We start from the raw sequence: 922,746 nt of genomic DNA, 5'->3' as shown, positions 1-922,746 counted from the left end.
GCAGGAAGACCCGGCCGTACTGCGTGCAGTACAGGAAGCAGATGAATTGTCAAAAGATGAAGCAGTAACACTGCATCAGTCTGGCTTTCGAAATACGGCCCAATCTCGTCAGGATCATGAGGAGGGAAGTACCGTTAAACAGAGCCAGAACGGCAGTTTGAATAGTGCCAGTGCTCTACAGGAGTATGGAACGGCCAATACCATTTCTATTTTTCAGGTCGGGACATTCAATGAGGCTACCAGTCGGCAAACCGCTTCCACGGATAGTCACACCGCGACTCGCCAGGGCGGCTTCCTGAATAACGCGTCCGTTGAACAAGAGCTCGGCATTGGAAATCACGCAGTAATCTTACAGCGGGGCGAACAGAACAGAAGCTCAGTACGACAGTACAATAGCTTCGAATCGCTCACCTGGATGGAGCAAAACGGCAATGACAACAAAGCGCTCGCAATACAAAGTGGTTACGGAAACCTGACGAGCATTGATCAAGCCGGCGATTTCAACCAGTCCACAAATGCGCAAAGTGGATATACCCATAAAATAGACAGTTTTCAAAGTGGCCTTGGCAACCAGAGCTCTATCAGTCAAAACGATTCATATAACGCTGCCGGCACCATACAAACTGGTAGCTTCAATTCTGTCACTGTCGAGCAGGCCGGAAGCTATGGCGTCGGTGGCAGCCACCACGCACTAGCTATCCAGTCAGGTAGCTTGAACGCTATTGGAATACACCAGCAAGGAAACGCCTCTACCGCGATCGTTAGCCAAAGCGGGTATGGCAACAGCGTATACCTCTCTCATTAAAACCGAACCTTCCTTTAAACCAGCTAGACCAGTACAGCCACTCACGGTTTTTCTGCGCTAATAACTTCCTAAAAATGCAGGACAGTTAAAGCTTTTGACACGTAAATAACCAAGTTGGCACTGATTCTATTTATCCATCGCCACCGCTAACGCACCAATCCGCACCGCTCATGTAACGCTGTACGCCAAAACTACCAGTGGTAAGTAGAAAGCTGGTGTTTACATCCAAAAACCGCCCAAAAAATATACTTTCTTCCTAGGGTTTAGTGACTTATCTCCTATAGCGACACACCACCACAGCGTCAAAACTCAATAGCACTGAGATCATTTACTGATCAATGTGAATGTAATTCACACGATTAAGGCAATGATTCCGCCAGACTTTGGATATGCGCGCCTCGCCTTCAGCCAAGCCGGATGCTTGGTCAAACGGAGAGCGGTATAGCCAGCAAGAATGGTTCTGATATCAGTACCATCATCGATCAGCAAAGGATGCTGATTTTTTAACGTCTGCAGTAAAGGAGCAACTCATGAAGACGTTTACCCCTATCGCCACAGCTGTACTTTTCGCGGTCAGTGGGGCCGCACTTGCCGGCGCCAACGATTCTTACCAGCACCAGGGAGGTTACGGCAACCACGCCGAAACCTACCAGACTGGTTTTGGCACCTGGCTAAACAAAATCGAGCAGGGGCAGTATGGTGATCTTAACCACGCTTATGCGGCTCAGGACTACGAGTTCTGGAGCAGGATTTATCAGGATCAATATGGCACTTATAACGGTGCCTATGATTTCCAGTCCGGTGGCGCTTTCAACATAATTCACACCACTCAGGTTGGGGTGTACAACACCTCAGGGACCAGCCAAACCTATGAGGTCGAAAGCCGGGCATCCACTGATCAGTTCGGTCACGAAAACCAATCTTACATTAACCAGACCGGAGGTTATTCCAACAGGGCTAAGGTAATGCAGGAGGGTGACTACAACGTCCAATCTACATCGCAGTTACTGAGTAGCCACTCAACGGCCACCACCACCCAATACTTTGATGGGAACTATGCCGACACCGTTCAGCACGGCGACTATCTCGATTCCAATATTCTGCAAATCGGTCTGTATAACGTTGCTGATGTTTATCAGAGTGGCCTACTAAATTCCTCATCTGTTATACAGGGAGGGATTTTCAACGTCGCCAGTGTCAACCAGGCCGGTATTTACAACATGCAAAGCACTGTGCAACTGGGTCTTTGTAACAAAGCCAGTACCTCACAGTACGGAATAGGGCTCCAATCCAGCACGCTTCAAATTGGAGCTGGAAATATGGCCAATACACATCAAGTGGGCCTGTTTGATATGGCAACCAAGTTCCAGCATGGTATTCACAACACCGCTTACAGCGCTCAGTAAACGCTGGCATTACAAAAAAGATGAGCAGCTTGTAGCTGCTCATCTTTGTTAACAACGTCCTTTGTAGTACGCAGTAGAGGAGCAGTGAATGAAGCCCACACTCGTATTGACGGCTGCACTGTTAACGGCGAGTACCGCGACCCTTGCAGAAGAAAACAGCTCCATCATCTATCAAAACGGAGTCAGTAATACCGCAACGGCAGACCAATCCGATGCATACGCACATGGCAATGTTATCGTTCAGGAGCAGTCTGACGTACACAATAATGCCATTGCTGTTCAAAGTTACGAATTTCAAAGCCATATCTATCAGACACAGTCCGGATCACTGAACGACGCCTACGCGCTTCAATCCGGGGGCTACCATAATGTAAGCCGTATACAGCAGTCAGGCTATGGGAATAACGCGACTACGTTCCAGTTACAAACGCAATATAGTGAATCCGTAATCCGCCAAAATGGATCCCATAACCACGCGGAAATTTATCAGCTGGCAGGATCTGGAAATATCGCAGTAATCCAGCAGACAGGCTCTGTTCACGACGCTCATATCGGTCAGTACGCCAGCATCGATTCTGAAGCCTACATTTATCAAAGCGGCACTGGAAACTATGCAAATATTCTTCAGGGCGGTTCAGGTAATATTGCGAATATCTACCAGAGTGGATCAATGCATACCGCCTCGATCAAGCAGGGCGGCGTACATAACGAAGCAGATATCATACAAAGTGGCTACGGAAACGATGCCTACATCACCCAGGTTTCCTGGTACAACCATGCAGTGATCAATCAAGACGGAATTCATAACCGGGCCGACATACTCCAATATGGAGGCGGTGGGCATACGGCCCTCGTCACTCAGGTCGGAAGTATGAACAAAGCCTGGGTATCGCAATACGGTATTTCAGAAACGGCTGTCATCCATCAAGTTGGCTCAGGAAATACCGCAATCATTTCTCAATAGCCCGAATAGATCAGGCAAATGGTGCGGCATCACTCATGGCCCCGCACCAATGCCTATCTTATGTATCTTATGAGTAAAACTTCTCCCCCCGCCATTTTCTTCATATTATTTTCCCCAAAAAAACATCCAATCGAAAAAATATTTTAACAAGCATCCTAATAATTTAATTTTTACCCATTAGATCACACCAAGAGACTAATTCTTTTCTACGATTAAAACATGGCCGCTAGCCAATTTGCTCATAAGATCCAAGCGGTATCACTTGCCTGAATCACACAAACACGACTGGCAAGCTGCTTGATCTGCGTTTTATGCAGAAAAATCCGGTAATTGCCCGGATCTCAGTAACCGGGGTGGACACGATGTAAAGTCGCTCGACTGAGCTTTATCAAGGAGACGAACATGAATCGCGAAAGATTCAATTTTCGACAGATACTTTTCATATCTTCCACTTCGCTGCTGCCAATGCTCTTTAGTTCTGGTTCATTCGCACAGCAGGAAGAGCACGTGAGAGACCTGGCCCTCAAGCTTCTCGGAAAACATGTTTTTTATGATACTGAGCTGTCCAACCCAAAGGGCAACCAGGGCTGTGTTTCCTGTCATGATCCTGCCGCCGGCGGCAGCAGTCCTTTTTCTGATATTAATGCAACAACGGTTGTGATTCCTGGTGCGAATGGAAATGTCGGCACACGAAGAACGATTACAAACATGTATGCCAGCTTTGTACCGCCGTTCAGCCCGGACTGCAAGCCGAACACCTTACTCAGTCCATATTGCGGTGGCAATTTCTGGGACGGACGATCCGAGGGAAAAATTCCGGATTTCGCAACAGATGGCACTTTTCCAGCACCACATCTGGATGCAGAGGTTTTCTACAACATTGAGAGCCCTAAGATAACGGCTTATAGCAAATACTTCGGTCCTACTTCAGATCAGGCACTGAATCCATTTCCGAGTATCGCCGAGCAGAATATAACCGAGCAGGACACCTGCAAACGCGTTGCCGCCGCTGAGTACAGAACCCTTTACAAAGTGGCCTTTGGCAAAGAGATTGATTGCGGTTACACCGAGGTAAGCCCATATGTATACCCGGGATTTACAGGCTACAACATATCTTTCCGACGGGTGATGCTCGCTGTCGCTGCATTTCAACACAGCTGGGAAACCAATTCATTTACGTCCAAGCGCGACATGGCGCTAAGATCGGAGTTGGCCTGTATTGAGCCGGGGCATGCAGAATTCTACGACATGGAATTTTGTGAAGAATTGGCTTATGCGATCATGGAGAGCGGCAATGGAAAATCGGAAGCCGGAAAGTTTCCACTGCTAATGCTAACGGAGGCCGAGAACTTTGGGCACGATATTTTTTACAATGTGCCACATTTCAATCCCGCTTTCGGAGTGAGCAATCCAGATCCCAGCATTCCCGCCGGTGCCTGCGCCTTCTGCCACAGCAACACGCCCACAACCCCTGTATTTGCCCCCCCTTTCTTCAGCATTGATGATGACGGTTCTGAACTTTTACAAACCTATGCTGATCATGCGTACCACAATATCGGCGTTCCCTATAATCCAGAGATACCTGTACTCGAGGGATCCGACACTGGGCTGAATCGAACGCACATGCCAGCCGTACCCAATGGCGGCTTCCGCAGTCCTTCACTCCGAAATCTTTTCAAAAAGCTTTCGCCTGATTTTACCAAGGCATATATGCATAACGGTTTCTTTAAAAGCGTCGAAACCGTGGTTAATTTTTACAACACCGCCAGTGTAAAGCCGGTTTGTCCAACGCCTATGGCACCCGAAAAGTTAACGGAAGCCTATGCGTTAGCAAACAATTGCTGGCCGGCACCTGAATTCAGTAACAATCTGACAAGAGGGACCTTGATAGGAAATCTGGGCATGACTTCTAGTGATGAAGCTGCTCTGGTTTCTTACTTGAAAACACTGGACGACTACCACACCGCAGAACCCCCGTTCATCTTTGAGCGAAGAGCTTTCTTGCCGCCGCTGATGTCCATCGGAGGTAATTACAGGCCGAGACCTGCCTCGCCAGCAGTAACACTGTTCTCTTACGAGGGTGAGTGGCTTATACGGGAATGTAACAAAATATCTCTGGGAGATGGGGTGACACCTATCAGCGTACCCGAGGGCAGTGGTTGCAATATGACAAGTATTCTTGAGGTGGTTCAGGGAATTCGCTAATTGGGAATATCTCAACCAGCCATTGCAATCGAGTATTAATACTCCTTACCAGCCCCGTATATACGGGGCTTTTTATTTCAAAATTGAATTATTTATCCAGTTCTTAATTCAACTAAAAAAATCTAAGAATCCAGGGTTCACACATACCAGCCAAATGTCTTTAGCCCCCGAAATCAGTACTTTACTCCTAGATCTTCACTACTTCCCTCCTATGGAAGGCAGCGAAAAAAACAGCAAGACTCAATATACGACGGAACATTATTCACTACCCGATGCAGTAACAGGGAAGTTTGCACATGATCCGAGCTATTACGCGACCAGATTCAAACTTTGTCGCGCCAGCCTGTAGAAGATTTCATCCAAACCGAATTTGCACCTGGGCCTATTCACTCACAGTGAACTGCGCCGTGCATACCTAATGGTGCTGGTTTAAGTGCCATCCGATATCGGCATCGCTTCGCTGATATTACCTCGACGTCCGAAACTCAATGCAGTAATGGAGACACTCATGAAGACGTTAACCCCGATCGCAGCCGCCCTTCTGCTCAGCGCCAGTGGCGCGGCACTTGCCGGCGGCAACTATGCGGAACAAACCCAAAACCTTGTGGGAAACAAGGCGACCGCAACCCAGACTGGTTTCTTTACCATCGACAACGGAATCATTCAGAATCAATCTGGCTTCTTCAACAATGCCCATGCAACCCAGTCCGCTGAATACGGCAGCCTGATCAACCAGCAACAAAGTGACGCATTCAACTACTCGTCGGTGCAGCAAAGCTTTGGCGCGATAAATATGGCCATTACGGATCAAAGCGGCTGGTTCAACCATGCCCACGTTTCACAAACCGCCCAGCTCGGCAGCACTGCGTTTATTCAGCAATCCGGGCTCGGTAATTCGGGTTCGATCTATCAGCTGCTCGGGGTCGGTAACGACGCGAGCATTCATCAGTCAGGAGCATTCAACAACGCCAGCATCTCACAGGTGCTGAGCTTTGAATCAAGTGCTAGCGGCACTCAGGATGGTCTGGCTAACAGTATGAACGCGACCCAGGCCGGATACAGCAACGTCTTGACGATGCTGCAGGCAAATGGCGGCTTTAACAGCATGGACATCGACCAGGTGGGTGTTGTGAACATCGCAGCTGTGTCGCAATTCGGCTGGGCTAACAAGGCGCATGTGGGCCAATATGGTTTGTTTAACAATGCCATGGTTTCCCAGAATGGACTGCTGAACTACGCCAACGTCCACCAGCTCGGCCTAGGTCACGACGCGGGTGTCTTCCAGAACGGTGCATTCAACAAGGCCCTGGTGTCACAAACCGGTCTGTATGAGACTTCGTTGCAGTCACAGGTAGGGCTTGGTAACGTGGCAATTGTGAATCAATAAGCGTTGCGCTTGAAAGCAAAAAGGGCGGCCCGAGTGGGCCGCCCTTTTTATATCCAAGATCCTGGTTCCTGGATGCTCTTATAGATGCTCTACCGCATCAATCTCATACTCCACCGAACCGGACGGCGTATTCACTACCACAATATCTCCCACTTCCTTGCCAATCAAAGCGCGGGCAATCGGAGAGTTCACAGAAATTTTCTTCTGTTTCACATCCGCCTCGTCATCACCCACGATTTTGTAAGTGACTTCACTCTCGTTTTCCATATGAATAATGGTTACGGTAGTGCCGAAAATAACTTTATCACTGGGCTCAATCGCTTTGACATCGATCACCTGAGCAAGGGAGAGCTTGGCTTCAATCTCCTGGATTCGGCCTTCGATAAAGCCCTGTTTTTCACGGGCTGCGTGGTACTCGGCATTTTCCTTCAGGTCGCCGTGCTCGCGAGCTTCAGCAATTGCCTGCACTACGGCTGGGCGCTGTACTTTTTTCAGGTTTTCCAGTTCTGCTCGCAGGGCTTCTGCGCCCTCTACGGTCATCGGTACGCGGTTCAAGGGAACCTCCACAATATTCATTCACAACGAAAAAGCTTCGCCAGACAGCGAAGCTTTTTACTCAGGGATTTTATGCCCGCTTGATCAGCGGGCGATTGACTGGCAGAGACCGATCAACCCTGCAGACGCACAACGCGCTGGTGCAGGTCCTGCAGGCTGCGTACCTTGTGCGGTTCGGCAATCTGCATCGCCAGCGCCATGGCACTGGCTGCGGCCAGGGTGGTGGTGTAACACACCTGGTGATTTTCGGCACTGCGGCGGATATCCGCAGAATCGCGAATGGCCTGGCGTCCTTCGGTCGTATTGACAACCAGTGCGATCTCGTCGTTTTTGATCATATCGACGATATGCGGCCGGCCTTCACTCATCTTGTTTACCGTTGTAACGGTAATGTCTGCATCTTGCAAGACCTTGGCGGTGCCGCGGGTCGCAACCAGCTCAAAACCGAGCTTGGACAGCTCGCGAGCCACATTCACCACACCGGGCTTGTCCACGTCGCGCACAGAAATGAAGACTTTGCCGGATTCCGGCAGCGCATCGCCAGCACCGAGCAGACTCTTGTCGAAAGCTTCGGCGAAGGTTTCGCCTACACCCATCACCTCACCGGTAGATTTCATTTCCGGACCGAGGATCGGGTCTACCTTCGGGAATTTGTTGAACGGGAATACGGACTCCTTGACGGAGAAGTAATCCGGAACGATTTCCGAGGTAAAGCCCTGCTCGACCAGGCTCATACCGGCCTGACAGCGCGCCGCGATCTTCGCCAGCGAGGTGCCGATGCACTTGGAAACAAACGGCACGGTACGGGATGCGCGAGGATTCACCTCGATCACATAGATTTCGCCGCCCTGGTAGGCGAGCTGGGTGTTCATCAGGCCCACTACACCCAGTTCACGGGCCATGGCTTTCACCTGCTCGCGCATCTGGTCCTGGACGTCTGCCGGCAAGCTGTAGGGCGGCAGAGAGCAGGCGGAGTCACCGGAGTGCACACCGCACTGTTCGATGTGCTGCATGATCGCACCGATCACTACATCCTTGCCGTCGGATACCGCGTCGATATCCACCTCGATGGCGGAGTGCAGGAAGTGGTCCAGCAGCACCGGCGCATCTTCGGAAACCTGCACGGCTTCCTTCATGTAGGTCTTGAGTTCGTCTTCCTTGTACACGATCTCCATCGCGCGGCCGCCAAGAACATAGGAGGGACGTACCACCAGCGGGTAGCCGACTTCCTTGGCCTTCAGGATGGCTTCGTACTCGGAACGCACGATGGCGTTCTGCGGCTGCTTGAGGCCGAGACGGATGATCATCTGCTGGAAGCGCTCGCGGTCTTCCGCGCGGTCGATCTGCTCCGGGGTGGTACCGATGATCGGCACGCCCTCGGCGGCCAGGTAGCGCGCCAGGTTCAGCGGGGTCTGGCCGCCGAACTGCACGATCACACCTTCCGGTTTTTCCTTGCGCACAATTTCCAGCACATCCTCAAGCGTTACCGGTTCGAAGTAGAGGCGGTCGGAAGTGTCGTAGTCAGTGGAAACGGTCTCCGGGTTACAGTTAACCATGATGGTCTCGTAACCGTCTTCGCGCATGGCCAGTGCCGCGTGCACGCAGCAGTAGTCGAACTCGATACCCTGACCGATACGGTTGGGGCCACCGCCGAGCACCATGATTTTTTTCTTGTCGGACGGCTGCGCTTCGCACTCTTCATCGTAGGTGGAGTACATATAAGCGGTGCTGGTGGCAAATTCAGCCGCACAGGTGTCGACACGCTTGAAGGCTGGAAATACGCCCAGCTTGTGGCGGAATTCACGCACGGTTTTCTGGCTCACGCCCAGGAGGTCCGCGAGACGCTTGTCAGAGAAGCCCTTACGCTTCAGGAAACGCATGGTCTTGGCGTCGAGCGCGGAGGTCGGCATGTACTTCAGCGGCTCTTCGATATCCATCAGTTCCTTGATCTGTACCAGGAACCAGGGATCGATGCCGGAGAGTTCGTAGACTTCATCGATACTCATACCCATACGGAAGGCATCGCCCACGTACCAAATACGCTCGGCACCAGCCACGGACAGTTCGCGGCGCAGGCGTTCTACAGAGCCTACTTCCGCCGGGTCGAGTTTCGGCTCGAAGCCGAAAGAGCCTACTTCCAGGCCGCGCAGCGCTTTCTGCAGGGACTCTTGAAAATTGCGACCGATGGCCATGACTTCACCCACGGACTTCATCTGGGTGGTCAGGCGCGCATCCGCTTCACCGAATTTCTCGAAGGTGAAGCGCGGAATCTTGGTCACGACATAGTCGATAGAAGGCTCGAAAGACGCCGGGGTCGCGCCGCCGGTGATGTCGTTCTGGAGCTCGTCCAGGGTGTAACCCACCGCCAGCTTGGCCGCGACCTTGGCGATCGGGAAGCCGGTGGCCTTGGAGGCCAGTGCGGAGGAGCGAGACACCCGCGGGTTCATCTCGATCACCACCATGCGGCCGGTTTTCGGGTCCATACCGAACTGCACGTTGGAGCCGCCGGTTTCCACGCCGATCTCGCGCAATACCGCGATGGACGCATTGCGCATCAGCTGGTATTCCTTGTCGGTCAGGGTCTGCGCCGGGGCTACGGTGATGGAGTCACCGGTGTGCACGCCCATGGGGTCGAAGTTCTCGATGGCACACACGATGATGCAGTTGTCGTTTTTGTCTCGAACCACCTCCATCTCGTACTCTTTCCAGCCGAGCAGGGATTCGTCGATCAGCAGTTCGTTGGTGGGGGACAGGTCGAGGCCGCGTTTGCAGATTTCCTCGAATTCCGGCCAGTTGTAGGCCACACCGCCACCGGAACCGCCCATGGTGAAGGACGGGCGGATGATTACCGGGAAGCCGAATTCTTCCGGGACCTTCTTCGCCTCTTCCATGGTGTGGACGATCTTGGCGCGCGGGGTCTCGAGGCCAATGGCCTTCATCGCCTTGTCGAACAGGTCGCGGTCTTCCGCTTTTTCGATGGCGTTCTTGTCCGCACCGATCAGCTCACAGCCGAACTTTTCCAGCACGCCGTGCTTATCCAGCGCCAGCGCGCAGTTCAGCGCGGTCTGGCCGCCCATAGTGGGCAGAATCGCGTCCGGGCGCTCTTTCTCGATGATCTTGGCGACCGTCTTCCACTCCACCGGCTCGATGTACGTGGCATCCGCCATGGACGGGTCGGTCATGATGGTGGCGGGGTTGGAGTTCACCAGGATTACCCGGAAACCCTCTTCGCGCAGGGCCTTACAGGCCTGGGCACCGGAGTAATCGAATTCACAGGCCTGACCGATGACGATGGGGCCTGCGCCGATGATCAGAATGCTTTGAATGTCTGTGCGTTTTGGCATCTTTCTTCCGTATCTAATCGGCCGTTATCCGGCGGATAAAATTCTGGTCTTGGCTGATTTCGCTGTAGGAGCCTGCTTGCAGGCGAACATGTTTTGGTTCGCCTGCAAGCAGGCTCCTACAGGGGGAGCTTTGCCTTAGCGGCGTGCTTCCATCATCTCGATAAACTGGTCGAACAGCGGCGCCACATCGTGCGGGCCAGGGCTCGCTTCCGGGTGTCCCTGGAAGCTGAACGCCGGTTTGTCCTTCAGGCGGATACCTTGCAGGGTGCCGTCGAACAGGGACTTGTGGGTGATTTCCACATTGTCCGGCAGGGTGTCGGCATCCACTTCAAAACCGTGGTTCTGCGCGGTGATCATCACCTTGGCGGAATCCAGGTCCTGCACCGGGTGGTTGCCGCCGTGATGGCCGAATTTCATCTTCGCGGTCTTGGCACCGACGGCCAGGCCCAGCAGCTGGTGGCCGAGACAAATACCGTAGGTGGGCAGGCCGGCGTCGAGGAATTCTTTGATCGCGGCGATCGCATAGTCGCAGGGCTCGGGGTCGCCGGGGCCGTTGGAGAGGAACACGCCATTCGGGTTCATCGCCAGCACTTCAGACGCCGGAGTCTCGGCAGGCACCACGGTGATGCTACAGCCGCGGTCCACCAGCATGCGCAGGATGTTGCGTTTTACGCCGAAGTCGTAGGCCACAACCTTGTAGGGCTGTTCGGCCGGTGCCGGCTTGTGGCCCAAGCCCAGTTCCCAGGTGCCTTCGTTGAAGTCGTACTTCTCCTTGGTGGAGACGACCTTGGCCAGGTCCATACCCTTGAGGCCGGCAAACGCCTGCGCCTGTTTCAGGGCTTCTGCCTCTTCAATGTTGTCACCGGTAACGATGCAGCCGCTCTGTGCGCCCTTGTCGCGCAGGATACGGGTCAGGCGACGGGTGTCGATGTCAGCGATGCCGACGATATTGCGCGCCTTCAGGTAATCTTCCAGGGACTGCTCGCTGCGGAAGCTGGAAGCCAGCAGCGGCAGGTCGCGAATCACCAGGCCGGCGGCCCAGATTTCCGACGCTTCTTCGTCTTCGCTGTTGGTACCTGTGTTTCCGATATGGGGGTAGGTCAGGGTCACGATCTGACGGGCATAGGACGGGTCCGTCAGGATCTCCTGGTATCCGGTCATGGAGGTATTGAAAACTACCTCACCGACAGTTGAGCCTTCGGCGCCAATGGCGCGACCGTGGAAGACACTGCCATCAGCGAGTACCAGCATTGCCGGGGTTGTGCTGGGCATCAGGGATTCCGGCGTGGGAACAGCGTTGTTCAATTCAATCTCCAGTCGTCAGAACAGCTTCCGGGCGGGGTGAGAGAGCGCACATCGGGATGCATCGCCAGCCGCAGTTTCAACTGCAACTTGTTTGCCGGGTGCCTTTTATAAAAAAGCGAGATGAAACATAGGCTTCATCTCGCTTTTTTATAGAGTTATTCACGGCGGCTCACAGAGGCGTTTACCTGGGCTCTCACTGTGTGGCCGGCAATCTGGCTGGGCGGGTTGGCCGCCAGCGCCGACACTTAATGGCGCGGGAAAGCCACGGGCTCCGCGACCTCATATGCTGCCCCGAACAGCTGTGTTTCGGGGGCGGAATTTGGCGCGAGCGACTACAGTGGGACCTTTCCAAGCCGGGCGCAGATTCTACGGGAAAGTGGCGCCGATCGCCAGTACAAATTTGCGCCAAACCCGAGTGCGACAACTGCACCACAGCAGATGCCCGGGCAGAAAGAGAACCCCCCAGTCAATTTACCTGGCGACTCAGTCGAAACAGACTGTTCCCCATATTCAGCTCCGCCCGATCCAGCCTCGTCTTGTTCAGCTGCAAGGCCATATTGGCGCCGCTACCGGCAAACTCCACCATACCGCCGAGTGCAGCAAAGCGGCTGATAGCGCTCACCGTCAGCACCGGAAAGAATTCCAGTGCGCCGACCGCCTGCATCAGGCGCTCAGGTTCCATTTCACTTCCCATCACCACAATCTGGCAGCGGCGTGCGCGTATCATTTCGCCATCATTCACCTGTTCTACCGCCACCATGCGCCCCTGCACCCGATGCCGGTGCATACGGGAAGTCAGTGGCTCCACCAGCTCACCACCACCCATCAGGCAAATACGAAACGGCGCATCGGCACCATTGAATACCTCAATCGGCCACTGCAGATGGTGGGCAAAATGCACGATGTAATCGACCATCACCTTGCGACCAAGATCCGTATCTGAAAGCAGCTCACGGGCTTCGGCACGGGGCAATGTGAGGGAAACCACTACCAGCAGCAGAGCCAGTGCGCATACAAATGATCGGAGGAAATGTGCAGCGGTGAGGCGGGAAGAATCGCCAGAAGAGCGATTTTCACAAGGGGATGATCTGAAAGGGGACTTCAACATTTGGGGCTACCGGTGCGTAAAACATACACCCCGGTAACCGCGAGGTTAACCCAAGGCACCCCCAAGGTTAGTACCACCCCCGATCTGCCACCAATCGCGAAGGCAGCACCGCGCCAGAATATGGAGTCAGTAGCCTGACCCCACAATCAACGGCAATCGGCTCAATCCGACGGTATCGTTTCCACCCCAGGAATCGTCGGACGCCACTTCAGCGCCTTTTCGATCGCCATGATCATGGAACCGGCCACGTCTTTGCGGGTGGCACTTTCAATACCTTCAAGACCGGGAGAAGAATTCACCTCCAGCAGCAGTGGCCCCTTCTTGGAGCGAATGATATCCACCCCGGCAACTTTGAGCCCCAGTACCTTGGCGGCCTTGATCGCCAGCTTGCGCTCTTCCGGCAGAATCTTGACCACCGAAGCGGTCCCACCCTGATGGATATTGGCGCGGAACTCGCCCGGCGCCGCCTCGCGCTGAATTGCGGCAAATACTTTGCCATCTACCACAAACAGACGCAGATCCTTGCCCTGGGCCTCGCGAATAAACTCCTGCACCAGCAGGTTCACCTTCAGGGATTTGAACGCGTTGATGACCGACTCTGCGGCTTTGCGGGTTTCCGCCAGCACCACACCGCGGCCCTGAGTACCCTCGAGCAGTTTCACAATCAGCGGCGCGCCGCCGACCATATCGATCAGCTCATTGGTATCCATCGGGGAGTTGGCGAAACCGGAGATCGGAATATTCAGCCCGCCCTCCTGCAGCAACTGCAGGGAATAGAGCTTGTCCCGGGACTGGCTGATGGACTGGGAGCCATTGAGCGCATACACACCCATGCTTTCAAAGTGGCGGGTAAGCGCACAGCCGTAGAACGTCTGACTGGGACGGATACGCGGAATGATGGCGTCCAGGTTATTGAGAATACGGCCGTCCCGGTAGTGCACTTCCGGTTCCGCAGCATCCAGCTTCATATAGCACTGGCGAATGTTCAGGAAGGTCATACGATGCCCGCGCTCGGCACCGGCCTCCATGATGCGCTGATTGCTGTACAGGTCCGGGTTGGACGCGAGCACGCCGATACGCAGGCCAGTGCCCGCCATGTGGTGCTCGTCGTGGTAGTACTCCTCCAACTGGCTCGGGGGAATCTCCCCCAGACAGAAGCTTTCCGAAGGATCCACCAGCATGCGTCCCATCATCGCCTCGCGTCCGAGCAGCATGCGATACCCCATGGAATCGCGGTTGGTCAGCGTAAGTTCGATATCCCAGACGCTGCCGCCGATACTGATCGGGGTTTTGATCACCAGGCGCTTTTCTGCATCGCCAGAAGAGCTGCGCACCGTGCGCTTATCCAGCACCCGCGCCTCGCAGCGTACCCGTGGGCGGCGCAGGTTCTGCAGCGGATGCGCCTCAAAGCTCACCCAGGGCTCGCCCGCGCGATTGAAGGTCTGAATGTTGTAGGCGTGCAGACAAGAGGTTTTCGCCCCGGAATCCACCCGCGCTTTGATCGCAGGGATACCCAATCCAGGGAGGGCGCACCACTCTTCACTGCCGACGATAATTTTCTTTTCCAAACAAAAAACTCCAAAAAATTACGGGTGGCCGCTTATTTGAGGGCCAGTACGTCACGCATATCGTAGCGGCCGGCGGGACGTTCGCTCAGCCAGACCGCGGCGCGCACGGCGCCGCGGGCAAATGCCAGGCGACTGCTGGCCTTGTGGGTGATCTCAATACGTTCACCATCGGCGAGAAAGGACACCGTGTGCTCTCCCACCACATCACCGCCGCGCACCGTCGCAAAACCAATGGTTTCCCGGTCGCGGGCGCCGGTTTGCCCCTCGCGGCCATATACCGCCACTTTGGACAGGTCGCGACCGAGGGTATCCGCGATCACCTCCCCCATGCTGAGGGCAGTACCGGAAGGCGCATCCACCTTGTGACGGTGATGGGCCTCGACAATCTCGATATCCACGTCGTTGCCCAGCACCCGGGCCGCGGTTTCCAGTAAGTTAAAGCACAGATTTACGCCGGTGGAAAAATTGGTCGCAAAACACAGCGGTGTTTTATCACCGGCACTCAGCATCTGCGCCTTCTGCTCCGGATCGAACCCGGTTGTGCCGATCACAATGGCCTTGCCATGGGCCGCGCACCATGCCGCGTTGGCAAGCGTGGCCTCGGGCGAGGTGAAATCGATCAGAACATCGAAGTCAGCCTGCTCAAGGCTGTCGACGATCGCCAGGCCATTGCGCCCGATCCCCGCCACTTCGCCAGCATCCGCGCCCACCAGGCTGGAACCGGGGCGGACAATGGCTGCGCTGAACTTCGCATTGCCGTCCTGCTCCGCCTGCTGGGCCGCCTCGGCCAGTACGCGTCCCATACGGCCGCCAAATCCCGTGATTGCCAGTTTTACCGCCATGCTTCCTCTCTCCTTCCGGCCCGATTGAAAGGCGCGGATTCTACCCCGGTTTTAATTTCCGGCAACACCAATGGTCCGGAGTGCTACCCAATCACCTTATCAGAGCTGTGACCGAGAAGTCCGCCTTGCGGCGGCGCATTCCTCAACTAGGCTTTGTATGAACTTGTAGATTGGAGCGCCAATCATGTCCCCGGAATCCCGCGATCCATTCTGGTCCTCTCTCACCGCCGCCCTCTTTGCGCTACTGCTATTTACCGTGGTTTCCACCGGCAAAGCACTCGACGCCAAAGGTCTGGGCGACGATTTCTGGGAGAAATACGACGATATTACCGACTGGGTGAGCCTGCGCCTGAAACTCACACCCGAGCAGGAACAAAAGGCCCTGCCGATACTGGAAAAGAGTTTTGAGCTGAAGCTGGCAATTCTCCAGGACTACGGACTGAAAAATGGAAAAATGCCCAGGCTTACCCAGATGCAGAAGGAGGAGATTGACGCGAAGATCATCGCCGCGAGGGCGGCAACACGCGCCGAGCTGGTCCCGATACTGAATGCAGAGCAACTGGAAGAGCTGAAAAAAATCCAGCTGGAGTTTCACCAGGAATTCCGGCGACGACTGGCAGAGGTTGAAGCTGTCGAATAGAGCCAGGCGGGCACGAATACCCGCTAAAAACAACAAGCCCGGGTCAAATAGCCCGGGCCTGTTAATGGAAACGAAACACTCAGCGCAACCAGGTCAGAGCTTCATATCCCCAAAGAAGTTCTTCACGCCTTCAAACCAGCCGGTCTGACGAGGGGAGTTTTTCTTTTCGCTCAGGGTGTTAGCGAACTCTTCCAGCAATTCTTTCTGCTTGGAGGTCAGGTTTACCGGAGTCTCCACCACAACGCGGCACAGCAGGTCGCCAGGCGCACCGCCACGCACCGGGGTCACACCCTTGCCGCGCAGACGGAACAGTTTGCCGGTCTGGCTCTCGGCAGGGATTTTCAGTTTTACCTTGCCGTCCAGGGTCGGCACTTCCATATCACCACCGAGGGCGGCGGTGGCGAAGCTGATCGGCACCTCACAGTAGAGATTCTTGCCGTCACGCTGGAACAGCTCGTGTTCGCGTACCATCACCTGCACGTACAGGTCGCCGGCGGGTCCGCCGTCGGGCCCGGCTTCGCCTTCACCGGCGAGGCGGATGCGGTCACCGGTATCCACACCAGGCGGCACCTTGACCGACAGGGTCTTGGTTTCTTCCACCCGTCCACGACCGTGACAGCTGGTGCAGGGATCGGTGATTACGGTACCGCGACCGCGACAGTTGGGGCAGGTCTGCTGCACAGAGAAAAAGCCCTGCTGCATACGCACCTGACCGGCACCGCCGCAGGTGCCACAGGTCTGGGGCTGAGAGCCCGCCTTGGCGCCAGAGCCGTGGCAGGTGCCACAGTTCGCCAGGGTCGGCACTTTGATCTTGACCGTAGTGCCGCGTACCGCTTCTTCCAGATCCAGTTCCAGGTCATAGCGGAGGTCGGAACCGCGCTGGGGGCCGCGACGACCGCCACCGGCGCCGCCACCAAAGATATCGCCAAACACGTCACCGAAAATGTCGGAAAAGCCGCCGAAACCACCGGCACCGGCACCACCAGCCTGACCTTCGACGCCGGCGTGCCCGAACTGGTCGTAGGCCGCGCGCTTCTGCGAGTCGGAAAGGACTTCGTAGGCCTCATTGGCCTCTTTGAATTTGTTTTCCGCCTCTTTGTCGTCGGGGTTGCGGTCCGGATGGAACTTCATGGCCACCCGGCGGTAAGCCTTTTTCAGCTCCTTTTCATCCGCGCCTTTGGCGACGCCGAGCACTTCATAGTAATCGCGTTTGGACATAGCTCTGTGTGATCTTCTTAAAACTGCATAAGGCGCGAAAGCCCTCTCGAACTCCCGCGCCTTCTTATCTTGCACTGCAGGAGCCGGCAAGCCGGCTCCTGCAATTTGGGACTACAACAACAAGTAGTGATTACTTGCCGTCTTTCTTGTCGTCTTTGACTTCTTCGAACTCAGCGTCCACGGCCTCATCCCCACCGGGCTGTGCCTGCTCGGCTTGCTGCGCTGCGGCTTCACCGGCCTGGGCCTGCTCCGCGTACATCTTCTGCGCTACCGGACCGGAGGCTTCGGTCAGCTTGGTGGTGGCGGCTTCCATAGCTGCCTTATCGTTGCCTTTTACAGCTTCCTCGGCTTCTGCCAGAGCGGCGTCGATCGCGGATTTTTCTTCCGCAGTCGCCTTGTCACCGGCTTCTTCCAGGGTCTTCTTGGTGGCAGAGATCAGGCCATCGAGGGTATTGCGGGTAGTTACCAGCTCCTCGAACTGCTTGTCCGCTTCGGCATTGGCCTCGGCGTCCTGTACCATTTTTTCGATTTCTTCATCGGACAGGCCGGAAGAAGCCTTGATCTGGATGGACTGCTCTTTGCCGGTCGCCTTGTCTTTCGCGTGCACATGCAGGATGCCGTTGGCATCGATATCGAAGGTCACTTCGATCTGCGGCATACCGCGCGGTGCCGGCGGGATGTCGGCCAGGTCGAAACGACCCAGGGACTTGTTCTGTGCCGCCTGCTTGCGCTCACCCTGCACCACGTGAATGGTCACGGCAGTCTGGTTGTCGTCTGCGGTGGAGAACACCTGGGACTTTTTGGTCGGGATGGTGGTGTTCTTGTCGATCAGCGGAGTCGCCACGCCACCCATGGTTTCGATACCCAGGGTCAGCGGGGTTACGTCCAGCAGCAGTACGTCTTTCACGTCGCCGCCCAGTACCGCACCCTGAATCGCAGCGCCCACGGCTACCGCTTCATCCGGGTTTACGTCCTTGCGCGGCTCTTTGCCGAAGAACTCGGTTACTTTGGCCTGCACCATCGGCATACGGGTCTGGCCGCCGACCAGGATCACTTCGTCCACACCGGAAGTAGAGATATCCGCATCCTTCAGGGCGATTTTTACCGGCTCCAGAGAGCGGATTACCAGGTCTTCTACCAGGCTTTCCAGTTTGGCGCGGGTCAGTTTTACCACCAGGTGCTTCGGACCGGTGGCATCTGCAGTGATGTACGGCAGGTTCACTTCGGTCTGCTGGCTGGAGGAAAGCTCAATCTTGGCTTTTTCCGCCGCTTCTTTCAGGCGCTGCATGGCCAGGGGGTCGCCCTTCAGGTCAATACCCTGATCTTTCTTGAACTGCTCTGCGAGGTAGTCGATCAGGCGCAGGTCGAAGTCTTCACCACCGAGGAAGGTGTCACCGTTGGTGGACAGTACTTCAAACTGCATTTCACCGTCGACATCGGCAATCTCGATGATGGAGATATCGAAAGTACCGCCACCCAGGTCGTATACCGCGATGGTGCGATCGCCACCTTTCTTGTCCAGGCCGTAGGCCAGGGCTGCCGCGGTCGGCTCGTTGATAATGCGCTTCACATCCAGACCGGCGATACGGCCGGCATCTTTAGTGGCCTGGCGCTGTGAGTCGTTGAAGTAGGCCGGTACGGTGATCACCGCAGCGTCTACTTTCTCACCGAGGAAGTCTTCCGCGGTTTTCTTCATTTTTTTCAGCACTTCCGCAGAGATCTGCGGCGGTGCTTTCTTGTCGCCCTTCACTTCTACCCAGGCGTCGCCATTGTCGGCTTCAACGATGGAGTAAGGCACCATTTTGATGTCTTTCTGTACCACGTCGTCTTTGAACTTGCGGCCGATCAGGCGCTTGACGGCGTACAGGGTATTGGTCGGGTTGGTCACAGACTGACGCTTGGCAGACTGGCCGACCAGTACTTCGTTGTCGTCAGTGAAGGCAACGATGGAGGGGGTGGTACGGTCGCCTTCGGCGTTCTCGATTACACGCGCCTTGTCGCCGTCGAGTACAGCCACACAGCTGTTGGTAGTACCCAGGTCAATACCGATGATTTTTCCCATTTGTATGATTCCTCACTCTGCGGCGCGCGCCTTCACTATGCCTGGCGCTGCGCGGTTGTATTCGGTTGAAGCTTATATTGGTGCCGCCGTTTCATTTTCAAGGGCGCCCAGCCAAATGTCGTTCCGACAGCGGCACACGGATGTGCCGACCGCAAAGCAACGTATTCCGTTGTATTGCGGGAGCCCGGTGCGGACACGCGCCGCAGCGGGCGTTTTTCCATGATGTAGGGGAGCATCACGGAAAACTAAACACGCTCAAAAAATCAGGGTGCCTTGCTGACAACCACCATCGCCGGTCGCAGCAGACGGCCGTTCAAACGATAGCCTTTCTGGAACACATCCAGCACGGTGTTGGGCTCCACATCCCCGTTCGGCACCTGGGTCATAGCCTGGTGCAGCTCCGGATCGAACGGCTCGCCGGCCGGGTCGATCACTTCCACACTGTACTTGCCCAGCGTGTCGAGGAAGGACTTGTGGGTCAGCTCGATACCTTCCACTACCGCCTTATGCGCCTCGTGCTCACTGTCGATTGTGGACAGGGCCCGCTCCAGGTTATCCACCACCGGCACCAGGTCCTTCAGCAACTTCTCCAGGCCGAACTTGTGGGCCTTTTCCACGTCCTGCTGGGCGCGACGGCGGGCATTCTGCACCTCCGCCTGGGCGCGCAGCACCATGTCTTTGTGCTCGGCGAGCTGTACGTGCAGGGAGGCCACCTCCGCTTCCAGTGCGCTCTCACCGGCATCTGCTGCCAGCTCCGCTTCCAGCGCCTCTTCGGCGGCGTGCTGCTCTTCCGGGCTGGGGGTTTCCATCTCGGCGTGGGCTTCTTCGCCGATCTGCTCTTCTTCGCTGCGCTCTTTGGCCACTGCTCTCTCCGTCTGTGTCCGCTGGTCTACTGCCAAATAGGTCAAATGACTGAAACCCGGTTTAGCCAGGTCTGGCCCCGGGATGCAGAGGTATATGGGGGCAGCACTATGCACTTCAAGTGTCCCGTCACCGGCGAAATGAAGATCCACCCGCGACCAGCAAATATACCGGGCCGTGCACCGCCCCTGCGCGAGCTACCACTGCGATCTGCGCACATTTCTCCGCTCAGGGTGATTGAAAGGATGCCGCCAAATACTGTATAAACAACCACTGTTTAGATAGCCATGAAAATAATCCCATGTTGCTACATCTGTCTATCAGCCAATTCACCCTGGTCGACCAGCTCGAGCTGGAGTTCGGCCCCGGTACCAGCACCCTGACCGGCGAAACCGGCGCGGGTAAATCCATCACCCTCGACGCTCTCGGCCTCGCCCTCGGAGACCGTGGCAATGCCGAGCTGGTACGCGCCGGTGCCAACCGGGCGGACATCCACGCCACCTTCGATATAGCCGATCACAAAGAGGCCCGCGACTGGCTGGAAGAACAGGAGCTGGATGCCGGCCGCGAAGTAATCCTGCGCCGCACTATCGGCGCCGACGGCCGCTCCCGGGCCTATATCAATGGCCAACCGGTGACCCTGCTGCAACTGCGCACCCTGGGGGAGCAGCTGATCGATATCCACAGCCAGCACGAGCACCAGTCCCTGCTGAAAAAGGAAACCCACCGCCGATTGCTGGATGAATACGGCCACGCCGAGGGCCAGGCCGCCGAAGTGCGTATTCACTTCAAGACCTGGCAGGACCAGTACCGGCGCTACCGCAAACTGGCCGACAGCGCCGAGGAAACCCAGGCGCGCCGGGACCTGCTGGAATACCAGCTGGAAGAGCTGGAGCAGCTGGACCTGAAAGCCGGGGAACTGGAAGAACTGGAGAGCGAACAGCGCCAGCTGGCCAATGCCGGTGACATCCTCAACGGCAGCTACCAGCTTGCCGCGCTGCTCAATGGCGGCGAAGGGGATATCGCCGAGCAACTGCACCGCGCCCTGCAACTGGTCGGCGCCATGCCCGAACAGACCCCGGCGCTGGCGGAAGTGGCGCAGATGCTCGACAGCGCCCGCATCCAGGTAGATGAGGCGGCCAGCACCCTGTCCCGCCATATCGACCGCTTCGAGATGGACCCCGAGCGACTGGCAGAAGTGGAAGAGCGCCTGTCTGCCATTTATTCTGTAGCACGCAAGCATCGGGTTCAGCCGGACCAACTGCCGGAACTGCAGCTGCAATGGCAACAGGAACTCGAAGAAATCGGCGCGCCAGATGCGCTCGACAAGATGGCGGCGGATTGTGATCAACTGGAGCAGGCATACCGCACCAGCGCCGCCAAACTGACCAAACTGCGCAACGCCGCCGCCAAGCAACTGGCCACCGCCGTCAATGCACAGCTGGCCGACCTGGCCATGCCCCATGCACGGGTGGAGCTGGCGCTCACAGAGCAGGAAAAACCCTCTGCCAGCGGCCTGGAGGAAGTGGAGATACTGATCTCCACCAACCCGGGGCAGCCGCCACGGGCACTGGGCAAGATCGCGTCCGGCGGCGAACTTTCCCGGGTCAGTCTCGCCGTTCAGGTGGTCACTGCCCAGACCTCCCGCACCCCTACCCTGGTATTTGACGAGGTGGACGTCGGCATTGGCGGTGCGACCGGCGACGTGGTCGGCAAGTTGTTGCGTCAATTGGGCGAACGCGGCCAGGTTATCTGCGTCACCCATCTTGCACAGGTGGCAGCGCGCGCCCACCGCCAGTATCTGGTGGAAAAGCACAGTGATGGCGAAGCTGCGTTCGTGGCCCTGCGGGAGTTGAAAAACGCCGAGCGCAGTGCCGAAGTCGCCCGCATGCTGGGCGGTGAAGCTACCGCGCAATCCCTCGCCCACGCGGAGGAAATGCTGAGCCGCCGCTAAATCCAAGCCTCAACAGTCACAGATAAGTGGGCCCCGGACCACCACCGGGGCCCAAATTGACCGAAAGTGCACCTCAATTCACTTTATACTGCTGCGCCTTTCTGAAGTTGCCCTGACTACACTATCGGGCAGAGAATTCGGTCAAATCATGCAAATTACCATTTTCAACACCCCCATCCTTACCCCCTGCCTGCGCCTGGTTGCACGTCTGCTCCTGAAATTGCACGGCTGGAAAGTGGTCGCCGACGAGCGCGCCCTGAAGCTGAAGAAGTATGTGCTGCTGGCGGCGCCACACACCTCCAACTGGGATGGCTACTTCTTTATCCTCGCTGCGCTCAAGTTGAAGGTGAACCCGCAGTGGATGGGCAAAGACAAACTGTTCAAATTCCCTCTCGGCGCCACCATGCGCTGGTTCGGCGGCATCGCGGTGGACCGTAGCAAGGCCAACAATCTGGTGGAGGCGACCGTCAATCAGTACCGGGAACGGGATGCGCTGGTGATTGCGGTACCGCCGGAAGGTACCCGAGGCAAGACCGAGCGCTGGAAAACCGGCTTCTACCACATCGCCCGCGGCGCTGCAGTGCCGGTAGTTTGTGGATTTATCGACTTTGCCAAGAAAGAAGCTGGCATGGGGGCGGTAATGGAAATGGGCGACAACCTGGCCCAGGAGCTGGCCCGACTGGGCGCGTTCTACGCGACCAAGACGGGCAAATACCCCAACGACTACACCGCGCCCGTGTAATTGTCGCGGCGCGCGAGCCGACGACGACGACGACACACTGACAACAAAAAAAGGGGAGCCGCAGCTCCCCTTTTTACATCTGACCCTCAACTGGAGAATCAGGCTTCCTTTTTCTTCACATAGAGCACCAGACTGTGGCCGGTCAGTTCGTAGCCATGCTCTTCTGCGATCTGGTGCTGCAGCTCTTCGATCTTCTCATTGTGGAATTCGATCACCCTGCCGGAATCGGTGCAGACCATATGGTCGTGGTGATCCCCGCGATCCAGCTCAAACACGGAGTGGCCGCCATCAAAGTTGTGGCGCATAACCAGGCCGGCGCTCTCGAACTGGGTCAATACCCGGTAAACGGTAGCCAGGCCGACATCCTCTCCCGCCTCCAGCAGCATTTTGTACACATCCTCAGCACTCAGATGCTGCTCGCTGGCGCTTTCCAGCAGCTGCAAAATTTTGACTCGCGGCAGGGTGACTTTGAGGCCCGCTTTGCGCAGTTCCTGATTTTCATTCGACATGAGTATTAGTTTCCGGATGTGTATGCTCGTAATAATCGTGTGCCGCCTGTCGGCAGGCGTACAGTTCGGGTATTATCCACGCCCAATGAAGGTAGCGGAACCCCACTGGAGTTATCACGCTGATAGTCGCCACAACCGTCGGTGAGTATTTACTCACCCAGCACAGTGGCGTAGCGGGAAAGGCCGCAAGGATAGTCAGAAGATGTTCCCGGGAACTATCTCGTATTATTGGCGACTATCTCTAGATCGGCGAGATACCTCTTCAGGTACGGCCTCGACCAGTACGACCTATATTAGGTACGGCCTGAAACAAGGGATAGTGCCTCTGCCTCCAACCGGGGTAGCGCTGCCAACTACGGACCAATAAAAATTCAGATGGAGCATTCAATGCCATCAGCTGTACGAATTCTGTTCATTGCCGGCCTTTGCAGCCTGGCCACCGCCTGTAGCCTGTTTAAATTCCCCGGTGTACACCGTATCGAGGTCCAGCAGGGCAACATCATCACCCAGGAGATGATCAACCAGCTCAAGCCGGGCATGACCCGCCGCCAGGTGCGCTTTGTACTCGGTACCCCACTGCTGGAAGATACCTTCACTCCCAACCGCTGGGACTACATCAACCGGGTCCGGGATCCCGACGGCAAAGAGAGCCAGAAGCGCTTTACCGTCTACTTCAACGGCGATCTGTTGATCGAAACCAGCGGCGACTGGCAGCCCACCGGCTGGCCCTGATCCCCGCGAACACCCGCCGGAGCCTGCTTCCAGACTCCGGCAATAATTATCCCCTGGGGATCTACTCCCCGTGCGCCTGCCGCTTGGCCTTTTCCGCCCGCTGCTTGCGCGCCTCTTTCGGATCTGCGATCAGCGGTCGATAGACCTCCACCCGATCCCCCGGCTGCAACACATACTCCGAAGCGACCGCCAGTCCCTTGGTTCCAAGCGCCTGACCGAAGATACCGAGCTTCGCACTGGCCGGGTCCACCGCCGGATATTCCCGGGGAATACCGGACAACTCCAGTGCCTGCAACGCAGTCGTACCCGGTTCCACCAGCAGGCTGATCAAGCGCTGCTCGTGCGGCAACGCATACACGACTTCAACGGCGATGGTTTTCTGGCTCGTCATTCTTTCTGTCCATAAATCTGCTTGGCGCGCTCACACATGGCGTCCACCATCTGATTGGCAATCCCGCTGAACAGTTTGCCCGCCGCAGCGCCGAGCAGGCGATTCTGGGCGCTGAATGCCAGGCTAAACGCTACCTTGCACGCATTCTCAGCGAGCGGAGTAAACGTCCAGCAGCCATTGAATTCACTGAATGGGCCATCCACCAGCGCCAGCTCCATTTTTTGCGGACGCTGCAAGCGATTGCGGGTAACAAAGCTCTGACTGAAACCCGCACGGGAGAGATCGAGGCGCGCCTCCAGGGTATTTTCATCCTGACGCAAAATTTCTGCCCCCCGGCACCCGGGCAAAAACTGCGGGTAACTGGCGACATCATTCACCAGGTCAAACATCTGCTCGGCACTGAACATCACCAGAGCACTGCGTTCAATTTTTGTCATCGTTCAAAACTTGTCGGTTACTCAAACACTACTGCCCAAAGGCATTTTTTTGCCTATCTTGTGTCACACGGGCAATTTTCGTCCACGCTGCTACTCAAGGCGGATAAATCCTGCAACAATCGGCTCTTTATCCGCCCGCGGCATTCCGGGCTGGCGCGGCCGTGTTGCTCGATCCGGCCGCTCGAATCATTCAGACGACAAGAATAACAGGCAAGCGAGTAATTTATGTCCGCAGCTAGAGAACATTTTGGGTCCCGCATTGGGTTTATTCTGGCTGCCGCGGGTTCCGCGGTAGGTATCGGCAACCTGGTGTCCTTCCCGGTCGCCGCCACCAAAAGCGGCGGTGGCGCCTTCCTGCTGATGTATGCGCTGTTCGTTTTCCTGATCTGCCTGCCGGTGATGATGGCGGAACTGGCCCTCGGCCGCAAAAGTGACAAAGATCCGGTGGGCGCCTACCGCCAGCTCTCCGGCGGTTCGAAACTGTGGCGCATTCCCGGCTGGATGGCCCTGATCACCCCGTTCATGATCGCGGTGTTTTACCTGGTGGTCACCGTCTGGGTTCTGGGTTACTTGGTGGAAACCCTGATGGGCAACCTCTCTAACCTGACCAGCAAAGATCATTTTGACAATTTCATCAATTCCAAGTCGGTGTTCCTGTACCTGATCGCACTGATGCTAATTGTCAACGGCGTGCTGTCCAAAGGCGTTAGAGGTGGTATTGAACGCGCGGCCAAAACCCTGATGCCGCTACTGTTTGTGATGCTGTTGGGCTTGGTCGCCTTTGTATTGACCCAGGAAAACGCCATCATCGGTGTCAAGTACTACCTCATTCCGGACTTCAGCAAGCTCAATACGAGCATGGTGAGCAAAGCCATGGCCCAGGCCTTCTTCTCGCTGTCGCTGGGCATGGGTATTATGATTACCTACGGCTCCTACATGAAGCGCCAGGATTCCATCCCCGGCTCCGCCCGCTCGGTGGCCATCACCGATACCCTGGTGGCGTTTACTGCCGGCCTGCTGATCCTGCCAGCCATCTTCCACTTTAATCCAGAGGTAAAAATCAAAGAACTGGAAGGGGGGGCCGGCTTAATTTTCAACTTTCTACCTAAAATTTTTCTATCGCTGCAGAACACCATCGGCTACGGCGGCGCCAGCGCAATTGCAGCCATCTTTTTTTTCCTGGTGTTCGTAGCTGCCCTCACCTCGCTGGTGTCGATCATCGAGGTTCCGGTTGCTACCTTGCGCGATGAACGTGGTATGGACCGCAAGAAAGCGATTTACACCATCGCCGCCATCCAGTTTGTACTGGCCTGCGCCTGCGCCATGTCTTCTGGTATGGCCGGGTGGCTCACTAGTTTTGTGACCATCGGTGGCAGCGAAAAATCGTTTTTTGGCTTGGTAGAACTCCTGTTTTACGACACCATACTGCCCCTGAACGGCTTTCTGGTCTGTGTGTTCGTGATCTACAAATGGAAACGGGCCAACCTGGACCGGGAGCTGCAGGAAGGTGACCCAGCATTCGCCGGCTCTCTATCGCAGAGATACGTCAATTTTGCTCTGGGCACCTTTATCCCGCTGATCCTGCTGCTTGTTTTCATCATCACGGTGGCAGACAAGTTTTTCGGGCACAAGTTTTTCTAGAGACCAAGCATTAGTTGTACTTATGGCAAAAAAGAAGAAAGCCCCCACTTCCAACACCATCGCCCTGAACAAAAAGGCCAAGCACGACTATTTCATTGAGGAAAAGTTTGAGGCGGGCCTGGAGTTACAGGGCTGGGAAGTGAAATCCTGCCGCGAAGGCAAGGCCCAGCTCACCGACAGTTATGTGCTGTTCAAAAACGGACAGGCGTGGCTGCTGGGTGCGCGTATTCAGCCACTGAGCAGTGCCTCCACCCACTTTGTGACCGAGCCCGACCGCACCCGCAGACTGTTGCTGAACCGCAAGGAAATCGCCAAGATGATGGCGGCGGTGGAGCAGAAAGGGCATACCTGTGTGTGCACTGCGCTGTATTGGAAGAAGCACCTGATCAAGTGCGAAATCGCCCTCGCCAAGGGCAAGGCCCTGCACGACAAGCGCGACACCGAAAAAGAACGCGACTGGAACCGCGAGAAGCAGCGCCTGATGCGCCATGATCACCGCTGATCCGGCACAAGATTTTAAAGAACTCCCTGTAGGAGCCTGCCTGCAGGCGAACCAAAACACGTTCGCCTGCAGGCAGGCTCCTACAAGAGCAAACCGCACACAAGAATAACGACGAGACTTACCATGAGTGCACCGCGAGGACAGTTCACCTCCAACTTCGGCTTTCTGATGGCCGCCGCCGGCTCTGCCGTCGGCCTCGGCAATATCTGGGGGTTTCCCACCAATGTCGCCGCCAATGGTGGTGCCGCCTTTGTGGTGGTGTACCTGCTTCTCGCGTTTATGCTCGCCTACCCGGTGTTGATGGCGGAACTCTCCATCGGCCGTCACGCCCGGCGCAACATGGTGCAAGCCCTGCGCGGCATCTCCACCGGCCCGGTAAGCCGCGGCGTGGGCACCATTGCCGGCTTTAGCGGCATCATCGTGGCTTCCCTGATTCTCAGTTTCTACGCGATTGTCGCCGGCTGGATGGTGGCACACCTGGCAGACCCGTTTGCCACCCTGATGGGGGCAGAAGAAAGTGCACAGTGGCTCACCGGCAACAGTGCCGCGCGCAACCTCACCTTTACCGCCATCTTCAGCGGCCTCACTATGCTGATCATCGCCAGCGGCGTGGAGAAAGGGATCGAGCGCTGGTCCACCCTGTTGATGCCGGCGCTGATCATTCTGCTGTTACTGCTTATCGCCTATGTGCTGTTCCAGCCCGGTGCCATGCAAGGGCTGGAAGCCTACCTGATCCCGGATTTCAGCAAGCTGTCACCGCAGCTGATGCTGTCCGCCATGGGCCAGGCCTTCTTTTCCCTCTCGCTCGGTGTCGGCACCATGCTGATCTACGGTTCCTACCTGAGCAAACAGGAAAGCCTGCCGCGCCTCGGCGCACTGGTGACACTGATCGACGTGGGCATCGCCTTCACCGCCGGCCTGCTGATCCTGCCCGCCATGTACGTTGCGCAGGAAGCCGGCACCCAGATCTACTCCGAAGCGGGCGAGCTCATCGCCGGCCCCGGCCTGATCCTGCAGGTACTGCCGGCCCTGTTCGACACCATGGGCCACAGCGGCCTGTTCGTCGCCATCGCCTTCTTCGCGCTGATGTTGATTGCGTCCCTGACCTCTTCCATTTCCATGCTGGAAGTACCGGTGGCCTTCGCCATCGAAAATCTGGGTATGAAACGCAAGCCTGCGACCCTGCTGACAGGACTGGTCATCTTTGCCGTCAGCAGCCTGATCATCTTCAATTTCGACGCTCTGTTCGGACTGGTGGTATCCGTCAGCACCGAGTATGGCCAGCCGCTGCTCGGCGTGGTGCTGTGTGTGTTCGCCGGCTGGATCTGGCGACGTGATCAGTTGCTCAAGGAGCTGCAGGAAGGCCACCCGCACATCGAACAGACTCTGTTCTGGAAGATCTGGCCCTGGTACGTGCGCATCGTCTGCCCGCTGCTGATTCTGGCCGCCTTCGTACAAACTATGCTGTAATTGCCCTTTGAGGGCCGCAACCAGCGGCCCTCCCTGTTGGTGATGTACCCTGCCTACCATGCCCCCGAGAAAGTCTCCCCCCAGATTCCGTCAAAGCCCCACCGCTAAACCCACGGCAAGCCAATCAGGCAAAGGCCAACGCAGCGCCCAGGTTCCGCGGGGCAACCCCGAGATCACCATCGAGCGCCTGAGCCATGAGGTGCGGGGTATCGCCCGACACCAGGGTAAAACCCTGTTTGTGGACAACGCCCTGCCGGGAGAAAAAGTCAGGATTCGCTACACCGCGAGCCGTGCAAAATTTGATGAGGCCGTGGCGATTGAGATTCTCGAACCCGCCGACAACCGCCGCACGCCCCCCTGCCCTTACGCAGAAACCTGCGGTGGCTGTGCCCTGCAACACATGGCACCGGAAGCGCAGATCGAAGCCAAGCAACAGATCCTGCTGGAACAATTGCAGCGCTTCGCCCGTGCGGAGCCGCAAACCCTGCTGCCACCGCTTGCCGGTCATCCGCTCGGCTACCGCCGCAAAGCCCGCCTGGGTGTGCGCTACGTAAAGCCGAAACAAGGCGGCAAACCACAGCTGGTACTGGGCTTCCGGGAAAAAGGATCCAATGACCTCACCGACATAGAACAGTGCCCGGTACTGCCTGCAGATTTTTCCGCACTGATCCCCGCCCTGCGCACCGTCGTAGAAACCAGTGAGGGGCGTCGCAGCATCTCCCATATCGAGGTGGCCATCGGCGACGATGCCACCGCGCTGGTCATTCGACACCTGCAACCGCTGTCTGAGCGTGACCGCCAGCACTGGCTCGACTTCGTCCAGGTCCACCAGTTGCACCTGTACCTGCAGGGCGGCGATGACACCGAAAAAGCCTGGCCGGCAACCGGTCCCGACCGGCTTGTGTACGAACTACCCGCCTTCGGCGTGAAATTGCAGTTTCACCCGCAAGACTTCATTCAGGTCAACCTCGAGATCAACCGTCTGATGGTGGACCGCGCCCTGGAACTGCTCGATGTACAAGCGGAAGACCGGGTACTCGACCTGTTCTGTGGCCTCGGCAACTTCACCCTGCCCCTGGCCACCCGCGCCCGCGAAGTCGTCGGCGTCGAGGGACTGCTGGCACTCACCGAAAGGGCGCGGGAAAATGCCGAAGCCAACGCACTGCACAACATCCAGTTCCAGGCCGCCGACCTCACCGGCGACTTCACCCGCAGTCCCTGGGCCAGAGGCGGCTTCGACAAAATCCTGCTGGACCCACCCCGCACCGGTGCGCTCGAAGTGGTGCGCAACATCAGCCACTTCAATGCCGCGCGCATCGTCTACGTCTCCTGCAACCCCGCCACCCTGGCACGGGATGCCGCGGAACTAATCCAGCGCGGATACCGTCTTAGTAAGGCAGGCGTAATGGACATGTTCCCCCACACCACCCATGTGGAGTCCATCGCCCTGTTTGAACGGCAGTAACTGGATGGTCACTAAATTTCGTCACCGCCCTATGGCGGCCCGTGACCTTCAGGTATACTCGCCGCAACGCAAATGCGTTTCGTACTGAGCTGCTTCACCGCAGCCGCACAGACAGAGTTTCCGGGGATGACTTGGATTCGACGTTGGTGGCGAAACCATGGGTGCATGCCGTGAGGGTAGCGAATCACGTAAATCCAAAGCTGCAATTTATTAGTTGCCAACGACGACAACTACGGTGCCCAACTGGCTGCTTAAGCAGCCCGTGAAGCACTAACTAAGGGTTCGCCCTTAGCGGCCTTCAGTAAGGTTCCAGTACCGCGCTGCAGGCTGTCATACAGAACTGGATCGTCCTGAAGCGTACCTGACGTGGATGGCCTAAAACTTATTCAGGCTCGCTCTTCACGTCCTGCCCGCTGGGCTGTAAAGAGCTAAATCAATAGGCGGAACTAAGCATGTAGAGCCTCTGGCAGAGTGCTGACGGACGCGGGTTCGACTCCCGCCATCTCCACCAAATCACTGTCTCAGACAGACTCAAAAAGCCTCGAAAGCCCAGTGTTTTCGGGGCTTTTGTGTATCTGGGGCATCTCAGTTAGTCTAATGCAACCCGTCCAAATCCAACCCCAGTTGGCCGGGTTTATGGACGGGTTGAGCCCAGCGGCACCGTCCAACCCGTCCAATCCCGGAAGGAAGGCGTAACCATGCCGTTGTCAGATACCAAGATACGGGCTCTGAAGCCCCGCGACCGCAAGTACATCGAGGCCGACGAGAAAGGGTTGGCCATCGAGGTCACCCCCACCGGGTCCAAGCGCTGGGTATTCCGATTCCGCCTCCACGGCAAACGGCCAGAGATGGCGCTGGGGCTCTACCCAGACATAAGCTTGAAACGGGCTCGAGAGCTAAGGGACGAAGCGCGTAAGTATGTCGCCGAAGACATAGACCCCCGCGACGTAAAACGCGCCCGTAAAGAATCCGCTCTGGAAGCCAACCGCAACAGCTTTGCCGCAGTCGCTGAAGAGTGGTTTGCCGCAAAGATGGCGCACCTCTCCAAGTCATCCAAAGACCGCGCTCACCTTGCGTTGAGCCGCGACTTGAACCCCTATCTGGGCAAGCGCCCGATTTCTGAAATTACCCCACCGGAAGTACTGCGCTGCCTGCGCCGAATCGAAAGCCGGGGGACTCAGGAAACGGCCCACCGAGTTAAGCGTGTAGCGAGCCAGGTATTTCGCTTTGCCGTGGCCACAGGCAAGGCCGACCGCGATCCCACTACCGACCTGACTGGGGCCCTCACTCCCACCAAGAAAAAGCACCTTGCCGCGATTACCGATCCCGCGGAAGTGGGCCGCCTGATGCTAGCCATAGAGGGGTATCAAGGTACCCCGGTAGTGAGAACCGCCCTCAAGCTGTCCCCACTGCTGTTCTGTCGACCGGGAGAACTACGGAAGCTGGAATGGTCGGAAATCAATTGGGAAGCCAGCCAGATAGAACTGCCAGGCGAGAAAATGAAAATGGGTGAGCCGCATATCATCCCGCTGGCGGAGCAATCACTGACTCTGCTGCGGGAGCTGGAGCCCCTCACCGGGCGCGGCAAGTACGTTTTCCCATCTGCCCGAGGCATGAGCCGCCCCTTATCCGATAACGGTGTCAGAACGGCTCTGAGGTCGCTTGGCTATGACAACGAGACCATGACCGCACATGGCTTCCGCGCGATGGCCAGAACACTGCTAGACGAGGTTCTGGGCTTCCGGGTGGAATACATCGAGCACCAACTAGCTCACGAGGTGAAAGACACCCTCGGCCGCGCATATAACCGCACCAAGCATTTACCTCAGCGCGCGACCATGATGCAGAAATGGGCAGATTACCTGGACAGTCTGAGAACTCAGGCCGGAGCGGGAAACGTGATCACAGCAAAGTTTGGCGGCCAATAAGAAACAACCGAATTTCAGCGCCTAGGGTAACTCTTAAAAAGCCGCTCCCCTTGGTGACCTGGTGCTGAACCTAAACAAGGAATCCTCTTTTAGGGAGAGAGAATGAAGCCTAGGTACAAGTCCCGTGAATGGCTGCTCTTGGAAGAAGCCGCGGAATACCTGTCTAAAGAACTCAAAGAACCCTTTGGTGAAAGAGACATGCTCGCCCTTCTGCTGGAAGGCACCCTCCCTATTTATTGGCATCTACACTGCCACCACGCGGAAGAAGCCATTCCTGGCACCTGTTTCAAGGATCACAGTAACTACCGGGAGGGCCATACCCCTTATTGCGCATTCCCAGCCCCAAATGGCCGCTTCGAAGAGCTTTCTGGCCCCCATGAAATATTAACGGGCGACGACCCAGAGCTGAATCGAGCAATAATTACTAATATCCATAACGCATTGTTCAGGAAAGCTACTCCCATCTCTGAAGCAGAGGTCGCCGTCACAGATAAAGAGGGCACATGGTGGCGGTTGCTTAGATTCGAAAAGGGATCATCTGCAACACTAAGCGGACGGCTTAACTACTCAACGGTAGTAACACTTCCACAACTGGGGGAGATTGTCGTTTTGCCTTCCGACGTGGAATCTCTTATCTCAAGCCTAACACCAGGTATGGCTACTCCTGCAATCGTATCAGAGGCTCACCAAAGCCTCACAAGGCCTCACTACTGGGGAGAGGACCTGCAAACATTGGCCAGAGCGGCTGATAAATTTTGGAAGAACGCAGACCCCGGTGATCCGACAACCTTCCCTAAAAGCAAAGACGTAATTGCATGGCTAGAAGAGCGTGGCATCTCGGGAAGAGCGGCCACAGCGGGAGCTGCAATGCTCCGCCCATCGTGGGCAAAGAAAAAGTAGTGACACATCTCTCGCCCCACCACATCTAGCTTTCCGCCATAGTGTCACATCCCTAGTGACACTATGGCATATCCTCCGCTATTCATTTGTCCAAGGTTGCCCAATAAATTGCGTGTCGGCACATAGAAATCTAAGGAGAGCCGACACATGAATTCTGAAAACCAGCTACATCTAATTAACCCTCACGCCATGTACCGCGCCAAAGACTGCGCCGATCTGTTTCGCGTTGGACTGAGTACATGGTGGGGGTGGAGCAATGACGGGAAAATTGAACGAGGAATCAAAATTGGACCACGCACCACAGTATGGACTGGGGAGTACTTACTGACTCTCCGAGAAGGCTTCATCAGCACAGCGCGTAAGGAGGGCTAATCATGAAAAAGTCTCCTCTCCCACCGGCACAGGGCGAATCCGATAAAACAAATACCACAGTCAACATACAGCCAGCCAAAGACCCGACCAAGCTGGAGCGTGTGCTGGCCTACCTAGCCACCGGGCGCAGCCTCCACCGCTTTGAGGCGGAGCAGGAAGTAAACGACCACTGTCTGCCCAGCACCATGAGTAAGATTAAGCATGACTTGGGTATTCCTTACCTAGTGAGATACGAAACGCTATCCGGCTGGAATGGCCACCCTACACGGATCGCCCGTTACTGGCTGGAGCAAGGCGAGCACGCACAAGCCTGGCAACGAGTTTTTGCAATGCGCAAGCGCCGGGGAGTATCACCATGAAGTGCCCAAAGTTCGACAAGTGTAACGCCCCCATCTGCCCATTCGATGATGAACGAGACAAACGTGCCTACATAAAGGGCGAGCGGGTGTGCATGTACATGCTGGAATATGTAAAGCCTGGCGGTGCAGAAAAAATTCGGGGGACTATGGGAGACATAGGGGCGGATGCAATAGGCAGGGCCACCCAAGGAGTAGAAAATCGCTGGAAGCCACTACTCCGGCGGCTGTGGACTGCCTCCCAGACACCGTCTCGGCTTGGGGCTTCGTCATGAAAGCTGTCGTGGAGATAGAACAGCCGATCACTATCCTCATGGTCGTAGATACCTACTCAAAGCGGGAAGCACGAGCTCTGGCCACTCAGACACTACAGGGCACCACTGAAACCGCCCCCGAGGCGGTAGGCAATCCAGTTGCCGAGGCACCCTGTATCCGTCGTGTGCGCAAGCTGGGGGTGTAATGGCCAGGGGATACAAGCAAGGAAAGCGGCGAAAGGGGAGCCCGCCGTTTTCCGCGTTTCCACGCCAGATGCTAGAACACCCCAATTTCGCCGCGCTCAGCTATAGAGCAAAGGCTCTGCTTTTTCCAATGGCTAACCAGTACAGGGGGAGCAACAATGGGGACCTTTGCGCAACCCTCAAGGTATTGAAGCCATACGGCTGGACCAGCAACGACCAGCTAAGAAAAGCACTCAAAGAGCTTCTGGAGACCGGATTTTTGATACTAACCCGCCAAGGACGGCGCCCAAACGTAGCGAGCTTGTACGCGATCTCCTGGCAGGCGATTGATGAGTGTGGCGGTAAACTTGAAGTGAACCCGACAGCGGCGCCCCCGCATACATGGAGGAACCCTTGCGCGTAAATTTCGATTTTCCGATGTCCGCGGTGCGGCCCACGCTAGGCCGCCAGACGGCCCAGCGGGGGGAAAGTTTACCCTCCCCCTAGGCCGTCACGCGGCCCAGTATTCGGGATTTCCCCCCATTCACTAGGCCGCCACGCGGACACCTTTATAGATATATACCATGTACCCGTATGGCAACTAACTAGCTAGAGGGAGCATACGAAACACAGAGTGGCTGAATGGCCCCTTAGCTATGACGTGTGGCAATGGCGCCTGTGACCGTTAACACAAAGAGGCAACCAGAGGGGTATATAGAACGCCTAACCAAAACTAAGGGTGCGGGTCCTTCCTCAAGGGTCCCACTTAAGGGTCCGCAGCAGCGCATTGATCCTCTATTTACGACAATTTTTTTTTGGGGGGGGTTGTTGGTCATAATTTTATTCACATCCATTGATATCGAAAAAAAACACCAATTTTAAAGTGTGGAAGTCTTTCTCACGTCCAGCTTAGAAACTCGACAATGACCAACCCTGCCCCTAGCGCAAGGGTGGTTATTCCTGGACGGATAGCAAGATATCAAAAGCGCATAAACACCACGCCGCACGTAATGCCTACATTCTTAAACCAAAAAACTAAACATCCAAAACTGACATTTGCGCACACCCTCCTGAAAGTAATTAATCTGGTTGGGGTGAAATGTGCTCAAGAGCTAGTGAACGAGCTAGATGACTCGAGAAAGCGCCTCGACATCTCTGGTTGCTATTTGATCAGTTATCTATAACCTATTTTGAATATTGGCTTTTTTGGAGGGCTTGAAGTTGCAGCTCAGTAAATATTAGCCAAATAGATATAGCACCATTGATCATTTAATAACCGGCTAGGCGAAAAGTAGTGCAAGATTCAGTAATGATTCAAAAATTTTCGGAAGTTTGGCGTGCATTGAAAAATGAAAGCGTGAGGGGAAGCGTCATAATTGCTGCAGCCGAAATCGAAGATCAGCTTGAAGAATTGTTAAAAAATAGATTTCTGCTTTGCTGCGAAAGTAGTGACTCACTTTTTGATGGCGGAAATGCGCCAGTTGGTACCATGTCATCAAAAATTGAATTGGCATATCGCACAGGTTGTATTGGTCCACAGCTTAGAAAGAGCCTTCACATACTAAGAAAATTAAGAAATGATTTTGCTCATTTATCGCAAGAAATAAGCTTCGACACTCAATCAGTCAAAGATAGAACAAGAAACCTTCTAAAATTGAACTCTGATTTTGTGGAACTGATTTGGACTGGCACCCGCGATGACATTTTTTCAGTAGCTGGCATAACAGAACCACCAAAATGCGAAGACTACTTCAGCGATATGCTAAAGAATGCTGGTTATCGGCATACCTTCGAAATATGGGCGAGTGCTGTAGCGGGGTCATTGGCTGAAAAATGCTCTGAGATAGAGCGCTTAGAAGTTGTTGGCGATGCCTAACAAAGCACTACAAGCCGTAAGTTTACTTTGCGTGCCTTTTGCGCGGCTATTGCGGCTATTGCGGCTATTGCGGCTATTATTTGCGCACACAAAGCAAGCCGTGGTTTCGCACGGAATTATGCCCTAAGGAGATAACTTGGAAATAAATGATATTGAAAACCATGGATATATAAGGCTGATTGAATTTGCAATTGCCAGAAAGAGATTTACGAAAAAAGAAGCGTACTCAAGCTGCGGGATAAGTAACACGGATTTTGATTTTATAAAGCATCAGATTTTCTCTTTGAGTGCGGCCCAGGAAAGCTATATCAGCGAAGAAGAAGAATATGAGTGGAAGCTTTCACCTGAAGCTTTTTTTAACTATCTACAGTTTCAAGAGTTCAAACATGCCGTAAAATCATCAAAGCAAGCAAAATGGATAGCAATCGCATCTATAGCTATCTCAGGCGTCCTGGCACTTGCATCAATATTTACTAGCTTTAATGCTTAGCGCCGCAAGAGACGCAGCAAGGATCAGTTATGCTACGCGCCCGGCGCCGCTGAAATGAGCGTCATACGCTCCTTAAGTACCATGCCTCTCAACCCCTTCTTTTTATAGATCGGGATACAGAGTTAGCAACCCCCGGAAATATCTTCGATTCACGGTTTTCTCATGACGCTACTAACTAATGAACAGGAACGGAAAGAATTGGTTTCCGCGCTAATAAGAGAAATGGAAGCAACTGCTCTCGATATGCGTGCGTTAATATTAGCCATGCCTCCTGAAGACCTTCTTGGATACATTTACGCTCAACGCTTGATGAAAATGAAGGATGGCACCGGCAACCATCCCGAACAGCATGACGTAAAAAAGCCTGATGACACGATTAATGACTCACAGTTTCTGCTCGAATACGTTCATGCGGTATTAGCATCAGATTCGGCAGCCGAAGAAATCGAATTCGATGAAACGAAATGCACAGAGTTGTTCGCACTAAGCTCTAAGCTGAAAGAGCAAGCCATGTCCTTTGCCATGGTCTCGTCTGCTGAAACAGGAAATCAGGATTTTGGTCCTAAGACAGCGGACATTGAATTCCACATGAAATCGACATGGGTTTTGCTAAGAGGGAATCGCTATCAGGTCCTAGAAGGTGAATTCTATAGCTACGTGCTTGCGCCCCATGATGATGTCTTGAGAGAGGTCTATGGAGTTGGGGCAACCGAGATTGCGGACGGTTTCCAAGATATGGCTAATGCTACCCGTGCAGGCCATGTGAACGCCATGGAAGAAATGATGAGACAGTTCGAATCGGCTCATAACTTTGCTAAGGAGCGGAACAAACCTCTTGAAGAAGTTATGGAGGCATGGGTTTCAGAAAATGAAGATCAATCGAAAGTCGCTGGACGAGCCATTGACGACATGTTTCGTGGTGGGGTTGCCAATGTCAGTCGTCACACGAAGTTACCGCCAGAACTATTGGCAGATCTGGCATATCAACGAGGCGAAGAGACTGAGTTCTTCGCTAAAGGCGACTTCTCTGGAACACCTTACAGGACACTACCCGTCCGCAAAAAGCCGCTAATCCAACTTGAATCCGACTACTACGCGGTCGACCCCTGCTTTACCCGAGACGCAGGTTATCGTGCACTTCTCTTTAATCTTCTGCAGAAAAAACCGGACTATAAGCACTCTTTCAAAGACCGCCAGAAGACAATGAGCGAAGGAGCTTTTCCAGACATCCTCGCCGATCAGCTGCCGGGAGCGACAATCTACCAAGAAGTTTATTATAAAGACCCCATGACTAAACAGTGGACGGAGAACGACACGCTAGTCTTGGTCGATGATGTGCTCTACCTCGTTGAAGCTAAAGCCGGCGCAGCAGCAACTATTGCTTCCCCCGAGATCGATTTCAAACGGCATGCCCAATCAGTTCAGGACTTAGTCCTTAAGGCTTATAGTCAATGCGAACGTTTCTTTAATTATCTAGATTCTGCGGATGAAGTTCCGCTTTACACTAGGACGGGCGGAAAATATGAAGAGTGTGGCCGAATTCGTCAATCTGACTATCGCTTGATGCTCCCCATTGGATTGACAGTCGAGTCATTCTCTCCCTTTTCTTCTTTTTGCAAGGATCTGCCTCAGATTGAACCGCTTCTCGGAAAGCATGCGTTCATCTCAATGTCAATTGACGATCTTTTCGTACTAAAGCGTGTGCTACCGACGCCAGGAATATTTTCTCACTACATGGAAGTGCGTCAAGCCGTTGCCGGGATGAGAGGCTCTCATCTGTTTGATGAGTTTGACCATCTTGGCGCGTACATAACGAAGAACCGCTTTGACGAAGACATTGCTGACCAAATGAGAGATGGTGGCGCGAGCTTTGTGGTTTGGAATGACATGAGCAAAATCATCGACAGAGCCTTCGAGGGTGAGAGCTGGGAAGACAATCCAATTCCGATGCAGGATTTCCCTAAAGAATTGATCAGGCTTCTCGGAGCTCTCAACACTACCCGATCAAAAGGATGGCTTGGAGCCGAGAGTCTTATCCGTAACTATGGCGAGCAAGAACGTAACGATCTTGCCAAGCTTTTGTCGGATATAGGAAAAACGGTAGGGCAGCATCCCGAGCGCTACTTCGCATTTTCTGGCAATGATCAACCACTATTCGTCTGGATGCAGAGTTCAGAGCATCCAGTCGAATGGCAAAAAATCAATGACAAGGCAAGCGCCGTTGCACTGTCTACAAAGGCTAAGGAGGCTGTAGGCGTATTTATTGAGATTGGCAACGGCGACGCCTATACAAAAGCTGAATGCTTTAAGGCTAATGCTCCTTCTGTGCAGTCTGAAAAAAATGCCCACATTTTTGAAGACGCTAAACGCATCAGTGAAAGAATCTCAAATGTAAGTTCACCACAGGCAGTAGCTTCGTCGAAACCCATTCGCTCAAGGAAAGTAGGTCGTAATGAACCTTGCCCGTGCGGAAGCGGAGCGAAATACAAGAAGTGCCATGGACGCTAACAGTTAAAGAATCCAACCCTGCCTACGGCTTTTCGCTAAGCGCTCGACAGGCTTAGACTGTGTCATACCGGTCCCTCAGGAGCATCTGCACCACTCGAGCTAGGGGCCAGTACTCTCACAAAACATTAGGCACCTGACATGGATGGACGGGTTTAGTGACTGGTTCTGAAAGACACTGATAATGAAATCTTTATAAATCAATAAGTTGGAGAAGCTTTTCAACTCCCGCCATCCACCAAATTAAAAAGGCCGGTTACCGCAAGGTAACCGGCCTTTTTAATTTGGTGAGCTGTCGCGAGTGGAACGCTTAGCGAGGGTTCGATCAACGCGCGCAGCGCGTTAAGACAGCCGCAGGCTGCCCCGCAGGGGTGAGGAGCGCAAGCGACGAATCACTCCCGCCATACGGGCTAGCAGTGCCCTGCTCCATTTTTTGACGAAGCTACTCGCAAAGCGCAGAGACACTCCAAGTTTTAGACTTCACACATAACAGTGTTAATTGAAACGTCAAAATTTTACTCTGACCCCAAAATGCAGGTAGCGAACCACAAGCTGGTAGAACGGCTCGCCGATCATGCCGTTCTCGTCGGCAAACAGCACGGTGTATTACATCCCCTCGGGAAAGCCGCTGAGATAATTTTCCAGAGAGGGGGAAAAGCGGAAAATCAGAAAGCTCGCCGGATCATCGGGCAGCATGATGATCGCGGTAAATAGCTTTAGCAGTAGCAATAGCACGGTGATGACCAACAGGGCCAGCGGTAGCTTAAGGTTTGTTAAGGCCATGCTTGTTCCTCATCCTGTTGAGCTTGTCCATTATCAAGTTTCCCGAGTGGTGCAAGACAATACTGTCGAAATCCCAGTCGGAGACCAGCTGACTGACCTTTGGACTCTTCAAGCCCCATTAGGAGCGCTCAACCACACTATGCTTTTTATTGATCGCATTCCTGGTCTGCATCTCCTTAGATGTTGGAGACATAAAATTTCCTTATTTAAGCGATTCTTTTGCACTATCGTCCCAACTGAGCTTTTCAGTACCCGATACGGAACCGCGCTATTTTATACACATATTCATACCCTTTTCAGCGCCGCACCGCCCAACGTCAATGTTTCCAGAACTCTCGACGATCAGTAATCTCACACTTTTCAAGATCTAACAGTCGTCAGAGAATGGCTACGCCAAGCAACGCCATATTTGACCTACGCGTAGGTTAAACAGCTCGGCTAATAAGCAGAGATACAATCAGCTCAGCAAACGCCAAATTACTACCGCACCACAAATGCCTTCAACTAGAGCATTCCCTTCGGCATTGATGTAAAGGAGACAAGCCACCCTGCGACCATCCAGGAACGTGTCTATAGCTCGCCAATCTGGTACACCCCGAATTAGCACTGGGTGACGTAGGAAGTCAGTTGGAGATCCCGAGGAGACAAGAAAGCATGGGCCCTTTAGACAACTTTTCGACTCCCGCCATCGAATAATCAGCTCGCTACCAAGCTTCATTAAGCATCTCGGTTAAAAGATATTCCTGCCAAAACTTTACTCTGCCCCCAACTTTCTCTAACAGAATTTCCGAAGCAATAGGCGGGAACTTCAACAGACCTGTATATCCAATCTTCACAACCAATGAAAGATATCTACTCTTAAATTAATTATTCGCTGCAAGCTCAGGAAAGTACAAAAAATCTGAAATATGTGCAGGCAACAGCAAACAGATTCCCCGGACAAAGTCAGCCAATAGCGCGTGACGTTGCTTTTTTCCGATCTAGCTACAGAAACCACAGGAGCCCAATCGCGATGAATCGGAGGATTTTTAAACCTGTTGCACGGGTATTGACAGCGACGGTGCTTTTAACTGGCGCATTGTTTACCGGAATTGTGGATGCGCAGGACAAGAAACCCAATATCCTAGTCATTTGGGGCGACGATATCGGTCACGACAATGTCAGCGCCTATCACCGAGGCATGCTGGATTACAACACACCCAATATCGACCGTATCGCGAAGGAAGGTGCGCTCTTTACCGACCACTATGCGCAGCAATCGTGCACCGCTGGCAGGGCCTCCTTCGCGCTTGGGCAAAATCCGTTTCGCACAGGTCTTTTGACGATTGGTATGCCGGGCGTTGACCATGGCGTACGCATCGAAGACCCGACCCTTGGTGAGCTGCTGAAAAACTATGGTTATCAAACAGGACAATTTGGTAAGAATCATCTCGGCGACCTGAACAAGTATTTACCGACGGTGCGTGGCTTCGACAGGTTCTACGGCAATCTTTACCATTTGAATGCCGAGGAAGAGCCTGAAAACTACGACTATCCCAAGGAATTTAACGGCAAGAGCTTTCGTGAACAGTTCGGCCCACGCGGGATGCTGGATTGTGTGGCGACCGACAAGGTCGACACAACCGTGGAACCGCGCTGGGGCAAAGTCGGCAAGCAGAAATGCATCGACACGGGCCCGCTCACCGTCGAGCGCATGAAGACCGTTGAGGAAGAGGTTACCGCCAAGGCGCTCGAATGGATGGAAGCTGCGGTAAAAGCGAACAAGGCGTCGGGTGGTGAGAAGCCCTTTTTCATGTGGTTCAACTCGACACGCGGCCACGTCTGGGTACACCTGAGCAAGGAGCAGTATCATAAGACCGGCAAGGGCGTTTTCCCTGACGCTATAGATGAACTCGACTGGGAGACCGGCCAACTGCTCGACAAGCTCGATGAACTGGGTGTAGCCGACAACACCATCGTGCTGTGGTCCACCGATAACGGCGCTGAGATTTTTACCGGTCCGGACATGGGCGGCATGCACGCCTTCCGGGGCGAGAAAGGTCTGACCACCGAGGGCGGCTTCCGTGTTCCGCAACTTATCCGCTGGCCCGGGCATATCAAGCCGGGCAGCATCTTCAACGGCATTACCTCGCACATCGACTGGATGCCGACCCTGCTGGCGGCGGCCAACGGTGGTAAAGACTCCGGCATTCAGGAAGCGCTGAAGAAAGGCGGCTTCAAGGCCGACGGCAAAACCTTCAAGGCGCATCTCGACGGCTACAACCTGCTGCCCTACCTGACCGGGAAAGCGGAGGACAGCCCGCGTGACAGAATTTACTACTTCGACGCGGACGGCGGTCTCAATGCCGTTCGCTGGCACCAGTGGAAAATTACCTTCACCGATATGTCGGGTAATCTCTCGACGGCCTACCATAACCATACAAGTTGGCCGTACATCACCAATCTACGCCTCGACCCCTACGAGCGCTGGCAGGACCAGGCGGATATGTATATCCACTGGTTTGGCAAGCGCATGTACCTGATGGGGCCCGCGCAGACACTGGTGAAAGAGGAACTCGAGTCCCTGAAGGAATTCCCGCCGGCCCGTGGCTCTAGCCTCAGCCTCGGCGACCTGCTGGATAAAATCCAGTACGCGCCACCGGGTCAATGAGACCGGAACACGTAGGGTAAACCGGATATGCCCGCTCGATGACACGATAAGAGTATGGACGCAACAAGACATGAAGCTTACGCCAGTGTGTATGGCAGTCGCCCTCGCGATCTCCTCTACCAACCTTTGGGCTGCCGGCGAAACAACAAAGGGGTTCTCCTACGACAAGGAACGACTCCCTAGTGCCAAACCCTGGACTTCTCAGCCGCTTCAAAATGATCCCGCCGAATTTCAGTTCGTCGTCATCGGCGACCGTACCGGAGGCGCCAATCAGGAAGGCACCTTCAGACTCGCGATCGACCAGCTCAACCTGCTTCTGCCCGAGTTTGTCATCAATGTCGGTGATCTGATTGAGGGATACAGTGACGACAAGGCGGAACTGAATGCCGAGTGGGATGAAGTGGACAAGCTGCTGGGCGAGCTCAAAATGCCGTTCGTGCGCACGCCCGGCAACCACGACATCGCAAACAAAACCGCGCAGCAGGTATGGAAGGATCGGCATGGCGCCACCTACTACCACTTCGTGTACAAGGACGTGTTGTTCATGGTTCTCGATAGCGAGGACCCGCCCCGAGCAGCGCCCGAAGGGATGAAAGAAAAGCTGGACCTGTACAACAGGCTGCAGGTCGAAGACCCGGCCAAGGCCAGGGAGATGCTGGCGGAGTTTATGTCTGACGAGGCGGTGGTCGCCGCTCTCGGCAAGCCCGTCGAGTTTGGCGAAAAGCAAGTGGCGTGGATCAAAAAGACTCTCGCCGACAATCCGGACGTGCGCTGGACCTTCCTGTTCCTCCATGAGCCTGCCTGGGAGAATGCGTCCGCTAGCTTCAAGGCGATCCAGGGAATGCTCAAGACTCGCAAGCACACCTTTCTCGCCGGCCACCTGCATTACTACGACTACGATTTACTCGATGGTTCCGAGCACATCACGATGGGCCCCGCCGGAGCCTCGTTCCATCAGGAAGGGCCCGGTAACGTGGATCACATCATGTGGATAACCATGACCGAGGACGGCCCCCAGATCGGTAATATCGCCCTCAAGGGAATCTTTGATCGCAAAGGACTCGATCCAGAGTTATTCGGTGCCTATGACCGCAAGGGCGCGGATGACAAAGAGAAGCCCAAAAAGCAAGAATGATTTGAACGGGCGAATAACAAGAACGCACTAGCCGAAAACCGCCACCAGGGTCTCCTCCGCCTTATCGCATTCCCCAAAAAAGCTAAAGTGGAATGCACAGCAGCAGATCATTGCGAGGACCCCACCATGATATTGATAGAGTTTCTGGTGGTACTCATCTTTATCTACATTGGCGCCAGAATAGGCGGGATCGGGATTGGCCTGGCAGGTGGGGCTGGCGTTATTGTTCTTGCTCTGCTGGGCGTTCCCACCAGCGAATCATTTATCCCCGTTGACGTGATCCTGATCATTATGGCGGTGATCACTGCCATAGCGGCGATGCAGATTGCCGGTGGCATGGATTGGTTAGTGGGCATAGCCGAAAACTTCCTGCGTAAACACCCAAGCCGAATTACTTTTTACGCGCCTTTGGTGACCTACCTGATGACACTCATGGCGGGCACCGGGCACACGGCCTTTTCCACCTTACCGGTCATCGCCCAGGTGGCGAAGGAACAGGGTGTACGCCCTTCTCGGCCACTGTCCATCGCGGTGATTGCCTCGCAAGTTGCCATCACTGCTTCTCCTATCTCGGCGGCTGTGGTCGCCTTTGCTGCCATGCTCGCCCCCTACGGTATCGACTACCTGCAGCTACTTGCCGTATGCATCCCCAGTACGTTTCTCGCCTGTATGATTGGCGCCTTTGTCGCTGGGTTTATGGGCCGTGAGCTTAAGGACGATCCCGTTTACCAGCAGCGCCTGGCCGAAGGGAGTATTCGTGCACAGAGCTTGCATCAACAGGCACTGTTGCCCAGTGCAAAGCCTGCCACTCTTATATTCCTGACGGCGTTACTGGTCATCGTCTGTTACGCCGCTGCGATTTCGGATTCCGTTGCGCTTATTCAAAACCCGCCTCTCGGTCGCAATGAAGCGATCCTGTCGGTCATGCTTGCCGCTTCAGCAGTGATCGTTTGTTTGACGAAAACGGATGCGTCGCTGATACCCAATGCAGCAACCTTTAAATCCGGTATGACCGCCTGCGTTTGCGTATTGGGCGTGGCATGGCTGGGTTCAACATTTGTTGAGGCTCATGTGGAAGAGATTAAACACACCGCCGGTAATTTGTTGTCCCAATATCCCTGGATGCTGGCGCTGACATTGTTCTTTGCGTCTATGTTGCTCTACTCCCAAGGCGCAACCACCGTCGCCCTGATGCCTGCCGCACTGACGATCGGCGTTGCACCACTGACTGCCGTCGCCTCCTTCGCCGCGGTGAGCGCACTGTTTGTATTGCCCACCTATCCGACACTGATTGCCGCTGTGGAGATGGATGACACAGGTTCAACACGTATTGGTCGGTTTGTGTTTAACCACCCGTTTCTAATTCCCGGCGTAGTCACGATTGTTTCCGCCGTCGTGCTCGGTTTTGCTTTCGGGAGTGTGATTTTGTAGTGTCTGGCCTGCCTTTCTGACATAGATTCCGGCATAGATCCGAAAGCTGATCTGTTCATCCGATGACGGTGAACTAACACTGCTCTGTTGTGGCGAGACCAGTTGTTGGGAGTTTCGAAACCAGGATGCAGGTACCCGATAAATACATGGCCGAAATACATGACCGAGAACAGACTCATTGACTCCCAGAGGGCCAGGCAGTCCAAACAGAAAGCGTGACCAACCAGTACCGCAACTGCAAGAAATACTTTGACTTAGCCCAACTAGGGGCATACAGTGGCCTCAGTAAAAAGTAAGTCTCTTGTTTAAATCCTCAGTTTCGTCGCATCCGTTTTACTTCGTCCTGTAGCATCTAAATTCCAGTCTTTTTTTGCTGTCCGTGCCTCTAACGGCATATCTTTATTTGTTTACAGGAAATTATCATGTCTAAAACGACAACCGGCACTGTTAAGTGGTTTGACGAAACCAAGGGTTTTGGCTTTATTGAACAGCAGTCTGGCCCTGATGTTTTCGCGCATTTCAGCGCGATCGCAAGTTCTGGCTTCAAAACCCTGACTGAAGGTCAGACTGTTGAGTTCTCCGTAACTCAAGGCCCTAAAGGCCCGCAAGCTGAAAATATCGTTTGCACCTGAGCCAACCAGGCTCGCATACAGCCGGCCATATACCGGTCCGCTGCTGAGTGGCCTTAGATGCCACTCAGGTTGAGATACCCTCTCTAGATACACTCCTAGTCGTTATCTCATCCTGAAAGACGGGCATTCAGACTGATCACAGTATGAATGCCCGACTGCAATACCCCTCAACTTCGTTGAGCAATCTCCGCCTGCATACCTTGCCGAGTAACACCTGATCTGTCCCTACATATCACTCAAGTTTTTACCAAGCGCAATCTTATTGGCGGTTTTCCCAAGAGGAAATCATGAGTAAATCTCCAATAGCTGCGTTTAATCCGCTGGACGCCGAAAAATACAGCAACCCAATTCCCGCGCGCGAGTTCATTATGAGCTTGCTCGAAAAAAACAAAAAAAAGCTTGATCGGGAGCAGCTGGCGAATGCCCTGCACCTGTCCTCTGACGAAGAGAAAGAGGCTCTGCGCCGCCGACTGCGCGCAATGGAACGCGACGGGCAAATTCTTTTCGAGCACCGCAAAGGCTACAGTCTGGTCAAACAGGAAGACCTGTTGATTGGGCGCGTGATCGGACATCCGGACGGCTTCGGGTTTCTGAGCAGTGACGCATCCGAAGAAGATCTGTTTTTATCCGATAACGAAATGCTGACCGTATTTGACGGCGATCGCGTGCAGGCTCGAATCAGTGGCACCGACCGCCGCGGCCGCAAAACCGGTGCTATCGTGAAGGTCCTCGAGCGCAACACCAGCCACCTGGTTGGCCGTCTGCAGCTTGAAGATGACCACTATTTTCTCAAGCCGGAAAACACCCGGATTGCCCACGAGATTGACCTTGATCGCGACCAGTTGATGGGCGCCAAGCCGGGCCAGTATGTTTCCGTAAAGATCATCGACTTTCCCAACCGTCGCTACAACGCGTTCGGACGTGTGACCGAATTACTCGGCGACGCGATGGGCCCGGGTATGGAGATCGATGTCGCCATCCGCAGCCACGATATTCCCCACCATTGGCCGAAGGACACCCTGCGCTCAGCAAAGCAGCTCGGCCATAAAGTGCCCGAGGCGGACAAACTGCACCGTGCAGACTTGCGAGATCTGCCGTTTGTGACCATCGATGGTGACGACGCCAAGGATTTCGACGATGCGGTGTACTGTGAAAAAGAAGCCTCTGGCCGCTGGCGTCTGTTCGTAGCGATTGCCGATGTCTCTCACTACGTTGCCCCGGGCAGCGCACTCGACCAGGAAGCGCAGAAGCGCGCAACATCCGTGTATTTTCCCGGTCGTGTAGTGCCGATGCTGCCGGAATCCCTCTCCAATGGTTTGTGTTCGCTCAATCCACAGGTAGACCGGCTGGTGATGGTCTGCGAGATGACATTCAGCAAAACCGGGAAAATGACCGCTTACACCTTTTCCGAAGGTGTTATTCACTCCCATGCCCGGCTTACCTATAACCAGGTGAACGCCTTCATCACGGCACCGGATTCCGGTCTGGGACGGCAGACGGCTCGTAAACTCAAAGACACGGCGCCACATATTCACGCGCTGCACGGGCTATACGCGGTTTTGAAGAAGACCCGTGCAAAACGCGGTGCAATGGATTTTGAAAGGCCGGAAGTACAGTTCGAATTCACCGAAGACCGCAAGATCGAGCGGATAGTCCCGGTAGTCCGCAACGATGCGCACAAGATGATCGAGGAGTTTATGCTGAGCGCCAATGTCGCTACCGCAGACTTCCTCAAGCGGCAGAAGATGCCGACCCTGTATCGCGTGCATGACGGTCCGCGAGACAAGAAGCTGACCAGCTTGCGCGCATTCCTGAACGACAAAGGGCTCAAACTGGGCGGCGGCAGCAAGCCTTCGACGGCGCATTACGATCAGCTACTGAGTAATATTGGCCAGCGCGCCGATGCGCAGACCATCCGCACCATGATGCTGCGATCCCTCAGTCAGGCGGAGTACAGCCCGGATAACCGCGGTCATTTTGGCCTGGCGTATTCCGCGTATGCGCACTTCACCTCGCCCATTCGCCGCTACCCGGACCTGCTGGTGCATCGAGCCATTCGCTCGGTAATCCGCCGGGAAAAACAGCGCAATCCGCTCCGTCGGGCACTAAGTTATGTCTTCGGTGCGAGCAGTGCACCAGTACAGCGATTCGAGCACGCGGCACCCCTCGCACCCGGAAAAAGTTACCCCTACGACAAGCCGGCCATGCAGACACTCGGGGCACACTGCTCCAACGCTTCACGCCGCGCGGACAAAGCGAGCTGGGATGTAGAAGCCTGGCTGAAGTGCGAGTTTATGCAGGAATTTATCGGTGAGACGTTTTATGGCTTTGTCGGCAGCGTTACGCCCTTTGGCCTGTTTATCGAGCTTGAAGATCTTCAGGTTGAAGGTCTGATACACATATCCGCGCTCAAAAACGATTTTTACAACTTCGATGCAGCCACGCAACGTCTTGTTGGCGAGCGCGACAACACCAGCTTTGCCATCGGCGATGCCGTCGAAGTGCGCGTCGCGGCGGTCGATATGGAACGACGTAAAATCGAATTTACGCTGGCCAAATAGCAGCAGACACGAAACCGGCCAACTGCCCTAAAGTGAGAATGCCCGATATCGGAGGATAACGGGCATTTTTTGATTTAGCGGTCTGGAATAATTACGAAAATTAAAGCTCATTCAGGTTATTCATCAACTGGTAGAAGAAGGCGATAGAACGACCATATTCGCCCACCAGAATACGTGCATTAACTCCATGAAAACCTGCGAACTCTTTCATCGATTCGAGCTGTATACCGGTGGTTGTGTAAACAATCGGGGCAAATGGGCACGGACTCGTCAATCACAAAAGTGATTTCTTTAATACCGCGCCGGTATCATTCGGGGAACACTTTCTCGTTATTACCGCGTCGCAGGCGACTGAAGTACTGCAGCTCCCAGGGCCTTAGTGCCACCAGCAGGCTGGAGCCATAGCGCTCGTCCAGTGCGAGAGCAGTGTCCGCATCGTGCAGTTCGTCGAACTGTTGCAGTAGCTTATCCATTTTCTTCATCAGTTCGGCATTCGCCGCCCGCGACAGCATACCGGTGCGGAATACAAGCTTTTCCCCCGGACCGGCAAAGCTGGATGCCAGGAACTCCGGCTGCACTTCCTTTTGAAACAACCGTTGGATAGGCCCATTGGGACGCCAGCGGAATTCTTTCGCCACAATCACCCGGTAGCGATTTAGCGGCAACAGCTCGATCAGCTTCAGCCGATCGAGACGCGCGAGTAACTGGATGCACTCGGTCTCACTCAACTCGTAGGTCTCGAGTATCTGCTCAATGGACCAGTAATTGAGTACACATACCGCCATCAGTAACAGGTGGGGATCGGCCGCCACTTCGCGCTCCTGCTCGTCACTGAGCGTGGCAATACCCCGTCGCGCTTCTGCCGCTTTGCGTACCAGCTCGGAGAAATCCAGGCCGGCGATCTGGCACAGCGATTCAAGCCGCGCAATGGACAGGGTGCCGCCGGTAAACATTCTTTTGATACTGCTTTCAGACAGCGCCAACTGACTGGCGATCTGCGCGTACGTAATCCCCCGTGCCTTCAGCTCGCGCTTCAGGGTTTTCATCAAAGCCTGTACCTGACTCATCTCGCCGGATCCCTGTGTATTCGAGTACGACCGCCCCCTAAAAGTATCACTAAACGATACTTTTCGGTCCGTTTTACGGAACTCTAACGGATACAGGTGATTCCTACGAGCCCTTGCCGATAAATTCTCCGGCGATGGGAGCCACTTCGGCTCGCCATTCCATGCAGCCCGAAACGGCATACGGAGGAACCGACAATGCGACGTTTATGGAACAACCCTATCGGCTGGTGCCTGTGTTTAATTCTGAGTGCAGTGGCGCCCCAGTTGGCCACCGCCGCTGGCCTGCTGACACCGACCGACAGCAACCTGCCACAGCTCGAGATCAGGGAGCACCATGTCAATGTGGTGATTGAAGACGGCTACGCCATCACCGAGGTGGATCAGACCTTTGCCAACCCCCACGACCAACAGCTGGAAGCCGTCTACACCTTCCCGGTACCGGAGAAAGCCTCGGTGGGTGAATTCACTTTCTGGATCGACGGCAAGCCGGTTACCGGTGAAGTGCTGCCCCGAAAACAGGCGCGCGACCTGTATGAACAGGAAAGGTCCCAGGGCAGACGGACCGCGCTGACGGAGCAGGATGAATATCGCAGTTTTGACAGCCGTGTCTATCCGGTACTGCCCAATGACACGGTGCGAATCCGCCTGGTCTACATCCAGCCGGTACATGCCGAACTGGGTATCGGACGCTACGTGTATCCGCTGGAAGAAGGTGGTGTGGATGAGGAGCGCATGGCATTTTTCACTTATCAGGCGCATGTGCAGGAGGCGTTCAGTTTCAAACTGACCATGCGCTCGTCCTATCCTATCGACCAGTTCCTGTTACCGGCGCACCCGCAGGCGCAGGTGCAACGCGCGTCTGATCAGGAGTGGCAGGTATCGTTCGCCAACACCGCGGGTGCCACGGCACTGACCAACGAAGAAAGCGGAACCACAGCGCCCGTCTCCGCGACCGCTGCCACAGGTACTGGCGCATTTACCCTGGACAGGGACATCGTCGCCTACTGGCGGCACCAGCCGGGGCTCCCCGGTGCGGTGGATATGGTCACCTACCGCGCCGAGGGCAGCGATCGCGGCACCTTTATGCTGACGCTGACCCCCGGGGATGATCTGGGTGAAATATCCGAGGGGAGAGACTGGACTTTTGTGCTGGATCTCTCCGGTTCCATGGCCGGGAAATACCACAGCCTTGCCGAGGGTGTGCGCAAAGGGTTGGGAAAACTGCAGCCGCAAGACCGCTTCCGAATGGTGTTGTTCAATGATCAGGCCCACGAACTGACCAACGGCTATGTTGCGGTAAACGATGCCAACGTGGCGCATTACCTGCAAAAATTGGAAGCGGTGCAGCCAGACGGTGGCACCAATCTGTTCGCTGGCCTGAAAGCGGCATACCGGGGACTCGACGCCGACCGTCCCAGCGCGGTGATCCTGGTAACCGATGGTGTCGCCAACGTAGGCGTGGTCGCGAAAAATGCGTTTCTGGAATTACTCGAGCAGCACGATATCCGCCTGTTCACCTTCGTCATGGGCAACAGTGCCAACCGCCCCCTGCTTGAGGGGATGGCAAAAGTCTCCAACGGCTTTGCCATGAACATATCCAATAGCGATGACATCTCCGGACGTCTGATTCAGGCAGCAGACCAACTGCGCCATGAATCTTACCGGGACCTTTCACTCACCATTTCCGAAAATAAGTCGGGAAACAAGTCCGGGATCAAGGTGCGCGATCTCAGCCCTGGCCGAATCGGCACCCTGTATCGCGGCCAGCAGCTGATCGTGTTCGGTCACTATTGGGGCGATGGCGCGGCGAAGCTCGATATTGAGGGCAAGGTTTCAGGCCGTCAGGTTCATTACCGCTCCGACCTCCAGTTCCCGGCAACCGATACCCGCAATCCCGAGCTGGAAAGATTATGGGCGTATGCCGCCATAGAAAACATCCAGAATCGCATGGATTATCTGGGCCACGACGCCGACAGCGAAGACGCCATCGTCGATCTCGCGGTGGAGCACGGACTGGTAACCCCATACACCTCTATGGTGGTCGTGGAAGAATCGGTATTCGAGCAACTCGGTGTTGCGCGTAACAATAACGCCCGCGTAAAACGGGAAAGGACAGCCCGCGAAAATCGCGCCGTGGCACCGGTACAGGACAACCGCCAGGACAGTGCCCAGCCCGCCTTCAACAGTAACCGCGCCTACCCGCGCAGCAGCGGCGGATCCGGTGGACCTGTTCTGATTTTGCTGTTGCTCGCCCTGGTCATGGCGCGCTTGCGGTCATCCAGGAACGCCACAGGTAAATAGTCAGCCACCATGTAACCGGGGCCCTCAAGAGGCCCCGGAAAATCATGCACATAATTCAGCTAACCGGCAGCAGAAGAACTATTTCGCTCCCACCAGTAACAATGCCGTGAAAAATTTGGCGACAGCCTGCGGTTTTCGGAAAATTTCGCAGTTCAAACTTTCAGGTAGAAATATCTCCCGCCACCAAATCGGAAACCCCTAAAACAACAAAGTAATTTCCGATATTGAAACTATGCACGCAAGAGAATTGGCAATACTTTTTGTCCAGATCAAAAAAAATGACAATAAATTACATTACTTAAAATAGTCACCAACGTTAAATCCTCCCTTTTGATCGAAACCAGCTCTCAATTTAAGGGAGACACTATTCTCCTTACCTTTCGATAACTATCAGGTTGTCGCACATTGATTGCCACCCCCAACCGCCATTGATACTGTTGCCGGGCACACTGAACGACCACGCTGTTCCGGTCATTCGAAAATAAAAATTGCGAATGGACGAGCAAAGATCATGAAAAAACTTTTTTTACGCCAAAACGTTTTATCCACTGCCATTTTCTCCGTGGTCACTGCGGCTACCCCGCAGGTGCTGTTCGCCGCGGAAGAAAATGCCATGGAGGAGATTGCCGTTGTCGGCTCCCGTATTCAGCGCAATGCGGAATTCGAGACGGCAACACCGATTCAGGTAATGGATCGCGAGGCCATAGAAAAATCTGGCTACACCAATCTGCAGCAGATGTTTGAAAAGAATCCGGCGGCGGGTAACGGGACCTTTTCCACGCGCGGAAACAACCAGGACTCCACCGCCAACGGCGCGGCGGCAGTCAGTCTTCGCGGTATGGGCGCCGATGCCACCCTGGTGCTGGTGAACGGGAAACGGGTGGCCATCAGTGCGTTTGCCGAGAGCATCACTACCAACTTTGTGGATATCAATAGTATTCCCATCGCGGCGATTGAACGGGTGGAAGTACTGAAAGATGGCGCCTCGGCCATTTACGGCTCCGATGCGGTGGCGGGCGTGGTCAACCTGGTACTGCGCAAAGACTTTGAAGGGGCCGAGGTCGCGGTCGATTTCGGCGGCGCCGATGGTTACGACGAGCAGTCCGTGTCTGCGGTCTGGGGTGTGAACGGTGACGACTCAAACATCACCCTGATCTTTGATCACCACAGTAACTCGACCCTTGCCAGTGTGGAGCGCAAAGGGTTAGACACCGCCGACCAATCCTTCCGCGGCGGTATGGACTTCCGTTCCTCCCGCGGCTATCCCGGCCGTTTTATTGTCGACGGCGAAACCACCATTGACCCCAACTGCCCCGAGGGCAGCGCTTTCGGCCAGACCTGTGTTTACGATTACGGCCCGTGGACGCTGCTGACACCGGAAGCCGAGCGCACCGGACTTCTGATGCTCGGTCACGCACAGCTCACCGACAGCGTCGAGTTCTTCAGCGTAATCTCAGTGCAACACAATACGTCGATCGCTCAGGGCGCGCCGACACCCCTGGACGAAGATGCCGGGCTCACGGTGCCCGTCGATCACCCGGACAATCCGTTTACCGGCGCCAGCAGTGTCAACGTCGGCCGCTACCGCACCGTCGATGCGGGCGCGCGCCAGTGGGATATCGAAACCGATAACCTGCGCGGTGTGTTTGGACTGCGCGGAACCATTGGCGAATGGGACTGGGAAACTTCGGTGCAACGCTCGCGCAGCGAATCCACCCAGAGCGGCGATCGCTCCCAGGGTTGGGTGCGCACCGACCTGCTGCAACAGGAAATTGACGCGGGCCGCTACAACCCCTTCGGCGGGGTACAGAATCCGCAGTCGGTGATTGACGCCATCACCACCAGTTTGGTGCGCCAGGGTAAATCCGAATTGCGCAGTTTGGACTTCACCATCAGCGGCGAACTTTTCGATACCGCCAATGGCGCTATTGCCATGGCCGCCGGTCTTGAACGCCGGGAGGAAAGCGCGTCCGATATCCCCGACGACCAGTTCCAGCGCGGCCTGATTTTTGGCACCGAGTCGGTGTCCGCCGCGGCGAGTCGGGATATCAATTCGGCCTTCGTCGAGTTTGCCATTCCCCTGGCGGCCAACCTGGATCTGACCCTCGCCGGCCGCTACGACGATTACAGCGATTTTGGCAGCACCACCAACCCAATGATCAACCTGCTGTGGACCGCCAGTGATGCACTGTCGCTGCGCGCCTCCTGGGGTACCGGTTTCCGCGCACCGTCTCTGGCGCAGATCGGCCTGGGCCCGTCCCAGGAATCCCTGTTCTTTATCGACACCTATGGCTGCGCCATCAACGAGGCCTACTGTGCCAGCACCGACTACAACATCGTATTTTCCGGCAACGAGGATCTGGAGGCGGAAGAGTCCGAGTCCTTTAATCTGGGCGCGGTAATCAAGCCGCTCGACAATATGCAGCTGTCACTGGACTTGTGGCGTATTACCCAGGAAGGCAAGATCGATGCGGTACCTTTCGGCTACCTGTACAGCCAGTTCTGTAACGACCAGAACAGTAGCGTCTGCGTCCGCTCTGCAGCGCTACCTGGCGAGTCGCTCGGTTCCCTGCAATCCATCAACAGCGGCTTTATCAATATCGGCGAGCAGAATGTGTCCGGGATTGACCTGAGTATGGTGTATTCGGCGCTGACGGTCGCCGGTGGCGACCTCGGCCTGCGCCTCGACTACTCCTATCTTGCGGAGTTTGAGCGGGTGGAACTGAATTCCGCCGGTGACGCTTTCGTAAGCCGGGAACTGGCCGGTGAGTACGAGTATCCCGAGCACCGCTGGGCGGCCTCCGCCGACTGGGCTCGCGATACCTTTGCCTTCACCCTTGGGCTGAACTATATCGGCGAATTTGAGGACACGCCCGATATCGACTTTGATGGCACCCTGGACTACGACACCAACAAATCCCGTATGGTGGATTCGTTTATGACCGTGAACCTGCAGGCCCGTTATACCGGCTTTGAAAATCTGGTGCTGAGCCTCGGCGCTGACAACGCCCTGGATGAGAAGCCCCCCTTCGCCATCGGTGACGGCGACTCGGACCTGTACGGCTACGTATCCAGCCAGCACGATCCGCGCGGTCGCTTTGTCTACGGCAAGGTGACGTACAACTTCTGACGCCTCCTGCACTGTGGCATTGATCCGGGGAGGGCTTACGCCCTCCCCATACCTTCACTCACCATACCTTCACTCACCATACCTTCACACCCCTTCACTCACCATATCTTCACACCCCTTCTCTTCCCGGGCTTCCCGCGCCGAGAATACCGAAATGACCGTACGCTGCTCCCCGGTACTCCTCCAGGTGGTGGCGAGAAATATCAAATTCTATTGCCTGTGCTCCTCTATCCTCGCTGTGATACATCGACATCCAACAATAAGAACTGTGAAAACCTCCAGAGGAGCGTCTGCGGTGAGCGAGAAATTTGATTTTGACCAGGTCATCATCGGATCCGGTTTTGGCGGTTCCTGCAGTGCCCTGCGCCTGAGCGAAAAGGGCCACCGGGTGCTGATGCTGGAGAAAGGCAAGCGCTGGAAAGACAAGGATTTCTCCAACAACTCCTGGAACATCAAGAAGTTCCTGTGGGCTCCCAAGCTGGGGCTGACCGGCACCATCCAGGTGAGCATGACCAGCAAGGTGACCGCGCTGCACGGCGCCGGTGTCGGCGGCGGTTCGCTGATTTACGCCAATGTGCATCTGATCCCCACCGACGAGGTGTTCGAGTCCGAGCCCTGGTCGCGGGTACACAAGGACTGGAAACAACGCCTGCTGCCGTTTTACGGCCTGGCCCAGCGCATGATCGGCGTAGCCAAGAACCCCTACGGCAACGCTGCCGATGAGACCCTGAAGGAAACCGCCCGCCGCATGGGCCGTGAGGACTCTTTCCAGGTGGTGAACACCGGTGTGCTGTTCCCGGAAGATCCGGAAGACAAGAGCGGCAAGGACCGCGGCGACCCCTATTTCAATGGCGATGGTCCCGAGCGCAACAGCTGCCAGCACTGCGGCGGTTGCATGATGGGCTGCCGCCACAACGCCAAGAACACCCTGGAGAAAAACTACCTTTGGTTTGCCGAGCGCAACGGCGTGGAGATCCGCGCGGAGAGCGAGGTCACCCGCATCGAGCCGCTGCCCAATGCCGAAGGCGTGCGCGATGGCAGCGCCGGGTACGAGCTGACGGTACAGAGCTCCACCGCGTTGCTGTTCAAGAAACCGTACAAGATCCGCACCCGCGGTGTAGTGGTCTCCGCCGGTGTGTTTGGCACTATCCCGCTGCTGCTGAAGGCCCGCGACAAGGACCGCACCCTGCCGAATCTCTCAGCGCAGCTCGGCCGCCAGGTGCGCACCAACTCCGAAACTCTGATCGTCGCCACCAGTGACTACAAGGATAAAAACGGCAAACCGCGGGAAGTCTGTGAAGGCCCCGCCATCACCAGCATGTTCGACCCGGACGACGAGACCCGCATCGAGATCGTGCGCTTTGCGCCCTATGGGGATTTCAACTTTGCCCTGCAGAGCGCGGTGCCGATTACCGAATCCAACGGCCGTGTGCCGCGGCAAATCAGTATGCTGGTCAGCATGCTGCGCCAGCCGCTCAAGTCGCTGCGCATGCTCAACCCGGTGGGCAAGTCCCGCAACAGCATCATCTTCCTGGTAATGCAGACCAAGGACAGTTTCGTGCATGTGAAATCCGGCAAGTGGCCGTTCCGCTGGCGTGTGACCCAGGAAGCCGGTGACTCGCCGCTGTCGAACTACTTCCCCATCGCCCATGAGACCGCGCGTCACTATATCGACGCTGCCGGCGGCGGTACCGCCGGTAACGTGGTCACCGAAGTATTGACCGGTGCGCCCAGCACCGCGCACCTGATGGGCGGTGTGGCCATCGGCAGCAGCGCCGACAATGGTGTTGTGGACGACACCGGTGCGGTATTCGGCTACCAGAACCTGCGCGTTATCGACGGCTCACTGATTCCCGGCAACCTGGGGGTCAATCCGTCGCTGACCATTCTCGCCCTGAGTGAATACGCCTGGTCGAAGGCGCCGGTGTTCAACCGCGAGCGCGCGGAAAAAATCACCCCGGTGCGCTTTTCCGAAGCGCTGCCTGGCAATATGTCCGCGCTGACCGGTAGCGGTGACCTGCACGGCGTCATCTGCCGCAGCGGCGTTGCGGATACCGCGACAGATACAGCCACCACTGACGAGCCGGTCGCAGGCTGAAGCGTGACCGGCAAGACTTGACTCCTTTCGCCACTGCGCGCATTTTGCTCCGACGCAGAAGAGAAGATGCAGGTACAGGTTTTGCCGCGTATGACCACCCATTCCGTTCGACTCGCCTCCTTCGATGGTATCCGTGAAAGCGCGCTTGAACTCGGTGTCGACCCGGAACCGATTTTTCGTAGCAATGGCTTGCCACCGGCAGGCGAGTACAACCCCGACGCCCGCATTCCCTATATCGCACTGATCAATACCCTGAACAGGTTGGCGGAGGCTACCCGCACGCCGCACTTTGGTCTGCTGGTAGCGCGCAGGCAGCCGCTGACCACCATGGGGCTACTTGGCGCCGTCGCTGCCGAGGCCCCCACGGTTGGCCAGGCTATTGCCGATATCGGCGACCATCTCAAGGTGCATATCAACGGCGCGCGGGCGATCTGCGAGGTTGAGAAAGAGATTGCCACCTGGCGGGTCGCGGTGGATCTCGAAGGCGCACCGGACCTTAAACAGAAACATCTGCTGTCCGTCGGGCTGGGCTTTAATATTCTCCGGCAATTGCTGGGACCAGGCTGGCTGCCCAGCCGCGTCCAGTTCGACCATGCACAGCCGGAAGATGTGCGGCCGTACAAGCAGTTCTTCCGCTGCCCGGTCCTGTTCGGCCAGGAGTTTTCCTGCCTGTGTTTTCCCAGTGAACTTTTGCAAAGAACCAACGGCGACAAAGGTGTGTCCGGCTGCTCCGACTACGGACAGCTCAAGTCGGCACTTGAAATCAGCGAACAGTCACTGGCGGGCGGCTTTGCAGCTACCTTCCAGAACACCACCCGGGAAGCCATCGAACAGGGAACCCTTTCGCTGGACCATGTGGCCGCGGCACTGGATATGTCACGGCGTACCCTGCATCGCCGATTGCACGAGGAACTCGGTACCAATTTCCGCGAGGCCTCAGACAAAATCCGGATTCAGCTGGGGATGAAATACATCCGCAATACCACCCTGCCCCTGAGCGACATCGCAGATATACTCGGCTACTCGGAACTGGCGGCCTTTTCCCGTGCGTTCAAACGCAAAGTGGGCTGTTCGCCGAAACAGTGGCGCGCTGTGGCCTGATACAGACACGGTGCCCTACGTATAACCGGTAGCCAGTAAACCCCTCGATAAAAAATCCGCAAAAGAAAAACCGCAAAAGCCACCAAAAGGACACACCGTGGAATTACCAGCATTGGCCGCCCGCGCGGCATCCGCGATTCGCGAGGCCGACGGCCTCCTGATTAGCGGTGGCGCCGGTATGGGTGTGGACTCCGGGCTGCCGGATTTTCGCGGTAATGAAGGCTTCTGGCGCGCTTATCCGGCATTGGCGGATGCCGGTCTGTCGTTTGTCGAGATTGCCGACCCCCAGCACTTCCACAACCACCCCGAGCGCGCCTGGGGCTTTTACGGCCATCGTCTGAACCTCTATCGCCAGGTACAGCCGCACACCGGGTTTAATTTATTGCTGGCGATCGCCGAACAACTGCAGAAGGACTATTTCGTCTTCACCAGCAATGTGGATGGTCATTATCAAAAGGCGGGATTTGATCCGGAAAAAATCTTCGAGTGCCACGGCTCGATCCACCACCTGCAGTGCGCACAGGACTGCAGCAGCAGTATCTGGCAGGCAGAGCAGGAGAGCATTCACATCGATGAGCAACGCTGCCTCGCTGTCGGTGCAATGCCACAGTGCCCAGACTGCGGCGGCGTAGCCCGCCCGAATATCCTGATGTTCGGAGACTGGCACTGGAATTCCCGACGCGCGGAATTGCAGCAGGCCAGGTACGAAAAATGGCTGCAACGCGCCGGCAACCTGGTCACCATCGAATGCGGTGCCGGCACCGCCATACCCACGGTGCGCAATCAGGGAGATTATCTCGACGGCACCCTGATCCGGATAAATCCCCGAGAATCACAATCCGCCCACCCCAATGCCATCAGCATGGCAACAGGCGCCAGGGAGGCGATCACCCTGATCGCAAGCGAGCTGGGCATTTCTTAATGCCGGTGAAATATACAGCCGTTTTTACTCCTGACACGTGATTTACCATAGCCAGTTTCTCCCCCTATGCCGGATTTCACGAGCTGTTACATAAAAGCTTCCGCTACTTGCCTCCGAGTTACTTTCGCGAACTGCTAAAGTTTTTTCATAATCCTTTCAGCAAAAGTGGCGCCTTATGCACCCCCTAAAAAAGCTACCCGTTTTCCTTGCCGTTGGCATTTTATTGAGCACTGCGCTTCCCGCTAACGCCCAATCAAGCGCCGCGATTCCGCCGTCCATTACAACGCCGGACAAAGTGGAGACACGTATCGGCACGCTGGAATTTGAGGATGGCATGCCCAGCGACGAAACTCTCACCAAGGTATATGACAATCTCGACCTGACCCATGCAGTTCGTGCCTTTGCCGACAACCTGCGCGGGGTAAGTATTTACATGCTGCGCAAAGGCATGCGCGATGTCGGCGTAAAGGAAAACGAGGTCATTGTGTTTTCCGAATTGATGGATGCCAAGTCGCTGTTCCTGACCGCCAATGCCGATACCGTTTATGTGATGGGCAGCCTGGATCTCAGCAAGGGCCCAATGGTACTCGAGGTACCACCGCAGGTGCTCGGCACGGTCCAGGATGCCTGGTTCCGCTGGGTAATCGATGTCGGCATGCCGGGGCCGGATCGTGGCGCGGGCGGCAAATATCTGATCGTGCCGCCGGATTATGACGGCCCGCTGCCCGAGGGTGGATTCAATATCGCACATTCGCGCACCCTTCACAGTGTCTGGTTTGCTCGCGCCTTTCTGGAAAATAACAACGACCCGAAACCGGTGGCCGAGCGCATCCGCAAGTTCACCAAAGTCTACCCCTACAATTCCGGTGGCGTCGGCACATCCGTTGCTGAATTTCTTGCCGGCAAGGCCAGACTCGGAAAAATTACCGAACCCGCGCCAACCGTTTTTCACGAAGGCAGCGGCAAGGTGATGAATACCATTCCACCAAATGATATGTCGTATTTCGAAATGCTGAATGAAGTGGTGCAGGAGGAACCGGCGACCGCGCTGGACCCGGAACTGATGGGGCCAGTCGCCGCCATCGGTATTATTAAAGGCAAACCCTTTGCGCCGGATGCGCGCATGCAGAAGATTCTCAATGAAGCGCTAAAAGTGGCTAACGCCACCTCTCGCTCACTCATCATGAATCCACGAGACCGCTCCTGGTTTTACTACGACGACGCCAACTGGCAGAACATGCTGTTTGTGACCGGCTACGAGTTCGAAACCCCGATTCCGATGATTACCAGGGAGGGAGTGAAGCCTTTCCCGGCAACGGGTTACCGGAAACTGGATGCCCGCCAGGCGTTTTTTTACGGCGTTACCGGAATCACACCGGCAATGGCCATGCGGCTGACCGGTATCGGCTCCACCTATTTGTGGACCATGGCGGATTCCGACAATAACTACTTTGATGGAGCGAAAACCTACAAGGTTACGCTGCCAAAAAATATCCCTGCGGAGAAATTCTGGTCCTGGACACTGTATGACACCATGACCCGCTCCATGCTCGATACACCACAGCGTTATCCCCGTGCGGGCAGCCAGAGCTATCCATCACCAGCCGCCGAGGCAGCCGCCGATGGATCGATAACGGTATATTTCGCACCGACACAACCGGATGGCGTAGCGCGTGGCAACTGGATCCAGACCATTCCGGGAAAAAGTTTTTTCCCGATTCTGCGCCTTTACAGCCCAATGGAATCCTTTTTCAACAAGCAGTGGCGACCGAGTGAGGTGGAGCTGGTTGAGTAAGGGCACTACCAACAGTAGTTATTGGTTCTAACTGTTATTGGTTTCAACAGTTAGTGGTTCCGAGCAAATCGGATTTCCACGATATTTTGAACATCAGGCGGCGCTATGGGCATTGGAGTGTCGCGCTTCCAGCACACCCTGCAGAAAATCATGGCTCTCACCCGGCTCCGGTGTACACACTCCGCGCGTCGCCAGATAGTGCTGATTAAATACCGAAAAATAATGCTGCAGGGTTTGTGCTGGCTCCGCCTCCCCCGCCAGTAACAGGCAACTGATCGCCGCTTCAATCGTCGAGAAGCGGTCACTCTTTCCCGAGTCTCTCACCGTATAGGAGCGCACCAGGGTTTCCGGCAGACTCAGGCAGGGAACACCGTCCAGCCAGCGGCTGAGTCCCACCATGCGGCTACATTGCTTCCAGGTGCCATCCAATAAAATCAATGTGATCTTTTTTGACGTGGCGGGAAGGCTCTGCACAACCCTTCTGGTCGTTGTACCGGAATCGTCCGCCGGAAATACCACATAGCATTGTCGCGCCGGGTCATTCAGCAGCGCTTTCAATTCTTCGGGGGCTTCGAGCCTGTTCCAGAGATATGCCCGGGTTCCGGGAAAGGTATCGATAATCAGGCGGCCGGTATTGGTGGGCTTGAACAGTTCCTTGCGGTGCATGAGCAGCACAAATTCCACCGCACTCTCGGCTGCAGGCCGCCATGCACACATGCAGGCGAACTCCCCCATCTGGCAATCGCCACAGCGCTTTACGCTTTTGCCCTTGGCGAGGAATGGCTTGGTGGATTTGGCGAGCTCCTGGGCTCGCAGGCGAGTGTAACTGGTGGAATACATGAACAACCTGTAGGAAACCCCAGGGACACGGCCCTGCAGAATGGAATGCTGTACACGCGGGATCATGGACGCGCCGGGTATCGTCGAATGCCCGTGAAAACTGGCTAAATTTTACACGGCTGTCGTGAATTTGTCCCTCCCGACATCGAGGCTTCACTGGGGTTTACGCTGTATGCAGGTAATACGGCCCTCGCTCGACGCCACCCCCATACCCCTGAAATATCGGGATCTTCCGGCGCAAAACTCCACAAAGATACAAAGTCGATAGTCAATATAGGCGGGAGCTTAAATACATGCTAGGAAATACTTTTAATCCATAAATGACACAATAGTCATCAAAAGAACAATAAGTCATATAGTTTTAATTTACCGCTTAAACCCTTTGTTTTCAGGCTTTAATGCTTCTTTTTGGTGCTCAGTGGCACATATCCGGCCCACCTTGGCGCAGATACAATCTGTTACAGGAAAGCCTTGGTCGTCGATTTGATTGTCATGTTTTTATCCATGGTTGGGATTCTCAAAAATTTTTTTTGGAAGAACAAAAAATAAACCAACCTCTTGGGGAGATAATTTCATGGCCGTATTAAAAGGCTTTCCCGGCACCCCGAGCGAGCTGACGTCAGCGGTTCGCAAGGCCCTCTTCACTACTGCTGCGGTGACTGCCATTGCAGTCGGCACGCCCGGCTATGCCGCTGCGGCGGAAATCGCCTGTGCCCCAGGCGAGCTCGGTGCACCAATGGCCGGCGACAGCGTTACCTGTACCGGTGCTTTTGACGAGACCATCAGCTACGACGTCGCCGACATGACCGTGGTGGATGAAACCACTGGCGAAGTAGTTCTCGATTCCGAAACCGGTGCCCCGATCATCGTTGCCGGTGATATCTCCGTAGTGGTTGCCGAAGGCAGCACCGCTACCGGCGTTGTCGTGACCTCCACCACCGCAGCCGTTGCCAACGTGGAAGCCGAAGGCTCCATCACCATCGAAAACAACGGCGATATCGCCAAAACCGGTGACGAGGGCATCGAACTGCCCGACGGTGTTGAGCGCACCTATTACGACATCGGTTTGAGAATCGGCTCCGGCGGCAACAGAAGCGGCCAGTTCTTCGATAGCTACGTCAAACTGGACGAAGAAGGCAACCCGATTGGTGAACGGGTTATGTTCGAACGCAAGGTCGGCTTCGACGAGATTGATGAGTATCTGGGCGTAAGCTCGGATAGCGCCGACTACAACAAGTGGGTCGGTACCGGCCCCCTGGATGAAGTAAACATCCTGGTTGCGGCTGAAGGCACCTTTGAAGGTGGCGTGATCGGCGTCCTGTCTGCGGAGACCGAAGCGGGCAGCATCCATATCGAGAATACCGGTGACATTACCGTCGGCAGCGGCCAGAGCATCACCTATTACTCCAAAGTCACAGAGAGGCACGTAGATGGTGACGACACCATTGCTGGCCTGGAAGCTCTGGGACGGGATCGCTATTCCGCACTGAACAATATCGACATCGACGGTGACGGTATCGCTGACATCGGCATGTTTACTGGCGAAGATGTCATTCTCGTCAGCGAAGCAGATGTCCACTCAGTTACCATCGCAACTGCCGGTATCAACGCCAGCAGCACCAGTGGTGACATTGTTGTCAACAACACCGGTGCGATCACCACCGGGAATATTTCCCACGCCATCAATATCGCAACCGGCGAAGGCGATATCGCCATCAGCAATAGCGGTGATATCAACACCGGCGATGCGGCTTACGGCATCAGCGCGTCCAGCGAAGTTCAGACCGAAGTTGCGCATACCTACAATTACACCGCCGCAAACGCTTACGCGGTCGAGTACAACTCCAGCCGTATTTTCTTCGGCAGATTTACCCCCCCCTCTTACAGTCACTTCTATAAGGACTACGAAGTAAACGCCCACGTCGTCGACACCAACGACAGCGTTATTGTCATTGAAAACACTGGCAGCATTTCCGTCGGCGAGGCCTCCGTAGCCATCAGTGCCAAAAACCCGTCCGGTGCTGGCGTTGCCATTACCAATACCGGTGACATCGATGTGGCCGACGGCATCGGAGGCGTTGGTATCTATGCGTCCACCAACGCCCAGCTGGCTACCAACCTGGAAAAAGCAACCGGTGGCGCTGCGTGTAACCCCTTCTTCGGCTGCCCGCCCAAGCCTTACTTCACCGTAGAAGAAGGCGAAGCAGACGCGAACCTGGTTGAAAACGGCCTTACCAGCCGCGATGGCGAAACTACCATCGACCACAACTCCACCACCCAGCGTCTGCCCACTGACCGAGTCGTTGCTACCGGGCAGGAAGGTATTTACTACACCTACGACAAGCCGATCCTGAACTTTATCGGTCGCCCCACTGGCTACTACGAATCCGGCACCACCAAGCACTACATCGAAACGGTGGACTGGGTCGCCAACGGCTACTTCGATGACCGCGGTGATATCGTGATCGGCAACGCCGGTGATATCGATATGTCCGGCACCTATTTCGGTGCGGCGATCCACGCCATCGGCAACGGTTCCACCACCATCCAGAACACCGGCGATATCGAAGTCGGCGCTCTCGGCAAGGGCATCCTGACCCAGGGCGTGGGTGAAACCGTGATCGACAACCAGGGCGATATGTACCTGCACGGTGCCGGCAGTACCGCGATCCAGGTACAGGCTAACCCCGGCAACCTGGACGCCGTGGAACTGTCTGGCGGCGCTATTGATGCGACCACTGCAGAAATGTTCGGTGGTTTCGAGAACGGTGATGTCACCATCGTCAACTCCGGCAACATTGATGCGGCCGACGTCAGCCACCTGACCGAGTACAACGAAAACGGCGCCATGACCACCCGTGCGCAATGGTCCCGCGGTATCGACGTGTCTGCCATCGGCTCCAACCTGCTTGGCAGCGCGGTCAAGTGGACCCAGTACGGCCAGGACGTGGTTGATGAAATCAACGCCAACAACCTTGCCCACCACGAAGCCGACATGGAGGCCTACGCGGCCGGTGAAATCGCGCTTGAAGATGTATGGGAATACAACAAGATTGAGATCACTGACGGCATCGAGCTGAGCACCATCAGTATTCTGAATACCGGTGATATCAGTCTGTCCGACTTCTCCCACGGCATCGACGCGACCGCCCGTTACGGCACCATTATCGTGGAAAACCAGGGCAGTATCTCTGTAGGCGATGGCCAGCACGCCATGACTCCGGGAACCTACTCTGCTTCCACCATCAGGACTTCCGGCATCCTGGTGAACAACCACAACATCGAAGGCCTTGCCGACCACTTCATCCTGAACTCCGGTGACGTCAATGCTGGCAACACCGCCAACGGTATCGCCTCCTACAGCTGGCACGGCTCCAGCTATGTCATCAACGAGGGTAATGTCACCGTCGGTAGCGGCCACCTGCTCGATGCCAACGAGATCGAGTTCCGCAATTACAGTCACAGCTCCAGCTCCGCAGGCGTCGTCTCTGTAACTGCCGGCGGCTGGGACGCCTATGCCCTGGCGCAGAACAGCGGCAATATCACCACCGGTGACCGCGCCTTCGGCATGGTGTCGTCCAACGTGTTCACCACCGGTGCACTGATGACCGACGACTTCAACCACCAGGCCACTGCAGTTGCGGTCAACACCGGCGTGATCACCACCGGCGATCACTCTTCCGGTATGGCGGTCAACGGCTACATCACCCTGGGCTACAACAGCGGCAGCATCAACATCGGCAGCGGCAGCATGCTCAGCAATTCCGAAGTCCAAATTGCAGCCGGCATGCGCACCCTGCTCAACGAAGGTCTGGCGGCCACCCTGTACAACAAGGGCAGCATCACCGGCGGCGACGAAGTGGCCGGCATGTTCTCCGGTGCCTTCTACGCCGCCAGTATCCAGGGCGCAGACGGCAGCATCTCTGTTGGCAATAACGCGGCGGGTATCGTTGCGCAAGGTCATATCCAGGCCACGGCGGTAAACCAGGGCATGGTGGAAACCGGCGACAACTCCACCGGTATGCAGGCGCTCAGCCGTTACTCATCAGCCCAGAACACCGGCACCATTGTGGTCGGCGATGAATCCATCGGCATGCAGGCCTACGGCACCCTGGCCCAGGCCGTCAACACCGGCACCATCGTCGGTGGCGAAGATTCCGTGGGTATCCAGCTGTCTTCCGCCGGTATCCGCCAGGTTGACGAGAACGGCAACGTTGTCGGCGAGCTGGTAGGCACCGTGATCAACTATGGCAACATCAGTGTCTCCGGTGACGAAGGCTACGCCATCAAGTCCACCGAAGACTTCAACACCCAGATCCTCAACCGCGGCAATATTGCGGGTTCCATCCGCAGCGGTGCGGGCGATGACATCCTGTACAACGGGGTTCAGGTGGATGAAAACGGCTACCTGGTTGGCGCCGGTACCATGATCCTGACCGATGACAAGATTGACCTGGGCGAAGGTGACAACCTCTTCCGCAACGTCTTCGGCGATATCCTGTTCAGTGGCGACAACGTCATCGAGCTGGGTTCTGGCCGCATGGACAACTATTCCAGCGGCGACAGCTACGTGACCATCTCCAGTGTCAACGGCGAAGCCGGCGATACCCTGACCATCAACGGCGATGTGAACTTCACCACCGTTCAGGGCAAAAATGGTCTGTTCCTGGTAGACGTCAGCAACACTGCTCACGACAAGATCGTGATCAACGGCGACCTGACGGCAGTCTCCAGCAACACCAGCGGCACTTCCCGCGCTCCGTCCAGCCTGGGCGTGGCCATGAATGTGCTGGAGCAGGGCAAAGGTGAAATCACCACCGGTGCCGTACTCGACATCAACGGCAACACCGACATGGGTGATCTGGTATTGACTGCCGTCGGTGGCGAATTCGCCGACACCATCTTGAATGCAGAAATGCAGCAGGATGGCAACGGTGACTGGGTCATCGCCTACACCGCGGGCCTGTCTCACCTGGGTGCTGCGGCAAGCTCCGTATCCCACTTGGCCGAGAGCTTCTGGCTGCGTTCCGCTTCTGCCATTTTCGCCGGTGAGCGATCCGCCAACGCCAGCGAATACGGCCGCAGCGAAGGCCTGAGCGCCTGGTCCACCGTGTTCCACACCGATAGCGACATCGACAGCAAGGGCGACGTTGCCGGTCAGTCTCTGGGCTTCACCCAGCTGATCAGCGGCCAGGTAGCCGGTGCCACTTACGCCACCAAGCTGGGCGACAGCTGGCTGTCCATCAGCCCGATGGTCGGTCTGGGTTCTGCCGATGGCAACCAGCTGCAGCAGCAGTCTTCCGCGGCGCTGGACACCGAGACCTTCGCCCTGAACGGCAGCTGGAGCATGAGTGACTTCTACGTGAACGCCATGGTTCAGAACGTGAAGTTTGATGCGAGCGTTCAGTCCTACGACTCCGGCGCAATGACTTCCGGTAAGGCGTTCGGTGCAAGCTTCGAAGGTGGCTGGACCTACCTGCTGGAATCCGGCATTGCCATGACTACCTTCGCGCAGTGGAGTGACGTCAAAGTTGAGATCGATGATTTCACCTCTTCCGACGGCAACTACGACTACGCCTACAACCTGGGCAGCACCAGCCGTGCCGCCGCTGGCCTGAACCTGAGCAAGTCTTTCTCGCTCAAGGATGGCTTCGCAGTGCCCTACGCGACCTTCAGCCTGGCGAACAGCAGCAACCATGACGTGCACGACCTGCACTCCAACGGTGTGTCGTTCAACAGCGAAGTGTCCGGCAGCGAGTTTGGTGTCGACCTGGGTGTCGACGGCAAATACAAGCAGTGGACCTTCAAAACCGGCGTTGGCATTTACGACGGCGAAGCGGACAAGAACGGCCTGAACGCCCACTTCTCCGTCTATCGCAGCCTGTAATTCGCACAACAGAGGGGGGCGCGACCCGCGCCCCCTGATTTTGGATCGCCCAGGAATTTCAGATGGGCATTTGCCCGCAGGAATTGAATATGTTTGAAAAAAATAAGCTCTCGCTTTGCGTTGCGCTTGTGCTCGGACTGTCTGCTTCCATGCCGCTGATTGCGCAGGAAGGCAGCGACGAGAACAAGAAAGAAAGCAGCGAACAGCAGCAGGACGCGAAGTCTGCTAAAGCAAAGAAAAAGTCCCGTACCGTGATCAGCGGCGACGACGATCTGGTCGTGCAGCCCGGTGCGGCCATCGAAACCATCCAGGTCACCGGGTCGCTGATTCCGCGCAACTCGTTCGACGGTCCCGATCCCATGACGGTGATCACCGACGAGGACATGAAAGCGCGCGGCCTTAACACCATTGCGGAAGTCATCGACTCCCTGTCGGAAAACACCGGCTACCGTGAAGGCAAGTCCGGCAACCTGCTGTCCGGCTATACCGTCGGCGCCAGCGAGGCCAACTTGCGCGGTCTGGGTACCGGGCGCACCCTGGTACTGGTCAACGGCCGTCGTATTGCCGACTACCCGCTGCCCTTCGGCGGCGAGCAGAACGGTACCGACATGGGTGTCATTCCCGGCTCCGCGGTTTCCCGTACGGAAGTACTGAGCGGCAGCGCCTCGGCCATTTACGGCTCCGATGCAGTTGGCGGCGTGATCAATATGATCACCAAGCGTGACATGGAGCAGACGGCAATCAGCCATGTCACCGGCGTCTACGAAGACGGCTACGGCATGGCCAACCTGACCTCTTTTATTACCGGTAAAGCCTTCGAGCGCGGCTCTGTAACTTTCAGTATGGAGCAGTTGACCACCGAGCCGGTGTACGGCGACGAAGTGAGCTACCTGGACAATCGCAAGTTCCTGGCCACCGGACTGTCGATCGCAGAAGTCGACCTCGCCAATGGCACCACCAACGCGCTGTCACCGTCGGGCTACGACTGTGCCGAAAATGGCATGTATGCCTCCGAGACGTACAGCGAAGACGGCCACACCGTGTGTAACTATGACGGCTCTCCCGGCGTTGCGATGCAGCAGGAGCATGACCGCACCTCGATGTTTGTGGATGGGCGCTACCAGTTCACCGACACCACGTCCGGTTTTGTCACCGTTCTGGCAACCAAGCAGGATGCGGCCAGCTCCATCCCCGCCAACAGCTGGCGCGGTGTGGTCTACAACGAAGACTTTTCCAAATATGCCGTGATCGGTCGCTCCTTTGCCCACGACCTGGGTTATACCGAGTCCAGTTACGACCAGGAAATGTGGACCGTGATGATGGGCGTAGAGGGCGAATTAGATCTGGGCGGCAATGTCTGGAACTGGGATGTAGGTTACTCCAAAGCCCGCTACAACGTGGTCCAGAAATACGGCGCATTGCGTGAAGACGTCCTGAATGACTGGCTGTTTGACGGCTCCGGTGGTTATGCGGAGCTGGCGAGCGGCGTCTATCAGGTCGACTCCGACTTCTTCGACAACGGACTGGTCAACAACATCTACCGCGATGCTTCCGTAGATGAAGAGTCACTGATGGGACAGGCCACCACCTTTGCCAGCTCAGCTTCAGAAAACGTCAGCTTCAAGGTCGTCGGCGAACTGAGCGATTTTGGTGTCCTGTACAACCCGGTCACCATGGCCGTCGTGGTCGACTGGGCCAGCCAGGAAACTAACATCGACCCGGATGAGCGTTCACGGGACCAGAGCGGCCACGGCTGGCTCAACATTGGTGCTACCAGCGCGCACGGTTCCCGCGATCGCAAGGCGTTCGGTGCCGAATTCCTGATACCGGTGTTCGAAGATCTGAACGTGACCTTGGCAACGCGCCTGGACCGCTACGACGACTCCAGTGCGATCGGCGGTCGCAATACTTCCAGCGTGAAGTTTGACTACCGGCTGTTTGATGAAATCAAGCTCCGTGGTCACTACGCGCAGACCTTCCGCGCACCGGATATGTTCAATATCTACGGTGAGTCCACTGGCTTTACCACGATCACGGATCTGAGCAATGGCAACTGCTACGACGGTGAAAACTTTACCGGCACCTGCTCGTCCTACACCGTGAACTACACCCGTCGCGGCATCGATGATCTGGAAGAGGAAAAAGGTAACGATGTCGGCTTCGGCATTGTGTTTACCCCGACCAACAACGTGAGCGTTTCCGCAGACTGGTACAAGGTTCGCCTGGAAGATCTGGTACTGACGGAAAGCGCCTACAGCGTAATGGACTACGAGTGGCAGTGTGCAAACGGCGCAATCCCGGGTGGCAGCCAGTTCTGTCAGAACATCCGCGACCGCGTGATCCGCGACGCTTCCGGTCGTGTGACCAGCATTATCGTCGAGCCGCAGAACCACGAGTATCGTGAAGTCGAAGGATTGGATATCCGTGCGTCCGCGCGCTTTGAGTCCAAGCAGTACGGCAACTTCGGCGTGGGCATGGTTTACGTCAACACCCTGTCCCACGAGTGGTTACAGTTTGCTGGCGACGAGCCAATCGATATGCGCACTGGCCTGCTCGGCCAGTCCGTACCGGCAACCCGCACGAACCTGAGCCTGAGCTGGAACAACCCGCTGAACGGCTTCCGTTCCGTGGGTGCAGGCCTGTTCATCCGGCGTCAGGGTCGTGTAGACAACTACGTGGGCACCAAGCAACTGGAGCCCTTCTACACCGCCAACCTGACGGCGCGCTACCAGCACACCGCTCGCCTCGGCGTCAGCCTGGGTATTCAGAACCTGACCAATGCGATGCCGATCTCCGACGAGACCAGCCCGCGCTGGCCTTACTACTGGAGCCATCTGCAAAGCCCCATGGGTCGCAGCTACAACCTCTCCTTCAGCTACTTCCTGAGTGACTGATTTATTTACTGATGTATCGACCGGCACCCGCAAGGGTGCCGGTCGCAGGAGTTAAGCGATGAAAATCCTAAAGATAAATGCGCTGGGTGCCGCCCTGATTACAGGTGCGGTCGCTTTTGCGGGCGCCGTTTCGGTGTCCGCAGCCGCCGAGGAAAAGTCGGCAGAAAAGGAAAACAAAGCAACGGCCAAATTTTCCAGCATGGGCGAGTTGCCGATTCCATTTGAGGATCTGTTCCGCCCCGCGGCCTACACCAATATCCGTATTTCACCGGACGGCAAATATTTTGCCGCCGGCAAGGTGCGTGAAGACGGACTGGTGGACGGTGTGATTATCGAGCGCCGCACCATGAGCGTGGTTTCCACCATGCAGATGGCCGGTGCTATGGGGGTTCAGGGAATCCGCTGGGCCAACAAAGAGCGCGTGCTGTTCCAGTTCAGCTTCAAGTCCGCGACTTCGGAAGGCATCGGCGGATCCGGTATTGCCGGGATGAATGTCGACGGTAGCCGCAAAGACATCGTCTGGCGCGGAACCAATGACTACGGCGGCTCTGAAGGTGGTTCCCTTTCGGGCAAAATCGACGATGAGCACTACCGGGTAACGGTGAGCCCATCCGGCAGTTCTACCAACTTCCCCTACCAGTATGTCTACAAACTGAATATCTATACCAGCAAAACCAGCCGTATCGCGCGTTCGCCGATTCGCGCCGGTAGCCCGATCTTCAACAAGGACAAGGAAATCACCCACTGGGTGGGACGCCTGCCAGACAGCTTCAAGCACGTTGTCGTCGCCACGGCTAACGACAATGGCGACTGGGACGAAACCGTTTACGACGAAAGCAAAGGTGTGTTCACGCCTGTCGGCTGGGTGCGTGGCAGCAAGGAGTGGATGTGGTACACAGACACCTTGGAGGCTCCCACCAAGGGACTTTACAAGGTCAATGTGGAAACCGGTGAGAAGAAGCTGGTTTATCGCCACCCGAACGTGGATTACGACACCGTTTTCTTTGACGACGACGGCAGCCCCTGGGGTGCGGTCATCAATTACGATTACCCGCAGGTAATCTATATCGACGAAGACAACCACTACGCCCAGACCCATAAACGTCTGCAGGGTACCTTCCCGAACCACTACATCCAGATCGTCAACCGCACCAGTGACGGTAACGAGTGGGTAGTACATGTACGGGATGACCGCAGCCAGGGCACCTACTACCTGTACAACCAGTTCGACGGCGCTCTGAAACACCTCGCCAACCAGGCGGAGTGGATCGACCCGACCAATGTACCCGCCACCCACCCCATCCGCTTCAGCGCGCGCGATGGATTGGAAATCAACGGTTACATCACCCTGCCGGTCAACAAACCGGCGAAGAAGTTACCGCTGATCGTTCTGCCCCACGGTGGTCCGCACGGTCCGCGTGATTTCTGGGGTTACAACCGCGAGCGCATCCTGCTGGCGAACGCTGGCTTCGCGGTGATGAACGTGAACTATCGCGGCTCCGGCGGCTACGGACGTGACTTCGAGTACGACTGGTACGGTCACTGGGGCACCGAGATGCAGGACGATCTCACCGATGCTACCTACTGGGCGATACAGTCCGGCATTGCTGACGAAGACCGCATCTGTATTTACGGCGCCTCCTACGGTGGTTATGCTGCGCTGCAAGGACTGGTCCGCGAACCGGATCTGTACCAGTGTGGTATCGGCTACGTAGGTGTTTACGACATGTCACTGTTCAAGACCCATGGGGATATCCCGATTCGCAAAGCGGGTCGCGATTACCTGGCTGCGGCCACCGGTACTGACCCGGAAGTCCACCGCCAGCGCTCCCCGGCCAAAAATGCCGAGCGTATCAAGGCACCGGTGTTCCTTATCCAGGGCGAGCGCGACACCCGTGTTCCCATCGAGCACTTCTGGGCCATGCGCGACGCACTGCTGGCGCAGGATCACGAACTGGAAACCCTCGTAGCCCCGCGTGCCGCACACGGTGCCCGCGAAGATGACAGCACCAAGGAAATCGCCTGTCGCATGATCGACTTCTTCAACCGCCATATCGGTGACGCGACCACCAGAAAGGCAGCGGCTGACGACTGTGTACCGGAAGGCGCTATTGGCCTTGATTACGTGGACTACCGGGAGGTACCCCGTGGTTAAGCCGGTCCTGTTCGTCGGTGCACTACTGGCTGCCAGTCAGGCCTTTGGCGAAGACTGGCAACGCCCGGACTGCTCTGCGTTCGAAAGCTTCAGCGAATGTCGCAACGCTCAGAACAACGATTACCGTCGACAGAAACAGAAGGAGTTCCGCGAGCTGGGACTCTCTTTCTGGTACTTCGAACGCCCGGACTTCTCCGATAACAAGGAGATCGAACAGGCACAGGAAGACAAGGTTGAAGGCGCGCTGTATTTTTCCTTCAGCGTCGGCATTGACGGCCGTGTTTCAGCGGTTTCCCTGCAGCACAAATCCAGCGATGCCGTAGAGGTCTATGCCGCGCCGATCCTGGCCGCGATACAGAACTGGCAGTTTGTGCCATCTGACAAATCCTGGCCGGACCTGAAGTGGAGCTATCAGTTCTTCTTCGATCCGGAAGCGTGTGATGAGGAAGACGGAGAATCCGAAGCCTGCAAGGCCGAGGACGAATCGGACAGCTGATTCCGAATGTTGTGACACAAAGCCCGGTAGAAATACCGGGCTTTTTTATTTCCGGAATAGTATTTATCACCCTGATTTAACCCTCCAGGAAAGCTGTCACAGCTGCCATTGCTGAGCATACAACCGCTTTATAGCCAGTTTGATGAAAACGCCTGCCTATCAATCCTTGACCCGGATACAAACTGTTACATAGACTTTGACGATCATCCAATTATTCATTTGCGCACGCTCTACAACCGTTCGCAAAACAAAAGCCAACAATAAATCACGGAGTTCAGCCCGCCCCTCTCCCACAGCGACAACCCGGGAGAAAACCTGCAACCAAACACATTTATTTCGCAGCAATAAAGTGAGCCAGGGAGTTAGGCCATGAAGTTTCTTAAAGATTACGCCGTTGTTGCCGTATTTACCTTCGCAACCCTTTCAATTTTCAATGTATCCGCCGCGCTGGCAGCCATAAGCAAGAACGACGAAACCATCCCGTTTCTCAGTCTGGGCAAATTGCCTATCCCCTTCGAAGATCTGTTCCGCCCCGCCGCCTATACCAATATTCGTATTTCCCCGGATGGCAAATACTTCGCTGCCGGCAAGGTACGTGACGATGGAATGATCGATGGCGTGATTATCGAACGCCGTACCATGAGTGTGGTTTCCACCATACAGATGAGCGGTTCCTACGGTATCACGGACATTCGCTGGGCCAACAAAGAGCGGGTACTTTTTCATTTCACCTCCAGTGGTGCCACCTACGAAGGTACCTATGCGTGGGGTCTCGCGGGTATGAACGTGGATGGTACCCGCAAGGATATTATCTGGCGCGGCACCAGCGACTACGGTGGCAATGAAGCCGCGATGCTGTCCGGCAGAATCGACGACAAGCACTATCGTGTTCTGGTTTACCCTTCCGGTGAAGGGCTTAAATTTCCCTACCTGTATGCCTACAAGTTAAATATTTATACCGGCAAAACCACCCGTATTGCCCGCTCGCCCATCCGTTCTGCAACACCTATCTTTGACAAAGACAAAAACATTACCCACTGGGTCGGGTACCAGCCGTCCAGCTTCAAGCATTTTGTCGTGGCGAGCCGCAACGCCAGTGGCGATTGGGATGAAACCGTTTATGACGAGAGCAAGGGGATATTCCTCCCGGTTGCCTGGGTCAAAGGCCGCAAAGACTGGATGTGGTACGTAGACACCATTGAGGCCCCCACGATGGGGCTGTATCAGGTGAATGAAAAAACCGGTGAGAAACGGCTGGTCTACCGCCACCCGAAAGTGGATTACGACGAGATTCTCAGTGACGACGACGGCAATCCCTGGGGGGCGGTGATCAATTACGATTACCCACAAGTCATCTACCTCGACGAAGAAAACCTCTACGCCCAGACCCACAAACGGCTACAGGGCACCTTCCCCAACCAATATATCGATGTCATCGACCGCACCCGCGACAACAACGAGTGGGTGGTGCACATTCGCGATGACCGCCGCATGGGCAGCTACTACCTGTACAACCAGTTTGACGGCGCGCTCAAGTTCCTCGCCAATCAGGCGGAGTGGATCGACCCGACCAATGTGCCCGCTACCCACCCGATACGCTTTACTGCCCGTGACGGTATGGAAATCAATGGCTATATCACTTTGCCGGTGAACAAAACCGCCAAAAAACTGCCGCTCATCATCCTCCCCCACGGCGGTCCCCACGGCCCCAGGGATTACTGGGGCTACAACAACGAGCGGATCATGTTCGCCAATGCGGGCTTTGCCGTAATGCACATCAACTACCGCGGCTCCGGCGGTTACGGCCGGAATTTCTTATTCGACTGGTACGGCCACTGGGGCCTGGAAATGCAGGACGACCTCACCGATGCCACCTACTGGGCGATACAATCCGGTATCGCCGATCAGGACCGCGTCTGTATCTACGGCGCCTCCTACGGGGGTTACGCGGCGTTGATGGGTGTAGTGAAGGAACCGGACCTGTATCAGTGCGCCATCGGTTATGTGGGGGTTTACGACCTGAATACCCTGTTGGAAACCGGCGATATTCCCCTGCGTAAAGCGGGCGCCGATTACGTAAAAGAGGCCGCGGGTGCAACGGAAGAAAAGCGCCGCGCACAATCCTCCACGCCCCATGTAGACCGCATTAAGGCCCCGGTATTCCTCGTGCACGGTAAGCGCGACGTACGTGCCCACTGGGACCACTACACCGGCATGCGCGAGGCGCTGCTGGCCCAGCAGCACCGCCTGGAAACCCTGGTCATTCCGCGCGCAGGACACGGTGCTCGGGAAGATCACAGTCGCAAAGAAATTGCCTGCCGCATGATCGATTTTTTCAATCGCCATATCGGCGACGGCAATCCCGAAGATGCGCCGGCGACCGATTGCGTGCCGGAAGGCGCGGACGGACTGGAGTATGAGTACTTCAGCGGGGTGCCGCGGGCCTGAGCCAGGGAAGTGATTCGATTGCGAAGCCCGGAGCGCCAACCGGGCTTTTTTGTCGGCAAAGCGTGTGTCAATACTGGAGTAAAGCCTCCCTAATCACTGTAACCTGTGTGGGTATTTTGCAGTGAATAAAACGTCGCTTCCACATAATCAGAGTCATCACCCGTGTTGTTCTGATTGTACACACCGGCCTTGAAGTACTGATACTGGTCGGCAACATCGTAACCGCTCTTGCTCATATCCACTTCCTCTACCACTTTCGCCTTGCCCTCGCGAGAGATGGTCACGCTCAGGGTATTCCCCACCACCTTGATTTCGTAACTGAATTTTTCGCCCAGGGCGATACCATCCATTGGGTCGGCAGCGCTATTGGAGCGACTGCCGATCATTTCATACCAGGTATCATCGCCACCTTCGATTTCGTGAGCGATGTAAACCGAACCTTTGCTGTTGCCCGGCAACTTGCGGTAGTAGAGCCGCACCGGCTCGTCATCATTGGCATGAATCTGCCCGATAATGACCCGACCTACCTGGCCGCTGTCGCCTGTGGTGGTGACATGGTTTACCGCCAGAGTCGCACGCAGAATACCGTCGACGCCACCGGCCGCGTGGCGAGCGGAAGCCGGGGCCGAACCGAATACCCAGTTGTTTTTATTGACCCCCTGAGTGCTGATGCTGGTATTCCCGCGGCGCAGCATCTCGCGCAACTCCGAGCGGGTATAGGAAGTGTTGGTCGACGTTTTGTAACCGGCGACCGGACAACGAAACACCATGCCGCCATCTGCGCCGGTGTAGAAGTAACTACTGTTTCCATAACCGCTGTTCAGCTCACCTTCGTAAATGGAGTCTGCTTTGCCGTTACCATCGTTATCGCTGGGTACGCTCAGGTACCAGTCAGCCAGATCGAAATTACTGGACGGCGGCAGATTGGGATTCAGGCCATTACTCGAGCCCGAGCTGCTACCCGAGCCACTGGAACTTGAACTGGAACTACCGCCAGAACTGCTGCTGGAGCTGGATGAACTGCCACCCGTAATGATTTCATTACTGCCATCGCCACCAGCACAGCCTGAGATAAACAAGCCAACAGTAACTACACACAGGAATCGCTTCGAAAGACCGCGAAGTTTTTCCAATACCATACTTGAATGACCTCGATAATTTTTTATAAACAAAAAACCCGGAGCGGCAAAAAATGGACCGACCCACTCCGGAAAGCTTTCACCAGGCGACCCCTTTAATACATCGTTCAACACTGGGGGTAAGGCCGCCTGTATCACGCGCTGGTCGGAAGGTGAATTGAACCTTAGTCGTGGGTCTGCTCCAGTGCATAGAAGGTCGCCTGTACATAGTCACTGCCATTGCCGGTATTGTTCTGGTTGTATACGCCGGCTTTGAAGTACTGGTACTGGTCTGCTTCGTCGTAACCGCTGTTGCTCATGTCCACAATCTGCACCACGTCGTCTTTGCCGTCTCGGAAGATGGTTACCGTGAGCGTGTTACCCACAACCTTGACTTCATAGCTCCAGATTTCATCCAGGGCGATTCCGTCCGATGGATTGGAAGCGCTGCTGGAGCGGCTGCCGATCATGTCGTACCAGTTGTCGCTGCCACCATTGGGCTCGTGCGCAAAGTACACAGAGCCTTTGCTGTTGCCCGGCAATTTGCGGTAGTACAGGCGCAACGGTTCGTCGTTGTTGGCATGGATCTGACCAACGATCACACGGCCGACCTGACTGCTGTCGCCGGTGGTAGTTACGTGGTTTACCGCAAGAGTTGCCCGCAGTACACCGTCAACACCGCCAGCGGCATTTCGTGCCGAAGAAGGCGCGGAACCGAATACCCAGTTATTTTTGTTCACGCCCTGGGTACTGATACTGGTATCGCCACGCCGCAGCATCTCGCGCAACTCGGTACGGGTATAGGAGGTACCGGAAGAGGTCTTGTATCCGTCGATAGGACAGCGGAACACCATGCCACCATCGGCAGCGGTATAGAAGTAACTGCTGTTCTGGTAGCCGCTGTTCAGCTCCGCTTCCTTGATGTCATCGGACTTGCCATTGCCATCGTTGTCGCTGGGTACGCTCAGGTACCACGCACTGAGGTCGAAATTGCTGGATGGGGGCAGATTCGGATCCAGGCTTCCCCCGGAACTGGTACCACTACCGGAGCCACCAGAGCTTGAACTGGAGCTCCCGGAGCCTGAACTGGAAGAACCTCCGCCGTCACCACAGCCAATCACATCCACCTCGAGAATGCTGTTCCAGTTATTGGCGGTATTGCCGCTACCGGTGATACGCACATAGCGGGCACTGGTATCTGTGACATCGTAGCTTTCCAGGTCGGCGTTGTTGCCGCTGGACTGCCCTGCGGACAAAACCACGGTCCAGTTACTGTTATCGGTAGAGGTTTCAACGGAGAAAAAGCTCACGCGTTGACCCCCCTTGTACCAGGCAATATCCACGCCTTCTACACGCTGCACACTGCCGAGATCGAGCGTGATCCACTGGATACCCTGGGAGGACCAGCGGGACTCCGTAGACAAGCTGCCGTCGATGGCGTTACCCGGGTCGTGGCCATCGTTGCCGCCGCCGTCCGACGCGGATGCAATGGCAAGATTGCTGCCGGGAGAGCAGACGCCACCGCCTGAGCCACTGCTGGAACCACCGGAACTGCCGGAGCCCGCGCCCAGGTCTTCGAGGGCAACGTATCAAGGCGCCCCTCGTCGCCGTTATAGGCACCGAATACGGTTACACTGATGGCACTGCCCGAATTGAATTCCACCGCCAATTTCTGCCAGTCGGAGCTGTCTGCACTGGTATCGATGGTACTGCTGCCAACTTCAACGCCGACGGTACCGGCACCGAGCACATAGGCGCTGAGCCGGTAGTTGGTATTGGCACTGACAGAAACCTGCTGCTCCACGCGGCCACCACTACCGGAGATTTTTGCCGACTTGCCGCCACTTTGAGCAACACTGGAAATCGCCGACGGGTCGGTATCTTCCCAGCTATCCCAGTCACTTTCGAAGCCAGGATTTTGAATGGATGCATTGGCACTTGCCATACAGACAGACAAGGCGGCAGCACAACCAAATTTCATCGCTATTTTATTTTTACAACGTTTCATTGGACCCTCTTTATTTTTATGTAGGGCATGGATGGGTACAGCGAATGCTGACTGCTGCGGGTTTGTGGGACCCGCAGGCACCGCAGAACTTCAAGCGAAACCTGAGGAGCCCGATACTGCAGAAAAAAAGGGACGCAATAGAAAACGGGTCAGCGACAATGAGCCGGCGACCCGTTTCTATAATCAGAACTTGGCGCGCACACCCAGTACAAAGCGACGGTCGTTCTCCATAATCTGGAAAGCGGTGCCGTTGGTACCGGTGTTGATGGTGGGTTCTGCGGTCAGGTTAGTGACGTTCGCGATAACCGTAATATCCTCAGTCACGTCGTAGCTTGCGGAGAGATCCAGTTGCACGAGATCTTCGCGGTAGTCGTTACCCAGTGTCGGGTCGTCGGAACCGGGACCTTGCACCAGCTCACCCAGCGGCAGTACGCGCTTGGTTTGTGTTTCGTCGAGGAAGCGATCGCGGAACGTGTAGGCCAGACGGATACCGAGACCGTCATACTCGTAATACAGCTGAGTGTTGAAGGTATTCTTGGAAATGTCCGGCAGAGGCACACCGTTCGGGTCTTCGCTGTCAGCGTAGGTGTAGTTGGCGCTGATACCGAGGCCGGACCAACGCCCCGGAAGGAAGTCAAATGCCTGCTGGTAACCCAGCTCAAATCCCTTGACCTTGCCGTCCTCACCGTTGGTAATAAAGTCGGTAAGAATCCCCATTTCTGAAATCGGCGTGTTGGCGTTCGCATACTGAATACCATCTGCCTGCCACAGACAGATTTTGTCGTAATCAGAGGTATTGGTCTGGGTGCTGACGACTTCCGGCTGGTTTTCACACGCGAAAGTAGGCTCGGTGAAAGAAGCAACGTCCTTGAAGAAGAGTGTGGCGGAAACCATGTTACTACCCCAGTAGTGCTCTGCAGCGATGTCGTACTGGGTTGCGCGATAGGGTTCCAACTCGGGGCTACCGCGGCTGGCGGCAATGTAGGCATCCCGATAAACGTAGGCAGGGCTTAGCTGATTGAAGTCCGCACGGCGCATCACCTTGGCGGCGGCAAAACGCATCAGCGTGTTTTCGGTTACATCCCAGGTTACGTTCAGACTGGGCAGGAAATCGTTATAGCTGGAACCACCTTTAGTGATATCCCCATCTTGATAGGCTCGCGAGGTGATATCAGTAGATACGTAACGACCGCCGACAATGGCACTTACATTCCCCAAGTCCAGTTCGGCCTGCACGTACATGGCAGAGGTCTCTTCGTTCACTTCAGAGTAGCCACTTTCCTGATACGCCAGGTTGTCGCTGAGGCTACCGGTAACTTCCATATTGGTTCCGGCCAGCAATTGCTTGACGATATCGAAGGAAGCCTGGTGGTTTTGCAGCAGGCCAACATCGTAAGCAGTGACTTTCGCCAGATCATATGCGCCACTCATACCGGAATGCTCGAACGCATCGCCAGAGAAGTCGTACTCGGTAATGGCATTTGGGAACTGCGCAGCAATATCTTCCATCCAGATGATGTCCGGATTACCGTCGGCATCCGTCAGGTTTTTGAAGATATTGGTAACACGAAACTGATAGATGTTCTGTTCATAGTCGCGGCTGGTGACACGAACACCGGTTTTGACGGCGGATACCCAATCCAGCCCAAAGGGCTCGGCGTATTCCAGGTCAAAGCGGAAGGCATTTTCATTGTTCACGACGTAAGTGCGGGTGTCTTCATAACGACGGAACGCCTGGTTCTGCTGGTCGGTAAATACGTAACCATCGGCAAAGTCGACGACCGGCGCGCCGTTGTTACTGTTCGTAAAGGTTACCGGTATATACCACTGGTTTTCATCCGGGTGCCCCTGCCCTTCGAGCGCGCGATCGGTACCACGGAAACGGAACTCGGAGAACGGGGTATAGCTGTCAGATTCTGCGATGGAGTATTCACCACTAACGGTCAACTTGTCAGTGAAGCTCCATTCGCCACCGAACGCATGGCTGAATGCATCGGTGCTGCGGAAGCTGGAACCGGCGGTTTGGATCGGTTGAACACCTTCCGTAGTGAAGTTCTGCAGCTGTCCATTTTCATCCTCGTAGGTTACACCGGGGATGACTACCGGATCGCCACTGATGTGCAGCAGAGAGAAGGTTTCCTGACTACCGCTACGCTCGGTAGTGTTCAGGTCCAGGTAGAACTGGCCTTTTTCAGAGGCCGGCGCCCACTGCAGGGAAACATTGAATGCAGTGCGTTCGCGCTCTTCGGTACGCGGGTTGTAAGTGTGCTCGCGCGCGTAAATATAGTTGCCACTGGGTGTGTTTTTCGCAGCATCCGCGGCATCAATTACACCGTCGTTATTGAAATCAACTTGCCCAACCGCCAACTGCACCAGTGATTCGTCGCGGCGCAGGGTGCGATCCTGGTAGGAGATTGATGCCATGGCACCGAAGGTACCGGCGTCTCCCAGATCCCAGCTGTCGCCAACCGCGGAGCTGAAAATGGGCGCCCAGTTGTCGGCCTTATCTGCATACTCACCCTGAACGGAGATGGAGGCCAGTGGCGCATTAAGGTCCAGAGGGCGGGCGGTGTGCAGGCTGATAGTACCGCCAAGGGCGCCTTCAATCATTTCCGGGGTTGGGGATTTAACAACTTCAACTTTTGACAGGAAGTCCGCGGGAAAATCCTGGAAATCAATACCGCTACGGGTATCGCCCAACAGCGAGCGCCCGTTTACCTCCACGCGGTTTTGCGGAAGACCGCGAATGGAAACTTCGGAACCCACACCAAAATCGCGATTGATGGAGACACCGGTAACACGCTGCAGGGCTTCGGCAATGTTGTTATCAGGCAACTTACCGATATCTTCCGCCACGACCGCGTCGACAACGCGGGCGTCATTGCGCTTGGCGTCGGCGGCGGCTTCGAGGCTGGCGCGGATACCGGTAACCTCGACTTCTTCCAGAGCAGAAGCACCGTCAGCCTGTGCGAACGTCATGGGGGCGAATGCCATAGCGGAAGTGGAGAGCATCAACACACTGAGGTCTCTCAGCGCGGCCTGCTTATCGAACGCCTTAAACTTCTTATTGTTATCCATTTAAAGGTTTCCTCTCATTATAAGAACAATTTTATTTTTATTAGCAGATAGCAGCGCGAGTTAAACCCTTACCGAAAAATCTGTCAACACTACTGGATAGCAACATTGGTAAGATAGATTTGAAAAAAAGGGTTAAATTATTGTTTTAAATACTATTTTTCATTAAAAATATCGAAAAATAAAAAGGCGCATATTTATATATTTATGATTTCAGCCTTAAGCCCACAAACAGGTCTAACCAATAGTTATGACAGATAGCAGTTAACAAGAATTTAACAAGATATCAAAGGCAATAAAAAAGCGGCCCGTGGCCGCTTACAAAATCACTCGCATCACTGTCACCATCAGGCAACTTCTGCATTTTCGGGCATAGCGCCCTGAGCAATAATGGCGCCGCGATATTGAATCACCGTCCCCGCCAGCCTGTGCCCAGTGCGCGCCGCTGCTTCAGCACCACTACCGGCAAGGCGGCTAGCCAGGTAACCCGCATTGAACGAATCCCCCGCCGCCGTGGTATCCAGCGGCACAACCTTGTTCGCCGCAACCCGTTGCGGATCGCGATTGCGCTCCACCACAAGGCAGCCGTCACCGCCCAGCTTCAAGACAATTTCCCCCACGCCCCACGCCTGCAACCGCGCAACGGTGGCCTCCGTATCCGCGTCACCAAACAACGCCTGTTCGTCTTCAAACGTGGGCAGCGCGATATCGGTAAGCCGCAATATCTGCTCGTACGCTTTGCGGGTCAGTGTTTCGCTTCCCCACAGTCGCGACCGGTAGTTACCATCGAAAATTACCCGCCCACCGCCATGGCGGAATTCCGCGAGAAAATCGAACAGGCATTCGCGCCCGTATGGAGACAGAATGGCAAGAGAAATACCGGAAAGATAAACCGCGTCAAACTGCTTAAGTTGATCAAACAGTTGTCGCGCTGCCTGAGGATTGTCCAGCAAGCGTTTCGCCGGCGCGCGGTCTCGCCAATAGTGGAACGTCCGTTCGCCGCTGCCATCGGTCTCGATCAGGTAAAGCCCGGGCGTTGCACCCACCTCACGCTTTACCAGATCGCAGCAGACTCCTTCAGCCTGCCACTGGCGGATCATCCAGTCACTCAGGTGGTCATCTCCCAGCGCAGTCACATAATCGACACTGGCGCCGAGCCTGGACATATACAACGCGGTATTCAAAGTATCGCCGCCAAACGAGAGCCCCGCGTTCAAGCGGCGCTCACTGTGATGGCTGCGACAATCGCTATCCAGGTTCATCTCCAGCATACATTCGCCGATGATTGCGATGCGCTTATCCATGGTGTTCCACCTGTGTACCTCGAAGTTCTTCCCCGGAATCAGGAGAAGAACAGACCGCCGTTGATGTCGATGTTGGTGCCGGTGATGAATGACGCTTCATCGGAGGCCAGGTAGGCAACCGCATCGGCTACTTCCGGCGCTTTACCTTCACGCTTCAGCGGGGTGGCATTGGCCACGTTTTCACGTACTGCGTCCTTGGTGAATGTGTCGTGGAAGGTGGTGCTGATCATGCCCGGGCACAGGGAATTAACACGGATGTTCTGCGGACCCAACTCTTTCGCCATGGCGCGAGTGAAGGTCATTACCGCTCCCTTGGAAGTGGCGTAAGCAGAAGCACCGGGGCCGCCGCCGTCGCGGCCAGCCTGGGAAGCCAGGTTTACGATGGCACCGCCATCCATGTGCGGTACAACCGCTTTGGTCAGCAGGAAGGTGCTGTTCAGATTCAGGCCGATCACCTTGTTGAAAAAATCTTCGTCCATTTCAGCCAGGGTTTTGCGCTCTACCATACCACCCGCCACATTCACCAGAATGTCGATGGTTTTGCCATAGGCTTCCTGTGCGGCAGCAACAACGCTATCCACATCAGCCTGCTTGGTCATGTCGCCCTGAGCGATGATGGCTTCACCACCGACTGCTTTGATTTCCGCCAGGGTTTCTTCCGCAGTCTGCGCATTGCTGAAGTAGTTGACTACTACCTTTGCACCTTCTGCCGCCAGCTTCAGGGAAACCGCTTTACCGATGTCCCGTGCCCCACCGCTGACGATGGCTACTTTACCTTGAAGTTTCATAGTTACTCCTAACTGTAATTTTGTGTTCCGATTCTTTATCGAAGAGCTTTTCAAGTTAGATTTAGTTCGCCGCTTCAGCGAACGTCTTTTTCTCGTGTTTGCTGCGCACAGGTGCGATGCGCCCCCCAACAAACAAGACTGAGATCAACATCAGCGGTACCAGAGAAGCACCGAGAATGAAGAATGGCGGATAGTAGGTACCATCGTTGGTAATGATCGGAACCAGCTGAATCGCGGTAATAACACTGATCACACCCACCGCGCCGCTGATACCGGCAAGGCTGGCCACGCTCTTGCCAGAAAAGTAATCACTGGGCAGTGTCTGGATATTGTTGATGGCTGCCTGGAAACCAAACAGGATCACGGTAATCAGCGCCAGCGCCGCCGCAGGCGTGGCCGCCACCGTGGTGGCGAGCAGGGCCGGCAGCATACAGCAACCGCCGAAAAGCACGGCAAATTTCCGCGATTTATTCACGCTCCAGCCGCTGCTGATCAGCTTGCCGGACAGCCAGCCACCGAACAGCGCACCCGCGGCCGCACCGCAGTAAGGAATCCATGCGGAGGCGCCGATCGCTTTGACGTCAAAACCGAACTTGTCATTCAAATAGAGCGGCAGCCAGGCCACAAACAACCACCAGATCGGCTCGATGAAAAAGCGCGCCGAAATCACACTCCAGCTCTGGCGATGGGAAAGCAGCTCGCGCAGGGTTGGCACATATTCGTCATGTTCTTTCTCCGGCGTGATCTGTCCGGAAAGAATCAGTTCACGTTCTTCTGGGGTAATCCAGGGGTGCGTATCGGGGCCACTCTTGTAAACGATCAGCCATGGCACCAACCAGATAAAACCGAGCAGTGCCACCACAATAAATGTCGCTTGCCAGCCCAGAAAGGCGTACAGGAAAGCGACTAGCGGCGGGGCGATAATGCTGCCCGCGGAGGCGCCAGCGCCAAAGATACCCTGAGCCAACGCGCGCTCTCGAGCCGGAAACCACTCTGCGTTCGCCTTGGTAGCTCCAGGCCAGTTACCAGCTTCACTGAAGCCGAGCAGGGTGCGAAAAATACTGAAGGATGCCACGGAGGCAGCCAAGGCGTGTAGTGCAATCGAAATAGACCACGCCACAATAGACAGCAGAAAACCAAGCCGCGTACCGACGGCATCAAATATGCGACCAAATACCGCCTGGCCAACCGCGTAGGCGACCAGGAAAACACTCATGATGTTCGCGTAATCATGGCTATCCATACCAAGATCGTCGGCGATTCCCGGCCACATAACTGACAGCGCGGTGCGGTCGATATAGTTGATAATGGTAGCCAGTGCTACCAGAGACACAATGGTCCAACGTAAGTTCTTCATTATTATTATCCCGGTTATTTTCCCAGAAAATCTTCCCGACAAGGACTGAAGGTGTCGAGCAAAACACCAGCTTTTCTACACACCGCGCCGTGCTCCAGGTGCGGCGCAATGTAAAAACTATCTCCCGCTTTCAGCAGCTTCTTGCGACCATCTACCTGCACTTCAAACTCACCGCTTTCTACATAGCTCACCTGGGTGTGCGGGTGTTTATGTACATAGCCGATACTGCCCTCATCAAACCACACACGTACGACCATCAGATTGTCGTCGTGTCCGAGAACCTGTCGTTTGATGCCGCCGCCGAGGTCTTCCACCTCAACATCCTGGGCCTGTACAAATGCATCAGTAGCGGGCATAACTTCCTCCGCGGAAAATCTTAATGAGAAATTTGAAAAAGTTTGGCGCGACCGCTGAACGCGTATTCAGCACCGCCGAATTTGAATGTATTTTCTGTCGCCTGTGTAGCCGCCGGATTACTGTTGAATGCCAGTAGCTGGATATTGCCATTCTGGCGTTCAATCGCAAGCAAGCGAACATCACCAACAACCTCATGGATTAACCCCTTTACGCGACTCTCCGCTTGCAGGGTAAACTCCCTCGCAGGGTTGTATTCGCCGTGGGGCTCCAGCACGCTGACAAAAGTGTGTTCACGCGCGTTATCGCGGCGGGCAATAAAGGATTTTTCGGCGCGAAGGTTAAAATGCGGATCGTTAGCGCCAAGCTCGGTAAACAGCAATTCGGTTTTTCCATCCACCAGACTGGACTGGGTATAGAAACGACCGTTGTCGCTGAGCCAGGTCACCTGGGCAAGACCGGAGTCGGGTTTGCCGCGGGCTTTTAGCCAGAGGTGCTGATATCCGTTATCTTCTCCGAGCGCGGAAATACGATCAGTAAAGCCGCGCAATTCGAAACTGGTATCCACCAGCTGGCCATTGTAGTGAAGCGGAAGATCCAGTTTGCGCGGTTTGTCCGCCGTCACATCAAAGAGGTCGATCGCATAGGTAGTTTGGCTCTGCGGGTCGTTTACCAGTGCCAGGGTGCGACTCAGCGTGACACCCGGATAGGCGGAGTCGATATCTGCCACACTGATTTTTATCTGCTCATCCACATGGAACAACTGCAATTGCGGGTGATGCCGGTTGGCGAATCCCAAGTCGTTGTCAAAGTGAGACGTTTCATCCACAGCGACGGTGTTGTGGGCAACGGTCTGCTTGGCCCAGGTTTCATTCTCCGGCAGGTAGCGGCCGCCGTTTTTTGCTTCCACGTTGAGAAAGCGCGCTGCGCCGTAGTCGGTAACAATTTCTGCACCGCGGTCGTAGAACTGCCAGCTTAGCTTATCGAAGTGTCCGTGCCCCATGCCCTGGGCCGCCGGCTTGAACACCAGCGCCTGATCACCGCTGAATTGCTGGCGCATTACCACCAGTGCGCCTTCGTTGCCGTCCTTACCATCACGGAATGCCATGGACTTGAACCGGTAAGGCTGCTGCTTGCGGGCATCGAGATCCTGCGCGACTTTCAGGCCATCGCCGGTCAACAGAACCTGATCCTGCTGCGCAGCAATATCCAACAGCTGCGGATTCCCCGTCTCGCCATAGGCGATGGCCACGCCGAGCACCAGCTCCGAAGTGTCGATCCCCTTGCTCTTGATGGCATCGTTCAAGGGAAAAAAGAGACCGTTATAGCTGAGCTGAATGGTGGTATCGATGGCTTTCATCACGATACCGTCACGGTACTCGAAGATGCCCCGCTCCGGCTGGTTGTTGTCGATGGCCTTGGCGAAGGTCACAAAAGGCATCAGCGCGTAGCGCTGGTAGTAGGGCCCCTCGTTGTAGTAGCCATCGGGTGAAAACAGGGTGCTCAACTGACGTAGGAAACCGCCTTTGCCGGACTTATCCAGATCCAGCAGTGCCTGCTCAACCCATTCCGGTTCATCCAGAACGTAACCGGCCATGCCCACACCCGCGGTTAGCCATGTACCGTGGTTGTGTACCTTGTTGAATGTATCAGGAGAGCCCACAGACAGGAACTTGACCACGGGGCGCAGTAGGCCCCGCTCAATTTTTTCTGCTTCCTGATCGGTCAGTGCCGGCCGAATCAGATCGTAAGCCTGAATGGTGTACACCAGCCACACCGCCTCATTCAGGCTCTGCCAGAAAAGCTTGCCGGGATTGTTGGCCCCCGGGCGGCGCTTGGGGTGCAATGGAAGATCGGGATACAGCTCTGCGTAGGCCAGCAGCATATCCCGCACCCGCGCTGCATACTTTGGATCTTCGGTGATCTGATACAGCACACCAGCGTTATACATCAACTGGTAATTCTTTTTGTGCTGCTCATGGGTATAGCCACCCCCCGCATCGGCCGGCACCGGTACCACCAGAGGCGCCTGCAATGCGCGGTCCACAGCAGTTCGTGAAGCCAGAAATGCCGTGCGGAAACGCCCGGGGATTGTTATCGCTCCCCGCATGGCATCAATGTCGGAAGCACTGATCACCAGGTTGGGATGCTCCGCGGCAAACACCACTAGCGGATTGATAGCCACTATAGCGGCGAAGATGCCCAGCGCGGCGCCAGCAGCGGGCATTTTGTGTTTCCGGGATAGAAGTTTGCCAAACATAGGTAAATTCTTCTTCAATCAGTTCTTAAGGTCATTATTGGCAAGCACGGCGGTGTGCGGCCCTTCAGCAACGAGCTCTTTCACTTCCGGAAGCGCAGTGCGGATAAATTGATTGCTGGCGACACGGGTAACCGGTTCTCCTACCGTGTGCTCAACCACAATGCCGGCACTGTTATCGATACGGTTTTCATACACACTGGCAACCTGCACACCATGCAGCTTGATCAACGCTTGCGCCTTGTTGCGCTTGCCAGTACCGGATTCAGTTACCGTGTTTTTACTGAAGTCAATATGTGGGCCGAAGGTACTTTCATCGGTGCCACCGCGATACAGGTCCACCAGAGCACCCTGTACCTTTTTGAAGGTATTGCCAGTAACCGTGACGTATTCCGCATTGTAAATCCCCAGGTCATCCTTCTCTTTATTCAGCTTGAGTAGATCACCGGTAATGTTTTCGAAGTGGTTGTTGTGCAGAGTAATACGGTCGGCAAATGCGCGAATGCCGGAATCAAAGAAATGATAGGAGTGATTGATATCCAGGTTTTCCACACGGCTGTTGGTCATGGAGAAGCGGTAATTTTTCAACATACCCCACACTGCAGTGCGAATCAGGGTATTGCCCGCATTGTCCGGGCTGTTCGCTCCAGAAATCACCAGACCATCGAGGGACAGACTGCCGCCATCCTGAATTTCAAACATCACGGGGCGCTCGCTGGTAAGGGTGACTCCGCCCCGCTTCTTCGCTTTAATAGTCAGCGTCTTTTTGATATCCAGTCGCTTGGTCGCGCTATAATCCCCACTTTCCAGCAACAGGGTATCGCCATCCGCTGCGCTTTGAATGGCATCAAACAGGGCGTCTTCACCGGGAGTCACGTCGGTGGTTTTGCCGCTACCGAAGGGGGTGACCGGTTCGGATTTCGGGTACCAGGAAACACCGGTCATGTCCTTGCTGGCAACCATCAGGCTTTTGTTCGCGCCTTTGCCTGCAACGACTTTGTCTTTCGGGTAGAGCAGGCCATTGTCCGCTCGCTCCAGCCTGCCTACCTTCACGGCGATTCCACTTTGGATTTTTTTATCCACAAAGCCACTGGAAACGTTGTTGGCAAAGGTAATCCCGGAGATATCATCAAATACGGAAAATGGTGACTTGCCGCTCTCGGTATAGAAGATGTTGCTGGAAATTATGGAATCCTGTGGTACCGCACTGCGCTCCTGATCACTACCGGCCGCCAGGTGGATATGGTCGACATCGATAAAGCTGTTGTTCTCGATCTTCGCATTCACTACCTGGTGATAGCGGTTGATGGGAGAATTGGGAACACCGTTCATCACGGTGAACCCGCTCCCAAACCGATAGCCTGTGAGACCTTCGAGATAGTTGTTGCGCACGGTCTGGTCCGCATTGATGACGCGGATACCGCCAGTGTGGTCCACGCCATTGCCCAGAAACACATTGCCTTCGATCAGGTTGCCGTTGCCGTGACGCAGGGTCAGGGTACCGCGAGACTCGAAGAACGTGTTGTTGCGCAGAATATTTTTGCCAGACTTAACGGAGATAATCTCCACCTCGCCATCACAACGGTCGAAAAAGTTGTTTTCCACTACCGTCAGAGAGTCTGTCAGGGAATAGTGACTGGTACCGATACGCAGGGTCTCACCGCCGTTGGAGCCCAGCACCGGGCGCGGACCAAAGTAGTTGTGGTCAATGCGGTGGCGGTTTTCCTGACTCTCTTCACTATTCAGGCGCACCGCCATGGTCACACCCTTGTTGCGCTTGCCGGAAAGATGACTGTGATCGAAGCGGTTGTTCTTGCCGTAAAGACTTACCCAGTAATCCGACTCCATCCGCTCCGGCTTGCTGAAGTCTTCGATGACAATTTCAGTCACGCGGGAATGGCTGGCCAAATGCTCCTTGTTGCGCCGGAAGGACACCACCTCACTGCTCGGCGTATAGCCGTCTTTGAACACCAGACCAGATACCACCAGATGCTCACCGGCAAGACGCAGGTTGGACTGCCCGCTTAAAAACACTTTGCCTTTTTCTTCCGCCGTCAGCGTAATGGGGTGTTCTTTTTCCCCCTCACCTGTGAACAAAATTTCAAAATCTCGCCAAACACCGTTCGCCAGCACCACGGTGTCGCCAGCCTCGAGGGTTTTCGCCACTTTGGCGTATTCCGCCTGATTGCGCACCAGGTGTTCGGCTGCAGAAGCCTGAACACAGAACAGGGATACCTGCCCGCAAGTAAGCAGCGCAGCGGCCAGCAGTGGTTTGATTCCTGAAGCTCTCATGATCACCTGAATTGTTTTTCTCGGTTTTACCTTCCACAAGTTGCCACCCCGACCGCACCAGACAAGGGCATCAAGCGACACTGCGGCGTTATTATGGGGCCAGACTAAATTGGTAAAAAATAATTGTCAACCAATCAGGCTAACCAGTCACCCACGGAACTTTGTCATGGATTGGTGCAGAACGCAGGAATCTCCGCATAAGCGCACAAAAATCGACCAGGGGTCAGTCCAAATAGCGAATTTTTTCTTAAAATTGGTTGACTGACTTGTGGACAGGTGAGAATTTGTGCAAGCCAGAACGCGGACAGCCGGCGAGCACGGATGTCACTGGTCAAATGGCTGATAAGAAAAACCGCGAGATGAGCAATGAAAGAGGCGCCAAAACAGGGCGCCCTTGTTACTATCAACGAAACGCAGACTTCCTTGGGGGTAATCATGCGTGATAATAATAAAGACGCGAGAGATGTAATGGCGATCGAGAAAAGCCTCAATAAGCAAAAGCAGCACTTTTCTGCAAAAAGCTTTCAAAAATCACTTCTGGTAACTGCAGTAGCCGCTGCATCCTGTATGAGCATGGCGCAGGCACAGGAGTCAGACCAGGCGCTGGAAGAAGTAGTCGTAACCGGCACCCGCGCCACCATCCAGACCACAATCGATATTAAACGCAACTCCACCACCATCGTAGATGGTATGTCAGCGAATGAAATTGGTGACCTGCCTGCACTGTCTATCGGTGAAGCATTGGAGTCGGTAACCGGCGCTTCTTCTCACCGTGAAAACGGTGGCGCTACCGAAATTTCCATCCGCGGGATGGGCCCTTACCTCAGCGCCACCACCTTTAATGGCCGCGCAGCAACCAACGGCAGTGGTGACCGCTCGGTAAACTTCTCCCAGTTCCCTTCCGAACTGATGAATAAAATCGCGATTTACAAGACCCAGGACGCCAGCCTGATCGAAGGTGGCGTAGCCGGTCTGATCGCGCTGGAAACTCTGAAACCACTGGAGTACGGCAATCAGCGTATCCAGCTCGATACCAAGGCGAATATCAATCCAAATCAGTTCAATATCGACGACACCATGGCCGGAGACTTCGGTTTCCGCGGTACCGCCAGCTATGTCGATCAGTTCGAATTCGATAACGGCATGGCCTTTGGTGTGTCTCTGGGTTATGAAAAGAGTGATATTTCCCAGCCTGAAGCGGAAATGAACTCATCCAGTCCGAGTGGCACCTCCTTGTGGGCCTGCCTGAACGATCCCTCAATCACCAACGAAGGCTTCTATCGTTCCGGATCTGGTGATTGCGAAGACCAGGTTGGTGGTTCCAGTGACCAGGGTTACCAGACGGCTGTTGACCCTGAAACCGGCAAGGCGATCAGCGATGGCTCCCCCTATGCGTTTGTAGGCAGTTCCAATGGCTACCGTCAGAACGATACTTCCGACAAGCGCGATGCGATTTTCGTAGCGCTGCAGTTCCAGCCTAACGACAAAACCGATATCAATTTCGACCTGCAGCAATCCGAGCGAGTACAGGCTGAAGAGCGTCATATCCTGAACTTTGCCAACATGAAGCGTGTTACCCCCGGCGTAACCGCAGAAAGCCTGGTGGTAACCGATACTGGTGCGGTTACAGAGTGGGCGGGAGATACCGCGATTGAATCCAATAGCGAACTCTACTCTCGCGCGGAAGACTACCTGGGTTACGGCCTGAACATTGCCTACAGTTTCAGCGAAAACCTGACAGTCTCTGCAGATTATTCTTTCTCGGAAACCACCCGAAAAGAATTGCAGGTTGGCCTGCGCACCCAATCCGATAACGACGACATCTACGGTGGTGATTCCAACTACCGCCCGAGAGTTAGCTGGGATTTTGACTCCGGTATTCGTCAGTACACGGTCACTGACTTCGATGTGACGGATCACAGCCTGTTTTCCGATGAGTTCCGCGTGCGGATCGACAACGACGTGGATCGCCGCAATACCAGCGAAGCCTTCCGCACCGACTTTGATCTGCATATTAATGAAGGCGTGATCACCGGTGTGAAGGGTGGTCTGCGATTCTCCGAACTGGAGTATGTAAATCTCGGCAGTGGTGATTACCGCTCTGAGTACAGCATCAAGCGCAACACCGAAGCGGGCGCTGCTGCGATTGCGGAAATCAATGAAGCCTGTGCTATGGCCTTCCCGGAAGACAACTTCATGGATGCCGAACGCAACGGTGACCTGGTTACGCAAATTGATGGCAGCGGTGCCGTTGTTGGGGGCAGCAATAGCTGGGCGACATTTGACACCCAGTGCGTGACCGACATGCTTCTTGAAGAAGTCGGTGCGACCTTTGCCTACCCTGAATTGGCGCAGAAAGATGCTGCGGCAACGGATGTCACCGAAACCACCACCGCCGCCTATTTGATGGCAGATTTTTCCAGTGAGCTAAACAGCACTCCGGTACGCGGTAACTTTGGTGTTCGGGTTGTGCACACTGAAGTCGACTCGGTCGCCTATCGCACCCCTTACGAAATTGTTACCAGTGACACCGGTGCCTTGTCGATGCGTCCGGTAGACGGCGCTGACCTCGAACGCGTTTCTGCCGGAGGTGACTACACCGAAGTTCTGCCGAGCCTTAACGTTATCGCCGACCTGAGTGAACAGGTAATGCTGCGCGGTGCGGTTTACCGCGGTCTGTCGCGCCCCGACCCCTCCGACCTGGGCTATACGCGAACCTTCCGTCCCAACACCTCAGAAGACATCACCTCGGTATCCGAGCTTCTCAACAGTGTGGATGGCGATGGCAACCCGAATATGCAGCCGCTAACTTCCTGGAACTTCGATGCCGCCATCGAATGGTATCCGAACGACGACAGTATGTTGACCTTTGGTATCTACCACAAAAATTTCCAGGGAGGCTTCGAGACCGCAACAATTACCGAAAACTTCCTGGTTGATGGTCAGCAGGTAGACGCCGCATTCAATATTGTTCGCACCAACGAAGATACCAGCACCATGAATGGTATTGAGATTACCGGTACTCATCGGTTCTCTTACCTTCCGGGTTACTTCAGTGGTCTGGGTGTCAAGGCGAGCTACAACTACGCCGACTCCGACTTCGAGTTTGAGGACAGTCTGTATGGCGACTCCCTGGTACTGGACGAAAGCGGTAACGCGACCTCTCAGAATATTGGCATCATTGCCCCGGGCAATCTGCCGGGCTTTTCTGAGAATGTATTCTCCGGTCAGGTGTACTACCAGATCGGCGATTTCGACACCAGCCTGATCTACAAATACCGCAGCGGGTACTTCCAGCCGTACACCAGTGATGGCACCCGTCTGCGCTACGTTGGCGATACCGGTGTGTGGGAAATGAAAGCGTCCTACCAGCTCACCGACAACGTGAAACTGAGCCTTGAGGCCATCAACCTGTTTGATGAGCCGAAAAATCAGTACTTCTTCACCACTGACAACCTGGGTGAAGTCAACAGCTACGGACCGCGTGTATTCCTTGGCCTGAAAGCCAAGTTCTAAGCGCTATCCCAGGCGTAGGGAGGCCTGTAATCCGAACCCTCGGAACGGGTTACAGGCTTTTCAGTTTGTTCGATTGGTTGACTCTTCTCCATCCGGCGAGGTATTACCTGAAAGTACCGCCTACCGGACACTATTTGCCCGCCTCGTGCGGGCTTTTTTGTACCCGCACGGTAGCCACTCAAAGAACGCAGCCGCGATGGAAGTACGTGGCAAGTGTGAAAAAATTCCGGCAACAAAAAAGGCCATATAACATCGCGGCTATATGGCCTTTTTGTTTTTAGCGGATGAATCAGAAGCCGGTAGTTTCGCCCAGGCGGTCGATGGAAAAGCGCTTGCGGCGTTCGGACACTTCCCTGCGCACCACTTCCACTGCCTGCGCTTCAGAAGCATCGTGCAGGGCGTTGAGGGAACGACTGAAGTGCAGGCGCATGGCCTTGCGTGCCGCACAGGCGTCGTGATTTTCCAGTGCCTGCAAAATTGCCTTGTGCTCGGCCAGACGCTTTTGCCCGTCCTTTTTACACACGGATTTGTGTACCGCCTGAATATCCGGTGAATGCTCCTGAATATCCCACAACCTGTCGATGCTACTCATCAATACCCGGTTGTTGGTGGCCCGGGAAATCACCTCGTGAAACTTGCGGTCAGCCCGTTCGGAAGTGAGGTTTCCCGCTTCATTCTCCCGCACCATATCCCGATAGGCCATTCGCAAGTCTTCCAACTGCTCCTCGGTAATCATGGTTGCCGCGAGTGCCGCCGCCTCGCCCTCCACCAGAACCCGGGCCTCGGTCAGTTCAAAGGGGCTGAAATCCTTGCTGTCGGCGAACACGCTCACGGGCTGAATGACGTAAACACCGGAGCCGGTCCGTACCGAAACCCGCCCCATGACTTCCAGTGCGATGATGGCTTCCCGAATACTGGGTCGGCTGACGTCAAACATTTCAGACAACTCGCGCTCAGAAGGCAGGCGCACCCCCGGGGGGTATTCGCCGCTATCCAACAGTACCAGCATTTTTTCTACCACCTGCTGATAAATTCGGCGGTTATTTCCAACAAAATCGCTTTTCATAGGATTTCTTTACTGTAATTGTTTCTGCCATTCAGACTATAAAATCACTGACAGAGTCTACCACGACTGGTCTTACAGGCAATGGCAATTGGTATGATAGCTAGTGGTGACACCTGTTTCGAAGGGATTGCCCTGCTCCCCTCTTCAAGCCGCTGTATTTATCTGACTCACCCTCATCAGCACAGACAAGCTGGATACCCACACCGGTACGGCAAAATCCCACTCCCCTGCTACTTTTACTGATGCTCTCGCACGATCTTCGGCAGTTTATATAGCAATAATTGCCGCGCCGCATAAAAGCTTTTCCGCCATTGAGTCTCATAAGAATTAAACCGTGTTCGGGCTCAAGCGGTGTTAAACGGAGTTAACGATGAAAAAGCTCAAGCTGGCCGCTTCCCTGGCGTTGCTGTCTCCCGCGCTGACGCTGGCGCAGATTCCTGTTTCCGATGTTGATCTCACCCGGTTTTATGTCCGCCTGGGTGCCAGCTTTGTCTATCCGGACGACGACAACACGCCCCTCAAATACTACGTACTGCAGGATTGGGAGTTTTATCGCACCGGTTGGGATATCGACGAGAACGTGACCTGGAATATTTCCGGTGTCTGGCGACCGCTGCCGTATCTCGGTGTGGAGGCGATGTATATCGGCAGTCCGGACCACTCGCTGACCATCACCAACTTTCGCGCCCATCCCGGGCGGGACAATATCGAGTTCGGTTTTTTTACCACGTCCTCCGCCAATCTGTTCGTCAACTGGTACTGGCAGGACGAAAGCTGCCTGGGGCAGCCGTATATCGGCATCGGCGTCAATTACACGGATTTTTATGACGACGAGTTGGACCCAGAAATGCAGCGTTACCTGAAAACCAGCGGCATGGCCACCGGGCTATCCAAATTGGGTATTGGCCATTCCTGGGGCGCCAGTGCGCAAATTGGTATCGACTGGCGACTGGGCCATGGAAGACGCTGGCTTATCAATGCTGCGGCGATGTATACCGACGCCGATACCGATGCCGTAGTGACCTTCCCCACCAGACCGGGCTACGGCCGGCTCTACTCGGATATCGAGTACAACCCCTGGACCCTGAATCTCGGCATCACCTACGAATTTTAAGCGTATTACCCATCCCGGATAAAAACCCATAACGCATCCTGCGGGGCAATCGTGAGTTTTATAGCGCAGAAATTTCCGCACTTTTTTCGCTCTTCGGTTCTCAGGATATTTGCCGCCGGCATTCTGACCGCTTGCCTGTTTGCAATCCCAACCCTGGTGCGGGCTGAGTGCTCCCCATCCAACACCGGCACTGCGGGCCCCGACCAGATTCTGTGCGATGAAGACAACGACGCCGAGGGTGCAGATGTGAGCAGCTTCGGGGGCAATGACACCCTGGATCTGAATGGCGGCACCATCGGCACGCTGGATACGGGGGCCGGCGATGATCTGGTGAATATCAACGGCGCAGTCGTTGAAACCAATTTACTCACCGGCGACGGCGACGACACCGTCACCATCGACGTGCGCGAGTCCGAGATCGGCAATTATTTTGGCGGCGGCCTGGATACGGGCGCAGGCAATGATCACGTCACCGTCCTCGATGGACTCATCTTTGAACTGAATACCGGCGCCGGTAATGACGATATTCTTCTCGACGGGGGATTTATTTTTGACTATCTGGATGCCGGCGATGGCGACGACATCATTTACTGGGATGAGGGTATCGTTGACGTGATTCGCGGCGGTGATGGGTCCGATTATCTCAGGATCGATGCCTTTGCTTACGAGGGCGACGCCATACTCGATGGCGGCGATGACCTCACCGCCGATGACGGTTATGTCGATACCCTGCGGTTCCACCTGGACCATGAAATCGATGGCGGTCTGCTGCAGAACTGGGAGCACATCATCGTCAACGGCAGCTCAAAGCTACGCCTGAGTGGCAACCTGGCCGTGGGGGGCGGCACTGCCGACGGCGAAGCACTCGGGCTGGATATTCGTTTTGGCGGTATCGTGGAATTCCTGCCGCGGGATTTCATCATCTCCGGGGATGTGGTGAACGCGGGCACCCTGTGGCTGGCGGACGATCGCTTCAACACACTCACCATTGCTGCCCACGACAGTGGTCAGTTCGGGAACTACACCGGGCGCAACAGCCGCCTGTGGATCGACACCCATCTCGGCCGCGATGACTCGCCCTCGGACCTGTTGACCATTGCCGGCAACGCCAGCGGCCAGACCTTTGTGCGTATTTTCAACCGCAATGGTGCCGGGCGCGCGACCCGTGGCGACGGGATCAAAGTGATTGAAGTCGGCGGCAACGCGCCGCCGGATACGTTTATTCTGGACGGCGACTATCTGGGTTTTGACGGCCAGCCGGTGACCGTCGCCGGCGCCTACGGCTACACCCTGCACAGCGGCGGGCTGGAAACCCACGATGACGGTGGCTGGTATCTGCGCTCGACCCTGCCAGATCCGTTTGACGGCAGCGGCGCTTTGATTCCCCGCTGGCAGGCAGGCGCCGTGCTGTACGAAACCTACGCTCAGGTAATTCGCCAGATGAACGAGCCCGGCACCTTGCGCCAGCGCCTCGGCAACCGCTTCTGGGCGGCAACCAGCTTTCGCGACCGCGATATCTGCTGCTACAGCAACGGCATCGAGAGAACCATCGACGGCGGCGGCCTGTGGCTACGCGCGGCGTCCCGCTACAGCGATCACGCGCCGGAACGCTCCACCAGCCGCGCCGAGTGGCAGCAGGACTACGGTCTGGTCCAGATCGGCTCGGACTTTTCCTTCGACCCGGCGGTGTACAGCGGCCGCCTGATGCTTGGCGTGTTTGCCCAGTACGGCTACGGCAATACCGAGCTGGACAGTTTTTTCGGTCACGGCGAGATCGACACCGATAGCTTTGGCGTGGGCACCACCCTTACCTGGTATGGCAGCCAGGGCACCTATGCCGACCTGCTGGCCCAGTTCAACTGGTTCGATTCCGACCTGCTCTCTTACGAACTCTATTACCTCGGTACCGACAACGATGCCGTGGGCTTTACCTTTTCCGCCGAGGCTGGCCACAGCTTCAAGCTGTGCAATTTCCTCTCCCTCACCCCGCAGGCCCAGTTCGTCTACGCCGCCGAGGAAATCGACGATAACCGCGACCCCTACCATGCGCAACTGAAGGACACCGAGAACGGCGGCAGCTCCCTGCGCCTTGGCCTCGCGCTGGAGCAACGGGTCAGCCAGCGGATCAACCGCAATATGTACGGCAACCTGCTGCTGGAGCGCTTCGGGCTCTACGCCATCGCCAACGCCTATTACTACTTCGATGACGACACCGAAGTGAAGGTGTCCCACACCTCCATGTACCAAGGGCGGGACGAATGGTGGGGGCAGCTCGGGGTGGGGTTTACCTACGACCAGTGCGGGGACCGCTGTTCGGTGTACGGCGAGGCCGGCTACGCCACCAGTCTGGAAAACTTCGGTGACAGCTACCAGGCAAACCTGACCTTTGGTTTTCGCTTCAAGTGGTAATCGGCGTGATAAGCGGTGACGGAGACAAGGGCGACTCCCTATACTCCCGCCATGACTTCCCACTCCCCATCCGACTTGCCGTCAGGCCTTGAGTCCGGCCTTCCATCCGCCAAGCCCGATCACTGGAGCAACCTGCGCTGGACGCTGTCTGCCCCGGACATCGCCCCGGAATTCGACCTGCCCTGGCTGCCCGAACAGCGACGGCGAGCACTGGACGAATACTTCGCCACCCCCAGGGTGCGCGCGCTACTTGAACCCCGGCTACTGCACTTTGTGCAGCAATCTTCCAGCCACCGTCTCGGGGTTTACTTTGAAAATCTGTGGGCGTTTGCCTTCAACCATCATCCGGATTACCAGCTGTTGGCCCGCAACCTGCCAATCCGCAGCGCCGACAAAACACTGGGGGAACTGGATTTTGTGGTGCGCCACCTCCCCGACCAACAGCTGGAGCACTGGGAAGTTGCGGTAAAGTTTTACCTGCAGGTGGAGAGTCTCTGGGTCGGTCCCGGAATAAAGGACCGGCTGGATATCAAGCTGGCGCACATGCGTGACCATCAGCTGCCGGTGGTGACGTCAGACTCCGCACGGCAGGTGCTATTGTCGTCCGATATATCACTGGACCGGCAATGGACCCGGATGCCCGGGCGATTATTTCCAATGTTAGGTGACACCATCCCCGGTCCACCCCACCAACACTGGTGGTCCACCGCTTCCACGTTTCAGCAACATTTTGCCAGCAACAACTGGCACTGGTGCCAGCTGCCGAAACCGTGCTGGCTGGCGCTGTGCACCAACAGCATCCTGCCAGCCGCCCCGCTTACCCCGCTAGCGGATATCCCGCTGACGCAACTGACCGCGCGCGGCCCAATCTGCCTGGCCGGGTTCCAGGGCGCGACCGAAATGAGCCGTGGCTTTGTTGTTGCCGACAATTGGCTTGCCAGGGCGCACGTACACCTCCCCAGCGGTTAACCCCGGGCTCCGCCATCACCAACCTGCTCAAATGGCCTTGACTTGGATCAGTTTACATTTACAATTTTCAGAAATTTCTGAAAGTTAAGAAGAAACAGAAACCAATGAAACTTTCCAACCAGGCGCAAGCCTTTGTATTGCACTTTGGGGAGATGGGCAGCCGGTGGGGGTTCAATCGCACCGTGGGTCAGATGTTTGCACTGCTGACCATCCACAACGCCCCCCTGAATGCCGATCAGCTGGCCGAGGCCCTGAAGATCAGCCGCGGCAACGTCAGTATGGGGCTGAAGGAGCTGCAGGCCTGGCGCCTGATCGAATTGCACCACCAGCCCGGGGACCGCAAGGATTACTTCACCGCAGCCGGCTCCATCTGGGACCTGGCGCGCACGGTGTTCGAGGAGCGCCGCAAACGGGAACTCGACCCCACGCTCACCCTGTTGCGCCAGCTGCTGCTGACCGATCCCCGCGACGAACAGGAAGCCAAGGCCCAGGAAAAAATCCAGGAGGTCTACAGCCTGCTGGAAATGCTCGATCAGTTCGCCAATACCCTGAGCAGGCTGGATGAAAAGGATCTACTCAAGCTGATGAAACTGGGGTCCGGACTCAGCAAATTACTGGAACTCAAGTCCAAGGCTACCGGCGCCGCGTCCAGAAAATCGGCGACCGGTAAAAACAAGTAGTGTCTGGCCGGTGGCAGAAACACTGGTTTTCTGCCACCGGCTAACGGGATTTTGGCTGCATCCATTCCGGCTGCAGCTTGCTTTACGAGGTGCCCATGCTCGATACCCTGATCCTGTCGCGGATTCAGTTCGCGGCCAACATCAGTTTTCATATTCTCTTTCCCACGATCACCATTGCACTCTGCTGGATTCTGTTCTTTTTCAAATTGCGCTTTGACCTCACCGGCAATCCAGTGTGGATGCGGGCCTACCGCTTCTGGGTAAAAGTATTTGCCCTGACCTTTGCCCTCGGTGTAGTAAGCGGAATTACCATGTCGTTCCAGTTCGGCACCAACTGGCCGGGCTTTATGGAAAAGGTCGGCAATATTGCCGGGCCCCTGCTGGGCTACGAAGTGCTCACCGCCTTTTTTCTGGAGGCTACATTCCTCGGCATCATGCTGTTCGGGATCAAGCGGGTGTCGAGCCGTGTACATACACTGAGCGCCCTGATCGTGGCCGTGGGCACCACCCTTTCCGCCTTCTGGATTCTCGCGCTCAACTCGTGGATGCAAACCCCCGCCGGATACGAGATTCGCGATGGTGTGGTCCACGCCAGTAACTGGCTGGAAGTCATTTTCAACCCCTCGTTCCCCTATCGTCTTGCCCATATGCTGTTGGCCTCAGGGCTGACCGCCGCCTTCTTTGTTGCCGGTCTCTCCGCTTATCGCCTGCTGAAGGGCGATGAAAAACAGGCGCCGCGGCTGGCGCTCAAAACCGGACTGGTACTGGCCGCGGTACTGGCGCCACTGCAGGCTTTCGTCGGCGACCTCCACGGGCTGAATACTTTCGAACACCAGCCGCAAAAGATCGCGGCGATGGAAGGCGTGTGGGAAACCGAACAGGGCGCGCCCCTGCTGCTGTTTGCAATTCCCGATGAGGAGGAACGACGCAACCACTGGAGCATCGGCATTCCCGGTCTCGCCAGCCTGATCCTCACCCATAAAACCGACGGTGAGATCCGTGGCCTGAATGACTTCGACGGCAACCATCCACCGGTGAAACCGCTGTTTTTCGGCTTCCGCATCATGGTCGGGGTCGGCCTGCTGATGCTGGCAGTCGCCTGGGTCGGCTGTTACCTGCTGCGCCGCCGTGAAGCCCTGCCGCGCTGGATGCTGAAACTGCTGGTCGCCATGACCTTCTCAGGATGGGTTGCGACACTCGCCGGCTGGTATGTCACCGAAGTCGGGCGCCAGCCCTGGCTGGTGACCGGTATTCTGAAAACCGCCGACGCGGTAACGCCGGTAGCCCCGGCCAATGTCGGGTTTTCGCTGACGCTGTATCTGGTCACCTATGTGCTGCTGATGTGGGCCTATATCCACACCCTGAAAGTCATGGCGCTCAAGTCGGTCAACGTCGAGGAATTCGAAACCGCGGAACCGGTTGCAGATGGCAGCCTCACCAACCTGCCGGAAAACACTACAACCGCCCGCCAGCAGCACCCCCAAGGAGGTACCCAATGAGCCAATATGCTGAACTCGCCAGTGGTGACTGGCTGCCGGTCGTTTTTATCGATTTGATGGGATTGGCGGTGCTGATCTACGCGGTACTGGACGGCTACGATCTGGGCGTCGGCATCCTGCTGCCCATGGGCGAACAGGACGAACCCCAGCGCGACACCATGATCGCCTCCATCGGCCCCTTCTGGGATGCCAACGAAACCTGGCTGGTGCTGGCCATCGGCCTGCTGCTGATTGCCTTCCCGACGGCCCACAGCATCGTGCTCACCAACCTGTATATTCCCGCAGCGGTGATGTTGATCGGGCTCATCATGCGCGGAGTGGCATTCGACTTCCGCGCCAAGGCCGCGGTGGATCACAAGCTGGCCTGGGACCGTACCTTCAAGTTCGGCTCTGTACTCACCACTCTCACCCAGGGCTATATGCTGGGCCAGTACGTCATGGGGTTTGATCACGGCTGGCCGGCACAACTGTTCTGCCTGCTGAGCGCCCTGGGCGTTACTGCCGCCTATACCTATATCGGCGCGGCCTGGCTGGTAATGAAAACGGAACAGACATTACAGCAGCGCGCCGTGCGCTGGACCCGCATCGCCGGTCGCGCGGCGCTGCTGGGTGTTGTGACCGTATGCCTGATCAATCCGCTGGTAAACCCCGGGGTGTTTGACCGCTGGTTTACCTATCCACTGGTGATGTTCGTACTGTTGATCCCCACCCTGTGCATTCTCGGGTTCCTTGCCAATGACGTGCTGTTGGGGCGCTTACCCAAGGCCGGCGATCGCCACTGCAGCCTGCCGTTTTACACGGTGGTGGGAATTTTCGTATTGAGTTTCAGCGGGCTGGCATTCAGCTTTTACCCGTACATCGTCCCCGGCCAGCTGGATATCTGGGAGGCCGCCAGCGCGCGGGAATCCCTGCAATTTATTCTGGTGGGCGCGGTGGTGGTGGTGCCGGTCATCCTGTTGTACACCGCGTTTTCCTACCGGGTATTTCGCGGCAAGGCGAGTGACCTGCACTACCATTGACCCGCAACACTGACCCGCAACACTGACCCGCAACATTAACCCGCAACAACGCTTAGCACAGGCACCGGTCCCACGACCGGTGCCTGTACCCTATATCGCTTCCCCCAGGCTACTCCCTCTGCCCAGAACAAGCGCGCTGTGACGGATTGATACAAAACGCCAGGTAAAGCCCCTAGAAAACTTCACACTCGCCGCTAAAGTGGCACGCTGGATTGATTAAATTTTGTCAGGGCTCGGCACTAGCTCCGGTCCACAATAAAAACAGGTAAGAAACCATGAGTGACGAGACTCAGACTGCAGAGGCAGTGGAAAACGCCGAAGCAACGATTGACCCGACGGCGGAATCTCAGGAAGCCACTGACGGCACTGTAAACACCGAAAGCACTGACAGCGCAGAAGGTTCAGAAGCGACCGCCGACGACAAGGGCGAACAGCCGCAGGCTAAGGCGCCGGAACCGGTGAAGAAATCCTGCTCGCCGCGGCTCGCTGGCTGGATGCAGCAGAACAAGCTGTCCATCGCCTTCACTTCTTACCAGTCTGGCCGCGTCTACATGGTGGGCGCCGAGCAAAGCGGCAGACTGTCCTTCCACGAGCGCATCTTCCAGCGCGCCATGGGTATTGTGGGCAACTCCCAGCGTATCTACATGGGCGGCCTGTACCAGGTTTGGCGTTTTGAAAACGTACTGCAACCGGGCCAGGTGGCGAACAAGATGTTCGACGCCTGCTATGTGCCCCGCAACGCGCAGTTTACCGGCGAAGTGGACATCCACGAGCTGGGCATCCGCAAAAACGGCCAGATCATTTTCGTCAACACCAAGTACAACTGCCTGGCAACCCCGAGCCTGACCCACAGCTTCAAGGTGCTGTGGAAGCCGCCGTTTATCAGCAAGATTGCCCCGGAAGATCGCTGCCATCTGAATGGCCTGGCGATGGTGGACGGCGAGCCCAAATACGTGACCGCCGTATGCAAGTCCGACACCATCGATGGCTGGCGTGAGCGCCGCGATAACGGCGGTATCATCATTGATGTGGAAACCAACGAAATCGTGTGTGAAGGGCTGTCCATGCCGCATTCGCCGCGCTGGGTGAACGGCAAGCTGTGGGTACTCAACAGCGGCACCGGCTATCTGGGCTACGTGGACTTCGAGACCAAGTCCTTCGTTCCGCACACCTTCTGCCCGGGCTTCCTGCGCGGACTCGCGATTCACGGCGACTACGCCATCGTGGGTCTGTCCAAGCCGCGCTACGAGCGCTTCGAAGGCCTGCAACTGGATAAGAACCTGGCCGAAAAGGATTCCGAAGCCTGGTGCGGTGTTCAGATCATCAACCTGACCAGCGGCAATGTGGAGCACTGGATCCGTCTGGACGGCCCGGTGACCGAGCTGTTCGACCTGGCGGTACTGCCGAATGTGCGCTGCCCCATGGCGCTGGGCCAGCAGAGTAAGGAAAACCTCACCATGGTGACTTACGAGGTGGCGCCGGAGCTTCAGGATAAGCCGACTGAAGCGGCTTGAAGAATCTGCCGTAGAAGGACATAGAAAAAAGCCCCGCATTGGCGGGGCTTTTTTTTCGCCTGCAGGCAGGCTCCTACAGGCGGGACATGTGAAGGGCGGAAACGCTTACTGCTGCCACTTCTTGTATTCTTTGAGGGCCTTGTAGGGGCGCTCGGTGTACCAGCCATAACCGGCACGGCGCTCTTCCGACACCTGCTCAATGTCGAAATACACCTCCCCATCGCGGTCGCCGAATACCGGGCGGTCGCTGTCGATATCGTAGAAGCGCGCCCACAGTGGATCGGCGTCGTCGTTTGCAATCAGTTCCTTGTATTCGTATTCCCCGCGCTCGTAGCTGAGACCGGTCATCTTGTGCGCTTCAAACCAGGCGCCGGCGCTGTCGATGGCACTTTTCACCGCCGGCGGCGGGTTGTCCAGGGTCATCAGGAACAACATCAGGTCCGCGCTCTCGCTGGTGGCCAGCGCCACCGGCTCGAATGCCCGCGCGGCTGTCGGCTTCAGGGTTTCCGCATCGTGCTGCGCGCCCCATATGGTGGGCTCGCCGTCCACCGCGACCTGAGTGTCCACCAGCATTTGCAACGCGCGCTGCAGGCTGTCCGCAGCGCGCTGCTTCAGGGGCTCCGGCATGAACGCCAGGCGCTCGTCACCTTTGGCCGCAGCGCCCACCACTTTCAGCAGATTGGCGATAGCGTCATCGTTAAAAGTAATGTCATCGTGGTACTTGCCCCGCAGCGGAAAGGTCTGCGGCCAGCCGCCATTGGGGTACTGGGCAAGCAGGATGAAATTGAGCGCGCGGCTGGCGGAGTCGCAGTAACGACGGTCCTTGTGCGCATTGCAGGCGTTTACCATCACCCAGAACTGGGTACTGGTGGCGTAGTTGTCAAAGGTCGGGACGTAATCTTTTTCGGTACCGAATTGCTCGCCCGGCTGCCGCGGCGTACGCATATCGGTGCGCTTGGACCAGCCTCCGGAAGGAGTCTGGAAGGTCAGCAGGGCATCGGCCAGCGCGCGGCCTTCGGCACTGGCGATAAAGTCGGCATCAGACAGCGCCTGTTTGACATCGAATCCGAACAGCTTGTGCTTCGTCGGTTTGGTGCTTTTCTCCAGCCCCGCAGCCGCCACTTCCGCCTTGATGAGCCCCGTATCCAGCTTGTAGAGCTGCTCCGACATGGCTCGGTAGGTTGCCATATCCTGCGCGGGCTGCAGACCAGCCAACGGATCTGGCGGACCGGCTTCAGGCTCGGCGGATGAGATTTTGGCATTGCAGCCGGCAGTGGCCAGCAGCACGGTACCGAGGGCAAGGCACCGGACTGCGCCCGGCAGGCGAACGGTTTTCACTCGGGAGAATGTCATAAGGGGCTCGCTACAGTTTTCTGTCAGGCAGAAATTCATTATTTGGTAAGGCCAAACGATGGTAGCAAAAGCGCGCGGTGGAGAACAATCGCCAGCATCGCCGTAATCAGCAGAAAAGTCGGGAAGAAGCCGGCCACCACCGAAGCACGTGCACCACCACACGCTGCATATTCAGGCGCCACGGCCTACAGCAGAACCAATAGACAATCATTACTATTTTTATCCATTGCGAAGACTACTGTCATGAAATCTCACCTGAAACCACAGGCTGGGATAGTTCTGGCAGTCAAACCAACCTCTAAACTTAATCGAGGGAGTACCCTGAGAAACACCTATATCAACCGTCAGCCCGGAGATTATGCCCATGCCCATTCACGCTCACACCCTGGAAGCCGACTTTCCCGAATATGCCGCAACCATACGCCAGCTCCGTCAAAACGATGTGGATTTCAAGTTAGTGAGCGACGGCTACAACAAACTGGACAAGGAAATTCGCGGCCTCGAAGAGCGTGGAATCACCACCGATGACAACCATTTCAACGAACTCAAAATCCGTCGTGCGCAACTGAAAGACCAGCTGTACCGACAACTCAGAAATGGGCATTCCCCCGGGTAGTTGTGCGCCCGATATCGGCACGCCAATAAAAAAAGGGCTTCGCAATGCGAAGCCCTTTTCAGTTCCGGTAGCCATCGATGTCGGCTCGAATCAGTCGCCACGTCCCTGTTGCAGGTTGCGGTCAAAGAAATCCTTCATCATCTGATGCCAGTGCTTACGGGTCTCCTTGCCGCGCAGGCTGTGCTTTTTGCCCGGATAAGTCATCAGCTGGAACTGCTGATCGTTGTCCTGCAGCTGCTTGATCAGTTTGGTGGTATTGGTGAACAGCACATTGTCGTCCGCCATTCCGTGATAGATCAGCAGCGGCCCCTTGAGATCTTTCACATAGGGGAAGACGGAAGACGCCTTGTAGGCCGCCGGCACCTGGTTCGGGTTACCCATATAGCGCTCGGTGTAGTGGGTATCGTAAAGGCCCCAGTCGGTGACCGGCGCCCCGGAAATACCCGCCTTGAAATAATCCCCGGCCTTGAACATGGTCATCAGGGCCATGTAGCCACCGTAACTGTGGCCGTACACACCGATGCGCTCTGGATCGACAAACGGCAGGCCGCGCAGGAATTTCACCCCGGTGACCTGATCCTCCACTTCCACGCTGCCCATTTTCTTGAAGATCGGATCTTCAAACTTTTTGCCGCGATGGGCGGAACCGCGGTTGTCCAGGGTGAACACCACATACCCCTGCTGGGCCATAAACTGATTGAAAGGTCTGTCCCAGCTGTTGGTCACCAGCTGCGCGTGGGGGCCACCGTAGAGGAACACCATCACCGGATAGGTTTTTTTCGCATCGAAACCGGCAGGCTTGTACATGCGGTAGTAGAGGGTGTGACCTTGCGGCGCCTTGCCCCCTTTTACTTCAATTTGGCCAAATTCCGGCGCGATCCAGTCACTGAGGTAGGGGTGCAGCGGGTGGCCCTTCTCCACCTTGTTTTCCTGCAGCCAGGTCACGCGCTTGCCATCCACACCGTGCAGGCTGACCTGGGGCGGTGTGGAGGGGTTGGAGTAGGTATCGATGTAGCCGGACGCATCGTCTGCAAACGCAATGCTGTGCATACCCGCGCGGGAAGAAAGCTTGTCGATCTTGCCGCTGCCGCTCAGGTCGGTCACATACAGATGACGCTCGAGGGGCGTGTCCTTGCGGCCGGAGAAGTAGACCTTTCCGGACTTCTCATCCAGCGCTTCCAGCTGATCGATGGCCCAGTCGCCACGGGTCAGCTGCGCCAGTTGCCTGCCGCTGAAATCGTACAGGTACAGATGTTTGAAGCCATCTTTTTCCGAGGCCCAGATAAAACGATCACTGTCTTTCAGGAAGCGCAGATCGTCGAACAGATTGACCCAGGTATCGCTGGTTTCGGTGAGGCCTACGCGGGTTTTGCCACTGGGGATATCCGCAAAACGCAGTTCCAGTTTCTGCTGGCTGCGGTTTTGCCATTGGTAGGACAGCAGATTGTCCCGCGCCCATTTAACCCGTGGAATATAAATATCGTCGTTTTTCCCCAGGTCCATCCACTGGGTTTTGCCGCTGGCGAGATCCAGCACACCCAGTTTGATGTTCACATTAGGACGACCGGCGGCGGGGTAACGCTGCTGGATCATATCGATACGATCCGCATAGATCTCACTGCGGGTCACCTCATCTACCGGGCTCTCATCCACCTGCAGGTAGGCAATACGCTTTTCATCCGGGGACCACCAGTAGCCGGTCATGCGCCCCATTTCTTCCTGGGCGACGAACTCGGCCATACCATTCTTGATCGGGCCTCTGCCATCGGTGGTAAGCTGGCGCTCTTTACCGGAAGCCAGATCCACCACAAAAATATTCTGGTCGCGGATAAACGAAACAAAATTCCCCTTGGGCGAAACCCGCACGTCGGTTTCAAAGGCTTCGGTTTCCGTCAACCGCTTGGATTTTCCGTTGTTCACCTCGTAATAGAACACATCACCGGCGAGGGGAAACAGCAGGGATTTACCGTCCTTCGACCAGCTGTACTCCATGATGCCACTGCCGAAAATCCGCTGGCGCTCGCGACGGGCCTTCTCCTCGTCGGAAAGATTTTCCTCGCCGCTGTGCAGTTTGTCGGAATTGACCAGCATGCGGGTCTCGCCGTCTTTCAGGCGGTATTCCCACAGGTCATAGCGGTTGTAGTCCTCTTCACGCCCTTTGAGAAAGGTCACACGACTGCCATCCGGAGAGTATTGAAGCGCACGTGGGCTGGTACCGCTCAGAGCCGGGTCGGAGAAGATTCTATCGATGGTCAGCTGTTCAGCAGAAGAATAGCTGGCAAAAGCGCAGCCCAGCAAGAAAAGCAGTTTCCGTTTCATTCAATCACTCACGATCTGGATTTTTCGAGCGAGTGATAATAGGGGGGCGGCCTGTCGAGTGCCAGAGTTTGCGGCGATGTGACCTTATCCGGCGTCGAATGTCGGGCCGGTTTTCGCGGTCAATCCAGAGACCGCCAGGGTCACCAGAACGCCCGCGGCCAGTGCCGCTGAGGCCGCGGGAATAATCGGATTACCCAAGAAATCACCCATCGTTGCCATGACCAGTAACGACGTCACCGATCCCGCCAGCAGCGAAGCCAGCGCGCCGAGCCAGTGGTAGCGCGGCCAGAAACGACCCAGCAGTCCGCAGGCAAAAAGACCGGCCATTACGGTAGAAATCATTTTGCTGATATAGCCAATCAAATCATCGGACAGCATCGCCATCCCCAGCGCCACCCCGATCACCAGCAGCAGACCGATACGCGACTGGACCAGGCTTTCTCCCTGCCCCGACCACTGTTGCGGGCACAGGTCCCGGATCAATACCGAAACTCCCGCAATCGCATCGGAACTGGCGCTCGACATGGTGGCGGAAAGCCCCGCGAGCAGCACCAGCACACCAATCCCCAGCGGCAAGACTTCAATGGCAAGATAGGGAAATGCGTAATTGCGATTATCCAGTTCCGGATTCAGCACAAACGCACAGATCCCGATAATTGCCGGTACCAACGAAAAAACCAGATACATCCCGCCGGAAATATAAAAAGACTTGCGCACGGAACCGACACTGCGCGCAGAATAAATCCGCTGGCGAAACGACGGCGTCGCCAGCACACCCACGGCGATCACTGCGGCCAGAGAAATAGCGGGTAACACCCCCATCGGTTCGCGGTTTGCAGTTACCCCCCGAACTTCGGCGACCCCCTCCCATCCGCCCACCGTGTGCACGGCAAATACCGCCATCAACAAAAAGCCCGCAAACAGTACCAGTGCCTGCAGGGTGTCTGTCCACACCACCGCATGGTAGCCGCCAACAATCACAAAAATTCCGAAGCCAACCGCCACCAGCAATTTCGCCAGCGGCAGATCTATGCCGGTTATCCAGGCGAGATACAAACTACCACCGAGAATATGTGCACCTAGCCAACCCAGACAGGCGATTAAGATCAATACCGCGACGATTTTTTTTACCAGTGGATGATTGCCCACATAGGACGCCAGCTCTTCGCTCATGGTGGCAAAGCCCTGAGCCCGTGCGGGTGCAAACAACAGCCCCAGGAGCAATATCCCTACCGCACCGCCAATACCGTACAAGGCTCCGGCCCAGCCGTTGGCGTAACCAAAACCCACCGCTCCCATCGATGAACCCGTGCCAACCATGGTAGCGACGGTGGTGCCGATGGTGAGAAAGACAGGCAGGCTGCGGCCGGCCAACAGGAAGTCATCTTCACTGCTCGTGCGCCTGGAGACGAACCAGCCAATGGCAATCAGAAAAACGATGTAGAGACCGAAGGCCCCGAGGAAAATACTGGCATTCATCTTGGAGTTTATTTTTGAACGCAAACCATTGGGTTATTATTTTATTTCTGTGACGCCCCTGTTTTTCTGTCAGGGTTTAGACTGCTTATAACAGACAATACCGACTTCGACTTTGCAATCTACCACCAGGTCACACACAGAACAGATTCTGGCCGGAGGGTGATTGCCGAAATTTTCTTTAAAGACCTTGTTAAAAGACTGAAAGTATCGCGCATCGGTGAGAATGACGGTGACGTGCACTACGTCTTCCACACCGTAGCCCGCTTTGTCCATGATCGCAAAACAGTTGTCGATGGCGAGCTGGGACTGCTCCACAATCCCCCCTTCCACCACTTCACCATCGCGCATTGGTGTCTGGCCCGACACATAGAGAAAGCCACCGGCTTCTACTGCACTGGAAAATGGCAGGTGCTGACCACCTGTACCTGTGCCACCTTCGGCGCCGAATCTCTGAATCATGATTACTACCTTTTTATGAGTTTTTTGGAGTTCTGTGGTCCGTTTTGTTTCTGGTCCTGTGGCAGCGGAGCACCGGGTAAAGCCTTTCGGGACCGCTGTGAACCTAGCCGCGAAACAAAAAGGCTCCGCTCCGGCTATCCAACATAACACCATCGGAATAAGCACAAACACCATTAACCCAGACCTGGGAAATCCCACGAGCCGTCCGCAGCGGTTCAGAATATGTCGCCAGCGATTCCAACCTCGCGTAATCAAACAACACCAGATCCGCACAGTAACCTTCACGGATAAATCCGCGATTCGCCAACCCGAAATTGGTTGCCGAAAGCCCGCTCATCTTGTGTACCGCCTGCGGCAGATCGAACAACCCGAGATCCCGTCCATAGTGGGCAAGTACTCTTGGAAAAGCACCCCACAATCTCGGATGTGGATGCGGATCATTGGGCAAGCCATCGGAGCCAACCATGGTAAGCGGGTGCGAGAGAATATTTTTAACATCCTCATCACTCATACAGTGATAAACCGCACCCGCCGGCTGCAGCTTCTCCGCCGCCTCGTAACAGGAAAGGTTCCACTCTTGTGCAATGTCCGCCAAAGGCCGACCGCCCTGTTCCGGAAAAGACTCCGACCAGGTGATAAAAATCTCGATATCGTCCGCTACCTGCGCCAGATCCAGCGTGCTGGAACTCGCGGTATAGGGATAGCAGTCACAGGCAACCTGTTGATACCGCGTCGCATTTTCCAGCGCACCCAACACATCCCCACTGCGCCCCCAGTTGCCGCGTCCGGCGCATTTCAAATGGGAAACAATCAACGGCACGCGGTGTTCCCGTGCGGTCAGCAATGCCTCGTCCATCGCCTCGAGAATACGATCAAACTCCGTGCGCAGATGTGTGGTGTACACCCCGCCCTGCACCGCCAGTTCCGCCACCATTTCCAACACCTCTGCGGTATCCGCAGATTTCGCACTGGCGTAAGCGAGGCCGGAGCTGAGGCCGATGGCGCCCTGCTCCAGCGCACTGCGCAATTGCGCACGCATCGCCGCGAGTTCGGCCACACTGGCGGTGCGCTGGAGATTGTCCATGTGGTTGTTGCGCAGCGAAGTGTGGCCGACCAGCGCAGCCACATTGACGTTGGGGCGAGCCTTCTGCACCGCGCGGGCGTAATCGGAAAATTGCGGGTAAGCGAAACGGGAGCGATCGCCGAGTAAATTCAATGGATCGGGCGGATCGCTTTCTAACGTGACGGGGCTGGCACTGATGCCGCAGTTGCCGACAATGACGGTGGTTACGCCCTGGCTGATTTTGGCGGGCACCTGCGGTTTGTGGATAACTTCGAGATCGTCGTGGGTGTGGACGTCGATAAATCCCGGGGCGAGATACAGGCCTTCCGCGTCGATGATTTCATCGGCCTGCTCGGTAATACTGCCGGGCGCTGAAATACGTTGGATACGACCTTCGGCAAGGGCAATGTCGGCGGTAAAAATGGCAGCGCCGCTACCGTCGACCACCGAGCCTTTGCGAATTACCGTATCGTAAGTCATTCCATTTCCTTTTACCTTGTAATCAAATATTTCGTCCTGAAATATTTGATTGGCACCCCTGAAATACTGACGAAGATGCGTGGATCTTGTTGTATTTCAAGGGCTCGCGCCCTCGCGGCGGCAGCACATCCATGTGCCGCGTGCTTCTCGAATCAGTCCCCCAGTGGCAAGCGGTCCTCGCCGTGTTTGTGACTGTCCAGAGTGTGCTTGAGACGCCTTAGCGCCTCACGGCTTTTGCGTTTCTGTTTTACGGCCAGCTCGGTGGCCAGTACATCGATGGCGGCAAGCATGACGTAACGGGCGGCAGTGGGTTTGAAGATGTAATCCGTTTCCAGCGGTTCCATCGGCACCAGATGGTCCAGCACTCCCGCCAGCGGCGAATCCGCTACCGTCACACCCAAAGTCGTCGCACCGTATTCCCGCGCAATTTCTGCCGCTTCCTGCACGTCCGGACTGTAGCCGCCCATAGACAGGCACAACACCACGTCGTTACTGTCGATGGTGGAAGCCGCCATGCGCATCAGCATCGGATCCGAGTAGGACGTGGCCGGAAAGCCGAGGCGGAAAAACCGGTGCTGGCACTCCTGCGCCATGACCGTGGAACCGCCGCCCACCCCGAATATCAGAATCTGACGCGCTTTTGCCAACGCGGCCACCGCGGGCTCAATCACTGCTTCGGTAATCAGCCGTGCGTTGTGGTCCAGGGCCGCCTTGATCTCATCGTAAACCCCGTAATTGGCTCCCGGCTCTACTTTGACCTCGGTGTAGAACCGCTGCCCGATCGCCACCGCCTGTGCCAGGCGCAGTTTGAGATCGCGGACATTCTTGCAACCCACCGCTTTGGCAAAACGGGTGATGGTGGCCTCACTGACACCGGCCTTATCCGCCAGCTCGCTGATACTGGCGTGAGCGGCAAAGCCGATATCGTCCATCACCAGACGGGCAATTTTCTGTTCCGCATCGCGCAACTGGCCGTAATGGGCGTTAATCTTCGAGACAATATCCGGTTCGTGACTCACGGCAGATTTCCTGTTTTGCTGGAGTTTCGATTCCCGCATGTGGCCGGCAGACTGCCAATTGGCGCGGGCCCTGAAGCGGATACGGATGTTACTCAAGTCGGTGCAGTATAGGTATCGTGTTTGTTACTTTCAATACTATATTTATTTATGTGATACTTTCTATCACGACATTCCTGGAAAATGAGACGGAGTCGGCCCCATGAGCCTCTCTCACAACACACAAAACCCGCGCTCTATGCGAAATCTGTTGCGCGAGGAAATTCCCCTGCCCGCTGCGGTGGTGTACAACTCGCGCCTGCAGCACAACCTGCAGTGGATGCAGAATTTTGTGAATCAGCGCGGGGTAAAGCTCGCCCCCCACGGCAAGACCACCATGACCCCGGCTTTTTTCCGCCTGCAACTGGCAGCCGGCGCCTGGGGCATGACCATTGCCACCCCGCAACAGGCGCGGGTGGCCGCGGGGGCCGGAGCCACCCGCGTGTTGATGGCCAATCAGCTGGTCGGCCGCGGGAATATGCAGCTGGTGAGCGCGTTGCTGGTGGATTATCCGCAGCTCGAGTTGTACTGCCTAATCGACTCCGTGGAAAACGCGCGGCAATTGGGACAGTTTTTTGCGGAATCTCGACAGAACCTCAAGCTGTTACTGGAAATCGGCGTACCCGGCGGCCGCACCGGTTGTCGCGACGCCGCGCAGGTACGCGCGCTGTGTGAAGAAATCCAGCACTGGCCACAGCTGCAACTGGCGGGCGTGGAAACCTATGAGGGATTGATCCACGGCGAGTGCGCCGAGGGGCGTGTCACCGAACACCTGCAGCAGGTGCGCGACATCTGCCTGGACCTACTGACACAGGAGAAATTCACTACCGAATCCGTCATCCTGAGCGGCGCCGGCTCCGCCTGGTACGACCGGGTGGCCGATATATTTGTCGATCACAACGAGCCACGCATCCTGCCAATATTGCGCCCTGGCTGTTACCTCACCCACGACCGGGGTATTTATCAACAGGCCCAGGCCGCGGTCATGCAAAGACTGGAACGACTCGAAAAAACTGAAAGATTCGACGGACACTACTGCCCCCCGGAAGACCTGCAGTCGGGCCTGGAAATCTGGGCCTACGTGCAGTCGCTGCCAGAACCCGGCATGGCCATTCTGAATTTTGGCAAACGAGATGCCGCCTATGACGCGGGCCTGCCGAAACCGGAACTGCATTTTCGCCCCGGCACAGACCCGGCGCCCCGTGTAGCAGACGAAGCCTGGCAGCTCACCGGCATTATGGATCAGCACGCGATGATGAAAATTCCCGACGATGCCGACATCCAGGTAGGCGATATGCTCGCACTCTCCACCTCACACCCCTGCCTGACCTTCGACAAGTGGCGGCAGATACTGGTGATCGATGACTATTTCAATGTGCTGGAAGTCGCGGATACCTGTTTTTAAACGGGCATAAACATCAATAAGAAAATGAATATGGCAATACCAAAGAATGTCCTTCGTCTCGGATTTTGCGCGCTACTGCCACTAACGGCTCTCGCCGGCGATGCCACATCATTTTCGGCACTCATGCCTTACCCGCAGGAACTCATCCGGCATCAAGCTACTGGTGAATTCCTGCTGAGCCGGGATAGCACACTCTGCTTCCACCAATCCCCCGGCGCCAGGTTACAAGCCGCGGAAAACCGTTTTCGCCAGCGTACCGAGCGCCAGACCGGTATCTCCCTGCCAGCAGCTGCCCGTTGCCATGACCCGGAGATGGCCAAACGCATTTCTGTCATTGAGCTCGCACTCACGTCTGACGGAGCACCCCCGAAAACCAATGCGCTCAGCGCACTTGGTCATGAGCACGAAGCCTACCAGCTTGAAATCAATCCGCATAAAATCACCCTGAGCGCAGCCTACGAAGAGGGAATACTCCATGGCCTGCACAGCCTGTCGCAGTTGCTCGGCATCGAAAAAAATGACGATATTGCGCTGCAGCCAATGACCATCAACGACCAGCCACAGTTTCGCTGGCGCGGCCTGATGCTGGACTCGGTGCGACACTTTCTGCCGGTGGATACCATCAAACGTCAGCTGGACGGTATGGCCGCCGCCAAGCTGAACGTTTTCCACTGGCACCTTACCGACGACCAGGGCTGGCGCTTCGAAAGTCGCAGCTATCCGAAGCTGCATCAAACTGCCGCCAACGGAAATTTTTATTCCCGGGAACAGATACGCGAAATCGTCGCCTACGCCTTTGAACGCGGCATTGTCGTGGTGCCTGAAATCGATATGCCCGGTCACGCCAGCGCCATTGCCGTCGCCTACCCGAGACTGATGTCCGCCCCCGGCCCCTACTCGCCGGAAGACCGCTGGGGGGTACACAAGCCACTGCTGAATCCCGCGAACCCGGAGGTGTACACCTTTGCTGAAAAAATTCTTGGCGAAGTCGCGGAGCTTTTTCCTTTCGAATATGTGCATATCGGGGGGGACGAGGTGAATTCCGAGCACTGGCAATCCAATCCCGAAATCCAGGATTTCATGCAGGCGAGGCAACTAACCGACAGTCACGCACTGCACAATTATTTCAACACTCGATTGGCAGAAATTCTCGCCAAGCTCGACCGGAAAATGATCGGCTGGGATGAAACCCTGCACCCTGGTCTCGTGCCCAGTGCCGCGGTGCAATCCTGGCGCGGCCCGGATGCCCTCGGCGAGATCGCTCGCGCCGGGCACTTCGGCATTCTTTCCACCGGCTTTTACCTGGATCAGCCCCAGTACACAAGCTACCACTACCGCAACCGCATTATTCCCGAACCCCTGGATTTCCCGGCGATTGAAACCGACGAGCAGTGGCAGCGCTGGCAATTCAGCGCGCCGCGCAAACGCGGCAGCCCGGTTTCCGGTACCTTTATGGTCGAATCCACAGAAGGCCACCTGCGCGGTGTGATGAGCTTTACCGGCAAGACACCACAGGCGTTGCACAACATCGAGCGTATCGGTCCCTATACGGTATTTACCCTGGACACCTGGATGGGGCCACTGCGCGCGCGCCTGCTGTTGCAGGATAAAACCCTGGGCGGAGAGTTTGTCGTGGGCAACGCGCCCTACCACCCCACCGGCGAACGGCTGGCTGGCAGCCAGAAAGAAAGCGCAGTTCCGGATTTCGCCAATTCCCAGTTACCACTGACCGATACAGAGAAAAGTAAAATACTCGGCGGCGAAGCTGCACTCTGGGCAGAAATGGTCCATGAGAACAATATCGACCTGCGCCTGTGGCCCCGCACTTTTGCCGTGGCAGAGCGCCTGTGGTCCGGCAATTCCCTGCAGGATGAAGATGCTCTTTATCAGCGGATGAACGCGATCGACCACTGGGCAGCAACCGCCGTCGGCCTGCAGCACCACACCCAACAACTGGCCACCCTAAAGAAACTCTTCCCAGAAAACCTGCAAAGCCACGCGCTGGCGTTGTCCGCAGTACTGGAACCCGCCCACTACTACCATCGCCATCACGAGAAGTCCGCCAACGAAACCTATTCAAGACGCGACCCGCTGAATCGCTTTGTCGACAGTCTGCCGGTGGAAAGTGCCGCTTTGCAGCCGTTGCGCAGGTTCGCGGAAAACCTGCCAGAAGACCCGCAAGCGGTGATTGATCTGGAGCCCATGCAAGCAGGTCTGCAGCATCTCTGGCGCGCGGGTGTTGCCGCAGAAACTGTGTTACAACAACGCGACGGGCTACCTGCCGAAGTGCGTAAACTCGCCGAACTGACCCAACAACAGATGGAACTGGGCTTTCTGATTACCGCGCGCTGGCAGGACGGCGTGCCGTTCTCGCCCGATGAAGATTCCTCCATCCGCGAACAACTGAACGCAATGAAAGGCATGCACGGCGAAGTCGTGCTGCCAGCGGTTTACGTTCTGGAGCGTTTTATGGATCGACTGCAATATTCCGCACCGCGTACAGACAAACCGGGCGCAAAAAACAAGATGGAAAACCAACATGGCTAACTTTTTCGGCATTTCACTTCTGGCTCTGGTCGTTGCCGGCAGTACCGCGGTAGCGACCCATGCACAGACAACCGACTGGATGCCGGAAGGCAGTTTTACCAATGGCGTGGAGGGCCCGGTGGTTGGCGCGGATGGCAGCCTGTATGCGGTGAATTTTTCCCGCGAGGGCACCATTGGCCGGGTTACCGAAAAAGACAAGGGCGAGCTCTGGCTGCAATTGCCGGAGGGCAGCACCGGCAACAGTATCCGCTTCCACAATGGCCTGATGTACGTCGCCGACTATACCGGTCACAATGTGCTGCAGATTGATCCTGCCAACAAAGATATCCGGCGTATTTTGCATAACCCTGCGATGAACCAACCGAACGATATTACGATCAACGCCGATGGTACCATTTACGCCAGCGACCCCGACTGGGCCAACAACACCGGGCAGTTGTGGCGTATTTCCCCTAGCGGTAGTTTTACGCTGCTGGAAAGTAATATGGGCACCACCAACGGCATAGAGCTGAGCCCGGATGGAAAAAAGCTCTACCTGAATGAAAGTGTGCAACGGCAGGTATGGGTGTACGACGTGCTCGACAATGGTGACCTTGTCAATAAAAAACGGCTGCTGGCATTCGATGACTTCGGACTGGACGGCATGCAGACGGATTCCGATGGCAATCTCTACGTCACCCGATACGGCGCTGGTGTTGTACTGAAAGTATCTCCTTCGGGAGAAGTGCTTTCGACAATCCAGTTGAAGGGGCAGTATCCCACCAATATCGCGCTCAGCGCAGATGGCAAAATCGGTTATGTAACCATGCAGAAGCGTGGCGCCATCGAGAGGTTTTCTATCTCGCACTAAACAAGAGCGGTTATGTGGCCATGGAGAAACGCAGGGCTATTGAGCAGTTCTCAATTAACAGGGAAGCAGACCAGTCCAAAATGGAATGATCCGTTGATGAAGGTCGGCATTTCATAAACAAACTTCGGATCCCCTCCCCAGCATAGCCCCACAACAAAAAAGGTGTGCCGCTTTCGCGGCACACCTTTTTCTTGGTTAACACCTTTAGTGGATAGTAACCGCGATCAGAAATTGCCGCTGATCGTCAGAGCATAACGCCGGTCGGTCTTGAAGCTCAGGGACTCCTTGGTGGTGCCGTCTTCACTGACCTGTGCCAGGGTCTTGGTTTCAAGATCCAGCAGGTTGCCGATCTCCATGCCCACTCGCCAGTTGTCGCTGAGGGAGTAGAACAGGCTCGCATCCATCATACCGGCCGCTTCCGTGTAGATGGGCGCAAACTCGTTGGAGTCGCGGCGGGTGACCAGGTAATCCGAACGCCAGGTGTAGGCAAGACGCATGGAGAAATCGTTGTACTCGTACATGCCCACGATGTTGTAGTTCTGATCGGAATAGCCTTCAAGCGGCAGCCCGGCAAAGTTGCGGAAGGTATCGCGCTGATCGCTGATGGGTTGTCCATCGGCGGTAAAGCGCTGCGCACCCAGACCACTCTCCGGATCGTTCAGGCCATTCTGGTCAATATAGGTGTAGTTGAACTGCATACCCAGACCACTCCAGGCACCAGGCAGGAAGTCATAGAACTGCGAATACGACAGCTCGACACCCTGAATGGAACCAGAACCGGTATTCGCCGGGCCAGTCAGACTGAATTCCTGGGAAATACCATTGTCCGGGTTGGTCACGGTTTCAACAAAACTGCGATTGCGGATAATGTCGTGCATGTTTTTATAAAACAGCCCCACAGACATCGAGCCGGCGGACGAGAAATACCACTCGGTCGTCAGATCGAAATTGTCGGATTTCTCCGGCTCCAGATTCGGATTCAGCGAGGCACCGAACAGACTGACGTCGGTAATCCCGACCACCGGATTGGTGGTGTCGTCGGTGTCATTGGAGCCGGGATTCTCGCGTACCGCGGTGTAGCTGATGCCCAGGGTTTTGGTGCTGCGGGCCTGATCCAGTGTCGGGAAATACAATCCGCGAGAGGCACCGAAGCGCAGCAACACATCGTCAGACAGGTTGAACACCAGGTTCAGGCTGGGGAGTACGGTATCGTAATCCGTGCCCTTGACGCTCTGCACGGAGCCGGTGCCATCCGCAAACGCGTAGAGATCCGGATAGGTTTCCTGAAACACGCTGAGCAGGCTGTCGCTGCCGGAAATCGCCGGGGGTAGAACCACGTAGCCGTCGGAGTCCAGCTGGTAGCTGACGTAGCGCAAACCCAGGTTACCGCGCACCGGAACAGCGCTGTCATCCAGAGCAAAATCCGCGCGGACATAAGCCTCAAGGCGCTCTTCCCCGGTGTTGGAAATATCGTGCGCGGCGAAAGGACCATTTACCCGGTCGGCGAGATCCAGGGAACCGGAGTAACACTCCGCATTGGGCTGGCCGGCGGAACCGAACGGCGCATTGTTCCAGGTACCGCAACCGCTGCGCATGGCTTCACTGAAATTTTTCACCAGGCTCATGCGCGGGAAGTAGAAACTGCTGGTGATATCACCCTGCAGCACCTGACCATCGTAAAAATCACTGAAATCGACGGTTTCCCAGGCTTCCGGTGCCACGTCCGGACCGGCCTTGTCGACCTGGGCTTTCACCCAGCCTTCATTGACGAAGCCCCAGTTGGCGTACTCGGTGTTGCGCATGATCAACTCTTTATCGGAGTAATACATGCCGGTGTGGATCTTGTTGAACAGGCCATCCAGTTCGTAATCCAGGTCGAGCCGGAAGCTGTCGCCCCTGGCATTGGAGTGGACTTCGTGGTCCATGGCGGTGGCGATGTAGTGGGTCTGGTTTTCACCGGCCCAGTTTGACCAGTAGCCCGGGTTGTTCCAGGTGGGATTCAGGAACTCTACCGTGGGCAGAGAGCCTCTCAGATCCAGGAAAACATCCGACGCATTGGAGCCCGGGGCAACGCGCGCGTTGATCCCGTAGTTGTGTACTATTTCTTCGGAGGCCACGTGCTGGTAGTCCACGGATACCGTCATGCGATCCGTCGGTCTGAAGGTCACATTGAGGGAGGTATCTTCCACCGAGTTGATGTTCTGATTGTAACGGGAAGAGGCCAGCATCGGCAGCTCGGCGTCGGCGCGGATGATACCGCTGGTGAGATAACCATCGTCAAAAGTGATGGGATATCCCTGCGCTTCGTCCTCCAGCCAGTGGGCGGCAAACCAGGTAGTCGGGTGGAAACCCTGACCCTGGGTACCGATCACCCGCTCTTCCCACTCCAGCTCCGCCCTGGAGTTGATGTGTTCCAGGGTGGCGGTGACTTTTTCGTCGTTGCTCTGCCATTGCAGGGAGGTGGCAAAGCCTTCGCGGCTACGGTCATTTTCCGCGGTGCGCAGGGAGAACTGGCCTGGTGCATACACCACGCTGCCCGCCTCCTGGCCGGGAATCATCGGGCCTTCCAGCGGTGAATCCGCGGTCGGGCCGACAATAGCGCCCCATCTTTCCTCGCCGATAAACGCATCACCGCGGGAATAGTAGTTGGCCACGCCGACACCATCGCCGCGGGTTTTGTACTCGGAGCCGGAGCCCGCCACCAGAAAGCCGATCTTGCCGATGTCGGTTTCCCAGTGATCGGAAAACAGTGCGGAAAATGAAGGGGTAGCCTCTTCGCGAAAATCGCCGTAATTGGCTTTGGCGGTGAACGCCAGGATCTGCTCGTCCGAGTCCAGCGGTTTGCGGGTGATCAGGTTTACGGTACCGGCAATACCACCGGCAGTCAGGTCCGCGGTCTGGTTCTTGACCACTTCCACCGCACCCAGCAGTTCCGGGGAGATATCTTCGTAATTCAGACCGCCCCAGGGATTGGCACTGAACGCATCGCGACCGTTGATCTCACTGCGCACGCGGTCGAGGCCGCGCACCAGTACACCGGTACCTTCATCAGCATAGTGGTTGGGGTCGTCGGAAGCGGCGAAGCGCTCGATGGTAACGCCCGATACCCGCTGCAGGGCCTCGGTGACGGACTTGTCCGGCAGTGCGCCGATATCCGATGCGGTAATCACGTCTTTTACCGTGTCCGCATCCCGTTTCAGGTCCTGGGCGGACTGGAGATTGGCGCGCATATCGCCGTAGACCACAACCTCTTCTACAAGTGCATCGTCGATCTGTTCTGCTTCCTGCGCCACGAGCTGCCCCGGCAGCAGACCATATACCGCACCGCAAACGGCGATGCTGAGCAGTTTGTGATTGAATTTCCTTGGCATGGCTAACCCTCGGTGGTGTGTCTGTTGTTATAAGTAAGAGTCATTGGTGTGACGGCACTACCCCAGACAGTCCCTGCCCTGTGCCCTCTCTATTTATTTGCATATCTCAAAAACCCACGCGCCAGCCGGTACATATTCGGCACCTCACTTCCCGCCCAGTAAAGAGACACAAAAAGTGCTCCGGGAACTCCAAAGCCAGCAATGCCAACGGAAGTCCCCGACTGCGAGCGATACAAGGTGAACATCGAAAATGGACTGGCGATACCAGCGCATGCAAGGAAACATAACAATCAGGAAAATAACTTTCAACAAATATCTAAACAAATGTTAGATACTTTCACAAATGCGCCAATTCCTGCTGCCATCAGCTATTCCATGTCGAAAGGATCACAATCCCGCAGAAAAGCACGCGCAGTGCCCGGTATAAGCCGTCTCAACACATACACTGATGGTGTGAAATATCTACCCGGCGAGGTAAGTGAGTACACACATAAAAATGGTTGAGTGTGTCCCCGGGGTAGTTCCAGCCGCAACACGGATAGGCGCTATGCCATCCGAAAGTAGTGCAGCGATCTTCCGGGGAGCATTTACACGCCAACCCGATGGCGCCATTATGCGCAATACAAGGAATGAACTTGGCGAGAGTCTGATGCCACAACCCTATCTGCGAATCGATATTGTCTCCGACGTCGTCTGCCCTTGGTGCGTCATCGGCTACCTGCGCCTGCAGCAGGCACTGCAAGCCTGCCCCCAGCAATTCGACCTCAATATCGTGTGGCACCCTTTTGAGTTGAACCCGCAAATGCTCGAAGCAGGCGAGAACCTGCGCGAACACATCACCGGCAAATACCGTATTTCTTCACAACAGAGCGAGAGCAATCGCCAGCGCCTGACCGAATTCGGGCGCGAACTCGATTTCGCGTTCAACTTCAGCGATGAAATGCGGATCTACAATACCCGCCGCGCGCACACCCTCCTGCACTGGGCGGAGACCAGCGGAAAACAGACCGAGCTGCAACTGCGACTGTTCCGTGACTATTTCAGTGAGGGGAAAAGCCTCAACCACGACAGCGTACTGCTGGATGCCGCAGAATCTGTGGGCCTTGACCGCGATGCCGCAGCGGCAGCACTCGACGACACCGCAATGACACGGCAGACCATCGCCCGCGAAGAACAACTGCTGTTACAGGGTATCCAGGGCGTCCCCCTGTTCATGTTCAATCATGAATATGCCATCAGCGGCGCGGAAGATACCGAAGTGTTCCTGAAACAATTGGAGCAGATAGGTTCCATGGCCCCTTCGACCTAGCCCTGCGGCAAATTTATCCCCATATTACCGGTCGTTCCGCACCTTCGGTTCCCGCACGATTATGCAGCCGGAGACAAGCCTCCGACGCTCGACGCTGCGCAGTTGAAAACGCCAAGCACGGCAAAAAGCACCTGCCGACCAGGCCCGCGACTTAACACTTGTTAACCCTACTTTACCCCCACTAAACCTACCCTCACGTCCACCTGTGGTCATATAACTCCATCAATTACGGAGTAGATCCCATGAAACGTATTCCCACCGTGGTCGCCATCACGGCTATCGCCGCGCTGGCGGCATGCTCAAGTACCCCCAAGGCGCCGCCGGTGTTCTCGGAATCTTTCATTACCAAAATCACCGAACAGGGCAACCGCATGTTCACCTATACCGCCATGGTTAACGCCGGCGGCGAGGGCGGTGGCCCTGGTGGCGGTCGAGGCGGCCGAGGTGGTGGCGGTCCGGGCGGAGGCTCCGGTGGCGGCATGGGTGGTGGTCCCGGTGGCGGCATGGGCGGAGGCCCCGGAGGGGGCATGGGTGGTGGTCCAGGTGGCGGAGGCATGAGTAACAAGATGCGGGAAAACCCGGAAAAAGCCGCGCAGGCACGCCTCGAAGAAGTCCTCGCCGATACCGCCTATTGCCCCCACGGCTGGTTTGTCATCGAGAAGAGCAACCTGCAGGGCTCGGTTGAAATCAAGGGCGAGTGCCGCGCCGGGTAATCCGGTACAGCACAGGTAAAAATCCAAAAATACGAGGCGTGAAAAGTGACGAATAAATCAGATAATCCACCGTCAGAAATACGTGAAAAAAACACTCAAGCGATATCGACAAAAACCCTGAATCGCCGACAGATGCTTTCCGCCATGGGGCTGACCGGCGTCGCACTGGTCGCAGGATGTAGCAACGGCGGATCCTCCGGTAGCAATTCCAATTCGGGAAGTTCATCCTCTGGTGGTTCATCCAGCAGCTCGTCTTCGGGAAGTTCGTCCTCCGGAAGCAGCAGCTCTTCCGGTAGCAGCTCCGGCGGCACCCCGGGCACCTGCACCCTGATTCCGGAAGAGACCGAAGGCCCCTACCCGCTCACTGCCGTTTTAAGCAATTCCGCCATGGTGCGTGCGGACATTACCGAGGGAAAGACCGGGGTGCCGCTGAAGCTCGCGTTGAATCTGGTGGACGTCAACAACGGCTGCGCACCGATTACCAATGCGACAGTGTATGTCTGGCACTGTGACAAAGACGGGGTTTACTCGGGTTACTCACAACCGGGAGTCGATGCCCGTGGGGAAACCTTTTGTCGCGGCATCCAGGACGTGGATGATGAAGGTATGGTGATGTTTGAAACCATCTATCCTGGCTGGTACACCGGGCGTATTACCCATATCCATTTCCAGGTTTTCCTGTTCAGCAGCTCGACCGCGACGGCCACCTCGCAGATCGCCTTTCCGGAAGAGGTTACCCAGGCGGTATACAACTCAACCCTGTACGCGGCACACGGACAAAATACCTCTGTGAATGGATTTTCCAGTGATGGAATTTTCCGCGATGGGGTCAGTTACCAGCTGGCGGAAGTGACCGGGGATGTGGAGAACGGATATGTGGCGACGCTACAGGTTGGCATTGCCGTTTAGAAATCAGATGGAGCAAACAATAAACAGGCCGGCAATTGCCGGCCTGTTTATTTGGCTAGTGTGCCAGCAGATAATCCGCATGGAAACGCAGATGTTGCTCGATAAAAGACGCAATAAAGTAATAGCTGTGATCGTAACCCGCGTGATGCTCGATCTTCACCGGATAACCCGCGGCTTCGGCCGCCGCCTCCAGCGCATTGGGCTTCAGCTGCTGTTCCAGAAACTGATCTTCCTCACCCTGTGAAATCAGCATTGGCAACTGTTCGGTGGCCCGACTCAGCAGTACCGTCGCATCGTACTCCTCCCAGCTCGCGCGGTCTTCGCCAAGATAGGCCGCAAATGCCTTCTCGCCCCAGGGGCAGGCAATGGGATTACAGATGGGGCTGAAGGCCGAAACGGAGGTAAAACGTCCTGGATTTTTCAGCGCGATGGTCAGTGCACCGTGGCCACCCATGGAGTGGCCACAAATGGCACGGCGATCACCCACCGGAAAATTCGCCTCGATCAACTTCGGCAATTCTTCGACGATGTAATCGTACATCTGGTAATGGGGTTTCCATGGCAGTTGCGTAGCGTTCACATAAAAGCCCGCGCCCTTACCCAGGTCGTAACCCTCATCGTCCGCCACATCGTCGCCCCGCGGGCTGGTATCCGGAATAACCAGTACAATACCCAGTTCCGCGGCCATACGCTGGGCGCCGGCCTTCTGGGAAAAGTTTTCATCGGTGCAGGTGAGACCCGATAGCCAGTAGACAACCGGGAAGCGCTGGTCCTTTTCCGCCTGTGAAGGCAGGAAAACGGAAAAACGCATCTCGCAATCGAGCACATCCGAGCGATGGGTGTACTGGCACTGGGTACCGTCGAAACACTGTGTTTTGCTGACTAGTTGCAAAGTCATCGGCGCACCTTACTTGTAGTGGATCACGCTGCGAATACTTTTGCCTTCGTGCATCAGGTCGAAAGCCTCATTGATCTGTTCCAGCGGCATGGTGTGGGTGATGAAATCATCCAGTTTGAATTCACCTGCCAGGTAACGATCCACGTAACCCGGTAACTGGGAACGGCCTTTCACCCCGCCAAATGCGGTACCGCGCCACACGCGGCCGGTCACCAGCTGGAATGGACGGGTAGAGATTTCCTGACCGGCCCCGGCCACACCGATGATCACAGACTCACCCCAACCCTTGTGGCAGCACTCCAGTGCAGAGCGCATCACATTCACATTGCCGATACATTCGAAGGAGTAATCCACACCGCCGTCGGTCAGCTCGACGATCACGTCCTGAATCGGCTTGTCATAATTTTTCGGGTTGATGCAGTCGGTGGCGCCGAGTTTTTTCGCCAGCTCGAACTTGCTCTCGTTGATATCGATGGCAATGATACGGCCGGCCTTCGCCAGACGCGCACCAATAATAGTAGCGAGACCGATACCACCGAGGCCAAACACTGCAACGGTTGCACCCTCTTCCACCTTGGCAGTGTTCGCCACCGCCCCCATGCCGGTGGTCACACCGCAACCCAGCAGGCAGATCTCTTCCAGTGGCGCGTCTTTGTTCACTTTAGCCACAGAAATTTCCGGCAGTACGGTGTACTCGGAGAAGGTGGAGGTACCCATATAGTGGTAGATGGGTTCACCGTTGATGGAAAAACGCGTGGTGCCATCGGGCATCAGGCCCTGGCCCTGGGTCGCGCGGATCTTCTGACACAGGTTGGTCTTGCCGGACGTACAGAATTTGCACTCACCACACTCCGGGGTATACAGCGGGATCACGTGATCCCCTACCGCCACGCTGGTGACACCTTCCCCCACGGACTCAACGATACCGCCGCCCTCGTGACCGAGAATCGCCGGAAACACACCTTCAGGGTCGTCGCCGGACAGGGTAAATGCATCGGTGTGGCACACACCGGTAGCCATCAGTTTGATACGCACCTCACCGGCCTTGGGCGGTGCAACTTCCACTTCCTCGATAGACAATGGTGCGCCTGCTTTCCAGGCCACCGCCGCTTTGCACTTGATGGGTTCCGCTGACATAAAAATCTCCTCTCCAGTCTCGTAAGGCAAATGCCACAGTTGGCAGAAAGCTTAACAGATCAGGACCTGCCTGCCTGTCACAATTCCGCATACACTGTTCAACTTTTATACACTCGTCGAGGAAGCTGAAGTCCGCCGATTCCCGATCAGAGAATCCATCAAGAAAAACCAACAAGCGCCAACGCTGAAAAAATTGGCCCGGTCTTTGCTGCTGAGAAAATAAAAGACAACAAAGGGCTCAACAACGATGACAGATCACCAGTGGCTGATGACCTCCCAGGCTCTCAACACTCTGCGCAAACTCCGCAAACGCATCCAGGCGGAATTCGGTATCAGTCTCCGCTTTTCCGATTTCGACTTTGAATCTCAGCTCGCCCGGCTGAAACATCGCAGTAAAGACAACCAAACCCGCAATCTCATTTCCGAACTGGAAGTCCTTCGCGGCAGCCCCTTCCTGACGGGCGAAGAGCCACCGGAAAGGCTGTATCGCGGCCAGAAAATTTATCAGGAACAAGGCGGGAGAGATATTTACGAAATGATTTATGGAGAGGAACTGGGGCTGCACAATGGACGAGGTTTACCCAAGTCCCAGCAGAAAATGTACCGTGGCCAACCGATTCTTAATTGATTAAGTACTGACCCGGTCAGCCAGGTAATTGACATAGGGCCCGTTGAATTTATCCAAGGATTTATCTGCGGGTCTAGCTGCGAATTTATATACGGGCTAATGCCAGCAGAGAATCGGCATTCAGCTTGTTTTCAATCTCATCGAGGACTTCCTCGGCGATTTCTGCCAGAAGCCGCTCGCTAGCCTCGCGGGTAGTATCCTCGACAATGCCAGCGTCCTTCGGTATTCGATTTCTGTAGCCAGCCTCTAAGCCGAGATCGGAAATATCTACTGTGCCCTCACGCAAAGCCTGCGCGCCTGCCGCAGTACCCTCCAGACGATAGTGGAATGTCCCATAAGCGGTCATGGTGCCTTCTTCCAGGTCGTAGTTTTTACGATTGACCACATTGACAATTTTCTGGCGAATGGTGATCTGAAAATTGGTAGACAAGGTCAGTGGTGCACCTTCATCGACCAGATGTACCCGCTCATCGGTAAAAAAGTCCCCGAATCGTTTCTGCACCTGTTGATTCAGGTAGTCGCTGAATTCCTCGTTAGCCTTTTTGCGCAATTCGCCCAGGCCACCATCCGCGGAGAGCGCGAGGAGCAGCTGCAAATTATTACCGCTCAGTGGCGTAGGGGCCTCAATCTGAATCTCTACCGGAGTGACCGCCAGCCAGGTAGCGGCATCGCTGCCGTTATAGCCCGGCCAGACCGATGACACCTTGGCTATGGCAGCAGATGGCAGACAGACAGATACTGCGAAAATCAGCAGCGGGGTTTTTACCCGGAAATTGGATTGGAAAAGTCGATGTAGAGACATGGCGTTGCTCCCGAGTGCTCCAGAGTTGGTGAACGGGCAAACTTCTGGCGCTGGCCAGACATGCCGAAGCACTAACCCTTGCAACCTGCGGGCCACATCAAAAATGCGATTTCCATAACAAAAACACCCGGCAATGGACATTGCCGGGTGACCTGGACGCTGTCTTGAATGAGGCAAAAGACAGCAAGAAGCCATCCAATGCCTCAAAAACAGGCACTATTGCAGGTAACGAGCCTTCAACAGCGCCAGTTCCTGGGCATCCACATCCAGCGCATGCTCGATGTAACCCTCAACAGAACCGTGCTCACGCTCCATTTCCTCGAAGGCGCTTTCCAGCCAGGAAAGCTCGACACCGGACATGACGCCGCGAATGTCTTCCGGCAACTGCGCCATAAAGGCATACATGCGTTTTTCTTTTTCGTTCGCGTCTTCCGGCAGCTCCATCATCTTGACCCCTGCCAGGGTCTTGTTGGACAGCATGTAATCCTGTTTCACGGTCTCACGATCAACACCCAGCGCGGTCAGAATCAACGCCGCGCCAATACCGGTGCGGTCTTTGCCTGCCGTGCAGTGGAACAGCAGCGGCTCATCATTTTCAATCAGTTTCTGGAACATGGCGCGGTAGGCCGGGGTCTGCTGTTTGACCAGGTCGATATACCCTTTGTCCATCAGCGCTACGAGATCCTGCTTTGAGAAATCGGGTTTGGCGAACACCCGGGCAAAGTCCTTCTCCCAGTTCATATCGTAATCCCACTCAAGGGTGATCGCGTTGCTTCCGCGCCAGTTATCCGGTTCCTGGGTACGTTCCTTGGTGGAGCGGAAATCGACAATGGTGGCGATATTGCGATCACGCAGGTAGTCGTAATCGTTTGCCGTCAGATTGGTCAGGATGCCCGAGCGATACATCTTGCCCCATTTTACGGTTTTACCATCAGTGGTTTCATAGCCGCCGAGATCGCGGAAGTTGCGTCCACCTTCCAGCGGCAGAACGCGCAGTTGTTCAACTTCAGCTTGTACCGCCGCACTCTGAGCCTTGTCGGCTACCGGCGCAGTTGCGCTGCACGCGCCCAGGGCTACAGCAACAGCTGCCGCCAGAATGCCATTCATGAATTTGTTTTGCATAAATCACCTATCACATTTTTTAATGCCGGCGACCCTACTTGATTGGCCGCCGGTTTTTGACTCGATTTCGTTTATTAAAAGTTCACGCGGAAGCCGGCGAGGTAGCGACGGCCGTAGCTTTCAATCTGGTTCGGAGTGCGCTCGTCACCGGCGTAACGAACATCGCGCTCGTCGGTCAGGTTGTTGGCGTTCGCGTACAGGGACACATCAGCACCGAAGATCTGTGTCGGCAGGGTGTAGCTGACCTGCAGATCCATACGCTTCTGCTCGGCCCAGTACTCCGCCATGCTGTCGTTCTCGGTGGTGGAGAGCCAGTCGTCGCGGTACTGGTGGTTCAGACGGATGGAGAAGTTTTCCATCTCATAGAACACCGAGGTGTTGAAGATCAGGTCGGAAGTGCCCGGCAGGCTGAATTTATTACCGCTCTGGGTTTCAAACTCACTGTCCAGTGCTGTGAGGTTGGCGCTGACACCAAAACCGGAAAGTGCCGGCAGCAGGTCATCCGCCTGTGCAATCACATTCAGTTCGACACCGCTCAATTTGCCGTTGTCGCCATTGACGTAACCGGTATAGGTCCACTCTTCCCCAGCCGCAGAGGCCAGGTAGACGCCGCCATCGATCGTGGCGCTGTCCGCGTAAATGACATTGTCGATCGCGCGGGTAAAGGCTCCTGCAGATACCAGGCTGGCATCGCCCAGATACCATTCCAGTGCGATATCGCCGCCAAAGGCTTCTTCCGCTTTCAGGGTCGGGTTACCACCTACCACAATCTTGTCGGTGAGGTTCACCGCCGCAGAAGCGCGCCACTCGTTATAGGTCGGGCGGCTTACACCGGTAGAAGCGGAGACCCGCAGCTTCACGTCGTCGCTAAGATTCACGTTCAGATGTGCGCTGGGCAGGACATTGGTGAAGCTGTCCGCATATTCACCGTCAGGACCTGCGCTGCTGTAATCGGTATTTTCAATACGAGAACCCAGCACCAGGTTACCCCAGCCAAATTCAGTGGTGACCATTGCATAACCGGCCATCACCTGCTCTTCCAGGCTGATCAGCTGGTCCGCAGCGGGTTCTACGGCGAGGCTGCCAACCGCTTGTTCCCAGGCGGCGCGCAGGCCCTGGTTGTCGTAGTAGGTGCCGCCAATTGAGTTGGTGAAGTCCGTGGCCCAGGCCTTGTCGGTGGCAAAGCTACCAATGTCGATGCTGCTCGGAAAGGCGCCATAGCCGGCCGCCATCACACAACCATCAGCGTCGCGCTCATCCATCTCGACACCGACTTTCACGGTTGCCGGCAGGTTCATGACGCTGACTTCACGCTCACCGTCGAGCTTGAATTTGGTGGCATCGATCACGAGTTCGGAGGACACGATGTAGGCCAGGTCCATGTAGTAATCAACCTGACTGAGATCCGCCGCCGCTCCAGTGCCCAGCTGGGTCACTTCCACCAGCGGATCTTCCAGATTGCTGACGTCGTAGCTGGCAGAAACCTGGCCTGCACGGCTCATGACAATCGGCAGGAACATATTGTTTTCGGTCTCGGTGCGGTTCAGGCGCGCTTCCACGAACCATTCGCCCAGTGCGAAATCCGCGCCGAGGGTATTGGTGAAGGTGGAGTTTTCGTACAGGCCGTCTTCCAGCATACGGTTGGCCAGCGCGAACTGCTGCGCACCCACGGTGCCCGCTGCAGACGTGGGGAACTCAAGGATGTACTGGTTGCGCTCCTCGAAATCCTGGAATTCGTTGTACAGGCTGCTGATGAAAATTCGCTCGAGGGCGCTGTCTCGCGGGCGCAGCTCAAAGCGGCCGCCGTAGGCCCGATCTTCACGGGTCACCTTGTAGCTGCGGAAATCCAGCTCGTTGACTTTTACTTCGCCATCCACCAGTTCCAGATCGTACTCGCGGTTGTCGGTAGTCTGCGCGCGGCTGTTCTCGGAAGCGAACAGGGAGAAGCCAACGGTGTCGTTGGACCAGGATGTGCGCAGAGCCAGCTTTTCGATATCGCCATCGCCCAGTTCCTGATTACCCATGCCCACATCGGTAGAAACAGCCCAGCCGGATTTGGCAAACGGATCGAAGGTGGCAATGTTGATGTAACCGGAAACCGCTTCACCGGGCATATTCGGCATGATCGCCTTATTGGCATCGATACGACGGGTAATCACCGCCGGGAAGCTGTCAAAACGCGGCACGCGGCCATTTTCGGCACCCGGAATATTCAGGCCATCAATGGCCAGAGAGGTGTAGCGGAAAGGCGCACCGCGGAAGTTGATGTAACGGGCCTGGCCCTGGTCGCGTTCAATCGCGAGGCCGGGTACACGGCCGAGGGAATCCGCCAGGTTCTGGTCGGGGAAGCGGCCGATGGTGTCTGCAGAAATCACGTCGACGGTATTATCGGCGTCGCGCTTGGCGTCGATCGCGGCCTTCTGGCTATCGCGGATCGGGGTCGCCATTACGGAGACTTCTTCCAGTGCCGTCGCGTCGACGGCCTGCTGTGCCAGAGCCGGTGCCGCAGTACCACAGATGGAAAGTGAAACCAGCAAAGCGAGTTTATTACGGGGAAAGTTGCGAGGAAAATTAGGACGAAGGTAACGAGAAAAATCGATCATTGTTTTGCTCCGAATAGGTTCGGGATTGCTTGTCAGAATTAGCCGAAAAACGGTTTTGCAAATTGCCCGGAGGAAACTGCAACTGGCGCGGTGGATGTACCGTGCCGCTTGCTGCGCATGATCGAAATTGCGTGTGACAATTGAGTTAAAAAGAGGTCGAAAACTGAAAAAGAGATGTCTCTAAACTAAATTTTCTTTGAAAATTAGTTAGTTACGATCTCTATCTGGGGGCAGGACAAGCTCAGCCGATAACGGTAGCGACCGCTTTTAAGATCTCTCTCGGCTTCAAACAGATAGGGAGCAGCCAGGTTTTCACCCAGCGCAGAAATCAGTTCGTCGCGGATTTTATTACGGTTCTGGTCAAGGGTTTTTGCGCGTAGGCCATTCTGTTTCAGATCATTGATGGACTTGGCATGGCCACCATGTTGTTCCATTAATGCAACCAGCGATTCGGCACCTTCCCGATCCGGGCGATTGACCGGCGGATTAAATACCCAGCCGTCACCCTGTTGGCGCTGCCGGGCGTACCAGAGGTAATAGAAAAACGGGGTTTTTGACAGCTTTATCGGGATACCGTGAAGCTGGATTTGCAACGATGGGCAATCGAACACAATGCGATTTTCCATACGCGCGATATGTACCGCACTTTCGACATCCCCAGGTTGCAGCGCCAGGGCGCGATCAAGCCATTGCATCTGGAAATCAGACAGACTTCGCGACAGCTGCCGCGCCAACGCCGATGACACGCCCTGCTGTTGCAACACCGCAATGCGCGCCCGTAGTGCTGGCGACAAAGGGCGCGGCAATAATACTGCGGCTACGACCACCAGCAGAGCCAGCAAGGATTGACTGGCCAGCAACAACAACCCGTTGAACTGACAGTCCAGAGCCAGTTGCGCCGTGTGCTGATCACTGCCAATTTGCCAGGGAACGGCGATATTGGCTGTAACAGATCTATCGGAATTGCCGTAAAGCTGTATCACGCGCACCGAGCAACTGTGTATCAATGGCAACCCGCCGTCCGGCACCAGCGTTTGCAAATCCTGCTCCAGGCGCCCGGCAACCCACTGGAACAGCTCGTCATTTTGCAGTCGCGCCTGTAGCGCGAGTGACAGTTTTGCCGGTAATACCGCAACCAGCTGTTGAGAAAGATCCCGGGCAAGGGTGCGCTGCGCCTGCCAACTGGCGAGCGCAACGAAGCACAGACTCAACAAAAACCAGGCGAGGATATGATTACGCTTGCGCGTGGCCGAAAAAAAAGTGTTGTCAATTGCCACAGTCGCCACTGCCCTGGAAAGCTCGCCGCCATTGCTGATTGTCCTCGGTAAATTCGTCGAACACTCTGGCGATAGCACAATCTGCCGTGCGCGGACGGCTTTTACGTACGAAGAGCGTGGCCGCGATAACGTCATCGGAAATCAGGGTGCGGGACAGCGGGATATCCAGTTCCTGTTCTACATAGTCGCCGCCGCTCACAAGATCCAGCTCGCCACGTGCAAAGGCCTGGTAGAGTTTTACCGCGTCGTCAAAATAGACGAGATTCTCGGTAGCGAACTCGATACCAGCTGCTTTCAGCGATGCCAGTGGCAAGAGATAAAGGGTGTGACTGAGCTTGTCTTTCAACAGGCCGATGCGCTTGCCGTGGAAGTACTCCGCCGTGAGTTCCGGTACAGCGCCGCGGCTAAACCAGTAAACCCGATAGTGATCGTAGCGCAGCAAAGGTTCATAGAACTCGGTGTACTCGGGTAACAGACCCGTCATGCTGGAGGCACGACTCCAGATCAGATCGTAATTTTCACTCAGGATCTCTTCCGCATTGAGAAACCCGCGCGGCTTCCACGATACCTGCACGGCACCGTAATACTGCTGAATTTCTCGTGTAGTACAAAGACGCTCGGCCATTTGCTGAGCCAGTACGAAAGAAATCAGATGCAGGCTGAAAACCGGTGCCTTCGCCGCTCCGGTTTCACATCGGTACAAATGGTAATCGCCCAGCTGCGGCAGGACGGTACGCTGACCACTGTTCCACAGGCAAAGGGCGACACCTGCGGCGACAAGTAACCCCAGCGTGCTCCAGTATGCCTTTCGGCTTGAGAAAATCAGCGGAATCATCGTGCCCGGTGTTCATGGAATCATCGGGTCAGTCTATGTAACTTCCGTGACAAACAGATGACCTGGTTACTACTTCCTTGCCCCTGGTCCACTGCGCCAGTGCGCCCTCGTCCGGTTAAATATCCCGGGGAAGAAAAACCAAAACTTGCAAATGATAATGATTTGTATTAACTTCCATTGAAAACTGATGCTCTCCACAAAATCTGAACACAGGCCGTCTGCAGACAGTCTGTTGGGAGCACTTCAAGCACGCAGCGCAGGGACAGCGCTGACCCGGGGGTTAAACCGCATCTAGAGACTCCAGGGCAAGCCGGTGTATACGCCCACCGGCTCGCGTTTTATAAGTGCATGGACGCACTTTTTTTGCGGTTCATTCTTTATATGGACATGGCGCCTTATATAACGGCCAGTCCCGGTCGCTTCAGTGATGAGCAGACACCGCCGCCGCATAGCGGTGGCAACTTTCATCATTCATTGAATGGGAAATATCGCCCATGCTCAGCATACCGATCATCCGCCGCGCGCCATCGATCACCGGCATACGGCGTATTTGCATAAGCTCCATGTGTTCGATGGCCTGCTCCATATTCTCGTCGGCATAGCAGTACTCGATATCTTCCGTCATCACATCACGGGCACACAGGTTCTTCAGATCCTGCCCTTCGGCAATCGCGCGGCACACAATATCGCGGTCTGTGACCATACCAATCAGACGGTCATTTTTACCCACGGGTATCGCGCCCACGTCGTGATCCCGCAGTAACTTCGCGACTTCCGTCAGCGGCGTATCCGGTGCGCACCAGGTCACGCCCCGGTGCATGGCTTGCTCAACTTTCATCACACACCTCCAGTTCGGTCGATTCTTGGCAGATCCCTGTACGGAATGATAGTGAGACCCCAGCGAGCTACGACTACGAACCCGACCCGCACCGCTATACCATTCAACATGGGAGTACAAAATGGGAGTGAAAATGGGAGCGCTATCTGGGAGTTGAGTAGAAGCACAAAGCGGCAACCTGTAAAAAAAGAGGTATACGGCCATGTCAAAAGCCTGGGTTCTGGTAGCAAACCATACTCACGCGCGCCTGTTTGAAGCGGAAAAGCGCGCGGGAACGCTTCATGAAATCGACGCACTGGTGTATCCGGAAGGACGCATGAAGGGCAGGGAGTTGCTCAGTGATGCCCCCGGGCGCGCCTTCGACAGCAATGGTCTGGGGCGTCACGCCATGGCAGAGCCCACCGACCTGCGCAAACAGGGCGAGCAGAAGTTTGCACGGGACATTGCCCACGCTCTGGAACAGGGGCGACAACAGGGGCGTTTCGACCGGCTGTATATCGTCGCCGAGCCGTCCATGGCCGGCAGCCTGCGGCACTCCATGAGCCCCCCTACCCTCGCCACCATTGCCGGGGAATCCCGCAAAAACCTGACCACCAGCGATGTGGAGGCAATACGGGCGCAGCTGCCGACCTGGCTGTGATTGTTTTCCTACAGCCCGATACCGCTCCTGCTCTGCCGCCCCCTACGCGATAGGTGGGGGGCAATTGATTTGTGACCAGTAGACTGACACCATGCCGCAAAGCAAAAACTATCAGCCAAGGAAGCGGTAATGCTGAGACTGTTCGAAATTCAACGCGGCAAGATCAAAGAAACCTATGCCGGAAGCGACTACAGCAACCAGGACCTATCGGAATCCGCCTGGATTGACCTGCAGGACCCGGAAGAAAATGAGCGCGACCTGCTGGAGCAGCTGCTGCGTACCGAGCTGCCGGAATCCGAAGACGTGGAAGAACTCGAGTCTTCCGCCCGCTATTTTGTGGACGCGGCCGGCATCCATGTGCACTCCCTCTACCTGACCCAGAGCGAAGGCCGCCACGACACCGCCACCGTCGCCTTCATCCTCCAGCCCCAGCGCCTGATCACCGTGCGCGAAAGCGAACTGGCCGACTTCCGCCTGCTGCGCATGCGCGCCCGCCGCAACCAGGTAGAAGCCCACAACGCCCAGGAACTGCTGACCCTGCTGTTCGATCAGAAGGTCGAAAACCTCGCCGACGCCCTGGAAGACAACTACCTGAAACTGGGCGAAGTCAGCCACCTGGTACTGGAAGACGAAGAAGCCGACCTGGAAGAAGCCATCGATCACCTGGCCAAACTGGAAGACTCCAACGGCAAAATCCGCCTCTGCCTGATGGACACCCAGCGCTCTATCGCCTTCCTCCAGCGCCACCTGAAAGACGACCCGGAACTGCGTGAAACCTGCTGGGGCATACTGCGCGACATCGACACCCTGATGTCCCACACCACCTTCCTGTTCGAGAAAATCAACTTTCTGATGGACTCCACCCAGGGCTTTATCAGCATCGAACAGAACAAGATCATCAAGATCTTCTCCATCGCCGCCGTGGTCTTCCTGCCCCCCACCATGGTCGCCAGTATCTACGGCATGAACTTCGACCATATGCCGGAGCTGCAATGGCTGCTGGGCTACCCCTGGGCGCTGGGATTGATGTTGATGGCGGGAATGGCGCCGTATTTGTACTTCAAAAAAAAGGGCTGGCTGTAACTACTGGCATTAGTTGCCCGCGATAACTGGCGCCGAGGTCCCGCTGACGCGGCCCCCGCGCCCACAACGTTCACCGCCGACTGCTAACCTTTATGGGTAAAAAGCCAGGGACATGGAATAGCAATGGCGACGGCGGGTAGCAGAAAAAGCAATAAATCCGGTGGCAAACCCTTCCATATGCGGCGCTGGCTCAGCGTACAGCAGGCTGTGGACCACCTGAGCGCCCTGTCGGAAGAACCCCTCACCAGTGACGACCTGGCGCGCCTCGCAGAAGACCACAGGCTGGACCTCTACTGGTACCGCCCCGGCCAGCAGCTCACTTATTTGGATCACCCGGACAAGCCCGATATCGAACTGACCCAGCCCCTGCGCCTGTGCCCGGAACACAGCGGCGACTGGCGCGCCATCGTCGGCATACTGCGCCAGCGCCCCGCGCTGCCGGCGGAGGAAAACGACACCCCGGTACTGAAAGACGCCAACGGCAACCGCCTGAGTATCACGTTTGACTTCAGCCGGCGCCCCGAGCCCTTCAGCAGCCGCTGGTATCCCAATTACGCGGAGCTGGTGGTAAAGCGCCGGGACCTCGACCAGCTGGAAGATCAACTGTTCTCCATTGAGGAAGATCAACCTCTGGAGCCCAGTCTGTTGCTGGATGTCATCTGGCAGCTGGAGCAGATGGCAATGGAAAACGGCGATACCGACACCGCCCCCAGCCACGACCTCAACTGGCTCACACGCCAGCTCAGCAGTCGCACCAATCTGGACCCCACATTGCTCGGCAAGGTTCTGAACGCGGCCGAGCGCCAACACGCTTCTCACCAATAGTCTCCCCGTTAGTCTGCCCGTTCCGCTGATAGTGCAGCTCATAGCGCAGACCCATGGCCTGTAATAGCCATTCGCAATTTGCCCCGGTACGAATTTTTCGAAAAATAGTTCCGGCTTTTTGCGCTATTCACGCAAAATAATTTTTTTATAATCCAGCCTTTCGAATTTCTTTGGAGGCTCCGCACAAGTGCAGTCCCGCAACAGCGAAACCCATTACGGCTGGGTAGCAGTCGCTTTCCACTGGCTGATGGCGCCGGCCATCATCGGTATGTTCGCCCTGGGCTGGTGGATGCGCGGCTTGTCCTATTACGACCCCTGGTACCGTCAGGGGCCGGATCTGCACAAATCCGTGGGCATCCTTCTTTTGATCCTGCTGCTGGCGCGCTTGCTTTGGCGCTGGCTGAACGTCAGCCCGACAGCGGAACCCGCCCCCCGCTGGCAGCAGTTGGCAGCCGGCGCAGCCCATTGGATGATCTATTTACTGTTGCTCGCCATATCCGTTACCGGCTACCTGATTTCCACCGCCGATGGCCGCGAGATTGAGGTATTCAACTGGTTCAGTGTACCGGCCACTCTTCAGGGGCTGGAGAATCAGGAGGATATCGCCGGGACGATTCACAAGTGGCTGGCCTGGACACTGATGGGACTGGTGGCTTTCCATGGACTGGCAGCGTTCAAGCATCACTTCGTCAACCGCGATGCCACGCTGCGCAAGATGCTTGGGCTCACCCCCAAAGGCGATTGAGCACTACCGCCGCAACGTATAAATCACGATCAACAACATCGATTCACAACATCGATTCACAACATCAATTCACAACAACGATTCACAACAAGCAGGAAGAGACCATGAAAAAACTCGCAGTTCTGTTATTTGCCACCCTGATCGGCGCGACGGCCCAGGCTGCCGAATACAAGTTCGACACCAAAGGCGCGCACGCGTTTGTCCAGTTCCGCATCAAGCACCTGGGTTACAGCTGGCTGTACGGCCGTTTCGACAAGTTTGACGGCAGCTTTGTATACGACGAAAGCAAGCCGGAAGCTTCCTCCGTTGAGGTGACCGTGGACACCACCAGCCTGAACAGCAACCACGCAGAGCGCGACAAGCACCTGCGCGGCAAGGATTTCCTGGACGTGGCCAAGTACCCGACCGCCACGTTCAAAAGCACGGCTTTTGAGTCCAAGGGCAATGGCAAAGCGGTTCTGAAAGGCGACCTGACCCTGCACGGTGTCACCAAGCCGATCAGCATCGACGTGACCGAAATCGGCGGCGGCAATGATCCCTGGGGCGGCTACCGCCAGGGTTTCACTGGCACCACTGAATTCAAACTGAAAGACTTCGGCATCGACTACGACCTGGGCCCGGCATCCCAGACCGTGGAAATGATTCTGGATGTGGAAGGTATTCGTCAGTAATTACTGATTTCCGTCTCACAGGATGGACAAGAAATCCGGCCTTCGTGCCGGGTTTCTTGTTTTTTGGGCTTTACTTTTGGGTTCGGGGTTGGCGGTTCGAGCCCTGTTCAGGCAACTGTGGCGGCAAAGCACCGGGCATTCCTTTTCAGGACCGCTGTGAATACATCCCTGTACGCTGCGTCGGCGACATCCCTGTCGCCGACGCTCCTGAAATGGAATGCCCGGCACCTTGCCTTCGATTCTAGATTTTTACTTTGTCAGCTTTACGGGACTGTGGATAGGGGCTGTGGATATCAGGCATTAACAGCACGACCAACCGAGTCCCGCTCCAAAACTCGCCCGACAACAAAAACGAAAAGCCCCATCAAAATCCCCGGCATACCTTCATAAATATGTGCATGCCACCCAAGCCAACGCCACACCAGTGCCGTGGCGAGCCCCAGCACACTCATGACAATCGCCAGTTTCTGTGAGGGTTTGCCTCCGGCGGCAAGAACCATCAGCAGGGGCGCAAAGGCCGAAGCCAGAGCAGACCAGCTCATGACCACCAGACTGAACACACTCTGCTTGTTCAACAGTGCCCAGGCCACCGCCGCGGTGGTAATACCAAGGGTCGCGATCTTCAGCAGGCGCGTGCTTTCTACGCGCTGGGGCAGCAGGTCGTGCGTCAGTGCGGCGGAGCAGCTGAGCACGAGAGAGTCCGCCGTCGACATGGTTGCGGCAAAAATACCGGCGAGAATCAGCCCCACCATTACCGGCGACAACAGCTCCATCGCCATCATCGGCAACGCCAGCTCCGCATCAAAAGAACCCGAAGCATTCAGCAGAATCCGCGACAACATGCCCACGCCAGTGGCCATAAAATAAAAAATCGTAAACCACAGGTAATACCAGCAGCGTGCCTGCACCATGCGGCCAGCATCGTTCAGGGCCATAAACCGCACCATCACATGGGGCTGGCCGACCACCGAAATACCCGCAAACAGCCAGCTCAGGGCAAACAGAACTCCGCCCGCCAATCCCGGCAACAACAGATCCTGCGGATACCAGTTAAGGAACCCCTCCACCTGCCCCATTTTCTGCCACGCCGCAGAGAGACCGCCCACGGATTGCGTCGCCACAAACAGCAGTGTGCCCATCGCCACCACCATCACCAGCGACTGGGCTGCGTCTGTCCAGATGGACGCGCGGATACCGCCGGCAAGACAGTATGCCGCAACAATAACACCGCCGATCACCGCGCCACTCCATTGCGGAAGGTCCAGCACCACATACAGCGCCTTGCCGCCGGCGACCAGCTGCGCACTGGCGTAAGCCAGTAGGAATAAAAGAGAGAGAAGCCCCGCGAGCTTTTGCCAGTTGCCAAAGCGGCCACCTTGCCAGCAGGCTAGCACACCAGCGTAACTGGATTCGCCGCTACGCTTTGCCGCTTCACGCAGGTTTTTGTGCATCCACAGGGAACCGAGGAAATCCCCCAGAATCCATCCCAGCATCAACCAGATAGACGCAAGGCCAGTGGCGTAGGTGTAACCGATCACGCCGATAAACATATAGCCGCTGTTATTGGTGGCTACCGCGGAAAGGCCCACGAGCATTGGGGATATATCCTGGCTCGCCAGGTAGTAGTCCTTTTTGGTACCGCGACTTTTCCGGTATGAACTGATGCCCACTGCGGCAAACAGGGTAAGAAAAAACAGAAAACTGAGCAGCATGGTCACTCCCCTCCAATGAATTTTTTATATTTTTTATTCAATTTGTATACATCAACGCGATCTATTCAGGGACTTGCGGCTTCCCCTTATCCGGTTGAATCCCCATTAACTCGGAAAACTCCGCGCGTTCGTACAAGCGGTCAAATGCGGAGTCTTCCAGCGCTTCATCCCGATACGCGGGGGAAATATCCAGCGCCTTCTGTAAATAGCTGATGGAATCCTCCCACTGTTCGAGATAGGCATAAGCGCAGGCGAGCTGGTAATAGGCATTGCCGTTCTGGCTGTCGATCTGCAATGCCTGCAGGCAGAGGTTGATGGCCCACTGGGGTTCGTCCAGTTCGAGCACGGCATCCGCCTTGTAGGTCAGGGCCTCACCGTCGTCCTTGCGCAATTTGAGTATCTGGTCGTAAACAGCAATTTTGCCCGTGGGTGTCTGTTCACGACCGGCGCGCAGCCACAGGGAATGGATTTCCTGGGTGAGTTCGATCTCGTCGCGGTTGTGTTCGATATGCTGGGTTTTTTCCGACAACTGTTCTTCAATGCTGCGCAGGCGTTCTTCGTATTGTTCCACCAGGCTGGAAATTTCCTGATTGGCCAGGGTGTGCACTTTTTCCTTTACGTCGCGGATGGACGTCCAACCCATGATCACCAGCAGGGAACTGAAGCCCGCGATCAGGTAAAAGAAATAGGTGATGGTATCGGTGGCGTAGGTAATCGCCTTGTCCGCGGCACTCAACTGACGGTCGACAATATTCTCGGTGAGGGAAACCTTCTGCGCGGCCATATCCACTCGCAGTTGTTTCAGCTCATCCAGCACATAGCGCTCAATAAATGGCGAGTACAGCGCCTTGTCCAGCTTGTCCACAGCCTGCGCCGCTTGCTCCAGTTCCTGTACTTTCTGCTGCGTTTCCGCCTTTTCTTTCTGGGTCACCACTGGCGGTGGCACATCTTTCGAGTCCTGAGCCAACAGGCGCTCGGCAGGGAAAAGCAGGGCTACAAACAACACTGCCGCCAGCAATGCTGACGGCAGTGAGAACTTCAAACGAGACATCACGCTGCGCATATGGCTTCGCCGTGCTCGTGCACTTCGACCAGTGCGGCGTGGAGACTTTTGACGGCATTTTCATAGTCGCTTTCGTCGACCACGAATTGCATGTCGACCTGTCGCATGGACTGGTGCACCGCGAGAATACTGATGCCAGAGCTGGCCAGTGCGCTGACCGCGCGCGACAGCATGCCGGAGGTTTTCATGTCGCTGCCGATGGCCGAAACCACAGCCACTTTGCGCACCTGTATATCGCAATCCGGAAAGCGCTCATTGATCGCGCTTTTGATCCGCTTGACGGTTTTCAGGTTGCTACCCAGATAGTGGGTGATGGTATTGGCGTTGGTATCCTTGGTCACCACGCTGCCCTTGAAGCGCGCGATGGTCTCATTGATCGCCCGGTCGTAACTGGTCATGCTGCCCATCATGTCCTGATCGAAACATTCAACAGCATAGATGTTTTTACGCCCCGCGATGATTTCCACCTGCGGTGTGTCGCTTACATAATCGCCGGTTACCAGAGTACCGCGGTGTTCCGGCTCAAAGGTATTCATTACCCGCAGAGGAATCTGTTTCTGCCGCAGTCCCTTGGCAGCGCGCGGGTGAATCGCTTCCATCCCCAGGTTCGCCAGCTGATCCGCCACATCGTAATTGGTGCGACCAATGGGGACCGCCTGCTCCTCACCCACAAGGCGCGGATCCGCACTGCTCAGGTGATATTCCTTGTGAATAATCGCTTCACTGGCGCCGGTCAGAACAGCGATGCGACTGAAGGTCATTTCACTGTATCCGCGCGCAAAGGTTTTCATCAGGCCATCGGCGGTGTGCGCATAGCCGGTGGCGATGGGCAGCTCGGTTTCGAAATCCACATCCGCAAACGCGCGCTGGATCCGCTCGTCCAGGGTCATGTGTTCACCATCGCGCCAGCCTGTCAGGTCGATAAAGCGGGCGTTGATCCCTTCCTGCTTCAGCAACTGCACGGTATTCCAGGCACTGTGTACTTCCCCCAGACTGGCAAGCATTTCACTCACCACATCCAGATGCCCCTCCAGGGCGAAATGTCCGTGCTGGCACACCCGCTCGAGATCGGCCAGGCAATTGGCTGCGTCGTCCAGGCGCTCACCGATAAAGCCGTTGGCCTTGGCCAGTGTCACCTGATCCGTAAACAACCCGGCGTTGATCTCCTGCATGCGGCTGCGCAGCCCGGCGACCGCATCCGACCACTCGCGCTCGTCATCCGCGCCAGCGAACAGGGCGAACACGCCTGGGCGCCCGGATTTTTTGTGTTCCAGCAGCATATCGGTAATGCCACCATAGGCAGAAACCACGAAAACTCGCCGGTACAAGCCTTCTGCCTTCGCCCTGCCATTTTTCAGAATGATGTTATCGCGTACTGCGCGGTAGTCACTCATGGACGTACCGCCAATTTTTTCTACCGTATGAGTATTCATGGAATCCCTGCGTTGACCGTTTTCCACTTTCAGGCGTGAGGCACCAGCAAAATAGTCGCGGCTGGCACCCCAGAAATCCGCCGCTTTGTTATACATGGCAGGCTTATTTTTCGTCATTCACCTCTTCCGCATCCAGCTCGTAGGCGCCGTCAGCGTTGTGCACTTCCTTGCCGTGCAGAGGCGGATTGAATACGCAGGCCATTTTCATTTCGGACTTGGCTTTCAGTACGTGCTTGTCGTTTTTATCCAGGATGTAGATAGTCCCCGGAGTGATTTCATGCACCACGCCGTCGGTTTCTGCCATGACCGAACCCTCGCCGGAGATGCAGTACACGGATTCCAGGTGGTTCTGGTAATGCAGGTGCAAATCCGCACCTTCATAGATCGTAGTGATGTGGAAGGAAAAACCCATGTTGTCGTTTTTCAGCAACAGGCGGGTGCTCTCCCAGCCCTCGGAAACAATACGGCGATCGGTTTTTTCGGCTTCTTGCAGACTTCTTACAATCATTACTCAACTCGTTTCAGATAATTTTATTTATTGCTTAAGGTATGGAAAAAATCAGGCCGCACCGGCCAGGGTATTTTTTCCCGGCACCGCGACATTGTCGTCGGCGAAAAAGTCGTACTCTTCCGGTACTTCGCTACCTTTCAGCACTTTGGCCACCGCCGCCTCGACGATATCCAGTGCCCTGGTGAGGTTTTCATCACTGATCGTGAGCGGGCACAGGGTTTTCACTACGTGATCGTCAGCGCCACTGGTTTCGATAACCAGACCGTTGCGGAAGGCTTCCGTCGTGATTTTGTCGGCGAGCTCACCGCTGACACAATTGAGACCGCGGAACATACCGCGACCGCGGGTAGTCATATTGCCGTCGCCGTACAGGTCGACAATCTTCTGCAGACGCTGCTCGATGTAGTCCCCCTTGCGCTGCACCTCTTTGGCGAAGCGGTCATCACTCCAGTAGTGATTGATCGCGGCGGTCGCGGTGACGAAGGCCAGATTGTTGCCACGGAAAGTACCGTTGTGCTCACCCGGCTTCCACTGGTCCAGCTCCGGCTTCATCAGTACCACCGCGAACGGCAGGCCGTAACCACTGAGGGACTTGGACAGGGTGACGATGTCAGGCTGGATACCCGCTTCTTCAAAACTGAAGTAGCTGCCGGTACGGCCACATCCGGCCTGGATGTCGTCGACAATCAACAGTACGTCGTGTTTTTTGCACACGTCCTGCAGATTGCGCAGCCATTCGATGCTGGCCGCGTTAATACCGCCCTCACCCTGTACGGTTTCCACCAGCACTGCCGCCGGATGGTCGATGCCGCTGGAAGAATCACTCAGTACCTTGTCGAGAAACGCCGTGGTGTCGATGTCGTCTCCCAGGTAGCCGTCGTAGGGCATGCGCGCAACACCGCTCATGCTTACGCCGGACGCGCCGCGGTGGTGCGAGTTACCGGTAGCGGAGAGCGCACCCAGGCTGCAGCCGTGGAAACCATTGGTGAAGGAAATCACGTTCTCGCGGCCTTTGTACTTGCGCGCAATTTTCAGCGCCGCTTCTACCGCGTTGGTTCCGGTAGGGCCAGTGAACTGCATGACGTACGACATGTCGCGTGGCTGCAGGATTTTTTCGTAAAAGGTTTCCAGGAATTCACGCTTGGCTTTGGTGTGCAGATCCAGGCCGTGGGTGATGCCGTCGCGCTGGATATATTCCAGCAGCGCTTGCTTGAATACCGGATTGTTGTGGCCGTAATTCAGGGTGCCGGCACCGGCGAGGAAATCCAGATACTGATTGCCCTCTTCGTCGTACAGGTATTCGCCCTGGGCCTTGTTGAAAACCCGCGGAAAAGCGCGGGCATAACTCATTACTTCGGATTCGATCTCATCAAAGACTTTCATATTGGCAACCCTTCTTGAGTTGTTGGTTTTAATACGTGAAAAAACAGAAACGGCGGTTCGATACACAGAGCGGCATTACCCGCTCAGCCGGCGACACCGCGCACAGCCGGTGCAATTCCGGCAAAAGGCCCGATGCGCAGCAGCATCTCGCTGTCGTGCTGGCCGTTGAAATGACGTTTGCGGTCAAACATCACCGAGTCGACACAAGCGGCGTCCAGCTTGCGCGCCAGGCTGCGAAACAGTGCCCAGGAAGCGTCGTTATCCGGGGTGATGGTGGTTTCGAGGTGGGAAACCTGCGCACAGGCAGGGCGGGCAAGAATCTCCCGCAACATACGCCCGGCAAGGCCCATGCCACGCCCCTGTTCCGCTACCGCCACCTGCCACACAAACAGCGTGTCGGGACGTTCGGGAATGAGATAGCCGGAGATAAAGCCCACCAGCTCGCCATTCAGCTCCGCGGCCACACTGGTGGCAGCAAAGTGGCTGGCCTGCAGCAGGTTGCAGTAAAGAGAGTTGGTATCCAGCGGTGGGCAGTTGCCGATCAAGCGGTGCACGGCGGCACCGTCTTCACTGACCGGGCGGCGCAGCAGCAGCTGGGTATCCAGCGCAAGAGCCTTAGGGGCTTCTGCCTGCTGCGCCTGCTTTACCTTGTCATCAATTGAGTCTTCTTCTTTCTGTTCGCTTGTCGCACTCAAAGCTGCCTCCAGAGCAACACATTTAGTCATCAAATTGTTAGATCTCTATCAAACTTTCGTAACAAAGTATAAATCACGCCTTAATTACGTATTTATGTTTGAAATTTGACCTTTCGAGCAAAAAATTATTTACTGCTCTAAACATTTGAATGCATAGTACTCTAAAGAATATTGAGGGCGCAAGGCCAAGCCGCATGCAATTTGATCAGGATGCAACCAGTTTCAGCACCCCGGAAGGCGCCGAAAGCCACGAAGAACCCAGCAACCATCGGGGCGCACAGGGCATCGATGCGCGCGCAACGCCCCCGCCGCAAGCACCGCAAAACACGTCGCCTGCTGCCACGCAGAAACAGGCCGGTCACTCAAAATCCCCCTACCGGGGGGCGCCGGGCGGAGCCACAATTGACAAAAGCGGCTCAGCACCTAAAGTCGGGCGCGGACAATTAAGCCGCCGCGAACTCGAGAGCCTGCCGCTGATGGATAAAATTGAAGAAGTATTGATCACCCTGCGCCGCCTGATCCGCGCCACCGACCTGCACTCCAAACAGCTGGTAAAGACCGCGGGGCTGACCGCACCCCAGCTGTTACTGCTGCAGGCCATCCGCGAACAGGGGCAGGTCACCATCGGCGCCCTGGCAAAGGAAATCAGCCTCAGTCAGGCCACGGTAACCACCATTCTCGATCGTCTGGAGAAACGCGGACTGGTGTACCGGGAGCGCTCCGCCGAAGACAAGCGCAAGGTACACGCCTACCTCACCGACAAGGGTGCAGAGATCATTCGCGATGCACCGACCCCCCTACAGGAGCATTTCGTCAAACAGTTCCGTGATCTGAGGGCGTGGGAGCAGTCGATGATCATTTCCTCCCTGCAGCGGGTGGCACTGATGATGGATGCGGAGCACATCGACGCCTCGCCGGTACTGGACGTGGGCGACCTGGACCGTAAGGACAGCCGCAAACTCCCGGAGCAGGAAGACGCCCAAAATGAGGGCGAAGAAGAGTAATCCCGGGCACCCGCGCAATCTTTGCTCCAAATGACAACAAATCGCATTCAGTCGTTGCATTCAATGCGCAGTCGGGTATAAATGGTGGCAACAACACCAAAGTGGACGCTCACCTACTGGTTAGCAGACACTGACTCAAGACAGAGGCGCGCAACTCTGTTGCAGCGATGAAAAATGAGAAGTGGCGCACACTGCCCGACGAGCAATCGTAGTAGCCACTCGAATCCTGCAACGCGCCCCGGCGAAAAAATTTGGCCCGGCCAGAAATCACGTACAAGATGATTTCCTGGTGCACTGCCGCGCACATGGCTGTGCCCGGCAAGAGGCAGCCCGGCCGCCCTGTCTTGATAATTACTGCACCCGCGCACTACTGGCAGCGCCCGCTGCCAGGCTCGCGGGGCGGGGTTTATTTGGGGAAGGGACTTTACATGGCCTGCTTGCAGCATCCTGATCGGGATCAACCTGTCTATCTGATGGCGCACCACACCATTGGCCGCCGCCAGGGCGTTGCCGACACACGCATCACGCTGCCGGAAATTTCCGGCATCCACGCCGCCATTCAATGGACCGGCAGCCACTGGGTCATCCGCGACCTCAGCCGCAACGGCACCTGGGTGAATGGCCAGCAACTGATTCCGGCAAAAAACCAGCAATTGCAACAGGGCGACCGGCTTACCTTTGGCCGCGCCATCAATCCGGAGTGGAAGGTAGAAAACCTGGACCCGCCGGAAAACCTGCTGATCGATATCCACACCGGTGATAGCCAGGTGCTGGAGTCCTACCACCTGCTGCCCGACGAACACGATCCCATCGCCAGCCTGCATTTCAATCCCGTCAACGGGGTCTGGATTTACGAGTTACTGGACGATAGCGAACACGGGAAAAGTGCCAAGGTCGTCATGCACGGCAACCGCATCGACTGTGCCCACAGCAGCTGGCAGCTGTTTCTCGGCAACAGCCAGAGCACCACCACCGAACTCTCGCTCAAAAGCCTGTGTATCTCCGACTTTCGCCTGCGCTTTACTGTCAGCCACCACGAAGAACACGTGCAGCTGCAACTGGCCAAAGACGCGATGAAACTGGACCTGCCCGCACGCACCCACAACTGCCTGCTGGTGTATCTGGCCCGCGCCCGCATCCGGGACATTCAACGCGGTGTCGCCCCCAGTGACCAGGGCTGGGTGGCCGTGGACCTGGCAATCCGCGAACTGGGCATCAACGTAAACCACCTCAACACCCAGATATTCCGCGCCCGCAAACAGATCGCCGATAGCCTGCCGGATGCGATCGACACCTCGCGCCTGGTAGAGCGCCGCTCTTACGAAATGCGCCTGGGCTGTAATCAGCTGGATATCTTCAAGGGGTCACAGAAAGAACAACTGGAAGCCACCACCGGCGAATACCCCGTACCAGCAGAGCCGGTCTGACTTGCAACCTTCGCCTGCAGGAAGCGGCACAAAAACCAGGGCCAGCGGTTAACCCGCGATTGATTTACCGCTGTCGAATACATGCACGCTGAGCAACTACCTTTCTACATCGGCCGCTACCGCGCTACCGCCAGACTCGGGTCCGGTGGTATGGGCGTGGTCTATCTCGCCACCGATGAACGCCTCAACCGCCAGGTGGCCATCAAAAAACTCCTCCGCAACCCGAACAGCAGTAACGCCGGCGAGCGTATCCGCCGCGAGGCATTGCTGCTCGCGCAACTCAATCACAACAATATTGTCCAGCTGTACGACGTTGTCGAAAGTGAGCACGATATCGCCCTGGTGATGGAGTACGTCGACGGCTGCAATCTTGAGCGCTGGCAAAAGGAACACGCCCCGGATCTGGAGCAGAAACTGCAGCTGCTGAAACAGATCTGTGCCGGCCTCATCCGCGCGCACGGTGCCGGCATCATTCACCGGGACCTCAAAGCGGAAAATATCCTGGTCGACAGCAACGGCACGGTAAAAATCACCGATTTCGGCATCGCCAAGCACTGGAACGAAGACAGCGACCTGACCCGCGAGCAGCATGTGGCCGGAAGCTGGGGGACCATGTCGCCGGAACAGGCCCAGGGCAAACCCCTGGACAACCGCAGCGACCTGTTCGCCCTCGGGGTACTCGCGTATCGGTTGCTGTGTGGACAAAATCCATTCGGGGAAAACAACAGCCCCTATGTGGTTGTCGACCGCATCGTAAAAAGCCCGCATCCACCGGCAGCGCGACTGGCGCCGGAACTGCCGCAGTCCCTGTGCCAGCTGCTGGATCAGCTGCTGGCGAAAACACCGGAGCAACGCCCGCTCAACGCCGCCACGGTGGCCGCGGAGTTGGAAACCCTGCTGATGCAGATGCGCGGCAACACCACCAGCTTTACCCGCACCCACAGCATTACCGCAACCGTAACCGCGGAAAGTTTTTTTCAGCACCGCAAGCCCGCAGTTAACTGGTGGCGGCGCAGCGCCATCGCTGCGGTGGCAGTCTGTGTACTGGGCGTCGCCGCGCTGCTGCTCAACAACCCCGGCGGCACTCCCATACAGCCGGCGCAGGGCAAATACATTGCCGTACTGGACACCACGACACCCGCCGCACAACCGGAAACCCCCGACAGCCGCAACCGGCAGCTGCTCACCAGCAATGTCCTGAGCGCCCTCAAGCAGGGACTGTCCGCGCGTGAAGGCCTGTACCTGATTTCCTATGCGGAGTCCCACAAACTGAGCGGCCTGCCGCTGGCCACCCAGGCCAAATCCCTGAATGCGGACCTGCTGCTGATCCCCGCCATCGACTGCGACAGCCGCAGCTGCGAGCTGTCGCTGGAACTGCTGGACAGCGATACCCTCGCGGTGATCGACAGCCGCAGCACCCGCCTGTCACTGGAGGAAGGGCTCGAGAGCCGCGCCCGCACCCTGTACCAGATCGACAACCTGCTGGAAGCCTTCCCTCCCCGGGAAAGTCACCAGGCCTCAAACATCAGTGCCGAGGATTACCTCACCTATCTGGAAATCTACGACCGGCGCACCGATTACCTGAACCTCGGCGAACTGCTCGACCAGCTGGATGCCCTGCAGCAGCGGGCCAGCGCCTTCGCTCCCCTGTATGAGCTCTACACGGAAATGGTCATCGACCACGAGTTCAACACCAGAGCCGCGGAAGCCGACGCACGCCTCGCCGACCTGCTGTACAAAGCCCCCGCGCGCCTCAACAATCAGCCGGAACTGCTGATCAGCGAACTGCGCCTGGCGATCCTGCGCAACGACCCGGGCCGCGCCGAAGCCCTGCTGGCGCGCCTCAAGCTGACACTGCCGGACAAGGCCAGCTACCACCACCTGAGCGCCATCTACCACCACCACCGCGGTGATTACCCCCAGGCCCTGGCCCATATCGACAGCGCCCTGGCACTGCGCACCAGCTACGCCTACCTGGACCACAAGGCCCTGACCCTCACCATCAGCGGTGACATGGACGCGGCAAACCAGGTGCTGAAGCAGGCCATTGCGCTGAATAGCGATGGCATCGACGCGGTCTCCCTGCTGGCCGCAAACATGCTGGATGCCGGCAATGCCGAAGAGACCATCCGCCTGCTGAGCGAAGCGGGTCTCGACCGCATCGGCCCCATGGACACCTACAACCTGTGCCTCGCCTACTACATCGAAAAGCAGTACACACAATCCCAGAGCTGCTTTGCACGGGTATCCAGCCTCGCCCCCAAAGACGCCGACCCGCTGCTGTACCGGGCGGAAATTGCCCGCGAGCAACAGCAGCCCAACAAGGCCCTGGAATTCGCGCGCCGCGCACTACACATCACCCATGATCGCACCGACTGGGAAGGGCTGCTGATGCAGGCCCGCGCCTACGCGGAACTGGGCGAAGCGGAAAAGGCGGTGGAGAACCTGCTCAAGATCCGCCGCGACGCCCCGGACGATCTCTACACCAATTACGCCCGCGCCCAGGTGTACATCACCACCGGCGACCTGCTCTCCGCCAAGGCCCATATCCGCAAAACCCTGGAACAAGGTATCTCTCCCATCTGGTATTGCACCGCGCGGTTTGTCAAAATCTGCAACATTCCCGCGTTCAACGACCTCCGGCAGCAATACCCGGGGCTCTGCAACAACGCAGGAAGCGAAGACCAGGCGGGCAATTCCCAGATTGCCAGCCACCGCGAGACCAGCGCGAATCTGTAACGGGCCCCGCCCGCAGCGATTCCCGCCCGGCTCGCCCAAGCCCGGGCCAGGGGTATCGGCCGGGGCGCGTAAATAGGCTCTAACAAAAAGAACGCGCGCAGATGGACATCGCAGACCCCAAGGTTGCCCCCAGCATCAGCTCCGGTACCCGTACCGATACCCAAAGCGACCGCTACCGTATCCAGAGCACCCTCGGTGCCGGCGGCATGGGCGTGGTCTACCTGGCCGAAGACCTCAAACTGCACCGCCAGGTGGCGATCAAGAAGCTGAAGGACGACGCCGCCAGCCAGAACGCCCGCGAGCGCATCCAGCAGGAAGCCCGCTTGCTGGCCCAGCTGAACCACCCGAACATCGTCGCCCTACACGATGTGCTGGACGGCTCTCAAGAGGGAGAGAACGGCAATATCGCGCTGGTGATGGAATATATCGAGGGCACCACATTACGTGCCTGGATGCGCGAACAGACACCCAGCCTGCAGCAGAAGCTCAGCCTGCTGATGCAGATCTGCCAGGGCCTGCAGCAGGCCCACGACCTCGGCATCATTCACCGCGACCTCAAGTCCGACAATATCCTCATCACTACCAGCGCCAGCGGCAAACTCACTGCCAAGATCACCGATTTCGGCATCGCCAAATCCCTGCAGCTGGATGAAAAAACCCTTACGGCGGAAAACCAGCTGGCGGGCACTATCACCGCCATGTCGCCGGAGCAGATCCTCGGCAAAACTCTGGATGCCCGCAGCGACCTGTTCAGCCTCGGCACCATTGCCTATGAACTGCTGTGCGGCAGCCGCCCGTTTGACAAGCATGACGCCGGTGCCCTGGCCATGGCCAACCGCATCACCAACGAACCCCACACCCCGCCGCAACAGGCGTGGGCGGAGATTCCCGAGCCACTCGCCATCCTGCTGGACAAACTGCTGGCCAAAGATCCCGCCCAGCGCCCGCAGAGCGCGCAGCTTGTGTACCAGGGCTTTGAGTTGCTGCATAAACAGGGTCTGGAAAGCGACAGCGAAGAATTCACTGCGACCCTCACCGACCTGTTCACCCGTCAGAAAGACAAAAACCGCCGCCGCTGGCAGCGGGTGCTAGCGGGCATCGCCGCCGCGCTGGTTGTGGGTGCGGGCGGTTACTGGGGCTGGAAGGAATTTACCCGGCTGGAACCGCAGTATATTGCGGTGATGCCGGTGCAAATTAACGGGGAAATCCGCGGGGAGGAAAATGCCAAGGCGCTGACCAGGACCATGGTGCGCCAGGCGCTGATGAATTCGGTTTCGCAGCTGAAGGCAAGCGCGCTGGTGAGCTTTGAGCCGAAGGCGGGGCAGGATTTTGAGGCGCAGCTGCAGGCGTTGCAGGACAAAGGAGTGACCGATGCACTGTTTGCACGACTGGAATGCGTGCAAGTCCGATGCGAAGTTGAGCTACAACGTATTAGCCCAAAGAACGAACAAATAAAACAACAATTAAGCTTTGTATTTTTGTCTGAAAAGAGACAGGAAGCACAATTCCGCATCAATAACGACGCTATCCAGCTATTTGACGCCCCCTACCAACGAGAGGAGCTCAAATTGCTTACGATGTCCGACGGCGACTACAGTAGGTACCTTGATATCCTCAGCCGACTGGAAGCAAAAGAGCTTACATACACAGACCTGACGGATCTGACGTCGCTCGCCGCCCGATACCCTCAAAATGTTTATATCTACCAGGGGCTGACGGATGTAGCTGCGCGACTTTTCGTAATCGACGGCTCAACCAACCACCTTGAAATCGCTCTTCGCGCTCTCGAAATGGGACAAAACCAAGGAATCTCCGAAGCGAATTTAGTACGGTTGAAGCTCTTTATATATGGTTTGGGTAATTACACCGAGCAATATCAGCAACTGATGACTGAGCTCAAAAAAATGGATATTCCTGCAGCAGAACTAAAGTATGAGCTTGCCCTTCACCTTTACAGAAAGAGTAAATTTACAGAAGCTCTACGAGAAGCATTAGACGCTAACAGGTTAAACCCATCCGCGGCCCCACTTTACCTAGCAGCAATATCACAGGGGGCAATGGGACGATATGAAGCTTCTAGAAACACGTTAAACCAGGTTACTATGACATACCCCAATCATTGGTCTTCCTATTCCGCCCTCGGAGTGATTGAACTAGAACTGGGAAACCTAGACAACGCTGAAGCAGCAATCACAGCCATTCCAGAAAAATTACGCAGTTGGCGCACTATATCCAACCTTGGGGTAGCGTATTTTCTTCGCCAAAATCACCATGCAGCGCTCACTGAATTCAAGAAAGTACTGCAAATCGTCCCTGATGATGTACCCACAATTGGTCAGCTGGCGGAAGTTCATTTAGCACTAGGAGACCAGCACGCAGCCGAAACTGAATTTTCCATGGTCCTAAAATTGACCGAGGGAACTGATAACCCTGAACTCCTACGTTACCGAGCACTGGCACTTGCAAATACCGGGGCAGCTTCCGAATCCATTAAACTTATAACCCAACTACTACGGGCCTCTTCAGAAGACACCGATATTAAGCATGCGGCTACTCAAGTTTACACATTGGCAGCTGAATGGCGCTCAGCAAGTCTCTATATTTCAGAGTTACTTGAACAGGGCATGAGTACAGAATGGTTCCAGTTACCCATATATCGAAATCTCTGTACCCAGCCTGAGGTAACCGAATCGGTCAAAACCTCTATATGTAACTAATCACAGCGGATCGAAGCGGGCATCCGGGTCGGCAGACTCCACTTGGTTACCATCGACATCCTCAGCAACCCATTTAAAGGAAAACCCATTAGAGGACTGTTTATTGGCCTTAAGGTCAATTTCTAGCACCTGCGGCTGCTTGTCTTTCACTTGACAACTCTGGATCGCACCCAGCCCATCATTTTGGTCATCGTAGGTCTTCATACCATCGATATTTCCGGAAAGCTTGGCAAAAACCAGATCCGTATTAGTCAGGGTTATCATAAGTGTGACCTTGCCGGACTGCTCGGTGCCACCGTCCTTCACTCCCGCAAACTGAACACGAATGGTGTCCACTTCAGTGGCATTCGCGTCTTTCAGGATCCATAGCTGGTCTGCGCCGGTAGGCTCCAGAGAAAAGTTCGCGGTGACGTCACCTTTGGCTGGCACCACAATAATGGATTCAACAAGTTCGGCTGCTTCTGTCATTTTTCCACTCCCGGAAATTTATCTGTTTTTGTTCCCTGAATACCTCGCAGGGCGGTTTGGGTGAATGGGCCGGCCAGATTATTCCCCCCGCCAGCCCGCAAATTTGGCGATATAAACCACAGTTGCTCGCCAAATGCGCCAAGAGAATAAAACAAGGCGCAAGCGGAATTCCATCACATTTTGACAAAAAAAACCGGCAGTAAGCGAGCTTACTGCCGGTATAAATCAGATGGTCCCAGCCATCTACGGTTACAACAACACTATCAAGAGCGAAAATGAGGCATCCTTGCCTCTGTCAGGCCCTTCCACAATCCCGGCTTCCTAGGCTCTGTGGTTACCGGGCCGGCCTGACGGTTCGGCTTGCGCCGAAGTCTTCCTGATTTGTTGCCCGTCGCCGCTTTAATACCTGCGGAAACGCGCAACTACCAATCCATTGGCAAAACGGCCGAAGGGCGCTGTACCACTGCCGATGCGGAAGGCGATTCCTTCGCCTCCCCTGTTCCGTCTTCCTTGACGGCCACCGGTAGTGGGGTGTCTGCAATCCACCTTGCCGCAGCTCCTGTGACGGCCGGGCATCGCGTCCCCTTCAACCTTGGGGCTAATGTACGCAGAACCTTATTACAGGTCGATCACAGCGCATTACACGCCATTACAGTGTGCGGTTGGGGTATGGATTGTCCGGATTTGCGCTGTCATTCGGGGTACGTCGTGATGCTGTAGCCTGGAGTGCTTGGCGAGTTTGTCGCTGGATGCCGGATCGGGTCCGGCATGACGGGGTGGAATTTCCATAAATTGCGATATGCCGGAATACGACAGGGTGAGGGAGGTTTCACTACACTGTGAAGTCGGTGCCCGTTGTGCGGGGGCTAGTCTGTGCCTTGTCTGGTGCTTGCTTGTTGCCCTGCGGCCGATCCCGTAATATCGGCGGTCATTTCGCCCATAAATTAAACAGCGCTGATTTATCCACAATGTCGAGAATTTTTTCGCGCCTGAATTTCCGCGTCTCTTGTCGCTCCTGTTGTCGCCCATCTTGTCGCGCTTTTTTTCGCGCTCATTTCCCCGCCCGTGCCGATGTCAGTGCTTTGTTCCGCGCCACTATCGCGGCTATCGCGCTGGTTTGTTACGCGGGCTTTCTGCAGGCACAGAGTTACGAGCAGCTTTACAGCGATTACCGCGGCAGCCTGTACCAGATACGGCTGATCGAGTTGTCGTCCAATTCCAAGGCGGGACTGGGGTCCGGTTTCCAGATTTCAGCCGATGGCCTGATTGCCACCAACTACCATGTGGTGTCCGAGGCGGTGAGTGATCCGGAAAAGTACAGCCTCAAATACCTTTCCGTGGACGGGCAGGAAGGCGATCTGGAATTGCTGGATGTGGATGTGATCAATGACCTCGCCATCCTGCGCCAGAAGGGCCAGCCCGGCAAAGAGCATCTGCAGCTGTCACAGACGCCCCCCAGCAAGGGCGAGACCATTGTATCCATGGGCAACCCGCTGGACCTCGGGATGACCATCGTGCCCGGCACCTACAACGGCATCGCGAGCGGCAGTTTTTACCAGCGCATTCATTTCTCCGGCTCCATCAATCCCGGTATGAGTGGCGGCCCGGTGATCAATCGCAGCGGCCAGGTGGTGGGTATCAATGTGGCCACCGCGGGCAACCAGATCAGCTTTCTGGTGCCGGTGGATAAGCTGATCGACCTCTGGCAGGACTTCAAACAAGACACCAATAACGGCGAGGGCCCGCTGGAGCTGCACCCCATCATCGACCGCCAGCTGCGCAAGAACCAGCAGCGTATCATCGACCAGATCCTCGCCGCCGACTGGCAGCTGCGCCCGCTGGGAGATGCGATGGTGGTGGGAGAAATCGTGCCTTCGGTCCAGTGCTGGGGCAATTCCACCGACGATGAAGACAACCCCCTGAAACAGATCGCCAAGGGCTGCACCGGGCAGGATGTGGTGTACCTTTCCGAGGAATTTGATACCGGCCGGGTGGAGTATGAGTTCTTCTGGCTGGAGTCCGATGAGGATTTCCCGTCGTCGCGTTTTTACGCCGCCTATGAAGATGAGATGAGCGGTTTCTACCCCGGCAACAGCGCCGGGGAAAAAGACGTGACCAACTTCAACTGCAAACAGCAGTTCACCAGCCACCCGCGCAATGGCAACGCGCCCCCGCAAACCCTGGAGGCGAACGGAGACGGCGCAGAAACAGAAACGACGCCCCCCAGATCCAAAGGCAGCCAGGGGCCGGTGATCGCGCGCACCTCCTACTGCGTGCGCCGCTACAAGGAGTTCCCGGAACTCTACGATGTGTTTTACGTGAGCCTGACCGTCGACCAGTCCAACCGCGCGCTGGTCAGCCATTTCACCCTTTCCGGATTCACCCGGGAATCCGCCAGCGCCTTTACCCAGAAGTTTGCGAGTGAAATTCAATGGCACTGATTATCGAAGAAATCAATCGTGCCCACCGGGTGTGCACCCGCTACCGCATGGAAGAAGAACGCGCCACTCTCGGCCGCTGTTACGACAACGCGGTAATGGTGGAAGACCCCCATGTGGACCCGGTCCATGCGGAAGTCCTGCGGGATGAGGACGGCTGCTACCTGCTGCGCGACCTCGGCAGCCTCAACGGTGTGCGCCTGCTGCGCAATTTCCGCGACAAGTCGGTAAAGCCGCGCCAGGTCCGCGAGCACCAGATCCAGAGCGGCGACGAGGTGCAGATCGGCAAGAGCCACTTCCGGTTTATCGATACGGAAATGAGTGTGGCCCCGGCCATTCCCCTGCATACCGCGGAGACGGTGTTCGATCGCATCGCCACACCGGTGGTTGCGGTTGCCCTGTGCCTGCTGGTCGCCGGGCTCAGTCTGTGGCTGGCCTACCTCGGCAGCCGCAGCGAGTTCCAGTGGACCAAGGCGGTAGAGATTCTCACCAACGCGGTGATCGGGCTTCTGGTCTATGCCGGTGCCTGGGCGTTTATCGGCAAGGTGGTGAAACACGAGTCCCACTTCCTCGCGCACCTGTCCATCGCCGCCAGTGCCGCCCTGGCTTACGCGGCCTGGCAGTGGTTCAGCACCCTGCTGAATTTCAATTTCTCGCTGCACGCCATCATGCCGCTGATGAATATTCTGGCGCTGGCGATTCTGGTTCCGGTGATGTTGTGGTGTGCGGCCTACCTGGCCCTCAATATCGCGCCACACTGGCGGTTGCTGGCATCGATACTGCTGCCGTGGAGTTTTCTCGGGTTCGCGACGGCGGTGGAAATCGGCAAGATGGCGGAGTTTCACGATTCCCCCCAGGTGTCGAAGGAACTGAAGTCCAAGGAGCTGCTGTGGCGCAAACCGGTGCCACTGGACGAATTTCTCGCCGACGCACCGGAGCTGTTTGATATTCCACTGGAAGAGGAAGTTACGGGCAGCAACAAGGACGGCAACAAAGAAAAAAGTACCGGCAAGGGTGACAAACCGTCGAAGTCCGCGCTCTCAGATAATAAACTCTCCGCCCGCTAGGCCAGCAGCCCGGCCTGCGCACAAGGAGTGACCCATGACCGAACAAACCACAGGCAACCCGTTCTGGAGCCCCGCCGTTGCGAAGCTCCAGCCCTATGTTCCCGGCGAGCAGCCCAAGTCCACCGCGCGGCTGATCAAGCTCAATACCAACGAGAGCCCCTACCCGCCCTCCCCGAAGGCCCAGGCCGTGCTGACAGCGGAAGGCATCGGCGAGCATCTGCGCCTGTACCCGGATCCGGAATCCACCGAACTGCGCGCCACCATCGCCGCCCAGTTCGGTCTGACACCCGAACAGGTATTTGTCGGCAACGGTTCCGACGAGGTACTGGCACACGCGTTTTACAGTTTTTTCCAGCGCCCGGAGCCGCTGCTGTTCCCGGATATCACCTACAGCTTTTACCCGGTGTACTGCCAGTTCTACGGCATCGACAGCCACCAGCTGCCGCTGCGGGACGATTTTTCCATCGACGTTGCCGACTACAATATCGAAAACGCCGGCGGGGTGATTCTGCCCAACCCGAATGCGCCGACCGGGCGCTATCTGCCACTGGCGGATATCGAGAAGCTGTTGCAGATGCACCCGCAGCGGGTGGTGGTGATCGATGAGGCGTATATCGATTTCGGCGGCGACAGTGCGGTGTCGCTGATCGAGCGCTATCCGAATCTGCTGGTGGTCCACACCCTGTCCAAATCCCATGCGCTGGCGGGCCTGCGCCTGGGCTACGCCATGGGGCAGGCGCATTTGATCGAGGGGCTGAACCGGGCGAAGAATTCCTTCAACTCTTACCCCATCGATTCCATTGCACAGAAAGTGGCGACCGCGGCCATTGCCGATCGCGCCTGGCTTGTGGATAACTGCGCCAAAGTCATTGCCACCCGCGAGCACACTTGTGCGGCCTTGTCAGCAATGGGTTTTGACATCATCCCTTCCACCGCCAATTTCATCTTCGCCAAGCCTCCCGGGGTTTCTGCGGAAGTACTGTTTGAAGCACTGCGGGCGCGCAACATCATCATCCGCTATTTCAACAAGCCGCGGATTAGTGAGTACTTGCGCATCAGCATTGGTACGGATGAAGAGATGGATGCGTTGATTGAGGCTTGTCGGGAGGTTTTGTAGGGTTCTTCCACAGAACTCTGCAGGGGAACCTCTATAATTTCCCGGGCACTAAATCTGAAACCCGAATCGACACAGCCGCAGTATTTATGTCGCCTTCAGCCCCATTTTGTTATCGCGCATTTTTCACGGCCACACTGTTGTGTGTGGCCCTTCCCGCCCTCGCCAAGAACCCCTGGGAGGCCGTAAAAAAACCCTCCAACCAGCTCCCTGCCAGTATCGGCGGCTACAGTAATGGCTGCCTCAGCGGTGCGGAGCAGATGCCACTGCGGGGGGATGGGTTTCAGCTGGTGCGTACCGGGCGCAACCGGCATTACGGTAATCCGTATCTGGTGGAGTTCCTCAAGGACTTTTCCAATGCCGTGGATCAAAACGGCTTGGGAAGACTGCAGATCGGGGATATGTCCATGGCCCGGGGCGGGCCTTTCAGTAGCGGTCACGCCAGCCATCAGATGGGGCTGGATGCCGACATCTGGTTCTCTCAGGACGAGCGCGCCGGTGAGCGCCCGCTTACCTCCTGGGAACGAGACAATATCTCCGCAGTTCCCATCGCAGACGAACGTAAACATATACTGCGGGAAGACAACTGGGACCCGCGGATTCCCGGGATACTACGCCTGGCTTCGCAGGATCCGCGGGTGGCGCGTATTTTTGTGCATCCAACGATCAAGCGTAAGATGTGCCAGATCGCCGGGGACGATAATGAATGGCTGCGCAAAGTGCGCCCCTGGTGGGGACACAACTATCATTTCCATGTGCGCCTGAACTGCCCGCCGGGAGACAACACCTGTAAACCCCAGGCACCGGTGCGCGGAAAGCCCTGCGATGTCGACCTGGACTGGTGGTTTAGCGAAGAATTTTACGCCATTTTGAACGGCACAAAACCGACCAAACCAGAGAAGCCGAAAAAGGAACCGGTGATGCCGGCGCAATGCGCACAGGTACTCGCCGCCCCTGGCGAGCCAGGTACGGCGGCCGGGTATAAAGCGGCTCCATAAACAGCGACTCCATAAATAACAGTGACAGATAACGAGAACGCAATGAGTGACAAGCCGGCAAACACCATCCAGGTACTGCTGATCTGCGGCGGAGGCGGCAGCGAACACGAGGTGTCCCTGCGCACCGCGGATTTTATCCAGCGCGAACTGGCCAGAGCGCCAGATATACATCTGACCCGGGTCACCATGAATGGCGATGGGCAGCTGCTGGATGGGGATGGACAAGTGCGCGAGCTTCGCTCGGACAAGCTGCTGTACAGCGCCAGCGGCAGTGCGCAGGTGGTGGATTATGTGATTCCATCGATCCACGGTTACCCCGGTGAAACCGGTGACCTGCAGTCACAGCTGGAAATCCTCGGCCTCCCCTATTACGGCTGCAGCCCCGAAGCCAGCAAGATCTGCTTCAACAAGATCACCACCAAACTGTGGCTGTCCGCTCTCGGGATCGACAATACCCCCTACCAGTTTCTGTGCGCCGATACCCCGGAAGAAATCGCCCAGGCACAGGATGCCCTCGCCGAATGGGGCACGGTATTTGTGAAAGCCTCCAACCAGGGCTCGTCTGTTGGCTGTTACAAGGCTGCCACCGCAGAAGCGCTGGAAAACGCCCTGAAGGAAGCCTTCCGTCTTTCCCCTTACGTGTTGGTAGAAAAGTGCCTCAAGGTGCGCGAGTTGGAAGTGGCGGCCTATACCTATGAGGGCGAGCTGGTGATCACGCCTCCCGGTGAGGTCTGCGCGCCAGAAGATACTTTTTACAGTTACGAGGAGAAGTACGCGGAAGGCAGCCGGGCGCTGACCCATGTGGTGGCCGAGGGGTTGTCCGACGCGCAACTGGGCTGGATTCGCGAGGCCTCAAAACGGGCCTTTATCGGTCTGCAGCTGAAAGATCTGTCGCGGATCGATTTTTTCCTCAGCGAGGATGGGGAAATTTACCTCAACGAGGTCAACACCTTCCCGGGCATGACCTCCATCTCCATGTTCCCGAAAATGCTGCAACATCAGGGGCATGATTTCTGTACCTACCTCGGCGGCTTGATCCGCGAATCGGTCCAATCGGCCTCTCAATAAGCGGGGCCATTCACGCATCTGGCCAGCTCGAGTCAGCTGGCCAGGCCCAGGCTATCTGTCAGCCACCCTTCCTGTCGCGGCCGCGAGAACTGGCTGCGCAGAAACGCCATCTGGTCTCCGCGAATCCGCGCGCTGTTGGTCAGCGCCAGGTACTCCGCCGCATTGGGTACGAAGGGCAGTGCCAGCAATTCCATATCGATATGCTCCAGCAGGCGGTTGCCTTTGTGCTGGTTACAGCGGCGGCAGGCGGTGACCACATTCTCCCAGGTATCGCGCCCACCTTTGGACACCGGCTGCACATGGTCCCGGGTCAGCTCCCTAACCGGGAACCAGCTGCCACAGTAGAGGCAGGTGTGCTGATCGCGGGCAAACAGTGCCCGGTTGTTCAGGGGTGGCCGGGTTCTGGGGCGCGCCATACGGTCACCCCCACAGGCGATAATCGCGGCCAGATCCAGCGTCGAGCGCTCACCCAGCCGATTGATACCGCCATGTACCGTCTGCACCACACCACCCAGGGTCCAGGTGACCAGCTCCCGCACATACAGGCAGGCGGCCTCTTCCCAGCTCAGCCATTCCAGCGGCTGCCCAGCGAGATTCAACCTCAGGATTTGTGCTTGCACGAGTTCACCTCCCATTTTTGCGAGCCACGAAAACAGCAAAGCCCCGCGGGCGATCCGGCGGGGCTCTGAAAATAACGAAAGCGTTGGGGAAATTCGGGGAAAACTGGAGCGGCGGGAGCGAGATGCGAAATCCGGAGCCGATGAGGACTCGACCACCAATATTGCAAGGGTGGTTGCGCGAGATACCAGTGCAGCAATAAATTACTGAATGCGTCATCCTCCGCGGTCACATGAATTGGAGCAGCTTGTGCTGATTAAAGCGGAGAATTGTTACGATTTCCAGACAGTTGGAAAAATCCAGTGCTGAAAGTACGCCGGGAAAGAAAATTCCGGTTTTGGCAAAACCGGCCGCAGGGGGAAATCGCTCAGGCAGAATTTCCACTGCCCCAAACGTAAAACACCGCTTGGGCAATCCGGCCCAAGCGGTGCGTCTCACAGGATGGTGCCCAAATCCTTTCAGGCTAGCAGCCCGGTCACCAATCCTTGGTGACCTGTCCTTGCCGCCGTTGCAGTCCGTTGTTCGTCCTTGCAATTACATTATGGTCGTTGGGGAAAATTGCGGTAGTGGGAAAGTGCTGAAGTTGTTGTAAGAGATGTCTTACAAGCATGTGATATATATCACATTTTTTTCGGAAGGGGTTTTAACTGGAGAGTGGCGCGTTCCACAACTGGTACGCCTGTGCGACATTGACGCCTACTATAGTTGCTTTTGTTACGGGTTCAAGAAAATCGAGAACAGGATGTTTAAATACGCGCCACTTTTTTATCGTGTCGGAATCATTGGTTTCTGTGCACTGATCCTGCTGATTGCCGCCATTGCGCTGGGCCTGGTACCCGGTATCAATGTGCCCTGGGGACAGCTGTTTGGTGCCAGTACCGACGACAAAGTCGTACAGCGCCACTTGCAGGTAGCGGACGGTTTCCGCCTGGACCTGTTCAGTGACGATGTCGCCAACGCACGGTTTATGGCGGTGACCCGCAACGGTGATCTGCTGGTGTCCCAACCCAAGCTCGGCCAAGTCAGCCTACTATTGAACGACCGCAACGAAGACGGCAAAACCGACGGCCAGCGGGTGCTTATTGATGGCCTGCAACGCCCACACGGCCTGGCGTTGTATGAAGACTGGTTGTACATCGCCGAAAGCAATGGCGTAGGCCGTATCCCCTTCGATCACTCCGACGGGCGCATTGCCGGGAGTTACCAGAAAATCGTCAGCGATCTCGGCGATACCGGCAACCACTGGACCAAGACCCTGGGTATGGGACCGGATGGCTGGCTGTACCTTTCCAGTGGTTCTACCTGCAACGTGTGTATCGAAAGCGACCCCCAGCGCGCCACCATCATGCGCTTCCGCCCGGACGGCAGTGATTTTGAAATTTACGCGACAGGTTTACGCAACAGCGTGGGCTTCGACTGGTCTCCCGGAGACGGCAACCTCTACGCCACGGATAACGGCCGCGACTGGCTCGGCAACGACTTCCCGCCCTGCGAGCTCAACCGCATCGAAAAGGGTCGCTTTTACGGCTGGCCTTACGCCAACGGCCAGAGAGTGCCGGACCCGGATTTCGGGGTAAATACCGATGCCGATGCACAACAGAAAGTGCTACAAAAAATTGCCAGCTCGGTGCCGCCGGTATTTGAGTTCAACGCCCACAATGCCCCTCTCGGCATTCACTTTCTGCGCAGCTCGGAACAGCCGGATCACTATCAGGAATCCGCGCTGGTGGCGCTGCACGGTTCCTGGAACCGGGATGTGAAGGATGGCTACAAGGTGGTGTCACTGCACTGGGACGAGAGCGGCCGCATTAATGCGGAAGATTTTATGTGGGGGTTTCTGGGCGAGGATAAAAGCACGGTGTACGGCCGCCCGGTGGATATTGCCGAGGATGTGCGCGGCAATATTTATATTTCGGATGATTACGCCGGTGCCGTCTACCGGGTACAACCCGGCTCCGCCACGCTCAACGACGCCGACGCCCCGATCACCAGCCGCCCCCCCATCAGCGCGCCCAAAAAACCCCTGGCTATCGACGGCAACGCCGCCCGCCAGGGCGCGCTGATTTACGAGCGCCGGGATTGCGCCCACTGCCACCAGCAAGTCCCGCTGAAAGACCTGAGCCGAAAATACACCCTGAAACAATTGGCCGATTACTTCGACACCCCAACGCCGCCCATGCCGAATTACGGCTTTAGCAACAGCCAGAAACGGGCGCTGGCGCATTATTTGATGGAGCGGGAGGTGAATACCGACGGAGCCGGGCTGAATATGCAGAACTTTTTGCCCTGATAACGTCGCAAGAGCTTTCTGGTGACTGTTTCTCCTGTTTAAAGGTGGGGAATTTGGCGCTGATCACCCTGCCGGTTGCTTGCCACATCGCTATTTCGGGCGGCGACACCACTGCTCTGGCCGCGGCCGAAAGAACGCCAATTGACCGCCATACCCGCAGCGGCTAAGGTTGCCGGCGATAACGCAGGCCGAGAGAGAAGTGATCCCATGGCAGCCAAAAAGAAAGCCGCTACCTTCGAGAGCGCACTGGAAGAACTGGAACAACTGGTCGAGCGACTGGAGAGCGGCGACCTGCCACTGGACGAGGCCCTCGCGGACTTCGAACGCGGGGTCAAGCTCACCCGCGAGTGCCAGCAGAAACTGGCCAGTGCCGAACAGAAGGTGAAAGTTCTGATGGAAGAGAATGGCAAGATCCAGGAGCTGCCATTCGACGACGACTTCGCCGGAGACGCGGAGTAAGTGAGCACTTCCACCGCCGTAATGCCCGCAAAACTGAAGGCGTTTTTACAGTCCTCCAGCCTGCAGGTCGAACAGACCCTGAAGAGCGCCCTCGCTGGCCAGTCTGCCGCGGAAACCCTGTTTGCCGCGATGAATTATTCCGCCCTCGGCCCCGGCAAACGCCTGCGCCCGGCGCTGGTGTACGCGACCGCGCAAACCCTGGGCGGCACCGGGGCCGCTGACCGGAGCCACGAAGCCGCGGCCGCACTGGAGTGCGTGCACGCTTACTCCCTGGTACACGACGACCTCCCGGCCATGGACGACGACAAGCTCCGCCGCGGCCGCGCCACCTGCCATATTCAATTCGACGAAGCCACCGCCATCCTTGCCGGCGACGCCCTGCAATGCCAGGCCTTCGAGTTGCTCGCCTCGGCCCCGCTGGCGGCGGAACTCAAGCTTCAACTCATACGCGAACTCGCCCACGCCTCCGGCGCCCGCGGCATGGTGGCGGGCCAGGCCATTGACCTGGCCGCAGTGGATCAGGCGCTGTCGCTGGCACAACTGGAACAGATGCACCGCCTCAAGACCGGCGCGCTGATTTCCGCCAGCGCTCGCATAGGCGCACTGATCGGCGGGGCCGACCAAACCCAGCTTGCCGCCGTCACCCGCTATGCCGAGGCCATCGGCCTGGCGTTCCAGGTGCAGGACGATATCCTCGACGTAACCGCAGACACAGAGATACTGGGCAAGACACAGGGTGCCGACGCCGCTCGCAACAAACCCACCTATGTCTCCCTCCTCGGCCTCGACGGCGCCCGCGCCAAAGCCGACGAACTGCACCGGGAAGCCACCGACGCACTGGCACAGCTGGGAGGCAACACTGCCATCCTGCAGCAGCTGGCGGATTACATCGTTCACCGGGATCACTGATCCCGGTTACCCTCTCGCGCTCTCGCCAGCGCTGCCCCCCGGGACTCCGCTCGGCCTGCCTAACTTCCGGGTACAGCGCATTCCGCAAGCGGGATGCAATCTCCCGCCTGTGGGCATACAATTCCCTACCATTATCAGTTGCAATTGATACTTTGGGCTCAACACCAGCCAACAGGCACCGGAAACCGAGCCCGAAACGCCCGAATTCAGGACCCTTGATGTTCGACCAAATACCCCGCACGCGCCCCAGCACGCCACTGCTCGACCAGATCGACGACCCGGCCCAACTGCGCGCGCTGCCGGAAAAACAGCTGCCCCAGCTGGCCAGCGAGCTGCGTGAATACCTGCTTTACTGTGTCGGCCAGACCGGCGGTCACTTCGGTGCCGGGCTCGGCGTTGTAGAGCTCACCATCGCCCTGCACTACATTTACAACACCCCGGAAGACCGCCTGGTGTGGGATGTAGGCCACCAGACTTACCCGCATAAAATCCTCACCGGCCGCCGCGAACAGATGCTGACCATGCGCCAGCAAGGCGGCCTTTCCGGCTTCCCCAAACGCGGTGAAAGCCCTTACGACACCTTTGGCGTGGGCCATTCCAGCACCTCCATCAGCGCGGCCCTGGGCATGGCGCTGGGGTCGCCGGATGAGCGCAAGGTGGTTGCGGTGATCGGCGATGGCGCCATGACCGCGGGCATGGCCTTCGAGGCCCTGAACCACGCCGCCCATACCGGGAAAGACATGCTGGTGGTACTGAATGACAACCGCATGTCCATCTCCAAGAACGTCGGCGGCCTGGCCACCTACTTCGCCCGTATCCTTGCCAGCAAGACCTACCTGAACATGCGTGAGGGCAGCCGCAAGATTCTGTCGGCCATTCCCAAGGCCTGGCAGCTGGCGCGGCGCACGGAAGAGCACGTGAAGGGCATGATCACCCCGGGCACCCTGTTCGAGGAACTGGGGTTCAATTACGTGGGCCCGCTGGACGGCCACAACATGCAGGACCTGGTGCATACCCTGCGCAACCTGCGCAATCAGCGCGGCCCGCAGTTACTGCACATTGTCACCACCAAGGGCAAAGGCTTCGGCCCCGCGGAAGAAGATCCGGTGGGGTACCACGCCCTCAACAAGCTGGAACCGGAACCCAAGGTTCAGGTAGCAGCGGCCCCGGCGTCGAATGGAGAGCCCAGGAAAAAGGGCCCCAAGTACCAGGATATTTTCGGCCAGTGGCTGTGCGATATGGCCGAGCAGGACGACAAGCTCATCGCCATCACCCCGGCCATGTGTGAAGGCTCCGGCATGGTCGATTTCGCCGAGCGCTTCCCCGCGCGCTACCACGATGTCGCCATCGCCGAGCAACACGCTGTCACCCTGGCTGCGGGACTTGCCTGTGAAGCACAGAAGCCGGTGGTTGCGATCTACTCCACCTTCCTGCAGCGCGGCTACGACCAGATGGTGCACGACGTGGCGATACAGGATCTGGACGTGACCTTCGCCATCGATCGCGCCGGTCTGGTCGGCGAAGACGGCCCCACCCACGCGGGCAGCTTTGACCTCACCTTCATGCGCTGCCTGCCGAACCTGGTGATCGCCGCACCCAGCGACGAAAACGAGTGCCGCCAGCTGCTCTATACCGCCTACCAGCACAAAGGCCCCGCCGCCGTGCGCTACCCTCGCGGTACCGGCCCCGGTGTGGAAATCGAAACAGAAATGACCGCGCTGCCCGTTGGTAAGGGACGCGTACTTCAGGAAGGCAGCAACGTCGCCATCCTGAGCTTCGGCACCCTGCTTGCCCCGGCCCGCGAAGCCGCTGAAAGACTCGGCGCAACGCTGGTGGATATGCGCTGGGTGAAACCTCTGGACGAAGAGCTGATCGACCAGTTGGCCAACAGCCACGAACTGCTGGTGACCCTGGAAGAAAACACCATTGCCGGAGGTGCCGGTAGTGCGGTATCCGAGTACCTGAACCAGCGCATTGTTCCGGTACCCCTGCTGCAACTTGGCTTGCCCGATAAAATCATTGAACACGGCAAGCACCCGAAACTGCTGGCCGAAATTGGTCTAGATGCCAAGGGTATCGAAGAACAAATCCGTGAGCGCCAGACTCAGATGCATCAAGCACAGTCAAAAGGTCAGGCAGCAGCAATATAACGCTTACAAAGCCGGAAACTCGAACTTAAGGCTGGGTGCCTGGGGCGGGTTTTCAGGATCGTCGCAAACAGGATGTTTGCGCCGAAGCTCCCAGGGATGGGTCCACAGCGGTCCTGAAAACCCGCCCCTGGTGCCCGGCCGCCACCGTACTCTGAACAGAGCTCCAATTTTGGACTCCGAAAGAACTGCGGTGGCGTCGGGCCACTGGGTAAAGCTTTTCGGAACCGAGCTAGGCGCCCCCTTGGGGATACATCCCTGTCGCCGACGCTTCCGAAAGCTTTACCCAGCGTCCCGCCTTAACGAATTGCTATACCACTTCGTAGCTGCAACCGACCTCATTAAATATAAAACAGAGACAGGAAGTACGATGTCCTTTTCCAATTCCGCCCAAAAAATTCTGAGCGCCAAGCGTCTTGGGTTTTCCATCGCCATCCTGGCTGCGAGCCTGAATGTTCAGGCCATGGATCAAAAAGCCTTCGAACAAGCCATGAGCGAGCTGCCCAAGAAGGGCGCCAGTGAAAAACTCAAGGCACTGCAAGATCTCCGCTACCGCTGGATCATGGAAAGCTATCCGGAATCCGCTACCTACGAAGGCTATCCCGGTGTAGAACGCAACTGGACCGATCAATCCAACAAAGGCATCGAACGCCGCAAAGGCCAGACCCGTGAACTCCTTGCGGCCAGCCGTCACATCGACGAAAACAACCTGCCGGAAAACGAAAAGCTCGACTACCAACTGCTGTACCAGGATCTGCTCCTTCAGGTCAGAGGCTACCAGTTCCCCGAGCACCTGCTGCCCATCAACCATATGAGCGGCATCCAGCGCAGTGTGCCCGCATTGCTCAGCGCCATGCCCAAACGCACCATCAAAGATTATGAAGACATCCTCGCGCGCCTGGAAAAGTTACCCGGGCTGATCGAGCAGACAAAAATCCTTATGGAAAAAGGGCTGCGGCAGAATCTCACCCCGCCGCAAATTACCCTGCGCGACCTGCCAGGCCAAATCCGCGCACTGATTCCCGCAGACAGCAAACAGAGCCCGCTGCTGAAAGCGTTCAACGATATGCCAGCGAGTATTCCCGCCGCACAGCAAGCCCGCCTGCGCACCCGCGCACAAACGATTTATCAGAAGTCTCTGGTGCCCAACTGGCAACAGCTAGCGGAATTTGTCGAGCGCGATTACATCCCCAACGCAACCACCGAAACCGCATTTACCAAAAATGAAGACGGTATCCGCTGGTATGCCTACAAGGTGCGCAAACAGACCACCACAGAACTGAGCCCGGAAGAAATCCATCGTATCGGGCTGGAAGAGGTGCGACGTATTCGCGCTGAAATGGACAAGATCATCCAGCGCACCGGCTTTGATGGGGACTTTAAAGCGTTTACCGATTTCCTGCGCACAGACCCCCGCTTCTACTACACGACAAAAGAAGACCTGTTGAAGAATTATCGGGATATCGCCAAGCGTATCGACGGTGAATTACCTGCGCTGTTCGGCACGCTGCCGCGCCTGCCTTATGGGGTTAAGCGAATTCCCGGGTATTCAGAAAAATCCCAGACCACCGCCTACTACCAGCCGGGCTCCATGGAGGCTGGCCGCGCGGGTGTTTTCTTTGCCAATACCTACGACCTGAACAGCCGCCCAACCTGGGAGATGGAAGCGTTAACCGTGCATGAAGCCATGCCCGGGCACCATCTGCAAATCGCCCTGGCGCAGGAGCAGAAAGAAATCCATCCGCTGCGCCGACAAACCATGTATACCGGTTTTGTCGAGGGCTGGGGATTGTATTCCGAAAGCCTCGGCTACGATCTCGGCTTGTATAAAGACCCCTACAACGAGTTTGGCGCTTTGACCTACGATATGTGGCGCGCAGTGCGTTTGGTAGTTGATACCGGAATGCATCAGTTGGGCTGGAGCCGGGACGAAGCGATCCGCTACTTTATGGATAACAGCGCAAAACCGGAGCACGATATTGTGGTGGAAATCGACCGCTATCTGGTATGGCCGGGCCAGGCGCTGGCGTACAAAGTCGGCCAATTGAAGATCAAGGAAATTCGCGCGCGCGCGGAAAAAGCCCTGGGTACCAACTTCAATATCCGCCAGTTCCACGATGCCCTGCTGAAAGCGGGCGCGCTGCCGTTGAATTTACTGGAAAGCCGGATGAACGGCTGGATTAAAGTGCAGGGTGGGCAGATAGCGAAGTCCGTGCCGGCGGCAGATGCCGGCGGTCAGGCGGCGCTGAACTAACCACTGATCTCTAACCACTGAGATAACCACACTCCAGCGCAAAACAGCAAAGTGGCGGCAATGCAGATCGCCGCCACTTTGCTTTCGCTTCCAGCGTTGCTTTTCGCAGTCCGGGCTATTACTCGCCACCTTTCCGTGAACGCGCCTGCTCCTGTACCACTTTGCGGACGAACTGACTGAACGCCCTATCATCCGCACGAGTTTCCGCGAGCGTCTTACTGTTGCGCGCCACTTCCCGCTCCAGCTTTTGCCAGTTCCGCAAACGCCTCTCATCCAGCTCCCCGGACTCGATGGCTGCCTGTACCGCACAGCCGGGCTCGGATTCGTGTGCGCAGTCGCTGAAACGACATGCAGCAGCGAGCTTGCCAATGTCGGCAAACTCCGCCGCCAGCCCTTCACTGACATCCGCCAGGCCCAATTCCCGCATCCCGGGGCTGTCCAGCAGCAGCCCCCCATCGGGAATCGGATACAGTGCCCGGTGGCGGGTGGTGTGGCGGCCCTTGCTGTCGTCTTCGCGAATACCGGACGTGGCCGCCAGCTCGCTGCCGGCCAGACTGTTCAGCAGCGTAGACTTGCCAACGCCGGAGGACCCCAGCAGAGCCACGGTCTCGCCACTGCGGCAGTAGTCTCGCAGCGGTTGCAACGTGGCGGGATCAAGCCCGTTGACCAGCAGCAACGGCAAATCCCGATGTTTTTTCAGGGCCTGTATGTACTGCTCGTGGTCGTCACTCAGGTCCGCTTTGGTCAACACCAGGCAGGCGCGACAGCCAGCTTCTCGTACCAGGGCGAGGTATCGCTCGATACGGGACAGATTGAAATCGTGGTTACAGGAAGAGACGATCAGCACGTTATCGATATTCGCGGCAATCAACTGCGCCTGCCTGGCACCTGGCGCCATGCGCCGGAACAGACTGCTGCGTTCAAGGCGCCGCACTGGCCTGCGGCTTTGCCGATCCAGAAGCAGCCAGTCTCCCACCGTGGGTTTTTCCAGCGCGTCTTCAAATAACGCACCACTGACCAGGACCGGTTCCTCACCGTGCTCCCCGGCCACGTCAAGCTGACTGCGGTGCACGGCCATTACCCGAACCGGCTGACAGTCACTCCATTCATCCAGGCTCAGCTGTTGCTGAAAAAACGGTATCCACCCCAGCTGCCGCAGTGTCGAAGCGCCGTTGGTATTGTTTTCCTGCACACTCGCAGATGCTCCGCGCCGAAACACCGGGCGGCGTGAAATCAGAGATTTACTCAAGGCTCTAAACCCTCAAAAGTACCCTGTGTGTTATGCAGGCGTACGTCTATCCAGCCTCAGATCAGATTCTGGGCCGTTTGGAACGGGGTTTCCAATTGGGTGGGAAACCCGACAAAAGAGCATTGCCGGGCAGAAGCGATTCAGTCGCGGCTGGCCCGGCGGTGGTTGGATACAATCATCATCAATCCTCCGCTGGTGGAATTTCGCGCAATTTAACAGTCAAGCCGACCTACCGCAATAGTTTGAAGTAACCGACTATAGGCACAGAAACTGGCGGTGTAGGAGACACCGCCCGCGGCCACAGGCCGGCGCGAGCCACCCAAAAACAAGCAGAACCACGCTTCTGCGCCAGCTTTTTGGGTGGCGTCGGGGATAGCAATGACAGGACGTCATTGCTATCCCCGGCACAAAAAAAGAAAAGCCGGCATAAAGCCGGCCTCGATATCGGAGCGTTATCAGTACATCACCTTTCTCGACCAATAACGTTCAGATAGTTTGAGTATAGACGCACTCTCTGATCCCGCCATTCCTTCGATCACTCGATTAGCCTTCCCTGGCAAGTTGCGAGATCAGCGTCTTGCTCGGGTACAGAATGGCGTTAATTGATTGCCTTAAAGTGAAGCTTTCGTGAAGGGTTTATTACTGCCAAAGCTACAGGAAGCCGGCCCATTTTCGATTACCCTGGCGCTCTATTGTCATGGCGCTCAATCCTGTGGCTTGCAGGTATCGCGACAACGCGCAGCAGCCCCATGACCTGCGGGCTGCCTGCAGCTTGACACGGACCCGGGCTAAATCAGTTCTGCTCCACCGGCTGTCGACTGATCACCAGGTCGTAATTTGTATGGCCTGTGAGGGACTCACTGAGAAAATACGTGATGGTGCCATCGGGGTTATACACCAGCCCCGCGGACGACACCTGGGCGCTCAGCCCTTCAAGGAACCTTTGCGCGTCGACAACCAGGTCGGAACCGAATGTGGCGAGTATCAATGCATCCGTTTCCTGATCGAGAAAAAGGCCATAAGTTTCATTCATCGCGCCCGCGGCTATCGACTCACTGCCGTAATAAACCCGATCGCTGGTCCAGGCACGGTTCTGGAACTCGGCACCATTACTACCCACCAGACTCAATACCGGCCTGCCGTCGTCCACAACCTGCCCGACGACCACAAAGCTTCCATCGGGACGCTCAATCACATCCCCGACATTTCCATGCCTGTAGTTGCCTACATTGTTCCAGGTAACCTTCTGCCCCAGGTCGGCGTCCAGTACCTGCAGGTAAGCGCCCCCCTGCCAGTACTCCGCGGTTTCGTCGCCGGCGGGCATCCCGTGGCCGGCTACCAACAGCTCTCCCGCTGCCGTCACCTTCAGCTCAGCCAGAGTATTGATTCTTACCCCCTCCAGGGCCGGCACAGGAATCTCATCCGCAACGGTGCCATCCGCGGCGTCCACCCGGTGGAAGTAAAAGTTGAGTCTGCGGGTACAATTGGCACAGCCCGGTGCCGGGCCCCACTCCGCGGCAGCCGCGAACAGACCGCCATCAAACTCAACCACACTGACAAAGTCGTAGCGCTCGGAAATACTTTCGGGGCGATATAGCGTTTCCCAGAGTTTGGCGCCAGTGCTATCGAGCTTAAGGATCACGGCCTTGTCCGAGTCCCAATCCATCCCAACCGCTACAATGGATCCGTCCGAAAGCTCCACAAGATCGGTGAAGCGGTCCCGCCCACCGGCACTGGAGACATAATCCCAAACCACATTTCCCTGGCTATCCAACTTGATGATCCAGTCATCTCCGTCGCTATCCACTGCCGAAAAAATTTCTGGTGACTTGGTGTATCCGCGAAGGATAAATCCACCATCGCTGGCGGAGAGCACCTGTTTCGCGTGGTCATTAGCGGAACCACCCAAACGCCGTTCAAATACACCAACGCCAAGTGCTTGCGGCGCGGAGAATCCGGAATCCTGCCCCAGGCCATTGGTTCTCTGCAGCTGCCACCGATAATTTCCCAGTGGCAAATCCGGTATTGTTATGGAATTTTCTTCGGTGGCTTCGGAAAACAGAATTTCTTCACCGGCTGTTCCGCTTAGCAGATTGACGCGGTAAGAGTTCCCCTCACCGAGATCAGCCCAGGACAGCAAAACATCATAGCCAGCCTGATTCGCGACAACTTCTGCAGGGTTTAGCGCCGGCAGATCCGGAGCCAGCAATTCGACAGAGACAGGACTACTGAGGGGGCCAACAAGATCATTGGATGTAGCGTCGGCGCCAATCGCCCGGTAGCGGATTTGGTAAACACCCACGTCCAGATCGGATAACTGCGCACTGTTGGATTCCGTGTCAACAGTCTCGACCTCGTCGCCCGTTGAGTAAACCACCTGGTAGCGCGTAGCGCCGGGAAACAGCTCAAATCCCACAGACAACTGGTTGGTATCTTTTACGCTGCTGCCGTCCAGCCCTCCAGAGAACTGGAGATCGCTGTTTGCGCTGGTGGCAACCGTGACCTGGAACTGCTGGTTGTTCCTGACTTCATTGCCATTCTCGGTAAGCGCTTTCAACAGCAGGGTATGGGCACCACCATCAGCCCAGTAATAGGAAGGCCAGGAAAATTCCCACGGCGCGCCATCCTCATCGGATGCTATTTCCACCCCATCGACATAGAGTGACACCGCCTGAACACCCGCTGCCGCGGGAATATCTACTCGCACATCGGTAGTGGAGCTAGTGACAGTGGAGCCGTTCGCCGGATAGGTGATGATGATCTGATCCGCCAGCTGCTCAAGATCAACCTGTGCGTCTTTGAGGCGATCCTTGTCGTCTTCTGTTAGTTCGCATCCAGCCAAGATCAAGACGCTGCTGATTACCAGTGCGGTGAGATTACGTGTCACTTTATTCTCTCTATTCTTACCCGGCCAAAACGACCACTTATTTTTTGTACCGTTTCTAGACTAGTCGCGGCCATAAACTGCGAACCAGGTCAGGCACCACGAGCCACTCTAGTCCGGGTTCGCGAGGGCTCCAGATTCGGCACACCGGAACTGCAGATCACTTCTCTTCGTCATCAAACAGATGACCGAGCTTCCCCTTTTTCGTGGACAGGTAATTCACATTGTGTGGATTGCGGCCTGACTGGTGTGGCAGACGCTCGGTAACCTTCACCCCCAGGGCTTCCAGCGCTTTCACCTTGCGCGGATTATTTGTCATCAGGCGAATCGACTGGATGCCGAGGTGGTCAATCATCGGCTTAAGAATAGAGTAATCCCGCATATCTGCACCGAAACCCAGCTGCTCGTTGGCCTCCACGGTGTCGGCACCGGCATCCTGAAGATGGTAGGCGCGGATCTTGTTCAGCAGGCCGATCCCACGTCCCTCCTGGCGAAGATAAAACACCGCGCCGCGTCCCTCGGTGGCAATCCGGTGCAGCGCATACTGCAATTGCGCACCGCAGTCACAGCGCAGGGAAAACAACGCATCCCCGGTCAGGCACTCGGAGTGAATACGAGCCAGTACCGGCTTGTCGGTATCCAGGTCGCCCATGGTCAGGACGACATGCTCCTTGCCGGTTTCCACTTCTTCAAAACCGTGCATTTCAAACATACCCCAGGAAGTGGGCAGTTTGGAGGATTCCACATAACGAATGGTCAAACTGATACCTCGCGTCCCATCAAAATTCGTCATCAATCGCGCGCGCGCAGCAGCAACAGACCATCCTGTTGCTGCATATCCACGCGGCTCAAAAAACTGTTGCCCAACAGCGTAATCTGCGGGAAGTCATCCCCCAGCACCGAGGCTTCCACATTGTGCACCTTGATACCACCAATAGTGACGCTGTCGAGCTGTAATCGGTAAGCACGGGCCATGCCGTTGGCAGTGGAGACCGTCATTGGCTGTGCGCGGGCGAGATCCAGTCCCAGATTCCGCGCCGTCGGATAATTGAAAGCGATACTGGTCGCTCCGGTATCCACCAGTACCGGCACCTGGCGGCCGTTGATCCACGCCGTGGTGCTGTAGTGGCCGCGGCTGTCCGCAGCCAGGCGCACCTCTGCCTTTTGCACCTCGGCGTAATTCGCGGCGATCGGAGCTGACAGCGACAGTTGCTGCGTACGGCCATCGATCTCTACGGTGGCATTTTCACTGGTCACCGAGACCAGCCTCACCCCTTCCGGCGAGGTGTTGCCGGATTTCAGCAGCCGCTGCCTGCCGTCGATCTCGAACATGGCGCTGGTACCGAAAATGGCCTTTAACCGGACATCCTGCGCCGCTGCGGACAGTGACAATAGCAACAGGACCAGACTAGAAATCGCGCGCAGTTTCATCGACGCCTCGCCTCAGATCATGTGAATGAGAAAGGCCGTGCCCTGCAACACCAGCGCGGCATAGATGCCTGCGAGTATATCGTCCAACATTATCCCCAGACCACTGTGCACCCGGCGATCCGCCCAGCGAATGGGTTGCGGCTTGGCAATATCAAAGATGCGGAACAACACAAAGCCATACAGCGCCCACAACCAGCCCGCCGGAGCCAGAAACATGGTCAGCCAGTAGCCGACGAATTCGTCCCACACGATACCGCCGTGGTCGTGCACACCGAGTTTTTTCGATGCGGCACCGCACAGGTAGCAGCCCAGTACAAAGGTGACCACAATCACCGCAAGGTACAGGGGCGCCGACAAAAACTGCAGACCGTACCACAGCGGCACCGCGGCCAGTGTGCCGAAAGTCCCCGGGGCTTTTCTGGCAAGGCCGGAGCCGAAACCAAATGCGAGAAACAGTACAGGGCTGCGAATTAATTGGGCAAACGTCGGGGTCATGTTGTTATTTTCCTGCCGCTTAAAAATGCCGGTAGCCGGGCTGTGCGTGGGTCCAGGGCTCGCCGTCGAGCGTACAGCGAATGCCGCGCTCACGGGTCATTGTGCCGATACAGGTGATCGGCAGGTTCAATACATTCAGCGCTGGCAGGTGCTGCTGTGGCACGGTAAAGCAGAGCTGGTAATCGTCGCCGCCGGTAACCGCAACGGTACGCGCCTGGTCACCGCTCATTGTCTGAGCCAGCTCCGCGACCGGCACCTGATTCAGATCCAGTTCCGCGCCCAGCCCGCTGGCTTCGCAGATATGTGCCAGATCCGCCAGTAGTCCATCTGAGATATCCAGCGCGGCACTGGCATAACCGCCGATGGCGCTGGCCACGGTGAATTGCGGCTCGGGGAAATAGTAGGACGCGTCCATCTGCTGCCGCTGGATCTCGCTGCCGCCGACTTCCCCCAATACGATGGGTAGTGCGGCCGCCGCGGCGCCGAGCCGGTTGCTTACGAAGACAGAATCCCCCGCTGAGGCGCCATCCCGTCGCAGCGGCCTGTCGCAGGCACCGGTCACCTGGATGGTAATCGCCAGCGGGCCTTTGGTGGTGTCGCCACCCACCAGCTGGACATCAAACCGCTTGGCAGTATCCGCCAGCCCCTCGGCAAACCCGGCCAGCCAGTCGGCATTGCTCTCGGGAAGGGTGAGCGCGAGGGTAAACCACAGCGGCTGCGCGTTCATGGCGGCGAGGTCGGAGAGGTTTACCCGCAATGCGCGGCTGGCGATGCGGTAGGGGTCGGCGGTTGCGGGGAAGTGCACCCCGGCCACCAGGGTGTCGACACTGGTGGCGAGAGTTTTACCTGCGGGCGGGGTCAGCAGTGCACAGTCGTCGCCAATCCCCAGGACAACACCGGCCTCCGGTGCACTCCCCTGAAAACGGGCGGCAAAGAAATCCCGAATCAGCTCAAATTCACCGGGGCCGGACATAGCGGCGATCAGCCTTTATCGGCCTTCACTTCGACACTGCGCTCTTTTACTGCCACCTTGTCGAGTATGCCGTTGATAAATTTGAACGCGTCGGTGGGGCCAAATTTTTTCGCCAGGGCAACGGCTTCATTGATGACGACTTTGTAGGGTACGTCGACACGGTTTTTCATTTCGTAAGTGGACATGCGCAGCAGGGCACGGGATACCGGATCCAGTTCTTCCACATTGCGATCGAGAAACTCGCTGTAGGCACCTTCGATTTCATCGAGGTTTTTCGCTACGCCGTGGAGCAGTTCGCGAAAGTAGGCCACGTCGGTTTTGCTCATGTCGTTGTCGGCATGAAACTCGGCTTCGATGGCGTTGAGATTGGAGCCGGCCATTTGCCACTGGTACAGGGCCTGCATGGCGTAGTGGCGTGCCTTGCGGCGGGCGGATGCGGTTACGGTCATTTCAGTTCAATCCGATTCAAATTTTGCCCAGCAGGGAAACCATTTCGAGGGCGGTTTCGGCGGCTTCACAACCCTTGTTGCCGGCTTTCGTGCCGGAGCGCTCGATGGCCTGTTCGATGGAGTCTACGGTCAGTACGCCGAAGGTCACAGGGATACCGGTGTTGAGGGATACCTGGGCGAGGCCTTTGGTGCATTCGCCAGCAACGTATTCGAAGTGCGGGGTACCGCCGCGAATGACCGCGCCGAGGGCGATCACGGCATCGAATTTTTTGCTTTCGGCAATTTTCTGCGCGGCCAGCGGGAATTCGAAGGCGCCGGGGGCGTAGTAGATGGTGATGTCTTCGTCTTTGATGCCCTTGCGACGCAGGGTGTCGAGGGCGCCGTTTTTCAGGCTTTCCACAACAAAGCTGTTCCAACGGCTTACCAGCAGCGCGTATTTACCAGTGCTGCCGACGAAATCCCCTTCAATTACTTTGATATTGCTCATAGTTTTTTTCCGTTTTCTACTGGATCCCTGCTGGACCCGTCGTACTTCGGGTCTCGTGCAGTGGCGGTGGTGCACTGGGGCAAACTTTTCAGGACCGCTGTGAACCCATCCCTGGGCGCTGCGGCGCAAACATCCTGTTTGCGACGCTCCTGAAAAGTTTGCCCCAGCACCCCACCTTAAAGTTGTACATAGGTAGTAATACCCACCTATGCGTGCTCTCTTAAATCTCTTCTGCGTTCAGATATTCTTCTACTTCCAGGTCGAAGCCGGAAATAGCGCTGAATTTAAACGGCGCACTCATCAGGCGCATTTTGCGCACTTTCAGGTCGCGCAGAATCTGTGAGCCGGTGCCCACTTGTTTGTACACCAGGTCCTGGCTCGGGCGCTGCTGCTTGCCACTGATCAGCCAGTCGATGCTCTCTTCAATTTCGTCGGTGGTTTCGTTGTGGCAGATGACGACCACAATACCTTTGCCCTCTTCCGCAACTTTTTTCAGTGCACTGCGGAAGGTCCAGGGGGCGAACTTCTCGTCGCCGCGACGCAGGCTGAAGACGTCGCGCAGGGTACTGGCGACGTGAACACGGACCAGGGTCGGTTCTTCCGGCTGGAACTCGCCGAGGTAAAAGGCAAAGTGACGTTCGCGCCGGGCTTTGTCCAGGTAAGTGCGCAGTTTGAATTCGCCGAACTCGGTATGCACCTTTCGCTGGTTGACGCACTCGACGGTTTTTTCGTTGAGCGCGCGGTAGTTGATCAGGTCGGCAATAGTGCCGATCTTGAGGTTGTGGGCCTGGGCGAATTTTTCCAGGTCCGGGCGACGGGCCATGGTGCCGTCTTCGTTCATGATCTCGACGATGGCCGCCGCGCCCTCAAAGCCGGCGAGACGCGCCAGGTCGCAACCCGCTTCGGTGTGGCCGGCACGGCTGAGTACGCCGCCGGGCTGTGCCTTGATCGGGAAGATATGCCCGGGCTGAACGATATCGGATGGTTTGGCGTTGCGAGCGACCGCTGCGCGGATCGTGCGCGCGCGGTCGGCGGCGGAGATGCCGGTGGTTACGCCTTCGGCCGCTTCGATGGAGACGGTGAAGTTGGTGCTGAACTGGGCGCCGTTGTCCCGAGACATCAGCGGCAGGTCCAGCTGCTCGCAGCGCTCCGCCGTCAGGGTCAGGCAGATGAGACCGCGGGCGTGGGTGGCCATGAAGTTGATATCTTCCGGCCGAACCTGCTCGGCGGCGATCACGAGGTCACCCTCGTTCTCGCGATCTTCGTCGTCCATCAGGATTACCATTTTGCCCTGGCGGATATCGTCGATCAGTTCTTCAACGCTATTCAGTTCCATAACTCTCTCAAATCGTGTTTGGCAATTCTTTTGGGCTTGCCCCATGTTTCTTTTGTAGGAGCCTGCTTGCAGGCGAACCGCTTCGATTCTGTTCGCCTGCAAGCAGACTCCTACTGGTGCTAGGCCTTGTAAAAACCGTGCTGGGCGAGGAATTCCATGGTCAGACCATCGCTCTGCGACTTGGCCGCGGCATCCCCCAAGAGTAGCCGCTCCAGGTAGCGCGCAATCAGGTCCACTTCCAGGTTCACCCGAGTGCCAGCCCGGTAACCGCCGATCACGGTCTCCGCAATGGTGTGGGGCACGATGGTGAGCTCGAATTCGGCACCGTCTACCGCGTTCACCGTCAGGCTGGTGCCATCCACGGTAATCGAGCCCTTGTGGGCGATGTATTTGGCCAGCTCGTCCGGGGCACGCAGGCGGAACTGTTCGGCGCGGGCGGTGGTTTTACGCCATACCACTTCGCCAATACCATCCACGTGGCCACTGACCATATGGCCGCCAAGGCGGGTCTGGGGCGTGAGGGCCTTTTCCAGATTCACCTTATCGCCGAGTTTCCAGTCTTTCAGGGTAGCGACCGCGAGCGTCTCGGCCGAAACGTCCGCCCAGTAACCGTCACCAGGCAGTTCGACCACGGTGAGGCAGACGCCGTTGGTGGCAATACTGTCACCCAGTTTCACGTCGGACAAATCCAGCTTGCCGGTTTTCACCCGCAGGCGCAGGTCGCCACCTTTTGGCTGTAACGCGGATATTTCGCCAACCGCTTCAACGATTCCGGTGAACAATTCGATGTGCCTCTAACGCTCTATGTCCGTGGTGGCAGTAATACGCCAGTCGTGGCCGACTGCACGCATATCGGTAATGGTGATGGGCAGCATGGAACCCATGCGCTCAATCGGCAGCTCAAACAGCGGTCTGGCGCTGGAGCCGAGAATCTTGGGCGCCACATAGACGATGATCTCGTCCACGTGGCCCTGGTACATAAAGGCACCGGAGAGGGTCGCACCACTCTCGACCAACACTTCGTTGCACTCGCGACGGGCGAGCTCTTTCAGCAGTTCCCCCAGGTGCACTCGGCCTTCTTTGTCCGCCGCCAAGACCAGTACTTCGGCACCGGTCTTTTCCAGCCGCACACGGCGCTCGCTGTCCGCCGCTTCCGTGGTGACCACCAATGTGGGGGCGTCGCCCTGCAATATAAAGGCTTTCGCCGGCGTGCGCAGTTTGCTGTCGACGATCACCCGCAGAGGCTGCTTTTCTGCCGCTGCGGCAGCCAGCGCCGGCTCCAGCGCCATCTCTTCCGGGCGCACATTCATGTTCGGGTTGTCGTGGCGCACGGTGTCCACGCCGGTAATGATCGCGCAGCTGCGCGCGCGCAGGTTCTGCACATCGGCGCGGGCGGCGGGGCCGGTGACCCACTTGGATTCCCCACTGGCCATGGCGGTACGGCCGTCGATACTCATCGCGGACTTGCTGCGCACCAGCGGCAGTCCCAGGGTCATGCGCTTGATAAAACCCGGATTCAGGGCGCGGCAGGATTCTTCCAGCAGAGGGCCTTCCACTTCAATGCCCGCATCGCGCAGTTTTTGTAACCCCTGGCCACCAACACTGGGGTTGGGGTCTTCCATGCCATATACGACCTTGGCCACGCCGGCAGCAATCAGCGCATCGGCACAAGGACCGGTCTTGCCGCTGTGACTGCAGGGTTCCAGTGTGACGTAGGCGATATTGCCTTTTGCACTGCCTCCAGCCGCTTTAAGGGCTTCGACTTCGGCGTGCCCTTCGCCGGCGCACTTGTGCCAGCCCTCAGCGAGGATATTGCCCGCGCTGTCGGCGATCACGCAGCCAACCCGGGGGTTGGGCATGGTGGTATAGAGACCGCGCTCTGCCAGCTGGATGGCGCGGGCCATCAGTTCCCTCGGGCTCACGACACGTCTCCGGGTTCGGCGGTGGCTTTGCCGCGGGTATTGAGGCGTTCGATCTCGTCGCTGAAGTCGCTGACGTCCTCAAAACGGCGGTAGACCGAGGCAAAACGCACGTAGGCGACCTGATCCAGCTCCCGCAACTGTTCCATCACCAGTTCGCCGATGCGCATGGCGGGCAGTTCCCGTTCGCCGGTGGCCTGCAGGGCGTGTTTGATCTGGGCCACAGCCGCTTCCACGCGCTCGGTGCTGACCGGGCGTTTCTCCACCGCGCGCTGGATACCGGCGCGGAGCTTGTCTTCGTTGAAGGGTTCGCGCTGGCCGTTCTGCTTGACCACACGGGGCAGCAGCAATTCGGCGGTTTCAAAGGTGGTGAAACGCTCGTGGCACTGCAGACATTCGCGACGACGGCGCACCTGGTCGCCATCGGCTACCAGGCGGGAATCGACAACTTTGGTTTCGTCTGCGCTGCAGAAGGGACAGTGCATGGGGAGGAGGCCCTGTAAAAAAGTGGGCGAGATTTTACCACAGCGTGGGGAATAAACCGCATTTGGCAGAATCTGAGGCCCGCAGGCGTTTTAGGCTCACAAATAAAAACGGCCCCTTACCGGGGCCGTTTTTTGCGCAATGTACCCGGGCTCAACCCAGGTATGGTTTGCCCGTTATCCCTTGTATACGGGGAACTTCGCACAAATTTCCAGCACCTTGACCTTCACTTCGGCGATGGTCGCATCGGCGTTGCCTTTCTCCAGCGCATCGAGGATGTCGCAGATCCAGTTGGTGAGCTGCTTGGTCTCTTCCACACCGAAGCCACGGGTGGTGATCGCCGGGGTACCGACACGCAGGCCGCTGGTGATGAAGGGGGAGCGCGGGTCGTTGGGAACCGCGTTCTTGTTCACGGTGATGTTGGCGTTGCCCAGGGCTTCGTCCGCATCCTTACCTGTGTACTCCTTGCCGATCAGATCCACCAGCATCAGGTGGTCGTCGGTGCCGCCGGAAACGATGTTGATGCCGCGATCCAGGAAGGTGGCCGCCATGGCGCGAGCGTTTTCCACTACCTTCTTCTGGTACGCCTTGTATTCAGGGCTCATGGCTTCCTTGAAGGAAACTGCCTTGGCCGCGATCACGTGCATCAGCGGGCCACCTTGGCCGCCCGGGAATACCGCGCTGTTCAGTTTCTTCTCGATCTCTTCGTTGGCCTTGGCAATGATGATGCCGCCGCGGGGACCGCGCAGGGTTTTGTGGGTGGTGGAGGTCACCACGTCCGCGTGGGGTACCGGAGACGGGTAAACACCTGCGGCTACCAGACCGGCAACGTGGGCCATATCGACCATCAGGTAAGCACCAACCTTGTCGGCGATGGTGCGGAACTTGGCCCAGTCCATGATACGGCTGTAGGCAGAGAACCCGGCCACGATCATTTTCGGCTTGTGCTCCAGGGCCAGGCGCTCTACTTCTTCGTAGTCCACTTCGCCGGTGTCGGCGTTCAGACCGTACTGTACGGCGTTGTACATTTTGCCGGAGAAGTTAACCTTGGCACCGTGGGTAAGGTGGCCACCGTGGGCCAGACTCATACCGAGTACGGTGTCGCCCGGGGCACACAGCGCCTGATAAACCGCGGCGTTGGCCTGGGAGCCGGAGTGCGGCTGGACGTTGGCGTAGTCGGCGCCGAACAGCTCTTTGGCGCGCTCGATGGCCAAGGCTTCTACCTTGTCGACATACTCACAACCACCGTAGTAGCGCTTGCCCGGGTAACCTTCGGCGTACTTGTTGGTCAGGCTGGTACCCTGGGCTTCCATGACCTGCGGGCTGGTGTAGTTTTCCGAGGCAATCAGCTCGATGTGTTCTTCCTGGCGGCGGTCTTCGTCCTGAATGGCAGACCACACATCGGGATCATATGAAGCAAGAGTGACGGATTTATCAAACATGGTGTTCCCTCGGATGATAAGGCGCAGATCGCGCAAGCATAATCTCGACAAGGGCAAATCCCGACCCATTTGTGACCGGCCCGCCCCAGAAAGCGGCGCATTGTACACCAAGCCGCTGGCCGCGGTGCAAAGGGTGCACGTGAAACAAATTCAATCCAGCGCCCAACTCTGCTCAAGTTACCAGGATCGGGAGAATCATCCGGAACGAAAGTACCAGCTGACGCAAGTATCAACAGTTAGTGACGTACCGCTATAGCAGTACGCGGTGGCCTGAAACTTCCACCAGCTGTCCGCGGTAGCCGTAGACCTGCTCCACCAGATCCGGCTGCAGCAGTTCGTCCGGAGCGCCATCGGCCAGGACGCTACCACTGGAGAGCATCACCATGCGGTCGGCGTAGCGGGCGGCGAGGTTGAGGTCGTGCAGAACTGCCACCACTGCCGTATTTTCGTCGGCAACCTCCCGCGCCAAGGACAGCACCTGGTGCTGGTGCTTGAGGTCCAGTGCCGAGGTGGGTTCGTCCAGCAGCAATATGCGCTCATCTCCCGGGTCAGCAAGGCTGAGCTGGGACAGCACTCGCGCCAGCTGCACACGCTGTTTTTCCCCGCCAGAAAGACTGGGAAACAGTCGGTCCCGCAGCTGCCAGACATCGGCCCGCTGCATAAAGTACCCGCCCCGCTCCTCCTGCTCCGACCGCGATAAGCTGCCGGGGGCCAGCCCCAGCTGCACGACTTCGGCGCAGGTGAAGGCAAAATTCAGGCTTGAATTCTGCGGCAGCAAGCCGTAGCGGCGCGCCAACGCTCGGTGCTCCTGTGGAGTGCGGTACCAGTCCTGCTGCGGCCGCCCGAATAGTTGAATGCTTCCGCTGTAATTCAATTCGCCACTGATGGCACGCAGCAGCGAGGTTTTGCCGCAGCCATTGGGCCCGAGCAGCGCGGTGACTTCACCACACCTGAAGCCCAGGGATATGTTTTTCAGCAGCGGATCACTGGCGCGGGGGTAGGAAATTCCGAGATTGTCGATCTGAATCAGCACGGGCACCCCTCAAAAAATCTGCCGGCGCTGCTGCCACAGCAGGTAAATAAAGAAAGGGGCTCCCAACAGTGCCGTCAGAATACCTACCGGCATTTCCGCCGGCGCCACCAGAGTACGCGCAACCGTATCCGCCACTACCAGCAACAGACCACCGGCCAGCACACTATAGGGCAACAGGAAACGGTGATCCGGCCCGCGCAACAGGCGAATGGTGTGCGGCACCACAAGGCCAATAAAGCCGATCATCCCCGAGACCGATACCGCCGCGCCCATGGCAATCGCGGTGACTACAATCATCAATTGTTTGAGGCGCGCCACATCCACCCCGAGGTGGCGGGCTTCTGACTCCCCCAGCAGCAGCGCATTCAGTGCCGGCGCACGTCGCCACAGCAATGCACCAGCCACCACCAGTACGGATGCCGCCATGGCCACAGAGCTCCAGGTCGCACCGCCAAGGGTCCCCATCTGCCAAAGAGTGATATCCCTTAAGGCGCGATCATCTGCCACGTAATTGAGCAGGCCAATTGCCGCACCGGCCAGCGCATAGATCGCGACACCCGCCAGCAGCATCATCACCACCGATTTGCCGCGATCACCCAGGCGATAGACCAGCCAGGTGCTCAAAGCTCCCCCAAGGCTGGCGGCGACAGGTAATAGCAGCCAGTGGATACTACTGAACAAGCCGCCAGCGAATGTCGTCAGTGCCGCACCGCTGGCAAATACCAGTACAAATGCCGCACCCACCCCGGCACCAGCAGAAACACCAATAATTCCCGGATCCGCCAGCGGGTTGCGAAACAACCCCTGCATCACCGCCCCGCAAAGCCCCAGGATACCGCCCACAATCAGCCCCAGCAGCAGTCGCGGCAGACGAATCTCACCGAGTACCAGCGAATATTGCGCCGGCACATCCAGACTCAAAAAACCCGGCCAGCCCCACTGCATCAGCCCGGCGAGTACATCCCGCCAGCCGATGCTCATGGCACCCACACCGAGTGACAGGCAGCTGCCAATCAACAACAGCGCCACCAGTGCCGGCAACAGACTTTTATCAGTCAGGCGAAATTCCAACGGAGGGATACCTCAAATACGGGATGTTCGGTGATCTATTCGAATAGAGGTGGCAAGCTGCCACTCCCCGGCTTACTTACCTGCAAATTTTTCGTTCAGTTTTTTCGCTTCACTCAGGCTCGCAAGGCCGATGCCACCCAACAGGGCATAGCCATCTACGGAGTAAAACGCCTGTTTTTTGCCGGCCGGGGTCAGCTTCAGTAGCGGCTGCCACTCCAGCAGCGCCGCACCACCACGCAACTGTTCCGCCTGATCATTGGAAAACAGAATCCAGTCCGGGCGCAGCTGCAGCAACGCCTCATCCGACAACTGTTTATAGCCGGAAAAATCCACCGCGTTCACGCCCCCGGCAAGGCGAATCAGGCTGTCAGGGCTGGTACCGGTGCCGGCCGCTTTTACTCCACGCCCCTGCTGGGCACGCACAAACAGAATGCGCGGCGGCGTCGACAGCGTTGCACGGGCACGCTTTAGCGCGCGCAGTTGTGCGACGACCAGCTTGCTCAGTTCTGCCGCAGGCTTTCCCAGCACACCAGAAAGGCGGTCGATGTTGGCCAGCAACTGCTCACCATTTTCCGCCTCCGACAACTGCAGCACCGCCACGCCGGAATCCTTCAGCAACTGCAGGGTGTTTGCCGGCCCCATATGATCCCCCCCCACCAACAATTGTGGGTTCTGCGCCAACAACCCCTCCACCGGCAACTGGCGGTAATACCCCACCACAGGCACTTTTGGGAAATCCGCCGGCAACCGGGTGGAGGAGTCCACCGCGATCAGGCTGTCACCGCCACCGAGTGCCAACACCAGCTCAGTAATGGAGTGGCCGGCACTGATTACCCGTTCGGGAGCAGCCGCCCAGCTATTACCAAACGTCAGTACTAAAACTGCAGTGGAAGCCATTGCCGCCAATTTTTTAGCCAGGGTTTTCATGGTTCGAATCCCGTCGATAACGTTCGCAAAAATGAAAAACAAAAAATGCACAAATAAAATTTGTTACTTGGTTATTGATTCGCTGAGTCCGGCTGCAATGCGATCTCCGCCACGTCTACGCCCTCTTTCTGCAACAGTGCAAGCAGATCCAGCATCCGCTGCACCGGCACATTGCGATCACTGGCCAGGGCCACCGGGCGTTGGGGATTGGCCAGCAGTGCGGCCATCAGCGCCTGCTCAAACTCACCCTGATTACTGTAGCCACGATCATCGATACCCCACAGGTCGGGGCCGCGATTGGACAGGGAAACGGTCAGCGGGTCAGACGGCATGGCCGCGGCTGTGTGCTCACTGGCCGGCAGGTCCATCGGCAGGGAAGTCAGGCGCATATTCGCGGTCAACAGCAGGAATACCAGCACGATAAAAATGATATCCAGCAACGGAGTCAGATCCGGCGCCAGATTGGCCAGCGAAAATTCTCGTCTGTTGGGCGGGTTGATATTGATCACGCTGCGGGTACCGCCAGATCGCAATTTGATGTCGGGTTGCGCCCTTTTTCCCTCGCCGCCAGCACCCGTTTGCAGGCGCAGGGGTCCAGCCCCTCCAGCCAGAGACTGCCGCGGTTAAACAGGTGCTCCAGATCTGCCACGGTGCGGTCGCTCCAGATCGCCAGCAGGTGCGCACCGGCAATGGCCGGCAGCGCGACAATCAGGCCCGCAGCGGTGGTGCTCATGGCCATTCCCAGGCCGTCCGCCAACAGCGCCGGGGTCACCGCCTCATGGCTGCCGGAGAGCCCGGCAAACATGCCGATCAATCCCAGCACCGTACCCAGCAAGCCCAGCAGTGGGCTGATAATGCCAATGACCATCAACAGACGCAGACCGCTGTGCAGCTGGCGGCGCTGCTCCTGAAGCCAGACGGCCGCCACCTCTTCGCGCTGTTTTTTTTCTGTATTGCGGTGCTGCAGCAGCAGTGCGGTGGCGCGGCTGGCGAGCGCGCGCTCACCTTCACATTGCTGTGCCAGCTGATCCAAACCGGATTGAGCGGTGCACTGCAGCCGCTTGAAAGAACCGCTGATACCGCGATGGCCGGTAATCAACAAGAACCACAAGCGCTCTCCCAGCAGCGCCAGGGCCGCCGCAGAAACAACCAGCAGTGGCCAGCCCATGGGCCCCAGCTGGGCGAAAAATTCTGACCAGGTTTGATGCTCGAACATATTTCACTCAATGGTCGGGTACGGTCGTAGCCGCACGATAAATTATCGCCACCGGTTACAGCGAAAACCGGATGGGCAGGCGCACTCGAGACAGGCGCGCGCGCCCGTTTTCCTTGTAGGGCAGAAAATGCCAGGACTCCACGGCCTGCAGCGCCGCCTCATCGAGACTGTCTACCCCGGAGGACTGCAACAACCGCCGAATCACCTGAGCGCCATTGCGGTCCAGCCGCACCTCTACGATCACGGTGCCCTGCTGCCGGCGCTGTCGCGCCAGTTCCGGGTACACCGGCGCTGCGGGCGGACGGGCGAATGCGGGGCGCTCCACCAATACCGGCTCATCCCCCACACTTTGCTGGCGACTCTGCGGAGCAGTAGCAACCTGGGTATTCACCGCGGCCGCGGACGCTGATGGCGTTTCTGCTCCCGGCAGTGGCGCGACGTCCGGCTGATCAACGGGTTGGACAATCGGTTGTACTGGCACCTGCCCCACCGGTTGTACTTGTTCCGGCGTTTTCTTTTTGGGCTTTGACGGCTCGATTTTTTTAACGGGCTCTGGTTTAACAGGCTCTATCGCTGTCGCTTGCACGGCCGTCTCGGGCTGTACTTCGGGCGGCTGCGCCGCAAGTTTTAACTGCCCCAACTTCAGCGCTACCGACCCGGAAGGTGCCGTCACTGCCGGTGCCGGCGCAGCCCACAGCAGCCACCCGTGCAAGGCGAGCGAGCAGATCACCATCACTGTCAGGCGCAAGTTCACGCTGAAGTTTTCCCCGTATTTTTAATTTATTGAATTTCTGGCAAGACACCCGCCTCAGTGCCGCGCCGCAGCACCGCTAATCGCCATCCCGCTTCCGTTCCGATTCAAGCCCATTTCATTTCCGCAAGCCGAAACAGACACAGGCGTCCCAGTTACTTGTGAACAGAGCGAAGACTAGCAACTTGCAGAACCAATATCAAATGATAATAGTTTGCATTTACATAACTATTAACAACCACTAGTATTCGGCGCAATCGTACCAAGCGGCCAAAAAAATGCCGGCAATACGGATAACCACATGGGAATCAAAAAAAGGGGGCACCGTCATGGGCCAATTCAAGACTCTGAAATTTCATCCGCTCGCAGCAGCAATACTGGTACTGGGTACCAGCAACCTGATGGCACAGACTGATAACGGCGAACAACCGGTGATCCAGTTCGGTGAAGTGGTTGTCGCCGCGGACCGAAATCCCGCCACCAAAGAAAAGGACGCCACCACCGTGGTTGTGGAGCGGACACAGCTGGAAGAGCAGCAGCCGGAATCCATCGCCCAGGCGCTGAAATACGAACCCAACATCCAGGTTGAAGGCGGCCCCCGCTACTCCAACCAGGCACCGAATATCCGCGGTCTCTCCGGCGTGCGCGTACTGCAAACCATCGACGGCGCCCGCCAGAATTTCAATTCTGGCCACCGCGGCACCTACCAGCTGGACCCGGAACTGCTGAAACAGGTAGAAGTAAAAAAAGGCCCCGCCTCCAGCCTGTGGGGCTCCGGCGCCATCGGCGGTGTGGTGGCCATGTCCACCAAGAGCGCCGCGGACCTGCTGAAAAGCGGCGACGCTGTGGGTGGCTACCTGAAGCAGGAACTTGGCAGCAACGGTAGCTCCAGTGAAACCACCGCCGCGATTTACGGCGTGTCCGGCGAGTTTGATTACCTGGTAAACGGCTCTGTTTCCGATCACGACAATGTGGAAATCGGTGGCGGCGAAGAACTGGAAAACAGCGCCAGCGAAAACACCGCCCTGCTCGCCCGTGGCGGCTTCAACATCAGCGACAATCAGCGCGTCGATCTCTCTCTCCGCCACAACAACCGGGAAGAAGGCGTTCCCTCCAACCCCAACGCCAATGTCGGCACCAGCTCTCCACTGGTGGAGCGCGACATCACCGACCAGAACGTGACCGCCAACTACTGGGTGCAAGCGCTGGAAGGCAAACACACTTCCAGGCTCACGATTTTCCGCAACGACACCCAATTCGAAGAGTTCCGCCCGACTCAAGGTGAGACCGGCCAAAACGACAACACCGAAGTCTCCACTACCGGGATTGCCATCACCAATGCCACCGACGGCCTCGGCGCCCAGTGGGTCTACGGCCTCGACTGGTACCAAGATGAGGTGACCACCGTCCGCGATGGCGACAATCGCCCACAAAACCTGAACGCGGACACCGACGTACTCGGCCTTTACGCCCAGGCCGCCTTCACCTTTGCCGACGCCTTCACCCTGACCCCGGGCGTACGCTACGACCGTTTTGAAGCCAACAGCCAGCAACTGGTGGACTCCACCCGCGAAGACACCGCGGTCTCCCCGGCCATCGCCGCGTCGGTAAAAGCCACCGAATGGCTGAACCTGAGTGCCAGCTACGCCAAGGCCTTCCGCGCACCCGGTGTTGAAGAGATGTACACCCAGGGCACTCACTATGCCTACGGCGACTTCAGTTTTATGGGTATGGGTTTTCTCGCCAACACCTTTATTCCCAATCCGGACCTGAAAGCGGAAGAAGCTCAAAACGCCGAACTGCGTGCCGACGTCGCATTCAGCGGCCTCGCCACCGATAGCGACCAGCTCACCGCCAGCGCCACGGTGTTCCGCAACAGGGTCGACAACTTTATCGAGCAGGTAGTGATCAATCCGCACTTTATGTTCGGCTTCCCCATGAACACCACCTACCTGAACGTGGATGAAGCAGAACTGAAAGGCTTCGAATTGAGCGCGAATTACCTGGTCAACGACCTGGAAGTGGGCGCAAGCTACGGCCAGACGGAAGGCAAGGACCTGTCCGATGACAGCTACCTGAGCAGTATCCCCGCCGACAAATTCGTACTGGACCTGGGCTACTACTTCCTGCAGCGCGACCTGAAAACCGGCCTGCGCACCTCGGTGGTCTCCGCCCAGGATCAATTGCCGGCTGAAGAAACCCGCGAGTACGACAGCTACACCCTGGCCGATGCCTACGTGACCTGGGAACCCGCCACTGGCAACCTGAACGGCCTGAAATTGGGCCTGGCCCTGGACAACCTGGCAGACGAGGAATACCGGGTCGCCTTCCAGGAACTGTATATGCCCGGGCGCAACATTAAACTGTCTGCGAGCTACCGTTTTTGATCTGAAAATTTAAGTAACCGCCGAAGCAGTGGTAACCATTGCTTCGGCGACTTCTGTGATAAACGGGAAAAAATTTTTGGTATTGCTTATGCAGGAAAAAGTACAGGAACTGCTGGCCAGTGAATCCGGTTTTACCCTGGAACAAATGGCGCAACAACTCGACACCAGTGTGCGTGAAATCATTGCCAACCTGCCATCCGAGATGGCCTCGCTCGCCGCCAGCGACGCCGTGTGGCAGCTGATTGAAGAGCTACCCAGCTGGGGCAAGGTCACCACCATCGTGCAGAACGAGGGATCGGTATTCGAGTTCAAGGGGGAATTCCCCAAAGGCAGCATTGCCCACGGGTACTACAACTTTATGCACCACAAAAACCCTTTCCACGGCCACCTGCTGGTTGACGGCCTAACTGAAGTGGCTTTTGTGAGCAAACCCCACCGCGGCGCCGAAAGTCACTCCATGGTTTTCCTGGCGCCCAGCGGTAACTGTGTATTCAAGGTATTTCTGGGCCGGGATGCAGAGCGCAAGCTAATTCCGGATCAGATCGAGCGATTTAAAGCATTGAAACAGCAGCTGGCAGGTGCCGGCGCTAAGAATTCCTAACGGGGGAATTGGATCATGACAGAACAGAACAAACTTCAAACCCAGAATCCCAAAACCAACGACGGTGCCGACCTGGTGGCCGAGGTGCGCGATTTCATCGCCAGCCGCAAGCTGCTGAACCTGGCGAGCCTGGCCGCTGGCGGGCATCCACATGCGAGCACCGCGCCATTTCTGGCCGCAGATGGCAACTTTTACCTCTTTATTTCCGATCTTTCCGAGCATGCGGCCAACCTGAAAGCGAACCGTAAGGCTTCTGTGATATTTAATGCAGATGAAGCGGATACCAAGCAGGCGTTTGCGCGTTTGCGGGTGACGTTCAATGTTGAGGCGGGCCTGATCGGCCGTGAGGCGCCTCTTTGGCAGGAGCGCATTGAACAACTGCGGGAGAAGTTCGGACCGGTGATGGATCACCTGAAAGGACTGGAAGACTTCCACCTGTTTGAGCTAAAGCCCAGCGCCGGACGCTATGTCAAAGGCTTCGGCCAGGCCTACGCACTGGAAGGTCTGGAGAAACAGGTAGCCCTGCACCTGAAAGATGGCCACAAGGAAAAGAAAATCGACGCAGCCTGAACCCCTTCGGATTCAGTTTTCAGCCAGGTTTTCCGCCAGCACTGTCTGGCCAAGTATTCTGGCTGAGTCTTCCAACCCCACCCTGCCGACGCCAACAGAGTGGGGAAGTCTCCCTTGCGAACGTTCATTCCAGCGTTCCCAGCACGCCGCCGCTCTCCTGCAACCAAACTGAAATGCTTCTGCAATCCTCACTTGCTATTTTGGTAACAAATAACCAAAGAGTAACAATGATGTCTTCACGAAAGAGCTTACTGCTCCCCCTGCTTTTCCTCTCCGCCTGCTCCGCCAACCCGGCGCAGCAGAGCCTCACCGCCATCGGCACCCTGGTGGAAGAAAACGGCAAGTTCTACCTGCTGGGGGAAGAGGAGCATTACCACCTCAACCGTATGCCGCAACTGAATTACGGGCACTACATTGGCCAGAAGCTGGTAATTCAGGGCGAGATACCGCGCTACTGTCACCAGGCATGGCAGGATTCCATGATAAAGGTGCAGGGCGGCGCAGAAATGGTGGATATGAACAAGGTGGAGTGGTCTGAGTGCCTGGTGGCGGAAAAGGTGAGCCTGGTGACGGCGGATGGCTCACAGCTCATATACGACTGGGAAAAAATCGATCTGCAGGACTATTACTTCTAACTTGGTTACCCACCCTTCCCCCAGCTGGCGTGCGACGCCAGTACACCTTCTTTTTTGGCGCTGGCCGCAGCATCGTGTTACTGCGGCTTGATCCATATCAAGCTTCGACACCTGAGCCATACCAGAATAGAGCCGTGTATAAAGTGGAACTGCGCGAGAAGGAAAGCGTACACTTTCATAATGGAGTAAAGCGCCTATACCAGACGCTCTGCGAAAACCTCGTTGACCCGGCACCCGCACTCGCCAGTTACCCGGCGAAGCGTGTCAGACGAAGGCACGCAGCCTGGCGCCATTGAAATCAGCTACCTTCGTAACTGCAGTGGGTGCCCGCCAACTCGCTGAGAGCGATCAAATCCAGAATGGTGATTGCACGGCCCCGTACACGAATCAGGCCCTGTTTTTGAAAACGGGAAATCAGCCGGCTGACGGTTTCTGCAGTCAACCCCAGGTAGTTGGCAATATCCATACGCGGCATGGTCAGCAGAAATTCACTGGCGGAATAACCCCGCCGCGCATAGCGGCTTGAGATATTGATCAGCAGCGCCGCAAGGCGACTTTCTGCAGAGCGCTTGCCCAATAGCAACAGGGCCTCATTTTCCTGTTTCAGTTCTTCGGAAAAGATGCTGTAGATCTGCTTCTGCAGGGCGGGCACTTGCTGGGCAAGGCTTTCGAGCTGGGTAAACGGCAGCACACAAACACTGCTCTCTTCCAGCGCTTCAGCGTAACCGGGGTGCGCGCCGCTGCTGTAGGCATCCAGCCCCAACAACTCCCCTGGAAGCGCAAAGTGAGTCACCTGGGTGTCGCCATCGGCACCGATCACCGCCGACTTGAAACTGCCGGAACGAATGGCATAAAGATTGGAAAAGGGGTCGCCGGCGCGAAATAGTGGCTCGCCGGTCTTGAGGATTTTTTTCTTGCGCGTCACATGCTCCAGACGCTGGATATCTTCCTCACTCAGGCCCACAGGCAGGCACAGCCTTTTGACCGAGCAATTACCACAGCTGACGGCAGTGGAAAGTTTTCCCATAATTACGTCCATTTTCCCGAAACAAAGCTCAGAGATTCTCACCTTGATCGGGATTTTATCCCTTTCCTGAGGCTTTTCCAGAGGCTAGAGCACACGCGAATATTGCGCGTCAGTTTGCGCCTCATGCAGGTAAGTGTCAAAAGCAGCGGCGGCGTTACGCAGGAACCAGCGTCCACGCTCGGTGACGTAGAGGTCGCGGTCACTCTGTCCCAGCAGGCCATCCTCAAACATGGGCTGCAATCGCGCTAGCTCCCGATGGAAATAACCTGCAAACGGCGCGCCGGTTTTCCGCTCCAGCTCCCTCTTGTCGATACGCAGATGACACATCAATTCCATGATCAGTCCCTGCCGCAGCCGGTCGTCGTCCGTCAATTGCCAGCCGCGGAAAATAGCCTGGCCGCGGGCGGCAATGGCTGTGGTGTATTCCTTCTGGTTGTGCTGGTTCTGCCAGTAGCCATCGGCGCTATAGCTGATAGCCGAGGCCCCGAGTCCCACCAGCGCATCGGCCGGCATCAGGGTGTAGCCCTGGAAGTTGCGCGCCAAACGCCCCTCCGCTGCGGCGATGGCCATGGGGTCATCGGGGCGCGCGAAGTGATCCATGCCGAGAAAGACGTAGCCGGCCTCGGTGAGACGGCGGCTGGCGGCCAACTGCATGGCAATTTTTTCTGACGGCGGCGGCATCAGATCGGAATCGATCAGGCGCTGCGCCTTGAAGCGGTGGGGCAGGTGCGCGTAGTGGTACAGGGCAATGCGATCCGGCGCCAGCTCCAGCACGGTATCGATGGTACGCTCCAGGCTCGCCACGCTCTGCCCCGGCAACCCGTGGATCAGATCGTAAGAGATGGAGCCAAATCCGCGCTCGCGCGCGGCCTCGGTGAGAGTACGCACCTGCTGCGGGGTACAGATCCGGTTGATTGCCCGCTGCACATCAGGATTGAAATCCTGGATTCCCATACTCAGGCGGTTGAACCCAAGGTTGCGCAAGGTATCCAGAGTTTCCAGCTCCAGCACCCGGGGATCGGCCTCGATGCTGTACTCCACATCGTCACCACTGCGCAACTCGAACACGTCCCCCAACCCCACCATCAACCGGGTCAGATCGCGGTCATTCAGAAAGGTGGGCGTGCCACCGCCCAGATGCAGTTGTGTCACCGGCACCGGAGCGACGCGCTCGCGGTACCACTGGGCTTCTTTGAGCAGATGATCGAGATAGCTCGAGGCGAGGCCGTACTGGTGAGTAATAACCTTGTTACAGGCACAGAAATAACACAGGGAATGACAGAACGGGATATGCACATACAGGGACAGAGAGCGCACACTGTTCAGTGCATCCCAGGGTCTTTCTGCGCCGGCAACAGCACCGCTACTTTCATCCACAGCCAGTGGCGCGAAGCGGTCCGCGGTGGGGTAAGAGGTATAGCGTGGACAGGGCCCGGCATAGCGCGCCAGAAGTTCCGGTGAAAGCGGCAATGTAGTAGGCGAGGAGGCCGGCCGGTCCTGCTGAATTTCGTGGGAGGATAAGGTGCTATCGGTGCAATTCTCGGCCATGGGCGGGAACCTGGGATCCTGATCATCTTCGGGTGGGACGGATCGCGCAAAGGTACCCGGGGGCGGTTCGCCGACGCTTGATCCAGATCAACCGCCGGCGGGTTAGAACCGGGAAGTGCAGGGGTTTCAGTACTGCTCAGTCCCCCGCCGGGCGCCGGAACAGGTTCTGGATACTGGAGAAGTCCAGAGCGCGATTGAGCGGGTCGCCGCCGTGCAGCTGATACAGGTTTTTCGCCAGCGCTCCCAGCGGTGTGGACGAGGCGCTGCCGGCTGCGGTATCCATGGCAAGTCCGAGGTCTTTCAGCATCAGCGCCACGGAAAAACCGCCCTCATAATGCTGCGCCGCAGGCACATTTTCCATGACGCCCGGGTAGGGATTGTACTTTTCCAGCGACCAGTTGCCGCCAGAGCTCGCACCCATGATTTCGGACAGCACCCGTGGATCAAGACCGTTATCGACGCCCAGTTGCAGCGCCTCGGCGGTGCCAATCATTTGCACCGCAAGCAGCATGTTGTTGCAGATTTTAGCCACCTGCCCGCTGCCCGCAGGTCCGGCGTGAAACATATTCGCCCCCATCGCCGCCAGCACTGGCCGCGCCCGCTGCAACGCGTGTTCCGCACCACCGCACATAAACGACAGGGTACCGGCCGCCGCGGCAGCAGTGCCACCGGATACCGGCGCATCCAGTGCATCGATTCCGCGCTCACTGGCCGCGGCAATGATCTGGCGGGCATCGTTGGCGGCGATGGTGGAACAGTCGATCAGCAGGGTTGGCGGATTCATCGCCTGCAACAGACCGTGCACTCCCAGATACAGCGCACGCACCGCCTCGCCACTGGGCAACATGGAAATGACAACGTCAGCCCCTTCAATCGCAGCATGCGCGCTTTCGGCTTTGCTGCAGCCATTGGCCTGTGCCTTTTCCAGCATTACCGGGGACAGATCAAACGCGGTGACCGCAAACCCCTGTTTCACCAGATTCGCGGCCATCGGTCCCCCCATGTTGCCAAGGCCGATAAAGGCAATCCTCTGTGGCTTTTCCATTTTTTCCATTCCCTTAATTATTATTTTTTGATTCCTGAGTTCTGATGTCTGGTTACTATCACCTGAATTACCATCCATTGATGATCAGGATATTACAGATCCGCCAGCGGGCTCTCACCCCAGGGCTGGGCGAAACAGGCCATCACCTGCTCGGGTGTCACGGCCTCCAGCGTTGCCGGTTGCCACTGCGGATCGCGATCCTTGTCGATCAGCAGCGCACGCACGCCTTCTTTTACCTGACCATTGCTGCACAAATTCACCGCCAATGCCAGCTCCATGCGCAGTACATCAGCCAGCGACATGTGCCGCGCCCGGCGCAGCTGCTCCCAAACAATCCCGGCGGTAAGCGGACAACCAGCCGCAAGCGTGGCCGCCGCCCGCTGCAGCCATTTATCCTCACCTCGATAATTGATGATGGCCTGATACACCTCCGACAGGGTGGCGCCGTCGGTCAGTTCCTGGATGACGTCGTAGTGGGTGCGAAGGTTCGGTGCCGGCTGTTCGCTGGGGGACATTTCCCGGGACTGGATCTCTTTGCTCACCAGCACCTGGTTGCGCTGTGGATCCCCGGTGAAATCGAGCGCTGCCAGACCGGCGATCAGCGCGTCTTTACCGGCCGCCGGCAGCAGTCTGTCGGCCATGCCACAGTAGAGCGCATCGGTACCGTTAAACTGGGCACCAGTAAGCCCGAGAAACAGGCCGGTACGGCCGGGCATCCGATTCAGAAACCAGCCGCCGCCGACATCGGGAAACAGGCCGATGGTAATTTCCGGCATGGCCATGCGAGTGGTTTCCGTAACAATACGATGACTGGCACCACTCATAATGCCGATACCACCGCCCATAACGATGCCACTACCCCAGACGACGATGGGTTTGGGGTAGGTGTGAATGCGATAGTCCAGGCGGTATTCACGGGTAAAAAAGTCCTGAACGAACTGGCTGGCACCCCGCTCCCGGTAACTGCCAGACTCCCGATACAGTGCCACCACGTCACCACCGGCACACAGCGCTTTCTCACCCGCCCCTTCGATCCAGATACAGGCGAGACTGTCATCCTGCTCCCATTCGTCCAGTTGTGCGGCGATCTGGTCGATCATGTCGAGGTTGAGCGCGTTGAGGGCCTTGGGCAGATTAAGCGTCAATTTGCCGAGGGCGCCCTGGCGTTCAACAATGACGGGGGTTTCCTGGGTCATACTGGTTCCCGGTTGTCTTATTTGGGGCAAAGTTAACCATAGATAGGGCTAAGGTGGCATTACCTGCCTCTTCTTTTGATTGATCTTCCGTGGGCTGCTGAGGGTTTCGTGGTACGTACTTTCGCAAGCGCTGTGGCGGCAGAGCACCGGGGGACAGTTTTCGAAACCGCTGTGCATACATCCCTGTAAGCTGCGTCGCAAACGTCCCTGTTTGCGACGCTTTCGAAAACTGTCCCCCGCCACTCCGCCTTAGCGTTAAAGAAAATTGCTTCGTAGCCTTTTAGCTATACGGGAGTTGAAACGACTGTGCTCAATGCGAAGGCGCTGCTACCGGACTTTCCAAGTACCACCGCAGGACGAATCAAAAACAGCAGGTTGAAGTTTTCCAACAAACTGCTACCTTGCGCGCAAATTCTGACCGACTGGAATGATGCTCTAATGGCTGAATACGTATACACAATGAACCGCGTGGGCAAGGTTGTTCCGCCCAAGCGTGAAATCCTGAAAGATATTTCCCTGTCCTTCTTCCCTGGCGCCAAAATCGGCGTTCTCGGTCTGAACGGTGCCGGTAAATCCACCCTGCTGCGTATCATGGCCGGAGTGGATCAGGACTATAACGGTGAAGCCCGCGCCATGCCGGGTATCAAGGTCGGCTACCTGCCCCAGGAACCGCAGCTGGACCCGAGCAAAAACGTGCGTGGCAACGTGGAAGACGGGGTGCGCGAAGCCATCGACGCCCTCGCCGGCCTCGATCAGGTGTATGCAGACTATGCCGAGCCCGATGCCGACTTCGATGCCCTGGCCAAAAAACAGCAGAAATTCGAAGACATCATCCAGGCCTGGGATGCGCACAACCTTGAGCACCGTCTCGAAGTGGCCGCCGACGCCCTGCGCCTGCCGCCGTGGGATGCAGACGTAAACAACCTGTCCGGTGGTGAAAAGCGCCGTGTGGCCCTGTGCCGCCTGCTGCTTTCCCGCCCGGATATGCTGCTGCTGGACGAACCGACCAACCACCTGGACGCCGAGTCCGTGTTCTGGCTTGAGCGCTTCCTGCACGACTTCGAAGGCACCGTAGTGGCCATTACCCACGACCGCTACTTCCTCGACAATGTGGCCGGCTGGATTCTGGAACTGGACCGCGGTTACGGTATTCCCTGGGAAGGCAACTACACCACCTGGCTGGAACAGAAAGAGAAACGCCTGGAACAGGAGCAGAAAGGCGAACAGGCCCGCGCCAAGGCGATGCAGAAAGAACTGGAATGGGCCCGCCAGAACCCCAAAGGCCGCCAGTCCAAGAACAAGGCGCGCCTGTCCCGCCTGGAAGAAATGCAGTCCCAGGAATTCCAGGCCCGCAACGAAACCAACGAGATCTACATTCCGCCGGGCGAGCGCCTCGGTGACAATGTGATCGAACTGAACAACGTGAGCAAAGGCTTCGGCGATCGCGTACTGGTGGAAAACCTGTCGTTCCGCGTACCCAAGGGTGCCATCGTCGGTATCGTCGGCGGCAACGGCGCGGGTAAGTCCACCCTGTTCCGTATGATCAACGGCAAAGAGCAACCGGATTCCGGTGAGATCAAGATCGGTGAAACCGTACAGATCGCCAGCGTCGACCAGAGCCGCGAAAACCTGGACGACAATAAAACCGTGTGGGAATGTATTTCCGATGGCCACGACCTGCTCAAGATCAACAACTACGAAGTGGGCTCGCGCAACTATATCGGCCGCTTCAACTTCAAAGGCAGCGACCAGCAGAAACGTGTGGGCGAACTCTCCGGTGGTGAGCGCGGTCGCCTGCACCTCGCTTATACCCTGAAGCAGGGCGCCAACGTACTGTTGCTGGACGAACCGTCCAACGACCTGGATATCGAAACCCTGCGCGCCCTGGAAGAAGCCCTGCTGAGCTTCCCCGGCTGCGCCATGGTGATCTCGCACGATCGCTGGTTCCTCGACCGAGTGGCAACCCACATCCTGGCCTACGAAGGCGACAGCAACGTGGTGTTCTTTGAGGGCAACTACACCGAGTACCACGAGGACTTCGTGGCCCGCAACGGTGAAAATGCCACCCCGCACCGGATGCAGTACAAGAAGCTGAAGACCTGATCAGCCTCCAATGAAAACAAAAAAGCCCGCAACCGCGGGCTTTTTTGTGCCGGGAGCGCGGAGCTCCAGCTCCGCAAAGACCACACAACGAAAAAAGGCAGCCCGGAGGCTGCCCAAGAAGGGTCACGATACCTGATCAGAAATCAGAATGAGTAGCGCGCACCCAGTGCGAAGGTACGGCTGAACTTGAAGTTACCGAAGTTATACAGGTCGGCGTACTCATAGTATTCCTGCTGTTTTTCTTCGGTCAGGTTGGTTCCATCGAAGGTAATCACCAGGTCGTCGGTCACGTCGTAACTGGCCTGGAAGTCCAGACTGTTTTCCGGGCTGTGGTAAATACCCAGCGGGTTGGCAAACAACGCGGCCTCATTGCCGTACAGGAAATCCTCACGCCAAACGTAGGCGAGACGCATATCCAGATCGTAGTTGTCGTAGGCCAACACCACGCTGTAGGAAGAATCGGAAACCCCGAACATCGACATTTTGTCGGTGCCAATCACATTGCCATCTTCATCCGTAATCGGGACGTCCTGCCCTGAGTCCAGAATGGTGTAACTCGCCTGAACCCCGAAACCGTCCAGAATGCCCGGCAGGCTTTCCGGGAAGTAGGTCATGCCCAGTTCCAGGCCCTTCAGAACACCCCCCGACGCATTGTCTGGTTGGCTCAGGATGTAGTCATAAAAGCCAATATCCGGCACATCATTGGGGTTGTCCGCGTTGATTCGTTTGCGGAAACCTGCAACCAGCCCTTCGATATCACGCTGGAACCAGGTTACATGGATGGAGCTGGCATCAGCAAAATAGTATTCCAGCGCGATATCGATGTTTATGGATTCGGTCGGTCTCAGGTCGGGGTTACCACCACTCGCTTGTCCGTAACCGATGTTGGTTACATCCGCCTGGTAGGTAATATTGGGGTTGAGATCGACAAAATTCGGCATGCGCAGGGTTTCACCGTAGCTCGCACGGGCGATCAGATCTTCGGTCAGGTGGTAACGCACCATGAGGCTCGGCATAAAGCGGGTGACCGCGTTATTCGCGAGAATTACTTCACCTACATTGAACTGATCCGGGAACTCAATATCGGTATCGACATCCAGAACGCGGATACCCACTTCACCATCCAGGGTGCGCCCGGCAATTTCCGTAGAGAATTCAGTCTGCAGATATACGGCCACCTGCGTTTCATCGACGGCAAATGTCTCAGGCAATACCATTTCATCCGAAGTGAGCAGGCTATCACTGTACGCCCGGCGAATTTCATCGCCGTGCGCATACAACCAACGACCGTCTACCACTGCCCAGCTTCCGGGCATATCGGACTCACCATCGTAGAAATTATTGGTTGAGGTCAGCAGTCCCGGGTAATTGTCGAAGGAACAGGTATCGCATTCACCGATACCGGCACTGCGGGTATACAGGCTTTCTACCGCGGTGCGGCGGTCATAGCGCAGGCCGAATTCAATCTTGTCGAAAATGCCCCACTCGACGAAATATTCGCCATCAAAGGTGAGTGACTTCGCATCCCCTTCATTCTCGAGCTGTGTGTCGTACAGATTGCTCATCTGCCACAGCGCAGGATTGGTGAGATCGCTCTCGTCGATATCGGCGGTGTCCGGATCATCCAGATAGGTCAGCCCGGGAATACCATTGCCGCTATTGAAGTCGACGTACATACGCGGAATGCTGTTGTCTGGCCGCTTGGTCTGCATGGCCAGGAACTCGCTCTCAAAGGTACTTTTCTGGTAAACGAGTTCGGATTCCAGGCGCAGGTTCTCGGTAACGTCCCACTTGCCGCCGAGGGCGTAGACAAAGCTGTCCGTCTTACCCTTGGTGAAGTCGCCACTGGTAAACGCATTGGATTCGTTGACGTAGCGCTCTTTGACGATATTGGTGCCTTCGTACAAAACCACCGGATCCGCCGGATCCACCCCCCACCAGGCATCGGTGTAGGTGAGCAGCATGTTGTTGACACTTTCCTGACGGTAACCGTTATAGAAAGTTTCAAACAGATATTCGGAAGAATCGTTCGGCGCCCACTGCAGGGAGATATTGGCCGCGGGGCGCTCGCGCTCACCGGAGTAGGAATTCTGGATAATGGCATCGCGGCCCAGCAGGTACTCGGTGCCGTCTTCAAGAGTGGAACCCGCCGCGAAAGACAGACCGCGGTCGGTACCCGCCTGCCATCCGGAGAACAGGCGCTCCATCGGCGCATCCGGGTCTGAAGGCGCACGGAACGGAACCGCGGCACCCGCTTTGGCGCCTTCATCCAGGAAGTTGGTACGCGCATAGGACACGTTTACCAGGGCACCGAAATCGCCGGCGGATGTTTCCCAACGGTTACTGGCCAGGGCGCTGATATTCGGGTCCACCGAATCCGCCTGCTCCTGGTAGATACCGCGACTGACGACCACAAACTTGCTGTCGTCAAAGTCAAACGGGCGGTGGGTTTGAATATCGATCTGCCCGGCGATACCACTGGCAATCAGGTCCGCCGAGCGGGTTTTGTACACATTCACCTGCCCCAACAGACTGGCGGGAATGTCCTGCAGCGCAACATATCGACCGGAGGCGGTGAAGATGTTGCGACCATTGACGGTTGTGGTGACGTCATTCAAACCGCGAATGGACACCCCACTGACCTCACCGGCACCGCGGTCGGTTACCTGCACCCCGGTAACCCGCTGCAGGGATTCGGCCACGTTGTTGTCGGGGAATTTACCGATGTCTTCCGCCACGATGGAATCAACGATCTGGAATTTTTCGCGTTTGATATCAATCGCTTTTTCAAGACTCGCGCGCAGGCCGACAACAACCACCTCTTCGAGCGCCGAGGTATCGTCGACTTCCGCATCGAATTCGGAGTTTTGCGCCAGCGCCATGCCACTCATGCCGCCGAGTACGGTGGCCATGGCTATAGACGAGCTGAGTAGGTGTCGCTTGAACATGTAATCTCTCCCATCTGGGGTTTTTTTATTGTGTTTGCCGTTGCAGTGGATCCAGTGTTCAAACAAGGAAACCACCAACCGCCGCGCCAGACTTCAACGCGGAATCCAGCCAGTGCCCGACCGTCTCTGCGTCAACCCACGGTCCAGGGTGGCGCAAACAGGCACTGGCTATTCGGGTTTATTGCGCTCAGCGAACGCAAAACCCATCTCGGAATCGGGCAGGAGAGCGCCATTGAATATGGCGATATTGAGGGTAGATTGCAGACTAATCACTGCATGGCCAGCAGTGTCAGGGATCGCAGGAGTGCAACGCATCGCGATCATCGCATCAACCTCATCATCTCTCTTTATTATTCAGGCAAGCCTCATTGTGTCGCGGGCTCGCTCATTCTTTATATATCGAAGCATGGCGCTCTGGCTCTCTGTGAACCGGCCCAAGCTACATTTGTATTATGATTTGGCATCCTAGCCAGTATATTCTGCGCAGTCAACGGCGAAAAATACGTATTTGTTATACTTTATTACTTTAAAGACCGTTTAAATGGTCTGCTGCAGCTTACCCGTGCGCAGCTTGTTGATGGCTGATAATCATCTTCGGCCATTTTTTGCTCTACCGAATTTCTTGCTCCAGCCCCTCATATCACACGGTTATTAGCAATATTGGCGTAAATTTCCTCAAAAATCGCGTAGAAAATCAACAGACTTCACCTGAACACCCACAAAAGGTAGATTTAGACGCCTGCGCAGAGACGCCCACTGACAGGGGAATCCGCATCCAAAGCGCTCAAACACACAAAATATTATTGTAATACCAATAACCTATTGGCAAGATAACCGCTCCCCGAGGGCAGCACCGGTCGTTGCTCCTGTGTGCCCGGGCCTATTACACATTGCGGTTTGAGTGTGGACGGGCGGGAAATAGCGGAGAGAAAACTCCAGATAATAAATAAAAAGAGGGATTCCACCCATGAAGACCACAGCGAAAGCCAGGAATCTGGCACTACTTGCATCGGCCATCGCCGCCATTTCGGGTTGTTCTGACAATGGAAACACCTATTTCGATGGCGATAACCCACCGACCGTTCTAGCCCCCGAGCGCGACAAGGTTGCGGACGCGGGCGATCCGACTGCCGATGCCGCAGTCATTCAATACAACGACATGGCCGTACACGATCCATCGGTAATCCGCGATGACGACGGTACCTTTTATGTCTTCGGCTCTCACCTGTCTGTGGCCAAGTCCACCGATCTGATGAGCTGGACACGGGTCGCTGACGAGGTCAATGACGCGAATCCCCTGTTCAACACCTATGCCAGTGAAATTTCCGAAGGTCTGGAATGGGTCGGCGGCCATCAGGGCAGCTGGGCATCCGACGTCATCAAACTGAACGACGGCAAGTACTACTTCTATTACAACCACTGCGCCAACCCAGCAAGCGAAGCCGGCGACTGTAACGCCCCGCGCTCCTATCTCGGGGTAGCGGTTGCCGACACCATTGAAGGTCCCTACACCGATCTGGGTATCTTCCTGCGCTCTGGCATGACCCCAGAAGAAATTGCCGCGGGCTACGGGCCCGATGGCTTTACTGAAACCGAATACAATGCCTGGGTACACCCCAACGCCATCGACCCGGACGTTTTCTACGATAAAAACGGCAAGCTGTGGATGACCTACGGCTCCTATTCCGGCGGTATCTTTATTCTGGAAATGGATGAATCCACCGGTAAGCCAGTCCCGGGCCAGGGCTACGGCAAGCACCTCACCGGCGGAGATCACAGTGCCATCGAAGGCACTTATATGCTGTACAGCCCGGAGAGTGACTACTACTACCTGTTTATGTCCTTCGGCGGCTTCGTTTCCACCGACGGTTACAACCTCCGCGTGGCCCGCTCACGAAACCCTGACGGCCCCTTCCTGGATGCCGCCGGCAACGATATGGCCGTGGCTCGCGGTAACTGGGACAGCATCGCCCCCTACGGTGTGAAACTGATGGGCGGTTTTGAATTTGCTTCCGATGTAGGCGACACCGTAGCCAGCCGCGGGTACCTGGCTCCCGGCCACAACTCTGCCTACTACGACGCGGAAACCGGCAAACACCTGCTGATCACCCACACCCGCTTCCCCAATCGCGGCGAACAACACTCGGTAAGGGTTCACGAGATGTTCGTAAACGCCGATGGCTGGCTGGTGGCTTCCCCCGAGCGCTATGCGCCCATCGACGGCGACAATATTGTCGACAGCAACGACCTGAACGGCACCTACAAGCTGATCAATCACGGCAAAGACATCAACCGTACCGCCAAGCCGACCCTGTATGTCACCCTGGATGACTACGGCCGTATCCGCGGCGAAGTGAACGGCAGCTACGTGCACGATGTGGAAAATCCGAGCCAGATCCACTTCAAGCTCAATATCGACGGCGATACTCTCGAGTACGAAGGTGTTGCCAAATGGCAGTGGAACGCGCAAGCAGAAAAACTGGTACCCATCTTCACCGCAGTGTCCGCCAGCGGCGAATCCATCTGGGGTGAGAAGATGGAGACCCTGGGGGAATCAGAAGTACTCGCCAACATCGGCGATGCGCTGTCCCTGCCCACCAGCACCGCCGACAATAGCCTGACCCTGCCCACCCGCGGCACGCGCGCGGCGGATATTACCTGGAGCAGCAGTAACGAGCTGGTCATCAAGCCCGATGGCACTGTGATACGCCCGAACGCAGGTAGCGGCGATCAGACGGTCACCGTCACTGCCGATATCGAACTCAACGGCACCACCAGTAGCAAAACGTTCAATATCACCATTCCGCAACGCCAGACTTACAACCGCACCGCCTGGTTCCCGTTTGAAAATGATCTGACGGAAGCAGCAGGCCGCTTCGATCCGGCCACCGCCACCGGCGACCGTATCTTTAACAGCGGCAGTATTGCCTACGGCGCCGGGCAGGAAGGCCAGGCACTGCAGCTGGATGGCACCAACGGCGTACTGCTGCCGGAAGGCTTGATCAACAACTATGAGTACACGGTGTCCTTCTGGGCAAATCCCACCGTGATCAACGGTTTCACTACCGCCTTCTTCGGCGCGGTGAACGAGCAGATCGATGGCGCCGGCCTACCCTTCTCCACCAACTGGGTAAGCTTCCTGCCCCAGGGCTGGGACGGCAACACCATGTTGTGGAGCGGTAGTGAAGCCTGGTTCGACGGCTCTGCCGGTGAGCGCATTGCCGAAGGTGCCTGGACCCATATGGCATTCTCCGTCAATAAAGGTCTGGTGAATGTCTACCTGAACGGCGAACAGAAGTTCTCTGCAGGTAACGTGGCCGACTTCTTTACCGGAAACACCGGCAAGTTCGCCCTCGGTGTCAATTACTGGGACCTGCCCTACAACGGCATGATCGACGAGCTGAAGATTTACGAGGCGGCGCTGAGTGCTGAAGAAGTCAAATTCCTCGACATCGACAACAAGTCCGATGCCGAACTACTGGCTTCTGCCGCGGCCATTCTCGACCTGGGCGATCTGTCTGCGGTGGCAGAAGACCTGCAGCTGCCAGTAACCGGTCCTTACGCGGCGGCCATCAACTGGACCTCTTCCAATCCGGCGGCTATCAACGTATCTGGAGACACCGGTGTGGTTACCCGCCCGGAAGGTACAGACGCGGAGGTCACCCTGACCGCCACCGTATCCCTGAACGGCGCCCAGGAAGTGAAAACCTTCACCGCCACTGTGAAAGCTGCGGGCCTGCCGGAACCGGTAGCCCACTACAGCTTCGAGCAGGGCCTGAGTGACAGCACCGGCAACTTCGGCAGTGGTTCCATCGTCGGTCCCAAGATCGGTGAATCCGGTGGCAACATCACCTACGCCGAAGGCGTGATCGGTCAGGCGGCGGTATTCGACGGTGCGTCCGGTGTGGTACTGCCAGACAGCCTGATCGAAGATCACAGCTATGCCTTCAGCCTGTGGCTGAGCCCATCGGCACTGAGCGCCTACACCACCAGCTTCTTCGGCTGGGCCACCGATTCCAGCTGGATCAGCCTGCTGCCGAACGGCTTTGGCGATGACACCATGTTGTGGTCCGGTACCGCCTGGTACGACGCCAATACCGGCGAGCAGATTCCCGCCGATGCCTGGAGCCACGTGGCCGTCAGCGTCAACGGCGGTGAAGTGAAGGTGTTCATCAACGGTGAAGAGAAGTTCAGCGGTAACAACTTCCCGAACATCTTTGGCGCTGCAACCACCAGCCACTTTGCCCTGGGTGTGAACTACTGGGATACCCCCTACACTGGCATGATCGACGAGCTGAAAATCTACGAGGACGCAATCCCCGCGGACGACATGCTCGAGCTGTACGAAGCAGAACTGCTTGGAGCCCAGTAATATCCAGCGGTTTACACAACGTACATTTGCGTAACAAAGAAGGGGGCAGCCAATGGCTGCCCCCTTTTTTATTCGCACGCTTTTCCCGAAAGACGCAAATTCAATAAACAATATGCCCGCTCGATGACCCGCTCGCGCGCTTCAGTTGCGCAATGGTCTCCCCCAGCCGACTGCGCGCCCTGGAAATATTGCCGACACCCACCAGTTTAAGTAGTGTGGCAAGGTACAGACAGGATCAATGGCCTCCCCATGAATTTCCCTCGCAGGATGCGGTTACCCTTGCTTCGCCATATTTTACCGATCGGTCTTATTGCCCTCGTGCTAATGGGATTAGGTGAGTGGACGATAGCCACACACCTAGCCCAGCAAGCGCCGCTACTCGGCTCGGCGGCAAGGATGGTTTTGGCGACAACACTGGTAGGTGTTTCCTGCTACCTGCTGTTTCGCCGACATCAGTGCCTCACCAATCGTCTGGCCAGCCTGCTGGTACGCCAGGAAAAGCTCACCGAACAATACCAGCGCGAGCTGGACGAACGCGAGGCCACCCAACAGGCACTATCCGATCAGCTGCAATTCCTGCAGATCCTGATTGATGCCATTCCGGCACCGATTTTTTACAAGAATGCCGAAGGGATCTACAGCGGCTGCAATCGCGCCTTCGAAGCCTTCCTTGGCAAGCCTCGCGAAGAAATTATTGGCCGCTCGGTTTACGGCGTTTCACCGGGGCCCCAGGCGCGTATCTATCACGAAAAAGATATCGAACTGATGCGCCAGCGCGGCCACCAGGTTTATGAATCGTCGGTTCTTTACGCCGACGGTACCCTGCACGATGTCATTTTCAATAAAGCCTCCTACGAAACCCTGGACGGTCGCCTTGGCGGGCTTATCGGCGTGATTCTCGATATCAGTGAACGCAAGACACTGGAGCGGGAACTGGTTCAGGCCAAGGAAAAAGCGGAATTCTACAGCCGCTCGAAAACCCAGTTCCTGACCAATATGAGTCATGAAATCCGCACACCGCTCAACGCTGTTGTCGGCTTCAGCCAGCTACTGCTAAGCCGCAGCAAAGGGGCCGTATTACCACAGGACTTTCAGGATTTTCTGGAGAAAATCGCCATCAGCGGCCAGGGACTCGCGCAGCTGGTGAATGACGTGCTGGATATTTCCCGTATCGAAGCGGGCAAGATCGAAGTCGTCGAAGAGAATTTCCGGCTGCAGGGACTGATCAAGAACATTCTGATTTCCTGTGAGCCTCAGGCGGCCTGCAAGGGGCTGAATTTCAACTGCCATATCGATACCCAATTGCCCGAGTTCATTCGCAGTGACCGCGGCAAGCTCTCGCAGATCCTGATCAACCTGATTGGTAATGCCATCAAATTTTCGCCAACCAATAGCGCGATTGATCTGCGGCTGCAAAAACAGGAAGGAGAAAACATTTCTGTTGAAGTCATCGACCGCGGTATCGGCATCCCCCGGCATCAACAGGCTGTGATCTTTGAGCCTTTCGAGCAGGTGGATAAATCCCGGGAAGGACAAGCCAGGGGCACCGGGCTTGGGCTGCCCATCACCCGCAGCCTGGTGGAGCTTCTGGGGGGCAAAATAACTCTGGAGAGCGGTGATAATGGGGGCACCTGTTTCCGCGTGGAGCTGCCATTGCATGAAGGGCAGGATGAATATCCGATGCCCGCTGACATTGACGCATCTCTGGAGCTGCTAAACGGGATCAGAGTTCTGATTTTTGAGGACAATGCGGTTAACCAGGCATTGATGCAGGCCTTCTGTAGCGACCTGAAAATAAACGCCACCTTTGTGGCCGATGGCTGGAAGGGTATAGAGAAGGCACTGCTGATCCGCCCCGACATCATTTTTATGGACGTACAGCTGCCCGGCCTCAGCGGTATCGAGGCTACCGAAAAAATACGCCAGATCCCGGACCTCTGCGATACCCCGATTATCGGTTTGTCCGCCGCCGCCTTCAGTGAACAGCGACGCGACGCGCTGGCCGCTGGCATGGACGACTACCTGGCAAAACCCATTGTATTTCCACAACTCATTGCGGCCATCAGCAAACACCTGGTCCGCGCGGAAGCCTGACTGCGCGGAAGTTTTCACGTATCCGGAAAATGCTATTCCACTTACTCGTGGCAACTGAAGCGCAGAAAAAAAGCGGCGTATTACCACGCCGCTTTTTTATTACTGCGGTTTACAACAGGAACCCATCCTGTGAGAGATCGGATTACCCTGGGGTTACACAAATAAACTGTTACCCGCAAATTACATCTTTCTAAAACTTAAACCTGTCTGCGAATTAAACCTGCCTACAACTTACTGCGGCCCTGTCTAACTCGATAGCACCGAAGGAAAATTACCAGCGCTTCCCAATGAGTAGCGGTAAGGCACACTGAACACGCTGTTGCCGGTATTGGTCGCAAAATAGGTGTGTCGCACCAGTAATTGCTATACGTCAGCCAGCGAGCGGCTGACGGATTAATGGGGTCACCTACGAAGGTCACTTTGTCCGCCACCATAAATACCGAACGGTAATTGCCCGCAGTAACGCGATAAACATTGCCCGCATTTTTTCTATCTGATATTCAGTCTTCCCCATAACGAACGAGGATATCTCAGACGCAGATTGCGCACTGTTGGTAGATGCGGCAGTCGTCGCAATAGGAAGTATGAAGAACAAGTAAAAGAGAAACCGGACAATTGCCGATAAGTTATTCACCGGGGCTCCAGATCTTCATAGTTGTGCGGCAGGAACCTGGGCGAACAGATGGCCAGGAACACAAGATCCTGATCTGCGGTATTTGTAATCCGCTGCCGGCACCCCGGCGGAATCAGAACCACATCGCCCTCGCCCACCGCCCGCGGCGACAGTTCGCCAATCTCGACCAAACCCTGCCCCTGCAGAATCACATAGCGCTCGGTTGTATCCCGCAGGCGGTGCCAACATGTGGTCACTCCCGGAGCAACCCGGGCTCGCGCGATGGAAACCTCGGTATCATCGGTCGTATTCGAGAGCTCGGTGATATAACACTTTTCTTCGGTGTAAAACTCGCGCTGCTGCTCGGCAAAAATTACCTGTGCTTTCATCGGTACGTCCCTGTCTACCTTTACTGATCAAGCGGCCTGTGGCATTCAATCCGTTTTGCCCACAAAGTGCAACGCGTCGGCCTGCTCCTCAACCGGCTTCTATACTGAACCGAACATCCCATTCCAAACTATTCAGACGACACAGGGAGCCCCCTATTGTGGATCTTCAACTGCATGGAAAGACCGCCTTTATCAGCGGTTCCACCAAAGGTATCGGCAAGGCCATCGCCGTCGCACTGGCGAAAGAAGGCGCTCGCGTCATTATCAATGGACGCAGCGGTACCGAAGCGGTGGTCAAGTCACTGTCGAGCGCGGGCGATGTGCTGGGGATCGAAGGTGACCTCGCCGACCCGCAGGACACCCAACGTATTTGCGAAGAAATCGACAAGATTGGTCCGCTGGATATCCTGATCAACAACATGGGCATCTTCGAGCCAAAACCATTCGCCGAAATCCGTGACGAGGATTGGCAGAAATTTTTTGATGTAAACATCATGAGTACCGTGCGGCTATCGCGGTATTTTTTCGACGATATGCTGCAGCGGGATTTTGGCCGCATTATCCACATCGCCAGTGAGGCCGGGCTGCGCGGGCTGGAAAGTATGGTGCACTATTCGATGACAAAAGGCGCTCAGGTCGTCATCGGTCGGGGGATGGCCAACCTGACAAAGGGTTGTGGCAACAATATTACGGTCAACTCCGTATTGCCCGGCCCCACCCGCACCGAAGGCGTCGACACCTGGTTGAAAGACAGTGCCAAGGTGCAGGGAAAATCGGAAGACGAGTTCGTCGCAGCATTTTTTGCCGAAACGGAACCCAACTCGCTGATCCAGCGCTTTATTCAGCCGGAAGAGATCGCAAGCGTTGTCACCTTCCTGGCCTCACCCCTGAGTTCGGTGATCAATGGCGCTGCGATTCGCGCGGAGGGTGGACTGATCAAATCAATCGTTTAGAGGTTGTTTATTACGCTCGAAAAAAAACGGCAGCGTTTGCCAACGCTGCCGTTTTTGGTTGCCGCTACCCGGTAGCGGCGAGGTTCCATCCTGTGAAGATGATGGATTACTTCAGATCGAAACGATCCAGAGTCATCACCTTGGTCCACGCAGCGACGAAGTCGTTGACGAACTTCTCGTCGTTGTCATTGGTAGCGTAAAGCTCGGACAGCGCGCGCAGTTCGGAGTTGGAACCGAAGATCAGGTCTACCGGCGTAGCGGTCCACTTCACTTCACCCGTCGCGCGATCCTTACCTTCGTACAGGCCATCTTCCTTGAAGGACTTGGACCACTTGGTGTCCATATCCAACAGGTTGACGAAGAAGTCGTTGCTCAGGGTACCCGGCTTGTCGGTGAATACACCGTGCTTGGAGCCGTCGTGGTTCGCCCCCAGGGTACGCATGCCGCCTACCAGCACGGTCATTTCCGGCACGCTCAGGTCCAGCAAATTAGCGCTGTCGATCAGCATATCCACCGGCATCATGTGCGCTTCTTCGCTGTAGTAGTTGCGGAAACCGTCGGCTTTGCGCTCCAGGTAACCGAAAGACTGAACGTCGGTCATTTCCTGGGTGGCGTCGTTGCGACCCGGCTTGAACGGCACGGTAACCTCGTAACCGGCGTTTTTGGCGGCTTGCTCAATCGCTGCGGCACCGCCGAGAACGATCATGTCCGCCATGGACACCTTCTTGTTACCCCAGGCCTTGCTGTTGAATTCCTTCTGGATTTTCTCCAGCTGGCCCAGCACCTTGTCCAGTTCCTGCGGGTTGTTTACCGCCCAGTCTTTCTGCGGAGCAAGACGGATACGAGCACCGTTGGCACCACCGCGCATGTCGGTACCGCGGTAAGAGGACGCAGAAGCCCACGCAGTACGCACCAGCTCAGGTACAGTCAGACCACTACCCAGTACCTGTGCTTTCAGGTTTTTTACGTCGCGATCGCTGATCAGTTTGAAATCCACTTCAGGGATCGGATCCTGCCAGCTCAGTACTTCCGCCGGCACTTCCTCACCCAGGTAGCGCGCGCGCGGGCCCAGGTCGCGGTGAGTCAGCTTGAACCACGCCTTGGAGAAGGCCAGCTGGAATTCTTCCGGGTTCTTGTGGAAGCGCTCGGCGATTTCCTTGTACTTCGGATCGAAGCGCATGGACAGGTCAGTGGTGAACATCATCGGCGCGTGACGCTTGCCTTCAACGTGTGCATCCGGAACGAACTTCACCTGCTCGGCATTCTTCGGCTCCCACTGGGTAGCGCCGGCCGGGCTCTTGGTTTTCACCCACTCGAAACCGAACAGGTTGTCCAGGAACTGGGAGCTCCAGGCAATCGGGTTGGCAGACCAGGCGCCTTCCAGGCCGGAAGTGATGGTGTCTTCAGAGTGGCCTTTGCCACACTTGTTTTCCCAGCCGAAGCCCTGCTGTTCGATCGGGGCACCGCCGGGCGCTGCGCCGACACATTCTTCCGGTTTGTGCGCGCCGTGAGCTTTACCGAAGGTGTGACCACCGGCGATCAGCGCAACGGTTTCTTCGTCACTCATGGCCATGCGGCCGAAGGTGTCACGAATACGGTGGCCGGCAGCCAGCGGATCCGGGTTGCCGTTGGGGCCTTCCGGGTTTACGTAGATCAGACCCATGTGGTCCGCCGCCAGCGGTTTTTCCAGCACATTGCCGTTGAATCGCTTGTCGTTAGCGACCCACTCGCGCTCGGAACCCCAGTAAACGATGTCGGCTTCCCAGTCGTCTTCACGGCCACCGGCAAAGCCGAAGGTTTTGAAGCCCATGGACTCCAGGGATACGTTACCCGCCAGCACCATCAGGTCTGCCCAGGAAATCGCATTGCCGTATTTCTGTTTTACCGGCCACAGCAGGCGGCGGGCTTTATCCAGGCTGACGTTGTCCGGCCAGCTGTTCTGCGGCTCGAAACGCTGCTGGCCACCACCGGCGCCACCACGACCGTCGTAAACACGGTAGGTACCGGCACTGTGCCAGGCCATACGAATGAAGAAAGGACCATAGTGACCGTAGTCAGCGGGCCACCAGTCCTGATCGGTGGTGAGGACTTGTGCGAGGTCTTTCTTGACCGCGTCCAGGTCCAGCTTGCTGAAGGCTTCGGCGTAGTCGAAGTCAGCACCCATCGGGTTGGACTTGTCCGCGTTCATGCGCAGCGGCTGCAGGTCGATTCGGTTTGGCCACCAGTCCTGATTGGACATGGCTTCATTAGCCGGAGCGGCATTGACGTTGACGGAGATGGCAGTTGCCAACGCTACCGCCAGAGGGAGGGCTTTCTTGAGCATGGGATTGTGTTCCTTATGGTCTCATCAATCGGACGAGAGAAGCCTATAGGGTCAAGCAATCACCTTGAAATTAGACGTTATTATCGGCCTTATTGATATCCGCAATCTGATAGAAGTTATTTATAGCCGGACAATATCAGCCTTATAGTCACCCGCAATTCATCGGATAAAAATCCATCAATCCAGGGTCAGGCTGGCAAGGGGGACGCGGGTGACGATGATATCTTCCTTATTTTCCCCGTAAGCCACATACAGATGCTCTTTCCATACATAGGATTTGGGATAACTGAAGCCCTTTCTTTTATACAGCCCCTCGTAGCGCGGGCCTTCGAGCTGCTCGCCTCCGGCGCGCAGCAGATAAGCGCGGTCAAACACCTCGCCGTTTTCGCTGATACTGATAACCAGAGGCTCGCGGATTTTCGATCCGCTGGGATTGTTGACCAGGAACACCGAGCCATCGGGGAGATTGCCCGCGCTCTGTTTCGCCCGCGAGTCCGGCATCTGGGTCACTTCCACCGGTGACCAGGTGGCAGCATTGTCTTTGCTTATGGAGGCAAGTACACGGAAACTGCTCTGCTGATCCCGGAACACCATCACCAGCGCCCCGTCTTTACGCTGAAAATTGCTCGGTTCCAGTTCGCGGCTTACTCCTTTGGTTACCGAGAGGTTGGCGAATTCGCCCACTTTCCAGCCAGAAAGTGCGGAGGGATCATCGGTGTAAACCGGCGTTGCGCGCAGACCCGGCTGGCGGTGCAGCGCGGTGACAATACGCCTGCCGGAGTATTGATGAAAATCCTGCTCGATCACTCCGTCGAGTGGGCTGCCGTCAGCAAACGTCGGGCGCCCGATATTTTTCCAGCGCGTGCCGTTCAGGCTTTCGAGTATTTCCACATATCCACCACGGGGTTCCAAATCCTGCGGCCACACATTGATAAATGCATAGAGCTTGCCACCCGCTGACCACCAGCCGCCGCTGGTTACCACCGCGCCTGCCCGCGCTGGCGCGAGCAGTTTGGCGGCACTCCAGGTAACGCCGTCGCGACTGGTGGCATAGAGTACCGAGGTATCCGCGGCATCCTCGTCTCTGGCCGAGCTTTGCCACTGCACATACAGGGTGTCACCGTGGGCGTACGCCACCGCGCCGTGGTTGTACTGGCTGACTCCAGGCTGCCCGCGGAAGACGGTGACATGTTCCACGTCCTGCGGAGAAGAGAGTCCGAGGGTATCCGGCTTTGTACCGTCAAAAAGGTCTGGCCCGAGGCTAAACGGCTGTGCGGAAACCAGCAGTGGGCAACACACAAAAAACAGCGCGAGGGTTTTCGCCAGGGATTGAAACATCATCATCACTTTTCCGCTTAACCTTTTTACCTTTTAACCTTTTTATTTATGCTTCCGCTTACTGCTCAAACTCGACCACAAACCCGTCCACCTGCGGCCTTCCATGCGCTCCGCGGGGGAGTTCGCCGTTATCCGCTCTGGAGCCGAGACCACCCTGAAGCAGGATATACCCATAATCCCTGAACTCATGGCCTCTGCCCCGCTCGAGCCTGTCGCGCATATTCGCCGACAGACGGGTGCCGTTTAGCCAGGTCCAGTCGCCCTCGACCTTTTCATCCGTCAGTCCAACCCAGGCAATTCTCCGTCGCGGGATCTGCGACTCCAGATACATCAGCTCTTCGACGGTTTCGAATATCGCCAGGCGGCCGCCCAATTTTTCAGCTTCAGCCTTGGCCTCATGCCAGGAAGTTCTCTTGGCAACGTATTGATAAGTACTGTTCTGGTATTGAATGCTGCTGGATGAGCAGCCGGCCAGGACCAGTCCAAGCAGGACGGCAGTAAGTTTTTTCATTGTTGTTTTCGACTCGCTGATTTTTCCACATTTAGGGGGGCGATAAGCGCGCTGCTGGAATCGGCGATGATGCAGGCCATACACCACCGTGACCATTACCGAGACGGATCATTCTACCGCCATTTGCGCAAAGGCCTAAACCCGGTGTGCTCAGAAAAATCCCTGCCAACCTCGTAGCCTCGGTATTACTCGACGTCATATCCCAGAGTTACCGCGACAAGTACAACTAAACTTGCGCGGATGATCGCCTTTCGCTCCAGCTAAACAAGGCGGTGATCCACCAGCAATTTTGATCATCAACAAATCAGTCGGGATCAGGCAATGGATTGCATTGACGACAAACCTCACCACGCCACGAAGCTAGCGCGGTATTTGATTACCCTGTCGCTGGTTCTTTTGAGCCTGCAATCGCGGCTTGCCACCGCGGATTGCCAACCGTCCCCGCCCGGCAACGGCGACACGGTCACCTGCACCGGCGCCATTGATTCCGCATTTGACGTGAGCGGTCTCGGCAGTCTGACGGTGAATATTCAGGGGGCGAGTTTCAACGTGCCCTTTACCATTTCCGATTCCGGCACCGTCAGCGTGGACAACCAGGGCAACTTGCAGAGCGCCACACTGCAGGACAATTTGACCGTTGACTTCACCAACGCGGGCAATATCAACAACGGTCTGTTCCTTATCGGAGATGGCGACCACACGGTTACCAACCTACAGGGTGGCAATATCAACAACACCTTCTCGTTTACCGGAGATGGCAATAATCAGGTAATCAATGAGAGCTCGCTCAATGTCGGTGTAACCGTTTCCGGCAACGGCACCATGAGCATTCTCAACCAGGCCAATGCTTTTATTAATCAGCAGATTTCCGTAACCGGCGCCACTGATACCACGGTGGACAACTTCGGTACCATACAGGGAACTTTTGTGCTGGACAGCGGCACCGATCAGGTCATCAACCGCGCCGGCGCCACCATCAATGCCGAGGTATTCCAGGGTGCTGGTGACGACGATTTCCTGATGGAGGGCGGCACCGTCAACAACTCCATTCAACAGCAGAGCGGCAATGATACGGCGACGATTCTGGACGGAAATATCTCCGGGTTCCTGCGCGCCGGCAGTGGCGATGACTACCTGCTGTGGACGGGGGGACTGGTGGGCGGTATCGATATGCAGGAGGATGACGATCTGGCCGAGTTTGTCGGTCTGACGGACACCGAGCTGCGCACCATCGAAATCAACGGCGGCCTGGGTATCGATGAGTTGCTGTGGGATGGGGTAACCGGCAGCCGCCCCGACCGCATCATCAATTGGGAAAGTTTTCGACTTACCAACGGCTCGGTACTGAATATGGGAGGCAACCTGGTACTGGGGGATACCGGCACTCTGGCGGGCAGCCTGTTTATCGACAGCAGCAGTACGGTAAATGCCACCAACGGCCAGTACTTTATTCAACCCGCCGTCGGCACCACCGGACTCAGCGTCACCAATGCCGGCACCATCAATATGCAGGATGGCGCCTCCAATACCGACTCTCTCACGATCGTCGGCAACTACACCGGCGATAATGGCAAACTTCTGCTGGATACCTTTCTCGCCAGTGACGGCGCACCTTCTGACAAGCTGGTTACCCAGGGTAATGAAGACGGCCTGACGACCATTTTTGTGAATAACGTCGGCGGCCCCGGGGCGCTGACCACTGCAGACGGCATATTGGTGGACGAAGTCATCGACGGTGTCAGTACTTCCAGTGCGTTCACCCTCGGCAATATTGTGGCGGCCGGCCCCTACGAATATCTGTTGTTTCGCGGAGGCGTCTCGCCGGGCACGGAAAACAATTGGTATCTGCGCTCGCACGATACCAGTTCAAGTTCCAGCTCGAGCTCGAGCTCGAGCTCGAGCTCAAGTTCCAGTTCAAGCTCCAGTTCGGGAGGCAGCAGCTCAAGCAGCTCATCCAGTTCCTCCAGCTCTTCGGGAGGCAGCACGTCCAGCAGCAGTTCATCCAGCAGTAGTTCGTCCAGTTCTGGCGGCAGTAGCTCCAGTAGTTCTTCAAGCTCGTCCAGTAGTGGTGGCGGCAGCGGTTCTGGCGGCAACATAGTGCCGATCTATCGGCCCGAAGTATCGGTGCATGTCGCCATCCCCGGTATCAGCCGTGCGCTTGGACGCGAGACACTGGGTACCTTTCACGAACGCGAAGGCGAACAGGCCTGGTCCCGCCGCAGCGAGACCGAGTATCTGACCACAGTGTGGGTCAGGGCATTCGGCAATAACCTGCAACAGCTTCAGGGCGGCACTGTGTCTCCCGATTTCGACGGTACTTCGTGGGGTATCCAGGTCGGGCTGCCGGTATATGATCAGGGCGGCCCTCAGGGCCAGCGGGATATTTTTGGCCTGATGCTCGGGCGCAGCGGCGCCACCGGTGATGTGCGCGGTTTTGCCCTCGGCGAAGAAAACCAGGCCACCGGCAAGGTGGAGCTGGACCAGTACAGCCTGGGCGGCTATTGGACCCATCACTGGCCCGGTGGCGCTTATTTTGACAGTGTGCTGTTACTCTCGGCTTTCGATGGAGAAAGCCGCTCCTATCGCGGGATCGGGGCTGACATCGATGGCACCGAGGTGCTCGCATCCATGGAAGTGGGCGGCCCCATCCCACTGGATGACACCTGGAGCCTCGAGCCCCAGGGGCAGCTGATCTGGCAGTACCAGAACATCGACTCCACCAGGGATCTTTTTTCCCGTATTCGCTTTGATAACGTCAGCGCGCTGACAGCGAGAGTTGGCGGGCGCTTTGTGGGGGACTTCCCCCGTGGTACCCAGCTCTGGCGCCCCTATTTCAAGGCCAATATCTGGTACGAAGACCACGGCACCGATGAAGTCCTGTTCAATACCACCCCCATTTACACCAAACGCGGCCAGGCGGTACTTGAAACTGGTATCGGGTTAACCGCGGACTTCGACAATAACCTGGGCGTGTTCGGCATCATCGATTACATCAACAATATCGACACCTCGGAAGTCGATGGGTTTGAAATCAGGATCGGGGTACATAAAAACTGGTGAACGCCAGCGGCGTCCGCTCTCTCACGAACGCCGCGCCCCCTACCGAGAATCCCTCTTCCACACCACTACCATCACCCCGCGCGGCCGCTCCCCCTCCGGCAGACCATCGCAGTACCCTCTGTTTCCCGAACCAACCTCTAACAATCCAGCCCTCGCTGTCGCTCTCGCCCCGCACCTGTCAGAGACATTGAGTTGAGATCGATACTGAGAATCTATATTATTCGCATCCAAAATTAATTCCCATAGCGAACGAATTTGGGAAACACTCGACTCGTTCTACCAGGAGACAAGGAATGACTTCCGTCTATAAAAACATGCTGGCTGCCGCAATCTGTGGCCTGTGCGCGTCCGGTTCGAGCCTGGCCGCGGAAACTATCGAAACCGTTACCGTCACCGCGAGTCGCAGTAACAAACCGATCAGTGCCATTCCCAATACCGTCAAAGTTCTGGACCGCGAGGCGCTGGACCAACAGCTGGCCATGAGTAGCAGTCTGCTGGACGGCCTCAGCTTTACCGTCCCCAGCCTCACCCCCGCCCACCAGAAAATGACCAGCAACGGCGTAACCCTGCGCGGGCGCGCGCCCCTGTATATGGCCGACGGTGTGCCGCAATCCACACCTCTGCGCAACGGTGAGCGCAGTGCCTTTACTATCGATCCAGATTTCATCGAGCGGGTGGAAGTCATTTACGGGGCCAATGCCATTCAGGGCGTGGGCGCCACTGGTGGCGTCATCAACTACGTCACCACGGGCGCGCCGGAAACCGGCGAATGGCTGCGCAAAGTGAATACGTCGCTTTCCACGGACTCCCTGCGTGACAGTGGCAACCACTACAAGTTGTCAGGCCTGGTAGGTAAAAAATTCGGCCAGAGTGATTTCGTCACGGGAATCGCCTACGACGCACAGGATATTTATTACGATGCCGACGGCGAAATGATCGCCGTCGACCCCGTTCAGGGTGACTTTATGGATAGCCAGAGCTGGAACCTTTTCAGCAAATTCGGCTACGACCTGGACAGTGCACAGCGCCTCGAAGTCTCCGCCAATTACTTCAACCTTGCGGGGGATGGCGACTACCGGGTTGTCGCCGGTGATATGGCACAGGGGATACCCTCTACCTCCGAAAAAGGTCGCGGCGAAGGCGATCCCACAGAAAACGAAGCCCTTAACCTTACCCTGAGCTATACCAACCGGGACCTGCTCGGCGGTGAACTGAGCGCGCAAACCTACTACTACGATTTTTACGCCCTCTACGGCGGCGGTACTTTTGCCGCGTTCCAGGATCCTGACATCGCCCCGGTCGGTGCCCTATTCGACCAGTCTGCCCTGGCCTCGGAAAAGGCCGGTGCCAAGCTGACATTTATTCGCGACAACACCTTCTGGGACGGTCTGCAACTGGTCACCGGTATCGACTATCTGCGCGACAATACCTATCAGGAACTGGCCCAAACCGACCGTTTGTGGGTACCCAACATGGTGTACCAGGGCTGGGCGCCTTTTGTACAGCTGGAACAGAGCCTGATGTCAGACCGCCTGCGCCTGTCCGCCGGCGGTCGCGCTGAAAACGTCACCCTGAAAGTTCCCAGCTTTACCACCGTGGCCGGCGCCAATAACACCTTTGTAGAAGGCGATGCACCGGATTTCAGCGAGGTACTGGGCAACGCCGGTGTCGTGTATGACATCAGCGGAAACCTGACCCTGTTTGCTTCCTTCGCCGAAGGCTTCACCATGCCCGATGCGGGACTGATTCTGCGCGGCGTAAACAGCCCGGATCAGACGGTGGCGGACCTCGTCGACCTGCAGCCGGTAATTGCGGACAACACCGAAATCGGCGCCAATTACAAAAATGGTGGTCTGGAAATTGCCGGCAGCTATTTCTGGTCTGACTCTGACTTCGGCTCACGTATTCTTGTGGTAAACGGCGTGGGTCAAATCACTCGCCAGAAGACCGAGATCGAGGGCCTGGAGCTGACCGCCAGCTACCAGTTTGCCTCCGGCCTGCGGGCAGGTGTTGCCTACAGCCAGCTAGAAGGCCGCTTCGACAGTGACAGCGACGGCCGCCTGGACAAGGACCTGGACGGACGCAACATCGCTCCGGATCGGGTAAACCTGTATATCGCCGGCGCCCTGACGGAACAGGTACAGGGAAGACTGCAGTATTCCTCTCTGCTGGATCGCGATTTTGACGGTGGCCTGCCACAGCATAACTTCGACGGTTACCAGCTGGTGGACGCGGTGGCAACCTATCGCAGTCGGGAACTGGGAGTATTTACCCTGGGTGTGGAAAACCTGCTGAACGAGTCGTACATCACCTACTACTCACAGACCCTCACCTACGTGAATGACAGCACCTACTTTGCCGGACGCGGCCGCAGCTTGACCCTGAGCTGGAACAAGGCCTTCTGAACACCTGCCCTTCGGCCGCATCACTAAAAAGGCCCCGGAGTGTAACTCCCGGGGCCTTTTAGTTTTGCGTGGAGCAAATTAATCTGCTCAGTCTTTCAATGCCACAACCAGTACCGATTTCGCCGGCATCTCCAGCTGCAATGCACCGCTACCTTGCACCTCCGCGTTATATTTCCCTGGGACGATCTGCTCCGGCGCACTGAAGGTATTGTGCGCATCCATGGTGCTGGCAGTAATCAAGCGGCCACTGGCAGCAGTCACTTCCAGCCCTTTGACGTCCACGGCAACCGTTTGCGGCCGGTTGGGGTCCAGATTCACCAGTGAAAGATACACCTGGCCATCCTTGCCGCGAGCAGCGGATGCACTGATCCCCGGCAGCGACTGGTCGCCCATGCGATAGCTGCTCGGATTCTCGATTTCGAATGGGAGTGCCGTCGCATCCTGAAATACCTGGTAAAGATCGTACACATGGTAGGTCGGGGTCAGCACCATTTTTTCCTTGTCAGTCAGGATCATCGCCTGCAGTACATTCACCATCTGCGCGATATTGGTCATGTGTACCCGGTCCGCATGCTCGTGGAACACGTTGAAATTCGACGCGGCAACCACTGCATCCCGCAGCGTGTTCTGCTGATAGAGGAAGCCGGGGTCACGCCCCTCTTCCGGGTTATACCAGGTGCCCCACTCATCCACGTAAAAACCAAGCTTTTTCTCCGGATCATTCTTATCCAGCACCTTTTTGTTCAGACGGATGAATTCGTCTATGCGGAGGGTCTGCCGCAGGGTGGCGAACCACTCACTTTCCGCAAAGCCCGTAGACTCACCTTTATCGTCCCAATCACCCGTGGGCAAGGTGTAGTAATGGAAACTGATTCCGTCCATCTGACGCTGAACATTCTTGCTCAGGGTATCGGTCCAGGAGGTATCGGTAGTGTGACCGCCGCTCGCAACATATTTCGGCTCACTGCCACGGGGTGTTTTCAGGAAAGTGGCGAAATGGTTGTACAGGTCCGCATAGTAAGCCGGTCGCATATGTCCGCCGCAGCCCCAGGCCTCGTTACCCACACCGAAATAGGCAATTTTCCACGGCTCATCGCGGCCGTTTTTACGACGTTCTTCCACCACCTCGGAGTTACTGGTACCGGTCATGTATTCCAGCCACTCGGCCATCTCGCGCGGATTACCGGTACCCAGGTTGCCATTCACATAGGCTTCCGCACCGATCAGTTCCACCAGCTCGAAAAATTCGTGGGTGCCGAAGGCATTGTCTTCTTCCACACCGCCCCAGTGCGTATTCACCCGTACCGGACGCTGGTCACGCGGGCCGATACCATCGCGCCAGCGATATTCATCGGCGAAACAGCCGCCCGGCCAACGCACCAGCGGCACATTGATATCCCGCAGCGCCTCGATCACATCGGTACGGAAGCCGTTGATATTTTCGATTTCCGAGTCTTTACCTACCCAGACCCCCTCGTATATCCCGCGCCCCAAATGTTCGGCAAACTGTCCATAGATATCGCGGTGAATGGTGGCACCCGGTTGGGTGCTGTCGATGGTAATACGGGGGATGTCTTGTGCAATCACGGTGGTTGTCGACAAACCGATTGCCAGGGTGGCAAGGTAGCGTTTCAACTTCATGTTTTCTCTCCGTTATTGTTATACCTATGACGTTCGAAAAATAAAAAAAGGGTGGTCTACATTGCTGCAGCCACCCAAGCCCGATAAAAATCGATCACACACTCACTAACAAATTACTGACCAAGAGCGGAGCCTCGCCCTTGCATCGGCACCTCGCGCAGCTGGAATTTCTGGCAGTCGTTATCTGCGGCAGGCGCCTGGGCAAAGGTATTGCCCTCGGCCAGACCGCAGTGGGCCAGATCCAGGTTGTGTCTGCTTTCGCGATTCTTGATCTGCAGGCTGCCATCCGCCAGCGGTTGCAGCAGCCACTGGCTACTGGTGCCTTCACAGCTACCCAGAACCGCCGGCGCACCGGGAACTACCGCATTGTCGGCGATGGTCATGCACTGGTCGCCAGTCTGGATTTTGACGAACCCTTCATCCGCGGGGGTGATACTCCAGCGCTGGCAGGAAGCACCACTCCAGGCTGCCTGGCTGATATCCGCACCCGTAGCGCAGGCAGCGGTCTGCAGTACACGACCACTTTGTACGCTGGTAATGGCCACGGTTTCTGCGGTTTGCAGGGACCACTGTTCACAGCCTTCACCGTTGCAATCCTGTGCGGTCAGAGGCTGGCCGGTATCGCGATTGAGCAGCTGAACCCAACCGTTTTCATTCTGCTTCAGGGTCCAGCGCTGCGCTTGGGTATTGGTCCAGGGGGCCAGTTCACCGCTCTGATTGAGGAAGTTGCCACTGGCGGCATTGGCAAGGCGGTAGGCCCCGTCGCCGGTATTATCCAGTACCCATTCGCTGTCGCTGGATGCACATGCCCCCGTGCCCGCTCCACTCAGGCATTGATCGTTCACCGCATTCGCCAGTTTCCAGCGCGCACCCTGCACCTTGGTGGTGATCGGGCCGTTTTCACCGGAGGGCAATTTCTGGAATTCACCTTCCGGAACCGGCTCACCGAAGTTTGGTGTGCCGTCGTCATTCCAGGTAAATTTCTGCGCGCGCACCGAGCGGGTTGCGCTGCAGCCATCGGTTTCTTTGGAATTACCGTGATACACGAGCCAGTCCTCGCTGCCGTCCGGCGAGGTGAAGAAGCCGTTGTGACCCGGACCAAACACACCGTTGCCGCGTTGGAATACCGGTTCCGGATATTTGGTCCAGTGCTCGGGGTTCATCGGATCGTCACCGGTCAGTTCTTTCATCGCCAGCTTGTAATCCGGCGTGTCGCAAAAACTGGCGGAATAGATCATGAAAGTGCGGCCATCCTTCTTCAGGATCTCTGCACCTTCGTTCACCTTGCGACCACTCTGCTCCCACTCGGCCTCCGGGCGGGTGATGACCACACGCGGTCCTTCAATGGACCAGGGGTTGGTCATTTTGGAAATCCAGTTCAGCTGCTCGTCACCCACCCACTCGGACCACAGCAGATACAACTGGCCGTTGTGTTCAAGGTAGGTACCGTCAATATTCCAGCTATCCGGCATCGGCGAGCCTTTGTAAACGTACGGCCCCATGGGGTCGTCGCCGACACTTTCCAGCACCGACAGGTGCTGGTGGTCCAGGGTTCCGTGTTGGCCGGAGGTGTACATCAGATACCAGCGCCCGCCGTTCGGGCCGTTCAGGCGGTGGAATTCAAACGCCCAGAAATTACAGCAGCGCGCGGGATCGGTATCGGACCAGATATTGATGGGTGCGGCGGTGGCGAGGCCATCCAGGGTTGGTGATTTGCGCATTACCAGCTGGGAAGTCCAGGTAGTCGTGGTGAGGTAATAATTGCCATCCCAGTATTCCAGCCAGGGGTCCGCGCCGTTAGCGAATAACGGGTTGGCAAAGGTCCCCTCAGGGCCCAGAATTTTTTCCGGCTGAGCGAACGGCATTGACACTGAGTTGGATACAGCTTTTTCCCCGGTCTTATCAACGGCTGCCTTGTCGACAGAAGGCTGGCAGGCCGTAAGACTCGCCAGTGCCACTCCGGCAAAAATGCCTCTGGGGGTAAACCACGATTTCTTATTGATATTCATCCTGTAACCTCATCTCTCTCTAATTTTTTGCCAGGGGATCTGCGGGGAAAACCATCGTAAATCCACCGTTACCCTTGATCCCCAGGTTTACTTCAATACCGCTTTCAATATCCCGGCGAACCAGTGTCCGCGTATCGTCGCCGTCGGTAATCAGGCTGCCCAGACGCGGCCCCATAAACGACAAGTCCAGCTGCACGGTTTTTTCTTCGGTTTGCGCATTGATTCCCGAAACATACCAGCTGGCGCCACTGCGACGGGCAATCACGGCAAACTTGCCAGGGAAGCCATCCAGCAGGCGGCTTTCCTCCCATACCGCGGGAATATCACGCAGATACTCCCGCACGAACGGCGCCACCTCCATCATGCCCGTATCGGTTTCGGCAACATGCTGTATCCCGGACAAAAACAATACCGGCAGCGCCAGTTCAAATCCGTTACTGGTACGACGTTCGATATTGGGGATTTCGGAAAATACCGTGGGGGTAAAATCCATCGGATCAAACGCGTTGCGGGTAAACGGCAGCATCGCCATATGCGCGGCGGCCCTGTCTGCAGAGTTCTGCATGAAGGTGATCATTTCAAAACCGTGCACCGCTTCCGCGGTCATAAAATTCGGAAAGGTGCGGTGCAGTCCCCGCGGCAGGGTAGCGCCGTGAAAATTGACCAGCAGCTCAAACTCGGCGGCGTCGGTGAGAATCTGGCGGTAATAGTCCACCATGGACACACCATCACCGGCGAAGAAATCCACCTTGATGCCGGCTATACCCATCTGCTGCAGACGGGCGAATTCCGTACGGCGCTGTTCGCGGGTCAGCAACTGGCTTTTCGGGGTGTATTCGGTTTTGTTCCAGGGACCGGAAGAGTTGTACCACAGTAACAGGCCAACATTTTTCTCCGCCGCGTAACCGGCAAGCTCGGCCATTTTTTCGTAGCCGATGTTCTGATCCCAGTTCACATCCACCAGCACATAACGCCACCCCATGGCCGCGGCGTAATCGATAAACTGCAGCTGGGTGTCGTAGTTCACCGACTCATCCTTAAGCAGCGCCCAGCTCCAGCTCGCGGTACCCGGTTTAACCCAGTCCATTGGCGCAATCGCGGGAGCAGCCAGGTCGGTGCCGAGGCTGGACTCAGCAATGGTAGCCAGCTCGCCAATCGCAATAATTCGCCAGGGCGATTTGAACGGCAGCTGCGACTGCCCCATCAAGGCACCGTCCGTATAGCGCTCGGCGTCCATCGGGTAGCCAATACGGAATTCTCCTGCACGGGATTCGCCCTGCAGGCGCGAGGCATGATAACGGCCATCCATACCTGCCTCGGTAATGAGAGCCCAGCCGCCATCGGTCTTGAACAGCGACGGAAAAACCCAACCTGCCTCACTGACGTTCACCTCAGTAACCGGCACATCCATGATGTAGTGCTCTTCATAGGACGGATTGGTATTCATCCATCCGGTCTGGGCCACAGCCACCGGCTGCAGCCAGGCCCTGGCACGATCGGTAAACGCAAAGCTGGTGGTTTCGGCGCGGACAGTTTTAATATCCACAGACTCGCCCGGCAGATGGTACTGGAACGCAACGCCGTCATTGGAGACGCGAAAGGCGATATCCAGTTTCTGGCCGACAAGGTTCTGCAAGTGAAAAACCTGTTCCATGGCGGTGTAGGTATTGTGACGGCGCTTGCCCTGACGCAATTCGTATTCGCTATGCACCAGTGTCGGCTTTGTGGCGGAAAGCAGTTCGAGCTTTTCACTCAGATCGCGATCATCCAGCACGATACCCAGTTTGGAATTATTCAGAACCGTTACCTGATTGCGGCTCACCGCATAGCGGACCTCACCGGTTTCAGTGAGGGAAAAAATCACCTTCAGACTGCCGTCGGGACTCTGCAGACTGTAGCGGGTGTTGTGCTCACAGGCACTGATGACCAACAGATAAGTCAGCATCAATACCGGTATCAGGTATTTTTTCATCGCAGTAGTGTCTGGTTATAAATTATTTTTCAGTAACACCGTCGTTTCTGTTGTTGTAGGAGCCTGCTTGCAGGCGAATCGGCGGGCTCGTAGAAACCCGCTAATCGCCTGCAAGCAGGCTCCTACATTACGGGCCGATTATTTGACCGGGTCCACACCTTCGGAAGTCATCACGATTCGTTTGATAGTGCCGTCTTCGTTGTAGTAAAGGTCATCGATACATACGGAGCGACGGAAACTGCCCCCCTCCGGCGTACCACCATTGTGATAAATAAAGAACGAGCGGTCCTTGTAGTCAATGATGGACTGGTGGTTGGTGTTGGAATTACCCGCCAGCTCATTGAGGATGCCCTTGTATTCCCAGGGACCTTCGATGGATTTGCTCATGGCGTAGCCGATTTTTTCCGGGAATCCCATAGCGTAAGTCAGGTAGTAGTAATCACCATGCTTGTGGGCATAGAGCGCCTCGGTAAAGTTCGGCAGATCCAGGCTGTGGATGGGCCCATCCAGTTCAATCATATTGTCTTTGAGCTTGGCCCAGCGCGGCTTGGTGTTGCCAAAGAACAGATAAGCCTCACCGTTGTCATCGATAAATGCCGCCGGATCCAGATCGTCCCAGTCAATCTTGGTATCGGTGGTCATGTCGTTGCTGATCAGGGCCTTGCCCAGGGCATCCTTGAATGGTCCGGTAGGGCTGTCAGAAACGGCAACGCCGATGGCAAACCCGGGCTTCGTTTCATCGTGGCGCACAGTGGTGTAGAAATAGAACTTCCCATCTTTTTCCACCACGTGACTGGCCCAGGCATCGCCACGGGCCCATTTGAAATCCTTTACCGCCAGTGGTGAGCCTTCATTTTTCCAATTCACCATATCGGTGGAAGAAAATACCAGCCATTTATGCATTTCGTAGAAGCCCTTATTATCTTTGGCTTCGTCGTGGCCGGTGTACAGGTACACGGTACCATCGTGTACCATGGCCGCGGGATCGGCGGTGAGAACGTCTGTGATGGCCGGGTTAGCGGCATGGGTGATCACTGCGGTGGTGGCAAACCCGGTTGCGGCAATAGCCGCGAAAATTTTGTTCTTCATAGTCTCTCACTTCTATTTTTATATTTTCAATTCGAAACAAGTGTTTAGTCCGGACTGTGCTGGCGGAAATCCGGCATGCCACTGTGGTCCCAATGCAACACTCGCACGCGGGTCGCGCGATTGGTATCCATCAACGGGTTGCCTTTGATCTCGCGGTAATCCCGCGCGTGGTATACCAGCAGGTCGGTTTTACCATCTTCCGCCAGGGTAAAGCTGCTGTGTCCGGGACCGAAACGTTTTTCTTCCGCGTTGGTAAAAAACACCGGCTCGGGTGACTTTTGCCAGCTTGCAGGATCCATCAGATCTGCGCTCTGGTCGGCCCAAAGTAACCCCATCGCGTAATTCGCGTCGGTAGCACTGGCAGAGTAGGTGATAAAAATACGGTCGTGCTTTTTCAGCACCGCGGGACCTTCGTTGACCTTGTGGCCTATCCGCTCCCAGTCAAAGGTAGGGTCGGACAGGGTGATCACCGGTTCCCGGATTTCAACCGGCGATGCCATCTCGGCCATCAGCAGGGATGAGCCGCGCACATTCTCTTCGTCGTACTGGGCCCACACCAGGTAGCGTTTGCCGTTGTGGCTGAAGCTGGTGGCATCCAGTGAGAAGGTATCAACCGGGGTGGCGATGCGCCCCATCTCCTGCCACTCGCCATTGCGCGGATCAGTGCTGGCATTGCGCAGGGCGTACATACGAATTTTCCACGGGTTCTCCGCCTCGCCGGCGGCAAAGTAGATATACCAGGCGCCGTCGATCCGGTGCAGCTCCGGCGCCCAGATATGGGCGCTCATCGGGCCACTGGGATGTTTGCGCCAGATTACGCTGGGAATGGCGTTGGCGATTTCGGTAATGATATCGGCACTACGTAATTCGATGCGGTCGTATTCCGGTGCAGTGGCAACGAAAAAGTAGCGGTCCTGATAACGCAGCATCCACGGGTCCGCCCGCTGGGCGACCAGGGGCTTGGGGTAATCCAGCGGGACACTGGTCGACGCGGCCAATGCAGCCTGGGCACAGGTCAACAGCCAGATACAGGCGTAGCCGAGTGCCCTTCGGTACAGGGTTCGGGAGATCATCGCTTCGTTATCGTTTTTAATCTTGTCTTATTCGCGACTCAGCCCCAGGGTATACATTCCCGGGTGCGGTTGCCGCACTGCAAACAATATTATTATACTACCAATAGCCTAACAACCCTGATCGGCACCGTTTTGGCAGAGGTTTTGACAACAGTGCATCCGGGCTTGTAAGAATGAGAGAACACCAAAAAGACCTATAACAGAGAAGCCGTTATGTTTCCGCTTCCCGTCGCCTTCTGGCGCCCTGCGGCCCTGCTCGCCGCCTGCCTCACTCTCCCTCTCAGCGCCTGCGCCGACAGCGATGCCCAACCTCCGCGCCAGATCGATGTACACGATCCGGTCATGGCCAAAGAAGGGGATACCTACTACCTGTTCAGTACAGGCCCCGGGATCACTATCTACAGTTCACGGGATATGCGCCAGTGGCAGTACGCTGATCGCGCCTTCTCCGCTGAGCCAGTGTGGGCGAAAACGGTTTCTCCGAGCTTCAATGGCCACCTTTGGGCGCCGGATGTTATTGAGCACGATGGGCGCTTCTATCTCTACTACTCGGTTTCGGCATTCGGCAAAAACACCTCCGCCATCGGTGTGACGGTTTCCGAAACCCTGGATCCACACGCTCCCGAATACGGCTGGCATGACCAGGGCATTGTGGTGCAGTCGATTCCCCACCGGGATCACTGGAATGCGATTGATCCGGCGATCATTTTTGACCAGCAGGGTACGCCCTGGATGAGCTTTGGTTCTTTCTGGGAGGGACTGAAGCTGGTAAAGCTGGCCCCATCCCTGACGAAGCTGGCGGAGCCCCAGGAGTGGCATACCATCGCCCGCGGCAACCGCCAACAATACCAGCCTGTGGATAAGGCGGGATCCGAGGAACTGGAGGCACCGTTTATCTTTGCGAAGAACGGTTATTACTACCTGTTTATTTCCCGCGGTCTCTGCTGCAAGGGCGATGACAGCACTTACCGCTTGGCGGTGGGGCGCTCAAAATCCGTAACCGGTCCCTATGTGGACAAAGACGGTGTGGATATGGCGCACGGCGGCGGTACCCCGCTGATCTCCGGCAACAAGGCCTGGCCGGGGCTGGGGCACAACAGTGCCTACACCTTCGACGGGAAGGATTACCTCGTTCTGCATGCTTACGAGTCTGCGGATAACGGGTTACAGAAGTTGAAGATCATGGATCTTGAGTGGGATGAGGGGCTTTGGCCTGTGGTGGACCCTTTGCAGCTGGATTCTTACAAAGGGTACAAAACTAAATAGCTCCAATAGCCACAGGCGGGCGTTGGTCCCCTTGAGTGGCGGCCGAGCACTGGGTGGAGGTTTTTGAAACCGCTGTGAATATATCCCTGTACGCTGCGTCGGCGACGTCCCTGTCGCCGACGCTTTCAAAAACCTCCACCCAGCGCTCGGCCTTCACGATAAACCTACTTACTTCGTTAGCATGATTAGCTACGTAGTTCGAAAATCAAAAATGAAGGCACTGCTACCGCCACAAATATATCTACGAAGCACCTCAAGACCACAGAACCCCAAAATCATCCACAACAATAAATTCAAAACAACGAGACAGCGATGAAAAAACTACTCCTGAGCCTGGCTTTGAGCTCAATTGCAATCGCAGGGTGTTCCGAAAAAAGTAAAGTGCCCGTAGAAATGGCGCCCTTCCCTCTCGATCAGGTACGTCTGCTGGAAAGCCCCTTCAAACACGCCCAGGATAAAAACATCGAATATATTCTGGCCATGGATCCGGACCGCCTGCTGGCGCCCTACCTGAAAGAAGCGGGGCTGGCGCCGAAGGCGGACAATTATGGCAACTGGGAAAACACCGGTCTCGATGGGCATATCGGTGGCCACTACATAACCGCTCTTTCTCTCGCCTGGGCGGCTACAAGTAATGAACAGGTCAAGCAGCGCCTCGACTACATGCTCGATGAGCTGAAGCGCGCACAGGATAAAAACGGAAATGGTTACCTGAGTGGCGTGCCCGGTGGCAAAGCCATGTGGGATGAGCTGGCCGCAGGGAATATCCGTTCAGACCTGTTTACCCTCAACGAAAAATGGGTACCCCTCTACAATATCCACAAGGTCTACGCCGGTCTGCGCGACGCTTATATTTATGCGGATAGCCAGCATGCACTGACCATGCTTATCGCCCTATCCGACTGGAGCGCGAAGCTGATCGCCAACCTTACCGACGAACAGGTACAGCTTATCCTGAAAAGTGAGCATGGCGGACTGAATGAAGTCTATGCGGATGTGGCCGACATTACCGGCGACAAAAAATACCTGGAAATTGCCCGGCGTCTTTCCCACCGGGAAATCCTGACTCCACTGGAGCAGCATCAGGACAAGCTGACCGGTCTGCACGCCAACACCCAGATTCCGAAAGTGATCGGCTATAAACGGGTTGGCGATCTGGCCGGGGATAAAAGCTGGCAGGCGGCCGCGGCATATTTCTGGAATGAAGTCGTGGAACACCGCACCGTCGCCATCGGCGGCAACAGTGTGCGCGAACACTTTCACCCCACCGACGACTTTACCCCCATGGTCGAGGACGTGGAGGGGCCGGAAACCTGCAATACCTACAACATGTTGAAACTTACACGGATGTTGTACCTGAGCGAACCGCAAACCCGCTATGTCCGCTACTACGAACGGGCTATCTACAATCACATTCTGTCATCTCAGAATCCGGATACCGGTGGGCTGGTGTACTTTACGCCCATGCGCCCGAACCACTACCGCATGTACTCACAGCCACAGGATGCCATGTGGTGCTGCGTGGGTTCCGGGATTGAAAACCACAGTAAATACGGCGAAATGATTTATGCCCATCGCGGCGACGCGCTGTATGTGAACCTGTTTATTCCTTCCACTCTCAACTGGGAGCAAAAAGGAATCCAGCTGCAACAGGAAAACCATATTCCCGATACCGAGAGTACCGCCATCACCCTAACCGGCAGCGGTAAATTTACCCTGCAACTGCGCTACCCAGCCTGGGTCAAAGAAGGTGAACTTGCGATTGCCGTTAACGGAAAGCCAATAACGGTCACGGAAACACCCGGTAGTTACGTGGCGATTGAACGCCACTGGCAAGACGGCGACCGCGTGGAAGTACATTTGCCCATGCATATCGAAGCCGAACAACTGCCGGATCAATCCGACTATTTCGCGCTGACCTATGGCCCGGTGGTACTGGCGGCAAAAACCCAACCCTTTGCCGGCGAACACCTCAATTATTTTGCCGACAACAGCCGCATGGGGCATATCGCCAGCGGCCCCATGTGCCCACAGGAGCTGACGCCCACATTTGTAAGTGAAAGCCGCGATTTCCTTGGCAACCTCGAGCGTCTGCCCGGCCTGGAGTTGCGACTGGCCGCACCGGACAGTCTGCAGCTAGCAGACATGCAAACATTACAAGCCAGCGCGTCCTTCTCCGGACTGCCACAACTGAATCCACAGGCCGGTCGCAATCTGGAGCTGATTCCGTTTTTTCGCGTGCACGAATCCCGCTACACCCTTTACTGGCCGTACAGCACCCCACAGGGTCTGGCGGAAAAACAGCAACAAAGGGAAACGGAAGATCGCGCGCGAATGGCCCTGGCCCGCCAGACCATCGACAAAGTGGCACCGGGAGAACAGCAACCGGAGGCCGACCACTTCTTTGCTGGCAGTGACACCGAAGCAGGTGTTCACCTTGGCCGTCACTGGCGCCACACCCGCGACTGGTTCAGCTACCAGCTAAAGGATCCGGAGCAGGAAGCCCACAGGCTGCGTATTACCTATTACGGTCTGGATAGCGGCCGCCACTTCCGCATCCTCGCCAATGACGTAGAAATCGCGGAAGTGGAACTGGATGGCAGTGGCGGCGATGATTTTTTCGATGTGGACTATCTGGTACCAGTGGAAGTACTGGAAAAATCCGATACGGGCACCATCGATCTCAGGTTTGAGGCCGGAGAAAATTCTCTAGCAGGGGGGATTTACGGAGTACGCCTGCTGCGAGGCAAAAACGAGCGCAGCTGAGGTATCGATATCAGGTCTTCTGTGATCGAAAAAATCCCCGGCCAGCAATCCTGAGCGGGGATTTTTTTATATTTGATCCGCTTTCAGGCGAGTTCTGCCACCGCCTCTTGCTGCAGTATCTGGCTGGTGTTGAAACGGAATCCCATAACTCCCTTGAACGGCGTCCGGAATACGAACAGGTTGCCCGCTTGCCACTCCCGATCGAGCGTCCACTCGTTGAGCGATTCCTTCGCTGTGGTGACGAACATCAGGTTCATGTCCGGGCCACCGAATGTGACGCAGGTTGGCTGACTGACTGGCACCGGGATGGCACCAGCGAGATTGCCATCCGGAGCGTAACGCTGCACCCTGGCACCGCGCCACTGTGCGGACCACAGATAACCGTCGGCATCGACGGTGGCGCCGTCCGGGTAGACACCGAACATGGTGCGCGCAAACAGTTCGCGCTCGCTGAGATCACCGCGACGGGCATCGAACTTGTAGCGGTAGATACTGCGGCGAGGAGAATCCGCGAAGTAGAAATGGCTGGAATTCACATCCCAGCAACAGCCGTTGGAAATATGGATATTCTTTTCCTGCTCACTGACGATGCCGTTTGGCTCCAGGCAGTAGAGAATACCGGCGGCGCTATCGCGGCCATCTTCCGCCATGGTGCCGGCCCAGAAGCGTCCCTGGCGGTCGATCTTGCCATCATTAAAGCGCAGACCACTGCCCTTTTGCAGCAGGGTTTTCTGCCAAAGAATTTTTCCGCGGCGGTAATCAAACAGGGCAAATCCGCTTTCAAATGCCGCAACAATGCAGTTTTCGCGGTCGGTAAATGCAAACGCACACAGCCGCTCAGGGGTGTCGAACACCTCCAGCTCCCTCCCCGGCCACGTCAGCCGGTAGAGTTTGCACTCATGAATATCAGTCCACCAGACACTCTGTTCCGTGGAGTTCCACAATACACCCTCGCCCAGGGTATTGCCGACTTCGATTGCATCTATGCGCTGTACTTCGAGCATATGAGCCTCTTATTTTCTGCATCGCGTTAATTTTTATAATGATTGCGCGCAGCAACCGCCTAGTGTGCCGCTGCGCTGGCCTGGCGCCGAGTCAACAAGCGTTGCATGCCGATAAAGGCAAACAATAACAGGCCAATGACGATCTTGGTCCACCAGCTGTTGAGAGTGCCATCAAACGAGATGTACGTCTGAATAACACCCATGATCAACACGCCAATCAGGGTACCCACCACATAACCGGAACCTCCGCTCAACAGAGTACCACCAATAACCACTGCGGCAATGGCATCCAGCTCCATTCCGACCGCAGCCAGTGAATAGCCTGAAAAGGTATAGAAGGAATAGACGATCCCACCCAGAGCCGACAGGACGCCGCTGATAGCGTAGATGCTGATGGTCGTGCGAGCGACCGGAACCCCCATCAATTGCGCAGACTGGGCGCTGCCACCGAGGGCATAGATAAATCCACCGAGACGACTGTAATGCGCCAGGAGTATCGCAGCGAGCAACACTACCAGCAGAATCAGAGTGGAGGCACCCACCCAGGCGCCACCGGGCAATGACAGCCCGAAGTCCGCCACTGCATCGTAAAACGGGTGATCAATCGGGATGGACTCTTCGCTCAGGGTGGTCGCCAGGCCGCGAGCAAGAAACATACCGGCGAGAGTGACAATAAACGGCTGCAGTTTGTAATAGTGGATCAGCGCGCCCATGGACGCACCAAACAAACCTCCGCCGATCAGCACCAGCGGAAATACGATCAACGGGTGCATTTGCAGTTCACCGATCAGCAAGCCGCACACCACACCAGTAAGCGCGATCACCGCCCCCACCGAAAGATCGATACCACCGGAGATGATCACAAAGGTCATACCGATTGCAGTAATCACCAGAAACGCATTGTCGGAAAACAGGTTAGCGACGACCCGGGTGCTGCCAAAACCCTCAAACTGAACCGCGCCCACCAGAAACAACAGTACAAACAGTGCCGTGGTCACATAGAGCGAAGTAAACCTGGAATTTGCGATAGAACCGATCATGGCTGCGCCTCCCCAACGTTCTTTTTGCCGATGGCTGAAAACAATGCAGCCATCTGCTGCTGGAAACGCGGTGATTGCAGCAGCAGTACGGAAATGACCACTACCGCTTTGATCAACAGATTAAATTTGGCCGGCAGGCCACTCATGATGATGGTGGTAGACAGGCACTGGATCACCAGTACACCGATAATAGACAGCGCCAGAGAAAAGCGTCCGCCCATTAGCGAGGCACCGCCGATCACTACCGCGAGAATTGCATCCAGTTCCAGCCACAAACCGGCGTTGTTGGCGTCGGCGCCCTGAATATCTGCAGCCGCGATCATTCCGGCCAGGGCAGCACAGACACCGGCGATGCAGTACACCATCATCTTCACCGCACGCTGGTTAATACCCAGGTAATAGCTGGCACCCGCATTGCAGCCTACACTCTCCACAAACAGGCCCAGGGCGGTTTTGCGCATCAGCAATTGAACCAGGGCAAATACAATAAGAACCAGAACAATGGGGAACGGCAGACCGAGAAAAGTTCCAGTACCCAGAAACGCGAAGGCCTGATTCTGGAACGTCACGATCTGACCGGAATTAATCAGCTGAGCAATACCGCGCCCGGCCACCATCAGGATCAGAGTGGCGACGATGGGCTGAATTCCCATGTAGCTCACCAGTCCGCCGTTGATCGCACCGGCGACCAGTCCGGCTGCCAGGCCCGCGGCAATGACCAGAAAAATATTATCGATTCCGGCAACAATCAGGCTCGCGCACACGGCGCCAGCAATGGCCATGGTGGCACCCACGGACAGATCGATACCGCCCGTTGCAATTACCAGAGTCATACCAATCGCCAGCAGTGCCACCGGCGCGCTGCGATTCAGTACATCGATCAGACTACCGTAGAGGCGACCATCCTGGATTTCGATATGGAAAAATTCCGGGGCCAGAACCAGATTGATGGCCAGCAGGCAAAAAAGCCCCAGCAGTGGCCACAAATAGCGGCCGGAAAGATTCGGCAGTTCTATTTTTTTCCGCGGTGCGGCCTGGCCGACGGTAGTGTTCATATTATTCACGTTGGTAACTCGCTTTTGTAGGAACCTGCCTGCAGGCAAACCTTACAGGTTGTCGGCACTGGGTGCCGGTTCGCCTGCAGGCAGGCTCCTACAACGTCAGATTCGTTCAGGCTTCAGCGATGGCACGCATGATATTGCTCTCGCTGATGTCATCGCCTTCGATCTCTGCCACTTTGCGGCGGTCGCGCATCACCGCGACGCGATCGGAGAAGGCAACCAGTTCGTCCAGTTCGGACGAGGTCACCAGCAGAGACATACCCTCGCTACAGAATTTCTTGATCAACTTCAGAATTTCCGCATGCGCACCGATGTCGACGCCCCTTGTGGGTTCGTCCAGTACCAGCAGCTGCGGATTGGTGGCGAGCCAGCGCGCGAGAATGACTTTCTGCTGATTGCCACCGCTCAATTGTTCGATCGGCTTTTCCGCATCTGGCGTCGCAATCTGTAATTCCCGAATAAAGCGATCGGCCAGTTGTTGCTGTTCCGCTCTGTTCATCGGGCGCCACCAGCCGCGACGGGCCTGTAGAGCGAGTGCAATATTTTCCCGAATGGACAGCGGGCCTACGATACCGCTGGTTTTACGATCTTCCGGGCACAGTGCCAACCCCCGGGCAATGGCCTCTGCCGGCTGACTGAAACTCTGGTCAGCACTGTTTAATTTGAGTTTGCCGCCGGTTTTCCTGTCGACGCCGAACACCGTGCGACACACTTCCGAACGACCAGAACCGAGCAGGCCCGCCAGACCCACCGCTTCACCCCGTCGCACCGTCAGCGAAGTTGGCTGTAGGGAACCCCGCACTGCGACTTCTTCCAGTTCCAGCAGGGGCTCGGCGAGGGATTTTTCCTCCCGCTCACCGCGACCGTGGGTCTGTGCCTGCAGCTCCTTGCCGAGCATATGCCCCACCAGATCTCTGCGGGACAAGGTCGCCGCATCAAATTCACCAACCAGCTGGCCATTTCGCAGAACGGTAATGCGATCACTCACCGCATAGACCTGATCCAGGAAGTGGGTGATAAACACGATACCGATGCCCTTGGCTTTCAGCTCGCGCATCACCCCAAACAGCTGCTCACATTCGTCCGCGTCGAGGCTCGCTGTGGGTTCGTCCAGTACCAACACCTTCGCCGACATATCCACACCGCGCGCGATGGCGATCAGCTGCTGCACGGCTACGGAGAAGCTCGCCAGCGGCCGGGTCACGTCGATATCCAGTTCGAAGCGCTCGAGTACCTCCCGGGACTGCCGGTTGATCCGCTTCCAGTCGATCAGTCCGAACTTTTTCGGCTCACGCCCCAGGTACAGGTTCTGCGCGACACTCAGGTTTGGCAGCAGGTTCACTTCCTGATAGACGGTGCTGATACCCACGGCCTGGGCGTCGGCGGTACTTTTCAGTTTCAGCGGCTGCCCGAGATACGTCATGCTGCCGCCGTCACCCTGCAGCGCGCCGGTCATTACTTTGACCAGCGTGGATTTGCCGGCTCCATTTTCCCCCAGTAGCGCGTGAACTTCCCCTTCACGCAACTGGAAATCCACGCCGTCCAACGCCTTTACACCCGGGTAGCGTTTTTCAACTTTACTCAGACTCAACAAGGTCATGGCTCACACCCGCTGACTATTTCTTTGCGCGTTTGGTGTATTCCGCCGCAGCGGTTTCCTGGGTAAACAGATCACCAGTCGTGGTAATCAGTTTTTCCAGTTTGCGCTCACCTTTCAGGTAAGCTTCGATCACGTCAAACGCAGGGCCGCCCAGGTGTGGATTCAGCTCTACGGTGGCATTGGCATCGCCGTCCGCCATGGCTTTGAAGTAGTCCGGAACACCGTCCACGGACACCACCAGGATGTCTTCACCTGGCTTCAGCCCCGCTTCTTTGATGGCCTGGATGGCGCCGATGGCCATCTCATCGTTATGAGACCAGAGTGCGCAGATGTCCTTGCCGCCGCTTTCAGCCTTGAGCATGGCTTCCATCACTTCTTTGCCCTTGGTACGGGTAAATTCGCCGGTTTGGCTGCGCACGATTTTTGCTTCGGGATAGCCGGCAATGACTTCGTTAAACCCCTTCATTCGGTCTATGGCGGCAGTGGCACCGACAGTGCCCTGAAGTTCGAGAATGCTGCAGTTGCCCTGGGTTTCATCCATCAGCCACTGGGCAGCGCGACGACCTTCCTCAACAAAGTCAGACGCAATGCGGGTGAGGAACAGGCCGTCGTTATTGACGTCGATATTGCGGTCGAGAATGATCACAGGAATACGCGCGCGCTTGGCCTCCCGCAGCACCGGCTTCCAGCCGGTTTCCACGACCGGAGCGATCATGATGGCGTCAACGCCCTGGGCGATAAAGCTGCGCACGGCCTTGATCTGATTTTCCTGCTTTTGCTGCGCATCGGAAAACTTGAGTTCAATACCACGCTTTTCGGCTTCCGCTTTGACGGACTCACTGAAGCTGGTGCGCCAGCCACTTTCCGAGCCGACTTGAGAAAAGCCGATGGTGGTTGCGGATACTGCCTGGCTGGCACACAGGGCCATGGCGAAGGCGCTGGACAGGATTTGAGAGATCTTCATATCGGACTCCTCATCACTTTGGATTGTTTATATTTATTCTTGGGGGCTGAGCTGCGAGGTCCCTCTCGCAGACAGTCCCGGGTACCGTTACCGGATCGAACCCTTCGCAGTAAATTTCTCACTACGAAACAGGTTGAATAACTATTCCGTAGAAAACTGGTAGATCGTCGTCTGTCTGTACTCTTCACTTTTCTGCAAAATCACAGAAGGAAAATTGCTGTGGTTTGGCGCATCTGGGAAACCGTGGGTCTCCAGGCAAAGTCCCGCATACTGATTCATGGGAGAACCGCCATCGCGGTTGCGGCTTCCATCCAGGAAATTGCCACTATAAAACTGTACTCCAGCTTCGCTGGAGACAATTTTTACCGAGCGACCGGAGGCCGGATGCACCAGAGAAGCAATCGGCTTCAGCACTTTCTCTGCAGTTTCATCCACTACCCAGAAATTATCGTATCCGCCCGGCCACCATTCGATATCGCGGCCGATCGTTTTGCGCTTGCGAAAATCTACTGGTGTATCGTCAACCTTGAGTAACTCACCCGTGGGAATCAGCTGTTCATTCAATCGAAGCAGGTGATCCGCGTAGATTTCCAGCTCGTGTTCCAGGATTCCATCGCGCCCGGCCAGATTCCAGTAACAGTGATTGGTCAGGGCCACCGGAGTATCCGCATCGGATACCGCGCGGTATTCCAGCGTCAGCGCATCCTTTTCGTCCAGACAATATGTCAGCTCAACAACCAACTTGCCCGGATAACCGCCCTCGCCGTCGTCACTGACACAACGGAAAGTGACCGACTGAAAACGCGCGGTGGATTCGCTCTGCACAACCTGCCAACGCTTGGTATGTAAACCCTGCGGGCCACCGTGTAAATGGTTTTCACCATCGTTTGCCGGCAGTTGGTAAGTCGCCCCACCCAGCTGAAACTGCGCGCCGCCAATACGATTGGCTACGCGACCGGCCGTCACCCCCAAATACCAGTTGTTTTCCAGCCAATGCTGGGGATCCGCGTAGGTCAGCAGGATATTATCACTGTGTCCGTAGCGATCCCTTGTGTGGATCGAGTACAGGCTGGCACCCAGGTCACATAGAGTGACCCGGGTGCCGCAACTGTTTTCCAGCGTAACCAGTTGCAGCGGCCGGTTGCTGCTGCCCTGTTGTTGACCAACGTCCAGTTCGGAGGTCTCAATACCGCTGGGCATGACCAATTCAGATTGCATCACTGGTTTTTTCACCGTTGACGAGACGTGCAATATTCAGCGGGTTGCTGTTTTTCAATGCGTCAGGCAGCAGGGCTTCCGGATAATTCTGGAAACAGATCGGGCGCACGAAACGGGCAATGGACATGGTACCGACGGAGGTGAAACGCGCGTCCGTCGCTGCCGGGAAGGGGCCGCCATGCATCATTGAATGACATACTTCCACGCCAGTGGGGAAGTTGTTGCACACCACGCGGCCCACTTTCTGGCGCAAAAGCTCGACCAAATCACCGTATCCGGCAAGTTCGGCTTCGGTGCACTGCAGCGTACCGGTGAGCTGCCCCTGCAGGGAAGCAACGGCCTGCAGCAGCTCTTCGCGGTTGCGGCACTTCACCACCAGTGACATGGGACCGAAGACTTCTTCCTGCAGTTCCTTGTTGGCCAGGAAGTTCTTGCCGTCCACAGTCAGCAGGCCCGCCTGACAGGTGAACCCCTTGCTGTCGCCAGCGGGTTCACCACAGCCGACCTGCTCAACACCTTGCTGGTCCCGCAGGCGGGCGACACCGCTCTGGTATCCGGCCAGAGTATTTTCGTTCAGCATGACACCACTGCCGACGTTGGACAGGGCTTCGCAGGTAGCGGCGATAAAGCGATCCAGCCCTTCACCTTCCACGGCGAGTACCAGGCCCGGGTTTACGCAGAATTGGCCGGTACCCAGAGTCAGGGAACCAACAAACCCTTCAGCGATGGTTTCGGCTTTTTCTTTCAACGCCTCCGGCAACAGGACTACCGGATTGATGCTGCCCATTTCGGCAAAGACCGGGATCGGCTCGGGACGCGCGTTGGCGAGATTGAACAGCGCCATACCACCCTGCAGGGAACCGGTGAATCCGACAGCCTTAACACCGTGCGCTTTCACCAGTTCGGCACCGACGCGCCGGCCGGAACCCATGATCAGGGAGAATACGCCGGCGGGCATACCGGTGCTCTTTACCGCCTTGTCGATCGCCTGGGCGACCAGCTCGCTGGTGCCGGGATGAGAGTTATGTCCCTTTACAATCACCGGACAACCGGCGGCAAATGCTGCCGCGGTGTCCCCACCAGCCACGGAGAAGGCCAGCGGGAAATTGCTCGCACCAAAGACCGCAACGGGCCCCAGTGCCTGATTGAAGGAGCGCAGATCCGGGCGCGGCAGGGGCTGACGCTCCGGCAAGGCAGTGTCGATACGCGCATCCAGGTATTCGCCCTGTTGAATCCAGTCTGCGAACAGGCGCAACTGGCCGCAGGTACGACCGCGCTCGCCTTCGGCGCGGGCGCGCGGGTAGCCGGTCTCGGCGGATACCCGCTCCAGCAGTTCGTCACCCAGCGCCATGATTTCGTCGGCACAGGCGTTCAGGAATTCCGCGCGCTTCGCCGGCGCCAGATTGGCAAATTCGGTGGCGCAGGCGCTGGCCGCATTGACCGCTTCGGTTACCTGAAACTCATCGGCGGCGGTAATTGCCGGCTCTAGATTTTCACCGGTGGCCGGGTTTACGCCGTAAAAAGATCCTGCACGGCCATCAGTCCAGTTGCCTGCGATCAATTGCTTTCCGGTAATGGTCATTCAATTTCTCCTTAAGATGTTTTTCTCACTCAATACGCCGCAAAAATCGAGTTACGGCGTAGCGAGCGGGTCGCCGGAGCGGAAGCGCCGGAGTGTGCAAATTCGTACATGGGGATGCTGAGCACCGCCGGGCACCACCTGGCACCCACGCAGTAGCTACAGACCATTTTTTAGATCCAGCCGCCGTCGACGATAAAGTTCTGCGCGGTACACATGCTGGCATCGTCCGAGGCGAGGAACAGTGCCATTGCACTGATGCTTTCCGGCATCAAGGGGTCTTTCACACTCTGCCCCTTGTCGATGGCTTCGCGCGCGACTTCGTCTACCCGCTCGTTCAGTTGTTTTTCGGTCATCACCCAACCGGGCACCAGGCAGTTCACGCGGATGCGATCCGGACCCATATCCCGGGCAAGCCCGCGGGTCAGGCCCTCGATGGCCGCTTTGGAACTGGTGTAACCCGGCATCCCACCCTGTCCCGCGTGCCAGCTCATGGAACCCAGGTTGATAATGGAGCCGGCACCCAGCTCTTTCATGTACGGATACACCGCCTGGGCGGCGAAAAAATGGTGGCGCAAATTGACCGCCAGGCACTTATCCCACTGTTCCGGACTGACGTTCTGAAAATCATGGCGAGTATCGTTAGCAGCATTGTTGATCAGCACGGAAATCGCCCCCAACTCAGATGCAGCCAGAGCAATAAGTGACTGCAGGCGCTCGATGTCGGTGAGGTCACAGGGATAAAAGCGGACTTCACCATTCCCCGGCACGCCGCCGAGCCTGTCCACCAGTGCCGCGGAGACATCTTCCTGAATATCCACGAACGCCACTTTGGCGCCCTGCTGACAGAAGGATTCCACCAGACTGGCGCCGATGCCAGAGCCTCCGCCGGAAACAAATACGGTTTTGCCTTTCAGGCTTGGATATTGATTGGTCAGCGTCATCATTCGCTCGTTTTATTGTTCTCTTGGGACCGGCGAGGATTCGGAGAATCCAATCTACAGGTGTGTCCGCATACGCTTGGGAAAAAAGGCGCCCTGAGGGCGCCAGGAGTCAAACGCGATAAACCGGATGGATTACCTGGAGAAAATCTTTTGTGCCATCACAGCGCATGCAGCGGCAGTCTTAGTGAGAGTGCGGTGGCACCTCGGAGCCGCGGCAGCCCACCAGAAAATCGAAGTCACAGCCTTCGTCGGCCTGCATCACATGGTTGCGATACATGGCTTCGTAACCACTGGTGCTGACGATAACCCGGTTGGCCTTGAGCTTTTCCAGGCGCGCGGCGATTTCTTCGTCCGACACTTCCAGATGCAGCACGCCATTGTCTGCGTCCAGGTGGATCATGTCACCGTCCTGAACCGCTGCCAACGGACCAAATTCCATGGCTTCCGGCGCGGTGTGCAATACCACCGTACCGAAGGCGGTACCACTCATACGCGCGTCAGAAATACGCACCATATCCTTGATGCCCTTTTTCAACACTTTCGGCGGCAGGCCCATATTGCCCACTTCTGCCATGCCCGGGTAACCCTTGGGCCCACAGTTTTTCAGAACCATCACGCAGGTTTCATCGATATCCAGATCCGGATCCACCACGCGGGACTTGTAATGCTCGAAATCTTCAAACACCACCGCGCGTCCACGGTGATTCATCAATTCGGGCGTCGCTGCAGAGGGTTTCAGTACCGCGCCGCGAGGCGCCAGGTTGCCGCGCAATACACAGATACCACCATTTTCTACTAATGGATTGTCCAGCGGACGGATCACATCGTCGTTGTAGCAGGGAGCATCTTCCACGTTTTCCCAGATGGTCTTGCCGTTGACGGTCAGGCAGTCTTTCTGCAACACACCGGATTCACCCAGGCGCTTCAGGACTGCGGGCAAGCCACCGGCGTAGTAAAACTCTTCCATCAGGTACTTACCAGACGGTTGCAGGTTTACCAGCGTAGGGACACCGCGGCCTTCTTTCCAGTCGTCCAGCTCCAGGTCAACACCCATACGACCAGCAATAGCCTTGAGGTGAATGACCGCATTGGTGGAACCGCCAATGGCCGCGTTGGTGCGAATGGCGTTCAGGAATGCGTCTCTTGTCAGCACCTTGGACAGGGTCAGATCCTCATGCACCATGTCGACGATGCGCATCCCGGAGAGGTGGGCCAGCACATAGCGACGGGAGTCCACCGCGGGAATCGCAGCGTTGTGTGGCAGGCTCGTACCCAGGGACTCCGCCATACAGGCCATGGTGGACGCGGTGCCCATAGTGTTACAGGTACCGGCCGAGCGCGACATACTCGCTTCGGCACTGAGGAATTCATGCAGGGAGATATTGCCGGCCTTGTACTCTTCGTGGGCCTGCCACACCAAAGTACCGGAACCCACGTCCTTGCCCTGGTGTTTGCCGTTCAGCATCGGCCCACCGGTGACCACGATGGTCGGCAGATTACAGCTGGCAGCACCCATCAGCAGAGCCGGGGTGGTTTTGTCGCAGCCCACCAGCAGCACCACAGCATCGATCGGATTGCCACGAATGGCTTCCTCGGTGTCCATAGCGGCGAGGTTACGGGTGAACATGGCGGTGGGGCGCAGGTTGGATTCACCACTGGAAAATACCGGGAACTCCACCGGCACGCCGCCGGCTTCGATCACGCCCTTCTTGACGTGCTCGGCAATTTTGCGAAAGTGAGCGTTACAAGGGGTCAGCTCCGACCAGGTATTACAGATACCGATGACAGGCTTGCCTTCGAAGTGGTGCTCGGGAATACCCTGATTTTTCATCCAGCTGCGGTACATGAAACCGTTCTTGTCCCGTGTACCAAACCAGTTGGCCGACCGCAGAACCGTCTTTTTCTTATCACTGGCCATTGTTATTGAACCCCATTTATTCTCTCATAACTATTATTGTATGACTTATTAAAATTCGGGACAAGCTCCACGGTGTTTTTGCACCCGAATCAGCCAACAAAGCTGGGAGCGGCACCTTTTAAGTGCGCTCATTGAGATACATCATATTGTATGATATTAATAATGACCAGCGCCTGAGCAACAGATTTTGCGACCGGCGCAGCACCAAAGCATCCCCCCACCGGCCTCTTGATTTAGACGTATCGGTGATCCCAGAACAGCAGGCTAATAGAGAAGAAAAAGCGATGAGACTGATCCAGTTCAGCACCGAAAGCGGCCAACGCGCAGTGGGCGCCGTGGTCGACAATAACACCATTGAGCAACTGAAAGACGTTGAAACCGTTTACCAGCTGGCACAACGCGCACTGGAATCCGGCACATCACTAGAGACCCTGGCCAGTACCCTGCTTTCAGACCAGCGACTCGACTATCAAAACATTATCGACCAGGGCCGCCTGCTGGCGCCCATCGACCACCCAGAGCCCACCCAGTTGATGGTCGCCGGCACCGGCCTGACCCACCTGGGTAGTGCCGACACCCGCGCTGCGATGCACGCACAGAACTCCACCAGTAAAGTGGAAGAGATGACCGACACCATGAAAATGTTCAAAATGGGTGTCGAAGGCGGCAAGCCAGTCAACGGCGAAACCGGTGTACAACCAGAGTGGTTCTACAAGGGCGACGGCGACTGCGTGATCGCCCCGGAACAGGCAATCCCCAGCCCGTCATTTGCCCTGGACGCCGGTGAAGAACCGGAAATCGCCGGTATCTATATCAATGACACTGAGGGCAATCCACGCCGAATTGGCTTTGCCATCGGCAACGAACTCTCCGATCACGTCACCGAGCGGCAGAATTACCTGTATCTCGCCCACTCCAAACTCCGCCACTGCTCGTTCGGCCCGGAATTATTAGTTGGCGAACTGCCAGCACATATTGAGGGCACCTCTCGCATCCGGCGCAACGGCGAAGTCATCTGGGAAAAGAATTTCCTGAGCGGCGAGGACAATATGTCCCACACCATCAAAAACCTGGAAGATCACCACTTCAAATACAACAATTTCTGTCGTCCCGGCCACGTGCATGTGCACTTCTTCGGCACCGCCACCCTGAGTTTCGGAGACGGTATTAAGCCTGAAGCCGGTGATTGTTTCGAAATCGAATCCACTACCTTCGGCCGCGCCCTGCGTAACCCACTCAACGTGGTGGAGCGCAAAATTCCGACGGTGAAAGCGCTGTAACGCGCCCTACAAACGACACAAACAAAAAGGGCTGCTCAATGAGCAGCCCTTTTACGTTCAAAACCCAGCAGGGAAACCACCCGGGAGCTGGTGGAAATTAAACCGCCTCACCCACCTTGCCACGCTCTTCTTCCGCCAGGTGATCAAGGGCCTTGCGGGAGGACTTGCTCAGCAAGGACTTCATCTCAAAGCGGGCACGCTCCGGATCGCGATCGCGAATCCCCAGAAACACCGCGTAATGGCCGGGCAGGGAAGCCTGGTATGCGGATTCCTTGGAGCTGCTGATACGAAACAGTCCCATTAGTGCGGTCTTGATGGACTCCCCCAGGGAAACCATAAACTCATTGTTGGTACCGCGCAGGATCGCCATATGGAACTCGATATCGGTCAGGATCACCTGATCGGTCCCCGGCTCCGCGGCTTCCATGGCCCGGTAGGCTTCCTCGACCGCCGCAATCTGCTCGTCCGTGGCACGTTTGGCCGCGAGGGCGGCAGAGGTAGGCTCGATCATCTCGCGCACCTCAAACAGGGAGCGCAGAAATTCAGGGGAAGGGGTGGAGTCGAAACACCAGCGCAACACCTCGGAATCGAACATATTCCAGAATTCCCGCGGGCGCACCCGGGTGCCAAGCTTGGGGCGGGATTCTATCAAGCCCTTGGCAGTAAGAATTTTGAACGCTTCACGCAATGCAGTGCGGGATACTTTCAATTCTTCGCCAATGGTTGCCTCGTTCGGAATATATTCACCGGGCGTGTAGTAGCCGGTCACGATGCGGGTACCCAGCTCATAAGCCACCCACGCGTGAACACTCCGCGGTCGACCTTCCCTGACTTGCTTAACCATAATTAATGCCTTATTTGGTGCCACAAACACGAACCACCCGAAACCTCCTGTTGGCGAGTGGAATGCGGCACTCATACTCTTGTGCGTGCGCTGAACGCGCACCCACCATTTCCGGTTTTTACCCGACTGACACTTTATTTGACGGACAGGTCAAAGCATCAATCTCCTCACCAAGTGACCTGACCAGATCACTTGCCCCGGATTAACGCCCACCTACCCAACGCAGGACCCGTTGCTTTTTCAGCGACATCCTTTTAAAAGTGACAAGGTCACGCGGCTGAAGGGTGGGCCGCAGACGGCCACAGGGTACCGCGAAGCGGACGAGATTTCCGGGAAGCAGATCCCGGAATGTACGCTTATTTCCATCCAGATTAAAGCGGACACGGCCCGGCAACCGCTTTGACTTTAATACTACAATAATATATATATCGCCGTATCACAAAAAAATAATTCCGCTGCGACAGCAAAGCGGCAAGCGAAAATAAGAGAGATAAACCATGCAGCAGTCGAATAAGTTGTCTGTATTCGAGAAGGCCGGCTTTGGTGCCGGCGATATGGCCGTGAATGTGATGATCGCGGCCATGTTTTATTTCATGCAGTACTTTTACACGGACATTTTCGGCCTCAAGCCGGTCCACGTTGGCACCCTGTTTCTCGCCGCCCGCTTGATTGATGCATTCAGCGATCCGCTGATGGGGCTGATCACTGACAAGTTTAAGGGCCGCCACGGCCGCTTCCGCCCCTATTTTCTGTACCTGTCCATCCCCTACGGGTTTGCGGTATTCCTGCTGTTCACTACGCCGGATCTGGACTACAACGCCAAGCTGGTATGGGCCTACGTCACCTACCTGTTTGCCACCCTGATGTTTACTGGCGTCGCCATCCCGTATATCTCCTACATCGGCGTACTGACCAACGACCCGCAGGAACGTCTGTCGGCCAACGGCTACCGTATGTTCTTCGCCAAGATTGCCAATGTGGTGATCGTGACCTCGGTGCCGACTCTGGCGCTGTGGTGGGGCGACGGCAACCCGGCCAAGGGTTACCAGCTGGCCATGGGCTTTATGTCGCTGATCGGCGTGGGCCTGCTGATGCTGTGCTTCTTCACCACCCGCGAGCGGGTAGAGCACATCGTTGATCGACAGCCTCTGGGACAACAACTGAAACTGTTGCTACAGAACGATCAGTGGCTGGTACTGGCCGGCGCCTGCATACTCGGCACCATCGGCTACGCCCTGCGTGGCGGTGTGGCCTTCTACTACGCAATTTATTATCTCGGCGGCACAGAAACCCTCGCCTCCAAATTCACCGGCGCCGGCATCGCTGCTTCCATCGTGTCCATGGTCGCCTCCACCTGGATCACCAAGCGCTTCTGTAAGATCAAGCTGTTCAGCTGGTCGCAGATGCTGGTAGGCCTGATCAGCGTACTGATGTTTTTTGCCGTATCTCCCGGCGATATCGTTCTCGCCTTTGTGCTCTATATCATTCTGTCGTTTGTGGTCGACCTGCACGCACCCGTGTTCTGGTCGGCGATTGCCGAAGCTGTGGATTACGGCCACGTAAAGGAGGGCAAGCGCGTTTCTGGTCTTGCCTTCGGCGGAATCTCTTTCTGCCAGAAAGCCGGCGCCGGACTCGCCGGATTTATCACCGGTTTACTGCTCACCTATTTCAATTACCAGGCCGGTGAAACCCAGAGCGAATTCACCCTCACCGGCATCGCCTTGATGCTCACCATCATTCCCGGCCTGTTCCACTTTCTACTCGGCCTGTTGATGAAAAAATACATCATTACCGACGACTACTACCACAGCCTGAAAAAAGGCCATGCCCAGCCCAGTGCCAACGATGCCGATGGCAGTGTATTGAATCCTACCGCAACCTGAACACTATTTTTACACCCGAGCTGTAACCGGAGTTAACCGTGATTCCAGAAAAAACCGCAGAGCCTTTAGTGCAACCACTTATTGAACAGCGCGCTGATCCCTATATTTACAAACACAGCGATGGCTTTTACTACTTCGTCGCCTCTGTGCCCCAGTACGATCGCCTCGAGCTGCGCCGTGCAGACACCATCGCCGGACTCGCCAGCGCGGAAAAGGTCACCGTGTGGACCAAACCGGACACCGGCCCCTATTCCGACTTGATCTGGGCACCGGAAATTCACCACGTCGCCATCGAAGGCCAGCCCCCGACCTGGGCAATCTACTTCGCCGCCGCACCGTCACGGGAAATCAAACACGATCTGTTCCAGCATCGCATGTATGCACTGACCACCACCGATGCGAACCCCCTTGAGGCGGAATGGAATCTCAGTCAGGTAGATTCCGGTATCGATACCTTCTGTCTGGACGCCACGGTGTTCGAGCACAAAGGCAAACACTACTACCTGTGGGCTCAGAAAGGACCGGGTATTCCCGGCAACTCCAACCTGTATATCGCAGAAATGGACTCGCCAACTTCCATTGTCGGCGAGCCGGTTCTGCTGACGAAACCCGAATACGATTGGGAAGTGATCGGCTTTCTGGTAAACGAAGGTCCCGCAGTAATCAAGAAAAACGGCCGTATTTTTATTGGTTACTCCGCCAGCGCAACCAACCACAAATATTGCATGGGCCTGTTGTGGGCCGATGAGAATGCCGAGTTGCTGGATCCGGCAAGCTGGGAAAAATCTCCCAAACCGGTATTGGAGAGCTGCTATGAACGGGGTATCTATGGCCCCGGCCATAATAGCTTTACGGTCTCCGAAGACGGCAGTGAAGATATTTTGGTGTTCCACGCCCGCACTTATACCGAAATCGTCGGCGATCCCCTGTGGGATCCCAATCGCCACACCTTCGTCAAAGTAATTCGCTGGAATGCGGAGGGCTTTCCGGAATTTGGCAAACCGTCTGAGCCCTGACCGGATTGCAGACCTCATACTCACCTGCTCGATCAGCAGGAACCGCATGGCGATCCATCGGATCGCCATTTTTGTGCCATCTCCCGCCGCGACCATTGCTATGCCCGGAAATATCCATCCGGTGTACGCAACTCCACCTGAACTGCAAATTGGCATGACAAAAAAACAAAGATGCCGCACAGATCTACAAGCATTGAAACGCCAGAAAAGCACTCTCTTCGTTACAACGGTGTATATACAAAAAGTATAAGCGCCAATAAATCAGTAACTTGGCATTTATATCGGTACACCTGTGCCAAATAAGCCTGACAGAAAATCACATTTTGGTCAGATCAACGCATCTTGCGCACCTGGTAACAGCGTGCAAATATCTTCATACCAAATTAAGAAATAATAAATATTTGGTCAGGCAGAAGCGGCAACCAGTGCCTGGAAAATCGAGCCGGCTCCGGAAACGACCTTCACCGGGAGCGCGTAGTCGACCATTTTCCAAAGGATTCAAGCCAAGCATTTTATCCAGCGCATTTTTGGAAATCGCACCGAAGACAGGCTGTTTTCATTCGGGTACCGGTTCATTCCCAAACCTGAAATAAAAAAATGGACGAAAAATAGCGATGACTTTTAATAAAACCAGAAACACTCTGTGCGGTTGGGCCATAGCCCTGTCTGCAATATTAGCGCTGCCACTGGCAGCGAACGCGCAACCGGTGGGCTTCGCCAGCCTAAACGGCGGAACTACCGGTGGCGCTGGCGGCAGCACGGTGACTGTAAGTACCGGTACCGCCTTGCAGAATGCCATCAATAATACCAGCGGCCCGATCACCATTTACGTCAACGGCACCATCACGCCAGGTAACTCTTCAGACAGCAAGATCAATGTGAAAGACACCCAGGATGTGTCCATCATCGGCGTCGGCAGCAGCGGCCGTTTGGATGGCATCGGCATCAAGATCTGGCGGGCAAACAATGTGATCATCCAGAACCTCACCATCCACGAAGTGGACACCGGGGACAAGGATGGGGTCAGCATCGAGGGACCGGCAAATAACATCTGGGTTGACCACAATGAGATTTATGCGTCCCTGAATGTCGATAAGGATTATTACGATGGACTTATAGACAGCAAAAGCGGCGCCGAGTACATCACGATTTCCTATAACTATCTGCACGACAGCTGGAAAGCTTCCCTACACGGTTCCTCCGACAGCGACAGTGGCAATCGCTATGTGACCTTCCACCACAACCGCTGGGAAAACATCAACTCCCGCGCACCGCTGTTTCGCTTCGGCTACGGCCACATTTACAACAATTACTACTACAACGTGGAAAGTACCGGCATCAACTCGCGCATGGGCGCGCTGTTGCGGGTGGAAAACAATGTGTTTGAAAACGCCCAGAACCCGTTGGTATCTTTCTACAGTGACGAGATCGGCTACTGGGATGCGCGCAATAACATCCTAACCAATGTCACCTGGGAAGAAGGCGACGGCATAGTGGCAGGCAACAGTATGGCGTCCACTACCACCTATAACCCGCCCTACAGCTACAGCCTGATGTCCGCCAGCGAAGTGAAGTCTCACGTCATCGCCTGTGCCGGCGTCAACAAGGGGAGCAATTGCAGCTCCAGCTCATCCGGAGGATCCAGCAGTGGCGGCAGTTCCAGTGGCAGCAATAACGGCACCGTCAACGGCACTTACCGCATAGTGCCCGTCCACAGTGGCAAGGCTATCGACGTAACCTACTGCGGCAACACCGCCGGCACCAATGTGCAACAGTGGACCTGGCTGAATAACGACTGCCAGAAGTGGAACATCTCCACCGTCGACGGAATCTGGCACCGTATTTCCCCGGTCAATGCGACTAATCTGGCGCTGGATGTGGACTCTTTCTCCACCGTCGCCGGAGGCAACATCATGTTGTGGGACTACTGGGGCGGCAGCAATCAACAGTTCCGCTTCCAGAGCGCCGGTAGCGGCAAATGGCGAATCATCAACCGCAACAGCGAGCTGTGCATGGACGTCAACGGGGTTTCCACCGCTGACGGTGCCAACATTATGCAGTGGACCTGTATCGCCGGCAGCACCAACCAGCAGTTTGAACTGATCCGGCAGTAAACGCTCTCCTCGCACTGACCGATCGTATTGGCCCATCTCACTGTGGGCCTTTTTTGTTGTGCCACTTGCCTATACCCTTGCGGTATCCAAGTGACGATTTCAGGAGTCTGCGGTGGAAATTTCCGCGCTGTATCATTTTCCGGTCAAGTCCCTGCAGGGCCACAAATGCAAAGCCCTGTCGCTGGATCGGTTCGGAGCGGTCAACGACCGTCGCTGGATGCTGATAGATACGGACAACCAGTTCGTCACCCAACGGCGGTTGCGAACCATGGCACAGCTCAAGGCCACCGTTACCAGAGAAGGTGTGCGACTGGAAAATCCGGAGGGCGAACATATCGAGGTCCGCCAACCGAACGTCGATGCAAAACTCAGAAGCGTACGTGTGTGGCACGACGAGGTCACCGCCCGGGATGCCGGTGACGATGCCGCCCATTGGCTAAGTGAACAACTGCAGTCCGCAGTGCGTCTGGTGGCCATGGGCGAAGAGTTCAACCGCCCCCTACAGACACCGCGCGCAGACCGCCAGGTGGGCTTCGCGGATGCTGCGCCGCTGCTGGTGATCAGCCAGGCTTCCCTCGACGATCTCAACAGCCGGCTTGCAGAACCCGTATCCATGTTGCGCTTTCGCCCCAATCTGGTGGTCAGCGGCTGCGGTCCGTTTGCCGAAGACACCTGGAAGACCCTTACCATCCACACCCACGATGGCTCCCTGGTCTTCGACTGTACCCACCCCTGTGCCCGCTGCGCCATTCCCGGATTGCACCCGTTTACCGGGCGCGCGCAAAAGGAGCCCCTGCGCACACTGGCAAGCTATCGTCGCGGGGAAGACGGGCAGATTTACTTTGGGATGAACCTGACCCCGACGGCGGCAACATCAGCACTCTTTGGCGACCCGAATTCAGTGACCATACACTTGAGCGATCGAGTGGAGTTCAGCTGACATCCGCTGACGAGTAAATAGAGGGCGAGACCATGAGTATCACCCGCGACTGCGCGCAACTGCTGGAGGCAGGTAGTCGCTTTCACGTCCACTATGGCGATCGTCTCGCCAACCACCTGCCCATGGTACTGATCGCACTGGATAAAATGGGGGGGACCCCAAGGGAACTCCGGCATGCCTTCGACCGCTCCACCCCGCACCTGATCACACGCCCCGGCAGCCCTGTGGACGAAATCCACGATGTCGCCCAGTGCCGCAATCGCGACGATCTATTTCCCAGCGCCCTGCACTACTATGAGCAACAATTGCGGCAACTGGGCATCGCCAAATGCTTGCAACAGGAACTGCCGCCGCTGTTACCTTCGATCGCCACTGCCGCCTTTCACGGTCTGATCCGCACCGCCTACGGCGTCGACGCTCGACACCTAGAAGAAGTCGCCATGGGCCTCGCCTACTGGAATCTGGACTACCACACACTGGAGAGCAGCAGGGAAAGAGCACCTTGTACTGCAGCCGAGGTCATTTCCCAGGTCGCAGAAAAATTTACCGAGATACCCCTGGCACCGGGCAATATCGCCGATCACATGCAATCGGTGACAGGCCAGCCCGGCTGGATGGATGGAAACCACTATCCAACCACAACAACTGGCACTGCAAGATATTGCCCAGGTCGCCATCCGCACCTATCTCGGCACCCGGGATTTCACCCTGCTACACGGCGTCACCGGCTGCCATGCACTGCGTGTTATATTGCCCTACTGTACCGATCGGGCAACAGCACTGCGCTACTTCTGGCAGGGTTTTATCATTGCGTACCTGAGTACCGGACCGAAGACTATCCGGCCGGTGGCCACGGAAGAAACAGAGTCGATCAAAGATATTTCGAAGCGGCAGGCAGCGATCAGGGAAAGCGCGTTAAACAGCGATGACGATCATGTCATCAAACTTTCATACAGCGCACTGGAAGAATTTCACTACTACGGAGACAACAAATATCTGCAGGTTTTCAGTTAAAAACTTTAAAACCCAGATCAATTTTTTACCAAATATTTCAATGCGCATTAGCCGAACGCAGCACCGCCAGAAAGCTATCCAGGCAGAATCCTTATCGTGCGACGTACTAATATTGAAAGTATTAATTTTTTAAGTACTACACCGCCAGATACTGCCGAATCAACCCATCATCCAGATTGTCCATCTTATCCGCCGCAACCACGGCGCCTTTCTGCATCAAGCGGAACTCTCTCCCCACGCGACGAGCAAAGCCCAGTTTCTGCTCTACCAGAATCACCGTCAGGCCATCCTCCTCATTGAGCTGCATGACCACATCGCCGATCTGGCGCACGATATTTGGTTGAATACCTTCATTCGGCTCATCCAGAATCAGTACTTTCGGGTCGATGACCAGTGCGCGAGCAATGGCCAGCTGCTGTTGCTGCCCGCCGGAAAGGTCCCCGCCGCGCCGATGCAGCATTTCACGCAATACCGGAAACAGCTCGAAGATCCTCGCGGGAATTTTCTTCAGTCCATCCCGCCGCGCCGGTAAGCCAATCTGCAGGTTTTCCTCTACGGTCAGCAATGGAAAAATGTCCCGTCCCTGGGGTACATATCCAATTCCCATTTTCGCGCGCGCCTGCGCCGGAGAGCCCTCGATCGGCTTGCCTTCAAACAGAATCCGTCCGCTGCTCGCAGGCAACAGTCCCATCAGGCATTTCAGCAGGGTCGTCTTGCCGGCGCCGTTGCGGCCCATGATGCAGGTGCAGGATCCCTGTTCCACATCCAGGTTCAGATCCCACAGGATCTGTGTGCCGCCGTATTTCTGGCTCAGGTTTTCAATCCGGATCATGCTTCCTCTCCCAGATACACTTCGATCACTGCGGGATTATTCTGCACCTGGTCCATGGTGCCCTCCGCCAGCACCGAGCCCTGATGCAATACGGTGACGGTGCGGGCGATACTGCGTACGAATTCCATATCGTGCTCCACCACAATCACCGTGTGTTTACCGGCAAGGGAGGTCAGCAGTTCCGCAGTGCGTTCCGTTTCTTCTGCCGTCATACCGGCAACGGGCTCATCTACGAGCAGCAGACGCGGCTCTGCTGCCAGCAACATGCCGATTTCCAGCCACTGTTTCTGGCCGTGAGAAAGTGCACCGGCCAATTGGTGGCGGACCTTTTCCAAACCGATGGTTTGCAATACCTCATCGATTCGATCGTGCTCCTGTCCGGTGAGCTTGGCCGTCAGCGCGCTCCAGACCCCTTTACTGCCCTGCAGCGACAGTTCCAGATTATGAAAAACCGTATGCGCCTCGAACACCGTGGGTTTCTGAAATTTGCGCCCGATCCCCAGTTGCGCGATCTCCGCTTCATCGTGCGCCAACAGGTCAATATTCTGCCCAAACCAGGCGCTGCCACTGTCACACTGGGTCTTGCCGGTAATCACATCCATCAGGGTGGTTTTACCGGCGCCGTTGGCACCGATCAAACAGCGCAGCTCGCCGTCGTTAACATAAAGGTTAAGATCGTTCAGCGCCTTGAAACCGTCAAAGCTAACGGACAGTCCCTCCAGGTACAGGATTACCTGCTTGGATACATCCGGGGAACGCCGACGCGGCACCAGAAACGGCCATGCAGTATCCCGACGCATCAGCTCCCGCGCCTGACCGGCAAATTGATTCAGACTGTTCATACACTTGCCTCCGCGGATTCCACCACTGTGGCAGACTCTTGTTTCGCTGTTCTGCCAGACATTTTTTGCAAAGGCCCGACCGGCAAGCGTTCAAGCAATCCCGCCAGTCCCTTGGGCAGATAGACGGTGACAATCACAAACAGAGCGCCCAGAGCGAACAGCCAGCCGTCCGGCATGATTGCGGTAAAACGCGTCTTGGCGTAGTTCACCAGCAGTGCGCCAACGATGGCGCCGTAAAGTGTGCCACGACCACCCACCGCCACCCACACCACCACTTCGATGGAATTGAGCGGCGAAAACTCGCCCGGGTTGATAATCCCCACCTGGGGCACATACAGGATGCCGGCTACCGCAGCGATCAATGCCGAGTAGACAAACAGCCATACTTTGTAGCGCTCGGTACGATAGCCAAGAAATCGCGTCCGCGCCTCCGCATCCCGCACCGCCACAATCACCCGACCCAGGCGCGACTGAACAATGGCGCGACTGGTGGTAAACGCCACCACCAGCAGCAAGGTCGTCATCAACAGCAAAGTTACCCGGGTAGTATCCGCCTGAAGATCAAAGCCGAGAATATCCTTGAAATCCGTCAGCCCGTTGTTGCCGCCGAACCCCATTTCGTTGCGGAAAAATGCCAGCATCAGCGCATAGGTGAGCGCCTGGGTCATGATCGACAGGTACACCCCGGTGACCCGTGATCGAAACGCCAGCCAACCAAAAATAAATGCCAACAAACCCGGAACCGCCAGCCCCATCAACATCGCAAACCAGAACTGGTCCATACCGAACCAGTACCAGGGCAGCTCCTGCCAGTTGAGAAACACCATAAAGTCCGGCAACTCCGCGTTACCGTAGACCCCGCGATCGCCGATCTGGCGCATCAGGTACATCCCCATACCGTAACCGCCGAGAGCGAAAAAGGCCCCGTGGCCCAGACTCAGGATGCCGCAGTAACCCCAGATGATATCCACGGCCATGGCGAGCATGGCGAAACACAGGTACTTGCCCATCAGTGTAATGGTGTAGGTACTTACATACAGTGGCGAATCCGGGCTCAGCAACAGGTTTGCCGCTGACATCGCCAGGGTCACCGCCAGCAGAATACCCACCAGCAGTGAGGAACCGCGACCGGGCTGACGTAACTCGCCCAGTACCCCGGTGACGCTTGTCAGTGCAGATTGCATGGTCTTCATTCTGCGGCCCTCCCGCGCTGCGGGAACAGCCCTTTGGGACGTTTCTGGATGAACAGAATCAGGCATACCAGCACAATAATATTGGCCAGCACTGCGCCGGTTGCAGGTTCAAGAAACTTGTTCGCGACCCCGAGCGAGAAGCCTCCCACCAGCGTCCCCAGCAGATTGCCGACGCCACCGAATACCACCACCATAAACGAATCGATAATGTAGGACTGACCGAGGTTGGGACCAACGTTGGTCAGCTGGGAAAGTGCCACCCCGGCGATACCGGCAATGCCGGAACCGAGACCAAAGGTCATCGCATCGACCATTTCCGTACGCACGCCCATGGCTTTCGCCATATCCCGGTTCTGGGACACCGCGCGCACGTTCAATCCCAGGGAAGATTTTTTCAGGATCGCCACCAGCGCCGCAAATACTGCCAGCGCAAACAGCAGGATATACAAACGGTTATAGGTCACGGAGAACACCGGATTGATCGCCAGTGAACCGCTCATCCAACCTGGCGTGATGACCTGCATATTGAGCGGCGAGAAAATACTGCGTACCGCCTGCTGCAAAATCAGACTGATACCAAAGGTGGCCAGCAAGGTTTCCAGCGGCCGTCCCTGCAGGTGCCGGATTACCCCGCGTTCGATCAACACACCCACACTGCCGGATACCAGAAATGCTGCCGGTACCGCCACCAGCAGGGAATATTCAATGGACCCGGGCATCAGCTGCTGAACCACATAAGTGGTATAAGCGCCGAGCATGATCATTTCGCCATGGGCCATATTGATCACCCCCATCACACCGAATGTGATGGCGAGGCCGATGGCCGCCAGTAACAGTACCGATCCCAGGCTGAGGCCAAAAAACAGCTGTTCAAGCTGGCCAAAAAATTCGATGCGATCGGTGATTTTTTCAAGCGCCTTACCTGCGGCAGCTTTTACCCTCAGGTCCGCTTCGCCCTCGTCATTTACCAGTCGCTGCAACTGGTTGCGCACCGGCGCTTCCAGGCGGTGACTCATCACTTCAATGGCTGCCAGTCGCTCGTCGGTTGCATTGCCGTCCCGCAGGCGCACCATGGCGTTGGCCAGGTCGATCAGTTCAGTTACCGCATCGCTGGTTCCGGCATCGGCAGCGCTGCGCAACAGACGCATATTTTGCAGTGAAAGATCGTCCAGGATCGCCAGTACCGCCGCCTGCTGCTCCGCTGCACTACCGTGCAGCAAATTGAGCCGGGCGATAGCATCCCGCAGCTGGCTGCGCACGCGATTATTGACACGGACTTTGCCGATATCGCCACCGGACTGTGGCCCCAGATCCTGTCCGCTGAAAATATCGCGACCGAGTCGATCGCCCGCCGCGTTTTTATAGACCGCGAGGAGATCGCCACTGTCTTTGCGGTAGTAAAGATCACCGGCCAACATAACCTCAAACAGGGGACGCATCGCTGCGCCCCCCGCCTGTTCCAGCTGCTGTACCAGGGCGCCGGTTTGGCGCAGGTTCGCGTCCGGTAACTGCTGCAGTACTGCCTCTACCTCAGCGGTCTGCGGCTGCGCATTTGCAGCCGGTGAGACCAGCTGCAGCAACAGCAGCGTTAACAGACACCCGATACTCAGTAGTAAAGACTTCACCATTTACTCCGGGTTTACTGACCCTGGCCGCTACAGGCCTTTGACTTGGTGTTGTAGTTGCCGCACTTGATCGGCGCGGTCCAGTCGGCAATCAGGTCTTTGGAACCCGGCAGGAAATCAGACCAGGCATCGCCGGCAACAACCCCTTCGGTTTCCCACACCACCTCGAACTGACCATCGTCCTGAATCTCACCGATAAATACCGGTTTGGACAGATGATGGTTTTTGTTCATTTTGGCAACGCCACCGGTGAGGTTGGGGAACTCGATACCGATCATCGCCTGTTCCACGTCGTCCACTTTGGTGGTGCCGGCTTTCTCCACCGCTTTGGTCCACATATTGAAGCCAATGTAGGTTGCCTCCATAGGGTCGTTGGTCACGCGCTTTTCATCGCCGATGAACTTCTTCCACTGCTTGACGAAATAGTCATTGGCTTCACTGTCGATGCCCTGGAAGTAGTTCCAGGCAGCCAGGTGACCTACCAGCGGCGCAGTGTCGATACCGGAAAGTTCCTCTTCACCCACCGAGAAGGCCACCACCGGGATGTCTTCCGAACTGATACCCTGGTTGCCCAATTCCTTGTAGAAAGGTACATTGGCGTCGCCATTGATGGTGGAAACCACGGCGGTTTTCTTGCCGGTGCTGCCAAACTTCTTGATATCAGAGACGATGCTCTGCCAGTCGGAGTGCCCGAACGGGGTGTAGTTGATCATGATGTCTTTCTTCGCCACGCCCTTGGATTCCAGATACGCTTCCAGAATCTTGTTGGTGGTACGCGGATACACATAGTCGGTACCAGCCAGTACCCAGCGCTCCACTTCCAGGTCGGACATCAGGTAATCCACGGCGGGAATCGCCTGCTGGTTCGGCGACGCACCGGTGTAGAAAACATTCTTCGAAGACTCTTCCCCTTCGTACTGCACCGGGTAGAACATCAGGCCATTCAGTTCCTCGATGACCGGCAAAACAGATTTACGGGATACGGATGTCCAGCAACCGAAAATCACATCCACCTTGTCCTTGGTGAGCAGTTCACGGGCTTTTTCGGCAAACAGCGGCCAGTCGGATGCCGGGTCCACAACCACGGCCTCCAGCTTCTTACCCAGCAGACCACCCTTGCGGTTCTGCTCGTCCACCATCATCAGCACGGTATCTTTCAGGGTGGTTTCACTGATGGCCATGGTGCCGGACAGGGAGTGCAACACCCCTACTTTGATGATTTCCGCGGCCAGCGCGACACTGCTGACCACAGAGGTTCCGGCGGCAAAAGCGAGACCTGCGACAAATTTTTTCAATTTCATTTGAGTGACTCCTGTTCCTTATCTTTTTTTGACTCTTAGATTGAATCGCATCTGAATTACAACTGGACTTGCATACCGAGGCTCAGCACATCGACATCGGCACCGGCATAACCAGAGGCGTTGGCATCGCCAGAGACATAGCTAAAGTTGACGCGGGTGTTGTGGCCGTTGACCACATAATTGAGACCGAGCTCGGTAGAGCTGCTGCTGGCGGCATCAGAGGGACTGTTCTCCACCAGGCGCAAATAGGGCTGGAATTTTCCCGGGCCGACATTGGCCGGGAACAGATAGGCCGCAGTGGCAAATACGGATTCTCCGTCAAACAGGCAGAAGCAGGCACCGGTGGTCGGTTGCGAGGCGAGGGTGTAGTCTGCGTCGAAGCTTTTATATTCCGCTTCCACGGTCACCACGCCTTCGTTACCAAGCACGGTTTCCGACAACATGTCGATGGTCCAGCCGGAAAAATCTCCCGCTTCGAATTCACTACCGACACCGTCTTCCTGGCTCTGCAGTGACAATGCGAGAGTGAAGATATTTCCGAGTCCACCGTAGTAGGTGGAGCTGGTGTAATAGCCGGGATTTGCCTCCATGCTCAGGAAGTTGTAGGCGAAACGGGCAGCATAAAGCGGATTTTCGTCCTGATTGCTGTATTCATCCAGACCGTAAAAGGCACCCGCGGCATACTGGAACTTGCCGGCAGTACCCCAGAAGGTTACCCCCTCATCGCGTCCGATCAATCCAGCCTGCCCCCCCTGGTCCGAGGCATACAGCGGCTGGCGGTACTGATTCCAGCTGAGTGCATAATAGGGTCCGCTCATTTCGATACGGTCCGCTGGCGTCAGCATCCTTCCCACCCAGAGATTGAATTCGGGACTGAACTCAAACTGTGCAATCGCATCCAGCACATCCGCGCTATCACCGTCCCGCTGCTGCACGTTGAAGGTAAATTTGACCTTGTCACTTAACTGGCCGGAGGTGTAAATGCGGATATCCGGCAGAGAGTAGTCGCTATCACCCTCTACCGATTGAAATTGCGAACGGAAGCCGGCCCCGATATTGAAGCTCTGGCCACCGTCTGATTCGAAAGACTTCCCTGCCTGTGCTGGCAGCGGCGCCGCTACTGCTGCAATAACCGCTAAGGCCCCGCTACTTTTCAACCATCGCTGTTTCGACTGACGCCCAGCTTGCAGTCGTGCACTTTCTGACAACATTTCCATGTTTATCCCCTCTGTTCGAATCGTTAGCCGCACTTGGCAGTTTTGAGTTGTTTTGGTGCTATCGATTATTCGGAGTGGGTGACAGAGGTGCCATACGCGTATTGGGGCCGGGTACTACGTCATTTGACGGTTTCCCGGCTCGCACAAGTAAATACACTAAAGAGCTAAGAAACAGTGCGGAATCCGGTATTCTTGTTACACGCAGCACATTGAAGAAAAACAACAGGTAGTAGGCAGCACCCGGTGGTTGAACTATTTACGGGCAACAATAACGACAACGAACAACAGGCCATGCGCCCCGCACAACAGGTATTCCGCGTACGACGGACCTACAACAAGTGGGTGGGAGACGAGACACTCGAAGATTTCGCACTGCGATTCACCGCCGTGCGCGGGCGTCGTTTTACCATCGAACAGGTGGCCAAAACCGCCCTCGGCGCCACCGCGTTTCTCGCCCTGGAAGCCATCGCTGCCGCCGTCACCCTGAATTACGGGTTTATCAATACCGTCGCCGCCATGCTTGCGGTGGCTGCCGTTATCTTTATCACCGGCTTCCCCATCACCTACTACGCGGCCAAGCACGGACTGGATATCGATCTTCTTACCCGCGGTGCCGGCTTCGGGTATCTCGGCTCCACCATCACCTCCCTGATCTACGCCTCGTTTACCTTTATCTTTTTTGCCATCGAAGCCGCGATCCTCACCTCCGCCCTGCACGCGCTGCTGGGTATTCCGCCTGCCGTGGGCTATATCCTGTGCGCAGTCGCGGTGATTCCCATCGTTACCCATGGCATTCATGCCGTGAGCCGCTTCCAGATCGGCACCCAGCCCCTGTGGTTGCTGCTGCAATGCCTGGCTCTGGGGATTGCCGCCTGGTTCGAGATTTCGCGAGTGGAAGACTGGACACAGTTCGCACCGGCGCACAGCCCCAACAGTGGCAGCTTCAACTGGATGCTGTTTGGCGCTGCCAGTGCGGTGTTTTTTGCCATGGTGGCGCAGATTGGAGAACAGGTGGACTACCTGCGCTTTATGCCGGAAAAGACCCGGGAAAACCGCGCACGCTGGTGGTTCTGGCTGACCCTGGCAGGGCCGGGCTGGATTCTGATCGGGGTGATCAAGATGCTGTTCGGCTCCTTCCTCGCCTACCTGGCAATTACCGACGGCGCTTCCACTGAGCAGGCCGCGGACCCGGTGTATATGTACCAGATGGTATTCAATTACCTCACCCACTCCCCCACCATGGCATTGATTATGGCCGGGGTGATGGTGGTGATCTCGCAGATGAAGATCAACGTCACCAATGCCTATGCCGGTTCGATTGCCTGGTCGAATTTCTTCTCCCGCCTGACCCGCAGCCATCCCGGGCGGGTTGTATGGCTGGTATTCAATGTGAGCATTGCACTGATTCTGATGGAGCTGGGAATTTACCGCGCGCTGGAAGGCGTATTGGGGATATTTTCGCTGGTGGCGATCAGCTGGCTGGGATGCCTGGCGGCAGACCTGATGATCAACAAGCCGCTGGGTATCAGCCCTTCCTATGTCGAATTCAAACGTTCGCACCTGTACGACTTCAACCCGGTGGGTGTCGGATCGATGCTGCTGGCGTCGCTGATCGGCATTCTGTGTTATCTGGGGCAGTTTGGGGACGGAGCGAAAAACTTTGCCAGTTTTATCAGTCTCGGCATCTGCTTTGTGATGGTACCGCTGATGGGTGTGATTACCGGCGGAAAGTTTTATCTCGCCCGCCACCGGGACTCACTCGATGACAGTGCGCAGTCGACCACCGCCCCCATTCTGCGCGCCCAGACCTGCTGTATCTGCGAAAACGATTTTGAACCCGCAGATATGAGCCATTGCCCCGCGTATCAGGGCCCTATCTGTTCACTGTGTTGCTCGCTGGACTCCCGCTGCCTGGACGCCTGCAAACCGGACGCGCGCTTTTCGCATCAGTTTGTCGCCCTGCTGAAAATACTCGTGCCGGAACAGGTGGTGAACGGGGTAAGCTCGCGTCTCGGGCGTTTCGCCCTATTGCTGCTCGGAGCCAGCCTTTGTCTCGCGGGAATGCTGTCTCTGATTTACGGACAGTTGTCCCCGGCGACCGCCGCCGAAGCGGACACACTGCGGCAGGCACTGTGGACGCTATTTGTATTACAGGTGTTGATTGCCGGGGTGTTGTGCTGGCTGTTTCTGCTTACTCACGACAGCCGTGAGGTAGCACAGACGGAATCGAACCGGCAAACGCGATTGCTGCTGAACGAGATCGAGGCCCACAAAGAAACTGACCGCGCCCTGCAGCAGGCCAAGGAGCAGGCGGAAAGTGCGAACAGCGCCAAGAGTCGCTACCTGTCCGGTATCAGTCACGAACTCCGCACACCGCTGCAGTCCATTCTCGGTTACGCCCAGCTGCTGAATCAGCAGCAGGATATTCCGGAAAAACATCGCAACGGCCTGCGCATTATCAAGCGCAGTGGTGAGTATCTGACGGACCTGATTGAAGGCTTGCTGGATATTTCCAAAATTGAGGCCGGGCGGCTGGATATTTACCGCAATCATGTGCGCCTGCCAGAGCTGCTGGAGCAAATGGTGGATATGTTCCGCCCTCAGGCGGAAGGCAAGGGGATCCAGTTCCTGTGCCATATTCACAACCCTCTCCCCTCCACGGTGGTTGCCGACGAAAAACGACTGCGTCAGATTCTGATCAACCTGCTGTCCAACGCCATCAAGTACACCCGCAGGGGCCGCGTGGAATTCCATGTCCGCTACCGCAACCAGGTGGCGGAATTCACCATCGCTGACACCGGTGTGGGCATACACCCGGAGGATCAGGCGCGTATTCTCAAACCCTTCGAGCGCGTGCGCAACGGCGATACCCCCACCGTTACCGGAACCGGCCTCGGACTTACTATCGCCTATCTGCTCACGGAAATTATGGGGGGCGAACTGCGGTTCGAAAGCGAACAGGGCAAAGGCAGTCGCTTTACGGTTTCCCTGCTGCTGTCCTGGGTGGACTCGGAACACCGCCATGAGGCGCCCAGCCGACGCATCATCGGGTACCGGGGCGCCCGGCAAAGTGTCATAGTGGTGGACGATGAACCCATTCACCGCGGTCTGATTGGCGACTTGTTAACCCCGCTCGGCTTTTCCCTGATGGAGGCCCAGAACGGTGAGGATTGTCTGGCGCTGATCAATATCCAGCAGCCGGATCTGTTTTTACTGGACGTCACCATGCCGGGGATTGACGGACTGGAACTGGCCCACAAACTGCGCAACCAGGGCATTTCCGCACCCATCATCATGCTGTCTGCGGATGCGCAGGAGCGCCACCTGAAGCCCGGGGACGCTCCCTCTGCACCGCACGATGCCTATCTGGTTAAACCCCTGGTAAACCAGAAGCTGTTCGATACCATGGCCCGGTTACTGGATCTGCAATGGCACTACGCGGACAGTGCCGATGACACCAGCCCGGCCATTGTGACCGCGAGCAATCACGAGCAGCATCAAGCGCTGCCAGATCATCCCCTGCTGGCAGAACTACAGGCCTATGCGCGTATCGGATACCGCAGCGGGGTACACAAGACCCTGGATCGGATAACGCAGGACAGCGCGCTGTCGCCCCACCAGATTGAAAAGTTTCGCCAGATGGCGGACACCATGCGCTTTGAGCAATTAAGCGAAGCACTCGAATTCAAGGAAAGTTGATGAATATCTGCGACGAAACCGAGCGCCCCCTTGAAAAGGTCGCGGGTAACCATACCGGCGATATTGTGCTGGTGGTGGATGACTCGCCGGATACCCTGAGCTTGATCAACGATACGCTGGAGCAGGCGGGAGTCGACGTACTGGTGGCGCTGGATGGAAGCCAGGCACTGAATATTGCCCGTCGTCTGCGCCCGGACATGATTCTGCTGGATGCGGTAATGCCGGGGCTGGATGGTTTTGATACCTGCCGACTGTTGAAGGCGGATCCTGAGCTGGCGTCGATCCCGGTCATTTTTATGACGGGATTGACGGAGTCGGCGAATATTGTGCGCGGTCTGGAGAGTGGCGGGGTGGATTATCTGACCAAGCCGATTCAGCCAGATGAATTGCTGGCGCGTATGCGGGTTCACCTGAACAATGCGCGGTTGACCAGCAGTGCGCACCAGGCTCTGGATTCAACCGGACAGTTTCTGTTTACCGTGGATATTGCCGGACGCATGCATTGGGCAACACCGCAGACCTATGCATTGTTGAGCAGTGCGGGGGCGCTGGAGGGCGGGGGACAGGCGCGGCTGAGCTCCGAGTTGCAGTTGTGGTTGTCGCGAGAACCCGGGGCGGGGAACCGGCTGAAACTCGAGGCGTTTCACAAGCCATTGGCGGTGGTGTTTATCGAGCGCCGCGATGGGGGCAGGGTTTTGTTGCGGCTGGTGGACGATGGTGGGCCGGCCGGTGAGGACATTTTACGGGACAAGCTGTCGCTGACCCGGCGTGAGTCGGAGGTGTTGTTCTGGATTGCCAATGGCAAGACGAACCGGGAAATCGGGGAGATTCTCGATGTCAGCCCGCGAACGGTGAACAAACATCTCGAGGGGGTTTTTTCCAAGTTAGGGGTGGAGAATCGAACGGCCGCAGCGGGGATTGCGATACGGGCTTTGAATCCGGAATCGTGATCTTTAGGTTCCTAGCTTCGGAATTTCGACTAGGGGCGGCAAAGCACCGGGTACGGATTTTCAGGACCGAGCTAGGTGCCCCCCCCCTTCAATCCATCCCTGGGCGCTGCGGCGCAAAGTACCCAGCCGCTTCAGCGCGGCGCCTTCGGCCCTATTTGCGACGCTCCTGAAAATCCGCACCCGGTGCTTTGCGTTTACATCAACGTATGCACTTCGTAGCTTTTAGTCCTTCGACTTGTCTTCGGACTTTGAACGCTGTTTAAGTACAAACACAATCGCACCGCTTACGGCAAGTGCCATAAGTACCCACAACATGTGGTGCAGCTCATGCACCACACCCACAGGGGCGTGACCTTCGTGGGCCTGAGAGAAAAGGCTGAAGGTTACTGTCAGGATGGCGAAAAAAATCTGTATCAGGTTTTTCATTTTCTATTTTCCCTTGCTACTTCTTTTGTGATTTTTCACTTCAGGCACACGCCGGAATTTGTTTTTGTTCCAGCATGCCTTCGCGCACGATGAACTCAATGATTTCCTTCAGGCCTTTTTGTACTTTGAGATTGCTGAATACAAACGGCCGCTCTCCGCGCATTTTTTTTGCGTCGCGGTCCATGACTTCCAGGGACGCGCCGACCAGTGGGGCCAGGTCAATTTTATTGATGATCAACAGGTCGGAACGGGTGATGCCGGGGCCGCCTTTTCTGGGGATTTTGTCACCGGCGGAGACGTCGATGACGTAGAGGGTGAGGTCGGAGAGTTCCGGGCTGAACGTGGCGCTGAGGTTGTCGCCACCGCTTTCGACGAAAACGATGTCGAGTTCGCCGTGACGGGCGATAAGTTCGTCGATGGCGGCGAGGTTCATGGAGGCGTCTTCGCGGATGGCGGTGTGGGGACAGCCTCCGGTTTCTACACCAAGGATGCGGTCCGCTTCCAGCGCCTCGTGCCGGGTCAGGAACTGGGCGTCTTCCTGGGTGTAGATGTCATTGGTGACCACGGCTATGTGGTAGTGGTCGCGCAGGGCGCTGCAGAGTTCCCGCAGCAGCGCGGTTTTACCGGAGCCAACGGGGCCGCCGACGCCGACGCGCAAGGTCTGTTTTTTAGCAGTGCTCATTGTGGTTAATCCCCCAAAATACGCTTGAGAATCTTTCCCGAAAGGTTTTCATGACCGGAACAGGCGGCTGTACTGGGTTTCATGACGCGCGCTGGCAATGGCCAGTGCGGGCAGGCCTGCGCCGAGTTGGTTGTCGTTCAGTGCTTGTGCCCGAGTGAGAGCCACAGGCACCAGTTGTTGAATTTCACCGATTAACTGCTGGGCCTGGGTTTGCCCCAGGGGCACGAGTTTGGTGGCAGCGGCGACCTGGTTTTCCAACCAGGACCAGGTGAGGCCGAGGGCCGCGCTTTGTTCGCTCAGTTGCCAGTAGTGGGCGGCAAAGGCGAAGGCGGCGACGAAGCTGGTCTCCCCTTCAAACAGCGGCGGTTCAATCTGCAACTGCGTCAGCAATCGCATCAGCGCACTGCCGGTAGCAGTGTCAGTGAGGCGCAGTTCGCGGGTTTCGCGACAGGCCAGGGTGTAGTGGTTCCAGTAGTGCAGTGACTCTTCATCACCCGCCTGCAGGGCGCGGTGGCAGCGCAGCAGCAGTGGGCAATCCACATGGGCAATGGATTCCATCAGTTGCAGCGACAACCACTCGCGGGTGTCCGCCAGGTTTTTTATCCAGCCCGCATCCACCGCGTACTCCAGCCCCTGTGAAAAGGCATAACCACCCACCGGCAGGCTGGCGCTGGAAAGCTGCAGTAACCGCAGCAGCGCGGCATCAGTGGTGGTGATGCTCATGCGGTTCTTCATGGTCGTGGTTGTGAGTGTGCGAATGACTATTCGAATGACTGTGCGAGTGGCCGTGGGAATGAGCGTGACCATGAGAGTGTGCCCCCCCCCCGCTGTAGGCACCGGACTCGGGAACAAATACCGCCAATTCTTTCTCCAGGGTCAGGCCGAGCAGTTGCAGCATTTCCTCCAGCACGTGGTCGGGCGTGATGCGCAGCCAGCGTTCGCCGCCTTCACTGGCAATCTGCAATTTCACATGGCGGTTGCCCAGGTGGTAGCAGGCGCGGCTGAACGTGGTCCAGTCTTCACAGCGGGCGGTGGTCACCGGCTCATTGGCTCCCGCGACTACCACATGCCTGCCGCACTCACTCTGCAGTATTTCTCCCACCTGCAGAGGCTTGCCCCGTTCGAGAAAAATACGCACTTCAGTGCCGTCTTCGGCAAAGGCCCGCAGACGTCCTCTGTCACGCTGCAAGTGGTCTAGGGTTACGCAAAAGTCCGCGTGAATATCGGGATTCACGCCAAGGCGTTTGAAAATTTCCAGCGTCACAGGATACTCCTTCGATTTATCAGCACCGCCATCGTCAGAACTGGTCAGAACAGACAGTAGCGCTGCGCCAGTGGCAGTTCTACGGCGGGCTCGCAGGCAAGCAGTTTGCCGTCGGCGCGCACTTCATAGGTCTGCGGGTCCACGGTGACGTCCGGCTGCCAATCGTTCAGCAACATATCCTTTTTGGTAATGCTGCGGGTATTTTTACAGGGCGCCAGGCGGCGCTGCAGGCCGAGGGTTTCCGCCACCTTGTTGTTCATCGCCGCCTGGGAAACAAAGGTCAGCGAAGTTTTCGCCGCCGCCAGGCCAAGGGCGCCGAACATGGGGCGGTAGTGCACGGGCTGCGGTGTAGGAATAGAAGCGTTGGGGTCCCCCATGGGGGCGGCAGCGATCATGCCGCCTTTCAGAATCATGGACGGCTTGATACCAAAAAATGCCGGTTTCCATAGCACCAGATCTGCCAGCTTGCCCACTTCCACAGAACCGACTTCGTGGGCAATACCGTGGGTAATGGCCGGGTTGATGGTGTATTTGGCAACGTAGCGGCGAGCACGGAAGTTATCGGCACCGGCGGCGTCACCACTGCTGTCTTCGGGAAGATTGCCGCGCTGCACTTTCATTTTGTGTGCGGTTTGCCAGGTGCGGGTAATTACTTCACCGACCCGCCCCATGGCCTGGGAGTCCGACGCGATCATGCTGAAGGCGCCGAGGTCGTGAAAAATATCTTCCGCGGCAATGGTTTCCTTGCGGATGCGGGAATCCGCAAACGCAATATCTTCGGGAATACTGGTATCCAGATGGTGACACACCATCAGCATATCCAGATGCTCGTCTACGGTATTGACGGTGTAGGGCCGCGTTGGGTTGGTGGAGGACGGCAGTACGTTGGACGATGCACAGGCCTTGATGATATCCGGTGCGTGACCGCCGCCGGCGCCCTCGGTGTGATAGGTGTGAATGGCACGGCCCTTGAAGGCTTCGAGAGTATCGTCCACAAAGCCCGACTCGTTCAGGGTGTCCGTGTGAATCGCCACCTGCACATCGTATTTTTCGGCAACGGTCAGGCAGCAATCGATGGCCGCGGGGGTAGTACCCCAGTCCTCATGCAGCTTCAGGCCACAGGCCCCCGCTTCCAGCTGCTCTTCAAGAGCCTCCGGCAGGCTGGCATTCCCTTTGCCGAGAAACCCGAAATTCATTGGCAGGCTGTCGGTGGCCTGCAGCATCTTGCCAATATTCCACGGCCCCGGGGTACAGGTGGTGGCGTTGGTGCCAGTCGCCGGGCCGGTGCCGCCACCGATCATGGTGGTGACACCGGACATCAGCGCCTCTTCGACCTGTTGCGGACAGATGAAATGAATATGCGCATCGATGGCCCCGGCAGTGAGGATAGAACCCTCGCCGGCAATGATTTCGGTACCTGGCCCGATGACGATATCCACCCCTTCCTGCACATCCGGATTGCCCGCCTTGCCGATACCGACAATGCGCCCGTCTTTCACCCCCACATCCGCTTTCACCACCCCCCAGTGATCGAGAATCAGCGCGTTGGTGATCACCAGGTCCGGGGTTTCGGCAGATGGACGCTGGCTCTGGCCCATGCCGTCGCGGATCACCTTGCCACCGCCAAACTTCACTTCGTCACCGTAACGAGTGAAGTCCTTTTCCACTTGCAGCCAGAGCTCGGTATCCGCCAGCCGGACGCGGTCGCCGGTGGTGGGGCCGAACATCTGTGCATAGCTGTTTCTATCCATGCGGCTCACGATCTGGCCTCCCCGTCACTCTCCGTTTCCTGCGTTTCGTCCAGCGGCCCCATGACTTCGCCACGAAAACCAAACACTTCGCGTGCACCGGCGTAAGCCACCAGCTCCACCTCGCGCCCCTGGCCCGGCTCGAAACGCACCGCGGTGCCAGAAGCGATATTCAGATGAAAACCCCGCGCCAGCTTCCGTTCAAAGCGCAACGCGGGATTCACTTCATAAAAATGATAATGGGACCCTACCTGCACCGGGCGATCGCCGGTATTTTCCACCCGCAGTGTGCGGGTCTCACGGCCGGGATTGAGTTCGATGTCGCCTTTGTCCGCGGCGACCTGGATTTCTCCGGGAATCATATGTGCCTCCGCCCGCTGTTCAGGAAATTGGATTATGTACGGTAACCAGTTTGGTACCGTCGGGGAAAGTGGCCTCCACCTGCACCTCATGAATCATGTCCGCCACGCCGTCCATCACCTGTTCCGCGCGCAGGATTTCGCGGCCGTAGCCCATCAGTTCGGCCACGCTTTTGCCGTCCCGCGCACCTTCGATGATTTCCATGGTGATCAACGCCACCGCCTCGGGATAATTCAGTTTCAACCCCCGCGCCAGCCGCCGCTCCGCCAGTAGCGCAGCGGTAAACACCAGCAGCTTGTCTTTTTCTCTTGGCAGTAGTTCCATGCAAAACCCGCAGTTCTATTTCATTGAATATTCAGGTGCGCCAGATACGCGGTGCGCACGCCTCGCGTTGCAGCAACGCCGGACGCAGCAGTTCCCACAGTTCGCCAAACAGTGCGCGCACTTCAAACGCGCAGCGACCGAGGGCGCGCACCACGAGCATTTCGGAAACCAGGGTAATACCCGCAAGGCCGTGTTTGTCGTGGGCAGCCATCTGTTCCCGACACTGCTCCAGCAGCTCGGTTTCAGGCGCACGCTCGAACGGCCCGAGAACAAACAAGCCATTCACCGGCAACCTCTGCAAACCAGCACCCGCCGACAGAATGGGGCTGTTTGCAGGGGATAATGCACAACCATCCACACACAGCGACTCCACCAGCAGCGGTATTCCCTCACGAAATATTTCCAGCCGCTGCTGCAAGCGGCCGCTGGCAAATGTTTCATCGCGGGCCGGCAACCCCAGTGAAGTTATTTCCCACCCGGCAAAGTGCGCGCCGCGCGCCAGATCCACCCGGGTATACATGGCCCCATTGGCCCCCGGATAGGCAATATTTTCCAGCGGCAGCCACTCCAGGCTCGCACCGGCGGCCACCTGCAAAACCGTATTCTGACTCTGCAGCAAGCCATCACTGCGCGCCCGGTAAACCCGGCCCGCACCGGTTGTGGTCACCAGCGCACGCGCACCTGCGTCTACCCGTACCCGGATATCCAACCGATCCCCGGAAACCAGTCCACCCGGGGGGTGCAGCAGATACACATGGGCAAGATCCCGCCCCTCGGGATAAAACGGCTTCTGCACATACAGCGGCCCCGAGTGACGATTGCGCGCAAGCCGACAGCCCCGCTCCACCAGTTCGAACTGCAATTCCAGATCCGCATGCCAACGGCTTGGCCCCTCGAATTCCGGAGCGACTTCCGAAACTGGAATATCGGCAATGGCAAGTTGATTCATAGAAAACCGACAGCGCTAAACCGGCAGGCTGCTGTGCAATGTTTTACAGCACCTCGCCAGCCACCCGCGATAAAGCCCGGGCATCAGGTTGGATTAAAGGACAATGGAAACAAGATTCCCGAGGCAGCGGTATGCGTCATTTGACGTAGTCCGACGACAGGCCTTCCGCACTGAAACCGCCTTCCAAAATCAGTACACTCAATCCCGGCTCAGTACACTCCATTCCCAACAGCCTCTCTTACGCCAATAAAGCAAGGAGCACCCATGGCCCTTACCCCCTCCAGCATGATTCCCCTCGGCACCGCCATGCCTGCGTTCACCCTGCCCGATCCTGCGGGCGCGCTGACTAGCAGCAGTGATTACACCGGCAAACCGCTTCTGGTGATGTTCATCTGTAACCACTGTCCCTTCGTCAAACATATCGCCGCCGCGCTGTCCGATTTCGCCGCGGAATACATGCCCGCTGGACTCGGTATCGTCGCCATCAACAGCAACGACTTCGCCAGCTACCCGGAAGACAGTCCACAAAAAATGCAGGAGGAAGTGGCGGCGCGGGGCTACCGATTCGCCTATCTGGTGGATGAGGATCAGTCCGTGGCAAAGGCCTTTGATGCCGCCTGTACACCGGACTTTTTTCTGTTTGATGGGGAGGGGAATCTGGCCTATCGCGGCCAGTTCGACGACAGCCGGCCGGGAAATGCCGAACCGGTGAATGGAAAGGATTTACGCGGGGCGGTGGATAAGGTTCTGGCGGGGGAGAAACCCGGGGAGGATCAGATGCCTTCCATTGGCTGCAATATCAAGTGGAAGTAACCAGGCGAATACGACACTGAACAACTGAAATAAAAGTACGCGATCGCCGAGAAGGTACTGCTACCGGGTGCTGTCTTGCGAGACCTTCGAAAAAAGGGACTTTTTCGAAGAGCCCCCAGGGATGGGTTGAGGGGGGGCGCCTAGCTCGTGTCTCGCGAGACAGTACCCGGTAGTAGTACCGCCCCACAACTCGGCTAGAAAATTCGTCTTTACTACGCAGCGCTCTTCAAAAAAGCCAGCATCCACCGCGCCACAGCACTCGCGTGAATATCGTTAGTCAGGGACTCCTTGCCCTTCTCCACCATAGCATCGCCAAAGACCTCCTTGCGCAGCTCCATCAGACCTGCCGAGTAGGGCTTGGTAAATTCCGGATGGGCCTGCATGGTGAGCATGTGCTCACCAACCTGCAGCATGGCAAATGGGCAGAAATCGCTGGAAGCGATCACCTTGGTGTCCGGCGGTAGTGCGGTCACCTGATCCTGGTGGCTCACCAGCAGACTGAACTGCGCCTGCGGCTCCACCATCCACACCGGGGTCTCCTGCACCTCATAACTATGCACGCCAACCCCCCAACCCTTCTCCGACTTGCGCGCCTCGCCACCCAGCGCGTGGGCTATCAGCTGGTGGCCAAAACAGATTCCCAGGGTCGGCTTGCGGCGCTTGTGCAGCTCCCGCACAAACTCCATCAACGGCGCTATCCACGGTTGGGCATCGTACACACCGGTCTTGCTGCCGGTAATCAGGTAGGCATCCACCTCATCGATATCATCGGGGTAATGGCCGTGCTGTACCTCATAGGTGACAAATTCCAGGGCCGGATCCTGCCGCCGCAACAGCGCCGCAAACATCTCCGGGTACTCGCCAAACTCCGTCGCCAGCTGGGGACGTACATCGTCGGTTTTAAGAACGCCTATTTTCATTGCTTCACCACAATCCATCGAACACATTTACCGCAAAACTTGTGATCACATTATTATCCCGTCCCACAGGAGACGGCAACCGGCGACAGTCTGACAGCGAAACAAACGCAAAAAAATTGCTCAATAGTACGCACGGCTAGACTGAAAGTGTTGCTTCACACCCCGATGAAGTTCAAGGAGGGACCTCATGAAAGCATTCAGCCTGTCCGCCGCCATCCTCGCGGCAACCCTGGGCGCCAGTCAATGTCTGGCAGATTACGAGCAGGGCGACTTTATTGTGCGCATCGGCTGGGGTTACGTGGACCCCGATGACGACTCCGACTGGCTCGATATCGAAGGCATCGGTGAGTTGCCGGACACCCGGGTCTATGTCGACGACGGCGACAACGCCACCATCACCGGCACCTGGCTGTTTGCCGATCACTTTGGCCTCGGGCTGCTGGTGGCCTTCCCCTTCGAACACGATCTGGAAGTCGCAGGACTGCCAGATCCAATCGAACCGTTCGTTAACCCGCCACTTGGCAAGGTGGACCTCGGCAGTGTCGAGCACCTGCCGCCAACCCTCACCATCCAATGGTTCCCGGTGTGCAAGGAATCCTGGGTACAGCCCTACGTGGGCCTGGGTGTGAACTTCACCACGTTTATGGATGAAGAAGTCAGCAACGTGGCTGACGAATACTTTGCCGACGTGCTCGGCGCCGTAGGGCCGGCAGACCTGGAGCTGGACGAATCCTGGGGCCTCGCCGGCGAACTGGGTGTGGATATCATGTTCGGTCGCGACAGCAACTGGCTGTTCAACGCCGCGGTCTGGTACCTGGATATCGACAGCGACGCCACCATCGATTTCCGCGACCAGCGGGGTTTCTTCACCCGTATCAAGACCGATGTGGATATCGATCCCTGGGTCTACTCCGTCGGACTCGGATTCAAATTCTGATTCGCCACTCTTCAGCTTGAGCGGGCGTCGCTGGCGCCCGCCGAGCCCAGAGCGACGCAAAGTAGGCGCCGCAGTCGAACACTCATACGCCGCTTTACCCGTTGCTTTAGCTCTGGCAGTTTGTCTCTCTTGCCGCTATTAATTAGGCCAGACATCCCCCTTAATTTTAAAATGACGTGATAAACGACTGGCGTGGCCTCAAAAATCGTCTTTCTCATCATTTCTAATGTATTATTTCGCGCCAACTGATTGTTTTTTGGCCGTCCGGCGCGCCCAGGAGAAATAATGACAACATCCGCTACTCCCAGTGAAACCCCGTCAGCCAGCGACGGCAAGAAAACGGCCTTCAGCCGCTTCCTCGACACGGTGGAATGGCTCGGCAATCTCCTGCCCCACCCGATTACGCTGTTCGCGATGTTCGCCCTGGGCGTGGTAGTCCTGAGCGGTGTCACTTCCTATTTCGGCCTCTCGGTCGTGGACCCCCGTCCCGAAGGCGCCGCCGGCCGCTCCGCAGACGGCATTATCCAGGTGGTAAACCTGTTGTCCGGCGAGGGGCTCAGGACCATCGTCACCACCCTGGTCACCAACTTCACCGGCTTCGCGCCCCTCGGCACGGTGCTGGTGGCACTGCTGGGTGTCGGTATCGCCGAGCACTCGGGGCTGCTCTCTGCCGCGGTACGCGGCCTGGTGTTGCAGGCCTCGAAACGCACTGTCACTGTGATCGTGGTTTTCGCCGGCATCATTTCCAATACCGCGTCGGAGCTGGGCTATGTGGTGCTGATTCCCATGGCGGCGATGATCTTCCACTCCCTCGGCCGCCACCCGCTGGCGGGCCTGGCTGCGGCTTTTGCCGGGGTGTCCGGCGGTTACAGCGCCAACCTGTTCCTCGGCACCGTGGACCCGCTGCTGTCCGGTATCACCGAATCCGCCGCGCATATGATCGACCCTACCTATGTGGTCGGCCCTGAAGTGAACTGGTTCTTTATGATCGCCAGCACCTTCCTGATCACCGCCGTGGGCAGCTGGGTAACCCTGGCGATCGTCGAGCCGAAGCTCGGCACTTACGACAAGAGCGAGGCCGCTGTAGACCTGTCCCAGGACAAGATGAGCACCCTTGATGACGACGAGAAGCGCGGCCTCAAATATGCGGGTCTTGCGGTGCTCGGGGTCTGTGGTTTACTGGCGCTCACCATCGTCCCCGAGTGGGGTGTGCTGCGCAACCAGACCACTGGTGAGGTTGCCGGTTCGCCATTCCTGAAGGGTATTGTGGCCCTGATTGTGGTGTTCTTCGCGGTACCAGGCTTCGTCTATGGCAAGGTCGTGGGCACCATGAAAAACGACCGCGATGTGATCAATGCGATGTCGAAGAGCATGAGCACCATGGGCATGTATATCGTGCTGGTGTTCTTCGCGGCGCAGTTTGTGGCCTTCTTCAAGATGACCAACCTCGGCACCATCTTTGCGGTACTGGGTGCCGAAGCGCTACAGAGCATCGGTCTCACCGGCCCGATTCTGTTCTTCTTCTTTATCCTGATGTGCGGTGTGGTGAACCTGAGCCTGGGCAGCGCCTCGGCCCAGTGGGCGGTGACTGCACCGATCTTTGTACCCATGCTGATGCTGCTGGGCTATGCCCCGGAAGTAATCCAGGCGGCCTACCGGATCGGTGACTCCGTAACCAATATCATCACCCCGATGATGAGTTACTTTGGCCTGATCGTGTCGTTTGCCACGCGCTACAAGAAAGACCTGGGGATTGGGACCTTGATTGCCACCATGATTCCCTACTCCATCTTCTTCTTTGTCGGATGGACTGCGTTGTTCTTCCTGTGGGTATTTGTGGCCGGGTTGCCGGTTGGCCCTGGGGCGGCGACTTACTTCTCTATGCAATAAAGAACTCCGTTAAAACGGAAGAAACCGCGCCCCGGCGCGGTTTTTTTATGTCTGTACCACGGCAAAACGCGTATCCAGCAACGCCAACCTCCGGTTTATTTTCACACCTCACCCTGTACAATCGGCCAGACCAAAATAACAAACGGCCTGACAGTCCCCCGACTGCGATGATGAAGGAGTACCCCCCTAGTGAAAGTAAACAAATTACACTCGGCCCTGCTGGCACTGTTCCTTGGTTCCAGTGCAGGCCATGCGCAGAACCCTCTGGATTTCGGCAGCGATATCAAAACCGCCGACCCCTCCGCGCACGTGTGGCAGGACGGCAAGATGTACCTCTACACCTCCCACGACGAGGAGTGCCAGGAAGACTTCTGGATGAAGAACTGGCATGTGTTCTCCTCGGAGGATCTGGTGAACTGGCAAGACCACGGAGCAGTGCTGTCGGTGGATGACCTCAGCTGGGCAGACAATTACGCCTGGGCCCCGGACGCCGCCTACAAGAACGGCAAGTACTACCTGGTGTTCCCCGCCGGTAACGGCCACAAAGACCGGGTCAACCCCAAAAACAGCACCAAATGGATGGGTATCGGCATCGCGGTCAGCGACTCGCCCACAGGCCCGTTTAAAGATGCGATCGGCGGCCCCCTCTGGCGCGAGCCCTATGCCAATGATCCCGCACTGTTTATCGACGATGACGACAAGGCTTACCTGTACTTTCACGGCACCAAATTCGATTACTACGTCGCCGAAATGGCCGACGACATGCGGAGCGTGAAAGGCGATTTCCAGAAGATGGATATGGGCGGCTACGAGCCGAAAATGGAAGGGCCCTGGGTATTCAAGCGGGACGGCAAATACTACTTCACCATGCCGGAAAACAACCGCAGCCTGGCCTATTACATGTCCGACTCACCCACCGGCCCGTGGGAATACAAGGGCATCTTCATGGACGAGGAACACAACAGCAATAACCACCATTCCATTGTCGAGTACAAGGGACAGTGGTTGCTGTTCTATCACCGCTGGCTGCAGTCACCGGTATCCAGCTGTGAACAACGTCAGCGCTACACCGCTGCCGAATATCTGTACTTCAACGACGACGGCACCATCAAAAAAGTCGAGCGCACGGATAAAGGCGTTGCCGATTTCGCTGACCGGATCAAAACCACCTGGAAGGCCAACTAAGGCTTACCCTGGCACCGCCGGCAGGCCGGTGGTGCTTTCACTCGGCGCTCTTACGAGCGAGCTTTTTCAGAAACACCCCGATCTCCCGCTCCACCTGCACATCCCCCTTTTGGCGCGCGACTTCCAGACCCGCGGTAAACGCCGATCTGGCCGCCTCGTCACTCCCCAACGCCATTTCACTGCGCCCGAGCAGCTTCCACGCCGCAGAGTGGTCCGGCATTTGCTTGACACATACCCGCAGGTGCTCCGCCGCCAGCGCGAAGGCCTTTTCATTAAACAGCGCACTGCCGAGTCCAAAGCGCAAAAGCGGCGAGTCCTTGCCCGCCTGTAACTGGGCTTGAAGGCGCTCGATGATAGGATTGGTCATGGGGTATTTTCTCCTTTTCGCGTTAGACTCGTGGCTTGCATTACGGTTGCACCCGGCAGCCCACAACTACAACCACAACCAATACCCAGGCAACGAACCACAACAATAAACGACCGAACGACAGGAAACTCACGTGAAACATACACTGCTCGCCCTTACTATTGCCGCATCCGCAGTCGCTGGTAGCTCTTTCGCCAGTGCCTCGACCGATGCCGACAAATATCTGCAACAGACCGAAAGCAAGGTGATCGAATGGCGCCGTCACCTGCACCAGAATCCTGAACTGGGAAACCGCGAGTTCGAGACCGCCAAATATATCACCGCGCACCTTAAATCCCTTGGCATGGAAGTGGAGACCGGCATCGCCCACACCGGGGTCGTGGGTTTTCTGAAAGGCGGACTGCCCGGCCCCACCGTGGCCCTGCGCGCTGATATGGACGCGCTACCAGTCACCGAGCAGGTAGATATTCCCTTCGCCTCCAAAGCCAAGACCGAATACAACGGCGAAACCGTGGGCGTGATGCACGCCTGCGGCCACGACACCCACGTCGCCATGCTGATGGGCGCCGCCCAGGTACTCGCGGATATGCGCGACGAACTGGCCGGTAATGTACTCTTCATCTTCCAGCCTGCAGAAGAAGGCGCACCGGATGGTGAAGAGGGCGGTGCGGAATTGATGCTGGAAGAAGGACTGTTCAAAAAATACAAACCGGCCGTAGCTTTCGGCCAGCATGTGAGCTCGGGCCTGCCCGCCGGCGTGATCGGCTATCGCTCGGGCCCTTTGATGGCGAGCTCCGATGAATTTCGCATCAACGTCAAAGGTCGCCAGACCCACGGCTCCCGCCCATGGGGCGGTGTCGACCCGATCACCGCCGCTGCACAGATCATCATGGGCACTCAGACCATCGTTAGCCGGCAGATCGATATCACCAAGGAACCCGCGGTGGTTTCCTTCGGCAAGATCGACGGTGGTGTGCGCAACAATATCATCCCCGATAGCGTGTACCTGAACGGCACCATACGTAATTTCGATATGGATAACCGCCAGGAAATTTTCAAACGTCTTAAAGTCACCGCGGAAAATATCGCCACCAGCACCGGCGCTATCGCGGAAGTGGAAATTCTGGAAGGATATCCCGTAACCAGCAACGATCCCGGATTGACCGAAGCCGCACTACCCGCGCTGAAAGCCGCGGCTGGTGCAGACAAAGTACTTATCGTCCCGAAAGTTACTGGAGCCGAGGATTTTTCGTTCTTCGCCAATGAAATCCCCGGTTTTTATTACTTCCTTGGAGTAACCCCGAAAGGCACCGACGCTGCAACCGCCGCCAGCAATCACTCCCCACGCTTTTATGTGGATGAAAGTGCGCTGAAGGTCGGTACCAAGGCAATTACCCAATTGACGCTGAATTATTTTGACAGTCAGTCAAAACAGTAAGCATCAAAACGGCCAGAAATGAAAAAACCTGAATCGACCGGGCAGCACTTTTCACTAATAGAAAGTAGTGCCTGGTTGATTCAGGTTTTGCCGTACCCCAAAAATGCAACAATCCACGGAAACCGCAGCCAACCACTGACTTTTACACCGCTTATTCGCTGAGCTTCAGAATGACTTGACGTCAGTCAGAACCAAAAACTTTCTCAAAGGTACCCTTAATCATTCCGTCAATTACGCCACCAACTATTCCGCCAATCAAATTATCTTTTATAGATTGACTCTTTCTTTGCTCATCCAACGTCCTTTGATCCAGCATTTTATCCCGAGGCGTTTTCCCCAGATCCCGGACATCTTCGCTGCTATGAGTTACATAGGCATCCGGACTTCCAGACCAAAGATCTGCATACAGCATATCTTCCTGAGTTGCACATCCTGTTGCAGCCACACCAACGAAAAGATAAAAAACCATTATCAACTTAGTTTTCATATTCACTCAAAAATACAGTTAATCCATAACGCATACAGACAGAAGGGAGAAAAGCCAGGAACCTTTCCCAGATTTTTCAGGAGGGCTGCGCAACTTTGTCTTCCACGCCTAACAAGCCAATCCCTATTGTGGTCCCGAGAATCACTTGCAGTGGAACGGATACAACAAATACAATTTTGAACCACACAGGTAAAGTAGCGAGAGGTACCAAAGCTGCAAAGACATCAATCGTCAGGCCTAATACACATATAGCAAAAATTACTACCCAAGGAACTTTTCGGTAAACGGTTATGGCGACTATAGGTGCAAACAGGCCCGCAATAAAGGTAGAACTCAACATAGCAATCTTCTGAATGGGCTCAACAGGAAGATTGCCCGGCCCCCAGCTAATTCCGGCAAAATTCCATAGTTTCGTAATCACTAATTGAACAACGAAGACAGAGACTACAGAGATTAAAAATAACAAAAACAGTGCTATTGCTTTTTTCATGCACCCCCCCGATGCTGATTCCACAGTTCGCTTATCTAATGAATCATTAGACGCTTCTCGAAAGAATGCCCATTGCTTCACTGAGTCGGCTTTGCCACATCAACCTACATCTCGACCCCGCCTACCAAAAGTCCGCCAAATTCAAATAATGAAAAAACAAAAAACCATTAACTCCAAGAACCAACAACATGAAACTTAACACTTAAGAAACCTGATGCGCGAACAGGGAATATCACGCCGGCGCGACCTATTAGTTAGCATTAGGTTGATAGCCTGGGGAAAAAAAACTGAAGCGAAGATCCAGGTTCGATTCTCCCTTAATTTCTTATCGACCTAGATATACTCAGAACTTAAATCCAACATTTAGATCCAGGTACAAATCATATTCCCGCTTTGTCATCTCCATGGACCCTCTTGAATAGGTCTCCTTGACGTCTCCAACACTACCGCCAAGAGATAAATTCCATCCAGATTTCCAGAGCCACTGATAACCCCCACCTATCCCGTAGGATTTCCTTTGCCTTTCCTGGAAATAAATACCTTCTTCATAGTCATCGAAGTCATCTTGAGTTCGATCATATAGATACACCCCTAGATATGGGGAGTTCTCATCTTCACGAAAATATCTTTTCAGGGAAACAGAAAGTGGCGTTCCGAATCCGATTGCCCACTTATTTTTCTGAATTTCAAGACCCAGGATTCCTGTAAATGGTGAAGAACCAAACTTTACATTGTATTCAATTTTATTGTTCTTTTTATCTTCATCGTGAGATTCCTGAGCAATTGCATTAATACAGACTGCCACTAAAAAAATTGCAAAAACGGACTTCACTAACAGATTCCTTATAAATCAAATATGGATAAATCTCGACCATAACACCGCGCTTTGTGTATTAAATCCACAGGCTTCATCCCTGGCGGCTTTAATTTTCATACTTCTCTGGGCAGTAAACGTTGCTTGGCCTACAAACCTCTTTCGTCGCTTTATTTTCGATCACATCGAAAAATGTATTCGCAAAAAATGAACACGATTGTATCGACAATACCAGGGAAAAAATTGACATAACTTTCATTATTTTTTTAGTCATACTTAGATCAACTCCACTATTACGATCTTGAGTGGTTGTAGTATGGGTAAAAAAATCTGCCTATAAAATATCCTACGATCAATCACACAGACGCATCAGCTCCTGCATTGGCAATCATTGATTTCAAAGTGGAATCCCCTTCTAAAAATGGTCTTACCCACGATGATTAGATTCCCTAACCACTCCTAGTTGCGCGAAAACGGGACCGCAGCGATCCGAGTAAGACGTTTATCGCGTTGGCTGTACTTGTTGCTTTTATTGTTAGCTTTTTGACCTTCTAAGAGGCTCATTCTGATGCAAGAATCTTGTGAAGGTGTCACTGGGTCGATCAATGCCACAGGCCGTTAGCAGCATGCCGATATTGCCGCGGTGATACGTACCGTGAATCACCAGATGATTAAGAATTTCACGAATTGACATAGATCCACTATCTCCATCAGTGAATGTGAATTCAATTTCCTTATTCATTGATGATTCATCCAGGCTCTTTACATACTGAACAAGCCAACTATCCGAAAAACTCAAGTTTTCGCGCAACTCATCTATAGTGGGAGTTTCTTTTGTATTGGTTGAACTAAAAGGATGTGGTTCACCCCTTAGATGCCCGATAAAAATTTGGTCGACGACATAAGTATGGTTTAAAAGCCGAACTGCCATTACCCATTGCTCAGGATGTTCATCTCTAGAAATCTGACCGATCTTTTCTAGAATCTCTATATTTGCCCAAGCTTTATACAGAAATTGATTTTCCACATCACTCTCCGAAGTCCTAGAATCATAACTCCGCCGGCACGGGCAGCTTACCTTGTGCGTATTTTGCACGAAAATGGGCGCGCAGCGATCCGGCCACAACGTGCTCTGGGTGAGCAGCCCCACGAAGGGCCGAAAACCCGCAGCGAATTGCCCACCTTCTTAGCTGACAACACTACGCTGTAACCTCTCATGACCACCCGAAGCGATTTCTTCGAATACCATATCCAATTTTGGGAAAACCTCCCACCTATCGCACCTTAAATTGCTCGCGATACGATCTACAACCTGTAGCTCCAATTTTTCCACTCGCTTACCTTTCCATAATTTATCGGATAGCGCGATTAAAAGCTCTTCCAATGAGCACTCCATTTCGTTCCAGCGAGCATGAGACATACAAACGCGAGCTAATTTATTGGAAGCACCTTTTTCAAGAAGGATACGCTCTCCTTCCGGTTCATGCTCCGAACCGGGACCACACAACTCGTTTGTATAAATGATTTTCCCAACATCGTGTATGACTACGCCCACACGAATAAATTCTGGATCAATATTTACCCCCAGCGCACCTAACGCTTCTATGAGCATATCGGCTGCCTCACCCACCAAAGATACGTGAGTTTTTAGATGTTCTGGAGCTACTAGTGATTCTAGAAATTCATATGCTTCTTTTCTTGAACTAAGCACATTACTCCCTTAGGCAGTTAACTCCCGGTTAGGGACGACTGGAGCGCAGCGTGTCGCCCAGCCTTGTATTTCGCGGCGACTACCACCGATTGTTATGTGGGTCACTAGAAGCGACCCAAAAGATAAGCCACGAAGTATCCTACTGCCAACCAATTACACAGCGAGGCTAATAAAAAAAGTTTGCGTTTCCTTAAAAAACCCCAAATGTGACGATATTCAAAGGCCAAAAAATATCCAACTACATCTAAGATAGCAGGAGGCCAAAATAGAGATTTTTCGCCGCCGAGAAACACATATTCCTTTGGTTGATTCTTCTTAAGCTCATCCATGGCAAGCCCAGTTGATATCAAGGAGATTCCCCAAAGTATAAGAACAGCTAACATGGCCATTTCTTCACTTAACGAGACTGTAGAAAAACATTTCCAAGAAAAATAGTTTCTACAGCACTCCTTCTTTAATATTGATCCGACAAATATCGACCAGGACCATTTGAAATATTCAACTATTGTGCGTACAGACCACGATCCCTCTGTGATAAGTCGATATTCTCTCAGTTACCTTCCTATCGATCCGTAATTGGCAATTTTTTCGATGTTATGCACCATACAGTACAATTGCCATTGGCCTTGCACCTTATTTTTTCCTCGCAAGGAGAACCGATTCAGTCCTTTTTGCGTACCGATATTGGCAAACACCGGCTCAACCACTGACATGCGATGGCCATAGACCTGTTTGCCATACCGACTGTCCACCCGCCGTTGCATCCAGCGCATCGGTGAATGGCGAGTATTTATCGTAAACGATACTTGCCGCCCATGACCTTCCCGGGTATCAGGTGATTCGGGGTTGCGCATGCACTCATGCTTGCGCGGACAGTGACGGCAATCGGTCAGATTGCCTTCGAAGTAGAGCTTCTGCTTACCGTATTCATCGATGGTCTCATGGTATAACCACAGCAACTTACCTTCCGGGCACCAGCACAGCTTATTTTCACTATCCAGCTTAAACTCTGCTGCGGGTATGATCGGTTTGACGCCCTTTACTGTATCGCGGTGACGCTTGCCATGCTTGGCTTTCTGGCCCGTGAACTTAGGGTCCCGCGAGCGGAACCGGTTGTCCGGTACATAGGCGTTATAGCCTTCTTCTTTCAGCCAGGCGTAATTGGCTTCGTTGGCAAAACCGGTGTCTGCAGTGATAACTACGTCCTCGCCAACGAGGTCTACGTCAATGCCGCTTCTTTTATAGTGATTCTGAACACCTTCAATAATAGGCTTCAGAGCATGGTGCTCCTGACCTTCACCAAAGGCCTGGGCGTCCACAATAACCTGGTGCTTTTTGTCGACCGCTGCCACACCGTTATACCCCTGAATGGTGCCTTTGCTGGTGGTCATTTTGGCCGACTCGTTGTCGGTGATATTACTCTTTACTTCTTTTGGCCGCTTTCCCTGCCCCATCCTTGGGGCGGCGGTCTTTAGGAACTGGTCGATCTTGTGGAAGTGCTTGCCTAGTGTGTTGATGGCTTGCTCCACCTGATCTTTACGTTCTCTATCCCTGGGTTTTCGCCGGTCAAGCTTCTGATGTTCTCGCATACACTGCTTGATCTGGCGATATATTTTGTCGCGTTTTTGCGCCAACACTTCCAGTGTGCCTGAGTGTTCCTTCGAGGCATTGGAGGCGATCTTGCAGCCATCAATGGCAATCAGTTCATGGCCGATCAGGCCTTCTTGATCGCACACCAACAGCACCTGCTCAAACACATTGGCGATGGCATCGGGGTAACTGCTGATAAAACTGGCAATGGACGTAAAGTGGGGAACGGTATCGCAGGACAGGGCCTTAAACAGGATGTTGTGCTCACATTCCCACTGAATATCGCGGCTGGAGCGCACACCATGGTAGTAGGCGAAGAGAATAATCTTCAGCAGAATTGCCGGGTCGTAGGCGGTGCGACCACCAGCGTCATTATTGTATTTATCGTAGAAAGCTGACAGATCGATGTGGTTTTCGATCAGCTGGTGCAAGGTAAACTCGAAGGTACCCGGGCGGATCTGTTGCTCAAAATCCACAACCACCATGGCATTTTCGGCGTAGCTGTACTTTTTAAAGTTCGGCATGACAACAATCCTTTGTGCGATGCCAGATTTTATCGAAAAACGTCGGGAATCGGGAGTTTTTCTACAGTTTCAACGCCCGGTTTAGGGGCGGCTGGAGCGTAACGCAAGCCGTCCCAGCCGCGACTTTCGCGGCGATTACAACCGATTGTTAGGGCGTAGGATTATTTGCTTCGTTCTTATACTGCGTTCTAAATTCGTCAAAAGCTCTCAAAAAGCGTGGATCGCAATCTATTTTTGGAACCAGCCAACGCCTACCCAAGTGATCAGTTTCAAAGCTGTAGAGAATCTCCCTCTCTTGTAACTTTGGCTCCACTCGCAATGCAAAAGAAGTAGCTTCGACTCTACAGTTCGTATACTTCCGCTCGCGTGCTCCATAGATAGATATTGCAGAAAATATAGCTACAAAAAATATTGCCGTCGCAATTCTATTTCTGACTGTCACGCTCATAGCCCTAACAGTTTTATTCATACGCCTTAGGCATTTGTTCATATGGCTCGTGTTCAATGACACTAAAATCCCCGCGAACACAAACCCGCTTAAAAAATCAAATAGTGACCAATTTAAAGATTTTTTTCTATAACCAAAAGATGCCCATGGCTTTTGTTCTCCTGACTCCCCATTGGCATTCGTGTTCTCTATTATTCTTTGGGAATCAGTAAGTTAGCTCATCCAACTCCGTGCACACAAGCCACTGGCTCCTGAATATGCATTTCCCATGTCCTTATGACCAGAAATACACAATTGGCCTAGCTTCAATGCTATTACCCCACAACCATAGACATAAAAAAAGCGAGCCCCATGCAGGGCTCGCTTTTTATGTGCTGAACGGATAGAACAGCAACGGATCAATGATCGCCTTTTCGCGGTTTTAAATTACGCGCTTTCCGGACGACGCTGCGGACGCCGGCGACGGCTCGGCTGGGAGCGGTTTTCGCTCTGGCCATCGTTGCTGCGGCTGCGATTCTGGCCGCCGGAGCGATTGTCATTGCGCCCGTTTCCATTGCGGCCCTCGCCGCCATTACCTGAACGGTTGCCCTGGCTATTGCCGGAACGGTTGCCTGACGCATTGCCATTTGGCTTGCTGCGCCCGTCACCACCACGACGTACCTGGCTTCCCTTACCGACCTTGCCGTTGGATTCGGGCAATTGATGATCCGGCTCAAAGCCTTCAACTTCTTCGCGTTCGATCGGCTTCTGGATCAGCCGTTCGATATCGCGCAATTGCTTGATTTCATCCGCTGATACCAGGGAAACCGCCTGCCCGCTGGCGCCGGCACGGCCGGTACGGCCGATACGGTGAACGTAATCTTCCGGCACATTGGGCAGATCGAAATTCACCACCTGGGGCAGCTGGTCGATATCGATACCGCGCGCAGCGATATCTGTGGCCACCAGAATCTGTACCTTGCCACTTTTGAAATCTGCCAGTGCCTTGGTGCGTGCGTTCTGGCTCTTGTTGCCGTGAATGGCCGCTGCAGAAATCTTGTCTTTTTCCAGCTGTTGCGCAAGGCGGTTGGCACCGTGCTTGGTACGGCTGAATACCAGCGCCTGGTGCCAGCCGTTCTCACGGATCAGGTGACTCAGCAGTGCGGTCTTGCGGGACTTGTCCACCGGGTGCAGCTTCTGACGCACGGTCTTGGTGGTACTGTTGCGCGGGCTTACGTCGATTTCTACCGGGTCGTTGACCAGTCCCTTGGCCAGCGCGCGAATTTCCGGGGAGAAGGTCGCGGAAAACAGCAGGTTCTGGCGCTTGGCCGGCAATACGCGCAGGACTTTTTTGATGTCGTGGATAAAACCCATGTCGAGCATGCGGTCGGCTTCGTCCAGTACCAGGGTTTCCAGGAGATCGAACTTGATTGCGCGCTGGTTATACAGGTCCAGCAGACGCCCGGGGGTAGCCACCAGAATGTCGGCGCCGCCGCGCAGTCGCATCATTTGCGGGTTGATCTTGACTCCGCCAAACACCACCGAGTGGCGCATGGGCAGGTGCTGACTGTAGCTCTGCACATTGTCGAATACCTGCGCAGCCAGTTCCCGGGTCGGCGTCAGGACCAGGGCACGCACCTGGTTGTTACGCGCGCGCTCGCCGGCAGCCAGGCGGTGCAGTAGCGGCAGGGTAAAACCAGCGGTCTTGCCGGTACCGGTTTGTGCCGCGGCCATAACATCGCCGCCCCGCATTACCACCGGAATGGCCTGTTCCTGAATCGGGGTGGGTTGGGTGTAGCCCTGCTCCGCTACGGCGCGGGCGATTTCCGGCGCGAGGCCGAGATCTTCAAATAACATAGAATGTCTTTCTTGAGCGCGGCCGCTGCGGTGTTGCATTGGCTCGCCGGTTGAGTCCGTACGCCTTAATCAAACGCCCCGAAACCGCATCGAGAAAACAGGGTCGAGAGTTTTCTGTGCGGATTGGGTCTGGCTGTAAAAAAGTACGTTCGGACAGTATCAGCCCGCAGAACCTCGGCCCTTCGGGCGCATGTTCCACGGCATAAATTTGGGTAGCCGCCAGAGGCAGTAGCCGAAAATTCCAATCCGGCCCGGTGCGGCATTCAGTAGAGATGACTCAGACACACTGATGAGTACAGTGTTCCAGAAATGAGCTGGAAATCATTCCAGCCTACAGATGACGCAACTGGCGTTAGCGCCAGCCGCGGCACTATACCACAGTGGTGCAGACTGCCCAGTTTTAAATATCCACCAGTGCTGTTATTGCGTTCTGCTACCGGGTAGCCACTCTTCCCCAGTGAAACCTTTGGGCCTCACTTCCGGGACCGTAGTCTTGGGGTACGGTTGCAGCGCAAATGCAGCCCGGATTTGGCACCTGTTCAGCCAACAAGCATATAAGGCATATATACCCGTGCGAGGTATCGCCCCAGCAACGCTTCGCGGTGCTTACTGGCGGCGAATATTCGAGTTACGGTAATCGGGGAGGATATCAGTATGACCGGCACGACGGAGAAAGGGTCCACGTGGCCCGGCGAAACATATACGTTGCACGACGGGCGCCAGGTGCTCATACGCCCGGTCAAAGACACCGATGGCGAGCTTGAAAAGGCGCTGGTAGAGGGTCTCTCCGCTGACTCCAGCCGTATGCGCTTTCTCGGAGGTATCGGTCAGGTCAGTCGGCAGCTGATGAAAATACTTTCCGATAACGATTCCCAGCACGAGGCGTTTATCGCTCTTGCCCGGGATGAAGAAAGTGGGCGTGGGGAGTATGCCGTCGGCGTAGCCAACTTCGCTTGCGATCCTGATGGGCACTCCTGCGAGTGTGCGGTGGTCGTAGCGGACGACTGGCAGAACGCGGGCCTGGGGAAACACCTTCTACAGGAGCTGGTTGACGCGGCCAAGCAGGATGGACTGGATGAGATTTATTCCATTGAGTCTGCCGGTAACAATGCGATTGACCATCTGGCAAGGGAGCTCGGATTTGCCTGCACATCCGATCCCCGCGATTACACCATGGTGCGCTACAGCCTGAACCTGCACTGACGGAAGACCAGCGGGTGAAGGTCAACATTTTCCGACGACGAACCAGTAAGGAGCAGGGCGGAAACCTCCCCCTGTTTCCGGTCACGCCCGCCCGCTAGATTGTCAAATTGTTGACATTCTCACCCTTTCCAACTTCCCTAGAATGCTCCCAGCGATGCGCCCCGACTATCTGGGCTATATACAAAGATCTAATAATAATTTCCGGAGGTTCCCATGGAATCCAGCCCCTTGATCTCTATCGGTCTACCGATCTCCCTGTTCATTATCATGATCGGTATCGGAATGACCCTGACCGCGCGGGATTTTCACCAGGTCACCGTTAAGCCCACAGGGCTGATCGCCGGTACCATCACGCAGATTCTGCTGATGCCGATGGCGGCGTTTGCGCTGGCGTGGGCACTGCAATTACCACCCGCGATGGCGGTGGGGCTTGTGATCATCGCCGCCTGCCCCGGCGGCACCACGTCCAACCTATTTACCCTGCTTGCCCGTGGCAACGTCGCACTCTCCATCGTACTCACGGTTTCCGCCAGTATGATCACTATCATGAGCCTGCCAGTGTTCGCCAACTATGCCCTGGGGGTCTATTTCGGCACCCAGCAGGAAATCCAGTTACCGTTCGGCAAAACGGTACTGATGCTGTCACTGATCGTGCTGCTGCCGGTAGCCATCGGCATGGGCATTCGCGCGATACAACCAGCCCTGGCGGCGCGTGCGGAAAGTCTGGTCAGCGTATTTGGCGGGCTGGTGTTGGCGGTACTGATTGTGGGAATCGTGTACGGTATTCGCGACCGCTTTCTCGACCTGCTGATACAGGCGGGCCCGGCCACCGTTTCCCTTAACCTGCTCGGTATCGGCCTCGGCTTCCTGAGCATGAAACTGGCGGGGCTCGGCAAACGTGAGGGCCTTGCCATCGCCACGGAACTGGGCATCAAGAACGGTACCCTGGGATTGATGGTTACCCTGACGCTGCTGCAGTCCAGCGACATGTCGATTCCTTCCGCCATCTATGGCGTGATCATGTTTCCCATCGGCTTTCTGCTGGTTGCCCTGGGGCGTCGGATTGTGAAGATCGACGCGCGCGAAGGAAGTGCCACAAACAGTGCCGTTCCGACGGGTGAAGCGGGCTGAGCTATCAAGTCTCACTAATAACCCGGTATAACGACATCTCCAAGCGACGGGCCGGGTCAATCCAGCCCGTCAACATACGCCTGCAGGCGCGCGGGATCGAAAATGGTCACGCGCCCGTACTGGAATTCGATCAGCCCCTGGGCCTCGATATTTTTCAGTACCCGATGCACTCCCTGGCGGGTCATACCCATCATGTTCGCCAGTAGTTCCCGGGTCAGCGCAAAGCTCACGGCAGGGCCTTCGCTCTCTGTGCGATTGTGCATATGCGCCAGAAACAGCAAGCGGCGCCCGATGCGCGCCTCGGTACCCCGCAGTACATCGTCCTGAATCACCGACATTGCCGACCAAAGGCGGCGGCTGACCTGATCCAGCGCCACCGGGTAACCCTCGGGAAAACGCTGCAGTAGTGCCCGCAGACCGTCCCCGGAAATTTCCACCACCCGACAGTCGTCGTGGGCGGTTGCACCAAATACCCGCGGCATGCCCGGGGAAAACACCGTGTCCCCGAACCAGGCCCCCACATCGAGGATGGCGAGAATCGCTTCGCGCCCGCTGGCGTTGCTGGAACAGATACGCACCCGCCCGGAAGCAATGATGCACAGGTTACTTTGCACCGATGCCGGGAGATAAATGATCTCTCCCGCCGCGTAGCTGCGGCTGCGGCAGAGGTCAACCAGCTCCCGTTTGGCGGCGTCACCAAGCCCCCCCAGCAGGGGACAGGCGCCAAGAATGGATAGGGTGTCGCTCATCCCGCAAGTCTCACCAAAAGTGTAAAAAAATTGACAGTCATTGCCGGCAACCGCTTTCTAGAATGAGCGCGAAGCATAACAACAAGCGAATGATGGAGAGAACATCATGCAGCACAACCTGAATGACCTGCCCTCCCTCGAGGGAAAAGTAAGCGCGGAAGAATGGCAACTGCGCGTCGACCTGGCCGCAGCCTACCGCCTGATCGCCCACTACGGCTGGGACGAAATCGTCTTCACTCACTTGTCGGTACGCATCCCCGGCCCCGAGCACCACTTCCTGATCAACCCCTTCGGTGCGCTGTTCGAGGAGATCACGGCCTCCAGCCTGGTGAAGATCGACGTCAACGGCGAAAAAGTCGATGACAGCCCCTTCCCGGTCAACCCCGCCGGTTTCACGATTCACAGCGCCATTCACGAAGCCCGTGAAGACGCCCAGTGTGTAATGCATACCCACACGGTCGAAGGTGTCGCGGTCGCCGCCCACAGTGAGGGTCTGCTGCCACTGTCGCAGCAATCGCTGTTCCCGCTGTCCAGTCTCGCCTACCACGATTACGAAGGTATCGCGGTGCGCGAGGACGAAAAAGCCCGGCTGGTGCGCGACCTGGGCAATGCCAACTACATGATCCTGCGCAATCACGGCCTGCTCACGTGTGGCCCGACGGTAGCTGACACCTTCCTGTTTATGTATCTGCTGCAAAAAGCCTGTGAAATCCAGGTCGCCGCACTCGCTGGCAATCGCCCGCTGACACCGGTACCGCAACCGATCATCGACAAGATCGTCAGCGAAGGTAACAAGGTTACCAGCAGCAAGGGCGGTCTGATTGCCTGGCCCGCGCTGCTGCGCAAGCTCGACCGCATCGATCCAGGCTTCCGCCGCTAATTTCCTTTTACAACGCTTTGCGAGAATAAGAACCATGGAACAGATCTGCGAACCACAAGCCACCTTTACCCATATGGAAAACGGCAGTGCGGAAGACTGGAAGTGTATTGCCGATGCCTTCGGCCCCTTTGCCAGAGAGCTGCCACAACGCATTATGGCGCACCTGCAATTACTGGAAGGCGACTGCGGCGGTTTTCCGGTGGACCGCCTGACCCACTGCCTGCAAACCGCTACCCTCGCCTATCGCGACGGCAAGAACGAGGAGTATGTCGTGTGTGCGCTGCTGCACGATATCGGAGACACCCTCGGCAGCTACAACCATGCAGACGTGGCAGCAGTGTTGCTGGAGCCCTTTGTCAGTGAAGCCAATCACTGGATGATCAAGCACCACGCGATTTTCCAGGGATATTATTTTTTCCAGTATTTGGGAATGGACCGGAACCTGCGCGACCAGTACCGCGACCACGAACACTTTGCCCGCACCCTGGAATTTATCGAGAAATACGACGCACCTGCGTTTGATGCAGAGGGCGAGACATTACCGCTGTCGTTCTTTGCGCCGATGATCGAACGGGTTTTTGCCAAGCCAAAGAAATCCCTGTACCAGAAAGCCCTTGATCAGGACGGGGAAGCCGCGGCCTGAACAGGATCTCTGCACTCTTCTGCGTGCACCTGCTGTCAGTGACGTTTCGTCGATAGCCAGTATCCAAAAACAAGAGAGCCCCGCAACAGCTGCGGGGCTCTCTTGTTATTACCTGGACAAACTTTCCGCGGACGCTGTTGCTACCACAGCCCGCTTAAACCAGGCGCTGCGTGTAAAGTGCGAGCAACCGGTCCCATGCCTTTTCTGCCTGTTCGCGGTTGTAGGCCATCGAATCCGGTGGGCACCAGCCGTGCATGGCGCCTTCATAAACCTCGATTTCCGCCTGTCCCCCAGACACATCAAACGCGTTGCGCAGGACGACTTTGGCCTGCGGCTGCCGCGCATCATCGTTTTCCGCGATGGCCACCAGAAAGCCCGCCTTGATCTTCGGCACCAACCGGTGCGGACTGTCTGCCGCATCCGTAACCAGACCACCGCCGTGGAAGGATGCGCCGGCACCGATACGCCCCGGCATGTCCGCCGCCAGGCGGAAGGCGTAAGAACCGGTCATGCAGTAACCCTGGGTTCCGGCTTTCTTATTCACATCTACCGACGGCTGCTGGTCCAAAAAAGCCATAAATGCACGGCCATCGGTAACACAGGTCTGCGGCGACAGGGTACCGGCCAACTCGCGACCCTTGGGAAATATTTTTTCGCGCAATTCCGGACCGATCACTTTGGCATCATCGGGCACCAACTGCCCCTTCATGGATCGATAATAGGGATTTACCACCAGCACCGTGTAACCGGACTGCGCCAGGCGCTTGCCCATTTGCCGAAATGCAGGGCGGATACCAAATATATCCGGCCACAGAATGACTGCCGGATGCCGTCCCTTGGCCGGATGCACCAGATAGCAGTCCGCTTCGCCATCGGGCGTTGTCACCATAACGTCACTTTCGACCATGTCCTGCGCCTGTGCGGATATCGGCAACGCCGCAGCCAGCGCCACGCCCAGCCCGACCCGGCCAAAATCCCGCCGCGAGAGTCCTTGGGCCAGAAAATAGGTTTCCGCATCTTTACTGTTCAGTTCATCACACATTACGCTCTCCCCCTGAGATTTCAGTGACCGGTCGATGAACCCATGTTATAGCTGGCATGGTTTCACAGGGCATAGTTTCACAGATAGGGAAACGCTTCACTGAAACGCTTACCCGTCGTCACAACAGAATAACGCAGACTACGACCACAATGAAAATCCTTCGCCAACGTGCCAACGCCCTAAACCTGTTCCCTCTGCTTACCCTGCTCACCTTGTGCGCCCTGCCCGCTGACGCCCAGCAGACGATTACCGCCGACCATCCACAGCTGCTCTACACCGGGCGCATCGATTTTGAAAACAAACAATCCCCCAGGCTATCGTGGCCGGGAAGCTCGGTGCGCGCCAACTTCACTGGCACTACTCTGAGCGTGCTACTGGACGATGACAAAGGGCAAAATTTTTACAACGTGATCGTAGATGGCAATACTCAGCACCCCTATGTGTTGCAGGCCAAGGCAGGACAACACCAGTACGAAATCTCCCGCGCGCTGGATCCCGGTATCCACAGTGTCGAAATCTATAAACGCACCGAAGGCGAAAATGGTGCAACCGCTTTCAATGGGCTGGTTCTGGCGGATAGCGGCAAACTGTTGCCGGCACCGAAACGAGCTGTGCGGCGCATGGAAATTTTCGGGGATTCGATCAGTTGCGCCATGGGCAACGAGGGCGCGGACAACGGTGCGGACCACCTGGCGGCAGAAGAAAATCACTACTGGTCCTACGGCGCTGTGGCCGCTCGGAAGTTGAATACTGAACTGCACACCATCTGCAAGAGCGGTATCGGCATCATGGTCAGCTGGTTCCCCTTTACCATGCCTGAGTACTACGACCAGTTGAACGGCGACAGCAATAACGACAGCCAGTGGGATTTCAATCGCTGGACGCCGGATGTGGTGGTCATCAACCTGTTACAGAATGACAGCTGGCTGATAGACCGCGAGCAGCGTCTGCACCCATCACCATCGGATACGCAGCGAGTGGAGGCCTACGTGAAATTTGTGCGCAGTATTCGCAGCCGCTATCCGCACGCAACAATCATCTGTGCCCTCGGCAGTATGGATGCCACAGCCACAGAAAAATGGCCGGACTATATTCGCGAAGCCGTGGCCGAGATGCGCGCCGAGTTCAACGACAAAAATTTGCACCATATTTTCTTCGACTACACCGGCTACGGTCAGCATCCACGCGTCGCGCAGCATGTGGCCAACGGCGAAAAACTTGCCGTATTTATTCGCGAAAAAATGGATTGGTAAAAGGGCCTCATAGGGAAAAATAAAACTAAAGACGCACGAACCCTGCGGCCCGACCAACGGGTCCCCGAATATCTTTTCGGCTCAGGTTTTGGTGTGATCTTAGCGATAGCCACAATCGTCGGAGCCAACAAACACGTTCGAAAAATCACCTATACTTTTTTGAGTCGACCCATTCGCTCGACTGCCGCATGTCAGTGCGGCCCAGCTGATGTACGCGCCAGGGATTTGGTGCGAGCGCTAGTATCCAGTAGTGAGTGACTGCATCAAGTGTAACTCCGCGCCTACATCACTGAGTTTTTTCCTTTGCGGTTAAAAGGATTTACAGGCGCGCTTATGCAATCGAAATTCTCCCTTGCCTCCTCCTGCGGGCTTTTGACAACCCGTGCTTTTCGGCAGCTGAAAGTTCTGAAATTCCAGTTGCTATCGATCTGCGCGGCAACCCTGGCCCTGCTGATGGTGTTGTCCGCCGTGGCAAATGTGACCGGCATATCGATGGGCACACTCACCCGTGACCCTACCGCGGTATTGAAAGGAGCGTTTTACGTAGGATTCCTGTCGAATGCAGGAATACTGCTATGGAGCGCCGCGGCCACCATCTGCCTGTTCTGTGGGGCGCTGCTTGCGCGGGATTTCAGAGCGCGCGCCAAAGCATATACCAGCGCCAGATTCCTGCTGGCGTCCGGGGCGTTTACCCTGCTGCTAGTACTGGACGACCTTTTTTTGTTCCATGAAGAAATCGCTCCCAATTACCTGCATCTGCGTGAACGCTATGTACTGCTGTGCTACGCCCTTATTATGTGTATCTATCTAACGAAGTACTGGAAAATCATCCTGCAATCGGACTTCGTTTTGTTCGGCTTCGCCGCGGGCTTTTTCATGTTGTCGGTATTTATCGACAAAAATTCCTTTTCCTGGTTACCCGATCGCTCGCTGCTGGAGGACGGCGCCAAGTTCGCCGGCATCGTATTCTGGTTATTCTATTTCTCCCGTACAGCTTTCCAGGCGATTGCCACCATTAAGGATGTGGCAAGCGCTGGCAACGCGTATGAAGCGGAAACGAATACCCCGCTTCAGGAATCGGTTCCGTGAGAATGGGCTGCCGCTTCCGGTGCACGAAAAGCCTTGCTGTAAAAACCTGAGGTATCGAAACAGCAAACCCGGCGCTTTCCCTCAGCCAGCATATTGCAGGTATCACCTACGCGTTTTGCCCGGGTTTTGGCCTGTTTGGCCGAGACAATCCAGTGTATCCAGTCCAGGCGTGCAATCGTCGTCGTTGCTTCCCAAACCGCGCGCGCTTCTGGTGTCGCTGCCAGTGCCTCCTGCAGATCTCCCGGCACTTCTGGCTCAGGTTCCGCGGCTACCGGGTTGATATCCAGGGTAACTTTATCGCCAACACTCACACCGGCAGCCTGCTGCAACGCCTCACTGACCTTTAGCCAGTGACTCAGCTGACCATCCGGCTCGAGAGTGGACTGAAAGTGGTAACCGTTGATTGTGCCCTCAACCGTCGTCCTTCCCCGCCGCGGCAGCTGTTCGCTGATGTTTTTTGGAAGGACGAGGAATGCCCAGGAATCGTCACTACCAGGCTTTGCCGGGCGCAGCAGTTCTGTCTGAAAACGGGAATTTATTGGCATCGGTTTCATTGCTCCGGGGTTCAATATTCAGTCCGCCATCACAGCAAACACCAGCACAGATGAAATTAATACGCCGTCAGGTTTGCAACCATTTGTACATGACAAGGGCATCTACATAACCTTGTTTCGGATGGTTGAATGCCTTGGGAAGCCGGCCGACGGTTTCAAACCCCAGTTTATGCCAAAGGTGAATCGCGCTCTCATTAGTCGACGCCACGAAATTGAACTGCATCGCTTTATAGCCAAGTGCCTTTGCTATTTCCTGGGAGTGTTCGCACATTTTGGTGGCCAATCCCCGACCTCTGGCCAGCGATGACACCATATAACCGCAATTACATACATGATTTCCCGGCCCGACCTGATTGGTCTTCAGGTAATAGGTACCGAGGATTTCACCATTATCTTCAACGACGAATGTTTTGCGTGGAACTTCCAGCCAGATTTTCTCTGCCTGCTCGCTGGTCGTGTCGATATCATAAGCATAGGTTTCACCAGCTTGAACGACTTCACGAAATATCGGCCAGAGTGATTGCCAATCCTCTTTACTCGCTTCTCTGATGTGCATACTCAAACTCGACGGAGATCAATCCGGGATTATCTTCAAGAGATTTTATTGGCATTACAGGTTACAGCTTCGACTGTTCTTGTTCGGTTACTTTCATCACCTGTTCGAGTTCAGACGGTGTCAGCTCACCGTACAACCTTGGGTAAGGCCAGCCATAGCCCCATCGAAACCGGGTAGGTAGGAAAGGTGTCCCTCCAACCCTGACCCCGGCTAACATCAGCAATGCGATTTCAGGCTGGCCGACCTCGGCAACACAAGCTTCCAGTGCCTTATCGGATGCTAACCGTTCCTGATAGGTACCACCCTTCCAGTAATCGTAGTCGTGCTTTTGGCAGCACGTCAGCCACAAGTCCTTCTGTTCCATGGTTCCATCCGGGAAGCCGCTACAGCCATCGCTAGAGAAAGGTCTAAGCTCTCCCGCCACGGTCGCCGTGGCTAGCGACAAACCCAGGCCAATGAACAAAAACTTGGCCCAGAATATAGACAAGCACCCCACAGAGGGTCGCAGACCCGAAGTAACTTTCCCAGCCTTGTTGTGCGGTCTGCAAACAGATCTAACCAGCATTACCACTTAGCAAGAAACCTACTCAAGTTACAAGGCCAGCTCAGGGTACTATTTTGGCAGGCAAACAGTTGGCGCTTATAAATACAACCGTGCCTGACGCCGTAAATTACGACTTGCACACCAGCTTCTCTTGACCAACGTTGTACATATTGTTTACCGCGACATAGACACCGGAAACGAGGGCAGTGGCGGGATACAATATTGGCGTAGCAATAATTCCCTCGAGTGAGTAATACGTCTGTGTTTCTTTCGCTACGTTCATCACTCTTAGTGTTTTTCTATCACTTGATATTTCACACTTTGCCACGTAATCCTTATCGGGATGTGGAACAACAACACAACCAGTCAAAACCACAAAAAATCCACACACTAATCTTTTCATTATCGTTCCTTATAGTCTTCTTGCTATGGGCAACCCTGATTCCTGTTGTCAAACATTGATGCCAGCGAGCTTCTGACACCTTTTCCGCGTGTATAAAAAAGCCTCGCGATGCGAGGCTTTTTTATACACTCAACAATTCAACTGACTTCCGCAAGGTTCCCCTTGCTCTCCAGCCACTGCTTGCGATCGCCAGCGCGCTTCTTCGCCAGCAACATGTCGAGCAGCTGATTACTGTCGTCACCGGCATCAATGTACAGCTGCACCAACCGGCGGGTATTGGGATCCATGGTCGTCTCCCGCAGTTGCAGTGGGTTCATTTCACCGAGGCCCTTGAAGCGGGTGACCTGGATCTTGCCTTTCTTTTTCTCCGCAGCGATACGGTCGAGAATACCCTGGCGCTCGGCGTCGTCCAGCGCGTAATACACGTCTTTGCCGATATCGATACGGAATAGCGGCGGCATTGCAACGTAAACATGACCATTGGTGACCAGCGGGCGGAAGTGACGCAGGAACAGCGCGCACAGTAGGGTGGCGATGTGCAGGCCATCCGAGTCCGCATCGGCGAGGATACAGATTTTGCTGTAGCGCAGGCCTTCCAGATTATCGCTGCCCGGGTCGACGCCAATGGCGACGGCGATGTCGTGGACTTCCTGGCTGGCAAGGATCTCACTGGAATCCACTTCCCAGGTGTTCAGAATCTTGCCACGCAGGGGCATGATGGCCTGGAACACGCGATCCCGTGCCTGCTTCGCAGAGCCGCCGGCGGAGTCACCTTCCACCAGGAAAAGTTCAGAGCGGCTGGCGTCGCCACTGGAACAATCCGCCAGTTTGCCCGGCAGTGCGGGGCCCTGGGTAACTTTTTTGCGCGCGACTTTCTTCGCAGAACGCAGGCGTTTTTGCGCATTATTGATGCACAGTTCCGCGAGCTTATCGCCCTCTTCGGTGTGCTGGTTAAGCCACAAACCGAAAGCATCCTTCGCTACGCCAGAAATAAACGCGGTGGCCTCGCGGGAACTCAGGCGCTCCTTGGTCTGACCGGAGAACTGGGGATCGGCGAGCTTGGCCGAGAGCACGTAGGAGCACTGGTTCCAGATATCTTCCGGTCCCAGTTTTACTCCGCGGGGCAACAGGTTGCGTATTTCGCAGTATTCGCGCATGGCATCCAGCAGACCGGCGCGCAGGCCGTTGACGTGGGTGCCGCCCTGAGCAGTGGGGATCAGGTTGACATAGGACTCGGCAGTAACCTCACCGCCTTCCGGCAGCCATTGCACGGCCCAGTCAGCGGCTTCAGTCTGCGCGGAAAAATTGCCGATAAATGGCTCTGCCGGCAGCACTTCCCAGCCCTGATTGGCAGAAGCCAGGTAATCCTTGAGGCCGTCTTCGTAATACCACTGATCGGATTCGCCATCCTGCTCGTTGATGAAGATGACGTTGAGACCGGGGCAGAGTACCGCCTTGGCCCTGAGCAGGTGACGCAGGCGCGGTACGGAAAACTTGTTCGAGTCGAAATATTTCGGGTCCGGCAGGAAGCGCACGCTGGTACCGGTGGTGCGTTTGCCACACTCGCCCACCACTTCCAGGTCGGACGCTTTATCGCCGTTCTGGAAACCGATGCGATGCACTTTACCATCGCGTTGGATGGTTACTTCCAGCACCTTCGACAGGGCATTCACTACGGATACACCGACACCGTGGAGACCGCCAGAGAACTGGTAATTCTTGTTGGAGAACTTGCCCCCCGCGTGCAGCGTCGAGAGGATAACTTCCACCCCCGGTCGTCCCTGCTCAGGGTGAATATCCACCGGCATACCTCGGCCGTCATCACTGACGGACAGGGAATGGTCCTTGTGCAGAACCACTTCAATTTTCTTGGCGTGGCCGGCCAGGGCTTCATCGACACTGTTGTCGATCACTTCCTGGGCCAGGTGATTGGGACGGGTCGTCTCGGTGTACATACCCGGGCGCTTGCGCACCGGGTCCAGTCCCGTCAATACCTCGATATCTTCAGCGGAATAATTGGCCATAAATTCTGATCGCTCGCGCGGAGCGCCTACTGCGGATTATTGTTAGCGGTTTGCTGGGAAAAGAGGAAATCTACCAGTGCCTCGGTGTAACGGGCAAATTCCTGGAAGCTGTGATCGCCACCATCTTCCACGGTCTGTTGCTGCCCTGCGTAAAACTGTTCGGCTTCGCGATAGTCCAGGGTTTCGTCACCGCGCTGGGCGAGCAGCCAGTAGCGGCTGCCCAGCGGCGACGACAGCGCGCTTTCGAACCGCTGCATGTCTGCCACATCTTGCGTTCGCAGCCGATAGACCTGCTCCTCGCTCTCTCCACTATAGGGGTGCAGATCCTGCCCTATATAGTTGGGCATAAAGCGCGAGGGGCTCACCGCGGGATTGACCACGACCGCGGGTAAATGGTGTTGTTCCGCCAGCCAGGTGCTCCAGAATCCCCCCATGGAGCTGCCCACCAGGCCGATAGGGCCAAGGTGATTACGACACAAGTCATCGACCATTTGACCCAGCGCCATCGCCGCCTCACAGGGATAAGGGGAGATCAACGGGGCGTAAAACACGATGTCCGGTCGCGAAGCCTGCAACCACTGTTTGAGTAGCTGGCACTTGTAGGACTGGGGGGACGACAGGAAGCCATGCAGGTAAATCATCAGCGGGCGCTCCTGTGAGGAGTGTTGTTGTAACGGGCTGTATTGTTCTGACATGGCGGGGATTATAACGAGGCTGCGGGCAAGATATACCAAGCCGAGCCCATCACCTCAAAATTCCTCGCGCTTTTCCGCGACTTCTCGCTTTTCCACAAGGTTGGCTTTGCCGCCGCGGAAGCAACGGCAACCCTGCGAAGAGATTGAGCGAGAGACTCACGGAAACACTCCCTCCATGAACCCGAGGGCTATCACTGCAACGACTTGTCCAGACTCGCAAATGCCCGCCGCATGTCCACTTTCATATCATTCCAGAAGGTGATACTGGTAAAGCGCTCGAAACGTCCGCCGGGGCCGAGGCTGCCAAAATTTTCACCGATATCACGGCGATCACTGAAGCGCATGACGGCATTGCCATCGCGGTCCAGCAGTTCACCGGAGAGTACGCCGTAGGCGCTCTGATCCGTGTACACACGCCACATCCAGGGCTGGGGATCCAACGGCGCGCCGAGGGAGAAACGGCTGAGATCCAGCTGCATCACGTAATCGGCTTCGGCTTTGTCGGCGACCAGTTCGCTCTGGCGCGGGGTGAGGAAGCGCTCACTCAGCACCTCGCCCATCAGCTCCTGCAGGCGCGCCATATCCTTTTCATCCAGCTCGTAATCCTCGGCGCGCAGTGGGGAACCCAGGTCCAGCGAGCGTTTGCGGTACGCCACAGTCACAGGCTCGAGGTACACCCGGGCACCACTCAGGTCGAAGGCGAAGGCTGCGCTGACGCGATCCAGCCCCGACTGGCGGGACTGCAGGCCATCTTCGGCATCCTGCGGGTGCACCGCAGCCTGCTGCGCACAACCAGCCAGCAGAGCAATTGAGAGGGTAAGCAGGGACAGAAACTTGTTATGGATTTTTTGCATGGTGACCTCACTTCCTGTTGGACAAGAGCGTTTCAGGCTGCCCACGATATATAGATAAGGGCGCCCGGGGAACCCGGTATCACTAAACCGCAAATTCAGCCCCCACTGCAAATGGAATTTCAACGGACCCTGTAACCAGCCACAGGCGCAGCGATCCAATTACAGGCACGTCTATCTCGATAAGAGTGTGCGGTGAGTTACCGCCGCTGGACAGCGTCAGTATCCAGAGGAGGCCAAGTCCACACTGTATTCGACAATGGCGACCCGTTCCACACCGGTCTCGTAGCTGCCGTCGTCGCGGAGATCGAACCAGCGGTAGCCCGGCATTTCACTATCGACGGCAAAGGGGCCACTACCCGGGGTGAACTGCACGGAAGTAGAGGGGGTTGCGTGGAGACCGATATGTCCCAGCTCGCTGTCGAACTGCTGGTGCACATGCCCCCAAGCAATGGCGCGCACATTTTCAGCCCGCTGCACCAGTTCAACGAAGGCATCGCGCCCTTCTTTCAGCATATGTCCATCGATCCAGTGACTGCCCACTGGAACCGGCTGATGATGCATCATCAGCATCAATGGGTAGTCGGCGTGAGTGCTGATAAGTTGCTCGATGCGAGCGAGTTCTGCGGAACTGAAACCGCCGCAGATTTGCCCCGGCACACTGGTGTCGAGTAACAGCAGGCGCCAGTTGCCCACACGCACCACTTCCGGGCGTCTTTTCGGCGCGATGATGTCCATACGCCGGGCATTATCGTGATTACCTGGCAGCCAGTACCAAGGGCTGGCAACGCCTTGCATCTTGTTCAGAAAACGATGATAGGCGGCTTCGGAACCATTCGCGGAGACATCACCGGTGACCACTAACACTTCCGGCTGCTTGGATTGAGCGCGAATTGCGTTGAGCACCTCGCTCAGGGTGCGGCCGGTGTCCAACCCGAGCAACTGGTAATCCGGCCGGCCGCCAATATGGGGGTCGGTGATCTGGATCACGCGATTTGCTGGTTTTACTGCCACGTCGTTCACTGCCTCACCTTGCCGAAACATCCTTGTACGCCCCTGCAATACCCGGCTTGTGTCGCGCGCCCGAAGGATTCAGATCCATCGACCACCCAGGGTGAGATCGACTTCGGCGCGACCATTTGCCAGGCAGTGAGCCAACCATTCACTAAGATAGCGGTTGACCTGTTGGCGCTCGTCTTCGTTGTGCATGGCCGGATTGGGATAGCAGAAATTCAGTCCATCACCGCCCACCGGCCCCTGGCCATCCACTGCCACTACTTCTGCCATGCGCGCGTCGTGATACAGGCGCACGGTGATCAGGGGCGGGGTCAGCCAGTTTTTGTCCTCGCTGCCGGATTCCGGCGCAGACGCCTGCAGGCTGACCTCGGTGGTATACCTGCTGCGCTCCACCACCGCCACTTCCAGGGTGCCGCCCGGCACCTGGTAGCGCCAGCTCTGATGGTTTGCGAGCTCCGGCATCAACTTGCACAAGCGCAGATAATTGGCATCACAATCTGCGTGATAAGTGGGCAGATCCACGCGATAACGCTCTTTGGCGCCACCTCGGGTTTGCGATGCAGCCTTACTGCGGCCAGTGCTTACCGGTACCGCCATTATCGACACTCCTGTTGAGTTTGCGCCGTGATTGATCTCTCAAAATACCCGCAATGTGCCGGATATTCGTATTGACGGCACCGAATTACCTGACTCAAAAACAACACCTGGTCATAATACCCTACCCGTCCGTCGCCGCTGCAACCTTGGCAGTATCCCGTGGCGATTGCCATATAGCTGTGACTATGGGCGCCGGAAATACCGACTATCATTCGTCACTAGCCACTGTCGCAGCCAAGCGCTCGCGGTTGAGTTGCAGCCATTGCAGGCTGATGATGCTGGCGGCATTGTCGATCGCCGGCTCGTCGCTATTGCTGGCAGCACTCAGTACCTGTTCCAGCGGCAACACCCGCAGACGTATATCCTCGTGCTCGTCCGCAAGCCCGAACAAGCCTTCCACTGCACGCAGATCCGCACAGGCGCAAAACAGGTGCATGCGCTCGCAGGCGCCGCCGGGGCTTGGCAGATAACTGCGAATAAAGTGCAGCTCGCAGCTTTCAATGCCAGCCTCTTCCTGCAACTCCCGGCGCGCCACGTCTTCGATCGATTCACCTGGCTCAACCATCCCGGCCACCACTTCCAGGCACCAGGGGCCGGATTCGCGCTCCAGCGCGCCAACACGAAACTGCTCGGTCATAGCCACCAATTGGTGCACCGGGTCGTACAGGAGCACCCCCACCGCGTTACCGCGTACGAACAGTTCGCGCTCCATTTCTCCGCTCCAGCCACCGCGATAGAGGCGGTGGCGCAGACGCAATTTGTGCATCTGGAAAAAACCGTCGTATACGGTTTTACGGGAAATTACATCCACTGCACCGCGAGTAAACAGCGGCCTGAGATCCGATTTGTCGCTCATGAAATTCCTTTGCGAACAGCGCAGGGCAAATCAGTCGTAACCTACATCGTTATAGGGTGGAAAACGACCGAGAATAAGGGCCGCCTCCTCCCGCAGACGGAACAGCTGTTGCTCCGGAGCATCAAAACGTCCGGCGGTGGAAGGCACGCTGCCCCGCCACAGGGGCGCATTTTCCGGAGACAGCACATCCACGATCAGGGACGACTCACGGTATTCGCGCACTCGCAGCGGAGCTCGCCAACCGAAGCCAAAATAGCGGTAGCCGCCGTAAATACTGAACGGATCCTGGTATACCGCAACCTTGTCACTGCTGAACAACTGTACCCGCACCAGAAAGTCCGCCTCTTCGGCACTGGCGGCGGGCTGGTAGCTGCCCTTGAGAATATCGTCTACCGCCTGGCTGGCGCGCTTGCTCTCAAGCGGCGACACCGGACCGGACGCAAGCGTATCCAGCAAGTAGTAGCTGCGCAGATTGGCAAATTTGAAGTTGGGATCGTAATCCACCGCCACCCGGCTGGCAGTATTTACGCAGCCGCCAAGCCCCAGGGCCAATATCAGGCCAAGGGCGGCGACAGTGATAGATTTAAGCAGTGAAGCCATGTGTTCTCCCCTTGTTGGTTTGGAAGTACCGGCGTCCCTGCCGATCTGTATTGGAAATTATTGTCATCGCAAAACTCAAGCCGCAGGGGGCAGATCTTGCAGCAGCTCGCTAACCGCTTTATTGAGAACGCGCTGTCGCTCACTCTTGTCTTCCGGTCGCGCCATCAGTTTGGTGGCACTGCCACCCCAGATGGGCATGCCGTGTTGCGGACCGACGCCCACGGAAAGGGTTACCAGCGGAGCACCAGTGCGGCTCGGCAACTCCACTACCCCGCGCTGGGCGTTACTGTCGAACTGGGCATCCCAGCTCTCTTCCGTTTCTTCACTGGCAAACTCTTCGTGCACGACCGCAATCTGGTAGTCCACCACCATCTGGGCACTTTCGGGGCTATCCACCAGGCGATAGCCCCGAGCCTGCATCAGTGCGCCCACCACCTGGCGCAATTCCAGATCCAGTTCCACCAGCTGGGCTGGCGCACCAGTATCGGCGCTCAGCGCCTCGGTACCCCAGGCGTAGGTCTGAAAGCTAACCGGTGCACTGCGCGACTCTATACGCTCGATTTGCGTGTGACTGCTGCAACCGGCAATCCCCAGAGCCAATAGCCCCGGAATCAAGAGTCCCGCAAACAGGCCGGTGTTTGTAATACGCATTCGCTTTCCCTTTTTAACGTGTATCTATAAGTGTGCTCAACACCTTCCCAAGTACAACTGCCAGCACAACCTATTTGAAACTGTCTTCCAGCGCCGGGTAGAGTTCGATCTTCGGGCTCCACAGCAGCCATTCATTTTCCGGGCTGCCATAAAGTGGGTAATGGCTACCGGATTCTACTTCAAGGCCCATTTCCGGATTGTCCGGCGTGGCGAAGGCGATACCTCCCGCCAGCAATGCCTGGGTAGATTCGGTGTGGACATCCAGGCCCGTGATCAGGCCAAAATTCACATCCACGCCACTGGCATGCCAGAACTTCGAGCGCTCGCGCACCAGCGTGCGATAGCGGGGCTCAATATAAACATAGATGTACACGCGGTCTGCCAGTTCCCCCAACTGGTAACCGGTAACCTGTCCCACCTGCACCTGACGGTAGTACACCGGGCTGCCGCGCTTGAGTGAGCCCCGTCGCGGAGCGTCGAGAATCAGCGCCAGGCCGGGCATCATCATGGTATCCGCAAGATCCGGCACCGGCTTGGCGGCGAGGGCGACAAACTCGGTTTGAGGCTGGTCGCCACTGCCCGGTTCTAGCTCGAGAAACGGACCTGTCACCAGAGTATCAAGGTTGGAAACGCCATCCAGTCCCAGCTTCACCCCCACCACCCACATACGGGTACCGCTGCGGGCGAATCGCTCCGCGCGACGGTAGAGGCGCGCGCGGGCGCGCACACCGTCCAGCTCATTGCTGAGGCGCATACGGGTGATTTCCCCCACCTGTATCCCGCGGTAGCGCAGTGGCGAGCCCTCTTTCAGCCCCTCGTCACCGGTGAGATCGATATAGATATTGACGCCCTCTTCCAGCGCGTCTTCACGACTGGTGTAAAGACGGAAGTCATCGCCACTGCGGGCGCGCGCGGCATTCTTGTGGTCGTTTGGCCCGCTGCCGAAAGCAATGCCGCCACGCACCAGTGCCAGCAGGGACTCGGTCTCGACTTCCACCCCTTTCAAACTGGCGCTGGCGCGCAATCCGCTCACATTCCAGAAGCGGCTCTCGCTGTTGACCAGATGTGCATAGGGTGGATCGATCACTACATAGACTTCCACATCGGAGCCATCGGGTTTCAGTGCCATTCCCTGCACCCGCCCCACTTCCACCTGGCGGTAGTACACAGAAGCCCCGCGCTGTAGTGAGCCCGTGGTGCGCGCGGTGAGTGTCAGGTGTAATCCCGGGACTCGAGGATCTCTGGGTGGCGGACGCGAATGCGCATCGAACTCGCGCACCGAGCGCTGCCCCTTGCGCAGGTCCACCTCGATCCGATTGCCCTTCAGTAGATCGTCGACACCAGAGGTAAAATCGAGGGTCGGGGGCGCCAGCCAGAACTGGGTGTTTTCACTCAACAGATCGTCGGTAATAGGGTCCATCAGAACCTTCACTTCCATACCGTTGATATTTTTGTTGGCTTTGGCGCTGCTAACCTGCCCCACGGTGATGCCCTGATAGACCACTTCAGTGGAACCTTCGGTGAGACTGACACCCCGATCGAAGTTGAGCGTAATGGGAATCCCCGCATTCGCCTCGGCAAAATTCTTGTAGAGTTTGAATTCATTGCCATCCACCGCCAGGGGCGACTGACGCTGGGCCTCTGGGGTGGAAAAACTGACACCGCCAGCAATCAGCGAGGCAAGGGACTCCAGCTCCACGGTAACGCCGCTGATGCCCCCCTGAATGGTGACCCCGGAGGTATTCCAGAAACGGCTGCCGCGGTGAACCAGGTCGGCGTATTCACGGCGGATGAACAGACCAATCTCCACCCCGCTGGCATCTTCTGCCAGCTGGTAGTTTTCCACCTGCCCAACTTCCAGCTGCCGGTAATACACCGGCGCTCCGCGGCTGAGGGACGCCAGGCGGGAAGACTTAAGGATGACACGCAGGCCATCACCACGCACATGGGGAGGCGGCTCTGGCACGGCCAGGAAATGTCTTTCCGGCGCGCCGCTGCCAGGCTCCACCGCGATATAGTTGCCGGACACCAGGGTCTCCAGCCCGCGTACGCCGGTGAGTGAGACTTCCGGCCTGACAACCCAGAACTTGCTGCCCTTCGCCAGCAGGTAGGCGGCACTGCGATTAAAGGAGACTTCCGCCAATACGCCATCCTGCCCGCCCAACTCCTCGGCGCTGGGCACCAGTCGGAAGTCATCCACCACGCCGATTTCTACCCCGGAATACTTCACCGCGGTCTTGCCCTTGACCAGGCCATCGCCACTGGAGAACAGGATGGTGGCGCGGATATCACCTTGAGTGAAGTCCTTGTAAAGCAGCCATACCGCGATCAGCGCCGCAATCAAAGGCAGCAGCCATACCAGCGAGAGACCGCGACTGCGGCGCGCCAGACCTTCGGGCGGGGCGTCGTATTCTACCGGCGCTTCGCTCATCCATACTCCCTGTGATGGTTTTTATCGGTTTCTGCTGTTGCTGCGGTGAATCTGGACTCGTACACATCCCAGATCAGGCGCGGGTCGAAGGCCCGCACCGCCAACATGGTCACCAACACCACGGTGGCAAAAGCGGTACTGCCCGGGCCGGCCTCAACTTCGGCAATGGCACCCATATCAACCAGAGCCACCAGGATCGAAATCATAAACAGGTCCAGCAGCGACCAGCGGCCGATGGCGTTCACTACCCGATAAATACGCATTGCCTGGCGCGGGGGCACATCCAACCGCAGTTGCACAATCAGGCACAGCATCACCAGCCCCACCAGCTTCATTACCGGTACCGCGATACTGGCCACAAACACGATCAGGGCAATCCCCCAAAGCCCGCTGTGATACAGCTCCAGGGCGCCACCAATGATGGTACTCGGATCCCCGGAACCCAGGTAAATCACCGTCATCACCGGCAGTATATTCGCCGGAATCAACAGCAGCGCACTGGTAATAATCAGTGCCCAGGTCAACATCAGGCTGGCCTCCACCCGCCCGTGCATACGCGCGCCGCAGCGCGGACACAGGCACGAGCGCGTTCCTGGCGCCACCGACACCAGCTGACGGCAGCCGAGACAGGTCCAGAAACCCTCGGCGAGGCCACGCGCCAGACGCTTCAACCTGGCAGCTCCGTGTCTGCGGCACCCGAGTCGCCAGCGCGAGCGTGTCGCGCCAGCCGTGCCCACACGGTTTCCGCATCAAACGACACGGTGGCAGCACTGGAGACCACCATCATTGCCACAAAGCAGTAGAGACCGGGCTCAACACTCATTTTTCCTAAGTCGGACATTTTCACCAGTGCCACCAGGATGCCGAGCATATACACATCCAGCATGCCCCACTCCTGCAAGTGATGATACCAGCGCAATGCGCGCGCCACCGGCTTCGCCATCCTGCTCCAGCCACTGCCCCAGCTGATAAACGCAAGCAACAGAAACTTACCCAGCGGCGCCAGCACACTGCAGAACAGCACCAGCGAGGCGAGCCAGATGTAACCCGCCGCAAACAGAGACTCCACCCCGTTCATCAGGGTGCTCTCCGCACCAAAAGAAAACAGGGAAAATTCCAACAGCGGCAGGCTGGCACTCGGGATAAACAGCAGCAGTCCGGTCAGACTCAGGGCCGCCGTGTGCACGACACTGCGATCCATATTGCGGTGTAGGGTGGCGCCGCAGCGGGGACACAGCAATCGCTGCCCGACGGGCGCATGGGAGCGGGTAAGCAATAGGTCGCACTGGTGGCAGGCTCGCCGCCAGGGTCTATACTCGCCAGCGGGTGACTGTTCTTCTCCCGCCTGCGTTTGGTAATGCCGGGATTCTCGCCCCATGCTTTGCTTCTGCCCAATTTCCGAAGCCGTTGACCCGTATTTGCAAAAGCGCGTTGCGCAGGCTGCATCCGGATGGCCCAGCACTGCGTCTTACTCGCAGGGCCAGTATTTCCGGCCCGGGGGAACTAGGATCAGCGGTGTTATTGTTACTGGACGCGCAATCGCGTCGATTTAACGAAGATATACCAAATTGCGCCGATCGTCGCCTCGACGCTCCTGCAGCCGGAGGGTACACTCTCGCGACCGCAGGCCCGAACTCCGTCTTGGATATGCTTCGGGCCAAGCCAGCGCCGCCTTCAGAGCACATTACAGACTGGCTTCAGATCTTCAATAAATAGAAGGGAAGCGGGGGTTTACAGGCACGCAGGGGCAAAGATCCCCGAAAACTTGAAGACCACAGCTGTCACAGGAAATCAATACTAATGATTAGAAGTGCAAAAGGGGGCCTTGCGCGCCAATTTGGCCGCCCGCTCAAATCCATGCTCGCCGCCGCGGTAGTGGGCATTGCCAGTGGCCTGGGCGCGATCCACGCACAGGCGGATACCCTGTGGGAAATTTACCTGCAGGCTCTGGATAACGATCCGCAGCTGGCCGCCGACCGCGCGGCCTACCGCGCCGGCCTGGAAGCCAAAAACCTCGGTCGCTCCGCGCTGCTGCCGCAAATCAATGCCTCCGCCGAAATCAGCAAGACCGAAACCAATTTTGAGTCCAGGGGCGTACAGTTCGACAACAGCTTAGGGTTGCTGCAGTCCATCCAGTCCGGTGACAGCGATGTAGACACCACCAGTTACGGCGCTCGCCTCGATCAGGCTCTGTTCGACCTACCAGCCTGGTTTGGCTACAAGCAAGGCAAGACCGTCAGCGAGCAGGCTGCGGCCGAGTTCAGCTTCAACCAGCAGGACATGATGCTGCGCGTCGCCAGCGCCTATTTCGACGTATTGCGCGCTCACGACGTATTGGAAGCGGCGCTCGCCGAGGAAGAGGCCCTGGCCAAGCAGCTCGAGCAGACCCAACAGCGTTTCGAAGTGGGCCTGACCGCGATCACCGACGTCTATGACTCCCGCTCCGCCTACGACAGTGCCGTTGCCCGCCGCCTCACCGCGCAGGACGACCTGCTGAGCAACTTCGATGCACTGTCGGTGCTCACCGGCACCCACCACGACGTGGTCGCGCCGCTGCAGCAGGGCTTTAGCGTGGCTGCGCCGGACCCCGCGGACCGCGCCGCCTGGGTAGACTTTGCCCTGACCAACAACTTCAACCTCAAGGCTGCGCGCCTGAGCGCGGACGCCGCACGCCTGGGCGCACGTGCATCCGCCGCCGAGCACCTGCCTACCCTGAGTGGCTCGATCACTTATCAGGATGCAGAGGACGATGGCAAGCGCAACACCACCACACGGGTCCCCTCGCTGAACAGACAGATTAGCTCAACGATCCCAGCGGACGGCAGTACTGAAGTTACCATCGCGGCTATCAGCTTCAACATGCCGCTGTACACCGGCGGTCGCCTGAGTGCCAGCCGCCGCGAGGCGCGCAACCTGGCGTTCCAGGCCGAGGATCTGCGCAACCTCACCGAGCGCAACACCATCCAGAGCACCCGCACCCTGCACCGCGCGGTGACCACCGACACAGCTCGTGTGGAGGCCCGGGAACAGGCAGTAGTCTCCGCCAGGAGCGCACTGGATGCGACCCAGGCCGGATACGAAGTGGGTACCCGCAATATCGTTGACGTACTGCTCGCGCAGCGCACCCTGGCCCAGTCCCAGACCGACTACGCCAATGCACTGTACGACTACATTCTCAACACCCTGAACCTCAAGCTGGTCGCCGGCCTGCTGGCCCCCAAGGATCTGCAGGAACTGGATACGCGCCTGAACCCGGCATCGCCGGTTTCCCGCGCCAATATCCTCGATAGCGGCGCTGCCCCCTTCAGCAAATAACAACGAGTCAAATTCAAGAACTCTGGCGCAGAAAAACGAGGCCGGTACTGCTATAGTGCCGGCCTTTTTTATGCGCTGACTACAATTGCGGGACTTCCGCGGATTTCTGTCTTATCTACCGAACTGGCTAACGGCGGTCTGAACCTATCCATGAAGTATCTGATTACTGGCAACGCGGGCTTTATCGGCTTCCACGTGGCAAACACTCTGATGGCTCGGGGCGACTCGGTGGTAGGCATTGATAACGTTAACGACTACTACGAAACCAGCCTCAAGGAAGCCCGCCTGCGGGAACTGGAAAAGACCGCACAAGCTCAGGGCGGCGCGGTGGAATATGAATTTCTGCGTGCCAATATTGCCGACAAAGCGGCCGTCGACGCCTGCTTTGAAAAACACCAATTCGACCGGGTGATCCACCTCGCCGCACAGGCTGGTGTGCGCCACTCCATCGAGCATCCGGAAGCCTATGTAGAAAGCAACCTGATCGGCTTTTCCAACCTGCTGGAGGCCTGCCGCAACGCTGCCAGCCCGCATCTGACCTACGCCAGCACCAGCAGCGTGTATGGTGGCAACACCACCATGCCATTCAGTGAAGACCACGGCGCCGACCACCCGCTGCAGTTTTACGCTGCCACCAAGCGCGCCAACGAACTGATGGCCCACAGCTACAGCCACCTGTTCAAACTGCCCACCACCGGACTGCGCTTTTTTACCGTCTATGGCCCCTGGGGGCGTCCGGATATGGCACTGTTCAAATTCACCCGCCTGATACTCGAAGGCAAACCCATACCGGTATTCAACCGCGGCCACCACAGCCGCGACTTCACCTATATCGACGACATCGTCGCGGGGGTGATCAAATCCAGTGACCAGATCGCCACTGCCGACCCGAACTGGTCCGCGGCAGCTCCCAGCCCGGCCAGCAGCGATGCGCCTTACCGCATTTTCAATATCGGCAACGGTGACCCGGCGCAACTGTCGGACTATATCGATGCGCTGGAAGGAGCCCTGGGGCAGAAAGCACAGCGAGAGCTGCTGCCGATGCAGCAGGGAGACATCCCCGATACCCACGCCGATACCCGCAAACTGCAACAGGCCACCGGTTACAAGCCGGACACCAGCGTGCGCGAAGGGGTACAGCGATTCGTAGATTGGTATCGAGAATACTATTCGGTATGAAGCCAATCAGCCGCTGGCCTGGCTCCGAAGAATACTTTTACTACCTTCATTTTCGCCACCATCCTGACCGTCACCCTCATAGCCACGTTGCAGGGCGCGCCAGTTTTCATCAGTGAAATGGAAAACGGGGTTACGCCCCTGCAGCTTGTCCAGTGAACGGCGCAGCCGCGTGACATTGGCCTCCGCATCCTGTCGGGACAGAGGGCTGCGTATGGCGCCCTTGTCAAAATCGATCAGATAAAACTCGTCGCTACCGGTAAGCAGAATATTGTTGGCGTTCAGATCCGCGTGATAGACGTTGCGCCTGTGGAACCGTGCGATCAGGCTACCCAGCTGCCACCACAGGCTGTTTGCCAGCGGCTTGTCACACAGGGCATCGGTCAATGTTCTGGAATCCGGCACTCGCTCGGTAATCAGCGCACCGCGATAGCCCAGGGGCGGCACGCTGACACAACGGGCGGCCACCGGGCGTGGCACCGGCAGCCCCATTGCGCGCATTGCCCGCAGCATATTGAATTCACGCCACACCCGGGTATTGGGCAGACGGCTGTACAGGTAGGATTTTTCCACCAGGCGCCCGGCAAGACCGCCACGGTGATACTGCTTGAACACCAGGTCCGTCCCGCGGTACTCGAACATCACCGCCTTGCCCCGCTCTACCAGGGCACAGTGGCTGTTGGCCTGCAGCCAGTCGCGGTGAAACAGCTTCTCGCAATTACGACCGACGATTTCATCGTCGTACATGATCGTAGCCAGGCTGCTTTTGAATTGTTGATACCCCACCGGGCTCCCCCTCAGTACGCCAACGAGACATATAACAACACATACCGTTTAAGGTGTGTTGTCGCGCGATTCGACAGATAAAAACCTGGACATTGTAACGCCAACTGCACCGACTCCCCAGCACCAGCACTTGGCGGCCCGCCCCACTTACGCAAACGCGCTGCGCACCTTCCGTTCCATACGGTCCAGCAACTTGAGCCAGCCGGCACCCTGCATCGGGTCATATACCCAGGGGGTGGGTACCTTGCCGTGGACTAACCGCAGAAAATCCTCCGCCACCGGCAGTCGTGCGGGCTCGCAATTTGCCAGCTCCTCAACCTCAGCCGTGGACATCAATTGCAAGGGGTAAAGGCCGCAGTGACGCGACCACTCGCCAAAGCGCAGAGCCAGGGATTTCTGCTTGCCACGATAGGCGCGCCCGTTGGGCAGCCACATGGCGAAAGGCACACGCATTCGCGCCATGCGACAGAACATCTGCGACGCCTTGCGGTTATTCACCGATTCACCCACCTCAAACTGCCAGTTCAACTGGCGCAAGCGCCGGGGATCAGCGATCAACAGTGCGGAGAACCAGGTGCCGGTAGAGCGCTTGCGCGGGTACCAGAACCAGAAATCGCGCTCGCGATCAAAACGGAAATCCCGATTCGCTTTTTTCCTCAATGAGAAGCCGCGCACAAACGCGGGCGAAACAAACCCCAGATCCGGCTGCCGGTCAAAATTCTGGCGCAAAGACTGCAGATCCCCCTCCGTCAGCGGGCGTACCATCTGGGTGTCATCCTGTAGAAAACACATCAGCTCATCATTGGCGACCATTTCGTAGGCGGCTTGCATGTTGGCGTAGAGCCCACCCAGCTTGTGGGCGCTATGCGCCGTTTTATCAATCACCTGATGTCGCTCGGCAATTCCGGCCAACACCTGCCGGGTTTCCGGATCGTCGCTGCCATCATCGATAACGGTAAGCCGGCATTGCGGCGCACAGGCTTCTATGGAGGCAATACAGTTTTCCAGAAAAGGGCCGCGGTTATAGGAAAAAACGAAAATGTGCATATTCCCTCGCACTTGCAATGTATGTCCTTGGAACCGGTGCTGCGTCACTCTGTCTCAGTGCCGCGGTTGTTATCCTGCTGCCGCCATCGGCACGAAGTGGAATCTCACCGGTGAGCGCTTAAGCGTATTTCTTCTTTGGCCACGGACTCGGCTGTGCTTCAAGATGTATTGCTGAGACCGATATGACCAAACGTTTTGTAATCACCGGCTGCGGCCGCTCCGGAACCACCTATATCGCGAAACTTCTCAGTCAACTTGGCTGTGAGTGTACTCACGAGCAGTACTTCACCGGCAGTACCCCGTCAACCGCGCGCGGGGCCCTGGCTCGGTTGGGCCTGCACAAACTGGCCTGGCCCACGCCGGCGATTGGCGAGGCAGCATGGGAGGCGGCACCCTGGCTGCCTCTGCTCGCCGACGACACCCTGGTGTTTCACCAGTTCCGCCACCCTCTGGAATTCATCCGTTCACGCCAGAAGAAGGGCTGGGTCCACGGCCGCTTTCGCAGCCACCACCTGCGCCAGTTTCCGCGTATGAACAAACAGCGCTTTGCCGAACTGCCCCTTGCAGAACAGACTGACTGGCTGGCGCGCTTCTGGATCGACTGGAACGCGCTGGTCGAAAAGCACTCCCGAGGCAAGGAATACCTGAGCTACCGGGTTGAGGATTTCGACCTGCCACGCCTGCTCGACATGTTGCAGCGGGTCAACTTCCCCCACGATCCAGAGCAGATCGCGCGCACCTTTGAAGCCCTGCCACGCAATGTGAATACCCGCGGTGAAAAGCGTCAGGACATCACTCTGGACCTGCTGTCGAAGCCTCGCAGAGCACAGCTTGCGGAGGCCGCAGCCCGCTACGGCTACAGTCTCTGAACATCGTTAGCGGACATGGTACCCACTGTAGGCGGCGTTCGCATTACCCCGACCAATGGTTTAAGCTCGCCGACCTCGCAACCCCGCCCCGTTTTGTATATAGGTAAACCGCGGAAACTTACATGAATCTGTCCGTCATCATGACCACCTACAACGCCACCGAGTGGCTGGAAAAAGTGCTCTGGGGCTACAGTTGCCAGACAGAGCAGCCACTGGAAGTGATCGTCGCCGATGACGGCTCCCGCCCGGAAACGGCTGAGCTGGTGGCGCGACTGCGGGAGGAAACCGGCCTCGATATCCGCCATATCTGGCAGAGGGACGACGGCTTCCGCAAATGCCGCATCCTCAACAAGGCCATTCTCAGTGCCCGCGGCGACTACATCGTATTTACCGACGGCGACTGCATTCCGCGGGCGGACTTTCTCGCCGTGCACAAGCGCCGCGCCGAGCCCGGTTACTTCCTGTCCGGCAGCTACTTCAAGTTACCCATGAGCACCAGCAAAGCAATCAACCGGGAGGACATTCTCAGCGGCCGCTGCTTTGACTATCAATGGCTCAGAGACAATGGCCTCAGTGCGCGCCGCAAAACCATGAAGCTGCGCGCCACACCGCGCTGGGCACCGCTGCTCAACCGCCTCACCCCCACCGCCTGCAACCTCAAGGGGTCCAACGCTTCGGCCTGGAAAAGCGACATCCTCAAAGTTAACGGCTTTGACGAGCGTATGGCCTGGGGCGGACTGGATCGGGAATTCGGGGTACGACTGGAAAACGCAGGCATCAAGCCCCGCCACGTGCGCTTCGATGCGATCTGTGTGCATCTCGACCACCCCCGGGGTTATGCAGATCCCGAGATCGTGGCCCGCAACAAGGCGCTGCGATTACGCGTGGCCAAAGAGCGCATTGTCGAAACCCCGCAGGGTATCAGCCAGCTGCTGGAAAGCGGCTACCAGCCCGAATAAGCGATTCCCCACAGCGCACGTCAATAACCTCCGGAAGTTAATCGATCCATGAACGAAACCGCACCAAACAAGCACTGGTCCGACCCGATTATGAGCCGTTTTCTGCGCCTTGCCGCCAGTGGCTGGGTGCCGGCCTCCCTGTTCCAGAAACCGCTGCCTACAGAAGCTGAGCGCGCGGCGCGCACCGGGCTACTGGATATCGAGATTGTCAGCCACTGCTGGCAGTATTCCCACTTCCTGGTTTACCAGCTGAGCTCGCTGGCGCTCTATCCGCCGACCAAGGCGACGGTAACCATGACGGTTTATTACAACCGCGAAGACACCCGCACTGCCGCAGTGCTGGACTTCTTCGGCAAGCAGCAGGTGCCCGGAGTGACCTGGAACTGGTGCGAACTGCCGCGGGAATCCCTGTTCCGCCGCGCCATCGGCCGCAACCAGGCGGCGCTTGCCACCAAGGCCGACTGGATCTGGTTCACCGACTGCGACCTGATGTTCCGGGAAAACTGTATCGACCAGCTCGCGGAACGGCTGCAGGGGCGCAGGGACAGCCTGGTATTCCCGCGCACCGAGCGCATCACCTCGCTGCTGGCGGACGACGATCCGATGCTGAATTTCGACCCCGCGGAGCTGCGGGTCATCGACATCGAAGACTCGCGCTTCGTGGAACAGGTCCGCGACCGCGCTACCGGGCCACTGCAAATTGCCCACGGGGATATCGCCCGCGCTGGCGGCTATTGCGACAGCCTGCGCTATTACCAGAAACCCGCTGACAGCTGGTGCAAGGCCCACGAGGACCGCGCTTTCCGCTGGCTGCTGGGCACCCAGGGCGAGCCTCTGGATATTCCCGGGGTTTACCGTATTCGTCACGTCAGCAAGGGCCGTTACACCGGCAGTAAGCTGAACACCCAGATCCGCAGCAGCGTGCGTAAAGCTACTGACAAACACTGAACAACAAATACTGATTGTTGAACCGCGTAAAAAAGGCCGGGCGCTCTACAGGCGTCCGGCCTTTTTTATAACTGTCAGTGCAATAACTGTCTGTGACCTGCGTTCAGGGCTGCATCAGTTTTTCAATTTCTGCGGCTGAGCGCGCCAGTGCACCGCTGTTCTGTTCCGCCACTTCCCGGCCGCGGGCACCAGCTGAGGCTCGGGCATCGGTGTCACGCAACCAGCTGGCGACCTGCGCAGCCAGTTGCTCCGCATTCTCGACCACCGCCAGCGCGCCCACTTCCCGCAACAGGTTCGACACCATCGCAAAATTGCGCAGGTGAGGCCCGGTAACCACCGGCACGCCCCAGGCCGCGGGTTCAATCATGTTGTGGCCACCAATTGGCACCAGACTACCGCCCATAAAAGCCACATCGCAGGCACCAAAAAATCTCAGCAACTCGCCCATGGTGTCTCCCAATAGGACCTGGTCGGACGCGGCGGGAGCAACGCCGTCGCTGCGGCGCACCAGGCTGAGATTCTGCTCGCGACACATCCGCGCCACACTGTCGAAGCGCACCGGGTGCCGCGGCACAAGCACCAACAGCAATTCAGGGAATTCAGTACGCAGCGTGCGGTAGGCTTCCAGCACCACCTCGTCTTCCCCGCCGTGGGTACTCGCCGCCAGCCAGACCGGTCGCCGCGTTTTTCCACGCCACTGGTGAGAAAGGGCCTGGGCCTCGCTGATCAACCCCGTACCGATGTGCAGATCGAATTTGATATTACCTACCGCCACCACTTTTTCCTCGGGCATACCCAGGCCGATAAATCGCTCGGCATCCGCAGGATACTGCGCCACCACTCGCGACAGATGACTCAGCATCTCTTCGCTTAGGCGGTGAAAACGGGCGTAGCCCCGCGCGGATTTTTCACTCAGGCGCCCATTTACCAGAATCGTGAGGATCTTGCGCTGATCGCAGGCAGACAACAGATTCGGCCACAGCTCGGTTTCCATCGTCACCAGAATATTGGGCCGCAAGGCATCGAGAAACGGCGTCAGACACTCGGGCAAATCGAACGGCATGTAGTAGTGCAGCAGGCGGCCGTTGAGAACGGGTTCCAGGGCATCATGCACCCGCTGAGAGCCTGTGGGGGTCGTGGTGGTCACCAGCCACTGCCATTGACCGTGACGAGCCGCCAGTTCTGCGATCAGCGGAATCGCAGCCAGCGTTTCCCCTACCGAAACCGAGTGAATCCAGATCAGCGGTGCACGGCTGGCGCGGTTGGGCACCACACCGAAACGCTCGCGCAAGCGACGCCGTGCGCGGGTACGAGTACGGGGGCGAGAAGGAACCAGTCCAAAGCGCTCACTCCAGCGCTTGCGGTAGGCGGGATCGGCGCGACCGCGCCACCACAGGTGCAGCAGCATTAGTGGCAGAGACAGCCGGAACAACCAGGTGTAAAAGAAACGCATCAAATCAGAAACGGGTAACGGTTGGATTTGCGAATGACGAACAGCGCCGGTTTGCCGCAATTGCGATGGCAAAGCACCCGCCGTTTGCTAGCATTCTAACTCATCCTCTCGCGATGCAGGTGCGACCATTTTTAAGCATTGTCGAATTCTGCCGTATTTGAGTTTACAGCCATGAGCCATAGCTCCGAAGCGCGTAATTCAACTGTAACTGCCGCCAGTGCCAGAGCCGAAAACCTGGTGCAATTGGCAGCATTTTTCTGGCAACCGAACCGCTTCATAGCAACGCACCGCTGGCTGCAGATCACCGGCGCACTCGCGCTGCTGGTGTATGGGTTTTTCGGTATCAGTGTAGATTCTCTGCCGGACAAGGCGGCGCAACTTGCAAATCTGTGCGGCCTCATCTTGCTCGCATTTTGCGCCAGGCCTGTCGACGGCGTATCCCTGCGCCACTCGGGTATCCTGTGGCTGGCCGTTGCCGCGATTGGAGTGTCGCTGATTTCCTGGATAGGTTCCTGGGTGATGCACCCGCAGTGGGCCGAATCCTCCTTCAAGGTACATCGCCTGACAAACTGGTTCGCAATGATTCCGCTGGCGGTACTGCTCGGCGGCCAGGTGCGCAATGTGTATCTGCTGTGGGGACTGGCGCTGCTTGGGCTGCTGATTTCGCCCTGGGTTTCCGGTGGCGGCTGGCGTGAATGGCAGCAGGGATTTGCCGGCGTGCGGGTGGACTTCGGACTGCACAACGCCCAGCACACCGCAATGTTGTTCGGTACCGCCACCCTCGGGCTACTGGCCTTCGCCCCGGCCATTCTGCGCCGGCGACGCTGGGCCTGGCCACTGCGACTCGGCTGGCTGCTGGCGCTGGCGACCAGTGTCTGCGCGGTGATTCTGACCCAGACGCGCGGTGTGTGGGTGGGAATGTTGCCGGCACTACTGATATCCGCGTGCGCGGCAACCGTGGCCCTGCACAGACATTTCCGCAGTCATCGCCGTTACGTTATTGCCGCCAGTGCCGCTACTTGTGGTGCTGCAGCGCTGGTGGGCTATCTGTCCCTCGGCGACGTTGTCAGTCACCGCCTGGCGTACGAGCAGAACACCATCGCGCTGGCACAACAGGGTGAACTTGCACAGCTGCCGTACACCAGTACTGGCATCCGCCTGCATACCTGGGCTGAGGCCATGCACTGGATTGGCAAGCACCCGCTGGTTGGCTGGGGAGGCAACGGTCGCAGCCTGATCTTCGATCACTCAAGCAATCTGCCGGATGACATCAAACAGCACTTCGGGCATCTGCATAACAGCTATCTGGACCTGATGGTGAATTTCGGCCTGCTGGGTCTGCTGTTGCTGGCTGCCCTGGTTTACTGGCTGATGAATCGCTGCCTGCGCTATTACCGGGCGGGATTGTTGTCGGGCAATAACCTGGTGTTCTGCCTGTCTTTCACGGTATTTTTCGGTGTTATCAATTTCTTTGAGTCCTACCTGTTTTACGACAGTGGCAGGCTGTTGATGGCCCTGATCGGCGGCGGCCTGTTGACCCAGTTCTGGGCGGCGAAGCGCCAGCTGGCCGCAAAAAGTCACCCTACGGATATTGCGTCGTGAAAGTCATCCAGCTTGTGCCTTCGCTAAACGCCGGCGGTGTCGAACGGGGTACCCTGGACCTGGCCCGTGCACTGGTAAAGGCGGGCCACGAGTCCATAGTGGTATCCAGCGGCGGGCATATGGTGGCGCAACTGGAAATGGAAGGCAGTTGCCATATTGCACTGCCGGTACACAAAAAATCCCTCGCCAGCCTGTGGCAGGTGCGCCCCCTTCGCCGGTTGATCCGGGAACTGCAGCCGGACATTCTGCACGTGCGTTCCCGGGTACCGGCCTGGCTCACTTATCTGGCATGGAAAAAACTCGATCCCCGCACACGTCCGCGGCTGGTGAGTACCGCTCATGGCCTCTATTCCGTCAATCGCTACAGCGCGATCATGGCCAGCGCCGAACAGGTAATCGCGATTTCGGAGTGCGTCAAAGCCTATCTGGAAGGGAATTACGCCAAGCATTTGCGGGCAGAACCCGAGGTGATTTACCGCGGTGTGGATACCACAGAGTTTTCTTCCGCGGTACCGCCGAAGGCAGACTGGCTGGAAACCACTACGCGGAAATTCCCCGCGCTGTGCGGGCGCCGCTGGCTCCTGCTGCCGGGGCGCCTGACCCGCTGGAAAGGGCAGGAAGACTTTATCCACATGGTGGCCGCACTGCTGCGGGAACGCGACGATGTGCAGGGCGTGATTGTCGGTGGCGTGGAAAAAAATAAGGCCCATTACGAGGCGGAGTTGCGCATGCTCGCCAGTGCACTGGGCGTCGCCGATCGCATCACTTTTACCGGTCATCGCAGCGATATCCGCGAGTGGTACCGGCACGCGGCACTGGTCTACAACCTCTCCAAAAAACCGGAGCCATTCGGGCGCACGGTCATCGAAGCCGCCGCCATGGGCGTACCGATTATCGGCTACGATATCGGCGGCCCGGCAGAATCCCTGCGCGCCTGCTTCCCCCAGGGTCTGGTAGAAAACGGCAACCGTGCACAATTACTGGCAAAAACCCGCGAGTTACTGGACAACCGGCAGGGCTCTCGCCTGGGTGGGGAATTTACCCTCCAGGAACTGGCACAGCGCACGCTGTCGCTGTATCAACGCTTACTGTCGCCCCACTGAAAAATAAACAAACACAGGGAACGTGGAAATTGATTGACCTCAGACATGCAAAACCCTTCGCCGCTGGAGGCAATCGAAACTGCTACCGCCACCCCCAATATCCACAGCGCTGTATCAAGGTCATGCTGCCCGGCCGTATTGCCGAACTGCGCCGCCGCGCGCCCTGGTACAAGGTGCTGACACCGGACAGCCACTTCGACGATAACGCGCGGGAACAGGCCGGCTACCGACAGAAGGCCCTGAAAAAAGCCTCCGCGAACAGCCCGGTGTGGGCGCATTTACCCAAGTGGTACGGCCTGGTGGAAACCAGCGAGGGAACCGGTGCGGTATCCGAGCTGCTGACCGATGGCAACGACATACCGGCCATGACCCTGGAAACCTATCTGCAGAACCACGGTCTCGATCAGCAGCTCTGTGATTCACTGGAACGCTTCTCCAACTGGCTGCGTTCTACCGGCGTGCTGACCAAAAACCTGCTGCCGCACAATCTGGTGCTCTGCCAGCGCAATGGCAAAGCAGAGCTCTATCTGGTGGACGGACTTGGCAACGCCAACTTTCTGCCCATTTCGGAATATTTTGCCGCGGCGCGCCGACGCTACATTGAGCGCCGAATTGAAAAAATGTGGAAGCGCATTCGCTGGGAAATATCCGACCGAGACCTTTCCTGGAAAGCCGCAGAGCGTTTGTGAGCCGACGTCCCTGCCACAACGCCACTGAACAGTACGGGTCAGCGCAGGCAATCCACAAAAACGGCAACCGCCTCGCGCCACTGCGCCGGACCACGGGCCAGGGAGGAGGCACGCTCGCCCATTTTTTGCCGGTTTTCGCCATCATCCAGCATTCGCAATAACTGCGTGGTAACGTCATCGGGGTCTGCGCCATCGCACAGTAAACCGGTTTCCCCTGCTACCGCATCCACCGCCCCACCATCACGCCCCGCCAGTACCGGCACGCCGTACCAGCCTGCTTCCCGGTAGACAATGCCAAACCCCTCTACCGAATTTCCTTCCCGCCTGGCAGGCATGACAAACACATCGCTGAGCGAGAAAAGCGCAGCCTTCTGCTGATCGTCTATACCGCCGAGAAAGTGCACCCTCGGCGCAACCCCCAGCTGCTCCGCCAACCGCTGTAACCGCGCGCGATCTTTCCCCTGCCCCGCCACCAGATATGTCGCCTCCGGATAGCGTGCGCGGATGTCCGACAGTGCGCGAATCACCCTGTCCACCCCCTTGCGCGGCTCCAGTCGCGCGAGGGTCGCCAGCACGGGGCCCGCGCCACCGAGCAGGCGCTGCAAACGAGTAACACTCTGCGCTTGCGCCTCGGGCTGGGGACTTATCGGGGGGTTGATCACCACCACACGAGTGTTGCCCTGCACATAAGGTTCGACCAGGCGTGCGGTATAGGAGGAATTGGCAATGACGGTGGTGGCACTGGCCAGGGCACGGCGGATGCGTGCGGCCTTGCGCGCGGACGGCTGTGAGGGGAACTCCATGCCGTGGGCCAGTACCGCCAGGGGCACACCGATACCGGCAATATGCTCCGCACTTTTCCAGGAGTCGGCGAATATCCCGTGCACCGTTTCCGAGTCCGCTCCCGAACGCCCACCAGAATTCACCAGTGCCCGCACCACAGCCGCCTTGCGCCATCGCCGCCACGGCCTCAGGCCGCCGATCCGGCGCAGGCGATACCGTGTGTTCAATAGTGGCTGGTCGCTGCTGGCGGCATCTGCCAACACCAGGGTGTCGTGGCCCGCCGCCGCCAGCGCTTCCGCCAACCCTCCCATCAAACCTTCAATACCCCCGCGGTCAGGAGGGAAGTTTTGTGTCGTAATCAGAATCAATGGCGCCCCCACATTGTTCAGATACCGGAATCCGGCAGGGTTACGCCATCCAACGCGGTTGTCTTACCCGGCTCGGATTCGCCAGAACCGCGGTCAGCCGCACCCGCGACGCCGGTTAGCGGCCCCGGCAACCAGCCGCAGCGGCGCAGCAGAGCGCGGGCGCAGGCTACGGGTTGTCCCAGTGCCCGCGGTAACGGCCCTCGTGAGGCTGTGGATAAAGCTGTGGGCAACGCAATATCTGGATCTGAGATCTCGCCCACCAGGCCCTGATCCAGCAGGCGCTGGACCGCGCTGCGAATCTTGTTGCGGGATTTGCGGCTGGGCAGGGTGATGACCCCGACCCGGGCGCGGCTTTGCAGTGCCTCAAACAACATCGACACACTGTCTCCTGTAACCCAGATCTGCCCGGCGCGCGCCATCTGTTCCGCCAGCCAGCCCGGCGGGCACCGCTGCCAGGGGTGGAGTTCGCCGCGCCCCGCATACTGGACCAGGGTGTCCCGGGGCGTGCGGCGACTATCGGACAACACCCACTGCAACGGCTGCTTTAACAACTGTTCCGCGGCCGCCGCCACTTTGACCCCGTCCCAGTAAAAGTGCCTGCTGGGACCGCCGAACAACAGCAAGGCGCGATTTTCATCCAAAGGGAAGTCCGGCAGAGGTTCCGCGAGGGCACCCTGGGTAAGAATGACGTTGTCCAGCGGCGGTGGACAGTCGTGCTCCGGCGCGATCACGAAATCAAACCAGGACAGTGGCAGGCTGGGCTGCATGATCACCACGCTGCGACCACCGAAAGCATTACGCGCCCGCAATATCGCCCAGTGGCTGCGATGGCCGGCGCCGAGAATCAGGTCTGGTCGCGGCAGCCCCGCGAGATCGGCTGGCAACCTGCGCCAGGGGACAATCCGCAGTGCGCGGCAGTCGAGATCACGACAATCCACGCCGTCCGACCCCAGGCAACAGCACAGCCCGCTGACCAGCGCCGCACTCTGTTTCTCGTGAGCCCGGTTACCGTCCAGAAAACGCCAGATTGTCAGCAATGCCAACCTCCTTGTTGGTCACGCCAGTCCTATTCTCGCCCTTGGGTATCCTGCCCTCGCCATTTGCGGGGATAAACGCGCCACACCGTCGCACGATTGATCCCGTGGGGTCTGGAAGTATAATGCCCGACTACCTTTATTTTGCCGTCACTATTGTTATTCACACTTGTCGCTGAAACTATAGTCACGGATTCGAGTCGCGGGTTTGCTTTTGCTCCATGGACGGGCACAGGCGTTATCGCTGGTATTGTTCACACTATGCGCATTCTCCATGTCGACAATCACCAGCACCGCAAATATGGCAATATCCGCGTCAGCTGGGCACTCAAGCTTTACACCGGGCTGGTCCGCGCGGGCCACAACGTACTCGCGTTTAGCGACCGCGACATAGCCAGGTTCGAGGCCCCCCTCGGTATCCGCGAACTGGGCCGGAAAAAAACCAACCAGCGGCTGTTGCAAACGGTGGCAGCCTTCGAGCCTGAACTGATCATCTTCGGCCACTGCGACCTGATCGAAAATGCCACCTTCTCGGAAATCCGCCGCCGGCATGGAGATGTTGTTCTCGCCGCCTGTAATAACGACCCGCTGTTCGTGCCGCGCAACGCCGCGAATATTCACAAGCGCTGTGAAATCGCCGATGCCATGTTCGTATCCACCGGGCCACAGGAACTGAGCATTTTCGCGGGCGGACGCGCGCGACTCTGGCATATGCCGAACCCGGTCGACCCCAGTGTGGAAAACGCCGATGCCAGCGCCCTTGCCGCCGGTGATCCAGCGCTGGAGGCAGACCTGTTGTTCTGTAGCAACGCCCAGGAACACTCGGAACGCAGCCAGCTGGTGTCGGCGCTGCGGCGCACACTGCCGCCGGATTTCCGCTTCCATACACCCGGACTGTTCGGCCAGCCACCCCTGTGGGGGCGGGATTACGAGCGCAAACTGGCCAGCAGTAAGATGGGCCTGAACCTTAACCGCCAGGAGGGATACCAGTGGTATTCCTCCGCACGTATCGCGCAAATGGCCGGCAACGGCCTGCTGGTATTTACCCACGCTTCCGCGGGCTTCGACGATTTCATGCCCGCAGAAACCCTGGTGTACTTCGACAGTCAGAGCAACCTGCAGAAACAACTCCTGGCATTTCACAGCGATGACGCCATGCGCCAACATTGGGCAAAAAATTGCAGGGAGTTTTTCCACCGCGAGATCAACAACACCCGATACGCCCAGTACATTGTGGAAGCCGCCACAGGATCCACGTTCAGCCACGACTATGTATGGCTGAGTTGAAGCAACCTATTATTGATAACCAATGTCCGTCATCAAGCCAGTAGCAAGGCCGCGGCAAAAAAATGAATTAGGGAGAACCTTGTATGAACGTCACCGTATTTGGTACCGGTTACGTCGGCCTGGTGCAGGCTGCCGTACTGGCAGAAGCGGGTCACCGCGTGAGCTGCATCGACATTGATGAAAACAAGATCGAGAGGCTGCAACAGGGACATATCCCGATTTTTGAGCCGGGTCTGGAGCCACTGGTCAAGCGCAACAATGAATCCGGCAACCTCACATTCAGTACCGATGCCGCCGCTGGCGTCGCCCACGGTGAGTTGATTTTCATCGCCGTTGGCACACCACCAGATGAAGACGGCTCCGCCGATCTGCGCTACGTACTTACCGTTGCGCGCACTATCGCCGAACACATGAACGGCAAAAAATACATCATCAACAAATCTACCGTCCCGGTGGGCACCGCCGACAAAGTGCGCGAAGAAGTCACTCGCACACTACATAAGCGCGATGCGCTGAATCTGGAATTCGATGTTATTTCCAACCCGGAGTTTCTGAAGGAAGGCTCGGCGGTAAGCGACTGCATGAGACCTGACCGCATCATTATCGGCACCAGTGAACACGCATCGGAGCAGAAGATGCGCCAGCTTTACGCGCCCTTCAATCGCAACCACGACAAGGTCATCGTGATGGATGTGCGCAGTGCCGAGCTGGCCAAATACGCCGCCAATTGCATGCTGGCCACCAAGATCAGTTTTATGAACGAGATGGCGGTGATTGCCGACCGCGTGGGTGCGGACATCGAATCCGTACGCCAGGGAATCGGCTCCGATCCGCGCATCGGCTACCACTTCATTTACCCGGGCATCGGTTACGGCGGTTCCTGTTTTCCAAAAGACGTGCAGGCCCTGAAAATTACCGCCGCGCAACTGGGTCTCGACCCGAAAGTACTGAACGCGGTGGAAGAGCGTAACCACGCACAGAAACATTATCTGCTGGACAAGATCGTGCAGCGTTACGGCACCGACCTATCCGGCAAGACCTTTGCCCTGTGGGGACTCGCGTTCAAGCCGAATACCGACGATATGCGCGAGGCCCCAAGTCGGGTGCTGATGGAGAAACTGTGGGAAATGGGCGCGAGGGTGCGCGCCTTTGACCCGGAGGCCATGCACGAGTGTGAACGCATTTACGGCAATCGCGAGAACCTGCAACTGTGCGGCACCCGCGACAGCGCGCTGGCCGGCGCCGATGCGCTGATCATTGCCACCGAATGGCAGCAGTTCAAATCACTGGATCACAACACGGTGCGCAACAGCCTGAAAGCACCGGTGGTGTTCGATGGCCGCAACCTCTACCAGCCGCTGGATATGGCAGAGGCCGGATTTGAGTATTTCTGCGTGGGTCGCCCGCAGGTAGCGAAGGCGTAAACCTCACGCCACCCGTGCCGCCGGGCATAGCCCGCGGCACGGGTCAGCGCAGCAGTCGGTACAAATCGTAATGCTCGAACACGTCGCGAATTTTGCAGTCGTTGCCGCCGCGCTTGCGCCAGTTTTCTTTCCTCAGCGCTGATCCCTGACTTCCCGCCACCGGCAGGAACCGCTCGGTCCAATCCCGGGAATCCACTACCCGCGCACAGGGTGTCCCCTGTTTCAGGCTCATCGCTTTCAGCCACACATCATCGGCATTGGGGCACAACCGCATGAATTTTTCGTGGTCGAAGGCATCCGGGTGCAGAGCGCCCGGAAAATACAGCACCCCCCCCACCCCCGTGGGAAACACCAGTGGCGAGGGCTCAGCCCCGTCCTCGCACCCGCGCCAATTCGAACTCCAGTTATCGTACGACAACAACTTGCCCTGCCGGTCGAGAGACATCTGATGTGCGCGGTGGCAGTGTATCCAGCCGGGATTGCGCAGCCAGGCCCGGTAAAGCTGATCGATCATATCCGGCGGGTACAGTGTGTCGTCATCCGCGGTAATGATCAGGCTTTGCGGAAATTGCTCGAAGGTATAGCAATATTTTTTGTAGGGCCCGAAGTCTTCGTCGACAAAGCGGATGTCTAACCCGCGCTGTTTCTGGCGCTCAAGGCTGGCGGGAATCTTCCGGTCCGGAAAATTTTTTGTCGAAAGCCACAACACCACCACATCGGCCCTGAGCCATTGCTGGAACAGGCTTTCAATGGTGTACACCACATTGTCGATGCGCTTGTCGTACGAGGTCAGGGAGACAACGATACTGTGTTCTTTGTCATTGCCGACGCCGGGTGCAGCGCTGTGCAGCGCCTGCTGCTCCAGCATTTGCACCCGCAGGATGGCTTCCAGCTTGCGGTTGTTTATGGCGTCGTGTTTGCGCAGGCGTTTTTTCAGGAAGTAGTGGAGCATCGGCGAATCACAATTTAGCAGCCCGGGACCTATCAAAGATTCTAAGAGATAGCGCACTATTGCTCCACGCGCGACCGGAACAAAAACTCCACAATACAAAACCAGCAACAAAAAAGGGTGGACACCTTGCGGTGCCCACCCTTTTGCCCGCGCTTTACGCCAGCCGGATGATCAGGCCGACGCGGCCTGAACCTGCTGATCGTCCTCATAGCAGTCACTGAGCCAGCCCATGTGCGCCTGGCTTTTGCCCTGTACCGCATCAAAGTACATTTGCTGCAGACGCTTGGTGATGGGGCCGCGACGGCCCGCGCCTATAGTGCGACCGTCGAGCATACGGATCGGCAGCACTTCGGCGGCAGTACCGGTGAAGAAGGCTTCGTCGGCGATATAAACCTCGTCGCGGGTGATGCGTTTTTCCACCACCTTGTAACCGCACTCTTCCGCCAGCTGGATTACCGATTTACGGGTAATACCGTCGAGGCAGGAGGTGAGTTCCGGCGTGTAGATAACGCCGTCGCTAACCAGGAAGAAGTTCTCACCACTGCCTTCTGCAACATAACCTTCCGGATCCAGCAACAGGGCTTCCTCGCATCCGTTGCGGATGGCTTCCTGCAACGCCAGCATCGAATTGATGTAGTTGCCGTTGGCCTTGGCCTTGCACATGGCGATGTTCACGTGATGACGGGTGTAGGACGAGGTGTTCACCTTGATGCCCAGTTCGCGGGCTTCCGGGGTCATGTAGCTGGGCCACTCCCAGGCGGCGATGATCACGTGCGTCTGCAGCTTGTCCGCACGCAGGCCCATGCCCTCGGAGCCATAAAATGCCATCGGGCGCAGATAGGCTTCCTTGAGACCGTTTTCACGCACCACCAGACGCTGGGCTTCATTCAGCTGCTCGGCGTCGTAGGGCATCGGCATATTCATAATTTTCGCGGAGCGGAACAAGCGGCGAGTGTGTTCCTGCAGGCGGAAAATACTGGTGCCGCCATCGGCGGTTTCATAGGCGCGCACGCCCTCGAATACGCCCATTCCGTAGTGCAGTGTGTGGGTGAGTACATGCACCCGGGCATCGCGCCAGGGAACCAGTTCACCGTCAAACCAGATAACGCCGTCTCTATCGGCAAATGACATGGGAAACTCCTACAAGAATTCTAATTCGCAACTGTAGGAGTGGCCTGGGGAGAGGGAGAGCGTCGAGCTTACGCCGGATCGAACCTGATCGCCTGCAGGCAGGCTCCTACAGCACAGAGCCTGATGAAAAACAGTTTAAGCGGGCAGCGTTTACCACCGGAGAAGAGCCCATCGTTACAGATTGCTCAACCCAGCATCTGCTGCCAAGTTGTTTCAACGGTCTTTCTTTCCGCTTCGAATTGGTCACCGGATACAACCCCTGGCAGCTGTTGTAATGCCAGGCGATGACCTTCAGATCGGTAGGCTTTGTAGGCGTCGATCAGATGCCCGGCTTGGTGGGCCGGCATCAGGCCTGCCTCGGTGAGGCTTTCAAGAATGCGAATGTTATCGGTATATCGCACAATAGACGGCGCGCGCTGCGCCCAGGCCAATGCCGCATATTGAACCATAAATTCGATATCAACAATACCGCCTGGCCCGTGTTTCAGGTCGAATTGCTGATCATTGCTCTTATCCAGGTGGGCGCGCATTTTATTGCGCATTTCCACCACCTCGTCGCGTAATTTCTGCTCGTCCCGCCGCTCACAAAGCAACGTCAAACGCAGTGCCTCGAAGGCTTCGCCGAGGCGCTCGCTGCCGGCCACCCTGCGCGCGCGCACCAGCGCCTGATGTTCCCAGGTCCAGGCGCTCTCGCGCTGGTACTTTTCAAACGCGGTCAGCGAGGTCACCAACAGGCCAGAGTTACCGGACGGGCGCAGGCGGGTATCCACTTCGTAGAGCGGCCCGCTCAAAGTCCGGGTTTGCAGGATGTGGATCAGACGCTGGGCCAGACGGGTGTAGAAACTGAGGTTATCGATGGAACGCGCGCCGTCGGTGTACTGCTGGGGCTCGGCGTCATGCACGAACACGATATCCAGATCCGACCCATGTCCCAACTCCAGGCCGCCGAGCTTGCCGTACGCGGCGATGGCAAAGCGCATATCATCTGCGCTCGCGCCCGCCGGCGCACCGTGTTTTTCCGTCACCTGCTGCCAGGCCAGGGCCAGAGACTGCTGCAAAATGGCTTCCGCCAGCCAGGTCAGGGAATCACTCACTTTCATCAGTGGCAGCGCACCGGTGACCTCCTGAGCGGCGATGCGCAGGCTCTGTCCCTGCTTGAAGTGACGGAGCGCTTCCATCTGTGCTTCCAGATCGTCACTGTCCACCCGTAACATTTCCTGGCGCAGGTCGTCAGCGATTTGTGCAGCGGAAGACGGCTGCAACAGGCGACGCTGATCAAGCATTTCATCCAGGAGAATCGGATGGCGCGCCAGTTGTTCCGCAATCCAGGGCGAGGCGGAGCAGAGCCTCAGCAGTTGCGTCAGCACTGGCGGATTTTCGTTGATCAACACCAGATAGGCGCTGCGCCGTAAAATCGAACGCAGCAGCGGCATCACCCGCTCAAGCGCGAGCAAAGGCTCGCTCACTTCCGCCGCTGCCGCCAGCAACAGCGGCATGGCCTGGTCCAGCCGCAGGCGACTGGATGCGGGCAAGGCACTGACGATGCGATCGGAATGCAGGTTGACGATCGCTTCCAGTGCCTTGGCCGCCGGCTGGTAGCCGGCGTTGTGTAACTGCTCCAGCCAGAGGTCGCGATCGTCAACGCGGGCGCAGCCGCTCCACAGCATTTCCCAGTGATCACTGGCACTGATTTCAGCGCTTTCCTCCGGCGGCGCGATCACCTCGTCGAATTCGCGCTCGATTACCCCGCGGGCACTTACAAGTGCATTTTCCAGGGACTGCCAGTGTTGGTAGCCGAGGGCAAACGCCAGCTGTTCGCGGCGCTCCGGTTCCGGTGGCAGTGTCTGGGTCTGCTGGTCGCGCTCCGCCTGCACTCCGTGCTCGACCCGGCGCAGCAGCAGATACGCCTCGCGCAGCTGTGCCGCAGCCCCTTCCGGCAAATGCCCACCCGCCTCGAGTTGCGGCAGTACTTTCAAAAGATTGCGCACCCGCAGGGCGGGTTCGCGGCCGCCGCGAATCAGCTGAAACGCCTGCGCAATAAATTCCACTTCGCGGATGCCACCGCGCCCCAGCTTGATATTGTCGATGAGTCCGCGAGCGCGCACCTGGCGCTGGATCAGGGTCTTCATTTCCCGCAGCGCTTCGATCACGCTGAAATCGATATAGCGACGGTAGGTAAATGGACGCAACAACTCCATCAATTCTTCGGCGGATTCCGCCGCACCTTCACCACTCATGGCGACCGGGCGCGCCTTGATCATGGCGTAGCGCTCCCACTCCCTGCCCTGGGTCTGGTAATAGTCTTCCAGCGCCGCGTAATGGCTAACCAGCGGCCCGCTGTCACCGTAAGGACGCAGGCGCATATCCACCCGGAATACAAAACCGTCAGCGGTTACCGCATCCAGCGATTTGATCAGGCGTTGCCCCAGGCGCTGGAAATAGGTCTGGTTTTCCAGGGATTTCTTCCCTTCATACTGGTCCCCATCCGACTGGCCCGGTTCCGGGTAGGCAAAAATCAGATCGATATCAGAGGACAGATTCAGCTCCCTCGCCCCCAACTTGCCCATCCCGAGCACGATCATCGGCTGGATTTCTCCCGCTCGGCTGCGGGGTTCACCATGGCGCTCGACCATTTTTTCCCGGTGCCAATCCAGTGCGGCCTGAATAGTAACTTCGGCGAGTTCGCTCAACCGCGCGCATACCGCAGGAATATCCCACTGGCCGGCAAAATCGCGCCAGATGGCTTCGGCGTTGACCCGATTGCGCAGCTGGCGAAGGGACTTCTCCAGTGCCTGTTCGGATTCCAGTTGTGCGAGATCCGGTACTGGAATACCGAGGTCATCCTCGCCCACCAGGCGATACAACAAATCCGGACTGCGGCTGCACTGCTGTACAAAAAAATCCGAGCCCACAAAGCTCCGCGCCAGTGCACGTTGGCGATCGTCCGAGTCCAGCGCATTTTCAACCTGCGTCACCTGCGCTTCGCCCACTGCACTGCACCAGGCCTTCCAGCGCTGTCTCAACAGCTCGCGGTGTTGTTCGGGACAGAGATCGGTCAACGGCATAGTAATCCCCTTGTGTCATTCACTGCGGTTCTGCGCGGGCCTGTGCGCTAAGAGTCTGTAGTAAGTGCCCAGAGTATACATTGGCGACAGGCGCTTTCCTCGCCGACGCCGAAGCACTTTGAGCGCCATCTGGCAGGTAAAAAAAACGCGCAGTTGCCGCTGTTCAAGCAGCCTCGTCTGCGCGTTTTTTAATAATTGCGACCTGGGTCAGGCGTGAAGCAGTCTCCCTTCACCCATCTTGATCACATTGCCACCAATGCGACAGCGCACTTCCTTGCCCGGCTTTTTGTCGAACTCGGCGTGCAGCACACTTTTGCGGCTGTCGAGACTGCCGCGGTCGATGGAAAAGGTGTGTGTACCGGCGACCGTTTCCTGCTGCTCTGCCAGGTAGGCGATAAACTCCGGCATCACATTGCCGATCGGCGGGAATACGTCGCGGGCCAGCCCCGGATTCAGCAGGCGGCCGTGAAACTCGGTAGCGCCGGTAATCGAGCCGGGGGCAAACAGGAACACTTCAGAAGTGTACATGTCCCCCAGCAGTTCCACCCAGCGCTCGTGATCCAGGCTCGCGGCCAGAACGTGTTGCGGGCGGGTAAAAGGAACAATCAGCGTGGGGCTGTCGACACTCACCACCATGGGTTTGTATTTACTGAAGGAGATGTGCTTTTCCTCGGTGTTCAACGCCGCCGCAAGGCGAGCCACTTCCGGGGTATAGCGATCCACGGTGGGAGACAGGACGCGGGCAAACTGGATGGCACCCGGGGTGCCCCCATTGTCGTCGATAAAACTTTCAATCAGGCCGCGGTCCTGTTTCAGCAGGAAAGAGGCAAACTGCCCTTCCTTTTTGCAGAGTCCCAGCTCAAACGCCATATAGGCAGCGGCGAGAATGGTATGCGCGCCAAAGCGCTGTGGCCCCCGGGCGTTATATACGCTGGCGGGCACCGGCTTTTCCGGCTCGATAAACACCGTTTCGGTCTGTTGAAACTCGCTGGCAATGGCTTTCTTGGTCGCCTCATCCAGGCTGCGCCCGGCCAGGTTGAGCACCGGGATCTGGGTACCCTGAAACGGCGCGTTGGCAAATACATCCAGTAAAGCGTATTCAAGCGTCATCGTTATCGTCCTTGTTATCTATTACCCGTCAATGGGATCGGTGCCGGCTGTGGAATCGCTGCCGACTATGAAGTAGTGGCGAGAATATGCAATCACCCGCCCCGTGCCGTCAGAACGCAATATCCGGCGGCGGCGCCACGCGCAGTACTTCCTGCACCGTGGTAATCCCGGCCGCCACCTTGCGTGCCCCGGACAGTCGCAGGCTGTTCATACCTTCGCGCATGCCCTGCCGGCGCACCTGCTGCAAATCGCAGTCTGGCGTCACCAGGGCCTGGATGGCCTCCGTAAACGGCAGAATCTCATAGATACCCTGGCGGCCGCGATAGCCGGTATTGCGACAATCGAGACAGCCCTCCGGCTGATACACCACGTCCGGCTTGGTGGCCTTCCAGGGCTTTACCAGCGCCTGCCAGTCTTCGTCACTGACCTCCGCCTTGGCTTTGCAGCTGGGACACAGGGTGCGCACCAGGCGCTGCGCCATCACCCCGAGTACGGTGGATTTCAGGAGATAGTGGGGCAGGCCGAGATCCAGCAGGCGGGTGACCGCAGTGGGCGCGTCATTGGTGTGCAGGGTGGAGATGACCAGATGGCCGGTAAGCGCCGCCTGCACCGCCATCTGCGCGGTTTCCAGGTCGCGGATTTCCCCCACCATGATGATGTCCGGGTCCTGACGCATCAGGGTGCGGATTCCTGCGGCGAAGTCGAGGCCGATGCTGTGGTGCACCTGGGTCTGGTTGAAACTCTCTTCCACCATCTCGATGGGGTCTTCAATGGTGGAAACGTTGACCTCGCTGGAGGCCAGCTGTTTCAGCGCGGTATAGAGGGTGGTGGTTTTGCCCGAACCGGTGGGACCGGTGACCAGCACAATGCCGTTGGGGCGTGACAGCATGGTCTGCCAGCGGGCGAGATCGTCGCCAGCGAGGCCGAGGTCGTGATACGAGCGCGCCAGCACTTCCGGATCGAAGATCCGCATCACCAGCTTTTCCCCAAATGCGGTGGGCAGGGTGGAGAGGCGCAACTCGACCTCACTGCCGTCCGGGCGCTTGGTCTTGATGCGGCCGTCCTGGGGTTTGCGCTTTTCCGCCACGTTCATGCGCCCGAGGATTTTCAGGCGGCTGGTAACCGCGGCATTGACCTGATCCGGCAGCTCGTGAATCGGGTGCAGAACACCGTCGATGCGAAAGCGGATACGCCCGACATCCCGGCGCGGCTCAATGTGGATATCACTGGCGCGCTGATCGAAGGCGTGCTGCAATAGCCAGTCGACGATGTTGACGATATGCTGGTCGTTGGCCTCCGGGTCCTTGAGATTCCCGAGTTCCAGCAGCTGTTCAAAATTGTTGGCACCGGAAGTTCCCTTGAGCCCGCTGGCACCGGATATGGAATTGGCCAGGGAATAGAATTCGGTGCAGTAGCGTTTGATATCCGCCGGATCCGCCACCACCCGCTGCACGCTGCGCCCGCTGGTGTGCGCCAGCTGTTCCTCCCAGCCACTGGCGTATGGCTGGGCGGTGGCGACCAGCAGCGTATCTTTACTGGCCTCAACGCAAAGAATCTGGTGGCGCTTGGCGAACTGGAAGCTCATCACCTCGGTCACCGCCGCCACATTCACCTTCAGTGGGTCGATATGGTAAATATCGTGCGAGGCGGTCTCCGCCAGCCACTGGGTGAGCACGACTGCGCTCAGTGCCTTGCCTGGCCTCTTCTGGTTCTCCAGTTCACAGCTGGCGATATACGAAAGGGGATGCATCTGCGCCTGTTCAGCGGTGCGCGGGGTGCCGATCAGGCGGTTCGCATCGCTGCGACTGACATACCCCTGGCCCACCAGATCTTCCAGTAAACCGGGCAGATCGAGAATCCGGTCCGCTAGTCTGCTCCCCATACACGTCCCCATTTATTCTTCTGTGCCCAATCGCCGACTAGGCTTAGTGTGAAGGCGCATTGTAGCTCTTATCCCCGAGGACTACAGCGCGAGTGGTCCGCAGAATTCCCGCGAAACCCAATGGTCACTGTGACCTTTGCACGTGTTGGGGTACCATGCCGCCACCCGGCCGCCCCAGCGGTCAAAAATCAATCTGTCAGGACCGGAAAAAGGAACCGACCATGCCCCTGTCCAACATCGCCAACCTGTTCGGCCGCTCGCCGATAAAGCCTATCAAGGAGCACATGGCGACCGCCCACAAGGCGTCAGCGGATCTGGTGCCCTTCTTTGAAGCCCTCATGCAAGGCGACTTCAACACCGCCAAAACCGTACAGCAGCGTATCTCCGCCAACGAGAACCGCGCTGACGACATCAAAAAAGACCTGCGCCTGCATCTCCCGGACAGTCTGTTTATGCCGGTTTCCCGCACCGACCTGCTGGAACTGCTGCACGTTCAGGACAAAGTGGCCAACACCGCCCAGGACATCGCCGGCCTCGCCATTGGCCGTCAAATGCAAATCCCGGCGTCCATGCACGCCATGATGAACACCTTTGTGGAGAGTGCCGTGGCCACCTCCGCGCAGGCGCTGACTGCCATCAACGAACTCGACGAGCTGCTGGAATCCGGTTTTGCCGGGCGCGAAGTGGATATTGCCCAGCGCATGACCGAAGAACTCGACGAGCTGGAGCGCAAGTCCGACAAACTTGAAGTGGAAGTGCGCGCCGCGCTGTTCAAACTAGAAAAAGATCTACCGCCTGTAGACGTGATTTTCCTCTACCGAGTAATCGAGTGGGTCGGCGACCTGGCGGATGAGGCCCATGGCGTAGGCAACCGACTACAACTGTTGCTGGCGCGTTAAGGGAGAGAAAACGTGGATATCATTGCTCAGTACGGCCATATCTTTTTGATACTGGCCTGCGTCTTCGGTTTCTTTATGGCCTGGGGTGTCGGTGCCAACGACGTGGCCAATGCCATGGGTACCTCAGTGGGCTCCCGCGCACTGACCATCAAACAGGCGATCATCATCGCCATGATCTTCGAGTTTGCCGGTGCCTATCTCGCCGGAGGTGAAGTGACCGCCACCATCCGCAAGGGCATCATTTCCCCGGACCTGTTCGCGGACAAGCCGGAGCTGCTGGTGTACGGCATGCTGTCGGCCCTGCTGGCAGCGGGCACCTGGCTGGCGATTGCCAGTGTGCTGGGTTGGCCCGTGTCTACTACCCACTCCATCGTCGGCGCCATTGTCGGCTTCTCTGCCGTAGGTATTTCCGCGGATGCGGTAGCCTGGGGCAAAGTGGGCAGTATTGTCGCCAGCTGGGTAGTGTCGCCAGTGCTGGCGGGGACTATGTCTTTCCTGTTGTTCCGCAGTGTGCAGAAACTGATCCTCAACACCGAGGACCCCTTCGCCAACGCCAAGCGCTACATCCCGATTTACATGTTTGCGGTGGGCTGGATGATCTCCATGGTCACCCTCACCAAAGGCCTCAAACATGTGCTGAAAGATGCGAACATCAGCCTGAGCTTCTGGCAGGATGCGCTGATTGCCGGTATCGCTGGCCTGATCGTCATGGGTGTCGGCATCATGCTGCTGAAGCGCATCAAGCGCGACCCGGAGCGCGAGCGTCACAACCGCTTCGCCAACGTTGAACGGGTATTCGCGATCCTGATGGTGTTCACCGCCTGCGCCATGGCCTTTGCCCACGGTTCCAACGATGTTGCCAACGCCGTAGGCCCGCTGGCTGCCATCGTCAATACCGTGCAGATGGGCGCGGTAACCGCCAAGGCCAGCATGCCCTCGTGGATTCTGCTACTCGGGGGTGCTGGTATCGTGGTCGGCCTCGCCACCTACGGCTTCAAGGTGATGGCCACCATCGGCCGCAAGATCACCGAGCTGACTCCGAGCCGCGGCTTCGCCGCCGAGCTGGGCGCCGCCTCCACGGTGGTACTCGCCTCCGGCACCGGCCTGCCGATTTCCACGACCCACACCCTGGTGGGTGCGGTACTGGGCGTGGGCCTGGCACGCGGTATCGGTGCACTCAACCTGCGTATGATCACCACCATCGTCGCGTCCTGGATCGTCACTCTGCCCGCGGGCGCGGGTCTCGCGATCCTGTTCTTCTTCTTCTTCAAGGGGGTGTTTGGCTGGTAACCAGAAACTGGTTATCGCCCGCTGGCAGTAGCCACTGCCAACTTCGCCTGTTAAAAAGGGAGCCAGTGGCTCCCTTTTTTATTGGTTTTATTTCCGGCATTTGAGAGAAGGTTTCCCCATGCAACTGCCCATGCAACTGCCCATCTACCAGGCCGATGCCTTTACCTCAGAGTTGTTCAAAGGCAACCCCGCCGCCTACGTCCCCCTGTCCAGCTGGCTCGATGATAAGCTGCTGCAGCAGATCGCCGCGGAAAACAATCTCGCGGAAACCGCGTTCACGGTGCCCGCCGGCAGCGGTTTCGAACTGCGCTGGTTCACCCCCGGTGAAGAGGTGCCGCTGTGCGGCCACGCCACCCTGGTCACCGCACATCTGCTGTGGACAGAGCTCGGCTTCAGCGAGTCTGAAATCCATTTTTACACCCGCAGCGGCGAGCTGATCGTACGCAGGGAAGATGAGCTGCTGGCGCTGGATTTTCCGGCTCAGCAAAACAGCGAAATTCCGCTCAGTGAAAACTACGCACACGCGCTGGGCGCGGAGCCATTGCGGGCGCTGGAAGTGGCCGGCTCCAACGACCAGCTGCTACTGGAATTCGCCTTCGCCGATGTGGTCGCCAACCTGTCACCGGATATGCGCGCACTGTTGAAACTGCCCTACAAGGGCCTGATCTGCACCGCCCCCGGCGAAGGATTCGACTGCGACTTCGTCAGCCGTTTCTTCGCCCCCGCCATCGGTATCGACGAAGATCCCGTGACCGGGTCCGCGCATACCCGGCTGGTGCCGTTCTGGGCGCAAAAACTGGATAAAACCTGTCTCAAGGCAAAACAGATCTCACCCCGCGGCGGTGAACTGGACTGTGTGCTGGCAGGCGAGCGTGTGCTGATGCGCGGGCGCGCGGTCACTTACCTGCGCGGCCAGATCAGCCTTTAATCGCGGCGGGGAAGGGAGATCAGCAACAGGGGATCGGGCAAACGTCTGTCGCCCCTCCCCTAGCGGTCACTACAAAAATGGTTACCCCAGACGTCCCAGAGGATTTGAGAGACTTTCAGGAGGCAGGGTAAACCAGGCGGGGCCGTCTGCGGTCATGTACAGACAATCCTCGAGGCGCACGCCGAACTCACCGGGAAGATAAAGGCCCGGCTCATTGGAAAAACACATACCGGGCGCCAGCTCGGTTTTCTCGCCGCGCACAAAATTCACCGGCTCATGCCCCTCCATACCGATACCGTGTCCGGTGCGGTGAGAAAGCCCGGGCAGACGGTAGTCGGGTCCGAATCCATGCTTCAGGTAAAACGCCCGCACCGCATCGTCGATACTGCCCGCCGGGGCACCGAGTTTGGCCGCTTCGAACGCCACGTTCTGCCCCTCCCGCACCAGCTGCCAGATTTGCTGCTGTTTCTTGCTGGGTTCACCGTAGACAAACGTCCGCGAAATATCTGACTGGTAACCTTCGACACTGCAACCGCAATCCATCAGCACAATCTGACCCTCGCGGATCTGTTGCGGCTGATCGGTACCGTGGGGATAGGCACTGGCCTCACCGAACAGCGCCATGGTCCAGACACCCTGCCCGCCCAGCGCGCTCTGGGCATCGCGCATCTTCTGGTTCACGTCGGCCGGTGTCATGCCCGGGCGCAGCTGATCCCACACCATACCGTAGGCGGCGAGGGTAATCTCATTGGCCTTTTTCATCAGCGCCAGCTCTGCCGGGCTCTTCTGCATGCGGCAACCGCGGGTGACTGGGTCCGCGCTCACCAGCTTGAAGGATGGCAGCGCGTCGCGAATGCCATCGGCGACAAACCAGCGCACCGTGGCCTCAAGACCGATGACACCGGATTTGATCCCCCGGTCTTTCAATACCCCGGCGATGCGCGCAAACGGGCTTTCGTGTTCATTCCAGGTGCGCACATCCTCACCGAAAGTCATCGACTCACGCACGGAGGGCTCTTCGAAGAAGGGAGTCACCACAGCAAACTCACCGTGTTTGGGGATGACGACACAGGTCAGGCGCTCGGAGCGCCACCAGCGGATGCCGGTGAAATACAGCATCGCCGCCCCCGGCTCGAGCACAATGGCGTCGACACCATGCTTTTGCATCAGCTGCTGGGCCCGCGCCACCCGCGCCTGTCGCTCGGCGACGCTAATGGGCTGTATTCCCTCGAGCAGGGACTCGGGCTTGATATCTTTTGTCGGCGACTCTGCCGCACGCAGCGGCAGCCCCGGAGTCACCGCCAGCAGCGCAGCCGCTTTGAGTAATTGGCGTTTGGTCGGCATGAAATTCTCTCCCCATATCTGCCAGCAGCGTCATTTAGCCCTGGCTATGGCGTCAGTTTATACGTCCGAGAGAGTATCCCGATTTGGCAGGAAAAACAGCGGCGCTTATCGCACCTGAGCTGCATTGTGGCTTGTATCGGGCAGAGGGCGACAATGGAAATACAACCACTACCAGTAGTGGTAATGCAGGCGTTCGTTCTTGCGCGGGCCGCTGATATGCCAAATCAGCTCGATTTCATCATCGTGCAGCAGGAGCTCTGCCGTGTAGATATCCTCTCCACACAGGTGCGGGGACTGGTGGCGGAAGCCATGTACGGTAACGGGAACGAGGTTGAACAACAACACCGGCGCCTCCCGGCGCAAATGTTCCAGGCGCACGGAATCGAGGCAGCGGGTCCAGCGGTAGCGGTTTTGCAGCGCGACAACATGGCCATCGGCATCAGTAAATTTTGCCTGCTCATCGAACACAATATGCGCTCCAAAGCGGGTTACACTCACTTCGCCGCGCCCGTGCCCGCGCCAGTTGGTTTTCGATCCCGGGCCATTGCTGGCGTTGAAACTGAAGGCGCGGATTTTTTTCAACCGTTCACAGAGTTGCGCTAACGCCGCCAGGGATTTGTAATCCGCCTGCATATTCACCAAAGTATTTTTCCGCTCATGTTACTGCTCATACTTATCACCCTGCTCTGGGCCTTTTCCTTCAGTCTGATCGGCGTCTATCTCGCCGGCCAGGTGGACAGCTATTTTTCCGTGCTCACCCGGGTGCTGCTGGCCACCCTGGTATTCCTGCCGTTTCTCAACTGGCGCACTCCCAAGCGCACCGCGCTCACGCTGATGGCTATTGGCGCCGTGCAGCTGGGGCTGATGTACCTGTTTTACTACCAGTCGTTCCTGTTGCTCAGCGTGCCCGAGGTACTACTGTTCACGATTTTCACCCCGGTATACATCACGCTGATCTACGACCTGCTGGCGCGCCGCTTATCATGGTGGAACCTGCTGGTGGCCGCCATTGCCGTTATCGGCGCCGCCATCATCCGCTGGGACAACCTGAGCGGCGACTACTGGAAAGGCTTTTTTGTCGTGCAGGGCGCCAACCTGTGCTTCGCCACCGGACAGGTCGCCTACAGGCAGTTTATGCAATCCTCCCACGCGCGCAGTGAATCCCTGCCGCCGCGGCAGACTTTCGGCTGGTTTTTTATCGGTGCCAGTATTGTGGCCAGCATTGCCTGGCTGATGCTCGGCAGCCCCAAATATCCGGCGAATTTCACCCAGTGGGGGGTGCTGGTGTGGCTCGGCGCGGTGGCCTCCGGGCTCGGCTATTTTCTGTGGAACAAGGGTGCCACCCAGGTTTCCCCGGGCACCCTGGCGGCGATGAACAACGCGCTGATTCCCGCGGGACTGCTGGTGAACCTGCTGATCTGGAATCGCGACGCCGACTTGCCGCGCCTCGCCGTCGGCGGCGCTATTATCGTCGCCGCAGTGTTGCTGAGCGAGCGACACGCGCGCGCACAATCTTCGCCATAAGGTACGCCGCAAATTCACGCCAGGGTCGGCTGCTATAATTTCTGCCGGATCACGCGCCCGCACACGCCGCTCACAAGGAATGTGGTTTATGGACGCAGCGGATAAACCTCGCAGCGATGTTTCGGAATGAGCCGTGCGGCACTGCACCCCGAATTTTCCCGCCCACTAAGCGCGCTGATGTTGGCGAGCGCGGTGGCCTGTGCACCCCTGGGACCCGATTTTCGCGAACCGGATTTGGCCTGGCTGTCGGCCTGGCAGCCGGACCTGTACGGCCAGATCTATCAGGACCCGAATTCATCTGAATTAAGCCGATGGTGGCAACGCCTCGGCGATCCACGGCTGAATACGCTCATCGATCTGGCACGCCGCGAGAACCCCAGTCTGCAGATCGCCGGCCTGCGCATTCTTGAAAGTCGCGCGGCACTCGGTATCGCCGTCGGCCGCAAATATCCGCAGCTGCAGCAGATCGACGGCAGCGGCGCCTATGTCTCCGAGTATCTGCACGGCGGCTCGGACGACGATCACCGGGATTACCGCACCGGCAATCTCGCGTTCAATATCCAGTGGGAAATGGATTTCTGGGGGCGTTTCCGCCGCGGTATTGAATCTGCCGACGCGAGCTTTTTCGCCTCAATCGCCAACCAGCGGGACGGCCAGGTGCTGCTCGCCGCGGAAGTCGCCAGTCTCTACTACGGCTACAAGACCACCCTGCAACGTATCGACATTGCCCAGCACAATATCGCGCTGCAGGAGCGCAATGTGGAGATCACCCGCAAGCTGTTCGAGAGCGGGCAGGAATCCGAGCTGGACCTGCAGCAGGCGCGCACCCAGTACCTGGCGACGCTAGCTACGATACCCACACTGAAACTGACCCTGAGCCTGCAGCGCAATGCCCTGTGTGCACTGCTCGCGCGCGCGCCCGGAGACCTGCCGGAATTGGCCAGCGTCGACGACAGCCTGCCGGAAATCGGACAGGTCCCGCTGCAACAGGCCCCGGTGAATCTGCTGCTCAGGCGCCCGGATGTGCGCACCGCGGCGTGGGAGGCGGCGGCACAGTCCGCCCAGGTCGGTGTGGCGATCACCGATCTCTACCCCGCCATCTCGCTGTTCGGCACCATCGGCTGGGCCGGCACCAGCCTCGACCCGCTGCCGGATATATCCACCCTAGCGGCGGGCCCGGCGCTGCGCTGGAATATTTTCAGTTACGGGCGTATCGAGAATAACGTGCGCGTGCAGGACGCGCGCCTGCAGCAGCGCCTGGAAATCTTCCGCGCGACGGTACTACAAGCCGCGCGGGAAATAGATGATGCCGCCAGTCGCATCGTCCAGACCCGCGCCCGTCAGGGCATTCTCGACGAATCCCTGAGCTCGGCGCAGCGCTCGCTGACGATCGCCAACCGCCGCTATCAGGAGGGTTATTCCGACTTCCAGCGGGTGCTCGACGCACAGGGCGCGGTGTTCGCCCAGTCCGATCTCGTGGTGGTCAATCGCGGCGACCATGTTGCTGCCATTATTACACTGTACAAATCCCTCGGCGGCGGCTGGCGCGAAGCCACCGTCGACGACCTGATCCCCGCAGATACCCGCTACCGGATGCTGGAGCGGGTGGACTGGGGAGATTTACTGGACGAACCGATCCCCGCGAGAGCAGTGCCGTAATGCACGGGCGAGAACCGGCCCCAGACAACCAGCAAAGCCTGGACGAAATTGCCGCGGCACAGGCCGCTGGCACCGCCGCGCCTGCATCGCAAAAAAACGAGCCGGAAGATCCGGCCAGGTCCGTTGGGCGCGGCGTGAAAATACTGCTCGCTCTGATCCTCACCTCCCTGTGCCTGTACCTGCTCGCCGACCGCTTCACCCCCTATACCTCGCAGGCGCGGGTGCAGGGCTATGTAGTGGGCGTTGCCCCCAAGGTCGCCGGTGTTGTCACCAATGTGTGGATCGGCAATAACCAGCTGGTAAAACAGGGTGAAAAGCTGTTTGCCATCGACCGCGCCAAATACGAACTGGCATTGCAGAGCGCGCGCGCCAATCTCGACAATACTTGGCAGCAGATCGCCGCCGGGGACGCCGCGGTAGAACAGGCGCGTGCCAATCAGCGCGCGGCGGAGGCCGGCAGACTGGAAGCACAGCAGGACTACACCCGCCTTAAGCGGCTGCGCGACGAAGATCCCGGCACCATTTCCGTGCGCCGCCTGGAAATCTCCCGCGCCCATCTGGAACAGGCCCGCGCCCAGGTCGCCTCCGCGGAGGCCGCCATCCAGCAGGCCATAGAACAGAAAGGTGGCGACTCCGAGCGCAACAACTCCCTGCTCAAGGTAGCGCAGGCTGCAGTGGACCAGGCGCAACTGGATCTCACCAACACCACCGTGGTTGCACAGACCGACGGCGTCATCACCGACCTGCGTGCAGAAGTTGGTCGCTATGCCGGCGCAGGCAGTCCGGTACTGACCCTGATTTCCCGCGAGGATTTCTGGATCAGCGCGGATTACACCGAAAATAATCTGGGCCACCTGAAGCAGGGCACGCCGGTAGAAATCCTGCTGGACGCGCTACCGGGGCGGGTATTTGAAGGCCGGGTGCGGGACATAGGTGCCGGCGTCAACGCCGGCAGAACACCGGCGCCCGGGGATTTACCGGATGTGCAGAATAATCGCGACTGGCTGCGCCAGGCGCAGCGGTTTCCGGTGCGGGTGGAGTTTGCCTCACCGCCGCCACCGGAGGTGCTGAGCCAACTGCGTATGGGCGGTCAGGCCTCGGTGATCGCCTATACCGATGACCACCGAATTTTGCAATTGCTGGGCAAGCTGTATATCCGCGGAATGAGTTATCTGTCGTATGCCTACTGAGTTTTCCGGAGCGGAAATTTAATCACCCGCCGAGGGCTGATCGCGGGAGCGCAGCCTCCGGTAAAAACGCACCACCGCCTCCTCCGCCAGCAACATCACCACTACCACCACGATCAGCGTCAGCACCCCGTGCCAGGCGCCGAGAAAACGCACGTCACTGGCAAACACAAAGTTGATCGCTTCGAGGATGGCGAATTTGGAGCCGAACAGCACCAGCCAGGCACAGAAATAACGCAGGAATTTCGCTAACCCACCACGGCGCTGTTTAAAAAAGGCCGCCACCCTGTGCTCCACCGCGATGGTCAGTTTCAGCAGCAGCTGTAACAGCACCGCCGCACACAGGGATACCGCAAATGAACTGATGACCACCTTGCCCGAGTACTCGGCAAACAGATTCAGTACCACCAGATCCACCAGGATGCCGTTGTAGTAGAGCAAAAACAGTCGCTGCGCATTCGTGGGTTTTTGCGCCAGCTCCGCGCGCAGAAACGACAGGCCGGATTCCTTCATGGTGAACCTCACACTGGTCCGCGCTTTTTTTCGCGCTGCTATCGGCGCGCACCAACAACGGGGAAAAACTCTGCGCGGATTTATATCGGCGTTTGTACTTAGCTAATTTGTAATTAGCTAAAGAGTAGCTGTCGGACAAACTGCGCCGGTACAGGAGGCAGACCCAGGTCGTGATACACCACCTTTCCCACACCCAGACACCCATGCCACTGGCCGCGCGCCGCTGCTTTCGCCTCGCGTTCAGCACGGGCCTCGCGCTGGCGGCGAGCTATGGGCTGGGTATCGCTATTCCCTTCGTGGCACCGGTATTTGCGGTGTTGCTGGCGGCGGTACCGGCACCACCGCCGGGGTTGAGGGCGGCCTTCACACTTATGCTGTTTGTGGTGGTGGGACTGGGTATCGGCATGCTGTTGGGGCCGCTGCTGCAGCGGGCCCCCTTAACCTCACTCGCCGTCGTCGCGCTGGGCGTATTCATCAGTAACCGCATGGCCATTGGCGAAGGCAAGGCGCTGCCAGCAACCCTGCTGGCACTCGGCTTTACCGCAATCCCCGCGGCGCACACCGCGAGTGCCGATCTCGCCGCGGCGCTGGTGGAGGCGGTGACACTGGGCGTGGCCGCGGCGCTGGTCAGCCTGTGGCTGGTATACCCGCTGTTTCCGGAAAACGTGCTGTCCTCACAGCGGCCTTCAGGGGCAGCAGTGCCGGTCGCGGCACCATCGGCAACAGAGGTGCACTGGCTTTCTCTGCGCGCCACTCTGATCGTGCTGCCAGCGTTCGCCCTCACCCTCACCAACCCCACCACCAACCTGCCATTTCTGGTAAAGAGCATTCTGCTTGGGCGCGAGGCCAGTATGGCGCAGCTGCGGGGGGCAGGTATGACACTGGTCGGCTCGACCCTGTGCGGTGGCGTGTGTGCGGTGGCGGTTTGGTGGTGTCTCGGGTTCGCGGTGGAATTGTGGTTTTTTACCGGCTGGGTACTGCTGATAAGCCTGATACTGGCGGCCGGTGCCTTCCAGATATTCCGCAACCCGATGACACCTGGCTTCTGGCTCGGGAGCCTGATGAGTATGCTGATATTACTGGGTGCCGCGGTACAGGACAGCGCGCTCGGCAACGATGTATACCGGGCGTTCCTGATTCGCATGACGCTCTTTGTTCTGGTATCGCTTTATGCACTCTGCGCCATGTCCCTGCTGGATAGATTTCGGGAGAAGTTGCTTAAACGGAGGCTGCTGCGACCGGCCTCACGCTGAAGTCTATCCTTGCAGTATCTCCAAGCGAGGACGCAAACGTGTTCAACCTGCTGCTGGCGTTTATTCCGGTTACCATAGCCCTTGAGCATCTCGCTCCCGGCCAGCAACTGCTGGTGTTCGCGACCTCCGCGCTCGCCATCCTGCCGCTGGCGGGCTGGCTGGGGCGCGCCACCGAACATCTGGCCGAGCACGCGGGTGAGGGCGTCGGCGGTCTGTTGAATGCCACCTTCGGCAATGCGGCGGAGCTGATCATTGCCCTGGTGGCACTGAAAGCTGGCCTGCACGATGTGGTCAAGGCCTCCATCGCCGGTTCCATCATCGGCAATATCCTGCTGGTGCTCGGCGCCGCGATGCTCGCCGGAGGACTGCGCCACAGCGAGCAAAAATTCAGTGCCGAGGGCGCGCGCGCGCAGGCCACCATGCTGATGCTGGCGACCATCGCCCTGATCCTGCCCGCCGCCTATTCTGTTTCGATTGCAGAGCAGGTTCCGCGCGGACTCGGGTTTGTCAGTATTTCCATTTCCGTGTTGCTGCTGATTGTGTACGGACTGTTTCTTCTATTTTCGCTGGTGACACACCGGGCGCTGTTTACAGGTTCCGCGGAATTTGTACATGGCGAGGATCATCCCCCACCCTGGTCGGTAGCTAAGGCGCTGGCGGTGCTCGCGGTGGCCACGGTATTTATCGCCTGGATGAGCGAGATACTGGTGGGTGCGGTGGAACCCGCCGCACACGAGCTGGGACTCAGCAATATCTTTGTTGGGGTATTTATTGTCGCCGTGCTGGGAAATGCCGCGGAGCACGCGTCTGCGATCACCGTGGCGATGAAAAATCGCATGGACCTGTCGCTGTCGATTGCCATCGGCTCGGCGGTGCAGGTAGCGCTGTTTGTCGCTCCGCTGCTGGTGTTGCTGAGCCTGTTCATCGGTCCCAAGCCCATGAATCTTGCCTTTTCCGGCGGTCTGGTTCTGAGCATGCTGTTGGCGGTACTGATCACCGGACAGATCGCCGGCAATGGCCGCTCTGACTGGCTCAAAGGTGTGCAGCTGCTTACGGTCTATTTGATTCTGGCAATAACCTATTTCGTGATTCCGGATCAGATGGCCGATTGATGCTGCTGTCACTGTTACTCGGAACAGCCATCACTTCGCTGTGCCTGGTGCTGCAGAGTTTGGCGTTGGTCGCTGCATTGCGTTATTTCATTCGCAGAGCCAATCATCTTCACGCGACATTTTTACATGCGGAAAAGGTAATAATCGGACTGCTTGTTATCCTGATTTTTGGCAGCCTTGGCCAGATTGGCATCTGGGCGCTGCTCTTTTTTATCCTGGGCGAATTCGACAACCTGAAAACCGCCTTCTATCACTCCGCCGTCAACTTCGCTACGCTGGGCTACGGCGATGTGGTGATGTCACAGCAACACCGCCTGCTAGGTCCTCTGGAAGCCATCAATGGTGCACTCATGATTGGCGTTTCGACCGCTGCTCTGGCCAGAGCGTTCACAACCGCAATTCGTGAACAGGTTAATCCGAAAAGCAAACACGATCCGAATCGCTGGAAGTGACGATGTATCGACATCCTTTCCATGGTACAAACACTGACTTTGCCGTACATTTCTCCGCAGCATTTCACACAATAGGTGCACGGAAACACCGCAGTTTTTTAAGGATTTGAATCATGAATGCCCGCACGCTGCCCTCGTTGCAGCAACAGCTGCAGCAGCTGATCGCCAGTCCCAGTGTCAGCGCTACCAATCCAAAACTCGACATGGGCAACCGCGGTGTCATCGACCTGCTGGCAGCGTGGCTGGATACCCTGGGCTTTGAAGTACAGATCATGCCCATCGAGGGTCAGCCCCACAAAGCCAACCTGATTGCCACACTGGGCCGCGGTGACGGCGGGCTGGTGTTTGCCGGCCACACCGATACCGTTCCCTACGATGACAATCGCTGGCAGTCGGATCCGTTCAAGCTCAGCGAGCGCGACAACCGTTTTTACGGTCTCGGCAGCACGGACATGAAGGGATTTTTTCCCATCGCCATCGAAGCCGCAAAAGCCTTTGTCGACAAATCGCTGCGGCAGCCACTGATCATTCTCGCCACCGCCGATGAGGAAACCTCCATGGCCGGCGCCCGCGCACTGGTAAAAGCCGGCATTCCCAAAGCCCGTTACGCGGTCATCGGCGAACCCACCGGACTCAAACCCATCCGCATGCATAAGGGCATGATGATGCATGCGCTGCGTATCACTGGCCAGGCGGGCCACTCGTCGAATCCCGCCTACGGCGCCAGCGCACTGGAAGCCATGCACGGCGCCATGGGGGAAATTCTCAAACTGCGCAGCGAGTGGCAAGAGCGCTACCAGAACCCCGGTTTCGCCGTGCAGGTGCCGACACTCAACCTCGGCTGTATACACGGCGGCGACAACCCCAACCGCATCTGTGGCCACACCGAATTGCAATTCGACCTGCGCCCGCTGCCGGGGATGCCCATGCAAGAACTGCGTGGCGAGCTACACCAGCGGCTGAAAAACTCTATTCATGGCGAAAAGATCTCCTTCGAGCTGGAACCCCTGATCGGCGATGTGGAGGCCTATGAAGAGCCGGCGCAGTCGGAGCTCGTCAAGGTTGCGGAAAAACTGACCGGACACAGCGCGGAAAGTGTGGCCTTTGCCACCGAAGCCCCCTTTCTGCAGAAACTCGGGATGCAGACCATTGTGCTCGGCCCGGGTGATATCGACCAGGCGCACCAACCGGACGAATTTTTGGGGCTGGAGCGGATTGATCCGATGGTGGAAATTCTCAGGGGATTGATTGGACGGTTTTGCCTCTGACGATGGTAGGAGCCTGCACGCGCCCCGATCCACCCCGCAGAAAATGCGGTATATTGTGCCGCTAACGAATTCACCTGCTGAAGCGAAACGATCGTGAATACCGAAAACACCACCCTCAACTGGTTCCGTAACGCCGCGCCCTATATCAATGACCTGCGCGGACGAACCCTGGTGGTTGCCATTCCCGGCGAAGGGTTTGAGCATGAAAATTTCCGCAATCTGGTGCACGACCTCACGCTGTTGATCAGCCTGGGCGTGCGCCTGGTACTCGTGCACGGCGCCCGAGCGCAGGTGAATCGCGCGCTGGAAAGCGCCGGTATCGAAAACCGTTTTCACGGCAATACCCGCATTACTGACCGGGATACGCTCGAAGTGATCAAGGCCACGGTGGGAAAATTGCGCTTCGAAATCGAAGCCGCATTTTCCCAGGGATTGCCGGACTCCCCGATGGCGCGCTCCGCGCTCAAGGTGATTTCCGGGAACTTTGTCACCGCGCGCCCGGTAGGGGTAATCGACGGCACAGATATGCGCTGGACCGGACAGGTACGGCGCATGGAGGTGCAGGCCATAAGCCGCGCGCTGGAGGGGAACTCCCTTGTATTACTGTCACCCTTCGGCACTTCGCTGACCGGCGAACTGTTCAACCTGAATTATCTGGACCTCGCCGCAGAAGCCGCGAAGGCGCTCAACGCAGAAAAGCTGATTCTGTTTCGCGATCTGCCACAGCTGGAGCTGGACGGTGAACCGGTGTACGACCTGAGTATTCATCAGGCCGAGGAAGTGGCGGATACCGTAGACAGTGAAACCCTGCGCTGCGCCATCACTGCGTGTAATTTCGGCACCCAGCGAGTGCACCTGCTGAGCTATGCAGATAACGGCGCAATATTGCAGGAGCTGCTCAGCCGCGAAGGTGTGGGCACCATGATTTATCGCGACAGCTATGAGGTGATCCGGCGTGCACGCATCAATGATGTAGGCGGTATTCTTGGGCTGATCCGTCCACTGGAAAAACAGGGCATCCTGGTGCGCCGCTCGCGGGAAAAACTGGAGGCTGAGATCGACCATTTCACCCTGGTCGAAGTGGACGGTACCCCCGTTGCCTGTGCAGCGCTCTACCCGATCCTCGACGATCAGGGGGACACCATCGCTGCAGAAATCGCCTGCGTTGCCATACACCCGGAGTTTCGCGGCGGCGGCCGTGGAGCCAAGTTGTTGCAGCATCTGGAGCGGCAGGCAAGGGCCCTGGAGTTGGCAGAGATTTATGTGCTCACCACCCAGACCGAACACTGGTTTATCGAGCGAGGCTTCTCCCAGGTGGATGTATCAACGCTTCCCGCCAGTCGTAAATCCCTGTACAACATCCAGCGCAATTCTCGCGTTTTACGCAAGAGCCTGCTTACGCAATAGAGTTGCGAGTAAATGGGTGCAAGACGGACAGTTCTTGCGCCCGTTCAGGCCAGAAATAGGAACCGCGCAAAAATTTTTTCATTTTGCTAACCTGTCGCGCTCTCGGGCATCTCCGTGCCCGGCCTGCTCGTCAGGCCTATCGTCCAATTAACACCACGTTTAAGAACCGCTATGCCTCAGTACCGCTCACGCACTTCCACCGCTGGCCGCAATATGGCCGGCGCCCGCGCCCTGTGGCGCGCCACCGGCATGAAGGACGACGACTTCCACAAACCGATCATCGCCGTGGCCAACTCCTTCACCCAGTTCGTGCCCGGGCACGTGCACCTGAAAGACATGGGCCAGCTGGTGGCGCGGGAGATCGAGAAGGCCGGCGGTGTGGCGAAGGAGTTCAACACCATCGCGGTGGACGACGGCATCGCCATGGGCCATGACGGTATGCTCTATAGCCTGCCCAGCCGCGAAATCATCGCCGATTCAGTGGAATACATGGTGAACGCCCACTGCGCCGACGCGCTGGTATGTATTTCCAACTGCGACAAAATCACCCCCGGAATGCTGATGGCAGCACTGCGCCTGAATATTCCGGTGATCTTTGTTTCCGGCGGCCCCATGGAAGCGGGCAAGACCAAGCTCGCAGACCACAAGCTGGACCTGGTAGATGCCATGGTGATCGCCGCCACTGACGATGCCTCCGACGAACAGGTAGCAGAATACGAGCGCTCCGCCTGTCCCACGTGCGGCTCCTGCTCCGGTATGTTCACCGCCAACTCCATGAACTGCCTGACCGAAGCACTGGGTCTGTCACTGCCGGGCAACGGCACCATGCTCGCCACCCACGCAGATCGCGAGCAGTTATTCCTGCGCGCGGGCCGCGAGATCGTTGCACTCGCCAAGCGCTATTACGACGAAGACGATCTCTCGGCGCTGCCGCGCTCCATTGCCAGCCGCGGCGCCTTCTGCAATGCCATGGCACTGGATATTGCCATGGGGGGGTCCACCAACACCATTCTGCACCTCCTCGCTGCAGCCCAGGAAGGCGAAGTGGACTTTACCCTCGCTGATATCGACCGCCTGTCACGCAAAATCCCGCAGCTGTGCAAGGTGGCGCCGAATACCCAGAAATACCATATCGAGGACGTACACCGTGCCGGTGGCGTGATGTCGATTCTCGGTGAACTGGAAGCCGGTGGCCTGTTCGATGCCAGCCTGCCCACGGTGCACAGCCGCACCTTCCGTGAGGCGCTGGAGGAGTGGGACATCCGTCGCACCGACAATCCCGAAGTGCACAAGTTTTTCCGCGCCGGCCCCGCGGGTATTCCCACCCAGCAGGCGTTCAGCCAGGACTGTCGCTGGAACAATCTCGATGGCGACCGCGAGCAAGGATGTATCCGCTCGGTAGAACACGCCTACTCCGCCGAGGGCGGCCTCGCAGTACTGTTCGGCAATCTCGCGCCGGACGGATGCGTAGTGAAAACTTCAGGAGTGGAAGAGGAACTGTGGAAGTTCGAGGGCCCGGCGCATATCGTCGAGAGTCAGGAAGACGCGGTATCCAATATCCTCGAGGGTAAGGTGAAGGAAGGTGAGGCCGTCATCGTGCGCTACGAGGGCCCCAAGGGCGGCCCCGGCATGCAGGAAATGCTTTACCCCACCAGCTATCTGAAATCCAAGGGACTGGGCAAATCCTGCGCACTGATCACCGATGGCCGTTTCTCCGGCGGCACTTCCGGCCTCTCCATTGGCCACGTGTCTCCGGAAGCAGCGGGCGGTGGCAATATTGGTCTGGTGCAGGATGGCGATCTGGTGCGTATCGACATCCCCAATCGTCTGATCGAAGTGGATATTCCGGAGGCGGAACTGCACCGTCGCCGCGAGGCCATGAACCACAAGGGCGCCGATGGCTGGAAACCGACCAAACCGCGCCCGCGCAAGGTCAGCAAGGCACTCAAGGCATACGCCCTGCTTGCCACCAGCGCCGACAGGGGTGCGGTGCGAGAAATCGACTGACATCCACGTAACACGCGTTCCGGTTGATGTACCGAAAACGATAAAAATAGCGGGCACAACGCCCGCTATTTTTAATTGCTCCTTTCCAATGTTCTTACTTCTTACTTGGCCAGCTTGAAGACAATGCGGTTACGCACGCCGTGTTTCTCCACCGGTTGCCCCTCCGACATTGGTGGCCGGTACTTGAAGCGCTCCACTGCATTCAGCGCCGAGCGGTCGAACAGATCCGTGGGGGCACCAGCGCTATCGAAGCCGCCGACCACCCTTGGGTTTTTCACACTGCCGTTTTTGCTGATCGTAAACTCCACCACCACATAGCCTTCCATACCCTGCGCCAACGCCCTGCGTGGATAACGGGGGGCCGGTTTGTATATGGGAAGGGGATCGGCGTTGATGATGGTCGGGTCGAATTTCTTTTTCGTAACCACGGGAGGATCAAAGCTGGTGGAAATTTTTCCCGGATCTACCACTTGCTCCGTTGTTGTAGGCTGGATCTGCGGCGGAAGTTCCTGGGGTTTAGGTACCTGTTCCGATGTATATACCGTTGGCTTCACATCCGGCATATGAATCGGTGCTATTGCGGGGCTTGGTTCAACCGGTGGCGCACCGTAATCGGTGGCAATCAGTTGGGTCATACCGAGCAGCAACAGCCCGGTGACTCCCAAGGCAAAACTGCCACTGCGCGCCAGCTGACCAAGCCTGATAGATGGGGAAAATGGCGGGTCTGTCAGTTGATAAATACGACTGCTGAGAAAAGCCTGCTCCATAACACCTCTCCTTTTTTATTTTCAGGTGTTGATTGGTCGCACCGGCGCACACTGAGATGGCGGTGCGGTGGAAAAAGCTGATCAGCTACTTTCAGTATTTAGTTGATTCTGGCGAAAATGCAAATAATTCCCGTTTATTTTTATGGCGACACCAAATATTGCCGGCGAAACAGACATATTGCAGGGAAAACATACAAAAAAAGGCCGCACAATGTGCGGCCTTGAATGCTCCGAAGAAAAGTTACGGCTTACATTGCCAGTTGCTTTTCCCGTTCTTGCTCATTTTTTACGAAGGTAATCCACTGTTCAGCAAACTTCTTCGAGCGGTCATCGTCCAGAGCCTTTTTGAAGTACTTCAGTGAATCGTCATACTTCTTCAGGTTGGCGCTGGCCATACCCAAGGTTAGGTAGAGCTGATCTGGACGCTTGATGTCGCCCTTCTTCAGCGCCTTGCTACCCATATCGACGGCTTCTTTGTTCTTGTCCAGGTCCAGGTAAATACCCGACAGACGAGAGTAGAGGTCGCCCTTATCAGACATACTTGCAGCAGCTTCCAGCTCAGGAATCGACTTCTGCAGCTCCTGAGCCATCTGGTAAGCCTGAGCCAGGGTTTCCAGATTCTTGGAGTTGCGCGGGATCTTCTTCTCGCTGATGCCCTTATCGATCACTTTCGCGGCCTTGTACGGCATTTCAGCACCCATAAAGAGATAAGCCATGTTCAACAGCTCTTTCTCTTTTTGCAGGGCGCCTGCGATGTAGGCAGCTTCCATCATGTGAAGCATATCGTCTTCACGCTTCAGCTCGCCGTACATACCTGCCAGCTGCTTGTAGTACTCCCCTTTCGGGTAGTGCTTCACCAGCTTCTCAAGAACATTGGTGACCTTGCTGTAGTCGTTTTTCTCGTAGTAGAGGAAACGCTGCAGGCCGAACCAGTTTTCCTTGGGTACCTTGCCTTCTTTTTCGTACATGGACACGGCCTGATTGATATCGGCCAGTGCCTTGTCGTTGTCACCCAGCTGGTAGTAAGCCTGGGAGCGCAGGGCGTAGGAGTCCGCATTTACCTTGTCGGATACCTTGAACCAGCGATTCAGGTAGTTCACCGCTTCCTTGTAGTCTTCGGTAACGAAGTACAGCTGGGCGATGGTCAACAAGGTGCCTACTTCCAGCGCTACCGGCAGGTTTTCTTCACCCTGCTGCAGTACTTGCTTGTAGTAGGAAATGGCTTGCGGATACTTATCCATGCTGTAGTAAACGAAGCCGTAGAAGTAGTACATCTGTGCGGCTTCGTAGCCGTTCAGTTTGTCCTTGCCAGCTTCCATTTCCCGCAGCGCGGCCAGTGCTTCCTGCCATTTCTGGGCATCCGCAGCTTCCTGCGCTTTGCCGAGATATTTGAAGGCACTTTCACGCATCGCCGGTGTTTTACGGGTCTTCTGCTCGCTCTGGGCTTGTGCCTGGGCGAACGAAGCAGATACACCTGCTGCTTCCAATACGGTAACGCTGACTGCCGGTGCAAGGACCAGGGGCAGCGCTACGGACGTGCGCAGGACGAGTTTGGACAAGCCTTTCGTCACGGTCGTCATAATCATATGCGTCCCCTATTAGTTCTTGGCCAGGTTGAAGCTGATCTTGGTTTTTACACCAGGCACTTCAATCGGCTCGCCGTCAACAACCCGCGGCTTGTACTTGTACTTCAACGCAGACTTGACCGCCGCACTGTTGAAGATGGTGGTGGGGTTACCGTCGAGGGTAAATGCTTCTACCACGCGCGGATCCCGTACCGAACCGTTCTTGGTCACCGTGTATTCCACGATCACCCAGCCTTCGATACCACGCTGCAGAGCGCGACGCGGATACTGCGGCTGAACCTTCACGATGGGCAGGTAGTCACCTTCAGAGGCGAAACCACCAATACCCGTTACGTTCAGGTCGGCGTTGGCAGCAGGGGCAGACATGTTCAGGGCATTGTCTACGTCCGGCTGGTCAAACTCCGGCTCCGGCATATCGGGCGGCGGCTGCTCGGGCTCGTCGGGTTTGTCCGGCTTGCTGGTATCGTATTGTGTTTCGATCTTCGTTTCCGGCATTACGATATCCGCCACCCTGATAGGCTCTTCCTCATCGGGAGCCTTCATGTTGGCTTCAATCAGCGCATGCATGGTGAAGATCAGGGCAATGGTGGTGACTACTGCCAGCGCACCCGCCCCTACTAGTCTTACCGGGTTCATAGCTGTTAACTCTTCTCTGTAGCGACCGACACTTTATCGATTCCGATCTTCCTGGCCGCATCCGCGATCAGGGCAACCTTCTCGATACTCGCCTTTTTATCGGGCTGAATTACCAACCACCCTTTCGGGTTTTCCGCGTAGAGTCGTTCCAGGGTGTTTTTCACCAGGCGGTCATCTACCTTCTCTTTGGCAATCCAGATTTCGTTGTTGTCGTTAATCGCTACCAGAATCGAGGCGGCTTTGAGATCAGCGGTTGTCGCTTCCGGCTTGATTACATCGACACCCGGCTCCTTGATAAAGGTCGCAGTGACGATGAAGAAGATCAGCATGATGAACACCACGTCCAGCATGGGCGTGAGGTCAATCGCTTGTCCTTCTTCTTCCGCCGTATTCTGTTTTCTGCTCATTGCAACTCTCTCTAGCGAAATGCTAATAGCGAGATTCGGCCCTGAGGAACCTCCATCGCACTGTGGAGATGGAAGCTCCCGTGTTGGCTAAACCTTCTCCGTCACCGTCGCGCCCTGTCGGCCACGTCGGCGACGCTGTTGTGGTGCCTTAGTGATCCATCGTCAGATGGTCTTCCAGCAGCTGGGTTTCACGCTCGGCAGTACGGGTGATATAGGTATTAGCAAATACCCCGGACAGTGCAGTCACCATACCGGCCATCGTCGGGATGGTGGCCATGGATACACCGCTGGCCATTTGCTTGGCATCACCACCGCCGGTAATCGCGAGAACTTCAAACACGTTGATCATGCCCCAAACGGTACCCAGCAGGCCGAACAACGGCGCCAGGGCTACACAGGTCTGGATCATGTCCATATTGCTCTGAATCTTCTCGGATACCCGGGAAATCAGCGCGTAGCGGATCTGGTGGGCACCCCAGGATTTGCGCTCGGGGCGCGCCTCCCAGGTGTCCACAGCGCCCTGAACATCACGCTTCAGGCCACCTTTGAAGTAAAAGAACCGCTCGAAAATCAACGTCCACATAAAGAAGGTCAGGCCGGCGATCAGAAGTAGTACTGGCCCGCCCGACGCCATAAAGGCGACAACGGCGGCCCATGCGTCATTCAATGCGTGCATGTTGCCGCCTCCTATTATTTACGCTCGGCGTTTTCTGCAACGATACCGGCACTCTGTTCGTCCAGGATGTGCAGGATACGCTTGGCACGGCCGTTCACGATGGTGTGCAGCAGTACAGTCGGGATAGCCACAACCAGACCCAGAACGGTGGTTACCAGTGCAGAGGAGATACCGCCAGCCATTGCTTTCGGATCACCGGCACCGAAGATGGTGATCGCCTGGAAGGTGATGATCATACCGGTAACGGTACCCAGCAGACCCAGCAGCGGGGCTACCATGGCGATGATCTTCAGCAGGTTCAGGCCGGATTCGATGGCCGGACGCTCTTTCAGCACCGCTTCTTCCATCTTCAGTTCCAGAGTCTCGCCGTCGACACCTTTGTTCTCTTCAGCCACAGCCAGAACACGACCCAGCGGGTTGTTGGTGTTCGGGGTGGTGGAGCGCAGCTGAGCGTTCACTTTGGCACCTACGCCAGAGAGAACAACCAGACGCCACAGAGCCAGCAGCAGAGCAATGGCACCAACAGCACTGATTACGTAACCCACGATGCCACCCTGATGCCAACGCTCGATGATGCTCGGGCTCGCAATCATGGCTTTCAGGTAAGAACCGCCGGTAGGACCAGTGGGGTCAATACCAACAGGGCTGAAACCGCTGGTAGATGCCTGCAGGTCAGCAGCCATGCTCAGGTACTTGCCGTCAGGCTGACGGATCAGTTCGGCCATTTTCTGGTTGTCGTTCATTTCCAGATACTTGCCGTTGGAAACCAGGTTGAAGTTACCAATACGTACCACTTCCTGCTCGGCCTGTTCGCCGTCGGGCAGGATCACGGTGCCGTTGAACTTAACAACTTTGCCGGATTCCACGGTTTCACGCTGCAGTTCGTACCACAGACGCTCGATTTCCTTGATAGTCGGCAGTTTGGTGGCGGAGTTCATTTTGTCGATCAGCTGATCCAGGAACTCGGCACGGCCAGGGTATTGAGCGGAAACCAGAGAGGTATCCAGGTTGGCGCGCAGGTCGCCAGCGGTAGAAGTCAGGTGGCCGAACAGCTCTTTCAGGGAGCCGAGACGGTCATCCAGCTGCTGACGCTTCTGCTGAACCAGCAGTTCCTGTTCTTCGTACTTCTTCTCCAGCGCCGCAGAGCGGGCTTCTTCAGAGGTACGGGTGTTTTCAGCCTGGGTCAGCAGACCAGCCTGATTGGCCTTCTGGCGACGGAAGTCTGCTTCACGCTTTTTGTGCTCGGCAGATTCTGCAACTTTGGAGTCCTGAACCATCTTCAGCAGTTGGTCCAGAGAGCTGGCTTTGTCCTGGGCCACAGCGGAAACGCTGATCAGACCCGCGGCAGCTACTGCCAGTACGCGTTTGGCGATAGAGGTTTTCATTGCGCAGCCTCCGGAGCCGGAATCGGCATAGTCATGATGTCGGTAGTGGCCTGTTTCTTGGCGATTTTCAGACCCTGCATGATGGCGCGACGGTATTCGCCATCGTCAATCTCAACCCAGGCTTTCTGAGCTTTGTCGTAAGCCAGGGAGATTTTGGAATCGGTGGTCTGAGCTACCAGGGCGATACGGCCGATCTGCAGCACGTTTACTTCGCGGTCCTGACCGTTCACGTTCAGGGTGTCGCCGTAGCTGTCGATCTTGCGCGCGTATTCCGCTTCGAAGTTGTACAGTTCCAGCACCTGACGGAATTTCTCCGCTACAGTGATATCGGAACGGTCCATATTGTTCTTAACACCTTCGAGATTGGACTTACGCTCGGCCAACTTGAAGGGGGCGTCCAGTTCGATGAACTGCTCCAGGCCATCCAGCATACGCAGGATCAGCGGCTGGATCTGACGCTCGATCACGGTTACCTGATCGATAGACTCATCGAGGTCCTTCATCACGGAGAGCTGGTTAGCCAGCTGTTTTTCGAGCTGACGGTTGTACACACGCAGACCGTCAATCTCTTTGTTCACAACCTTGAACTGCTGAAGCAGGTCGGAGGTTTCCTGAGCGATCTTGTCGATGCGCTTTTGAGATGCAGTTGCGGCAGCAGTTTTCTGCTCGCCGACCTTGAGCACGGTATCGATGGTATCCGCAGTGGCTACGCTACCGTACAGTGCGCCGGCAGACAGCGCAGTGGTCAGCGCCACAGCCATGAATCGCTTGGTTTTCATTAGACCCCCCAGTGGGTTCAATATTTCACAACATGGTCGCGATGAATTAGCTGCCACAACGCGGTAGTTTTTTGGTTTGAAGACAGCTAAGAGCCGCACATTGTAAACAGCCGAATTGATTATTCAAATGCCGAATGACCGAGTCGCCCTACCTGTGTCACAAGGTAACACCCGGGTAACACATCCCGGACCAATGCACACATTTGCGGCGGCTTACACTGTACAACAATTGACCAAAACTACCGAAAGGTTGCCTTTTGGTCAAATTGTTCTTTATTTATACCTGTCGTACTGAACTAAGCAGTAGCTATATTCGTCTTTGTCTGAGGCCGGGTAACAATCCCTACCGGCTTCCCGCCACTCGTCTCCGAGGGCCGGGAAGAAGGCGTCTCCTTCCACCTCAGCATCCACTTCGGTGATATACAAACGCCGTGCCAAGGGCATTGCCTGCCGGTAGATTTCTGCGCCACCAATGACCATCACCTCTTCCGCGCCATCGTGTTGCGCCAGCTGCTGCGCCAGTGCCAGCGCCTGCCCCAAAGATGACACGACGCGCACCCCATTGGTGCACCAGGCCGGATTTCGCGTAATAACGATGTTCTCCCGCCCCGGCAGCGGGCGTCCAATGGATTCGAAGGTCTTACGCCCCATGAGCACAGGCTTACCCAAAGTGGTGCGTTTGAAGAATTGCAGATCACCGGAAATTTTCCAAGGCAGGGTGTTCTCACGGCCGATGGCATTATTCCGCGCCATCGCCACGATCATCGCCAGGGGTATTTCCTGCGTAGTATCAGCCGCCATTACACCGCCACCGGTGCCGGAATATGCGGGTGGGCTTCATACCCCCTGAGTTCAAAATCTTCGAAGCGGAATCCAAACAGATCCTTCACTTCAGGATTCAGCAGCATCTGAGGCAGTGGCAGCGGCTGCCGCGACAGCTGCTCTTCAACCTGTTCCATGTGGTTGGAGTACAGATGGGCGTCACCGAAGGTGTGGATAAAGTCCCCCGGCTCGAGATCACACACCTGTGCCAGCATCAGGGTCAGCAGGCTGTAGGAGGCAATGTTGAAGGGCACACCGAGAAAGATGTCGGCACTGCGCTGGTACAGCTGGCAGGACAGTTTGCCGTCGGCCACATAGAACTGAAACAGGGCATGGCAGGGCGCCAGCGCCATCTTACCGGCGCGGGCATTGTCACTCGGTGACACCCCTTCATCCGGCAGGTCCGCCGGGTTCCATGCACTGACGATCAGGCGGCGGGAGTCCGGGCGGGTTTTAAGCTGCTGCACCAGATCCTTGATCTGGTCGATATGACGACCATCACTGGTAGGCCAAGAGCGCCACTGGTAACCGTAAACCGGCCCCAGGTCGCCCTCTTCCGTCGCCCACTCGTCCCAGATGCGCACGCCGTTTTCCTGCAGATAGGCGATGTTGGTATCGCCCTTCAGGAACCACAGCAACTCATGGATGATCGAGCGCAGGTGGCATTTTTTGGTGGTGATCAGCGGGAACCCCTCGGCCAGGTCAAACCGCATCTGATAACCAAACACGCTGCGGGTGCCGGTTCCTGTGCGATCGCTCTTGAGGGTGCCCTCATCGCGCACATGGCGCATAAGGTCCAGATACTGCTTCATTTATATAACCTGGCTATTTTCAATTTGGCTTCGCGTTTCAATTGGCTTCGCGCTTGGTGGTACCGTTTTTGGACTTGGCGGTGCTTTTAGCAGTAGGTGTTTCCTCACCCTGGCCACGCCCCTCCGGCAACGGCTGCGTGCGGTAGCTCCACACCAGCAGCGCAATACCGGCAACGATCATCGGCAGGCTCAGCAATTGTCCTCGAGTCAGCCATCCGAACATGACCTCGATACCGACGTCCGGCTGGCGCACGAATTCCACCACAAAGCGGAAGATGCCATACATCAGAACAAACATTCCGCCGACGGCCAGGCGCGGGCGCGGCTTGCTGGAAAAGATCCATAGCACCACAAACAGCACCAGCCCCTCAAGGAAGGCCTGATACAGCTGGGACGGGTGGCGTACCAACAGCTCTGGATCTTTCGGGAACACCATACCCCAGGGCACATCGGTTTCCCTACCCCACAGTTCCTGCCCGATAAAATTACCGATGCGACCAAGGCCTAGGCCGATGGGCACCAGCGGTGCGACGAAGTCGATCAACGCCGGGAAGGTGGTGCCGATCTTGCGTGCATACAGGGTTGCCGCCAGCATCACACCGATCAGTCCGCCATGGAAGCTCATACCCCCTTCCCACACCTTAAACAGGCTGAGTGGGTGCGCCACCAGTTCGCTGAAGTTGTAGAAGAACATGTAACCGAGACGGCCGCCGACGACGACACCGATGGCGCAGAACAGGATCAGGTCTTCTACTTCGGACTTGATCACCGGTGACCAGGGCTTCTGTGCCCGGCGCATGGCCAGCCACCAGGCGGCGGCAAAACCCGCCAGATACATCAATCCGTACCAGTGGACCTTCAACGGCCCTATGGCCACGGCAACAGGGTCAATCTCGGGGTAAGTCAGCATGCTCAAACCGCGGTTAGTGAAAGTGGGCGTTATTATGGTTGGAAACGCATTGCAATTTAAGCCCGGGATGGGAACCGAGAAAAAATTCCATGTGCCTGCTTTTGATCGCCTACCGCCAGCATCCCCGCTATCCGCTGATCCTGCTGGCAAACCGGGACGAATTCTACCAACGCCCCACGGCCCCCGCCGCGGTCTGGGACACACCGCCACTGCTGGCTGGGCGAGACCTGGCGGCGGGGGGCACCTGGCTGGGTGCCACCAACGGTGGCCGGATAGCGGCAGTCACCAATGTGCGCGAGCCCGGTGCCGCAGAGCCTCCAAATATGTTGTCGCGGGGTGAGATTCCGGTGGAGTTCCTTGCCTCCGGGTCCTCACCCCGGGCATTTTCCGCACAACTGCAGCTGAGCGGGGAGCGTTACCGGGGTTTCAATGCCCTGCTGTACGACCCGCAGGCAGAAGTCCCGCTGATCTGCGCCGGCAACCGCCACGCCCCCTTCCCCTTCACTTCCGGGATACACGGCATATCCAACGGTGCCGCAGATGCGCCCTGGCCCAAGGTCCGAAGCGGAAAGCTCAGACTGGCTAGTCTTATCCAGTCACTACCTGCAGCAGCACCTGCGGAGACGTTGCTGGCCCCCTCAATGGCACTGCTGCAGGACGCAACAACCCCTGCCGATTCCCAGTTGCCGGATACTGGTGTCGGGCGGCAACTGGAGCGCGCGCTGGCGCCGATATTTATCCACATCCCGCCCAATCAGGGATTCGCGCCTGAAACCGGCGGTTACGGTACCCGCGCCAGCACACTGGTCATGGTCGACGCCACAGGTGCGGTCAATTTCTGGGAGCAGCGCTATAACGATGGCCGGATTGACCGCGAAGCTGCGTATTTTTACCTCGCGCCACCACCGTACCCGCAGTAGCCCCCCTAACGACGCGATAATGTGAAATGTATTTGGCGCCAAGCAAATTTCGCATTTGTTGCCATACTTAATTTCACAGGCAGGCGGATGTTGAGAAACGCGCAACGCGTACTCGGGATACGCCTTTATAAAAGGAAGGTCGCGCGGGATGCTCGGCTTAGGTACACCGTCGACGGGCTTGTTGCCGTTGATCGTTGCAGGATTGGTGTGCCGAAGGTTGGGAAGGTATGAACGATCGGGCCCCGGCTTCCGCACTGTATACCGGCGCCCTGCAGTATCGCTGAGGTACCATGTCATATTTCATTCCAGAGCGTCGCAAACGCAAATCTCCGCTGCCGGCCCTATTTCTCGGCAGCCTGTGCGCATTTGCCCTCTATTATGCGTTCACCGCCAACCAGGAAACGGTGCCGGTACTCCCGGAGAATGCCGTGCGTCCGCACCTGGTGAACTGGCTGGAGGACAACCCCGACGCCTGGCCCGCCCAGGACCCGATCTTCAACCCGGTGGCCGTACGCCGCATCTATCGCCGCACCGACTACCGTCTGCTGTGGTTCGACAACTACAGCCTGAGCGATACCGCCAATGACCTGCTCAAACAGCTCACGGCCTCGAGCTCTGGCAATCCCAGCAGCATGGTCGACTACCGCTATCACCTGGGCTATTTCGACCGCACCCTGCGGGACACCCCCCAGCGACTGCAGATGGCTGCGGTACTGGATGTGTTGCTGACCGACGCCTTCATCTCCTACGCCCAGGATACGCAGCTGGACAAACTCACGCCCCAGAGTCCCAAGCAGCACCCGCGCCTGCGTCGCAAAGACATCACCCCGGTAAACCTGACCGAGGGCGGTTTCCAGATGGCCAGCGCCCGTGGTTATACCGCGGATGTGAGGAGCTACCTTGCCGACGCCCGCAGCTATGTCGCCAACGACAGTGGGCGCCAGTATTTCCGCGGCTATAACCGCAGCAGTCCCAACACCCAGTCCGTGGACCGCTCCCGCTACAGTACCCAGAGCCGCGGCCAGGTTTACAGCAGTGGCTCGCGCTATGGCACCAGCCACTCATCCCGCTACTCAAGCCGCAGTTATCCGCAGGCCTATCCCCGAGTAATGCCGCGTTTTCGCAGCCTCGCCGATGAGGGCTCGGGCCTGGCGCCCTCCCATGGCGAGGGCATGTACGTCGAGGAAAACAGCCCCTTCGGCAACGACGCCCAGGCCCTGCGCGAACAACTGGCCCGCTACCGGGATATGGCCAACTCCGGGCGCTGGCGCCCCCTGCCCGCAGGTCCAGCCATGACCCTCGGTGCCAAACATCCCAACGTTGTGCACCTGCGCAATATGCTGGCGCTGTACGGCGACTACTACAGCTACAGTACTGACAACAGCAACAAGTTCGATCAGCGCCTGCACGAAGCGGTACTGCGTTTCCAGGCCCGCCACGGGCTAAAATCCGACGGGATCGTTGGCAAGCAAACCCGTGAACGGCTGAATATTTCCCCCACCGCACGGGCGCATATCATCGAAAACAATATCCGCCGGCGCGAGCAACTGCCCGCCAACCTGGGTGAGCGCTTTGTCCAGGTCAATATCCCGGGATACACCCTCAACTACGTGGAAAGTGACCGTATTAAACTGTCCATGAACGTTGTGGTGGGCAAAAAGATTCACCAGACGCCGGAAATCAATACCCGGGTCGCTCGTGTCGTCTTCAATCCTACCTGGACAGTACCCCGCAGTATTCTGGTCAAAGAGATACTGCCCAAGGCCCGCGCCAACCCCCACGGTATGGAGAACATGGGCTATCGGGTGGTGAATGGCAGCGGTGACTACCTGCCACTGACCGACCAGAACCTGCGCAGCGCGGCCAGCGGCGGCTTCCTCATGCGCCAGAAAGGCGGTGAGCAGAATATTCTCGGTCGGATAAAGTTCGAAATCCCCAACGTGGACGATATCTACCTTCACGACACCCGCGCCAAAAGCCTGTTTGGTCTCACCGACCGCGACTACAGCCACGGTTGCGTGCGCCTCGCCAAACCCCGGCAGCTGGCCGAAGCACTGCTGCGGGACGAACCCGGCGACTGGACCCGCTACCGCATCGAGCAGTTGACCACCGGAGATGAAACCACCGAGGTGAAAATGACCAGTAACGTGAAGGTTTACCTCACCTACTGGACCGCCTGGGTCGACGGCCAGGGCCGCATGCACTTCCGCCCCGACATCTACGGTAAAGACGGCCTCGCGGCCAACCAGTTCAACTGATTGCGGTTCGACTGACCGCCCTTAAATTAACCCCTACTCACTGCCCGCCAACTGCCGGGCGGGCCAACCGCCCGGCAGTTATTCCGAAAGCGTCACAAAGCCCTCCTCCGCATACCCCAATCTTATTTGGCGCCAATCCGGTCACAAGTTACCAATGAGAGGCATATCCGCCCGGAATCACCGCTGACCAACAGCGCACATTCCCCGCGGTGGTTTCGATTGGTATCAGGGGTCTGGCTATGGGCGATGCATCGCGCAATCAACTGGGTAATAAACGGGGTATCCGCTGGGGAATTGGCGCCGCCGTGATTCTTTCCCTGTCTCTGGAAACGGGGGCAGAAACAGGAGCACAGGCACCGGCTAACCCCCCTCAGGAAGCGTCAAACAATGGGGAGGCGAGTGCCAACCCCGGCAAGCCGGCCACCAGAGACAGCTCTCTGCTCGCGACCTACAGCCCATTTACCCCCTACGGCCGCCAATACGCGCTGATGCGTGAAGAGCTCGCCCGTTACCAGGCCCTGAGCCAGGGTGAAAACTGGCAACCACTGCCCGCGGGCCAGCCCCTGGCCCCCGGTGTTCGCGACCCGAGAGTGCGAATATTGCGCAGCCTGCTGATGCAATACGGCGATCTGCCACTGAGTGACGATATGGCCACAGCGGCCCTCGACAGCAGCGCCGCGGCCAACACATCTGCCGCTGACACCTACGACAATCGGGTACGCACCGCCGTCGAGCGCTTTCAGCGTCGCCACGGGCTGCGCGCGGACGGGGTCGTGGACCGGACAACCCGGGAGCACCTGAACACACCGCCAGCACAGCGTCTCGCCACACTGGAAGCCAACCTGACCCGCTGGCAGCAGATCCCCAAGGATTTGGGACCGCGCTATATCCACGTCAATATTCCCGAGTTCACTTTGCGTTTGATGGAAGGCGAGCGGGAGCAATACCGCATGCGTGTGGTGGTGGGCAAAACCAAGCACAAGACACCGCAACTGAGCACCCGCCTTACCCGGGTGATCTTCAATCCCACCTGGACGGTCCCCACCAGCATCGCGGTGCACGAGCTGCTCCCCAAGGGCTCCGCCAATCTCACCGCTGGTGGTTACCGGCTGGTGAATAACCGCGGCAAATCTGTGCCTTTCAGCAGCGGGAATCTGCGCGCCCTGCGCCTGGGCAGTGTGGCCCTGCAGCAGCGCGGCGGCGAAGGCAATGCCCTCGGGCGTTTCAAATTCCTGATCCCCAACCAGCAGGCCATTTTCCTGCACGACACCCAGAAAAAAGAGCTTTTCAGCCGCGGCCAGCGCGCTTTCAGCCATGGCTGTATTCGTCTCGAAAAACCCCAGGAGCTGGCGGAAATCGTACTCGCCAGCCAGGGCCGCCCCGGCCACTGGAGCAATGAAAGACTGACCCGCTATTCCAGCGGCAGCCGCACCCGCTCGGTAGCTCTGGACCAGCCCATTCCTGTACACATCACTTACTGGACCGCCTGGGTGGATGAAGAAGGACTGCTGAATTTCCGCCCCGACGTCTACGGCCTCGACCGCCCCGCTGGAACCAGCGCAGGCAACGCTGACGACGCGAACGACGGTGAGGCAGAGTGACATTTTTTTGGGGGTCCCCATGAGCAGTTACCACAGTGCGCGACAACAGCAACAACCAAACTGCCCGCCCAAAAAGCCGGCGAATTTCAGCACAGCGATTGCGGCACTCGGTTTCTGTGCCCTGCTGCCACTGAGTGAGCTCGCCTTCGGCACTCTGAGGGACGGCGTCCAGGCAGAAGAAAAACCCGCTCAGGAACAGGCACCGGTGGTAGCCGAAGGAAACGAACCTCCAGCGACGGAAACACAACCGGAAGAAAGGGAAGATGCAGATCAAGATACTACCGAAGCCTCAGACCCCGGTGATGGAGAGATAGCAGCACCGGAAGCAGCTGCCAAGACGGAGGAAAACTCTGCAGCGGACTCCAACACCCAAAACGATGCAGGGCGCGCCGACAGCGAGCCAGAACAGACCGCGCAAGACGAAAAACCGAGCCCGCCAATAACAGAACCGGAAAAGCCAGAAAAGCCCGACACAGAAACGCAGGAATCCGCCGGGTCGATAGACACCCGGGGGCCAGAAGTCCCCGAGAAAACGACCGACGAAAAAACGGCTGAGCATACTGCTCCGGGAGAAAAGCCCGACAATGAAACGGCGCAAACAACACCAGAAAAGCCCACCGAGCCCCCCGAAAAAGCCTCAGAAGAACCCGTACAGGGGACACCGGAAAATGCAGCTGCCCATGAACCCAAATCCCATGTCCCCGGGGAAGCCATCGACTTCGCCACCGCCGGCGACGCCCTGCGCGCCCAGGCCGACCACTATCGCCTGCTGGCGCAGCAGTGGCACCCCATCGAAGAGGGCTCGCCCATGCGACCCGGCGATCAGGGACCGCGCGTAGCCCAACTGCGCAACCTGCTGCAGCAGTACGGGGACTACAGTGGCCCCCTCGGCCCGGTCATCCCCATCAGCAACAACCCACAGCAGTTTGGCGCCGCCCTGCAACTGGCGGTGGAGTCCTACCAGCGCCGCCACGGTATGGAGGTAAGCGGCTACGCTGACCGCGCCACCCTCAGAGAGCTGGCGCGCCCCCCGCTGGAGCTGGCACGTCTGCTCGAGCTCAATGCCAAACGCTGGGACAAGCTGCCCTCGGATCCCGGCGAGCGCTATGTGTTTATCAATGTGCCAGATTACCAGCTGCAGTTGATTGATCAGCGCCGGGTCATCCTGTCCATGAAAACCGTGGTCGGCAGGAGCAGCAAACGCACACCGGAAATGACCACAAAGTTGACGTCGGTGGTGTTCAATCCAACTTGGACGGTGCCGCGCAGTATCCTGCTCACCGACCTGTTGCCAAAGGCGCGCAACAATCCCGAGGCGATGCACAAGCGCGGCTACCGGGTGGTGAAGTACGGCTCCAACACCACCACCCCCATCAGCGACGACAGCATCGAGAGCGCTGCCCGCGGCAAAGCCACCTTGCGCCAGATCTCAGGGCCGGGAAACACCCTCGGCCGGGTCAAATTCGTCATCCCCAACAAACAGGCCATTTACCTCCACGACACCCAGGCGCAAAGCCTGTTCGAGCACCGCCACCGGGCTTACAGCCATGGCTGTATCCGTCTTCAACAGCCAGAGGAGCTGGCCTACGCACTGCTCAGCGACCAGGGCTGGGATAGAACCCGAGTGGCTCAGGCAACCACCGGGGATGAATCCATCACCATCAAAGTGAACAAGCCGCCCAAACTGTTCATTGCCTACCTGACCGCCTGGGTGGATTCTATGGGGCGCGTTCAATTTCGCCCGGACATCTACCACCGGGATGAGTGACCCGGACGCTCGTCTCACGACCAAACGCACATCCCGGCACAATTCTCCCTATGAGTTGAGCATCCTGTCCGCCAGCACCCGTCACTTGCCCCGGAACCCGTGACCCTACATTTCCCGAACTTTCGATAACAGCTGCCTATAGCGGCTTCCCAATGTAGGTTTTGTCACCAAATCCTCACCCTCTGGGGACTCAGCCCGGAACCCGAACCAGCGAGTCGCAGAAAAACAAAATTCCATTTGTGACAACGCTGTCATCTATTTTGGTGGGAGTTTTTCGCCCATCTGGGCAAAAAAAATCCCTGTGCCGTAGCACGCTAGAAAAAAATGGCGGGGCTATTTTTTGATCTTTTTGTCATTAAGGCTGCTCGGTTTGTAACCAATGTCTATTTTTTGTACATTGCAGCCATGACGAGAGGCCCCGCACGCCGCTCGAATTTTGAAGCCCATCAAGGCATCACTCACTACTAAACCAAAGGCGGTAACAGGGTATGAAAGAACTTTCCAGACGTAAGTTTTTGGCGGTTTCTGCAGCTACCGCGGCGGCGGTTTCAGCCGGCCCCGCGATGGCCAAAGTAGGCAAGTCGCGCTCCCTCAAAATGCGCAACCTGCACACCGGTGAGCGCCTGAATACTTCCTACTGGGCGGATGGCGATTACGATAGCAGCGGCCTGAAACAGTTCAACCGCCTGCTGCGCGACCACCGCGCCAACGAAGTAACGCGCATGGACCCGAAACTGTTCGACATCGTGTACAAGCTGAAAGAGAAGCTGAACTACAACGGTGAGGTCGAGATTATCTCCGGCTACCGTTCGCCCAAGACCAACGCCAAGCTGCGTGCAGCTGGTCGCGGTGTAGCGCGACGCAGCTACCACACCCGCGGCATGGCTCTGGATATCCGCATGCCGGGTGTCTCCCTGGCCAAGCTGCGCCAGGCGGCGCTGGACCTGAAGGCCGGCGGAGTGGGCTACTACCCGAAGAGCAACTTCGTACACGTCGACACCGGCCCGGTTCGTCGCTGGTAATCAGCGGCAACGGCCGACCACAAAAAACCCAGGCATTGCCTGGGTTTTTTGTGTCTTCCTGAATAAATACGCAGGCACGATTGGCCTTCTTAGATTCCCGCGCAGGTAACCGGCACCGCTACCGCCACGTAATTCGGAACGGATACGCCACTCACTCCGCCGACAACGGCATACTAACCGGGGTCATGTCTTCTTCCCGCGCCGGTACCTGGGTATCGCCGGACATCAGCCCCAACAGAGCCTCGACCTGATGACGACTGCGCTGCAGTTCTGCCGGCGCCGCCAGTTCCATCGGGTCTTCCATTTTCAGCAGCCGCTCTTCCAGTTGTGCAAAGGTCTGTGCCAGTGCAGCGGTCTGGTGCCGGTCCAGCAGCAGATCCGCAAGACCGCCACCGCCCTCCGGTAACCAGCTGACCTGCAGGCTGCGCAGTATCGCCAGCAGCGCCTGTTTGGAGTCCGCTGCGAGACCGCTTTCCACATCGCTCTCAGAGCTTTCCGGCATCCGCGGCAACACCTCATTGCGCAATATATCCACATGGATCATGCGGATCCGCTGCAGGCGTGCAGCAGGGCTCAGGGCCATGAATGGCTGCGACAGATCGTTGGCGGCGAGAGGCAAGCGCGCCGCCAGGCGCGACATATCCTCACTGATACCCTGGGCAATCAGCCGGGTGAGTTCACGGCGACGGTTGGATGCCTGCTGCTCAGGCTGTTCACCGCCTGTGGCCGTGACGAACTGTTCCGCAGCGCGCTCGCTGGTCGGCCCCCACAACATGACTTCGAGGGCGTGGAAGCCGGTACTGGCCTCTTCGTGTGCCGTCAAGCGGTGCTGTTTGCGCAAATTGGCGAGGGTAAGTTCAATGGCCGTATCGTTGACGATACCACTGGCGGAGTAGCCCGGGACCGTATCCAGATAACCCGCTTGGGCGGGCCAGCTGTCCAGGGCCAACTGCAGCTCGCTACCCTGTTGCTGCAAATTCGCCGGCGCAAAGGCCAGCTTGATAAAGGTCAGCGCGCCAGCCAGTTCCCGGTGGGCATCCAGCCACGCCAGTTTGGCCGTTTCCAGATGGTCTTCATTGGGGGATTCCAGCAATTGCACCACCGCGCGGCTGAGGGCCTGAGCCGCAGCCTCGGCATCGATGACCTGGGACTGCCCTCCCTGCCAGTAAGCACTGGCAAAGGCTTCGGCCGCAGCGGCATTGATTGCCTGTACCGGTGCCGAGGGCGCTTCCTGCGCAACGTCGGCGTCATCCGCTACCTTGCGCTCACAACCGGTGCCCGCAAGCAAGGCGCCACACAGCGCCAGCGCCAACAACGATGTCGCCGGCAGAGCTCTGCCTGTGGAACCCTGGGGCTTGTTGACTGCGTATTTCACATGAACTCCCAATACCCTGAACCTGTTTCTCAAAAAACTGCGCTGCCACTTCGGACAGATCAGAGATCCAGTACACTGGCGAACGCTTCCCGCTCACCGCGCAGACTGATCACCTGCCAGCCCCGCTGCAGCGCTTCATCGCGCAGGCGCACATCCGGGTCAACGGCTACCGGGTGCTCCACCTGTTGCAGCAGCGGCAGATCGTTGATGGAGTCACTGTAAAACCACTTTTCTCCGGCTGCGTACTGCGGGTGTTGTTGCAACCACTGCTGCAGGCGCAGGACCTTACCTTCCTGGAAGCAGGGGTGGCCGGCCACCTGGCCGGTGAACTTGCCGTCCACCTCCTCCGGTTCGGTAGCAATCAGGGTATCCACCCCGAGGCGTGCTGCGATGGGGTCCACCACAAAGCGGTTGGTCGCGGTAATGATCATGATATGGTGGCCCGCCTCCCGATGCCGCTGAATCAGAGTCTCGGCGTGGGGCAACCAGATCTCGCTGACGACTTCCTGCATGAATTCCCGCTGCAGGTTCTGCAGCTGGCCGCGGGAGATCTGTGCCAGGGGCTCCAGGGCAAACGCCAGGTACGCGAATATATCCAGCTTCCCGTCCTGATAGTCGCGATAGAAGCGGTCGTTCTCGCTGCGGAAGCGGTCGCCGTCCACACAATCCCGTGCGACCAGAAACTCGCCCCAGGCGTGATCGCTGTCGCCTCCGATCAGGGTGTTGTCCAGGTCAAAGATCGCCAACTGCACAAAAATCTCCTTTATTGAATATAGGGTACTGCTGACGCGCAGCGAGTCCTTTTCACAGATTTCAACGCCGCACCCGCCCCCATAGCCCCACCAACGCCGTGGTTAGCCGCACCCGAAGGCGGAAGATTTTACCCCGGTGTGACCTGGGTTACACGGACGAGCGTCACTGAATTGCCGTATTTCGGCCGCTGTGGAACAATGCGGAACAATATGGTGCGCCCGGCAACAAACAACATAATCGGGCCGCGCCGAAAAATTTGAGGACGGTATTTTGGGCGACGGCAAGCAGACTCCCGCCGGGCGAAAAAAACGCCGCAGACCCGCCAGAAACTCCGCGCGCCAGGAACACTCCGGTGCCGGTAAAAACGCCCGCAACGCGGACGCGGAAAGCACTGGCATCACTTCAGGGAACAGCAGCAATATCGACAGCGAGGGCTTTCGCCCCAACGTCGGTATCATTGTCCTGAACGAGCGCGGCCAGGCCCTCTGGGCGCGCAGGGTTGGCGGCAAAGACGCGTGGCAGTTTCCCCAGGGCGGGATCAACCCCGGTGAAACCCCGGAACAGGCTCTGTATCGAGAGCTGTATGAAGAAATCGGCCTGACCCGAGGGCAGGTCACCCTGCTCGCCGCGACCCGGGGCTGGCTGCGCTATCGCCTGCCGCAGCGGCTGGTGCGCAAGCGCTCCGAGCCGGTGTGTATCGGCCAGAAGCAGAAATGGTATCTGTTGCAGCTGAATGCCGAAGAAAGCAACATCAGTTTCAACAACGGTTACAAACCGGAATTCGATCACTGGCGCTGGGTGAGTTACTGGCACCCTTTGACCAAGGTCGTGACCTTCAAGCGGGAGGTCTACCGGCGCGCACTCACCGAACTCGCGCCCACACAAATACAATTGGAGAGACGCTGGCACAAGCGCGACCAGTAAACCCGGGAAAATAAACCCGGGGCGGCCAATCCCCGCAAAGGAGTGCACAGCTCCAGATTGCCGCCGGTCAGCGCGCCCCCAGCGACGGACGCCGCCAGTGGGCGGTGCCGGATTATCGGCGAGGAAAGCCACTTTGCTCGGATCACTGCGCAGTATCGTTCAGGAAGTCAACGCCGCCCGGGATTTGCCCTCGGTGCTGGACATTATCGTCCGGCGGGTGCGGGAAGATATGCACACCAAGGTGTGCTCGGTTTACCTGCGTGACAAGCAAACCGGCAATTACGTGCTGATGGCCACCCAGGGCCTGAACCAGGACGCGGTGGGGCAGGTGCATCTGGCCCCCGGCGAGGGCCTGGTGGGTAATGTGGCCACCCGCGAAGAGCCCATCAACCTCGAGCACGCCGAAGCCCACCCCGCATTCCAGTATTTCCCCGCCACCGGAGAGGAGCGATTCTCGGCCTTTCTCGGCACCCCCATCATCCACCACCGGGAGGTAATGGGGGTTCTCGTAGTACAGCAGACTGAGCGGCGCCGCTTCGACGAAGGTGAAGAAGCCTTTCTCGTTACCCTCTCCGCACAGCTCGCCGGCGTGATTGCCCACGCCGAGGCCACCGGTGCCCTGGCTAACATGGGCCAGCAGCGCAACGAAGCCAAATTCTCCGGTATCGCCGCATCCCCCGGGGTCGCCATCGGCCGCGCCCATATCGTCGCCCCACCGGCTAATCTGGCCACCGTGCCCTTCGCCTTAAGCACCGATATCGAGGGCGAACTGGCCCTGTTCCACCAGGCGCTGGGCGCCGCCCGCAATGAAATCCGCGAGGTGGGCGAGCGCCTCAAGAATGACCTCAACAAAGAGGAGCGGGCCCTCTTCGACGCCTACATCAGCATGCTCGACGACAGCTCCATCGCCGTCGAAGTATGCGAGCGCATCCGCCAGAAAATCACCGCCGGTCGCGCCTGGGCGGAAGTGATGCTGGAGCATGTGCGACGCTTCGAAGCGATGTCCGACTCCTACTTCCGCGATCGCGCGGCGGATGTGCGCGATCTGGGCGCGCGAGTGCTGGTACACCTTCGCCAGCAGGAGCATGCGCATCGGGACTACCCGGAAAACACCATCCTGGTAGGAGAGGAACTCACTGCCTCGGTACTGGCGGAAGTGCCGCGGGAAAAGCTCGCCGCACTGGTTTCCATCAAGGGCTCCGCCAACAGCCACGTGGCCATCATCGCCCGCGCCATGGGTGTGCCAGCAGTTATGGGGGCCCAGGAATTGCCCTGGGAGCAAATCGACGGCGCGGACCTGGTTCTCGACGGCTACCGCGGCGAGCTGTACATCAACCCAGGGCCGGAGCTCAAACGCCGCTACGACGCCATCGCTGAAGAAGAGCGCGAGCTGGCCCGCAATCTCGATCACCTCGCGAAACTTCCCGGCGAAACCGCCGACGGCCACCGGGTGCGCCTGTGGGTGAATACCGGTCTGATGGCAGACGTGGTGCGCTCCCTGGAGCGCGGTGCTGAGGGCGTGGGCCTGTACCGCACCGAGGTACCCTTCCTGTTGCGGGACCGCTTCCCGTCGGAAGAAGAACAGCGGGAAATCTATCGCGAACAATTGCAGGCCTTCGCCCCGCGCCCGGTCACCATGCGCACCCTGGATATCGGCGGCGACAAGGCTCTCAGCTATTTCCCCATCGAGGAAACCAATCCTTTCCTGGGCTGGCGCGGCATCCGCGTCACCCTCGACCACCCGGAGATTTTCCTTGGCCAGGTGCGGGCGATGATGAAAGCCAGCCTGGGACTCGACAACCTGCGCATCATGCTGCCGATGATCAGCGGTGTGAGTGAACTGGAAGCAGCGCGCAAGCTGGTAGACCGCGCTTACGACGAGCTGCTGGACGAAGGCTATGCCATCCAGCGCCCGCCACTGGGGATCATGGTGGAAGTGCCATCGGCGGTGTATCAGGCGCGGGAGCTGGCGAAACGGGTCGACTTCATGTCTGTGGGCAGTAACGACCTCACCCAGTACCTGCTGGCAGTGGACCGCAATAACAGCCGCGTGGCCGGGGTTTATCACAGCTTCCACCCGGCGGTGATCCAGGCATTACTGCAGGTAGTCACCGCAGGTCACGAGACCAGCACCAAGGTAGGTATCTGTGGCGAGCTCGCCGGCGATCCGGGCGGCGCCATGCTGCTGGTGGCCATGGGCTACGACGTTCTCTCCATGAACGCCACCAACCTGCCACGGGTCAAGGCAGCCCTCAGAGAAGTGAATAAATCGGACCTGGATCGGCTGCTGCAGCAGGTGCTGCAAATGGAAAGCCCGGAGCAGATTGAGGAAAAACTGCGGGGCTACCTGCAGGACCTCGGCATCGGTGGCCTGGTGCAACCACAACGCAAAGAGGCAAGCTCAGATACCTGACAGCCGCGCCGCCACAAGACCACACAAAAAACAAAAACGCCGGGCAATTGCCCGGCGTTTTGTGTGCGGAGAGAGAGAAAACAATCAGTCTTCGTCGCTCTCGGCCTTGTAGGCTTCCGCGTCCAGCAGCTTGTCCAGCTCGCTTTCATCGCTCGGCTTGATACGGAAGAACCAGCCATCGTCGTAAGGGCTGGAGTTGACGGTTTCCGGCTCGTCTTCCAGTGCACCGTTTACCGCAACCACTTCACCGGAAATCGGCGAGTAGATGTCGCTGGCCGCTTTTACCGACTCCACTACACCCGCTTCCTCACCGGCAGTCAGAACCTGACCCACTTCCGGAGTTTCCACATAGACCACGTCACCCAGGGCATCCTGGGCGTGGTCGCTGATGCCGACGGTAACCGTGCCGTCTTCTTCCAGCCGCGCCCACTCGTGGCTGGAGGCGTATTTCAATTCGCTGCGAATCTCGCTCATGGGTATTTCCCTCAAATAAGCTGCTAATCAGTGTATTCAGAATTCAGGCTGATGGGCGACGGCTGCCGCTCACACCAGAGGCTTGCCGTTGCGTACAAAACTTGGTTTCACAACCCGCACCGGGATCAGTTTGTTGCGGATTTCGACCTGTGCCGTATCTCCGACACTCACCGGCACCCGGGCCATGGCAATGGAATAGCCCAGAGTGGGGGAGAAGGTTCCGCTAGTGATGATACCGCGGCGATCTGTGCCGTCTACTACAACCTGCTGGCCCGCGCGCAAAACGCCGCGCTCTTCGAGCACCAGACCCACCAGCTTGTTTTCCACGCCCGCCGCTTTTTCCTGCTCCAGCGCCTCGCGGCCGATAAATTTGCGGCTCTCTGGCTCCCACGCGATGGTCCAGGCCATATTGGCCTGCAGCGGGGAGGTATCGTCATCCATCTCGTGGCCGTACAGGTTCATGCCGGCTTCCAGACGCAAGGTATCGCGGGCACCCAGGCCACAGGGCGCCACGCCGGCATCCGCCAGAGCACGCCAGAAACCCGCCGCATCGTCGTTGTTGAGCATGATTTCGAGGCCGTCTTCACCGGTATAGCCGGTGCGTGCGACAAACCAGTCGCCACGGGCGACACTGTTGAAAACTTTGAGACCGTCAATGGCGGAAGTCCAATCGATGCCCAGCACCACTTTGACCTTTTCGATGGCCTCGGGGCCCTGGATGGCAATCATTGCCAGGTGCGGGCGCTCACACAGGGTCACATCAAAGGCCTTGGCCTGCTCGTTCATCCACGCCAGGTCTTTCTCCCGCGTGGCGCAGTTTACGACTACGCGATAGCCGGGATCCCGCAGGTAGACAATCAGGTCATCCACCACGCCGCCGTTCTCATTGAGCATACCGGTGTACAGCGCCTTGCCCGGATTGCCATCCAGCTTGGCCACGTCGTTGGCCAGCAGGGTCCGCAGGAAGTCGCGCGCGCCTTCTCCGTCCACGTCCACCACGGTCATGTGGGATACGTCGAACATGCCCGCCTCTTTGCGCACCTTGTGGTGCTCTTCCAGCTGTGAACCGTAGTGCAGCGGCATGTCCCAACCACCAAAGTCCACCATTTTGCCACCCATGGCGACGTGGGCATCGTAAAGCGCGGTTTTATTTCCCATTATCTGCAAAATCCTGTGTACTGATTCGATCCCCGTGCAAGCGCCGGGGAGCCCCAAATTTAGCCGCGTATTCTAACGGCCGCCCAGCAGCGGATACCAGACGCCGATACTCTGCAAAGCCTAGCAGCCACAGTGAAAAATTTTCCCCAGGGGGACTTCTTCAGCAGGCTTGATGGCAGCGAATGAATTGGCAGGGCGGCGCCCCATCGTCGGTGTGGCTGCAGCATTTATATGGATATGCAAAAAAAACTCTTTTGGCGCTTTAGGCTTTGCAGTAGCTTAGGTCCCAGTTTATACACGGATAACGAACGCGCTCTATGGATTGGTCCGGCTGGTTTGCCCTTTTTCTCGTCTTCGCCGTACTGGCCACACTGATTTTCACCCGCATCCAGGCGCACCTGGTGATGATGGCCGCGCTCACCCTGTTGAGTGTCAGCGGCATTCTGTCGCCGGAAGAAGCCCTGTCCGGATTCAGTAACAGCGGCCTGATCACCGTGGCTGCGATGTTTGTGGTCGCTGCCGGCATTCACGCCTCCGGTGGTATCGAAATGCTGGTGAAAAGTATTCTGGGCCGCCCCAAGTCGGTACGCTCCGCCATGCTCCGGGTGTTCACACCGGTGGTAGCACTGTCCGGTTACCTCAACAACACACCGGTCGTGGCCACCATGATCCCGGCCCTCAACGCCTGGGCCAAGCGCATTGACGTGGCACCGTCCAAACTGATGATACCCCTCAGTTACGGTGCGATTCTCGGTGGCACCCTGACCCTGATCGGCACCAGTACCAATCTGGTGGTCAACGGCCAGTACCAGGCCATCACCGGCAATGAGGGGTTTTCCCTGTTCTCCATCGCCGCGGTAGGCCTGCCGGCGGCACTGGTCGGTATCGTCTTTATGCTGGTCTTCTTTCCCCGCTGGCTGCCAGACCGCCGCGAGAAAAAACCCTTTGGCAACCTGCGTGAATTCACCCTGGAAGTCGCCGTCGACAGCAGCGGCCCGCTGGTGGGTAAAACGGTGGAAGACGCCGGTCTGCGCGGCCTGCGTCGGGTGTATCTGGTAGAAATTGAGCGCGACAACCGGGCGATCACACCGGTGCGCTCGGAGGAAAAGCTGCGCGGGGGCGATCGCCTGGTATTTGCCGGTGAAACCGAGGCCATTTCCGACCTGCTGCGTATGCGCGGCATAGTCCCCTCGGACCACCACGACGAACCAAGTGCGGGGAAAGCCGGCGTGGAAGAGCGGCGTCTGGTGGAGGCTGTGGTATCCCCTCACTGCGAAGTGCTCGGCCGCAGTATCCGCGACGCCGACTTCCGCAAGCGCTACGGCGCGGCGGTGCTCGCGGTGGCGCGCAACGGGCAACGGGTTTCCGGCAACCTGGGCAGCACCAAACTTAAGGCAGGTGATTCTCTGCTGCTGGAAGCGCGCCCGGGCTTTGCCCTGCGCCAGCGCTACAGCAAGGACTTCCTGCTGATCAATGACCTGGAAGCGGAGAGCCCGCGCCATGAAAAAGGCCTCACCGCCTGGCTGATCCTGATCGCGATTGTGTTGGCGGCCGGCAGTGGGCTGATCAGTATGCTGAATGCCTCACTGATTGGTGCCGGTGCCATGCTGGTAACCCGCTGTTGCTCCGTCAACCAGGCGCAGAAAAGTCTCGACCTGCCGGTACTGATCACCATCGCCGCCTCTTTCGCTCTCGGCGTCGCACTGCAGAAAACCGGCGTCGCCGCGACGGTGGCGGAAACCGTAATCGCGTTCTCCTACGGACACCCCTGGTTGATGCTGGTGCTGATTTACCTGTGTGTTTCCCTGCTCACGGAGATGGTCACCAACAACGCCGCGGCCATCATCATGGTGCCCATCGCGCTGCAGATTACCGGTAGTGCCGGCCTCAATCCGGAACCCTTCATGTTCGCGGTGATGATGGCGGCCTCCGCCAGCTTTGCCACACCACTGGGCTACCAGACCAACCTGATGGTCTACGGCCCCGGCGGCTACCGTTTTTCCGATTACCTGAAGGTCGGCATTCCCATGAACCTCCTGGTAGGCGGTGTCACTATCGCCATTTTGTTGACCGGCTGGGATCTTCAGTTGAACCGCTAATTTTTACTGGCACGAAGGGGTGGCTGGCGGTATAAAGTCCGCCCTGTTCAACCCGCTGCACTGGCTGGCGCTATCTGCCGCCCCTCCCCCGCAGCCTTTTTCGGAATCTGACCTGAATTGAGCGCCGAGCGATCCCTTGCGGACACCTCCCGACGCCAGGGCCCCGACGGCGACGATCCACTGGACCGCATCGCCGCCGCCCTGCGCGAGACCGGCTATATCGTACTGCCCGCACCACTGCCGCCGGCTCTGCTGGGTTCGCTGCTGCGCCACTTCCGCTCCATTGACCGAGCGCGCTTCCAGGCCGCCGGCATCGGCCGCGAGCAGGAGCACCAGCTGAACCAGTTTGTGCGCACCGATGAAATTTTCTGGCTGGACAGGAGCAATCCGGCGGTAGCCGCCTATCTGAACTGGGCAGAGACAATGCGGCTGGGGCTGAACCGCCGCCTGTTCCTGGGGCTGTTTGACTACGAGTGCCACTACGCCCGCTACGACCGCGGCAGCTACTACAAAAAGCACCTGGACGCGTTCAAGGGCAACACCAACCGGATCGTCAGTACAGTGTTGTACCTGACCCCGAACTGGCAGCCCAAGGACGGTGGCGAGCTACAGATCTACGCCCCGGATAGCGACGAGGTGATTGAAAAAGTGGCACCGCGCTTCGGGCAGATGGTGGTATTCCTGTCCGAGGAATTTCCCCATGAGGTGCTCACCAGCCATCGCCCCCGCTACAGTGTTACCGGCTGGTTCCGGGTCAACAACAGTCTCGGCGAAACCATCGACCCGGCCCGTTGAGGGCCGGACATATGTTCACTACACCGCGGCAACCGCACGCAGCAGCTCGGCGAAACTTTCCGGCCTGTCGATAGGAATATCCATGTGCAGGCGCGCCGCCACGTCATCCGCGCTAATCACGCCGCGCACATGGTGCTGCTCCGTATCCACCACCAGGCAGTGATGCAGACCGCCGCGGCGCAGCGTATCCAGAACGTCCCGTATCGAGGCTTTGTGCAGCTGCTGGTAACTGAGCTGGCTCAGGCGGTTGCGCCGCCGCATCATGTCACCAACAGTGAGTTCCTCGCGATTCTGCCCAGCGGCCACCCGCTGCATCAAACGCTGATACGAAATATCTTCCGCTCCCAACAGACCGATAAAATCCCCGTGGTGATCCATCACCAGCACCCAGGAAAGGTGGCCTATACGCAACACCTCTGCCGCATCCAGGGCGGAAACAGAGGCGCTGAGCACCGCGGGATGGTGCTTTTTGAAATCAGTAACGAACTTGAGCGCTGGCGAGTCCAGCGACAGCTCGTGAAATTCTTCCGGGAAAACCAGCTTGTCCGCATCCTGCAGCGGAATCAGATCCAGTTTTTTCATGGCAATCATTCTCTTCGGTTTTTTCCGGGCGCAAACAAACGGTCACGGGAACAGGCAAAATAATCCCGAGTGGTCGCAACCCGATTATTCTGTCGGCACTGGCGACAAAGCGGAAAGCCGCCAATGCCGGATTCGATAACAATATTTACAGGTAGAGAAAACTATTGCCGGAGCGGTGGTCCGCGGATGGCGTGGGCGGCTCGTACCGCAGAGGAAGGGGAAACGGTGAGTGCGCAGGGTAACGCCGCAATTTCACCGTTTATAACAATGGGCTGTACCTGCGCAAACACCGCGGCGTCAGATGGCTCTGGCTGCGGCTCACTGCTATCGGGCAACAGCAGGCGCACCATTTTTTCCGCGGAATCCAACTGCAACGACGGCGACTCCGCGCGCCCTTCGGCGCACAGCAGCAGCGATTGCAGCAGTATCAGCAGGATTCCAAAACGCACGTTACATGCTCACAGAAAAATGGTTCTTATTACTAGTGTACGCACCGAAGCGCTCAGCGCGCCAGGGCACGGTAGTGTTATCTGCCCGAAGCAGCACTTTTTCAAGGGGCTTGCGACAAAAGGTTCAATATTTTGGGTCCGATGGCGGATTCGCGGGCGGCTCCCGGTCACTGCCTTCAGTGGAAAGGCCGCCACCTGCCGCCTCTTTATCCTTGGAGTCCCTGGTACCACTGTCGCTTTCGGGGACAGCGTTGCGCAGCTCCTGCTGCAGTTCCTCCCGCAGTTTTTCCTGCGGTTCCGGCCCCTGCTGCTCGCGCTGTGCGTCTTCGTCCACTCTTAATCCATAGCGTTTGGCACGCAGGCGCCACAGACGCTTGGCCAGCTCCTGGCGGTCTGCGGTCTTGTCCGCCTCGTCGACGATCTCCTCCCCCAGCAGGGTTTCGAGAATATCCTCCAGGGTCACCAGGCCTTCAAGGCTACCGTATTCATCCACCACGGCACTGACTTGTACCCGCCGTCTCAGCATTTTGTGAAACGCCTGATAAATCGGTGCGGTTTCCGGCAGCATCAGCAGCGTCCGGCGCAGGCTGCGCAGTGAACCATCGCGCTCACCGCGGGCGTATGCCGCCAGCAGATCCTGCTTGAGCACGAAGCCAACCACGCAGTCCGGATCATCCTGCTCGTAAACCGGAATGCGGGAGAAACGGCTTTTTTCCACCGGCTCGTAGGCATCGCCCACCGACATATTCTGGGACAGGGAAAACACCACCGTGCGCGGGGTCATAACTTCACGGACAGTGTGATCGCGCAGGGTAAAGAACAGATTGTGCAGAATACTGGATTCATGCTGTTCGAGCTGGCCCTCTTCCTTGCCAAGTTCCGCCATCACCGCGAATTCCTCGCGGCTGAAGCCGGTCATGGTCGGCCCGTGGGCCAGCCCCCGGGTCAGCCACTCCGACAACCACACGAAAGGCTTCAGTAATTTCACCAGGTAGCGCAGCGTGTAGGCTGTCATCGGCGCCAGCTCGCGCCAGTACACCGCCCCCAGAGTCTTGGGGATAATTTCGGAAAATATCAGTATCAACAGGGTCAGAATGGCCGAGGCAATGCCTAGATATTGATTGCCAAAGACTGCTGCTGCCTGGGCACCGGCGCCAGCAGCTCCCACCGTGTGCGCCACCGTATTGAGGGTCAGGATGGCCGCCAACGGTGCATTGATATCCTCTTTCAGCTGCCGCAGCAGGCCACCGGACCTGTGTCCTTCACGCTCCAACAGACTGATGTAGGGCCGGGTCACACTGAGGATAACCGACTCCGCAATCGAGCACAGAAAGGAGAACCCCAGCGCAACCAATACGTATGTGATGAGTAGCAACATGGGGAATCAGAATTTCTGGCGGGTCTGCCCGCGCGGCGAACCCTGCGAGGATTTGCGTGGGACTTCGTGCGGGGTGAAATAGCGGTGTGCACCACCAGCAACACAGAACAATAGTGCAAGCACCAATCCTGCTGCGAAGCCGCCCAGGTGCGCGGCATTGGCAATGCCGCCGGGAATAAAATAATCCACCACACCGCTCATGCACACCAGCAGCCACACGACGGCCAGCCACACGATCGAGGTTGGCACGTCCCGCCATTCCGGCTGCCAGCGCTGGATCACAAACGCCACCGCCACCAACCCGTAAACCACTCCGGACATGCCGCCAAACAGATTCTGCGGCGCCCAGTAATACTGGGCCAGATTCGCTACCGGGGCACAGACCAGCACCAGCAGCGCGAACAACACGGAACCCGCACGCGCCTCCAGCGAGCGACCGACAATCCAGATTCCCAGACTGTTGAACAGTGCATGAGGCAAGGAAAAATGCACAATTGCCGGGGTCCAAAGGCGCCAGTACTCGCCGCGGGCAAGGTGCCAGGACAGGGATGAAGACGACACTTCAAAGTCGCCAGCCTGTTGTGGAAAAATCACCAGAGGTTCCACCCAGCCCTGACGCAACAGAAACCAGCCAATAAAGCACAATGCAATGAGGACCAGACAGACCGGAGTTCGCAGCAAGGGCCACTCGGGAATCACCGAATAGCGCGCGGCAGACGCCCCTATGCCTGGATCAACCTCCTTATCCCCCGACGACTCGGTGTCCGCATCGCCCTGTGGCAGGGAATTGTCACAGCCGGGAGCGCCCGCCACCTCATCATCCTGCGTCGGCACGTTCGGAGCACTTTCCTCATACACATGTACCTTGATGTGCGCGAGGTCCACTTCACCTGCCTGCCAGCGCTCCAGCAGTTGCTTCATGGGCTCCACCAGCTGCGGGACCAGACTGGCAACACACTGGCGATTGTTTTCCTCACTGATCCGCAGAGGCAGTTGATGACGGCGAATAAATTCGGCCACCGCAGTAAGATCTTGCTGCAGTGGAAATTCACATACGGTGATCCAGTTATTCAAAAGCTGGTCCTTTTCATTCGAAATACTTTCCGCGAGCGACTCTACCAAATTTTCTGCGCGGAGTTCGACGGCGAATGCAGAACCGCCCACCTACAAAAACGCGGCAAGACTGCCGCGCTTTTATACCCTGGTGTGTTTAAAGGGACATGGCCCGCATAATGATCCGCTTCTTCAGCAGCGGGCTGGCGTCCACCATGCTGAGACCGGTATTACGCAGCCAGCGCCAGTGCAGATCACCGGCGCCGAACAGCGATTTGAACGTGCTCATGGCTTTCAGGGTCGCGGCATTTTCTCCGCGCCGGCGGCGCTGATAGCGGGACAGTACCGAGGCGTGTGCGGGAGAGATATCCCGCTTCAACGCGCGATCAATTTCTTCGCTTAGCACCAGCACATCCATCAGGCCGAGATTTACCCCCTGACCGGCGAGTGGATGAATACTGTGGGCGGCGTCGCCGATCAGCGCTGCGCCGGGGCCGAAGTAGGCTTCCGCATGGCGCGCGCGCAGGGCAAAGGAAAAACGCTCACTGACGGAGTCCACCGCACCAAGGCGGCTCTCAAAGGCCTTTTCGAGGCTGAGTGCAAATGCCTTGTCATCCAGCATTACCAGCTCCCGGGCAAGGGCGTCGTCAGCAGACCAGACCACCGCGCAGTGGCGGTCGTCACCGAGCCCCGCCAGGGGCAGGAAGGCCAGGGGGCCGCTATCCAGGAATCGCTGCCAGGCGGTGAATTGGTGCGACTCTTCGCACCGGGCCACACACACCAGTGCCGTCTGCTGGTACTCCACGTCGCGGGTGCGAATGCGCAGCAGATCCCGCACCCGCGAGCGCGCGCCGTCGGCACCGATCAACAGTCGCGTGGTCAGCACCGGCGACTGCTGATCCAGCCCCTCAACCGCATCGCGGTCCGGGCTGCGCGACTGCAAGTGCCAAAGGCCACAATCCCGCCACCAGCTTTCCAGCTTGAAGCCAGTCACCAGCTCCACATTCTTGAGTTCGTCGATACGGGTGCGTAGCGCCGCCAGTATCACATTGTTTTCCACGATATGACCGAGATTGGGGAGCTTCACATCACGGCAGTCAAACCACACCGAACCGGTGCCCTCCGCATCCCACACCCGCATCTGCGTGTACGGGCACTCGCGCTTGCCCGCGATCAGCTGCCAGGCGCCCACTTCTTCCAGCAGGCTCCGGGACGCTTCCGTCAGCGCCACTACCCGGGCATCGTAGTTTTCCGGGTCGACTCTGGGCTCCATCGCGGATGCCTCCAGCAACGAAATCCGCAACTGCGGGTGGCGCACGGCCAGCAGTGCGGCCTGTGCCATACCTACCATGCCGCCACCGACAATGGTTACGTCCATTCGCTGTCTGTTCATAGGCCGTTGTTCTCCCCGCGACGGTTCGCCAGATGGATGATCGCGCGTATAAATAGCTATTGTGATAGGGCCGTGGTGCTCAGAGTGCAAGTCCCGCAGCCTGGCGCGCAAATCCGGAGCGGAGGGACGGCACCAGTGTCAGCCCCAGCAATCCCGCCTGCCGCAGTGCACTCAGCAACAGGTTGCGCGAGGAAAACAGGGGGGGGATACGGTCGCTGAAGCCAATGGTCAGCTGCTGATCATGTTGACGGTCGCGCCAATATGCCTGAAGTAAGTCTAGCTCGCCGGGGCTGCTTTGCCCGCAATCGGATCTATTTTCCGCCTCTTCCCGGGTAACAGCGCGGGCAATGGTCCTGGCCAGTACATCACAGTCACGCAGCGTGAGATTGAATCCCTGCCCAGCTACCGGGTGCAGGAAGTGGGCGCAGTTCCCCACCAGCGCCAATCCCCGGCGCACCTGTTCCCGCGCCACCGATAACTTGAGCGGGTACCCCTGCAGCTGCCCCGCCCGCAGAATGCGCCCGGCGCGCCAGCCAAACACCTGTTGCAGGTGGCGGACAAATTCTGCTTCCGGCAGGCTCGCGAGTCGCTCCCGCTCCTCGCCATCACAGGTCCACACCAGCGCCGCACGGTGCGTGCCATCCCGGCGCGGCAATGGCAGCAGGGCCATGGGACCATTTTCGGTGAATCGCTCAAACGCCACACCGTTGTGATCCCGTTGCAGGCCAACGGTGGTGACCAGCGCATGCTGGTGGTAATCCACCTCCGACACGCCGATGCCAAGCTGTCGGCACAGGGGCGATGCCACGCCGTCGGCGACCACCAGCAATCTGGTGCGCAGGGTTTGCGCGGCTGCTCCCGGTTCAGACCGCCAGTTGAGCACGGCGCCTGCGGCCGTCATCTGTACGCTGCTCACCTCCGCCGGTGCCACAACTTCCACTGAGGTCTGCTCCAGCGCGCGGTAGAGCAGTGGACCGAGGGCGGCATTTTCGATCACCGCACCCAGCATGCCATTGACACTGGCCGCCCCATCGATCGCTGCGTCCAGTGACGCACCGAGAGAGTGACCGCGGTCGGAGACCTGCACCCGCCGGATCGGCGCGGCGAATTCGCGCAACTGTGACCACAAGCCGAGGGTCTCGAAAATACGCAGGCTGCCCGCGGCAATCGCCGTTGCGCGAGTGTCAAAACTCGGCAGCTGCAGACTGGCACTGGATTCTGGCAGCCCGTGGCGCTCCAACAGGCACACCCGCAGCGCCCGGCAGTGATGCGACAACAGCAGTGCCAGGCTGGCACCGGCCATACCGCCACCGACGATGGCCACGTCCGTCTGCACTTCTCCGTGTGTCACGTTTGCATCTGCCACCCCGCCGTCGTTTTTCATCAAATCCTGTTCGCTCACAGTAACGCCTCCTGAACCAGATCCCCGGACGCCATCAGGTATTCAATATCAGCCACGGTTTTGGGGGCATCCACAGACATCACCAGGGGGCCATCCTTCTGCAGCGCCACATCATCTTCGATGCGAATACCAATACCGCGGAATTTTTCCGGCACGCCGCTCTCGTCACTGGCAATGTAAATGCCCGGTTCCACCGTCATGGTCATCCCCACCTCCAGCTGCCGCCATTGTCCGTACACCTTGTAGTCACCGACATCGTGCACGTCCATGCCCAGCCAATGGCCAACCCGGTGCATGTAAAAGCGGCGGTAGGCGCCGGACTCGATCAGACCATCGAGGGTGCCTTTCAACAGCCCCAGATCCTTCAGCCCCTGCGCGATGACCTCCACACTGGCGAGATGCGGTCGATCCCAGTGGTTGCCGGCGACGATCTGCTCAATAGCCGCCTGCTGACTGGCGAGGACAATTTCGTACACCGCTTTCTGCGGGCCACTGAAACGACCATTGACGGGAAAAGTACGGGTAATATCCGCCGCGTAACCGCGGTACTCGCAGCCCGCATCAATCAGCACCAGCTCCCCACTTTTCAGCGGAGCGCTGTTGGCACAGTAGTGCATGACCAGCGCGTTGCGGCCGCTGCCCACGATACTCGGATAGGCAGGCTCGCGGGCACCGGCGGCAGTAAACGCGTGCAGCAGCTCGGCTTCCAGGTGATATTCATACAAGCCCGGGCGACACTGCTGCATCGCGCGGCGATGGCCCAGCGCACTGATCTCGGCAGCGCGAGTCATCAGGCGGATTTCTGCCGCACTCTTGAACAGACGCAGGTCGTGCAACAGCGGATCGAGGCTGACCATTTCCGGCGCGCCGCGAGTGCCCGGCGCACAGCCAATGGTTTGCAGGTAACCCTGCAGGCGGCGGTCCAGTTGCGGGAAGCGCCCCATGGTGTAATGGATCAAGTCGCGCCCTTCCAGCAACCCCGGCAGGATGTCATCCAGGTCGCCAATGGGAAATGCATCGCACAGACCACACTGTTCCGCAGCCCGCTCCGGCCCCAGGCGCGGGCCATCCCACATTTCTTTTTCCTCATCCCGCTCGCGGCAAAACAGCAACGCCTGCCCCTGCTCGCGCCCCTGAATCAGGACCAGCAGAGATTCGGGTTCGTTAAAGCCGGTGAGATAAAAAAAATCGCTGTCCTGGCGAAACGGAAAAAAGGTATCCCGGGAGCGCAGCTGTTCCCGGGCTGCCGGAACAATCGCAAGGCTGTTCGCCGGCAGGCCTTCAAGCAGGCGTTGCCGGCGACGGGCGTATTCGGACTTGGTAATATTCATCAATTCAGGTCACTGACTTAATGCACCGTGGGACCATCGGGCTTTCCATTTTCGCCACCGCCCGCGCCATCGCTGTCCCCGTCATGCTTGCGCGCGCTGCCGGCAGCTTCTTTGGCCTGCTGCCCAGCATTGCACTCGACAAACACATTCAAGGCTGCCATACGCACATACTCCTGCACTTCGAACAGCTGGCGTTCCTGCTCCGCGTCACTTTCCATGGCGCTGGCATCCAGCTGGGCAATTTCTGCAATATCCTTTAATGCCTCGCTACTGGTAGGCAAGAGTTCCGCGGAAAATTTGCCGATGCCAAATCCGTGCAGAAATCCGGCACACCACAGGCACAGAGTTTGCCCGCGCTCGGCCAGGTCGTCGCTGGAGCTGAGGAGTAACTGGAAAGAAAAATCGCTATCGGAAAGCTCCGTCAGGCTGTCCTGCACCAGGTTCTGCGCATCTCGCGCAAGGTCTGCAGGCACCGCGTCCAGATCGAGGAACTCGGCGAGTTCCTTCTGCCAGCGGGATTTATCCGGGCGTTCGCCGGTGGCCAGTAAACCGCAGATAAAGCCATGCAGTTCGCTTGGCCCAATATGCCCTCCCGCAGCCACAATCTGGTTGGCGAGGTTGTCGAACGAAATTTTTGCTGAGGACATAACGACTCCTTCGGCGGCGGGACTGTTGCAGATATGCGCTACGAGCGCCTGAAACCGACCCCGCTCTTAAAGCCCGTCTCTGCAAACAGCGGTCAACATACTGCCGACATTTTGATCAAAACTATTTTTGCGGGAAAAGCGCCCCGCGCAAGGGGATCGAATAAGCGATTACCCCATCGAACCGGCGAAGTTACCCGTGCCAGTTCATTGTTCCGGCAAGGGGTAATTGACCCCCCAATACACCGGCAATATAGTAGCGGAATCCCCCGGCGCCCGCAGTCGTGGCCCCGGACTTTTTGTTGCCAGTGTCCAACCGCCTGGATAAACGGCTGGACGAATCAAACCGCAGGGAAAAGTCACGGTTAGAGTGCGGGACCAGTGAGCGAATAAGAATAGCGCGCACAATGGAACCAGCGCTCACGGCAACCGCTACCGGTCGACACTGACCGGCCACGGGGTAGGCAGCGCACCGAATACGCAGGATATATGGACAAACTACAGGCGTTAGAACACAAGCTGGACTCGCTGATCCAGCAGTACCAGCAACTGGCTGCAGACCACCGCGCGCTGCGTGAGCAGGAAAGCCAGTGGCAGCAGGAACGCCAGCGCCTGATCAAAAACAACGAAGTGGCTCGCGGTCGGGTTGAAAACATGATCAGCCGTCTGAAAGGCCTGAACCAAGAAAACTGATGAGCAGCAAATCCAACAATTTTGCCGTAGCCGTAACGATTCTGGACAAAGAGTATCGCGTTGCCTGCTCTGAGAACGAACAGGCTGGACTGCAGGCCTCCGCCAAGCTGCTCAACGAACGCATGGCCAAAATCCGCAATAGTGGCTCCGTAATCGGCGCCGAGCGTATCGCGGTAATGGCTGCACTTAATATCGCCCACGAACTGATTCAGGCCAAGGCAGAGTTGGCGCGCCAGCCGGTGGAAGAGCAGATGCTCGACCGCCTGCACGAAAAAGTTCAGGCTGCTCTCAGCAAGTTCGATAACCTCTAAGAATTCCGGCCATCCTCTTCCGCATTCGCCCTGCGCACTTGACTATCGTTAAAAAGCTCTTTTTTGCTGAAAAGTGCGTTTAGCCAAGATTGTTCTCAAGAGGTATAATCTCTCTCGCCCTGAAGTGTTGGCCAGTTGACTATGTCCTCGAGCCGATAATTCCACCCTGGAGGTTTCCAGCGGGTGTTGGTGCGCAAGTCCGCCCCGTAGCGGAAAGCCTAATACATTCCGGAAGCCGCCACCTTGAGCCTTACGGTTCAAGGCTATGTCATCAGCCGCATCTTCGGGGCACCTTATTTCCTTCCCTGTGCGCCTTGCAGTGACCGCCTGCACCGTCGCCCTACGCCAGGCACTGCCGATGCCCGCGAATCCAGCCTCCATCGAAAAAACCAATGACGCCAGGCCAGTTGGCCCACAATACAAGACACAACTGCGCCGCAAAATTCGCGCCGTGCGACGAGCACTGAGTAGCTTTCAGCAACGCCATGCCAGCCTGCGATTGTGCGCGCGCCTTGCGCGCTGCCCGGAATTGAAGCGGGCACGGCATATCGGCATCTACTGGCCGATGGATGGAGAGATTGACCCGCGGCCGCTGCTGGAGCGATTCCCCAACAAGCGCTTTTACCTGCCCGCCCTGCCCCGCCCGGCCCGCGCCACCATGACCTTTCTGCACTGGCCCGGCGCCACCCTGCGCTATCGCAATCGCTATGGGATTCCCGAGCCGGTGATCGGGCGCAGCGAGGCCCGGGATCCACACAAGCTGGACCTGGTATTGCTGCCTCTGGTGGCGTTCGATCCCAGTGGCGCCCGCCTCGGTATGGGTGGCGGCTATTACGACCGCAGTTTCGCCTTCAAACGACTGCGCCCCGGCAGCAAACCGCAACTGCTGGGGATCGCCCACCAGCTACAGTGTGTGGAGCGGCTACCGGTAGAGAGCTGGGATATACCATTGACACTGGTGGCAACGGATCAGCGGCTGTACCGCTGCCGTCACGGTGGTTGATACCCCCAAAAAAGTAAACGCCAACCAACAGGCACAAAAAAGCCGAACCCGGTAAAGAGTTCGGCTTTTTTGTTGGCATTCTGCCTACGGGCGCAACACAACCACCTGAAGTGGCTGGAGGGATCAGCGAGTGACCACTCCCTGCTGCAGGGCTGCCGGGGCTTCTTCCTGTTCCTGGTCGGAAGAAAAAACCTCGGTCAAGCCGGAGCTACTCAGCAGTACGCCCGCAACAAAGACAACTACAGCGAGTGTCAGTGCGTCGGGTTTCATGGGGACCATCCTGTAAGATCAAACTTCTTGTTGTTTTCGTATTCTTTATCGACTGACGATCTTCGCCGCCAGCGGTGAGTTGGACCCGGTACAGCGTGAAAGTTCCACTGCCGGGGAAAATACTTCCCCTTCAGCTTGCCACTTCAGACAGGGTAAAACCTGCTTTCAGCCCGTTTCCAACTGGCCCAATAGGGCCAAAACACCGATCAAAAGATACTCGATCAGTGGCCAAATAGTAACCCGTCAAGCAATTTTTTTTGAGAAAACCCTCACATTTTGCGAAATGCAAGTTCGACAGATCTTCGAGACTGAACTACTCGCCGCAAAATCTAACGACCAGATCACGAATTGGGTGCCCCGTCCCGGGGGGCTAGCCCCGTGACAGGAACAGACGGTAGGCCGGGTTCCCGGTTTCATCCCAGAAGGGGTAGTGCAGCTGCTCGAGCAGCGCATTCAGCGCCGGGCGCTCCGCCGCAGTCACTTCCAGCCCCACCAGCACCCGTCCGTAAGCCGCACCGTGGTTGCGATAGTGGAACAGGGTAATGTTCCAGCGCCCGGCGAGCTGCTCAAGGAAGTTGCGCAGGGCACCCGGGCGCTCGGGAAATTCAAACCGGTAGACCACTTCACTCTCGAGATCCGGCGCACGCCCTCCGACTAAATGGCGGATATGCAGTTTTGCCATTTCATTCTCGGTGAAGTCCTCGACCTGGTAGCCCTGCTCGCGCAGACGCGCCACCAGCTGCTGGCGATCGGAATCGGTGGTCACCTGGATTCCAACAAAGATATGTGCATCACCACCGGCGCCGCCGCCAGCAAACCGGTAGTTGAATTCGGTGATGGAGCGATCGCCCAGATCCCGGCAGAACTGCAGATAGCTGCCGGCTTTTTCCGGGATGGTTACCGCCAGCACCGCTTCCCGCTTCTCGCCGATTTCGGTGCGCTCGCTGATATAGCGCAGGCGGTCGAAGTTGGTGTTGGCACCGCTGCAGACGGTGGCCAGGGCGGCATTTTCACAGCCACTCTCATCCACATATTTCTTCAGTCCCGCCAGCCCCACGGCGCCGGCGGGCTCGGCGATAGAGCGGGTGTCTTCAAAGATATCCTTGATCGCCGCACAGATCTCATCCGTGGTCACGGTGATCACTCCATCGATGGTTTCCCGCAGTACCCGGTAGGTTTCCTCACCGATCTGGGCCACCGCAACACCATCGGCAAACAGGCCCACCTGGGGCAGGCGCCGCGCGCGGTTGCCATCGTCCATGGCCAGCTTCAGGCAGGCGGCATCTTCCGGCTCCACCGCGTAGACCTTGATCTCCGGGCGCACATACTTGATATACGCGGCCATACCCGCGGCGAGGCCACCGCCCCCCACGGGAATAAATACCGCATCCAGATTCCCCGGATGCTGACGCAGCAGCTCCATCGCCACCGTGCCCTGGCCGGCAATTACATCGGGATCGTCGTACGGGTGGATAAACACCAAGCCGCGCTCTTCCACCAGTTCTCTGGCCCGCGCCGCCGCTTCGTCAAAGGTATCGCCGTACAGTACGACTTCCGCGCCACGCATGCGCACCGCATTGACCTTGATCGCCGGGGTGGTGGAGGGCATCACAATGGTCGCGCGCACGCCCAGCCGCTGGGCACCCAGCGCCAGGCCCTGGGCGTGATTACCCGCAGAAGCACAGATAACACCCTTGGCGCGTTGCTCCGCAGGCAGCTGCAGCAGCTTGTTGTAGGCACCGCGAATCTTGAACGAGAACACCGGCTGCAGGTCTTCGCGCTTCAGCAAAATACGGTTGCCAAGGCGGTGAGACAGCTGGCGCATGGGATCCAGCGGTGTTTCGGTGGCGACATCATAAATACGCGCGTCTAAAATGCGCTTGATATAGGACTTGGGCATGACGGAAATCAGCAGCCGGTAGATGTTTACGAGCCCGCCAGTCTAATCGCTGCGCAGCAGCAAAGCCACCCGAACGCCACTTTTGCGCGCAAAAATATTCAGAAGCGGGCATTTTGATGGCAAAAATTGCACAAGGACGCAAATCCCCCAATGAATCAGCCTATCAATCAGGATCAGCTCAAGCAGGACGTCGCCCGCGCGGCGGTCGAATACATCACCCCCATGCTGGAGTCAGACACTATCGTCGGTGTCGGCACCGGCTCTACCGCCAATCACTTCATCGATTTTCTGGCGGAGAAGAAAGGCCTGTTCGACGGCGCTGTCGCCAGCTCGGAGGCCTCTGCTGAGCGTCTCAAGTCCCACGGCATTCCGGTTTACGACCTGAACGCGGTAGACAGCATCCGTGTCTACGTCGACGGCGCCGATGAAACCAATCCGCTGCTGCAATTGATCAAGGGGGGCGGCGCAGCCCTGACCCGGGAAAAGATCGTGGCAGCCTGCTCCGACGAGTTTGTCTGCATCGCCGATGAGAGCAAGTGGGTGCCCGTGCTGGGCGATTTTCCGCTGCCGGTGGAAGTTATCCCCATGGCCCGTTCCTATGTAGCCCGGGAACTGGTCAAACTGGGCGGAGACCCGGTATACCGGGAAGGCGTGACGACCGACAATGGCAATGTCATCCTCGACGTGCACAATATGCAGATCGCCAAACCCCTGGAGCTGGAAGACGCCATCAACAATATCACCGGCGTGGTAACCAATGGCCTGTTCGCGGCGCGACCGGCGGATATCCTGCTGCTCGGTACTGCCGAGGGGGTCAAGACCATTACGTCGAAAATCTAAAACTGAATTACCGAGCCGATGACGCAAAAAAATAAAAAACTGAAACTGGCGCTGCTCGCCCTGCCGCTTTTGGCGGCAGGCTGCGCCACCACACCACCCAGCAACACCGACGATATCTGCGAAATCTTTCGCGAGAAGGACGATTGGTATCACGACGCGGCCAAGTCCGCACGCAAGTGGAACACCCCCATCGCTACCATGATGGCCACCCTGCACCAGGAGTCCCGCTTTGTGCACGACGCCAAGCCTGAGCGCACCAAAATACTGTGGTTCATTCCGGGCCCACGTCCGTCCGATGCCTACGGCTATTCCCAGGCTCTCAGCATCACCTGGCGCAGTTACGAGCGCGCCACCAGCAACTACGGTGCCGACCGCGACGACTTCGCCGATGCCATCGACTTCGTGGGCTGGTATCACAACACCAGCCAGCGCCAGTGCAGCATCAAACCCAACGACACCTACCACCTGTACCTCGCGTACCACGAGGGTCAGGGGGGCTTTAACCGCCGCACCTATCGCAAGAAAAAATGGCTACAGGGCGTGGCCCACAAAGTCTCCAGTCGGGCACAGAGTTACCAGCAGCAATTGAATAGTTGCGAAGCTTCGCTCAAAAAGCGCAAAAAATTCCTCGGGCTTTTTTAAGCGCCAGGGAACTTTTTCGGGCAGCCGTCACACACTGGCGGCTAAACGCCCGGGTCAGCTGCAATACCAACTACCCTTTGCAGACAGTGCTTTGCTGTTAGCGCAAAAATGCCAAGGCTCTGTAGCCCTCACACAACGCTGGGCGTGCACTCCCGCACAGATGCGTTTTACTCCGTAACAGAGAGGTGCTTCATGAAGCCGACCGCCATCCTTTCCGCCCTGTTCGCACTGGCTCTCGCCGCTTCCACGGCATTCGCAGAAAGCGCCGTGAGTGACGCACAGTTACAGAAATTTGCCAATGCCTACCGATCGATTGTCACCCTGAGCCAGGAATATGCGCCCCAGCTCAAGGCCGCAAAGGATGCCGCCGCAGCGGAAGCCATCAATGTCGAGGCCCAGTCCAAGATGCTGGCCGCCGTCGAGGGAGCCGGGCTGAGCAAAGAGGAATATCAGGGTATTGCCTCCGCGCTGCAAAAAGATCCCGCGCTGCTGCAGAAAGTCAACGCCCTGCTGAAAGAGCCCGGCGCGCAATAAACGTCAGCGCGCATCCGGCGCCGGCACTCTGTCCGGCGCCAGTTCCAGCACGGCGGCAATTTCCTGCAGGTGCGCCCGCACCCAGCCGCCATCTATAGATCCCCAGTCCTTCAGCGTGTAATAACCGTCGTTATTGCGCACCCCCTGCTGCACAAACTCCACCCGGGTGCCATGCCCCGGCAACCCCTTGGCGATCAGGTCCTGAATCGTGCGCCGGGGCCAGCCGGTAACCTCCTCCAGCGCCGGATTGTTCGGACGCGGCAGCCGCTCGATCAGATAGGCGATCAGCAGGCGCCGGCAAATGGTTGGGTTGAGTTCAGTATTGGAAGCCAGGCCCATATTCCCTCTCTATGGAATGAAAACGATCGATGGCAGCATTTGTAGCACACAACGAACCCATGACGCGTCGATACGGGACTTTTTATGCACCTTTTTGCATAATCCCCGCTTCAGGTGCGTAACAATAATGCACTCCCAATCACTGACACCGGAGCCAGGTAGCGTGACCGTGGAGACAGAAAACACCCCCTTTGCCAGCGATGACCAACCCCCTCGAGACAGTACCTCCGGGGCCAATACCTCCGGGAACAGTACCGTCATGGACAACACCTCCCGCGACCAGACCTCCAGAGGGTATGCCGAGCGCGGCATCCTGGCCGCAGCCGTGTTTGCCCACCTCGCCGGCGCCCGTGCCGCCGGTGTGGACTGCGACCGGCTGCTACTGGATGCCGGTATAGACCCGCAAACCACGCTCTCCCGGGACGCCCGTATTGGTCGCGAACAGCTGGCGCGCCTGCTGCGCCTGCTGTGGGACCAGCTGGGAGACGAATCTGGTGGCTACCTGACGCGCCCCTGGCTGCCGGGTACCTTTGCGATGATGGGGCACGCCACCATCACCAGCCCAAACCTGCGCCGCGCCCTGCGGCGATCGGCGCGCTTTGTGGCCATGGTCAGTGACGACCTGCATATCAAACTTGTGGAAGATGGCGAAGAAGCCCGGCTGATCTTCCACCACGGCAACCAGAAGCAGCTGCCCAACCAGAACTTTGTCGAATCTCTCGCGGTCATCTGGCTGCGTTATTTCAGCTGGCTGATCGATCGCACCATTCTGCTGGAACGGGTTCACCTGGCATTTCCGCCGCCGGATTACGATGAGGAGTACAACGATATGTTTCCCTGTCGACACTACTTCCATCAGCAGGAAACCAGCCTGGTGTTCAACACCCGCTACCTGAACATGCCACTGGTACGCGACGCCCAGCAGCTGAGCGATTTCCTCGCCCGTGCGCCCGAGTGCCTGCTGGCTCAATACAAATCCGACAACAGCTTCACCGGCCGCATCCGCCGCATGCTGCACAGCGACAACAGTATCGAAAACCTGTCCCTGGACGACGTCGCCGAGCGCCTGTTCACTTCCCCCCAGACCCTGCGTCGGCGTCTCAAGGACGAGGGCAACAGCTGGCAGGACATCAAGGATTCAGTGCGCCGGGACATGGCCATGTACCAGTTAAAACAGCAGGAAACCGCAGTGGCGGAAATTGCTGAGCGTCTGGGCTTTTCCGAACCCAGCGCCTTCAACCGCGCATTCAAAAAATGGACCGGGCTCGCCCCCGGGGCCTACCGGGACAAATATCGCTGAGCGCGTCACACGCTATAAAAAAACCCGCGGCATGCCGCGGGTTTTTTCGTTGGTATCGGCAAGCGGAATTACCGCTGCCAATGTGCCGATAAAGAGGACCGCTACTCGAATGCAGTGACCTTCACCGCGATGCGGCGGTTTTTCTGCTTGCCTTCCTCGGTGTCGTTGTCCGCAATCGGATTGGCAGAGCCCACTCCCGTTGCGGTAATACGGGCCGCCTCAATACCGGCCGCCACCAGCATCTGCATCACCGCCTGGGCGCGGGATTCAGACAGTGTCTGATTGGCCGCGGCATCGCCAGTGCTGTCGGTATGACCTTCAAGGGCAACGGACAGTCCCGGATTCTCCTGCATGATTTTGATCAGCGTCTGCACATCTGGCAGGGAATCCGCATTCGGCATACTGCCGTCCGTCGGAAACTCGATGTACAAGGCAAACTCGCGGCTGGGGTCGCGCTGGGCATTGGCCAGATAATCCCGGAATTCAGTGCCGAAATCACCGGTCGTCACTGGCGGAACCGGAGAGGTATCCATAGGTTCGGTCGTATCCGGCACCGGCTGCATAGGTTCTGCCGGCGTCTCGTCAACAATGACTTCTTCCTTCTGCTCGATCACCGCACCAGTGCCGTCATCCAGCTTCTCTTTCTTGGCGCACATATTCAGCGCCCAGAGCACGCCAAGGGCGATCAATAGCGGCCACAGCCATTTTCCCCATCCACTTTTTTTCACCGGCGGCGGCGGTGGTGTACTGCGGGCACTCTGGCGGGGGGTGGTTTCCACCACTGTGCGCTCGGCGAGTTCGTCAAGATTTGCCACACCCAACTGCTGCAACAGACCCGCGGGCAATTTATCGCGCACATGGGCTTTTTGCCCCAGTAGCAGCGCGGCCAGGCCCTCCATATTCAGACCTTTGCTCTTCACCAGCTTGCCCAGCAGCGACATAATTACCGGCGCCGCAATACGCAGTAAGCCGCCGCCGCTGCTCGGGGACATTCCCAGTGCATTCGCCACACTGCCAATCACGCCGTCGCGCTTTTGCCCGAACAGCGCATCGACAATGCTGCCGCCCACATCCTGAAGGCTGGTCATCTTGTTTTTGTCGGTAAAAATATCCACCGGCGATGACAGATCGAGATCGTTCGCCTTGGTCGCCATATTGAGCAGCGCGCCCAGGCCGCTTTCGCTACCGGCCTTGTTCAACATACCGGCGAGCACAGAAGCAGCACCCGCGCTGAAGGCGGATTCACTTTTGCCATCCGGCAAGCCCAGTGCGCTACCCAAAGCGCTCAAGCCCGAAGATCCCAAATGGCGAACAGCCATTTCAATGAGATTGTCAGCCATTTGCATACCTCACAATTGCGGTTGGCGAATTCACTCTCTCAAGTGTACGGCAGCCAATTCAACTGATTAGGCTGATTCTGAATAAGGCCGGAAAGGAAAATCAGGATTGTGTATGACTCCCCCGCGGCTGGCGTCTTTTTCCAATCCAGAGCCACACAATCTGGGCTAATTTAGGAGGAATCATCCGGCTACCACCGCAATCGGTATCGATAAAAATCCAACAGAGGCTGCCATGATTCCGAGAACCGTGTATTCCCCCGAACACGAGCAATTCCGCGACAGCGTGCGTAAATTCCTCGAAACCGAGGCCGCACCCTACCATCACCAATGGGAAAAGGACGGCCAGGTCGACCGCGAGCTGTGGCGCAAGGCGGGAGCCATGGGCTTTCTGTGTCCGCAAGTACCGGAGGCCTACGGCGGCCTGGAACTGGACTTTGGCTATAACGCCATCGTCGACGAGGAAATCTCCCACCAGGGACTGACCGGTATCGGCTGGGGCCTGCACTCGGATATTGCCGTGCCCTACATCGTCAATTACGCCTCCGAGGCACTGAAACAGAAATACCTGCCCGGCTGCATCAGCGGCGACATCGTCACCGCCATCGCCATGACCGAACCCGGCGCCGGCTCAGACCTGCAGGGCGTGCGCAGCACGGCCATCAAAAACGGCGACCACTACCTGCTGAACGGCTCAAAAACCTTTATCACCAACGGTCAGCACGCGGACCTGGTCGTCGTCGTCGCCAAAACCGATCCCGCGGCCGGAGCCGCGGGCGTCAGCCTGTTTCTGGTAGAAGCCGCCTGGCCCGGATTCAAAAGAGGCACCAATCTGGAAAAAGTGGGCATGAAAGCCCAGGATACGTCCGAACTGTTTTTTGACGACGTAAAGGTGCCGACAGAAAACCTGCTCGGCGGTGAAGGTCAGGGCTTTATTTACCTGATGCAGGAGCTGCCCCAGGAGCGCCTCAGCGTTGCAGTGAATGCCATCGCCAATTGCGCCGCCGCCATCCAATGGACCATCGATTATGTGAAGGATCGCAAAGCCTTCGGCAAACCCATCGCCGCCTTCCAGAACACCCAGTTCAAACTGGCGGAACTGGACAGTGAACTGACCGCGCTGCGCGTTTTTGTCGACCGCTGCCTGGAACTGCATTACGAGGAAAAACTCGACGTCGCCACCGCGGCCAAAGCCAAACTGCTGGCCACCGATTTTCAGTGCAAGCTGCTCGATGAATGCATGCAGCTTCACGGCGGTTTTGGCTATATGTGGGAATACCCGATCGCCCGCGCCTGGGCGGACGCGCGGGTACAGCGCATTTACGCCGGCACCAACGAGATCATGAAACTGATCATCTCCCGCCACTTGCTGAAGGACAATTGATCTGGCAGCCGCCCACAAGCGTAAAGCCCGGTAACCTTCTAGTGACGGGCACAATGCCACCGTGAAAACCCTGCGTCTGATCCTCGGCGACCAGCTCAACCACAAGCACTCCTGGTATCGCTGCAACGATAAAGACACTCTCTACTTTATCGCCGAAATGCGCCAGGAGACCGACTACGTCAGGCACCACATCCAGAAGGTGGTGGCTTTTTTTGCCGCCATGGAAGCCTTCGCACAGTGGTTACGCGACAGCGGTAAACAGGTTATCCATTATCGGCTCGATCACCCTGACAACCGTCAACACCTCGGAGCCAATGTCGCAGCACTTATCGAACGAAACAGTATTGAAAAATTCGAATACCAGCTCCCGGATGAATACCGACTGGAACAACAGCTAGGCCAGCTGTGCGACGACTTGAGTATTCCCTGCGAGGCTTTCGATACCGAGCACTTTCTCACTCGGCGCGAGGAACTCGGCGAGTTCTTCGCGGATAAAAAACGTCTGTTGATGGAGAGTTTCTATCGGCACATGCGTCGCAAGCACAATATTCTGATGGAAGGTGACAGGCCTGCCGCGGGAAAGTGGAACTTCGACGCGAGCAACCGCAAGAAATGGAAAAGCCAACCGCAGATACCGCACGAAAAAGGATTCCGCAAAGATGTTCGGGAAATCCTCGCCCGGATCAACAATTCCAGCGTTGACACCTTCGGCAATATTGATCCCGAACACTTCAACTGGCCCACCACCAGAGAAGACAGCCTCAAAGTGCTGCGCTATTTCTGTGACAAGCTGCTGATTCACTTTGGCGATTACCAGGATGCCATGGACCCGGACGAGGTGTATCTGTTTCACAGCCGCCTCAGTTTCGCCCTGAACAGCAAACTCCTCCACCCCCGTGAAGTCATCGATGCCGTGATCGTTCACTGGCAACAGAACCAGAAGATCATCTCCATCAACGAGGTGGAGGGTTTTGTACGACAGATTCTGGGATGGCGGGAATATATGCGCGGTCTCTACTGGCGCGAGATGCCCGGTTACGCCCGCTGCAACCGGTTGCACAACCACAATAAGCTGCCGGATTTCTACTGGACCGCAGAGACACAGATGAACTGTCTGCACCACGCCATCAGGAACAGTCTCGACCATGCCTACGCCCACCATATCCAGCGCCTGATGATTTCCGGAAATTTTGCGCTGCTGACCCAGGTACATCCGGATCAGGTAGACCAGTGGTATCTGGGTATTTACATCGACGCCATCCAATGGGTGGAAATCACCAACACGCGGGGTATGAGCCAGTTTGCCGACGGTGGCCTGGTAGCCACCAAACCCTATATCAGCAGTGGCAGTTACATCCGAAAAATGAGCAATTACTGCGACGGCTGCCGCTATAACGTGCAGGAAAAAACCGGTGATAACGCCTGTCCTTTCAACAGCCTCTACTGGAATTTCCTCGCAGAGAAGCGGGCGCATTTTGCCAACAATCCACGGATGACCATGATGCTCAGCCTACTGGACAAGATGGATGCCGAAGAACTGCGCCGGCTCAAAATACGGGCGAAGCAGGTTATCCACAACCCGGACAGCTTCTGAGGTAAGCGACGCTCGCTGTGGATCTAGTCCATCTTGCCGGTCCTATACTCGAACCAACACAGCGAGCCCGCGCGCGGAAAAAATATCCCGGCCACAACCGGATCCACGGATGGAAAATAATGACGCGAGAAATACGAGAGACACGAAACCTTAGGCAAGCGATCAAATACGCCCTGCAGTTTCTCGCCATTGCCCTGATGACAACTCGAGCCTTCGCTACTGATCACATACAGGGATTGGTGGAAGGCGCAGACAGCCCCATCGCAGCGGCAGAAGTGACACTCTGGCAAGCCACGTCCACCGCTCCCCGAAAGCTGGCGCATACGGAATCCAGTGCAGATGGACGTTTCGAACTGCCCTTTTCCGGAGCACCCGCTGATAGCGGGATTCTTTATCTGACGGTTTCCGGTGGTCGTCCATCCGCCGGTGCACCCGGATCATCCAATCCAGCAATCCGTTTACTGCTGATTCTCGGCTGTGAACCTCCGGCACAAGTGACCATTAATGAATTAACCACCATAGCCTCCGCGTGGACCGCCGCACGTTTCCTGCAGAATGACACGCTAAGCGGCCATCCACTCGGTCTCAAGATTGCCGCCGGTAATGTGCCGAACCTTGTAGACCGCCAAACCGGCGGACTGGGCCCCGTTATCCAGAACCCCCTTAACAGTTCACAGACGCCAACGCTGGCAAGATTCAATACCCTGGGCGCCCTGCTGGCAGCCTGTATCCAATCCGTGGACCACTGCGAACGACTATTCGAAGCGACGACACCGCCGGGTGGCACGGCTCCCAATAACACCCTCAGCGCTGCGGTAAACATCGCCCGCTACCCCTGGTACCAGGCGGAAAAACTCTTTGCACTGTTTGATAGCTTTTACCCCCTGGCCACCGACAAACGCTGGCGCGACACACGTTTTATTCCCTATCTCAATTTCGCGCCCAGCGCCTGGACACTCTCGCTGGTCTACACCGGTGGCGGCCTCAATTCGCTGGGCGGCATGGCCATCGATGGCGAAGGCAATATGTGGGCGGACGATAACTTTCTCGTCGGTGCCCAATCCACGATTTTTGCCGGCTTCGGCGGCGGACTCTCCAAACTCGCTCCCGATGGAAAGCCGCTTTCGCCAATGACCACCGGCTTTCGCGGTGGCGGTATCGACGGACCGGGATTCGGCATCGCCATTTCCGCCGACGACAAGGTGTGGGCCACCAGCCTCGCGGGTAAAAACATTTCTGTGTTCGACCGCGTAACCGGCAAACCGCTGTCACCGGAAACCGGTTACGACTTCGACGGAAAGCTAGGTGCCATGCAGGGAATCATCGTGACCCCCTCCGGCGATGTATGGGCTTTGGATAATGCGCGCGACCAGATTGTCCACTTGCCCGGTGGCGACGCTGCCAGAGGGCGAATTCTCGGCCGCACCGTCAACGGCAAACCCATTGACGGTACCCTTCAGGTCAAGGCGCCATTTCACCTGGCCATCGATCAGCAGGACCGCATCTGGGTGACCAATAGTGGCGGTGACACTGTCACCCGCTTTCACGCCAGTGATCCGGGCCAGGCCGAGCAATTCAAGGTGGGCTTTGCGCCCCGTGCCATCGCCATCGACAGTCGCGGTAATGCATGGGTTGCCAATACCGTTGGTCATCCCAGCACGAAAGAGAAACTCGCGTTTATCGAGGCAAAGCTCAAAGCCAGGAGGGAAAGCCACAAAAAGGGCATATCGGAAGAAGCCAAGGCCGCCCAGGAATGGATCGACCTCTATGAAATTATCACGCGATTCCCCGGTGGCGATGTTTCCCTGCTCAGTCCCGAGGGGAAATTGCTCGGAACCTTTGACGGCAATAAAAGCATCGTCGGTGCCTGGGGCATTGCCATCGACGGCAACGACCAGGTATGGATCGCTAATTCCACCGGCCGCTCGATCAGCCAGTTGTGCGGTGTTCAAACCGACACCTGCCCACCGGGCTTCACCACCGGACAGGCCATCTCCCCAAAGCCCGGTTATATCGGGGGACTGCAAATTGTCACGGATGTGGCAATCGATCCTGCAGGTAACGTCTGGGTGGCCAACAACTGGGACAAACCCGACGAGGGTTTCAAAAAACAACCAGATGAAGCGCTGTCGACACGTTTTGGGGGTAATGGCGCGGTGGTGTTCTTTGGCCTGGCGGCGCCGGTGAAAACACCGCTGCTTGGTCCAGTTCAGATTCCCGGGGAATAGCCCCGAAAAATATAAACGAGCGTTACAAGCCGACCAAGCTGATCGGACTTCCCTTACATCCGACGATTTGTTGTCGATAAATTTGCGCAAATAAAAAAGCACACCGCCAAAAAAGTAACTACTTTGTAGAGTGCTATCGGAAAAACTGCAGTAACGGGTGGGGCGAACATGTATTTTCCGATACAGGAAGAGCCTGCGCGTCCACTGTAAAAGCCCGTATTTCCCGCAAATAAACACATATAAAGAGGAAATAAGCGATGATTTACACCAATCCCGGGCAATATGGCGCCCTGATCAACTTCAAACTCCGTTACGAAAACTTTATTGGTGGCGAGTGGGTGCCTCCGGTAGAAGGTATTTACATGCCCAACGTTTCGCCGGTTACCGGTGAAGTGTTCTGCGAAGTCCCTCGCTCCTCCGCCGCGGATATCGACCTTGCCCTGGATGCCGCCCACGCCGCGAAAGACGCCTGGGGCAAAACCGCTGCCGCCGAGCGCGCCAATGTGCTGTTGAAAATTGCCGATCGTATCGAACAGAACCTGGAAATACTCGCCGTCGCAGAAACCTGGGACAACGGTAAGGCGGTACGGGAAACCATTGCCGCGGACATACCCCTCACCGTCGATCACTTCCGCTATTTCGCCGGCTGCCTGCGCGCCCAGGAGGGCAGTATGGCGGAGCTGGATGAGCACACCGTCTCCTACCATATTCATGAGCCCCTCGGTGTGATCGGCCAGATTATTCCGTGGAACTTCCCGATCCTGATGGCAGCCTGGAAACTGGCGCCGGCACTGGCGGCCGGCAACTGTGTGGTGCTGAAACCCGCAGAACAGACCCCCGCCTCCATTCTGGTGCTGATGGAGCTGATCGGCGACCTGTTGCCCCCCGGGGTGGTCAACGTGGTCAATGGGGTCGGCGAAGAGGCCGGCCAGGCGCTGGCCACCAGCAAGCGCATTGCCAAACTCGCGTTTACCGGTTCCACCGCCGTGGGTGGACATATCCTCAAATGCGCCGCCGACAATCTGATTCCTTCCACCGTGGAACTCGGCGGCAAATCCCCGAACATCTATTTCGCCGATGTCATGCAGCAGGAAGAGGCGTATATCAGCAAGGCGGTGGAAGGGCTGGTGCTGGCGTTCTTCAATCAGGGCGAAGTGTGTACCTGCCCGTCGCGGGCACTGATTCAGGAATCCATCTACGACGATTTCATGGAGCAGGTAGTGGCGCGCACCAAGGCCATCCAGCGCGGCAATCCGCTGGATACCGATACACAGATCGGCGCCCAGGCATCTCTGGAACAATTCGACAAGATCATGACCTACATCGAGATCGGCCAGCGCGAAGGTGCGGAAGTGATTTTCGGTGGCGGCGCGGAACAGCTGGGCGGCGACCTCGCCAAGGGCTATTACGTACAACCCACCCTGCTCAAGGGCCACAACCAGATGCGCACCTTCCAGGAGGAGATTTTCGGACCGGTGGTGGGCGTCACCACCTTCAGGGATGAAGCGGAAGCACTGGCCATCGCCAACGACACCGAATACGGCCTCGGTGCCGGTGTGTGGACCCGGGATATGAACCTAGCCTACCGCATGGGCCGCAATGTCCAGGCCGGGCGTGTATGGACTAACTGCTACCACCAGTACCCGGCCCACGCCGCCTTCGGCGGTTACAAGAAATCCGGCATCGGCCGCGAGACCCACAAAAAAGCCCTGGAACACTACCAGCAGACCAAGAATCTATTGATAAGTTACGACACCAACCCGCTCGGATTTTTCTGATCCATCATTCAGATACCCGAACATGAAGAGGGGAGCTCAAGCTCCCCTTTTTAATCCGCGGTATTTGCACCCGCCCGCCCACGGTATGAACAAGCCTAAGACAGCCAAGTCGCACCTTCGTGGCCAGCATGTTATAAATCATGCCAGCCACCAATATACTCAAAAATTGCCGTATTAAAAAAGCACGCTTATGCGATTTTTTCAGTCTATATGTTTTTTGTTTCTTCTCAGTTTTACCTTGCCTGGTCTTGCCGAGGAACGCCGTGAAGGTATTCCGATGTCACCTATCGGACAATATATCGGAAACGGTTACATCATCATTCCCGCAGAGGATTCCGTTTTTTTCGGTGGGACAATTACAAAAGAGTCCGTAGATGCGCTTATCCAATCACTCGATCAGGAAGCCGCAGTGAAAGACAACCGCTGGCTAACTATCGCCAGTGGCGGAGGTGATATTTACGCAGCAATGACTCTGGGGCGCTACCTGCACAGAAACGAGATGAATATCAACGTGGCCGGAATTTGTGCGTCCGCCTGCGCCGCCTACATACTCCCCGCCGGATTCCTTAAAGTGGCCACGTCCACGGACGATATCCTGTTTCATCGCGGCAGTCGTACAACTCCAGATCAATCCAGACAGGACGCCCTGTTTGCGATGGAAAGCATCGAGCAAAAATTCTCGCAAACCGGTGCAGCCAGTGTTGCCTTCGACCAGGAATATATGTTTGCACAACTGCAAAAAATCAGGGAAACGGAAATAGCCTATTTTGATGAAATCGGATTGAACCGGGACTTCAACAGCTGCTACCTGGCCCCGGCCATCCTCGATGAATCCAGGCAAAAGAATATCAACTGGTGGACCTATCCCCGGGAAACCCTGAAAGCGCTCGGCCTCAGTAACCTGATCATAGAGCCATCCACAGATGTTTCCGACACTGCAAAGCAGATCCTCCACGTGGCCATGCTGCAAATGCCCGCGGAGCACAGAACGGTTGGTGAAGTGTCCAGTACTGACGGCAGCGCTTGCCGGTTAAGCGGCATACTGAACAACTGGCCAGGGGAAGGTGAGCGGTGGATTCATCCGCGGATCGATTCACAGTTTTATTTATATGCATATTTTTCGTTATTCACCGAGCTTTTGGATGGCGTATTCTGCACGGACTGTACTGGTGTAGAAGGGCTACCATTCAAAAAGCCTAGTTATACAATGAGCTTTGGGGATAAAGAAAAGTTGTTGATCAGCGGCGAGGTTGCATTCTACAGCGTCCACGAATTATTCGATGACTTTGGGGATAACCATAAAGTATTGACGCTTGATGGCGTGGCGCTAGACCGTGATTCCGCAAGGCTACTCGGTATATCCCTTGCAAAGTCGAATCAAAACATCGAAATCAAACAGTGTAATAAAACCTGCACAGCCTACCTGCACGCACCCTATAAAGGCACTGCCTGCGGCGCAATCCGCAATATCACACCAGAAGATTTGGAAGCCGCTCTCGTTGATAAAGAAGCCTACATTCGCGCAGCCCGAAAAGGGTACCTGGCCACATTGCGCGAGTGGCTCGACTCTATCCACGCAAATTACGATATCAGCGAATTGGAATCTCTCAGCGAGAAACTCGCTCAAACCAGCCTGAATCGCTACTTGGATGAACAGAGAGAACTGGACAAAAAATATCAACAAGACATTCTTTCATCCACCTGCAACTCACCCGAGCTGGCGTCTCAGTGACACCTCAATCTGGCCACCGCAGTAACCCCGCCCCCAGGTCTCGCGCCTTTCCTCAAGGAAGGGCCGGATAGCCGGGCGGGCTTCCACCCGTTTTACCAGCGCGGCAATACCCGGGGCATTTTCCAGAAGATCTTCTTCGAGAGCCGGGAATGCATACACCATGGTACCGAACAGGGCTGCGGTGGCGATGTCGGCGACGGAGAGTCTGCTCCCCAACATAAATCCCTTGTCGTCTTGCAGGCCGTGGTCCCGGCCGGTAGTCTCGAAAATCTGCATCCAGTCGGAAAGACGGGCAAAACGAAAAGCCTCCCAGCTTTTTTTGTCCCACATTTTCAATCCGTGGAAGTTGGTGATTTCCAGCAGGATATCGTTACAGTCGAGAATGGTCTTCAGCGCCAGCGTGCGTGTTTCTGCACGCTTGGGAATAAGCTCATGCTTTTCTGCCAGATACATCATGATCGCCGGCATTTGTGCAAAGTATTTCTTGAGTGCGCAGTCGTAAAGATAGGGAGAAGCCATGCCCGGGTTGTGTATTTTCAGGCTGCGCTCGGGATAAATTTCGCTGGCTTCTAACCGCTGATAGCCGGCACCCACCTCCTGTAACAGCAATTCGATAAATACACCGCGGAACGGCAGGTCCCAATAATAAAGTCTGTAGTCCACAGATTTCTCACTCGGCAGTGCCCGTGGCGCAGTCATAGTCAAACTCACGGCCGGATTTCATGGTCATCAGCGCCAGCCTGACGCTATAGGTATCAAACAGATCAGGAGACCGATCACAAGCTCTACGTAACAAACCAGCACCGGTTGCGAACCGAAACGCATATTCGGGACGTTTACCCGTTCGTTCCAATGTCAGCACGCCGAGATAAGTGATCCTTTCCGGAATGACTTCGAACCTGATCGCTTTCGCGAAGTGCAGATCATCACGGGTGCAGTGCAGGTTATTGGAGCGGTCCAAGTGAGAGATTCCATATGAACCCACCAGGATTTTCTGAATTGGCTGTTGCGAAGACAGATGCAAGGTCCCTCGCCGGCCTGTCAAACCAAGCCAGTAATCCTTGCGCGCCCCTTCGTCCATGGAATAAAAGTCAAACACAACGTATCCATACTCCGGGCTGGCACACGAAGCCAGAAAAATGCAGAACAGAAAAAATAGCTTTTTCATCGAAGATGGTTCGTTTTGAACGGTAGCGGTGCAATCAGTAATTCACTCACCAAAATGGTGCAAAGGCTGCGGTATCCTATTTTTAGGCCAAGGGGATATCGGCCAGAGAAAATCCGGCCACGAACGATAACTTTCCCGCTGTCTACTATAGTCAAAGCGGCGTGCCTTATGGCTTGTTCGGCTTAATCCGATGGTATCCAACCACTTTGTCGAATCTAATTTTCACGGACAGATCCACCTGCATCGAGTTGGGTATGCAATTTGCGTAGTGCAGATGGCGATTGATGGTCAAAACTGACAAACCTGTACTCCTGACCATTATTTTCCAGCACGCGTGGATGTCAGGCGGATCTGGTAGGAACCCGGGTTCAATAAATACCCGGCTATCTGCGGTCCCATGAATAACCGAGGCTAGTAATTAAGAAACAGGACCGGTATTTTCAGGCCGGTGTCGCAAAATTTTTTGTGCCGAGTTGCTGCGTAAATTCCATTCAGCACTCTGATCGACCAATCAATGATCACAATAAGAGAAAGTTCCACAAGAACTATTGGGTAACCATCATGCTTTGTAACCTTCCCCTCATTCGCCGTCGTGCCTGGCATCTCGGGCCTCTTTTCACCGCCTTTCTGGCACTTGCCGGTTGCGGAGCGCCGTCAGATCCCAACAGCGAAGCCAGCAAGCCCGCCGCGGTGCAACTGGACCCCACCAGGCTTGCCGCAGACCAGACACTGGTACGAGGGAATGGCTCAGAGCCGGAAACTCTGGATCCGCACAAAATGTCCGGTGTCGTTGAATCCGGCATTCTGCGTGACCTGATGGAAACCCTGGTGATCGCAGCTCCCGACGGCGGTGTGCGCCCCGGGGTTGCCGAGCGCTGGGAGACCAGCGACAACCAGCATTACACCTTTTATTTACGCGAGGATGCCAAGTGGTCCAACGGTGAACCGGTAACCGCGCAGGATTTCGTCTACGCCTGGCGCCGCGTCACCGATCCCGCGACAGCCTCCAAATACGCCTGGTATCTCGCCGCCGGCAAGCTTCAAAATGCCAAAGACATTACCGAAGGCAAGCAACCGGTGGAAAACCTGGGTGTTGAAGCAGTGGATGACCACACCCTGCAGGTAACCCTGGAAGCACCCGTGCCCTATTTTGTGGCAATGCTGGTGCACGCCTCCACCTCACCAGTGCACAAAGCCACCATAGAGAAATATGGCGATCAGTGGACCCGGGTAGAAAACTATGTGGGCAACGGTGCGTTCAAGCTGTCGGACTGGGTAGTGAACGAGCGCATCGAATACATCAAGAATGAACAGTACTGGGATGCGGACAACGTAAAACTGCAAAAGGTACGCAACCTGCCGATCGCCTCCCCCAATGCCGAGCTGAAACGTTACGAAGCCGGTGAAATCGACTTCGCCTACCAGATTCCCATCGAACATATTAAGCGTCTGCAAAAAGAGCGCGGAGAAGAGGTCAAGACCACCCCGTATATCGCCACCTACTACTACGAGTTCAACACCACCGCACCGCCCTTCAATGACCCGCGCGTGCGCAAGGCACTGGCCTATGCCATTGACCGCGACATCATGGCGTACAAAGTCATGGGTCGTGGCGAACAGCCCTCGTTCCACCTGACCCCAAGTATCGTCCAGGGCTTCGACGCCCCGCCCACCCCGTGGAGCCAGATGAGCCAGGCGGAACGCGTGGCCAAGGCCAAGGAGCTGCTGGCGGAAGTCGGTTACACCGAAGAAAACCCACTCAAATTCAAATTGCTCTACAACACCAATGAGAACCACAAGAAAGTGGCCGTGGCCATCACCGCCATGTGGAAACAGGCATTGGGTAACGTCGAAGTGACACTGGAAAACCAGGAGTGGAAAACCTACCTGGACACCCGCGCCAATACCAATTTTGATATGGCCCGCGCCGGCTGGATCGGCGATTACAACGAACCTTCCACCATGCTGAAACTCCTGCTCAGCACCGGCGGCAGCAACTACAGCAAGTACAATAATCCGAATTACGACCAGCTGATGGCCGTAAGCTCCAAGGAAATGGATATCGACAAACGCGCGGCCTATTACGCTCAGGCCGAGGAAATCCTGGCGGAAGATATGCCGATCGCCCCCATCTACCAGTATGTCATCCAGCATATGGTGAAGCCCCATGTCGGTGGTTACGCCGCCGATCCGCTGGACAACTACTACTCCAAAGACATGTGGATTATCGAACACTGATGAAATGTCAGCCCGGGAGCGCACTGCCGTTCCCGGGTGTATTCGGTAATAAGGCAGGGATGTGCTGTTGGACACCTGAATTTCCAGCAGCACCATCTCGAATAAAAATATAAAGAAATACCACTTATGTTGAAATTCATCGCCAAACGCGCGCTGGAAGCCATTCCCACATTGTTTATTCTGATTACCGTCTCGTTTTTCCTGATGCGCTTTGCTCCCGGTAATCCATTCTCCGCAGAAATTGCCATGACCCCGGAGGTGATGGCGAATATCGAAGCCAAATACGGCTTCGACAAGCCCGTGTACCAGCAGTACTTCAATTACCTCGGCAGCCTGCTGCAGGGCGACCTGGGGCCCTCGTTTAAATACAAGGACTTCTCTGTCAACGAGCTGGTGGCCCAGGCGCTACCAGTGTCCGTCAAAATCGGTTTGTTCGCGTTTATTGTCGCCGTCACCTTCGGTGTCGGTTTCGGCACCATTGCCGCACTGCGTCAGAACAGTTGGCTCGACTACACCATCATGACCAGCGCCATGGCCGGTGTGGTAATTCCCAGCTTCGTACTCGCGCCGCTGCTGGTATTGATCTTCGCCATCTGGCTTGAATGGTTACCGGCTGGTGGCTGGCACAATGGCGCTGCCCAGTATGTGATACTGCCGGTCCTCGGTATGTCCCTGTATTACATCGCCTCCATCTCCCGCATCATGCGCGGCAGCATGATTGAAGTACTGAACTCGAATTTTATCCGCACCGCCAAAGCCAAAGGGCTGTCCATGCCCTATATCATTGTGCGACATGCTCTGCGCCCGGCGATCCTGCCGGTGCTTTCCTACCTGGGCCCGGCACTGGTCGGCATCATTACCGGCTCGGTAGTAATTGAAACCATTTTCGGCCTGCCCGGTATCGGTCAGCTGTTCGTTAATGGCGCCCTCAACCGCGACTACTCCATGGTGCTGGGCCTGACCATTCTGGTGGGTGCCCTGACCATTACCTTCAATGCGATCGTCGACATTCTGTACGCAGTGGTCGACCCCAAAATCCGCTACTCCTGATTCGAGGCTTACCTGATGTTATCCACTACAGCCAATAAAGAAGCGGTTGGAAATTTTTCAGATCAGCTGGAGGTGAAGGGACGCAGCCTGTGGGACGACGCCCGCCGGCGTTTTTTCAGCAATCGCGCGGCCCTCGCCAGCCTGGTCATTCTGGGGTTGATTACCCTGTTCGTATTTGTGGCGCCGATGTTCAGCCAGTTTGCGTTTGACGATGTCGACTGGGCTGCCATGCACGCAGCGCCGTCGATGGCGTCCGGGCACTATTTCGGTACCGACTCCCTCGGACGCGACCTGTTTGTACGTATCGCCATGGGCGGGCGCATTTCTCTGATGGTTGGGGTTATGGGCGCAATGGTAGCGGTATTGATCGGCACCCTGTACGGCGCCGCTGCCGGATTTATCGGTGGGCGTACCGACCGCGTGATGATGCGTACCCTGGAAATTCTTTACTCCTTTCCATTCATGTTTTTTGTCATCCTGCTGGTGACTTTCTTTGGTCGTAACATCCTGCTGATCTTTATCGCCATTGGCGCAGTCAGCTGGCTCGACATGGCCCGGATCGTGCGCGGCCAGACCCTGAGTATCAAGGGCAAGGAATTCGTTGAAGCGGCTACGGTATACGGCGTTTCCAAGTGGGCGATGATTACCCGTCATATCGTCCCCAACGTGCTGGGCATTGTCGCCGTTTACGCAACGCTACTGGTACCGCAGATGATTCTGTTTGAATCCTTCCTCAGCTTTCTCGGGCTGGGGGTACAGGAGCCGATGACCTCCTGGGGATCGCTCATGAACGAAGGCGCACAGACGATGGAAATTGCCCTGTGGCAGCTGATCGCGCCGGCCGTATTTATGGTCACCACCCTGTTCTGTTTTAACTTTATTGGCGATGGTCTGCGTGACGCGCTTGACCCGAAAGATCGCTGAGGAGTGCGCCATGAATTTACTCAACGTTAAAAATTTGCGCGTGGAATTCACCACGCCGGAAGGCGCGGTAACCGCCGTCAACAACCTGAACTTTTCCCTGAATGCCGGTGAAACCCTGGGCATTGTGGGGGAGTCCGGTTCCGGAAAAACCCAGACCGTGTTTTCCATGATGGGCTTGCTGGCCAAAAACGGGATTGTCAGCGGCAGTGCCCTGTTCAAGGGGCAGGAAATCCTGGGCTTGTCGGATCGCGAGCTCAATAAAATTCGCGCGAAACAAATCGCGATGATTTTCCAGGATCCCATGACTTCCCTGAACCCCTATATGAATGTGGGTAATCAGCTGGCGGAAGTACTGGTAAAACACAAAGGGCTCAGCAAAAAAGCCGCGCTCGCGGAATCCGTGCGAATGCTGGATGCGGTCAAGATTCCCGAGGCACACAAGCGCCTCAAGATGTATCCGCACGAGTTTTCCGGTGGTATGCGCCAGCGCGTCATGATTGCCATGGCGCTGTTGTGCAAGCCCGAGCTGTTGATTGCCGATGAACCCACCACTGCACTGGATGTAACCGTACAGGCACAGATCCTTACGCTGCTGAACGAGCTGAAGCGGGATTTCAATACCGCAATCATCCTGATCACCCACGATCTGGGTGTGGTGGCGGGTGCCTGTGACAAGGTACTGGTGATGTATGCCGGACGCACCATGGAATACGGTAGCGCCGATGATATTTTTTACCGCCCCACCCATCCGTACAGCGAAGGTCTGTTGAAAGCCATTCCGCGTCTGGACATCGAGGGCGACACATTGCCCACGATTCCCGGCAACCCGCCCAATCTCCTGAACCTGCCCACCGGCTGCCCGTTTCAGGAGCGCTGCCACTGGGTACACGAACGCTGCCGTCAGGATGCCCCAATCCTCGATACCTTTGACGGCGCACGCATGCGCGCCTGCCACGCCGAAGCCAAACAGATTCTGGAGACCAGCGCATGACGACCGTAGAAAAAGAATTGTTGCTGGATGTCCGGGACCTGAAGGTGCACTTTTCCATCAAAAAGGAAAACGCCTGGCCCTGGAGTAAACCGTCCAACCTGAAAGCCGTGAATGGTGTTGACCTGCAACTCTATGCCGGGGAAACCCTCGGTGTGGTGGGCGAATCCGGCTGCGGTAAATCCACTCTGGCGCGCGCCATTATCGGCCTGATCAAAGCCACCGATGGCAACGTACTGTGGCTTGGACAGGATCTTACCGAACTCGACGACAAGGCCCTGCGCGCGACCCGCAAAGACATCCAGATGATTTTTCAGGATCCGCTGGCGTCCCTGAACCCGCGCATGACCATCGGCGATATTATCGCCGAACCTCTGCGTACCCTGCGCCCGGATATTCCCAGGAAAGAGGTGGCTGACCGGGTCCAGGCCATGATGATGAAAGTGGGCCTGCTGCCAAACCTGGTCAACCGGTATCCCCACGAATTCTCCGGCGGCCAGTGTCAGCGTATCGGTATTGCCCGCGCGTTGATTCTGGAACCCAAGCTGATCATCTGCGATGAGCCGGTATCCGCGCTGGACGTTTCCATTCAGGCACAGGTGGTCAACCTGCTGAAACAACTGCAGCGTGAAATGAACCTGTCGCTGATTTTTATTGCCCACGACCTATCCGTGGTCAAACACATTTCTGACCGGGTCGTGGTGATGTATCTGGGTAATGCGGTGGAGATTGGCACCACGGAAAAACTGTTTGCCGCGCCCCAGCATCCCTACACCCAGGCGCTGATGTCTGCGGTGCCAATTCCGGACCCGGAAAAGGAGAAGAACAAACAGATCCAACTGCTCGAAGGCGAGCTGCCATCGCCGATCAACCCGCCAAGCGGCTGCGTGTTCCGCACCCGCTGCCCCAAAGCAAGCGCAGACTGCGCGCAGCAGATGCCGACCTTGCAGGGCAGCGCAGAACACCAAAGTGCCTGCCTCCTTAATCATCCGTCTCCCGCCACCACCTGAGCGGAATACTCTCCAGATCGCTGCCTTTTCCAACGGAAGACACGCAGCCAAAAGATCGCACCGGGCTTTATCCACAGCCCGGCTGCGAACTGAGAACCGCTGCTACCAGCTCTCAGAAACGCTGACCCATTCACTGTCTATTCAGATCACCATTGTTACTATTCGCGCCAATGGCCTAGATCAAGCCTAGATCAAGAAGACAGTGGATATTCAGTATGAAATTCAATACCACCGCCCTCGCCGCGCTGATTTGCGGCACGCTCACTGCCAGTCTCGCTACCAGTGTCCACGCCGAACCCCCCGAAGGCCGCGGCTGGAAAAAGCACCACAAGCATGAGCACCACGAGCGCAAGGAAGAGTACTGGGACGGCAACTGCAAGGTCGAGCGCAAATGGAAGCGCAACGGCGACTATGTGGAAGAGCGCAGCTGCAGAAATCAGCGTGACTATTCCGACCGCAACCACCATCACCACCATGGACGGCAACCTGTCCGTGTGGTGGTACTGCCCCCCTGGTTCAACCAGCAGGCGCCGGAGCCAGAGTACCGCCCGGAATGGCGGCCGGCACCGCAGCCCACCACCGCCACCCGCTGTAACAGTGACCGGGTCGGCAGCGTACTGGGCGGCCTGATCGGCGGTGTTATCGGCCACCAGATTGGCGATGGCCGCGGCAACACCGCAGCCACTATCGGCGGCGCCATTGCCGGCGTGCTGATTGGCGGCAACATCGGCAGCAAGATGGACCAGCGCAACCAGGCGTGCGTCGGACAGGTACTGGAGTTTGCTCCCGAGGGCGAACGCGTTACCTGGCAAAACCAGAACGGTAATGAACAATACACGGTAACCCCCGGTGCTTTCGAACAGCGCGGCGACCAGTACTGTCGCTCCTTCGTCACCGAGATTGTCGGGCAGGGCGCCCAGAGCGCGCAAAGTGTTGCCTGCCGTCGCCCGGACGGCAGCTGGGCACCGGCCTACTGATCCCCATCAATCCAATTGCACCCCAGCCACCGGCGATCGCCCCCGTGGCTGGGGCCAGCCCAATCAACCTCGACTAACCGCCGTAAATCACTGCGTCAGGTATCCGGTAGCGTTCGGGACCAACGCTAATCAGGTGGTTGTCGTCCTCCCGTGTCACCGTGAATTCGCGGTACCCTTCTGCTTCCGCGGTGTCGGCGCCTGTTGCAATCCCCATCCTGAAGAACAGCGCCCGCGGATAACCGTTTGCCCGCGTGATGACCACGGTGGCAAAGCCGCCACCTGCGCGGGCTACGCCAAAGTCGCACCAATGATCACCACAGGGAATCTTGCCCGTTGCGTCGAAGTCTCCCCGGCCAGCGCGCAGCGCCGAATCGTCTAGGCCCGCAGGCATGGTGCCATCGGGAGCGATCGCGGGCGTCAGGTAACCCGCCGCAACGTAACCGACCGGGCCGCCACCAAAACGCTGTACATAGCACCAGAGCTGCTCGCCAACGGCTTCACACCCCAGGTTGTCGAGGCGATCACCATCCGCAAAGCGCCCAATAACATCTGCAGAGGCGGAAGCTGCCTTCCTCAGTTTCAGACCGGATGATGCACCGGCCACCTCCCACACTCGCGGGCCGCCATCTTCAACACTTGCCGTGGGCGGAATCGGGTCGAAAATGTAGATGCCGGCATCCGCCAACAGGCTGAGAGAAAGCCTGCCATCCTGAATCATGTATCCGCGCACCATCGGTGCGTCTTTCGCAAACTTCCCGCCCAGATTGTGGCCCCCACAAGCGGCCAGTGTCGCCGCTACCTGGCTCAGTTCAATCTGTCCATTGGACGGGTCAGCCGAGGGTTTCAGTCTCCACTGCGCGCTCCCGCGGTTGCAGTCGAGCTGCATCGTCGCTGTGCCGTCTGCGCCGAAGCGGATCTGAACGCTGACCGGCGTATCAGGCCGAAGTGACCCGACACCATCATTCATCGAACGAAATTCCGATAAGCGCCACGCCGTGTCTTCCAGTACGCCGCCGTGAACCAACATCGCGCCTGCGAAAAATAGAGAGCAAACAGCCGCCATTCGTTTTACGTGGCAGAAGAGCGCGGACTTTACGGGTTTTTGCTTGCGGGTTTTGCACATATCATTCTTCTCTGTTAGCGGTTCCCGGTTGCACTCAGGCAGACTGGCCTGACGCTGAAGTCTATAGCAGTGTAATATCCGCTCGATCGGCAACGTATTGCCACAGCCGTTTTTGCTGTCCATATTATCCGGCTTCTGCCTGCAGAAATTACCGGCCAGACAAACACAACCGCGCTTAGGAACCCCATGAGCGAAACGGATACCCTGATGGACCAGGGCACAGCGGTCAGTGCGCCCGAACCTGACTCGCAAGAACCGTCGAATACCACAGCGCCGGAAGATACATACGCGCTGCAGGAATCCCCTGTCTGCGGCAATTGTGAAACACCGCTGCTCGGCCCCCACTGCCATGCCTGCGGCCAGCCGGCCAAAAGCCTGTTGCGGCACTTCCCGGAATTGATCGGCGACTTCTTCGGAAGCGTATTCGGCCTCGACTCCCGCATCGCCCGCACCTTCGGCCCCCTGCTGTTAAAACCCGGATTCCTCACCAACGAATACTTTGCCGGCCGCCGTGTGCGCTATGTAAGCCCGGTGCGGCTATTCGTATTCCTCTGCCTGACAGCCTTTTTCGTTGCACAGCTCAGTAGCGACTGGAATGATTTTTCCCCGGTCGAGATTAGGGACAGCGACCAGATAACAGAAAACTTCGATATGCCTGCGGTGGAGGGCGATATATCCACCGCAACCACGGTTGAGGAAGTCATCCGCCTGCGTGACCAGGCACTTGAGGAACTGCAAACGGCCGCGGAGGAAGAAGACCAGATACCAGGTATCCGCGGCATGCTGAAGGGAATGGAGCATGTGATCCGCGACCGCGCGCAACAGCGTATCGCCGAACTGGACCCCGCTGCTGCAACCACCGCCGCCAACGCCGTCACCGAATCCGGCGACCCGACATCAGAAAATAGTTTTACGCCACTGCAGATCGACGGTGCACCCGAACCCGTCAATGCCTGGCTCGCCCGTCAAAGTGAAAAACTGAAAGACAATGTAAAGCGCATACAGGACGATCCCAACCTGCTGAAGGACGCGCTGTTCGGATCCATCCCGTCCGCACTGTTCCTGCTGCTGCCGTTTTTTGCGCTTCTCCTTGGCATCCTGTATCTGTTCAAGCGCCGCCTGTACATGGAGCATCTTATCGTCGCCCTACACAGCCACGCCTTCCTGTCGCTGGCGCTGCTGCTGATGGTGATCCTGTTCGACCTGCGCGCCTGGCTGACCGAGCCCGAGACGCTTAGCCACCAGTTGTTCAGCACTGCCATTGTCGCGCTGGGCTGCTGGATGCCGATCTACCTGTTACTGATGCAGAAGCGCGTCTACGGCCAGGGCTGGTTTGCTACTTCGGTCAAGTATGTCTTGCTTGGCTCCTGCTACCTGATCCTGCTTCTAACGGCTACGACGTTTACCGCGCTGGCTAGCGTGGCCACCCTTTGAGCGAATTTTAAAGCACCTCAAGGTGAGTAATTACAAACTCACCATCCACATACAACGCCACGCCCGATACGTAACTGCTCACACACGTTTTTAGTGCGACTTCAGTAGCTACAACACCATGTGTCCTCATGTTATAAAAGGCGCCACTTGTAATGTGACATCACCACACGGCAAGCGATACCAGTGCCGGGGCAAGCTTTATTAGCCCTTTCCATAGAAAACGAATCCCGGATGAACAATGCTTAAATCAATAAAAATTATTTCATTATCACTGCTGAGCGTAATTGGCGGCTGCGCAGCTTTGCCGCTGACTATCCCCGTGACACCAGAAGAAGCCTCAGCCATCGGCAAGTCCACCGTTACCATTACCCACCAACAGACTCAGGGCTTCCTGTTCAATACACCAAGCACTGCCCTGGTCAACGCCGGTATGGCGGAGTGGGTGGATCCGTCAAAGGCCATTACCTGGGGCGGCGTTCTCAAAGGTAATCGCGTGCCTGACTTTACCGAATCCGTGGCGAACGAATTTAAAAACCAGGTAACTGAAAGCATTGTATTCATCGATTCAGGGCAGACAGAACCTCTGGATCAATCGGCAGATTTTTCTCGCCTGACAAGCAAATACAATACCGACTACATTCTTGAAATCCGGACATTCTACGGCGGCTTTTCGTACGGCCCACTGGCCTGGGACACCTATAATCTCAACTACTCCGCCGATGCCGTTGTCGTTCGCACATCGGACCAAGCAGCGGTGTGGAAGATGAAATGCGATATAGGACCAGAGGAAGGAAACCCGTTAAAGGTTCCCGGTGAAGACTTCCTGAAGGAAGATGGCGAGAAATTCCGAGCGGCGGCGGCCTATGCCACTACCTATTGTGGCAAACAACTCGCGCAGAAATTCTTGAGTGCACTGGGTAAATAAAGCCCTCAAGAATTCCTCAGCCACTCTTTTATCTGCAAGAACAAGAGTGCCCCGGCAGCAAGCGGGTTAGCGAGCTGCCGGTAAACCAACACACCGCTGGTTCACGACAGGCAGCCCAACTGGATGTGACAACTAATCGCTATCCAGAAGCGTCAACTCACCCAGTCCCAGATCCTGCAAACGATCGAACTGGGTTTCGCGATCCCCCACCACCAGCCAGATCATCGAACCGGGCAGCATGTAGCTTTCGGCAATCTTCTGTACGCGTTCCAACGTCATCCCCTTTGCCACCGCCTCACGCTCCCGCACATAGTCTGCCGGCCAACCGAATTCACTCATGTTCTCCAGCAGACCCAGCTTGGCGCGGGCGGTTTCAAACGCACGGGTGTTGGCGCGTACTAAATAGGAGCGGGACACATCCAGGTCTCGCTCGGTGTAGGTGGGACCGTACTGTTTGAGGATATCGTTGATCAGCTGCACCGATTCCGCGGTGACATTGGCACGCACGCCGCTGCCGATGGCGAACTGTCCCTCGTCTTTACCGCCGCTAACATTTGAGCGAATGCCGTAGGTGTAACCCTTGCCCTCGCGCAGTTGCTGGGTCAGGCGCGAGGCAAAACCGCCACCGCCGAGAATGTAGTTGGTGAACACCGCCGGATAATAATCTTGCGACACCGCCGGCATCGCCAGGCGACCGATGCGCAGCACCGACTGTTTGGAATCCGGCACATCCACAAAATAAATCCCGGGTTTGGCCGGCTCGGATTTCGGTTTGGGGATGGTTACTGGCCTGGCGGGCCACTGTTTTGCCAGCGGTTTGGCTGCGGCCATAAAGTCTGCCTGCGCAATATCCCCCACCACATGGACACGCGCCACGGACGGTGACAGGTAAGTTTTGTAGTAGGCCTTGAGATCTTCCATGGTAATGGCCGCTACCGAATCCTCGGTACCCAGGCCACTGTAACCACGAATACTGTCCTTGCCGTGCAGCAAGCGCGCGAACTTTTTGCTGGCGATGGCATTCGGTTCCGCGGCGGCGCGTTGGATCTGGCTGGTTACGCTTTTCTTCGCCAGCACCAGTTCCTTCTCATCCCAGCGCGGTTCCAGCAGCATTTCCTGCAACAGCGCAAACACCTTGTTGAAGTTCCGCGCCAGCGTGGTCACGTCGAAACGGAAAGACTCCTGCCCGGCAGAAACACTGATGCTCGCACCGAGTTTCTGGATTTCTGTTTCCAGTTCCTCCGGGGTACGGTTTTTGGTACCGCGCTCCATCAGCATGGCGGTCAGGTTCGCCACGCCGATTTTATCCAGGCGCTCCTGCAACTGGCCGCCATCAATCACCAGGCTGAACGTAACCGTTGGCACTTCACTGTTTTCGATGCCGAAGACTTCGATACCGTTCGCCAGCTCGCCCTGCCACACATCCGGCACCGCGGTTTCCGCCGCACTGCCATAAGCCGGTTCTGTGCTGCGGTCGAACTTCGACGGTGTTTTCTCGTACTCCGCACTGGCGGACGTATCGAACTGCGCTTCGGCGCCGTTGACGATCTGCTCTTCTACCACTTGTGCCTCGGTGGAATCCGCCAGTGCCAGCGCCTTTTCTCCACGGGGCACAAAGCTGGTGGCCACGTACGGCTTACCCTTGATGTACTTGTCGTACACCCGCTGCACATCCTCCGCGGTAACCGCCAGCAGCCGCTCGATATCCTCGCTAACATACCCCGGGTCATTCGCGTAAATCTGGTACTGGGCCAGCTGGAAGCCCTTGCCCAGTACACTGGAGAGGCTGTTGTAAAACGCCACTTCCTGGCCCGCCTTGATCCGCTCCAGATCTTCCTCGGCGATACCCTCTTTTTCAAACAGGGCAAAGCCTTTCTCGATCCCCTTATACACATCGTCCAGATTGCCGCCGGCAAACGCCTGTACCTCCAATTGCATCTGCCCCGCCAGCTCGGATTCATACGCAGCCATAGCCACATACGCGGTCAGCTGCTCGTCTTCCACCAGCACCCGGTACAGGGGCGCGCGTTTGCCGACGGAGAGATATTCAGACAGCACCGCCAGCGGATAGCTGTCCGCGCTGTAGCGCGGCACCGTCGGCCAGGCCATGCTCAGCTGGGGCTGGCGGGCGAAGTTGTCCTCGTAATAGAGCCGCTTGGTTTCCTTCAGGGTGACCGGCTGCTTGGGCGCGCGCTCGATGGCCTCGCCCGCGGGGATCTCACCGAAGTACTTCTGCACCAGCGCCTTGGCCTGCGCCGGATCAAAATCCCCGGCCACTACCAAGGTCACGTTGTTGGGCACATACCAGCGGCGGAAAAAGGTCTTCACATCGTCCAGGGTGGCATTGTCCAGATCCTCCAGCGAGCCGATCACCTGCCAGCTGTAGGGGTGGCCCTCCGGGTAGAGGTTGCGATCGATCACATACTGGCTGTGGCCATAGGGGCGGTTATCCACACCCTGGCGCTTCTCGTTCTTCACCACCTGCTTTTCTTTCGCCAGCACCGGATCGGTCACCGTATTGATAAACCAGCCCAGCTTGTCCGCCTCCGCCCACAGCATTTTCTCCAGCGCGTCCTTCGGCACCGTCTGGTAGTAGTTGGTGACATCCCGGGAAGTGGAACCATTGGCCCCGGAACCGCCAATCCGCGCACTCATCGCATCCAGCCCGCCCTTGCCCAGGTTCTCGGACTCCAGGAACAGCAGGTGCTCGAACAGATGGGCAAAGCCGGTGCGCCCCTCCTTCTCCCGCGCCGAACCCACATGGGCGGTCAGCGACACCGCCACCACCGGATCGGAGCGGTCGATGTGGAACAGCACATTGAGGCCGTTATCCAGCTGGAACTGTTCGTACTCAATGGAGAAATCGGGCTTGGCTTCTTGCTCGGCCGGTGCCTTTGACGCCGCCTCTGTTTGCGACTTCGGCTCGGACTGGGTACTGGAGCGGTCGCAGCCGAACAGGCCGAGAGCCGGGATGGAAAGTGCGGTCAGCAGCGCCAGGGAGGCGGTAAGGTTGCGGGGCATGGGGCGATCCTTTGCATTGTTATGCAGAGGAAGATAGCAGGAGTGGTGGGCTTGGGCGATGGATAACGGGAGCCTGAGTTCAATTCAGACACTGATGAAAAAACCTAAAATCCTACAATATGCTTTCAAAAGAACTCGCATATTTGTGACCGCACTCAGTGTCGCATAAGGTATGGAAGCTGACTCGCAGGTTCAAAATAGCAAGTCCCAAAATCTTAGTATTCTAGAAAAGCAGGTAATCGAACTAGTGCGCGAACCAATATGTCCATCCACACACAAACATTTACGAGCGGCTTAACTTACCAGTAAACGCCTAATTTGCTCGCACAGCTCTATGTAAAGGAAATAAGCAGTAGTTACTGCCGAATAACCACACTCAGGTATGTAACCACTCACACACCTGGTTTGGTTTACTCTAATACTACTTATCATGATATAACTTGCGGAAAGCAAAATGTGACGCAACTCACAACTTTTCGCGGTATAAAGAAAGTCGTACGGAGCCTACAAAAGAAAAGCCAATGAATTACCTATGCAGGCTGAAAAGTAGGCGAAATCTCACCTTTAATTTCCCAGAGTCAAAAATCTAGATCAGATCTACCGGCTTTGATGACTTCGAGTCGTCTAGTGCTTGGACATACAGAACAAGAAGTGGAATATGGTTATGACAAAAAAGCTTGGTTTCTTCGCGTACCCATCCAATCCTGCAGAAATAGGTCAATGCATAGAAAGTGCTGTGGATGAACTCAACAAATCCCAACCTTCTATTGCGGTAAAAACTTGGACCCAGTTAGATATTGTCGGGCACTTTATTTCCAGCGAAGTATTAACTGGCATCGACCAAGCAGATTATGTAATTGCGGATATAACCAGTTTAAATTTCAATGTTACTTATGAAGTTGGTTATGCCATCGGACAAGGCAAACGAGTCTTGCTGGTTCGAAACAAAAGTATCAACCCCTCAGGCACAAAAATTGAAGACGTCGGTATATTTGACACTTTGGGATATGTCCAGTACCAAAACTCAGGCGAATTAAAAAAATTCCTTCTCGGTGTAACGACCAAAAGCCCTATTGAAATACAGTATAAGCTCAACCGAAGAGCCCCTGTCTATCTTTTAGAACCACCATTCAAAACTGACTGGTCAGGAAGAATAATTTCACGGATTAAAAAATCTGGCTACATTTTTAGAAATTTTGACCCGAATGAGCAACCAAGATTGTCAGCGTACGACGCCATAAATCAAGTAGCATCGTCGTATGGAATCGTTATCCCTTTACTTTCATCATCTTCTTCCGGATATGAAATACACAACCTTAGAGCCGCATTCATCGCTGGCTTAGGTGATGGAATGAACAAAGCTCGGTGCTTAATACAGAATGGCGATGACCCAGTACCTCTAGATTACAGAGATTTCGTCAACGTCACATATCACCCAAATGAAGTTAACGAGGTCATTGCTGAATTTGCGAGCAATGTCGCCAGAGCCTTCCAAGAACAAACAGAAGAAAAAATATCTCGCGAGCGATCTTTCCTCAAGAAGTTAAACCTTGGCGCAACATCAGCAGAAAATGAAATGCGCGATCTGAACGCTTACTATTTGGAAACAGACCAGTACTTAAAAGCACTAAGAGGAGAAGCGCACCTAGTAGTTGGACGAAAAGGATCTGGTAAATCAGCAATATTTCTGCAGGTTCGAGACCTAGAAAGGGATAGAAACCGAAGTAAAAATATCGTACTCGACCTAAAGCCTGACGGATATAAATTAATTAAATTTAAAGAAAGAATGCTCTCTTTTCTCGAAGAAGGCACCTATTTACACACCATCACAGCATTCTGGGAATATGTACTCCTATTAGAAATAAGCTATAAAATCATTGAAAAAGACAAGAACCGTCATCTACATGATCACATACTTTATGATGGATACAGGAATCTAGTCCAACTATACAGCGCCGACGAGTACGACTCTGACGGAGATTTTTCCGAAAGAATGTCGAACCTAATGGAAAAAATATACTCCGAGTATGAAGCCATCCATTCAGGCACAACTCAAGTTCGCCTATCTTCTTCTGAAGTTACTCAACTACTATATAAGCACGACGTTAAAAGATTAAGACAAGAACTAATTGAGTACATGGAGAAAAAAGGCACACTATGGTTGCTCTTTGACAACATTGATAACGGGTGGCCAACTTCAGGATTAGAACATAGTGACCTACTCATAATTCGCGCCTTGATAGATGCAACAAGAAAAATCGAGCGAGTTTTCGGAAAAAAAGGGCTCGATGTTAAAACTGCTGTTTTCTTGAGAAATGACGTATATGAGTTACTTGTAAAAGAAACAGCCGACAGAGGAAAGGAAGCCAGCGTCCTACTTGACTGGACTGACCCTGATCTACTACGTGAACTTGTACGGCTTAGAATCGTGGCAAATGGCTTAGATGGGAACCTGGACTTCCAGAACGCCTGGCTAAAAATAATAACAAGCCATTTCAAAGGAGAAGAGTCATCACAATACCTGATTGAACGATCACTTATGCGACCACGCTTTCTTCTTAACCTAATCAATCACTGTAAAAGCTTTGCAATCAATCTAAACCACGAAAAAATTGAAGAGTCAGATATTGAAAAGGGCCTAATTGCATATTCCTCTGACCTTCTACGTGATATTGGCTACGAACTAAGGGATGTCGCAACCGAATCCGAAAACATACTTTATGCGTTTATAGGAACACCGCCGATTTTAAGCGAAAACGAAACTTTAAATCTAATAAACCAAGCAACGAATTGCGAAACAACTTCGGAAAAAATATTCAACCTACTACTTTGGTATGGATTCCTCGGTCTAAAAATCAATTCAGACGAGCCAAAATATATTTACGACTTCAGTTACAATAAAGCCCTAATGGATGGCGTAAAAAACAGATCCACATCAACTCAAATATGCATTAATCAAGCTTTTTGGCCAGCACTAATGATTGATTCATGAGCCAGCCGTAAAATACAAGTATAGAAATTGATAGCCACAATCCGGCAATAGTACTAATTTGGATATCACTTCTATACCTTGTCCAATTCACAGAGAAAGCCTAACAGCACAAAGCGAATAATTTTCGATTTAAATATCAACCAGGCTATTTCAATTTTTTTGGCTTGTTCCCATCGACTTGATAGCCGCCATTATTAAGCCAGCTTGCGTCAAAGGACTTTGGAGTGAAGCTACGGTCAACTTTTTTTTGCTAGCTTCTTGCAAATATATTCTAGGCGGCAATACGCATAGGGACACGCTCTTCGTGTCCCGCCTGCGCATTTTGGCCAGCGTGAATTTTTGACATGAATATAATAAGTTAAAAATTACGTAATGGAGCCACTCTAGCCAGACCTACATTATGGCTGCATGATAAAATCAGTAGCAGAATTTTACTGTGAGTTATTTTATTAGATCCGACAGTCTGGAGCGGCAAGATTACCAGTTGCAATAGAGCATCCCCCCCACAAGGAAAAAGGAGCCCGCCATCTACAAACCAACAGCACCTATAAAGCCCTCTAATAAAACGATTCCGCGGAATTTCTAACAACACCCAATACAACAGTTCAATCCAAGAGCTATAGAGAATGTGGCCGAGTGGCTCACGCACTATCAGGTATTAAAATAGTGACTGCACTCTTCAGGCCAATAATTTCTGTCACTGCCCCGATACAAATGTTCGAAGATGGAAAAAATCTTAAGGGAAAGACTAGCATAACCAACCTGACCTGACAGATTTCCGTCTTAAAAAACCGGCAACTGTCAGATCACAGCTAAACAACTATGAATAAGGAGATAAATTTTTGAAATTAGTACTTAATTGAAATTACTAACCCAGTCAAAGCAAACAAAAACACACTGAGAGCTAGCAACTTTACTGTATCCAACTCATTGACTAGAACGAGAAGTTTACACGCCTTTGAAATAACTACTTTCATACACACAACCCTATTCCTGGAGGTCAGTAGCACCAACTTCTTGTGCGCGAGCTAAAAGAGCGTTGAACTTGCCCCCTTGGAAGCGATTCCGGTGGCGAAGAATTATCTTGTATGGGTTGTAAACAAGAATAAAGCTATATTCACCACTTGCGCCCTCCCGAGCTGAAATAAAGCCAAGCTCTTCGAGCGTCTTCATTCTTTGCTTCCATGTAGTAACAGCTCGCTGGCCACTAAAACCACTTTCAAAGGCCATATGCTCCATACTTTTCACGTCTAGCATCGACTCGTCAAATACACGACACCAGAGACTGAGATACACACTTGATACTGGCTTTCCCTTACCCGCAAGTTCATCCATTATTTGGAAGATATGAGGGAAAGTGCGAGGTATTGTCGTGAAACCATCATGCTCCTTGCGATTCCAAAGATCCTCCACCTTCAAATCAGGCCATAGTTGCGCCCGCAACTCTGTGCGCTTTTGGGTCATTTTTTTTGCTCGTGTACTCTGCTGTTTTGCATTCATCCTTGTTAACTCCAAGCTGGTGTTCAATAAGTGCCATTATTCAAAAAAATCCTTTTAAATCAAAGAGTTAAATAGAAATCGATCGATTCTATATTCGAATATCAGGGTAGATTGAAACTCTTGAAATGCTTTAATAATTACATCTCAGACTTTCAACTGTAAAATAAATTTCTCAAAAGCCAAAAAAACCTTTGGAATTCAGTAGGTTACGCTTCTCCCCCAGTGCTCCTGGGTGATCTGGTTATGAGGTGTTCCGGTGCTCCGGTGCTCGTGGGGGAATACAAAGGGGGGCTGGCTTGGCAGGTGAACGAGAAAAAAGGCAGGTTCAGCGTGCGCGGATACAAGTCGCTGCTGATCAGTTATCCACAGGAGCGCAACGGCTTGGTGTTGCTGACCAATACGGCGAAAGCGCCGTGGTTTGAAATTGCCGGCAAGTTGACGCAAACCTTGCGGGACACGGGCATCTGGCAATAGCTCCCCACATATCACGATTGCGGTGTCCCCGTGCAATGTAGGGCTTTACTTCTCGCAGAAACAACAGAGCCCGGTGACCGCCTGTGTCAGTTTCAACACAGGCAGTCACCGGGCTCTTTGCGTTTACGGGCTAGCGCTTACTTTTTCAGGGCCTTCGCCAGTACCCGCCCTAGCTCCGCCGCAGACTGCGGGTTCTGGCCGGTAATTATGCGGCCGTCCTGCACTACGAAGCTTTCCCACGCTTTGCCTTCCTGGTAGTTGGCGCCGAGTGCGGTCAGTTCGTCCTGCAGCAGGTAGGGCACTACCTCTACCAGGCCTACCGCTTTTTCTTCCACATTGCTGAAGCCCGCGACCTTCTTGCCGGCAATAATCGGCTTGCCGTCTGGGCCGGTGACGTTCAGCAGTGCCGCCGGGCCGTGGCACAGGGCCGCCACATAACCGCCGCTCTCAAAAATGGCGGAGGCAACGCTGTTCACCGCGGGGCTCTTGGGGAAGTCCCACACGGTGCCGTGGCCGCCAGCGAACAGGATGGCCTGGTAGCGCTTGGGGCTGACGTCCGCGAGCTTGCGGGTGTTGTCCAGCAGGCTGCGGGTTTGCGGGCTGGCGAGGAACTCGAAGTTCACCGCGTCGTCATCCGCCAGGCTGCGCGCGTCCACCGGTACCGCGCCGCCCTTGATACTGGCGATTTCCACCTCGAAGCCCGCCTTTTTGAGCTCGTGGTAGGGGTGGGTCAGTTCCGACAGCCACAGGCCGGTTTTCTCGTCGGTATCCCCCATCTGCTCGTGGCTGGTGGCCACGATCAGTACCCGCGGCGCGGCCAGGGCGAGACTTGCGGACGATAACGCCAGTAGCGCCACAACGATCGAAAACAGTTTCTTCATGTAAGGTCTCCAATAGATAGTTTGCGCCGGCAGCCGGCCCCGCACGGGCGGGCCGCTGCCGGATTGGGGCTATGCTAGGGAAAATCCTGATAAAAACCGGGGTCAGAATAAAAAAACCGGGGTCAGAAAAAAATTGGAAAAATTGGGGTGGAAAAATTGGGGTCAGAGTAACATTTAAAAATTGTAAAAATTGGGGTCAGAGTAACATTTTGACATCAAAATATGACAAAGGCTTCTTCCAGCTCAAGATTACGCCTCCACAAATAAAAAAAACTTTACTCCGATCCCAAATATTCGGACTGCTCTGATCGCGGCTATAGTGAAGTCGCCCTGTTCAAGGGAATGTTTGGACAGGCGCAGGTCAAGCTTGCCGGCAAGCTGTGGCTACTTGCCGGCGCATACGACCGCATTCACAACGTAACCCTGCACACCCACGATGGCGCCACACAGGTAGATCATATTACTTCCCCTTCTTAATTCTTGATAAAACGACCTTTTTTCGTGCAGAAAAATTTACGAAGCTCGCACTTTTCTTAGATGTATTTTAGATAAATAAGCCATCCGACTGTCGCTTTGATGAATGTGGCGCCTCACATCATGACTTAACTACAGACATAGACAAATAGAACATTAAACGCGTCCTAAATGAATTTATTACAAGCTATTACAGTGTGTTCCACAAAAAGAATAACTGTGATATACAGCCCAAATATTTTCGTGATCTAGCTCACACTTTCATCGAAAATAGGCAAATTGCATGGGAATTGATAACAAAGATTTCTTTAGAGGTAAAAGCAGTCGCCATTTAATCAGGCGACACACACATTTTATGCCAGGAAGACAAAATCAATATTTGGGAAAACTGAAATGCTAACGTATAAAGAAATTTCTTTAACTGAAGACCAAGAGGAAGAATTTCTCGAAGAGATATTGACTAGAGAACACTTCTTGGGCCACGTCGCTTACGAACACACAAATGACAAATACAACCCTACGCTATATCAAAAGCTATTCAACTGGCATCCGGAGCACTTTCATGAAGAAGAAGGAGTAAGGCCTTCGATAATTCTTGGGCGAAGAGGATCGGGTAAAAGCAGCTATCTAAACAACCTTTCTCATAAAGAAAATGTTATTGCTATATCACTAAAGAGCTGGGAAGCATTAGAAGTAATAGAAACGCAAATACACGAAATACTTGAAGGAGGAAGATTTCTAATAGAGGCTGAAAAAGTCTCTGAAATTTGGCGGCTTATTTTCCTCACAATAGCTACAAAGGAAATCGCCAAATATAGAATTAGCGACGAAAACCTAAAAGAAATAATTAAAAAATTTCCAGTAAAAGACTTCGCCAAGATAACTCTCCCAAATTTAATCTTAGACATAATGTCAATTTTTAGGACTAAATATCTTAGCAAACAAAACCTTAATGTGGACATCGTACTTCAATCTATGGGAATTGGTTGCGAATCTCTAGATCGATGGGAAACGCTAATTTCAAAAGCGGCGAAGGGAATCGGGAAATACATCATAATCATGATTGATAATCCTGAAAAGCTGGAACCCGACGACGAACTACTAGATGCTTCTTACTCTGATCAAACCAGAGCCAGAAGAATGGCATATACCGGCCTGTTAACCCTACTTGCGCATTTTAACAGAGGGAAAGTTGGGCTTCAGATTAGATATTGTGTTCCCGCAGAACAATATTCTTACCTCAAAGAGAGATCAAATGCGATCCTAAAGGATTATGCCAACATACGCTTACTTCAGTGGTCAAGTGGAGATTTGTTATCTTCGGTTGCGCACAGATATATGGTCTGCTTACAACTTCACAAAAATAATCGAGATGAAGAAAGATACAAAGAATTAAAAGAGATAAAGATTTACACAAGAGAAGGCGCATATAAATTTTTCAATACCATACTTACTGGATCCTTAGTGAACGACAGGAACTTCGAAGAGGACCCAGTTGGGTATTTACTTCGACATACCCAATTACTCCCTCGCCAATTATTGGTCTACCTAAATTGTGCGATAAAAATGGCCATATTGGACGATCCGACAACGGACCTAACTAGGTTAAATTGTAAATACATTAAACTAGCAATCAAATCTCGTGAGAGATTTTTAGCCCAGGAAATTATCGATTCCTACCAAATGGCCTTCCCTGAAGGACAAGCCATGTTCGAAAAGCTAATTAACTTCCCAATAATTTGTAGGCTTCAGGAAATTCAAAACTATTGGACAAGTTACAATGCGAAAGGGATACTAAAAGACGCCATTGTATACCCTCAGGTTTCTTCAGGATTCAATCGGTTTTTTAACTTCTTAATTGAAACCGGAATTTTAGGAGTTGCAATTAAATATTCTGAAACCAACAAATATGTTAATACAGAATATGAGTATACAGTCCCAAATAAATTAACAGCACAGTCAGAAGAGGTCGTAGCTGTCCATCCAATTTTTTCATGCATTACCTGTAAATCTAGCCATGAAAAACTTGGGAGACACACGGCAATATATCCTAAGGGCTCGTCAATTGATGACATTCAAACAAAACATGAAATAGCGAGCAAATTTTTGAATTGATCGATCATCAATCAGGAGGAAATATATAGTGCACAATAAATTAATTCTGCAACCCCGAGAGATAGCAGCCTACAGGCCACGCTTAAACAAACCAAATGCGGTAATTTATCGCTACAAAAGTATTATTCGGAATAAAGTAACGCTTAACATTTAATGTTGAATTAATCTTAGCTGGTATTTCTTATCAAGTTCGCTATCGTTAATACTTGCCGTTGCAGACTTTTCCAGACAACTTCTCAGGCATCTCTTTATTTGAAAAACAATCAAAGTTTAAAATCAAACAGGAAGTAACTAAATTTAAATTCGGTTTAAGCATTTTTCACACCTCACTCCACTCAAAAATCACACCAGAGAGTGATTAAAATAGAGGCCAAAATGACTAACTTTTCTGAAAAAATTTTTAACCAAATTCTCCATTTCAATAAGAAAACTGCATGGATCGACCTAGATATGATTTCGCAGGCATTGGCCGAGGATGAAGGAGACCTAAGGCTAGCTTCAATGCATTTATTGGATCACATTCTTGATGCAGACAACATATCAGTTGAATTTAAAGAGTCTTATTTACGCGAAATAGGAGAAAGAATAGAAAATAGAATTGCCATTGAAAATGTATCTGAAGTCATCTCAGGATTTGACAACAAAAACAAACATAATTTTTCTTCGATACTTGGTGCAGTCGGAATAGATGACATACATCATACCGTAAAATCTATATCATCAAGAAAAAATTTATCCCCAGTATCAATCCAAACACAACCAAAATCTCTCACCATAATAGTTCACGGAACATGGGCGTCATCAAAAACATGGTGGCAAAAAGGTGGAACATTTTGGAATTATGTAAACACTCTAGTTCCAGATCTTTACCAAGGACAGACTCCCTTTAAGTGGAGTGGTGATAATCGACATACAAAAAGAAAAGCCGCAGCTAACGATCTTGTAAATTGGCTAAGCGGCATTCAAGACGTAGATATAATTGCGCACAGTCATGGCGGAAATGTTGCCATTGAAGCAACAAGAATAGGCTTGAAAATTCGGAAACTAATCTTACTGGGAACACCAGTTAGATATGAATATGTACCGTTGATGAAAAATATTCAGCAACTATATTGTGTTTTTTCTAAAGGCGATTTTGTGCAAAAAATAGGAGCCCAATTAAGCCCTAGAGGTGATGGCCGCACTATGGCTGACAGCAATAAGCTAGTAAATTGCTACGCAGACAATAATGGAAATAAAAAGAAACCAAGTCATTCAGAACTTCATGAGCCTCAGACATGGCAGCATAGCGAGCATATGGCGGGAATTCTATAAAGCGAGGTATTTAAAGCTCCACAAATTTCAATTTGGGAAGTACGTCCTAATTTTCGAAGTTCAAATATTCATAAAAATGAGCAAAAGAGGCGCGAACTTCGGAAATCGGTTCTGGAACTACTTTGCTTTTCCTACTTTAAGGACAACAAAAATAGTTTTCCAATAGGCGCTTCTGTGCTGGAACCAATCTCCTTGTTCAATCCCTCAAAATCATTGAATCTGACCCTATTACCAGCTTCCAGCCATGGCTCGAATAATAGCTCCACAAGATTTCAATGATTGCCTTACGTTCAGCGGTCGGCTTTCCGTTACGTCGCCCTCAATCGACTTTATTCGATTCGAGAACTTTTTTTCTATTTGCGCATTCTTGATGTCGGGACATTTGGGGATAAGAACAAGGCCCAGAAAGCGTTCGGGATCCGAAAAGCTTCCTCAAAAAATTCGATATCTCCTTCAAGTACAAGATCGCTAGCTACCTACGCCCAAACGTATGTAAGCACCTACTCTGTGATTGCTGTCACTTATACAACCTCGCCAGCCCCAAAACGGAATGTTATAAATGGCGCCACCCTTGAGAAGGGCACCTTGTTACAACTCAACCAGTGTTTCAGTCGCTATAACACTACGTTTATCTATCCGAAAAGAATAAACAGGTAAAGAATGAGAGCCGCCACCCGCACATTCAGCCAGCGTAGCCAAGCTATCCCAGGCACTGAGTATTAATCACCTTATGAAGGACCATATCTCGAAAGGTGCCTACCTAAGGGCATCAAGTTTCAGGTCTAATTTGAATACCTGGACCTGAAGCAGACGAATAAATAGTTACAACAACCAAGAGAGTTCAATCCGTGAAAAAAGTAATTTTTATAATCACGCTACTTTCACTCCAATCCTGCGCTATATTGTCAAACCCTAAAACCCCAGATGAATATGTTGAACGCATTAAAACATCCAGTTTAGGGCGCATAAACACCGTCACCATCAATAGCCCAATAGAAAAGGTGTTAACTGAATTGGGAACGCCGCTATACGCCTGTTACGATGGCACTTCCGTTACCTGGCAACAAAACACCATGGTTAGCGGCAGAGACTGGAAGGTGTCTCTCGAAAATAAAGAAAACGGGTTAAAACAGTTCGCTCTTCTGGCCAAGGAAAAAACCATAAGTATTGGCCAACCAGAAAATGGCATGATTAACGCCGTCGTTCAGGTACGACCAATATCCTCAACTAAAACAGAAGTGACTGAATATCATGCCATCGGCAATGACAGCACTGGAGAATTGCTTTTAGCATGGGCACAGGGCAAAGAAGAAGAATGCCCTTTCGATTTTTGAGCAGTTAACTTTACTGGGCGCAGCGGTACGCAGCCACAGGCTGCCGGGATGCTGCGCTCGCCGTTGCCCGCTGGATTAGAGTTTCAGGCATCAATAATGAAAAAAATCGTAATTCTTGGCCTGTTGGTATTCGCAGGATGGAAATTATACCAAGATCAATTCTCGGTAAATGGTAACCGGTGGGGAGACTACGATGTAGAAAAGGTCGGTCGCTCCACGGATGGCCTGGACATTATCAAGCTCTCTCCAGCAAAAAAACCCGCGGAATCAAGCCAGGTCTCGCATCAAAAGTTTAAATGTGATGGTCGGCAGCATTGTAGCCAAATGAACTCAAGGGAAGAGGCTGATTTCTTTATAGAAAACTGCCCAAACACAAAAATGGATGGAGATCATGATGGCATTCCCTGTGAGAACGACTCCAGATTCTGAGTCCGTCAAATCTAGCAATCGCAGGGGTATGCTACGGTGTGGGCTTGTCGGCGTGAGATTGCATTGCTGACCAACGCCGCAAAAGCGCCGCGGTTTGAGAAAGTCGAGAAGTTAACGCAAACGTTATTGGACGAGAGTATCTGGCAGTAGCACTGCCTGTAACCACTATTTGTTTTGTAGAGTTTGAATGTACTTTATGCTTTTATCTACACAATCTCCGCTGAAATAATCCATGTCGCCCAAAAGTTTTTCGTCAAATTTTTCGTCTACCTTCATGCCGGCAATTTTTAATTGATCAAGGCGTACTTTGACCTTTGGGATATCTGGCTGAAAACCAGATAAGCCTGGCGTATTCCCAGACTGTAGAAGTCTATCTTTCATCTCCGATGATCTGTTTTTTATCTGGGCGTAATCCCCTTCTTCCAATGGAATCGAGATGGAATTATTTGAAAGGTAGTCTTGCGTTATCGAATAAGGAACTAGGTCGCCCAGCTGTATTGCGTACAAATCCAGCGTCAACACATCCAGGAGATAGCCTTTTGCCTTCTCTACATCACCTTCCAGCTGTGCCGGTTTTATTCGAACAAGCTTACTCGCTTTTAACTGCGTTAAAGCAATCCCCGTAACACCCTGGGCCAATGCTTCAGTCGCAGCCCAATTTTTTACGGACTTTTCATGTTCTCCGGCAACGATTGTCAGTGCCGCGACAGTGTCACCTGACCTGGTTAGCGAGATGAGCGTATCCAGATCATATCCAACATGGGTTAAAAACGCCTTTCTCTCGTATCCATAGTTTGAAAAGAACTCCTTAATATGTCTTGATGTTTCCATTGCTGAATATTCGTCTAGCTGCAGGTGATTACACCAGTCGTCCTCATCAGAGAGATCGGTTGTTCCGAATACGGTTTCAATAACCCCCTTCTCAATTGGTTGATCCAAACCGGGTAAATCCGCAGGTTTCCCTAAAGGCTCTGAAACTTCGTTATCGGGGAATTTTTCCGCGCTTTCCGTGTTTTCCAGTGGTAAGACCGTTTTCTTGTTTTCGTCTTCCGACAAGATAAAAAATGCCGTAATCGCACAAAACGGAATAAGCGCCAATAGCTGTTTTTTGTACCGGATAATTTTCATAAAAGCTTGTCCCTGCTAATTTTGTACCCACTGTCGAATTCGCCCCCTGTGATACGACTACCTTATACCAACGCGATTATTCGTTGGCTGGAACGGAGGAAATGCCATGTCCAGAATGATGTTCGTAAACCTGCCAGTGACCGATCTTGGGAAATCCGTCGAGTTTTTCTCTGAACTCGGCTTTGAGTTCAACCCCAGGTTCACCGATGAAACTGCCACCTGCATGATCATTGGCGAGAGTAACTTTGCCATGTTACTCACCCATGAAAAGTTTCTGAGCTTCACCCCCGGTCTTGCGATCTGCGATACCCGCACCAGCACCGAGGTGCTGGTGTGCCTGTCTGCGGAGAGCCGCGCGGAGGTGGATGCGCTGCTGGACAAGGCGGTCGCTGCGGGAGGCTCTGATTTTCGTGAGCCGGAGGATTACGGTTTTATGTACGGCCGCTCGTTTCGCGACCTGGATGGGCATATCTGGGAGATTATGTGGATGGATCCCGCGGCAATAGAGCAAGCGGACGGATAGCGGATAGTGAGGAGTAAGTGGGCGGCCGCTCGGGGCCGCCTTTAAAAAATTATAAATAGCAGACCACTTCTGTCAGGCTTTCTCCATCAGCGCGTCGTCTTTTTCGTTGGCGCGACGGTAGGCGTCACGGTCGGTGACCCGCTGCGCGTAGTCGATGAACTCTGCGCGTTTTTCAATGGTGCCAAACTGCACACCCCAGTTGATCTGTGATCCCACATACACATCGGCAGCGGTAAAGCGCTCGCCGGTTACGTAGCTGTGGCTTTTAAACCAGCTCGAAAGATTATCGAGCACAGCCCCGTAGCTGCCGTAGCCCACCATCGTCTGCTTCTTCGCATCCGGTTCTATACCGAAGGTCTTGGAATCGATGATCGCCGCCTCTAAAGGTCCGGCGGCGAAGAACAGCCAGCGGTAATAACTGGCGCACTCTTCCGCCAGTGGTGCCAGCCCCGCTTGCGGAAAGGCATCTGCCAGGTAGGCGCAGATGGCGGCGCATTCGGTGACGACTTCGCCGTGATGCACGATCGCCGGCACTTTGCCCATGGGATTGATCTGCAGGTAGGCAGGGGCTTTCATACTGCCGCCGTATTCGAGTACTTCGGTGCGGCAGGGCGCACCGGCTTCCTCCAGCATCCAGCGTGCGATACGACCGCGGGATTGGGGGTTGGTATACAGGATTACTTCGTCATTCATAGCCGCTCTCCGTTGCTTTCATTACTCATCATTGGTCGGAACTCTTCATTGAGTGGGTGTGTGATCGGAACGCCAGCACTGTAACGGCCAATTAGGCTATATTCCGTCCTAATAAATTACGCAGGATGCAGGTTATGCCGAATCCGACGACACGCGTGCTGGCGCTGCTGGAACTGTTGCAGATCCACGGCAATGCCAGTGGCAGCGAGCTGGCACAGATGCTCGGGGTGGATGGCCGCACATTGCGCCGCTATATCGCGACCCTTGAGGAAATCGGTATTCCACTGACGGCGGAGCGCGGGCGGCATGGCGGTTATCAGCTGGTGTCCGGCTACAAGCTGCCGCCGATGATGTTCACCAATGACGAGACCCTGGCCATTTCCCTCGGCCTGCTGGCGGCGCGCAGCCTCAGTGTAGGAGAAGTTTCCACTGCGGTCGCCAGTGCCCAGGCCAAGCTTGAGCGGGTGATGCCGCAGAAGCTGAAGCAGCAACTGCGCGCACTGGATGACAGCGTTACTCTGGAGCTGGTGCCGAACGCGGCAGCGGACAGTGTCACCCTGGCAACCCTGGCGGCCGCAACCCAAAACCGCTGCCGCACAGCATTCGACTATGCCGGAGGTAGCGGCAGCAATAATGGTAACGAGCGAGCCACGCAGCGTGAGTTCGACCCCTATGGCCTGGTGTTCCGCTACGGCCGCTGGTACGCAGTGGGCCACTGCCACCTGCGCGAGGAACTCCGCACATTTCGTCTCGACCGCATGCAGCGGTTACACCGGCTGGAAATTCCCTTTCAACGGCCACAGAATTTTGATGCCGCCGCCTACCTCACCCAAAGCTTTTCCAGTATGGAGTCGGGCATTGAAGCGGAGTTGCTGCTGCACACAGACCTTGCCAGCGCCAGTGCCATGCTCGGCGACGAAGTAGGACTGCTGACCCCCAGGGGTGATGCGGTGTTGTGGCGAGCGCACACCGGCTGCCTGAACTGGTTCGCTTCGCAACTGGTGCAATTGCCCATTACCTTCGAGATTCTTAATCCGCCGGATCTCAAACGCGAATTGCGTCGGCATGCGGAGAAGCTACTGGCAATAACGGTGGCGTGATCGGCAGGAATCATGCAACGCGCGGTCTGCGCAATGTGTTTTCCCGTACCCGATGAAAAGACGTCGGTAAAATCCTGGTTCTCCCTGACAGTCGCGGATTGCATTCACGCTGGCTTCTGCTTAAATGACAGACGCGAACAACAATAAATACCAGGTTGAACCTTTGGATAATACGCTTGCTCTACGGGTTCTCTTTGCACACCGGAACCCCGCCCATGTCGAATAGCAGCGCCAGGCCTGACCTTCTCGATATCGATTCCCACACATTCAAAGACCTTGAAATTTTTACGTCCGATAACGGCGGCGCAAGTCTGTTCGATTTCTGCAATCGGACGCGCTCCGTTGGCGGTGCGGCGCTGCTGCGACGGCGTATGCAGACCCCCTGGGCGTGCGCGGAGCGTATTGCGGCAACACAGGCGGCGGTCCGCTTTATTACGGAGTCACGGGCACTTTTCAAACAAATGCCGTCGGTGTATGCGGTCGAAGGCACGCAGGATTATCTGGAGGAAATTCTACCCAGCCTGGATTTCCGTAATCGCCTGGAATTTGCGCTGGGTGCGTTTCAGGTCTGGGCAAATCAGGACAGCCACTATTTCAGTATTGTGAAGGGTGCCCAGGCAGCCTGTCGTATGATCCGGGCACTGCGTAGTTTCGTCGCGCTGCCCGCGCTGAAATCAGCCCCGGGTGAACTGGGTCCGCTACTGCAGCAATTGCGCGCGCTGCTGTCTCGCCCCAACTTGCGCATGGTGCCGGATTTTGATGTGGCGGGCTGGGGCACCTGGAAAATGCTCAAGCTCGACCAGGCACTGCGCGTCAAGGAAAAAGACACGCTCAACCGGTTGTTGGCACTGAATTATGAGATGGAGGCACTGGTGTCGATGGCTGATGCCAATGCCGAACACGGGTTCGTTATGCCAGAGATTTGCTACGGCCCGCTGCACGTCACGGCCGAAGGGCTTTACCATCCCTATCTTGCACATCCCGTTGCCAATCCTGTTTCACTCAACCAGCAACACCGTATTCTGTTTCTCACCGGCCCCAATATGGCCGGCAAGACCACTTACCTGCGCGCCTTTGCCACTGCGCTGTATCTCGCTCACCTGGGTATGGGCGTGCCAGCACAGTCTTTCCAGTTTGTGCCAGTGCAGTGCCTGTTCAGTTCCATATCCCTGACCGATGACCTGTGCCGCGGAGTGAGCTACTTCCGCGCGGAAGCGCTGCGGGTGAAGGCGGTGGCAGAGGCCGTTGCGCGGGGAGATCGGGTGCTTACTCTGATGGATGAGCCGTTCAAAGGCACCAATGTAAAAGATGCATTTGAGGCCTCGCTCGCCATACTGGAACGTTTCTCCACCCGGGAAAATTGCCTGTTTATGTTTTCTTCCCACCAGATCGAACTCAGTGACCACCTGCATCGACTGCACAATCAGGTAAATTGCCGCTACTTCGAGGCCGTGGAGAGCGGTGAGCGACTGCACTTCGATTACAAGTTGCGCCCGGGAATTTCCGATCAGAGGCTGGGGATGCGGGTACTGCGGGAAGAGGGAATCTTCGAACTTCTGGATCAGGCTACCGCGCCTGAAATAGAATTTTCGCCTGCTGAAGATGGCATACCGTAGAACATCCTGCGCTGGTTCACCATTGAACCTGAATCAGCGTTGAAACTGACCCACCATAGAAAATAGTGGCGCTGCTGAATAGATAGCGACAACGCTGCACAGCGGGTTGGCGCATCCTTTGCATCATTTGCTAGTCGTCACGCCGGCCACCCTTGGCATCGATACAATATGCGGCCCCGGATCACAGCCCCGAGATACGGCCCCGAGAACCTCCCCGTTCGTGGTCCACCAGATTTGCGAGTTACCTATGCACCCTGAATTCCTGCAACAAATGCTGCCCACCTTCTACAAGTCTGCGGAACAGCCGGGCAACTGGTGCCAGGCGCTGGATCTGATCAAGAACGAAATGCAGCTGGGCAGTGTGGTGGTGCAGATGCTCAAGCGCGATGGCAACCGCCTTAACCAGCAGTGGGTTGTGCGGGATTCCACGTCCACCGAACATGCAGAAGCCCATGACTGCTTAGTAAACAATGCAGACAATCCGCGCCTCGATCTCAGCCATGCAAGGATGCCGATGGCAGAAAGTATCGTTATTCGCAATGAGTGCCGCTCCACTGCGCAGGTTCCCAGTTTCAAGGCACTGCGCGAACGGATGCAGATGCTCGGCCTCGGGCGCCCGGCGATTCTGGGCGTGCAGCTGGGGGAGGACCGCAACCTGTGCATGATTTTGCACCGGCGCTACGACGACACCCGCGAGTTCAGCGAGGATCAGGAGCGTTTCCTGCACCTGCTCACGCCCCACCTGAAGCAGACGGTCTCTCTCGCAGAAAAAATCGGCCGGCTGGAAGCACGCACAGAATTTCTTTCCCAATCCCTGGACCAATTCAATACCGGGGTTGTAGTGCTCGATCGCCAGGGTGGCCTGCACTGGAGCAACCACTGCGCGCGCCAGATTATCCAGCGCTCTCGCCATCTGTCTCTTTCTGGGAAGAAACTGCGCTGCGCGGCCAACGGTGACCAGCGCCTGTTTGCCGAACTGATCGATCGCGCGGGCCGCGAGCGCGGCTCCCGGTTTGTGGGTTCCATTGGCGCGGCCTGGGATGCGCCGTTGCAGTTACTGGCGCTACCCATGCCTGCGGCAGATTCTGCGGCTGCGCCCTATGTCGCACTGTACCTGTCCGAGAGCGAGGTCAAACTGAACCTGCAGGCGGTGGACATTGTGCAGCTGTTCGGCCTCACGCCCGCCGAGGCGAAGCTTGCGATCGCGCTCTGTGAAGGTGACTCCGTCACCGAATATGCGGCGAAACTGGGAGTCGCGGTGGGTACTGTCCGTGTGCAGCTGAAGAGTATCTTTTCCAAGCTGGGGGTTCACCGGCAGCCCGAGCTGGTGCGCATTATCGGTTCATCCATCTCTGCCAAGACCCTGCACAGCCTCAACTGATTTTCCTCTCTGTGTGTGGCGCCTGACCTTTGGCGCCACGCACCTCCAAATTGCTCTATTCCACCTCGCTCTCCTCGACTAACCGCTCTCTCTGTCTCCCGCATATCTCATATTGGATATGACACTCCGCTCGCCCATCCATAGCATCGAACAGGGTTCGAAAATGATGACTGTGACAGCAGACGCTGTCCGGGCTTTGCCAGGAGTAATGGACAATGACAAAAAAACCAACCAGACAATTTTTCGCCAATGTTGCCGGTATTCTATCCATCGGCCTGATGCCGACATTGGTACACGCCAAAGTGACCCTGGAGCCTTTGGTGGCACAGGTTGGGCCCGAGTCGGACGTGTCGGTGGCGATCCAGAATGCCCGCTGGCACATGAACGATGGCGACATCAATGTGCTGACCTTCCGCAGCATGGATACCCTGTTCACCACCCGTAAGGTCGCCCGCTCCGGCAACCCGTTCGCACTGCCCCGCGAGGACCGCACCCTCGACTTCAGCTACCGCTTTGAGGGCAAGACTTACACCCCGGACGAGTTCCTCGATCGCACCTACACCAACGCCATGCTGGTGATGAAGGACGGCAAGATCGTCTACGAGAACTACCTCAATAACAGCAAACCGGATACCCACTTTATGGGCTGGTCCATGACCAAGTCCCTGACCTCGCTGCTGGTGGGCTGCGCCCTGGAAGAAGGGCGCATCCGCTCCCTCGACGACGACATCACCGACTACCTGCCAGAGCTGAAAAAAGGTGCTTACCAGGGGGTTTCCATCCGTCAGGTACTGCAGATGCGGTCCGGTGTGGATTACGAGGAGAGCTATGAGTTTGACAGCCCGGGAATCGCCGCACGCAATCATATCCAGGCACTGGTGAAAAACGTGGTGCGCTTTGCGGACGTGGCGCGGGATATCAAACGCGCACACGCGCCGGGGGAAGTGTTCCAGTACAAGACCATCGATACCGCGGTACTCGGCCTGCTGCTGGAGCGGGTGAGCGGCGGCAGCAACCTGGCTTCCTATATGGCCAGCCGCCTGTGGGAACCACTGGGGGCTGAATTCGATGGCTTTTTCATTATGGATGGCGAGCCGGGTATCGGGCGCGAGTTCAGCGGCGCCGGGTTCAATGCGGCAATGCGGGATTATGCCCGCGTGGGGCTGATGATGCTGAATCAAGGCAAATTGAACGGTAAGCAGATCATTCCCGCCGACTGGATCAAGGAATCGACCAAGCCCGCCGGCCCGGAAGAAGGCCCGATCGATTACGGCTACCAGTGGTGGACTGTGTCCAAAACTCCCGCCTATTCCGCCATCGGCCTGCAGGGCCAGTTTATTTTCGTCGACCCGTCCACCAACACGGTGATCGTCAAACTCAGCTATTTCCCGCCGAACGACAAGGACGAAGCTGCGATGCGGGAAAGCTTCAGTTTCTTCGAGGCCGCGTCCAAGTGGCAGCCTGAATAAGCCGGTCAAACATCGGGGAGTAAAGCGGGCGAAGCGGTACTCGTCCATCGCAAATAATAAAGCAAGAGACCAAGGAGTATTCCGTGAAAAACCACCAGCTATTACTGGCCACACTATTGGGTTCCGCCAGCAGTTGTGTACTCGCCCAGGCCAGTACACCCGAGCCGGAAACCAAAACCCGATCCATTACCGCTGTCGAAGAAATTGTGGTGACCGCCCAGCGCCGGGAAGAGAGCCTGGAAGATCTGCCGATGTCGGCGACGGCACTGAGTGGCGACATGCTGAAAAACCAGGGCGTCGCCACACTCAAGGATTTGCAGACAGCGTCACCTTCACTCTCCATTACCAATACGGGGCCGACCCTCAGCGTGAACATCCGCGGTATCGGGATCGCGACCAACACCCCGAATATTACTGCCGGGGTGGCCACCTATGTGGACGGCCTGTTCCAACCACCCATCGTGCAGTCCAGCAGTTTTTACGACATCCAATCGGTGGAAGTACTACGCGGACCGCAGGGAACCTTCGTGGGAAACAATTCCACCGGTGGTGCAATCTTTATCAATTCAAAATCACCGGACCTGGAGACCATCGGCGGTTACGCGGAAACCTCCGTCGGCAACTTCAATAACCTCGGTTTTGAAGGCGCGGTCAATGTGCCCGTTTCCGAAACCCTCGCCGTCCGGCTTGCGGGTTTCAAGAGGGACCGTGACAGTTTCTATAAGGATACCGGCCCCTACGACAACGACGCCGGCAAACTGCAAGAGTACAGCGGGCGCCTCGGTGTACTCTGGGCCCCGGAAAATTTCGAACTGCTGTTCAAGGCACAGACCAACAAACGGGATACCGGCGGCTATACCGCAGCACCAATCGCCGGAACGACCTACGGCGATTTCCGCACGGGAGATGCCTTTACCCTGGCATTTGACGAGGACGTGTCCTACGAAGATCGCGGCGACATGTACAGCCTGAAACTGGATTACACGCTGGCAAACGGCATTGTGCTGCGTTCGCTCTCGGGTTATCAGGACAAGGAAATCAACAATGTCTCCGACCTCGATGGCTCTTCGGCGCCGGTGATGGCCAATGGCGATATTGTGGAAGACTATTTCGCCAACGAAAAACAGCGCAGTCAGGAAATCAATATCATCTCGCCGACAGACGGCAAGTTTGACTGGGTGCTGGGCGGTTACTATCAGGAAACCGATATCGACATCATGATTGTCGATGTCCAGGCCGGCTTCCCCACCGATATTCCCGGCGGGAATGCACGCACCGTGACCGGCTTGTTTGCCCAGGGTAACTATGAGTTCCTGCCATCCTGGGAAGTGCAGGCCGGCTTGCGTCACTCCACCTACGAGGTCACCGGCTGGGGTGGTATCTATGTGGGACGCGGCATCCCCGATTTCCCACCGGGCGGCCTGCAGGTGGGCGACCTGTCCGGTAATTATGAGGATGATCGTGTTACCGGCAAGCTGGCCTTGAATCACTATCTGGACCACGGCCTGCTCTACGCCCAGGTCTCGACCGGTTACAAACCCGGCGGCTTCAATTCCACCACGTCCACCTTTGACGCAGAAGATGTCACCAGCTACGAGCTGGGGTGGAAATTCAGTGCCCTCGAAGATCGTGTACGCACACAGCTGACGGCCTTCTACAACGACTATCGTGATTTCCAGTTCGCTGCACTGGAACCCTCTACCGGTGTGGAAGGTTCGGAAAACATCGCGGACATGACCATTCAGGGGATCGAGGCGCAGGTACAGGCACGCCTGGGTAACTGGATGTTCAGCGGCAACCTGGGTTACACCGATTCGGATCTTCCCGGGCAGACCTTTGTCAATGCCCGCGCCCTGCCCGGCAGTGCGCTGGGCCCGCAATGCCCCGCGGGTGTGCCATCAATGCCGCCCATCTGCTTCGACTATACGCCGTTTACGGAATCCACCGCCGGTGGCGAGGCGCTCTATGCGCCGGAGTGGACGTATAACCTCTCGATCAGTTACGAGTTCGATTTGTCCGGCGGACTCTACCTGACACCGCGAGTCAATTACTCCCATGTGGGCAAACAGTACACCTACCTCGCCTACTCTCCCGAGTCCGATGTGCTGGAAAGCCGCGACCTGCTCAATGCCTCCCTTGCCCTGGTCAGCGAACAGTGGCAGCTGGAAGCCTACGGCAGCAACCTGACCGACGAAGAGTATGTATCCGGCCAATTCGGCATTACCGAGTTTTACGGTGCGCCGCGCCAGTATGGATTGCGCCTGAGCGCTTCCTTCTGATCAACCGTGCGACCGCTGCGCGGTCGCTACTCCCTTTACCTGCGCAGACTGATTGCGCAGGTCTTTTTTGGCTCTCGAGTTTTTAACACCCGATTTTAAGCACCCAGTTTTGCCGAGGATTTATGGGCACCAACCATATGCGCAGCCACCGTTTTCCGGCCCTCTATTTTTTTGCCAGCACGATATTCGCGGTATTGGTTTCCGGATGCGCACAGCGCGCTGACCATGTGCTGCTCGGCGGTGAAATATATACGATGGATTCAACACAGCCCCGCGCAACCGCCCTCGCGGTCACGGATGGCAAGTTCTCTTACGTGGGCGATGAGGCTGGTGTTTACGCTCAGATCGGCCCTGAAACGGAAGTCATTGCTCTGGAAGAAAACCTGGTATTGCCCGGGTTAATCGACACGCACACCCACCCGGGCATCCTCGCCCTGTTTGCCTCGACGGATCTCGTCGCTGCCCCCGATCCGGAACCGGAAGCGCTCCTGCAATGGCTCGAATCCTATGCGGAAGAGCATCAAGAAATACCGTTTATTATTGCCGGCTACTGGCGCACCGCGGATTTCGGGATCGAGGGGCCAGACAGGGCCATGCTCGACCAGGTGGTGAGTGATCGACCCGTCGCACTGATGGACGACTCCGGACACAGCATGTGGTTAAACAGCAAAGCACTGGCGCTCATGGGTGTGTCCGCCGATACCCCAGACCCGGCGCCCGGGCTCGCCTACTACCAGCGCGGAGCAAACAACGAACCCACCGGCTGGATCAAGGAATTCACCTTTGCATCGATTCAGGAGCGAATTTTTGAAACCGCCGATCCGGCGGTGTTCGAGTCCAATCTGGAAAATTTTCTGAACTACCTGTCCAGCAAGGGCGTTACCAGCCTGTACGACGGCGGCAATCTCGGCTTGCACGATAAGGTCTACGGGGTGCTGGCACAACTGGATCGCGAAGGCCGCTTGCCCCTGCGCTATGAGGGCACCTACCACGTTCACCTGCCGGAACAGATTGACAGCGCCATTGCAGAAATAAAACGCCTGCGCGCGACTTACGCCGGACCGCACCTGCAGTTCAATGCGGTAAAAATCCATTTCGATGGGGTACACGAAATCCGCACCTCCGCCGTGCTCGACGACTTCGAAGACGACCCGGGTAACCAGGGTGGCACCCTGATTGAACAGACGCGCCTGATCCAATTTATCGGCGAGTTGCACCGGGAAAAGCTGGACCTGCACATGCACGTGGTGGGTGACAGGGCCACGCGACTGGCCCTGGATGCCTACGAGGCTGCGAAACAAAACGGCTGGGATTATCCGCAACTGACACTCTGCCATCTGGAACTGGTGGACGATGCGGATATTCCCCGATTCAAGGAGCTCGGCGTCATCGCCAACTTTACCCCACACTGGTTCGGGGATCTTTACCAGGGTGCCGAGTCCAGCCTTGGGGAGCGCAATACCCACAAGATGCGCGCCCGATCGTTTATCGAGTCCGGAGCCAAGGTGACCTTCTCCAGCGATGTGGTAGTACCGGACGAACTCGAACGTGCGAATCCTTTTCTCGGTATGCAGATTGGCATCAACCGGCAGGATTTAGCGGGCGGCGCGAATGCGAAGGTTATGCAGCCAATAGCGGAACGCCTGACACTGACGCAGCTCATCGAGGGATATACGATCAACGGCGCCCGCCAGCTGAGAAAGGCCGCCGAGCTGGGTTCCATTACCGTCGGCAAAAACGCGGACCTCGTTATTCTCAAAGACAATATTTTTTCCCGCGACCGCTATCAGATTCATAGCGCAAGAATTTCCCAAACCATGTTGGGCGGAAAATTTGTTTTCGACGACCAGCAGGTAACACAACACGATTAAGGAGTGAATGTATGGCTACCGATATTAAAAAAAGATCGACGTTACTGGGATTGGCGGGAGCGGTTGGCGCGCTGGGTATGACTGCGCCTGTTGCAGGCCGGGCGCGGGAACTGTTCAAAACACCGGAGGAGCGGGCACTGAAGGCAGAACTGGTACTGCAAATCCATGTCGAACTCGGCGAGACCGAAGATATGGGTATGAGTGCCGATGGCCACCGTATTAATTACCCGATTGTGGGCGGGCATTTCAGTGGCCGCGGCTTGCAAGGCAAGGTCATACCCGGCGGTGCCGATATGTCGGTCGAACGCAATGATGGGGTCACCATGATCAACGCCCTGTATCGCCTGAAAACCAACGACGGCGACACCATCATCATCGACAACGCCGGCATCTGGCGTCCCACGGAAGTCGGTCTGAAAAAGATGCAGTCCGGCGCGAAGCTCCTGGCCGAGGATTACTACTGCCTGACAACCCCCAAATTCAAAACCCCAGCGGGCAAGCACAACTGGCTCACGCAAAATATCTTTGTGGGCACCATTGATGATGTCAGTGACAATGCGGTGCTGATCGGTTGTTACCTGATGAACCAGATCGGATAACTGCAGACTTGAGAGTTACGGGAACCTGACCTCCTATCCCCCAACGGTGCAAAGACTGCCACCTATTCTGGGCTTTACTGTTACCATGCCGCGCTGAAACCTGTCGCCGATCATTTTTCGGCCAATGCCCGAACAGAGAGCCCAGATGACATTCCGCACCCTAGGATTGAGCGCCCCGATCCTGCAAGCCCTTGAAGACAAGGGCTATTCGACTCCCACCGAGATCCAGCGCAAGGCGATTCCCGCCATTCTGGAAGGTCGGGACATTATCGCGACTGCACAGACAGGCACCGGGAAAACTGCGGCCTTTGTACTGCCGATACTGCAAGCGCTGGGTGGTGAGCGCCAACGACGTGCCAAGCGTATTCGCGCGCTGATTCTGGTGCCCACCCGCGAACTGGCGATGCAGGTAGAAGACAATGTCCAGCAGTATGGAAAGCATCTGGCGGTGACTTCCATGGCGATGGTGGGTGGTGTTGACCTGGAGCCGCAAAAACAGCAATTGATTGAAGGCGTAGATATTGTGGTCGCCACACCGGGACGCTTGCTCGATCTGGCACGCCAGCGCGCACTCCATTTTGATGAGCTGGAAGTGTTGGTGCTGGATGAAGCCGACAGAATGCTGGATATGGGGTTTATTGACGATCTCGAAAAAATCATTGCGCGCCTGCCAGGGCGACGCCAGAGCCTGCTGTTTTCCGCAACGATGTCACGCCAGGTAAGATCGCTGGCCGATATCGTGGTCGAAATCCCTGTTGAATTTTCCATTGCGGGCAATAAGAAAACCGCCCCGAAGATTTCCCAGTGGTTGATTGCCGTCGACAAGCACAATAAATCGGCGCTTCTCAGCCATCTGGTGACGGAGCGCAACTGGAAACAGGCATTAATCTTTATTCGCACCCAGCACGGCGCGGCGAAGCTGGTGAGCCAGTTGGAAAAGCGCGGGATCAAAGCGGAAGCCATTCATGGCGGCAAGAGTCAGGCATCGCGTTCGAAGATCCTCGCCGATTTCAAATCCGGTGAGCTCAATATACTGATTGCCACCGGCGTTGCCGCCCGCGGTATTGATATCGATGAGCTTGAGCGCGTGGTCAATTACGATTTGCCCGACGATGTCGACGAGTACATCCACCGTATCGGCCGCACCGGGCGCGCCGGCTCTTCCGGCGAAGCGATATCGCTGGTCTCCAGGGACGACTTCAAGCGTCTGTGTGCCGTGGAGCGCCGGTTGGGCAAAATCATCGACCGGGTAATCATTGAGGAATTTCCGGTCGTCAAAGACCTGCCGGCTTCAAACCTGAATTTTTCTGCCAGGAAAAACAAGCCGGCGAAACAAGCCGGGCGGGCAACGAAAGCTGCTCAACCGGCCAGTACCAAGCCCGAGGCCAAAACCCCGTGGGGATCGATAAAGAAGTAAGCAGGCTCAAAGGGTAGGGATCGGCATACACTCCATCACTTCCACGCAGTCACCCGGGAAGATGCTGAAATGCGGGTGATGTTCAAAAAGCCTGGCGGCGTCTTCGTGGGACTCCGCCTGCACAATGACGTAGCCGGTCATGTTGTTGCTGGTGTCGGTGATGCCGTCGGGATCAATGCGCTTGGTCTTGCCCAGCGGGCCGCCGGCTGCGACAAGAATATCGCTGTGCTTTTCCATCCAGCCACCCCAGGCCGCCATACCTTCCTGCATGCGTTGCTGCTGTTCCTCTTCTGACAGGTTTTCCCAGCCTTTCATTGAATTCGGGGTGCCGAGGTACATGGCGAGATAGTTTTTCATGGTAACTCCTTGTAACGATTGTTTCGGTTGCGATACTTTCATTAACCGGCGTTGCCACCGGCTTCATTGTCTGTGTCCATCAATTCCCGCGCCGGGCGCACTTCCACCGAGCCGTAGCGGGCTGGTGGAATCTTCCCCGCGAGAGCGATAGCCTCGTTCAGATCCCTGGCTTCCAGCATATAAAAGCCGGCGAGCTGTTCTTTGGTTTCCGCAAAGGGGCCATCAGTGACGGTGACGCGGTTATCGCGTACCCGCACGGTGGTGGCGGAACTGGTGGGCAACAGCGGGCTGCCGGTAATGTAGTGTCCACTGCTACTCAGGTCCTCGACACAGGCGATGCACTCCCGGTTGAGTGCATCCCACTCCTGCTGGGATTTGTGCTCCATCAGTTTCTCGTCGTAATAGACCAGTGCCAGGTATTTCATGGTGGGCTCCTAGTGATTCAGTAACCGTCGGGCTTTCCGGCATTACGGCTCGTTGGGAGAATCGGTATTCACCATCCAGGCAATGCCGAAGCGGTCGGTGACCATGCCAAACCCTTTGGACCAGAAGGTTTCCTCGAAGGGCATGCTGATGGTGCCCTGATCGGCCAGCTCGCAGAACGCGGCGCGGGCGCGCTCTACTTCCGGAAAGCTGATTTGCACGTCCAGCCCCTGCGGCTTGTGATAGCGACCGGGAGGCACATCGCAGCCCGAGAGTTTGAGTTTGCCGATGGCGATAGTGCCGTGGATGACTTTGTCCTGCCACGCGTCGCCGAAATCACTCGCCATCGGCGAATCGCGGTAGGTCATCATCATTTGAAGATCACCGCCCAGCACCTCTGCGTAGAAGGTCAGCGCCTCTGCGCAATTTCCCTCGAAACTGAGGTGCGGACAAATGCTGGCGGGCTGGCGCTGCATTCGTGCGTCCATATCCTTGTGCACATCGAGTCCTTCACCCTCTTCAAAATCCGCCATTTCGTACAGCTGTCGCAGTTCCAGCGACACATTGCCGTCGCCATCGGAAGGCGGCCACTGTTTGACCCGCTCGATGGCTTCCGCTTTTGAGGCAGCTTCGAACAGGGTGAAGCCAGCGATCAGCTCTTTGGTTTCGGTAAACGGGCCATCGGTCACTACCGGCTGGCCATCGTGAAAATCGATGCGCGCACCATAGCTGCTCGGCTTCAGGCCCGTGCCATCGATGAACACGCCGTCATTGAGCATCTGTTCGTTGTAGCGCCCCATGGCTTCAAAATCGGCCTGGGTGGGCATGACTTCGGCTTCGGTGTTGGCGTCGGCTTTGCGAATAATCATGAATCTCACGGTAACGCTCTCCTGGGTAGTTTGGCCTTACAGACCGTTTTTTACTGGCGATCTCATTAGCGACCTCACTAGATAATCGAACGGGATTGGGGGAATTCGACAGCGAGGTGAAATTTTTTTAAACATTTTTTCCGAGAGAATCAGGCGTCATCCAGTTCCGCCAGACGACGGACCAGAAAGCGCTGTTCCGGTCCCTGTTGCGCCAATTCCAGCGCTCGCTGGTAAGCGGCGCGTGCTTCCTCTTTTTGCCCGAGGCGACGGTAAAGGTCGGCGCGGGCAGCGTGGGCCAGGTGGTATTCGGTGAGCAGGCCGCGCTCGAGCAAGTCGTCGATCAACCGCAGCCCCTGCTGCGGACCATCCCGCATCGCCACTGCGACGGCGCGATTAAGTTCAATGACCGGCGACGGGGTCATTGCCAGTAACGCGTCATACAGGCCGACAATCTGCGTCCAGTCGGTGACTTCCATGGAGGTCGCTTCCGAGTGCACCGCGGCGATCGCCGCCTGCAAGGTGTAGGGGCCAAAACGGCGGCTGGCCAGAGCGCCCAGTACCAGACGGCACCCCTCGCGGATCTGCTGCTGGTCCCACAATGCACGGTTTTGTTGTTCCAGCAGGATCAACTCGCCATCGGCAGAGACCCGGGCGGCGCGGCGCGCGTCCTGTAGCAGTAGCAGGGCCAGCAGACCCTCGGCCTCGGGTTCCGGTAGCAACTGGCGCAACAGACGGGCGAGGCGAATGGCTTCCGCGGTCAGGTCCTGACGAATCAGACTGTCGCCAGCGGAGGCGGAGTAGCCTTCATTGAAGATCAGATAGATGGCGTGCAGTACGCTCCCGAGACGCTCGGGCAGCTGGTCTTTTTCCGGAACCTCATAGGGAATATTGGCGTCTCGGATTTTTGCCTTGGCGCGCACGATACGCTGCGCCATCGTAGGCGTGGCGATGAGAAAAGCGCTGGCAATTTCTTCGGTGGTGAGGCCGCACACTTCCCGCAGGGTCAGCGCCAATTGCGCCTCCGGGGCAAGGCTCGGGTGGCAGCAGGTGAAGATCAGGCGCAGCCGATCATCTTCAATACCGTACTCTTCCGGTTCCTCTGTAGTCAGCTCCGCTTCCAGCCGTTCGGCAATATCCTCGTAGGACACATGGAAGCGCGCTTTGCGGCGCAACTGATCGATGGCCTTGAAGCGCCCGGTGGAAACCAGCCAGGCGCGGGGGTTATCCGGAATGCCATCCGCCGGCCACTGTGTTAGAGCTGCCGAAAACGCTTCGTGTAAGGCTTCTTCCGCCAGATCAAAATCACCAAGTATTCGAATCAGGGTGGCGAGTACCCGGCGCGATTCGGTCTGGTAAATTTCCTGTAGCTGAGCTTGAAATTGGTCAGGCATGAGGTTGATTATTGTTGGTTGCCAAGTTGCCCAAGCGTAGGCTATTTACCCTGGCGAAGATATGGCATCCTCTGTGGAGCCTTCACATAAACAGACAATATTTCCATGATCGACTTCGAAAATAAAAGCCTCTTCAAACTCAAGCAGAATGCCGGCTACGCCGAAAAGGTGGCGCCACTATTACTCGATGGCGAGGAAGTACTAGACTCGTTCAAGTCCATGCGCGACGGCATCGTGTTTACCAGCAAACGTATCATCGCGGTCAACGTGCAGGGCATCACTGGCAGCAAGAAGGATTTCACCTCCCTGCCCTACAAAAATATCGTTGCCTATTCGGTGGAGACCTCCGGCACTCTGGATATCGATAGTGAACTGGAACTCTATTTCTCCGAGCTCGGCAAGGTGCGCTTTGAATTCAGTGGCAAATCCCGGCTTATGGATATTGCACACTATATTGCGCGCTATGCGCTATAACACGCACTTGGAGCCTGGATGCTATGCGGCAACAAAGGGTGACGATATGGATCAGCCTGGTATTTTTCGCGCTGGTCGGGATCTCGGTGGCACTGGGAAAGTTACCACCACTGGTACTGATCGTGTATTTCTGGCTGAGCTTGCTCACGTACCTGATCTACTACCTGGACAAGTCCGCCGCCCGCAGCGGCAGCTGGCGCACCAAGGAGAGTACACTCCATTTGCTATCGTTTCTGGGCGGCTGGCCCGGCGCACTGATCGCACAACAGCGCTTTAGACACAAAACACGCAAGCAGCCGTTCCGATTTTTATTCTGGCTTACCGTACTCGGCAATCTCGGCATTCTGGTCTGGCTGCATACCGCGGAAGGTTCTGCTTATTTGAATATGCTACTGGGTAATAACCGGGATTTTCCTTTTTGACCCGCCCCTGCATGATCGCCCTATGGTGACAGGATGAATTTCCGCGCTTTGTTACATTAGCCCCTTGAAACGGCCAAAGTCGCCGCCATACACCGTGTGCATTCATACACCCGTCCCTAACACCCCCATCCCTGAATGAGAGATTGTCATGGCAAACCAGGAAATCACCGAGATCAAGCGTATTTTCACTTCCAGGCTGGATGTACTCGATCACATCCTGTCCGTTGGCGAGAAACACATTTCCGATAGTGCCGCACTGATGCAGGAGCGTCTGGCGGAGGACATGCATCCCTTCGGTGCCCAGGTTGCTCTCGTGTGCAGCCAGCCCCTTGGTTTCGCACAGTGGTGTGCGAGCCAGCCGATTGAAAACCCCAGCAAAGAAATTGACTCCCCTGAACAGGCGCGTGCGCTGATCCAGCAGACCCGGGAAATGGTTGACGGGATCAGCGTGGATGACAGCAAGCTGGATGAAGTGAAGCGCATCGGACTCGGCCCGGACCGCTACGCGGAATTGCCGGCTCGCCAGTACCTCAACGATTACCTGGTACCGAATGTGTATTTCCATATCTCCATGGCCTACGCCATTCTGCGCAAGTTGGGCGCACCTATCGGCAAGGCGGATTACATGACCTACCTGGCGCCGCACGTAAAACAGGCGTAAACGCACGTTCCCTATGGCCGGTAAGCTATTGCCGGCCAACACTCACTGTTTTGGCCGTCTACCGATATGAAAACCTTTCTCTACGGACTCGCGTTTGCCGCAGTGAGTCACGCCACTTTCGCCAACGCTGAAAAGCTGACTGGCTACATTATCGAAAACGACGCAGACATTGCCCGACAGCAACCCGGCCCACATAAGGGCGGCGGCGAGACCACGGCGTTTCCGTTCTTCGCCGGCGCATCCGATATGGAGCTGGTATTCCGCAAGCGCATCCTGCACCCAGGTGCCGCCATCGGCTATCACGAACAGCACAAGGACGAGATCTATTACGTGATCAGTGGCACCGGTGAGCTGACCATGAACGGCGAGAAATCCGAAGTCGGCCCCGGCACCGCGATTCTCACGCGCCCCGGTAGTTCTCACGGTTTGCGTCAGGTAGGGAGTGAAGATCTGGTAATTTTTATTGTCTACGGCAAAGATCGAAAGCAATAGCGCTGTGGCTAACATTTCACAGCATCAGGGATTACTAGAAAACCATGCTATGTAAGGCGAACCATTAAGCGCAATCCTGCTGATCCGCTAGACGATAAATAGATAAGCGAAAACTCCATTAAACGTAGCGTGACAAATAATTGGGACCATTAGCCCCTCATACTTCCTTCTCAGCAAACCAAGCACAACTCCCAGCAAGAAGATGTAGAATACCGAAAGTGAGGACTCCAGGGTATGCAGAGAGGCAAACAAAGAGGCTTGAATAAGGTTTGCCCCCCAAAAAGGTATATATCGTTGCAAGCCACCCAGTATTGCACCCCGAAACGCAAACTCTTCAATAACCGGCGCGGCAATGACCAATAGCCATACCGTAGCCAACCAACCATAAGTTTGATTGACAGCACTGATAACTATTCCCTGCTCCGTAAAGCGGGAAAAATGTTCGGTCACCTGTGGAAGATAATTTAGCGCCAGACCTAGTGGCAGCCGCATTGCGAGGCCGACGGCAACACCGACAAAAATTGCAGTTGCTATTCGTTGTTTGTCGGAAAACCATTGATTGTCAACAACGTTCCATCTCCTGGCGATCGGCAAGAGCAGCCCAATAGTAAAGATGGATCCCCACAAGGTAGCCATTGCAACCGTTTCTCTATCCTCAACCAGTTCTGATTCGTACCACAATGTGTCTCCCATGATATCCAATGGTCCGAGAACCAAATAGGGAACTATCATTCCGGCATAAACACAGCAAAGTGTGCTCCACGCGTTACTTAGCCCCCACCCCATCATGGGTAATGCTCTGTTTTTTCGGTGGGAATACACCATTGCTGAATAATGAATAACACAGAAGGGTACCGCGATAACCAAAATGGTTAATAGCACGATGGGAACAGACATGAATACCGTGCCAACATCTCTCAGCGACCAGGGCAAATCCGGATATTTGACAAAAAGGGCTATTCGATTACTGCCTATTGGGTCAACGCTTAACCCTCCATCTCGAAACCGCTGATAAGAATGTAGCGCAGAATCTTTAGTTCCATTTTCAAACTCAAACTTGAATCTCTCGAACAGTAACTGTTCAGCGCCGTATGAGGAATCGTCAAGATCCCTAAAAGCTTGTCTGGCTTCATTGTAAAGACCGACTCGCGCAAGATACTGCGCTACTTGAAGGCTGTTGCGCCCCTCTTCTTGCCGCATTTTTTCGTAAACGAGCAGCGCTCGTTGCTTATCGCCTGTATTCGCATAAATGGAAAGTAGTAGCTCCAAATCATCTGAATCCAACTCACCCAACCTGATCAATGCGTATTGGGCGATCTCAATCGCCCGTTCAATCCCATTTGACTGAGCATGAAGACTCGAAAGTCTCAGCCTGATTCTTGAACCAGAATCCAATGAGAGAGCCTTTTCGCCATAATGTATGGCTGCAGAAGGTTTCTCGTATGCATAGCGGAAGGCAATTTGCTCGTAAAGACGCGCCTTTTGTTGCGCAGTCCACATTGCATCTGGCATGGAGCTCGCTTCAGTAATTGCCTTGGTGAAAAATTCTTCCCCATATAAATAGTTCAACCTTCTCAGTTTCACTTCAGGATGATAGGCATATTTCGCATCAAGAGACTCTTCGCATTCCGTGCTATCCTCATACAAGAAATCGAATCCCTCCTCGTAACCCCATTGATCCGTAAAATCTTGAATAAAATCGCACTTGGCAATCCCGATAAGTACATTGTGTGGATTTTCTACTATTTTCTGGTCAATTTTATCTAGATTCTGCCGGTATCCACGCTCAATCACGTCATTTGCAAACTGGATAGTCAAATCCAGATCAAGTTGTTTCAGGAGAAGTTCTGAAGACGGCTCGCCCCCAACCGAAGCAAACAGCATCGTCGGAAGTAAACTCAGGAAAATAAATAGTTTTCTGAAGTTTTTCATTGTATGTACTGTTTTTTATTTTCATACAACGCTAATCGATCAAAAAACCCTTTAGCGACAGGCTCGGAACTTCGAACCTCTATCATTTCGATGGCTTGAGACTGCGTTTTAACAGCATCCTCGAAGTTTCCGGTAGCGGCATAAGCGGCCGCCAGGGTGTCCAGGTATGCCGGAGGAAGCTGACCTTCACTGTCGAGCATTCCCTCCATCACCCAAACCGAAAACTCTCCGTCACGAAACGGCTGGTATGAATGGGTAGCCATTGCCCATGCAATTTCATTTTTTTCTTTATTTTTCAGACTGCCGGCAAGCTCTGTCTGCTTTTCGCGGATTAACGTTTTTTTCTCAGATGAATCTTCTTTCCCATAATTTATTTGCAATTCGAGAATTTTCGCAGGCAAGCTTCCATTTTTGGCTGCCTGGGTTAGCCATTTTTGGGCGATAGATGGATTGTATGGAACATGTTTTCCATTCAAATACAAATTACTCAACAGGAATCCTGCGCGACTGTATTGCCTTTCAGCCAGATCGGTCAAAAGTAAAACACCAAGCTCTTTATTGGAACTTTCTTCAGCGCCCCATATAAGGCTTCTGGCGTATTGGTAAGCCGAATACCTATCTCCAAGCTCGGCTGCTCTTTTGAAATAACTCGCTGCGATATCTTTATCGCTGTCTACACCATCTCCGGATAAATGCATTTCAGCCAGAACTCGCAGTGCGTCAGCCTTGCCTTGCTGTGCTGCGGCTATAAATAATTGCGCAGCTTTCTTGGGATCCCTCTCTACATGTACGCCTTTAAGATAGACGTAACCAAGCATCGATTGAGCTTCGGCAAAGCCATAACCTGCCGCCTCTTCTAAATAGAAAATTCCCGTCTCTATATCTTCTTTGTTGCGATTCCAGCGAAGATAGTTGTCCCCCAGGTAAACTGGTGCTGCCATATCTCCAGAGTTTCGCCTACTTATCAGATCATCAATGATTCGCTGAAACTCTTTATCTCGCTCTGATTCAGTGGGTTTTTCGCTATCTTTATTCAATAGCAGAGGCTGTGAAAATATATATTCTGGCGCGGCCAATAAAAGAAAAACAAAAAGGATTAGGCGCATCGTTCCCGTCATGTAAAACGGAGCCCGAGCAGTCGTTGGCAGCGTGTTCATTATTAATTGTTCGTGAGATGTAAGCAGGGTAGTTTGGACGCAAGAACCAATCCTATAGGAGAAGAATCAAGGTCTGTCAAACCCGCAGCACACTATTCAATCGATATAGCGTCAGTAGCTTTGAGTACTTACTCCCTGTATATGATTCTCACGGCCAGGCTCACATATTCACAAAATTCACACACAATCCATTTGTATCGCTACTCCATTAACGGCTTCTGCATTTCCGAACTCTGAAACTGCAACTCCGCCAATCGCCGGTACAGTGGAGAAATCCCCAGTAACTCCGCATGGGTGCCCTGCGCTACGACCTGCCCGCCATCCAGCACGGCGATATTGTCCGCGTGCAGGATGGTCGCCAGGCGGTGGGCGATAACGATGGTGGTGCGGTTTTGCATCAGGGTCTGCAGGGCCTGCTGCACGTGGTATTCGCTCTCCGCATCCAGCGCGCTGGTGGCTTCGTCCAGCAGCAGAATTTTTGGATCCTTGAGAATCGCGCGGGCGATGGCGAGGCGCTGTTTCTGGCCCCCTGAGAGACGTGTACCCTGCTCGCCCAGATGGCTGTTGTAGCCGTCCGGCAGCTGCTGGATAAAGTCGTGGGCGTGGGCGGCTTTGGCGGCGGCGATGACCTGTTCATCGCTGGCATTCGGATTACCGTAACGCAGGTTGTACCAGACATCCGCGGTAAACAGCGCAGGCTGCTGGGGCACGACCGCCATCTGGCGGCGCAGGTTACCGGTATCCAGTTCGCGGATGTCGGTACCGTTCAATGTGATACGCCCCCGCTGCGGGTCGTAGAAGCGCTGCAGCAATTCCAGCAGGGTCGATTTGCCGGCGCCAGACGGACCGACCAGAGCGAGGCTTTTACCTGCGGCCACGTTCAGGTTCAGGTCGCACAGGGCGGGACTGTCTGGCCGTGAGGGGTAACTGAATTCAACACTCTCGAACGCCAGCTCTGCGGTTGTTTGAGGTGTTGCTTCGCCTGTGGATAACTCTGCCTCTGAGAAACCTTCGCTGACCGGTATCTCCGCCTTCACGTTCAGCAGATCCATCAATCTTTCTGTGGCGCCGGTGGCGCGCTGCAGTTCGCCGTAAACTTCGGATATGGTCGCTACGGCCGAGCCCATCATCACCGCGTAGAACACAAAGGCGGCGAGGTCGCCGCTGCTGATACGGCCGGCGATCATGTCGTTGCCACCCACCCAGATCAGGCCGCTCACCGCACCGAACATCAGCAGTATCACCACCGCCACCAGCAGTGAGCGCTGGCGCACCCGGCGCTTGGCGACGTCGAAGGCAATTTCCACTTCACCGCCAAAGGCCTGCTTTTCATGGTTTTCGCGGGTGTAGCTCTGTACGGTTTTGATGTGCTGAATGATTTCACCGGCGTAACTGCCCACATCGGCGATAGAGTCCTGACTGGCCTTGGAAAGTTTCCTTACCCGGCGCCCGTACAGCACGATCGGCAACAAAACCAGAGGCACCCCCACCAGCACCATCAGGCTCAATTTGAGGTTGGTAAACAGCAGCAGCACCAGCGCGCCCACAAACATCAGCGTACTGCGCAGGGCCATCGAGAATGAGGTGCCGATAATGTGTTGCAGCAAGGTGGTGTCGGTGGTGAGCCGGGACATGATCTCGCCACTGCGGTTGGTCTCGAAGTAGCTGGGGTGAAGGGTCACGATATGGTCGAACACTGCCTTGCGCAGATCCGCCACCACCCGTTCCCCCAGCCATGACACCAGGTAATGACGGGCGTAGGTGCCAAGCGCCATGAGTACCGCCAGCGCCATGATGACCAGAACCGCGTGGGCCAGCGCCTCACTGGAATCGCCGGTGAGGCCCTCATCCACCAATAGCCGCACACCCTGACCGATAGAAAGGGTGACACCGGCGGTAAACACCAGCGCAATCGCTGCGCCCGTCAGCACGCCTTTATAGGGCCGCACAAATTGCCAGAGCGCGACCATCATCTGGCGGGCGCTCATATTCGCGGCGGCGATGGAATCTGCCTGCGGCGCGGTGGTACTGGCAACGGGTTCTGCGGCGTTCGACATAACAGGGATACCGGATGATTGAGACGCTCAGTATACGGGTATGCTCCCTATCCCACAGCGCGCCCCGACGCCTTTCCGCCCGCCTGTCGCAACTCTAGCTACAACTCTAGCTACAACTCTAGCTACAACTCTAGCTACGACCCCAGCCGCAACCCCAGCCGCAACCCCAGCCGCAACGGCGGCAATCAGAATTTGTAGCCGACAGATAGCGAGAAGATATCCGGGTCCACGTCCACACTGATCGAGCGGGTCACGTCACCCACACCGGGGGTGGCGGTGGTCACTTTGGCATCGGCGGTAATCCAGTAGCGCGAGTAGGCGGCATCCACCATCCAGTTGTCGTTCAGTGCATAGCTGGCGCCGACCTTGAACACACCGCCCACCGCATCTTCGATCTTGCCCTTGCTCTCGCCGCCGAAGGCGGTTTCGTAGCTTTCGTAGATCTTCGAGTCCGTAAAACGGCTGAAATTAAGGCCAGCGCCAAGGTAGCCACTCAAGCGGTCGGTGAAATCCAGGTGGTACAAACCGACCACCGCCGGTAACAACGCCTTGCTCTCGCCCACCTGCCCCAGCTCGGTGGCAGTGCCGGTGGCCTTCAGGGTGACCGTCGGCGGCAGGCCGCCGGCAAACTGGACCGACCAGTTGTCGGTCACGAAGTAATCATAGGTAAAGCTGGCGACCGTATGGTCCTCGGCGGCCGCGGTAATGCCCTCGGGGGTCAGGTCTCCGCGCAGTTCGGTGGACTTGTTGTTGTAGACGACACTGGCCGCGCCCACCTTGACCAGACTGGTACCCGCTTCACCAGCCATCGCCGCAGTGCCAGCAAGCGCGGTACACAGGCCCGCAAACAGCGCGACGGCGCTCATCGGTAGTTTCATGGGAACTTCTCTCACATCGTTATCGATTATTTGTTGCCGCGCCCATGGCGTTACCCCGGCGGGGATACCACTTGAAGGACGAGTGACACAAAAGTCATTAATGGCACAATACCGCTTAAAATTTGTGCAACACTAGTCAAAATGGGACAAGTACCTGCGGTTGCAATTCGGTCACTTGCCCAGGAATTCCCCCAAATTCGGGGGGAATTCAACGATGGAGAGCGGCTGGAGAGAGGAGGAGAAGGGCTGGAGAGAGACTGGAGAATCGCTCGAGAGGGACTTATGGCCGATGGCTGGGTGGAGTCGAACATGTCACGGCGAGCCCGATTCACGCCCGCTTACCGTGGAGAAATGGCGGATTTTCTGGACAATTTGTAGACAGCCCGCGTACTTATCTATAAAGTGGCGCCCTGCTAGAAAGAAAGCCTTACATTTACAATCTACATTTCGCTGTTTTACTCGTAACACCCCGTCCTGCAGTTTTTAAGTCGCGGCTAATTTTCAAAGCACCACCCGCCTACCGAGGTACTTACACCTCGAGGCACTAACCCGATTCAATCTCAGGATTTACCAATATGTCTAATACAGTGAAAGGCACCGTTAAGTGGTTCGACGAAGCAAAAGGTTTTGGCTTTATCGAGCAGCAGTCTGGCCCGGATGTATTCGCACATTTCAGCGCCATCGCCAGCACCGGCTTCCGCACCCTGAACGAAGGCCAAGCCGTTGAGTTCACCGTAACTCAAGGCAAAAAAGGCCCGCAGGCTGAAAATATCGTCGTAGTCTGAAGACTTCGCTGATGTGAAAGCGGGCCCTTAGGGGCCCGTTTTTATTTGGGGCATATCGCCGTATAGTGCGCCCTGCCGCCGATCTCCCTGTGTATGTCTCGGCAAGCATTACCTGTTACCTGTCACACCCTCCTGGAATACGCTCTTGATTACCACCGCCAATATCACCATGCAGTTCGGTGCCCAGCCGCTGTTTGAAAACATCTCCGCGAAGTTCGGCAACGGCAACCGCTACGGTCTGATCGGAGCCAATGGCTGCGGTAAATCCACCTTCATGAAGATCCTGAGCGGTGCACTGGCCCCGACGGCCGGCAATGTCTCTATGGCCCCTGGCTGCACCCTGGGCATTCTGAGCCAGGACCAGTTTGCGTTTGAGGAATACACCGTGGTGGACGCGGTGATCATGGGCGACACGCGCCTGTGGGAGATCAAACAGGAACGCGACCGCATCTACTCCCTGCCGGAAATGAGCGAGGAAGACGGCATGCGGGTGGCGGACCTGGAAGTGCAGTTCGCGGAGATGGATGGTTACAGCGCGGAGAGCCGCGCCGGCGAGATCCTGCTGCAGGCGGGTATCGAGGAATCCTTCCACTTTGGCCTGATGAAACAGGTGGCCCCGGGCTGGAAGCTACGGGTACTGCTGGCACAGGCCTTGTTTGCGGATCCCGACATCCTGCTGCTGGACGAACCCACCAACAACCTGGATATCCACACCATCCACTGGTTGGCGGAAGTGCTGAACCAGCGCAAGTCCACCATGATCATCATTTCCCACGACCGCCACTTCCTGAACCAGGTGTGCACCCATATGGCGGACATCGACTACGGCGAACTGCGCATCTTCCCCGGTAACTACGAAGATTTCGTCGCCGCCTCCACCCTGATTCAGGAACAGCTGCACGCGGAAAACGCCAAGAAGAGCGCGGAGCTGGAAGAGCTGCAGTCGTTCGTCAACCGCTTCTCCGCCAACGCGTCCAAGGCCAAGCAGGCCAGTTCGCGAGCCAAGAAGATGGAAAAGATCAAGCTGGAAGAAATCAAACCCTCCAGCCGGGTGAAGCCCTACATCACCTTCCAGCAGTGCAAAAAACTGCACCGCCAGGCCCTGACCCTGGAAGACCTGTCCCACGGTTTTGACGGAGAAGCCCTGTTCAGCGGTGGCGAGATGCTGCTGGAAGCCGGTGCGCGCCTGGCAGTGATCGGCGAGAACGGTGTGGGCAAGACCACCTTCCTGCGCTGCCTGGTGGATGAGTTGCAGGCCAACAACGGGGTGGTGAAGTGGTCGGAAAATGCCGCCATCGGTTACTGCCCCCAGGACAGCAGCGCAGACTTCGACAACGACCTGACCATCTTCGAGTGGATGTCCCAGTGGCGCCAGCCCAAGCACGATGACCTCACCGTGCGCGGCATGCTCGGACGCCTGCTGTTTACCGCCGACGACGCCAACAAGAAAGCGCGGGTGTGCTCCGGTGGTGAGAAAAACCGCCTGCTGTTCGGCAAACTGATGATGATGGATACCAACGTCCTGATCATGGACGAACCCACCAACCACCTGGATATGGAATCCATTGAGGCACTCAACAAGGCGCTGCTGAAATACGAAGGCACACTGATTTTCGTCAGCCACGACCGCGAGTTTGTCTCTTCACTGGCGACGCGGGTACTGGAGATCAAGGACCAGAAGATGGTCGACTTCCAGGGCACCTACGAAGAGTACCTGGCGCACCGGGAGACCGCGGCGCAGGCGGCCTGACGCACGACAAACAAGTCGCCCACGGACAAAAGGCCGCAAAAGCCCGCGCTGTGCAAAACAGCGCGGGCTTTTTTATACGTCGTTTTTTAATGATCCCAGCATAAATAGAGCGAAGGCGTCGTCTATACGATTTCCTCGATAAAACCTAGTCATTCAAGTACGCGACCACTTACACACCTAATTCCAATCACCGCCACCCTTGCCCCATTACGTTCATATCGTGTTATAAAAGACGCCAAATAGTTGCGACAGGCATCACAAAACCCGTGTGATACCGGGTTTCTGCGAAGCGAACTGCCGGCAGAGGCATTTGCGCAAACCAAAAGGATCTTCGAACCAAACACCGCAAAACCATTAAACACAACACCAAAAGGGATATTTATGCGTATTGTATTGACCGCACTTGCCGCACTTATTCTGTCTGCTTCTGCCTCTGCGTTGGAATACGCTGGCGAGCACAACCAGTTCAGTTTTACCCCCGCGGTAGCCGTCAGCACCGGAAAAGTGGATTTCGATTCCAGTGCGGAGCGCGAATACTGGACCAGCTTTTCCGGTATCGCCGATTTTGACTATTTGCCGCTGGAGCTGGAGTTTCGCTACTCCCTGGCGGACTCCAAGGAAAGATGGCTCGACACCACCGCAGAAGCCAAGTGGAACACCTACGGTGTGGGCGCAAAGCTGGACCTGAGCTGGCGCTGCCAGGCGGCATGTCTCTACCTGATGGCGGGCTATAACTTTTCACAGCTGAATGGGAAAGTTTCTGCCGGAGGGTCGACGGTCACAGATACCGTGAATATGCACTACCCGCACGTGGGCCTGGGTTTTCGCTACCAGTTTACCGAGGACCTGCGCGCTATGATTGAGTGGCAACAGTTCAATATCGGCTATCAGAAATACAGGGACGAAGAGTTTGACCTCGGACACGCTCGTGCGTGGCAGGCCGGTATGGCCTATTTTTTCTAACCGCCAGCGATACAAAAATATTTCAAACTCTTGCACTACGCCCCCAAACGGGGGCGTAGTGCTTTATGGATACGCCACCACGGCAATCAGCCGACAGGGAGTTCTGCTTCTTCCGTCAACTGTGCTTCTGCCTCCACACCCTCACCCACCGTCTGCTTGGTCACCACCTCGACGGTCAGGGTCACGTAATTTCTATTTTCCTCGTAACAGCCCCAGGCGTCGTTGGCATAACAATAAAAATAGCCCGATCTGGTCGGAGTAATCGTCGTCTTCTCGCCAATCCGAAAAAACTGGTGTGACGGCGGCGTACCATCGCGGCCGGTTTCCGCTTCATTGGCGATACAGCCCATAAGGGAAAGCCAATGCGCGTTGCCGTGTCGCCGACTGAGCCAGAAATCGGACTTTTCTTTTTTGGAGAAAAATTTCCACACTTTCTCCGCAACATCCATGGCCGAGCGCAAAATCAATTCCGCTTCCGCACGCTGGAATTTTCCGTCGCGGCTGCCGCCTGGTCCGCAGACCACATTGCCGCTATTCCACATGCCTGTGGCGCTGAAGTGATACTCCTTGTCCTTTTCCAGGTAAATACCCGTCCAGTTCCAGGGGTGCTTGGCATAGATATCCTTCACCGCCTTGCCACCGGAAAATGCCACCTGTGTGCGGTAGGGAAACTGGGGATGACGCGGATCTTCGGCGATGGCTTTTACGAGGTCGGTATACACCTGGCTTGCGTCATCCAGACGGGGAATGGCGCGGGGACGGGACAGCAGCACTTTCATAAAGCCGGTATGGGAGTCGTGTATCTCGCCGGGCACTTTCACGTCCTGCGTGAGCATTTCCTGAAAACCCTTGCGATAGCGCAGTTGCGTGGCCACGCCTTCATCCGGCAGCGCACTGATCTGTTCCACCATCCATTTCAGGGTGAAATCCGCCAGCCGCGAATCCCGGTAGCCGCCGCCGATATCCGCATGTGCCCCGGGAAACCAGACCTGTTTTACCCGCTTGTCGAACGACTTCTGGGATTCGCCATCCCCCTTTTTCCACAGCGTCGGTGTAAAGCTGCTGCGCATCTCATCGATGGCCAGGGCCTGGCGTGCATGACTGACCTTGGGTAACAGGGATACATCGTGAAATTGATAGTCTTTCGGGTTATCGAAAATATTCGCGATCACCTTGTCATCGGGCACTCCCAGTGCACCAACCGTGTCCCACACACCGATAAAGTGAATCGAGCTATCCGACTTTTCATGGAAGGTAATCTGGTGAACATCTTCCAGCTCTTTGCGCGTCAGGTTTCTGCGATAACCCTCTTCGTAGATATCGTGAATGATCTCGGCGCGCGCGATGGCGTCAGCATCTTCTGGAAAGTGGGCAAAGCCATATTTACAGATCATGCCAGCCAAACTGCGCGCACAGAAGGCGCCGCGACTGAAACCGAACAGGTAAATGCGATCTTCAGGTTTGTACTTGTCACACAACCAGTAGTAGCAATCCATGATGTCGGTGCTGATGCCGATACCAAAAATCCCACCCAGAGCTTTGTCTACGGTACCAGCGGTACCCACGCCGGCCTGGTAGCGGGTTTGCTGCTCCTTCTCATTGTGGTCTTCGAGTGCGTTGAAAAGTTTGCGGACATTGGTCAGGGCAAGAACGCCCTCGTCCTTATTATTGGAATCATTCCATGTGCCGTCGCAGCACACGATAAGGTTGGCCATGTGTTGAACTCCCTTTCCGTGGTATTGGCAAATTGTTATTAGCAAATTGTGCTTTTATTCCTCCAGCGCTCTCCCTGCGGCAAATACCGCGCGCTGCACACAACCCGTTATTTAAACACCAATTTACGAATTATTTGAACATCAATTGCGGGTTCACCATCGATTTCATTTCCAGCACATTGCCGTTGGGATCCTGAATAAAAAACGTTTCCTGCTCATATTCGCTGCCGACAAATCGGCGGTAGGGTTTATCCAGGTATTCGAGGCCCGCGGCTTCGATACGAGTCTTCAACGCCTGGAATTCCTCATTGGGTAAATGCGCGCCAAAATGCGGCACCGCCACCGCGCCCATATCCACATCGTGGCGCACATTGGGCAGCTGCTCCTCGCTCTGGTGCAGGGTGAGTTCGTTGCCCCAGAAATCGATATCCACCCAGTGCCCCGCTTCGCTATTGCCGGTTTTACAGCCGAGCACATCGCAATAGAACGCCTTGGCTTTTTCCAGGTCGCCGGCAGGGATAGCGAGGTGCATGCAATTGGATTTCATGAGTACTCCGGCGGGCCCCTGAATACGCTGCGCCGACTGGTCGGGGTACCAGTGACACCTTCTCTGATCACATTTTGTACAGATTCATTTAGCAGGTTAGCAAACAGACTCAGGGAAAGGCTCGGCGTGGGGGCCGCGGGGAGACCGCAACCTGACCGGCAGGCCGCGGCCAGGCTTGGCATTCCGCAACGGTTTCCGGTAAATTGCGCGCTCATTTTTTGACCAGTTAGTGACTCATAAGTCCCTGACAGCGTTATCAAACTGCGGGACGGACTCTGCCAGCTGAATCTGAGGTATCCAATGAAGCTGACCAAGTCCCTGCTCCTGCTGACCACAGGCCTGCTCTCCGCGCCCCTGTCCTTCACTGCCTGCGCGGAAACCTTGTGGAGCGATAACAGTCTGACGGCGTTGCATGGCAAGGACTACAAGGTCAACTACAGCCTCGGCAGCGACGACAGCACCCGCAATGTACTGACCTTCGAGCACGTCAGCGGCCACAGCTGGGGCGACTTCTTTATGTTCGCGGACTACCTGCGCTCCGATACCGGCGCCGACGAGCTCTACACCGAACTGTCTCCGCGCCTGAGTCTCGGCAAGCTGGGCAACCGCGAACTGGCGTTCGGGCCGGTAACAGATGTGTTGCTGGCAGGTCAGTTGGAACTGGGACGTGCGGATGACCCGGATCACCTGCTGGCTACCGGGCCGGAGTTTGCCAATACGCTCGCCGGGGTGGGATTCGATCTGGCGGTACCGGGCTTTGCGTATTTTCAGGCCAACGTCTACCACCGCAACAACGAGGCCAAGGCGGACAATGAACAGCTGACCCTGGCCTGGGGACTACCGTTTACCCTCAGCAGCGAAGCCTTTCTCTACGACGGCTTCCTCGACTGGGCCAGCGCCTCGCGGGACGTACATCCGAGTATGAACTTCACTTCTCAACTCAAGTGGGATATCGGCGCGCGGGCGGGCAATCCGAAAAAGCTCTACGCAGGACTGGAATACGTGCACTGGAATAACAAGTTCGGCATTGAGGACGGGACCTTTGGCGTCGACTCGAATGAGCGTAACGTAAATCTCCTGCTGAAATATCATTTCTGATCGGCGCAATTCTTTATAATCCCCCGCCGAAAAAAATACACGGGGAGAACCTCTTGTTACAACTGCGCCGACTGATTTCTATTGCCGGGTACGTACTTACCGGGTGCCTGCTTGCCGCCTGCGCCAGCCCCGCTTACCTGGACTGCCAGCCGGGAGAAACGCCTCAGATCCGGGACCTGCTGTACTTCGGGACGCAAAAGGAAGGGGGCTTTGTCACCGACCATGAGTGGTCTTCATTTATGGAATCCGTGATCACGCCGCGATTTCCCGAAGGACTGACGGTGGTGAAAGGATCGGGTCAGTGGCTGGCACAAAACGGCGAGGTCATCCGCGAACCGAGCCATATCCTGTCCCTGATTTATTCCCACACTCGCGACAGGGATGCGGAGGTTGCAGAGATCATCCAGACCTACAAGCGGCAATTCGATCAGGAAGCCGTATTGAGGGTCAGAAGCCGGGCCTGTGTGTCGTTCCCCTGACAATATCCCTCATTCGCGATGCGCCGATCCAAGACAGTCCCACAAGGTTTTCAAAATTCTCGAAGGCTTCGGTGACAGTCTCTGGATCGCCACAAAATCACACTCGTAGTGATAGCGCTGCGGGCAGAGTGCGCGGATTTCACCTTTCTTTAAAAACGTCTCCGCGTAGTGGTCCGGCAGGTAACCGATATAGCGGCCGGACTGCAGGCAGTGGACGATGGCCTCCTGGTCGTTGACGGTGATCGCGCGCTCGAGGCCGAGACGGTTGCCCACTTCCATGTTCGGCGAGTGGTAGCCGAGGCCGGCGTATTTGCTCGCGCGGACGGCGTCGTCATCGATCGAGATATCCGCGGTGCCGAACAGCGGGTGGCGGTAGCCGCAGTAGAGATACATCTGCTCGTAGAACAGGTGCCGGTATTCGAGACTCGGGGAGCTGCGGTGGGCGGGGATCACCCCCAGCTGGAAGCGCCCCTCCATTACCCCGCGCTCGATTTCATTGATCGGCTCGATATGAATATCCAGGCTCACTTCCGGTGCCATATCGTCAAACTGGCGCAAAGCCTCGCCGATACGGGCGGCCGGGTTGGTCACCATCTTGTCGAACAGGGCAATGGCGATATGGCCGGTCATACGCTTGTGTACGTCCGCCACCTCGCCGCGAAAGGTGTCCAGGGAGGCCAGCAACCGCAGGGTGGCCTGGTAGATCTGGCGCCCCTCGCGGGTGAGGGCAAAACCGCCGCGGCCGCGCTGGCACAGGGTGACCCCCAGGCGCACTTCCAGGTCCTTGATATGGCGGCTGATGGTGGAGCGGCCCACATTCAGCTCCAGCTCCGCCGCGGAAAAGCCCCCCGCCTCTGCCACCGCACGGAATACCCGCAGCAGTCGCAGGTCGATATCGCTCAGTTGGCCGAGCAGAGTGGTTTGTGTTCTAGCCATGAGATTGTCTCGTCAAGTACCACTTTCGTAGGAGCCTGCCTACAGGCGAACGGGAAGCGTGCCGCTATGCGGCGGTTCGCCTGCAGGCAGGCTCCTACGAGAGGATCACGATCAGTTTCACACTCATGAAACTAAACATCGATAAATAGAAATTCATGAAACATTAAAGCTCATCTACATTTAGCGCAACTCGATAGTCAATGCCGCCATACGGACCGGAGAATAAGAATGAGCGATAAGTTTGCCGGGCTGAACCAGTCACAACTGGATGCCTACTGGATGCCCTACACGGGTAACCGTCAGTTCAAGAAGGATCCGCGGATCATCACCGGGGCGGAGGGCTGCTACTACACCAGCGCCGATGGCCGCCGTATCTTCGATGGTCTTTCCGGGCTCTGGACCTGCGGTGCGGGCCACAACCGTGTGGAGATTGCCGATGCGGTCAGCGCGCAGCTGCGTACTCTGGACTACGCGCCGGCATTCCAGTTCGGCCACCCCAAAGCGTTTGAGCTGGCGGAGCGCATTACCCAGTTCATGCCGGAAGGCCTGAACCGGGTGTTCTTCACCGGCTCCGGTTCCGAATCCGCAGAGACATCCCTGAAGATTGCCCGCGCCTATTGGCGCAAGAAGGGTTTCGCCAGCAAGACCAAACTGATCGGCCGCGCCAAGGGTTACCACGGGGTGAACTTCGGCGGCATCAGTGTTGGCGGTATCGGTGCCAACCGCGCGCTGTACGGCACCGCGGTGGATGCCGACCACCTGCCACACACCGTGCTGCCGCAGAACAAATTCTGCAAAGGCATGCCGGAGGAAGGCGCGCATCTGGCGGACGAGCTACTGGAAATGATCGCGCTGCACGACGCTTCCAATATCGCCGCGGTGATCGTCGAGCCGATGGCCGGTTCCGCCGGGGTACTGCCGCCGCCGGTGGGCTACCTGCAGCGTCTGCGCGAGATCTGCGATCAGCACAACATCCTGCTGATCTTCGACGAGGTGATCACCGCCTTCGGCCGCATGGGTGCCGCTACCGGTGCCGAGGCCTTCGGTGTGACGCCGGATATTCTCAACGTGGCCAAGCAGCTCACCAATGGTGCCGTGCCCATGGGCGCAGTGATCGCCAAGCAGGAAATCTACGACACCTTTATGGAACACGGTGGCCTCGATTACCTGCTGGAACTGCCCCACGGCTATACCTATTCCGCGCACCCGGTGGCCTGCGCCGCGGCGCTGGCGTCGCTGGATATTCTGGAAAGCGAAAACCTGTTTGCACGCGCCGCGGAACTGGCGGTGGTACTGGAAGAGCGCGTGCATCAACTCAAGGGTTCTCCCCTGATCTCCGACATCCGCAACTGCGGAGTGGCCGCAGGCCTCACCATCGAGGCCGCCCCGGGAGAACCGCTGCTGCGCCCGTACCAGATTGCAATGAAGATGTGGGAAAAAGGTTTCTACGTGCGCTACGGCGGCGACACTGTCCAGCTGGGGCTGCCATTTGTTGCGCAGCCGGAAGAGGTGGACACGCTGGTGAGCGCACTGGGCGACTCCATAGGAGAAGTCGCTGCAGGCTGATTGTGTCAGTGAAACCAGAAAAATAGTTACCGAATTAAGTAGAGGAAAACCATGAACACTGTCGGGCATTTTATTAACGGCCAGGTTATCGAAACCGCCGAGCGCACCCAGGACGTATTCAACCCGGCCACCGGTGAAATCAGCAAGCAGGTTGCCATTGCCGCAAAAAATACCGTGGAAGAAGCCATCGCCGCGGCCCAGGTTGCCTACCCGGAATGGCGCAATACGCCACCAGCCAAGCGCGCCAAGGTGATGTTCAAATTCAAGCATCTACTGGAAGAGAACGCCGACAAGATCTGTGCACTGATCGGCGAGGAACACGGCAAGATTCCTCACGACGCCATGGGCGAGTTAACCCGCGGCATCGAGAATGTGGAATTCGCCTGCAGCGCCCCGCAGATGCTGAAGGGGGAACACAGCCGCAACGTAGGTCCGAATATCGATTCCTGGAGCGAGATGCAGCCACTGGGCGTGGTGGCCGGCATCACCCCGTTCAACTTCCCGGCGATGGTACCGCTGTGGATGTTCCCGCTGGCCATCGTGTGCGGTAATACCTTCGTACTGAAACCTTCCGAGCGCGATCCTTCCTGCGCCCTGTTACTGGCACAGCTGATGCAGGAAGCCGGCCTGCCGGACGGTGTACTGAATGTGGTGAACGGCGATAAAGTCGCTGTGGATACCCTGCTGACCGCCCCGGATGTGAAGGCGGTCAGTTTTGTCGGCTCCACCCCGATCGCCGAATACGTCTATGCCACCGCCACTGCCCACGGCAAGCGCTGCCAGGCGCTGGGCGGCGCCAAAAACCACGCAATCATCATGCCCGATGCGGACATGGACAACGCCGTAGCCGCCCTCACCGGTGCCGCCTTCGGCTCCTCCGGCGAACGCTGCATGGCGCTGTCGGTTGCCGTATGCGTGGGCGACGAGGCTGCTGACACCTTTATCGAAAAAATGTCCGGCGCCATGCAAAGTTTGAAAGTAGGTGCCTACACCGACAGCAGCAATGATTTCGGACCGGTGATTACTGAGGCCCACAAACAAAAAGTAAACGGCTATATCAGCAGTGCCGAACAACAGGGCGCAACCATTGTGGTGGACGGCCGCAATCCCGACGTGGCCGGATTCGAGAACGGCTTTTACGTCGGCGGCACCCTGATCGACAAGGTACAGCCGGGAATGACCTGCTATGAAGAGGAAATCTTCGGCCCGGTACTGCTGGTAGTGCGCGCGGAATCCATGGAGCAGGCAATGCAGATGATCAATGAGCACGAGTACGGCAACGGCACCTGCATCTTCACCCGCGACGGCGAAGCGGCGCGTTACTTCAGCGACAACATCCTAGTAGGCATGGTCGGCATCAACGTACCACTGCCGGTGCCGGTGGCCTACCACAGCTTCGGCGGCTGGAAGCGCTCCCTGTTCGGCAGCCTCGGCACCTACGGCCCGGACGGTGTGCGCTTCTACACCAACCGCAAAACCATCACCCAGCGCTGGCCGTCCAGCGGTGTGCGTGAAGGTGCACAGTTCTCCTTCCCGAGCCACTGATCAAATAAAAAAACCGGCGCTTGCGCCGGTTTTTTTATGCCCCACACCAATTATCCGGCGACCTTGCGCCCGAACTTTGGCAGCAACCGGCCCACCTGCTGACAGTATTCGCCGTACTGCTCGCCCAGGGTACGACGCAGGGCGCGCTCCTCGAAAATCAACCCGATAAATACGTAAGCGGTCAGTGCGAACGCCATCACCAGTTTTTCCACGGTCATCACCGGCAGACTCCAGATACCGATCAGCATCCCGGTCATGATCGGGTGGCGGATATAGCGATAGAGACCACGCTGCACAAATTTCGGCGCCGTGAGCGGCTGCTGCCGCAGGAACTGCCAAGCCTGGCGCAAGCCAAACAGCTCGAAGTGGTCGATAGTGAAGGTCGCAGCAAACAGAATGCCCCAGCCGAGCGCGAACACGGCCAGCAGCAATCCGGACAATGCGCCTTCGCTCGCCCACACTACCGCGGGCATCGGCGACCAGAAATACAGCATGGGAAGCAAGTAAACGCCGGTCGCCAGAACATAGCTACTGCGCACCGTCGCCGCCGGAAAGTGGCGGCTGTACCAGTTTTTGAATCGCGGCCGTGCCATTGACGTATGCTTGTAGCCAAAACCCACTACCCACAGGGCATTCCACAGTAATGCTGCCAATGGGCTGTCGAACGCCGGCCCCTGCGCAATGACCGGCAGCCCGGCGGGCAATACACCGCCCATCCACAGGATCAGTGCCAAAAGCGCCGAAGTACCAATGGCATAGGAAACCACGCTATAGGTCATAACCAGTAATCGGGTCGCTAGAGGGTCATGCCCGCTTGCTGTTGTTTGCCGGTTCTCACTCAATTCCATTGACATGTTTTTCTCCCTGATTTTTTCGGTTGTTGAATTGCCAATTGCGAACGGCGCGTATTCTGGCAAAACAAAGTTTGGCCACCTAGTGCAGGATCTGTAGTATTCCACTACAGATTATGTAGCTGCCGTATCACCGATAAATTCCTTATTGAGGAACCAATATGAAGTACGGCCTGTTTTGCCCCGTTGCCAAGGCTGCGGAACTCCTCTGCGAGCGATGGACACTGCTGATCCTACGCGAACTTTTGCACGGCACCAGCAAATACAGTGAACTCCAGCGCGGACTGTCACGAATATCACCCACCTTGCTCTCCAAACGCCTGCGGGAACTGGAACAGGCCGAGCTGCTATACCGTCAAAGAATTGCTGGCGGCAAGGGGTACGAATATTTCCTGACCGAATCCGGTCGCGCTGTGGGACCATTGGTGGTCATGCTGGGTCACTGGGGACTCCACTGGTACCGCTCGCAGATCACCGATGACGAGCTGGATCCGGAATTGCTGCTGTGGGATATCCAGCGGCGCCTCGATGACAGTTACTTCCCTGGTGGCAGGGCGGTGCTTAAATTCCAATTCAACGATGTTCCGGCCTACCCAAACTGGTGGCTGATGGCAAATGGTGCAGAGCGCGACCTGTGCCACGCAGATCCGGGTCGGGACGTCAACGTCTACTTCAGTGGTTCTGCACGCACGCTGATCGAAGTGTGGGGTGGCGCGCTGCCGCTGGAGGATGCGCGGAATAACCGCAACTTCAAGATTGTTGGCGATCGCCAGCTGGTGGAGACGTTGCCGCGCTGGTTCCTGCTCAGTTCACTGGCGACCACCCCTTCCGCACTGCGTCCGCATACCGCCATCACCCAGTGACACCCCGGCACCCAAAGATTCATTGATACTCATTGACGCCCGCCCTTGCGGCGGGCGTTTTTTGAATAATGGCACTGATTTACTCGCCGCCCGCCACTTTGCAACTCCCAAAAGCGAACCGGTCACCGGCCCCCAAAATCGCTTCGCCGCGACACCTCACTCTGACTGGCGGCCCTCCGCATCGGCCCGCTCCTTCCGCCGATGGATTCAGTGCTTTCACCGATTACGCACATCCATAGAAATATTTTCGTGCATCCATATCGCTATCAACAGGAGGAATTTTCAATGCGATGGATAGCACTTTTAATCACACTTTTTCAGTTTGGCTGCACCGGTATCCCGGGTGGCACTGGCCGTTCACTGGTGGAAGTCGATACGGCCGCGCTGTTAACGTCAAACGCAGAAGCCGGGACAAACACGACAACGGCGCGACACGCTCCGGCACTGCTGGCCGTCAGTCCGGAAATGCGCGCCTTTGTGGACACCATTGAACCAGCGCTCAGCCCCAACCGGCGTTTTCATCTTATCCTGCGCGCCCTGCGGCAGGACGGCTTCCTGCTGGATTACGACCTGCACACCACCACCACCGCCGCCGAAGCCTTTGCACTACGTCAGGGAAACTGCATTTCGTTTTCTGCGCTGATCGTGGCACTTGCACGCGAGGTGGGACTCCAGGCGCACTTTAATCTGGTGGAGGCACCTCTCGGGCGCAGCCGGGTGTCCGGAGGCAACGGCGGCACTCTGGTGAAAAACGTCCTGCACATCAATGCGGAGGTGACCTACGGATGGTACAAACAAATTATCGAATTGAATTTCGAGCCGCCGACCCGCTACGCCCACAAGCAACTCAGCGATACCCGGGTACAAGCCCTTTATCTCAACAACCGCGCACTGGAACTTTCCCAGGTACAAAGTCTTGAGAAAGCCCTGACACTAACCCAGGAAGCGCTATCTATCGAACCGAAATTGAGCCTGCTGTGGAATACCCTCGGTTATATCTACCGCCTGAACGGCGATCTGGAACTGGCAGAGATGAGTTATACACAAGCGCTGAATCTGGAAGCGAACAACACAGCGGCGAAAAAGAACCTGCGCAATGTTTACGAATTGTTAAGCCGGCAGGCGCTGAGCCAGGATGCAAACGACAGGGGAGCGCAAGGTCAGGGATCCTGAGACTCGGAAGAGATATAGAAATAGAGAGACTGCGAGGCTTCGAGAATGGAACTAGGAGAGTTCCCGTTTCCTGTGGCATCATCCCCGCCCCGACCCACTTTCGGGTCTTAATCTCAAGGAGGACCTCCGTGACCAGAAAACTGATTTCCAGCGGTTCGGAATTCGAAAGCAAGATTGGCTATTCCCGCGCAGTGGTAGACGGCGACTACGTGTTTGTATCCGGCACCACCGGCTTCAATTACGCCAGCAACAGCATCAGCGAGAATGTGGCCGAACAGGCCGATCAGTGTTTTGTGAATATTGAAAATGCGCTGAAAGAAGCCGGATCATCCATCGCCGAGATTGTCCGCATGACCTATATTCTCCCCAACCGCGATGACTTCGAGCCCTGCTGGCCAGTATTGCAAAAATGGCTGGGCGAGGTGCGCCCGGCGGCCACCGTATTTGAAGCGCGCCTGCTCGACGACGCGATGAAAATCGAAATTCAGGTTACCGCGCGACTCTCTAAGTGAGGCTCTCCAAGTGAGTCTCGCCAAGTGAGCCGCTGACAGCACGTTTTCAGCAGGCTGTTGAAACCATTTTCACAGCCTGCCAAAAACCAACAGTGCTTTTGATAATCAGCATCTCAGATAATCGGCGCACTGAAACCGAACGCCAGTGTCAGGCTGCGCGCCTTCTCCCAATCCCGGTTGTCAGACCCCAGCTGCAAATGCCAGAAACCGCGGTCGTCTTTCAACTGCAGCAGCCACTGACCATCTTCCACTTCATAGCCCAGGTAGGGATTTCCCGGCACGTCACCCCAGCGCATCCCCGGACGGTAGCGCAGATCACCACTGAAATACTCGACATCCACCTTTACATCAGCGCCACCAGCAATATGCTCGGTGTAGCTTACCAGGCCGTACCTCGGCATCTCCTGCTGAAAGTCTTCCAGCAGGCGTTTGCCGGAAAACAGCGGATTCAGCTGCACTTCCCCCGCCACGTCCCGGTCTATGGTATCGAAGGCACCATAGGTATGCGGTGCCTGTTCCCAGCGGATGGCACTGTACAGGTCCTGCACTTCCAGCATGAGCGAACGCCGCGCGCCGCTATAACCAACGCTTACATCCAGCGCCAGCCCGTCACCTTCCGGTTGTTCAAACTGGTGCGCCAGCAACAGATCCTCGCTGTAGCGGTAATCCAATGCGGCGGTGCCAGAGAAAAAGCCATTTTCATTTCCGAGCTCGCCCGCCAGTGATCCGTCCTGGAAATCGCTGGCACTCAATAGCGAGAGATCCGTCTGCAGAAAATAACCGGACTCCCAACGCCAGCGCCGCTGTAACTTGAGGCCCTGGGCGCGCAACTGGGAGATCTCGAGCCGTACGGGAACCGCCCCTTCCGGCGCCGGCAGATTGTTTTCGTCCCGGTAATAAAGATCCGTGGTGGCGTTGTTGTAGCGCAGTTGGTAATCAAAGCGCTGGGTATAGGCTACCCCCCAGTCCCGATACCAGATACCCAGGTCCAGGCGATTGCGCGTCCAGGTACTGTCTCCGTCACCCGGTGGCTGTTGCCATTCATCGGCAAATTCCTTGATCGGCAAGGCTTCACTCACGGTGCGTGAAGAAAATGCCAAGTACACCCGGTTGTTGTTTTTATAGGCTTCAAGTGCGACTGACTGCTGCGGCACATTCACAAGTGCCAGAAACAGAAAAGGCCACCGAAGGTGACCTTTTCCGCTCCTGTGAGAGTCGCACTGCTTAGAGCAGTGTTTCAAATCCATTGTCGATCCAGGTAATCACATAGATGTTGTTTTCTTCAGACAGGGTGCCGTAAACGGTACCGTCTTTGGTGATCAGGCCAGCAACGGTGTCGTCTTCGAACAGCTCCAGCAAAAACTCGGCGCCGGTGCCGTCGCTGAGGGTCATGCTGTTGGTTTCTTCACCGGTGTAGGCAACGTCGATACGCAGCAGATCACTGCCCCACTGGAGGGTCAGGCTGGCATCCGCCAGTTCGAAACCGGTGCGTTTGATCACCAGCTCTACGTCCATTGCCGGCAGGTTATGGGAAAGGGTACCTGCGGCCTTCACGCGCAGGGTGGCTTTGGCGTAACGGTTTTCCGCATCGACGTCGAAGTCGGATTCATCCAGATACGCGGTGATGGTGCCGCTGGCCGCTTCGCCAAAAACAGACTCCAAATAGTTGGCATCCCACCAGTATTCGGGGCCCGCATCGTACCAGCCCTCACCGGGAACGTACGCCTCCACACCAGACAGCAGGTACTGGTAATCCGCGGTAAAGACCACGCGAATATCCTGATCAATCCCACTCTGGTCGGCAGGTACGCCACGGACACACTGCTGGCTCTCGTCATTCCACCAGCCGTAATAAGGGTCGGATTCACATGCGGTAGCATCAGTGGCTTCCGGAACCAGGACGTTTACGCCCCAGACATGGTAATCACCGTTACCCGGACAATAGGCAATGCCTTCGGTTACACAGGAGACATTGACGTAGTGTTCGAAGTAACCGCCAACATCCTGCGCAACGTGGGAGTAGGTAACGGTCGCCCGGTTGCCTTCCAGACCATGTACCACGGTGAGCGTGTTGCTTTCCGCATTGTAGGTATAGGTGGCCAGGTCCTCGCGTACCTTGCCTTCAGCGATGAACGCAAACTCGTTCACGTTGTCCAGAGTGAGGCTAACCTCGGCATCGAGAGAATTCTGGGTGCTCTTATCGGTAAAGGTGCCGCTCAGAGCCAGTTTCTCCGGCAGCAGAGACAGGAAGTAGTTTTCCGGACTGAGTGCAGCAAGCCCCTCAGATTTCTTCACTGCGGCTTCAAGGCTACCGTTAAAAGAGTGATCCGCATCTTCAAGAGAAACGTCAGCCACCAGACTGATCGCGTTGATTTGCGGTTCAACCTCGTCATTGGTAGAGAAGGCTTCCGCCAGCGTCAGGGTCAGTGCAGAACCTTCGTTAATGGCGAGGTCGGAATCACCCAGGCTGGCGCTACCGGAAATGGCCAGCTGGTTGGCAACACCACCCAGAACAAAACCGGTTTCCTCATCACCAGTTACCGTAGGCAGGGTAACGGTCATTTCTACCGCCACCTGATCTTCGGTAGTGCCGCTGTCACCGTCGATGTCGTACTTACCACCGGTAATGGAGAAGCTGGTACCGGATTGGCTGATAGTACCGGCCACATAATGCGTCAGGAATTCGGCAAGCTCAGGAGCATAGTTGCCACACTCCGCTTCGACGGCAACGGGATCCCAGACACAGTAGTAATCGTAGGCGTTGGCGAAATTATACGCAGCAGCATCCTGGACATCGGTAACCAGCGCGGCGCCGTCGAAAGTGACAGCTCCGATCTGATCCACCAGAGACGCCAGCAGGTAGTGGAAACCGTCCGCAGCAGCGGCTCTTTCCTCACTGAAAACCTCGGCCGCCATCTTCATCTGTACGACGACATTGTCAGCGTTATAACCGTCGGATGTTTCATCCAGTTCCGACTGAATCGCTTCCACCGCTTCGATAGAGACCTTGCGTGTAGTAGCTACCAGCGCCTTGGCCTGGGCCAGGTTGTCTTTCAGATCTTCAGCAACTTCCACTTCAGGCTTACAGGTACCGCCTTCACAGTTTTCTGCGATGGCAACCTCGGCGTCGTCCTGAGCCGCTTCTGAGGCGTCAGCCACGTCGCCCGCCAGAGCGGTGTTATTCGCGCTGGTCGCGGTCGCAACGGATTCGATGTTTGTACTGATCTCCTGGAGCTCAGCCGCATCCACCGTATTGGAGACGAAACCTGCACTCAGTACCTGCAGTTGTCCGGCGACGTTCCCATCGGCCGAGGCTTCGATCGCCGCGTTGAGCAGGGCAAAACGCAGCTCCTGCTCACCGGCTTCAGTCGCGCTGGTGAGGTCGATCGGGGCAACGGTGCTGGGATTGGCATCCAGGCCGAAGGTGTCTTTTACAAAGGTATTGGCGGCACTGATCGCTGCCTGAGTCAGGGGGGTACCCGCCTTTTCTGCCACCAGAGTGGTCAGCGCGGTAATGCCGGAAGAAACCTCGGTTGCGGTTTCATCGACGAACACCACGGAGCTCAACTGATAATCCAGCGCGTATTTTTCACCGAAGGTGATTTTGCCGTCGGTATTGGTGTCTTCGTCGTTGGCACCTGCCACACGACACTCGGCAACGTCACAGGTGACGTAAGCGAAGCCTTCACTCGGTGCACTCAATACCAGTCGCACCGGACCGCTGTAATCTTCCAGCTCGATGGCGTAGGTGCCGTCGATACCGGTGGTGGTTTTGCCGAGGGCGCTGCCGTCTGCAGCAAAGGCTTCCACGTCCGCACCAGCAATAATGCCCTTGGCCGCGGTACCGCCTACCGGTACACCACTGCCGCTGCCGCCGCTGGAACTGCTGCTGCTTGAACCACTGCTACTGGAACTGCTGCTGGAGCTGCTGCCGCCACTACTGGAACTGCTGCTGGAGCTGGAACTAGAGCTGGAGCTGGAGCTGGAACTACTGCTCGAGCTAGAACTGGAACTGGAGCTGCTCGAGCTAGAGCTGCTGGAACTACTGCTTGAGCTGCCGCCATTGTCCGACGAGCCGCCACCGCCGCCACAGGCAGCCAGCGACACGACCGCAAGGGCCAGCGCGAGTTTTTTGTACATGGTTTTCTCCCCCATTATTTCCGCAAAGAATCTTCCTGAACCGCGTCACCAAGCCCACCCAAACCCCTGGAAACACGGCGAATTTCCGTCTTTAAAGTTTGCTGCGCGTGCACTCTTGTGAGGCGCAACTTTGTGATACAGCTCACACAAAATACACGAAGGCGCAATAATGCACCGTAAGGAATGGCGTCACAATAGCCCTTTAGAGCTATTACACGTCAAAAAACGAGAACAAAGTCTCTTTTTGTTCGGCACCTGGAGGTTTTCTGAGCAATCTTTCGCTCTACTGCAGAATTTTTGTGCGGCAGAAGTCCCGGTATTCGAGCCACTCTTCCGCGGGTGGAGGCCAATGGAAACGGCTAAAAAACCAACAGAAATCACTTGACGCCAAATCCCTCCTGACAGTAAAAATGCGCACCTCAATTTGTGCGTGTTCTTATCCGTGACATGGGTTTCTTTCGACGTTTTCAGAACTCTCGGTTTCGCAGACACCCTGCAGCTGAAGCCCACTGAAGTATTCAAATACAAAGCGGAAATTGCCGAAGCGGAATGGGTTCTGTTCCCGGAATACTGGCAACTGAACGCCCTGACTTATGGCCTGAAAGCGCGCGTTTTTCCGAGCGAGCCCAGTTACCGTCTGGGCCACAACAAAATCGAAATGACCCGCGCTTTTGAACTGGTTGCCCCCGCCAATACCCCGAGCACCCATATCCGGGCTAACACCCCGGAAAACGCCGACGACCTGTGGCAGGCGATGGACCATCCGTTTGTCGCCAAGCTGCCCAAGGCCGCGCGCGGTTGCGGGGTGTGGCTGATCGAAAATCAGGAAGACTGGCGGAGCTATCTGGAAAAGACCGATGTGCTGTACGTGCAGGAATGGCTGCCGATCGACCGCGATATCCGTATCGTGATCGTCGGCGACCAGGTGGTGACCGCTTACTGGCGACTGCAGGCAGCCCAGGGCTTTTACAACAATGTTTCCAAGGGGGGCCTGGTGGACCACAGCCCGGTACCCCAGGCCGCCATCGACCTGGCCCTGCACCTTGCACGTACCCTGAATATCAATCACGCAGGCTGGGACATCGCCATGGTGGGCGAGCACCCCTACGTCATCGAATTCAATCGCCTGTTCGGTAATCAGGGAATAGAAGGCGGTGCTGTAAAACTGCGCGATGCCATCGTGCAGTACCTGCAGGCGAGCGCTGCACCCACCGGCCCCAGCTTCCCTACCCGCCCATCGGCACCGCGGCGCCGCCTGAAACGGGCCGCCTGAAACGGGCCGCCTGAACAGGATTGAACCAGGCGGAGCCTCTTCCGCCGAAGTCCGGACATAAAAAAGGGCGAAATATTTCGCCCTTGTTTCAAAGTCAGATATGCATTGACGCGGTGTCATTTGCCCATGCTGAACTTCACTTTTACCTTTCGGTCCGGGGTATCCACAGGCTCGCCGCCCTCAAAGCGCGGCGCGTAGCGCAGGCGCTTGACGTATTCTTCTGCAGCGAAACCAAAGCTTTTCGAGCCCTCGGTTTCAATCGCTTTAATATCCCTGGGAATACCGCTGTCGGAAATGGTGAAGTTGACCACCGCGAATCCTTCCTGACCATTGTTTAGCGCGGCTTCGGGGTATTCGGGCATACGCCGGAATAGCGGCTTTGGTTCCTGATCCATATCGAAGGGCACCATTGAACCGATAGTGCGGCATTGCGCGATGGATTTCTCTTCCTCGCCCAGGGAATCGTAGATATCCACCAGGAATGCACGAGTGGTCATTTCCAGGGTGCCGTCGGGCACGCCCTTCTGGTCGGCAATCTCCAGTGCAGCTTCCAGATACTCGCGGGCACTGCTGTGTTGCTTTTTCGCCATATGATATTTGCCGAGATAAAAATTGGCGTAGAAACGTTGCAGCTGGTATTTACTATGCGGCCCGCTAAATGCTGCGTGAGCATCTTCGAGATACCCGCGAGCTTCCGGCGCCTTGGCCAGATCCAGTGAAACCCGGCCGGCTTCCAGTGACACTATGGCATACAGTAATGAGTCCTTGCCCTGAGTGTCCGCCACAATACGCAACGCTTTGCGAATATATTTTTTGTAGGTGCGCTGGTGCGCCCATGACGCTCGCTGGTTTCCAGCGACAGCTTTGGCCAGCTCCAGGTACGGGTCAACCAACTCCTGGGCCTTTTCACCGTAGGCCTGTTGATAGGTATTCAGCGCCTCCTCGAGTACCTGCTCTGCGCGCTGGTAGTCTTTACTGGCGAACAGCGCCTTGCCGAAATTCAGCTCCGCTGCCGCTCGGCTTTTACTGTCCTGGGGTAGATTCTGCTGCGCGTACTCATACACGGCTGCGGCTTTTTCCTTTACCGCACTGGCATCCCCCTCCGCCATAGCCGCCTGATATGCCTGGAACAGCGTTGCAAGATCCGCGGCCTGTACCTGGCTGCACAACGAACCCAAAGATAATGACAACGCGGCCAGGATGGCGAAACATCCTGACCTGGGGCGAACAACAAACATCTCAGCTCCTTATTTTTCTTGATTATTCTGCGCCGCGAAAATCGCACATTGAAGGTGCCAAACGAAAAACGGCGAGTCCAATACTCGCCGTTTTTCTGCCCGCTGTAAAACCACATGTCAGCTAATTATTTTTTCCTCCGAGAGGCTCGGTGGGTTTGCTGTCGATAAACACCAAACCTGGATGAAATCTACTCAGCCGGGAAGACAATAATGTTGGGCGCAGATCCGTCAAACCAGATCAAACGCTCGTCATTGGAAAGTACTCTCGTTGGATACTTATTCGGGTACAACTGGATACTCTCCAGTTCTTCTCCGTCAGCGCTGTAGCGGTATATCACTTCCTTATTGCTGTTCAACAGGTAAATTCCCGCGTTACCCCATTCAACCACCCCACCGGGCAGATTTACGTGGACCAGCTCTTCCTGAGATGCATTGATGATCCTGCCCCCCGACAAAATGGCGAGGGTACCATCCGGTGACACAGTGGGCTGCCTTCCTGTGTTCATCCAGTTGGTACCGCAAGGGTCTTCAAACTGACTGCCTTCGCCCAGTTCCTCAAACTCACCGGTGACCTTATCCAGCCGGAATCCGTTTACGCAGAATGCCGAAGAATCGGCCCAGCGGTAATAGGAATCATCATAGTGCTCCAGCTCTTCCCCACGGGCGTCGACCAGCCCACCCTGCAGATCGTAACTGTGATGCAGACGACCGAGACCATTCTGGCCCAGTAAAACCGTATGCAGTGGAGCAAAATCCATGTTGTACAGGTAGTCGACAACGGTTTCATCCGGCGCACGGGCAAAAAACGTTTCCTGAGGTTCTGTATCACCCAGCGAAACACGTGAAATCACACGGTCATCATAAAGAAAGTAAAGCGCGTGCTGTGGCCTTGCGTGGTACATCCTCGCATGATCACTGGTAGAACCGATGGTTGCCGGCTCACGGAATATGGAGGGCAGGAAATGCCCGCTGACGCTGTCCCAGCGTTTTAACTCCAGCTCATCGGGATTGTGGTAATAAACCACTCCATCACGCCCGAGAACCGCCTCCCAATCACCCAGGTATCCCAGCTGGTGGAACCAGCAGCGGGTTCCATCGCCATCACTTTCGGCGAAGCAAAGATTATCGTTGGGATAAAAGTCCGCAATATCCTCGGTGCCATCGTTATCGTCATCCAGATCGGCGTTGTCACCTATACCATCGCCATCAGCGTCTTCCGATTCGGTAGCGTCTTTGGGAAGTGCATCGTAATAATCCTGCACGCCATCGTTATCATCATCGTCGTCGTTGTAATCTGAAGTACCGTCTTTGTCGGTATCCAGGTACACATAGACTTCGATACTTAGCGGCCTTTCACTTTCCGAGCCGATGGTGTTGACGGCAGAAATTTCCAGCTCGAACACCGCCAGGTCTTTCGTAAATTCCGTGTCGGTTTCGATTGTTACCAGCCCCGCCGCAGGCTGCTCGACCGTATAATGGAAGGGCACGGGCTCTGGTTCGCCATAGAGCGGATCACTGGGGTAATCCTTCTGCACCACCGAAACCACATCCACGGAATATTCCAGCAGGTGGCCACCCGCATCCATGAAATTCTGTAGTATCGAGAAGGTAGACGGTTCGCCGGCAAAAAATGTTTTCCCTTTCAGATCCCAGGCCGTTTCGGTACGGATATAGGGCGTGGAGGGCGCCGTCACCTGAAACGGAATATCTTCCATTCTATCCAACGGGACAGACAGCCCATAATCTGCCGCACCGTCACCGGCGGCATCGAAGCCGATATAAACCGCCTGCTGGTATACACGCATTTCGCCGCGACTTTCACCATCGCCACGGAAAAGAATCTTCGCCGCAGCCGTGTCAAATTCGAGGTTCGTGGTTCCGATACCGACGTATTCAATTGTTCCGCTCAGATCCTGAACGCCATCCATGTAATTCATAAAATCCACTCCAGGCGCAACGAAGAAGTGGATGTTTTTTGCTTTCATTTCACCTTCAACGCTGCTTCTGGCATGCAGATCCATCCGCACTTCGGCGCGTTTTTCGGAACCATCAATACTGTTGCCACGGTATTCCATCAGCGCATCCAGCCGTTCCTGCTCACCCTGGCCAACGCTGATTAGATAGTCCCGATATATAGTTCGCACGGAAAAATCACCGGAGCTGGAAATACCGGAAAATTCCGTACGGATATCGCCACTGGCAGTCAGGTACTGCTGCCGCCCGTCGTCGAACATTCGGCAACCGTCGTAATGCTCGCTCAGCACGGTACGATCTTCGGACATTTCGATACGGTAACGCCCACCCTGTTCACACTGCCCCTTATCCACACCGGCGGCAAGCTGGTCGAAATAGCTTCCTCGGTACCAGATGCGCTGGTTATCCTGAGCAGCCTGGAGAATATCCACGACCAGTGAGGCCAACTTTGGGGTGTTATCCCGGGTAATTTCATTTGCCTCGCCGGTGATCTCGATGACCGGAGCCGCAATGGGGGCACTTTTTTCGGATGAGCCGCCCCCGGAAGAACCACCACAGCCACCAAGCAGTAGCAACGCCGCGGATAAAATAAATACACCTGAGTTATTCATTGATACTTAATTCATATTCCAATTGTTATACAGCTACCCGCGGGAGCCCTCTACCCGGGGTGTAACAGGATCGTCTGCGTTCTACCCAGCCCCATTGATTCAATATGGTTGAGCACGGAATCGTCTCTTGCGCGCGAGGAGCTCACTCTTCGCGTAGCGGCTTGCGCAATTCCACGGCGGCAACCTGCTTCTTGCGCAAGCGAATATTGAGCATCTCCACCGCCACGGAAAACGCCATGGCGAAATAGATGTAGCCCTTGGGCACATGCACATCGAAACCTTCGACAATCAGTGTCACCCCCACCAGAATCAGGAATGACAAGGCCAGCATCTTGATTGTGGGATGGCGATCCACAAAGTCACCAATGGGTTTGGCGGCAAACAGCATCACTCCTACGGCAAGCACAATGGCGATGGCCATGATGGATACATGGTCCACCAGGCCCACGGCGGTAATCACTGAATCCAGCGAAAACACGATATCCAGGATGGCGATCTGCACCAGTACCATGCCAAAGGTGGCTGTGGCGACATTACTGTGCCCACCCTCTTCACCTTCAAGGCTGTTGTGGATTTCATGGGTAGCTTTGAATAGCAGGAAAAGGCCCCCGCCGATCAGGATCACATCCCGCCCGGAGATTTCCTCACCGAAGACGGTAAACCAGGGTTCGGTCAGCCCCATGATCCAGGCGATGGAAAACAGCAGCGCAAGTCGGGTAAGCATGGCCAGTGCCAGGCCGATAAAGCGTGCGGACTCGCGCTGCTTTTCCGGCAGGCGGCCGACCAGAATGGAAATGAAGATAATATTGTCGATGCCGAGGACAATTTCCAGGGCAGCCAGCGTCGCCAGCGCAATCCAGGCTTCCGGACTCGCAATCCATTCGAACATGCACACTCCCCAAATGTTATTCTCGTTTTGGACCGGCCAATAGCACAAACGGCCCCAGCCAGATGGCGGGAGCCGTTTATAGAACAGCCGGGTTAGGAGTTTATGCGCTTTCCTGCAGCCAGGCCAAGGCCTCTTCCCGGGTGGCAAAGATCCGCGCTTCGCCGCCGATAAACCAAGTCCCGACCTTGGCCGCAATTTCCTGCCAGTACTTACTGCCGACCATGGCCACTTTATCGAACTGACGCCCGTGCTTGAGGCCCAGTTTGAAATCGTCCCAGGCCGCGCGGGTTTCCCAGCCTTCCAGCTCTCGCATATCGAACAGCACGTCTATTTTTGGATGGGTCATGCCCGCGACGGCAGACTCCAGCATGGGCACCAGGGTCTCGTAATCCTGATGTTCCAGCTTGCCGCGAGCATGCAAGGAAAGTAGCACCCGCTCATCGCTGCTGCGCTCGATACTGACGGAAAAGCCGTGATGGTATTCGCCCATGGCCTGCTCACATTGCCCGGTGTGGTATTCAGGCTGGTATAGGGTAGATCAGCGTCCTTGACAAGCGCTTGCGCGATTTATTCCGTCAGTGTGAGAGGATATCGACGATTTCATGGGTGGCGTGAATCAGGCGGACCAGCTCACCCTCAATACGTACGGTCACCAGTCCATGGCGGTCTACCGGCTTCACGATGACCGCGTGACGGTAAATGGTGTCTTCCAGTACATGTCCACGCACCAGTTTTTTCTTCCAGCCGGGGGGCAGTTCACCGCCACGCTCGACTTTTTTTTGCAGGCCGGGAGGAAGCTCACCCTGCTTGTCCGGTTTCGCCAGCGCAGTGCCGGCAGCGCCAATCATGGTAACGGCAACAAGTGCGACGGATACTTTCTTAAACATAAAAACGCCTCTATTCAGTGGTGCCATCTAATCGGTGGTAAAGAGTGGCACATACAGCCTGAGCACCATCCTAACCCGGTATGCTTTGCGCGCATTCGCGGCAGGTCACAATTCCATGATATTGACCGCCGGATGACTGCGGGCTGAATGGACAGCCGAATTAAAATGGGCCGCTGCTGCGGCCCTGTGGTGACAAATCTGGCGCTCAATGCGTATACATCAACTGATATCAATCCAGGTGGATTTAAGCTCGCAGTATTTATCCAGCGCATGCAGCGACTTGTCGCGGCCGTTGCCGGACTGTTTGAAGCCGCCGAAAGGCACGGTGATGTCACCGCCAAAATAGTTGTTCACCCATACCGAACCGGCGCGGATGTCTCGGGCCATGCGGTGCGCGCGACCGATATCCCGGGTCCAGACCCCGGAGGCGAGACCGTAGATGGAATCGTTGGCAATTTTCAGCGCTTCCTCCTCGGTTTCAAATTCGATCACCGACAGTACCGGACCGAAAATTTCCTCGCGGGCAATGGTCATATCCCCGGTTACGCTCTTGAAGATGGTGGGCTCGTAGTAGTGGCCGCCTTCCACTGCCGCCACCGGTCTGCCCCCGCATACCAGCTGTGCACCCTGCTCCAGGCCCTTGGCCACGTAAAATTCAACGGTGTCGAACTGGCTCTGGTCGATCAGTGCACCCATCACCGTATTCGGATCCTGCGGGTGACCGGGCTGGAAACGCTCGGATGCTTTCTTCACTTTCTCGATAAACGTATCGGCAATGCCCTTTTCCACCAGCAGGCGAGTACCCGCGGTACAGGTTTCGCCCTGGTTGTAGAACACCGCCAGCGCCGCTGCTTCCGCGGCCTTGTCCAGATCCGCATCGGCGAACACGATATTGGGGCTCTTGCCGCCCAGCTCGAGGAAGGTGCGCTTGAGGTTGGACTGGCCGGAGTACTCGGTGAGGGTCTTGCCTACCTCGGTAGAGCCGGTGAAGGTCAGGCCATCGATGTCCATGTGCAGACCCAGCGCCTTGCCGAGGCTGCTGCCGGGACCCGGCAACACGTTCAGCACGCCATCCGGCAGGCCGGCTTCCTTCGCCAGGCCGGCCAGCTTGATCGCGGTCAGCGGGGTATTGGAGGCGGGCTTCAGGATCACACTGTTGCCGGTGGCCAACGCTGGTCCCAGCTTCCACGCAGTGGTGGAAAGCGGGAAGTTCCACGGCACGATGGCCGCAACCACCCCCAGGGGCATACGGGTAATCAAACCAATTTCGGTGGGCCCTGTCGGAGCGATCTCGTCGTAGATCTTGTCGATGGCCTCAGCGTTCCAGCGGATGGTGGTAACCGCACTCGGCACATCCACGTTCATGGTATCGCTGATGGGTTTGCCCGCATCGAGGCTTTCCAGCAGGGCGATTTCCTCGCGGTTTTCCTCGATCAGTTCGGCAAAGCGCACCAGGATCTTCTTGCGATCCATCGGCGGCATATGGGACCAGACCCCGGACTCGAAGGTATCCCGCGCGACCTTTACCGCACGTTCGGCATCATCGGGGCCACAGTTCGCAACCTGCACCAGTTCGCGGCCATCCGCGGGGCTGGTACAGGCGCGGGTCTGGCCACTCAGGGCGTCGACGTATTCGCCATTGATAAAGGCGCGGCCCTCGATGGTGAGGGTTTCCGCCAGTGCGAGCCATTGCTCAAGGGTCTGCGGGCTCGGCTTCTCGGTCCGGTTATCGGTCATGCGCACCTCGAATCTGGGTTGCAGGGTAAATATTAAACTGAATGATTGTTCAGTTTATACCTAAAATGTGATCACAAATCAAAGGGGTAACGTTGTCTGGAGAACCTGCGACCGGTTCGCCTGCTGGCAGGCTTACTAAACCGGCTACTACACCGGCTCCAACAGACGAGACGCAGGTCAGATCGCTTCGAAGGTACCGGTTTCCAGATTCTTGCGCGCGCCGGGGATGGAGAACACCCGGTTGTGGAATGCAATATAGAAGCCGGGCGTGACCAGGCGTGCGGCCAGCAGGGCTTCAGTGAAGTTCTGGCGGGCATCGGAGTCGATAAAGCCCATGGGTTTCATGGCACCGGTAAACACCACGGGGACGCTCGGGGTGCCCATCTTTTGAAAGCAGTAGTCGGCGGTAACCGACATGGTGTCGGTGCCGTGCAGCACGACAATCGGGTCACCCTGCTCCGCCGTGCGGGCAATGGCACTGCAGATCTGCATGCGGTCGCTGTCGTCCATCTCCAGGGAATCCTTGTTGAGGATGCTCTCAAGCTCCAGATGGGTATACGGCAGGCGCAGGCTGGAGATCAGTCCCTCGCGGATGATAGAGGCCCGGTTCTTGAGGGTACCTTCGGACTCGCAATAGCTTTTTTCGATGGTGCCACCGGTAGTGAGAATGCGGATAGTGGCCTTACCGTTGATATCTGTCATCGTTTTTCCCGCTGAATGAGTACAAATGCGCGCATCTTAGTGGGGGCGTTGGAATGACACAATCTTAGCTGGGTTTCCTCAGCTTGGGGTTCAGCGCAGGCCACAGGAGGCCTGCAGAACACAGAGGATAACAGCGGTAAAAAGCCCCGGCATCCGGCGAATACCGGGGCCCGCAGATGGGTCAGATCTCTTCGATGCGATAGGAGTGCACGATTTCGACACCCGCCTTGCCCAGCATGATGGATGCAGAGCAGTATTTGTCCGCAGACAGCTCAACGGCCTTGGCCACATGCGCTTCTTTGATGTTGCGCCCGCGTACCACGAACTCCATCTCGATCTTTTCAAACGGTGCCGGTACCGCATCCGGGCGGTGACCCTTGAGTTCCACGTGGCAGCTCAATACGTCCTGGCGGGCCTTCTGCAGAATGCTGACGACATCGTAGGAGGAGCAACCGCCCACCCCAAGCAGGATCATTTCCATAGGGCGAATACCATTGTTCTTCTGGCCACCCTCCATCACTACCGAGTTACCACTGCCGGATTCACCGACAAAAGTGACACCATCGACCCAGGTCACCCGACCTTGCATAACGCCAGCCATGCAACAACTCCTTCCAGTTTGATGAGGGCGGGGAGCTTATCACAGTGGGCCCGCGGAAAAGCAGGGCAAACCGTCTACCAAAGGCGAGGGAACTTTCTGCGCAAGAGTAAGTCATTACTTACCACGGTTGTCAGGGCTGCCGACAACCGTTATAAACACCCCTCAATCCCAGCCCTTCGTAAAGAGTGTCCCAGGTCACATTGCGGAGTATTGCCGCGCCTTGCCCCTGTTGGCACACGGGTTTTAGCGGGATAATCATTCTCTATACCCGGGATCAGGCACAAAAATTCTAGAAGAGGAGTAGATCCGTGACGGTCGCTACCGAAGAAACCCTGTCAGCAGGCAACATCGAAGACTTTCTTGCACATTGCCATCGCCGTCGGTATCCGGCCAAAAGCACCATCATCTACGCCGGTGACCGCTGCGAGTCGCTCTACTTCATCATGCGCGGCTCGGTCACAGTATTGATCGAGGACGACGAAGGCCGCGAGATGATCGTCGCCTACCTGAACGACGGTGACTTTTTCGGCGAAATGGGTCTGTTCGACCAGGATACCCGCAGTGCCTGGGTGCGCACCAAAACCGAATGTGAAGTGGCAGAGATCTCCTACAGCAAGTTCCAGGAGCTGACCCGTCAGCACCCGGAGTTCCTGTTCAACCTCGCCACCCAGATGGCCGGTCGCCTGCGCAACACCACCCGCAAGGTGGGCGATCTGGCATTCCTCGATGTCACCGGCCGTGTGGCCCGCACCCTGCTCGACCTGTGCAACGAGCCGGATGCCATGACCCACCCGGAAGGCATGCAGATCAAGATCACCCGCCAGGAAATCGGCCGTATCGTTGGCTGCTCCCGCGAAATGGTGGGCCGGGTACTGAAGACCCTGGAGGAACAGGGACTGGTATCCGTGAAGGGCAAGACCATGGTGGTGTACGGCACCCGCTGATTTCAGCATCCCCCGGCTACCCCGCAAAGGCGACCCAACTGGGTCGCCTTTTTTGTTGCCCATTCTCGCTTGCGCTCCTACCCGCCCCCTCCAATCTAAGACCACTCTCAGGTCACGCTCTGGCACCAAAATGGCCTGACGGCCGAGTAAAAATTCCAGCCTCGCACCGGATTGAGGCCACAGCAGGACATTATTCGCGGAAATACCGATCAATCGAGTAATTCATACCAACCTCTGCTGGTACGCGGGTTGCACGTAATTCCCCCGATAAACCAAAAACAGCCTGGGGGAAATCCATGGATAACGGCCACCGCTCAATAGATATCAAGAAATCACACCTGGCCCTGGCGATAGCCTGCGCCGCGCTGCCGGTACCTCAGGCAGTCATGGCCCAGGAGTCCGACACGCAGATCAAAGGGGTATTCGAGGAAGTAGTGGTGACCGCCTCGCGCCGGGAAGAGAATGTGATGGAAATTCCCATCAATATCTCTGCCGTGGGTGGCGAGAAGATCGAAGACCTGCGTCTAGACAGTATTTCCAAAATTGCCTACTACACCCCGGGGCTGACCGTGGTGGATCGCGGTGCGCGGGATGAAGTACCGGATATGCTGGTACGCGGCCTCAACACCGGTGGTCTGGGACCAGGTTTCAGCAGCGGCACCGTCGCCATGTACCTTGGCGACATCCCTCTGCAGGTCGATCTGAAGCCCAACGATCTCGAACGTGTGGAAGTTCTGATCGGTCCCCAGGGCACCCTTTACGGCCAGGGCACCATGGGCGGCGCCATTCGCTATATCCCCAACAAAGCAGACCCGTCCGGCTTCAGCGCCAAGTTTCGCGGCACCGCCAGCAGCATGAGTGAAAGCTCCGGCCTCGGTCAGGAGTACGGTGCCACCCTGAATATCCCCATCACCGATACCCTGGCTGTGCGCGTCAATGCGGACAGCGTTCAGGATCCGGGCTTTATCGATTACAACTACGTAGTGCGTGAATCCGGCGTGTCCAATCCGGACCCGGATTTCAGCGACCCTGAAGATGTCGCCGCAAACCTGCGCCGGGTGAAGGATGCCAACGGCGAAGACACCACCTCCACTCGTATTAATGTGCGCTGGCTCGCCACCGACTGGCTGGAAGCCAACCTGTGGCACTACTACCAGGACACCAAAGCGGAAGGCCGCCAGTTAACCCATCGACTCGCGTTCAATACCGGCCGCTACGAATCCGCTATGCGCTACGAGGAACCCAACCACTACACCAACAAACTCACCAGCCTGGAGCTGACTGGCGATCTCGGCTTTGCCCAGGCCACCATGGTGTACGGCCGCTCCGAGTATGAAGAGCTGGGACAGCGCGACCAGACCGACCTGTTGCTGGACCTCGATCTGGGCTACGACTCCTTCCCCACTTTTTCTTCTTATACCCGCGAGATTGTGGACGACCAGTCCGACACCTTCGAGCTGCGCATGTCTTCCCAGCACGAAGGGCCGTTCAAATGGGTGGCGGGTTACTTCCAGAACAAATACGTCGGCGAAGGCACCAGTGAGGAATTCACCCCCTACTTCGACCAGTTCTGGGTGGATAACTGGGACGGTTTACAGCTGCGTCCAGACAGCCTGGAATATTTCAGTATCAGCAACCTGGAAGAAAAAGAGTCTGCCTTCTACGGTGAACTGACCTACGACATCACCGACACGCTGTCAGTAACAGGTGGTTATCGCCGTTACCAGTTCGAAACCGCCGAAGTCGGTGGCGTCGCATTCCCACTCTTTGACACCGTCGCTTTTGGCGAGCCCCAGGATTCCATTAACGTGAGTTCAACCAGCACCCAGGGGGAGGATGAAGGCGATCTGTTCAAACTGAACGCCGCCTGGGATATCGCCGACGATGGCATGGTGTATTTCACTTATTCACAGGGCTATCGGAACGGGGGGGTAAACGCCTATCCGGTGTGCACCCCCGAGCAAGTTGCCAGCGGTGAACAGGAACCCTGTATTGAATCCCATGAGAAATTTATCAATCCGGACACCATCGACAACTACGAGGTCGGCTACAAAGGTCGCTTCGGTGACCGCGTATCGATGACCGCCGCGATTTACCACATCAAGTGGGAAGACTTGCAGGTAGCCTCCGCGTCCAACATTTCCTCCCTGCCGATCACCGGCAACGGCAGTGCCGCGGAAAGTAACGGACTCGAGCTGCAGGGCACCTGGCTGATTACCGACAACCTGGACCTCGTATTCAGTTACGCCCACACCAAAGCAGAACTCACCGAAGATGCCCCCGGGTTGGTCGGTGACTTGAGTGTCTACGCTGGCGCGCGCCTGCCGGGACACGCGGAACATCAGGGCTCCCTGAACCTGAATTACACCACCACGGTACTGGGCAGCTACGATCTGGCACTGAATTACGGTCTGGTCTTCGCCAGCGACGTGTACAACCTGGTAGGTGGCCCCGACGACCCGCTGTACATGATCGATGAAGATACCGATGAAATTATCCCGGGTGACCGCGGTGGCGAAGCCATTCCCGGATATGCGGTGCATCACCTGTCCGCCACCCTGACCATGGATAACTGGATGGTGCAAGCGTTCGCCGACAACCTGTGGGACAAGTACTACATCACCGGCACCCGCACCAACCGCAGCAATCTGGAAGATGAAAATAACGGACCGGGCGTGGGCTGGGGCAACGGCTTTACCCAGCGCTCTTACGGCCAGTATGTAGGTACTCCGCGCACCATTGGTGCCCGCTTCACTTACGCATTCTGATCCCGCCGGGGGCTGAAACCAGGGTTTCGTCCCCTGCGCAGCGGTAATATCAGGCCGGTCTGGGATACACTGTCCCGGGCCGGCTTTTTTATTTGTTTATCACCATGCAAGCACCGTCAATACAACAACTGCACGCTTCCGCGGAACAGGCCCTGAACCGTGGCGACATGCGTTTGCTGTACCACAGTTGCCGACAGATACTGCAGACTGACCCGGCACATGCCGATGCCTGGTTTCTTATCAGCATCGCCGCCGCCACTGCGGGACAGGTCAACCTAGCGCTGGAAATGATTGAGCGCGCACTGCAGTACAATTCTTCCAATACCGAATATTTGACCCAGAAGGCCCGTTACCATGCACAGCTCAATCAGTATGCGGCGGCAATACAGACTGCCGATACAGCGCTGGCACTAAACCCGCAACGCCCCCTGTTGCTCGACACGCTGGGCGTGGTCTACGCGAAATTCGATGAGCACAAGAAAGCCATTATTCCCTTGCGCCGCGCCGTAACCCGGGCGCCAGACAATGCGCAATTCCAGTTCAATCTTGCCTCCACCGAACAGTTCCTTGGCAATCAGGACGCCGCTCGCGCAGCTTATGAAAAAGCCATAGTGTTACAGCCGGGTTTTGCCCGCGCACGCTGGGCATTGTCTGAGCTTGAGAAAAACAGCGCAGATACCGCCAGAGCCGTAAACCGACAAAAAGAGTTGCCAGCCTTACTGGCGCAACCCGGGCTAAGTGCCGAAGATCAGCTGCATCTCAGTCATGCACTGGCGAGGGATTGGGAGCGCAACGGCAACTACACTGCGTCATTCGCCTGCCTGGACGCGGCCAAACACCGATACCGCGATAAAATCGGCTACACCTTTGATCAGGATGCCGAGCTGTTTCGCGCGCTGAAATCCGCCTTTCCAACGGATAAACAAGCTAACGTACAAAACCGGGACGGCAGCCAGGGAGAAAAATCTCTGTTTATTGTGGGTATGCCCCGCTCGGGCACCACACTCGTGGAACGCATCCTTGCCAGCCACTCGCAGATTCAATCCCATGGCGAACTGCACGAATTTCCGCTGGCCATCAAACGCCACTCAAACACCTCATCACCGCATACGCTGTCCCCGGATGTAATTACCGCGGCACTCGCGGTGGACGCGGATATCATTGGCCGGGACTATATCGCCCGCTGCCGCGAGCGCGGCAAGTCTGGTGCGCGGATGATTGACAAGCTGCCGATCAACTTTCTCTATCTGGGATTTATTCTGAGAAGCCTGCCAAAGGCAAAAATCGTGGTGCTCGACCGGCATCCACTGGATGTTTGTCTGAGTAACTATCGGCAGCTGTTTTCATTCGCTTTTCGCTATTACCACTACCACTACAGCCTTGCGGATACCGCACGCTATATCTGCGCCTACCTGGATTTAATGGCGCATTGGAAACGGCTGTTTGGAAAGAGAATCTACACGGTGAATTACGAACAACTCACCGACAATCCCGAGCGCGAAGCGCGTGCGTTAATGGAATATATGGAATTGCCGTGGGAGGCGGAATGCCTGGAATTCCACCGCGCGGATGCAGCAGTATCCACGGCCAGCAGTGTACAGGTGCGTCAACCGATTTATCGAGACGCGGTACAGAGGTGGAAAAAGTATGAAAAAGAATTAATGCCGGCTATCGAAATATTTCGCCAGGCCGGCATTATTTGACCGCATTCAATATGCCGCGCGTCCCTGCGCGGCCTGTCAGCGGTTATTCGCCTGAGGACGGATTGAGTCCGCGACGGATCAGCAGCGCGTCGGTGGTCGGCTCCTTGCCACGGAACTTAACGAAGGACTCCATCGGCAGTCGGGAGTTACCCACTTCCAGGATGTTCTTGCGATACCAGTCACCATTTTCACGGGTCAATCCACCGCGCTCACCCAGATAGGCAAAGGCGTCGGCCGCCAGGATCTCACTCCACATATAGGCGTAATAGCCCGCGGAATAACCGCCACCCATTGAGTGGGCGAAAAAGGTGGACTTGTAGCGCGGCGGCACTGTGGCCAGGTCGACCCCATGTTTTGCCAGTGCCTGGGCTTCAAACTTTTCGACATCCTGCTGCGGTGCGTCGGCGGGCAGGGAGTGCCATTCCATATCCAGCAGCGCGGCGGACATGTACTCCAGGGTATCGAAACCCATATTGAAGTTCTTGGCCTTCAACACTTTTTTCAGCAGCTCGGTCGGGATCGGCTCACCAGTCTTATAGTGGTAGGCGTAATTCGCCAGTACTTCGGGATTGCTCGCCCAGTCTTCCTGGAAGGTGGACGGGAACTCGACGAAATCGCGGGATACGGCGGTACCAGCCAGGCTGGGGTAGCGGACGTTGGAGAACATTCCGTGCAGGCCGTGCCCCAGTTCATGGAACATGGTGGTGACGTTGTCGAAGCTGACCAGCGTCGGCTCACCTTCCGGGCCTTTGGGAATGTTCATGACATTCACTACCACCGGCTTCTGCTCCAGCAGGCCAGACTGACCCACAAAGGAACTCATCCAGGCACCACCGCGCTTGCCGTCACGAGCGAAGTAATCCGCGTAGAAAATCGCAAGGCTCTTACCGTCGTGATCGAACAGCTCGAACGCCTGCACGTCCGGGTGATAAACCGGCAGGTCCGGACGCGGCTCAAAGCGAATGCCGAACAGGCGGTTCATGGTATAGAACAGGCCGTCTTTCAGTACCCGGTTGAACTCAAAGTACTCGCGCACTTCGCTTTCATTCAGGTCGTATTTTGCCTGACGCACCTTTTCCGCGTAGTACGCCCAATCCCAGGGCTGCGCTTCGAATTCACCACCTTCCTGCTCGATCATGGCCTGAATATCGGCCTGCTCTGCCTTGGTGTTGCTGACCACCGCCGGCACCATGGAGCTCAGCATGTTGAACACGTTTTCCGGCTTTTCCGCCATGGTGTTGGTCAGCTGGTACTCGGCCCAGTTGTCGTAACCCAGCAGGTCGGCTTTCTGCGCGCGAATCTGCGCCATGCGCTTGACCAGAGGCCGGTTGTCCAGCTCGCCGGAGGTACCGCGGTTGGCGGACGCCTCCCAGATACGCTGGCGCAGTGCGCGGTTGCTCAGCGAGGTGAGAACCGGCTGACGGGTCGTATTGGTGATGCTGATCAGATATTTGCCTTCGTGACCCGCGTCGGTAGCGGCCTCTGCGGCGGCCTTGATCTCGCTCTCAGACAGACCTTCCAGCTCGCCCTTGTCGTCGACAACCACGGCGATGTCTTTGCTGAGTTTCAGCAGGTTCTGGCTGAACTGGGTAGTGAGTTTGGAGTGCTCTTCGTTCAGGGCACGCAGGGTGACTTTCTGTTCCGCAGACAGCTTGGCGCCGGCCTTGACGAACTTGTCGTAGGTGTTTTCCAGCAGACGCGTGGATTCCGCATCCAGCTCTTTCTCAACACGCTGCTTGTAGAGCGCTTCTACACGGGCAAACAGGTCCGCATTCAGGTAAATACTGTCGGAGTGTGCCGCAAGCTTCGGGGCCAGCTTGCTTTGCAGTGCACGACGGGCTTCATTGCTGTCGCTGCCGACCAGGTTGAAGAAAATCCGCGATACCCGGGTCAGCAGGGAGCCCGCTTGTTCCATGGCCACGATGGTGTTGTTGAAGCTGGCAGGTTCCGGGTTGTTGGCGATCGCCTGGATTTGCTGCAAATGCTCGCTCATGCCCTGTTCGAAGGCTGGCTCAAAGTGCTCATCCTCGATCTGACTGAAATCCGGCGCCTGGTACTGCAGTGTGCTTGGACGGAGCAGGGGGTTCTCCTGCGCTGCCGGCGTGGCCAGATCACCAGCCGCCTGAGTCTTTTCGACGTCCGCTGACGGTACAGACTTGTTTGAATCCGGATTGGGCGCCTCGGAACAGGCAGCAACAGCCACAATGGCTACCGCGAGCAGGGATTTACGCATTTCATTCTCCAATATGTGATTCCGGTATGGATGCCAATAGCCTGTGCAGCGGTGCCCGGGAATTCACCGGCATGCAGCCGCCGCGGCCAGACAGCTATCCAACCCACTAAAGATGCCTAACGCGCCAATATATCACTTCATGGCTGACTGGGAATTCAGTTGAATGCGGCTTGTCCCACAGGTTCAACCGTTCGTCCCATTGAGGGTTTGGGGTGACGGGACGGGATACAGCGTCTGCTTAGGGGTTATTGAGGGACAGGGTGTATACCGTCGTCATTCCGGCGTATGCCGGAATCCAGCTTCGTAGCGCTGGATCCCGGATCAAGTCCGGGATGACGGGGTGGAAGATAATAGGGGCTTAGTTAAACAGCTCCATCAGGCGACGGCCCGGCTCGGCTTCGCGCATAAAGGCTTCGCCCACCAGAAAGGCATCCACATTGTGACCGCGCATGGCCGCCACGTCGTCGGTGGTGTGAATGCCGCTCTCGGTGACGACGATGCGGTCCTGCGGAATCAGATCCAGCAGTTTGTAGGTGGTTTCGAGCTGTACTTCAAAGTTGTGCAGATTGCGGTTGTTGATACCGATCAGGCGGTTGGGCAACTTAAGCGCGCGCTCCAGCTCTTCGCGGTCGTGTACTTCGATCAGAACATCCATACCCAGCTCCTGCGCCAGGTCATTCAATCCCTGCAACTGTGCATCGTCCAGGCAGGCGGCGATCAGCAGAATGCAGTCGGCACCGATGGCGCGGGCCTCGTAGACCTGGTACGGATCGACGATAAAGTCTTTGCGGATCACCGGCAGGCGCACGGCATTGCGCGCTTGCTGAAGATACTCATCGGCGCCCTGGAAAAAATCCACATCGGTCAGCACCGACAGACAGGCGGCGCCACCCTTCTCGTAACTGGTGGCGATTTCTGCGGGAATAAAATCCTCGCGAATCACGCCCTTGCTGGGCGATGCCTTTTTAATCTCAGCAATCACCGCGGCCTCGCCGGCATTGCGTTTGTTTTCGATCGCCTGCACGAAACCGCGGCAGGGCGGTTGCTGCAGTGCACGCTGCTGAACCTCGTCCAGTGTTACCTGTTTCTTACGCTCCGCGACTTCCTGCCACTTGCGCTCGACGATGGTTTTCAAAATCGTTGGCGTACTCATTACTTCACTCTTTGAATGCGCTGGTAAAGGCGGCCAGCTCGTTAATCTTTTCTCCGGCGAGGCCACTATAAATGGCATCCTGCGCCATGCCGACCCCCTCCGCGCGACTCGCCGCGACACCGCTGACGTAAATGGCCATACCGGCATTCATCGCGATGATATCTGCGGCCTTGTCCCCGGCCGGGGTTTCCCGCTTGCCAAGCGCATCGCGAATCAGCGCCAACGACGCCTCCGCACCGTCTACACACAGACCCTCGAGGTTCTGGCGTTCGATACCAAAATCTTCCGGCGCAATGGTGACTTTTTTCAGCTCGCCATTTTTCAATTCCCAGCCACGGGTATCTGCGGCGAGACTCACCTCGTCCAGACCGTCATCACTGTGCAGCACCAGCACATGCTCCGAGCCCAGCGTCTGCAGCACCTCCGCCAGCATGCGACAGTAGTGGGGATCAAATACCCCGATCACCTGGCGCTTCACACCCGCGGGATTCGTCAGTGGCCCCAGCAGGTTAAAGATGGTGCGCAGTCCCAGAGCCTTGCGCGGGCCAATGGCGTGGCGCATGGCGCTGTGATAACTGGGTGCGAACATAAAACCCACCCCCACACCATCGATACAGCGAGCAACCTGCTCGGGGGTGAGAGGCAGGTAAATACCGGCCTTTTCCAACAGATCCGCAGCGCCTGACGAGGAGGACACCGAGCGATTGCCATGCTTGGCCACCCGCGCGCCCGCCGCCGCGGCAACAAAGCTGGAAGCACTGGAAACATTAAACAGGTTGGCGCCATCACCACCGGTGCCAACAATGTCGACCGCGTTGGTCTGGTCGATCTCTACCTTGGTGGCCAGCTCACGCATGACTTCCACCGCACCGGTAATTTCTTCAACCGATTCGCCAGCCATACGCAGCGCTACCAGAAATGCCCCAATCTGCGCATCTTCCGCTTCGCCGCGCATAATCTGGCCCATGGCCCCACGCATTTCTTCACGGGTAAGGTGATCCCCGTCCACCAGTTTGGCTATGGCCTGTTGGATATTCATTATTCTTTCTCCCCCCAAATCCCTAATCAGGTTGGATAGCGGATTTCCGAAAGTACTCAGCACTTCTAAACGAAGGCGCTGATGCCGCCACCAACCCACCTACGAAGCGCCGCACCTCTAGCTCAAGACGCCAAAAAATTCCGCAACATATCGTGCCCGTGCTGAGTCAGGATCGACTCGGGGTGGAACTGCACCCCCTCTACCGGCAGCTCGCGATGGCGCAGCCCCATGATTTCGTCGATCTCACCGTCTTCCGTTTCGGTCCACGCGGTTACTTCAAGACAATCCGGCAGACTGCCCTTCTCCACCACCAGCGAGTGATAGCGGGTAGCCTCGAACGGATTCGACAACCCGTGAAAAACCCCCAGATTGTTGTGGATAATTGGTGAGGTTTTTCCGTGCATCACTTCGCCGGCACGCACAACGCGACCGCCAAACACCTGGCCGATGCTTTGATGGCCGAGGCAGATGCCGAGTATCGGCACCCTGCCCGCATAGGTGCGGATGGTATCCATGGAGATACCCGCTTCATTCGGTGTGCAAGGACCGGGAGAAATCACGATTTTCTCCGGGTTCAGTGTTTCGATATCCGCAACGGTAATCTCATCGTTGCGCTTAACCACCACTTCCGCACCCAGTTCGGCCAGATACTGCACCACATTCCAGGTGAAAGAATCGTAGTTGTCGATCATCAGGATCATGATTCGGTTCCTTTCTCATTGCCCATTTCCCCCAGGCGCTTTTGCAAGCGGGCAAGGGATTCCTGGGTTGCGCGCAGTTCGCGCAGAATTTCGGTCTGGCTCGGCGGCATCGCGAGCTCGTCCAGCCGGCGCAGCTTCGCCTCTTCCAGATTGTTCAGCACCACACCGATAAACAGGTTAATCATCACAAACGCACCCATCACCACAAAGCTCAGGAAATAGATCCAGCTATAGGGCATTGACTCCATCGCGGTGTACATGATGTCGGTCCAGTCCTCGAACGTGACGATGCGGAACAGACTGAGCAACGCGATCGGCAGACTGCGCCAGTGGGTGGGGTCAATTTCGTGGAACAGGAAATAACCGGCCACCCCGTAAATGTAAAAGATAATCCCCATCAGCAGGCTGATATGAAACATACTCGGCAGGCTTCGCAGCAGGGTATCCACCAGCAGGCGCAATTCCGGAAACGCCGACACCAGCCGCAACACCCGCAATACACGTATCAGTCGCGCCAGCGTCGCCATGGGGCCCGCGGCGGGGATCAGGCTGAGTACGATGATGGAAAAATCAAAGCAGTTCCAGCCATTGGCAAAGTAACGCCATGGACGGCTGCCATGGGCCACGATCTTGATCGCGGCCTCCACCATAAACGCCAGCAAAATCAGCTGGTTGATACCGTGCAGCATGCCGCTGAAATGCGCCACCACCCAGGTGGACGTTTCCAGCCCCACGGCTACTGCGTTGATCAGGATCAGGCCAATAATGACCTGACTGAAAATCGGCGCGTCGACCAGGCGGCGACACTGCTCAGCAAAACTACGTTTCTGTTCCACTGAAATTTCATTGTTCATCGGTGCTACTTCTTCCAATGTTTCTGATTCTTGCAACCCGGCTTATTGCAACTCCGTTTAGCGCAACTGAGCCGGGTAACATTATTGCCCGGTGGCAATAGCTACAGCGCGAAACAGTGCCCGCGCCTTGTTCATGGTTTCATCCCACTCGGATTGCGGATCCGAGTCCGCAACCAGGCCGGCGCCGGCCTGCACGTAAACTTTTTGATCCTTGATCACCGCGGTGCGAATGGCGATGGCGGTATCCATATTGCCGTTCCACGCCAGATACCCCACCGCGCCGCCGTAGATACCGCGTTTTTCCGGCTCCAGCTCGTCGATGATTTGCATCGCACGAATTTTCGGAGCGCCCGACAAGGTGCCCGCCGGGTGCGCCGCGCGCAGCGCATCGATACCGGTGAGACCGGGTTTGATCCGGCCAGTGACGTTGGACACTATATGCATCACATGGGAGTAGCGCTCCACCACCATCTGCTCGGTCACCCTGACACTGCCCGTCTCCGCCACTCGCCCCACATCGTTGCGACCGAGGTCGATCAGCATCAGATGCTCGGCGATTTCCTTGGGATCGGACAGCAGATCCTGTTCCAAAGCCCGGTCCTGCTCCTCGGTAACTCCGCGGCGGCGGGTACCGGCGATCGGGCGCACGGTCATGTCGCCGTCTTCCAGGTGTACCAGAATCTCCGGACTGGATCCCACCACCTGGTGGTCGCCGAGATCGAGGAAGTACATGTAAGGAGACGGATTGAGGCTGCGCAGGGCGCGGTAGAGGTTGAGTGGAGGAACAGTAAAGGGCGCCGACAATCGCTGCGACGGCACGACCTGCATCACGTCCCCGGCCAAAATGTATTCCTTGACCTTGTGCACGCCCTGCTTGAACGCGTCTTCGCCGAAATGGGAGACAAACTGCTCCTCGGCAGTCTCATCCCCGTCAATTCCCAGAGGATCAACCCTGTCCAGTGGTTGTGACAACTGCCCGACCAGTTCGTCCAGGCGGCGCTGGGCCTGGGCGAAGGCATCGTCCTGCTCGGGATTGGCGTGCACGATGAAAATCACCGCGCCGGCAAGATTGTCGAACACCACCAGCTCGTCGCTGACCATCAGCAGGATATCCGGATTTCCCAGGATGTCCGGTGGGCAGCTGTTCGCTAGCTTTGGTTCGACGTAGCGCACACAGTCATAGCCAAAGTAGCCGACGAGACCACCGTTGAAGCGCGGCAGGCCTTCGATTTCCGGCACTTTGTAGCGGGCCTGGAATTCTTCGACAAAGGCCAGCGGGTCTTCTACCTGCTTCTGCTCGACAACCTTGCCGTCGCGCTCGATGCTGATGTCGTGACCTGATGCCCGCAGCACGGTGCGCGCGGGCAGGCCGATGATGGAATAACGCCCCCACTTCTCTCCACCCTGCACGGATTCGAACAGGTAGCTGTAGCGGCCACCGTCACGGGCGGCAAGCTTCATGTAGGTGGTGAGCGGGGTTTCTATGTCGGCCAGTACACGGCGGACGAGGGGTATGCGGTTGTATCCTGCAGACACAAGCTGAGCGTATTCGCTGGGGGTCATGGCGACTCCGGTCCTATGAAATGCTTTTCTACGGTTTTTTATCGGGCTCGGCCACGCTTGTTGAGTGGAATCCTACCCGCGGGAAAGGCGCCCGTCTGACCAGATCATTACGCCAGGTCTTCAGGCTTCAGCGGATCAGTGGCGCCATCGCCAGCTGTTGATGTGGGGGGCAGTGCAGTTCAATATCACTTTCTCGCAGTGTCGGGGTCGCAGCGTCGAGTTGCTTCCCTGTATTCCGGCGAGCAAGTGTACAAATGTCTGGTAGAGGCGGCAAGTTCGGGATTTTCTTGGCTCTGATCGTTCTTTTTTAGTCCTTTATAACCTCTCGTGGCGTCGGAGCACCGGGTAAAGGTTTTTGAAACCGCTGTGAACCCATCCCTGGGCGCTGCGGCGCAAACATCCTGTTTGCGACGCTTTCAAAAACCTTTACCCGGCACTCCGTCTTCGATTCATGGTTTCGAGCGCTGAACTTGGATACGAAGTCCATAGCTCAGGCCTTAGCCAACTCCGCCCGCATCACCTTGATCACTTCAGCATAGTCATCCGCATTGAAGATGGCGGAGCCGGCAACGAAGCTGTCGGCGCCAGCCTGGGCGATTTCGCGGATGTTGTCTTTGGTCACGCCGCCGTCAATTTCGAGACGGATATCGAGGCCGGAGTCGTCGATGAGTTTGCGGGCCTCTTTGAGCTTGTCGAGGGTGGCGGGGATGAATTTCTGGCCGCCGAAGCCCGGGTTGACGGACATGAGGAGGATCATGTCGAGCTTGTCGAGTACGTATTTGGCGGCGTCGAGCCCACTCGCGGGGTTGAACACGAGGCCGGCCTTGCAGCCGAGGGACTGGATCAGTTGCAGGGAGCGGTCGACATGCTTGCTGGCTTCCGGGTGGAAGGTGATGTAGGTGGCGCCGGCGTCGGCGAACATGCGGATCATATCGTCGACGGGCTCGACCATCAGGTGGACGTCGATGGGAGCCTCAACACCGTGTTTGCGCAGGGCCTGGCAAACCATAGGGCCGATGGTGAGGTTGGGGACGTAGTGGTTGTCCATTACGTCGAAGTGCACCCAGTCGGCGCCCGCGGCGAGGACGTTGTCGACTTCTTCACCCAGGCGGGCGAAGTTGGCGGAGAGGATGGAGGGTGCAATTTTGTAATCCGGCATTTTCTCGTCTCGCTGCTTGCTTTTAATTACCCCGGAGCATCATATGTTAATCACCTCCGGTGGCGGTCGGGCACTGGGCGGCGCTTTTCGGGACCGGGCTAGGCGCCCCCCTTCAACCCATCCCTGGGCGCTTCGTCGCAAACATCCTGTTTGCGACGATCCCGAAAAGCGCCGCCCAGCACCCGCCCTTCGATTGAAACTTTTTTGCTTCGTCGCCAATTAGATGGTTACTCAGTCCGAAGCCGTTCTTCCAATTTATTCAGTCTTTCCGGGGTACCCACATCACACCAATCACCTGTGTATACCTCGGCCTGCATCAGGTCTTCATTGTGGGCGAAAACCTCACCGAGGCCATAGCGCTCGCGCGCATGGGGATAACCGGTAAGTATTTCCGGGCGCAAATAGCTGATACCCGCAAAGGTATAGCGTGGCTTGGCGGTGCCGGAAAGCAGACCGCTGTCGCCGCCCCCCTCGATACCGAAATCCCCTTCGGGGTTATGCGGCGGGTTCGGCACCATCAGCAGGCGCCCCGGGCAGTCTTGCGGGAGCGGGTTTTCGATCCATGAAGTGATATCGAAATCACACCAGACATCACCATTGACCACCAGAAAGGGTTCATCGCCCAGCAGCGGCAACGCTTTGGTGATACCACCGGCGGTTTCCAGGGGCTCACTCTCCTCGGAATACCGGATCTGCAGGCCCCACTGTTCGCCACCGCCCAGATGCTGCCGGATCTGATCCCCCAAGTGGGCAAGATTGACCACGACCTTTGTTACCCCGGCGGCGGCGAGGTGCTCCAGGGCATACTCGATCAGCGGCTTGCCAAGCACCGGGATCAGGGGCTTTGGGGTGTGGTCGGTAATGGGCCGCATGCGCTTGCCGAATCCGGCAGCCAGAACCATGGCGGAAGGGGCCTGGAGTGGTTTTGATGTCATAGGCGAATCATGGGGCCTTTCTTATCTGGGGTGCCTCGGTTACCACGGCGGCACGCTCGCCGGCTGTGCGGTAGTCGCGATACCATTCCTGCGTTTCGATCAGCGGCAGGATCTCCTGGCGAAACCAGTCGGCAAAGGGCTGCAGCTCCAGGTATTTGTCGCACACCTCCAGGGTGTAGCGAATAACCAGGGGCAGATCCGGCAGATAGCCGCGCTTGCCGTCGCGCAGACACAGGCGTGGAAACAATCCCAGCACCTTGAAGTGACGCTGAAGGCCCATCCAGTCGAACCAGCGCAGGAAGGTTTCCGGGGTAACTTCGGGAACGACACCAGCATCCATTGCCAGAGAGGCATAGGCGAGCGCCCAGTTTTCTACCTGCTCCTGAGGCCAGCGGATATAACAGTCCCGCAACAGGGAAACGACATCGTACGCGACCGGACCCCATACTGCGTCCTGGAAATCCACCACACCCGGGCGCTCACCGTCGCGGATCATCAGATTGCGGCTGTGATAGTCCCGGTGTACCAGAACCTGTGGCTGCGCGGCGGCGCTGTCCAGCAACAGGGCAAAAGTGCGCTCCAGCAGCTGATGTTCGCTCTCGTCCAGTTCCCGTCCCAGTAGCTTGCCGATCAGCCATTCCGGCAACAGCGACATCTCCATGTGCAGAAGTTCGCGGCTGTAGGGAGGAAACAGGCCTTCCGCGCGATTGATCTGCTGCAGGCACAGTAATTCGTTCATGACTTCGGCATAGAGACCGGCAACGCTGTCGGCGTTCAATTCACGCAGCAGCTGGGTGTCACCGAGGTCTTCCAGCAGCATGTAACCGCGCTCGATATCCGCGGCAATCACCAGTGGCGTGTGGATACCGTTGCGGCGCAGGTAATCCGCCAGTGCCACGAAGCGATTGACGTTGGTTTTCTGCGGTGGCGAGTCTACCGCAATCAGACTGGGGCTGGTGTCGGTGCGGAAATAGCGGCGGAAGCCGGCATCTCCGGAAAGCGGCTGCAGGTGCAGACGGCTCTCCAGGGGCGGCAGCTGCAGCGGTTCGTGACCGGCTTGCAGGGCTCGGGCGGCCCACTGGCGCAGCTGTTCGCGGCGCTCATCCGGGGCCTCGGTTACACACTCACTCATCCACCACCTGTACCAATCATTACCGCTAAAAATTTTTACCGCTATGCGCCTTCGCTGCTGTGTTACAGCACCTTGCGGCCTGTTTTCGGCCCAGTCTGACCTGGGTTGTGCCTCTGTACCCGGGCACGGAGCGCGTAAAAAACGCGCATTGTAACTGTGCGGGCCCCGGGTATCACCCGCTATTGTTTCCATGGCTACGGGCATTCAAGTAGAATCGACCGCTGATTTTTGCGCACCCGCCCTGCCCGCGCTGCCATACTGTTCCAGTTTCTGGCACACCCGTGCCCTTCAGGATGGAGTGATCCGGGCTTTTACGGTGCGCAACCGCGATCCCAAACGCGCCATCTCGCCAACGGAACAGACTCTAAAGATAGCCGGAACAATTCACTCGATGCTGGAAGCTTCCCGCTGGCGCCACCTTGCGCTGGCCATTGGACAATTATCTCGCCCGCGCTCTCTCGCTTTCGGCCTGCTTGCCGTCCAGCAACTGTGGCTGGCCGCCAGCGCTAATGCAGACACCGCCCCTCAGGTGGAAGTTCAACCCCAGAGCAACCCCTACCTGTACCTGGACTGGTTCCCCAAGAGTGAAATGGACCCCGACTCCCGCAGCGAGCTGGCGCCGGTTTGTGGCGGTGCCTTTATCGAGCCTCCACGCGATTACCCCAACGCGGACCTGCTTCCGGAAGACGCGCCATTGCGCGCGACCGCCGACAGCTCCAACTGGCTGGAGGATGGCACCGCGCAGTTGCGCGGCAATGTCCACATTACCCAGGGCTACCGTCAGCTGTTTGCCGACCAGGTGGACGTCAATCGCGAGGAAAATACCGCTTACCTGAGTGGCGCCATCGAAATGCGCGAACCCAGTCTGCTAGTGCGCGGCAAAGCCGCCGAGGTGCATACAGACAGCAAGGCCGCCGCCATCGAAGACGCCACTTACGTGGTGCACGACGAATACGTCCACGGCTCGGCCCGCTTCGCTTCCCGCGAGGCCAGCGGAGAGCTGATTCTGACGGAAGGCAATTACACTCGCTGTGAACCGGACGACGTTTTCTGGCGCATGACCGGTGGTGAGATCACCATCGACAATGTGGAGCGCCAGGGCACGGCGCGCAATGTGCGCCTGGAAATTGCCGATGTGCCGGTGTTCTATTTCCCGTATCTGCGCTTCCCGGTGGGCAGCGATCGCATGTCCGGGTTCCTGTTTCCCAGTCTCAGCACCGATGACGAAAACGGCCTGGATATCGCGATTCCCTATTACTGGAACATCGCGCCGCAGCTGGATGCCACCATAGTGCCGCGCTACATACAGTACCGCGGTACCGGCCTGGAGGTGGAAACCCGCTACCTGAGCCGGAATTTCAACACCGAAGTCCGCGTTGCCGGCTTGCCCAACGATAAAGGTGGCGACGACGACGATGCCCGCCGCCTGATCAATGACGGCTTCCCGGAAGACCTGGTACTACCCGCCAAGGGCGAAGACCGCTGGTTCCTCAACCTGGACCAGCAGGGTGGCAACGGCGGTTTGTGGCGCACCAGGATCGATTACACCAAGGTCAGCGATGCGGACTACTTCCGCGACCTGGACAACACCAATGTGCAGGCGCCACAAAACGTCAACTCGCGCGCCCTTACCAGCCTCAACCAGAGCGTAGAGGCCAGCCTCACCAGCGAACACTGGCACGCCAGCGTGCGCGCGCAGGAGTACCAGCAGCTGGCGAAAGACCGGTTTGATACCTACAGCCAGCTGCCGCGACTGAACCTGGACGGCAACTACAAGTGGGGCGACTGGCAGCTGCTGATGGAGCACGAAGTAACCAGCTTTGACCACCAGGACACCCAGACCATCCGCTTTATCGGCGATGTGGACGATCCATCCAGTGTCACTACCAGCACGCGCAATTTCGTCAACGCCAACCGCGCCCACGTCGACTACCGCTTTGGCTGGGACAAGCAGTGGCTGTGGGGCTTCTTCAATCCCGAGATTAGCGGGATCTATCTGGGCTACGACCTGGCGGACACCTTTCTCGCGGATGCCAACCTGGACTCGCCGGAAGCCGCCGCCGGCCAGCTGTCCATCGACAGCGGGCTCTTCTTTGAGCGCTCCGGCAACTTTTTCAGTCACGAATATGTGCAGACACTGGAGCCGCGCCTGTTCCTGCTCGCCAGCACCGAAGCCGATCAAACGGACTTCCTGAATGTGAGCACCAGCAACCGGGATGGCGGCAACGACCTGCTGTACGACACTTCGCTGTTCACCTTCAGCTACGACCAGCTGTTCCGCGACAGCCGCTTCAACGGCCATGACCGGATTGACGACGCTGACCGCGCGGCGCTCGGTATCACCACCCGCTTCGTCGATCCCAGCAGCGGGCGCGACCTGTTTGCCGCCAGTGCCGGCCAGATCTTCTATTCGCAAAGTAGTCGTATCGAGCTGCGCGACTTCCTCGAGGACGTGCCGCGCTCAGAATTCGCCGCGCGTCTGGAAAGCCGCCCCACAGATACCCTGCGCATCAGCAGCGAAGTGATCTATCACGATACCGACCACACCATCAATCGTGGCAACATTATGCTGCGCTACCTGGACGACGATTTTCGCCTGTTTAATGTCGGTTACCGCTACCTGCGCAAGCTCGAGGTGTACGACGAAAACGACAACCTGATCCGCGGCCCGGTGCGACAAGCTGACATCTCCGCCGCGTGGCCGATCAATACCCGCCTTTCGATCCTCGCGCGGGCCAATTACGATTTCACCTTTGACCGGGAACTGGAATACCTCGCCGGACTCGAATACGACACATGCTGCTACCGCACCCGGGTGCTGTGGCGACGCCAACTGGACAACGACCTGGCAGACGTGGTCGCCCCCGAAGAGCTGGAGTTCGACGAGGGCATCTATATTGAACTGCAGTTGAAGGGCCTGGCTGGCCTCGGTGGCTCGGTTACCCGTATGCTCAGCCAGGGCATTGCCAACTTTGACCAAAGAGAAGTACTGAAACAGTGATGACAATAATGCAGATGTTCAACTTCCCCCGCCGCGGCCTGCTGACTCTCGCCGCCCTGTGCGCTTTTGCCCTGCCGGCTGTGGCCCAGGTACAGAAGCTTGACCGGGTAGTGGCCGTGGTGGACGACGACGTGGTCATGGCCAGTGAACTGCAACAGCGCATGAACACCATCACCCAGCAGATCGCCGCCCAGAATGTGCAGGCACCGCCCATCGATATTCTCCGCCGCCAGGTTCTGGAGCAGTTGATCGTCGAACGGCTGCAACTGCAGATGGGCGCCCGTGCCGGCGTCACCATCTCCGATGAAGAGCTCGACCAGGCTATCGCCCGGGTCCAGCAGAACATGAATGTCTCTCCCGCAGAGTTCCAACAAAAGCTCGCCGCGGACGGCATCTCCAACAATGCCTTCCGCCAACAGATCCGCGAGGAAATGATCATTCGCCGGGTGGAGCAGGGCAGCGTCAGCCGCCGCATCCAGATCACCGACCAGGACATCAACAACTTCCTGCGCTCCAAAGAAGGTGAATTCTGGAAGTCCCCCCAGTACCAGCTCGGGCATATCCTGATTCCAGTGGGTTCCAGCGCACCTTCGGAAGAAGTGACCGCGGCCCGTGCCAAGGCGGAAGCGGTATATGAAAAAGCCAGCAAAGGGGATGATTTTCGCGCCCTGGCAATTTCCAACTCTGCCGGCCAGAACGCCCTGCAAGGCGGTGACCTGGGCTGGCGCAAAACCGTCGAACTGCCCACCCTGTTCGCCGACGCCCTCGAGGGCCTCAAAGTTGGCGACACCACCAAGCCTTTCCGCAGCGATGCCGGTTTCCACCTGCTGAAAATCCACGAGCAGCGCGGCGCCACCGAGCAGGTGGTGGAGCAGACCAAGGTGCGTCACATCCTGGTGAAGACCTCCGCCATCCGCGACGACGACGCGGCCTACAAGCTGCTGATGGACCTGCGCAGTAAGATCGAAGCCGGTGACCTGAAATTTGAAGACGCCGCCCGCGACAACTCCGAAGACATCGGCACCATGCTGCAAGGCGGCGACCTGGGCTGGTCCAACCCCGGCCAGTTCGTACCCGAATTTACCCAGGCTATGGACAACACCCCGGTGGGCGAGATGAGCATGCCGTTTCGCAGTCAGTTCGGCTGGCACCTGCTGGAGATCGAGGGTCGCCGCCAGCAGGATATGACGGACCAGTACATCCGCAACCAGGCCGCCAATTTGCTGCGCAACCGCCGCTATGAAGAGGAACTGCAGAGCTGGCGTCAGGAAATCCGCGACCAGGCCTATGTGGAAATCAAGCTGCCGGAGCTGCAGGACCCGTCCGCCGCCAGCGATGAAAAACCCGCAGAGCAGCAGTAACCGGCGATGACGCCCCGAATTGCCTTCACCCCCGGCGAACCCGCCGGGATTGGCCCGGAGCTCGCGGTAAAACTCGCCTGCTCTGAGCGCGCCAGCGACATTGCCAGCGCACAGATCATCGCCATTGCCGATCCTGATCTGCTACAGCAGGAAGCCACCCGGCAGGGCAAAGCCCTTACATTGCTGCCCTTCGACCCCACACTGCCAGTCCAGGCCACACCGGCCAACAGCTTGCACATCCTGCCCGTCGAGCTGGCGCAAGCGGCCTACCCCGGGCAACTCAACCCCACCAACGCTCCCTACGTATTGGAAACACTGCGACTTGCCGCGGAGGGCTGCCTGCAGCGTACATTCGACGCCGTGGTGACCGGCCCGGTACACAAGGGCGTGATCAACGAAGCCGGTGTGCCATTCAGCGGCCACACCGAATTTTTTGCGGAAAAAGCCGGTGTGGAAAAGGTGGTAATGATGCTCGCCGCCGACGAGCTGCGGGTGGCACTGGCCACCACCCACCTGCCGCTCAAGGATGTCAGTGACGCCATCAGCGGGCCGTCGTTGCAGCAGGTTCTCACCATTCTGCACCGCAGCCTGCGGGATCAGTTTCGCATTGAACATCCGCGCATCGGGGTCTGCGGCCTCAACCCGCACGCCGGTGAAGACGGTCATCTGGGGCGCGAAGAAATCGACGTTATCGAACCGGCCCTGGAAACCCTGCGCGCCCTGGGGCTGAATCTGATCGGCCCGCTACCCGCCGACACCCTGTTCACCCCGCCGCAACTGGCACGTTGTGACGCAGTACTGGCCATGTACCACGATCAGGGCCTACCAGTGTTAAAATTCAAGGGTTTCGGGCGCGCCATCAATATCACCCTGGGGTTGCCGTTTATCCGCACCTCCGTGGACCACGGCACCGCACTCAATATTGCAGGCAATGGCATCGCCGATACCGGCAGCCTTTACGCCGCCCTGAGCCAGGCCATTGAGCTGGCAAAACTGCGCCAATTTTAAGGGCGCCCCTTTTTTACCCTGATACTGCCGTAGGGTGGGCAAAGCGTAGCGTGCCCACCATCTCTATTTTTACTGGCGGGCACAACCGAACAACATTGCATGGACAACTTCTTCCAACACAAAGCGCGCAAGCGCTTCGGCCAGAACTTTCTTGTCGACGAAAACATCATCGAGCGCATCGTGCGTGCCATCGGCCCCAAAGACACCGACAAGTTGGTGGAGATTGGCCCCGGTCAGGGTGCCATCACCGCATTGCTGCTGGACAAGTGCCCCTCCCTTACCGCGGTGGAGCTGGACCGGGACCTGATCCCGATGCTGCAATTCAAATTTCGCGAATACCCGGACTTCACCATCATCGAAAAAGATGCGCTGAAGTTCGACTTCGGCAGCATGGTCGAAGAAGGTGAGCAACTACGTATCGTCGGCAACCTGCCCTACAATATTTCCACCCCGCTGCTGTTCCACCTGCTGAGTTTTCGCGGCAAGGTCAAGGACATGCACTTCATGCTGCAGAAAGAAGTGGTGGACCGCCTCGCGGCCGTACCCGGTGCAAAATCCTTCGGTCGTCTGAGTGTCATGACACAGTATTTCTGCCGGGTACAGGGCCTGTTCCCGGTGCCGCCACAATCCTTCCGCCCGGCGCCCAAGGTGGACTCCGCGATCGTGCGGCTGGTCCCACACCAGACTCTCCCCTTTCCAGCTAAAGATGAGCCGTTACTGGAGCGCATTGTCAGTATCGCCTTCCAGCAGCGCCGTAAAACCCTGCGCAACGCATTGAAGCCCCTGTTTCCGGATCTCGACACTGCACAGCTGCCGATCGACGCCAGCCGCCGTCCGGAAACTCTGAGCGTCAAGGAATACGTGGAGCTCGCAGATTACTGCAGCAGCCTTCCCCCTTCCTCAAATCCGCCAGAACAGGCTCAGTAAACGGAACGGAATTTTGGCAACTTACGCAATCGGCGACATTCAGGGCTGCTTCGAACCCTTTCAGAGACTGCTCAAAAAAGTCCGCTTCAACCCGGACAAGGACAAACTGTGGCTTGCCGGCGACATGGTGCACAGGGGCCCGGACAGCCTCAGCACCCTGCGCTTCCTATACGAACACCGCAGCCAGATCACCGCGGTACTCGGCAACCACGACCTGCACCTGCTCGCCCTCGCCCACGGTGCCAAACGCCTGACCGACAAGGAGTACGACCTGGCGCAAGTACTGCGCGCCAAGGACGCCGACAAACTACTGGGCTGGCTGCAAAAGCAACCTCTCATGGTGCACAAGAAAGTCGCCAGCAAGTATTTCTCCATGGTGCACGCAGGTATCCCGCCGATCTGGAGCATGAGCAAAGCTCTGGAGCTCGCGGGAGAGGTGCACAAGGCTTTGCAGGATCGTTCTATGGCAGAAGCCTTTTTCTTTGGCATGTACGGCAACGAGCCCCACAAGTGGAACGACCACCTGATCGGCGTCGAGCGCCTGCGCTCCATCACCAACTACTTCACCCGTATGCGATTCTGCAAGGAAGACGGTACCCTGGATCTCGTCACCAAGCAGGGTCCCCTGGCAGCACACCACGACTACAAACCCTGGTTCAGCTTCAAAAATCGCAAGACCAAAGATGACCGCGTGATATTCGGACACTGGGCAGCGCTGGAAGGGGAAGCCAATACCAGGAACGTATATGCGCTGGATACCGGGTGTGTTTGGGGAGGCTACCTTACCGCCATGCGGCTGGAGGATGAAAACTTCTTTTGTGCGGATTGCACGCTGCAGTAACAGACTGTACCTGCGAAGCTTGTCAGAGCTCGGGTATTCCCTGAGAGCTCAGTTTGCGCATTTCAGCCTTTTGCAAGATGATCTTTCGAGCGGCCTCATCAAGCTTTCTCCAGGCTTCAATTTCACCTGTTGTGCGGAAACATCCGCCACAAATCTTAGAGTCCTCGATCAAATTACAGGCGTGTATACAGGCTGATATTAACTTCTGTTCTTCGGTTTTATGCCACATCGTCATCGACACCATTTCAACGTACAAAAATACAGGCTATCTGCCTGGCTGCCACTCATTGTATGCGGGAATATGCTCGCCATACTCCAGCCAGGAAACCTCATGGGATCTCCAAATACCGAACTCAGCTTTCACCCCCGGATCTTCATCTAAAGTTGCTACGCGAAGTATGTAATTTGGGCTTCCTTCCTTTGTCGCGATTAGCTGCGATCCGCAATTTGAACAAAAGTAGCGAACTTTTCCAGGAGAAGATTCATAAGCCGATAACTTATCCTCTCCTTTTTCCCACGAGAAACTTTCTTTTAATACCGCGGCAGCGGTATTGAACGCCGCAGAGTGCGCCTTCCTACATGTCTTACATGAACAATGCTGAATAGCGCCATCTAGCTTTTCAATTTGATACTGAATCTGACCACATAAACAGCTTCCTTTCATAAGTATGGCACTCCGTCAAAGCACTGAAACTTGGCACCCTCATCAGGGCTCACATGACTTCTATTCGAAAACTGCAAAAAAAAGCATGAAAAAGCTCTCTTTACTTGGTTTTATCTTCATCTGCATCTGAGTCGAAGTCATTTGGCAACACGTCCAACCTCTTAAGTTTCTTTTCAAGATTACTAATCTTGTGCAAAGCAATGAGAGAAAAAACAAATCCAAGAAAACCAAGATATTCCATTTCATACGTCCCCATAGATTATTTAGCCTGAATTATCAGACGCAAAGTCAAAAAAATACAAAATACACAAATCAACTCTAGAGTGAGAGTAATCTTTCTCTGCATATTGTGGTTTGGATAGCACTTTGAAAACAGCAGCGATATTCCAGACAATTTTAGAAACCATGGGGCCCGCACAGCATGTTTATTGAGCGCTGCCATGTTCATCGCTGCAGCAAGTCCAGAAATCACTCCAGCAATCCAAGATGCCTGAAACAGGAATATCACTATATCCATTCACACTCCTATTATAGATAACAATCAGCGGAGGCTAAGTTTCTTTAAGGCAACCAAGAGGTTTTCGATTGCAAATTTTTTAAGCGCGGTCACCAGATGGAATATAGATATACTTCCTCAGTCCATTGTTTTTTGCGAATACTTCCCAAACAAAATATCCGACAGTAAAAACAGAACAAGCACAATGGCGGCATAATTTCTAAGAACATCCCATGTTTAATACATTTTTATATTTTTATTGTTATGGCCCATGCCGTCGAACCTCCAAATGTCGCCTCGCAGGGGAAGCTCAACTAGTGCTCCGGCAGATCCTTACATAATTTACACGTAATCCGATTTTTGTAATTCCTTATACGCACAACCAGGAAAATGGTTGAGCTTACAATAGCCCACAGCACACCAAACTCCACCGCATACTCAAAATCTTTACCTTTCAAGTATTGAACGCCAGAAAAAAGCAGGAACAATACAAATAACATCAAGAGATATTGAATAATCCACTTCAGAATAGGCATCAATAAATCTCCGTTAATTATGCAACAAAAAAATAATTTTGGTCGACTACACCAAACAGTACCTAAGAGGCGTAAACCCCAACCAACATTAATCTCACAACCGATTTATTGCGCAAAACCTCGCACTCAACCGCGCTCCAGCTTCCTGAGCCGCTTCAGCTCAGATTTGACCTCTGGATCAATTTGCATTTTTTTCTTCTTAGGCATGATCTGCCCCGTCGCATTTCCATACGCCAACGATAAAGCATGACTTCATGGATATCGAGTGCTTCCGCCACATGTTTGGCAACCACACCGGGAATTTCGGTTAACGCGACCGCAGTCGCCTTAAATCGTCGTCGTCGTAGTTGTAGTGCTTTCTGCGTGCCATTTGACACCTCCAGATCAGTTAGATGGAGGTGTGTTCAACAGCGGGTTAGGTTCCCTCAGAGTCGTAGTCACTTGTTATGGGTTTGCCAGCTGGAGCCTGTAATCTACATATTGGCGCCCGCGGTACTCTACATTTTTTGACAAATATACCCATTTTGACACGGCAACTTTCATTGGCTCTTTCCATACTTCCATCGTAGCGCTTTCGATTTTTATGTTACTTGGAATTAACACCTTTCCTTCTGAGCCAGGTTTCTCTTTGAGCTCAAAAGAGACGATTACACATGCCGGCAGATAACGACCCGTACTTTTCGGATATTCAGGTGCAACTTTTACTACAGGCGTAGCTTCAGATTTTTGGATTCCGAGATTCAAGGTTGGACATAAGTCTTTATCCACGCTGGCTTGCACCAACGTCGAGGAAAAAATCAAAAATAATATGAGTATTTTGTTCATGCTATTTTTACGACCCATAACAGTTTATTCAAAGGCCTACAGCCTTATATCTCTCGGGCTACTATTTACCTACCGCGATACTCTAGATTTGGAGAATATCCCTTTCAATTCAACAGCTTCCCTCAACATCAAGGAACGTCTGTGCGAAATAACGAGAATTTCAGCGTTTTCGCACACTTTGGCATTGGCTATTGAGCATATTTATAAGTCGTTAAAAGTCAATGCCTTACATGTGATACTCCAGAAATAGTAGAATCTCCGTTCTATTTCAGAGCCAGATGAATTTTCTGCCAGCTACCTGAAAACCAATTTTTTACTGAAATCGTTGAATTCAGACATCTGGCTATTGTGTAATTTCAGTACGTATATTTCCACCGCACAAAATAAAAACGGGCCCGCAGGCCCGCTATTTCGCTCATATTATTTGCTCGGCTTCAATCTGAATAACCATTCGGATTCTGCGACTGCCAGCGCCAGGTATCTTCCACCATACGTTTGAGATCAAGCTCGGTCTTCCACCCCAGTTCCTGTTCCGCGAATGTGGGGTCCGCGTAGCACTCAGCGATATCACCAGGGCGGCGGGGGACGACTTGGTAGGGAATTTCTTTCTGGGAGGCTTCAGCAAAGGCGCGCACGATTTCCAGTACGGAGCTACCGCGGCCAGTGCCAAGGTTATAGGTGTAGCAGCCGGCTTCAGTTTCCTCTTTCTGCAGCTTATTCAACGCCGCTAAGTGGCCGCGAGCCAAATCGACCACATGGATATAGTCACGCACACCGGTGCCATCCGGCGTTGGGTAGTCATCGCCGAATACCTGAAGTTGCGGCAAGCGCCCCACGGCCACCTGAGCGACAAAGGGCAGCAAGTTGTTAGGTATTCCCGCAGGATCTTCGCCGATAGTGCCACTCTCGTGGGCACCAATCGGGTTGAAGTAGCGCAACAGGCTGACCTTCCACTGATTACCCGGAGCCTTACACAGGTCCTGCAGAATATCCTCGACCATCAGCTTGCTGGCACCGTAAGGATTGGTGGCGCCGGTGGGGAAGTCTTCGCGAATCGGCACGCTGGCAGGGTCGCCGTACACGGTGGCGGAGGAGCTGAAGATCAGCTGGTTCACACCAAACTCTTCCATCACCTGGCAAAGAGTGACGGTTCCTGCAACATTGTTCTGGTAATAGCGCAGGGGTTGGGAAACGGATTCGCCAACGGCCTTGAGGCCAGCAAAGTGGATCACCGCGGCGATGTTGTACTGACGAAAAATCTCCCGCAGCCCATCAGCGTCTTTGATATCCACCTGGTGGAAGGGAACCGCTTTACCGGTAATGGCCTGCACCCGCTGGAGCGCCTCTTCACTACTATTGCAGAGGTTGTCGATTACCACCGGCGAGAAACCGGCCTCGAGGAGCTCAACACAGGTGTGACTGCCGATATAGCCGGCGCCCCCAGTTACCAGAACGTTCATGATCTTCCTTATATATGGTTAAGTTTTTGTCGCGATTCCCGCTGCCTGCCGCCAAGCGGGGCTAGCAAGCAGCTTGCCAGCCTGGAATGTGGCGCATTTTAACCCGCAAACACCTTTCGCAAAACTGGCGCAAAACCCCTCGTTTTTTCATTCTATAGCCCTTTCAATGTCACAGCGGTGACTATCCTGAAAGTGCGGGAACTGAATGCAGTCCCTCGATTGCGGCAGCAGTACCGCCGCACAATCAATAGGTAATAAAGATAGCGTTTTCGCACGTCAGCACTCTCAAGCAGTCGCTGCGAGATGTATTCGCGGTCACCACCACGCAGCAGCGCAGTAGGTAATCCACGGCAGGAGGCCGGTTACTGACGCGGTACGCTACAGGGAGTCGTAAACCATGTCGATATTCAACCACTACCTGGAACGCTACGAATCGGTTCAGGAGGAAGAGCTCACCATCCAGGAATATCTGGAACTGTGCAAACACGACCGCAGTGCCTATGCTTCTCCCGCCGAGCGCATGCTGATGGCCATCGGCGAAGCCGAGCTGGTCGACACCTCTCGGGACCCCCGGCTCTCACGCATTTTCTCCAACAAGGTCATCAAGCGGTACAAGGCCTTTAGTGAATTCTATGGCATGGAAGAAGCTATTGAGCAGATCGTCTCCTTCTTCCGCCATGCCGCCCAGGGACTAGAAGAAAAGAAACAGATTCTTTACCTGCTCGGCCCCGTCGGCGGCGGCAAGTCCTCGCTGGCAGAGCGTCTCAAGGCGCTAATGGAGCAGGTTCCGATCTACGCCATCAAAGGGTCTCCGGTGTTTGAATCTCCCCTTGCCCTTTTCTCACCCACAGAAGATGGCCAGATCCTCGAAGAGGACTACGGTATTCCCCGTCGCTATGTGAATACCATCATGTCGCCGTGGGCGGTAAAGCGACTGCACGAGTACAACGGTGATATCACCAAATTCAAAGTGGTGAAAATCAGACCGTCTATTCTCGACCAGATTGCCATTGCGAAAACTGAACCCGGCGATGAGAACAACCAGGATATTTCTTCCCTGGTGGGCAAGGTGGACATCCGCAAGCTGGAAGACTTTCCACAAAACGATCCGGATGCGTATAGTTTTTCCGGCAGCCTGTGCCGCTCCAATCAAGGGCTGATGGAATTTGTAGAAATGTTCAAGGCGCCGATCAAGGTGCTGCATCCACTGCTGACCGCGACTCAGGAAGGCAACTACAACAGCACCGAAGGCCTCGGTGCTATCCCATTCAACGGTGTGATCCTGGCTCACTCCAACGAATCTGAATGGCAAACTTTCCGTAATAACCGCAATAATGAGGCGTTCCTCGACCGCATTTACATTGTCAAGGTACCCTACTGCCTGCGGGTCAAGGAAGAGATCAAGATTTACGACAAGCTGTTGGAAAATAGTTCTCTGGCGAAAGCCCCCTGCGCACCGGACACCCTGCGTATGCTGGCGCAGTTCTCGGTTCTCTCCCGCACCAAGAACCCGGAAAATTCGAGTATTTTTTCCAAGATGCGGGTATATGACGGCGAAAACCTGAAAGACACCGATCCAAAAGCGAAGACCATTCAGGAGTACCGTGACAACGCCGGTGTGGATGAGGGCATGAACGGCCTTTCCACCCGCTTCGCCTTCAAGATCCTTTCCAAGGTGTTCAATTTTGACGCTACCGAAGTGGCGGCCAACCCGGTACACCTGTTGTATGTATTGGAGCAACAGATAGAACAGGAGCAGTTCCCGCCGGAACAGCAGGAAAACTACCTGGGGTTCATCAAGGAATATCTGGCACCGCGCTATGTGGAGTTTATCGGCAAGGAAATTCAAACGGCGTATCTTGAATCCTATGCGGAATACGGCCAGAACCTGTTTGACCGTTATGTAACTTACGCGGACTTCTGGATTCAGGATCAGGAATACCGCGATCCGGAAACCGGCGAAATTCTTGATCGTGCGGCACTGAACGAGGAGCTGGAAAAGACGGAAAAACCCGCCGGAATTTCCAATCCGAAGGATTTCCGTAACGAAATCGTCAACTTCGTTCTGCGCGCTCGCGCGGGCAATCAGGGTAAGAACCCTGACTGGCGCTCCTACGAAAAACTGCGCGCGGTGATCGAGAAGAAGATGTTCTCCAACACCGAGGATCTGCTGCCAGTCATTTCTTTCAATACCAAAGCATCCGCAGATGACCAGAAAAAACACGCTGACTTTGTGGCGCGTATGGTCGAACGCGGTTACACAGAGAAACAAGTGCGACTGCTTTCCGAGTGGTACCTGCGGGTACGTAAGTCTCAGTAATCTGACGCGGTGGATCCGGAGATATTTATGTGGCGGTGAAAGTGCCGGTGCCTGTTTGTGAGCCCGTCTGCGGCCTGGATAGCCTCAGACGCACCCCCAGTGATGGGTTTCGAGGCACCTAGTTCGTGCCTCACAAACTGCCACCGGCATCAGCACCGCCACTCACGACCTGAAAAAGCTAGGTCTAGGGCAGTACTATGAGCTACATCATCGACCGCCGTCTCAACGGCAAAAAGAAAAGTACCGTTAATCGCCAGCGTTTTTTACGGCGTTACAAAGCACACATCAAGAAAGCTGTCGGCGAAGCCATGAACAGCCGATCCATCACCGATATGGATAAAGGCGAGAAGATCAGTATTCCCGCACGCGACCTGAAAGAACCAATCTTTTCCAATGGGCGCGGCGGCTATATGGAGCAGGTGCTACCTGGCAATAAGGAGTTTGTCACCGGCGATCGTATTCCCCGTCCCGGACAGGGTCAGGGTAGTGGCGGTGGAGGCAGTGGTGCCAGCGACAGTGGCGAGGGCATAGACGAATTCGTATTCCAGATTTCCCAGGAAGAATTTCTTGACTTCATGTTTGAAGGTCTGGAGCTGCCAAACATGGTCAAGCGCAAGCTGGCTGGCAATGAGTCATTCCAGATGGTACGCGCCGGCTTCTGCAACGAGGGCACCCCGGGACGACTCAATGTCGTGCGCTCCATGCGCGCTGCCAATGCCCGCCGCATTGCCCTGAGCGGCGGTAAACGGCGCAATATAAAACTCCTCGAACTCGAGCTGGAAAGCGAAGAAGGCAAAGATCCCGCCCTTCGCGATCAACGCAAGGTGGATGAATTACGACTGAAAATCGACGAGCTGAAAAACCGCATCAATCGCATCCCTTTCCTGGATGACTTCGACCTCAAATACAACCTATTGGTGCGCCAACCTCGTCCGCGATCCAAGGCGGTGATGTTCTGCCTGATGGATGTCTCCGGCTCCATGAACCAGGCCACCAAGGACATGGCCAAGCGATTTTTCCTGCTGCTGTATCTGTTTTTGCAGCGCAGCTATGAATATACGGAAGTGGTCTTCATTCGCCACCACACCAGCGCCAAGGAAGTGGACGAACAGGAATTCTTTTACTCCCGAGAAACCGGCGGCACCATCGTGTCCAGCGCCTTGAAAATGATGCGTGACATCATGCGCGATCGCTACCCGGCCAGTGAGTGGAACATCTACGGCGCTCAGGCGTCGGATGGCGACAACTGGAATGACGACTCCAGTACCTGCCACAAGATTCTCATCGACGACATCATGCCCCACGTGCAGTACTACTCCTACGTGGAAATTACCCCGCGAGACCATCAGGCTTTGTGGGATGAGTATGAAAGCGTCGCGCGCGCATTCCCAGATCATTTCGCCATGGAACAGATAGTCGACCTGCAGGATATCTACCCGGTATTCCGCCAATTGTTTACCCAGAAGGTTGCCGCCTGATGCTAGATTCAGCGATCACTTCCAAGCAGCCCATTTCCACCACTTCCGAGTGGACTTTCGAACTTATTCAGGAGTACGACCGGGAAATTGCGCTGCTGGCCAAGGAGTTCGGTCTCGATACCTATCCCAACCAGATAGAAGTGATCAGTTCCGAGCAGATGATGGATGCCTACTCATCGGTGGGCATGCCGGTGGGTTACAACCACTGGTCTTTTGGCAAACAATTCATCAGTGTGGAAAACAATTACCAGCGCGGGCGCATGGGATTGGCTTACGAGATTGTAATCAACTCCAATCCCTGTATCGCCTATCTCATGGAAGAAAACACCATGACCATGCAGGCACTGGTGATTGCACACGCCTGCTACGGACACAACTCATTTTTCAAAGGCAATTACCTATTCCGTACCTGGACCGATGCGTCCAGCATTATCGATTACCTGTTGTTTGCAAAAAACTATATCGCGCGCTGTGAAGAACGCCACGGCGTGGACGAAGTAGAAGCGCTGCTGGACAGCTGTCACGCCCTGATGAATTACGGGGTAGATCGCTATAAACGCCCCTACCCGATTTCTGCGCACGAAGAGGAACGCCGCCAGAAAGAGCGGGAAGAATACCGCCAGCGGCAACTGAATGATCTGTGGCGCACCATTCCCAAACTGGGAAATGGCGAAGAACAGATCCCTGCACGGCGCTTCCCGGAAGAGCCGCAGGAAAACCTGCTCTACTTCATCGAAAAAAATGCGCCACTACTGGAAAACTGGCAGCGGGAACTGGTGCGCATCGTGCGCAAACTGGCACAGTATTTTTACCCTCAACGCCAGACCCAGGTGATGAATGAAGGCTGGGCAACCTTCTGGCACTACACCCTGCTGCAGGAGCTGTATCTACGGGGCAAGGTGACCGATGGTTTTATGCTGGAATTCCTGCAGAGCCACACCAGTGTCATCTATCAGCCGCCCTACGACAGCCCTTACTACAACGGTATTAACCCCTACGCGTTGGGGTTCAGTATTTTTACCGACCTGCGGCGTATCTGCGAAAACCCTACGGAAGAAGACCGCGCGTGGTTCCCGGACATTGCCGGCAGCAACTGGAAGGAAACCTTCCAGTTCGCTATGCGGGATTTCAAGGATGAGAGTTTTATCCTGCAATTCCTGTCACCCAAGGTCATGCGTGACATGAAGCTGTTCTGTATATCCGACGATGATCGTGAAAAAGAAATTGTGGTAAACGCCATTCACAATGAGGATGGCTACCGGGAATTGCGGGCTAAGCTGGCCGGGCAGTACAACCTGGGAAATCGCGAGCCGAATATACAGGTATTTTCCGTTGCCACGCGCGGCGATCGCTCTCTGACCCTTCACCACACCCAGCACCAGCGCAGGCCGCTGGGCAAAGATACCAGTGAAGTATTGAGGCACCTGCATCGGCTGTGGGGATTTGACGTCCACCTGCACAGCTTCAACAACGATGAAATTACCGCAAGTTACCACTGCCCGGAGCTGGGCAGGGACCGATCTGAAGAAGAGGAATCCATGCTGGTCCCCAAACCGATCTGAGCGACCGGTTCGGAGTACCGTGTATTCACTGTCGCCAATCAGGCATCCAGCAGCAGATTAATACGGCCCACCAGTTCATTGCGGTCACAGGCTGCTGCAACCACGGCATCGGCCCCTGCATCCAGCCAGCGCTGCTGGTTGGTCTCGCCCTGCGGAGCCACCACCAGGACGCTCAGAGACGCAAACTCACTGCGAGAGCGGATCGCGTCCAGTATCTGAAAGCCGTTCACCCCTTCGAGGTTGGTATCCAGTACCAGCATGGCGGGCTTGGCGGTTGCCAACAGGGCCCCGGCACTGAAGCTGTCCCCTGCCACATCCACTTCACCGCCAGCCTGCTGCAGCAGTTGGCGCGCAGCCACCAGCTCCGGCGAATCCGCCACCAGCAGTATTTTGCGCGTGGCCGCGCCAAGTTCTGCGGGCACCGGCATCGCGTTGTCGCGCAGGAAACCTACGAAATCATCAACGCAAATACGGTGGTCACCACGACCTGGCAGCTTGTACGCCTTCAGTTGCCCGCGCTCAATCCAACGGATAACTGTACGAAAATTAACCCCACAATAGCGGGCTGCTTCCCCTGTAGTGAGAACATGCACGTCACTCATGCTATTACTATCCCCCACGAATCGCGCTTTTACTTATTAATTATGCTGAATTAAACCAAACAAACAGGTGTTAATTCCATGCCTATATATGTTTAACGAACCAACCGACACTTCCCTCAATAAAAGTTTAAATGCCATGGTTGACAGGTAAGACAGGTTTAATAGAATGTCCGGCATGTTGTTATGCGGTCATACGACCATAGGCGACATGCGCTATCTGCCCCGAAACTGTAGTTTTTATAACTGTTCTGCAGCGTTTATCGGGGAACCCCGCGCACACGAGCTTATTGGGATTCTCTCTTCACGAATACCCTAAGACCTGGGCCCCCTTGTATTTTCGGGGCCTTTTTTTTATCTTCCTCGGCCCTCAGATACTCGATTTTTACCTGACACTTGCCCTACATACGTGAAGCTTGTCAGGTTGAACGGTTTTTTATGGCACTCCCTGCCCTTACAACCTTCTCATCCCTAACCGGAACGAATCCGGGAATCCTGCATTGAATATTTTCCTGGTAGGCGGCGCGGTGCGCGACAAACTCCTGCAGCGCCCGGTACACGAGCGCGACTGGGTGGTTGTGGGCGCCACCGAAGCCGAAATGCTGGAGCGGGGCTTTCGTCCGGTGGGCAAGGACTTTCCGGTATTCCTGCACCCGGAGACCGGTGAGGAGTACGCTCTCGCCCGCACCGAGCGCAAAAGCGGCCACGGTTACGGTGGTTTTACGGTCTATGCTAGCCCCGATGTCACCCTTGAACAGGATCTGCAGCGGCGCGACCTCACCGTCAACGCCATGGCGGAGACCGAGGATGGCCAGATCGTCGATCCCTACAACGGTCAGTCAGACATCAAAGCCCGCCTGCTACGGCATGTTTCCCCTGCATTCAGCGAAGACCCCCTGCGCATTCTGCGCGTCGCCCGCTTCGCGGCCCGTTACGCGCCGCTGGGTTTTTCCGTCGCTCCGGAAACCATGACGCTGATGCAGGGCATGGTAGATGCAGGTGAAGTGGAACATCTGGTGCCCGAGCGGGTATGGAAAGAAGTGAGCCGGGCACTGACGGAACCGAGGCCGGACATTTTCATTCAGGTATTGCGCGAGTGCGGCGCCCTCAAGGTACTGCTGCCCGAGGTAGACCGACTGTTCGGCGTCCCGCAGCCGCCGCTCCACCACCCCGAGGTGGATACCGGGGACCATATATTGCGCGCCCTGCGCCAGGCACCGGCAGAATTACCGGTGCGCTTCGCGGTCCTGGTCCACGACCTCGGCAAGGGCGTCACCCCGGAAGAAGTATTGCCCAGTCACCGCGGCCACGAGAGTGCCGGTCTGCCATTGGTCAGTGCAGTCTGTCAGCGCCTGCGGGTACCCAACCCGGTAAAGGCACTGGCGCTGGGTGTCTGCGAATACCACCTGCATTGCCACAAGGCGTTCGACCTGCGCCCACAGACCCTTCTCAAACTGATTCGCGCACTGGATGCCCTGCGTCGTCCGGAGCGTTTCGAGCAGTTCCTGCAAAGCTGCGAGGCCGACGCCCGCGGCCGCCTGGGTCTGGAAGACCGCGAATATCCACAGGTAGACTACCTGCGCGCCGCCCGCAACGCCGCCGCCGGTGTCGACCCCGCCGCGCTGATCGCGCAGGGTTTCGCGGGCGCGGAATTGGGCAAGGCCCTGGAACAGGCCCGGCTGCAGGCTCTGGTCACACTGAAAAACACCTACGGCGCACCGGGGTGCTGAGCCCTACAGGCCTCCTGCGCCGGTTTGCCCGCAACCCAACGAGAACAACCCCATGGCTACAGCCCTGATCACCGGCGCCGCCGCCCGCCTGGGCCGAGCCATTGCCGAAGCGCTGCACCGGGACCACCAGGTCGTCATCCACTACCGCCATTCCCGCCAGGCCGCGGAGTCGCTGGTAGCGGAACTGAATCGCGCGCGGCCGAATTCTGCCGTCGCAGTGCACAGCAACCTTGCCAGTGCTGCGGACTGTGAACAGCTGGCGCTGCGCGCTCTGGACGGTTTCGGCGAACTGACGGTGCTGGTCAACAACGCCTCCGCCTTCTTCCCCACCCCCATTGGCACCGCCACGGAACAACACTGGGACCAGTTGATGGGCAGCAATCTCAAGGCACCCTTCTTTCTCTCCCAGGCGCTGGCACCGGCACTGAGAGCCAATGGCGGCTGCATTGTTAACCTGGCAGACATTCACGCAGACAAACCCATGCCGGCACATACCCTATACTGCGCGGCAAAAGCCGGGCTGGTAATGCTGACCAAGAGCCTCGCCCGCGAACTGGCGCCCGAAGTGCGGGTCAATGCCGTGGCACCCGGTGCGATTCTGTGGCCGGAACAGGAGAGTGAAGGCTATAACAAGGAACAGATACTGGCGCGCATTCCCATGCACCGCAGCGGCGACCCATCAGACATCGCGGAAGCCGTGCGTTTTCTGGTGACCGCAGCGCCCTATATCTCTGGCCAGGTGATCGCCGTGGACGGCGGCCGCAGCCTGAATATCTGACCCTCTGACAGTTTGAGGTTACGCAGTGAGCGATAAAAAATTTATTTCAGCCCAGTCACTACTGGACGATTCCTACAGCCTGGCCCTGAAGGTGGTGGAGAGCGGCTTCCGCCCTGACTATATCGTCGGCGTGTGGCGCGGCGGAGCCCCCATTGGTATCGCGGTACAGGAGATGTTCGATTTCCTCGGGTTTCACGCCGACCATATCGCCATCCGCACTTCGTCCTACAGCGGTTTGGACCAGCGACAGAAAGAAGTGAAGGTGCATGGCCTCACCTATCTGATCAAGCAGGTGGAATCCCATGAAAAAATGCTGATCGTGGACGACGTCTACGACACCGGCCTCAGCATTCAGCAGGCCATCAGCGATATGCGCAAGGCGTGCAAGAAAAACACCCCGGAAATCCGTATCGCCTGCCCCTACTTCAAACCCAGCCGCAACCAGACCGAGTTCGAGCCAGATTACTATCTGCACGAGACTGACCAGTGGCTGGTGTTTCCCCACGAGCTGAAAGGGCTCAGCATGGACGAGATCCTGGAAAACAAGCAGGAATTGCGCAAGCACGAGGAAAGGCTGCGCTCGCTGAAAAACAGCGATTGACCGGTAAATCACAATGCGTAGGAGCCCGCCTGTCGCTGGCTCCTACACGACACTCCCCAGACCAACCACTCATCTCTCACCTGCACCTTTACGCCGCAGATAATCACCCTCTCGACCGGAAAGGAGTAAAGTACGCCCCCTGTGTAGTAAAACCCGGTATTCCCGATGAGCCATTCCCTGGACAGCCTGCTGCGCCCCTTCGCGCACAAATCACTGAAACTTCGCAACCGCGTGGCCATGGCGCCCATGACCCGCACCGCATCACCCGGCTATGTGCCCAATGACCAGGTGGCCGGCTACTATCGTCGCCGCGCCGAGGGCGAGGTGGGACTGATCATTACCGAGGGCACGTTTGTCGACGGCAAGGCTGCCAATGGTTACGAGAATGTTCCCGCCATCTATGGTGAAGAGGCTCTGGCGGGCTGGAAAAACGTCGTCGACCAGGTGCACGCGGCCGGGGGCCAGATCATTCCGCAGCTGTGGCATGTTGGCTCCGTTCGCCAGGAGGGCGTTGGCCCCGACAAGTCTATTCCCGGCTACTCTCCGTCGGGCCTGTTCAAACCGGGCAAGCCCAACGGACACACCATGACCAAAGCCGATATCCAGGACGTAGTACGCGCGTTCGCCGATGCCGCCAAAGCGGCCAAGGAAGTCGGCTTCGATGGCGTGGAGCTTCACGGTGCCCACGGTTATCTGATCGACCAGTTTTTCTGGGAGGGCACCAACCAGCGCGACGACGAATACGGCGGCTCCATCGAAAACCGCACCCGTTTCGCGGTGGAGATCGTGAAAGCCGTGCGCGAAGCCGTGGGCGAAGACTTCGCCATCGTGCTGCGCTATTCCCAGTGGAAGCAGCAGGATTACGACGCGCGCCTGGCACACACCCCGGAAGAGCTGAAGCGCTTCCTGACACCGCTGGTCGAAGCCAGTGTGGATATCTTCCACGCCTCTACAAGACGCTTCTGGGTACCGGAATTTGCAGGCTCCGATATGAACCTGGCCGGCTGGACCAAGGAACTCACCGGCAAGCCGGTGATTTCCGTGGGCAGCGTCGGTCTCGACGATGACTTTATCGGTGGCAACAACCAGGGTATGGGTGGTACCGCCAACCCCACTGGACTCGATGAACTTGCCCGGCGCATGGACAACAACGAGTTCGACATGATCGCTGTGGGTCGCGCGCTGCTGCAGGATCCGAACTGGCTGGTGAAAATGAAGCAAGGTCGCGAGGAAGAGATTGTGCCGTTTACCAAGGAAGCGCTGGCGAGTCTGAGTTAATACACTTGGATTTTAGCCCTGGGCCCAGTAGGAGCTTGCCTGCAAGCAGGCTCCTACTGACAGGGATTATTCAGCCGGCCAGTCAAACGCCACCGCCCATAATTTCTGCGAGTCCCGATCGTACTCTTCCCACAACTGCAGGTAGCTTTTTCCCGCTGACGGATGCACGTCATCCGGAGCCAGCTCGGAGAGCGGCAACAGCACAAACGCATTTTTAAGAATTTCCCCCCGCGGCAGCTTTACCCCGTCTACCTCACCGGTGAGGTCGTCGTAGGTGAGGATGTCGATATCCAGTGTGCGCGCGCTGAATTTGGGGCCACTGCGCACGCGGCCATTTTCATCTTCAATTTGGCGCAAACGCAATGCCAACTCGCCAACGGGCAGGTCGGTTTCGATAGCCGCGACCAGATTGTAAAAATTGTCGCCATCAAAGCCCACCGCTTCGCTTTCGTATACCTGTGACATTCTGAGATCGCCAAACGCCTTTACCAGCGCATCCAGTCCGGCACCCAGGTTTTTCTCGCGATCGATATTGCTGCCAAGGCTCAGATAAACGGTTGCCATCTTCAGGCCTCCAGCGGCCGCTGTTCGCCGCGCTCAATGATGACCCCCACATCCCGCGCACCGCGCACCGCGCCGGGCTTGGACAAACGCAGGCGCAGCCAGCTCACATTGAACTCTGTGCGCACAATCTCCGCCGCCTGTTCGGCCATGGTTTCCACCAGCAGAAATTCGGCGCCTTCGATAAACGCAATCAGTCGCTTGGCCACCGCCTTGTAATTCAGAGTGTGCTCGATGTTGTCAGTGCGCGCGGCCTCGCGGATGTCGAACGCCATTTCGATATCCAGGCTCACAGTCTGGCGCACCTCCCGCTCCCAATCGTAGATACCGATGATGGTGTCTACCTTTAAATCCCGAATATAAACAATATCCATCAAAATTCTCTGTCAATCCCAATCAGTGTGCGGAGCTTTGAGAAGCGTAGCGAACGCAGGCAGTTTGGTTTACGCCGGAGCGCAGTAGTTGCTCAAAGCTCTGTCAGTGGCCAGCGTGGACGGACCTCTATATCCAGGCCGGTACGCTGACCGGTTTGAAGACGCAAGCAACCGGCATAGGCAATCATGGCACCGTTGTCGGTGCAGAATTCCTGGCGCGGGTAATAAACATTACAACCGTCTTCCGCGAGGCGTGCCTCCAGGCGTTGGCGCAACAATTTATTGGCGGAGACGCCGCCGGCAATCACCAGGGTTTTGCGCCCGCCCTGCTTGAGTGCACGGCGACACTTGATTACCAGGGTGTCCACCACCGCTTCCTGAAAAGCCGCAGCGATATCCGCACAGGTCTGCTCATCCGGCAGCCCATCCTCCAGAGCGTGCTGCTGCACGGTAGTCAGCGTGAACGTCTTCAGGCCGGAAAAGCTGAAATCCAGCCCCGGACGATCGGTCATCGGACGTGGAAAGGTAAATCTCAGCGGATCGCCCTTTTCCGCCAGTGCCGCCAGGCGCGGGCCGCCAGGGTAGTCGAGGTCCAGCATCTTCGCCGCCTTGTCGAAGGCCTCACCGGCGGCGTCATCCAGGGATTCCCCCAGCAACTCGTACCGGCCCAGCCCCTTCACATCCACCAGCTGGGTATGGCCGCCTGAAACCAGCAACGCCACAAACGGAAACGCCGGCGGGTTTTCCTCCAGCATCGGCGCCAGCAGGTGGCCCTCCATATGGTGCACCCCGATCGCCGGTACACCCCAGCCGTAGGCAATGGCGCGGCCGGCACAGGCACCCACCATCAGCGCGCCAATCAGGCCAGGGCCGGCGGTGTAGGCGACACCGTCGATTTCTGCCGGCTCGGTGTTGCTCTGGGCCATGACTTCCCGGATCAGTGGCAACAGTTTGCGCACATGGTCGCGACTGGCCAGTTCTGGCACCACACCGCCGTATTCCGCATGCAGCTTCACCTGACTGAACAGGGTATGCCCGAGCAGCCCTTGGTCTGTGTCATACAGGGCTACGCCGGTTTCATCACAGGAAGTTTCTATTCCGAGTACTCGCACGGTTCTCCACGGGCTCTCATTAGGGTAAACATCCCCACAGGCGGCAATAGCGGACAAATGACCGCTGCGCATCGGGGTTTGGGGGCGCTATCATACTCTCTAACCAGACCAGAACTAAGGGCGGCCCCGGCAAATCCGCTGCCGCAGCCTCTGGCCGGGCAGACTGACTGGTCCCATCAGTCTTATACGCCAAACTCGGGGAGCTGTCCCATAGCGACTTGGCGTAACCACCCGCAAGGGGGCCGGATTTGCCCCGGGAAAGCTTGCGAAGGCCAAATCATCTGTATAGAATTTGCGCCCTCGCTGTGAACCGGCCTCCGGATTGCATCTGCGAGATGAGCAATTTGCCGGAAAGGCCGCTAGTTCCAGAACCCCTCTCATCGATAGGGCTCTGGCCGAGAGAAACGAATTTTACAGGTAATCTAATGCCCTCAGTACGCATCAAAGACAACGAACCTTTTGATATCGCCCTGCGCCGCTTCAAGCGCTCCTGCGAGAAAGCCGGTGTACTTTCCGAAGTACGTCGTCGCGAGTTTTACGAGAAGCCCACTTCCGTTCGCAAGCGCAAGGCTGCCGCTGCTGTTAAGCGTCACGCCAAGAAAATGCAGCGCGAAAACCGCAAGTTCCAGCGTCTCTACTGAGTTCGAGCCCTTTCTCTCGCTCACAGCACGCTGACGCGAACGCGGTTCGCGATCCGAAACGGCGCCCGAGATTTCTCGCGCGCCGTTTTTTATTGCCCTGTTCATTATGGCCTGCTTCACTGCCACTTCAGCGGCAACGGGCTTGGCGCTATGCTTAGCCCCCTCAAAACAGCGATCCTGCTTCCGCAAACAACAAATTCCGTTAACGACAACCGGACGACGCCAATGAGCACACTCAAGGAAACCCTCTCCACCGCGACCAAAGACGCCATGAGAGCCCGCGCAAAGGCGCGCCTGGCCACTCTGCGATTGATCAATGCCGAGATAAAGCGGGTGGAAGTGGATGAGCGCATTGAGCTGGACGACGCCCGTATCCTCGCCCTGCTGGACAAAATGACCAAACAGCGCCGCGACTCCATCACCCAGTACGAAAAGGCCGGTCGCCCGGAGCTGGCGGAGGTGGAACAGCAGGAAATTGACGTGATTCAGGAATTCCTGCCAGAACAGCTGTCTGAAGCAGAAATTCAGGAAATCGTAGCCGCCGCAGTAAAAGAGACCGGCGCCAGCAGCATGGCAGACATGGGCAAGGTCATGGCACTGGTAAAACCCCAGGTACAGGGCCGCGCCGACATGGGCGCCGTTAGCAAGCTGGTCAAAAGCGCGTTTTGAGAATCACCGCAAAACTACTGCGCGGGCGCCTGACGGCGTCCGGCGCCCGCCACCCGCTCGCTACGTTTTGCGGCGATTCTCAGTGGTTTCAAATAGGCTAATTAGTTTTCATGGCAGGCAAGATCCCCCAGTACTTTATCGACGACCTGTTGGCCCGTGCCGACATAGTCCCGGTCGTCGATAGCCGGGTGAAGCTGCGCAAGACAGGGAAAAACTATTCCGCCTGCTGCCCATTTCACGACGAAAAAACACCCTCTTTTACCGTAAGCCCCGACAAGCAGTTCTATTACTGCTTTGGCTGTGGCGCCAGTGGCAATGCGGTCGGCTTCCTGATGGAGTACGACCGCCTGCCGTTTCCGGAAGCGGTGGAGAAGCTCGCCGCGAGCATGGGTATCGACGTGCCGCGGGAGCAGCTGGCACCGGGGCAGATCAAACGCCAGCAGGAGAGCCAGAGTCTCTACCAGCTGACCGAAAAGGCCGCGGACTTCTACCGCACGCAACTGAAAGACCACAAGGTCTCCACCCCAGCCATCACCTACCTGAAAAATCGCGGCCTGTCCGGCGCCGTGTGCAAGGAATTCGGTATCGGCCTCGCGCCTCCGGGCTGGGACAACCTGCTCAACCAGCTGGGTACCAGCTCGGAAAAAACCGAGCAGCTGGAACTCGCCGGTCTCGCCATCCGTCGCCAGGACAGCGATGGCAATCCGGGCAAGATGGAGCCCGGCAAGCGCCACCACTACGACCGCTTCCGCAACCGCATCATGTTCCCGATCCGCGACCAGCGCGGGCGCACCATTGCCTTCGGCGGTCGGGTGCTCGGGGACGACAAGCCCAAATACCTCAACTCCCCGGAAACCCCTATTTTCCATAAGGGCCGTGAACTCTATGGCCTGTGGGAGGCCCGTCAGGCCAACCGTGAGCTGAAGCGCCTGATCGTGGTGGAGGGCTATATGGACGTGGTGGCCCTGGCCCAGTACGACATCCGTTGCGCCGTCGCCACACTCGGTACCGCCTGTGGCGAGGACCATATCCAGCTCGCCTTCCGCCACACCCAGGAGCTGGTGTTCTGTTTCGACGGCGACCAGGCCGGCCGCACCGCCGCCCGCCGCGCCCTCGAGGCGGCGCTGCCGCAGATGCAAGACGGCCGCAGCGTGCGCTTCCTGCTGCTGCCGGAGGGCGAAGACCCCGACACCCTGGTGCGCCAGATCGGCGGCGAGCGCTTCGACCAGCTGATCGATGAACAGGGCCGACCGCTGGAAGATTTCCTGTTCGACCTGCTGAGCGAAGGCATCAACATCCAGACCATGGACGGCCGCGCGCGCCTGTCCAAAGCCGCCGCCCCCCTGCTCGACCTGTTGCCTGCCGGAGTCTACCGCCAGCTGATGTTTCAGCAACTGGCCCGTCGCACTGGCCTGGAGCAGGACATGCTGGAAGAGATCATCGCCGCGGAAAAGGCTCGCGCCGCCAAACTCGCCCAGCAGGCACAACCGACACCTCCCAAGCCAGTCCCCACCGCTGCAGGCGAAGACCATGCCCGGCCTGCCGCGCCGGCACCCGCCGAGGCCTTCAACGAGGTGCCACCGGCGGACTACGAGGTACCGCCGGGATACGATGACGACGAATCTGAGGCCCACTACTACACCCACCCCAGCAGCCACCCCAGCAGCCACTCCAGCAGCCACCCCAGTGAGGGCCCGCAAACCCGGGAGACACCAAGGCGCCGCAGCGGCCAGTACCGGCTGCCCGCCGAGCGCATGTTGATTGCCCTGCTGCTGCACCACCCCCAGCTGGCCCAGTTGATCGACGACAGTGCGCGCTTTCGCGACAGTGACGACAGCGACCTGCAACTGTTCGCAGAGATCCTTCAGGTCATGCACCAGAACCCGGCGCTCAACAGCAACCAGCTGTTCGGCCGCCTGATGACCCTGCAGAGCAAGGAGGCCCGCGAGCTGCTGCCCCAGCTGGCCATGAGCCATCCCATCGTCGGCAGTGTCAGCCAGAGCATGGAATACGACCCCCAGACCGAGTTCCAGGACTGCCTGCAGCGCCTCGCGCACAGCGCCGAGAAACAGCGCAAGCGGGACCTGCTGGACCAGCTCAAAAACAGTGGCAACCAGCTGGGTGAAGAGCAACTGGCCCTACTGGCCCAATTCCGGCGCAAACCACACTGACCGATGACTTCACTGGCGAGTGCGGCAGCCATTGCCCGAATCTCCGCAATTTCCCCTCAATCTGCCCTTGAAATTTTCCCCATCAGTACCATATTGCTAACCCCGCCGGCTGAGGCCCGCGGAAATCTGTGAGACAAGCGCGCCAATACACCCTGGACCACACATCTGCCTTGACAGTCACTGTGGTTATTGCTATCGCAAATACGCTATAATCCCGCGTCTTTGTCCAGACAAAAGTCCCGACTTTCAAATCCCCAGAATTCAGGGTTGTGCATGACCGACAAAACCCAACAGCAAAAGACCACCTCACGCATCCGTGAACTGATCGCCCGCGGTAAAGAGCAGGGTTATCTCACCTATGCCGAGGTGAATGACCATCTCCCGGAGGACATTTCCGATCCGGATCAGGTGGAAGACATCATCGGCATGATCAACGACATGGGTATCAAGGTGTTCGAAAGCGCACCGGATGCCGAAGAGTTGTTGATGGCCGAAGGCGACAGCTCCGCCGATGAGATCGCCGCTGCCGAAGCCGCCGCCGCGCTGGCAGCGGTAGAATCCGACGTGGGCCGCACCACCGACCCTGTGCGCATGTATATGCGCGAAATGGGTACCGTGGAACTGCTGACCCGCGAGGGCGAAATCGCCATCGCCAAGCGTATCGAAGAGGGCCTGCGCGAACTGATGGCCGCACTGGCTTACTGGCCGGGTGCGGTGCAGCAGATCATCAATGAATATGCGCTGATCGAGAAAGAAGAGCGCCGTATTCCCGATGTAATCGCCGGCTGGCTCGACCCCGCCGAAGACGTCCCCCCGGGCGCCCAGGCTGGCCAGGCCGCGGAAGACACCACCAGCAGCGATAGCAACGACGACGCCGATTCTGACAGCGATGACGACGATGACGACGACTCCACCACGGAAGAAGAGGAGAACGTCGGCGGCATCGATCCGGAAGAACTTGCCGAACGCATGAATCTGCTGATTGCCGCGCAGAAAAATGCGAACGCCGCGATCGAAAAGCACGGCCGTGACTCCAAACAGGCCGGTGAAGCGCTGGAGGCGGTGGGTGAAGTCTTCCGTTTCTTCAAGCTGGCGCCCCGTCAGTTCGACCCGCTGTACAACGAAGTACGCAGTATTCTCGACAATGTGCGCGAGCAAGAGCGCCTGGTCATGAACCTGTGTATCAAGAAAGCGAGAATGCCGCGCAAAACCTTTATCAAGGAATTCCCCGGCAACGAGACCAACGATGACTGGATCCCGTCCATCATCAAGAAAAAGCGCGATTACTCCGACGCCCTGCGCCAAGTCGCGGAAGAGATCCAGCGCGCCCAGCGCAAACTGACTCAGGCCCAGGACAAGGCCCAGCTGGACATCGGCCAGATCAAAGAGATCAACCGCCGCATGTCCATCGGTGAGGCCCGCTCCCGTCGCGCCAAGAAGGAAATGGTCGAGGCCAACCTGCGTCTGGTGATCTCCATCGCCAAGAAGTACACCAACCGTGGCCTGCAGTTCCTGGACCTGATCCAGGAGGGCAACATCGGTCTGATGAAGGCGGTGGACAAGTTCGAATACCGTCGCGGCTACAAGTTCTCGACTTACGCCACCTGGTGGATTCGTCAGGCCATTACCCGCTCCATCGCCGACCAGGCGCGCACCATCCGTATTCCGGTGCACATGATTGAGACCATCAACAAGCTCAATCGCATCAGCCGCCAGATGCTGCAGGAAATGGGCCGCGAACCCACGCCGGAAGAGCTGGGCGAGCGTATGGACATGCCGGAAGACAAGGTGCGCAAGGTACTGAAAATCGCCAAGGAGCCGATCTCCATGGAGACGCCGATCGGCGACGATGAAGACTCCCATCTGGGCGACTTCATCGAGGACCAGAACCAGGCCTCCCCGGTGGATACCGCCACCGCCACCGGTTTGCACGACGCTACCCGCTCCGTGCTGGCCGGCCTGACGGCGCGGGAAGCCAAGGTACTGCGCATGCGCTTTGGTATCGACATGAACACTGACCACACCCTTGAGGAAGTGGGCAAGCAGTTCGACGTTACCCGCGAGCGTATCCGCCAGATCGAAGCCAAGGCGTTGCGCAAACTGCGCCACCCTTCGCGCTCCGAACACCTGCGCAGCTTCCTCGACGAGTAAAGCAAAAAAGCCCGGCTATACGCCGGGCTTTTTTTTGACAGTTTTTTGACAACTCCGCGAATAGAATCCGCCACAGAAACCACTAAAACACAGTGCCTGCGAAAACACGGGCAGCCACCCAACTCATCGGCCACAAGTAAGCAGCCATGGAAGACCAGTTCGTGAATAAGCCCGGTAAAACCGGTATCTCCCGCCTGATCGATGCTACCGAGTACTCCCGCCAGGGCCTGCTCGCCACCTGGCGCAATGAGGCAGCCTTTCGTCAGGAGGTGACGCTCGCCATCTTTCTGATACCCGCCGCCCTGTGGCTGGGTGAATCCGGTATCGAGCGCGCGCTGCTGGTCGGCGTTACCCTGCTGGTCATGATCGTCGAACTGCTCAACAGCGCTGTGGAAGCGGTGGTCGATCGAGTCGGCCCGGAGAAACATCCGCTGTCCAAAGTCGCCAAAGACACCGGCTCCGCCGCGGTTTCCATTTCCCTGCTGCTGTGGCTCAGCACCTGGGGTTGCATCCTGCTGCCGCGCTGGCTTGGCTGAATCCCCCCTAGCAACAAACTCCTCCAGACAACCCTCCAGATTACAAGGCCCTCCGCCAGCACGCGGGCTTGCCCGACAATTTTTCAGGCCGTCGGGCGCACGCCGCGGTAGCCCACCCTCCTTCAGCTAGACTTTTCCGCATCGCATAGCGACTGGTGCACGCAAAGGAACGGCGTGCGCGGTAGCAACGATCAATCATGCCGATCACGAATCAGGGACGAATTCATGCCGTATCCCCGTGCAGCGCGTGCGCTTGACGCCGGCACACCCACGCTCCGTAGGTGCGCGCCGCCCAGATATGTACTGCCCGCTCTAATCACTGCCTTCACCTCTGTAATGGCTGATGCCCAGATAACTCTTGGCAACGGCGATGACCAATACACCCTGACAAGCGGCAGCTTCGCCGCCCACAGCAGCACCCAGATAATCGACGGTGGCGGTGGCAGCGACCGACTCACGGTACAGGGACTCAACCTCAGTAATCCCGGGCGGCTGTTGAACTGGGAATCCATCCGTCTGCAAGACTCCACCACACTGGAACTGGGCACCAGCCTGTCCCTCGGTGGCGTTGACGCCCTGCCCACCAGCCTGACCATCGATACCAGCAGCAGCATCCTTCTGCCCCACGCCAGCGCCGCCATCCTGCCCAGCGCTGGACAGTCGCTCACCGTCGTCAACCACGGCGTTATCGACCTGCGCGGAGATACCGCCAACGGCCTGTTGATCGACGGTGATTATCAAGGCACCGGCATCATCCATATGGACCTGATGACCGCCGGCAACGACAGCCTGGCGGACCGGCTGGTGATCAACAGCGGTCACGCCAGCGGCAACACGCAACTGCTGTTCAACCAATTCGGCAGTGCCGGTACCAGCGATGGCATCCTCGTGGTAGAGGCCCGCAATGGCGGCACCACCGCCAGCCACGCCTTTTACATGAGCAACTCCGTGTCCGCAGGCCCCTATGAATACTTTCTGTTTCGCGGCAACGGCAACCCCGCCGATGCGCAAAACTGGTACCTGCGCTCAACCCTGCTGCCTGGCGATGTACCCGCAACCGCTCCCGAAGCACTCGTCATTTCCAACTTCGACGTTGTGACCGCACCTGCAGGCGTCACCGCCGCGGACATCGCAAGCGCCAACCTCGGCGCACCGCCTGAGGCCGCTGCCGGGAGACCAGACCTCCTCGCCGCCGCACCGCCCGCTGGCAGCGCCCCCATTACTCTCTACCGCCCGGAAACCCCCCTTTACGCCCAGGCAAAGTCCCTCGCACGTCTCAGCTCGCTGCAGGAAATTGGCAGCTACCACAAGCGACGGGGAGAACAGCGCAACTGGTTTGACGGTGCCAGCAAGGACTGGCTGCGGATTCACCACACTGGCGCGGCGTACAACTGGAGCGGCGATGTCGGCAACCGCTTCGACGGCAACATCACCGGCTTCCAGCTGGGCACCAACCTCTGGTCCGCGCCCACCTGTACCGGCAGCGTGCGGGAAATGGGGCTGTTTTTCGGCAGCACTCAGGCACGCGGCGACACAACCGGCTTCGCCCGCGGCTTCACCGATTACCGCGCCGGGGAGAACCAGCTCACCAGCACCCACATCGGCTACTACTTCAACGACTACCAGCCCGATATGGGCTATCTGGATTTCACCGCCAAGATCGCCTACCTCAAACTGGCCAGCCTATCCTCCCGCGATATCGGCGACACGACCTACGGCCCCCAGCTCACCGTCTCCGTGGAGAAAGGTATTACCTGGCAGATGTCAGAACAGCTCGCCCTGGAGCCCCAGGCCCAGGTCGTCGTCAACTACAGCAACCTCAGCGCCTTCAGCGACGGCATTTCCTGGGTGGAACCGGACATGACCCCGGAAGCCAACTTCCGCCTCGGCCTGCGCGGCTACAACCTGGACAGCGACGCCGCCGGCCTCAACCTGCGCTTTTACCTCTTCGGCAATATCTGGCACACCCTGGGCGGCAGCGACGAGCTGGTGTTCGACAACCGCCTGCAGGTCAATCTGGAACGCCAGGCCACCTGGGGAGAATTCGGCGGTGGCCTGGTATTGCTGGAACACAAACTGGGCAGCGCCTTTTTCAATGTGGGCTACCAGCGCTCGCTGGACGACCTCGATTGGTCCGGTGGCAGCGCCAACCTCGGGTTCAACTGGGCCTGGTGAGCGCAGCGAGTCGCCAGTCGCTATGGCAAGGCCGTTGATCTGAAAAGAAAAATCGAGTACTTTGCCATCCCGCTCGCAGGCTCCTGCGAGCGTCTCTTTGGGGCCTATAGCTCAGTTGGTTAGAGCGCTCGACTCATAATCGATCGGTCGCAGGTTCAAGTCCTGCTGGGCCCACCATTTGCTTTCCACAAATAGAAAGTTTGCAGAGCAAAATCCTATCCGAAGGGATTACATTGCCCCGCAAGCAGACAATTCTCGCCAGCTCCTCCATCGATTTCCCCGATCTGGGGGAGGAATTTGTCACCCTTAAGCTAGAAGTATTCAAACTCTTCACGGGCGGGGCGTGCCTCGATAAAAAGTGAACCATGGAAAAGTATTCACCTCCATGGCCCGAACACCTGGAAGCTTTACAGAGGTCCTGAAGCGGATGGTACTGCGGGCAGAAAACCGTTTTCTAAGAACTTGATCGCCATGCCTTTACTGCCACCGCCACTTCGCCGCCGGGCAGGTATTCCTGCTCCAGGCGTCCGTTACTCAATGCAATCAAATGCCGATAAAAATCTGCTTCGACTGAGTCCAACCCTTCTGGAGCTGTAGGCCTCGCCACCACTGGTTCAGTAACCGCACTCTGCTCCGCATATCGGTCAAAAAGGGCTCGAGTCATTAATAACGGGACAATCTCCGGCCGCTGCAGCTTGGCCCCAGCCAGCATCGATAATCCCCAGGTATCCATGTCACCCCAGTAAGCCAGGTATTTGCCATCAAATGCCGGGGATCCCAGCCAGTTCAGGTCCAACCCCGCGCCCAAGATGGCAATCGTATCCGGTAATTCCGGCAATAGATGAATACACTGCTCGTTCTCCACAATCAGGATATGCGTACCCGGAAGCGGTGTATCCGCCAGTTCGCGGGTTGCTACCCGCTGGCGCCGAAACGGCAATAATGACTTATCCAGCGGGGCAACGAGGACCCAGTGATCGCTGTCGTCACTGGCGTTGAGGAAGCTGTGCAATCCTTGTTCACTGGCCGCGCCACAAAAGCGCTGGTCGAGCAATCGGGTTATCAGGGTAGCGTGACGTTCAAAGAATTTGGTATCCACACCCGCTTCCGCCATTAAGCGCAGTGGACGGCCGGCAGCCACACCAGGGGCAAGGGTACTGGCGAGCTTTGCCGCACTAACGACTTCGTCGACATGTTTTTTTTGCCACAATGGCCGCTCGCGCACCAGTAGCTCATGAAAGACACTGTCGACGTTGCCGACAATGTGTCCCAGCCGGGAGAATTCTTCTTGAATTTCGGCACTTTCGCTTGCATCCACCCATTCCGAGGGGGTGCGTATTCGCCAGGTATGAGGCAGCGATACCGCCTCAGCGCCGGCCCGGTATTTCACCGGCGCCCACAACACTTCGCCGTTAGTCACCGCGCGCCAACGCTGCACATGTGCCTGGACCTGAGCGGTATTGCTGGAAAAATCGGCACCACTGGGCTTACCAATGGCAATATCCAGTGGCCAACGCTCTCGGTTTAGCAGCCGCTCCACTCGCAACGGTGCCTGCTGCCACTGCCTGGCGAGGCGCTCAGCAATGTCACCCGGGGATTTCATCCGCTCTCTCCCTGCGCTGCTCGCGCATCGTATCCAGCGCCTGCCAGCTCAGTGGGGTCAGACTGGACTGGTTGCCGCGACGATGCACGACTACCGCGGAACGGGTGTGTTTTTTCAGTAGCCGCATCTCTTTGTTCGGGGTGATAAACAGCGCGTGCAAACCGAATTCCTTCAGCGCGGCGATAATTCGGCCGGCTACCGCGTGGGAACTGCGGGAAAAAGCCTCGTCCAGCACAATGGTGCCGAACAGCGGGCGACTGCTGCCGTCCGGGCACAGCGCGTAACTCAGGGAAGCGGTGAGCACATAGGAGGCGATAATTTCTTTCTCGCCGCCACTGCCGCCCTGAGAGCCGCTGCGGGTCTCGAAAATGCGCCCGTCGCTGCGCTCGATTACCGCTACCTTGAACTCCAACCGATAGCGTGGATCCAGCAGCGCGCGGGCACCCTGAGTGCGTTTGCGTTCGCAGGCATCCCGCAGCAGTGAGACGATATGCTGCAGCGCCTTGAAATGACTTTCGCCTTCGTCGTCCACAAAGCGCGCGGACGCCAGACGGGTATGCGCTTTATTGAATGTACGTAGACTTTCGTGCACCACACTAGTGGCCACCAGTTGCAGGTAGCGTCCATGTTGGAAGTCCACCCGCCGCAGCGTGTTATTGACGTCTTCGAGTTTTTCCTCGATACGCTCTACTTCGCTCTTGATTGACATCAGCAGTTGCGAAACGCCGTCATCGGAAGAGCGATTCAGATAGTCCCGGAAGCGATCCCGTTTCTCCGGCAAAGCTTCTTCGGTCAACACCCGCAGGCGTTCAAGATAGGTTGGCACATCTTCCAGCTCACGACCCGCCTCTGACAGTGCGCCGCGATCTTCTTTTTGCGCGTCGGACATCTGCCGCACCAGGGCCTTCTCCAACTGACCGCTGCGGGTTTTCAGCTTATCGAGTTCTGCGTGGATTCGGTCATAGATATTGCGCTCAATCTCGGAAATTGTATTCAGTTGCTCATGGTGGATTTGCGGCACTGCCTTTTCGACCAATGTGCGCTGAGAATCCGTCAATCCGGCCTCCGCTTTCCGATAGGCTCTGGACTTTTCTGAGTCCGCCCTTTCGAGCTCGTGCGTGGTGGCCAACACGGCTTTCAAGCAACCGGTTTTTTCGCTTTCAAGCGCTTTTAAAGCATACTCCACTTCATCCAGCTTCTGCTTTGCATTGGCCACATCAGAATCCGGCGCCGTCAACACACGCAGCTTTTCCTGTTGCTGGACAAGATCCCGTTCTGCGCGTTCGATATTGATGGAGGAAAAGTCCAGGTCTCGCAGGGCTTCCAGCAAGAATTTTTCCTGCTGCAACTGGCTCTTTTGCGCACGCGCCTGTTCTACAGCGGCATTCAGCACCGGCAACTGTTTTTCCTCATCCACAATCCTTTGCTGCAAAAATGTCAGGCGGTCTCGGTTATCAAATCCGGTCAGCCACCCCTCATCCAGTCGTCTCTGGTCCTGTTTGTCAAAGAATCGCGCCCTGCCTGACATCAAGCCCTGCGCGGTCATGGCGTGCGGCGTGTCTTCCAGACCATCAACCGAGGTCATGCAGTGGCGATCCATTCCGGCCAACAGAGCCTTGACCGGCTCGCGGTAGGGATGCTTTTTGTATTCGAGTTTTCGGGTATAACCATCCTCCCAAAAATTGGGACTGCTTGCCGGTTGCTCTACCTCCAGAATCCGCACATGCAGTGCATTGTGCCTGCTATTGATCCACTGCAGCGCAGCCTTTTTCTGTTCCGGCGGTACAAGAATACGCAGGCGATGGCTACCCAGCGCACGCTCGATGGCTCCACGCCATTCTCGCTGATCTTCTTTTACCTGCACTAATTCTGCAACGAAAGGCAAAGCCTCTTCACTTACACTGAGCTGCTCGGCCAGCAGCGCGCGGAACCGCTGGAAATTTCCCGGGATATTCGAACCTGGTCGGCGTTCGATATCAGCCAGTTCTTGTTTTAACTCTCGAATAACTTCTTTTTGCTGGTGCTGTTTACTACCCGCTTCAAACAGCTGTTGATCCGCTTCGTCCAGCCGATCGTCAACCTCCCGCAGTCGGGGCTCGCTCTCTGCCTGGTTTGCGACAAATGCCTGTCGATTCAAGGTATCCGGCAACCTCAGCCGTTGTGCCAGGCGCTGGTAATCGCTGGCACTACGCGCGCACCCGTCCAGTTGTTTTTGTTTCTCCGCAATCAACTCTTCGAGCGTTTGGATATCCGACCCGCCAAGCTGTAGAAACTCTCTGTTGAGCAGGTCCCGCTTCTCCCTTTGCGTCTGGTAGAGCTCTTCCACATTTTCCTGGTGTGCCTGTGCCTCTTTCAGCGCAATAGTCAAGCGCTCGGACTCCACTTTCCACAACCGATACGCCTGCTCACCAAACCACAGTGGTAATGCAGTATTCAGCGATTTTTTTTCTTCCAGCTCCGCTTCATTTTCGGAAAATTGTTGCCAGGTGACTTTTACCGGCTCCAGTGATCGCTGCTGCCGGCGGGCAATTTCCAGTTCCTCATGAATGGCAGCGAGGTCGTCGAAGCTGTCCGCGACTTCCGCGGCGCGCTCAAACTGGGCGGTGTCGTCCAGCACCAGCTCGCGGAAAATGTCATCGATACTGTTCAACTGCTTGAGACCGGCGGCGCGATTCAACAGGTTGAAGGCGTTGTCGCGCACCTCAAAAAAATCCCGCGCGCGGGCGAGAAAGTTTTTCTTACTGGGATAGGTCCAGATACCTGTCTCGGTTTTATCCAGCTGGCGCAGCGCCCGCATCCCGCCGCCGTGCTGTAGTGTCAGCCAGTTGTGCAATGTCTGGTTTGCATCGGTGGTAAACAACCACAGTTTTTTCATGTCCGAAGGCGAGGAGCTGGTGCCGTCAAACCACAATACGGCGCCGAGGCGCACCAAATTAATACCATTACTCAATGTGGCGGCTATACCGGTGACCGTTTTTCCCAGCCGAGCGATATGGGATTGTCCCTCACCGCCATCGCCGGGACCGGTAACGCCGCGTACATAGGATGGCAGATCGCGGTCGCTTTCATGGCCGCCGGTGGAGGCCAGATTGTATTTCGGGGTGGCAGTGAGCAGGGTCATCAGCGCATCCACCAGGGTGGTTTTACCGCTGCCAGTGGGGCCGATAATCGCGGTTCCATCTGCATCGATTTCCGCGCGGTGATGGCCGCTGAAGCCACCCCAGTTGTATAGCTCCAACTCCTGCAGGATATAGGTGGGCGCCAGCTGCCAGGGAACCTCGACGATCCCGGTATGCGAACTGTTTGGATCTGTATTTTGTGCCACTACTCGGCCCCCTCGGCTTGTGCGCCATCATCCTCTACTGCCAGCCGCACTTTCAGTTCCTGCAATAGCGCCTGCAGATTTTCCGGGTTGGCCAGATGAGCGATCATCGGGCGGATGGCGACCCGCTCGTGGGCATCCGGTTCCGACACCAGGCCATGACCTTTCAGCTGATCCAGCAGCTGCAGCATCCGGTTACGTTCACGGGCTTCGCTGCCGCTATCCCCCATATACAACTGGAATTGCGGTATCAACTCATCCACGGCCACCATTGCTGCGGAGGCGCCGGTTCCGGCCTCCTGTTCGTAGGCGACGAAGTGCTGGCGCAAAATGGCCACCAGCAGTGATTGTTCCAGGGTCAGGCGCTGCTTGCGTACCAGCGGATGAGACCAGTCGTCCTGGGATTCGATGTTTTCTTCGGCTTCCGTTTTGCGCACGCGGATAAAGATCAATCCACGAATATCGTCTGCCTGCGCCGCCAGATCCAGCGGTTCCAGAATGGCGTTAAGCGCAGTCATATGGGCAATCGCCACCCGGTACAAATTGGGCCGGTGACTTTCTTCCAGTAACCCCAGGCGCAGCAGTTCCTGTGCGCTTTCTCGCAGCCGTTTGTCGGTGCGCGCACTGTCGATCACTTCCTGATTTTCTTTTTCGGTTCCCGTTTCTGCGATCGGTTCGGATTCAGACTCTCTTTCCTCAGAGGAAACCGTCGTATCCTGCAGCGGACGCCGGGTAATTTCGTCAAAGATATTCGCCACCATTAAAACTCCCAGTCAACGCCATCCAGGGCTTCACTGCTCAAAGCCACTCTCGGTACACAGAATTGCCAACGCTGTTGCGCGCTGTCGGTCAGCGCAATCCGCTGCAGTTCGTCGTCGGCAATAGCGATGCCCGCCTCCCGCGCCATGCCCAACCATAACGCGAGGGTTTCCAGGTCGTGCACCGGCGGCAGCTGCTCCGCCAATTCCGCCAGTGTCAGCGGTCGGCCGGCGCGGGAAAGGGTATCCAGGGTATCGCGCACAGCGGCTTCCCGGTCGAGCCCATCCAGGGCTTCCCAGAACTCATCCTCGATCTCACCGAACGCAGTTTCCTGTTCACTCAGGTCCAACTCGCTTTCCCCATCGCTCTGCAGGGACTTGAAGCGCAGCCGCTCCGGCACTGGAATATTCCCCAGCGCCATCCCCACCGGTGGCAGCGGGGAGTCGGCGCGACGCACCTTCTGCTGCTGCCAGTCCAGTTCCTGTGCCTGATGCAGGATGTCATTCAACAGCTGACCGACGCGATGGTGCTCCGCCGCCAGCCCGGTTTTGAGGAAGCCTTTCACATCTTTCTCGCTGCGGGCGCGGGCGCGCAGTACTGACTGACTCTCGCTAACCAAACGCACCCGCAATAATTTGAGGTCAATCAATTGCGCACGGTTGAGCGCTTTCGCAGCACTGGAGTGGGACAGAATGGTGCGGATGCGTTCGCGCATATTGTCCAGCTCTACGCTCTGGCGCAGCTGCTGCTGGAAACCGTCGAACACTCGCCCCTCCGGGGTATTGAGCAGGGACGCCTGTCCATCCAGCAGACGATCGACAATATCGCCGCGATGAAACTGTTCGGAAATAATCGACTGGCGCAGGGCGCGGTCGGCCTCGCGCCAGGAATCCTCCACCCGGCGAAAATCGGCACGCAGCCCGGTGGCCAGGTTATACACCTCGCGAATGCGCTCAATCGCCTCGGCCTCAGACAGCACCGGAATGTATCCCGCCTCCGCCTCTGCCAGTTCCGCCTCCAGCGCTTTGATTTGCCGGCGGATGGCCGCTTTGCGGCTGTCCGGGTTGGGGTTCAACCCCACTTCCAGATTTTCGATTTCCCGCTGCACCACCGACAGTCTCGATGCGGTGGTTGTCATAATGCGGTTGTCGAGGGCATCGATAAAAGCAATCGCCGACGACAGTGCATCGCTGGCGTAAATGCGCCCGCCGCGCTCTACCACAAGCCCGCGCTTTATCCACTGGCGCAGCTCGCGGCCGGCGAGCTGGCGAGTGTTGTCCGGGTCTATATCGAACTCATCCTGGGCCGCGTACTCAGCGAGCATATCCGCCAGCGCCTGCAGCGCGTCTTCCTCGGAAATACCGTTGTCGGCAAATTCGAACAGGGAAGTCAGGCAGCCCAACACCAGTGGCGCCCGCGGCGAGGCGAGTAGCAGCCATGCCGGATGCTGTCGGCGAGCGGAGATATATTGCTGCGTGCGTTGGCGGGCGGTGGTGTCCATGGGCACTGGTTACCGGTCCTTGCCTGTGAATAATCGAAGGATCAACCCTACCCGGAAATTACCCTGGCGTGAACTCCCTCACATTTCCCGCTAGAATCCCTGACCGACTAAAAACAAAAAAGACCACGAATCCCTAAGGGGGCGCAGTGCAGGGAACAGACCGTATCACGTCCGGCAACTTCGGCTTTCTCGCCGTGCATGATCCACTGTTTGTGGAGCTGGCGGCAGCCGCGGAGCGGTCGTTTTCCAGTGACCCGAACACCACGCTGATCAAGCTGCGCCAGCTGGGTGAAGCACTGGCACAGCATATGGCTGCGCAGCTGGGGATCGAGTATGACCCCAGAACCGCCCAACTGGATCTGGTCAATATGCTCGATCGGGAAATCCGCCTCGATCCCAGAGTGCGCCAGCTGTTCCATACCCTGCGCCGGGAAGGCAACAGGGCCACCCACCAGTTCCATACCCGCCACAAGGAAGCCCTTGAAGGGCTCAAGATTGCCCGCACCCTGGCGGCCTGGTTCCACACCTCATCCGGCAGGGCACGCGCGGACTTCAAACTCGGCCCGTTTGTGCCACCGGAAGACCCCAGTACCCATCTGCGCCAGCTGCATGCAGAAGTTGAAAAACTCCGTGGCGAACTAAAAGACGCGAGCGTACAACTCGACTCCAGCCAACAACTCAACGAGCTGATCGCGAAACAGAAAGCCGAGTACGAAGAACTGGCCCATGCCATGGACGAGGAAGCCCGGGCCAAAGCGGAGGAAGTAGCCAGCCAGGAACAGGCGCTGGCGCAACAGAAAGGTGAATACGAGCAAAAAATCGCCGAGCTGCAGCGGCAATTGGCGGCGCAGGACAGCAGGACGCAGACCGCCCAGCGTCAGCAACTGGCCAAGCAATCCAGGGCGGCCAGTAAAAACCTGGGGCTGAACGAAGAGCTCACCCGCCTTCTGATCGACCAGCAGCTGCTTGACGCCGGCTGGGAGGCCGACAGCCAGGCGCTGACCTACAGCAAAGGCGCGCGCCCGGAAAAAGGCCGCAACTGTGCCATCGCCGAGTGGCCCACAAAGGGCGGCCGCGCCGACTATGTTCTGTTTGCTGGCCTCACCCCGATCGCGGTGGTCGAAGCCAAAAAAGAAAATGCCAATGTCGCCGGCATGATTCCGCAGGCCGAGCGCTACAGCCGCACCCTCAAAATTGAAGTACCGCTGGTCAGTGCCTGGGCCCTGGCCGGGCGCACCGTCGCCTGGCCGGACGACGTCGATGGTCACTTCCAGGTCCCCTTCGTCTACTCCTGCAACGGCCGTCCCCAGGTGCCGCAGCTGAAAGAGCAGTCCGGCACCTGGTTCCGGGATGTGCGCGACCCCAGCAATCTGCGCCGGGATCTCGCCAAGTTCCACAGTCCCGCCGGTCTGCTCGACAGGCTGGAACGCAGCAAGGCCGAAGCGGAGAAGAAGCTGCAACAGGAGCCCTTCGGCTACCTGAAGATGCGTGATTATCAACAGGAAGCCATCCAGGCTACGGAAAAAGCCATTGCCGAGGGCAACCGCCAGATACTGCTGGCCATGGCTACCGGTACCGGCAAGACCCACACCATCCTCGGCCTGATGTACCGATTCCTCAAGGCGGAACGCTTCAAGCGCATCCTGTTTCTGGTGGATCGCACCGCCCTCGGCACCCAGGCCACGGATGCCTTCAAGGAAGCCCAGCTCGAACAGAACATGACCCTGCTGCAGAACTACGGCATCGCAGAAATGGGTGAAATGGCCTGCGACAACGACACCCGGATTCAGGTGGCCACGGTGCAGGCGATGGTCAAGCGCCTGTTTCTCAGCGACGAACCGCCAACCGTGGATCACTTCGACTGCATCATTGTCGATGAGGCCCACCGCGGTTACACCCTCGACCAGGAAATGACCGAGGGCGAACTGGCCACCCGCGATGTGGCCCAGTATCTCTCCAGTTACCGCCGGGTGCTGGACTACTTCGACGCGGTTAAAATCGGTCTCACCGCCACCCCCGCCAAACACACTACAGAAATTTTCGGCAAGCCCGCCTACACCTATTCCTACCGCGAAGCGGTCGCGGACGACTGGCTGATCGACCACGAGCCACCGATCCGCTACGAAACCCTGCTGACCCAGAACGGCATCCAGTTCGAGAAAGGCGCCCAGGTACAGGCGATCAACACCCACACCGGCGCGGTGGAAACTGCGGAGCTGGAAGACGAACTCGACTTCGACGTCTCCGCCTTCAACCGCCGGGTAATCAACGAAAACTTTAACCGCGTTATCTGCGAACAGCTGGCCCAGGAACTCGACCCCTTCGGTGACGAAAAGACGATGATCTTTTGCGCCACCGACAAGCACGCCAACATGGTCAAGTCCCTGTTGGACGAGGCCTTCAAGGATCTCTACAACGGCGCCTACAACGAGGCTGCGGTGAAGAAAATCACCGGCGAAAGTGACAACGTCAGTCAGTTGATCCGCCGCTACAAGAACGAGCGCTACCCCAATATCGCCATCACCGTGGACCTGCTCACCACCGGTATCGACGTGCGCCCCATCTGCAACCTGGTGTTCCTGCGCCGGGTGCGCTCGCGCATCCTCTACGAGCAGATGATCGGCCGCGCTACGCGCCGCTGTGACGAAATCGGCAAGACCGTGTTCCGCATCTACGACCCTGTGGATATCTACGCGGCGCTGCAGGACGTCAACACCATGCAGCCGCTGGTGAAAGACCCCAATATCACCCTCGAACAGCTGGTGGATGAAATCACCAATCCAGAGCAACTGGAGCGCGCGCTCAACAGCCCCGGGGAAAGCGCAGGAGAAAGCCACGCGGATGCAATCCTCAGCCAGCTGAGCCAGAAAATGATGCGCATTCTGCGCAAGGCCGACAGCAAGGCCGAAAACCGGCCGGAACTCAAACAGAAACTGGAAGAACTGGAACAGCAGTGGGGCGTTGCGCCCAAGTCACTGCACAAGCACCTGCACGAGCTGGGACCGGCTGGGGCCGCGGACCTTATCCGCCAGCATGCCGGCTTGCTGAATCAGTTAAACGAAGTCAGCGCCCTGCTCGGCAGCGACCGAATGCCGCTGATCTCGGAGCACCACGATGAAATCCGCGAGCGCACCCAGAGCTACGGTGCACACCAGCGGCCCGAAGATTACCTGGACAGCTTCAGCGACTTTATCCGCAACCAGCTCAACCAGTCCGCCGCCCTCAGTGCCGTGGTCAACAAGCCCCGCGATCTCACCCGCGCCCAGCTGAAAGAGGTCAGGTTACTGCTGGACAGCCACGGCTACACCGAGGCCAACCTGCAGAGCGCGGTGCGCAACCAGACCAACCGCGACATCGCCGCCAGTATCATCGGCCATATCCGCCGCGCCGCCCTCGGCGAGGCGCTGGAGCCGTTCGAAACCCGCGTCGCCCGCGCCATGGACCAAATCTACGACCTGCACCCCTGGACCCCCGCCCAGCGCAAATGGCTGGAGCGCCTGGCCAAGCAGCTGACCCACGAGGTCATCATTGACCGCGACACCGTCAACCAGATGCCCGCCCTGGAAGGCGGCGCCAAACGCCTCGACAAACTCCTCGGCGACCGCCTGGACACGGTACTGGAGGCCTTCAACGACGCCCTCTGGACCGCCCAAAGCGGCTGATCCCCGGGAGCGCCGAGCCCCAGCTCGGCCCCAACTAAGACATGTCGAAGAAACCCGTTTTTTTCGACATATCCCAATAACATGTCGATCCCGTATACATGTCCACGAAACATGTATAGAAATCGTGATTTTCTATACATATCCACAGGCACATTATCCGTTTCGTATCAGATTTCTCCGCATTTCATACATTAAGTACTTTGTGTATGAACCAACCTACTCAACCTCCTTTGCGTATCGATTATTAATATTTTTGATACACAAATGAATTTGCGTCTGATAAGGTCCACACAAACCTGCTTGCATCTGAAAAGTAGTCTTAATTCATACGCTAATGGCAAACCCAATGGCTACCTATACCCCCGACAAGCTCCCCCTTGAAGGTATCGACTACGCCGCGCTAATCACCCTGGTCGGTGAGGCCAACGCCAAACTGGCGGAATACAGCGGATTACTCCAGGGCATCGTCAACCCTGCGGTCATGCTGTCCCCTCTGACCCAACAGGAAGCGGTACTGTCATCAAAAATCGAAGGGACTCAGGCTACGGTCGAGGAAGTACTGGAACAGGAAGCGGGACAAAAATTCGATGATCGCAAAAATGCGGACATCCACGAGATTCTCAATTACCGCAAAGCAATGATGCTCTCCCAAGAGCACCTGAAAGACGGCCACACCATCACCCTGAATCTGTTGCTGCAACTGCACGGGATACTGCTGGATAGCGTGCGAGGCCAGCACAAGGCGCCCGGACAGTTCAGAAAGGACCAGAACTGGATTGGTCCGGCCGGCTGCACCCGGGAGGAAGCCACCTTTGTGCCTCCCATCCCTCTGCAACTCCCCGGCTACCTGAAAAAATGGGAGCAGTACCTGCGAGGAAACGACTTCGATGTGCTCGCGCAAGCGGCTATAGTTCACGCCCAGTTTGAGTTATTGCACCCCTTCAAAGACGGCAACGGGCGTATCGGCCGTCTGCTGATCCCGCTGTTTCTTTATTCCAAGAAACGGCTTTCCAGTCCCATGTTCTACCTCTCGGATTACCTGGAATCCAACCGGGCCGAGTATTACCAACGGCTCGCCAATATTTCCGCACAGGGAGACTGGACCGGGTGGATCAAATTTTTCCTGCGCGCCGTTGTGCAACAGGCGGAAACCAACCTGCGGTGCGTGCGGCGCATCATGGCGCTGTACGAAGAAACCAAAGCCAATATCCGCGAGATCACCCACTCGCAACACGGCCAGCAACTGCTGGACGGCATCTTCGACCGCCCCATCTTCAATGCCGCCGATTTTTCCCAACGCACCGGCATCAACAAACAGACCCTGCAGGGATTGCTCCGGCAACTGACCAAAGACAAGGGTCCATTGATCGTCCTGCAGGAAGGCCAGGGGCGCAGGCCGTCCATCTACGCCTTTCCACAATTACTCAATATCTGTGAAGGAAGAGACCTCTTCCCGACCACCCAGCAACCGAATTAAGCGAGCCCTGGAAGTACCATGACCAACAACGACATCGTCCAGAAACTCTGGAACCTCTGCGACGTGCTGCGCGACGACGGCATCAACTACTCGGACTACGTCACCGAGCTGGTGTTGCTGCTGTTTATCAAAATGGTGCACGAGAACACCGAAGCCGGCACCCTGGAGAAACACCCGCTGCCGGAAGGCTGCCGCTGGACGGATCTCAACAGAAAATCCGGCATCAACCTGCTGGACGACTACAAGCGCATCCTGCTGGCGCTCTCCAGCGGCAGGGACGGCAGCGGCAATATCGTGCACGAAGATCCGCTGATCAGCGCCATCTACGCCGACGCCCAGACCCGCCTGCGCGAGCCGCAGCACCTGGCACAGATGATCAGCGCCCTCGATCAGATCGACTGGTTCAGCGCGCAGAAAGACGGCCTCGGCGATCTCTACGAGGGCCTGCTGCAGAAGAACGCCAACGAAACCAAATCCGGTGCCGGCCAGTACTTCACGCCGCGCGCGCTGATCAATTCCATGGTGCGCTGCATCAAGCCCCAACCCGGCGAAGTCATCCAGGACCCGGCCGCGGGCACCGCGGGCTTTTTGATTGCCGCCGACCAGTACATCAAGGGCAACACCGACGACCTGTTCGACCTCAACGCCAAACAGCAGGCATTCCAGAAAAACCGCGCGTTTGTGGGCGTGGAACTGGTACCCGGCACCCGCCGCCTGGCGCTGATGAACTGTCTGCTGCACGGTATGGAAGGGGACGACGAGGGTGTGGTGCATCTGGGCAACGCCCTCGGCCACGCCGGCGCCGGCCTGCCGAAGGCCGATATTGTGCTCGCCAACCCGCCGTTCGGCACCGCCAAAGGCGGCGACGCCAGCATCACCCGCGACGACCTCACGTTTAAAACCAGCAACAAGCAGCTGGCCTTTCTGCAGCATATCTACCGCAATTTAAAACCCGGCGGCCGCGCCGCGGTGGTACTGCCGGACAACGTGCTGTTTGAAGCCGGCGTCGGTACCGATATCCGCCGCGACCTGATGGACAAGTGCAACCTGCACACCATCCTGCGCCTGCCCACCGGGATTTTTTACGCCCAGGGGGTGAAGACCAACGTACTGTTCTTCACCAAAGGCAGCGCCAAAGACAAGCTGCAGGAAGAAAGCTGCACCAAAAATGTATGGGTGTACGACCTGCGCACCAATATGCCGAGCTTCGGCAAACGCAGCCCGTTTGGCGAACAGCACCTGAAGCCGTTTGAAAAGGTCTACGGCAGAAAACCCGACGGTACCAGCAAACGCAGCGAGGGCGAATGGAGCTTCGGCGCCGAGGAAATCGACCTTGCCGCCGGCGATGAAAATCAGAACGTGGACGAACGCCTGGCCCACAGCCGCTGGCGCTGCTTTTCCAGAGCGTGGATTGCCGAACACAAGGGCGACTCGCTGGATATCAGCTGGCTGAAGGACGCGGACAGCGTGGATGCGGCGAATCTGCCGGAGCCGGGTGTGCTGGCCGGTGAGGCGATGGGTGAGCTGGTGCAGGCGCTGGGGGAACTGGATGGACTGATGCGGGAACTCGGGGCTAACGATGAAGCCGATGCCCAGCTAGCACTTTTGTCCGAGATGTTTTGTGAGGCGAAGCAATGAGTGATCTATCGCTGCCTCTGGGCTGGGTTGTAGCCCGTATTGGCGATATCGCAATTAAAGGTCAACAAAGAAAGCCCGACCCAGACGAAGTTTTTACCTATGTTGATATCGGCAGTATCGACAGAAGTAAGAAGGTCATTGCTGAACCTCAGCAATTGTCAGGCACCGATGCACCCAGCCGAGCTCGCAAAGTCATAAATACAGGTGATATCTTAGTCTCGCTTACGCGACCAAATCTGAATGCGGTGGCGCTGGTTGATGAGCGATTCGACAACCAAATCGCTTCTACTGGCTTCGAAGTTATTAAACCAGTTCAAGTGGATAGCCGGTACATATATACACTGGTTCGCTCAAAAGCCTTTATCGATGAAATAAGTGGTGTCGTTCAAGGCGCTCTCTACCCTGCCGCAAAGTCCTCAGATGTTCAGGGGTTCCACTTTCCTCTACCGCCGCCGGCCGAACAAAAAGTTATCGCCGACAAGCTCGACACCCTGCTGGCCCAGGTGGAAAACACCAAAGTCCGCCTCCAGCGCATCCCGCAGCTACTGAAACGCTTTCGGCAGTCTGTGCTGGCTGCCGCTGTAACTGGAAAATTGACAGAAGATAAGCGACGCTCAAAGGCAATTTCTTCGAGCCAGTCTCCCGTAACCATTAACGTCGAATCCGATGAACAACCAGAAGGCTGGAACTGGCAAAAACTTGTGGATTTGGCAATTCTAGAATCGGGACATACCCCAAGGAAATCAGTTTTCGATTATTGGGAAAACGGTGACGTCCCTTGGATTTCACTACAGGATATCCGTGCAGCTCACGGGAAAATAATTGAGAATACAAAACACATGCCCACGATGAAGGGCATTGAAAACTCAAGTGCTCGGCTACTTCCAACCGGAACAGTATGCTTTTCTCGCGACATATCAGTTGGATTTACAACAATCATGGGAAAAGAAATGTCCACCACTCAGCATTTTGCAAATTGGATATGCGGCGAGAAACTAAACAATAAATACCTTATGTACGCCCTAATGGCGGCAAAAGACCACCTCACCATTTCAGGTCAAGGAACTACTGTAAAAACCATTTATATGCCAGCCCTGAAAGAATTTCGGTTACTAACTCCGCCTCTCAAAGAACAAACCGAGATCGTGCACCGGGTAGAGCAACTCTTAGCCTACGCCGATACCATCGAACAACAGGTCAACAACGCCCTGGCACGGGTGGAAAAACTCACCCAGTCCGTCCTCGCCAAAGCCTTCCGCGGCGAGCTTACCGAGCAGTGGCGCAAGGACAACCCGGAACTGATCAGCGGCGAAAACTCCGCCGCCGCCCTGCTCGAACGTATCCAGACCGAACGCGCCGCCGCCAAACCGGCGCGAAAGACCCGCAAAAAAGCGGGTTGATAAACCAACCCTGTTGTATGGCGCCCGGCCGAGCCATATTCGGTCGGGCGAAAACAGCAGTAACGTCGCGCTATTGAATCCCCGCCGCCGCCTTCTTCATCCCCGCTTCCAGCTTCTTGATATCTTCCGGCGACAATTGCGGACGGTCGATGTTGATCGTCAGCTTGTTCAATTTGGCGGTCAGTGGAAACGGTGGCAGGTAATCGCGGTCGTCGATTCCGGTGATGGTGTCGGAGCCGATATCGAAGCTCTCATCCCACTGCAGGATGATCGGGATGGTTTTTTCCATGCGCTTGCTGGCCACCACCTTGCCGTCCACTTTCAAGGTGCCGGTGCCGCCCTTGCCGACGCCGGCAAAGCTGTTGTACTCAATGGTGCCGAGACCCAGGCCGTCGTATTTGAAATCGAACACGAGGGTGTGCTGGCCGGGTGTGAGAGCCTGCGGCGCCTCCCATCTCACCCATTCAAGGTTTAGCAGGTTCCAGTTGAATACCGGCTTGCCATCCAGCAGATAAAAACCCCAACCGGCAAAGCGTCCACCGGAGGTGGCGATCATGCCTTGGGCACCGCCCTCGGGCACGGTGATATCCGCGGTGATGGTGTAGGAGGTGTTGAGCAGGAAGGGCGCATCGCCTTGCGGCGTGCCGGTCATGGGACGGGTATACACCAGCTCGTTGCGGCCGGCGGTAAGGCTCGGGCGCGCGGCCACGACCCTGGCTGCCATCGAGGCATTCATCGGGAACACCTGATACTTTTTCGCCTCCTCGACAAACAGCTGCCGCAGTTGTTTGACCTTGTCCGGGTGCTTGTCGGCAATATCTTCCGACTGGTTCCAGCTCTCGTTCAGGTTATAGAGCTGGAAGACCTGATTGTTCAGCGGGTCCGCATTCGCTTCCTGGAACGCCTGCCAGGGCGCGCGGTTGACCTTGGTACTCAGCAGCCAGCCTTCGTGGTAGAGCGCCCACTGTCCCATCATTTCGAAGTACTGGGTCTTGTGGCGGGACTCGGCCTTGGCGTTTTTGGCGTCGAAGGTGTAAGCGAAGCTGGTGCCTTCAATCGGTTTCTGCTTGATACCGTCGACATACTCGGGGGCGGGGATACCGATCACTTCCAGCAGCGTGGGCGTGACGTCGATGACATGGGTGAATTGTTCGCGCAGTCCGCCCTTGTCCTTGATGCGCTTCGGCCAGGAGATGACCATATTCTGGTTGATGCCGCCAAGGCGGGAGGCGTTCTGCTTGAACCAATCGAACGGGGTGTCGAAGGCCCAGGACCAGCCCGCCGACATATGGTTGTAGGCAAACTCGGTGCCCCAGGCGTCGTAGTATTTCATCTGCACGTCGATCGGCGGCGTCACGTCATTGAAAAATGCGACCTCACTGAAGGTCCCTTGCGGGCCGCCCTCGGCGCTGGTGCCGTTGTCGCCGTTGATGTAGATGACGATGGTGTTTTCCAGCTTGCCCAAATCCTCAAAGGCCTGAATGACGCGGCCGATTTCATGATCGCTGTAAGCCACATAGGCGGCGAACACTTCGGCCTGGCGGATAAAGAGCCTCTTGGCGTCGGCGCTGAGCGTGTCCCAAGGTGGAAGAATGTCTTTCGGCCACGGAGTGAGTTTCTGGTCTGGCGGGATCACGCCGAGTTTTTGCTGGTTCTCGAAAATGCGTTCGCGCAGCTTTTCGTAGCCGTCGTCAAACAGGTGCAGCGCCTGGATTTTGTCGACCCACTCTTTGGTGGGGTGGTGCGGCGCATGGGTGGCACCGGGCACATAGTGGAGAAAAATTGGCTGGTCGGGATTGGTCTGGTGGATGCGGCTCATCCAGTCGATGGCATCGTCCGCCATCGCCGTAATCAGGTTCCAGGAGGGCTCCTTGCCGGTCACCGGCCAGATCTTTGCGTTGGGATCCGAGCGGTCCATTTTCAGGCTGCCCTCGTGCCCGATCCACGGATAGATCTGGGTGGTGTTGCGGAACAGGTTCGGCCCCCACTGGTTGGCGTCCCCACCGACAAAACCGTAAAAATAATCGAACCCCATGCCGGTGGGCCACTGGGTAAAGGGCCCGGCTTGGCTCGCCTGATAGGTGGGCGTGTTGTGGTTTTTGCCAAACCAGCTGGTGGCGTAGCCGTTGTCGCGCAGGATACGGCCGATGGTGGCGTTGTCGACGCCGATGATGCTGTCGTAGCCGGGAAAGCCCGTGGCCTGCTCGGCAATCACGCCAAAGCCCACCGAGTGGTGGTTGCGCCCGGTAATCAGTGCCGCGCGTGTGGGCGAACACAGGGCGGTGGACATGATGCGGTTGTAGCGCAGCCCGCTTTCGGCAATGCGCTCCATCGAGGGTGTGGGAATGACGCCGCCGAACACGCTGTTCACCGCAAAGCCCGCGTCATCGGTCATGATTAGCAGAACGTTGGGGGCATCTTTCGGCGGCACGATACGCGGTGGCCACCAGGGGGTAGATTGCAGCGCGCCCTGCTTGATGACCCCGCCAAACTTCGGCGGTGGCGCGGGCAACTGGTTACCCGGAATGGTCGTCGTCGCACTGGGTGAACCGAGTTTGCCGGACTCCTGTGCCATCGCCGAAAGTACTACCATAAAAGCGACAGCGGCTGTCATCCATGACATGAATTTCATGATCAATCCCTGCGTATCTCCCCGGTAAAAACGTGCAGCGGTCGCTGCCCCTTAACAGGCTAGTTAAGGGGCAGCGAATTGCGATGGAGAGATCATCGATGTGGGCGTCAATTACAAAGCTTGTGCCAGACGTTCGCGCGCCACCAGTGCCAGCTCCGCATCCTGCTGCAGCACCGCCCACCACTGATTTGGCTGGGCCGGATCAAACCCCACCAGTGGCTGATCGTCACAACCCGCGGCACGCTCCGGTGCAGTGCCGAGGAAGCTGTCCTGCCATTCCGCTTCCACCACACAGGTTTCTGCGGCGAACTTACCGAGCAGTGGCGCAAGGACAACCCGGAACTGATCAGCGGCGAAAACTCCGCTAGCGCCCTGCTCGAACGTATCAAGGCCGAACGCGCCGCCGCCAAACCGGCCCGTAAAACACACAAGCGGGCTACCAAATGAATGAGATCAGGCCGCAGGGGATTGCGGCTCCCGGGAAGTGCTCTGCACTAACAGGTAGACTAATCCCGGGGAAACCATCCACTCTGTAAACGGCCTCTCCACCTGAAACAAGTGACCGTTCAATTTTTTTATTTACCGCTTATGACCAAGGAAGAAGAACAAATTCAGGCACAAGCCATCGCTTTTGCCAAGGCAAACAAGACAAAAATAGCCAAGGAGTTAACCTGTAAAGAGGAATTCCCCAGAAGCCCTGTAGCCACCTCTGTCTTTATGGCAGGCTCTCCGGGTGCCGGTAAAACAGAAACGGCTTTGGAAATGGCAGCAATGGCAAGGTCGAAAGGCGCGCCAAGCATCCACATTGATACCGATGCCATGCGCCCCTACTTCAGTGAATACAACGGGACAAACAGCTGGCTATTCCAATACCCGGCATCAATTTTGGTAGACAAAATTCACGATCTTGCGTTAAAAAACGGGCAGAACTTCTTTTTTGACGGCACTTTTTCAAATTTTGAAAGAGCCAAAAAGAACATAGAGCGGTCACTGAGGAAGAACCGAGTAGTCATTATCCTGTATGTTTACCTAGACCCCAAAGCCGCCTGGAACTTTGTGCTAAAAAGGGAGCTTTCTGAAGGCAGGAACATCCCCAAAGAAAGCTTTATTGATCAATATTTCAGCGCAAAGGATACCGTCAATAGGATAAAGCGGGAGTTTGGCAAGAAAGTCATTGTGGAGCTACTCCATAAAAACGACGACTTCAGCCCCAAAAACACCAGGTTCAACATTGACCAGATTGACAACCATATTGGCGAAAAATACACTCGCGCCGCACTGTTGGAGCTATTACCGTCCAACTACACTTGAGGGATGAAGAAAATGTTTAACTCAGGAGCCACCACCCCCGCTTCTCTAGCGGAGATACTGACCGCGTCTTCCAAAGAGAAGAAGCGCATGTATGAGCGCGTCCTGGAAAAGGCCGCTGAGCGCCAAAGAGCGGTGCTTATTGAAGCGGAAAAGGTAGCCGCTAATAAGGCTAAAGAACCCTCCAAATAATCATGAAAGGCGGCATATTGCCGCCTTCTTTGACTCCTCCCGGTAGCGGTCAGTTCAGATCGCTACGCGCCACCAAAGCCAGCTCCACATCCTGCTGTAACACCGCCCACCATTGATTCGGCTGTGCCGGGTCAAACCCCACCAGTGGCTGCTCGTCACAACCCGCGGCACGCTCCGGTGCAGTGCCGAGGAAGCTGTCCTGCCATTCCGCTTCCACCACACAGGTTTCCGCAGCCAGTGCAGACCACTGCTCGCCTCCCTCAAGGGAACGGATCGCCATGGTCAGGCTCTCGTCTGCGCCTTCCGGGCCGGTGAAGGCCAGCACGTAGCGGTCGGATACCGCGGTGCCGATATCCCAGGATTTGGTGGCCGTTGTCGGCAACACCACCGGTGGCTTGGCACTGCCGTTCGGACGGCTCATGGCGAGGCCGGTGTCCACTTCAATATCTTTCAACACGCCGTAATCGTCCTGATAGACCCCGGTCTGATTCTGGGTACCGCTTACCAGCAAAATATCCGAGACGGTTTCCTCGGTCGCCGGCAGCCAGCTCAGGGTGACGTGTTCCTTCAGGTCGATGGTGGTTTCAGGAATGATGAGTTCATTGTTGTCGTAGTCCGGTGCGGCGCGCAGCGGGCTGTTGAGGTTCGGGGTCCAGCTCTCGTGGTACTGAAACAGCCACTGGTACGACAGGCGCATCAGATCATTCAGGGACTCGGCGCGAGAGAAGCCGGGGGTAAAGCCCATATCCCGGGTGCGGGTGTCGGTGCGATTGAAGGTCTGGTTGCGCCCCCCCATCAGTTTTGCAAAGCCCCCCTGGGGTGCCAGGCACTCGTTGGTGCGGTATTCCGGTTGCAGCACCAGTGCCGAGCGGGTGCCCTCGGGAATGGCATCCGGGTAGATCACGGTTTCGCAGCGATCGGTGGTGCGCGAGAAGCGATCGGCCAGTTTCCAGTCCGCCTCGAAGGCTTCAGACGCATCATTGCTGTGCGCCGTGTGCGGAGCGAAATAGGAAACGTAATCCACCCGCGGACCCTGGAAGGTGAGCAGCGAGGAATTTACGTCGTAGGCCTCGGAGCCATTGGAAAGCGTGGCATTTTTCTGCGACACAATCATCTGCACCAGATCCCGCTCGCCGTAGCGGAATTCATAGCCTTTGTAAGACGCGTTGCCAGCCATGATCTGAGTGTACACGTCCATGCGGTAGTTGCCGCCGGTTGGGGTGGAACTGGACGGCAGTGTATTGAGTGCGGTCTTCGCGGAAATAAGCGAGCGCTGATACTGGTGCTCGTGGCCCTGTACATAAATGACGTCGTTGTCGGCGAGGAATTCGCGGATCTGCGGCTGCACCTGGTAGACCCAGTTGTCGTCTTTGGTTCCCTCCACAATGTGCTCGCGGGTCTGGCCGTATTTGGCACCAATAAGACCATCGTGGCTGGCGATCACGATATGGTCTACATTTTCCCGCTGTTCATACACCACCTGTTTGATCCACTCGAAGGCGATGGGCAGGTTGTAGTAGGCGAGGCCGATGACCAGCACATTCTCGCGCACCACGTAGTAATTCACCCATTCGTAGCCCGGCATATGCACCGCATCCTGTGGAATAAAGTGGCGCATATTGTCGATCCATTCCACCGTGTAGGCATAGCTGGTCTCGTGGTTGCCCATCACCGGCAGGAACTCGATGCCCTTCTCCGCATATTCGTCGGCCACCGAACGCCACTCGGCAAATTCCACGGCGGAGCCATGATCGGTAAGATCACCCAGCGCAATCACCATGCTCACGCCCGCCGCATCCTGATGCTTCAGGACTTCGCGCATCGGATGCATGGCCACATGGGCCTGGCCCGCGCTGTCGGTACCACCCTGGGTGTCCGGTAGCAGGCCGATGCGGAAAACGGGAAGGTCCGATGCCTCTTCCACCGCCGGCTGCTCGCTCGAATTATCCGTAACCAAAGGCGCGCTGGTGTCAGTATTGTCACTGTCGGACTCACACCCGGTGAGCACGCCGGAAAAAATGATCGCCGACAGCAGTAAATACCAGCCTTTTTTATTCACAAACATCGTCAACACCCCTGTCAATTTTGTTATCGAGCAGGTATTGAAAAGCAGGAAAATGAAGGTTTGACGGCGTTTTAATGAACTTTAAAATGGAAACCCGAGTACTACTGCGAACCGGTAGATACCGACACCCGGGAATTGCCAGCATGCCAAAGCACAATATCTTTACCATGTCCTTCGCCAGGGTTTACCCCATGTATGTGCAAAAAGCGCAACGGAAAGATCGCACCCAAGCAGAAGTGGATGAAATCATTTGCTGGCTCACCGGCTATGACCAGAAATCACTGCAACAGCAGCTCGAACGCGAAACGGATTTTGAAACCTTCTTCACCGAGGCACCGGCAATGCATCCAAATACGGGATTGATAAAAGGCGTGGTGTGCGGCGTGCGGGTCGAAGATGTCGAGGATCCACTGATGCAGAAAATCCGCTATCTGGACAAGCTGATTGATGAGTTGGCCAAAGGCAAAGCAATGAGCAAAATACTGCGACAATAGTACGCACCGGGGTAGGCCATCACCGCGAACAATACGCCTCACACCCCGCTCTCGATAATGCCGCGATCGTGCTAGAGTGCCCGGTTTGGTATCACCTCAACGTCAAAACAGTACCCGATCGACGTCCCAAGCATCGACCCCCCAATTAGAGTGCCCCTGGAGCCCTTTTTGATCACTTTTACCCTCAGCAGTGTCCGCAAAATGGTCGGCGACCAGACGTTTGTCCGCGGTGAGGACTATTTCCAGCGCGGGCGGGTACTGGACGCGCAATACGATCAGGCGGCCGATACCTATCGCGGCCGCGTGAAAGGGTCCGGGCGATTCGTGTACCGGGTAGAACTGAACGTCGACCGCGGCAGGCTGGTAGGGCTCTGCTCCTGTCCGGTGGGACTCAATTGCAAGCACGCGGTGGCCACCGCACTGGAGCTGTTATACGAAGCGCAGGAGGCAGATGAACCCGCGGCGACAGCCAAAGCACCCGCTGCCACGGCGATGCCAGAGTGGCAGCGCTGGCTGCAGGCGCTGCCCGCGGCGCCGCGTACCGCGCCCACGCCACTGGAATATGGCCGTCACTACCTGCTCTATTTTCTGGAACTGGACCCTCAACAACGCCTGCGTCTCGCCACCAAAAAAGGCTATCTGAAAAAAGACGGTAGCTGGAGTCAGCTCCGGCATTTTTCCCCGGACACCACCAGTCTCGGTTGGAACCGTCCCAGCCATCTGCTGGATGAAGACGTCACCATCCTGCAACTACTGCCGCGTATCAACGCCGCCGGACGCCTGGGCCTGATCGGCGAACAGGGGCGCCGGGCATTGAACTTTCTGTTGAACAGCGGGCGTTTTTATTTTGAAGACAGCACCCTCAAGCCCGGCCCGGTGAAAAACCTGCAGTGGCAATGGCAGTCGCAGGAGGACAGCAAACGCCGGTTGCTGGCTGAGCTCGAAGGTATGGAGTCGCCACAGCAATGGCAACTCATTCCGGTGGTTCCACCCTGCTACCTGGATACGGAAAATGCGCTGATCGGTGAAATCACAACCCCACTGCCCAGTGCTCAGCTGCAGCACCTTCTGAGCATGCCCGCGGTATCCGACCGCGAACTGGGGCTGATGTCGCTGCAATTGCGGCAACGTATTCCCGCATCGCAATTGCCGCTGCCGGTAGAACCCGAGCTGAGCACGGTTCGGGAATTCACCCCACAAATTACCCTGGTGGGCTGCGACCTCGATCACTATCGATTGCCGGCACTGAAACTGCACTTTAATTACGGTGGTTTCCCCCTGTCCGCCCCCTACAGCCGCCACTTTGAGGGCTTTGAGGTCACCCGGGAACGGGACGGCCACTACTATCAGATCACCCGCGACATCGAAGCGGAAAACCACAGCTGTGATCAGGTCCACGAGTTGGGGCTGTACCTGATTAAAGAAGAACTCGGCGGCCAGGAGGAAGTGTGGCTGCCGGATGCCGCCAGTCAGGACGATGTGCCCCGGCGCTGGCGCGCGCTGCTGGAGCAAACGCTGCCACAACTGCAACAGCAGGGTTGGCTGATCGAGACCGATCCCAGTTACCGTTTCGAGGTAACGCCCGCGCAGTTTTCCGTAGCCCTTGCCGACAGTGACAACTACTGGTTCGAGTTTGGGCTGAACCTCACTCTGGCCGATGGCCGTCAGTTGCCCATCGCCGAGCTGGTTGCCCACTGGCTGGAACAGGATGCGCCGGAAGAGCTGACCGTCAATGTGGACGGCGATTGGGTCAGCGTCGACACCAAACCCCTGCAGAGTATCCGCGGTCTGTTACTGGATCTTCTGAACGAGAAAAAACTCGGCAAGCCCGTGCGGCTGCCAGCGTTCCAGGCCGCGCAATTTGACGCACTCTCGGATCTTGATGAACGCAAGGCTCCACTCACCCGCAAGCTGCGAAAAACCCTGCAGGACTTTTCCGGGCTGGAAAACGTGCCCACACCGAAAAACCTCAACGCCACCTTGCGCCCCTATCAACAGGACGGACTCGACTGGCTGACATTCCTTCAGCGCTACGGTTTCGGCGGCATCCTCGCCGACGATATGGGGCTCGGTAAAACCCTGCAAACCCTGGCGCTGGTGCAGCATATGCAAGAAGCCGGGCGACTGAAAAAGCCCGCAATGGTGGTGGCCCCCACCAGCCTGACCGGCAACTGGCTGCGCGAGGCAGCCCAGTTTGTGCCGGCATTGAAAGTCACCCTGATTCACGGCCCCCATCGCGACCCGGCCTTTGCCGAAATCAAAAACAGCGACCTCGTCATTACCACCTACCCACTGCTGGTGCGGGATCAGGCCCGCTATAGCAAACGCAAATTCAGCCTGCTGGTGCTGGATGAAGCACAGGCCATCAAGAATCCCTCCACCAAAATTGCCGAGTGTGTGCGTGCTATCAACAGCGAAACCCGGCTGTGTCTGTCCGGCACGCCGCTGGAAAATCATCTGGGGGAACTCTGGTCGCTGATGGATTTCGCCCTGCCTGGATTACTGGGCGGGCGCAAAACCTTCAACGAAAGCTACCGTACCCCGATCGAAAATCAGGGCGACACTGATCGCCAGCAGGAACTGGCGCGCAAGGTGCGACCATTTATGCTGCGGCGCACCAAGGGCGAGGTGGTCTCCGAGTTACCACCCAAAACCGAATCCATCCAGTATGTGGAACTTGGAGAGCAGCAGCGCGCATTGTATGAAAGTGTGCGTGTGAGTATGGAAAAACGCATCCGCGACCTGGTCGCCCAGCAGGGAATGGCAAAAAGCCATATTGAATTTCTCGATGCGCTGCTGAAGCTGCGCCAGAGCTGTATCGATCCGCGGCTGGTAAAACTGGACAAGGCTGCGGGCATAAACACAAGCGCAAAGCTGGAATGGCTGGAGGAATCCCTGCCCCAACTGCTCGAAGAGGGCCGCAGCATTCTGATTTTTTCCCAGTTCACCCAGGTTCTGAAACTGATCGAGGAACAGCTCAGCGCACAAAAAATTGACTACACCAAGCTCACCGGCCAAACCCGCAAAAGACAGCAGGCCATCGACCGTTTTCAACAGGGCGAAGTGCGGGTATTTCTTATCAGTCTGAAGGCCGGGGGCGCCGGCCTGAATCTTACCGCTGCGGATGTGGTCATCCATATGGACCCGTGGTGGAACCCGGCGGTGGAAAATCAGGCCACCGACCGCGCCCATCGCATCGGTCAGGACAAGCCTGTGTTCGTGTACAAGCTGGTGGCGGCGGATACGGTGGAAGAACGCATTCACCACATGCAACAGCAAAAACAGGCACTGGCAGACTCCCTGTTCGACGCCACCAAAGCCACCCGCTTGCCCGCAGACAAAGACGATTTACTCGCGCTGCTGTCGCACTAACCGCCTGGCAGTCACTGCAGTCGACGTTCAATGCGCTGCAGCCAGAGTAACCAGGCCCGGTAACCTATACTCAAACCTGCTCTGGTTTTACTTGCAGGCTGTCGGCCCGCAATTTATTCAATGCAGGAATTTGGCGGTATGCGTATTCACGGTCGACGTTTATGGCTTCTGTTGCTTTCCGCCTGGGCATGCCTGGCAACCTGGACGTGCCACGCGGATGAGGACGATGACCTGTCCGCCAATGAAGTCAGCCGTCAGCTCTCCAACCCAAACACCTCACTGGCGCGACTGACGTTCAAGAATCAGTTTCGCTGGTTTGAGGGCAGCCTGCCAGACGCAGATGGACAGCGCGGTTATGAACTGCTGTTCCAGCCCTCCTTCCCGATCAAGCTCGGCGGCGGCGATATGTTTTTTATGCGCCCGGCATTTCCTGTTTTTTTTCACCAGCCGGTGTACGACGAAGACAAGGGCCGCTTCACGCAAAAGCTGGGATTGGGAGATATCGGCTTTGATGTGGCTTACGGGCACTCCAACGAATCCGGCCTCATTCTGTCCGCCGGTGTTGCCGGCAGCCTGCCCACTGCGACCGTCAGTGAACTCGGCAGCGGCCAGATGACGTTGGGGCCGGAATTCCTGATTGCCAAAATGTCGAAGAAATATATTATCGGCTTCTTTCCCAACCACCAGTGGGACATCGCCGGCTGGGGTGATGAGGACATCAGCATCACCACCCTGCAACCCATTGCTGCCTACCTGCCAGGCAACGCCTGGAGCATTGCTTCCTCGCCGATTGCCACCTACAACTGGCGCACGGAAACCTGGACGGTACCGTTGAATCTGGCAATAAGTAAAACCCTGATTTTCGGCGATACGCCCTGGCGTATTGGAATGGAAGTCAACTACTACACCGAGCGGCCAGACGCCTTCGGTCCCCAGTGGATGGTGGGTATCAATATCGTACCGGTCGTGGAAAACGTATTTGCGCGCTGGTTTACCGGAAATGGAGCGACCGCCCCCTAAAAAACGGGAGAGGAAAACGCAAAAATAAATTCAAAAAAATAAAAATATAAATTCATCAAAACGAAGCGCTGATACCCAGACCACTAAAATGCACGTCGCTGGTTTGACCAACAAACTCCCGTGTCCTTCGTGAACTGTACAGACTCCAGGACAGGCGACCAGTGGGGATAACCAGGCCAACGCGCCAATCCCCAACTTGCGACTCCTTTTCGACACTGTGACTTTCCTTGAACGTATTTCCATCCAGGAAAATATCGCGGCCGACGAAGCGCCATTGAAATTCAGCAAACAGATACCAGCTGTTTCCCGCTCCCGCCCCACTTTCCGGGGCCACAGTGGTCGGCGCGATGGCGGAAACACCCATGCTGGACAACAGATTATGGCCAAATCGTAGGCCGGCGGCGGATACCCATTGGGTACTTACATTTCCGAGATTGCCACCCAGCGTACCGGACCATTCAAACTCCAGCCCTGTCTCGCCAAGCGGCTGAAAATAGGCCCATTTTCGCGCGTAACTAAACATCAGTGCAGGTTCGTCTGCGAGCTGATTTTCCCAACCGTTCACAATTGGGCCGTGAATTAGCCGGTGCCATGAGCGCTGGAATTCAGCCGCGTGAGAGGAGGGTCCCACGACTCCGAGATTGAGCTCCAGTCGCTCGGCGACACCGAGTCTCGACTCTGGATTTAGCACAACCGAATGCAACCCGGCACCCACATAAACCCAACCGGCATAAGGTCGATCGTCTTCCTGCAATGCGTAGGCGAAGGTTTCGGTGGGCGTAAAAATCGCATGTCCCAAAAAGAATTGAGCGTTTATTTCGCGATTATCGTAAGCGTCCGGCAACCAACTACTTAGCCAGGAAGCCGGCTCGTCCGGGGAATAAGAAAAGCGCACCCCATTGGTGTAATCCTCGTCACTGGAACTGTTGATGGAGTCATTTTCAGCCTGAATCGACAGCGTACCCGCTGCGACCGGCATAACACCCGCACTCCACCACAGTGCACCTGCGCACAGGGCATGTGTTGCCCGCTTGCGCGAATTTCCGTATTTCGATAACTCTTTCACGGATAAATTCTAGGCGAGCGGGGACATCGATCCAGAAACTCAGGTAGACAACAACGTCCATTGCAAACGGGAAATTTTCCGCGTGACACAGCCCCTCATTGCGGCCGCCACAGACTTCAATAAAACGTCAGTTTTGCCAATGGTATGAAAATTGCTGGCCTTAACAGAAGATTGTCAGACATTAACGCAAGAGGTACGGGAGGTGTCATGATCGAACCCTACATGCACATAGAATTCGATGGTGAACGCACCCTTCAAGACCAGGTCAAGGAACATCTCGTTGGCCTGATCCTCGCCGGCAAACTCCCCGCCCGCGAACCGTTGCCGTCTTCCCGCCGTATGGCCAGCATGCTCGGCGTTTCCCGCAACACCATTGTGCTGATCTACGAACACCTTGTAGACACCGGCTACCTACTCAGCGTCCCCCGGCGCGGTTATTTTCTCGCCCCCATGTATGCCACCCCGGAAGTGATCCCGGCCAGCAAAGATACGGACACAGGCGATCAGGTCCAGTGGCACAAACGGTTCTGCATCCACCCCGGCGGCGAGCGCAATATCGTCAAGCCCAACAATTGGGCAAGTTTTGAATACCCGTTTATCTACGGGCAGGTGCAGCACGAATTTTTCCCCATCGAGCAGTGGCGGGACTGCGCGCGCAAGACCCTGCACGAGCGCTGGAGTCGGCACTGGATTGACGACCGGGTAGACGCGGACGATCCCATGCTGGTGGAACAGCTGTGCAGTCGCCTGCTGCCCCGCCGCGGTATCTACGCCGAGCCCAGTGAAATCCTCATTACCATCGGCACCCAGAACTCCCTTTACCTGCTCGCCAACCTGCTGTGCAAGCCGGGTGTCAAGGTCGGACTGGAAGACCCGGGTTTCCGCGACGCGCGCAATATTTTCGCCACCTTTGGTGCCGACCTGCATCTGCAGCCGGTAGACCGGGACGGCGTTGTGGTAGACCAGCGCCTGCAAGATTGCGACTACGTTTACCTCACTCCCAGCCACCAGGTGCCCACCGGTGCGGTGCTTTCGTCGGAGCGCCGCCGCGCCTTGCTGGCGATGGCGCAGCAGCGGGATATGGTGTTGATCGAAGACGACTACGATGCAGAAATCAACATGCAGGACAATCCCACCCCTGCGCTCAAGGCCATGGATCGCAACAGCCGCGTGGTGTATATCGGCAGTATGTCCAAATCCATTTCACCGGGATTGCGCATTGGCTTTATGGTGGCGGATGAAGAACTGATTGCCGAGGCGCGCTCCCTGCGGCGTTTGATGTACCGACACCCGCCAACCAACAACCAGCGCCAGCTGGCACTGTTCCTGTCCCAGGGCTACTACGATACCTACCTGCGTAAAATCCGCGAACTGTACCGCTCGAAACTGGACAAGATGGTCAACGGCGTTGAACGCTACCTGCCGGGAATGCTGGGGGGCGGTGTCAGTTCAGGTGCGACTTCCCTGTGGTTGCATGCAGAAGAGAGCGTGAATGCGGAGACGCTCGCCTGGCGCGCGGCCAAAAAAAGTGTGCTGATTGAGCCCGGCGGTATCCATTTTGCCGGCGATAACCCGCCGGCAAATTATTTCCGCCTGGGGTTTTCCGCTATCCCCGCGCACAAAATTATGCCCGGGATCCAGGCGCTGGCAGACAGCCTGTAAGCACCTCGCCGTATTACCGGTACTTACCCACTGCTGGCAGCTAGAGCACTGGCACCATATGCCGGCGCTCCCTGGATCTACGGGTTTTTCCGCCACGCCCTTTACCGTAGTGGTTTGCAGCTTCCACTTTGCATTCCGGGTAAAGCAATGTCCGCGGTACTTTCCGAGTTTCTGTCACCATCCCTTCCCCACCTGAGCTGGGCCGCGCTGCTGGTCTTCGTTGCCGCACTGGTGCGCGGCTATACCGGCTTCGGGTTTACCGCAGTAGCTATTGCCGGACTGAATCTGATCTGGCCGGTACACTCCAGTGTTCCGATTATTCTGGTGCTGGATTTCGTGGCCAGCGCCGCGCTGCTGCCACAAGGGTGGCGGGGCGCCGACCGCGCGCTGTTGCGGACCCTCGCCATTGGTGCCATCGCCGGCATACCGGTGGGACTGTTTCTGCTGATTTCGGTGGCAGACCACCTGCTGAAGCTGGGCATCAGTATCGTACTGGTTCTGTGTGTTATTACGCTGCTGCTGCCGCGCTCAAAATCGGTTACCGGCGATGCCGCAACCGGTGCAGGCGTTGCCGGTTTTTTTTCCGGCGTCACCGGCGTAGCCGGCGCCGCTGGCGGCCTGCCGGTGGTCTGCTACCTGCTCTACCAGCAGATTTCCGCGCGCACGCAACATGCAACCCTGCTGGTATTTCTCACCGGTTCGGCGCTGCTTGCACTGACTGTAGTGACCGTCATACAGCCGCCGTCCACCCCGATTTTTGCGCCCGCCGCCCTACTATTGATACCGACGCTCTCGGGACTGGGAATGGGCTTTGCCCTGTTCCATCTCAAAGCCCCGCGCAGACCACGGCTAATTGCCGTCCCCCTGCTACTGGCATTGGCCAGTGGCAGTCTGTACAACGCCGGGCGCCACTGGATGCCGTCCCATTATTCCAATGAATATTCATTCCAGCAGTTAAGGAGTACCCCATGACCCAATGCGTATTGATTACCGGTGCCACCTCCGGCTTCGGCCTCGCCTGTGCCCGACGTTTCGCCCGTGCTGGCTGGAACCTGATTCTCACCGGCCGTCGCAGCGAACGCCTCGCGGAAATTGAAAGAGAGCTCGGAGACTACTGCAAGGTTCTGCCGCTGACCCTCGATGTCTGCGACACCCAGGCGGTACAGAAGATTTTGGCGGAACTGCCTGCACCGTTTGACAAGATAACCGCGCTGATCAACAACGCCGGCCTCGCCCTGGGTACCGAGCCCGCCCAGCAGTGCGATCTCCAACAGTGGCACCAGATGATCGATACCAATATCAAAGGACTTACCACCGTTACCCACACCCTGCTGCCGCGATTGATCGAAACCGGTGCCGGAACTTCGATTATCAACATCGGTTCCATCGCCGCTCGCTGGCCCTATCCCGGCGGCAATGTGTATTGCGGTAGCAAAGCCTTTGTCGAACAGTTTTCCCTTGCCCTGCGCTGCGACCTGCAGGGCACGGGTGTACGTGTCAGCTGCCTCGCCCCGGGGCTATCCGAAAGTGAATTTACCCTGGTGCGCACCGGCGGCGACCAGGCCGCTCACGACAAGCTCTACGCCGGCGCCAACCCGATACAGCCGGAGGACATTGCGGAGACTTGCTGGTGGCTCGCCTCGCTGCCCGCGCATCTGAATGTAAATACGCTGGAAATCATGCCGGTGCGCCAAGCCTGGTCGTCGTTTGCGATAGAACGCAAATAGTTAACACTATAAAAAAAGCCCTACACTTTTGTGCAGGGCTTTTCGGGCTTTAATACCTCGCGCAGTACGATGCGATGCGATGCGATGCAATGGCGACGCTAACGGGTGTCGCGTCACCGCCACCAGGACCAAAAAGAACGTCAGGGCTTTTCGTAAACCACTTCACCATCGATCACGGTTTCCAGTACCGCAATATTCAGGATTTCATCCACAGGTACTTCCAGCGGGTTTGCATCGAGTACCACCAGATCCGCCAGCTTGCCAACGGTAATGGAGCCCTTGATGTCTTCATCAAAATACTGATGGGCCGCATTGATGGTCAGGCCCTTCAGCGCATCTTCCGCAGAAATCTGCTGATCTGCACCCAGGGTATCCCCACCGGCAGTCTCACGGGTAACCGCGGACCACAACATCCGCAGGGGTTCCATCGGCACCACCGGCGTATCCGCATGGAAGGTATAGGTAATACCGCGGTCCAGTGCCGACTTCGCCGGGCTGATACGCGCCGCGCGCTCGGGGCCGATAAAGATATCCCGGTGACGGTCACCCCAGTAATAGGTGTGCATATTGAACATGGACGGAATCACGCCCAGCTCGGCCATTTTGTCCAGCTGATCTTCACGGGCCATCTGCGAATGGATAATGATCGGACGCGCGTCTGCGCGGGGAGATTCGTTTTGCGCCTGCTCGAAGGCGTAAAGAATATCGTCGATGGCCGCATCACCGTTGCCGTGGATCGCGATCTGGCCGCCGGATTTGTGCACCGCCATTACCTGTTTTGCGAGCTCTTCGCGGGTGGTCTGTGGGTAACCGGCATATTCCGGCTTTTCCTCATCGCGCGGTTGGTGGTAGTGGTGACTCAGGTAGCCGGTGTAGCCCTGGATAGAGCCGTCGCTGAACAGTTTGGTCGCGCCAATTTTCAGCCACTCGTCACTTTCAGGCAACTCATACTCGCCTTTCAACGCTTCCAGCTTCACATCGATCACCGGGTAGGCCACCACCCGCAGTTTCAGGCCACCGAGGAATTTGGCGGCCTTGAATGCACCGATCGTTTCTTTCGAGGCACCCCCATCCTGGGCAGTGGTTATACCCACACTCACGTATTTATCCTGTGCGGCCTGCAGCGCATCCCAGGCATCCTTGGCACCGATGGAGCCAAACATCTCCTTCATTACCGGGCCCATCGCCGCAGACTCCTCCAGTAAACCGGTGGGTTTGCGTCCGCCCTTGTAACGGTGGATCACGCCACCTTCAGGGTCCGGTGTATTTTCATCAATACCGGCGAGCGCCAGTGCCACACTGTTACCTACTCCCATATGGCCGGATACATGGGATACCCACACCGGGTGTTCCGTCGAAACCTTATCCAGGTCTTCACGGGTGGGGTGGCGATGCTCTTCAATCAATGTGTCGTCATAGCCAAAACCAAAAATCCACTCCCCTTCGGAAGCCTGCCCCACGCGCGCCTTCAACCTGGCGATGATCTGATCGATGTTTTCGATTTTTCCCACCGGTGGGCTGTTCAGATCCACAAAACGCGACAGCACCATTCCCTCAAAAAGCAGGTGACTGTGCGCATCGATAAACCCGGGAATCAGGGTATTGCCGGCGAGATCCGTTATTTCGGTATCCTCTCCCAGATATGCTTGAATATCGTCGTTACTGCCCACCGCGACAATTTTGTTTCCCTTGATCGCCACTGCACTGGCGCGGGGCAGCGCGCTGTCCATGGTGACGATGGTGCCACCGCGATAAACGCGGTCGGCGTACTCCGATTCTGTGCATCCCGTCAGCGATAGCGCCGCTACCACCAGCGTCATCGCCGTGCGACGCATCAGCTTCTTGTGGTTTTTAGTATCAATCATGAATAAGTTTCCTTCTTTACTGCAGGAATTTCTCTACAAACCATTGACCGTCGATCAATAGTCCCAGGCAAATGTCAGGCCGTAGGTGCGCGGATTACCCGGAGTCGCCGGTGCCGCCATGCCGCCGGTTTCGGACAGGCCAATGGGGAAGTTGTGCACCAGGTAATCCTCATCAGCGATATTGTCGACCCACGCAGACAGAGTCCAGGTATCACTGGCCGGCATATAACTCAGGCGCGCATTGGAAACAGCGTATTCGGGAATGGATGACAACACGTAGTTTTGCGGATCCTGGAAGGAGTCGCCTTTGTAGCGGTATTCATAGCGCGCCTTCAGATAACCTGCACTACCCAGATTGAACTCGTACCCCAGGGCCACGTTATAGGACTGCTCCGGCGCATTGCGCAGGCGGTTGCCGGCAACCGCTGGGTCCGGCTCATAGTCATCATAGGTAGCGTCCAGCCAAGCATAGGAACCGGAGATTTCGAGCCCGCTCAGGGCTTCGGGATAATACAGCCATTCCAGCTCAAGGCCGCGACTGGTGGCGCTGGCGGCATTGTCTGTGAGGAAATAACCTTCCAGTGCCTCCACATCAACGGTCACATACTCCAGTACCTGCAGATCGTCGTAGTCGGTGTTAAACAGGGCCATATTCAGCCGCAGGGATCGATCCAGTAATTCGGATTTCATCCCCAGCTCGTAGGTAATCGCAATCTCTTCTTCAAATGGAGTTGAGGCGGCCTCGGCAGTTTCAGAGGTGCCCGCGAAACCACCGCTCTTGAAGCCTTTGGAAACACTGCCGTAAACGAAGGTATTTTCCGTGGCCTGATAATCCAGCACGATTCGCGGCGTCAGCGCACTGAAATCAGCTTCTGCGGTCACATCATAATTGGTGGTTGGATCCAGAGAGTCGGTACGAATCTGCCGGGATTCCTTGGTTTCCGTGGTGTAGCGCGCACCCACCGCGAGTTTCATGGCATCGCTGAGGTAATAGTTCACTTCACCGAATACCGCATAGCTTTCTGTGGTGTTCCACTGCAGACTGGCGATGTCAGAACTGAACGGTCCGAACATCGACGAGGTAGATTCATCACGGTAAATATCTTCCTGCAGATAATACAGTCCGGCAATCCAGTTCCAGGCACCGATGGTTTCCGAGGTAAAGCGCAATTCCTGACTGAACTGGTCTGCAGTTTCGTCAATCATCGACAGAGAATCGATACCGATGACCGACACGTCGATATTGAATCCGTCTTCCTGCATCCGGTAATCGGTTTCGCGATAGGCAGTGATCGAGGTTACGGTACCGGCGGCCAGATCCCAATCAACCCGTCCCGTCACACCAGAGACATCGCGGTGCTGGAAGCCATCGTCATCGGCCCAGGAAAGCTCGTCGTTATCTGCCACTTGCGGCGCTATCGCTTTCAACGCGGCATACACCGTTGTCCCCGGGGTATGAATTCGACCGGTGCCGGCGTTGCGATCCTTGGACCAGTCCGCGGTCAGGTTCAGCTCGAGGGTATCCGTGGGAACATAGCGCAACTGGCCGCGGAAATTGAGCGAGTCTTTGTCGTTCAGCTGCATGCCTTCAGCTGCGGGGTTGGCGCTTTCCATAAACCCATCGCGATCGCTGGAGCTGAGCGCGATTTTGCCAAACAGGTTATCTGTCAGTGGACCACTGATGGCGGTTTTCGCAGTAACCAGGTTGTAATTACCGGTGGTAAGTTCACCGCGGGTATAGAATTCTTCCGTGGGCTTTTTGGAGATCACACTGATGGCTCCGCCCACCACGTTTTTCCCGTAAAGGGTGCCCTGGGGCCCGCGCAGTACTTCCACTCGCTCTACGTCGTACAGACTCAATGCCGAACCGGATGCGCGCCCGATATAGACTTCGTCGAGAAAAACCACAACCGAGTTGTCCGCACTGGCACCGTCCGCATTGGAACCGATACCGCGAATATAGATCTGTGGCTGCCCCAGGTTGAAGGTCCCCATGCTCATGCCTGGCACGCGGGTTTCCAGGGAGGTCATATCGTCCACACCGGCTTCACTCATGGCGTCACCGGTGAGTGCCGTTACCGCCATCGCGGTGCTCTGTAGATTACTTTCACGTTTCTGCGCCGTTACGCTGACTTCTTCCAGGGTTTGCTGCGCAAAGGCCGGCACGGCACTGACGGTAAGGATGGCGGCGGCAAGGGTATGCCGGGGGAACGGTTTATTCATGGGAAACTCCAGTCTTTTTCTGATTTCTGGCGCCTGGCCGCAATACCACAAACAAGGACCGGCAATGGTTGAGATCAGGTTAAAGACTCCTTTCCCTGTGGCGATAGGACCAGCCATTAGCAACACATAGGACCAAGCGAAAATATTTGCCCCGAAAAATACTCGCTATCTGCGCCACATTGGCACCCGGCACCACAAACGTGCATTCTTTTTTTACCGAAACCGACCCAGGGACAAAAAAGCCGCCGAGGAATATCCTCGGCGGCCAGGTCAGGAATTCAGAATTGGGAATATTCAGGAGTTGCCGACAGTATCCGGCAAAGTGTTTTCGCCAACTTGCGTGCGGAATTTTTCGTTGTGCTCTGTCAGATAACGTTTTGCCACCGGTGCAAGCATATACAGGCCGATAATATTCGGCACACAGATGAAGAACACCATGGCATCAGAAAAATCGAGAATCGCGCTCAACTGGATACTGCAACCGATCACCACAAACAAACAGAAAAATAGTTTAAAGGCCGCCTCGCCTTTTTTGCCTTCGCCCACCAGATAGGTCCAGCCTTTCAGTCCGTAGTAAGCCCAGGCAATCAGGGTGGAAAAGGCAAACAGGAAACCGGCGAGCGCGATGAAATACGGCGACCAGCTCACATTGCGCTCAAACGCCAGTGAGGTCATCTCGATACCGCCCAGCCCCTGGGTAAATCCGGGCACGTAATACAGGGTAGTAATGATCACCAACGCGGTCATGGTGCTGATAATCACGGTATCGATAAAGGGTTCCAGCAGGGCTACATAACCTTCCGTCACCGGGTCGTTGGTTTTTACCGCGGAGTGCGCGATGGCTGCGGAACCAATACCCGCTTCATTGGAAAACACTGCGCGCTGGAAGCCGACCACCATCACCCCCAGGACACCGCCTGCCACACCCTCTGCACTGAACGCACCTTCGAAAATCGCACCGAATGCAAAAGGAAGTGCCTCGCGGTTCATCATCAGAATCACCAGCGCACCGATACAATAGAAGAGCGCCATAAACGGCACCACCTTGCCAGTGACCCGCGCAATACTGCGAATACCGCCGACAATCACCAGTGCCACCAGCACCGCGAGACCGAGGCCAAACACCCAGCCCTTATCGGCAAACCAGCTTTCGCCCGTACCACCGGTCACATTAACGAACTGCATATAGGCCTGATTGGCCTGAAACATATTGCCGATACCCAGGCAGCCAATCACAATGCCCACCGCATACAGCCGGCCGAGGAATTTACCCGAGCGAGTAAAGCCTTTTTGCGCAAACCCGCGCTCGAGATAGTACATGGGACCGCCGGACACGGAGCCGTCGGGATTTTCCCGGCGATACAGGGTACCCAGGGTGCACTCGACAAATTTGGTCGCCATACCCAGCACACCGGCAACGATCATCCAGAACGCCGCACCGGGGCCACCCACGGAGATAGCCACGGCTACACCGCCGATATTGCCAATACCCACGGTGCCCGACACCGCCGTAGCCAGTGCCTGGAAGTGCGAGACTTCACCGCTGGTGCCATCGGAATCCTGAACCGTGATTTTGTGCTTGCCACTTACGATACGCAGTGCGTGGGACAGGCCACGCAGATTGATAAAGCCGAAATACACGGTGAAGAATATCGCCGCAATCACCAGCCACAGGACCACCAGCGGCAGATCGGCACCGAATACCGGCACCGAGTAAAACACCACAGCGGAAAGTGCCTGAGTAACGGGCGCCATAGCGCTATTGATCCAGGCATCGATAGCTCCGGCTTCTGCCGCGTTTGCCACGGTTGGTAAAACGGATAATACGGCGAGCAGCAGTGATCGCCGTGTACCTTGAAAAATGGAAGCTGGTCGTCCGGCCGGTGTTCTGTACTGCATACAACATTCCCCGCTCTATTTTTTATCGCACACAAATGTGCCTAATGGCATGCACTGCACAATGCGTACCAGCCGCCCCAATACGGGGCGGCTGGTGTGTGATCAGTAATGTTTATTCAGGAGACGACAAGCGGGTCACGCGATCGCCGCTTGCTTGTTGGAAGCCCTGGCCAGCGACTGGTCCAGCGCATGTAAAATGCCGTCGATATCTGCGGCGGTGGCGATCAGCGCCGGGCTCAGACACAGGGTGTTGTTGAACTCTTTGAAGCTGCGGTTGGTGCGCCCAATCAATACCCCCGCCTCGGCGCAGTGTGCCGCTACCGCGGCCGCCAACTGTTCCGCTACTGGCGTGCGACGGTCACGGTCACTCACCAGCTCAAGGCCGGCGAACAATCCCACACCGCGCACATCCCCGACCAGCTCGTGCTCCTGTTTCAGCCATTCAAGCCCGCGCATCAGCTGGGCACCGCGCTCGCGCACGTTGTGCAACAGTTTTTCGCGCTCGATGATTTCCACATTCACCAGCCCTGCTGCGGGCCCGGCAGTGCATCCGGCAAACGTGCTGATATCGCGAAAATAACCGAGCCGCTCTTGCGGCTGTGCCTTGAAGCGTTCGAACAGGGATTCGGTGGTAACCGTGCAGGAAATGGCGGCATAGCCACTGGCCACACCCTTGGCCATGGTGACGATATCCGGTGCGACGTCGTAGTGCTGGTGGCCAAACCACTCGCCGGTGCGGCCAAGTCCGCAGACCACCTCGTCGATATGCAACAGCACATCGTATTTGCGGCAGATCTGCTGAATGATCGGGAAATATTCGGGCACTGGTGGAATCACGCCACCGCCGGCGGTGATCGGCTCAAGCACCACCGCGCCCACGGTGTCCGGTCCCTCCTGCTGGATCACGGTTTCCAGATCCCGCGCGCACTCTATATCGCAATTGCCGTAGCTTTTGCCAAACGGGCAGCGATAGCAGCAGCAGTGTTTGAATGACACGAAGCCGGGAGCAAAAGGCCCATACTGCTCCTTGCGTTCGAACTGGCCGGTAGAACTCAGTGCGCCGATGGTGGTGCCGTGGTAGTCGCGGTCGCGATAGATGATCTTATGCTTGCGGCCATCGCCTTCCATATGCGCCAGCTGGCGCACCATTTTGTAGGCTTTTTCGTTGGCTTCGGAGCCGGAGTTGGAGTAGTAGACCCGTCCCATTTGGGGCAGTTTTTCCAGCAGCTTTGCGGCAAACTTCGCGCCGGGAATACTGCCGGCGGTATTGGCGAAATAACACATCTCCACCAGCTGCTCGCGCACCGCGTCGGCGATTTCTGTGCGGCCATAGCCCACATTCACCGACCAGACACCACCGGAGGTGGCATCGAGAAATTCCCGCCCCCTGGCATCGGTCACGCGCATACCTTCGCCGCGCACAATCACCATCGGATCGCTGGTCTCAAATTGCGTGTGCTGGGTCAGGTGATGCCAGACCGTCTCGCGATCGGTCTGGATGATGTCCTGGTCGAGGTTGCTGCCGGAGTCAGTGTTGGTATCTGCAGTTTGAATCATGATGCGTCATTCCCCAGTCATTCACACGGTGCAACAGGGCACCGTTTGGGGAAAGACTAGAGATCTGCGCGGTGCAGTGGATAGGTCCAGCGTCCGGAGGATATGGTTCCAGCCTCACCTTTCCGGAACCAGACTGGCGCCAGCGCACCAAAAGAAGGCGAACCGGGAAAGCGATTGGGAAGGCGATTGGGAAGGCTATTGGCAGGTGCTGAGGATATTCCCGCTCTCATCCTCAACGGAAAAGAAAACCACATCGGAGATACCCCAATGTGGTTTTCCATTTCAATTCCGTTCCCACGTATGCGATTCCAGAGCATGCAATAGCGCTCTGGTCACCAGTGCGGTCACGATTTTTTCAGTACACATACCTGGTCGCCATAGTAATTATCGCCGTAATTACACTCCAGCTCGCCGACAGCAGCGCGTTGCTTGTTCGCCAATTGCATGGTCTTTCTCCCTGACTGGTTGTGGATAACAGAACTAAAGATAGGGATATCCATGCCATAGCTGAAATCAAATATATCTCTCGACAAGATCAATAAATTCTATCAATGGTGTGCACCTGATAGATGTAATCGTTTATCAAGACGCAATTCTTTCCCTTTGGGCTCTGGTATTCCCGAGTGTCATAAGGCAAACTAACGGAAAAATGAAAACGTTTACATTTTTCGCGTAACGACCCGGCGCGCGGAATCCAGCGATTGATGGGACAGCAATAATAATCATGAATAAGCTCAGCCAACTGCGGGCGATAACCGCCGTGGTAGCGGATACCGGCGACATCAACGCCATTCGCCAGTTTACCCCCCTGGACGCCACCACCAATCCCTCTCTGTTGTTGAAAGCCGCACAGCAAGCGGAATACCAGCCGTTGATCGACGAAGCCATTGCCTTTGCCGCGCGCCAGGGTGGCAGCAGTGGCGAACAGACAGCGCGGTGTTGCGACCGCCTTGCCACCAGAATCGGCCATGAAATTCTGCAGATTATTCCCGGGCGTATTTCCACAGAGGTAGACGCGCGACTTTCTTTCGACACCGCCGCCACACTCGAGCGCGCGCGGCGAATTATGGATCTGTACGCGCAGATGGACGTGGCCCCCGAGCGGGTGCTGATCAAGATTGCCTCTACCTGGGAAGGGATCAAGGCAGCGGAAATTCTCGAACGCGAGGGTATTCACTGCAACCTGACCCTGCTGTGCAGCTTCGCCCAGGCCCGCGCCTGCGCCGATGCCGGGGTCACGCTGATCTCACCTTTCGTGGGCCGCATTTCCGACTGGTACATCCACAATACCGACGCAACCAGTTTTGCACCGGAACAGGATCCCGGGGTGCAGTCGGTGCGCCGTATTTATCACTTCTACAAAGAGCATGCCTACAACACCACGGTGATGGGTGCCAGCTTTCGCAACACCGGCCAAATTGAGGCCCTCGCCGGTTGCGACAGCCTTACCATCAGCCCGGACCTGTTGGCACAGCTGGACGCAGACAGCGGCAGACTGCCTCGCGCACTGAGCGCAACGGCAGATGCCGGTTTCGCTGCGGCGCCGATTGCTGAAGCCGAATTCCGTTTCCAGCACAACGACGACGCCATGGCGCATGAAAAGCTCGGTGAAGGAATCCGCAAGTTTGTGGTGGATCAGTACGCGCTGGAAAGCCGCTTGCAGGCCCGCGCCCGCATACTGGAGATTGCGTAAATGACAGACTTTGCCAACACCAGTCAACCCGGCAATGTTTATCTCGGTATCGACGCTGGTACCCAGAGCCTGAAGCTGCTGGCCTATGACGCCAACGTAAAACAGATCCTGCATGTCTGTTCCGCGCCCCTGGAATTGATCAGCCGCGACGACGGCAGTCGCGAGCAGTTAGCCCAGTGGTGGTTAGAAGCCCTGCGTCGATGTGTGAACGAACTACCGGCAGAAATCAAAACCCGGGTGCGCGGCATTGGCGTTTCCGGCCAGCAGCACGGATTTGTACCGCTGAACAAAGCCGGTGAAGTGATTGCGCCGGTGAAACTCTGGTGCGACACCAGCACCATTGCCGAATGCGAGGAAATCACCGAGCGCTTTGGTGGTGTGGAGCGCTGTATCGATGCTGTGGGCAATCCGATCCTGCCCGGTTACACGATTTCCAAAATCCTGTGGCTGAAAAAAAATAACCCGCAGGCCTATGCCGAACTCGCGCATATTCTGCTGCCGCACGATTACCTGAATTTTTACCTGACCGGCAAAATATTCAGCGAGTTCGGCGACGCTTCCGGCACCGGTTACCTGAATATCCTGCGCCGGGAATACGATCATGAAATGCTGCGCGCGCTGGACCCTGAGCGGGACCTCCTGCCACTGCTACCACCACTGCTGCCGGCACACACAACCGTCGCGCTCGGCGAGGATGCACGCGCTGAATTTGGCCTGCCCCAGGGAGTACGGGTTTCCACCGGCGGTGGCGACAATATGATGGCGGCCTTCGGCACCGGCTCTGTAGCACCGGGTGTGCTGACCCTGAGCCTCGGTACCTCCGGCACCCTGTTTGCCCACAGCGACACCCCGGCAATCGACCCCAACGGCGAACTGGCCGCGTTCTGCGCCTCGGCCGACGGCTGGTTGCCACTGCTGTGCACGATGAACTGCACCGTGGCCACCGAACACAGCCGCAAGGCGCTGGGGAAATCCATCGCCGAGTGCGAGGAACTACTCGCAAACAGCCGGCCCGGTGCCGATGGCCTGATAAACCTGCCGTTCTATAACGGCGAACGCACCCCCAACCTGCCCCACGCCCGCGCCAGCCTGCACGGCATGCACGACGGCAATACCACCGCGGCAAATCTGTATCGCGCCGCAATGGAGGGAGCGACCTTTACCCTGCGCCGGGGCCTCGATGCCTTTGCCCGCGCCGGACAGCAGTTCAGCGCCATCCGCCTCACCGGCGGCGGCGCCAAAAGTCCGCACTGGCGGCAGATGGTCGCAGATGTTTTCAACCTTCCGGTGGAAGTACCGGCGCAGCAGGAAGGGGCGGCCTTCGGCGCCGCCATGCAGGCACTATGGGCCTGTAGCGAAAGTGAAATTTCGCTGCGTCATCTGATCGACGAGCACCTGGCCGTGGATGAAACCCTCGGCTGTATCCCGGACGCAAATACGGTGGCGGCGTACCAAATCCACTATCAGCAATTTCTGGAGCTGCTTCAGCAGCAGTATCCCAACAACCAATAACACAAATTTCAGGATCCTTCTGGAGAACAACCATGAGCAGAAATCTTTTTGTAGGCGACAAGGAATACTTCCCCGGTATCGGCCAGATCCCGTTCGAAGGCCGCGAATCCGACAATCCTCTGGCCTTCAAACACTACGATGCCAACAAGGTCATCGGTGGCAAGACCATGGAAGAGCACCTGCGCTTTGCCGTGTGTTACTGGCACACCTTTTGTGCCAAGGGCGCGGACCCCTTTGGCCGCGACACCCAGGTGTTTGCCTGGGATGACGCCGCAGACGCAATGACCGCTGCGCGCCAGCGCATGGACGCGGTATTCGAGTTCTGTACCAAACTCGGCGTGCCCTATTACTGTTTCCACGACGTGGACATGTCACCGGCGGGTAACTCCATCATCGAGACCGAAAGTAATCTGGCGAAAATGGTGGAGCTGGCAGCAGAGCGCCAGAATGCCTCCGGTATGAAACTGCTGTGGGGCACGGCCAATGTGTTCACTCACCCGCGCTATATGAACGGCGCCGCCACCAACCCCGACTTCGGCGTACTGACCTATGCCGCCTCTCAGGTAAAAGCCGCACTGGATGCCACCGTGGCACTCGGTGGCGAGAACTATGTGTTCTGGGGTGGTCGTGAAGGTTATATCTGCCTGCAAAATGCCAACACCAGGCTGGAACAGGAAAACCTCGCGCGCTTCCTCACCGCGGCGCGGGATTACGGCCGCTCCATCGGCTTCAAGGGCACTTTCCTGATCGAGCCCAAACCCATGGAACCCACCAAGCACCAGTACGACTTCGATGCCCAGACGGTGATCGGCTTCCTGCGCCACTACGGTCTGGACCAGGATTTCAAACTCAATATCGAAGCCAACCACGCCACTCTGGCCGGGCACACCTTTGCCCATGAACTGCAGATGTGCACCGATGCCGGCATGCTGGGCTCGATCGATGCCAACCGCGGGGATTATCAGAATGGCTGGGACACCGACCAGTTCCCCACCGACCTGTACGACGCGGTGCACGGCATGCTGGTGCTTCTGGCGGACGGCGGCTTCAAAACCGGTGGTCTCAACTTCGATGCCAAGGTACGCCGTGAGTCCGTGGATATGGAAGATATTTTCCTCGGCCATATCGGCGGTATGGACACCTTCGCCCGCGGTCTCGAAGTGGCCCACAGAATTCTCACCGAGTCGCCCTACCAGAACTGGAAAGCCACGCGCTACGCCAGTTACAGCGAGGGCAACGGCAAGGCGTTTACAGAAGGTAAACTGAGCCTGACAGACCTGCGCAACCTGGCTGTGGAAAACGGCGAGCCGCGTCCCGCAAGCGGCAAGCAGGAGCTGTATGAGAACCTGATCAATCAATACATTTGATTGATGTTTGACCTCAACGTCAGATGACTCTGGTATTGGGCCTGTTCGTTCAGGCCCTTTTTTGTTCGCTGGATACCAATCCATTGGCGTAAGCGATAACATCTGGCGCTTCGCTTGCCAGATCACTGGTAACTCCCAAATTGCACAGAACAGAGGGCAGCCCCGGTGTCGATCAAGCAAGTCGCCAAACTCGCCGGTGTATCCACCGCCACCGTCTCCCGCTATCTCAATAGCCCTGAACAGGTTAAAGAGAAGACTCGCGGCAAGGTCCAGGCCGCCATCGACGAAATCGGTTATGCGCCCAATGCATTGGCGCGCAATTTCCGCCGCGGCAAGACCAGCCTGATCGTGGTCGTGCTGCCCGCTATCGGCGACCCCTTTCTGGAAAAAGTCATGCGCGGTATCTGGCGGGTGGCAGATGAACAGGGTTACAGCATCCTGATCCGCGACACCCAGTCCAACTCCCACGAGTTTGACGAGTACACCGACCTGGTATTTTCCAAACAGGCGGACGGTATTCTGCTGCTGGCCAGCATTTCTCCATTTGAAGAAGCCTCCGCCAGCCGCGGTTCCGAGCGGGCACACCCACCGCTGGTGCTGGGGCTGGAGAGTGTAAGCGCGGAGTTGAGCCAGTTTCCCAGTGTGCGGGTAGACAACATTACCGCCGCCGCGGACGGCACCGATTTCCTGATCCAGCTGGGACACCAGCGTATCGGGTTTATTGCTGGCAAGCGCGACTCGCTGCTGACCAAGGACCGGGAAAAGGGCTATCGCAAGGCCATGCGCAAAGCAAAATTGCCGGTTGTCGGCGAATGGGTGGTGGAAGGCGAGCAGACCATCGACGGCGCGCGCCGGGCCACCCGACGCCTGCTGGATCTGGAGCAGCGCCCCAGCGCCATCTTCTGTGCAAACGATGAAATGGCCCTGGGTGCCATCCATGAAATCAAAAGTGCCGGGCTGAAAATTCCCCGGGATATTTCCGTCATCGGCTTTGACGATATCCGCTACGCGGAAATCGCTGACCCGCCGCTCACCACCATTGCCCAACCCGCCGAAGAGATTGGCGAACGCAGTATGCGGCGCCTGTGCCAGGCGATCGACGGCAGCGACGCCGACAGCGCTCCGGAGATCGTCCCCCACAATCTGATTGTGCGCAAATCCACCGGCAGGGCTCCGACCTGACGCCGCGCGGAATTTTCGTCACAAAAGGAAATTCATCTCGCGAAAAAATCGCGTGTTATTTGGCGGGAAGCACGGCGGAACGGGCAAGTTTTACTCTACAGTTAGTTATGCGCACTCCCGACTTGAGCGCAAATCAAGTCACACACCAGGCATAATTCAGTGCGCGTAAAGCGGTAGAGGTAGTCCCCAATGAATACGCAATTACCGGTAACACAATCGTGTGCAAGCAAACCCTCCCTACTGATGGGACAGCACAAACCGGAAACGGAAACGCACCATTCAAAACCTGACAATGGCCAGCAATACGCGAATCTTGACCTGCGGTATCCGGAAGAGTTGGAACCGTGTTTTGTGCTCGGGAATAACTGAGCAACCGCCAACTCCGGGTATTTTTTTATAAACCCTGGTTACCGGTAGACAGCCCGTCTATCTGCCCCTGTGCCTGTACAAACCCGATATACCCTCACCGGCTGCTATCTTGATGGCTCTCCTCGATGGTTATTCAACCTTTTCGAGACCTCGTCAATCCACCGTCGCACCACCTCGGTCACATCGCAAGAGATAGCACCCATGACCTCCAACTCCCTGAACATCCTCGGCATCTGCGGCAGCTTGCGCAGGGCTTCCTTCAACAGAGCCGCCATGCACACAGCGGCAGAAATCGCTGGCGACGGTGCGAAATTCACCTTCGCGAGCCTGGCCGACATTCCCCTGTACGATCAGGATCTCCGGGACCAGGGGGTACCGGAAACGGTAGAAACCCTGAGTGCGCAAGTGCGGGCGGCGGACGCCATTCTCTTTGCCACACCGGAGTACAATTACTCGGTCCCCGGGGTACTCAAAAATGCCATCGACTGGCTGTCGCGTATGGATCAACAACCCTTCGCCGACAAGCCCGTAGCGGTGATGAGCGCCAGTATGAGCGCCTTCGGAGGGGCAAGGGCCCAGTATGATCTGCGGCGTATCCTGATCTATCTGGATGCGCATTTTGTGAATAAGCCGGAAGTAATGATTTCTTTCGCACACAAGAAGTTTGACGGTGATGGTAACCTGTCCGACGAAGATACCCGCGAACATATCGGCAGGCTGGTGACCGCGCTGTGCGAATGGGCCCAACGCCTGCATACCGCGCCTACGTAGGGAGTAACCCCAGAAAAGGAATTCCAAGCATGAGTAACCTGATACCCGAAGCCATTTCCGATTGCACTGTCGAAATAGGATGCGATGCGCTCGAGCTGATGATCGAGCCGCGGGAAAAAGATCTCGGAGGGTTTTCCGTGCGCCGGGTATTACCTACCCGCGAACGTAAGATGGTTGGCCCCTGGATCTTCTTCGACCATATGGGGCCGGCGGATTTTGCCGCGGGCAAGGGGATCGACGTGCGCCCCCACCCCCATATCGGCATTGCCACCGTCACCTACCTGTTTGAAGGGGAAATTCTGCACCGGGATTCACTCGGCAGCCTGCAGGGCATTCGTCCCGGTGACATCAACCTGATGCTGGCCGGGAGCGGCATCGTGCACTCGGAGCGGGAAACCGAGCAGCTGCGCAATTCAGACCATCGCCTGCACGGCCTGCAATTGTGGCTCGCGCTACCCCACGAAGACGAGGAGCTGGCGCCGGCGTTTTACCACTACCCCGCCAACGAAATCCCCACCATAGAGATCGCCGGCGTACCGCTGCGGGTAATGATGGGCAGTGCTTACGGCTGTACCTCGCCGGTAAGGACCTTCGCGGAAACCCTCTATGTGGAAGCGCAGCTGCAGCCGGGCCAGCGCCTGACATTACCCGACGCGCCCGAACGCGCGATATACGTCGCCAGTGGCGCTCTGCGCGCCCGGGACACGCAGATTCCGCAGTATGCCCTGGCAATCTTCCGGCGAGATCAACCTGTGGAAGTGGTGGCGGAAGAGGCGTCCCGGATCGCCATTATCGGTGGCGAACCACTGGGGCAACGCTTCATTGACTGGAACTTTGTCTCCAGCCGCAAGGAGCGTATTAACCAGGCGATTGATGACTGGCAAAGCGGGCGCTTCGACCCGGTGCCGGGAGACAGCGAAGAGTATATTCCCTACCCCACTCGCTGACCCCTCACCACCGCAGACACTCAGCCCGCCATACAATCGGCGACGGCGACCTGGTCCCGGGGGCCGCGATTCCACCACTTCTCATGGAAGTAGAAGGCCACGGTATTACAGGCGGGCTCCACCAGCGCCAGGGCACTGCCGACCCAGAAGTCACCGGTCATCACAAAACCGACGGTGAACGCTACCGCCATATGCACAATGGCGAAACTACAGGTCTTTTTCATGACAATTCATCCTCGGTAACAGCGGCCCGGCGTAAAACTGCAGCGCATATTTTCGTGCAGAACCGAGCGAACAGAACCATTATTGAGAATAATTCCCATTATTGAAACACAAGGATAACTTTACCGTTGATTGTATTGACCTATGGGTCGCACATCTCACCCAAGCAGCAGATCCCGGTCGATCGGGAAAAAAGTACTTGCCGCCTGCACCAGTAAATTCGAGGTAAGAGCCTCAACCCCGTATACCTCTACGAGTTTTCCTTTATCGATTCGCAGCTTGTCCACCAGAATCGAAAAATCCCCATCGCCAGATACCAGTACCACAGTGTCCACATTTGGCGCGTACTCCAGAGCATCGATCGTAATGCCCACATCCCAGTCGCCTTTTGCCGACCCATCTGCCCGCTGGATAAACGGTTTCAGCTTCACCTCAAAACCGATAGCCCTGAGTATGTTTTGAAATTCTTTCTGCTTTTGATCGCCCCGATCTATGGCGTAGGCAATGGCTTTCACCACCTGCCGGCCATGGGTCACCCTTGACCAAAACCGGTTGTAATCAAAATTGCGTTGGAATGTCTGCCTTGTCGTGTAATAAACGTTTTGGACATCGACCAATATGAGCACGTTATTTTTCATAGGTATCCCGGAGCTGTTTTCCCCACCATGAAAGCACGCACTTTCGTGACGAGCCTCACCGTCTTTCATGACTCCCACACAACCGTTGTCGACCGGCAGAGATTCATTTCCCTCAATACAAAAATACCGGGTTATTAAACCCGGTATTTTTGTCAATCATGCGCTGAAGTGATAGTCCATAAACAGGTTAGCTATTCTTGGCTGTTATCGCTCCAGTCGGTAATACCGCCGCCGGCCCTATCAATAGTAGCCAACACTGTTGGCATAGTTGATCAGCGACGTGCCGTAATCGCCGCCCCACTCGTAGCCGTAACGGCGCTCAGCCTCGATTGCCATGATGTCGTACTGCTTCACACCATCGCGACCGCTGAAGAAGCCGGTATCGTCGCCCAGATTGTAGAAGCGATACCACATGGTACTACCGGATTTGCTCTGAATCGGATTGTAGCTATCGTCGCTGCTGCTACTGGAGCGTTTGACGTAGGCCGTGTCGGCCACTTTCACCGCCGGGCTGCGGTACCAGGCCAAGGCGGCGCGCACAGCGGACTCGACCGCTTCGGTTTGCGGCTGCGACATCAGGAAAGCAGTGACCAGCATGGACTCCTTGCCACTTTTGGATTCCAGTTCGTAGGAGCGCGCCGGACGCGCCGCATAGGTCACCGGGTCGTGCTGGGCGCACCAAACGGTCTTGGCATCGGCCTGCACGATCTGCGCCTGCAGGATGAAGTCGACCCCCTTGTCGATGGCTGTCGCGATGCGGGCGCGCTGGTCTTCACTGAACAGGTCGCCGTCGAGAGGTGCCTCTACACGCTGTGCCTTATCGAGCAGGATCAGTACCCGGGCCATGGCGCCATCATTGAAGGTGACGTAATTGGAATAGGTGGTGCCGGTACGCGCGGGGTAAACCTGTGGCCAGCCGCCGGTTTCGTACTGCATGGTGAGCAGGAATTCCAGCGCCGCGCGCGCCGCGTCGCGGTACTTGCTGTCGCCACTGCGCTGATAGACGTCTGCGAGAAACATCAGTTCGGTCACGGTGGCATCGTTGTCGATGGTGCCCAGTTCGACACCGCCTGCACCGGTCCATTCGGAACGGGCGCTACTGCCATTCCACGCGGACGCGTACTTGGACACACCGAACTTGTAAAAGCCACCGTGGGGCATCTGCCAGGTGATCATGTTATCAGCGCGGGTCTGGTCGGCGGCCAGGCTGCTGCCCAGCCAGGATTTGTAGTTGTCCAGCTCACCGTAGATCGGGTTGCCGGATTGCGACAGCATCACTCCGTTTGTACCACCGGAAGAGGAGCTGGTATTACCGCCGGAAGACGACGAGCTGCTGGACGAGCTGGTGTTGCCACCGGAAGAACTGCTGCTCGAAGAGCTGCTGGAGGAAGAGGACGAACTGGAGCTCGAAGAACTGCCGCCATTTGCCGGAGGAATCGTCTCGCTGGAATTACCTCCACCGCACGCAGTCAGCAGTGCGGACAAAGCCACTGCCGCAAGTGGCATCAATTGCTTATTCAACATGAAAACACCTCAAAAACCGAAAGGTCATCTGATTACCCGCGCCAGTCACCCGGCTCCGGGCAGCGAACTTGTTCGAGCCGCCAGCAGGTTTACCCTGCAACACTCATTCTTTTTTCCGAAGCCAAAAAAGCCCCGCAAGCGGGGCAATAAATGGCAAAGGTACATCCTGTGATTTAGAAATCGACCGTCAGGCCAAGCTGGTAGCCGGGGCCATACTGCTCAACATCAAACAGCATGCGACCGCCAGAATCCGCATTACCGGCGAAGTAGTACTGATCAACGCTATCGGTAATATTGATGGCGTCCAGGTACAGGTTTACACCATCCATTACGCGGTAGTTGGCTTTCACGTCGAAGCTCACGGATGCGTCCTGATAGACGTCACCCCAGGTCGCACAGTTTTCCGCGTAACCCAGCGCAGCGTCCGCCTGCATATCTTCGGCGGTACAGCTGCCGATACGCTTCAGGATCTCGCTGGTGTAGTTGGCAATAAAGCGCAGCGAGAAGTCTTCGTTTTCCCAGCCCACGGTCAGGTTGGACGCGATGTCTGCCTGCTCCGGCAGCTGAATAGTGCCTACACGCACAGTATCGCCAACTTTACCTTCACTGTGCTGCACGGTGAGGTTGGCCTGCACAAACATATTGTCCAGCCAGCGACCCACCGCGTGGTCTTCCCAGCGACCGTCCAGGTAGTGGCTGAAGCTCAGTTCCGCACCATAGACACTCGCGTCTTCACCGTTCAGGTAGGTGTTGGCGTTGGTAATGGTCAGGTTCGGGTCGATGTAGAACAGATCAACCTGTCGAACCGGCAATACGAAGCCGAGGTTGGCAATATTGACGTTCACACCCGCCGCATCGACGATAAAGTCCTGGATACCCTTATAGAAAAGCGCGCCTTCCAGGAAAGTGCTCTCACCGTAGTAGCTCAGCGACAGGTCCAGGTTGGTAGAGCGCATCGGATCCAGCGCCGGGTTACCGATGCGTACCGAGTTGTCACCGGACATGGCGAAGTTTTCGGACTGGTATTCCAGATCGCCGCGAATGGAACCGATATCTGCGGGGTCTTCGTTACACTCGCCGAAGAACTCGGAAGCTTGATCGGTGTTACAGAATACTACGCGGTCGGTAACCTCAAAGAAGGCACGGCTCTTACCGAAGTCCGGACGGCTGAAGCTGGTCCACAGCGACGCGCGACCCAGCAGGTTTTCGCTCAGCTCGTGGCGGTAGTGCAGCGCCGGCAGGTAGTTGCCGTACTTGTTGCCCACATTCTCCAGCGGCAGGCCGATATCGAATGAGGTCAGCTGGCTTTCACCCACTTCGTTGCGGTCGTTGCGAATGGAGAAGTAACCGGTAGAGGTGAAGTCGGTGTGCTCGTAGCGGCCACCGGCAATCAGGGTGGCCTCTGGCAGCACCTGGAATTCCGCCATGATGTAGAGCGCGAAGATATCTTCACTCAGGGCGTAGTCCAGACGGGTAGATTCCACTTCGGTCTGGTCCGGGTCGTAGTTGTCGCCGATCGCACGGGTGGCGTCGATCAGGCGTTCCGCTTCGGCCTGGGTGATCATCGCGTGGTCGAAGTTGCCGTTTTCCGGGATGTAGGTTTCGAAGTCACCCAGGGTCGAACCGGCCAGGTCCACACAGGTCAGGTCGCCCGCACAGCCCAGACCGGCCTTGTCTTCCGGCACGATACTCGCGCGGTTTTTATCGAAGTCACGAGTGCGCTGACGAATTTTACCACCGGCCTTGACGTAGTTAATCAGGCCATTGTTGAAGTCCTTGCGCAGGTCAAGAGAGAACTGATTCACCTCGTCGTTGCGCAGACTGTCTTCCATGAACAGGTTGTCGTACTTCATATTGGGCTGGGAAACTTCGCCCATCACATAGCCCGCACCACTATGACCGCCGGCGCCGGCAATGGACTGTCCGCTCAATTCTGCTAGCCAGTCCGGGTCCACGATCTGGCCATTGAGGTAGCCGTCACCGGAGCGACTAATCGCCGCCAGGTCGCGAACGCGGAACTGCACCCGACGGCCATCGGGTTTTTCATTTTCACTGCGGGAAGAAGTCAGCTCGTATTCCGCTTCCCAGCCATCGCCAAAGCGGTTTTCACCACCGAGAGAGATGGTGTTGGTGGTTACCTTGGATTCCTGGATAAAGAATTGTTGTTGCAGGTCGACACTGCCGACACCGAACACATTGTTTTCCAGATCAATGTAGGGCACTTCACCTTCAACGTTGAAGCGATAGTATTCGCGCAGGGCGACATCCACGTCTTCATAGCTGTTGTGATTCAAACGTACGAAGTAACGGCTGTTGTCATCGGGCTGGTATTCCAGATTCAACAGTCCGGCGAGACGCTCGCGCTCCGCGTTTTCCTGACGGGTTTCAAATTCCCACGGCACCAGCATGCGATCGCCGCCCGCGGTGTTCACATAGGTGGGCAGGGTGTCGGCGTGGTGACGGGTTTCGTAACCCTGGGTGGTGCGGCTTTCCCAGGAACCGGTGTAGGCAATGCCGAGTTTTTCATCCAGGAACAGGTTGGTGCCCTGTATCGAAACCTTGGGAGAGTTTTCTGCGGCCTGGTCCTGATAGTAGTTCTGAGCGCGGAACTTGAAGGTGTCGCGGCCGCGGTCCAGGGCAGACAGGGTTTTTACGTTGATGGAGCCACCGATGGCATCCAGGTCCATATCCGGGGTCAGCGATTTATTGACCTCGATGGCCTGCAGCACATCGGTGGGCAGTCCGTCCAGGGAAAAGGCGCGGTCTTCCAGGTCGCCGTTACTGCCGCCACCGGCGTTGGCCATGACACCGCCGTCCATACGCACGCTCACCATGCCCGGGCCGAGGCCGCGCAGGGACACGAACTTACCTTCACCTTCGCTCTTCTGCAGAGTGACACCGGGCATACGGCGCAGAAGCTCTGCAGCGTTCTGGTCGGAGAAGTTACCCGCATCGTCCTGGGTAACCACGGAGCTGAAGTTATCTTTGTTGCGCTCTGCGGCGCGCGCGTTCAGGTCTGCACTGCGCACACCTTCTACATAAATTTCTTCGTAGGTCGCATCAAAGCGTTCGTTTTCGCTTTCTTTTTTTTCTTCCTGCGCGAACGCAGAGGTACTGACCAGAGCAATGGCCAGGGGCAGAATTTTTTTACTATGACGTTTCATTATTGGTCTCCCATCTTTTATTTCTTGGCCCGGGCCGTACGCGACGGCCCGGGCTTATCCCTTTTACTGGTACTCGATGACCAGATTGTCGATGGTTAGCGGGGTGGCTTCTTCCACACCACTGTCACAGCGGAACTGGATAAAGGAGGTCGCGGTGCCGATATCACTTTCGATCACTACCGGACCAGTGGCCAGGCCGTTCGAAATTTCCAGCACATTGGCTTCGAAGATCTTCGAGTCGCCACCGTGAATGGAGTTACCGGAGCTGGTGCCATCGTTGTCGATGTATACCTGACATTTGCCGGTACCATCATCGGCGTTGTCGTTGACAGTTACATCGAAGGAGATGCGGTAGGGCTTGCTCAGATCGATATCACCGCGGGTGATGGTGTCATCGGCAGTAGTGGTTTTATCCGCGGCCAGAGGATCGCCCAGAGTGAAACGCGCGTTATGGAACTGAATTGCACCACCGGACACCACGACACGGGAAGCACCGTTGTTGGCGTTGTAGAACGGCTTACTGGCATCGCTGGAAATGCTCTTGTAGGCGGCGGTGAACAGGCTACTGCTGGAACCATCACCATCAGTGGCCGAGTCAAAGTTATCACTCAGTACCGCGGCAGGTTCGCTTTGACCTTCACCGGCGTAGGCACCCAGTTCACCGATAGTATCCGGCAGCTGGCCAACCAGGTCGGCAGGCTCGTATCCCGCAACGGTGGCATCATCACTCCAGATCAGCCAGTCGATGGTTGCTTCATAGGGGTTGCTGCTGCTGCCGTCACCCATGCGCAGGCGCGGGGAGCTGCTGCCGCCGTCGCGACCGGTACCGGTGATTTCAACATCCACTACACCGTCTTCCGCATCGGTAAACAGGTCGGAGATGTTTTCGCCATCGCGATAGACCTTCGCGGTCACATCCGAAGCCGCGTTGAGAGCGAATACCAGGTGGTAGATGTGGAAACCGTCTGCCAGCGCCACATCCGCTTGTGCGGTACCGGAGCTGCTGGACTGGTCGAAGAAGCGTTCCAGCTGCATGGCGTCATTGTCGGGACGCAGAATCGCTTTCACGCGACGGCCGTCGGCTTCACCGAAGGAAATCTCCACTTCAAAACCGCGCACACCGGCATTGGGCGTATTGATGCGGCCAATCCAGGTGAAGTAGCGCGGGTAGCCCGCAGTAGAATCGTCCATCACACCAGACATATCGGCGTTGGCACTCACACCTGCGTCAACCCCGCTTTCATCGGTGGTTTTCAGCGTGGTGGTGCCATCGTCGTTGCTGCTGAAGTAGGTCTGCACGTCTTCAGAAACGCTGAATTGCTGTGCCTCTGAACCGTTGACTACAACGGAGCCAGTTTCCTGAGGTGCCGCGCAGCCATCCCACACACTCCAGTTGATGGTGGTGTTGACCGCAGTGGTTGGGGAACAACCCGAGGGCGCTTCCGGAGTAGCGGTGGCCGCAGGGCTCCAGTCACTGGCGCCAGCGGAGTTCAGTGCACGCAGGAATACATAGTAAGCAGTGCCGTTTTCCAGCTCGTTGATCAGATAGGCGCTGCCAGTCAGGTCGGTAGCGTTAGCTTCTGTCGGCGTTTCGCCAGTGGTGTTCCAGGCCAGCTCGTAACCGGTAGAGCCAGCAACAGCCTCCCAGTTCACCGCCAGCGCGGCATCGCGCACACCTACGGTCGGCGCAGTTTCCGGCGCAGCCGGTGGCTCCGCGGCTTCAAAGGTGTTACAGGCCGGCAGGCTGGCCTGACCGTCATCACTCTGCTTCTCGATCAGCAGGTCGTCGATGATGATCTGCGCACCGCCGTCGCTCGGAACACGGAACTGCAGGAAGGAGGTTTTGCTACCGATCTGATCGGTGATCTGGTTTGCGATAGCACCACCGGTAGAGAAAGTGGTGTCGCCAGGTACGTTGATGACCACACGCTCACCGGGTACCAGGCTGGGAGTACCAGCGTTCAGGATCAGCGGGTTGCTGTGGATGGAAGTACCGGTATTGGTATTACTGTGGTTGCTGTCGACATAGAGCAGCACGGAGCCGGCACCACCGTTCACCGCCTTCACACAGAAGGACACACGGTAGGGCTCGCTCAGGTCAAATTCGCCCCAGCTGCCGGAAGCGGCAGTGGCGTCACCAGCGGAGGAATCTTTTTTGCGGTCGGTATTACCGGCAGTCTTGGCTTCCGGGTTGGCCAGTTCAGACTGAGTCTGGCCCAAGGTCAGGCGCGCATTGCCCAGTACCAGCGAGGGATTGCCGTTGTCGGAAGCGATACCCAACTCTTCCAGAACAATTTCGGTATCGTTGGGATCAGGATTTTTTTCATCAACGAAGAAACAGCAGGTGGGGTACCACATGGACGGGTAGCTGTCTTCGTATTCGGGATTATCTTGCGCGGTCTGCAGCTTTTTGTAATCAGGACTGAGGAAGAACTGAGTATCCGCCTCGTCAAAATTGCTGATTACGCCATCGCCGAAGTTTTCATGGAAAGGCAGCGGTGTGTTGACGATACCGCTCGGCTCTTCAACGGGGGGTTCAGTCGTGGGCGGTTCAATATGGACGATGTCGCCCTGGTTGTTGGCGTCCGCACCACCGCCGCCACAGGCGGTCAGTGTCCCCATAATGCACAGTGCAAGTGTGGATTTCACCCAAGGTAAAGGCTTCATGCTCACCCCTTCTCTCTCATTGTCAGTCGTTATTGTTATGAGCCTGGATATGCCACCTAGATGCCGCACTGTTTATTCACAGAATATGCGGTTTGCCACCCAGGCCCAGCTTAGAATACTTATTGGTTTGGCAATGTAACCAGATTGGTTAGGCATATACAACCACTTGCGGCAATTGGTAATAAAGTTTCTGGAGACTGGCCTGCCAGTGGCGGAGCATTAGCGCAAAATGCCCAAAAATTGGGCAAAAACAGGGGTTTTATGTAAAAAAACTACAAAAATAGAGACGGGAATCACGTAAAAAACGGTGTCAGAATAAATCGGCGGGGGGCAAAAATCGGCCAGACCACCCCCCACACCATGCCCGCACTATGACATGTTCCAGCAGGTTGGCAGACCGCTGGTTACCGCCAGCCAGATAGGGCAGAAGAGTCGGTAGCGGCAAGTAATAGCAGAAAGGTGAGGCCAATCAGCCACGCTTGTTCCTTCAGCATTTTTATTATTTTCATTCTTTGTTCCCGCAAGGGAAGAGGAAATAGAAGAGAGAAGAGAGAAGAGGAAAGGTGGCGGGCTGCGTTAGCCCACCACCGATTGCCGTAATCAGGGCGTCGCCTCGATCAGGAGATCATCCACCACCACGGTGGCACCACTCTCCGTTCTCAGGGTGACAAACGAATTGCTGCTGGCGGAGAGGCCAGGCGCGGTATAGGTCTGTCCCTCTACAAGGTCACTCAGCAATACCTGGTAAAACTTGGAACTACCGCCCCAGATGGAATTACCACTGGACGGTGTGTTGTTATCCACGTAGAGCTGGAAGTTTTTCGCCGTATCGCCAGCGACACTCACCACCTTGAAGCTGAGCTGCCAGGATCCGCTCAGATCGAAAACCCCGGTATTTGTCGCATCGCCGCCGGTGGTGTTCACGGTGGGCGTGCTGTTGCCGATGGAAACGCGACTGCCGGTGAGACTGAGAGCGCCACTCTGGATTTCTGCAGTGCCCGTTACCTTGTGGTACATGGGCGTGCCATCACCGGGCGCACCGGTGAGATCCCGGTAGCTGCTGCTGAAGAAACCTGCCGTATCACTGGCAAAATTTTCCGCATAGGGAAGCGCTACGTCCTCCAGAATCGGCTCCTCTTCCACCGGGACTTCACCTTCCGGCGTCACCGGATCGGGAATTTCCAGGCCCGACTGATCCAGTTTGCCGATACCGGCGTTGGCAAGGATATGCTCCTTGAGACCATCGGTAGGATCGAGGGTGTACTCATAAGGTACGGTGTAATTGGACGTGGACTCGCCGCTTTGCGCAGTAATGTCCGTGCCGCTTCCGGCCGTCCAGGTCACACCAGTGCCGAACACATTGCCATTCAGGTTCCAGTAGCCAATCACATCCGAATAAAAAGACACGATGGGGTTCTGGGTATTTTCGAACACGTTGTGCTCGATCAGCATCTCCGCACCGGCGCGGGAGTTGATCGCAGTGGAGTGAATATTGTTGTAGTAGTTGTTGTACACGTGACCCTTACCGTGGCGGTACAGGGGAACACGGGATTCCAGATTTTCAAAGCGGTTGTGGTGGAAAGTCACCAACCGGTCCGTGTCCGGATTCGTGTCGTTTTCAGTGTGCCCATGCAGGGATGTTTTCCACGAGTCGTGGAGATAGTTATAGGACAGGGTGATGTAGCGGGCACCACTCTTGGAGTCGATCAGGCCGTCGTAGTAGTCCTTATCCACATTCAACGAGCTGTAGAGTTCGCAGTGGTCAATCCAGATATGGCCGGTGGTAGAGCCGTCGTCATCACCTTCGATACTGATCGCATCCTTTTCCTGACCGGGCCAGGCTTCGTGGAACAGCAGGTTCTGCACGATGATGTTGTTGGCGCGGCGAATATTCAGCCCGATACCATCAAACTCGCCGTTTTCCCCCACACCGATCAGCGACACATTGTCCATATCCTTGATCTGGATATCGGTGCCGGTTCCGGTATTGAAATTGGTAATGGTGCCATCGATATAAATGGTGATCGGCTGATTGGTATCTTTGGCCTGGTCCAGCTTCTCCTGCAGGTCAGCGCCATTGTTGACGGTGTACACAAGACCACCGGCACCACCGACGAGGTTGTAATCGTAGCCAGCAAAGCCGCCATCAATACTGCCGGCGCCGGAACTGGAGCTGGAACTGCCGGAAGAACTGGAACTGCCGCTGGATGAGCCGGACGAGCTGCTCGATGAACTGGAACTGCTACTGGACGAACTGCTCGACGAACTGGATGAACTGCTACTTGACGAGCTACTCGAGCTGCTGGAAGAGCCACCAGAAGAACTGCTGGAACCACCGTTGTCTCCGCCACTGCTACCGCCACCACCACAAGCGGTGAGACCAGCGCAGAGCACCAGTGCCAGCATTGTGCGCAAGGAATTCTGCATAAGAGGTTTCCTCTAAAGAAAAAAACCCGCGGCAGAACCGCGGGGTTTTCGTGTTTACTGAATAAGTTGAATATCTTCGAAGGTGAAGGTCTGTGCACCGGAACCGTTCGGTGCTGCAAACACACCCACTTTCACGGTATCCGGCAAGTCGGTAAAGCTGCTCGCACCATAGCCGGTATAGTTCACACCGCCATCGGTAGAGTAGTAAACCGAATAGGACTGACCAGAGCGCTGCAGCTTGTAGTACAGGGAATCACCCGGTGTAACTGCCACATTGCCGGTCTTGCCCCAGCCGCCATCATCAGCCTGAACATGGCCATAGGTAACGACGTGATCCACTACACCGTCTTCGGTAATGTCATTGATACCGATGTGCGCCAGCGGTGAGCTGGTCCCACTGGTGGCATCACATTCACACAGCATCAGGCCGGCCTGGAACTGGTAGAACTGGCTTTCACGCAGCGCACCAACAGACTTCACTTTTGCCGTCAGGGTGAAGTCACCGGTTACGTCTTTGGAAGCCAGGAAAAACGACATCGCCTTGGTTTCAAACTTGCCACCTTCGGCAGTGAAGGTGATGCTGTTTTCAGTTTCCGCATCGACCGTACCACTGACACCGGTACCGCTGCCACCGAGCTTGATTGCCTGGCCATTCCAGATACCGGTCTCACCGGTTTCAACCACACAGTGATCATCACTGGTGTCTTCCGGATACGGATCCCAGCCTTCACCGCCATTCCAGGTTGCGAAGATCTGTGCGCGGGAGCAGAAGCTGCTCAGCATTTCTTCCTCGCTGAGCTGGTAGCAGCTGCCGGAAGTACCACAGCGACTGGTCATATCCAGCGGGCTACCGGCGAGGTCGGTGCTGCCGTATTCGCGCCAGCCGGCAGTCGCGGATGCGGTCGCCGGATTCGGTGCTGGTTGACCGTTGATACCTTCGTAAGCCCAACCTTCCGCTGCCACGTGGGTATCCATCGCGGTATTGATGAAGGTGACATTGTCGTAGTAGGTGCTGGAACCGCCACTGCGCGCAAGGTAGGTTGTACCCGGTTCGATGGTGACACCGCTGGGGCCCGCTGCGTGGGTGAGTTTCGAATTCAGGAATACGAAACCCGGTGCCGCCGGATCCGGAGTACGCGCCTGCAGCAGATAGCCGCCAGTGCTGGTGGCTTCGGTGCTCTTGGAATCGCCCAGGGAGCGAATCTCGGTGTTCTCGAATACGGTGGCAGTGCTGTAGCCCCAGATAAAGTCTACGTTGCCCGCAACCAGAGAATCGTAGAACCAGTTGTAGCCCTTCAGCAGCAGAGTGTCCTGCTCGGAGATAAACGCGGCACCTTCGACACCCAGTCGTCCTGCATCACTGTTGAAGTAGAGGGTTTCGGCCTGGTCGCCGCCGCCCGTGCGGCGATGGGTGTTTTCGATGGTGAGCTCTTCCAGCCAGATCTGGTCGCCACCCCTGATCAGGAACAGCGCGCGCCCGTCACTGCCGCCATTCAACGCTTCGTAGTTGGCGTAGTGAATACGGGTCTGCTCGGCACCGGCACCGCGGATAACGAGATTGTTTTTACCGGTGAGGTACAGCGGCTCGCGGTAGTCACCGGCGGCAATCAGGATTTCCGCTTCGTCATTGGCACCCAGGTTTTCCATCACATGGTTGAGTGCACCCTGCACGGTGCGGAAGTCTGCGGAACCGTCGTCGTCCACGGTAACCACACTGCCGGTGGGTACGGCGGCACGGGTGGTGAAGGTCCAGGCGGCGTCTTTGCCAATACCGACAAAGTCGTTGCCGTTCAGCTTGGCGCCCTGTACTAGGTCGGAGCTGATCGCCACGTAGTACTCAACGCCCGGCTCCAGCACATCGGTGTGCGGGGAAACCACCAGTGTATTGCCCTCGATCGCAAACGGCGTGACGTTCAGGATGCGCGCGTTGGCCTGGCCTTTATAGCCGAGGGTATCCACTTCACCACCTGCGCGGATGGCATCCACTTCGGTGTTGTCGTCGGCGCGGAAAATTCGCACGGAACCCACTGCTTCGTTCAGGGTCGGCACGTTATCGAAGGTGATACTCAGGCGGGTGTCTTCGTATTCACCGGTAGCGCCAGGCATCGGCGTTACCAGCGTATCGATGTCACCATAGGTTGCACTAGGCATTTCAAATGCTTTGGCAATTTCAAAGGCAATGGTGCGCTGTAGGCTGGCATCGGAGCCGCTGATGAAAGTGACTTCCGCGGTTCCTTCGGCCAGCGGAGACAGCTTGACCAGATTGTCGACGACTTCAACCGAAACGATATTTTCGTCACTGCTGACCACGTCGAAAGTATCCGGGGTTACGCCATCACTCTGTACCGCGGTGACATTCACTTCCAGCGCGGGATCGCCGGCGGTGGCAACCCAGGTGGGTTCGGCAAAGTCGATGGTGAGCTGTACCGGTTTCACCGTGGGGTCACCCACTTTTACGTAGTCCACTTCGAACGAGCGGTTATAGGTGAAAAAGCCGATAAGACCGGCGGTAGTGTATTTGTTGTCGGCGTCGGTATAGGTACCCAGCTCTTCACCGTCCAGGTACACGGTAACGTTGCTGCCAACCATGTCGTAGCGCACAGTGTACCAGCTGCCGTCAGTACCGCCCTGCTCACCCATCAGCAGAGGCTTTTTCGCCTGCACTTCGCGGCTTACATTGCTGCCGTCGGCATAGCCCGCTTCCACCTGGGTGGACTCGCTGCTGTTCTGCATATTCAGACCGCCGAAGTACCACTGCAGCGGTCCCTGGTAGCGGCCAACGCTATACAGGTATTTATTGCCAGTGTTGCCGTTGGCGCGGGGACGAATGCGATACTCGACAAAATAGTCAGCGGGGACGCTGCCGAACACGGCTTCCTTCACCAGGATCAGCTCACCGTCACTCAGGTTTTCACCACGGGTGCCTGCGGTAAAGCGCAGTGATTTGCGGTCGCCCTCGTCGAGGATATCGAACACACCGGGATCATCCAGGCCGTAGCCGTCGATCACCGCATCCCAGTTACTGGCGAATTCGCCATCTTCGAAATCATCACAGAAATACAGGCCGGTCTCCGGACAGGTAAAGGTGACGGGTTCGGGCTCCGGTTCAGGTTCCGGCTCTGGCTCGGGTTCCGGCTCGGGTTCCGGCTCTGGAACCACGATCGGATTCAGCACCAGCTGATCCTTTTTATCGCCGTCGTCACTACAGCCAGCCAACAGGCTACCGAGTAACGCGACCATCAATGCGCTGTGTACTCTCATCAGACACTCCTAAGGTTTCGTTTATTGTTGTTACCCGGCCACATTCAGCCGGTACTGCTTTCATGTCTCGTCGAACCAACAATATAAAAATCGTTGTACGATAAGACAAATGAATATTGCGCCTATATTTTGAAATAGTTCAAACCCAAAAACCCATCCGCCTTCCGGCGGATGGGTAAATACCTATTTCAAAGTCCTCAATTGAGGCGCTTCACTGACAGGCAGCGCCCCCCAATCCGATGACATAACTCTGGTCAAATGCCAGCGGCGAGTTGAATGGAATCTCACCATCGTTACCCGCTGTGGCAATCACATAATCCGCCAGTTCCTGACCTGCAGAACGACGTTCTGTAGCGATCACATCCCGTGACGCTTGCGAATAATTCTGCGAAAGATCAGACACGGAACCAGCGCTGTCCGCAATTTCATAAACCAGTGAAGAATCCAGGTTGCAGGCGCCATCGGAGAACCACACCTTGCTGCCTTCGCTGCGGAAATTGCCATCCGTCACATCCCGGGCCAGCTCTTCAGCGCGCTCGGTCAGCGCCTGCATCACATCGTCTTTTTCCTGGAAGTCCCGATTGATCATGAAAGTATTGTCTTCCCACAACACAGTCGCACCCACACGCACGCTCAGAATGTCCTTGCGATAGTTCATAAAGAAGTTGTCGAACATATGCGAGGTACCGCGACGGATCAGCGGGATACGGCGCAGGGTGTTGCCCAGACTGTCGTAGTGATCGTCGGTGGTGATAAACGCGTTGTGGTGCATGGTGGTGGTGATCTGCTCGTTGATGGTCCGAGAGTCACTGGAACCGTGCAGCGCCGCACGCTTCACGTTGATCAGTTTGTTGAAGGAAATGGTGATGTCATACGCACCCACTTTCACATCAAACGCCGCGTCACCGGTGGTGTCGAAGGTGTTTTTGTGAATCCAGATATCGTGGGAGGCGCCGGTGTTGCGGATCATGTCCGGATCCAGACCATGATCTTCGGTGTGACCCGCACCGCGGAAGTCCAGATGCGTGAGAATCACACTCTGCTCGGTATCCACCGGCTGACCGCTGCTGTCCGAGCCGATCGCAAAACCGTTGAAGCGGAAGTAGCCCTTACTGAATCGACCATCAAGGGTTTTGTAGGAGCCGATCTTGGCGTTGCGGATTGGCAGGTCACCATCGTTCAGGCGATCGTTGAAGAACTCCACCAGACAGGCATCACCGGACAGGCCGTTGCTGGAACACCAGCTGCGGAAATCCCGGCATTGAGCTTCACTACCACCGATTGCAGATTGCACAGACGAATCGCCACAGAAATTACGGTGCATGGAAATTTCGGTTTCGTTGGCGAAATCGAATTTGTCGAACACGATCCAGTTGTGATTGTCACCGGTGATGGCTTCAAGTATCTGCTGTTCAACTGGCACACTGCTGCTTTTGGTAATCACCGTCAGTTTGCTGCCGCCATTGGGATCGTAGCCACCCATGGCGTTTTCACCGTAACCAATGGGGCGACCGAGGGTGTTGTACAGACACTGGACAATTTCCTGATCGGTATCGAGCTCGCTCGAATCGCGCCAGTTCACATTCGGGTCAGTGGCCAGCTGTTCACAGGCGAGACTGATACTACCGGAGGAGGAACCACCGGAAGAACCGCCGCTGCCACCGGATGAACTCGAACTGCTGGAAGAACTGGAGGAGCTGGACGAGCTGCTGCCAGAAGAGCTGGCGCCGGACGACGAACCGGAGGAAGAACTGCTGGATGAAGACGAACTGCTACCGCCGGAAGAAGAACCACTACCGCCGTTGCAGTCGCCGGACTCAGGCGCCACACCGGTCACCGCGATGCTGTCGATATTCGCCAGGCCGCTGCTGCCAGTCGCCTGCAGGCGAATGGTGTTGTAACCGGCATTCAGGTAAACACTGACAGATCCACTGTCGGCAAAACTATTCCAGGCACCGGTACTGCCCATACCCAGTGAGGTCTGACTGGAACCGTTGACCAGCACTGCCGCCGGGCGGTCGCTGCCGCTGTTGGCGTAGCGCCACTGCAGGGTGTAGTTGCCCGCAGTGGGTACCACCACGGACCAGTTTACCCCCGCACCTGTCTCGTTCACGGTATTGGCATAACCCGCACCGGTGTAACCACTGTGCTCGGTCTCGATGACCCCCTCCACGGAGCAAAAGCCCGCGTCGGTTTCCTGCAGAGTGAGCGCGGAAATAGCGGTAAGGATAACAGCGTCGTCACCGTTGGAGTTGTACGTCACCAGATTCTGGTCGGTGATCTTGATCCAGTAGTAGTAGGTACCGTCTGCGAGCCCACCGTCGGTGTAGCTGTTGCCCACTACGCTGGTGGCAATGCGCAGGCGGCCGGCCGGGTCGGGATCGGTATCCCGGTAGACTTCCTGGGTGCGCACATCGATATCGCTCACATTCCAGGTGAGATTCGCACTGGAACCCGCTACCGCGACATTCAGAGTCACGCTGCCGGTGCCACCGCTGCTGGACGAAGAGCTGGAACTGGAGCTACCGCCAGACGAGGAAGACGAGGAGCTGCCGGTCGCGTTATACACTTCGAACTCGGCGATCTGCGGCGCACTGGACGCGGAGTCGATCATCAGGTTGATCTTGCTCATGCTCACGTCACCGAGATACACCTGCAACGCGGAGCCAATGCCGCTGCCGGACGCCAGCTCTTCACCGGTGTCATTGTTGACCAGTCGCCAGCTCTGTACGTTGTTGCCGATTTCGCGAATGATTACGGTGTTGAAGCTGCCACTCAGATTCTTAACGGAAATCCGCTCGCCACTGGATGAACCCGGCTGCCAGTAGCTCGAGGTATCGCCATCGATGGCGTTACCGTAGCTGGAACCGCCGCCCTTGCTGGAACCATCAGCACCGCCAGAGAGCGCCAGGTTGGTTCCGAGATCACCACCGCCGGAACCACTACCGCCGGAAGAGCTGGAGCTGGAACTAGAGCTACTGCTGGACGAGGAGCTGGAACTGCTGCCGCCAGATGAACTGGAGCTGCCCGAGGAACAGCTGCTGTCCGCTACCTGATTACCTGTGTTGGCTCCAGCAGTGGCTGCAACAATTTGCGGCACCAGGTTGGCATCACACAGGGAGTAGCCGTAGGGAATATTGATCGAGGTCGTGGAAACCGGATTCGGGCCCGCGGGATGGTTTTTGTCAGCGTCGGCGGTCCACTCGACATTGGACCAGACGTTGCCACTCACCTGCCAGGATCCCATATCGTTGGTATAGAAAGTGCCGAGCGGATCCTTCGAATCCTCGAAGTAATTGTTCTCCGCGCGCATCTTGCCGCCGATGCGCGGGTTCATCCCGGACTCGTTGATATTCAGGTAATGGTTGTTGAACGCGTGGGCGGTGGCACCGCGCAGCAGCGGGGTGCGGGAATCGATGTTCTGGTACAGGTTGTGATGGAAAGTGACCGGACCGTTGTTCAGGTCGCTGTCACTGGAGCCCACAAGACCGCCGCGACCGGAATTGCGCAGGATGCTGTACGACAGGGTGACGTACTTGGTGTTCGCTTTCATATCGAAAAGCGCGTCGTACCCCTCGCTCTCGCCACCGGAGGCTTCCAGGGTCAGGTGGTCTGCCCACACGTTGTAGACATCGCTTTCCATACCCACGGCATCACCACCATTGGAGGTGGGCGAACCGGATTTTTTCACATTCCGCACGTGCAGGTTCTGCAGAATGATGTTGGAGGAACTGCGCAGATGGATGCCGAGCTCGTCAAACAAAGCACCGCTGCCCACACCAATGATGGACACGTTGCTCACTTCCTTGATTTCAATCACGTCATCGGCGGTATTACAGCTGTCGCCAGACACTTTGCTGGTGTTGCCGTGATTGATGGTGCCTTCGACCTGAATGATGATCGGGGTATCGCTGGAGGCGCGGTTACACAGCGCCGCGTGAATTTCGGTACCGGTAGTGGCATACACCACCTGACCGCCGGCACCGCCGGTGGTACCGCCATTTTGAGTGGCAAACCCAGTGGCCTGCGCGGAAACATCCGCGGCCGCCAGACTGCCCAGCAGCGCACCGAGCACCACTGAACTCTTCAGTTTGAATCGCATGTGACCTTCCGTTTTTATGTTTATTTAGAAGATAAAGTCAGACGACTAGTCACAGGCACAACACCCGAAAACAACGCCCTGCAGGCACAACCCAACTACAAATCCCCAGATACGGGACTGACGGGAACAACATCAGGGACCAATCATCATCGCTATAGGCAGCAGTTACTGCGAGGTCTGCCACCCAATATTGGTTTGCCGTTGTTGTTATACCATCGCTGCAGTAGTGCACCGAAAATTGGCAATACCAAAATGAAACGAGAGGTTAGCCACACCGCAAGCCCATGTAAAGCCTGTTTTGGTGACTGTTTGACCAATATGGAAAAAATATGCGGGCATTACTTCATACCCCATAAATTTCAATGACTTGCGTGGTGGCAATAGATGACAGCGGGAATTTGAACGGTTATTTCTGGCGGACTTTTACACACATACACCGAAAAATTCGCGATCACCCGACGTAAACAGCAAAGTGAATAACCCCGAAGCCGTGGAAAGCACCGATGGCCAGAAACAAAAAAGCCGGGCTAATAAGCCCGGCAAAGTCCATCCTGATGATGATGCGAGGAAATCTATGACAGGGTTGCCGCCTACCGGTAATACCAGTTGCGGCACCAAAGCTTATTCAATCAATCCGAGTGCCCGCGGCAGGAACTCGCTGATGGCCGGTACCAGGGTAACCAGCGCCAGCACCACAAACATCATGAGGTACATGGGCATCAGCGGTCGGATCAACGCGGTGATTGATGTCTTGGAAATACTTGCCCCCACGAACAGCACACTACCCACTGGCGGCGTACACAGGCCGATACACAGGTTCAGGATCATCACGATACCGAACTGCAGTGGCGACATTCCCAGCTCGGTCACCACCGGCAGGAAAATGGGGGTAAAGATCAGCACCGCCGGGGTCATATCCATAAAGGCACCCACCGCGAGCAGAATCAGGTTGATGGTCAGCAGGATCAGCAGCGGGTTGTCACTAATGGTAATCAGCGCCTGGCTGATGGTCTGCGGAATGTTCTGGTAAGACATAATCCAGGACATGGCAGAGGAGGCCGCGATCAGGAACATGACGATGGCCGTGGTCTCAACGGACTTGGTCAGCAGCGCCGGCAGTTCACCCCACTTCACTTCCTTGTACACCACACAGGACAGCAGCAGCGAGTAGAGCACCGCAACGGCGCTGGCCTCGGTGGCGGTGAAGAAGCCGCTGATAATGCCGCCGATCACAATAAAGATCAGGAACAGGCTGGGTACCGCATCCACGGATTTTTGCACCACCTCTTTGAGCGTGGGCTTTTCCCCTACCGGATAGCCTTTGGCCTTGGCCCAGATACCGCACACGATCATCAGACCCAGCGCCAGCAGCAGACCCGGCAGATAACCGGCAATAAACAGCGCAGCAATGGACACACCGCCGGAAGCCAGCGAGAACACAATCAGAATATTGCTCGGCGGGATCAACAGGCCGGTGGTGGAAGAGGCCACAGTCACCGCCGTATTGAAGTTCTTGTCGTAACCCTCTTTGGTCATGGACGGAATCATGAAACCGCCGATGGCCGAGGTGGCTGCCACCGCGGAACCGGAAATGGAACCAAACAGGGTACAGCTGATGATGTTTACGAACGCCAGGCCGCCGGGCAGCATGCCCACCAGCACCCGCGCGAAGTCGATGATGCGACGGGCGATACCGCCGCTGCCCATCAGCATGCCGGAGAAAATAAAGAACGGAATGGCGAGCAGCGCGAAACTGTCGATGCCGCTGGCCATACGCTGGGCCATGGTGATCATGGCTGGATCGAAATCGATGGTACACAGCATGGTGAGCACGGTGGCGGCACCAATACTGATGGAAATGGGCACATTCAGGGCGAGAAGGATCAGAAAACTGACCAGCAATACAATAACTGCAACTTCCACAATAATTCTCCTCGCTTACGCTTCCACAACCGCTTCGGGCTGCTTCTGTTTTTCTTTTTGTTCCGCGACGCTTTGGGATTCTGCGCCTTCGGTATAGGGATGCACACCGGAGTCAAATTCGGAGGGCAGTTCCTGTTTTGCGTTGACCAACTCAATCAGATGGTCAACCGAGAACAGGCAGATCAACAGACCGGACAGCGGCAATACGCTGTAGACGAAACCCATCGGGATATTCAGTGCCGCTGAGTACTGTTTCAGCTCGAACGTGAGCAACATCAGCTTGGCACCGCCGTAAACCATGGCGGAAGCAGCGAAGGCGAAGCACACCAGCACCACGAAGATCTGTACGGATTTGCGCGCAGCGCCGTGCAGCGCATTGGTGAGCAGGTCGATACCCAGGTGCGATCGTTTGCGATAGGCATAGGCACCGCCGAGCAGACCAATCCACACCAGCAGATAGCGCGCCAGCTCTTCGGTGTAGGAGCTGGGCTGCATGGGCAGAAAGCGGGTCAGGATCTGCCAGGTTACATCCAGCACCATCAGTGCCAGCAGGGAGCCGAGCACCAGGGCCAGGGCCTTTTCAATTTTTTGCATCATCTTCGGGTTCCACTTTTATTTTTTGTAGTGGTATTTCGCATTTTGCTCTGTAGGAGCCTGCCTTGCAGGCGAACCGTTCGGAGCCTCAATCTGTTCGCCTGCAAGGCAGGCTCCTACAAGGTGGCACCACCCGTAGGTTGGGCAAAGCATCGCGTGCCCAACGTCACCGGTCGCGACTTAATTGATCGCTTTGATCTGCTTCAGCAGCTCACCCACTTCGGTGCCCTGGTAGCTGTCGTGCAGCGGCTTTACCGCATCGATAAAGGGCTGCTTGTCCGGGTAGATCACCTCGACACCGGCGGCCTTGACCGCAGCCAGGGATTCCTCGGTGGACTCTTGCCAGAGCTTGCGCTGGTAGGCCACCGCCTCTTCCACCGCCTGGCTCAGCCACGCCTGCTGTTGCGGCTCCAGCTTGTTCCACACTTCGGTGCTGATCAACAGCAGGTCCGGTACATAGGTGTGCTCGTCCAGGGTGTAGAACTTGGACACTTCGTAATGTTTGGAGAGGTAGAAGCTCGGCGGGTTGTTCTCGGCACCGTTGACCACACCCTGCTGCAGCGCGGTGTACAGCTCACCCCAGCTCACCGGGGTGGCAGCGCCGCCCAGGGTGTTAACCATCTTGATGGCGGTTTGGCTGTTCTGTACGCGAATCTTCTGGCCGTTCAGGTCTGCCGGCGTCTGCACCGCGATATCGTTCATGTAGAAACTACGGCTGCCGGCATCCAGGTAACCCAGGCCGCGCAGACGCGCGCGCTCGCAGGCGAGCAGCAGGTTTTTGCCGATATCACTTTGCAACACATTCCAGAAATGGTCGGAATCGCGGAATACGTAGGGAAGGTTGAAGACCTTCATCTCCGGCACAAAGCCCTCCATGGGGCTGGCGGAGACCTTGGTCATGGCCAGGCTGCCGATCTGTAGCAGCTCGATCAGCTCGCGCTCGCTGCCCAGCTGACCACCGGAATAGATATCGATCCGCATGGTACCGCCGGAAAGCTCTCCGAGGCGCTCGCCCATAAATACCATGGCACGGTGCACCGAGTGCTGCTGGTCCAGGGTGTGGGCCAGCTTCAGCGCCACCTGGTCTTCTTTGAAACCGCAGCTAGCCAGTATCAGGGTAGCGCCCGCCAGCGCCGCAGCACCCAGCTGCCGCATAAATCTTCTGCTTATCATCATCGTGACCTGCGATTTCTTTCTTATCGGGTACAGGTTTGTCGGTGTCGCCATCGCGGGAAAAGTCCCCGGGAGCAATGGCAGACCAAACTGGTCTTACCATCGTAACAACAAGTTATAAGGGGGTGCAATCCGCACGTGCGGATTTAGCCCCGGGCTCTGCCGCGTCTGCGGGAAACCTGCGCCATCCAGACACTCAAAACCAAGAGCCGTGAATGGGAGATGGATTTTACGTCAAATTGGCGACTTTTTGCGCGCAAATTTCCAATCCGGCCAAACCTGATCCGCCTGACCGGTCGCATCCGCCAGAATTACCCCTGTGCGACAGCCTCTCCTGGGCCGCCAGCGGCGGACGCGGAAAAGTAATCCGCCCGCGGAATAATCGCACCGCGGTGGCCAATCACCCGCGCAGCGCAGCGATTCCCCGCAACAATGGACTGCTCCGGACTAGCCCCCTGCAGGCGCGCAGCCAGATAGCCCGCATTGAAAGAATCTCCTGCGCCAGTGGTGTCCAGTACACTGCTCACCGCAGGCACTTCCACTTCGCTGCGCTCACTTCTGTACTGCAGCAGCACCGGCTCGGCACCGCGCTTGATCACCAGTTCGGCGACGCCGGCTGCAGTGTTGCGCTGCACACACTGTTCGGTGTCGGTGTCGCCCCACAGAGCCTGCTCGTCCTCGAAGGTCAGCAAAGCCATATCGGTTACCGCCATAAACTCCGCCACGGCGGTACGGGCCGCTTCCACCGAGCGCCACAGACGCGGGCGATAGTTACTGTCAAAGGCCACCCGGCCGCCGTTGGCGCGATACTCGCCCAAGAATGCCAGCAGCTCGGCGCGGGCTTCCGAGGTCATGATGGCGAGGGTAATTCCCGACAGATACAGGCAATCCATTTGCCGCAGATGCGCCTTGAGCTGTTCGCGGCGATCCACATCGGTGAACAGCTCACGGGCCGGGGCCTCGCCGCGCCAGTAGGTAAAGTAGCGCTCACCATCCGCGGTATTCTGGATCATATACAGGCCCGGGCAGCGGCCCGGCAGGCGCACGATGGCACTGGTGTCTATTCCCTCGCCGGCGAGGCGAGTAAGCACTTCCTCACTGTAGGGGTCGTCGCCCAGCAGGGTTACATAACTGACATCCACACCGCCGCGGGCGATATACACCGCGGTGTTGTAGGTATCGCCGGCATAGGACTGCGCCAGCAGAGGTCTACCTGCACCGCCCGACTGCGCCCCTTTTTCTGACGCCTGCGGCGCCAGTTCCACCATTACTTCTCCCAGTGCTGCCAGCTTCACGGCGCCCACCTCTGTTGTAGTTATCATCGACAGCCTTGGAATTACGCCTTTATCGCGCCAAGGCCTTACCAAAATTTTTTGCAGGTATAACCAATTTAACTGCGCAAGGCAACCGCTAGCGCACCGCCCAAGTCCCCAAAAAGAAACCCAAAACTGGTAATGCCACCTGACCAAATTATTCAGATTTTTCCCTGAAATACAATACGCTCACCGAACAAACCCTGCGAGCAACTTCTAAGGCTGGCGGGAATTCGCTAGAATCTTCAGGATATTGGGACTGGTGGTCAGACAGGTTTCACTCTCTCCACCACAATACTGCCCGCCATGCGGCAACTTATGGCCGCAACTAAGACGCTAACAAGCTAATTTCAGAAACAGATTCAGACACAGAGGCACGCCCCGTGGAACTGCAAGCAGTAAAAGCCGAAAGACTCTATTTAAAGGTTGCCGAGCAGCTCTCGCGACTCATTGCCAGTGGATCCATCAAACCCGGTGAGCGCCTGCCCTCCGAGCGGGTACTGGCCGACAAACTCGGCGTCAGCCGCCCCACCATCCGCGAAGCCATGATTGCCCTGGAAATTTCCGGTGTAATTGAAATCCGCACCGGATCCGGCATCTACGCCACGCAGAAGCAATACCAACAATCCCAGCCCGAAATCGGTGACAAGGGCGTCGGACCCTTCGAAATTCTGGAAACCCGCTTCATTATTGAGTCGGAAGCCTGCGCGCTGGCAGCGGCTCGCATCAGCAGTGATCAGATCCGTGAACTGAAACAGGCACTCAAGGAAATGGAAGAGGAAGAGAGTCGCGCGGACGCCTCAGAAAAGGCGGACTGGAAATTCCACAGCATCATTGCAGAGGCCTCCCAGAACACAGCCATCATCGGCATCGTCAACTGGCTGTGGGAGCTGCGCAACCAATCTGAACTCAGCACCGGATTTATGGAACGGCTGCGTGCCGAAGGCGTGCACCCTTCCATTGAGGATCACCGCAAGATCATTCTGGCACTGGAGCAGCGCAATCCGGAGAAAGCCCGTGCGGCCATGCGCAATCACATTGATAACGCCACCGCCGCTGCCGCCACTTACTTTGAACAGGATCCGGCCTGACTCAGCCATCGAGCAATGCACAGGAAGCCCGACTGCAATTGAGCGGGCTTTTAGCTACAAGGCTTGCAACAATTCCTCTCCCTGCAAACCCCCGATCAACCTCTCCACCCCACCTTCGATCAAGCGCGCTAACCGATCCTGCACCATCCCCAAAAAGGGCTCACCGCGGAGCAATGTCGCAGGCACGATACCGGCATGGGTGAGTAGTGCCCTCATCTGATCCAGTGTCGGAAAATTTTTCTGATGTTTCTGTCGTTGGAGCATTTCTACCAGCGGTTGCGCCGCGGGATCCCGCAGCTCAAATCTCTGCGCTGAAAATGTCCCGAGAAAAAGATAACCGAGCCAGGCGGCCACAACACCAGTGAGCAACGGGCTCTGCTCGCCGCGACGGGAACGCTCGGCAATCGGTTCCAGAATACGCTGGGGTAATTTCTGACTACTGTCGGACGCCACCTGCTGACAGGTATAAGGTACCGAGGGATTGGAAAAGCGGTCGAGCAAGGTTGTGCAGTACTGTTCGAGGTCGATATCCGGTAATGCTTCCAGCGTCGACAACATTTCCCTCCGCATCAGCGCCATCACAAACCATCTTATTTGACGATCAGTGGCGGCCTCGTAGATATAAGTATATCCGCGCAGCGCACCGAGAAATGCCAGTGCCGAATGACTGCCATTCAGCAAGCGTAATTTCATCCGTTCATAGGGCGCAACATCGGCCACCACACTGGCACCAGCTGAGCGCCAATCCGGTGTGGGGGCAACAAAATTGTCTTCGATCACCCACTGGCGAAAATTCTCGCTGAGTAAACAGGCGGTATCCCGGTAGCCGGCATGGCTCTGAATATTCTCGGCAATATCATCACTGGTGGCGGGTACCATGCAGTCGACCATGGTGCTGCAGAAACCGACTTCCTGGGCGATCCAACTGACAAGACTGCTGTCCTGCAGGCGCGCCGCGGATAACAGGCAGTCCCGCAACAGGGCACCGTTATCGGACAGGTTGTCACAGCTCAACAGGTTGAAACCCGGTAGTCCACGATCCCGACGCAGGCGACAGGCGGCCAACAGAAAACCCACCAGAGTTTTCGGCGCAGCCGGATGCAAGACATCGTGCACGATCTCCGGGTGGGATAGATCCAGTTCACGACCACCAGGCTTCAGGCAGTAACCTTTCTCGGTGACTGTCACGGTTACGACGCTGGTTGATTTGGCAGCCAGAGCGTCGATCACCGCCGTGGGATTTTCCGGTGCAACCAGCACTTTCGCCACGGCGCCGACTACACGCAGGTTTTCGCGATCTGCAGTTCGCTCGCAAAGGGTATATAGGCAATTCTGCGACTGCATGCGATCGCGCATATCCGGATTGCGCAGGCTCACCGCGGTAATGCGCCAGTCGCCGCCGGACTGTCGCAATATTTCATCCACATACACCGCCTGGTGCGCGCGGTGAAAATTGCCGATACCGATATGCACAATGCCACAGCCCAGTTCCGAGGGATTGTACCCGGGCATAGTTACCCCATTTCCGACAGTGTTCTCTTTTTCGGCAACCGCCTTAAGGAACTGCAGATACAACGTTGAATTCTGGGTGGCAGAGCGCTTCGCTAGCGTAGGCATAAATCACCTTAGCCGATACTTTTCAACGCGTGGATAACTCCACGTAGCTCCGCCAACCCCTTGAGACGGCCTACGTAGGAGTAACCCGGCTTTGCCGAGCCCACTTGCAGCTCGTCCGCCATCAGGTGGCCGTGGTCCGGGCGCATGGGAATTTCGCAGCTATCGCCAGCACCACGGCGGCGGCTTTCTTCGTCCAGTAGTGCGCGAATCAGTCCGACCATATCGTTGTCACCAGCGAGGTGATCAGATTCGTAAAATGACCCATCCGCTTCGCGGATCACGTTGCGCAGGTGCACAAAGTAGATACGCTCGGCAAACTCGCGGGTCATTGCCACCAGATCGTTGTCCGCGCGGGCACCAAAGGAACCCGCGCACATGGTCAGCCCATTGGATCGACTGGGATAGGCAGCGAGCAGCGCGCGCGCGTCTTCCGCGGTGGACACTACCCGCGGCAAACCGAACAGGGAGAAGGGAGGGTCGTCGGGGTGAATACACATTTTCACTCCGACAGACTCCGCTGCGGGAATAATTTCCCGCAGAAACAGAAACAGGTTTTCGCGGAAGCGTTCTGTACCCAGTGCGTTAAACAACTGAATCGATTCGCGAATACTGTCGCGATCGTGGGAGCCTTCACCACCGGGCAGGCCGGCAATGATGTTGCGCTCCAGCTGCGCGAGCTCTTCGCCATTCATCTGTTGCACGTAGGCGTTTGCGCGCTCAATCACTTCCGGCGGGTAGTCACTCTGGGCGCCGGGCCGCTTGAGCACATGAACATCGTATGCGGCAAAGTCGGTCATTTCAAAGCGCAGGGCCTGACTGCCGTTGGCCAGGGTGTAATTCAGGTTGGTGCGGGTCCAGTCCACCACCGGCATAAAGTTGTAGCAGATAGTCGTAATGCCCGCGTTGCCGGCATTGATCACGGACTGACGATAGTTCTCGATCATCCGGTCAAATTCGCCAGTGCGCGCCTTGATATCGTTGTGCACCGGGATACTTTCAATGACGGACCAGCTCAGCCCCTCAGCCTCGATCATGGCCTTGCGCTGCTGAATGGCTTCTTCCGGCCACAGCTCGCCCGCTGGAATGTCGTGGAGCGCACTCACAATTCCTGTCGCCCCTGCCTGGGCGATATGCCGCAGGGTGATTCCGTCATCTGGTCCAAACCAGCGCCATGTCTCTTGCATCGGACTATTCCTGTTCATTCTTCTACCAGGGTCTTTCATCGCGAGCCGCAGCTCCAGCGCCAGGTTGCGATTCGATATTCAAACATGCAACTGGTAAGACCACCGGACCAATTAAACTCAGTTTTGCGATGAATGACAAGTGCCACCTTCAGCAAAGCCCACCTTTAGTCGAAACCCGCACACAAAACAGTCTGTTTTTATGTATAGAAGTGGACTTACAAGAGGGAAAAGCGAGTTAACGAATACGCTCTAACCAAAAAACCTAGTGGCAAGACGGTAAGACCAGAAAAGGCTATTCACATTTGCCATGCCGGCAATTCATCGCCGAAAAAAAAGCCCCACGAGGTGGGGCAAAAATGTTGGCGGAGAGAGAGGTAGAGAGAAAACCGAATCCAGTGACCCGAGATCACCGAGCGCGAGGCGGTCCATTTCGTCAAACGGCTGGTTTTCTCTACTCATGGCCCATACAAAACTGTAGTTACAGCTGTCGGCGCTTTGAAGATATTGCCTTTTCGCTTCTTAACGCTTTGCGAGTTATTAAAAATTTTTTAATTGTCGATGGAACTACTGTCCGTGCTGACAACGGCATTACTTTTACTCAGCGCCAGCGCCGTCGCATTCAGGTAAGCAACAAACTGCTCGCGGTTCTGAACATTCTCATCGCGCCATACCGCGGCAAACTGATACTGCACCTCGCTGCCGCCGTTCAACAGCACCAGGTGGTTGTATTCGTCATCGGTAATCTGTTGCAGATCTTCATTGCGGAAAAAGATCGCCATGCCCAGATTATCGCCCGCAAGACTCTGCGCGCCCCAGGTGGCCAGATAACCCCACTCGCCGCTGTCGTGCGCAGAAACCAGCGGTTCCAGTCCGTGTCGTACGATACCGGTGGCCCAGGTTTCCGCTGGAGTTTCCATTTTTGTGTGTACCTGGGTCAGCCGGGAGCCGGGCGCAATGCGCAGGGTCATCTCAAGATCCCGCTCACCCCCTGCGGCTTTCCAACCGCTGTATTGCAACTGCACACCGGAAGCGTCGGCTTCGTTAAACACACTCACCGATGCGCTGGCGAACTGTCGCACTCCTTCCAGCTTGCCCTGGTGCCAGACACCGACACCGCCAATACCCAAGGATGGCCCGACTTTCAGTACGTCCATTCCCCAGTCGGCTAGCGCGTGATAATCGGTTCCGTCCTGGCCCACCTGAGGAAGTACCAGTTGGGGTTTCGTCTTGCCAAAAATATCGATGGCCGCGCGCTCATCGAAATAGAGCCGGTAGGCCACCTGCTCTGACTCCCAGCCGGGGCCTTCATATTTGAACAGCCGGTTGCCAATCTGGTGGTCGTCCGGCAGCTGCATAAATTCCACCGGCACATATTCACCGCCCTGCAACTTGCCATCCTCTCCTGGCACTCCGCCGCGGCGCACCGCCAGCTCCGCATAGGTACCAATAGCCGCCCCTGGCGCGGTACCGTACGTTGAAGTCGACGATGCGCTCTGCGCGGCAATCTGAACTGGTACAGGTTCAGAATGCGCCGCCGCTTGCGAATCGCTGTTGTCAGCGCAACCACTGATCGAGATCAGAGTGGCGGTCGCCACCAGTACTGCCTTCTGCGTGAAATCCAACATCATAGCTCCCCAACCTAGACTTTATGGTAAGGCCAACATACACTACCGAAACTGGTATTACCACATGACCAAAATGAAAGCAGTGGCGATGCGGAGATAGCGACCCGTATCAGCACTCGGCCGCCATGCACGATACGATCGTGCCAAGTGGCTGGGGCAACCAGCAAAACGGATAACAGTAATAAAGGTGGCATCATGACCCTGAACCGAAGCCTGCAACTCGGGCTGGGACTGCTGATCGGCGGTCTCTGCACCAGTATTCACACCTCTGCCCACGCGTTTGCCAGTGCCAGTGGGGCAGCCAAAGCAGAGTACTGGCCCGAGCCGGTTGCCTGGCAGGCACCCGCGGCTGAAGTTCCATCCTATGGCGACAAGCTTTCTCCGGCGCTCACCAAAGCGGACATCACCGCCGCCGCCAACCGCGTGGCGGACTGGCAACTCAGCCAGTACGACCTGCGCAGCAATATGATGCGCCCGGAAGGCCGCGCCAGCGGACTCCCACAGGGCTGGATGTACGCGACCTGGCAGATCGGCCTGCTGGAATGGGCCAAAGTCAGTAAACAATTGCCCTACGAGCAGGCGGTGATCAATAACTCCTCCGTCAACCAGTGGCTGCTGGGCCCGCGGGTACACCACGCCGATGATCACGCAATGGGCGCGGTTTACCTGGATCTATACGAGCGTATGGGCGGCGAGGAAAAAATCGCGCACCTGAAGCAGCAGTTCGACAAGGTGCTGGCGAATCAACCAGACACCAGCCTCTACTTTGATAACCAAGACAAATTCCATCAGGACCTTGCTCACCGCAATTTCGACGACCCTTCCTGTACCGTGCGCTGGTGCTGGGCCGATGCCATCTTTATGGCACCGCCGGTATGGGCGGAGTTGGCTCGCATTACCGGCTCGCAAAAATACCTGGACTTTATGGATAAAGAATTCTGGGTGACCACCAACTACCTATATAACACCGACGAAAAACTGTACCTGCGCGACAGCCGCTATTTCGAGCGCAAAGACAGCAAGGGACGCCTGATTTACTGGGGCCGGGGCAACGGTTGGGTGCTTGCAGGTATTGCCCGCACGCTCAAAGCGCTGCCGGACCACTTTGCGGAAAAAGAACGTTACGCAACCCTGTTCCAGGAAATGAGCGCACGCCTGGTAGATCTACAACAGAAAGACGGCAGCTGGCCCTCTTCGCTACTGGAGATCGAGGAGCAATCACCGCCGGAATCCAGCGGCACCGGCCTGCTGGTATACGCACTGGCCTGGGGTGTAAACAACGGTTTACTGAAAGACGAGAAATACGTGAACGCGGTACACAAGGGCTGGGCTTCACTGGTCGCTAGCGTGCAGCCGAATGGGAAACTCGGCTGGGTACAGCAGGTCGCCTTTGCACCGGGCTCCGCCACCGCAGACGACACCCAGCTTTACGGTACCGGCGCGCTGCTATTGGCGGCATCGGAAGTTACCCAACTCGACGATCAATAACACCTCGCGTAACGCAACTCGAAGTAAAAGGAGGGGGCGCAGTATGACCGATTACCTGCAGCAACAGTTTGGCCTGCACGGCAAGGTCGCCATGGTGACCGGCGCCAGCCGCGGGCTGGGCAAGGCCATGGCACTTGCCCTTGGCCGCGCCGGTGCGCGTGTGATTGTGGTGGGCTCAACCCCCGCCAGCGCCGAAAATGCAACCCGGGAACTGAACAGCGAAAACGTGGAAGCCATCGCGCTCGGCTGTGACCAGTCCAAACCGGAGCAAATCAACGCACTGTTTCGAGAAGTGGAGTCTCGATTTGGCCGCCTGGATATTCTGGTCAATAACGCCGGCACCATCCGCCGCGCACCCGCGGTCGACTATTCCGATGAGGACTGGAACGCGGTGATGGATACCAACATCAACGGCGTGTTCAGAATGTGCCGTGCCGCCGGTGCGATGATGCTGAAACAGCGCGCAGGCAAGATCATCAATATTGCCTCCCTGCTCAGTTTTTCCGGCGGTATTACCGTGCCCGCCTACGCCGCCAGTAAAGGCGCTGTGTCGCAACTTACCAAGGCACTGGCCAACGAGTGGGCGGCGAGCAATATTCAGGTTAACGCCATTGCTCCTGGCTATTTCGCCACCGACAACACCGCCAACCTGCGCGCCGATGCCGAGCGCAATGCAGCCATCAGTGCGCGTATTCCTGCCGGTCGCTGGGGCAACCCGGAAGATCTTGCCGGTGCCGCGGTTTTTCTCGCGTCTCCCGCCGCCGACTATATGAATGGTCACATCATGCTGGTGGATGGGGGCTGGATGGCCCGCTGACGCACTGCCTATGACGGGCCCAAAGAGGCCCGCGCCCAGTGCCCCCCGGGCAAAAAAATAAAATTCTCTAGCGAGTATGAGAGCACGCGATGAAAATCCATTTTGGCAGCGGTATGAACCCCCTGCACCTTCTCACCCGATACAAAATTTCCACTCTTTTCAGCCGCCACTGCGGAGCGCTGCTGAGCTTGAGCCTGGCAGCCCTGATCGCCGGCTGCACAGCTGAAGCAGGTGCGGATCTGAAAGCCCGGCAACTGTGGGAAACACACAACTTCAACAGCGGCTGGCTTTACCTGCAGGACGACGTACCCCACAACGGTGAGCAGGTGCTACCGGTTTTCCCGAGTGCGGATACGGCAGACAACAGCGACTGGGAGCAGGTCACCCTGCCCCACACCTGGAATGCCACCGACACCGTGGATGCCACGCCGGGATACCGGCGCGCAGCCAGCTGGTACGCGAAAACCTTTACCGCCGATACCAACAGCCGCTATCGGATGTATTTTGAATCCGCCAACATGGTGGCCGAGGTATTCGTCAACGGACAGAAGGTGGGTGAACATGTGGGCGGCTATATCGGTTTTGACATCGAGTTGACGGAAGCACTCAAGCGCGGCACGACCAACGAAATACTGGTAAGGGTTTCCAACGAGTACGACCGCAACCTGATTCCCTCGCAAAAAGCGGACTTCTTTCTGTTCGGCGGGCTTACCCGGGATGTGTGGCTGCAGCGACTGCCAGAGGCGTTTATTGAGCGCGTCGCGGTGACCACCCCCAAAGTCAGCCATCGGGCAGCACAAACCCATGTGGATATTGAAGTAGACCGTGGCAATTCCAGCGAGACACTCGCGCTTGAGCTGCGCCTGCTGGATGCCAACAAGCAGGAAATCCAGCGGGCAAGCACCCAGCTCAACGTGGCTTCCGCGAACGACACACCCGTTCGTATCGACCTGGCAGAGCTGAAAAATCCGCAGCTCTGGTCACCCGACGCCCCCAATCTCTACACCGTCGAGGTCACACTCAAAGACGCCGACGGCAATATCCGGCACCAGCGGAATGAATCCTTTGGCTACCGCTGGTTCGAGATGCGCCCCAACCAGGGTTTCTTCGTCAACGGCGAGCGCATTCTGATTCGCGGTACCCACCGCCACGAAGAACACGCGGGGATGGGCCCCGCCATGTCCAACACAATGCACCGCAACGATATGCAGCAGATCAAGGATATGGGCGCGAACTTCGTGCGCCTGGCCCACTATCCACAGGACCCGGAAGTCTATCGCGCAGCCAATGAGCTGGGGCTGATTCTGTGGGACGAACTGCCCTGGTGCCGCGGCGGCAAAGGTGGCGAGGAGTGGGAAGCCAATACCGAGCGCCTGCTGCGAGAACAGATTGCCCAGAACTACAACCACCCCAGCATCGCCTTTTGGTCGTTGGGTAATGAGATGTACTGGGAAGAGGACTTTGCCGGTGGCGGTTCCGATGAACAAGTTCTGCCGTATCTCAAACACCTGAACAGTGTTGCCAAAGCGCTGGACCCCAGCCGCATGACCACCATCCGCAAGTACTATCCTGGCGCGGACGTGGTGGACGCCTTCTCTCCGTCGATCTGGGCGGGCTGGTACGGTGGCGCCTATGGCCAGTACGCTGCCGCGCTGGAAGATGCCATGGGTAAATACCCCACCTTCCTGCACATGGAATACGGAGGCTCCGGGCATAAGGGACGGCACACGGAAAGGCCACTGGATGAACGCGGGATACCCGATGCCCAGGTATCCGTTACCGAAGCGATGAACCAGGCGGTAGTCAAAAGTATCGCCAAAGACAGCGACTGGAATGAAAACTATATCGTCAACCTGTTTGACTGGCATTTGTCTGTCAGCGAAAGTACGGAAAACTTTGCCGGTAACGCCCAGTGGGCCTTCAGGGACTTCGGCACGCCACTGCGCCCGGAAAACCCTCTTCCCTACATCAATCAGAAAGGCCTCACCGACCGTGCAGGTAATCCCAAGGATGCCTACTACGTCTTCGCCAGCTACTGGGCCAAGCAACCCTTCTGCCACATCGAATCTCACAGTTGGACCGTGCGCTATGGCCCGGAAAACGGTCGCCCGGTAAAAGTGTATTGCAACACCGATACCGCAGAACTCTTCCTGAATGGCAAAAGTCTCGGCAGCAAGGAGCGCCGCCCCGGCCAGTTCCCAGCACACGGCCTTGTGTGGCAGGTGCCCTTCCAGGAGGGAGAGAACCAACTGCAGGTATTGGGCAAGGTACGCGAAGACGGGCAGTCGGTGGAAGATGCCTACCGTCTCACCTATTACCTGGGTGAACCGGCAAAAACCGAGCAGGTCGCGCTTACCGCCAAACGCACCGCAGAAGATACCTACCTGATTACCGCCGAAGCCCAGGATAAGCAGGGGCGGCGCGCAACGGAGTTCAGTGAACGCGGTTACTTCTCGATACTAAACGGCGGCGGGCAACTGCAGGAAAATCAGGGCACCTACACCGGCTCATCCACCATCGAGATGGCCAATGGGATTGCCACTATCGAGTTCACACCGGGTGAGCGACCTGCAGTGGTGGAATTCCGCACCCAGAATATCAAGGGTGTCTATATTGATCTGCCCGCCGCTCGCGCTCACTGACGCGGACCTGAATCTACCCGGGCCCGGCAAGTCCCACTTGCCGGGCCCGGGTAGATTCACTTTCCCCCACTGAATTCGCCCCTCCTTTCTATTCCCACTGGCGAAAGTCTATTGCCACTGGCGAAAGCTGGCCTGCATTGGCACAACCGCGCAATTTGCCGCCCGCGCGGCGCACGCCTCTGAATAAATCTCCCCCAAAGAAATTGGATAGATGGTAAGGCCACTTGACTACCTTTTGAATTTGTTTGAATATCTCCCAGCCTGTCCAAATTAGTAGCGATGAATAGGTACTGACATAGGTACCCGTCAGGAAACGATGAAAATAAAAACGGACCTTTGAGGGCCTGAGCATGACTAGCAACCGAATATTCCCGATTAGCCCGGTATTCACCAAAACTCTGCTGAGTACCGTAATCGCACTGACAACCGCACCAGCACTGGCACAGCAAACAGATACGCTGGAGGAGGTGGTCGTCACAGCCCAATTCCAGCGCAACCTGGACAACGCACTCGACACCAAACGCAATGCATCCACCATTGTCGACGGCATTTCCGCGGACGACATCGGCACCCTGCCGGCACTGGATATGGGCGAAGCCCTGCAGGCGGTGGCCGGGGTCCAACTCAACCGCGAAGGCGAGCGCCGCGAATCCAGTATCAACCTGCGCGGTATGCCTTCCGGTTTCGTGAAAACCACCGCCAACGGCCAGACCTTCGCCAGCCCGTCACGCAGCAACAAGGCCTTTGGAGCGCCCAACCCGTTCGGCGCGTTTGACCCTGCGGTATTCAACGGCACCAATGTGATCAAGACCCAGACCGCGGCCATGCAGGAGGGCGGTATTGCCGGCACGGTAGATCTGATACTGCCGCGAGCACTGGACAAGAAGGACGGCCGCCTGGATCTGTCGGTAGCCGGTCGTAGTGAACAACTGGCCGATGCGCTGGATGCGGAAATGGTTCTGTCCGGTTCCAAACATCTGATTACCGACAAGCTCGCGGTGACCGCGACCCTCGCCACCTCCGAACAAACGTTCCGCCGCGACACTATCAAGGTCAATCGCTACGACAATATTCCCGCCAATGGGAATTTTGTCGGTGCCAACGGCGAAGATTTCGCGACCTGGAAGGCCAACAATAATCTGCCAGATAACGCCATAGTGAAAATGCCAGGCGAGCTGCGCCAGGGCTCGGAGATCAATGAAGGTACCCGCACCTCGTTCTCCGGCGGTATCGAATTCCAGGCCAACGACAATCTCAAGCTCGGCATGAATGTGCTCTACACCGAACGCGACATGGACGAGAACGGACAGCAGGAAATTGACCTGCGCACACGCAGCAGCGGCACCAAGATCACACCGAACAGCGCCCCCCGCGATACCGGTACCGTCGATAGCGACGGCAATCCCATTTTTACCGTCACCGACATCCTGTTCGACGATGTGGATTACCGCTACACCTCCCGTACCTGGGACACCCTTGAGCAATCCCAGGCGGTACTGCTGGACGCAGAATGGGCCAATGATGACTGGACTGTGGACGGCCTAGTGTCATTCACATCGGCGGAAAACAACTGGAACGAACTCTTTTATACCCCTTACTACCGCGCGGGCAGCAGCGGCATCTCCGGCCGCCTGTATACCGGCGAGGGCAACATCGGCAACTACCTGTTTGAGCTGCAGAACGTCGACAACCTAGACCTCAATGGCGAGTGGCGGGTTCTGGACACCCTGAGTAGCGCCGGTGAAGTCACTCAGGTAGACAACACTAATATCCGCGCACTGATCACCGGAACCTATGAAACCCTGGAAACCGAGGCCAATGCATTCGAGTTCAATGCCAAACGTGAACTGGAACTGCCCGGGGTATCCGCACTCAGCTTTGGCTACCGCTTTTCCAGCGAATCTCAGGATTCCGATCGCCTGCGCAGCTCCCCCACCGGCGTGGACCTGAATGGACTACTTACCAACGATATGCGCGGAAACCCAGCCTATGTCAGCGAAGGCAACTTCTTCGGCGGTGAGGCCAACGGCTTTGCTGGCGCCGGTGCTGGCTGGTATGCCATTGATGTCGACAGACTCAACGCACTGGTCGCCGCCACGATTGGCGAGGTCGCGCCGGACCCGGTGACCGGCGAGCAGCCAGTCCGCGTACCCAGCACGGACCTGATTGCGCGCGGCGGGCAACAGAATGCCGGTCTCGTCTACGACGTCGAACTCGATACCCACGCGCTGTACCTGATGACCGATCTGGATTTCTCCATCGCCGGGCTGCCGGTTACCGGTAACCTCGGTGTGCGCTATGTGAATTCCGAGCAGACGGCGTCATCCCCCTATTACGCGTTCGGTGCTACGGACATCAACAACCCGGAGCAGCGCAGGGTGGAAAACGATTACGACTTCCTGCTACCCAGCATGAACCTGGCAATGGACCTGCGAGAAGACCTGGTACTGCGCGTGGCCTATGGCGAGTCCATCTCACGGCCCAATGTGCGCGCCGCCACCCCGGCGACAATGATTTCTACCCGACCTGGTGAAGTGATCGTGCAGCTTCCCGGCGCCGATGTAGAACCCTTTTCCGCGCGCTCCTATGACATTTCCCTGGAGTGGTACAACCGCGAGGGCAGTGCCATCACCTTCGCGGCATTCCAGAAAGACATCGAAAACTTCTTCACCAGCGTTGCCAGCTGTGACCCGGATCTCCTGTCCGCGTACAACCTGGACTTGGGCGGCCTCTCCGTGACTGGCGGCAACTGTGTGACGAATGGTGCGGATGCCTACGATGCCATCGATGCGGGTTATATCGCGGCGGGAGACCAGATCAGTATCAGCAAGATTCAGAATGTGGATGAGCAGATCCAGGTTCAGGGCTACGAGGTTTCCATTCAGCAGAACCTGAGCTTCCTGCCTTATCCATGGAATGGCTTTGGCGGCATTGTGAACTACTCCAGTACCTCACAGGATTCACCGCTGGAAGCGCGTATTCCCGGCATTTCCGATGACACTTACAACGTGATCGGTTACTACGAAGATGGTCCCTTCGGTATTCGCCTCGCCTACAACTATCGCAGTGAATACGAGCTGGAAAGTGTCGGCACGTTCAATGGTGAGGGGAACAAGAACGTGAAGGCTGCTGGCCGCCTGGATTTATCTGCTTACTACAATGTCACCGATAACTTCAGCCTGTCGCTGAAGGGTTACAACCTGACCGAGGCACTGTACGAGGAATACCAGGATACCGAATTCCAACCTCGCGCCACTCACTTCGACGGTCGCATCTTTGTACTGCAGGCGAAGTACAACTTCTTCTAAACATGCATGCCTGATAGGAATTGGGGCCTTCTTGGCCCCAATATTTTTTACCATTCCGACAATCGCCACCATACTGCCGTTCATCACAATCTGACCAAGTCAGGAACGGAAGTGTGCGGAGTTTATATATGCACAAAATCCTACCCAGTCTAATCCTGTCAATGCTTCTGCCTCTGACAACTTTCGCCCAACCGTCACAGCTCTTCCTCTACGATGCAGACACATTACTGCAACTCAAGGACAATCAGAACGAGCAGCCAGAACCGGCATTGGGACTATTGATCAAGCGCGCGAATGCGGCTCTCAAAAATCCAATTCGGTCTGTCACGCAAAAACAACGACTGCCCGCCAGTGGCAATCCAAATGACTATTTCAGCATAGGACCTTACTGGTGGCCCAATCCAGATTCAGAAGACGGACTTCCCTTTATCCGCAAAGATGGTGAGCGCAACTACGCGACTCTGGAGCAGATCCCCGACAGCCAGCTGTTGCGAGATTTTGTGCAGGACGTCAGTAATCTTGCCGTCGCTTACCATCTGACGGGTGATCGGCGCTATGGCGAAACCGCGATCAAACATCTGCAAGCCTGGTTTATCCACCCGGCTACGCGTATGAACCCGAATTTCGAGCACGCACAAGCCGTACCTGGAGTGGCTAGCGGACGTGGGTTCGGCATCATCGAGGGACGCTTCCTGATTCATATTCCGGATACCGTACAACTACTAGGCGATGCACTCAGTGAGAATGATCGCGATCGGATCATTCAGTGGTTTTCCGATCTAAACCAGTGGATGCTCACCAGTGAAAACGGCAAAGCCGAAAATGACTGGCACAACAACCACGGCACCTGGTTTGATGCCCAGGTGGTAGCGTATGCCCTTTTTACTGGCGATCTGGAGACCGCTCGCACGCAGTTGAAAGTGACCCAGGAACGCAGGATCACCCAGCACTTCGATGCCGATGGAAAGCAGCCGGCGGAATTCGAACGCACCCGGCCCTGGCACTATGCCAACTTCAATCTGGAGGCGTACAACCTGTTGGGACAATTTGGCCGGCAGCTCGGTGTAGATATCTGGGGCTACAGCCGCGGCAATATCAGTTTGCATCGCGGGTATTCCCTGATTGCAAATTATCTCCTGGAGCCAGAGAGCTGGCCTTTCAAGGAGCTGTACGGGATGGACATCAAGGCAGCACATGCGACCATGTACTACGCGCAGAATGCCTACGGCGATAAAATTTTCAGTCAGGCGCTGGAGAAAATACTCAGCGAAAGCAGTGACAGTATCGTGAATACCGATCCGCGGTTGTGGCCGATTCAGTAATCCCGCAATAAAAAAGGCCAATCATTCGGGTAACCGCAATGATTGGCCTTTTTTATTTTTGCAATTACTTACTGGATAGAATTTTTCGCAGTGGTGGACTGGCTGCTGGAGAGGCCTTTGGAAAGATCACTAGAAAGATCACTAGAAAGATCCTGGAAACGACTTCTGGAAAGTCGCTTCGACAACTGCATCTGATAAAGCGACGGTTGATCGCTGATCGCCTGGTTCATCGCAACAATATCGGCGCCTGGTCCATAGTCGACGGCTACCTTTCTGTTCCCGTATACACCATAAATATTCGCATTGGGTCCATCGGCTACGCCATCGAGTGTGATGCTGGTCTCCTCTTCAAATTCATTGGAAAAAACCAACCGTATATTCCAGAAGGTGTTGTCCGCGCCGTGGGTCGGCTTCCAGTAGCCGGCACCACCACCTTTAAACGCAGGGTACCTGCGCTCACTGATTTCCTGCTCGTTCAGATCAACATACATCGTAATATTGTCGAAAAGGTTCTGATGATTGGCACCGGAATGTTGATCCAGAATCGGACGCTGATCGACAGTAGAATCCGTATACACACTCTTGGTGGAAAATGTATTGAAGCTCAACGGGTGAATCACAAGATTCTGCACATGCAGGTTATCCACCAGCACATTATGTGTATCGCCCATAGCCACGCTGTAGTGCGCCTTGTGATTGCCTGACGTGGTAACGTTTCTGATCGTCAGGTTAGCGACTTCTTCTGTAAGCACGCCACTGTCTGCATTGATGATGTTCACATTGCGAACCCATCCGTCGTATACCCGGGTCAGGTATATGCCGTTAAAGCCCTCCTCTACATGGTGCGCCACATACGCTGAGGGTGGAAATTCGATAGTGAAGTTTTCCAATCCAACATTCTGTAGATAAAGCTTTTGTGTGATATCCGTGGTAAACCCCTGGATATCATGCAGCAAGGGATCGGAAAGCTCGACCGTATTACCTTCTATCGTCACAATTCTGGATGCTTGCGAAACCAGCGGGCGCGACGGAAATGCCCAGTGATGGCTGCCTACCTTGTCGACACCCGGATACAGTGCTTTCAGCAGCGGTGATTCGCGTCCGGCACGGTTATACCAGTTGATATTGATAACCTGCCCCACCTCAAGCGTGCCTGCCGATTTTACCTTCAGCCGGCGCTCCCCGCGCTTGCCGGCAACCGGCTGTGCGTTTACCGCCACCGGCATATCGTACTTGTCGAGGTACGCCTTTACCCGCTCACCAGGCTTGCGCGCCCAGATATAGCCACCGGCCCAGGCATACTGGGTAAAGGGCAGGTCGATATTGTTCTGCTCCTCTCGCTGGCGCTTGTCCATTTCCGTAAGGTATTCGCGGAGCTCCGAAAGTTCGGGCGGATCCGGCAGCAAACGCAGTGGCCGAGGGAAATATAGCTGGGTCTTTTGCTGACCGGCACCGCGCAGAATCAGGTTATCCCGCTGTAAATACAGGATGTCACTGAGAATAAAGCGTCCGGCTGGCATCTCGACCGCAACCGGCCCGAGAAAGCGATCTGCAGCCGCTAGTGCAGCAAGAAATGCCTTTGAATCATCGAGGCCATCATCGGGAACCGCACCAAATTCGCTGACATCGATTGTTTTGCGAACTTCAAACGTCAACGGCGTTCCGCCGTTCTTGTAGCCAGCATAAGAAAAGTCGGGCAACTCATGCACAGGCAGAGCTTCGGCGCTCACTGCTTCTACAACCGCTCCCGACTCCACTGTCGCGAGTGCAAAGCCGCAAAACAACGCGACCAGCACACCACCAGCCCCTGATATTGTTAACGTTTTACGAATTTTCAATCGATATCTCAAAACGGCCCTCCCGCAAATCTGTCGGCACACGAATCAATGTAAGATGGTCATACCACTTTACCATCAGCCAAGCTTGATTCATACTGTACCAGCTATCACACCGCCACCGGTAAATGGGTACTCCGGAGGGGCTCGTACATCCATGCAAAGACAGAAATCACACAACGACAAAAATAACTAAGCAGGAGCTTTGATGAGCAACCACAATCACCATACTCACGCTAGCCCACGGCCGAGATTTTCCAAGCGCTTGCTGGCACTGACAATCGCCTCCGTCGCACTCAATGCTTCTCTCGCACAAGCGCAGGATGGCGACGAGCAGGAAAAGCTTGAAGAAGTCACCGTCACCGGCACCCTGCGTGACACCATGCGTAATTCCATCGATATCAAGCGCGATGCCGAAACCATTGTCGATGTGATTTCATCGGCTGAAATGGGCAGCCTGCCCGACCTTTCTGTCGCAGAAACTTTGGAGCGCATTGTTGGGGTCACTGGCGACCGCTTTAAAGGAAACGCCAGTGAAATTTCCGTGCGCGGATTGGGGCCATTTCTCGGTTACTCCACTTACAACGGCCGTGAAATTTCTTCTGGCAGCGGCAACCGCGCCGTGGCGTTTTCCCAGTTCCCATCGGAACTGGTAAACGGCGCTACTGTGTACAAGTCGCAATCCGCAAACCTGCTCGAAGGTGCGGTGGCGGGCCTGATAGATTTGCAGAGTATTCGCCCTATCGACTACGGCAAGCGCCGTTTCCAAGCCGAGGTCAAAGGTAATTACAACGAATACGATGCCAAGTTGAATGGGGATTCCGGTACCGGATACCGCAGCTCCATTTCCTACACCGATGTGTTCGACACCAGCATCGGCACTGTCGGCTTTGCCATAGGCTACACCGGTGACGACGCCTCTTCTCCGGAAGAAAGCTTCAACACCAGCTCCACTTTGCGAAACTGTAACTCCAACGCAGCCGTTGACGGGGGCAGTAATTGTTCCTGGAGCGACGATAATTCTGCAGCAGGCGGGGGTATGGCCGCCGATGGCGACTACTACTTTATCCCTAATTCTTTTTACTTTCGCCAGATGGAATCTGAGGAAACCCGCGATGCGGTCATGACTACCCTACAGTGGCAGCCCTCTGATGCCTGGAATATCACTTTGGATGCCCAGTGGTCCGATCGTTTCTACTACGAAGACCGGCACGACCTTTATTTTGATGATGGTCGGCGCAGGATAAGCAACTGGAGCACCAATAAAGATCACGCGCTTACGTCCTACACCGGTGAATCACGCGTAAGTACCTACGGGGAATTCCGCGAGCGCGATGAAGTCTACGAGGGGACAGGTCTCAATATCGAATGGGCGGCAACCGACAAGCTGGTGCTCAATACCGACCTTTCCTATTCCTCAACCACCCGCTATCAGGAAACCTGGCAGACCCGCTTCCGTTCCGACCGCGTGTGGTACGACTATGATGGCACGGGAACGAATGGTGACTTGTGGCCCACGGTCAACATCTACGAGGACCGCGACAACCCCTCAGAATCCCTGCTCGGCAGTGAGACCCTGCAAGACTATAGCTTCTACGATGCCAACCAGCGGGCGCGCTACGGTGAATTTGAAATCAAGGACAAGATCAAAGCGCTGGCTTTCGAGGGCATTTACGATCTCGACTGGAAATCACTGACTTCGGTTGAAGCGGGGGTTCGTTTCTCATCCCACGAGCACAAGAATTACGATGAAGATCAGATCGAATTTACCGATTCGACCTATGCCGACATCTCGACCGTTGCCCAGGAGTGCGGAACAGACTACCCCCAGAGCGGATTCGGCGAAGACGCCAACAGCTCGTTTGATCAGTGGGCAACCTATGACACCCGGTGCGCCTATGACCTGATGTTGGGGGACGTCGACTGGGCGCAGAACCCGCAGGCGCCGAGCGCTGCCGATGTCAACCTCACCGAAAAGATTACCTCCGCCTTTGTCAAAATAAACTTTTACACCCAGCTAGGCGGTATTGATGTTTCCGGCAACGTTGGCGTGCGCGCTGTGCAGACAGATTTGGAATCAGTCGGTTACCGACAGAGTTACAGCGTCACCAATAATGATGCTGGTACTCCTGACAATGCCGCAGACGATAGCGTGTTGATCACCGAACTGCAGGACTCCCTCACGAAGGAAACCTACAGTAACCAGTATGTAAATATCCTTCCCAGCGTGAACGTGAATTTTGCACTGACGGAAAGCGTACAGTTGCGCACCGCGCTGTACAGCGCAATTTCCCGCCCCGATATGTGGTGGATGGGTGCGGGGCGCGAGCTGGATCTCGGCGATGGCGAGGAAGAGTTTTCGAGTATCCAGGCCGCGATTGACAGCGGATCGGTAACAGCACTGGGCAACCCCAACCTGGAAGCCATTGAATCTCAGAACTTTGACCTCTCCCTGGCCTGGTACCCCACCGATGAAACCATGCTCGCGGCAGCGTACTACCTCAAAAACTTCAGTGCCGGGCTTGAAGTGGCGGATTCGGACACGGTAGCGGAATCCTTCGATATCAACGGCGCTGACGTGACGATGAATGTCGAGGGCCTGGTGCAGAACACCTCGGATTCATCGCGTATTTCAGGCGTTGAGCTCACCGCACAACATGCCTTTGCAAACCTGCCGGGCGCCCTCGATGGCCTGGGGGTATCTGCCGGCCTGAATATCGCCGACACCGACTTCGATTACTTGGAGAATGGTGCAGATATTACCGATGACCTGGTAATTCCAGCGGCGAACCTGCCTGGTTTTTCCAAGAAGAGCTATAACGCAGAGGTGTACTGGGAAAACTATGGCATTACCAGTCGCCTTTCCTATAAATACCGTTCGGATTACCTGAAGCCCTTCGGCAGTGATTTTGGGCAAACCAACCGCTTTGTGGATGACACCAGCTCTGTGGACCTGTCACTGTCTTACCAACTGGGCAAAAACCTCCGGCTACAGCTACAGGCCCTCAATCTCACCAATGAGCCATATACGGAGTATCGTGTCGCTCAGGGGAGCTACAACCGGGTAGAACTGGGAGGCACCCGCTACTTCCTCGGCCTGAGGTACAAGCTGTAAGCGAGCAGCCACAGTAGTTGCCGACCATCCCAAGCATAGTGCCTTACCAAAAACGTTGACTGGCAAGGCCAATATTGGCAACATGGCGACAATCGCTGCTCAATGAGCATCGAGGTTTTCTCCATCGCCTGGCGCTTCAGGCAAGAGGGGACTGGTTTGGACCCCTCTCGTCCTTGTTTTAGCGCATGCCGCCCGCTCCCGCTTCAGCATCTGCTGAGCGGTGAGTGCGGCTTTTTCTTTTTTGCACGCCCGCCCGGGTTGTCGCGATGATGGTAGAACCACACAACAATAAGCGGGGCTGGAACCCGAACAGCCAGCCTCAATGATGGCAAACCCAACCCTGGAAGCATCCAACATGACACGCCCTCTGATCCTGCATCCCGACCGTCTGTTTCCGGCCGACAAAGTAAGCCGGGATATTGCACGCAATCTCTACGAGAGCGTTAAAGACCTGCCTATTGTCAGCCCCCACGGCCACACGGATCCATCCTGGTTTGCGGAAAACAAGCCATTCGGCAACCCCGCCAATCTGCTGATCCGTCCGGACCACTATGTGTTCCGCATGCTGTACTCCCAGGGTATTCCGCTGGAGAGCCTGGGTATTCGCACCCAGGACGGTACCGAAGTCGAACAGGATCCGCGCAAAATCTGGCAACTGCTGGCAGAAAATTACCACCTGTTCCGCGGCACCCCGTCGCGCACCTGGCTGGATACCGTATTCCACGATGTGTTCGAGCTGGATGTACAGCTGAGTGCGGATACCGCTGAGCTTTACTACGAGCGTATCGACAGCTATCTGCAGAAACCGGAATTCCTGCCGCGCGCGCTGTTCGAGCGTTTCAATATCGAAGTGATCGCCACCACTGAGTCCCCGCTGGACGACCTGCGTCACCACCAGAAGATTCTCGACAGTGGCTGGAGCGGCCGCGTAATCACCGCATTCCGACCCGATCCGGTACTGGATCCGGATTTCGAAGGCTTTGTGGATAACCTGGCGCAGCTGGCTGAAATCACCGGCGAAGACACTTCCACCTGGTCCGGCTACCTAGCGGCACTGCGCAATCGTCGCGAATTCTTCAAGAAGATGGGCGCGACCTCTACCGACCACGGTCACCCCACCGCGACCACCGCAAATCTGTCTGCGGCGGAAGCCGAGGCGCTGTTCCTGAAGGTAAGCCGCGGCAATTGCAGTGCCGCGGATGCGGAGCTGTTCCGCGGTCAGATGCTGACCGAGATGGCGCGTATGAGCATCGAGGATGGCCTGGTGATGCAGATCCACCCGGGCTCATTCCGCAACCACAACAAGGTGGTGTTCGATCGTTTCGGCCGCGACAAGGGCTGCGATATTCCATCGCCGACGGAATACGTGCGCGCGCTGCGTCCGCTGCTGGAAGCGGTGGGCAATGAGCCGAATCTGACCATCATCCTGTTTACCCTGGATGAGACCAGCTACAGCCGCGAACTGGCGCCGCTGGCCGGTCACTACCCTGCACTGAAACTGGGCCCATCCTGGTGGTTCCACGACAGCCCGGAAGGTATGCGTCGTTTCCGCGAGCAGGTGACCGAGACCGCTGGCTTCTACAACACCGTAGGTTTCAACGACGACACCCGCGCCTTCCTGTCCATCCCGGCCCGTCACGATGTGGCGCGCCGTATGGACTGTGTGTGGCTGTCGCAGCTGGTCTCCGACCATCGCCTGCAGGAAGACGAAGCCTTCGAACTGGCCGCCGACCTCGCCTACAACCTGGCGAAGAAAGCCTACAAGCTTTAATTAGTGACCCTGCCGGCAAGCTCCTGTTCTGTAGGAGCCTGCCTTGCAGGCGAATCCACTGAGCGCTGTTACAGCTCAGTGGCGCCGGAGCACCGGGGATCTATTTTCAGAACCGAGCTGGGCGCCCCCCTGGGAACCCATCCCTGGGCGCTGCGGCGCAAACATCCTGTTTGCGACGCTTCTGAAAACAGATCCCCGGCACTCCGGCTTAAATTCAAAGCACAATACTTCGTAAGCGAATACGCGTTCGCTCAACCGAGTAAAAAGTTATGAGCCAAGAAAGACTCAACAACAGTATTCTCGAAAACCTCCCCGCCGAGGTTATCAAGCCGGCCTACGACCGCAACGACGTCACCACCGGCATCGTGCACCTGGGCATCGGCGCCTTCCACCGTGCACACCAGGCCTGGTACACCGAAAACCGTATCGCCGCCGGTGAAAAAGATTGGGGCATTGTGGGTGCGAGCCTGCGCTCCGCCGGTGTGCGCGATCAGCTGGTGCCGCAGAACGGTCTCTACTCCGTGGTGGAAAAATCCAATGCTGGCACCAAGGTGCAGATCGTCGGCGCCGTGAGCGACGTGCTTGTAGGTCCGGAAAATCCACAACAATTGCTGGAGCTGCTGGCTCAGGAAAGCGTTCGCATTGTCTCTCTGACGATTACCGAAAAAGGCTACTGCCACGATCCCGCCAGCGGCGATCTGAACCCGCAGCACCCGGACGTGATCCACGATCTGGCCAACCCGCAAACCCCCAAGTCTGCGCTGGGTTATATCGTCGGTGCGCTGGCACTGCGCAAGGAGCGCGGTCTGCCGGGCTTTACCGTACTGTCCTGCGATAACCTGCCGTCCAACGGCAAGCTGCTGGGCAAGGTACTGGCACAGTACGCGGAACAAGTAGACAGCGGTCTGGCGAGCTGGATTGCACAGAACACCACTACTCCGGCCACTATGGTGGATCGCATTGTGCCGGCCACTACCGACGCGGACCGCGATGAGCTTGAGAGTCTGATTGGCTGTCGTGACGAGGCTGCCGTAATGGCCGAGCCCTTCTCCCAGTGGGTTGTGGAAGACAACTTCCTGCGCGGGCGTCCGGAGTGGGACAAGGCCGGTGCGACCTTCGTTGAAGATGTGGAAGTCTATGAGCTGATCAAGCTGCGCCTGCTGAACGGCTCTCACTCCATGCTGGCCTACAGCGGTTACCTGGCCGGGTTTGAAACCGTGGCGGATGTGATGGCGGAGCCTGCGTTCAACAAGCTGGCACTGCACTTTATGAAGTCTGAAGCCACCACGTCTATCGATGTGCCGGCGGATTTCGATATCGCGGCGTATCAGGCAGAACTGATCGAGCGTTTCGAAAACCGCGCACTGCGCCACCGCACCTGGCAGATTGCCATGGACGGTTCGCAGAAAATCCCCCAGCGCTGGCTTGGCACCCTGCGCCACCAGTTGGCCAACGCAGGTCCGATCGAAGTACTGAGCTTTGCGCTGGCAAACTGGATTCGTTACGTATCCGCAGTGGATGAAAAAGGTAACGCCATTGAGGTGTCCGACCCTCTGGCGGCTGAGCTGAAAGCCATTTGCGATCAGCACAAGCCTCAAGGTAGTGATGAAGCGGGCAACGAGGCACTGGCAGCGGCGTTCCTGGCATTTACCTCGGTCTTTGGTGATGACCTGCAGCAAAGTGCTCCCCTGCAACAGGCGGTCGTCAGCTGGCTGAATAAACTGGACGCGGAAGGTACTCTGGCTTGCGTGCAGAAAAGCTTCAGCAGTGTGGAATAACCATTTCTACACGATGTGATTACTCGCCGGCAGCGATGCCGGCTTCCCCTCAGGGGATCAATCGTTTGTCTTTATGTTGTTTTAGTTTTTGAGAGTTTTTCTCGCAAGTTTCCATCCCTCATTTGAGGACTTCCCTTGGAAACAACCCTTTAATCCCGCGGTCTTTACCGCGGGATTTTTTTATCCGCATTTTCCGTCGCGCACGCTGTTCCTTTGACCCTTGAAACTTAATTTCCCTGCGGCTTGGGCGCGTCCTCGTCTTTCAGTTTCAAAGGATTTTCATCGCCAAAGCGACTGGCATCATCCGCCGGATTATCCGGCCCCCACGCGTCTTCATCGGCCATATTCGGCAGGTGGTGGGCGATACCGCGGTGGCAGTCAATGCAGGTAGCATTGCCGGTGGCTAGCTGGGTGGAGTGCAGTTTGCGCGCACGCGGGCTCTGTACACTGAAGTCCATGAATTCAAAGTCGTGACAGTTGCGACACTCCAGCGAGTCATTGGCCTTGAGCCGCGCCCATTCGTGGCGCGCCAGTTCAAGGCGCTTGTCGAGGAATTTATCCCGAGTGTTGATGGTGCCGAATATTTTTCCCCAAACCTCTTTCGAGGCCTGCATTTTGCGCGCAATTTTATGGGTCCACTCGTGGGGAACGTGGCAGTCCGGGCAGGTGGCGCGCACCCCGGAGCGGTTGGTCCAGTGAATGGTGCCTTTCAATTCCTGATAGACGTTATCCTTCATTTCGTGGCAACTGATACAGAATTTTTCCGTATTGGTGGTTTCCAGCGCGGTGTTGAAACCACCCCAGAAAATAATCCCGGCAATAAAGCCACTCAGCAGCAGGAATCCGAGACTGAATGCAGTGGCCGGATGACTGAGTGTGTGCCAGTAACCTTTAATCCAGTCAATCATCGCTAAGGTCCCGGATCGAATTTTTAGGCATAACTTATTGGGCAGATTGCTGCTTCTGGTTGCGCAGCAAAATATCCACATCCTTGAACGTATTGCCCACCGCGGACTTTGCATTGGTCTGCGGTACATGGCACTGCAGGCAGAAATATCGCCGCGGCGCTACGTCTGCCAGCACTTGAAAATCCCGATCCATAAAGTGCGTGATACTGATCATCGGCGCACCGCTGACAGCGGTCTGGATACGGTGGTGACACTCGAGACAGCGGTTGTTGTTTTTATCAATCTGATAATCGCGAATGGTGTGTGGAATCGTTGGCGGCTGCTCGGGATAAGCGCGCACGCGCTTGCCCGTTGCATTGACCGGATCCGCCAGTTGTGGCGCTTTCAGTTCTTCAAACAGGGTACCCCCCTTGCGGATGCCGTTTGGCCCGGGGGTATTCGGGAATTGTTGCGCAACGGCTACCAGACCACACACCAGTACGATGAGTGCCCCAGCGATTGAGAAAACCTGCTTTCCGTTCATCATCGCCTCCCGTCAGGCCAGGGATACCAGTTCCAGCTTCACCGCGCATTTTTTAAAGTCGGTCTGCTTGGAAATGGGGTCGGTCGCGTCCAGGGTCACCTTGTTGATCAGGCGCTGGGCATCAAAGAAGGGAACATATACAAGCCCCTTGGGCGGTCGCGCACGGCCGCGGGTTTCCACTCGCCCGATCATTTCACCGCGGCGACTGATTACCTTGATTTCACTGCCGCGGCGGAACCCCTGGGCCTGGGCGTCATCCGGGTGCATGTAAATCAGCCCGTAGGGCACGGCACTGAACAGCTCCGGCACCCGCTGGGTCATGGAACCGGTGTGCCAGTGCTCCAGCACGCGGCCGGTACACAGCCAGAAGGGGTACTCCTTGTCCGGGGACTCTGCCGGCGGCTCATAGGGCAGGGCGAAAATTCGCGCGCGTCCATCCTCGTTGCCATAAAACTGCACGCCCGCGCCTTTTTTGACATAGGGGTCGTAACCCTCGCGGAAGCGCCACCGAGTCTCCTGACCATTGACCACCGGCCAGCGCAGACCGCGCTCTTCGTGATAGCGATCGAAGGGGGCCAGGTCGTGGCCATGACCGCGGCCGAATTCCGCGTACTCCTCGAACAGTCCTTTCTGGATATAGAACCCGAAGTCATCGGCCTCGTCATTGGCGTAGGCCCCATCCCGGTCGGAATTGGGGAAACGGTTAGCGTGGCCATTCGCGAACAGCACTTCGTACAGGGTTTTGCCTTTGTAGCCCCGCGTCAGTAATTTCTCCGGCCAGACCTCGTCGGTCTTGAAGCGTTTGGAAAACTCCACCAGTTGCCACAGGTCCGATTTGCTTTCCCCCGGGGCTTTCACCAGTTGATGCCACAGCTGGGTGCGTCGCTCCGCATTGCCGTAGGCCCCCTCTTTTTCCACCCACATGGCGGTAGGAAGAATCAGATCCGCCGCCTGCGCCGAGGTGGTGGGATACACATCGGACACCACCACAAAGGTATCCGGGTTGCGCCAGCCGGGCAGCAGTTCCTGCATCAGGTTAGGGCCCGCCTGGGCGTTGTTGGAGGCCTGGGTCCAGTAGACCCGCAATTTTCCATCCTTCAATGCGCGACTTTGCTCCACCGCGTGAAACCCGGGCTTTTCCTGAATGGTGCCCTTGGGTATGCGCCAGATTTTTTCCGCGGTGGCGCGGTGTTTGGGATTCATCACCACCAGATCTGCCGGCAGGCGATGAGAGAAGGTGCCCACCTCCCGCGCGGTGCCGCACGCCGACGGTTGCCCGGTAAGGGAAAAGGGACTGTTACCCGGGCTGGAAATTTTCCCGGTGAGCAGGTGGATGTTGTAGACCATGTTGTTGGCCCACACACCCCGTGTGTGCTGGTTGAAGCCCATGGTCCAGAGTGACATCACCTTGATGTTGGGGTCTGCGTACAGCTCGGCCAGTGCGGTGAGGCGCTCCTTGGGCACTCCGCTTTCCTCCGCCGCGCGCTCCAGGGTGTAAGGCTTGAGGAATTCTGCATATTCCTTAAAGGACATGTCCTCCCAGGTATTCGCTTTGTCGCGCCCACTGGCACTTTTTTCGCGCGGGTCTTCGTCCCTCAGACCGTAACCAATATTCGTTTGTCCACGCACAAAACGCGTATGTTTTTTTACAAAGTCCTCATTCACCTTGCCGTTCTGAATAATGTAGTTGGCGATAAAGTTCAGAATGAAAAGATCTGCATGGGGAGAAAACACAATCGGGATATCGGCCAGCTCGAAGCTGCGATGCTCGAACGTCGATAGCACCGCGACTTTGCATCCCGGATGGGACAGCCGGCGATCCGTCACCCGCGACCACAGAATCGGGTGCATCTCCGCCATGTTTGAGCCCCACAGCACGAAGGCGTCGGCATTTTCAAAATCGTCGTAGCAACCCATAGGCTCATCGATGCCGAAGGTGCGCATAAACCCCATGACCGCTGATGCCATACAGTGGCGCGCGTTGGGGTCGATATTGTTGGAGCGGAACCCCGCCTTCATCAATTTGTTCGCCGCATAGCCTTCCCATACGGTCCACTGTCCAGAGCCAAACATACCCACGGATTCAGGGCCGTGATTTTTCAGCGCCTCCTTGAATTTCTGCTCCATCACGTCGAAAGCCTGATCCCAGGACACTTCGGAAAAATCCCCATTTTTATCGTACTTGCCATCCTTCATCCGCAGCAGCGGCTTCATCAGGCGATCACTGCCATACATGATTTTCGACAGAAAATAGCCCTTTACACAGTTAAGGCCGCGATTTACTTCCGCCTTGATATCACCGTGAGTTGCGACCACGCGATTGTCTTTCGTGCCCACCATCACACTGCAGCCGGTTCCGCAAAAGCGACATGCTGCCTTGTTCCAGTTGAGTTCGTTGGCGTCCCCCTGGCTCACAAGGTTCTGGGTTTTGGCTGGCACGGCCAGGCCAGCGGCGGCGGCCGCCGCCACAACCGCGCTGGCTTTGGTAAATTCGCGTCGGGTGATCGCCATGTCACAGTTCTCCCACAATTTTTACCGGCTGCTCAGTATCAGTTTCAGAACCGGCAACTTTCTCCACCAGAACATCGTCAACATCGGACAGGGCAATCTCTTCGTGATACACCATCACAACGTTGAGTACGCCCGGCTGATCCTTGATGGTTTCGATGATTTCATTGATCTGGCCGAGATCCGGTGTCTCCAGTACCACCACCAGCTTGCCCTCTTCATTGCCGAGGTGTATCTCCAGATCAGATCGGGTATCGATCCATTGACTGAGAGTGGAAACCTGCGGCGATCGGGCATGCACAATCAGGCTCACAATATGCAACGCGCCCTGTTCGGCAGCGACGCGATTTTCTGGATTCATCTCCGGCATAGTCCATTCACTCTAGACATCCGGCGCTACGCCGGAATTACTCTCCGCTACACGGCCGCGATTACGGCGGTTTTGGGTATCCTATTCAGGCGATTCAGGCCGGAGGCCCCGGCGGACCGAAAATCATCTGCAATATCCACACAAGAAAGCCGTAGCCGCCGACGATGGCGACGGCAAGAATGGGAAACAGGAAAATGAGGATAAACAGCACCAGGCGCCGTTCACGCCGCCGCTGTTCTGAAGTGGCCACGGGCCGCTGCTCTGTCAAGGGAACCTCTCCGCACACTGCCAATAGAATTGCCCGATGCGCCTATTGCTGCTCCGGACATAAAACACCCGCCAGTCACAGCACGTCTTCGGCGACACCGGGGGCGCGTGTCCACACACAGGCATAAGGGAACAGTCCAGCGCCATTGCCGACCGCATATTTACAGTCTAGAAAGCGCCGCTTATTCAACAAGGCAAGTTTCTGAAATTTTCAGTAATCAGGTGCCAGCACCTTGGGAATACGGGAAAAATCGTGGGGTTCGACGGGACAAACGCCCACCGGGGAAAACCGGGGGAATTCAGCAATGATCAGTGGCCATTGGCAGAGAAAGGATGGGGGAATACCTCTCCCCCAAAAACCGGGCGGAACCCCGGCAAAATATAAGCGGATATGAGAATGACAAACAACAGTATCCGGTGTCGCCTCATTCTCGGAAAACGTCACCGAAACATCTGTTCCACCGCCGCACACCACACCGGCGGCAGAACACGATGTGCGTTGATATGGGTGAGCGGAAAGCAATCACTGCCAACTCCGCCCACCCGTTCATTTCACACACGCCCTTAGCGGGGAGTGGCTGGCCCGAGCTTAGAAACTCGCCCTGACCCCCAGATACACCTCACGTCCGGTGGAGTTGTATTCACGCACCAGGTTCAGATCGCCATCCGCACCGCTGGTGTAGTTGCGCTCCACCTCTTCGGTGAGGTTGATGGCTTCCAGACGAACAGTAACGTTGTCGGTGACGTTATAGAACGCGGCCATATCCAGGCGGGTCGGGCCAGTGTTGTACTCCCTTGCGTTGCCGTTAGAACCGGTTACCGAGGTGATGTAATCATCGCGGTGGTTCCAGGACAGGCGCGCCCCCCACAGGTCCGTTTCGTAGTAGGTGCTCAGGTTGTAGCTGGACTCGGACAGACCCGGCAGGCTGCTCTTTACATCGCCAAACAGGGCTTCGGAATCCACATAGGTGTAGTTGGCGGTGACACCGAAGTTGCTCCAGAAGCCCGGCAGGAAGGTAAACGGTTGCTGATAGGCAATTTCGTAGCCGGTCAGCTCCGCATCCTGGGAGTTTTCAGGACGGGTAGAGTTCCACACGCCATCGGGCTGTGTCACATTAGGATCGTACAGGGCGCTGGAAGGATCGTATTCCGGACGCAGTGCAACCGCTGCGGCAACACCGGGGTTGAGGGTGCCGTTGACGGTCTGGCCGGCGATAAAACCTTCGATGTCTTTTTGGAATACCGTCAGTGCCAGAGCCGCATCTTCGGTAAAGTACCATTCCGCACTCAGGTCGACGGAATCCGCACGCACGGCTTCGAGGTCCGGATTACCGGTGCTGATATTTCCGTTGACCGGGGTGATCGATGTAATCGCTGGCACCAAACTTCCCAGGCTCGGACGGGTGATGTTTCTGGCGAGATTCAGGCGCAGCAGCAAATCTTCCTGCAGTTCCCACACAAAGTTCACCGAAGGCAACGTATCGAGGTAATTACCCTTGGCTGAGATCGGCACCGGTGAACCGTTGATCGCGGTATGCGCGGAAGCACGGGTGTCGGTTTCCACAACGCGCAGGCCGGCATTCATCAACAATGGCTTGCCAGCCAGTTCCGTCGTGTAATCAATCTGGCCATAGGCCCCCAGGGTTTTCTCTTCCACATTCCAGGACAGGGTGTCGTCGAGGTCCGCTTCAAACTGGCCAGCGTTGTACACGCCGATGGCCACATCAAAATCTTCCACCATCCAGTTGTTGGGGAAGCCCGACGGGGTACTCAACGCCGAAGCAAAGCCACCGCGCACCTGCGACCCGAAGGTTACCGCCATCCCCGGATATTCACTCAGCGATGTATTGGTTGGCACGCTCGCCAGTCCCACCGGATCGTAATTCAGGGAATCCACTTCGCGGGTATTGCCGATCAAACCGAATCGGGTATCAAACACGTCACCATCGATTTCCAGATCCAGACGGAAGGTGTCGTTGGTGCGCTCGACCACATCCTTGCGGATAGTGAGGCCACCACCGATGGTGTAAGAGGAGGGATCGAGAATATCAAATCCGTACTCCATCGCTGCGACGTTGGAATTTCCGCTCATGTCGAAGGAGAAATCCGCACCGCCGACGGGGCCATCGATATTGAAGCGGTACTGTTCTTCGTCGTGCTTGGCACTGGCGCGGCCGATCAGGCCTTTCAGGCGGACATTGTCGGTAAAGACATAGGTACCGTTAAACACCGTCTGCAGAAATTCAGTCTCTGAATACTGCGCGCGACTTTCGGAACGGGGGCGAACATTTTCAAAGGAACCGGCAACGATGTAGCGGCCACTCGGGTCCAGGGTAATTTCCGTGGGCGTGATGGTGTCCCACTCACTGCGGAACTGCGCCGCGTAGTTGTAGGAAATACGGTCGTTCTTCAGGTTGGAACTCACCACATCCAGTCCCAGATCGAGCTTGTCATTCGGCTGGAACTGCACACCCAGGGTCAAACCGGTGCGGTCTACGGTATTGCTGAAGTAGTCCATGCGCGGCAGGCGCGGGGTGAACAGATCGTTGACGCTATAACCTTCCGCCAGCTGACCATTGATGACCGGATCACTACCCGCCGCCCAGGTCTCACCCTGATTCGCCGGAGAACTGTAGCGCACGGAACCAAATCCCTCCTGACGCACGGTGCGCTCAGATTTGGCATAGGAGAACAGCACACCCAGACGATCATCGAAGAAACTGTTGCTGATCAGTGCGGTAAAGCGCGGATCGGCTTCCTCTGCCAGGTTGTCCGCGGTGAATTGACCACCGATAACCGCGTTAAAACCAGGGTTGTCGAGAGGCTTGGCCGTGTGCAGTTCAACAGTACCCGCAAGGCCGCCTTCTTCAACGGCGGCAATCGGCGTTTTGTGAATATCAATACGATTGAACAGCTCGGAAGCGAAAATATTGAAGTCCACCGCACGGCCGCGGTTGATGCCGCCGGAGGAGTCCAGACCACCGCCACTTGCGGGCACTTCCATGCCGTTCAGTGTGGTGCGAGTGAAGTCGGGCCCAAGGCCACGCACCGAAATCTGACGGCCCTCGCCGCCTTCACGGGTAATCGCCACACCGGATACCCGCTGCAGGGATTCGGCCAGGTTCAGGTCGGGCATCTTGCCGATATCTTCCGCCATGATGCTTTCAATGTTATTTACCGCATCGCGCTTTTGATCCAGCGCACGCGCCAGACTGGCACGGTAACTACCGGTAACCTCGATCTCTTCCAGCGCCTGACCTTCCCCCTGCTCCGCTTCCTGCACAACTTTCTGTGTAACTTCTTGGGCAAATGCGGGGGACGCAAATGCCATGGCCAGAACAAGCGGTTTTATTCTGTAATTGCTCATTACTAACTCTCCGTACTCTCTCTTCGTCGAATTTTGCCAGTTCAGACATAACGCCAGAGCCGGCCGTGGGTTTTACCTCATTAATACAGGGTTGACGGTGCCTTCCTCGAGTTGAGGCACCGCCAGTATTTCCAATTGGAAATTCGTACATACAACGTTTTTGCGAGGTGCAATATCACGCGGCCCATAAAAATGGCGCACAGCAGCAGGCCCCGTGCATGACGGAGGGGAAACATCACCGCGTTCATCGTTACTCCCGAAGGAATTTAAAAAAACGTTATTTTGGGCACACAGAATCGCCCCGCCCTCTCACTGAACTAATTGGGAGGGAGGCAACGACACAGACAAAAAATCAATACACTACGAACCCAGGCAACCCAACGCAGGATGCGCCGGGTTACCTTGCGGTAAAAGGAATTACCGCCGCCGACAGGAGGCCGGCAAAAAGAAAATCACTCGTTACTTGGCTTACCAATGGTCGCCAGAATACCGCCATCTACATATACGACCTGGCCGTTGACGAAATTACTCGCGTCACTGGACAGGAACACCGCCGCGCCCTGGAGATCTTCCGGGTTGCCCCAGCGACCTGCCGGTGTACGGCCAATAATGAAGTCATTGAAGGGGTGACCATCCACGCGTATCGGCGCGGTCTGGGCGGTAGCGAAGTAGCCCGGGCCAATGCCGTTCACCTGGATATTGTGGCGCGCCCATTCGGTCGCCATGTTCTGGGTCAGCATTTTCAGGCCGCCCTTGGAGGCCGCGTAAGCAGAAACGCTGTCGCGACCCAGCTCGCTCATCATCGAACAGATATTGATGATCTTGCCGGCACCGCGCTCGATCATGCGACGCACCACCGGGCGGGTCATTACCATCACACCGGTCAGGTTGGTCTCGAGCACCTTGTTCCACTCAGACAGTTCCATGTCCAGCAGCGGCACACGGCGAATGATACCGGCGTTATTCACCAGCACATCGATGGGGCCCTGCTCCTGCTCGATCACCGGCACCATTTCATTGACCACCGCTTCGTCGGTGACATTGAACAGGTAGCCGTGGGCGTCGTAGCCCTTTTCGCGCAGTTCAGCGACGGCGTTGTCGAGTTTTTCCTGCGAGGAATGGCCAGTGATGACCAGCTTCGCTCCGGCATTGCCGAGGCCTTCGGCCATGGCCATACCGAGACCGTGCGTAGCACCGGTAACCAGGGCGACTTTTCCGCTCAGGTCAAACAGTGACTTGGACATATTCGTTCTCCGAATTCTGTAGGAGCTTGCTTGCAAGCGAACGGGCTTACCGCTATCCAAAGGTTCGCCTGCAAGCAGGCTCCTACATAGAAATTTTACTAATCGATATCAACGCAGCTCGGTGGGCTGCACCTTGTCCATATCGTCGTAATCGTGATTTTCCCCAGCCATACCCCAGATAAAGGTGTAGTTGCTGGTACCGACGCCGGAATGCAGCGACCAGGTAGGAGAGATCACCGCCTGCTCGTTGTGCATCCAGATGGTACGGGTCTGCTGGGGCGGGCCCATAAAGTGGCACACTGCCTGGCCTTCCGGCACATTGAAGTACATGTACACTTCCATGCGGCGACTGTGGGTGTGGCATGGCATGGTGTTCCAGCAGCTGCCTTCGGCCAATTCGGTCATGCCCATCTGCAGCTGGCAGGTTTCCAGCACGTCCTTCACCAGCAACTTACGCAGAGTGCGCTTGTTGCAGGTTTCCGCCGCGCCCAGCTCAATCACCTGCGCATCTCCCTGGCCAACTTTGGTGGTGGGGAATTCGCGATGGGCGGGAGTGGAAAGGATGTAAAACTTGGACGGTGAAGTTTTTACATTGCTGGAGAACTTAACGTCCTGGGAACCGCGGCTCACGTACAGCGCTTCCTTGGTGCCGATTTCGTAAATGGTGCCGTCCACTTCCACGCAGCCCGGTGCGCCAATATTGATGATGCCCAGCTCGCGACGCTCGAGGAAGTAATCAGATTTTAGCGCGTCGACGGTTTCCAGTTTTACGACCGTATCCACCGGCATAACCCCGCCCACAATCACGCGATCGACGTGGGTGTAGGTCAGGTTTACGGTGTCGGCAGTGAACAGGTTCGGCACCAGATATTCATCGCGCAGGCGATCGGTGTCGTAATTTACGTAGTCACCCGGGTGACTTGCGTGGCGCTCTTCAAATACGGTTGTCATAGTTCTTCCCAGTTTTACCTCAAGGTCTCCGCTACCAGCGCGTTTGGATACGCGAGTAACGGAGGCGCTCTGGATTAATTACGATTCAGATTTCAGCAGCTTGTACATCTCAACGCCGGAAGTGATGAACGGCGCGGTACCCTTGGGGTCATCGTCGTAAATCGGTTCGCTCAGATAGTACTTGTAGCTGCCATCACGGCCGAATCCGAGGCCCGCGACCTGGCACATATCGGTAATACTGATGGTGCCATCAGCGTGCACCTGCACGAATTCATCTAGCAGGCCCTGGTAGGCTTTTTTAGCGGTGCCGAGATACTGGTCTTTCGGCAAGTAACCTTCGTTCAGTGCCTTGGCGTAGAAGTAGGTGAACATGGTGCTGGCCGAAGATTCCAGGTAGTTACCGCGCTCGCCCGGCTTGTCGATGACCTGCCACCAGGTGCCGCTTTCCGGGTCCTGGTACTTCTCAACCACTACTGCAATCTCGCTGATCATATTCAGCAGGTACTGGCGCTCTGCGGTGTTTTCCTGCGGAATGTAGTCGAGCACATCCACCAGCGCCATCGCCAGCCAGCCCATGCCGCGGGCCCAGTGATAACCGGAAAGACCGGTATCCTTATTCGCCCACTCCTGCTCACGCTTTTCGTCCCAGGCGTGATAGAACAGGCCGGTTTCCGGGTCTTTGAGAATTTCGTTTACCACTTTGAACTCGGCCAGCACTTCCGCCACATTGGGCTCTTCATGCATCAGCTGCTCATATTGGGCAAGGAACGGAATACCCATGTAAACGCCGTCAAGCCATACCTGGTGCGGGTAGATTTTTTTGTGCCAGAAGGCGCCGGCCGTGGTGCGCGGATGGTGTTCCAGCTGTTCGTACAGATGGTCTACAGCTTTCTTGTAGTTCGGGTCCTGGTTGCGCTCGTACATACGCAGCAGCATGGTGCCGGCGCGGATGCTATCGATGTTGTACTTTTCCTGCACGTAGCCGTTGATGTTGCCATCTTCCGCCACGAAGGAACCCATAACCGTCTGCACGGCGTCAGAGTAGCGGGCATCCGGCGCAACCTGATTCAGTTCGTCGTAGGCCTGCATCACCATACCGGTGGTGTATTCGAAATAAGACGGGCGCTTGCGGATGTGGTCAAAGCCACCGAAACGATAATCGAGGGTTTTGCGCTCAAGTTCTGAGTCCGCCAGGCGCTGGCTCCATTTCAGCGCCACATCTGCGGTCAGCGGCTGCGCGGTTTCGGCGGCACTGGCGGTAGTGGTCAGGCGCTGGCGCAGCGGCATGGTGAGTTTTTCCGCTTCCTGCTGGAGGTAAGTTTCAAACTCGGCCTTGGTGGTGATGGGGCCGTGACGGCTCTCCACTTCATTTGCCCAGGCGGCCACAAAGTAGTATTGAATTTCCTTGTCCGCGGGCTTCAGGATTGCAACCTGGTTGTGCTCGTCGGTGGTGGTTTCCTTGATGGCCTTGCGCTTGGCCAGCACCGCCATACCCAGGTTGGCACCATCGAGGCTCTGCGGGCCGTAGGTGCCGATGTAGGTATAGGCGTGACCGGTAATGTCCATGTCACCAACGATCAGCTCGGTGCCCGGGTGATTGACGATACCGGCAATCATATTGTCCAGTTCTTCGCTGGTTTTCGCATTGACTTCCACCAGGCGGCTGCCGGCGTGCATGGAAAGCTGTGCGTGCAGGTCGGTCTGTACCCCTTCCACCGGCTTCCAGCCCAGGTAGTCGATCGCAAAGGCGGAGTAGAGGTCGCCATTTTCGGTGATCTCGGCACGCCAGTCCTGCACGTCGCTTACGCGAATGACTTTTTCGCCATCCCAGAAGCCGTAGCCACCAACACCGACGGCGCTACCGACTTTGAGAATATCCATACCCCAGTCGGAAGGCTCGTGGTAGGAATCAAATCCATCCTGACCAACGCCCTGGAGTACCGGCTCCTGGGTCGACTTGCCGAAAATATCGAAGCCGTTGCGCCAGTCCAGGTACACCCGGTAGCCCACCAGATCGGACTCGATACCCGGGCCTTCGTAGCGGATATACCAGGAGTGATCGGTGTGCTCTTTGGGTACGTCCAGTACGCTGACGTTCTGGAAGCTGCCGCCGAGATACTCGCGCTCTTTCCACTCGCCATCGATTTTGTGGGAAATTTCCGCCTGGGTGCGCTTGGCGGTAACCGACGATACGGCATCGGCTTCGGCGATGCGCAGCTTCAGGGTCTCATCCACAGCCACATCGACCGTAAAAATAATTCCGTCCTTGCTGCCATCGGCGTCTTTATCGATCGCCTGCACGGGAATCTGTTCAGCCTGGTTCCACACCGCAATTGGCGAGGCAAAGCCGGCTTTCAGTCCAAGTTCGTAGTAGCTGAGATAAACCGCTTCGTCCAGGCGGGGGAAATCCGAGGGGTTGGAAAGCTCCAGGGTGGCGATAGCACCGGGTGCTTGAGGCAATGCCGCCGCGGCAGTCGCCGTTGTATCTTCCGCGCTTTTCTCGCCACAGGCGGTAAGCGTAGCCGCCGTCAGCGCGAATGCCAGGGCATTCAGACTCGGATTGCGTATGGACTTGCTAAACAGTTTCACAGACGTCTCCACGAATTCGGGTTTTATTCTGTTCGTTGTTATTCAGTGAATTTGAATAACCATTAAATCGAAAAACGGCCGGGTGCATTATCGAAATCTTTATACCGGTGTTTCCACCGGCAGATCCCTGCACCCGGCCGCTACATCTAGGTTCTGAATCTAAAAATCAGATTAGAACTTGTACTGCGCACCAACAAAGTACTGTGCACCGGTGAAGTGCTCGTCGTACAGACGCTTAACATCTTCACCCAGGTAGCGGTACTTGGGCTCATCACCCAGGTTCAGTGCTTCGAAGCTTACCTTCAGATTTTCGCTCACGTTGTAGCTCGCAGAAAAGTCGATAAAGCTGCTGGCACCGACGTATTCTTCACGGCTCAGGTTGGTGAGGTACTCACCGCGGTAGGCGTTGGAAATACGTGCCTGGAAGTCGTCGTTCTCCCAGTAAACCGTCAGGTTATAAGAAGTTTCTGATACGCCAGTCATCTTACTGCCGCTGTCGGTTTCAGCATCCACGAAGGTGTAGTTGCTCTGTACACCAAAGTTCTGCACCCACTCCGGACCAGGCAGGAAGGTAAGCGGTTGCTGGTACTGAAGCTCCCAGCCCTGAACCGTTGCACCACCGCCATTTACCCGGCGCGAAACTTCAAAAATTGCATCTTTCAGCTGATCGACCTGTGCACCCAGCATGGAGTCCGGCAGACCGGTTTGGCTCCACGACATGTCGACGGTGTCGGAAGTCGGGAAAGACTCGATATCTTTCTGGAACAACGCAAGGCTAACCAGCGCGCTCTCGGCAAAATACCATTCAGCAGACAGGTCGTACGCCTTGGCGCGGAAGGGTTCGATAAACGGGTTGCCGTAGCTTACTTTTGGCTCGCCGAAGATCGACACGGAACCGCCCGGGTTGAGGTCGGTCAGGTTCGGCCGGCTCATTACCTTGGCTGCAGACGCACGCAGAATCACGTCCTCGGCTACGTTCAGAGCCAGATTCAACGAGGGCAGAGTATCGTCGTATTTGTGTTTTACGGTTACGTCGACTACGTGATCAACATCATTTTCGTCGGTGTAAGCGGTAACACCGGTGGAAGCCAGCTCGGTATACGCCTTGCGTACACCCAGGTTACCGCGCAGTCGACGGCCGCCGAACACATCAGTGTCCATATCTACCTGGACAAAGTAGCCGTAGGTATCTTCGTCAACGTTGCGGGTATCGCCAGCGCGTACCGCATAGCTCCAGCATCCGGAATCAAACAATGTTTCGCTGATACCGAAATCGGCCTGGAAGTAGGTTTCACCACCGGATTTGATAGCCTTGCCATCATTTGCAGAAACAGCAGCACTGATACCACAGGCATTGCCGTCAACGACACCATCTGCAGAGTCCGCGGACCCAAAACCTTTATCCGCGCGCAGGCCTACAATGTCGTAGCCGTAAGAATTGCTGTTGGCGCCAGCTTTCAGGGTAAACGCGTCGTTCAGGTCGAACTCTACATCAACGTTAGCGTGTGAAGTCTCAGAGCTTGCGTCGTACAAACGGTCGCGATACTCAGACAGCTCCCAGTTGGCGGGATCGGACAGATCGAAGCCGTAGCTCAGGTCCAGAGAGTTGGGACCATTGTAGTTCCAGCGGAACTGATCACTGCTATCAGCGTATTCAATATTCTGGCGGCTATCACCGTCGCTGTAGTGCTCATAGACTACAGTCACTTCGCGGTTATCCATTACGGATTCGGTGGCACCCACCAACGCGCTCATACGCAGGCGATCGCTGAAATCATGCTCCAGAGCGATGGAGTACTGCTGGTACTCGGAACCCCAGTTCGCCTGGAAATTTTCTGAACGCACGTCGGTACCGGTCACAGTACCGCTGGTCATGGTGCCATTGCCATCGATCATGTAGTCGATGATATCCATCTCACTGGAACCGGTACTCGCCCCAGTATCCAGTCGCGCCAGAGAAATAGCGCCGAGGTAAGGCTCGTTGCGGGTTACATCCACGTTGGAGTAAAGCGCATCTACAGTAACCAGGGTACTGTCAGCGGGCTGCCACTGGAACGAAGAGGTAAGACCCAGACGGTCCTGTTCATTAGTTTTGTCGGCGATACGCGGAATACGCGGGTGCCATGCAGCTGCTACTGCTGCGCGTTCTTCGTCGGTTTCACAGGCGCTGCAGTTGAATACGCCGTTACCCCTGCTGCCGCCCCAGGTTTCCCAGCGTACGGTTTCCGCACCTTCAACGCTGTTATTTTTCTGGGAGAAAGCAGCAGACAACAAGAAACCAAGCGTCTTGTCTTCGTTGCTTACACTGAAGAGACCGGAGGCGCGCGGCGCAAACTCACCAGACTGGCTGTTGTAGCCTTCCTGGACGTTGGTCACCAGAGTGAAGTTATCGTAATCCAGCGGGCGGGCGGTTTGCAGAGCAACGGTAGCGCCCAGAGAACCTTCCTGCAGATCAGCGGAAGTGGTTTTGTATACATCCAGACGATTGAACAGCTCGGATGCGAATACGTTGAAATCGAAGCTGCGGTCGGTGCGCACACCGCCGGAGCCGGCAGCCAGGGACTGCGCCTGCATTCCGTTTACCTGCACGCGGGTGTAGGTAGAACCCAGACCACGTACGGTAATGGTACGACCTTCGCCATCATCACGATCGATAGCTACACCAGGAATGCGCTGCAGGGATTCTGCCAGGTTCTGGTCAGGGAAATCGGCAATGTCTTCCGCCAGAATGGAGTCCACCATGCCGGTAGCATCACGCTTGGTATCCAGCGCCTTGGCCAGACTGCCCGCGTAACTGCCGGTTACCGTGATCTCTTCCAGGCTGGCATCGCCAGAGGTATTTGCTTCTTGTGCAAAGGCCGGCACCGCAATTATGGCCATCGCAAGAGTGAGTGGTTTTAGCTCGAAGGTCTTCATGACTCTCATCTCCGCCTATCGTCGTTATTTTGGTAAAACCTGTTTTGGTATTACCGCTTATTATCAAAGCTCGTCGATATTCGCACATGGACTACCATTGATCAACTTTTGGCAGACCAATTATTCGACTTATTCGCTTTATTTTTCATCAATTTGAAGGATACCGCGCCAATCAGCCCGGCGCCAGTGCGGATCACTCCGCACTGGACGTCTTCTGGGGGTCGCAAGCAAGGTGCATAAGTCAGCTGGGCTTGAAGGCCTGACCATTGATCGTGACGTTGTCCACGGTCAGGCCAGTCACCTCTTCTATCACACCCAAAGAAGCGGCCCGGTCAATACGGCTGTTGGAAATCTGCAGACCACGAATCGGCGCGCGGGCAAAGCCGCGAATATGGAAGGCGCGCTCGGCCTCCTCGCACACCAGGTCTTCCACCTGGATGTTGTAGACGTTGGGATCAAAGTCGCCCTTGTCGCCTTCTTCGTAGAAGAAGTTGATCACGATAACGTCTTTCACCTGACCGATGGTGAGGTTGCGCACGTATATATCGTGGATATTGCCACCGCGCATGGCGTTGGTCTTGATACGCAGACCGCGCTCCAGGTGCGGGCTGCTCATCACACAGTCCTCCATGAACACATTGCGCACACCGCCGGATATTTCACTGCCCAGCACCAGACCGCCGTGACCGTCTTTCATCTGACAGTTACGCACCACCACGTTTTCCGTGGGGATATTGACCCGGCGACCGTCGGCATTGCGGCCGGACTTGATGGCGATACAGTCGTCACCATTGTCGAACAGACAGCCTTCAATCAATACGTTGCGGCAGGACTCAGGGTCACAGCCATCGGAGTTGGGGCCGTGACTGCGGGTGGTCACATTGCGCACCGTGAGCCCTTCACACAACACTGGGTGGATAACCCAGAACGGGGAATTCTCCAGGGTCACACCTTCGATCAGCACATTGTTGCACTCGTAGAACTGCACCAGTGGCGGACGCAGGAAGGAGCCCTCGGCGTATTCGCGCTCCGCCACCGGCACGCCGGCTTCCATCTCTTCCATCAGTGCATTGCGCGCCGGGTGCTGGGTATCACCCTCGTTGGAGCTGTTTTCGCACTTGGTGTTGGCACCCTTCCAGGGCCACCAGGTATCGCAGTCGGCGCCGCCGTCGATCAATCCCTTGCCGGTCAAGGCAACGTTCTCGGCCTTGTGGGCGTAGATCAGCGGGGAGTAACCCATCATCTCCATGCCCTCCCAGCGGGTTTTTACCGCGGGCAGGTAGCGCTCGGGCTCGGGGATGAAGTGGATCTCGGCACCCTCGTGCAGGTGCAGCTCGGTGTTGGAAACCAGGTGGATGGGACCGGTGCGGTATTTGCCCGCGGGCACCACGATACGGCCACCACCGGCTTTACGGCAGGCCTCGATCGCTGCAGCAAAGAATTCACTGGCATCCTCACCCTCCCCTTTGGCGCCCAGCGCCTTGAGGTCGAATTCCCGGGCAGGAATGGAAGGCAGTTTGATCGAGGAAAGAATCTTCGGCACCTGCGCCCAAGGGCCATTGTACTGGGCCCGCGGAGGACGGCTCATCGCTACCGCACTGGGCAGCAGCCCGGGAACAGCCGGCAGCGCTGCCGCAGCAACCAAGGATTGCAGGAATACCCGACGATTAAATCCAGTCATAAATACCTCCCAGGGCTTATTATTTTGCTGGCTTCTTGAGCGTGAAAAGATGAATCAGAAAAAGCGGCCTGCGGCCTGTCATCGCTATCCGGCCGCCACCAGCGTATCTGGCAAGGCCAGTATTAAAATCGGGGCAATACTGTCATACCAATTTGGGGAGGGCAACAATTCGCGGACCTGACCAGACCTTCACAAATACCATCGACCGGCCCCGGATAAGGCGCACAGCCTTTTCCCGGAGACACAAAAAAGCCGGCATCGGCCGGCTTTCGGGGGAACACTTCACTGTCAGAAGACGGCGTTCAGGGCAGGGCAAACCGCTGGCGTGCGGCGCTCATCTCACGTCGCGCCTGTTCCAGCGCTTCCGCCTCGGTGGCATCCAGCAACTGCTGAACCACGCGCTGCAGGTGATCGCGCATCGCGTTGCGGGCCGCTTCCGGGTCGCGTTTCTGGATGGCTTCCAGCACGCGGCGGTGCTCTTCGATTCGCGGCTTGGACCCGGTCTGACGCACTTTCTCCAAAATACGGGCAGAGACAGAGGAGTTGTTGCGCAACTTCCACAAGTGCTCACACACCGACACCACCGCATCATTGTGGGTGCAGCGAGCGATATGCAGATGGAATTTCTCATCCGCGACTTCAGCATTGGAGTCGGAAGCGTTCTCGGCCACCATCTCTTCCAGTATGGATTCGAGTTCCGCGACCTCGCCATCGGTCATTTCACGGGCAGCGAGGCTCGCGGCCTCACCCTCAAACATCATGCGCGCCTGCAGGATTTCAAACGCCCCGATATCGCTGTCGCCAGCAGAGAAAGCACCAGCTTCGGTATCGGTCACGTAAACACCGGAACCGCCTTTCACTTCTACACAGCCAGCCAGCTCGAGGGCGATAATGGCTTCGCGCACGGTCGGACGGCTTACATCAAAGCGCTCTGCCAGCTTGCGCTCGGCGGGCAGACGAGTGCCCGCAGGGTAATCACCTGCGGCAATGGCTGCAGCCAGTTTTTCGGCTACCTGTTGGTATAATCTGGCACCCGGCATTACCCGTTCTCCTGAATCAATTCATCGTTGTCGCCGGCATCTGTGACGGGCCAGCCAACCCATGACACCTGGCTTTATGTGAATTAGGCTGCGATCAAAACCTGCCTGACCTTACGCAAACATCCACCAAGCCAGCCAGTACTGCCGCGATCAGCAACTATATATAAGTTGCGGAAATATGTCGGCGGAGTTTATCAGATGGGGTTTAACCATCACAACACGATAATCACCGTCACAGTCTTACCAAAACCTACTACCCTTACGATTGCGGCCTTACCAATATAGTGTTAGATTGCGACCAATCATAACTACAACTGACCGCAAGTCCGTTAGCGGAGTCAGGACACAATGGACCTCATTCATATACATTCCGACGACAACGTCGCCGTCAGCAAGGCCCCCCTCGTCGCAGGTACCCTGGTGAACTGGCACGGCAGCATGATGCCGCTGGCTACCGATGTGCCAGCGATGCACAAGGTGAGCGTGTGCCCGATTGCAGCCGGTCAGGCGATCATCAAGTATGGGCAGGTGATCGGCTTTGCCCTCGAAGATATTGCCCCCGGCACCCATGTGCATGTCCACAATATGGAAGCCGGTAATCACCAGGTAGAACACGAGTTTTGCAAGGATTATGTGCCCACAACCGTGGTACCCGAGCAAGAGCGCGCGACCTTTATGGGTTATCGACGTGCTACTGGCAAGGTCGGCACCCGCAATTACCTGGCCGTGGTCTCCACGGTAAACTGTTCCGTTACGGTTTCCCGTGCGGTAGCTGCGCATTTCACCAATAGTGGGATGCTGCGCGATTTCCCCAACATCGACGGTATCGTGGCCCTGGGTCACGAGAGCGGCTGTGGCATGTCCACCGCTGGCGAAGGTTACCAGACCCTGCTGCGCACGCTGCACGGTTATATCGCCCACCCGAATTTTGCCGGTGTTCTGCTCATCGGCCTCGGCTGCGAGGCGATGCAGATCACCAGCCTGTTGCGTGAAACCGGCCTGCAGGAGGGCGAAAGCTTCCAGGTCATGTCCATTCAGCAACTGGGTGGCACCCGCGCGGCGATCGAAGCCGGCATTGCCAAGCTTACCGAGATGCTGCCGGCGGCCAACGCCTGTGAACGCGAACCGATTCCCGCTTCCGAACTGACGCTGGCGGTTCAATGTGGTGGCAGTGATGCCTATTCCGGCATTACCGCGAACGCAGGCCTGGGCGCAGCCGCGGATATTCTGGTGCGCCAGGGCGGCACAGTGATTTATTCCGAAACGCCGGAAATTTACGGTGCCGAACACCTGCTGACCCGCCGCGCGGCTTCACCGGAAGTGGCGCAGAAGCTGGTGGACCGGATTCACTGGTGGGAGCACTACACCGAGATGAACGGTGTGGAGCTGAACAACAACCCTTCCCCGGGCAACAAGGCCGGCGGACTGACAACCATTGCTGAAAAGTCTCTGGGTGCACAGGCCAAGGGTGGTACCACAGCCCTGCAGGATGTTTACCTTTACGGTGAGCAGGTGCGCAAGAAGGGCCTGGTATTTATGGACAGCCCGGGCTTCGATCCGGTATCCGTTACCGGCCAGGTTGCCAGCGGGGCAAATGTTGTCTGCTTTACCACGGGCCGCGGCTCGGCGTTCGGCGGCAAGCCGGTTCCTAGTATCAAGCTGGCGAGTAACTCGAATCTTTTCGAGCGTATGCGCGAAGATATGGACGTCGATTGCGGCGGCATTCTGGACAAACGCTATACTGTGCAGGAATGCGGCGAGATGATTTTCAAATTCATCCTCGCCATTGCCTCCGGCGAGCAGAGCGCCAGTGAGAAACTCGATTACGGCAATAACGAGTTTGCCCCCTGGCATATCGGCGCTGTTGTTTGATGTCCTGATCTGCAAAAAAAACCGGCTTTATTAGCCGGTTTTTTTGTCTCCGAGATATCGGTTGCCACAGCAGAAGCGGCAACCGCGAAAATTCAGTTATCCAGCAGGAAGCGAGCAATAGTGCGCACCCCGTGTCCCTTGGCACCCTGCGCCCACTGGTCATTCGGCCCAGGCAGGTAGGAGCCGGAGAGATCCATATGTACCCAGCCGCGGCCTTCGTCGCGCACAAACTTGGCCAGGAAAGCGGCCGCGGTTGACGCACCTGGGCTGCCGTCTACACCGATATTGGCAATCTCCGCAAAGCCGGAAGGAATCTGCTCGAGGTGGAATTTCTCCAGCGGCAGGCGCCAGGCTTTTTCATTCTCCGCGCGCGCTGCAGTCAGCACTTTTTCCGCCATGTCATCTTCGAGACTCAACACTGAATTGTAATCCCGGCCCACCGCCATTTTTGCCGCGCCGGTGAGCGTTGCCGCATCGAGAATATAGCGGGGGTTCTCTTCACTGGCGGCAATAAGGCCATCCGCCAATACCAGTCGTCCCTCGGCATCCGTATTGAGAATTTCCGCCGTCACACCATTTTTGTAGCGGATGATATCGCCCAGCTTAAATGCCGTGCCGGACACCAGATTTTCCGCACAGCAGAGGTACAGTTTTACGCGTTTTTTCAGGCCCCGCGCGATGGCAAGAGCAAGACCACCGGCAACCATCGCCGCACCGCCCATATCGGATTTCATATGGGCCATACCCGCGGATGGTTTGATACTGTAGCCACCGGAGTCAAAGGTAATGCCCTTGCCCACCAGACAGATATCCACCGCAGCGCCTTCTACACCACCGGGGTTGTAGTCCAGCTGAAGCATGACGCCACCGCGTACACTGCCGCGACCGACGTTGTGGATCCCCATATAACCCTCGTCCAACAGCTCATCACCGGCGACGATACGGTACGTGACCGCATCCGGGGCCAGCTGCTGCAGCATATCTGCGGCGCTTTCGGCGAGCGCGCGGGGGAAAATATTTTCCGGCGAACCATTGGTGATCTCGCGTACCCACAAACTGGCCGCTTTGCGCGCTTCCAGTTCTTTGCGCTCATCCCCGTCGCCGATACCCCAATCCAAAGTGCTACTGCGGTTCGGGTTGTAGTAACCGGCCCAGAACGCCCAGCGGCTTTCCAGATCCCAGTTGTCCCCCACCAGGGCGATGGCAGTTACGCCCATGCCATCCAGACGGCGCGCCGCGCGCTGCACCGCGACCAGGGTGCCGCCGGTGCCCTCGGTTGCGTGAATCCGGGCCTCACTGTCGCTGAAACTCAACAGGGCGTTCTTGCCCCAGTGTTCCGCCGCCGCGGTTGTTTCCAGCCGTACCTGCATCGCTGTTGTCATCTGTACACCTTGCATTCTCGAGTGTGTGGAGTGCACGCGGTTACGCGCGCCAGCTACACGATATTGGGTCAGTCTAGCAGCCTGCAAGTGGCGGTTTGCACCGATCTCAAAAGTGCCGATACACTTTACAGGCAAAAAATAACGACAAGGACGTTCATCATGGGCGAAGTGTGCCATTACCACTCTGGTGCCGATGCCATCTGGCAATGTTCCGGCTGCGCCAAGGACTACTGCGGCGACTGCGTACCCGGGTCAGTGGATAACTATTACAAATCCACCCCCAAATGCGTGTTATGTAACAACCGATTGGATAACGTCGGTGCCAGCAACAAGGCCAGGCCCTTCTGGCAGATGGCTGGGTTTTACTTTCGCTACGCCGCAAGCGCCGGCCCCCTGACCCTCTCCTCCATCTGTGCGGTAGCGGCACTTGCCATGGCCGAACTCGGCTGGCTCTCGGTATTTGTACTGGTGGCGACCCTCGCGATGGTGATGCGTTACAACCTGCTGGTAATCGAGAAACTCGCCAGCGGGCAACTGCAGGCACCGACGGTGGGGGATGCCCAGGACGGCCGCAGCGCAGCGGTATTTGCCAGGGTGATCGGTATGATTCTGGTAGCTGGTGGCATTGGCTTTTTGATTGCTGGACTGGGGGAAGGCGCACTGCAGGTCTATTCCATCGCCCTTTCACTGCTGACGCCTGCGGCAATGATAGTACTGGCACTGGAGCACAGTATCCGCGCAGCGATCAGCCCGCTGAAATTGCTTCAGTTCACCCTGATTATCGGCTGGCCTTACTGGTTGCTGTGGCTATCCACCAGTGCGGTTTCCGCAACGCCCGCGTATCTGCTGCCGGTGATTGCCGACAAGCTGCCGGGATGGATGCTGCTGCCCTTGCTGGCTTTCGCTACCAGCTATTTTTCCGTCGTCACCAGTGCGATGATGGGCTACATCTGCCTCACCCGGCAGCGCAAGCTCGGCGTCATTGCGCAGCTGGATGATCAGGAATTCCTTGAGGAGCGCGAGTTTGATCGCCGCAAGGCGCTGGCAGACGCCGGTATCCTGCTGCGCGAAGGGCGGCACGATGAAGCGCGCAAGGCGCTGGTCAATATACTGCGCCAGCAGCCGGATGATATTGCGTTGAATGAGCGCTATTACCGTCTGTTGCTGGCAACCGACGACAAAAAAGCGCTGCGCGAATTGGCCCCTCATTTGCTGGAGCGCCTGGTCAATCTCGATCAACCACACAAGGCGGCGGAGCTCTATCTGGCCACCGCCAGCCAACAGGGCAAACCACCGGCAATCGACAAATCCCTGTTGCGCCACCAAATCGCCGAGGCGCTCTACCGCCAGCATCAGTTCAAACCAGCTCTGGCGCTGGTGAACAATCTGCACAAAGAGGATCCGGACTATACCCGTCTGGACAGCGCCTACCTGCTGCTGGCAAAAATTTATATGGATGGCTTCAATCGCACCGACAACAGTCGCAAACTGCTGGCGTTTGTGCAGAAAAAATTTCCCAACAGCGCCGTGATCGAGGAAGTGCGGCAGCTGGAATCCATTCTCGCGGCGGAACAATGTCCACAGCCGGCCTAACCAATCAGGCCGGTCACATCAATGCCTGTCACACCAGTACCGGTCGCAGCGCGCGGGCGACGTCGAGCGCCTTGCGCGCGCGCTCTTCGTCGCCACAGCGGCGGTAGTGCTCGACCAGGCCGTTCGCCAGTCGCGCCATCAACGGGTGGCGCAGCTCTTTCTGCTGCAGCCGCTGTAGCAATGATTCCACCAGCCCCCATTGTTTTTCCTGCCCCGCCCGCTGTGCCAGCAGCAGGCACACACGGGCGCTCAGGGCGCGGGGCTCACGCACCCGCGCCAGGTAATCTTCCACCCCTTGGGCCACCGGAGCGAAATCAATTCCCGGCGACCTCGCCAGCGCAAACAGTGCCAGCCAGGCACGGTGGTGCGCTTCGCTATCCGGGGCCAGCGCGGTGACTTCGATGGCCTTGTAAATCAGTGGCAACGATTCCGGGTGCTGCCGTTGAGCGCTACTGGCGGCGTGGCTGGCCTCTACCAGTTTGCCGCTGTTCTGCAGGGATTCGATACGTGCCAGCGCCAGCTGTTCCGGGGTTGGGGGCAGATCTTCTTCCACGTGAATATCGCGGCCGGGGCGCAGACGAATCAACGCCATGGTACACAGGAAGCCCGCTACAAGGCCGCCGAAGTGCGCCCAGTAAGCAACATTGTCGCTACCAAACAAGTAACCAAAGACTTCTTTGCCAAGCCACAGAGGTAACACCAGCAATGCGGGGGCAGTAAATTCGCCAAAGGCGAACCCCAGGGTGTAGAAGAAGCGCAGGCGACGGATGCCATATACCGCCACAAACATTCCCATGACCGCGGATACTGCGCCGGAGGCGCCGATGACCGGCATCAGGCTGCCCATCTCAACACCCATATGCAGGGCTGCTGCGGCGATGCCGCCCATCAGGTAGAGAGCAATAAACCAGGCTGCACCCAGAGCCAGCTCAACCGACAGGCCGAACAGCAACAGGAAAATCATATTGCCCAGCAAATGATCCCAGCCGCCGTGCAGAAACATGTGACCGAAAAGGCCTTCCAGGGTCGGTTCTGCCGGAGTAAGGCCATAGGCAAAACTGGAGAGCTGGTCGCGCAGCTCAGCGAACCGGAGCCGCTCCTGCAGCCACTGCTGCTCCCCTTCACGTTGCAATTGCGGCAGCAGCCAGTTGTGGAACTCACGACTCCACAGTAATTGTTCATAGATGAATTCCTCACCAGCTCCCTGAGCCAGAGTGCGCCACTGGGGGCGCTCGGCATCCACATACTGGTAAAAGCGCCCCTCCTCCAACGCCGGCAACTCTGTGGAGAAGTAGTAATCCTCCGCCTTCTGCCAGCGGGACTCGTCGCCACTCTGGTAGAGCACGAACACCAGCAGATTTATCAGAATCAACGCAAAACACACCAGTGGCGGGCGGCGCCAATCGGGTTTGTTCTGGATGGGGATAATCAGCAAAGGGGGAACCTGTGGCGTGGTGGCGATTGCGAGCTTTCCAGAATACAGAGGTTGCCAGATAAGGCCAGCCCCACGCTTCTCAAATTACTCACCTGCGGTCGCATCCACGGCCTGCTGCTAGTGCCCAATTCCGCTGCTCCCGCCATTTTCGCTGTCTCCGCCGACGTCACCGCCATGCCCACCCGTATCCGGCCAATCCTCGCTGCCGGCTGAGCCGGTTTTTTGCCGCATCGATGTTGTGGCGAGCGGCGTCGCCGGTACACCCTCCGCCCAACTGCGCACATGTATATCCCGCTGGGGGAATGGAATTTCAATACCCCGTTGATTTAACTCCCGCAGCAGCTCCAGGTTGTAAATGGCAGCGAGATCGCCGAGTGACGATACCGCGTTGCTGTTTACCCACACCACCAGTTTGAAATCCAGTGAGCTGTCGCCAAATCCGGTCAGCCACACCTCAGTCTTGCGCTGCCAGTTGGTATAAGTGACCGGCACCCGCTCCGCCGCGGCCATCGCCGCCTCCCGCACCGCCTCCGGATCTGTGCCGTAGGCCACCCCAAACATGACGTGGATCCGCCGCACCGGATCATCCAGAGTGTGGTTCGTTACACGACCGGTCACGAATTCCGAATTGGGCACCAGAATATCCACATTGTCGCGCGTGGTGATGCGAGTGGAGCGCACGTTGATATCGCGGATACGTCCGAACACACCAGACTCCAGCTCCACCAGGTCACCGACCCGCAACGGCTGCTCAAACAACAGAATGATGCCGGAAATGAAATTCGAAAAAATCGCCTGCATACCGAAACCGATACCCACGGACAGGGCACCGGCGATCAGTGTCAGCTTGGAGGTATCCAGCCCCACCATGGTGAGGATAATCACGAGGGTGATCAGCACGATGCAATAATTCAGGATGCGCCACAGGGTATAGGACGACTGTTCCGTGGTTTTGTTTTTGCGCACCATGCGCCGCAGAAACCAGCTCAACAGCCGCGAGCAGGCCCAGGCACCGATGACCACAAGAATCATCTGCGCGATATCTTTCAGTGTGATCGGCTGTTCACTGATGGCAAAGAGTTTGAAATTGGCGAGATTCCGCCAGCCACTGCGCATCTCCACAAACTGGTGCTGTATACGCTCCCCCACGGTTCGCCACCAGCCCTGCTGGTGTTCGTAGACAAACAGCTGTGCGCTTTCGTAACGCTTGATGTCGTCGATCAGATCGCCAGTGCGTCCCAGACCGCTGTCTATTTTTTCAAACTGGCCCCACCATTTGCGCATCACCTTGGAGTCTTCCCCCGCCCAGGCGACAATCTGGCGCTGGCGCACATTGAGCTGGCGCTTCAGGTTAGTGCGGATGGTTTCCGCATTGCTTACCAGATCCTTGCTCAGTGACAGCTTCTGCTTTTCAGCACCCGGCTCAAGCACGCTGTTGATGGCCTGTAACAATTCCTGCTTGCGAATCTGCAAGCGGTTCTCCAGCGACTCCACGCTGAAGTTCATGATCTTGATCTGCTGCTCGAGAGTGACTGCGGCGTCGGACGATTCGAAAATCAGATTTTGGGAATCGCTGCGCTCTTTGGCCAACTCTTCGAGGTTGGACTTTTCTTCGGTGCGCGCCGCCGCCAGCTGCTCCGCCACTTTTTCGCTGTACTGCAGCTCTTCGAGCATGCGCTTCAGCTCTCCCCGGGCATACGTGAGCTCTTCCTCCCAGGTGGTCATCTGGTCCTGTAACAAACGCTGCTCTTCCAGTGTCTGCAGGTGGCGAATCTGCGCCAGGAAAACATCTACCGTGACGTCGAGGTGTTTGGGATCGGCGCGGTCTACATCCCGCAGCGCGCCCACAATTTCACGCAGACTGCGAAGCGAGTGTGCGACGTTCTCATCCATCTGCACCTTTTCCAGCCTCAGCCCGTCAAACCGCTGCTGCCCCCGCGCCACCCCAGCATCCGCCGCTGCCCACTGCAGTACCGTGGGCTCCTTCGGAAACTCCACCTTCGGCAGCACACTGATCTTTTTAAGCTCTTCCCGCTTCTGCCAGTTCTTGCGTATACCGTTAAGACGCAGATTGACCGTCTTGACCCGATCGTCGAAACCCGCTTCCTCCGGCAGTATTTCACTCCACTCCTTCCACGCCGTTTCAACCTCTGTGAGCCAGCCTGTGCGCTGCTCCTGAGTGACGTTCGGCCACTGAGTCCACCAGTCGGCAGACAGGTTATTGAAGTCGGGGACGACCGGGGAAAATTCTTTCGGTTTGGCGGAAGGGAGCTGGGCTTCGCTGGCAATACAGATAAAAAGCAGCAGCATACCGATTGCCCGGCAGAACCACTTGAAACGACATTGCCTGCTTACCATATCGTGCATGCGTCCATGCCCCGGCATTCAATTGAGTGCTTATTTCCTGGATATTTTGCCTTTGGGGTGCCTGCGCACATGGCATCCACATACCACATTCGGTACATCGCCATTTATTGTAGATGAAGAAAAATCGACAAGATTAAGGCTGAGCACAGCGAATATAATGTTTTTCGCGCCAGACAGCGCGCTGGCTCAAAGGCTTGGGTAGCGCTACCCCTATACCACAATGCCTTAACTACCTCATAATGGATGACTCGTACCAAGGAAGTAGTATCAGTTCATCACGGAGGAGCGGTTATGTTGTTACCCAATCTTTTTCTGATTGGCACCCAGAAGGGCGGTTCCACGTCTCTCTTCACCTATCTGGAACAACACCCTGAAATCAACAGTTATGGCAACCTCAAAGAAGCCAACGTATTTAACGCAAATTCCGAAAAAGGCGCTCGAGAACGCTTAGCGGCTCTACCCGTAACCGGACAAGACTGCCAGTACCGGCTAGACGGATCCGTCAACTATTCCAGGTACCCGAGAATTTCCTCCTGCGCGGAAAATATTCATGCAATCTGTCGGGGCGCCGAGGTCCGCTTCATTTATATCCTGCGAAATCCGATTGACCGCCTACTGAGCAATTACTTCTGGAACGTAAACCATTTCGGCGAGACACGAAGCATCGAACAGGCCGTGGAAATGGAGGCGCAATATATCGACACCGGTCGGTACGATTTCCAGATACAGCAGTATTTACAGTATTTCGACCGAAGTCAGTTTTACTTTCTGCGATTTGATGATTTCGCCCGCGACCCACGTTCAGAAGTGAAAAAAATTTTCGCATGGCTGAAACTGGAACCGCTCATTGATCTGGAAGTGCGCAAACAAAGAGGAAAAACAGAAAGAGAGCAGATTCGAAAGCCTCGCATGGCGTTACTTAACTGGATAATCTGGAAGTTTCATCCGCTTCGCGCATTGATAAACCGCGTTTTCCCACAGAAATTCATCCGTCAGGCCGCAAAATGGCTAACCAAGGCTCAACCAGGTGAATCTCTTCGAGAGGAATACAAACAGGAATTGCTGGATCAGCATTTCAGGGACAGTATTTGTCGCACTGAAAAAATTACCGGACTTGACCTCAGCGATTGGTTGCACAGTGGAGAAAAAAAACACAAAAAAACCAACGCTAACTCGTCCGGAACTGACGCAACGCTCCCGGAATATAGCAGTTGATAAGGTTAACGCTGACGCTCATAACGCTGGATACAATCGCGATATTCGCGCTGATAAATACGCAGACGTTGGTTGTCCTGACTGCTGCCCCGGCGCGCGGCATCGGCTGCATCCTGGCGACAGGCGGATTCCAGCAGGGCACGATTGTCATAGCGTTCACCACTGACATCGTAAGGCGGGCGTACGGTGGCATAGGGGCTGGACCGACGACCGGACGGCCGCCGACGTGGATCGCGGTAGCCGTCGGCTTCGAATAAGGGCACTGCGTTGTCGTCACCCAGCTTGGGCTCTGCTGCAGGTGGCGGCAGGGCTTTGGGGATGCCGGTGCTTTCACGCAACTCCTCTAACTCCAGCTCGTTGCGGGGATAGCCGTACAGCCGATCTTCATAAGCGCCGACCAGGTCGCCGTTGTAATAGCGGCGCCAATCATAAGGCGGAGTGGTCACCACATAGCGGTCACTACGCGGCTCGTAGCGATAAAAGGTGCCTGTCCCGCTCATAAAAAAGCGTTCCCCTGCAATATCAAACCCGGTACTGCCCGGAGGCACGAACGTCAGCTCCGCCCCCAGGGGCGGCTCCACTCTCAGGTAGCCGTCGTCCTCGGGTCGATAAAAATAGCCATCGTAGTAGTAATAGATATTGCCGCTGAGCGTCAGGCTCGTGGCACCGGCGGGCAATTGTCGCTGGCGGTCCGGGTCCCGCTGGTATTCGTCGTCAGGTTCAGCGCTGGTCTGATCCGGCGGCGGCATTTGTGCGAGCGCCAAAGGAGTCAGAACCACGGCTCCAGCCACAAGTAGCCAGGCACGCAGGCCGGAAAGAAAACAGCGATGGAAAACTGCAAGTGCGAAAAAAGTGCGGTTCATCAGCTACCTCACCTCTCCATTCGCCTTTAACGGCGACACAGTCCCCCCCTGCGCCTGAAGGCCCATGAGGGAGACCGCGCGCACTCAGTAGCCGGAGGCGCCGCTCTCCCAAATTGACCGGCGAATGCAACAGAGCGCCCGAGCTATCTCAACTCCGCGCTTTTGCTGCCTCGGCCGACTACCTGTTCAGTGTAGTGTCGCTACACTGTATTCCCGATCTAGCGTTCTATATTCCCGATCTAGCGTTCTATATTCCCGATCTAGCGTTCTATATTCCCGATCTAGCGTTCTAAAAGGGCCCTCTATATGACTATAGCGGGTAAACGACCGCACTATTGCAAGCCCGAAATGACCTCGCGCAGGCGGGTGACGATTTCATCAATTTCATGGGCTTCGATAATCAAGGGCGGAGACATGCACAGAGCGTCACCGATACCCCGCGCCATCACCCCCGCCTCCCAGGCCAGCGCCGACGCCTTGGCTCCGAATTTGCCCTTGAGATTTTCCGGCGCCCGCAACTCAATCGCACCCACAAGACCGTAGTTGCGTACGTCGATCACATTGTCGAGATCCGCCAGGCTGTGCAGTGCCTTTTCCCAGTGCTTGCCGATATCACCGGCAGCGCGGGTCAATAGCCCCTCGCGGTCGTAGATATCCAGAGTGGCCATACCCGCAGCACAAGCTACCGGATGGGCGGAATAGGTGTAACCGTGGAAAAACTCCACCCCACCCTCGGGCGCCGCGTCCATTACCGTGTTGTAAATCTTGTCGCTCACAAACACCGCACCCAGGGGCACGGTCGCGTTGGTAATACCTTTGGCCGAGGTGATCATGTCCGGTGTTACCCCGAATTCCTGAGCGGCAAACGGCGAACCCGTGCGACCCCAGCCGGAAATTACCTCATCAAAAATCAGCAGCAGATCGTGCTTGTCGCAGATCTCGCGCAGACGTTGCAGATATCCCTTCGGCGGCAATACCACACCCCCAGCGCCGGAGAACGGCTCCACAATCACCGCCGCAATCTGATCCGCACCGTGGAAGGCGACCAGACGCTCCAGATCCTCCGCCAGTTCAACACCATGTTCCGGCAGCCCTTTAGTGAACGCATTGCGTTCGATGTCCAGGGTATGGCGCATATGGTTTGCCTTCACAGGCTGGCCGAACGTCTGGTAATTCGGCGGCAAGCCGCCCACGGAAATCCCACCGAAATTCACCCCGTGATAGCCTTTCTCGCGACCGATAAACATGGTGCGGGTACCTTTTCCCCGCGCACGCTGATACTGCAGCGCAATTTTCAATGCGGACTCCACCGCCTCGGAACCGGAGTTCCCGAAGAACACACGGTTCAGTCCATCCGGCGTGTACTGCACCAGACGCTCGGAATATTCAAAACTCAGCTCGTGACCGAAATTGAAAATCGAGCTGTAATCCAGCTTTAACGCCTGCTGGTGGATCGCCTCGGCAATTTCCGAACGACAGTGGCCGGCGTTGGAGCACCAAAGTCCGGCGGTGGCATCGATGATCTTGCGACCGGATTTTTCAAACAGATAGATTCCTTCCGCCCGCTCGACAATCCGCGGTGCCGCCTTGAAAGAACGGTTTGGGGTGAAGGGCATCCAGAATGCCTGGGTATTTAGTTCGGTATTCAGTTCGGACATGACTCACTCCGAGTTCATTAAGTAATTTTCAAAATCATTCTGACGAAGTAACCCGGTCAGAAGCGAAGGAAAAGTGCCGGGGATTGGTTTTCGAAAGCGTCGGCGACAGGGAAGTCGCCGCCGCAGCGCCCAGGGATGGGTTGAAGGGGGGCGCCTAGCCCGGTTTCGAAAACCAATCCCCGGTGCTTTGCCGCCACAGCAGTTAACTAGACACGCAAATTTGCTGGCCTTCGGCCCATTTTCGGAGCTGGAACTCCGCGCTCCTTCGCTCCGGTGTTAAACGCCGTAGCAGCAGTACTTGGTTTCGTAGAATTCGGCCATACCTTCAACGCCTCCCTCGCGGCCGATGCCGGATTCCTTGATCCCCCCGAATGGCGCCACCGTGGTAGAGAACACACCCGCGTTACAGGCCACGATGCCGTACTCCAGCGCCTCTACTACGCGATTCGCCCGGTGGATGTTTTCACTCATCACATAGGCTGCCAACCCGAACGGCGTATTGTTGGCGCACTGGATCACTTCCTCTTCCTCGCGAAACTTCTGCACCACCGCCAGCGGCCCGAAAATTTCCTCCTGGGAAATACGCATGGAATCGTCCACGTCCGTCAGCAGGGTCGCCGCGTAATAGTTCTCGCCATTCGACAGGAAATCACCACCCAGACGTAACTTAGCACCATTGGCCACCGCCTCTTCCACCAGACCGTGTACCCGGTCCACCGCGCGACGGAAAATCAACGGCCCCAAAGTCGTGCCCTCTTCAAGGCCATGCCCCGCCTGCAGCTTTTCAATCGCCGCCGCCAACTTATCCACAAACGCATCATGCACAGACTCCTGCACATAAATACGGTTGGTAGACACACAAGTCTGGCCCGCGTTGCGGAACTTGCTCGCCATACACGCATTAACCGCCATATCGATATCCGCATCGTCGAACACGATAAACGGCGCGTTGCCGCCCAGCTCCATGGACATCTTCTTCACGGTGCTCGCGCACTGCGCCATCAGCAGTTTGCCCACCGGCGTTGAACCGGTGAACGTGAATTTGGATACGCGGGGATCCTGTGTCAGCACCTTGCCGATGGCGGCGGAATCCGAACCCACCACCACATTCAACGTACCCGCCGGCAGACCGGCCTGCTCACCCAATGCACACAACGCCAGTGCAGAAAGCGGGGTCTCGCTCGCCGGCTTTACTACCACGGTACAGCCCGCCGCCAGGGCAGGGCCCGCCTTGCGGGTGATCATCGCATTGGGGAAATTCCACGGGGTAATACAGGTCACCACACCCACCGGCTGACGAATGGTGGACAGGCGCATGCCCGGATTGTGGGTAGGAATGGTCTGCCCGTAGGCGCGGCGGCACTCTTCGGCAAACCACTCGATAAACGAGGCACCGTAATCGATCTCGCCCAGGGCTTCCGCCAGTGGCTTGCCCTGCTCCAGGGTAAGCAGGCGCGCCAGATCTTCGCGGTTATCCACAATCAGCTGGTACCAGCGCTTCAGAACCGCCGCGCGTTCACCCGCGGTCTTGCGGCTCCATGCCGGGAAGGCCGCGTGGGCTGCGGCCACCGCCTGCTCCGCATCTGCGGCGGAGCCATCGGCGATTTCCGCCACCAGTTTGCCGATTGCCGGGTCAGTAACCGCTAACTTCGCGACCCCGTCAGTCCAATTGCCATCGATATAGTTCTGGGTTTTCAACAATTGGTTATTGTTCAGATCCATCGAATACCCCTAAAAATCACTGTTTCCAACGTATTCAGGATTTTGGACCGGGTATTCAGCCGCGAATAGTGAAATCTTTGAAACTAGAATTTACCAAAATCAAACTTTGCGCTAACGTCTCCAGACAACGGCTCAACCGGTGACGCACGTGCCCCCAACGTCCAAACCCAGCCCCAGGCAATCCGCCAAATCCGCACTGTCCGGACGCATGAGCGATATGGACCTGCGCCTGCTGCGGGTTTTCCGCGAAGTGGTGCACGCCGGCGGCCTCGCGCCGGCGGAAGTCGCACTCAATATCAGCCGCTCCACCATCAGCGTGCATCTGAGCGACCTGGAAGCCCGCCTCGGCATGCAGCTGTGCCTGCGCTCCCGCGGACGCGCGGACTTCAAACTCACCCCGGAAGGCGAAGCCCTGTTCCAGGCCATCGAGGAACTGGATGGGCACCTCGCCCAGTTCCGGAGCCAAGTCAATGCCATCCAGTCGCAACTCACTGGCGAGCTGCGCATGGTGCTGCCGGACGACGTGCTGGAGATCCCGCAGCTGGACCTGCCTGCAACCCTTGCGCGCCTGCGCGAGCGCGCGCCCCAACTGCAGCTGGATGTGCAACTAGCTGCGCCCCACCAGCTGGAACTGGAAATTCTCGCCGGTCGCGCCGATGTGGGTATCAATCCGCTGCATTCGCGTCGCCCGGGTCTCAGTTACCAGCCGCTGTTCAGTCACCAGTCGATGCTTTACTGCAGTGCCAGCCACCCTTGTGCCGACATTCCCAACCCGCCGGAAGAAACCCTTACCGAACAGGAACTCGCAGCCCCCAGCCACGCGGTGCTCTCCGGTGCAGCGCACCTGTACCGCTTGTTTCCCAACCGCTCCACGGCCAACCACATGGCTGCGCGCCTGGCGATGATCCTGTCGGGAAAATTTATCGGCTTCCTGCCGTCATATCTGGCTCAAGCCTACGTAGAAAGAGGTGAACTAGTGGTACTCAGGCCAGAGCGTTTCAGCTACCAGATCCAGAATGCTGCGACGTTCAAGAGCAGCGCATCGGAGCAACCGGCAGTGCAACTGTTCCTAGCTGCGCTGGAAGTGGACGAAGGCATCTAAACGGCGGGGGAAGTCCGAAGCAACCGTACGCGAACATGGAAATTTTTCCAGCGCCATGACAAGGTGTATTTAACCGCCCCGAGATAACGGGAAAATCCGGGTTGTGGTCACAACACAATTGGGCACAGAAATTCTATTTCCCCGTCACTAAACGAAAAAAACCATTGCCACCGGGTGGCAATGGTTTTTTTTGCAGTCATGCCATTTAGGGCAAATTAGTCATTTCCGGGGATCCGACGCGTGGGGTAAGCCACAAGACGTCCACTGGCAGGAATTGGGTTCCAGTTAACCTGCGGGTTGGCCCAGTCGCGGTAAATATTGATACGCGGCGGGAACGCCAGTCCTTCGTACTGCTGGAAGTACTCGCGCTCCAGAATGACGATCTCGCCTTCGGAGGCCTGCAGGCCGAGCCATTCGCGCTTGCGACATACATCACCCGGGCAACGTGTCACACTCAGCACACCATCGTTACCGATGGACCAGGTACCATAGTAGCGACTGTCGAGTACTTCCGCGGTGTCGCCATCGGCGTCATAGTCAGCACTATCATAGAAGTACTGAACGTTACTTGACGTACCATCCTGATTGAATTCCCAGCCGAAACCGGAGCCTTCAACGTACTGATATTCCCCGTCTTTCCAGTAGTTCGCAGACCAACCGTTGACGAAAGTAGCCCAGTGATGCCCCTCGGCGGTGATCACCTTTTCCGGCGTCAGCGTAGCGCTGTCATCCTGCCAGGTCCCGAAGTTGTAACTGAACGCCATCAGCTGACCCTGGCTATCAAAGGTCCGCAGTGAAAATGCGCTCAGCTCGCCCACCTCGTCAATTTTCTGCACGGCGAGAGTAGTGCCATCGTCGAAGGTTACCTGCACTTCGTTGTCGATCAGTTTCCAGGTAAAGCTCCGCTCGGACAGCACCGCGCTACCGGTACCACCTTCTACAAACTGCAGTAGGTCACCGGCGTAGCTGGTGAATGGCTGCGGACCATCTACGGTAGACCGCAAATACTCGTAGTAACTGTCGACCGCCCAGGTATCCTGCAGGTCGGCGGCCACAATCGGCATCGGTTGTGAGGCAGCCGCATCCCGCAGGAGCTGCTGGCCGCGACCGGTAGCGTCTATCTGATTCGGCGCGGAAATACCCGTATTCTCCATATCGAAATCCAGGTCATAGATATTTTCGTACGACACCGTATCGATAATGTCACCGTCTACCAGGCGGGTAAATTTCATGCCCTTGTAGCGAAGGGTAGCGCCGATCTGACCGGATTGGGTGGCTGCTGCCCACTGGTTCGCCACGTCCTCACCCAACAGCTCTGCGGTAGCGGCGTAATAACCGAAGGTCTCCAGCGGCTCGTCGTAAGTAACGGCGATCGAGCCATTCTCCAGCGCCCAGGAAAATGCCTGCACGCCCTGTTCTGTGGCGATGCTGCCGGTACCGTTGGTATTGAATTGATAGCGCTCACCGCCACGGGACAGGAACCCCTGCGCCGCAGGGAAAGTGCCGTAGTAGACGTGAGCGAGGCTGTCGCTGGTATAGCCCTGAACCAGCGCTGGATCCTTCACTATCTGATCCATGGCCTGGGTCAGCGCATTGTCGTCCGGGTTTCCGCTGGTGACTTCTGCAACAAAGGCATTGTAGGCCTCCGTATCCATCACCAGGTCAATCACACTTTCCTTGCCTTCCGGCAGGCTGTAGTCCGGGTTGTCCAGAATCACCTTGATGACCGCGGCAATTTCCAGCAAGGCATCGGCGTCGATGGATTTTTCCACTTCCGCCATAGTTTCGTCAGAGGCAATTTCTTCACCGCCGTTGGCATCCAACGCCAGTACATAGCGCGCGGTGGTAACGTTGGTGACGTTCGCCTGAGTATCGCCTTCACCACCCACGGTGCGGTCCTCACCTGCGGATTCGATCAGCGTGCCAATTTCACCCAGCAGGCTGACGAGCTCGATACCTTTGCCCTCGCTACCGTCACCGCCAGTCGCGCTCACTTTGACGTAGCTTTCCAGGTTCAGGGCGGAAATCTCAAGGGTGTAGTAACCATTGCTATCGGCTATTGCCTGAAACTCACGGCCACCCAGAGTGACGGTGACGATGGCGCCGGGAATCGGCTCATCCACAATCTGACCAGACAACGATATTTGCTGATAGGCGTTTAACGTGACGGTACCGGATACGTCATCGGTGCCATCGGTCAAAGTAATACTGACGGTCTCGGTACCGGCAAACTCGTCTGCCGGATCGTAGGACAAAGTGAGGCCATCGGCGGTCAGGGTGCCATGTTCCAATGCACCAATCGCCTTGACGGACAGGGCGTCGCCATCGGCATCACTGGCGTGGGCAGACAGGTCAACCTGAACGGCTGCACCATTCATCGCCTCGATACTGACGGCGCTAAATACCGGCGGAGTGTTTTGCGGAAGCATGTCGCCGCCTCCATCATTATTACTGCCACCGCCACCCCCGCAGCCAGTGACAGCAGCCGCCAGCGCAATGCTCAACAGTCTGAGTTTCATAGAGTTCCCCTCGAACGAATTGATTTTTATGAATGAAAATACGTGACAAAAACGCAAACCGCATCACAAAAACAATGTTATATAAGCGCCACTTTCGGTGGCTAGTCTTTTTATTTCAATTTCGAAGGAATTCAGTTCAAGTCCGTATTCGACAAAAGCATTACAGCGCAAAACGGTCAAAACAAACACAAAATGGTGAAATTTAAGACAGGCACACCAGCTAATTTCGCCTGTATTTATAACCCCCGTCCAGCCCCCGGCTTCCATCAGGCGAGAATCCACCAACAGCAGATTTCATACCCGCAGGATCATTGATACCTGACCTCACTAATTTCGGGCATTGAAGTCGAGAAACCTGGCTTCGATTTCTGCCGCCAGCTGCGCCTTACCTTTACCCCGCAAAATCTCTACTACGCACTCTGCAGTGCAGAGACCTCCGGGTTTCTGGTTGCGGCGCAATTGATAGCGCGAGATCGCAGTTGTCTGCAGGTTCACTCTGCCGGCGGAATGCAGGTAGGGACTGCGATTAAACATCTTGCGCGCTTCCTGCCAGGTGGCATCCAGCAGTACAAAATGGTCGCAGTGTTCGACGGCGATTTCCGTTCCATCCGCTTCCGACAGCGGGTACAGCAACCCCGTGTTTTCACCTTTCAGCACCTGAACCAGCTCGGGGCTCGGATTGGCGCGGCTCCACACAATGCGCTCAATCGGACCTGCTGTACCACCGGCCACTGACAGAGCGATGGAACCGGTATTGCTCGGCCGATCGACTTCGCGCTCGTGGGTCAGCAGGTAAATTTTCACAGAGCCACACTCCCGCCCCATCAATTAGCGGTGCAGCTGTTTGACGATATCCAGCATTCGATTGGCGAAGCCCCATTCGTTGTCGAACCAGATCAGCACTTTCACTAACCTGCCACCGGCTACCCGGGTTTGGCTGGCGTCGACGATGCCGGAGCGGGGGTCGTGGTTGTAATCGCAGGAGGCGAGGGGCTCTTCGGTGTAGCCAAGGACGCCGCTAAAGCGGGTTTCCGCAGCGGTTTTGAGCAGGGCATTAATGTCCGCCTGGGTAACGTTTTTTTTCAGCTGCACCGACAGGTCGATCGCAGAAACATTGACGGTGGGTACACGCATGGCCTGAGCTTCAAACTTGCCAGCCATGTCGGGCAGTATGCGTTCGATGCCGCGGGCGAGACCGGTGTCTACGGGAATAATCGACGATATGGCGGAGCGGGTTTTGCGCAGGTCGGTGTGGTGGTAGGCGTCGTTTACCGGCTGGTCGTTCATCGCGGAGTGGATGGTGGTGATGACCCCGGCTTCAATGCCAAAGGCGCTTTCCAGGGCGGCGATGACGGGGATGCTGCAGTTGGTGGTACAGGACGCGGCGGAGATGATGGTTTCACTTCCGGTGAGGGCTGTGTCGTTGACACCGTAAACGATGGTAGCGTCGACGTCGCTGGTAGCAGGCTGGGAAAAGATGACTTTTTTCGCCCCTGCCTTCAAGTGCAGTTCGGCGCGCTCGCGTTCACTGAAGCTGCCAGTGCACTCTAGGACGATGTCCACCTGTGGATTGCGCCAGTCCAAGTCTTCCAGTTCGCGGTGGTGGGTGACGGCAATCAGATCGCCATTGATGCGCAGGGTGTCGTCGTGCACGCTGACTTCACCGTGGAAACGGCCGTGGACGGTATCGTATTTGGTGAGGTGGGCGATGGTGGCGCAGTCGGCCAGTTCGTTGATGGCGACGATCTGCAACTGGTCGCGCAGGTTGGATTCGTAGAGGGCTCTTAATACTGAGCGTCCTATACGGCCGTATCCATTGATGGCGAGTTTGATGGGGTTGGACATGCATTCCTCGGGCTCTACCCACCGCCCTCGGTATGATTCTTTTCCAGTGCGGTGGCGGTCGGCTGCCGGGGTCGGGTTTTCAGGACCGGGCTAGGCGCCCCCTTCAACCCATCCCTGGGCGCTGCGGCGCAAACCTCCTGTTTGCGACGCTCCTGAAAACCCGACCCCGGCACCCGCCCTGCAATTCTGGCTGCCGCACTCCGTTAGGGCGTAAGCAGCCAGAGCTTCTTACTTCAGCAGTCCTTCGACGGCTTCCGCGACTTTATCGGCAGTAATGCCGAAGTGCTTCATCAGGTCACCCGCCGGTGCGGATTCACCGAAGGTGTCCATGCCGATGATGGCGCCGTCGAAGCCGACGAACTTGTACCAGTAGTCCTTGTGACCGGCTTCTACCGCAACGCGGGCGCGCACTGAGGACGGCAATACGGATTCGCGGTAGTCGGCACTCTGGGCAGAGAAGGCTTCGGCACAGGGCATGGAAACCACGCGCACGTTGCGGCCGGCGAGTTTGTCGGCGGCGGCGGTGGCGAGTTCGACCTCTGAGCCGGTGGCGATGATGATCGCTTCCGGGGTGCCGTCGCAGTCGCGCAGGATGTAGCCCCCCTTCTCGATAGCAGCCAGCTGCTCATCGGTGCGCGCCTGCGGGGCGAGGCCCTGGCGGCTGAAGATGAGAGCGCTGGGGCCGTCTTTGCGGGCCACGGCCATTTTCCAGCTCACCGCGGATTCGGTGGCGTCGCAGGGGCGCCAGGTGTGCAGGTTGGGGGTCACGCGCAGGGCAGTGAGCTGCTCTACCGGCTGGTGGGTCGGGCCGTCTTCGCCGAGGCCGATGGAGTCGTGGGTGTACACGAAGATCACGCGCTGCTTCATCAGTGCGGCCATGCGCACGGCATTGCGGGCGTATTCCATGAACATCAGGAAGGTAGCGCCGTAGGGCACCAGACCGCCGTGCAGGGCGACGCCGTTCATGATGGCGCTCATGCCGAATTCGCGCACGCCATAGTAGACATAGTTGCCGCTGGCATCGTCTGCGCTGACGCCTTTGGAACCGGACCAGATAGTGAGGTTGGAACCGGCCAGGTCAGCGGAGCCACCGAGGAATTCCGGCAACAGCGGCCCGAAGGCGTTCAGCGCATTCTGGCTGGCCTTACGGGAGGCGATTTTCTCGGCGTCGGCCTGACACTGTTTGATGTACTCGTCGGCTTTGACGAGGAAGTCCGCGGGCAGTTCGCCCTTCATACGGCGTTCGAATTCGGCCGCCAGTTCCGGATGCGCGTCTTTGTAATCCTCGAAAATGTCCTGCCACTCTTCTTCCTGAGCCTCACCTTTGGCGCGGGCATCCCAGGCATTGTACAGATCGTCCGGAATCTCGAACGGCGCGTATTTCCAGCCCAGGGTTTCGCGCACCAGGGCGATTTCCTCGGCGCCCAGCGGTGCGCCGTGACACTCTTCGCGACCCTGCTTGTTGGGGGAGCCGAAACCGATCACGGTCTTGCAACAGATGATGGTGGGCTTGGAGGTTTCCGCGCGGGCTTCTTCGATCGCGGCTTTGATGGCCGCGGGATCGTGGCCATCCACACCGGAAATTACATGCCAGCCGTAGGATTCGAAACGCTTCGGGGTGTCATCGGTGAACCACCCTTCCACTTCTCCATCGATAGAGATGCCGTTGTCGTCGTAGAAGGCAACCAGCTTGCCCAGGCCCAGGGTACCGGCGAGGGAGCAGGCTTCGTGGGAGATGCCTTCCATCAGGCAGCCGTCACCCAGGAAGCAGTAGGTGTGGTGGTCTACCAGCTCGTAGCCTTCGCGGTTGAACTGGGCGGCCATGACTTTCTCGGCCAGCGCCATGCCCACCGCGTTGGTAATGCCCTGGCCCAGGGGACCGGTGGTGGTCTCTACACCCGGGGCATAGCCGTACTCGGGGTGACCCGGGGTTTTGGAGTGCAGCTGGCGGAAATTCTGCAGCTCGTGGATGGACAGGTCGTAGCCTGTCAGGTGCAGCAGCGAATACAGCAGCATGGAACCGTGGCCATTGGACAGCACGAAGCGGTCGCGGTCCGCCCACTCGGGGTTGGCCGGATTGTGTTTCAGATAGTCGTTCCACAGCACTTCGGCGATGTCGGCCATGCCCATAGGCGCGCCGGGATGGCCACTATTGGCTTTCTGGACGGCGTCCATAGCGAGGGCGCGGATGGCATTAGCCTTTTCTGTGCGAGACGGAGTAGAAGACATAGGGATCTCTCGGTTTGGAGCTTCGGTTCATCAGATGCGCTGCGGGCCCGGCTCTATTGACCAGTTTGCCGCGGTCCCCGAGCCGCCGTTTTCGGTGACAGGCGATCAAACAGGGGGGCGTATTTTCCCGTAATCATCCCGCCGGCGCAAAGCCTGCAGGTTCATTTGTGGGGTTGAGACCGCAACAATTTCCTAAGAGAGCGCAATCTTGGGCCCGGAAGTCGCCAGCTTACACCTTCATCAAAAAAATTTAATACAGCTAAATCAAAAAACTTTGATATAGATTAGGGCCGCTGCTAGACTCCCCGCCATGCTCGACTCCAATAGCACCCCAACAAGTCTCGGCGACCAGCCGCCCAGCGACCAGATTCCGCAACTGGCGGCAGTTCTGAAAGCCGCCGGCGATCCGCTGCGCCTGGAGATTCTGCGTCTGTTGAGCCAGGACTCGTACAGTGTGCTTGAGCTGTGCCACATCTTCGATCTGCGCCAGCCCGCCCTCTCCCATCACCTCAAAGTCCTCGCCCAAGGAGGACTGGTGAGCAAGCGCCGTGAGGGCAACAACCTGTTTTATCGCCGCACCGCGGGCAGTGAGCTGCTACAACAGTTGTTTGCCAATCTCGACCAGTTGTCCCTCACCGAGGCGCGGGCGCAGACGGTGGCCCAGATTGCTGCCGAGCGCGCGGAGGCGTCACGCCGTTTCTTTGCGGATTACGGCAACCGCTTTCGCGAGCAGCAGGAGTTGATCGCCAGTTATAGCGTGTACGGCCCACAGGTAGCACAGCTGCTGAAACCGGGGCGTCATGCGCTGGAAGTTGGCCCCGGCGAGGGAGAATTTCTCGAAGAGCTGGCCGGCCGGTTTGGCACGGTGACGGCACTGGATCTGTCGCCGACGATGCTGGAGCGGGCGCAGGAATTCGCCGACGAGAAGGGTCTGCAGAATATCGAGTTTGTGTGCGACGACACCCGCGCGGCGGGTTCGCGCCCGGAAAGTGCGGACTGCATTGTGGTGAATATGGTCCTGCACCACACCCCGGAACCGGCACAGATTTTTCAGGATTTACAGAAGTCCCTGAAAGTGGGCGGGCAGTTGCTGATCACTGAGCTGCATGACCACAAGCAGAGCTGGGCGCGCGAGGCGTGCGGTGACCTCTGGCTCGGGTTTGCGCCACAACAGCTAGTTGAATGGGCCACCGATGCAGGCCTCACAAAAGGCCGCAGTGTGCACAGTGCGTTGCGCAACGGGTTTCAGATCCAGATTCAAGAATTCTTGAAGGGCTAATACGCTTCGTAGCCTCGGTGCTCTTTTTTTAGTACCGGGCGCCAGATCAAACAAATTACTTCGGTAGCAGGATTAGCGGCGAAGCTGAGTAATACAAATTGAATCAGTGCTCCACGAATTAGCTACGGAGCACAAACGCAAAAAATTCGTAAACCGCCAGCAGCGGAAACAAGGAGAAAGTCACATGAGTGAATACAGCATCTTTACCTCGGAATCCGTTTCCGAAGGCCATCCGGATAAAATTGCCGACCAGATTTCCGATGCGGTTCTGGACGCACTGCTGGCGCGCGACAAACACGCCCGCGTTGCCTGCGAAACCCTGGTAAAAACCGGTATCGCCGTGATCGCCGGTGAAATTTCCACTTCCGCCTGGGTCGACCTGGAAGACCTGGTGCGCAAGGTGATCACCGATATCGGTTACACCTCCTCTGACGTCGGCTACGACGGCGAAACCTGTGGTGTTCTGAACGTGATCGGCAAACAGTCCGTGGATATCGCCCAGGGCGTCGACCGGGTGAAACCGGAAGACCAGGGCGCCGGTGACCAAGGCCTGATGTTCGGCTACGCCACCGACGAAACACCCACCTTCATGCCGTCCCCGATTTACTACGCCCACCGTCTGGTAGAGCGCCAGGCTGAAGCGCGCAAGTCCGGCCTGCTGCCGTGGCTGCGCCCGGATGCGAAAAGCCAGGTCACCTTCCGTTACGACGAAAGCGGTACTCCCTGCGCCATTGACGCCGTAGTACTGTCCACCCAGCACAGCCCGGAAGTTTCCCAGGAAGACCTGCGTGAAGCGGTGCTGGAACTGATCGTCCACCACGTGCTGCCGGCAGAACTGCTGCACGAAAACACCAAATTCCACATCAACCCCACCGGCAAGTTCGTTATCGGCGGTCCGGTAGGTGATTGCGGCCTCACCGGGCGCAAGATCATCGTCGATACCTACGGCGGTTCCGCCCGTCACGGCGGCGGCGCCTTCTCCGGTAAGGATCCGTCCAAGGTGGATCGCTCTGCAGCCTACGCCGGTCGCTATGTTGCGAAAAATATCGTCGCCGCCGGCCTCGCCAAGCGCTGCGAGATTCAGGTCTCCTATGCCATCGGCGTGGCCGAGCCCACTTCCGTGTCTATCAACACGTTTGGTACCGGCAAAGTGAGCGACGAGAAACTGATCGAGCTGGTGCGGGAAAACTTCGACCTGCGCCCCTACGCGATTTCCAAAATGCTGGACCTGCTGCACCCTATGTACCAGCTCACCGCCGCCTACGGCCACTTCGGTCGCGAGCCGTTCGAGCACACCTACACCTGGACCGACAGCCACGGTAAAGAGCAGACCGAATCCTTTACCGCCTTCCCGTGGGAAAAAACCGACAAGGCAGAAACCCTGCGCGCGCAAGCAGGTTTGTAATTTCACCCACTTACACACTGCCGTCATTCCGGCGCAGGCCGGAATCCAGGTACCGCAAAACTGGATACCGGCCTGCGCCGGTATGACGAGAATAAATATTCAGAGATTTAGGTAATGAACCAGATGAGCACCGAATTCAAAGACTTTAAAGTCGCCGATATTTCCCTGGCGGACTGGGGCCGCAAGGAAATTGAAATCGCCGAGGGCGAGATGCCCGCACTGATGACCCTGCGGGAAAAATACCGCGCAGAGCAGCCCCTGGCCGGCGCCCGCGTCATGGGTTGTATCCACATGACCATCCAGACTGCGGTACTGATCGAGACCCTGGTGGCACTGGGCGCAGAAGTGCGCTGGTCTTCGTGCAATATTTTCTCCACCCAGGACCACGCCGCTGCTGCTATTGCCGCAAGCGGTATTCCAGTATTTGCCTGGAAGGGCGAGACCGAAGAGGAATACGAGTGGTGTCTGGAGCGCACCGTGGGTGCGGATGTGGCCGGCTGGCAACCGAACATGATTCTGGACGACGGCGGTGACCTCACTGAACTGCTGCATCACAAATACCCGGACATTCTCGACAAGTGCCACGGTATTTCCGAGGAAACCACCACCGGTGTACACCGTCTGCAGGACATGCTGAAAGCCGGCACCCTGAAAGTGCCCGCAATCAACGTCAACGACTCTGTCACCAAGAGCAAAAACGACAACAAATACGGTTGTCGCCACAGCCTCAACGATGCGATCAAGCGTGGTACCGACCACCTGCTATCCGGCAAAAAAGCCCTGGTCATCGGTTACGGTGACGTGGGTAAAGGCTCTGCAGCCTCCCTGCGTCAAGAGGGAATGATCGTGAAGGTTACCGAGATCGATCCCATCTGTGCCATGCAGGCGTGTATGGACGGCTACGAGCTGGTATCGCCGTTTATTGACGGTATCAACACCGGCGATGCGTCCTGCATCAACAAGGACCTGCTGGCCAACACCGACCTGCTGGTGACCACCACCGGCAACGTCAATGTGTGTGATGCCAATATGCTGAAAGCACTGAAAAGCGGCGCCGTAGTATGCAACATCGGCCACTTCGATAACGAAATCGACACTGCCTTCATGCGCAAGAACTGGGAGTGGCAGGAAGTCAAACCGCAGGTGCACAAGATTGTGCGCAATGCCGAGAACAACGATCACCTGTTGCTGCTGTCCGAAGGCCGCCTGGTGAACCTCGGCAACGCGACCGGCCACCCAAGTCGTATTATGGACGGCTCTTTCGCCAACCAGGTGCTGGCTCAGATTCACCTGTACCACGAGAAATTTGCCGATCTGCCAGCCGACCAGAAAGTCCCGGCGCTGTATGTGAAGGTTCTGCCGAAGCACCTGGACGAGGAAGTGGCCAAGTATATGGTCGAGGGTTTTGGCGGTGTGATCACCCGCATGACCGAAGACCAGGCCAAATACATCGGTGTTTCCGTTGACGGCCCTTACAAGCCGGAAAGCTACAAGTATTAATAACCTCTGTACTGGTCCCGGATCAGCTCCGGGACCGGTTACCGAGGGAATGGAAGCGAATAATGAGTGATTTACGTATTAGCTTTGAATTTTTCCCGCCCAAAACCGAAGAAGGTCGGGAGAAACTGTACAAAACCCGCGAGGAACTGCAGGCGTTTGACCCCGCATTTTTCTCCGTAACCTATGGCGCCGGTGGCACTACCCGCGACACCACCGCGAATATCGTCTGTGGTCTGAGTAAAGACGGTGTTTCCATTGCCCCGCACCTGTCATTCGGTGGCGACAATGAGGAAATCGTACTCGGCCTGCTAAACCGCTATAAAGAGGCCGGCGTTAAACGCATCGTCGCGCTGCGCGGTGACGTACCCTCCGGCATGGGCTCCGTGGCCCAATTGGTGTATGCCAATGAACTGGTGGCCTTTATCCGCCGCCATTTCGACGACCACTTCCACCTGGAAGTGGCGGCCTATCCGGAAATTCACCCGGAAGCCGAGAGCTACGACGATGACATCCGCTATCTGAAAGGCAAGTTCGAAGCTGGTGCCAACAGCGGCCTGACCCAGTACTTCTACAACCCGGATGCGTACTTTTACTTTATCGACCAGTGCCAGAAGGCCGGCCTCGATGCACCGATTTACCCGGGTATCATGCCGATCACCAACTTCGTTAACCTCGCGCGCTTTTCCCGCAACTGCGGCGCGGAAATTCCGCGCTGGCTGAAATACCGTATGGAAAGCTACCGCGATCCGGAAGACGTGAAAAAGCTCGGGCTGGAAGTGGTGAGCGATCTGTGTGAAACCCTGCTGGAAGGCGGTGCCCCGGGCCTGCATTTCTACACCATGAATCAGGTTGCGCCGACGGCGAATATCCTGAACGCCTTGGGTGTAGAGCCCAGCGCGGTCTAAGCGCGAACTGAAGAAACCTGGGATCCACACCAGAAAGATCGACACAATCAAGACAAAAAAGGGGCAAAAAGCCCCTTTTTTTGCTATTTAAAGGGAAACAAAAGCCACAAGACAGGGACTTGTTTATGGCCGACCGCCCACTGGTGCCCGCTGATCAGAGACTCAATGAGCTGACGCTCAAGGCACTGATTCTCGGTGCCCTGCTCTCCGCGGTGCTCTCCGCCGCCAATGCCTATATCGGTCTGCTGGTCGGTCTCACCGTCTCTGCATCCATTCCCGCAGCCGCCACCTCCATGGGAATCCTGCGGCTGTTCCGGCGCTCCACCATTCTCGAAAATAATATGGTGCAGACATCTGCGTCCGCCGGCGAATCCCTCGCCGCCGGGATTATCTTTACGCTGCCGGCACTGGTGATGATGGGCGCCTGGAGCGGCTACCACTGGAGCACCATGACCCTGATCGGTATTCTCGGCGGGGTGCTGGGCGTCGCCTTTACCATTCCGTTGCGACGGGCACTGATCGTGGAAACCGATCTCGCATTTCCCGAGGGTGTCGCCACCGCGCAGGTACTCAAGACCGGCGGTATTCAGACCGACAAGGACCACCCGGAATACCGCCCCAATGAAGAGGCCAGACGCGGGTTGCGGCTATTGCTGACCGCCGCCGGGCTCGGCGGCCTGATTAAATTGCTGGAATCCGGTGTCGGCGTGCTCGCCGGGGGTATTGCCGCCAGTAAAAGCTGGCTGGGTGGCAAGTGGCTGTTCACTGGTGATATCACCCTGAGTCCAGCGCTGCTCGGTGTCGGCTATATCGTTGGGCTGAATGTGGCGGTGCTGGTGTTTCTCGGCGGCGCTATCGGCACCCTCATCGGCGTACCGCTCAACTGGCTGTTGAATGGCGATGAACTGAGGCAGCTGGCAGGCGTCAGCGGCGACATGTCCAGCTGGAACGCGCAGGACTGGGAAAATCTCGCCGGTACTTCCTGGCAACAATGTCGTCGCATTGGCGTAGGCGCGATGATGGTGGGCGGCGTATGGTCGCTGATCACACTGGCGCGGCCACTGATGGATGGAGTCAAGGCATCGCTGCACGCACATCGGCAGGCAAAAGCCGGACTGGTGGCACTGCGCACCGAACAGGATATGCCGATTCCCTACGTGAGCCTGCTGGTACTGCTGTCCTCAATACCGCTGTATTTTATTTTCCTGCACGCCATGGACGGCTTCCCCAACCGCTTCTGGATCGCCGGAGTTATGTCCGGGCTGATGCTGGTGCTGGGATTCGTCTTCGCTTCGGTGGCCGGTTATATGGCCGGTCTGGTAGGTTCCAGCAACAATCCCATCAGCGGTGTCACCATCGCCACCGTCATCGTCTCAGCCCTGATTCTGCTGCAATTGATGGGCAACGAAGGGGCCGCCGGCCGGCTTGGTCCCATCGCCGTGATGTATCTCGCGGGTATGATCTGCTCCGCCGCCGCTATCGCCGGGGACAATATGCAGGATCTCAAATGCGGCCATATTCTCGGCGCTACTCCATGGCGCCAGCAGATTTTCCAGATCATCGGCGTGATTGCCGCCGCCGGCGCCATTCCGCTGGTGTTGTCGGTTCTCGACCAGGGCTATGGCATTGGCAGGGTAAGCCCGTACAACCCCGGAGCCACACCACTGTCCGCGCCCCAGGCAAGTCTGATGCGAGATCTGTCCACCGGCATCTTCGGTGCGGGTATCGAGTGGACCTATATTTTTATCGGTTTCGGCCTTGCCGTGTTGCTGATTGTGCTGGACGAAATTCAAAAATCCCGCGGTGCGCATTTCCGTTTTCCGGTACTGGCGGTAGCGGTCGGAGTATACCTGCCACTGGGGCTATCGATCCCGATTCTGCTCGGTGGCCTGCTGGCATACTGGCAACAGAAACGCCGCGGCAATACCGAAACGGAAGGCGATGGGCTACTACTGGCATCGGGCCTGATCACCGGTGAGGCACTGATGGGTGTACTGGTTGCCATACTCGCGGTGAGCGCACCGGGCAAGGTACCTTACCTGAGTGATTTTTCCCTGGCGCCCTGGCTGGGCCTGGCAGGGCTTGCGATCTGCTTCTTGTACCTGGCCAGAAAAGGCTGAAGTCCGCCAAACGAGTTATCCACAATCGCCACATATATTTCTGAAAGGCACTTTGTGAAAATTAGTTCGAAGGGTACTGCAGTTATAAGTTGCATACTGGGCACTGAATTCCATTCGGTCTACCCTGCCCCTCAGAGTGAACATTCTTTTTTATTTTCCAACCGCCGCGATCTGTTTGACGAATTCGCCGGTAAGGGTTGGAACCCCATACTTCTCGAATTTCCACTTTCGCGCGACGACGCGGTGTCTAGCCTGCAGGCAAAATACGTAAAATTTTTGCAGTTCCTCAAGGAAAGCACGTTTCGGTGGTTTGATGAATTTGAAACGATCGTTTACGTCGACCACAAATTTTTTCTCAATCAAGACCATCTAGAATTCATTGAAAAAACGCGAAAAAAGGACATCTTCCTGAGAACAACGCCAAAGCTAAAAACGACTATTTGGGATGAAGTCAATGCGGCAATGGGACAGGAAAGGTATCGGCGCTTTATGCCGCAGACAAAGTCCTACATCAACGAAAAAATAAAATCGGGGCTATCCGAGAGTGTTCGCATCTGCAATACAGGACTCATTGCCTTTAGCCACAAAAATCCAAAAGTAATCGCCTTTCTCGATCAGGTATATTCTGATCTGATCAGCATAGGCACATCAGAGTGTCAGATTGTGTGGGCGCTTGTTGCGCAACAAAACACCTCTCTGATCCAGACCATCGACTGGGAAGAGATCCCCATTCTGTGGGAAACGCCAGACTGATACGCATCCTGACATCTGCTACTGATTTTTAATGCCTACTGATGGCAAATCAGACGGTAAATTTTTACTTTCCCGACTGAGCCTTACATTCACCGGTTTGCCATCAAAGTCCAGCACACGCACCACCAGTCGGCGATTTTGCTCGCGTCCCTTTTGAGTATCGTTATCTGCAACCGGGTCCGAATCTCCCAGGCCAGCAGCCTCTACCCTGTCGGCGCTGATTCCGCGTTCCAGCAAAAACTGTCTTACCCAATCGGCACGCCACTGTGACAGCTTGCGGTTTTTATCCGGATCACCGGCATTGTCGGTGTGCCCTTCCACCGCAATTTTCAGCGCGGGAAAATCCCGCATAATGACCAGCAGCGCCTCGATATCCTCGATCGTATCCATCTTCGGCGCAAAACCACCGGGCTCGAAATCCACCCGCAATACAAAGATATCGCCTTCTCTGCGCGACTGCCCCATCAGATAGCGCACCATATCATCACCAAATGGCGCCGCCTGGCGAGCGGACAGCTCTCCCAATCCCCTGGTTACCAGCTCCCTCGGCTGCAGACTGTATTTCTTGGTGGGATCCGGACAACCGCTTAACAGCAGCGGTGATAATACGAAAAATACCAGTGCCAACACTGGACTCTGCCGGAATACAGGCATGAACGCAGCTCCTCTCTCTGTAGACCCTGCTTGCGAGGGCAGCCTGCATTGTAGTGCGGCGACCGTTACTTCCACGCTGAGATTACGAATTGCGCGGAGCGTACAATTTCTGAGAAGATCGAAGCCACCTTACTTTTTTACTAACGTCTTTTAACAACGCCTGCCCCCGGGGAGATCGCCATGGCCAGAATAAACTCCAGCATCATCAGGGGCGCCTCCCTCGGCACAATACTGGCGCTGCTGACCATCACTGGCGCCGGTAATGCACTGGCACAGCAGATAGTGACTGTTGATCCGGGGGATGCCTGGCTGAGCGCCAGCGACGACTATAGCGAGCAGGTAACCTGGCGTGTGGCCAGCAAGGGCGGCGCCGCTTCACCGCGGGGCGTGTTCGTGAATCTGGACAATAACCAGGAACTGGCGGTAGTGGACCAGATACTGGAATTCAGCGGCGATCGCGGCGTACTGACAGAAGTGGTTCAGATCTCAGCCACCCAGGCCCGCAGCTGGCACGCCAAAGGTGTGCGCCGGGTGGGCTACCGGCGGGTATTCGCCGGCGTCGCGGGCAGCCTCTCCAACCATATCCTGTTCGACCTGAATGCCAGCGGTCGCCTGGCCCAGGTGGAGGTGTCCCCTTCGGTGCAGACGGTGAGCGGACAATCCCGCAAGCTGATGATGGCCTGGAATCTGGGCAGCGACCTCGGCGCTGTGCGCGCCTATTCGGTAAGCGGTCAGTTTATTGCCGGCGACCGGGTGATCTACGAAGTCGCGCAATCACTGACCGCGCAGGCCGGGGAAACCCGCAAGGAAACCGTGGAGCTGCCACCTGGATTAGTGCATGAACTGCTGGCGCAGGGAATTGATCAGGTGCGCTATACGCGGACGTTTGTGGACAACAAAGATACCCGGCGTAGCGCGTCGGTCGATATCCGGCTGACCCGTTAATAGCGCGACAAGTGCCTGAGGCGGTCATTGTCAGAGATAGTCCAGTAATAACTGCATATCATTAATTACCCGTGCGCCCTCGGCTTCCAGCTGACGGGCGCGTGCACCATTGTGGCTATAGCCGATCACCGGCATGCCCGCAGCCACTGCAGCTTTGACGCCGGCAATGGAATCCTCCACGACCAGGCAGTGTTGCGGATCAATATCAAAATGGCGCGCACTGTGCAGGAACAGGTCAGGCCAGGGCTTGCCGCGACCTACGTCCTCGGCGCTGAAAATCCGCCCGGCAAAGTAATCCCACAATCCGGTTTTGTTGAGTGTGATAGCCATCTTGGCGTGAGGTCCAGAGGAGGCGACACAGGTAAGCAAGTCCGTATTCTGCAGCCTCTCCAGTACTTCGAAAATACCGGTGACCGCTTCCAGTTCATTGTGAAACGCTGCGCGGATTCGGTTTTCGGTGGCATTGAAATAGGACGTTGGTAGCGGACCGCCGTAGCGGGTTTCGATATCCACAATACAGTCCTGGGCCGGGCGGCCACTGAACTGTTCGTCCAGCTCCTCGGCTGTCGCCGGCATCCCGAGCTTGGTCATTTCTTCGGCCAGCACCCGGCAGACGATACTTTCGCTATCCACCAGTACGCCGTCACAATCAAAGATCACCAGTCGGGTATTTGCGTAGGACGTTGCCATCGAACTTCCGTTTTTATCAGGTTGCAGATATCAGCAGAATGCCGATCAGTACACCCACGGCACCGGCGACTCGCACCAGGTTTTCATTGCCGTGGACAATACCCAACACAAATTCCCGGGTGCGCTCGTAACCGGACTGCAGCGCGTAAGCACCAACCACAATCAGCAAAATACCCAGCACATTGAACAGTGTGCCCCAGTTGCGGGTATCGGAAATCGCCAGAAAAATGATCCCGATTACAATCCGCGCCCAGGCGGCAAAATAGAACATCTGCGGATTCATACGCTCGCCGATATCGCGGGCGATTTGCGGCTTGAGAATCACCAGAATCGACATCGCCGTGATCGCCACACCGATCAGCCAAACCAGAGCTTTCATATCCTGTCCCTTTTATTGAAAGTCTATTGAGTGCTTATTGAAAGTCGCCCCATTGAAATTGCAGCACCGATAGCGCGGCTACTGGTGCCGTCTCGGTGCGCAAAACCCTCGGTCCCAGCCGCAAGGGGTGGAACCCCTGGGCCATCGCCAGCTCGATTTCCTCCACGGAAAGCCCGCCTTCCGGGCCCACCAATAATAGCGCGTCATCCGGGCGCCCCGATTTTTGCTCCAGCTCCGCAAGAGTCGCATCAGTGCGATGGTGCAGTACCAGCTTCAATCCATCTGCGGCGTTTGCCTGGTCGAGAAACTGGGGCAATTTCATGGGTTCGAGAATTTTCGGTACCCGGTTGCGGGCACACTGCTCACAGGCGCTGGTGGCAATCTGCAGCCACTGCCCGAGTTTTTTCTGCAGGCGCTCACCGCTGAGTTTTACTTCGCAGCGCTCGGTAAACAACGGCTGGATGGCTGTCACCCCCAATTCGGTGGCCTTCTGGATCACCCAGTCGAAACGGTCCCCCCGGGAGATGCCGATGGCGAGGGTAATGGCCAACGGTGACTGGCGGTCGTCCGCGCTAAATACGCCAATCTTCACGCTCGCCTTTTTGCCGGCTTCCAGCAATTCCGCCTCATACTCACCGCCCTCGCCATCGAACAGGATTAGCGGGCGGCCGGGACCGAGACGCAGGACTTTGACCAAGTGGCGGGACGCGGCCTCATCCAGCTGGACTTCGGATTTACCCGCCAGTGGCTCGGCGGAATAGATACGGGGAATACGCAAGGAAACTTCCAGGTTCAAGGAAAAGAATTGCGTGAAGGGTAATACAGGCCGAGAAGAAGTTGTAGGGCGGGCACTCTATTCAGAGTTGGCGGCGGCGGAGTACCGGCTCGATAAGGGCGCGCCACCAGACCTGCCAGTGGCGCGCCAAAAACATCAGACTTTCTCGAAACTCACCGGCAGCTCATCGGCAATTTTTTCGCCTTTGACCTTGATACGGATGGTCTCGATGATCTTGTACAGATTCGGCACCAACAGCAGGGTCACGAAGGTGGCGCAAAGTACGCCGAACGCCAGGCTCACCACCATGGGGATCAGGAACTGTGCCTGGATTGAGCGCTCGAACATGATCGGCACCAAGCCTACAAAGGTGGTCAGCGAGGTGAGGATGATCGGACGGAAGCGGTCGCGTCCCGCCTGTACCACCGCATCCATCACCGCCATACCCTCGGCGCGCAGCTGATTGATACGGTCCATCAACACCAGATTGTCGTTCACCACCACGCCCGCAGCGGCAAGGAAGCCCAGCATGGACATCATGCTGATACTGTAGCCCATCAGCATGTGGCCGAGGATCGCACCGAAGAACCCGAATGGCACCGCGGTAAGGATCAACAGTGGCTGTGAGTAAGAGCGGAAGGCGATGGCCAGTAGCGCGTAGATAATAAACACGGAGAAAAAGAAGAACAGAATCAGTTTGACAACAAAGTCATTTTCTTCCTGCATTTCACCGGTGGTCTTCAGGCTGAAGCCCGGATAGCCACTCTCCCAGGTTTTCAGGTTCTTCGCACGCAGCTCTTTCAGGATATCCTGCGCCGGCGAAGTACCGGGGATCAGGTCCGCGGTGATCTGCACGGTGCGTTCGCGATCATTGCGGCGGATGGTGGTGTAGCCGGGCACATAGACGGCGTCCGCCACCGCGCTGAAAGGAATTTCGCCCTCGTTAGTGCGGATGCGGATGCGTCCGATCTGATCTTCGCTGGCACGCTCGTCCTGTGGATAGCGGACCATCACACGCACGTCCTCACGGCCACGAGGGATGCGCTGTACCTCTTCACCGTAGAAGCCCTGGCGCACTTGCTTGGCCACGTCGGCGAGGCCGATGCCCATATTGGTGGCGTGAGGTTTGAGCTGGATCTCGATATCCCGGCGCGCGGCAATCAGGTTATCGCGCACGTCGTAAACGCCCGAGAAGCTGTCGAGGGCTTTTTTCACCTCATCCGCAGCGCGGCGCAATTCGTCCATGTTGCCGGACGAAGTGCTCAGGTTGAGGGTCATATCTTTGCCGCCATCGTTGATGGTGTGCTGGATGGTCATTTCCTCGACACTCGCCGGCAGCTCGCCAATGTACTCGCGCCATTTGATCGCGAGTTGTTCGGAGGTTACATCCCGCAGTTCGCCATCGGTCAACTGCAGCAGCACGTTCACATTGCCACGCCACAGGAACACCATGGTGTTCTGCACGAACTCGTTACCGCCGTTCAGTGCCAGCATTTCCGGATCTTTCGCCAGTTGTTCACCGGCGCGCTCGAATTTCTCCATCACCCGCTGGCTCTCTTCGAACGATTCGCCCTGGGCCATGGTGGTATTCAACTGCAGTAGATCGGAGGGCACTTCCGGCGAAAATGCCCTGCCGATGTATCCGCTGCCAAACAGCATGAACGACAGAATCAGCGCCATAAAGAAGATCATTACTGTGGCGCGACTATTGGTCAGAGATTTTTCCAGCAGCGGCAGGTAATAGTTTTCACCCGCACTTTTCATCGCCCCCGCGAACTTGCCCCGCACGTCCTGTATTTTCTTGCCGATACCGGAGGTCGCCCGCTTTTCGGGTTTCAGGTTTACCAGGTGTGCGGGCAGGATCAGCAGCGACTCGATCAGCGAGAAGCTGAGACTCAAAAGCACCACTACCGGCAGCGAAATAAACATCTGCGCCATAACGCCCGGCAGGAACAGCATGGGTACAAAGAACGCCATGGTGGAAACCACAGCAAAGATCACCGGTGCAGAAATGTTCTTCACGCCCGATTCTGCCGCCTTGAGACCGACCTCACCGCGGTCGTGGGCAGCATGTACCGCCTCACCGACGATGATGGCATCGTCCACCACGATCCCTAGAATCATCAGGAAGGCGAACAGCGACAGCATGTTCAAGGTGACACCGGTCATCGGAAGCAACCAGAAGGCGCCCATAAACGCCGTGAGGATTCCAATGGTCACCCATACCGCCAGCGCTGGGCGCAGGAACAGCATCAGTAGCACAAACACCAACACCAGGCCGCCCACAGCATTCGAGAACAGCATGCTCATGCGGCTTTCATAGGCGTCAGAGAAATCGAACCAGGCCTCGAACTCCATGCCCGGCGGCAGGGTTTCGCGGGCTTCCTCCATGAATTCGTGGATAGCGTCCGCCGTAGCCACCACGTCGAGCGGCTCGCCCTGCATCACCCGTAGGTTCATCGCCGGCTTGCCATTGAAGCGGATGATGGACCCCTCTTCTTCGAAGCCATCATTGATCTTGGCGACGTCGCCCAACAGCAGCTGGGTGCCATCGGCGCGACTCAGAAGGGGGATACGCGCGAACTCCGCGGCGTTATAGGCCTGGCCGCGGGTCTGTACCTGGATGTCACCACGATCGGACCTCACCATACCTGCCGGCAGATCCAGCGAGGAGCGGCGCACCGCATTGGCTACATCGTCGAAAGAAAGGTTGTAGCGACGCAGGTCCATTTCAGACACTTCGATGGAAACCTCGTCATCGCGATCGCCCCACACATCGACCCGGCGCACCCCCGGCAGCAGCATCAGCTTGTCGCGCAGATCCAGCGCCGTGTCCTTGAGCTGGCGAGGAGACACGGGACCGCCGATGGCGATCATCATCATCTGCTGTTCCCACTCCTCCAGGGCAACCACCGGGCGCTCAATATCGGAAGGGAAGGTGTTGACCGAGTCCACCTGTACCTTGATGTCATTCAGCAGGCGCAGCTCGTCGTAACCATCCACCGCCTGGATACGTACGGTGCTGTGGCTGCGAGCAGACCAAGAGTTGATTTCCTTGATGCCTTTTACTTCAGCAATCGCCTGCTCCACCCTCTGGGTGACCTGCTGCTCAACTTCCGAGGGGCCTGCACCGGGGTAACTGATATCAACCTTGACCACACCCGGGTTAACGGCAGGGAATACTTCTCGGCCAACTTTAAAAGCGCCATAAATGCCGCCAATGATGATCACGATCATCAGCAGATTGGCGGCCTTACTGTTGCGGACAAACCATCCGATGATCCCACCCATGATCAGTAAGCTCCCTGCGCGGACGCCGCAGTGCTACCGGAGGCTTCCGCCGCAGCGTCTTCAACCCTATCGCCCTGCGACTCCTGTTCCCCCAGCATCAGACCGGATGAGGGGTTTTTGTTCAGCGGGTTGGGGCTCAGCACCATGCCCTCGCGAGAATAGCCGAGACTGGAAACCACAACTTTGTCGCCGGTGGCGATATCGCCGCGCAGCCACACCTGCTCACCCACCGCCTGCAGCAGCTGCACATCGCGGAAACCCAGCTGGTTTTCCTCATTCAGCACCAGGATATGGTTGCCCTCGTGCAGCGCCTGGCGCGGCAACAGGGTGATGTCGTCATAGGTCTTACCGGCAATCTGAGCTTCCACAAACAGACCGTTGATCAGCGGTGCTTCACCCTGATAGGGGTTCTGCACCTGGGCCACGGCATAGACAAAGCGGCTGTTCGGATCGATCGCCGCCTCGGTGCGCACGATCTGCCCACGCCACTCCCGCTGCTGACCGGCGAGGTTGGCGGTCATGCGCACCGCGGGGCCATTCTCGATGGCACGTCCCAGAGGGAGTTCCAGCAGGGACAGCTGGTGATCGGTCAGCGGCAGGCGTACTTCCGCCACGCCGGTGCTGTGAATACGCGCCAGCTTGGTACCCGGGGTAATGTACTGGCCGATATCCACCAGGGTTTCTACCACGCGGCCTGCAAACGGCGCCTTCACGCCGGTGCGATCCAGGTCCAGTTTGGCCTGATCGCGGTCCGCCCTGGCAGCCGCCAGCGCTGCTTCCGCGGCGGCCAGCTGCGGTTTGCGCAGGAACAGGGCATTGGCCTTTTCTGTACCCAGATCGCGCCACTCGCGCTTGGCCTGCTTCGATACCCCCTCTTCCTGGGCCAGGGAAGCAGCGGCGGTAGCCACCTGCGATTCGGCACGGGTCAGCTGGTAACGGTAGTCCGCAGACTCGATCTGGATCAGGGAGTCACCCTGATTAAAGAAGCCACCCGGCACAAAAGCGCCGCTCACGCTCTCGATGACGCCGCCGACGCGGGCGACCAATTCAATTTCATGACGCGCGTGCACCGAACCCTGGCTCGGTACCAGCAGCGTGTGACGGCCCGGTTCCGCGTAGAGAATATCTGCCACCGGCGGCACCGCGATCTCGGCAACCTTTTCCTCCGGTTTTGGACGCAATAAATACACTGTGGCGATAACAGCGATGCCCACAGCAACAACAATCCCTAAAACCGCATTTTTGCTTGTGCTTGTACTTTTATTCGTTGGATTCACAGATGCGTCCATTGATCAAAATTTAACTAACGGGGCATTTTACAGGTGTTGTGCGACATTGGAACTGTCACAGGATGCAGGCCGTCGCAGCAAAATGCGATTGACCGCAAACGAACACTGTGGGCAAGTTTTACGATGCATATTCCACGCACTTTCAATGTTGGTCAGCGCTCCCGCTTGGCCCATAATGGCCACCGAATTTTCCGGCCAGCACCCGCAGTTGGACATTTATTGTTCACTCGCTATCGCTGCCAAAGCAAAATAGCGCGCCCGTATTTACGACCGGGCCCGGCGCTGCCGTCGAACCGTGAAACTCCGAGGATGTAAATAACAAGATGTTGGATATCAACGCCCGTATCGCCGAAGAACTGAACGTGCGCCCGCAACAGGTAGCTGCCGCCGTAGGACTGCTGGACGAGGGCGCCACAGTGCCGTTTATCTCCCGCTACCGTAAGGAAGTGACCGGCGAACTGGACGACTCCCAGCTGCGCACCCTCGAAGAGCGCCTGCGCTACCTGCGCGAACTGGAAGAGCGCCGCGCTGCGATCCTGAAGAGCATCGACGAACAGGGCAAACTTACGCCGGAGCTCGCCCAGCAGATCAACGCCGCCGACACGAAAAACCGCCTCGAAGACCTCTACCTCCCCTACAAGCCCAAGCGCCGCACCAAGGGCCAGATCGCCATCGAAGCGGGCCTTGAACCCCTCGCGGACGCCCTCTACGCCGACCCGACCCTGAACCCGGAAGAGGAAGCGCAGAAGTACCTGAACAGCGACAACGAAGACGCCGCCCTGCATGTCAAAGACATCAAGGCCGCCCTCGACGGTGCCAAGTTCATTCTGATGGAGCGCTTTGCCGAAGACGCTGAGCTGCTGGGCAAACTGCGCGACTTCCTGAGCCGAGATGGCGTGGTGAAATCCAAGCTACTGGACGGCAAGGAAGAAGAAGGCGCCAAGTTCCGCGACTACTTCGAGTATGCAGAACCCATCTCCAAGGTACCGAGCCACCGCGCACTGGCCATCTTCCGCGGCCGCAACGAAGGCATTCTCGCCATCAATCTGGGCCTGGAAGGCGACGAAGAGCGCACACCGAGCCAGGCTCACCCGTGCGAAGTGATGATTGCCCGCCATGTGGACATCGAAGACCTGGGCCGCCCGTCTGACAAGTGGCTGGGTGAAGTGGTGCGCTGGACCTGGCGTATCAAGCTGCTTACCAGCCTGGAAACCGATCTGCTGGGCCAGCTGCGTGAAATGGCGGAAGAGGAAGCCATCAAGGTATTCTCCCGCAACCTGAAAGACCTGTTGCTGGCAGCACCGGCGGGCCAGAAAGCCACCATCGGCCTCGACCCGGGCCTGCGTACCGGCGTGAAAGTGGCCGTAGTGGACGCCACCGGCAAGGTGCTGGACCACACCGCCATCTACCCCACCCCGCCGCAGAACCGCATCCAGGAATCTGCCGCGATCATCGCCGCCTTCTGTAACAAGTACGACGTTGGCCTGATCGCCATCGGCAACGGCACCGCCAGCCGCGAAACCGACAAGTTTGTCGGCGACACCATCAAGCAGTACAAGCTGACTGCACAGAAAGTGATGGTGAACGAGGCCGGTGCCTCGGTTTACTCCGCCTCCGAATTCGCCGCGCGCGAGTTCCCGGATCTGGACGTGACCATCCGCGGCGCCATCTCCATCGCCCGCCGTTTGCAGGATCCGCTGGCCGAACTGGTGAAGATCGACCCCAAATCCATCGGTGTAGGCCAGTACCAGCACGACGTGTCTCAGTCCCAGCTGGCGCGCTCCCTTGACGCGGTAGTAGAAGACTGTGTGAACGGCGTCGGCGCCGAGCTGAACTCCGCCTCCGCACCGCTGCTGGCGCGGGTGTCCGGCCTCAGCCAGTCCATCGCCAACAACATCGTGACCTACCGCGACCAGAACGGCGCCTTCAAAAGCCGCGACCAGCTGAAGGAAGTGCCGCGTCTCGGGCCCAAGGCCTTCGAACAGGCCGCCGGCTTCCTGCGTATCAACAACGGCGAAAACCCGCTGGATAAGTCCGGTGTGCACCCGGAATCCTACATCGTGGTGAAGCGCATTGCGGAAAAGAACGGCCGTGAGATCAATAGCCTGATCGGCGATTCCGGCTTCCTGCGCAAATTGAACCCGGCGGACTACACCGACGAAAAATTCGGCCTGCCCACGGTCAAGGACATCATCGCCGAACTGGAAAAGCCCGGCCGCGATCCGCGCCCGGAATTCCGCACCGCCAAGTTCGAAGACGGCGTGGAAGAGATCAAGGACCTGCGCCCGGGCATGGTACTGGAAGGCACCGTGACCAACGTCACCAACTTCGGCGCGTTTGTGGATATCGGCGTACACCAGGATGGTCTGGTACACATCTCTGCGCTGTCGGAAAAATTCGTCAAGGATCCACACGAAGTAGTGAAGGCGAATGACATCGTCAAGGTGAAAGTGATGGAAGTGGACGTAGCGCGCAAGCGCATCGGCCTGTCCATGCGCATGAGCGACGAGCCCGGCGAGCAGGGTGCAGGTGGGGTCAAGAAAGGCGACCACCGCGAGAGCCGCCAGGCCCAGCGTCACAACAACAAAAATCGCCAGCAGCAGGGTGGCGGAAATGGCGGTCGCGGCAGCATGGGTGACCTGCTTGCCGCGGCGATGAAAGGCAAAAAATAAAAGCCGTACTCAACAAAAAAGGGCGATCACTGATCGCCCTTTTTTTCGCAATAAATTTTGAAAGCTGAATTAGTCAGGAAGCTCCTCTGCCCGCAAGCTAGTTCAGATCTGTTTTGAAGCCATGTGGAAAGGCATCGCCAAAGTGCGCCTCAGGGTAGCGAAATGAAGAACTTTGGTTTTTTAGGGTATATTGGCGTTCTTATCCAAGAAAACAGCCAAGCATGGAATTTAGCAATAACAACGTTACGGATATAGGTTAGCCGCTGTATGAATAAAGCTTCTCTCTTTCGCTATTTGTTCTGGTGTTTTTGGATCTTCATTGTGGCCCAGTTCACTTACAGGCTTATCACAGGACAGCTCACACTCGACAGGATTTTAATTTCTGCCATTTATATTAGCGCCCTCTATTTATATATTTTCTATGTACAAAGGTTTTCAACGTACAAAAAAAGAGCAATTCCCTGGCATGGATCTCCATTATTGTGGGTGGGATTACCAGTGCTTTTTTTGCTAGCCTATAAATTTTCATCGTAAAAACCATAAGACGGCTGAAATTTTCCCCGGAGTCGAAGCCTCCACGAGATATTTTAGTTTTTTTAAATGAAAACAATGACTTTTAAAACCATTTCCGCTATCTGCTTGCCCCTGATGATCTTATCCTGCTCGGATGAATATTCGTGGCACGAAAATTTTGAGGCCCGGCATGCCGCGAACCTGGAAAAATTAGAAATATCTATTCAGAGGAAAAAGCCTTCGCCTGAGGTTGCCCAAGCACATATTCTTCTTGGGCGAAAAGAGACTGGCATCGCCATGCTTGAAGATTTAATTGCGAAAGGCAACGACTCCGCGTATCTAGTGCTGGCCAAAATGCGAGATGACGGCAGGCTCATCGAAAAAGATGCAGAATTTGCGGAACAGGCATTCTCTATATTATGTGAATCCTATATAGAGCCCTGCACACTTCTAGCGCAAACATTTCTTACTCGCGGGGAATTCGAAAAAGCAGAGTCTGCATATCTTTCTGCTGCAGAATTTGATTATATTTTGGCTGTTACCGGCTTATATAGACTTTATGCCAAAAAAGGCTGGAGTGGGCATAACATGGAGAAATCCAAATATTGGGCAGGAAAAATTGGTTCATCAAAGGACTATAATGTTTACTCATTCGATGGACTTACCAAGCGGAAGCCCTAACAGCCCCAGCCACCGACACGATCAGAAATGAAAAAAATAGCTGTATTTATCCTGCTATCGGCAGTCGCTTTAAATTTTCTGTGTTTAAACACCAGCCGCGAAAACATTAACTTCAAGCGATCACTAGAAATCGTCAAGAATGTCTTCTCCAGGATTTCACATATAGAGCGCGAGACATCTGATACCGAACGAGAGCCCGGCGCCAAGACAAGAGAAGGAGCACTGAATCGTGGAAAACAAGAAGAAGCACCCGATTTTATCCACCAGAAATCCACTGCAAACTCAGAGCAAATTGACATCAGAAAATCGGCAGCGCTTGAAAAGCCTGCCCAGGAAAATGAGGGTCCCGAGGAAGAAAAAGACAAAACTGAAGATGGCCGATTTTCAAAAATCGACAAACACGGGAATTTACTCCCAGCCGATGCCACCAACTGGTCCTGTATTTTTGACAAAGAAACAAAGTTGACCTGGGAAAATAAAATACGGGATTCAGGTATTCATAACGCAAACAACAAATTCACCTGGTTTGACCCCAACGTTGAATCCGGAATTTTCTCCGGTGTTTCCGTATCGGAGAATACCTGCACATTTTATACGGAATCCACCGACACATATTGCAGCACCTACAATCTGGCAGCAAAAGTGAACGGAGAAAATTTGTGCGGATTTAGTGGGTGGCGCCTGCCATCCGTAGCTGAGCTTAACTCGATCATTGTAAATCGTGGATCCGCTGCCGTGGTGAATAAGGAATTCTTTCCAAATACACAGAAAGACTACTACTGGACTTCGGAAGCGGTCGCATACACGGACACGAGAGCCTGGGCAGTTATGTTTCGTTACGGCGCCTCGCCAAACGACTTGAGCAAGAGTGCCTCGGCATATGCCCGCTTGGTTGCAGGTAGCCCCCAGTAATGTGATTCCGGATTGGCGACAGGGGCTAACGGCAGATGACGGCAGGGCACGTATACACAGGAATGGTATACGCGGTACCGAGCACACTGGCAATTTGCAGCGGGATTGCTACTGCCAGAGATACATGCTCGCGCGCTTGTTGAGAATTTTTAACTCGAATGCTTCGCTACAGTGACGGTTCGCCAGACCATAACACACGTGCAACGGCAGCAGATGCTCTTCGCGGGGGTGGCAAAAACGCGCACCCGGGGCCTTGTCCCAGTGGATAAATCGCTGTGTCCGCTCAGGCTCACTCATATCTGCGCTGGTACAGGTCTCGTGCAACCACTGCTCAAACGATTCGTTAAGCTGCAGGGTTTCCGCCGTTTCCGCGGAAAAAAATGCGCGCATGTTGTGGAACGAGAAGCCGGAACCGATCACCAGCAGGTTTCCCCCCGCGAGCCCTTGCAGTGCCGCACCCATGGCCAGGTGTTGCGCGGCATCCAGGTTACTGTTCAGGGAGAGTTGGATACACGGAATATCCGCTTGTGGAAACAGGAGTTTCAGCGGTACGAACAGACCGTGATCAAAACCGCGGTCGCTATCCAGCACAGAAGTGATACCCGCGTGCTCCAGCGCCTTGTGTACCTCCTGCGCCAGTTCCGGCTCACCGGGACATGGGTACTGGATGCTGTAGGACTCCTGCGGAAAGCCATAGTAGTCGTAGATCAGCGCGGGATTAACGCCGGAAGTGATGGTCGGCACGCGCTCTTCCCAGTGCGCGCTCACCACCAGAATCGCTGACGGGCGACGCAGCTTGCCGGCAATACTCTGTAGACAGGTCACCATTTCCCCGTGGCCGGGATCCCCCAGCAATGGCAGCGGTCCACCACCGTGGGAAGCAAACAGGATCTGCGGTTTTGGATTCGATTCCGACATAGCCAGGCCTCCACATAAAGCGCTTGAGTCTAACCGAGGATTCTGCTCGGGGTCTGCTGTGCTCGCGAAACTCTTGTGTTCCATCCCGCGTGTTCAGTCCCGCGTGCGTTCAGTCCCGCAGTTCAAACTGGTAGATATCGGATTGATAGGATTCACGCTGGGTGAACAGCAGCCAGTCCCGCTCGGGCACATAACTGAAGTCACTCAGGCGATCCAGCGAGCCACGCGGTACCAGCGCCAGGGCAGTGGTATCCCCGCTGGAAAGATCAAAGGCCATCACCTGGCTCTGTCCGCCGGTGTTGCGCTGGGAGTTGCGCCGGAAGTTGCGCTGGAAAAAAACCCGCTCCCCGTAAACATCCCAGTTGAACAGGGAGGCGAAGACCTCGGGCGACAATATCTGCCGCAGGTTTTTCCACGCAAGTCCCGCTGGATCGAGTTCCGCACTCCACAAGCCGCCTTCGGGCCCGGACGTGAACAGTACCTGGCCATCGCCCACGGACAGCAGTTTCATCACCGGCATATCGCCCAGTGTCTCGTCCACACCGGCCGCCAGATCGAAGCGATGTGCAAAGTATTCACCACCATCGGAAACCGAGGCGAACAGGTAGCGATCATCCGGCGACCAGGTGGGATGGCTGTAATTGTGATGCTCCGGTTCAACCTTGCTGATCGCACGGGTGGCGAAGTCGATGACCAGCAGCTGGTTGCCGTCTTCGGCTCTGTCGGAGGCGACAAAAACGATACGGTCGCCACGGTTGGACCAGCGCGGGGTTACGACTTCGCCACCGAGGCTGGTCAGTTGCTCGCGCTCACTGCCGTCCAGATTGCTCACCCAGAGCTCCATCGCCCCGGATTCATTGGCGCAGTACACCAGCTTGCGATGTACCGGTGAATAGTGCGCGCTGCGCTGGTTGAAGTTGGCATGCAGCAGTGGCATCGCTGCCTTCAGATCGCCACCCAGGTCCAGGTAACTGATGAATTTTCCGGTATTACCCGCGCTGTATACAAAACGGTTGCTGCCGGGCACCCGGCTCAGACTGCTGGCGCCCTGCAGCTCGAGATCGCCAATTTCACCGCTTTCCAGATCCACCACGCGCGTGCGGCGTTTGCCGGCGACTTTGCTGGTATAGACGATGCGCCGGTCGCTGTTATCCCAGCTTAAGCTCTTGATGTCGCTCTCGTCGCGAGTCAGCTGGCGCTCTTCGCCGGAACGCAGATCGCGCAGGTAGATGTTTTCCGATAGCAGGTCCGATCTGCGGGTAAATGCCAGTCGGGTGCCGTCGCTGGAGAAGGCCATATCCCGGTCTTCGTATTTGCACTCGTCGCCGCAGGACACCCGGCGCGCGGGAAAGGAAGGATCCTTGAGGTCGATGAGGTAGATACCGCTATTGAAGATTCCCGGCTCGCTGCGGTTTACCGCCAGGGTGGAACCCGAGGGATGCACGGCGAGGTGGGTATTCAGATCGACGATACAGTCGCTGATGGTGTTGCGCGCGAGTGTCGCCAGCTCCAGGTATTTGACGCGACAGGTGGACTGTACTGTGTCCTGTTCAACACCGCCCCGTTCAACATAGTAGATCCCCTTGCCATCCGCGGCCCACTCCGGGCCGTGCTCGCTCTGCTCACTGAAGGTGAGCTGCCTGGGCTCCCCATCGCCGGCGAGAGCGCGAATATACAGATCGCTAACCTGGTTCGGACGCGCCCAGGCGAATGCCAGCCACTGCCCGCTGGGATCCACTGCGGGGGCAAACTCGCTGCCAGGATAGTTGGTCAAGCGTTCCGCGGGCGTCAGCTGGATCTCGGAGGAATCCGCCCCCCCGCGCCACACAAGCAGCCAGCTTAGGACCGCCGTGAGGAGTAACAGTCCAGCGCCCAGTCCCCAACCGTTCGCGGGAAAGCTGCGAACCGCGTTGGGTTCGGGGCTCGCGGCCTCGCGTAATACGGGCTCAACCGCCAGACGGTAGCCGTGACCACGTTTGGTGACGATGTACTGAACGTCCGGATCTATCTCGGCCAGGGACTTGCGAATATGCCAGATGGCATTGTTGATCGCCTTGTCGCCTACATAGTGATTGCCGGCCCAGACCAGCTCGATCAGTTGCTCGCGGGTAACCCAGTTGGGGTACTGCTCGATCAGGCACTGGAGTACGTCGAAATACTTTTTCTGCGAAAGCTCCAGGCGTTGCTCACCATGACAGACACTCTGCGCCTCGAGATTTACCCGGACACCACCGAGTTCATATTCCGACACATTGCTCACTGCCCACGTCTCCCCAGAGCCGCCTGATGTTCCCCCATGATCCCCCACCTGGTCTCTGTTAGCTGGTCAGGAATTATACCCGAGGTGCTTCACCGGAAAACCGGAATCCGGTCTCCAGAACCATGTAACCTACTGATTTTCATATAAAAGATATTAAAAGACTTTCGACAGACACTTTCAGACTCCGCTGCTCTGTCCCTGCCATCCCCCTTCCCCTAAAAAGAATGGTCTGCGCTGGCGGCCCCGGGGACCAACGAATTCTGACCACCCCGAACCGGTTCGTTAGCGGACAAATAATAAACACACAACAAGCTTCGGAGGGACGCACTTTGAAAGCGAACAAACTCGCACTAACCATCGGCCTCGCCGCCACCGGTGTGCTGAGCGCACTGCCCGGCGCGGTCACGGCACAAGCGGTGGACAACGCCGCAGACGAACAGATTGAGCGCATCGAGGTCACCGGCTCACGTATCAAACGCATCGACCTGGAGGGGGTGGCACCAGTACAGGTGATCTCCGCCGTGGATATCGAGGCGAGCGGCCTCACCACCATCACCGAGGTACTGCAGACCTCCACCGCCAACTCGGGAGTCAACTTCACCAGCGACGGTTCCTATGTAGAGAGCGCCAGCTCGGTGAACCTGCGCGGTATGGGTGTGAACCGCACGCTGGTACTGATCAATGGCCGCCGCCAGGCCTCCTTCCCCACCGCCTACGGCGGCTCCACCAACTTCACCGATGTGTCCGACATCCCCGCCAGCGCGGTTGAGCGCATCGAGATTCTTACCGGCGGCGCCTCCGCGATTTACGGCTCGGATGCCATCGGCGGGGTGGTGAACATCATTCTGAAGAAGGGCTATGAAGGCACCGAGATAGACGCCCGCTATACCGCGCCGCAGCAGGGTGGCCTGGAGCAGACCGACTTCGCCTTCACCAAGGGCTTTGCCACGGAAAAATCCAGCACCATGGTGATGCTGGAGTACAAAAAGACCGAAGCCCTGCTGAACAAGGATCGCGACTTCCTCTATTCCCCGCGCTACTACACCAATGAAGATGGTGAATTGATGTGGGGCAACGGTCCCGACCACACCGACACCCCATCCAGTTCCGCGCTCTACCTGCGCGACTACGACCGCGTGTACAACCCGGAATCACGGGTCTACGCCAGCGAAGAATCCTGCAACCAGGTACTGGGGGAGCGCGCGGTGTACCTGCCGGAGCAGTCCTACCGCTGCTATTACGACAGCGACGCCACCGAGGGTGTGATGCCCGCGGACGAGCGTTTCAATCTGGTGGTGAACACCGAGTACGAACTCAACGAAGACTGGAACCTGTTCGGCACCCTGCAGAGTTCCTACAAGACCTCCGACCGTTTCAAGACCGACAAGAGCATCGCCGAAGACATCTACATGGATGCCGACAGTGGCCGCCTCGCCTATACCACCGAGGGCATGGACGACTACCACCGCTTCCAGGTGCGCCGTCGCTTCGTCGACTTCCCCGGTGAACGTATGTACTACTCCACGGTAAAGAAATACGCCCTCACCGCCGGCGCATCCGGCACTCTGTTCAATGATTATGACCTGGACGTGTCCTGGTCCTCCGGCCTCAACCTGTACGACCGTGAAAAGATCCACATGGTCAACGGCGCGGCGGTGCTGGAGATGATCACCTTCGATCCCAACGACACGTCCGACAAGTGGTATCCACTGGACAAACTGACCGACGAGCAGGCCGCGCGCATCATGGATGTGTCCGTCACCGACTCCGAGGCGACCATCAACCAGTTCCAGGCCACCCTGTCAGGCGACCTGATGGAAGGCTATGCCGGGCCCATCGCGTTTGCCACTTCTCTTGAATGGGCCAGTGAAAGCTACGAGGACAAGCAGGACGAAGACACGGTGAGCGGTGGTCTGCTCGGCCAGGGCGGCACCAACGGCGGCGGCGACCGCACCCGCAGCGCACTGGCGATGGAGCTGGCCATTCCCCTGCTCAATACCGCCAGCGGCCAGTCACTGGAACTGTCCACCGCAGCGCGTTACGACCACTACAACGACGACTCCAGTGTGGGCGGTGCCTTCACCCCGCAGGTCGGCCTGCTGTATCACCCCTACGAGGACATGCTGATCCGCGGCAGCTGGGGCAAAAGCTTCCGCGCTCCGGACATGCACCGCCTGTACGCCGGCGACACCCTGGGTTTCGGCTCCGAAAATCTGGTACTGCCCAGCGGTGAAGTGATCGAGGATGCCTACGACTCCTACTCCGCGGGCAATATGGATCTGGAAGAGGAAAAAGGGGATTACTGGAACTTCGGCCTGGTATGGACCCCCACCGACGATATCGAGATGACCCTGGACGTGTGGGAAATCGAATTGCGCGGTGCGGTGCGCAGCGTCAGCAACCGCGAGATCATCGAGGACCAGAACTACAACATGACCGGCAGCTTCACCAGCTGTAACCAGTTCAGCGGACTCGGTTTCATCAACATTGTCGATGACGGAGTGGAAAACCTGCTGTGTATCCGCAAGGGCCCGATCAACGCCGCCTTCGAGTCCACCCGCGGTGTCGATGCCAAGTTCAGCAAGAATTTCGAACTGGGCGACTTCGGCGAGCTGGATTTCTCCGTAGAGACTTCCTACGTCGCGGAGAAGCTTTACCAGGAATATGCCGGTGGTGAGGTGGAAGATGCCACCAAGCTGTTCTACACACCGAAGGTAAAAGCCAACAGCAGCATCGGCTGGCGCAAAGACCGCTATGCGGTGAATCTGAGTTACTTCTACACCGGCAGTGCCAAGGGCTACGACTACTTCGAATACCCGGACGGAACCGAAGAGCAGGCCTACGACACCCTGGACGCTTACAAGACGGTCAACCTCAACGCCAGTTACGAGTTCCCATGGGAAGGTCGCGTGACCCTGGGCGTAAACAACCTGACCGACGAAATGCCGCCGCTGTTCCATCGGTACAACACCTACCGCAACGACTTCCCCTACCACGCCGACTGGCTGGGGTACGACGTGGTCGGTCGCACCATCTACCTGCGTTACAAGCACAACCTGTAACCGGGTTGGACGGGGTGGCGATCCCGCCCCGTCCTTTCTTCCGGCCACCGTTTTTTTGGAGTACCCCGTGAAAAAACTTTCTCTGCTGCTGTTGCTGTGCCTTGCCGCACAGGGGAGCCATGCCCAGGCTCAGGTCCAGCCGCGCAATATTATTTTCATGATCGGCGATGGCATGGGCCCCGCCTACACCAGTGGTTACCGCTATTTCGTCGACAACCCCGAAACCGAAGCTGTCGACCTCACGGTATTTGACCGCCTGCTGGTAGGCACCGCCAGCACCTACCCGGACGACGACACCTATGTCACCGATTCAGCCGCCTCAGCCACTGCATTGGCCACCGGGGTAAAATCCTTTAACGGTGCCATCGGCGTCGACACCGAACAGAAACCCCTGCAGTCCCTGCTGAAACACGCCAAGCGACTCGGAAAAAATACCGCACTTGTGGTGACTTCAGAGCTGAATCACGCCACACCGGCGAGCTTCGTCGCCCACAACAAATCCCGCCGCAACAAGGATGCCATTGCCAATGACTTTATCGACATACGCATCAATGGGCGCCCTACCGTTGACCTGATGCTCGGTGGCGGCCAGCAGTATTTTCAGCGCAGTGATCGCGACATCCTGCAGGAATTCCGCGACCTGGGTTATCAAACTGCGACCGAATTGAGCCAGCTGCACAACATCACGTCGATGCCGGCCATCGGCATTTTCGCCGATAAAGGTCTCACCCGTGCCATCGACAGCGATACTCCCCTGCGACTTTCCCAGATGACATCCGCAGCACTGGCACTGCTGAAAAAAGACAGCACTGAACCCGGATTTTTCCTGATGATCGAAGGCAGCCAGATCGACTGGTGCGGCCACGCCAACGATATTGCCTGCGCCATGCGCGAGATGGACGACTTTGCCCACAGCATTCAGATCGTGGAAAAGTTCGTAGAGGAAAATCCGGATACCCTGCTGGTGATCACCGCCGATCACTCCACTGGTGGCCTGAGCCTGGCCGCGGACAAGGAGTACCTCTGGCGCACAGAGGTCATCGCGCAACAGCAGCACAGCCTGGCAGCGTTCAGCCGCAATCTGCACAAAGACGCCGATGTGGAAAAAAGCTGGAGGGAAAACTTCGGCTACCCGCTACAGGCGCAGGATCTCGTGGCGCTGAAAGAGGGCATGACAACGCCTGACAACACCTACGACATGGTCCTCAAACTCAGTAGCCGCTATTCAAATACCGGCTGGACCACCCACGGCCACGACGCGGTCGATGTACAGGTGTTTGCCACCGGCAGTGGCAGCGATCTGTTCCGCGGGTTTCAGGACAATACGGACATCAGCAAAAAAATTCTTCAGCTGATGGAAGGCGAGCCCAGGCCCTGAATTCAGCCCCAACCCCCACAATCAGATAGGGCGAATTTTTTTCTCTTGATCGGAATTTAGCGCTGCCCAGTAAGGATACGGTACCCGGGCAGCGCTCTTTTTTACACACCCGAGGTTTCCGGTGTAAACACGGGCTCCTGAATCGAGCGCTGTGGCAATCAGGCGAAAAATGGAAATCCGCACTACCCCCGGAAATACGCACCAGAAATACGCCCCGGAAACACACCGCAGGTGACCACCTGAATCCAGTGCTCTCCCAGCGTAAACTGACATTCGTATTCGCGTGGCAGATTGTGTTTGGCGGCGAAGCGCTCGGCCAGACGCAGCACCAGGGTGTGCTCGTTAAGGCGCAACTCGCAGGCTTCGGCCACTTCGAAACCGAAGTAATCTTTTACCGAGGGATACAGCGCCTTGAACAGGCTTTCCTTGGCGGAAAAGATCAGTGTCAGCGCGACCCGGTCACTCAGGCCATGGGCTTTCAGCAGTTCCCGTTCCTGCCGGTTGGCGACGATGGCGGCAATCTCACGGCACACCCGCGCCGACATCAGCACTTCCACATCGATGCCCAGATAGTCCTTGTCCGTGCCGTGGCTGACGGCGCACACCGCAACGGTGCCCACATGAGAAATGGAGCCCACCACGCCGTTTGGCCACAATGGGTTGCGCTTTTCGCCGATCCCGACCTGCAACCCCCGGTCCACTACCGGCGCGAGATGCTGTAGAGCCATGGCGGCCGCATAGCGCCCGGCAAGAAATTCCGCCTGGCGCTTGGGCACCGCGCGCGCAATGCTCTCCGGCATAACGATGCCCAGCTCCGAATAGAGGACCGGCTGATAGTTGGCCAGAGTGAACTCACAGGTGACCAGGCGCACCCCGGTTCGCTCATCGACAACAGAATGGACCTTGCCGATAAAGTGGCTGTCAACCCGGGGCATAATCTTCGCTGTTACTTCCTGCATCTGAATCTTTCCCGGTACTGCGGATGTGATGGATATCTCGAGGTGATGCACGGAGCGTGCCACAGGCCGCCCCAGGAGCCAACCCCATCAACCAACCCCATCAACCAACAAGAGGCGCCAAGTCCAGCAGCCAAGCCCCGCACAGAAATCCGGCCGCGCGCACCAAACGATGGCAAAAGGAACTTGTCCGGCGTGCCGCTGCCGAAATAGCCGGGAAAGCCGGGAAAGCCGATTCAACGGGGGAATGACAACACTCTCCGGCTTTCCGAGTGTAGCCCCCTACCATGACAATCGTGACAAGTAAGCGGACTCGGGTAAACTTGCACCATTATCGTCTGTAGTGACTCGGACCTTCCTATTTTGCGCAGAAGCCGTAACCGAACAAAACGATCATTGCTGGGAAAAGCGTTACTCTGGCTGCTGCTCGCCGGTGCAGTTGCCGCCGCCGCACTGGTGCTTTTTCCGGGGCTCAAATACGAGATCTACCGCCAGCTGCCACCCAAAATCCGCTGGAATATTTCCTATGCCCTGACCGACAAGTTTGTGGTGGGAATGGTGTATTTTGTGGAACGCAACAACCAGCTGTTGCTGGTGCGCCACAGCTACCAGGACAAGTGGGCACTGCCCGGGGGCTGGGTGGATCGGGACGAGTCCTTCGAGGAGTCCGCGCGGCGGGAGCTGGACGAGGAGCTGAACATCCGCATCGATGATTTCGAGGTACTCGAAGTCGACAAGGTGCCGCGCTCGGGCATTATCAACATCGCCATCCGCGGGCGCCTCAAAGACCAGCAGATCGCGATTCGCGATGGCGAGATTTTCGGCTACCGCTTTTTCGATCTACACCGGCTGCCGGACGATGTGATCTACACGCACAAACCCTACCTCAAGCGCTACCTGGAAGCGCGCAGGCCTCCACGGCAACAGCCGGCGGAGCCAGAGCCCTCGCGCAGCGAGCCTGCGGTACCGGAGCGCTGAGCGCACGCGGCAGCATTTTCGCGACGCTCAAAACTTCACATCACAAAACCTCACCCCACAAAAAAACGCCGCCCGCAAAGCGGACGGCGTTTCGATACTTCCCGATCGCGAGTGCTACACCCGCGATCTTTCGGGCCAGATGCCCTTAGAAGTTGTAGCGAACTTCGGCACCGAAGGTGCGCGGTTCGGATACGGCGGTGTAGGGAGTGCCGAAGTAGGCCATGGAGCGACCACTGGGAACGCCGGTGCGCTCGTTGTCCAGCAGATTGCGGCCCCACAGTGCCAGCTCGTACTGACCACCACCGTTCATCCACACCAGGCGTCCATTCAGACGTTTGTCGTCTTCACCTACACCTTTAATGTCCGCGAAGCTCGCCAGGAAGCCCGGCTGATCTTCATCGCTGTTTTCAGCGAAGACGTAATCCAGATGCAGGTTCAGATCACCCATGGAAACCGCTGGCGCCCAGTCGAAAGTGACGGTGTAGGCGGTATCGGTGGACGCTTTATCGCCGTCCAATTGCTCCACGCCCTGCTGATCGAAGTAGGGCTCCCACTGGGATTCCACATCGCGGAAAGTGGTCACAAGACCGAAGCGCGTGGACTCGGTAGCCAGCCAGTCGACGGTCACTTCGACACCGCTGATCTGCTGGTCGCCATTGATGATGGTCGGCAGCGCGTTGGCGGAACCCGGACGCATACTTTCGATGCTGCGCTGGCGGTTGTCGACGGTCATGTCGAAATAGCTCAGCTGAACCCGCAGGTTTTCCAGCAGATCGCCCTTGATACCCAGCTCGATGTTGTCCACTTCTTCCGGCTCGAATGCCTCGTCTGCGGTGGCCACATTCAGAGAGTCGAAACCACCGGACTTGTAACCAGTGGAGTAGGACAGGTACGCCATGGCGTCGTCCGTCAGGTCGTACTGGCCGACAAGGCGACCGGTGGTGGCGCTCCACTTGTCGGAAGCCTTGCGTACGCCTTCACCCACGTTGTAGGCGGCACCCGCAGGGAAGATCACTTCTGCCACGCCCGGGCGCAGTGCGCTGAAGCTGGTGCCGGGGGTCAACCAGGTGAAAGATTTTTCATCGCTGCTGTAACGCAGGCCCGCAAGCACGCTCAGGCGGTCAGTTACCGCGTAATCGAAATCGGCGTAAACACCGTAGTTGGTAAAGTCACCGGTGTTCTCAACGGATTCCGTCCACCACTCACCCGCAAACTCAGGGCCGAACAGCATGCCGCCAATACCGAGCTGCTGGCTCATCATGTCGTAATAAATGCCATCTTGAGGAAGGGCTGTGCCCGCAATCATGGTGGTAAACAGACCCCAGTCTTGCGCATCCCACAGGTGATCGATGCTGTCCCACATCGCCAGACCCTGTGCGCCCGCGGCGCCTTCGATCATCCCACGCAGGGTCGGATCGTTGACGATATTCGCGGTTACCAGACGTGTCACGGAATCGGCAGAGGCCGTCACATCCGTGCGCTGGTAAATGTCTTCGCGGGAGTAGTTGGCACCCATCACCGCGCTCAGGCGGTCACCGCTGAAGTTGAACTGCAGCTCGTGGTAGCTGATGTTCGAGTCGAAGGTGTTGTTGGTGTCGAGGTAGCGGGTAATATCGGCCGTGCCGTCTTCTTCCTCGCGGTTGTAAGTTTCCCACTCACGGTAGTTGGATACCCACTTCAAGCTCCAGGCGTCGCTCAAGGCGTGGGTCAACTTGAAGTTCACGGAAGACATGGAGCGCGTTTCGCCACCATCCACTACGTCGTTTTCCACTTTGTGGTCAAACGGGTCGGTGCTGTAGGCGTACTCGCTGACACCGATGGCCTGGCGCGGCGCGTTATCCACTTCGTCCCAGTCATAAGACAACTGGGCGGCGGTCTTATCGGTGATCTGCCACAGCGCGGCGAGACGACCGGTAACGATATCTTCCGCACCGGCGTCAGCGCCACCCGGGGTTACGTTTTCCACAAAGCCATCGCGCTGATAGCTCATCAGGTTGGCACGGACAAAGAAATTGTCTGCCAGCGGCGCGTTGACCATGCCTTCCAGCTGGGTCAGGCCGTAGTTACCCAAACGGGTCGACACGAAAGAGTCGAACTCCGGCTGCGGCGGGTTGGGTACCAGGTTTACGGTACCAGCGGCGGCGTTGCGGCCGAACAGGGTGCCTTGCGGACCTTTCAAAACTTCCACCCGCTGCATGTCCGCAAACGACATGGAGGTGGCTGCGGCGGGTACATAGGCGTCGTCGTAGAACACCGCCACGGAGGGGTCACCACCGGCGCTGATATTGGAGCTGCTGACGCCGCGAATGCTCAGTGGAGACTGGGTGACACCCGAGCCCGCCTCAAAACCGGGAATATAGTCCGCCATGTCGCTGAGTTTCAGCGCATTGGTGTTTTCAATATCGGCGGTGGAAAAAGTGTCGACGGTGACCGGCACTTCCAGCGCATTCTGTTCGCGCTTCTGAGCGGTAACGATAATTTCATCCAGAATTGCGGCATTGGCAAATGCCGGTGCAATAGTACCCGCGGCAAAGGCAACGGCCAGTGCGATGGGGCGCTGTCCATTCGGTTGGTGCTTAGTCATAAGTTTTTTCCAAAACGATTGATTCTGTGGAGAAACTCAAAGCCTCAGGGCACGCAATTACTGCAAACAGTCCCCCCTGCTTCGCAACGGCTTTCCCCAGGGTTTTTCTCCAATTTTTCGCACGGCGAAACTAGCACAACGATTGTTGCGCCACTATGAAATAGCAAAACCTGTTCCAAAATTATTTAAAAATGTCGACTCTGTTCCCAAAGCTCAAAAATTAGCCCAAATGAAGTTGTGATATAGATCACAAATTCATTCATATGAACCTCTAACACCAGAGTACGCCGGAAAAATTGCGTAAGAAAAAATCAAGAAAAAGAAACAGCGGATGGGCTGAGGGAATAGCAAGGGGAAAACGACGTCAGCGAGATGCGTGGCCAGGAATAAATAACGGCAAAACAGCCAGAATTAAAGCGTCATTACTCCCTCAACCTGGCTGCTGGAGTAATGACGGGGCCTCCCGCCCGTTAATGGTGCGCGGGCGGCAGGGCAGCGTATTTCTGGCTGGCGACCTCAGACCCCGTTGGCGATCTGGAACACTACGCGGGCGGCGGTGCGCGCCGCGTGATCTTCGATATCAAAGTAGGGATTGAATTCGGCGATATCTGCCAGGCAGACTTTTTTCGATTCCAATACGGTATCCAGTAGCGGTTCGAACAATTCAAAGGCAACGCCGCGCCCGGCAGGTGCACTCACTGCGGGCATGACCGCGGCGGGGAACACGTCCAGGTCAACGGTGAGGTAAATGAAGTCCACCCGATCGATAAAGTCAGCGATCTGCTTCTGCACCAGTTCGATCCGCCAGGGTACGATTTCCCGGTCGGAAATCACCTGTGCCCCCAACTCTTCGGCGCGCTGGTACAGTGCCGGCGTGTTGGCGGTCGCCGCGGCGCCCACACACAGGTAGTGAAACGGGCGGCCGTTGAGGTCGCACTGCTCGGCGATCTGGTAAAACGGCGTCCCCGAAGAACCCTGGGGGGCCGGCAGACGGATGTCCAGATGGGCGTCGAAATTGATAATGCCGAGGGATTTGTCCCGGTGCTGTTCGCGCATCCAGCGCGCGATGCCCTGATAACTGCCAAACGCAATTTCGTGGCCACCGCCCAGCACCATGGGGAAATGCCCGGCACTCAGAAGTTCGGTTACTCGCGCACCAAGCATGGCCTGGGCGGATTCCAGATCTTCCTTTTCCACTTTCACATTGCCAGCATCATACAGCGGTGCACTGAAGGTTTTTGGCAGGTTCGCCAGTGCCAGGCGCAAAATCCGCGGCCCTTTGGCAGCGCCAATGCGCCCCTTGTTGCGGCGCACGCCCTCGTCGGAGGCAAAACCGAGAATGGAAAACCCGGGCGGGCTATCCAGATGCTGGGGCACGATATCCTGGTGCCAGCGGCGACCGGCCTTGCCATCTTCATTGTCGACGCGACCGCTCCACAAGCGCATATCAGCCAGCTGTAACATGGCGTCCCCCAAAAAATATTTCCGCAGGTTGCAGTGCACCCAATTCATACGCGAGCTGGTCCGGGCTCTCCATCGGCCACAGCACCATATCCGCGCGCAGGCCGGCGCGCAGCACACCGCGCGAGCAGCAGACACCAAGCGCGCGAGCGGCGGCGCGGGTAACGCCGGCAAGGGCTTCCGCCGGCGTCAGGCCAAACAGATTGCAGCTCATGTTCATCATCAAGCGCAGGGAGCCGAGGGGGCAGGTACCGGGATTCAGGTCGGTGGAAATCGCCATGGGCACGCCGGCGGCACGCAGCTTGTCGATCGGCGGTACACGGGTTTCCTTCAGGGTGTAAAACGCGCCGGGCAGCAACACGGCGGCGGTGCCGCTCTCCGCCATGGCGGCGACGTCTTCATCAGTAATGTATTCAATATGGTCAACGGACAGAGCGCTGGCCTTCGCTGCCATGCGGGTAGCGCCGGTGCTGGCGAGCTGTTCGGCGTGGACTTTTACCGGCAGGTCGAGTTTGTGTGCAGCGTCGATGACGCGCTGGCACTGCTCGACGGAAAACGCGATGTTTTCGCAAAACATGTCCACGGCATCGGCAAGCTGCTCCTTGGCAACCGCTGGCAGGATTTCTTCGCACACCAGATCGATATATTCATCGGCGCGGCCATCGTATTCCGGCGGCAGGGCGTGGGCGGCAAGGCAGGTGGTAAGGATGTCTGCCGGGTAGTGCTGGGCGAGACGGCGGGCAACCCGCAGCTGCTTGAGCTCGGTCTCGAGATCCAGGCCATAACCGGATTTCACTTCGATGGTGGTTACCCCCTCCGCAAGCAGGGCCTTGAGGCGCGGCTCGGCACTGCGGTACAGGTCAGCGGCGCTGGCGGCACGGGTGGCGCGCACTGTGGAGAGAATACCACCGCCGGCACGGGCGAGGTCTTCATAACTTTCACCGCCGAGGCGACGGGCGAATTCGCCGGCGCGATGACCGCCGTACACCAGGTGGGTATGGCAGTCGATCAGGCCCGGTGTCAGCCACTGGCCTTCGCCGTCGATGATCTGGTCGGCAGTGGTTTCGGGCAAATCCCGGCGTGGGCCGATCCAGACAATTTTATTGCCGGTCACCGCCACCGCGGCATCTTCAATTGCGCCATAGGCACCCGGCAAAGACGGATCCATGGTCGCCGCGTGGACATTGGTAATCAGCAGATCACAACGTTCAGTCATAGTTACTCACTGAATTGGCGTTAATTGTAACGATAGCCCTACTGGGGGATTTTGGCGTGGATTCTCACTAGGCGCGCTGATTTGTAGTCCTGTGGCGGCCAGGTACTGGGTGGACGTTTTCGGGACCGCTGTAGACCCATCCCTGGGCGCTGCGGCACAAACATCCTGTTTGTGACGCTCCCGAAAACGTCCACCCAGTACCCGGCCTTCAATTCGTACTTCAGTTCTTCGCTTCTCGTCGTCCCGAACTTGATCCGGGATCCAGCGCCGTAGGTTGGGCAAAGTAAAGCGTGCCCAACACCCGTAGGAGCCTGCCTGCAGGCGAACGCTTACCCGCTATTGACAGCGGCTGGGCCTGAATCCATAGTTGCCCCACCAACAAGCTTGTATATACAAGAATGTACAACTAGGCAGCCACTTTACCCGAGCAGGCAAAGACCACACAAGTAAGAGCAGTCAGAATTCCATGACAGCACCGGAAACCAGCAGTCAGCCGCGCTACGCCACCATCAAGGCCCATATCCGCACCCAGATCGAAAGCGGCGAATGGCCCGCGCACTTTCGCGTGCCCTCGGAAAACCAGCTCGCCCAGGACTTCGGCGTCAGCCGCATGACCGCCCGCCGCGCGCTCTCGGAACTCACCGACGAGGGCGTACTGCTGCGCTCCCAGGGCCTAGGCACTTTTGTTGCCGAACCGGTACCCGCCGGTTCCCTGTTGGAAGTGCGCAATATCGCCGACGAAATCGCCGCCCGCGGCCACAGCTACGCCGCGCGCATCCTCAAACTGGAACAGACCGTCGCCAATACCGAAGTTTCTGTCGCCCTGGGCCTCGCCGAAGGCGCCGCGGTCTACCACTCCATCATCGTGCACCTGGACAACAACCTGCCGATCCAGTTCGAGGAGCGCTATACCAGTCCGACACTGGTGCCGGAATACCTGCAGCAGGACTTCAGCGCAGCCACCCCCAACGAATACCTCACCCGCGTGGCGCCACTCACCGAAGTGGACACCACAGTAGAGGCCATTGGTGCGGATGAAGCCGTAAGTAAGGCACTGGAAATCAAACCTGGTACCGCCTGCTTACAGATATGGCGACGCACCAAAAGCAGCGCGGGCACCGTGAGCTTCGCGCGACTGGTGCATCCGGGTAACCGGTACCGATTGGGTGCGCAGCTGAGGTTTTAAAAACGACCTCGAAAGCTACGAAGTACAGAAACACGAATTGAAGGTGAGGTGCCGGGTAAGGGTTTTCAGGATCGTCGTCGCCATGGATGGCGGCGCCGAAGCGTACATGGATGTACTCGCAGCGGTCCTGAAAACCCTTACCCGGCATCGCGCCGCCACCGGACCAAAATCCGGTGCACTGAATCAAAACTCCGGGCCAAAAACCCACAGAACGTAATTTCAAACCAAGAATTTGGAAAAAAGACGAGGCATCCATGACCGATAAACGCCACGACCCCAGCCGCAAAATCATTGCCCCTACCGGCACCCAGCTAAACGCAAAAAGCTGGCTCACCGAAGCGCCCTTGCGCATGCTGATGAACAACCTGCATCCCGACGTCGCCGAGCGTCCGGAAGACCTCGTTGTTTACGGTGGTATCGGCCGCGCCGCGCGCGACTGGGAGTGCTACGACAAAATCGTCGAAGTGCTCAAGCGCCTCGAAGATGACGAAACCCTCCTGGTGCAATCCGGCAAACCCGTCGGCGTATTCAAAACCCACGCCGACGCTCCGCGCGTGCTTATCGCCAACTCCAACCTCGTCCCCCACTGGGCCAACTGGGAACACTTCAACGAGCTGGATAAAAAAGGCCTCGCCATGTACGGCCAGATGACCGCCGGCTCCTGGATCTACATCGGCTCCCAGGGCATCGTCCAGGGCACCTACGAAACCTTTGCTGCGGTTGCGCGCAAACACTTTGACGGCGTTGCCAAAGGAAAATGGGTACTGACCGGCGGCCTCGGCGGTATGGGCGGCGCTCAGCCTCTGGCCGCCACCATGGCCGGCTTCAGCATGATCGCCGTCGAATGTGATGAAACCCGCATCGACTTCCGCCTGCGCACCGGCTACGTGGACAAGAAAGCCACCAGCCTCGACGAAGCCCTGGCAATGATCAACGAAGCGATGGAAAACGGTGAAGCCATTTCCGTCGGTCTGCTCGGCAACGCCGCCGACGTCTTCCCGGAAATTGTCGAGCGCGGCATCCTGCCGGACTGCGTCACCGACCAGACCTCCGCCCACGACCCGCTGAACGGCTACCTGCCAAAAGGCTGGACCATGGAATACGCCGCCGAAATGCGCAAACAGGACGAAGCGCTTGTCGTGCGGGAAGCCAAAAAATCCATGGGCGTGCAGGTGCAGGCCATGCTCACCCTGCAAGAGCGCGGCGCCGCCACCCTCGACTACGGCAACAACATCCGCCAGATGGCGTTCGAAGTGGGCGTCGAGAATGCATTCGACTTCCCCGGCTTTGTACCCGCCTACATCCGCCCGCTGTTCTGTGAAGGCATCGGCCCCTTCCGCTGGGCCGCGCTATCCGGCAACCCGGAAGATATCTACAAGACCGACGCCAAGGTCAAAGAACTGATTCCGGACAACCCGCAGCTGCACAACTGGCTGGACATGGCGCGCGAGCGCATCCAGTTCCAGGGCCTGCCCGCACGTATCTGCTGGGTCGGCCTGAAAGACCGCGCGCGTCTCGCGCTGGCGTTCAACGAGATGGTCGCCAACGGCGAACTGGAAGCCCCGGTCGTGATCGGCCGCGACCACCTCGACTCCGGCTCCGTTGCCAGCCCCAACCGCGAAACCGAATCCATGATGGACGGCAGTGACGCCGTCTCCGACTGGCCGCTGCTGAACGCGCTGCTGAATACCGCCTCCGGCGCGACCTGGGTGTCCCTGCACCACGGCGGCGGCGTGGGCATGGGCTTCTCCCAGCACTCTGGTGTGGTGATTGTGTGTGACGGTACCGAAGCGGCGAAAAAGCGCATCGAGCGCGTACTGTGGAACGACCCGGCCACCGGTGTTATGCGCCATGCTGATGCGGCTTATGACATCGCCAAGAAATGTGCAAAAGAGCAAGGCCTCGATCTGCCGATGCTCAAGGATTAATTCCAGAGCCTGAACATATCCACGCCGTAGAAGCCTGCCGTGCAGGCGAACAGAAGAGCACTCCGACCTGATTCGCCTGCAAGGCAGGCTCCTACAGGCAAGAACCCAAATTTTTGGTGAAAGACATCATGTACCAACTGGAAATCACCCCCGGCCAACTGAGCCTGGAACAACTGCGCCGCGTCGCCCGCGAGCCGGTAAAACTGAGCCTGAACAAAGGCGCCCACGCGGCCATCAATGCGTCCGCGAAAACCGTCGCCGATGTACTGGAACAGGGTCGCACCGTATACGGCATCAACACCGGATTCGGCCTGCTGGCGAACACCAGCATCAAGAAAGAAGACCTGGAAACCCTGCAGCGCGCCATCGTACTTTCCCATGCGGCCGGTACCGGCAACTTCATGAGCGAAGACACCGTGCGCCTGCTGATGGTGCTGAAGATCAACTCCCTCGCACGCGGCTTTTCCGGTATCCGCCTGCAAGTGATCGAAGCGCTGATCAAGCTGGTCAATGCCGGTGTGTACCCGGCGATTCCGGAAAAAGGTTCCGTAGGTGCCTCCGGTGACCTGGCCCCGCTGGCGCATATGAGCGTGGTGCTGCTGGGCGAAGGCGAGTGCTTTATCAACGGTGAGCGCAAATCCGCCGCCGAAGGCCTGCGCTTTGCGGAAATGCGCCCGGTAGTACTCGCACCGAAAGAGGGTCTGGCGCTGCTGAATGGCACCCAGGCGTCCACCGCGTTTGCCCTGCAGGGGCTGTTCTCCGCAGAAGACCTGTTTGCCGGCGCCGTGGTAACCGGCTCCCTGACCCTGGAAGCCGCCAAAGGCTCGCGCCGCCCCTTCGACGATCGCATTCACCTGGTGCGCGGCCAGAAAGCGCAGCGCGATGTGGCCGCGAGCTACCGCGACCTGCTGGGAGACCGCAGTGAAATCGGCGAATCCCATGAGAACTGCGAAAAAGTACAGGACCCCTACAGCCTGCGCTGTCAGCCCCAGGTCATGGGCGCCTGCCTGCAGCAGATTCGTTTTGCGTCTGAAGTGTTGCTGGCGGAAGCCAACGGTGTTTCCGACAACCCGCTGGTATTTACCGACGTAGAAAATCCGGAAAACTCCGACATCATTTCCGGCGGTAATTTCCACGCCGAACCGGTGGCGATGGTTGCCGACAACCTGGCGCTGGCAATTGCGGAAATCGGCTCCCTGTCCGAACGCCGCATGGCACTGCTGATCGACTCCAACCTGTCCGGCCTGCCACCCTTCCTGGTGGACAACGGCGGGGTGAACTCCGGGTTTATGATCGCGCAGGTCACTTCCGCGGCACTGGCCAGCGAGAACAAGACCTTCGCCCACCCGGCGAGCGTCGACTCCCTGCCCACTTCCGCCAATCAGGAAGACCACGTGTCCATGGCCACCTTCGCCGGCCGTCGCCTGCGCGATATGGCGGACAACACCTGCGGCATCCTTGCGGTGGAACTGCTGGCCGCGTGTCAGGGTCTGGACTTCCGCGCGCCGCTGAAGACCACCGAGAAACTGGAAAACGCCAAGGCCGCCCTGCGCGCACGCGTACCGTTCTACGACAAGGATCGCTACTTCGCCCCGGATATCGAGGAAGCCAAGCAGCTGCTGGCCAGTGCCTACTACCGTGAGTACCTGGCGACAGAAATGTTACCCAGCAACCGCTAACGGACAATTTGATAAGCTCTCTCGCACGGCAGCGTCCGCTGCCGTGCGCCCTCCCTTCTCTCTGCGTATTTCCCTCATCCACGTTGTTATGCAATGCTGCCTGCGATGTTGCATTGATGTACCCCAATGAACCCCTCATACCGAAGGAATCTGGCCATGGACAGAAACTGGAGAGTTATTGGTGTATTCGCAATCGCAGGACTGATCGCGGCATGCGCCCCAAAACAAGAAGATGCTTCCACAGCAACCGATACCGTCTCTGAAACGATTCAAGCGACGCCCTTGATTGACCGGGAGCTGCTATTCGGAAACCCCACCCGCTGGCAGGGGCGCCTGAGCCCGGACGGCGAAATGATGAGTTTTCTCGCGCCCGTCGACGGCGTATTGAATGTATGGGTGGCACCTGCGGGCAACTTCGATGCCGCCAAGGTCGTCACCGCAGATACCGGCCGCGGTATACGACAACATTTCTGGTCGCTGGACAGCGAAAGCCTGCTGTTCATCCGCGACAACAACGGGGATGAAAACTGGCACCTGTTCAGTGTTGATCTGCAGACCGACGAAATTACCGACCTGACCCCATACGAAGACATCTCCGCCACGATGATCGCGCAAAGCGAGGACCATCCCGGGCAGGTTGTTGTCGGTATCAATGACCGGGATCCCCGCTGGCACGACCCCTACCTGATTGATCTGCAGACAGCGGAACGTAAATTACTGGTCGAAAATACCGGGTTTGCCGAACTGGTCGTCGATCACGATCTGCAGGTGAGACTCGGCTTGACTCCATCCGCCGACGGCGGATTTACGGTGTCACAAAAAATCGAAGACGACTGGGTAGCGCTCTTCGACATTCCCCGGGAGGATGCACTGACCACCCAAATTCTCGGCTTCGACAAAGACAACAGCGGCATTTATCTGCAGGACAGTCGTGGCCGGGACAAGGCCGCACTGACACATCTGGCGCTGGCCTCCGGAAAAATCACGGTGCTGGCCGAATCCGACAAGGCGGATATTTCCAGCGTCGTAATGAATCCCACCGACCACTCGCCGATGGCCTACGCAGTCAATTTTCACAAACACGAATGGGTGGGACTGAATGAAAACGTCAAGGTCGATGTAGCCGCACTGAACAAACAGGCCAATGGCGATATCACCATACTCGCCACCACACTGGACGGCATGCAATGGCTCACCGCCTCCGCCCGCGATACCGAATCCGATGTCTACGAAGTTTTCGACCGCAACACCCAAACGCTGACCACCCTGTTCGAGGGCAAACCGGAACTCAATGAGTTTGCGCTTCCCCACAGCTACCCGCTGACCATCCAATCCAGGGATGGTCTGGATCTGGTGTCTTACCTGACATTGCCTGTTGAAGCGGACAAGGGCGGCCACGTTGATGCGCCGATACCCATGGTGTTACTGGTGCACGGAGGCCCCTGGAGCCGCGACAACTTTGCGGATGACGCCGCCGCCACCTGGCTCGCCAACCGCGGCTATGCCGTACTGCAAGTCAACTACCGCGCATCCACCGGTTTCGGCAAGAATTTTGTCAATGCGGGCAATGGTGAGTGGGCCGCAGCCATGCACAACGACCTGCTGGATGCCGTGGACTGGGCCATCGACAAAAAAATCACCCGCAAAGACCAGGTGGCCATCATGGGCGGCAGCTACGGCGGTTACGCAACACTTGTCGGACTGACCTTTACGCCGGAAACCTTCGCCTGTGGCGTGGACATTGTGGGTCCGTCCAACCTGAATACCCTGCTTGATTCCGTACCGCCCTACTGGGAAGGCTTCAAAAAAGTACTGCACAGCGCGGTCGGCAATCCGGAAACCGAAGCGGGCAGAAAACTTCTGGAGGAGCGCTCGCCGCTCAACTTTGTTGACAATATCAGCAAGCCCCTGCTGATCGGGCAGGGCGCCAATGATCCACGGGTAAAACAGGCGGAGTCGGACCAGATCGTCAGTGCCATGCAGGCCAAGCAATTGCCGGTAACGTACATCCTGTATCCCGACGAAGGCCACGGTTTCCAGAAGCCGGAAAATCGCCTGTCGTTCTTTGCCGCCACCGAGTCTTTCCTCGCGGATTGCCTCGGTGGGCGCTACCAGCCGATCGGGAATGATCTATCCAATTCCAGTATTGAGGTGGTACAGGGCATCGAATTTGTGCCTGGCCTGAAAGAAGCGGTGATGAAGCACTCGCTTCTGGCAACCAACGCGGTAGAAGAAGATTAATTCGCAGTCAGATTCAATCGAGTTCAATGCCCGCACCGATCTGTTCGTTGCGGGCATTGTCTTCTCCGGCTTGTGAAAGCCACACTTATCTTTCGGAGATCAGCGCTTTTTGCGCAGATCCGGAACCGTATTTTTGCGCCAGCTTTCCGCTCATTTTTCCCGTAGCGGCCCACACCAGTAGCGCGACCCAGGCAATCCACGAGAGCCCCGCTGGCACATTGGCGAGAAAAATCTTCCCAAGATGATTACGATTGAAAAAAACCGCAATCACGCTGGGCAAAAACCACACGATTAAAAAGAACGCGACATCCCCTGCCAGACCGCATTACTCAGTTTCGTATTCAAGCACTCGCGGGCGCGGTTCAGGCGGACCGCGACATTGGATTCACTGACACCCAATACTTCGGAAATTTCACTGTAACTCAGGGCCCTCGAAACGCAATGTAAGTGCCAGACACATCCCCAGGGGCAGCAGTAACACTGCGGTTATGCGCGATGCGATAGACGAAGGTGCGCAGGCTCGATTCACTACGAAACCCGGGCAGTGCCTGCCAGATGGCCAGGCGGGCAATGCCGCCGCGGTCGTCCATGAGTTGCTGGAATATCTGTTCGCGCGTGTCCAAGTTTTGATTCTTTTGTCCATATATTGGGGACAGCCAAATACGGTCAGTCACTTTTACTGTACCCAGAGGGTTCCGAACCTTACATAAATTTTCCGCAGCAGCCTCCAGCCGTCGCCAGGCACCGCAACCATCGAGACCAAGAACCCGACTCCCTTCAAGAATTGGCCCAGATTTATGTTTACGTTAACGTAAACGTCAACTAGACTTCGGACAGATCTGAGGAATGGCCCAATGAGCAATATCGCCACATGAGCACTACTAGCGCCGACAGCTACAGCATTTCCGAGCTGGCCCAGGAATTCGGGATTACCACCCGCACCATCCGCTTCTACGAGGACAAGGGGTTACTGAGCCCCGAGCGCCGGGGGCAGACACGGATCTACAAGCCGGAAGACCGGGTGCGTCTGAAGCTGATCCTGCGCGGCAAGCGCCTCGGGTTCTCCCTCGACGAGAGCCGCGAAATCATCGACCTGTACGACCCGGCCCACGGCAACGTGGACCAGCTCAATCGCCTTATCGACCGTATTGATGCCAAGCGCCAGCAACTGCGGCGACAACAGCGCGATATCGAGAAGATGCTCGCACAGCTGGATGAGGCAACCGCGCGCGCGGAGACGGCGCTGAAAGATCAGACAAACTGAACCTTAACAAACCGGATAACACCTCTGACTGAGTCATCGCGGAGCAACCCATGAACACACCTTACCCAACCCTCAACTTCGGCCTCGGTGAAGACATCGATATGCTGCGGGATATGGTCTACAAGTTCTGTCAGGCAGAACTCGCCCCGCGCGCGGCGCAGATCGATGAGGACAATCTGTTTCCCGCCGATATGTGGAAAAAATTCGGTGACCTTGGCTTGCTGGGAATGACCGTAGAGGAGGAATACGGCGGTACCAATATGGGTTACCTGGCCCATGCGGTGGCGATGGAAGAGATTTCCCGAGCGTCTGCATCTGTCGGCCTGTCCTACGGCGCTCACTCCAATCTGTGCGTTAACCAGATTCGCAAAAACGGTACGCCGGAACAGAAGGCGAAGTATCTGCCGAAGCTGTGTTCCGGTGAGCATATCGGTGCGCTGGCGATGAGTGAGCCGAATTCCGGTTCCGATGTGGTGAGCCTGCAGCTGAAGGCGGAGAAGAAGGGCGACCGCTTTATCCTGAACGGCAACAAGATGTGGATCACCAATGGTCCGGATGCGGACACGTATGTGATTTATGCGCGTACGGAGCCGGGTATCAGTTCCGGTGGTATTACGGCGTTTATTGTGGAGCGTGGTTTCAAGGGATTCTCCCAGGCGCAGAAGCTGGACAAGCTGGGGATGCGCGGTTCCAACACTTGTGAGCTGGTGTTCCAGGACTGTGAGGTGCCGGAAGAAAATATTCTCGGCAAGCTGAACGGCGGTGTGCGCGTGCTGATGAGTGGCCTGGATTACGAGCGCACGATTTTGTCCGGTGGCCCGGTGGGTATCATGCAGGCGTGCCTGGATATCGTGGTGCCTTACCTGCACGAGCGCAAGCAGTTCGGCAAGGCGATCGGTGAGTTCCAGCTGATGCAGGGCAAGGTGGCGGATATGTATACGGACCTGAATGCGAGCCGTGCGTATCTGTATGCGGTGGCGCGCGCCTGTGATCGCGGTGAGGATTCGCGCAAGGATTCTGCGGCGGTGATTCTGTTTACGGCGGAGCGCGCGACGCAGATGGCGCTGCAGGCGATTCAGACCCTGGGCGGCAACGGTTACATCAACGAGTACGCTACCGGTCGTCTGCTGCGCGATGCCAAGCTGTATGAGATTGGTGCGGGTACTTCCGAGATCCGTCGCATGCTGATTGGGCGTGAGTTGTTTAACGAAACTCGCTAAGGACTTTGTAGATGGTTTTGTGGCGGCGCTGCTACCGGTATTGGTTTGCAGGACACGCCGTGAACCCATCCATGGGGGCTCTTCCGCGACATCCCTGTCGCAGAAGGTCCTGCAAACCAATACCGGTATCAGCACCTTCGCATTGTGGCGCTGATCTCTAATCAACTTCGTAAGTCTTTATGAATCAGATTCAGAGCAAGATAAATTCCCGTGATCCAGCATTTGCGGAAAACCGCGAGCAGATGCAGAGCATCGTCGATGACCTGCGCAACAAGCTGGAAACCATTGCCAAAGGTGGCAGTGAGCGCGCGCGGGAAAAACATGTGTCCCGCGGCAAACTGCTGCCGCGAGATCGTATCGATACCCTGCTGGACCCGGGCAGCTCGTTTCTGGAATTTTCCCAGTTGGCCGCCTATGACGTTTACGGTGAAGACGTGCCGGCGGCCGGCATCCTTACCGGTATCGGTACCGTTGCCGGTCAGCCCTGTGTGATTGTGGCCAACGATGCAACGGTGAAGGGCGGTACTTATTACCCGCTGACAGTGAAAAAACACCTGCGCGCGCAAGCGATTGCGGAACAGAACAATCTGCCGTGTATTTATCTGGTGGATTCCGGCGGTGCCAACCTGCCGCGTCAGGACGATGTGTTCCCGGACCGCGAGCACTTCGGGCGTATTTTCTTCAACCAGGCCAATCTGTCGGCGAAGAACATTCCACAGATTGCGGTGGTGATGGGCAGCTGTACCGCCGGTGGTGCTTATGTACCGGCGATGGCGGATGAGTCGATCATGGTGAAGGAGCAAGCCACGATTTTCCTTGCGGGTCCACCGCTGGTGAAGGCGGCTACCGGGGAAGAGGTTTCTGCGGAGGAACTCGGTGGTGCAGAGGTGCACTGCAAAACCTCCGGTGTTTCCGACCACTTTGCCAATAACGATACCCACGCGCTGCAGATCGCGCGCAATTCCGTGGCGCGCCTGAATCGGGTGAAAAATCCGGGCCTCGATATCGCCAAGCCGATCGAGCCGATTTATCCACCAGAAGAGATCTACGGCATTGTGCCGAAAGATTCCCGTCAGCCGTTCGATGTACGCGAGGTCATTGCGCGGGTCGTGGACGGTTCCGAGTTTGATGAGTTCAAGGCGCTGTACGGGACTACTCTGGTCACAGGCTTTGCGCGTATTCATGGTTATCCGGTAGGGATCGTTGCAAATAACGGCATTCTGTTTGCAGAGAGTGCACAAAAAGGCGCGCACTTTATCGAACTGTGTGCACAGCGCAATATTCCGCTGGTATTCCTGCAGAACATCACCGGTTTTATGGTGGGCAAGCAGTACGAGGCCGGCGGCATTGCCAAGCACGGCGCGAAAATGGTGACAGCGGTAGCCACCGCAAAAGTGCCGAAAATCACCATCCTGATCGGCGGCTCTTTCGGTGCCGGCAACTACGGTATGTGCGGCCGCGCCTACGACCCCAACTTCCTGTTTATGTGGCCCAACGCACGCATCTCGGTGATGGGCGGTGAGCAGGCGGCGGGGGTACTGGCGCAGGTGAAAAAAGACCAGATGGCGGCACAGGGTGAGGACTGGAGCGCGGAAGAAATCGCGAAGTTCAAACAGCCGATCATCGATGACTACGAACACCAGGGCCACCCCTATTACGCGTCCGCACGCCTGTGGGATGACGGCGTGATTGATCCGAAAGATACCCGTACGGTGTTGGGACTGTGTCTTGCGGCGGCAACACACAAAGAGCCAGAGGAAACGAAGTTCGGGGTTTTCCGAATGTAATTCGGTGCCCGGAGATAGTATCGTGCGGGTCCGGCAGCAGAACCTTCCCAACTCCGTAGCAATTGTCGAATTGAAAGGATCTATTTTGAGTGATAAAGCCATGAGCGAAAAAATGTTGTGCGAAATCGATAGCGAAGGTGTTGCCACGGTTACCCTCAACCGCCCGGAAATTCACAACGCCTTCGACGACGACCTGATTCGCCAGCTCGGTGAGACTTTCGACAACCTCGCTCGCAGCGGCGGCATCCGTGCGCTGGTACTCGCCTCGAACGGCAAGAACTTTTCCGCCGGTGCCGACCTTAATTGGATGAAGCGCATGGCAGATTACGGCGAAGAAGAAAACCGCCGCGACGCAGCTGCCCTCGCTGCGATGCTGCACAAACTCGACCAGTTCCCTGCACCTACCATTGCACGGGTACAAGGAGCCGCGTTTGGCGGAGCCGTGGGCCTCGTCAGCTGCTGCGACATCGCCGTTGCTGCAGAGCGTGCCAGCTTCTGCCTGAGCGAAGTGAAAATCGGTCTGCTACCCGCCACCATCAGTCCCTACGTCATCAATGCCATCGGCGCCCGTCAGGCGCGGCGCTATTTTGTCACTGCCGAGCGTTTCTCTGCAGAGCGCGCGCTGGCAATCGGACTGGTTTCCGAAGTGGTGCACGAAAGCGATCTGGATCTGACCGTACAAAAGCTGGTGAACAGCATCGTCGACAACGGCCCCAATGCGGTGACCCTGGCGAAACAGTTGGCGATGTCCATGTCGAACCGGGTGATCAATGAGGAACTGCAGGGGCAGACCAGTGCGTTGATTGCGGCAGTTCGAGTTTCCCCCGAGGGACAGGAAGGGTTGAGCGCGTTCCTGGAAAAGCGCGCTCCTAGTTGGATGAATACCAGCGAAGAGTAAGCGAACACCGCCAATGCTTACGAAGCACCAAAATTCGAATTGAAAACCCATCCCCGGTGACCGACCGCCACGGCGCGGTAGCTGAGCACCACTCACCGCGGCCACGGACCAAAAACAGAGCACCACAGAGCAAGACATGATTCGCAAACTGCTGATCGCCAACCGCGGCGAAATTGCCTGTCGTATTATCCGCACCGCGCGTCGCCTCGGCGTCGCCACCGTTGCGGTCTACTCCGATGCAGACGCCAACGCCCTGCACGTGCAGCAGGCCGATGAAGCCGTGCACCTCGGCCCCGCACCGGCGAGAGAATCCTACCTCGACATCGACAAAGTCATCGCCGCTGCCAAACAGACCGGCGCCGACGCAATCCATCCCGGATACGGCTTTTTATCCGAAAATGCCAACTTCTGTCGCGCCTGTGATAAAGCCGGCATCATCTTTGTCGGTCCGCCTGCCGGCGCCATCGACGCCATGGGCTCCAAGTCCGCCGCCAAGCGCATCATGGAAGAAGCCAAAGTACCGCTGGTACCGGGCTACCACGGACAGAACCAGGATCCCGGTATCCTTGAAGGCCACGCGAATCGTATCGGTTACCCGGTGTTGCTCAAGGCCGCCGCCGGTGGTGGTGGCAAAGGCATGCGACGGGTAGACAAACCCGCCGATTTTCACAACGCACTGGAAGCCGCCAAACGGGAAGCGCAAAACGCCTTCAGTGACGACCAGATGCTGATCGAGCGCTACGTCATCAATCCGCGGCATGTGGAAATCCAGGTATTCTGTGACAAACAGGGCAAAGGGGTATACCTGTTTGAGCGCGACTGTTCGGTACAGCGCCGCCATCAGAAAATCGTCGAAGAAGCGCCCGCCCCTGGCCTGCCCGCGGAAACCCGTAAAAATATGGGGGAAGCTGCCCTGCGCGCCGCGCACGCTATCGGTTACGTGGGGGCAGGCACCGTCGAATTTCTGCTGGATGCCAGCGGCGCTTTCTACTTTATGGAAATGAACACCCGCCTGCAGGTGGAACATCCGGTGACCGAAATGATTACCGGACAGGATCTGGTGGCCTGGCAGCTGTCTATCGCCGCCGGTGATCCTCTGCCATTGCAGCAGGACGACCTGCACATGATCGGCCACGCATTTGAAGTGCGTATCTATGCGGAAGATCCCGACAACGATTTCCTGCCATCCACCGGCAAACTCTTGCGCCACCGGCCGCCGGTGGAAGACAAGTCCGTGCGCGTCGATACCGGTGTTCAGACCGGAGATGAAATCAGCGTGCACTACGACCCGATGATTTCCAAACTGATCGTACACGGCCGCAATCGCCGCGAGGCCCTGAGCAAACTCGACCGCGCACTACAGCAATATCAGATCGCCGGCCTGCGCCACAATATCGAATTCCTGCGCCGGGTGATCAATCACAGTGCCTTTGCCAACGGCCGCGTCAGCACCCACTTTATCGAAGACCACGAGCAGGAAATTTTGCAGCAGGAGCGTCAGCTGCGTTCACAGCAGTGTGCCGCGATTGCCGCCTTCCTGCACCACAGCGAAACCCGCGCACAGCACCGCACTGCGCCCAAAACAGACCCGTTTTCCCCCTGGCACAGCGGCAACAACTGGCGCAATGGTCTCACCGTCTGGCGCAGCCAGCGAGTGGAAGTCCACGGCCGGGAGATCGAGATCCGCTTCTCCGGCAGTGTCGAAAACCTACGGTGGCAGTGCAGTGCTGCGCTGGATGCCCAGGCGGGCACACTGTCGATACCCCACGGTCAGAATGTGGCCATTGTCGATGGCCGCCGACTGAGTTACAGCAGTGTTGCCAGTGGCAACCAGGGCACCGTGTTTATCAACGGCGAGCAATTGGACTTCCGCATATTGCCTGCTGATATCGGTGAAGCCAGTGAAGCCGGCCACGGCCTCGACGCACCGATGAATGGCACCATCGTCGCACTGCTGGTAGAGCCAGGCGCGACCGTGGAAAAAGATCAGCCACTGCTGGTGATGGAGGCGATGAAAATGGAACACACGCTGCGCGCACCGGCCAACGGCACTGTCAGCCAATTTTTCTGTGCCGCAGGTGAACTGGTGGATGGCGGCACGCTGTTGATCGACTTTGCCGCAAAAGCCGCGGAGGCCTGAACATGAATCTGCCACATCGGGTGAAAATGGTCGAAGTGGGCCCTCGTGACGGTCTGCAAAATGAGCAGCATCCCATCTCGGTTCAAACCCGGGTGCAACTGATCGATCTATTGAGTGACAGCGGTTTGCCCGTTATCGAAGCGGGCAGTTTTGTGAGTCCGAAATGGGTGCCGCAAATGGCGTCCAGTGAAGAAGTGCTGGCTGGTGTCCAGCGCAGATCCGGCGTGATCTACAGTGCGCTCACCCCCAACATGGTGGGCTACGAGCGCGCGCGGGAAGCCGGTGCCGATGAGGTGGCGGTGTTCGGCGCGGCCTCGGAAAGTTTTACCCGCAAGAACATCAACTGTTCCATCGAAGAAAGTCTGGCGCGCTTCCGTCCCCTCGTACAGCAGGCCAAAGCCGACGGCATTCCGGTGCGCGGTTACGTGTCCTGTGTACTCGGCTGCCCGTACGAGGGCGAGATCAGGGCCGAAAAGGTGGCGGAAGTCAGCAGGGCCCTGCTGGACATGGGCTGTTATGAAATCAGCCTCGGCGACACCATCGGCGTCGGCACGCCGGAAAAGGCCCGGTATATGATCGAGACCGTCGCGCAGCAGGTACCGCTGGAAAAGCTTGCGGTGCACTTCCACGATACCTATGGCCAGGCACTGGCAAACATCTATGCGGCCCTGCAGGTAGGTATTGCGGTGGTGGATTCGGCGGTCGCCGGCCTCGGCGGCTGTCCTTATGCCAGAGGGTCCTCGGGCAATGTGGCCAGCGAGGATGTACTGTATATGCTCGATGGACTCGGTATTCACACTGGGGTGGATCTGGGCAAGCTGGCACTGGCAGGCAACTTTATCTCGCAGGCGCTGGGTCGGGAGAGTGGCTCCCGGGTGGCACGGGCGATTTCCGGGGAGTGTGGCAAGGTGGTCGGGGACTGATTTCCGTGGGCAGATTGCCGTTGGGCATGGTGCGCCTTGCTCAACCTACAGTCATGGGCAGCCAGTGGGTTTTTCTTCCCTCCAGTTTTGTCCAATCGCTGTCGGCCTATAAATTCTTAACGTTCTCTTCACTATCCCGAGGTCACGGGAGTCATTGCAATCTGATACCATCTGGCGTTCAAAATTTCAGCGCCTGATTACTATTTCATGAAAGCCCTAAGATTTATCCTGATTTCCCTTACTTCCCTGTTGCTGCTGGTCGCGTTGATCGCGCCCCGCGTGATCGGCCCCAAGGTGGAGGAAGTCCTGCAGCAACAACTGGCCAATCAGCCCAATATCGAACTCACCGGCTACCAGCGCGGCTGGTTTGGCGCGGAAGCCCTGACCCTGCTCAATGGCAAAGACGGCATTACCGAGGCCTACACCGAAATCCAGCACGGCCCACTGCTGTTTACCCGCGGCGGCCCCCGGGTCGGCGTCATTTACGCTGAAACCCGCCTCACCGGGCAACAGCTGGAGCCCGCCCTGCGCCAGCAGCTGGAGGCCTATTACGGCGCCATCGGCACTGATGTCAAAAACAGCCCGGTGATTGTGGAAACCCTGGTCGGCACCAACAACCGCGTCGTCAACACCCTGCACCTGCTGCCTATCAACCGCCAGGAGGGCGACCAGCAGATCCAGTTCAAGGGCGCCGAAATCCGGATTGTCACCGACTACCAGGGCCGGCAGCAGGACAGCCACTTCGAACTCGGTGAGTTTGTGCGCATGGATGGCCACCGCGAGGCACTCTACCTGCAATCTGGTCGCGGCGAATTCAACCTCGCTCCCAGCGGCGCCGGCACCCTTCAGCTGAAGCTGCCGCTGGTGCGTACCAACAATGATTCCGGTCCGCTGGAATTGCGCGATGCGGTCATTGATTACCGTGGTGAACTGGTGGCCGCGCGCACTCTGAAGGTCCAAACCAATATCACCCTTCCAGAAATCCAGTCGGCCACACCTGCGACAAGCCTGAACCAGCAAACCCTGCTACCGGCGGTCAGCTATGAAGACCTGCACCACTACCTATACAGCCTACTGCTGACGCCCGCCTCACAGCGCAACTGGGCGCGGGTATTTGATCGCCCTTTGCAGATCCAACAACAACTGGACATCAAAACCGCCAACGGCACCATGCAGCTGCAGGTGGATGCGAATTGGCAGGGCATGCCACGCAGATACGACCGCAACAACAAGTTCTTCTGGCTCGACGCCCTGAATGGCACGGCCAATATCAACGCTGCGGAGCAGGCGCTGATGCAATCGCCACTGATCATGCAGGCCACCACACTAAAACAGTACGGACTGCTGCTGGAAAACAACGGAGAGCTTTCCATGCAACTGCAATTTGATCGCGGCAATCTGATCGTCAATGGTCAGCAGCTGCCGGCGGACCTGTTTATGCTGGCGATGACAAGCACGCTGTAACACCCGCACCCAATCGGACAACAAAAAACCGGACAAAAAAAGAGCGGCCAATTGGCCGCTCAACATTTCTCTCACCGATTATCGGCTTTACTTCAAAACAATAAACAATCTGGCCCTGTATACCGGCAATCAACTAGGAATACGCGGGGCGACCGTCCGCCAGTCGCAGCCAGCCGCGAATGACGCGATATATCACCCACACCCAGGCCACACCCCAGACCACAAAGCCCACCAGAATCCACACTGTCGCCCAGCCGACCACCGCCCACACCAGGCTGTACCAGAAAGTACGTATCTGCCAGCGGAAATGGGATTCCGCCAGAGTGCCACGCACATCGCCGCGCTTGGCGTAGTTGATGATCACGCCGACAAAGAATGGCACTGCGGTAAAAATACTGATGGCCTGGATGAGATAGACCAGCGTCGCGATATCGCGGCCGGCGCGCTCGCGTTCTGCCTGTTGTGGGGTGGGGTACTGCTCAGACATTCGGGGTTCCATTGAGAAAATATGGGCTGAGTTTAGGCGCAATCCGGCCAACAAGCACTTGGTACTACAGCATCCGGTCGCGCCCGTTGCACGGTTCAACCCAAAGCCCATTCAGTGTGGACATTTTTTTCCCGCCAGGCTTTCAGCTGCTGAATGGAAGTACGCATAAGCCCCAGAATTTCGGTGCGCTGGTGGCGACAATAATCGCGTTCGCTGTCGATGGACAAGCGCGCCGAGAGCGCCTTGAGGCGGCTGGCGACCACTTCCAGGCCGACACTTTCCGCCTCCGCGGCAATCACCTGGGCCTGATGCTGCGCATCCAGCCAGTGACGCCCGGTGAGGGCACTGGTAAATGCAGTGACCTTCTTGGGCAGATTGGCAAGGCGCTCTCCCAGTAACTCACTGAATGCCAGATGGCCGAGGGTGTCGCGCTGGCGCTCCAGAGTGCTTCCGTTGAGCATTTTTGCCACCCGTTTGGGCTGCCCGGCGGGAGCCCGCTGCGCGGTTTTCTGATCGACAAGACTCAACAATTGCAATATCTGTCCATCACTGGCCGGCAGTGACAGGATGCCACTCAGGCCGCGTTCCAGATAACGCTCCCGGTCGCCCTTGCGCAGATCCGATACCAGACCATAGATCAGCAGGTCGTTGTTGCCGAAGTCGCCACGAATTTTGCGCGCGGTTTCAATACCATCGATCAAAGGCAGGCGGATATCGATCAGCACCAGGTCAAATTTTCCCCGCAGCGCCGCATCGGCGCCATCGACGCCATTGGTTTCCCTGCGCACTTTGTGCCCGAAAGCCTCCAGGCGACTGCGCAGAGAGGGATGGCTGTCATTTTCTACCAGCAAGATTTCCATTTCGCGCTGGGTTCTTTCCGTTAGCACGGACGGGGCCCGCTCCTGTCCGGGCAGCTGACCCGCGCGCTGCAGCTCCTCGAGATTGCTACGCAATTGCCGGCACTGGCTGAGGGCCGCCTCCGCCAGCTGACGGACATCGCTATCGGCGCCCCGCGCCAGCAGATTCAGGGTACTGACCACCGTTTCCAGTGGCTTTTGCATGCGGTGACTGCTGATGGAAAGGAAATCGCAGTGTTCTTCGCGGAGCTGCTCTGCCTCATATTTACTTTCTTCGAGCAGCTTGTCGCGCACCATCAACTCGTGGACCCGGGACTGCACCTGCCGGAAAAGCTTGGCATTTTCCGCCTGCAAGTCCGTCGCCTGAGCGGCACCGGCATCCAATGCCGCCAGGGTTTTCGACCTGGCGATACCCCAGCCAACGGCGCAGGCCGTCGCCAACAGTACCAGGGCCAGAAACCACACCATGGGAAGCTGGGTATCGAGCAACAGGTCTTCGCCGGGAAAGGCGGAGGCCGACAGGGGGAACCACAACAGCGCGACGAGAGCCGAAATGCGCCAACCGGAAAGCGGGGCATACTGGGCACTGGAGGCCGTGGGGCCGCTGCATGAGACACGACTTGCGGAGCCGCAAATGGACATGGCGTTGATCTTCCTTGAAACCAAATAGATACCGGGTCATTCCTGCGACCCGGCCGGAAGGCGGAACTGCTTGTTCCAGGCTCGGTGTTACGCCCCGAGCGGCCTTTCCGATCATTGTTATATGGCTGTTCGCGCGTTAGATACCTTAATCGCAGCGTGCAGACAACACCATTTTACGCCATCTGGCAGAATTTACAGCGTAGAAATCACTAAACAGGCGCGTATAAACACCCGTACCAATTACAGTGTTACACGCGAGACTGGGGGCAGCCGCCTGGCATTGGCGCGGCAGCGCCCCGGAAAAAGCCACACGACCCCCCCTTCAGGTATCCCTTCACCCATTCCTGGCAGGGTTTGCCTCTCAACCGGTGGCGGCAGTATCCACGACAGGTCGCCGATTGAGCCAAAGGCGGCGCAGGAAGTCGAGATATATGCCGTAGGGGCGACCCAGGGCACCGGCAATCATCATGAAGGTGATACAGGCAGTGGCGATCTCCGCCACCGAGGCGCCACCCAGCATCATGTTGAGAGTGTACAGCGGCAGCTGGAAGCTCAGGAACACAAAGGTGTCGACGCCGTAATTGTGCAGAGCGCCGCCGCGACCAAAGCGTGCCACCACCCAGTTGCGGTAGAGGCTGAAGGGGCGCGCGATCACGGTATTGAACACGACCGCCAGCAGGCGCACCTTCAGGTGCTCATTCCAGCTCATGCCCGCCAGCACCAGCTCGATGGGGATCGCTATGATCCAGGAGAAGCTGTTCATGGCAAAAACGTCCAGCAGCCATTCGTTCCAGCGGGTACGCCGGTTGTTCTGACTGTTGTGCTGGCTGTTGGTGGACTGCGATGTCTCTACGGGCTGCTCGTCCTCCAGCACCATGACCGGTGGGGAGACGGGAATGGCTTCGGTAGCCTGAGACAGGGATTGCGGCGACATGGTTACAACTGACCCGAAAGGCGGCGAATGGCTTGTGGCTGACGACCGCGTACTTCTGAATTAAGGACTTTTGCTGGGCATAATTTGACCACTTTTGATGATCGCGGCGATTATAGCGACTAGCGGTGTAAATACTAGGTCTCTCATATTAACTTTTTGTTATTTAAAGTATTCCCATCCTAAATATGACCAGAAAGATAAATCCATATCCGCAATAAATCCTTTGCCAGCGCCACCCTTTGCACCTCTCGCCAATCACCAGAACTCCGGCGCAATCCACCCCGGGAAAGCCGCCAGGAAAACCTTTACACTGGCGAACACTATGCAACTCAGTGCATATTCAGCCACCCCACCTTCCGAACCACCCGATTGCGATTGCCATGTCCCTGAGATTTGCCGTATTGACCCTGTTGGATATCGAACCCGGTAGCGGCTATGACCTCAAGCGCCGCTTCGAACGCAGCGTGAACCACTTCTGGAGTGCCAGCCATCAGCAGATGTACCGGGAACTGCACAAGCTGCATCAGGAAGGGCTGCTGGACTGCGAGGAACAGATTCAGGACGGTCGTCCGGACAAGAAGGTCTACAGCCTCACCGAAGCGGGTCGCGCCACCCTGCGCCAGTTGGCGGCCAGGCCCGCCGCCGCGCAGAAAATCCGCGATCCGTTTCTGCTACAGCTGTTCGCCGGCCACCATCTGCCACCGGCACTCATGCGCGCGCAGCTGGAACGCCAGCTGGCAGAGCACCGCCAGGAACTGGCCACCTACGAAGCGCAGAATGCGCGCTTCTACAAGCGCCCACCGGAGCAGCAGCAAATGTTATGGCTGTCTCACCAGCCGCTGCTGCTCGGCATCGAGACCGAGAAAGCCTGGATCCAGTGGGCGGAGCGCCTGCTGCAGCGACTGCAGCAGGAGGAGTCCGGTGCTCAGAACTGATAACGCAGGGAGGCGCGCAGGCTGCGCGGCTCAAAGATGTGGTAGTGGATATCTTCCGCCCCGTCACTGCCCTCGCCGGGCAGCCTCGAGGCATAGAAGTAATCCACATCGTGATCGCGGGAATCCAGCAGATTGAGCAGGTCCAGCTGCAGACGCCACTGCTGCAGTTCCCGGCCGAAACGCAGGTTCACCAGCGAGGAGCCGTCGGACTCCACACTGCCGTCCTCGATCAACGGATAACCGCCGAAGTGGCGCAGGTGCAGGGAAGCAAACCAGCCGTTATCGCCGTTGTAATTGACTGCGGCACTGGCCACCAGCGGGATAGCGCCGGAAATCTCGTCTCCCGCGGGATCCGCATCGGTGAAGTTCGCGTCTGTATAGGAAAGCTCCAGTTCCCCGCTGATGCGCTCGGAAGCGAACCAGTAGAGCCCCGCCTCCACGCCCTGCCGCTCGCTGGGGCGGCTGGCCTCGGTATTGCCGGCGTCGCCAACAAACAGCAGTTCGGAATCCAGTTCCAGCTGCCACAGGGCCAGAGTGGCGTGCAGCTGATCGGTGACAAACAGGCGTGACCCCACCTCATAGCCGCGGGATTCCACCAGCGGATCCACCGCGTCAACCGGCGCACCGGTGACCGGGTCCACCTGGATCACGGTGCCGCGGGCGTCGTTGGAATGCAGGCCCTGGCCGTAGCTCAGGTAGAACTCGGATACCGGCCAGGGCTGCCAGGCCAGGCTTCCCTTGAGGGAGGACTTGCCATCGCTGCGCTGCCCGCTGTTGGCGGCGAGCCCGGCATTCACATCGAAATCGTAATAGTCGTAGCGCAGGCCCAGGTAACTGCGCAGGGTGTCGGTCCAGCGGTACTGGTGCACCGCAAAAAGCCCCAGGCTGTCCTGCATCACGCGGTCTTCACGCACCGCCTCCAATACCTGGCGGCCCGCTGTGCGGTAGAGGCCGACCTTGTCGATATCGTCCCGGCGCCCCTGCAGTCCCAGCTGCCAGTCAACATTTTCCCGCTGCCACTTCTGGGCCAGCTCGAAACCGTAAACGCGGCGGTCATCCCGCTGCTTGAACTGATCACCGTTGTCGGCGTCGTCCAGCAGGTAGGTGAAGTTGGACCATAGATTGAAGTCGTAGTCGATGGCGTAGGCGCTGGCGGAAAGCTCGCCAGCGGCAACGGCGCCAATCCAGCCACCGGAGAAGCTGTAGCGGCGGGTATCGCCACCGAGATCCGGATCCAGCGAGCCAAAGGCATCGATCAAGCCATCGTCCACGGCCCGCGCCGGAATCTGGTCCGGGGAGTTCCACTGGTTGTCATACCCCATAAATGTGAACTGAGCACGACCGCCCCGCAGATCCGCAGAATATTTCCCCAGCAGATTGATCTTGTTCACATCCTCGCTGATATCTGACCAGGGGCCATCGTAGGTCTGCCATTCCGCGGCCAGCAGCAAATCCCCTTCGCCTTTGGAAATGGAGTCTGCAACCACCCCGCGGCGATAGCCGTATTCACCAGCACTCAGCTCCGCAAGACCATTGGGCAGCGTTTCCATGAGACTGAAACTGGCGGAGCCGGCGGAGGAAAAGTCTCCCACTTCGGCGTAATAGGGCCCCTTGCGGTAGCTCAGGCGTGCCACGGTTTCCGGGATCACGAAATTGAGATCGGTGTAGCCCTGGCCGTGACCGTGGGTACGCATGTTGACCGGCATGCCATCGACAAAGGTGGCAAAGTCGGTGCCGTGGTCCAGGTTGAAACCGCGGATAAAATACTGGTTGGCCTTGCCACTGCCGGAGTGCTGGGTGGCCACCATACCGGGCACGAACTCCATCAGGTCACCGGTGCGGATCAGCGGCCAGGCGCCAATTTCCGTTGGTCCCACTTCGCCCTGGGAAGCAGAGATGGCCGCGCCATTCAGGTTCAGCTGGCGACCCAGTACCAATACTTCTTCCATCGCCGCGTTTTTTGCCGCAGACGACGGCGAGTTTTCCTCGGTTTCGGGATTCGGCGGGCTATTCACGGCCAGGGTAACTATCAGGGCAAGAGACATGGACACCTCATTTTTCTAGGTCCGTTATCGGGGAATTTCCGGCAGAATTATTGGCGCTGTACCGCAAAAAAACGCGCACTCCAAGGGCAACTTGAGCGACTTGTAGCGCCGGGCCAAAAATGAGTACGCCTGTGAAGCGGCGCGGTAAAGAAAATTTCCGTTTAGCAAAGTAACGGCTAATCGAATGCATCGGCGGGAATATGGCACACCACCTCGATATTGTGCCCATCCGGGTCGAGCACACTGGCCGCGTAATAACTGTCGTGATACTCAGGCCGCACCCCGGGACTGCCGCTGTCTTCGCCTCCGGCTTCCAGTGCCGCGGTGTGGAAGGCTCGCACCGTTTCCCGGTCTTCGGCACTGAAGGCAATATGCAGCCTGGGCTTGGTACTTGAGCCACCCTTGAACAACAACTGCGGTTTTTCTCCCCAGCCAATTCCACCCCATTCGCCCATTTCCGATACCAGTTCATAACCCAGCGGCGCCAACGCCGCCAGATAAAACGCTTTGCTGCGCTGGTAATCGTGAACAATCACGCCGATATGATCGAGCATGCCAGTACCTCCCTGTACCTGAAGCGGTCCAGCGCCGCCGGGGCAATGAGTATAGATGGCGGAAAAGAGACTGGTGTGTCCGTACCGTGAAATTTGGATCAGCAACGGACGCGGGGAAAATCAGAGAAGGTTGAACAACCCCAGAACACCGTAGAAAACAACGGCGGCACCACAGAGAAACTGACCGGCAATCAGCGCGCGGATGGCAAAGGTATAACGGATAAACGTGCTCTGGCCGTGGTCATCGCGGCAAAACACCCGTGCCGGTTCCGGTAATTGTTGCTCCATGGCTTTCAGCCCGGGCACCGCCAGGCTCAACAACTGTCGGCTGCGCACATCCATTACCCAGAAGACCGCGGAGACAATCAGCACAAAGCCCCCCAGCAGCATCAAAATGATCGGATGGAAGCCCTTTTCGATGGCAGTAAACACCCCGCCATCAGCAAACATCGACAACACCACAAAAAAATTGAATGCCTTGAGACGCTGCTCGGCATTGAAACGATAGTGCTCGAAGAGGTACTGCTGCTCGTTCACGATGTGCTTTTCCTTAAGCCTTAAGCTTCCCCAGAAGCTGCCCGTGTGGGCCTTCGATATCAGGGAACGATCAATACATCAGTATTGGTGCGGCCGAGAATTCGCTCGGCGGTATTACCCAGCAAAAACCCGCGGGGCCCTTTGCGCACACCGCGACCCACCAGAATCATCCGCGCCTTGTTGCGGTCCACCGCACGATTAACCTCGGCGGCAGGCTTGCCGGTAACGAAGTGGGACTGGCTGCAGGTAACACCACTCTCGGCAATGACCTTGTCGATCGCCTCGAGAAGCGCCCCGGCCTGCTTACGGAATGTATCGATATCCGTAACCTCACCGGAAACCGGCACACAGGCAACGGATTCGAGATCCGCACCGAGCAGCTGTGTCATGCGCTCTCCTAGTTTGAGAACGCGCTGGTTCAGTTCTATGTGCAGGGGGTTATCCACAGCGGGGTCGAGTGCCGCGACAATGCGATCGCGTTTGACCCAGTGGGTGCTGACCGCGAGCCACAGCGGGGTTGGCACACTTTCGATCAGGCGCCAGTCGATGGAACCAAATCCGCCGCGGCCAAACTGTTTCTGCGCGGTTTTTACCACCAGGTCGCAGGGGTTGCTGGCGAGGTGTTCGATGGTCCAGGAAGGAATATCGTGATGCCAGATAACTTCGGCAGTAGAGCCCGAGGGGAGTGCATATTCGCTCTGCAGGGCCTGCAGCCATTCGCCACGCTCTTTTTTAATCTGGTCACTGAGGTTCAGAATCGAGCCGGACAGAATCGGGATGGACACCACGGGCTCATATACAAAACTCACCAACTGCAGCTTCGCCCCCGCCTTGTCCGCAAGTTCCAGCGCCCGCTGCAGGGCGATCTGTTCGTGTTTGGGTTTGTCGAGGATGACAAGAATATTCTGCATGCTGCCTCCGGTGCTGCTGGGAACTTACTCAAAACCATTTATAGGCATTAAATCACCGGATCGGGATTTTGTCTTGGTTCAGATCAAGTGGCAGGTTTGGTGGATCGCATTGTTTGCGCTGTGTGGCGGTGGAGTACCGGGTATGGTTTTTCGAAACCGCTGTGAATACATCCCTGTACGCTGCGTCGGCGACGTCCCTGTCGCCGACGCTTTCGAAAAACCATACCCGGTACTCCACCTTCGCATCAGGCAGATTTACTTCGCGCCAAACTCGCAATGGCTCTAACGTAGTCAACGGGTTGGAATTGCAGGGAAAGTGCTGGGGACGGGTTGATGGGGGGCGCCTAGCCCGATCCTGAAAACCCGTCCCCAGTGATTTTCCGCCACCAAACTCTAAACCGAGCTCCAAGTGACAGCGAAGTGCAGAAGCTACTTATTCGCCCGGTGGTCCACAAGTTCATCCACAACTGACGGATCGGCAAGGGTCGACGTATCGCCCAACGAATCCAGCTCATTGCAGGCAATCTTGCGCAAAATACGGCGCATGATTTTTCCAGAGCGGGTTTTCGGCAGGCCGGGGGCCCACTGGATGATATCGGGTTTGGCGATGGGGCCGATTTCCTGCACGCACAGGTCGATCAGTTCCTTGCGCAATTCCTCGGAAGGCTCACGGCCGTTTTTCAAGGTTACGTAGCAGTAAATACCCTGCCCCTTGATATCGTGAGGGTAACCCACCACCGCCGCTTCCGCGGTGTCTTCATGCAACACGATCGCACTCTCGATTTCCGCGGTGCCCAAACGGTGGCCGGAAACATTCAGCACGTCGTCGATACGGCCGGTAATCCAGTAGTAACCATCGGCATCGCGGCGCGCGCCATCGCCGGTAAAGTAGTAGCCGGGGAAGGTGGAGAAATAGGTATCGATCATCCGCTGGTGATCGCCATACACGCTGCGGATCATGCTCGGCCAGCTGGCCTTCATTACCAGTGCGCCCTCGCCTTCACCTTCGATTTCCTGGCCTTTTTCATCCAGCAGCGCCGGTTGCACGCCGAAGAACGGATGTGTGGCGGAACCCGGTTTCAATGCAGTCGCGCCGGGCAGCGGGGTGATCAGGTGGGCGCCGGTTTCGGTTTGCCACCAGGTATCCACAATCGGGCAGCGCTTCTCGCCCACCACCTGGTAATACCACTCCCAGGCTTCCGGGTTGATTGGCTCCCCCACAGTGCCCAGCAGTTTCAGAGAACTGCGATCGCATTTTGTGACGAAATCATCTCCGGCGCCCATCAGCGCACGAATCGCGGTAGGGGCGGTGTAGAAAATATTGACCTTGTGCTTTTCGACCACCTGCCAGCAACGGGAGGCATCCGGATAAGTGGGCACCCCCTCAAACATCAGAGAGATGGCACCGGCACAGAGGGGGCCGTAAACGATATAGCTGTGGCCGGTGATCCAGCCCACATCTGCGGTACACCAGAAAATATCGCCCTCTTTATAGTCGAAGGCGTATTTGAAGGTCATGGTGGACATCAGCAGGTAACCGGCGGTGGTGTGCAGTACGCCTTTCGGCTTGCCGGTAGAGCCGGATGTGTAGAGGATAAACAGCGGGTCTTCCGCATTCATCGGCTCGGGCGCACACTCGGCGCTCTGCTCGGCAACGGACTCTGTGTACCAGATGTCACGCTTGCTGTCCCAATCGATATTGGCCCCGGTGCGCTTGACCACGATGGCGGTGTGTACATCCGGGCACTTGGCCAGGGCCTTGTCCACATTGGCCTTCAGCGGCACCTTGCGGCCGCCGCGCCCCCCTTCATCGGCGGTAATGACCAGACGGCAGTCGGAATCGAGAATTCGGTCTTTCAGGGAATCGGGCGAGAAACCGCCAAATACCACCGAGTGCACCGCACCGATGCGGGAGCAAGCCAGCATGGCATAGGCCGCCTCGGGAATCATTGGCATGTAAATACAGACGCGATCGCCTTTGTTGACCCCGCGCGCCTTGAGCAGGTTCGCCAGTCGGCAAACCTGTTGGTGCAGTTCACCGTAGGTGATGGACTTGCTGTCGGCGGGGTCGTCGCCTTCCCAGATAAATGCGGTCTGACTGGCGCGAGCCGGCAGATGTCGGTCGATGCAGTTGACGGAGACGTTGAGTTCACCATCCGCAAACCAGGCGGTGTGGCCCTTTTTCAGATCTTCCTCGACCACTTTGGTAAAGGGCTTGCTCCACTGCAGAAAATCGTTGGCCTGCTGGGACCAGAAAGCTTGAGGATCGTCCACCGACTGGCGATACATCCGCTGGTAATCTTCGTCGCGAACCAGGGCATCGGCGGCAAAGGACTCGGGCACCGGATAGGTGTGCACTTCAGACATCGTTTTCTCCCTTATTAGAATTATCGGGCAGCTGCACCTCCCCGCAGGCGGTTATTTACGGCGCGCTCATTGAATTTTTGGCCGCCCGCAGGGTTTCCCGGGCAGAGTATCCCGATAAGTTATACCATCGGCAGCTGTCGGATGACAACGCTGTCACCACTCCTGTCACACCATCATAGCCTGCCCACTTCGGGCATTCCCAGTGTGTAACCGCAATCCCGTGCCTTTTTTCAATGGAAGATGCACAATGGCAAAAGTGATCACATTTTAGGGGTGGGTTATGACAAGTAAATTAGTGCGAATTCGTGAGGGAGAAGGTGAGCGGGACGCTGGACCAGTGGCACAGGAGAAAGTGCTGGCGGGTATGCCGCAGCAGCTGACAGAGCATTTCTTTACCAACGCGAAGAAAAACTTCTTTTGCGGGATCTGGTCTTCCGATACGGGCAAGTGGACGCTTACTTACAGCGAAGACGAGTTCTGTTACATCATTGAGGGCGAGGCGATCATTACCGATGCCGAGGGTGTAAGCGAGCGGGTATCTGCCGGAGATGCGTTCTGCATTCCGGCGGGGTTTACCGGAACCTGGGAAACGATTGGATCCGTTAAGAAATTCTATTCGATTTATGAGGGGTGATTTTTACTCACAGGTAACCAATTGATACAGCGATTGCGGCAGAGCACCGGGTGTGGGTTTCAATCGTTTAGCTACCGATCAGGCCTTTTAGGTGTGCAACAACACTTCGCCCCAATGCGGAGAGTGCATAGCCCCCCTCCAGCGACGAAACGATTCGGCCTTCGCAGTGAATGTCTGCGAACTCCCGCAGTGTTTCCGTGACCCAGCGATAGTCGTCTTCCGTAAAGCGCAGCTGGGCCATATGGTCTTCTACATGGCCATCGAATCCGGCGGAAATAAACAGCATCTGCGGCTGGAATTTTTCCAGTGTGGGGAGCCACTGCTCTTCCACCAGTTTTCGCAACGCATCGCCGCCAGCACCGGCGTCCAGCGGGGTGTTGACGATATTGTCCGGCAGTTCGCCGGTGCCGGTGAACGGGTAGAGTGGCGACTGGAAGCTTGAGCAGAGTAAATAGCCCGAGCGGCCAGCGACGATATCTTCGGTACCGTTGCCGTGGTGCACGTCGAAGTCGAGAATGGCGACGCGTTCGAGACCGTGCTTTTCACGGGCGTGGGCCGCGGCGATGGCGATATTATTGAAGAGACAGAAGCCCATGGCTTTGTCGCGCTCAGCATGGTGGCCTGGAGGGCGCACGGAACAAAAGGCGCTATTGATTTCGCCAGCGATGACTTTATCCACGGCATCTACCCCAGCACCTGCGGCGTGCAGGGCGGCAGTAAGTGTATCCGGGCACATGCGGGTGTCTTCGTCGAGTACTTCAATACCTTCGCTGGGAGCGCGGTTGAAGATGGATTCGATATAGTCCGGCGTGTGCACCCGTTCCAGCTGTGCTCTGCTGGCCCGGGGAGCGTCGAAGAAGCGCAGAACAAACTCCATGCCGCTGGAGAGGAGCTGATCCTGAATCGCATCCAGCCGCTGCGGGCGCTCGGGATGTTCACTGCCCATATCGTGCTTGCCGCAGGTGGGGCTGGAAAAAAATCCAACGGTGGGCATATTCAGTCCTTTTCTTTGTTATTTGGCTCGCCGGATAAGTCCAGTTCCAGATAGAGTTCATCCATGCTTTCCCCCAGGCGGGTAACAAACCCGTTGTTTTCGAAAATTCCCAGCATGGGTTTGTTGTCACGGCGCACACAGGCAAACATTTTACCAATACCGCGCGCGCGCGCGATGGCTTCCATTTCTTTCAACAGGGTAGTGGCGATGCCTTTACCGCGACGACTTTCCTTGATAACAAAGGCCACCTCGCAGCTATTGTCGACGTCGTAAAAATAATATCGGCCAACCCCCTGTATTACTTCGCGACTGCCGTCGTAGTCGGTGAAACACAGCGCAAGGTCGCGACGCTGGTCGACACTGACCAGGCTGCAGGATTTTTCCCGGGACATCTGAGTTACATGGTGGTTGTAACGCATCATCAGGGTTTCTTTGTTGTGGGTGTAGAAAAACTCCTGTAACCGGCGTTCATCGGACGGGCGCAGCGGACGCAATGTATAGCGAATACCGCCGAAGATGTAATGTTTCTGCTCCACCGCACCCAGCTCGGGCACCGAGGTGGGTGCCTGCTCCTGGTATTCCGGCACCCAATAAAACTCTCTTACCTTTTCCAGCAACTCGCGACGAAACTCCGGGTGTGCGATGCGGATCATTTCCAGCGTGCGTTCGCGAATGCTTTTCCCACGCAGGGATGCGATGCCGTATTCGGTGACGACGTAGTGTACATGCGCGCGTGAGGTGACCACACCGCTTCCGGGAGTAAGCGCAGCAACAATACGGGATATCAATTTGCCATCTTTATCCCGCGCAGTGGATGGCAGTGCAATGATCGGTTTACCGCCCTTACTCAGGGCGGCGCCGCGAATAAAGTCCACCTGGCCGCCAATACCGCTATATAGCAACCGTCCGATGGAGTCGGAAACCACCTGCCCTGTAAGATCCACTTCAATCGCGCTGTTGATGGCGACCATCTTGTCATTGCGGGCAATGTTTACCGGTGAGCTGACATGCTCTGCAGGGTACAGTTCCACATGGGGATTGCCGTCGACAAAGTCATACAGCATTTTGGAGCCCATGCAGTAACTGGTAATGGTTTTGTTGCGGTGAAAGGTTTTCTTGCGGTTGTTGATCACGCCGCTTTTCATCAGACGCGCAATGCCGTCAGACATCATTTCGGAGTGCACCCCCAGGTCTTTGTGATTTCCCAGGTAGCGCAAAACCGCATCGTGGACTTTTCCCATTCCGATCTGCAGGGTCGCGCCGTTTTCCACCAGCACCGATACATACTGCCCGATCTGCTCCACCGCCTGGTCCATTTCCGGTGGCGGTGATTCCGGAATCGGCATTTCCGCAGTCATCCAGGCGTGGATCTGATCGCGGTGGATAAAGCTGTGACCACTGGTGCGAGGCATCGCGGGGTTCACCTGGGCAATCACAACTGGCGCATTTTTTACCGCGGAGGAAACCACATCCACGCTGACGCCCAGGGAACAGTAACCGAGCTCATCCGGCGGACTCACCATGATCAACGCCGCATCCAGTGGCAATACATGGTCACTGAACAATTTGGGCACTTCAGAAAGAAACGTCGGCGTATAATCCGCACGCCCTTCCGCTACGGCATTGCGAATGGCGGTGCCACCGATATAGAGGGCGTTGACGGTAAACAGCTCGGCGTATTTACGCTCGGCCCAGAAGTTGTCGGAGAGGGTGAATACCTGGGTGACTTCAATGTCGTTGAGGCCGCGACTGTTGGCGATCAGGTCTGCCATCAGCTGGATGGGGACAGCGGCATGGGAGCCGAGGAATATTCGGCAGCCACTTTTCAGCAGCTGATCCCAAGGGATTGGATCACCGGTTTTGGGATGGGACAGGGATAACATTGCTCTGACTGGCTTCCTACCTTTTTGTTGTGTTCATGGTAGGCGGGTGGCTTTGTGGTCACAAGCCTAGTCCGCGGTCCCCTCTAAGGAGGTTGAGTGGCGGCCAAGCACCGGCGCTCTGCCGCCACCGACTGGCTTAAAACGGAACCAAAATAATTAGACAGGCTCAGCCATCTGCACAGGAATGGTATTGGTACTCCGCTCTACCCGGTTCTTCTCATCGAGATAAACCAGCTTTGGCTTGAACTGATCGGCTTCCGATTCGCTCATCTGTGCGTAAGCTGCAATGATAATCCGGTCGCTAACCTGCACCCGGCGCGCCGCCGCACCATTCATGGAAATAATCCCGGAACCGCGCTCCGCAAGAATCACATAAGTGTGAAAACGCTCGCCGTTGGAAACATTATAAATATCGATCTTTTCGAACTCGCGCAGACCCGCCAGCTCAACCAGATCCTCATCGATTGCACAGGAGCCGTCATACCAGAGTTCTGCCTGTGTCACCGCCGCCATGTGCAGCTTGCCTTTCAGCATCTCGATTTGCATACGCTCTCTCCGTTACATACTCAGAGAAACATTGTCGATCAGGCGCGCACCGCTGGTATACATCGCACCCAGCAGGGTGATCTCGCGATCGTCATTGGCCGCAGGCTGCAGGTCCTTGCTGTTGCAGATGGAAAAGTAATCCACCTTGAAGCCCGCCTGCTCGATACGCGTCATCGCTTCAGCTTCCAGAGTCGCAAAATCCCGGCGACCGTTTTCGATTTCAGCGCGCGCCCAGTTCAGGGACTGATTCAGAACCGCCACTTTCGGCCGCTCTTCTTCCGTCAGATAACCATTGCGCGAACTCATCGCCAGGCCATCGTCTTCCCGATGTACCGGCGCTGCCACAATTTCCACTGGCATGCACAGGTCTTCCACCATGCGGCGGATTACCGCCAGTTGCTGGAAATCCTTGATGCCAAATACCGCCTTCTCCGGCTGCACGATGTTAAACAGCTTCGCGACCACCGTGGTAACGCCCTCGAAATGCCCCGGGCGACTTGCGCCGCAGAGCACATCGGTCATCGCCGGGCACACCACGCGGGTCTGCTGATCCATACCGTTTGGGTAAATCTCGCTTTCATCCGGGTGAAACAGGAAATCACAGTTGGCTGCGCGCAGGCGCGCCATGTCCTGTTCCATAGTGCGAGGGTAAGTGTCCCAGTCTTCGTTCAGACCAAACTGCAGACGGTTGACGAAAATAGACACCACTACCAGGTCGCACTGTGACTGGGCCAGTTTGACCAGCTCGATATGGGCGTCGTGAAGGTTGCCCATGGTGGGCACGAAACCGATGGTCTTGCCGTCGCGGCGGGCCGCCGCCAGCGCCTCGCGCAGGCTGGCCACATGGTGAAAAACTTGCATTGCCGGGGATCCGCCAGATGGTTACTCGCGCGGCATCTTACCCCCCGCTCACGTAGACGACAAATTGAGAAGCATTGGTCGAATTCGGTTTTCGTGATCCACCCGACACATCGGAACGGATGATTCAGGAAGGATTCAGTGTGCAACTTGCAGAATGGCTTTCGACAACCGGGAAAAGCTGTAACAAAACGCACAGCCACAGGACAAATCAAGCCGCACCGGCGGCTGAGGAGAGCCACTATGAAAGCACTGATTACTGCCATCACCACCGCCAGCCTGCTACTGGCTGCCGGGCCGGCACTGGCGGACCGGGACGACCGCCACCACGATCGCGGCCAGGACCGCAATCAGAAGTACGTGCAACAACAGCGGGATCACCACAACAAGATCCGCGATATCGAGAACAAACGCCGGGATGCGGACAATCACCGCCAGGATCGCGACCACAAGCGCAACGATAGACGAGATGAGCGCCGCGATGACCGACACGACGGCCACCGCAAGGATCACGGCGACAAGAACAACCTCAAGTTCACCAGGTACCAGGGATACGACCCGCGCTACGACAAGAATCGTGGCCATGATAGACACGACAGCCACGGTCATGGCCACGGCTACAGGGATAACCACCATCGGCCGCACTACCGCCCCCACAAGCATCGCTGGCGCCCGACCCACTATGGCTACGGTTACCGCTGGAAGCGCCTGCCCAAGACGTACGTGAGCCTGAGCTTCGGCGGCCTGGGCTACTACTTCAGCGACGGCATCTTCTATCGTCCCTACGGCGCCAGTTACGTGGTCACCCAGGCCCCCATTGGTGCCTTTGTCCAGGCTCTGCCGGGCACTGCGGTCAGTGTTTCCTTCAACGGCCTCAATTACTTTGTGGCCTACGACACCTACTATCGCTGGGACCACCACCGCCGCGGCTATTTCGTGGTGGCCAATCCGGGCTTTATCTGAGACCGAATTCTCGGGTGGATCTCCCTTACCCCAACAACCGAAGCTTAATTCGGTTATTACTCCGGCGACTCCTGTGAGTCGCTTTTTTTTATTTTTTGCCAGCGCAAAATTCCGTCCCGATCGGGAGAGATATCAGACCGAAAAGTCTCGATATAATTTTTTGCACTAAAAAACCGAATAAAAATTTAGTTTTAGCCTTTAAAAAAAGGCCATTTTTCTTTTCTATAGTTATTGCTTTCCGCAAACTCAGGCCCCAAGATTCGCGCCCCTGAGAGCCCCTGAACAAACCTGCAATCTCTTTTCAGGTAATCCGAAGGTTGCAGACGTTTGTTGCCGTTCGCCGCGAATAACCGCACTCCTTTACCGGGACTGCGAGGCAGCCGGTGCGGACTTCGACAGGGGCTCACTGAGCCCGACCGTTCCTCTTTCAATAACGAGGCGCCATGAAACAGCGACAAATCGAAAACTGGACCTGCGAAGACTCCGCAGAGCTCTATGGCATCCGCAACTGGGGTGCCGGCTATTTCAATTTGAACCAGTCCGGGGAAATAACGGTTGAGGTGAAAAACGCCAATGGCGACACCAATGCCGTCTCCCTGCTGGACATTGCCCACGGCGCCATGGAGCGCGGTCTGGGACTACCGCTGTTGGTGCGCTTCGAGAATCTGCTGGATGCGCAGATCGCGCGCATCAACAATTCCTTCCGCAGCGCCATCGAGTCCTGTGGCTACCGCAACAAGTTCCGCGGCGTCTTCCCGATCAAGGTGAACCAGCAGTGCCAGGTGATCGAAGAGATCGCCAAAGCCGGCCGCCAGTTCGGCCACGGCCTGGAAGCCGGCAGTAAAGCGGAGCTGATCGCGGCACTATCGATCCTGGACAACACCGAGGCGCTGATCGTGTGCAACGGTTACAAGGATGAAGAGTTCATCAACCTTGGTCTCCAGGCCCAGCGCCTCGGCGTACAGGTGTTCTTCGTGGTGGAAACCCCCTCCGAGGTAGACACCATCATCCGCTGCGCCAAACGCGAGCAGGTTGAACCAAACATCGGTGTGCGCGTAAAGCTGGCGAGCAAGGTCGGCGGCTACTGGAACGCCACCAGCGGCGACCGCAGTATTTTCGGCCTCGGCAGTAACGACCTGATCGCCATGGTCGATAAACTGCGTGAACACGACATGCTGCACTGCCTGAAGTTGCTGCACTACCACCTGGGTTCGCAGGTACCGAACATCCGCGACATCCGCACCGGGGTGCTGGAAGCCTGCCGCTACTACGCGGATCTGGTGGAAGAAGGCGCAGCCATGGGTTACCTGGACCTGGGGGGCGGCCTGGCGGTGGACTACGATGGCTCCAAAACCAATTACACCCACTCCAAGAACTATTCCCTGGACGAGTACTGTGTGGACGTGGTGGAAGCCATCATGGGCACCCTCGACAGCGAGGGCGTTGAGCACCCGGTCATCATTACCGAATCCGGCCGCGCGACGGTAGCCTATTCGTCGGTGTTGCTGTTCAACATTCTCGACACCACCAGCTTCGAGCCTATCGAGCTGGAAGAGGATCGCATCGGTGAAGATGCGCACCCCATGTTGAAGTACCTGCATGATGCGCTGACCAGTGTAACGTCGAAAAATCTGCAGGAGAGCTACAACGACGCGCTCTACTACCGCGATGAGATCCGCGCGCTGTACCTGCACGGCCAGGTGAGCCTGCGCGACCGCGCACTGGCGGAGAATCTGTTTTTGCAGTGTGCGCAGAAAATCCGCAAGCTGCTGGATGAGGTGGATGTTGTACCGGTGGATCTGCAGGCGCTGCCGGAGGTGCTGTCTGACATCTACTACGCGAACATGAGCGTGTTCCAGTCGCTGCCCGACATCTGGGCCATCGACCAGCTGTTCCCGCTGGTGCCGGTACATCGTCTGGATGAGGCGCCGACCCGTTCGGCGATCATTGCGGATATCACCTGCGACTGCGACGGCAAGATCGACCGCTTTATCGATCGCCAGGATGTGCGCAAGACGCTGCCATTGCATGCGCTGAAGGACCACGAGGAATATATTCTCGGCACCTTCCTGGTGGGGGCCTATCAGGAAACTCTGGGCGACCTGCACAACCTGTTTGGTGATACCAATGTGGTGAGTGTGCGGATCGAGGAAGACGGCCACGTGGATTACAGCCGGGAAATTCAGGGTGACAGTATTGCCGACGTGCTGAGTTACGTTGAATATTCACCGCAGGATCTGTTCGAGCGTTTCCGAAAACTGGCGGAAGGTGCGGTGAAAGAAGGCAGAATCACTGCGCAGCAGCGCAAACAGATTCTGCACACGTACACGGCGAGCATGAGTGGGTATACCTACTTCGAGAAATAATCTTTAACTTGTTTTTTTGGAGGGTATATTAGTGATATGTACCCTCCTTAATTTTCGGTTCAGTGGTACGTTCTAGCGCTGGTCCGGTGGCAGGTTCGCCACAATGCTATCTACTAGGTTCCACAAAACCTGACAGAACCCAAAAGGGAGAAAAAAATGGCCAACGTTCTGATTGTCGGCGCCGGTGGCGTCGGTCAGGTGGTAGCACACAAGTGTGCGCAAGTAGAGGAAGTGTTCGAGAACATTACCCTCGCCAGCCGCACCAAATCCAAGTGCGACAAAATTGCCGATATGCTGCCGCGCAAAATCAATACCGCAGAAGTGGACGCCGATAACGTGAGCGAAATGGTCGCGCTGATCGAGAAGGTCAAGCCCGACATGGTCATCAACGTAGCACTGCCCTACCAGGATCTGCACATCATGGATGCGTGCCTGGAAACCGGCGTGCACTATCTGGACACCGCCAACTACGAGCCGCCAGAAGAGGCGAAGTTCGAGTACAGCTGGCAGTGGGCCTACCAGGACAAGTTCGAGAAAGCCGGCCTGATGGCGCTGCTCGGCAGTGGCTTCGATCCGGGTGTCACCAGTGTCTTCACCGCCTATGCGAAGAAGCACCACTTCGACCGGATCAAGACCCTGGACATTCTCGACTGCAACGCGGGCGATCACGGCCTGCCGTTTGCGACCAACTTCAACCCGGAAATCAATATTCGTGAAATTACCGCGAATGGTCGCTACTGGGAAAACGGTCAGTGGGTGACCACCAAGCCGATGGAAGAAAAGCGCGTATTCGAATTCCCCGAGGGTATCGGTGAAAAGGATCTTTACCTGCTGTACCACGAAGAGCTGGAGTCTCTCTCCAAGCACTACCCGGAAATCGAGCGCGCGCGCTTCTGGATGACCTTCGGTGCCAGCTACCTGAAGCACCTGGAAGTACTGCAGAACGTGGGCATGACCAGCATCGAGCCGATCGAATTCCAGGGCCAGCAGATTGTTCCGATCCAGTTCCTGAAGGCACTGCTGCCCGACCCGGCGAGCCTCGGTCCGCTGACCAAGGGCAAGACCTGTATCGGCAACATCATCAAGGGTACCCCGCAGGGTGGTGGCGAAGACAAGATTTACTACGTCTACAACATCTGCGACCACCAGGAGTGCTTCAAGGAAGTCCAGTCCCAGGCGATTTCCTACACCACCGGTGTACCGGCCATGATCGGTGCCAAGATGATGATGGAAGGCAAGTGGATGAAGCCCGGTGTGTGGAACATGGAACAGCTGGACCCGGATCCTTTTATGGACGACCTGAACAAGTACGGCCTGCCCTGGCAGGAAACCTGGCTCGACAAGCCATTCGTCTAAGAGACCGCCAGTCCCGGGCCGCAAGGCCCGGGATTTTTGCCAATTGAAGCTGTAAGAAAAATTGATATGGATCTGACGCCCCGCAAAGACTACTTCGGCGAATTTGACCCCAGCCGGGTGTCCACGCCCTGCTTCGTGGTGGATGAAATCGCCCTGCGTGAAAACCTCGCCGTGCTCGCCGATGTGCAAAAGCGCAGCGGTGCAAAAGTGTTGGCCGCGCTAAAGGCATTTTCCATGTTCAGCATCGGACATATTGTTGCTGAATATCTTTCCGGCACCTGTGCCAGCGGTATCAACGAGGCAAAACTGGGTTTTGAGGAGTACGGCGGCAAGGATCTAGGCAAAGAAGTGCATGTATTCAGCGCCGGCTATAAGGAGCAGGAGCTGAAGGAAATCCTCGAATTTGCTCACCATGTGATTTTCAATTCCTTCTCGCAGTGGAAGCGTTACAAATCAATGTGCCTGGAAGCACAGGAAAAACGCCCTGAATTGCAATTCGGTTTGCGTATCAACCCAGAGCACTCCGAAGGCCACACGCCGATCTACGATCCCTGCGCACCCTGCTCGCGCCTGGGCATCGTACGCTCGCTGTTTGAAGGCGAAGACCTCACCGGTATCAGCGGCCTGCACTTCCACACGCTGTGCGAACAGGATTTCAAACCGCTGGAGCGCACCATTGCGGCGGTGGAGGCCAAGTTCGGGGATCTGATTCCGCAGATGGAGTGGATCAACTTCGGCGGCGGCCACCATATCACCCGCGGTGACTACCAGGTGGAAGAGCTGATCGCTGCGGTAAAAGCGTTTTCTGAAAAGCACGATGTACAGGTCTACCTGGAACCGGGTGAAGCTGTGGCACTGTTCTGCGGTGTACTGGTTGGCGAAGTTATTGACCTGACCTGGAACGGAAAAAATCAGGCGATTCTCGACGTGTCAGCTACCTGCCACATGCCGGACGTGATTGAAATGCCGTACCGCCCGGAAATTACCGGTGCGTCACTGCCGGAAGAACTTCCACACAGTTACCAACTGGGAGGACAGAGCTGTCTCGCCGGCGATCGCATCGGTGAATACAGTTTTGCCGAGCCACTGAATATCGGCGACCGGATTGTGTTTGAAGAAATGGCCTACTACACCATGGTCAAGACCAATACCTTCAACGGTATTCCACTGCCTTCGATTGCTCTTTGGAATTCCGATACCGATGAGCTCAGGCTCGTTAAAGAATTTGGTTATGAGGACTTTAAAGGTCGCCTTTCTTAATTCAAGTCCGCCGCTTCTCGCCTTGATGCGAGAACGGTGGCGGTGAAGCACCGGGGGATGGGTTCACAGCGGTCCTGAAAACCCGCACCCGCTACTTTGCCGCCACCACAGGTCAATCCGAGCCACAAACAGGGCCCGACCACTGCACTAGAGATACGATCATGCACACTGAAGACCCCAACATTTTCCTCGGCTCCGAAATCGAACAACCGAAACCGGAAGACGCCCTGTTCCACATTCTGCCTATCCCCTATGAGGAGACCGTCTCCTACGGTGGCGGCACCGGCAAGGGCCCGGCGGCGATCATTGAAGCCTCCCACCAGCTGGAAACCTACGACAACTTTTCCAAGCCCTGTGATCTCGGGATCTACACCCGCGACGCCGTCGACGTCAGCGGCCCCGCCGAGCAGGTGATGGAAAATATCGCCAGCGCCACCCGCGAAATCCTGTCCATGGGCAAAATGCCCGTCGGTATCGGCGGCGAGCACTCCGTCACCTGGGGCATCATCAAGGGCTACCTGGATGCCGGTATCACCGACTTTGGTGTGGTCCAGATCGACGCCCACGCCGATCTGCGCGACCGCTATGAAGGTCACAAGCACAGCCACGCCAGCGTCATGCGTCTGGTCTGTGAGGCCGGTGTGCCCCTGTTCCAGCTGGGCATTCGCGCCTACTGCGAAGAAGAGATGGATGCGCGCGAGCAATACAACGTTGGCTATCTCGACGCACACCAGCTGGTACCCACCCAGGTGCAGTCTTTCGAGCTGCCGGAAAACTTCCCCAGCAAGGTGTTCTTCACCCTGGATATCGACGGCATGGATCCATCCGTCTTCCCCTCCACCGGCACCCCGGTACCGGGGGGACTGGGCTGGTACCAGACCCTGAATCTGTTCGAATCCGTCGCCAGGCAGCGAGAGATCATCGGCTTTGACCTGCTGGAGTTCGCGCCGATCGAAGGCTTCCATGCCTACGAGTTCGGCGCTGCGCAGCTACTCTACAAATTGATGGGAATCGTCCAGCGCAACCGAGCCTGAATGACCACCAGGACGACTTTGGCACTAGGAGTCTGAGCCGGATACCAGAAGGGAACCTGTGGATAACTTCCGCGACGAACAGATAATTCTTAACGCTGGGCCCCCTCAGGGTCATAGCACAGCGAAAAGAAAGCGGTTATTATTCATACAGATAGTAAGTACTCACTCTTTGGGGGATCCATGAAGAAAGCGGTGAAATACCTCTTTTTCGGTGCCGGCCTGGTCGCGCTCCTGTCTTTTGCTTTTGCCGCTCCGGCTGACGCCCGCGGCTACCATCACGGTCATCACCACGGTCACGGTCACTGGGGCCCGCGCTTTCGCGGCCCGCGTATCGGTATCGGGCTCAGCTTTCCCGTCCTGCCCGCGGGCTTTGTCAGCCTGGGGGTTGGCGGTGTGCCCTATTACTACCAGGGTGGACACTACTATCGTCCCGCACCTGCAGGTTATGTCGTAGTCGATGCGCCTCTGGGTGCCGCGGTACTGACGCTGCCCGCCAGTGCCATGCAGGTTCAGATTGGCGGTTTTACCTACTACCAGTACGGCAATGCCTTCTACCAGTGGCAGCCCCACATGCATCGCTACGTAGTGGTTCCTGCACCGGCACCAACCATGGTCGCCACTGCGGCCCCGGCAGCTCCGGTAGCTGGCGCAACCCAGCCGGCCTATACCCCTGGCCAGGTGGTGGAAAATCTGCCGGTGGGCTACACCGCGGAAATCATCAACGGCATCCAGTACTACCGCTATGGCGGCCACTACTTTATGCCGACCCAGCGCGACGGACATGAGGTCTACGTAGTCGTTCAGGTATAGAGTTGTCAGGTGCTCTTGGCGGCGAGTCCATGAAAACCGGCAAATTCGCCGAGCGCCTTGTTAAAACCGGTCAGCAATCCGCTGCCCGGGGCCTCCTTCCAATGCAACGCCTTGATTCTTAACAGCCCCGCCACGCGATCCACCTTCAGATCCACCACCCCGGCAAACCTGTCCCGATACAGAATCGGTAAACAGAAGTATCCGAACCGGCGCCTGGCTGCCGGGACATTATCCGACTTAACCGGATACCGCGGTATCCAGTTCCGCCGCATTAGACTGGCGCTGCGCCAGCTGCAAATACAGTACCTGATAGGTCGCCGGCAGCCCCGCCGCCGTGCGTTGCTGTTCGTAAGCATCGGTGAGTTTGCGCAGTTTTGACCGGCTCAACAAACCTTTGCCGGCTTCGCGATTGACGTTGTGGGCGCCGATGCTTTTCAGTTCACGCATCAGGGTTTTGACGTTATCGAAATGCAGCGCGCGCTGTTCCGCGCCCACCAGACACTCCAACTGGTTGGCGACACAGGCTGCGCGCCAATCTTCAGCAGGCAGGAAGCGATTGACATGCACGTTGCCGTCCACCGCCGCCCAGCTGTTTTCCAGTTCTTTCAAAGTCCCCGGTACCAGAGTGGAAATCAGTGCATTGCCTGCAGGCGCCATCACACGACGGATTTCGGCAAACAGTTGCGGCAGTCGATAACACCACTGCAGGGCAAAGCTGGAAAACACCAGATCAAAGCTGTTGTCCGCCAGCGGCAACTGCTCCGCATCTGCGGCCACATAGGCATTACTGAGCGGGCGATGTTCGCGGGCGTATGCCAGCATTTCCGGCGCGAGGTCCAGCGCAATGATTTGTGCATCGGGAAAGCGTTTGCGCAACAGCTCGCAGCCATAGCCGGTACCGCTACCGAGATCGAGAATCCGCTGCGGCGACCAGCCTTCGCCTGCACGATTGAGCAGTTCGCGGCACACCGCTCTTTGCAGATATGCGGCGGCATCATAAGTCTGAGCGGCGCGCCCAAAGGCTCGGGCTACGGAGGACTTTTCCAACGGTGCTGATTCCGCAATTTCTGGCCGAATAAATTCCGAAATCAGCGTGGCGATTTCCCGCGGGCGGCTCAGGTGCGGACAGTGACCAGTCCCGGCAATAACTTTTACCGCACGTGTTTTTTCCAGGCCGCAGCGGGATTCAAGTTTGCTGGCGGCCGCCACCGGCACCAGCGCATCGCCTTCACCCAGAATATGCAGAGCCGGCACAGCAATTGCGGACAATATTTCTCGGTTATCCAGGTTACCGAGACACTCCAGCGCCTGACTCCAGCTTTCCGGCACGGACGATGGTTGCCACCCTTTCAGGGTTTTTAACAGCCCGCGCATCTCGGAATCACCGCGCGCTTCGAGGCCACAGAATCGCTGCCAATTTTTTTCCGGCATTGCGCGCTGGGCGCGGCAGAATTCGGCAAAAATCTCTTCCGCCATTCCCGGCCAGTCTTCGCGTGCGACGAAACTGCCGTTAGTCGCGATGGTGACCAGAGCGCGAACTTTTTTACTGGCGGCGGCAAGCCGTACCGCCAGCATGCCCCCCAGAGACCAGCCCAGCAGCAGGCAGTTCTCTGGCAGTTGTGTTTCCAGTTGGGCCAGCAGCGTTTCGGTATCCGGCCAGGGTTCCTGCGTGCGTGAACCAAAGCCCGGCAGTTCAATATTCACCGCGTTATTCACTACGTTGCTAGAGCCCTTCAGTTCCTTCAGCAACGGTTGCCAGCTGCGAGAATCACCACCCCAGCCGTGAATAAGTGCGATGTTTTTAATTTCGCCGGTCATTTCGCCAAAAGCACTGATCACGCCGTCACCTCCACCGAGCGGAGCGCGCTCACCAGCGCCCGTAACAGGCCTTCGATCTGCGCTTCACTGTGTGCAGCGGACAGCGTAATACGCAAGCGCGCGGTGCCGGCGGGTACGGTCGGCGGACGGATGGCCCCGACCAGATAACCCGAGTTGCGCAATTGTTCAGCCACCGCCAGCACAGATTGCTCGCAGCCAAGCACCAGGGGCTGGATCGCGCTGGTGGATTGCTGCAGGGGCAGCTGTAGTACCGCAGCGCGACGGCGGAAATAGTCGATACGCTGATCCAGCGTCTGCCGCAGGGGCTCCTGCTGCATCAGTTCCAGAGCGCGCAGGCAGCCCGCGGCGACGGCAGGCGGCATACCAGTGGTGTAGATATAGGTGCGGGCAAATTGGGTGAGATAATCGATCAATGCCTGTGAGCCGGCGACAAAGGCGCCGCCGTTACCCGCCGCCTTGCCCAGCGTGCCCATCACGATGGGTGCAGAGTCCTGATCCAGACCGGCAGCGGCTGCGCTACCCGCGCACGGACAGCATTTACTGCCCGTAACCCCGAAACCGTGGGCTTCGTCCACCATCAGCCAGGCGTCGTACTTTCCACACAGCGCCGCCATTTCCGCCAGCGGCGCAATGTCGCCATCCATGCTGTACACACCGTCCACCGCCAGCAGGATTTTGCCATCTCCTGCAGCACGCGCGCGCCGCAACTGTCGTTCCAGTGCGGCGACATCGCTGTGGGCAAAGCGCAACAACTGCGCACCGGAAATAAGTCCACCGTCGATCAGGGATGCGTGATTGAGCTTGTCCTGCACCACCACATCACCGCGCCCGACCAGCGCATTGATGATGCCGACGTTGGCCATATAGCCACTGCCAAACAACAACGCCGCTTCGCGCCCGGTCACCTCAGCGATTTTATGCTGCAACTGCTGATGGATTTCGAAATGACCATTCACCAAATGAGAAGCAGTGGCACCCGCGCCCAATGCGGCACCCCGTTGCTGAGCGGCAATCACTTCCGGGCGGGTGGCGAGGCCGAGATAGTCGTTGCTGCTGAAAGTGATCAGCTCGCACCCGTCTACCAGTGCCACAGGCCCGGGCGCAGCGGCAAGGGTTTTGTGGCTGCGATACAACTGCTGCGCCCGGCGCTCTGACAGGCGCGCTTGCAGGAAATCCGATAGGCTGGTCAAAACACCGACCGCACTTACGCCTTGGCGGCGTCGTAAAAAAACGGATTGTTTTGCTGCTCAGTGATCTGCGCCTGCAGTCCAGCCTCCACCGCCGTCTCATCTTCGTATTGCTGGTACTCCTCCGGCTTGATACCGAGACGCGCAAACAGCTGCATGTCCTTGTTGGCTTCCGGGTTACCGGTCGTCAGCAGTTTTTCCCCGTAGAAAATCGAATTGGCACCGGCGAGGAATGCCAGCGACTGCATTTCGTCGTTCATGGATTCGCGACCGGCGGACAGGCGCACGTGGGACTTCGGCATCATGATGCGGGCCACCGCGATGCAGCGGATAAACTCAAAGGGATCCAGATCCTTGTTGTTTTCCAGCGGAGTGCCAGCCACCTTCACCAGCATATTGATCGGCACCGATTCCGGGTGTTCGGAGAGGTTGGCCAGCTGCATCAGCAGGCCCGCGCGATCCTTCTCTTCTTCACCCAGACCGATAATGCCGCCGGCGCAGACTTTCATGCCCGCCGCGCGCACATTCGCCAGGGTATTCAGACGGTCTTCGTAGGTGCGGGTGGTGATGATGTCGCCGTAGTATTCCGGCGAGGTATCCAGGTTGTGGTTGTAGTAATCCAGGCCGGCTTCCGCCAGCCCCTTGGCCTGCTCATCGGTGAGCATACCGAGGGTCATACAGGTCTCCAGCCCCAGCGCCTTCACCTCTTTCACCATCTGGGTAACGTAAGGCATATCCTTCTTCTTCGGCGAGCGCCAGGCTGCGCCCATGCAGAAGCGGGTGGCACCGCTGGCTTTGGCCGCACGGGCCTCCTCCACAACCGCTTCAACCTTCATCAGTTTCTCGCGCTCCAGACCGGTATCGTAACGGGCGCTCTGCGGGCAGTAGGAGCAATCCTCGGGACAGGCGCCGGTTTTGATGGAGCAGAGGGTACTTACCTGAACCCGGTTGGCGTCGAAGTGCTGGCGATGCACCGTCTGCGCGGTAAACAGCAGGTCGTTGAACGGCAGTGCGAACAGATCGAGTACCTGCTGGCGAGTCCAGTCGTGACGGACCTTGCCGTAGTAAGTGGTAGCCTGGGGCATTTGCTGGATATCGGTCACAGGGATTACTCTCCTCGAAAGCGCGAGACCGGATGGTCAGAGCACAGGGGATCGGTGAATTGTTATTGAGCCCGCAGTGTAGCGGTGACCACATGGCTGTCAACCAACAGAACCCAAACAGGTTTACAGGTTCACATCCGCGCGGAGCAGTAATGCCCAGGAAAGACCACGGATTGGATTAAGGATAAGGAGAGCCGGCACATGCTGAGCCAGCTTGGACGCCTGTTAGAGCGACTAGAACGACAACTGGAACAACAGCTTTGCCGCTGCCTGCTGTGCAGTGCCCGTATCAATGGTAGTGATATCGACGGCAACGATGATGTCAGTGCCGGCATTTGCGCACCCTGCCACCGGGATCTGCCCAGCATCGACCACGCCTGCCAGCGCTGTGCATTGCCGCTGATAAATCGGGCTGAGCGGGAGTGTCCCCGCTGCCTGCAGCAGCCGCCATCCCACCAGTACAGCCACGCCTGCTGGGTTTACGCCTATCCGGTGGCGCAGCTGATCCAGCGCTTCAAGTACCAGCGGGACTTCGCCCCCGGGCGCACCCTGGCCGAGCTCGCCGCATCCCGTCTGCGACCCCAGGAATCCCTACCCGATCTGTTGGTTCCGGTACCCCTGCACTGGCGCCGCCAGCTCGGCCGCGGCTATAACCAGGCCCAGCTGGTCGCGGATATTTTCGGCCGCCACTGGCGGATTCCGGTTGCTCCTGGAGCCCTGCGCAAAAACTCTGCAACCGGCAGCCAGCAGGGGCTGCGCCGCGCTGAGCGCCTGAAAAACCTGGCCCGCAGTTTCACCGCCGGCCCCCGGGTGCGGGGACTACACGTGGGACTGGTGGACGATGTCATCACCACCGGCGCCACCCTGGAAGCCGCCACCCAGTCCCTGCTGGCCGCAGGGGCCAGGCAAGTCAGTGTTTTCGCCCTGGCCAGAACCCCCTAGGGTTCAGCCAGTTTACCCGGGCGACTAATCGGTACTGGCGTACTCATTCCTAGACCCGCTTGACCCCTGGCGGCACAATAGTCGCCCTTTGCGGTGTCTGTGCAAAAAATCGCCGGCCGCTGACGTTATAAAAGTAGTTCGCCGCGCAGGCGTGAAGTACGGGACCTAGCATGATGAGTGAATACAAGATGCCCCGCGGGATTGTAATCAGCGGCACTGGCCTGTGGACGCCTCCGGACGCCATCAGTAACGAAGAGCTGGTACAAGCGCTCAACAGCTACGCGGAGAAATACAACCGCGAAAATGCCGACGCCATCGAATCCGGCGAATTGCAGGCAAAGCCTTTCTCCTCCGCGGAGTTCATCGAAAAAGCCTCCGGCATCAAAAGCCGCTTCGTTGTCAGCAAGGAGGGGATTCTCGACCCCGAGCGCATGCGCCCCTATCTGCCAGAGCGCGCCGACGAGGAGCTGTGCCTGCAGGCGGAAATGGGTCTGAAAGCGGCCAAGCTGGCGCTGGAAAAAGCCAACAAGAAGCCCGAAGACATCGATGCGGTGATCGTCGGCGCTTCTTACCTGCAGCGTTCCTATCCCGCCATCGCCATTGAAATCCAGGGTGCGCTGGGCATCGACGGCTTCGCCTTCGATATGGAAGTAGCCTGTTCGTCCGCCACCTTTTCCCTGCAGCGCGCGGTAGACGCGGTGAGCTCCGGCTCCGCCAAAGCGGTACTGGTCATCAACCCGGAACTGGCGTCACCCCAGGTGGATTACACCGATCGCGACAGCCACTTTATTTTCGGGGATGTCGCGGTAGCTTCAGTGGTCGAGCGCAAGGAAAACTGCAACGCGGACAGTGCCTGGGAAATTCTCGGCACCAAGGCGAAAACCGTCTTCTCCAACAATATCCGCTCCAACTTCAGCTACACCGCCCGCGCCGCCGATGTGGATCCATTTGGCGAAGGCAAGCTGTTCCGCCAGAACGGTCGCAAGGTGTTCAAGGAAGTCTGCCCCATGGCCGCCGAACACCTGGAAAGCCAGGTTCAGGAGCTGGGCATGACTCCGGCGAATATCGATCGCTGGTGGCTGCATCAGGCCAATATCAATATGAACCAGTTGATCGCGAAAAAACTGATGGGCGACGACGCCAGTATCGAGCGCGCACCGATTGTGCTCGACCGCTACGCCAATACCGCCTGCGCGGGTTCGGTGATTGCGTTCAACCTGCATAGCGACGATCTGCCGGTGGGAAGCAAAGGAGTGATCTGCTCGTTTGGCGCGGGCTATTCCATTGGCAGCCTGGCGCTGGAAAAAGTCGCGGTCTGATCCGGCGCGACGCCTGGGCCGGCACAGAAAACCTAGCGGTGGGGCATGACCTGCGCCACCAGCTTTCGATAGCTGTCACGGTTACGGATGCTCGCCAGTTGCGGGTCCACGCCCAAAAACACCAGGGAGTGGGAGCGCTGGTCATAGGCTTTTTGCAGCCAGTGCTGTGCGGCCTCCGGGCCGTCCAGTGCCAGATAGGCCTTGGCCATTTCATAGGAGGGCAGGTAGCCCCCCTGTGTTTCGAGCCCGTTCAGTAGCGCACGGGCTTCCTCCTGCTCCCCGTTTAACGCCAGCACCCGCGCCAGTGACGCCACGCCAATGGCGCTGCCGCCGGAGCGACGGACGTTTTCACGCAAGGCTGCAACCGCGCCGGAAAAATCCCCCATCGCCTCCAGCGTCCAGCCTCGCCACAGATATACCAGCTCAAAATCCGGGTTCAGTTCCTGCGCCAGGGCCAGCTGTTCAAGCGCCGCCTGATGAGATCCCGCGTGGTACAGAACCCACCCCAGCGCCGCATTGGCGATCAGGGACAGGGGATCCAGTTCCGTCGCCCGGCGCATTTGCCGCTCCGCCTCCTCAAAGCGCCCGGCCGCCACCAGAAGATTCGCATACCACTGATGGGCCTTGGACGAATCGGGTCTGAACGCGATCGCCTGAATAAAGCGAGCTTCCGCCTCCGCCAGATCCCAATCGTAATACAGCGCCACATAACCGAGATTGGCCTCGGCCGAGGCGTTGCTGGGATCGAGTTGCAAAGTGCGGCGGGCGGCACCCCGCGCGCGGGTAAACGCTTGCGAGGGCGGCAGATAATCGTAAAAGCCCAACACCGCCAGTGCATCTGCCAGCCCCGCCCAGGCGGGAGAGTATTCCGGGGCGAGGGCGATGGCCTGCTCAAAATTTTCTACCGCTGCGTTGAGGTCTCTTTCCGTGCGTTTGTGCCAGTAAAAACGCCCTTTGAGATAGTGGTCGTAGGCGGCCGGTAAAATTTTAACGGATTGCCAACTGGCATCCGGCCCGCTGTGTAACTTGCCTGCCAGCGTGCTGGCGACTTCCAGCGCGATATCTTCCTGTACCGAAAAAATATCGGTCAGCTCCCGCTGATAACTTTGTGACCACAGCTGGTAGCCATTGCTGGTATCGATAAGACGCACATTGATACGCAACTGCTCGCCATCCCGGCGCACGCTGCCTTCCACCAGTGCGTCCGTTGCCAGAATTTTGCCAATACCACGCGCGTCCAGACCCGATTGCTGCAGGGAAAAAGACGAGGTTCTGGAAACGACGCGCAGCCCCGGAAACCCGGACAAGCGATTCAGGATGTCATCCGCGAGGCCGTCACTGAAATAGTCCCGCTGGTAATCGTCACTGGCGTTAACGAAAGGCAACACGGCAACCGATTCAAACTGCTTTTCGGATACCTTGCCGGTGTGGAAGGGATTCCCCTGAGGCAGGAAAAAGAGTGCAACGACAATAAGGGCAAATCCACCGGCGCCGATCCATCGCCGGCGGCGATGAGTGGGAGTCTGTGCCATTACAGATGCAGACTCGCGGTGGGCGATATCTGGTCGCGCGCTATCCGGTGAAGTGCTGTTGCTGGTTACCGGCGCAATAAACCGATACCCCTGCCTGGGCACCGTTTCGATAAAGCGCGAGCTGCGCGCGGAGTCGTTGAGCGCCTGGCGCAACTTTCGCACCAGGGTGTTGAGATTGTCGTCGAGGATGCCGCTGGTGTCTTCCGGCCAGAATTCGCTGTACACCCGCTCCCTGGTCACCAGCGCGCCGGGATCGGCCAGTAGCAAAAGCAACAGACGCAGCGGCTGCTCCTGAATCGCCACCACTCTGCCGCGGCGCCGCAGGCGCTTGGATGCACTGTCGAGTTCAAATTCTCCGAAACACAAAGTCGCCATACGCCGCCCCTGGCCAGGTCTGCAGACTTGCTGCGCCGTATGCGCAGTTCATGTGTACCGCTAACCCTTTGATTTAAAGGTAATTGCCGGTTCAGGTAAAGGTCAGCAGGCAATTCATTGTGACCGACGCGGGGGGCTGCTTGTATTGCTGGCGAGCCTCGCAGCGGTATCGGGGGCTTGTTATCCGGAAGTTATACAAAGCCGTTCCACCGCGCGATGGCGTGGCGGAATCCAATCTACCCAGGAGATCACCATCATGCGTAATTCACTGAGCGCCTTCATTCTGATGCTTGCCAGCACTGCGGCCTTTGCCGGCGAAAGCCACCAGTACATCATCGAGCGCACCATTCCCGGCGCACAAAATCTGACTCCCGCGGAACTGAAATCCATCTCGCAAAAATCCCGTGCAGTGCTGGAATCTCTCGGCCCGGAAATTGTGTGGCAGCAAAGTTACGTGGCCGAGGACAAGTTCTACTGTGTGTATGAAGCCCCCAACAAGGAAATCATCGCCAAGCACGCCAAGCTGGGCGGATTTCCCGCTGACAAGATTGTGGAGGTCAGCGGTATTATCGGTCCGCAGACCGCTGCGCAGTAATCCGTCCGTCCACCTCCCGGAGGTTCACATCTCTCCGGGAGGCTGGCTCCGGCAAGCAGCGGTCCACAGGTTTGGTGGTCGGGGGTAACCGCGTTAGCATAGCGCCCCCTGAAATGACCCCGAGCTGACCCGAGCGACAAGCTCACCGGAGCGCTGCTATGACCGAATCGTCACATCCTTATGACGCGCTCACCCCGGACCGGGTGATCGACTGCGTGGAGAGCGTCGGCCTGCTCTCGGACGCGCGCATATTTCCCCTCAACAGTTACGAAAACCGCGTCTACCAGGTGGGTATCGACGAGGCGCAACCGCTGATCGCCAAGTTCTACCGCCCCGGGCGCTGGAGCGACGAGCAGATCATCGAGGAACACCAGTTCGCACTGGAACTGGCAGAAGCGGAAATTCCCGTGGTGGCACCACTGGTATTTGACGGCACCACCCTGCTGGAAGCCCATGGCTTTCGCTTCGCACTGTTTCCCCGCCGCGGCGGCCACCAGATCGAGCTGGATAATTTCGAGCACCTGGAACAGGTGGGCACCATGCTCGGCCGCATTCACGCCATCGGTGCCGCGCGCCCCTTCAGCCATCGCCCCGACCTGAACCTGAAACACTTTGCGATCGACAGCCGCGAGCTGATTCTGGCGGGTGATTTTCTACCGCGGGAGAATGTTGAGGCCTACGCGACCACCACCGCCCATATCATCGAGCGGATAACCCCGGTACTGGAGCAAACCTGGTCCACCCTGCGGCTGCACGGTGACTGCCATAGCGGCAACTTCCTGTGGCGGGATAAAACCCCCTGGTTTGTCGATCTGGACGACTGTCTGCAGGGGCCGGCGATCCAGGATATCTGGATGCTGATTTCCGGCGACCGCGCCGAGGCAACCGCCTATCTGGATACGGTGGTGGAAGGCTATGAAACCTTCTACTCTTTCGACCCCGCCCAGCTGCAATTGGTGGAACCACTTCGCTGCCTGCGGCAGATGCACCACGCGGCCTGGCTGGCGCGGCGCTGGCAGGATCCGGCGTTTCCCAAGGCCTTTCCCTGGTTCAACACACCGCGCTACTGGGCAGAACATATCCTGGCACTGCGGGAACAATTATCGGCCCTGCAGGAGCCGCCGCTGACACTGGGCGCCATATAACAAGGAGCTGTATTCGATGGAAAATGTGAAGGCCAAAGTGACACAAGACCTTATCTGGGAAGGAATCCGCCGGGATGTGGCGGTGCAGGTGGAGCGGGAGCCGATTCTCGCGAGTTTTCTGCACGCCACCATCCTCAACCACACCACCCTGGAATCCGCGCTCAGCTTCCACCTGGCCAACAAACTGGACAGCCCGGTGGCACCGGCACTGTTGATTCGCGAGGTGATCGACGAGGCGCTGGCGGCGGACCCCACCATCGGTGCCGCAGCGCGCGCCGATCTCGCCGCCATCGAGCAGCGCGACAGCGCCTGTCACTCCCTCTACGAGCCCTTCCTGTTCTTCAAGGGTTACCACGCCCTGCAAGCCTGGCGCGTGGCCCACTGGCTGTGGCAACAGCAGCGCCGCTCGCTGTCGCTGTTTGTACAGCACCGGATCTCAGTGGTGTTCGGCGTGGACATCCACCCCGCAGCACAACTGGGGCAGGGCATACTGCTGGATCACGCCACCGGCATTGTCATCGGCGAAACCGCCGTGGTGGAAGACAATGTATCCATCATGCAATCGGTCACCCTCGGCGGCACCGGCAAAGAGTCCGGAGACCGCCACCCCAAGGTGCGCTGCGGGGTATTGATCGGCGCCGGCAGCAAGATCCTCGGCAATATCGAAATCGGTCGCTGCTCGCAGATCGCCTCCGGCAGTGTCGTGCTGAAATCGGTGCCGGAAAAATCCCTGGTGGCCGGTGTGCCCGCCAGGGTCATCGGCACCGCCAGTTGTGAACAACCTGCGCTGTCCATGGATCACAGTGCCCTTTCCAAGGTGGATCAATTGCGCTGATTCCGCTGTCACAGGTTGCGCACAATAAATACCCCCCGCAACCCTCAGGACTATTCTGTAACCATGAAATACAGTCTCAGCGCGAAAAATCTGGTCTGCCGTAACCTGGAAAACAAAGCCGGATACGCCGCGGATCTGCTCAACCCCAAACAGAGCAAAGAAATCACCGGCCTGCTGCGCACCGACAGCGGCCTGCTCTCCATCCGCTTCAACCAGGTGGTCAGCAACACCGTGATGCAACCGCGGATTCTGCAGCGCTTTGTGGTGGACTACTTCCGCGAGCGCCACAGCCCCTTTTCCCTGTGGCACTGCGCCAACAAACCCCTGGATGACGAGGCACTGCGCGAACTGCAGCTGGTACGCCAGGCGCCACAGATAGCGGTGGCAGCGGAAATCAAACAGCTGGCGGTGGAAGAAAAAAGCGTTGAGGGACTGGAGCTCAAGACCGCAACTACCGCAGACGAGTTGCTCGCCTTCGGTGACCTGATCGCGGAAATGCAGGAAAACACCCGCGAAAGTGCCCAGATCAAAAAATTCTACCGCCACCTGAGCGAGCTGCCGGAACACAAGCACAGCCGCCTAAAATACTACCTGGGCATCTATCAGGGTAAACCCGTCGCCACCGGCTGCCTGTTCTCCTCCGCAGATGCCCTGGGCTTCTATGACCTCGGCACCCTGCCCGCATACCGCGGTCGCGGCATAGGCAGCGCCATGGTGCAATACCTGGTCAGTGAAGTTATGCACAGCCATCACAAACACGCGGTGGCACTGGTGGGGGAAGATCAGCAGGACCTGTGGCTCAACGCCGGCTTCTACGCCGTCGGCGAAGTCGCACGCTACGACTTCACCCCCGAGCGCGGCAGTGCCCATATGACCAACGGCGAAGGCGGCGACCAGGAAGACGGACGCGAGAGCGCCTGACGCTCAATCTACACTCGTTGCCGGCCCTATCAGGCGCGATCGACGGGGAATGCAATCACCTCCTCGATCCGCCCCGCCCCGCAGGCCAGCATCAACAAACGATCCACCCCCAGCGCCACCCCGGCGCACTCCGGCAAGCCCGATTCCAGAGCCTGTACCAGACGCTCCTCAAACGGATACACCGGCTTGCCATTGTCCTCGCGGTAGCCGTGATCCGACACAAACCGCCGCTGCTGCTCCGCCGCATCGGTCAACTCCCAGTAACCATTGGCCAACTCCATACCGCCAACATAGGCCTCAAATCGCCGCGCCACCGGCACCCCCAGTTCATCCTCCTCCACCCGCGCCAGCGCCGCCTGGGTGGCTGGAAAATCGTAAACCAGCGTAATTCCTTCTCCCATATTCGGCTCGATATAGTGGCTCATCAGCAGATCCAGGCACTCATCCCGCCCCGCCGGCTCAAAGGACAGCTCCAGCACCCGGCTCACCACGGCTTTCAATTCCGCAAACGCCGCCCGGTGCGGATCCACCCCCAGCTGCTGCAAAAACAGCGCCCGGTAACTGTAGGAACGCACCCGCGCAATCTTCAGCAACCAGGACAGCAACTCCCCTACCTCGATCATCAGCCGGTGATCGTCCCAACCCATCCGGTACCACTCCAGCATGGTGAACTCCGGATTGTGGCGGCCACCGGCCTCGCCATTGCGGAACGCCTTGCCCAGGTAATAACAATCACCGATCCCCGCCGCCACCAGCCGCTTCAGACCGAACTCCGGGCTGGTAGCCATATACGCCGGCGCGCCACTGCAGTCGGCGGTGATTGAATCGATATGGGGATCGCTGGTGGCGCGGCGGGAAAGGATCGGCACTTCCATTTCCAGCACCTGGCGCTCGGCGAAGAAGCGGCGGATATCCGCGAGCAGAGCCGCTCTGCGGCGGAGGTTTTCGAGCGGGGCAGTAGGGCGCCAAACGGAAATTTCAGACATGGAGAGAGTAATTGGTTGTAGGGGCTCAGTTTAGTTTGCCAATAAAGACCGTGGTAAATGCGAAGGTAAAGTGCTGGGGACGGGTTTTCAGGAGCGTCGCAAACAGGGATGTTTGCGCCGCAGCGCCCAGGGATGGGTATACAGCGGTCCTGAAAACCCGTCCGCAGTGCTTTGCCGCCACCAGACTTGCCAGGCAAATACCACGGTCCCGGAACGACAAAGGGCGGATACCAAGGTACCCGCCCTTAAAGCTATCTAGAGGAAGAACTCGATCAGTCTTCCTTGGCACGACCCAGGTATTCCGCGGAGCGGGTATCTACCTTGATGGTGTCACCGATTTCCAGGAACAGGGGTACCTTCACCACGGCACCGGTAACCAGGGTTGCCGGCTTGGTACCGCCCTGGGCAGTATCACCGCGCACACCCGGATCGGTATCGGTGATCTCCAGAATCACGTGGTTCGGCGGAGTTACCGCCAGCGGTGCACCGTTGTACAGCGTCACCACGCAGACATCCTGCTCCTTCAGCCACTTGGCCGCATCGCCCACAGTCGCCGCATCCGCCTGATGCTGCTCAAAAGACTCAGGCTCCATGAAATGAAAGAACTCACCATCGTTGTAGAGATATTCCATATCCCGGTCCATCACATCCGCACCCTCCAGGCTCTCACCGGAACGGAACGTGCGCTCCCAGACCCGACCAGTCTTCAGGTTGCGCAGTCTCACACGGTTGAACGCCTGGCCCTTACCGGGCTTCACGAACTCGTTCTCCACAATGGAGCAAGGGTCGCCGTCCAGCATCACCTTCAGACCGCCTTTGAATTCGTTAGTGGAATAACTAGCCATGAGTTCCTCGAAAAATCAGCATTGAGCTGGCAAATTGATTAAACTTCGCGCGGCCCACAATAGGGCAAAAACCAGACAACCAGCAGTACCGCCGTCGACCGCGCCAAAAATAGCCGCATATGATACAGCACCGCCAGCCCGCCCGTGAAATCACAACCGTCAAAATCGCCGCCGAACCCCCCGAGCAGCCACACCAGGACGCCCGCCGCTGGCAGGACGAAATGAATGATCTGGTCACCGATCCCCGGGAACTGCTGAAACTCCTGCAGCTGAATCCAGAGCAGCTGCCGCAACTGGCCGCCGCCAGCGCCCTGTTCCAGCTGCGGGTGCCGCGCCCTTACCTCAGCCGCATCCGCCCCGGCGACCCCGAAGACCCGCTGCTGCTGCAAGTATTGCCCACAGGCCGGGAACTGCAGCCCACCCCCGGGTTCAGCGACGACCCGCTGGAAGAAGCCAACGCCAATCCGATCCCCGGGGTAGTGCACAAGTACCGCGGCCGCCTGCTGCTGATCACCGCCGGCCAGTGCGCCGTCAACTGCCGCTACTGCTTCCGCCGCGCCTTTCCCTACGGTGACAACCACCTCAACCGGCAACAGTGGCAGCAGGCCCTCGACTATATCCGCACGCAAGCGGAGCTGCGGGAAGTCATCCTGAGTGGCGGTGACCCCCTGGTCTTGAGCGACCGCCAACTGTCGTGGCTCGGCGCTGAACTCGCGCAGATCCCGCAGCTCGACAAGCTGCGGATTCACACCCGTCTGCCACTGGTGGCGCCATCCCGAATCACCCAGGAGTTCCTCGACTGGTTTGCGGGCAGCCGCCTGAAACCGGTGCTGGTACTGCACTGCAACCACGCCAACGAAATCGACCGCGAGGTGCGCCAGGCACTGGGCAAACTGAAAGCTGCCGGTGTCACCCTGCTGAACCAGTCGGTACTGCTGCGCGGCGTCAACGACAGCGAAGACGCCCTCGCCGCACTGTCGGAAACCCTGTTCGACGCCGGCGTACTTCCCTACTACCTGCACCAGCTGGATCGCGTGCAGGGCGCCGCCCACTTCGAAGTCAGCGACGAGCGCGCCCGCGCCCTCGTCGAAAGTATCCGCCAGCGACTGCCCGGATACCTGGTACCCAGACTGGTGCGCGAAGTCCCGGCAGAAAAATCCAAGACTCCGCTGTAACGCCAGTAGCGTGCACTTAACAACCAGCCCGAGTGGCCTTCACAAGAATTTCGATGCCGCCAAATGTGGCTCCGATCTGGGGCCATTTTGCGGTCAGCGGCCGGCGTTCCGGCGGTATCCATATGGTCTCCCGGTAGATAGCCCCGCCACCACCCAAAAGAGCCAACTTGCGTCAGGATCGTGAATATTGCGCCGTATTTCCGCGATTTAATCCACACTTTAGGCGCATATTTCAACATTTCGTAATTGTGAAAGCCGCGCGGCCCCGTATACTGCAGGGACATAACACCCGGTTAATGCCATGCAGGACGCAGCAAAAATCTCAATCGGGCAGCAGGCCCGAACCGGCAATGATGCCGCAGATATTCCAGACTTCCGTGGGGACCCCAACAGCGAAATCCCCGCTCCCACTCCGACACCGCCTCCAGCAGGTGCAGCGGGGGCCAATACCGTCGCCCAGGCAGCATTGGAAAAACTTTGCCCCACTCCCCGGGATCTCGCGGCACTGAGCTGTGGTTGTCGCAATCACCGCCAACTCAAACGCTGGATCGACAGCTATCTCAAGCAAAACCCACTCGATGACAAAGCCCAGCGCAACGCCGGCATGCTGCGCGGCATACTCGCGGAAATCACCCGCTGGAGTGCGCCGGCACGCCTGCGCCTTGCCAGCCTTGAAGTACTGCGCCCGGTGGTGACGGATCACTGCGGCGAGCTGGCACAATCAAAGGCAATCCAGACAAAGGCAGCCCAGGGCCCGGCCAGCATCGCATCGCCCCAGGAGCAGCGCCGAGACCTGCTCACTGCAACCATCCTTTATCAACATTTGGCGCAAGCGTACACCAGCATTTGCGTACAACTGGCGTCCACGCCCCATCCCCTGTTTTATCGCCGACGCCTGGCGCGAGCGCTGCACCGGGGCATCGACAGCTACCGCCGCCAAATCCAGATCAGCAGCCGCTTCTACCTGGCGCCACCCAAAGGCAGCTGGGTCGCGTTGCACCGGTTGCTGCAACTGGCGCGGGAACAGCGGCTGGATCAACGCAGGGTCATCGACCCCTGCCTCAGCGCAAATGACAAATCCGGCCGTTTCCAGCGCCGGGAAACGGTCGCACACCCGTACAGCCACGTCGCCCTGTTTGCCAGTGCCAACCCATTGCAGCTCACCCCAGAAGAACAGGCGTCCTTGTGGCAACGGTGCGCCCGCTGGGCCAAGGCTGCCAAACTGCAGAACAGACCCGGCCCCGGCACAAAATCCCTACTCGCCAGTCTCAAACTCGATCAGCCACCGATCCCCGCGTCACGACTACAGCAGAGCCGTGTGGATATGCAGTATTTTTCCACGCCCCAGGGTTGGGCCATCGACCTCGGCGGTCCTTTGCAACAACTACAGCAACAGCTGCAGCGACACCTGCGCCGCGCCGACGTGGGTTCCGCCGATATGCTGAAGCGTGTACAGGAACTCTGGGCGGGAAAGACCGGCCGCGGCGGACAGCGCACACCGGTGAATGTACCCTGTCAGGTGGTGGTCGGCATCAGTGCCATCTGCCACCACCTGCAGCGTGAGGACAAGGCCACCCCGGAGCTGGAGCACGCCTTCAAAGCCACCTCGCCCCAGGGCAGCGATATGGTGATGGCCGTGAATTCCATCGAGTACCGCACCGGCCGCCCACTTAACGACTATGAAGTAGCCCTGCCGAGCGCCCCTTCCGTTGTTCGACATAACGAAACCACCGCCACCCAGAAACGCTACCAGCCCGTTTCCGCCACCCTGCTCAATTCCAGCAGTCGCGGCGCCGGGCTGCGCCTGCCGGCGGAAACCCAGGGACGACTGCACATCGGTGATCTGGTCGCGATTCAGGTGCGGGAGCGCTGGGAAGTGGCGCTGGTGCGCTGGCAGTACGGCCTGCCGGATCAGTGCCGCGCAGGCGTAGAACTATTGGGGGGGCATACCAGTGCGGTGCGGGTACACCGGCATACCCAGAGCGGTGGTCGCACCGCCCCCATGGCCGGTCTGCTCACGGGAGGAAGCGGACACCCGAGCGAACTTATCCTGCCCACTCCCCTGTTCCAGACCGGCGATAAGGTCGACATCGTCAGCGCCGGACAAGTCCGCACAGTCACTCTGCACCAGCAAAATCTGGTCACTGGCAGCTGCGCCATTTTTGAGTTTTCCTGAGGTAAATCGCGCAACATTCGTCTCTATCTGACAAGAATATGGAACCAAATCCCAGACTGGAGACAGCGCACTTGTTCTGCTGGATTTTCGCGGCCTAAACTACCCGGTTCGCGGCCCAAGGGATGACTTGGGCACCACGACAGGTACGGCACGGAAGCGGTATTAAAGAATTGAATCAGCACCGCCGCGACGCAGTACAACAGGAAAACAATGAGCAGCGACAACACCATCCGCCTTCTACTGATCCACGATGCCCCCAATGAAGCCCAGCGCCTGGTAAGCATGCTGCACAACGCCGGCCGACCGAACCGCGCCCAGCACGTCGCCAGTGAGGCGGCCCTGACCAAACTCCTGCAGGAACACACCTGGGATCTACTGATTGCCGCAGAGCAGAGCAACCAGCTGGAAGCCGCCAGTGCTATCCGCACCATTAACAAATTGCAGAAAGACGTACCCACCATCCTGCTCAGTGAGCGCGGTGGCGCCCAGGCAGTGGTTGAAGGCCTCAAGGTGGGCGCACGCGATGTCGTCACCGTGGACGAAGACCAGCACCTGCTACTGGTGATCCAGCGTGAACTCACCGCCCTGGAAGAGCGTCGCAAAGCGCGCCTGCACGACCGCCGCTACCACGCCACTCTGAACCGCACCAAAGAATTGCTGGACAGTTCCAAGGATGCCATCGCATACATTTCCGATGGCCTGATCGTCTACGCCAACGACTCCTTCGCCGAACGGTTTGGTTACAAAGACCGCGACGACGTCGAATACCAGCCCCTGATCGACATGCTCACCGACGGCGAACAGGAAGACGCGCGCGAGTTTCTGCGCCAGTGCGCCATCCGCAATAACGAAGTGGAAGCCCAGGAGTGGCAGTTCACCGCCAAGACCACTGGCGGCACCCCGCTCCCCACCAAGGCCGAAGTACTCACCACCGTGTACGACGAGGAGCGCTGTCTGCAGGTCCGTATCGCCGCCAGCAGCGGTAGTACTGAAGAGCTGGAAGCACAGCTCACCGAAGCAAAATTCCGCGATGCCGCCACTGGCCTGTACAACCGCCAGCGTTTCGTACAGCTGCTGGAAAGCGCGATCCAGTCCGCCGCCGGCTCCCAGCGCACCGGCGGCCTGATGTATATCGAAATTGATCGTTTCGAAGAATCCGTGCAGCAAATCCTGGGCGTCGCCGGTGTCGACGACCTGCACAAAAAGTTGGCCGAGTTGCTACAAGGCAACGTGCGTCGCGGCGATGTGATCGCACGCTACGGAGAAAACAGTTACTGCCTGCTGATGCCGGAAACCACACCGGACAGCGCCGAAGCCCGCGCCAGGGAACTGCTGCAGAAAATTGCCGACACCATTTTCGAAGCCGCCGGCAAGACACTGCATATTACTGCCTCCATCGGTATATCCCTGCTGAGCGAAACTTCCGGCAATGCCGACAAAGTGCTCGAACAGGCCACCAAAGCCCACCAGCAGAGCCTCACCAACGCCAGTGGCAACAGCTTTACTCTCTACGAGCCTGACAGCCAGCAACAGGACGACGCCGACACTTACCACCGCGCCCGCGTCACCCAGGCTCTGGAAGCCGGCAACCTCAAACTGCTGTACCAGCCCATCCTTAGCCTTCAGGGCAGTGGCGAGAAGATCTACGAAGTACTGGTACGCCTCGTCGACGGCAAGGAGGAACTCTCCCCCATCGCCTTCCTCGAAGCACTCGGCGATGCTGGCCTGTCCACCAAAATGGACCGCTGGGTAATCCTCAGAGCAATCAAGGCCGCCGCCGCACAAATCGCCAAGGGCGTAGAAGTTTCCCTGATCCTGCATCTCACCGCCGCTTCGCTGACCGACAGCAGCCTGCCCGCCTGGCTCGGGGTCGCCTTCAAGGCCTCCAAGGTGCCACCCAAAGCGGTGACCTTCCAGCTGCGTGCAGAAGACATCAACAGCAACCTGCACGCCAGCCGCGACTTCGCCAATCTGGTACAGGACATGGGCTGTCGCGTTGCAGTCTGCCACTTCGGCACCGGCCTGAGCCCGTTCAAGGCGCTGGAACACGTCAAGGTCGACATCGCCAAGATCGACGCCTCTTTCGTGCGTGAAGTCCAGGACGAAGGCGAAGACAGCGAGACGCTGCTCAAGCTGGTGGGCCAGCTCAAAACCATCGATACCCAGGTCATAGTCCCGCACATCGAACAGGCCAGCATGCTGCCTACCCTGTGGCAATCCGGCACCGACTACATCCAGGGCTACTATGTACAACCGCCCGGGGACGATATGGATTTTGATTTCAGCCTGGACTGAGATGCTCGCAGCGCGGATCGTATCAGTGTCCCTACTGCGAGCAACTACCAACCAGGCACTCCGCCCCCTGCAAGCGCTTTGCAGGGGGCCTGTAAAAAACCCAGCAAGTGGACAACGCAACAAAGCTGCCTTTGCGCCTGCTTTTCCTCACCACCGGATTGTCGCTTACCCCTTCAGCCCCATCCCTCCCTCCATCAGCCTGCTTTAAGCCCACAGTTGCGCCCCCCCAAAAATGGAACCGCCATCACATTTGGCGGATTTTTTTCCTCATGGACCCAATGTTATAGTCCAAAGTTCCAAATATTGGCGGTCTTCTCAACTTCTGGAGAACACACCAACCTTCTCCTGCACCTGAATTCCCCGACCGGAAACGCCAGTGATTTTCCACTGGTGCACTGCTTGGCTCATCGAATAAAAAGCAGGAACTCATAACAGTCGCTCTAATAAAAAAACCGCCAAGGTCAAAAAATGCGGCACAAATACATCTGGCTGAATCCCAGCTTCCAGCCATAAAAACTCATTCGATTACTTGCGCGACCCACTCTCCCGTATCCGGTAGATACTACTGACCGATACCCGGGCCGGTTTATTCAGGAGATACAGCGCACACTCGATCAGAAATCCAGGGGATGATGCATGTTAAATCCGATTTTCAGAGGCCTCGCTTACCTTGTCCTGGCTGCGACTCTCTCCGCCTGCGGCGGTGGAGGGGGGGGCACCGACGGCGCAGGCAGCTCGTCCGGCGGCAACACAAGCAGTAGTAGCAGTGGCGGGAGCAGTGGAAGCAGTGGAAGCAGTGGAAGCAGTAGCAGTAGCAGTAGCAGTAGCAGTAGCAGTAGCAGTAGCAGTAGCAGTAGCAGCGGAGGTGAGGGCAATCCCGGCGGGGACTACAACCCCTATCTTCCCGCCGGCAACGATGTAGAGCTCTACTACAACTGGAATACCCAACCCGCACATTTCGAAGATGTCACCATCGGCGCCGTGAGCGCCCGCGCACTGGTGTTTCCCAGCGGGGCCAAGTACTACTTCGTCTCCGACAGCAGCGGCATCTACTATCTCGGTTTCTATGCTCCAGACCTATATATCGACGGTGCTGGCACATTCACCATCGATCTGCGTTTAAATGAAAAAATTCTGCTGTGGAGCGATACCCTGGAGCCGGGCAACATTCTGGAGCAGAGCGGCAGCGGAATCGTCAACATATCGCCGAATTACGGCAACAAAAATTTTACCTATAACGCTGGACGCGGCTATCAGGGAGAGGGCTCAGTAACCACCAGTTACACCGAAGACAACGCTCAGGGTGTTCAATTCGTTCTGGAAGCGACGACAAATGTTGATGGCACCCAGGTTGTTCTCCAGGTACTACACGCGTTTGCCTTCATTAAAGATCTGGGTATCGCGCGTCTGGCGGACAGCGATTACGAGTTCCAGCTTACCGATTATATGGGCCCCTACACAGGAGGCGGCCACACTTCTTCAAGCAGTTCGTCGAGCAGCTCATCCAGCAGTTCTTCCAGCAGTTCTTCCGGCTCCAGCAGCGGTTCATCCAGCTCGAGTGGCAGTTCATCCGGCTCATCGAGTTCCAGCAGTAGCTCCGGCGGTAGCGGAGGAAGCAATCCTGACAGCGACAATGATGGTGTGCCCGACAGCGAAGACGCCTTTCCCTACGACCCCAGTGAAACCGAAGACAGCGATGACGACGGCACCGGCAACAATGCCGATACCGACGATGACAACGACGGTGTAACAGACAGCAACGATGCCTTCCCTACCGACCCGGAAGAAGTCGCCGACTACGATGACGACGGCATCGGGGACAATGCGGATACCGACGATGATAACGACGGCTATTCTGACGCCGTCGACAACTACCCCTACAACGCGGAAAAATGGGCAAAACTGGCGCTTTCAAACCATGAGCACAACGTAACCTATGTACGCGGCAGCTCGGAAAACACCTTTAGCTACACCGTCGATATCGCGGCACTGAATCTCGACTGGGCGCTGGAAGATATTACCCTGCCGGGTATCAGCGCCGACGTTGGCAGCGGTCACGGCGATAGCCAGGTGGTATTCACCCTGGACATGACCCAGGTGCCCAGGGATACGCTGTCGGAAACCATTGCCATTACCGACCCGGACGCTGGCGACGTTGAGTATGTGACCTTCAACTTTGACATCCAGCTGCCACAATTCAGCATTGCCGAAACAACCCAGCAGCTGGATGCCAGTTTCGGCTGGGAAGGTACAACCCTGGTCAACCAGGTGAGCCTCAGTACCGGAAGCCAAAGTCACGTCACCCATGTTGCGGTGGACTTTCCTCTGGCCGATGCCTGGGCAGTGATACCTGACTTGAATGCGGATGAAGACCAGCATGAAATAGTACTGGATTTTGACCCGTCAAAATTCCAGCAGGGTACCCATCAGGGTACCGTCACACTCACGGCTACAGTCGATGGCGAAACCATCGAAACCAGCTACAGCTTCACCGTCAAAAGCGCAAAAAACCTGCTGATTGCGCACGATAATGGCATTGCGTTTTCCAGTTTTCCCGCGCAGCAGGTTTTGCAGCATTCTGTATTGATTGACGACAGCTACTGGCAAGGTGGCGTGCCGTGGCAGGCGTCCACCGACGCCGAGTGGCTGACCATTGATAGCGCCGGTGTGACGGGTGAAAGCCTGAGCATATCGGCAAATGCCGACGGTATGGCACTGGATACACTGCACACTGCATTCATCACCGTTTCCTCAGACAGTGGTGCTGTTGAGAACAGTGAAATTATCCAGGTAAGTCTGTGGCTAGGCACTGCAGATCCGGCTGAATCAATTGCAGTAGATGCGAATTACAACCACCTGCTGGCGGATCCGGTGAAACCCTACGCCTATGCCGCCAGTGGCAATACCGTTGATGTCTACAACATTTACAACGGGACCATTGAAGACACCATTACGCTCTCGCTCAGTGAGATAAGCTCTCTCGCGATATCCAGCGATGGACAGAGGCTCTTTGCCACAGATGCAACGCAAAACAGTGTCACATCCTACGATCTGGTACTTGGCCTCGAAGCCTCCAATAGCTACCCGCACATACCCGAATACGTGCGATTTGGGCGCGTCAATGGCAAGCCACTTGTGTTTACCTATTACCGGGAAAGCGAGAACGCCACCTATGGCCGGCTGCAGGTAATCGATGCAGAAGATTTATCCCTGGTAACGAGTTCAACCGCGTTGTATTCCGCCTACAGAGACGAGCTGGATGTGAGCGAAAATGGCAGGGTTTACTGTTCCACAGGCATTGGCATGGGCTGCTTCGATGTGACCTATTCAAGCCTCGCGCACAACATCACTTCTACGCGGCGCTCCAGCCTTTCCGGAGAAGATGATGTTGCAGTCAGTTTCAATGGGGATTTTGTCTATGCCATTTCTGGATCGTCTGGCTACAGCTTCGACAAGCTGGATACCGCCACTGGCTCGGTAATGGTTAATTTACCCGGTGTGGCCTACCCCTGCTGTGTCGAACTCGCACCCAACGACGACGTAGTTGCCGCTGCACGGGACTACTACAACTACGGAAGCGCCGACTACTGGCTGTACAGCAAAGAGGGCACCAGTACTTTCAGCGGGCATATTTCCAGCTACGCAAATGAAATCAGGAAGGACGGGTTAGCGCTTTCTGCCGATGGTTTATCCATCATCGGTCTGACCAGCGCACCGCAACTGATATTTACGCGCCTCCAATAGGCCACTAGAGACAAGCCCCGGATACCTCATCCGGGGCTTTTTTATTCAGCCCCGTCACCAAAGTATTCATTTCCCTCCGCTGACCCCCTCCACAGCCCCCACTACTTGCTTATCCCCCAAAATCCGACTCCGCGCTGGCCCTGTACCCCGGGACATTGACACCCTACTCTTTTTTGACTAACCCTGAGTACAGGCTTTTACGCCTCCACCCTTCCACACCGAAAACTTTCTGCGCCGGGCGCTATTGGGTATTCTGTGCCGCCACGAATTTACCCAGTTCGGACCTTTAAAATAAAACAATCACGGAGCCCACCATGCTGCCCCAATTGTTCACCCCCAACCTCGGCCGCCTGATCGGCGCCGGACTGCTTGCCTGCAGCCTTGTCACCTTGAGCGCCTGCAGCAAGAACGGCGATACTGCAAGCAGCGAAAGCACTGCAGACATCCCGCAGAGTGCCACCGAATACACGCCGGAGAATCTCGAAAAAGATGTTCCCCTGGCAGACAAGGCCAAGCCGGAATCCGGCGTCGACTACCACTCCTTCGCCAACACCAATGACTACATCGTCAAACACCTCGATCTCGACCTCACCGCCGACTTTGACAACAAGGTCCTGAAGGGCGAGGCCATCCTGGATATCAAGCGGCTGACCCAGAAGACCCCGCCGCTGATCCTCGATACCCGCGACCTCGACGTCACCGCGGTGCGCGCCGGTGTCGGCAACAGCCTCCAGGAAGTGAAGTTCAGCCTTGGCAAAAAAGACCCGCACCTGGGTACACCGCTGAAAATCAATCTGCCCGCAGGTGCCAACAAGGTCGCCATCCAGTACCAGACCTCTCCCGATGCCTCCGGCGTGCAGTGGCTGGAACCGCAGCAGACCGCGGGCAAAAAACACCCTTTCCTGTTCACCCAGGCCCAGGCCATTCACGCCCGCAGCTTTATTCCTCTGCAGGACTCGCCCCAGGTGCGCGTGACCTACAAGGCCACCATCCGCACGCCGAAAGAACTGCTGGCCGTGATGAGTGCCAACAACGACCCGGAGACGGAAAAAGACGGCGTGTATGAGTTCGATATGCCGCAACCGATCCCGTCCTACCTGATCGCCATCGGTATCGGCAATCTTGAATTCAAACCCATGGGCGAACGCACCGGTGTCTACGCCGAGCCGGAACTGCTGGCCGCGTCCGCGAAGGAGTTTGAAGATACCGAGTCGATGCTCGAAGTCACCGAAGAAAACTACGGGCCCTATCGCTGGGATCGCTACGACCTGCTGATCCTGCCCCCGAGCTTTCCGTTTGGTGGTATGGAAAACCCGCGCCTGAGCTTTATCACCCCCACGGTTATCGCCGGTGACAAAAGCCTGGTGGCACTGATCGCCCACGAGCTGGCCCACTCCTGGTCCGGCAACCTGGTTACCAACGCCAGCTGGCGCGACCTGTGGCTGAATGAAGGCTTCACCACCTACCTCACCAACCGCATCATGCAGTTCGTGTACGGTGATGAGCGCTACAAAATGGAAATGGCGCTGGGTTACGACGACCTGCAGGCGGACCTGGATGATCGCGAAGACAAAGACGAGATTATGGCCATCGATATGCGCGGCCGCGATCCCGACGAAGTCTTCTCGAATATTCCCTACGAGAAAGGCTCGCTGTTCCTGTACGAACTGGAACAGAAAGTCGGCCGCGAAAATTTCGACAATTTCCTGATGGAATACTTCAACCACTTCGCTTTCCAGAGCATCACCACGGAAGACTTTGTGAAGTACCTGGACGATACCCTGTTAAAGCAGTATCCAGACAAACTGGACCGCGCGCGTATCCAGCAATGGATTTTTGAGCCGGGCATTCCCGAAGGTGCGCCGCACCCGCAGTCCGATGCTTTTAGCAAAATCGACCCGCTACGCAAACAGTGGCTGAATGGCGAGATCACGGCCAGCGACATCGACACCAACGGCTGGACCTTCCACCAGTGGAAGTACTTCCTCGACGGCATGCCGGAAAAGCTGAGTGCAGACCAGCTGCAAGAGCTGGACAGCAGCTTCCATCTGACCCAGGGTAAGAACAATGAGGTCGCCTTCAGCTGGCTGATGATTGCGGTGCGCAACGACTACGCGCCGGCCAACGCGCGCCTGGAAGATTTCCTGATCAGTATCGGCCGCAACAAATTCGTGCGCCCGCTGTACCGCGCGATGATGGAAAACGGCAAGGAAGACGAAGCCAAGCGGATTTTCGAAAAAGCCAAACCCGGCTATCACCCGCTGACGGTGAAAGTGAATAGTAAGATTATCTACGGCGACTGATCGCCGCCCCACCCACCCGCTGTCGCGCAGTCCCGGGTAATCCCGGGAATTGCGCCATTCGTCGAATTACCCCCTGCCGTTCCCCACGGCGGGGGGTAAATTTATGTAAGATCGTTTGCCGTCTTTCGACGGCATTCGAAAGACCCGAAAGTTGTTGCACCTGGTGCCAAACTTTCCTGTACTCAATCCAAAATAAAGCCTTCGACCATCAGGTATTTCCCGTCATCATGAAAATGACTCGCGCCTTCGGAACTGTATCCAGACGCATCGCAGCCTGCTGCGTGTTGCTCCTTACCGTCACCTCTCCCGTTTCTCTGCTGGCCCAGAGCACCGACAACACACCGGTGCCGGTGCGCGCGGCAACCGTGGAGCTGGAGCAGATATCCAACCCGGTGGAAGCCCTCGGCACGGCCAGGGCGTGGGAGTTTGTCTCCCTGCGCGCAGGGGTGACCGAACATATCAGCCGCATCCATTTTGCCAGTGGGCAGCGGGTCAAGGCCGGCGACGTGCTGGTGGAGCTGAGCCACGGCGAGGAGCTGGCAGAACTGGCCGGAGCCCGCGCCACACTGCAGCGTTACGAACGGGATGCAAAACGCCTGCGCGGGCTGGTGGGCAAAAACCTCAGCACCCGCGAACAGCTGGAAGCGGCTGAAACCCAGGTGGCGGAGACCCGCGCCCTGATCGACGGCCTGCAGGCGCGCATCGACGACCGCATTATCCGCGCCCCTTTTGACGGGCAGCTGGGACTGCGCAATATCAGTGTCGGCAGCCTGGCAACGCCCACCACAGAAATCACCACCATTCAGGACATCGACCGCCTGAAACTGGACTTCACCGTACCCGAGCGACAACTGTCGGCGATTCAAGGCGGCATGAAAATAGAAGCCGTCAGTCAGGCCCACCCCGAGCGGATATTCAACGGCGAGGTCATGATCGTCGAAGCGCGGGTGGACCCGCAGACCCGCGCCTTTACCGTGCGCGGCCGCCTCGACAACCCCGACGGCCAGCTCAAGCCAGGCATGCTGTTGCGGGTGCGTATCATCAGCAATCCGCGGGAAGCGCTGACCATCCCCGAAGCGGCGCTGGTGCCGCTGGCCGGCGAGCAGTCGGTGTTTGTGGTGAAGAAAACCGAAGGCGGACATATGGTGCAGCGCCGCAAAGTACAGATCGGCCACCGCTACCTGGGCAAGGTGGAAGTGCTTGCCGGACTTTCCCAGGGTGAGCAGGTAGTAACCCGCGGCACGCTGAATATCCGCGACGGCCAGGCGGTTTCGCTACCAGCGGAAAACGGAGCGGCCAGCCAATGATCATCAGTGATACGGCGATCAAACGCCCGGTCTTTGCACTGGTACTGTCCCTGCTGCTGGTGGTGTTCGGCCTGATCAGTTTCGACCGGCTGGCGCTGCGGGAATATCCCGATATCGATCCGCCGGTTGTTTCCATCAACACCAACTATCCGGGCGCCTCCGCGGATATTGTCGAGACCCGTATTACCCGTCTGATCGAGGATCGTATTGCCGGTGTCGAGGGCATCAAGACAGTGACCTCCTCGAGCACCGACGGGCGCTCGCGGATTTCCATCGAATTCAATATCAACCGGGATGTGGACGGCGCGGCCAACGATATCCGCGACCGGGTTTCCGGGGTGATGAACAACCTGCCGGTGGAAGCGGACCCACCGGAAATCGAAAAAGTCGACAGCAGCGACGACGTGGTGATCTGGCTGAACCTCACCTCCGACCGCATGACGGTGCCGGAACTCACCGATTATGCCAACCGCTACCTGGTGGACCGTTTTTCGGTGCTGGACGGTGTGGCGCGGGTGCGGGTGGGTGGGGCCAAAGACTTCGCCATGCGCATCTGGTTAGACCGCGGCGCGATGACCGCGCACAACGTCACCAGCGCGGATATCGAACGGGCACTGCGCGCGGAAAACCGCGAGCTGCCGGCGGGTTATATGGAGTCCACCGATCGCCAGTTCACCCTGCGTCTGCAGCGCCAGTTCCAGAGCGCCGAGGACTTCGCGCGCCTGGCAGTAGCCACCGGGGAGAGCGGCCACGTGGTACGCCTCGGCGATGTGGCGCGGGTAGAACTGGGTTCCGCCGAAGAGCGCTCCACCTTCCGCGGCAACGGCGAGCCGATGGTGGGCATCGGCATCACCCGCCAGTCCACCGGCAATATCGTCGCGGTGGCGGAAGCGGCCAAGGCGGAGATGGTGAAGGTCAACAAGACCCTGCCGGAAGGCATGCGCCTCAGCCAGAGTTACGATGCGTCGGTGTTTGTGTCCGAGGCGATCAAGGAGGTGTACGCCACCCTGGTGATCGCGGTCATTCTGGTGACCCTGGTGATCTACCTGTTCCTGGGCAACTGGCGCGCAACTCTGGTACCGGCGGTGACGGTACCGGTGTCCCTGATCGCCACCTCCATCCTGCTCTACGCCTTCGGATTCAGTATTAACCTGCTCACCCTGCTGGCGCTGGTACTGGCCATCGGCCTGGTGGTGGACGACGCCATTGTGGTGCTGGAAAACATCTTCCGGCGCATGGACGAATACGGCGAGCCGCCGCTGCTGGCGGCCTATCGTGGCGCGCGCGAGGTGGGCTTTGCGGTGGTGGCCACCACCCTGGTACTGGTGGCGGTGTTCGTGCCGATCACCTTCCTTGAGGGCGATATCGGCCGACTGTTTTCCGAGTTCGCACTGACCATGTCTGCGGCGGTGATCTTTTCCTCCATCACCGCACTGACCCTGTCGCCGATGCTCGCCGCGAAACTGCTACGACCGAACGACGGACACAATGCGGCCACCCGCTTTATGGATAACGCGCTGACCCGCATCCAGCACCGCTACCGCGGCGGGCTGGACTTTATCCTGCGCAAGCACTGGGTCGCCGGCTGTGTGTTTGTGGCGGTGATGGTATTCGCCGCACTGTCGTTCCGCCTGATTCCCAGCGAATACGCCCCGCGCGAAGACCGCGGTTCCTTCTTCCTGCTGGTCAATGGTCCCGAGGGGGCAAGTTACCAGTACATGCAGGAATATATGGATACCATCGAAGAGCGCATGATGCCGCTGGTGGAGAAGGGCTATGTACGCCGGTTGCTGGTGCGCTCTCCGCGCTCCTTCGGCACCTCCGCCACCTTCAATTCCGGCATGGTGATTTTCACCCTGGCCCCCTGGGGTGAACGCCCATCGGCGTTTGATCTGATGAACCAGGTACGGGAATCTGTGAGTGACCTGAGTGGCGTGCGCGCCTTCCCGGTAATGCGCCAGAGCTTTGGCGGCGGGCTCGGCAAGCCGGTGCAGTTTGTCATCGGCGGCAGCAGTTACCAGCAGCTCACCCAGTGGCGCGACCAGCTGAACGCCGCCATCGAAGCCTCCAACCCGGGACTGCAGGGCATCGACTGGGACTACAAGGAAACCCAGCCGCAGCTGCGTATCAATGTGGACTACGAGCGCGCCGCGGACCTCGGCGTTCAGATCAGCGATGTGGGCAGCACCCTGCAGACCATGTTCGGCTCCCTGCGCGCCACCACTTTTATCAACAACGGCGAGGAGTACGACGTGATCCTCGAAGGGGAGCGCGACATGCAGCGCACCCCCGACAGCCTTGAAAACCTGTACGTGCGCTCCACCACCACCGGCGCGCTGATCCCGCTGCAGAGTCTGGTGGAAGTCAGCGAGTACGCAGACTCACCGCAGCTGCAACGCTACAACAGAGTGCGCTCCATCACCCTCGACGCCAACCTGGCCGACGGCCTGGTGCTGGGTGAAGCGCTGGCCTACCTGAACCAGCTGGTGGATGAAAACCTCGAGGGCACACCGGTGATCGATTACAAGGGCCAGTCGAAGAGCTTCCAGGACTCCGGCAACACCATCCTGTTTGCCATCCTGCTCGGCGCACTGGTGGTGTTCCTGGTACTCGCCGCCCAGTTCGAGAGTTTCGTGCACCCGCTGGTGATCATGTTCACCGTGCCCCTGGCGATGGCCGGTGCCCTGGCGGGGCTGCTGCTGACCAACCAATCGCTGAATATCTACAGCCAGGTGGGGCTGATCATGCTGGTGGGGCTGGCGGCCAAGAACGGTATTCTGATCGTGGAGTTCGCCAATCAGTTGCGAGATCAGGGTGTGGCGTTCGGCCAGGCCCTGCGCCAGGCCTCGGAAACCCGTCTGCGCCCGATCCTGATGACCGGTATCACCACCGCCGCAGGCTCACTTCCGCTGTTGCTCTCCGCTGGCGCGGGATCCGAGACCCGCGCGGTGATCGGTACCGTGGTCTTGTTCGGGGTGCTGGCGGCGACGCTGTTCACCGTGTACATCGTGCCGGTGGCCTACGACGTGTTGGCGAGACGCACCGGGTCGCCGGGGCAGGTGGCGCGGGAGGTAGATGCGCTGGATGCCGCTCACCCGGCGCAAAAACAGGATTGATTGGCACTAATGTTCGCGCCGGACTATCGTAGCCGGCGCTTTTCTCTTAATCTCGTGCACTCTTTGCCAACAGCCACCGCAACCATTTCAGGTTTGACGTCGTCTAATTGGCATCACACTGGAAGACCAGAACATCGCAAACAGGGAACCCACCATGTTCACGGGTAAGCGACTTCTCGCCGTCATTGCACTGATTTCACTGCTGCTGACCATGGTCGCCTGTAGCAAGCAGGTCTGTTATCGGGACGGCCAGCGCGAGCGCAGCAAGCCACCGATGCCGTTCGCCAGCGTGACCGCTGACCTGCCCCCCATTGTCAGCCTCATCCACCCCTACTGAGCAGACGCCTCCAGCAGTGCACTGATCTGACCGTCGCTCAGACCAAACAGATACAGTGCCGCATCCAGACCAAAGCCATCAATCGCCTGCGGCGCTTCTGCGCGGACCTTGGGCTTGGCGTGAAACGCGATGCCCAGTGCACCCAGTGACAGCATCGGCAAATCGTTAGCGCCGTCGCCCACAGCAATTACCTGGTCCAGCGATAGTCCCAGATCCGATGCGATCTCCTGCAACAACAGCGCCTTGCGCGCACCGTCCACAATCGGATCAATCACCCCACCGGTCAGGGCACCGCCATCGAACTCCAGCTGGTTCGCATGCACGAAGTCTACCGCCAGGTGATTGTCCTGCAGGTAGTGGGCAAAGTAGGTAAAGCCACCGGAAAGAATCGCGGTTTTACAGCCCAGGGCGCGCAGCGCCAGGAGCAGGCGCTGGGCACCCGGCATAATGGGAATTCGCGGGGCTATTTCCGCCAGGCTGGCTTCGGTAAACCCTTTCAGCAGGCGCATCCGCTTGCGGAAACTCTGCTGGAAATCCAGCTCACCGCGCATGGCGGACAGGGTGATTTCCGCAACCTGGTCGCCAACCCCGGCGATCTTCGCCAGTTCATCGATGACTTCTGCCTGAATCAGGGTGGAGTCCATATCGAAGCAGGCAAGTTTCGGCGCGCGCTGGGTATGACCTTGCTGCAACACCAGCTCCAGCCCCAACTCCAGCCCAAGCTCCAGCAGCGCCAGTCGCGCCGCGTTGAAAGCGATGTCCCCATCCAGCTGCAGGCGCACCACATTGCACCCGGGACGGGCGGCGAGAATATCCACAGCAGTCGGCTGCCAGTGGCACTCGCGTAAAAACTCTGCGAGCTTGTGCAGCTGCGCCGCTTCAACTTCCACCGCCAGCAAGGTGAGGCACCAGGGCGCGGTAACCGCAGCCGGCACAGCCTCCGCGACCGGCAGGGAAAAACTCTGCTGACACAGGGTGGCCAGGGGGGCAAAATCGGGGAATTGAGCGTTGGCGTCCATGACTGACTCTTGCTGGGTTTTCGATTGGCAGACCGCGGGGGCCCGGACATAGGCCGCGCATTATAGCCCGGCGCCTTTTTTCCCTGAAGAAGTGGGATAAAATCAGAGCCTGTTCTGCACACGCATCAACACCAGCACCAATAACAAGATGAAAAAACTCTTCACCAGCCTGTCCGATCTGCTCAGCAACCTGCCCCAGTGGCTGCGCAGCCTGAGTCACACACAACAGCGACAGCTGCTCGCCGCCACCATCTGGGTGAGCCTCGCGGGCTTCTGCCTCGCCACCCTCGGGCACGCCTATGGCCAGCAGAAACAAGCCGCGCAGCTCCGCGACAGGGCCAGTGCGCAGGCGGCGGCCAAACTGCTGGCGAGCCAGAGCCTGGAACAGATCGTGGCCGGCGACCGCATCAGCCTGCAGATGCTGGCCCAGCAGACACTGGCGCTGCCCGCGGTGTACGGGGTTACCATTCAGGACGTGGATTCGAGCCCCCTGGCCCAGGCGGGGGAGCGCGAGCGGGGAGAGATGATCACCGAGCCAGTCGTGCTGCACGACAGCCTGGCCGGCAGCGTGGCACTGAATATCCAGCCCGGGGCGGTGGTCGGCTACCCCTGGGCCAGCCTGCTGCTGTGTCTGATCTTCGCCTTGCCGTTCAGTGCCGCCTGCGCCCTGACGGCATTTCAGTTACCGTCCAGCCAACCCCAAAAGCGCACGCCGCTGATCGTCCCCAAGGCCCAGCCCAAGCCGCCACCGGAAGTAACCGCCGGCCTCTACCTGCGCCCACTGAACTGGGCACAGCTGGGCAATCAGTTGTCACGCAGCGCACTGGAAAACCTGCAGACGGAGCTGGACAAGCGCATGCAACTGCTCACCCGTATTTACGACGCCCGCCCCCTGCCCAGCGCGGGCCCTGCGGTGGGGCTGGGTTTTGCCGGTGAGGATGCCGCATTCCGCGCGGTTTGCGCGGGCTTGTTACTGCGCGGACTGCAGCAGTCCAGCCGCGCCACCGGCCTGCAGTTGGCACTGGCGGTATTGCCCACCCGGCCGGACAAATTCGATTTCAGCGGTGAACAGCTACTGAGCCAGTCCCGCGGTCTCACCCTGCACCCGCAACTGCAGGACGATGAATCTCTGGAGAACCGGATCCAGTGCCACACCACCAGCTGGGGTGCCGAAGTGACCGGGTTGAATCCGAAACTTCAGCAACTGCTGGATAACCAGCTGCAACAGCTGGTGTCGGCTTGAAACAATACTCGACCAAGCTCCAATAGCCGTTTTTTACTGAAAGGCGACTCGCGAAGGTGACGATACCGGGTGCGCTCATGTGAGACCTTCACCGCCATGGATGGCGGTGCAGAGCCCCCAGGGATGGGTTCACGGCGAGTCTCACATGAGCGCACCCGGTAGCGGCACCGCCACCAGAATTTCACCAATACTTTATATCCCCGCCTCTTTTAATTTCCTTTTGGTTGTTGATATTCACCTCAAATCTTCGTGATCCAACCTCCGCGACCCTTAAATAGCCTCCACTTGGGTTTCGATTTGTTGTGGCCTTCCCCGGGCTGGCAATCAAATCGATAGATAAACACTCTCACCCGCCTCAGGCGTGGAGGTTTTCATGAAGCGCTCATTCACAGGACTGGCCGGTGTGCTGGGGGCAGCATCGCTGCTGGCGCTTTCCGGCTGTACCAGTATGGAAGACATGACAGGCACCACAACGGCTGTCGATCCGAATAAACGTCCTGGCTACTACAGCGTGCAGGGCCGCTACTACCACTGCCACCAGAATGGCCGCTGCCACAACATCCGCCACCCAAATTACTACTGGCAGGGTGGACAGTATCGCGGTGGTCCCATGCCGGGAACCTCGCACATACAACAGCCGCGCTAACCCGCACCGATCAAATCCCCTCAAATTATCAGTCCTGAGTTGCCTCGCGGGAGGCAGCAGGAATCCAGCTCTCAGTCAGAGCTCAGCGGAGGTCTCGTTATGCAGAGAATCATCAAGAAAGGCCTGTTGGCCGTCACCGTCTTCGGCACCCTGACATTGGGTGCCTGTGTATCCGATGGGTATTACGGCTCCAGCAGTGTGGGCTATTCCAGCTATCCATACAGCTACCCCTATAGCTACCCATCCGGGAATGTGTCCTTCTACTACTCATCCCCAAGGTATTACCGCCACGGGTACTATCCCAGGAATTATCGCTATTACGGCCGTCACTATTACCGCCGTCACGACTATCCCCGTCACGGATATCATCACAACCGTCCGAGCCACGGCTACCACGGCTCGCATCGGCCTTCACACCGGCCTTCACATCGCCCATCGCACCGCCCGAGCCACGGTGGACATCATCGCCGTTAACCACGGCATGCAGAACCGACACAGAATGAAAGAATGGAAGCCGCCTGCGGGCGGCTTTCTGCATTTCATACCTTGGTCATACAGACCGGTCACATCTATCGCTGCTAGGATTTCCCGAAACAATAAGCATCCAATATCTGCGGGAGTTTGCCGTGCAGCAGAACCAACCACACGCCGTACTCGTTACCGGCTCCACCAGCGGGATAGGCCTGGCCATCGCCCACTGCTTCGGCCGCGCCGGTCACCACGTCATGCTGCACGGGTTGGCGGACGCAGAAACAGCGAGCATGCTGCTCGACGAATTTTCCGGTTATTCGGGGGGCGCTGGTTTCAGTTCGGCAGACATTGCCAGTGAAGCTGGCTGTGCACAATTGGTGGAAGAAACCCGCGAGGCCATCGGCAACCCATCGGTGCTGATCAATAATGCCGGTATCCAGTTCACCGCGCCCGCCCACGAATTTCCCGCAGACAAGTGGCAACAGATTCTGGCCATCAACCTCAGTTCAGCTTTTTTCCTCAGCCGCGACCTGCTGCCGGCGATGCGCGCCGCCAGTTGGGGACGCATCATCAATATTGCCTCGGTGCACGGCCTGGTGGCATCTGAACACAAGGCGGCATACTGTGCGGCGAAACATGGATTGATAGGCTTGACCAAAGTCGTGGCGCTGGAGAATGCGGACGCGGGAATTACCGCAAATGCGATCTGCCCTGGCTGGGTGGAAACACCACTGATCCAGCCGCAAATTGAAAAAATTGCTCGCGAACAACAGGTCGATCTGGACGCTGCCCGCGCCCTGTTGGTAGGCGCCAAGCAACCCCTGGCAAAAACCACCAACCCAGAGGCGATTGCCGAGCTTGCGCTGTATCTCTGTGGTAATTTTGCCGGCACCATTACCGGTGCGGCCCTGCCGGTAGACGGTGGATGGAGCGCGCAGTAGTATCCCTAGCACCCGTTTCCTTTATCCTTCAGGGTGCTAGCGTGAATTACCAGTTGCTGATTGCCGACGATCATCCACTTTACCGCGATGCGCTGGCGACAACACTGTCCAGCCATTTCCCCAATTCCGACTTGCTGCAGAGCGAGGACCTTGATTCGACCTTACATTGCCTGGCGCAGGCTGAAATCGATCTTTTGCTGCTGGATCTGAATATGCCGGGCAGCGAAGGTTTCAGTGGCCTGGCACGGATTCGCAACGATTTCCCGGCAGTGCCGGTGGTGGTAGTTTCCGGCAGCGACAAGCACTCGGTAATTCAGCAGGCGGCGGGGCTGGGGGCCAGCGGTTTTCTTTCCAAGACGGCGCGACCGGATGAAATTCTGCAGTGTATCGAGTGTGTGCTTGCAGGTGACCAGTGGTTTAGCGAGGAAGCGCTGCAGGCGGAGAGCGAATCTGACCTGGCAGAGAAGCTGAATCACCTGACTCCCCAGCAACTGAAAATTTTTCAGATGATTGCGCAGGGGATGCTGAACAAGCAGATTGCGTACGACCTGGATATCACCGAACCCACGGTCAAGAGCCACGTTACTGCGATTTTGCGCAAGCTTGAGTTACGGGATCGAAAGCAGTTGATTCGCGAGGCTCAGGCGCTGATTCAGCTCTGATTTTGGTTTCGGACTTCGTAGCACATCCACCTTTGATTTGAACTCGGTGGCGGCAAAGCACCGGGGATGGGTCCACAGCGGTCCTGAAAAACCGCACCCGGAACTCTGCCGCCACTGAGAGGAAACAGAGCTCCGGACCAACCCCACAAAGCTAGACGCCCTGCAAATACTCAGCAACGTGCCGATACACCCGACCACACGCATCAGGCACAAGACTCTCAATATTCAAAAACGCATGAATCATATCGTCAAAATGCAGTTGTTCCGCATTGGCGCCGCCTTCGCGCACCTTGTGTACGTACTCCACACCCTCATCCCGTAGCGCACAAAATTCTGCAGTGACCACCAAAGTGGCCGGCATGTTTTCGGTGAATTCACCGTGTAAAGGTGAGGTCAACCAGGGATTTTCCGCGCCCTGAAAATAATTCTCGAAATACCACAGGATTTTTTCCTTCTCCAACAGATAGCCTCGCCCATTTTCCTCGATAGACGGCAACTGCATGGTGTAATCCAGGCTCGGATAAATCAGCACCTGGGCGTCGATCGTGTGTGGCTGGTGCTGCAACAGACGACTGGCAGAAGCGCAGAGTGCGCCACCGCCGGAATCGCCCATCAGGATCCAGCGACCATTGTGGGGAATACCCTTGCGGTCGAGTGTGGCCCCAAGATTTCGCACCACACTGATCAGGTCATTCAGCGCTGCGGGATAAGGATTTTCCGGAGCCAGGCGATATTCCACGGAAATCACCGGGCGTTTGCACGCCTCCGCGACACGGCGGCAAATAGGATCGTAAACCGTCACGCTACCGGCCATATGGCCGCCGCCGTGACAGTAAATAATTGCCGCACCTTCTGCCGTACTCTTGATGTAATCCTGCGGCTGGTAAATTCGAACCGGCACAGAATATTCACCACCGCGTACCAGCGTATCTGTCACCACCATTTTTTGTGGGCCGGGATCGACAAAGGCGCGTGTCAGGTTGGCGAGGCTCTCGCGGGCATTGACCGGAGTGGGCTCAAAACCGTCGGCCTTCAATTGCGCAATCTGCGCGTTTACTGCCGCCAGCCATTCTTCGAGTTTTGGATCAAGCTGCCGCATTGTCGACCTCCAGATTTCCCGTTACTGGTTTCTTGCCGCTCTCCGGCAGCAGGAATGAAAACACAAACAGGGAAGCAGAACAGGCCACGGCAAAATAGGCGGCGGTTGCAGGCTCACCGGTAACATCTGCCAGTACGCCAGCGCCATACATCAGTACCGTTTCCACACCGTAGGAAATCGACCAGAACATGGCGAAAGTGACGGTAATTTTTGCCGGCGTCATGCCGGGTAATTCCTGCGGCAGAGTCACCAGCGCGGTCATTGGTAAAAACATACAGAAGCCGGCCAGTGCCGCGGCACCGTAGGCGATGATTGGCTCGCGGCTGGTAACCATCAGCGCGGCAAAGCCCACCAGCGCCAGGCCCGCATAGCGCAACACCGGCAGGCGCAAAGGATAGCGTTTGGTGACAATAATGCCGGCAACGGTACCCACCATACCCGCGGCGATCATAACCGCGGATAGATGACTGCTGGCCACCGCAAAACCGTCGATGAGCGGAAATAGCGCAAATACCGCGATGTAGCAGAACAGTACCCCGCAATACGCCAGTGGTAGCCACCAGTTGAACCCCTCACCTACCCCCTGCCTGAGACCGTAGTTCTCTGCAGGTTTGTCGCTGCTGCCGGAAAGCGGGAAGTCTTCTGCGCTCAGCCACCACAGAATACCCAGCGCCACCACCATCACACCGTAAAGCGCAACCACCGATTGCCAGCTGCCCAGCCATGCAGTGAGTAGCGTCGTGGAAAGCAGGGCGAGCAGGTTGCCGGTATTGAACGCGGCGGCATTGATGCCGTTGATCAGGGGCCGCTCTTCGGCGGAAAAGTAGTGCATTACCACCGGCGCGAAATACACGATGGCGAGTGCGCCGCCGAGGCCCAGCGCCAGGCGCGATGCCAGCCAACCGCCGTAGCTGCCCGCCAGCGCCCCCAGGCCACCGGCGGCGATCAACACCATCGCCAGGGTAAAGGCCCGTTTGGTACCGAGGCGCATCAGTAATGCCGCAGCGGCCAGGTTGCCGACGATCTTGGCAAGGGTGATGACGTTGCTGCCCCAGGTGGCGCTGGCGAAACCTTCCTCTCCGAACGAGGACTGGATCGTGGGAGTCAGGATGGCACCAGACACCCAGCTGGCAGCGAACAACGCGTAGGCGCTGAACATCAGTATTTCCAACAGGTATTTTTTCATTGTTATAAAACCTTTTTTCTCTCAAACACCTTATTTTCGGTTCGCCTGCAGGCAGGCTCCTACAACGAGCCCCGTAGGAGCCTGCCTGCAGGCGAACCTCTACGAATACAGGGTGCGTGCCGAGCACCCCCATCGCTATACGACCTTGGTCGCAATCGGCGTAACCTTCTGCCGCTGTTGCAGCAGCGCACGCAAGGCCGCCGGACGCAGGGGTTTCTGCAAGAACTGCCAGCCGGCGCTGTGCGCGCGCGCCTTCACCGCGTTGGTATTTTCCGCGGAGATGATCACGCAGGGCACATTGCGATCCCAGTTCGCCAATAGCTTCGCCGCCAGATCAAGGCCGTTGTCGCCGTCGTCGAGGTGATAGTCCATCAGCAACAGATCGGGTTGGGGTGCCAATAGCGCTTGCGCGCGGTTCTGTGCGCAGTGCACCGAGCAACCCCAGCCGCCGAGTAGGGCGGTCATCGCTTCCAGAATCGAGGGCTCATTGTCCACACACAGAATCCGCAAATTCAGTCGGCTACCGCTTCCTGCAAGCAGGCCGGCCGGGCGCGGGGACGCGCCCCTGGCAGCGGCGCGCGGCAGGCGGATTTTGAACACACTGCCGCGACCCGGTTCCGATGCCAGGCTGATCGGCGCGTTGAGCAGACGGCACAAGCGCTCTACGGTGGCAAGGCCGAGTCCGTAACCGTGCTGCCGCTCACCCGCGGAATGTTTTGGGGTCAACCGGCAGAATTCGCGGAAAATAGCCTGTTGCTGATCCGCCGCGATGCCCTCACCAGTGTCCCAGACTTCCAGCGAAACACCGCCAGTACTGGGGCGGGCGCCGATCAGCACGCCGCCGCGGGCGGTGTATTTGACCGCGTTATCCAGCAGGTTCTGCACCACACGACGCAACATTTTTTCATCGCTTTGCACCCACAAATGGCTGTGCCGGCAGCGCAGGCGGATGCCCCGCGCGCTGGCCGCGGGACGGGCCTGGGATACGGCATCGTCGAGAATGCTGTCGAGGGAAACCGGCGCGAAACTGGGCTTGATGTCACCGGCATCCATGCGCGCGATCTGCAACATATCGGTAATCAGCTGCTCCGCCGATGAGAGCGCGCGGTCGGCACGGGTCAGCAGTTGCCGGCTGGCCTCCTCCAGAGGGTGCGCCGCAAGAGCATCGATAAACAGTCGGCTGGCGTTGAGCGGCTGTACCAGGTCGTGACTGGCGGCAGCGAGGAAGCGGGTCTTGCCGGCACTGGCGGCGTAAAGCTCCCGGTTCAGCCCCTGCAGCTCTTCGTTAACACTTTCCAGCTCCGCGGTGCGTTGCGCCACCTTGGTTTCCAGGGAGTTGCGGATTTCAGTCAGCTCCGCCAGCGCCCGCTGATAGTCGGATACATCGGTGTAAGTGGTGACAAAGCCACCTCCCGGCAACGGGTTGCCGCGAATTTCCAGTACCGTGCCGTCGGTGCGATGACGCTGTACCCGGTAGGCGGTAGCGTTGCGCAGATGCTCCACCCGCTTCTGCACCAGCTCCTCCACGTCCCCCGGGCCACACTCACCGCGGCTGGCGTTGTAGTGCACCAGCTCGGCCACCGGCCGCCCCACATAGATCATCTCCTGAGGGTAGTGGAACAGTTCCAGATAGCGGCGGTTCCAGGCTACCAGGTTGAGGTTGGCATCCACCACGGAAATGCCCTGGTCGATATTGTCGATGCTGCTCTGCAACAGGCCGCGGCCAAACTGGTAGATGTCCGAGGCCTGATCGAGCTGTTGCGCGCTGGTGTCCGGCTCGCTGAGCTGGCGCACCAGGCGCTGGGCGCTGGTGCTGCCGACAATGCCGGCGAGGATTTTTTCCACCGCATCGCGATAGCCATGGGCGGTCCCGGCGTGGCCCTGCACCCCTTCGCCTGCAGCCGTCTCCTGTCCCTGCGCGCGTTTGAGCAGCGGCGCCAGGGCGCGGTCTGCCGCATCTTCACCCACAAACCGCGCCAGCAACTGACGCAGGCGCACTTTATCCACAGGCGCCGCAGCGGCCACACTGGTTCCCGGCAGCCAGCGCCCCTGCAGCAGGGAAACGGCCACAAGCGCAGCGCTGTTGAGCCCGAGGCCAAACAGGCAGCTGATGGTGAGCGGGCTCCAGTCGAGCCCTAAAAAGTCGCCGATCAGACAGCGGTAGCCGAGCGCGGCGGGCAGTGCAGACAGCGCCCACACCAGCGCCCCCAGGCCCAGCCCGGTAATCACCCCCAGCGCGCGCAGTCGTGGCCAGCGCGCGGGCCAGGTCACCGCCGCGACCATCGCCGGTGCCAGTTGTGCCACCAGCGCCAGTGACAGCAGTCCGAAAGTGCCGAGGCTTACCCCGGAACCAATCATCTCGTTAAAGCTGAACGCGGCCAGCATCAACAGGCCAATAATGGCACGGCGCACCCGCCGCAGATCGCTGCCCAGCACCTGGTCCAGCGGACGCTGTTGCAGGCGCCGCAGCCACCAGGGAACCACCATGGTGTTGGCAATCATGGTGGACAGGGCGATAGTCGCGATGATCACCATGCTGGACCCGGCGGAGAGGCCGCCAATAAAAGCCAGCAGCGCCAGCCACGACTTGCCGCTTTCCAGCGGCAGCCCCAGTACAAAGCGCTCGGGGTTGGCATAGCCTTCCGGCAGCCACAGCAGACCGCCGTAGCCCACCACCAGAATCGCGACGGACAGAATACCGAGATATACCGGAATCAGTTTGCGCACTGGCCCGATATCGCGCTCGTCGTCGCTCTCGATCATCAGGATATGGAACTGTCGCGGCAGGCAGAAAATCGCCGCCATCCCCAGTATCACCACCGCGAAAAAGCCGGTATCTCCCGGACGGGACGCTGCGATAGCCGCCACCTTCTCACTGGCCAGGGCACTGCGGGTGAGATCCGCGGCGCCGTCAAATGCGCTCGACAGCACGAACCAGGCGACTGCCACCAACGCGCCGATTTTTACCAGCGCCTCGAAGGCTACCGCCAGCAGCATGCCGTTCCTGTGCACACTGCTGTCGATATGGCGGGTGCCAAACAGCAGTGCAAACAGGCCGAGGGTCACACTTACCACCGCGGTCACCACCGACGCACTGATCTCACCGCGCTCGCCGCTCTCGGTCAACAGCAGAAAGCTGTCGGCCACCGCGCGCAGCTGCAGCGACAGGTAGGGCACGATCGCCACCACCGCCAGCAGCGCCACCGCCGCCGCCAGCCACGGGGAGCCACCGAACTGGGCGCTGATAAAGTCGGCAATGGAGGTGGAACCCTGCTGTTTGGACAGTCGCACAAAACGCATCAGCAGCGGCGCGCCGAAAATGAGCATCAGGCTGGCGCCGACAAACGTCGGCGGCAACAGCCAGCCCTCCTCCACAGCCTGCGCGGAGGTGCCAAAAAACATCCAGGCACTGGTGTAGGTACCGGCGAGTGCCAGTAACAGGGGCTTGACCGGACGAATACGCGTCACCGGCAGCCGGTCACCCCAGAAGGCGATGGCAAACAGCAACAGCAGGTAGCTCAGGCCCACGGCGGCCAGTAGGGAAAGGCTGAACAATTGGCGCCTCTTTCATTATTCTGTTTATATAGAAAGATTACCCGATAGCCTGTTTTTTGTCCTGCCCGCCGTGCGCCACGCTCGTCATACCTTGGTCTAGCAGGCAGGGACCGAGACAACGGCTAGAGTGCAGATCCGAAACTAAAAATAACCATAAACTGGTGATCGGAGAGAGCCATGCGCAAAACAATAACGTTCAATCCCCTCGCCGTAGGCATCATGCTCGCCTGCGGTGCCAGCTTTTCTTACGCTGACAAAGCCCTGGAAGAAGTCACGGTAACCGCGCAGAAGCGCGAACAGTCGCTGCAGGAAGTCCCGGTTGCGGTAACCGCATTCGGCGAAGACGCGCTGATCGAAAACGGCGTTGCCGACCTGACCGACATTCAAAAGCTCACCCCCAATACCACCCTGCAGGTGAGCCGCGGTACCAACTCAACCCTGACCGCCTATATCCGCGGTATCGGTCAGCAGGATCCCCTGTGGGGCTTCGAGCCGGGTGTGGGTATCTATGTGGACGACATCTACGTGGCCCGCCCCCAGGGTGCGGTGATGGATGTGTTTGATGTGGAGCGTATCGAAGTACTGCGCGGCCCCCAGGGCACCCTGTACGGCAAGAACACCATCGGCGGCGCGGTGAAATATGTCACCAAAAAAATGACCGGTGAAAACGAGTTCAAGATTCGCGGTGGCGTCGGCTCCTATAACCAGCGCGATCTGATCCTGAGTGGACAGGTTGGCCTCGGCAGCAAGGTCGCCTTGGGTGGTGCTGTGGCCACTTACCACCGTGACGGCTTCGGTGAGAACATCCTCACCGGTGCCGAAAACTACAACAAGAAAATTGCCAGCGCCCGCGTATCCATGGAAATCACCCCGAACGAGGACTGGTTTATCCGCCTCGCGGCGGACAGCACCATTGATGATTCCAATGCGCGCTTTGGTCACCTGATGTTCGATGCACCGACCGGCCCGGAAAAGCCGCTCGACAATGTCTACGACCACCGCTCCAACATGTCCCCGGACAACTCGGTAGAGACCGGTGGCGCCTCCGCAACGGTAGAGTGGCAGGTTTCAGACGCCATTACCCTGAAGTCGATTACCGCTTCGCGTACCGGTGACACCGTTACCAACATCGACTTCGACTCGATCAACCGCACGGACTTCGATGTTCCCGCCTACTACAAGGACGACCAGTTCACCCAGGAATTCCAGCTCAACTGGAGCGGAGACAAATTCAATCTGGTCTCTGGTATTTACTATTACGAAGGCACCGCGGAGGGCGGCTTTGACGCGGTCCTTGGCACGGTTGATTTCAACGCCGTATTTGGCTGGCCCGCCGGCACTGTACCGGTCGGCCTGACCCAGAACGTTAGCGGCAGCGTGGATACCGAAAGTCTGGCCGTGTACGCCAACTACGAATATGCCCTCACCGACAAACTCAACATGATCCTCGGCGGCCGCTACACCAGCGATGAAAAATCCGCACGGGTATTCAAGGCAAATTACGCCGGTGTCTACTCACCGATGTTTGCCGATCATTACGACGGTACTCCGGCGCTTCCGGATACCTTCGGCGATCCGCTGACCGATTACAGCAACAGCAAGGACTGGAGCCAGTTCTCACCCAAGGCCGGCGTGAACTACCAGTTCAACGAAGACACCATGATGTACGGCAGCTTCAGCTCCGGCTTCAAGAGTGGCGGCTTCGATATGCGCGGAGACGCTTCGGTTACCCCCAACACGTCCGAGGGCTACGACCCGGAAACCGCGGAAACTTTTGAAATCGGTATCAAGACCCAACTCCTGGACAATCGCATTCGCCTGAATGCAGCGGCCTTCCATACCGATTACGAAGACATGCAGGTAACCGTGCAGAACTTCGACGAAGACTCTGGTGGTTTCTCCAGTGCGGTGGTCAATGCCGGCCAGTCTGAAATCCGCGGCCTGGAACTGGAAATGCTCGCCAGTATCACCGATGCCCTGACCGCCAATGTGGTACTCGGATACACCGACGCGGACTACCTCGAGGTGTTGACCAAAGTACCGGAGCTGGATGCTGAAGGAGAAGAAACCGGAAACATTCTCACGGTGGACGTGGCGGATGTCTGGAAAAACTTCCAGTACAGCCCGCAGAAAACCGCATTGGCACAGCTGAGCTACGCCATGGATTTTGCCGGTGGCGAACTGGTGATGAACAGTTCCGTGTCCTACCGCAGCGGTATTCAGATTTACGCAGCACCGACCGCCCTGGACGTAGGCTCCGTCACCCTGGTGGATGCCGGTGCGACTTACTTCAGCGGCACTGGTAACTGGCAGGTTTCCCTGCAGGGCAAAAACCTCAACGACGAAATTTACCGCAATGCCGGTTATGCCTCAGGCAACTGGATCACCGGCTACTACAGCGCACCGCGCACCGTTGCTCTCACCGGTAGCTACAACTTCTAAGGCGAATAAGGCGAATGCGTAGCGCCTACCGGAAATGACATCGCACCTTGCTTAATGGGGCCCATCGGGCCCCTTTTTATTGCTATTTCCAGCAACAATTTCCAGTAACAATTTCCAGCAACAATCCCCGCCACCGGACAGCCACGGTGTCGCGGTAAATTTCTTCCCGGCGCGGACTTAAACAAATTGGCGCATATTTTTACACTTTGGCGGAAGCGTCTTCTAACCTGAAATAAGAGGGCGGCAGTGACGCCGTGTCTCATACCAGCCATCGAGGTATCCGCGTGCAGAAATTGAGTTTTATTCTGCTGGCTGCGGCGATTGCGACAGGAAATGTTGCCGGTTGCACGTCAACCGAGTCCAGGGATAGTCACGCAACCCGCGCCTTCAGTAGCGCCGTCCCCCCCCATCTGGATTCCGCACAGTATTCTGTGCGCTCATCAGACCGCCGCCCCAGAAGCAGCCGCCGCGAGGCGCCCCGCTCACTCAACGTCAACGGCACCCGCTTTCGCTGCTTCGAGCAGGAACTCGACTCGAAAACGGTGGTGCGCTGTGTGCGCCAGGATTCTTAGCCGGCACCGGAGTACTCCGCCTTCTGTGACGGTTTCCGCGGCAGTTTGTCACCCCGATCCACTCGGGTCGCACTTCACTGGCTAAGCTTTACCTATCTGCTAGCGTGGAGCGCAAAGCAATGAGTAAGCTGATTCTGCTGTGGTTCACGGGACTGATCATCGCCGTCGCGGGTTGTATGAACATGGACAGCAAGGATACAGGTCCCACCCAAACCCCCGGGTCGATCAGTAGCGTGTGCGGCGACAAGTGGCAGCTGCGCCTGCTGCGTATCGACGGTCAGGCGGTGCCCGTTGAACAGCTCAAGGAGTTCACTTTCCTGTGCAACAGTGACGGCGAGGCCATGGGCAAAAGTGGTATCAATACCTATCGCGGCACCCTGCAGATCACCGCCAACGGTCAATTGCTGTGGAATGCGGACAGCTTTGCCTCCACCAAAATGGCTGGGCCGCCGCAATTGATGGATCAGGAAAACCGTTACCTGCGCGCCCTCGCCGGTACCCGCCAGGCATTTGTGAAAAGTGGTGGCGCGCACCTGATTCTGCGGGACATATCCGGGGACATCTATATCGAGTACATCAAGGCCGGCCTCTGAGTTCGGCCCCCGTCTCCCCCGTCATAACACCCCAAGAATCCGTCCAAGTCGCAGACGCCGGCGGGTAATTCGTGTTAAATGGCGTAAACGGCCACCGGATCAATCCCATGCTTCACCTGCTCCCGCGACCATTTTTCGCCCAGTTTCGTCCCCTCTGCAGCGCCACCGGATTCAAGGCGCCGATATTCCTGGGTCTGCTCCTGGGGTTGTTGCTGAGCGGCTGTGGCAGTACTGCCACCGAGCCTTCGAATATGGCCAAAACCGACAACCCCGGGATTTGCGAGCAGCAATGGTTACTGGAAAGCCTGTCGGTCGACGGCCGCGAGCACAAATCCCGCATGTTCTGGCAGAAGATGTGGCGTGATCGCCCCTACTTCACCTGCGACAAGCTGGGCTTTATCCGCGGCAGCACCGGCGCCAACCCCTACCTGGGCAAATTCAAGCTGACCGACACTGGCAGTGTCAAATGGCTGAAGCAGCCAAAGATATCCCGCATGGCGGGCCGCCGTGATGGCAGTGAACTGGAGCAGGATTTCCTGTTGGCGCTGCCACGGGTAACCCATGCCTTCACCGAAGGCGAGACCCTGGTTTTGCAGGGCAGCGATGGCACACGCCTGGAATTCACCCAGACCGTCGAAGCACGCGCTCACTGAACCGGATCTCGAATTCTCCGCGATAAAAAAAGCGGCCTCAGGGGCCGCTCGAAGAATCATTCAAGAAGGATCGCCATTCGCACAGCGAATGTTGATACCTGCCCTCCAAGCGGAGGAGCCTCCAAACTCGGAAGCATAAAAATCACCAATCAATTTGGTGCGATGCAAAGAGAGAAGAACAACGAAAACAAGTTCAGTTGCGCGATGTAACAACCGGACAAGCAAAATTTCGTTGTGGGAATAGATTAATTGTCAGAAGTGACAAACAGATTACGAAACAAGAATTTTTCCTGTTTCCAGAAGAACCAATTTACGGCTTCGAGCGCCGCTGGTGCTGCTCCAGGTTCTGTTGCCGCTTGCCCTCGCTCTTGCGCAACAACACATAAGTGGCACCGAGACCGCCGTGCTGTTTCTGCGCGCTGTGGAATGCGAGCACTTCTGCGAGCTGTGGCAGCCAGGCGTTGACGCAGCTTTTCAGCATCGCCGGCGTCTTGCGCCCCTCGCCCTTGCCGTGGGTCACCAGTGCGCAGCGCACATCCGCTTCGATACAGTCGCGCACAAACTGATAGAGCGCACTGCGCGCCATATCGACGGTGTGATGGTGCAGATCGAGGCGCGCTTCGACGGAGTATTTTCCCAGGCGCAAATTGCGGTAGACGCCGTTCTGGACACCGTCGCGCTTGAATTCAATGGGATCGTTGGGGTCGACGGGCTCGACGAACTCGCCTCCCAGGGGGTTCAGTTCGCGGTAGGTCTGGGCGGTGGCCGCCTCCCGGCGGGCGCGCTGGTTAAGGGGATCGGTAGTGTCCTTCTTTAGCGCACTCTCGCGTTGCTTGGGCGCCAGCGGCTTTACGTCGCCAAGCGCACCCATGGCGCCGCGGAATTCGTCCAGATCTGTCTTGTCCACGCTCTCCCCCCATACCTCTCTCACGCGTCGGCTGCGGTCAGGGATCGAGGAACAGATCCACCGCCAGTTCGCCGGCCTTGGCGGGATTGTGCGCATATTGGGTGAAATCTTCCACCCCCCGTTCGTGCAACAGGGTCTCGTCGATCAGCTGGGCGCCGTTCAATCCCTGATTGCGCGTGATCAGCACTTCATAGGCGGCATCCGCCATCACCATGGGTTTGCGGCTCTGTTCGAACATTTCGCGACTGCCCACGGCAAACTCGATCGCCGCCGTCGCCACCAGGGTGCGCGGCCACAGGGTGGCGACGCTGATATTGGTCTCGCGCAACTCTTCCGCCAGCCCCAGGCTCAGGATCGTCATACCGAACTTGGACAGGGCATAGGGTGCAAAGGGCCCCAGCCAGCGGGGCTCAAGGTTAAGTGGCGGCGACAGGCTGAGGATATGCCCGCGCTCTGCCTGCTTCAGGTAGGGAATGGCGAGGTGCGCAGTGAGATACACCGCGCGGGCGTTGACATCCAGCATCAGGTCGTAGCGCTTCGGCGGCGTGGACTCGACGTTGGTGAGATTGATGGCGCCGGCATTGTTGATCACCGCATCGATACCGCCGAACGTATCGGCGGTCTTTTTCAGCGCTTCCGCCACCTGCTCTTCCTCACGCACATCCACCTGCATCGGCAGCGCTTGGCCGCCGGCGGCTTCGACTTCCGCAGCAACGGTGTAGATGGTGCCGGGCAGTTTGGGGTGAGGCTCGGCGGATTTGGCGGCAATCGCGATATTCGCGCCGTCGGCGGCGCACTTCAGCGCTATCGCGCGGCCAATACCGCGACTGGCACCGGTAATGAATATGGTTTTACCCCGCAGGGCGCCGGTGTTCTGGGTGAGGGTCAGCTCTTCGCTCATGCGCGTACGCTCCAACTGCGAGTGTCCTGTTTGCCATTGACCGCAGGGAACCCTTCCTGGTTACAGAGGCTCCGCCACCACCGCGGGACAATAGATCTCTTTAAAGGTCTCTGGCATCCGCTTGGGTCTGCCACTGGAGAGTTCGATACATACCATCTGCCACGAGGCCCGCAGGACCAGCGCTTCGTCGCTGGCGCGAAACACCTGGAACTTACGGGTCATATTCAACCGGCCGTCGACCATCGTCAGCCAGGTGCCGATCAGCAGTTGATCGCCCTCTCTCGCGGCCAGTATATAGTCGTACTCGGCCTGCCGGATTGCCATTCCCCGGTCCATGGATTGGTAATTGGTGACATCCAGCCCCAGCTCCACGCTGTGAGACCAGGCAGCTTGCTCACACCAGCGCACATACTCGGCGTTGTTGGCATGGTGCAGGCCATCGACATGTTCGGGCTCCACACAGACGTTGTGGATATAGGGTTGGGGAAGGTCCCACTTCATGGGCGATTAACTCCGTAGACCGGTTCTTGGTGGCACTGCGCCTGTTGAGCAGGCTAATCGACCGGTTAGTGCCAGACCATTACTTCAGATACAAAAAAAGCTCCCGAAGGAGCTTTTTCTGTACGTACCGAAACTTATGCGTCGGACTTTTCTTCCGCCGCCGCGCTGGCAGCCTGCTGCTGCGCCTGATTCAGGGCCGCGGCGAACAGCGCGTCGAAGTTGATCGGCGGCAGCATCAGGGCAGGGAAGGAGCCCTTGGTTACCACGTTGTCGACAACCTCACGAGCGTAGGGGAACAGGATGTTCGGGCAGGCAGTGTTCAGCGCCTGAGCGAGCTGCGGACCTTCGAGACCCTTGATGCCGAACAGGCCGGCCTGCTGTACTTCCACCAGGAAAGCGGTCTCTTCTTCCAGCTTCACGGTGATAGTCAGGGTCAGCGCCACTTCGTACAGATCTTCATCGATCTTGGCGGTTTTGGTGTTCAGTTCCTGGTTGACCTGGGGCTTCCACTGTTTCTTGAAAACCTCTGCGCCCATCGGAGTTTCGAAGGACAGGTCTTTCAGATAGATGCGCTGCATTGCGAATTGTACTTGCTGCGCTTCTGTATCGTTTACTGCGGCGCCGTTATGTTCTTCAGCCATGTTACTGCCTGTTCACTAAAAAGGTTTATTGACTGCCTTCCCTGTTAGAAGACTCCCTGTATGGGTCTTACTTATGGGGGCCTCGAAAACCCCTTTCAAGGCGTGTAAGCAAAATTTCTTGCGCTGGATTCAGGCCAGAAGCCTGTCCAGTTCACCACTGCGTTCGATGGCCATCAGCTCATCGCAGCCACCAACATGATGACCACCAATCCAGATCTGTGGCACGGTATGGCGCCCGGCCTTTGCCGTCATTTCAGCACGCAGCGCGCGGTCGCCATCCACAGAAATTTCTGTGTAGGGGACGTTCTTGTTGTCCAGCAGATATTTGGCGCGAATGCAGAAGGGGCAGAAGCGGGTGGTGTAGATAACGACTTCTTTCACGACTACAGAACCTCTCTCGGTACCATCAACGATTTATCTGCACTTACCCCGCAATAATAGGGGTTTTACCGGCGGGAGGTCAGCTTCACCCCCAACCTCGCTGGTTACCCTTTCACCAGCGGCAATTTCTGGTTGCTCCACTCGGACATGCCACCCTCCAGGCGACGCACGGTGTAGCCGGCCTTTTTCAGCTGGCGCCCCACCGGGCCCGCGTGCTGGCCCATTTTGTCCGCCAGAATCAGCACCTTGTCTTTATAGGGTGCGAGTTCACCGATGCGGTTTTCCATCTCGCCGTGGGGAATATGGATCGCGTCCACAATGTGCCCGGCGGTATATTCCGCGCGGTCGCGCACGTCGATCACCTTGGCGCCCTCGCTGTTGATCAGCAGAGTGGCCTGATGGGCCGATGCGGGTTTACCCGCCTTGATTCGCTCGGTAATCGCCAGCGCGTAAATCAGCGCCACCAACAAGCACACCAGCGGCCACTGCTCGCTGGCAAAGACGAAAAAGTCCACTCCGCCCCCAAATTCTCTGAAATATAGTTGCAACCTGGCCCGGACCATTCGGTCAGACCGCTTCGGGCCCCGGAATTGCAGGAATTGCGCAGGACCCGTAAAGGAGCCGGAGTATACACGACCGCAACCACTTCCGATTAACCCTGGGGGCAAATTGATCTGTGCCACCGCCCATAGCGAGCCTCTGGCCCCGGGTCAGGGGATTGTCGCCACAATCGCCAGCAACACGGCTTCGTACTTGCTTTCGTGGCTGCTTCAGGCGGCCAAACAGGTTAAAATCCGCCACCTGCGGTAAAGCACATCCGTGTATCCCGGTTTCTGGCAATGGCGCCGAACGATCTTCCACCCAACCCAATACAGGAAATCCGATCCCATGGCATCCGAGACTTCGTCCAAACGTCCCCTGGTACTGCTGATTCTGGACGGCTTCGGCCACAGTGAGCACGCGGAGCACAACGCCATTGCCGCGGCCAAGAGCCCGGTATGGGACCAGATCTGGGCCAGCCGCCCGAAAACCCTGATTCACACCTCCGGCATGGCGGTAGGTCTGCCGGAAGGCCAGATGGGCAACTCCGAAGTCGGCCACATGACACTCGGCGCCGGCCGCGTGGTCTACCAGAACTTCACCCGCATCAACAAGGCCATCAAGGACGGCGACTTCTTCACCAACCCGGCCTATACCAGTGCCGTGGACAAGGCGATCGCCAACGGCGGTGCGGTCCACATCATGGGCCTGGCATCAGACGGCGGTGTACACAGCCACGATGACCACATTGTCGCCATGGCTACCCTGGCCGCCCAGCGCGGTGCCAAAGCGATCTACATCCACGCCTTCACCGACGGCCGCGACACCCCGCCACGCAGCGCGGAGACCCCGCTGGCGCGCCTCACCCAGGTATGCGATGCCCTCGGCACCGCGCGTATCGCCACTCTTGCCGGCCGCTACTTCGCCATGGATCGCGACAACCGCTGGGACCGCGTAAAGCCGGTGTACGACCTGATCACCCAGGGTAAAGCCAAGCACCAGGCCGACTCCGCGCTGGCCGGCCTCGAAGCCGCCTACGCCCGCGACGAGAACGACGAATTCGTGGCCCCGACCCTGATCGGCGAACCGGCACCGGTGCAAGACGGCGACGCACTGATCTTTATGAACTTCCGCCCGGACCGCGCCCGCCAGCTGACCCGCGCCTTTACCGATGCGGACTTCAACGGCTTTGAGCGCGCCGCCACCCCGAAACTGGCGGAGTTTGTAATGACCACCGAATACGCCGGTGACATCCACGCCGCCTGCGCCTTTCCGCCAGAGGCCCTCGCCAATACTTTCGGCGAGTATCTGCAGAACCAGCACAAGACTCAGTTGCGCATTGCCGAGACAGAAAAATACGCCCATGTGACCTTCTTCTTCAGCGGCGGCCGCGAAGAGCCCTACAATGGCGAGGAGCGCATTCTGATCAAATCCCCGGATGTGGCCACCTACGATCTGCAGCCGGAGATGAGCGCACCCGAGGTCACCGACAAACTGGTGGAGGCCATCGAGAGCGGCAAGTTCGACGCGATCATCTGCAACTACGCCAACGGCGACATGGTCGGCCACACCGGCGTGTTCGAAGCGGCGGTCAAAGCGGTGGAAGCACTGGACGTGTGCGTGGATCGCGTCACCAAGGCGGCACTGGCCGCCGGTGGTGAGGTACTGATCACCGCCGATCACGGCAACGTCGAGGAAATGTTTGACGCTGGCTCCGGCCAGGTCAGCACCCAGCACTCGACCCTGCCGGTGCCCTTTGTTTACGTAGGCGCGCGCAATGTTTCCATGCGCGACGGTGGCAGCCTGGCAGACGTGGCCCCCACCATGCTGGCGCTGATGGGACTGCCGCAGCCGGCAGAAATGAACGGCGAGCCACTGGTCAAAATCAACTAATCCGCTTTCCCCGGTTTAACCGGGGAGAGCCGCAAAGCGAGAAATAGCTGACACGATGAAGCTTTCCAGCAAGATGAAGCTTTCCAGCAAAAAGTTTTCCGGGTTTGTCCTCGCCGCACTGTTGTCACTCTCCCTGATCCCGGCCTGCTTGGCGCAGGCGGCGGATGACGAGCAACAGGCGCGGCTGGCAGAAATCAAGCAGCGCATTGAATCCCTGCAGCAGGAACTGAATCAGGTCAAAGGCGAGCGCGATCAGCTGCTCAAGGATCTGGAGGCCAATGAAAAGGATATTTCCGAACTTCTGCAGCGCATCGACAAAATCAAATCCGACATGCAGAGCCGCGGCGAGAAGCTGCAGGAATTGAAGCAGGAAGAAAAGCAGCTGGAGGAATCCCGCCGAAGTATGCAGCGGCGGGTCGAGCAGGAAGTCGCCGCCGCTTACCGACTCGGTCGCCAGGAGCAGATTAAACTGCTCCTCAATCAACAAGATCCCCAGCACATCGCCCGCCAACTCCGCTACCACGACTACTTTCTCAAGCAACGCAGCCGCGTTATCGACGATTACGTCAGTACCCTCGATCAACTTTCCACGGTCAGCGCCGGTATCCAGCGCGAACAGGACACCCTCGCCCACGAGCGCAACCAGCTGGAAGAAAAGCGCTCCGCCCTGGTCAGCGCACAGAAAAGCCGTCAACGCACCCTGGATAAACTGGCCCGGCAGCTGGCGAGCAAAAGTGGTGAGCTGGATCAGCTGCAGGGAGACCGCAGTCGCCTGCAGCGCCTGGTAGACGAAGTGGGACGCGCCATTGCCAGCCTGATCAACCCAAGCGACCAGACACCGTTCAGCAAACAGCGCGGGCGCATGCAGTGGCCTGCGCAGGGGCGCCGCGCCAACGCCTTCGGCCAGCCCCGCGCCAACGGCATCACCTGGACCGGCGTCACCATCCGCGCCGGCGAAGGCGAAGCGGTGCAGGCCATTCACCGCGGCCGCGTTGTGTTTTCCGACTACCTGCGCGGCCAGGGCATGCTCATCATTCTGGACCATGGCGATGGCTACATGAGCCTGTATGGGCACAATCAGTCCCTCACCCGCGCCATCGGCGAATGGGTGGAACGTGGCGACACCATCGCCAGAATCGGCAACACCGGCGGCATGAGCCAGCCCGGGCTCTACTTCGAAATCCGCCGCGACGGCAAACCCCAGGACCCCACCGCCTGGTGCCGCGGCTGACCCGCGACTCCGGTTACCCGCCCTCCCTAGCACACATTCCTTTGCAGCATCCCCCTGTACCGGCGCCCCGGCATCCTCTCGCCGTTCGTTGACGCGCCAACTTCCAACCCGGTGTGAGTGCCGGGTCTACAATTCTTCATAGGAAAGAAACGATAAATGCCAAGGACGTGCAGACTATGTTCAACCGCAAAATGCTGGCCCGCATCATTGGCGCGGCAGCCCTCTCCGCACTGCCGCTGATGGGACTCAGCCAGGGCGACAGCAATGATCGCGTTTCACTGGAAGCAGAATCCCGCCTGCCACTGGAAGACCTGCGCAGCTTTGCCAAAGTGTTCGAACAGATCCGCCAGGGTTACGTCAACGAAGTGGATGACAGCACGCTGCTGGAGTACGCCATCAAAGGCATGCTGCAGGGTCTGGACCCGCACTCCGCGTACCTGGACAGTCGCTCCTTCGACGACCTGCAAGCCAATACCACCGGTGAATTCGCCGGTCTCGGCATCGAAGTCGGCATCGAGGACGATTACATCACCATCATCACGCCCATGGATGGCACCCCCGCCGAGCGCGCGGGCCTGCGTGCCGGCGACGTGATTTTGCGCCTGGCCGGCAAATCCCTGCGCGGTGTCAGCCTGGATGAGGCGGTGGATCAAATGCGCGGACCGGTGGGTTCGCAAGTCACCCTCACCATCGGCCGCAAGGGCCACAAGGAACCCTTTGATATCACCCTGAAGCGCGACAAAGTGCGCGTGTATAGCGTGCGCGGGGAAATGCTCGAAGAGGGATATGGCTACCTGCGTATCAGCCAGTTCCAGATGGACACTGGCGGCGATCTGATGCGGGTGATGAAAAAGCTCAAGGCAGAAGGCGAGCTCAAGGGCCTGGTCATTGACCTGCGCAACAATCCCGGCGGCGTGCTGCAATCCTCGGTAGAGGTTGTGGATGCCTTCCTGGAGGACGGGCTGGTGGTCTACACCGAAGGCCGCAACAAATCTTCCAACCTGCGCTATGCCGCCAGCCCCGGGGACGTGACGGATGGCGCACCGCTGGTAGTGCTGATCAACGATGGCTCCGCATCTGCCGCAGAAATTGTCGCCGGTGCGCTGCAGGACCATCGCCGCGCCGTGGTGATGGGTACCGACAGTTTCGGCAAGGGCTCGGTGCAGACCGTTATCCCGATCAATGACGACCGCGCAATAAAACTCACCACCGCACTCTATTTCACACCCAAAGGACGCTCGATCCAGGCCCAGGGCATCAAGCCGGATATTACCGTGGAGCGCGTACAGGTTACCCGTGTGGACGGTCGCGCCCGCACTACCGAAGCGGACCTCGCCGGGCATCTGGGCAACGGCAACGGTGGCGAGGAAAATGGTGCGGAAGACCGCAAGCGCGCGAAATCTGACAAAGATGACTGGTTCAGCCGCGACAATCAGGTATTTGAAGCGCTTAATGTATTGAAGGGCCTCAACCTGTATGTCCGCCGCACTCCGGCGAAGAATGAAGGCAGCAACGCGCCCGCGCACAAGGACCAGGTAGCGAGAATTCAGCCGGAAGATTTGTAAATCGGATTCGGAATAGCCAGCTGTGAATAACGGCTGGCTTTTACATCAGCGCAACACCTCTGGACCCGCGCTGATCGCTGGCAGTTTGCAAGAAGTAATGAGGCAGTCATGCAGCAGTATCGTCGTGGCGAACAGAACACCTCCATACCACCTCGCGCTGAGCGCTATTTCAAACTGGATGACGACTGGTATTTCACCGTGCGCGGCGGCAATACCTTCGGCCCCTACCCCTGCCGCGAGGAAGCGCAAAAAGCCGTAGAGAAATTTCTCGACCCGGCCCAAGCGTACACAGGGAATGTACGGCCATTCGGCAGCCTGCGCGCAAGACGATGGCTCAAACAGCGGAACAACCGGTTCTAGACGACCACAAACGTTTCATCTTCCTACTTGAATGACGGATTGCCCCGGAGCCGCTGAATCACGATTAATTTACGCGGTATGAACGCATATACCGTGAACAATGCCAGGACGTCAGTTGGAATCTGGCCAGCGACTACTACAAACGCATTTCTATTCCTGCGTCCTGCATAAATACCTTTGCCTCTTCCACAGTGTATTCGCCAAAGTGAAAAATACTCGCTGCGAGTACCGCATCAGCACCACCTTTTAACACACCATCCGCCAGATGCTGCAGGTTACCCACGCCACCGGAGGCGATGACGGGCACGGAAACCGCATCGGAAATGGCGCGGGTCAGAGCCAGGTCGAAGCCGTTCTTGGTGCCATCGCGATCCATGCTGGTCAGCAGGATTTCACCGGCACCATAGCTGTCCATTTTCTTTGCCCACTCCACCGCGTCGATACCGGTCGGCTTGCGGCCGCCGTGGGTGAAGATTTCCCATTTCGGCTCTTTGTCATTGCCCACCTGCTTGGCATCAATAGCGACGACGATGCACTGACTGCCGAAGCGGTCGGCGGCTTCGCGCACGAAGTCGGGATTGAATACGGCGGCGGAGTTAATCGCGGTTTTGTCGGCACCGGCGTTCAGCAGGTTGCGGATATCCTGAAGCTCCCGCACGCCACCGCCAACGGTGAGTGGAATAAATACCTGGGAGGCCATTTTTTCCACCGTGTGCAGTGTTGTGTCGCGGCCTTCGTGGGTGGCGGTGATATCGAGGAAGGTAATTTCATCGGCACCGGCTTCGTTGTAACGGCGCGCGATTTCCACCGGATCACCGGCATCGCGGATATCGACAAAATTGACACCTTTGACGACGCGACCGGCGTCGACGTCGAGACAGGGAATAATGCGTTTGGCGAGGCCCATTGTCTGTTCCTGGTAATTACTTGGTCCAGTTGTCGCACAGCTCCTGCGCTTTGCGCAGGTCGAGTTTGTCTTCGTAAATGGCACGGCCGGTGATGGCACCGAAGATTTCGGTGTTGTCGTCGCCAGCAGCGAGCAGTTTTTCGATATCTTCGATGCAGCTGACACCGCCGGAGGCGATGATGGGGATCTGCACCGCGCGGGCGAGATCCATGGTGGCCTCGAGATTGACGCCCTGCATCATGCCGTCGCGGGCGATATCGGTGTAGACGATGGCGCTGACGCCGCAGTCCTGGAACTGTTTGGCGAGTTCGGTGGCCTGTACGTCGGAGACTTCCGCCCAGCCTTCGGTGGCGACGAGGCCATCTTTGGCGTCGAGGCCGACGATGATGTGGCCTTCGAATTCACGGCAGGCCTCGCGGACGAGCTTGGGATTTTTTACCGCGGCGGTGCCGATAATGGTCCAGCTGACGCCGGTGGTGAGATACCACTCGATGGTTTTGAGGTCGCGGATACCGCCGCCGATCTGGATCGGGAATTGCGGGAACTGGCGGGCGATAGCGTTGACGGCGTCGCCGTTGACCGGGTTGCCGGCAAAGGCGCCATTGAGGTCGACGATGTGCAGACGCTTGGCGCCCTGGCTGAGCCAGTGTTCGGCGGTGGCGACGGGGTCGTCGGAGAAAACGGTAGCGTCCTCCATTTCACCCTGGCGCAGGCGCACGCACTCGCCGTCTTTCAGATCAATGGCTGGGATTACGATCATTTAACTCACTTCCTGTTGATTGATCCGGGCCCGCGTCGTTCTAAAGCTGGTCCGGTGGCGGCAGAGTGCCGGAGAAGAGTTTTCGGAACCGGGCTAGGCGCCCCCCTTAAATACGTCCCTGTACGCTGCGTCGGCAACATCCCTGTTGCCGACGCTACCAAAAACCCTTCCCCCGCACTCAGCCTTCGCGTAAAGATTTTTACTTCGTTAGCCGTTTTGGCATTGACCTGTAGGAGCCTGCTTGCAGGCGAACAACTGCGGTGGATTTCAATGTTCGCCTGCAAGCAGGCTCCTACAAAAACTGAACTGCGACTTTCAGACCCCGCCGTTCCAGCTCACAAAATTTTTCAGCAGCTGCAAACCGGCATCCGCACTTTTTTCCGGGTGGAACTGGGTAGCGAAAATATTTTCCCGTGCGACAGCAGCGGCGAGCTTCACACCGTAGTCGGTTTCGCCGGCAACGGCGTCGTTGTTTTCTGACGGTACGTAGTAGCTGTGCACGAAGTAAAAACGGCTGCCGCTTTCAATGCCGCTCCACAACGGGTGGTCGATCTTTTGCTGCACCTGGTTCCAGCCCATGTGCGGGACTTTTAATTTTGGGCCGCGGGCGCCAGGTGCTGACTGTTCATGCAGGTCTTTGCCGAAAAATTTGACCGGCTGCGGGAAGATGCCGAGGCAGTCGATACCGGCGTTTTCTTCGCTGTGGGCCATCATGATCTGCATGCCGACGCAGACGCCGAGAATGGGCATGCCGGATTCGATGGATTCGTTCAGAAGGGGTACGAATCCGGGACGGATGAAGCCTTCCATACAGTCGCGGATGGCACCGACGCCGGGAACGACCAGGCGGTCTGCACCGTTGGCTTCTTCAGGGGTGGTGGCGAGGACGATTTCATCGCCGGGAGCGACCTTCTGCAGGGCGCTGGCGACCGAGTGAAGGTTGCCCATGCCGTAGTCGAGAACGACGATCTTTTGCATGTTCTGTTTGACTCCTGCCTTACAACACACCTTTGGTGGAGGGCATGGCACCTTCCATTCTCGGGTCCGGGGTCATGGCCATGCGCAGGGCGCGACCGAAGGCTTTGAACACGGTTTCGATCTGGTGGTGGGCGTTGAAACCGCGGATGCAGTCAATGTGCAACGTTACCAATGCGTGGTTTACGAAGCCCTGGAAGAATTCGTAGAACAGCTCGGTGTCGAAGTTACCGATGCGCTTCTGGGTAAACGGCACATTCATGGTGAGACCGGGGCGGCCGGAGAAGTCGATGACCACGCGGGACAGGGCTTCGTCCAGGGGCACGTAAGCGTGGCCATAGCGGGTCATGCCTTTCTTGTCGCCGACAGCCTGGTTGATGGCCTTGCCGAGGGTGATGCCAATATCCTCCACCGTGTGGTGGTCATCGATGTGCACGTCGCCGTCACAGGTGATATCCAGGTCGATCATGCCGTGGCGGGCGATCTGGTCCATCATGTGCTCGAGGAAGGGGACGCCGGTGTTGAATTTGCCGGTGCCTTTGCCGTCGAGGTTGAGACTGACCTGGATCTTGGTTTCCAGGGTATCGCGGTTGACGCTTGCGGTGCGCATGAGGTCTACATCCTTGATTGCGAGGCAGGGGCGGCCCCGTTGGCCGACCCTTGAGACAGAAGGCGCGAATTATACGCCCAAACGGAATTGAATTTGGCCGATAGTCTCAGATGAAACTTGATTCCCTTCTCTTGATTAAAAGGGAAGATCAAATATCATACCGCGCATGAATATGAGTTACCGTCACAAGACCCCTGTGTGGGTCAGCTTCGTACTGCTGTTCGCGCTGATGCTCGCGCAGCCGGTGCTGGCGGAGCATATTCACATTGGTGACAAGTCCCACGAGCTGTGCGATCTGTCCCACAATCACACGCCCGCCCCCGTGGGCAGTGAATTCACCTTCTCTACCGAAGACCTGGCACCGCTGTATATCGAACAGCAGGCCCCGGTGGCACTCGACTGTCAACCGGAACGCCAGACCGCCCGCGGCCCGCCCGCAACCCTGTCACTCAGCTAAAAACCAACTTTTTATAGCCGGCACCGGCATTTGGGTGGTCGCTGCCAGTCCGTGACAGGAATAAACAAAAATGTTTTCTGAAAAGTACCGAGTAAACACTCTGGCGCTGGCTATTGCCTGCGCATTGTCTTCTGTGGTGTCTTCTGCCACTTCCGCTCAGACCGCCGACAACAAAGCCGACAACAAAAAAGAGACGCTGGAAGAGATAAACGTCACCGTCTCGCCCCTCGCCAAGCCCGCCGATGCGGTGGCCGCCCCAGTTTCCGTATTGAATGGCGACGAGCTGCGTAAATCCGCAGCCGCCACCCTCGGCCAGACCCTGAACAGCCAGCTGGGGGTTGCCAATGCCTCCTTTGGCGGCGGTGTGGGTCTGCCGGTGATCCGCGGCCAGAGTGCCAACCGGGTGAAGGTGTTGAACGACAACCTGGATGTGGCCGACGCCTCCAACACCAGCTCTGACCACGCCGCCAGTATCGAACCGCTGCTGGCCAACAGCATCGAGATCCTGCGCGGTCCCGCGGCCCTGCGCTACGGCAGCGGTGCCATTGGTGGCGTGGTGAATGTGATTGACGGGCGTATTCCAGCCCGGGTGCCGGAACAAATCGAGGGCGCGCTGGAAATGCGCCACGACACCGCCAACAGCCAGGACGCCGGTGTGTTTCGCGTGCAAGGCGGCGCGGGCAATCTGGCCTGGTACCTGGACGGGGTCTACCGGGACAACGGCAACACCCAGATCCCCGGCCTCGCCATTCGAGAGCACCAGGAACATGACCACGAAGAAGAGCTCGGGGGAGAAGAAGAGCACCATGAAGACGAATTCAATTCGAACGGCTATGTGGGCAACACCAGCGCCCGCGCCAAAAGCGGCAGCGCCGGCCTCTCCTGGGTGACCGAAAGTGGCTTTATCGGCCTGTCGGTAAATCGTCTGGAAAACAACTACGGCATCCCCCTCGGCGCTCACGAGCACCACGAGGAAGAGGAGCTCGGCCAGGAAGAGGACCACGAGGAAGAAGAACACGGCGAGGAAGCCGTGCGTATCGACCTGGCCCAGACCCGCTACGACCTGAAAGGCGAGCACGACTTCGGCGATGACTACTGGGACAAACTCAGCTTCCGCGTCGGCCACAACGACTACGAACATGTCGAGATTGAGCACGGAGAACCCGGCACCCGCTTTACCAACAAGGCGTGGGAGAGCCGTATCGAGCTGACCCACGACGCCGGGGGCGAATGGCGCGGCGCCTACGGTCTGCAGCTGTCACGCAAGGATTTTGCCGCAATCGGTGACGAAGCCTTTATTCGCCCATCCGTTACCGACAGCGTCGGCGCCTTCACCATGAAGGAGCGCGAGTGGGGCAACTGGCACCTGGATCTAGGCGCGCGCCTGGAAACTGTCTCTGTAAATCCTGAGTACGGCAGCGATAAAGACTTCGATCTAGTAGGGCTCTCTGGTGCCCTGCAGTACTTCCTCGCGGAACACCAGCATCTGAGCCTGGGCCTGACCAGTGTCGAGCGCGCGCCGGTAGCGGAGGAACTGTTCGCCGACGGCGCCCACCTGGCGGAATCCCGCTACATCATTGGTGACGAGAATCTCGACAAGGAAAACTCGCTGAACCTTGAGCTGGGGTATCACCACCACAACAAGGAGGCATCCGGCTGGCATGCGGCCAAGGTGGAAGCGAACGTGTTCTACAACCGCATCGCCGATTACATCTATGCCGCCAACACCGGCGGGGTAGACCCGGAAAGTGAATTCGACATCTACCGCTACCAGAACCGCGATGCCACCTTCTACGGCGCCGAGGCTTCTGTGCAGTTCCCGCTGTCTGACGCTCTCAGCCTGACTCTTTTCGGCGACAGCGTACGGGCCAGCTTCGATGACCGCATCGCTGGTGAGTCCAGCGATGTCCCGCGCCTGCCGCCACTGCGCTACGGTTTTGCCCTAGGTGGCGACTACGACAACTGGAACTGGCAGTGGCGCACTGCTCATGCATTGGCGCAAACGAAGCCCGGTGCATTTGAAGAAGCCACCGACGCCTATACCCGCATGGATCTCACCGCCCAGTACAACGTCAAATTGGCGGGCAACGACGCGGTGCTGTTCGCCAATGCGCGCAACCTGCTGGATGAAGATATCCGCAACGCCACCTCGCTGCTGCGGGATTACGCACCGGAAGCAGGACGCAGTATTGAAGCCGGAGTAAGGTTTCATTTCTGACCGGCAACTGCTTCAATAGTCTACATCCGCGGCGTCCCGAAACAGCTTCGGGCGCCGCCCTCCCATCGCCAATTCCAGAATAAGGACATCCACTGTATGGCCTGGATCAAACGCGGATTGATTACCCTCGTTATTCTCTTTGCCCTCTTCGCCGGCATCATTGCCTGGTTCCTGTCCGGCCTCGACGCCAACCAGTACAAGCCTAAAATCGTGCAGCTTGCCGCAGATCAGGGAATCGCCCTGACCCTTGACGGCGATATCGGCTGGCAGATCTGGCCGAATATCGCGCTCAAGCTGGAGGGTGTGAAAGTTGCGCCACTACTTCTGCCCAGCGAGTCACTGCTTGAAGCGGAAAAAGTAGCCGTAGGCGTCGCACTGATGCCACTGCTGGACAAGCGCATCGAAGCCACAGAAATCACCCTGCTGAGCCCCCAGGTGGAACTGACCGTGGACCAGAACGGCAAAGGCAACTGGGAGCTGATTACCGATGCCATCGAAGCCAAGGCCAAACTGGACAAGCAGCAGACGCAGGAAACCCCACCCACTCTTGATATCCCCCAAAAGGAAGAGCAGGCCGGCAGTGGCGGACTGGAACTGGCACTGGAGCAACTGCGCCTGGAAGACGGCGTCTTGCGCTATGTCGACAAACAGGCCGGCAGTGAATATGCCATCAGCAAACTGCATATTTCTGCCGACAACGTGGTCCCCGGTGGCAAGCCCGGTGACGTGCGCCTGCGCGCGGAGCTGACGGGGAGCGATTTTCCCGAGCCGGTCAATGTGGATATCCACAGCAGCCTCGCGATTGACGAGGGCCTGAACGGCCTGCGCCTGCAGCCGGCCAACATAAAACTGACCGGCGCCGAAGGCGCGAAAGCAGAAATCAACCTGCGCGGCAATGTGCGCCGCGCCAAGGCCGAGGCACCCTGGCAGATTCAACTGAACCTCAACCTGGATGTGGCACCAATTACCGGCTGGCTCGCCGCCGTGGGCAGTGAATACACACCCCAGAGCAGCAGCGCCCTGAAAAACCTGCACATCGAGTCCGACGTCAGCGGTACGGACAAACAGATGAGCCTGCAACCGCTGGAGCTGGTGCTGGATAACAACAAGTTCAGCGGCAGCGCCAGTTATCAAGCGGCCTCTTCGGCAAAAGACGTTCCCAGTGTGTCCCTGAACCTCAAGGGCGGCGATCTGAACGTCGATGACTACCTACCTCCCCCAGTCGCCACGCCGGAAGAGAATGAGCTCGGCGCCGACATAGCCGCGGCCCAACCGGTGTCTCTGCCACTGGAGTCCATGCGCGGCTTCAACGCCAAACTGGACCTGACCCTGGATAAGCTGCACGCACTGGATTTCGACATCGACAAACCCCAGCTCGCGGTAAATGTAACCAACGGCCTGTACCAGCTGAACAAACTGGCCGCGGGCCTGTACGGCGGGACCCTGAACAGTACCGGTGTATTCAACGCCCGCGGCAATAGCGCCCGCGGCGAACTCAGCGGCGGCCTCACCGGCGTGGAAATATCCAAGGTGCAGGAAGCCCTGTTCGCCAGTGACGAACCGGAAGCCGCCGACCAGAAAAAGGTCACCCTGTCCGGCAAGACCGACCTCACCTGGGTCGGCCAGACCAACGGCGCAGACACCCTGGCCCTGCAGAAAAACCTGCGCGCCGCAGTGCAGCTCAATTCCAAGGAGCTGGCGCTGGCACCGTTTAACCTGGAAAAGGGCATGTGCCAGCTGGTGAGCTATGCGGAAAAAACCACACTGCCGGAAAAAGAGTGGCCCGCACAGACCCGCCTGCAAGATCTGCGCGCCAGTGTGAATCTGACTGGCGACATCGCCAAGGTGGAAGGCATCAATGCCGGCATCGAAAACATCGCACTTAGCGGCGACGGCACCGTCGACCTGGAACAACAGAAATTCGACTTTGCTCTCGGCCTAGCCCTGGTCGGCGACAAAACCTCCGGCAACGGCTGCTCGGTGCAGAACGATCGCTGGCGCAACCGCGCCCTGCCGCTGCGCTGCAATGCGAAATTCTCCGAGGCCGGCGCCACCACCTGCAAACCTGACAGCCGCCGCCTGGATGACCTGATCCGCGACGAACTGAAATACAAAGCGGAGAAGAAGTACGGCGACAAGGTTGAAGAGAAAACCGAGGAGTTCAAGGACAAGCTCAAAGACAAGTTCAAAGGCCTGTTCAATCGCGACAACAAAGAAGAGTCGCCCCCGGAGTCAACCCCATAACAACCACCCTCGTAGGAGCCTGCCTGCAGGCGAACAAACAACCCCGCGGAATCAACCGTTCGCCTGCAAGCAGGCTCCTACGAATAAGGCGGGCTATCTCTCTCCGTCCTATCCCGTTAGCATGGGCACCCTTCGCGGTGCCCATTTTCGTTTCAGCTCATGCCAATCAATCCTTCCATCAAGCCCAAGACCCCCGCCCGCTTCCAGCAGGCCCTGCTCAAATGGTTCGACCAGCACGGCCGCCACGACCTGCCGTGGCAGCAGGACATCAATCCCTACCGGGTGTGGGTGTCGGAAATCATGCTGCAGCAGACCCAGGTGACGGCGGTAATTCCCTATTACCTGCGATTTATGGAATCTTTCCCCACGGTGCAGGCACTGGCCGCCGCCAGCCAGGACCAGGTGCTGGCCCACTGGAGTGGCCTCGGTTACTACGCCCGCGCGCGCAATCTGCACAAATGTGCGCAGACGGTGGTGAGTGAGCATGGTGGAAAGTTTCCACGGGATGTAGAGGCATTGACGGAACTGCCCGGTATCGGCCGCTCCACCGCCGGCGCCATCGCCTCGATCAGCATGGGACTGCCGGCAGCGATCCTGGACGGCAACGTCAAGCGGGTGCTGGCCCGCATTCACGCCGTGGCGGGCTGGCCGGGTCAGACCGCAGTCGCCAATGCGATGTGGGAAATTGCCGAGCGCTACACCCCCGCCGAGCGCACCGGCGATTACACCCAGGCGATGATGGATCTGGGCGCAACCCTGTGCACCCGCTCCCGCCCGGCGTGCCAGCGCTGCCCGTTCGAGAACCACTGCGTCGCCCGCGCCCAGGGCAACCCCACCGACTATCCCGGCAAAAAGCCGAAAAAGGAAAAGCCGGAGCGCCAGACTACCCTGTTGCTGATCGAACACGACGGCGAGCTGTATCTGGAGCAACGCCCGGCGACGGGATTGTGGGGCGGCCTGTGGATTCCACCACAGCTCGAAGACGATGACGGCGGCGAAGCCAGTGCCCAGGAATGGCTGGCGGCGCAAGATTTGGATGCCCGCGAGATACAGGCACTGCCGCTGTTGCGCCACACATTCAGCCACTTCCACCTGGATATCCACCCGGTGTGGATAAGTTTGCCCCTGAAGCCCACGCGGGTGGCAGAAGGAGCCAGCGGCTGGTATAAACTGCGCCAGCTCGACCGGCCCAGGTCCAGACAGGATCTCGGACTGCCGGCGCCCATTGCCAAGCTGGTGAAACAGCTCGTGGCGCTTCGGGAGCCATTGTTGGCCCCGTGCTAGAAATGTTAGGAGAAACCATGTCCCGCACCGTCTTCTGCCGCAAATACCAGGAAGAACTGGAAGGCCTCCCCAACCCGCCTTTCCCCGGCCCCAAGGGTCAGGACATCTTTGAGAACGTCTCCGCCAAAGCGTGGAAAGAGTGGATGGCCCACCAGACCATGCTGATCAACGAAAAACGCCTCAACATGATGGAACCCTCATCCCGCGCCTACCTCAGTGACCAGATGTCCAAGTTCCTCAGCGGCGAGGACTATGACGCAGCGGAAGGCTTCGTACCGGAAGGAAAGTAAGCCCCCCGTGGCGCCGGAACAGCGTTAAACCGCCACAGGTAAGCGACCGCTCACAAACCCTAAAAACTATTTATCAATCAAGGGGTTGACTCCCCCCGGAAGAGCAGGTTTAATACGCGCCTCGCTGCCGGGGACAACCCCGAGACCAGCAAAGCCCAGATAGCTCAGTCGGTAGAGCAGGGGATTGAAAATCCCCGTGTCGGTGGTTCGATTCCGCCTCTGGGCACCATACAAAAAAAAGCCCCATCCGCAAGGATGGGGCTTTTTTTGTATCCGTTGCCTGGAGGCCGGATGAGAACCACCGATGTGGTTCGACTAATCGCGCCAGCGATTTGCAACGAGCGCGCCAGCGCGAAGCCCGCAGGGGCAGAACAGCCCTTAGGCTGTTCTGATTCTTCCGTCTCTGGGCACAATCTACACTTATGGGATTTTCTCCGATTCGCTCAAAGGCCAGTAACCGCGAGGTTTATTGGCCTTTTTGTTTTCTCAGAACGACTCACGTCCACTCTCAGCGTACCCACAATGCGTGATTACAGGTGTGGTTGCAGCGCTTTTTCTCCATTTCTTACCCACATAAGAATAAAACTCTACTTCCCCTGTACATCAAGCCGTCCCAGTAAAGCTGAGGCCCACGGCATTCCCTCTCAGGTGGCGCCTCAAGTTAAAACGCCTCGTCGTCAAAACTGGAACCCGACTGTACACCGGCCTTGCCCGACGCGGGGGCCGGTTGTCCCCCCTTGGGCTTCGCGGACGGCTTGAAGCTGGCAATGTCTTTGGCCTGCTCGACCCCCGCCATCGACCAGACTTTGACGCGCCCAATGATTTCGTGCCCGTAGGGATGCTTGTAACTCCAGCGTTTCACCGTGCGCGTGCCGGCGAGGCGCGCCGAGGCGGTTTGCTTAACCGCCATATTCATGCGGTCGATCACCGCGGTCACATCCTCCTCGGTGATTTCATCGCCCTGCCGGGTCAGCACATTGCTAATGGACTCGCCGACGGTGCTCTCCTTTTGGTAGGACAGTTTGCTTTTCATAAACGTCGTTAGCGCATCGGTCGCGGCGGCGTCAGCCATCTCGATCGCGTGAGCACGCTCCCGCTCGCGCAGCCGGTCGCTCTTGCCGTTATAGTGGTATCCCCACTGGCCGTAGGAGAGAACCAGCGGGCGGCCCCACTCATCGAAGACCACGCGCACACCAAACTGGCTCGCCAGTGTCTCAAGAGGCAGGTTCACATAGGCCGACACCGGCTTTCCCTTGGTCGCGGTCAACAGCGGCGCGCGCTGTAGGGACATATCGCTGGCGAGCTGCTGTAGCTTGTCGGACCGCAACATGACGACACCAATCGCGTGATTGCCCTTGCCGTCGCTACCGTCAAATGTCTGCACCGGCAGCAGGCCGGCGCTGTCAAGCATGGCCCGCTGTACGGAGGTCTTGATGTAGCTGTCGAGAAACAGCTGCTTGCGCTCCGCTCGCGGCGTCTGGGCGTAGGCCGACGGGTCGACACCGGCGTCCTCCAGCAGCGCATCCAGCTTGGCGCCGGTTAGCGCCAGCGCCTTGTCGTACAGCGACCCGAGCTGTGACCTGGAAACCTTCCGGTCTTCGAACACCCGCGCGTTACTGGAGTTGTCCGACTGCACTTTGCGCTCGGTCTCCACCACATTGCGCCCGATGTTATCGAACACGTAATTTCTCTGCGCCTTCAGCAGCGCCTTCTCGTATGCGATCTGGCGTGCCTTGACCCAGGCCGGGCTGGACGGGCTGACGGACACCCGCTCAATCGCCTGATAGTAGGTGCGCCCACGAGCATCCTGCACGCCCGAGACGACGTTCTTGCGCGCAAAATACTGCTCGATGGCCGCTTCGACCTCCTCGGTTGCACTCAACACCGGGGCGGCCGCCTCGTTAATCTCGGCCACATCCGCGTCCGTCAGGGGTGTGGGAGATTGCGCCTGGACCGCGGCGCCCGCGGACAGTGCCAGCGCTGCCAGCATCCGCTTGATCGGTAATCTGCTCATGGTGACCTGCCTCTCCTACCAGTTGTCATCATCGCGGTCGTCGACCGCCGGTGTGTTGGATTTCGGGGTGGATTTCTGCACGGGGATTTCCCCCCGCAGCACATAGGTGCGGGCGGGGATCGGATCGGGCAGCCGGTCGCCGCCGCTCAGCATCACCGCATAGCTCTGTTTGGGGGCGATCCGGGTAACCTGCAGCGTGCCGAAGGGGCGCTCCGCGTAGCCAGAAAATTCCTTGGTGTACGGGTCGAAGAGCTTTTCGCCGCGCTCGTAGACCCGCCAGCGGCTTCCGACTGCCAAGGATTTCCCACCCTCAGACAAAATCACCTGGTCGCCGCTGCGGGCAATCAGCACGATGGGGTAAATCTGCTGGGTCAGCTTGCCGACCACCGCGCTGGCGGCGCGGTTGAGGAGGGCGGTACTGATGGCCTCGGCGCTGTCCCGGCTGGCCGGGGGTAAGTCTTGGTGGCGGATTGAGACGCTGACCGTATCGGAGAAGAACACCTGGGAGGTGGCCACCTCGATCAGCTGATAGGCGTAACGGATCGCGCCGCTACCAGACACCAGAGTACGATCGGAGGTGCGCATCTTACGGGAGCGAGTGGCGAAGCCAAGGCTCTCCAGCCGGCCGACTAGAATAAAATCCGTCACCAGTGTATTGCCGAGACGGGCAGCCTCGCTGACCGGCGATGCCCCCGACAGGGCGAGGTCCAGCTCTTTCGCCAGCACCCGGTCGTTATTCCGATCCAGCACCGCAAACTTGCGGGTACCGGTCAACGCGTCCGCCACCGCCTGCTGCATACGCTGTGACGCCTCGAGGCCGGAAATCCGCGTCTCCAGAATGGTAAAGGCGTCTGGCGCCGCCTCGCCGCGCGCAATGACGATACGCTTGCGGGACGCGGACGGCGATGCCTGGAACCGGGCAACCGTGGTCTGCACCTCGACCCGCCAGCCGCCATGCGTCTCACTCGCATCCAGGATGCGGTAGCCGGCGATGGCGCCCTGGGTCTGCTCGCGCACCTGCGACTGGTAGCCCTCGGACGCGTAGTAGTCGGCGTCGTCGTTGCGGACCTCGGAAACCGATACAGTGAGCGACACCTTGGTCGACGTCATCATCTTGCCGTTGACCTGGCCGATGGCATCGACCAACGCGTTATTCAGCGCCGCCGCATAGCTCGGTCCCTCGCCGGTGGTGGTGATGTCTACCTGCTCGGCCGCCGCGCCCGCATGCAACGGCGCGAGCGCGATACACAACAGCAACCCTGTAAGGGATAGAATTCTCACGATAGCCTCGCAAAAAGCGGCGCCTGGGCGCCGCTTGTATCGTTGGATTAGTCGAAGTTGATTTCGCCCGTGGGGTCAGCCGGCACGGCAATGGACTGGTCCTTGGCGTAGGAGAACAGCAGGCTGGAGGTATCAAACAGTTGCTTGGTGAACCCCGGCACTTCCTTGGCGACGTACATGCCGGAGGACAGCTTCTTGGTCACCTTCATTTTCTCCATCATCGACGCAGAGCTGATGGTTTGTTTGGCGCTGCTGATAAAGGTCTCGGCCTCTCCGCCAATTTTTTTGGATTCGTACAGCCCCTTAAACAGCGGGAGAAACGCGGCGGCGTATTTGTCTTTCGCTTCGGCGCTCAGCTCGCCACCCTCAGCGACCTGCTTCTCGATCTTCTTGTTGGTGGCACTGGAAAGCTCGGTGAACCGCTGGATCGCGTCTTTTTCCATCACAGCGCCCGACTTCTCCGCCTCGATCACCTCACGCAGCGCAGCGGCCTCCTGTTTGAGACCAAGCGCTTCCGCAAAACCGATCTGGGCCACGCCGATATCGTGGGAAGCGATGGAGAACTGTTTGACCAGCCCGTCCTGGGTGGCATAAATATCTCCGGACGGCGCAGTGGCGGCCGTCTCCTCCTTGAACTTTTTCAGATCACCAGGGCCGATGGCGTGCGACGGGAGTGAGACCGACGCGGCCAAAGAGATCAGGGCAATTCCAGCAATCAACTTCATTTTATTATCCTCTTTAGGGTTACATCACGGCTTTTGCGTTTAATTGGTTAACCAGTTCGTTGGCGGCGGCCTCCGAGGCCATTTTCAGGGCATTTTGCTCGGCAACGGTTTGGTTGGGGCCTATCCCCGCGTACACCACCGGCCCAACCGAGGCGATGGTTTTGGGGAATCGTTTTTCCAGGCTGAGCATTTTGCCGGTGACAATCACATTGACCCGCACCAGTCCGGACGCCGAGTCTGCCTCTTTTACTCCGATGTCCAGTGTCCCCACCGCGAGATAGGGGATGTCGACCATCTTTGCGCCTTTCACCGCGTCCCGGCGCGTTGCGCCGCTGACGTCCTGGCCCACGCTGAAATCCTGTTTGAATGCTTCCACGGAAAGCAGCCCCGCGGTCTCCTCCTCCAGAAAGTCTGCATCGACCACCTCGAATCCGGAGCTGCTGAAAATCTGGCTCATGGCGGTGTTGATCTCCCGAGAGGAGGTCACCGCATAGTGAATCTTGTCCGACTGCTGTGTGGCGCTGCCGCCGGTGACAACCTTTTGGCTGGTGTTGGTTTCAGAGGAAAACTGTCCCCCCGCGTTCCCGTACTGCTCGCTCTCACCCCCGGTTTCGGAATTGGAGGCGTCCTGGCGCTTGTAAATTTTTTCATCAAACCGCTGCACTGACACCTGGCGTCGGGCAACAAACACGAACGTCATATACGACTTGTCCGCGGCGTCGACATTGGAAACTACCGACGCGTCGCTGATGCGATTTTTAATTTTTACATCGTCAAGAATTACCTTGAGCACAACCCTGTACGACCTGGCATCCTCATCCGTTTGTTCACTAAGCACACTAGTCCCGAGCACGTATTGCGGGAGATTGGATTCCAAATGGTCGCGGACAGTCTCGTAATTTTTCAGGAAACTGCCCCCCTGGCTCGATGCCCAGCGCGACAGGGCCGCGCGCGCGGCCATTTTTTTTGCCGCCTCCATCTCCTCGGGTGAGGGTTTGCTCCAATCCCGATAGTTGATCTCGCCAACCCCCTTGGTGCTGACTTCGGCGAACAGGCCACTACTGAAAAGAAGAGCGCCGGTGAGTGAAACAATGCGGGCTATCGACATCGGGTGATGACCTCCGTCAGAGACTGAAAACTCTTGTAGTTGCCGGTACCGCCGGAGTGCTTCTCAAACCACTTCCGGTCCGGCTCTTCCAGCTGGCGGGTAACCTGCTGAAAAAGTGTGAGGATGCTTTCGCGAAAACTCGGCCAATCCGCAATGCTTTGCTGGCCGGCAGGCACCTTCTTGACCACCGCGTGGTGCAGGCGGCCCTGATAAAAAACCGTGCCGCTAAACGGCTCGTAGAAAGTGAACTGGCCCTGTGCCGCGTAAATAATCGCCTCGCCCGACGCGCCACTGCTGTAGTGTTTTTTCTTCAGGCCCCTGAGCTCGATGTCCACCGCATAGTCCGGCTCGGGAATTTCAATCATGTAGGCATCGCCGCTGGCGTACTGCAGTGCCAGCTTGTTGCCAACCGCGTGTCCCTTACTGTAGGGAAGCACCGACACCTGTTGTTCTACCGCTAAGTTGCGGGTGAATGACTGGCCAAGCAGTTGGCGTAGCTGTTGCGGGGACAGCTGCTCCGCCGACCACGTCAACGCCTGCTCCGACAACGCCACATTAACCACCTTTATAAACCCTTGGTGTTTTCGGTTTGGCGTGATTTGGCCCAAACGATCCACAAAAAGGTTAAGGAGGTTGATTTCGGCATCGCCAAAATACAGTCTCTCAAATCGCTGCCGGATATCGTCGTAGGTCGGGGCATTTTCGAGCAGGTCGTTGAACTGCACATCGATGGGGTAGGTAGCGACAATTTTCATCGCCGCGTAATCGAAGATCAGGATCTGAGCCGACAGCTGAATCAGCAGCTTGTATTGACCGGCCAGCTGCTCGACCGACACCATCTCAGACTCTAGCGCGAGGGTGAGTCCGAGCGCATCCTGATCCTGCAGCGAGGCCAGCTTGCCGACGGCGATCCCATAGTCCGCCAGCTGTACGCGTTTCATTTTCTCCGCGAGCGCCGCATCGAAGCGCGAACCGCCCGGGAGGGACGCATCGACAGAGTGGGTGTAAGGGAAATTTTTTTCGATCAGCTCCGCGCGACCGAGATACGAAAATCCCGCGTAGTGCAGAGTCGTCTCAGCGTCGGCCCGCACGCTTGCACACAGTATGAGGGCCAGCAAAAAGAAGGCTCTCATCCGCCCCAGCCGCCGTCGCGATCCGCACGGGATAAAATGGCGTCCTGCAGCTGGAAGCCAAACCGCGCGGCACTCGGGGCCCGGGTGACCAGAAATCGCCCGCCTTCGAGCGAACGCATTTCCACCGCCTTGACTCCGGGCTGATGTAGCGCGATCGATGCCATCCGCCCTGCCGCATAGGAATAGCGCCCGGACAGAAACGCCTTATCCGCCACCACGACAATCCGGTCGCCGGACAGCTGGCGGATTTGCACCGGGTAGCGCACACCATTGGCGGCGGTCAGTATCCAGTTCCCAGTCAGTGTCTCTGGCTCGGTTTGCTGGGGGGCGCAGGCAGCCGCCAACAGAGCGCTAAGAATTATTAGTATTTTGCGCATCACCTTTCCTTTGGTGAGGAAATGTCAAATTAGATTAGACAAATGTCATTAAATGAATTTAGCGATAATACTGAGACCCAAGTCTCAATGCAACCGAGCCTCCCATCACATCTAAATTCCGGCACCCCACCTGTGCGGACTTTTACCGAAGCAGGTTGTTGTTTCGCTCAACTCGCCGAGTAGGCCTGCTTGTATCGCCAAAAAGCCTCGGGGGCTTTAGCCCCGGGGCATGTTTCATCATTTAGTACGAGGGCAAACAGGGTATTGGCGATCTCGTGATTAGACACGCGCGTGGTGGCTTCAGCCTCCGGCATTTTTTCGAGAGCGGCGTCTTTGAGTAAAAGGGATAATTAATGCGCAATATTCGTCATCCCTCCTAGGAGATGAAAAAGCTCACTTGCAATTTAAAGATTTCGCTATTTGACGGTTACCACTGATATCAACCATCTGACCTGTAGACATGAAAGGAGGGCCAGAAAATGTTCCGATTCCGCCTCTGGACACCATACAAAAGCCGCTCACGAAAGGGTGCGGCTTTTGTATGGTGCCGAGGACTGGTTGACAAAACGCCGGAGCGTTTTTGGCTGCCGAAGGCACCCGAAGGGCCAAGTGCATGGACGCACTCGAGACACTACCACCGCCCGATGTGGTTCCACTAATCGCGCCAGCGATTTGCAACGAGCGCTTCAGCGCGACGCCCGCCGGGTCGTAATAGCCCTTAGGCTATTACGACTCTTCCACCTCTGGGGCCATATGCTTTTTTGTGCCTTCCGAAAACACCCGAAGGGTAAAGCGCTGCTTCCCAAAGCCTATTCTGATTGTTTCCCATCTCTACAACCCACGCCAATTTCAACAAACCGTTGTATATATCGTGATGAAGTTAAGAAACATTTCAGCCTGAACAAGGCAATATCCCCACCATCTACTCCCAAGCTCCAGGAGCTCACATGAACAAAACCCTTTTCGCCGCAATCACCGCCATCGCCGTTGCTGTACCTGCCCTTGCCGACAGCCCGGCAGCGCCTGAGAAGAAAAAGCACGAACACGAGCAGATGGAAGTTCATCACGACAAGAAACAGCCCCACGGTGGCGATAAAAAGGTTGAGGCAAAAGCTGAGCCCTATCGACTGAGCGAGGAAGAAAAGCGCGCGTTTGCGGAAAAGAAAGCCAAGCGCGAACACGCCGACGGGCAGCATGACGGCAAGAAGATGGACAAGATGGCACGTAAGCCCGACGGAAAAATACCAGAAGACAAGCTGCCCGAAGAGAAGCCAAAAGGGCTGGAAAAGCAGCAAGACAAGAAGTTAGAGCAGGAGCGTAAAGAGCTGGGCAAGGGCTCTGAACAGGGACAGGCTTCGCGCGAAGAACACAGTAAGAAATGGTGGCAGTTCTGGAAGGGCTGATCTCTCCATCTCATTGCCACAAAGAAATAGCCCGGGAAATTCCGGGCTATTTTTTATTGCCTGCAATCTCCAGCCTTCCACCGCCCGCCTGTCTACACAGCAGTTTTTCACTGTGATAACCCCGACACACGCCGCTCTCTGGTTTGCCACGATAACAACGATATAAATTTTATTCCGACTGAAATCACAGCTTCCGACGCAAATTTCCACCTCCATTTCGCCAGAAAGCTAGATATCGCCGAACGTCAGCCTACCCGGCCCTAGCTAGCCTAGTGTTCCCGGTGCTAACTTAACCCGTTCGGAACCGGGCCGATGGATGATTACCGGTTCTCCAAAAAGCAGTACCCAATAAACACACAAAGGAGCAGGCCATGCGCAAGGCAAATTGGCTGGTGGTGGTATTGTTACTCGGTTCTGTTGCTGGCTGTCAGCGAGAAGACAAAGCCGAGCAGGTTGAGATGCAGCAGTCCACTGCGATGAATCAGCAAGAATTGGTCGCAGAGGGTACGGAAACGACAGACACAGAAAACGAGCTGATTCCCCGCACTGAACTATTCGGCAATCCGGAAAAGTTTCGTGGTCGCATCAGCCCCGATGGAAAAAGCATTAGCTGGGTTGCAGCGGTAGATGGAGTGATGAATATCTGGGTGGCTCCCGCGGATGCCCCCGAAAACGCCCGCGCAATCACCTCCGACTCTGGTCGGGGCGTCCATCTATATTTCTGGGCCCCCGACAGCAAGTCACTTGTTTATCTGCAAGACAAGGGTGGCAACGAAAATGACCACCTTTACAAAGTCGCACTGGAGAGCGAAGAGGTGGTCGACCTGACCCCCATGGGCGATGACTTCAAAGCCCAGATTCTGGGTCTCAGTTACCAGCGCCCGGAGGTCGTCACCGTCGGCCTGAACGTCCGCAATACCGAATTGTTTGATATCTACGAAATTGACCTCGACAGTGGCAAGCAAACGCTGGTCATGGAAAACCCCGGTTACGGAGACTGGCTGCTCGATAACAATCTGGTGCCACGTCTCGGCTATCGCAACCTGGCTGACGGCGGCCTGGAATTGGTTTCTGTCCATGGAGATAACGCTGGTGATGTGGTTTTCACTATTGCTTCCGAGAACATGATGGACTCCAACGTTATCGGTTTTGACGGAGATAATCGCCACGTTTATCTGACGGACAGTAGCGGACGCGACAAGGCGGCGCTGGTAAAACTGGATACCGAAACTGGAGATACCTCCGTTCTCGCAGAGTCGGATAAAGCCAGTATCGACAAGGTCTTCCAACACCCAATAACTCACGCACCGATAGCCTACTCTGTGAATTACCTGAAAACAGAATGGTACGGCCTCGGCACCACAGGGTCGGAACAAATCGGAGATCTGTCCACCGCGATTAGCGGCAGCCTGCAAATTTTGAGCAGTACGGCGGACGGAAAACAGTGGGTGGTCTATGCCGATGACCCGCAGACACCCGGCAGCTACTTTGTATTTGACAGTGAAAAAGGTGAAGCGCGACTTCTGTTCAATACCCAGCCGGCGCTCGCCACCCGCCCATTACAGCCCATGCAGGCGCTGGAAATTGAAGCGGGCGACGGACTGCAACTTGTCAGTTATCTCACCCTGCCGGCAGGCAGCGACAGCGATATGGACGGCATCCCCGAGCAGCCCGTTCCGCTGGCGCTGACGGTACATGGAGGACCCTGGGCGCGCGACGAATACGGCTATAATTCCTGGCACCAGTGGCTGTCTGATCGCGGCTATGCCGTGCTTTCGGTAAATTACCGCGGTTCATCCGGCTTTGGTAAATCCTTCACCAATGCAGCCATTGGTGAGTTCGCCGGCCTGATGCATCGGGATCTTCTCGACGCGGTCGAATGGACCGTGGAACAGGGCATCGCAGATAAAAACAAAGTCGCCATCATGGGCGGTTCTTACGGCGGTTATGCGACCCTGATTGGCGTAAGCCACACACCCGACACCTTTGCTTGTGGGGTCGATATTGTTGGCCCATCCAATCTTGCCACCCTGATTGAGTCCTTCCCCGATTACTGGAAGCCCTGGCTTGCGGGTACCTGGTACAAATTTGTCGGCAACCCCTCCGACCCAGCGCAACGGGAAGAAATGATCGCGCGTTCAGCGATTTCCAAGGTCAATCAAATCAAGGTGCCGCTGCTGATTGGCCAGGGCGAAAACGATCCCCGTGTAATCAAAGCCGAGTCGGATCAGATCGTGGCGGCGATGGAGGCAAAAAAACTTCCCGTGACCTATGTGAATTACCCGGATGAGGGGCACGGCTTCACCCGCCCGGAAAACCGCCTGTCCTTTTACGCTATTACCGAATCCTTCCTCGCGGACTGCCTGGGTGGGGAAGTGGAGCCGTTCGGTGATGCCTTTGCGAATTCCAGCCTGCAGGTGTTGAACGGGCAAAACCTGATCGCCGGCCTTTCCGACGCACTGGTGCAGGAAGCATCTGAGGTTGAAGCTGAGACTGAGGAATAAAACGTCCTTTCGCCCATTTCAAAATGTAGTGGGCCGCTGCCGTTTTGAATCCGGCGGCTTGAACACCGGTCAGGACAGAGAAGATTCGCCTGACTGATTACGGCAGGCTGAGGCGGCAATTGATGAGCTGATATTTTTTCAACTGAAATAATAAATAAAAAACCCGGAATTTCCGGGTTTTTATTTATCAGTACTTGTCCGTGAATTTACTACTCAACCGTCCCCGGCCAGATCACCACCCGCCCGTCCGGTTCCTTGAACACCCGCACCGGCAGTGACTGTTCCAGCATGGCTACCAGGGTGTCCGCCTGGTCCGCGGTAAATGCAGTGGTTACCCGCAGTTTTTCCAGCTCGCGGGTGCCGATGATGATGCGGTCTTTGCGGTAGCGATTGGCATCGGCCACGACTTCCGACAAAGGCGCGTCGCGGTAACTGAACTTGCCCTGGCGCCAGCTTGCGACTTCGGTATTTTCGACGGTACTGATGCGGCTCAGCTGGCGCGCGTCGACTCTGACCTGCTGCCCGGCGGTCAGGCGTACTTTCGGGGCAGTGTCTTCAGGCTGCACCGGACTGCGGGCAACATCGACGATCCCTTCTTCTACCGTCACTTTCACTTCAGGGTTGAGGCGGCTGCCTGCGTTGACGTCAAAGCGCGTGCCCACCACGCGAATTTCCGTACCCTGCGCGTTGACCAGAAAGGGCCGCGATGCATCTTTGGCGACAGCGAAGAACGCCTGTCCGCGCAGCAGTTTCACGTGGCGCCGCTCGCCGCTGAAATCGGTCTCAATGGCAGAGTCTCCACCGAGGGTGACCTGGCTGCCATCCTCAAGAATAACCGTGCGCACCTGCGCCAACTCAGAGGCATAGGACCGGGGGGCGGGTTCACCGTGCCATGGGGCCAGGTAGGCAACACCGACGGCGAGCATCAGGGTACAGGCAAACGCGAAACCGGAGATCGGCGCAATGCCGAAATAGTTGTTCAGGGTAGCCCACACACCCGCAAAGCCACTGCGCTGACGCAGGCGCGCACCTTCTTCCGTTGCCGCGATGGCAGCGAGACTGCGGTCAATCTGCTGCAGCCGCTGATAGCTGGCGCGGTTGTGTAGTTGTGACATCCAGGTGTCGAACGCGAACTGTTCGCTGTCGCCCAGTTCACGTTCGCTGTGTAACAGAAACCACTCGAGGGCTTCCGTTTCCACTTTTCGGATATCAATCCGTTGCTGACTGTTACCAGTCGCCATCACAGTTCTCCATCGTGCATGCGCAGCGCTTCCTGGCAACCCGCCAGGGCTTTGGCTACGTGCTTTTTCACTACAGTGGCTGAGAGGCCTTCTCGCCGTGCGATCTCCGCGTAGGAGAGGCCCTCAACACGATTCATTAATAACAGTCGTCGGCGCTTGTTCGGCATGCCCCACAGGGCGCGACTGATCAACCCCAGAAACTGGCGGCTGACGGCAACCCGCTCCGGACTGAGGTTGTCCTGCTCGCGCTCGGGGTCACTCTGTACCGTCTGTGCATAACTCTCCCTCACCTGCCCTTTGCGCAACGCATCTATGGTCGCGTTGTGCACTGAGCGGTAGAGGAAAGCCCGCACATGCTCGATATCACCCTCGCGCAGCTGCGGCGCCATGCGTGCGAATGCTTCCTGCACCAGGTCTTCCGCCTCGCTGTAGGACAACCCGAATTTACTCACCGCGTACCGGCACAGTTCCTGCTGATATTCGCGGTAGTAGTAATCCAGATCCTTGCCGCTATCGGTCGCCAATTGGCTCGCCCACGCTGTCGCCATGGATTCTCTTCACCATCGTTTTTGTAGTTTTCTTGTTTGTGCGGCGCCTCTGACGGGCGCTGGAATCTACTTCTCTTGTCGATAGAACGGGCCAGAGCGCGCAATCGTCCCCTCTGCAGGAGAAATATTTGCAGATTACTGAAATTGCGCGCCGACACGCAGGCCGAAGGTGCGCGGCGCGCCGTAGTAATACTCAGGCGCGGTGATATCCGCCTCGTGTACATCGTTGGCGACGGCGTTATTGGTGAGGTTGTCGCCGTAGAGGTCTAACCACCAGTTGCCGCCGGAGGGTGTGAACTTGAGTCCCGCGCTCCACAGGCTATAGGCCGGCTGGCGATCGATATTGCGCGCGGGCCCGGCGGGATCTTCTGCCCACTCACCAGAGCGGTTGTCCAGCAGCTGGCCACTGCGATGACCGCGGTTGGCGGCATCGAAATACATGTCCCCGGAATAGCGCAGGCCGACCCTGGCGGTAGCCTGGCCCCAGCTGCCAAGTGGCAATTCGTGGCGATAGTTGAGACCGAGACTGAGTTCGGGAACCTGTTTCAGGCGGTTGCCACTGAAATCCACCAGGTCGGGAAAATCCGTGTTGTCCGCGGAGGGGTTCCAGGTCTGGCCGTGCAGGGGGAACTCATTGTCTACAGCGAGAAAACGGTCGTAGTGGGCGTCCAGCAGGGACAGGAAACCACTCAGACGGCCGTTCAGGGTAGTGGCCCAGTTGAGTTCCAGCTCGAGCCCGCGAATGGTCGCGGAAGGGGCGTTGATGCTGCGAATCAACTCGGTGCCATCCTCCTCCACCGCAAGTCCGGAAACCTGCAGGTCGCGGTAGCGCGTATTGAAAAGCGCGCCATTCAGGGTCATCGCGCCATCCACCAGGCCGAGCTTGAAACCAAGCTCTACATTGGTGCTGGTCTCCGGCCCGACATAGGCGGCGCCGGCGTTGTTTTGTGCGATCAGCGCCTGCAGGGCGGCCTGGAACTCGGGGTCATCGGCGCCATCATAGCTGCCGCCCAGTGTGGCACCGTCCTGGACAATACCGGGCTTGAAGCCCTCGGCATACTGCAGGTAGAGCAGGGCCTGATCCGCCGGGCGGTAGGTGACGCGCGCCATTATCGTGGTGCTGTGCCAGGTGCGGTCCACATCGTTGTAATTGGCAACAAAACACTGACCCTCGGCCGCCGATGCCTGGTTGACCGCAATCTCCCCGAGCTCGCCCCCGCGGTCGCTGCGGATCAGGTCCGGGCAGGCGATATTGCGCCCGCCGCGATCGTGGCGCTGGTCGCGGCCAGTCCTGGCGCCGGCACTGAGTTCCCAGTCAGGGCTGATATCAAAATCCAGCTGGCCGTATATCGCGTCCAGGCGCGACCCCCGGTTTGGTTGCTGGAAGCTGTGCGCCGGGGCACCTCCCCAACCGCTGCCATCGGCTTCCTGATGCTCCAGATCGAAGCGGATTCCGTTGGATTCAGAAAAGCTGAAATAGGCCAGCAGCCAGCGCAGGCGCTCTTCATCACTGTTTTTCAGTTGCAGTTCGTGCTGGCGGGCGCGGTATTTGGACCAGATGGTGCGGTTGCTCTGGTGGTAGATCGCCGGGTCGGTTTCACTGCCGACTGCGCCGCTGCGGTCTTCGTCCCAGTCCTGGCTGCGGCTGGTCAGACCGTAACCCGCGATATACGTCAGTGACACTCCACTGGGCAGCAGCAGTTCGGCGCGGCTGCGCAGGGCATCCTGATCGAGCTGCGTGCGCCCGGGGGTATCGATGGTTACCGCGGTGGAGTAATCCACCAGTGGCAGGCTGCCAGCACTGCGGTCCTCGAAGCGCTCGTAACTCAACCACCAGTTCAGGCTGTCGTTGATCTGCCAGCTGGAGCTGAGGCGATGGCTGAACAGGTCTGCGTTGTTGTAGCGGTCACTGCGCCTGGCGTAAACGGATCCGTCGGTGTAATCGACGTAACTGTCGGCGCGCTCGGAAACCCCGGCCCAACGCAGGGCCCAGTTATCGGTGACCGGCGCATTGGCCACCGCCGTGAATTTGCGCTGTCGATAGTCACCCACGATCAGCGATATCCGGGAAGACCACTCCGACTCGGGCCGCGCCGTGTGGTAGTTCAAAACGCCGCCGGTGGAGTTGCGCCCGAACAGCGTGCCCTGGGGGCCCCGCAGCACTTCCACCCGATCCAGGTCATACAGCAGTACCGCCGACCCCTGTACCCGGCTGCTGAAAATGCCGTCCACATGGGTGGCGACGCCGGAATCGCCGGCCTCGGTGTGATTGTCGGAGCCGACGCCCCGCAGATACAGCATGGACGCGGTGTGGTCGCCATTGCGGGCCACTTGCAGACTGGGTACCTCCGCTGCCAGCTGCTGCAGGCTGTCGATATTGCGCTCTCGCAGGGTGCCGCCGTTGATAGCTGTGACCGCCATCGGCGTGCGCTGCAGACTGGTGCGACGCTTGCTCGCCACAACTTCCACTTCTTCGAGCAGTGGGCGCTGGTCGGCGAGGGTTTCACCCTGTGGCGGCGCCGTAATCGCGGTGCTCGGCGGCAGTATCACGATGCCCTGACCGTCAACCCGCCGGTAGCGCAGGTCGGTGTCCGCCAGCAATCGCTCCAGGGCTGCTTCCGCAGTGAATTCACCTTCCAGCGCCGGTGCCGCGATGCCCTGATTGTCCCCGGCGTGGTTCTGCTGGGTACTCACCATCACCGCAAGACCGGTCTGACGGGAAAAGGCCAGCAGTGCCTGGTCCAGGGGCTGGGATGGGATTCGGAGTCGATAAGATGTATTCGCGGCGCGCGCGTTGGCAGCAGAGGACTCTGCTGAATCGGGGGTATTTATTTCGGCGGTTTTCGCGGTGCTTTCCATTGCACGCTCTACAACGCCTTCTACGACATCCTCTGCGATGGCTTCCGCAACGCCATCCACAGCATTGGCCGCCGACATGACACAGAGTTGTGCCGCCAGCAGCAGGGGCGTGAGAGACCCGCAGCAGGTCTTGAGCATAGGCAGTTCGTCATCGCTGATCCCCACCTGAGGTGAGGTCCCGGTTACGCGATGGCAGCTTTGCGGGGAACTACGCCGCTATTTGCCGCTTCTATGCGTGCCCGGTTGATTATTGTTTTGGCTGGAAAACATACAACAATAATCCTCAGGGTGACAAGTTAAGACGCACAGTGGGCAAGGAAACGATCCCCTATTCCGTGACCAACGTCTCGCAGCGGTAGTAACTGCCGCCATCGCTGCTGAGTTGAGCGGCGAGGGGCGGCAGCAGCGCCTCCATTTGACCACGCAGGGTCCAGGGTGGATTGACCACGATCATCCCCGAAGACGTCATACCGTGCCCTTCGGCATCGCCGCTCACACCCAGCTCAAACTGCTGGATATTGCGGACACCGGAGGCCTGCAACTGTTTTTCCAGCACATCGATACGCCGGCGATCCACCACCGGATACCAGATCGCGGTGATGGCGTTGGCCATTTTGCGCTGGATCAGTTGCAGCGCCGTCACTACCCGCTGGTAGTCTTCCTTCTGCTCATAGGGTGGGTCGATCAGAATCAGCGCGCGACGGGAGCGGGTGGGCAGCAGGGCGGCCAATCCCTTGAAGCCGTCTTCCTCACGCACCTGGCACTGGCGGCGACGGGCGAAGTTCTGACGCAGCTTTTCCGCGTCATTCGGATGCAGCTCAAACAACCAGGCCTTGTCCTGTGGCCGCAGCATCTGCGCCGCGATCATGGGAGAGCCGGGGTAAACCTGAAGGTTGCCATCAGGATTCAGCCCCTCGATCACCTGCAGGTAGTTTTGCAATCCGGGCAGATCACAGTGTTGGAACAATTGCCCGATGCCGGTCATGTACTCGCGATTTTTCTGCGCCATTTCAGACGCAAGGGAAAAAAGCCCGGCGCCGGAATGGGTATCGATATAGTCGAAAGGTGTTTCTTTCTTCTGCAGATAGGAAATGATTTCTACCTGCACGTAGTGCTTGAGCACGTCGGCAAAATTACCGGCGTGAAAGCCGTGACGATAACTGAGCATGGAACCCACCCGGGGTAAAAAACAGGAGCAGAAAATTCGGAGTAAAACACTGCCAGATAAGGCGTGGCAGTGGCGGAAGAGCCACCAGCAGGGAGGGTGCTCACCGCAATGCGGCGAACTTTAGGGGCCTATGCGGCCCCTGTAAATCAGTTTTTGATCAGAACCACATGGACCAGAATAGCCGCACGACATGGGCGTTGAAATGGTAGGCCGGCTCCTCCCCCGGGAGGACATCGCCATCACCATTGTGCACCCGGACATCGTGGAAGTTGTCGTAGTCGAACAGCACGTAATCCCAGTACAGGTTAACCGTGTTCCTGCGCTCGAACAGCGACCAACGTTCCGGCAGCAGATAGGATGCCCCTATACCGATGGCGGTGCTGCTGAAATCGCTCAACTCCTTATCCCGGGCGCGGAAGTTGGTGGCGTCCAGGTAGGGGAAAAGATCACTGTAGAAATCCGCCCCGGTCTGCTTGTAGAAACGCAGCTTGCCTTCGAGGATCAGGTTTTCCGTTTCCAGTGGGTGGGTATAGCGCAATTCCAGATTATCGGAATTGATGCCCCAGCTGTCCGCGTAGCGACGGTATTCACTCTTGATGGCAGCGCGGTAGGGCAGTCGGTATTTGGCCCGCAGGGCTACCGCATCGCTGTTGCGGGTATTGGGGTAGAGTTCCGCCTGGTAGCTGAAGCCGCTGCCGGAACCCGGGTCGAGATAACGCACGCTGCGGTAGGGGTTGTTCAGAAAGCCCTCGTCCGCCACCGTTTCCACGCTCAGTTCCGCGATCAGCCTGGTGGTGAGAATCTGACTCCAGCCCAGGGAGTAGCGGCGGTGCTCGGCCTGCTCGAGAAAGTTCTCGTCGCCATTGCGCATCACATCGTCGCTACCGAGGCTGACGCGCATGGACACAGTGCTGAGATCGCCAAAGAAATCCTGTTTGATACCAAAACCGACGGTCTCGGCCTGGTAATCGTCCTCGCTGGAATTGGTGTAGCTGAGGCTCATGGTGGTTTTGTCCACCAGGTACTCCGCACCCAGGGAATATTCGTCGCGCTGCTCACTGTAGGGGCTTGCAGTGGCCTGCACGTCAATGGACGCCCCCGAAATCATGTCCACATAGTAATTGGCGGACAGGGAAACCTTGTTGCCGATATTCTTGCGCACCAGCACCGAGGGCCCATCAATAGTGACACCGCCACCGCTGTAGGAGTGGTACATGGTGTCGGCGCGCTCTTCCGGAAGCACTGCCGCTGTGGCGTATGCAGAAAGCAGTAAAAGCGCGAGCGCGCCAACATATTTTCTGCCGTCAATTGCAGCCACAGCCACCTCCGGCTCCGCCTTCCGCGCCGCGCGCGGCTTCACGCGCTTCATACACGTGATTCATATATCCCGCCGCCACCGGATCCCGTTCAAAACTCATGATCGGGTCTGCCAGAAAGTGCCGTTCGTAAGGCTTTACCCAGGGCTCCGGCATCACGGTTTCACAACCAGCCAACAGCGAAAACAGGGGCAACAGAAGTAAGGCGCGCTTGAACATGACTTATTCCCGGATCAGTTCCTTGATGATTTTTTTATACTCCGCTTCGTCGCCACTACGGTAGCCCTTGTGCACATAGCGCACGTTACCGTCGCGATCGATAAACACCGAGCTGGGCATGGCATCGACGCCGAACAATTTGCTCACACTGCTCTCGGCATCGAACAGCACAGGAAACGCCACCGGAATTTTATTCAGCATCGTCTGGGCATCGTCGCGGTTGGCATCCACATTGACACCCCACACCTGGAACCCGACCGATTCATAGCGCGCGTGCAGTTCGTCCAGCAGCGGCATTTCCTCGCGGCAGGGACCGCACCAGGAGGCCCAGAAATTCAGCATGATGACTTCACCGCGCTGTTCACTGAGTTTCAGATTGCCATCCTTGAGTGAGGCCAGGGTGAAATCACTGGCGGGCACACTGGCGATAGCGGGTGCGCCGGCAAGTAAAGCGGCACTGGTGCAGAGAGCGGCGATAAAATTGCGCATCGGGTTTCTCCGGTTGTTCTTATATAGAAACGGTTAAATCAGAAATAAATTGAAATGCCCAGCTGGGCGGACAGGTTATTGGTGGTCTGGGGCTCACCAAAAATTTCGTGTTCGAAAATGTGGTCGCGCACATCCAGACGCAGAGCGAGCCAGTCCTGCGCCAGCATACGGATGCCAACACCCACGTTGTAGGTAAAGTGCTCTTCATCGGCGAAATTGGTATTTCCGATACCTCCGATCAGGTACAGATTACTGTTCAGGGCCCACTTGTCGGAAATAAAAATTTCCCCGGGAAGAAAATTCCAGGCCAGCGAAAGATTGTACATGGTGAGCTCACGCTCTTCGTCGGTCAAAAGTGGCGCAGAGCCGCTGAGACGTTCGTAACTGGACTCGCCCAGTTCGGTCTGGCCGTAACCCGCCTCCATAAAAAAATCTTCATTGATATGATAGGCGAGGCTGCCGCCCACAAGCCGGTTACTGCCAAAATCCTCCACGCTCATAATGCCGCCCAGATAGGCGGTGAATTCGAAGTCTTCGCTGTCGATGTTCGCCTCGCGAATCTCCCGTCGCTCCAGGTCCGGCGAGATGATTTCGTCGATCACCTCACTGCCCTGCGCCAGCGCGGCCCCGGCAAATATCGCCGGTAGCAACAGGCCCGCAAAAGCTACATAAAAACGTCGAATCCCAATTTCCATTCGACTATCTCCTGATTATTTTCCCGCGATGTAAGCAGGTAGTGATTGGCAACTTCCGCGCGCAGGGCAAAGCGCCGGGACAAGTAGGTGGTCACACCGATACCGGTAAGCATGGTGGTATCCCGGCGGTCTTCCGTGGCGACAATGGTGGCACTGGGGGAGGTGATATTGATACCGCTTCCCAGCAGGAAATAGGGGGAGATTCGCCACTCCGGGAACGGCTGGTGCAACAGCGCCAGCTGATAGGTCTGACTGTCCGAGTAGGCACCGATGGTCTGCGTCGCGCGCAGTTCTGCGGAGAGGTTGCCGGTAAAGCGATAGCCGAGCGACACCCCCAGCGCATTGGCACCCTCGAAGTCGCCGTAGGCAAAGCCAAACCGGAAACTCTGCTCACGATAGTCGTCGATACCAGGGCTTACCACCGCCAGCGGCTCGCCATCCGGAGTAACGATGGTGTCGAGATCAGCAATTTTTGCCCAGCCGCTCCGACCGCTGCGGGTCATGACCTTGACCCAGTCGGTACGGCGCTTCAACAGCCACAGGGACTCGCCATACTCCACCACGTGATCGATCACGTAGCCGCGACCCGGGCCGGTGTACAGGTTGAGAAATTCCGCACCGACCACCACCTGCTCGCTGCCACCGGGCAGATCCTGCGGCTGGCGCTCGCCAAATTGACGGGCTGAAAACTGAAGGGCTGAAGACTGAAGGGAAGAGGAGCTTTCGGTCGCGGAGCTGTCTTCCCGGGTTTGCGCCGCCGAAAGTCCGACATGCATCAAACCCAGGGTCATTAATGCCAGGATAAAGAATCGGTTGCGAGGCTGCCTGCTCATGCTTCAGTTGACCGGTGCATCAAAGGGATTGTTGTAATACTGTGCACCGATATCCAACCACTCGGCAATCAAACGCAATTCCGCCGGGGACAAGTCACCGGTGTGTGTTCCGCCCTCGTCAAACACTTCGAAGAACCGGCTGTTGCGTGCCCCCGCCGTGTTCATAATCCGCGGAATATTGACCGTAACCATAACAGGAATCGGGTTTCCATCCGTATCCAGAATCAGCTCGCCGTTCTCATCGGTCTCGAACAGCAGGTTGCCGTTGTCGTCAGTATCCTGCACCAGCACGTCCTGCAGCGCGCCTTCACTCAGTTCCTGGGTGGGGTTGTCGAAGATCAGCTCCACGTAGGAGGTACTGAAATTGTTGTTGACCCCGGACGGCTCGCCGCGCAGATCCAGCTGGCCCGGCGGCACCTGGGCCTGACCGGCCGCGTCGCGCGCACTGTGGCAACGGGAACAGGTGCGATCATCGAGCACCGCGCCGGTATCGTCGGTAATTTCCCGCGGCAGATCCCAGATCGCCTGAATGTGCTCGGGATAGTGGATGACCATGCGGCAATCGGTGCTCCAGCTGCTCTGACAGGCGAGGCTTGTAGGCAAAGGCGTCTTCAACTCAGTCATCAGCAATAAACTGCTGGGGTCTTTTTCCCGCTGCGCCGGGTCCGTCCACAGGTCGCTGTAGCTCAGATCCCCTTCGAGCTCCGGGTGGCCCGCCACCCGCGCCATCACTTGTGCCATGGTCTCACCCATGTCCGCGTTCAGGGCCGGCTCGGTATTGGGGAAGGGCGCCGCACTGGTAGGCGCACCGGCCCAGGCCGGTGCCGGTTCCTTATCCGCGCGCCCGTGGGGCACTTCACTGTCGCGCGTGTGGCAACCCTGGCATTTGCGAATCTCACCGGCGCGAAACTGCAGCCAGTTGTTGTGGCGGCCGACGATACGGCGGCCGTTGGTATCCACCACCGAAATGGCCAGGGGCATATCCGCCGGTACTTTCACCCGCACCGACCCATCCGGCTGGATTGGGGTATAGCCGACAATCTCCCGCATCAACTGACTGCGGTCGCGGCCAAACGCGGCGCGATCGAAATCCAGCGTATCTTCATCCGGGATACCCACCGCTTTCACCACCCTCAGGAAACGTGCCGGGCGCTCGTCGGCGACAGTCTGCAGCGGGTCTGCCAGTGCGGCGATATCCGCGATCTGTTCACCGTCGAAGTCATACACACTGCGAATATCCAGGATCGCCATGCCTTCTTCGTACAGGTCGCGATCGATATCGATACCGGGGATGGGTTGCGGAATGAATTGCGGTACCGGGCGCGTATCTGCGGTGACCGCTTCGGAAATCATCTGCCCCTCCGCGGGCTGGATGATCGGGCGCTGGGTACCTTCCTCGTAATCGTAAATCCACAGCCCGTAGAGCGGATCCGCCGGCACTACATCCGGGGTTGCCAGCCATTGTTCTGTACACGGCTGCGCCAGTTCGGTTTGCGGATCTATCACCCGGCACTCACTCCAGCTGACCAATAGACGGCTGGTGCCATCGTGAAATGCCCAGGCGTTGGCAAACAAACCGTGGGGAGAGAGACCACCGCCGGTAATCACCCGCTGTACAGACAGGGATTCCTGCCCCTGCAGCTGGCCCTGCTGTTCCGGCTCACTATAGGCCTCGGTGAAATTCTCGCCGTCGATGACCACCATATCGCCGCCATAGGTAATCCCTTCCGGCGCGCGCAGGGTCACCAGTATGCGGCCGTCTGGCATCTGCTGTGGTTTGCTGAACGCGCCTGGCGACGGCTCGCCGTTGGCGCTGCTACCGGTGGCCTGGCTGTGGTAACCGTAATAAAACTGGAGATCGGTACCATCGGGCTTGACGGTATACAGGCTGAGGCGATCCACCCGGCCCATATTGTCCCAGCGACTGAACAGAATACGGCCGTTGAACAACACCGTGGGCGAAAGATCGTGGCTCTGGTTGTAGGAGATCTGGCGGATATCGCTGCCGTCGGCCTCCATTACATGCAGCACAAAAGCGGGCTCCCGCAGGTCTTCCGCCAGCGCGGAAAATTGCGGCTTGTTATCGTCCAGTAAAAGAGCGCGGGAACGGCGCTGGCGCGTCGAGGAGAAGGCAATGCGGCCGTCTGGCAGAAATGCCGGGGCGATATCGTCACCTTCTTCGGCGATCAGGTCTGAGGAGATAGCACGGGTGAGCTGGGCGGAGTCGAAATCGTACAGCCAGATATTCCAGCGCGGCTGCTCGTCGTCATCGCGTCCTTCGATATCCGGCGCGCGCATGGCGAAGGCCAGCGTCTTGCCATCCGCGGAAACCGTCAGGTCTTTGACGTCATAGCCGCCCTCAAAAACGATGCCGGCGTCCTCGTCACTGACAAACAACCCTTCCGTCAGCACCCGCTCCGGCGCCGTGGCCGTGGCCCGGTCGCGCAGCACCAGCTCGGCGCCGGGATTGAAGGCAGACGGCGCGAAGATGCTGTCACCCATCAGCTGGCCGTCGTCATCCCGGTTCAGGGTACGGCGTACATACACCACCGGATAATCCACTACCACCGGGTCTTCCGCCTGGTCACCACCACCGAGACTGGAAGTTTCTCCACTACCACCGGAACAGCCGACCAACACCCCCAGGGCAACGACAGACACTAGCCGAGTAAAAAGTCCGTCGACTGCGCTGGCCGACGTACAAAATCTGTTCAACGAATTACCCTCGGGGTTTGCTCTTGCGCAGTGATCACTCACCGCGACAACAGCGGGATAACAGGACTTGCGTCTGATAAATCCAGCAGCGTTATTGCGCCCGATTTTCCCGGTTGGCCACCGCAGTCTCAAGCAAAGCACACGTTTTTTGCCAACCAGAACACGAATTAAATTTTTCCTGCTGGCCAATCCTTGTACATTCTTTACTATCGGTTGCCGGTTGCAAGTCATAATTCCTGCGCGACAACGTTGTTCGCACGATAGAACCAAAACGCGAATAAACCCCATGAAAATAAAAACGTCCGCTGCGCGTCTGCTGCTCGTGGCGACCGCCTGTGCCGGCACCTCACTCGCCGTTCCCGCCATTGCCGGGCCGGGGGAGCAGGCTGCCCAGATTCACAGCCGCCTTACCGGGGTCAAACCCGACACCGCGGTGCTCACCACCATGGCCGAGGAAATCGCCAACGGCAACGCCGAAGCCGCGGCCTACCTGGCCATGGACAACGATGCGTTCTACAACGTGACGTTGAGAAATCTGGTCACCCCCTGGACCAGCCGTGACTTCGATAACTTCGCGCCGCTGAACGATTACACCGCAACCGTAATCGGCATGGTGCGCGACGACGTGGACTTCCGCGAGGTGCTCTCCGGAGACATCCTGTACACCGGCGCCGCCTCCGGGCTCGACCTGCCCGCCTACAGCAACAGCAACAACAACCACTATATTGCGCTGGAAAAAAGCGGCTATCCGCTACAGGCCGCACTTGAGCGCACAACCCAGTCCACCGTCACCGGCCTACCCAGCGATGCCACCGCCGGCGTAATCACCACCCGCGGCGGCGCCAGGGCTTTCTTTTATGCCGGCACCAACCGCGCCATGTTCCGCTACACCCTGATGAACCACCTGTGCAGGGATCTGGAGCAGGTGCAGGACACCTCGCGACCACCGGATCGCATCCGCCAGGACGTGAGCCGCAGTCCCGGCGGTGACAGCCGGGTGTTCCAGAACGGCTGTGTGGGCTGTCACAGTGGTATGGATCCGCTGGCACAGGCATTTGCCTATTACGACTTCGTCTACGACGCGGACAACGACCCCACCGGCGAAAACGGCCAGCTCGACTACAACAGTCCCGGCCAGACCGATCCCGCCACCGGCACCCGGGTAAAAGCCAAGCACCATATCAACAGCGCCACCTTTCCCTACGGTTTTGTGATCCCCGATGACAAATGGGACAACTACTGGCGCGAAGGTCCGAATATGCATCTGGGCTGGAGCGATGCACTGCCTGGCTCCGGCAACGGTGCCAAATCCATGGGCCGCGAGCTGGCCAACAGCGAAGCCTTTGCCCAGTGCCAGGTGACCAAGGTATTTGAACAGGTCTGTCTGCGCTCGCCAGAAAACCAGCAGGACCGCGACCAGATTGAAAGCATTACCGACAGTTTCACCAGTACCGGTTACCGGCTGAAGCAGGTGTATGCGGATTCTGCGGTTTACTGTGCGGAGGAATAAACAGATGAAAAACACATCCGCACTCCAGAACCCGAATCAGCGCAGACGACGTGAAGCGAAGGTTGAGCTTCGTAAACTGGTTCTGATTTCTGGAATTTTGGGCTCCGCTTTCCTCTCCGCATGCAGCGGCGGCAGCGGTCAGTCCACCGAGGAATTGCCCAACACCAATCCGGATACCGGCGATACCAGTTATTCCGGGCCGGCGCCGGAAAATGAAGACGTCCAGAATTACAAACGCTACATCTGGGACAACCTGGCCGCAGAAAACCGCTGTGGCAGCTGTCATATCGAAGGCAACCAGAGCCCGCGTTTCGTGCGCGGCGACGACATCAATCTCGCCCACAGCGAAGGCCGCGACCTGGTCAACCTGAGCAGTCCCGCCGACTCCCGCTTCGTCACCAAAGTGGCCAGCGGCCACAATTGCTGGCTCGCCAGTGCCGACGCCTGTGCGGAAATCATCACCAACTATATCGAGGAGTGGGCGGCGGCAGCCGGCAGTGTGGTCAGCACCATCACCCTCACCCCGCCTCCCGAACGCGACGTAGGTGCGAGCAAAAGCTTCCCCGCCTCCAGTGGCGGCTTCGCCACCACCGTTTATCCGGTGCTGGTCAAGTACTGTGCAAACTGCCACAACGAAGACTCCGACACTGCGCAGCAACCGTATTTCGCCAGCAGCGATGTCGATCAGGCCTACGAAGCGTCCAAGGCGCGTATGGATCTCGACAACCCGGAAAACTCCCGCTTTGTCGTGCGTCTCGGTGCTGACTACCACAACTGCTGGAGCAACTGCAGCGAGGACGCCGATATCATGGCGGCGGCGATTCGCAATTTTGTCGACGGCATCGAAGTTACCGAAGTGGACCCCAACTGGGTGATCAGTAAAGCGCTGTACCTCACCGACGGCGTCGTTGCCAGTGGTGGTGGGCGTATCGAGAACAACGCCATCGCCCTGTACGAATTCAAATCCGGCAGCGGCACCACGGCCTACGACACTTCCGGTATCAATCCCGCCATCGACCTGACCCTTATCGACGATGTGGAGTGGCTGGGGTCCTGGGGCATCCAGCTGAACGGTGGTAAGGCCCAGGCGGCAACCGCCACCAGCAAGCGGCTGTACGACACTTTGAGTGGCACCGGTGAATACACCATTGAGGCCTGGGTAGCGCCGGCCAATGTGGTACAGGAAGGCCCGGCCCGAATTGTCAGCTACTCCGGTGGCAACGATATCCGCAACTTCACCCTCGGCCAGGCGATGTACAACTACACCTTCCAGAACCGCAACGATGCCAGCACCAATGCCGACGGTATGCCCGCGCTGATCACCGACGATATGGCCGAGCGGGTACAGGCAACCCTGCAGCATGTCGTGGCCACTTTCGATCCGATCAACGGCCGCCGTCTGTACGTGAATGGCGAATACACCGGAGATGCAGATCCGGTGGATACAGGGCTGCTGTCCACCTGGGACGATACCTTTGCGCTGGTGCTCGGCAGCGAAGTGTCCGGTGACAATGTCTGGCAGGGCTCCGTGCGCCTGCTCGCCATCCACTCCCGCGCACTCAGTGCCGAAGACATTTTCACCAACTACGAGGCGGGGGTCGGCGAGAAATACCTGCTGCTGTTCAAGGTGGAAGAGCAGACCGGCGTACCCCAGGGCTACGTGATGTTCGAAGTGCAGCAGTACGACAATTACGGCTATCTGTTCAGCGAACCGAAATTCATCACCCTCGAAAGCGGCGTCACCCCCGACGGCATCGCGATACAGGGTATGCGCATCGGTATCAACGGTCGCGAAGCCGTTGTCGGCCAGTCCTGGGCGAATCTCGATACCACCGTCAGCGCTGGTGAATACGATCCGGAAAGTGGCCAGAAACTGTCTCCGCTGGGCACGATCATTTCCCTGGAAAAAGGCCCTACCGCCGATGAATTTTTCCTGACCTTCGAGCGCCTCGGCAGTGAAGAGTTCGTGCGTGTGGAAGCAACCCCGGCGGCCCCAGCCTCCCCGGCAGACCTCACCCCGCAACCGCGCATTGGTATCCGCCGTTTCGAGCAGATCAACGCGGCGCTGTCTGCCGCCAGCGGAATTTCCAGTGCGCATCCGGCGGTGATGGAAACCTGGGAAAAGGTCAAACAACAGCTGCCGGTAGAGTCTGACGTGCGCGGTTTCCTCGCCGCACAGCAGATGGGCATCACCCAGCTGGCGGTGAAATACTGCAGCGCTCTGGTGGACGACAGCAGCGCCCGCGCAAGCTACTTCCCCGGCTTCGACTTTAGTGCCAGCGCTGCGGAGGCCTTCAACTCCGATGACAAGCGCAACCAGATCATCGCTCCGTTACTGGAAAAGCTGCTTGGACGCCCGATCACCTGGCCTGAAGCCGTGGGTGGTCACACTGCACAGCTCGCCACGGCACCAGATGAAACGGCGGTGCGCGCGGAATTGAACGGTTTGATCGAAACCATGACTGCCTGCGGTGGAAGCTGTAGCGCCAACCGCACTGCCACCACGGTCAAGGCCACCTGCGCTGCGGCTATGGGCAGTGCGATGATTTTGATTCACTGATTTTTTGGGATCGAGCTTTGTAAAGGGATGACTTCGTAAGCGGGACGGGGCCAGCGGGAAGATTCCGGCAAACAACCTGTCGGCAATCGTTTGCCGGAATCTTCCCGCTGGCCCCTGGTGCGAAGGCGGCGAAGTAAATACTTCTGACGAAGTAAAAATCTGAGAATTGCAGGCCCTGATGTCGGGGGCCGCCACAAATCGAGAACAGAGCACCCGCGGGCGCACGAAAATACCATGAGCAAGAAAAAACATTTCGAACTGGACCAGCCACTGCGCCACCCGGACCACCACCGCCCGGTAAGCCGACGGGATTTTCTCGGTCAGGGTTTTCGCGCGGGTATGGCTACGGTACTGGGCGGCTCGGTATTCAGCCTGTTTGCCAATCCGCGTATGGCCCAGGCCGCACTGTCTCCCGACCTGGAATCCATGCGAACCATTTGCGGGGTCAGCGCCAACGGCGCCGGCAAGATTCCGTTTATCTGTTTTGACCTTGCCGGGGGAGCCAACATCGCCGGCTCCAACGTGCTTGTCGGCAAGCAGGGCGGGCAGCTCGATTTTCTCAGTACGTCCGGCTATAACAAACAGGGCCTGCCCGGTGACATGGCACCCTCGGTCACCGATGCCGCCGGCAACTCCTTTATCAACACCGATCTCGGCCTCGCCTTCCACAGTGACAGCCAGATGCTGCGCGGCATTCTGGAGAAACTCGCACCGGGTACCGCCGGCGCCATCAATGGTGCCGTGATTCCAGCGCGCTCCGAGAACGACACCGGCAACAATCCGCACAACCCCATGTACGGTATCAACCGCGCCGGTGCCAACGGCTCGCTGCTCGCTCTGATCGGTTCCCAGACCAGCGAATCCGGTGGCAACTCCATGGCACCCATGGACCTTATCAATCCGGAGGTACGCCCGACCAAAATCGACCGCCCGTCGGATGTCACCGGCCTGGTCGACGTGGGCGACCTGGTGGGCCTGCTGGACCAGAGCGATACCGTCGCGGTAATGGAGTCCATGTACCGTATTTCCAATGCCAAGCTCGGCAAGGTCAACACCAGCATCAGTAACGACGCGGTGATCAAGGATCTGGTGAAGTGCGGCTACATGAAAAGCGCCGACCTCGCCGACCGCTTTGGCAACCCCAGCGCCCTGGATCCGGCGCTGGACCCGGACATTGTGGGCCCCGCCGGCGTGTTCTCGTCGGAAGAATTTTTTGGCGATCGCGAATTCCAGAAGACCGCCTCCACCATGAAACTGGTGATCAATGGTTATGCCGGTGCCGGCACCATCACCATGGGTGGATACGACTACCACACCGGCGACCGCGCCACCGGCGAGATCCGCGACCTGCGCGCCGGGCGCTGTATCGGCGCCTGCCTGGAATACGCAGCTAAGATAGGGCAACCGCTGATGATCTATGTATTCAGCGATGGTTCGGTGTTCAGTAATGGCATGATCGACGACTCCGCAGAAGGGCGCGGCAAAGGCGTGTGGACCGGAGACAACCAGCAGACTGCTGCCTCCTACTTCCTGGTTTACAATCCCGCAGGACGCCCGCAGTTGCTGGGCGGTACTGCCGATGAGCAGGCGCGGCACCAGCAGCTTGGCTATATGCGCCCCTCCGGCGACGTGGAAACCGCGGGCAGCCCCGCGGCAAACAATGTGAACCAGCTGGTGCAGACCGTGGTGCTGAACTATATGGCGCTGCACGGAGAGCAGGGGCGCTTTGCCAGCCTGTTCCCCAATCACGGTCTCGGCAATAGCACCCTGATGGACAGTCTGACCGCATTTGCGCCCATCAGATAACAACAAAAGACAACACAAAAAACGTTTGCCGATGTACCTGATTCGCCGGATTTTATTCCTCTCCACCCTGCTTTGCGCCACGGGTGCCAGTGCGGAGTGGCACTACGACAAGCAGGCCATTATGGGTACCGAGGTACACCTGCAATTCTGGTACGAGGATGCCGAAAAAGCGCAGGTCATTAACCGAGCGGTAATGGATGAATTCCGCCGCATCGACGCGCAGCTTTCTCCGTACAAGAAAAACAGTGAACTCACGCAGGTAAACCGGCAGGCAGGCCAGAAGGAAATAGCGATTTCCGAGGAACTGGCCGAGATCCTGGACAAATCCCTGTGGTACAGCGAAAAAACCGGCGGCGCCTTCGATATCACCTTTGCCACCCTGGGCAGCCTGTACAATTTCCGCACGGGTAGACAGGCAGACCAGAAAACCACCGACACTTTGTTGCCGGCGGTGAATTACCGGCTTATCAAGCTTGACCGCAAAAACCTGACCCTCGAATTTGGCGACCCGCGCACCAAAATTGACCTGGGCGGTATTGCCAAGGGGTATGCGGTGGACCGCGCTGTCGCAATTCTGCAAGAACATGGTGTGCAGAATGCCAGTGTCAGCGCCGGCGGTGATGCGCGGCTACTGGGCGACAAACGCGGCAAGCCCTGGCTGATCGGCATCCGCCACCCGCGGGACAAAAGCAAGAACGCGGCGGTGATCCCGCTGGAAAATACCGCGATCTCCACATCCGGGGATTACGAGCGCTTTTTTATCGACGATGAAGACCACCGGGTGCACCATATTTTCAACCCGGCCACCGGCAAGCCCGCGGAGACCGACAATAGTGACGATACCGCCGACAGCGACAAACTGATCAGTGTCAGTGTCATCGGCCCCGCAGGCTTCGATACCGACCCGCTGTCTACCAGTGTGTTCGTACTCGGAAAACAGGAAGGCATGGCACTGATTGAAAATCTGGTAGGCTTCGAAGCAATCGTCATTGACAGCAACCACCGGATGTTTTTTACCAAAGGATTGCACCAGTAATTGCCAACTGGGTCACACCGGAAACGTGTTGCCCTGACATAATCACCGGACTCAGTAATCGTTAACGATCAGGCTTCGCTATGTTCTCCCCGCGCCACCTCAGCTCAATTCTCGCCGCACTCGCTCTCACTGTTACGGGTATTGCTGCGGGTACTGTTGCAGGCACTGCGGCCGCGCAGAGCGGTGACTTCCCCGGCGGCGATCTGGAGGACCTGAAGCGGGATGTATTGAAACTGAACCGCGATCTGCTGGTACTGGAGGAAGATCTGCTGTTCCCGGCCCAGAGTCAGGTTGCAGTCTATGTCTCCATGGATGTGGGCCACTTTTTTGATCTGGACTCGGTCAAACTGCATATCGACAACAAGCTGGTGGAAACCCACCTCTACACCGAACACCAGAAAAATGCCCTGTTCCGCGGCGGCATACAGCCACTGTTCAAAGGCAACCTGAAATCCGGCGAGCACACCATTACCGCCTTCTTCACCGGCACCGGCCCCGAACAGCGCGAATTCAAGCGCGCCGCCACCCTGGACCTGAAAAAAACTGACGAACCCGCGGTGATCGAACTGCGTATTGCCGATGTTGCCGGCAAGCAGCAGCCGGAATTTACCGTCGTGCAATGGCCCGCGCCCTGAGTTGTTCGTACCCATGCCGTTATCCGCTGCACGCAAAAGAAATTTCCTGGCTCCATTTTGGGTACTCCCCTTCATCGCCTTTACACCGCTGTGCTCGGGCGCCACTGCCGGCGCTGGTAATGAAAAATTCCAGCAGGCCCAGGACATGCGCTACGGTGCGGCGCTGTATCACTATTTCCAGGGCAATACCTTCGACGCCCTGAGCACCCTGATGGTTTCGGATCTGCGCGGCGGCATTGCCCATCACGCCGACAACGCGGATCTGATTCGCGGCGGAATCAGCCTCGCCTTCGGCCTGGAGCGCCAGGCGGCGGATCTATTTGAAAAACAACTGCAAAAATCCGCGGATAGCGACGACCAGCAGCGTATTGCTCACTTTCGCGAAATCGCTTGGCTGAAACTGGCAGAGCTCAACTATCGCCACCAGAACTGGGACATAGCGGCGGTGCAGCTGGAAAAGTCCGGAGCCATGCACCAGTCCGGTCTGACCCTCAACCTGGCCATCCACAGCGGCGACCTGAATCAGGCACAACACCTGCTGGCACTGGCAGACCTGCCCGCACCAGAGCGGGTGTTAGGGCACAGCAACCTCGCCGCGGCCCTTGCGCGGCAACAGCAGCTACCTGCCGCCGCCGCGCAATACCGCCGCGCTGCAGAACTCGCAGAAAATGCGGTACTGCAGCTCGCCGCGCAGCGAGTAAATCAAGCCGCAGAGGTGGAGGAAGAGCTGCGTATCCTGCGGGACAAGGCCCGCATCGGCGCCGGCTACGCTCTCGCGCTGGGCGGAGAGTATTCCGCAGCGGCGGAGGAATTCCGCAGTGTGCGTCTAAACAGACCCTGGTCTGGCGACGCCTTACTGGGCCTGGGCTGGGCCGCAGCCAACAGCGGCGCCCATCAACAGGCGGTGGATGCACTCGGCTACCTGACCCGGCGCAATCCACTGTCGCCGCAGGTGCAGGAAGCACTGCTAGCACTGCCTTACAACTACGAACAGCTCGCGCGACCACGGCTGGCACTGCAGGCCTACCAACACGCGGAACAGCAATACCAGCACACCCTGAGCGAACTGCATGATCTGCACAGTGCTGCAGCGCAGCTGCAGTTTGCGGAAGTCGACGAGGCCGGGGACATCAACCTGCAGCGCTACGGCTGGCTGGAAGACACAACCGTGCCAGCGCTGATCCGCACGAATCAGCAATACCTGCTGCAGATGATGCAAAGTGACCGCCTGCAACTGCAGCTCTCGGAGCTGCGCGACCTGCGTCAACTCAACCGCGTACTGGCACGCTGGCAACAGCGTTTGCCGGAATTTCACAATCTGATCGACGAGCGTGAACAGCGCCGCGCTGCCATCGTCCAGCAATACGATAGCGCCCAGTACGACCAGCAGGTTCAGATCGCCGAACAGCAGCTGGCAACGCTGCGGGCATCCCTGCAGCGCATTGAGGCCGACAAAGACGGGCTCGCCATGCTCGGCGACGCCGGCGGCACCAGTGCGGAATACCAGGCAATGCTGCGAGAAGCGGAAACCCGCTACCAGCGCCTTAGTCAGGCCGGCAAAACCAGCCGCTACCAGCAGCAGACCCTGGCACGCGCACGCGGACTATTGTTGTGGCAGGCGTCGGAGCAGTACCACGACAACCTTTGGCAGAAACGCAAGGCTATTGCCGCGCTGGAGCAGGAGCTCGACGAAGCCGCGCGCCGCCAGCGCCGGGTCGCACGCATCGCGGCCGAGGCGCCGCAGCTGAACCTGCTCGCCGGCAGCGTGGAGGACGCCGCTCTGCGCCTGAACACACAGCGCCAGGCCATCGACCTCGCCAGCGCCGCAATCGAGGCGCAGATTCGCAAGGATATTCAGCAGGCGCTGGAAACCGCGCAACAACGGGTAGAGCAGTATATGGCCCATACCCGCCTGGCCATCGCGCGTATTCAGGACTCGGCCCTGCAGGACAAATACTCCCCGCCAGCGGCGGAGCGTGAGGGAGATATTCGGCCGGAGACGGAATCGTGAAACCAGTTATTTCCCGTCGCCCGGCACAAGCGCGGCCGTCATCGCACAAAAAAATCCTCGCGCTCACTCTCTGCGTCAACGCGGTTCTCGCCGGCTGCGCCAGCCAGTTTGATCCAGGTACCACTTTGGCGGCACTGCCTGCGGTCACCCTGCCACAAGAGCCGGCCCTGGAAGTGCCAAAGGTGGCACTGCCGGTATTGATAGACAGCTACCAAAAGGCTCTCACCGCAAATCGCGACCCGAAAACCCGCCGCCAGATCCAATTGCGCCTGGCAGATCTGGAAATGGAACGCCTGGAGCAGTTGCAGGCAGACAACCCGGAAATGGCCGTGGCTTACAGCGAGGCCGTACGCCACTACGAGGCCCTGCTGCAGACTTCCGCGGATGACGATTACCTCGCCTATCGCCTGGCCCGCGCCCGTGCCCTGGACGGCAACACCGGTGGCTCACTGCAGGCCCTGGATAATATCGTCGCCACCGCACCGCAATCCCCGTTTATTGCCGAAGCCCTGTTCCGCCGTGGCGAGGCCGCTTTCGGACACAAGAATTACCGCACCGCGGAGCAGGATTTTGCCGCGGTCCTGGCCCAGGGAGACACACCCTTCGCCCGGAACGCGCGCTATATGTTGGGTTGGAGCCAGTTCAAGGATGCCCGCTACCAGGATGCCAGCAATACATTCCTGGCTCTGATGGATGAACTACTGGCGGAATCGCAGGCGGAAAAACGGGCACTGGAGCAACTGGAAAAAGGCCAGCGCCGACTGGCGGACGACACCCTGCGGGTGCTCGCGCTCGGGTTCAATTACCTGGGCGGCGCACAGGTGATCGAGTCCTTTAACCCCCAGCCGGGCCCACGCTCCTATCAGCATCAGCTGTACCGCGCCCTCGGTGACTGGTACGCGGAAAGCGAGCGCTACCGCGACGGCGCGCAGACGTTCCTCACCTATGTGGAGCGCAACCCGCAGAATCGCGCGGCACCGTCCATGCACGTGCGCGCGGTGGAAATCCTGCAGCAGGGCAATTTCCCCAGCGAGGTACTGCCCGCGAAGCGCGAATTCGCCACCCGCTACGGTATCCGCAGCCACTACTGGCAGAACGCCGACGACACGCTGCGCGGTGAACTGGCGGATTATCTCAAGCCCTGGCTGGAGGAACTGGCGCGCTTTGACCACGCCCGCGCCCAGGCCCTGGCCAAAGAGGCCGCTCGGGAGGCGGACAAGCCCAAAGGCAATGCCAGGGTCATCGCCAGGGCACAGCGGGAATCCCGCGCAGCGTTCCTCGTTGCTGCAGATCTTTACCGTGAATTCATCCAGACATTTCCCGCAGACCTCAAGGCACCGCTGCTCACATTCCTGATGGCAGAGTGCTACAACGAAGCCGGACAATCCGCCCTCGCTTTTAACGCCTACCAGCGCGTGGCCTGGGAATTTACCGAGGAAACCGGCACGGTCCCCGCACAGGCGACGGAAGCGGGTTACGCGGCGATCCTGATGGCTGGCGCCGCGCGCACAAGCGAGAAAAACCCCGAACAGGCCGCGCTCTGGCTCGACCGGAAAACCGAAACCAGCCTCCGCTTTGCCGAGTCCTGGCCCCACGACCGCCGCGCACTGGCGGTGCAACTGGATGCAGCCCGCAACCTGTTCGAGCAGTACCGCCACGGGGAAACCATCGCCGCCACGGAAAAGGCGGCCGCCTGGCAGCCACCGCCGAATCCGCAGCAGCGTCGCACCATTCTGATGCTGCTCGGGCACAGCCATTTCGAAACCGACAATTTCCCCGCGGCAGAAAATGCCTACAGCCAGCTGCTCGCCAGCATGGCATCCGGCGATCCGGAATATCTGAACACCCGCGACCGACTGCAGTCGTCCATTTACAAACAGGCGGAACTCATCCTCCAACAGCTACAGCTCAGCGATGACAGCACGGAAGCCACCGCTCGCGCAGAGCAGGCCATCGCGCTGTTGCTGCGGGTGCGCGATAGCGGTCGTTCGTCCATCGCCGCCACCGCCCAGTACGATGCCGTCACCCAGCTGATAAATCTGCAGTACTGGTCGCGGGCCCGCGCTGAACTGACCGACTTCCGTCAATCTTATCCACAACACCCGCTGACGCCGTCACTGGCCGCCAAGGCAGTGGTCATTTATCAGGGGCTGGATCTGCCGGAAGCGGCAGCGGACGAATTGCTGTTGCTGGCCAACAGCGATCCCGATCCGGAGGTGCGCCGCAGCTCCCTGTTCATGGCCGCAGAGCTGTTCGAACAGGCCGGTAACATCGACAAGGCCACCGATGCCTACCGCCAGTACGTACGGCAGTGGCGCGAGCCCCCATTGCAGAACCTGGAAGCCCAGTTCCAGCTTGCGACCCTTTATCAGAAAGCCGGCAACCAGCGCGAGCGCAATCTTTGGTTGCAGAGCCTGGCGGGTAACAAATTACCCGAACCCCGCAGCCGTTACCTCGCTGCCTTCGCGCAAAATGCGCTTGCGGAGCAGAGCTACGCCCGCTTCGAGCGCCTAGCGCTGACCCTGCCGCTGAAGCAGAGCCTGAAAAACAAAAAGCAGGCAATGGAGACAACGGTGGCGGACTACAAAAAAGTGCTCGACTTCGGCATCGCCGAATTTACCACCGCCGCCAATTTCCGGCTGGCGGAAGTTTATCGCCAGTTGAGTCGCGACCTGATGGACTCACAGCGTCCCAATGGGCTCAATCCACTGGAACTTGAGCAATACGAAATTCTGCTGGAAGAGCAGGCCTATCCGTTCGAGGAAAAAGCCATCGAGTTGCACGAGGCGAATGTTAAACGCACCGCCGATGGCGTGTATGACGAATGGGTAAAGAACAGTTTCTCCTCCCTGGAAACGCTGCTGCCGGCCCGCTATCGCAAACCTGAATCGACTGTGGAGTGGAGCGATGCGGCTTACTGACAAGCAATTTTTCAAGTATTTCTGCAGCGTTGCCGCACTGGCCATCGTTCTCGCCGGCTGCGCTGGCAATCCGCGCAGCCCTGAGCCAGCCACCACCGCGGGACATACAGTGGATGAGAACGGCAAACGCATCGCCAGCCCTAATCCTTACCTGACTGCGGCGGGTGATGTTCCCGCTGCGGCACAACAGGCGCTGGGACGGGCCCATGGTTTTTTCGCGCAACAGCAGTTCGCTGCCGCGGAGAGGGAATTACAGCAGGTTGTTACTCAGTGGCCTCAGCTCTCCGGCGCCTGGCTGAATCTGGCCAAGGTGCAATTGAAACTGAACCAGCCCAAACAGGCCGAAGCAAGTCTGCAGCATTCCGTCACCGCCAATGCCAACAACGTGTTTGCGTGGAATTCTCTAGGGGTTCTAATGCGGGACCTGGGGCGCTTCGAAGAAGCCCGCGGGGCCTACGAAAATGCGCTGGCACTATGGCCGGATTTCGCCATCGCCCATCGCAACCTGGGAATCCTGTTTGATCTCTACCTGCACCAACCGGAACAGGCCTTGCATCACTATCGCGAGGCAAGGGCGCTGGCAAGCGAGGACGACCGCGTACTGGCAGGCTGGATCATGGATCTGGAGCGGAGACTGTAATTTTGAAAAAAATCATTGCGGGCATGGCTGTCGTCGCTTCAATGTCATTATCTGCACAGCAGGACAGCGGCGAGATCATTAACCTGGAATCCACGATTATCGGCAGCCAGGAGCAACCCAAGGTGCTGTATATCATTCCCTGGAAACAGGCCAGCAGCCTGGAAAAAATAGAAAGCACGCTCCCTCACGCAATCACCCACACCTTCCAGCACCAGGAATACTCGGAATTGCAGCGGGAAATAAAATTGCTTGAAACCCAAAAAGCACCGATTGAGAAAACACAGGCTGAGTAACCAGCTTTATATAAATCTGAAACTGATACACATAAATCTTTAAGTCCCGGAGATTTGACCATGGAATTTTTCAACACACTGCTGCGTTTTTTCCAGAACGGCGGCCCTTTCATGTACCCCATCGCCCTGGTGTTGGTGATCGGCATAGTGCTGGTGGTCGAACGCTGGGTTTTTCTGTCACGAGCCAAGTCGGCCAACCGCCGCGCCTACGGACAGATGCTGCCGATGATGCAGCAGCGCAATTTTGCCGCTGCGCTCAAAGTCGCCCAGCAGGACAAAGCCTCCATGGGCCAGATTATTGCTGCAGGTATCTCCACGGCCCAGCACGCGCGCAAAGATGAAAATATTGCGATGGCCATCGAAGAAAGCATCCTTGAAGCCGTACCGCGCCTGGAAAAGCGCACCAACTATCTCGCAACCCTCGCCAACATCGCCACCCTGCTCGGGCTACTGGGCACCATCATCGGTCTGATTGCGGCGTTTACTGCGGTGGCCAACGCCGATCCCTCCGAAAAAGCCTCCATGCTCTCTTCCAGTATTTCCGTGGCCATGAACACCACCGCGTTCGGCCTTATTTCCGCGATTCCGCTGCTGCTGGCCTACTCCATGCTGCAAAATAAAACCAACGAAATTATCGACAGCCTGGAAATGGCCGGGGTGAAATTCCTCAACCTGATTACCCTGACTCGCGGCCAGAAAGCCGACGCCAGCGCACGCCCGGCGGCAAAAGCCGGTGCTACTGCCTGAGCGTAATCACTCTGAATAATCAGTAACCGCGACCAATAGAGAGCAAGAGAGAGCCATGGCTATCCGACGCAGGCTGGAAACCGATCCGGATCTGGACATCACCTCGTTCATGAGCCTGATGACCGTGCTGGTCCCCGTATTACTGTTGAATATGGTGTTTTCCCATATCTCCGTGCTGAACCTCAACCTGCCTGGTTTGAGCGATCCCAGTGTCGCGGAGCAGAATGAAAACCGGCAACTGGAACTGGTGCTGCGCGCTGAGCACATCGACATCAACTATCCGGCGGGGATTCGCGTAAAGCGTATTCCCAACCGGGACGGCAAGCCGGATTTCAAACTGGTGTCCGATGTACTGCAGGAAGTGAAGCGCAGCCTGCGGGAAAAAGATATCGACAAAAAGGACCTGGTCATTCTCTCGGAGCCCGGCACACCCTATCGCACACTGGTAAGTGCCATGGACACAGCGCGCTCTTTCCGCGCGGTGGTGGCAGCGTCGGTGGTGGATGCGGAACTGTTTCCGCAGATTTCCCTCGGCGATGCGCCGCTGCAAGGTACACAGGCGCAAGACGAACAGCTGGCAGGCAATTGATATGAAAGCGACAATCGGCGGCAAGCTGAAAGGACGCAAGCAGCGCAGGCATAAACAGACCAAGCTGAACCTGGTTTCCCTGATGGATATTTTCACCATTCTGGTTTTTTTCCTACTGGTGAACTCGTCAGATGTTGAAGTGCTGCAGGCGGACAAAACCATCACACTTCCCGAATCCACCTCGACGGAAAAGCCAGAAACCACCACCGTGGTGCGGATCAATGGCGACGAGTTATTGGTGGGCAATCGTATAATTGCAAGGACCGCAGACATTTCCCCGGGCGATGAGCAAATCAAGCCGCTGCGAGATGAACTCGAATATCTGGCCAGTCGCGCGGAACCTCTTCCGGCAGACAAGCAGGCAGTAGGTCGCCCGATCACTATTCTGGGGGACGAAGAAGTACCCTATGCACTGCTCAAACAAATCATGAATACCTGTGCTGCGGCGGACTATCGCGATATCGATCTCGCGGTCACCCAGACTGCACCTCAGGATCCGGCCGCACCGGCCGCCGGTCGTTAACGGGAGGCTGTAGATGAGTCATATCGCCACCCCGGCCACCGACAGGCCGACAATGATGCCCTGGCACTACTACAATTCGTCCCTACCCTGGTCCTCGACCGAAGAAGAGGATCAGCGCTTTGCAAAATTCCTCAAGGCCGGCATCGTCGCTTTCCTGCTGGTGGGAGCGCTGTTTACCTTTATTCCGGCGCCGGAGCTGACCCGTGAACAGAAAGAGAAACTGCCACCGCAATTGGCCAGGGTAATTCTGGAAAAGAAGGAATTGCCCAAACCAGAGGTAAAACCCAAACCGAAACCGGTGGAAAAAAAGCTGCAGAAGCCCAAGGAAATCAAACAGGAAAAACCAAAGCCGGTGGAGAAACCGAAGCCGGAACCGATCAAGACGATAAAGCCAAAACCACTTACGGAAAAAGCACCGGCGGCGGAGGTAGCGAAGGCGCGGGAGAAGGCCGCCAACAGCGGACTGATGCAGCTCCAGGACGACCTCATGGATATGCGCGATAGCCTCGATGTGTCCGCAGTGGCCAATGCCAACAGTCTCGCCAGCGACGCCTCCAGCGCACAGAAGATTGACCGCTCACTGATCAGCGACAAATCGAAAACCAGTAGTGGTGGTATCAATACCGGACAGCTGAGCCGCAATACTGGTGGTTCTGCTCTGTCAGGACGTGAGACAACTCAGGTGGAAGTCGCGGAAGCGACCCAGGCCGCCAAATCCAGCAGCAAGGAAGCCAGGCAGGAGCGTGGCAGCCGTGGTGAAGAGTCTATTCGCCAGGTAATGGAAGCCAACAAAGGGGCGATTTTTGCCATCTACAACCGGGCCTTGCGCCGGGACCCGACCCTAGCAGGCAAGGTCACAGTGCAACTGGTGATTGAGGCAGACGGCACCATTTCGGCAGTTAATCTGGTGAGTAGCGAGCTGGGCAATGAGGACCTGGAACGCAAATTACTGGCCCGTATCCGCCTGATCAATTTCGGCTCCGCCAATGTGGAAAAATCCACCCTGAATTATTCCATCGATTTCCTGCCGTCCTGACGGGTAGCGCGGCGTTAATACCTGTCTCGCTCCCATGAACAAACCGCTGAAAAGGTCACAATGATCTTTTCAGCGGCCATCTATTATCACGCCCAAAGATCCCCGCAAATACCTCCCGCCACTACCTGACTTTTCGTTACTTACCGCCATTTAATCCTTGTTTCGCCCCGCTACTCCAGTTTTCATGCAAATTTCATTTGCTCCTACCTGATTTTTTATGTACAAGTGTCTCATTATTTTTGTGACCTAATTCTCATTATTGGTGCAAAGCTCTACTCTTAGCACCCAGCGGGTCCTAGCACACCAGCGTACCGAATAATAATTCCAGGGATTTGTACCGGTGACCGAAGACAGCGGAAGCGATAAACCTCAAACCGAACTATTGACCGGTGTGTGGGAAAAGCGCCCTGAGCTATTTACCAGGCGCAAGACAGAGCTGACACAGTTCAAGCTCGACGAACTGGTAAGCCGGGTGTTCAGTGACGGCCCCCACTACCATTACGTATTCGATCTGTTCGATCTGAGCCTGTTGTATGTGAGTCCCGAGGTAGAAAACATCCACGGACTGGATGCCGAGAGTGTGACTTTCCAGGATATTCTCCAGCAGATACACCCGGAAGATATGGATTTTGTAAGCCGTGCCGAAGCCACGGCCATTCGAATTTTCCAGCAACGTATCGGCATCGGCAAAATCACGGATTACAAGATTTCCTACTGTTTCCGCTTCCGCGTGAAAGATGGCAGCTACCACCTGTTCAACCACCAGGCGATCGTGCTTTCCACCGACGCGACCGGCGCTATCGCCAAGGCGCTGAATGTGCATACGGATATCTCACACCTGGCGGCGGAAAATAATTACCAGCTGTCACTGATCGGAATGAACGGTGAGCCTTCCTATCTGAATATCGAGGTGGACGGCCAGCTGGAAGCTGCGCAACCGTCGCACCCTCTGTTCAGCAAGCGCGAAGTCTCGGTTATCCGGCTGGTATCCCAGGGCCTCACCAGTGCGGAAATTGCTGAGAGGTTGAAACTGTCGGAATTCACCATCAAGAATCACCGCAAGCGCATTCTCAAAAAGGCCGACTGCCAGAATATGAACCAGCTGCTGGGCAGCTGTATTGTCGACGGTCTGATCTGAGACGGCGGAATCAGGCACCTTTAATTGCCGTCTAATGGAATTTGGTACGATCGTCTTACCCATTGTGACGGACATCACAAAAACATAGTGATTTATCCGATCAAATAACAAGGTCAGCTCAGTAAAGACAACAGCAATAAAAACAACAGGATGCTCAGATGGAGACAGGGAATCTGCAGCCGCACCTACAGCGGGACTTTGGCTCCCGGCACAACGCTCCGGTGTTACTTTCCGGGCAGAACACGTCCGGGATACACCAGCTGGTCGAGCAGTTTACCGCCAACTTTTTCAGCAGTGGCGCTGGTTACTATTACCTGCTGGACTACGCCAGGATCCAACACCCCCTACTGACAAGCCCGACGATCGAGCCCATTCTCGGCCTGGACCCTGAAACCGTAACCATTCAATCCATCATCGACCGCATCCATCCAGACGATGTGGATTTCGTTGCCCGCGCTGAAGAAACTGCACTGGCTACGCTCAATACCCTGGTTGCCCGGGAACAGCTGTCGCAATTCAAGATTTCCTATTGCGCGCGCCTGCGTACCAGCGATGGCAGCTATCGGCTGTTCAATCACCAGGCGCTTATCATCGCCACGGACGAACAGGCGGGCGTTGCGAAAATTCTGGGTATCCATACGGACATCGAGCACCTGACCAAAAAAAACAATTACAAACTGTCATTGCTGAATATCGCCGGCGGCGAGAGTTATCTGAATATCGATGTATTCGATGGGAATCTACAGCGAATTTCCGCCCCATCCGTATTCAGTGAGCGGGAAATGGAGGTGGTGCGCCTGTTGACCGACGGGAAAACCAGCGTGGCGATTGCCGAACTTTTGGATATTTCTCCCAACACGGTGAAAAACCACCGTAAAAATATCCTGAAAAAAGCCAACTGCAAGACCACCGGCCAGCTGGTTTCAAAAGTGTTCAGTGAGGGGCTCGCCTGACCGGAGCGAGAGAACAAATTCACTGCCAGAATGTAAATTGCGTCAACTTTGGGTCCAATGAGCCCCAAAGGGCTATTGCGCGCCATGGTAAGTAAGCGCATCCTAACTCTCGAGCAGTCCGATTGCTTCCGTGAGGAGACCATTCGACAGGTACGGAAACCGCGCTCACCAACAAATTCTCATCCTGTGAGTTGGTATTAGCCGCAAGGCTCGCTCTGGATAGGCCGGGATGGCCTATTGCAGAGCCTTTTGCTCAATCTCTTCTTTTCACCATTCAGTTCAGATCCACTGCATACCTGCGCATGATTTCCAGCGGTACTATCTCGAGTGCCCGGATATGCGTGCGCTGCAGAAAAACCCGCGGCGCCATATCGGCCTGTTGCGCCTCCAGCCAGCGGGCCGCACACAGGCACCAGCGATCACCGGGATTCAGGCCGGGAAATCCGAATGCTTCCATCGGGGTGCTGAGATCGTTGCCGCGCTCGCGGGAAAATACCAGGAAATCTTCTGTCACCTCCACACATACCGTATGGGAACCCGGGTCCTGGTCGCTGGTATTACAGCAACCGTCGCGGAAAAAACCGGTGAGCGGATCGCTGCTACAGGGAATCAGTGGGTCACCAAACACATTCTGTGACTCGTCCATTTGCAAAGTGATGGCCATCTTTTGTTGTCCTGTCCGGTTAATGCATTGATTGGCTGTTGACCCGCGCCATATCCACTAATCGCCAGCGCAGTCCCTGCCGCTGTAGAATCAGAGCTACACGGGTATCGTCGTCGCTGCCACAGACGACATGCACGGTATTGAAACCACTGAAATACCAGCGCTGCAACTTCCAGTGGTGATCGTGGGCAGCGCGCGATACCTCGCCTTCGCGCGCTGCACGCTCGGGCGGCAGTGATGGCGAGCGCGGCGCAGATTGCTGACGAGAACCGCTGAATACACGCTCCAGTTCCCGCTCGAACTCGCGCCAGTCCTGGCGCCCCTGAATCAGGTCGGCAATACCCTCGGGGCTGATGAGGTGGTCCACCAGAGGCCCCAGCAGCAAGTCCGAGCCCGCCGCGAACAGATCGCCAAACTCCGCCGGAAAGTTGTCACTCATGGAACTGCGCAGTTCGTCCTGTAAATGCCGGCGAATATTCCCGCGCAACTGTGGAAAGTCGATATAACGCTCCAGCCGGGTCACATCGTCGTGCTGTGCAGCATCGACCAGTTGCCGGGCGGAATACCAGGGCAGCGCGGCGTAAACCAGCCCCGCGAGTACCTGCAGCACCAGGCCGCGCAGCAACCATTTCACCATATGACCATTCCCCGCACTCCCCATTCCGCGGTTTTCGAGCCCGAATAGTATCCTCGCCGGCACACATATTACAGGCGCTTACAGCAGCGGGAATCCGGGGTCCAAGGCGTCGACACCTGTGGTATCGTTGCGGGCGTCACTGCTGGCGCCGGATTCATGCCGGTTCGGAGGTATTGGCCGGCAACGATAACGACAAAAAGATCGATCAAGGAATTTCGAGCATGAGTGATATCTACTCCGCCCCCCAGGCGGACCTGTCCGGCGATGAAAGCAGTAGCGCGAATATGGGCTCCATTCCCAAGGCACTGGCCGGGGATTATCAGGTTGCCATCGGCAATACCCTGAGCGAAGCCTGGGCTCGCACCAAAGGCAAAAAAGGCACGGTATGGCTGGGCGTGCTGCTGTACACCATTGCCTACCTCGCTATCAGTTTTGTCATCGCGCTGATCACCGGTCAATCGATTACCGACCCCGACGCCAATCAGGGGCTAACCGCTGTCCTGGCCAATATCCTCACCGTAGCCGTCACCGCACCGCTGACCGCAGGCATGATGATGATCGGGATAAAAATCGCCCGTGACGAGGAGGTTTCCGGTACCGAGGTGTTTGCGCATTTCGACAAGATTCTGCCGCTGGCTGTGGGCGTAGTACTGATGTATGTGCTGATCTCCGTCGGCGTCCTGCTGCTGGTACTGCCCGGCATCTACCTGATGATCGGCTATGTCCTGATGATGCCGCTGATCGTCGACAAAAACCTCGGCCCCTGGCAGGCCCTGGAAACCTCGCGCAAAGCGGTCACCAAGCACTGGTTCCCGATTTTCGGCTTTATGATCGTGCTGATGCTGCTGTATGTTGCCGGCTTCCTGGCGCTGCTGATCGGCCTGATCTGGGCAATCCCTGCCCTCAGCATTGCCTACGGTGTGCTGTACCGCAATATGTTCGGTGGCCACGAAATCAATCCGGAACTCTGATATCCGGCCCGGCGGTGAAGTTTCCCGGCCTTTGTCCAGGGGGAATTTTACCGCCGGTATTTCCGGCTCAAACTTTGGCCCGTGTAAAAGTCAGCCCGCAAAATGTCTGAAGCCACTACTGCCAATGCTCCTTACTCCCCCGGTGACAACCGCGGGCTGGACACCCTGTACGAAATCGAAACACCGGAAGGAATCGACCTGGTAATGCAGGCCGCCGGACCGGTACCGCGGATGCTGGCCTTCGCGGTGGATTTTTTTTACCGCACCCTGATCCTGATAGCACTGGCAATCGCGCTGGCGTTTGCCGGCAAAGCGGGTATCGGCTTCTGGCTGCTGGGGTCATTTCTGCTGGAGTGGTTTTACCCGGTGTTTTTCGAAGTGCTGCGCGATGGGCAGACACCGGGCAAGCGCGCTTTTTCCCTGGCCGTGGTCAACGACAACCTCACCCCGGTTTCCTGGGGAGCCTCCATCATGCGCAACCTGCTGCGCTTTGCGGATTTTCTGCCGTTCGCTTACTGCACCGGCATCCTTGCCATGTCCTGCAGTCGCCATTTCCAGCGGCTTGGGGACTTTGCCGCAGGCACTATCGTGATTTACCGGCAACCGGCGACCACCGCCGCGCAACTGCCCCAGGCAGCGCCGGTGCCCCCGCCCCGCGGCCTGCAGCTCGCGGACCAGCAGGCGATTGTCAGCCTTACCGAGCGCAGCGCGGAACTGAGCCAGGCGCGCCAACAGGAACTGGCTGAACTGTTGCAGCCGATTACCGGCAAAACCGGCGAGGCCGCGCTGCGCCAGTTGCACGGCATCGGCCGCTGGCTGCTCGGCGCCCGCGACGCGGAGTCCGAGACAGCTTCTCTGCAAAGGACTCAGCGGCGAAACGCACCTGGGCAAGAGGTACCACGGCGATGAAGCAACGGGACTTCGAACGACGCTTTGAGCCCCTGTGGCTGCAGCTGGAAAACTGGCTCGCAGGCTATGAAAAGCACAAGCTCGCTGACCGTCGGAATAACGCCACCTCGACAAAACAGGCTGCAGCGATTAGCGACCTCCCCTCCAGCTATCGACATTTATGCCAGCATCTGGCCGTGGCAAAAGAACGGCAGTACACCAGCAACCTGATCGCCCGTCTGAACCAACTGGTGATGGCCTGTCACCAGCGCCTGTATCAGCAGAAGTCGGTTTCGCAAAACCGCTGGCTGGAATTTCTGTTTCGCGGTTTTCCCCGCGCGCTGCGTCAGCACGGGCGGTTTGTGTGGCTGGCCTGCGGTCTGTTTCTCGCCCCCGCCCTGGTGATGGGCCTCGGTTGCTACTGGAACGATGCGCTGATTTACGCGGTAATGTCGCCAGAGCAGGTACTACAGATCGAATCCATGTACGACCCCGCCAACCGGGTACTGGGGCGCGAGCGCGGCTCCGATTCCGATCTGCTGATGTTCGGTTTCTATATCAAGAACAATATCGGCATCGCCTTCCGCACCTTTGCCTCCGGTATTCTGTTCGGCCTGGGTTCGATTTTTTTCCTGGTGTTTAACGGGGTGTTTCTGGGGGCCGTGTTCGGCCATATCACCCGGGTGGGATTCGTCACCACCTTCTATCCGTTCGTGATCGGTCACGGTGCCTTCGAACTGACCGCTATCGTGTTTGCCGGTGCCGCCGGACTGATGCTGGGGCACTCGCTGGTGAACCCCGGCAACCGCAGCCGCCGACAGTCCCTGCGCGAGGCCGGCCGCGAATCCATGAAAATCATGTACGGCACTTTTCTGATGCTGGTGATTGCGGCGTTTCTGGAGGCCTTCTGGTCTTCCACCACCCAGGTGGATATTGCGATCAAATTCATCGTGGGCGCGGCACTCTGGGCTCTGGTGATCGGTTATTGCCTGCTCGCCGGCCGCGCGCCGGCGCAGATGGCAGTTTCCGACAGTACGGGAGGGCGGCCGTGAATCTGGATCAGCTGGCGGTCAACGCGCGCCTGCGCACCGGTTGGGAGTCCGTCGACCTGGGTATATTGCTGGCGCAGCAGCACTGGCTGCAGATGGCCACCCTGTGGCTGATACCCGCGCTGCCCTTTTTTGCCCTGTGGATGCTGCTGTTTCCCGACACCCCCAACCTGGCAATACTGGCGCTCTGGTGGTTCAAACCACTGTTTGAACGCCTGCCGCTACTGGTGGTAAGCCGCCAGCTGTTCGGCGAACGGATATCCATCCCCGGTGCCCTTGGCCTGATGCGCCGCGCCAATGGCCGCGACTGGTTTGCCTGGCTCAGCTGGCGCCGCCTGAGCTTTACCCGCGCCTTCGATATGCCGGTTACCGTGCTGGAAAATGCCGGCGGCAAGGCCCGCACTGCGCGACTCGGGGTACTGCACCGCAAAACCGCCAGCACCGCCAGCTGGCTACATATTGTCGGCGCCCACGTGGAGATGTTTTTCGGTTTCGGTCTCGCCGCACTGATTTACCTGATGCTACCGGAGCAGCTGGAGATTAACTGGTGGACAATTCTGTATCAGACGGAAACGGATTACGCCTGGTTCGCCAATGCGTGCACCCTGCTGATCATGGCCGCGGTCGCTCCGTTTTATATCTGCGGCGGATTTATGCTCTATATCGGTCGGCGGGTGGAGCTGGAAGCCTGGGATATCGAAATCCATTTTCGCAAAATGCGCGCGCGCCCGGCGAACAAGCATCATCGCAATAACCGCTCTGATAACACCCGTGGGGAAAAAACCCTGTGCAAGGGAGCCCTCGCCAGCGCCCTGATCTGTGCGCTGTCGATTTCAATACTGACAGCGGTAGTTGCGCCACCACCGGCTCTCGCCGACCCGGTAACCCCGAACCAGGCTCAGGAGCTGATCGACGAGACCCTGGCGGGTAATGATTTTCACCAGATGGATACCGTCAGCGGCTGGCGCCTGAAGGACTTTAAATCCCGGGAATTCCGTTTCCCCGAGTGGTTTATCGCGGTTATCGAATGGCTGGAAAGTCTCGGCAGCGATGAAGAGGAAGAGTCAACATCGGAGTCGGACCGTAATCTGGGGCCACTGATTGCCGGTATTGTGGAGGTGCTGCTGTGGGCTATCGGTATCAGCCTGGTACTGTATTTACTGTGGCAATTCCGACACCAACTCCGCGCTGCCTTCGGCTATCGACCACAGAAAAAGAAAACGGAAATCGCCGCTCCCGAAACCCTGTTCGGCCTCGACGTGCGCCAGGAAAGCCTGCCCGATGACGTCACCGCCGAAGTACTTCGCCTGTGGCACAGTGGCGCCCAGCGCGAGGCCATGGGGTTACTGTACCGGGCCAGTCTGTCCAATCTGATTTCCCGCTTCGACTGCCGTTTCCAGGACCACCACACGGAAGCAGAATGTGCGCAACTGGTACACGAGGAAGCGCAGCTGGATGCGCGCCTGCAGCCGGGGCTGGTGCAGTTTTTTGCGCAGCTGACCCGCACCTGGCAGCGCCAGGCCTACGCCCACCAGCCACCGGCCAGTGACCAGCTGGAGCAGCTGTGCACACAGTGGCAGCAGGTATTTCGGCAACCGGAGGTGGCACTTTGAGGCTCAGTCGCCTGGCAATTTTCTGGACCCTGTTACTGCTCGGCGGCGGCGCTGCGCTGTTCCTGTTTTTTTACGAGCGCTACACGGAAGAGGTGGATCTCGGCTACACCGAAGCGGCACGGCGCAATCCGTACCTGGCAGCCGAACAGTTCCTCGCCCGTATCGAAGTACCCGCGAGGCGCGCCGACAATATTTCCGTAGTTACCACACTCGGTGAAAACGACATTCTGTTCCTGGCGAGTTCCAGCCAGATATACAACCGCGAACGGCTTGAGGAACTACTCGACTGGGTTGAAAACGGCGGCGAGGCCATTGTCATCGCTCGCGGCCATGGCGGCGACAACGAACGGGACCTGTTACTGGACCGCCTCGGCCTGGAAATCACCAGCGGAGAACTGGATTTCTATTTCAATCAACAGGCGCGAGAAGTCCTCGGCGATGAGGCCGCCAACATCACAGGCGAAAGTGCGAGTGAAATGATGCGCGAACACAATCGCAGGCTGGACGAAGGCGAATCGGCGGCGACAGAAAGCAGTGACGACAACACCGCACCCGCACAAAACGCCACAGCAGTCGCAGATACAACATCCACCAGCGAAACTTCGCGCAATCCCGATGTCGAACCGGAGCGTCTGGTCTATCTCACCAGCGACAGCGGCGCCAGCTACGCGCTGCATTTCGATCCCGCCTGGGCGTTCGAACACGAAATGATGGGTGAGGCCTACAACGATACCGAGATCGACGGTGCCCGCCTGCACTGGGTTACCTTCCAGAACCTTCCCACCCAGGCGCCGCTCGTGCAATACGACTACGGCCGCGGGCGGCTGACCCTGATGACGGATGGCGACCTCTGGCAAAACTATCGCATCGGCGATTTCGATCACGCCTATTTTCTCGCGCATCTCATTGGCGAGCGCCAGCTGGTGATGATTACCCGGCCGCATTTCGACAGCCTGAGCACCCTGGCAAAACGCTATGCACTGGAATTTTTCAGCGCCGGTCTGCTGGCCCTGCTGGCGTGGATTGCAAACCGCAGCCGCCGCTTCGGGCCCATGGCGCCGGCACCGGCCGCCGAGCGCCGCTCTCTGCTGGAACACATCCGTGCCTGTGGCCTGTTCTACTGGCGCGAAAACCGAGCGGAAAACCTGTTCCTGCAAGCGCGCGATCCACTGTTGCAGAAAATTACCGGCCTGCCTCCACACACTGCGCTCACACTGTCAGTGGAAAAACGACAGCAGATTGCCGAGCGAACCGCCATCCGTACCGGAATCCGTAGCAACGATATTTACACCACCCTGTGGGGCCAACCGCCCCACAGCGAAGACGACTTTACCGCGCAAATGCGCAGTATTCAGATCATCGAGGCCGCCCTATGAGCGAATCCACCCTGGACCAGACCCCGGTCAATCAGACCGATGAGATTTCCGATAACCCGGCGCGGCAGATCGACCAGCGCTGGCAACAGGCCAGCGCCAGGGTCATGCAACTGCGCGAGCGCATAAACCGGGTACTGATCGGCCAGCAGTCAGTGGTGGATCAGGTACTGATTGCCCTATTGGCCGGCGGTCACGTACTGCTGGAAGGCGTACCCGGACTCGGCAAGACACTGCTGGTGCGCAGCCTCGCCCAGGGCTTTGGCGGGCAGTTCCGACGCATCCAGTTCACTCCGGACCTGATGCCCGCGGACGTCACCGGTCACGCCATCTACCACATGGCGGAGAGCCGCTTCGAAGTGCGCCGCGGCCCGGTATTTACCAACCTGCTGCTGGCGGATGAAATCAACCGCGCTCCCGCCAAGACCCAGGCGGCCCTGCTCGAAGTCATGCAGGAACAGCAGGTGACCATCGACGGCCAAACCCACAGTACCCCGCGGCCGTTTATGGTGCTCGCCACCCAGAACCCGGTGGAGCAGGAGGGCACCTACCCGCTGCCAGAGGCGGAACTGGACCGTTTCCTGCTCAAGGTGCTGATCGATTTCCCCAGTCAGCAAGACGAAGAACGGTTGGCCGCCGCCGCCAGCAGCGGCCGCATCGAACAGCGCCTGCGCGAGGGCGGCGAAGCGGTGTTCAGTGCCGCGGAACTGGCGCAGCTGCAGGCGCTGATACCCCAGATCCAGGTCGACCAACAGGTGCTGAGTTACGCGGTGCGCCTGGTGCGCGCCACCCGCGAATCCTCGCAGCTGCGCCGCGCCGCCGGCCCCCGCGCCAGCATCGGCCTGATCCTCGCCGCCCGCGCCCACGCGCTGCTGGACGGCCGCGATTTCGTTCTGCCGGATGACATCAAAGGCATGGCGATCCCGGTCATGCGCCACCGTGTGGCAGTGTCCCCGGATATGGAAATCGACGGCGAAACCGCCGACTCGGTTCTGGCCCAGATCATCGAGTCGGTGGAGGCACCGCGTCTGTGAGGCCCTCCCCGCTTCTGATCCGCCTGCTGCTGATTGCCTGCGCCAGTGCGCTGGCGGTGAGCGCCACGCGTATCTGGTGGCCGCAGATAGCCGGCAACCTGACCAGTATCTGGTGGCTGGGCCTGGGTGTATTGCTGCTGGCGGCATTGCTGGATTTCGCCACCGGGCGCCAGTGCCGCGGCCTCAATGGCCACCGCAGCCTGCCGGGCAACCTGGCCCTGGGAGTCGGGCAATCCATCGGTGTCAGGCTGCACAACGACGGCCCGCGCGCACTTTCGATGCTGGTAACCGACCAGCTGCCGGGAGAGCTGCGCAGCGCCCATCTGCCCCTCACCATCCAGCTGGGCCCTCAGCAGGAAATCGACACCGGCTACAGCGCCACACCAGTCCGCCGCGGCTTCGCGCGCTTCGGTCGACTGGAGGTGCTGGTCAGCTCGCCGTGGAAACTGTGGCAGTGCAAACAGCTGCTGGGGGAAGCTCAGGACGCCAAGGTTTACCCGAATTTTCTCGGCATTTCATCTCTGCAGGCGCTTTCCACCGAACAGACCCTGCGCTTTCTCGGCGTGCATCAGCGGCAGCGCCGGGGGGAGGGATTGGATTTCCGCCAGTTGCGGGAATACCGCCGCGGCGACAGCCAGCGGCAGGTAGATTGGCGCGCCAGCGCGCGTATGCAGAAGCTGATCAGTCGCGAGTACCAGGACGAGCGCGACCAGGAAATCATTTTCCTGTTGGACTGTGGCCGCCGTATGCGCGCCCGCGACGGCGATCTCAGCCACTTTGACCACGCTCTCAACGCGCTGCTGCTGTCTGCGTATGTGGCGATCCGCCAGGGGGATGCGGTGGGCTTGCAGTGTTTTGCCGGCAACTACAGCCGGTTGCCGCCAGTGAAAGGCGAGGGCGGCATCAACCTGCTGCTGAACCACGTCTACGATCTGCATTCGGGCACCGCCCACAGCGATTACACCGCGGCCGCAGAACAGCTGCTGGCCCGCCAGCAGCGACGTGCGCTGGTGATACTGCTCACCAATGTGCGCGACGAAGACAGCGAAGATCTCACTGCCGCGGTTCAGCAGCTCTCCCGCCAGCACCTGGTGATGGTGGCCTGCCTGCGCGAACGCGCGCTGGACAACTTGCTGGAGAAACCGGTAACGGATTTTGACAGCGCCCTGATGAATGGCGCCGGGCGGGATTTCGTGCAGCGTCGCGCGCGCCTGCTGCAGCAATTGCGTGCCCGCAATACCATTCTCGCGGACGCACTTCCGTCACAGATGCATATGTCACTGGTGGAAACCTACTGGCAGCTGAAACGCAGTGGTAGACTCTGAAGCTACGACAACCGCTTCGCAGATTCAGAACCTCCGTGAATAGCCCCCCAGTTCAAGCGACAGACCTTCGCCGCTGTCTGCCTCCATGGCTGGCGGTAGCGCTACTGGGTATCTTTCTTGCAGTACGCGGCCTGGTACCAGCGGGCTTTATGCCCGCGTCCATCGCCGCAGGCTCCCCCTACGAGTTCTGCCACGGCGACAGCCGCAGTGCGCTGCTGCTGAACCTGATCTCCGCGGAAAAGCACGCCGACAGCGGCCAGCTTCAACATATATTCACTCCTGATCACGGTCATGGTCACGGCCACCATCAAACTGCGGCCCCCGCAGACCCCGCCGCAACGAACCACGGCCATCAGCACGACAGTGCCACCGCGCAGGCGTTTTCCGACAATCACTGTAACTTCGCCGCTTCCGTCGCCTTTGTCGCTGGCGCGGAAAAACTGCTCTGGATCCCCCTGCCCGGCTCTTCTGTATCTGTATTCAGACTGCAGACATCGGTTATCACCCCGCAGTATTACCTGCTGCCACCCGGTCGCGCCCCTCCCATCGCCCTTTCTCTCGCTTAACAACAAGCCCTCCGGGCCCGTTGCCGGCAAGGTGCTGTAACCGCAGTCACCTCGACGGCTCGTGTGCCTGTGGACATTGGCGCCGGTGGCGAACAGCCACCGGCTGGCTGCCTGTATATAGAGAAAGAACGATGAATAAATCCCATAAACCATTTCGTATATGGCCGGGCTCCGGCGCGCATCGGTATCTGCATTCTCCGCTCGCGCTCGCAATCGCCACCAGTTGCGCCGGTGCCACCGGCACCCTGGCGGAGACCTCGGAGCTGGAAGAGATGATCGTCACCGCGGTGAAAACCGAACAGCCCCTGAACCTGGTCACCGATCCCAAGAAACCCCGTCAGCCACTGCCTGCCAATGACGGCGCAGACTATCTGAAAACCATCCCCGGTTTCTCGGTGATCCGCAAAGGCGGCACCGATGGCGACGCCGTATTGCGCGGTATGGCCGGTTCGCGGCTGTCGATGGTGCTGGATGGCGAATCCATTCTCGGTGGCTGCTCTAGTCGTATGGACCCACCCACTGCGTATATCTTTCCCGAAACCCTGGATCAGATAAAAGTGATCAAGGGCCCACAGACTGTGAAATTCGGCCCGGGCAATTCCGCCGGTGTGATACTGTTTGAGCGCAATTATGAGCGTCCTGACAAGTCGGAATGGGATCTGCATGCGAGCCTCCTGGCCGCCACCGCCGACCGCCAGGACGGACTTATCGACGCAGCTTACAAATCCCCGCTATTCACCCTGCGCGGCACCGTGACTTCCGCCTCTGCGGACAACTATCAAGACGGGGACGGTGTTACCGTCCACTCCCGTTACGAGCGCTGGAATAGCCAGCTCGGCTTCGCCTGGACCCCGGATGACAACACCCGCCTGGAACTCAACAGCGCGCGCAGCGACGGTGCAGCGGCTTATGCCGACCGCGGTGTGGATGGCTCCAGATTTGCGCGGGAAAACGTCAATGCAAAGTTTGTCCACAGTGACATCTCGGACCTGATTCAGTCCGTGGAGGTACAGGGATACTACAACTACGTGGATCACGTAATGGACAACTACACCCTGCGTGAGTCCAGTGACATGATGGCCATGCAAATGGCGATGAACCCGGACCGCAAGACCACCGGCGGCAAACTGTCAGTGGTACTAATACCACAGCAGGATGTGGATCTGACCATCGGACTCGACGCCCAGCAAAACCGCCACAGTAACCGCAACAGCATGAATCAGAGCGCGATGGACTATCGCCATCTCGACCGTGTCGCGGATGCGGAGTTTACCCAGACCGGCGTGTTTACCGAATTGAATTGGGAAGTAACACCAGGCAGCCGGTGGGTGGCGGGCGCGCGCGTAGACGACTGGAATGTCCGCGACCTGCGTGAACAGGTACAACTGTCGATGATGTCCACTGCTGCCAACCCTACCGCCGGCCAGGAGCGGGAAGCACTGTTACACAGCGGTTTTACGCGCTTTGAAAAAAACCGGGAAAATAGCGCATCCTCTGCGGCAACTTTTTATGCCGGCGTAGGCTACACCGAGCGCTTCCCGGACTACTGGGAAATCATCGCCAAGGAGACTGCCGACTCCTTGAGCGCGTTGGATATCGAAGACGAGAAAACCACCCAACTGGATATCGGTTACATCTACCGCAACAAGCGCTTCACGGCCAGCGTATCGGTATTTGCCAACACCATCGACGACTACCTGATGATCCAGTCCGGCTACAGCAAAATGAGTTTAAGTGGTGGCATGGGTGGCATGGGTGGCATGGGAAGTATGGACGACACTCGCAGCACGACAATTGTGCGCAATATCGACGCGCGTACCTGGGGAGCAGAACTCGACCTGGGCTATCGTCTGAGTGATAACTGGCGCTCGGAGCTGACCCTGTCATCAGTGCGCGGGGCCAACGAATCCGACGGCACCACCCTGGCTCAGTTACCTCCACTGGAAACCCGCCTAAGTGTGAATTACGAAAAGTCGGACTGGTCCGCCGGAGTACTTTGGCGTTCGCTCGCCGCGCAGGACCGGGTGGATATCGGGAAGGGCAACATTGCCGGCCAAGACTTTGGCCCCACAGATGCGGCCAATATCCTGTCACTCAACGGGGGCTGGCGCGCCACACAGGAACTGCTATTGACCGCGGGTATCGACAACCTGCTAGATGCAACCTATGCCGAACATATCAGCCGCGCCGGTGTGGCCATTCCCGGTTTTGACCAGCTGACCCGTGTCAACGAGCCCGGGCGCACACTGTGGATAAAAGCGGTGTTGCGCTTTTAGCGGTCTGAGTTAACAGCCACCAATTCTGGCCGGTGCAGATCTAAGATCCACCGGCTTTTTTGCATTTAAAACCGGTAACTTAAATTCAGCGTCAATGTCCGCAAGTGGCCAAGATCAAGACGCACATCGGAAACGCCATCGTATACATACAGATTGGTGTCTATATCGTTGTAGTTATATTCGATGGAGGTATTGAAATCCTCGGTCCAGTTATAGCGATAACCGACACCGGCATTCCAGTAGTTGTCGTTGTCATCGTCGTTGATGGTGTACAGCACATCGTATTTTTCGATGGTATCCAGATCGAATTCGCCGTAGTTCCAACCCACCATCCAGTACAGGCACTGCACGTCGCAGGTTACGGTGAAATCGACCTTGGCGATCAGGCCCCACTGATCTACTGACACACTGCCGTCGTCAAAATTGGTATAACGTAATTCCACCTGCCAGACCCCGGCATCCGGGGTAATCCCGATACTGGCATAACCGGCAAAATCCCGTTCGTCGTTTATCTGCAGCTCTCCCACACCGAGACCAAGGGTACCCACGACGTGATACTCACCGCTGCAGTAGCCGTCAATCGGGTTATTCCACTGGGCACACGCCGTGCTGGAGGCAAGTAGAGCCAGAAGAAAAATCAGACTTTTCATTGTTACCGTCCTTGGTTCAGAAATCGTTAGGCAACCGGGTCCTTTTACACGGATTAAACCGCACGACTTTCACGAGCGCGGGCTGACCTTGTTGCATTCGATGTCGATAATGGCCCAGACACCATCGATAAACGCGGGGTTTTTACGCAGCAGATTCAGATCACCAGGTTGCGGGGGCGGGTCGCCTGCGGCTCTTAATTCCTCCAGTCGCTCGACAATGGTTTCCGCCATTTTTTGCAGCGCACCTTCCAGTGTGGCCCCGTGGCAGTGGCAATGAGGAAGGTCGGGCGCAATGGCACCGTAACCGGCAAATTCTATATTGTGAACCACAACCGGATAACGCATGAGTTTTCTCTTTTAAGTTAACTTTTATCCCACCAAGCGTAGACCCAATTGTTCGAACTTGAACAAAATTCTCGACAAAGAAAATATTTTCGCGACGGCCGCACAGGTACCCGGAAAAAATAGAAATACTTTCCCAAAAATCCTGTGTCGACACTTTAGATTTTCTGCCGGCAAAGGCATCAACAGCAGTTGATTTTCTGGAACTTGTGTTTGTACAAAAAGGCGGGGAAAAACGTACTTGGAATATCAAGCACCAAAGACGGGTTTTGCAAAAACGCACGACCGCGGTTGTTTTTGCCGCGCCAGTTTTTACAGGGGTGATATCAGCGCGGTATACGCCCGAGCAGGGCGCGGCGGGAAAAGATCATTTCCCGGTAGGTCTGAATCAACGAAAGGTCGGGGGATTGCTCGACGGCCCGCAATTCTTCCATCTGCCGCGACAGCCAGGTGATCTCGGTTTCCAGTCGCAGGCGCAGCTGGCGGGTTTCTGCTTCACTGATACTGACGTGGGCACCGACACTCCCTGGGGTGCCGATACTGCGACCACTGGCCATGGCTCTACCTCCCGATTTGCCCTGGTTGCAACAGCAGCTGGGCGTCGCCAAAAACAACGGGACGCCCAGGCTACAGGGTAAAGACTAGACCAGTTTTCCGGCCGCTGCCGAATCAGCCAAGCAGCAGCGATTTCCAGTCAAATGACTGGTCGCCGATCACATAAAAGAAGGGGTTCAACAGCTCGTCTTTCTGGTTGTAGCGCAACAGGTTGAAGGCTTCATCCACCACGATACCGCCGGCGGCTTCCACCACCGCCTGGGCGGCGGCCGTATCCCACTCACAAGTCAGCGCCAGGCGCGGGTAGAGGTCCGCTGCACCTTCCGCGACCAGGCACAGCTTCAGAGAGCTGCCCATATTCTTGAGGCCGGTCTCGCCCAGGCTGCCCTCGATACGCTCGAGCAGTGCATCGACCGCGCCCGCGCCGTGGCTGCGACTGGCAACCACTTCGATGGCGTCACCGCTGTCGAGGCGCGGCTGCATAGCGCGCACCGCGATGGTCTTTTCGCCACTGGCATCCTGCTTGATGGCACCCAGGGACTTGGCACCGGCATAGGTAATATTCAGCACCGGCACATGCACCACCCCCAGCACCGGTTCGCCGTTTTCGATCAGGGCGACATTGACGGTGAACTCACCGTTACGACGGATAAATTCCTTGGTGCCGTCCAGGGGATCGATGATCCAGTAGCGCTGCCACTGGCTGCGAATATCGTAGCCCGGCATCTTGCCCTCTTCGGACAGTACCGGCACACCCTCGAGCAGCTGCTCCAGGGCTGGGGCGAGGATCTTGTGTGCCGCGAGATCCGCGGCGGTGACCGGAGAATCGTCGGCTTTGGTATCCACCTCCAGCTCACCACTGGCGTTGTACACGTCCAGAATCGCTTCACCGGCCTTGGCCGATATGGCGATCACCTTATCCAGCAGTTCTCTGTTAACTACCTGATCCATGATTCCCCCGGTTTGAATTGTTCAAATAATAAAGCGGATGATTATACGCAGGATATGGCGGGATGGGGGCAAGGCGAGAATACGGAGTACCGGGAATCGCGGAAAAACTACTGCGCACGCGCTCGCGCTCGCGCTCGCGCAGTAGTTTTCCCGGTGGTTCCCTAGGCGGGGAACAGATCTTCAATGGAGAGATAGCGCTCACCGGTATCGTAGCTGAACACCAGTACCCGGCTGCCCGGCGCCAGCTCCTGCTCGAACTGCTTCAGTGCCGCGAGCGAGGCTCCAGAGGAAATACCCACGAATATGCCTTCCTGCAACGCGCACTGGCGGGCCATCTCGAAGCTGTCTTCCTCGCTTACGGCGATGGTGCCGTCCAGCATGCCGCGGTTGAGAATCTCTGGCACGAAGCCAGCCCCAATCCCCTGCAAACGGTGCATGCCCTTTTCCTTACCGGCGATTACCTGGGATTTTTCCGGTTCCACCGCATACACCTGCAGCGTTTTCATGTGCTCTTTCAGCACCTCGCCACAACCGGTGATATGGCCGCCGGTACCGACCCCGGTAATCAGGTAGTCCAGCCCGTCGGGGAAGTCCGCAAGGATTTCCTGCGCGGTGGTGTTGCGGTGCGCGGTGACGTTGGCGGGGTTGGTAAACTGCTGTGGCATCCAGCTGTTGTCGTGCTCAGCGAGGATTTCCTCGGCTTTGGCGATGGCGCCGGGCATGCCGTTTTCTTTCGGTGTCAGCACCAGTTCGGCCCCGAAGGCTTTCATGATCTTGCGCCGCTCCACGGACATGGATTCAGGCATGGTCAAAATCAGCTTGTATCCCTTCACCGCCGCCACCATGGCGAGGCCAATACCGGTGTTGCCGGAGGTGGGCTCCACGATCACACCCCCGGGTTTCAGGGCGCCGCTCGCCTCCGCATCTTCAATCATACCCAGCGCAATCCGGTCTTTGATACTGGCGCCGGGGTTAAAGCGCTCGACCTTCATCCACACTTCAATGTCGTTGCGGAACAGCTTGTTGATCCGAATATGGGGGGTATCGCCGATGGTTTCGAGAATGTTGTCAGCCTTCATCTATCGCTCCCTGAATGCGGTGTTGTGATCGGAATTTACGGATGTGGTGGAGGGTAGTTTTGCCCGCTGGCACATTGAACCACCGGGCACTTTCGCAAATACTCCCGCAAGAATACTCCCCTTATACACAAAGATAAAAACGGAGAACGCCGATGTCCCACGCCGCTGTACAGCCCCGTCTGCCCGTTGCCGGCAGCAATACGATACCCACAGCCCTGTTTGTCTTTGGCGGCGCGCTGTATATGGCACTGGATGCCGCCGGCAGCCACGGACTGTGGATGGCCGTGCTGAAGATAGTGCCGATCCTCTGCCTGATGGCACTGGCAGCGACAAAGCTGTCCGGAACCACCCGCACTCTGGCGCTGCTGGCGCTAGTGTTTTCCGCCAGTGGCGATGTACTGCTGGCGATCGACTTCCCCAATCATTTCGTTTTCGGTCTTGGCGCTTTTCTGCTGGCACAGCTGGCCTACGGCTGCAACTTCCTGCGCAGCCCCCGTTTTGGCAGCCGGTACTTTGCCCTGCGCGGCATGGCGGTGGTGCTGGCGGCACTGGTTTTAGCCCGACAGGTGTTGCCGGGCGCGGGGGAGCTGGCGCTGCCAGTGGTGTTCTATATTGTGGCGATTGTGTTTATGGCACTGTCTGCGGCGGCCCACGGCAGTGGCTCTTCACTGCTGTTTGCGGGGGCGCTGACCTTTATGATTTCCGACGCGCTGATCGCCATCAACCGCTTCGTGGATCCGGTGCCTCTTGCAGGCACCTGGATCATGTTGACCTACTATGCGGCACAGGCACTGCTGATTACCGGTCTGGTGCGCGCGGATTTGGCCGCGAGAGTGTCTTGAGGGCATAATAACCGTATAAATTTTATTCAACCCGACCGCCCGCTGCGGTCGCCAGAGGTATACATGCTCGACTGGAGCCAGATTGATACGGTGCTGCTGGATATGGACGGCACCCTGCTGGATCTGCACTACGACAACCATTTCTGGCTGGAGCATTTGCCCCAGCGCTATGCAGTAGCCAATGGGCTCTCGGTGCCTGAGGCGCAGGCACTGGTCAACCAGATGACCGATGAGTTGCGTGGCACTCTGGACTGGTACTGCCTGCGCTATTGGTCCGATGCGCTGAAGCTGGATGTACCGGCAATATACCGGGAAGTTGAGGATCGCATTGCGCTGCGCCCGCATACCGACCGCTTCCTGCGCAGCCTGCGCGCGATGAACAAGCGCGCACTGCTGGTGACCAATGCCCACCCCGATGGTTTGAATCACAAGCTGGAAGTCACCGGTATCGACCAGTGGCTGGATGCGATTATTTCGTCCCACGATCTGGGGCATGCCAAGGAAAGTTCACTGTTCTGGCATTCCCTGCAGGAACGTCAGCCATTTGATCCCGAACGCACGCTGTTTGTGGACGACAACCTGCATGTACTCGGAGCGGCACGGGACTACGGTATTGCGCACCTGCTGTGTATTCGCCAGCCGGACAGCAAAAATCCTGCACGTGAGATTACCGAATTTCCGGCGATTCACGACTTTGACGAGATTTTAGGGGCCCGCTGAGATTCAGCGTGCGCTCCGGTTCGACCAATGTGGCGGCGGATCGCCGGGTGCGGGTTTTAAGGACCGCTGTGGATACATCCCTGGGCGCTGCGTCGCAAACATCCTGTTTGCGACGCTCCTGAAAACCCTTACCCGCCGCCCAGCCTTCGCATTAAATTTTTCACTTCGTAGTTTTCGTGGTTCTGAATTTTTGATGGAAAAAGTACGTATTGATAAGTGGCTCTGGGCCGCCCGTTTTTTCAAAACCCGCAGCATCGCCAAACAGGCCATCGAAGGCGGCAAGGTGCACGCGGAAGGCCAGCGGGTTAAAGCGAGCAAAGAAATCACCACCGGCACATTGCTAACCATCCGCCAGGGTTGGGATGAAAAAGTGGTGGAAGTCATCGCGCTTTCCGACCAGCGCCGCGGCGCCGACATTGCGCAGACGCTCTACCGGGAAACTGAAGACAGTGCTGCCAAACGGGAGCAGTTCGCTGCGGATCGCAAAGCCAATAATGCGGTCCTAACCCACGAGCGCCCGAACAAAAAGCAACGCCGGCAGATCCACAGATTTATCCGTGAATCGCAGGATTAACTGACAAGTTCCAAACTTGTAAACCATCACCTACGAAGCAAAAAATTTAATGCGAAGACTGGGCGGCGGGCAAGGGTTTTAGGAGCGTCGGCGGCATGGACGCCGCCGACGCAGCGTACAGGGATGTATTCACAGGGGGGCGCCTAGCTCGGTCCTGAAAACCCTTGCCCGGTGCCCGGCCGCCACAATGGGCAAAACAGAGTACCCTCTGAACCAGCTCCAGAAAGAGCAAACAAAAGCCAAAGTGCTAAACTGCCCCAAACCAACGAATAAACACGACGCCGCAATGAAACAACTGCTGACTTTCTGCCTGCTGATCCTGTGCTTCTCCCAAGCCACCCACGCCGATAGCCGCGAACAGGAGCAGTTGAAACGCTCGATCATCAAGATTTACACCACTGCCGCCGCTCCCGACTACTTCAACCCCTGGGCGCTGCTCAACGCCCAGCAACTGTCCGGGTCCGGCGCGGTGATCAGTGGTAAGCAGATACTCACCAACGCCCACGTCATTGCCAACGGCAGTTTTATCCAGGTCCAGCGCCACGGCGACGCGCAGAAATTCCGCGCCCGGGTCAAGTTCGTCTCCCACGATGCCGACCTCGCCCTGCTCACCGTCGAAGACGAAACCTTCTTTGAAGACACCCGTCCATTGGCCCTCGGCAAACTCCCCGACCTGCAGGAAGAGGTCACCGTCTACGGCTACCCCATCGGCGGCAAGTCCCTGTCCATCACCCGCGGAGTGCTGTCCCGGGTCGAGCATCAGTATTACGCCCACGCTGAAAGCTACCTGATGGCGGGGCAGATCGACGCCGCCATCAATCCTGGCAATAGTGGTGGACCGGTCATCTCCTCCGGCAAACTCGTCGGGGTCGCGATGCAGACCAATAACAGTAACGGCGCCGAAAACCTGGGGTATTTCGTGCCACCCAGTGTGATTGAGCACGTGCTGGAGGATTCCATCGACGGCGTGCATCAGGGTTTCCCCGAGCTGGGTGCGATCACCCAAAGCCTCGAGAGCCCGGCCATGAAGGCAGCGGCGGGGCTGGCAGAGGACCAGGAGGGGGCCCTGGTGGTGCGGGTATTTGAGGACGCGCCGGCCTCCCAGGTACTGCAGCCCGGCGATGTACTGTTGCAGGTGGACGGCTTTGCGATCGCCGCAGACCGCACCATCGAATGGCGCGAGCACCAGCGCACCAACTACCACTATGCAGTGGATCAGTATCACGTGGGCGACCAGCTGCCGGTGCGCTTTGCCCGCAACGGCGAGATTCACGACGCCAAGATTTCCCTTGCCGCCACACCCGCGTCGCGCTCGCTGGTGCAGGGCGAAAAGTTCGATCAGCGCCCCCGTTATTACATATACGGCGGGGTGATATTTGTGCCCCTGAACATGAACCTGATCAAGCGCTGGGGCAGCAACTGGCACTCCAAGGCGCCTATCGAGTACCTCTACGCGCGCAACCAGTGGTCCAGCCCCGAGCAACAGGAACTGGTAGTGGCGCTCAAGGTACTGCCGGCTCCGGTCAACCTGGGCTATCACGACTGGAAAAACTGGATCATCGACTCTGTTAACGGTGAGAAGATCCACGATTTCCAGCAGTTCGCGCAGCTGATGGAGTCCAGCGAAGAAAATTTCGTGGAGCTGAAAGACAGCTCCGGCTACCGCATGGTGATGGACGCGGCAGCGGCGCGGGAGCAGCAGCCGTTTATCCTGCAGACCTACCAGATCCCCGAGCGTCACTCCCAGGGGCTGTTCGACACCCTGGCAGACCGGGACAGCGTTGAGGTAGAACCGGCGCAGCAGGTCCAGTAAACACCGGGCCAATAAACACGCCCCAACAAGTACCCAACAAGCACCCAACAAACAAGAGGAGCGGGCGATGCGCAGAATCTGGCTACTGGCCGCTTTCAGTCTCGCCCTCGAAGCCGGCGCCGGCGAGCTGTACCGCTGGGTCGACGAAGACGGCAGAGTGCACTTCAGCGACCGCCCTCCAGTGGAGGCAAAAGCGGAATCCCTGGATGGTCAGCTGAAGCCGATCAACAGCGCTGACGCCACCCGCAAAATCGATTTCCCCGACAGCAGCCGCGCACAACAGATCGAGCGGGACTATGTTCAGCGCAGGCAGGCGCAGGAGGCCCGCGATCTGCATCAGCGGCAGATCGCCTGCAATCAGGCTCGCCGACAACTGGAAATACTCAAGGGCCGGGTGTACTTCGTCGACGCCGACGGCAACCAGACCACCATCAGCGAGCGCGAAAGAGCGGAGAAAGCCAGCGCACTTGACGCGCTGATTCACCGGCACTGCAGCTGACCACACACCCGTCGGATACCCTGCATCATTCAGGGTGCCACGGGTATCGGACAGGGGTCCGGCGGCGATGCGCGTCCGATCCCAACGGAGTCTCCGGTCACTACAATGTAAGGCCATCGTATTTGCGCGCCGCAGGCTCTAAAATCGCCACCCCCAAAATTTCAGCGAGGCACTTTCTCTATGTCGGACCAGTTGGAACGCTTTATCTTTTCCAAACACGACATCCGCGGCCAGTTGGTCACACTGACCAAAGCTTATCGGGAAGTACTGGAACACAACGATCTGCCACAACCGGTGCGCCAGCTGCTGGGGGAATTCCTCGCCGCCGCCTGCCTGCTGTCCACCACCCTCAAGTTCGAGGGTATCCTGATGTTGCAGGCCCGCGGCGAGGGTGATGTTCCCCTGCTGGTGGCAGAGTGCACCCACCACAGCGACGTGCGCGGACTGGCGCGGGTGGCTGAAGGTGCAGAGATCAAGGAAGGCGCGACCCTGCGGGAGCTGGTGGGCAACCGCGGGGCGCTGGTGATTACCCTGGATCCGCAGGAGGGCGAGCGCTATCAGGGTATAGTGCCGCTGGAAAAGGATACCCTGGCAGGCTGCCTGGAAGACTACTTCACCCAGTCAGAGCAGCTGCAGACCCGCTTCTGGATCGAGTCGAGCCCGGAAACCGTGGGCGGCATCATGCTGCAGGTGCTGCCAGGCAACAATGTCGCCAGCGAATCCGAGAACGCGGACACCTGGGAAACCGCCGTGCACCTGGCGGCGACCGTCACCCCCGAGGAGCTGCACAACCTGCCCCACGACCAGTTGTTGGTGCGCCTGTTTCACGAGCTGGAACCCGCAACCCTGGGCACCGCCAATATCCGTTTCAAATGCAGCTGCTCCGCCGAGCGCAGTGCCCGTGCACTGATCGCGATGGGCCCCGAGGACGTGTACAAGCTGCTGGAAGAACAGGGCGGTGAAATCACCGCGGACTGCCAGTTCTGCAACCGCACTTACCACTTCGACCGCAACAAGATCGAAGAGCTGTTCAACGCACCGCCACATACCCTGCACTGATAAAGAGCAAGCTCCGAAAACGCGCCCCAGGGCGCGTTTTTTGTGCCTGCGGCATCAGCCAGATTTCCACCGACCAGTGGTCCCGCACAGGCAATTCTTCTGTAGTAAAAACTACAGAACGACCAATATTCCTCAAAATTATGAAGTAAAAAAACTACATCATAATTTTTAATAAAAAATTGCTAAAAATTTCCCCGATAGCCTCATTTTCGATCAAAATTTCAGCACTTTTTCTGTGCTCGCAAATTGAAGTTTGCCATAATGCGCCAGCACGGCGGCTGGTCGCGGCACATTCTCGCGGTATTGGGCAGCTACCCCTACTATTTATTTCAGTGATATAACTTTCATGGGTAATAAACGAATGGCACAGCAAGACGATACGGTGCAGGTATTTTCCAACCTGGCGCCAGCGCAACTGGTGGAGCAGGCGCTGCAGCGCGGCGAGGGGCACCTCACTCACACCGGCGCTCTGTTAGCCGTCACCGGCACTCGCACCGGCCGCTCCCCGGCGGACCGTTTTGTGGTGGAAGAACCCTCCACCGCCGACAGCATCGAGTGGGGCAGCGTCAACCGCCCGTTTCCTGCAGACAAGTTCGATGCGCTGTGGAACCGCGTGGAAGATTTCGTCGTCAGCCACGACAGCTTCGTCCAGCAGCTGCACGTCGGCCAGGATGAAGATCACTATATTCCGGTGAAAGTCACCACCCAGACCGCCTGGCACAACCTGTTCGGGCGCAACATGTTTATCCGTGCGGAAAAATACAACCCCAAGGGCAAGGAAGAGTGGCGCATCCTGCACGCGGCCAACTTCGAGTGCGATCCCTCCCGCGACGGCACCAATTCCGAAGGCTGTGTGATCATCAACTTCGCCCAGCGCAAAGTGCTGCTGGCGGGTATGCGCTACGCCGGCGAGATGAAAAAAGCCATGTTCTCCGTGCAGAACTTCCTGCTGCCAGAAAAAGACGTGATGCCGATGCACTGTGCGGCCAACGTGGGTGAAGACGGCGATGTGTGCCTGTTCTTCGGCCTCTCCGGTACCGGCAAGACCACCCTGTCTGCAGACCCGGAGCGCTACCTGATCGGTGACGACGAGCACGGCTGGGCCAAGGGCGGCGTGTTCAATATGGAAGGTGGCTGCTACGCCAAAACCATCAACCTGAGCCAGAAGAATGAGCCGGTCATCTGGGATGCCATCCGCTTTGGCGCGATCGTCGAGAACGTGGTGACCGACGAGAGCGGTGTGCCGGATTACGACGACACCCGCCTGACCGAGAACGGCCGCTGCTCCTATCCGCTGGAGCACGTGGAAATGCGTCAACTGGAAAACCGCGCCGGCGAACCGAAGAATGTGATCTTCCTGACCTGCGATGTCACCGGTGTACTGCCGCCGGTTTCCATCCTGTCCAAGGAAGCCGCGGCCTACCACTTCCTGTCGGGCTACACCGCGCGCGTGGGCTCCACCGAACTGGGTGCGGAAACGGGTATTCACCCCACCTTCTCCACCTGTTTCGGCGCTCCGTTCATGCCCCGCGCACCGCGTGAATACGCCGACCTGCTGATGAAGCGCATCGAGGGTTTCAATTCCCGTGTGTACCTGGTGAACACCGGCTGGACCGGCGGCTCCGGTGAACAGGGCAAACGCTTCCCGATCCCGGTCACCCGCGCAGTGATCGCGGCAATCCAGAGCGGCGCCCTGGAAAATGCCGAGACCGAGCATCTGGACGCCATGAATCTGGATATCCCGGTCGCCGTGGAAGGTGTGGACAAATCCTACCTGAACCCGCGCAACGCCTGGGCTGACGCCAGCACCTACGACGCGGCGGCGAAAAAGCTCGCGGCGCTGTTTGCGGACAATATCGAAAAATTCGCCGTTTCTGACGAAATCAAGGCAGCGGGCCCACAGGCCTGACGATTTTCTTCTTCTCCCCAGGTAAGTGGAAAAGTGAAGGGCGGCCCAATTTTTGGGCCGCCCTTTTTTGTGCCCACAGATTTTTCTGCGCCAGCTATAGTTTTCTGAAGAGAGTTTTCGATACGCCGGCACCCGCGCACAGCGAAACCGGCAAACCGCACCAACGAAAAGGCCGTGGCCATGCCGTCGGGCAATCCTTTTTTTCGCGCAAAACGCCGCTATCAACACCTTTCGCCAAATCAGCAGACCAATTGGTGGGTGGTATTTGGCGTGGCACTGCTGTTACTGCTACTACTCTTCGGCCTTTGGCTTTACCTGCTCTACAAGGCCCGTGAAAAACCCTATGACGAACTGCACGGATACCGGATCGCCACCAAGGCCAGTCTGAGCCAGTTCCTGCGCGAGGGGACAAACCGTCACCAGCTGGGGCAACTGACAGGCTTTCTCCGGGAGGCCGGGGTAGCCGACGCGACCGAAGTGGAACACCTGTTGCGCCAGGGCACAGACTGGCTGGATATCAACGAGCCTCCCTTCGCGATTCCACCGAAGGACTTCTGGCCCAACATGGTGCCCACCCTGAAACTGATCCGCGATGAACTGGTGCCCGCCATAGGCCCGGTGGACATCGTCTCCGCATTCCGCTCCGACCGTTACAACCGCAAGGCCGGTGGCTCCAAGCGCAGTAAACACAGGTCCTTCTGCGGCCTGGACCTGGTGCCCAGATCGAATATCAGTCGCAAGGAGCTGATCGAGGAATTGCGCAATCTACAGGCCCGCCTAGGTCCCGACAGCCGCATGGGTCTCGGAATCTACAGCGGCGTTCGGTTTCATGTGGATACCTGTGGTTTTCGCCATTGGTAAACGGGTAAGCAACAGGCAGCCAGGCAGTAGTCAGCGATGGATATCAAAGAAACCCCGGACCACGAGTTTATCGACATCCATATCGAGCGCCGGCGTGTGCTCTGGATAATCGCGCTGGTGCTCATCGGCCTTATCGCTCTCGTGGTGCTGACGGTGGAAAAAACCCGCGAACTGGCCGAGCGCGTGGTCAGTCCGGTGGAATATATTCCCGAACCGGACCCCCTGCCCATGGCCCCGGATATTCCGTTGATCTTCAAGATCAAGGGTTACTCCGCGGCGTCATCCGGGGCATTTGAGAAGTTCCTCGATGAAAGCAACAACCGCGAAAAATTCGAAGAGCTGGAGCGCTTTCTTGGTATCAACAACGTCGGTCATGTGGTGCCGGTGTTCGAGTTGATGCGCCAGGGCACCGACTGGCAGGAAATCGGCGAGCAGCCGTTTGCCATCCCCCCGCAGAAAGACTGGAAAACCATGGTCGCCACCCTGCGGGTATTGCGCGATTACGTTATCCCGGAAGTGGGTCAGGTGATTGTCCTGTCCGGCTGGCGTACCCCGGACTACAACGCCAAGGCCGGCGGAGCGCGCACCAGTAAGCACATGCATTTCTGCGGCCTGGATATGATTCCCGAGGCCGACTACACGCGCAGCGAGTTATTGCCGAAGCTGCGCGGGATTCACCAGCGTTACGGGCGCCAGCGCAATATCGGCCTCGGCATCTATAGTGGTGTGCGCTTTCATGTGGATACCTGCGGCTTCCGCCGCTGGTAACCACCTGACTAACTGGTTACATTACCTGCACGCAATCCGTACATAAGAACTAGCAAGGATGTTCCCGGTGCAGGAAAAGCTCGAAAGACGCTCTTTTATTTTTACGCTGCTGCTGGTCACGGTGGCCTTTGGGCTGCTGCTGAAACCGTTTTTTACCGCGATATTCTGGGCCTGTGCGGTGGCGCTGATATTCCACCCCAGTTATCGCTTCCTTCTGCAACGCTTCCCCAAATGGCCCAACCTCACCGCGTTGGTCACCCTGCTGCTGTGCATGGTGGTGGTGATCATTCCCGTGCTGCTGGTGGCCAGCTCCTTTATCAGTGAAGTCGCCAATCTGTACCAGAAGGTGCAATCCGGCGAGATCAACCTGGGCGCCAAAGTGGAGCAGGTGCGCGCGGCATTTCCGGGCGTCAATGCCGCCCTGGAGCGCTTCGGACTCGACTTCGACAATATCAAAGAGCGGCTGCTGGGTGGGCTGATGACGGCAGGCAGCCTGATCGCCAAAAACGCCCTCGCCCTCGGTCAGAATACCCTGAACTTTTTTGTCAGCCTCGGCCTGATGCTGTACCTGACGTTCTTCCTGATCCGCGATGGCAACGCCCTGGTAGCCCTGCTGATCCGTGCCCTGCCACTGGGAGACGAGCGGGAAAAACTGCTGCTGGCGAAATTCGCCGAAGTTACCCGGGCCACCATCAAGGGTAACCTGGTCGTCGCGGTGACCCAGGGCGCGCTCGGTGGTTTGATTTTCTGGGTCCTGGGTCTGCCGGCGCCTCTGCTGTGGGGCGTGGTGATGACCATTCTGTCCCTATTGCCGGCGGTGGGGGCGGCGATCATCTGGTTCCCCGCCGGGCTCTATCTTTACGCCACTGGCGAAACCGTAAAAGCAACGGTACTGATGGTCTACGGCGTTGCAGTGATCAGTCTGGTGGATAATATCCTGCGCCCAATTCTGGTTGGGCGGGACACCAAACTGCCGGACTACATTGTGCTCTTCTCCACCGTCGGCGGCCTGTTGATGTTCGGCATCAGCGGCTTTGCCATAGGTCCTTTGCTGGCGGCGCTGTTTATGGCGTTCTGGGAAATTTTCATGCGCGAATTTATCAGCGGCACGGAACCTCTGTTGCCGTCGCCGGATAAATCACCGCTCGACGCGCTAGAAAAGCGCAACAGCGAGCAGGATTCCGTGTAATAGGCCCCGCCGGTTACGCAGGGCAACAGATCTGACCGCGGGCGCGCACCGTAACAAGGGGGAATGTACCCAAGCCATAGGTAAAGTCCCATGCCCGCCGTCAGAGTTTTTGTCCTGTTGCTTTTGCTTCTGCCGCTCATCAATGCCTGCAGTGGTCCGGCAGTGGAGGATTACGCAGCCAACACCCCGGTATTCACTCCCGAACGTTTTTTCAATGGGCCACTTACGGCGCACGGTATTTTGAAGGATCGCGGCGGCAGTGTTACCCGGCGGTTTACCGCGTCGCTTACAGGCACCTGGGAAAACGGCCGCGGGCTGCTGGCGGAAAAATTCGAGTTCGACGACGGCGAAATCCAGTATCGCAACTGGCAGCTTACGCCAGTACAGACACCCGGCTCCGGCCGCCAGTACGTCGGACGCGCGGAAGATGTGGTCGGTGAAGCGCGGCTGACTTCCGGCGGCAACAGCGCCTTCATGCAGTATGTGCTGGAAGTCCCCTACAAGGGGCGCACAATCCAGGTCAACGTGAAAGACCGCATGTACCTTATCGATGAACAAACCCTGATCGGCGAGTCAGACCTGAGCAAATGGGGTTTTGACGTGGGCGAGATCGTGCTCACAATTGTCAAACACGAATAGTCTGCCTGCCTATCGATCGTCCGGGCGGCTCCTGAGCTGCTCCCCCAATTCCTTCATGGGCGCCTGGTCCACCACCAGCATCCCCTCGCCGGCTCGATCCAGATCCGCAATCAGCAGGATCACCAGCGAAAACGCCATCGCCATGGCCAGCGCCACCAGCTTCGAGCCACTGCCACTCACCCCCAGCTGAAAGCCGATTCCGAATACCGCCAGCGCGGAAATTGCGTAGAGCGCCGCCCAGATCGGCACCGGCACCTGGTAGGCGAGCCCCACCTGCACCCGGGTAGTATGCAGGTCGATCAACTGGTTCAGTGGTTCGTAGAAGGCGCGCAGGCGGTTGGCGTCGGTGCCCACAGCAATTTCCCTCTCCACCAGTGCCCACAGGGCGCGATGTACCTGCTCGCTGCGCAGGATATCGCGGCGGAAATCGTCGGCGGTCATGGCGCGGGGATCGAAGCTGCGCAGCGAGACATATTCCCGCAGGAGCTCCCGCGCCCGCGCGCGGTTGTCTGCGTTAAGAAAGTCCGTGCGCAGAAATGTGGTGCCGATGGCATTGACCTCGTCCAGCAGCATGGCCTTGCGCTGACCGAAACGGTCCGCGGTCATATTGAAGGTGAGCGCCAGCATAAATGCCAGCAGGCCGAGAGTAGCCGCCACCGCGCTGCCCATGGAGGCATCTTCTCCCCGCGCTTTCCGGCGACGCCCAATACCGCGGCCCACCAGGTAACCGCAGGCGAGCGCCACCAGCACCAGCAGGATGGATGCGAAGTAGACGCCGGTCAGAGATATGGATGAAAACGCCGCGAACTTGGTCATGAAGATTCCAGACAGGCACTTGGCTTGATCGCAAGTGTTTAACGACAAGTCTGGACCAGCGGCGAGCGGTCTGCCGGTACAATCTTCGGCACCGGCAGCGGAAGAGAATCAGGCCTTTTTGACAAATTCCGATTTCAGTTTCATCGGCCCGATACCGTCGATCTTGCAATCGATATCGTGGTCGCCTTCCACCAGGCGAATATTTTTCACTTTGGTACCGACCTTGACCACCAGGGACGAGCCCTTGACCTTAAGATCCTTGATCACCGTCACCGTATCGCCATCGGCCAGCGGATTGCCATTGGCATCCTTGATATTCAACCCATCTTCCATTTCCGCTTCACCGGCGCGCCACTCGTGCCCACACTCGGGGCAGACAAAATGGTCGCGGTCTTCATAGGTATAGGTGGACTGGCATTGGGGGCAGGGGGGTAACTCACTCATAACGGAACTTTCTTCCTAAGACCTAACTAAGACTTTTGAACGGGGTTTTTGAATAGAGGCTGATCGACAGGGTGCATATTAGCAGGTCGATTTTTTTCGGCACCCTGTCAGGTCAGAAAACCTGGGTCAGCGACGCGCCATGGTCAGGACACGGCGCTCGGGAATACCCTGCCAGAAGCCCGCCTCCGCCCAGTTGGCGTGATCCGATATGATGCTGCCCATACCATGTACCTGCAGTGTCAGCGTTTCGGCATCGCTCACCGGCAGCACCACCTCACCCGGCGCCTGCCAACCGATAGCCCCACTTTGCCACGCCGATTTCCCGTCCAGAAGAATGCGAAAGCGCACCCGCCCATTCTCGCCGGAGCGGTTTAGGCCGTAAAAGCTGTGGAAATAACGCGCGCCCTCCGGGATGCGGAACTCCACCTGGGAAAAGGCGTGTACACCCAACCCCTTGGCGAAGCGGTGTCCAAAGATATCCAACGGATCATCGTTCACCGCGCGGTCGCGGCTCAGATGGCCCCACTGTTGCGTCACTGACAGCTCGCGGTAATCACTCAGGTAGAGACGCCCGCGCTCATCCCACGCAGGATGATTCAGGCGGTGCAATTGGTAGAGTTCCGTACAGGTAAAGGCGAGCACCATCAGCGCGGCGAGCGCACCACCATGGGGCATTGCCAGCGCCGGCAGAGACTGCCGCGCTCGGTAGAGCAGGCGCCGCGCCATTGCCGCGATCCGTGCCCCGGGCAGTACGAATACCAACAGCGCGGCGAGAGCCACCCCCACAACAAGCCAGGACAGGTGCTGCCAGACCATGTGCCCGGTCAGGGGCAACACCAGCAGTATATTCAGCGCCACCATCAGGTTTGCCAGATGCAACCACGCGCTGCGGAAGTAACCGCGCGCGCAGCCCAGCGCGGCAAGCGGCACCATCAGAAACAGGTAGCGCTCGTGCATGGACGGCGCCACGGTGAAAAAGCCCAGTATCATCACCATGGCAATGCCGATCACCTCGCCGAAGCCACGGCAGCCACGCCAGGCCCGCACCATGCACATTACCGATACCAGCAGGAACAGCCCCAGCCCCAGCTTGTGTGGCGACGCCCAGGCGGCCCCTTCAATCAGCGGCAGAAGCATGTCGGTGTTATTGCCGGCGAGCAGAAACCACAGGTTGGCGGCGTTCATGGTGGAGAGCGGGAAGATACTGGTGTTGCCGAGATAGGCGGCGTTGAACATTTCCTGAAAACGCCCCACCCAGATAAACGGCAGGAAGGCGACAAAACCCACCAGTAAAAAGCCTGCCAGTGCCTGCGGGGCATAGTGCCAGGTTGCCAGGCGCCAGCGGTGCATAAACAGCCCCGCCAGCACCGGCAGAATCACGATTGCCTGGAACTTCCACACCAGCGCCAGGGCGAATGCGGCCCCTGCAGAAAAGAAACGGGCGCGAAACGCGCACACCAGGGATACCCACATCGGCAGAAATGGCAGCAGGTCCACCTGCCCCCACACAGGACCATCCAGCAGCAGCGCCGGGCTCGCCACCACACCCCAGAAAATCGGGCTGCGCAGCGGCTCTATGCCCCGCTTTGCCAGCAGTAATTCCACCTGGCGGCAAAGCCAGAGCTGGGTTGCCAGTACCGGCAGCAGTACAAAAAACTTCAGCTGCACCGGTGACGCCGGCGGGTACTCCAGATGCAGCAGGTCAAACAACTGCGCCAGTAACCAGAACCAGTGCAGTAGCAGCGGTGGATAATTCGCATGGATATGCTCGTAGCCCTGGGACAGGCTCGCCATCCAGTCGCTCCAGTAACCGAGGTCTCCGCCGTGACCACTCCAGAACAGGGTACAGAGAAAAAACAGCGTGCACAGGGGCATGGCCCAGTTATGCCGGGCCGGGGCAAAATCCTTGATCATGGTTATTCTGGTTCGCTGGCTGTAAATATTCCGATCCACCGGAGCTGCAGAATGCCGGTGCGGAGCGCTACATCTGGTTAATGTGCAAGTAGGTGACGTGCAGGCCGCTTTACCCGACACTCGCAGCACAAAAAAAACGGCGCCAGAATACCGAAGCTGTAACGGATTTCACACAAGCGGCGAAAATAAATACGCCCGGCGAATGCCGGGCGCAGAGGAAATAGACATTGAGACGCGGCGAACAATCAACGCCGCCGCGACGTCAGTCTTCGCCGCCGTTCATCCCCAGCTCTTTCAGCTTGCGGGTCAGGGTATTGCGCCCCCAGCCGAGCAGTTCGGCGGCATCGCGTTTGCGCCCGGCGGTGTGTTTGAGGGCGATTTCGATCAACGCGCGCTCGAACGCAGGCACCGCCTGGCCGAGAATCTCGCGCTGGCCAGTCGCCAGGGCCTGGTCGGCCCACAGGCGCAGGGCCTTCTGCCAATCCTGGGGCGCTTCGCTGGTGGCGCTCTGGTGGTGGAGCTCCGGCGGCAGGTCGTCGATCAGCACTTCGCGGCCGGACCCCATTACCGTGATCCAGCGACAGGTATTTTCCAGCTGGCGCACATTGCCGGGCCAGTCGAGGCCAGAGAGATACTCTTCGGTTTCCTTGGTGAGAATCTTGGGCTCTACCCCGAGGTCCTTGGCGGCACTGATAAAGAAGTGGCGCACCAGGCGGGGAATGTCTTCGCGACGATCGGCGAGACGGGGGATATGAATACGGATGACGTTGAGGCGGTGGAACAGGTCTTCGCGGAATTTGTGCTCCTGTACCAGGCGTTCCAGGTCCTGGTGGGTAGCGGCGATGATGCGCACATCGACTTTTACCGGAGTGTGGCCGCCCACCCGGTAAAACTCCCCGTCTGCCAGCACCCGCAGCAGACGGGTTTGCGTCTCCGCGGGCATATCCCCGATTTCATCCAGAAACAGGGTGCCGCCGTTGGCCTGTTCAAAGCGGCCGGCGCGCTGGGCGCTGGCGCCGGTGAACGCACCTTTTTCATGGCCGAACAGTTCCGACTCCATCAGGTCCTTCGGAATCGCCGCCATGTTAAGGGCGATAAACGGCTGGTTCTTGCGCGGGCTGTGGTTGTGCAGCGCCGCCGCCACCAGTTCCTTACCGGTACCGGATTCGCCGTTGATCAGCACCGTGATATTGGAGTGGGACAGGCGGCCGATCGCGCGGAAGACTTCCTGCATCGCCGGCGCCTCGCCGATAATTTCCTTGTTGCCCGCACCGTTTTCCACCACCACCGGCTCTTCCGGCTTCTGTTCGTTGGCGTGCGCCAGGGCCCGGCGAGTTACTGCCACCGCTTCGTCTACATCGAATGGCTTGGGCAAATATTCGAAGGCGCCGCCCTGATAGGCCGCTACCGCGCTGTCGAGGTCCGAGTGCGCGGTCATGATGATAATGGGAAGGGCGGGGCGTTCGGCCTGGAAACGCTGCAGCAGTTTGAAGCCGTCGGAGCCCGGCATACGAATATCGCTGATCACCACATCCGGTGACTCGCTGTAAAAATCGTCCAGGGCGCGATCGCCACTTTCGTAGCAGATGGTATCGATCCCTGCGCGGGAAAGTGCTCGCTCCAGTACCCAGCGGATGGAGCGGTCGTCATCAATGATCCAAACGCGATTGTTCATCATAATTTTCCGGCTCTGCGATTACTTTCTAATTGTGCTAATTGTGCTTCTCGTCGTGCCTCTGGCTAATCGTTCGCCAGGGGCAAATAAATCTGAAATTCTGTCTGCCCGGGCTGGCTCTCGCATTTGATAAGCCCCCGGTGCTGATTGATGATGTGCTGGGAAATGGACAATCCCAGCCCCGAGCCCTCTGCGCGCCCGGAAATCATCGGGTAAAAAATCCGCTCGCGGATGTCTTCCGGAATACCCGGGCCGTTGTCGACGATGTCGATCCGGCACACCAGTGCGCAATGGCGGCGGCCAATGGTGAACTGGCGCTGCACCCGGGTGCGGATGGTGAGATCGCCGGCATCGAGACCAATATTTTCAGCAATGGCCTGCATAGCGTTGCGGGCTATATTCAATACCGCCTGGATCAACTGCTCACTGTCGGCGGGAATATCCGGAATCGACGGGTCGTAGTCACGCTTGATCTCCAGCGCACCGTTACACTCCGCCTCAATCAGCTGCGCCACCCGCTCGGTAATCGCATGCACATTCACCGGCTTCAGCTGCACCGGCTTGCGCGGTCCCAGCATACGGTCCACCAGGTTGCGCAGGCGGTCCGCCTCTTCGATGATGATCTGGGGGTACTCCACCAGATCTTCCGCCTCCGGTTGATCCAGCTCTTTCAGTTCCCTTTGCAGCAACTGTGCCGCTCCGCGAATACCGCCGAGAGGATTTTTCACCTCGTGGGCCATGCCCCGCACCAGATTGCGGGTAGTTTCCTGGGCGGAGAGCAGCGCATCTTCGCGCGCAATGCGCAGCAAGCGGTCCATGGACTGCACTTCCAGCAACAGCAAACCCAGCTCGGTGAGCGGGGTTACCGAATAGTCGACGGTGCACTCTTCCAGATTGTGCAAAAACCACAGGGCGCGACGCACGGTGTACTTTTCACCGCTAACCAAGGCCCCGTGCAGCGCCTGCTCGGCGGATTCGGATTCCCGCACCACCTCCTGCAATGGCAGGCCGAGGGAGCGGGAACTGGAGGCCGCAATCAGGTCCTCCGCCGCGGAGTTGAGATAGCGCAGTGACAACGTCTCATCGAGCACCAAAACGGCCGAGGTCAGGTTGTCCAGTAGCAGGCGTAACTGGCGGTCGTTGAGCATGCAGGCTTCCGATTCAGTTCTCTTTTCCGGTTCGCCTATTGGCAGTGCAAAAAGCAAACCAAAATGGCGCAAAAACCGGGATCCATGGGTGATTTTGGGGGCATCGGCACAAGGCGCCACAAAATAGCGCACCATTATTGTGCGAAGAACAAAAAATAGCCAGATTTGATGTTCAAGAAAGGGCGCAGGGCGGCGGGCAGGGCAACAAACGAGTCGAGATTTACTCAGGAGAGCCGCCGCCAGATGAAACCGGACCCCAGGGGCCCGGCATCACGGCGGCAGAGAATCAGCGCGGCTGGGGTTTTGGCGGCTTGGCAACTCCCGGCGCCTGGGGCGCTTTCGGCATCTGTGGCGCCTGTTCTGCGGGGAACTCCGGCACCTGGCCACCGGGGCGCTTCACATGGACCTGAATGGTCTGCGACTGCGCCAGAGGCTCGCCTCCGGTGCCCACAAGTACCGCCTGGATGGTATGGGTGCCGCGCTCCAGCGCGGAGATATCCAGGCTGGTGCCGGAGGACATCCCGGACCAGCGCTGGCCATCGATCACGGCGTAGAATGCATAACCGTCCCTCGGCACCGGCTCCATCGCTACCTGCAGCACGATAAACCGCTGCCCCGGAGTGATGGTGGCGTCGTTGACCGGGCTGACGATGGCAAAGTCCACCGGGCCCTGGTCGCGATCCTCATAGCGCTTGTCGTCCTGGTCCCGCGGCGACAGCTTGCGGGTAGGCAGGGGGAGCGGCGGCGCTACCGGTTGCACATTGGTGGGACCTATTTTGATCTTTTCGGCTTTCTTACCCGGTGGCGGGGTATCGCTGAATGTCACCTTGCCGTCCGGGCCGACACTCCGGTAAACACTGGTACCTGAGGGCGCTGACGAGCCCTTCTCTTCGCCCGCAGAAGTTTCCTGCTGTGCCATTACCGGTGCCGCCAGCAGCGCCAGCAACACTGAAATCAGTCTGATCATGGGCCGTCCCGCCTCTCATTTTTACTGTGCCGTAGGTTAAGGCTAGCCATCTGCCACACAAAAAAAAAGCCCGCACCAGAGGCGCGGGCTTTGTCGCCATCTTTACACCGCCCTTGCGTTAAACGCCGGGGCAATGCACCGATGACCTCTGCCTCGTAGCAGGGCTACTTGGCAGAACGCTTAGCAAGAGTAGTACAGCTCAAACTCAACCGGGTGAGTGGTCATGTTGATACGCTGAACTTCTTCGCGCTTCAGGGAGATGAAGGCGTCGATGGCGTCGTCGGTGAATACACCACCTTCGGTCAGGAAGGCGCGGTCCGCGTCCAGTGCGTCCAGGGCCTGTTCCAGGCTGGAAGCAACGGTCGGGTACTCGGCCAGCTCTTCCGCCGGCAGGTCGTACAGGTCTTTGTCCGCCGCGTCGCCAGGGTGGATCTTGTTCTTCACGCCGTCGAGGCCAGCCATCAGCAACGCTGCGAAGGCCAGGTACGGGTTGGCGGTCGGATCCGGGAAACGGGTCTCGATACGCTTGCCTTTCGGGCTCGGCACGAACGGAATGCGGATGGACGCAGAGCGGTTACGCGCAGAGTAAGCCAGGATAACCGGTGCTTCGAAGCCCGGAACCAGACGCTTGTAGGAGTTGGTAGAAGAGTTACAGATGGCGTTCAGTGCACGCGCGTGCTTGATGATACCGCCGATGTAGAACAGGGCAGTTTCAGACAGGCCAGCGTAAGCGTCGCCAGCGAACTGGTTAACGCCGTCCTTGCTGAAGGACTGGTGCACGTGCATACCGGAACCGTTGTCACCTACCAGCGGCTTGGGCATGAAGGTGGCGGTTTTGCCGTAAGCGTGCGCTACGTTGTGTACCGCGTACTTCAGGATCTGAACTTCGTCCGCTTTCTTGGTCAGGGTGTTGGCGCCAACGCCGATTTCACACTGGCCAGCAGTACCCACTTCGTGGTGGTGTACTTCGATTTCCAGGCCCATGGCTTCCATGGCGGAACACATGGCGGCGCGGATGTCGTGCAGGGAGTCAACCGGCGGAACCGGGAAGTAACCACCTTTTACGCCCGGGCGGTGACCCATGTTGCCGTCCGCGTAGCTGGCGCCGGAAGACCAGGCCGCTTCTTCGGAGTTGATTTTGTAGAAGGCGCCACCCATTTCGGCACCCCAGGTGATGTCGTCGAATACGAAGAACTCGGGCTCCGGACCGAACAGAGCGGTGTCACCGTAGCCAGTGGACTTCAGGTATTCTTCAGCGCGCAGTGCGATGGAGCGCGGGTCGCGCTCGTAGCCCTGACCGGTGATCGGGTCAACGATGTTACAGCGAATGATTACGGTGGCTTCGTCGGTGAACGGATCCAGGAACGCAGTTTCGTCGTCCGGCATCAGGATCATGTCGGATTCGTTGATGCCCTTCCAACCAGCGATGGAAGAACCATCGAACATCTTGCCTTCTTCGAAGAACTCGCCACCAACTTCCTTAGAAGGAATGGAAACGTGTTGTTCCTTACCTTTGGTATCGGTGAAGCGCAGGTCTACCCATTTTGCTTCGCTCTCTTTGATGAGTCCGAGCGTTTTCGCTGACATTGCAGTCCTCCAAGAATGAAAAGTTATGTGTCGCGCCAATTCGCTTTATCTTGTGGCAACTGTCGAAGCAAGGAGTGTGCCAAATTGGGGCAAACTGGCTGGAAAAAAGTTAGTGTGTCCGCAAACGGCCGCCTGCGGCCGGAAATTGAGCTATAGGAACCCATTTGCGCCAGCCGGGACCGTGGGAGCCAATACGATAGTCCCAAAATTGGTGCTTCGAAATAGCAATTTGCACCATTTTGGGCCTCCCTGGTCACAGAAAGCACCAAAACGGTGCTCAAGCAATTTCCCGGTAGCGAGTTTATAATTCGCCACCTTTTCCGGGAAGTCCGTCAGTCTCATCCCGGCATCAATTTCAACCGTGGTATCCGGCACAACTCCCTATGCATTTCGTCGTCAAATTTTTTCCAGAAATCACCATCAAGAGCAACCCGGTGCGCAAGCGCATGTCGCGCCAGCTGGCCGACAACCTGCGCAAGCTCATGCGACAGCTGGACGACCGCATCCAGGTGCGCAAGGACTGGGAAAAGATTGATGTCGTCGCGCCGGATGCAGTATCCCACCTTTGCGAACGCATTGAAGAGGTACTGGCGCACACCCCGGGCATTGCCAACTTCGCCAAGGTGCAGCAGTTCCCCCTCGGCGATCTCGACGATATCTACCAGAAGACTCTCGCCATTTGGGGCCCACAGCTCACCGGGAAAACCTTTTGTGTGCGTGTAAAACGCACCGGCAAGCACGATTTCCAGTCTCTGGACGTGGAGCAGTTTGTAGGTGGTGGCCTCAACCAGAACACCGATGCCGCCGGTGTAAAACTGAAAAACCCCGACGTCACCGTGAAACTGGAAATCCGCCACGACAAGCTGAATGTGATCGAGCAGCTGCACCAGGGGCTTGGCGGCTTCCCGCTCGGCACCCAGGATCCGGTAATCTCGCTGGTGTCCGGCGGTTTCGACTCCACTGTGGCCAGCTACCTCACCATCAAGCGCGGCATCCGCACCCACTACCTGTTCTTCAACCTGGGCGGGCGCCAGCACGAACTGGGAGTAAAGGAAGTGGCGTTTTACCTGTGGGAAAAATACGCCGCATCCCACCGGGTGAAATTCATCACCGTGCCCTTCGATGAAGTGGTAGCGGAGATTCTGGAAAAAGTGGATGACTCCTACATGGGCGTAACCCTCAAGCGCATGATGCTGCGCGCGGGCTCGGTAGTCGCCAAAGAGCTGGAGGTTGATGCGCTGGTCACCGGTGAGGCCATCGCCCAGGTGTCCAGCCAGACCCTGAAAAACCTGTCGGTGATCGACAGTGTCACCGACACGCTGGTGCTGCGCCCACTGATCACTTCCGACAAGACCGATATTATCCGCACCGCGCGCGCCATCGGCACCGAGGAATTCGCCGCGAATATGCCGGAGTACTGTGGGGTGATCTCGGTAAAACCGACCACCCGCGCAAAAATGGAAAAAGTCGAACACGAGGAAACCCGCTTCGATTTCACCGTCCTCGACCGCGCCATCGGCAACCGGGTACTACAGAATATCGACGAGGTGATGGAAGACCTCGATGAAGACGCACCGCCAGTGGAGGTCCTCAGCGAACCGGGCAACGCCATCGTCATCGACATACGCCACCCCACCGAAGAAGAAGTAAACCCGCTGGAGCTGGACAACAACCAGGTAGAAACCATCCCCTTCTATCGACTGAGTACCGCGTTCAAATCGCTGGATAAGGACAAGCACTACCTGCTGTACTGCGCCCGCGGCGTGATGAGCAAGCTGCACGCGTCGCATCTGCTGGATGAAGGCTACAGAAACGTCGGCGTATTTCGTCCGGAAAAACCCAAGCATTAAAACTGAAGCAGGCTGCCAATGAATCCCGGCCAAAGGCCGGGATTTTTCTCTGCGCGACAACAATTCGTAAATTCCACTGGACAGTTTCGTCTAGCTGGAGGCACCCACGGAGGGTGTACACTCAGCGCAACCCTGTCCATTGCCAGAAGGAAACAAAAATGTTCAGCCACGTCATGCTCGGAGCCAATGACATTCAGGAGTCCAAGGCTTTTTACGATGCGATCCTGGGTACGCTGGGTTACAAACCCGGTGTCATCGACCAGAAAGGCCGCTGTTTTTACTTTACCGACAGCGGTGTATTTGCGCTCACCAAACCCATTGACGGAGCGCCGGCGAGTTGCGGCAATGGCAGCACCATCGGGTTTGCGGTACAGAGCCCCGAGCAAGCCGATCAATGGCATACCGCAGGCCTGGCCAACGGTGGCAGCACCTGTGAAGACCCGCCCGGCGTGCGTGAGGGTTCCGGCTTGAAGCTATATCTCGCTTACCTGCGCGACCCTTCCGGCAACAAGATCTGCGCGATGCGCCGATTGGAGGCTTGATCGCCCCGCTTGCGTGCTCCGCCCGAAAAAAGGCCGGCTCTTAAGTCGGGCTTTTTTTGTGGCTGGCACTATCCCCACTATGGTCAAGACTGAAGGGTATTGGCCTTTTTAGGGGGAAGTCATGTTCCGCAAGCCTGCAATACATCACCGCGGCAATCCGCGCGCGCTTGTGCGGGCAACCTGCACGCCGCTGGCATCCATTTTCGGTAGCGGCTTCCTGGTTATGGTTCCCATCCTTGCCGGCGCCGTAGGGATCTACGCCGTCCTGGCAATGGCCGCTGTATGCGGTATCGCGTTTTGCGTGGGCAGCGTTATCCGTTTCAATATTCGCCGGGCAGAACCGGCGCTGGCAAACAGCCCAAAGAAATCCACTTTCGCCTTTGAGCGCTGCTCTGACCTGGCGCTGGTATTGGCATACGTGATTTCCGTATGCCTTTACCTGCATATCCTTTCGGCGTTTGTCCTTGGCAGCCTGCACCTGGACACGGGCACCAGCGAAGATTTACTCACAACAGCCGTCATCATTTTTATCGTAGTGATTGGCGTGACTCGGGGCCTGAAAAGTCTCGCGGCATTGGAAGGGATAGCGCTACTGGTTACCCTGGCGATTATTCTGTTGCTGATCGGCGGCTTCGCGCTCTACGACCTGCACGCCTGGCGTTCGCCAGGCGGACTGATCTTTTTCAAGGCAAAGCCCCACAGCTTCTGGGAAATACTGACCATTGTCGCCGGAACACTGATCGTTGTGCAGGGATTCGAAACCACACGCTATCTGGGGGACAGTTTCGACAGCGATACCCGGATTCGCGCGTCCCGTTGGTCGCAGGTTATTTCCACCGCGGTCTACCTGGTGTTTATTGCCGTGTCGCTACCGCTGGTGCACAACCTGAACGGAAAATACGATGACAACAGCCTGATCCACCTCGCCGCCGCAGCCTCGTCGCTACTGGTGGCACCACTGGTGATTGCCGCCGCCCTCAGCCAGTTTTCTGCCGCGGTTGCCGATACCTTAGCCGCCACCGGCAATCTGGAGGAGGTGACCCGCCACCGACTCAAACTTCGCTTCGCCACCATACTGGTAGGCGCCGGTGCCATTGCGCTCACCTGGTCCGCAGACACATTGCAGATCGTGGCACTGGCGTCGCGCGCATTTGCGTTTTACTACCTGTTGCAGTGCCTGGTTGCGATCACAGTCAGTACTTCCCTAGTCCAGCGCGTTTTTTTTGCCGTCGTCGCCACTGCTCTGGCCTTTGTCACGGTGTTTGCAGTCCCCGCCAGCTGATGAACGCCGGGATCCCGTGCCGATATATTCCGGGCACAAAAAAGCCCGGACACAAGTCCGGGCTACACTGGGGACCAGCAGCGTATCACTCGCTGCCGGAATTACTCGACCAAGAGAGTAATCGGATCAACCTGCCGCTTCGTCTTCCTTGCTACAGGCTTCACTGTCTTCTTCCGCCGCTTCGGCACAGTCGTCCTGCGTGAAGAAGAACTGGTAGCGCCATTCCTGGTTCGGCCAGGCTTCTTTGGACGGTACGAACTGCCAGTTCTTGATCGCGGCCAGGATAGGCGCCGCGTAAACCTCTACTTCATCGCTGGTTTTGGTTTTCAGCGAAACCGCAGAAACGCTGCCATCGCGCTCCACGGTGAAGGAGAAGTACAACGCACCTTCCACTTTGTCTTCGAGGGCCTGTTCGATTTTCTTGTTGTCAGAAAAATCCGGGCGCTCGTAGTACCAGAAGGACAGGCCTTTCTCGCGAAACTCTTCCTGCTTCTTACGGCGGTAATCGTTTTTCTCGGCGTTGCGGCACTCACCGAAATCTTTGTACGCAGAGCAGTCCGGGCGCTGCCAGTCCAGACTGAACGCCTGGCTGGCCAGCAGCAGGGATGCGGCTGCAATCATTGGTTTAACCACGCTTGGCCTCCTCGTAGTAGTGGTACTCCAGCAGACCCGGGCCGTCTTCCGGCACACAGTCGTTGGCCGGCGCGTCGGAGGGCTTGCCGTCGCCGATGTGGCGATCAAAGAAGTTGATCATGCGGCAGTAGATTTCCAGCTGGCTGGTTTTTTCACGGGCGCCGTGGAAGGCACGCGGGGCAACCAGAGTTTCCAGCGGGTGGTTCTGCTGCACCAGCGCATCGCGCATGGCCCAGTAGTGCTCGATGGGTACACGTACGTCGCGGGCACCCTGTACCAGGAATACCGGTGCGGTGATGCGCTCGGCATTGCGGGACGGAGAGCGCTGACGGTGTACTTCCGGATCGGTACCGGTGGCTTCCGCCAGGTACTTGCGGCCGGCCTTGCGCAGACGGATATCACCGTGGGTACTGAAGATCGCCATGTCGTACACGCCGACGTAACCGATACCGCACTGGTACAGGTCTGGCTCTTTGGTAACGCCTTGCATGGCCGCATAGCCACCGTAGGAAGCACCGTAGATACAGATGCGGTCCGCATCGGCAATACCGGAGTCAATCGCCCACTTGGTGGCGTCGGTCAGGTCGTCCTGCATTTCCATGCCCCAGTGCCCGTACCAGTCGAACAGGAACTCGCGACCGTAACCACCGGAACCGCGGTAGTTCACATGCATCACCGCGTAGCCGGCGTTGGCGAACAGGATGCGCTCCTTGTTGTAACCCCAGTAGTCACGCGGGCCGTGGGGGCCGCCGTGAGGCAGGATGATCAGCGGCAGGTTTTTGGCTTCCTTGTTCACCGGCAGGGTCAGGTAACCATTGATTTCCAGGCCATCGCGCGCGGTAAAACGCACAGGATGAGTCGCAGGCACCTTGGCCGGGTCGATCCACTCCGCCTGGTTGGCGAGGAACTTCAGCGCGCCGTCGAACTGGTTGTAAACGTAGTAGCTGCCCGGGTGACGGTCGTCGCCCACATGCACCACCCACTCATTGCCGTCACTGGTACGGTTGAGGATCTGGATATGCTTGTTGGGGAAGGTTCCCTGCAGACGCTTGTGCGTCTGGGCATAGTGGTTGTCTTCGTCAATGTAGACTACGGTCGGGTAGTCGTAGTTGACCAGCGCACCCCAGGGGTTGCCGTCGTCATCGTTGAAGATGCGGTCGTAATCCACTTTCGGGTGACGGTAAACCAGTTTTTTCTCACCGGTTTTCACGTTGTAGCGGTACAGACCTTTGGTGGGTGCCTCGATCGTGTCCGTGTACCACATCCAGTCTTTGTCTTTGGTCCAGCCCATGGGCTCGAACACGCCGTCCTTATTCTGGAATACGGTTTCGTCCCATTCACCGGCGGCGTTTTTGGTCGCTACCACGGTCGCATCAAAGTCGTCCGGCAGTTTGCCGACCCAGTGGGTGATTTCACCCTCTTTGTTGCTGATCGGGCGCCCCATACGGATCGGCGAGCGGGCGATCAGGGTGGTCTTGCGGGTGTAGATATTCAGCTTGTAGATGTACTTCAGCGGGAAGTTGAGACCTGAACCGGACGGGTACACCTCGATGCGGTAGTGTTTGTCGTCGATCTTGCCGGCCAGCACCGCACCTTCACCGCCGCCGTAATCGCTGGTACCGGTGAAAATGATTTCTTTACGGGAACCGTCGATGTTCATCGCGGCAATCTGCGAGGTGCTGGCATCTTCAGCGACGGCAGACTTCATGGTGAAGCTGAACAGTACCCGCTCTTTGTTGGCCCACTGGATCTGGCTGACGCCCACGTCCCCGGCCATTTCCAGCGTGGATTTCACTTCCATGGTGCGGCGATCGATGATCACACCATCGGTCATGCCATCGTCGCGGGTGCGACCTGCGGCGAAGTACTTGCCATCCGGAGAGATACGGATGTTGTTGTACGCCGCCGGGCGGAACAGGTCTTCAAACGGAATCGGCATCTCGCCGAGGCTGGCAAACGGCTTGTGCGCTTGTTCTTTGGCCTCTGCCGGCGCCGGCAGAATGCTCATCGCTGCGACCGCACCGGTAACCACCGCGGCGCTCAGCATTGATAAAATTTTCATTGCTTATCTCCTGTGGCCGGTGCCTGACAACAATCGTCAAACACCGGCCGACACATCTACAGGATTAATCAGTTACTCAGGAAGTAGCTGAAAGAAAGGTTGAGGCTACGGCCGAACGGCTGCTGCAGGTAAGACCAGTAGTAGGGCCACTGGTTGGTGTAGTCGTCCTGGGGCATTTCGTTGGTCAGGTTTCTGACGGTCAGGCCCATTCTCAGACGCGCACTCGCGGTGTAGCTGGCAGACAGGTTGGCGGTGTAGTACGGATCCATGCGCTCGGAACCCGCGTAGTTTTTCACACTGCCCTGGCGCTGGATGAACAGCGACGCACCCACGGAGCGGAAACCGGCCAGCGGGTTGTCCCAGGTCAGGGTCAGGTTGCTGTTGTTCGCCGGGGTGGACTGGCCGCGCAGACCATTGCGCATTTCAACCGGCTCGTCGCCTTCGAATTGCAGCCACTCGTAGGACAGGATGTTTACGTACTTGAACTGCGCACCGAAGTTACCGTACTTGGCGGAGTCGAATTGACCGGCCAGGGTCACGTCGACACCTTCGAGTTCGGTGTACTCGTGGTTCTGCGGCTCGATGATGATCTGGTCAACATAGCCGGAAGCGTTGCGTTTTACGCGGCTGTAAACATCGGCACAGAACTGGCTCGCGCTGTCGAATACGCCGGTTTCACATTGCCACTCGGAACGCATCAGGCCAGTGGCGCTCTCGGTAACCACCAGGTCTTCCAGGCGAATGTTGTACCAGTCCACCGCCAGGCTGATGTCGTTGGTCGGGGTGAGCACAAAGCCGAGACCGTAGTCTCTACCCTTCTCTTCTTCCAGGTCCTCGCTGCCGCGACGGGTAGACAGTACGTTGTACACGGAACAGTTGTCCGCGTTCTCACCGTCGTAACAGTTGTTCGCTACGAAGTCGGCGATGTACTGGTAACCGGTGGATTCACCGTAGATGTTGAACATGTCCGGTGCGCGGAAGGTTTCCGACGCGCTACCGCGCAGTTTCAGCATATCGAACGGCTGATACAGGAACTTCAGCGAGGAAGTACCGCGGCCGCCGATCGCGGTGGAATCGTCGTAGCGATCCATACGGGTGGCGAAGGTCAGTTCCAGATCTTCCACAACCGGAATCAGGAACTCGGCGCCGATGGCCATACGATCGCGGCTGCCGCCGGCTTTGATGGCGCCTACGTTCAGCCAGCCGTTGCCGTCCAGGTTCAGGGAGCGCTCGTCCGGGTTGATACGGCTGGACTGGGTGGCCCAGTCACCGACCACGGCAACGGTTACCGGGTTGTACAGGAAGCCGAAATCACTCAGCTCACCCACCGCTTTGATGGTGATGCTGTCGGCACTGGAGCTGGCATAAGTGGTCGCCTGACCCATCAGCTCGTCGCGATCCACCGCGGCATTGCGGTAGATGTTATTGACCAGCTGGTTGTCGAAGAAGGTGTCGTTAACAACATAAACGTTGTTAGCAACTTGCTGCGCGTACTGGGCGCCGTCGGTAAACCAGTCCACCAGCACTTCTTCACGGATGGCCGCGTACTTCTGCACCATGTCGTAGCGGGCTTTGGAGTAACCCACGTCCCAGTTCCAGGTGGTGTCGCCGATCTCGACTTCACCTTCCAGACCCAGCATCAGGGTCCACATTTCCTGGTCATAGGTGGAAGTGGTGTAACCCAGGTCCACGGCAAAGGAGCGCTGCACATCCACATACTGATCGCCCGCGCTGCTGATAAAGCGGCCGCTCCAGCTGGATGCCGGAACCGAGCTGGCCACGTCCTGCTTGGAGCCGAGGAAGGTGGCGAAACCGCGGATGTTGTCGGTGAACTGATAGCGGCCATCGACGAACGTCGAGGTGCGATCGAATTCCTGCTGCATGGCGATACCCCGGGAGGCATCGAAATTACACATGCTCGCACCGTCCTGATTGTAGGTTTCGGTGGTGATCATGCCGCTGTCTTCGCAGCGGTAACCCAGCGGAGAAATCGCGTTGGTCGTCACGGTATTGTCGGCAGTCAGCTCACTGATGCTCGCGCCAATACCGGTAGTGACAAATTTGCGATCGTCGAGGAAGTCGACTTCGTCGGCATAGACCGGATCGACTGTGCGTTTCTCGAGGCTGAAGGTCACAGAACCCTTATCAAACACCTTGCCGGTGATGAACGAGGTATTGCTGGTGAAGCCGTAACCGTCTTCGTAAACGCCTACTTCACCTGCTACCGCGGTCTGTTCCATATCGCGCTTGGTGATGACGTTGATCACACCACCTACGGCGTCGGAGCCGTAAATGGCGGACGCACTGCCATTCAGCACTTCCACGCGGGACATGGCGGCACCGGGGATGGTGCCCAGGTCGGCGCCGTTCTGCTCACCGCCGAAGGGCAGCGGGTAGTCGGCGATACGGCGGCCGTTGATCAGTACCAGGGTACGACCAGAGCCCATGCCGCGCAGGTTCGCCTCGGACGCACCAACGGTGAAGCCGGACAGCAGGTTGCCGGCTTCGCCTTCGCGGTAACCGGTGTTGGAAGCCAGGGAGTCGATCACGTCGGCAACGGTATTCAGGCCGCGCGCCTTCATGTCTTCCTCACCGATAACAGTCATCGGATCCGGGCCGTCGAAGGTATTGCGCGGAATCAGGGAGCCGGTAACCACTACGGTTTCGATGGCCTCCGCCTGACGGGCTACCAGGCCATCGGTGGCTTTCTTGTTCTCTTTGGATTGCTGCTGCTCGCTTTTTTCTGCGGCCTTTTCTTCAGCACTTTCCTGCGCGTACAGCGGCATGGAAGCAGAAACACCCAGCATCAATGCGACGCAAAGCGAGAGTTTATTTTTTTCAAACATTGTTCTTTCAAACATAGTCAAATCCCGTGGGCACACACCCAGCTGAAATTTTTATTAAATCGATAATCGGGGGCGCGAGGCGCCCCCTTGGCGATGACAGGCTGCGAATTACAGGCTGCGGGAGATGGACAGGTGACCGCTCAGGCCATTCTTGTCCGTGTCGCCGCTGAACAGACCGAGACCGCTCTTAACAGTCCACAGCTTGTATTTGCCATCCACACCGAAGTCCACGCTCATGCCGTTGCCGGACACATCGCTGCCGAAACGCACGCCGTTGGCGTACAGGTCATGGTTGTTGGCAGTGATCACGTCGGTCGCGCTGAAGGTGATGTAGGGCATGGCAAAGCCTTCGCTCATGGAGAAGGACTTGCGCAGGCTCACACCGGCACGGGCGCGCTTGCTGTTGCCGAGGTCGTAGGCGTAGTCGAAGTTGCCGTCAGAGGAAGTAAATCCATCGATTACGGTCTTCACGTCGTCCCACTGGGCGAACGGCGTCATCGCGATACCGGACTCGGACAGGTAGGTCCAACCCGCTTCCAGGCTGAAACCGTGTGCCTTACCGGAAGTCGCCCCACGGGAATCGTAAGAAACGATATTCGCGTCGAACTCCACGTTCTGGTACATGGCATTGGCGTAGAAGTCGCCCATGCTCCAGCTACCGGCAATCGCGTAGGTTTCGGTATCCAGCACTGCGGAGGACTGCTGCTCGAACTGGTCGCTTTCCGCGCTACCCAGGCCCACGAACGGGCTTACGGACAGCCAGCTGTCGCCCAGTTTGGTGGAGTAGGTGGCACCGGCGAACTGGCCGCCCAGCTGCTGGGTGAAGCTCAGATCCTGCGCATCGAGCTCGCCCTGGCTCTGCATATCGCTGTTGGCGCGGAAGAAACCGGACCAGGCGTGCAGACCTTCAACGCGGCCAGTCTCGCTGGCATTCGCCGCGCGCTCACCGTCGAAGAAGTGGGATGCGGAACGCAGCCAGAAGCTTTCCGCCAGGTGGGACACGGAGCTCGCCGCGGTACCCAGCTGGGACAGGCCGGCGGTGTAATCCACAACCCAGTTGCCATTGCCGTCCTGGTTCAGTTCTGCACTCAGGATGGTGTCGGCGAAGGCGCCGCCAACCGCGCTCAGCTGTACGGAATCCAGATCCTGGTCGCCATTGACGGTGAGGATGCTGCCGGAGGTCAGCGCGCCCTTGCCCTGGTCGTTGATGGCGATGGCAACGCGGAGGTCGGAGCCGACGGTGTTGCCCGCTTCATCGATGGTCTCATTGGCAGTCAGGTCGCCATTGATAACGATGCTGTCGTTGCCCTTGGAGCTGACGTCTACCAGCAACAGGCCATTGTTGCCCTGCACGGTGTTGAACAGCACATTGCCGTTGATGGTCAGGGTGTCGCCGGCCTTGCCGTCCATGCTGGAGATGGTCACGTAGCTGCCGTTGGACGAGTAGTTCTGCATCTCGCCTTCGGCACCCAGGTCGATGCTGCTGTCGCCGGAGAACACGATATCGCCGAACACGTTGCGGAAGGTGTTTTTCCCTTCGCCCATGTCGATGAAGTCATTGTTCAGGCGAATAACGCCCGCGCCCACCAGGTAACCTTCCGCATCGGTGCGCACACCGTTGTAGAAGAAGTCATCACCGCCGCCCATTACCACGGAGCCTTCGATCAGGCCGCGGTTGACGATATTTGCGGTGTAGTCTTCGGTGGACTGGATCGCGAGGCTGCCTTCGCCACTGGCAATGATGGAACCCTGGTTCAGAACCGTACCGGCACGCAGGAACTCTTCACCGGTTTCCGCGTCGATCGCATTCACGGTCGCGGAAGACAGCAGTACACCCACGGAGTCGTCACCAACGGAAACGGTGCCGGTGTTGATCACGTTGGCCAGGGTAGCGAAGGCCTGTATGCCCACGGAATCGTCACCCACCTTCACCGTACCGGTGTTGGTCGCGGTGGCGTAGTTGGCGCCGTAGTTGAAGTTGGTGCCCATGGCCTGGATGCCGGTAGAACGGTCGCCGGTTACCACCATGCCGTAGTTCTGCACGATGCCCTGGGTCTGACCACGGGCCACCAGGCCTGCAGAATCGTCACCCACCATCACGCTACCGGTGTCAGACTGCACACTGCGCGCGAAGAATGCTTCCGCGAACATACCCGCCGTTTCGTCACCACCGGTGATGTCGCCGGTGTTCAGCAGGGTCGCGGTCAGGCCGTTGTCGGTGAGGGTGCGCATACCTGCAGCAATTTCAACAGCATCAAGGTTTTGCATTGGGCCGTTGCCGATGCTGATGCTGCCGCTGTTGTAGCCCAGCGACATATAGCCGTTCACGCCCATACCGGTGGAGTAGTCGCCGGTGCTGATCACGCCGGTGTTGATCGCCGCCGCGGTGTAGTTGTGCGCGAACTCTTCACTCAGGAAGGCACCAGTGGTGAAGACGTTGGAAGAAACCATGCCAAAGGCGCGATCACCGGTGGTCACAGTGCCACTGTTATGGGCCAGGGCGTAGGCATCGTTACCACCGGCAACCACGGAAGAAATACCATTGGCGACGGCACCGTGGGCGGCATTGCTTTCAGTGGCCTCCAGCAAGTTACCGCTGCCAACGGTGATATTGCCTTCGTTGAAGACGGAGCTGGAACCGTGCCAGCTTTCGGAACGGATACCATTGGCGATATCACCGGCGAATACATCGCCGCGGTTGACCACGTAATGGTTCGCCAGGCCTTCGATACCGAAGTTGCTGACGTTGATCGCGCTGGACTTGATGGTGACCGCACCGTAGGTTTCCGGTGCACGGCCGTGCACGCCGTTACCGACGGAAACCGTACCCTGGTTTTCAATCACCACGTCGCCGTATTTCGCCGAGACATTGATACCGCGAGCCATGTCGGACATAGCGATATCACCAGTATTCAGGATACTGGTGGTGGTCAGCTCGATGCTGTCATCGATCTCGATTTTGGTGTACTCGTACACTTCATCGATGGTGATCTCACCGGCGAGGTAAGACTCCATGTCCGCCTGGGCGCGCGCGTAATTCGCGGCGTTGGCCTTGTCCACGCTCGCCTGACCGTACTGGGTCCACTTGTTGGCGCTGCCAACACGGTTAGAGCCCAGCGCGGTAACGTTGACACCAAAGCTGGTGGTGGCGAAGGCGTCGAGAGTGCCGTTTTCGTTGTAGGTTGTCAGGTGGCTGGTGTCAGAACCGCCGATGAAACCGGAGTTGGCAATAATTACATCGCCATTTTCAAAACCGCCAAATGCCTCAACAGTCGCTTCATCGATGCCGGCAGCGGATTGCTCAACGCTGTCCATATCGAACGGCGAGGCCTGCACCTGGATCGCCGCACTGCCAGCGCCATTCAGGTAAATACGGCCCTGGTTGTCGATGACGGTCTCGCCGACACCGCGGGAGCCGATACCCACACCCACCGCACCGGCTTCGATATCCCCGGTGTTGAGGATGGTCTTGCTACCGTGGCCAACGGCAGTGATACCGGCGCCAGCCAGAGTACCGGACAGGTCGATGGTGCCGGTGTTGGCGATGGCGATATCACCGCGGTCGTCGAAGTAGCCGGTGGCGTTCCACTGCACAACGTCCGCGTAGTGCTTGGTGACTTCTTCGGAGTAGTAACCGGTGGGGAAACCGACAAAGTTCAGTATCGGGGCTTCGTGGGTGTAGTAAGCGCCGTTTTCGTTGTGGTCGATGATATTGTCTTCGCGATCGCTCAGACCGTAGGCCACATTCAGCTCGTTGGCTTCTCCCTCTTCCACGGTGAAGTAGGGCTTGGCCGGGCAGCCGAAGAAGGGGTTACAGCTGGCAACTTCCACCTTGTCCTTGGTGGCACTCAGGCCCGCGGAGGTGGAGGCATAGATGCCGGCACCGCCAATACCTTCGGCCACTTCGATATCACCGGAATTGACGATGGTAATGCCGGCACCGGAGGGGTTTTTCGCGTGAATGGCGATACCGGCCTCACCCACGGAGATGCTACCGCTATTGGCGATTTCGATAACGCTGTCGGTACCGTCAACGATTTTCGAGCCAACGGTGTATTCGCGGTAGAAGTGGGTATAGCTGGGACCGGTAAAACCGCTGAACGGGCTGAAGCGTCCCGCCTTGTACTCAACGGCGTAGGCAGTGCCGCTGTCCTGGGAGTTGTAGGTATAGGTAATGCCGGAGTCGATGGCCTGCACCGCGCTGGATGCACTGATGCCATAGGAGGCGCTGCCGGTGGCGATGTCGCCGCTGTTGCTGATGACAATGTCACCGCTCTCGGTAAACGCAGTAATGCCCTTGGAAATATCGCCCGCGGTGATGCTACCGGCGTTCTCAATCGCGATATTGCCGGTGGTGCTGCTGGCATTGATGCCGCCTGCAAAAATGGTGGCGGTGTGCGCATTGGCAGGATCGACGAAGATGGTGTCCTCACCGTTCCACACACTGATGTCGGCAACGCCATCGCCGTCCACATCGATTTTGTTGAGCACGCCGAAGGGATTTTTACCGGACGCTACAATTTCATCGTAGGAGCTGCTGTGCTTTTCGGTGAACGCGGAGTAATAGGTAACGGACTGACCGCTGCCGACACTGATATCACCGGTGTTGGTAATAGAAATACTGCCGGCTTCGGTTTCCGCGTTGACCAGCGCACTGACACCACCCTCGAAGGTGCCTTCCTCGGCAACCAGGAAGGTGATTTTGTCCTCGGGGCCATTTTTGCTCAGCTTGCCATAGTCGGCACTGTCAGGGTTCACACCCAGATGGCTGTCGAGTTCGTCGGCAGCGACCTTGATCGGATTGCCTTCGGCGTCGGTGAACAGGATTCGCTCGCCGGTAGGATTGCCGTCTTCGTCCAGCAGCGCCTTGCCGTTTTCATCCAGCACCATGTAGCTGTCGAAGAAGTGACCGCCGTCATTGGAGTTGGCGCTGCCGACACGGATACCCATGTCATAACGGGTCTGCTCAACACCATCCGGAACCTCGATACCGGCGTCGCCTGCACGGGCGATATCGCCATGGTTCTCGATGACGATGGAGCCGGTGGCGGCGGTGCCGGCCACCGCGGCGGTGACCGAGGAAACGGTGATACCGGATGCGGTGCTGCCTTCGGCAACCACCACAGTCAGGTCGCCGGGTACGATGGATTCAATCCCTGCATCCACTACCGTCGTGTCGACAACGTCGTAATTGATGGACTCATCGAAGTCGCCTGCGCAGGTAACCTTGTCACCGGCGGCGGGCATTCCGAACTGACCCGGCGCACAGGCAATGTCTGCCGCAGCCGCGTAACCGGGCGCGCCGACAGTCATTGCCGTCACGGCGGCGGAGGTGAACAGCGCCTTACGAACCGCTGAAGTCAGCTGGCTCGGGGTACCGGGAAAGCCATTTATTTTTACGGCCATAGAATCGTCTCCCCAGAGATTTGAATTATTCGTACTCGTGCAATTTTTTATTGAGAGTGTCCGAGGCAGGCATAAAAACATGACAAGTCGCCAGATCCCCAAGGCTTTGATGTAACAGTTTGTCAGCTTTGTCACATTCACATGATATGAACAAGGAGTCAGGATAATCCCCTGAATCGGTTGGGTTTTGCAGAACCTTGCGCCAGCAAACCTTGGGCTTGATGCGTGGAAAAGCGGTGCAGAGCAAAATCTCGCCCCTGCGGAAAAACTGCCGATATTTATTCTGCATACCCACGCTGTGTAACAGTTTGTAATGATTTGTATCAATTTGTTGGAGGTGGTACGCCCGTGTGATAAAAAAGCGTTCAAATTTCGAACAGACGTCCAATATCACACAGCATGATGCTCAGATACACGCTGCCCCCCTTGTTGTTTACCCTGTTGTTGACCGCCGGTCCGCTCAGCGCGCTGGCCGGGGATGTGCAGGTGCCCGAATGGAAGCTCAGCCTGGCCAGCGGCCGCGGCGTCATAGAAAACCCCATTAAAGGCAAAGACGACGGTGAAACCGCCTTCCTGCCCTCGTTTTCCTACTACGGCGAGCGCTTCTTTATCAGCAATCTCACCGTCGGCTACACCCTGCTGGAAGAAAAGAATTTCTATGTCGATCTGGTGGCGCAGCCCAACGAAGACGGCTTTTATTACCACCTCGACTCCAGTGCCCTGGCCATGAGCTCTCTGACCAACTTTCTGGTCAATGCCGGCAGTAACACGCTGGAGGATATAGAGCGGGACATTTCCGTAGTGGCGGGGCCAAGCCTCACGCTCGTAGGCAAATACGCGGATCTCTCGCTGGCGTCGTTCCACGACATTTCCGAGGTGCACTACGGCAGCGAAACCCATCTGAGTCTCGACAAGCAATTCCAATTTCTCGGCGGGAAATTCGGTTACGGCATCGGCGCCATCAAGAAAGACGCCGATCTGGTGGGCTACTACTACCATGTGACACAGGCGGAAGCCGGCGGCATCGCCCGCTCCTACGCCCTGCAATACCCACCGGACGATGTCACCGACCGCTATGCGCGGGTGCATTTTTCCTACCCGTTGGGTAACCACATCGATTTCCGCATGGGCGCCAAGTACACCGACTTCGATATGGACGGGCGCCTGCCGCTGCTGATGAAGAAGTCGGAGACCCTGAGCTGGTTTGCCGGCTTCCAGTATTCCATCGGTAACGGGCAATGAAGCGGTATATCCTGCTTTTATTCCTCGTCCTGTTGCCGATAACCGCAGCCACGGCAGAGCTGCACATCACCCCCAGCCTGTGCGCGGTGGGCGAGGACGAAACCAGTTGCAACGTATCCGTGAAAGTCGCGTTTAGCGCGGATGAAGACGATGTGCGCTACTGCCTCTCCGTGGTCGGCAAAGGCCTGATCCGCTGCTTCTGGGGCGACACCGACAAGGACCTGCAGGTCTATATCAACAGTGAACAGGACATCCAGTTCACGGTAACCGAGGGCGAAACCGGTGCGCCGGTGGCCGCAGCCACCTTGGTAGTGGCCCAGTACCACCCAAAACGACACCGACGCCGGTACGGCTGGGGGCTGTTATGAACGCCGCAAACACAATACCCGCAGCGGAGCGCGAATCCGCTGCCACTACATCATCTTCCGGCCCATCTTCCGGACATCGCCTGCTGCTGCTCGAAGACGACGAGCAGCTGGCACAGCTGATCCAGCGCTTTCTGGCCGATCGCGGTTGTGATGTGACCTACGCGGCCAATGGCAACGAGTTCATGAAAGCCATTCACCACCGCGAGTACGACCTGATTATTGCCGACGTGGTATTGCCCGATGCCAGTGGTTTCCAATTGCTGGAACAATTTCGCAGCCAGCTGAGCTGCCCGCTGATTTTCCTCAGCGCACTCAGCTCGGTGGACGACCAGGTGGCCGGCCTGCGACTGGGCGCCAACGATTACCTGGTAAAACCCGTAGACCCCCATCTGCTGTGGGCAAAAATTGAAGCACAGCTGCGCCTGAGCAACAGTCAGGCGGCCCCTGTCGCCAGCCTGACGTTCGGCCCGCTGGTGGTCGACCTGGTCAGCCGCCAGGCGATCGTCCACGACACCACCCTGTCTCTGACCACCAACGAATTCGACCTGCTGCAGATTTTCGCCGAACAACCCGCGCGCCTGCTGAGCCGCGAGTACCTGTTCCGGCGGGTGATCGGGCGCGAGTTCGACGGACTCGACCGGGTGATCGACATGCGCGTCAGCCGCCTGCGCAAAAAACTCGATGCCATTCCCGGGGGCGTGGCCATTCAGTCAATCCGCGGACGCGGCTACTCCCTGAATACGGCCCGCGACTGATGCGCAAACAGATGTTGCGCCTCGTCGGGGTACTGACGCTGGCGCTGGTGGTGGTGTATTCCGCTGTAGCCACCCTCTACAACCTCTACTCCGCCGCCCCGCACGAATACACCATCAGTGCCGCGCAGCTGGCAGAGGCGCTGGAGCGCGGCGAAGCGCCCATCGCCCAGCGCTATTCCGCCGATGCCATCCACTTCGCCAAGCCCCTGCGCAAGCGCCTGGATGCGGGAGAAGTGGTGGGTCTCGACACCGGTGAAAACCAGATTCTGTTCTATCACCTCAACGGCAACACCATCCTCGAGGTGGGCCCTTTCCCCCACCAGCCCGCGGAGAGCGTCACCCAGTGGCGATTGCTGTTTATCGGCGTGATGCTGGTGATGCTGGCACTGCTCACCTGGCCGCTGTTTCGCGATCTCAACCAACTGCAGAACCAGGCAATCCGCTTCAGCCAGAAACCGTTCAACATGCCCGAAGCGGTCAGCCGCCGCTCCACCATTTATCCGCTGGCGGAAACCTTTCGGCGTATGGCCAATATCGTCACCGGCTATTTCGAGATGAACCAGGATCTCGCGCGCACTATCGCCCATGAAATCCGCACGCCACTGGCGCGGATCAAATTTCAGCAGGCACTGGTGGACAGCGACAGCGAAAGTGCCCAGGTGATCAGCCGCGCGACCCGCGATATCGAGCAGCTGGTGGAAAAATACCTGAACTTTGCCCGCATCGAGATCAATGAGCAGTTGATTGCGCGCAAGCCGGTCGCACTGGAAAGCTTTTTTGACGAACTGGGATCAACCCTGGAAGTGCAGTGCCCGGAACTGGAAATTGCTTACTATTTCCCTGACGGCGAAGGCTGGCTGGAACCGGATTCCCTCACCATCGCGATTCAGAACCTCGTGGTCAACGCCGGTAAATACGCCCGCGACCGTGTGAACCTGCACTTTGATTTTGACGGTGAATTCTGTGTGCTGAGAATAGAGGACAACGGCCCGGGGCTGGGCGGCGACGCGCTGGAACTGACCGACGCCTTCACCCGCTCCGCCACCGACGACCAGGGCTATGGCCTCGGCCTGTATATCGTCAAGAAAGTCATGATGTGGCACGAGGGCGAACTGTCCCTGGACCGCTCCCCCACCCTCGGCGGCACCCGTGCTACCCTGCGCTGGCCAAACAAGCGCTAACAAAACAAAAAAGGGGGCTTACGCCCCCTGAAAGATCAAGATAGATATTTAAACCGCTTCAATATTTAAGCCTGTGCCAGCCCGCTGTCACTGCTACTGGTGGCATCCTCAAAGGTCACCATAGTCAGGTTTTCCTTGCTCTGCTGGCCGATGCCCATGGGACAGCGCACGCCCGGCAATACGGTCAGGTCGAACAGCTCGGTTACCGGGCCATCGAGGCGAATCCAGTGCTCCACGGTACCGCTCTGCAGGTTGATGAACTGCACACCGCACCAGGCTTCGGAATCTTTTTCAGCCAGGTTCTTATCCAGATCCAGTCCCTCGAAACGCTCGTAACGGGGCTTGGACAGGCCGACAATCGCGTAGCCATCGTGAATCGCGAGACCGCGCATAAAGCCCGGGCAGAAGGTGTGGGGCACAAAGCACTTGTTCTCGAAATCCACGGTGCCCAGGTAACCGGTACCGCTGTTCAGCACCCACAGCTTGCCATCCACCCAGCGCGGGGAGTGCGGCATCGACAGGCCTTCGCACACGATCTCATTGGTTTCCACATCGATCACGATGCCGCCGTTGTCACGGCGCTCGCGCCAGCCGTCGATGGTGTCGGACTTGCACACCGCGGTGACGTACTTGGGCTTGCCGTCCACCATCGCCAGACCGTTCAGGTGGCAGCGGTCTTCCGGTACGATCTTGGAGATAAACGGCGGCTTCCAGATAGCTCGGAAGCTGTGAGAGAGGCTCAGTTCCGCCAGGCAGTTGTACTTGGTGTTGACGAAAATAATCTTGCCGTCTTTCTGGATACCCAGCTCGTGGATGTCCACCTCTCCGGTGAACTGCGCGTTGCGCGGCACATAACAGGCATCAAAGATCTTGTTCGCCACCTGCCCCGGCTGCAATACGTTTTCAAAGCGCCACACCTGATACAGGCCGCCCATATAGATGCGCTTGCGGTTGCCGACAATGCCCATGGCGCGCTGGAAGATGCGCTCGTGGAACGACAGCTTGCCGCCGGGCTCGGCACCGACCATGTAGACACGGCCAGACTGATAGGAGGTGAACGCCACCGACAACTGGCGCTGGTGCATCCACTGCGCCAGGCCGGAGGAGCAGGACTTGCGCACAGGCTCGGGTTTCGGCTGTTGCTGCTCGCCCGCGGTCGGCTCGGTCACTTCTGCGCTTTCTGTTGCACCTTCAGCACTTCCCTGATCCTGGTTTTCCATCAGTTGCTCGTCCTGGACATCCGACGGAGTCTCAGTTGCGGCGGTTACGTCTGCGTCACTCATACTTCAGTTCCACTGTGTTACTTCGGGGCGCACGCGGCCAACCCGGTCATTATTCTCATCTGCCAAAAAACCTGACAATGGGAAACTGTAACTCGCCTGAGCGCATAACCGAGCGGCTCGACTGTAACAGTTTGTAGCTTCGCGACAGGCAAATACCAAACTCCCCCGAGGCCCGAAAAATGCCTCCCCGCAGACCGACCGTCCCAAAAGCGGTACTTCTCGCGAGGAGGGTTAGCTGGCAGTTACGGAAGCAGCACGCGGTAGATCAGCCCGTTATCTTCGGTACCACCCTCACGTGACATGCCATAAAGATGCCCGTCACTGCCCTGAGTCAAACCCTCAGTCCAGGCATTTCCATAGTCTTGGAAATACACCAGAGGACTTACATCACCTTCATGGGTCACCCTGATCACCGCACCCTTGGAACCATTACCGGCCGCTGCGGCACCAATGTTTGCGACACCGTAAAGGAATCCGTCTGCCGCCAACACAAGACTGCCATTAGGTGAAGCAATACCACAATTGCAGCCGAGCTCCGGCGTCACCGGATTGAAGGAGCTCAACAGCGAATATTCGCCCTGGGACGTGATTCTGAACACGCCTCCGGCATTGAAAGCCCCACCATATTGAATAAATCCATAGAAATTCCCATCCGCACCTTTCGCGAGTCCGAATTCCTGGTCCAGCGTTGTCAGCTCCTTGTTGAAGGAATGCAACAAGCTGAAGTCACCGGCTTTCGAAATCTTGAATACAGTGCCGCCGTCAAAGGTACCGCCATAACGGGTCATTCCGTACAGGTACCCATCATCTCCCTCTACCAGAGGCCCTGTGGGCGTGCCGCCATTCTCCTTGTCAAATGAAAACAGCGTGGTCAGCGTTCCGTCCGGAGTCAGTTTGTATACGGTACCCTGATATCTCTGAGCCAGAATTCCGTACTGGGCTCCACCGGCAAGGGTGGTGCCATAGAAATTCCCGTCGCTTCCCAAGGTGAGGCGCTCGCGAGGCGACATGCCATTACCGCCCTGAAAGCCCGCCAGGTAGGTCAACTCGCCTTCGAGGCTGATCCTGAACACGGTTCCACCGTTGGTTCCCGACACGCCCCCACTTTGGTAGGTAGTACCGTACAACTGGCAATCGCTGCCCAACACCAACCCGCCCATGGGCTTGGTACCGTAAAGCGCATCGCCGGAAATGTAATTAAACGTATGTAGTCGGGCCAGGGTACCATCGGGCGCGAGACGAAAGACGACACCCTCGCCCGTGTACCCCTGGTATTCAGCGCCGTTATCTGCTGGGACGCCTCCTCGATAAGTCACACCGTAGAAATTTCCATCTGGGCCCTCGACAAGAACGCCTCGGGGGTCTTCTCCGTTTGCACCGGAAGTGTAGGGCGCGGAAGGATCTCTGGTGAATGAAGCCAAATCCATATATAGATCGTTTTGCACCACCGGTGCCCGCCCATCCATGTTGTAGTCCGCACAACTCTTGGCCACGGTGCCAATGCAAGTGACGCTGATTCCGGTAACGTCAGCCGCGCTCACCGCGCCACTGCCTTGTGCGACGGTGCACGCTTGGCCATCCGGTTGCTCGGCGACCGTTACCGAGTAACCTTCACCGTGGACAACGGGGGCGGAAAAGCTGAAGCTGCCATCCGCTTCAACGATCAGGTCATCGCCACCGTTGTTACGCAGAACCAGGGCGCCGACCAGACCTGAGACTGTGCCACCGATCCGGTATTCATTTGCCACAAAATTTGCGGTCAGGCTGCGCTCTGCGCTGAGCGTAAATGTGTATTCAGCAGAGCTGGCAACACCCTCCCCGAATTCCATCCAGTCGACGAACGAATAACCCGCATTGGCAGCAGCCGACACGGTCACGCTACTGCCCGCGTCATAGTTTCCACCACCAGTAACCGTTCCGGCTGCTGCAGGTGATGCACTTACGGATACCTGATATCGCGTAGAGCCACCGCCATCCCCGTCTCCCCCATTATTATCAGAACTGCCGCTGCTGCCGCCCCCACAACCAACCAGCAACAGCGATACCAAAATCATGTAGCCGATATTTTTCATATTTTTATTTGCACTCGAATTGCATTGTTCACGGTAAATGTTTGAGTAAGCTTTCTCTTTTCCAGAAAAGAGATTTCAGGGAAAACCCTTATTTATTGCAGCGCCAGCTCCGGCAACTTCCGTTCGTTGGAGTCACCGAAATCGTCATTGCAAAATAACAGGCACAACCCGGCACATGAGAAGTTGCCGAGAAAATCCGCACAGAACTTGGAGCTGGTGATTCCACGAACAATACCCACAGGGCAATTCGCACCTCTGGACACCATGGCCATATTCGGATTACTTCTGTGCTTCAGAATGAAGTGAAAACCGCACCCCAGCCGCGACCAGCATGAGGGGGGAGAGATAAGTCCGCGACCACTATGGATGCGGCGCGCCTCTTCCTTCGTGCGTGATAAATGCATCACACATTTTTCGCCGATTTATACTATTTGGCGCAAATTGACGCAATATCCCTCATCCGTTTTCTGTATGCCTCATATAGGGACATGTGTGATTTCGAGTCCTAGCTCGGGGCGGGGTAGAACTGGGTGCGGTGCCAATCTCGGCTAAAAGTTTGCCGAGATCGCGACTGAATAGTCCAATGGCCCTTACTGCCTCATTCTGGGATTGGCGAACGTCCGGGAGCCGGTTCGCGAACGTTTCAAAACTTCCTAGACCGCGGCAAAATCGCGACTAGTCATCCAACCTCCTGGCAGTCGCGGGAAACCGGTGCCAAGCCCTCTTTTTATTTTCATTATTACCCGAAGGAAAACCGGTACTAATATGCGCTGCCGATAACATCTATCGGAACGTGACAGCAGCAAATCGCACAAATTTCCGCCAAATCAACTCCCAATTGTCACGGTTCGCCTCTATAATGCGCGCGCTTTGGCCGGATAGCCGCTGTTCCCAATCTCAGCACAGCCCCGCCTGTACCTAATTTTCGCGGTGTGCCCAACTAGTGCACACCCAGTCACGCATTACCCCCAGAGGCCCCCAGTGATAGAGAATTTGCGCAATATTGCGATCATCGCCCACGTTGACCACGGCAAGACCACCCTGGTCGACAAGCTGCTGTCCCAGTCCGGCACCCTGGACCGCCGCAGCGCCGACTCCGAGCGGGTGATGGACTCCAATGATCAGGAAAAAGAGCGCGGCATCACCATCCTGGCCAAGAACACCGCCATCCGCTGGAATGACTACCGCATCAACATCGTCGACACCCCCGGACACGCCGACTTCGGCGGTGAGGTAGAGCGCGTACTGTCCATGGTGGACTCGGTACTGCTGCTGGTGGACGCGGTAGACGGCCCCATGCCGCAGACCCGCTTTGTAACCTCCAAGGCCTTCGAGCAGGGCCTGAACCCGATCGTGGTGATCAACAAGATCGACCGCCCGGGTGCGCGTCCGGACTGGGTCATGGACCAGGTATTCGACCTGTTTGACAGCCTCGGTGCCACTGACGAGCAGCTGGACTTCCCGGTAGTCTACGCTTCCGCCCTGAACGGTATCGCCGGTCTCGACGACACCGATATGGCGGAAGACATGACCCCGCTGTTCCAGATGATCGTCGACAAGGTAAAGCCGCCGCAGGTAGACCGTGAAGGTCCTTTCCAAATGCAGGTCTCTGCGCTGGACTACAACAGCTACGTCGGTGTCATCGGCGTTGGCCGTATCACCCGCGGTACCCTGAAGCCGAACCAGCAGGTCGTGATCCTCGACAGCCAAGGCAAGTCCCGCAAAGCCAAGGTGCTGCAGGTCATGGGTTACCTGGGCCTGGAGCGCGTGGAAGTGGAACAGGCCAGCGCCGGTGACATCGTGTGTATTACCGGTGTGGGTGAGCTGAACATTTCCGACACCTTGTGTAACCCGGAACACCCGGAAGCGCTGCCGGCGCTGTCCGTGGACGAGCCCACCGTAAGCATGACTTTCCAGGTGAACGACTCGCCGTTTGCCGGTAAAGAAGGCAAGTTCGTTACCAGCCGCAACATCAAGGATCGCCTGGAGCAGGAACTAATCCACAACGTGGCACTGCGTGTAGAGCAGGGTGACTCCCCGGACAAATTCAAAGTATCCGGCCGCGGCGAACTGCACCTGTCGGTACTGATCGAATCCATGCGTCGCGAAGGCTTCGAACTGGGTGTATCCCGCCCGGAAGTAGTACAGAAGATCGTCGATGGCGAAGTGCAGGAACCCTACGAGCAGGTAGTGATCGACGTAGAAGAACAGCACCAGGGTCCGATCATGGAAGAGCTGGGTCTGCGTAAAGCTGACCTCACCAACATGGAGCCGGACGGCAAGGGCCGCGTGCGCCTGACCTTTATCGTACCGTCCCGTGGCATGATCGGTTTCCGCAACCAGTTCCTCACCATCACCAGCGGCTCCGGCATCATGACCAGCATCTTCGACCATTACGGTCCGGTGAAGATGGGCGACGTGGCCAAGCGTATCAACGGCGTACTGGTGTCCATGGTCAAGGGCAAAACCCTGGCCTACGGCCTGTTCGCACTGCAAGACCGCGGCCGCCTGTTCCTGGGCCACGGTGAGGAAGTTTACGAAGGCCAGGTAGTCGGCATCCACTCCCGCGGCAATGACCTGGTGGTAAACCCCACCAAGGCCAAGCAGCTCACCAACGTGCGCGCTTCCGGTACCGACGACGCGCTGACCCTGTCACCGCCCATCCGTCACACCCTGGAGCAGGCGCTGGAGTTCATCGAAGACGACGAACTGGTGGAAGTGACCCCGGAAAGCATCCGGATCCGCAAGAAGATCCTGCAGGAAAACATGCGCAAGCGCGCGAAGAAGTAATTTCTTCGCAAGCAATATAAAACGGGGCCAATTGGCCCCGTTTTTTTATGGAGTAAAAAAATGAGCTGTCCTGCGAAAATAATCCTCATTTCTATATGGCTGCTCAAAGCACTACGACCTCCCTTCTTGTTAAGCAGACTTTCATTCCCGCAAAAATAGATTTACTAAAAATAATTCCTAATCCTAAAAAACAGACGATATCCGACACGTTGAGACACGCCCTTTTGGCGCATTGCACGCCATTGCCCACTTATATAAGATCCGGCGCGACGCAGGCTAGTGACAAAACAAAAAGTTGACCAAGCAGTACTTGTAAAACAAAAAATCAATTCCGATCTTTCGATCAAAAAATCCGTACACAAGCCATCTACAAGCACAAAACGATATTTCTGTATTTGAAAAAAATTGGGGGGAAATGCTAAAAATGAACAAGCTAATTACTGGGGTCTTTATATCCTCTATTACTATTGCAACTTCCGGGTGTGGAGCGTTATTACCGGAAGGAGAGGATGGCATGAAGTGGGTTGCTGGAGGGCTTGCGGGCCTTGCCGTTGTAGCTGGCGCCGCAGATGCAGGTATAGATCCGGCCGTAGGCGGGGAGCTAGCGGCACGGGCGACCATGTCGGTAGTCCAGTCAGGGACCAGCCATCAGCCCGCAATGGATTTAGATTCTTTTGCTGACGTACACAGTTTTAGCACCAACAAACAACCAGTGAACAGTGGCAATAGTGAGGTCAACTCTGAAGGTTATCGTCACTACCAATACGCATTCAATTGCGGCTATGGCGAAGAGCGAACAGTCCCGGTCCCCTATAAAACCGAGGAAGGCCTCGCTTTGACAAAGCAATATGCTAAAGCCGCATCTTGTAACCATATCGATGAAATGCAAAGGCTGGCTCAGCACTGCGAATCTTTAAATCGACCACATTGTATTGAACGTTAGTATTTAGAATTACTCAGCCCTGAATTCGGTAAAAAGCAAGCCTCACCTGAGGCTCGCTTTTTCAATGGGATCAGAGTCATTGGTTCTGCGATTCCAGAAACTTCGCTGATTTCCGGTCTCCTCCTCGCCCCGAAACATCAATCCCGCTGCACAATATCCACAAACCGCACTAACGCCTGCAGCAACTGGGAAAACCGTTGCGCTTCGATATCACCCTTTGCTGGTGACAGGTAAGTAGTGTTCACTTCGAACTGGATTGCGGGCGTTTCATAGGCCGCGACAAATTTGGTAATGGTCTGGTTTTTTGTCGCCGCAAAAAAATTGTCGGAAATATTCAGGATGCCTTCATGGCGCAGGCTCTCGACAAGCTGCCGCTGCATATTTTCCTGCCCCAGCAGTGAAGTACCGCCCATAGTGCCCAGATCCACATCGTAGGGACGGAACGGGTGGCTGCCGTGGATATCCAGCACCAGTTTCGGTTCAACCTCGTCGACCAGCTGTTTCAAGGCGCGCTTGAAACCATTGTCGTCGTAGTAATTGGGGTCCGATGGTCCCTCGGCGGTGGTGTAAATGACGTGGGCACCGGTCAGCTCCGCCACCGCGAGCGCGAGCGCCGCGGTGCCGCCGCCATCGGAAAAGCGCCGGTTGCCATCACGCAGTGGGCGCGTGGCGTGCGGTGCGGTGATAACAACGGGAATTCGCCCCGGAATGACTTCAAACCACGGCGCGCCCGCTTCTAGCAGTTCTCCATTTTTTGCATTCAATGCATTTTCAATTTCGATCGCGCGGTACACCGTGCCTGGGGTGACCTGTGCACGTTTGAGTTCTGGATCCGGAAACGTGGGAATGGTCGACTGGGCGACACATCCGCAGAAAAAAATTACCAGCGAGGTAATGATCAGAGTTTTCAAGGTTTGCGGTTTCCTTTTGCGGCAAAGAACGTGCTAAGGTTTTCGGGCCGTAGCAATACACCGGCTTAACGACAAAATAACAACGAATAATTACCCATGTCGAATAGCTTTTTTCCCCAGCTGCGTCTCAGCCTGTTCGCGCCCCGTGGATCCGATCCGCAGGGAGAAGCGCAAATTCTGCAGTTACTGGACCAGATTCACACCGATACCCGCAAGCAGCTGCTGGCCAGTCTGTGCCGTATGCTCGAGCCTGCGCAGGCGGAAGAAGTGCTGCAGGAAGCCTACCTGAAACTGCTGCAGGCGCTGAGGGAAAAACGGGCGCCTGAACCGCGCGCCTTCCTGTTCCGAGTGGCCCGGAACCTTGCCATCAGTCATCTGCGGCACCAGAAAATGGCGTCACAACACGGTGGCCACCTGCAACTGGTGATGTCCCCGGAGCAGAATCACAATGATGTAGAGGACCAGGCCAGCCGGGATCAGGAGCAGGCGTTGCTGATTTCGGCCATCAATGCGCTGCCACCAAAGTGCCGCCAGGTCTTCGTCATGCGCAAAATCGACGGTATGCCCCACAGCCAGATCAGCGCAGTGCTGGGGGTTTCCGCAAAGACCGTGGAAAATCACCTGGCGCGGGGCATGCGCCTGTGTCGCGAGCATATCGTGCAACTGAGAAACACCGGCCGGGGAGCGGAATGCCCATCTCAATCCACCCTCCAACATGAGAAGGATCAAGACGTTGCAGCTGGATGAGTGGCTCTGTATCGGCATTCCCGACGAGGTGATGGACCAGGCCTCAGCCTGGCTGGCGCGCCTGGATGCCGATCACGTCTCGCTGGATGAACGCCAGCGCCTGTCTGTGTGGCTGGATGAAGATCCACTGCACCGCTGGGCATTTGAAGAGCTGTCGCAACTCTATGCCCGCACTGCCACCCTGTCACAAGTGCGGGGACAGATCGATGCGCCCCAGGTATTTCTTTTTCCGCAAACCCCACCGCCGGTTACCGGGGCACCGGCCACCGATGTGTGGCCATCACCGTCGCGCCGGGCCAATTGGCAGGCCATTGCAGTGCTGTTACTGATCGCTGTGGGCCTCGGTTTCGGTATTCACAACCCGGCAACATCCAAGCCTGCGACAGTGCAAAAACACACCCCGCAGCAACATATTCCCCTCAATCAATCTCCCACCCCCACCCGCCCGGGATTCATTAGCGACTGAATTTCCGTTTCCGCTTAGTAGGGGTTTTCCCTGTCTCATGCGTTGTTAAGGGTTAGAGGTACCCCGGCGGTGCTATCCGAGCACTCACAATTAAAAAAATAACAGGTACATACCATGAGCAAAAACGCCATGAGCCTAAAAGCCGATCATAGAACAGCGATATCCCAACCGCGCCTCAAGCGCTCCTTCGGCGCGATGTCAGGTATCGGCCTGATTTCGGGCATGCTGTTGAGCCCGCTGGCCCTGGCCATTCAGGACCAGGCCGCCGGCGACAGCAAGCAAACATCCGCCACAAAGAGTGTCGGTAAAGAGCAGTCACTGGAAGAAGTATCGGTGGTCGGCACCCAGATCAAGGGTGCCAAGATCAATGAAGCTCTGGCCGTATCGGTAATCAGCGCCGACGATATCGAAGTTCTTGGCGTCGACTCCGGCGACGAACTGCTCGCCATGATCCCCGAGAACGGGCAAAACTTTTTCAATGAGGCGGAAACCCTGAGTGGTGGGGTGAATGCGGCGCGCGGTGATATCGGCGCCTTTAACCTGCGCAATCTGGGGACCGGCAACACTCTGGTGCTGCTGAACGGTCGCCGCGTGGTGAACGCCGCGGCCTACCAGACAGAAGAAATCGGCGGCAGTTTTGTGCCGGTGGTAACCGTCAACTCAAACATGCTGCCGACCTCCGGGCTGGCGCGGGTGGAAGTGCTGCGCGACGGCGCCTCCGCCATTTATGGCGCCGATGCGGTAGCCGGGGTGGTGAACAATGTGCTGAAGAGCGATTTCGAGGGCTTCAGCATTTCCTTCAAGCAGACCGAATACGATCACTTCGAACGCGATGCCCAGAACCTGAGCATCGAGTGGGGCGAGACCTTCAACGAGGGCCGCACCAATGTAAGCACTTTCTTCAGCCATTACCGACGGGACCGCATCACCGCTTCCGAGGATTCGCGCTGGGCGAATTCCGATCTGATGGAGCTGGTGCCGGAAGACTCCCCCTGGTACGGCGATACCGCGTTCCGTAACGACAGCGCCAACTCCCTGTACCCGCAGCTGGATATGGTGGACTCGGGCCGTCTCGATGGCATCACCGACGGCAGTGGCGAACTTGAGGTCTACCCGGTGGGCGACGAGCGCTGCGAGTACGCCATCAATGACCAGGTGTGCGGCGCCGTCGACGGCCAGGGCACGGTGCGCTACAACCTCAACGAATTCCGCGATGTGAGCTCGCAACTCGAGCGCAACAACCTGTTCGTGTTTGTGAATCACGACCTGGGCAACGGTATCGAGAGCTTCTCCGAGATCGGTTACTACCGCTCCAGCACCAACAAGCGCGCCCACCCGGCGGCATCCTTCACCGCGTCCAAACTGATCTTTGGCGCCGACAACTACTACAACCCCTGGGGTGTCGACATGACCCTGGACAATTACCGCTTTGCGGAAGTGCCCCGGATCATCGACAACGACGGCGAGAATATCCGTCTGCTGCAAGGCCTGCGCGGCAGCCTGGGCAACTGGGACTGGGATACCGCTGTACTCTGGAACCGCGACGAGAAAAGCGACGTCACCCACAACCGCGTTTCCAACCTGCTGATGCAGGAAGCCCTCAACGATCCTACCGAGGCTGCGTACAACCCGCTGAGCGGGGGCGTGAACAGCAATATCGAGCGCGCTTTGGTCGACGTGCGCCGCGACAGCAAGAGCGAGCTGAAAAGCTTCGACGTGAAATTCTCCAACAACGACCTGTTCAACCTGCCCGCCGGCCCGGTGGCGGCGCTGGCGGGGTTTGAGTACCGCGAGGAGTCCTTCGTGGACGACCGCGACCCCCGTCTCGACGGCACCATCGTGTTCACCGATGCCGATGGCGATACCTATCCCTACGTGTCCGACGTGGTGAACTCCAGCCCGACACCGGACAACCGCGGCGACCGCTCGGTGACCTCCCTGTTCGGCGAACTGCAGGTACCGGTGTTCGACAACTTCGACCTGCAGTTGGCGCTGCGCTACGAGGACTTCTCCGATTTCGGCGATACCACCGTGGGCAAGGTGGCCTTTGGTTACCGCCCGGTTGAATCGCTGTTGCTGCGCGGTTCCTGGTCCGAGGCCTTCCGCGCACCGAACATGGTGACCATCAACGAGGAGATTGTTGCGCGCAACAACACCCGCATTGACTGGGCCTGTGTGTACGCGGCCGAGAACGGCGGCGACCCGGGCCAGGATGTACTGGACTGCGAAAACAATATCCAGCGCATCGCTCAGGGCAGCGTGGACCTTGAAGCGGAGGAGTCCACCAACACGTCCCTGGGTCTGGTGTTCACGCCGATGGATGGCCTGACCATGACCGTGGACTTCTGGAGTATCGAGAAGGAAAACACCATCGGCCTGCTGGGTGAGGAAAACCACACCCTGCTGGATCTCTACTATCGCCTGCAAGCCGGTAACGGCAACTGCGATGGGGTCGGCAACAGTGCGGTTGTGCGCGACGAGGTGGGCCTGGACGAAGCGGCTATCTATGAAGCGGCCGGCATCTGTGCCGCCGGCGACATTGCCTACGTAGAGGACAACTACGCCAACCTGGATACCCGTACCCTCGAGGGCTACGACCTGGGTGTCTACTATGACCTGTCCACCGACTTTGGTGAGTTCAGCCTCAAGTACAACGGCTCACACCTGACCAAATTCGATCAGGAAGCCGGTGGCGATGCCCTGCTGCTGGTGGATGCCCAGGCCAGCGGTGGAATCCCCGGTAACTTCCCGGTGGCGGGCTTCGCCGACCTGATCCAGAAGAACGGCAATCAGAAAGAGCGTCACTCGCTGACCCTGACCTGGCGCTACGACCGCTTCGGCGCATCCCTGGGCGGCTACAGTGTCGGTCGCTTCTATGACGAAGACCTGACCCTGGAAGATGGCACCCGCTACTGGCTGCCATCGATGACCACCTACGACGCCACCGTCGATTACCGCTTCGACTACGCCGGGGCGAGTAACCGCGTGCGCCTGGGTGTGAAAAACCTGACCGACGAACGCGCGCCCCTGGCGGACGGCTACTTCGGCTTCTTCTCCGATGCCCACAGCGACTATGGCCGCTATTACTACCTGAGCCTGAGATCGAGCTTCTAAGCCTTTACCCTGACTGGCCCCCGCCCCGGTAGGACACCGGCGCGGGCGGCACAGCACACCGCGTATTTCGAGATTCTTTCCATGAGCAATACTTCGAGCCCGGCCAGCCTCTCAGCCGAGTCCACCGCCAGGTTGCAGAACCCCAGCTATCAGACGGTGGGTCTGCTGCTGGGGCCGGCACTGTTTGCGCTGATGATGCTGTTCGCCGACGCCCAGACCACCATGAACCCGGTCGCCTGGAAGGTGGCCGCCATCGGCCTGTGGATGGCCGCCTGGTGGGCCACGGAAGCCGTACCGGTTCCGGTGACCGCGCTGCTGCCCATCGCCACCTTCGAACTGGTGGGCATCACCTCCATCAAGGAGGCCGCCGCCCCCTACGCCAACCCCATCATCTACCTGTTTATGGGCGCCTTCGTACTGGCGCTGGCGGTGGAGCGCTGGAACCTGCACAAGCGCATCGCGCTGATGATCCTGAGCCGCACTGGCACCGACGGTCGGCGCATGATCGGCGGGTTTATGCTGGTGGCGGCACTGCTGTCCATGTGGATGACCAACACCTCCACCACCATGATGCTGTTTCCCATCGCCATCTCGGTGACCGCCATCATTGTGGAGCATGTGCAGGGCCTGACCGAGCAGGCCAAATCCCAGTTCCAGACCGCCATGCTGCTGGCACTGGCCTACGCCGCCACCATCGGCGGCCTGGCGACGCTGGTGGGCACCCCGCCCAATGCCCTGCTGGCAGCTTTTATGACCGAGAACTACGGTATCGAGATCGGCTTCGCCCGCTGGATGCTGGTGGGTGTGCCGGTGGCCGCCATCCTGCTGCCGGCGGGCTGGTTACTGCTCACCCGCTGGATATACCGGGTGGAGATCCCCGAGAGCGCGGAAGTGAAGACTCACCTGCGAGAACTGCAAGCCGAACTGGGGCCCATCTCGCGCCCGGAAGCGCGGGTGGCCAGCATATTTGCACTGGTAGTGCTGGCGTGGATGCTGCGCCGGCCGCTGTCGTCGGCGCTGGGGCTGGAGGGGCTTTCCGACGCGGGGATCGCCATGATTGCGGCACTGTTGCTGTTCCTGATGCCCAGTGGTGACCACAAGCAGCCGCACCTGATGACCTGGCACGATGTAGGCCGACTGCCCTGGGGCGTGCTGATCCTGTTTGGCGGCGGCCTCAGCCTGGCGGCTCAGGTATCCGAATCCGGCCTCGCCGCCTGGCTCGGCGAAAGCCTGTCACTGGTATCGGCAATCGGTGTGGTTGCGCTGGTGATCGCCGCCACCGCACTGGTGATCTTTCTCACCGAACTCACCAGCAACCTCGCCACCACCGCCACCTTCCTGCCGGCGGTGGCCGCGATTGCCGTGCAGGCGGACATTTCGCCACTGCTGCTGTGCGTACCCGTCACCCTCGCTGCCAGCTGCGCCTTTATGCTGCCGGTGGCCACACCACCCAATGCCATCGTGTACGCCTCCGGCCTGCTGACCATTCCGCAGATGGTGCGCGCCGGTATCGCGCTGAACCTGTTCGGCCTGGTGGTGCTGACCCTGGTCGCGATTCAGTGGGCGCCGCGCCTCTTGAACTGAAGGCCGTCAAACCATACCGAAAATTCGTATCCTTCGGACATAGGAAACCCTATTCACCATGGCGATCATCCGTACCCTGCTCATCGGCGGCGCACTGCTCTGGCTGACCAGTGCCGCCACCGCGAGTACAAAATCCGCGAGCACCAAACCAGACACCCTTTCGGTCGACGAAATTTTCTCTGCGGAATACCAAACCCAGAAGGTCCTCGATATCGAAGCCGCGCTCGCCTCTGCGCAGGCGGAGGAGGGCATGATTCCCCGGTGGGCGGCGAAAGAACTACGGGAAAAGGCCCATGTCCGCTACGTGAGTCAGCAGGACCTGGCACAGGAATACGACAAGGTGCGGCACCGCATGGTGGCGCTGCTCAACGTCTGGCAGCGCGCGCTGGACCCCCGCGCCGCCGAATACATGCACTATGGCGCTACCACCGTGGATATCTACGATACCGCCCTGGTGCTGCAGCTAAGCGCGGCTACCCGCACCTTGATAGCCCAGATGCGGGAGCTTGAAACCATCATGATGCGGCTGGCGGAAGAGCAAAAAAGCACCGTTATGGTGGGGCGTACCCTGGGGCAACACGCGCTGCCAATCACCTTCGGCAAAAAAGTCAGCGGCTGGCTGGGCGAAAACCGCCGCAATATCGAACGCCTCAAACAGGTCTATGCCCGTTTGCAGCACTCCGGCATTTTGAAAGGTGCAGTGGGCAGTTATGTCGGTCTCGGCGAACAGGGCATGGCGGTGGAAAAAAACTTTGCCCGGCAGCTTGGCCTGCAGGCGCCTTACCCGGACGACTGGCACGGCGCCCGCGACGTGATTGCGGAGTACGCCTATATTCTCGCGGCAATCAGCAAATCCTACGGGCGTATCGGCAACGAACTATTTCTGCTGCAGATGTCGGACATTGGCGAAACCGAGGAACAGCGGGTAAGCACCGCCGTGGGCAGCAGCACCATGCCCCACAAGAAAAACCCCAGTAAATCCGAAGCGCTGGTTTTCCACGCCCGCCGCATTCCCCGCACCGCCGAAGTCATCACCGACGATATGGTTAACGTGTTTGAACGGGACAACACCTCCCACACCAACCGCCTGCTCGCAGAAATTTCTCTCGATTTTTCCGACATGCTGGAGACCGCCAGAAAATTACTGAGCAACCTGAAAGTGAATCCGTCGGCGATGGCGGAAAACCTGAACAAAACCAACGGTATGATCATGTCCCAGCGGGTCACCTTCGCACTGGCGGAAAAGCTCGGTAAAACCACCGCCAATACACGCCTGCATGAACTCGCGCTGGAGGCGACAGAAACCGGTATCGGGCTGCGCGCTGCCATCGAGCAAAGTGAAGATCTTGGCAATCTGTTTACCGCTAACGAACTGGATCGGCTGTTTGACCCCAGTACCTACACCGGCCTCGCCGAGCAGCAGGTTACCGCCGTGATCGCCTATTGTGAAACCGCGCGTGCAGCGGATATTCGCCAGGGTTTTACGCGGTAATTGCAGATAGAGTCAGCGCTTCTGGACTTTTCCTGCAGGAAGACTCGGCAGGAAAATATGCGCAAGCACGCGAAAAATCATTCTCCAACTCGAAACGGGCCAGATGGCCCGTTTTTTATATTCCCCTGCGTTTCGGACACCACCAACCGCAGGTTCGCGCGTGCCTAATGCCCCAAAACCTGACAAAATCCCGCCCCCTGAAATACCCAAAAGCTAAAAAGAATGGAATTACCTATGAAAGCTTCCGCAATCAAGCTTGCTTCGGCAGTACTGGGCGCGCTTTGCCTGTCCGCTCCGCTACAGGCACAGCAAAATTTTTCTGACGACGCTGGTTTTTATATCGGCGGTGGCATTTTCAGTGCGGCCAACTCCGACTGCAGCGAGTGCGAATACACTGGCCAAGCCCTTGAGATCGGTTACGACTTCAACGACATCGTTGGTGTCGAAGTCAAATACGCCTCCGGCGAGAGCGACTATGATGACGAGTTGAATATCCAGTATGTCGGCGCCAACATTGGCCACGACTTCAACACCGGCTGGTTCCGGCTCTATGGCAAAGTCGGCCTCGGCAGTATCGAGGAAACATTCACTTACCAGGGCGGCTGCTACGACTATTACTACTGCGTCCCTACGTATACCGAATCTTACACCAGCACCGGCACAACCTTGGGTATCGGCGCCCGCTTTACCCTGTCCGGCACCGCATCCGGGCTTTATCTCAAGGCTGAAACCATGGGCGTAGCCTACGAAGACGAATCTGTAGGTGTCGCATTTCTCCTGGGCACTGGCTACCGATTCTAAATCCGTTCAATGAGGTCAAAGTCATTGAATCTGGCCTCATTCATACCACACCGTCATACCATCCCGCCGGTCATTAAATTTATAGTAGACCTATCGCAACGCTGAGCGCGGCCAATGACCTACTTCCTTCTGATTGTCGCAACCCTGATTACCAGCCTCACCTCCGGCGTACTCAGTATGGCCGGCGGTTCGATTTTGATGGGGATTTTCGGATTTTTTCTTTCAGTACCCGCAGCAATGGTTTTGCACGGAGTTACTCAGGCGGCGTCCAACGGTTCGCGTATCTGGCTACACCGGCGACATGTGCAGTGGAATGTTTTTTTGCCCTACACAGCCGGTTCGCTGCTGATCCTGTTGCTGTTTCTGATACTGACGTTTGTTCCCAGCAAGGGAGTGATGTTCCTGTTGATCGGCAGCTTTCCGTTTATCGCGCTGTTGATACCCAATAAAATGGCTCCGGATATCCGCCGTAAACCGGTCGCATTTGTGGCCGGTCTGCTGGTAACAACGGCGCAAATGCTGGCCGGGGTTTCCGGGCCGGTGCTGGATCTGTTCTACGTAAAGAGCTCTCTCACCCGACATCAAATCATTGGGACCAAGGCGATCACCCAGACCCTTGGGCATGTGATCAAGCTCGGTTACTACGCCATGTTTCTGAATCTGTCGATCTCACTGCCGCAATGGCTGTTTTTTGCCGTGGTTCCGGCAGCGATCTTCGGCAATGTGATGGGAAAAATACTGCTGGTGCATATACACGATCACCATTTCAAGCGCATTGGCAGCGCGGTAATACTGCTGGTTAGTAGTGTGTATATCGCCAAGGGATTACAGGAACTATTGAGCTAGCTCAACATCCCAACTTGTTTCGATTTTTTCGCAACGTTTTCTACCGTAAATTGACCACAGAACACTCCCGCCAGCGACGATAAATTTCCATTGGTGTTCTACTTTTTAAGATAAAGCCCAATCAGGTTCTACAAATCCAACGTAGAGTCCAAAGATAACCAGGCCCCAAAGCAGAGCCCCCATAGCCAGCCAGATAAAATTAGCCGGGGTAAAATTGGCATTGCTGCTCGCCTGCGGGTCATTGCAGGCAATATTCGCGGCCATCTGCACGCGATACAGGCACCATATCACGATCGGGAACAAGCCTAGGGAAATCAGATCGATTACCGTTATTTCATCCGAATAGTTGGCGAATCGCTCTGCCAAGCGACTCACTATAGTCGACACTACATAAACCGTTGCCAACAGCCCGGGCGACCAGGAGAATTTTTTATTTTCCACCTGCAGGCTGGCATCAATCTTTCCGAAGAGTGAGTGGGCAAAAAATATGGAAAAAATGGCACGCATAACCGGCCACATACTTTCTTTGTGGCAGATGCGGTAATTCTTCCAGTGCCGGTAAAACCAGTAAAGTTCATACCAACCCAGTGTGACGATCATCAGAGCCAGAAATTTTGGGCCGGACACCACATAAAACTCGTGTTCGACCACCTCGACCTCAGATTCCAGGTCGGCCTCAGGAGCCTGATAAATATCGTCGCTCATTTTTATTATTCCTTTTCTAGGAAATATCCATAGCGCTGAAACTTCGGATAAATGTCTTGCTTGTCGCTATTTTGTTTTCGTAGCGGTTACGCTGCTGGCGGCGCGGTCGCAACGAAAACCGGGTCCTTTCCGGCAATTTCCAGCAGCTGTTGCAGATTGGCATGAGACGCAATGGAAAACCGGTTGCGGAACTGCCCCCAGGCTGCAGCGACCGCCACGCGGTAATCCGCATCGCTCAAATCACCGGAGGTGGGTAGCGTTACGGAATCAAGCTCCTTGAGCACCAATTCGACACGTTGTTGCTGGCGACGGGTGTATTTATTGGTATCGATATCAATACCACTGCGCTCCAGCAGGAACAGATTGATCGCTGCATCCAGCAGAGTGTTGGCAAGGCAGTAGCGGTCAAGATCCTGCACATCGGGAATAAATGATTGGTCGGATTTCTCACGCACATATTTAATAATCGGTGTGGAGTCGGTCAGCTTCCGTTCACCATCTTCCAGAAAAGGGACGCGCAACGTCGGAGTACCCGGGTTTTCGCTGGTGTGGATATCCAGCTCCACCATTTCCCAGTCGAGTCCGGACTGCATCAGGGCGATACGACAATGGCGCACGAAAGGCGACGTGTAGCTGCCAAATAATTTCATACGGCGATTATTCCTGTTGGGTAATTCTACGAATCGAAAGCGTCGACATCGTTGAAACACGGTGGGGCGCACCGGCCACCAGCTTCCTCGATGAAACACCGTTCAGAGCAAGCTAGCTTTATGCCGTTGCAAAATCAATGACTCTGATCCCGGCGGTCACTGAGTGATATTTGGGAGGATCAGGTCGTGGTGGCGAGAGCCTGGGCCAGGCCGGGATTGTCTTCAGGAAGGGCAAGCTTGCGGGAGCGGACTTCGCCCGACAACTCGCTGGCAACGCGACGCCAGGCGCGCTCGGCAAATTGGGCCAGCTCGGGATCGCCGTCGGAGGCGCTGCGCAGGGAATTCAGCTGGGCCAGGAGGTGGCCGTAGGTGGAGAGGGCCTCAGGATGTCGGCCCTGACGAAAATAGAGATCCGCCAGGTTCTGATTGCTGACCGACAGCATTGCCACCGCAGCCTCCCGATCCTGCCACTGCGAAACAAACTGGGCGGCGCGGCGGGCGGCATCGATATACAGCTGCTCGGCATCGGCATGGCGTCCCTCGCTATAGGCGCAGTTGGCCGCTGCGACGGTTTCCTTCCACTGGTCCACGGGCCTATCCTATTGAATTTGGCGAATGATAATGGATGTCAACCCCAAAATAATCCGTGACCCGGCGGCGTGCTGTCAAGGGGCTAAACCCGTAGAAGTCCGGCAGTTTCACCACTAAATGGCGCCAAATGCCCGCTGCATTCCATTGCCGACGAGATACGCTACCGCTGCCGCACAACCACCCAGCAATAATGTCTTCATCCCTGCACGCAATGGAGAGCTGTGATAGATCCAGCCTTTCACCAAACCTATGGAAAAAAACACCAGGGCTGCCAGCAGGCTACTGACGATAAACTGGCGGGAAAAATCCAGCGCTGGAACAAGAAACGGCAGCAGTGGAATGGCGCCGACCACAATAAACGCAATAAATGTCCACCAGGCCGAGGCCAGCGGGTCGGGGGGCGTACCGCTGAGTCCGTACTCTTCCGTCAGCATGGTATCGATCCACAAGCCGCGGTTGGCGGTTACCGTATCGACGATATGTTCCAGGTTTTGTCCGCTAAATCCCTTGTTGGCAAATATCTGCCGGATTTCTTCGCGCTCCCCTTCGGGGACCAGGTGGATATGCTCCTCTTCGATACGTCGGGCGTTGTCGGCAAAGCGCTGCTGCGCGTTGACCGCTTCGTAGTTACTCACCGCCATGCTGATGCCGTCCGCCAGCAGGTTGGCCAGGCCCAAGGCGAGCACTACCAGTGGCGAAAGCCCTGCGCCGAAGGCGCCGGAAGCGATGGCGAAGGTGGTAATACAGCCGTCGATTCCCCCCAGCACCATGTCCGACAGGCGCTGGGGCCGCGGTGTTTCTGCGAGCCGCCGCGCAATATTCTCCGGCCGGTGTTCACGCTGTAATTGCCGGCGTTTGGAAGCGTTCATCGCAGATATCCGTGGGTTTGTGGCAAGTTATCGGCGGCCAAAAAAACGCGCGTCGACTTGGCGCCATTCGGCCAGTGCGGCGGGGCTGTGCAGACAGACGGTGAGTGTCTCGAAGTCGTCCTGTGCCTCGCGCAGTACTTCGAGCCCCTGGTGCGCGGCGATCTGGTGGGGAAAGCGGTTGGTGCCGGCGCCCAGGGCCGGGAACAGCAGCCGGCGCATCCCATGCGCCCGGGCCAGGGCCAGGACGCTGCGGTAGCAGCAGCGCAATTGGGCCACGGCCTCAGCGCCCCACTGGTCGCCGCTGCTCCACTGGGGGGTTACCGTATGCAGCAGGTAGCTCACCGCCAACCCCGGTGCACCGGTAAGGCGCGCCTCTCCCACGGCACATTCCGGCTGTTGTAAGCACTCACTGACTAACGCTTTTCCGGCGCGGTCATAGATCTGCGCCGACAGTCCACGCCCGCGAATAAGGTGTTTATGTGCCGGACACACCAATCCGTCACCCTGCAAATTGAGAATGTCATCACAAATTAGTTGCAACTTTGCCATGGTGACCTCCGCGCCAAAACCGTTCGCCATTACTATAGACCCCTGGCTGCAAACACATCAGCGCAGACAGGGTATTGCGGCCCAGGGATACGGTCGAAACAACAATCTCTAAAAATCATAGAGAACATGGACATTACTGCAGAACACACTTTCAACAAGAGTGGCCGCGAGGCCGACTTCGTAGACCCGATCGCCCAGGTACATGGCCTGGAGCTGCGCCGCCGCATCCAGGCTTCTGGCTATATGCTGATTTTCGCGCTGGCGATTACTGGCGTTATGGGCGTGATTGCGCTGATGGCTGCGGATCTGTTTCTCGCCACCACCCTGTTCTGCGTGACCGGGGTGATTCTGCTGTCGTATATCGGCGTCAATATTGCCGGCCCCAGCCGCAAGACCCCGGCACTGGTGGGCCTGCTGCTGTTGGTGCTGTACTTCTATCTGCTGCTCTCCGGCGGGGTGAACAATACCGGGCTGATGTGGGCGGTGATGCTGGTGCCCGGGTTTATCAATCTCTACGGCTACAAATGGGGCACGGTGACTCTCGGCTTTGTCGGCGGGGCCACCGCACTGATCCTGTTTTACCCGGACTTCCCCGGCCTGCTGGCGTACTACGACAATACCCACCGTGCGCGGTTTGTGGCCATTTTCGGTGCGCTTACGGCGCTCACGGCGATTCTCGATAGCAGCCGGCACCAGACCCAGCAGATGCTGCACAGGCTCACCGCAGAGCTGCAGAACCATGCCTCGACCGACGCTCTCACCGGCCTGGCCAACCGCCGTGAAGCTTATAAGGCCATCAGTGAAATGGAGCGCCGCAACCTGGAGCTGGCCGGACGCTATACCGTGCTGATTGGCGACCTGGACAGTTTCAAGGCGATCAACGACACCTTTGGCCACTGTTTCGGCGACCGTGTACTGCAGGACGTGGCTGCGGTACTGAAGGAAAATACCCGCGCCGACGATGTCGTGGCGCGCTGGGGTGGAGAGGAATTCCTGATTCTGCTGCGCAACACCGACCTGCACGGCGGCGAGGTTCTGGCGGAAAAGCTGCGGCAAAAAGTCGAGGCTCTGACGCGGAATTACCAGGAAGACGTGCGTATCTCCATCAGTTTTGGGGTCGCCGAAGGCGACCACCAGGCCCACGGCCAGACTCTGGCCGAGGCCGATGCCCGCATGTACCGCGCCAAGCACGACGGGCGCAATCTGGTGGTTGCCCGCTGAGGGCCGGACCCGACTTGGTTGAGACAGGAAACTGTTGTTGTCGCAAGTCGTTGATTACGCGGAATCAGTTCACCAGGTGCTTTTCCAGCTCGGCACGGGTCTGCTGTGGAATCGGCGCTTTGGTCTGGTTTTCGTAGTCGAAGTGCACCATCACGCAGTCACCCTGCGCAACCAGCTGATCCTTTTGCCATACCTCCTGGTGAATGGTCAGCGAGGTATTGCCCACCGCGCGCAGTGAAGTGCGGATCTCCACCGGGGAATACAGGTAGATCTGGGCTACGAAATCCACATCCATCTTCTTCAGAATCAGATTCCACTTGTTCAGCGACAGGTCCGGGTTGAACAGCTTGAATATGGGTGTGCGGCCCTGCTCGAACCACACCGGAACCACGGTGTTGTTGATATGCCCGAGGGCGTCGGTTTCGCTAAAGCGCGGCTCTACCTGATAAGTGAACATACAAATCCTCGATTTCTGAATACTGCTGCCGCATTTAACCAGTGTTGACTGGGTTCGACCACCGCCTACACCGCAGCAACAAGCTGCCAGCCAACCCGGCCGAATTGCTGGGCAATTTTGCCAATGCCAAAGACAGAGGCGGTCAATACCACGTAAAATCCCCGGCTCTGATCCGCTACCCTTGCAGTAGCCCATCTATACGTACAATGCCGTACAAAAATCCCCAATTCGTTGCCCTAATTCGTAGATATGAGCCAGAAAGACAAGCGCCCTTTATACATACCCCATGCCGGTCCGTCCCTGCTGGAAATCCCTCTGCTCAACAAGGGCAGCGCCTTTTCCCTGCAAGAGCGCATTGAATTCAATCTGATCGGCCTGCTGCCGAACAATGTGGAATCTATCAGTGAGCAGGTGCGTCGCGCCTACCACCAGTACCAGCAGTGCCGCACGGATCTCGAGCGCCACATCTACCTGCGTGCGATTCAGGACGACAACGAGACGTTGTTTTTCCGCCTTATCGAGCAGCACATCGAGGAGATGCTGCCGATCATCTACACCCCCACCGTGGGCGCCGCCTGTGAGGAATTCTCCAATATCTACCGCAATCACCGCGGCCTGTTTGTGTCCTACCCGGACCGCAAATACATGGACGACATTCTGCGCAGCGCCACCAAGGAAAATGTGAAAGTCATCGTCGTCACCGATGGTGAACGCATCCTCGGCCTCGGCGACCAGGGCATCGGCGGTATGGGTATTCCGATCGGTAAACTCTCGCTGTACACCGCCTGCGGCGGCATCAGCCCGGCGTACACCCTGCCGGTGATGTTGGACGTCGGCACCAACAACCGCGCCCTGCTGAATGACCCCATGTATATGGGCTGGCGCAACGAGCGTATTTCCCAGGAGGAGTACGACGAGTTCCTGGCGGAGTTTATCGCTGCCGTGAAACGCCGCTGGCCCCGGGTGCTGGTGCAGTTCGAGGACTTCGCCCAGACCAATGCGATGCCGCTGCTGAACCGCTATCGCGACGAGATCTGCTGCTTCAATGACGATATTCAGGGCACTGCTGCGGTGGCTCTGGGCACCATGCTGGCGGCCTGCAAGGCGAAAGACGAGAAACTGTCGAAGCAGAAGGTACTGGTGGTAGGGGCGGGCTCCGCGGGCTGTGGCATTGCCGAGCAGGTGGTGGCAGCCATGGTGAACGACGGTGTATCGGAGTCCAAGGCCCGCAGCCGGATCTTCATGTTCGACCGCTACGGCCTGGTCACCAGCGACATGAAGAACCTGCACGACTTCCAGGCCAGGCTGGCGCAAAGCCCGGAAAAATACCCCGAGGCTGCAGAGTGGGACCTGCAGATGCTGATCGAACAGGTGAAACCCTCGATACTCATTGGTGTCTCCGGCCAGGGCAGCCTGTTCAGCCAGCCGGTGATCGAGGCCCTGCACAAGGGCTGCAAACGCCCGCTGGTGATGCCGCTGTCCAACCCTACCTCCCGTGCCGAAGCCACGCCCCAGGAAGTACTGGAGTGGACCAACGGCGCCGCCATGGTGGCAACCGGCAGCCCCTTCGAGCCCGTTGAACTGGACGGCAAAAAGTACCCCATTGCCCAGTGCAACAACGTGTACATTTTCCCCGGTATCGGCCTCGGTGTGATCGCCGCCGGCGCCAACCGGGTTACCGACAACATGCTGATGGCCGCGTCCAATGCGCTGGCGGAAAACGCGCCCGTCGTGAAGAAGGGCAGTGGTGCGCTGCTGCCATCGCTGTCGAATATTCGCGAAGTGGGCAAGGCCATCGCCATGGCGGTGGGCAAGCAGGCGCAGGAAGACGGTGTGGCACCGGGTATCAGCCTGGAAAAACTCGAAAAGAATATCGAGAAGAATTTCTGGGCGCCCAATTACCGCCGCTATCGCCGCCGGGCTTTCTGATTTAAGCCGAAACACGAAAACGTCGACAATAAAAAAGCGGGCTACATTGCCCGCTTTTTTATCACTTACCGCCTGACAATTACGCCTGTTTGACGCTGGCGATCCAGTTATTCACACGCTTTTCCAGCAGCGGCAGCGGCAGTGCGCCACCCCCCAGGATGGTGTCGTGGAAAGTGCGAATATCGAACTGGTCACCCAGCTCTTGCTCCGCCTTGCCGCGCAGCTCCTGAATTTTCAGCATGCCCATCTTGTAGGAAGTCGCCTGTCCCGGCCACACCAGGTAGCGGCGGACTTCAGAGCGCGCAGCGCCCTCCGGCACCGCAGAATTGTCCAGGAAGTACTGCACTGCCTGCTCTTCGCTCCAGCCCTTGGCGTGCAGGCCGGTATCCACCACCAAACGGATGGCACGCCAGATCTCTGCGGTCAGACGGCCGAAGTCCTTGTAGGGATCCTTGAACTGGCCCATCTCCTTGGCGAGGGACTCGGAGTAGAGCGCCCAGCCTTCCGCGTAAACCGAAAATCCGGCCTGAGTGCGGAATTGCGGAACACCAGTCAGCTCCTGGGCAATGGAAATCTGCATATGGTGGCCGGGGTTGCCTTCGTGGTAGGCAGTGGTTTCCATGTCGGTTTTCGAATAGGAACCCATGTCCGACATGTGCACATAGTAGGTACCCGGACGAGAGCCATCCGGGGTGCCGGGATAATAGTGCTGAGCGCCACCGTCTTCCTCACGGAACGACTCAACACGTTTTACTTCGAGCTTGGCTTTGGGCAACAGGCCAAAATACTCGGGCAGTTTTTCCTCGATCTCATCCAGGAAAGCGCGAGTGTCATCCAGGTAGCCCTGACGCCCCTCGTCGGTATTGGGGTAGTAGAACTGCTCGTCCTCACGCAGGAATTTGAAAAACGCCTGCTGATCGCCAGCAAATTTGACCTGCTCGCGGATGGCCTCCATTTCCTTCTGGATGCGCGCAACCTCGTCGAGACCGATCTGGTGAACCTCATCGGCGCTCAGGCCCAGGGTGGTGTACTTGGCCAGCTGAACCCCGTAAAAATCGTCACCATTGGGCAGGCTGCTGGCCCCTTTCGCTTCTGCGGTGGTATTTTCCAGATCCTGGTCGAGCCAGCTGATCAGGGCGTCATAGGCCGGCTGCAATTTGCCGGTCAGCGCATCGCGGGCCTGCTGTTGCAAGTCCGCCGCAGTCTCGGCATTGATCTTGCCGCCTTCCTGCAACGCGGCAATTTTCTGTTTCGCGTCGGCCCACAGGGGAGAATCCTCGCCGGTGCCAAAGGGCTGGCCGGCAATCACCTTGCGGGATTGTTCGATGGTGGCTTCATAGGCAAAACGCGGCGGACGAATACCGTCTTTGGCCGCCAGCTGTGCGCGCTCCAGGCTCTGGCCCAGGGCTCTGGCAGACTCGCCGATACGCGAGATATAAGCGCGCATGCTCTGCTCGTCGTCCACCTTGTGGAAACTGATCAGGAAAGTCGGCAGCAGGGTATGCGGGCCACTCATCTGGTGGAAGATATAGCTGTTGCGCTTGAACGGTTCTGCCGCCTTGGCTTCTTCGTACTGGAAAACCCACAGGTCGTATGATTCCTTGCCCGCAGCAGTGAGCTTGCTGTAGTCGAATTTTTCCTTCAGCTCCTGCACGGTCGCCGCCCGCCACTCGAGCTGTTTCAACTCCGCGGCTTCACTGAGATCGTCGATCTTGCCGTTGAGGTCCTTGCGGCCGAGGAAGGTCAGCTGGATCGGGCTGAACTGCAGTTCTTCCTCGTACTTGGTATCCAGCCAATCGGTCAGGCGCGCGGTTTCGACTTCTGAGTCAGCGACGGTTGCGGAGCCGGCTTGGGTTTTTGCATCTGCAACCACAGCGCTCTCGGACTGCGGAGTCACTGGTGAGGTTTGCGCAGCCTCGTCACCCTGACAGCCAGACAGAATGGCGAGGGCAAGCAGACTGGGCACCAGCGGATTTCTCAACTTCAGCGTCATGTTTTACGTCTCGATAAAGGCTCAATCAAATTTCGCCGGCTAATTTGGCATGTAATACACCAAAAGTCGATCGATGCACTCATAAGCCGATCAATACACCGGAGCGGAAAATTACCGGTCCGCCTGGATGACCCGCAAAGTCCGCTATTCATGCAGCGCGGTTTCCAGTGGCTTTTTCTCGCTCTGATTGACGATATGCAGCTCTCGCTGCGGGAAGGGTATGGTGAGGCCTTTGGCTTCCAGCGCCGGCTTCAGCTGCTTCATCAGATCCCAGTAGACATCCCAGTAATCCTCGGTGCTGGCCCAGGCGCGCAGATGCAGATTCACGGAACTGTCGGCCAGCGCGCGCACCGCATAGCTGGGCTCAGGATCAGTGAGGATGCGCGGGTCGCTGGCAACCAGTGTGCGCAGCACGTTCATGCCGGTTTCGATATCGTCGCCGTAGGCAATGCTGGCGATGATCTCGATGCGGCGGCTGGCATTGCGGGTGAAGTTGGTCAGGGTCTCGCCCCATACCTTGTCGTTGGGCGCGGAGATACGCAGGCCGTCCGGGGTATCCAGCTCGGTGGTGAACAGGCCAATCTTGCGCACGGTGCCGATGATACTGCCGAACTGAATGGTCTCCCCCACCCGGAAGGGGCGCAGCCCCAGCAATACGAAACCCGCAGCGATACTCTGCAGGGTGTCCTTCAGTGCCAGACCGACGGCGATGCCGGCGGCACCGAGCAGAGCCACCAGAGAGGTGGTATTGGCACCGAAGATGTCCAGCACCACCAGGCCGCCCACCATATAGGTTCCCCACACCGCGAGGGTTTCCAGCACCGGGACCAGGGTTTCGTCAATGCCGCGCTCGCTGAGACGATTCACTGCGCGGGATACCAGTTTGGCCGCGAACCAGGTGACCAGCAGCGCCAACAGCGCCCACAGCACATTGAGGCCCACATCGATCACTACCGGCCAGAGCTCCTGCAACTGCTGTTTCAATCCATCCACAATCCGATCCCCCACAATTGAAATTCGGGCTCAAGAATAAATTAGGCGCGGTGATGACGGCTAGAGCGCTATCGCCTGTTTCCACCACTGTGACCGGAAGTTGTGACGGGAAGCGTTCGCGGAAACAGGAAATGCCCGCGCCGGCGGGCAGCGAGGGGCACAGTGGGGGACAGAGGGGTACGGCCGAGCGAAACCGCTCAGCCGGCGCCGGAGAAGAAATAGTGCTGGATCAACTGCAGGATCAGCAGTGTGAGCACCAGAGTGAAAACGAGATTACGCCGGTTCAACCTGCGACTCCGTCAATTTCAGCAATCCCTGGTCTACCAGCCAGTCGCGGGATTCGCGCAGCATATCTTCCAGGGTGAGTGCCGTGCCGTAGCCAAGTTCTCGCGCCGCCTTGTCACTGCTGGCAACCACCCGGCGGGTCAGCATGGCGGCCTTCTCAGGCGTCACGGCCGGCTCGCGCCCGGAAATGCGGGAGCCGAGATCGTTGAGCGCGGCAATGGCGCGGATCACGAAGGCCGGGGTGGTACGCGTCGGCACCGGCTTGCCCACCAGGGTCGCGATGATGCCAAAGAACTCCAGAAAACTGGCATCGGTACCGGCGAGAATATAATTCTCCCCACAGCGCCCTTTGTGAAACGCGTTGATGTGCGCCCGCGCGACCGCACCGGCGTGACAGAAAGAACCCGCTCCCGGCGGCACGCCCGGGAGGTTGTCATTGGCAATCAGGAAAAAGGTTTGCGCCCAGCTGGATACGTCGTACTTGCCGACGATGGCGCAGGGGTTCAGGAACACCGCATCCAGTCCCGCGGATATCTCCTCCCGCACGGCCTGTTCCGCCCGCTTCTTGGTGTATAGGTAGTAGTGTCTTGGGTCGTCCGCCAATTGCGGGCTGTCCTCGTTAATGGCGCTTGTCTGATACCCGTAGGCGGAAATGGAACTGGTGACGATCAGGCG

General features: G+C 57.2%; 724 protein-coding genes, 2 tRNA genes, 2 other RNA genes and 1 pseudogene (2 of these 729 cut by a window edge). 364 read left to right on the top strand and 365 right to left on the bottom strand.

All coding sequences use genetic code 11. The features are described 5' to 3' along the window. From PVT68_RS15825 to PVT68_RS15805, 5 genes are all read left to right on the top strand, one after another. Positions 1-805: the 3' portion of a hypothetical protein gene (locus PVT68_RS15825; RefSeq protein ID WP_280319694.1), read on the top strand. Its footprint begins 128 nt before the window's first position; the window shows 805 of its 933 coding nt (coding positions 129-933); its start codon lies off the left edge, out of view; the stop codon is at positions 803-805. Positions 806-1,335: 530 nt separating this feature from the next. Beyond that, positions 1,336-2,211, top strand: a complete 876-nt coding sequence (locus tag PVT68_RS15820; RefSeq protein ID WP_280319692.1) for a hypothetical protein — start codon at positions 1,336-1,338, stop codon at positions 2,209-2,211. An 88-nt stretch (positions 2,212-2,299) separates the two neighbouring features. Then, complete coding sequence (locus PVT68_RS15815; RefSeq protein WP_280319689.1) at positions 2,300-3,175, top strand: hypothetical protein; 876 nt, start codon at positions 2,300-2,302, stop codon at positions 3,173-3,175. Between the two features lie 402 nt (positions 3,176-3,577). Then, positions 3,578-5,380, top strand: coding sequence for a cytochrome-c peroxidase (locus tag PVT68_RS15810; RefSeq protein ID WP_280319686.1), 1,803 nt, complete (start codon positions 3,578-3,580; stop codon positions 5,378-5,380). A 508-nt stretch (positions 5,381-5,888) separates the two neighbouring features. After that, complete coding sequence (locus tag PVT68_RS15805; protein ID WP_280319684.1) at positions 5,889-6,767, top strand: hypothetical protein; 879 nt, start codon at positions 5,889-5,891, stop codon at positions 6,765-6,767. Positions 6,768-6,845: 78 nt separating this feature from the next. On the opposite strand, the gene greA is transcribed toward PVT68_RS15805, so the two are convergent. From greA to dapB, 6 genes are all read right to left on the bottom strand, one after another. Further along, complete coding sequence (gene greA, locus PVT68_RS15800) at positions 6,846-7,322, bottom strand: transcription elongation factor GreA (RefSeq protein WP_280319681.1); 477 nt, start codon at positions 7,320-7,322, stop codon at positions 6,846-6,848. Positions 7,323-7,435: 113 nt separating this feature from the next. Further along, entirely contained in the window at positions 7,436-10,666 is a 3,231-nt protein-coding gene (gene carB / locus PVT68_RS15795; protein WP_280319678.1) for a carbamoyl-phosphate synthase large subunit, read from the bottom strand. 135 nt (positions 10,667-10,801) lie between these two features. Then, on the bottom strand, positions 10,802-11,938 hold the full coding sequence (gene carA / locus PVT68_RS15790) for a glutamine-hydrolyzing carbamoyl-phosphate synthase small subunit (protein ID WP_280322544.1): 1,137 nt from the start codon (positions 11,936-11,938) through the stop codon (positions 10,802-10,804). Between the two features lie 499 nt (positions 11,939-12,437). Then, positions 12,438-13,079, bottom strand: a complete 642-nt coding sequence (locus tag PVT68_RS15785; protein ID WP_280319676.1) for a YfiR family protein — start codon at positions 13,077-13,079, stop codon at positions 12,438-12,440. A gap of 161 nt (positions 13,080-13,240) precedes the next feature. After that, positions 13,241-14,647 carry a 30S ribosomal protein S6--L-glutamate ligase gene (gene rimK / locus PVT68_RS15780; protein WP_456085772.1) on the bottom strand — a complete coding sequence of 469 codons (1,407 nt, stop codon included), beginning with the start codon at positions 14,645-14,647 and terminating at the stop codon, positions 13,241-13,243. A gap of 32 nt (positions 14,648-14,679) precedes the next feature. Continuing rightward, complete coding sequence (dapB, locus tag PVT68_RS15770; RefSeq protein WP_280319673.1) at positions 14,680-15,489, bottom strand: 4-hydroxy-tetrahydrodipicolinate reductase; 810 nt, start codon at positions 15,487-15,489, stop codon at positions 14,680-14,682. 184 nt (positions 15,490-15,673) lie between these two features. Between dapB and PVT68_RS15765 the strand changes: the two genes are divergently transcribed. Then, positions 15,674-16,129 carry a hypothetical protein gene (locus PVT68_RS15765; protein ID WP_280319670.1) on the top strand — a complete coding sequence of 152 codons (456 nt, stop codon included), beginning with the start codon at positions 15,674-15,676 and terminating at the stop codon, positions 16,127-16,129. 93 nt (positions 16,130-16,222) lie between these two features. Here PVT68_RS15765 and dnaJ read toward each other — a convergent pair whose 3' ends face one another. The 3 genes from dnaJ to grpE all read right to left on the bottom strand — a co-directional run bounded on the left by dnaJ (position 16,223) and on the right by grpE (position 20,272). Next, positions 16,223-17,347, bottom strand: coding sequence for a molecular chaperone DnaJ (gene dnaJ, locus PVT68_RS15760; protein ID WP_280319667.1), 1,125 nt, complete (start codon positions 17,345-17,347; stop codon positions 16,223-16,225). A 130-nt stretch (positions 17,348-17,477) separates the two neighbouring features. After that, positions 17,478-19,409, bottom strand: a complete 1,932-nt coding sequence (gene dnaK / locus PVT68_RS15755) for a molecular chaperone DnaK (RefSeq protein WP_280319665.1) — start codon at positions 19,407-19,409, stop codon at positions 17,478-17,480. 263 nt (positions 19,410-19,672) lie between these two features. Further along, positions 19,673-20,272: a nucleotide exchange factor GrpE gene (gene grpE / locus PVT68_RS15750; RefSeq protein WP_280319663.1), complete on the bottom strand. Its 600-nt coding sequence runs from the start codon at positions 20,270-20,272 to the stop codon at positions 19,673-19,675. 299 nt (positions 20,273-20,571) lie between these two features. Here grpE and recN point away from each other — a divergent pair, with 299 nt between their 5' ends. Both recN and PVT68_RS15740 read left to right on the top strand, forming a co-directional pair. Continuing rightward, positions 20,572-22,224 carry a DNA repair protein RecN gene (gene recN, locus PVT68_RS15745; RefSeq protein WP_280319661.1) on the top strand — a complete coding sequence of 551 codons (1,653 nt, stop codon included), beginning with the start codon at positions 20,572-20,574 and terminating at the stop codon, positions 22,222-22,224. Between the two features lie 148 nt (positions 22,225-22,372). After that, positions 22,373-22,966: a 1-acyl-sn-glycerol-3-phosphate acyltransferase gene (locus PVT68_RS15740; RefSeq protein ID WP_280319658.1), complete on the top strand. Its 594-nt coding sequence runs from the start codon at positions 22,373-22,375 to the stop codon at positions 22,964-22,966. Positions 22,967-23,064: 98 nt separating this feature from the next. On the opposite strand, the gene fur is transcribed toward PVT68_RS15740, so the two are convergent. Next, positions 23,065-23,475: a ferric iron uptake transcriptional regulator gene (gene fur, locus PVT68_RS15735; protein WP_280319655.1), complete on the bottom strand. Its 411-nt coding sequence runs from the start codon at positions 23,473-23,475 to the stop codon at positions 23,065-23,067. 387 nt (positions 23,476-23,862) lie between these two features. Between fur and PVT68_RS15730 the strand changes: the two genes are divergently transcribed. Next, positions 23,863-24,207: an outer membrane protein assembly factor BamE gene (locus PVT68_RS15730; RefSeq protein ID WP_280319652.1), complete on the top strand. Its 345-nt coding sequence runs from the start codon at positions 23,863-23,865 to the stop codon at positions 24,205-24,207. A gap of 61 nt (positions 24,208-24,268) precedes the next feature. On the opposite strand, the gene PVT68_RS15725 is transcribed toward PVT68_RS15730, so the two are convergent. Then, positions 24,269-24,598: an RnfH family protein gene (locus tag PVT68_RS15725; protein WP_280319650.1), complete on the bottom strand. Its 330-nt coding sequence runs from the start codon at positions 24,596-24,598 to the stop codon at positions 24,269-24,271. After that, on the bottom strand, positions 24,595-25,035 hold the full coding sequence (locus PVT68_RS15720) for a type II toxin-antitoxin system RatA family toxin (protein ID WP_280319648.1): 441 nt from the start codon (positions 25,033-25,035) through the stop codon (positions 24,595-24,597). The genes PVT68_RS15725 and PVT68_RS15720 overlap by 4 nt, the downstream gene beginning before the upstream one ends. 225 nt (positions 25,036-25,260) lie before the next feature. On the opposite strand from PVT68_RS15720, the gene PVT68_RS15715 reads away from it, so the two are divergent. The 12 genes from PVT68_RS15715 (at position 25,261) to PVT68_RS15660 (ending at position 38,980) form a co-directional block, all read left to right on the top strand. Then, the gene (locus PVT68_RS15715; RefSeq protein ID WP_280319646.1) at positions 25,261-26,676 is read left to right on the top strand and encodes a sodium-dependent transporter; all 1,416 of its coding nucleotides are present in this window, start codon (positions 25,261-25,263) and stop codon (positions 26,674-26,676) included. 22 nt (positions 26,677-26,698) lie between these two features. Continuing rightward, entirely contained in the window at positions 26,699-27,178 is a 480-nt protein-coding gene (gene smpB / locus PVT68_RS15710) for an SsrA-binding protein SmpB (protein WP_280319643.1), read from the top strand. A gap of 123 nt (positions 27,179-27,301) precedes the next feature. Further along, a complete protein-coding gene (locus PVT68_RS15705; protein ID WP_280319640.1) occupies positions 27,302-28,648 on the top strand; it encodes a sodium-dependent transporter in 1,347 nt (448 codons plus the stop codon). 58 nt (positions 28,649-28,706) lie between these two features. Then, positions 28,707-30,113, top strand: a complete 1,407-nt coding sequence (gene rlmD, locus PVT68_RS15700; RefSeq protein WP_280319637.1) for a 23S rRNA (uracil(1939)-C(5))-methyltransferase RlmD — start codon at positions 28,707-28,709, stop codon at positions 30,111-30,113. A 122-nt stretch (positions 30,114-30,235) separates the two neighbouring features. Then, positions 30,236-30,624: a transfer-messenger RNA gene (ssrA, locus tag PVT68_RS15695) on the top strand. 187 nt (positions 30,625-30,811) lie between these two features. Beyond that, complete coding sequence (locus PVT68_RS15690; RefSeq protein WP_280319634.1) at positions 30,812-32,041, top strand: tyrosine-type recombinase/integrase; 1,230 nt, start codon at positions 30,812-30,814, stop codon at positions 32,039-32,041. A gap of 102 nt (positions 32,042-32,143) precedes the next feature. After that, positions 32,144-32,941: a hypothetical protein gene (locus tag PVT68_RS15685; RefSeq protein WP_280319631.1), complete on the top strand. Its 798-nt coding sequence runs from the start codon at positions 32,144-32,146 to the stop codon at positions 32,939-32,941. A 374-nt stretch (positions 32,942-33,315) separates the two neighbouring features. Beyond that, a complete protein-coding gene (locus PVT68_RS15680) occupies positions 33,316-33,672 on the top strand; it encodes a hypothetical protein (RefSeq protein ID WP_280319628.1) in 357 nt (118 codons plus the stop codon). 268 nt (positions 33,673-33,940) lie between these two features. Next, positions 33,941-34,129, top strand: a complete 189-nt coding sequence (locus PVT68_RS15675) for a hypothetical protein (RefSeq protein WP_280319625.1) — start codon at positions 33,941-33,943, stop codon at positions 34,127-34,129. A 1,271-nt stretch (positions 34,130-35,400) separates the two neighbouring features. After that, the gene (locus tag PVT68_RS15670) at positions 35,401-35,982 is read left to right on the top strand and encodes a hypothetical protein (RefSeq protein ID WP_280319623.1); all 582 of its coding nucleotides are present in this window, start codon (positions 35,401-35,403) and stop codon (positions 35,980-35,982) included. Positions 35,983-36,118: 136 nt separating this feature from the next. Beyond that, entirely contained in the window at positions 36,119-36,472 is a 354-nt protein-coding gene (locus tag PVT68_RS15665; RefSeq protein ID WP_280319620.1) for a hypothetical protein, read from the top strand. Positions 36,473-36,634: 162 nt separating this feature from the next. Continuing rightward, the gene (locus tag PVT68_RS15660) at positions 36,635-38,980 is read left to right on the top strand and encodes a YecA family protein (RefSeq protein ID WP_280319617.1); all 2,346 of its coding nucleotides are present in this window, start codon (positions 36,635-36,637) and stop codon (positions 38,978-38,980) included. A 603-nt stretch (positions 38,981-39,583) separates the two neighbouring features. Here the strand turns inward: PVT68_RS15660 and PVT68_RS15655 are convergent. Beyond that, positions 39,584-39,760 (bottom strand): hypothetical protein, encoded by a 177-nt coding sequence (locus PVT68_RS15655; RefSeq protein ID WP_280319614.1) that lies wholly within the window; start codon positions 39,758-39,760, stop codon positions 39,584-39,586. 511 nt (positions 39,761-40,271) lie between these two features. Between PVT68_RS15655 and PVT68_RS18430 the strand changes: the two genes are divergently transcribed. From PVT68_RS18430 to rnr, 6 genes are all read left to right on the top strand, one after another. Continuing rightward, on the top strand, positions 40,272-40,364 hold the full coding sequence (locus PVT68_RS18430; protein WP_407666157.1) for a DUF3604 domain-containing protein: 93 nt from the start codon (positions 40,272-40,274) through the stop codon (positions 40,362-40,364). 408 nt (positions 40,365-40,772) lie between these two features. After that, positions 40,773-42,410 (top strand): arylsulfatase, encoded by a 1,638-nt coding sequence (locus PVT68_RS15650; RefSeq protein ID WP_280319612.1) that lies wholly within the window; start codon positions 40,773-40,775, stop codon positions 42,408-42,410. Between the two features lie 70 nt (positions 42,411-42,480). Further along, positions 42,481-43,545: a metallophosphoesterase family protein gene (locus tag PVT68_RS15645; protein WP_280319609.1), complete on the top strand. Its 1,065-nt coding sequence runs from the start codon at positions 42,481-42,483 to the stop codon at positions 43,543-43,545. 126 nt (positions 43,546-43,671) lie between these two features. Beyond that, positions 43,672-44,976 carry an anaerobic C4-dicarboxylate transporter gene (locus tag PVT68_RS15640; RefSeq protein WP_280319607.1) on the top strand — a complete coding sequence of 435 codons (1,305 nt, stop codon included), beginning with the start codon at positions 43,672-43,674 and terminating at the stop codon, positions 44,974-44,976. A 422-nt stretch (positions 44,977-45,398) separates the two neighbouring features. After that, the gene (locus PVT68_RS15635) at positions 45,399-45,608 is read left to right on the top strand and encodes a cold-shock protein (protein ID WP_280319604.1); all 210 of its coding nucleotides are present in this window, start codon (positions 45,399-45,401) and stop codon (positions 45,606-45,608) included. A gap of 287 nt (positions 45,609-45,895) precedes the next feature. After that, positions 45,896-48,169, top strand: coding sequence for a ribonuclease R (rnr, locus tag PVT68_RS15630; RefSeq protein WP_280319601.1), 2,274 nt, complete (start codon positions 45,896-45,898; stop codon positions 48,167-48,169). Positions 48,170-48,477: 308 nt separating this feature from the next. Here rnr and PVT68_RS15625 read toward each other — a convergent pair whose 3' ends face one another. Continuing rightward, positions 48,478-49,236, bottom strand: a complete 759-nt coding sequence (locus PVT68_RS15625) for a helix-turn-helix domain-containing protein (RefSeq protein ID WP_280319598.1) — start codon at positions 49,234-49,236, stop codon at positions 48,478-48,480. Between the two features lie 195 nt (positions 49,237-49,431). Between PVT68_RS15625 and PVT68_RS15620 the strand changes: the two genes are divergently transcribed. The 6 genes from PVT68_RS15620 to PVT68_RS15595 all read left to right on the top strand — a co-directional run bounded on the left by PVT68_RS15620 (position 49,432) and on the right by PVT68_RS15595 (position 60,583). Then, on the top strand, positions 49,432-51,537 hold the full coding sequence (locus PVT68_RS15620) for a VIT and vWA domain-containing protein (RefSeq protein WP_280319596.1): 2,106 nt from the start codon (positions 49,432-49,434) through the stop codon (positions 51,535-51,537). A gap of 511 nt (positions 51,538-52,048) precedes the next feature. After that, positions 52,049-54,667 carry a TonB-dependent receptor gene (locus PVT68_RS15615; RefSeq protein ID WP_280319594.1) on the top strand — a complete coding sequence of 873 codons (2,619 nt, stop codon included), beginning with the start codon at positions 52,049-52,051 and terminating at the stop codon, positions 54,665-54,667. Between the two features lie 295 nt (positions 54,668-54,962). Beyond that, positions 54,963-56,765, top strand: a complete 1,803-nt coding sequence (locus tag PVT68_RS15610; protein WP_280319590.1) for a GMC family oxidoreductase — start codon at positions 54,963-54,965, stop codon at positions 56,763-56,765. A 90-nt stretch (positions 56,766-56,855) separates the two neighbouring features. Then, the gene (locus PVT68_RS15605) at positions 56,856-57,866 is read left to right on the top strand and encodes an AraC family transcriptional regulator (protein WP_280319587.1); all 1,011 of its coding nucleotides are present in this window, start codon (positions 56,856-56,858) and stop codon (positions 57,864-57,866) included. 97 nt (positions 57,867-57,963) lie between these two features. Then, a complete protein-coding gene (locus tag PVT68_RS15600; protein WP_280319584.1) occupies positions 57,964-58,788 on the top strand; it encodes an SIR2 family NAD-dependent protein deacylase in 825 nt (274 codons plus the stop codon). Between the two features lie 175 nt (positions 58,789-58,963). Further along, positions 58,964-60,583, top strand: a complete 1,620-nt coding sequence (locus PVT68_RS15595; RefSeq protein WP_280319581.1) for a DUF1254 domain-containing protein — start codon at positions 58,964-58,966, stop codon at positions 60,581-60,583. Positions 60,584-60,676: 93 nt separating this feature from the next. On the opposite strand, the gene PVT68_RS15590 is transcribed toward PVT68_RS15595, so the two are convergent. Then, positions 60,677-61,489: a tRNA-uridine aminocarboxypropyltransferase gene (locus tag PVT68_RS15590; protein WP_328517454.1), complete on the bottom strand. Its 813-nt coding sequence runs from the start codon at positions 61,487-61,489 to the stop codon at positions 60,677-60,679. Positions 61,490-61,997: 508 nt separating this feature from the next. Here PVT68_RS15590 and PVT68_RS15585 point away from each other — a divergent pair. The 5 genes from PVT68_RS15585 (at position 61,998) to PVT68_RS15565 (ending at position 75,303) form a co-directional block, all read left to right on the top strand. Then, positions 61,998-67,310: a hypothetical protein gene (locus tag PVT68_RS15585; RefSeq protein ID WP_280319579.1), complete on the top strand. Its 5,313-nt coding sequence runs from the start codon at positions 61,998-62,000 to the stop codon at positions 67,308-67,310. Positions 67,311-67,399: 89 nt separating this feature from the next. Next, a complete protein-coding gene (locus PVT68_RS15580; protein WP_280319577.1) occupies positions 67,400-70,204 on the top strand; it encodes a TonB-dependent receptor domain-containing protein in 2,805 nt (934 codons plus the stop codon). Between the two features lie 58 nt (positions 70,205-70,262). Next, positions 70,263-72,359 (top strand): alpha/beta hydrolase family protein, encoded by a 2,097-nt coding sequence (locus tag PVT68_RS15575; RefSeq protein ID WP_280319575.1) that lies wholly within the window; start codon positions 70,263-70,265, stop codon positions 72,357-72,359. Next, on the top strand, positions 72,352-72,855 hold the full coding sequence (locus tag PVT68_RS15570) for an energy transducer TonB (RefSeq protein ID WP_280319574.1): 504 nt from the start codon (positions 72,352-72,354) through the stop codon (positions 72,853-72,855). Before PVT68_RS15575 ends, PVT68_RS15570 begins: the two co-directional genes overlap by 8 nt. 369 nt (positions 72,856-73,224) lie before the next feature. Next, entirely contained in the window at positions 73,225-75,303 is a 2,079-nt protein-coding gene (locus tag PVT68_RS15565; protein ID WP_280319572.1) for an alpha/beta hydrolase family protein, read from the top strand. An 89-nt stretch (positions 75,304-75,392) separates the two neighbouring features. On the opposite strand, the gene PVT68_RS15560 is transcribed toward PVT68_RS15565, so the two are convergent. From PVT68_RS15560 to PVT68_RS15515, 10 genes are all read right to left on the bottom strand, one after another. Continuing rightward, positions 75,393-76,442 carry a polysaccharide lyase family 7 protein gene (locus tag PVT68_RS15560; RefSeq protein WP_280319570.1) on the bottom strand — a complete coding sequence of 350 codons (1,050 nt, stop codon included), beginning with the start codon at positions 76,440-76,442 and terminating at the stop codon, positions 75,393-75,395. A gap of 164 nt (positions 76,443-76,606) precedes the next feature. Next, complete coding sequence (locus PVT68_RS15555) at positions 76,607-77,845, bottom strand: polysaccharide lyase family 7 protein (protein ID WP_280319568.1); 1,239 nt, start codon at positions 77,843-77,845, stop codon at positions 76,607-76,609. Next, positions 77,770-78,429 (bottom strand): carbohydrate binding domain-containing protein, encoded by a 660-nt coding sequence (locus PVT68_RS15550; protein ID WP_280319566.1) that lies wholly within the window; start codon positions 78,427-78,429, stop codon positions 77,770-77,772. Before PVT68_RS15550 ends, PVT68_RS15555 begins: the two co-directional genes overlap by 76 nt. Positions 78,430-78,612: 183 nt before the next feature. After that, complete coding sequence (locus PVT68_RS15545; protein ID WP_280319565.1) at positions 78,613-81,507, bottom strand: TonB-dependent receptor; 2,895 nt, start codon at positions 81,505-81,507, stop codon at positions 78,613-78,615. A gap of 344 nt (positions 81,508-81,851) precedes the next feature. After that, complete coding sequence (locus PVT68_RS15540) at positions 81,852-82,808, bottom strand: sugar kinase (RefSeq protein WP_280319564.1); 957 nt, start codon at positions 82,806-82,808, stop codon at positions 81,852-81,854. A 38-nt stretch (positions 82,809-82,846) separates the two neighbouring features. Next, complete coding sequence (locus PVT68_RS15535; protein ID WP_280319563.1) at positions 82,847-83,596, bottom strand: SDR family NAD(P)-dependent oxidoreductase; 750 nt, start codon at positions 83,594-83,596, stop codon at positions 82,847-82,849. A 61-nt stretch (positions 83,597-83,657) separates the two neighbouring features. Further along, a complete protein-coding gene (locus PVT68_RS15530; protein ID WP_280319562.1) occupies positions 83,658-84,953 on the bottom strand; it encodes an MFS transporter in 1,296 nt (431 codons plus the stop codon). Between the two features lie 14 nt (positions 84,954-84,967). Then, positions 84,968-85,309: a cupin domain-containing protein gene (locus tag PVT68_RS15525; RefSeq protein ID WP_280319560.1), complete on the bottom strand. Its 342-nt coding sequence runs from the start codon at positions 85,307-85,309 to the stop codon at positions 84,968-84,970. Positions 85,310-85,329: 20 nt separating this feature from the next. Next, positions 85,330-87,534: an alginate lyase family protein gene (locus tag PVT68_RS15520; protein WP_280319559.1), complete on the bottom strand. Its 2,205-nt coding sequence runs from the start codon at positions 87,532-87,534 to the stop codon at positions 85,330-85,332. A gap of 51 nt (positions 87,535-87,585) precedes the next feature. Further along, positions 87,586-89,856 carry a chondroitinase-B domain-containing protein gene (locus PVT68_RS15515; RefSeq protein WP_280319557.1) on the bottom strand — a complete coding sequence of 757 codons (2,271 nt, stop codon included), beginning with the start codon at positions 89,854-89,856 and terminating at the stop codon, positions 87,586-87,588. A gap of 435 nt (positions 89,857-90,291) precedes the next feature. Here PVT68_RS15515 and PVT68_RS15510 point away from each other — a divergent pair, with 435 nt between their 5' ends. After that, positions 90,292-93,372 carry a TonB-dependent receptor gene (locus PVT68_RS15510; protein ID WP_280319555.1) on the top strand — a complete coding sequence of 1,027 codons (3,081 nt, stop codon included), beginning with the start codon at positions 90,292-90,294 and terminating at the stop codon, positions 93,370-93,372. Between the two features lie 289 nt (positions 93,373-93,661). Here the strand turns inward: PVT68_RS15510 and PVT68_RS15505 are convergent, their stop codons facing one another. Continuing rightward, positions 93,662-94,438, bottom strand: coding sequence for a FadR/GntR family transcriptional regulator (locus PVT68_RS15505; protein ID WP_280319554.1), 777 nt, complete (start codon positions 94,436-94,438; stop codon positions 93,662-93,664). A gap of 370 nt (positions 94,439-94,808) precedes the next feature. Between PVT68_RS15505 and PVT68_RS15500 the strand changes: the two genes are divergently transcribed. The 7 genes from PVT68_RS15500 to PVT68_RS15470 all read left to right on the top strand — a co-directional run bounded on the left by PVT68_RS15500 (position 94,809) and on the right by PVT68_RS15470 (position 103,642). Then, a complete protein-coding gene (locus tag PVT68_RS15500; RefSeq protein ID WP_280319552.1) occupies positions 94,809-95,552 on the top strand; it encodes an OmpW/AlkL family protein in 744 nt (247 codons plus the stop codon). A gap of 51 nt (positions 95,553-95,603) precedes the next feature. Next, entirely contained in the window at positions 95,604-97,961 is a 2,358-nt protein-coding gene (locus PVT68_RS15495) for an autotransporter family protein (protein ID WP_280319549.1), read from the top strand. Positions 97,962-97,976: 15 nt separating this feature from the next. Continuing rightward, on the top strand, positions 97,977-98,930 hold the full coding sequence (locus PVT68_RS15490; protein WP_280319547.1) for a DUF1853 family protein: 954 nt from the start codon (positions 97,977-97,979) through the stop codon (positions 98,928-98,930). Positions 98,931-99,034: 104 nt separating this feature from the next. Continuing rightward, complete coding sequence (locus PVT68_RS15485; RefSeq protein WP_280319546.1) at positions 99,035-99,610, top strand: GbsR/MarR family transcriptional regulator; 576 nt, start codon at positions 99,035-99,037, stop codon at positions 99,608-99,610. 95 nt (positions 99,611-99,705) lie between these two features. Beyond that, complete coding sequence (locus tag PVT68_RS15480) at positions 99,706-101,109, top strand: cytochrome ubiquinol oxidase subunit I (protein WP_280319544.1); 1,404 nt, start codon at positions 99,706-99,708, stop codon at positions 101,107-101,109. Further along, the gene (locus PVT68_RS15475; RefSeq protein ID WP_280319542.1) at positions 101,106-102,128 is read left to right on the top strand and encodes a cytochrome d ubiquinol oxidase subunit II; all 1,023 of its coding nucleotides are present in this window, start codon (positions 101,106-101,108) and stop codon (positions 102,126-102,128) included. The genes PVT68_RS15480 and PVT68_RS15475 overlap by 4 nt, the downstream gene beginning before the upstream one ends. Before the next feature lie 275 nt (positions 102,129-102,403). Further along, positions 102,404-103,642 carry a TIGR03032 family protein gene (locus PVT68_RS15470; RefSeq protein ID WP_280319540.1) on the top strand — a complete coding sequence of 413 codons (1,239 nt, stop codon included), beginning with the start codon at positions 102,404-102,406 and terminating at the stop codon, positions 103,640-103,642. 105 nt (positions 103,643-103,747) lie between these two features. On the opposite strand, the gene pelA (PVT68_RS15465) is transcribed toward PVT68_RS15470, so the two are convergent. Further along, positions 103,748-104,995 carry a pectate lyase gene (pelA, locus tag PVT68_RS15465; RefSeq protein WP_280319538.1) on the bottom strand — a complete coding sequence of 416 codons (1,248 nt, stop codon included), beginning with the start codon at positions 104,993-104,995 and terminating at the stop codon, positions 103,748-103,750. A gap of 364 nt (positions 104,996-105,359) precedes the next feature. Between pelA (PVT68_RS15465) and PVT68_RS15460 the strand changes: the two genes are divergently transcribed. After that, complete coding sequence (locus PVT68_RS15460; protein ID WP_280319536.1) at positions 105,360-105,611, top strand: YdcH family protein; 252 nt, start codon at positions 105,360-105,362, stop codon at positions 105,609-105,611. A gap of 90 nt (positions 105,612-105,701) precedes the next feature. Here the strand turns inward: PVT68_RS15460 and PVT68_RS15455 are convergent, their stop codons facing one another. The 5 genes from PVT68_RS15455 to PVT68_RS15435 form a co-directional block, all read right to left on the bottom strand. Then, entirely contained in the window at positions 105,702-107,930 is a 2,229-nt protein-coding gene (locus PVT68_RS15455; protein WP_280319534.1) for a S9 family peptidase, read from the bottom strand. Between the two features lie 84 nt (positions 107,931-108,014). Then, positions 108,015-109,409, bottom strand: coding sequence for a sodium:solute symporter family protein (locus PVT68_RS15450; protein WP_280319532.1), 1,395 nt, complete (start codon positions 109,407-109,409; stop codon positions 108,015-108,017). Between the two features lie 69 nt (positions 109,410-109,478). Continuing rightward, positions 109,479-109,868 (bottom strand): RidA family protein, encoded by a 390-nt coding sequence (locus PVT68_RS15445; protein WP_280319530.1) that lies wholly within the window; start codon positions 109,866-109,868, stop codon positions 109,479-109,481. A 103-nt stretch (positions 109,869-109,971) separates the two neighbouring features. Beyond that, positions 109,972-111,411 (bottom strand): N-acyl-D-amino-acid deacylase family protein, encoded by a 1,440-nt coding sequence (locus PVT68_RS15440; protein ID WP_280319528.1) that lies wholly within the window; start codon positions 111,409-111,411, stop codon positions 109,972-109,974. 152 nt (positions 111,412-111,563) lie between these two features. Further along, a complete protein-coding gene (locus tag PVT68_RS15435) occupies positions 111,564-112,430 on the bottom strand; it encodes a MurR/RpiR family transcriptional regulator (RefSeq protein WP_280319526.1) in 867 nt (288 codons plus the stop codon). A gap of 199 nt (positions 112,431-112,629) precedes the next feature. Between PVT68_RS15435 and PVT68_RS15430 the strand changes: the two genes are divergently transcribed. The 3 genes from PVT68_RS15430 to PVT68_RS15420 are packed head-to-tail and all read left to right on the top strand — an operon-like array spanning position 112,630 to position 117,268. Beyond that, entirely contained in the window at positions 112,630-113,871 is a 1,242-nt protein-coding gene (locus PVT68_RS15430) for an amino acid deaminase (protein ID WP_280319524.1), read from the top strand. A gap of 30 nt (positions 113,872-113,901) precedes the next feature. Continuing rightward, positions 113,902-116,418 (top strand): beta-N-acetylhexosaminidase, encoded by a 2,517-nt coding sequence (locus PVT68_RS15425; protein WP_280319522.1) that lies wholly within the window; start codon positions 113,902-113,904, stop codon positions 116,416-116,418. Continuing rightward, a complete protein-coding gene (locus PVT68_RS15420) occupies positions 116,411-117,268 on the top strand; it encodes an SMP-30/gluconolactonase/LRE family protein (protein WP_280319520.1) in 858 nt (285 codons plus the stop codon). The genes PVT68_RS15425 and PVT68_RS15420 overlap by 8 nt, the downstream gene beginning before the upstream one ends. A gap of 224 nt (positions 117,269-117,492) precedes the next feature. Here PVT68_RS15420 and PVT68_RS15415 read toward each other — a convergent pair whose 3' ends face one another. Further along, positions 117,493-120,639 carry a TonB-dependent receptor gene (locus PVT68_RS15415; protein WP_280319519.1) on the bottom strand — a complete coding sequence of 1,049 codons (3,147 nt, stop codon included), beginning with the start codon at positions 120,637-120,639 and terminating at the stop codon, positions 117,493-117,495. A 237-nt stretch (positions 120,640-120,876) separates the two neighbouring features. Here PVT68_RS15415 and PVT68_RS15410 point away from each other — a divergent pair, with 237 nt between their 5' ends. The 4 genes from PVT68_RS15410 to PVT68_RS15395 all read left to right on the top strand — a co-directional run bounded on the left by PVT68_RS15410 (position 120,877) and on the right by PVT68_RS15395 (position 123,570). Further along, positions 120,877-121,143, top strand: a complete 267-nt coding sequence (locus tag PVT68_RS15410; RefSeq protein ID WP_280319517.1) for a hypothetical protein — start codon at positions 120,877-120,879, stop codon at positions 121,141-121,143. Positions 121,144-121,186: 43 nt separating this feature from the next. Then, positions 121,187-121,948: a DsbA family oxidoreductase gene (locus PVT68_RS15405; RefSeq protein ID WP_280319515.1), complete on the top strand. Its 762-nt coding sequence runs from the start codon at positions 121,187-121,189 to the stop codon at positions 121,946-121,948. 242 nt (positions 121,949-122,190) lie between these two features. After that, positions 122,191-122,661 (top strand): lipoprotein, encoded by a 471-nt coding sequence (locus PVT68_RS15400; protein ID WP_280319513.1) that lies wholly within the window; start codon positions 122,191-122,193, stop codon positions 122,659-122,661. 45 nt (positions 122,662-122,706) lie between these two features. After that, positions 122,707-123,570, top strand: a complete 864-nt coding sequence (locus PVT68_RS15395) for an intradiol ring-cleavage dioxygenase (protein ID WP_280319511.1) — start codon at positions 122,707-122,709, stop codon at positions 123,568-123,570. Positions 123,571-123,625: 55 nt separating this feature from the next. Here the strand turns inward: PVT68_RS15395 and fghA are convergent, their stop codons facing one another. After that, the gene (fghA, locus tag PVT68_RS15390; protein ID WP_407666104.1) at positions 123,626-124,468 is read right to left on the bottom strand and encodes an S-formylglutathione hydrolase; all 843 of its coding nucleotides are present in this window, start codon (positions 124,466-124,468) and stop codon (positions 123,626-123,628) included. 9 nt (positions 124,469-124,477) lie between these two features. Beyond that, entirely contained in the window at positions 124,478-125,605 is a 1,128-nt protein-coding gene (locus tag PVT68_RS15385) for an S-(hydroxymethyl)glutathione dehydrogenase/class III alcohol dehydrogenase (RefSeq protein WP_280319510.1), read from the bottom strand. A 247-nt stretch (positions 125,606-125,852) separates the two neighbouring features. Between PVT68_RS15385 and PVT68_RS15380 the strand changes: the two genes are divergently transcribed. Beyond that, positions 125,853-126,233 carry a hypothetical protein gene (locus PVT68_RS15380; protein ID WP_280319508.1) on the top strand — a complete coding sequence of 127 codons (381 nt, stop codon included), beginning with the start codon at positions 125,853-125,855 and terminating at the stop codon, positions 126,231-126,233. Between the two features lie 85 nt (positions 126,234-126,318). On the opposite strand, the gene PVT68_RS15375 is transcribed toward PVT68_RS15380, so the two are convergent. The 6 genes from PVT68_RS15375 to PVT68_RS15350 all read right to left on the bottom strand — a co-directional run bounded on the left by PVT68_RS15375 (position 126,319) and on the right by PVT68_RS15350 (position 133,710). Next, on the bottom strand, positions 126,319-127,035 hold the full coding sequence (locus PVT68_RS15375) for a hypothetical protein (RefSeq protein ID WP_280319506.1): 717 nt from the start codon (positions 127,033-127,035) through the stop codon (positions 126,319-126,321). Positions 127,036-127,251: 216 nt separating this feature from the next. Beyond that, a complete protein-coding gene (locus PVT68_RS15370) occupies positions 127,252-128,157 on the bottom strand; it encodes a tyrosine-protein phosphatase (protein ID WP_280319504.1) in 906 nt (301 codons plus the stop codon). Between the two features lie 74 nt (positions 128,158-128,231). After that, a complete protein-coding gene (locus tag PVT68_RS15365; RefSeq protein ID WP_280319502.1) occupies positions 128,232-130,760 on the bottom strand; it encodes a TonB-dependent receptor in 2,529 nt (842 codons plus the stop codon). 203 nt (positions 130,761-130,963) lie between these two features. Next, complete coding sequence (locus PVT68_RS15360) at positions 130,964-132,037, bottom strand: hypothetical protein (RefSeq protein WP_280319501.1); 1,074 nt, start codon at positions 132,035-132,037, stop codon at positions 130,964-130,966. Further along, the gene (locus PVT68_RS15355) at positions 132,027-132,872 is read right to left on the bottom strand and encodes a type 2 periplasmic-binding domain-containing protein (protein ID WP_280319499.1); all 846 of its coding nucleotides are present in this window, start codon (positions 132,870-132,872) and stop codon (positions 132,027-132,029) included. Before PVT68_RS15355 ends, PVT68_RS15360 begins: the two co-directional genes overlap by 11 nt. Positions 132,873-133,293: 421 nt before the next feature. Continuing rightward, positions 133,294-133,710, bottom strand: coding sequence for a CBS domain-containing protein (locus PVT68_RS15350; protein WP_280319498.1), 417 nt, complete (start codon positions 133,708-133,710; stop codon positions 133,294-133,296). A 202-nt stretch (positions 133,711-133,912) separates the two neighbouring features. On the opposite strand from PVT68_RS15350, the gene PVT68_RS15345 reads away from it, so the two are divergent. The 5 genes from PVT68_RS15345 to PVT68_RS15325 all read left to right on the top strand — a co-directional run bounded on the left by PVT68_RS15345 (position 133,913) and on the right by PVT68_RS15325 (position 137,674). After that, on the top strand, positions 133,913-134,350 hold the full coding sequence (locus PVT68_RS15345; protein ID WP_280319496.1) for a host attachment protein: 438 nt from the start codon (positions 133,913-133,915) through the stop codon (positions 134,348-134,350). Between the two features lie 129 nt (positions 134,351-134,479). Continuing rightward, entirely contained in the window at positions 134,480-135,433 is a 954-nt protein-coding gene (gene corA / locus PVT68_RS15340) for a magnesium/cobalt transporter CorA (protein WP_280319495.1), read from the top strand. Between the two features lie 123 nt (positions 135,434-135,556). Beyond that, positions 135,557-136,258, top strand: a complete 702-nt coding sequence (locus PVT68_RS15335) for a hypothetical protein (protein ID WP_280319494.1) — start codon at positions 135,557-135,559, stop codon at positions 136,256-136,258. 187 nt (positions 136,259-136,445) lie between these two features. Then, a complete protein-coding gene (locus PVT68_RS15330) occupies positions 136,446-137,003 on the top strand; it encodes a cytochrome b (RefSeq protein ID WP_280319493.1) in 558 nt (185 codons plus the stop codon). A gap of 104 nt (positions 137,004-137,107) precedes the next feature. Further along, positions 137,108-137,674, top strand: a complete 567-nt coding sequence (locus PVT68_RS15325) for a YceI family protein (protein ID WP_280319491.1) — start codon at positions 137,108-137,110, stop codon at positions 137,672-137,674. Positions 137,675-137,967: 293 nt separating this feature from the next. On the opposite strand, the gene PVT68_RS15320 is transcribed toward PVT68_RS15325, so the two are convergent. The 6 genes from PVT68_RS15320 to ectA form a co-directional block, all read right to left on the bottom strand. Then, positions 137,968-139,386, bottom strand: coding sequence for a sodium/proline symporter (locus PVT68_RS15320; RefSeq protein WP_280319490.1), 1,419 nt, complete (start codon positions 139,384-139,386; stop codon positions 137,968-137,970). 61 nt (positions 139,387-139,447) lie between these two features. After that, positions 139,448-140,437, bottom strand: a complete 990-nt coding sequence (locus PVT68_RS15315) for a tetratricopeptide repeat protein (protein ID WP_407666103.1) — start codon at positions 140,435-140,437, stop codon at positions 139,448-139,450. Beyond that, positions 140,437-141,999 (bottom strand): aspartate kinase, encoded by a 1,563-nt coding sequence (locus PVT68_RS15310; RefSeq protein ID WP_407666102.1) that lies wholly within the window; start codon positions 141,997-141,999, stop codon positions 140,437-140,439. Before PVT68_RS15310 ends, PVT68_RS15315 begins: the two co-directional genes overlap by 1 nt. After that, entirely contained in the window at positions 141,986-142,390 is a 405-nt protein-coding gene (locus PVT68_RS15305; RefSeq protein WP_280319486.1) for an ectoine synthase, read from the bottom strand. Before PVT68_RS15305 ends, PVT68_RS15310 begins: the two co-directional genes overlap by 14 nt. Before the next feature lie 51 nt (positions 142,391-142,441). Further along, positions 142,442-143,776 carry a diaminobutyrate--2-oxoglutarate transaminase gene (ectB, locus tag PVT68_RS15300; RefSeq protein WP_280319484.1) on the bottom strand — a complete coding sequence of 445 codons (1,335 nt, stop codon included), beginning with the start codon at positions 143,774-143,776 and terminating at the stop codon, positions 142,442-142,444. A gap of 83 nt (positions 143,777-143,859) precedes the next feature. Next, positions 143,860-144,471 carry a diaminobutyrate acetyltransferase gene (gene ectA / locus PVT68_RS15295; protein ID WP_280319482.1) on the bottom strand — a complete coding sequence of 204 codons (612 nt, stop codon included), beginning with the start codon at positions 144,469-144,471 and terminating at the stop codon, positions 143,860-143,862. Between the two features lie 476 nt (positions 144,472-144,947). Between ectA and PVT68_RS15290 the strand changes: the two genes are divergently transcribed. The 4 genes from PVT68_RS15290 to PVT68_RS15275 all read left to right on the top strand — a co-directional run bounded on the left by PVT68_RS15290 (position 144,948) and on the right by PVT68_RS15275 (position 152,358). Then, positions 144,948-145,475 carry a MarR family winged helix-turn-helix transcriptional regulator gene (locus PVT68_RS15290; RefSeq protein WP_280322539.1) on the top strand — a complete coding sequence of 176 codons (528 nt, stop codon included), beginning with the start codon at positions 144,948-144,950 and terminating at the stop codon, positions 145,473-145,475. Positions 145,476-145,903: 428 nt separating this feature from the next. Continuing rightward, positions 145,904-146,902 (top strand): FHA domain-containing protein, encoded by a 999-nt coding sequence (locus PVT68_RS15285; protein WP_280319480.1) that lies wholly within the window; start codon positions 145,904-145,906, stop codon positions 146,900-146,902. Between the two features lie 81 nt (positions 146,903-146,983). Then, positions 146,984-149,641, top strand: a complete 2,658-nt coding sequence (locus PVT68_RS15280; protein ID WP_280319478.1) for a serine/threonine-protein kinase — start codon at positions 146,984-146,986, stop codon at positions 149,639-149,641. A 101-nt stretch (positions 149,642-149,742) separates the two neighbouring features. After that, complete coding sequence (locus PVT68_RS15275) at positions 149,743-152,358, top strand: protein kinase domain-containing protein (protein WP_280319476.1); 2,616 nt, start codon at positions 149,743-149,745, stop codon at positions 152,356-152,358. Here PVT68_RS15275 and PVT68_RS15270 read toward each other — a convergent pair whose 3' ends face one another. Then, entirely contained in the window at positions 152,359-152,826 is a 468-nt protein-coding gene (locus PVT68_RS15270; protein WP_280319474.1) for a hypothetical protein, read from the bottom strand. Positions 152,827-153,908: 1,082 nt separating this feature from the next. Between PVT68_RS15270 and PVT68_RS15265 the strand changes: the two genes are divergently transcribed. The 5 genes from PVT68_RS15265 (at position 153,909) to PVT68_RS15245 (ending at position 159,511) form a co-directional block, all read left to right on the top strand. After that, a complete protein-coding gene (locus PVT68_RS15265; protein WP_280319472.1) occupies positions 153,909-155,267 on the top strand; it encodes a S1 family peptidase in 1,359 nt (452 codons plus the stop codon). Then, on the top strand, positions 155,258-156,331 hold the full coding sequence (locus PVT68_RS15260; protein WP_280319471.1) for an FHA domain-containing protein: 1,074 nt from the start codon (positions 155,258-155,260) through the stop codon (positions 156,329-156,331). The genes PVT68_RS15265 and PVT68_RS15260 overlap by 10 nt, the downstream gene beginning before the upstream one ends. Positions 156,332-156,365: 34 nt before the next feature. Further along, entirely contained in the window at positions 156,366-157,448 is a 1,083-nt protein-coding gene (hisC, locus tag PVT68_RS15255) for a histidinol-phosphate transaminase (RefSeq protein WP_280319469.1), read from the top strand. A gap of 86 nt (positions 157,449-157,534) precedes the next feature. Continuing rightward, positions 157,535-158,443, top strand: a complete 909-nt coding sequence (gene mepA, locus PVT68_RS15250) for a penicillin-insensitive murein endopeptidase (RefSeq protein WP_280319467.1) — start codon at positions 157,535-157,537, stop codon at positions 158,441-158,443. 42 nt (positions 158,444-158,485) lie between these two features. Continuing rightward, positions 158,486-159,511, top strand: a complete 1,026-nt coding sequence (locus tag PVT68_RS15245; protein WP_280319466.1) for a D-alanine--D-alanine ligase — start codon at positions 158,486-158,488, stop codon at positions 159,509-159,511. Between the two features lie 32 nt (positions 159,512-159,543). On the opposite strand, the gene PVT68_RS15240 is transcribed toward PVT68_RS15245, so the two are convergent. Continuing rightward, on the bottom strand, positions 159,544-160,131 hold the full coding sequence (locus tag PVT68_RS15240) for an HNH endonuclease (RefSeq protein ID WP_280319464.1): 588 nt from the start codon (positions 160,129-160,131) through the stop codon (positions 159,544-159,546). Positions 160,132-160,871: 740 nt separating this feature from the next. On the opposite strand from PVT68_RS15240, the gene PVT68_RS15235 reads away from it, so the two are divergent. The 5 genes from PVT68_RS15235 (at position 160,872) to PVT68_RS15215 (ending at position 168,188) form a co-directional block, all read left to right on the top strand. Further along, complete coding sequence (locus PVT68_RS15235; RefSeq protein WP_280319462.1) at positions 160,872-162,419, top strand: PQQ-dependent sugar dehydrogenase; 1,548 nt, start codon at positions 160,872-160,874, stop codon at positions 162,417-162,419. Positions 162,420-162,626: 207 nt separating this feature from the next. Then, positions 162,627-162,878 carry an exodeoxyribonuclease VII small subunit gene (xseB, locus tag PVT68_RS15230; RefSeq protein ID WP_280319460.1) on the top strand — a complete coding sequence of 84 codons (252 nt, stop codon included), beginning with the start codon at positions 162,627-162,629 and terminating at the stop codon, positions 162,876-162,878. A gap of 21 nt (positions 162,879-162,899) precedes the next feature. Next, positions 162,900-163,787, top strand: a complete 888-nt coding sequence (locus tag PVT68_RS15225; RefSeq protein WP_407666156.1) for a polyprenyl synthetase family protein — start codon at positions 162,900-162,902, stop codon at positions 163,785-163,787. A 218-nt stretch (positions 163,788-164,005) separates the two neighbouring features. Further along, positions 164,006-165,937: a 1-deoxy-D-xylulose-5-phosphate synthase gene (gene dxs, locus PVT68_RS15220; RefSeq protein WP_280319456.1), complete on the top strand. Its 1,932-nt coding sequence runs from the start codon at positions 164,006-164,008 to the stop codon at positions 165,935-165,937. Between the two features lie 367 nt (positions 165,938-166,304). Beyond that, entirely contained in the window at positions 166,305-168,188 is a 1,884-nt protein-coding gene (locus PVT68_RS15215) for a DUF885 domain-containing protein (RefSeq protein WP_280319454.1), read from the top strand. Positions 168,189-168,306: 118 nt separating this feature from the next. Here PVT68_RS15215 and rsgA read toward each other — a convergent pair whose 3' ends face one another. The 19 genes from rsgA to PVT68_RS15120 all read right to left on the bottom strand — a co-directional run bounded on the left by rsgA (position 168,307) and on the right by PVT68_RS15120 (position 186,337). Next, on the bottom strand, positions 168,307-169,380 hold the full coding sequence (gene rsgA, locus PVT68_RS15210) for a ribosome small subunit-dependent GTPase A (RefSeq protein WP_280319452.1): 1,074 nt from the start codon (positions 169,378-169,380) through the stop codon (positions 168,307-168,309). Positions 169,381-170,230: 850 nt separating this feature from the next. Beyond that, complete coding sequence (locus PVT68_RS15205; protein WP_280319450.1) at positions 170,231-172,324, bottom strand: Ig-like domain-containing protein; 2,094 nt, start codon at positions 172,322-172,324, stop codon at positions 170,231-170,233. Positions 172,325-172,481: 157 nt separating this feature from the next. After that, entirely contained in the window at positions 172,482-173,081 is a 600-nt protein-coding gene (ribA, locus tag PVT68_RS15200; RefSeq protein ID WP_280319448.1) for a GTP cyclohydrolase II, read from the bottom strand. Between the two features lie 32 nt (positions 173,082-173,113). Beyond that, the gene (locus PVT68_RS15195) at positions 173,114-173,752 is read right to left on the bottom strand and encodes a retropepsin-like aspartic protease family protein (protein ID WP_280319445.1); all 639 of its coding nucleotides are present in this window, start codon (positions 173,750-173,752) and stop codon (positions 173,114-173,116) included. 12 nt (positions 173,753-173,764) lie between these two features. Beyond that, complete coding sequence (locus tag PVT68_RS15190) at positions 173,765-174,247, bottom strand: phosphatidylglycerophosphatase A family protein (RefSeq protein ID WP_280319443.1); 483 nt, start codon at positions 174,245-174,247, stop codon at positions 173,765-173,767. Between the two features lie 19 nt (positions 174,248-174,266). Then, positions 174,267-175,220, bottom strand: a complete 954-nt coding sequence (gene thiL, locus PVT68_RS15185) for a thiamine-phosphate kinase (protein ID WP_280319441.1) — start codon at positions 175,218-175,220, stop codon at positions 174,267-174,269. 8 nt (positions 175,221-175,228) lie between these two features. Next, positions 175,229-175,669, bottom strand: a complete 441-nt coding sequence (gene nusB / locus PVT68_RS15180; protein WP_280319440.1) for a transcription antitermination factor NusB — start codon at positions 175,667-175,669, stop codon at positions 175,229-175,231. A 16-nt stretch (positions 175,670-175,685) separates the two neighbouring features. After that, a complete protein-coding gene (gene ribH / locus PVT68_RS15175) occupies positions 175,686-176,156 on the bottom strand; it encodes a 6,7-dimethyl-8-ribityllumazine synthase (protein ID WP_280319438.1) in 471 nt (156 codons plus the stop codon). Positions 176,157-176,376: 220 nt separating this feature from the next. Continuing rightward, positions 176,377-177,492, bottom strand: a complete 1,116-nt coding sequence (gene ribBA / locus PVT68_RS15170) for a bifunctional 3,4-dihydroxy-2-butanone-4-phosphate synthase/GTP cyclohydrolase II (protein WP_280319436.1) — start codon at positions 177,490-177,492, stop codon at positions 176,377-176,379. A 119-nt stretch (positions 177,493-177,611) separates the two neighbouring features. Further along, positions 177,612-178,274: a riboflavin synthase gene (locus tag PVT68_RS15165; RefSeq protein ID WP_280319434.1), complete on the bottom strand. Its 663-nt coding sequence runs from the start codon at positions 178,272-178,274 to the stop codon at positions 177,612-177,614. Between the two features lie 12 nt (positions 178,275-178,286). Further along, complete coding sequence (ribD, locus tag PVT68_RS15160) at positions 178,287-179,396, bottom strand: bifunctional diaminohydroxyphosphoribosylaminopyrimidine deaminase/5-amino-6-(5-phosphoribosylamino)uracil reductase RibD (protein ID WP_280322538.1); 1,110 nt, start codon at positions 179,394-179,396, stop codon at positions 178,287-178,289. A gap of 14 nt (positions 179,397-179,410) precedes the next feature. Then, positions 179,411-179,896: a transcriptional regulator NrdR gene (gene nrdR, locus PVT68_RS15155; RefSeq protein ID WP_280319432.1), complete on the bottom strand. Its 486-nt coding sequence runs from the start codon at positions 179,894-179,896 to the stop codon at positions 179,411-179,413. Positions 179,897-180,070: 174 nt separating this feature from the next. Beyond that, positions 180,071-181,336: a serine hydroxymethyltransferase gene (gene glyA / locus PVT68_RS15150; RefSeq protein ID WP_280319430.1), complete on the bottom strand. Its 1,266-nt coding sequence runs from the start codon at positions 181,334-181,336 to the stop codon at positions 180,071-180,073. A gap of 250 nt (positions 181,337-181,586) precedes the next feature. Beyond that, positions 181,587-182,369, bottom strand: a complete 783-nt coding sequence (locus tag PVT68_RS15145) for a heme ABC transporter ATP-binding protein (protein ID WP_280319428.1) — start codon at positions 182,367-182,369, stop codon at positions 181,587-181,589. A gap of 9 nt (positions 182,370-182,378) precedes the next feature. Next, positions 182,379-183,440: a FecCD family ABC transporter permease gene (locus tag PVT68_RS15140; protein WP_280319426.1), complete on the bottom strand. Its 1,062-nt coding sequence runs from the start codon at positions 183,438-183,440 to the stop codon at positions 182,379-182,381. Between the two features lie 72 nt (positions 183,441-183,512). After that, the gene (locus PVT68_RS15135) at positions 183,513-184,367 is read right to left on the bottom strand and encodes a heme/hemin ABC transporter substrate-binding protein (protein WP_280319425.1); all 855 of its coding nucleotides are present in this window, start codon (positions 184,365-184,367) and stop codon (positions 183,513-183,515) included. A gap of 71 nt (positions 184,368-184,438) precedes the next feature. Then, positions 184,439-184,876 (bottom strand): ExbD/TolR family protein, encoded by a 438-nt coding sequence (locus tag PVT68_RS15130; RefSeq protein WP_280319423.1) that lies wholly within the window; start codon positions 184,874-184,876, stop codon positions 184,439-184,441. Beyond that, on the bottom strand, positions 184,873-185,583 hold the full coding sequence (locus tag PVT68_RS15125; RefSeq protein ID WP_280319421.1) for a MotA/TolQ/ExbB proton channel family protein: 711 nt from the start codon (positions 185,581-185,583) through the stop codon (positions 184,873-184,875). The genes PVT68_RS15130 and PVT68_RS15125 overlap by 4 nt, the downstream gene beginning before the upstream one ends. A 55-nt stretch (positions 185,584-185,638) precedes the next feature. Next, entirely contained in the window at positions 185,639-186,337 is a 699-nt protein-coding gene (locus PVT68_RS15120) for an energy transducer TonB (protein ID WP_280319419.1), read from the bottom strand. Between the two features lie 326 nt (positions 186,338-186,663). On the opposite strand from PVT68_RS15120, the gene PVT68_RS15115 reads away from it, so the two are divergent. The 4 genes from PVT68_RS15115 (at position 186,664) to PVT68_RS15100 (ending at position 190,527) form a co-directional block, all read left to right on the top strand. Then, positions 186,664-188,721, top strand: coding sequence for a TonB-dependent hemoglobin/transferrin/lactoferrin family receptor (locus PVT68_RS15115; RefSeq protein WP_280319417.1), 2,058 nt, complete (start codon positions 186,664-186,666; stop codon positions 188,719-188,721). An 88-nt stretch (positions 188,722-188,809) separates the two neighbouring features. Beyond that, positions 188,810-189,322, top strand: coding sequence for a heme utilization cystosolic carrier protein HutX (hutX, locus tag PVT68_RS15110; protein ID WP_280319415.1), 513 nt, complete (start codon positions 188,810-188,812; stop codon positions 189,320-189,322). Positions 189,323-189,337: 15 nt separating this feature from the next. After that, positions 189,338-189,892 carry a pyridoxamine 5'-phosphate oxidase family protein gene (locus PVT68_RS15105; protein WP_280319413.1) on the top strand — a complete coding sequence of 185 codons (555 nt, stop codon included), beginning with the start codon at positions 189,338-189,340 and terminating at the stop codon, positions 189,890-189,892. A gap of 230 nt (positions 189,893-190,122) precedes the next feature. Next, positions 190,123-190,527, top strand: coding sequence for a hypothetical protein (locus PVT68_RS15100; RefSeq protein ID WP_280319412.1), 405 nt, complete (start codon positions 190,123-190,125; stop codon positions 190,525-190,527). 298 nt (positions 190,528-190,825) lie between these two features. On the opposite strand, the gene fnr is transcribed toward PVT68_RS15100, so the two are convergent. The 4 genes from fnr to PVT68_RS15080 all read right to left on the bottom strand — a co-directional run bounded on the left by fnr (position 190,826) and on the right by PVT68_RS15080 (position 195,343). Further along, positions 190,826-191,554, bottom strand: a complete 729-nt coding sequence (fnr, locus tag PVT68_RS15095; RefSeq protein ID WP_280319410.1) for a fumarate/nitrate reduction transcriptional regulator Fnr — start codon at positions 191,552-191,554, stop codon at positions 190,826-190,828. 84 nt (positions 191,555-191,638) lie between these two features. Next, positions 191,639-193,102 (bottom strand): oxygen-independent coproporphyrinogen III oxidase, encoded by a 1,464-nt coding sequence (gene hemN, locus PVT68_RS15090; RefSeq protein ID WP_280319407.1) that lies wholly within the window; start codon positions 193,100-193,102, stop codon positions 191,639-191,641. A gap of 136 nt (positions 193,103-193,238) precedes the next feature. Beyond that, complete coding sequence (gene mmsB, locus PVT68_RS15085; RefSeq protein ID WP_280319405.1) at positions 193,239-194,147, bottom strand: 3-hydroxyisobutyrate dehydrogenase; 909 nt, start codon at positions 194,145-194,147, stop codon at positions 193,239-193,241. Between the two features lie 92 nt (positions 194,148-194,239). Next, positions 194,240-195,343: an enoyl-CoA hydratase/isomerase family protein gene (locus PVT68_RS15080; protein ID WP_280319403.1), complete on the bottom strand. Its 1,104-nt coding sequence runs from the start codon at positions 195,341-195,343 to the stop codon at positions 194,240-194,242. A gap of 438 nt (positions 195,344-195,781) precedes the next feature. Here PVT68_RS15080 and ettA point away from each other — a divergent pair, with 438 nt between their 5' ends. Next, positions 195,782-197,446 carry an energy-dependent translational throttle protein EttA gene (gene ettA, locus PVT68_RS15075; RefSeq protein ID WP_280319401.1) on the top strand — a complete coding sequence of 555 codons (1,665 nt, stop codon included), beginning with the start codon at positions 195,782-195,784 and terminating at the stop codon, positions 197,444-197,446. 143 nt (positions 197,447-197,589) lie between these two features. On the opposite strand, the gene PVT68_RS15070 is transcribed toward ettA, so the two are convergent. Then, positions 197,590-200,394: a TonB-dependent receptor gene (locus PVT68_RS15070; protein WP_280319399.1), complete on the bottom strand. Its 2,805-nt coding sequence runs from the start codon at positions 200,392-200,394 to the stop codon at positions 197,590-197,592. Between PVT68_RS15070 and PVT68_RS15065 the strand changes: the two genes are divergently transcribed. From PVT68_RS15065 to PVT68_RS15055, 3 genes are all read left to right on the top strand, one after another. Next, on the top strand, positions 200,380-200,850 hold the full coding sequence (locus PVT68_RS15065) for a hypothetical protein (RefSeq protein ID WP_280319397.1): 471 nt from the start codon (positions 200,380-200,382) through the stop codon (positions 200,848-200,850). The two genes, PVT68_RS15070 and PVT68_RS15065, sit on opposite strands and share 15 nt — an antisense overlap. A 511-nt stretch (positions 200,851-201,361) precedes the next feature. Continuing rightward, a complete protein-coding gene (locus PVT68_RS15060) occupies positions 201,362-204,766 on the top strand; it encodes a LamG-like jellyroll fold domain-containing protein (RefSeq protein ID WP_280319395.1) in 3,405 nt (1,134 codons plus the stop codon). 402 nt (positions 204,767-205,168) lie between these two features. Beyond that, on the top strand, positions 205,169-206,860 hold the full coding sequence (locus tag PVT68_RS15055; RefSeq protein WP_280319393.1) for an ATP-binding protein: 1,692 nt from the start codon (positions 205,169-205,171) through the stop codon (positions 206,858-206,860). Positions 206,861-207,490: 630 nt separating this feature from the next. Here PVT68_RS15055 and PVT68_RS15050 read toward each other — a convergent pair. Beyond that, the gene (locus tag PVT68_RS15050; protein ID WP_280319392.1) at positions 207,491-207,862 is read right to left on the bottom strand and encodes a cupin domain-containing protein; all 372 of its coding nucleotides are present in this window, start codon (positions 207,860-207,862) and stop codon (positions 207,491-207,493) included. Positions 207,863-208,020: 158 nt separating this feature from the next. On the opposite strand from PVT68_RS15050, the gene PVT68_RS15045 reads away from it, so the two are divergent. Further along, positions 208,021-208,815 carry an SDR family NAD(P)-dependent oxidoreductase gene (locus PVT68_RS15045; protein ID WP_280319390.1) on the top strand — a complete coding sequence of 265 codons (795 nt, stop codon included), beginning with the start codon at positions 208,021-208,023 and terminating at the stop codon, positions 208,813-208,815. A gap of 106 nt (positions 208,816-208,921) precedes the next feature. On the opposite strand, the gene katG is transcribed toward PVT68_RS15045, so the two are convergent. The 3 genes from katG to PVT68_RS15030 all read right to left on the bottom strand — a co-directional run bounded on the left by katG (position 208,922) and on the right by PVT68_RS15030 (position 212,987). Further along, entirely contained in the window at positions 208,922-211,138 is a 2,217-nt protein-coding gene (katG, locus tag PVT68_RS15040; protein ID WP_280319388.1) for a catalase/peroxidase HPI, read from the bottom strand. 177 nt (positions 211,139-211,315) lie between these two features. Then, positions 211,316-212,482 (bottom strand): sialidase family protein, encoded by a 1,167-nt coding sequence (locus tag PVT68_RS15035; protein WP_280319386.1) that lies wholly within the window; start codon positions 212,480-212,482, stop codon positions 211,316-211,318. A 52-nt stretch (positions 212,483-212,534) separates the two neighbouring features. Beyond that, positions 212,535-212,987, bottom strand: a complete 453-nt coding sequence (locus PVT68_RS15030; RefSeq protein WP_280319384.1) for a C-type lectin domain-containing protein — start codon at positions 212,985-212,987, stop codon at positions 212,535-212,537. A 321-nt stretch (positions 212,988-213,308) separates the two neighbouring features. On the opposite strand from PVT68_RS15030, the gene PVT68_RS15025 reads away from it, so the two are divergent. Both PVT68_RS15025 and PVT68_RS15020 read left to right on the top strand, forming a co-directional pair. Beyond that, positions 213,309-216,047 carry an autotransporter family protein gene (locus PVT68_RS15025; RefSeq protein WP_280319382.1) on the top strand — a complete coding sequence of 913 codons (2,739 nt, stop codon included), beginning with the start codon at positions 213,309-213,311 and terminating at the stop codon, positions 216,045-216,047. Positions 216,048-216,340: 293 nt separating this feature from the next. Then, on the top strand, positions 216,341-218,452 hold the full coding sequence (locus PVT68_RS15020) for a TonB-dependent receptor (RefSeq protein WP_280319381.1): 2,112 nt from the start codon (positions 216,341-216,343) through the stop codon (positions 218,450-218,452). Positions 218,453-218,539: 87 nt separating this feature from the next. On the opposite strand, the gene PVT68_RS15015 is transcribed toward PVT68_RS15020, so the two are convergent. The 5 genes from PVT68_RS15015 to PVT68_RS14995 all read right to left on the bottom strand — a co-directional run bounded on the left by PVT68_RS15015 (position 218,540) and on the right by PVT68_RS14995 (position 226,236). Beyond that, positions 218,540-220,093 carry an alpha-N-arabinofuranosidase gene (locus PVT68_RS15015; RefSeq protein WP_280319380.1) on the bottom strand — a complete coding sequence of 518 codons (1,554 nt, stop codon included), beginning with the start codon at positions 220,091-220,093 and terminating at the stop codon, positions 218,540-218,542. 113 nt (positions 220,094-220,206) lie between these two features. Then, positions 220,207-222,102: a family 43 glycosylhydrolase gene (locus PVT68_RS15010; protein ID WP_280319378.1), complete on the bottom strand. Its 1,896-nt coding sequence runs from the start codon at positions 222,100-222,102 to the stop codon at positions 220,207-220,209. Between the two features lie 19 nt (positions 222,103-222,121). Next, entirely contained in the window at positions 222,122-224,074 is a 1,953-nt protein-coding gene (locus PVT68_RS15005) for a glycoside hydrolase family 97 protein (protein WP_280319376.1), read from the bottom strand. A 138-nt stretch (positions 224,075-224,212) separates the two neighbouring features. Beyond that, positions 224,213-225,163, bottom strand: coding sequence for a glycoside hydrolase family 43 protein (locus PVT68_RS15000; RefSeq protein ID WP_280319375.1), 951 nt, complete (start codon positions 225,161-225,163; stop codon positions 224,213-224,215). Between the two features lie 44 nt (positions 225,164-225,207). Further along, positions 225,208-226,236: a glycoside hydrolase family 43 protein gene (locus PVT68_RS14995; protein WP_280319373.1), complete on the bottom strand. Its 1,029-nt coding sequence runs from the start codon at positions 226,234-226,236 to the stop codon at positions 225,208-225,210. A 213-nt stretch (positions 226,237-226,449) separates the two neighbouring features. On the opposite strand from PVT68_RS14995, the gene PVT68_RS14990 reads away from it, so the two are divergent. Together PVT68_RS14990 and PVT68_RS14985 are read left to right on the top strand one after the other, a co-directional pair. Next, positions 226,450-227,502, top strand: a complete 1,053-nt coding sequence (locus PVT68_RS14990; protein WP_280319371.1) for an arabinan endo-1,5-alpha-L-arabinosidase — start codon at positions 226,450-226,452, stop codon at positions 227,500-227,502. 312 nt (positions 227,503-227,814) lie between these two features. Next, complete coding sequence (locus tag PVT68_RS14985; protein ID WP_280319369.1) at positions 227,815-230,268, top strand: glycoside hydrolase family 127 protein; 2,454 nt, start codon at positions 227,815-227,817, stop codon at positions 230,266-230,268. Between the two features lie 83 nt (positions 230,269-230,351). Here the strand turns inward: PVT68_RS14985 and PVT68_RS14980 are convergent, their stop codons facing one another. The 9 genes from PVT68_RS14980 to PVT68_RS14940 form a co-directional block, all read right to left on the bottom strand. Beyond that, complete coding sequence (locus PVT68_RS14980; protein ID WP_280319368.1) at positions 230,352-231,272, bottom strand: SMP-30/gluconolactonase/LRE family protein; 921 nt, start codon at positions 231,270-231,272, stop codon at positions 230,352-230,354. Positions 231,273-231,331: 59 nt separating this feature from the next. After that, positions 231,332-232,312, bottom strand: coding sequence for a galactofuranose ABC transporter, permease protein YjfF (yjfF, locus tag PVT68_RS14975; protein ID WP_280319366.1), 981 nt, complete (start codon positions 232,310-232,312; stop codon positions 231,332-231,334). After that, complete coding sequence (locus tag PVT68_RS14970) at positions 232,309-233,367, bottom strand: ABC transporter permease (RefSeq protein ID WP_280322537.1); 1,059 nt, start codon at positions 233,365-233,367, stop codon at positions 232,309-232,311. The genes yjfF and PVT68_RS14970 overlap by 4 nt, the downstream gene beginning before the upstream one ends. Before the next feature lie 115 nt (positions 233,368-233,482). Beyond that, the gene (locus PVT68_RS14965) at positions 233,483-234,973 is read right to left on the bottom strand and encodes a sugar ABC transporter ATP-binding protein (protein ID WP_280319365.1); all 1,491 of its coding nucleotides are present in this window, start codon (positions 234,971-234,973) and stop codon (positions 233,483-233,485) included. A gap of 16 nt (positions 234,974-234,989) precedes the next feature. Beyond that, a complete protein-coding gene (locus tag PVT68_RS14960; RefSeq protein WP_280319363.1) occupies positions 234,990-235,937 on the bottom strand; it encodes an ABC transporter substrate-binding protein in 948 nt (315 codons plus the stop codon). A gap of 141 nt (positions 235,938-236,078) precedes the next feature. Further along, entirely contained in the window at positions 236,079-237,155 is a 1,077-nt protein-coding gene (locus tag PVT68_RS14955) for an aldose epimerase family protein (protein ID WP_280319361.1), read from the bottom strand. Then, on the bottom strand, positions 237,145-238,737 hold the full coding sequence (locus PVT68_RS14950) for an aldehyde dehydrogenase (NADP(+)) (RefSeq protein WP_280319359.1): 1,593 nt from the start codon (positions 238,735-238,737) through the stop codon (positions 237,145-237,147). Before PVT68_RS14950 ends, PVT68_RS14955 begins: the two co-directional genes overlap by 11 nt. 170 nt (positions 238,738-238,907) lie before the next feature. Further along, on the bottom strand, positions 238,908-239,678 hold the full coding sequence (locus PVT68_RS14945) for an SDR family NAD(P)-dependent oxidoreductase (RefSeq protein WP_280319357.1): 771 nt from the start codon (positions 239,676-239,678) through the stop codon (positions 238,908-238,910). Between the two features lie 181 nt (positions 239,679-239,859). After that, a complete protein-coding gene (locus PVT68_RS14940; protein WP_280319355.1) occupies positions 239,860-241,596 on the bottom strand; it encodes an IlvD/Edd family dehydratase in 1,737 nt (578 codons plus the stop codon). 284 nt (positions 241,597-241,880) lie between these two features. On the opposite strand from PVT68_RS14940, the gene araD1 reads away from it, so the two are divergent. After that, entirely contained in the window at positions 241,881-242,876 is a 996-nt protein-coding gene (gene araD1 / locus PVT68_RS14935; RefSeq protein WP_280319354.1) for an AraD1 family protein, read from the top strand. Between the two features lie 97 nt (positions 242,877-242,973). On the opposite strand, the gene PVT68_RS14930 is transcribed toward araD1, so the two are convergent. Continuing rightward, the gene (locus PVT68_RS14930) at positions 242,974-243,720 is read right to left on the bottom strand and encodes a FadR/GntR family transcriptional regulator (protein WP_280319352.1); all 747 of its coding nucleotides are present in this window, start codon (positions 243,718-243,720) and stop codon (positions 242,974-242,976) included. A 497-nt stretch (positions 243,721-244,217) separates the two neighbouring features. Between PVT68_RS14930 and PVT68_RS14925 the strand changes: the two genes are divergently transcribed. From PVT68_RS14925 to PVT68_RS14905, 6 genes and pseudogenes are all read left to right on the top strand, one after another. Then, a complete protein-coding gene (locus PVT68_RS14925; protein ID WP_280319351.1) occupies positions 244,218-245,603 on the top strand; it encodes an MFS transporter in 1,386 nt (461 codons plus the stop codon). A gap of 38 nt (positions 245,604-245,641) precedes the next feature. Further along, positions 245,642-246,619, top strand: a complete 978-nt coding sequence (locus PVT68_RS14920; RefSeq protein WP_280319350.1) for a glycoside hydrolase family 43 protein — start codon at positions 245,642-245,644, stop codon at positions 246,617-246,619. A gap of 614 nt (positions 246,620-247,233) precedes the next feature. Next, entirely contained in the window at positions 247,234-248,733 is a 1,500-nt protein-coding gene (locus PVT68_RS14915) for an RICIN domain-containing protein (protein WP_280319349.1), read from the top strand. 112 nt (positions 248,734-248,845) lie between these two features. Beyond that, on the top strand, positions 248,846-249,673 hold the full coding sequence (locus PVT68_RS14910) for an MOSC domain-containing protein (protein ID WP_280319348.1): 828 nt from the start codon (positions 248,846-248,848) through the stop codon (positions 249,671-249,673). A gap of 32 nt (positions 249,674-249,705) precedes the next feature. Further along, positions 249,706-250,143: pseudogene (locus tag PVT68_RS18425) on the top strand (questin oxidase family protein); the annotation flags it as partial. Between the two features lie 148 nt (positions 250,144-250,291). Further along, entirely contained in the window at positions 250,292-250,687 is a 396-nt protein-coding gene (locus PVT68_RS14905) for a questin oxidase family protein (RefSeq protein WP_280319347.1), read from the top strand. 136 nt (positions 250,688-250,823) lie between these two features. On the opposite strand, the gene urtE is transcribed toward PVT68_RS14905, so the two are convergent. From urtE to PVT68_RS14875, 6 genes are read right to left on the bottom strand one after another with little or no spacing between them, the layout of a single operon-like run. After that, the gene (urtE, locus tag PVT68_RS14900) at positions 250,824-251,519 is read right to left on the bottom strand and encodes an urea ABC transporter ATP-binding subunit UrtE (RefSeq protein WP_280319346.1); all 696 of its coding nucleotides are present in this window, start codon (positions 251,517-251,519) and stop codon (positions 250,824-250,826) included. After that, positions 251,516-252,352: an urea ABC transporter ATP-binding protein UrtD gene (gene urtD / locus PVT68_RS14895; protein WP_407666155.1), complete on the bottom strand. Its 837-nt coding sequence runs from the start codon at positions 252,350-252,352 to the stop codon at positions 251,516-251,518. The genes urtE and urtD overlap by 4 nt, the downstream gene beginning before the upstream one ends. A 5-nt stretch (positions 252,353-252,357) precedes the next feature. Continuing rightward, positions 252,358-253,545 (bottom strand): urea ABC transporter permease subunit UrtC, encoded by a 1,188-nt coding sequence (gene urtC, locus PVT68_RS14890; RefSeq protein WP_280322535.1) that lies wholly within the window; start codon positions 253,543-253,545, stop codon positions 252,358-252,360. Between the two features lie 5 nt (positions 253,546-253,550). After that, positions 253,551-255,179, bottom strand: a complete 1,629-nt coding sequence (gene urtB / locus PVT68_RS14885) for an urea ABC transporter permease subunit UrtB (protein ID WP_280319345.1) — start codon at positions 255,177-255,179, stop codon at positions 253,551-253,553. A 14-nt stretch (positions 255,180-255,193) separates the two neighbouring features. Beyond that, on the bottom strand, positions 255,194-256,480 hold the full coding sequence (gene urtA / locus PVT68_RS14880) for an urea ABC transporter substrate-binding protein (protein ID WP_280319344.1): 1,287 nt from the start codon (positions 256,478-256,480) through the stop codon (positions 255,194-255,196). Positions 256,481-256,536: 56 nt separating this feature from the next. Then, a complete protein-coding gene (locus PVT68_RS14875) occupies positions 256,537-257,697 on the bottom strand; it encodes a hypothetical protein (RefSeq protein WP_280319343.1) in 1,161 nt (386 codons plus the stop codon). A gap of 243 nt (positions 257,698-257,940) precedes the next feature. On the opposite strand from PVT68_RS14875, the gene PVT68_RS14870 reads away from it, so the two are divergent. Together PVT68_RS14870 and PVT68_RS14865 are read left to right on the top strand one after the other, a co-directional pair. Next, positions 257,941-261,396 carry a hybrid sensor histidine kinase/response regulator gene (locus PVT68_RS14870; protein WP_280319342.1) on the top strand — a complete coding sequence of 1,152 codons (3,456 nt, stop codon included), beginning with the start codon at positions 257,941-257,943 and terminating at the stop codon, positions 261,394-261,396. Then, a complete protein-coding gene (locus PVT68_RS14865) occupies positions 261,396-262,346 on the top strand; it encodes a response regulator transcription factor (protein ID WP_280319341.1) in 951 nt (316 codons plus the stop codon). Before PVT68_RS14870 ends, PVT68_RS14865 begins: the two co-directional genes overlap by 1 nt. A gap of 222 nt (positions 262,347-262,568) precedes the next feature. Here the strand turns inward: PVT68_RS14865 and PVT68_RS14860 are convergent, their stop codons facing one another. Genes PVT68_RS14860 through PVT68_RS14825 form a run of 8 tightly spaced genes read right to left on the bottom strand, consistent with a single transcriptional unit; the run spans position 262,569 to position 268,099 of the window. Next, the gene (locus tag PVT68_RS14860; RefSeq protein ID WP_280319340.1) at positions 262,569-262,772 is read right to left on the bottom strand and encodes a hypothetical protein; all 204 of its coding nucleotides are present in this window, start codon (positions 262,770-262,772) and stop codon (positions 262,569-262,571) included. A gap of 40 nt (positions 262,773-262,812) precedes the next feature. Further along, entirely contained in the window at positions 262,813-263,454 is a 642-nt protein-coding gene (gene ureG, locus PVT68_RS14855; protein WP_280319339.1) for an urease accessory protein UreG, read from the bottom strand. Positions 263,455-263,502: 48 nt separating this feature from the next. Then, a complete protein-coding gene (locus tag PVT68_RS14850) occupies positions 263,503-264,177 on the bottom strand; it encodes an urease accessory protein UreF (protein ID WP_280319338.1) in 675 nt (224 codons plus the stop codon). Beyond that, positions 264,158-264,718, bottom strand: a complete 561-nt coding sequence (ureE, locus tag PVT68_RS14845) for an urease accessory protein UreE (protein ID WP_280319337.1) — start codon at positions 264,716-264,718, stop codon at positions 264,158-264,160. Before ureE ends, PVT68_RS14850 begins: the two co-directional genes overlap by 20 nt. A gap of 44 nt (positions 264,719-264,762) precedes the next feature. Beyond that, entirely contained in the window at positions 264,763-266,478 is a 1,716-nt protein-coding gene (gene ureC, locus PVT68_RS14840; RefSeq protein ID WP_280319335.1) for an urease subunit alpha, read from the bottom strand. Next, positions 266,475-266,828: an urease subunit beta gene (locus PVT68_RS14835; RefSeq protein ID WP_280319333.1), complete on the bottom strand. Its 354-nt coding sequence runs from the start codon at positions 266,826-266,828 to the stop codon at positions 266,475-266,477. The genes ureC and PVT68_RS14835 overlap by 4 nt, the downstream gene beginning before the upstream one ends. A 19-nt stretch (positions 266,829-266,847) precedes the next feature. Beyond that, positions 266,848-267,150: an urease subunit gamma gene (locus tag PVT68_RS14830; protein WP_280319330.1), complete on the bottom strand. Its 303-nt coding sequence runs from the start codon at positions 267,148-267,150 to the stop codon at positions 266,848-266,850. 31 nt (positions 267,151-267,181) lie between these two features. Further along, a complete protein-coding gene (locus PVT68_RS14825) occupies positions 267,182-268,099 on the bottom strand; it encodes an urease accessory protein UreD (RefSeq protein WP_280319328.1) in 918 nt (305 codons plus the stop codon). Between the two features lie 264 nt (positions 268,100-268,363). On the opposite strand from PVT68_RS14825, the gene PVT68_RS14820 reads away from it, so the two are divergent. After that, on the top strand, positions 268,364-268,912 hold the full coding sequence (locus tag PVT68_RS14820) for a thioredoxin family protein (protein ID WP_280319326.1): 549 nt from the start codon (positions 268,364-268,366) through the stop codon (positions 268,910-268,912). Positions 268,913-269,124: 212 nt separating this feature from the next. Here the strand turns inward: PVT68_RS14820 and PVT68_RS14815 are convergent, their stop codons facing one another. Then, positions 269,125-269,832 carry a glutamine amidotransferase-related protein gene (locus tag PVT68_RS14815; protein ID WP_280319324.1) on the bottom strand — a complete coding sequence of 236 codons (708 nt, stop codon included), beginning with the start codon at positions 269,830-269,832 and terminating at the stop codon, positions 269,125-269,127. Between the two features lie 187 nt (positions 269,833-270,019). Between PVT68_RS14815 and PVT68_RS14810 the strand changes: the two genes are divergently transcribed. From PVT68_RS14810 to PVT68_RS14800, 3 genes are all read left to right on the top strand, one after another. After that, positions 270,020-270,769 (top strand): OmpW/AlkL family protein, encoded by a 750-nt coding sequence (locus tag PVT68_RS14810; protein ID WP_280319322.1) that lies wholly within the window; start codon positions 270,020-270,022, stop codon positions 270,767-270,769. A gap of 285 nt (positions 270,770-271,054) precedes the next feature. Further along, on the top strand, positions 271,055-272,659 hold the full coding sequence (locus PVT68_RS14805; RefSeq protein ID WP_280319320.1) for an AbgT family transporter: 1,605 nt from the start codon (positions 271,055-271,057) through the stop codon (positions 272,657-272,659). A gap of 189 nt (positions 272,660-272,848) precedes the next feature. After that, positions 272,849-273,844 (top strand): family 43 glycosylhydrolase, encoded by a 996-nt coding sequence (locus PVT68_RS14800; RefSeq protein WP_280319319.1) that lies wholly within the window; start codon positions 272,849-272,851, stop codon positions 273,842-273,844. A 37-nt stretch (positions 273,845-273,881) separates the two neighbouring features. Here the strand turns inward: PVT68_RS14800 and PVT68_RS14795 are convergent, their stop codons facing one another. Further along, positions 273,882-274,211, bottom strand: a complete 330-nt coding sequence (locus PVT68_RS14795; RefSeq protein WP_280319318.1) for a hypothetical protein — start codon at positions 274,209-274,211, stop codon at positions 273,882-273,884. 133 nt (positions 274,212-274,344) lie between these two features. Here PVT68_RS14795 and PVT68_RS14790 point away from each other — a divergent pair, with 133 nt between their 5' ends. Next, entirely contained in the window at positions 274,345-275,649 is a 1,305-nt protein-coding gene (locus PVT68_RS14790) for an amidohydrolase (RefSeq protein ID WP_280319317.1), read from the top strand. A gap of 181 nt (positions 275,650-275,830) precedes the next feature. On the opposite strand, the gene PVT68_RS14785 is transcribed toward PVT68_RS14790, so the two are convergent. The 8 genes from PVT68_RS14785 to PVT68_RS14750 all read right to left on the bottom strand — a co-directional run bounded on the left by PVT68_RS14785 (position 275,831) and on the right by PVT68_RS14750 (position 283,549). After that, positions 275,831-276,136, bottom strand: a complete 306-nt coding sequence (locus tag PVT68_RS14785) for a hypothetical protein (protein ID WP_280319316.1) — start codon at positions 276,134-276,136, stop codon at positions 275,831-275,833. Positions 276,137-276,212: 76 nt separating this feature from the next. Further along, a complete protein-coding gene (locus PVT68_RS14780; protein WP_280319315.1) occupies positions 276,213-276,626 on the bottom strand; it encodes a hypothetical protein in 414 nt (137 codons plus the stop codon). Between the two features lie 343 nt (positions 276,627-276,969). After that, entirely contained in the window at positions 276,970-277,458 is a 489-nt protein-coding gene (locus PVT68_RS14775; protein WP_280319314.1) for a hypothetical protein, read from the bottom strand. Between the two features lie 517 nt (positions 277,459-277,975). Then, positions 277,976-278,467, bottom strand: coding sequence for a DinB family protein (locus tag PVT68_RS14770; RefSeq protein ID WP_280319313.1), 492 nt, complete (start codon positions 278,465-278,467; stop codon positions 277,976-277,978). Between the two features lie 159 nt (positions 278,468-278,626). Then, positions 278,627-279,151, bottom strand: a complete 525-nt coding sequence (locus PVT68_RS14765) for an HD domain-containing protein (protein WP_280319312.1) — start codon at positions 279,149-279,151, stop codon at positions 278,627-278,629. Positions 279,152-279,255: 104 nt separating this feature from the next. Continuing rightward, a complete protein-coding gene (locus PVT68_RS14760; protein WP_280319311.1) occupies positions 279,256-279,534 on the bottom strand; it encodes a hypothetical protein in 279 nt (92 codons plus the stop codon). Between the two features lie 171 nt (positions 279,535-279,705). Continuing rightward, positions 279,706-281,265, bottom strand: a complete 1,560-nt coding sequence (locus PVT68_RS14755; RefSeq protein ID WP_280319309.1) for an IS1182 family transposase — start codon at positions 281,263-281,265, stop codon at positions 279,706-279,708. Between the two features lie 874 nt (positions 281,266-282,139). Further along, positions 282,140-283,549 (bottom strand): DEAD/DEAH box helicase, encoded by a 1,410-nt coding sequence (locus tag PVT68_RS14750; protein ID WP_280319307.1) that lies wholly within the window; start codon positions 283,547-283,549, stop codon positions 282,140-282,142. A 654-nt stretch (positions 283,550-284,203) separates the two neighbouring features. Between PVT68_RS14750 and PVT68_RS14745 the strand changes: the two genes are divergently transcribed. Together PVT68_RS14745 and PVT68_RS14740 are read left to right on the top strand one after the other, a co-directional pair. Then, positions 284,204-284,752 (top strand): GNAT family N-acetyltransferase, encoded by a 549-nt coding sequence (locus PVT68_RS14745; RefSeq protein ID WP_280319305.1) that lies wholly within the window; start codon positions 284,204-284,206, stop codon positions 284,750-284,752. A 213-nt stretch (positions 284,753-284,965) separates the two neighbouring features. Then, entirely contained in the window at positions 284,966-285,883 is a 918-nt protein-coding gene (locus tag PVT68_RS14740; RefSeq protein WP_280319303.1) for a bile acid:sodium symporter family protein, read from the top strand. A 56-nt stretch (positions 285,884-285,939) separates the two neighbouring features. Here PVT68_RS14740 and PVT68_RS14735 read toward each other — a convergent pair whose 3' ends face one another. After that, positions 285,940-286,632, bottom strand: a complete 693-nt coding sequence (locus PVT68_RS14735) for a Crp/Fnr family transcriptional regulator (protein WP_280319301.1) — start codon at positions 286,630-286,632, stop codon at positions 285,940-285,942. Positions 286,633-286,738: 106 nt separating this feature from the next. On the opposite strand from PVT68_RS14735, the gene PVT68_RS14730 reads away from it, so the two are divergent. After that, on the top strand, positions 286,739-287,512 hold the full coding sequence (locus tag PVT68_RS14730; RefSeq protein WP_280319299.1) for a class II aldolase/adducin family protein: 774 nt from the start codon (positions 286,739-286,741) through the stop codon (positions 287,510-287,512). Between the two features lie 34 nt (positions 287,513-287,546). Then, complete coding sequence (locus PVT68_RS14725) at positions 287,547-288,155, top strand: HD domain-containing protein (protein WP_280319297.1); 609 nt, start codon at positions 287,547-287,549, stop codon at positions 288,153-288,155. Positions 288,156-288,309: 154 nt separating this feature from the next. Here PVT68_RS14725 and PVT68_RS14720 read toward each other — a convergent pair whose 3' ends face one another. Then, positions 288,310-289,197 (bottom strand): dienelactone hydrolase family protein, encoded by an 888-nt coding sequence (locus PVT68_RS14720; RefSeq protein WP_280319295.1) that lies wholly within the window; start codon positions 289,195-289,197, stop codon positions 288,310-288,312. Between the two features lie 149 nt (positions 289,198-289,346). On the opposite strand from PVT68_RS14720, the gene PVT68_RS14715 reads away from it, so the two are divergent. Continuing rightward, positions 289,347-290,450, top strand: a complete 1,104-nt coding sequence (locus PVT68_RS14715; RefSeq protein WP_280319293.1) for an SGNH/GDSL hydrolase family protein — start codon at positions 289,347-289,349, stop codon at positions 290,448-290,450. 333 nt (positions 290,451-290,783) lie between these two features. Further along, the gene (locus tag PVT68_RS14710) at positions 290,784-291,539 is read left to right on the top strand and encodes a hypothetical protein (RefSeq protein WP_280319290.1); all 756 of its coding nucleotides are present in this window, start codon (positions 290,784-290,786) and stop codon (positions 291,537-291,539) included. On the opposite strand, the gene PVT68_RS14705 is transcribed toward PVT68_RS14710, so the two are convergent. From PVT68_RS14705 to PVT68_RS14635, 15 genes are all read right to left on the bottom strand, one after another. Further along, positions 291,521-292,084, bottom strand: a complete 564-nt coding sequence (locus PVT68_RS14705) for a YdeI/OmpD-associated family protein (RefSeq protein ID WP_280319288.1) — start codon at positions 292,082-292,084, stop codon at positions 291,521-291,523. The genes PVT68_RS14710 and PVT68_RS14705 overlap by 19 nt on opposite strands. Before the next feature lie 76 nt (positions 292,085-292,160). Continuing rightward, positions 292,161-292,649, bottom strand: coding sequence for a GNAT family N-acetyltransferase (locus tag PVT68_RS14700; protein WP_280319286.1), 489 nt, complete (start codon positions 292,647-292,649; stop codon positions 292,161-292,163). A gap of 61 nt (positions 292,650-292,710) precedes the next feature. Continuing rightward, a complete protein-coding gene (locus PVT68_RS14695; RefSeq protein ID WP_280319285.1) occupies positions 292,711-293,013 on the bottom strand; it encodes a hypothetical protein in 303 nt (100 codons plus the stop codon). A gap of 307 nt (positions 293,014-293,320) precedes the next feature. After that, positions 293,321-293,596, bottom strand: coding sequence for a hypothetical protein (locus tag PVT68_RS14690; protein WP_280319283.1), 276 nt, complete (start codon positions 293,594-293,596; stop codon positions 293,321-293,323). 137 nt (positions 293,597-293,733) lie between these two features. After that, the gene (gene parE, locus PVT68_RS14685; protein WP_280319282.1) at positions 293,734-295,620 is read right to left on the bottom strand and encodes a DNA topoisomerase IV subunit B; all 1,887 of its coding nucleotides are present in this window, start codon (positions 295,618-295,620) and stop codon (positions 293,734-293,736) included. A 26-nt stretch (positions 295,621-295,646) separates the two neighbouring features. Then, positions 295,647-296,261, bottom strand: a complete 615-nt coding sequence (locus PVT68_RS14680) for a YqiA/YcfP family alpha/beta fold hydrolase (RefSeq protein ID WP_280319280.1) — start codon at positions 296,259-296,261, stop codon at positions 295,647-295,649. Between the two features lie 245 nt (positions 296,262-296,506). Then, on the bottom strand, positions 296,507-297,169 hold the full coding sequence (locus tag PVT68_RS14675) for a hypothetical protein (protein ID WP_280319278.1): 663 nt from the start codon (positions 297,167-297,169) through the stop codon (positions 296,507-296,509). Positions 297,170-297,385: 216 nt separating this feature from the next. Further along, positions 297,386-298,210, bottom strand: a complete 825-nt coding sequence (locus PVT68_RS14670; protein ID WP_280319276.1) for a metallophosphoesterase — start codon at positions 298,208-298,210, stop codon at positions 297,386-297,388. 48 nt (positions 298,211-298,258) lie between these two features. Then, on the bottom strand, positions 298,259-298,780 hold the full coding sequence (locus PVT68_RS14665) for a DUF1249 domain-containing protein (RefSeq protein ID WP_280319275.1): 522 nt from the start codon (positions 298,778-298,780) through the stop codon (positions 298,259-298,261). Positions 298,781-298,988: 208 nt separating this feature from the next. Beyond that, positions 298,989-299,636, bottom strand: coding sequence for an NUDIX domain-containing protein (locus PVT68_RS14660; protein ID WP_280319273.1), 648 nt, complete (start codon positions 299,634-299,636; stop codon positions 298,989-298,991). A 30-nt stretch (positions 299,637-299,666) separates the two neighbouring features. Continuing rightward, positions 299,667-300,236: a DUF4136 domain-containing protein gene (locus PVT68_RS14655; protein WP_280319271.1), complete on the bottom strand. Its 570-nt coding sequence runs from the start codon at positions 300,234-300,236 to the stop codon at positions 299,667-299,669. 75 nt (positions 300,237-300,311) lie between these two features. Next, positions 300,312-300,887, bottom strand: coding sequence for a DUF4136 domain-containing protein (locus PVT68_RS14650; protein WP_280319269.1), 576 nt, complete (start codon positions 300,885-300,887; stop codon positions 300,312-300,314). 70 nt (positions 300,888-300,957) lie between these two features. Beyond that, entirely contained in the window at positions 300,958-303,318 is a 2,361-nt protein-coding gene (locus PVT68_RS14645; protein WP_280319268.1) for a PqiB family protein, read from the bottom strand. Beyond that, positions 303,315-303,989, bottom strand: a complete 675-nt coding sequence (locus tag PVT68_RS14640) for a paraquat-inducible protein A (protein WP_280319266.1) — start codon at positions 303,987-303,989, stop codon at positions 303,315-303,317. The genes PVT68_RS14645 and PVT68_RS14640 overlap by 4 nt, the downstream gene beginning before the upstream one ends. Further along, positions 303,986-304,594, bottom strand: coding sequence for a paraquat-inducible protein A (locus PVT68_RS14635; RefSeq protein ID WP_280319264.1), 609 nt, complete (start codon positions 304,592-304,594; stop codon positions 303,986-303,988). Before PVT68_RS14635 ends, PVT68_RS14640 begins: the two co-directional genes overlap by 4 nt. A gap of 524 nt (positions 304,595-305,118) precedes the next feature. On the opposite strand from PVT68_RS14635, the gene PVT68_RS14630 reads away from it, so the two are divergent. Further along, positions 305,119-306,633 (top strand): TolC family outer membrane protein, encoded by a 1,515-nt coding sequence (locus PVT68_RS14630; protein WP_280319262.1) that lies wholly within the window; start codon positions 305,119-305,121, stop codon positions 306,631-306,633. A 150-nt stretch (positions 306,634-306,783) separates the two neighbouring features. Beyond that, a complete protein-coding gene (locus tag PVT68_RS14625; protein ID WP_280319260.1) occupies positions 306,784-307,812 on the top strand; it encodes an NAD-dependent epimerase in 1,029 nt (342 codons plus the stop codon). 6 nt (positions 307,813-307,818) lie between these two features. Here PVT68_RS14625 and PVT68_RS14620 read toward each other — a convergent pair whose 3' ends face one another. Both PVT68_RS14620 and PVT68_RS14615 read right to left on the bottom strand, forming a co-directional pair. Continuing rightward, positions 307,819-308,595, bottom strand: a complete 777-nt coding sequence (locus PVT68_RS14620; protein ID WP_280319259.1) for a 3-deoxy-D-manno-octulosonic acid kinase — start codon at positions 308,593-308,595, stop codon at positions 307,819-307,821. A gap of 147 nt (positions 308,596-308,742) precedes the next feature. Beyond that, positions 308,743-309,642 carry a glycosyltransferase family A protein gene (locus PVT68_RS14615; protein WP_280319258.1) on the bottom strand — a complete coding sequence of 300 codons (900 nt, stop codon included), beginning with the start codon at positions 309,640-309,642 and terminating at the stop codon, positions 308,743-308,745. Between the two features lie 182 nt (positions 309,643-309,824). On the opposite strand from PVT68_RS14615, the gene PVT68_RS14610 reads away from it, so the two are divergent. The 3 genes from PVT68_RS14610 (at position 309,825) to PVT68_RS14600 (ending at position 312,418) form a co-directional block, all read left to right on the top strand. Further along, on the top strand, positions 309,825-310,511 hold the full coding sequence (locus PVT68_RS14610) for a hypothetical protein (RefSeq protein WP_280319257.1): 687 nt from the start codon (positions 309,825-309,827) through the stop codon (positions 310,509-310,511). 122 nt (positions 310,512-310,633) lie between these two features. Next, the gene (locus tag PVT68_RS14605; RefSeq protein WP_280319256.1) at positions 310,634-311,470 is read left to right on the top strand and encodes a glycosyltransferase family 2 protein; all 837 of its coding nucleotides are present in this window, start codon (positions 310,634-310,636) and stop codon (positions 311,468-311,470) included. A 48-nt stretch (positions 311,471-311,518) separates the two neighbouring features. Then, positions 311,519-312,418 (top strand): glycosyltransferase family A protein, encoded by a 900-nt coding sequence (locus tag PVT68_RS14600; protein WP_280319255.1) that lies wholly within the window; start codon positions 311,519-311,521, stop codon positions 312,416-312,418. Between the two features lie 103 nt (positions 312,419-312,521). On the opposite strand, the gene waaA is transcribed toward PVT68_RS14600, so the two are convergent. Then, positions 312,522-313,871, bottom strand: coding sequence for a lipid IV(A) 3-deoxy-D-manno-octulosonic acid transferase (waaA, locus tag PVT68_RS14595; RefSeq protein WP_280322534.1), 1,350 nt, complete (start codon positions 313,869-313,871; stop codon positions 312,522-312,524). Between the two features lie 171 nt (positions 313,872-314,042). Between waaA and PVT68_RS14590 the strand changes: the two genes are divergently transcribed. The 3 genes from PVT68_RS14590 to PVT68_RS14580 are packed head-to-tail and all read left to right on the top strand — an operon-like array spanning position 314,043 to position 317,265. Beyond that, positions 314,043-315,473, top strand: a complete 1,431-nt coding sequence (locus PVT68_RS14590; RefSeq protein ID WP_280319254.1) for an O-antigen ligase family protein — start codon at positions 314,043-314,045, stop codon at positions 315,471-315,473. Then, a complete protein-coding gene (locus PVT68_RS14585; protein WP_280319253.1) occupies positions 315,470-316,576 on the top strand; it encodes a glycosyltransferase family 4 protein in 1,107 nt (368 codons plus the stop codon). Before PVT68_RS14590 ends, PVT68_RS14585 begins: the two co-directional genes overlap by 4 nt. A gap of 29 nt (positions 316,577-316,605) precedes the next feature. Then, complete coding sequence (locus PVT68_RS14580) at positions 316,606-317,265, top strand: YrbL family protein (protein ID WP_280319252.1); 660 nt, start codon at positions 316,606-316,608, stop codon at positions 317,263-317,265. 38 nt (positions 317,266-317,303) lie between these two features. Here the strand turns inward: PVT68_RS14580 and PVT68_RS14575 are convergent, their stop codons facing one another. Further along, positions 317,304-318,416 carry a glycosyltransferase family 4 protein gene (locus tag PVT68_RS14575; RefSeq protein ID WP_280319251.1) on the bottom strand — a complete coding sequence of 371 codons (1,113 nt, stop codon included), beginning with the start codon at positions 318,414-318,416 and terminating at the stop codon, positions 317,304-317,306. Between the two features lie 17 nt (positions 318,417-318,433). Next, complete coding sequence (locus PVT68_RS14570) at positions 318,434-319,453, bottom strand: ELM1/GtrOC1 family putative glycosyltransferase (RefSeq protein ID WP_280319250.1); 1,020 nt, start codon at positions 319,451-319,453, stop codon at positions 318,434-318,436. A gap of 258 nt (positions 319,454-319,711) precedes the next feature. Here PVT68_RS14570 and PVT68_RS14565 point away from each other — a divergent pair, with 258 nt between their 5' ends. Together PVT68_RS14565 and PVT68_RS14560 are read left to right on the top strand one after the other, a co-directional pair. Then, positions 319,712-320,737, top strand: coding sequence for a glycosyltransferase family protein (locus PVT68_RS14565; protein ID WP_280319249.1), 1,026 nt, complete (start codon positions 319,712-319,714; stop codon positions 320,735-320,737). An 83-nt stretch (positions 320,738-320,820) separates the two neighbouring features. After that, positions 320,821-322,161 (top strand): UDP-glucose dehydrogenase family protein, encoded by a 1,341-nt coding sequence (locus PVT68_RS14560; RefSeq protein ID WP_280319248.1) that lies wholly within the window; start codon positions 320,821-320,823, stop codon positions 322,159-322,161. Positions 322,162-322,204: 43 nt separating this feature from the next. Here PVT68_RS14560 and PVT68_RS14555 read toward each other — a convergent pair whose 3' ends face one another. From PVT68_RS14555 to PVT68_RS14535, 5 genes are all read right to left on the bottom strand, one after another. Then, a complete protein-coding gene (locus PVT68_RS14555; RefSeq protein WP_280319247.1) occupies positions 322,205-323,113 on the bottom strand; it encodes a hypothetical protein in 909 nt (302 codons plus the stop codon). A gap of 171 nt (positions 323,114-323,284) precedes the next feature. Continuing rightward, positions 323,285-324,244, bottom strand: coding sequence for a branched-chain amino acid transaminase (locus tag PVT68_RS14550; RefSeq protein WP_280319246.1), 960 nt, complete (start codon positions 324,242-324,244; stop codon positions 323,285-323,287). Positions 324,245-324,429: 185 nt separating this feature from the next. Then, positions 324,430-327,309 carry a bifunctional [glutamate--ammonia ligase]-adenylyl-L-tyrosine phosphorylase/[glutamate--ammonia-ligase] adenylyltransferase gene (gene glnE, locus PVT68_RS14545; protein ID WP_280319245.1) on the bottom strand — a complete coding sequence of 960 codons (2,880 nt, stop codon included), beginning with the start codon at positions 327,307-327,309 and terminating at the stop codon, positions 324,430-324,432. A 207-nt stretch (positions 327,310-327,516) separates the two neighbouring features. Continuing rightward, positions 327,517-328,419 (bottom strand): PhzF family phenazine biosynthesis protein, encoded by a 903-nt coding sequence (locus PVT68_RS14540; RefSeq protein ID WP_280319244.1) that lies wholly within the window; start codon positions 328,417-328,419, stop codon positions 327,517-327,519. A 109-nt stretch (positions 328,420-328,528) separates the two neighbouring features. Then, positions 328,529-330,301 (bottom strand): GspE/PulE family protein, encoded by a 1,773-nt coding sequence (locus PVT68_RS14535; RefSeq protein ID WP_280319242.1) that lies wholly within the window; start codon positions 330,299-330,301, stop codon positions 328,529-328,531. Between the two features lie 221 nt (positions 330,302-330,522). On the opposite strand from PVT68_RS14535, the gene PVT68_RS14530 reads away from it, so the two are divergent. The 3 genes from PVT68_RS14530 (at position 330,523) to PVT68_RS14520 (ending at position 333,418) form a co-directional block, all read left to right on the top strand. Next, positions 330,523-331,200 carry a TIGR00153 family protein gene (locus PVT68_RS14530; protein ID WP_280319240.1) on the top strand — a complete coding sequence of 226 codons (678 nt, stop codon included), beginning with the start codon at positions 330,523-330,525 and terminating at the stop codon, positions 331,198-331,200. 12 nt (positions 331,201-331,212) lie between these two features. Beyond that, entirely contained in the window at positions 331,213-332,490 is a 1,278-nt protein-coding gene (locus PVT68_RS14525; RefSeq protein ID WP_280319239.1) for an inorganic phosphate transporter, read from the top strand. 118 nt (positions 332,491-332,608) lie between these two features. Continuing rightward, entirely contained in the window at positions 332,609-333,418 is an 810-nt protein-coding gene (locus tag PVT68_RS14520; RefSeq protein ID WP_280319237.1) for a PhzF family phenazine biosynthesis protein, read from the top strand. 81 nt (positions 333,419-333,499) lie between these two features. On the opposite strand, the gene PVT68_RS14515 is transcribed toward PVT68_RS14520, so the two are convergent. Continuing rightward, positions 333,500-334,762, bottom strand: coding sequence for a M24 family metallopeptidase (locus PVT68_RS14515; protein WP_280319235.1), 1,263 nt, complete (start codon positions 334,760-334,762; stop codon positions 333,500-333,502). A 168-nt stretch (positions 334,763-334,930) separates the two neighbouring features. Continuing rightward, the gene (locus tag PVT68_RS14510; RefSeq protein ID WP_280322532.1) at positions 334,931-335,395 is read right to left on the bottom strand and encodes a DUF6314 family protein; all 465 of its coding nucleotides are present in this window, start codon (positions 335,393-335,395) and stop codon (positions 334,931-334,933) included. 24 nt (positions 335,396-335,419) lie between these two features. Between PVT68_RS14510 and PVT68_RS14505 the strand changes: the two genes are divergently transcribed. The 3 genes from PVT68_RS14505 (at position 335,420) to PVT68_RS14495 (ending at position 339,135) form a co-directional block, all read left to right on the top strand. After that, positions 335,420-336,286: a carboxylate/amino acid/amine transporter gene (locus PVT68_RS14505; RefSeq protein WP_280319232.1), complete on the top strand. Its 867-nt coding sequence runs from the start codon at positions 335,420-335,422 to the stop codon at positions 336,284-336,286. A gap of 126 nt (positions 336,287-336,412) precedes the next feature. Beyond that, on the top strand, positions 336,413-337,945 hold the full coding sequence (locus PVT68_RS14500; protein WP_280319230.1) for a TolC family protein: 1,533 nt from the start codon (positions 336,413-336,415) through the stop codon (positions 337,943-337,945). After that, the gene (locus tag PVT68_RS14495) at positions 337,945-339,135 is read left to right on the top strand and encodes an HlyD family secretion protein (protein WP_280319229.1); all 1,191 of its coding nucleotides are present in this window, start codon (positions 337,945-337,947) and stop codon (positions 339,133-339,135) included. The genes PVT68_RS14500 and PVT68_RS14495 overlap by 1 nt, the downstream gene beginning before the upstream one ends. Positions 339,136-339,153: 18 nt before the next feature. Here the strand turns inward: PVT68_RS14495 and PVT68_RS14490 are convergent, their stop codons facing one another. Beyond that, positions 339,154-339,645, bottom strand: coding sequence for a hypothetical protein (locus PVT68_RS14490; RefSeq protein WP_280319227.1), 492 nt, complete (start codon positions 339,643-339,645; stop codon positions 339,154-339,156). A 170-nt stretch (positions 339,646-339,815) separates the two neighbouring features. On the opposite strand from PVT68_RS14490, the gene PVT68_RS14485 reads away from it, so the two are divergent. The 6 genes from PVT68_RS14485 to ilvD all read left to right on the top strand — a co-directional run bounded on the left by PVT68_RS14485 (position 339,816) and on the right by ilvD (position 347,144). Beyond that, positions 339,816-340,898 (top strand): DUF2955 domain-containing protein, encoded by a 1,083-nt coding sequence (locus PVT68_RS14485; protein WP_280319225.1) that lies wholly within the window; start codon positions 339,816-339,818, stop codon positions 340,896-340,898. 38 nt (positions 340,899-340,936) lie between these two features. After that, positions 340,937-342,010 carry a calcium/proton exchanger gene (gene cax / locus PVT68_RS14480; RefSeq protein WP_280319223.1) on the top strand — a complete coding sequence of 358 codons (1,074 nt, stop codon included), beginning with the start codon at positions 340,937-340,939 and terminating at the stop codon, positions 342,008-342,010. Beyond that, positions 342,010-342,462, top strand: coding sequence for a potassium channel family protein (locus tag PVT68_RS14475; RefSeq protein WP_280319221.1), 453 nt, complete (start codon positions 342,010-342,012; stop codon positions 342,460-342,462). The genes cax and PVT68_RS14475 overlap by 1 nt, the downstream gene beginning before the upstream one ends. A 113-nt stretch (positions 342,463-342,575) precedes the next feature. Continuing rightward, positions 342,576-343,730: an acetylornithine deacetylase gene (gene argE, locus PVT68_RS14470; protein WP_280319219.1), complete on the top strand. Its 1,155-nt coding sequence runs from the start codon at positions 342,576-342,578 to the stop codon at positions 343,728-343,730. 93 nt (positions 343,731-343,823) lie between these two features. Then, on the top strand, positions 343,824-345,137 hold the full coding sequence (argA, locus tag PVT68_RS14465) for an amino-acid N-acetyltransferase (protein WP_280319217.1): 1,314 nt from the start codon (positions 343,824-343,826) through the stop codon (positions 345,135-345,137). A 171-nt stretch (positions 345,138-345,308) separates the two neighbouring features. Then, on the top strand, positions 345,309-347,144 hold the full coding sequence (gene ilvD / locus PVT68_RS14460; protein ID WP_280319215.1) for a dihydroxy-acid dehydratase: 1,836 nt from the start codon (positions 345,309-345,311) through the stop codon (positions 347,142-347,144). Positions 347,145-347,245: 101 nt separating this feature from the next. Here ilvD and PVT68_RS14455 read toward each other — a convergent pair whose 3' ends face one another. The 10 genes from PVT68_RS14455 to lgt all read right to left on the bottom strand — a co-directional run bounded on the left by PVT68_RS14455 (position 347,246) and on the right by lgt (position 355,924). Continuing rightward, positions 347,246-347,911, bottom strand: coding sequence for an energy transducer TonB (locus PVT68_RS14455; protein ID WP_280319214.1), 666 nt, complete (start codon positions 347,909-347,911; stop codon positions 347,246-347,248). A gap of 248 nt (positions 347,912-348,159) precedes the next feature. Continuing rightward, a complete protein-coding gene (locus tag PVT68_RS14450) occupies positions 348,160-349,497 on the bottom strand; it encodes a tetratricopeptide repeat protein (RefSeq protein WP_280319211.1) in 1,338 nt (445 codons plus the stop codon). Positions 349,498-349,509: 12 nt separating this feature from the next. Then, the gene (locus PVT68_RS14445; RefSeq protein ID WP_280319209.1) at positions 349,510-350,133 is read right to left on the bottom strand and encodes an energy transducer TonB; all 624 of its coding nucleotides are present in this window, start codon (positions 350,131-350,133) and stop codon (positions 349,510-349,512) included. A 5-nt stretch (positions 350,134-350,138) separates the two neighbouring features. After that, the gene (locus tag PVT68_RS14440; RefSeq protein ID WP_280319207.1) at positions 350,139-350,540 is read right to left on the bottom strand and encodes an ExbD/TolR family protein; all 402 of its coding nucleotides are present in this window, start codon (positions 350,538-350,540) and stop codon (positions 350,139-350,141) included. 148 nt (positions 350,541-350,688) lie between these two features. Then, positions 350,689-351,216, bottom strand: a complete 528-nt coding sequence (locus PVT68_RS14435; RefSeq protein ID WP_280319205.1) for a MotA/TolQ/ExbB proton channel family protein — start codon at positions 351,214-351,216, stop codon at positions 350,689-350,691. Positions 351,217-351,230: 14 nt separating this feature from the next. Next, positions 351,231-352,601 carry a MotA/TolQ/ExbB proton channel family protein gene (locus PVT68_RS14430; protein WP_280319203.1) on the bottom strand — a complete coding sequence of 457 codons (1,371 nt, stop codon included), beginning with the start codon at positions 352,599-352,601 and terminating at the stop codon, positions 351,231-351,233. Then, entirely contained in the window at positions 352,598-353,380 is a 783-nt protein-coding gene (locus tag PVT68_RS14425; protein WP_280319201.1) for a DUF3450 domain-containing protein, read from the bottom strand. Before PVT68_RS14425 ends, PVT68_RS14430 begins: the two co-directional genes overlap by 4 nt. Before the next feature lie 273 nt (positions 353,381-353,653). Then, positions 353,654-354,181 carry a dihydrofolate reductase gene (locus PVT68_RS14420; protein ID WP_280319199.1) on the bottom strand — a complete coding sequence of 176 codons (528 nt, stop codon included), beginning with the start codon at positions 354,179-354,181 and terminating at the stop codon, positions 353,654-353,656. Beyond that, positions 354,181-355,014, bottom strand: coding sequence for a thymidylate synthase (locus PVT68_RS14415; protein ID WP_280319198.1), 834 nt, complete (start codon positions 355,012-355,014; stop codon positions 354,181-354,183). Before PVT68_RS14415 ends, PVT68_RS14420 begins: the two co-directional genes overlap by 1 nt. Before the next feature lie 37 nt (positions 355,015-355,051). Next, positions 355,052-355,924, bottom strand: a complete 873-nt coding sequence (gene lgt, locus PVT68_RS14410; RefSeq protein WP_280319196.1) for a prolipoprotein diacylglyceryl transferase — start codon at positions 355,922-355,924, stop codon at positions 355,052-355,054. 89 nt (positions 355,925-356,013) lie between these two features. Here lgt and PVT68_RS14405 point away from each other — a divergent pair, with 89 nt between their 5' ends. The 5 genes from PVT68_RS14405 to PVT68_RS14385 all read left to right on the top strand — a co-directional run bounded on the left by PVT68_RS14405 (position 356,014) and on the right by PVT68_RS14385 (position 363,493). Beyond that, positions 356,014-356,844 (top strand): NRDE family protein, encoded by an 831-nt coding sequence (locus PVT68_RS14405; protein WP_280319194.1) that lies wholly within the window; start codon positions 356,014-356,016, stop codon positions 356,842-356,844. 290 nt (positions 356,845-357,134) lie between these two features. Then, on the top strand, positions 357,135-359,102 hold the full coding sequence (locus PVT68_RS14400; RefSeq protein ID WP_280319191.1) for a L,D-transpeptidase family protein: 1,968 nt from the start codon (positions 357,135-357,137) through the stop codon (positions 359,100-359,102). Between the two features lie 239 nt (positions 359,103-359,341). Further along, a complete protein-coding gene (locus PVT68_RS14395; protein WP_280319189.1) occupies positions 359,342-360,703 on the top strand; it encodes a L,D-transpeptidase family protein in 1,362 nt (453 codons plus the stop codon). 19 nt (positions 360,704-360,722) lie between these two features. Then, on the top strand, positions 360,723-362,471 hold the full coding sequence (locus PVT68_RS14390; RefSeq protein WP_280319187.1) for a L,D-transpeptidase family protein: 1,749 nt from the start codon (positions 360,723-360,725) through the stop codon (positions 362,469-362,471). A 488-nt stretch (positions 362,472-362,959) separates the two neighbouring features. After that, positions 362,960-363,493, top strand: a complete 534-nt coding sequence (locus PVT68_RS14385) for a DUF882 domain-containing protein (RefSeq protein WP_280319185.1) — start codon at positions 362,960-362,962, stop codon at positions 363,491-363,493. A 151-nt stretch (positions 363,494-363,644) separates the two neighbouring features. Here the strand turns inward: PVT68_RS14385 and PVT68_RS14380 are convergent, their stop codons facing one another. Both PVT68_RS14380 and PVT68_RS14375 read right to left on the bottom strand, forming a co-directional pair. Beyond that, positions 363,645-364,868: an imelysin family protein gene (locus tag PVT68_RS14380; protein WP_280319184.1), complete on the bottom strand. Its 1,224-nt coding sequence runs from the start codon at positions 364,866-364,868 to the stop codon at positions 363,645-363,647. Positions 364,869-364,927: 59 nt separating this feature from the next. Next, the gene (locus PVT68_RS14375) at positions 364,928-365,620 is read right to left on the bottom strand and encodes a histidinol-phosphatase (protein WP_280319182.1); all 693 of its coding nucleotides are present in this window, start codon (positions 365,618-365,620) and stop codon (positions 364,928-364,930) included. A gap of 271 nt (positions 365,621-365,891) precedes the next feature. Between PVT68_RS14375 and rppH the strand changes: the two genes are divergently transcribed. Together rppH and ptsP are read left to right on the top strand one after the other, a co-directional pair. Further along, positions 365,892-366,545 (top strand): RNA pyrophosphohydrolase, encoded by a 654-nt coding sequence (gene rppH / locus PVT68_RS14370; protein ID WP_328517451.1) that lies wholly within the window; start codon positions 365,892-365,894, stop codon positions 366,543-366,545. Positions 366,546-366,678: 133 nt separating this feature from the next. After that, on the top strand, positions 366,679-368,958 hold the full coding sequence (ptsP, locus tag PVT68_RS14365) for a phosphoenolpyruvate--protein phosphotransferase (RefSeq protein ID WP_280319180.1): 2,280 nt from the start codon (positions 366,679-366,681) through the stop codon (positions 368,956-368,958). A gap of 84 nt (positions 368,959-369,042) precedes the next feature. Here ptsP and gcvH read toward each other — a convergent pair whose 3' ends face one another. Continuing rightward, positions 369,043-369,432, bottom strand: a complete 390-nt coding sequence (gene gcvH / locus PVT68_RS14360) for a glycine cleavage system protein GcvH (protein WP_280319178.1) — start codon at positions 369,430-369,432, stop codon at positions 369,043-369,045. 69 nt (positions 369,433-369,501) lie between these two features. After that, positions 369,502-370,590, bottom strand: a complete 1,089-nt coding sequence (gcvT, locus tag PVT68_RS14355; protein ID WP_280319176.1) for a glycine cleavage system aminomethyltransferase GcvT — start codon at positions 370,588-370,590, stop codon at positions 369,502-369,504. Positions 370,591-370,907: 317 nt separating this feature from the next. Here gcvT and PVT68_RS14350 point away from each other — a divergent pair, with 317 nt between their 5' ends. Then, positions 370,908-372,689: an SLC13 family permease gene (locus PVT68_RS14350; protein WP_280319175.1), complete on the top strand. Its 1,782-nt coding sequence runs from the start codon at positions 370,908-370,910 to the stop codon at positions 372,687-372,689. Between the two features lie 117 nt (positions 372,690-372,806). Next, positions 372,807-373,484 carry a 2OG-Fe(II) oxygenase gene (locus tag PVT68_RS14345; protein ID WP_280319173.1) on the top strand — a complete coding sequence of 226 codons (678 nt, stop codon included), beginning with the start codon at positions 372,807-372,809 and terminating at the stop codon, positions 373,482-373,484. 18 nt (positions 373,485-373,502) lie between these two features. Here PVT68_RS14345 and PVT68_RS14340 read toward each other — a convergent pair whose 3' ends face one another. The 8 genes from PVT68_RS14340 to PVT68_RS14305 form a co-directional block, all read right to left on the bottom strand. Then, a complete protein-coding gene (locus PVT68_RS14340; RefSeq protein ID WP_280319172.1) occupies positions 373,503-374,066 on the bottom strand; it encodes a CBS domain-containing protein in 564 nt (187 codons plus the stop codon). Between the two features lie 161 nt (positions 374,067-374,227). Next, complete coding sequence (locus PVT68_RS14335; RefSeq protein ID WP_280319170.1) at positions 374,228-374,515, bottom strand: hypothetical protein; 288 nt, start codon at positions 374,513-374,515, stop codon at positions 374,228-374,230. A 124-nt stretch (positions 374,516-374,639) separates the two neighbouring features. Continuing rightward, positions 374,640-375,893, bottom strand: a complete 1,254-nt coding sequence (locus PVT68_RS14330) for a hemolysin family protein (protein WP_280319168.1) — start codon at positions 375,891-375,893, stop codon at positions 374,640-374,642. A 6-nt stretch (positions 375,894-375,899) separates the two neighbouring features. Further along, entirely contained in the window at positions 375,900-376,967 is a 1,068-nt protein-coding gene (locus tag PVT68_RS14325) for a rhomboid family intramembrane serine protease (protein WP_280319166.1), read from the bottom strand. A 136-nt stretch (positions 376,968-377,103) separates the two neighbouring features. After that, complete coding sequence (locus tag PVT68_RS14320) at positions 377,104-378,339, bottom strand: UbiH/UbiF/VisC/COQ6 family ubiquinone biosynthesis hydroxylase (protein ID WP_280319164.1); 1,236 nt, start codon at positions 378,337-378,339, stop codon at positions 377,104-377,106. Positions 378,340-378,418: 79 nt separating this feature from the next. Next, a complete protein-coding gene (gene ubiH, locus PVT68_RS14315; RefSeq protein ID WP_280319162.1) occupies positions 378,419-379,741 on the bottom strand; it encodes a 2-octaprenyl-6-methoxyphenyl hydroxylase in 1,323 nt (440 codons plus the stop codon). Continuing rightward, complete coding sequence (pepP, locus tag PVT68_RS14310; RefSeq protein ID WP_280319160.1) at positions 379,738-381,072, bottom strand: Xaa-Pro aminopeptidase; 1,335 nt, start codon at positions 381,070-381,072, stop codon at positions 379,738-379,740. Before pepP ends, ubiH begins: the two co-directional genes overlap by 4 nt. A gap of 17 nt (positions 381,073-381,089) precedes the next feature. After that, complete coding sequence (locus PVT68_RS14305) at positions 381,090-381,719, bottom strand: UPF0149 family protein (protein WP_280319158.1); 630 nt, start codon at positions 381,717-381,719, stop codon at positions 381,090-381,092. Between the two features lie 486 nt (positions 381,720-382,205). Between PVT68_RS14305 and PVT68_RS14300 the strand changes: the two genes are divergently transcribed. From PVT68_RS14300 to PVT68_RS14285, 4 genes are all read left to right on the top strand, one after another. After that, a complete protein-coding gene (locus PVT68_RS14300; protein ID WP_280319156.1) occupies positions 382,206-382,409 on the top strand; it encodes a TIGR02449 family protein in 204 nt (67 codons plus the stop codon). Further along, positions 382,409-382,720, top strand: a complete 312-nt coding sequence (locus PVT68_RS14295) for a cell division protein ZapA (protein WP_280319155.1) — start codon at positions 382,409-382,411, stop codon at positions 382,718-382,720. The genes PVT68_RS14300 and PVT68_RS14295 overlap by 1 nt, the downstream gene beginning before the upstream one ends. A gap of 113 nt (positions 382,721-382,833) precedes the next feature. Then, positions 382,834-383,014: non-coding RNA, 6S RNA (gene ssrS / locus PVT68_RS14290), on the top strand. A 64-nt stretch (positions 383,015-383,078) separates the two neighbouring features. Continuing rightward, positions 383,079-383,723 (top strand): 5-formyltetrahydrofolate cyclo-ligase, encoded by a 645-nt coding sequence (locus tag PVT68_RS14285; RefSeq protein ID WP_280319153.1) that lies wholly within the window; start codon positions 383,079-383,081, stop codon positions 383,721-383,723. Between the two features lie 123 nt (positions 383,724-383,846). On the opposite strand, the gene PVT68_RS14280 is transcribed toward PVT68_RS14285, so the two are convergent. Continuing rightward, complete coding sequence (locus tag PVT68_RS14280) at positions 383,847-383,993, bottom strand: hypothetical protein (RefSeq protein WP_280319148.1); 147 nt, start codon at positions 383,991-383,993, stop codon at positions 383,847-383,849. A 370-nt stretch (positions 383,994-384,363) separates the two neighbouring features. Next, positions 384,364-385,893: a threonine ammonia-lyase, biosynthetic gene (ilvA, locus tag PVT68_RS14275; RefSeq protein ID WP_280319146.1), complete on the bottom strand. Its 1,530-nt coding sequence runs from the start codon at positions 385,891-385,893 to the stop codon at positions 384,364-384,366. A gap of 162 nt (positions 385,894-386,055) precedes the next feature. Here ilvA and rpiA point away from each other — a divergent pair, with 162 nt between their 5' ends. The 3 genes from rpiA to PVT68_RS14260 all read left to right on the top strand — a co-directional run bounded on the left by rpiA (position 386,056) and on the right by PVT68_RS14260 (position 387,909). Further along, on the top strand, positions 386,056-386,733 hold the full coding sequence (rpiA, locus tag PVT68_RS14270; protein ID WP_280322530.1) for a ribose-5-phosphate isomerase RpiA: 678 nt from the start codon (positions 386,056-386,058) through the stop codon (positions 386,731-386,733). Positions 386,734-386,751: 18 nt separating this feature from the next. Then, positions 386,752-387,375 carry a transglycosylase SLT domain-containing protein gene (locus PVT68_RS14265; RefSeq protein ID WP_280319144.1) on the top strand — a complete coding sequence of 208 codons (624 nt, stop codon included), beginning with the start codon at positions 386,752-386,754 and terminating at the stop codon, positions 387,373-387,375. Positions 387,376-387,567: 192 nt separating this feature from the next. Continuing rightward, on the top strand, positions 387,568-387,909 hold the full coding sequence (locus PVT68_RS14260; RefSeq protein ID WP_280319142.1) for a DUF4168 domain-containing protein: 342 nt from the start codon (positions 387,568-387,570) through the stop codon (positions 387,907-387,909). Between the two features lie 3 nt (positions 387,910-387,912). Here the strand turns inward: PVT68_RS14260 and PVT68_RS14255 are convergent, their stop codons facing one another. Further along, positions 387,913-388,248 carry a helix-turn-helix domain-containing protein gene (locus PVT68_RS14255; RefSeq protein WP_280319141.1) on the bottom strand — a complete coding sequence of 112 codons (336 nt, stop codon included), beginning with the start codon at positions 388,246-388,248 and terminating at the stop codon, positions 387,913-387,915. A 127-nt stretch (positions 388,249-388,375) separates the two neighbouring features. Between PVT68_RS14255 and PVT68_RS14250 the strand changes: the two genes are divergently transcribed. Then, positions 388,376-389,548 (top strand): AraC family transcriptional regulator, encoded by a 1,173-nt coding sequence (locus tag PVT68_RS14250; protein ID WP_280319139.1) that lies wholly within the window; start codon positions 388,376-388,378, stop codon positions 389,546-389,548. A gap of 101 nt (positions 389,549-389,649) precedes the next feature. On the opposite strand, the gene PVT68_RS14245 is transcribed toward PVT68_RS14250, so the two are convergent. Then, entirely contained in the window at positions 389,650-390,888 is a 1,239-nt protein-coding gene (locus PVT68_RS14245) for an OmpA family protein (protein ID WP_280319137.1), read from the bottom strand. 232 nt (positions 390,889-391,120) lie between these two features. Here PVT68_RS14245 and PVT68_RS14240 point away from each other — a divergent pair, with 232 nt between their 5' ends. The 5 genes from PVT68_RS14240 (at position 391,121) to PVT68_RS14220 (ending at position 399,601) form a co-directional block, all read left to right on the top strand. Beyond that, positions 391,121-392,269, top strand: a complete 1,149-nt coding sequence (locus PVT68_RS14240) for an acyl-CoA dehydrogenase family protein (RefSeq protein ID WP_280319135.1) — start codon at positions 391,121-391,123, stop codon at positions 392,267-392,269. A 61-nt stretch (positions 392,270-392,330) separates the two neighbouring features. Then, a complete protein-coding gene (locus PVT68_RS14235; protein ID WP_280319133.1) occupies positions 392,331-393,863 on the top strand; it encodes a cryptochrome/photolyase family protein in 1,533 nt (510 codons plus the stop codon). Between the two features lie 119 nt (positions 393,864-393,982). Beyond that, positions 393,983-396,091 carry an NHL repeat-containing protein gene (locus PVT68_RS14230; protein WP_280319132.1) on the top strand — a complete coding sequence of 703 codons (2,109 nt, stop codon included), beginning with the start codon at positions 393,983-393,985 and terminating at the stop codon, positions 396,089-396,091. Between the two features lie 257 nt (positions 396,092-396,348). Then, positions 396,349-397,869, top strand: a complete 1,521-nt coding sequence (exaC, locus tag PVT68_RS14225) for an acetaldehyde dehydrogenase ExaC (RefSeq protein WP_280319130.1) — start codon at positions 396,349-396,351, stop codon at positions 397,867-397,869. Positions 397,870-398,059: 190 nt separating this feature from the next. Next, complete coding sequence (locus PVT68_RS14220; RefSeq protein WP_280319128.1) at positions 398,060-399,601, top strand: hypothetical protein; 1,542 nt, start codon at positions 398,060-398,062, stop codon at positions 399,599-399,601. On the opposite strand, the gene PVT68_RS14215 is transcribed toward PVT68_RS14220, so the two are convergent. Further along, on the bottom strand, positions 399,578-400,264 hold the full coding sequence (locus tag PVT68_RS14215; RefSeq protein ID WP_280319126.1) for a glutathione S-transferase: 687 nt from the start codon (positions 400,262-400,264) through the stop codon (positions 399,578-399,580). The genes PVT68_RS14220 and PVT68_RS14215 overlap by 24 nt on opposite strands. A gap of 7 nt (positions 400,265-400,271) precedes the next feature. Beyond that, on the bottom strand, positions 400,272-400,769 hold the full coding sequence (locus tag PVT68_RS14210; RefSeq protein ID WP_280319124.1) for a hypothetical protein: 498 nt from the start codon (positions 400,767-400,769) through the stop codon (positions 400,272-400,274). Positions 400,770-401,330: 561 nt separating this feature from the next. Between PVT68_RS14210 and PVT68_RS14205 the strand changes: the two genes are divergently transcribed. The 6 genes from PVT68_RS14205 to PVT68_RS14180 all read left to right on the top strand — a co-directional run bounded on the left by PVT68_RS14205 (position 401,331) and on the right by PVT68_RS14180 (position 407,956). Further along, complete coding sequence (locus PVT68_RS14205; RefSeq protein ID WP_280319123.1) at positions 401,331-403,007, top strand: peptide ABC transporter substrate-binding protein; 1,677 nt, start codon at positions 401,331-401,333, stop codon at positions 403,005-403,007. Positions 403,008-403,133: 126 nt separating this feature from the next. Beyond that, positions 403,134-404,057 (top strand): oligopeptide ABC transporter permease OppB, encoded by a 924-nt coding sequence (gene oppB / locus PVT68_RS14200; protein WP_280319121.1) that lies wholly within the window; start codon positions 403,134-403,136, stop codon positions 404,055-404,057. A gap of 15 nt (positions 404,058-404,072) precedes the next feature. Beyond that, the gene (gene oppC / locus PVT68_RS14195) at positions 404,073-404,981 is read left to right on the top strand and encodes an oligopeptide ABC transporter permease OppC (protein ID WP_280319120.1); all 909 of its coding nucleotides are present in this window, start codon (positions 404,073-404,075) and stop codon (positions 404,979-404,981) included. Between the two features lie 10 nt (positions 404,982-404,991). Next, positions 404,992-405,972, top strand: a complete 981-nt coding sequence (oppD, locus tag PVT68_RS14190; protein WP_280319118.1) for an oligopeptide ABC transporter ATP-binding protein OppD — start codon at positions 404,992-404,994, stop codon at positions 405,970-405,972. Further along, a complete protein-coding gene (gene oppF, locus PVT68_RS14185; protein ID WP_280319116.1) occupies positions 405,969-406,979 on the top strand; it encodes a murein tripeptide/oligopeptide ABC transporter ATP binding protein OppF in 1,011 nt (336 codons plus the stop codon). Before oppD ends, oppF begins: the two co-directional genes overlap by 4 nt. 215 nt (positions 406,980-407,194) lie before the next feature. Next, positions 407,195-407,956, top strand: coding sequence for a glycine zipper 2TM domain-containing protein (locus PVT68_RS14180; protein ID WP_280319115.1), 762 nt, complete (start codon positions 407,195-407,197; stop codon positions 407,954-407,956). 73 nt (positions 407,957-408,029) lie between these two features. Here PVT68_RS14180 and PVT68_RS14175 read toward each other — a convergent pair whose 3' ends face one another. Further along, positions 408,030-408,983 (bottom strand): SH3 domain-containing protein, encoded by a 954-nt coding sequence (locus tag PVT68_RS14175; RefSeq protein WP_280319113.1) that lies wholly within the window; start codon positions 408,981-408,983, stop codon positions 408,030-408,032. Between the two features lie 282 nt (positions 408,984-409,265). Here PVT68_RS14175 and PVT68_RS14170 point away from each other — a divergent pair, with 282 nt between their 5' ends. Both PVT68_RS14170 and PVT68_RS14165 read left to right on the top strand, forming a co-directional pair. Next, on the top strand, positions 409,266-410,513 hold the full coding sequence (locus PVT68_RS14170; protein ID WP_280319110.1) for a DUF3667 domain-containing protein: 1,248 nt from the start codon (positions 409,266-409,268) through the stop codon (positions 410,511-410,513). A gap of 238 nt (positions 410,514-410,751) precedes the next feature. Beyond that, on the top strand, positions 410,752-411,438 hold the full coding sequence (locus PVT68_RS14165; RefSeq protein ID WP_280319108.1) for a hypothetical protein: 687 nt from the start codon (positions 410,752-410,754) through the stop codon (positions 411,436-411,438). Positions 411,439-411,570: 132 nt separating this feature from the next. On the opposite strand, the gene PVT68_RS14160 is transcribed toward PVT68_RS14165, so the two are convergent. Beyond that, complete coding sequence (locus PVT68_RS14160) at positions 411,571-414,459, bottom strand: M16 family metallopeptidase (RefSeq protein ID WP_280319106.1); 2,889 nt, start codon at positions 414,457-414,459, stop codon at positions 411,571-411,573. Between the two features lie 664 nt (positions 414,460-415,123). Between PVT68_RS14160 and PVT68_RS14155 the strand changes: the two genes are divergently transcribed. After that, complete coding sequence (locus PVT68_RS14155; RefSeq protein ID WP_280319104.1) at positions 415,124-417,451, top strand: P-loop ATPase, Sll1717 family; 2,328 nt, start codon at positions 415,124-415,126, stop codon at positions 417,449-417,451. Between the two features lie 987 nt (positions 417,452-418,438). Here PVT68_RS14155 and PVT68_RS14150 read toward each other — a convergent pair. Next, positions 418,439-418,951: a hypothetical protein gene (locus PVT68_RS14150; protein WP_280319102.1), complete on the bottom strand. Its 513-nt coding sequence runs from the start codon at positions 418,949-418,951 to the stop codon at positions 418,439-418,441. 243 nt (positions 418,952-419,194) lie between these two features. Here PVT68_RS14150 and PVT68_RS14145 point away from each other — a divergent pair, with 243 nt between their 5' ends. Then, on the top strand, positions 419,195-419,425 hold the full coding sequence (locus PVT68_RS14145; RefSeq protein WP_280319100.1) for a hypothetical protein: 231 nt from the start codon (positions 419,195-419,197) through the stop codon (positions 419,423-419,425). 137 nt (positions 419,426-419,562) lie between these two features. On the opposite strand, the gene PVT68_RS14140 is transcribed toward PVT68_RS14145, so the two are convergent. Further along, a complete protein-coding gene (locus PVT68_RS14140; protein ID WP_280319098.1) occupies positions 419,563-420,306 on the bottom strand; it encodes a type 1 glutamine amidotransferase domain-containing protein in 744 nt (247 codons plus the stop codon). A gap of 342 nt (positions 420,307-420,648) precedes the next feature. Between PVT68_RS14140 and PVT68_RS14135 the strand changes: the two genes are divergently transcribed. The 5 genes from PVT68_RS14135 to PVT68_RS14115 all read left to right on the top strand — a co-directional run bounded on the left by PVT68_RS14135 (position 420,649) and on the right by PVT68_RS14115 (position 425,972). Next, positions 420,649-420,783 (top strand): hypothetical protein, encoded by a 135-nt coding sequence (locus PVT68_RS14135; protein WP_280319096.1) that lies wholly within the window; start codon positions 420,649-420,651, stop codon positions 420,781-420,783. 390 nt (positions 420,784-421,173) lie between these two features. Then, complete coding sequence (locus tag PVT68_RS14130; protein ID WP_280319094.1) at positions 421,174-422,895, top strand: P-loop ATPase, Sll1717 family; 1,722 nt, start codon at positions 421,174-421,176, stop codon at positions 422,893-422,895. 375 nt (positions 422,896-423,270) lie between these two features. Continuing rightward, positions 423,271-424,209, top strand: coding sequence for an esterase/lipase family protein (locus PVT68_RS14125; protein ID WP_280319092.1), 939 nt, complete (start codon positions 423,271-423,273; stop codon positions 424,207-424,209). 848 nt (positions 424,210-425,057) lie between these two features. Continuing rightward, complete coding sequence (locus PVT68_RS14120; RefSeq protein WP_280319091.1) at positions 425,058-425,543, top strand: hypothetical protein; 486 nt, start codon at positions 425,058-425,060, stop codon at positions 425,541-425,543. A gap of 96 nt (positions 425,544-425,639) precedes the next feature. Further along, positions 425,640-425,972: an excalibur calcium-binding domain-containing protein gene (locus PVT68_RS14115; RefSeq protein WP_280319089.1), complete on the top strand. Its 333-nt coding sequence runs from the start codon at positions 425,640-425,642 to the stop codon at positions 425,970-425,972. 165 nt (positions 425,973-426,137) lie between these two features. Here PVT68_RS14115 and PVT68_RS14110 read toward each other — a convergent pair whose 3' ends face one another. Further along, positions 426,138-427,100 (bottom strand): hypothetical protein, encoded by a 963-nt coding sequence (locus tag PVT68_RS14110; protein WP_280319087.1) that lies wholly within the window; start codon positions 427,098-427,100, stop codon positions 426,138-426,140. Between the two features lie 106 nt (positions 427,101-427,206). Here PVT68_RS14110 and PVT68_RS14105 point away from each other — a divergent pair, with 106 nt between their 5' ends. Further along, on the top strand, positions 427,207-427,623 hold the full coding sequence (locus PVT68_RS14105) for a VOC family protein (protein ID WP_280319085.1): 417 nt from the start codon (positions 427,207-427,209) through the stop codon (positions 427,621-427,623). A 72-nt stretch (positions 427,624-427,695) separates the two neighbouring features. Here the strand turns inward: PVT68_RS14105 and PVT68_RS14100 are convergent, their stop codons facing one another. Next, positions 427,696-428,316, bottom strand: coding sequence for a glutathione S-transferase family protein (locus PVT68_RS14100; RefSeq protein WP_280319083.1), 621 nt, complete (start codon positions 428,314-428,316; stop codon positions 427,696-427,698). A gap of 134 nt (positions 428,317-428,450) precedes the next feature. On the opposite strand from PVT68_RS14100, the gene PVT68_RS14095 reads away from it, so the two are divergent. The 8 genes from PVT68_RS14095 (at position 428,451) to PVT68_RS14060 (ending at position 440,048) form a co-directional block, all read left to right on the top strand. Next, positions 428,451-429,416 carry a helix-turn-helix transcriptional regulator gene (locus tag PVT68_RS14095; protein ID WP_280319081.1) on the top strand — a complete coding sequence of 322 codons (966 nt, stop codon included), beginning with the start codon at positions 428,451-428,453 and terminating at the stop codon, positions 429,414-429,416. 215 nt (positions 429,417-429,631) lie between these two features. Continuing rightward, complete coding sequence (locus PVT68_RS14090; protein WP_280319079.1) at positions 429,632-431,032, top strand: MutS-related protein; 1,401 nt, start codon at positions 429,632-429,634, stop codon at positions 431,030-431,032. A 247-nt stretch (positions 431,033-431,279) separates the two neighbouring features. Next, positions 431,280-432,413, top strand: coding sequence for a helix-turn-helix transcriptional regulator (locus tag PVT68_RS14085; protein WP_280319077.1), 1,134 nt, complete (start codon positions 431,280-431,282; stop codon positions 432,411-432,413). A gap of 215 nt (positions 432,414-432,628) precedes the next feature. Continuing rightward, entirely contained in the window at positions 432,629-433,882 is a 1,254-nt protein-coding gene (locus tag PVT68_RS14080; protein ID WP_280319076.1) for a serine hydrolase domain-containing protein, read from the top strand. 83 nt (positions 433,883-433,965) lie between these two features. After that, the gene (locus PVT68_RS14075) at positions 433,966-436,161 is read left to right on the top strand and encodes a TonB-dependent receptor (protein ID WP_280319074.1); all 2,196 of its coding nucleotides are present in this window, start codon (positions 433,966-433,968) and stop codon (positions 436,159-436,161) included. Between the two features lie 122 nt (positions 436,162-436,283). Further along, on the top strand, positions 436,284-438,032 hold the full coding sequence (locus tag PVT68_RS14070) for an amidohydrolase (RefSeq protein ID WP_280319072.1): 1,749 nt from the start codon (positions 436,284-436,286) through the stop codon (positions 438,030-438,032). 11 nt (positions 438,033-438,043) lie between these two features. Further along, a complete protein-coding gene (locus PVT68_RS14065) occupies positions 438,044-438,631 on the top strand; it encodes a DUF3237 family protein (RefSeq protein WP_280319070.1) in 588 nt (195 codons plus the stop codon). A 145-nt stretch (positions 438,632-438,776) separates the two neighbouring features. Then, positions 438,777-440,048, top strand: a complete 1,272-nt coding sequence (locus tag PVT68_RS14060; protein ID WP_280319068.1) for a DEAD/DEAH box helicase — start codon at positions 438,777-438,779, stop codon at positions 440,046-440,048. A gap of 6 nt (positions 440,049-440,054) precedes the next feature. Here the strand turns inward: PVT68_RS14060 and PVT68_RS14055 are convergent, their stop codons facing one another. The 4 genes from PVT68_RS14055 to PVT68_RS14040 form a co-directional block, all read right to left on the bottom strand. Then, the gene (locus PVT68_RS14055) at positions 440,055-440,405 is read right to left on the bottom strand and encodes a YciI family protein (RefSeq protein WP_280319065.1); all 351 of its coding nucleotides are present in this window, start codon (positions 440,403-440,405) and stop codon (positions 440,055-440,057) included. 41 nt (positions 440,406-440,446) lie between these two features. Then, positions 440,447-440,830, bottom strand: a complete 384-nt coding sequence (locus PVT68_RS14050) for a YciI family protein (protein WP_280319064.1) — start codon at positions 440,828-440,830, stop codon at positions 440,447-440,449. A gap of 42 nt (positions 440,831-440,872) precedes the next feature. Beyond that, complete coding sequence (locus PVT68_RS14045; protein ID WP_280322529.1) at positions 440,873-441,697, bottom strand: YciI family protein; 825 nt, start codon at positions 441,695-441,697, stop codon at positions 440,873-440,875. A gap of 149 nt (positions 441,698-441,846) precedes the next feature. Continuing rightward, the gene (locus PVT68_RS14040) at positions 441,847-443,088 is read right to left on the bottom strand and encodes an RNA polymerase sigma factor (RefSeq protein ID WP_280319062.1); all 1,242 of its coding nucleotides are present in this window, start codon (positions 443,086-443,088) and stop codon (positions 441,847-441,849) included. Between the two features lie 105 nt (positions 443,089-443,193). Here PVT68_RS14040 and PVT68_RS14035 point away from each other — a divergent pair, with 105 nt between their 5' ends. From PVT68_RS14035 to PVT68_RS14020, 4 genes are all read left to right on the top strand, one after another. Beyond that, positions 443,194-443,562, top strand: coding sequence for a PH domain-containing protein (locus PVT68_RS14035; RefSeq protein WP_280319060.1), 369 nt, complete (start codon positions 443,194-443,196; stop codon positions 443,560-443,562). Positions 443,563-443,600: 38 nt separating this feature from the next. Further along, positions 443,601-443,984 (top strand): DUF1294 domain-containing protein, encoded by a 384-nt coding sequence (locus PVT68_RS14030; protein WP_280319059.1) that lies wholly within the window; start codon positions 443,601-443,603, stop codon positions 443,982-443,984. 148 nt (positions 443,985-444,132) lie between these two features. Further along, a complete protein-coding gene (locus PVT68_RS14025) occupies positions 444,133-444,645 on the top strand; it encodes a DUF1993 domain-containing protein (RefSeq protein ID WP_280319057.1) in 513 nt (170 codons plus the stop codon). 66 nt (positions 444,646-444,711) lie between these two features. Continuing rightward, positions 444,712-445,137 carry a cupin domain-containing protein gene (locus tag PVT68_RS14020; protein WP_280319055.1) on the top strand — a complete coding sequence of 142 codons (426 nt, stop codon included), beginning with the start codon at positions 444,712-444,714 and terminating at the stop codon, positions 445,135-445,137. Between the two features lie 87 nt (positions 445,138-445,224). Here the strand turns inward: PVT68_RS14020 and PVT68_RS14015 are convergent, their stop codons facing one another. The 4 genes from PVT68_RS14015 to PVT68_RS14000 form a co-directional block, all read right to left on the bottom strand. Continuing rightward, positions 445,225-447,069 carry a CPBP family intramembrane metalloprotease gene (locus PVT68_RS14015; protein WP_280319053.1) on the bottom strand — a complete coding sequence of 615 codons (1,845 nt, stop codon included), beginning with the start codon at positions 447,067-447,069 and terminating at the stop codon, positions 445,225-445,227. After that, positions 447,066-448,226: a tetratricopeptide repeat protein gene (locus PVT68_RS14010; RefSeq protein WP_280319052.1), complete on the bottom strand. Its 1,161-nt coding sequence runs from the start codon at positions 448,224-448,226 to the stop codon at positions 447,066-447,068. Before PVT68_RS14010 ends, PVT68_RS14015 begins: the two co-directional genes overlap by 4 nt. A gap of 200 nt (positions 448,227-448,426) precedes the next feature. Further along, entirely contained in the window at positions 448,427-450,283 is a 1,857-nt protein-coding gene (locus tag PVT68_RS14005; RefSeq protein ID WP_407666101.1) for an ABC transporter transmembrane domain-containing protein, read from the bottom strand. Positions 450,284-450,468: 185 nt separating this feature from the next. Continuing rightward, positions 450,469-451,161, bottom strand: coding sequence for an OmpW/AlkL family protein (locus PVT68_RS14000; RefSeq protein WP_280319050.1), 693 nt, complete (start codon positions 451,159-451,161; stop codon positions 450,469-450,471). Between the two features lie 575 nt (positions 451,162-451,736). Between PVT68_RS14000 and PVT68_RS13995 the strand changes: the two genes are divergently transcribed. From PVT68_RS13995 to PVT68_RS13985, 3 genes are all read left to right on the top strand, one after another. Next, the gene (locus tag PVT68_RS13995) at positions 451,737-451,946 is read left to right on the top strand and encodes a cold-shock protein (protein WP_280319048.1); all 210 of its coding nucleotides are present in this window, start codon (positions 451,737-451,739) and stop codon (positions 451,944-451,946) included. Positions 451,947-452,091: 145 nt separating this feature from the next. Next, positions 452,092-453,696 carry an ABC-F family ATPase gene (locus PVT68_RS13990; RefSeq protein WP_280319046.1) on the top strand — a complete coding sequence of 535 codons (1,605 nt, stop codon included), beginning with the start codon at positions 452,092-452,094 and terminating at the stop codon, positions 453,694-453,696. A gap of 381 nt (positions 453,697-454,077) precedes the next feature. Continuing rightward, positions 454,078-454,659 (top strand): outer membrane beta-barrel protein, encoded by a 582-nt coding sequence (locus PVT68_RS13985; RefSeq protein ID WP_280319044.1) that lies wholly within the window; start codon positions 454,078-454,080, stop codon positions 454,657-454,659. Between the two features lie 86 nt (positions 454,660-454,745). Here the strand turns inward: PVT68_RS13985 and PVT68_RS13980 are convergent, their stop codons facing one another. Further along, positions 454,746-456,374 (bottom strand): DUF2235 domain-containing protein, encoded by a 1,629-nt coding sequence (locus PVT68_RS13980; protein WP_280319042.1) that lies wholly within the window; start codon positions 456,372-456,374, stop codon positions 454,746-454,748. 130 nt (positions 456,375-456,504) lie between these two features. After that, positions 456,505-456,921: a VOC family protein gene (locus PVT68_RS13975; RefSeq protein ID WP_280319041.1), complete on the bottom strand. Its 417-nt coding sequence runs from the start codon at positions 456,919-456,921 to the stop codon at positions 456,505-456,507. A gap of 300 nt (positions 456,922-457,221) precedes the next feature. Here PVT68_RS13975 and PVT68_RS13970 point away from each other — a divergent pair, with 300 nt between their 5' ends. Both PVT68_RS13970 and PVT68_RS13965 read left to right on the top strand, forming a co-directional pair. After that, a complete protein-coding gene (locus tag PVT68_RS13970; RefSeq protein ID WP_280319039.1) occupies positions 457,222-458,019 on the top strand; it encodes an outer membrane protein OmpK in 798 nt (265 codons plus the stop codon). 53 nt (positions 458,020-458,072) lie between these two features. Next, positions 458,073-458,498, top strand: a complete 426-nt coding sequence (locus PVT68_RS13965) for a DUF3574 domain-containing protein (protein ID WP_280319037.1) — start codon at positions 458,073-458,075, stop codon at positions 458,496-458,498. A gap of 9 nt (positions 458,499-458,507) precedes the next feature. Here PVT68_RS13965 and PVT68_RS13960 read toward each other — a convergent pair whose 3' ends face one another. Continuing rightward, on the bottom strand, positions 458,508-459,434 hold the full coding sequence (locus tag PVT68_RS13960; RefSeq protein WP_280319035.1) for a LysR family transcriptional regulator: 927 nt from the start codon (positions 459,432-459,434) through the stop codon (positions 458,508-458,510). A gap of 228 nt (positions 459,435-459,662) precedes the next feature. Between PVT68_RS13960 and PVT68_RS13955 the strand changes: the two genes are divergently transcribed. After that, the gene (locus tag PVT68_RS13955) at positions 459,663-461,000 is read left to right on the top strand and encodes an aspartate aminotransferase family protein (RefSeq protein WP_280319033.1); all 1,338 of its coding nucleotides are present in this window, start codon (positions 459,663-459,665) and stop codon (positions 460,998-461,000) included. 51 nt (positions 461,001-461,051) lie between these two features. Next, positions 461,052-462,545: a CoA-acylating methylmalonate-semialdehyde dehydrogenase gene (locus tag PVT68_RS13950; protein WP_280319030.1), complete on the top strand. Its 1,494-nt coding sequence runs from the start codon at positions 461,052-461,054 to the stop codon at positions 462,543-462,545. Positions 462,546-462,595: 50 nt separating this feature from the next. Here the strand turns inward: PVT68_RS13950 and PVT68_RS13945 are convergent, their stop codons facing one another. Further along, positions 462,596-463,399: a methyltransferase family protein gene (locus PVT68_RS13945; protein ID WP_280319029.1), complete on the bottom strand. Its 804-nt coding sequence runs from the start codon at positions 463,397-463,399 to the stop codon at positions 462,596-462,598. A 158-nt stretch (positions 463,400-463,557) separates the two neighbouring features. Here PVT68_RS13945 and PVT68_RS13940 point away from each other — a divergent pair, with 158 nt between their 5' ends. The 3 genes from PVT68_RS13940 to PVT68_RS13930 all read left to right on the top strand — a co-directional run bounded on the left by PVT68_RS13940 (position 463,558) and on the right by PVT68_RS13930 (position 465,944). Beyond that, the gene (locus tag PVT68_RS13940) at positions 463,558-464,259 is read left to right on the top strand and encodes a winged helix-turn-helix transcriptional regulator (protein WP_280319027.1); all 702 of its coding nucleotides are present in this window, start codon (positions 463,558-463,560) and stop codon (positions 464,257-464,259) included. A 285-nt stretch (positions 464,260-464,544) separates the two neighbouring features. Continuing rightward, complete coding sequence (locus tag PVT68_RS13935) at positions 464,545-465,432, top strand: tetratricopeptide repeat protein (protein ID WP_280319025.1); 888 nt, start codon at positions 464,545-464,547, stop codon at positions 465,430-465,432. Between the two features lie 128 nt (positions 465,433-465,560). Next, the gene (locus tag PVT68_RS13930; protein WP_280319024.1) at positions 465,561-465,944 is read left to right on the top strand and encodes a RidA family protein; all 384 of its coding nucleotides are present in this window, start codon (positions 465,561-465,563) and stop codon (positions 465,942-465,944) included. 113 nt (positions 465,945-466,057) lie between these two features. Here the strand turns inward: PVT68_RS13930 and PVT68_RS13925 are convergent, their stop codons facing one another. Together PVT68_RS13925 and PVT68_RS13920 are read right to left on the bottom strand one after the other, a co-directional pair. Beyond that, on the bottom strand, positions 466,058-467,098 hold the full coding sequence (locus tag PVT68_RS13925) for a hypothetical protein (protein WP_280319022.1): 1,041 nt from the start codon (positions 467,096-467,098) through the stop codon (positions 466,058-466,060). Between the two features lie 70 nt (positions 467,099-467,168). Beyond that, a complete protein-coding gene (locus tag PVT68_RS13920) occupies positions 467,169-470,084 on the bottom strand; it encodes a hypothetical protein (protein WP_280319021.1) in 2,916 nt (971 codons plus the stop codon). Positions 470,085-470,526: 442 nt separating this feature from the next. Here PVT68_RS13920 and PVT68_RS13915 point away from each other — a divergent pair, with 442 nt between their 5' ends. Continuing rightward, positions 470,527-471,357, top strand: a complete 831-nt coding sequence (locus tag PVT68_RS13915) for an ATP-grasp domain-containing protein (protein ID WP_280319019.1) — start codon at positions 470,527-470,529, stop codon at positions 471,355-471,357. Between the two features lie 116 nt (positions 471,358-471,473). Here the strand turns inward: PVT68_RS13915 and PVT68_RS13910 are convergent, their stop codons facing one another. The 8 genes from PVT68_RS13910 to PVT68_RS13875 all read right to left on the bottom strand — a co-directional run bounded on the left by PVT68_RS13910 (position 471,474) and on the right by PVT68_RS13875 (position 479,984). Beyond that, on the bottom strand, positions 471,474-472,595 hold the full coding sequence (locus PVT68_RS13910; RefSeq protein ID WP_280319018.1) for a TonB family protein: 1,122 nt from the start codon (positions 472,593-472,595) through the stop codon (positions 471,474-471,476). A gap of 188 nt (positions 472,596-472,783) precedes the next feature. After that, positions 472,784-475,180 carry a hypothetical protein gene (locus tag PVT68_RS13905; protein ID WP_280319016.1) on the bottom strand — a complete coding sequence of 799 codons (2,397 nt, stop codon included), beginning with the start codon at positions 475,178-475,180 and terminating at the stop codon, positions 472,784-472,786. A 142-nt stretch (positions 475,181-475,322) separates the two neighbouring features. Then, a complete protein-coding gene (locus PVT68_RS13900; RefSeq protein WP_280319014.1) occupies positions 475,323-476,069 on the bottom strand; it encodes a TerC family protein in 747 nt (248 codons plus the stop codon). A 100-nt stretch (positions 476,070-476,169) separates the two neighbouring features. After that, the gene (locus tag PVT68_RS13895) at positions 476,170-476,559 is read right to left on the bottom strand and encodes a SpoIIAA family protein (RefSeq protein ID WP_280319012.1); all 390 of its coding nucleotides are present in this window, start codon (positions 476,557-476,559) and stop codon (positions 476,170-476,172) included. An 85-nt stretch (positions 476,560-476,644) separates the two neighbouring features. Continuing rightward, the gene (locus tag PVT68_RS13890; RefSeq protein ID WP_280319010.1) at positions 476,645-476,956 is read right to left on the bottom strand and encodes a hypothetical protein; all 312 of its coding nucleotides are present in this window, start codon (positions 476,954-476,956) and stop codon (positions 476,645-476,647) included. A gap of 219 nt (positions 476,957-477,175) precedes the next feature. Then, positions 477,176-478,693 carry an aldehyde dehydrogenase gene (locus PVT68_RS13885; protein WP_280319008.1) on the bottom strand — a complete coding sequence of 506 codons (1,518 nt, stop codon included), beginning with the start codon at positions 478,691-478,693 and terminating at the stop codon, positions 477,176-477,178. Between the two features lie 177 nt (positions 478,694-478,870). Continuing rightward, positions 478,871-479,395, bottom strand: coding sequence for an asparaginase (locus PVT68_RS13880; RefSeq protein WP_280319006.1), 525 nt, complete (start codon positions 479,393-479,395; stop codon positions 478,871-478,873). Between the two features lie 181 nt (positions 479,396-479,576). Then, on the bottom strand, positions 479,577-479,984 hold the full coding sequence (locus tag PVT68_RS13875) for an OsmC family protein (RefSeq protein ID WP_280322527.1): 408 nt from the start codon (positions 479,982-479,984) through the stop codon (positions 479,577-479,579). 320 nt (positions 479,985-480,304) lie between these two features. Here PVT68_RS13875 and crp point away from each other — a divergent pair, with 320 nt between their 5' ends. The 3 genes from crp (at position 480,305) to PVT68_RS13860 (ending at position 485,411) form a co-directional block, all read left to right on the top strand. Further along, the gene (gene crp, locus PVT68_RS13870; RefSeq protein ID WP_280319005.1) at positions 480,305-480,940 is read left to right on the top strand and encodes a cAMP-activated global transcriptional regulator CRP; all 636 of its coding nucleotides are present in this window, start codon (positions 480,305-480,307) and stop codon (positions 480,938-480,940) included. A 296-nt stretch (positions 480,941-481,236) separates the two neighbouring features. Beyond that, positions 481,237-483,708 carry a TonB-dependent receptor gene (locus PVT68_RS13865; protein WP_280319003.1) on the top strand — a complete coding sequence of 824 codons (2,472 nt, stop codon included), beginning with the start codon at positions 481,237-481,239 and terminating at the stop codon, positions 483,706-483,708. Positions 483,709-483,812: 104 nt separating this feature from the next. Continuing rightward, positions 483,813-485,411, top strand: coding sequence for a tetratricopeptide repeat-containing sulfotransferase family protein (locus tag PVT68_RS13860; protein ID WP_280319002.1), 1,599 nt, complete (start codon positions 483,813-483,815; stop codon positions 485,409-485,411). Positions 485,412-485,454: 43 nt separating this feature from the next. On the opposite strand, the gene PVT68_RS13855 is transcribed toward PVT68_RS13860, so the two are convergent. The 9 genes from PVT68_RS13855 to PVT68_RS13815 form a co-directional block, all read right to left on the bottom strand. Next, a complete protein-coding gene (locus tag PVT68_RS13855; RefSeq protein ID WP_280319001.1) occupies positions 485,455-487,644 on the bottom strand; it encodes a M3 family metallopeptidase in 2,190 nt (729 codons plus the stop codon). Positions 487,645-488,002: 358 nt separating this feature from the next. Beyond that, complete coding sequence (gene trpC, locus PVT68_RS13850; protein WP_280318999.1) at positions 488,003-488,797, bottom strand: indole-3-glycerol phosphate synthase TrpC; 795 nt, start codon at positions 488,795-488,797, stop codon at positions 488,003-488,005. Positions 488,798-488,801: 4 nt separating this feature from the next. After that, complete coding sequence (gene trpD / locus PVT68_RS13845) at positions 488,802-489,836, bottom strand: anthranilate phosphoribosyltransferase (RefSeq protein WP_280318997.1); 1,035 nt, start codon at positions 489,834-489,836, stop codon at positions 488,802-488,804. 122 nt (positions 489,837-489,958) lie between these two features. Then, complete coding sequence (locus PVT68_RS13840) at positions 489,959-490,537, bottom strand: anthranilate synthase component II (protein ID WP_280318995.1); 579 nt, start codon at positions 490,535-490,537, stop codon at positions 489,959-489,961. Continuing rightward, positions 490,534-491,391, bottom strand: coding sequence for an ion transporter (locus PVT68_RS13835; protein ID WP_280318994.1), 858 nt, complete (start codon positions 491,389-491,391; stop codon positions 490,534-490,536). Before PVT68_RS13835 ends, PVT68_RS13840 begins: the two co-directional genes overlap by 4 nt. Positions 491,392-491,472: 81 nt before the next feature. Then, a complete protein-coding gene (gene trpE / locus PVT68_RS13830) occupies positions 491,473-492,954 on the bottom strand; it encodes an anthranilate synthase component I (protein ID WP_280318993.1) in 1,482 nt (493 codons plus the stop codon). A 490-nt stretch (positions 492,955-493,444) separates the two neighbouring features. Beyond that, a complete protein-coding gene (gene rpe, locus PVT68_RS13825) occupies positions 493,445-494,113 on the bottom strand; it encodes a ribulose-phosphate 3-epimerase (protein WP_280318992.1) in 669 nt (222 codons plus the stop codon). A 227-nt stretch (positions 494,114-494,340) separates the two neighbouring features. Next, complete coding sequence (gene murU / locus PVT68_RS13820) at positions 494,341-495,048, bottom strand: N-acetylmuramate alpha-1-phosphate uridylyltransferase MurU (RefSeq protein ID WP_280318991.1); 708 nt, start codon at positions 495,046-495,048, stop codon at positions 494,341-494,343. A 7-nt stretch (positions 495,049-495,055) separates the two neighbouring features. After that, a complete protein-coding gene (locus PVT68_RS13815) occupies positions 495,056-496,180 on the bottom strand; it encodes an aminoglycoside phosphotransferase family protein (RefSeq protein WP_280318990.1) in 1,125 nt (374 codons plus the stop codon). Positions 496,181-496,571: 391 nt separating this feature from the next. Between PVT68_RS13815 and PVT68_RS13810 the strand changes: the two genes are divergently transcribed. The 5 genes from PVT68_RS13810 (at position 496,572) to PVT68_RS13790 (ending at position 503,318) form a co-directional block, all read left to right on the top strand. Further along, positions 496,572-499,181 carry an LPS-assembly protein LptD gene (locus tag PVT68_RS13810; protein ID WP_280318988.1) on the top strand — a complete coding sequence of 870 codons (2,610 nt, stop codon included), beginning with the start codon at positions 496,572-496,574 and terminating at the stop codon, positions 499,179-499,181. Further along, entirely contained in the window at positions 499,181-500,542 is a 1,362-nt protein-coding gene (locus PVT68_RS13805) for a peptidylprolyl isomerase (RefSeq protein WP_280318986.1), read from the top strand. Before PVT68_RS13810 ends, PVT68_RS13805 begins: the two co-directional genes overlap by 1 nt. A gap of 6 nt (positions 500,543-500,548) precedes the next feature. Further along, positions 500,549-501,550 carry a 4-hydroxythreonine-4-phosphate dehydrogenase PdxA gene (gene pdxA / locus PVT68_RS13800; RefSeq protein ID WP_280318985.1) on the top strand — a complete coding sequence of 334 codons (1,002 nt, stop codon included), beginning with the start codon at positions 500,549-500,551 and terminating at the stop codon, positions 501,548-501,550. Positions 501,551-501,649: 99 nt separating this feature from the next. Beyond that, positions 501,650-502,477 carry a 16S rRNA (adenine(1518)-N(6)/adenine(1519)-N(6))-dimethyltransferase RsmA gene (gene rsmA, locus PVT68_RS13795; RefSeq protein WP_280318983.1) on the top strand — a complete coding sequence of 276 codons (828 nt, stop codon included), beginning with the start codon at positions 501,650-501,652 and terminating at the stop codon, positions 502,475-502,477. A gap of 13 nt (positions 502,478-502,490) precedes the next feature. Next, positions 502,491-503,318, top strand: a complete 828-nt coding sequence (locus tag PVT68_RS13790; RefSeq protein WP_280318981.1) for a symmetrical bis(5'-nucleosyl)-tetraphosphatase — start codon at positions 502,491-502,493, stop codon at positions 503,316-503,318. A gap of 22 nt (positions 503,319-503,340) precedes the next feature. On the opposite strand, the gene PVT68_RS18420 is transcribed toward PVT68_RS13790, so the two are convergent. The 6 genes from PVT68_RS18420 to galE all read right to left on the bottom strand — a co-directional run bounded on the left by PVT68_RS18420 (position 503,341) and on the right by galE (position 507,299). Next, on the bottom strand, positions 503,341-503,547 hold the full coding sequence (locus PVT68_RS18420) for a DUF1289 domain-containing protein (RefSeq protein ID WP_407666100.1): 207 nt from the start codon (positions 503,545-503,547) through the stop codon (positions 503,341-503,343). Positions 503,548-503,583: 36 nt separating this feature from the next. After that, positions 503,584-503,982, bottom strand: a complete 399-nt coding sequence (locus PVT68_RS13785; protein ID WP_280318979.1) for a GFA family protein — start codon at positions 503,980-503,982, stop codon at positions 503,584-503,586. 259 nt (positions 503,983-504,241) lie between these two features. Then, positions 504,242-504,499: a hypothetical protein gene (locus PVT68_RS13780; protein ID WP_280318977.1), complete on the bottom strand. Its 258-nt coding sequence runs from the start codon at positions 504,497-504,499 to the stop codon at positions 504,242-504,244. A gap of 670 nt (positions 504,500-505,169) precedes the next feature. Beyond that, positions 505,170-505,292 carry a hypothetical protein gene (locus tag PVT68_RS18415; RefSeq protein WP_407666154.1) on the bottom strand — a complete coding sequence of 41 codons (123 nt, stop codon included), beginning with the start codon at positions 505,290-505,292 and terminating at the stop codon, positions 505,170-505,172. A gap of 166 nt (positions 505,293-505,458) precedes the next feature. Next, positions 505,459-505,839: a hypothetical protein gene (locus PVT68_RS13775; protein WP_280318975.1), complete on the bottom strand. Its 381-nt coding sequence runs from the start codon at positions 505,837-505,839 to the stop codon at positions 505,459-505,461. 434 nt (positions 505,840-506,273) lie between these two features. Beyond that, positions 506,274-507,299 (bottom strand): UDP-glucose 4-epimerase GalE, encoded by a 1,026-nt coding sequence (gene galE, locus PVT68_RS13770; RefSeq protein WP_280318973.1) that lies wholly within the window; start codon positions 507,297-507,299, stop codon positions 506,274-506,276. A gap of 397 nt (positions 507,300-507,696) precedes the next feature. On the opposite strand from galE, the gene PVT68_RS13765 reads away from it, so the two are divergent. The 3 genes from PVT68_RS13765 (at position 507,697) to PVT68_RS13755 (ending at position 512,659) form a co-directional block, all read left to right on the top strand. After that, on the top strand, positions 507,697-509,619 hold the full coding sequence (locus tag PVT68_RS13765; protein ID WP_280318971.1) for a PrkA family serine protein kinase: 1,923 nt from the start codon (positions 507,697-507,699) through the stop codon (positions 509,617-509,619). A 197-nt stretch (positions 509,620-509,816) separates the two neighbouring features. Continuing rightward, positions 509,817-511,097 carry a YeaH/YhbH family protein gene (locus tag PVT68_RS13760; protein ID WP_280318969.1) on the top strand — a complete coding sequence of 427 codons (1,281 nt, stop codon included), beginning with the start codon at positions 509,817-509,819 and terminating at the stop codon, positions 511,095-511,097. Then, a complete protein-coding gene (locus tag PVT68_RS13755; protein ID WP_280318967.1) occupies positions 511,097-512,659 on the top strand; it encodes a SpoVR family protein in 1,563 nt (520 codons plus the stop codon). The genes PVT68_RS13760 and PVT68_RS13755 overlap by 1 nt, the downstream gene beginning before the upstream one ends. Positions 512,660-512,697: 38 nt before the next feature. On the opposite strand, the gene PVT68_RS13750 is transcribed toward PVT68_RS13755, so the two are convergent. Then, entirely contained in the window at positions 512,698-513,261 is a 564-nt protein-coding gene (locus PVT68_RS13750) for a response regulator (protein WP_280318966.1), read from the bottom strand. Positions 513,262-513,758: 497 nt separating this feature from the next. Here PVT68_RS13750 and PVT68_RS13745 point away from each other — a divergent pair, with 497 nt between their 5' ends. The 4 genes from PVT68_RS13745 to PVT68_RS13730 all read left to right on the top strand — a co-directional run bounded on the left by PVT68_RS13745 (position 513,759) and on the right by PVT68_RS13730 (position 517,645). Next, positions 513,759-514,988: a multifunctional CCA addition/repair protein gene (locus tag PVT68_RS13745; RefSeq protein WP_280318964.1), complete on the top strand. Its 1,230-nt coding sequence runs from the start codon at positions 513,759-513,761 to the stop codon at positions 514,986-514,988. Between the two features lie 52 nt (positions 514,989-515,040). Beyond that, positions 515,041-515,766 carry a pteridine reductase gene (locus tag PVT68_RS13740; RefSeq protein ID WP_280318962.1) on the top strand — a complete coding sequence of 242 codons (726 nt, stop codon included), beginning with the start codon at positions 515,041-515,043 and terminating at the stop codon, positions 515,764-515,766. A gap of 25 nt (positions 515,767-515,791) precedes the next feature. Beyond that, positions 515,792-516,367, top strand: coding sequence for a phosphoribosyltransferase (locus PVT68_RS13735; protein ID WP_280318960.1), 576 nt, complete (start codon positions 515,792-515,794; stop codon positions 516,365-516,367). A gap of 165 nt (positions 516,368-516,532) precedes the next feature. Continuing rightward, positions 516,533-517,645 (top strand): NADH:flavin oxidoreductase, encoded by a 1,113-nt coding sequence (locus tag PVT68_RS13730; protein ID WP_280318958.1) that lies wholly within the window; start codon positions 516,533-516,535, stop codon positions 517,643-517,645. 66 nt (positions 517,646-517,711) lie between these two features. Here PVT68_RS13730 and folK read toward each other — a convergent pair whose 3' ends face one another. The 3 genes from folK to tsaD all read right to left on the bottom strand — a co-directional run bounded on the left by folK (position 517,712) and on the right by tsaD (position 519,692). Beyond that, on the bottom strand, positions 517,712-518,209 hold the full coding sequence (folK, locus tag PVT68_RS13725) for a 2-amino-4-hydroxy-6-hydroxymethyldihydropteridine diphosphokinase (protein ID WP_280318956.1): 498 nt from the start codon (positions 518,207-518,209) through the stop codon (positions 517,712-517,714). A gap of 2 nt (positions 518,210-518,211) precedes the next feature. Continuing rightward, positions 518,212-518,580, bottom strand: coding sequence for a dihydroneopterin aldolase (gene folB / locus PVT68_RS13720; protein ID WP_280318954.1), 369 nt, complete (start codon positions 518,578-518,580; stop codon positions 518,212-518,214). Positions 518,581-518,672: 92 nt separating this feature from the next. Next, positions 518,673-519,692 carry a tRNA (adenosine(37)-N6)-threonylcarbamoyltransferase complex transferase subunit TsaD gene (gene tsaD / locus PVT68_RS13715; protein WP_280318952.1) on the bottom strand — a complete coding sequence of 340 codons (1,020 nt, stop codon included), beginning with the start codon at positions 519,690-519,692 and terminating at the stop codon, positions 518,673-518,675. A 425-nt stretch (positions 519,693-520,117) separates the two neighbouring features. On the opposite strand from tsaD, the gene rpsU reads away from it, so the two are divergent. The 7 genes from rpsU to PVT68_RS13680 all read left to right on the top strand — a co-directional run bounded on the left by rpsU (position 520,118) and on the right by PVT68_RS13680 (position 528,212). After that, positions 520,118-520,333 carry a 30S ribosomal protein S21 gene (rpsU, locus tag PVT68_RS13710; RefSeq protein ID WP_010133379.1) on the top strand — a complete coding sequence of 72 codons (216 nt, stop codon included), beginning with the start codon at positions 520,118-520,120 and terminating at the stop codon, positions 520,331-520,333. Between the two features lie 225 nt (positions 520,334-520,558). After that, the gene (locus tag PVT68_RS13705; protein ID WP_280318948.1) at positions 520,559-521,002 is read left to right on the top strand and encodes a GatB/YqeY domain-containing protein; all 444 of its coding nucleotides are present in this window, start codon (positions 520,559-520,561) and stop codon (positions 521,000-521,002) included. A 110-nt stretch (positions 521,003-521,112) separates the two neighbouring features. Next, positions 521,113-523,173: a DNA primase gene (gene dnaG / locus PVT68_RS13700; RefSeq protein ID WP_280318946.1), complete on the top strand. Its 2,061-nt coding sequence runs from the start codon at positions 521,113-521,115 to the stop codon at positions 523,171-523,173. 273 nt (positions 523,174-523,446) lie between these two features. Beyond that, positions 523,447-525,324, top strand: a complete 1,878-nt coding sequence (rpoD, locus tag PVT68_RS13695) for an RNA polymerase sigma factor RpoD (RefSeq protein ID WP_280318945.1) — start codon at positions 523,447-523,449, stop codon at positions 525,322-525,324. 146 nt (positions 525,325-525,470) lie between these two features. Next, positions 525,471-525,860, top strand: coding sequence for a diacylglycerol kinase (locus PVT68_RS13690; protein WP_280318943.1), 390 nt, complete (start codon positions 525,471-525,473; stop codon positions 525,858-525,860). Positions 525,861-526,196: 336 nt separating this feature from the next. Continuing rightward, positions 526,197-528,035, top strand: a complete 1,839-nt coding sequence (locus PVT68_RS13685; RefSeq protein ID WP_280318941.1) for an autotransporter family protein — start codon at positions 526,197-526,199, stop codon at positions 528,033-528,035. 100 nt (positions 528,036-528,135) lie between these two features. Then, positions 528,136-528,212, top strand: a tRNA-Ile gene (locus tag PVT68_RS13680). Between the two features lie 277 nt (positions 528,213-528,489). Here PVT68_RS13680 and PVT68_RS13675 read toward each other — a convergent pair. The 4 genes from PVT68_RS13675 to PVT68_RS13660 are packed head-to-tail and all read right to left on the bottom strand — an operon-like array spanning position 528,490 to position 535,220. After that, positions 528,490-529,638 (bottom strand): Wadjet anti-phage system protein JetD domain-containing protein, encoded by a 1,149-nt coding sequence (locus PVT68_RS13675; protein ID WP_280318940.1) that lies wholly within the window; start codon positions 529,636-529,638, stop codon positions 528,490-528,492. After that, a complete protein-coding gene (locus PVT68_RS13670) occupies positions 529,622-532,963 on the bottom strand; it encodes an ATP-binding protein (protein ID WP_280318938.1) in 3,342 nt (1,113 codons plus the stop codon). Before PVT68_RS13670 ends, PVT68_RS13675 begins: the two co-directional genes overlap by 17 nt. Continuing rightward, a complete protein-coding gene (locus PVT68_RS13665) occupies positions 532,963-533,721 on the bottom strand; it encodes a DUF4194 domain-containing protein (RefSeq protein ID WP_280318937.1) in 759 nt (252 codons plus the stop codon). The genes PVT68_RS13670 and PVT68_RS13665 overlap by 1 nt, the downstream gene beginning before the upstream one ends. Then, the gene (locus PVT68_RS13660) at positions 533,721-535,220 is read right to left on the bottom strand and encodes a DUF3375 domain-containing protein (RefSeq protein WP_280318936.1); all 1,500 of its coding nucleotides are present in this window, start codon (positions 535,218-535,220) and stop codon (positions 533,721-533,723) included. The genes PVT68_RS13665 and PVT68_RS13660 overlap by 1 nt, the downstream gene beginning before the upstream one ends. A 146-nt stretch (positions 535,221-535,366) precedes the next feature. Here PVT68_RS13660 and hsdR point away from each other — a divergent pair, with 146 nt between their 5' ends. The 4 genes from hsdR to PVT68_RS13640 all read left to right on the top strand — a co-directional run bounded on the left by hsdR (position 535,367) and on the right by PVT68_RS13640 (position 543,397). Further along, positions 535,367-538,882 (top strand): type I restriction-modification system endonuclease, encoded by a 3,516-nt coding sequence (gene hsdR / locus PVT68_RS13655; RefSeq protein WP_280318934.1) that lies wholly within the window; start codon positions 535,367-535,369, stop codon positions 538,880-538,882. 346 nt (positions 538,883-539,228) lie between these two features. Beyond that, on the top strand, positions 539,229-540,359 hold the full coding sequence (locus PVT68_RS13650) for a Fic family protein (protein ID WP_280318933.1): 1,131 nt from the start codon (positions 539,229-539,231) through the stop codon (positions 540,357-540,359). An 18-nt stretch (positions 540,360-540,377) separates the two neighbouring features. Further along, positions 540,378-541,997 carry an N-6 DNA methylase gene (locus PVT68_RS13645; RefSeq protein WP_280318930.1) on the top strand — a complete coding sequence of 540 codons (1,620 nt, stop codon included), beginning with the start codon at positions 540,378-540,380 and terminating at the stop codon, positions 541,995-541,997. After that, positions 541,994-543,397 carry a restriction endonuclease subunit S gene (locus PVT68_RS13640; RefSeq protein WP_280318928.1) on the top strand — a complete coding sequence of 468 codons (1,404 nt, stop codon included), beginning with the start codon at positions 541,994-541,996 and terminating at the stop codon, positions 543,395-543,397. The genes PVT68_RS13645 and PVT68_RS13640 overlap by 4 nt, the downstream gene beginning before the upstream one ends. Positions 543,398-543,467: 70 nt before the next feature. On the opposite strand, the gene PVT68_RS13635 is transcribed toward PVT68_RS13640, so the two are convergent. After that, a complete protein-coding gene (locus tag PVT68_RS13635) occupies positions 543,468-546,029 on the bottom strand; it encodes an arylsulfatase (protein ID WP_280318926.1) in 2,562 nt (853 codons plus the stop codon). A gap of 111 nt (positions 546,030-546,140) precedes the next feature. Then, positions 546,141-546,458 (bottom strand): hypothetical protein, encoded by a 318-nt coding sequence (locus tag PVT68_RS13630; RefSeq protein ID WP_280318924.1) that lies wholly within the window; start codon positions 546,456-546,458, stop codon positions 546,141-546,143. Positions 546,459-546,587: 129 nt separating this feature from the next. Here PVT68_RS13630 and PVT68_RS13625 point away from each other — a divergent pair, with 129 nt between their 5' ends. Together PVT68_RS13625 and PVT68_RS13620 are read left to right on the top strand one after the other, a co-directional pair. Further along, complete coding sequence (locus tag PVT68_RS13625) at positions 546,588-547,340, top strand: zeta toxin family protein (protein WP_280318922.1); 753 nt, start codon at positions 546,588-546,590, stop codon at positions 547,338-547,340. Positions 547,341-547,352: 12 nt separating this feature from the next. Then, entirely contained in the window at positions 547,353-547,529 is a 177-nt protein-coding gene (locus PVT68_RS13620) for a hypothetical protein (protein WP_280318921.1), read from the top strand. A 49-nt stretch (positions 547,530-547,578) separates the two neighbouring features. Here PVT68_RS13620 and PVT68_RS13615 read toward each other — a convergent pair whose 3' ends face one another. After that, entirely contained in the window at positions 547,579-549,594 is a 2,016-nt protein-coding gene (locus PVT68_RS13615) for a metallophosphoesterase family protein (RefSeq protein ID WP_280318919.1), read from the bottom strand. Between the two features lie 143 nt (positions 549,595-549,737). Here PVT68_RS13615 and PVT68_RS13610 point away from each other — a divergent pair, with 143 nt between their 5' ends. The 3 genes from PVT68_RS13610 to PVT68_RS13600 all read left to right on the top strand — a co-directional run bounded on the left by PVT68_RS13610 (position 549,738) and on the right by PVT68_RS13600 (position 554,480). Then, positions 549,738-550,088: a DUF2200 domain-containing protein gene (locus tag PVT68_RS13610; protein ID WP_280318917.1), complete on the top strand. Its 351-nt coding sequence runs from the start codon at positions 549,738-549,740 to the stop codon at positions 550,086-550,088. Positions 550,089-550,256: 168 nt separating this feature from the next. Next, positions 550,257-553,460, top strand: a complete 3,204-nt coding sequence (locus tag PVT68_RS13605) for a DEAD/DEAH box helicase (RefSeq protein WP_280318914.1) — start codon at positions 550,257-550,259, stop codon at positions 553,458-553,460. A gap of 138 nt (positions 553,461-553,598) precedes the next feature. After that, entirely contained in the window at positions 553,599-554,480 is an 882-nt protein-coding gene (locus tag PVT68_RS13600) for a hypothetical protein (protein ID WP_280318912.1), read from the top strand. Between the two features lie 55 nt (positions 554,481-554,535). Here PVT68_RS13600 and PVT68_RS13595 read toward each other — a convergent pair whose 3' ends face one another. Then, positions 554,536-555,459 carry a lipid A deacylase LpxR family protein gene (locus PVT68_RS13595; protein WP_280318910.1) on the bottom strand — a complete coding sequence of 308 codons (924 nt, stop codon included), beginning with the start codon at positions 555,457-555,459 and terminating at the stop codon, positions 554,536-554,538. Positions 555,460-555,753: 294 nt separating this feature from the next. On the opposite strand from PVT68_RS13595, the gene pdxR reads away from it, so the two are divergent. The 3 genes from pdxR to PVT68_RS13580 all read left to right on the top strand — a co-directional run bounded on the left by pdxR (position 555,754) and on the right by PVT68_RS13580 (position 558,935). Then, positions 555,754-557,208: a MocR-like pyridoxine biosynthesis transcription factor PdxR gene (pdxR, locus tag PVT68_RS13590; protein ID WP_280318908.1), complete on the top strand. Its 1,455-nt coding sequence runs from the start codon at positions 555,754-555,756 to the stop codon at positions 557,206-557,208. A 147-nt stretch (positions 557,209-557,355) separates the two neighbouring features. After that, a complete protein-coding gene (locus PVT68_RS13585) occupies positions 557,356-558,180 on the top strand; it encodes a sulfite exporter TauE/SafE family protein (protein ID WP_280318907.1) in 825 nt (274 codons plus the stop codon). Next, complete coding sequence (locus PVT68_RS13580) at positions 558,177-558,935, top strand: SDR family oxidoreductase (RefSeq protein WP_280318905.1); 759 nt, start codon at positions 558,177-558,179, stop codon at positions 558,933-558,935. The genes PVT68_RS13585 and PVT68_RS13580 overlap by 4 nt, the downstream gene beginning before the upstream one ends. 140 nt (positions 558,936-559,075) lie before the next feature. On the opposite strand, the gene PVT68_RS13575 is transcribed toward PVT68_RS13580, so the two are convergent. From PVT68_RS13575 to PVT68_RS13560, 4 genes are all read right to left on the bottom strand, one after another. Then, positions 559,076-560,800, bottom strand: a complete 1,725-nt coding sequence (locus PVT68_RS13575) for an amidohydrolase (protein ID WP_280318903.1) — start codon at positions 560,798-560,800, stop codon at positions 559,076-559,078. Positions 560,801-560,854: 54 nt separating this feature from the next. Continuing rightward, a complete protein-coding gene (locus PVT68_RS13570) occupies positions 560,855-563,023 on the bottom strand; it encodes a TonB-dependent receptor (protein ID WP_280318902.1) in 2,169 nt (722 codons plus the stop codon). 294 nt (positions 563,024-563,317) lie between these two features. Next, positions 563,318-564,922 (bottom strand): alanine/glycine:cation symporter family protein, encoded by a 1,605-nt coding sequence (locus PVT68_RS13565; RefSeq protein WP_280318900.1) that lies wholly within the window; start codon positions 564,920-564,922, stop codon positions 563,318-563,320. Between the two features lie 135 nt (positions 564,923-565,057). After that, positions 565,058-566,479 (bottom strand): aminotransferase family protein, encoded by a 1,422-nt coding sequence (locus tag PVT68_RS13560; protein WP_280318898.1) that lies wholly within the window; start codon positions 566,477-566,479, stop codon positions 565,058-565,060. 721 nt (positions 566,480-567,200) lie between these two features. On the opposite strand from PVT68_RS13560, the gene tal reads away from it, so the two are divergent. The 6 genes from tal (at position 567,201) to PVT68_RS13530 (ending at position 574,320) form a co-directional block, all read left to right on the top strand. After that, on the top strand, positions 567,201-568,172 hold the full coding sequence (gene tal / locus PVT68_RS13555; protein ID WP_280322526.1) for a transaldolase: 972 nt from the start codon (positions 567,201-567,203) through the stop codon (positions 568,170-568,172). Then, entirely contained in the window at positions 568,173-569,684 is a 1,512-nt protein-coding gene (xylB, locus tag PVT68_RS13550; RefSeq protein WP_280318896.1) for a xylulokinase, read from the top strand. Between the two features lie 32 nt (positions 569,685-569,716). Beyond that, positions 569,717-571,051: a xylose isomerase gene (xylA, locus tag PVT68_RS13545; RefSeq protein ID WP_280318894.1), complete on the top strand. Its 1,335-nt coding sequence runs from the start codon at positions 569,717-569,719 to the stop codon at positions 571,049-571,051. 165 nt (positions 571,052-571,216) lie between these two features. Continuing rightward, positions 571,217-572,233, top strand: a complete 1,017-nt coding sequence (locus tag PVT68_RS13540) for a LacI family DNA-binding transcriptional regulator (protein WP_280318892.1) — start codon at positions 571,217-571,219, stop codon at positions 572,231-572,233. 570 nt (positions 572,234-572,803) lie between these two features. Next, a complete protein-coding gene (locus PVT68_RS13535; protein WP_280318890.1) occupies positions 572,804-573,373 on the top strand; it encodes an NADPH-dependent FMN reductase in 570 nt (189 codons plus the stop codon). 29 nt (positions 573,374-573,402) lie between these two features. Next, a complete protein-coding gene (locus tag PVT68_RS13530) occupies positions 573,403-574,320 on the top strand; it encodes a pirin family protein (RefSeq protein WP_280318888.1) in 918 nt (305 codons plus the stop codon). Positions 574,321-574,340: 20 nt separating this feature from the next. On the opposite strand, the gene PVT68_RS13525 is transcribed toward PVT68_RS13530, so the two are convergent. From PVT68_RS13525 to pelA (PVT68_RS13515), 3 genes are all read right to left on the bottom strand, one after another. Beyond that, entirely contained in the window at positions 574,341-574,544 is a 204-nt protein-coding gene (locus PVT68_RS13525; RefSeq protein ID WP_280318886.1) for a DUF2061 domain-containing protein, read from the bottom strand. Positions 574,545-574,700: 156 nt separating this feature from the next. Then, the gene (locus PVT68_RS13520) at positions 574,701-575,180 is read right to left on the bottom strand and encodes an NYN domain-containing protein (RefSeq protein ID WP_280318884.1); all 480 of its coding nucleotides are present in this window, start codon (positions 575,178-575,180) and stop codon (positions 574,701-574,703) included. 240 nt (positions 575,181-575,420) lie between these two features. Next, on the bottom strand, positions 575,421-576,455 hold the full coding sequence (gene pelA, locus PVT68_RS13515) for a pectate lyase (protein WP_280318882.1): 1,035 nt from the start codon (positions 576,453-576,455) through the stop codon (positions 575,421-575,423). Between pelA (PVT68_RS13515) and PVT68_RS13510 the strand changes: the two genes are divergently transcribed. Beyond that, a complete protein-coding gene (locus tag PVT68_RS13510; protein WP_280318880.1) occupies positions 576,436-576,876 on the top strand; it encodes a hypothetical protein in 441 nt (146 codons plus the stop codon). The genes pelA (PVT68_RS13515) and PVT68_RS13510 overlap by 20 nt on opposite strands. Before the next feature lies 1 nt (position 576,877). On the opposite strand, the gene PVT68_RS13505 is transcribed toward PVT68_RS13510, so the two are convergent. The 9 genes from PVT68_RS13505 to PVT68_RS13465 form a co-directional block, all read right to left on the bottom strand. Next, entirely contained in the window at positions 576,878-579,868 is a 2,991-nt protein-coding gene (locus tag PVT68_RS13505) for a TonB-dependent receptor (protein ID WP_280318879.1), read from the bottom strand. A 63-nt stretch (positions 579,869-579,931) separates the two neighbouring features. Further along, positions 579,932-582,535: a fibronectin type III domain-containing protein gene (locus PVT68_RS13500; RefSeq protein WP_280318877.1), complete on the bottom strand. Its 2,604-nt coding sequence runs from the start codon at positions 582,533-582,535 to the stop codon at positions 579,932-579,934. 600 nt (positions 582,536-583,135) lie between these two features. Then, positions 583,136-584,962, bottom strand: coding sequence for a pectate lyase family protein (locus PVT68_RS13495; RefSeq protein WP_280318876.1), 1,827 nt, complete (start codon positions 584,960-584,962; stop codon positions 583,136-583,138). A 54-nt stretch (positions 584,963-585,016) separates the two neighbouring features. Then, positions 585,017-588,223: a pectinesterase family protein gene (locus tag PVT68_RS13490; RefSeq protein ID WP_280318874.1), complete on the bottom strand. Its 3,207-nt coding sequence runs from the start codon at positions 588,221-588,223 to the stop codon at positions 585,017-585,019. Between the two features lie 211 nt (positions 588,224-588,434). Continuing rightward, complete coding sequence (locus tag PVT68_RS13485) at positions 588,435-592,325, bottom strand: pectate lyase family protein (protein WP_280318872.1); 3,891 nt, start codon at positions 592,323-592,325, stop codon at positions 588,435-588,437. Between the two features lie 621 nt (positions 592,326-592,946). Further along, positions 592,947-594,248: a TRAP transporter large permease gene (locus tag PVT68_RS13480; RefSeq protein WP_280318870.1), complete on the bottom strand. Its 1,302-nt coding sequence runs from the start codon at positions 594,246-594,248 to the stop codon at positions 592,947-592,949. A gap of 15 nt (positions 594,249-594,263) precedes the next feature. Continuing rightward, entirely contained in the window at positions 594,264-594,842 is a 579-nt protein-coding gene (locus tag PVT68_RS13475; protein WP_407666153.1) for a TRAP transporter small permease, read from the bottom strand. A 180-nt stretch (positions 594,843-595,022) separates the two neighbouring features. Further along, entirely contained in the window at positions 595,023-595,997 is a 975-nt protein-coding gene (locus PVT68_RS13470; protein WP_280318867.1) for a TRAP transporter substrate-binding protein, read from the bottom strand. A 329-nt stretch (positions 595,998-596,326) separates the two neighbouring features. Continuing rightward, positions 596,327-597,310: a sugar kinase gene (locus tag PVT68_RS13465; RefSeq protein WP_280318865.1), complete on the bottom strand. Its 984-nt coding sequence runs from the start codon at positions 597,308-597,310 to the stop codon at positions 596,327-596,329. A 401-nt stretch (positions 597,311-597,711) separates the two neighbouring features. On the opposite strand from PVT68_RS13465, the gene PVT68_RS13460 reads away from it, so the two are divergent. Then, positions 597,712-598,419 (top strand): FadR/GntR family transcriptional regulator, encoded by a 708-nt coding sequence (locus PVT68_RS13460; protein ID WP_280318863.1) that lies wholly within the window; start codon positions 597,712-597,714, stop codon positions 598,417-598,419. 54 nt (positions 598,420-598,473) lie between these two features. On the opposite strand, the gene PVT68_RS13455 is transcribed toward PVT68_RS13460, so the two are convergent. From PVT68_RS13455 to PVT68_RS13445, 3 genes are all read right to left on the bottom strand, one after another. Continuing rightward, complete coding sequence (locus tag PVT68_RS13455) at positions 598,474-599,931, bottom strand: mannitol dehydrogenase family protein (protein WP_280318862.1); 1,458 nt, start codon at positions 599,929-599,931, stop codon at positions 598,474-598,476. Positions 599,932-600,044: 113 nt separating this feature from the next. Further along, a complete protein-coding gene (gene uxuA, locus PVT68_RS13450; RefSeq protein ID WP_280318860.1) occupies positions 600,045-601,220 on the bottom strand; it encodes a mannonate dehydratase in 1,176 nt (391 codons plus the stop codon). Between the two features lie 548 nt (positions 601,221-601,768). Continuing rightward, positions 601,769-602,845: a DUF4861 family protein gene (locus PVT68_RS13445; RefSeq protein ID WP_280318858.1), complete on the bottom strand. Its 1,077-nt coding sequence runs from the start codon at positions 602,843-602,845 to the stop codon at positions 601,769-601,771. A gap of 195 nt (positions 602,846-603,040) precedes the next feature. Here PVT68_RS13445 and PVT68_RS13440 point away from each other — a divergent pair, with 195 nt between their 5' ends. The 5 genes from PVT68_RS13440 (at position 603,041) to PVT68_RS13420 (ending at position 612,422) form a co-directional block, all read left to right on the top strand. After that, a complete protein-coding gene (locus PVT68_RS13440; protein WP_280318856.1) occupies positions 603,041-604,333 on the top strand; it encodes a glycoside hydrolase family 88/105 protein in 1,293 nt (430 codons plus the stop codon). 43 nt (positions 604,334-604,376) lie between these two features. Next, positions 604,377-605,150: a glucose 1-dehydrogenase gene (locus PVT68_RS13435; RefSeq protein ID WP_280318854.1), complete on the top strand. Its 774-nt coding sequence runs from the start codon at positions 604,377-604,379 to the stop codon at positions 605,148-605,150. A gap of 89 nt (positions 605,151-605,239) precedes the next feature. Further along, positions 605,240-607,792, top strand: a complete 2,553-nt coding sequence (locus tag PVT68_RS13430; RefSeq protein WP_280318852.1) for a glycoside hydrolase family 2 protein — start codon at positions 605,240-605,242, stop codon at positions 607,790-607,792. Between the two features lie 350 nt (positions 607,793-608,142). Next, complete coding sequence (locus PVT68_RS13425; RefSeq protein ID WP_280318850.1) at positions 608,143-611,100, top strand: TonB-dependent receptor; 2,958 nt, start codon at positions 608,143-608,145, stop codon at positions 611,098-611,100. Between the two features lie 128 nt (positions 611,101-611,228). Then, on the top strand, positions 611,229-612,422 hold the full coding sequence (locus PVT68_RS13420; RefSeq protein ID WP_280318848.1) for an alginate lyase family protein: 1,194 nt from the start codon (positions 611,229-611,231) through the stop codon (positions 612,420-612,422). Positions 612,423-612,490: 68 nt separating this feature from the next. Here the strand turns inward: PVT68_RS13420 and PVT68_RS13415 are convergent, their stop codons facing one another. Then, positions 612,491-614,152, bottom strand: coding sequence for a right-handed parallel beta-helix repeat-containing protein (locus tag PVT68_RS13415; protein ID WP_280318846.1), 1,662 nt, complete (start codon positions 614,150-614,152; stop codon positions 612,491-612,493). A gap of 313 nt (positions 614,153-614,465) precedes the next feature. Between PVT68_RS13415 and PVT68_RS13410 the strand changes: the two genes are divergently transcribed. From PVT68_RS13410 to PVT68_RS13400, 3 genes are all read left to right on the top strand, one after another. Then, positions 614,466-617,372 carry a TonB-dependent receptor gene (locus PVT68_RS13410; protein ID WP_280318844.1) on the top strand — a complete coding sequence of 969 codons (2,907 nt, stop codon included), beginning with the start codon at positions 614,466-614,468 and terminating at the stop codon, positions 617,370-617,372. 355 nt (positions 617,373-617,727) lie between these two features. After that, a complete protein-coding gene (gene uxaC / locus PVT68_RS13405; protein ID WP_280318842.1) occupies positions 617,728-619,143 on the top strand; it encodes a glucuronate isomerase in 1,416 nt (471 codons plus the stop codon). 269 nt (positions 619,144-619,412) lie between these two features. After that, entirely contained in the window at positions 619,413-620,921 is a 1,509-nt protein-coding gene (locus PVT68_RS13400; protein ID WP_280318840.1) for a mannitol dehydrogenase family protein, read from the top strand. Positions 620,922-621,148: 227 nt separating this feature from the next. Here the strand turns inward: PVT68_RS13400 and PVT68_RS13395 are convergent, their stop codons facing one another. The 12 genes from PVT68_RS13395 to PVT68_RS13340 all read right to left on the bottom strand — a co-directional run bounded on the left by PVT68_RS13395 (position 621,149) and on the right by PVT68_RS13340 (position 639,285). Next, entirely contained in the window at positions 621,149-621,829 is a 681-nt protein-coding gene (locus PVT68_RS13395) for a cytochrome c3 family protein (protein ID WP_280318838.1), read from the bottom strand. A 34-nt stretch (positions 621,830-621,863) separates the two neighbouring features. Further along, the gene (locus PVT68_RS13390; RefSeq protein WP_280318836.1) at positions 621,864-622,352 is read right to left on the bottom strand and encodes a nitrate reductase cytochrome c-type subunit; all 489 of its coding nucleotides are present in this window, start codon (positions 622,350-622,352) and stop codon (positions 621,864-621,866) included. A gap of 12 nt (positions 622,353-622,364) precedes the next feature. Continuing rightward, on the bottom strand, positions 622,365-624,863 hold the full coding sequence (gene napA, locus PVT68_RS13385; protein WP_280318834.1) for a nitrate reductase catalytic subunit NapA: 2,499 nt from the start codon (positions 624,861-624,863) through the stop codon (positions 622,365-622,367). 1 nt (position 624,864) lies between these two features. Then, positions 624,865-625,230, bottom strand: coding sequence for a chaperone NapD (locus PVT68_RS13380; protein ID WP_280318832.1), 366 nt, complete (start codon positions 625,228-625,230; stop codon positions 624,865-624,867). A gap of 94 nt (positions 625,231-625,324) precedes the next feature. Beyond that, complete coding sequence (locus PVT68_RS13375) at positions 625,325-625,480, bottom strand: periplasmic nitrate reductase, NapE protein (RefSeq protein WP_407666099.1); 156 nt, start codon at positions 625,478-625,480, stop codon at positions 625,325-625,327. 606 nt (positions 625,481-626,086) lie between these two features. Then, on the bottom strand, positions 626,087-628,864 hold the full coding sequence (locus PVT68_RS13370) for a TonB-dependent receptor (protein WP_280318828.1): 2,778 nt from the start codon (positions 628,862-628,864) through the stop codon (positions 626,087-626,089). A 452-nt stretch (positions 628,865-629,316) separates the two neighbouring features. Next, entirely contained in the window at positions 629,317-630,108 is a 792-nt protein-coding gene (locus PVT68_RS13365) for a gluconate 5-dehydrogenase (protein WP_280318826.1), read from the bottom strand. Between the two features lie 108 nt (positions 630,109-630,216). Beyond that, complete coding sequence (gene kduI, locus PVT68_RS13360; RefSeq protein WP_280318824.1) at positions 630,217-631,059, bottom strand: 5-dehydro-4-deoxy-D-glucuronate isomerase; 843 nt, start codon at positions 631,057-631,059, stop codon at positions 630,217-630,219. Between the two features lie 78 nt (positions 631,060-631,137). Beyond that, entirely contained in the window at positions 631,138-633,648 is a 2,511-nt protein-coding gene (locus tag PVT68_RS13355) for a glycoside hydrolase family 88 protein (protein WP_280318823.1), read from the bottom strand. A gap of 171 nt (positions 633,649-633,819) precedes the next feature. After that, positions 633,820-636,564 carry a TonB-dependent receptor gene (locus PVT68_RS13350; RefSeq protein WP_280318821.1) on the bottom strand — a complete coding sequence of 915 codons (2,745 nt, stop codon included), beginning with the start codon at positions 636,562-636,564 and terminating at the stop codon, positions 633,820-633,822. A gap of 241 nt (positions 636,565-636,805) precedes the next feature. Next, positions 636,806-638,245, bottom strand: a complete 1,440-nt coding sequence (locus tag PVT68_RS13345; RefSeq protein ID WP_280318819.1) for a glycoside hydrolase family 28 protein — start codon at positions 638,243-638,245, stop codon at positions 636,806-636,808. 302 nt (positions 638,246-638,547) lie between these two features. Continuing rightward, positions 638,548-639,285 carry a FadR/GntR family transcriptional regulator gene (locus PVT68_RS13340; RefSeq protein ID WP_280318818.1) on the bottom strand — a complete coding sequence of 246 codons (738 nt, stop codon included), beginning with the start codon at positions 639,283-639,285 and terminating at the stop codon, positions 638,548-638,550. Between the two features lie 348 nt (positions 639,286-639,633). Here PVT68_RS13340 and PVT68_RS13335 point away from each other — a divergent pair, with 348 nt between their 5' ends. Then, on the top strand, positions 639,634-641,157 hold the full coding sequence (locus PVT68_RS13335; RefSeq protein ID WP_280318816.1) for a UxaA family hydrolase: 1,524 nt from the start codon (positions 639,634-639,636) through the stop codon (positions 641,155-641,157). A gap of 92 nt (positions 641,158-641,249) precedes the next feature. Here the strand turns inward: PVT68_RS13335 and pepB are convergent, their stop codons facing one another. Next, entirely contained in the window at positions 641,250-642,539 is a 1,290-nt protein-coding gene (pepB, locus tag PVT68_RS13330; RefSeq protein ID WP_280318815.1) for an aminopeptidase PepB, read from the bottom strand. Positions 642,540-642,698: 159 nt separating this feature from the next. On the opposite strand from pepB, the gene PVT68_RS13325 reads away from it, so the two are divergent. Then, entirely contained in the window at positions 642,699-644,132 is a 1,434-nt protein-coding gene (locus PVT68_RS13325) for a hypothetical protein (RefSeq protein ID WP_280318813.1), read from the top strand. A gap of 28 nt (positions 644,133-644,160) precedes the next feature. Here the strand turns inward: PVT68_RS13325 and PVT68_RS13320 are convergent, their stop codons facing one another. Together PVT68_RS13320 and PVT68_RS13315 are read right to left on the bottom strand one after the other, a co-directional pair. After that, the gene (locus PVT68_RS13320) at positions 644,161-645,567 is read right to left on the bottom strand and encodes a rhomboid family intramembrane serine protease (protein WP_280318812.1); all 1,407 of its coding nucleotides are present in this window, start codon (positions 645,565-645,567) and stop codon (positions 644,161-644,163) included. Positions 645,568-645,684: 117 nt separating this feature from the next. Continuing rightward, on the bottom strand, positions 645,685-647,877 hold the full coding sequence (locus PVT68_RS13315) for a mechanosensitive ion channel domain-containing protein (RefSeq protein WP_280318811.1): 2,193 nt from the start codon (positions 647,875-647,877) through the stop codon (positions 645,685-645,687). 348 nt (positions 647,878-648,225) lie between these two features. Here PVT68_RS13315 and PVT68_RS13310 point away from each other — a divergent pair, with 348 nt between their 5' ends. Next, positions 648,226-649,149, top strand: coding sequence for a sulfotransferase family protein (locus PVT68_RS13310; protein ID WP_280318810.1), 924 nt, complete (start codon positions 648,226-648,228; stop codon positions 649,147-649,149). Between the two features lie 5 nt (positions 649,150-649,154). Here the strand turns inward: PVT68_RS13310 and PVT68_RS13305 are convergent, their stop codons facing one another. The 3 genes from PVT68_RS13305 to PVT68_RS13295 all read right to left on the bottom strand — a co-directional run bounded on the left by PVT68_RS13305 (position 649,155) and on the right by PVT68_RS13295 (position 653,392). Then, complete coding sequence (locus PVT68_RS13305; RefSeq protein ID WP_280318809.1) at positions 649,155-650,012, bottom strand: DUF6515 family protein; 858 nt, start codon at positions 650,010-650,012, stop codon at positions 649,155-649,157. A gap of 332 nt (positions 650,013-650,344) precedes the next feature. Continuing rightward, positions 650,345-651,670, bottom strand: coding sequence for an aspartate aminotransferase family protein (locus PVT68_RS13300; RefSeq protein WP_280318807.1), 1,326 nt, complete (start codon positions 651,668-651,670; stop codon positions 650,345-650,347). 276 nt (positions 651,671-651,946) lie between these two features. Next, on the bottom strand, positions 651,947-653,392 hold the full coding sequence (locus tag PVT68_RS13295) for an NAD-dependent succinate-semialdehyde dehydrogenase (protein WP_280318806.1): 1,446 nt from the start codon (positions 653,390-653,392) through the stop codon (positions 651,947-651,949). 148 nt (positions 653,393-653,540) lie between these two features. On the opposite strand from PVT68_RS13295, the gene PVT68_RS13290 reads away from it, so the two are divergent. After that, positions 653,541-654,494 carry a LysR family transcriptional regulator gene (locus tag PVT68_RS13290; RefSeq protein ID WP_280318804.1) on the top strand — a complete coding sequence of 318 codons (954 nt, stop codon included), beginning with the start codon at positions 653,541-653,543 and terminating at the stop codon, positions 654,492-654,494. Between the two features lie 215 nt (positions 654,495-654,709). Here the strand turns inward: PVT68_RS13290 and PVT68_RS13285 are convergent, their stop codons facing one another. The 4 genes from PVT68_RS13285 to tkt form a co-directional block, all read right to left on the bottom strand. Beyond that, positions 654,710-657,013, bottom strand: a complete 2,304-nt coding sequence (locus PVT68_RS13285) for an Ig-like domain-containing protein (RefSeq protein WP_280318803.1) — start codon at positions 657,011-657,013, stop codon at positions 654,710-654,712. 327 nt (positions 657,014-657,340) lie between these two features. Continuing rightward, positions 657,341-657,817 carry a tRNA-uridine aminocarboxypropyltransferase gene (locus PVT68_RS13280; RefSeq protein WP_280318801.1) on the bottom strand — a complete coding sequence of 159 codons (477 nt, stop codon included), beginning with the start codon at positions 657,815-657,817 and terminating at the stop codon, positions 657,341-657,343. A gap of 24 nt (positions 657,818-657,841) precedes the next feature. Beyond that, the gene (gap, locus tag PVT68_RS13275) at positions 657,842-658,858 is read right to left on the bottom strand and encodes a type I glyceraldehyde-3-phosphate dehydrogenase (protein ID WP_280318799.1); all 1,017 of its coding nucleotides are present in this window, start codon (positions 658,856-658,858) and stop codon (positions 657,842-657,844) included. Between the two features lie 228 nt (positions 658,859-659,086). Further along, a complete protein-coding gene (gene tkt, locus PVT68_RS13270; protein ID WP_280318798.1) occupies positions 659,087-661,087 on the bottom strand; it encodes a transketolase in 2,001 nt (666 codons plus the stop codon). A 310-nt stretch (positions 661,088-661,397) separates the two neighbouring features. On the opposite strand from tkt, the gene PVT68_RS13265 reads away from it, so the two are divergent. The 6 genes from PVT68_RS13265 (at position 661,398) to PVT68_RS13240 (ending at position 669,049) form a co-directional block, all read left to right on the top strand. After that, positions 661,398-662,366 carry a metalloregulator ArsR/SmtB family transcription factor gene (locus PVT68_RS13265; RefSeq protein ID WP_280318796.1) on the top strand — a complete coding sequence of 323 codons (969 nt, stop codon included), beginning with the start codon at positions 661,398-661,400 and terminating at the stop codon, positions 662,364-662,366. A 184-nt stretch (positions 662,367-662,550) separates the two neighbouring features. Beyond that, a complete protein-coding gene (metK, locus tag PVT68_RS13260) occupies positions 662,551-663,771 on the top strand; it encodes a methionine adenosyltransferase (RefSeq protein ID WP_280318794.1) in 1,221 nt (406 codons plus the stop codon). A 114-nt stretch (positions 663,772-663,885) separates the two neighbouring features. Then, positions 663,886-665,271: an adenosylhomocysteinase gene (gene ahcY, locus PVT68_RS13255; RefSeq protein WP_280318792.1), complete on the top strand. Its 1,386-nt coding sequence runs from the start codon at positions 663,886-663,888 to the stop codon at positions 665,269-665,271. A gap of 62 nt (positions 665,272-665,333) precedes the next feature. Beyond that, entirely contained in the window at positions 665,334-666,176 is an 843-nt protein-coding gene (metF, locus tag PVT68_RS13250; protein ID WP_280318791.1) for a methylenetetrahydrofolate reductase [NAD(P)H], read from the top strand. A gap of 125 nt (positions 666,177-666,301) precedes the next feature. Then, positions 666,302-668,296: an OPT family oligopeptide transporter gene (locus PVT68_RS13245; RefSeq protein WP_280318789.1), complete on the top strand. Its 1,995-nt coding sequence runs from the start codon at positions 666,302-666,304 to the stop codon at positions 668,294-668,296. A 54-nt stretch (positions 668,297-668,350) separates the two neighbouring features. Next, positions 668,351-669,049, top strand: coding sequence for a hypothetical protein (locus PVT68_RS13240; protein ID WP_280318787.1), 699 nt, complete (start codon positions 668,351-668,353; stop codon positions 669,047-669,049). A gap of 18 nt (positions 669,050-669,067) precedes the next feature. Here the strand turns inward: PVT68_RS13240 and PVT68_RS13235 are convergent, their stop codons facing one another. Further along, positions 669,068-669,703: an OmpA family protein gene (locus PVT68_RS13235; protein WP_280318785.1), complete on the bottom strand. Its 636-nt coding sequence runs from the start codon at positions 669,701-669,703 to the stop codon at positions 669,068-669,070. Between the two features lie 180 nt (positions 669,704-669,883). Here PVT68_RS13235 and PVT68_RS13230 point away from each other — a divergent pair, with 180 nt between their 5' ends. Further along, positions 669,884-670,648 (top strand): hypothetical protein, encoded by a 765-nt coding sequence (locus PVT68_RS13230; protein ID WP_280318784.1) that lies wholly within the window; start codon positions 669,884-669,886, stop codon positions 670,646-670,648. A gap of 30 nt (positions 670,649-670,678) precedes the next feature. On the opposite strand, the gene PVT68_RS13225 is transcribed toward PVT68_RS13230, so the two are convergent. The 5 genes from PVT68_RS13225 to PVT68_RS13205 all read right to left on the bottom strand — a co-directional run bounded on the left by PVT68_RS13225 (position 670,679) and on the right by PVT68_RS13205 (position 676,973). After that, entirely contained in the window at positions 670,679-671,338 is a 660-nt protein-coding gene (locus PVT68_RS13225) for an HAD family hydrolase (RefSeq protein WP_280318782.1), read from the bottom strand. Positions 671,339-671,354: 16 nt separating this feature from the next. Further along, a complete protein-coding gene (locus tag PVT68_RS13220) occupies positions 671,355-671,717 on the bottom strand; it encodes a hypothetical protein (protein ID WP_280318780.1) in 363 nt (120 codons plus the stop codon). Positions 671,718-671,751: 34 nt separating this feature from the next. Further along, a complete protein-coding gene (locus PVT68_RS13215) occupies positions 671,752-672,495 on the bottom strand; it encodes a 16S rRNA (uracil(1498)-N(3))-methyltransferase (RefSeq protein WP_280318779.1) in 744 nt (247 codons plus the stop codon). A 153-nt stretch (positions 672,496-672,648) separates the two neighbouring features. Then, entirely contained in the window at positions 672,649-675,783 is a 3,135-nt protein-coding gene (locus PVT68_RS13210) for an efflux RND transporter permease subunit (protein ID WP_280318777.1), read from the bottom strand. 2 nt (positions 675,784-675,785) lie between these two features. Then, positions 675,786-676,973 carry an efflux RND transporter periplasmic adaptor subunit gene (locus PVT68_RS13205; RefSeq protein ID WP_280322525.1) on the bottom strand — a complete coding sequence of 396 codons (1,188 nt, stop codon included), beginning with the start codon at positions 676,971-676,973 and terminating at the stop codon, positions 675,786-675,788. Positions 676,974-677,395: 422 nt separating this feature from the next. On the opposite strand from PVT68_RS13205, the gene PVT68_RS13200 reads away from it, so the two are divergent. From PVT68_RS13200 to PVT68_RS13190, 3 genes are all read left to right on the top strand, one after another. Continuing rightward, a complete protein-coding gene (locus PVT68_RS13200; RefSeq protein ID WP_280318775.1) occupies positions 677,396-679,744 on the top strand; it encodes a Tex family protein in 2,349 nt (782 codons plus the stop codon). A 600-nt stretch (positions 679,745-680,344) separates the two neighbouring features. Beyond that, complete coding sequence (locus tag PVT68_RS13195; RefSeq protein ID WP_280318774.1) at positions 680,345-680,938, top strand: hypothetical protein; 594 nt, start codon at positions 680,345-680,347, stop codon at positions 680,936-680,938. A 27-nt stretch (positions 680,939-680,965) separates the two neighbouring features. Beyond that, on the top strand, positions 680,966-681,850 hold the full coding sequence (locus PVT68_RS13190; protein ID WP_280318772.1) for an Lcl C-terminal domain-containing protein: 885 nt from the start codon (positions 680,966-680,968) through the stop codon (positions 681,848-681,850). Between the two features lie 108 nt (positions 681,851-681,958). Here the strand turns inward: PVT68_RS13190 and PVT68_RS13185 are convergent, their stop codons facing one another. After that, a complete protein-coding gene (locus PVT68_RS13185) occupies positions 681,959-682,768 on the bottom strand; it encodes a DODA-type extradiol aromatic ring-opening family dioxygenase (RefSeq protein ID WP_280318771.1) in 810 nt (269 codons plus the stop codon). 109 nt (positions 682,769-682,877) lie between these two features. Then, positions 682,878-685,028 (bottom strand): winged helix-turn-helix domain-containing protein, encoded by a 2,151-nt coding sequence (locus PVT68_RS13180; protein WP_280318769.1) that lies wholly within the window; start codon positions 685,026-685,028, stop codon positions 682,878-682,880. 329 nt (positions 685,029-685,357) lie between these two features. Here PVT68_RS13180 and PVT68_RS13175 point away from each other — a divergent pair, with 329 nt between their 5' ends. Continuing rightward, positions 685,358-688,090: a TonB-dependent receptor domain-containing protein gene (locus tag PVT68_RS13175; protein WP_280318767.1), complete on the top strand. Its 2,733-nt coding sequence runs from the start codon at positions 685,358-685,360 to the stop codon at positions 688,088-688,090. Between the two features lie 67 nt (positions 688,091-688,157). Continuing rightward, on the top strand, positions 688,158-689,468 hold the full coding sequence (locus tag PVT68_RS13170; RefSeq protein WP_280318766.1) for an alkaline phosphatase: 1,311 nt from the start codon (positions 688,158-688,160) through the stop codon (positions 689,466-689,468). A 182-nt stretch (positions 689,469-689,650) separates the two neighbouring features. Here PVT68_RS13170 and PVT68_RS13165 read toward each other — a convergent pair whose 3' ends face one another. Further along, positions 689,651-690,427, bottom strand: a complete 777-nt coding sequence (locus PVT68_RS13165) for a 4'-phosphopantetheinyl transferase family protein (RefSeq protein WP_280318764.1) — start codon at positions 690,425-690,427, stop codon at positions 689,651-689,653. Positions 690,428-690,820: 393 nt separating this feature from the next. On the opposite strand from PVT68_RS13165, the gene PVT68_RS13160 reads away from it, so the two are divergent. Then, positions 690,821-691,402, top strand: a complete 582-nt coding sequence (locus PVT68_RS13160) for an NUDIX hydrolase (RefSeq protein ID WP_280318762.1) — start codon at positions 690,821-690,823, stop codon at positions 691,400-691,402. Between the two features lie 145 nt (positions 691,403-691,547). Here PVT68_RS13160 and PVT68_RS13155 read toward each other — a convergent pair whose 3' ends face one another. The 3 genes from PVT68_RS13155 to hutI all read right to left on the bottom strand — a co-directional run bounded on the left by PVT68_RS13155 (position 691,548) and on the right by hutI (position 696,663). Further along, positions 691,548-693,986, bottom strand: a complete 2,439-nt coding sequence (locus PVT68_RS13155; protein ID WP_280318761.1) for a TonB-dependent receptor — start codon at positions 693,984-693,986, stop codon at positions 691,548-691,550. A gap of 516 nt (positions 693,987-694,502) precedes the next feature. Continuing rightward, entirely contained in the window at positions 694,503-695,450 is a 948-nt protein-coding gene (gene hutG / locus PVT68_RS13150; protein ID WP_280318759.1) for a formimidoylglutamase, read from the bottom strand. Continuing rightward, positions 695,434-696,663: an imidazolonepropionase gene (gene hutI, locus PVT68_RS13145; protein ID WP_280318758.1), complete on the bottom strand. Its 1,230-nt coding sequence runs from the start codon at positions 696,661-696,663 to the stop codon at positions 695,434-695,436. Before hutI ends, hutG begins: the two co-directional genes overlap by 17 nt. Before the next feature lie 466 nt (positions 696,664-697,129). Here hutI and hutC point away from each other — a divergent pair, with 466 nt between their 5' ends. The 4 genes from hutC (at position 697,130) to PVT68_RS13125 (ending at position 703,697) form a co-directional block, all read left to right on the top strand. Continuing rightward, a complete protein-coding gene (hutC, locus tag PVT68_RS13140; protein WP_280318756.1) occupies positions 697,130-697,849 on the top strand; it encodes a histidine utilization repressor in 720 nt (239 codons plus the stop codon). A 254-nt stretch (positions 697,850-698,103) separates the two neighbouring features. Continuing rightward, positions 698,104-699,777, top strand: coding sequence for a urocanate hydratase (gene hutU, locus PVT68_RS13135; RefSeq protein WP_280318754.1), 1,674 nt, complete (start codon positions 698,104-698,106; stop codon positions 699,775-699,777). A gap of 128 nt (positions 699,778-699,905) precedes the next feature. Next, on the top strand, positions 699,906-701,456 hold the full coding sequence (gene hutH, locus PVT68_RS13130) for a histidine ammonia-lyase (RefSeq protein ID WP_280318752.1): 1,551 nt from the start codon (positions 699,906-699,908) through the stop codon (positions 701,454-701,456). Between the two features lie 156 nt (positions 701,457-701,612). Further along, positions 701,613-703,697, top strand: a complete 2,085-nt coding sequence (locus PVT68_RS13125) for a S9 family peptidase (RefSeq protein ID WP_280318751.1) — start codon at positions 701,613-701,615, stop codon at positions 703,695-703,697. Positions 703,698-703,782: 85 nt separating this feature from the next. Here PVT68_RS13125 and PVT68_RS13120 read toward each other — a convergent pair whose 3' ends face one another. The 3 genes from PVT68_RS13120 to PVT68_RS13110 are packed head-to-tail and all read right to left on the bottom strand — an operon-like array spanning position 703,783 to position 704,320. Beyond that, positions 703,783-703,986 (bottom strand): superinfection immunity protein, encoded by a 204-nt coding sequence (locus PVT68_RS13120; protein ID WP_407666098.1) that lies wholly within the window; start codon positions 703,984-703,986, stop codon positions 703,783-703,785. A gap of 2 nt (positions 703,987-703,988) precedes the next feature. Next, a complete protein-coding gene (locus tag PVT68_RS13115; protein WP_280318747.1) occupies positions 703,989-704,096 on the bottom strand; it encodes a hypothetical protein in 108 nt (35 codons plus the stop codon). A 23-nt stretch (positions 704,097-704,119) separates the two neighbouring features. Next, positions 704,120-704,320, bottom strand: coding sequence for a sigma factor (locus tag PVT68_RS13110; protein ID WP_280318745.1), 201 nt, complete (start codon positions 704,318-704,320; stop codon positions 704,120-704,122). A gap of 248 nt (positions 704,321-704,568) precedes the next feature. Between PVT68_RS13110 and PVT68_RS13105 the strand changes: the two genes are divergently transcribed. The 7 genes from PVT68_RS13105 to PVT68_RS13075 all read left to right on the top strand — a co-directional run bounded on the left by PVT68_RS13105 (position 704,569) and on the right by PVT68_RS13075 (position 713,393). Then, the gene (locus PVT68_RS13105; RefSeq protein WP_280318742.1) at positions 704,569-704,961 is read left to right on the top strand and encodes a MerR family transcriptional regulator; all 393 of its coding nucleotides are present in this window, start codon (positions 704,569-704,571) and stop codon (positions 704,959-704,961) included. Positions 704,962-705,011: 50 nt separating this feature from the next. Then, entirely contained in the window at positions 705,012-706,181 is a 1,170-nt protein-coding gene (locus PVT68_RS13100) for an isovaleryl-CoA dehydrogenase (RefSeq protein ID WP_280318740.1), read from the top strand. Between the two features lie 179 nt (positions 706,182-706,360). Then, a complete protein-coding gene (locus tag PVT68_RS13095) occupies positions 706,361-707,968 on the top strand; it encodes a carboxyl transferase domain-containing protein (protein WP_280318738.1) in 1,608 nt (535 codons plus the stop codon). Between the two features lie 100 nt (positions 707,969-708,068). After that, positions 708,069-708,866, top strand: a complete 798-nt coding sequence (locus tag PVT68_RS13090; RefSeq protein ID WP_280322523.1) for an enoyl-CoA hydratase/isomerase family protein — start codon at positions 708,069-708,071, stop codon at positions 708,864-708,866. A gap of 136 nt (positions 708,867-709,002) precedes the next feature. Then, on the top strand, positions 709,003-711,006 hold the full coding sequence (locus tag PVT68_RS13085) for an acetyl/propionyl/methylcrotonyl-CoA carboxylase subunit alpha (protein WP_280318737.1): 2,004 nt from the start codon (positions 709,003-709,005) through the stop codon (positions 711,004-711,006). A gap of 2 nt (positions 711,007-711,008) precedes the next feature. Further along, a complete protein-coding gene (locus PVT68_RS13080) occupies positions 711,009-711,929 on the top strand; it encodes a hydroxymethylglutaryl-CoA lyase (RefSeq protein WP_280318736.1) in 921 nt (306 codons plus the stop codon). Between the two features lie 207 nt (positions 711,930-712,136). Continuing rightward, positions 712,137-713,393 carry a DUF945 family protein gene (locus PVT68_RS13075; RefSeq protein ID WP_280318735.1) on the top strand — a complete coding sequence of 419 codons (1,257 nt, stop codon included), beginning with the start codon at positions 712,137-712,139 and terminating at the stop codon, positions 713,391-713,393. Between the two features lie 133 nt (positions 713,394-713,526). Here PVT68_RS13075 and PVT68_RS13070 read toward each other — a convergent pair whose 3' ends face one another. The 3 genes from PVT68_RS13070 to alaE all read right to left on the bottom strand — a co-directional run bounded on the left by PVT68_RS13070 (position 713,527) and on the right by alaE (position 716,313). Beyond that, positions 713,527-713,880 (bottom strand): DUF4870 family protein, encoded by a 354-nt coding sequence (locus PVT68_RS13070; protein WP_280318734.1) that lies wholly within the window; start codon positions 713,878-713,880, stop codon positions 713,527-713,529. A 95-nt stretch (positions 713,881-713,975) separates the two neighbouring features. Next, a complete protein-coding gene (locus PVT68_RS13065) occupies positions 713,976-715,379 on the bottom strand; it encodes an ATP-binding response regulator (RefSeq protein WP_280318733.1) in 1,404 nt (467 codons plus the stop codon). Positions 715,380-715,740: 361 nt separating this feature from the next. After that, on the bottom strand, positions 715,741-716,313 hold the full coding sequence (gene alaE, locus PVT68_RS13060) for an L-alanine exporter AlaE (protein WP_280318730.1): 573 nt from the start codon (positions 716,311-716,313) through the stop codon (positions 715,741-715,743). Between the two features lie 380 nt (positions 716,314-716,693). Here alaE and PVT68_RS13055 point away from each other — a divergent pair, with 380 nt between their 5' ends. Beyond that, complete coding sequence (locus PVT68_RS13055; protein WP_280318729.1) at positions 716,694-717,248, top strand: PadR family transcriptional regulator; 555 nt, start codon at positions 716,694-716,696, stop codon at positions 717,246-717,248. Here the strand turns inward: PVT68_RS13055 and PVT68_RS13050 are convergent. From PVT68_RS13050 to acs, 5 genes are all read right to left on the bottom strand, one after another. Further along, complete coding sequence (locus PVT68_RS13050) at positions 717,239-719,293, bottom strand: TonB-dependent receptor (RefSeq protein WP_280318727.1); 2,055 nt, start codon at positions 719,291-719,293, stop codon at positions 717,239-717,241. The two genes, PVT68_RS13055 and PVT68_RS13050, sit on opposite strands and share 10 nt — an antisense overlap. A 176-nt stretch (positions 719,294-719,469) precedes the next feature. Next, entirely contained in the window at positions 719,470-719,847 is a 378-nt protein-coding gene (locus PVT68_RS13045) for a VOC family protein (RefSeq protein ID WP_280318725.1), read from the bottom strand. Between the two features lie 120 nt (positions 719,848-719,967). Then, a complete protein-coding gene (locus tag PVT68_RS13040; RefSeq protein WP_280318723.1) occupies positions 719,968-720,384 on the bottom strand; it encodes a RipA family octameric membrane protein in 417 nt (138 codons plus the stop codon). Positions 720,385-720,443: 59 nt separating this feature from the next. Then, positions 720,444-721,295 (bottom strand): universal stress protein, encoded by an 852-nt coding sequence (locus PVT68_RS13035; RefSeq protein WP_280318721.1) that lies wholly within the window; start codon positions 721,293-721,295, stop codon positions 720,444-720,446. A 429-nt stretch (positions 721,296-721,724) separates the two neighbouring features. After that, the gene (gene acs, locus PVT68_RS13030; protein ID WP_280318719.1) at positions 721,725-723,662 is read right to left on the bottom strand and encodes an acetate--CoA ligase; all 1,938 of its coding nucleotides are present in this window, start codon (positions 723,660-723,662) and stop codon (positions 721,725-721,727) included. Between the two features lie 280 nt (positions 723,663-723,942). Here acs and PVT68_RS13025 point away from each other — a divergent pair, with 280 nt between their 5' ends. Beyond that, positions 723,943-724,296 carry a cupin domain-containing protein gene (locus PVT68_RS13025; protein WP_280318717.1) on the top strand — a complete coding sequence of 118 codons (354 nt, stop codon included), beginning with the start codon at positions 723,943-723,945 and terminating at the stop codon, positions 724,294-724,296. Between the two features lie 67 nt (positions 724,297-724,363). On the opposite strand, the gene PVT68_RS13020 is transcribed toward PVT68_RS13025, so the two are convergent. The 4 genes from PVT68_RS13020 to panC all read right to left on the bottom strand — a co-directional run bounded on the left by PVT68_RS13020 (position 724,364) and on the right by panC (position 728,580). Continuing rightward, complete coding sequence (locus PVT68_RS13020; RefSeq protein WP_280318715.1) at positions 724,364-725,290, bottom strand: histone deacetylase family protein; 927 nt, start codon at positions 725,288-725,290, stop codon at positions 724,364-724,366. Between the two features lie 2 nt (positions 725,291-725,292). Then, positions 725,293-727,173 (bottom strand): bifunctional acetyl-CoA hydrolase/transferase family protein/GNAT family N-acetyltransferase, encoded by a 1,881-nt coding sequence (locus tag PVT68_RS13015; protein ID WP_280318714.1) that lies wholly within the window; start codon positions 727,171-727,173, stop codon positions 725,293-725,295. Between the two features lie 156 nt (positions 727,174-727,329). Continuing rightward, the gene (panD, locus tag PVT68_RS13010; protein ID WP_280318712.1) at positions 727,330-727,719 is read right to left on the bottom strand and encodes an aspartate 1-decarboxylase; all 390 of its coding nucleotides are present in this window, start codon (positions 727,717-727,719) and stop codon (positions 727,330-727,332) included. Positions 727,720-727,731: 12 nt separating this feature from the next. Further along, positions 727,732-728,580 (bottom strand): pantoate--beta-alanine ligase, encoded by an 849-nt coding sequence (gene panC, locus PVT68_RS13005; RefSeq protein ID WP_280318710.1) that lies wholly within the window; start codon positions 728,578-728,580, stop codon positions 727,732-727,734. Positions 728,581-728,820: 240 nt separating this feature from the next. On the opposite strand from panC, the gene PVT68_RS13000 reads away from it, so the two are divergent. The 6 genes from PVT68_RS13000 to PVT68_RS12975 all read left to right on the top strand — a co-directional run bounded on the left by PVT68_RS13000 (position 728,821) and on the right by PVT68_RS12975 (position 736,366). Then, complete coding sequence (locus PVT68_RS13000) at positions 728,821-729,540, top strand: DUF6515 family protein (RefSeq protein WP_280318708.1); 720 nt, start codon at positions 728,821-728,823, stop codon at positions 729,538-729,540. 443 nt (positions 729,541-729,983) lie between these two features. Beyond that, positions 729,984-731,906, top strand: a complete 1,923-nt coding sequence (gene speA / locus PVT68_RS12995) for a biosynthetic arginine decarboxylase (protein WP_280318706.1) — start codon at positions 729,984-729,986, stop codon at positions 731,904-731,906. Between the two features lie 156 nt (positions 731,907-732,062). Then, positions 732,063-733,262 (top strand): saccharopine dehydrogenase family protein, encoded by a 1,200-nt coding sequence (locus PVT68_RS12990; protein WP_280318704.1) that lies wholly within the window; start codon positions 732,063-732,065, stop codon positions 733,260-733,262. A gap of 66 nt (positions 733,263-733,328) precedes the next feature. Then, positions 733,329-734,522, top strand: a complete 1,194-nt coding sequence (gene nspC / locus PVT68_RS12985) for a carboxynorspermidine decarboxylase (protein WP_280318702.1) — start codon at positions 733,329-733,331, stop codon at positions 734,520-734,522. A 161-nt stretch (positions 734,523-734,683) separates the two neighbouring features. Beyond that, positions 734,684-735,556 carry an agmatinase gene (gene speB, locus PVT68_RS12980; RefSeq protein ID WP_280318700.1) on the top strand — a complete coding sequence of 291 codons (873 nt, stop codon included), beginning with the start codon at positions 734,684-734,686 and terminating at the stop codon, positions 735,554-735,556. Between the two features lie 180 nt (positions 735,557-735,736). Next, positions 735,737-736,366, top strand: coding sequence for a DUF6515 family protein (locus PVT68_RS12975; RefSeq protein WP_280318698.1), 630 nt, complete (start codon positions 735,737-735,739; stop codon positions 736,364-736,366). Positions 736,367-736,371: 5 nt separating this feature from the next. Here the strand turns inward: PVT68_RS12975 and PVT68_RS18375 are convergent, their stop codons facing one another. The 4 genes from PVT68_RS18375 to bioB form a co-directional block, all read right to left on the bottom strand. Then, on the bottom strand, positions 736,372-736,524 hold the full coding sequence (locus PVT68_RS18375) for a hypothetical protein (protein WP_328517449.1): 153 nt from the start codon (positions 736,522-736,524) through the stop codon (positions 736,372-736,374). Positions 736,525-736,603: 79 nt separating this feature from the next. After that, positions 736,604-738,205, bottom strand: coding sequence for a malonyl-ACP O-methyltransferase BioC (gene bioC, locus PVT68_RS12965; RefSeq protein WP_280318695.1), 1,602 nt, complete (start codon positions 738,203-738,205; stop codon positions 736,604-736,606). Next, the gene (bioF, locus tag PVT68_RS12960; RefSeq protein ID WP_280318694.1) at positions 738,202-739,395 is read right to left on the bottom strand and encodes an 8-amino-7-oxononanoate synthase; all 1,194 of its coding nucleotides are present in this window, start codon (positions 739,393-739,395) and stop codon (positions 738,202-738,204) included. Before bioF ends, bioC begins: the two co-directional genes overlap by 4 nt. Positions 739,396-739,409: 14 nt before the next feature. Continuing rightward, positions 739,410-740,477, bottom strand: a complete 1,068-nt coding sequence (gene bioB, locus PVT68_RS12955) for a biotin synthase BioB (protein ID WP_280322521.1) — start codon at positions 740,475-740,477, stop codon at positions 739,410-739,412. Between the two features lie 219 nt (positions 740,478-740,696). On the opposite strand from bioB, the gene PVT68_RS12950 reads away from it, so the two are divergent. Together PVT68_RS12950 and PVT68_RS12945 are read left to right on the top strand one after the other, a co-directional pair. Then, on the top strand, positions 740,697-741,437 hold the full coding sequence (locus tag PVT68_RS12950) for a ComF family protein (RefSeq protein ID WP_280318692.1): 741 nt from the start codon (positions 740,697-740,699) through the stop codon (positions 741,435-741,437). Positions 741,438-741,610: 173 nt separating this feature from the next. Continuing rightward, positions 741,611-742,756, top strand: a complete 1,146-nt coding sequence (locus tag PVT68_RS12945) for a beta-ketoacyl-ACP synthase III (protein ID WP_280318690.1) — start codon at positions 741,611-741,613, stop codon at positions 742,754-742,756. Positions 742,757-742,788: 32 nt separating this feature from the next. On the opposite strand, the gene PVT68_RS12940 is transcribed toward PVT68_RS12945, so the two are convergent. Further along, positions 742,789-744,663: a tetratricopeptide repeat protein gene (locus PVT68_RS12940; protein ID WP_280318688.1), complete on the bottom strand. Its 1,875-nt coding sequence runs from the start codon at positions 744,661-744,663 to the stop codon at positions 742,789-742,791. A gap of 256 nt (positions 744,664-744,919) precedes the next feature. On the opposite strand from PVT68_RS12940, the gene PVT68_RS12935 reads away from it, so the two are divergent. From PVT68_RS12935 to PVT68_RS12920, 4 genes are all read left to right on the top strand, one after another. Then, the gene (locus PVT68_RS12935; protein ID WP_280318686.1) at positions 744,920-745,258 is read left to right on the top strand and encodes a DUF4242 domain-containing protein; all 339 of its coding nucleotides are present in this window, start codon (positions 744,920-744,922) and stop codon (positions 745,256-745,258) included. Positions 745,259-745,416: 158 nt separating this feature from the next. Further along, a complete protein-coding gene (locus tag PVT68_RS12930; protein WP_280318684.1) occupies positions 745,417-746,403 on the top strand; it encodes a serine/threonine protein kinase in 987 nt (328 codons plus the stop codon). 16 nt (positions 746,404-746,419) lie between these two features. Next, on the top strand, positions 746,420-747,238 hold the full coding sequence (gene cysE / locus PVT68_RS12925; protein WP_280318682.1) for a serine O-acetyltransferase: 819 nt from the start codon (positions 746,420-746,422) through the stop codon (positions 747,236-747,238). 63 nt (positions 747,239-747,301) lie between these two features. After that, positions 747,302-748,159 (top strand): GNAT family N-acetyltransferase, encoded by an 858-nt coding sequence (locus PVT68_RS12920; RefSeq protein WP_280318680.1) that lies wholly within the window; start codon positions 747,302-747,304, stop codon positions 748,157-748,159. Between the two features lie 29 nt (positions 748,160-748,188). On the opposite strand, the gene epmA is transcribed toward PVT68_RS12920, so the two are convergent. Beyond that, positions 748,189-749,145, bottom strand: a complete 957-nt coding sequence (epmA, locus tag PVT68_RS12915; protein WP_280318678.1) for an EF-P lysine aminoacylase EpmA — start codon at positions 749,143-749,145, stop codon at positions 748,189-748,191. A gap of 272 nt (positions 749,146-749,417) precedes the next feature. Next, positions 749,418-749,990, bottom strand: coding sequence for an elongation factor P (efp, locus tag PVT68_RS12910; RefSeq protein WP_280318676.1), 573 nt, complete (start codon positions 749,988-749,990; stop codon positions 749,418-749,420). Positions 749,991-750,109: 119 nt separating this feature from the next. Here efp and epmB point away from each other — a divergent pair, with 119 nt between their 5' ends. From epmB to PVT68_RS12870, 8 genes are all read left to right on the top strand, one after another. Then, entirely contained in the window at positions 750,110-751,165 is a 1,056-nt protein-coding gene (epmB, locus tag PVT68_RS12905; protein ID WP_280318674.1) for an EF-P beta-lysylation protein EpmB, read from the top strand. A gap of 301 nt (positions 751,166-751,466) precedes the next feature. After that, complete coding sequence (locus PVT68_RS12900) at positions 751,467-753,341, top strand: hypothetical protein (protein WP_280318673.1); 1,875 nt, start codon at positions 751,467-751,469, stop codon at positions 753,339-753,341. Between the two features lie 210 nt (positions 753,342-753,551). Beyond that, complete coding sequence (locus tag PVT68_RS12895; RefSeq protein ID WP_280318671.1) at positions 753,552-755,636, top strand: EAL domain-containing response regulator; 2,085 nt, start codon at positions 753,552-753,554, stop codon at positions 755,634-755,636. Between the two features lie 636 nt (positions 755,637-756,272). Further along, a complete protein-coding gene (locus PVT68_RS12890) occupies positions 756,273-759,380 on the top strand; it encodes a thrombospondin type 3 repeat-containing protein (RefSeq protein ID WP_280318669.1) in 3,108 nt (1,035 codons plus the stop codon). A gap of 314 nt (positions 759,381-759,694) precedes the next feature. After that, positions 759,695-761,683: a M1 family metallopeptidase gene (locus tag PVT68_RS12885; RefSeq protein ID WP_280318668.1), complete on the top strand. Its 1,989-nt coding sequence runs from the start codon at positions 759,695-759,697 to the stop codon at positions 761,681-761,683. A gap of 227 nt (positions 761,684-761,910) precedes the next feature. Further along, positions 761,911-762,990: an efflux RND transporter periplasmic adaptor subunit gene (locus PVT68_RS12880; RefSeq protein WP_280318666.1), complete on the top strand. Its 1,080-nt coding sequence runs from the start codon at positions 761,911-761,913 to the stop codon at positions 762,988-762,990. Beyond that, positions 762,987-766,106: an efflux RND transporter permease subunit gene (locus PVT68_RS12875; RefSeq protein WP_280318665.1), complete on the top strand. Its 3,120-nt coding sequence runs from the start codon at positions 762,987-762,989 to the stop codon at positions 766,104-766,106. Before PVT68_RS12880 ends, PVT68_RS12875 begins: the two co-directional genes overlap by 4 nt. Before the next feature lie 154 nt (positions 766,107-766,260). Continuing rightward, entirely contained in the window at positions 766,261-766,443 is a 183-nt protein-coding gene (locus PVT68_RS12870) for a hypothetical protein (protein ID WP_280318663.1), read from the top strand. On the opposite strand, the gene serB is transcribed toward PVT68_RS12870, so the two are convergent. Then, complete coding sequence (serB, locus tag PVT68_RS12865) at positions 766,437-767,462, bottom strand: phosphoserine phosphatase SerB (RefSeq protein ID WP_280318661.1); 1,026 nt, start codon at positions 767,460-767,462, stop codon at positions 766,437-766,439. The genes PVT68_RS12870 and serB overlap by 7 nt on opposite strands. Before the next feature lie 148 nt (positions 767,463-767,610). On the opposite strand from serB, the gene PVT68_RS12860 reads away from it, so the two are divergent. From PVT68_RS12860 to PVT68_RS12840, 5 genes are all read left to right on the top strand, one after another. After that, on the top strand, positions 767,611-768,705 hold the full coding sequence (locus PVT68_RS12860; protein ID WP_280318659.1) for a hypothetical protein: 1,095 nt from the start codon (positions 767,611-767,613) through the stop codon (positions 768,703-768,705). A 373-nt stretch (positions 768,706-769,078) separates the two neighbouring features. Beyond that, complete coding sequence (locus PVT68_RS12855; protein ID WP_280318658.1) at positions 769,079-769,351, top strand: hypothetical protein; 273 nt, start codon at positions 769,079-769,081, stop codon at positions 769,349-769,351. A gap of 99 nt (positions 769,352-769,450) precedes the next feature. Further along, a complete protein-coding gene (locus tag PVT68_RS12850; protein ID WP_280318656.1) occupies positions 769,451-769,825 on the top strand; it encodes a hypothetical protein in 375 nt (124 codons plus the stop codon). Between the two features lie 152 nt (positions 769,826-769,977). Then, positions 769,978-770,763 (top strand): 3-hydroxybutyrate dehydrogenase, encoded by a 786-nt coding sequence (locus tag PVT68_RS12845; RefSeq protein WP_280318655.1) that lies wholly within the window; start codon positions 769,978-769,980, stop codon positions 770,761-770,763. Between the two features lie 41 nt (positions 770,764-770,804). Beyond that, positions 770,805-771,425 (top strand): response regulator transcription factor, encoded by a 621-nt coding sequence (locus PVT68_RS12840; RefSeq protein WP_280318654.1) that lies wholly within the window; start codon positions 770,805-770,807, stop codon positions 771,423-771,425. Positions 771,426-771,576: 151 nt separating this feature from the next. Here the strand turns inward: PVT68_RS12840 and PVT68_RS12835 are convergent, their stop codons facing one another. The 3 genes from PVT68_RS12835 to PVT68_RS12825 form a co-directional block, all read right to left on the bottom strand. Beyond that, the gene (locus PVT68_RS12835) at positions 771,577-772,524 is read right to left on the bottom strand and encodes an alpha/beta hydrolase (RefSeq protein WP_280318652.1); all 948 of its coding nucleotides are present in this window, start codon (positions 772,522-772,524) and stop codon (positions 771,577-771,579) included. Beyond that, positions 772,511-773,710 carry an MFS transporter gene (locus PVT68_RS12830; protein WP_280318650.1) on the bottom strand — a complete coding sequence of 400 codons (1,200 nt, stop codon included), beginning with the start codon at positions 773,708-773,710 and terminating at the stop codon, positions 772,511-772,513. Before PVT68_RS12830 ends, PVT68_RS12835 begins: the two co-directional genes overlap by 14 nt. Positions 773,711-773,845: 135 nt before the next feature. Next, positions 773,846-777,265: a hybrid sensor histidine kinase/response regulator gene (locus PVT68_RS12825; protein WP_280318648.1), complete on the bottom strand. Its 3,420-nt coding sequence runs from the start codon at positions 777,263-777,265 to the stop codon at positions 773,846-773,848. 177 nt (positions 777,266-777,442) lie between these two features. On the opposite strand from PVT68_RS12825, the gene PVT68_RS12820 reads away from it, so the two are divergent. From PVT68_RS12820 to PVT68_RS12805, 4 genes are all read left to right on the top strand, one after another. Beyond that, a complete protein-coding gene (locus PVT68_RS12820; RefSeq protein ID WP_280318646.1) occupies positions 777,443-779,707 on the top strand; it encodes a TonB-dependent receptor in 2,265 nt (754 codons plus the stop codon). A gap of 254 nt (positions 779,708-779,961) precedes the next feature. Further along, the gene (locus PVT68_RS12815) at positions 779,962-780,279 is read left to right on the top strand and encodes a hypothetical protein (protein ID WP_280318644.1); all 318 of its coding nucleotides are present in this window, start codon (positions 779,962-779,964) and stop codon (positions 780,277-780,279) included. A 119-nt stretch (positions 780,280-780,398) separates the two neighbouring features. Beyond that, positions 780,399-780,872 (top strand): META domain-containing protein, encoded by a 474-nt coding sequence (locus PVT68_RS12810; protein ID WP_280318642.1) that lies wholly within the window; start codon positions 780,399-780,401, stop codon positions 780,870-780,872. A gap of 107 nt (positions 780,873-780,979) precedes the next feature. Continuing rightward, positions 780,980-781,525, top strand: coding sequence for an META domain-containing protein (locus PVT68_RS12805; protein ID WP_280318640.1), 546 nt, complete (start codon positions 780,980-780,982; stop codon positions 781,523-781,525). 310 nt (positions 781,526-781,835) lie between these two features. On the opposite strand, the gene smrA is transcribed toward PVT68_RS12805, so the two are convergent. The 6 genes from smrA to PVT68_RS12775 form a co-directional block, all read right to left on the bottom strand. After that, positions 781,836-782,432, bottom strand: coding sequence for a DNA endonuclease SmrA (gene smrA / locus PVT68_RS12800; protein ID WP_407666096.1), 597 nt, complete (start codon positions 782,430-782,432; stop codon positions 781,836-781,838). Between the two features lie 37 nt (positions 782,433-782,469). Next, a complete protein-coding gene (locus tag PVT68_RS12795; protein ID WP_280318638.1) occupies positions 782,470-783,333 on the bottom strand; it encodes an SDR family oxidoreductase in 864 nt (287 codons plus the stop codon). A gap of 60 nt (positions 783,334-783,393) precedes the next feature. Further along, complete coding sequence (locus tag PVT68_RS12790; RefSeq protein ID WP_280318636.1) at positions 783,394-783,834, bottom strand: acyl-CoA thioesterase; 441 nt, start codon at positions 783,832-783,834, stop codon at positions 783,394-783,396. Positions 783,835-783,968: 134 nt separating this feature from the next. Continuing rightward, a complete protein-coding gene (gene secB, locus PVT68_RS12785) occupies positions 783,969-784,475 on the bottom strand; it encodes a protein-export chaperone SecB (protein ID WP_280318634.1) in 507 nt (168 codons plus the stop codon). 129 nt (positions 784,476-784,604) lie between these two features. After that, positions 784,605-784,856 carry a glutaredoxin 3 gene (gene grxC / locus PVT68_RS12780; protein ID WP_280318633.1) on the bottom strand — a complete coding sequence of 84 codons (252 nt, stop codon included), beginning with the start codon at positions 784,854-784,856 and terminating at the stop codon, positions 784,605-784,607. 104 nt (positions 784,857-784,960) lie between these two features. Continuing rightward, positions 784,961-785,371 (bottom strand): rhodanese-like domain-containing protein, encoded by a 411-nt coding sequence (locus PVT68_RS12775; RefSeq protein WP_280318631.1) that lies wholly within the window; start codon positions 785,369-785,371, stop codon positions 784,961-784,963. Between the two features lie 373 nt (positions 785,372-785,744). On the opposite strand from PVT68_RS12775, the gene gpmI reads away from it, so the two are divergent. From gpmI to PVT68_RS12755, 4 genes are all read left to right on the top strand, one after another. Beyond that, positions 785,745-787,289 (top strand): 2,3-bisphosphoglycerate-independent phosphoglycerate mutase, encoded by a 1,545-nt coding sequence (gene gpmI, locus PVT68_RS12770; protein WP_280318629.1) that lies wholly within the window; start codon positions 785,745-785,747, stop codon positions 787,287-787,289. A gap of 55 nt (positions 787,290-787,344) precedes the next feature. Then, positions 787,345-788,520: a murein hydrolase activator EnvC family protein gene (locus PVT68_RS12765; RefSeq protein WP_280318627.1), complete on the top strand. Its 1,176-nt coding sequence runs from the start codon at positions 787,345-787,347 to the stop codon at positions 788,518-788,520. Between the two features lie 176 nt (positions 788,521-788,696). Next, on the top strand, positions 788,697-790,085 hold the full coding sequence (locus PVT68_RS12760; protein ID WP_280318625.1) for a S41 family peptidase: 1,389 nt from the start codon (positions 788,697-788,699) through the stop codon (positions 790,083-790,085). A 108-nt stretch (positions 790,086-790,193) separates the two neighbouring features. Continuing rightward, positions 790,194-790,445 (top strand): DUF6316 family protein, encoded by a 252-nt coding sequence (locus PVT68_RS12755; RefSeq protein ID WP_280318624.1) that lies wholly within the window; start codon positions 790,194-790,196, stop codon positions 790,443-790,445. Between the two features lie 136 nt (positions 790,446-790,581). Here PVT68_RS12755 and hisF read toward each other — a convergent pair whose 3' ends face one another. The 4 genes from hisF to hisB form a co-directional block, all read right to left on the bottom strand. Then, positions 790,582-791,352, bottom strand: coding sequence for an imidazole glycerol phosphate synthase subunit HisF (gene hisF, locus PVT68_RS12750; RefSeq protein ID WP_280318623.1), 771 nt, complete (start codon positions 791,350-791,352; stop codon positions 790,582-790,584). A gap of 16 nt (positions 791,353-791,368) precedes the next feature. Then, positions 791,369-792,112, bottom strand: coding sequence for a 1-(5-phosphoribosyl)-5-[(5-phosphoribosylamino)methylideneamino]imidazole-4-carboxamide isomerase (hisA, locus tag PVT68_RS12745; protein ID WP_280318621.1), 744 nt, complete (start codon positions 792,110-792,112; stop codon positions 791,369-791,371). 315 nt (positions 792,113-792,427) lie between these two features. After that, positions 792,428-793,090, bottom strand: a complete 663-nt coding sequence (gene hisH, locus PVT68_RS12740) for an imidazole glycerol phosphate synthase subunit HisH (protein ID WP_280318619.1) — start codon at positions 793,088-793,090, stop codon at positions 792,428-792,430. A 19-nt stretch (positions 793,091-793,109) separates the two neighbouring features. Further along, entirely contained in the window at positions 793,110-793,697 is a 588-nt protein-coding gene (gene hisB / locus PVT68_RS12735; RefSeq protein WP_280318617.1) for an imidazoleglycerol-phosphate dehydratase HisB, read from the bottom strand. 166 nt (positions 793,698-793,863) lie between these two features. On the opposite strand from hisB, the gene PVT68_RS12730 reads away from it, so the two are divergent. The 6 genes from PVT68_RS12730 (at position 793,864) to PVT68_RS12705 (ending at position 800,419) form a co-directional block, all read left to right on the top strand. Then, entirely contained in the window at positions 793,864-794,154 is a 291-nt protein-coding gene (locus tag PVT68_RS12730; protein WP_280318615.1) for a hypothetical protein, read from the top strand. A 70-nt stretch (positions 794,155-794,224) separates the two neighbouring features. Then, the gene (locus tag PVT68_RS12725; protein ID WP_280318613.1) at positions 794,225-796,372 is read left to right on the top strand and encodes a TonB-dependent receptor; all 2,148 of its coding nucleotides are present in this window, start codon (positions 794,225-794,227) and stop codon (positions 796,370-796,372) included. Between the two features lie 96 nt (positions 796,373-796,468). Next, positions 796,469-798,616 (top strand): AsmA family protein, encoded by a 2,148-nt coding sequence (locus PVT68_RS12720; RefSeq protein ID WP_280318612.1) that lies wholly within the window; start codon positions 796,469-796,471, stop codon positions 798,614-798,616. 159 nt (positions 798,617-798,775) lie between these two features. Beyond that, the gene (mutY, locus tag PVT68_RS12715; protein WP_280318611.1) at positions 798,776-799,900 is read left to right on the top strand and encodes an A/G-specific adenine glycosylase; all 1,125 of its coding nucleotides are present in this window, start codon (positions 798,776-798,778) and stop codon (positions 799,898-799,900) included. Between the two features lie 17 nt (positions 799,901-799,917). Continuing rightward, positions 799,918-800,190: an oxidative damage protection protein gene (locus tag PVT68_RS12710; RefSeq protein ID WP_280318610.1), complete on the top strand. Its 273-nt coding sequence runs from the start codon at positions 799,918-799,920 to the stop codon at positions 800,188-800,190. Between the two features lie 153 nt (positions 800,191-800,343). Next, positions 800,344-800,419: transfer RNA gene (locus PVT68_RS12705), tRNA-Phe, on the top strand. 432 nt (positions 800,420-800,851) lie between these two features. Here the strand turns inward: PVT68_RS12705 and PVT68_RS12700 are convergent. Genes PVT68_RS12700 through PVT68_RS12675 form a run of 6 tightly spaced genes read right to left on the bottom strand, consistent with a single transcriptional unit; the run spans position 800,852 to position 806,828 of the window. Then, positions 800,852-802,204, bottom strand: coding sequence for a DUF6844 domain-containing protein (locus tag PVT68_RS12700; protein WP_280318608.1), 1,353 nt, complete (start codon positions 802,202-802,204; stop codon positions 800,852-800,854). Positions 802,205-802,219: 15 nt separating this feature from the next. Next, complete coding sequence (locus tag PVT68_RS12695) at positions 802,220-803,485, bottom strand: CsgG/HfaB family protein (RefSeq protein WP_280318607.1); 1,266 nt, start codon at positions 803,483-803,485, stop codon at positions 802,220-802,222. Between the two features lie 47 nt (positions 803,486-803,532). Next, entirely contained in the window at positions 803,533-804,210 is a 678-nt protein-coding gene (locus tag PVT68_RS12690; protein ID WP_280318605.1) for a hypothetical protein, read from the bottom strand. 19 nt (positions 804,211-804,229) lie between these two features. After that, positions 804,230-805,318 carry a hypothetical protein gene (locus PVT68_RS12685; protein WP_280318604.1) on the bottom strand — a complete coding sequence of 363 codons (1,089 nt, stop codon included), beginning with the start codon at positions 805,316-805,318 and terminating at the stop codon, positions 804,230-804,232. Next, on the bottom strand, positions 805,309-806,436 hold the full coding sequence (locus PVT68_RS12680) for a hypothetical protein (RefSeq protein WP_280318602.1): 1,128 nt from the start codon (positions 806,434-806,436) through the stop codon (positions 805,309-805,311). Before PVT68_RS12680 ends, PVT68_RS12685 begins: the two co-directional genes overlap by 10 nt. An 11-nt stretch (positions 806,437-806,447) precedes the next feature. Next, on the bottom strand, positions 806,448-806,828 hold the full coding sequence (locus PVT68_RS12675) for a hypothetical protein (protein ID WP_280318601.1): 381 nt from the start codon (positions 806,826-806,828) through the stop codon (positions 806,448-806,450). Between the two features lie 947 nt (positions 806,829-807,775). Between PVT68_RS12675 and PVT68_RS12670 the strand changes: the two genes are divergently transcribed. Both PVT68_RS12670 and PVT68_RS12665 read left to right on the top strand, forming a co-directional pair. Further along, the gene (locus PVT68_RS12670; RefSeq protein WP_280318599.1) at positions 807,776-808,231 is read left to right on the top strand and encodes a hypothetical protein; all 456 of its coding nucleotides are present in this window, start codon (positions 807,776-807,778) and stop codon (positions 808,229-808,231) included. Positions 808,232-808,602: 371 nt separating this feature from the next. Continuing rightward, the gene (locus tag PVT68_RS12665) at positions 808,603-810,735 is read left to right on the top strand and encodes a S9 family peptidase (RefSeq protein ID WP_280318598.1); all 2,133 of its coding nucleotides are present in this window, start codon (positions 808,603-808,605) and stop codon (positions 810,733-810,735) included. A gap of 209 nt (positions 810,736-810,944) precedes the next feature. On the opposite strand, the gene PVT68_RS12660 is transcribed toward PVT68_RS12665, so the two are convergent. The 10 genes from PVT68_RS12660 to PVT68_RS12615 form a co-directional block, all read right to left on the bottom strand. Then, complete coding sequence (locus PVT68_RS12660) at positions 810,945-811,976, bottom strand: FecR family protein (RefSeq protein ID WP_280318596.1); 1,032 nt, start codon at positions 811,974-811,976, stop codon at positions 810,945-810,947. Then, positions 811,976-812,524 (bottom strand): RNA polymerase sigma factor, encoded by a 549-nt coding sequence (locus PVT68_RS12655; RefSeq protein ID WP_280318594.1) that lies wholly within the window; start codon positions 812,522-812,524, stop codon positions 811,976-811,978. Before PVT68_RS12655 ends, PVT68_RS12660 begins: the two co-directional genes overlap by 1 nt. A 135-nt stretch (positions 812,525-812,659) precedes the next feature. Continuing rightward, positions 812,660-815,521, bottom strand: coding sequence for a TonB-dependent receptor (locus PVT68_RS12650; protein WP_280318592.1), 2,862 nt, complete (start codon positions 815,519-815,521; stop codon positions 812,660-812,662). A gap of 190 nt (positions 815,522-815,711) precedes the next feature. After that, positions 815,712-816,551 carry a 23S rRNA (adenine(2030)-N(6))-methyltransferase RlmJ gene (locus PVT68_RS12645; protein WP_280318590.1) on the bottom strand — a complete coding sequence of 280 codons (840 nt, stop codon included), beginning with the start codon at positions 816,549-816,551 and terminating at the stop codon, positions 815,712-815,714. Positions 816,552-816,708: 157 nt separating this feature from the next. Then, entirely contained in the window at positions 816,709-817,767 is a 1,059-nt protein-coding gene (locus PVT68_RS12640; protein ID WP_407666152.1) for a DUF3570 domain-containing protein, read from the bottom strand. Between the two features lie 88 nt (positions 817,768-817,855). Continuing rightward, entirely contained in the window at positions 817,856-818,086 is a 231-nt protein-coding gene (locus PVT68_RS12635; RefSeq protein WP_280318589.1) for a DUF4266 domain-containing protein, read from the bottom strand. 3 nt (positions 818,087-818,089) lie between these two features. Continuing rightward, complete coding sequence (locus PVT68_RS12630) at positions 818,090-818,575, bottom strand: TlpA family protein disulfide reductase (RefSeq protein WP_280318587.1); 486 nt, start codon at positions 818,573-818,575, stop codon at positions 818,090-818,092. A 38-nt stretch (positions 818,576-818,613) separates the two neighbouring features. Next, positions 818,614-819,270 carry an outer membrane beta-barrel domain-containing protein gene (locus tag PVT68_RS12625; protein ID WP_280318585.1) on the bottom strand — a complete coding sequence of 219 codons (657 nt, stop codon included), beginning with the start codon at positions 819,268-819,270 and terminating at the stop codon, positions 818,614-818,616. Then, positions 819,240-820,103 carry an SH3 domain-containing protein gene (locus PVT68_RS12620; protein WP_280318584.1) on the bottom strand — a complete coding sequence of 288 codons (864 nt, stop codon included), beginning with the start codon at positions 820,101-820,103 and terminating at the stop codon, positions 819,240-819,242. Before PVT68_RS12620 ends, PVT68_RS12625 begins: the two co-directional genes overlap by 31 nt. Positions 820,104-820,106: 3 nt before the next feature. Next, positions 820,107-822,764, bottom strand: a complete 2,658-nt coding sequence (locus tag PVT68_RS12615) for an HzsA-related protein (protein ID WP_280318582.1) — start codon at positions 822,762-822,764, stop codon at positions 820,107-820,109. 340 nt (positions 822,765-823,104) lie between these two features. On the opposite strand from PVT68_RS12615, the gene PVT68_RS12610 reads away from it, so the two are divergent. The 15 genes from PVT68_RS12610 to PVT68_RS12540 all read left to right on the top strand — a co-directional run bounded on the left by PVT68_RS12610 (position 823,105) and on the right by PVT68_RS12540 (position 841,216). Then, entirely contained in the window at positions 823,105-824,328 is a 1,224-nt protein-coding gene (locus PVT68_RS12610) for a hypothetical protein (RefSeq protein ID WP_280318580.1), read from the top strand. A gap of 4 nt (positions 824,329-824,332) precedes the next feature. Next, a complete protein-coding gene (locus PVT68_RS12605) occupies positions 824,333-826,888 on the top strand; it encodes a LamG domain-containing protein (protein WP_280318578.1) in 2,556 nt (851 codons plus the stop codon). A gap of 234 nt (positions 826,889-827,122) precedes the next feature. Continuing rightward, entirely contained in the window at positions 827,123-828,694 is a 1,572-nt protein-coding gene (locus tag PVT68_RS12600; RefSeq protein WP_280318576.1) for a general secretion pathway protein GspF, read from the top strand. Between the two features lie 31 nt (positions 828,695-828,725). Next, positions 828,726-829,730, top strand: a complete 1,005-nt coding sequence (locus tag PVT68_RS12595) for an FAD:protein FMN transferase (RefSeq protein WP_280318574.1) — start codon at positions 828,726-828,728, stop codon at positions 829,728-829,730. An 80-nt stretch (positions 829,731-829,810) separates the two neighbouring features. Next, on the top strand, positions 829,811-830,365 hold the full coding sequence (locus tag PVT68_RS12590) for an AraC family transcriptional regulator (RefSeq protein WP_280318572.1): 555 nt from the start codon (positions 829,811-829,813) through the stop codon (positions 830,363-830,365). A 13-nt stretch (positions 830,366-830,378) separates the two neighbouring features. Then, positions 830,379-832,376: a tetratricopeptide repeat protein gene (locus PVT68_RS12585; RefSeq protein WP_280318571.1), complete on the top strand. Its 1,998-nt coding sequence runs from the start codon at positions 830,379-830,381 to the stop codon at positions 832,374-832,376. Further along, the gene (locus tag PVT68_RS12580) at positions 832,373-835,297 is read left to right on the top strand and encodes a tetratricopeptide repeat protein (protein WP_280318569.1); all 2,925 of its coding nucleotides are present in this window, start codon (positions 832,373-832,375) and stop codon (positions 835,295-835,297) included. The genes PVT68_RS12585 and PVT68_RS12580 overlap by 4 nt, the downstream gene beginning before the upstream one ends. Then, positions 835,284-835,937: a tetratricopeptide repeat protein gene (locus tag PVT68_RS12575; protein WP_280318567.1), complete on the top strand. Its 654-nt coding sequence runs from the start codon at positions 835,284-835,286 to the stop codon at positions 835,935-835,937. The genes PVT68_RS12580 and PVT68_RS12575 overlap by 14 nt, the downstream gene beginning before the upstream one ends. 2 nt (positions 835,938-835,939) lie before the next feature. Next, entirely contained in the window at positions 835,940-836,230 is a 291-nt protein-coding gene (locus PVT68_RS12570) for a hypothetical protein (RefSeq protein WP_280318565.1), read from the top strand. A 60-nt stretch (positions 836,231-836,290) separates the two neighbouring features. Beyond that, positions 836,291-836,977 carry a MotA/TolQ/ExbB proton channel family protein gene (locus PVT68_RS12565; RefSeq protein ID WP_280318564.1) on the top strand — a complete coding sequence of 229 codons (687 nt, stop codon included), beginning with the start codon at positions 836,291-836,293 and terminating at the stop codon, positions 836,975-836,977. A gap of 55 nt (positions 836,978-837,032) precedes the next feature. Next, positions 837,033-837,566, top strand: a complete 534-nt coding sequence (locus PVT68_RS12560; RefSeq protein ID WP_280318562.1) for an ExbD/TolR family protein — start codon at positions 837,033-837,035, stop codon at positions 837,564-837,566. 1 nt (position 837,567) lies between these two features. Continuing rightward, a complete protein-coding gene (locus PVT68_RS12555) occupies positions 837,568-838,089 on the top strand; it encodes an ExbD/TolR family protein (protein ID WP_280318560.1) in 522 nt (173 codons plus the stop codon). Between the two features lie 13 nt (positions 838,090-838,102). Further along, a complete protein-coding gene (locus tag PVT68_RS12550) occupies positions 838,103-839,125 on the top strand; it encodes an AgmX/PglI C-terminal domain-containing protein (RefSeq protein ID WP_280318547.1) in 1,023 nt (340 codons plus the stop codon). Positions 839,126-839,465: 340 nt separating this feature from the next. Next, positions 839,466-840,263 carry a LuxR C-terminal-related transcriptional regulator gene (locus tag PVT68_RS12545; RefSeq protein WP_280318545.1) on the top strand — a complete coding sequence of 266 codons (798 nt, stop codon included), beginning with the start codon at positions 839,466-839,468 and terminating at the stop codon, positions 840,261-840,263. Between the two features lie 158 nt (positions 840,264-840,421). After that, positions 840,422-841,216: a LuxR C-terminal-related transcriptional regulator gene (locus PVT68_RS12540; RefSeq protein ID WP_280318543.1), complete on the top strand. Its 795-nt coding sequence runs from the start codon at positions 840,422-840,424 to the stop codon at positions 841,214-841,216. 274 nt (positions 841,217-841,490) lie between these two features. On the opposite strand, the gene PVT68_RS12535 is transcribed toward PVT68_RS12540, so the two are convergent. After that, positions 841,491-841,880: a DUF2237 family protein gene (locus PVT68_RS12535; protein ID WP_280318541.1), complete on the bottom strand. Its 390-nt coding sequence runs from the start codon at positions 841,878-841,880 to the stop codon at positions 841,491-841,493. Between the two features lie 19 nt (positions 841,881-841,899). Next, complete coding sequence (locus tag PVT68_RS12530; RefSeq protein ID WP_280318539.1) at positions 841,900-842,517, bottom strand: DUF2939 domain-containing protein; 618 nt, start codon at positions 842,515-842,517, stop codon at positions 841,900-841,902. A gap of 221 nt (positions 842,518-842,738) precedes the next feature. On the opposite strand from PVT68_RS12530, the gene PVT68_RS12525 reads away from it, so the two are divergent. From PVT68_RS12525 to PVT68_RS12485, 9 genes are all read left to right on the top strand, one after another. Continuing rightward, a complete protein-coding gene (locus tag PVT68_RS12525; protein ID WP_280318537.1) occupies positions 842,739-843,488 on the top strand; it encodes a DUF2189 domain-containing protein in 750 nt (249 codons plus the stop codon). Between the two features lie 102 nt (positions 843,489-843,590). Next, the gene (locus PVT68_RS12520) at positions 843,591-844,397 is read left to right on the top strand and encodes an RDD family protein (protein ID WP_280318535.1); all 807 of its coding nucleotides are present in this window, start codon (positions 843,591-843,593) and stop codon (positions 844,395-844,397) included. Further along, positions 844,394-845,428, top strand: coding sequence for a stage II sporulation protein M (locus PVT68_RS12515; protein WP_280318534.1), 1,035 nt, complete (start codon positions 844,394-844,396; stop codon positions 845,426-845,428). The genes PVT68_RS12520 and PVT68_RS12515 overlap by 4 nt, the downstream gene beginning before the upstream one ends. After that, a complete protein-coding gene (locus tag PVT68_RS12510) occupies positions 845,425-847,038 on the top strand; it encodes a DUF4129 domain-containing protein (RefSeq protein WP_280318532.1) in 1,614 nt (537 codons plus the stop codon). Before PVT68_RS12515 ends, PVT68_RS12510 begins: the two co-directional genes overlap by 4 nt. Beyond that, complete coding sequence (locus tag PVT68_RS12505) at positions 847,035-848,414, top strand: DUF4350 domain-containing protein (protein ID WP_280318530.1); 1,380 nt, start codon at positions 847,035-847,037, stop codon at positions 848,412-848,414. The genes PVT68_RS12510 and PVT68_RS12505 overlap by 4 nt, the downstream gene beginning before the upstream one ends. A gap of 104 nt (positions 848,415-848,518) precedes the next feature. Continuing rightward, the gene (locus PVT68_RS12500; RefSeq protein WP_280322516.1) at positions 848,519-849,445 is read left to right on the top strand and encodes an AAA family ATPase; all 927 of its coding nucleotides are present in this window, start codon (positions 848,519-848,521) and stop codon (positions 849,443-849,445) included. Beyond that, entirely contained in the window at positions 849,442-850,770 is a 1,329-nt protein-coding gene (locus PVT68_RS12495) for a DUF58 domain-containing protein (protein ID WP_280318529.1), read from the top strand. The genes PVT68_RS12500 and PVT68_RS12495 overlap by 4 nt, the downstream gene beginning before the upstream one ends. 35 nt (positions 850,771-850,805) lie before the next feature. After that, entirely contained in the window at positions 850,806-851,336 is a 531-nt protein-coding gene (locus PVT68_RS12490) for a hypothetical protein (protein WP_280318528.1), read from the top strand. A gap of 131 nt (positions 851,337-851,467) precedes the next feature. Beyond that, positions 851,468-853,612 carry a TonB-dependent copper receptor gene (locus PVT68_RS12485; RefSeq protein WP_280318527.1) on the top strand — a complete coding sequence of 715 codons (2,145 nt, stop codon included), beginning with the start codon at positions 851,468-851,470 and terminating at the stop codon, positions 853,610-853,612. A gap of 65 nt (positions 853,613-853,677) precedes the next feature. Here the strand turns inward: PVT68_RS12485 and PVT68_RS12480 are convergent, their stop codons facing one another. The 5 genes from PVT68_RS12480 to cysK form a co-directional block, all read right to left on the bottom strand. Next, positions 853,678-854,262: an outer membrane protein gene (locus PVT68_RS12480; RefSeq protein WP_280318526.1), complete on the bottom strand. Its 585-nt coding sequence runs from the start codon at positions 854,260-854,262 to the stop codon at positions 853,678-853,680. Between the two features lie 69 nt (positions 854,263-854,331). After that, entirely contained in the window at positions 854,332-854,607 is a 276-nt protein-coding gene (locus PVT68_RS12475) for a type II toxin-antitoxin system HicB family antitoxin (protein WP_280318525.1), read from the bottom strand. Between the two features lie 323 nt (positions 854,608-854,930). Further along, on the bottom strand, positions 854,931-855,161 hold the full coding sequence (locus tag PVT68_RS12470; RefSeq protein WP_280318523.1) for a hypothetical protein: 231 nt from the start codon (positions 855,159-855,161) through the stop codon (positions 854,931-854,933). Positions 855,162-855,273: 112 nt separating this feature from the next. Beyond that, entirely contained in the window at positions 855,274-856,110 is an 837-nt protein-coding gene (cysQ, locus tag PVT68_RS12465) for a 3'(2'),5'-bisphosphate nucleotidase CysQ (RefSeq protein WP_280318521.1), read from the bottom strand. Positions 856,111-856,271: 161 nt separating this feature from the next. Then, positions 856,272-857,189 carry a cysteine synthase A gene (gene cysK, locus PVT68_RS12460; RefSeq protein ID WP_280318520.1) on the bottom strand — a complete coding sequence of 306 codons (918 nt, stop codon included), beginning with the start codon at positions 857,187-857,189 and terminating at the stop codon, positions 856,272-856,274. Positions 857,190-857,341: 152 nt separating this feature from the next. On the opposite strand from cysK, the gene PVT68_RS12455 reads away from it, so the two are divergent. The 11 genes from PVT68_RS12455 (at position 857,342) to PVT68_RS12405 (ending at position 868,062) form a co-directional block, all read left to right on the top strand. After that, complete coding sequence (locus PVT68_RS12455; protein WP_280318519.1) at positions 857,342-858,031, top strand: lysoplasmalogenase; 690 nt, start codon at positions 857,342-857,344, stop codon at positions 858,029-858,031. Between the two features lie 63 nt (positions 858,032-858,094). Then, positions 858,095-858,751 carry a GMP/IMP nucleotidase gene (gene yrfG / locus PVT68_RS12450; RefSeq protein WP_280318517.1) on the top strand — a complete coding sequence of 219 codons (657 nt, stop codon included), beginning with the start codon at positions 858,095-858,097 and terminating at the stop codon, positions 858,749-858,751. Between the two features lie 193 nt (positions 858,752-858,944). After that, a complete protein-coding gene (locus PVT68_RS12445) occupies positions 858,945-859,325 on the top strand; it encodes an RNA-binding S4 domain-containing protein (protein WP_280318515.1) in 381 nt (126 codons plus the stop codon). Between the two features lie 286 nt (positions 859,326-859,611). Next, positions 859,612-861,138 carry a S1C family serine protease gene (locus PVT68_RS12440; protein WP_280318514.1) on the top strand — a complete coding sequence of 509 codons (1,527 nt, stop codon included), beginning with the start codon at positions 859,612-859,614 and terminating at the stop codon, positions 861,136-861,138. A 67-nt stretch (positions 861,139-861,205) separates the two neighbouring features. Then, complete coding sequence (locus PVT68_RS12435) at positions 861,206-861,637, top strand: DUF4124 domain-containing protein (RefSeq protein ID WP_280318512.1); 432 nt, start codon at positions 861,206-861,208, stop codon at positions 861,635-861,637. Positions 861,638-861,817: 180 nt separating this feature from the next. After that, positions 861,818-862,696, top strand: coding sequence for an Hsp33 family molecular chaperone HslO (gene hslO, locus PVT68_RS12430; RefSeq protein ID WP_280318510.1), 879 nt, complete (start codon positions 861,818-861,820; stop codon positions 862,694-862,696). A gap of 361 nt (positions 862,697-863,057) precedes the next feature. Continuing rightward, a complete protein-coding gene (locus PVT68_RS12425) occupies positions 863,058-864,605 on the top strand; it encodes a phosphoenolpyruvate carboxykinase (protein ID WP_280318509.1) in 1,548 nt (515 codons plus the stop codon). Positions 864,606-864,785: 180 nt separating this feature from the next. After that, complete coding sequence (locus PVT68_RS12420; RefSeq protein WP_280322515.1) at positions 864,786-865,466, top strand: D-Ala-D-Ala carboxypeptidase family metallohydrolase; 681 nt, start codon at positions 864,786-864,788, stop codon at positions 865,464-865,466. A 36-nt stretch (positions 865,467-865,502) separates the two neighbouring features. Then, positions 865,503-866,234, top strand: coding sequence for a D-Ala-D-Ala carboxypeptidase family metallohydrolase (locus PVT68_RS12415; protein WP_280318507.1), 732 nt, complete (start codon positions 865,503-865,505; stop codon positions 866,232-866,234). Between the two features lie 67 nt (positions 866,235-866,301). Beyond that, positions 866,302-867,423 carry an AI-2E family transporter gene (locus PVT68_RS12410; protein ID WP_280318505.1) on the top strand — a complete coding sequence of 374 codons (1,122 nt, stop codon included), beginning with the start codon at positions 866,302-866,304 and terminating at the stop codon, positions 867,421-867,423. 90 nt (positions 867,424-867,513) lie between these two features. Further along, positions 867,514-868,062, top strand: a complete 549-nt coding sequence (locus PVT68_RS12405) for a DUF3833 domain-containing protein (protein ID WP_280318503.1) — start codon at positions 867,514-867,516, stop codon at positions 868,060-868,062. Positions 868,063-868,071: 9 nt separating this feature from the next. On the opposite strand, the gene PVT68_RS12400 is transcribed toward PVT68_RS12405, so the two are convergent. From PVT68_RS12400 to glnA, 7 genes are all read right to left on the bottom strand, one after another. Further along, positions 868,072-868,878: a bestrophin-like domain gene (locus PVT68_RS12400; protein WP_280318501.1), complete on the bottom strand. Its 807-nt coding sequence runs from the start codon at positions 868,876-868,878 to the stop codon at positions 868,072-868,074. 108 nt (positions 868,879-868,986) lie between these two features. After that, positions 868,987-869,322, bottom strand: coding sequence for a zinc ribbon domain-containing protein YjdM (locus tag PVT68_RS12395; protein WP_280318499.1), 336 nt, complete (start codon positions 869,320-869,322; stop codon positions 868,987-868,989). A gap of 126 nt (positions 869,323-869,448) precedes the next feature. Next, complete coding sequence (locus PVT68_RS12390; RefSeq protein WP_280318497.1) at positions 869,449-871,236, bottom strand: NPCBM/NEW2 domain-containing protein; 1,788 nt, start codon at positions 871,234-871,236, stop codon at positions 869,449-869,451. 262 nt (positions 871,237-871,498) lie between these two features. Further along, on the bottom strand, positions 871,499-872,911 hold the full coding sequence (gene glnG, locus PVT68_RS12385) for a nitrogen regulation protein NR(I) (RefSeq protein WP_328517447.1): 1,413 nt from the start codon (positions 872,909-872,911) through the stop codon (positions 871,499-871,501). A gap of 65 nt (positions 872,912-872,976) precedes the next feature. Further along, positions 872,977-874,059 (bottom strand): nitrogen regulation protein NR(II), encoded by a 1,083-nt coding sequence (glnL, locus tag PVT68_RS12380; protein ID WP_280318495.1) that lies wholly within the window; start codon positions 874,057-874,059, stop codon positions 872,977-872,979. Between the two features lie 286 nt (positions 874,060-874,345). After that, complete coding sequence (locus PVT68_RS12375) at positions 874,346-875,026, bottom strand: DUF4124 domain-containing protein (protein WP_280318494.1); 681 nt, start codon at positions 875,024-875,026, stop codon at positions 874,346-874,348. Between the two features lie 180 nt (positions 875,027-875,206). Then, positions 875,207-876,613: a glutamate--ammonia ligase gene (gene glnA, locus PVT68_RS12370; RefSeq protein WP_280318492.1), complete on the bottom strand. Its 1,407-nt coding sequence runs from the start codon at positions 876,611-876,613 to the stop codon at positions 875,207-875,209. 383 nt (positions 876,614-876,996) lie between these two features. Between glnA and thiI the strand changes: the two genes are divergently transcribed. The 3 genes from thiI to PVT68_RS12355 all read left to right on the top strand — a co-directional run bounded on the left by thiI (position 876,997) and on the right by PVT68_RS12355 (position 880,287). After that, a complete protein-coding gene (gene thiI, locus PVT68_RS12365; protein WP_280318490.1) occupies positions 876,997-878,463 on the top strand; it encodes a tRNA uracil 4-sulfurtransferase ThiI in 1,467 nt (488 codons plus the stop codon). Positions 878,464-878,621: 158 nt separating this feature from the next. After that, positions 878,622-879,005 carry a VOC family protein gene (locus PVT68_RS12360; RefSeq protein ID WP_280318488.1) on the top strand — a complete coding sequence of 128 codons (384 nt, stop codon included), beginning with the start codon at positions 878,622-878,624 and terminating at the stop codon, positions 879,003-879,005. Positions 879,006-879,126: 121 nt separating this feature from the next. Beyond that, positions 879,127-880,287 (top strand): hypothetical protein, encoded by a 1,161-nt coding sequence (locus PVT68_RS12355; RefSeq protein WP_280318486.1) that lies wholly within the window; start codon positions 879,127-879,129, stop codon positions 880,285-880,287. 126 nt (positions 880,288-880,413) lie between these two features. Here PVT68_RS12355 and PVT68_RS12350 read toward each other — a convergent pair whose 3' ends face one another. The 4 genes from PVT68_RS12350 to PVT68_RS12335 form a co-directional block, all read right to left on the bottom strand. After that, positions 880,414-880,920, bottom strand: a complete 507-nt coding sequence (locus PVT68_RS12350; protein WP_280318484.1) for an energy transducer TonB — start codon at positions 880,918-880,920, stop codon at positions 880,414-880,416. Next, positions 880,913-882,982, bottom strand: a complete 2,070-nt coding sequence (locus tag PVT68_RS12345) for an alpha/beta hydrolase family protein (RefSeq protein ID WP_280318482.1) — start codon at positions 882,980-882,982, stop codon at positions 880,913-880,915. Before PVT68_RS12345 ends, PVT68_RS12350 begins: the two co-directional genes overlap by 8 nt. A 68-nt stretch (positions 882,983-883,050) precedes the next feature. Next, on the bottom strand, positions 883,051-885,843 hold the full coding sequence (locus PVT68_RS12340; RefSeq protein WP_280318480.1) for a TonB-dependent receptor domain-containing protein: 2,793 nt from the start codon (positions 885,841-885,843) through the stop codon (positions 883,051-883,053). 93 nt (positions 885,844-885,936) lie between these two features. Next, on the bottom strand, positions 885,937-891,234 hold the full coding sequence (locus tag PVT68_RS12335; protein WP_280318478.1) for a beta strand repeat-containing protein: 5,298 nt from the start codon (positions 891,232-891,234) through the stop codon (positions 885,937-885,939). A 399-nt stretch (positions 891,235-891,633) separates the two neighbouring features. Between PVT68_RS12335 and PVT68_RS12330 the strand changes: the two genes are divergently transcribed. From PVT68_RS12330 to PVT68_RS12315, 4 genes are read left to right on the top strand one after another with little or no spacing between them, the layout of a single operon-like run. Continuing rightward, positions 891,634-892,476, top strand: a complete 843-nt coding sequence (locus tag PVT68_RS12330) for a MipA/OmpV family protein (RefSeq protein WP_280318476.1) — start codon at positions 891,634-891,636, stop codon at positions 892,474-892,476. Continuing rightward, positions 892,473-892,844, top strand: coding sequence for a DUF3019 domain-containing protein (locus tag PVT68_RS12325; RefSeq protein WP_280318474.1), 372 nt, complete (start codon positions 892,473-892,475; stop codon positions 892,842-892,844). Before PVT68_RS12330 ends, PVT68_RS12325 begins: the two co-directional genes overlap by 4 nt. Continuing rightward, complete coding sequence (locus tag PVT68_RS12320; RefSeq protein WP_280318472.1) at positions 892,841-893,599, top strand: response regulator transcription factor; 759 nt, start codon at positions 892,841-892,843, stop codon at positions 893,597-893,599. The genes PVT68_RS12325 and PVT68_RS12320 overlap by 4 nt, the downstream gene beginning before the upstream one ends. Next, positions 893,599-894,780: an ATP-binding protein gene (locus tag PVT68_RS12315; RefSeq protein ID WP_280318470.1), complete on the top strand. Its 1,182-nt coding sequence runs from the start codon at positions 893,599-893,601 to the stop codon at positions 894,778-894,780. The genes PVT68_RS12320 and PVT68_RS12315 overlap by 1 nt, the downstream gene beginning before the upstream one ends. Before the next feature lie 65 nt (positions 894,781-894,845). On the opposite strand, the gene PVT68_RS12310 is transcribed toward PVT68_RS12315, so the two are convergent. Both PVT68_RS12310 and PVT68_RS12305 read right to left on the bottom strand, forming a co-directional pair. After that, positions 894,846-896,063 (bottom strand): TIGR03032 family protein, encoded by a 1,218-nt coding sequence (locus PVT68_RS12310; protein WP_280318468.1) that lies wholly within the window; start codon positions 896,061-896,063, stop codon positions 894,846-894,848. Between the two features lie 242 nt (positions 896,064-896,305). Beyond that, positions 896,306-898,135, bottom strand: a complete 1,830-nt coding sequence (locus tag PVT68_RS12305) for a choice-of-anchor tandem repeat GloVer-containing protein (protein WP_280318466.1) — start codon at positions 898,133-898,135, stop codon at positions 896,306-896,308. Positions 898,136-899,116: 981 nt separating this feature from the next. Between PVT68_RS12305 and typA the strand changes: the two genes are divergently transcribed. Next, complete coding sequence (typA, locus tag PVT68_RS12300) at positions 899,117-900,925, top strand: translational GTPase TypA (RefSeq protein WP_280318464.1); 1,809 nt, start codon at positions 899,117-899,119, stop codon at positions 900,923-900,925. Positions 900,926-901,349: 424 nt separating this feature from the next. Next, a complete protein-coding gene (locus PVT68_RS12295) occupies positions 901,350-901,868 on the top strand; it encodes a hypothetical protein (protein ID WP_280318462.1) in 519 nt (172 codons plus the stop codon). A gap of 137 nt (positions 901,869-902,005) precedes the next feature. Here the strand turns inward: PVT68_RS12295 and PVT68_RS12290 are convergent, their stop codons facing one another. Continuing rightward, a complete protein-coding gene (locus PVT68_RS12290; protein WP_280318461.1) occupies positions 902,006-902,779 on the bottom strand; it encodes a hypothetical protein in 774 nt (257 codons plus the stop codon). 96 nt (positions 902,780-902,875) lie between these two features. Here PVT68_RS12290 and PVT68_RS12285 point away from each other — a divergent pair, with 96 nt between their 5' ends. The 7 genes from PVT68_RS12285 to PVT68_RS12255 all read left to right on the top strand — a co-directional run bounded on the left by PVT68_RS12285 (position 902,876) and on the right by PVT68_RS12255 (position 911,829). Next, on the top strand, positions 902,876-903,526 hold the full coding sequence (locus tag PVT68_RS12285; RefSeq protein WP_280318459.1) for an RNA polymerase sigma factor: 651 nt from the start codon (positions 902,876-902,878) through the stop codon (positions 903,524-903,526). Beyond that, positions 903,513-903,992 carry a FecR/PupR family sigma factor regulator gene (locus PVT68_RS12280; protein ID WP_280318457.1) on the top strand — a complete coding sequence of 160 codons (480 nt, stop codon included), beginning with the start codon at positions 903,513-903,515 and terminating at the stop codon, positions 903,990-903,992. Before PVT68_RS12285 ends, PVT68_RS12280 begins: the two co-directional genes overlap by 14 nt. 114 nt (positions 903,993-904,106) lie before the next feature. Next, complete coding sequence (locus PVT68_RS12275; RefSeq protein ID WP_280318456.1) at positions 904,107-907,106, top strand: TonB-dependent receptor domain-containing protein; 3,000 nt, start codon at positions 904,107-904,109, stop codon at positions 907,104-907,106. 81 nt (positions 907,107-907,187) lie between these two features. Next, complete coding sequence (locus tag PVT68_RS12270) at positions 907,188-908,690, top strand: SLC13 family permease (protein WP_280318454.1); 1,503 nt, start codon at positions 907,188-907,190, stop codon at positions 908,688-908,690. 58 nt (positions 908,691-908,748) lie between these two features. Further along, a complete protein-coding gene (locus PVT68_RS12265) occupies positions 908,749-910,182 on the top strand; it encodes a lyase family protein (RefSeq protein ID WP_280318452.1) in 1,434 nt (477 codons plus the stop codon). A 234-nt stretch (positions 910,183-910,416) separates the two neighbouring features. After that, entirely contained in the window at positions 910,417-910,983 is a 567-nt protein-coding gene (locus tag PVT68_RS12260) for a porin family protein (RefSeq protein ID WP_280318450.1), read from the top strand. Positions 910,984-911,097: 114 nt separating this feature from the next. Then, positions 911,098-911,829 carry a sulfite exporter TauE/SafE family protein gene (locus PVT68_RS12255; protein WP_280318448.1) on the top strand — a complete coding sequence of 244 codons (732 nt, stop codon included), beginning with the start codon at positions 911,098-911,100 and terminating at the stop codon, positions 911,827-911,829. A gap of 105 nt (positions 911,830-911,934) precedes the next feature. Here the strand turns inward: PVT68_RS12255 and PVT68_RS12250 are convergent, their stop codons facing one another. The 5 genes from PVT68_RS12250 to PVT68_RS12230 all read right to left on the bottom strand — a co-directional run bounded on the left by PVT68_RS12250 (position 911,935) and on the right by PVT68_RS12230 (position 915,223). Then, complete coding sequence (locus tag PVT68_RS12250) at positions 911,935-912,534, bottom strand: hypothetical protein (protein ID WP_280318446.1); 600 nt, start codon at positions 912,532-912,534, stop codon at positions 911,935-911,937. A gap of 86 nt (positions 912,535-912,620) precedes the next feature. Beyond that, positions 912,621-913,184 carry a glutathione S-transferase family protein gene (locus PVT68_RS12245; RefSeq protein WP_280318444.1) on the bottom strand — a complete coding sequence of 188 codons (564 nt, stop codon included), beginning with the start codon at positions 913,182-913,184 and terminating at the stop codon, positions 912,621-912,623. 179 nt (positions 913,185-913,363) lie between these two features. Next, positions 913,364-913,774, bottom strand: coding sequence for a hypothetical protein (locus PVT68_RS12240; RefSeq protein WP_280318442.1), 411 nt, complete (start codon positions 913,772-913,774; stop codon positions 913,364-913,366). A gap of 114 nt (positions 913,775-913,888) precedes the next feature. Then, positions 913,889-914,644, bottom strand: a complete 756-nt coding sequence (locus PVT68_RS12235) for a VIT1/CCC1 transporter family protein (protein WP_280318440.1) — start codon at positions 914,642-914,644, stop codon at positions 913,889-913,891. A gap of 27 nt (positions 914,645-914,671) precedes the next feature. Further along, entirely contained in the window at positions 914,672-915,223 is a 552-nt protein-coding gene (locus tag PVT68_RS12230) for a macro domain-containing protein (RefSeq protein WP_280318439.1), read from the bottom strand. 96 nt (positions 915,224-915,319) lie between these two features. Between PVT68_RS12230 and PVT68_RS12225 the strand changes: the two genes are divergently transcribed. Continuing rightward, entirely contained in the window at positions 915,320-916,414 is a 1,095-nt protein-coding gene (locus PVT68_RS12225; RefSeq protein ID WP_280318437.1) for a GGDEF domain-containing protein, read from the top strand. Positions 916,415-916,478: 64 nt separating this feature from the next. Here PVT68_RS12225 and PVT68_RS12220 read toward each other — a convergent pair whose 3' ends face one another. Next, on the bottom strand, positions 916,479-916,871 hold the full coding sequence (locus PVT68_RS12220; protein ID WP_280318435.1) for an acyl-CoA thioesterase: 393 nt from the start codon (positions 916,869-916,871) through the stop codon (positions 916,479-916,481). A gap of 249 nt (positions 916,872-917,120) precedes the next feature. Here PVT68_RS12220 and PVT68_RS12215 point away from each other — a divergent pair, with 249 nt between their 5' ends. Further along, entirely contained in the window at positions 917,121-918,800 is a 1,680-nt protein-coding gene (locus PVT68_RS12215) for an NAD-dependent malic enzyme (RefSeq protein WP_280318433.1), read from the top strand. A 79-nt stretch (positions 918,801-918,879) separates the two neighbouring features. Here PVT68_RS12215 and PVT68_RS12210 read toward each other — a convergent pair whose 3' ends face one another. The 3 genes from PVT68_RS12210 to PVT68_RS12200 all read right to left on the bottom strand — a co-directional run. Further along, positions 918,880-920,793 (bottom strand): DUF885 domain-containing protein, encoded by a 1,914-nt coding sequence (locus tag PVT68_RS12210; protein WP_280318431.1) that lies wholly within the window; start codon positions 920,791-920,793, stop codon positions 918,880-918,882. A 144-nt stretch (positions 920,794-920,937) separates the two neighbouring features. After that, a complete protein-coding gene (locus tag PVT68_RS12205) occupies positions 920,938-921,786 on the bottom strand; it encodes a mechanosensitive ion channel family protein (RefSeq protein ID WP_280318429.1) in 849 nt (282 codons plus the stop codon). 273 nt (positions 921,787-922,059) lie between these two features. After that, a protein-coding gene (locus PVT68_RS12200) for an NAD-dependent epimerase/dehydratase family protein (RefSeq protein WP_280318427.1) crosses the window boundary here: on the bottom strand, positions 922,060-922,746 show its 3' portion. Its footprint extends 336 nt past the window's final position; only the last 687 of its 1,023 coding nucleotides appear in the window; its start codon lies off the right edge, out of view; its stop codon occupies positions 922,060-922,062.

The organism is Microbulbifer bruguierae, from assembly GCF_029869925.1.
Taxonomy (GTDB): domain Bacteria; phylum Pseudomonadota; class Gammaproteobacteria; order Pseudomonadales; family Cellvibrionaceae; genus Microbulbifer; species Microbulbifer bruguierae.
This window is presented reverse-complemented; position numbering and strand designations above follow the sequence as displayed.

Bases quoted from the DNA above. Each gene is read 5' to 3' on its own strand.
- PVT68_RS15820 (WP_280319692.1), top strand. From the start codon at position 1,336: ATGAAGACGTTTACCCCTATCGCCACAGCTGTACTTTTCGCGGTCAGT.
- PVT68_RS15815 (WP_280319689.1), top strand. From the start codon at position 2,300: ATGAAGCCCACACTCGTATTGACGGCTGCACTGTTAACGGCGAGTACC.
- PVT68_RS15810 (WP_280319686.1), top strand. From the start codon at position 3,578: ATGAATCGCGAAAGATTCAATTTTCGACAGATACTTTTCATATCTTCC.
- PVT68_RS15805 (WP_280319684.1), top strand. From the start codon at position 5,889: ATGAAGACGTTAACCCCGATCGCAGCCGCCCTTCTGCTCAGCGCCAGT.
- carB (WP_280319678.1), bottom strand. From the start codon at position 10,666: ATGCCAAAACGCACAGACATTCAAAGCATTCTGATCATCGGCGCAGGC.
- carA (WP_280322544.1), bottom strand. From the start codon at position 11,938: ATGCCCAGCACAACCCCGGCAATGCTGGTACTCGCTGATGGCAGTGTC.
- PVT68_RS15785 (WP_280319676.1), bottom strand. From the start codon at position 13,079: ATGTTGAAGTCCCCTTTCAGATCATCCCCTTGTGAAAATCGCTCTTCT.
- dapB (WP_280319673.1), bottom strand. From the start codon at position 15,489: ATGGCGGTAAAACTGGCAATCACGGGATTTGGCGGCCGTATGGGACGC.
- PVT68_RS15765 (WP_280319670.1), top strand. From the start codon at position 15,674: ATGTCCCCGGAATCCCGCGATCCATTCTGGTCCTCTCTCACCGCCGCC.
- dnaJ (WP_280319667.1), bottom strand. From the start codon at position 17,347: ATGTCCAAACGCGATTACTATGAAGTGCTCGGCGTCGCCAAAGGCGCG.
- dnaK (WP_280319665.1), bottom strand. From the start codon at position 19,409: ATGGGAAAAATCATCGGTATTGACCTGGGTACTACCAACAGCTGTGTG.
- recN (WP_280319661.1), top strand. From the start codon at position 20,572: ATGTTGCTACATCTGTCTATCAGCCAATTCACCCTGGTCGACCAGCTC.
- PVT68_RS15740 (WP_280319658.1), top strand. From the start codon at position 22,373: ATGCAAATTACCATTTTCAACACCCCCATCCTTACCCCCTGCCTGCGC.
- fur (WP_280319655.1), bottom strand. From the start codon at position 23,475: ATGTCGAATGAAAATCAGGAACTGCGCAAAGCGGGCCTCAAAGTCACC.
- PVT68_RS15730 (WP_280319652.1), top strand. From the start codon at position 23,863: ATGCCATCAGCTGTACGAATTCTGTTCATTGCCGGCCTTTGCAGCCTG.
- PVT68_RS15725 (WP_280319650.1), bottom strand. From the start codon at position 24,598: ATGACGAGCCAGAAAACCATCGCCGTTGAAGTCGTGTATGCGTTGCCG.
- PVT68_RS15720 (WP_280319648.1), bottom strand. From the start codon at position 25,035: ATGACAAAAATTGAACGCAGTGCTCTGGTGATGTTCAGTGCCGAGCAG.
- PVT68_RS15715 (WP_280319646.1), top strand. From the start codon at position 25,261: ATGTCCGCAGCTAGAGAACATTTTGGGTCCCGCATTGGGTTTATTCTG.
- smpB (WP_280319643.1), top strand. From the start codon at position 26,699: ATGGCAAAAAAGAAGAAAGCCCCCACTTCCAACACCATCGCCCTGAAC.
- PVT68_RS15705 (WP_280319640.1), top strand. From the start codon at position 27,302: ATGAGTGCACCGCGAGGACAGTTCACCTCCAACTTCGGCTTTCTGATG.
- rlmD (WP_280319637.1), top strand. From the start codon at position 28,707: ATGCCCCCGAGAAAGTCTCCCCCCAGATTCCGTCAAAGCCCCACCGCT.
- PVT68_RS15690 (WP_280319634.1), top strand. From the start codon at position 30,812: ATGCCGTTGTCAGATACCAAGATACGGGCTCTGAAGCCCCGCGACCGC.
- PVT68_RS15685 (WP_280319631.1), top strand. From the start codon at position 32,144: ATGAAGCCTAGGTACAAGTCCCGTGAATGGCTGCTCTTGGAAGAAGCC.
- PVT68_RS15680 (WP_280319628.1), top strand. From the start codon at position 33,316: ATGAAAAAGTCTCCTCTCCCACCGGCACAGGGCGAATCCGATAAAACA.
- PVT68_RS15675 (WP_280319625.1), top strand. From the start codon at position 33,941: ATGAAAGCTGTCGTGGAGATAGAACAGCCGATCACTATCCTCATGGTC.
- PVT68_RS15660 (WP_280319617.1), top strand. From the start codon at position 36,635: ATGACGCTACTAACTAATGAACAGGAACGGAAAGAATTGGTTTCCGCG.
- PVT68_RS15655 (WP_280319614.1), bottom strand. From the start codon at position 39,760: ATGGCCTTAACAAACCTTAAGCTACCGCTGGCCCTGTTGGTCATCACC.
- PVT68_RS15650 (WP_280319612.1), top strand. From the start codon at position 40,773: ATGAATCGGAGGATTTTTAAACCTGTTGCACGGGTATTGACAGCGACG.
- PVT68_RS15645 (WP_280319609.1), top strand. From the start codon at position 42,481: ATGAAGCTTACGCCAGTGTGTATGGCAGTCGCCCTCGCGATCTCCTCT.
- PVT68_RS15640 (WP_280319607.1), top strand. From the start codon at position 43,672: ATGATATTGATAGAGTTTCTGGTGGTACTCATCTTTATCTACATTGGC.
- PVT68_RS15635 (WP_280319604.1), top strand. From the start codon at position 45,399: ATGTCTAAAACGACAACCGGCACTGTTAAGTGGTTTGACGAAACCAAG.
- rnr (WP_280319601.1), top strand. From the start codon at position 45,896: ATGAGTAAATCTCCAATAGCTGCGTTTAATCCGCTGGACGCCGAAAAA.
- PVT68_RS15625 (WP_280319598.1), bottom strand. From the start codon at position 49,236: ATGAGTCAGGTACAGGCTTTGATGAAAACCCTGAAGCGCGAGCTGAAG.
- PVT68_RS15620 (WP_280319596.1), top strand. From the start codon at position 49,432: ATGCGACGTTTATGGAACAACCCTATCGGCTGGTGCCTGTGTTTAATT.
- PVT68_RS15615 (WP_280319594.1), top strand. From the start codon at position 52,049: ATGAAAAAACTTTTTTTACGCCAAAACGTTTTATCCACTGCCATTTTC.
- PVT68_RS15605 (WP_280319587.1), top strand. From the start codon at position 56,856: ATGACCACCCATTCCGTTCGACTCGCCTCCTTCGATGGTATCCGTGAA.
- PVT68_RS15595 (WP_280319581.1), top strand. From the start codon at position 58,964: ATGCACCCCCTAAAAAAGCTACCCGTTTTCCTTGCCGTTGGCATTTTA.
- PVT68_RS15590 (WP_328517454.1), bottom strand. From the start codon at position 61,489: ATGATCCCGCGTGTACAGCATTCCATTCTGCAGGGCCGTGTCCCTGGG.
- PVT68_RS15585 (WP_280319579.1), top strand. From the start codon at position 61,998: ATGGCCGTATTAAAAGGCTTTCCCGGCACCCCGAGCGAGCTGACGTCA.
- PVT68_RS15580 (WP_280319577.1), top strand. From the start codon at position 67,400: ATGTTTGAAAAAAATAAGCTCTCGCTTTGCGTTGCGCTTGTGCTCGGA.
- PVT68_RS15575 (WP_280319575.1), top strand. From the start codon at position 70,263: ATGAAAATCCTAAAGATAAATGCGCTGGGTGCCGCCCTGATTACAGGT.
- PVT68_RS15565 (WP_280319572.1), top strand. From the start codon at position 73,225: ATGAAGTTTCTTAAAGATTACGCCGTTGTTGCCGTATTTACCTTCGCA.
- PVT68_RS15560 (WP_280319570.1), bottom strand. From the start codon at position 76,442: ATGGTATTGGAAAAACTTCGCGGTCTTTCGAAGCGATTCCTGTGTGTA.
- PVT68_RS15550 (WP_280319566.1), bottom strand. From the start codon at position 78,429: ATGAAACGTTGTAAAAATAAAATAGCGATGAAATTTGGTTGTGCTGCC.
- PVT68_RS15545 (WP_280319565.1), bottom strand. From the start codon at position 81,507: ATGGATAACAATAAGAAGTTTAAGGCGTTCGATAAGCAGGCCGCGCTG.
- PVT68_RS15540 (WP_280319564.1), bottom strand. From the start codon at position 82,808: ATGGATAAGCGCATCGCAATCATCGGCGAATGTATGCTGGAGATGAAC.
- PVT68_RS15535 (WP_280319563.1), bottom strand. From the start codon at position 83,596: ATGAAACTTCAAGGTAAAGTAGCCATCGTCAGCGGTGGGGCACGGGAC.
- PVT68_RS15530 (WP_280319562.1), bottom strand. From the start codon at position 84,953: ATGAAGAACTTACGTTGGACCATTGTGTCTCTGGTAGCACTGGCTACC.
- PVT68_RS15525 (WP_280319560.1), bottom strand. From the start codon at position 85,309: ATGCCCGCTACTGATGCATTTGTACAGGCCCAGGATGTTGAGGTGGAA.
- PVT68_RS15520 (WP_280319559.1), bottom strand. From the start codon at position 87,534: ATGCCCGCTGCTGGCGCCGCGCTGGGCATCTTCGCCGCTATAGTGGCT.
- PVT68_RS15515 (WP_280319557.1), bottom strand. From the start codon at position 89,856: ATGAGAGCTTCAGGAATCAAACCACTGCTGGCCGCTGCGCTGCTTACT.
- PVT68_RS15510 (WP_280319555.1), top strand. From the start codon at position 90,292: ATGCGTGATAATAATAAAGACGCGAGAGATGTAATGGCGATCGAGAAA.
- PVT68_RS15505 (WP_280319554.1), bottom strand. From the start codon at position 94,438: ATGAAAAGCGATTTTGTTGGAAATAACCGCCGAATTTATCAGCAGGTG.
- PVT68_RS15500 (WP_280319552.1), top strand. From the start codon at position 94,809: ATGAAAAAGCTCAAGCTGGCCGCTTCCCTGGCGTTGCTGTCTCCCGCG.
- PVT68_RS15485 (WP_280319546.1), top strand. From the start codon at position 99,035: ATGAAACTTTCCAACCAGGCGCAAGCCTTTGTATTGCACTTTGGGGAG.
- PVT68_RS15480 (WP_280319544.1), top strand. From the start codon at position 99,706: ATGCTCGATACCCTGATCCTGTCGCGGATTCAGTTCGCGGCCAACATC.
- PVT68_RS15475 (WP_280319542.1), top strand. From the start codon at position 101,106: ATGAGCCAATATGCTGAACTCGCCAGTGGTGACTGGCTGCCGGTCGTT.
- PVT68_RS15470 (WP_280319540.1), top strand. From the start codon at position 102,404: ATGAGTGACGAGACTCAGACTGCAGAGGCAGTGGAAAACGCCGAAGCA.
- pelA (WP_280319538.1), bottom strand. From the start codon at position 104,995: ATGACATTCTCCCGAGTGAAAACCGTTCGCCTGCCGGGCGCAGTCCGG.
- PVT68_RS15460 (WP_280319536.1), top strand. From the start codon at position 105,360: ATGCCCATTCACGCTCACACCCTGGAAGCCGACTTTCCCGAATATGCC.
- PVT68_RS15455 (WP_280319534.1), bottom strand. From the start codon at position 107,930: ATGAAACGGAAACTGCTTTTCTTGCTGGGCTGCGCTTTTGCCAGCTAT.
- PVT68_RS15450 (WP_280319532.1), bottom strand. From the start codon at position 109,409: ATGAATGCCAGTATTTTCCTCGGGGCCTTCGGTCTCTACATCGTTTTT.
- PVT68_RS15445 (WP_280319530.1), bottom strand. From the start codon at position 109,868: ATGATTCAGAGATTCGGCGCCGAAGGTGGCACAGGTACAGGTGGTCAG.
- PVT68_RS15440 (WP_280319528.1), bottom strand. From the start codon at position 111,411: ATGACTTACGATACGGTAATTCGCAAAGGCTCGGTGGTCGACGGTAGC.
- PVT68_RS15430 (WP_280319524.1), top strand. From the start codon at position 112,630: ATGAGCCTCTCTCACAACACACAAAACCCGCGCTCTATGCGAAATCTG.
- PVT68_RS15425 (WP_280319522.1), top strand. From the start codon at position 113,902: ATGGCAATACCAAAGAATGTCCTTCGTCTCGGATTTTGCGCGCTACTG.
- PVT68_RS15420 (WP_280319520.1), top strand. From the start codon at position 116,411: ATGGCTAACTTTTTCGGCATTTCACTTCTGGCTCTGGTCGTTGCCGGC.
- PVT68_RS15415 (WP_280319519.1), bottom strand. From the start codon at position 120,639: ATGCCAAGGAAATTCAATCACAAACTGCTCAGCATCGCCGTTTGCGGT.
- PVT68_RS15405 (WP_280319515.1), top strand. From the start codon at position 121,187: ATGCCATCCGAAAGTAGTGCAGCGATCTTCCGGGGAGCATTTACACGC.
- PVT68_RS15400 (WP_280319513.1), top strand. From the start codon at position 122,191: ATGAAACGTATTCCCACCGTGGTCGCCATCACGGCTATCGCCGCGCTG.
- fghA (WP_407666104.1), bottom strand. From the start codon at position 124,468: ATGACTTTGCAACTAGTCAGCAAAACACAGTGTTTCGACGGTACCCAG.
- PVT68_RS15385 (WP_280319510.1), bottom strand. From the start codon at position 125,605: ATGTCAGCGGAACCCATCAAGTGCAAAGCGGCGGTGGCCTGGAAAGCA.
- PVT68_RS15380 (WP_280319508.1), top strand. From the start codon at position 125,853: ATGACAGATCACCAGTGGCTGATGACCTCCCAGGCTCTCAACACTCTG.
- PVT68_RS15375 (WP_280319506.1), bottom strand. From the start codon at position 127,035: ATGTCTCTACATCGACTTTTCCAATCCAATTTCCGGGTAAAAACCCCG.
- PVT68_RS15370 (WP_280319504.1), bottom strand. From the start codon at position 128,157: ATGCAAAACAAATTCATGAATGGCATTCTGGCGGCAGCTGTTGCTGTA.
- PVT68_RS15365 (WP_280319502.1), bottom strand. From the start codon at position 130,760: ATGATCGATTTTTCTCGTTACCTTCGTCCTAATTTTCCTCGCAACTTT.
- PVT68_RS15355 (WP_280319499.1), bottom strand. From the start codon at position 132,872: ATGATTCCGCTGATTTTCTCAAGCCGAAAGGCATACTGGAGCACGCTG.
- PVT68_RS15350 (WP_280319498.1), bottom strand. From the start codon at position 133,710: ATGAAAGTTGAGCAAGCCATGCACCGGGGCGTGACCTGGTGCGCACCG.
- PVT68_RS15345 (WP_280319496.1), top strand. From the start codon at position 133,913: ATGTCAAAAGCCTGGGTTCTGGTAGCAAACCATACTCACGCGCGCCTG.
- corA (WP_280319495.1), top strand. From the start codon at position 134,480: ATGCTGAGACTGTTCGAAATTCAACGCGGCAAGATCAAAGAAACCTAT.
- PVT68_RS15335 (WP_280319494.1), top strand. From the start codon at position 135,557: ATGGCGACGGCGGGTAGCAGAAAAAGCAATAAATCCGGTGGCAAACCC.
- PVT68_RS15325 (WP_280319491.1), top strand. From the start codon at position 137,108: ATGAAAAAACTCGCAGTTCTGTTATTTGCCACCCTGATCGGCGCGACG.
- PVT68_RS15320 (WP_280319490.1), bottom strand. From the start codon at position 139,386: ATGCTGCTCAGTTTTCTGTTTTTTCTTACCCTGTTTGCCGCAGTGGGC.
- PVT68_RS15315 (WP_407666103.1), bottom strand. From the start codon at position 140,437: ATGTCTCGTTTGAAGTTCTCACTGCCGTCAGCATTGCTGGCGGCAGTG.
- PVT68_RS15310 (WP_407666102.1), bottom strand. From the start codon at position 141,999: ATGACGAAAAATAAGCCTGCCATGTATAACAAAGCGGCGGATTTCTGG.
- PVT68_RS15305 (WP_280319486.1), bottom strand. From the start codon at position 142,390: ATGATTGTAAGAAGTCTGCAAGAAGCCGAAAAAACCGATCGCCGTATT.
- ectB (WP_280319484.1), bottom strand. From the start codon at position 143,776: ATGAAAGTCTTTGATGAGATCGAATCCGAAGTAATGAGTTATGCCCGC.
- PVT68_RS15290 (WP_280322539.1), top strand. From the start codon at position 144,948: ATGGATAAAATTGAAGAAGTATTGATCACCCTGCGCCGCCTGATCCGC.
- PVT68_RS15285 (WP_280319480.1), top strand. From the start codon at position 145,904: ATGGCCTGCTTGCAGCATCCTGATCGGGATCAACCTGTCTATCTGATG.
- PVT68_RS15280 (WP_280319478.1), top strand. From the start codon at position 146,984: ATGCACGCTGAGCAACTACCTTTCTACATCGGCCGCTACCGCGCTACC.
- PVT68_RS15275 (WP_280319476.1), top strand. From the start codon at position 149,743: ATGGACATCGCAGACCCCAAGGTTGCCCCCAGCATCAGCTCCGGTACC.
- PVT68_RS15270 (WP_280319474.1), bottom strand. From the start codon at position 152,826: ATGACAGAAGCAGCCGAACTTGTTGAATCCATTATTGTGGTGCCAGCC.
- PVT68_RS15260 (WP_280319471.1), top strand. From the start codon at position 155,258: ATGGCACTGATTATCGAAGAAATCAATCGTGCCCACCGGGTGTGCACC.
- hisC (WP_280319469.1), top strand. From the start codon at position 156,366: ATGACCGAACAAACCACAGGCAACCCGTTCTGGAGCCCCGCCGTTGCG.
- mepA (WP_280319467.1), top strand. From the start codon at position 157,535: ATGTCGCCTTCAGCCCCATTTTGTTATCGCGCATTTTTCACGGCCACA.
- PVT68_RS15245 (WP_280319466.1), top strand. From the start codon at position 158,486: ATGAGTGACAAGCCGGCAAACACCATCCAGGTACTGCTGATCTGCGGC.
- PVT68_RS15235 (WP_280319462.1), top strand. From the start codon at position 160,872: ATGTTTAAATACGCGCCACTTTTTTATCGTGTCGGAATCATTGGTTTC.
- xseB (WP_280319460.1), top strand. From the start codon at position 162,627: ATGGCAGCCAAAAAGAAAGCCGCTACCTTCGAGAGCGCACTGGAAGAA.
- PVT68_RS15225 (WP_407666156.1), top strand. From the start codon at position 162,900: ATGCCCGCAAAACTGAAGGCGTTTTTACAGTCCTCCAGCCTGCAGGTC.
- dxs (WP_280319456.1), top strand. From the start codon at position 164,006: ATGTTCGACCAAATACCCCGCACGCGCCCCAGCACGCCACTGCTCGAC.
- PVT68_RS15215 (WP_280319454.1), top strand. From the start codon at position 166,305: ATGTCCTTTTCCAATTCCGCCCAAAAAATTCTGAGCGCCAAGCGTCTT.
- PVT68_RS15195 (WP_280319445.1), bottom strand. From the start codon at position 173,752: ATGAAACTGCGCGCGATTTCTAGTCTGGTCCTGTTGCTATTGTCACTG.
- PVT68_RS15190 (WP_280319443.1), bottom strand. From the start codon at position 174,247: ATGACCCCGACGTTTGCCCAATTAATTCGCAGCCCTGTACTGTTTCTC.
- thiL (WP_280319441.1), bottom strand. From the start codon at position 175,220: ATGTCCGGCCCCGGTGAATTTGAGCTGATTCGGGATTTCTTTGCCGCC.
- nusB (WP_280319440.1), bottom strand. From the start codon at position 175,669: ATGACCGTAACCGCATCCGCCCGCCGCAAGGCACGCCACTACGCCATG.
- ribH (WP_280319438.1), bottom strand. From the start codon at position 176,156: ATGAGCAATATCAAAGTAATTGAAGGGGATTTCGTCGGCAGCACTGGT.
- ribBA (WP_280319436.1), bottom strand. From the start codon at position 177,492: ATGGAACTGAATAGCGTTGAAGAACTGATCGACGATATCCGCCAGGGC.
- ribD (WP_280322538.1), bottom strand. From the start codon at position 179,396: ATGGCCCGCGCCATCCAGCTGGCAGAGCGCGGTCTCTATACCACCATG.
- nrdR (WP_280319432.1), bottom strand. From the start codon at position 179,896: ATGCACTGTCCCTTCTGCAGCGCAGACGAAACCAAAGTTGTCGATTCC.
- glyA (WP_280319430.1), bottom strand. From the start codon at position 181,336: ATGTTTGATAAATCCGTCACTCTTGCTTCATATGATCCCGATGTGTGG.
- PVT68_RS15135 (WP_280319425.1), bottom strand. From the start codon at position 184,367: ATGAAAACCCTGGCTAAAAAATTGGCGGCAATGGCTTCCACTGCAGTT.
- PVT68_RS15125 (WP_280319421.1), bottom strand. From the start codon at position 185,583: ATGTTCGAGCATCAAACCTGGTCAGAATTTTTCGCCCAGCTGGGGCCC.
- PVT68_RS15115 (WP_280319417.1), top strand. From the start codon at position 186,664: ATGGGCCAATTCAAGACTCTGAAATTTCATCCGCTCGCAGCAGCAATA.
- hutX (WP_280319415.1), top strand. From the start codon at position 188,810: ATGCAGGAAAAAGTACAGGAACTGCTGGCCAGTGAATCCGGTTTTACC.
- PVT68_RS15105 (WP_280319413.1), top strand. From the start codon at position 189,338: ATGACAGAACAGAACAAACTTCAAACCCAGAATCCCAAAACCAACGAC.
- PVT68_RS15100 (WP_280319412.1), top strand. From the start codon at position 190,123: ATGTCTTCACGAAAGAGCTTACTGCTCCCCCTGCTTTTCCTCTCCGCC.
- fnr (WP_280319410.1), bottom strand. From the start codon at position 191,554: ATGGGAAAACTTTCCACTGCCGTCAGCTGTGGTAATTGCTCGGTCAAA.
- hemN (WP_280319407.1), bottom strand. From the start codon at position 193,102: ATGGCCGAGAATTGCACCGATAGCACCTTATCCTCCCACGAAATTCAG.
- mmsB (WP_280319405.1), bottom strand. From the start codon at position 194,147: ATGGAAAAGCCACAGAGGATTGCCTTTATCGGCCTTGGCAACATGGGG.
- PVT68_RS15080 (WP_280319403.1), bottom strand. From the start codon at position 195,343: ATGACCCAGGAAACCCCCGTCATTGTTGAACGCCAGGGCGCCCTCGGC.
- ettA (WP_280319401.1), top strand. From the start codon at position 195,782: ATGGCTGAATACGTATACACAATGAACCGCGTGGGCAAGGTTGTTCCG.
- PVT68_RS15070 (WP_280319399.1), bottom strand. From the start codon at position 200,394: ATGTTCAAGCGACACCTACTCAGCTCGTCTATAGCCATGGCCACCGTA.
- PVT68_RS15060 (WP_280319395.1), top strand. From the start codon at position 201,362: ATGAAGACCACAGCGAAAGCCAGGAATCTGGCACTACTTGCATCGGCC.
- PVT68_RS15050 (WP_280319392.1), bottom strand. From the start codon at position 207,862: ATGAAAGCACAGGTAATTTTTGCCGAGCAGCAGCGCGAGTTTTACACC.
- katG (WP_280319388.1), bottom strand. From the start codon at position 211,138: ATGCTCAAGAAAGCCCTCCCTCTGGCGGTAGCGTTGGCAACTGCCATC.
- PVT68_RS15035 (WP_280319386.1), bottom strand. From the start codon at position 212,482: ATGATGATGTTTCAATCCCTGGCGAAAACCCTCGCGCTGTTTTTTGTG.
- PVT68_RS15030 (WP_280319384.1), bottom strand. From the start codon at position 212,987: ATGAAAAAACTTACTGCCGTCCTGCTTGGACTGGTCCTGGCCGGCTGC.
- PVT68_RS15025 (WP_280319382.1), top strand. From the start codon at position 213,309: ATGGATTGCATTGACGACAAACCTCACCACGCCACGAAGCTAGCGCGG.
- PVT68_RS15020 (WP_280319381.1), top strand. From the start codon at position 216,341: ATGACTTCCGTCTATAAAAACATGCTGGCTGCCGCAATCTGTGGCCTG.
- PVT68_RS15015 (WP_280319380.1), bottom strand. From the start codon at position 220,093: ATGAAGTTGAAACGCTACCTTGCCACCCTGGCAATCGGTTTGTCGACA.
- PVT68_RS15010 (WP_280319378.1), bottom strand. From the start codon at position 222,102: ATGAATATCAATAAGAAATCGTGGTTTACCCCCAGAGGCATTTTTGCC.
- PVT68_RS15005 (WP_280319376.1), bottom strand. From the start codon at position 224,074: ATGAAAAAATACCTGATACCGGTATTGATGCTGACTTATCTGTTGGTC.
- PVT68_RS15000 (WP_280319375.1), bottom strand. From the start codon at position 225,163: ATGAAGAACAAAATTTTCGCGGCTATTGCCGCAACCGGGTTTGCCACC.
- PVT68_RS14995 (WP_280319373.1), bottom strand. From the start codon at position 226,236: ATGATCTCCCGAACCCTGTACCGAAGGGCACTCGGCTACGCCTGTATC.
- PVT68_RS14990 (WP_280319371.1), top strand. From the start codon at position 226,450: ATGTTTCCGCTTCCCGTCGCCTTCTGGCGCCCTGCGGCCCTGCTCGCC.
- PVT68_RS14985 (WP_280319369.1), top strand. From the start codon at position 227,815: ATGAAAAAACTACTCCTGAGCCTGGCTTTGAGCTCAATTGCAATCGCA.
- PVT68_RS14980 (WP_280319368.1), bottom strand. From the start codon at position 231,272: ATGCTCGAAGTACAGCGCATAGATGCAATCGAAGTCGGCAATACCCTG.
- yjfF (WP_280319366.1), bottom strand. From the start codon at position 232,312: ATGATCGGTTCTATCGCAAATTCCAGGTTTACTTCGCTCTATGTGACC.
- PVT68_RS14970 (WP_280322537.1), bottom strand. From the start codon at position 233,367: ATGAACACTACCGTCGGCCAGGCCGCACCGCGGAAAAAAATAGAACTG.
- PVT68_RS14965 (WP_280319365.1), bottom strand. From the start codon at position 234,973: ATGACCTTGTTGAGTCTGAGTAAAGTTGAAAAACGCTACCCGGGTGTA.
- PVT68_RS14960 (WP_280319363.1), bottom strand. From the start codon at position 235,937: ATGAAGATCTCTCAAATCCTGTCCAGCGCCTTCGCCATGGCCCTGTGT.
- PVT68_RS14955 (WP_280319361.1), bottom strand. From the start codon at position 237,155: ATGCAATCTGAATTGGTCATGCCCAGCGGTATTGAGACCTCCGAACTG.
- PVT68_RS14950 (WP_280319359.1), bottom strand. From the start codon at position 238,737: ATGACCATTACCGGAAAGCAATTGATCGCAGGCAACTGGACTGATGGC.
- PVT68_RS14945 (WP_280319357.1), bottom strand. From the start codon at position 239,678: ATGACGCTGACCAATCAATATCCAAGCCTGAAAGGCAAAACCGTATTT.
- PVT68_RS14940 (WP_280319355.1), bottom strand. From the start codon at position 241,596: ATGGCCAGTGATAAGAAAAAGACGGTTCTGCGGTCGGCCAACTGGTTT.
- araD1 (WP_280319354.1), top strand. From the start codon at position 241,881: ATGAGACTGATCCAGTTCAGCACCGAAAGCGGCCAACGCGCAGTGGGC.
- PVT68_RS14930 (WP_280319352.1), bottom strand. From the start codon at position 243,720: ATGGTTAAGCAAGTCAGGGAAGGTCGACCGCGGAGTGTTCACGCGTGG.
- PVT68_RS14925 (WP_280319351.1), top strand. From the start codon at position 244,218: ATGCAGCAGTCGAATAAGTTGTCTGTATTCGAGAAGGCCGGCTTTGGT.
- PVT68_RS14915 (WP_280319349.1), top strand. From the start codon at position 247,234: ATGACTTTTAATAAAACCAGAAACACTCTGTGCGGTTGGGCCATAGCC.
- PVT68_RS14905 (WP_280319347.1), top strand. From the start codon at position 250,292: ATGGAAACCACTATCCAACCACAACAACTGGCACTGCAAGATATTGCC.
- urtE (WP_280319346.1), bottom strand. From the start codon at position 251,519: ATGATCCGGATTGAAAACCTGAGCCAGAAATACGGCGGCACACAGATC.
- urtC (WP_280322535.1), bottom strand. From the start codon at position 253,545: ATGCAATCTGCACTGACAAGCGTCACCGGGGTACTGGGCGAGTTACGT.
- urtA (WP_280319344.1), bottom strand. From the start codon at position 256,480: ATGAAATTGAAAAAATTTGTCGCAGGTCTCGCTTTTGCCGCCGGAACC.
- PVT68_RS14875 (WP_280319343.1), bottom strand. From the start codon at position 257,697: ATGGAAATGTTGTCAGAAAGTGCACGACTGCAAGCTGGGCGTCAGTCG.
- PVT68_RS14865 (WP_280319341.1), top strand. From the start codon at position 261,396: ATGAATATCTGCGACGAAACCGAGCGCCCCCTTGAAAAGGTCGCGGGT.
- PVT68_RS14860 (WP_280319340.1), bottom strand. From the start codon at position 262,772: ATGAAAAACCTGATACAGATTTTTTTCGCCATCCTGACAGTAACCTTC.
- ureG (WP_280319339.1), bottom strand. From the start codon at position 263,454: ATGAGCACTGCTAAAAAACAGACCTTGCGCGTCGGCGTCGGCGGCCCC.
- PVT68_RS14850 (WP_280319338.1), bottom strand. From the start codon at position 264,177: ATGAGCATCACCACCACTGATGCCGCGCTGCTGCGGTTACTGCAGCTT.
- PVT68_RS14835 (WP_280319333.1), bottom strand. From the start codon at position 266,828: ATGATTCCCGGAGAAATCCAGGTCGCCGCGGACAAAGGCGACATCGAA.
- PVT68_RS14830 (WP_280319330.1), bottom strand. From the start codon at position 267,150: ATGGAACTACTGCCAAGAGAAAAAGACAAGCTGCTGGTGTTTACCGCT.
- PVT68_RS14825 (WP_280319328.1), bottom strand. From the start codon at position 268,099: ATGAATCAACTTGCCATTGCCGATATTCCAGTTTCGGAAGTCGCTCCG.
- PVT68_RS14820 (WP_280319326.1), top strand. From the start codon at position 268,364: ATGGCCCTTACCCCCTCCAGCATGATTCCCCTCGGCACCGCCATGCCT.
- PVT68_RS14815 (WP_280319324.1), bottom strand. From the start codon at position 269,832: ATGAAAATAGGCGTTCTTAAAACCGACGATGTACGTCCCCAGCTGGCG.
- PVT68_RS14810 (WP_280319322.1), top strand. From the start codon at position 270,020: ATGAAAGCATTCAGCCTGTCCGCCGCCATCCTCGCGGCAACCCTGGGC.
- PVT68_RS14805 (WP_280319320.1), top strand. From the start codon at position 271,055: ATGACAACATCCGCTACTCCCAGTGAAACCCCGTCAGCCAGCGACGGC.
- PVT68_RS14795 (WP_280319318.1), bottom strand. From the start codon at position 274,211: ATGACCAATCCTATCATCGAGCGCCTTCAAGCCCAGTTACAGGCGGGC.
- PVT68_RS14785 (WP_280319316.1), bottom strand. From the start codon at position 276,136: ATGAAAACTAAGTTGATAATGGTTTTTTATCTTTTCGTTGGTGTGGCT.
- PVT68_RS14780 (WP_280319315.1), bottom strand. From the start codon at position 276,626: ATGAAAAAAGCAATAGCACTGTTTTTGTTATTTTTAATCTCTGTAGTC.
- PVT68_RS14760 (WP_280319311.1), bottom strand. From the start codon at position 279,534: ATGTTAGCTGTTCTTATACTTTGGGGAATCTCCTTGATATCAACTGGG.
- PVT68_RS14755 (WP_280319309.1), bottom strand. From the start codon at position 281,265: ATGCCGAACTTTAAAAAGTACAGCTACGCCGAAAATGCCATGGTGGTT.
- PVT68_RS14750 (WP_280319307.1), bottom strand. From the start codon at position 283,549: ATGTTATTTGAAGATCTCGGCCTCGCGCCGGAAATCGCCCGCGCCGTA.
- PVT68_RS14745 (WP_280319305.1), top strand. From the start codon at position 284,204: ATGACCGGCACGACGGAGAAAGGGTCCACGTGGCCCGGCGAAACATAT.
- PVT68_RS14740 (WP_280319303.1), top strand. From the start codon at position 284,966: ATGGAATCCAGCCCCTTGATCTCTATCGGTCTACCGATCTCCCTGTTC.
- PVT68_RS14735 (WP_280319301.1), bottom strand. From the start codon at position 286,632: ATGAGCGACACCCTATCCATTCTTGGCGCCTGTCCCCTGCTGGGGGGG.
- PVT68_RS14730 (WP_280319299.1), top strand. From the start codon at position 286,739: ATGCAGCACAACCTGAATGACCTGCCCTCCCTCGAGGGAAAAGTAAGC.
- PVT68_RS14725 (WP_280319297.1), top strand. From the start codon at position 287,547: ATGGAACAGATCTGCGAACCACAAGCCACCTTTACCCATATGGAAAAC.
- PVT68_RS14720 (WP_280319295.1), bottom strand. From the start codon at position 289,197: ATGTGTGATGAACTGAACAGTAAAGATGCGGAAACCTATTTTCTGGCC.
- PVT68_RS14715 (WP_280319293.1), top strand. From the start codon at position 289,347: ATGAAAATCCTTCGCCAACGTGCCAACGCCCTAAACCTGTTCCCTCTG.
- PVT68_RS14710 (WP_280319290.1), top strand. From the start codon at position 290,784: ATGCAATCGAAATTCTCCCTTGCCTCCTCCTGCGGGCTTTTGACAACC.
- PVT68_RS14705 (WP_280319288.1), bottom strand. From the start codon at position 292,084: ATGCCAATAAATTCCCGTTTTCAGACAGAACTGCTGCGCCCGGCAAAG.
- PVT68_RS14700 (WP_280319286.1), bottom strand. From the start codon at position 292,649: ATGCACATCAGAGAAGCGAGTAAAGAGGATTGGCAATCACTCTGGCCG.
- PVT68_RS14695 (WP_280319285.1), bottom strand. From the start codon at position 293,013: ATGGAACAGAAGGACTTGTGGCTGACGTGCTGCCAAAAGCACGACTAC.
- PVT68_RS14690 (WP_280319283.1), bottom strand. From the start codon at position 293,596: ATGAAAAGATTAGTGTGTGGATTTTTTGTGGTTTTGACTGGTTGTGTT.
- parE (WP_280319282.1), bottom strand. From the start codon at position 295,620: ATGGCCAATTATTCCGCTGAAGATATCGAGGTATTGACGGGACTGGAC.
- PVT68_RS14680 (WP_280319280.1), bottom strand. From the start codon at position 296,261: ATGATTTACCTGCATGGCTTCCTGTCGTCCCCCCAGTCCTACAAGTGC.
- PVT68_RS14675 (WP_280319278.1), bottom strand. From the start codon at position 297,169: ATGCAAAAAATCCATAACAAGTTTCTGTCCCTGCTTACCCTCTCAATT.
- PVT68_RS14670 (WP_280319276.1), bottom strand. From the start codon at position 298,210: ATGTTTCGGCAAGGTGAGGCAGTGAACGACGTGGCAGTAAAACCAGCA.
- PVT68_RS14665 (WP_280319275.1), bottom strand. From the start codon at position 298,780: ATGGCGGTACCGGTAAGCACTGGCCGCAGTAAGGCTGCATCGCAAACC.
- PVT68_RS14660 (WP_280319273.1), bottom strand. From the start codon at position 299,636: ATGAGCGACAAATCGGATCTCAGGCCGCTGTTTACTCGCGGTGCAGTG.
- PVT68_RS14655 (WP_280319271.1), bottom strand. From the start codon at position 300,236: ATGGCTTCACTGCTTAAATCTATCACTGTCGCCGCCCTTGGCCTGATA.
- PVT68_RS14650 (WP_280319269.1), bottom strand. From the start codon at position 300,887: ATGCGTATTACAAACACCGGCCTGTTTGCGGGACTCTTGATTCCGGGG.
- PVT68_RS14645 (WP_280319268.1), bottom strand. From the start codon at position 303,318: ATGAGCGAAGCGCCGGTAGAATACGACGCCCCGCCCGAAGGTCTGGCG.
- PVT68_RS14630 (WP_280319262.1), top strand. From the start codon at position 305,119: ATGATTAGAAGTGCAAAAGGGGGCCTTGCGCGCCAATTTGGCCGCCCG.
- PVT68_RS14625 (WP_280319260.1), top strand. From the start codon at position 306,784: ATGAAGTATCTGATTACTGGCAACGCGGGCTTTATCGGCTTCCACGTG.
- PVT68_RS14615 (WP_280319258.1), bottom strand. From the start codon at position 309,642: ATGCACATTTTCGTTTTTTCCTATAACCGCGGCCCTTTTCTGGAAAAC.
- PVT68_RS14610 (WP_280319257.1), top strand. From the start codon at position 309,825: ATGACCAAACGTTTTGTAATCACCGGCTGCGGCCGCTCCGGAACCACC.
- PVT68_RS14605 (WP_280319256.1), top strand. From the start codon at position 310,634: ATGAATCTGTCCGTCATCATGACCACCTACAACGCCACCGAGTGGCTG.
- PVT68_RS14600 (WP_280319255.1), top strand. From the start codon at position 311,519: ATGAACGAAACCGCACCAAACAAGCACTGGTCCGACCCGATTATGAGC.
- waaA (WP_280322534.1), bottom strand. From the start codon at position 313,871: ATGCGTTTCTTTTACACCTGGTTGTTCCGGCTGTCTCTGCCACTAATG.
- PVT68_RS14590 (WP_280319254.1), top strand. From the start codon at position 314,043: ATGAGCCATAGCTCCGAAGCGCGTAATTCAACTGTAACTGCCGCCAGT.
- PVT68_RS14565 (WP_280319249.1), top strand. From the start codon at position 319,712: ATGCGCATTCTCCATGTCGACAATCACCAGCACCGCAAATATGGCAAT.
- PVT68_RS14560 (WP_280319248.1), top strand. From the start codon at position 320,821: ATGAACGTCACCGTATTTGGTACCGGTTACGTCGGCCTGGTGCAGGCT.
- PVT68_RS14555 (WP_280319247.1), bottom strand. From the start codon at position 323,113: ATGCTCCACTACTTCCTGAAAAAACGCCTGCGCAAACACGACGCCATA.
- PVT68_RS14550 (WP_280319246.1), bottom strand. From the start codon at position 324,244: ATGTCATTTGCCGATAGAGACGGCGTTATCTGGTTTGACGGTGAACTG.
- glnE (WP_280319245.1), bottom strand. From the start codon at position 327,309: ATGCCGTTGACCGATCTCTGTCCCGAACAACACCGCGAGCTGTTGAGA.
- PVT68_RS14540 (WP_280319244.1), bottom strand. From the start codon at position 328,419: ATGACGCTTGAATACGCTTTACTGGATGTATTTGCCAACGCGCCGTTT.
- PVT68_RS14535 (WP_280319242.1), bottom strand. From the start codon at position 330,301: ATGGGGAGCAGACTAGCGGACCGGATTCTCGATCTGCCCGGTTTACTG.
- PVT68_RS14530 (WP_280319240.1), top strand. From the start codon at position 330,523: ATGCCCCTGTCCAACATCGCCAACCTGTTCGGCCGCTCGCCGATAAAG.
- PVT68_RS14520 (WP_280319237.1), top strand. From the start codon at position 332,609: ATGCAACTGCCCATGCAACTGCCCATCTACCAGGCCGATGCCTTTACC.
- PVT68_RS14515 (WP_280319235.1), bottom strand. From the start codon at position 334,762: ATGCCGACCAAACGCCAATTACTCAAAGCGGCTGCGCTGCTGGCGGTG.
- PVT68_RS14510 (WP_280322532.1), bottom strand. From the start codon at position 335,395: ATGCAGGCGGATTACAAATCCCTGGCGGCGTTAGCGCAACTCTGTGAA.
- PVT68_RS14505 (WP_280319232.1), top strand. From the start codon at position 335,420: ATGTTACTGCTCATACTTATCACCCTGCTCTGGGCCTTTTCCTTCAGT.
- PVT68_RS14500 (WP_280319230.1), top strand. From the start codon at position 336,413: ATGAGCCGTGCGGCACTGCACCCCGAATTTTCCCGCCCACTAAGCGCG.
- PVT68_RS14495 (WP_280319229.1), top strand. From the start codon at position 337,945: ATGCACGGGCGAGAACCGGCCCCAGACAACCAGCAAAGCCTGGACGAA.
- PVT68_RS14490 (WP_280319227.1), bottom strand. From the start codon at position 339,645: ATGAAGGAATCCGGCCTGTCGTTTCTGCGCGCGGAGCTGGCGCAAAAA.
- PVT68_RS14475 (WP_280319221.1), top strand. From the start codon at position 342,010: ATGCTGCTGTCACTGTTACTCGGAACAGCCATCACTTCGCTGTGCCTG.
- argE (WP_280319219.1), top strand. From the start codon at position 342,576: ATGAATGCCCGCACGCTGCCCTCGTTGCAGCAACAGCTGCAGCAGCTG.
- ilvD (WP_280319215.1), top strand. From the start codon at position 345,309: ATGCCTCAGTACCGCTCACGCACTTCCACCGCTGGCCGCAATATGGCC.
- PVT68_RS14455 (WP_280319214.1), bottom strand. From the start codon at position 347,911: ATGGAGCAGGCTTTTCTCAGCAGTCGTATTTATCAACTGACAGACCCG.
- PVT68_RS14450 (WP_280319211.1), bottom strand. From the start codon at position 349,497: ATGATTATGACGACCGTGACGAAAGGCTTGTCCAAACTCGTCCTGCGC.
- PVT68_RS14445 (WP_280319209.1), bottom strand. From the start codon at position 350,133: ATGAACCCGGTAAGACTAGTAGGGGCGGGTGCGCTGGCAGTAGTCACC.
- PVT68_RS14440 (WP_280319207.1), bottom strand. From the start codon at position 350,540: ATGAGCAGAAAACAGAATACGGCGGAAGAAGAAGGACAAGCGATTGAC.
- PVT68_RS14435 (WP_280319205.1), bottom strand. From the start codon at position 351,216: ATGCACGCATTGAATGACGCATGGGCCGCCGTTGTCGCCTTTATGGCG.
- PVT68_RS14430 (WP_280319203.1), bottom strand. From the start codon at position 352,601: ATGAAAACCTCTATCGCCAAACGCGTACTGGCAGTAGCTGCCGCGGGT.
- PVT68_RS14425 (WP_280319201.1), bottom strand. From the start codon at position 353,380: ATGAAAACCAAGCGATTCATGGCTGTGGCGCTGACCACTGCGCTGTCT.
- PVT68_RS14420 (WP_280319199.1), bottom strand. From the start codon at position 354,181: ATGGCGGCTGATACTACGCAGGAAATACCCCTGGCGATGATCGTGGCG.
- PVT68_RS14415 (WP_280319198.1), bottom strand. From the start codon at position 355,014: ATGAAGCAGTATCTGGACCTTATGCGCCATGTGCGCGATGAGGGCACC.
- lgt (WP_280319196.1), bottom strand. From the start codon at position 355,924: ATGCTGACTTACCCCGAGATTGACCCTGTTGCCGTGGCCATAGGGCCG.
- PVT68_RS14405 (WP_280319194.1), top strand. From the start codon at position 356,014: ATGTGCCTGCTTTTGATCGCCTACCGCCAGCATCCCCGCTATCCGCTG.
- PVT68_RS14400 (WP_280319191.1), top strand. From the start codon at position 357,135: ATGTCATATTTCATTCCAGAGCGTCGCAAACGCAAATCTCCGCTGCCG.
- PVT68_RS14395 (WP_280319189.1), top strand. From the start codon at position 359,342: ATGGGCGATGCATCGCGCAATCAACTGGGTAATAAACGGGGTATCCGC.
- PVT68_RS14390 (WP_280319187.1), top strand. From the start codon at position 360,723: ATGAGCAGTTACCACAGTGCGCGACAACAGCAACAACCAAACTGCCCG.
- PVT68_RS14385 (WP_280319185.1), top strand. From the start codon at position 362,960: ATGAAAGAACTTTCCAGACGTAAGTTTTTGGCGGTTTCTGCAGCTACC.
- gcvH (WP_280319178.1), bottom strand. From the start codon at position 369,432: ATGAGCGAGATTCGCAGCGAATTGAAATACGCCTCCAGCCACGAGTGG.
- gcvT (WP_280319176.1), bottom strand. From the start codon at position 370,590: ATGGGAAATAAAACCGCGCTTTACGATGCCCACGTCGCCATGGGTGGC.
- PVT68_RS14350 (WP_280319175.1), top strand. From the start codon at position 370,908: ATGGATTGGTCCGGCTGGTTTGCCCTTTTTCTCGTCTTCGCCGTACTG.
- PVT68_RS14340 (WP_280319172.1), bottom strand. From the start codon at position 374,066: ATGAAAAAACTGGATCTGATTCCGCTGCAGGATGCGGACAAGCTGGTT.
- PVT68_RS14330 (WP_280319168.1), bottom strand. From the start codon at position 375,893: ATGTTGCTACTCATCACATACGTATTGGTTGCGCTGGGGTTCTCCTTT.
- PVT68_RS14320 (WP_280319164.1), bottom strand. From the start codon at position 378,339: ATGAACAGACAGCGAATGGACGTAACCATTGTCGGTGGCGGCATGGTA.
- pepP (WP_280319160.1), bottom strand. From the start codon at position 381,072: ATGAATATTACCAAGTCCGAATACGCCCGTCGCCGGCAACGCCTGCTT.
- PVT68_RS14305 (WP_280319158.1), bottom strand. From the start codon at position 381,719: ATGTCCTCAGCAAAAATTTCGTTCGACAACCTCGCCAACCAGATTGTG.
- PVT68_RS14300 (WP_280319156.1), top strand. From the start codon at position 382,206: ATGGACAAACTACAGGCGTTAGAACACAAGCTGGACTCGCTGATCCAG.
- PVT68_RS14295 (WP_280319155.1), top strand. From the start codon at position 382,409: ATGAGCAGCAAATCCAACAATTTTGCCGTAGCCGTAACGATTCTGGAC.
- PVT68_RS14285 (WP_280319153.1), top strand. From the start codon at position 383,079: ATGCCCGCGAATCCAGCCTCCATCGAAAAAACCAATGACGCCAGGCCA.
- PVT68_RS14280 (WP_280319148.1), bottom strand. From the start codon at position 383,993: ATGAAACCCGACGCACTGACACTCGCTGTAGTTGTCTTTGTTGCGGGC.
- ilvA (WP_280319146.1), bottom strand. From the start codon at position 385,893: ATGCCCAAGTCCTATATCAAGCGCATTTTAGACGCGCGTATTTATGAT.
- PVT68_RS14265 (WP_280319144.1), top strand. From the start codon at position 386,752: ATGACGCAAAAAAATAAAAAACTGAAACTGGCGCTGCTCGCCCTGCCG.
- PVT68_RS14260 (WP_280319142.1), top strand. From the start codon at position 387,568: ATGAAGCCGACCGCCATCCTTTCCGCCCTGTTCGCACTGGCTCTCGCC.
- PVT68_RS14255 (WP_280319141.1), bottom strand. From the start codon at position 388,248: ATGGGCCTGGCTTCCAATACTGAACTCAACCCAACCATTTGCCGGCGC.
- PVT68_RS14250 (WP_280319139.1), top strand. From the start codon at position 388,376: ATGCACTCCCAATCACTGACACCGGAGCCAGGTAGCGTGACCGTGGAG.
- PVT68_RS14245 (WP_280319137.1), bottom strand. From the start codon at position 390,888: ATGGCTGACAATCTCATTGAAATGGCTGTTCGCCATTTGGGATCTTCG.
- PVT68_RS14240 (WP_280319135.1), top strand. From the start codon at position 391,121: ATGATTCCGAGAACCGTGTATTCCCCCGAACACGAGCAATTCCGCGAC.
- PVT68_RS14230 (WP_280319132.1), top strand. From the start codon at position 393,983: ATGACGCGAGAAATACGAGAGACACGAAACCTTAGGCAAGCGATCAAA.
- exaC (WP_280319130.1), top strand. From the start codon at position 396,349: ATGATTTACACCAATCCCGGGCAATATGGCGCCCTGATCAACTTCAAA.
- PVT68_RS14220 (WP_280319128.1), top strand. From the start codon at position 398,060: ATGCGATTTTTTCAGTCTATATGTTTTTTGTTTCTTCTCAGTTTTACC.
- PVT68_RS14210 (WP_280319124.1), bottom strand. From the start codon at position 400,769: ATGAAAAAGCTATTTTTTCTGTTCTGCATTTTTCTGGCTTCGTGTGCC.
- PVT68_RS14205 (WP_280319123.1), top strand. From the start codon at position 401,331: ATGCTTTGTAACCTTCCCCTCATTCGCCGTCGTGCCTGGCATCTCGGG.
- oppB (WP_280319121.1), top strand. From the start codon at position 403,134: ATGTTGAAATTCATCGCCAAACGCGCGCTGGAAGCCATTCCCACATTG.
- oppC (WP_280319120.1), top strand. From the start codon at position 404,073: ATGTTATCCACTACAGCCAATAAAGAAGCGGTTGGAAATTTTTCAGAT.
- oppD (WP_280319118.1), top strand. From the start codon at position 404,992: ATGAATTTACTCAACGTTAAAAATTTGCGCGTGGAATTCACCACGCCG.
- oppF (WP_280319116.1), top strand. From the start codon at position 405,969: ATGACGACCGTAGAAAAAGAATTGTTGCTGGATGTCCGGGACCTGAAG.
- PVT68_RS14180 (WP_280319115.1), top strand. From the start codon at position 407,195: ATGAAATTCAATACCACCGCCCTCGCCGCGCTGATTTGCGGCACGCTC.
- PVT68_RS14175 (WP_280319113.1), bottom strand. From the start codon at position 408,983: ATGTTGGTTCACGGCGGCGTACTGGAAGACACGGCGTGGCGCTTATCG.
- PVT68_RS14170 (WP_280319110.1), top strand. From the start codon at position 409,266: ATGAGCGAAACGGATACCCTGATGGACCAGGGCACAGCGGTCAGTGCG.
- PVT68_RS14165 (WP_280319108.1), top strand. From the start codon at position 410,752: ATGCTTAAATCAATAAAAATTATTTCATTATCACTGCTGAGCGTAATT.
- PVT68_RS14160 (WP_280319106.1), bottom strand. From the start codon at position 414,459: ATGCCCCGCAACCTTACCGCCTCCCTGGCGCTGCTGACCGCACTTTCC.
- PVT68_RS14155 (WP_280319104.1), top strand. From the start codon at position 415,124: ATGACAAAAAAGCTTGGTTTCTTCGCGTACCCATCCAATCCTGCAGAA.
- PVT68_RS14150 (WP_280319102.1), bottom strand. From the start codon at position 418,951: ATGAATGCAAAACAGCAGAGTACACGAGCAAAAAAAATGACCCAAAAG.
- PVT68_RS14145 (WP_280319100.1), top strand. From the start codon at position 419,195: ATGAGGTGTTCCGGTGCTCCGGTGCTCGTGGGGGAATACAAAGGGGGG.
- PVT68_RS14140 (WP_280319098.1), bottom strand. From the start codon at position 420,306: ATGAAGAAACTGTTTTCGATCGTTGTGGCGCTACTGGCGTTATCGTCC.
- PVT68_RS14135 (WP_280319096.1), top strand. From the start codon at position 420,649: ATGTTTGGACAGGCGCAGGTCAAGCTTGCCGGCAAGCTGTGGCTACTT.
- PVT68_RS14130 (WP_280319094.1), top strand. From the start codon at position 421,174: ATGCTAACGTATAAAGAAATTTCTTTAACTGAAGACCAAGAGGAAGAA.
- PVT68_RS14125 (WP_280319092.1), top strand. From the start codon at position 423,271: ATGACTAACTTTTCTGAAAAAATTTTTAACCAAATTCTCCATTTCAAT.
- PVT68_RS14115 (WP_280319089.1), top strand. From the start codon at position 425,640: ATGAAAAAAATCGTAATTCTTGGCCTGTTGGTATTCGCAGGATGGAAA.
- PVT68_RS14110 (WP_280319087.1), bottom strand. From the start codon at position 427,100: ATGAAAATTATCCGGTACAAAAAACAGCTATTGGCGCTTATTCCGTTT.
- PVT68_RS14105 (WP_280319085.1), top strand. From the start codon at position 427,207: ATGTCCAGAATGATGTTCGTAAACCTGCCAGTGACCGATCTTGGGAAA.
- PVT68_RS14100 (WP_280319083.1), bottom strand. From the start codon at position 428,316: ATGAATGACGAAGTAATCCTGTATACCAACCCCCAATCCCGCGGTCGT.
- PVT68_RS14095 (WP_280319081.1), top strand. From the start codon at position 428,451: ATGCCGAATCCGACGACACGCGTGCTGGCGCTGCTGGAACTGTTGCAG.
- PVT68_RS14090 (WP_280319079.1), top strand. From the start codon at position 429,632: ATGTCGAATAGCAGCGCCAGGCCTGACCTTCTCGATATCGATTCCCAC.
- PVT68_RS14085 (WP_280319077.1), top strand. From the start codon at position 431,280: ATGCACCCTGAATTCCTGCAACAAATGCTGCCCACCTTCTACAAGTCT.
- PVT68_RS14080 (WP_280319076.1), top strand. From the start codon at position 432,629: ATGACAAAAAAACCAACCAGACAATTTTTCGCCAATGTTGCCGGTATT.
- PVT68_RS14070 (WP_280319072.1), top strand. From the start codon at position 436,284: ATGGGCACCAACCATATGCGCAGCCACCGTTTTCCGGCCCTCTATTTT.
- PVT68_RS14065 (WP_280319070.1), top strand. From the start codon at position 438,044: ATGGCTACCGATATTAAAAAAAGATCGACGTTACTGGGATTGGCGGGA.
- PVT68_RS14060 (WP_280319068.1), top strand. From the start codon at position 438,777: ATGACATTCCGCACCCTAGGATTGAGCGCCCCGATCCTGCAAGCCCTT.
- PVT68_RS14055 (WP_280319065.1), bottom strand. From the start codon at position 440,405: ATGAAAAACTATCTCGCCATGTACCTCGGCACCCCGAATTCAATGAAA.
- PVT68_RS14050 (WP_280319064.1), bottom strand. From the start codon at position 440,830: ATGAAATACCTGGCACTGGTCTATTACGACGAGAAACTGATGGAGCAC.
- PVT68_RS14045 (WP_280322529.1), bottom strand. From the start codon at position 441,697: ATGATTATTCGCAAAGCCGACGCCAACACCGAAGCCGAAGTCATGCCC.
- PVT68_RS14040 (WP_280319062.1), bottom strand. From the start codon at position 443,088: ATGCCTGACCAATTTCAAGCTCAGCTACAGGAAATTTACCAGACCGAA.
- PVT68_RS14035 (WP_280319060.1), top strand. From the start codon at position 443,194: ATGATCGACTTCGAAAATAAAAGCCTCTTCAAACTCAAGCAGAATGCC.
- PVT68_RS14025 (WP_280319057.1), top strand. From the start codon at position 444,133: ATGGCAAACCAGGAAATCACCGAGATCAAGCGTATTTTCACTTCCAGG.
- PVT68_RS14020 (WP_280319055.1), top strand. From the start codon at position 444,712: ATGAAAACCTTTCTCTACGGACTCGCGTTTGCCGCAGTGAGTCACGCC.
- PVT68_RS14015 (WP_280319053.1), bottom strand. From the start codon at position 447,069: ATGAAAAACTTCAGAAAACTATTTATTTTCCTGAGTTTACTTCCGACG.
- PVT68_RS14010 (WP_280319052.1), bottom strand. From the start codon at position 448,226: ATGAACACGCTGCCAACGACTGCTCGGGCTCCGTTTTACATGACGGGA.
- PVT68_RS14005 (WP_407666101.1), bottom strand. From the start codon at position 450,283: ATGTCGAACGCCGCAGAACCCGTTGCCAGTACCACCGCGCCGCAGGCA.
- PVT68_RS14000 (WP_280319050.1), bottom strand. From the start codon at position 451,161: ATGAAACTACCGATGAGCGCCGTCGCGCTGTTTGCGGGCCTGTGTACC.
- PVT68_RS13995 (WP_280319048.1), top strand. From the start codon at position 451,737: ATGTCTAATACAGTGAAAGGCACCGTTAAGTGGTTCGACGAAGCAAAA.
- PVT68_RS13985 (WP_280319044.1), top strand. From the start codon at position 454,078: ATGCGTATTGTATTGACCGCACTTGCCGCACTTATTCTGTCTGCTTCT.
- PVT68_RS13980 (WP_280319042.1), bottom strand. From the start codon at position 456,374: ATGGCCAACCTTATCGTGTGCTGCGACGGCACATGGAATGATTCCAAT.
- PVT68_RS13975 (WP_280319041.1), bottom strand. From the start codon at position 456,921: ATGAAATCCAATTGCATGCACCTCGCTATCCCTGCCGGCGACCTGGAA.
- PVT68_RS13970 (WP_280319039.1), top strand. From the start codon at position 457,222: ATGAAGCTGACCAAGTCCCTGCTCCTGCTGACCACAGGCCTGCTCTCC.
- PVT68_RS13960 (WP_280319035.1), bottom strand. From the start codon at position 459,434: ATGGCTAGAACACAAACCACTCTGCTCGGCCAACTGAGCGATATCGAC.
- PVT68_RS13955 (WP_280319033.1), top strand. From the start codon at position 459,663: ATGAGCGATAAGTTTGCCGGGCTGAACCAGTCACAACTGGATGCCTAC.
- PVT68_RS13950 (WP_280319030.1), top strand. From the start codon at position 461,052: ATGAACACTGTCGGGCATTTTATTAACGGCCAGGTTATCGAAACCGCC.
- PVT68_RS13945 (WP_280319029.1), bottom strand. From the start codon at position 463,399: ATGTCAATGGAATTGAGTGAGAACCGGCAAACAACAGCAAGCGGGCAT.
- PVT68_RS13940 (WP_280319027.1), top strand. From the start codon at position 463,558: ATGAAGTACGGCCTGTTTTGCCCCGTTGCCAAGGCTGCGGAACTCCTC.
- PVT68_RS13935 (WP_280319025.1), top strand. From the start codon at position 464,545: ATGCGATGGATAGCACTTTTAATCACACTTTTTCAGTTTGGCTGCACC.
- PVT68_RS13920 (WP_280319021.1), bottom strand. From the start codon at position 470,084: ATGTACAAAAAACTCGCGCTGGCCCTTGCGGTCGTGTCGCTGGCTGCC.
- PVT68_RS13910 (WP_280319018.1), bottom strand. From the start codon at position 472,595: ATGTTTGTTGTTCGCCCCAGGTCAGGATGTTTCGCCATCCTGGCCGCG.
- PVT68_RS13905 (WP_280319016.1), bottom strand. From the start codon at position 475,180: ATGAATAACTCAGGTGTATTTATTTTATCCGCGGCGTTGCTACTGCTT.
- PVT68_RS13900 (WP_280319014.1), bottom strand. From the start codon at position 476,069: ATGTTCGAATGGATTGCGAGTCCGGAAGCCTGGATTGCGCTGGCGACG.
- PVT68_RS13895 (WP_280319012.1), bottom strand. From the start codon at position 476,559: ATGGGCGAATACCATCACGGCTTTTCCGTCAGTATCGAGCGCAGCAGC.
- PVT68_RS13890 (WP_280319010.1), bottom strand. From the start codon at position 476,956: ATGTTTAAGAAAGTATCCGTCGCACTTGTTGCCGTTACCATGATTGGC.
- PVT68_RS13885 (WP_280319008.1), bottom strand. From the start codon at position 478,693: ATGACCGATAACCGGACCGAGAAGCCGAGCCCGCAGACCCTTGAGCAA.
- PVT68_RS13880 (WP_280319006.1), bottom strand. From the start codon at position 479,395: ATGACAGATATCAACGGTAAGGCCACTATCCGCATTCTCACTACCGGT.
- PVT68_RS13875 (WP_280322527.1), bottom strand. From the start codon at position 479,984: ATGCAAGGTCGGGTGACCTGGGTCGATGGTGTCACTTTTGTCGGTGAA.
- PVT68_RS13865 (WP_280319003.1), top strand. From the start codon at position 481,237: ATGGATAACGGCCACCGCTCAATAGATATCAAGAAATCACACCTGGCC.
- PVT68_RS13860 (WP_280319002.1), top strand. From the start codon at position 483,813: ATGCAAGCACCGTCAATACAACAACTGCACGCTTCCGCGGAACAGGCC.
- PVT68_RS13855 (WP_280319001.1), bottom strand. From the start codon at position 487,644: ATGCGTAAATCCCTGCTCGCGGTAGCCATTGTGGCTGTTGCTGCCTGT.
- trpC (WP_280318999.1), bottom strand. From the start codon at position 488,797: ATGAGTACGCCAACGATTTTGAAAACCATCGTCGAGCGCAAGTGGCAG.
- trpD (WP_280318997.1), bottom strand. From the start codon at position 489,836: ATGAATATCCAACAGGCCATAGCCAAACTGGTGGACGGGGATCACCTT.
- PVT68_RS13840 (WP_280318995.1), bottom strand. From the start codon at position 490,537: ATGATCCTGATGATCGACAACTACGATTCTTTCACCTGGAATGTGGTG.
- PVT68_RS13835 (WP_280318994.1), bottom strand. From the start codon at position 491,391: ATGAACAATGAAATTTCAGTGGAACAGAAACGTAGTTTTGCTGAGCAG.
- trpE (WP_280318993.1), bottom strand. From the start codon at position 492,954: ATGACCCCCAGCGAATACGCTCAGCTTGTGTCTGCAGGATACAACCGC.
- rpe (WP_280318992.1), bottom strand. From the start codon at position 494,113: ATGCCGGATTACAAAATTGCACCCTCCATCCTCTCCGCCAACTTCGCC.
- murU (WP_280318991.1), bottom strand. From the start codon at position 495,048: ATGACATCAAAACCACTCCAGGCCCCTTCCGCCATGGTTCTGGCTGCC.
- PVT68_RS13815 (WP_280318990.1), bottom strand. From the start codon at position 496,180: ATGAGTGAGTGTGTAACCGAGGCCCCGGATGAGCGCCGCGAACAGCTG.
- PVT68_RS13810 (WP_280318988.1), top strand. From the start codon at position 496,572: ATGCTGGAAGCTTCCCGCTGGCGCCACCTTGCGCTGGCCATTGGACAA.
- PVT68_RS13805 (WP_280318986.1), top strand. From the start codon at position 499,181: ATGACAATAATGCAGATGTTCAACTTCCCCCGCCGCGGCCTGCTGACT.
- pdxA (WP_280318985.1), top strand. From the start codon at position 500,549: ATGACGCCCCGAATTGCCTTCACCCCCGGCGAACCCGCCGGGATTGGC.
- rsmA (WP_280318983.1), top strand. From the start codon at position 501,650: ATGGACAACTTCTTCCAACACAAAGCGCGCAAGCGCTTCGGCCAGAAC.
- PVT68_RS18420 (WP_407666100.1), bottom strand. From the start codon at position 503,547: ATGTGGCATAAAACCGAAGAACAGAAGTTAATATCAGCCTGTATACAC.
- PVT68_RS13785 (WP_280318979.1), bottom strand. From the start codon at position 503,982: ATGAAAGGAAGCTGTTTATGTGGTCAGATTCAGTATCAAATTGAAAAG.
- PVT68_RS13780 (WP_280318977.1), bottom strand. From the start codon at position 504,499: ATGGATATAGTGATATTCCTGTTTCAGGCATCTTGGATTGCTGGAGTG.
- PVT68_RS13775 (WP_280318975.1), bottom strand. From the start codon at position 505,839: ATGAACAAAATACTCATATTATTTTTGATTTTTTCCTCGACGTTGGTG.
- galE (WP_280318973.1), bottom strand. From the start codon at position 507,299: ATGAACGTTCTGGTAACTGGGGGCGCCGGCTATATCGGCAGTCACACC.
- PVT68_RS13765 (WP_280318971.1), top strand. From the start codon at position 507,697: ATGTCGATATTCAACCACTACCTGGAACGCTACGAATCGGTTCAGGAG.
- PVT68_RS13760 (WP_280318969.1), top strand. From the start codon at position 509,817: ATGAGCTACATCATCGACCGCCGTCTCAACGGCAAAAAGAAAAGTACC.
- PVT68_RS13755 (WP_280318967.1), top strand. From the start codon at position 511,097: ATGCTAGATTCAGCGATCACTTCCAAGCAGCCCATTTCCACCACTTCC.
- PVT68_RS13750 (WP_280318966.1), bottom strand. From the start codon at position 513,261: ATGAGTGACGTGCATGTTCTCACTACAGGGGAAGCAGCCCGCTATTGT.
- PVT68_RS13740 (WP_280318962.1), top strand. From the start codon at position 515,041: ATGGCTACAGCCCTGATCACCGGCGCCGCCGCCCGCCTGGGCCGAGCC.
- PVT68_RS13730 (WP_280318958.1), top strand. From the start codon at position 516,533: ATGAGCCATTCCCTGGACAGCCTGCTGCGCCCCTTCGCGCACAAATCA.
- folK (WP_280318956.1), bottom strand. From the start codon at position 518,209: ATGGCAACCGTTTATCTGAGCCTTGGCAGCAATATCGATCGCGAGAAA.
- folB (WP_280318954.1), bottom strand. From the start codon at position 518,580: ATGGATATTGTTTATATTCGGGATTTAAAGGTAGACACCATCATCGGT.
- rpsU (WP_010133379.1), top strand. From the start codon at position 520,118: ATGCCCTCAGTACGCATCAAAGACAACGAACCTTTTGATATCGCCCTG.
- PVT68_RS13705 (WP_280318948.1), top strand. From the start codon at position 520,559: ATGAGCACACTCAAGGAAACCCTCTCCACCGCGACCAAAGACGCCATG.
- dnaG (WP_280318946.1), top strand. From the start codon at position 521,113: ATGGCAGGCAAGATCCCCCAGTACTTTATCGACGACCTGTTGGCCCGT.
- rpoD (WP_280318945.1), top strand. From the start codon at position 523,447: ATGACCGACAAAACCCAACAGCAAAAGACCACCTCACGCATCCGTGAA.
- PVT68_RS13690 (WP_280318943.1), top strand. From the start codon at position 525,471: ATGGAAGACCAGTTCGTGAATAAGCCCGGTAAAACCGGTATCTCCCGC.
- PVT68_RS13685 (WP_280318941.1), top strand. From the start codon at position 526,197: ATGGCTGATGCCCAGATAACTCTTGGCAACGGCGATGACCAATACACC.
- PVT68_RS13675 (WP_280318940.1), bottom strand. From the start codon at position 529,638: ATGAAATCCCCGGGTGACATTGCTGAGCGCCTCGCCAGGCAGTGGCAG.
- PVT68_RS13665 (WP_280318937.1), bottom strand. From the start codon at position 533,721: ATGGTGGCGAATATCTTTGACGAAATTACCCGGCGTCCGCTGCAGGAT.
- PVT68_RS13660 (WP_280318936.1), bottom strand. From the start codon at position 535,220: ATGGACACCACCGCCCGCCAACGCACGCAGCAATATATCTCCGCTCGC.
- PVT68_RS13650 (WP_280318933.1), top strand. From the start codon at position 539,229: ATGGCTACCTATACCCCCGACAAGCTCCCCCTTGAAGGTATCGACTAC.
- PVT68_RS13645 (WP_280318930.1), top strand. From the start codon at position 540,378: ATGACCAACAACGACATCGTCCAGAAACTCTGGAACCTCTGCGACGTG.
- PVT68_RS13640 (WP_280318928.1), top strand. From the start codon at position 541,994: ATGAGTGATCTATCGCTGCCTCTGGGCTGGGTTGTAGCCCGTATTGGC.
- PVT68_RS13635 (WP_280318926.1), bottom strand. From the start codon at position 546,029: ATGAAATTCATGTCATGGATGACAGCCGCTGTCGCTTTTATGGTAGTA.
- PVT68_RS13620 (WP_280318921.1), top strand. From the start codon at position 547,353: ATGTTTAACTCAGGAGCCACCACCCCCGCTTCTCTAGCGGAGATACTG.
- PVT68_RS13615 (WP_280318919.1), bottom strand. From the start codon at position 549,594: ATGTTTGTGAATAAAAAAGGCTGGTATTTACTGCTGTCGGCGATCATT.
- PVT68_RS13610 (WP_280318917.1), top strand. From the start codon at position 549,738: ATGCCAAAGCACAATATCTTTACCATGTCCTTCGCCAGGGTTTACCCC.
- PVT68_RS13600 (WP_280318912.1), top strand. From the start codon at position 553,599: ATGCGTATTCACGGTCGACGTTTATGGCTTCTGTTGCTTTCCGCCTGG.
- PVT68_RS13595 (WP_280318910.1), bottom strand. From the start codon at position 555,459: ATGCCGGTCGCAGCGGGTACGCTGTCGATTCAGGCTGAAAATGACTCC.
- pdxR (WP_280318908.1), top strand. From the start codon at position 555,754: ATGATCGAACCCTACATGCACATAGAATTCGATGGTGAACGCACCCTT.
- PVT68_RS13585 (WP_280318907.1), top strand. From the start codon at position 557,356: ATGTCCGCGGTACTTTCCGAGTTTCTGTCACCATCCCTTCCCCACCTG.
- PVT68_RS13580 (WP_280318905.1), top strand. From the start codon at position 558,177: ATGACCCAATGCGTATTGATTACCGGTGCCACCTCCGGCTTCGGCCTC.
- PVT68_RS13575 (WP_280318903.1), bottom strand. From the start codon at position 560,800: ATGATTGATACTAAAAACCACAAGAAGCTGATGCGTCGCACGGCGATG.
- PVT68_RS13570 (WP_280318902.1), bottom strand. From the start codon at position 563,023: ATGAATAAACCGTTCCCCCGGCATACCCTTGCCGCCGCCATCCTTACC.
- PVT68_RS13565 (WP_280318900.1), bottom strand. From the start codon at position 564,922: ATGCAGTACAGAACACCGGCCGGACGACCAGCTTCCATTTTTCAAGGT.
- PVT68_RS13560 (WP_280318898.1), bottom strand. From the start codon at position 566,479: ATGATTCAAACTGCAGATACCAACACTGACTCCGGCAGCAACCTCGAC.
- xylB (WP_280318896.1), top strand. From the start codon at position 568,173: ATGACAGACTTTGCCAACACCAGTCAACCCGGCAATGTTTATCTCGGT.
- xylA (WP_280318894.1), top strand. From the start codon at position 569,717: ATGAGCAGAAATCTTTTTGTAGGCGACAAGGAATACTTCCCCGGTATC.
- PVT68_RS13535 (WP_280318890.1), top strand. From the start codon at position 572,804: ATGACCTCCAACTCCCTGAACATCCTCGGCATCTGCGGCAGCTTGCGC.
- PVT68_RS13530 (WP_280318888.1), top strand. From the start codon at position 573,403: ATGAGTAACCTGATACCCGAAGCCATTTCCGATTGCACTGTCGAAATA.
- PVT68_RS13525 (WP_280318886.1), bottom strand. From the start codon at position 574,544: ATGAAAAAGACCTGTAGTTTCGCCATTGTGCATATGGCGGTAGCGTTC.
- PVT68_RS13520 (WP_280318884.1), bottom strand. From the start codon at position 575,180: ATGAAAAATAACGTGCTCATATTGGTCGATGTCCAAAACGTTTATTAC.
- pelA (WP_280318882.1), bottom strand. From the start codon at position 576,455: ATGCTGTCGCAATCCGGCAACCCGATCTACGGTGAGCTGGACAACTAC.
- PVT68_RS13505 (WP_280318879.1), bottom strand. From the start codon at position 579,868: ATGAAACGTCATAGTAAAAAAATTCTGCCCCTGGCCATTGCTCTGGTC.
- PVT68_RS13500 (WP_280318877.1), bottom strand. From the start codon at position 582,535: ATGAAGCCTTTACCTTGGGTGAAATCCACACTTGCACTGTGCATTATG.
- PVT68_RS13495 (WP_280318876.1), bottom strand. From the start codon at position 584,962: ATGCAGAATTCCTTGCGCACAATGCTGGCACTGGTGCTCTGCGCTGGT.
- PVT68_RS13490 (WP_280318874.1), bottom strand. From the start codon at position 588,223: ATGAGAGTACACAGCGCATTGATGGTCGCGTTACTCGGTAGCCTGTTG.
- PVT68_RS13485 (WP_280318872.1), bottom strand. From the start codon at position 592,325: ATGCGATTCAAACTGAAGAGTTCAGTGGTGCTCGGTGCGCTGCTGGGC.
- PVT68_RS13475 (WP_407666153.1), bottom strand. From the start codon at position 594,842: ATGCAAAAAATTGAAAAGGCCCTGGCCCTGGTGCTCGGCTCCCTGCTG.
- PVT68_RS13470 (WP_280318867.1), bottom strand. From the start codon at position 595,997: ATGCGGCAGCTGGGTGCTGCGGCGCTGGCGGGCGCTACCCTGATACTG.
- PVT68_RS13455 (WP_280318862.1), bottom strand. From the start codon at position 599,931: ATGCCCGGGTACAATCCCTCGGAACTGGGCTGTGGCATTGTGCATATC.
- uxuA (WP_280318860.1), bottom strand. From the start codon at position 601,220: ATGCAAGAGACATGGCGCTGGTTTGGACCAGATGACGGAATCACCCTG.
- PVT68_RS13445 (WP_280318858.1), bottom strand. From the start codon at position 602,845: ATGTTGGATTTCACGCAGAAGGCAGTACTGGTGGCGACCGCCACTCTG.
- PVT68_RS13440 (WP_280318856.1), top strand. From the start codon at position 603,041: ATGACCCTGAACCGAAGCCTGCAACTCGGGCTGGGACTGCTGATCGGC.
- PVT68_RS13435 (WP_280318854.1), top strand. From the start codon at position 604,377: ATGACCGATTACCTGCAGCAACAGTTTGGCCTGCACGGCAAGGTCGCC.
- PVT68_RS13430 (WP_280318852.1), top strand. From the start codon at position 605,240: ATGAAAATCCATTTTGGCAGCGGTATGAACCCCCTGCACCTTCTCACC.
- PVT68_RS13425 (WP_280318850.1), top strand. From the start codon at position 608,143: ATGACTAGCAACCGAATATTCCCGATTAGCCCGGTATTCACCAAAACT.
- PVT68_RS13420 (WP_280318848.1), top strand. From the start codon at position 611,229: ATGCACAAAATCCTACCCAGTCTAATCCTGTCAATGCTTCTGCCTCTG.
- PVT68_RS13410 (WP_280318844.1), top strand. From the start codon at position 614,466: ATGAGCAACCACAATCACCATACTCACGCTAGCCCACGGCCGAGATTT.
- uxaC (WP_280318842.1), top strand. From the start codon at position 617,728: ATGACACGCCCTCTGATCCTGCATCCCGACCGTCTGTTTCCGGCCGAC.
- PVT68_RS13400 (WP_280318840.1), top strand. From the start codon at position 619,413: ATGAGCCAAGAAAGACTCAACAACAGTATTCTCGAAAACCTCCCCGCC.
- PVT68_RS13395 (WP_280318838.1), bottom strand. From the start codon at position 621,829: ATGATTGACTGGATTAAAGGTTACTGGCACACACTCAGTCATCCGGCC.
- PVT68_RS13390 (WP_280318836.1), bottom strand. From the start codon at position 622,352: ATGAACGGAAAGCAGGTTTTCTCAATCGCTGGGGCACTCATCGTACTG.
- napA (WP_280318834.1), bottom strand. From the start codon at position 624,863: ATGGCGATCACCCGACGCGAATTTACCAAAGCCAGCGCGGTTGTGGCG.
- PVT68_RS13380 (WP_280318832.1), bottom strand. From the start codon at position 625,230: ATGCCGGAGATGAATCCAGAAAATCGCGTCGCTGCCGAACAGGGCGCG.
- PVT68_RS13370 (WP_280318828.1), bottom strand. From the start codon at position 628,864: ATGAGCAATTACAGAATAAAACCGCTTGTTCTGGCCATGGCATTTGCG.
- PVT68_RS13365 (WP_280318826.1), bottom strand. From the start codon at position 630,108: ATGTCCAAGTCACTGTTTGACCTGAGCGGAAAAGTCGCCCTGGTTACC.
- kduI (WP_280318824.1), bottom strand. From the start codon at position 631,059: ATGACAACCGTATTTGAAGAGCGCCACGCAAGTCACCCGGGTGACTAC.
- PVT68_RS13350 (WP_280318821.1), bottom strand. From the start codon at position 636,564: ATGAAGACCTTCGAGCTAAAACCACTCACTCTTGCGATGGCCATAATT.
- PVT68_RS13345 (WP_280318819.1), bottom strand. From the start codon at position 638,245: ATGACTGGATTTAATCGTCGGGTATTCCTGCAATCCTTGGTTGCTGCG.
- PVT68_RS13340 (WP_280318818.1), bottom strand. From the start codon at position 639,285: ATGCCGGGTGCCAGATTATACCAACAGGTAGCCGAAAAACTGGCTGCA.
- PVT68_RS13335 (WP_280318816.1), top strand. From the start codon at position 639,634: ATGGACCTCATTCATATACATTCCGACGACAACGTCGCCGTCAGCAAG.
- pepB (WP_280318815.1), bottom strand. From the start codon at position 642,539: ATGACAACAGCGATGCAGGTACGGCTGGAAACAACCGCGGCGGCGGAA.
- PVT68_RS13325 (WP_280318813.1), top strand. From the start codon at position 642,699: ATGGGCGAAGTGTGCCATTACCACTCTGGTGCCGATGCCATCTGGCAA.
- PVT68_RS13315 (WP_280318811.1), bottom strand. From the start codon at position 647,877: ATGCTGCTGCTTTTTATCTGTATTGCCAGCGAAGCCCAGCTCCCTTCC.
- PVT68_RS13310 (WP_280318810.1), top strand. From the start codon at position 648,226: ATGTTGTTACCCAATCTTTTTCTGATTGGCACCCAGAAGGGCGGTTCC.
- PVT68_RS13305 (WP_280318809.1), bottom strand. From the start codon at position 650,012: ATGAACCGCACTTTTTTCGCACTTGCAGTTTTCCATCGCTGTTTTCTT.
- PVT68_RS13300 (WP_280318807.1), bottom strand. From the start codon at position 651,670: ATGTCCGAACTGAATACCGAACTAAATACCCAGGCATTCTGGATGCCC.
- PVT68_RS13295 (WP_280318806.1), bottom strand. From the start codon at position 653,392: ATGGATCTGAACAATAACCAATTGTTGAAAACCCAGAACTATATCGAT.
- PVT68_RS13285 (WP_280318803.1), bottom strand. From the start codon at position 657,013: ATGAAACTCAGACTGTTGAGCATTGCGCTGGCGGCTGCTGTCACTGGC.
- gap (WP_280318799.1), bottom strand. From the start codon at position 658,858: ATGTCCAACCCCATCAAACTCGCCATCAATGGATACGGCCGTATAGGA.
- tkt (WP_280318798.1), bottom strand. From the start codon at position 661,087: ATGTCTTCTACTCCGTCTCGCACAGAAAAGGCTAATGCCATCCGCGCC.
- PVT68_RS13265 (WP_280318796.1), top strand. From the start codon at position 661,398: ATGCTCGACTCCAATAGCACCCCAACAAGTCTCGGCGACCAGCCGCCC.
- metK (WP_280318794.1), top strand. From the start codon at position 662,551: ATGAGTGAATACAGCATCTTTACCTCGGAATCCGTTTCCGAAGGCCAT.
- ahcY (WP_280318792.1), top strand. From the start codon at position 663,886: ATGAACCAGATGAGCACCGAATTCAAAGACTTTAAAGTCGCCGATATT.
- metF (WP_280318791.1), top strand. From the start codon at position 665,334: ATGAGTGATTTACGTATTAGCTTTGAATTTTTCCCGCCCAAAACCGAA.
- PVT68_RS13245 (WP_280318789.1), top strand. From the start codon at position 666,302: ATGGCCGACCGCCCACTGGTGCCCGCTGATCAGAGACTCAATGAGCTG.
- PVT68_RS13235 (WP_280318785.1), bottom strand. From the start codon at position 669,703: ATGCCTGTATTCCGGCAGAGTCCAGTGTTGGCACTGGTATTTTTCGTA.
- PVT68_RS13230 (WP_280318784.1), top strand. From the start codon at position 669,884: ATGGCCAGAATAAACTCCAGCATCATCAGGGGCGCCTCCCTCGGCACA.
- PVT68_RS13225 (WP_280318782.1), bottom strand. From the start codon at position 671,338: ATGGCAACGTCCTACGCAAATACCCGACTGGTGATCTTTGATTGTGAC.
- PVT68_RS13220 (WP_280318780.1), bottom strand. From the start codon at position 671,717: ATGAAAGCTCTGGTTTGGCTGATCGGTGTGGCGATCACGGCGATGTCG.
- PVT68_RS13210 (WP_280318777.1), bottom strand. From the start codon at position 675,783: ATGGGTGGGATCATCGGATGGTTTGTCCGCAACAGTAAGGCCGCCAAT.
- PVT68_RS13200 (WP_280318775.1), top strand. From the start codon at position 677,396: ATGTTGGATATCAACGCCCGTATCGCCGAAGAACTGAACGTGCGCCCG.
- PVT68_RS13195 (WP_280318774.1), top strand. From the start codon at position 680,345: ATGAAAACAATGACTTTTAAAACCATTTCCGCTATCTGCTTGCCCCTG.
- PVT68_RS13190 (WP_280318772.1), top strand. From the start codon at position 680,966: ATGAAAAAAATAGCTGTATTTATCCTGCTATCGGCAGTCGCTTTAAAT.
- PVT68_RS13185 (WP_280318771.1), bottom strand. From the start codon at position 682,768: ATGTCGGAATCGAATCCAAAACCGCAGATCCTGTTTGCTTCCCACGGT.
- PVT68_RS13165 (WP_280318764.1), bottom strand. From the start codon at position 690,427: ATGCAGGAAGTAACAGCGAAGATTATGCCCCGGGTTGACAGCCACTTT.
- PVT68_RS13155 (WP_280318761.1), bottom strand. From the start codon at position 693,986: ATGACTAAGCACCAACCGAATGGACAGCGCCCCATCGCACTGGCCGTT.
- hutG (WP_280318759.1), bottom strand. From the start codon at position 695,450: ATGTTACAGCTGGCTGATATGCGCTTGTGGAGCGGTCGCGTCGACAAT.
- hutI (WP_280318758.1), bottom strand. From the start codon at position 696,663: ATGACTGAACGTTGTGATCTGCTGATTACCAATGTCCACGCGGCGACC.
- hutC (WP_280318756.1), top strand. From the start codon at position 697,130: ATGACAGCACCGGAAACCAGCAGTCAGCCGCGCTACGCCACCATCAAG.
- hutU (WP_280318754.1), top strand. From the start codon at position 698,104: ATGACCGATAAACGCCACGACCCCAGCCGCAAAATCATTGCCCCTACC.
- hutH (WP_280318752.1), top strand. From the start codon at position 699,906: ATGTACCAACTGGAAATCACCCCCGGCCAACTGAGCCTGGAACAACTG.
- PVT68_RS13125 (WP_280318751.1), top strand. From the start codon at position 701,613: ATGGACAGAAACTGGAGAGTTATTGGTGTATTCGCAATCGCAGGACTG.
- PVT68_RS13105 (WP_280318742.1), top strand. From the start codon at position 704,569: ATGAGCACTACTAGCGCCGACAGCTACAGCATTTCCGAGCTGGCCCAG.
- PVT68_RS13100 (WP_280318740.1), top strand. From the start codon at position 705,012: ATGAACACACCTTACCCAACCCTCAACTTCGGCCTCGGTGAAGACATC.
- PVT68_RS13095 (WP_280318738.1), top strand. From the start codon at position 706,361: ATGAATCAGATTCAGAGCAAGATAAATTCCCGTGATCCAGCATTTGCG.
- PVT68_RS13090 (WP_280322523.1), top strand. From the start codon at position 708,069: ATGAGCGAAAAAATGTTGTGCGAAATCGATAGCGAAGGTGTTGCCACG.
- PVT68_RS13085 (WP_280318737.1), top strand. From the start codon at position 709,003: ATGATTCGCAAACTGCTGATCGCCAACCGCGGCGAAATTGCCTGTCGT.
- PVT68_RS13080 (WP_280318736.1), top strand. From the start codon at position 711,009: ATGAATCTGCCACATCGGGTGAAAATGGTCGAAGTGGGCCCTCGTGAC.
- PVT68_RS13075 (WP_280318735.1), top strand. From the start codon at position 712,137: ATGAAAGCCCTAAGATTTATCCTGATTTCCCTTACTTCCCTGTTGCTG.
- PVT68_RS13070 (WP_280318734.1), bottom strand. From the start codon at position 713,880: ATGTCTGAGCAGTACCCCACCCCACAACAGGCAGAACGCGAGCGCGCC.
- PVT68_RS13065 (WP_280318733.1), bottom strand. From the start codon at position 715,379: ATGTCCATTTGCGGCTCCGCAAGTCGTGTCTCATGCAGCGGCCCCACG.
- alaE (WP_280318730.1), bottom strand. From the start codon at position 716,313: ATGTCGCCGCAATCCCTGTCTCAGGCTACCGAAGCCATTCCCGTCTCC.
- PVT68_RS13055 (WP_280318729.1), top strand. From the start codon at position 716,694: ATGTCCCTGAGATTTGCCGTATTGACCCTGTTGGATATCGAACCCGGT.
- PVT68_RS13050 (WP_280318727.1), bottom strand. From the start codon at position 719,293: ATGTCTCTTGCCCTGATAGTTACCCTGGCCGTGAATAGCCCGCCGAAT.
- PVT68_RS13045 (WP_280318725.1), bottom strand. From the start codon at position 719,847: ATGCTCGATCATATCGGCGTGATTGTTCACGATTACCAGCGCAGCAAA.
- PVT68_RS13035 (WP_280318721.1), bottom strand. From the start codon at position 721,295: ATGCAGAATATTCTTGTCATCCTCGACAAACCCAAACACGAACAGATC.
- acs (WP_280318719.1), bottom strand. From the start codon at position 723,662: ATGTCTGAAGTGCACACCTATCCGGTGCCCGAGTCCTTTGCCGCCGAT.
- PVT68_RS13025 (WP_280318717.1), top strand. From the start codon at position 723,943: ATGACAAGTAAATTAGTGCGAATTCGTGAGGGAGAAGGTGAGCGGGAC.
- PVT68_RS13020 (WP_280318715.1), bottom strand. From the start codon at position 725,290: ATGCCCACCGTTGGATTTTTTTCCAGCCCCACCTGCGGCAAGCACGAT.
- PVT68_RS13015 (WP_280318714.1), bottom strand. From the start codon at position 727,173: ATGTTATCCCTGTCCCATCCCAAAACCGGTGATCCAATCCCTTGGGAT.
- panD (WP_280318712.1), bottom strand. From the start codon at position 727,719: ATGCAAATCGAGATGCTGAAAGGCAAGCTGCACATGGCGGCGGTGACA.
- panC (WP_280318710.1), bottom strand. From the start codon at position 728,580: ATGCAAGTTTTTCACCATGTGGCCAGCCTGCGCGAGGCGCTGGCGGCG.
- PVT68_RS13000 (WP_280318708.1), top strand. From the start codon at position 728,821: ATGAAAGCACTGATTACTGCCATCACCACCGCCAGCCTGCTACTGGCT.
- speA (WP_280318706.1), top strand. From the start codon at position 729,984: ATGAAACAGCGACAAATCGAAAACTGGACCTGCGAAGACTCCGCAGAG.
- PVT68_RS12990 (WP_280318704.1), top strand. From the start codon at position 732,063: ATGGCCAACGTTCTGATTGTCGGCGCCGGTGGCGTCGGTCAGGTGGTA.
- nspC (WP_280318702.1), top strand. From the start codon at position 733,329: ATGGATCTGACGCCCCGCAAAGACTACTTCGGCGAATTTGACCCCAGC.
- speB (WP_280318700.1), top strand. From the start codon at position 734,684: ATGCACACTGAAGACCCCAACATTTTCCTCGGCTCCGAAATCGAACAA.
- PVT68_RS12975 (WP_280318698.1), top strand. From the start codon at position 735,737: ATGAAGAAAGCGGTGAAATACCTCTTTTTCGGTGCCGGCCTGGTCGCG.
- bioB (WP_280322521.1), bottom strand. From the start codon at position 740,477: ATGCCCCAGGCTACCACTTACTACGGCAAGGTCCGTCACGACTGGACT.
- PVT68_RS12950 (WP_280318692.1), top strand. From the start codon at position 740,697: ATGCTGAGCCAGCTTGGACGCCTGTTAGAGCGACTAGAACGACAACTG.
- PVT68_RS12945 (WP_280318690.1), top strand. From the start codon at position 741,611: ATGAGTGAATACAAGATGCCCCGCGGGATTGTAATCAGCGGCACTGGC.
- PVT68_RS12940 (WP_280318688.1), bottom strand. From the start codon at position 744,663: ATGGCGACTTTGTGTTTCGGAGAATTTGAACTCGACAGTGCATCCAAG.
- PVT68_RS12935 (WP_280318686.1), top strand. From the start codon at position 744,920: ATGCGTAATTCACTGAGCGCCTTCATTCTGATGCTTGCCAGCACTGCG.
- PVT68_RS12930 (WP_280318684.1), top strand. From the start codon at position 745,417: ATGACCGAATCGTCACATCCTTATGACGCGCTCACCCCGGACCGGGTG.
- cysE (WP_280318682.1), top strand. From the start codon at position 746,420: ATGGAAAATGTGAAGGCCAAAGTGACACAAGACCTTATCTGGGAAGGA.
- PVT68_RS12920 (WP_280318680.1), top strand. From the start codon at position 747,302: ATGAAATACAGTCTCAGCGCGAAAAATCTGGTCTGCCGTAACCTGGAA.
- epmA (WP_280318678.1), bottom strand. From the start codon at position 749,145: ATGTCTGAAATTTCCGTTTGGCGCCCTACTGCCCCGCTCGAAAACCTC.
- efp (WP_280318676.1), bottom strand. From the start codon at position 749,990: ATGGCTAGTTATTCCACTAACGAATTCAAAGGCGGTCTGAAGGTGATG.
- epmB (WP_280318674.1), top strand. From the start codon at position 750,110: ATGATACAGCACCGCCAGCCCGCCCGTGAAATCACAACCGTCAAAATC.
- PVT68_RS12900 (WP_280318673.1), top strand. From the start codon at position 751,467: ATGCAGGACGCAGCAAAAATCTCAATCGGGCAGCAGGCCCGAACCGGC.
- PVT68_RS12895 (WP_280318671.1), top strand. From the start codon at position 753,552: ATGAGCAGCGACAACACCATCCGCCTTCTACTGATCCACGATGCCCCC.
- PVT68_RS12890 (WP_280318669.1), top strand. From the start codon at position 756,273: ATGTTAAATCCGATTTTCAGAGGCCTCGCTTACCTTGTCCTGGCTGCG.
- PVT68_RS12885 (WP_280318668.1), top strand. From the start codon at position 759,695: ATGCTGCCCCAATTGTTCACCCCCAACCTCGGCCGCCTGATCGGCGCC.
- PVT68_RS12880 (WP_280318666.1), top strand. From the start codon at position 761,911: ATGAAAATGACTCGCGCCTTCGGAACTGTATCCAGACGCATCGCAGCC.
- PVT68_RS12875 (WP_280318665.1), top strand. From the start codon at position 762,987: ATGATCATCAGTGATACGGCGATCAAACGCCCGGTCTTTGCACTGGTA.
- PVT68_RS12870 (WP_280318663.1), top strand. From the start codon at position 766,261: ATGTTCACGGGTAAGCGACTTCTCGCCGTCATTGCACTGATTTCACTG.
- serB (WP_280318661.1), bottom strand. From the start codon at position 767,462: ATGGACGCCAACGCTCAATTCCCCGATTTTGCCCCCCTGGCCACCCTG.
- PVT68_RS12860 (WP_280318659.1), top strand. From the start codon at position 767,611: ATGAAAAAACTCTTCACCAGCCTGTCCGATCTGCTCAGCAACCTGCCC.
- PVT68_RS12855 (WP_280318658.1), top strand. From the start codon at position 769,079: ATGAAGCGCTCATTCACAGGACTGGCCGGTGTGCTGGGGGCAGCATCG.
- PVT68_RS12850 (WP_280318656.1), top strand. From the start codon at position 769,451: ATGCAGAGAATCATCAAGAAAGGCCTGTTGGCCGTCACCGTCTTCGGC.
- PVT68_RS12835 (WP_280318652.1), bottom strand. From the start codon at position 772,524: ATGCGGCAGCTTGATCCAAAACTCGAAGAATGGCTGGCGGCAGTAAAC.
- PVT68_RS12830 (WP_280318650.1), bottom strand. From the start codon at position 773,710: ATGAAAAAATACCTGTTGGAAATACTGATGTTCAGCGCCTACGCGTTG.
- PVT68_RS12820 (WP_280318646.1), top strand. From the start codon at position 777,443: ATGCGCAAAACAATAACGTTCAATCCCCTCGCCGTAGGCATCATGCTC.
- PVT68_RS12810 (WP_280318642.1), top strand. From the start codon at position 780,399: ATGAGTAAGCTGATTCTGCTGTGGTTCACGGGACTGATCATCGCCGTC.
- PVT68_RS12805 (WP_280318640.1), top strand. From the start codon at position 780,980: ATGCTTCACCTGCTCCCGCGACCATTTTTCGCCCAGTTTCGTCCCCTC.
- PVT68_RS12795 (WP_280318638.1), bottom strand. From the start codon at position 783,333: ATGAGCGAAGAGCTGACCCTCACCCAGAACACCGGCGCCCTGCGGGGT.
- PVT68_RS12790 (WP_280318636.1), bottom strand. From the start codon at position 783,834: ATGAAGTGGGACCTTCCCCAACCCTATATCCACAACGTCTGTGTGGAG.
- secB (WP_280318634.1), bottom strand. From the start codon at position 784,475: ATGGCTGAAGAACATAACGGCGCCGCAGTAAACGATACAGAAGCGCAG.
- gpmI (WP_280318629.1), top strand. From the start codon at position 785,745: ATGGCATCCGAGACTTCGTCCAAACGTCCCCTGGTACTGCTGATTCTG.
- PVT68_RS12765 (WP_280318627.1), top strand. From the start codon at position 787,345: ATGAAGCTTTCCAGCAAGATGAAGCTTTCCAGCAAAAAGTTTTCCGGG.
- PVT68_RS12760 (WP_280318625.1), top strand. From the start codon at position 788,697: ATGTTCAACCGCAAAATGCTGGCCCGCATCATTGGCGCGGCAGCCCTC.
- PVT68_RS12755 (WP_280318624.1), top strand. From the start codon at position 790,194: ATGCAGCAGTATCGTCGTGGCGAACAGAACACCTCCATACCACCTCGC.
- hisF (WP_280318623.1), bottom strand. From the start codon at position 791,352: ATGGGCCTCGCCAAACGCATTATTCCCTGTCTCGACGTCGACGCCGGT.
- hisA (WP_280318621.1), bottom strand. From the start codon at position 792,112: ATGATCGTAATCCCAGCCATTGATCTGAAAGACGGCGAGTGCGTGCGC.
- hisH (WP_280318619.1), bottom strand. From the start codon at position 793,090: ATGCAAAAGATCGTCGTTCTCGACTACGGCATGGGCAACCTTCACTCG.
- hisB (WP_280318617.1), bottom strand. From the start codon at position 793,697: ATGCGCACCGCAAGCGTCAACCGCGATACCCTGGAAACCAAGATCCAG.
- PVT68_RS12730 (WP_280318615.1), top strand. From the start codon at position 793,864: ATGAATATGAGTTACCGTCACAAGACCCCTGTGTGGGTCAGCTTCGTA.
- PVT68_RS12725 (WP_280318613.1), top strand. From the start codon at position 794,225: ATGTTTTCTGAAAAGTACCGAGTAAACACTCTGGCGCTGGCTATTGCC.
- PVT68_RS12720 (WP_280318612.1), top strand. From the start codon at position 796,469: ATGGCCTGGATCAAACGCGGATTGATTACCCTCGTTATTCTCTTTGCC.
- mutY (WP_280318611.1), top strand. From the start codon at position 798,776: ATGCCAATCAATCCTTCCATCAAGCCCAAGACCCCCGCCCGCTTCCAG.
- PVT68_RS12710 (WP_280318610.1), top strand. From the start codon at position 799,918: ATGTCCCGCACCGTCTTCTGCCGCAAATACCAGGAAGAACTGGAAGGC.
- PVT68_RS12700 (WP_280318608.1), bottom strand. From the start codon at position 802,204: ATGAGCAGATTACCGATCAAGCGGATGCTGGCAGCGCTGGCACTGTCC.
- PVT68_RS12690 (WP_280318605.1), bottom strand. From the start codon at position 804,210: ATGAAGTTGATTGCTGGAATTGCCCTGATCTCTTTGGCCGCGTCGGTC.
- PVT68_RS12685 (WP_280318604.1), bottom strand. From the start codon at position 805,318: ATGTCGATAGCCCGCATTGTTTCACTCACCGGCGCTCTTCTTTTCAGT.
- PVT68_RS12675 (WP_280318601.1), bottom strand. From the start codon at position 806,828: ATGCGCAAAATACTAATAATTCTTAGCGCTCTGTTGGCGGCTGCCTGC.
- PVT68_RS12670 (WP_280318599.1), top strand. From the start codon at position 807,776: ATGAACAAAACCCTTTTCGCCGCAATCACCGCCATCGCCGTTGCTGTA.
- PVT68_RS12665 (WP_280318598.1), top strand. From the start codon at position 808,603: ATGCGCAAGGCAAATTGGCTGGTGGTGGTATTGTTACTCGGTTCTGTT.
- PVT68_RS12660 (WP_280318596.1), bottom strand. From the start codon at position 811,976: ATGGCGACTGGTAACAGTCAGCAACGGATTGATATCCGAAAAGTGGAA.
- PVT68_RS12655 (WP_280318594.1), bottom strand. From the start codon at position 812,524: ATGGCGACAGCGTGGGCGAGCCAATTGGCGACCGATAGCGGCAAGGAT.
- PVT68_RS12650 (WP_280318592.1), bottom strand. From the start codon at position 815,521: ATGCTCAAGACCTGCTGCGGGTCTCTCACGCCCCTGCTGCTGGCGGCA.
- PVT68_RS12645 (WP_280318590.1), bottom strand. From the start codon at position 816,551: ATGCTCAGTTATCGTCACGGCTTTCACGCCGGTAATTTTGCCGACGTG.
- PVT68_RS12640 (WP_407666152.1), bottom strand. From the start codon at position 817,767: ATGTACCACTCCTACAGCGGTGGCGGTGTCACTATTGATGGGCCCTCG.
- PVT68_RS12635 (WP_280318589.1), bottom strand. From the start codon at position 818,086: ATGTTCAAGCGCGCCTTACTTCTGTTGCCCCTGTTTTCGCTGTTGGCT.
- PVT68_RS12630 (WP_280318587.1), bottom strand. From the start codon at position 818,575: ATGCGCAATTTTATCGCCGCTCTCTGCACCAGTGCCGCTTTACTTGCC.
- PVT68_RS12625 (WP_280318585.1), bottom strand. From the start codon at position 819,270: ATGGAAATTGGGATTCGACGTTTTTATGTAGCTTTTGCGGGCCTGTTG.
- PVT68_RS12620 (WP_280318584.1), bottom strand. From the start codon at position 820,103: ATGAGCAGGCAGCCTCGCAACCGATTCTTTATCCTGGCATTAATGACC.
- PVT68_RS12610 (WP_280318580.1), top strand. From the start codon at position 823,105: ATGAAAATAAAAACGTCCGCTGCGCGTCTGCTGCTCGTGGCGACCGCC.
- PVT68_RS12605 (WP_280318578.1), top strand. From the start codon at position 824,333: ATGAAAAACACATCCGCACTCCAGAACCCGAATCAGCGCAGACGACGT.
- PVT68_RS12600 (WP_280318576.1), top strand. From the start codon at position 827,123: ATGAGCAAGAAAAAACATTTCGAACTGGACCAGCCACTGCGCCACCCG.
- PVT68_RS12595 (WP_280318574.1), top strand. From the start codon at position 828,726: ATGTACCTGATTCGCCGGATTTTATTCCTCTCCACCCTGCTTTGCGCC.
- PVT68_RS12590 (WP_280318572.1), top strand. From the start codon at position 829,811: ATGTTCTCCCCGCGCCACCTCAGCTCAATTCTCGCCGCACTCGCTCTC.
- PVT68_RS12585 (WP_280318571.1), top strand. From the start codon at position 830,379: ATGCCGTTATCCGCTGCACGCAAAAGAAATTTCCTGGCTCCATTTTGG.
- PVT68_RS12575 (WP_280318567.1), top strand. From the start codon at position 835,284: ATGCGGCTTACTGACAAGCAATTTTTCAAGTATTTCTGCAGCGTTGCC.
- PVT68_RS12565 (WP_280318564.1), top strand. From the start codon at position 836,291: ATGGAATTTTTCAACACACTGCTGCGTTTTTTCCAGAACGGCGGCCCT.
- PVT68_RS12560 (WP_280318562.1), top strand. From the start codon at position 837,033: ATGGCTATCCGACGCAGGCTGGAAACCGATCCGGATCTGGACATCACC.
- PVT68_RS12555 (WP_280318560.1), top strand. From the start codon at position 837,568: ATGAAAGCGACAATCGGCGGCAAGCTGAAAGGACGCAAGCAGCGCAGG.
- PVT68_RS12550 (WP_280318547.1), top strand. From the start codon at position 838,103: ATGAGTCATATCGCCACCCCGGCCACCGACAGGCCGACAATGATGCCC.
- PVT68_RS12540 (WP_280318543.1), top strand. From the start codon at position 840,422: ATGGAGACAGGGAATCTGCAGCCGCACCTACAGCGGGACTTTGGCTCC.
- PVT68_RS12535 (WP_280318541.1), bottom strand. From the start codon at position 841,880: ATGGCCATCACTTTGCAAATGGACGAGTCACAGAATGTGTTTGGTGAC.
- PVT68_RS12530 (WP_280318539.1), bottom strand. From the start codon at position 842,517: ATGGTGAAATGGTTGCTGCGCGGCCTGGTGCTGCAGGTACTCGCGGGG.
- PVT68_RS12525 (WP_280318537.1), top strand. From the start codon at position 842,739: ATGAGTGATATCTACTCCGCCCCCCAGGCGGACCTGTCCGGCGATGAA.
- PVT68_RS12520 (WP_280318535.1), top strand. From the start codon at position 843,591: ATGTCTGAAGCCACTACTGCCAATGCTCCTTACTCCCCCGGTGACAAC.
- PVT68_RS12515 (WP_280318534.1), top strand. From the start codon at position 844,394: ATGAAGCAACGGGACTTCGAACGACGCTTTGAGCCCCTGTGGCTGCAG.
- PVT68_RS12500 (WP_280322516.1), top strand. From the start codon at position 848,519: ATGCAACTGCGCGAGCGCATAAACCGGGTACTGATCGGCCAGCAGTCA.
- PVT68_RS12485 (WP_280318527.1), top strand. From the start codon at position 851,468: ATGAATAAATCCCATAAACCATTTCGTATATGGCCGGGCTCCGGCGCG.
- PVT68_RS12480 (WP_280318526.1), bottom strand. From the start codon at position 854,262: ATGAAAAGTCTGATTTTTCTTCTGGCTCTACTTGCCTCCAGCACGGCG.
- PVT68_RS12475 (WP_280318525.1), bottom strand. From the start codon at position 854,607: ATGCGTTATCCGGTTGTGGTTCACAATATAGAATTTGCCGGTTACGGT.
- PVT68_RS12470 (WP_280318523.1), bottom strand. From the start codon at position 855,161: ATGGCCAGTGGTCGCAGTATCGGCACCCCAGGGAGTGTCGGTGCCCAC.
- cysQ (WP_280318521.1), bottom strand. From the start codon at position 856,110: ATGGATCAGGTAGTTAACAGAGAACTGCTGGATAAGGTGATCGCCATA.
- cysK (WP_280318520.1), bottom strand. From the start codon at position 857,189: ATGAAGGCTGACAACATTCTCGAAACCATCGGCGATACCCCCCATATT.
- PVT68_RS12455 (WP_280318519.1), top strand. From the start codon at position 857,342: ATGTCCCACGCCGCTGTACAGCCCCGTCTGCCCGTTGCCGGCAGCAAT.
- yrfG (WP_280318517.1), top strand. From the start codon at position 858,095: ATGCTCGACTGGAGCCAGATTGATACGGTGCTGCTGGATATGGACGGC.
- PVT68_RS12445 (WP_280318515.1), top strand. From the start codon at position 858,945: ATGGAAAAAGTACGTATTGATAAGTGGCTCTGGGCCGCCCGTTTTTTC.
- PVT68_RS12440 (WP_280318514.1), top strand. From the start codon at position 859,612: ATGAAACAACTGCTGACTTTCTGCCTGCTGATCCTGTGCTTCTCCCAA.
- PVT68_RS12435 (WP_280318512.1), top strand. From the start codon at position 861,206: ATGCGCAGAATCTGGCTACTGGCCGCTTTCAGTCTCGCCCTCGAAGCC.
- hslO (WP_280318510.1), top strand. From the start codon at position 861,818: ATGTCGGACCAGTTGGAACGCTTTATCTTTTCCAAACACGACATCCGC.
- PVT68_RS12425 (WP_280318509.1), top strand. From the start codon at position 863,058: ATGGCACAGCAAGACGATACGGTGCAGGTATTTTCCAACCTGGCGCCA.
- PVT68_RS12420 (WP_280322515.1), top strand. From the start codon at position 864,786: ATGCCGTCGGGCAATCCTTTTTTTCGCGCAAAACGCCGCTATCAACAC.
- PVT68_RS12415 (WP_280318507.1), top strand. From the start codon at position 865,503: ATGGATATCAAAGAAACCCCGGACCACGAGTTTATCGACATCCATATC.
- PVT68_RS12405 (WP_280318503.1), top strand. From the start codon at position 867,514: ATGCCCGCCGTCAGAGTTTTTGTCCTGTTGCTTTTGCTTCTGCCGCTC.
- PVT68_RS12400 (WP_280318501.1), bottom strand. From the start codon at position 868,878: ATGACCAAGTTCGCGGCGTTTTCATCCATATCTCTGACCGGCGTCTAC.
- PVT68_RS12395 (WP_280318499.1), bottom strand. From the start codon at position 869,322: ATGAGTGAGTTACCCCCCTGCCCCCAATGCCAGTCCACCTATACCTAT.
- PVT68_RS12390 (WP_280318497.1), bottom strand. From the start codon at position 871,236: ATGATCAAGGATTTTGCCCCGGCCCGGCATAACTGGGCCATGCCCCTG.
- glnG (WP_328517447.1), bottom strand. From the start codon at position 872,911: ATGAACAATCGCGTTTGGATCATTGATGACGACCGCTCCATCCGCTGG.
- glnL (WP_280318495.1), bottom strand. From the start codon at position 874,059: ATGCTCAACGACCGCCAGTTACGCCTGCTACTGGACAACCTGACCTCG.
- PVT68_RS12375 (WP_280318494.1), bottom strand. From the start codon at position 875,026: ATGATCAGACTGATTTCAGTGTTGCTGGCGCTGCTGGCGGCACCGGTA.
- glnA (WP_280318492.1), bottom strand. From the start codon at position 876,613: ATGTCAGCGAAAACGCTCGGACTCATCAAAGAGAGCGAAGCAAAATGG.
- thiI (WP_280318490.1), top strand. From the start codon at position 876,997: ATGCATTTCGTCGTCAAATTTTTTCCAGAAATCACCATCAAGAGCAAC.
- PVT68_RS12360 (WP_280318488.1), top strand. From the start codon at position 878,622: ATGTTCAGCCACGTCATGCTCGGAGCCAATGACATTCAGGAGTCCAAG.
- PVT68_RS12355 (WP_280318486.1), top strand. From the start codon at position 879,127: ATGTTCCGCAAGCCTGCAATACATCACCGCGGCAATCCGCGCGCGCTT.
- PVT68_RS12345 (WP_280318482.1), bottom strand. From the start codon at position 882,982: ATGAAAATTTTATCAATGCTGAGCGCCGCGGTGGTTACCGGTGCGGTC.
- PVT68_RS12340 (WP_280318480.1), bottom strand. From the start codon at position 885,843: ATGTTTGAAAGAACAATGTTTGAAAAAAATAAACTCTCGCTTTGCGTC.
- PVT68_RS12335 (WP_280318478.1), bottom strand. From the start codon at position 891,234: ATGGCCGTAAAAATAAATGGCTTTCCCGGTACCCCGAGCCAGCTGACT.
- PVT68_RS12330 (WP_280318476.1), top strand. From the start codon at position 891,634: ATGATGCTCAGATACACGCTGCCCCCCTTGTTGTTTACCCTGTTGTTG.
- PVT68_RS12325 (WP_280318474.1), top strand. From the start codon at position 892,473: ATGAAGCGGTATATCCTGCTTTTATTCCTCGTCCTGTTGCCGATAACC.
- PVT68_RS12320 (WP_280318472.1), top strand. From the start codon at position 892,841: ATGAACGCCGCAAACACAATACCCGCAGCGGAGCGCGAATCCGCTGCC.
- PVT68_RS12315 (WP_280318470.1), top strand. From the start codon at position 893,599: ATGCGCAAACAGATGTTGCGCCTCGTCGGGGTACTGACGCTGGCGCTG.
- PVT68_RS12310 (WP_280318468.1), bottom strand. From the start codon at position 896,063: ATGAGTGACGCAGACGTAACCGCCGCAACTGAGACTCCGTCGGATGTC.
- PVT68_RS12305 (WP_280318466.1), bottom strand. From the start codon at position 898,135: ATGAAAAATATCGGCTACATGATTTTGGTATCGCTGTTGCTGGTTGGT.
- PVT68_RS12295 (WP_280318462.1), top strand. From the start codon at position 901,350: ATGAACAAGCTAATTACTGGGGTCTTTATATCCTCTATTACTATTGCA.
- PVT68_RS12285 (WP_280318459.1), top strand. From the start codon at position 902,876: ATGTCGAATAGCTTTTTTCCCCAGCTGCGTCTCAGCCTGTTCGCGCCC.
- PVT68_RS12275 (WP_280318456.1), top strand. From the start codon at position 904,107: ATGAGCAAAAACGCCATGAGCCTAAAAGCCGATCATAGAACAGCGATA.
- PVT68_RS12270 (WP_280318454.1), top strand. From the start codon at position 907,188: ATGAGCAATACTTCGAGCCCGGCCAGCCTCTCAGCCGAGTCCACCGCC.
- PVT68_RS12265 (WP_280318452.1), top strand. From the start codon at position 908,749: ATGGCGATCATCCGTACCCTGCTCATCGGCGGCGCACTGCTCTGGCTG.
- PVT68_RS12260 (WP_280318450.1), top strand. From the start codon at position 910,417: ATGAAAGCTTCCGCAATCAAGCTTGCTTCGGCAGTACTGGGCGCGCTT.
- PVT68_RS12255 (WP_280318448.1), top strand. From the start codon at position 911,098: ATGACCTACTTCCTTCTGATTGTCGCAACCCTGATTACCAGCCTCACC.
- PVT68_RS12250 (WP_280318446.1), bottom strand. From the start codon at position 912,534: ATGAGCGACGATATTTATCAGGCTCCTGAGGCCGACCTGGAATCTGAG.
- PVT68_RS12245 (WP_280318444.1), bottom strand. From the start codon at position 913,184: ATGAAATTATTTGGCAGCTACACGTCGCCTTTCGTGCGCCATTGTCGT.
- PVT68_RS12235 (WP_280318440.1), bottom strand. From the start codon at position 914,644: ATGAACGCTTCCAAACGCCGGCAATTACAGCGTGAACACCGGCCGGAG.
- PVT68_RS12230 (WP_280318439.1), bottom strand. From the start codon at position 915,223: ATGGCGAACGGTTTTGGCGCGGAGGTCACCATGGCAAAGTTGCAACTA.
- PVT68_RS12225 (WP_280318437.1), top strand. From the start codon at position 915,320: ATGGACATTACTGCAGAACACACTTTCAACAAGAGTGGCCGCGAGGCC.
- PVT68_RS12220 (WP_280318435.1), bottom strand. From the start codon at position 916,871: ATGTTCACTTATCAGGTAGAGCCGCGCTTTAGCGAAACCGACGCCCTC.
- PVT68_RS12215 (WP_280318433.1), top strand. From the start codon at position 917,121: ATGAGCCAGAAAGACAAGCGCCCTTTATACATACCCCATGCCGGTCCG.
- PVT68_RS12210 (WP_280318431.1), bottom strand. From the start codon at position 920,793: ATGACGCTGAAGTTGAGAAATCCGCTGGTGCCCAGTCTGCTTGCCCTC.